Below are 692,499 nucleotides of genomic sequence, written 5' to 3'. Positions count from 1 at the left end.
CCCTGCCGTCGGGTGTGACGGCGACGCCGGGCACCAGCTCGGTGACGTTCTTTGGTGCTGCGTCGGTGGCGGCGTATCAGCAGTTGTTGCAGTCGGTGACGTTTACGTCGTCGAGCGCTGGGATCGCGACGGTGGCGTTCACGGTGACCGATGATCAGGGCCAGAGCAGTGTGCCGGCTTCGACGGCGGTCACGGTGTTGGGTGTGCCGGCCGCGATCGCGCCGCTGGTCGTGACAACCCCGACGGCTTCCGGGACCACGAACTCGGCGGTGACGGTGTCGCCGGTCGTCCTCATCACCGACGTGGATTCGACCCAGCTGGCCTCGGTCACGATCGCTGTCGATGGCGCAGGGGTATTGAGCTACGGGACCTTGCCGTCGGGTGTGACGGCGACGCCGGGCGCGAACTCTGTGACGTTCACCGGTGCTGCGTCGGTGGCGGCGTATCAGCAGCTGCTGCAGTCGATCACACTGACCTCGAGCAGCACCGGCATCAACACCGTCACGTTCACCGTGACGGATGATCAGGGCCAGGCCAGTGTCCCGGCGACGACCGCGGTCACGGTGTTGGGTGTGCCGGTCGCGATCGCGCCGTTGGTGGTGACGGCCCCGACCGCAGCGGGCACGACCGGTGGTGCAATCACCGTGAGCCCGGTAGTGGTGATCACCGATGTGGATTCTCTGCAGTTGGCTTATGCGGTCGTGAGTGTCACCGGCACCGGTGTCTTGGGGTATGGCACCCTGCCGTCGGGTGTGACGGCGACGCCGGGCACCAGCTCGGTGACGTTCTTTGGTGCTGCGTCGGTGGCGGCGTATCAGCAGTTGTTGCAGTCGGTGACGTTTACGTCGTCGAGCGCTGGGATCGCGACGGTGGCGTTCACGGTGACCGATGATCAGGGCCAGAGCAGTGTGCCGGCTTCGACGGCGGTCACGGTGTTGGGTGTGCCGGCCGCGATCGCGCCGCTGGTCGTGACAACCCCGACGGCTTCCGGGACCACGAACTCGGCGGTGACGGTGTCGCCGGTCGTCCTCATCACCGACGTGGATTCGACCCAGCTGGCCTCGGTCACGATCGCTGTCGATGGCGCAGGGGTATTGAGCTACGGGACCTTGCCGTCGGGTGTGACGGCGACGCCGGGCGCGAACTCTGTGACGTTCACCGGTGCTGCGTCGGTGGCGGCGTATCAGCAGCTGCTGCAGTCGATCACACTGACCTCGAGCAGCACCGGCATCAACACCGTCACGTTCACCGTGACGGATGATCAGGGCCAGGCCAGTGTCCCGGCGACGACCGCGGTCACGGTGTTGGGTGTGCCGGTCGCGATCGCGCCGTTGGTGGTGACGGCCCCGACCGCAGCGGGCACGACCGGTGGTGCAATCACCGTGAGCCCGGTAGTGGTGATCACCGATGTGGATTCTCTGCAGTTGGCTTATGCGGTCGTGAGTGTCACCGGCACCGGTGTCTTGGGGTATGGCACCCTGCCGTCGGGTGTGACGGCGACGCCGGGCACCAGCTCGGTGACGTTCTTTGGTGCTGCGTCGGTGGCGGCGTATCAGCAGTTGTTGCAGTCGGTGACGTTGACGTCGTCGAGCGCTGGGATCGCGACGGTCACGTTCACGGTGACCGATGATCAGGGCCAGAGCAGTGCGCCGGTGGTGACGGTGGTGACGGTGTTGGGTGTTCCGGTCGCGGTGGCGCCGTTGGTGGTGGCGGCCCCGACGGCGGCTGGGTCGACGGGATCGGCGGTGAGCGTCAGTCCGGCGGTGGTGATCACCGACGTGGATTCGGCGCAGTTGGCCTCTGCCACGGTGACTCTCGATGGCGCGGGGGTGTTGGGCTACGGCACCCTGCCGTCGGGTGTGACGGCGACGCCGGGCACCAGCTCGGTGACGTTCTTTGGTGCTGCGTCGGTGGCGGCGTATCAGCAGTTGTTGCAGTCGGTGACGTTGACGTCGTCGAGCGCTGGGATCGCGACGGTCACGTTCACGGTGACCGATGATCAGGGCCAGAGCAGTGCGCCGGTGGTGACGGTGGTGACGGTGTTGGGTGTTCCGGTCGCGGTGGCGCCGTTGGTGGTGGCGGCCCCGACGGCGGCTGGGTCGACGGGATCGGCGGTGAGCGTCAGTCCGGCGGTGGTGATCACCGACGTGGATTCGGCGCAGTTGGCCTCTGCCACGGTGACTCTCGATGGCGCGGGGGTGTTGGGCTACGGCACCCTGCCGTCCGGTGTGACGGCGACGCCGGGCACCAGCTCGGTGACGTTCTTTGGTGCTGCGTCGGTGGCGGCGTATCAGCAGTTGCTGCAGTCGGTCACTCTGACCTCGAGTGCTGCAGGCATCACGACCGTGACGTTCACGGTGACTGACGATCAGGGCGAGAGCAGTGTGCCGGCCACGACGGCGGTCACGGTGCTGGGTGTTCCGGTCGCGGTGGCGCCGTTGGTGGTGACGGCCCCGACCGCAGCGGGCTCAACCGGTGGTGCAATCACCGTGAGCCCGGTCGTCGTGATCACCGATGTGGACTCGACGCAGTTGGCCTCGGCCACGGTGACTCTCGATGGCGCGGGGGTGTTGGGCTACGGCACCCTGCCGTCCGGTGTGATCGCGACCGCGGGCGCTGGATCGGTGACGTTCGCCGGTGCTGCGTCGGTGGCGGCGTACGAGCAGTTGTTGCAGTCGGTGACGTTGACGTCGTCGAGCGCTGGGATCGCGACTGTGACGTTCACGGTGACCGATGATCAGGGCCAAACCAGTGTGCCGGCGACGACCGCGGTCACGGTCTTGGGTGTGCCGGTCGCGATCGCACCGCTGGTCGTGACAACCCCGACGGCTTCCGGGACCACGAACTCGGCGGTGACGGTGTCGCCGGTCGTCCTCATCACCGACGTGGATTCGACCCAGCTGGCCTCGGCCACGGTGTCTGTCGATGGCTCGGGGGTGTTGGGGTACGGCACCTTGCCGTCGGGTGTGACGGCGACGCCTGATGCGAATTCGGTGACGTTCACCGGCGCTGCGTCGGTGGCGGCGTATCAGCAGTTGCTGCAGTCGATCACACTGACCTCGAGCAGCACCGGCATCAACACCGTCACGTTCACCGTGACTGACGATCAGGGCCAGGCCAGTGTCCCGGCGACGACGGCGGTCACGGTCTTGGGTGTGCCGGTCGCGCTGGCGCCGCTGGTGGTGACGGCCCCGACCGCAACGGGCACGACAGGCACCCCGGTGACCGTGAGCCCGGTCGTCGTGATCACCGATGCGGATTCGACGCAGTTGGCCTCGGCCACGGTCGCTGTCGATGGCTCGGGGGTGTTGGGCTACGGCGCCCTGCCGTCGGGTGTGACGGCGACGCCGGGCACCAGCTCGGTGACGTTCTTTGGTGCTGCGTCGGTGGCGGCGTATCAGCAGTTGTTGCAGTCGGTGACGTTTACGTCGTCGAGCGCTGGGATCGCGACGGTGGCGTTCACGGTGACCGATGATCAGGGCCAGAGCAGTGTGCCGGCTTCGACGGCGGTCACGGTGTTGGGTGTGCCGGCCGCGATCGCGCCGCTGGTCGTGACAACCCCGACGGCTTCCGGGACCACGAACTCGGCGGTGACGGTGTCGCCGGTCGTCCTCATCACCGACGTGGATTCGACCCAGCTGGCCTCGGCCACGGTGTCTGTCGATGGCTCGGGGGTGTTGGGGTACGGCACCTTGCCGTCGGGTGTGACGGCGACGCCTGATGCGAATTCGGTGACGTTCACCGGCGCTGCGTCGGTGGCGGCGTATCAGCAGTTGCTGCAGTCGATCACACTGACCTCGAGCAGCACCGGCATCAACACCGTCACGTTCACCGTGACTGACGATCAGGGCCAGGCCAGTGTCCCGGCGACGACGGCGGTCACGGTCTTGGGTGTGCCGGTCGCGCTGGCGCCGCTGGTGGTGACGGCCCCGACCGCAACGGGCACGACAGGCACCCCGGTGACCGTGAGCCCGGTCGTCGTGATCACCGATGCGGATTCGACGCAGTTGGCCTCGGCCACGGTCGCTGTCGATGGCTCGGGGGTGTTGGGCTACGGCGCCCTGCCGTCGGGTGTGACGGCGACGCCGGGCACCAGCTCGGTGACGTTCTTTGGTGCTGCGTCGGTGGCGGCGTATCAGCAGTTGTTGCAGTCGGTGACGTTGACGTCGTCGAGCGCTGGGATCACGACGGTCACGTTCACGGTGACCGATTATCAGGGCCAGGCCAGTGTGCCGGCTTCGACGATAATGACGGTGTTGGGTGTGCCGGTCGCGATCGCACCGCTTGTCGTGGTCGCGCCGACGGCTTCCGGGTCGACAGGGTCGGCGGTGAGCGTCAGTCCGGCGGTGGTGATCACCGACGTGGATTCGACGCAACTAGCCTCGGCCACGGTGTCTGTCACCGGCACCGGTGTTCTGGGGTATGGCACCCTGCCGTCGGGTGTGACGGCCGCCCGAGGCGCCAACTATGTGACGTTCACTGGTGCTGCCTCGGTGGCGGCGTATCAGCAGTTGCTGCAGTCGATCACGCTGACCTCCAGCGCCACCGGCATCACGACCGTGACGTTCACGGTGACTGACGATCAGGGTCAGAGCGGTGTGCCGGCGGCGACGGCGGTCACGGTGTTGGGTGTGCCGGCCGCGATCGCGCCGCTGGTCGTGACAACCCCGACGGCTTCCGGGACCACGAACTCGGCGGTGACGGTGTCGCCGGTCGTCCTCATCACCGACGTGGATTCGACCCAGCTGGCCTCGGCCACGGTCGCTGTCGATGGCTCGGGGACGCTGGGGTATGGCACCCTGCCGTCGGGTGTGACGGCGACGCCGGGCACCAGCTCGGTGACGTTCTTTGGTGCTGCGTCGGTGGCGGCGTATCAGCAGTTGTTGCAGTCGGTGACGTTGACGTCGTCGAGCGCTGGGATCACGACGGTCACGTTCACGGTGACCGATTATCAGGGCCAGGCCAGTGTGCCGGCTTCGACGATAATGACGGTGTTGGGTGTGCCGGTCGCGATCGCACCGCTTGTCGTGGTCGCGCCGACGGCTTCCGGGTCGACAGGGTCGGCGGTGAGCGTCAGTCCGGCGGTGGTGATCACCGACGTGGATTCGACGCAACTAGCCTCGGCCACGGTGTCTGTCACCGGCACCGGTGTTCTGGGGTATGGCACCCTGCCGTCGGGTGTGACGGCCGCCCGAGGCGCCAACTATGTGACGTTCACTGGTGCTGCCTCGGTGGCGGCGTATCAGCAGTTGCTGCAGTCGATCACGCTGACCTCCAGCGCCACCGGCATCACGACCGTGACGTTCACGGTGACTGACGATCAGGGTCAGAGCGGTGTGCCGGCGGCGACGGCGGTCACGGTGTTGGGTGTGCCGGCCGCGATCGCGCCGCTGGTCGTGACAACCCCGACGGCTTCCGGGACCACGAACTCGGCGGTGACGGTGTCGCCGGTCGTCCTCATCACCGACGTGGATTCGACCCAGCTGGCCTCGGCCACGGTCGCTGTCGATGGCTCGGGGACGCTGGGGTATGGCACCCTGCCGTCGGGTGTGACGGCGACGTCGGGCACCAGCTCGGTGACGTTCTTTGGTGCTGCGTCGGTGGCGGCGTATCAGCAGTTGTTGCAGTCGGTGACGTTGACGTCGTCGAGCGCTGGGATCACGACGGTCACGTTCACGGTGACCGATTATCAGGGCCAGGCCAGTGTGCCGGCTTCGACGATAATGACGGTGTTGGGTGTGCCGGTCGCGATCGCACCGCTTGTCGTGGTCGCGCCGACGGCTTCCGGGTCGACAGGGTCGGCGGTGAGCGTCAGTCCGGCGGTGGTGATCACCGACGTGGATTCGACGCAACTAGCCTCGGCCACGGTGTCTGTCACCGGCACCGGTGTTCTGGGGTATGGCACCCTGCCGTCGGGTGTGACGGCCGCCCGAGGCGCCAACTATGTGACGTTCACTGGTGCTGCCTCGGTGGCGGCGTATCAGCAGTTGCTGCAGTCGATCACGCTGACCTCCAGCGCCACCGGCATCACGACCGTGACGTTCACGGTGACTGACGATCAGGGTCAGAGCGGTGTGCCGGCGGCGACGGCGGTCACGGTGTTGGGTGTGCCGGCCGCGATCGCGCCGCTGGTCGTGACAACCCCGACGGCTTCCGGGACCACGAACTCGGCGGTGACGGTGTCGCCGGTCGTCCTCATCACCGACGTGGATTCGACCCAGCTGGCCTCGGCCACGGTCGCTGTCGATGGCTCGGGGACGCTGGGGTATGGCACCCTGCCGTCGGGTGTGACGGCGACGTCGGGCACCAGCTCGGTGACGTTCTTTGGTGCTGCGTCGGTGGCGGCGTATCAGCAGTTGTTGCAGTCGGTGACGTTGACGTCGTCGAGCGCAGGGATCACGACGGTCACGTTCACGGTGACCGATTATCAGGGCCAGGCCAGTGTGCCGGCTTCGACGATAATGACGGTGTTGGGTGTGCCGGTCGCGATCGCACCGCTTGTCGTGGTCGCGCCGACGGCTTCCGGGTCGACAGGGTCGGCGGTGAGCGTCAGTCCGGCGGTGGTGATCACCGACGTGGATTCGACGCAACTAGCCTCGGCCACGGTGTCTGTCACCGGCACCGGTGTTCTGGGGTATGGCACCCTGCCGTCGGGTGTGACGGCCGCCCGAGGCGCCAACTATGTGACGTTCACTGGTGCTGCCTCGGTGGCGGCGTATCAGCAGTTGCTGCAGTCGATCACGCTGACCTCCAGCGCCACCGGCATCACGACCGTGACGTTCACGGTGACTGACGATCAGGGTCAGAGCGGTGTGCCGGCGGCGACGGCGGTCACGGTGTTGGGTGTGCCGGCCGCGATCGCGCCGCTGGTCGTGACAACCCCGACGGCTTCCGGGACCACGAACTCGGCGGTGACGGTGTCGCCGGTCGTCCTCATCACCGACGTGGATTCGACCCAGCTGGCCTCGGCCACGGTCGCTGTCGATGGCTCGGGGACGCTGGGGTATGGCACCCTGCCGTCGGGTGTGACGGCGACGTCGGGCACCAGCTCGGTGACGTTCTTTGGTGCTGCGTCGGTGGCGGCGTATCAGCAGTTGTTGCAGTCGGTGACGTTGACGTCGTCGAGCGCAGGGATCGCGACGGTGACGTTTGCAGTGACCGACGATCAGGGCGAGAGCAGTGTGCCGGCGCCGACCGTGGTGACGGTGTTGGGTGTTCCGGTCGCGGTGGCGCCGTTGGTGGTGACGGCGCCGACCGCAGCGGGCACGACAGGCACCCCGGTGACGGTGTCGCCGGTCGTCGTGATCACCGATGTCGATTCAACACACGTGGCCTCGGCCACGGTCGCTGTCGATGGCGCAGGGGTATTGAGCTACGGGACCTTGCCGTCGGGTGTAACGGCGACGCCGGGCACCAGCTCGGTGACGTTCACCGGGGCTGCCTCGGTGGCGGCGTACGAGCAGTTGTTGCAGTCGGTGACGTTGACGTCGTCGAGCGCGGGGATCACGACAGCCACTTTCACGGTGACCGATGATCAGGGCCAGAGCAGTGTGCCGGCCACGACGGCGGTCACGGTGTTGGGCGTGCCGGTCGCGATCGCGCCGTTGGTGGTGGTCGCGCCGACGGCGGCCGGGTCGACAGGGTCGGCGGTAAGCGTCAGCCCGACCGTGGTGATCACCGATGTGGATTCCCTGCAGTTGGCTTCTGCGGTCGTGAGTGTCACTGGCACCGGTGTTCTGGGGTATGGCACTCTGCCGTCGGGTGTGACGGCGACGCCGGGCGCGAACTCGGTGACGTTCACTGGTGCCGCGTCGGTGGCGGCGTACGAGCAGTTGTTGCAGTCGGTGACGTTGACGTCCAGCACCACCGGTATCACAACGGTGACCTTCACGGTGACCGACGACCAGGGCCAGGCCAGTGTGCCGGCCACGACTGCGGTGACGGTCGTCGCGCTCCCGGTCGCTGCCGCGCCGGTTCTGGTCACCTCGGTGGTGAATGTGTCGTATACGGCGGGTAATTCGGCGGTGTCGGTGGATCCGGGTGTGATCGTGTTGGACGCGGATTCGACGACGATGTCGGGTGCGGTGGTGTCGATCGTGGGTGGTGCGGCGGCGGGGGAGACGTTGAGTTTCTCGGCGCCGGCCGGTATCACCGGTGTCTACAGCGGTGGGGTGTTGACGTTGTCGGGGGCGGCGTCGCTGGCGTCGTATCAGCAGGCGTTGCGGTCGGTCACCTACGCGACGAGTTCGGCGGCGTTGGCGTCGGTCAAGACGATCTCGTTCGTCACCACCGACTCGACCGCAACGACTAGTGCCCCGGCACTGGTGTCGGTCACGGTGGCGTCGCTTCCGGTCACTGCCGCGCCGGTTCTGGTCACCTCGGTGGTGAATGTGTCGTACACGGCGGGTAATTCGGCGGTGTCGGTGGATCCGGGTGTGATCGTGTTGGACGCGGATTCGACGACGATGTCGGGTGCGGTGGTGTCGATCGTGGGTGGTGCGGCGGCGGGGGAAACGTTGAGTTTCTCGGCGCCCGCCGGTATCACCGGTGTCTACAGCGGTGGGGTGTTGACGTTGTCGGGGGCGGCGTCGCTGGCGTCGTATCAGCAGGCGTTGCGGTCGGTCACCTACGCGACGAGTTCGGCGGCGTTGGCGTCGGTCAAGACGATCTCGTTCGTCACCACCGACTCGACCGCAACGACTAGTGCCCCGGCACTGGTGTCGGTCACGGTGGCGTCGCTTCCGGTCACTGCCGCGCCGGTTCTGGTCACCTCGGTGGTGAATGTGTCGTACACGGCGGGTAATTCGGCGGTGTCGGTGGATCCGGGTGTGATCGTGTTGGACGCGGATTCGACGACGATGTCGGGTGCGGTGGTGTCGATCGTGGGTGGTGCGGCGGCGGGGGAGACGTTGAGTTTCTCGGCGCCGGCCGGTATCACCGGTGTCTACAGCGGTGGGGTGTTGACGTTGTCGGGGGCGGCGTCGCTGGCGTCGTATCAGCAGGCGTTGCGGTCGGTCACCTACGCGACGAGTTCGGCGGCGTTGGCGTCGGTCAAGACGATCTCGTTCGTCACCACCGACTCGACCGCAACGACTAGTGCCCCGGCACTGGTGTCGGTCACGGTGGCGTCGCTTCCGGTCACTGCCGCGCCGGTTCTGGTCACCTCGGTGGTGAATGTGTCGTACACGGCGGGTAATTCGGCGGTGTCGGTGGATCCGGGTGTGATCGTGTTGGACGCGGATTCGACGACGATGTCGGGTGCGGTGGTGTCGATCGTGGGTGGTGCGGCGGCGGGGGAGACGTTGAGTTTCTCGGCGCCGGCCGGTATCACCGGTGTGTACAGCGGTGGGGTGTTGACGTTGTCGGGGGCGGCGTCGCTGGCGTCGTATCAGCAGGCGTTGCGGTCGGTCACCTACGCGACGAGTTCGGCGGCGTTGGCGTCGGTCAAGACGATCTCGTTCGTCACCACCGACTCGACCGCAACGACTAGTGCCCCGGCACTGGTGTCGGTCACGGTGGCGTCGCTTCCGGTCACTGCCGCGCCGGTTCTGGTCACCTCGGTGGTGAATGTGTCGTACACGGCGGGTAATTCGGCGGTGTCGGTGGATCCGGGTGTGATCGTGTTGGACGCGGATTCGACGACGATGTCGGGTGCGGTGGTGTCGATCGTGGGTGGTGCGGCGGCGGGGGAGACGTTGAGTTTCTCGGCGCCGGCCGGTATCACCGGTGTGTACAGCGGTGGGGTGTTGACGTTGTCGGGGGCGGCGTCGCTGGCGTCGTATCAGCAGGCGTTGCGGTCGGTCACCTACGCGACGAGTTCGGTGGCGTTGGCGTCGGTCAAGACGATCTCGTTCGTCACCACCGACTCGACCGCAACGACTAGTGCCCCGGCACTGGTGTCGGTCACGGTGGCGTCGCTTCCGGTCACTGCCGCGCCGGTTCTGGTCACCTCGGTGGTGAATGTGTCGTACACGGCGGGTAATTCGGCGGTGTCGGTGGATCCGGGTGTGATCGTGTTGGACGCGGATTCGACGACGATGTCGGGTGCGGTGGTGTCGATCGTGGGTGGTGCGGCGGCGGGGGAAACGTTGAGTTTCTCGGCGCCCGCCGGTATCACCGGTGTGTACAGCGGTGGGGTGTTGACGTTGTCGGGGGCGGCGTCGCTGGCGTCGTATCAGCAGGCGTTGCGGTCGGTCACCTACGCGACGAGTTCGGTGGCGTTGGCGTCGGTCAAGACGATCTCGTTCGTCATCACCGACTCGACCGCAACGACGAGTGCCCCGGCGCTGGTGTCGGTGACGGTGCTGGCCGCGCCGACCAACGTCGCTCCGCTGGTGGTGACGTCGGTGACCAACGTGTCCTACACCGCCGGAAACACGGCAGTCACCGTCGATCCCGGAATCACCGTGCTGGACGTGGACTCGGCCAACCTGAGCGGCGCCAGCGTCACCATCGCGGGATCCTTCGCCTCCGGTGACACCCTGGGCTTCACCTCGCAGGCCGGGATCACCGGCAGCTACAACAGTGCCACCGGCACGTTGACGCTCTCGGGCACCGCAGCTCTGGCCACCTATCAGCAGGTGCTCCGGTCGGTGACCCTGTCGACGGGCTCCTCGGCGCCCGCCGCCATCAAGACGGTCTCGTTCACCGTCACCGACTCCCAGGGCGCGTCGAGTCTTGCCGGTACCGTGGCCGTCACCGTCTTGGCCGCACCGGTCGACATCGCACCCCTGGTGGTGACATCGGTGACCAACGTGTCCTACACCGCCGGAAACGCTGGTGTGACAGTCGATTCGGGCCTCACTCTGCTCGATCTCGACTCCTCGAACATGGGTGGCGCCACGGTCAAGATCACCGGCAACTTCGCCTCGGGTGACACGCTCAGTTTCACCTCGCAGGCCGGGATCACCGGAAGTTACAACAGTTCCACCGGCACGCTGACGCTCTCAGGCACCGCGGCTCTGGCCACCTACCAACAGGTGCTGCGCTCGGTGAAGCTGTCGACCAGTTCGTCGGCGCTGGCCGCCATCAAGACCGTCTCGTTCACGGTCTCCGACTCGCAGGGCAGCGCGAGTCTGCCGGGGACCGTCACGGTGACGGTGCTGGCCGCACCGATCAACGTGGCCCCGCTGGTGGCCACGCTCGTCGGTCCCGTCTACACCGCGGGCAACACCGCTGTCAGTGTGAATCCGTTGGTCACCGTCACCGATCTCGACTCCACCAACATGACCAGTGCGACCGTCGCGATCACCGGAAACTTCACCGCGGGTGACACTCTGGCGTTCACTGCCACCGCCGGCATCACGGGCGCCTACAACAGCAGCACCGGCATCCTGACGCTGTCGGGGACGGCGACCACCGCGCAGTACCAGCAGGTGCTGCAGTCGGTGACGTTCGCGACCAGCGGGACGGCCTCCGCGGCGATCAAGACGATCACCTACACCGTCACCGACGCGCAGGGCGCCACCAGTCCGTCGGCGACGACGACCGTCACCGTGCTGGCCAACACCGCGCCGGTGGTGACGGCGCCCTTGGGCGGCGCGGTGATCCTCAACCAGCAGCTGGTCAGCCCGACGGCAACGATCGTCGATGATTCGTCGTATCTCCAGCGGGCGGTCATCACGATCAGCAACCTCCAGAGCGGAGACAACCTGACCTACACCTCGTCCGGCGGCATCACCGGCACCTACAACAGCTCGACCGGCGTACTGACGCTGACGGGCCTGGCAACGGTGAGCGACTATCAGTCGGTCCTGCAGTCGCTGAAGTTCTCCAAGTCGGTGCTGAACCTCCTCAGCACCCGCACCATCACGATGACCGTGCGCGATCAGCAGGGCTTGGACAGCAACACCACGAGCGGCATCATGACGATCCTGCTGTGAGCGTCCGCGCGACGGCCGTATCCGTACCGGCGGCCCGGCGCTACTGCGGCGGGATCAGTGGTGGCGGGGGCGGCGACACCACGGGCACGTACGGCTTCGGCGCGTTGGGGTCGGGCGGCGGCGGCGGTGGCGGCACACCCCACTCGTATCCGGGCGGCATGGGCCCGTTGACGGGGTAGTAGCCGGGCGGCAGCGCCGGGGCGCCACCGCCACCCTCGGTCGGGGCCGCGGCGGTTTCCGAACCCGGCGCGTTGAGCGACGTGAAGCCCGGCGGCAGCGGCGGCGGCGGGCCGGCACCCGGGGGCGGGGCGCCCGCCGGCGGCAGATTCTGCATGGTGGCGGTGCCCATGAAGTTGTACGGATCCTGCGCCTGGTGCCACGCGTCCCGCAGGAAGCCCAGGGGACCGTCGCCCGAGCCGTACTGCGCGTTCGGGATCTCCGGCACCATGGGCGGGCCGACCGGCGGCGGCGGAGCAGGGGCGGCTACCGCGGGATCGACCGGGACTGCCACCGGCTGGCCCGGAGGCGGCGGCGCGCCGTCGGGTCCGGGAACCGGCGTCGGGACCGGCTGTGACATCGCCAAGGGAGCCGATACGAGGGCGCCGAACGTCAACGCCGCGGCGACGCCGGCGGCGCGCAGCGCGCTCCGAGCGCGTATGCGCTGGTCTCGCCTATGAGTGGTCATGGGTTCCTTTGCCGTGCTCTGAGCTCGTCCCGACTCGAGGAATGAGGCTAGCCGGTCTGCGACCTCGGCGCGCACTCTCAGCGGGATTGGGCACGGTGCGAGAGCACATTGACGACGTTGCCGACGGCGTCGGCGAAGAAGAATCGGCGTACCCCCCACTCCTCGTCGCAGAGCGGGTGCACGATGCGCAACCCGGCGGCCACTGCGCTGCGGTACGCGTCGTCGACGTCGTCGACCTCGATCGACACCGTCGGATTGACCGTTGCCGTCGCGTCGCGGCTCAGCAGACTGAGCTGGTGGCGGTGGCCGGGATCGGCCAGCGTGACGATCCAGCCGTGGTCCATCACGACGTCGAGCCCGAGCACCGCGTGGTACTGGGCGACGGCGGTGGGCAGGTCGGTCACCGAGACGACCGGCACCACGCGTCCGACGGTCATATGGCCGGTCCGAGCAGGTCGTCGGCGTCCTTGATGACGTATCCGTAGCCCTGCTCGGCGAGGAACCGTTGGCGGTGCGCGGCGTACTCGGCGTCGAGGCTGTCCCGCGACACGACGGAGTAGAACACTGCCCCGCCGCCGTCGGCCTTGGGCCGCAGCAACCGGCCCAGGCGCTGGGCCTCCTCCTGGCGCGACCCGAACGTCCCCGAGACCTGAACGGCGACACTGGCCTCGGGAAGGTCGATGGAGAAGTTCGCCACCTTCGATACGACCAGCGTCCGGATCTCACCCCGCCGGAACGCGTCGAACAGCGTCTCACGCTCAGCCGTCTTCGTCGACCCCTGGATCACCGGGGCGTCCAGTTCAGCGCCCAGCTCGTCCAACTGGTCGAGGTAGGCGCCGATCACCAGCGTCGGCTCGTCAGGGTGCCGGTTGAGGATCGACTTCACCACGGCGATCTTGGTGTGTGCGGTCGCGCAGAGCTTGTAGCGCTCCTCGGGTTCGGCGGTCGCGTACAGCATGCGCTCGTTGTCGGTCATCGTGACGCGAACCTCGATGCATTCGGCGGGCGCGATCCAGCCCTGCGCCTCGATGTCCTTCCACGGCGCGTCGTAACGCTTGGGTCCGATCAGCGAGAAAACGTCGCCCTCGCGCCCGTCCTCGCGGATCAACGTCGCGGTGAGGCCCAGCCGCCGACGCGACTGCAGATCGGCCGTCATCCGGAACACCGGCGCCGGAAGCAGATGCACCTCGTCGTAGACGATCAGCCCCCAGTCGCGGCTGTCGAACAGCTCGAGATGCTTGTACTCACCCTTGGTGCGCCGGGTGATCACCTGATAGGTCGCGATCGTGACCGGGCGGATCTCCTTCTTCTCTCCGGAGTACTCACCGATCTCCTCCTCGGTCAGCGACGTCCGCGCGATCAGTTCCCGCTTCCACTGTCGCCCCGCGACGGTGTTGGTGACCAGAATCAGCGTCGTGGCACCGGCTTTCGCCATCGCGGCGGCACCGACCAACGTCTTGCCCGCGCCGCACGGCAGCACCACGACGCCGGATCCGCCGTCCCAGAAGGAGTCGGCCGCCATCTGTTGGTAATCGCGGAGTTCCCAGCCGTTCTGTTCGAGGTCGATGGGGTGCGCCTCGCCGTCGACGTAGCCCGCCAGATCCTCGGCCGGCCATCCGATCTTCAGCAACATCTGCTTGACGCGGCCACGCTCGCTGTTGTGGACGATGACGGTGTCGTCGTCGATGCGAGCGCCCAACATCGGGGCGATCTTCTTGTTGCGCAGCACCTCCTCGAGCACGGCGCGGTCGAAGCTGACCAATGTCAGGCCGTGCGCCGGATGCTTCACCAACTGCAGACGGCCGTAGCGGGCCATGGTGTCGACGATGTCGACGAGCAGCGGCTGCGGGACGGCGTATCGCGAGAACGACACCAACGCGTCGACGACCTGCTCGGCGTCGTGACCGGCGGCGCGCGCGTTCCAGAGCGCCAGCGGGGTGATGCGGTAGGTGTGCACGTGCTCGGGCGCGCGCTCGAGCTCGGCGAAGGGGGCGATCGCGGCGCGGGCGGCGCCCGCCTGCTCGTGGTCGACCTCGAGCAGCACGGTCTTGTCCGACTGGACGATCAGTGGGCCGTCGGTCATGCCGGGCCTCGGTGGGAAGTCATCCTGCCCATTATCCGGATTGCTGTGACGACTGCCGGTGGCGTGGCTGACGGCAAACATCTGAGGGCGACGTCGGCGGGTCGGTCCCGGACCGGACCATGTGGCAAGCGGGGTTGCGTATCCGGTGTGATCGCGGTGTGTGCGACGGGGTACGGCGACACGAGGCGTCTCGATCAAAATTTGCTGACAGACGATACGCTCACTAAAAGCCCATCAAAGACGTTGCTTGATGTGGATCCTGAGAACGAGTTCTCAGAAACCGTAGTCAGCCACGTCAATTTGCCTTAAGGTCAGCTTCGCGGGGTGTCGGTCGGCCATGGTCTACACGTGCCCAGCTATCAGTCGCGGGGGCGAACAGACACGGGGGTCTGGGCGTATGACGGAGGCCGGGCGCATGAATGGGAAACCTGTCGGACATCGGATGTCGCGGTCGGGATCGCCGAACCGAGAGTTCTGGGCGGCGAAGGATCTTCTCGATGACGCGCGTCCCGCCGCATCGCGGCGTCACGCGCGCCCGACGAGTCCGAGCTACGCCGCGCACATCGGGCGGGTAGGTGCGCTGGCCGTCTCGCTGGGGATCGGGCTCGCCGTCGCTCACTCCGCGACGGGTGTCGCCGCCGCGGAGAGCGACACGGACACCACATCGGCCACCTCGCCGGCGAAGACCACGGACACGGGGCCGTCGACCGGGTCGGCGCGCGATGCGAAGGCCGACGACACCGGGTCGTCCGGCTCCAGCACGGACACGGATACGCGCAACGACTCCGACGACCACGCCGACGCTGACGAACCGTCCGGATCCGATGAGCCGTCCGACGATCCCTCCGGCGGCGAGTCCGCCGAGGACCCGTCCGACGAAGCGCCCTCGGGCGAGGCCGTGAAGAAGCGCTTCCCGCGCCTTCACACCCGGTCGGCCGTGGTCGAGGCCGAAACGCCCTCTGCCGACGAGGAAGCGGCCACCGGCGCCGACGAAACCGCCGCCACCGACGCCACGCCCATCGAGGTGGGGACCGTCGCCGATGCGCCTGCCGCGCCGCCCACCCCGTCGCGCTGGGCAGCCCGCAAGACCGTCACGATGTCGGTGGCCGAATCCGCTCCGGCGCCCACAGAACCCGTCGCCGAGAAGAGTGCCACCGTCAACGTGGTCGGCGCGGTGGTGTCGAATTTCATTGCGCCGCTGGTGGACCCGGCGGCGCCGGTGTCCTCGCCGGTGACCGACGCCGTGCTGGCCTACGTGCGACGGCTGATCAGCCATACGTTCTTCAACAAGACCCCGGTGGTGCACTCGGTGACCACCTCGCAGATCCTCACCGGCCAGGTACTGATCACCATCGACGCCGAGGATCCGAACGGCGACCCACTGACCTACGACATCGTCCAGCCAGACTCCGGCCTGGTGTTCCGCGACCCGATCACCGGCACCTTCGTCTACACCCCGACCGTGCCTGTGGTAGGTGACTCGGTGCCCGTCGAGTTCCAGGTGGTCATCAGGGACGACTCCGAAGACCTCGGCTTCCTGAGGGTGTTGCACTCGGTGGCACGGCTGTTCGGACTGGCTCAGCCCGACAACTACACCCAGACGGTGTCCTTCGTGGTCGACCCCATCGTGCAGCTCCCGCCGTCGGTGATCGCGGTCGGGAACCTGTTGCCGTACACCCTCGGTGGGGACCCGATCCCGCTGCTGTCGGTCGCCGAGATCCTCGACCCGGATTCGGATTCGCTGAAGAGCGCGGTCGTCAAGATCAACACCGGCCGCCAGGACGGCGACACTCTCACCTACGTCAAGCCGCAAGGCATCGACATCGACGGGGTGTGGAACGGTGTCGACACGTTGACGTTGACCGGGCTCGCCTCCAAAGCCGACTACGAGACGGCGTTGAAGGCCATCACGTTCAGCGCGACAGACCTGGGACTCGCCGTCCGCGGCGTGGGCATCACCCTCACCGACGAGCAAGATGTCAGCGGCATCCTCGCGACGCCGGCACTCGTCACCGTGGTGCCCGGCATCGTCGTGAAGCTGCCGCCGACCGTGCTCGCGGTCGGCGGGCTCACGCCGTTCACCCTGGGCGGCAATCCCGTCAAGCTGTTGTCGGTCGCCGAGATCACCGATCTGGACTCGGGCTCGATGAAGGGCGCGACGGTGAAGATCACCGCGGGCCTGAAGACCGGTGACACGTTGGACTACGTTGCACCGCAGGGCATCACCATCACCGGATCGTGGGATGGCACCGACACGCTGACGTTGTCCGGTGTGGCGTCGAAGGCCGACTACGAGGCGGCGCTGAAGGCGATCACGTTCAGCGCCACCGATCTCGGGCTGGCGAGCAGGATCGTGACGGTGTCCCTGACCGACACCGACGACGTCACCGGACCCGGCACGCCCGCCACCCTCCTGGTGCTGCCGCCGGTCGTCATCGAGCTTCCGTTGACAGTGACGGCACTGGGCGCGCCCGTGTACACGCTGGGCAAGCCGCCGGTCAAGGTCGTCTCCTCCGTGGACATCGCCAACGCCGACGATGATCAACTGACCGGAGCCGTCGTCACGATCGCCGCACTGGCGCGCCTGAGCGGCGACAAGCTGACCTACACCGGGCCGGCGGGAACCATCGACGTCGTGCAGACCAACGCCTACACCCTGACACTGTCGGGGACGGCCAGTGTCGCGGACTACGAGGCGGCACTGAAACAGATCGCCTTCAGCGCAACGCAACTCGGTCTCACCCGGACGGTGACGATCACGGTCACCGAAGCCGACGGCGACACCAATCCGATTCCAGGTGCCGTTCTGGTCAACACGTTGACGCCACTGCCGCCCTCGGTGACGGTGTTGTCGCTGCCGCCGACCTACACGATCGGCAAGACCGGGGTGAAGCTCGCGCCGACGGTGACGATCGGCGATCTCGACTCCGACGTGCTGAGCGGTGCCACCGTGAAGATCACGCTGGGCCGGCAGTCCGGCGATACCTTGAGTTTCGCAACACTGGACGGCATTCCGATCTCAGGAACGTGGAACGGCACCGACACGCTGACGCTCACGGGCACCGCGAGCAAGGCGGATTACGAGGCGGCACTGGAGTCGGTGACGTTCACCGCCACCACTCTGGGCCTGCTCGGCCGCACCGTCAGCATCGACGTCGTCGACGACTCGAACCTGGGCGCGCTTGTCCCGGGCACGGTGCTGGTGGCCGTCAAGAACCCGGACCGGCCGTTGATCGCGACCGTGGGCGCGACCGTCGTGAAGGTCAACAACACGGTCAAGCCAATCACGTTGGCCACCATCACCGACACCGACTCCTCGGTGCTGACCGGCGCGACAGTGACGATCACCGCCAATCGAAAGACCGGCGACACCCTGGCCTATACGCCGATCGCGGGTAACCCCATCACGGCGGTGTACACGGTGGGCACGGGCGAGTTGAAGCTGTCCGGAACGGCGACGATCGCGCAGTACAAGCAGGCGCTCGAGGCGGTCACCTTCAAAGCGACCCAGGTGGGCGGACTGCTCCCTGTCATCCGCACGATCACGGTGAACGTCACCGACGACTCGAGTCTCGACGCCGCGATCGCCGGGATCGTGCTGACGACGGTGTCCGCGATCTAACCCGCTCAGCCCGAGTCCGCCGACACCACCGAGGTCACCCGGTGGATCGCGAACTCGCGGACCCGGCCCGAAGCCGGGTCGTACGCGGTCAACTGGCCGCCGCGGACGTTGATCGGCGCAACCACCCGTTGACTGGCCACACCCGCCGGATCGACGTAGCCGATCACCACCGACTCCTGATGGTGGGCCGCCTGCTGCAACTCCGAGATCGCGACTGCCGGATCCAGACGCAACCCGGATGCCGGCGCCGCGGCGACCTTGCGGAGCACCGCGACGATCGCGGCGAGGGTCTGGTCCGTCGGGGTGGCGTTGGGCCGGTAGGCGCGCCGGCGTCCCGGGGCGGGAACGCGGGCGCCGCGGCTGCGCAGGTCCACGATCGCGCCGGTGGTGTCCTCGGCGGCCGGCACGAAACCCGCTCTGCGCAGGGCGGCCAGCACCTCGGAGATCGGGGCCTGCGACACCGCGACGGTCGGGGCCAGCAGGCGCAACTCGACCGCCTCGGTGGCCGGCGCCGCAGCCGCCGCCGCGAGCAGCGCCGCGTCCTCGCACCGCACGAACGAGGACGCCATGCCGACCCGGAGCTGCCCGTGCCGTCGCGCGACATCGTCGATCAGGTACGTCAATGCCTGCGGCACAGGCGTTCTGGAGTGGCGCGCGAACAGCGCATGCAGTTCGCCCGCCGTCTTCCCGGTGTCCAGGGCCCGCCGCACCGACGCCTCGTCGATCCGGTAGACCATCGCCGCGCCGGCCGACTCCACCGTGGCCACCGCGCCCAACTGCTCGGCCAGGGCGCGTTCGAGCGGTCCCGGAACGATGACCGTCAGGTCGGCCTGGAGCAGGAAGTGGTCGATCGGCTTGGGGAGGGCCTTGTCCATCGCGGCGACGACGGCGTCGTCACCGTCTCCGGCGAGCAGTCGCCGCATCGGGCCGGCGATTGCGCCGCGGCCGACCGCGCCGACCGCGTGGGCTTCGGTCAGCAGGTCGGCCACCGGATCGGGCTGCAGCCGCGCCGACCATCGGGGCCGCTGCCACACCAGCGCCCGCGAAGCGCTCCCGGCGTCGACCCCCGACCCCGGCGGCAGGTCCGCCAGCAGCGTGAGCAGCAGCCTGCGGTCCAGTGGCGCAGCCGTGGAGAACAACGAATCAGACAGCGCCGCATAGGGTTTCCCGTCGGGACCGCGAGCGCCGACCAGGCTGGGGCGGCCCGGCAGATCGAGCCACGCCGACGCCATCAGGTGCCACTTGACCGCGGTCGGTGATTCGATGAACCGGTCCGCGGCCACGGTGGGGGCCCAGGAGGAGCCGGCCGCGTCGGTCGGGTCCGGCTCGGGGATACCCGCCGCGATCAGCCCGGCCGAGAGCGCGATCTCGAGGATCAGGCCGAGTCGGCGCTCGTCGACACCGGTCGCCTTGGTGAGCCGCTTGACCTCCCGAACGCCGAGACCGCCGCTGCGCAACTCGGGAGCCGGTGCGGCGCTGAGCGTTTCGAGGATCAGCTCGACCTCGCGCAGAAGGTCGAGCGCGGCACCGGCCGCCACCGCGTCGATGTCGGCAGTGGTGGTGGTCGAGACCGTCGGGTCCGGTCGGACCAGACTCACCGGGCCCGGCGACTCGCCGCGCAGCACCTGCCCGACCAGCCGCGGAAGAATCACCGTGTCGGCGTCGAGGCGACGCAACAGTCCCGCGCTGAGCAGTCGTTGCACCGGCCGGTCCGGCGGCGCGTCGGGCAGGGCGTCGCGGGTCCGGCCGATCGGCGAACCCTCCAGCAGCCTGTCGAGCAGATCGCGCTCTGCAGCGTCGAGTGCGCCGATCGCCTCGACGACCTCGGCGCCGGACATCGCGTCGGGCTCCAGCGTCGCCTGTCCCGGGTACCAGGGCAGACAGTTGGCGGTTTCGGCCGCGACCCGCAGCGCGCCCGCGCCCTCGGTGTCGCCCCACACCAGAGCGCGCTCGGTGAGGTTGCCGACGGCCGCCCGCAGCACGGAGTCGTCGGCGCGTCCGCCGAGGGCTTTGTCAAGCGCGGCGAAGGTCACGGCGCCGCTGTCGGCGTGCAGGGTCAGCAGGGCGTCGAGCACGGTGAGGTGCAGGAAGTCGAGGTCGTCGGTGGCCGCTTTGATCGACTGCCGCGCCGCCGCGCGGGCGGCCAATGCCGCGATCGTGCCCGGTGGGGGCTGGGTGAGATCGGGCCGCAGACGCAGCAGCCGGACCAGTTCGTCGTCGCCGCGCTCGGCCAACCACACGCCCAGCGGCATGCCGGGGCTCTTCGCGCTCATCCTGACCAGCGTAAAGCAGCCTCCCACGCTCGCCAGCCGGCGATCGGCCTGCCACAATGTCTCCCGTGGCTGATGACAAGAAGAACCGTTACGTCGATCCGGGCTGGCCCACGAGTGACGCCGACGACCACGCCGTCAGTGAGCTGGCCGCCGACCGCACCGGGGCCCTCTCGCCGTTCGGCGACATCACGTTCCCGCTGCCGGCCGAAGAACTGCCGTTCATCCAGTCTTCGACCGTCATCAACAAGTAGCGATGGCGGACCGCCTCTCGCACCTCGACGAGACCGGCGCCGCCCACATGGTCGACGTCACCGCCAAGGACGCCACGAAGCGCGTCGCGGTGGCCGCGGGCACGGTGCGTACCCGCTCCGACGTCGTCGACCTCATCAGTACGAACGGCCTGCCCAAGGGTGATGCGCTGGCCACCGCCCGCGTCGCGGGGATCCTGGCTGCCAAGCGGACCAGCGACCTCGTCCCGCTGTGCCATCCGCTGGCCATCACCGGCGTCGACATCGACTTCACCATCGGCGGCGCCGAGGTCGGCATCACGGCGACCGTCCGGACGACCGACCGCACCGGAGTGGAGATGGAGGCGCTGACCGCCGTCAGCGTGGCCGCGCTGACCGTCTACGACATGATCAAAGCCGTCGACCGGGCGGCCACGATCGACGACATCCGCGTGCTGCACAAAGAGGGCGGCAAGACCGGCACGTGGTCGAGCGTCGGCTCGACCGGAGAGCCAGAGGCGCGGTGACCTCGGCCCGCACGGGCGTGGTCGTCATCGCGTCCACCCGGGCGTCGTCGGGCGTGTACGAGGATCGCTGCGGCCCCGTCATCGCCGACTGGCTCAACGCCCGTGCCATCGCCACGCCGGCACCCGTCGTGGTCGCCGACGGCGCGCCGGTCGCCGCCGCGCTGCGCGCCGCGCTCGCCGACGGCCCGGACGTCGTGATCACCTCCGGCGGCACCGGCATCTCGCCGACGGACTCGACGCCTCAGATCACTGCCGAACTCGTCGACTACGAGGTACCGGGACTGGCCGACGCGATCAGACGTTCCGGGTTGCCGCACGTGCCGACGTCGATCCTGTCTCGGGGCGTCTGCGGGGTCGCCGGCCGCACCCTGATCGTGAATCTCCCCGGTTCGCTAGGTGGGGTGCGCGACGGGCTCGGTGTTCTCGAGGACGTCCTCGGCCATGCGCTCGATCAACTCCGAGGTGAGGACCATCCGCAATGACCGCCGTCGTGCGTGCCGAACTCACCGATCGCCCGATCGACGTGGCCGAACACGAGGCGCTGGTGGCGCATCACGCCGCCGGGGCCGTGGTGTCGTTCGCCGGGGTGGTGCGTGATCACGACGGCGGCCGCTCCGTCTTGCGGCTGGAGTACTCGGCGCACCCGTCGGCGGGTCAGACACTCGCCGACGTCGTGGCCGCAGTCGCCGCCGACAGCGAGGGCGTACGCGCCATCGCGGTCAGCCACCGCGTCGGCAGCCTGCAGATCGGCGACGCAGCGCTGATCGCGGTGGTCGCCGCCGACCATCGCGGCGCGGCTTTTCAGACGTGCGCGCGTCTGGTGGACCGCGTCAAAGAACAGCTACCGGTGTGGAAACACCAGTTCTTCGCCGACGGCACCGACGAATGGGTCAACTCCGCCTAGCGGGCCTCAGGCCGGCGGCAGAACCGGGGCGGGCGCAGGCGCAGGCGCCGGCGCGGGCAACGGTGCACCGGGAGGAACCGGGGCGCCGGGAGCGGGCGGGGCGACCGGGTCCAGCGCCGCCGGACCGCTGGTCAGCGGACGCTGCGTGAGTGCGAGCAGCGCGTCCTTGCCCGAGATCTCCTGAGTCTGGATGGCGTGCCAGATGTCCTTCAGGTACGTCACGTTCGGGCTCTGGTCGGTCACCTGACTCGGATCGACCGTGGTCCCGGGCGGGAGATTCTCCGGGCTGACGAGGTGGGGCATCCCGTCCGGAAGCGGGAGATCGCCGGACACGGCCTGGTTGGCGATGTCGTAGGCCGGGCCGGGCACGGCAGCGGCCGCGGCGAGCGGAGCCAGCGGATCGGGCGCCGGGGCGGCGACGACGTTCGGCGCGGGTGCGGGCGCCGGAGCCGGGGGCAGCGGGACGGCGGGGTCCGCGGGCGCGGGCTGCTGCGGGAGGTCGCCGGGGTGCAGCGCCCACACCTGGGGCTGATCCACGGGCGCGGGACCCTGCGCGGCATCCCAGTCGGCGGCGGCCACGACGGGCTCGGCCGGCGGGGGCGCATCGACGGGCGGCGGGGCATCGGCCGGCGCGATGTTCGCGACGTCGACGACCGGGGGTGCGGCGTCGGGCAGCGGAGCCGGTGCAGGAAGCGGCGCATCCAGCGGCGCGGCGTCGACGGGCGCGGGGGCCGGCGGCAACGGATCGCCCGGCGGCGGAGGAAGCGGGGCGTCCATCGGCGCAGGAGCCGGAGGAAGGGCCTCCGGGGCCGGCGGCGCGGCAAGCGGATCCACGGGCGGCGGAGGAAGCGGCGCCTGAGCGGACATCGCATCGAACGGAGCGGGCGGCGGCGGCGCGAGCGGATCGGCCGGCGGGGGAGGAGGCAGCAGACCGTTGAGGCCGAGCGGATCGACCGGGGCCGGCGGAGCCTCGTTCACCACATTGCGGGGCGTTGCGGCGGAGAGCGGCCCGCCGCACGAGGGCCAGGCGCCCTTGCCCTGAGAAGCCAGCACGCGCTCGGCGACGGCGATCTGCTCTTCCTTGGTGGCCAGATGGGCGGCCGGCGCGAACTCTCCACCGCCGTGCCCGGACCAGGTGCTCTGCGAGAACTGCAGGCCACCCTGGTAGCCGTTGCCGGTGTTGATCGCCCAGTTGCCACCGGACTCGCAGCTGGCGACCCGGTCCCATTCGTTGTCGGTCGCCGCGCCGGCGGTACCGGCCAGCGCCAGGCTGCCGCCGCCGATGACAGCGCCGGTGACGGCGATCTTGGCGACGCTTACTGCTGAATTGGTGGGCTTGCGATGCCGTCCACTCATAAGTGCGCGAGGTCCTCTCGTATGCGCCCGCGAGGTCAGCTGTCGGGTTCGGGCTGGAGAGGTCGCCCGGCCGGCGGCGTCGAAACGACGTCGGCTTCACCCCAAGGAACCGAATCGGCTCCTGGTCCTTCTGTTTCGGTGGACCGGTGGGTCCCCCGCCTCCATCCAGGTTGGGTCTCGTTGTCCCCGCGGACCAACGGATGGAGTTCGGCGCAGTTGGCACGCGGCGGGCCGGTCAAAGTGGGGGCGATCGGCCTGGTTCAAGACCGTAACGGCTCGCCAAGGTCCCGTCACCTCGTGTCCACCGTCGTGTCGTTGGCCACGGCAAATACTAAAAAATCTCTAAAATCCCTGCAGGGAGCATTGTTCCTGCAGGTGCGGCGCGTCTCTACCTCGCCGTAGCCATCTCGTGACCATTCCGTGATGTGACGTAAATCACGGAATACTCCTGGCTCATTCGGTCATCTACCCCCCGGCGAACGGTGGTAACACGTCCACCGTCTGCCCGTCGCCGAGCGGAGTGCGCGTGTCGCGCACCGCGACTCCGTCCCGGAGATAAGAGCACCGCGCCAGCACCGCCGACAGCGCCGAGCCGCGCGACCGGAGGGTATCGACCAGGTCGGAGACCGTCGCGCCCGGGTGCAGCTCGACGGTCTCGTGCTCGACGCCCGCCGCGGCGCGCGCCGCGGCGAAATACCGCACAGTCACGCCCACCCCTCAGCCGCCGATCGCGCTCATCGGACGGTCCGGCTGCACGAAACCGGGATCGTTGATGCCGTGCCCGGCGGCCTTGGCCCACATCGCGGCCCGCCAGGCCGCCTCGAGCGCATCGTCATCGGCGCCGCTGCGCAGCAGAGCCCGCAGGTCTGTCTCGTCGCGGGCGAACAGGCAGTTGCGGACCTGGCCGTCGGCGGTGAGCCGGGACCGGTCACAGCTGGCGCAGAACGCGTGCGAGACCGACGCGATGATCCCGACATCGCCGAGTACGGCCGCGTCGGCGCCGGTGTCCGACCGCACCTGCCACAACTCGGCGGGAGCGGAGCCGCGCGGCCCCGGATGCGGGGTCAGCGTGAACTCCCGCCGCAGCGCGGCCAGGATGTCGTCCGCACTCAGGGTCCGCTCGCGCTGCCAGGAATGGCCTGCGTCCAGCGGCATCTGCTCGATGATGCGCAGCTGGTAGCCGTGTGCCAGACAGAACCGCAGCAGGGCGACCGCGTCGTCGAGCCCGGTGACCGGGTCCAGGACCGCGTTGACCTTCACCGGCGACAGCCCGGCGGCCCGGGCCGCGCGCAGGCCGGCCAGCACCGCGTCCAGGCGATCGCGGCGCGTGATCGCCGCGAACCGCTGCGGATCGACGGTGTCGAGCGAGACGTTGATGCGGTTCAGGCCGGCGCTCTTCAGCGCGCCCGCGCGCCCGGCGAGCCCGATCCCGTTGGTCGTCAGCGTGATCTCCGGACGCGGCCGCAGCGCCGCCGTCGCCGCGACGACGTCCTCGAGGTGGGGGACCACCAGCGGTTCGCCGCCGGTGAACCGCACACTGGTGATGCCGAGCCGGGTCACCGCGATGTCCAGCAGCCGGATCAGCTCGTCGACCCGCAGCTTCTGCTCGGCCGGCATCCAGTCGAGGCCCTCGGCGGGCATGCAGTAGGTGCAGCGCAGGTTGCACAGGTCGGTCAGCGACACCCGCAGATCGGTCGCGACGCGGCCGAAGGTGTCGACCAGGGGTCCGTCGGCGGGTGCGCCCGACACCGGCCCGCGCACCGACGGCACCCCGAGGGCGACAACGCTCACCGGGTCACGCCGAACACAGGTTGGGCGGCGTCGCGCCCGCCGGTGACGGGCACGATCTCCTTGCCGAGCGGCATCAGCGACACCGGAATCAGCTTCAGGTTGGCGAGCGCCAGGGGGATGCCCACGATCGTGATCGCCATCGCGACGGCGGTGATGATGTGCCCGATCGCCAGCCACACCCCGGCGACGATCAGCCAGATGATGTTGCCGACCAGGGCGCCCGGGCGCACCCCGGGCTTGTCGACGATCGTGCGGCCGAACGGCCACAGCGCGTAGAGCGCGATACGCAGCGCCGCGAAACCGAAGGGGATGGTGATGATGAGCACGAAGCAGATCAGCGCCGCGAGTACGTACCCCAGCGCCAGCCACAGGCCACCGAAGATCAACCAGATGACGTTCAGGATCAGGCGCATCTCTTCCTCCAGCGGTGATTGCAGCCTACCGACATAAGGGGGTGCTGGCTGCGGCGACGTCCGAGTAGGATCTCCCACGACGCGTCCCGACGCAGGCGGGGCGCTTCCTCTATGTGAAGAGTCTGTACCCACGATGGGCGGCAGACATATCGGCTCAGACAGACAAGCAGGTGAGACCAGTGCCGACCGGCCGGGTGAAGTGGTACGACGCGGAGAAGGGCTTCGGGTTCCTCTCGCAGGAAGACGGTGAGGACGTGTACGTGCGTTCCTCGGCGTTGCCCGCCGGTGTCGAGGGTCTCAAGGCGGGCCAGCGCGTCGAGTTCGGTGTCGCCGCCGGACGCCGCGGCCCGCAGGCCCTGAGCCTCAAGCTGATCGACCCGCCGCCGAGCCTGACCCGGACCCGCCGCGAGGCCACGGCCGCCGAGCACAAGCACACCCCCGACGAATTGCACGGCATGGTCGAGGACATGATCACGCTGCTCGAGGGCGCGGTGCAGCCCGAGTTGCGCAAGGGGCGCTACCCGGATCGCAAGGTGGCGCGCCGCGTGTCGGAGGTCGTCAAGGCCGTCGCGCGCGAACTCGACGCCTGACGGTCGGCCCGGCGGGGTATGACTGTGTCATGAGCTACGTCGCCGACCCGTCGTCCTCCGACGGCGATTTCCAGCGTGACACCGACTACATCACGACCCGCATCACCGCCGACGGCCGCGACGCTTACCCCGTCGAACCGGGTCGCTACCGCCTCGTCGTCGCACGCGCGTGTCCGTGGGCGAACCGCACGATCATCGTGCGCCGGCTCCTGGGGTTGGAAGACGTTCTCTCCATTGGGTTCTGCGGACCCACCCATGACGAGCGCAGCTGGACGTTCGACCTGGACCCCGGCGGCGTCGACCCGGTGCTCGGCATCCACTACCTGCGCGACGCCTACAACAAGCGCATCGCCGACTACCCGAAGGGCATCACCGTGCCCGCGATCGTCGACGTGCCGACCGGTGAGGTGGTGACCAACGACTTCGCGCAGATCACCCTCGACTTCTCCACCGAGTGGACCGCCCATCACCGCGACGGCGCGCCGCAGCTCTATCCCGAGCCGCTGCGGACGGAGATCGACGAAGTGGCCCAGCGCATCTACACCGAGGTCAACAACGGCGTGTACCGGTGCGGCTTCGCCGGTTCGCAGCGCGCCTACGAGAAGGCCTACGACCGGCTGTTCACCGCGCTCGACTGGCTCTCCGACCGGCTCGCCGATCAGCGATATCTGGTGGGGGACACCATCACCGAAGCCGACGTGCGGTTGTTCACCACGCTGGCGCGCTTCGACCCCGTCTATCACGGGCACTTCAAGACCAACCGCAGCAAGCTCTCCGAGATGCCCGTGCTGTGGGCCTATGCGCGCGACCTGTTCCAGACGCCGGGCTTCGGGGACACCACCGACTTCGTCCAGATCAAGCAGCACTACTACATCGTGCACAGCGACATCAACCCCACCGGTGTCGTGCCCAAGGGGCCGGACCTGTCGAACTGGTTCACTCCGCACGGCCGAGAAGCATTGGGCGGCAGGCCTTTCGGGGACGGCACCCCGCCGGGTCCGACCCGCGAGGGCGAACAGGTGCCCGCCGGCCACGGCGCCGACTGACCAGCTCGCGAACGTGCCTCCACGGTAGCTGGCACGCGTCGCCCGCTACCGTGAGTGCACGTTCGGCGGTGCCGGCTGATCAGCGCCAGACCGTGCGTACCGACCATTCGGCGTGCGGCACCGGAAACTCGTTGCCCTCCTGGTCACGCACCAGGGTGGGCAGCTGCACCGCGAATCCGGTGAGCCGCCCGCGCTGCGGGTCGACGGTGGGAATGGTCACCGCGAGACGGGAATCGGGGCGGAACTCCTCGACGACATCGCCGTCCTCGTAGGCGCGCAGCAGCACCCACGGCGCCTTCGCGATCGCGGGGGGCAGTGACAGTTGCACGGGGTGGCGGCCCGTCACCGGCACCTCACCCTGGTCCCCGGGCACCACGCAGTCAGTGGGGTTGAGCACCTGGCAGAACCGGTACGGGCCCACACGGGCGAGGTGTCCGGAGGAGTAGGCGGAGATCTCGGGCAGGTCCGGTGCGCGGTCGCGGGTGAGCCGCCACACCAGCACACCGGTGCCGATCGACGCGATCAGGGCGACTGCCGCGAGCGCAGCGACAATGCGTTTCACTCGCGGGTCACCGCCGGTTCGGCGCGGACACCCTCGGCGGCGGCGAGCACCGGGCGGTTGCCGCCCAGCCCCGGCACCAGCGACTCGCCGCGGTAGCTGAACACCGTCTGGGCCAGACCGAGGATGAGCAGCGCGGTGATGGTGGTGAAGCCGGCATACAACTCGGTGTAGATCAGCACACCCGTCGCACCGCCCACCACCCACGCGAGTTGCAGCAGCGATTCCGACCGCCCGAACGCCGACGCCCGCGACTCCTCGGGCAGATCGTCCTGCAGAGAGGCGTCCAGCGACGCCTTGGCGATCGCGCTCGCACCCGAGGTGACCAGGGTGGTCGCCGCAGCCACCAGCAGGTTGCCCGTGAGCGCGGTGGCCAGCGACATCGCCGTCACCGCGACGGCGCAGCGCACCACCAACTGGGCGGGATGGCCCAGCTTCAGCCGCGCCGCGGTGAAGTTCCCGGCGAAGTTGCCGATGGCCGCCGCCGCACCGATGAGCCCGAGGATGCGCAACTGCTCCCAGCCGCTCGCGTCGTGCGCCTTGGCGACGAACGCCGGATACAGGAACAGGAAACCGACCATCACCTTGACGGTGCAGTTGCCCCACAGCGCGGTGATGATGTTGCGGCCCAAGGGTTGTCGCGCCTTCGCGCTGGGCGCGGGCCCGCGACGCAGTCCGGCCGTCTGACCGTGGTAGCTCAGGGTCGCCGGCACCTCGCCCTCGGTGACCTCGACCCACTTCGGGATGCGCATCGCCAGTACGGCGCCCGCGATCGAGACCGCCACCACCACGTAGAGCGCGCCGGGCATCCGGAACAGCTGGAAACCCCACTCCGCCGCGGCCGCGACGCCGCCACCGATCATGGTGCCGCCGAGCAGGCCGAACATCGTCAACCGCGAGTTCACCCGGACGAGGTCGATCGTCGGGGGCAATACCCGCGGCGTCACCGCGCTGCGCAGCACCGAGAACGATTTCGACAGCACCATCATCCCCAGTGCGCAGGGATAGAGCACCCAGGACGGGAAGCTGCCGGTCGCGCTGTCGAAGTTGGCGATGAGGATGACCGCGAGCGCGGTGCGCATGGCGAACGACGCGGCCAGCGCCACCCGTCTGCCGTGCTGCAGGCGATCCAGTGCGGGCCCGATCAGCGGGGCGATCACCGCGAACGGGGCGATGGTGATCAGGAGGTAGAGAGCGACGCGGCTCTTGCTCTCCCCGGTCGCGGCGGCGAAGAACAACGTGTTGGCCAGGGCGACCGCCATCGCGGCGTCGACGGCGAAGTTCGCGACCACCGGCCACGTCAGCGCGGTCAGACCGGACTTGTCGGCGCCGTCGGCGGTGGCCGCCCGGTGCACCAGCCCGTACATCTTCGACCCCATCTCACGGCTGCGCTGCGCGGCTGCGCGTGTGACGGTCACCTTCTCGCCTTCGGTCGCCCCCGACCTGTCCGCGTCGAAGCGGTCATAGTCGCGGCGACGGGCGTGATCGTCGAGGGGGGGAAGCCACCGGTTGGCGCTCCCGTTGGCCGTCGACGACCGGCGCCGGCCGGGCGCGGCCACCGGATCACTCGGGTAGTTGGCCATCCCGGGATGCTCCCCGGCGGGTGGGCGCGGAGGGTAGTAGCGTCCGCCGGGCGGACCCTCGGGGTCCGGGTGGTCGCGCCGCGCTCCTGTCACGAGTCGATTCTCCCCCATGGCGGCGACACCGGGCGTGCAGGCAACCGGTGTGGCTAGCTCCGGTCCCTGTCGGGCAAGATGAACACCGATGGACAGCGTGACCGAACCCCCTCCGCACGAGGCCGAACCCGAGGCCGGGCTCGTGCCCGAGCCGACGGCGCCTGACGCCGAGGCGGCGGCGCCCGAGGCCGAGCCGACGTCCGAGCCCGAGGCGACGGATTCCGAGGCTGCGCCGACCGAGCCCGAGGTGGCCGAGCCCGAGGTGATCGAGCCCGAGCCGATGTCCGCCGAGGTGGAGGCGATCCTGCGCGGCGCGGTCGACGTCGCCCGCGCGGCGATCGCGGAGTTCAGCGGCGAGGAGACCGTCGGCGAGTACCTGGGCGCCGGATTCGAAGGCCCCGCATCGGCCACCCACCGGTTCCTCGCGCAGATGCCCGGCTACCGCGGATGGCAGTGGGCGGTCGTGGTGGCGGCATCGCCGGGCGCGACACACGCCACGATCAGCGAGGTGGTGCTGGTTCCCGGACCGACCGCGCTGCTGGCGCCCAAGTGGGTGCCCTGGGAGGAACGCGTCCGGGCCGGCGATCTGAGTCCCGGCGACCTGCTGGCGCCCCCGGCCGACGATCCGCGGCTGGTGCCCGGCTTCATGGCCACCGGCGATCCGCAGATCGACGAGGTGGCGGTCGAGGTCGGGTTGGGCCGGCGCCGGGTGCTGAGCCTGTGGGGCCGCAACGACGCCGCGCAACGCTGGCACGACGGTGACCACGGGCCGGGTTCGGCGATGGCGCGCGCGACGCGCCGGATGTGCCGCGACTGCGGCTTCTACCTGCCGCTCGGCGGAGCGCTGGGCGTGATGTTCGGTGTGTGCGCCAACGAATACGCCGCCGACGGACACGTCGTCGACGCCGAATACGGGTGCGGCGCGCACTCCGACACCCCGGCACCGCAGGGGGCCGGTTCGCCGCTCTACGACCCGTTCGACGACGGCGTGCTGGACCTGGTGGAACGCACCGACCAGGCTTAGTTCTCGGCGGCGGCCTTGATCCGGGCCAGCGATGCGTTCATGCCGTCGACGAGCTCCTGCTCGAAGCTCGGCACGCCGCCCATGAACTTGCCCACCAGGAACGTCGACATCGCCTTCGTGCCGTTCTCGGCGTTGCGGGTCTCGATCAGCCGGGTGCCGGCCTCGGTGGGCTCGAGTTCATAACTCCACACGGTGTTGTTCTCGTTGACCCGGAAGGCGAGCTTCTGCTCGGGCACCAGTTCGGTGATGCGGCAGGTCGTCGGCCAGAACAGCCGCCCGCGGCGGTTCATGTTGATGGTGCGCGCCCCCGGGCGCAGCCCGCCGAGAGCCTTCATGAACCGGCACTGCGGACTCCACTGCGGCATCCGGTCCAGGTCCGAGACCAGTTTCCACACCGTGGAAACCGGTGCGTTGATGTCGATCTGCGCTTGCAAAATCGGCGCCGCCATGACGTCGTCCCCTTCTCGTGGGTGTCGGGTCAGTCCAAGCCACTCTGTGCGCCGCGGGAGCCGCGACGCACGGCGTGACGTTGCCATAGAAAGATCGACGTGCCAAGGACGCCGACGCCCAGTCCCGCGATCGTCACCGGCCGCCACGACTCCAGCGCGCCGACGGTGAAGGCCAGCAGCGTGGCGATCAGCCAACCGCAGGTGATCACCACGATCACCGGCCACGGCGCGAGCAGCGCACGCGGCAGCGGGGGCGGTTCGGGCGGTGCGGTCATCGGACCCAACGTAGCCGATCGCCCACCAGGCGTCGGTAGTGTCGAGCGCCGTGGAAACCGGACCGGTCGACGTCGTCGACATCGACGATCCCGCCGATGCGCGCCTCGACGATTTCCGCGATCTCAACAGCGTCGACCGCAGGCCCGACCTGCCCACCGGCAAGGGACTGGTCATCGCCGAGGGGGTGCTGGTGGTGCAGCGCATGCTGGCCTCCCGGTTCCGACCGCGGGCGCTGCTGGGCACCGACCGGCGGCTCGGCGAACTGCGCGCGGATCTGGAGGGCCTCGGCGCGCCGTACTACCGCGTCAGCGCTGAGGTGATGGCCGACGTGGTCGGCTTCCACCTCAACCGCGGCGTGCTCGCGTCGGCGTCGCGGGCCGCCGAGCTGACGGTGCCGCAGGTGATCGAGAACGCCGCGACGATCGCGGTGCTCGAGGGCGTCAACGATCACGAGAACCTCGGCTCCATCTTCCGCAACGCCGCCGGGCTGGGGGTCGGGGCGGTGGTCTTCGGCAGCGGCTGCGCCGACCCGCTCTACCGGCGGGCCGTGCGGGTCTCGATGGGGCATGCGCTGCTGGTGCCCTTCGCCCGGGCCACGCAGTGGCCGCAGGAGTTGAACCTGCTGCGGAACAACGGCTTTCAGCTGGTCGCGATGACGCCCGACCCCGGCGCGCACACACTCGCCCAAGCGATCGGTGAGTCGGCAGGGCGCCGGGTCGCGATCCTGGTGGGCGCCGAGGGTCCCGGTCTGGCCGAGCACACGATGCGGGCGTGCGATGTCCGGGCCCGCATCCCGATGTCGCGCGGCACGGATTCGCTCAACGTCGCCACGGCTGCGGCTTTGGCGTTCTACGAGCGGGATAGGCTCGCGCCGTGAGTACGGGCGAGCCGACGCCGTGGGGCACCGGCCTGACGGTCGCGGCGTTCGTCGCCGCCGTGCTCGGCGCCGCCATCGTCGTGCTGAGCATCGGGTTGGCGCGGGTGCACCCGCTGCTGGCGATCGGGCTCAATCTCGTCGCCGTCGGTGGGCTGGCGCCCACGGTGTGGGGGTGGCGCCGGGTTCCGGTGTGGCGGTGGTTCGTGCTCGGTGCCGGCGTCGGCGTGGCCGGCGCGTGGGTCGGACTGTTAGCGCTGGCCGCCGCTGGAGCGCACGCCTAGCAGCACGTCCTCCCAGGCCGGCACCGTCGGCCGCTGCTTGCGCGGACGGGCCGGCTTGGCCGCAGGCACAGGCTGATCGACCTCCACCGCTTCGGCTTCGGCTTCGGGTTCGGGCGCCGGAGCGGGTTCCGGCTCTTCGAGAGCCAGCTGCGCCACCGGCGCGAGGGGCCGCAAGGGCCGCGCGTAATTCGGGTCGATCAGCTGGCAGGCCGCATCGTCGAACGCCGTCACGGTGCCGCCGTGCGCGCCCGGCGCATACCGGAAGTGCGCGACGTTGTCGGACAGTCCCGCCTTCCACGCCATCTGCACGGTCCAGCGGCCGTCCTCGTTGCGCCAGGCGTCCCAGTTCGTCGACTCCGGATCGAGTCCGCGCGCGATGAGCACGGCGGTCACCGTCTCCAGCAGCGTGAGCACCGACGGTCCGTCGGCCAGCACGGGATGCGCCGCGGTGGCCAGCTCGGCGGCGCGGGAGCGCTCCAGCAACACCGGATGGGCGAAGCGTTCGACCCGCGCGATGTCCGCGCCCGCGGCGGCGGCTACCTGCTCGACCGAGGCTCCTGCGCGGATCTTGGCTTGAATATCTTTGGGGCGCAGCATGTTCGGCACCTCGACATCGATCGTGGTCTGGTTCGAGGCGACCCGGTCGCCGCGCACCGCGGCCTTGAGTCGCTCGTCTGAGCGCAGGACGAACTTCTCCGCGGAGTCGTCGGATTCGCAGATGATCCGCTTGCCGTCGACGTCGAGTCCGACGACCTTCAGTTCCCGCATGGCGACCTCCTCCGGGCTGCGCTGAGCCCGATACGCGGTCACCCTACTGCGTTATCTGCCCGTTACCGCGGTGACACGCGGCAGTCGCTACAAGCGCTGCACGACCCAGTCGACGCAGGCCGTCAGCGCGCTGACGTCGTCGGGGTCGACGGCGGGGAACATCCCGACACGCAGCTGGTTGCGCCCGAGCTTGCGGTAGGGCTCGGTGTCGACGATGCCGTTCGCGCGCAGCGTCTTGGCGACGGCCGCGGCGTCGACCTGGTCGGTGAAGTCGACGGTGCCGACCACCGCGGACCGGAGCGCCGGATCGCTGACGAACGGGGTGGCGAAGTCCGAGGCGTCGGCCCACGAGTAGAGCCGCTCCGACGAGTCCGCGGTCCGCTTGGTGGCCCAGTCCAGCCCGCCGTTGCCCAGCAGCCAGTCGATCTGCTCGGCCAGCAGCACCAGCGTGCCGATCGCGGGCGTGTTGTAGGTCTGGTTCTTGACGCTGTTCTCGATCGCGATCGGCAGGGACAGGAAGTCGGGCACCCACCGGCCCGCCGCAGCGATGGCGTCGACCCGGGCGAGCGCGGCGGGGGACATCAGCGCGATCCACAGCCCGCCGTCGCCGGCGAAGTTCTTCTGCGGTGCGAAGTAATAGGTGTCGGCGGCGGTGATGTCGACCGGCAGGCCGCCGGCCGCGGACGTCGCGTCGATGACGACCAGCGCGCCGCCGGAGTCGGCGGGCCGCTGCACGGGAACGGCGACGCCCGTCGAGGTCTCGTTGTGCGCCCAGGCGATGACGTCGACCGACGGATCGGACACCGGCGCCGGTGCGCTGCCGGCGTCGGCTTTGATCACCACGGGATCGCCGACGAACGGGTTCTTGGCGACCGCCGAGGCGAACTTCGCGCTGAATTCGCCGTAGGTCAGGTGCAGCGAACGCTTGTCGACGAGGCCGAACGCGGCGGCGTCCCAGAACGCGGTCGACCCGCCGTTGCCGAGGATCACCTCGTACCCCTCGGGCAGGGAGAACAGTTCGCGCAAGCCGTCGCGGACCCGGCCGACGAGGTTCTTCACCGGGGCCTGTCGGTGCGAGGTGCCGAAGAGGTGGCCGGCCTCGGCGAGTGCCGTCAGTTGCTCGGGCCGGACCTTCGACGGGCCGCACCCGAAGCGGCCGTCGCGCGGCTTGAGGTTGTCAGGGATCGTCAGGTCCTGGGCCATGCCGCAAGCCTAGAACCGGGCCGCGGGATGGACCGAATCCGGTCACCGGAGCGCCGCTCGACGGTGATCTGGCTCACATGTGACGCGGGTAACGTGGTTGTCGCACACCGCGGAATTGACCCTGGTTAATTCCTGGGACCGCGGGTACTGTCACTGGACAGCGAGCATATGAATGTAAACCTCACTCGAGGCATGGAGGCTCACAATGGCTGTCAAGGAAGCGCGCACCAAGATCGTCCGGCGCTGGCGCAGGAACATGGACGTCTTCGACGACGCGGAGTACGTCAACACGCTGCAGACCCTGTCCGAGGGGTCGGTGCGGCGCAATTTCAATCCCTACACCGACATCGACTGGGATTCGCCCGAGTTCGCGGTGACCCCGAACGACGAGCGCTGGATCCTGCCGGCGACCGATCCGATCGGTAAGCACGAGTGGTACCGGTCGCAGTCGAAGGAACGGCAGATCCAGATCGGGATGTGGCGGCAGGCCAATGTCGCGAAGGTCGGTCTGCACTTCGAGTCGATCCTGATCCGCGGCCTGATGGAGTACGCGTTCTGGACGCCCAACGGATCCCCGGAGTACCGCTACTGCCTGCACGAGGCGGTCGAGGAGTGCAACCACACCCTGATGTTCCAGGAGATGGTGAACCGCATCGGCGCCGATGTGCCGGGCATGCCGAAGTTGCTGAAGTGGGTCCAGCCCGCCATCCCGTTGGTCGCCGGTCCGCTGCCGATCCCGTTCTGGTTCGGCATCCTCGCCGGCGAGGAGCCCATCGACCACACGCAGAAGAACGTGCTGCGCGAGGGCAAGGCGCTGCACCCGATCATGGAGCGCGTGATGGCGATCCACGTCGCGGAGGAGGCGAGGCACATCTCGTTCGCGCACGAGTACCTGCGTAAGCGCGTTCCGAATCTGCCGCGCCGCAAGCGTTTCTGGCTCTCGCTCTACGTTCCCGTCGTGATGCGGGTGCTGTGCTCGGCGATCATCGTTCCGCCGCGGGCGTTCTGGAAGGAATTCGACATCCCGCGCTCGGTGCGCAAGGAGATCTTCTTCAGGTCACCGGAATCCCGCCAGATGTTGCGCGACATGTTCGGCGACGTACGGATGCTGGCCCACGACACCGGTCTGATGAACCCGGTGGCCAAGCTGGTGTGGCGGATGTGCCGGATCGGCGGCCGCCCCAGCCGGTACCGCAGCGAGCCCCAGCGCGAGCACCTGGCCTCGGTCGCGTAGGCGCATGCCCCATGTGATCACCCAGTCGTGTTGCAGCGACGGGTCCTGTGTTTTCGCGTGTCCGGTCAACTGCATTCATCCCTCGCCGGATGAGCCGGGCTTCGCCACCGCCGAGATGCTCTACATCGACCCGGTCGCCTGCGTCGACTGCGGCGCGTGTGTGTCGGCCTGCCCCGTCGGGGCGATCGCCCCGGACACCCGGCTGACCGACGAGCAACTGCCGTTCCTCGAGATCAACGCCGGCTTCTACCCCGAGCGGGAGGGCAAGCTGCCGCCGACGTCGAAGCTGGCGCCGGTGCCGGACGCGCCCGTCGTGGCGGCCCGCGGCGGGGGACCGCTGCGGGTGGCGATCGTCGGCTCCGGGCCCGCGGCGATGTACGCCGCCGACGAACTGCTCACCCAGCGCGGCGTGCAGGTCAACGTCTTCGAGAAGTTGCCCACGCCCTACGGGCTCGCGCGGGCCGGTGTCGCGCCCGATCATCAGGCGACCAAGCGGGTGACGACGTTGTTCGACACGATCGCCGCCCGCCGGGACTTCCGGTTCTACCTCAACGTCGAGGTGGGATCGGACCTCACGCACGACGAGCTGCTCGAACACCACCACGCGGTGCTGTACGCGGTCGGCGCGCCCACCGACAAGCGCCTCGACATCGACGGCATGGATCTGCCGGGCACCGCGACGGCCACCGAGATCGTGGCCTGGTACAACGGCCACCCCGAGTTCGCGGACCTGTCGGTCGATCTGAGCGGCGAGCGGGTGGTCGTCGTCGGCAACGGCAACGTCGCCCTCGATGTCGCCCGCATCCTGACCACCGATCCGGATGCGTTGGCGCGCACCGACATCGCCGATCACGCTCTGGAGGCGCTGCGCGCCTCCCGTGTTCGGGAGGTGGTGATCGCCGCCCGGCGAGGGCCCGCCGCCTCGGCGTTCACCCTGCCCGAGCTGATCGGCCTGACCGCGCGCTGCGACGTCGTGCTCGACCCGGCTGACCACCAGCGGGTGCGCGAGGACCTCGCCGCCGCCACCGATGCACTGACCCGCAACAAACTGGAGATCCTCGCCAAGCTCGGTGACGCCACCGCGCCGATCACCCGGCCTCGGATCCGGCTGGCCTACCAGCTCACGCCGCGCCGGGTGCTCGGACCGACGCGGGTGACGGGCATCGAGTTCGAGGTGACCGGCTCCGATCAGGTGCAGCAGATCCCCGCGGGGTTGGTGCTGACGTCGATCGGCTACCGCGGCATGCCGATCCGCGGACTCCCGTTCGACGAGACCGCCGCCGTGGTGCCCAACGACCGCGGCCGGGTCACCGACGCGGGCACCCCGGTGCCCGGCAGCTACGTCGCCGGCTGGATCAAGCGCGGGCCGACGGGCTTCATCGGAACCAACAAGTCCTGTGCGGCGCAGACGGTGCACACGCTCGTCGACGACTACAACGCGGGGCTGCTCACCGATCCGGTGCACAAACCCTCAGCGCTGCCCCGGTTCGTGCGCGGCAGGCGACCCGCGGTGGTCGACGAGAAGGGCTGGAAGGCGATCGACCGCGCCGAGGTGGCGCGCGGTCAGGGCACCCGCCCGCGCGCCAAGTTCACCTCGGTGGACGAGATGGTGCGCGCCGCGGCCGAGGCGCCGGCCGAACCCGTGCACCGGCGGCTGCTGTCCGGCCTGGTGCGCTGAGACGACTACTCGGACCAGTCGGTCAGCACGTTGACGAACGGCGTGGGCTGCACCGACAACGCGCCCACATAGGGATGTTCGAGCGCGAAGATCAGGTACATCACGAACGCCAGCAGCGACGCGGTCAACCCCACCGCCAGCCCGTGCACCAGCAGGTCCCGGGTGCCGAACAGGTAGGTGAACACCATCAGCACGGCGCCGCCGCCGATGAGCAGCACCCACAGCTCCCCGGGCACCGAGGCGTCGCCGGTCGACACCCGCAGCTTGCGGTTGGCGCTCAGATCGTTGAGACGCACGATCGCGTGGTCGAAAAACGCGATCTCGTTGCGGGTCTCGGGCTGGACCTTCAGGTAGGCCTGCCAGACGTTGTTGAGCGCGTCGGACTGCTCGGCGATCGTCTCGCCGTGCCGCATCCGCGGGAACTCGTGGTCGATGACGTCGCGGGAGTAGGCGACGAGGTTCTGCTGCACCTCGGTGCGGTACGCGGCGGGCAGCGCGTTCGAGTCGCGCAGCAGGTCGGCGACGGCCGAGGCCTCCATACTGCTGGCGTCCTCGGCGTTGCCGAACTGCTCCCACACCACCACGACGACGAACGCGACGAGCACCGCGTACAGCACCCCGGCGACCTGAAACACCGCCGACGACACCGGATTCGCTGATTCCAGCCGGGTGTGGGACACCACCTTGCGGAACAGCACGAGCCCGCCGACGGAGATCCCGACGACGACAGCAATCCAGATCAGCCCCAGGACGACCGGGGGGAACTGCAGCAGCCAGAGCACAGCCCAGTATCACCGCGCGTGTCCGCCCCGCCCGGCAAACACACCGGCGGGCGGGCTAACTGCCGCTGCTCATCTGCGCGGCGATGTCGTTGACGTCGACGTCGCGCACCGATTCGGCGAGCGCCCAGTGGTGCCCGAACGGATCGCGCACCACGCCGTAGCGATCTCCCCAGAACTGGTCCTCGAGCGGGTTGACCACGACGGCGCCCGCGTCGAGCGCGCGCTGGAACCGGCCGTCGACGTCGGCCCCGTGCAGATGCAGCGTGACCGGCGTGCCGCCGAACGCATTCGGGGTGGACGATTTCCCGTCGTTGTATTCGGGGAAGTCGTCGTTGAGGAACACCATCGAGCCGTTGATCCGCATGCACGCGTGCATGAGCTTGCCGTCAGGACCGGGCAGGCGCACCATCTCCTCGGCGTCGAACGCCCGGGTGTAGAAGTCCAGTGCCGCGGCCGCGTCGTCGACGACGAGGTGCGGAACCAGCATCGGGGTGTTGTCGATGGCCATGGGGTCTCCTTCGCTGCGTGATGGCCGGGTGGCTGTCGATGCTGACCGGACCGCCACCGGAAACTCATCGGCGCCTCAGACCACCGAGAACCCCGCGGGCAGGCCGGCGCGTCCGGTCAGCGCCATCAGCACCGCCGGCCCGCTGCCCAGGTGCACCCCGATGCGCGCGGCCAGCGCCGCGGCCTCCGCCAGCACCTCACGGGGCGGTGTGCGGTCCGCCCCGATCGCCGCCGCGATGTCCAGGCCGTGCACTGCGATCTCGAAGGTCCGCGTCGGCAGGTAGGTGCTCAAGCGCAGACCCAGGCCGCCGATCACCTCGATGAGCGGATCGCCGGCCGTGTCGATGTCCGTCAGCACGCGCTCGACGAGCCCGTCGATCGTCGCGACGGGGTCGGGGCCGAGGTCCCGACCCGCCTGGCGGCCGCGTTCGACGATCGCGGCCGCGCCCATCCCGGCGGCGTAGTCGTTGATGCGGACGTAGTAGTCGGCGGGCTCGGTGACGTCCTCGTGCGGCGCGGGGGCCTGCAGATAGGTGCTCACCGTGATCAGCGACCGCGACGTGTGCCCGACCAGGTCACGGACCGACCACTCGCCGAGCCCCGGGCCGTTCCACCGGTCACCGGGCACATCGCGCACCAGGGATGCGAAATACCTTGCCGCCGAGGCGAAGACGGCCCGCGGGTCGGTCACTGCCGGTTCAGCTTGTCCCAGCCCTCGACCGCCTCGGGACTGCGCGGGGCGGGCCCGACGTAGATCGCCGACGGCCGCACCAGCTTGCCCAGCCGCTTCTGCTCGAGGATGTGCGCGCACCAGCCGGCCGTGCGGCCGCAGGTGAACATCGCGGGCATCATCGTCGGCGGCACCTGGGCGAAGTCGAGGATGACGGCGGCCCAGAACTCGACGTTGGTCTCGATCGCCCGGTCGGGCCGGCGCTCCCGCAGTTCGGCGAGGGCGGCCTGCTCGAGCGCCGCGGCGACCTCGAAGCGCGGCGCTTCGAGCCGTTTGGCCGTCGCTCGCAGCACCCGGGCCCGCGGATCCTCGGCCCGGTAGACCCGGTGCCCGAAGCCCATCAGCTTCTCGTTGCGGTCGAGGATGCCGCGGACCACCGCGCGCGCGTCCCCGGTCCGCTCGGCCTCCTCGATCATCGGGATCACCCGCGCCGGCGCACCGCCGTGCAGCGGACCGCTCATCGCGCCGATCGCGCCCGACAGCGCGGCGGCCACGTCGGCGCCCGTCGACGCGATCACCCGTGCGGTGAACGTCGAGGCGTTCATGCCGTGCTCGGCGGCGCTGACCCAGTACGCGTCGATGGCCTCGATGTGCCGCGGATCGGGGTCGCCCTGCCAGCGCGTCATGAAACGCGCTGTGACCGTGTCACATTCGTCGACCTTGCGCTGCGGGACGGCGGGCTGGTAGATGCCGCGGGCGGACTGGGCGACGTAGGACAGCGCCATCACCGACGCCCGGGCCAGCTGGTCGCGCGCGGTCTGGTCGTCGATGTCCAGCAGCGGCGAGTAGCCCCAGATCGGGGCGAGCATGGCCAGCCCGGCCTGGACGTCGACGCGGACGTCGCCGCTGTGGATCGGCAGCGGGAACGGCTCGGCGGGCGGCAGACCGTGCCCGAACCGGCCGTCGACCAGCAGGGCCCACACGTCCCCGAAGGTGACCCGGTCGGCGACCAGATCCTCGATGTCCACGCCGCGGTAGCGCAGCGCGCCGCCGTCCTTGTCCGGCTCGGCGATCTCGGTCTCGAACGCCACCACGCCCGCCAGTCCGGGGGCGAAATCCTTCGGCACCGCAGTCATGCGGTGATTGTCGCATCACGCCTCGTCGGCGCACCTGACAGTCGGGCTTCCGCGTAGCGTGATCGCGTGGGCACATCTGACGACCTCGCCCGGATGCGGGTGGAATACGGCTCGGTGGAGAAGGACGGCAGCTCCGATCTGGACGCGGACTGGCTCGACGTCGGATGGGTGGCGCTGCTGAACAGCTGGTTGGCCGAGGCCGGGCAGGCCGGGGTGGCCGAGCCCAACGCGATGGTGGTCGGCACCGTCGACGCCGCGGGAAGACCTGTCACCCGCACTGTGTTGTGCAAGAGCGTGACCGAATCGGGCATCACGTTCTACACCAACTACGAATCCGCCAAGGGCGAGCAGCTGGCCGCGCAGCCGTACGCGTCGGCGACGTTCCCGTGGTACGCCCTGGGCAGGCAGGTCCACCTGCGCGGCCCGGTGACCAAGGTTCCCGCCGCGGAGACCGCCGACTACTGGGCCAAACGGCCGCGCGGCTCGCAGCTGGGGGCGTGGGCGTCGGCGCAGAGCCGGCCCATCGCCTCGCGGGAGGCGCTGCGCGCCCAACTCGCCGAGGTCACCGAGCGGTTCGCCGGCAGCGAGACCGTCCCGGTACCGCCGCACTGGGGCGGCTACCTGATCGCACCCGACGAGGTCGAGTTCTGGCAGGGCCGGGAGAACCGGCTGCACAACAGGATTCGGGTTCGAGACGGGTCCGTCGAACGCCTTCAGCCGTAGTGGGCCGGCTCTTCGCCGACACCACACCCCTGCAGGCCCCCGACTTCCGCCGGCTGTGGCTGGCCGGGATCGTCACGGTCATCGGCGCGAACCTGACGATCTTCGCGGTGCCCGTGCAGCTGTACGCGCTCACCCATAGTTCGCTCTACGTCGGGTTGGCCGGACTCTTCGCGCTGGTGCCGCTGGTGGTGTTCGGGCTGTGGGGCGGCGCCTGGGCCGATGCGATGGATCGGCGTCTGCTGCTGGTCATCACCTCCTGCGGGCTGGCGCTGTCGTCGGTTCTGCTGTGGCTGCAGTCGGCGCTCGGCCTGAACAACGCGTGGGTGGTGCTCAGCCTGCTCTCGCTGCAGCAGGCCTTCTATGCGGTGAACTCGCCGACCCGCTCCGCGGCCATTCCGCGCATGCTGCCCGGGGGCCAGCTCCCCGCCGCGAACGCCCTGAACATGACGGTGATGCAGTTCGGCGCGATCGCCGGCCCGCTGCTTGCCGGCGTCATGCTGCACTGGGTCGACCTGTCCGCGCTGTATCTGATCGACGCGATCACCTGCCTCGCGGCGATCTGGGCGACGGTCCGGTTGACCCCGATGCCGCCCACGGTCACCGGTGACGACGCCCCCGGCTACGGCCTGGCCGCGGTGCTCGACGGGTTTCGCTACCTGGCGGGCAACCGGGTGGTGCTGATGTCCTTCGTCGTCGACCTGATCGCGATGATCTTCGGCATGCCGCGCGCGCTGTTCCCCCAGATGGCGCACGAGAGCTTCGGCGGCCCCGTCGAGGGCGGTACGACGATGGCGTTGCTCGCCGCCGCGATGTCGGCGGGCGCGGTGGCCGGCGGCATCTTCTCCGGATGGCTGCCCCGCGTGCAGCGGCAGGGGCTGGCGGTGGTGGTCGCCATCGTGGCGTGGGGTCTGGCGATGGTCGGCTTCGGCGTGGCCAGCGGCGCGGCGCACGGAGCGGCGGGCACCATGCTGTGGATCGCGTTGGCGTGCTTGGCCTTCGGGGGTGCGGCGGACATGGTGTCGGCGGCGTTCCGGTCGACGATCCTGCAGGAGGCGGCGTCCGACGAACTGCGCGGGCGGCTGCAGGGCGTGTTCACGGTGGTCGTCGCCGGCGGCCCCCGGCTGGCCGACGCGGCGCACGGCGCGGTGGCGGCCGCGGTCGGGACGACGGTCGCCGCGGCGGGAGGCGGCGTGCTCGTGGTCGTCGGTGTGGTGCTCGCCGTCCTCGCGGTGCCCGCATTCGTCCGTTACCGGGTTGCTCGGGTGCCCTGATCCGCGGTGCCGGCAACTGTCCGGCCGTGCCAGTTCCACCCTCGCCGCGCAGCCCGACGGACTACCATCCACCAGCGTGGATCATGGCAGGGCGGAGCCCGTCCTCGGGCTGCGGGAGCGCAAGAAACGCCGCACCCGCGCCACCCTGATGGACGCCGCGGTCGACCTGTGCGCACGCCAGGGCTACGACAGCACGACCGTCGAACAGATCGCGGCGATCGCCGACGTGTCGCCGCGCACCTTCAGCCGGTACTTCACCACCAAGGACGCCATCGTGCTGGCCTTGATCGACGAGATCCTGGAGACCGTGGCCAGGGAACTGGCGCGGCAGCCCCGCGAGATCTGCCACTTCGAAGCCATCCGTCGGGCCTATCTCGGGATGGCCGCGAACAGCAAGCGCCCGACGCCGGGGGGCCTGTCCTCGGATCGGTTGCTGCTGATCATGCGGATCCTGATCTCGTCGGGCACGCTGCAGCACGCCGCTGTCGAGTACCGCGCGCACCGCGTCGACGCCGCGCTGGCCGAGCGGATGGGCACCACCGTCGATGACCGGCGGGTGAAGATGATCTCCGCCGTGTGGAGCGCGCTGTTGATGACCGCGATGCTCGAACTCGCCGACAACCCCGCGACGACGGCTGGTTTCGACGTCGACGACGCGGTGGCGGCCTTCGAGGAGATCTACGCCGACTTCATGGTTGAGACGGCGGGGCTCGGGCAACCCGTCTGATGCCACTGTCAGCGACCCCCGCGGGCGTGCGCACGGGAATGGGACTACCTTCTGTAGTCAGACTCCACGATTCCCGATAGACCCGAGACCGAAGGGATCCCAGTGGCCGATAACGCCGAAGCCGGGAAAGAGCACGCCACCCTGTCCTACCCCGGTGGCGAGTTGGAACTCGACATCGTCAAAGCTTCTGAGGGCGCGGACGGCATCGCGCTGGGTTCGTTGCTGGCAAAGTCCGGCTACACGACGTTCGACGGCGGTTTCGTCAACACCGCGTCCACCAAGAGCGCCATCACCTACATCGACGGGGACGCCGGCATTCTGCGGTACCGCGGCTACCCGATCGAACAGCTCGCGGAGAACTCGAACTTCATCGAGGTCAGCTACCTGCTGATCTACGGCGAGCTGCCGACCGAGGAGCAGCTCGAGAAGTTCACCACCCAGATCCAGCGGCACACGTTGCTGCACGAGGACCTGAAGCGGTTCTTCGACGGCTTCCCGCGCAACGCGCACCCGATGCCGGTGCTGTCCAGCGCGGTGAACGCGCTGAGCGCCTACTACCAGGACTCCCTGGACCCGTTCGACCCGCAGCAGGTGGAGCTGTCGACCATCCGGCTGCTGGCAAAGCTGCCGACCATCGCGGCGTATGCCTACAAGAAGTCCGAGGGTCAGCCGTTCCTCTACCCGGACAACTCGCTGACGCTGGTCGAGAACTTCCTGCGGATGACGTTCGGTTTCCCGGCCGAGCCCTACGAGGTCGATCCCGAGATCGTGCGGGCGCTGGACATGCTGTTCATCCTGCACGCCGACCACGAGCAGAACTGCTCGACGTCGACGGTGCGGCTGGTGGGCAGCTCGCAGGCCAACCTGTTCACCTCGATCTCCGGCGGCATCAACGCGCTGTGGGGCCCGCTGCACGGCGGCGCCAACCAGGCTGTGCTCGAGATGCTGTCGAAGATCCGGGACGGCGACGACGACGTGGCGACCTTCGTCAAGAAGGTGAAGAACCGCGAGGACAACGTCAAGCTGATGGGCTTCGGGCACCGCGTCTACAAGAACTACGATCCGCGGGCCCGCATCGTCAAGGAGCAGGCCGACAAGATCCTCGGCAAGATCGGCGTGAAGGACGAGCTGCTCGACATCGCCAAGGAGCTCGAGGAGATCGCGCTGACCGACGACTTCTTCGTCGAGCGCAAGCTCTACCCCAACGTCGACTACTACACCGGCGTGATCTACCGGGCCATGGGCTTCCCGACGCGGATGTTCACGGTGCTGTTCGCGCTGGGCCGGCTGCCGGGGTGGATCGCCCACTGGCGCGAGATGCACGGTGAGCCGAACAAGATCGGCCGTCCGCGGCAGATCTACACCGGCTACACCGAGCGCGACTACGCCGACATCGGCTCCCGCTGACCCCGCCCGCCTTTGTCGCCCAAACCAACGTTCGGGCGGGAAAAGGCGAGTGATCTTCGCCATTGCGTCGAGTTCGACGCGCTGTGCGGCTTGCGATCATGACGGTTGTAGTTTCACAATAGTTGTGTGAATGAAACTGTCGGCACGCTGACGCCGAGACGCAAGACGATCGTGCTGGTGTCCTGCTGTCTGAGCCTGCTCATCGTGTCGATGGACGCCACGATCGTCAACGTCGCCATCCCCGCCATCCGCACCGATCTGTCGGCCTCGCCGGCGCAGATGCAGTGGGTCGTCGACATCTACACGCTGGTGCTGGCGTCGCTGCTGATGCTGGCCGGCGCGACGGGCGACCGCTTCGGCCGCCGCCGGGTGTTCCAGACCGGCCTGGCGCTGTTCGCGGTGGGATCGCTGGCGTGCAGCCTCGCCCCGACGATCGACACGCTCATCGGCGCCCGCCTGCTGCAGGGCATCGGCGGGTCGATGCTCAATCCCGTTGCGCTGTCGATCATCTCGCAGATCTTCGTCGGCCGTGAAGAGCGCGGGCGAGCCCTCGGCGTGTGGGGTGCGGTGGTCGGCATCTCGATGGCGCTGGGCCCGATCGTCGGCGGACTGCTCATCCAGACCGTGGGCTGGCGCTCGGTGTTCTGGATCAACCTGCCCATCTGCGCGGCCGCGCTGCTGCTGACCGCGATCTTCGTGCCCGAGACCAAGTCCGCGACGATGCGCAACGTTGACCCCATCGGTCAGCTGCTCGCGGTCGTCACGCTGTTCGGCGTCGTCTACGCGCTGATCGAGGGCCCGGTCCTCGGGTGGACGCACGCCCGCGTCGTCGGCGTCGCCGTCGTGGCGGCCGTCGCGCTCGCGGCGTTCCTGCGCTACGAGTCCCGCCGCCACGACCCCTTCCTCGATCTGCGCTTCTTCCGCAGCATTCCCTTCACCTCCGCGACCGTCTCCGCGGTGAGCGCGTTCGCCGCCTGGGGAGCCTTCCTGTTCATGATGTCGCTGTACCTGCAGGGCGAGCGGGGCTATTCGGCCATGCACACCGGCCTGATCTACCTGCCGATCGCGGTGGGCGCGCTGGTGTTCTCGCCGCTGTCGGGCCGGCTGGTGGGCCGCTTCGGGGCCCGTCCGTCGCTGGTGATCGCCGGCGTGCTGATCGCTGCGGCGTCGACGATGCTGACGTTCCCGACGGCCTCGACGCCGGTGTGGTCGCTGCTGGTGGTTTTCGCGGTGTTCGGCATCGGGTTCTCGATGGTCAACGCCCCCATCACGAATGCCGCGGTGGGCGGCATGCCGCTCGACCGGGCCGGGGCCGCGTCGGCGGTGACGTCGACGAGCCGTCAGGTGGGCGTCAGTATCGGTGTGGCACTCTGCGGTTCGGTCGCCGGGTCCGCGATGACGATGGCGGGCGCCGATTTCGCCGCGGCCGCCCGGCCGCTCTGGTTCGTGTGCATCGCCCTCGGGCTGATCATTCTCGCGCTGGGACTGTTCTCGACGTCGGCGCGGGCGATGCGCTCCGCCGAGCGGCTCGCACCGCTGATCGCGGGAACGCCGAACCGGGTGGACGCCCATGTCCGGTGACGACGGCCTCGCTGACACCGTGTGGCGCGCCCTGTCGTCGCTGGTGATGGATCACCGCGACGGGTGGAAGCGGGCGGTGGTCGAGCAGTCCGGGTTGCCGTTCAGCCGGATCCGAATCCTCAAGCGGCTCAGCCGCGCTCCGATGACCGTCAAGGAACTCGCCGCCGCGGCCACCATCGACGCCCCGGCAGCGACCGTCGCGGTCAACGACCTCGAGGACCGCGGGTTGGTGGTGCGCGAGGTGAACCCGCAGAACCGGCGCTGCAAAGTGGTGTCGCTGACCGACGCGGGCCGCGAGGTGGTGGGCAGAATCGACGCTGTGCGCGATCCGGCTCCCGACGTGCTCACCACGCTGGACGACGCCGACCTTCTGACGCTGCGCGCCCTGCTCGACAAGCTGGCCGGCGGCTAAGCCTCCAGAACCGCCATCGCGGCGTTGTGCCCGCCGATCCCCGACACGGCACCACCGCGACGAGAACCCGACCCGCACAGCAGGATTCGGTCATGCGCGGTGGCGACGCCCCACCGCTGCGCCGACGTTGCGAGGGGTTCGTCGTCCTCGGCGAACGGCCACGACAGTGACCCGTGGAAGATGTTGCCGTTCGTCATGCCCAGCGCGTCCTCGAGATCCGCCGTCGTCTTCGTCTCGATGCACAGCCGGCCCGCCGCGTCCTCCATGAGCACGTCCTGAACAGGTTCGGCCAGAACCGAATTCAGTGACGTCAGCACCGCGGAGGTGAGTGCGTCACGCGTCCGGTCGGGCGCACCCGACGCCGTCAGTCCATGCGGTGTGTGCAGTCCGAAGACGGTGAGCGTCTGCGCGCCCGCCTCACGCAACTCGTCGGACAGGATCGTCGGGTCGGCCAGCGAGTGGCAGTAGATCTCGCAGGGAAGAGGTTCGGGCACAGCACCTCCGGCGGCCTGCCGGTAGGCGGAGTCGAGTTGGGCGTAGCTCTCGTTGATGTGGAACGTCCCGCCGAAAGCCTGCTCCGGGGCCACGCTCTCATCCCGCAGTCGCGGCAGCCGGCGCAGCATCAGGTTCACCTTCACCTGGGCACCGGGCGCCACGTCGGGGACGGGTTCGCCCAGCAGCCGCGCCAGCACGGCCGGCGTGACATTCGCCAGAACCCGGTCGGCGACTACTCGATGCTCGGCGCCGCCGTGCCGGTAGTGCACCTCGCCGTCGGGAGTGATCGACTCCACCTCGGCGCCGGTGACGATGTCCGCCCCGAAGCCGGCCGCGGCCGCCGCCAGCGCGCCGGTCACCGCACCCATCCCGCCGATCGGCACGTCCCAGTCGCCGCTCCCGCCGCCGACGAGGTGGTAGAGGAAGCACACGTTCTGCCGCAGCGACGCGTCGTCGAGGGCCGCGAACGTGCCGATCAACGCGTCGGTGGCCATCACCCCGCGAACGAGGTCACTGCGCACCGCGGACGTGATCGCCTCGCCGATCGGACGGTCGACGATGGCCCGCCACGCCGCCTCCGCGTCGTGGCCGCCGGCGGCGATGACGTCGCGGCGCATCTCGGAGCGGGTACGCAGCGGTTCGGTCAGCGTCGGCCAGACGTGCGTCGTCATGGCACGGCAGCGCCGGTAGAACTCGTCGAACCGCGCCTCGTCGGTCGCGGCGCCGATCGCACCGAACGTCGACTCCGGCCCCACCAGCAGTCCGGTCCGGCCGCCGGTGGCCGGGTCGGGGGTGTAGGACGAATACCGCCGGCGCACCAGCCGGATCCGGGCGCCGAGATCGTCGACGATGCGCTGCGGCAGCAGGCTCACCAGGTAGGAGTACCGCGACAGCCGGGCGTCGACCCCCTCGAAGGCGTGCGTCGACACGGCCGCACCGCCGACATGATCGAGTCGTTCCAGCACCCGCACCCGACGGCCCGCTCTGGCCAGGTAGCCCGCGGCCACCAGACCGTTGTGTCCGCCGCCGACGATGACGGCGTCGACCCGGGTGTCGGTGCGAGCGCTCAGTTCAGGTAGCCCTCGACCTCGTCGGCGGGCCGCACCTGGGCGGCGCCGGGGTCGCCGCCGGTCTCGCGCAGCGCGCGGCGCTGGCGCAGCAGATCCCAGCACTGGTCGAGCTGAACCTCGACGGCGCGCAGCCGCTGATGCTCTTCGGACTCGTCGATCTCGTGATGCTGCAGCTTGTCGCGGAGTTCCTTCTCCTCCGCGACGAGCTGGTTCACCTGGGCGAGGATGTCTTCGTCGATGGCCACGCCTACAGTCTGCCCCCCGGCGGGATCTAATGATCGGGTGACTGTGCGTAGTGCCCTGGTGACCGGGGCGTCCGGAGGCATCGGCGTGGCGATCGCGGCGGCTCTGCGGGAGGAAGGCTTCGCGGTGACGATGGTGGGCCGCGACCCCGCCAAGCTCGAGGCCGCGGCGGCGACGGTCGCCGCGGCGAAGGGCCCCGCCGTGCGCACGCTCGCCGGGTCGGTGGCCGAGGAGGCGTTCCTCGACGAGGTCGTCGCGTTCCACGCCGCCGAACACGGGTCGTTGGACCTGCTGGTCAACAATGCCGGTATCGCCGGCAACCGGCAGGTCGGCGACATCACCGCCGACTTCCTCGACGCTCAGCTGGCGGTCAACATCCGCGCCGTCGTGCTACTGACCGCCAAGTGTCAGCCGCTGCTCGAAGAGGCTGTCCGCCAACGTGGTCGGGCGCAGATCGTCAACACGGCATCGAACGCCGGTAAGCGCGGCGAGGCCACGCTGTCGTCGTACTCGGCGACCAAGGCCGCCGTGGTGGGGTTCACCGAAGCGCTGCACGACGAGCTCTCGACGTCGGGCATCAAGGCCACCGCGATCTGTCCGGGCCTGGTGGACACCCCGATGGCCGACAGCTACCGGGACGCGATCGCAGCGTCGACGATGATCACCCCGCGCGATGTGGCGGAGGTGGTGCGGATGACGACTCGGCTGTCGGCGGCCTGCATCGTGCCCGAGGTGGTGCTGCTGCGCCCGACCGAGTGGTTGCAGCCCGAGGAGGTCCGGTCGGCGGTCTAGGGTGGCCGTCATGGCTACCAAACCCGAGATCGACTTCCCCGAAGGCCCGCCGCCCACCGAGCTGGTGATCGAAGACCTCGTCGTGGGCGACGGTCCGGAGGCGGTGCCGGGCGCCAACGTGGAGGTGCACTACCTCGGCGTCGAGTTCGACACCGGGGAGGAGTTCGACAGCTCCTGGAACCGCGGTGAGTCCATCGAGTTCCCGCTGCGCGGACTCATCCAGGGCTGGCAGGACGGCATCCCCGGCATGAAGGTCGGTGGCCGTCGCAAGCTCACCATCCCGCCGGAGCAGGCCTACGGTCCCGCCGGCGGCGGGCACCGGCTGTCGGGCAAGACGCTGATCTTCGTCATCGACCTTCTGGGCACCCGCTGACCCGCCGCCGAAACTGTATTCCGCGCGGCCAGAACGCCAGAAACGGCGCGTGGAATGCAGTTTCGGCGGAGAACTAGCGCGGGCCGGGCAGGCGAAGCAGCAGCCGCGCCCCGCCGAGGGGACTCGCCTCCAATGATGCGGTGCCGCCGTGCAATTCGGCCTGCTGCGCCACCAGGGCCAGCCCCAACCCCGAGCCCGAGTGCGACGCCGTGGAGCCGCGGGAGAACCGCTCGAACACGACCCGGCGCTCCTCCTCGGGCACCCCGACGCCGTCGTCGTCGATCGCGATCTCGACCCCGGCGCGCGAACTGACCGCCGAGAGCTGCACGCGGGTGGCGCCGCCGTGCTTGACCGCGTTGGCGATCGCGTTGTCGACCGCCAGGCGCAGGCCGGCGGGCAGCCCGACGATGATCACCGTCGGCGCCGGCACCAGGGACACCTCGAGGTCGGGGTAGACGCGCATCGCGTCATGGGCGGCCCGGTCGAGCAGCTCGGTGATGTCGACGGGCACGTGGTCGTCCTCGGTGGACAGTTCCCCCTGAGCGAGCCGCTCCAGCGCGCCGAGTGTCGCCTCGATGCGGGTCTGGGTGCGGATCACATCGCCGACGACCTCCTTGCGCTGCTCCTCGCCGAGGTCCAGCGTCGCGAGCACCTCGAGGTTGGTGCGCATCGCGGTGAGCGGGGTGCGCAGCTCGTGCGCCGACACCGACGCGAAGTCGCGCGCCGACGCCAGCGCCGCTTTGGTCCGGCCCTGCTCCTCCCAGACGCGCCCGACGAGGCCCTTGATCGCGTCGGCGATCTCGACGGCCTCGGTGGCGCCGCGGATGTCGATGTCGGGGGCCTCGTCGCCGGCGTCGATCTGGCGGGTCTGTTGGGCCAGCCTTTTGAACGGGCGCACCGCGAACGCCGCGAGCAGCCAGCCGCCGAACGTGGCCGCACCCACCGCCAGCGTGCAGATGATCAGCACCCGCCGGTGCAGGTTGTTGGTGTCGGTGATCGTCGCGTCGTAGGTGGCGCCGACTGCGACGGACATCGGCTCCGGGGTGGACAGCAGCACGGTGCGCACCCGGTAGCGCACCCCGTCGACGTAGGTGTCGGCGTAGCCGGGCTCCAGCTCGGGCAGCACGACCTTGCTGTTGGACGTCACCTGGCCGTCGCCGCGGCGCACGGTGATCACGGCGTCCTGGTCGTTGGGCGACGGCGGGATCTCGTCGAGGCCGCGCGGCAGGAACGGGATCGCGAATCCGGCCGCCTCGTCGAGACGGCGGTCGAGGCGTTCCTTGCGATCCTGGGTGATGCCGACCCACACGACGGTGCCGACGATGCCGACGACGATCGCCGCGGCGATGGCGGTGGCGAACGCGACCCGCGTGCGCAGCGACGGTGTGCGCCGGAAGATGCGGGACAGGGCGATCACGCTACTGCCGCCGGTTCTTCGCGCAAGCGCTCATCACTGCTGTCGCAGGACGAATCCGACGCCGCGGACCGTGTGCAGCAGGCGCGGCGCGCCATTGGCCTCCAGCTTGCGCCGCAGATAGCCGATGAAGACGTCGACGACGTTGGTGTCGGCGGCGAAGTCGTAGCCCCACACCAGCTCGAGCAGCTGCGCGCGGGACAGCACCGCGGTCTTGTGTTCGGCGAGCACCGCCAGCAGATCGAACTCGCGCTTGGTCAGGTCGACGTCGACGCCGTCGACGCGGGCGCGCCGGCCAGGGATGTCGACCTCGAGCGGGCCGACGGTGATGGTCTCCGACGAGAACGTCGCCGTCGATCCGCGCCGCCGCAGCAGCGCCTTCACCCGGGCCACCAGCTCGGCCAGCACGAACGGCTTGACCAGGTAGTCGTCCGCGCCGGCCTCCAGCCCCGCGACGCGGTCGTCGACCGACGACCGCGCCGACAGCACACAGACCGGAACGTCGTTGTCCATCGCGCGCAGCGCGGTCACCACGGACACGCCGTCGAGCACCGGCATGTTGATGTCGAGCACGATCGCATCGGGGCGCGTCTCGGTGGCGCTGCGCAGGGCCTCGGCGCCGTCGACGGCGGTGAACACGTCGAAACCGGACAGCCGCAGGCCGCGCTCGAGGGAGGCGAGCACGTCGGGATCGTCGTCGACCACGAGCACCCGGGGCGAGCCCACTGCACTGTCCATGCCCGCAATCTTGCCTGATGCGGGCCTCGAGCTGGGGGACCCTGGCCCGTTACCCGTCCAGCCCGTCGCGGGGCCGGGAGCTGCCGCCGAGGCGCCGTACCTCGGCCCGCAGCTCCTGGATCTCGGTCACCAGGACGTCGATGTGCTCGGTGGTCACGACGCGCGCCGCGGTGTCCTCGTCGGCCACGCGCTGCACGATCCACGAGGCGAGCGTCGCGGTGATCGAGCCCAGCAGGCTGATGCCGCCGATCATCAGCAGCACGGCGATCACCCGCCCGGTGGGGCTCACCGGCGTCAGGTCGCCGTAGCCGACCGTGGTGATCGTCGTCATCGCCCACCACAACGCCTCGCCGAAGTGGGTGATCTGGGCGCCGGGGTAGCCGCGCTCGTTCTGCAGGACGGCGAGCGACGCGACGTAGACCAGCAGCACCGCGCCGCCGACCGTGTACATCACCACGCGACCGCGGATGGCGTGCCCGACGGCGCGGTTGAGCACCGTGATCAACGTGACCAGGCGCAACAGCCGCAGGTGCCGCAGCACGGGCAGGGCGACGATCGCCAGATCGAACAGGTGACGGGAGAACCACCGCCACCGCTGCTCGGCGAGACAGAGCCGGACGGCGTAGTCGACGACGAACATCAACCATGACGCGATGCTGACGATTCGGACCGCGACGGCGGCCGCACCGGCGGGCGTGGCGAGGACCTCGACGCTGTAGGCGGCGAGGAACAGCACGGCCGCGAGCGCCAGCGGCCACTCGGCGCGCCGCTCCCAGGCCTGCAGTTTCGTCTCCACCGCCGGGCCGGGCGTGGTCATCACGGTCACCTCGGGCACGGGTCTGAACCCTATCCCGGCCGCCTGGGAAGTCTTCGACCTCACCCATTGTTGAGGTTCTACGGTGATGAGATGAGCTTGGAAACGGTTGCCCGGCAGTCGCTGTACCGGCAGACGCATGCCCGGGGCGGTGATCTGCGGTCGCTGGCGGACCGTCGGCTCTTGGCGCGGATCTGGCGATTCGCCGGCCGGCACCACCGCATGCTGTGGGTGTTCCTCCTGGTCAGCGTCCTGAGCGCGGTGCTGACGGTGGCGACGCCGCTGCTGGCCGGCCGCGTGGTCGACGAGATCACCGGTGGCGGCACCGTGGGCGTGGTCGCGCTGCTGGCGGCGGTGATCGCCGCGGTGGCGCTCGCCGAGGCGGCGATGTCTTTGCTGACGCGGTGGCTGTCGTCGACGATCGGCGAGGGCCTGATCCTGGATCTGCGCACGGCGGTGTTCGACCACGTGCAGCGGATGCCGGTGGCGTTCTTCACCAGGACCCGCACCGGCGCGCTGGTGAGCCGCCTGGGCAACGACGTGATGGGCGCCCAGCGGGCGTTCTCCGACACGCTCTCGGGGGTCGTCTCCAACATCGTCACGCTGACGCTGACGCTCGCGGTGATGATCAGCATCTCCTGGCAGGTGACGCTGGTGTCGCTGGTGTTGATGCCGCTGTTCCTCCTGCCGGCCCGGCGCATCGGCTCGGCGATGGCGACGCTGTCTCGCGAGGCCGCCGCCCACAACGCCACGATGAACACGCAGATGACCGAGCGGTTCTCCGCGCCCGGCGCCACGCTGGTCAAACTGTTCGGGGACACCGACGTCGAATCCCGCGAGTTCGCCGTGCGGGCGGGCCGGGTGCGCGACATCGGGGTGCGCACCGCGATGCTGCAGGCGACGTTCATGAACTCGCTGACGTTGATGTCGGCGCTTGCGCTCGCGCTGGTCTACGGGCTCGGCGGCGCCCTGGCCCTGGGCGGTCAGATGCAGGCCGGCGCGATCGTGTCGCTGGCGCTGCTGCTGACCCGGCTGTACGCGCCGCTGACCGCGCTCGCCAATGCCCGCGTCGAGATCGCCACGGCGCTCGTCAGTTTCGAGCGTGTCTTCGAGGTGCTCGACCTGGTTCCGCTGATCCGCGAACGGCCCGGCGCCGTCGCGATCCCCGACGGCCCGGTCACCGTGGAGTTCGACGACGTCCACTTCTCCTACCCGGCCGCCGACAAGGTCTCGCTGGCCTCGCTGGAGGAGGTCACCGAACTGGACGACCGCGGCGGCGACGAAGTGCTGCACGGCATCTCGTTCACCGCGCACCCCGGCCAGATGGTGGCCCTGGTGGGGTCGTCAGGCGCCGGGAAGTCGACGACGGCGTCGTTGCTGGCGCGGCTCTACGACGTCGATTCCGGCGCGATCCGGTTGGGCGGCGCCGACGTGCGCGACGCGACGTTCCCGTCGCTGAAGGACACCGTCGGCATGGTCACCCAGGACGGGCACCTGTTCCACGAATCGATCCGGGCCAACCTCGCGCTCGCAGCCCCGGAGGCGACCGACGCCGAGATCTGGGAGGCGCTGCGGCGCGCCCGGCTCGACGAGGTCGTCGCCGACATGCCCGACGGGCTCGACACCGTGGTCGGCGAGCGCGGATACCGGCTGTCCGGCGGGCAGCGTCAGCGGCTGACCATCGCGCGCCTGCTGCTGGCCGCGCCCCGCGTCGTCGTGCTCGACGAGGCCACGGCGTCGCTGGACTCGGAGTCGGAGGCCAAGGTGCAGCAGGCGCTGGCCGAAGCGCTGGCCGGCCGCACGTCGCTGGTGATCGCGCACCGGCTCTCGACCATCCGGGCCGCCGATCTGATCCTGGTCGTCGAGGACGGCCGCATCGTGGAGCGCGGCACGCACACCGAACTGCTGGGCCGCGGCGGCCGCTACGCCGAGCTGTACCGCACCCAGTTCGGGTCCGAGCGCCGCACCTGCGGCACGACCGGTCCGCACGCGCACCTGCCCTGCACCGCACATTCGGTAGACGAGTTAACCACTTGCCCGCAGTGGGAAGATGTTCTGAGTGGCTGAATTCGGAGACAACGCATTGCGCGCAGCGCCCGCGATCGCGCCGCCGCCCCGACGGGTGAGGCCGAGCTCGGACCTGTGGCGGATGCTGCCCTACCTGCTGCCGTACCGCGGCAGGTGGATCCTGATGTTCACCGTCGCCTTCGCCAGCCTCGCCGCCACTGTCGCGATCCCGCTGATGACCAAGGCCGTCATCGACGGGCCGGTGCGCCATCAGGACCAGCAGGGGCTGTGGACGCTGGGCGCGGCGGCGATGGGCGTCGGCATCGCCGAGGCCGTGCTGTGGTTCATCCGGCGATGGCTGGTGGCCCGCGCGACCATGGGTGTCGAGGCCGACATCCGCAAAGACCTCTACGCGCGGCTGCAGATTTTGCCGATGTCGTTTCACGGCCGCTGGCAGTCGGGCCAGTTGCTGTCGCGAATCATGAACGACCTCAGCACGATTCGACGTTTCATGTCGTTCGGCCTGACGTTCCTGATCCTCAACGTCCTGCAGATCACCGTCGTCACCGCGATCCTGCTGGCGATGTACTGGCCGCTGGGCGTGGTGGTGCTGGTGTCGATCATCCCGATCACGCTCACCGTGCTGCACTTCCAGCAGGAGTACACCCGGCTGTCGCGACAGGCGCAGGACCAGGCCGGCCACGTCGCCACCCACGTCGAGGAGGCCGCGCTCGGGCTGCGGGTGGTCAAGTCGTTCGGCCGCGAGGACTACGTCTACGACCGGTTCGACGAGCAGCTCACCGATCTCTACGACACCCAGGTGAAGCGGGTGACGGTGTCGGCGAAATTCTGGACGCTGCTGGAGATCATCCCGAACCTGACACTGATCCTCGTGCTCGGCTTCGGGGCGTACGCCGCCGGGCACGGCTACGTGACGATGGGGACGCTGGTCGCGTTCATCACGATGATGCTGTCGCTGGTCTGGCCGATCGCGTCGCTGGGCTTCCTGCTGTCGATGACCCAGGAGTCGTTCACCGCCGCCAACCGCATCGCCGAGATCTTCGACGCACCACGCGACATCACCGACGGTCCGCGCGAGCAGAGTCCGCGCGGTGGCCGCCTCGAACTCGTCGACGTCGGCTTCCGGTTCCCGGACTCCGAGGACTGGTCGCTGCGTCACGTCACCGTGACCGTCGAGCCGGGGGAGACGCTCGCGCTCGTGGGTGCGACGGGCTCGGGCAAGTCGGTGCTGGTGGGTCTGCTGTCCCGGTTGTACGACGTGACCGAGGGCGAGATCCGCATCGACGCGCAGGACATCCGCGAGCTCAGCCTCGACGCGCTGCGGCAGGCGGTCGCGACGGCGTTCGAGGATCCGACGCTGTTCTCGATGTCAGTGGCCGAGAACCTGCGCCTCGGCAAACCGGACGCCTCCGAGGAGGAGCTGCGTCAGGCCGTCGAGGTGGCCGCCGCGCAGTTCGTCTACGACCTGCCCTACGGCCTGGACACCCGCATCGGCGAGCAGGGCATGAGCCTGTCCGGCGGTCAGCGGCAACGTCTTTCGCTGGCCCGGGCGATCCTGGCCGGCCCGCGCATCCTGGTACTCGACGACACCCTGTCGGCGCTCGACGTCCACACCGAGGCGGTCGTCGAGGAAGCGCTGCGTCGTGTCCTGCACGCGGTCACCGGCGTGGTGGTGGCCCACCGCGCGTCGACCGTGCTGCTCGCCGACCGGGTCGCGCTGCTGCAGAACGGCACCATCACCCACGTCGGGACCCACGCCGAACTGCTGGCCGGGGTGCCCGAGTACCGCTATCTGCTGGCCGCCGACGACGAACTCGACGACGGCTGCGAGCGCGAGACCGATTGGGCGGGTGAGCCCTTGCCGCTGCCCGACGACGAGGATCGCCGCCCGACGCTGGAGCGCGAGATCCTGGAGCGACGGCCGTGAGCGTGGCACCGGACTGGCGCGGCCGGTTCGATGAACACGACGATCTGCCGATCGACGAATCGGTGCCGCGGCGCCGCGAGGCGCGGGCCCTGCTCGGCTCATTGCTGCGCCCGTACCGCTGGACGGTGCTGGCGCTGGCGATCGTCGTGGTGGTGGAAAACGTTGCGCGGCTGTCCGTTCCGCTGCTGGTGCAGAAGGGCATCGACAACGGGATCCCCCCGTTGCTCGACGGTGGTTCGGCGCGCACCCTGATGGTGATCGTCGGGGTGCTGTGCGGCGTGGTGCTCGTGCAGGCCAGCGCCCGAATGTTCTTCCTGCGCCGGTCGGGCCGCATCGGCCAGCGGGTGCTGCGCGAACTGCGCAGGCGGGTGTTCCGGCATTTCGGCCGTCTCGACATCGCTTTCCACGACCGCTACACCTCGGGCCGCGTGGTGAGCCGATCCACCAACGACGTCGAAGCGATCCAGGACATGCTGGAGACCGGTTTCGACTCTCTGATCACCGCGGTGCTCACGCTGTTCGGCACCTCGGTGCTGCTGATCACGCTCGACGCGAAACTCGGGCTGATGTGTCTGGCGGCGTTCCCCGTCCTGGTGGCGCTGGTGGCGTGGTTCCACCGCGAGTCGTCGCGGATCTACCGCGAGGTGCGCGAGATCTCCGCGCTGGTGATCGTCCAGTTCGTCGAGACCATGACGGGCATCAAGGCGGTGCAGGCCTACCGCCGCGAGCCGCGCAACCAGCAGATCTTCGAAGACATCGCCGACCGGTACCGGGTGATCAACGAGAAGACCTTCAAACTGCTGGCGATCTTCATGCCGGGGGTGAAGTTCGTCGGCAACATCACCACCGGCATGGTGCTGCTCTACGGCGGATACCGGGTGCTGCACGGGCAGATGACCATCGGCACGCTCGCCGCGTTCCTGTTGTACCTGCGGATGTTCTTCGAACCGATGCAGGAGATCTCCCAGTTCTTCAACACCTTCCAGTCGGCGTCGTCGGCGCTGGAGAAGTTGGCCGGGGTGCTCGCCGAGAAACCGGGGATCGCCGATCCGGCCGAGCCGGTCGAACTCGACTCGGTGCGTGGGGAGATCGCCTTCCGCGACGTCCGCTTCGAATACGTCCCCAACCGGCCGGTGCTGCCGGATCTCGACCTGGTGGTGCCTGCGGGTCAGACCGTCGCGCTGGTGGGAACCACCGGCGCGGGCAAGACCACGATCGCCAAACTGGTCACCCGGTTCTACGACCCGGGCGCGGGCAGCGTCTCCCTCGACGGGGTGGACCTGCGCGACCTCAGGCAGGCCGATCTGCGCCGTCACGTCGTGATGGTCACGCAGGAGAACTTCATGTTCGGCGGCACGGTCGCCGACAACATCCGCTTCGGGCGCCCCGGCGCCACCGACGAGGAGGTACAGGCGGCCGCCCGGGCCGTCGGCGCGGACGGGTTCATCGATGCGCTGCCCGAGGGCTATGACACCGATGTCGCCAAGCGCGGCGACCGGCTGTCGGCGGGGCAGCGGCAGCTGGTCGCGTTCGCCCGGGCGTTCCTGGCCGACCCCGCGGTGCTGATCCTCGACGAGGCCACGTCGTCGCTCGACATCCCGAGCGAGCGGATGGTGCAGCGGGCGCTGGAGACGGTGCTCGCCGAGCGGACCGCGATCGTGATCGCGCACCGGCTCTCGACGGTGCAGATCGCCGACCGGGTGCTGGTGCTCGAGCATGGCCGCATCGTCGAGGACGGCTCGCCGGAGGAGCTGACGGCGCGCGCCGACGGTCATTACGCCGCGCTGCACCGGTCGTGGGTGCAGTCCCTGGCCTGACATCAGGCTCGCCCGGCCATAGGGTTGTCCCGGGATGACTCTCAATCAGCTCAGGGCTTTCCTGGAGGCGGAGCGGCTCGGCTCGTTCACCGCGGCGGCCGACGAGCTCGCCATCGCGCAGGCCTCGGTGTCGGAGCTGGTGCGTCGGCTCGAGGACGAACTCGACACCCAGCTCTTCGTGCGGGGGAGCCGCCGGCTCACGCTCACCGCGGCCGGGCAGGAGCTGCTGCCCTACGCCCAGCAGGTGGTGCAGGCCGTCGACGGCGGTGTGCACGCCGTGCGTGCCCTCGGTTCCCTGGGCGGTGGCACCGCCACCTTCGGCATGCCGCGCAATGCGGACTACTACCTGCTGTCCAGCCTGGTCCAGACCTTCCACAAGCGATATCCCGCGGTACGGGTGCGCCTGGTCGGTCAGAACTCGGCGGAGACCGCGGCCGCGATCCAGGCCGGCGAGATCGAGGCGGGCATCCTGATCCTGCCGATCGACGACGAGGAGCTCACGGTGCGCCCGCTGCTGCGCGACGAGGTGTTCTACGTCAGCGCCGACGCCTCCCACACCGCCGCGCCGGTGACCATCGAGCAGTTCGCCGCCGCCGATCTCGTCCTCTACGACGCGCACTACGGCTGGAAGGACCCCACCCGTCGCCAACTGGCGGAGCGGGCCCAGTTGGCCGGGCTGCGCGTGGAGCCGTTGATCGAGATCGAACACGTCGAGTCGGCGCTGCGACTCGTGGCGGCCGGGATCGGGGACACGATCGCCAGCGGCGCGGTGATCGACAGCGACGCCTTCCCGCCGGGTCTGCACACCGTCCCGTTCGCCGAGCCGTTGTTCGACATCATCGCGCTGGCCCGGCACCGGGTCCGTCCGCTGTCCAATGCCACCCGCGAGTTCGCGCGCCTCGCCGAGGACACGATCCGCGACCTGCCTGTCGTCGAGTCGGGCGACCGCTCGTCGGTGCCGCTGATCGCCCCGCGGAGAAGCCACAGGAAAACCCTGTAGGAAGCGCAGGAAGTGTCCCTCTAGTCCTGTGCGCAAAATCGACCTAGCGTCATCGGTCATGCAGATCACCACCGAGGAAGCCCGCGCTCTGGGTCCGTTCACCTGGCTCAAGAAACCCGCGGTCGACGGCCCGCCGGCCCAGCGCGATCCGAAGGTCGTCGAGCGCGTCTCGCAGATGCTCGCCGACATCGAGCGCACCGGACTGGACGCGGTCTGCCGGTACTCCCGCGATCTCGACGGGTACACCGGGGCCCTCGAAGTGAGCGACGACGAGCTGCGCAAGTCGGGCGACGCCCTGCCGGCCGACGTCCGCGAGGCACTGGAACTCGGCTACGAGCGCACCAACCGGTTCGCATCGGCGCAACGGCAGCACCTCAGCGACTTCGAGATCGAGCTGGCACCCGGCGTGACCGGTGGCGTGCAGTACATCCCCATCGCGCGGGTGGGGGCGTACCTGCCCGCCGGCCGCTTCCCCCTGTTGGCGAGCGCTTTCATGACGGTGGGTGTGGCCAAGGCCGCCGGCGTGCCGACGGTGCTGGCGTGCACGCCGCCGTCCGGTGAACACGGAGTGCACCCCGCCGTCCTCTACGGCGCGTATCTGTCCCGCGTGGACCGCATGTTCGCCGTCGGCGGCGTTCAGGCCCTGGGCGCGATGGCGTTCGGGCTGCTGGGCGACGCGCCGGTCGACATGCTCGTGGGCGCGGGCAACGCGTTCGTGACCGAGGCCAAGCGGCAGCTGTTCGGCCGGGTGGGCATCGATCTGCTGGCCGGCCCCTCGGAGGTGGCGGTGCTCGCCGACGAGACCGCCGATCCCGAGTGGGTCGCTGCGGATCTCCTCGGCCAGGCCGAGCACGGGCCGAACTCGCCGGCGGCGTTGATCACCACGTCGGAGACGTTGGGGCGCAACGTGATCGATGCCATCGAGCGGCAGCTGCAGACGTTGACCACCCGGGAGATCGCCGGCGCCGCGTGGCGTGACTACGGCTCGGTCATCCTGGCCGTCGACCGCGCGCAGGCGGCGGCGATCAGCGACGTCCTGGGTCCCGAGCATCTCGAGGTGCAGACCTCCGACGACGACTTCTTCCACAAGGAGCTGCGCAACTACGGATCGCTGTTCCTCGGTCCCTGGAGCACGGTCGCCTACTCCGACAAGGGCATTGCGGGCACCAACCACGTGCTGCCGACCGGGAAGACATCGCGGTACAACGCCGGGCTGTCGGTATCGCGGTTCCTCAAGCCGCTGACCTACCAGCGCGCCGGCCGGGACGCCACCGCGCAGCTGGCACCGGCCGTGGAACGCATCTCCGCGTTCGAGGGCCTCGCCGCCCACGAAGCCACCGCCACCCTCCGGATCGAGGAAATTGGCCGCCACTCGGGCGTTTTCGACGGCACCCCCGCGGTCGAGCGCGGGCGGTGAGCTGACCGATGGGTGGGCGGATACGGGTGAGCGCGGTACCCGTCGACGTGACGGTCGGCGACGTCGAGCGCAATCTGGGCGCGATCCGCGATGCCCTCGGGCAGGGCGCGCGCAGCGGTCCGCACCTGATGGTGCTGCCCGAGTTGGCCACCAGCGGATACGTTTTCGCGGATCGGAGTGAGGCGTGGTCGTGCGCGCTGCGCGCCGAGGACGAGCTTCTGAAGTCGCTGGCGTCCGAACTGCCCTCCGAGACCGTGGTGGTACTCGGCTTCTGTGAACGCGACGGGGACGCGCTGTTCAACTCCGCGCTCGTCCTCGGCGCCGAAGGGGTCCTCGGCTGTTACCGCAAGTCGCATCTGTGGGGGACCGAGCACCGGATCTTCGACACGGGGCCGCACGCGGGCATGGTCGTCGACACCCCGATCTGCCGCCTCGGCGTGGCGATTTGTTACGACAACGAATTCCCGGAATTGCCAAGACGACTCGCGCTGAGCGGCGCGGAAATCCTGGCCCTGCCCGTCAACTGGCCGCTGGTCGACCGGCCGTCGGGTGAGCATGCGCCCGAGATCGTCCAGGCCATGGCGGCCGCGCGTTCGTCACGGCTGCCCACCGTCATCGCCGACCGGCACGGCAGTGAACGCGGGGTGGAGTGGACCGGCGGGACGTGCGTCATCTCGCCCGACGGGTGGGTGTGCGCCACGCCGGCCACCGCGAACACCGCGGCGTCCACCGAGCTCGACCTGACCCTCGACAAATCGATCGGGGAGTTCAACGACCTGTTCGCCGATCGCCGGCCCGAACTGTACGGGGACATCGCGGTACCCCGGATCCCTGTCCGCTCGACCTCCCGATCCGAAGCGAGGACCCATGTCCAGTGACTCGTCTGCCATCGAATCCAAATCCATCGACTGGGTGCCGCTCCAGGACCGTCGCGGAAAACCGTCGACCCTGTTCCCGCTCTGGTTCATGTCCAACGCGAACCTCACCACGCTGGCCACCGGCATGGTGGGCGCAGCGCTGGGGGCGTCATTCCTCACGTCGCTGGTGGCGATCATCCTGGGTGCGGCCGTCGGCACCGTCTTCACGGCGTTCCATTCCGCGCAGGGCCCACAGTTGGGGCTGCCGCAGATGATCCAGTCGCGTGCCCAATTCGGTTATCGCGGAGTGGTGGTGATCTGCGCGGTCGTCATCTTCAGCATCGTCGGCTTCAACGTGTTCAACCAGATCCTCGCGGCCGACGTGCTGACGCTGACGACCGGAGCGGACGTCCGCGATCTGTGGTTCGTGTGCATCACCGCACTCGCGTTGGCGCTGGCGATCTACGGCTACCACTGGATCCACCGCGTGCAGACCTGGCTGACGTGGTTGTTCCTCGCGACGTTCGGGGTCTTCACCGTCGTCGCGCTGATCGTCTCCGATCTGCCCGCCGGGCAGTTCGGCTTCGGCGGGTTCAGTTGGGCGGCGTTCCTGGTCCAGTTCGCCGCGGCCGCCGCATACGCCCTCGGCTGGGCGCCCTACGTGTCGGACTACTCCCGCTATCTGCCCCCGCAGACCAGCCCGCGAAAGGCCCTGTTCCACACCTACACCGGGGTGTTCGTCGGCGCCGCCTGGCTGATGGTGCTCGGCGCGTTCGTCGCCGCGCTGTTCGCCGACCTCTCCCCGCTGGAAGCCGTCCGACAGACCGCCGACGGCATCCTGCCCGGCTCGGGTCTGTGGCTTCTCGCCGCCGCGCTTCCCGGGCTGATCACCGTCATCACGGTGAACATCTACGCCGCGTCGATCGAGCTGATCACCGTGGTCGACTCGTTCCGCGCGGTGCAGCCCACCCGCCGGCTGCGCGTCATCTCCTGCACCGTGATCGCGCTGTGCGGCCTGCTCGGCGCCGTGCTGTCCAGTGGCGAGTTCCTCGCGAACTTCGGCAGCTTCCTGGTCGTGCTGCTCTACCTGCTGGTGCCGTGGACGTCGGTCAACCTGGTCGACTACTACTTCGTCCGCCGCGGCCGGTATGCCGTGCGCGAGATCTTCGTGCCGCGCGGCGGCGTGTACGGGACCTGGGGCTGGCGCGGACTGGCGGCCTACACCATCGGCATCGTCGCGATGATTCCCTTCGTCGTCACCGTCTGGTACACCGGACCGATCGCCGCGGCGATGAACGACGTCGACATCGCGCTGTTCGTCGGTCTGGCCGCCTCGGCGATCGCCTACATAGTGATGGCACGCTCCCTCGATCTGGCCGCCGAGCACGCCAAAGCCGAAGCGGACGCCCGCGAGCACGGCGTCGAGGCGGTGACGTTCGCGGGGCGTGTCGCGCCGATCGAAACCTAGGGGATGAGCCCGGCACGCCGCGCCTTGGAGACCGACTCGTGCCGGGTGTGCGCGCCCAGTTTCGCCGCGGCGCTGCGCAGGTAGCTCTTCACGGTCTCGGGTTTCAGCGAGAGTCGTTGGGCGGCCTCGCTGTTGGTACACCCCAAGGCGACCTGCGCCAACACGTCGAGTTCTCGAGGCGACAGCGGCGCGGCGCCGGGCGGTGCGGTGGCGAGCGCTCCGACAAGCCGGTCGGCCAGTTCGCGCAGCCGATTCTGCAGAGGCAGCGGAGAGGATGCGGCCAGGCCGCGCAGTTCGGCGTGCACCTCGCGGATACGTTCGGTGCCGGCGCCCGCCGCGCCGGCGAGTTGGGTTTCGCGCAGCCGCAGCCTGCGGTCCACCTCGTCGCGGATGCGCAGCTCCTCGGCCAGCGAATGCGCCGAAGAGACCAGCAGGTCGGCGGCTCTGCCGCCGAACGGCGACCCGGATCGGTGCGCGGCATAGAGCATCGCCCTGGTTTGCCCGTCGACCAACACCGGCACCGCGAGCACCGATCTGATGCCCTCCGAGAGCACCGGTGCGTCGTAGTCGTGCGTGATCGTCGCGGCATTGCGATAGTCGGCCACCGACATCGGACGGCCTGCCACCATGCTGGCCCCGCCCAGACCGGACTTCGATTGCACGGCAAGACCCCGCAGATTACTGGTCCTGGTGCCGACGAACTCGCTGAGCAGCAGCGTCTCGCGGTGCACCTCCCCGGCGAACAGCACCGGCGCCGCGCCCTCGGCCGCCATCCGGCGCAGCGCGCCGCGCAAGGCGTCGGTGTCGCGAGGGCGCAGCAGCGCCGACGGATCGGGCATCGGTCGTACCCTCTTTCGGGGGTGGCGGACGGGCGGGTGTGACCTGGATCCTATTGGTCATGACGACGAACACGGAGCGCTACCGCGAGGCGCGGGACCACCTGGTCGAGGTGATCGGCGACTACGACAAGGCCGTCGAGACGTTCGAGTGGCCGCGGCTGACCGGACGGTTCAACTGGGCGACCGACTGGTTCGACGTGGTCGCCGCGGACCGGCCCGACGACGTCGCGCTGTGGATCGTCGAGCAGGACGGCCGCGAGGTGAAGGCGACCTTCGGACAGATGGCGGCCCGGTCGGATCAGGTCGCGACCTGGTTGCGCGGCCTCGGCGTCGGGAAGGGCGACCGGGTCATCCTGATGCTCGGCAACCAGGTCGAGCTGTGGGAGTCGATGCTGGCCGTGGCCAAACTCGGTGCGGTGATCATGCCGACGACCGCGGCCCTGGGTCCCGACGACGTCGCCGACCGGCTGCGGCGCGGGCGCGCCGGGTTCGTCATCGCCAACGCGTCGGACGCGGCGAAGTTCACCGGTGTCGAGGAAACCTTCACCGGGGTCGCTGTGGGCGGAAAGGCGCCGGGCTGGCACAGCTACGCCGACGCGGGAGATGTCGCGCCGGCCGGGCCGTTCGATCCCGGCACGGCGCCCACGGACCCGCTACTGATCTACTTCACCTCCGGCACCACCAGCAAGCCCAAGCTCGTGGAGCACTCGCAGATCAGCTATCCGGTGGGCCACCTGTCGACGATGGCGTGGCTGGGAGTGCGACCGGGCGACGTGCACCTGGCGATCAGTTCACCGGGCTGGGCCAAGCACGCGTGGAGCTGCTTCTTCGCGCCGTGGATCGCCGAGGCGACGATCTTCGTCTACAACTACGCCCGCTTCGACGCGGCTGCCCTGCTCGAGCAACTGCACCGCGGTGAGGTCAGCACCTTCTGTGCACCACCGACCGTGTGGCGCATGCTGATTCAGGCCGACCTCGGCGAACGGCCACCGCATCTGCGGGAGGTCCTGGGCGCCGGCGAGCCGCTGAACCCGGACGTCATCGCACAGGTCGAGCGCGCCTGGGGGCTGACGATCCGCGACGGGTTCGGTCAGACCGAGACGACGCTGGCCGTCGGCAACACCCCGGGCCAGCCCGTGAAGTCCGGGTCGATGGGCCGGCCGATGCCCGGCGTCCCGGTCGTGCTCGTCGACCCGCTCACCGGCGAGCGGGCCGAGGAGGGCGAGATCTGCCTGGACCTGAACGCGACCCCGCTGAACCTGATGACGGGCTACCTCGACGACGAGAAGCGCAACGCGCTGGTGATGCGGGACGGCCTGTACCACACCGGGGACGTGGCCACCCGCGACGACGACGGCTACATCACCTACGTCGGGCGCACCGATGACGTGTTCAAGTCCTCCGACTACAAGGTGTCGCCGTTCGAGTTGGAGAGCGTGCTGATCGAACACCCGGCCGTCGTCGAAGCCGCGGTGGTGCCCGCCCCCGACGACACCCGGCTGGCCGTTCCGAAGGCCTACATCGCCCTCGCTGAGGGCTGGACCGCCGACGCCGAAACAGCAAGGCAGATCCTGCAGTACAGCCGCGACCATCTGGCGCCGTACCTGAAGGTCCGCCGTGTCGAATTCGCCGACCTGCCCAAGACGATCTCGGGCAAGATCCGCCGGGTCGATCTGCGCCGCCGCGAGCAGGACGCGCACAGCGCCGGCACGCCGATCGACACGGAGTTCCGCTACGAGGACCTGGTGAGGTGAGCACCGTGACCGAGTTGTCCTACGACGCCGGACCCACCGACGCGCCGATCCTGGAGGAGACGATCGGCGCGAACTTCGAACGTATCGCCGCCACGTTCGCCGACACCGACGCGCTGGTCGACGTCCCCACCGGACGGTCCTGGACCTACGCCGAACTCGACGCCGAGATCAATGTCGTGGCACGGGGTTTGATGGCCCGCGGTATCGCACCGGGGGACCGGGTCGGGATCTGGGCGCCCAACAGTGCGGAGTGGGTGATCGTTCAGTTCGCCACCGCGAAGATCGGCGCCATCCTGGTCAACGTCAATCCGGCGTACCGCACCCACGAGCTCGCCTATGTGCTCGAGCAGTCGGGGCTGCGCACGCTGTTCGGCGCGACGTCGTTTCGGTCCTCGGATTACGTCGCGATGGTCGCCGAGGTCCGTCCGCAGATGCCGACGCTGGAGGATGTGATCTTCTTCGGCACCGAGGACTGGGTCCGTCTGCGCGAGGACGCCGACCCGGTGGGTGCCGACGACCTGGCGCACAGGCTCGCCGGGCTGTCCCACCACGATCCGATCAACATCCAGTACACCTCGGGTACAACGGGTTTCCCCAAAGGTGCGACGTTGTCGCACCGCAACATCCTCAACAACGGCTACTTCGTCACCGAGCTGATCCGGCTCGGCGCCGGCGATCGGTTGTGCATCCCGGTGCCGTTCTACCACTGCTTCGGCATGGTGATGGGGAACCTGGGCTGCACGACGCACGGCGCCACCATCGTCATCCCCGCCGCCGGTTTCGATCCGGCGGCCACCCTGCGCGCGATCGCCTCCGAGCGGTGCACCGGCGTGTACGGGGTGCCGACCATGTTCATCGCGATGCAGCACCATGCCGACTTCGCCACGACGGATCTGTCGTCGCTGCGTACGGGCATCATGGCGGGCGCCGTGTGTCCGGTCGAGGTGATGAAGCGCTGCGTCGAGGACATGAACATGTCCGAGGTCGCCATCGCCTACGGGATGACCGAGACGTCACCGGTGTCGTGTCAGACTCTCATCGACGACGACCTCGACCGGCGCACGTCGTCCATCGGTCGGGCCCACCCGCACGTCGAGATCAAGATCGTCGACCCCGACACGGGGGAGACGGTGCCGCGCGGGGAGCCGGGCGAATTCTGCACCCGCGGTTACTCGCTGATGCTCGGCTACTGGCGCGACGACGAGAAGACCAGAGAGGCCATCGATCCCGACGGCTGGATGCACACCGGTGACCTGGCGATCATGCGGGAGGACGGCTACTGCAACGTCGTCGGCCGCATCAAGGACATGGTGATCCGCGGCGGTGAGAACATCTACCCGCGGGAGATCGAGGAGTTCCTGCACACCCATCCCGACGTCGAGGACGCCCAGGTGATCGGGGTGCCGGACGCGACGTACGGCGAGGAGATCTGCGCCTGGATCCGGATGAAGCCGGGCAGGGAGGCACTCGACGCGGCCGCGCTGCGCGAGTACGCCTCGAACAGGCTGGCGCACTACAAGATTCCCCGGTACGTGCACGTCGTCGACGAGTTCCCGATGACCGTGACCGGCAAAGTGCGCAAGGTCGACATGCGCAAGGACAGCATCGAACTGCTGGGCCTGGACCCGTCTTAACGGAACTCGGCGAAGAAGGCGCTGACGTCCTCGACAAAGAGCCCGGGCTGCTCGAAGGCGGCGAAGTGCCCGCCGCACGGCATGTCCGTCCACCGAGTGATGTTGTAATGCGGTTCGCACCAGGTGCGCCGGGGCGGCACGATCTCCTTCGGGAACGCCGCGATGCCCGTGGGCAGCGTCACCGGCGCACCGTCGCGAAAGCTGCCGAAGCTCTCCCAGTACAACCGCGCCGACGAGGCCGCCGAGTTCGTCAGCCAGTAGAGCATCACGTTGCCGAGCATTTCGTCGCGAGTGAGGACGTTCTCGGGGTGGCCGCCGCTGTCGGTCCAGGCCCAGAACTTCTCGACGATCCACGCCATCTGCCCCACGGGGGAGTCCGCCAGCCCGTAGCCGAGGGTCTGCGGTCGCGTGGCCTGCTGACCGGAATAGCCTGTGCCCCAACGCCGATGCTCATCGCGGCGCTGCAGTGCGACTGTTTCTTCGGGTGTGGGGTCTGCGAGGTTGCGGGGCGGACCCGCCGTCGGCATGTTCAGGTGGATGGCCACGCAGCCGCCTTGATGGCGGCCGATCTGCGTCGTCACCGCCCCACCCCAGTCGCCGCCCTGCGCGCCGTAGCGTTCGTAGCCCAGGCGGGTCATCAGCTCGTTCCACGCCAGGGCGATCCGCTCGACCCCCCAGCCGGTCGCGGACGGCTTCCCCGAGAAGCCGTACCCGGGCAGTGACGGGCAGACGACGTCGTACCCGGCGTCGGCGAGCGGTCTGATCACCTTGTGGAATTCGAGCACCGAGCCGGGCCAACCGTGGGTGATCAGCAGTGGGAACGCGTCGGTGCGGCCGCTGCGGACGTGAAGGAAGTGAATGGGCAACCCGTCGAACTCGGTCACGAACTGGTCGAATCCGTTGAGCTCGGCTTCGGTTGCGCGCCAGTCATAGTCCTTGGCCCAGTAGTCGGCCAGTTCGCGCGTGTAGGCCAGTGGGATGCCCTGGCTCCAGTCGTCGACGCATTCGGGCTCCGGCCACCGGGTGCGGCGCAGGCGATCGGCGAGATCGTCGAGGTCGGTATCGGGCACGGCGATGCGGAACGGCGTGATCTCGGCCATGGCTCATCCTGGCACTTGGCTAATCTTCGAGCTGTGTCCACCCCGACGTCGGCCCCGACGCTCGTCCTGATCGCCGCCACCACGCTGGCTGCCTGCATCGCGCTCGGCGGCGCCCTCTACGAGGTGCTCGTCGTCGACCCGTACTGGCCCCGCCGGCCGGGCATCATCCAGTCCCGCAACGGCGGCATCGCCCGGGTGCGGTTCTGGCTGCCCGCGCCGGTGATCTTCGAGGTTCTGCTAGTCGTCACGCTGATCGTGACCTGGGGCGACTCGGCGATCGGGGTGGCGCTGCTGGTGGCGCTGGTCAGCCACGCCGTGATGCGTCTGTGGGCGCTGTTCGACCTGATCCCGCAGGCGGCCGAATTCGAGAGAAAGGATCCGGCCGACGTCGACGAGGCGGCCGCGGTGCGATGGACGCGGCGCAACCTGCTGCGGGTGCCGCTGCTGCTGGTCACCTCGGGCGCGATGCTCGCCGCGTTGGCCCTGGCCTGACGGTTCAGTCGTCCTCGGGAAAGATCCGCGGCAACGCGTTGGCACTGCCGGAGAACGCCGGTGGCCGCTTCTCGCGGAACGCCGCGACGCCTTCCTTGCCGTCGCCGATGGAGGTGTAGAACATCGCCAGCGAGTCGCTGAGATGGGCCTCCAGCGGCGAGTCGGCGGCACCGTTGCGGTAGATGAGCCGCTTGGCCAGCGCCAGCGCCACCGGCGAACGCCCCGCCACGTAGCTGCGGGCCAGCTCGAGCGCCTCGGGCACCAGGGTGTCCGGACTGTGCACCGAGCGCAGCAGCCCGCCGCGCAGCGCGTCCTCGGCCGAGATGATGTCGGCCGAGTACACCCAGTCCAGGGCCTGCTGGATGCCGACGAGCCGGGGCAGGAACCACGACGAGCACGCCTCAGGCACGATCCCGAGCCGGCCGAACACGAAACCGATGCGGGCGGCCTCGGACGCCACCCGGATGTCCATGGCCAGCGTCATGGTGGCGCCGATCCCCACGGCGGCGCCGTTGATCGCCGCGATGACGGGCTTGGGCAAGGCGTGGATCGCGAGGGTGACCCGGCCGCCGGTGTCGCGGATTCCGCTGTGCAGGGGTTCGCTCGCGTAGTCGGCGTGCATCTGCTCCGGCGTCGGGGCCAGGCTCTCGTCCAATCCGAACACGTTGCCCGGCGCGGACAGATCCATCCCCGCGCAGAACGCCCGTCCGGCGCCGGTGACCACGACGGCGCGGATCGCGTCGTCGCGGGCGTCGACGGTGAAGAACTGCTCCAGTTCGCGGGCCATCGTCACGCTGAAGGCGTTGAGCTGCTCCGGCCGGGACAGGGTCAGCAGCGCCACGCCGTCGGCGTCCACGGTGCAGTGCAGGGTTTCGTAATCCACGTCGGCGAGGCTACCCACCGCACTGGCACCGGCCTGAGCGTCACGCCTCCAGTTCGCCGAGCACCTTGCTCTCGATCGCGGCGCGGGCGGCGGGCGGCATCACGATCAGCCCGGCCAATTCCTTCTGGGCCCGGCCGTAGGCGTTCTGCCGTTCCTGCGGAGTGGCGGCCTCGTCGCCCGCCAGCCGCAGCAGGTGCTGGGCGCGGGCCAGCCGGCCCTGGTCCTCGGCGGAGAAGTCGCTGCGGCGCCGGCGGATCGCCTCGGACTCGGCGGCGTCGAACGCGGCGACGTACTCACCGACCGCGTCGCGGTATTCGACCTGGGCGGCCCGGTCGCCGAGGATGTCGTCGAGCTGCGCGGGCCGCAGCAGGTCGGCGCGGCTCTTGGCTTTGTGGAACGCCAGCGTCAGCGGTTCCCGCATGTCGGTCATCACCGGGAAGTCCAGCAGCTTGGCGATGTCGACCTCATAGGAGAGCCAGCGCTGGTCGGTGGCGTCGTGCCGCTGCAGCACCTTGGCCATGTCCCGCCGGGTGCCGTCCGCGCGGGTCTGACCGGCCGCCTTCTCCCGCGCCAGCGCGACCTTGGTCTCCTGCTTGATCCGGTAGCGCTCCAGCCGCCGTTGAGCGCGCCGTTCGTTGGCGGCCGACACACCCCGCACCGCGCCGCCGATCACACCGCTGAGCGGAAAGATCAGCCACCAGAAGTTCCCGGCGAAATGCAGGAGCGACTCCACATGCCCAGAATGCCACCGCCGGGTGTGGTGGGATTGCCGAGTGTCGGACGCCCCAGCTCCCGAGCCCGCGATCGTCGCCCGCGGACTGACCATGCGCGGACCGTGGGGGCCGGTGTACGGCCCCGTCGACCTGGAGGTGGAGGCCGGCGGGGTGACCGTGCTGGTGTGCCCCGCGGGGTCGGGCCGCACCGCGCTGTCGATGACGCTGGCCGGCCGGATGCGGCCGAAGTCGGGCACGCTGTCGGTGTTCGGCCGCACCCGGGTGCAGGACATCTTCGCCGCCGCGGCGCTCGCCGGGATCGACGAACTCGACACCGTCTACGAGTCCGTCACCGTCTGCGACCTGATCACCGAGCAACTGCGCTGGGATGCCCGGTGGTACAGGCTGATTCGACGTGCCGACGAGTCCGACCTGGCGCGGGTGTGCGGGCCGGTGTTCGGTGAGCTGCCGCTGCCGCCGCTCTCGGAGTACGTCGAGGAGCTCACCGAACTGGACGGCCTGCTGCTGCGCATCGCGCTGGCCAACACCGCCCGCCCGCCGCTGCTGGTGGTCGGCAACCTCGAGCAGGTGACCAGTGACCACAACCGGGATCTGCTCGTCGGGCGGCTCGTCGACCTCGGCCGCGAGCAGACGGTCCTCACCGCCAGCGTCAACGGCGTCACCGGCCATCCGGTGCGTCAGATCCCGGTCGCCAACGTGTCCCGCGCCGAGCTCGCGGGCCAGCAGAAGGGTGGTGCCTAGTGGTGCTTGCCGGTATGTCGCTGGGCACCGACCTCAAGCGGTACTCGCGCGGTCTGATGCCCCGCATCGCTCTCGTCACGATCATCCTGATGCCGCTGCTGTACGGCGCGATGTATCTGTGGGCGTTCTGGAATCCGTTCGCCGAAGTCAACAAGGTGCCGGTGGCCCTGGTGAACGAGGACCGCGGCGCGCAGGCGCAGGGGCAGCCCGTGCGCGCCGGCGACGAGGTCGCCCGCGCGCTGATCGACTCCGGCCAGCTCGACCTGACCGAGGTGTCAGCCGCAGAGGCCACCGACGGGGTGGCCGGCGGCCGCTACTACTTCTCGATCACGCTGCCGGAGGACTTCTCCGAGCGGGTGAGCTCCCCGGCCGGTCCGGATCCGCAGCAGGCGCAGATCCGGTTCACGTTCAACGACGCCAACAACTACCTGGGCACCGTCATCGGGCAGAACGCGTCCCGCGAGATCCTCAACCAGGTGAACGCGACGATCGCCGAGCGCGGGATCGGCACCGTGGTGAACGGGCTGGGCGACGCCGGCCGCGGTCTCGACCAGGCCGCCGACGGCGCACAGCAGCTGGCGGGCGGGATCGTCACCGCCGACGACGGTGCTCGCAAGCTCGCCGGTGGCGCCGATACGCTCGAGTCCGGGTTGCGCAGCGCGCAGTCGGGATCGGCGCAACTGGCCGCGGGCACCCGGCGGCTCGCCGGTGCGGTCGACACCGCTACCGGGCCGCTGCTCGAATTCCTGGACCGGGTGGGCGGTCTCGGGTTGAACCCCGACGAGGTCGCCGGTGCCGCGCAGCACCTGTCCGGCGCGGTGCGCTCCACGACCGACCGGATCGCCGCGCTCAACGTCAACAGTGCCCAGGCCGCGGCGATCGTCGACCAGACCGTCGGATTCCTGCAGAACAACCCCGACCCCGCGGTCCGCGACGCAGGCAACGCCCTGGCGGGGGCGCAGCGGCTGCTCCGCGCCCAGGGCATCGACCCGGCGACCGACGACGGTCTGATCAGGCTGCGGGACAGCGCTTCTCGCCTGGAAACCGAGCTCGGCGACCCGAACAGCAAGCTGCGCACGTTCCTGACGCGGTCACTGAACGGCGGGTTGCGCGCCGATGTCGCGTCGCTGCGCGACGGGGTCGACCAACTGGATTCCGGTGCGCACCGCCTCGACGCCGGGCTGGTGCAGCTCGCCGCCGGCGGAGAGCAGCTGTCCTCGGGCGCGCATCAACTCGCCGACGGCACCGGCAAGCTCGCCGCAGGCGGCCAGGAGCTGGCCACCAAGCTGCGGGAGGGGGCCACCCAGATCCCGTCGTGGAACCCGCAGCAGCGCACCGCGGTGGCGCGCACGCTGGCCGCGCCGACGGGCCTCGATCTGCGCAACACCCATCCGGCGGCCACCTTCGGCACCGGCTTCGCCCCGTTCTTCATGCCGCTGGCGTTGTTCATCGGCGCGTTGATCGTGTGGATGTTGTTGACGCCGTTGCAGTCCCGGCCCATCGTCAACGGCCTTGGCGCGCTGCGCGTGGTGCTGGCCTCCTACTGGCCCGGACTGCTGATCGTGACCTGCCAGGTGGTGGTGATGTACGCCGTCGTCCACTTCGGGGTCGGGCTGCACGCCGAGTATCCGGTGGCGACGGTCGCGTTCCTGGTGCTCGTCGCCGGCGCCTTCCTGGCGCTGATCCAGGCGTTCAACGCGCTGTTCGGCGTCGCGGTGGGCAGGGTGGTGACGCTGGCGTTCCTGATGCTGCAACTCGTGTCGGCCGGAGGCATCTATCCGGTGGAGACCACCGCCAAGCCGTTCCAGATCCTGCATCCGTTCGACCCGATGACCTACGCCGTCAACGGGTTACGGCAGCTGACGGTCGGCGGTGTGGACGCACGCCTGTGGACCGCCATCGCGGTGCTCTCGGCGGTGCTGGCGGCGTCACTGGCGGCCAGTTCGTGGGCAGCGCGACGCAACCGGCAGTACACGATGGAACAGCTGCACCCGCCGATCGAGGTGTGATTTCGGTGCCGTTGGTCACGCGTACGTTGACCGATGACGCCCAAATCACGATTCAGAGAGGGGTGGTGTGAGGTGACCCGTGCGGACGACCGGCGGCTCAAGGACTTCGCCGGCACCGTGGTCTTCCTGCTGCTGCAGGGCTTCGTGTGGCGGGCCGCGATGTTCCTCACCCACGGCGGCGGGCCGGTGCTGCGCTACGGCGGGTTCGCGCTGCTGATGTTCACGGTCGCGGTGGCCGTGTGGCGGGTGGCGCGTGCGCGCCCGGCCGCGTGGATCGCCCTCGGCGCCGGCGTACTGCAACTGGTGATCGCGGCGCTCACTCTGCTCCTCTGACGCCGAAACTGTATTCCGCGTTGCGTTTTGGCCGATATCGCCGCGCGGAATACCGTTTCGGCGGGTGTCAGGGCAGGCCGATGCGGCGGTAGCGCTCGAACCGGGCGGTGAGCCGCTGTTCGGCGGGCACCGACCTCAGCGCGTGGAGCTCTGCGGCGATGGTCGCCGAGAGCCGCTCGATGAAGGCGCGCGGTTCGTCGGCCGCGTCGGGGTGCTCGGGCACCACGACGTCGACGATCCCGTTGGCCAGCAGATCCACCGATCGAACCCCTTGTGCGGCAGCGAGTTCGGCGGCGTGATCGACGTCGCGGTAGACGATCGCGCTGGCGCCCTCCGGCGGCAGCGGCGCCAGCCAGCCGTGCAGCGCGGCGAGCACGCGGTCGGCGGGCACCATCGCCAGGGCAGGGCCGCCGCTGCCCTGGCCGAGCAGCACCGACACCGTCGGGGTGTCCAGCGTGACGAGGTCGGCCAGGCAGCGGGCGATCTCACCGGCCAGCCCGTCCTCCTCGGCCTCGACCGACAGCGCCGGGCCCGCGGTGTCGATGACGAGCACCAGCGGCAACTGCAGGCCGGCCGCGAGTGCCATGCCGCGTCGCGCCTCGCGCAGGGCCGCAGGCCCGACCACACCGCCGACCACCCGCTGCTGGCCCAGCACGACAGCGGGCTGGCCGCCGAACCGGGCCAGCGCCAGCAGCGTCGTCGCCGCCTCGCCCTGCCCCGTCCCGGACAGCAGCACCCGCTCGGTGGAGCCGTGGCGCAGCAGTGCGCCGACCCCGGGCCGGTCCGGCCTGCGGGACACCTCGACCGACTCCCAGGCCGGGATGTCGGGCAGGGGTTCGGCCGGGGGAGCGGACGGGGCCTGCCCGGGTGCGTCGGCGACCACCGTGAGCGTGCGGTCCAGGGTGGCGCGCAGGACGTCGAGCGGCACGACCGCGTCGACGACACCGTGGCGCTGCAGGTTCTCCGCGGTCTGGACACCGGCCGGGAAGGGTTCGCCGTAGAGGTGTTCGTAGACGCGCGGGCCCAGGAAGCCGATCATCGCGCCCGGTTCGGCCGCGGTGACGTGCCCCAGCGAGCCCCACGAGGCGAACACCCCGCCCGTGGTCGGGTGGCGCAGGTACACCAGGTAGGGCAGGTGCGCCTGCTTGTGCACCTCGACCGCGGCGGTGATCTTCACCATCTGCAGGAACGCGACGGTGCCCTCCTGCATGCGGGTGCCGCCCGAGCTCGGGGAGGCCAGCAGCGGCAGGCGCTCGGCCGTGGCCCGTCGGACCGCCGCGACGATGCGCTCTGCGGCGGCCACGCCGATCGACCCGGCGAGGAAGTCGAACTCGCACGCCACCAGCGCGACCCTGCGGCCGAACACGCGGCCCTCCCCGGTCAGCACCGCTTCGTCCAGCCCGGTCGCGGCGGCGGCGTCGGCCAGTTCGCGACGGTAGGACTCCGAGGCCGCGACCCGCAGGGGTGGATCGTCCCAGCTGACGAACGAGCCCTCGTCGAGCAGGGCGTCGCGCAGCTCCAGGGCGCGGATCCGGCTCACAGGAAGAGGCTAATAGTCTGGGGGGATGATTGAAGCCACCCGAGACGGCAACGTGCTGACCCTGGAGATGCAGCGTCCCGAGCGGCGCAACGCGCTGAACGCCGAACTGGTCGACGGCCTGCGCGAGGCGATCGAGAAGGCGGCCGTCGACGACGTCCGCGCGATCGTGCTCACCGGCCAGGGGCACGTGTTCAGCTCCGGCGCCGACCTGTCCGGCGGTCAGGGTGTCGCCGACGAGCTGCCCGACAAGGCCAGGGCGCTCAACCTGGCGATCGACCGGGCTCCCTTTCCGGTCATCGGCGCCGTCAACGGTCCCGCGATCGGTGCCGGCGTCATCCTGTCGATGATCTGCGACCTGCGTGTGGCGGCGCCCGAGGCGTACTTCCAGTTCCCCGTCGCCAAGTACGGCATCGCGCTGGACAACTGGAGCATCCGCCGGCTGACGTCGCTGGTGGGTGCCGGACGGGCGCGCGGCATGCTGCTGGCCGCCGAGCGGCTCACCGCCGAGGCGGCCCTGCAGACCGGGATGGCCAACCGGATCGGCACGCTGGCCGACGCGCAGGCGTGGGCGCAGGAGATCGCGGGGTACGCGCCGCTGGCCCTGCAGCACGCCAAACGGGTGCTCAACGACGACGGCGCCTACGAGGATCCGTGGCCGGCACACCAGGAGCTGTTCGACCGGGCGTGGAAGAGCCAGGACATCATCGAGGCGCAGGTGGCGCGCATCGAGAAGCGCGCACCGAAGTTCCAGGGCGCCTGATGCTCGGCGCGGCGCTGCGGTTCGGGTTCGGCACGGCGTCCCTGCTGGCCGGGGGCTGGGTGCTGCGGGCACTGCAGGGCACCCCGGAGTCGCTGGGGGCCACCCCGGCCGAGATCGCACCGGTGGCGCGGCGCTCCCCGCAGTACCGCGACGGGAAGTTCGTCAATCTCGAGGCGCCGTCGGGCATGACGGCCGACCGCGAGGCGCAGCGGATGCTGCTGCGCGATCTGGCCAACGCCGGGAACGCGGGCAAGCCGCCGGCCCCGATCCCGCTCGCCGAACCGCCCGCGCCGCATCCGGCCGCCGGTCCCGCGGCGGCCAGCTGGTACGGCCACTCCAGCGCGATGATCGAGGTCGACGGCTACCGGGTGCTGGCCGACCCGGTGTGGAGCCGGCGCTGCTCGCCGTCGCGTGCCGTCGGTCCGGCGCGCATGCACGAGGTGCCGCTGCTGATCGAAGCGCTGCCCGCCGTCGACGCCGTGGTGATCAGCCACGACCACTACGACCACCTCGACATCGACACGATCGTCGCGCTGGCGCACAGTCAGCGGGCGCCGTTCCTGGTGCCGCTGGGTATCGGCGCGCACCTGCGCAAGTGGGGCATCCCGGAGAGCCGGATCGTCGAGCTGGACTGGAACGAATCGCACCGGATCGGTGACCTGACGCTGGTGTGCACCCCGGCCCGCCACTTCTCCGGCCGGCTGTTCACCCGCGACACCACGCTGTGGGCGTCGTGGGTGGCGATGGGGCCGTCGCACCGCGTGTTCTTCGGCGGCGACACCGGATACACCAAGAGCTTCGCCGAGATCGGTGCCGAGTTCGGCCCGTTCGACCTGACGCTGCTTCCGATCGGGGCCTACCATCCGGCGTTCTCCGACATCCACATGAATCCCGAGGACGCGGTCCGTGCGCACCTCGACCTGACCGACGCCGACGCCGGCCTGATGATGCCGATCCACTGGGCGACGTTCCGGCTGGCACCGCATCCGTGGGCCGAGCCGGCCGAACGCCTGGTCGCCGCCGCCGACGCCGAAGGGGTGCGGATCGCAGTGCCCATTCCGGGGGGACGGGTGGACGGCGAATCGACATTCGACCCGTGGTGGCGCCTGTAGACGGTGCCGACGGGTTACCGTTCGACCATGACACCCCGGGTGGCCGCGCTCGCGATGCTCACCGTGCTCCTCGCCGGGTGCGGCGCGGACGCAACGCCGCCTCCGTCGTCGCCATCGCCGACCGCCGAGCAGGCCGGGGACACCCCGCCTCCGCTGGTGCCCGCGATGCCGTTGCCCGCCAACGCGGTCGACGACGCGGTGGCGAAGCTCGACGGGCTGGCGGCCGACCTGATGCGCAAGTCGGGGATCCCGGGCATGGCGGTGGCCGTCGTGCACGCCGGAAAGACGGTGTACGCGAAGGGGTTCGGGGTCAAGAACGCGACGCTTCCCGACGATCCGGCCAATCGGGTGGATCCGGACACCGTCTTCCAGCTGGCGTCGGTGTCCAAATCGCTGGCGGCCACCGTGGTGGCCCACCAGGTCGGGGTGAAATCGGTGGACTGGAACACCCCGATCGTGGCGAAACTGCCGTGGTTCGCGCTGTCCGACCCTGCGGTCACCCCGATGGTGACGATCGGGGACATGATGTCGCACCGCTCCGGGCTGCCCGACCACGCCGGCGATCAGCTCGAGGATCTCGGCTACGACCGCAGGCAGGTCCTCGAGAAACTGCGCGAGTACCCGCTCGACCCCTTCCGGATCTCCTACGCCTACACCAACTTCGGCTTCACCGCGGGCGCGGAGGCGGCCGCGGTGGCGGCGGGCAGGCCGTGGGAGAACCTGGCCGCCGACGTGCTGTTCACCCCACTAGGCATGACGACGGCCAGTTACCGCTACGCCGATTTCGCGCAGCGGCCCGACCGCGCGGTGGGGCACATCCACCTCGACGGCTCCTACCAACCGCGCTACATCCGCAACGCGGACGCCGAGGGACCGGCCGGTGGGGCCAGCGCATCGGTCCAGGACATGACCCACTGGCTGGCCATGATGCTGGCCGACGGCAGCTATCAGGGCACGCAGGTGGTCGACCGCGCCGCACTGCTGCCGGCGGTGACCCCGCAGATCGTGTCGAGCCCCGCGACCGAACCGGCGATGCGTTCGGGCTTCTACGGATTCGGCTTCAACGTCGGCACCACGTCGGCCGCGCGGACCGAACTGAGCCACTCCGGGGCGTTCGAACTGGGCGCCGGCTCGAACGTGCTGATCCTGCCCTCGGCCGACGTGGCGATCGTGGCGCTCACCAACGCCACGCCGATCGGGGTCCCGGAGACGTTGACCGCCGAGTTCGCCGACCTCGTCCAGTTCGGCGAGATCCGGCAGGACTGGTACGGCCTGTACCGCAAGGCGTTCGAGACGATGGACGCCCCGGTCGGGTCGCTGGTCGGCAAGACCCCGCCGCCCGATCCGGCGCCGCCGGCGCCGCTGCAGACCTACACCGGCACGTACCGCAACGGCTTCTGGGGTGGGGCGACCGTCACCGAGGTGAACGGGGCGCTGCGGCTGCGGCTGGGCACCACTCTGGACGTGGAGCTGCGGCACTGGGACGGCAACGTGTTCACGTTCGCGTTCGTCACCGAGAACGCGCCACCGGGAACGGTGTCCACGGCGACGTTCGACGGCGACAAGCTGACGCTGGAGTACTACGACGAGGACGGCAAGGGAGTGTTCCTCCGATGACGGCTGTGGTCTCCGCGGGTCTCTCCGATGCCGAGGTCGCGCAGCGCGTCGCCGACGGCAAGAGCAACGACGTCCCGACCCGCGCGGCACGCAGCGTCTCGGAGATCGTCCGCGGCAACGTGTTCACCCGCATCAACGCGATCCTCGGCGTGCTCCTGGTCATCGTGCTGTCCACCGGTTCGCTGATCAACGGTGCGTTCGGCCTGCTGATCATCGCCAACAGCGCGATCGGCATCATCCAGGAGCTGCGCGCCAAACAGACGTTGGACAAGCTCGCGATCGTGGGCCAGGCGAAACCGTTGGTGCGCAGGCAATCCCGCACCGCGCCTCTGCTGCCCAGCGAGGTGGTGCTCGACGACGTCATCGAGCTGGGGCCGGGGGACCAGATCGTCGTCGACGGCGACATCCTCGAGGCGGCCAACCTGGAGGTCGACGAGTCACTGCTGACGGGGGAGGCCGATCCGATCGCGAAAGCCGTGGGCGAGCACGTGATGTCGGGCAGCTTCGTGGTCGCCGGCGGCGGTGCCTACCGGGCCACGAAGGTCGGCCGGGAGGCCTACGCCGCCAAGCTGGCCGAGGAAGCCAGCAAGTTCACGCTGGTGAAATCCGAACTGCGCAGCGGCATCAACAAGATCCTGCAGTTCATCACCTATCTGCTGGTGCCGGCCGGAGCGCTGATCATCTACACCCAGCTCTTCACCACCGACGCCGGCTGGCAGGAGTCGGTGCTGCGCATGGTCGGCGCGCTGGTGCCGATGGTGCCCGAGGGTCTGGTGCTGATGACCTCGATCGCGTTCGCGGTCGGCGTCGTGCGGCTGGGCCGGCGCCAGTGTCTGGTCAACGAACTGCCCGCCATCGAGGGGCTCGCGCGGGTCGATGTGGTGTGCGCCGACAAGACCGGCACCCTGACCGAGAACGGCATGCGCGTCAGCGAGGTCACCACCCTGGACACGTCGGGGGTGGCCGAGGTGCTGGCCCAGCTCGCCGCCGACGATCCTCGTCCCAACGCCAGCATGGCCGCCATCGGTGAGGCCTACCGGATGCCGCCGGGGTGGAGTTCGACGGCCACCGCGCCGTTCAAGTCGGCGACCAAGTGGAGCGGCACGTCCTACGGCGAGCACGGCAACTGGGTGATCGGCGCGCCGGACGTCCTCCTCGATCCGGCGTCACCGGCCGCCGAAGACGCCGAGCGCATCGGCGCCCAGGGCCTGCGGGTGCTGCTGCTGGGCTCCAGCGACCGCCCCGTCGACGATCCCGAGGCGCCCGGCACCGTCACGCCCGCCGCGCTCGTGGTGCTCGAACAGCGTGTCCGCCCCGACGCCCGCGACACCCTCGATTACTTCGCCTCCCAACATGTTTCGGTGAAGGTGATCTCCGGGGACAACGCGGTCTCGGTCGGTGCGGTCGCCGGGTCGCTCGGCCTCACCGGGGAGACGATGGACGCGCGCCGGTTGCCTGCGGAGCCCGAGCAGCTGGCCGAGACACTCGAGGAGTACACGACGTTCGGGCGGGTGCGGCCCGACCAGAAGCGGGCGATGGTGCATGCGCTGCAGTCCCGCGGCCACACCGTCGCGATGACCGGCGACGGCGTCAACGACGTGCTGGCCCTCAAGGACGCCGACATCGGCGTCGCCATGGGGTCGGGGAGTTCGGCATCGCGGGCGGTGGCGCAGATCGTGTTGCTGGACAACAGGTTCGCCACGCTGCCCTATGTGGTGGGCGAGGGCAGGCGGGTGATCGGCAACATCGAACGGGTCTCCAACCTGTTCCTGACCAAGACCGTGTACTCGGTGCTGCTCGCGGTGCTCGTCGGGCTGGCGGGGCTGTCGGCGAAGATCTTCGGCACCGATCCGCTGCTGTTTCCGTTCCAGCCGATCCACGTCACCATCGCCGCATGGTTCACGATCGGCATCCCCGCGTTCATCCTGTCGCTGGCGCCCAACGCCGAACGGGCCCATCCGGGTTTCGTGCGGCGCGTGATGACCTCGGCGCTGCCGTCGGGTGTGGCCGTAGGGATCGCGACGTTCACCTCCTATCTGCTGGCCTACCAGGGGCGGGCGGCGAGCCAGGTGGAGCAGACGCAGGCTTCGACCGCGGCGCTGATCACGCTGCTGGTCTCGGCGCTGTGGGTGCTGGCCGTGGTCGCCCGGCCGTACGAGTGGTGGCGGGTGGCGCTCGTCGCGGTGTCCGCGCTCGCGTACGTGGTGATCTTCTCCCTCCCCGTCGCGCGCGAGCTGTTCATGCTCGATCCGTCGAACGTCGTGACGACCTCCACCGCGGTGGGCATCGGGGTGCTCGGCGCGGTCGCCGTCGAGGTGATCTGGTGGGTCCAGGGCGCCGTTCTGGGCGAAACCCGCAGGCTGTGGCGCACGCCGGAGCGGTAAAGTCGGCCGCATGGGATTTCTGGACAAGGCGAAGGATCTTCTTTCCAAGAACGCCGACAAAGTGGACACCGTGATCGACAAGGCCGGTGACCTCGTGGACAAGAAGACGCAGGGCAAGTACGCGTCGACCGTCGACAAGGTGCAGGACGCCGCCCGCAAGGCCGTCGCCGACCAGACCGCGCCGCAGCAGCCGCAGCAACCGCCGCAATCGCACCAGACGCCCCCGCAGCAGCCCCCGGTGCCCCCGCAGCAGGAGCCCCCGACGGCTCCTCCGGTGTCGTAGGCCCGCCCGCGGTATGGCCAAGCTGTCTGTCTCGGTCGACGTGCCGCTGCCCCCCGAACGGGCGTGGGAGAACGCGTCGGACCTGTCCCGCTACAAGGAGTGGCTCTCCATTCACCGGGTGTGGCGCTCGCCGCTGCCCGACACCATCGACAAGGGCACCACGCTCGACTCGATCGTCGAGGTCAAGGGCATGCTCAACCGTGTGCGCTGGACCGTCGTGCACTACCGGCCGCCGGAGGCCATGACGCTCAACGGGGACGGCCGGGGAGGTGTCAAGGTCAAGCTGATCGGCAAGGTGAAGCCGGCCGAGCAGGGCTCGACGGTGCAGTTCGACGTCCACCTCGGCGGCCCCGCGCTGTTCGGGCCGATCGGCATGGTCGTCGCCGGCGCGCTGAAGAGCGACATCCAGGAGTCGCTGAACCGCTTCAAGGCGGTCTTCGCGCCGTCCTGATCCTGCGCGAGGCCTCACCAGTCCGCGCGAGCAGACGCGAACTCCTGTGAATCACCCCCAAAACGGGTGAGTTTGCGTCTGCTCGCGGCTAGGACCGCAGCGCGTCGGCGATCGGAGTGTCGCCCGAAATCAGGTCGAACGTGCGTCCCGCGGTCTGCGGCGCATCGAGCACACCCACGATCACCGCGGCGACGTCGGCGCGGGGCACTTCGCCGCGGTCGGTGCGCTCGGCGATGGTGACCCGCCCGGTCGGCGGGTCGTCGGTGAGCCGGCCCGGCCGCACGATGGTGGCGGAAAGCTCTGTACGAGAACGGATCTCGTCATCTGCGGCGCCCTTGGCGCGCAGGTAGGCGACAAAGACCTCGTCGGCCGCGTCGTCGGGGGTGTCGGCGTCGGCGCCCATGGCCGAGATCATCACGTAGCGACTCACGCCCGCGGCCTCGGCGGCATCGGCGAGCAGGATCGCCGCGTCCCGGTCCACGGTCTGCTTGCGCGCCGCCCCGCTGCCCGGGCCCGCACCCGCGGCGAAGACCACCGCGTCGGCTCCGCGCAGGTGGGTCGCCACCTCGTCGACGCCTGCGTGCTCCAGGTCGATCACGACGGGTTCGGCGCCCGCCGCGGTCAGATCGGCGGCGTGTTCGGGGTTGCGGATCAACCCGACGGCCGAGTCGCCCCGGGCGCTCAGCAACGCCTCGGTGAGCAGCGCGATCTTGCCGTGCCCTCCCGCGATGACGACGCGCACGCGAACCTCCTTCTCGTCGACAGACACCACCTGCGTGTCTACCACCGTCGGCGCGGGGTGAGTATGGAAGCCGTGTTGTCTCTCACCGGTCGACGTCGCCGCGACGTCTGCCGTTCCGTTTCGGTCCATGTTGTTGTGTCAATACTTGCGCCCGTGCGCCTGACCGCTGCTCGCCTCCTCACCCTGATCGCCACGGTGCTCGGCATCGTCGCCGCTCCGGCCGGCTTCACCGCCGCGGCGCCGGCCGCCGGGCAGGGACTGCTGTCCATCGGCGGCCTGCAGCGCACCTACCTCGTGCATGTGCCGCCCGGAGCGGCCAACGCTCTGGTGATCAACCTGCACGGGGCGGGGCTGACGGGCCGCGACCAGGCGGTGACGACGAACTACGACGCCATCGCCGACCGGTACGGATTCGTCGTCGCCTACCCCGACGGTGTCGACCTGAGCTGGGCCGACGGCCGCGGTGCGTCGGTGCCCGACCGGCAGGGCGTCGACGACGTCGGCTTCCTGTCCACACTCATCACCGAGCTGACCCGGCAGTACGCCATCAGCCCGGGCCGGGTGTTCGTGACGGGGATGTCGGCCGGTGGATTCATGGCCCAGCGGCTGGCCTGCGACCGGGCCGATCTGGTCGCCGCGGTGGTGCCCGTTGCGGGCACGCTCGGCGCGGCCGTCCCGTGCGCGCCGTCGCGGCCGGTGTCGGTGCTCGAGGTGCACGGAGACGCCGATCCGGTGGTGCCTTTCAACGGCGGCCCGATGGTCGGCCGCGGCGGGCCCAGCGTCATCGTCTCGGCCCCGGCGATGGCCGACCGGTGGCGGGCGATCAACGGGTGCCCACCGCCCGTCGTGACCCCCGGCCGAGCGGTGTCGACCGGCTGCGCGGACGGCACGGAGGTCGACTTCGTGACGATTCCCGGCGGCGGCCACGTCTGGCCAGGCGGCTGGCCGTTCGACGCCTCGCAGGCGAGCGCCGACTTCTTCGCCGCGCACGGGCGCTGACGTCAGGCCCTGGTGCGCTGCAGGGCGGGGAGCACGACGTCGTCGACGAGCGCGCGAACGGTCTCGTCGGTGGGCGGGCGTTCGGACATCAGACTGCGGAACACCAGATAGCCGGGCAGGACGTCCCAGATCTCGGGGTTGATCGCGGCGGTGCTGATCTCGCCGCGCTCGGCGGCCGCCGTCAGCACCTCTTCGATCATCGTGTGCCGGTGCCGGACGAACTTGTCCTGCATCGCGGCCCGCAGGCCCGCGCTGTGGGACATCTCGTTGAGGACCGCCCGCATCGTGCTCGCGTGCTCCCGGGAGTGCGCGGCCACCGCGGTGCCGATCGCGAGGAGATCCTCGCGCAGGCTTCCGGTGTTGGGGGCGACCGCCGATTCGCGGGTGCCCTCGATGAACGCCGCGAGCACGAGGTCGGCTTTCGAGGGCCACCTGCGGTACATCGTGGCCTTGCTCGCCTTGGCTTCGGTGGCGACGGCGTCGACGGTCAGCCGGTCATAACCGTGTGACTGCAGCAGCCGCAGCGTCACGGTCAGCAGTTCGGCTTCCCGCTCGGTCCAGCCATATTGGTCGGATCCCGAGTCGGGTGGCACGGCGCCGGACTTCGCCGAGTCGGGTACCACGCGCCCCACCATAAGCCTCTCCGCCGTCGCCGCGCCGGAACCGCCAGCGCTTGCAGCGGACAGTACCGTACCGTACCGTTTCGTTCCGGCCACTGGGGTGCGCAGCGGCCGTCGGGGCGATCGGAAGTGGGCTCGCGGATGAGCAGGGTGTCGGTCGGAAGAGTCGTGAGACAACGGTGGACGCTCATCGTGACCGTCGTCGTCGTCGCGATCGTCGGGTTCAGTGTCTACCGCCTGCACGGCATCTTCGGCTCGACCAACACCGTGTCACGACCCAGCGCCGACGCCCTGGAGAACACCGGCTACAACCCCAAGAAGGTCCGCTTCGACGTGTTCGGCTCACCCGGCACGGTCGCGACCATCAACTACCTCGACGCCGACGCCCAACCGCAGCGGGCCGACGACGTCACCCTGCCGTGGTCGACGACGTTGACCACCGACGACCCCACGCTGTTCGCCGACCTGCGCGCCCAGGGTGACGGCGCCGAGATCGGTTGCCGCATCACGGTCAACGGTGTCGTCAAGGACGAGAGGACCACCGACAACGTGAACGGATACATCGCGTGCCTGGACAAGTCGGCGTGAGCGAGCACCACGCCGTCGCCGAGCAGTCGAGGGTCGCGCGCCTGATCCGGGTGCTGTGCGTGCCGATCCTGCTGGTGTGGGTCGCCGTCGCGGCGCTGACCAACATCGCCGCCCCGCAGCTCGAGGTCGTCGGCGCCGAACGTTCGGTGTCGATGAACGCCCCGGATGCGCCGTCGATCATGGCGATGCGGCACATCGGCCAGGTCTTCGACGAGTTCGATTCCGACAGTGCGGCCATGATCGTGCTCGAGGGCGACAAGCCACTGGGCGCCGACGCCCACCAGTACTACGACACCCTGGTCAAGCGCCTGGCGCAGGACACCACCCACGTGCAGCACATCCAGGACTTCTGGGGCGACCCGCTCACCGCGGGCGGTTCGCAGAGCAAGGACGGCAAGGCCGCGCTGGTGCAGGTCTACCTCGCCGGCAACCAGGGCGAGGCCCTGGCCAACCAGTCCGTCGACGCGGTCCGCGAGATCGTCGCCGACGTGCCGGCGCCGCCGAGCGTCAAGGCCTACGTCACCGGTGCCGCGCCACTGATCACCGACAACTTCGAGGTCGGCAGCGCGGGCACGCACAAGGTCACCGCCATCACGTTCCTCGTCATCGCGATCATGCTGCTGATCGTCTACCGGTCGGTGGTGACGATGCTGATCGTGCTGGTGACGGTGGCCATCGAGCTGGCGGCCGCGCGCGGGGTGGTCGCGGTGCTGGCGAACTACGGGTTCATCGGCCTGTCCACCTACTCGACCAACCTGCTGACGCTGCTCGCGATCGCGGCCGGCACCGACTGGGCGATCTTCCTCGTGGGCCGCTACCACGAGGCACGCGGTGCCGGCGAGGATCGAAAACCGGCCTACTACACCATGTTCCGCGGCACCGTGCACGTCATCGTGGGCTCCGGGTTGACGATCGCCGGTGCGGTGGCCTGTCTGTACTTCACCCGGCTGCCCTATTTCCAGACACTCGGGGTGCCCGCGGCGATCGGCGTGCTGGTCACGCTGGCCGCCGCGTTGACGCTGGGGCCGGCGGTGCTCGTGATGGCCGGCCGGTTCGGGTTGATGGAACCCAAACGGGCGATGCGGACCCGCGGGTGGCGGCGCATCGGCACCGTGATCGTGCGCTGGCCGGGTCCGATCCTGGTGGTGACGTGCGCGATCGCGCTGATCGGGCTGTTGGCGCTGCCCGGATACAAGACGAGCTACGACGCACGGCCGTATCTGCCCGACACCGCCCCGGCGGTGGTCGGGTACGCCGCCGCCGAACGGCACTTCTCCGAGGCCCGGCTCAACCCCGAGCTGCTGATGATCGAGACCGATCACGACATGCGCAATCCGGCGGACATGCTGATCCTCGAGCGTGTCGCCAAGGCCGTGCTGCACACCCCGGGGGTGGCGCTCGTGCAGTCGATCACGCGCCCGCTCGGCACGCCGATCAGCCACAGCTCCATCCCGTTCCAGATCAGTGCGCAGAGCGCCAGCCAGATCATGAACCTGAGCTACCAGAAGGATCGCGCCGCCGATCTGATGAAGCAGGCGGCGGAGATCAGCAACACGATCGACATCCTCAAGCAGCAGCTCACCCTCCAGCAGGCCAGTGCGGCGGCGACCCACGAGCAGACCCAGGCCTTCCACGACACCGTCACGATCGTGACGGACCTGCGGGACAAACTCGCGAACTTCGACGACCAGTTCCGGCCGCTGCGCAACTACTTCTATTGGGAGCCGCACTGTTTCGACATCCCGATGTGCGCGGCGCTGCGGTCGGTGTTCGATTCGCTCGACGGCATCAGCGCGCTCAGCGATCAGTTCACCAGCATCACGGCGAGCCTCGACAAGCTGGACGCGCTGCAACCGCAACTGCTGGCGTTGCTGCCGCCGCAGATCGCGATCCAGGAGCGCAACCGCGACCTGACGCTGTCCAACTACGCGACCACCGGCGGCACCAACGCCCAGAGCGAGGAAGCGCTGCGCAATGCGACCGCGATGGGACAGGCGTTCGACACCGCCAAGAACGACGACTCGTTCTACCTGCCGCCCGAAGCGTTCGACAACCCGGACTTCAAGCGCGGTCTGAAGCTGTTCCTCTCGCCTGACGGCAAGGCCGCCCGGATGATCATCACCCACCAGGGCAATCCGGCCACGCCTGAGGGGATCTCGCACATCGACTCGATCCGCGACTCGGCGTTCGACGCGATCAAGGCCACGCCGCTGTCGGACGCGAAGATCTACGTCGCGGGGGTCGCCGCCACCTACAAGGACGTCCAGGACGGCGCGAAATACGACCTGCTGATCGTCGCGCTCGCGGCGCTCGCACTGATCCTGCTGATCATGATGTTCATCACCCGCAGTCTCGTCGCGGCCGCCGTGATCGTCGGCACCGTGGTGCTCTCGCTCGGTGCGTCCTTCGGGCTGTCGGTTCTGGTGTGGCAGTACATCTTCGGCATCCAGCTGTACTGGATCGTGCTGGCGCTGGCGGTGATCCTGCTGCTGGCGGTCGGCGCGGACTACAACCTGCTGCTGATCTCTCGGTTCAAGGAGGAGGTCGGGGCGGGCCTGAAAACCGGCAGCATCCGCGCGATGGCCGGCACCGGCGGCGTGGTCACCGCGGCCGGGCTCGTGTTCGCGGCCACGATGTCGTCGTTCGTCTTCAGCGACCTGGTGGTGCTCGGCCAGATCGGCACCACCATCGGTCTGGGTCTGCTGTTCGACACCCTGATCGTGCGGTCCTTCATGACGCCGTCGATCGCGGTGCTGCTCGGCCGCTGGTTCTGGTGGCCGCAGATCGTGCGGACCCGTCCGGCCAGCCAGATGCTGCGGCCGTACGGACCGCGGAGGGCGGTGCGCGACCTGCTCGGCGGCTGAGGCGGAGGGCGATCAGCGGGACGGCGCGAAACATGGCCGAAACATGATCGCCGCGTGCCCGAAACGCGGAGCCGACATTCTCGGTCGGGACCCGAAGGAGTGTCGACCGTGAACCAGCTCGATCCCGCCGCCACCGCATGGCTGCTGGCCAGCACCGCCCTGGTGCTCCTGATGACGCCGGGCCTGGCGATCTTCTACGGCGGCATGGTGCGCACCACCGGCGTGCTGAACATGATCATGATGAGCTTCATCGCGATCCCGCTGGTGACGGTGACGTGGCTGCTCCTCGGGTACAGCCTCGCGTTCTCCGGCACCGGCGCCGGCGGGGTGATCGGCGATCTGGCGCACGCCGGGCTGAGCGGAATCGCCCCCGACACGCTGCACGGACAGGTGCCGGAGCTGCTGTTCGTGACGTTCCAGCTCAGTTTCGCGATCATCACCGCGGCCCTGGTCAGTGGCGCCATCGCCGACCGGGCCAAGTTCGCGGCGTGGGTGGTGTTCGTCCCGGTCTGGGTGGTCGTGGTGTATGCCGTTGTGGCGCACTGGGTGTGGGCTCCCGGGGGATGGATGTTCCGGTGGGGTGTGCTGGACTACGCCGGTGGTCTCGTGGTCGAAATCGTCTCGGGTTCCTCGGCTTTGGCGCTTGCGCTGGTGCTCGGCCCGCGGATCGGCTTCAAGAAGGACGCCATGCGTCCGCACAATCTACCGTTCGTGCTGCTCGGTGTCGGGCTGCTGTGGTTCGGCTGGTTCGGGTTCAACGCCGGGTCGGCGCTGGCGGCCAACGGCACAGCCGCGGCGATCTTCCTCAACACCCTGGTGGCCGGCTGTCTGGGCATGCTGGGCTGGCTCACGGTCGAGCAGCTGCGTGACGGGAAGCCGACGACGTTCGGCGCGGCCTCCGGTGTGGTGGCCGGGCTGGTGGCGATCACCCCGGCGTGCGGCACCGTCAACACCCTGGGCGCGGTCGTGGTCGGGTTGGCCGCAGGCGTGGTGTGCGCCTTCGCCATCGGTCTGAAATTCCGGTTCGGCTACGACGATTCGCTCGACGTCGTGGGCGTGCACTTCGTGGGTGGGGTGGTCGGCGTGCTGCTCATCGGGCTGCTGGCCACCGATGTGATGACCGGCGGCGCGAACGGGCTGTTCTACGGCGGCGGCCTGGCGCAGCTCGGCAAGCAGGTGGTGGCCGTGCTCGTGGTCGCGGCGTACGCGTTCGCGGCGTCGTTCGTCCTCGCCACGCTGATCGACCGGCTGATCGGCTTCCGGATCAGCGCCGAGGACGAGGTGTCGGGCGTCGACTTCTCCCAGCACGCTGAAACCGCTTACGCCGAGGGCGTTCACGGGCACGGCGCGCCCCCGCGGTCCGGTCTGTTCGGTTCCTCCGGGGCCACCGCACCCCGGCCGTCGTCCTCGGAGGACGCCGCCGGCTGAACGCGCCGGGCCGCCGGTCGACGTTGCTGAGAGCAACACCAGACTTTCGACGGTGCGGTAAGTTACAGTGCCTAAGAAGTTGAACCAAAGGTCAGCCTCACGGCGCGTCCGGCAGTAGGGCCGGGTGCGGGTGGGCCGGATGTTGGGAGCGGTCCCGAAATGCTGACACCGACGGGGACGGTGCTGGATTGACCGACGTGGCAACGTCTGTGGACGTGGAGACAAGCCGTGCCATGCTGCGCCACATGCTCGTGGCCCGCGGCATCGACGACGAAGCCGTCCGGCTGCAGAATCAGGGCAGGGTGGATCTGTGGTTGTCCTGCCGTGGGCAGGAAGCCGCGCAGGTCGCCTCGGCGATGGCCATCGGCGACGCGGCGACGATCTTCCCCAGTTACCGAGACCACGCCGTCGCGGTCGTCCGCGGTATCGACGGTGTGGGGCTGGTCGCGCAGTGGGCCGGGCGCACCTTCTGCGGGTGGAATCCGCGTCGGCACCGGTTCTTCCCCTACACACTGGTGGTCGCGGCGCAGACGCTGCACGCCGTCGGGTACGCGATCGGGCGCCGGCTGCAGGACCGCGCCGAGACGGTCGTCGTCTATCTCGGTGACGGAGCCACCAGCGAGGGCGACGTCTCGGAGGCGATGAACCTGGCCGCGGTCGAGTCCGCGCCGGTGCTGTTCGTGGTGCAGAACAACGGGTGGGCGATCTCCAAGCCCAGTCACGAACAGATGCTGACCTCGATCGCCACTCGCGCGCGCGGCTTCGGCATCACCTCCTGGACGGTGCCCGACGACGATCCCGATGACACCTACCTGCAGTGTCTTACCGCGAGACGGCACGTGGAGAGCACCGGCACGCCGGCGTTGATCGAGATCCAGACCACCCGCACCGCCGGGCACAGCAGCTCTGATGCCCACACCGTCTACCGCGACCGCGACGAACTCGCGGCCGCCGCGTCGCGCGATCCGGTGCTGCGCTACCGGCAGCGGCTGCACGATGCCGGCCTGGTCGACGACCCCTGGCTGGACGACGTCGCGCACGACGTCGCGGCGCAGAGCAGGGCCATGGTGGAGGCCTTCGGGCGATGACCAGCGCACGGCCCCACTGCCTGGCCGAATCACTCAACGGCGCTCTGCGCGGGCTGATGGACGACGACGCGTCGGTGGTGCTGATCGGGCAGGACATCGGCCGTCTCGGTGGGGTGTTCCGCGTGACCCGGGGCCTACAGGAACGCTTCGGCGCGGGCCGCGTGCGCGACGCGGTGCTGGCCGAATCGTCGATCGTCGGTCAGGCGATCGGAATGTCCATCGCCGGCCTCAAACCGATCTGCGAGATCCAGTTCGACGGCTTCGTCTACCTCGCGATGAACCAGATCGTCACCCAGGCGGCCAGGATGCCCGACCGCTGGAACGGGGAGCTCGATCTGCATCTGGTGGTGCGGGTTCCGGTGGGTGGCGGCATCCGCGCGGTGGAGCATCACAGCGAGTCCAACGAGGCGCTGTTCGCCCACACCCCGGGCCTGCACGTCGCGTACCCGTCGGACCCCGAGGACGCGGCCGCCATGCTCGCGTACTCCTGCCGTCTCGGCTCGCCGGTGGTCTTCTTCGAACCCAAGCGGCTGTACTGGAACCGCCGACGCGCCCAGCGTCTCGAGGAACCGGTCTCGGCGCTCGGCGCGCGCGTCGTGCGCCGCGGATCCGACATCACCGTCGCCGGATACGGGGCGGTCCTCGAGGACGTGCTCGCCGCGGCCGACGCACTGGCCGGCACCGTCGACGTCGAGGTGATCGACCTGCGCTGGATCGCACCGATGGACGTCGACGCGGTGCTGACCTCCGTCGCCCGCACCACTCGGCTGCTGGTCGTGCACGAGGCGGTCGGATTCTGCGGTGTGGGAGCCGAATTGGCGGCCACCGTCTCCGAACGCGCCTGGCATCAGCTCAGCGCGCCGGTGCGGCGGCTGGCTCCGCCGCGCGCCACCTACCCGCCCGCCGACCGCGAGAACGACCATCTGATCGGCCGGCCGGAGATCACCCACGCGATCGAGGAGATGTGCCGGTGAGCGGCGCCGAGAACACCGTCGACATCCATGTCCCCGACTTCGGGCATGGCCTCACCGATGCCCTCGTGGTCGAATGGCTGGTGTCGGTCGGCGATGTGGTCGAGCGGGGGGACGTGGTCGCCGTGCTGGAGACCGACAAGAGCAGCGTCGAGCTGATGGCCGAGCGAGCGGGCACGGTGGTCGAGATCGTCGTCGGTGCACGGTCGATCACGACATCAGGTTCGGTGTTGTACAAACTCGACGAGCGACGGTGAAAGGTCGTAGACGATGGCATCCATCGATGAACGTATGAACACGATCGTGCTCAAGATCGTGCGACGGCGATCTCCCGAGGCCGGCGTCGAGGATCTCGGCACCGCGATATGGGATCTCGACCTGGACTCCCTCGACGTCGCCGAACTCACCGAACTCCTCGAGAGGGAATTCGGCGTCGAGGCGGACCTCGAGCGGCTCGACGAATGCGTCAGCCCCGCCGACATCAAGACGTACTTCCTGGGATTGATCGACGCGCCGTGAACGCCGGCATCGTCGACATCGTCACGGAGACAAGCGGAGAACACGTCCCCAACGCGTACTTCGATGCCATCGGACTCACCGACGAGTGGATCCGCCGCCGCACGGGGGTGGGTGCGCGCTGGTGGATGGACGAATCGGAACCGCTCGACGAGGTGGCCGCCCGGGTGTGCGCCCCGCTGGTCGCCCGCCACGGGGAGGGCAGGATCTCCGCGCTGCTGGTGGTGAGCAGCTCCGCCGGTGGCGCCGTGCCCGGTATCGCGCAGCGGGTGGCGACCAAGGCCGGCCTGCCCAACGACATCCTGGCTTTCGACATGTCGGCGGCCTGCAGCGGTTTCATCTACGGGCTGATCTCGGGGCTGTCGCTGTGCGACGCCGGCGACGGCGCCGGGGTGATCGTCTGCTGCGTCGAGGCGATGTCACGGATGCTCGACAAGACCGACCGCAACACCGGACCCCTGTTCGGGGACGGCGCCGCGGCGGTGCTCCTGCAACCGCGGCCGGAGTTCCGCAAGCACCGCTGGCACGCCGGGTCGGACGGCGCCGGCGCCGACCTGATGCGTGGACAGATCGGCAAGGGCATCGTGCTCGACGGCATCCGGGTCTACCACCGCGCCGTCCGGACCATGACCGAGACCGCGAAGATCCTGCGCGAGAACGACGTCGAACCCTCGATCGTGATCGGACACCAGGCCAACTCGCGGATCCTGCAGCGGGTGCGCGACGAGGCGGACATCGGCTCGGCCGTGTTCGTGGACTGTGTCGAGAACTTCGGCAACACCTCGGCGGCCTCGATTCCGTTGGCGCTGGGCGCGTCGCTGGCCGAGGGCACGATCCCGGCGGCCGGCAGGGCGTTGCTCGTCGCCTACGGCGCGGGGGAGGCGTGGGGCGGCGTGATGGTCGACTACGACCTCACCGGCACCCCGCATGGCTGACCGGCCCCAGGTCGTCCTGATCACCGGCGCGTCCCGTGGCGTCGGCGCGGAGGTCGCCCGCCTGCTCGCCCGCCCCGGGCGGCACCTCGTCGTGAACTACCGGGAGAAGGAGCGACGTGCCGCCGAGGTCGTCGACGGTGTGCGTGCCGCGGGTGCCGACGCGACGGCGGTGCGGGCGGATCTGTGCGACGAACCCGCCGTGGCCGCGATGTTCGACGACATCGACGAGCGGCTGGGCGGGCTGGATGTCTTGATACTCAACGCGTCCGGAGGGCTGGAGCGCCACGCCGAGCCCGGCTACGCGATGCGGCTCAACCGCGACGCACAGCTCGCGGTGGCCCGCCGCGCCGTCGCGTCGATGTCGGGGAAAGGGCTCGTCGTCTTCGTCACGAGCCACCCGGCGCACTTCTTCGGTCGGATGCCGGTTCCGATCGCCGGTTACGCGCCGGTCGCCGAGAGCAAGCACGCGGGCGAACACGCGCTGCGTGCCGAACTGGCAGCCGAAGATGTTGATCTGGTGGTGGTTTCGGGGGATCTGCTGGAGGGGAGCGTCATGCTGCGTCTGCTCGAGCGCGGTGACCGCGACGGGGTCGCGGCGCGGCGGGCGGACGGGCCGTTGCCGAGCGTGGAAGAGTTCGCCGCCGCGATCGTCGCGGCGGTCGACGCGCCACCGCCGGACGGCACCACCGTCTACGTCGGCGGATCCGGCTACGTCGACTGAGGCTTCGGCCGGGACGACCGTCGCCGGGTCGGCTTCTCCTCGCGGGGAGGTTCACCTGCGCCGCGGTTGGTGAACCGGCCCAGCGTCGACACACCCGGCATCGAGGACACCGTGCGGTAGACGTCGTTGCCGGTCGCGACCAACGCTTCGAGTTGGGGGAGCAGCGCATCCATCGTGCGCAGCATCGGGTCGGCGAGCGCGAGGTAGCGCTCGGCGCGATCGATCACGGCATTGAGTCGCTGGGTTGCGGTCGCGAGATTCTCGATCAGGTCCGGCATCTCGGCCGCGAGCTGGATGGAGGCAGGCGGAATGCGCAGGGCGGTCGATGCCACCGTCTGGGCGGCATCGGCCGCTGCCTGCGCAGCCGCTCTGATCTCTTTAGGGCTGGGAACCTTCTGTGTCATGGATCAACGATGCCGCACAACCTGGCGGCACCGGGGGCTTTGGCCGAACGTGTCGGCCGGTCAGAACCAGACTTTTCGACCACCGACCGGGCGGCCCACCGCACCGAGGATCCACAGCACGACTCCGACCACCACCAGGATTGCACCGATCGTGTAGAGGATCGACAGGCTGGTGAAGTAGCCGATCAACAGGAGGATGATGCCGAGCACAATCATGATCAGTTCCGATCTTCAGATGTAGGAGCGTTCGTCTTCGGTGCAGGAATTACCCATTCCGTCAAAACCAAACCGATCAATCCAGTCGCGCGCGTAACTCGCGTTTGAGCACCTTGCCGTAGCTGTTCTTGGGCAGCTCGTCGAGATACAGGTACCGCTTGGGCCGTTTGAACCTCGCGATGCGGTCGAGCAGGAGGGCGTCCAGCTCGGCGGGCGGCGCCTGCCCGACGATGAACGCCACCACGATCTCGCCCCACTCCGGATCGGGCGCTCCGACGACGCCCGCCTCGACCACGTCCGGATGCTCGAGCAGGACCTCCTCCACCTCGCGGGGATAGATGTTGCTGCCGCCGCTGATCACCACGTCCTTCGACCGGTCTCGCAGCGTCAGGTTGCCGGCGGCGTCGAAGGAACCCATGTCGCCGGTACGCAGCCAGCCGTCGCGCAGCGTGGCCTCGGTCGCCGCGGGGTTGTTCCAGTAGCCGGCCATCACCACGTCCCCGCGGCAGACGATCTCGCCCACCTCGCCGACGGCGGCGGGTCGCCCGCCGGCGTCGAGCACGGCGACGTCGACACCTGAGCGGGCGTATCCGACCGACCCCAGCACGGCGTCCGGGGCCCACCCGTGTTCGCCGAGGTGGTCGGCCCGGCGCAGTCCGGTGATCGTCATCGGTGCCTCGCCCTGCCCGTAAAGCTGGACGAAGACCGGCCCGAAGGCGGCCATCGCCTTCTTGAGGTCCTCGACGTACATCGGGCCGCCCCCGTAGACGATCGTGCGCAGGTGGGCGGGCCGGTCCCGGCCGGTCTGCACCAACCGGGCGACCATCGTGGGCGCCAGGAACGCGCTGCAGCCGGGGTGGGTGGCGCACAGGTCGAGGAACTCAGTCGGGTCGAATGCCCCCGATGCGGGCACCACCTGCCGGGCGCCGCGCGCGACGTACGGCGCGACGTACAGCCCCGAGCCGTGGGACATCGGTGCTCCGTGGACGAGGCTGCTGTGGTCATCGGGGGAGTCGAAGTCGGCCAGGTGCGCCACCGTCATGGCCATCAGATTGCGGTGGGAGAGCATCGCGCCCTTGGACCGTCCGGTGGTGCCGCTTGTGTAGAACAGCCATGCCAGGCAGGTCGGATCGGTGTTCCGGGGTGCGGCGGCCGGCGCCGCGGTGCAGCGCGATCGGTACTGCGGCCCGTCGAGGATCTCGATCGGGACACCGGTCACGGGTGCCAGCTGCGCGGCGATCGACGGCGAGGCGAAGACCAGGGCGGCGCCGGCGTCGACGAGGATCTGCTCGATCTCGCGGGGGTGCAGCTTGGCGTTGACCGGTACCAGGACCGCTTCGGCGGCCCAGGTCGCGAACATCACCTCGATGATCTCCGGTCGGTTCTCGCTGGCCACCGCGATGCGCGCACCCGGTCCGAGGCCGTGCAGCGTCGTCGCGATCCGCAGCGCACGCTCGCGCAGCTGCGCCCAGGTGTGCACCTGCTGTTCACCGAGATGGACCGCGCCGCGGTCACCGTGCCGCGCCGCGGTCTGATCCAGCAGCGAGAACAGGTTCACGGGGAGATCCACCGCGAGTTGAGCGCCACGTCGGACAGGTACTTCGTCGAGCTCCATCCGCCGTCGACCACGATCGTCTGCCCGTTGATGAAGCTGCCACCGTCGGAGCACAGGAACGCCACGGTGGCCGCGACGTCCTCCACGCGGCCGAGCCGCTGGTGCGGTGTCATCTCGGTGTTGATCTTGCGGAACCGCTCGTCGTCGAGCCGCGCGGCGACCATGGGGGTGAGCGTGACGCCGGGAGCCACGGCGTTGCAACGGATTCCGAGCGCGCCGTACTGGCAGGCGATATGGGTGGTCAGCGCCGTCAGCCCGCCCTTGGCGGCTGAGTAGGCCCCGCCGCGCAGTCCGCCCACCACGGCGAACGTCGAGGTGATGTTGATGATCGCCGAGCCCGGCCCCATGTGCGCGATCGCGTCGCGGGCGAGCCGGAACGGTGCGCGCAGCATGACGGCCAGGAAGCGGTCCAGCGTCTCGTCATCGGTCTCGTGCAGCGGTTTCGGGCTGCCGATGCCGGCGTTGTTGATCAGGAAGTCGATGCGGCCCCACCGCTGCAGCGCGGCCCCGACGATCCGCTGCGGCGCGTCGTCGTCGGTCAGGTCGACGGCCACGGTCGCGATGCGGTCCGAGCCCACGGTGTTCTCCAACTCGGCGAGCCGGTCCGGATCCCGTCCGGTGCCCAGCACCGCCATGCCCTGCTCGGCAAGCGTTGTCGCACAGGCGAAGCCGATGCCACTGCTGGCGCCGGTGACGATGGCCACCTGCATGTCACGCCTCCTCGGTCAGCGCAGCCCTGATGCGGTGCTTGAGCACCTTGCCCGCGTCGTTTCTGGGCAGCTGCTCGACGAGCACCACCTGTTCGGGCGCCTTGAATGTCGCCACGCCGCGACCGGTCAGGAACTCGCGCAGGGTGCCGACGTCGGGGTGGGCGTGGCCCTCCGGCACGATCACCGCGCAGGCGCGTTCACCGGTCCGGCCGTCGGGCACCCCCACGACCGCGATCTCGGCGACCTGCGGGTGGGTGATGAGGAGGTCTTCGATCTCCGTGGGCGAGATGTTCTCGCCGTTGCGGATGATGACGTCCTTGCGGCGTCCCGTCACCACCAGGTAGCCGTCCTGGGTCCAGCGGCCGAGGTCACCGGTGCGGAAATAGCCTGCGTCGTCGAAGGATTCGCGGTTGTCCTCGGCGTGCAGGTATCCGGTCAGCATCTGCGGGCCGCGGGCCCGGATCTCGCCGTCGACGAGCACGACGTCGGCGATGCCGGGACGGCCGTCGGTGTCGGCGGCGCGGTCGGCGTCGTCGAGGGACCCCACGGTCGTCACCGGCACCTCCGTCGACCCGTACACCCTGCTCACCGCAGCCTTGTCGAAGTATCCAGCGGCGCGGCGGATCAGTGACGGCGGTACGGACGCGCCGCCGCAGATGAACACCTTGAGGTCGGGCAGGCGGGTGCCCGCCCGCTCTGCTGCTGCGAGGATCCCGTCGAGGAACGGGGTGGCGCCCGCCATGTGGGTGCACCGGTGTTCGAGCATCAGGGCCACGGCGGCGTCGGCGTCCCAGCGGGGCATGAGTACCGCCTGGGTGCCCAGCAGCAGCGGGCACTCGAAGGCGTAGATCGATCCGCCGATGTGGGCGACCGGGGACGGCACCAGGAAGGTGTCCCCGGGCTCGATCCGCCAGTGGGTGCCGAGCTGGGTGATCAGCGCGTGAATCGAGTCATGGCTGTGCAGAACACCTTTCGGTCGACCGGTGGTGCCGGAGGTGTAGAGGATCATCCGGGTGGCGTGCGGATGCAGCGTCGGCAGGGTGCCGGCGGCGGATTCGTCGAGCAGCTCGGGCAACGCGGTGTGCGAGCCCGGGTCGCCGCGCACCACCACGACCTCCGGCGGCGAGGCCAGCTGCGCGCTGACCCTCTCGAGCATCGCGACGTAGTCGTGCCCCGCGAAGCGATCCGGGACGAACACCGCGCGGCTGTCGCAGTCGGACAGCAGATAGGACAGCTCGTGGTCGCGCAGTGACGGCAGGATCGGATTGGCCACCATGCCCGCCAGGGTGGCGCCGAGGTAGATCACGGCCGCCTCGGGCCAGTTCGGCACCATGAACGACACCACGCTGCCCGCGGGCATGCGGCCGACGAGCGCATGCGCCAGAGCGGTTGCCTGCTGCAGCAACTCGGCACAGCTGACGGTGCGTCCCTCGCCGCGGATCAGGATGCGGTCGGGCGTGCGGCGTGCCGCGTCGCGCAGACAGTCGGCCAGCGTCGGGCTCACGGGGTGTCCCGCACCCTGCGCATCGTCATCGAGTGCCGGAACCGGGCCGACGGGTGGGTGTTGACGGTCACCTGTGCGGTCTCGCCGTCGGAGGTGGTGTAGGTGCGCTGCATCTGCAGCGCGGCCGAGCCGGCGTCGACCGCGAGTGGTCCGGCCAGGTCGGCGGACAGCACGACCGCGCAGATCTGCTGGTGCACCTCCACCACGCTGACGCCGAACAGGTCCTCGATCAACGGGAAGATGGGGCCGCCGTGGTGCTGCAGCAACCGGCCCACCGCGGCGAAGCTGCGGTTGATGTAGTACTCGGTGCGGCAGAGGGGCGCGCTGTGCTCGTCGACGCGCCGATATCCGGTCACCACAAGCCATTCCGTGCCGCTCGCCAGCCCGGCCCGGGCGGCGATCTCGTCGTCGACGGTGAGCATGGCGTTGGTCTCGATCGCGAACCGGGCGCCCTGCGCGAAGGCCAGCAGATCGTCGATCGACATCACGTCCTGGGCGTAGGAGCTGGTGCCCGGCCGGGGCACCACGAGCGTGCCCGCCCGGGGCCGCGAGGACACCAGGTTGTCCTCGCGCAATCGTCGCAGCGCCTCCCGAACGGTGTAGCGGCTCACCGCGAACCGCTCGCAGAGTTCGTGTTCGGTGGGCAGGTGTGAGCCCACCGGGAACACCCCGTCGACGATCTCCTTGCGCAGAGTGCGCGCCACCTGCAGGTAGCGGTGGTCACCGGCGGTCGCGGTCATGCGTGCATCACCGCCAGCACGCTGCCGTCGCCGTCAGCCGAGACGTAGAGCGTGCCGTCCGGCGCCGCGGCGATCCCCGCGAACGGTCCCTGGGGCCCGGAGAACGGGGGCATGCCCCGCAGCGGTTTGGGCTGGACTCCCAGGGGTGGCCCGACGGGCAGGCCTGTCGCGATCGGTGTGCGCGCCGCGGTGCCGAGATCGACCTCGACGAGCTCTTTGGCGCCGGCGTCGACGACATAGATCCGGTTGTCCCGCACCGCGATGCCCTGCGGGCGGTGCAGGCCGTCGACGACGACCTCCGTGCCGCCGGAGGTGAGCCGCACGACGCGGCCCGCCCCGGACTCGGCGACCAGCGGTGCGCCGTCGGTGTCGAACGCGATGCCGACCGGATCACGCAGACCGGTCGCGATCGTCTCGACCGCGCCGCCGTGCAGACGATGCACCCGGCCGGTGCCCAGTTCGGCGACCACGACGCCGCCGTGGGCGTCGACGGCCACACCGTAGAGCTGATCGAATCCGGTTGCCAGATAATCGGTCTCACCCGCTCCGGGCCGGTATCGGGCGACCTGCCCACCAGAGGTGGTGACGACGAACTCGTCGGCGCCGACGGCGGTGACCCCGCGCAGGAAGCCGGGGTATCCGGGGGAGAACAGCATGCCGACCGTCTCCAGCGCCCCCGAGGGGCTCACGGCGTAGAAGTAGGTGCCGTCGGCGACGTGAAGGCGGCCGCCGGCGACGGTGAGGTCGAGCGGCCAGTTCAGCCCGCCCGGCAGCACGGTCGATGGTGTTCCGTCCGGGCCGATCTCGGTGATCTCGCCGGTGAAGTTCGACACCAACAGCCGCCCGTCGACGAAGGTGAGATTGTCGAGGCCCGGCGACAGCTGCGCCAGCACGGTCGTCGCGCCGGTACGCGGATCGATGCGCAGCACCTCACCGGTGGCCACCTGCGTGGACACCAGCAAGCCCTCGGCATCGAACTTCACCGCGTCCGGCACCCCGAGGCCGGCGGCGACGCGTTGCGGCTCACCGCCCTCCGGGTCCACCCGCCAGATCTCGTTGGCGGTCATCAGCGGGTAGTACAGCAGGCCGTCCGGGCCCACCTCCATCGCGTTGGGGGACGGCAGTTCGTCGAGCAGGACCCGGGGCAGGCCACCGTCGAGGGGGAGTTCCATCAGTCGGCCGCCGTCGCGGCATTCCCCGACGAACAACCGGCCCCGGTGCACGGTGATGCCGTTGGCGCACGGCAGATCGTCGCGCAGCACCCGGGTCCGCCCGCCGGGGTCACGGGCGCTGACCCGGCCGTCCATCACCTCGGTCGCGTACAGCGTCCCGTCATCGCCGAAGGCCACGTCGTCGGGCGCGACGATGTCACCGCCCAGGGCGCTGACGGTGTGCACCGCGCCCGTGGCGACGTCGAGTGCGCTGATCTGACTGCCCGTCACCTGGGCGATGTACACGCGTCCGTCGGGCCCGGTGCGCAGGCCGTTCGCGCCGTAGAGCCGACTGGGTGCGGTGACACGCCGGACCTGCCAGCCGGGCGCCGCAGCCGTCGGCTGCGCGGGGTACCGGGCGTTCATGCGTCCGCACGTTAGCAAGCCGAAGTAGTCCAGACAATAGCGCTCGAGACACCCTTGACGAGCCATATCCGCTGCGGAATAGTGTTCTCCGATATGCAGAGTCATGTTATTTGTCCGGACAAGAGGCGGCGATGAGCGGCGTTGCGCTGCAGCTGTCGGGCCGCGTGGTGGTGGTTTCCGGCGCGGGCGGCGGCGGCATCGGCACGACGGTGACGCGGATGGCGGCCCAGGCGGGCGCCACCGTGGTCGCGGTGAGCCGCTCGCGGACCAACCTCGACGAGCACGTCGTCCCGCTCGCGGACGCCGGGCTGGCGGTCCTGCCCGTCGTCGCCGACGCCTCGACCGACGACGGCATCGCGACGGTGCTCGACCATGCCCGCCGTGCGGACGGCACGCTCTACGGACTGGTCAACGTGGCCGGCGGTGCCGCCCCGGCCACGTGGATGCCGTCGCTGCGCGTCACCCGGGAGGACTGGCGCGCCCTGTTCACTGCGAACCTGGAGACGGCGTTCTTCATGAGCCAGGCCGTCAGCCGGGAACTGCGCAGCCAGGGAGCGGCCGGCTCGATCGTCTCGGTGTCCTCGATCAGCGGCATGAACACCGCGCCGTTCCACATCGCCTACGGCACCGCCAAGGCCGCGGTCGCGGCGATGACCCGCACGATGGCCGTCGAGCTCGCCGCCGACGGGATCCGGGTCAACGCCGTCGCACCCGGCGTCACCCGCACCGCGGCCTCGGCCACCTACGTCGACGACGATCCCGAACGGGATCGCACCGCGATCGCCATGGGGCGCCGGGGAACACCCGAGGAACAGGCCGGCGCGATCCTCTTCCTGCTGTCGGACCTGTCGAGCTACATCACCGGTCAGACCCTGCTCGTCGACGGCGGACTGAACCTGAAGTGGACCCACCTGGGCGCGGACAACACCTCGCTGTTCCTCAAAGACGAGTCCTTCCGAGACACCATCAGGAGCATGTGATGACCGACGTGGACGCCGCCGAGGAGCTGTCCGAACCGATGACCATCGGGGTCGAGGCCTACACCTCCGAGGAGTATGCCCGCGCCGAGCGGGATCGCCTGTGGCGCAAGGTGTGGCTGCAGGTGGGCCGCGTCGAGGAACTGCCCGAGGTGGGCAGCTACCTGACCTACGACATCCTCGACGACTCGATCATCGTCGTGCGCACGGGTCCCGGGGCGTCATGCTCGTCCTTCTCTGCCCACCACAACGTCTGCATGCACCGCGGCAGGCGGCTGATCGACACCCCCGAGGGCGCCAAGAATGCAGTCGGGCGGGCACGCAAGTCGTTCGTGTGCGGCTTCCACGGTTGGACCTACGGTCTCGACGGCGCCTGCACCCACATTCGCGAGCAGGACGACTGGCAGGGCAAGCTCACCGCGCGCAACACCCATCTCGCGCCCGTCCGCGTGGACACCTGGGGCGGTTGGCTGTTCGTCAGCATGGATCCCGACTGCGAACCGCTGGCCGACTACCTGTTCCCGGCCGCCAAGATCCTCGACCCGTTCGGCCTGGAGAACATGCGCTACAAGTGGCGCCGGTGGCTGGCCTTCGACTGCAACTGGAAGGTCGCGCTGGAAGCGTTCAACGAGACCTATCACGTGTTCACCACCCATCCGGAGTTCAACAGGTTCGGTGAGTTCAAGGGCTGGGCGAAAGCGCAGGGGCGGCACAGCAACATCGGCTACGACGCACCAAAGGGCATGGACGAGACCAAGTCCAAGATCCGCCTCGGCACCGGCGACCCGCGCATCTCGACCGCCGAGATGCAGATCTACACCATGGAGGAGACCAACGCGACCACCACGCAGACGCTGGTGAACGCCGCCAAACGACTGGTCGAGGAGCTGCCCGAGGGCACGCCCGCCGACAAGGTCCTGGAGCACTGGCTCACCTCCGCCCGCCGCGACGACGAGGCCCGCGGCGTCATCTGGCCGACGATCCCGGCCGACATCCTCGGCCAGAGCGGCACGGCGTGGCAGCTGTTTCCGAACTTCCAGATCGGCCAGGGTCTGACCAGCGCCCTGTGCTACAGCGCCCGGCCGGATCCGGGCTACAACCCGAACCGGTGCCTTTTCGAGGTCGCGGTGTTCGAGCTCTACCCGAAAGGGCAGGAACCCGAGACGGAATGGGTGTACACGCCCAAGGATTCACCGGACTGGCGGTCGGTATTGCCCCAGGACTTCTCGAACATGGCCGCGGTGCAGCAGGGCATGAAGTCCGCCGGCTTCCCCGGCACGCTGCCCAATCCCTACCGCGAGCGCAGCACCGTCAACCTGCACCACCAGCTGGCCAAGTACATGGGTACCGGAGCGCCCCGCACCCTGTGATTTCGGCGTGCTGAGTCGCGCTGGGCGCGACCAGCCGCGCCGAAATCACCCGAAAGGAGGAACATGTTGCCCTGCGGGCCCACCGACACCCCGGACGACATCGACATCGACGCGCTGCGGGAGAAGTACGCGCAGGAGCGGGCGAAGCGCCTGCGCCCGGAAGGCTCCGGTCAATATCTGGAACTCACCGACCACTTCGCCGACTTCTCCGAGGTCGATCCCTACACGCCGGTCTCGGAGCGGGACCCGATCGTCGAGACCGCCGACGTCGTGATCCTCGGCGGAGGATTCGCCGGACTCCTGGCCGGGGCGTACCTGAAGAAGGCCGGTGTCGAGGGCGTGCGCGTCATCGAGATGGCCGGCGACTTCGGGGGCGTGTGGTACTGGAACCGCTTCCCCGGAATCCAGTGTGACAACGACGCGTACTGCTACATCCCGATGCTCGAGGAACTCGGCTTCATGCCGTCGAAGAAGTTCGCCGACGGCGCAGAGATCTTCGGACACTGCCGCAACATCGGCAAGCACTTCGGCCTCTACGACGGTGCGCTGTTCTCCACACAGGTGCGGGAACTGCAGTGGGACGACCGATCCGAACGCTGGCTGATCACCACCGACCGCGGTGACGAGATCCGGGCGCGGTTCGTCGTCATGGCGCAAGGCTCGTACAACCGCCCGAAGCTGCCCGGTATCCCCGGCATCAAGGACTTCGCGGGCCATGTGTTCCACTCCGCCCGCTGGGACTACGACTACACCGGCGGGAGCGCCGACGGTGGCCTGCACAAGCTCGCGGACAAACGCGTGGCGCTGGTCGGCACCGGGGCGACCGGCGTGCAGCTGGTTCCCCATCTGGGTCGAGATGCCCAACAGCTGTATGTGTTCCAGCGAACCCCGTCCTCGGTGGACGAGCGGGCGAACACCCCGACGGACCCGGCGTGGGCCGCCTCCCTGCAGCCGGGCTGGCAGGAGGAACGCAAGCGCAACTTCCACAACTGGTCCCCGTTCGTCGGCGTGGTCTTCGGCGAGCCGGACCTGGTGTGCGACTTCTGGACCGAACTGGGCCGCAACATGTCCGCGCGCATCGCGGCCAGCGAGGACCCCGCCTCGCTCGGCATCGAACAGATCATGGCGATCCGCGAAGAGGAAGACTTCAAGATCATGGAGCGGCTGCGCCGGCGCATCGACACCCTGGTCTCCGATCCCGGTACCGCCGAGGCGCTCAAGCCCTACTACCGATTCATGTGCAAGCGGCCGTGTTCGAGCGACAGCTATCTGTCGGCGTTCAATCGACCGAACGTCACGCTGGTCGACGTCGCCGAAAGCCGAGGGGTGGAGCGGCTGACAGAGAATGGGATCGTCGCCAACGGCATCGAATACGAGGTCGACTGCGTCATCTTCGCGAGCGGTTTCGAGATCTCCACCGAGATCAGCCGCCGGTACGCGATCGACAGCATCGCGGGCCGCGACGGACTGTCGCTCTTCGACTACTGGCACGACTCCTACAAGACCCTGCACGGGATGACCAGCCGCGGGTTCCCCAACCTGTTCTTCACCGGATTCATCCAGGGTGGGGTGTCGGCCAACACCACCGCGATGTTCGAGCAGCAGGCGGAGCACATCGCCTACATCATCGCCGAAGCCCAGAACCGGGGTGCGACCACCGTCGAGCCGAGTCAGGACGGGCAGGACGCCTGGGTCAGGACCGTCCGGGAACTGGCGATCGACAACTCCGCTTTCGAACTCACCTGCACGCCCGGCTATTACAACAACGAGGGCCGTGGCAGCGCAGAAGGCAACGGATCCTTCCTCGGGGACTTCTACGCACCCGGGTTCTACGCGTTCGACGACCTGTTGGCCCAGTGGCGGGCCGCCGGCACCCTCGAAGGCCTCGAACTCCGTGGCTGAGATGAGGTTCGACGGGCGCGTCGCGGTCGTGACCGGAGCGGGCCGCGGGCTGGGCCGCTCCTATGCGCTGCTGCTGGCCGCGCGCGGAGCCGCGGTCGTGGTCAACGACTCCGGCGCCGGCCTGGACGGCGAGGGCGCTGACGCCGCGCCCGCGCACCGGGTGGCCCACGAGATCACCGAGGCGGGCGGGCGCGCCGTCGCGAGCACCGACTCGGTTGCCACCCCGGAGGGCGGCCTGGCCGTCATCGACGCCGCGGTCCAACGCTTCGGCCGCATCGACATCCTGGTGCACAACGCGGGCATCGTGCGACGGGCACCCCTGCGGGACATGAGCTCCGACGACTTCGACGCCGTACTCGACGTGCACCTGCGCGGGGCGTTCCACGTGCTGCGACCCGCGTTCGGGCCGATGTGCGACGCCGGCTACGGCCGGATCGTGCTGACGTCGTCGATCGGCGGCCTCTACGGCAACCACGACGTCGCCAACTACGCCGCCGCCAAGGCGGGGATGCTCGGGCTGGCCGACGTCGCGGCGATCGAGGGCGCCGCCCACGGCGTCACGGCCAACGTCATCGTCCCGGGCGCCGTCACCCGGATGGCCGAGGGCATCGACACCGCAGCCTACCCACCGATGGGCGCGGACCTGGTGGCCCCCGTCGTCGGCTATCTCGCCCACGAAGCCTGCACTCTCAGTGGGGAGATCCTGGTGGCTCTCGCGGGCCGGGTCGCGGTGGCCACGATCACCGAATCGCCCGGTGTGCACCGGTCCTCCTGGACCGTCGAGGACGTCGCCGAGCAGTTGCCGCAGATCCGGGACATGTCCGCGCCGGTCCGGTTCCCGGTGCTGCCCGACGGGCACGCCGATCATCTGCGCCACAGCTTCGCGATGGCCGGACACGGAGCCACCCGTGCCTGACACCGGACCGCTGGCCGGGCTGCGCGTCGTCGATCTCACGGCGATGGTGATGGGTCCCTACTGCACGCAGATCATGGCCGACATGGGCGCCGAGGTGATCAAAGTCGAACCGCCGCAGGGAGACAACACGCGCTACATCTCCGTCGGCCCGGCACCCGGGATGAGCGGGGTGTTCGTCAACGTCAACCGCGGCAAGCGCAGCGTGGTGCTGGACCTGAGGGGTGACGACGGCCGGGCCGCGCTGAGGGCGCTGATCGAGCGTGCCGACGTGTTCATCCACTCCATGCGCGCCAAGGCGATCGCCGCCCTCGGGTTCGGCTACGACGACGTCGCCGCGATCAACCCCGCGATCGTGTACACCAACTGCTACGGCTACGGCAGGCGTGGCCCGCACCGCGACCGGCCGGCCTACGACGACACCATCCAGGCCGAATGCGGGCTGCCCGCGGTCCAGCAGCAACTCACCGGGGAAGCCGACTACGTCGGGACCATCATCGCCGACAAGGTGGCCGGCCTGACCGCCCTGTACGCGACGACGATGGCGCTGTTCCACCGTGAACGCACCGGGCAGGGGCAGGAAGTCGAGGTCGCCATGTACGAGACCATGGCGTCCTTCATGCTCGTCGAGCACGCCAACGGCGCCATGTTCCACCCCCCGCTCGGGCCCGCCGTGTACCCGCGCACCGTCGCACCCAACCGCAGGCCCTACCGCACGAAGGACGGTTACGTCGCGGCGCTGATCTACAACGACAAGCACTGGAACGCGTTCATCGGTGCCGTCCGCCCGGCCTGGGCCTCGGAGCTCTACGCGACACTCGAGACGCGGGCCCACCACATCGACACGGTCTACGGGCTGGTCGCCGAGACCATGGCCGAGCGCACCACCGCGGAGTGGCTCGCGTTGTTCGGTGAGCTGGAAATCCCTGCCGCGCCGCTGAACTCACCCGATGCCCTGTTCGACGATCCACACTTGAACGCGGTCGGGCTGTTCGAGACCGTCGACACCCCGCACGGTCCGGTGACGTTCCCCGGCGTGCCGACGTGGTTCTCCCGCACACCGGGGCGGGTCCGCGGCCCGGCGCCCGAACTGGGCGCCGACACCGCCGACGTGCTCGCCGAACTCGGGCTGACCGCGGGCGGGCCGCGCTGATGGACTTCGACATGGGTCCGCGTGCCGCAGCGCTGCGCACCGAGTTACGCGAGCTGGTGGGCGAGCACATCCCCGAGGACTTCCTCGGCGCGTTCACCGACGACCCCGCCGATCTCGAGACGGCGCAACGGTTCTGCCGGACACTGGCCGACCGCCGCCTGCTCTGCTCGGCCTGGCCGCCCGAGTTCGGCGGCGGGGGAGCGTCGGTGTGGGAGCAGACCGTGGTGCGGGAGGAGATGTGGGCACACCACGAACCTCGCGGTGCGCAGTACATGGGCGTCAACTGGGTGGGCCCGATCATCATGCGCCACGGCACGCCCGAGCAGCAGCGCCGGCACCTCCCGCCGATCGCGGCGGGCGAGGTGATCTGGTGCCAGGGGTTCTCCGAACCCGAGGCCGGGTCGGATCTGGCGTCGCTGCGCACCTCTGCCCGGCGTGCCGAGGACGGATCAGACGGGTGGCTGGTGAACGGCCAGAAGATCTGGACGTCCTACGCCACGATGGCGCAGTGGTGCTTCCTGCTGGCCCGCACCTCGCGAGCCGAGAAGAAGCAGCAGGGCCTGACGATCTTCCTGGTGCCGATGGACGATCCGGCGATCACGGTACGACCCCTCGACACCATGCTCGGGCCCCACCACCTCAACGAGGTGTTCTTCGACGATCTGCGGGTCACCGACGCCGACGTGCTCGGCGCCGTCGACGCCGGCTGGTCGATCGTCGCCGACGTGATGGCGTTCGAACGGGTCGGCATCGCCCGCTACGCCCGCTGCGAACGGCTGCTCGCGGCCGCGCCCGGCGTGCTCGGGGAGCGGTGGGACACCCTGCCCGACGAACTGCGCGGCCGCTGGGTCCGCATGCTGACCCACTGCCGGCGCGCGCGACTGCTGGCGTACCGGGTGGTCGAGGCGCAGAGCAGCGGCCGCGTGACGCCCGCCGACGCGGCGGCCTACCGGATCGCGGTCACGACGCTGGACCAGGACAGCGCCGAGGTTCTGATGGATATCGCCGCCGAGGTGTGCCACGGCGACAGCGGGGCCCGCTGGTTCCTCGGCGAGGTCGAGGACCATTGGCGCTACGCCCAGGCGGCCACGGTGTCGTCGGGAAGCATCGAGATGCAACGGATCCTGTTGTCGCGCGCGATACTTGGCGGTGCCACGAAGTGATCCTCGATCTCAGCGACGACGCTGTGGAATTCGGTCGGCAGGCTCGGCACGCCTTCGAATCCGCGGGCGGCGACCAGCTGGTCGCGCGAGCGGAGGCCGCGCCGCAGACGCGCGAGGCGCTGGTGGGCCCGGTGCTGGCGGCCCTCGGCGCGTGGGAGCTGGATCCCCGCAGCGACGCAGACGATCTCGAGGCCGCAGCAGCGTTGTGCCGCAGCGCCGGCTACTGGGCGCTGCCCTATCCGCTCGCCGAGCGGCTCTCGGCGCCGGCCGATCTCGACGTGGACGGACTGATCGTCGTCGGGGGTGCGCGCCCCGCCGGGGCGGTGGCGGGCGTCGAATCGCGCTGGGCCGCCGTCAGTGTCGACGGCGCGCGGTACCGTGTCACCGGCCTGGGGCCCCCGCAGCCGGGCTTCGTCGCCGAACTGGAACTCTCACCGCTCGACGAGGCGGGCGGCCGCGACGTCGCGCCGGGTCTGGTGCTGCCGTGCTGGACGTTGCTCGGCATGCTCGATCGCGCTGTCGAGCTGACCGTCGCCCACGTGACACTGCGCACCCAGTTCGGCCAATCGCTGGCCTCGTTCCAGGGTGTTCAGTTCCAGCTCACCGACGCCGAGGTGGAGCGCACGGGGCTCGACATCCTCGCCAAACACGCGCTGTGGAGCATCGCGACCGATCAGCCCGGTGCCATCGAAGATGCACTGGCCCTGCGGATGGCGGGGCTGGAAGCCGCCGACGTCGTGTTCCGGGTCTGCCACCAACTGCACGGCGCAGTCGGCTTCTGCGACGAGACCACGCTGTCGTGGCTGTCGCGGTACAGCCAGCCGCTGCGCCGGCTGCCGTTCGGGTTGTCGGGCACCCGTGACCATCTGACCCGGGCGGCCGGCCACCACGGGCTGGCGGGGTTGTTCGCATGAGCGGCCTCGATGGTTTCCGCGACGAGGTGCGCGCCTGGTGCCGCGAACACATTCCCACGGACTGGCGCGAGTCCCAGACCGGCGTCGACGACGCCGAATTCGTCCGCTTCCAGAAGGACTGGTTCGCCACGCTGCACCGCGCGGGCTATGCGGTGCCACACTGGCCGGCGGAGTGGGGCGGCGGGATGAGCGTGGCTCGACAGGTCGTGCTGTACCAGGAGCTGGCCGCCCACGATGCGCCTCGGCTGGTGCTCGCCTTCGTCGGCATCCATCACGCCGCGGCCACGCTGCTGGCAGCCGGCACCGAGGAGCAACGCCGACGCCACCTGCCGGCCATCCTCGACGGCGAGATCTGGGTGCAGGGGTTCTCCGAACCGGAAGCCGGATCCGACCTCGCGGCACTGCGCACCACCGCACGCAAGTGCGGTGACGAGTTCCTCGTCAGCGGTCAAAAGCTTTGGGCCAGTGGCGGTCTGCACGCCGACTGGTGTCTGCTGCTGGCCCGCACCGACCCGGATGCCCCCAAGCGGCACGGCATCTCGTACTTCCTGCTGGACATGACCAGCCCGGGTGTGGAGGTGCGGCCGATCCGCAACGCGATCGGTGACTCCCACTTCTGCGAGATCTTCCTCGACGACGTGCGGATACCGGCGGTGAACCTGATCGGTGCCGAGAACGCCGGCTGGCAGGTCGCGCAGGCCACGCTGGGTGCCGAGCGCGGGATGACGATGCTCGAACTGGCCGAGCGACTCGGCAATGCGGGATTCCGATGGCTGGTCGAATCCGCCCCGGCCGACGATCCGGTGGTCGCCGACCGCCTCGCGGAGTTCGACACCGAGATCACCGGGCTGCGGGCGCTGTGCCGGCGCCTCGTCGAACACGGCCCGAGCGGGCCCGCCGACGCGTCGATCGTCAAGCTGTACTACAGCGAGCTGCTGCAGCGGCTGACCGGCTTCGGGGCCGAGATCGGCGGTCTCGTGGCCCACACCGTGGTGGCCAAACCGCTGTCGAGCGGATGGGAATCCCGTTCGTGGGTGCTCGATTTCGTCGGCTCGTGGGAGTGGACCATCCCCGGCGGCACCAGCGAGATCCAGCGCACCATCATCGCCGAACGCGGTCTCGGTCTGCCTAGAGAGCCGAGCGTGGCGTGACGACGTCCTTCGCCGAACACCACGACGAGCTGCGCGCCGTGGCCGGTCAGCTGCTGGCCGGGGATGCGGTGCCGGACTGGCCTGCGCTCGTCGACGCCGGCTGGACCGGTCTGGAAGTGCCCGAGCACCTCGGTGGCGCCGGTGCGACCTTCGCCGAGACCGCGATCGTCTGCGAACAGATCGGACGGGCCGCCGCCGCCACCGACTTCCTCGGCGGTGCCGTGCTCGCCGCCGGTGTGCTGACAGCCCTCCCGCCGACCGACATCCGGGACCATCTGCTCGGCACGGTCGCCACCGGGCCGGGCCGGTTCGCCGTCGCCATCGGCGACTTCCGCCTCGACGACGGCGCGGTGTCGGGCCGCGCCGAGTTCGTCCCCGACGCCGTTGGTGCCGAACGGATTCTGATCCCCGTCACCGGCGGCGTCGCGGTTGTGGGCTCGGCGGACGTCGCCGTCACCGCGCAGCCCGTCGTCGACGAGACCCGACGCCTGGCCACCGTCACGGCCGATGCCGCCCGCCCCCACGCCGTCCTGTCCGGATCCCCCGGCCCGCTCCAGGACCGGGCCGCGGTCGCGGTCGCGTGTGACAGCGTCGGCATCGCCCAGCAGATGCTCTCGCGCACCGTCGATTTCGTGAAGGTGCGCCACCAGTTCGGCCGGCCCGTCGGCTCGTTCCAGGCGGTCAAGCACGCGTGCGCCGACATGCTCGTCGGCATCGAGGTGTCGCGGCAACTCGTGGGCGACGCGGTGGCCGCGATCGCCGACGGCGCCGACGCCGGTGTCGCGGCCGCGATGGCGAAATCCCACGCGTGCTCGACCGCCGTCGACGCCGCGGGCACGGCCATGCAGCTGCACGGCGGCATCGGCTACACCTGGGAGGCCGGCATCCACACCTACCTCAAACGCGCTGCACTGAACCGATCTCTGTTCGGATCGACTGCAGCACAACGACGTCGCATCGCACAGAGATATTCGAAAGGGACATGACCATGGGCGTACCGGTGTACAAACGCATTCTCGACCTGTTCGAGGCCGAGGGTGTCAACACGCTGTTCGGCATTCCCGACCCCAACTTCGTGCACCTGTTCACCGAGGCCGACGCACGCGGCTGGTCGGTCGTCGCGCCGCACCACGAACTGTCCGCCGGCTTCATGGCCGAGGCGGCGTCGCGCATGACCGGCGCGCCGGGACTGTGCATCGGCACACTCGGACCCGGCGTCGCCAACATCGCCGGAGCGATGATGTGCGCACTCGTCGAGAACTCGCCCGTCATCTTCCTCGGCGGCCAGCGGGCCCGCATCACCGAGCGCCGGGTGCGCCGCGGCCGGATCCAATTCGTGCAGCAGGAGCGGCTTTTCGCGCCGGCGGTCAAGTTCAGCAGCTCGATCGAGTACGCCGATCAGACCGACGAGATCATCCGCGAAGCCATCCGCCGCTCGCTGTCCGGGACGCCCGGCCCGTGCTACGTCGAATACCCGTCGCACGTCATCCTCGAGGAGCTCGACGTGCCGGACCCGTTGCCGCCGCATCGGTATCGCCTCGTCAACCAGGGGGCGGGCGAACGCGAGGTGGCCCGGGCCGCCACCCTGATCCGCGAGGCCACCAGCCCGATCCTGCTGGTGGGCCACGGCGTACACACCTCACGCACCCAGCAGCAGGTCAAAGAGCTCGCCGACCTGATGAACTGCCCGGTCATCCAGACCTCCGGCGGCACCTCGTTCATCCCCGGACTCGAGGACCGCACGTTCCCCTACCTGTTCTCCCCGGCCGCCAACCAGGCCGTCGAGGAATCCGACCTGTGCGTCGCGCTGGGCACCGAACTCGGCGAACCCATGCACTACGGCCGGACCCAGCACTGGGCCGCCAACGACGCCCACCGCACCTGGGTGTACGTCGAACAGGACCCGGCCGCCATCGGGGTCAACCGCCAGTTCGACGTCCCCCTGGTCGGCGATCTGCGCGGAGTCGTGCCGCAACTCGTCGACGCGCTCAAGGACACGCCGCGCACCCCGTCGGCCACCCTCGAGACGTTGATCCGCGACGACGCCGAAGAGCTCGGCCAGCTCGCCGAGAGCGCGCCCACCGGACGGACGCCGGTGCACCCCGCGCGGTTCGTCGTCGAAGCGACGAAGGCGTTTCCCGACGACGGCATCATGGTCCGCGACGGCGGGGCGACCGTCATCTTCGGCTGGACCTACTCGCAGGCCAAACCGCGGGACGTGATCTGGAATCAGAACTTCGGTCACCTCGGCACCGGCCTGCCGTACGCCATCGGCGCCTCGGTGGCCGACGGAGGCAGACGCCCGGTCATGCTGCTGACGAGCGATTCGGCGTTCCTGTTCCATATCGCCGAACTGGAGACCGCCGCCCGGCTGAATCTCCCGCTGGTGTGCGTGGTGGGCGTCGACCACCAGTGGGGGCTCGAGGTCGGCGTGTACAAACGCACCTTCGCGCAGCCGTCACCGCAACCCGGTGTGCACTGGAGCAAGGACGTCCGGATGGACAAGGTCGCGGAGGGCTTCGGCTGCCACGGCGAGTACGTCGAGAAGGAGGACGACATCGGACCGGCGATCGCCCGCGCCTACGCCAGCGGCAAGGTCGGCGTCGTGCACGTGTGCATCGACCCGAAGGCGAACTCCGAGGAGATGCCCAAGTACGACCGATTTCGGACCTGGTACGCCGAAGGCACCCAGTAGACACGGCCCTTGAGGGAGAGTGGAAACCATGCGCGAATATCTCCAGTTCTACATCGACGGGCAGTGGGTGGATCCCATCCGGCCCAACAGCCTCGACGTCGACGATCCGACCACCGAGGAGGTCTCCGGGCGGATCGCCCTGGGGTCCTCGGCCGACGTCGACGTCGCGGTCCAGGCGGCGCGCCGCGCGTTCGCGACGTGGTCGCAGACCACCCGCGAGCAACGGCTCGACGTGCTGTCGGCCATCCTGACCGAGTACCAGAATCGCGCGGGTGACCTCGCCGACGCCGTCCACGAGGAGATGGGTGCGCCGACCTCCCTGGCGGCGGGGCCTCAGGTGAACCTGGGGCTCGGGCATCTGTCCACCGCGATCGACGCACTGAAGAACTTCGAGTTCGAAGAGCAGCACGGCAGCACGCTGGTGGTGAAGGAACCGATCGGTGTGTGCGGCCTGATCACGCCGTGGAACTGGCCCATCAACCAGATCGCGTGCAAGGTGTTCCCGGCGTTGGCCACCGGCTGCACGATGGTGCTCAAACCGTCGGAGGTCGCGCCCTACTCGGCGCAGATCTTCACCGAGATCCTCGACGCCGCAGGCGTTCCCGCCGGGGTCTACAACCTCGTCTACGGCGACGGCCCGGGTGTCGGCGCGGCGCTGTCCAGCCACCCTGACATCGACATGGTGTCGTTCACCGGTTCGACCCGGGCGGGTGTCGACGTCGCCAAGAACGCCGCGGCCACGGTCAAGCGGGTCACCCAGGAACTCGGCGGCAAGAGCCCGAACATCGTGCTCGACGACGACGACTTCGCCAAGAGTGTCGCCGCCGGCACATCGGTGATGATGACGAACAGCGGGCAGAGCTGCAACGCCCCGTCGCGCATGCTGGTGCCCAACTCGAGGATGGACGAGGCGATCGCGGTCGCCCGGGAGACCGCGTCGGCCGTCAAGGTCGGCGATCCGAACGACAAGAAGGCCATCGGGCCGGTCGCGTCGCGGGCACAGTTCGAGAAGATCCAGGGGCTGCTGCAGAAGGGCATCGACGAGGGGGCCACGCTCGTCGTCGGCGGACCCGGCCGCCCGGACGGGATCGAGACCGGCTACTACGTCAAGCCGACCGTGTTCGCCAACGTCACCAACGACATGACGATCGCGCGCGAGGAGATCTTCGGCCCCGTGCTGTGCATCCTCGGCTACGACGACCTCGATCAGGCTCTCGAGATCGCCAACGACACCGATTACGGTCTGGCAGGCTATGTTTCGGGCGCCGATCTCGACCAGGCACGGTCGGTGGCGCGGCGTATCCGCGCCGGCTCCGTCGCGATCAACCACGGGTTCGACATGAACGCTCCGTTCGGCGGCTACAAGCGCAGCGGCAACGGCCGCGAGTGGGGCCAGTTCGGCTTCGACGAATACCTCGAGATCAAGGCCGCGCTGGGGTACGCCCCCGCCTGAGAGCGCCGAATGCACGGTTTCTGACGGATTTCGGCGGAATTCCGTCAGAAACCGTACGCTCGGCGCTGTGTCCAGCGAAAAGTACACCTACGGAATCGATTTCGACCGCATCGAGGCCGTCGACATCCACACCCATGTGGAGATCGACAGCCACGGGCACCGGGCCTACGACGACGTGTTGGTCGAGGCCACCGCCCGGTACTTCAAGATGCCGTCGGGAATCGTCGCGGCCGTGGACGCCGTCGCGGACCTCTACCGACGGCACAACACCGCCGCGGTGGTGTTCACCATCGACGCCCGGCACGGTATGCGGCACGCACCCAACTCGATCGAAGATCTGGTCGCGGGCGCGGCACGCAACAACGACGTGCTGATCCCGTTCGGCAGCGTCGATCCGTGGCAGGGCCGCCACGCCGTGCACCGCGTGCACGAACTCGTCCGCGATTTCGGGGTCAAGGGCTTCAAGTTCCATCCGAGCATGCAGGCCTTCGAACCCAATGACCGGTCGTACTACCCGATCTACCACGCCATCGCCGAGGCGGGCGTGCCGGCGCTGTTCCACACCGGTCAGACGGGCATGGGCGCGGGTCTGCCCGGCGGGCACGGCATCAAGCTGCGCTACTCCGACCCGATGCTGCTCGACGACGTCGCCGCCGACTTCCCGGAGCTGACGATCGTGATGGCGCACCCCGCCGTACCGTGGGTGGACGCGCAGATCGCGATCGCCGGCCACAAATCGAACGTCTACATCGACCTGTCCGGGTGGAGCCCCAAGTACTTCCCGCCGCAACTGGTCCACGCGATGACCCGTCAACTGCGCACCAAGGTGTTGTTCGGGACGGACTACCCCTACATCCAGATCGATCGGTGGCGCCGCGACTTCGACACCCTCGACGTCGACCCGGCCGTGCTGCCGCTGATCTACAAGCAGAACGCGCTGCGCGTCCTCGGCGTCACCGCCTGAGCCGACGGGTCAGGACTTCTTCTCGAGCGCATCCGGCTTGTGCACCGCGTCGCCGCCGCTCTTGTCGCTGACGACCCGGTACTGCGGCTCGTCCTTCGACGCCCGCACCGTCCGGCCGGCGGCCTCGGTGTCGGAGGTGATCTTCTCTTCGACGGTGCCCTCGGCAGTGCTGCCGTGGCTCTGCCAGGTGACCTTGTCACCCTTCGTGAATTCCTTGCTCATGGCCGACGAATACCCGGCGGCCCGGCGATGACTCTGACCGAAATCTGACGCGTCAGGCCTTGACGAGGGTGAACTGGCCGAGTTCGCTGACGCCCCGGTTGAAGAAGTCACTGCAGCCCACCAGGTACTTCATGTACCGCTGGTACACCTCTTCCGACGTGGCGGCCACCGCCTCGTCGTGGTGGGCTTCGAGCGCCTCGGCCCACGTGTCGAGGGTGCGGACGTAGTCGTGGTTCAGGAACTGCGTCTGCTCGACCGTGAACCCCGCCTGCGCCGACAACTCGACGATGTTCTCCTCGCCGGGCACCGATCCGCCCGGGAAGATCTCCTTGGCGATGAACCGCATGAACTTCAGGTCGGTCATCGTGATCGGGATCCCCATCTCGGGCCACTTCTTCAACGGGTGGCCGAGGATCGCCTGCAGCAACATCCGTCCACCGTCGGGCAGCACGCTGCTGCACATCTTGAAGAACGGCTCGTAGCGCTCCTGCGGGAACGCCTCGATCGCCTCGATGCTGATGATGCGGTCGACCGGCTCGTCGAACTGCTCCCAGCCGCGCAACAGGATCCGGCGCGAGCGCTCGGTGTCCATGCCGTCGAGCAGTTCCTGAGCGAACTTGCGCTGGTTACGACTGAGGGTCAGCCCGACGACGTTGACGTCGTAGCGCTCGATCGCGCGCTTGAGCACCGACCCCCAGCCGCATCCGATGTCGAGCAGCGTCATCCCCGGCTCGAGGTTCAGCTTGCCCAGCGCCAGATCGATCTTGGCCATCTGCGCCTCTTCGAGCGACATGTCGTCGCGCTCGTAGTAGGCACAGCTGTACGTCCGCGACGGGTCCTGGAACAAACCGAAGAAGTCGTCGGAGAGGTCGTAGTGCGCCTGCACCTCCTCGAAGTGGGGCGTCATGTCCTTGCCCGTCCCGGGCGGACCCACCGCACTCTCAGCCATTCCCCGACCGACCTCCATCCCACTCCGTCACGAACGTGCCCAAATTACTACACCGACGTCAATGCCTGCTTCTCACACGTGAACTGCGCGACGTCGGTGTAGCCGTCGCGGAACAGGTTGGCGCAGCCCTGCAAATACTTGAGGAAGCGCTCGTAGATCTCCTCGGACGTGATCTCGATGGCCTCGTCCTTCTTGTTCTCGAGGTTCGACGCCCACGTGTCGAGGGTCTTGACGTAGTGCGGCTGCAGGTGCTGCTCGCGGGTGATCGTGTAGCCGGCCTTCACCGCGTGATCGCGCACCATCGACGCCAGCGGCAAACGGCCACCGGGATAGATGTAATCCATGATGAACTTGATGAAGCGCACATTCGACATGGTCAGGGGCAGTCCCTTGGCCTTGATCTCTTCATCCTCGGGAATGATGATCGTGTGCAGCATCATCACGCCGTCCTCGGGCATCCAGCTGTACGTCTTCTTGAAGTAGTCGTCGTACTTGTTGAAACCGAAGTGCTCGAACGCGCCGATTGACACGATCCGGTCGACCTGACCCTCGAACTCCTCCCACGGCTGCAGCCGGACCTCCATGGACCGCTTGCTGGTGGAGTTGGCGAACCAGTGGTTCTCGATGTGCTCCTTCTGATTCTCCGACAGCGTCAGGCCGATGACGTTCACGTCGTACTTCTCCACGGCCCGCATGATGGTCGCGCCCCAGCCGCAGCCGATGTCGAGCAGCGTCATGCCGGGCTTGAGCCCGAGCTTGCCCAGCGACAGGTCGATCTTCGCCATCTGGGCCTGCTCGAGGGTGTAATCGTCCTTCTCGAAGTAGGCGCAGCTGTAGACCTGGTTCGGGTCCTGCCACAGCTTGAAGAAATCGTTGGAGATGTCGTAGTGGAACTGCACCTCCTGCTTGTCGGATCCGCGCGTGTCCGATGCGGACTTCGACAGCCACTTCGACTGGGCCGTCCCCTTCGGCTGCTCGGTTTCCGTGTTCGACATTCGCCCCATCCTTCTGCGGTCATCTCCGACCTGCTGACGAGCAGGCCGGCCTTCGGGTATTCACCTGCGGCGCACGGCGCGGGTACGCTGCTGACCCGCCCGGCCACGAGAACTGGCTTCGCCGACCATACCTTTCCTCGCCGCGCGACGGCAGGCGGCGTGCGGAGGAATTCGATCGGCCATCGGAGCGAGTTCGGGCGAGGATGGTCGGTATGCCCGGCTCGATGATCTATCTCAAGGCCTGTATCAACGGGGCGCGCACGCCCGACGAGCACCCCGCGCTGCCCGTGACCCCTGATCAGCTGGCTGCGGATGCGGTCGCGGCGCACGCCGCCGGCGCCAGGGCGGTGCACCTGCATCCGAAGAACGCCGACGGCGTCGATTCACTGCTGGCGCCCGACGTCGGGGCCGCGGTGGCCGCGGTACGGGACGCGGTGCCGGGGTTACCGCTCGGGGTCACCACCGGCTACTGGGCGCTTCCCGATGCGACGCAGCGACTGCGCGCGATCGACGGCTGGTCCGTGCTGCCCGACTTCGCGTCGGTGAACTGGCACGAACCCGGCTCGCCGGAGCTGGCCGAGCTGCTGCTCAGCCGCGGCATCGGCGTGGAGGCCGGCATCTTCCATGCCGAGGCCGCCCAGTCGTGGGCCGCATCCGGGGTGGCGGCGCACTGCCTGCGCGTGATGGTCGAACTCGGCGCCGACGGTGACGTGACCACCGCCGACGAGGTGCTCGCGCTGGCGTCCGAGGCCGACTCGCCGGCGCCGGTCCTGCTGCACGGGCTCGACGACAGCTGCTGGCCGCTGCTCCGGCATGCGGGCGTTCGGGGGCTGCAGGCGCGGATCGGGATGGAGGACACGCTGACGCTGCCCGACGGTTCCCGCGCCGACGGTAATGCGGCCCTGGTGTCGGCCGCGGTCGAGCTGCTCAGTCGGTAGGCGCGCCGAGCGCGAAGTCGGCGAAGTCGAAGCCCGGGACGACGACGCAGCTCACGAGACAGGGTTGGTCGTCACGCGGACGGGCGCGCTGCCAGTGACCGGGTGGCACCACGTACTGCGGGGTCTCTCCGGCCATGATGTCGGCGCCCAGCAGATGAGTGGTCGCGGTGTCCTGCTCGGCGCCGACCTCGAGCAGCAGCGGGCCGCCCGAGTGGTACAGCCAGAGCTCGGCGCTGCGCACGGTGTGCCACGCCGACTGCTGACCGGGCATGAGCAGGAAGAGGATCGCCGTGCCGGCGTCGCGGCTGCCCGAGTAATCCGGCGGCAGAGCGGACTCCGGCACCGTCAGGTCGCTGCGCCACGTCTCGGTGTACCAGCCCCCCTCGGGGTGCGGGGAAAGCTCCAGCCGACGCGCCCATTCGGGGAGATCGCTCATCGGCCCACCCTAGTAGTCTTTGCCCATGTCTCGCGCCCGTCCCGGCTGGCTGGTGGCGCTGTGTGCGCTGGTCGTGGCCGTGAGCGCCTGGTTGCCCTGGCTCACGTCGTCGGCCGACGGGGGCGGCCGGGCCAACGCGATCGGCGGCGTGGCGGGCGTGATGCCGGTCCCGCCGCCGGGCTTCGGTGTGGGTCAGCTGGTCGTGCTGTTGGCGGCGTCGCTGGTGGTGGCCGGCGCGATGGCGGCCCGCGACATCTCCGCCCGGATGGCTTCGACTGTCGCGCTGGCGATTTCGGTGATCCTGGTGGTTCTCGCCTTCTGGTACTACCGGCTCTACGTGTATCCACCGGTGTCGGCGGGCTACGGCCTCTACGTCGCCGGCGGGGTCGCGGTGGCCGCGGCGCTGCTGTCGGTGTGGACGATGCTGGCGGCGTGGACGCGATCGGTGCCGACCACCGGCAGGGTCCGGTGAGCGGCTTCGTCGAACCAGTCACGCTGGCGGGGGAGCGCTGGGTGACGCTGGAACCCCTGCGCGACGATCATCTCGCGGAGATCGAAGCGCTCGCGGCCGACGGCGAACTCGGGCGCCTCTGGTACACCGGTGCGCCGAAAGCCGGTGCGGCCGCGGACTGGCTGCGGACGCGATTGGCGGTGCAGACGCCCGAGACCGGGCTGACGTTCGTGGTGCGCGGCCTCGACGGCGCGATGATCGGCTCGTCGAGCTTCATGAACGTCGACGGCCCCAACCGCAGGCTCGAGATCGGGAACACCTGGTACTCCGCCGCGGCTCGGCGCACCGGCGTCAACTCCGAGACCAAACTGCTGATGCTGGGCCATGCCTTCGACGAGTTAGGTTGTGTCGCAGTGGAATTCCGGACCCATTTCTTCAATGCGACCAGCCGTGCGGCGATCGAACGGTTGGGCGCGAAGTGCGATGGCATCCTGCGCAGCCATCAGCTGCTGGCCGACGGCTCGCGGCGCGACACGGTGGTGTACTCGATCCTCGACATCGAGTGGCCCGCCGTGCGGTCCAACCTGCGATTCCGGTTGGACCGCAACGGCTGAGCGACCGGACCGCTCAGAGTCGGTGACTCCGGTACACGTCAGGCCTGCGGCGTGGCGCTCCGTTCGGCGGGTAGCGGGGCAGTGCTCGGGGCGGGCGCCTGCCCGGGTCCCGGCGCCTGCGCGCTGGGGCCACCCTGGGCCGGCGGTGGCGGAGGCGCCTGCCCGCCGGGGCCGGCGGGTCCCTGCGGACCGCCCGGGGGTGGCGGGGGAGGACCCTGACGATCGGGCCCACCCGGACCGCCGGGGCCGCCATCCGGACCGCGGCCCGGACCACCGGGGCCACCATCCGGACCGCGGCCCGGACCGCCGGGGCCTTCGGGACCGCCGGGTCCACCGGGGCCGCCCGGGCCTTCCGGCCCGCCGGGTCCGTGGTGCCGTCCCGGCCCGTCGGGACCCCAGCCGGGGCCACCGCCGGGTCCACCGGGACCGCCCGGCCCGTCGGGACCCCAGCCCGGTCCACCCGGCAGGGGCGGCGCCGGCTGCGCGACGGACGCGGTGCCGACCGACAGCGACATCGTCGGGTGGGCGTCGAACAGCGTGCCGCCGAGGAACCCGATCACCAGACCGGCCGCGGCGGCACCGACGGCCGCACCGACCGGGTGTCGTCGAGCGGGCTCCCGCACGGCCGCCCAGCGTCCCTTCTTCTCGTCGGCCGCCACCGGAGTGGCTGCGGGTGCGGCGTACTGGGGTTCCGCATAGTACGGCTGCGATGCGGGGATGCGATCGGTCTCGTGGATGTCGTCGGTGTTGTTATCGTCCACCGGATCGTGTTGCGGGCGTTCGTCGTTGGCCATGAGAACTCTTTCGTCGTCGGAACGTGAACCGATCGCGACGCTAGAGCGCGGTCATGAAGCCAACCTGAAGAACGCCGCCCGCAGCGAAGTCTTCAGATTGGCTTCAGGCGGCCCCGGCCAGAATGGACCCATGGCCGCACCCGCTGACACCGACCGCGCCCCGGCGCGCGTGCTCGTGGTCGAGGATTCCGTCGCCATCCGGGAGATGGTCGTCGACGCCCTCGCGTCCGCCGGGTACGCCGCCGAAGGCCGTGTCGACGGCGAGGCCCTCGAGCAGGCGCTCGACGGCTACCGGCCCGACCTCGTCATCCTGGACATCATGCTGCCCGGCCGCGACGGATTCGTCCTCGCCGACGTCATCCGGCAGTGGGGGGACGTCGGGCTGATCATGCTGACCGCCCGCGACGGCCTCCCCGACCGGCTGCGCGGCCTCGACGGCGGCGCCGACGACTACGTCGTCAAACCTTTCGAGTTGCCCGAGCTGGTGTCCCGCGTGGGCGCGGTCCTGCGTCGCCGGGGCCGCCTGCCCGCCACCGTGCAGACCGGTGACCTCGTCGTCGACCGCGGCGCCGGCGTCGCGTCGCGCGCCGGCACCCGGCTGGAGCTGACGGCCACCGAATTCCGGCTTCTCGACTTCCTGCTCGACCAGCGGGGGCGCATCGTCAGCGCCCACCAGATCCTGAACGCGGTGTGGGGGTACGCCTCCTACGACGACAACCTGGTCCACGTCCACATCAGCAGCCTGCGGCGCAAGATGGAAGCGCACGGACCGCGGATCCTGCACACCGTCCGCGGCATCGGCTACCGACTGCAGGCCCCGGCCCGGTGACCCCGACCACCGCGACGCCGTCGCTGCAGCGCCGGGTGGTGATCGCCGTGCTGGCCTTCCTCGCCGTCCTGCTCGTGGTGCTCGGCGTCGTCATCGACCTGCTGATCGGCGCCCAGGCCCGACGGGATCTCAACGACCGTCTGCAGGCCGGTGTCAGCCGGGTCGACGCCCTGGCCCGGGCGGGCGCGCCGCCGTGGCAGTGGGCCGCCGAGGTCGACGGAGGCGGCATCCGCGCAGCAGTCGTGACCGCCGACGGCGAGCGCTACGGCGACCCGGCGATCAACCCCGACACCGTGATCGGCCAGGACGTGCCCCCGCCGCCTCCGCCCGGCCCGCCGGGCCGCGACCGGGGTCCCGGACGGCCCGACGGACCGCGCCCGCCGCCACCGCCGGACGCCACCGCGACGGCCGTCGACCACGTTCTGCCCGACGGCAGCCGGCTGATCCTGGTGGCCGACACCACCGCGACGTCGGCCCTGCTGCGGCAACTGCGCATCCTCATGGTGGTCGCCGGGATCGCCGTGCTCGCCATCACCGCGGTGGGCATCGCGCTGATCGCCCGCACCACCATGCTGCCGCTGACCCGGCTGACCGACGTCGCCGAATCGATCGCCGCGGGCGACCGCGGCCGCCGCATGCGCCCCGACCGACCGGGCACCGAACTCGGCCGCGCGGCAAAGGCATTCGACACCATGGTCGACGCACTGGAGTACTCCGAGAACCGGGCGCACAGCTCGGCGCAGGCCGCCGCGCACGCCGAGGCGTCGACGCGCCGATTCCTCGCCGACGCCGCCCACGAGCTACGCACGCCCATCGCCGGGATCCTCGCCGCCGCAGACCAGATCGTCTCCTCTGCCGTGCAGCGCGACGACCCGGAGTCGGACCGGCAGCGACACCGCGCCGAACTCGTGCTCAGCGAGGCCCGCCGGGCCGGGCGGCTGGTTGCCGACATGCTCGACCTCAGCCGCATCGACGCCGGCTCGCCGCTCGATCGGCAACCCTGCGACCTGGCGGCTCTCGCCGATGCCGAGCGGGAGCGCAGCGCCGTCCTGGCCCCGGGGCTCAAGATCCGGCGTAGCGGCGACGCCATGCTGCCGGTGCTCGCGGATCCTCTGCGCATCGCGCAGATCCTGGCCAATCTCGTCGACAACGCCCGCCGTCACACGCCCGCGGGCGGGACCGTCGCGATCGATGCGCGCGCGGTCGGCGGACGCGCCGTCCTCACCGTCACCGACACGGGCACCGGGGTGCCCGACGGTCAGCGCGACCGCATCTTCGAACGGCTCGTCCGCCTCGACGAAGCCCGTGACCGCGATCGTGGCGGCGCCGGACTCGGCCTGCCCATCGCCCGGGCGTTGGCGCGGGCGCACGGGGGAGATCTCGTCAACGTGCCGCACCGGCCCGGGGCGCGGTTCGTGCTCACGCTGCCGCTGTGGCATCCGGCGGACTGATGCCGGCGGCGGGTGCGGCCCAACGGTGCGAATCCGGTTCAAGCACAACGACCGTGGCGATTCCCCGACAGTGCCACCAACGAACGTCTGGGCGCCGGCGAAGTGCAGTAGGCCGCTACTGACGCTCCCTGCGACGGCGGGTGTCAGGGTCGTCACCACACAGAACCGTTGTGAAGCGCGCGTCGTTGCCTGTGTCCGGTGCCGAGGTTCGCCGAGCGGTCCTGAAGCACCGATTCGTGAAGGGGACGACCATGAACCACGGTAGATACATCGGTCGTGTCGGGGGACTCGCAGTCGCTCTCGGCATCGGCACCGCGCTGCTCACGACGCCATGGGCGGCGTCTGCCACACCGGCCGATTCGCCGGGTGCAGCCGCCTCCGCGGGCCCCTCGGGGGAAAGTACCGGTGCTCCACCATCCAAGAGAGGCGCCGTATCGGCTTCACCGACATCCAGGCGGTCGACGGCGGAGAACTCCACCGGGTCCACGTCGCGGTCGTCGATCGCTCGGACGTCGCGTGCGTCCGGTGGGGATGACTCCGTCGAGCGGCGGGTGAAGCACGTCAGACTGACGATGCCCGACCTCGCGGTGCCGCGGCTGGACTCCGTATCCGCGGATCCAACGGCACCCTCTGACACAAGGGATGGACGAGACGTTGCTGAAGCGGCGGGGACCGCAGCACAGTCCGGCGACGGCGCACCTGGCCCGGTGAGCCCGCGCGGCAGACAGGCTCGGAAGGCGTCGCCCAGCGACTCTCCTGCCCAGCCCGGCGATTCCCCCGTCACCTGGACCCTTTTCGCCCTCGCGCGCCGGGAATCGGCGGCAGAATCCGCCGATCAGTCACCGGTGATCCACTCGCCGTCCGCTCGGACCTCCACCTGGCAGGCCGGTGCCACCACGACGCTGATGCAGCCCACCGTCACATGGCCACCGGCCGATTTCATCGGCGAACCCTCGAAGGTGTCCACCACTCTGTCCGCGGCTTTCCAGCTGGTGGGAAACATCGGCAAGGCCCTGCATGTCGATCTCACGCTGCCGGTGACCCGGCTGCTGAGCAGAGCCCGCCCGCCGCACTGGACGACGGTGGGCCTCACCGTGCATCGCAGCAGATTCGAGGGAATGCCGGTGTGGACGTTGGAGGCGCCCAACCCTTCGGGCAAGGAGGTCGTCGGCGTCCACGGGGGTGGTGTCCTCCAGCCGCTGGTGTTCAACTGGCTGGACTACGCGTCGCTGGCGCGCGATACCGGCGCCACGGTGATCGTCCCGATCTACCCGTTGGTGCGACACGGCGGCACCGCGTCGACCATCGTGCCCACGATCGCCGACCTGGTCGGCGCCCAGATCGACCACATCGGGGCCGACCACGTCAGTGTCTACGGCGACTCAGCCGGCGGGGAGATATTGTTCTCCGCCGTCCAGGAATTGGTGCGCCGCGGTAGTCCTGTGCCGTTCCGCATGGTGCTCAGTTCCCCGGTGGTCGACGCCACCTTCACCGACCCCGCGATCCCCTTGGTCAACGACCCGGTGTTCACAGGTCCCGTCCTGTCGGACCTGAACAAGATCGCCCGGCGATACGCCGACGGACTCGACCTCGGTGATCCGCTGGTGAGCCCGCTGAACGGATCGCTGGCCGGACTGCCACCGACCACGGTCTACGCCGGAAGCAGGGACATCACCGCGCCCGGCATCATCGCTCTCAAGGACAAGGCGGCGGCAACGTCGGGTGCTGACTTCACCTTCGTCCTGCGCATGGGTGAGCCCCACGACTGGGCAATCTTCACGATCTTCCCCGAGACCAAGGCGGGTCGCCCCTACATGTACCAGCAGCTGGGCATCGCTCCCTAGCCGCGACAATGGCCCGCCGTCGGGATGCAACCGGCGAATACGGTTGCACCCCAACGGCGGAGCCGTCGGACTATTCGGCGTCGACCGTGGTCGGCGAGATGGACGCCTGGGAGCCGGCGTGGGTGATCTCCACCTTGCGGGGCTTCGCGCGCTCCGCCACGGGGATGGTCACCGTCAAGACGCCGTTCTCGTAGGTCGCCGAGATCGCGCCGGTGTCGATGCCGTCGCCGAGCGAGAGCTGCCGGCGGTAGCCGCCGAAGAAGCGCTCGTTGGCGAGCCACTGGGCCGATTCGTCGGACCGCGCGGTGCGGTGGGCCGAGATCGTCAGCGTGCCGTTGTCGACGTTGACGTCGACCGAACCGGGGTCGACGCCGGGCAGATCGGCGGTGAGCACATAGTGGTCGTCGATCTTGCAGAGGTCCATCGGCATGAAACGCGGAACGCGGTTTGATCCGGTCTGGCTGCTCAGCAAGCCCCGGGTCAGAGCGTCAAGGTCACTGAACGGATCAAAGCGAAGCACAGTAATCCACCTCCTACGTCACTCAGGGCCCGCCACCCTGGCGGGCGACTAAATCACTGTGCACCAGCGAGATTAGCACTCGTCATCGGAGAGTGCCAAGAACTTTCGGCCGGATTTTCTCCGGTTTCGACAGTGCCGGCGAGGGATGAGGGTCCAAAGGCCCTCCCCCCGCGCAGCGAACTGCGTTAGATAGGAGTGGTGCAGCGAGACGTCGTCGCGGAACCCGCGACCGGGGCCCGGCTCGAGGGGTCCGACGAGACGTCTCAGTTGCGCCGCTTCATCGACAGCCTGCCCGCGCTGGTCGGCTACTGGGACCGCGAGCGGCGCAATGTCATCGCCAACGCCGCTTACCTCGAGTACTTCGGCATGACCCCCGGTCAGATCCGTGGGCGGCACATCAGGGAGGTGCTGGGCGAGGCTGTGTACGCCCTGAACCTGCCCCACATCGACGGAGTGCTGGCCGGCCGGGAGCAACTCTTCGAGCGCACCCTGATCGATCAGAACGGCATGACCCGGCACACGCAGGCGTCCTACGTTCCCGACATCGTCGACGACGAGGTTCGGGGCTTCGTCGTCCAGGTCACCGACGTGACGGCCCGGGTGGAGGCGGAGCGGACGCGCGACGAGGCCGTGCGACTGTTCGAGATCAGCATGGCTCACGCGCCGGTCGGCACCGTGGTGGTCGACACGGCCGGCATTGTGCTGCAGGCCAATCCGGCCTTCTGCGCGCTGATGCGCTGCACCGAGCAGGATCTCGTCGGCGGCGATTTCCGCCGGTTCGTGCATCCCGACAACCTCGAGTCGGGGGAGGCGGAGTTCACCGCGCTGGTGAACGGGACGACGCCGCATCTGTCGTCGGAACGGCGGTACCTCAGGGCCGACGGCACAGCGGTGTGGCTGCAGCGGGACCTCGTGCTGGTGCCGGCGGCGCGCAACGGACAGGACGTGGCCGTTGCCCAGTTCCAGGACGTCACCGCGCGCAGGGCCGCCGAGGTCGAACTGGCCCGGCTCGCGGTGACCGATCAGCTGACCGGACTGCCGAACCGGCGTGCGCTGGTGGAGCGCCTCGAGCAGCACCACGCGGGGTCCCCGGACGAGCCCATCGGCGTGCTCTTCATCGACCTGGACGGCTTCAAACACGTCAACGACGTGCACGGTCACGCCGTCGGCGACGCCGTCCTGTCCGCCGCGGCACAGCGGCTCGCCGAGCTGGTCGAGCCGCCCAACAGCGCCTACCGCCTCGGCGGCGACGAGTTCGTGGTCGTGACCCCCGCGGCATCGGGGTCGGACGGGCAACCCACGCTTCTGAGGCGCATCACCACGGAATTGTCGGAGCCGTACCGAACCGCCACCACGCCGGTGCGGCTCGCCGCGTCCGTGGGCTACGCACAGGGCATCGTCGACGACGTCGAATCGCTCCTGCGGGCCGCCGACGCCGAGATGTACCGGCACAAGAGCCGCCGCCGGCGCTGACCGGTCACTCGCGCCCGCCGAGATCGACCTCGGCCGTCGCGACGACGCCGGCGGTCCGGCCGGGCGCGGCCTGATGGGCCCAGTAGAGGTTGGTGTGATCGATGACAGCCGGAACCGGGGGCGCGCCCCATGCGGTCTTGTCGCCGGCGGTGTGCGCGTCGGCCACGAGGTCGACGTCGTAGCCGCGCGTGAACGCGCCGTGTAGCGTACTGCGAACGCAGGCATCGGTTTCCGCGCCGGTCACCACGAGGCGACCGACCTGCCGGTCGGCCAGCGTCTGCTCCAGCGGGGTGTCCTCGAACGCGTCACCGTAGCTCTTGTCGATGATCGGCTCGCCGTCGGCGGGAGACAGCTCGGACACGATGTGCCAGCCGTCGCTGCCGTAGGGGAGCACGTCGTCGTGGTGGCGGACCCAGACCACCGGGGTGTCCGCGCGCCGCGCGCGCTCGACGAGATCGGCGATGTTGGCCACCACGGCGTCTCGCCGGTAGGCGCCGTCGACGACGACGTTCTGCACGTCGACGACCAGCAGGGCGGTGGCGGAACGGTTTTCGAGCGTGGTCATGCCGTCATTATCCGGGATCCGCGCAGCCGAACACAGCACTGATCGCACACCAGGGCGGGGTGGAACCGCCGCCCGCACCCGCGATGGGTCAGCAGCACCGCGGGTCCCTCGGGGTCGGGATACCAGCGTTGCGCCCACTCCAGCGCACACACCAGCACCGGGAAGAACGCGCGGCCCTTCTCGGTCAGCCGGTACCGGCCGCCGGTGCTGTGCAGGATCCCTTCGGCGGTGAACGTCGCGAGTCGGTGGGCGATGGTTCCGGGTGGGGCGCCCAGCTCGGTCTGCAGATCGGTGAACCGGTCGATTCCGACGAACGCGGCCACCAGCAGCGCGAAGCCCCACCGGTCGCCGATCACGCTCATCGTCTGCGGGAACAGCGCGCCCGCGCCGAGACGGCGCTCACCCGACCGGCGCCGGTGAGTCGTCGACGGCGTGGACCGGGCCCAGGAACCACTCGGACCCCATTGCGCCACAACGTCTTTCTCGGTCGACTGCGTGTCGCAGGCACGACAGGTCAGCGTCGGAGAGAAGTCGGCGCCGCACGAGGCGTGCCGCATCGCGGGCAACGGCGTCACGTGCTCGGTGACCCAGGTGCGCTCCCACTCCCAGATGGAGGTCAGCATCGGCCACAGCGACCGGCTCCTGGGCGTCACCGGGTACTCGGCACGAGACGGCCTGGTCTGGTACTCGCGGCGGGTCAGCAGATCCTCGTCGACCAGGGAACGCAGCCGCGCCGACAGCACGGAATGCGACACCGGGAGCGCGTCGGTGAAATCCCCGTACCGCGTGGCGCCGAGCAGCGCTTGCTGGACGATCAGCAGCGTCCACTCGTCACCGAGTGTTCCGAGCATCCGGGCGACGGCGTTCGGACCGCCCGTCACAGGCCGATCGCGGCGGCCGCGGAGTCGGCCTCGCGCCACCGGGGAAGGTCCGCCCCCGGTGCCCACGTCGAGTGAGTGCCGCTCGAAATTCGCTCCGGCAGTGCGAGGGTGCACACGGGGCCATCGCCGACGCGGGCCGCGTCGAACACCAGGCAGTAGGAGGCGTCGGCGTTCATGTCGGTGGTGAGCGTGACGAGGTAGCCGTCGTCCTCCGCGCGATCGCCGGCACCGCCGCCGGTCCGGGGCGCCATCGCGGTCTCGCTGCCGTACACGCCGTCGCCGAACGCGAAGCGCTCCTCGCGGCCGGTGTGCAGATCGTGTTTGAGCAGCCCGTCGAACAGGAACCAGGCCGGCTTGCCCGTCGCAGCGTAGGTGTAGCGATAGTTGCGCCCGGCGTGGTCGGGGTTGATCATGCCGAATTCGCTGATGCTGTCGGACAACTGCTCTTCGCGGACCTCACCGGTGACGAGGTTGAACCGCCAGCGGTGCAGCCGCGCCTGCATCCGGTCCAGCGCCAGGAACCGGAAGGCACGCTGCCACTTGTTCCCCATGCCGTTGTCGGCCGGCTCGGGATCGCCCTGGAAGAAGCCGTCGACCACGATCTCGTCGCCGTCCTCGTAGGCGTTGGGGAAGTGCAGCACGTAGGTCGGGTCGGCCTCGAACCACCTGATCTGCGAGACGTCGCCCCTGCGCGGGATGACCGCGAAACGCGACGGGGTGTCGCGGTGGAACCGCGGCAGATGCACGTTGTGCTCGAGCAGCGCGGGCTCCCAGAACAGCGGAAAGTCGTTGAGAATCACGTAGTTCTCGGTGAACGCCATGTCGTGGGGCAGTCGCGGGCCGGGCAGCTCGACGTCCACGGTGTGCACCACCTGCCCGGCATCGCTCACCACGCCGTAGCGCAGATACGGCGCCTGCTTGCTGTAGGAGAAGTAGAGCAGTTCCCCGGTGCGGGCGTCGACCTTCGGGTGCGCCGACACTCCCCAGTCCGACGGGAAGCCGCCGTTCCAGTCCTCCTTGCCCAGCGCGTCTCCGGTGCACGGGTCCATGCGGTAGAGATCGCCGCACTGGTAGTGACTGGTCAGCGCGACGCCGCGGTGCACGATCACATCGGTCGACGAGGCGTCTTTCATCAAAGTCCTTGCACCCCAGCCGTAGTCGCGGAGGGACAATTCGACCGGTTCGGCGATGCCGGGCCACAGCGGCCCGCCCGCCGCGTTCTCCTCGCGCAAGCCGTCGGTCTGGACGAATCTGTTGCGGTAGAACGCCTTTCCATCGCGGAAGCCGACGATGTGCAGCATGCCGTCACCATCGAACGGGTGGTAGTTCTTCAGCGCCGGGTGCAGCGGGTTCTCGGTGTTGCGCAGGTACACGCCGTCGAGATCGTCGGGGATGCTGCCCGCGACGACGGTCAGATCGTCGGCGTCCCACTCCGTGGTCTGCGGCCGCCAGGGTCCGGTCCGGTAGGGGTGGTCGTCGTCAGCCGGCAGTGTCGACAGGTAGGTGGCGACGATCTCCGGATGGGTGCGCAGGTTCATGCGTGACTCCCGACGACGAAGGTGACGGTGGTGGCGGTGCTGCCACCGAAGTTGAGCGTGCCGAACGTCTGTGCCCCGTCGACCTGATAGGCGCCGGCGGTTCCGCTGACCTGACGGGCGGCATCGAGCAGCATCCGCACCCCGGACGCGCCGACCGGATGGCCGCCCCCGATCAGGCCGCCGCTGGGATTGATCGGGCAGCGGCCGTCGGGATCGATGTCGCCGCTCTCGATGGCCTTCCACGATTCGCCCGGCGGCGTCAGCCCGATGTGGTCGATGGCGAGGTACTCGCTGGGGGTGAAGCAGTCGTGCACCTCGAACCCGTCGATGTCGTCGAGGCGCACCTGCGCGCGATCGAACGCGTCCTGCACGGCCGAGCGCACATGCGGCAGCACATAGGGCTGACCGGCGGAGCGGTCGAGTTTCTGCTGCAGGCCCAGGCCGACGGTGCGGTGCCCCCAGCCGTCGATGCGACCCAGTGGTCGCGCGGTCGGATGGTCGCGCAGCCAGTCGTCGGTGACCAGGACCAGGCCTGCGCCGCCGTCGGTGAGCTGGCTGCAGTCGAACCGGCGCAGTCTGCCCTCGATGGTGGGGTTGCTGACATCGTCGTCGGTCAGCGGTTCGGGCACGGCCCAGGTGCGGGTCTGCGCATTCGGGTTGGCGCGCGCGTTGGCGAGATTGCGGGCCGCGATGGCCCGCAGATGGGTCTCATCGAGGCCGTAGCGCCGGTCGTATTCGGCCGCGACCGTCTCGAACATGTGCGGCCACATGTACTTCGCGTCCGCACCTTCGTGGCCCGTCCACGCCGCGGTGCCCAGGATGGAGGTCGCTGCGTCACCGGGCACCGTCTTCTCCAGCTCCACCCCGATCACCAGGGCGGTGCGGTAGGCGCCCGAGCGCAGGTCGGCCATCGCGGCCAGCGTCGCGACGCTGCCCGACGCGCACGCCGCCTCGTGCCGGGTCGCAGGCACGTCCCACAGGCCGTCGTGGACGGTGGCCGGCATCGCGCCGAGGTGGCCCTGCCGGGCGAACAGCTCACCGAAGGCGTTGGCGACGTGCACGACGCCGATGTCGGCCGCGTCCAGCCGGGATGCGGCCAGCGTCGCGTCGACGACCTCCGCCGTCAGACCCGAGAAGTCCAGCCCCTCGCGGTCGAAGTTGCGCGCGAAGTCGCTCTGGTACCCGCCGAGGATCCACACACCGGGTGCGCTCATCTTCGGCACGCTACTACAACTAACGGAGTGACTGGTGCAAGTGCGGTCTCGTCGGCTGCAGGTCTGAACCGACGAGACCTAACAGGGGCCTTGGTCGACCGAGGCACCTGTCTGCGGGCCTGCATTGCCCGCAAGTCAGCAGGGCAAACCCCGCCCGGTGTACGGTTCCGTCGATGTGGGAATTACCAGGGTCATGACGGGGTCGACCAATCATGAGCTCGCGCAGCGGATGGCTGAGCTGGCTCGGGCGGTGGCAGCGCCCCGCAGTGTCGACGATGTCTTGAACGACGTCACCCGCGAGGTGATGGAACTCATCCCGAGCGCCGACGCGGCCGGGATCCTTTTCGTGGGCAAGGCAGGCCGGTTCGAGTCGGTTGCCGGCACCTCCGAACTGCCGCATGAGCTCGACCGGCTGCAGATGACGTTCAAGGAAGGGCCCTGCCTCGAGGCCGCCCTCGACGAGTTCATCGTGCGGTCCGACGACTTCGCCGCCGAGAATCGCTGGCCGCGGTATTCCGCCGCGGCCGCCGAGTTGGGGGTGCGCAGCGGCCTGTCGTTCAAGCTGTACACGACCGACCAGACCGCCGGCGCCCTCAACCTGTTCGCACAGGAACCGAACTCCTTCGGCGCCCCGGACGAGAACATCGGGGCGATCCTGGCCGCCCATGCCGCGGCGGCGATCATGGCGAGCCGGCAGAACGAGCAGCTGCAGTCGGCGCTGTCGACCCGCGACCGCATCGGGCAGGCCAAGGGCATCATCATGGAGCGCTACAACGTCGACGACGTGGCGGCATTCGACATGCTGCGCCGGCTGTCGCAGGACAGCAACACCAAGCTGACCGACATCGCGCAGCGGGTGATCGACACCCGCGGCACCTAAGTCATCGTCGAGACGGCGGTGCCGACGGCTCGGCACAGTGCGTCCACCAGGGGTCTGTGGTCGTCTCGTCGCCACGCGAAGACGAGTCGGCTGGGCGCCAGTCCGTTGACGGGCCGCACGACGATCCCGTCGCGTTCGATGAGCGGGACGTTGCCGGCCGAGACGAGGCAGACGCCGAGGCCGGCGCTCAGCGCCTCGACCGTCTCGTCGGTGCTCGAGACCTCGGCGCCGATGGTCACGCGTCGTCCAGCTCGAGACTCCACGGCCAACCAGTAGTCGCGCAACGCCCCGCTGCTCTCAGGGAGCGCGATGAAGGGCTCGTCGACGAGGTCGGCGAAGCGAATGTCGGTGGACCCCGCCAGCCGGTGATCGGCCGGGAGGGCGACCATGCGCGGTTCGGTGGCCACGATCAACCACCGGTACCGGCCGGGGTCGGGGAGCGGCAGCCAGACGAAGGCGGCGTCGGTGCGCTCGGCGCCCGGCGCGGTCAGTCCCCCGGTGGGGTCGTCCCACGGGACCTGGCGCATCCGGAGGGTGGCCTCAGGAGCGTCCTCGGCCAACCGGGCGCGCACGACCGGCAGCAGCCCGCGCCCGATGCCGGTCGAGAAGCCGACGACGAGCGTGGCGTTCTGGGTCGCGGTGGCGGCCGCGAGGTCGGCTTGCGCTGCATCCCAGCGCTGCAGGAGTTCCGTCGCGTGGGGTAGGAGCGACTCGCCGGCACGGGTCAGCTCCACGGACCGTCTGTCGCGGACGAAGAGCTTTGTACGAAGCTGACTTTCGAGTGTCCGGATCTGTTTGGACAGAGCCGGCTGACTGATGAACAACGCCTCGGCGGCGCGGGTGAAGTTCCGATGCTCGGCGACCGTGACGAAATATCGCAGATCACGGACATGGATGTCCATAACTCTTGGTTATCACAGCGGGTCTTGGACGACGACCCGCTGAAGCGCCGATCGTAGAAGTCACTGAGCCATCGATCATCGAGCAAGGGAGAACTCGCCATGGACGCAGGGTCTTCGAACCGGGTGTGGTTGATCACTGGGGCGACGAGCGGTTTCGGCCGAGCCCTGGCCGAAGCGGCTGTGCGTGCCGGCGACGTGGTGATTGCGGCCGGGCGCCGCGTCGAACGACTCGACGACCTGGTGAGCGCTCACCCCGATCAGGTGGAGGCGGTGCACCTCGACGTCACCGACAGTGCTTCCGGCGTCGCACTCATCGACGATGTCGTCGCCCGCTACGGGCGGATCGACGTGCTGGTGAACAACGCCGGCCGGACCCAGGTCGGCGCGCTTGAGGAAACGACCGACGAGGAATTGCGGTACCTCTTCGAACTCCACTTCTTCGGCCCCGCCGCGCTGACCCGCGCCGTGCTGCCCCACATGCGCCGTCGGGGAGGTGGCGCGGTCGTACAGATGTCGAGCGTCGGCGGCCAGGTCACCGCGCCGGGCTTCGGGGCCTACAGCGCAACTAAATTCGCGTTGGAGGGGCTCACTCAGACGTTGGCCCAGGAAGTGGATTTCGGTGTGCGCTTCCTCATCGTGGAACCGGGAGCTTTCCGTACCAGCCTGTTCGATCCAGGCGCGGCCTACCAATCACACGCGATGTCCGAATACGAGGCGACGGTCGGCCCGACCCGCCGGTACCTGTCGAGCGCCGGAACGCAACCCGGTGATCCCGCCAAGGCGGCCCAAGCGATCCTCACCGCGCTCGACGCCCCCACGCCGCCGCTGCGGCTGCCGCTCGGCGGCGACGCTGTCGACGGAATCCTCGAGCGTATCGATCTCCTTCGCGCTGAGGTTCTGGAGTGGGAAGCGCTCTCGAGAGACACCGCCCTCGACGAATGACGATTGTCCGCACAGCGTGCCCCGAGCAGCGAAGGCACGCTCAACTCCCTCATTGAGGGAGTGTCAAGAATCAGCCGAAGCAACTGTCAGCGATCACCCGAACGAGAAATGTCAGGCATCAGCCGACGCAATACACACCACACAGTGCCCCCGGCAGGATTCGAACCTGCGACACCGGCTTTAGGAGAGCCGTGCTCTATCCCCTGAGCTACGGGGGCGACGGTGGGAGCTTACCGGGCAATGGTGCCCCTCCTCACCCGGCTTTCTTGCGGCAAAAATGACAAAACATCGGTGAGGCGCCGGTAGCGTGCCGACGGTGGAGCTGACACTGCAACGCATCGGCGCCTGGTCGGGCAGCATCATGATCCTCCTCTACGGCGCCAGCTTCTCCGGCGTCGCGCAGCTCTTCCCGCCGCTGTCGCCCGCGGCGTCGGCCGACGAGATCGCCGCCTTCTTCGTCGACCACGAGCTCTGGATCCGCTTCGGCGTGTCCGGCGCACTGCTCAGCGCCGCTCTGGCACTGCCGTTCCTGGCGACGATCGTGCTGCGCATCCGGCGTGCCGAAGGCGGCTGGGGGATGCTGTCGATGACGCAGCTGATGGCCGCGACGGTGTTCGTGCCGGCGCTGATCTTCCCGCAGTTCTTCCTCGGCGTCGCCGCCTACCGTCCCGCCGAACGGTCGGCCGAACTCACCCAGGCCCTCAACGACGTGTTCTGGCTGTGGTTCATCGGGATCGTCGGCACGATCATCGTCCAGAACATCACCCTCGCGATCGCCGCGTTCACCGACACCGCCGAGCCGCCGACGTTCCCGCGGTGGTACGGCTACCTCAACCTCTGGGTGGCGACGCTGTCGCTGCCCGGCTGCGTCGTGGTCGTCTTCAACGACGGCCCGCTCGCGTGGAACGGGGTGTTCGCCTTCTACATCCCCGGACTGGTGCTCGTCGTGTGGCTCTTCGCCACCACGGCGGTGATGCTGAGGTCCATCACCGCCGAGCAGGCCGTCTCGGCGTGACCACGACCGCGCGGCGGGTGCCCGGCGAGAGCGGCACCTGGGTCTTCCTGTTCGGCGACATGGCCGTCTTCGGCGCCTTCTTCGTCACCTTCCTCGTCGAACGCGCCAGTGCGCCAGCGGTTTTCGACGCCGCGCGGACCACGCTGCACATCGGCGTGGGTGTGGTCAACACGCTCGTGCTGCTCACCAGTTCGCTGCTGGTGGTGCTCGCCTTGGGCGCGATGCGCGCCGGGCAGCGTGCCGTGGCGACCCGCGCCGTCGCCGCGGCCATCGTCTGCGGCATCGGGTTCATCGCGCTGAAGGTCTCGGAGTACGTCTCCCTCGCCGCGGCGGGACACGGCCCCGGCGCCAACCACTTCTACCTCTACTACTTCATCCTGACCGGTCTGCATCTCTTTCACGTCTGCCTCGGGCTCGGTGCGCTGACCTTCGTCCTGACGCAGACCCGCCGGGCCGAGCTGAGCACCACCCGGACCGCACTGGTCGAAGGCGCCGCCTGCTTCTGGCATCTGGTGGACCTGCTGTGGATCTTCCTGTTCGCCCTGCTGTATCTGGTGAGCTGACATGACCGTCCTCGGGCTGCTGAAGAACCGCGCCGGCCTCAGCTGGCTCATCCTGGTCGCCGCGACGCTGGTGTCCTGGGCGGTCGGCGCCGAACACGGCACCGGCTCGGCGGTGGGCGTCGTGGTGCTCGGCATCGCCGCGTTCAAGGTGCGTCTGGTCGGGCTCGACTTCATGGAGCTCAGGCACGCCCCGCTCGCGCTGCGCGCCGCGTTCGAGGGCTACTGCGTGGGGATGTGGGCCCTGCTCTCCGCGCTCTGCCTGTGGCTGTAGCGCGGGCTATCCGAGCGCCGCGATGACGTCCCCGAACGCCTCGGCGTGCCGGTCCTGGACGATCACGTAGTCGATGCCGTAGTGCTCCCGGTAGCCGCGGATCCGCTCGGCCATGTCCGCGGTCGATCCGGACAGCACGCCGGGGTGGCGCAGCAACTCCTCGTCGGACAGGCCCGGCAGGAAGTGGCGCGGGATCGTGAGGTCGGGCATGCCCGACCCGTCGAGCGGCACCGCCGTGATCGCGATGTTCAGCTCGAGGTCGTCGAAGCGGTCGCCGGCGGCGTCGCGCACGAACGCGATCCGGTCGGCCAGCGGGTCCTCCCCGGGGCTGGGTGCCCGGTCCCCGCCGGTGAGGCCGACGATGTCGGCCGCCTGAGCCGCGAGGCGCAGCACCCGGTCCCCGTTGCCGGCGATCATGATCGGCACGTCGGGCAGGTGTTCGGCCATGTACTCGCACGTCTGCCGCAGATGGTCGACGCGGGCGCCCGCGGTCGGGAACGGGATGCCGGCCGCCTCGAACTCCTCCTTCACGTATCCGGTGCCCAGGCCGAGGTCGAACCGTCCCCCCGACAGGTCGCGCAGCGCGGCGACGTCACGCGCCAGCAGCGCCGGCCGGTAGAACGCGGCGTTGAGCACGAAGGTGCCCACCCGCAGCGTCGAGGTCGCCATCGCGATCGCCGTCATCACCGGGAACGGGGCCGGTCCGCCGAGGTGATCGGGTACATGGAGTACGTCGTAGCCGAGATCCTCGGCCCGCCGGGCGGATTCAGTGATCTTGACCCGTGAGGTGCCCCGCATGATGCCGATACCGAATCGAAACTTCCTGGCCACGATCCGATCGTAGGGACAGGTTTGAAGCAGATACCGCGCGGGCACAAACGCTGCAGTCTTTTTCCGCGAAGATCCGGCCCGTCGTCGAACAATCCGACGGGCCGGATCAAAATTCAAGGCCGCACGCCGTGATGGCAGACATCCCCACGCTCGGCGTCGAGGAGGAGTTCCTCCTCGTCGATCCGGGATCCGGCGCGCCCGTGGCCCGCAACCGGGAGGTCGCCGACCACGCTGCCGAACAGGGGGTGGACCTGCAGCTGGAGCTGACCAGCTGCCAGGTGGAGACGGCGACGAAAGTGGTGCACACCACCGAGGGGCTGCGTGAGCAGCTGATTCACCTTCGGCGCACGGCCGCCGACGCCGCGCAGCGCGCCGGCGCGCGTCTGCTCGCGGTGGGGCTGCCCCCGACCTTGCCGCGGGAGTTCCCGCTCACCGACACGCTGCGCTACCGCGACATCGGCGAGCGCTTCGGCATGATCGCCCACGAGCAGGGCATCTGCGGATGCCACGTGCACGTCGCGGTGCCCGATCGGGAAGCCGCGGTCGCGGTGGCCAACCGGCTGCGGCCGTGGCTGCCGATGCTGCTGGCGCTCACCGCGAACTCGGCGATCTACCGCAACGCCGACACCGGCCATGCGAGCTGGCGCAGCGTGCTGTGGGCCCGGTGGCCCAGTGCCGGTCCGCCGCCGCACTTCGACTCCGCCGAGGAGTACGACGCCGCGGTGCGGATGCTGTGCCAGTCCGACGTCATCCGCGACGACGGCATGGTCTATTGGGACGTGCGGCCGTCGGAGGATTTCCCGACGGTCGAGGTGCGCGTCGCCGACGTGCCGGCGACGGTGGCCGAGACCGTGCTGTTCGCCGCGTTGGTGCGGGGGGCGGTGATGACGGCGCTCGCCGACGAGAAGCGGGGTGAACCGCTGCCGCCGCTGCCCCCGTGGGTGCTCAAGGCCGCCTACTGGAAGGCGGCCCGCGACGGGCTCGACGGTGCCGGTGTCGACCTGCAGGGCCAGATCGCCCGGCCGATGCGGGCGCTTCTCGAGCAGCTCATCGAGCGGCTCCGCCCCGCGCTCGAAGCGGCCGGCGACTACGCGTTCGTCAGCGACGGTCTCGCTGCCGTCGCCGAGCGCGGCAACGGTGCGATGCGGCAGCGACAGGCCTGGCGTCGACGCCACGACGTGGCCGACGTGGTCGCCGAGGCGGCCGCGGCGACGCTGGAGACCGGCTAGACCAGGGGCAGTTCGGCGAAGGCCGGGCCGGTCGGCTCCGTCGAACCGCCGGGCGGTTCGACGGTGAACGCCAGGCTGCGCGAGGACCCGAGGTCCGGCAGCACGGCCGTCGTCGACGGTGCCACCGCCTTGGCGTCCATGGTGCCCGCCGAGTGCGGGCCGTCCGCGGCGACCAGCCACATCTGGTAGACCGTCCCGGGCTTGGGCGGCGGCACGTTGTTCATGACCAGCACGCCGGAGTCCCGCTCGCGGGAGAACACCACGGTCGCGGTGCCCCCGCCGGGGATCTCACCGGACACCGTGCGCACGTCCGGGGCGGCGAACACCTGGTCGGCGGTCGATGTCGTGCTGTTCGGGCGCAGCGCGAGACCCACGCCGAGCGTGGCGAGGCCGACGGCCACCACGGCCGCGGCGGCCAACATGGATGTCGTCCACCGTCGGGGCTTCGGGGTGCGGGGGCGCAGGGCGCGCACCGGGTCGCCGGCGATCTGCGCGAGCACCTGGGCGCGCAACTCGGCGGGCGGCTCGACCGCGGTCGCCTCGGCGATCACCGCCATGGTCTCCCGCACGGCGCGGACTTCGGAGCTGAACGCCTCGGCGACGCCCGGCGGAGCGTCGCGGAGTCGGCGGTCGATGTCGTCGACCTCGGCGTCGCTGAGCGCATGCAGCGCGTAGGGCGTCGCAAGCGACAACAGATCTTCTGGGCTGGTCATGTCACCCCCAGGCATCGGCGAAGGCCGCGGATGGCGTCACGCATCCGCGACTTGATGGTGGCAAGGTTCGTCGCAAGACGCTCCGAAACCTGCACATAGGTCAGACCGTCGTAATACGCGAGCTGGATGCACTCGCGCTGGGTGTCGGTCAGGGAGCCCAGGCAGTTGGCGACCTGACGCCGTTCGTCGTCGAGGATCACCTCGTCGGCGACGTGATCGGCCGGCGGTTCGACATTGGCGGCGCCGTACCGGGATTCGCGGGTGCTCGCCGCCTGCTCGGACCGCACCCGGTCCACCGCGCGGCGGTGCGCCAACGTCATCAACCACGCCAGCGGCGAGCCGGCGGCCGGGTCGTAGGTGTGGGCGTTCCGCCACACCTGCAGGTAGACGTCCTGAGTCGTCTCTTCGCTGTACCCCGGATCCCGCAGCACGCGGGTGACCAGACCGAACACCCGGGAACGGGTCTGGTCATAGAACGCTGCGAAGGCGTCCACATCCTGGCGGGCCACCTGGCGCAGCAATGCGTCGAGTTCGGCGGTCACGAGCGGTAGCCTAGCGGCAACCGTCAGCGTGGCCTCGGAAGTGAGGTCGAGCGTACTGGTCATCCGGTGTCACCGGCTCTCATGAGTGATACACCTTCTCCCGCTCCTCGCTGGGATGGGGCACCACCGGGACGCGGCGCAACCGCAGCAGGGTGCCCTGCACCCGCATGCTCATCGCGTTGCTCAGCGGGGCCAACGGCGCGACCATCTGCATGGCGACGATCTGCGCGATTCCGGCCGACTTGCGGTGCCCGCGCAGCGTCGCGACGAACGCCGGATGGTGGTCACGGTGCAGGGAGATCCGCACGTCGAGGTTCTCGTCGGGCTGCGGCGCACTGACCAGGTAGTGGCCGTCGACGTCGTTGAACGGGGAGGCGTAGAGCTTCTTGGTCACCATCGCGGGCCGGTCGGCCGACGGCGGGAGCAGGTACGCATGGCGATCGCCGCAGGTGTTCTGCACCTCGGCGATGACGTAGCGCAGCACCCCGGCCGCGTCGTGGCACCAGTAGAGTGTCAGCGGATTGAACACGAACCCGAGTACGCGCGGTTGCATCAGCGCGGTGACGCGGCCGCCGCCCAGGTCGATGTCCTTGTCCGCGAGGAACGCGTCGACCCGGCCGCGCAAGGTGTCGTTCGGCGCCTCCCACAGGTGATCGGCGGGGTCGAAGGTCGCGAACGGCCTTAGCCAGCGCGGCAGCTGCGGCATCCGGTCGAGGTCGACGAACCAGCTGTAGCTGCGGTGCTCGAAGTAGTGGTGCACCGGCGCGCGACGCAGGTGGGTGATGCGGGTGCGGTAGAGCGCGGACGCCCCGCCTCGGCCGCGGGCGAGGGCCCCCGGCCGATCAGCTGCACACTGTTGATCCACATCCTGTATTCGGAGCGGTGGGGGACGTGGATTGTTCCGCGGCGCGCAGGGCGCGACGACTCAGCGAACGTGCCACGAGCGGGCCGCGGCGGCCAGCCCCTGCACCAGCGCCGACGTCGCAGGCGCGAGGCCGTCGTCACCGGGCAGTCCGCTGCGCGGGCTGATGCCCCGCACCCGCGACGACAGCTCGAGCTGGGCGCCGCCCCCACGCACCCGGTTGACCGGATTGTCCGGGTGCAGACCGCGCAGCTCACGGGGGATCGCGTCCAGCTCGGTGATGACCTGATAGCCCGGAACCGTGACGTGCGCGGCCAGGTGGCGGGCGAGTTCCCGGTGCCGCCCGCCGGCGAGCAGGTGGGTACTGCGACCCACCCGGCCGTAGCCGTGCAGCGACACCGCCACCTCGACGTGGGCCAGGAACTCGGCCAACCGCTCCGACTCGGCCGGGTCGTAGCGCGCCGACGCCAGATGGTGCGGATACCGGTCGGGGTGGGTGACGACGTAGAGCGACGCGCCCGCCGCGTCGGCGGCGCGGCGGGCGATGACGTCGGTCATCTGCTCCAGCCCGCCGCCGTGGATGGCCAGGAAGCCGAACCGCGACCGCAGCACGCAGTCCTCGGACACCCCGGGGGTCTGCAACAGCTCGGAAAGAGACTGCGGCGCCGCCGCATCCGGCTCACTGCGGCGCTGCGGCCAATGGGTGGGATCCCAGCGTTCCAGGAACTCGATCCACCGGGTCGGCAGGCGGTGGTGGCGGGCTCCCTCGAGGATCCGCTCGAGATAGCCGGGGCGCGGCGGGCCCGGCTCCACCCGGTGATCGATGTACACCCACGCCGTCTGCCTGCCGTGACGGGTGTGCACGGTCATCTCGTCGCGCCGGTACCGCACCGGCACCCCCTCGGCACTGTCGAGCTTGGCCAGGTCGTGGTCCGAGAGCCGCCAGACGACGCCATGCACGACCGCGCCGGGCGCCGGTTCCACGGTGGCCACCCCGCGCTCGTTGATCAGCCAGTCGTGGTCGGCCAACGTGGCCGGCTGCGGATCGGCGGCCCCGGGGCAGCGCTGCGCCATCTGACGGACGGACAGGTTGGATCCGTACGCGAAGTAGCTGTGCCGCCGAACCATTCAGCTGGTCAGGGTCAGGTAGATCAGCACCACGTTGAGCAGACTAATGAGGCCGGCGACGACCCAGCCCAGGACCGTGGTGGTTCGGGTGTTGACGTCGGTGCCCATCAGCGCGGGGTCACCGGTCAGCCGGATCAGGGGAATCAGCGCGAACGGGATGCCGAACGACAGCACGACCTGGGACAGCACCAGTGCTCGGCTGGGATCGACGCCGGCCGCGAGCACGGCCAGTGCCGGCAGCAGGGTGATCAGCCGCCGGGCGAGCAACGGCACCGAGCGGCGCAGAAGGCCCTGCATGATCATCGCGCCGGCGTACGCGCCGACCGACGAGGACGCGAGGCCGGACGCCAGCAGACCGATCGCGAACAGCAGGGCAACGGTCGGCCCGAGGGCGCTGCTCACCGCGTCGTGGGCGCCCTCGATGGAATCGGTGTTGTCCATCCCCTGCAGCGTGGTCGCCGCGACCAGCAGCATGGAGAGGTTCACGGCACCGGCGACGAGCATCGCGATTCCGACGTCCCATCGGGTGGCGCGCAGCAGCGCCGCCCGCATCGCGCCGGCCGGGGGATGACCGTGCCGGTCGCGGGTCAGCCCCGAGTGCAGATAGACCGCGTGCGGCATCACGGTGGCCCCGAGCATCGCGGCCGCCAGCAGGATGCTCTCCGGTCCGTCGAAGCGCGGTACGAGGCCTGCGGCAGCCTGTCCGAGGGGAGGCGGGGCCGCGATCAGGCTGGTGAAGAAGCCGATCGCGATGACCATCAGCAGGCCTGTGATGACCCGCTCGAAGACGTTCTGGCCGCGGCGGTCCCGGATCAGCAGCAGGATCAGCGACACCGCGCCGGTGATGACGCCGCCGATGAGCAGCGGCAGGTCGAACAGCAGGTACAGCGCGATGGCCCCGCCGACCACTTCGGCGAGATCGGTTGCCATGGCGACCAATTCGGCTTGCAGCCAGTAGGTCAGCCGGGTGCCCCTGCCCATCCGGGCTCCGACGGCCTCGGGCAGCGACCGGCCGGTGACGACACCGAGTTTGGCCGAGAGGTACTGCACGAGGCACGCCATCAGGTTGGCGACGACGATCACCCAGACGAGCAGGTAGCCGAACTGCGCGCCGGCGCTGACGTTGGCGGCGACGTTGCCGGGGTCGACATAGGCGATCGCGGCGACGAACGCGGGCCCGAGCAGCATCCAGAGCGGTCGTGCCCGGGCGTCGACGTCGGGAGCCACCTATCGTCCTTTTCCGTCCGAGTACTCGAAGAGAAAAGTTAGGTTAGCCGAAATCTCGCGGCCGCGGCAAGGCGCGGGCGCACCGGGTCGCGCCTCACGGCACGAAGCCGAAGCCTCCGAAGGGGTAGTAGCCGCCACCCTGCCAGCCGCCCCAGTTCCAGGGCGGCGGCGTCGCGGTGATCTGGGTGCTGCCGTTGGTCTCGCAGTACGTCAGCGTCTTCCCCACGTCACTGCACTTCGGCATCGCCCCTGCCACCGCTGAATTGCCGAGCGCCACAACGGCACCCGCCATCACGATCAGGGAACTGCGAAGGACTCGTCGCATCATGGTTCCGATCGGCTCCGAAAGCTGCGGCCGGTCAGAAGATGGCGGGGCCGTAACCCCAGGGGAAGCCGCCCTCCCACGGTTCGGCGTACACGCTGGGGGTGTCGTTGATCTGCGCGTTGCCCGGCGACTGGCAGTCGGTGTCCTCGCCGCCCTGGAAGCCGCCGCCGCCGCCGGTCTGCACACACGACGGCTGCGCGAGGGCAGCGGGTGCGGCGGCGATCGCGACGGAGGCACCGCCGGCAACAAGCAACGCAGCGAGGGTACTCAGGCGAGCCTTCATCTTCACAGTCCTTCCCAGCGTCTGGTCACCGCTTAGCGTACAGACCTTTGCCAGTTATGGGAGGTAAGTCGAGCGCGGTGACGATGCCCGGGGTGGCGTCGATGACGGCCGGAATCGCGTTCACCACACGGGCTGCCGTGGCCACCAGGCCGGCGTGGTTGTGGTCGCCGTTGGGGCTGCTCAGGCACAGATCCAGTGCGTAGGAGGGTTCGCCGGTGATCTCGATCCGGTAGTTGCCGCCGGGCTGCGCCGGCTGAGGCCAGTCCGGGCAGAGGTCGTCGCGAAGCCGGGTGACGTGTTCGAGGACGACGGCGACCTCACCGTCCTTCATCCCGCGGACCTCGAAACGGATTGCGGCAGTAGTTCCTTCGGCGATGTGGCCGGATGCGATGTCGAAGGCCTCCGGCGCTGGCACGCGCTCGTGGGTCTCGGTCACCTCGTCGAGTTCGATGCCGAGACCGGCGGCGAGCTGACGCACCACCGATCCCCACGCCAGGCTGAGCACGCCGGGCATCAGCAGCATCGGAGTCTCGTCGAGGCTGCCGCCGAACCCCATCACGTCGAACATCACCGTCGCGCTGTCATAAGTGTCGTAGTTGATGATCTCCATGCAGCGGATCTGCTCGACGCTCTGGCAGGTGCCGGCCAGGGCCATCGGCAGGAGGTCGTTGGCAAAGCCGGGATCGATGCCGTTGACGAACACGCTCGCGTTGCCGGCCTTCGCGGCCTCCTCGATCGGAGCCACCATCTCGTCGGGCAGCACTCCCCAGGGGTACTGCAGGAACACCGCGCTGCTGCCGACGACGTTGATCCCGGCGGCCAGGATCCGTCGGTAGTCCTCGAGCGCCTCGGTCAGCCGGTTGTCGGCCATCGCGGTGTAGACCGCGCACTCCGGTCCCGTGGCGAGCACGGCGTCCAGATCGGTGGTGGCCAGCACCCCGGTCGAATCCGGCAGTCCCGCAAGCTCGGCGGCGTCCTTGCCGGCCTTCGCCTCCGACGACACCCACACCGCGGTGAGCTCGAACCGGGGGTCGTTGATCAACTGGGTCAGTGCGTGCCTGCCGACGTTTCCGGTTCCGATGGCGGCGACTCGAATCGTCATGGATGTCCTCTACAGGTCGGGGATGGGCAGATCGAGATTGGGATAGGTGATGCCCCCGTCGACGTCGAGCGTCTTCCCGGTGAGGTAGGCGCCGGCGGGGGAGGCGAGATACACCGCGGCCGCGGCGATGTCGAGGGGATCGCCGAGCCGGCGCAGGGGCGTGGCCTGCTCCATCGGCGTCCGCAGGGAGTCGTTGCTGGCCACGATGTCGAGCGCGGAGGTCAGGATCGAGCCGGGGGCGATGGCGTTGACCCGGATGCGCGGTGCGAGGTCGAGTGCCGAGAGCCGGGTGTAGTGCGCCAGCGCGGCCTTGGCCGTGCCGTACGCGGCGAAACCGCGGCCGGCCAACCGCCCCATGGTGGAGGTGATGTTGATGATGCTGCCCCCGCCGGAGTGCTCGAGCATCAACGGCGCCGCGGCGATGGTGAGCGCGTGGGCGGTGGCGACGTTGAACGCGAACGCGTCGCGCATGTCCTTCGCCGACGTGTTCAGCAGGGCGTTGGGCATCGTGCCGCCGACGTTGTTGACGACGATGTCTAGTCTGTCGAACGCCTCCACCGCCTGGGCGGCGAGCGCGGCGGTGTCCTCGGACCGGGCGAGATCCGCGACGACGATGTGCGCCCGTCGTCCGGTGGCGCCGATCTGCTCGGCGACCTCCTCCAATTGGGTCTGTGTCCGGGCGGCGATCAGCACGTCAGCGCCTGCTTCGGCGAACGCGACCGCCATCGCGGCGCCGAGGCCCCGGCCCGCCCCCGTCACCACTGCCACCTGATCGTCGAGCCGGAAACTGTCCAGAATCACGGGCGTCACGCTAGCAAGCCCGCGGCGACGCCGTGGGTACTTTTTGGAACACGTTCTATTTTGTCGGTGCGGTCCGCGTGGGCCGGTCTCGCATCACCGTCGCCGGACCAGCGAGGAGATGCACGACTGCATCACGGCGAAGAGGAACGCCGTGCTGATGCCGAACAGCATGACGCCGTTGACCGCTTCCAGCGCGCTGATCATCCGCAACCGGGACGGCAACACCAGTCCTGGGATGTCGAGGGTGATCATGGTGCCCAGGGAGTACACCGACGCGTCGGCGAACGAGTCGAACGCACCGAGTAACCGGTACGCCGACGCCCAGAGCACCCCCTCCAGCCCGTGCACCACGGCCAAGACCACGGCGACGAATCCGATGGTGCCGATCACGATCGGAATCGCCCGCTGCGGGTCGAGCGTGTGCTTCTCGAGGCGGGCGCGGATCCTGTGTTCCATGCCGAACGCCATCATCACCACCGCGGTGCTGTGGACGGCGATGGTCAGCACGATGAGCGACAGGCCCACCACCCAGCTCGCCAGGTTCACCCGTTCTCGCCTGCCGGCTTATCTGCAGCGATCCAGGAAGTCGACCGCGGGTTGCTTGATGCTCGTCAGTTCGGCGCGAACCTGCGGGTTGGCGTCCAGATACGTCTGCACCTGCGGTTGCATCTCTTCGCGCGACTGGCCCTCGAGGGTCGCGAAGAAGTCGTTCACCGGCGGGTGGGTGAACAGATAGGCCGACGTGGCCGCGGCAACGCCCGCCCGCACCCCGGCCCAGTCCGCGGGCGTGCAGTTCGGCGGCTTGGGTGACGGTGGCTGAGCGGTGGCAGCAGCGGCGCCGCCGAAGAACATGGCACCGGCCAGTACGCCGGCGCCGACGGCGCCCGCCATGGTGCGTGGCCGAATTCGATTGGGGGACAACATCATGGGTTCTTCTCCTTCATGAGAGCGACGGTTCCGGCGGTTGGGGCGGAGGCGCGGCGTTGCGTCAGCGCCGTCCACCACGTCGGCCCCCGCCACCACCGGGTCGGGGTGCCGGTCCGGGACGGCCGACTCCCGGAGGTCCCGGCGCCCCGATTCCCGGAGGCCCGATCCCCGGAGGTCCGGGAACCGGGATGTCGAGGTCGAGGTTCACATCGACGAGGTCCGGGACGTAGACCGGCAACCATGGATCGACGTACACGGCCGGGGGCGGGGGGTACTCGCAGATCAGCGTGGTGAAGTTCCAGTACATGCCCGGTGGGCACGGCGGCGGTGGCGGTTGGGCGTGAGCGGCCGCCGGTGAGGTGAGTTCCATCAGCGGCAGGCATGCCAACACGACGGCTGACATGGCGCTGCGTCGTAGCCAGGGATTCATGGGGCATCTTCTCTCGATGGGCGATGCGTGAAGTTCTCGGCACTGCGCGCCCGGCGGGGCGTCCTCTCTCGTGTGCTGATCCGAACGGCGGCCCGGACGTGAGCGCCGGATCGGACGAGCAGCAGAACCGCTGACATCAGTGCAACTGATGCGACAGCGCATCGGATAGTGCCCATCGGGGCACGCCGGAGGGCCATTGGTCCTCCGACGCAGGCGGCCCGGACCAGCGCCGGCCGCCGTACCGCTATTTCTTGGCTGCGGCCTTCTTCGCCGGCGCCTTCTTGGCCGCGGTCTTCTTCGCCGCTGATTTCTTGGCGGGGGCCTTGGCCGCCGCCTTCTTCGCGGGCGCCTTCTTCGCCGGCTCCGTCGAGCCGCCCTGTTCCTTGCGCGCCTTGACGCTGGCCTCCAGCTTGGCCAGCAGATCCGAGACGTCCTCGGTGTCGTCGAGTTCGGTGGGCTGTTCCTCGGTGGTGAAGGCTTCGCCGCCCTCCAGCTTGGCCTGGATCAGCTCGTGCAGATGTTCCTGGTAGTCGTCGTGATAGCGGTCGGGGTTGAAATCATCGGTCATCGAGTCGACGACCTGGCTGGCCATCTTCAGTTCGGCGGGTTTGACCTCGACTTCCTTGTCGAGGACCGGGAAGTCGGGATCACGGATCTCGTCGGGCCACAGCAGCGTGTGGATCATCATCACGTCGCGCTTGCTGAAGTCCTTCACGCGCAGCGCGGCGAGCCGGGTCTTGTTGCGCAGCGCGAAGTTGACGATCGCGACGCGATCCGTCTCCATCAGCGTCTTGGCAAGCAGGACATACGATTTCGACGACTTGCCGTCGGGTTCGAGGAAGTAGCTGCGGTCGTACAACATCGGATCGAGGTCACTCGCGGGGACGAACTCGAGCACCTCGATCTCGCGGCTGCGCTCTTCGGGAAGGGTGGAGATGTCGTCGTCGGTGATGATCACCGTCTGGCCGTCGTCGGAGTCGTAGGCCCGTGCGATGTCGCGGTATTCGACCTCTTCGCCGTCCACCTCGCAGACGCGCTTGTAGCGGATGCGCCCGTTGTCCTTGGCGTGCACCTGGTGGAACTTGATGTCGTGATCCTGGGTGGCGCTGTAGACCTTCACCGGCACATTGACCAGGCCGAAGGCGATCGAACCCTTCCATATGGATCGCATCAGCTCAGTATGTCCGAAGACTCGGCCGCGTGGCGGAGGCTGGCGCGGTCGGGAAGGTCGGCGCCGGCACGGGTCACGGTGACCGCCGCGGTGAGCGTCGCGGTCCGGACCGCGGTGGTGAGCGCGTCGGTATCAATGGCGTGCAGCTGCGCGCGCCGCCCCGCGCCGAGCAGATCGAGCGACCACAACGCATCGATCAACCCGGTCATGAACGCGTCTCCGGCGCCCACGGTGTCCACCACCTGCACATTTCCTGCAGGTACCCGGACTTTCCCGGCGCGACACATCGCCACCGCGCCCTCGGCGCCCTCGGTCACCACCACCACCGACGGACCGGCCTCCAGCCAGGCCGCGGCGACCTCCTCCGGCGGCCGCTCGGGCTCCAGCCATCGCAGGTCCTCGTCGCTGACCTTGACGACATCGGCCCGCTCGAGCAACCGGTCGATGCGGGACCGTGCCGCATCCGCATCGTCGATCAGGGCGGGACGGATGTTCGGATCGAAGGTGATCGTCGCCGACGGACGGTACGTCTCGACCAGTGCCGCGGTGGCGAGGCAGCCGGGCTCGAGGACGGTCGCGATCGACCCGGTGTGCAGCACCGCCGGGGGTCCCGCCTCGGGCGTACCGCTGAGCCGCCAGTCGATGTCGAAGGTGTAGGTGGCCCGCCCGGCGGGGTCCAGCATCGCCCGCGCCGTCGGCGTCCGCTCGGCGGACAGGCTACCCGAAACCAACTGCACGCCAGAGGCTTCGACGTACTCACGGATCCGCTGTCCGCGGGAGTCGGCTGCGATGTGGGTGAGGAAGTCGACCGGCCTGCCCAGCCGCCCCAACCCGACCGCGACGTTGAGGGGGCTGCCGCCGACGTACTCACCGGTGACGTTCCCGTCGCGCTCGACGATGTCGATCAGCGCCTCGCCGATGACCAGTGCCCGCATCGTGTCGACGCTACCGGTCGGGGAACGGGTAATACCGTGATGTGGTGGATCGTGTGGGCCGGGTGAAGCTGACCAACCCGGACAAGGTGCTGTACCCGGCGACGGGGACCACCAAGGCGGAGATCTTCGACTACTACGTCGAGGTGGCCGACGCGATGCTGCCGCACATCGCCGGACGCGCGGTGACCCGCAAGCGCTGGCCCAACGGTGTGGCCGAGGGCTCCTTCTTCGAAAAACAACTGGCCTCCTCGGCACCGGAGTGGCTGGACCGCGGCACGATCGCGCACAAGTCGGGCACGACCACCTATCCGGTCATCGACACCGTCGAGGGGCTCGCGTGGATCGCGCAGCAGGCCGCGCTGGAAGTGCATGTGCCGCAATGGCGCTTCGTCGATCACAAGGTGGGCCCCGCGACGCGCATCGTGTTCGATCTCGACCCCGGCGAGGGGGTGTCGATGCGGCAACTCTGCGAGGTCGCCCACGAAGTTCGCGACCTCATCTCCGACATCGGCCTGCGCACGTACCCGCTGACCAGCGGCAGCAAGGGGCTGCATCTCTACGTCCCGCTCGACGACCCCATCAGTTCGCGCGGCGCGTCGGTGCTCGCCAAACGCGTGGCCGTGCAACTCGAGCAGACGATGCCCACGAAGGTCACCGCGACGATGACGAAGAGCCTGCGCGAGGGAAAGGTCTTCCTCGACTGGAGCCAGAACAACGCGAACAAGACGACCATCGCGCCGTATTCGCTTCGCGGACGGGATCATCCGACGGTCGCCGCACCGCGCACCTGGGACGAGATCGCCGATCCCGAGCTGCGCCACCTGACCTTCGACGAAGTGCTCGACCGGCTGGACCGCGACGGGGACCTGCTGGCCGACCTCGATCCGGCGCTGCCCGCACCCGATCGGCTCACCACCTACCGCGGGATGCGCGACACGGCGAAGACCCCCGAGCCCGTGCCCGCCGACGCGCCGCGGGTCGGCGCCAACGACGCGTTCGTCATCCAGGAACATCATGCGCGTCGGCTGCACTACGACTTCCGGCTGGAACGTGACGGTGTCCTCGTCAGCTGGGCGGTGCCGAAGAACCTGCCCGACACCCCGTCGGTGAACCACCTCGCCGTGCACACCGAGGACCATCCGATGGAGTACCTGACCTTCGTGGGCGAGATCCCCAAGGGTGAGTACGGCGGCGGCGAGGTCTACATCTGGGACACCGGCACCTACGAGACCGAGAAGTTCAACGACAACCCGCCCGACGGTCCCGCCCGCGGCGGCGAGGTCATCGTCACGCTGCACGGGGCGAAGATCGAGGGCCGCTACGCACTGATCCAGACCGACGGCAAGAACTGGTTGGCGCACCGGATGAAGGACCAGAAGCGCGCCGCGTTCTCCGAACTGCTTCCGATGCTGAGCACCGAGGGATCGGTCGAGCGACTTCCCGAGAAGCAATGGGCGTTCGAGGGCAAGTGGGACGGATACCGGGTTCTCGTCGAGGCGGACCACGGCACACTGGCCGTCCGGTCCCGCCGCGGCCGCGACGTCACCGCCGAGTACCCCCAATTCCAGGCGGTGGCCGCCGATCTGGCCGATCACCATGTCATCCTCGACGGGGAGGCGGTGGCTCTCGACGAATCCGGCGTCCCCAGCTTCCGCGAGATGCAGAACCGCAAGCGGTCCACCCGGGTCGAGTTCTGGGCCTTCGACATCGTCTTCCTTGACGGCCGATCGCTGATGCGGGCCAAGTACGCCGACCGCAGGCGGCTGCTCGAGGCGCTCGCCGACCAGGGCGGGCTCATCGTGCCCCCGCAGATCGACGGTGACGGCGCCGCCGCGCTGGCCTATGCGGCGGACAAGCGTTGGGAGGGGGTGGTCGCCAAGAAGCGGGACTCCACCTACCAGCCCGGACGTCGGTCCGCGGCGTGGGTCAAGGACAAACTGTGGAACACCCAGGAGGTGGTGATCGGAGGCTGGCGCGAGGGAAACGGCGGGCGCACGAGCGGTCTGGGTGCGCTGTTGCTCGGCATCCCCACCGAGGACGGCCTGCAGTTCGTCGGCCGGGTCGGCACCGGCTTCACCGAGAAGGAACTGGCCTCGCTCCGCACGATACTCGAGCCGCTGCGCACCGACGAATCACCCTTCGCCACAACACTTCCCAAACAGGACGCCAAGGGTGTCACCTTCGTCCGTCCGGAGCTGGTCGGCGAGGTCCGGTACAGCGAGCGCACGGGCGACGACCGGCTGCGCCAGGCGAGTTGGCGGGGTCTGCGGCCGGACAAGGAACCCGACGAGGTCGCATGGGAATCACCGCGGTAGATGCCCTATCGCAGGGAGCGCTCTCCCGAAGCGGGTTGTCACAGCGTGCTAGTGTGAGAGCTCCTCGCTAGTACAGCGTGCTAGTGCTGGCTTCCTGAAACGAATAGGCGCAGCAGAGTTGACTTCACCTTCTGATACGACGTCCCGGTTGTCCACGTGGCGGCCGTTCGGCCGGCTCGCATTGGTCGCCGGAATCCTCTTCTCGCAACTCAGCCGGTTCAGCGTGAGAACCAAGCTCAACGCCGCGCTCGCGTGCCTGCTGGCCTCGATTGTCGCGGCTGGGTGCAGTGGTGCCGTACAAGAGGTTCGCGACGTCGACCCCGTCGGATCCGTCGTCGACCCGACAATCCGCCGGCTCATGGCCGAGCACGCCATCCCCGGCATGGCCGTCGCCGTCATCGTCGATGGAAAGCCGCACTTCTTCGACTACGGTGTCGCATCTAAGAGCGAGGGTGCGCCCGTCGACGACGACACGCTCTTCGAAGTGGGGTCGTTGAGCAAGACCTTCACCGCCACGCTGGCCGGTTACGCCCAGGCGCGAGGGACACTTTCATTGTCCGACCCCGCCAGCACCCATTGGTCCGCTCTGCACGGCACGGCGTTCGACCGCATCAGCATGCTGCAGCTCGGAACCTACTCGGCCGGCGGATTGCCACTGCAGTTCCCGGCCGAGGCAGATACTCCCGAATCGATGCTCGGCTACTTCCGGCACTGGGACCCGTCCTATCCGCCCGGAAGTCGACGGCTGTACTCGAACCCCAGCCTGGGGCTGTTCGGCTACCTGGCGGCACGAAGCCTGGGCGGCAGTTTCGCCGATCTCCTGCAGAACACGCTGCTGCCCCAGCTGGGTCTCGACAACACCTACCTTCAGATTCCGAGCAACGAAATGGCTCATTACGCGCAGGGATACACGAAGACCGGCGCACCGACACGGGTGACACCCGGTGCCTTGGACGCCGAGACCTACGGCATCAAGACGACCACGCACGATCTCGTCCAATTCGTCACCGCCGCCATGCAGCCCGAGGGTCGAGATGACCCATGGCGCCGCGCGATCGAGACAACGCAAACCGGCTACTACCGGGTGAACGGCATGACACAAGGCCTGGGATGGGAGATCTACCCACAGCCCGTCACCGAAACCGCCTTGATCGCAGGTAATTCCGATGCCATGGCCTCCCAGCCACCGCCGATCGAGTGGCTGGACACACCGTCTCCCCCTGATCCGTCGGCACTGTTCAACAAGACCGGTTCCACCAATGGTTTCGGTTCCTACGTCGCCTACATCCCTCAGAAGCGCCTCGCGGTCATTCTGCTGGCCAACAAGAACTACTCGAACAGCGCACGTGTCGATGCCGCGTACCGGATTCTGGACAGCGTTGGCCACGTGGCGGAATGACCACGGCGCTCGGCGATGGAGATCGTCTCTTTCCGTGGTGGTTCACGTTCTGCGCTGCAGGATGCTGTCAGCGGCGATGCGGAGCGTATGGGCCTCGAGGGATAGCCGTTCACGGTCGCCGGGGAGGGCACGCTCGAAGGAAAGTCCATTGATCACGGTGTTGAGGAACCGCGCCTGCGCATCGAGATCGCCGGACGCGAGTGCTCCTTCGTCGCGCAAGGTGCTGAGCCACCGCGCGATGTAATCCAGGGTGAGGCGTTCGAGCGCGAGAAAGGCATGGGTCGCGTCCGCGGACGGTGGCGATGCGACGTACGCGTCGTGGAGTGCGCGCCAGTGCTCGCGTGCCCGCTCGCCCGTACCCACCTGTGACAGCAGCAGCTGCAAGCAGGCCACGAGACGGTCGCCCGGGTCCCTGGTGGTGTCGTGCATCGGGTCGTCGGGGATGTCGAGTTCGTAGAGTCCGGCGATGACGGTGTCGATCAGCGCCTGCTGCGTGGGGAAGAAGTGGCGGAGCGAGCCGGTGCTGACCCCGGCGCGCGCGGCGACGGCGCGCACACTCAGCCGGGAGGTCGGATCCTCTCCGAGCATCGTCGCCGCGGCGATCAGGATCTTTTCTCGCGTGCTGTGTTTCGTCGGCTCGCTCATCGGGTCGGCACCTCCCCTCCGTTCTTAGCACACTGTGCTACTTTGTGGACGGAACTAGTACAGTGTACTAGAGCTCAGTCGATCCGACGTCGGTGTGGCTCCGAGAAGCAGGTGAGAGTTCGGCTGCCGACCCGTGCGTGACGACACGACCATGGAGATATCGCATGCGGCTCGCGCCGACGGCAAGCGAGATGAGCGAAATCACCGAGCGCGCAGACGAATACGTCCTCGTTACGTGCTGACACCACGCCGATCATCGAAGGGGCAGACGATGAACACCAAGACCCAGTGCTGGATCCTGCGAGGTGATGATCCCGTACCCATGCCGCGGGTCCCGGTCGGCGTCGAGTATCACCGCGTGTACGCGGGAGCGCCTCGCGGCATCCTGCGTGGCATCGTGGCCATCGCGTTGCTGGTGATCGGGATGATCGGCTTCGCAGTGCTTCTGGACGCGATGTCGGTGATCGTCGACCGGGAGTTGTTCGGTCGCTCCGGTCCCTCGACACCTCTGAAGCAGGCCGCCGGCGCGCTGTCATTGGCCTTGTTGATCCCGTACTGCATGCTTCTTCAACGTGTGCTTTACGGCGTGCCGCCGAGGTCGTTGCACTCCGTTTCGGGGTGCTTCCGCTACGGAGTGTTCGGTCGAGCACTGCTGGCGTTCGGACCCCTGGTACTGATCGCGGTCGCCGTCGTCGTTGTGGGCGAGAGTGGCAGCGTTCCCTGGGCGACTGCGGATCTCGTGGCGTTCTTCGTCATCGGCATGGTGCTCATCCCGCTTGCTGCAGCCGGTGAAGAGTATGGACTCCGCGGCCTGATGTTTCGTGTCCTCGGCGGCTGGGCGCCGAGCGCGCGCTCCGGCGCGATCCTCGGCATCGTCGGGACGACGGTGCTGTTCTCGCTCGCCCACGGCACGCTCGATCCGTTTCTGCTGACGTCCTACCTTCTCCTGTTCTCGTCGACGGCGATCGTCACGTGGCGCACCGGCGGTCTCGAGGTCGCCGTCGTCCTCCACGGCGTCTACAACGTTGCGTTCCTCGTGCTCGGCACGACCCTGCACCTCGACATCGGTGCCCAGCTCGCGAATCGAGGTGACGCGGTCGGCTCGGCGGCGAACCTGGTGCCGAGCGCCGCGCTGGTCGTCATCACCGCGACGGTGTGGTGGATGACCCGCACGAGTGGACCTGCGCGCACGCCTGCGGCCCACCCGGCGGCGGGGCCCGAGCAGTGAGCCCGAGCTGGAACGAACGGCGGCTCGCCAGACGTGTGAAGCCAGGCGACGGGCGCCCGCTCAAGCCCTTCCGCTGGTGGCAGATGACGCGACGATCGGTGATGTCGATTCCACTCCCGGTTGACGGCCGACACGTCCTGCACACCATCGAGGTGAAGCACGGTGGCGACGCTCAAACTGGCGTCGTCACGGCGGGGCTCTACCTCGATGGGCAGCTCCGGGCACAGTCGAAGGTTCCCGCTCGATTCCCCGTCGCGCACGGCCACATCGAGGTCCGCACCAGCCAGGTCGGCCTGCGGCGCTGCCATTTCGTTGCCGACGACGGCACCGAGCGCCGACTCGATCCCGATCCGAAGTCCGCTGAGGGGCGGCGTATGCGTTTCGCACACGAGCATCCCCTCGCGAGTGGGTTCATCGGTGCGGTCTCGGTGCTGATGTTGCTCATCGGAGTAGGGCTCAACATGCTGCAGGCCGCAGGGCCGATTTCCGAGATTCCCCTCCTTGCAGAGAAATTCGGAACCTTCGAGTCGCCTCTGCATCTTCCGGTATGGCTCAACCTCGCGTTGGGATTCGGCGCGGTGGTCGGCGCCATGGAACGGGCAATGGGCATGCGCCACCACTGGCTACTCGACGGAGGTGCCGGCACCTGAAACTCGGACGGCCTGAGTGTCAGTTCGGTGCCGGTTGTCGAGAATGACTTTGCCCACGGTGCGCCCGGATTCCATGAGCTCGTGGGCGCGAGCGGCCTGCGCGATGGGCACGATGGTGTCGACCACGACCCGGACGGCGCCGCTGTCGAACAGCGGCAGCACATCTCGCGTCACCCCGGCGATGATCTCCGCCTTCTGATGAGCGGGCCGGGCTCGCAGCATCGTCGCCGTGACACTGGCCCGCTTGGACATCAGCAGCCCGAGGTCGAGCGGTGCCGGTGCGGTATCGCCGCCGATGATCGCCAGGTGCCCGTCGGGGGCGAGGCATTCGACGTTGCGGGCGAGATAATCCGCACCGACCACATCCAGGATCGCGTCGACTCCGCGGCCCCCGGTCGCGGCCAGCGTCGCCGCGACGAAGTCCTCGGAGCGATAGTCGATTGCGACGTCTGCTCCCATCTCGAGGCCGGCACGCGTTTTGGTCGGGCTTCCTGCGGTGGTGATGACGCGCGCCCCGATCGCCGAGGCCCATTGGATCGCGAAGGTGCCGATGCCGCCGCCCGCGCCGTGGATCAGCACCGTCCGGCCTGCGGTCAGCCGGGCGACCATGGCGAGGTTGGAGTAGACGGTGGCGGCGACCTCGGGGACGGCCGCCGCCTCGATGTCGCTGAGGCCGGCGGGGATTCGCATCACCTGGGTGGCGGGCACCGCGACTTCGTCGGCGTAGCCGCCGCCGTCGAGCAGCGCGCACACCCTGTCGCCCACCGACCAGGCCGTCACATCAGCACCGAGGTCGGTGATCGTGCCTGAGCACTCCAAGCCCAGGGGGCGCGGCGCCCGCGCCGGCACGGGATACCGACCCCGACGCTGCATGAGGTCGGCGTTGTTGACGCCGGCGGCGGCCACCCTGATCACCACCTCGCCGGGGCCAGGTCGTACCGGATCCACGGGCCGCCAGCGCAGGACATCGGGTGGACCGGGACGGTCGAACAACACTGCTGATGTCATCTCAGTTCCGTTCTCTCCCTGAGGGAGTCAGTCACGCGGTCACGGTCGAACGTGCCGCCGCCCAGCGGGCGATGCTCTGCGCGTACCGCGGCGTCTCGACTCGGCAGTGCTGTCCCGATGCTTCTTGGCGAGCCTTCGCGGCCTCGGTGAAGGTCTGTCCCTGCGCGCCGATGAACTGCAGGAAGCTCTCGGTGGGGTGCGACGTCACCGTGTTGGTGTAACGGCAGCGGTCGCCGTCGAGCCTCTCCATGCGCAGTTCCCAGATGACCTGCGTGGTGGTCCATCCCGAGGGAGTGAGGACGTCCGACAGCGACACCATCTTGCAGTAGTGCGGTTCTGCCACCTCGAATCGGTATTGCTGGATCACCAGGCCCGTGCCGATCATCTCGACGTTGATGGACATCGGTGTCCCGTCGTCGTCCACGGTGTAGCCGGCGGCCTTGTGATCGCCCGGTGCGCAACGTTGGTATTCGTGTGTCGGGAGGGTCTTCAGCCACGCGGCGATGTCGACGGCATCGAAGTCCACCGTGACATCGGCGGTGACGACCGCATGCGAAAGAACCAGATCGTCGCGAACATCGTTCTCCATCAATGACTCCTGCCGTAGAAGGTCGCTTGGTGCCGGCCGTCGCGGACTCTGCGATGAGGTGGCGTACCGACGTGTCCAGCTTGTCTGCGCGGGAGTGGGGCCCACAATGACGCTGTCACGACCCGTCAGGTAGTGCTAGCCCCCACCCCGCCGACTCGTCAGCTGCCGTAGAGGTGCAGCGCACGGGCTGCGGTGGTGGCGATGTCGCCGCTCAAGCCGACGATCGGCGGGCCGCCGGGTTGATGGATCACGTTCGACAGCACGATCACGTAGGTGTCCGACCCGGGGTCCAGCCACAGCGATGTCCCGGTGAAGCCGGTGTGGCCGAAGCTCCCCACCGGAAAGACGGTGCCGCGCGGGCGGGAATGGGCGGTGTCGATATCCCAGCCGAAGCCGCGCAGATCCTGTCCGGGTATCGCGGGATAGTGCACCGCCGCGGCGTCTTCGGCGTTCGCCGCATCGATCTGGCCCGCGGCGTGCCCGGGCTGCTGCGGGCTCGTCATCAGCTGTGCGGCTGACTGCGGCAAAGGGTACTCGCTCGGACGGCCGGCGAGCCGGTCGAGCAGGGCCTGTGCGTACAGTCCGATGTCGCCCACGGTGGAGAACACGCCGGCGCTACCGGTGGCGCCACCCATCCGCCGAGCCGTTGGGTCGTGAACGGTGCCGCGCAGCAGATACCCGTAATCGGGGTTGAGGCCCGGGGTGTCGCCGTCGTGGGCGGTGGGCGCGATGCGGGGCAGCAGATCGGTACTCCATGTCCCCGCCGGACACTCGCGTGCCGGGGACGCCTTCGGGTCGATGATCACGGCGGTGCCCCGCATCCGATGCGGGCCACAGGCTTTGGTGGCGGGGAGGTATCGGGTGTCGCGCATGCCCAGGGGGCCGAAGACGTTGTCTCGGGCGTACACGTCCACCGTCTGACCGGTGAGCTTCTCGACGATCGCGCCGAGGAGGATGAAGTTGATGTCGGAGTAGTGGAAGAGCTGTCCCGGTTCGAACACCACCCACGCACCCAGCGCACGGTGGATGCCGTCGGCCTTGTCGGCCCGGTCCAGTCCCCACGGCCCGTCGAGGCTCAGATCCCCGGCGATCCCGGACGTGTGGGTCAACAACATGCGCAGAGTCACGCGGGCCCGCCGGGGATCGGCGAGTGGATTGAAATCCGGCAGGTATGCCTGCACCGGGTCGTCGACGCGCAGGCGCCCCTGTTCGGACAGCTGCATGATCGCCGGCGCCGTCGCGAGGCTCTTCGTCAGCGATGCCAGGTCGAACATCGTGTCCTCGGTCATCGGCTCCGCAGGCGCCGGCGAGCCGTCCAGTCCCGGTTCGCCGTCGAGCTTGCGTTGACCGAAGGCCCTGCGGAACACGATCTTTCCCGCATGCCCGATCTGGACCACCGCCCCCGGCAGTCGGTGCGCGGCGATCGCATCGGTGACGAGGTCGGCGACGGGTGCGAGCTCGGGGACAGGTGTCACCGGCGGCGGCGGAACGGCCGACGGCGAGCTGCTCGGCGGTGTCGTTGTCGTGGACGTGCGGGTCGCCGATGGTGGCTGCGCTGCCGGCCCGCAGGACGGCGCGGCGGCGAGGGTGAGCAGCACCGCCGCCGCGACGCCGACCCGAGCGTGGCGCGACCGTGGCACCGTCACCCCGTCGACGGTAGCCGCTCGCATGTCAGCGATCGCGTCGCGGCGAGATCATCGCCGTCCGGACCGACATCCCGACGTCCCGGTGGCGCAGCGTCGTGATGCGGCGACCCGGCTGCACGGCCTGCTTCACCGCTGTCGTGCGCTCACCGAGAAACGCGGCGGTGGCGTCGATGTCGGTGACCACGTAGGTGATGCCCCACAGCGTCGCGGGACCCGAACCGGCGGTTCCCGGCGATCCGACCACCTCGATGACGACGTCGGAGAAGCGGAAGAAGATCTGGCGGATCGGCCGTCCGCCGATCTCGGCGTCGCGTTCCCGGCGCGGGTGCACGCCGAGGGCGACCAAGGCCCGGACCGTGCGGTCGAGGTCGGGCGACATCAGAACGACGTGGTCGATCGCGGTGACGCCGTTGGGATGCGCGGCCGGCGCAGGCGCGTCGGCCTGCGAACTGGCCGTGGGGATCCCGTCGACGTCGGCCGGCCGGCTGCCGGGCGGCAGGCCGCGCAGGGTCCATCCGACGATTCCCGAGCCGCGGCTGCGGCCGATCAGCCGGACGCGCACACCGCCGACGCGGCAGACGTGGTCGACGTCCGAATCGACGTCCGAATCGACACGGAATCCGGCCCGCGTCCACGCCTCGGCGGGGTCCGCGATGTGCAACGACTCGATTTCCAGGCTCACGGCGTCGCTCCAATCCACGGCTGTCGGTACCCGCGCCTAGCTTCGGGGGCATGAGAGACAGCGGTGCGGTGGCCGACGTCGTGGCGACGCCTGAACTGCTCGAGCAGATGCTGCGGCGGAAGCCGCCGTGCTGGCCGTGGGCCGCCTTCGCGTCGGTGCTGTTCCAGCACTGGGCGGCGCTCGAGGCGCGCAAGGTGAGCCAGGTGCTCGGCGGCCCGGCCGGCCCACCGACGGGCCGGCTCGACACCGGAGCCGAGGTCGCGGCTTTCGTCGCCCATCGTGTGCGCGCCGTCGACGAGATCGTCAGGGAGGCTGATGCGTTCCTGCGTTCCCCGACGTTCCTGGCGGTGTTCGGGGCGCCGGAGGACGACGGGACCGCCGACGGCCCGGGCATCGTGCGGGTCGGCCGGCGCGTGAGCGGCTACTACGAGCGGCTGCTCGAACTCGCCGAGGACTGCCGGCGCCAGGCGGTGACCGACCACGATGCGCCCTTGCTGGCCGACTGCATCCGGTTCGTCAATCAACCCCTGCAGGACTTCGGCGGTCTCATCAACGACGTCCTGGAACGATTGGAACACCAGCAGAAGCGGGTGGTGTCGGGCCGTCGTCCTCTGACGTACACCCCGCTTTCGCTGCAGGTCACCACCGACGACGTGCTGGTGTGGTCGATCCTGGACCGCCTGATCGACTGACATGGCGCGCTCAGGCGAGGGCGCCCAGCGCAGCCTGCATGCCCCGGGTGGCCAGCACGTCTGCCAACTCGTTGTCGCCGACGCCCGAGTGCCCTTTGACCCAGAACCACTCGACGCGGTGTCGCGCGCAGGCCAGCTGCAGCCGCTGCCACAGGTCGACGTTCTTGACCGGCTGCTTGGCCGCGGTCATCCAGCCGTTGCGTTCCCAGCCGACCACCCACTTGGTGATCCCGTTCCGGACGTAGGTGCTGTCGGTGTAGAGGTGCACCGACATCGGGCGGGTGAGCGCTTCGAGCGCCATGATGGGCGCCGTCAGTTCCATCCGGTTGTTGCTCGTCTGGCCGGGTTCACCCCCGCACATCTCGCGGACGTGCTCGCGGTGACGCAGCACTGCGCCCCAGCCGCCCGGGCCGGGGTTGGGTCGGCACCCACCGTCGGTGTGGATCACCACGGGCTCGGAGGTCATGCGCCGAGGATAGGCACCGGCGCCAACGGGTGGCTCGGCGACTCGCCGACCGATGCCGCGTCAGCGCCTCAACTCGGCGTCTCGGCGCGCGCACGGACCGCCGGGGCCACCCAGTCACTCAGGTAGGCGCGCAGCCCGTCACCCCGACGCGCCGGGCCGCCGGGATCGACGATGAACGACTGCAGCGTCCGGAGCATGAACTCGACGAGCCCGTCCAGCTTTTCGCCGTCGAAACCTGCTGCCGCCCAATCGATGTCGTATCTCTGCAGGATGGAGCGGCCGAAGCCGATCGCGACGTCGGAGGTCACGCCCGCGGTGAAGGCCGACGCCTTGCCCGGTTCGACCACCAGGCGCAGGTAGCGGTCGTGCGAGAGCTGTTCGAGCGTGTAGGCGATTCCCTCGACGACGGCCTGCGTCGGATCGCTGATGGCGCCGAGCTGCCCGGCGAGCCGATCGAGGAAGGCGTCGATCGACGACAGTGCCGTCGCTGCCAGCAGCGCTTCCTGGGTGGGGAAGTAGCGGTACACCGTCTGCCGGGTGATGCCCAGGGACTGCGCGACCGTCGAGATGGTCACGGGCTGGCCGTCGTCGATCGCCCGGCGGGCTGCGTCCAGGATGCGGCCGGCCGCCTCCTCGTCGTTGCGCGGGATGTCACCCGACCACCCGTGCCTGCGCATGCCCCGATCGTCGCATGACACCGTTCCGGATCTTGACAATACATTCTCTTGGAGTTGTATGGTCAGAAGTCATGAGCCTCCTGTCCGGATTGCCGGCCCCCTGCGACGACGACGTGCTGACCCGACGGGCGCTCGCGCACGCCCGCGCCCGCACCACGGATATGGCCGACCGTGAACTGCGCGTGCCGCTGCACTACTACCGCGACCCGAAGATCACCGACGTCGAGGAATCCCAGATCCTGCGCCGCGTCCCGCTGGCCATCGCGCCGTCGGCGCAACTGCCGCAGCCGAACGACTTCCTCGTCCGGTCCGTGCTGGGAACCTCACTGCTGGTCACCCGCGACCGCACCGGCGCCAGCCGTGTCCTGCTGAACTACTGCCGCCACCGGGGCGCCATGCCGGCCTGTGGAGCGGGCAACGCGTCGCGCTTCGTCTGCCCGTACCACGCGTGGACCTACAGGAACACCGGCGAGCTGTTCATGGTCCCGGGCCGGGCGGGCTTCGACTCGATGAACCAGAAGGACTACGGACTGGTCGAATTGCCGTCGCAGGAGAAGTACGGGTTCATCTGGGCGGTGCTGACCGCCGACGGGGCGATCGACGTCGACGCCCACCTCGGCACCGTCGGCGCCGAACTCGCCCGGTGGGACTACCCGTCCTACGGCTACCACGCCGACCGGGAATTCCAGTCCGATGTCTCGTGGAAGGGCGCGCTCGAGGCCTTCGCCGAGGGATACCATTTCCCGTTCGTGCACGGCGAGAGCCTGATCGGTCAGAACACGCTCGCCAACACCGCCGTCTACGACGAGTACGGTCGGCACCACCGCATCGGCTTCCCGTTCACGTGGATCGCGAACCTCGACACCGATGCGGCCGCACCGCGGGACCCGTTGACCAACATGGGGATCGTCTACTGGATCTACCCCAACCTGATCCTCGCCAACAGCCCTGTGGGCGTGGAGATCATCGACATCCTGCCCGCCGGTGAACCGACCCGCTGCACCGTCCGGCACAGCTGGATGGCCCGCGTCCCCGCCCACGACGACGACATGCGTGCTGTCTACGACGCCGTCTACGACGGCGTGCACGCCGCCGTGCGCGACGAGGACTTCGCGATGCTGCCGCAGTGCGGGCAGGGCGTGCGCCACGGCCAGCACGACCATATGATCATCGGCCGCAACGAGATCGCCGTTCAGCACATGATCAAGGTGTTCGCCGGCGAGTTGGGCGTCGCGCTCTCCTGAGCGCGTCAGTCCGTGTCGTCCTTCTTGTCCTTGTCGTGCTTCTCGTCGTTGTCCTTGTCGTCGTCGGACCGGTCGGAATCCTCGGAGTCCTTGTCGTCCGACGTGTCGTCCGAGTCCTCGGACTCACCGTCGGAGTCCTTGTCCGACGACGAAGCGACCAGTTCGAGCACCGCCCAGTGACTCGGCGAGAGCAGTACCGACCACTTGCCTTCCTCGCGGCCCAACTTGAGCACACCGTCGTCGAGCTCCCAGACGGTGTCGTCGTCGTGCGTGGATTCCTGCCCGTCGCTGTACGTGAGTTTGAATGCCATGGGCGCTGAATGCCCGAACGGCGTTCGTGTTAACCGCGCGATCTGCGCTGCAGCAATGCGGAGACCGTCAGGACCGCGATGCCGGCGACGGCGAGCACGGCTCCGGCTGCTGCAGGCGCCGTGTAGCCCAGGCCCGCGGCGATCACCAGACCGCCCACCCAGGCGCCGCTCGCATTGCCGATGTTGAGCGCCGAGTGGTTCAGCGCCGCGGCGAGTGTCTGCGCGCCGTGCCCGACGTCCATCAGCCGGGTCTGCAACGCCGGCCCGACCGCAGACCCCGAGGTGCCGATGGCGAAGAGGACGAGAAGTGCGGTCCACGGATTGTGCGCCGCCGCGACGAACAGCGTCAGCGCCACGGCGAGTGCCCCGAGCGACATGTACAGCGCCCGTATCACCGAACGGTCGGCCAGGCGACCGCCGACGAGGTTGCCGCAGAACATTCCGAGACCGAACACCATGAGCGCCAACGGGATCAGAGGCCGGGGCAGACCTGCGACGTCGGTCATGGTGGTCGCGATATAGGTGTAGACGGCGAACATCCCGCCGAAGCCGATCATGCCGACGAGAATCGCCAGCCACACCTGAGGGCGGCGCAGCGCGCTCAACTCGGCCAGCGGACTCGTCGACTGCATCGTCTGCAGGTGCTTGGGAAGCCAGCACCACAGCGCGGTCAGCGTGACCACCCCGATGCCGACGACGAGGCCGAAAGCCGCGCGCCAGCCCAGGGATTGGCCCAGCCACGAGGCCATTGGCACACCGAGGACCGTCGCGATGGTCAACCCGGACATCACATGCGCGACGGCCTTGGCCCGGTTCTGCGGCCCCATCAGATGGGCTGCCGCCAGCCCGGCCACGCCGAAGAACGCGCCGTGCGGCAGGCCCGCGGCGAAGCGGGCGAGGATCAGCGTGTCGTAGGAGGGTGCCACCATGCTGGCCAGGTTGCCGAGGGTGAACACCGCGATCAGTCCGAGCAGGAGCTTGCGCCGCGCCATGCGTGCCGTCAGCGCGGCGATGGCCGGAGCGCCCACCACCACACCCAGCGCGTAGGCCGAGATGATGTGGCCGGCTTTGGGTTCGGAGACCCCGAAGCTCGTCGCGATGTCGGGCAGCAGGCCCATGGAGACGAACTCGGTGGTGCCGATGCCGAAGCCGCCCAGGGCGAGCGCCACCACGGCCAGCCAGCGCACCACCGGATCGGGTGCGACCACGGCCACCGGGCCGACAGGACGTTCTTGCATGACGGTCACAGCGCGCGCTCCCTTCGAACGGTCGGCGTACTCAGCGTGACGGACACCGCGGCGAGGCGTCCGATGCGGTTCCAGTCGCGGCGCCGCACCGCATCGCGGGGCGCCAGCCAGTCGGCGATCACGCACCCGACATTGGGCGCCGCGAGGTATCCGGACAGATCGGCGGGGGTGAGACCGCCGGCGGCCGCGAAGCGCGCCCCGGGCGCGAAGGCGGCCAACGCCGCGAGGTGGCGCAGACCACCGAGCGCGGCGGCCGGATGCAGCACCATGTCGGAGTAGCCCTCGTCGAGGACCTCGATGGCGTCGAGCACCGTCGCGACACTCGGTAGGTGGGGCAGTTCGGCGGCGCGCATCGCGATCCGCAGCGCCGGGTCCGCCGCCGTCGCGACCAGGAATTCGGCGCCCGCGGCGCGGGCGAGCGCAGGCTCCCCGGCGGCGGTCAGGGCACCGGCTCCGACGACGATCTGCGGCGACTCCGAGCGGATGCGCTCGATCGCATCCCACACGGCCGGCGCATCGACAGCGATCTGCACCAGCGGCAGCCCTGCCTCGGCGATGGCGTCCGCGGCGCGCGCCGCAGCGAGCGGACTTCCTGCGCTGCGCATGCTGATCACGGGCATCACCGGGGCGACGTCCAACAACGATCTCGGCTCTCTCACCCCGATCACGATAGGTGCGTATTCGGTACTTCTCAACGCGACTTCTGCATTTTAAAAGCAAAAGTGGTTCGGGTTACGCTGCGCAGATGGCACTGTTGCGCACCGCCCCGGTGACCGCTGTGGGTGACCTGTATGCCCTCATCAGGGACAAGCGCGCCATCAGCCGCGCGGAGATCGGGGCGCTCACAGGAATGTCGCGCACCGCGGTGGCCGCGCGGGTGAGGGAACTCACGGCGCGCGGACTGGTCGTCGAGCAGGATCAGGCGCCGTCATCGGGCGGGCGGCCGGCCACGCTCGTGTCGTTCAACGCCGACGCCGGAATCGTCCTGACCGCTGCCATCGGTGGCAGTCGCGCGCGGCTGGCGGTGTGCGATCTGGCCGGCGACATCCGCGCGGCCGCCGACATCGACGAGGAGCCCGGCTTCGGTCCCGGTGACCTCATGCCGACGGTGGCGGCGCGGCTCGAGGCGCTGCTCGACGAGTCCGGTCACCGCGGCACGCGGATCTTCGGTATCGGGATCAGCCTGCCCGGCACGGTGGATGCGCAGCGCGGCTGCAGTCTCGATTCGCCGGTGCTGACCGGGTGGGACGGCGTGCCGCTCGCCCCGTACTTCGCCGCGCTCGGCGGGGCGCGCGTGGTGTTGGGAAACGACGCCAACGCGTTCGCCCTCGCCGAGTGGCGTGCCGGCGCCGGCCGCGGGCTGGACGACGTCCTGGTGATCAAGGCGTCCACGGGTCTGGGAGCCGGCATCGTGGCCGGTGGTGCCCTGCAGCGCGGGGCGCTCGGCGCTGCAGGGGAATTCGGACACGACAAGACGGCGGCCGCTGACGGGGTGCCGTGCCGGTGCGGCGACGTGGGGTGCCTGGAGGCGGTCGCCGGCGGCTGGGCCCTGGTGCGGGCGCTGAACGACGAGGGCAGGACGGTGCGCAGTCTGCGCGACGTCGTGGATCTGGCCCACAGCGGAGATGCGCTGGCTCGCAGGCTGATTCGTGAGAGCGGCCGGCACGTCGGCGAGGTTCTGGCCGGCGCGGTGAATCTGCTCAATCCCGCGGCGCTGGTGGTGGCCGGCGACGTCGCGGGCGCCTACGACATCTTCGTCGCCGGGCTGCGGGAGACGTTGTACGGCAACGCCACTGCGCTGGCCACCCGAAGCCTGCAGATCGTGCCCTCGCACCACGGCGACCGTGCCGGCGTCATCGGAACGGCCATGATGGTGCTCGACGACGTTCTCGCTCCCGGCGTCGTCGGCGCTCCGGTGTGACGGGGGTCAGCGCGGGGCGCGTCCCAGGAACGTGTGCACGATGTTGCGCTGCCAGCCCGGCACCGTCAGGCTGTGCACGTCGACGAAACCGTTGCGCTGCAGACGGTTCCGAAAAGCTCCGGCGCCGTCGAACTCGTTGACGCTGGTGCGCAGGTACCGGTAGAGGCTCGCGTCCCCGGAGCGCAGCCGCCCGGCCGGGATGATGATCGCCGCGCACACCGCGTTCCAGATGACGCCGGCGAGCCGGGAATCCCGCACCGAGTACTCGTGGGCCGCGAAGACGCCGCCGGGCCGCAACAGCGCCCGCAACTCCTGCAGCACCGGGTCGGGGTCGGTCAGGTTGCGCACCAGGTATGCGGCGAGGATGCCGTCCAAGGGGCCGCTGACCCCGGCGTCGGCGAGGCCCTCGGCGCGGCTGTGCACGAAGCGCACCGAGTCGGGCCACTGTTTCGCCCGGGCCTGTGCCAGCATCCCCGCCGATCCGTCGACGCCGATGATCTCGGCCTGCGGCGCCACCTGGAGCAGGGCCGCAGTCGACAGGCCGGTGCCGCAGCCGATGTCCAGCAGCCGCAGGCCGCGCCCCTGGTCGGGGATCTGCATGCGTTGCGCCGACAACAGGAGGTGCTCGTTGTAGCCGGGGTTGGCGCCGACGAGGCCGTCGTAGGCGCCGGCTCCCGCATCGAACGCATCCGGAACGTCGTACACGCCGCGTGTCATCGGCCGAACACTACCCAGTTTGCGGCGCGAACATGCAGAACAGGTATCGACGGCAACGTCAGACCTTCGCGATCACGTTCTCGGCGAACATCTCGAGGTTGCGCACCTTCGTGTCCAGCGGTTCGGTGTCCGGTCCGGTGATGTACGGGATCCGGAATCCGACGATGACGTCGGTGACGCCCTTGTCCTGCAGCCGCTTGATGCCGTCGGGGGTGTAGGCGTCGATCGAGATGACGTGGATCTGGAAATCCGGGTCGTCGGCGGTGCCCTGTTCCTCGCGGAACCGGGACAGCTTGGCCAGCAGGGCGTCGAGTTCTGCCGGGTCGCCGCCGCCGTGCATCCAGCCGTCGTTGCGTGCGGCGCGGCGCAGCGCGGCGTCGGCGTGCCCGCCGATGAGGATCGGGACCGGCCGGCTCGGCGCGGGCGTCATCTTCGTCTTGGGGATGTCGTAGAACTCGCCGTGGTATTCGAAGTACTCGCCGGTGGTCAGGCCCTTGATGATGTCGATGCACTCGTCCATCCGCTTGCCGCGCCGCGCGAACGGCACGTTCAGCAGCTCGTAGTCCTCCGGCCACGGGCTGGTGCCGACGCCGAGGCCCAACCGGTTGTCGAACAGCGCGGCCAGCGAGCCGGCCTGCTTGGCCACCAGGGCCGGCGGCCGGATCGGCAGCTTGAGCACGAAGTGGTTGAAGTGCAGCGTCGTCGTCACGGCGCACAGCGCGGCGGTCAGCACGAACGATTCGATGAAGGCCTTGCCGTCGAGGAACTCGCGGCTGCCGTCGGGCGTGTACGGATAGGTCGAGTCCGATTCGAACGGGTAGGCCACGCTGTCCGGAATGGTCATCGCGTGGTACCCCGCGGCCTCGGCGGCCTTGGCCAGAGGTACGTAGTACGTCGGATCGGTCATCGCCTCTGCAAAGGTGAACCGCACATCGCCTCCTGCTCGTCGCTGACCGAATACTAGAACGTGTTCCAGAACGGCGGGACGGCGATCGTCTTACAGGAGTGGAACGTCGATATCGGTCCCGGCGAGCGCGAACGGCGGCGACCCGGTGCCCGTCACGCTGTATCCCGCCTGCGGTGTGCGCTCGGTCAGGCGCGCGCGGGCCGTTCGACCGTCCACCGCGACGTCCACGTCGTGGGGGAGCTTCACGCCCTCTAGGTCGGCGAAAACCGTTCCGCGCCAGTGGTATCGACCGTCGATCGGCTCCATCCGGCCGGTCAGCCGCACTCGGGTCGCGTGATCGCACCCGTCGACGGTGACGGTGGCGGGCCCGTCGTAGACCTCGTCGTCGTCCCCGACGGCGGACTGCACCTCGAACGCCGACGGGATCTTCGCCCCCACGGCGCGCCAGTAGCGGCCGCTGCGGTGGTCTCGCGGCCGTCCCCGATCGGCGAACATGCGCTGGGTGGCCGCCCGGACCTCGATGCGTGATCCGTCGGTGCGGTCCAGGTGCTGCAGGCACTTGGCGATGTAGCTCTTCTGCGCCGCGGTGTCAGGGCCGGTGAGCAGGAAGTAGTTGGGGACACCGTGGACGGCCACCCCGAGGTAGGGCTCGAGCGCGCCGGCGGACGCCGGCGCCGAGGCGGGCAACGTGCCGTCGGTCGAGATCAGCACCCGTGCGGTGCGGCCGCCGGCGGTCCAGGTGTGGGTCTGCTCGTCGAAGTGGGCGTCCACCGCTGCGCTGACGTACATCACCGTCTCGATCACAGGAAGCCGCTGCGCTTCCACACCCGCCGGGCGATGGGCCCCATCAGGCCGACCTCGCCGAGGAACGCGGCGAGCGGAGCGAAGCCGAGCACCTGGACCTCGTGGCGGTGCGGACTGGTACGCGCGATGCGCCGGGCCTCACGCGCGTCGAGGCCCACACGCGCGTACTGCACGCGGTTGGTGAACAGGTGCCGGAAGAACAGCCCGCCGGCGCCGTGGATGTTGGCCACCCACAGTCGCGACAGCCGCCCCATGTGGGGGGCACGCTTGCGCAGTCCGTCACGGGCGAACTGGATGTGGCGGGCCTCCTCGGTCACGTGGATGCGCATCAGCCGTTGCACGAGCGGCTGCAGTTCGGGGTCGTCCATCATCTGCCGCTGCAGCGAGTCGAAGATCTCCTCGCCCACGAGCGCGGCCACCCACAGCAGGGAGCCCTGGAACGCGAACGGCAGTGCGTTGATGATGACCCGCTGATACCGCCTGGGCCGCACCGGCTTTGCGCCGATGCGATCGATCGCCTTGCCGAACATCACCATGTGTCGGGTTTCGTCACCGAGTTCGGTCAGCTCGTAGTGGGTGGCGCGGGCCGTGGGGTCCTGGTGCATCATCTTGCGCAGCAGCGCCTGGTTGAGGATGTTCTCGAACCAGATGCCCGCCGACAGTGTGTTGGCGAGTTCCTGTCGGGACAACTCGATCTGCTGCTCCCGAGTCATGCTGTCCCACAACGGTGTTCCGTACAGCGACACGGTCTTCGGTGGCAGGAAGAACTTGTCCGGATCCAGCGGTGCGTCCCAGTCGATGTCGACGACGGGTGCGAAGGACTTCTTGACCGACCCTTTGAGCAGGCGGTCGGCGAACGCGTCACGCGTCGGGGCAGCGGTCTGGGGTGTTGCTGGAGCGGACATCTCGAGCGTCCCTTCGTCGTGGTGCCCTCGACGGTAGGGAGCCGCGCAGCAACATGTCAATACCCTCGGTACCGCATACTTGCGGTACTGGTCGGATCGCCGGGCCGCGAGGCATGATGAAGCCTGTGACGCCGTTCCTTCTGCGCGCCGCGCTCACCGGGGTGGCGCTGTGGGTCGTGACGCTCGTCGTCCCCGGTATCGCCTTCGTCGGCGGCGACTCGACCGCGGCGCGGGTCGGGATCATCTTCGTCGTGGCGGTGATCTTCGGGCTGGTCAACGCCGTCATCAAGCCCATCGTGCAGATCATCTCGATCCCGCTCTACATCCTGACGCTGGGTCTGTTCCACATCGTGATCAACGCGTTCATGCTGTGGATCACGTCGTGGATCACCGAGCACACCACGCACTGGGGCCTGTTCATCGACGACTTCTGGTGGACGGCGATCTGGGCCGCGATCGTGCTGTCTGTCGTGAGTTGGCTGCTCTCGCTGATCGTCAGGGCAGACTGAGAGGTATGCCCGAACTGCCCGAGGTGGAAGCCCTGGCCGATCATCTGCGCCGGCACGCGGTCGGCCGAACCGTCGGTCGGATCGACGTGGCCGCGCTCTCGGTGCTCAAGACGTTCGACCCGCCGCCGTCCGCGCTGCACGGCCACGAGGTCACCGGGGCGAACCGGTGGGGCAAGTACCTGGGCATGCAGGCCGGCGAACTGCACCTGATCACCCATCTGTCGCGTGCGGGCTGGCTGCGGTGGTCGGACAAACTCGCCGCGGCCCCGCTCAAGCCGGGCAAGGGGCCCATCGCCCTGCGGGTGCACCTCGGCACGCCCGGCGAGGGGGCGGGGTTCGACCTCACCGAGGCCGGCACGCAGAAGCGGCTGGCGGTGTGGTTGGTGACCGATCCGATGGCCGTGCCGCAGATCGCGTCGCTGGGCCCGGACGCGCTGTCCCTGACCGCCGACGGGTTGGCGGACGCGCTGCGCGGCAACACCGGGCGCATCAAGACCGTCATCACCGACCAGAAGGTGATCGCGGGGATCGGCAATGCCTACAGCGACGAGATCCTGCACGTGGCCAAGTTGTCCCCGTTCGCGACAGCCAACAAGCTGACGGATGCGCAACTCGCCGCGTTGCACACCGCGATGATCGACGTGCTGAGCGATGCCGTCACGCGGTCGGTCGGGCAGCAGGCCGCCACGCTCAAGGGGGAGAAGCGCTCGGGGCTGCGGGTGCACGCCCGCACCGGCATGCCGTGCCCCGTGTGCGGTGACACCGTGCGCGAGGTGTCGTTCGCCGACAAGTCCTTCCAGTACTGCCCGACGTGTCAGACCGGCGGCAAGGTGCTCGCCGACCGCCGGCTGTCCAAACTGCTCAAGTAGCAGTCCTCGATTTCGGCGCACTTGTCTAACTCGGTTATCCTGCCCCGGTGACTCGGCAGAAGATCCTCATCACCGGCGCCAGTTCGGGACTCGGCGCGGGCATGGCCCGCCAGTTCGCCGCCCGGGGCCGCGACCTGGCGCTGTGCGCCCGCCGCGTCGACAACCTCGACGAGCTCAAGGCCGAACTGCTCGCGCGTCACCCCGGGATCACCGTCGCGGTGGCCGCGCTCGACGTCAACGACCACGAGCAGGTGCCCAAGGTGTTCGCCGAGCTCTCCGACGAGCTCGGGGGGCTGGACTGCGTGATCGTCAACGCCGGCATCGGCAAGGGCTACCCCCTCGGCGGCGGCAAGCTGTGGGCCAACAAGGCCACCATCGAGACGAATCTGGTTGCCGCACTGGTGCAGATCGAGACCGCGATGGAGATGTTCAAGGCGGCCGGCCGGGGCCATCTGGTCCTGGTGTCGTCGGTGCTCGGCAACGTCGGCGTGCCCGGACACAAGGCCGCCTACGCCGCGAGCAAGGCGGGCGTGACATCGCTGGGCGAATCGCTGCGTGCCGAATACCCGTCGGGCCCGATCAAGATCACCGTGCTGGAGCCCGGCTACATCGAATCCGAGATGACCGCGAAGTCGAACACCACGATGCTGATGGTCGACAACGAGACCGGCGTCAAAGCGATGGTGGACGCGATCGAGAAGGAGAAGGGCCGCGCCGTCGTGCCGGCGTGGCCGTGGTGGCCGCTGGTGGAGGTCATGAAGGTGTTGCCTCCCAGATTCACCAAGCGCTTCGCCTGAACGCTCCGGCCCACAGCGGCGGATGCTTTCATGGACCGATGCCCAACTTCGATCGACGCAGCATGATGGTGATGACCGGGATCGGCCTGCTCGGCGCGGCGCTCCCGAGCGCCCCGGCGCAGGCCGCACCCTGGCCCGGTCCACCGCCCGCCGCGCCGCCACCGGCCGGAAAGTACCTGTTCGAGGACCACTTCGACGGCCCGGCCGGCTCGGCTCCCGACCGCTCCAAGTGGGAGATCGCCACCGCGCGGGAGTCGATGCAGGACCCGACGTACTGGGAACTGCCCGGCAACGTCGGCCAGTACCGCGACGACCGGCGCAACGTCTACCTGGATGGCAAGTCGAATCTCGTCTTCCACGCGGCCAAGGACGGCGACACCTACTACAGCGGCAAGGTGTTCGGTACGTACCGCGGCGGCATCGGCCACAACTGGGAAGCCCGCATCAAGCTCAACTGCCTCACCCCGGGGTGCTGGCCGGCCTGGTACCTGGCCAACAACAGCCCGGTCAACGGCGGCGAAGTCGACATCATGGAGTGGTACGGCAACGGCTCGTGGGCACCGGGAACGGCCGTGCACGCCAAGCTCAACGGCGGCGAGCACGTCAGCCAGACCATCACCGTGGACAGTGCCTGGCACACCTGGCGGGTGCAGTGGGACGACGCCGGCATGCGGTTCTGGCGGGACTACACCGACGGTGCGGCGCCGTACTTCGACGTCCCGGCGCATGCGCTGCCGGACTGGCAGTTCAACGAGCCGGGGTACACGCTGTTCCCGATCCTGGACCTGGCCGTGGCCGGGTCCGGCGGCGGCGACCCGCGCGGCGGCACCTACCCCGCCGACATGCTGGTCGACTACGTCCGCGTCTGGTAGCGATTTCGGCGTGCCCGGTCGCGCTCACCGCGACCGGGCACGCCGAAATCACGCGGAACGGCCGCGCTCAGCGCGGTAGCGGCGCACCAGCGCGTCGGTCGACGAGTCCGACTGCTCGGCGGGGGAGCCGTCGTCGGTGAGCACCGGCAGCAGCGCCTTGGCCTGCGTCTTGCCCAACTCGACACCCCACTGGTCGAAGGAGTCGATGCCCCAGACGACGCCCTCGGTGAACACCTGGTGCTCGTAGAGCGCGATCAGCTGACCGACCACGGACGGCGTCAGCTTCGTCGCCAGGATCGACGTGCTCGGCCGGTTGCCCGGCATCACCTTGTGCGGCACCACGTCGGCCGGCGTTCCCTCCCCGGCGATCTCGTCGGCGGTCTTGCCGAACGCCAGCACCTGCGTCTGCGCGAAGAAGTTGCTCATCAGCAGGTCGTGCATGCTGCCGGTGCCGTCGGCGGTCGGCAGGTCGTCGGTCGGCTCGCTGAACCCGATGAAGTCCGCGGGGATCAGCCGGGTGCCCTGGTGTATCAGTTGATAGAAGGCGTGCTGGCCGTTGGTGCCGGGCTCGCCCCAGAAAATTTCGCCCGTACTCGTCGTCACGGCGGTGCCGTCCGCTTGCACCGACTTCCCGTTGGACTCCATCGTCAGCTGCTGCAGATAGGCGGCGAACCGCGATAGGTCGTTCGAATACGGAAGCACCGCACGGGTTTCCGCGCCGAAGAAGTTGTTGTACCAGAGGCCGATCAGGCCCAGCAGCACCGGCGCGTTGGCCTCCAGCGGGGCGGTGCGGAAGTGCTCGTCGACCAGGTGGAAGCCGGCGAGGAACTCGGCGAAGCGCTCCTTGCCGATCGCGGCCATGACCGCGAGCCCGATCGCCGAGTCCACCGAGTAGCGCCCGCCCACCCAGTCCCAGAAGCCGAACATGTTGGCGGTGTCGATGCCGAAGTCGTCGACCAGCTTCGCGTTGGTCGACACCGCCACGAAGTGCTTGCTCACCGCATCCTGGCCGAGCGCGTCGGTCAGCCAGCGCCGTGCCGCCGTCGCGTTCGTCAACGTCTCGAGCGTCGAGAACGTCTTCGAGGCGACGATGAAAAGTGTTGCGGCAGGGTCGAGTCCATCGAGCTTGGCGACGAGATCGGCGGGGTCGACGTTCGACACGAACCGCGCCGACACGCCGGCGTCGGCGTAGTGCCGCAGCGCCTGGTACACCATCACCGGCCCGAGGTCGGAGCCGCCGATGCCGATGTTCACCACCGTGGTGATCCGCTCGCCCGTCGCGCCGCGCCAGTCGCCGCTGCGCAGCCGGTCGGTGAAATCGCCCATCCGGTCCAGCACCTCGTGCACGTCGGCGACGACGTCCTGGCCGTCGACGCTCAACGCCGCGTCGCGCGGCAGCCGCAGCGCGGTGTGCAGCACCGCGCGGTCCTCCGAGGTGTTGATGTGCTCACCGGAGAACATGGCGTCGCGTCGCTCGGGCAGTCCCGCCGCGCGGGCCAGGTCCAGCAGCAGGGTCAGCGTCTCACGGGTGACGCGGTGCTTGCTGTAGTCGATGTACAGGTCGCCGACGGTCAGTGCGAGCTCCGTCCCGCGGGCGGGGTCGTGGGCGAAGAGGTCGCGAAGATCGGTGCCGCCGATCTCCTCGTGATGCCGGGACAGTGCCTGCCAGGCCGGTGTGGCCGTGATGTCGGAACCCATGAAAAGAACCCTAGTGCGGCCACTTGACCGAGGGTGTAAATGATGGAGTTATGGATACTGCCGCGTTGTTGAACTCCGTCCCCACCGGTCTGTGGATCGGTGGTGAGGAGCGCCAGGGTTCGTCGACCTTCGACGTGCTCGACCCGAGCGACGACCAGGTGATCACCTCGGTGGCCGATGCGACCCCCGACGACGCGCGGGCCGCGCTCGACGCCGCCTGCGCCGTGCAGGCCGAATGGGCCGGCACCGCGCCGCGCAAGCGCGGGGAGATCCTGCGCTCGGTGTTCGAGACGATCACCGACAGGGCCGACGACATCGCCGCGCTGATGACGCTGGAGATGGGCAAGGTGGTCGCCGAGAGCAAGGGCGAGGTCACCTACGGCGCCGAGTTCTTCCGCTGGTTCGCCGAAGAGGCGGTCCGCATCGACGGCCGCTACACCCCGAGCCCCGCGGGCACCGGCCGCATCCTGGTGACCAAGCAGGCGGTCGGCCCCTGTTACGCGATCACCCCGTGGAACTTCCCGCTGGCGATGGGCACCCGCAAGATGGGCCCGGCCTTCGCCGCCGGCTGCACGATGATCGTCAAGCCCGCCCAGGAAACGCCGCTGACGATGCTGCTCCTGGCCAAGCTCATGGACGAGGCCGGCCTGCCCAAGGGCGTGCTGTCGATCCTGCCGACCAGTAACCCCGGCGGCGTGACCGAGGCGCTGATCAACGACGGCCGACTGCGCAAGCTGACCTTCACCGGCTCCACCGGCGTGGGCAAGGCGCTGGTGAAGCAGTCGGCCGACAAGCTGCTGCGCACGTCGATGGAGCTCGGCGGCAACGCGCCGTTCATCGTGTTCGACGACGCCGACGTCGACGCGGCCGTCGAGGGCGCCGTGCTGGCCAAGATGCGCAACGGCGGTGAGGCCTGCACCGCGGCCAACCGGTTCCACGTCGCCAACGCCGTCCGCGAGGAGTTCACCGAGAAGCTGGTCAAGCGGATGAGCGAGTTCACCCTGGGCAAGGGTCTCGACCCGTCGTCCACGCTCGGACCGCTGATCAACGCCAAGCAGGTCGCCACCGTCGAGGACCTGGTCTCCGACGCGGTGTCGCGCGGCGCGACCGTCGCGGTCGGTGGCGTCGCCCCCGGCGGCCCGGGCAACTTCTATCCCGCCACGGTGCTGACGGACGTTCCTGCCGACGCGCGCATCCTCAAGGAGGAGGTGTTCGGTCCCGTCGCGCCGATCGCCGGGTTCGACACCGAGGACGAGGGCGTGGCCGCGGCCAACGACACCGAGTACGGGCTGGCCGCCTACGTGTACACGCAGTCGCTGGACCGGGCGCTGCGGGTCGCGGAGGGCATCGAGTCCGGCATGGTCGGCGTCAACCGCGGCGTGATCTCCGATGCGGCCGCGCCGTTCGGCGGGATCAAGGAGTCCGGCTTCGGTCGAGAGGGCGGTACCGAGGGCATCGACGAGTACCTCGACACGAAATACATTGCTCTGACGAAGTAGCGCGCGCCTTCCCGATCCGGCGTCGGGCAGTACATAAGCTTCCTTGCTCGACAGCAAGGAGGGCCGCGGGACGTGACTGCCGTGAGTGCGGCGCCGATCCGGGTGGGCCCACGCCGCTATGTCGGCCCGGGACAAGCCATTCCGGCGCTCGACGGGGTACGTGCGATCGCCGTCGCGCTGGTGCTCGCCGACCACGGCGGCGTGCCGGGGCTGCCCGGCGGCTTCCTCGGCGTGGACGTCTTCTTCGTGCTAAGCGGGTTCCTGATCACCTCGCTGCTGCTCGACGAGACCGCCCGCACCGGCCGGATCGGGCTCAAGGGGTTCTGGGTCCGGCGGGCGCGCCGGTTGCTGCCCGCCCTCCTCGTCATGGTCCTGGCCGTGGTGGCCCTGCGCGACCTGTTCGCCCCGGAGTCGACGGCGGGCCTGCGCGACGAGGCCGTCGCGACGTTCTTCTGGATGTCGAACTGGGCGTTCGTCGCCGCGCGCACCGACTACTTCTCTCAGGGTGCGCCGCCGTCGCCGCTGCAGCACACCTGGTCCCTCGGCGTCGAGGAGCAGTACTACCTGCTGTGGCCGCTGCTGTTGGCGGGGGTCCTCGCGGGCCTGGCCGCGGTGGCGTACCGACGCGGTGTGCCGGTGTCGACGCGGATGGTGCGCGCGGCGGTGTTCACGCTCGCGGCGCTCGGCGCACTCGGATCGGCGGCCGCGTCGATCCTGCTGTCCTCCGACGACTCGCTGAACCGGGTGTATTTCGGCACCGACACCCGCGTGCAGGCGCTGCTGGTGGGTGCGGCGGCCGCGGCGCTGCTGGTGCGGGACTGGCGCGGGATGACCGCCGGTCTGGTGACGTTGCGCTCCCGCTGGGCCCGCTGGCTGGCGTGGCTGTTGCCGGTGATCGGCCTGGTGGTGCTCGCCACGGCGGCGCACCTGGCAACGGGCACCGCCGAGGAGTTTCGCGGCGGGCTGTTGATCGTCGTCGCGCTGGCCGCGGTGCTGGTGATCGCGCCGGTCGCGCTCGACCAGACCGGGCCCGTCGCCCGCATGCTGTCGATGGGTCCGCTGGTGGGCCTCGGCGCGATCTCGTACGGCGTGTACCTGTGGCACTGGCCGATCTTCCTGGTGCTCAACGGCGAACGCACGGGCTCGGAGGGGTGGAAGCTGTTTGCGCTGCGGTGCGCGGCGACGGTCGCGGTCGCCGCGGTGTCGTGGTGGCTGATCGAGCAGCCCATCCGGGATTGGCGGCCGACGACGGTGCCGATGTTGCGGCTCGCGGCGGCGACGGCCGCGACGGCCGCGGTGGTGACGACGACCGTGCTGCCCGCCGGGGTGCCGTTCCCCAAGCCCGGCCCGGGGCCGCTGATCGACTCCGCGGCGCTGGTGGGCCCGGAGGTGCCGGTCGCGGTGACGCGTCCCGGGCGCCAGCGCGCCCCCGGCGACGTCCGCGTGGCGGTGTTCGGTGATTCGATCGCGTGGACGATGATGCGGTACCTGCCGGCGACGCCGGGGGTGGAGTTCGCCGACTTCACCACCATCGGCTGCGGCATCGCCCGCGGCGGGCCGTACACCTACGTCGGACAGGACCTGCCGCAGAAGCCGGAGTGCGACTCCTGGCCGGCGCGCTGGGCCCAGCGGATCGGCTACGAGAAGCCCGACGTGGTGCTGCTGATCGTCGGGCGCTGGGAGGTGGTCGACCGGATGAACGAGGGCCGGTGGACGCACATCGGGGAGCCGGGCTACGACGCGTATCTGCGCGGTGAGCTGACCCGTGCGCTGGACATCCTGGGCTCGACGGGGGCCCGCATCGTCGTCACGACGGAGCCCTACAACCGGCGGGCGGAGAAGGCCGACGGCAGCCTCTACCCCGAGGATCAGCCCAAGCGGGTCGACGCGTGGAATACGTTGCTGCGCAGCGTCGTCGAGCCGCGGCGCAACGTCTCGGTGCTCGACCTGAACCGCAAGCTCAGCCCCAACGGCTACTACCAGACCAAGGTCGACGGCCTGCGGGTGCGCAGCGACGGCGTGCACCCCACGCCCGAAGCGGTCGAATGGCTGACGCCGTGGCTGGTCGACGCGGTCAAGACCCGGTGATTTCGGTGTGCTCGGTCGCGCTCAGCGCGACCAGCCACGCCGAAATCGCGGGAACTCAGTGGCCGAGGCGGCCGCGGCCCAGGCGCAGCAGCAGCATCGCGAGGTTCTTGCCCTCGGAGCCGAGCACGCTGTAGCGCTCGATGACCTTCATCTCGCGGCTGTGCACCAGGCGGGTGCCGCCGGAGGCCATCCGTGCCTTGCCGATCATCTGCGAGACCTCGGTGCGCCGCTGGACGGCCTCGAGGATGGTCGCGTCGAGGCGGTCGATCTCCTGACGCAGCTCGTCGATGTCGGGTGTCTGCGCGGTGTCTGTCGTCATGTCGTCGTTCTCCGGATTCTCGTTGTGTGACGGGTCTGGTCTCATCCGGTATCGGGCCTCACACAAGAGACGAGCCCCGGATCCGGAAGCGGACCGCGGGGCTCTGGGAAGCAGCTAGACCACGGGCACCGCAGGCCGGTACCCGTAGAAAAATCGCCACTGCTGACAAAGCACTCAACGAGTGTGCCATCACCGGCCGTGCCAGCGCAAAGAGTGTCACCCCGCAGCGGTAGGTTTGGGACAGTATGTCGATCGCAACCGAAACCGACGAGCTCCTAGAAGGGCTCAACCCCCAGCAGCGTCAGGCCGTACTCCACGAGGGCACGCCGTTGCTCATCGTCGCCGGAGCGGGCTCCGGCAAGACCGCCGTCCTCACCCGCCGCATCGCCTACCTGCTCGCCGCGCGCGAGGTCGGCGTCGGTCAGGTTCTCGCGATCACGTTCACCAACAAGGCCGCCGCGGAGATGCGTGAGCGCGTGGCGCAGCTGGTCGGTCCGCGGGCCCGCAACATGTGGGTCTCGACATTCCACTCGACGTGCGTGCGGATCCTGCGCAACCAGGCCTCGCTGCTGCCGGGGTTGAACTCGAACTTCTCGATCTACGACGCCGACGACTCCCGCCGCCTGCTGCTGATGATCGGCAAGGACATGGGGCTCGACACCAAGAAGTTCTCCCCGCGGCTGCTGTCCAACGGGATCTCGAATCTGAAGAACGAGCTGATCGGCCCCGAGCAGGCCGCCGCCGAGGCGTCGGAGGCCGCCGAGGACCTGGCCCGCGTCATCGCCGAGGTGTACGGCGAATACCAGCGCCGGCTGCGTGCCGCGAACGCGCTGGACTTCGACGACCTGATCGGCGAGACGGTCGCCGTGCTGCAGGCCTTCCCGCAGATCGCGCAGTACTACCGGCGCCGGTTCCGGCACATCCTCGTCGACGAGTACCAGGACACCAACCACGCGCAGTACGTGCTGGTGCGCGAGCTCGTGGGGACCGAGACGGTCGACGGGCTGGCGCCCGCCGAGCTGTGCGTCGTCGGTGACGCCGATCAGTCGATCTACGCGTTCCGCGGCGCCACCATCCGCAACATCGAGGACTTCGAGCGCGACTACCCCAGCGCCACGACGATCCTGCTCGAGCAGAACTACCGCTCCACGCAGACCATCCTCAACGCGGCCAACGCCGTCATCGCCCGCAACGCCGGGCGGCGGGAGAAGCGGCTGTGGACCGACGCCGGCGAGGGGGAGCTCATCGTCGGCTACGTCGCCGACAACGAGCACGACGAGGCGCGGTTCGTCGCGCAGGAGATCGACGCGCTGGCCGATTCCGACGGCGAGTTCTCGTACAACGACGTCGCGGTCTTCTACCGCACCAACAACTCCTCGCGCGCCCTGGAAGAGGTGTTCATCCGGGCCGGGATTCCCTACAAGGTCGTCGGCGGCGTGCGCTTCTACGAGCGCCGGGAGATCCGCGACATCGTCGCCTATCTGCGGGTGCTCGACAATCCCGGTGACTCGGTGAGCATGCGCCGCATTCTCAACACCCCGCGCCGCGGCATCGGTGACCGCGCCGAGGCGTGCGTGGCGGTGTACGCCGAGAACACCGGCGCGAGCTTCAACGACGCGCTGGCGGCCGCGGCCGAGGGCAGGGTCCCGATGCTGAACACGCGCGCGGAGAAGGCGATCGCCGGGTTCGTGGCGATGCTCGACGAGTTGCGCGGCGGTCTCGACGGCGAACTGGGCGAGCTGGTCGAGTCGGTGCTGGACCGCACCGGCTACCGCGCCGAACTGGAATCCTCCACCGACCCGCAGGATTTGGCCCGCCTCGACAACCTCAACGAATTGGTCAGCGTCGCACACGAATTCAGCATCGACCTGGCCAACGCGCGGGCCCTGGCCGAGGAGGACGGCGCCGAGCCGCAGGACGAGGACGTGCCGGACACCGGGGTGTTGGCGTCGTTCCTGGAGCGGGTGTCACTGGTCGCCGACGCCGACGACATCCCCGAGCACGGCTCAGGGGTGGTGACGATGATGACGTTGCACACCGCCAAGGGCCTGGAGTTCCCCGTGGTGTTCGTGACCGGGTGGGAGGACGGCATGTTCCCCCACATGCGCGCCCTGGGCGATCCGGTCGAGCTGTCCGAGGAACGCCGGCTGGCCTACGTGGGCATCACCCGGGCCCGGCAGCGGCTCTACCTCAGCCGGGCGAAGGTGCGGTCCTCGTGGGGCCAGCCGATGCTCAACCCCGAATCCCGCTTCCTGCGCGAGATCCCGCAGGAGCTGATCCACTGGCGCCGCGTGGAGCAGCCCGCGTCGGCGTTCTCCGCGCCGGTCAGCGGCGCCGGCCGGTTCGGCACTCCGCGCCCGTCCCCGGGCCGCTCCGCGGCCGGGAAGCGGCCGCTGCTCGTGCTCGAACCCGGTGACCGGGTCACCCACGACAAGTACGGGCTCGGTCGCGTGGAAGAGGTGTCGGGCATGGGGGAGTCGGCGATGTCGCTGATCGACTTCGGCAGTGCCGGGCGCGTCAAGCTCATGCACAACCACGCGCCGGTCAGCAAGCTCTAACCCGATCGCGCCCAGCGGCCGGTGTCGGGCAGCAGCGCCAACACGATCGACGCCAGCGGCAGCACCGGCATGGCATAGACGAGTGCGGGCAGCGCGGCGCCGGCGATGAACAGGCCGGCGAAGATCAGCAGCGCCACCACCGCGCCGACGACGACCAGCAGCCGGCCCATCCGTCGCCGCAACAGCAGGGCGATCAGCCCGCCGATCGTGGCGGCGGCCGAGATCGCGGTGAGAAAGCCGATGGCCACGCAGAACAGCGGATCGGTAGCCGACCAGCCGGTGATGAGGTCCGTCGCGATCACCGCGGTCGCCCACCCCGACAGGATGCTGACGACAGCGGTCGCGATGGCCGTGCGGGGATGGCCGCGCGAGGACCGGGGCGGGCCGACGGCGACGGGCTGCGCGCGGGGCAGGTAGCCGGTCGCGGGCTCGTCGGCGGCCGGGAACTCACCGGTCGGGTGACGCCGGATGATGGACGTCTGCGGCTCCGCAGGCGACGGCAGCGGCTGTGAACCCGCGGTCAGCGGCTGCGACCCCGTGTTCAGAGGCGCGCGGCGCAGAATCCGGGTGTCGTCGGAATCGGGTGAATCAGTGGAGTCGCTGGCCACTCAGCCAACGTAGCTGCCGGGGGTGAGCCCCCGCTTGGCCAGCCACGGCACCGGGTCGATGAAGTCGGTGCCGTTCACGAGCACGGAGAAGTGCAGGTGCGGACCGGTGGAGTTGCCGCGGTTGCCGATCGTGGCGATCTGGTCGCCGGCCATCACGCGCTGGCCGACGCTGACCAGCCAGGTGTTGACGTGCCCGTACAGCGTGACCGTGCCGTCGGAGTGGCGCACCTTGACCCAGGCGCCGTAACCGGCGGTGGGACCGGCATCGGTGACCACGCCGTCCGCAGCGGCATAGATCGGCGTGCCGATCGAGTTGGCGATGTCGATGCCGGCGTGCAGCACGCCCCAGCGGTAACCGAAGCCCGAGGTCCACACGCCGCGGGTGGGCATCACGTACTGGGGGCGGGCCAGCCGCGCCTCGCGGTCGGCGCGCTCCTGGGCGAACGCTGCGGCCTTGGTGATCTCCTCGGCGTGCACCGCCGAATCCGCAGCGGGTGCGACGGTGACGACCTGCATGCCGTCGACCGAGCCGGTGATGACGCTCGCGCCACCGGTCGTCGTCGTATCGGCGGCGAGCACTGTCGCCGTGGGCTGCTTCTGCGCGGCGTTGGTCACGGTGTAGGCACCGGCGGCGGTGGCGCCCACGGCCATCGCGGCGACCATCAGGCGACCCTTGACGGGGACCTCGGTCTTGCGGTGCAGACCCTTGCGGCCCCGCATGTCGATGATGTCGGTCTTGGCCGTGCCGTCGCTGAGATCGGTGTGGCTGTCGCGGTATGCGCGGGTGGACGACGTGCGTGCCTCGGTGCGCGCCGCGCGGAACTCCGAGGGGACCAGGCGCAGCGGCTCCAGGTCGTCGGTGTCGAGCAGATCGTCGAGCTCAGGGGCGCGGATGACCTCGGTGTCCCTGTCGAAGGCGCCATAGGGGAGATCGTCCAGATCGCCCAGCTCGCCGAACTCGTCGAACGGGATGATGTCGGTGACTTCGGTCAGACCAGGTGCCGCGAGGGCCTCGGAGATACGAGGCGAACGATGCTGAGGCAACCTGAAATGTCCTTAATCCGTCGTGAGCCGTCGTGATCAGACCGTTATCTAGACCACAGGACGTTAACCAAAATCCAATCCAAGTGGCAACCCGAGACTTTAGTGCATACGAGAATGTGACCTGAATCACTATTCAGGCCTCGGTGAGATCCACCACATGACAGGTGGGCGGTGACAATCGTCAGCACTCGTGTCGATAAAGTTCCCCCGGAGCCCGTCGGGCACACATTTTTCCAGCCGCAGACAGACAGGGAAGTTCTGGGAGTCCATGGATCTCTTCGAGTACCAGGCGAAAGAACTGTTCGCCAAGCACAACGTTCCCACCACCCCCGGACGAGTGACCGACTCCGCGGAGGACGCCAAGGCCATCGCCGAGGAAATCGGCAAGCCGGTCATGGTGAAAGCCCAGGTCAAGGTCGGGGGCCGCGGTAAAGCCGGTGGCGTGAAGTACGCCGCCACGCCCGACGACGCCTTCACCCACGCCCAGAACATCCTCGGTCTCGACATCAAGGGACACGTCGTCAAGAAGTTGCTGGTGGCCGAAGCCAGCGACATCGCCGAGGAGTACTACATCTCCTTCCTGCTCGACCGCGCCAACCGCACCTACCTCGCGATGTGCTCGGTCGAGGGCGGCATGGAGATCGAAGAGGTCGCCGCCACCAAGCCCGAGCGGCTGGCCCGCATCGCCGTCGACGCCACCAAGGGTGTCGACGAGGCCTTCGCCCGTGAGATCGCCGAGAAGGGCCACCTGCCCGCCGAGGTGCTCGACGCCGCGGCCGTGACGATCGCCAAGCTGTGGGAGGTCTTCGTCGGCGAAGACGCCACGCTGGTCGAGGTGAACCCCCTGGTGCGCACGCCCGACGATCAGATCCTGGCGCTCGACGGCAAGGTCACCCTCGACGCCAACGCCGATTTCCGCCACCCCGAGCACGCGGAGTTCGAGGACAAGGACGCCACGGATCCGCTCGAGCTCAAGGCCAAGGAGAACGACCTCAACTACGTCAAGCTCGACGGTCAGGTCGGCATCATCGGCAACGGTGCGGGTCTGGTGATGTCCACCCTGGACGTGGTCGCCTACGCCGGTGAGAAGCACGGCGGCGTGAAGCCCGCGAACTTCCTCGACATCGGCGGCGGTGCGTCGGCCGAGGTGATGGCCAACGGACTCGACGTGATCCTGAACGACAGCCAGGTCAAGAGCGTGTTCGTCAACGTGTTCGGTGGCATCACCGCCTGCGACGCGGTGGCCAACGGCATCGTCAAGGCGCTGCAGATCCTGGGCGACGAGGCCAACAAGCCGCTCGTCGTGCGGCTCGACGGCAACAACGTCGACGAAGGCCGGCGCATCCTCGCCGAGGCCAACCATCCGCTGGTCATCCAGGCGGACACCATGGACTCCGGCGCCGACAAGGCCGCCGAGCTGGCGAACAAGTAAGGGACACAACAGATGTCGATCTTTTTGAACAAGGACAGCAAGGTCATCGTCCAGGGCATCACCGGCGGCGAGGGCACCAAGCACACCAAGCTGATGCTCAAGGCGGGCACCCAGATCGTGGGTGGCGTGAACGCGCGCAAGGCGGGCACGACCGTCAAGCACGAGGACAAAGACGGCAACGAGGTCGATTTGCCGGTGTTCGGCAGCGTCGCCGAAGCGATGAAGGAGACCGGCGCCGACGTATCGATCGCCTTTGTGCCGCCGGCCTTCTCGAAGGACGCGATCATCGAGGCGATCGATGCCGAGATCGCGCTGCTGGTGGTCATCACCGAGGGAATCCCGGTGCAGGACACCGCCTATGCGTGGGCCTACAACAAGGACAAGGGCGAGAAGACCCGCATCATCGGCCCCAACTGCCCGGGCATCATCACCCCCGGCGAGTCGCTGGTCGGCATCACGCCGAACAACATCACCGGCAAGGGCCCGATCGGTCTGGTGTCGAAGTCGGGCACGCTGACCTACCAGATGATGTACGAGCTGCGCGATCTCGGCTTCTCCACCGCGATCGGCATCGGTGGCGACCCCGTCATCGGCACCACGCACATCGACGCGATCGAGGCGTTCGAATCCGATCCCGAGACCAAGGTCATCGTGATGATCGGCGAGATCGGCGGCGACGCCGAGGAGCGTGCCGCCGACTACATCAAGGCCAACGTGTCCAAGCCGGTCGTCGGGTACGTCGCGGGCTTCACCGCCCCCGAGGGCAAGACGATGGGTCACGCCGGCGCGATCGTGTCCGGATCCTCGGGCACCGCCGCCGCCAAGAAGGAAGCGCTCGAGGCCGCTGGCGTCAAGGTCGGCAAGACGCCGTCGGAGACCGCCACGCTGGCCCGGGAGATCTTCGAGAACCTGTAGTTCTTCCGCCGAGCCTGCGGCCAGATCGTCCTTCCTACGGGATCGACGATCTGGCCGCAGTCTCGTCTGGGCCCGGCTGCGTCAGCCGTAGTCGCGCAGGGTCATGACCGCGCCGACACACGTGGCGACGGCGGCGGCGACGTAGATCAGCGCTGACAGCCACGTGGTGTGCACCGAGGCGGCGACCCAGCAGGACAGGAATGCGGCCGCGAGGAGGCAGGCGCCGTAGAACACCGTTCGTCGAGGATGCTCGCCACGCGCCATGGGCTCCGAGTACCCGCTGTGCGGCCACCCCGTGCGACGAACTGGAACTTGTTCTATTAGCCTGACGAATTAACAGTTGTCAGGAGGTTCGTCATGCCGGTTGACCCGCGCACTCCGATTCTGGTCGGTGTCGGCCAATTCACCGAACGCATCGACGACCCGGACTACCGCGGCATGTCGGCCGTCGAGCTCGCGACCGAGGCCGCCCGGGCCGCGCTGGACGACACCGGCGCCGACGCCGATGCGCTGGCCGCCGCGGTCGACACGGTGTTCGGGCTCCGGCAGTTCGAGATCTCCGGGCCGATGCCCGCGACGCTGGGCAAGTCCACCAACTACCCGCGGTCGGTGATGAAGCGCCTCGGCGGCGACCCCGCCCGTGTGGTGCTCGAACCGGTCGGCGGGCAGGGCCCTCAGAAGCTGGTGACCGAAGCCGGCAACGCCATCGTCGCCGGCGAGGCCGACATCGTGATCATCATGGGTTCCGAACCCGGCTCGACGGCCAAGTACTTCGCCGATCGAGACGACAAGCCGAACTTCACCGAGACCATCGAGGGCCAGCTCGAGGACCGCGGCCACCAGATCTTCAAGTACATCGACGAATACACCGTGCAGCACGGCCTCACCGGGGCTCCCGTGCAGTACGGCCTGCTCGACAACGCGCGCCGCGCGCGACTCGGCCTCGGCGTCGACGAGTACCGCCACGCCATGGCGGAGCTGTTCGCGCCGATGTCGAAAGTGGCTGCCAAGAACCCGTTCTCGTCGTCCCCGGTGGAACGGTCGGTGGAGGAGATCGAGACCGTCACCGACGAGAACCGGATGATCTGTGACCCCTACCCCCGGTATCTGGTAGCCCGCGACACCGTGAACCAGGGCGCGGCGCTCGTGCTGATGTCGGTCGAGGCGGCGCGCAGGCACGGTGTGCCGCAGGAGAAGTGGGTCTTCGTCCATGGGCACTCCGATCTCGCCGAGCAGGCGCTGCTGAGCCGGGTCGACCTCGGTGCGAGCCCTGCCGCCGTTAATGCGGCCCACGAGGCGTTGCGGGTGGCCGGCCTCGGTGTCGGCGACATCGCGACCTTCGACCTCTACAGCTGCTTCCCCTTCCCGGTGTTCGTGATCTGCGAGGCGCTCGGACTCTCCGGCGACGATCCTCGCGGGCTGACGCTGACCGGCGGTCTGCCGTACTTCGGCGGCCCCGGCAACAGCTACTCGGCGCACGGCATCGCCGAGACCGTCGTCCAGATGCGGGACAAGCCAGGGCGATTCGGCTTCGTCGGCGCCAACGGCGGCATCATGAGCAAGTACTCGGTGGGCGTCTACTCGACCGAGCCCGTGGCCTGGCGGTCCTCGCGCAGTACGGAGTTGACGGCGCAGGTGGCCGAGTTGCCGACGGTGCCGGTGACGAAGCAACCCGCCGGCACGGGGGTCATCGAGACGTACTCGGTGCGCTATGACTGGCCGGTGCGCACCGGCATCATCGTCGGACGACTCGACGACGGATCCCGGTTCATGGCGACCACCGAGGACCGCGACCTCGTCGCGCTGATGTCCGACGGCGATCCGCTGGGCGCCAAAATCGTTGTCACGGCGACGGACAGCGGCAACCGTGCGGTGTTGCGCTAGAACAGCGTGGTCGTCGTCGGGGTGAGGACGAAGCCGTGGCCACCGACCCGGCAGGCGATCAGGTCGTCGGCGCCCACCGCGCACACTGCATCGCCCTTGCTGGCTCGCACCTTCTGGAGTGGCGCGAGCACGGGCGGCGGGTCATGACTGTCCGCCGCCAGGTCTGGGTCACCCGTCATCGATTGGATCGTCGCGGGCGTAGAGACGCGGGCCGAGACCGACCAATCACCGGGGCCCCGCCCCGGGATGGAGCCCCTGCAGCCCACCTGCTCGTACTCGACGTCGGGATAGGCGTTGCTTCCGCAGATGAGCCCGCTCGGGGTGGAGAAGGAAAAGCCCTGTACCCGAGGAATGTTGATCAACTCATACCGACCTGAGGTGTTCTCGGCGTAGGTCGACAGGTCGGGAAAGCCGATGCCCGGAGGTGGGGCAGCGGTCACTGCCGACGTCGACGATGACGACGTGCTCACCGGTGTGGCTGCCCCCTCGTTGTGTGACGCACATCCAGCAATCGTGGCTGTCGCGGCGATCAGCAAGGCTGCCACCACTCGGCGCTGTTCGGTCAGCACGGTGAAATTCTGCGCACGGATCATCGCGATCGACATCAGGCCCCCAACCGGTGTTCTCGGCCAGCCTAAGACGCGCGCCGGAGGGCTCGGCGCACCGAATCAGACGAGCGCGCTCAGCTTGCCGGCGAGCCGCTCGACGTAGGCGGCGACGTCGTCGGGGCTGCGGTCGGGCAACCCGAAGAGCACCTCGGTGACCCCGAGCTCGCGCCAGCGCGCCAGCTTGTCGGGGTCGGGCTTGAAGTCCAGCGCGACGATCTGCGGCGCGCCGTCGCGCCCGGCCGCCGCCCAGGTGTCCTGCAGCAGCTTGACCGGGGCGTCGATGTCGAAGTCCCGGGGTGTGGTGATCCAGCCGTCGGCCGACTTCGCGATCCACTTGAAGTTCTTCTCGGTGCCGGCCGCACCGACGAGCACCGGAATGTGGGTCTGCACGGGCTTGGGCCACGCCCACGACGGACCGAACGAGACGAATTCACCGTCGTACTCGGCTTCTTCCTGCGTCCACAGCGCGCGCATGGCTTCCAGGTACTCGCGCAGCATCGTCCGTCGGCGGCCCGGCGGCACATTGTGGTCGGTGAGTTCATCGGTGTTCCAGCCGAATCCCACGCCCAGCGAGACGCGGCCGCCGGAGAGGTGGTCCAGCGTCGCGATCGACTTGGCCAGCGTGATCGGGTCGTGTTCGACGGGCAGCGCCACCGCGGTGGACAGCCGCACCCGCGACGTCACCGCCGCGGCGGTGCCGAGTGACACCCAGGGGTCCAGGGTGCGCATGTAGCGGTCGTCGGGCAGGGTCTCGTCCCCGGTGGTCGGGTGCGCGGCCTGCCGCTTGATCGGGATGTGGGTGTGCTCGGGCACGTAGAACGTGGAGAAGCCGTGCTGGTCAGCCAGCGTGGCCGCCGCGGCCGGAGTGATTCCGCGATCGGAGGTGAACAGCACCAACCCAAAGTCCATACCGAGAATTAGAACGTGTTCCAATCTGCGTCCGCAAGGGGGGTGGCCTGCGTACCCCGGCGCTGTCCCCGCTGGTGAGTCGCGTAGCGCGCTACTCACGACCCGGCGGGCTCGTGGCGGAACAGTTCGAGGCATGGACGGATCGACGACGAAGCGGATGCGAATCCGCGAGTGGGTGCGCCGGTACCTGCCGTGCGAGATCGCGGGAACCGTCGGCGAGTTCGGTGCCGCCGCGCTGGTCTACCTCGCCACGGATTCTCTGGGCGCCGCCGCGGTGGCCGCGTCCGTCGGTGCCTCCGGCGGCTACTACGCCGCGGCCTATCTGAGCGCGCTGCGCTGGAGTTACCGCGATCAGGCCTGTCGGCCGGCCCTCGCGCGCCTCGTGATGGCGGCCCTGCTCGCACTGCGCAGCGTCGCGATCGAGTTCGGGCCCGCCGAAGTGATCGACAGCATCGCCGTACGCCCGCTGGCCTTCTATCTCGGACCGGCGCTGTTCGGCAACGTCGCGGCCGGCTGGATCTTCGGCAAGGTCGTCTCCGACGTCGCGTTCTACACCTGTGCGGTGTTCAGCTACGAACGATTCAAAGCGATTCTCGCGCAAAATGTTCCAAGAATCGAGGAGGGCAATCGTGAATCCGCGACGACGATCCCGGCTGCGTGAAGACCTGCGCCCCAACGCGGCACGCTGGGAACAGCTGGCCAGAACACACGGCACGCCCCTGCTGGTTCTCGAACCGCACCTGGTGGCGCGGCGGCTACGGCAGTTGCAGACCGCGCTGACCGGGTTCGGGGTGCACTACGCAGTCAAGGCGCTGCCCCATCCGGTGGTGCTGTCGACGATCGCCATCTGCGGGGGCGGGTTCGACGTCGCCACGCGCGGGGAGGTGGACCTGCTGGGCCGTCTCGGGCTACCGATGCACCGCTGCATCCACACCAACCCGATCAAGAAGCCGGCCGACATCGACCACGCCTACGCCGCCGGGGTGCGCACCTTCGTGGTCGAGAACGCCGCCGAGGTGCAGAAGTTCCGGGGACGGCCCGCCGACATCGATGTGCTGGTCCGGTTGGCGTTCCGCAACCCGGCCGCGAAGTCCGATCTGTCGTCGAAGTTCGGCGTCGCGCCCGCGGAGGCGGAGCTGCTCGTCAAGCATGTGCTGGCGGCGGGTGTGCGGTTCGCCGGGTTCAGCTTTCACGTCGGCAGCCAGAGCAGTTCGGTCGAACCGTACCGCCGCGCCCTGCAGCACACGCTCGACCTCGCCGACCACGTCGAGGACACCCTGGGGGTGCCCGCGCGCGTCCTCGACATCGGCGGCGGCTTCCCGGTGAGCTATCGCGAGGACGAGCCACCCATCGGGGCGGTCGGTGCGATCGTCGACGACGTGCTGGGGCGGCGTCGGCACGACTTCGCGCTGCTGTGCGAGCCCGGCCGGTTCCTGGTGGCCGACTGCATGACCCTGCTGGCCAGCGTGGTGGGCACCGCGGAGCGCGACGGGCAGGTGTGGCACTACCTCGACGACGGGCTGTACGGCAGCTACTCGAACGTCATGACCGAGGACGTCCACCCGCCCATCCTCGCGCTCGAGGAGCTGCTGCGCGCCGAGGCGGCGTTCGACCCGGTGACCCTCGCCGGACCCACCTGCGACAGCGCCGACGTCATCGCGCGGGACTATCCGATGCCTGCCCTGGGCATCGGCGACCTCGTCGTGAGCCCGATGATGGGCGCCTACACCGCGGTCACAGCGTCCCGGTTCAACGGCATCGAGGCCACCCCGATCGTCATGGGCTGAGTTCCGGTCACCGCGATCCATACCGATGACCGGGGCGCGGCCGGCCGGTTCGATGACGGACCATGACGACCGAACGCATCGCCGACAACATCTCGTTCGCCTACTGGGTGCCCAACGTCAGCGGCGGCCTGGTGACCAGCGACATCGAGCAGCGCACCGACTGGAACTACGAGTACAACGCCAAGCTGGCGCAGACCGCGGAGAACAACGGTTTCGAGTACGCGCTGTCCCAGGTGCGCTACGAAGCCAGCTACGGCGCCGAATACCAGCACGAGTCCACCAGCTTCAGCCTCGCCCTGCTGCTGGCCACCCAGCGGTTGAAGGTCATCGCGGCCGTCCATCCGGGGCTCTGGCAGCCCGCGGTGCTGGCCAAGCTCGGCGCCACCGCCGATCAGCTCTCCGGCGGCCGGTTCGCCGTCAACGTGGTCTCCGGCTGGTTCAAGGACGAGTTCACCCACCTGGGTGAGCCGTGGCTCGAGCACGACGAGCGGTACCGCCGCAGTGCCGAGTTCCTGCAGGTGCTGCGCAAGATCTGGACCGAGGACGAGGTGGACTTCCGCGGCGACTTCTACCGCATCCACGACTTCACGCTCAAGCCGAAACCGGTCAACACCCCCGAGCGGCCCAACCCGGAGATCTTCCAGGGCGGGAACTCCACCGCCGCCCGGCGCAACGGCGGCCGGTACGCGGACTGGTACTTCTCCAACGGCAAGGACTTCGACGGTGTCACCGAACAGATCGTCGACGTCCGGGATCACGCCAGGGAGGTCGGCCGCGAGGTGAAGTTCGGCCTCAACGCCTTCATCATCGCCAGGGACACCGAGAAAGAGGCGAAAGAGGTCCTCCGCGAGATCATCGCGAAGGCGAACCGGCCCGCCGTCGAAGGTTTCGGCGCCGCCGTGCAGCAGGCCGGCAACGCGACCGCGGACAAGACCGGCATGTGGGCGGATTCGACCTTCGAAGATCTGGTGCAGTACAACGACGGATTCCGCACGAAACTGATCGGCACGCCCGAGCAGATCGCCGAACGCATCGCGGCCTATCGCAAACGTGGAGTCGATCTGATCCTGGGCGGATTCCTGCATTTTCAGGAGGAGATCGAGTACTTCGGCTCCCGGGTGTTGCCGCTGGTCCGTGACATCGAGGCCGCCGAACGGGACGCGATCGACCCGGCTGTGCTCGTGTCGGCGTAGCCGCCTGCGCGGCTGCGCGGGCGTGACAGGCGCACCCCGGTGTGCGCTAGCGTGGTTCAACGAATCGCTCAGGCGGTCCGTCGGGATCGCAGTCGCCTGCGTCGACGTCGTCGATGCGGTGCCCGCACAGCACAGGAGAGGTCATGTCGTACCCCCAAGGCGCACCCGGAGGCTCCGGATACCCGCCCGCCCAGCAGCCCACGACGCAGTTCTCCGCGCCGACACAGCAGTTCGCGAAGATCGGCGAGCCCGATCCGGCGGCCGGCGGACCGAGCAAGCTCCCCGGCTATCTGAGCGCCGCCGTCGCCGCGCTCGGACTGCTCGTCTACCTGTCGTATTTCGCGCCGCAGTTCACCGTGACCTCGTCGGACTTCCCGGGTCTCGGCGAGCTCAGCGGAAGCTCGGTCGGGTTGGGCTTCGCGGTCATCGCCGCCGTGGTGGCCGCCCTGTTCGCCGGTGTCGGCCTGCTGCCCCGGCAGCGCAACTACGTCGCCGTCGCCGCGGTGGCGTCCGTGCTCGGCTTCCTGCTCGTGATCTCCGAGGTCATCAACAAGCCCAGCGGCACGACCGTCGACTGGGGGCTGTACCTGCTGATCGCGTTCACGCTGCTGCAGGCCGCGGTCGCCGTGGTGGTGCTGCTGTTCGACTCCGGTGTGATCACCCCGCCGGTGTCGCGGCCCAAGTACGAGCAGCCCCAGTACGGCCAGTACCCCGGGTCGTACTACGGTCAGCACCCCGGTCAGCCGCAGCACGGCGGGCAGGGCGGCGGCCAGCAGCAGCGGCCGGGCTACCCGACGCCGTACGGCGGCTACCCGAGTGCCGGGCCCTCGACCGGCGGTTTCCCCGCCGCCTCGCCGTCTTCGGGTGGGCAGCCCGGCGCCCAGTCGGGTCCGCCGACCCCGCCCACCGGCTACCCGACCTACGGTCAGCCGCCGTCGAGCAACGCGCCGACGACACAGGTACCCACGCAACACCAGTCGTCGCCGACCACTTCGCCCGGCCAGTCGTCGTAATCTCAAGCCGCGCATGCGCGACCGTCGCGCGCCCGAGCGTCTTGGAGGAGCGGCCCACCTGTGAACAGTCCCCCGCGCGCGGGTGGTGCGCCAGGACCAGCCGGGACACGCCAGGCGCGTGAACTGCTCCGGGTGGCGTTCGGGCCGTCACTTGTCGCGCTCGTCGTCATCGCCGCGGTGGTGCTGTCCCAGCTGCTGATCGCCAACAGCGACATGACCGGCGCGTCCGGCGCCATCGCCAGCATGTGGCTGGGCGTGCACCAGGTGCCCGTGTCCATCGCGGGCAGCGCCCTGGGCGTGATGCCGCTGCTGCCGGTGATGGCGATGGTCTACGGCACGGCGCGGACCACCGCGGCGGCGGTGACCAGCACGTCCTGGTTCGTCACGCGGTGGGTGGTGGCCTCGGCGCTGGGCGGGCCGGTGCTGATCGCGGCGATCTGTCTGGCCTTCATCCACGACGCCGCGTCGGTGCTCACCGAGTTGCAGACCCCGGACGCGTCACGGGCGCTCGGCGGCGTGTTCGTCGTGCACGCGATCGGCGCCGCGCTGGGCGTCGGATCGCGGGTGGGCCGGCGTCTGCTGCGCTCGACACCGCTGCCGGCGTGGCTTCCCGACGCCTTCCGTGCCGCGTGGGCCGGTGTGCTGGCCCTGCTGGCGCTGTCGGCCGCGGTCGTGTCGGGCTCGCTCATCGTCCACTGGTCGACGATGCACGACCTCTACTCCATCACCGATTCGATGTTCGGCCAGCTCAGCCTGACCGTGCTGTCGGTGCTCTACCTGCCCAACGTCGTGGTGGGCGCCGCGGCGGTGGCCGTCGGCTCGAGCGCGCACATCGGGCTGGCGACGTTCAGCGCGTTCACGGTGCTGGGCGGTGACGTGCCGGCACTGCCGGTGCTCGCCGCGGTCCCGACGCCGCCGCTGGGCCCGGTGTGGGTGGCCCTGCTGATCGTGGCCGCCGTGGCCGGGGTCGCTCTGGGGCAGCAGTGCGCGCGCCGCCCGCTGCCGCCGCTGCAGGCCCTGGCAAAGGTCCTGGTCGCGGCCCTCGTCGGCGCCGCGGCGATGGCGCTGCTGGGCTATGCGGGCGGCGGAGAGCTCGGCAACTTCGGTGACGTCAGCGTCGACCAGACCACGTTCGGGCCGGCGGTGTTCGTCTGGTTCGCGGGGATCGGTGCGCTGACGGTGGCGATGTCGGGCGGCTTCCAGCCGCGGGTGCGCCGGCCCGCGCCGGTGATCGAGGAACCCGAACCCGAACCCGAGCCGGAGCCGGTGGCCGAGGAGGCCGACCCGGACACCGTCGAGATCGCGCCGGAGGCCGTCGTCGCCGTCGACGAACCGGCACCGCCGATCGCGGAGAGGACGGCGCCCGAACCGCTGCCGGCCGACCTCGACGCCGAGGACCCCGAGGACCACTTCATGGCCGACGACGACATGCGTGGCGGCCGCGACGGCACCACCCACTAGGCTTCCTGCCGTGCAGCCAGAGGTCCGGGTTCCCCCGAGCGCGCCGGCGCGGCTCGTGGTGCTCGCCTCGGGCACGGGCTCGCTGCTCGCCTCGCTGCTGAAGGCCGCGGTCGGCGACTACCCGGCCCGCGTGGTGGCCGTCGGCACCGACCGCGACTGTGCCGCGCTGCAGATCGCCGAGGCGGCGTCGGTGCCCACCTTCACCGTGCCGCTGCGCGCGTATCCGGACCGGGCCGCGTGGGACGCCGCGATCACCGAGGCCACCGCCGAGCACACCCCCGACCTGGTGGTGTCTGCGGGCTTCATGAAAATCCTTGGACCGGAGTTTCTTTCGCGCTTCCCGGGGCGGGTGGTCAACACCCATCCCGCGCTGCTGCCCGCGTTTCCCGGCGCACACGCCGTCGCCGACGCCCTGGCCTACGGCGTCCGCGTCACCGGGTGCACCGTGCACCTCGTGGACGCGGGAACCGACACCGGCCCGATCGTCGCGCAGCAGGCCGTGCCCGTGCTCGACGGCGACGACGAGGCGACGCTGCACGAACGGATCAAGGTGATCGAACGAGAACTTCTGGTGGATGTCCTGGCGGCGCTGGCCACCCGCGGCGTCACCTGGACGGGACGAAAGGCGACCATAGGATGACCGACGACGACGGCAGGCGGCGCATCCGTCGCGCCCTGATCAGCGTGTACGACAAGACCGGCCTGGTGCCGCTGGCGCAAGGCCTGCACGAGGCCGGGGTCAGCATCGTGTCCACCGGTTCGACGGCGAAAACCATTGCCGACGCGGGTGTTCCGGTCACGCCGGTGGAGGAGGTCACCGGCTTCCCGGAGGTGCTCGACGGTCGGGTCAAGACCCTGCACCCGCGGGTGCACGCCGGGCTGCTGGCCGACCAGCGCAAGCCCGAGCACGTCGCGGCGCTCTCCGATCTCGGGGTCGAACCCTTCGAACTCGTTGTGGTGAACCTGTATCCGTTCACCCAGACCGTCAACTCCGGCGCCGGGGTCGACGAGTGCGTAGAGCAGATCGACATCGGCGGTCCGTCGATGGTGCGGGCTGCGGCGAAGAACCATCCGAGCGTCGCGGTGGTCGTCGAACCGCTCGGCTACGACGGCGTGCTGGCCGCGGTGCGCGCGGGCGGTTTCACCCTCGCCGAGCGGAAGAAGCTGGCGGCGTTGGCTTTCCGGCACACCGCGGAGTACGACGTGGCGGTGGCGTCCTGGATGGAGTCGGTGCTGGCCCCCGGCGAAGACACCGCCCAGGCCGGCGACGTGGCTTTGCCGCCGTGGTTCGGCGCGACGTTCCGCCGAACGGCGGTGCTCCGGTACGGCGAGAACCCGCACCAGCAGGCGGCGCTCTACAGCGATGACGGCGGCTGGCCGGGGCTGGCGCAGGCCGAGCAGCTGCACGGCAAGGAGATGTCCTACAACAACTACACCGACGCGGATGCGGCCTGGCGCGCCGCGTTCGACCACGAGGACATCTGCGTGGCGATCATCAAACACGCCAACCCGTGTGGCATCGCGGTGTCGTCGGTGTCGGTGGCCGATGCACACCGCAAGGCCCACGAATGCGATCCGCTGTCGGCGTTCGGCGGCGTCATCGCCACCAACACCGAGGTCAGCGTCGAGATGGCCGAGACCGTGGCGGGCATCTTCACCGAGGTCATCGTCGCGCCCGCCTACGAGCCGGGCGCGGTCGAGGTGCTGCGGGGCAAGAAGAACATCCGCATCCTGGTGGCGTCCGAGCCGCAGCCCGGCGGCACCGAGTTCCGTCAGGTCAGCGGCGGCCTGCTGGTGCAGCAGCGCGACGCCGTGGACGCGCCGGGCGACGACCCGGCGAACTGGACGCTGGCCACCGGCACGCCCGCCGACCCCGCCGTGCTGGCCGACCTGGTGTTCGCGTGGCGCACCTGCCGGGCGGTCAAGTCCAACGCGATCGTCGTCGCCAAGGACGGCGCCACGGTCGGCGTCGGCATGGGTCAGGTCAACCGCGTCGACGCGGCACGGCTCGCGGTCGAGCGGGCCGGTGATCGCACCCAGGGCGCCGTGGCGGCCTCCGATGCGTTCTTCCCGTTCCCCGACGGACTCGAGACGTTGATGCGGGCCGGCGTGACGGCCGTGGTGCATCCCGGTGGTTCGGTGCGCGACGACGAGGTGACGGCGGCCGCGGCCGAGGCCGGGGTGACGCTGTACCTGACCGGGGCGCGTCACTTCGCGCACTAGGAGTGCGCCGTCGACGGCGGTGATAGTGCGCAAAATGCCAGCGTGGCGCTGTGTGTTGCGGACAGACACGCCCGCTCGCGGAGAACAGTCGTAGCGTGGAGTGGTGACATCACCTAACGACCTTCCCCGTACCGTCGGTGAGCTGCGTGCCTCCGGGCATCGCGAGCGCAGCGTCAAGGCCGAGATCCGGGAGAACCTGCTGGCGGCGCTGAGCTCAGGCGCAACGGCAGAACAGATCTGGCCGGGCATCCTGGGGTTCGAGGACACCGTCATCCCGCAGCTGGAACGGGCGTTGATCGCCGGCCACGACATCGTCCTGCTCGGCGAGCGCGGCCAGGGCAAGACCCGGTTGCTGCGCGCACTGAGCGGTCTGCTGGACGAATGGACCCCGGTGATCGCGGGCGCCGAACTCGGCGAGCACCCCTACAGCCCGATCACGCCGGAGTCGATCCGGCGGGCCGCCGACTCGGGCGAGGACCTGCCGATCAGCTGGCGTCACCGCAGCGAGCGCTACACCGAGAAGCTCGCCACGCCCGACACCAGCGTCGCCGACCTGGTCGGCGATATCGACCCGATCAAGGTGGCCGAGGGCCGCAGCCTCGGTGACCCCGAGACCATCGCCTACGGGTTGATCCCGCGGGCACACCGCGGCATCGTCGCGGTCAACGAGCTGCCCGACCTGGCCGAGCGCATCCAGGTCGCGATGCTCAACGTGATGGAGGAGCGCGACATCCAGGTCCGCGGCTACACACTGCGACTGCCGCTCGACGTGCTCGTCGTCGCCAGCGCCAACCCCGAGGACTACACCAACCGCGGGCGCATCATCACCCCGCTCAAGGACCGGTTCGGCGCCGAGATCCGCACGCACTACCCGCTCGAACTCGACGCCGAGGTCGGTGTCATCAGCCAGGAGGCACACCTGGCCGCCGAGGTCCCGCCCTACCTGCTGGCCATCCTGGCCCGGTTCGCGCGGGCACTGCGCGAATCCACCGCGATCGACCAGCGCTCCGGCGTCTCGGCCCGCTTCGCCATCGCCGCGGCAGAGACCGTCGCCGCGTCCGCGCGGCACCGCGCCGCGCTACTCGGCGAACAGGACCCGGTGGCGCGCGTCGTCGACCTCGGGACTGTGATCGACGTGCTGCGCGGCAAGCTGGAATTCGAGTCCGGCGAGGAGGGCCGCGAGCAGGCGGTGCTCGAGCATCTGCTGCGGCGCGCGACGGCCGAGACGGCCCAGCGTCTGCTCGGCGGCATCGACGTCGGCCCGATCGTCACCGCGGTGGAGAACGGCTCGCCGGTGACGACGGGGGAGCGGGTGTCCGCCCGCGAGGTGCTCGCCGCCCTTCCCGAGGTGTCCGCGGTGGCCGAGATCCAGCGCCGCCTCGAGGCGTCCTCGGAAGGTCAGCGCGCCGCCGCGATCGAATTGGCGCTCGAGGCACTGTATTTGGCCAAGCGGATCGACAAGGTGTCGGGAGAAGGCGAAACCGTCTATGGCTAAACACTTCTCGCGCTACTCGCGATACACCGGCGGACCGGATCCGCTGGCGCCGCCGGTCGATCTGCGCGAGGCGCTGGAGGCCATCGGCCAGGACGTGATGGAAGGCACCTCGCCGCGGCGGGCGCTGTCGGAGCTGTTGCGGCGCGGGTCGAAGAACATGCCCGGCGCCGACAAACTGGCCGCCGAGGCCAACCGGCGGCGACGGGAGTTGCTGCAGAACAACAACCTCGACGGCACGCTGGCCGACATCAAGAAGCTGCTCGACGAGGCCGTGCTCGCCGAACGCAAGGAGCTGGCCCGCGCGCTCGACGACGACGCCAGATTCGGCGAGCTGCAACTGGATTCGCTGTCACCCTCGCCCGCCAAGGCGGTGCAGGAGCTCGCCGAGTACGAGTGGCGCTCGCCCGAGGCACGTGAGAAGTACGACCAGATCAAGGATCTGCTCGGACGCGAGATGCTCGACCAGCGGTTCGCCGGCATGAAGGAGGCGCTGGAGAACGCCACCGACGAGGACCGTCAGCGCGTCAACGACATGCTCGACGACCTCAACGAGCTGCTGGACAAGCACGCCAACGGAGAAGACAGCCAGCAGGACTTCGAGAACTTCATGGCCAAGCACGGCGAGTTCTTTCCCGAGAACCCGCGCAACATCGACGAGCTGCTCGACTCGCTGGCCAAGCGGGCCGCGGCCGCGCAGCGCTTCCGCAACAGCCTCTCCGAGCAGCAGCGTGCCGAGCTGGACTCGCTGGCGCAGCAGGCGTTCGGTTCACCGTCGCTGATGAACGCGCTGAACCGCTTGGACGCCCACCTGCAGGCGGCCCGGCCGGGCGAGGACTGGGACGGTTCGCAACGGTTCTCCGGCGACGATCCGCTGGGCATGGGGCAGGGCGCGCAGGCGCTGGCCGACATCGCCGAGCTCGAACAGCTCGCCGAGCAGCTCTCCCAGAGCTATTCGGGCGCCACGATGGACGATGTCGACCTCGACATGCTCGCCCGTCAACTCGGCGACGAGGCCGCCGTGAACGCGCGCACCTTGGCCGAACTGGAACGCGCGCTGATGAATCAGGGCTTCCTCGACCGCGGTGCCGACGGGCAGTGGCGGCTGTCGCCCAAGGCCATGCGTCAGCTCGGTCAGACGGCGTTACGCGATGTGGCGCAGCAACTCTCGGGTCGGCACGGCGAACGCGACACGCGGCGGGCCGGCGCGGCGGGTGAGCTCACGGGTGCGACGCGGCCCTGGCAGTTCGGCGACACCGAGCCGTGGAACGTCACCCGCACACTGACCAATGCGGTGCTGCGCGAAGCCGGTACGGGTACCCGCACCGGCAGCATCAGCCTGACCGTCGACGACGTGGAGATCTCCGAGACCGAGACCCGCACCCAGGCCGCGGTCGCGTTGCTCGTCGACACGTCGTTCTCGATGGTGATGGAGAACCGCTGGTTGCCGATGAAGCGCACCGCGCTGGCCCTCAACCATCTGGTCAGCACCCGGTTCCGGTCCGACGCGTTGCAGATCGTCGCGTTCGGCCGCTATGCGCGCACCGTGACCGCCGCCGAACTGACCGGTCTGGAAGGCGTCTACGAGCAGGGCACCAATCTGCACCACGCGCTGGCGCTGGCGAGTCGGCACCTGCGGCGGCACCCCAACGCGCAGCCGGTGGTCCTCGTCGTCACCGACGGTGAGCCGACCGCGCACCTGGAGGACTTCGACCGCAACGGGAGTCCTGCGGTGTTTTTCGATTACCCGCCGCACCCGCGCACGATCGCGCACACCGTGAAGGGTTTCGACGAGGTGGCGCGGCTGGGTGCGCAGGTGACGATCTTCCGGCTCGGCAGCGATCCAGGGCTCGCGCGGTTCATCGACCAGGTGGCCCGGCGGGTGGGCGGCCGTGTCGTGGTACCCGATCTGGACGGTCTGGGTGCAGCGGTGGTCGGCGACTACCTGGGGTCCAAGCGGCGGCGATAGGTCAGGCGGTGGACTTGCGCTTCTTGCGCTTGACCGCGACGCTGCCCCACAGCGCGAACCCGGAGATCCGCACACACGGCGCGCCGGGTGACCCCTCGCCCTCGATGTTCTGGTCGAAGCTGCCCATCACCGCGATGCCGCGCAGGTCGACGTTGACCTCCGGCGGCACCAGGATGGTCTGCCCGCCCATGATCGTGTAGCACCGGATCTCGACGTCGTGCGCGGTGAAGTCGGCGTACCGCAGGTCGATCACCCCGCCGCCCCACAGCGCGAAGGTGGTCAGCCGGTTCGGGACGTTCCAGCGGCCGCGGCGCTCGTAGCCGCTCAGGATCGCCAGCAGGGTGCTCGACGGCGCGGGCCGGCAGGTGCCGCCGCGACCGCGGGTGACCGCGCCCGGAAGGTCGGCCGACAGGCGGTCCAGCTCGTCGTAGGTCTGTGCTGCGTACGCCCTGGCCAGCCGGTTCTCGAATTCGGTCAGGCCGATCTTCCCGTTCGCCGCGGCATCGGTGAGCAGCTGCGCCACCTGGATACGGTCGGTGTCCGCAGCCCGCATCGACCTGCTCCGCGACGCAGGGGTACTCATCGTGACCTTTTGCTGTTCGCGCATCCGCACATCGCCCACCAGGCTACGACGATCGTCGGCACATGCAAGCGCCTTGGCCAAACTGTGAGGTCTCAGCCGGCCCAGCGCGGGGGACGCTTCTCCAGGAACGCGAGCATGCCCTCGCGGGCCTCGTCGGAGACGAACAGCGCGGCCGAGCGCTCCGTCAGCTCGTCGGCCCGCCGGTCGAAGTCGGCCAGGATCGCCGCGGTGGTCAGCGCCTTCGATTCGGCCAAGCCCTGCGGGGAGCCCAGCGCGACAGCGGCGGCCAGGTCGGTCACCGCTGCGTCGACATCGTCGGCGGCGACGGTCACCAGCCCGATCTGTGCGGCGACGTCGGCGCCGAACTTCTCGCCGGTGAGGAAGTACCGGCCGGCGGCACGCGCCGTCAGCTTCGGCAGCAGCGTCAGCGAGATGATCGACGGCGCCACCCCGATCCGCGCCTCGGTGAGCGCGAACGTGCTCGCCGGGCCCGCCACCACGATGTCGCACGCCCCGACCAGGCCGAACCCGCCGGCCCGCACGTGCCCGTCGATCGCGCCGATCACCGGTATCGGCGACTCGAGAAGGCGGCGCAGCAGTCGCGTCATCTCCCGGGCGCGGTCGACAGCCAGCTCGGACGGGTCGCGGCCCGCGGCCTCGCTGAGGTCGGCGCCGGCGCAGAACGTGCCGCCGGTGTGCCCGAGCACCACGACCCGCACCTCGGGGTCGGCGGCGGCCCGGTCGAGTCCGGCGTGCAGTTCCTCGATCAGGGCGGTGGACAGTGCGTTGCGGTTGTGCGGCGAGTCCAGCAGCAGCCGCGCGACTGCACCGTCGCGCGCGTAGGTGATGAGAGGCATCAGTAGGACCGGGGGAGTCCGAGCGATGTCTGGGCGATGAAGTTGAGCACCATCTCGCGGCTGACCGGAGCGATGCGGGCCAGCCGCGACGCCACCAGCACCGACGCGATGCCGTACTCCTTGGTCAGCCCGTTGCCGCCGAGGCACTGCACGGCCTGGTCGACGGCGCGCACCGACGCCTCGCCCGCGGCGTACTTGGCCATGTTCGCCGCCTCGGCGGCACCCACGTCGTCGCCGGAGTCGTACAGGCCGGCGGCCTTCTGCATCATCAGCTTCGCCAGCTCGATCTCGATGTGGTTCTGCGCCAACGGATGCGACAGACCCTGGTGTGCGCCGATCGGCGTCTTCCACACCTGCCGGGTCTTGACGTAGTCGACCGCCTTGTCGATCGCGAAGCGGCCCATGCCGACCGCGCTCGCGGCGCCCATGATCCGCTCGGGATTGAGCCCCGCGAACAGCTGGGCGATCGCGGCGTCCTCGGATCCGACCAGCGCGTCCGCGGGCAGCCGGACCTCGTCGAGGAACACCTGGAACTGGAACTCGGGGCTGACGATCTCCATCGGGATCTTCGTGTACGTGAACCCCGGGGTGTCGGTCGGGACCACGAACAGCGCCGGCTTCAGGTTGCCGGTCTTGTGATCGGCCGTGCGGCCGACGACGAGCACCGCCTGGGCCTGGTCGACGCCGGAGATGTACACCTTCTGGCCGGACAGGATCCAGTCGCTGCCGTCGCGGCGCGCGGTGGTGGTGATGCGGTGGGAGTTGGAGCCGGCGTCGGGTTCGGTGATCGCGAACGCCATCGTGATCGTCCCGTCGGCGATACCGGGAAGCCAGCGCTTCTTCTGGTCCTCGGTGCCGTACTTGGCGATAATCGTGCCGTTGATCGCGGGGGACACCACCATCATCAGCAGCGCCGACCCCGCCGCGGCCATCTCCTCCATGACCAGGCTGAGCTCGTACATGCCGGCGCCCCCACCGCCGTACTCCTCGGGCAGGTTCACCCCGATGAAGCCGAGCCGGCCCGCCTCGGCCCACAGCTCGTCGGTGTGCTGCCCGGCGCGTGCCTTCTCCAGGTAGTAGTCCTGCCCGTAGTTGGCGGCCATCGCGGCGACCGCCTTGCGCAGGGCCTGCTGTTCCTCGGTCTCGATGAATCCGGTCATGGGGCCTCTCCTGAATCGACGCGCGCCAGCACGGCGCCTACCTCCACCTGGGTTCCGGCGGTGACGTTGAGTTCGGCCAGCACCCCGTCGGCGGGCGCGGCGATGGTGTGTTCCATCTTCATCGCCTCGAGCCAGACCAGGGGCTGCCCCGCGGTGACCGTGTCGCCGACGGTGGCGCCGACCCGCAGCACCGAGCCGGGCATCGGGGCCAGCAGTGAGCCGTGTGCGACGGCGTCGGCGGGGTCGGGGTATCTCGGCAGCGCGACGAGATGCACCGCGGCACCCGGTGAGTCGACGAACACGTCGTCTCCGTACTGGGCGACCCGAAACGGCCGATCGACCGCACCCACGGTCAGCACCACCTGCTCGGGCGTCGCCGACACCAGCGCGATGTCGTCGTGACCGGTGATCCGCACACCGTCGCGGGTGAAGCGGTAGATCGCCTCGTGGGTCTGGCCGTCGTCGTCGGCGTAGCTCTTGGCCTGCCCGGCCGACGCGAGATTGCGCCAGCCGCTGGGCACTCCGGCGAAAACTGTTGCGGTGGAGCGGTTGTGGGCCGCATCGGCGAGTGCGGCCGCGACGGCCGACAGGCTCACCGTCGCGGCGTCGGCGACGGGCGCGGCGAGCGCGTCCAGCCCGTGGGTGTCGAAGAACGCCGTGTCGGTGGCGCCGGTGAGGAACGCCGGGTGGCGCAGCACATTGACCAGCAGGTCGCGGTTGGTACGCACGCCGTGCAGTCGGGTGCGGGTCAGCGCGTCGGCCAGCAGCGCCGCCGCCTGGGCGCGGGTCGGTGCCCAGGAGATCACCTTGGCGATCATCGGGTCGTAGAACACCGAGATCACCGAGCCGTCGACGACCCCGGAATCCAGGCGCACCCCGGCCCGACCGTGCGAGCCGAACTGCGTGCTCGCCGTCGGGACGTCGAAGCGGTGCACGGTGCCCGCCTGCGGCTGCCAGTTCTTGGCGGGATCCTCGGCGTAGAGCCGCGCCTCGATCGACGCGCCGGTCGACGCCGGGGGCTCGGGATCCAGCGGGGCGCCGTCGGCGACCGTCACCTGCAGTTCCACCAGGTCCAGCCCCGAGGTGAGTTCGGTGACCGGGTGCTCCACCTGCAGACGCGTGTTCATCTCGAGGAAGAAGAACTCGCCGGCATCATCGGCCATGAACTCCACGGTGCCCGCCCCGGTGTAGCCGATCGCGGTGGCGGCCAGCCGCGCCGCTTCGAACAGCTTGTCCCGCATGCCGGGTGTGCGCTCCACCAGCGGTGAGGGAGCCTCTTCGATGATCTTCTGGTGGCGGCGCTGGATCGAGCACTCCCGCTCACCGACCGCCCAGACAGTCCCGTGCGCGTCGGCCATCACCTGTACCTCGACGTGATGGCCGGCGTCGAGGTAGCGCTCGCAGAACACCGTCGGGTCACCGAACGCCGACTGCGCCTCCCGCTGCGCGGCCTCGACCTGGGCGGGCAGGTCGGCGAGATCGCGCACGACGCGCATACCGCGGCCGCCACCGCCCGCCGACGCCTTGATCAGCACCGGCAGCATGTCGGCGGTCACCGTGTCGGGGTCGAGCTCGTCGAGCACCGGCACGCCGGCGGCGGCCATCATCTTCTTGGCCTCGATCTTCGAGCCCATGGCCGCGACCGCCGTGACCGGCGGGCCGATCCACGTCAGACCGGCGCCGATCACCGCGGCCGCGAAATCCGCGTTCTCCGAGAGGAATCCGTAGCCGGGATGGATGGCGTCGGCCCCGGCGGCCTGCGCGGCCGCGATCAGCTGGCCGGCATCGAGGTAGCCGCGGGTGCCGTCGAGCCGGACCCGGGCATCGGCCTCGGCGACGTGCGGCGCGGCGGCGTCGGGATCGGTGTACACCGCGACGGTGCCGATCCCGAGGCGGCGGCAGGTGGCGAAGACGCGCCGCGCGATCTCCCCGCGGTTGGCGACCAGAACTCGGGTGATCATCTCGCTCTCCTCGCGAATTCGGCGTGGTTATCTACGCTCAGCGACGGAAAGCACGCCGAAATCGCAACCATAGGGGCCCTCACATCCGGAAGACGCCGAAGTTCGACGTCCCCTCGATCGGTCCGTTCGCGATGGCGGACAGGCACATTCCGAGCACGGTGCGGGTATCGCGCGGATCGATGACACCGTCGTCGTAGAGCCGGCCGGACAGGAACATCGGCAGCGACTCGGCATCGATCTGCGCTTCGACCGCGGCCCGCAGCGCGGCATCCGCGGCCTCGTCCACCTGCTGCCCGCGCGCCTCGGCGGCGGCCCGGCTGACAATCGACAGCACACCCGCCAACTGGGTGCCGCCCATGACCGCCGACTTGGCACTCGGCCAGGCGAACAGGAACCGGGGATCGTAGGCGCGCCCACACATGCCGTAGTGCCCCGCGCCGTAGGACGCTCCGATGAGCAGGCTCAGGTGCGGAACGGTCGAGTTCGAGACGGCGTTGATCATCATCGAGCCGTGCTTGATCATGCCGCCCTCCTCGTAGTCCTTGCCCACCATGTAGCCGGTGGTGTTGTGCAGGAACAACAGTGGCGTGTCGGAGCGGTTGGCGAGCTGGATGAACTGGGTGGCCTTCTGCGACTCCTCGGAGAACAGCACACCCCGGGCGTTGGCCAGGATGCCGAGCGGATACCCGTGCAGCGTCGCCCATCCGGTCACCAGCGAGCCGCCGTAGAGCGGCTTGAACTCGTCGAACTCCGAGCCGTCGACGATGCGCGCGATCACGTCGCGCGGGTCGAACGGGATGCGCAGATCCGGCGGCACGATGCCGAGCAGTTCTTCGTCGTCGAACAGCGGCGCGGTGAACGGCTTCGGGGCCGGGCCCTGCTTGCGCCAGTTCAGCCGTGCGACGATGCGGCGGCCGATGCGCATCGCGTCGAGTTCGTCGACGGCGAAGTAATCCGCCAGACCCGATGTGCGGGCATGCATCTCGGCCCCGCCGAGGGACTCGTCGTCGGACTCCTCCCCGGTGGCCATCTTGACCAGCGGCGGCCCGGCGAGGAACACCTTCGAGCGTTCCTTGATCATCACGACGTGGTCGGACATCCCCGGGATGTAGGCCCCGCCGGCGGTGGAGTTGCCGAACACCAGCGCGATGGTCGGGATACCCGCGGCCGACAGCCGCGTGAGGTCGCGGAACATCTGTCCGCCCGGAATGAAGATCTCCTTCTGGGTGGGCAGGTCCGCGCCGCCGGACTCGACGAGGGAGATCACCGGCAGCCGATTCTGCAGCGCGATCTGGTTGGCGCGCAGGATCTTCCGCAGCGTCCACGGGTTGCTGGTGCCGCCCTTGACGGTGGGATCGTTGGCGACGATCAGGCATTCGACGCCGCTGACGGCGCCGATGCCCACGACGACGCTCGCACCCACCGTGAAATCGGTGCCCCACGCGGCGAGCGGGCTGAGCTCCAGGAACGGCGAGTCGGGATCGACCAGGGCCTCGATGCGTTCGCGGGCGGTCATCTTGCCGCGGGCATGGTGACGGCTGACGTACTTCTCCCCGCCGCCGGCCAGTGCCTTGGCGTGTTCGGCCTCGAGTTCGGCGAGTTTGGCCGACATCGCCTCGGCCGCCTCGCGATAGGCGGATGACCGGGTGTCGATCGTGGAGGAGAGGTTCATGCCTGGAAGCCCAGCGTCTTGGCGGCCAGCCCGGTCAGGATCTCGGTGGTGCCGCCGCCGATGCCCAGGATGCGCATGTCGCGGTACTGCCGCTCGATCTCGGACTCGGCCATGTACCCCATGCCGCCGAACAGCTGCACCGCCTGATTGGCCACCCATTCGCCGGCCTCGACCGCGGTGTTCTTGGCGAAGCACACCTCGGTGATCAGATTGGTCTCGCCCGCGAGCTGCCGTTCGACGACGCTGCGGGTGTAGACGCGGGCCACGTCGATGCGGCGCGCCATCTCGGCGAGCGTGTTCTGCACCGACTGGCGCGCGATCAGCGGCTTGCCGAAGGTCTCGCGGTTGCGGCACCAGTCGACGGTCAGGTCCAGGCAGCGTTGCGCGCTCGAATACGCCTGCGCGGCAAGGCCGACGCGCTCGGAGACGAACGCCGCCGCGATCTGCAGGAAACCGGTGTTCTCGGGGCCGACGAGGTTGGCCACCGGCACCCGGACGTCGGTGTAGGACAGTTCGGCGGTGTCCGACGACCGCCAGCCCATCTTGTCGAGCTTGCGGCTGACCTCGAAACCGGGGGTGCCCTTGTCCACGACGATCAGCGAGACACCGGCAGCACCTGGTCCGCCGGTACGCGCCGCGGTGACGACGTAATCCGCTCGCACCCCCGAGGTGATGTAGGTCTTGGCGCCGTTGAGCACATAGTCGTCCCCGTCTCGAAGAGCCCGGGTGGTGAGGTGTCCGACGTCGGAGCCGCCGCCGGGTTCGGTGATCGCCAGCGAGCCGATCTTCTCGCCGCGCAGAGTGGGACGCACGTACTGGTCGATCAGCCGCTCGTCACCCGAGGCGATCATGTGCGGCACTGCGATGCCGCAGGTGAACAGCGACGCGAACACGCCGCCGGGCGCGCCCGACTGGTGCATCTCCTCGCAGATGACCACCGCGTCGGCGCCGTCGCCGCCCTCACCGCCGGCCGCCTCGGGGAAGCCGGCGCCGAGCAGGCCCGCGCCGGCGGCTTTGCGGTGCAGGTCGCGGGGGAGTTCGCCGACCCGCTCCCACTCCTCGACGTGGGGCAGCACCTCGCGTTCGGCGAAGGCGCGCACCGTCTTTCGCAGATCCTCCCGCTCCGGGGTGGTCCAGATGTTCACGGCAGCAACTCCTCGGGGATGTCGATCGTTCGGCTGCGCAGCCATTCGCCCAGCCCTTTGGCCTGCGGATCGAAGCGCGCCTGATAGGCGACGCCCTGACCCAGGATGTCCTCGATGACGAAGTTCACCGCGCGCAGGTTGGGCAGCAGATGCCGGGTCACCGGCAGCTCGGCCGCCTCGGGCAGCAGCTCACGCAACCGCTCGACGGTCAGCGCGTGCGCCAGCCAGCGCCACTCGTCATAGGTGCGCACCCACACCCCGACATTCGCGCTGCCGCCCTTGTCCCCGCTGCGGGCCCCGGCGATGGTGCCGAGGGGGACGCGTCGGGTCGGGCCGAACGTGCCGGGCTCCGGCAGTGTGGCGTCGGGGACCGGCTCGAGCTCCAGGGTCTCGGCGGCCGGCGCGATGTCGACCCGGGTGCCGTCGGCGTGCACGGCGACGTGGGGCACCTGCGCGGCGGGCACGTAGCCCGCGGTGAAGACCCCGTACACCTGCCCGTCGCCGGGCGGCGCCGTGCTGGTGAAGCCGGGGTAGCTGGCGAGGGCCAGTTCGACTGCGGCCGAGGAGAACTGGCGGCCGACGGTGGCGGCCTCGGCGTCGCGGGCGACACAGCGCAGCAGCGCGCTGGCGGTCTGCTCGGTGTCGGCGTCGGGGTGGTCGGTGCGGGCCAGCGACCACTGCAGCTCCGCGGGTCGCACCGTCAGGCTGTCCTCGAGCTGGCGGCGCACCAGCGCGGCCTTCGCGTCGATGTCGAGCCCCGTCAGCACGAACGTCATCTCGTTGCGGAACCCGCCCAGGCTGTTGAGGCTGACTTTGAGGGTGGGCGGCGGCGGCTCGCCGGTGACGCCGGCGATGCGGACGCGGTCCGGGCCGTCCTCGGACAGCTCGATGCTGTCCACGCGCAACGTGGCGTCGGGGTTGGCGTAGCGGGCACCGCCGATCTCGTAGAGCAGTTGCGCGGTGACGGTGCCGATCGTGACCGCGCCGCCGGTGCCGGGGTGTTTGGTGATGACCGAGGAGCCGTCGGCGTGGATCTCGGCGATCGGGAAGCCCGGTCGGGTCATGTCGGCGATCTCGCCGAAGAAGGAGTAGTTGCCGCCGGTGGCCTGGGTGCCGCATTCGATGACGTGGCCGGCGGCGACGGCCCCCGCGATGCGGTCGTGGTCGGTGCGGCTCCATCCGAAGTGCGCTGCCGCGGGCCCGACGGTGACCGACGCGTCGGTCACCCGGCCGGTCACCACGACGTCGGCGCCCGCGTCGAGGCAGTCCACGATGCCCCACGCGCCGAGGTAGGCGTTGGCGGTGAGCGGCCGGCCCAGACCCAGCTCGTCGGCCCGCGCAAGAAGGTCGTCGCCCTCGACGTGCGCGACCGATACAGACAGACCGAGCCGGTCGGCCAGCGTGCGTACGTCCCGGGCGAGGCCCGCCGGGTTGAGGCCGCCGGCGTTCGCGACGATGCGCACCCCGCGCTCCTGGGCGATGCCGAGGCATTCCTCGAGTTGGCGCAGGAACGTCTTGGCGTAGCCCCGGTCGGGGTTCTTCATGCGGTCGCGGCCGAGGATGAGCATCGTCAGCTCGGCGAGATAGTCGCCGGTCAGGACGTCGAGCTCGCCGCCGGTGAGCATCTCGCGCATCGCCGACAACCGGTCGCCGTAGAAGCCGGAACAGTTGCCGATCCGTACGGGCACGCGATCCGACACCGTCGTCACGCACTCTCCCGTCGTCGAGACTGACCTGGTCGACCAACCAACCGGTAGGTTAGCGGGTACCGGCGGTAGCACGTCAACCCCTCGCCGCCCTCGAGTGTTTCGCGCCGCCCGGCGCTCCCGCCGGAGTTTGGAGCCCGTCCGGCCCACCGGCTATCCTGGTGACCAATTGCCAGGGTCCGGCAGGTCCGCCGCCCGCAGGCAGTGTCCCGGACACCCCGATAGATGGAGAGCTCGATCATGGCTGTGCCGAAGCGCAGGATGTCGCGCGCGAACACCCGTAGCCGGCGCGCGCAGTGGAAGGCCACCCGCACCGAACTCGTCGGCGTCAGCGTCGCAGGTCAGCAGCACAAGGTGCCGCGGCGTCTGCTCAAGGCGGCCCGGCTCGGCCTGATCGATCTCGACCGCCGCTAACCGCGACGCCGCGTAGCGAAAACGCTCAGGTTCAACGCGGCGCGCCTCTCAGCACTCTCTCAGACACGGGGTTGAGACTGTGGCGGTGCGGATACTTGTCGTCGATGACGATCGCGCGGTGCGCGAATCCCTGCGCCGCTCCCTGTCCTTCAATGGATACTCGGTCGAACTGGCGCAGGACGGCCGCGAGGCGCTCGACCGGATAGCCAGCGACCGCCCCGATGCGGTGGTCCTCGATGTGATGATGCCGCGCCTCGACGGGCTCGAGGTGTGCCGTCAGCTGCGCAGCACGGGCGATGACCTCCCGATCCTGGTGCTGACCGCCCGCGACTCGGTGTCCGAACGGGTCGCCGGGCTGGACGCCGGCGCCGACGATTACCTCCCCAAGCCGTTCGCGCTCGAGGAGTTGCTGGCGCGCATGCGCGCGTTGCTGCGCCGCACCAGCCCCGAGGACTCCAGCGAGTCGGCCGCGATGACCTTCGCCGACCTGTCCCTCGACCCCGTCACCCGTGAGGTCACCCGTGGCGACCGGTCGATCAGCCTGACCCGCACCGAGTTCGCGCTGCTGGAAATGCTGATCGCCAACCCTCGCCGGGTGCTGACCCGCAGCCGCATCCTCGAAGAGGTGTGGGGCTTCGACTTCCCGACCTCGGGCAACGCGCTCGAGGTCTACGTGGGCTACCTGCGGCGCAAGACCGAAGCCGAGGGGGAGCCGCGGCTCATCCACACCGTGCGCGGTGTGGGATACGTGCTGCGCGAGACCCCGCCCTGATGCAGCCGCATCCGGATGCCGGATGGCCGGGGCAGCCGCCTGGACCGCATTCGGTAGGGAGCACGGTGTCGCTGCGATGGCGGGTGATGCTGCTCGCGATGTCGATGGTGCTGATGGCCGTGGCGCTCATGGGGGTCGCCGTGTACGCGGTGATGTACCAGACCTTGTACGACGACATCGACCAGCAGTTGACGTCGCGCGCCGACATGCTCGAGGAGAGCGGATCACTGGCAGTCGACCCGGGCAAGATCGTCGAGGGAACCGCCTACTCCGATATCAAGGCAATGTTCGTCATTCCCGGCCGGGCGGTCTACGCCGCGAACCAGGACGGGCAGATTCCGACACTGGGTGACGATGAGAAAGCCGTCATCGCCGGTAAGGAGCCGAGTTCGCTGCGCACCGTCAGCCATAATCGGCTGCTCGCGCGGCACTTCTCCGACGGCACGACATTGTTGATGTGGAAGAGCCTGGCGCCGACCGGCCAGGCGCTCAAAAAGCTGGGCACCGTGCTCTTCTGGGTCGGTGGCATCGGGGTGGCGATCGCCGCGATCGCGGGCGGGATGGTGGCCAGCGCAGGGCTACGGCCCGTCGGCCGGCTCACCCAGGCGGCGGAACGCGTCGCGCGCACCGACGACCTGAGACCGATACCGGTGGTGGGGCACGACGAACTCGCCCGGCTCACCGAAGCTTTCAACATGATGCTGCGGGCCCTGGCCGAATCACGGGAGCGCCAAGCCAGATTGGTGACCGACGCCGGTCACGAGCTCCGCACCCCGCTGACGTCGCTGCGCACCAACGTGGAACTGCTGATGGCCTCGATGAAGCCCGGCGCCCCCCGCATCCCGGAAGAGGAGATGGCCGACCTGCAGGCCGACGTGGTGGGGCAGATCGAGGAGTTGTCCACTCTGGTGGGCGATCTCGTCGACCTGACCCGTGAGGACGCCGGCCGCGTGGTGCACGAGACGGTGGAGATGGCCGAGATCATCGACCGGTCGCTCGAGCGGGTTCGTCGGCGGCGCAACGACATCGAGTTCGACGTGTCGATCACGCCCTGGCAGGTGTACGGCGACGCCGGGGGGCTGGGCCGCGCGGTGCTCAACCTGCTCGACAACGCGGCCAAATGGAGTCCCGCGGGCGGTCGGGTCGGTGTGCGCCTCTCGCAGATCGACCCCGGACATGCCGCGCTCGTCGTCTCGGACATGGGGCCCGGAATCCCGCCGCACGAACGCGATCTCGTATTCGAGCGGTTCTACCGGTCCGATGCGGCGCGGGCGATGCCGGGCTCGGGCCTGGGTCTGGCGATCGTCGCTCAGGTCATCTCCAAGCACGGCGGCACGCTGACGGTGACCGACACCGTGTCGGGCGGCCAGCCGCCGGGCACCTCGATGCACGTGGTGCTGCCCGGACGCCCGTCGGTACCGAGCGGTGACGCGACACGCGGGGACCGTTCCTCGCGGTGACGCACGCCGCCAGCGACGATGGGGGGTACATGACCGGGCGGAACTCTGTGGGTGTACCGATCGATCTCTCAGGGCATTCTCAGCACGTCTGGGCACTGTAGGACCCGCACCGTTCGTTGTAGCAACAACAGACCTACTCGAGGAAGACACCGCAGCGACATGACCAACCACCCGAGGTACTCACCGGCTCCGCAGCCGGGTCACCAGCCCGGAATGCAGGGCCAGGTGCCGCACGGACAGGTCGGCCCGCAGCGCTCCGGATCCTATGAGCAGCAGGGCGGCTGGGACTGGCGGTACGCGACCGAGCAGCAACGACAGGCCTACCGGTCCCCGTACGACCCCTACCCGGGTGCCCCGATGCCGGGCCAGTATCCGCAGCCCGGGATGCCGCCTGTCGCTCCGCAGCCGCGGAAGCGCTCGCGCGCAACGGGATTGGCGATCGGTGCGGTGGCCATCGCAGTCGTCTCCGCCGGTGTCGGTGGCGGTGTCGCGACACTGGTGCACCCCGACCACACGCTGGGTGGCATCAGCGCATCAGGCGCGGCGCCGAGCGTGCCCGCGGCCAGCGTGCCGGCGGGCTCGGTCGAGCAGGTCGCCGCCAAGGTGGTGCCCAGCGTCGTCAAGCTCGAGGTCAACGAGGGCCGGCAGTCCGAGGAGGGATCCGGGGTCATCCTGTCCACCGACGGGCTGATCCTGACCAACAACCACGTGGTCGCCGCGGCGGCCGGGACGCCGGGCGGTCCGGCCGCTCCGGAGACGAAGGTGACGTTCTCCGACGGCAAGACCGTGCCGTTCGACATCGTGGGCACCGATCCCGGCAGTGACATCGCGGTGGTGCGCGCCAAGAACGTCTCGGGGCTGACGCCGATCGCGATCGGCTCGTCGGCGAATCTCCGTGTCGGGCAGGACGTCGTCGCCGTCGGCTCGCCGCTCGGCCTGGAGGGCACCGTCACGACGGGCATCATCAGCGCGCTCAACCGTCCTGTCGCCGCCGGCGGTGACGCGCAGAACCAGAACACGGTGCTCGACGCCATCCAGACCGACGCCGCGATCAATCCCGGCAACTCCGGCGGCGCGCTGGTCAACATGAACGGCGAACTGGTCGGCATCAACTCGGCGATCGCCACCATGGGCGCCGATGCCGGCGCCGCGCAGGGCGGCTCGATCGGTCTGGGCTTCGCGATCCCGGTCGACCAGGCCAAGCGGATCGCCGACGAGCTGATCCAGACCGGCAGTGCGTCGCGCGCGTCGCTCGGCGTGCAGGTCGGTAACAACGCCGGCGGCGACGGCGCCAAGATCGTCGAGGTCACCCCCGGCGGCGCCGCGTCCTCGGCGGGGCTGCCCGCCGGTGTCGTGGTGACCAAGCTCGACGACCGGGTCATCGACAGCGCGGACGCCCTCGTCGCCGCCGTCCGCTCCAAGGCCCCGGGAGACAAGGTGTCGCTGACCTTCCTGGATCAGGCCGGAAAGCCGCAAACGGTCGACGTCACGCTCGGCAAGGCGGCCCAGTGACGACGGCACCCGGCCGCTCCCGCCCGACTCTGCTGGTGGCTGCGCCGTTGTCCGTGCCGGGTTATACGGTTGTGCCCATGGAACAGCCGCACACGTTGGTCGGCCGGGCACTCGTCGTCGTCGTCGACGACCGCACCGCCCACGGGGACGAAGAGGATCACAGCGGACCGCTGGTCAGCGAGCTGCTGGGGGAGGCCGGCTTCGTCGTCGACGGCGTGATCGTGGTGTCCTCCGACGAGGTCGAGATCCGCAATGCGCTGAACACCGCGGTGATCGGCGGCGTCGACCTGGTGGTGTCGGTCGGCGGCACCGGGGTCACGCCGCGCGACGTCACCCCCGAGGCCACCCGTGATCTGCTCGACCGCGAACTGCTGGGGATCGCCGAGGCCGTGCGCGCGTCCGGGCTCGCGGCCGGCACGGCCGACGCCGGGCTGTCCCGCGGACTCGCCGGCGTCTCCGGTAGCACGCTGGTGGTGAACCTGGCGGGCTCGCGCGCCGCGGTCCGCGACGGCATGGCCACCCTCGGGCCGCTCGCCGCGCACATCATCGCGCAGCTATCCAGTTTGGAGATCTAAGCGCCGTGGACTGGCAGCGGCTAGTCCCCACGCGGGTCGGCAGGGCACTCCCGCCGGCCCGCGTTCGCGTGTGGTCAACGCTGCCGCGACCTGCACTGTTAACGGCAGGTGAACAGACCCCGGCTCACGAATGTGATCTTCGTCACACAGGATCGGCCCGATGACCGAACCGACCCGTCCAACGCGCGATGTAGTTAACAAGATCTTCGGGAATCCCCTGCCTGAGACCCCGATCGAGGAACGAGATCCGCAATCGCCGGACGACGACTCCGAGCGCGATCGGTGGCTGCGGGACAACGTTCCGCCGCATCACGGCTGACCAGTAGGTTCGTCACAGCCCCAATTCAGGAAACTGCTGTAACGGCGGCCACACCGGATGCGAAGAGCTTGATGCGGGGTCAAGATCAGCGACGGTTTTCAACGGCCCATCCCCGTCGTCGCGAGGAGGGGGTGCTGGATCGGCGGGGAATCGCCAGCAAACGTCGCATGCGTTGTGCCCTTCATGACACCACCGGGGCGTACGCGTTGCCGGTCGGATGCCTCCTCGTTATGTTCCTCGTGTCATCGAGATGAGTGATTCGTAAGAACGACATGTGGACTTTTTAATTCCACTCACATGAAGTTCTTGCGAGGTGTGTGGTGTAGCTGTTGGCCAGGCACGAACACCGGTACCCCGCCAGGGGGGCCGTTCTATGGAGCAAGGGAGAACATGAAGGCAATCAGTCGGGTGCTGATCGCGATGGTTGCGGCCATCGCGGCGTTGTTCGTGAGCACTGGCACCTCTCACGCAGGGCTGGACAATGAGCTGAGCCTGGTCGACGGCCAGGGTCGGACGCTGACGATCCAGCAGTGGGACACGTTCCTCAACGGTGTGTTCCCGCTCGACCGCAACCGCCTCACTCGCGAGTGGTTCCACTCGGGCAAGGCGGTGTACAACGTGGCCGGCGAGGGCGCCGACGACTTCGAGGGGACGCTGGAGCTCGGCTACCAGATCGGCTTCCCGTGGTCGCTGGGCGTGGGCATCAACTTCAGCTACACGACTCCGAACATCGCGTTCGACGCGCAGGACTTCGTGAGCCCCGGCGCGATCGACCTGTTCCCCGGTATCTCGACGCCGCCGCTGTTCCCCGGCGTGTCGATCTCGGCTGACCTGGGCAACGGCCCCGGCATCCAGGAGGTCGCCACCTTCACCGTGGACGTGACCGGTCCCAACGGCGCTGTCGCGGTGTCCAACGCGCACGGCACGGTGACCGGCGCTGCCGGTGGTGTGCTGCTGCGGCCCTACGCGCGGCTCATCTCGTCGGCTGGTGACAGCGTCACCACCTACGGCGAACCCTGGAACATGAACTGACCCCTTAAGGCATCGCTCCACGGGGCGCGGCGAAGTGCCGGTCGATGAGACCGGCACTTCGTCGTCCTCACTCCACTCTTCGAAGGATGAACATGAAGGCAATCAGTCGGGTACTGCTTGCGATGGTTGCGGCCATCGCGGCGTTGTTCGTGAGCACTGGCACCTCTCACGCGGGGCTGGACAATGAGCTGAGCCTGGTCGACGGCCAGGGTCGGACGCTGACGATCCAGCAGTGGGACACGTTCCTCAACGGTGTGTTCCCGCTCGACCGCAACCGCCTCACTCGCGAGTGGTTCCACTCGGGCAAGGCGGTGTACAACGTGGCCGGCGAGGGCGCCGACGACTTCGAGGGGACGCTGGAGCTCGGCTACCAGATCGGCTTCCCGTGGTCGCTGGGCGTGGGCATCAACTTCAGCTACACGACTCCGAACATCGCGTTCGACGNCCCTACACGACGCTCTTCCGATCTGGCGAGGGCGCCGACGACTTCGAGGGGACGCTGGAGCTCGGCTACCAGATCGGCTTCCCGTGGTCGCTGGGCGTGGGCATCAACTTCAGCTACACGACTCCGAACATCGCGTTCGACGCGCAGGACTTCGTGAGCCCCGGCGCGATCGACCTGTTCCCCGGTATCTCGACGCCGCCGCTGTTCCCCGGCGTGTCGATCTCGGCTGACCTGGGCAACGGCCCCGGCATCCAGGAGGTCGCCACCTTCACCGTGGACGTGACCGGTCCCAACGGCGCTGTCGCGGTGTCCAACGCGCACGGCACGGTGACCGGCGCTGCCGGTGGTGTGCTGCTGCGGCCCTACGCGCGGCTCATCTCGTCGGCTGGTGACAGCGTCACCACCTACGGCGAACCCTGGAACATGAACTGACCCCTTAAGGCATCGCTCCACGGGGCGCGGCGAAGTGCCGGTCGATGAGACCGGCACTTCGTCGTCCTCACTCCACTCTTCGAAGGATGAACATGAAGGCAATCAGTCGGGTACTGCTTGCGATGGTTGCGGCCATCGCGGCGTTGTTCGTGAGCACTGGCACCTCTCACGCGGGGCTGGACAATGAGCTGAGCCTGGTCGACGGCCAGGGTCGGACGCTGACGATCCAGCAGTGGGACACGTTCCTCAACGGTGTGTTCCCGCTCGACCGCAACCGGCTGACCCGCGAGTGGTTCCACTCGGGCAAGGCGGTGTACAACGTGGCCGGCGAGGGCGCCGACGATTTCGAGGGGACGCTGGAGCTCGGCTACCAGATCGGCTTCCCGTGGTCGCTGGGCGTGGGCATCAACTTCAGCTACACGACTCCGAACATCGCGTTCGACGCGCAGGACTTCGTGAGCCCCGGCGCGATCGACCTGTTCCCCGGTATCTCGACGCCGCCGCTGTTCCCCGGCGTGTCGATCTCGGCTGACCTGGGCAACGGCCCCGGCATCCAGGAGGTCGCCACCTTCACCGTGGACGTGACCGGTCCCAACGGCGCTGTCGCGGTGTCCAACGCGCACGGCACGGTGACCGGCGCTGCCGGTGGTGTGCTGCTGCGGCCCTACGCGCGGCTCATCTCGTCGGCTGGTGACAGCGTCACCACCTACGGCGAACCCTGGAACATGAACTGACCCCTTAAGGCATCGCTCCACGGGGCGCGGCGAAGTGCCGGTCGATGAGACCGGCACTTCGTCGTCCTCACTCCACTCTTCGAAGGATGAACATGAAGGCAATCAGTCGGGTACTGCTTGCGATGGTTGCGGCCATCGCGGCGTTGTTCGTGAGCACTGGCACCTCTCACGCGGGGCTGGACAATGAGCTGAGCCTGGTCGACGGCCAGGGTCGGACGCTGACGATCCAGCAGTGGGACACGTTCCTCAACGGTGTGTTCCCGCTCGACCGCAACCGGCTGACCCGCGAGTGGTTCCACTCGGGCAAGGCGGTGTACAACGTGGCCGGCGAGGGCGCCGACGATTTCGAGGGGACGCTGGAGCTCGGCTACCAGATCGGCTTCCCGTGGTCGCTGGGCGTGGGCATCAACTTCAGCTACACGACTCCGAACATCGCGTTCGACGCGCAGGACTTCGTGAGCCCCGGCGCGATCGACCTGTTCCCCGGTATCTCGACGCCGCCGCTGTTCCCCGGCGTGTCGATCTCGGCTGACCTGGGCAACGGCCCCGGCATCCAGGAGGTCGCCACCTTCACCGTGGACGTGACCGGTCCCAACGGCGCTGTCGCGGTGTCCAACGCGCACGGCACGGTGACCGGCGCTGCCGGTGGTGTGCTGCTGCGGCCCTACGCGCGGCTCATCTCGTCGGCTGGTGACAGCGTCACCACCTACGGCGAACCCTGGAACATGAACTGACCCCTTAAGGCATCGCTCCACGGGGCGCGGCGAAGTGCCGGTCGATGAGACCGGCACTTCGTCGTCCTCACTCCACTCTTCGAAGGATGAACATGAAGGCAATCAGTCGGGTACTGCTTGCGATGGTTGCGGCCATCGCGGCGTTGTTCGTGAGCACTGGCACCTCTCACGCGGGGCTGGACAATGAGCTGAGCCTGGTCGACGGCCAGGGTCGGACGCTGACGATCCAGCAGTGGGACACGTTCCTCAACGGTGTGTTCCCGCTCGACCGCAACCGGCTGACCCGCGAGTGGTTCCACTCGGGCAAGGCGGTGTACAACGTGGCCGGCGAGGGCGCCGACGATTTCGAGGGGACGCTGGAGCTCGGCTACCAGATCGGCTTCCCGTGGTCGCTGGGCGTGGGCATCAACTTCAGCTACACGACTCCGAACATCGCGTTCGACGCGCAGGACTTCGTGAGCCCCGGCGCGATCGACCTGTTCCCCGGTATCTCGACGCCGCCGCTGTTCCCCGGCGTGTCGATCTCGGCTGACCTGGGCAACGGCCCCGGCATCCAGGAGGTCGCCACCTTCACCGTGGACGTGACCGGTCCCAACGGCGCTGTCGCGGTGTCCAACGCGCACGGCACGGTGACCGGCGCTGCCGGTGGTGTGCTGCTGCGGCCCTACGCGCGGCTCATCTCGTCGGCTGGTGACAGCGTCACCACCTACGGCGAACCCTGGAACATGAACTGACCCCTTAAGGCATCGCTCCACGGGGCGCGGCGAAGTGCCGGTCGATGAGACCGGCACTTCGTCGTCCTCACTCCACTCTTCGAAGGATGAACATGAAGGCAATCAGTCGGGTACTGCTTGCGATGGTTGCGGCCATCGCGGCGTTGTTCGTGAGCACTGGCACCTCTCACGCGGGGCTGGACAATGAGCTGAGCCTGGTCGACGGCCAGGGTCGGACGCTGACGATCCAGCAGTGGGACACGTTCCTCAACGGTGTGTTCCCGCTCGACCGCAACCGGCTGACCCGCGAGTGGTTCCACTCGGGCAAGGCGGTGTACAACGTGGCCGGCGAGGGCGCCGACGATTTCGAGGGGACGCTGGAGCTCGGCTACCAGATCGGCTTCCCGTGGTCGCTGGGCGTGGGCATCAACTTCAGCTACACGACTCCGAACATCGCGTTCGACGGCCAGGACTTCGTGAGCCCTGGTGTGGTCGACCTGTTCCCCGGTATCTCGACGCCGCCGCTGTTCCCCGGCGTGTCGATCTCGGCTGACCTGGGCAACGGCCCCGGCATCCAGGAGGTCGCCACCTTCACCGTGGACGTGACCGGTCCCAACGGCGCTGTCGCGGTGTCCAACGCGCACGGCACGGTGACCGGCGCTGCCGGTGGTGTGCTGCTGCGGCCCTACGCGCGGCTCATCTCGTCGGCTGGTGACAGCGTCACCACCTACGGCGAACCCTGGAACATGAACTGACCCCTTAAGGCATCGCTCCACGGGGCGCGGCGAAGTGCCGGTCGATGAGACCGGCACTTCGTCGTCCTCACTCCACTCTTCGAAGGATGAACATGAAGGCAATCAGTCGGGTACTGCTTGCGATGGTTGCGGCCATCGCGGCGTTGTTCGTGAGCACTGGCACCTCTCACGCGGGGCTGGACAATGAGCTGAGCCTGGTCGACGGCCAGGGTCGGACGCTGACGATCCAGCAGTGGGACACGTTCCTCAACGGTGTGTTCCCGCTCGACCGCAACCGGCTGACCCGCGAGTGGTTCCACTCGGGCAAGGCGGTGTACAACGTGGCCGGCGAGGGCGCCGACGATTTCGAGGGGACGCTGGAGCTCGGCTACCAGATCGGCTTCCCGTGGTCGCTGGGCGTGGGCATCAACTTCAGCTACACGACTCCGAACATCGCGTTCGACGGCCAGGACTTCGTGAGCCCTGGTGTGGTCGACCTGTTCCCCGGTATCTCGACGCCGCCGCTGTTCCCCGGCGTGTCGATCTCGGCTGACCTGGGCAACGGCCCCGGCATCCAGGAGGTCGCCACCTTCACCGTGGACGTGACCGGTCCCAACGGCGCTGTCGCGGTGTCCAATGCGCACGGCACGGTGACCGGCGCTGCCGGTGGTGTGCTGCTGCGTCCGTTCGCGCGGCTCATCTCGTCGGCGGGTGACAGCGTCACCACCTACGGCGAACCGTGGAACATGAACTGACTTACACCCTTTCAGTACGAGAGCGGCCTCTGACACTGTCAGGGGCCGCTTCTCGTTGTGTCGCACCGTTTGCGCATCGGCTCATGGTGCGACCGCTCCCTGTGGCCAGCCTGGCAATCGGTTACCAAAATGCTTGTGAGCCCGGCGGGTACGAGGGATCCACCCTTATGTTTTCTTTCGTCAACGATGAACGAATCGTGAGAATGGCATGTGGGATTCCTCATTTCCGCTCGTGTCGCTCTTGCGAGGTGTGGTGACAGAACGCCAGGCATGGACAACTCGGATCCCCGACCCGGGGTTCCGTTCACATAAGCAAGGGGAGACATGAAAGCAATCAGTCGGGTGCTGCTAGCGATGGTTGCGGCCGTCGCGGCGTTGTTCGTGAGCACTGGCACCTCTCACGCAGGGCTGGACAATGAGCTGAGCCTGGTCGACGGCAAGGGCCGCACCCTGACGATCCAGCAGTGGGACACCTTCCTCAACGGCGTGTTCCCGCTGGACCGTAACCGGCTGACCCGCGAGTGGTTCCATTCCGGCAAGGCGGTGTACAACGTCGTCGGCGACGGCGCCAAGGACTTCGCCGGCACCTTGGAACTCGGGTACCAGATCGGTTTCCCGTGGTCGCTGGGCGTGGGCATCAACTTCAGCTACACCACCCCGAACATCGCACTCGACGCACAGGATTTCGTCAGCCCCGGCAACATCGACCTGTTCCCCGGTATCTCGACGCCGCCGCTGTTCCCCGGCGTGTCGATCTCGGCCGATCTGGGCAACGGTCCCGGAATCCAGGAAGTCGCGACGTTCTCGGTGGACGTCGAGGGTGATCACGGCGCGGTGGCGGTGTCCAATGCGCACGGCACGGTGACCGGCGCTGCCGGTGGTGTGCTGCTGCGTCCCTACGCGCGGCTGATCTCCAAAGACGGTGACAGCGTCACCACCTACGGCGAACCGTGGAACATGAACTGACGCTCTGCATCTGTCCACGACGCGGCCCCCGGCATCAGCCGGGGGCCGCTTTCGTCTGTGCCTCTCCATGGCGCCGATGATCCGCGGCCCGGCTGTGGCCCCGCTGCCAGTTGGTTACCAAAAGGCCTGCGATGCAAGCGGTGTGCCCGCATTCCCGCTTACGTTCGATTCCTCAGCGGGGAGAGATCGATCAACAGTCACTTTCGACGAGGCCAGGGAGAGCATGAAGACATTGATTCGGGTACTGGCCGTTTTCGGCGTCAGTGTGGCGGCACTGTTCGTGAGTGCGGGAACTTCGCATGCGGGGCTCGACAATCAGTTGAGCCTGGTCGACGGTCAGGGCCGGACGTTGACGATTCAGCAGTGGGACACTTTCCTCAACGGGGTGTACCCGTTGGACCGTAACCGGCTGACCAGGGAGTGGTTCCATTCCGGCAAGGCCGTCTACAGCGTCGTCGGTGACGGTGCCAAGGACTTCGCGGGCACTTTGGAACTCGGGTACCAGATCGGCTTCCCGTGGTCGCTGGGCGTGGGTATCAACTTCAGCTACACCACCCCCAACATCGCGCTCGACCAGCAGGACTTCATCAGCCCGGGGCGTGTCGATCTCTTTCCGGCCATCTCGACCCCGCCGCTGCTTCCCGGTGTTTCCTTCTCGGCCGACCTGGGTAATGGACCCGGCATCCAGGAGGTCGCGACGTTCTCGGTGGACGTGAAGGGAGACCATGGCGCGGTGGCGGTCTCCAATGCGCACGGCACCGTGACGGGCGCGGCGGGGGGCGTGTTGTTGCGCCCGTATGCGAGGCTGATCTCGTCGGCGGGTGACAGCGTCACCACCTACGGGGACCCCTGGAACATGAACTGACGCAACGGCTCGCCGCACAGGAAAACACAAGGTGAAGTGGATGATTTTCAACATCGCACTAGCTGCGCACGAGCGGTCGAACACTGGTAATCTTTCCGGAGAAAGCTTCATCCACATCAGAGAGAAGGGACGGCCGGTGGCCGATTACGGTACTTCCGTTTCCGCGCGGTTGGCGAAGCCGATCGCAATGGGGCTGAGCGGTCTTGCCGCCGCCGCCGCGCTCATGACGATCGGTGTGGGCACCGCCAGCGCCGATGACATGTCCGCTGATCCGTCGACCCCGGGCAACGGCCGCGAGGCCGACGGCGCCGTCCGCTCGCCCGACGTGTCCAACGGTTCGTCCGGCGTCTACGCACAGGGTGAGGTCCGCACCTCCGGCTTCGGCGAGGCGCTCGCCTCGCAGGGCGGCGAGGTTCGCACCTCGACCCGTGGTGTCCCCGGCACGAAGGCATGGGTGTTCTCCGGCGCCGCCGGCGACATCAGCGCCTGCGTCTACGACGGCCCGTGGTGCGCGAACTGGATGGCGATCCCGTTCGACATCAACAACCCCTGATCCACGTACAGCGAGAAGGCCCCCGGCGAGAGCCGGGGGCCTTCTTGTTTCGCCGGGCTGACCGTCACTCACGGTCGGCGCTGGTGTGCACCGCGGTATCCGGGCTGGGGCCGGTTCCCGGGCCGCTGACATGCTTGCCCGACGAATCGCCGTTGGTCTCGCGCAGCAGGTCGCGGATCTCGGTGAGAATGGCCAGCTCGGTGTCCTGCGCCTGCTCCACCTCTCCGCGTTCCCGCAGCTTCTTGTAGGGCAGCACGATCACGAAGTAGACGACCGCAGCGACGATGACGAAGTTGATGGCCGCCGAGAGCACCGCATTGAAGTCCACGAATTGGTCTCCGCCGAGCGGGATCTTGAGAATCCCGTACTCCTTGTCGGGGCTGGCGCCGATGCGGTCGATGAGGGGCTGGATGATGCTTTTGGTGAAGGCGGTCACGAGGGCCGTGAACGCGGTGCCGATGACCACCGCGACCGACAGGTCGATCACGTTGCCGCGGGCGAGGAAATCCTTGAAACCCTTCAGCATCGAAAGGTCCTCTCAGTCGAAGTGTCCTTGCTGTCAGGGAGCTACGTTAGCCGTTTCTGCCAGCCGCCGTTGAGATTCTGCCACCGGAATTATTGGCTTGACCTGCGGGTTTAACGGGTCAGAACGAACAGAACAGTGAACATCGGGACCGAAGAGCAGGGACAGCGACATGACGAACTACACCTTCACCGCCGCCGCGGCGGCCGCGCTGACCGCAGCCACACTCGGACTGGCCGCCCCGGCGCTGGCGGCGCCGACCGCCGTGAGCGCCGAGGACACCATCAGTCAGCTCGAGGCCGAGGGGAACCGCGTGGTGGTGACCCGGCAGTCGAGCGCTCCGCTCGACGAGGCGACCGTGGTCAACCTGACGACGGGCCCCGACATCTGGAAGAGGGTGTGGGACGCCAACTTCGACGATCAACACCTGACCCGCACCGGGAACATCATCTACCTCACGGTCAAGTGACGGCGCTCAGTGCATCGTCAGCGTGACGGCCTGCACCAGGGCGGCCCCGGCCACGGTCTTGGCGGCCGCGGCCGGCAAGGCCACCAGCACAACGCGATTGCCGCTCTGCGCGCCGATCCCGGTGGCTTTCGCCGACACCAACACCACGACGGCGTCGGTCGCGATGACCCGCGCCTGCGACTCGGCGTCGGCCGAGGCGGGCGCGGAGACGACATCCACGATGTCGCCCGGTCGGAGGAGATCGAGCAGCGCGGCATCGGCGAGCGGGAGCGCGACGATGCGCGCATCCGGGCCGGCGGCCGATTCCGCCAGCCGCGGGCCGAGTAAGCGGACGTCGGTCAGCGTCTCGCCCCTGCGGGCGGGGCCGGCCAGAGTGCTCCCGACGACCGCGTCGACGTTGCGCTGAGCCCCATCGGGAATCGTTGCCGCCGAGAGGGTTTCGAGTCGGACGTCGGCGGCGCTCAGCTCGGCGCCGGGCGAGAGATCCCGATCGGCGACCACCACCTCGACCCGATCGGCCCGCGGATCGTCACGCCACGCTGCTGCGGCCGCGAGGAGGACGAGCGCGCCGGCGAGGACGCGGCGGGCGGCCACCGTGCGCGACCAATCGGGCCGCAGTGCACGGGCCAGCCGGTGCAGCGACGTGGGGTTCAGCGAGGTGGCCATGCGGCCACGCTAGGACCGGAGCAGAGTCCCGGTCAGCAGCGTTCTTCGCCGCCTGTGGATAACGGCGTCAGCTGGAGGCGGCGGCGGCCGGCGTCGAGGAGGTGCTCGACGAACTGGACGAACTCGAGCTGTCCGACGAGGACGATGACGAGGACGACGAGGACGACGACGACTCGGTGCCGGTGCTGGACTTGCCGTTCGAACTCGAGGACGTGCTCGAGCTCTTGCCGGACTCGCGGCTGTCCGTGCGGTAGAAGCCGCTGCCCTTGAAGACCACGCCGACCTTGCCGAACACCTTGCGCAGGCGGCCGTTGCACTGCGGGCACTCGGTCAGCGAGTCATCGGTGAAGGCCTGCACGACGTCGAATTTGTTGTCGCACTCGGTGCACGCATACGAATAGGTGGGCACAGAAACCTCCGAGGTCGTCAAACTTCTTAGCACTCTACCGACTCAAGTGCTAGAACCGCCAGCGGGCTCCGGTCATTCCCTTCCCCGTTCGAGCTCGACCACCCCGCGGTCCGGCGTGACGGCGTGCGTCATCGGGACATCGTGCGGGTCCGCGGGCAGCCGGTCGACGAACTCCTCGTCGCGCACGACCGCGATGAGCGCGGCGGCGGGGCCCGCCAGCCGGAGCGTGCGGTCGTAGAAGCCAGCGCCGCGGCCCAGCCGGGCGCCGCGACGGTCCACCGCGAGGGCGGGCACCAGCACCGCGGCCGCGTCGGCCACCGCCTCGGGCGGCAGATGTGGAGGCGGCGGTTCCCGCAGTCCGAACGGCGCCGCCACCAGCGTGCCGGGCCGGTAGCGCCCCCACCGCAGCGGCCGCGGCCCCTCGACCGGGTCCTCGCGGGCGACCGGGAGCAGCACGATTGCGTCATGCACCATCAACTCGTCGAGCAGGTCGGCCGATCCAGGTTCGGTGCCGACGGGGACGTAGGCGCACACCGTCGCGCCGCGCGGGATCCACGCCACCAGATGGCGCGTCAGCGCCGCCGCCTCGGCGGCGCGGGACGCCGGCGTCGACGCCCTGCGTGCGGCCAGGATTCTGGCACGTACCTGTGATTTCGTCTGTTGCACGGCGTAGCCTTCCGCGTGCCGGGTAAGGAGAGAACAACCGACCCCGAGAGGTTAGTGTGTGAACGATGAATCGGCCTGAAGTTCCCATTCCGCACACCGCGGTGGTTCCCGCCGCGGGGCTGGGAACCCGTTTCCTGCCTGCCACCAAGACGGTGCCCAAGGAACTGCTGCCGGTCGTCGACACGCCCGGGATCGAACTGGTGGCCGCCGAGGCCGCCGAGGCCGGCGCCGAACGTTTGATCATCATCACCTCCGAGGGCAAGGACGGCGTCGTCGCCCACTTCGTCGAGGACCTGGTGCTCGAGGGCACCCTCGAGGCCCGCGGCAAGAAGACGATGTTGGAGAAGGTGCGTCGGGCGCCCGAGTTGATCAAGGTCGAATCGGTGGTGCAGGCCGAGCCGCTCGGCCTGGGGCACGCGATCAGCTGCGTGGAGTCCAGCCTCGCTCCCGACGAGGACGCGATCGCGGTGCTGCTGCCCGACGATCTGGTCCTGCCCACCGGCGTGCTGGAGATCATGTCGAAGGTGCGCGCCAAGCGCGGCGGTTCGGTGCTGTGCGCGATCGAGGTCGACAGCGAGGACATCAGCGCCTACGGCGTGTTCGACGTCGAGACCGTGCCCGACGCCGCCAACCCCAACGTGTTGCGCGTCAAGGGCATGGTGGAAAAGCCCAAGGCCGAGGACGCGCCGTCGCCGTATGCGGCGGCCGGACGGTATGTGCTCGACCGGGCCATCTTCGATGCGTTGCGGCGGACGCAGCGCGGTGCGGGCGGCGAGATCCAGCTGACCGACGCGATCGCGCTGTTGATCGAAGAGGGCCATCCCGTGCATGTGGTGGTCCACCGCGGATCTCGACACGATCTGGGAAATCCCGGAGGCTACCTGAAGGCTGCGGTTGACTTTGCCTTGGAGCGAGACGACTACGGGCCCGAATTACGCCGCTGGTTGGTCGAGCGGCTGGGGCTCGGTCCGGACAAGACCGAGCACTAGCGGCCACCGATCACGCGCGTCTTCTGCGGAGCGCGTAGGCGCTCAACAGAAGAAAGGCGTGCTGTGCGTTCGGTGGAGGAGCAGCAGGCTCGGGTCGCCGCGGCCGCGGTGGCTCCGCGGCCGGTGCGGGTGGCGATCGCCGAGGCCCAGGGTTTGATGTGCGCCGAGGAAGTGGTCACCGAGCGACCGCTTCCCGGCTTCGACCAGGCCGCGATCGACGGCTACGCGGTGCGCAGCGTCGACGTCCTGGGCATCAACGGTGGCGACGGCGAGGACGGCGAGGAACCCGAGAACCGGGACATCAGCCTGCCCGTGATGGGCCTGATCGAGGCCGGCTCGCGGACCCCGAGCCGGCTGCAGCCCCGGCAGGCGGCGCGCGTACAGACGGGCGCGCCGATGCCGACGCTGGCCGACGCGGTGCTGCCGCTGCGGTGGACCGACGGCGGGGAATCCCGGGTGCGCGTGCTGCGCGGCGTCCGGTCGGGTGCGTACGTGCGTCGCACGGGCGACGACGTACAGCCCGGCGACGTCGCCGTGCGGGCCGGCGCCATCATCGGGCCGGCGCAGGTCGGTCTGCTCGCGGCGGTGGGTCGCGAGCGGGTGCTGGTCCACCCGCGTCCGCGGCTGTCGGTGATGTGCGTGGGTGGCGAGCTGGTCGACATCTCCCGCACGCCGGGCAACGGGCAGGTCTACGACGTGAACTCCTACGCGCTGGCCGCCGCCGGGCGCGACGCGGGCGCCGAGGTCAACCGCGTCGGCATCGTGCCCACCGATCCGGCACAGCTGCGCGAGGTCGTCGAGGGTCAACTCAGCCGGGCGGAGGCGGTCGTCATCGCCGGCGCGGTCGGGGGAGCGGCCGCCGAGGGGGTGCGCGCGGTGCTGTCCCAGCTGGGCGACATGGAGGTGACCCGCATCGCCATGCACCCCGGCTCGGTGCAGGGCTTCGGTCAGCTCGGTCCCGACGGGGTCCCCGTGTTCCTGCTGCCGGCCAATCCGGTCAGCGCGCTGGTGGTGTTCGAGGTGATGGTGCGTCCGCTGCTGCGCCTGTCCCTCGGAAAGCGTCAGCCCATGCGGCGCATCGTGCAGGCGCGCGCGCTCTCGCCGATCACCTCGGTGGTGGGCCGCAAGGGCTATCTGCGGGGGCAGCTGATGCGCGATCAGGACACCGGCGAGTACCTGGTGCAGGCGCTCGGCGGGGCGCCCGGCGCGTCGTCGCACCTGCTGGCGACGCTCGCCGAGGCAAACTGCCTGGTCGTCGTTCCCGGTGACGCCGAACAGATCCGCACCGGCGAGGTCGTCGACGTCGCGTTCCTGGCGCAGCGCGGCTGAGCGCGAGCCGGCGCACCGTGATGAATCTTCTGGGTTCCCGTTCCCAGCACCCGGGCTGGCCGCAACCTGTCGGCCCCCTGCGGGTGGCGGCCGGCGTGGTCCGGTTACGTCCCGTCCGGCTGCGCGACGCCGCGCAGTGGAGCCGGATCCGGCTGGCCGACCGGAATCACCTCGAACCCTGGGAACCGTCGACGGATCTGGATTGGCAGTTGCGCCATGCAGTTTCGTCGTGGCCGTCGGTGTGCTCAGGGCTGCGCGCCGAGGCCCGCAAGGGCCGCATGCTGCCGTACGTCATCGAGGTCGACGGGCAGTTCGCCGGTCAGCTCACGATCGGCAACGTGACCCACGGCGCGCTGCGGTCGGCGTGGATCGGCTACTGGGTGGCCAGTGAGTTGATCGGTGGCGGTATCGCCACCGCGGCACTGGCGCTCGGCCTGGACCACTGCTTCGGTCCGGTGATGCTGCATCGTGTCGAAGCGACCGTGCGCCCGGAGAACGCACCCAGCCGCGCGGTGCTGGCAAAGGCCGGCTTCCGCGAGGAGGGGCTGTTGAAGCGCTACCTCGACGTCGACGGTGCGTGGCGCGATCACTTGCTGGTGGCCCTGACGATCGAGGAGATCAACGGGTCGGTGACCTCCGCGCTGGTGCGTGCGGGCCACGCGTCGTGGGCCTGATCGCCGCTTCGCGGCGGGCGCTGTTGCAGATGTGACACGTGTGACGTTTGGTGCTTGTACTCAGCGAATTACAGGTGTGTAATTGTCACGGCGCGCCGCTCACGGATGCGCTGGTCGAACAGACCTAGCCTGATGGGGAAAGGAGCAGGCGCCATGCCAAGCATCCCCCAATCTCTCCTCTGGATCTCCCTCGTCGTGCTCTGGCTGTTCGTGCTGGTGCCGATGCTGATCAGCAAGCGCGACGCGGTGCGTCGCACGAGCGACGTCGCATTGGCCACCCGCGTGCTCAACAGTGGCGCCGGGGCCCGCCTGCGCCGTCGCGGCGGCCCGGCTGCGGGCCACCGCAGCGATCCCGACTGGCAGCCCTCCGAGGCCGGCGACGATCTCGCCGACGAGGAGCCGGGTCGCTCGGTGGTGATGGTGGCCGCAGAGACCCGCGACGCGGACGAGCCCGACTACCTCGACGTGGACGTCGTCGAGGATTCCGGTGCCCTGCCCGCCGCCGGAGAGGCCGCTGACGAGCCGGTCGTGGTCGCCGAATCCGCCCAGCCCACACTCGATTTCGACACCGAGGACGACCTCGACGACGCCGAGGACCTCGCCTCGGCCGATGACGACGATGACGTCGACGAGTACGCCTACGACGACGACCCCACGGACGACGAGGAACCGGCGGACGCCGATCTGCGCGTCGCGGACTCCCTGACCGAGGCGCGCCGGCGGCGTCGCGAGTCGGCCACCGCCGCGGCGGTGACGGCGCGTAAGTACCGCTTCCGGGCGCGCACGCTCGCGGTGATGGCGGTGCTGATCCTCGCCAGCGGCGTGGCCGCGTTCACCTGGTCGACGACGATGTGGTGGACCTGCGGCGCCATCGCCGCCGTCACGCTGCTCTACCTGGCGTACCTGCGCCGGCAGACCCGCATCGAAGAGCAGGTCCGCCGCCGACGGGCACAGCGGCTCGCGCGCTCGCGCCTCGGCGTCGAGAACACCGGCGACCGCGAGTTCGACGTGGTCCCGGCCCGGCTGCGCCGGCCCGGCGCCGCGGTCCTCGAGATCGACGACGAGGACCCCGAGTTCGAGCACCTCGATCGCGTCCGGTTCGCGCGCCACTACGACCTGCCGCGAGCGGCGGGACAGTAGCCGCCAGGCGATTTCGGCGGCCGACCCGGGGCTGGTAGCCTGCTACCGGTATCAGGGGCTATGGCGCAGTTGGTAGCGCGACTCGTTCGCATCGAGTAGGTCAGGGGTTCGATTCCCCTTAGCTCCACTTCCGGAAAGCCTCGGCCATCGGCCGGGGCTTTTCTGTCGGTCGGCGGGTGGCGCATTCGGCGCGAGCCGGCGGCGGCGGGGCAGGAATTCCAGCGTCAGCAGCACCGTCAGCGCGGGCAGCAGCTGGCGCATCGACAGCACCGCGTAACGCTGCCCACCCAGGGTCCGGTACTTCCTGAGGTAGCGGTACAGCGACTCGAGCCGGATGAGGCCGTCGCCCAGATGGATCAGCCAGAAGAACAGGCTCTGCACCGGTCCGCGGTCCCGGTTGTCGAAGATCTCGGGGAAGGCGGCGAAGGCCAGCGAAACACGCCGCGCACCATGGCTTCTGGCCCAGTCGATCATGTCGACGCTGAGGCGTTCGTCGATGCCGTTGGGCGCGTCCGGTGCCCGCCAGGACACGTCGAGCGAGACGTCGTTGCCGCCGCCGGCCGTCGCATAGCGCGCGAACGCCTGCACCCGACCGTGTCGGTCGCGCCCGATGATGATCTGCACGCCGGGGTGGCGACCTTCCAGGGCGCCGTCGAGGATCATCGAGAACCCGCGTTCGCCGTGGGCTCTGCGGTGCGAGGTGTAGAGGACATCGGTCAACTCGGCACGCTGCACGTCGTCGAGGTCCTGTTCGCCCACCACCTCCGTGGTGATGCCGGCGTTGTGGGTGCGCTGCACCGCCTGGCGCAGATTCCGGCGCGCACGTCCGGCGAGGCTGAAGCTCGCCACGTCGATGACGACGTCGCGCCCGAACGGGACCGCCCGCATCGAGCGCCCGGCGGCCGCCCACAGCGGCAGCCGACGCTCGCTGCACCCGAGTACCGCGATCCGCCAGCCGCGCATCCGGCACATCGAGACGAAACCCGCTGTCACCGAACTGAACTCGCGCTCGTCGCCGATTGGATCCCCGCTGGCCACGGCGAAACCCATCCGGGTCCGGTAGGCGATGGCCGCGCGCCTGCTGTCGCTGAAGTGGTAGCTCTTGAGCGAGTGCATCGCGAACGGGGCCAGCGCATCACCGTGGGTCGCGTCGACCAGCCGCCAGACTTCGGGCAGGGCCTCGGGCTGCGGCCGCGAGCGGGTGGGCCACATCAGCAGCAGCCCGGACGCCGCGATGACGACGTTGCCCACGCCGGGAGAGAACAGCACGTGCAGCGCAGAGCCTGCGAGCACCGCCGCACCGGCGAGCGCGGCGTGGCGGCCGGTCACCGGGCGGCCGAGGAAGATGCCGCGCGCGATGAACAGCGTCGCCGCCAGCACGGTCACCGACCACGCCAGCCGGTCATCCTCCCACCCGAGATGATGCCGGTCGTGTGCGACCGCGACGGCCAGCCAGGTGACGGCCGCGAGCAGGGCGCCAGCTCCGATGCTGCGCCCCACCGGCGTGTCCACGGCGACCTCAGCCGACATCGGTGCCTCCTCCGTGCTCCCAGCGTCGCGTCTGCCCCTCGTCGACCGTAGGGCCGAACGTCCCACCCGCGCCGGATTCGGCCACCTGCCCTCCGGCGCACCGTGGGTACCCTGGACACCAATGGTCGTCTCCCATGTCCTCGCCCCGCTGTGGCGTGTACGCATCACCGTCGCCTATGCGTCGGCGCTGTTCGCCATCGCGTCGCTGCTGGTGGCGCTGGGTCCCGGAGCGCAGCACCGCGTCGTCGCGCTGTGGAGCACGAACCTGCACAATCTGGCCGAGGGGCGGCTGGGCACGCTGCTCGCCAGTGCCTTCGTCACCGGCGAGGGACAGACCTACCTGCTGCTGCCCGGGCTGGTGTGTCTGCTCGCCCTGGCCGAGCTGCTCTGGCGGAGCCGACGGCTTGTCCAGGTGTTCCTGCTCGGACACGTCGGGGCGACGCTGATCGTTGCTGCCGGCCTGGCCTTGGCGATCAAGGTCGGCTGGGTGCCGATCACGGTCAGTCACGCCGACGATGTGGGCCTGAGCTACGGGGCCGTCGCGGTGCTGGGAACCCTGACGGCGGCGATCCCGGGCCGGTGGCGCCCGGCATGGATCACGGGCTGGCTGACCGTCGCCTCGGTGGTCGTCGTGCTGGGCGGCGGATTCACCGCCGCCGGACATACCGTCGCGCTGCTGCTCGGCATCGGGCTGTCGTCGCGGGTGCGCCGGGGGTGGCCGGTCAGTGTGCACTGGACGGTGTTCCGCAGGGTGCTGCTGGTAGGAGGCGCCGCGTTCGGGTTGCTGCTGCTCGTCGGTGTGGCCCTGCCCAGCGCGCTCGTCGCCGTACCCGTCGGCGCCGCGACGGCGTCGCTGGCGGCCTGGGTCGCGCGATCCAAGACGCCTCACAGGTCCCAGCCGTAACCTTGTGGTCTGCGGACGCGATGCAGTCAGCAGGTTCTTTCGAGGATGAGGTGACGCGATGAGAGCACGACTGCTGCTCGTCCCGACTGTCGTGGCGCTGCTGATGGGCATGCTCTGCCCCACCGCGCAGGCCGACGTCGACGACGGTGCGGCGTCTGGCGCACGGGTCGCCGTGCTCGCCGGCGCGCTCGACAAACCCGAGCGGACCATGCAGCAACTGCACGGCTCGTTGTGCGCGCCCCCGAACGTCTGCGAGCCGCTGAACTACATGAACGTCGGGCTTCTCGGGCCGGCCATCGGTCAGGCGAGTCTGGACGACGGGGTGACGAGGCTGGATCAGTGGATCCGGAACACCCCGGGACCGAAGGTCGTGTTCGGGCACTCCCTGGGCGCCAATGTCATCTACCGGTGGCTGCGCCAGTTCTCGTTCGATCCGACGGCGCCGCCGCCGAGCGAGCTGCGGTTCGTCACCACCGGCGCTCCGGAGCGCCGCGGCACCGGCTTCGTCTACACCGACCCGGAGGGCAAGAACCGGTGGCGGGCCGCACAGGGATTCGGGATCCCGGCCGACACCCCGTACCGCGTGGTCGACATCTGCCGCAAATGGGACGGGTTCTGCTACTACATCCCCGGCGACGAGCGCTCCATCGACGGACAGGCGAGCAAGCGGCACACCGACTACTCGGACATCAACATCGACGACCCGGCCAACGAGGTCTCCGTCGAGGGCAACATCACCGAGGTCCTGGTCCCGACCCCCGGTCTCGGCTGATCCGGCTCAGAACGGGCTGCTGTTCTGCTGCCACTCGGCGGACTCGGGACGAGCGCCGAACCGGCGCACATAGTCCTCGTGCATCTGCGCCTGCTTCTTGCGCTTGATCACGTCGACCAGATTCGGGTCCAGGCCGTGCACGGCGAGCCGATGCCGCCGCCAGGGCTTGTTCAGGGCCAACGCCATCAGCACGGCCCAGAAGTAGATGGGTGCGGTCATCTCCAGGTGCATGTACAGGTTGACCGGGATGAGCCAGAACGGCGCCAGCACGAAGATCGGCGGAATCGAGTACCGGATCATGTGCCGGCGCACGGCGCCCTCACCCGCGAGGTCCTCGGCCACCCAGCGTTGCATCGAGGCGGGCAGGCGCCGCCCGTAGATGTAGGTGAGGTACTGCCAGAGATTCGGCTTGTCGGCGGACATGGAGGGCTCCTTGTGGGTGGGTTCAGGACTGGAGGGCGCCGGCCGCGAGCGCGGCGGTGTTGACGCGAGTCAGCGCCTCGCGCAGCTGGTGCAGTTCGTCGAGGTCGACGCCCAGGCGCGCGACGACCGCGGGCGGGATCTCGAGGGCCCGTTCGCGGAGTGCGACGCCCCGGTCGGTGAGCTCGACGTCGGTGGCGCGTTCGTCGGTGGCGCTGCGGGTGCGGGTGATCAGGCCGAGCGCCTCGAGGCGTTTGAGCATGGGGGAGAGTGTGGCCGATTCCATCTGCAGCGCGGTGGCTATCTGCTTCACCGACAGGGGTGCCCGGCCGTCGCCGGGCTGCTTGCGGTGATCCCACAGCGCCAGCATCACCAGATACTGGGGGTGGGTCAGGCCCAGCGGCTCGAGCAGCGGCCGGTAGATCGCCAGCACCGCGCGGTTGGTGGCCGCCAGCGCGAAACAGACCTGCTGTTCCAGGGCCAGGGGATCCAGATCGGCGGGAGCGGTCATGAACCTATAGTGCCCTAATAGTTAGTGCCCTAGCAATATGGCTGTGGTCACAGCGCGACCGAGATCTCCTTGCCGGGACTCGGCGCGCGCCCGTAGCCTCGAACCGTGTCCGGTGTGACCGCCGTCCGTGCCGATGATCTCGCCGCTCTCGACGTGTTCGCCGGTGTCCAGGTGGACGCCCTGGTACCGCTGGCCGAACAGCTGCGACCGTTGTCGGCGGCCGCCGGGCAGGTGCTCATGCAGCAGGGCGAGCTCGCGGTCAGTTTCCTGTTGATCGGGTCCGGTCATGCCGAGGTCAGCCATGTCGGCGCCGACGGTCACGACACCGTCGTCGATCTCACGCCGGGGCTCATCGTGGGCGAGATCGCGTTGCTGCGCGACGCCCCGCGCACCGCCACCGTGGTGGCCACCATCCCCCTGACCGGCTGGGTCGGTGGCCGGGAAGCGTTCGCCACCATGCTGGAGATCCCCGGCATGATGGACAAGCTGGTGCGCACCGCGCGCCAGCGGCTCGCCGCGTTCATCACCCCCATTCCGGTGATCATGCGCGACGGCAGCGTGCTCTATCTGCGTCCGGTCCTACCGGGCGACAGCGAACGCACCACCGAGGGTCCGGTCGAGTTCTCCAGCGAGACCCTCTACCGCCGGTTCCAATCCGTCCGGTCGCCGACGAAAGCGCTGATGGCCTATCTGTTCGAGGTCGACTACCTGGATCACTTCGTCTTCGTGCTCACCGACGGAGTGGACGGACCGGTGGTCGCGGACGCCCGGTTCGTGCGCGACGCGAACCATCCCGAGGAGGCCGAGATCGCGTTCATCGTGGGCGACGCCTATCAGGGGCGCGGCATCGGCACGTTCCTGATGCGGGCCATCTCGGTGGCGGCCCACGACGACGGTGTGCAGCGCTTCACCGCGCGCGTGCTGTCGGACAACCATCCGATGCGCTCGATCCTCGACCATTTCGGCGCGTCCTGGCACCGCGACGATCTGGGCGTCGTCACCACCGAGATCGACGTCCCGAAACCCGCTGAGCTGCCGTTTGATTCGGAGCTGGTGCGACAGATCCGCGATGTCGCGCGACAGGTGATCCGGGCTGTCGGATGACGGAGGCGCACCGCAGACCGCCGCTCAACAAGGACACCCGCGTGTGTATCTCGCTGGCCGGGCGGCCGAGCAACATCGGCACCCGGTTCCACAATCACCTCTACGAGGTGCTCGGTCTGGACTTCCTCTACAAGGCGTTCACCACCACCGACATCGTCGCCGCAATCGGCGGTGTGCGCGCGCTCGGCATCCGCGGCTGCTCGGTGTCGATGCCGTTCAAGGAGGACGTGCTGAGCCTCGTCGACGAGGTCGAGCCGTCCGCGCAGACGCTGCGGTCGGTGAACACGATCGTCAACGACGACGGCAGGCTGACCGCGTCGAACACGGATTACCTTGCCGTGCAACAGCTCATCGACGACAACGGGCTCTCGTCCGAACAGTCGGTGCTGATCCGGGGCAGTGGCGGCATGGCCAGCGCGGTCGGTGCAGCCTTCGCCGACCGTGGCTTCGCCGGCGGCACCATCGTCGCCCGTAACGCCCAGGCCGGTCGCGCGCTGGCGCAGCGGCTGGGATACGAGTACCTGCCCGATACCCGCGGTCCGTGCACGCGCATCGCAGACATCGTCGTCAACGTCACGCCGATCGGGATGGCCGGCGGCGCCGAGGAGCGCGACATCGCGTTCGACGACGCCGCAATTCGCCACGCGCACACCGTCTTCGACGTGGTGGCACTGCCCTCGGAGACGCCGCTGATCGCCGCCGCGCGTGCCGCCGGGGTGGACGTCATCACCGGCGCGCAGGTGATCGCGCTGCAGGCCGCCGAACAGTTCGAGCGCTACACCGGGGTGCGCCCCACCGCCGAGCAGATCGCCGAGGCGTCGGCGATCTCGCGGGCCTGACCGGTCACGGCGTGATCTTGGCCTGATCGTCGATCGTCGACGTAGCGTCCATCAACGGATACGCCTGATCCTCGGTGCCGTCGGCGTTGAGCTGCAACACATAGAGCGCGTCCTGACCGGGGATCACCACGGTCTTCTGGGCGACCATCCGCGTCACCCCGTCCTTGGGGTAGGTGCCGCCGATCACCGTCGCCTCGAACCCGCTGAGCTTGTTCGGCTGTCCGCCCCCGGGTCCCTCGAACCCCGGCAGATTGCGGACGTCACCCGGGGCCGCCTCGAGCACCTTGGCCGGGTCGACGTTGCCGGTCAGCTTGAACACCTTCGTGATCAACGTGGGCGGATTGGCCGCCATCGCCGGGTCGGCGGTGAACGCCATCGCCGAGTACGCGCCCTCGGGCGTGTTCGGACCCATGTCCTCCCACCCCTTCGGCGTCGGGAGCTCGATGGTCGGCGACCCGGGGTCGCCCGGGCGCACCGGGGTCTCGACGATGTTGTTCTCCCGGATGTAGTCGGCGAGCGTCGGCGCCGGGGCGGCCGCCTGGGCCGACGTCGTCGGTGCGGCGCTCGATGACGCCGCCGAGGCGGACGAGGTGGCGGAGGAGGAGGAGCTCGACTCCGTGGCGGCGCTGTCCGATCCGCAGCCGGACACTCCGACTCCGAACGCGACGGCTGCGATGGCGATGACGCCGGCCCGCAGAGGGATGGTCATGTCGTCTCCTGTCGGCGAATGGGCAGCGCGAGCATAACCGGCCGGGCGGGAGAACTCACCGAATTCCCGCGGGGCGGTTTGCCGAAAAGGTTCCGGACCTGGGCTTCGAATAGCAAGATCCCCAGTACCGACGTGAAGGTTGGGGGGTCGGGCCATGAACATCGTCGTTCGCTCGCTGTCCGCGCTCGTTCTGGTGACGGGTGCCGCGGTGCTGGCCGTGTGGTCGACACTGGCGTCCGCGGCGGTGACGCTGACCGCCGCGACGACCGCGCTCGTGATGGGCGGCACCTTTCACCCGCTGATGGAACCCCGGGACTCGCCCGACTTCGTCGCGGCCTACCTCGACAAGGCGGTCGACGGTCATCTCAACCCGGCGTTCCCGGCCGGCGGCCCGGTGACGAACGCGGTCGCCGTCTACGGCCCCGAGGACTTCTTCCCGCTCGGCCGGCTCACCTTCGACAGATCCGTCGCGGCGGGGCGGGCCAACCTGAGCCGGTGCCTCGCGGCGGCGCCGGATTGCGTGTTCAACCCCGACGTCGGGTCGGTGGCCCCGCGGCCCGATGATGCGGTCCTGGTGTTCGGATACTCGCAGAGCGCCGTGATCGCCTCGTTGGCCAAGCGGGACCTGATATCGGTGTACCAGCCGGGTGATCCGACCGTGTCCATGATGGTGGTCGCCAACCCGATGCGGCCCAACGGCGGCATTCTCGAGCGCTTCGCGGGCTGGTCCACCATCCCGATCCTGGGGGTGTCCTTCGACGGCGCCTCGCCCACCGACAGCGCCGATCTGGGCGACGGCCGGTACGCGTACCCCACTGTGGACATCGTCCGGCAGTACGACGCACTGGGCGGCGACTTCCCGCTGCGTCCGCTCAACCTACTCGCGACGCTGAACGCGCTGATGGGATATGGGCTGCAGCACGGTGAGGCGGTCGACGTGCCGTTCGGTGACGCCGCCTATCAGGGCCGCGAGGGTGACACCACCTACTACATGATCACCGCCGACATCGTGCCCCTGCTCGAACCGCTGGCACCGTTCGTGCCGGCGCCGATCCTGCGTGCCGTCGACGCGCCCCTGCGGGTGCTGATCGAGAACGCCTACGACCGCGACATCGGACCCGGCACTCCGACCCGCGCGCGCTGGTGGCCGGTGCACCACGTGGCCCGCCTCGCCCGCGACCTGCTGCGGTCGGTCCCGGTGGCCGTGGACAACCTCGTCGAGGGCTTCGGCGGACGCCGCATCCTCGGCACCGACGCGCCCGGCCCGTTCGGTGTCGGGGGTCCCGACCTGCCCGCCGCCGAGGGGCCGTCCGAGGCCGTGTCCGAGCCGTCGGACACCGAAACCGCGCCGCAGCGCAAAAACCGCACACACCAACGACTTTCGCGGCACGAGAATGCCGGCAGGCCCCACCGTGCCGAGGTGTCCGACGACGTGCCGGCAGCCTCGACGGAGCCCGACACCCGGCACGACGAGACGGCCGACGCCGCCGAACCGCGGAAGGCGGCCGACGCCGAGCGCAGCGACCCAACACCGGCGGCGGACACGGCCGACGCCGCCTGAGTGTTGGTCGGCCGAGCCGCCCACCACCGTGATATCAACAGCGCGTGAGGCTCCTCGCCCTCGGTGCGGTGGTCGTGTGGTGCACGGCCTGCGGCTCACCCGGCCCGCCGCCGTCCAGGACCACCCCGGCCGCGCCGACTGTGACCGCCGTCAACCCCGCCAGGGTCGACCGCAGCCGGTCAGCGTTGCCGGAGGGCTACGAGGTGAGCGCCTACACGGGGCGTCCCGCCCCCGTCGCGCTCTGGGGACTGCGCGATCCCGCTGACGCCGATCCACCGCAGTGCGCCGCGCTGGCCTCGCCGGCCGTCGACACCGCGACGGCCAGGGGATGGTCGGCGTCCGGGGCGGGCGGTATCGCCTATGCCGTGGTCGCCGCCGCTCCCGGCGGGCCGGGACCGCTGCCGGACGACTGCGCGCGGTGGACGGTGTCCTCGGGTCCGACGACGGCCACCGTGCGCGAGGTGCCCGCGCCGGACGTCGATGCGGCCCGGACCGTCGGTCTGCGGACCGACGCCACCACGGTGGTCGAGGGCGGTACCGAAACCCGTTCGCACGCCGACACCTTCATCGCCTACCTGGGTGACTACATCTGCGTCGTCGCGCTCGTCACCGATCCCGGCTCGCCGCACCCCGCTCTCGGGCCGGAGTTCGCCTCGCACCTGCTGACCGAAACGGTGTCGGCGCTGCGCGGGTGAGCGCCGGCGCGCGGGTACATTGGCGGCGATGTCGAACACGAAGCGGTGGGTGCTCCTGTTCTGCGCGGGACTGCTGGCATCCTGCAGCAGCCAGCCGTCGGACGACTTCTCGCACGCCGACATCACCCGCGTGAAGAACCTCTCGACGGAGTTCGCGGCGCCCTACGCGGTGAAGACCGCAGGTCCTGCCGCCATCGATCCGAGACTCCTCGGACCCCAAAAGCTCCCTCCGGGAGTGACTTTCGACCCCGCCGAGTGCGGCGAGACCGCTCAGCAGCAGAACGTGCCCGCCGACGTCAAGGGCAACATGGCGGCGCTGACCGCCGAGGGCGACGGGGTGCGCTACGTCGCGATCGCCCTCGAGACCTCCGAGCGGGTGCCCGTGTCCACGCCGAGCGACAAATGCACGAAGGTGACGTTCACCGGGGCCGGGGTCCGAGGCCTCGTCGAGGTCGTGGAGGCGCCGCAGATCGAGGGCGTGCACACGGTGGGCACCCACCGGGTCCTGCAGACGGTCACCGCCGAAGGTCCGCGCACCGGTGAGATCTACAACTACGTTGCCGACTTCGGGACTTTCATCGTGATCGTCACGGCCAATCCGCTCGTCCAGGCCGACAGGCCCGTCGCCCACATCGACACCGGGCGCGCCCGCGACCTCGTCGCCCGCGCCGTCGACCTCGTCAAGGGTTAGCGCACGTCGTAGGGGCGGAACTGAATGCTGATCCGCGGCCCGACGGCCCGGGTGGTCTTGGGGATCGCGTGCTCCCAGGTGCGCTGGCAGGAACCGCCCATCACCAGCAGGTCGCCATGGCCGTGCCGCAGCCGCAGCGACGGGCCGCCGCCGCGCGGGCGCAACGCGAAAACCCTTGTGGCGCCCAGCCCGACGATCGCCACCATGGTGTCCTCGGTCCGGCTGCGGCCGACGTTGTCGCCGTGCCAGGCGACACTGTCCGAACCGTCGCGGTACAGGCACAGGCCTGCGGTGACGAACGGCTCGCCCAGCTCGCCGGCGTAGGCGTCGTTGAGGCGGCGACGCAGCTGCTTGAGCCGCGGGTGCGGGGGCGGCTCGTCGACCAGGTGGTGGAAGCTGACCAGGCGCGGGACGTCGAGCACCCGGTCGTACATCTGCCGGCGCTCGGAGCGCCACGGGATGCTGTCGCGCAGTTCGGCGAACAGGGTGTCGTCGGCCACGCCGTCCTGGGACAACCAGCCCGACCGCACTTCCAGCCACGCGCCGTCACCCAGCTCCCGCCGGTCCGCCTGGTCGAACAGAGAGCTCTGCACCGCCTGCTCCATGGCGGGCAGTCTATCGCACAGACGTTCGATGACGTCAGAGGCGGGCGGCGCCGGGGCCGTGCTGGGCGAGCACGTCGTCCGGGTTGGCCAGCGCGCACGTCTTCAGGCTGAGGCACCCGCAGCCGATGCACCCGGTGAGGTTGTCGCGGAGTCGCTCGAGGTGCACGATGCGCTCGTCGAGGTCCTCGCGCCAGCCCGCCGACAGCCGCGCCCAGTCCTTGCTCGTCGGTATCCGATCGTCGGGCAGCGTCGCCAGCGCCTCGCGGATACGGGACAGCGGGATGCCCAGGCGCTGGGACATCCGGATGAATGCGACGCGGCGCAGGGTCTCACGCGCGTACCGGCGCTGGTTCCCGCTCGTGCGTCTGCTCGCGATGAGACCCTCGCGCTCGTAGAAGTGCAGCGCCGACACCGCCACGCCGCTGCGGACCGACATCTCGCCAGGAGTGAGCTCGTGCGCCCTGTCCATGACCTCAACCCTAGTTGAGGTGAGTTTTGGCGCTACGGTGCTAGATGTGACGGACGTGGCGCTGGGATGCAACTCGGAGGTCGGCACGCTGCGGACGGTGATCCTGCACCGTCCGGGGGCCGAGCTGAAGCGATTGACGCCCCGCAACAACGACACGCTGCTGTTCGACGGGCTGCCGTGGGTGAGCAGGGCGCAGGAGGAACACGACGCGTTCGCCGCGCTGCTGCGCTCCCGCGGAGTCGAGGTGCTGCTGCTCGGTGACCTGCTGACCGAGGCGCTCGCCCACAGCGGGGCCGCGCGCATGCACGGGATCTCGGCCGCGGTCGACGCGCGACGGCTGGGTGTGCCGCTGGCGCAGGAACTCTCGACGTACTTGCGAACCCTCGATGCGGGTGCACTCGCGCACGTGCTGATGGCCGGGATGACATTCGACGAGTTGCCCTTCGGCGAGCACGAGCTGTCGCTGGTGCGGCGCATGCACCACGGCGGCGACTTCGTCATCGACCCGCTGCCCAACCTGCTGTTCACCCGCGACTCGTCGTTCTGGATCGGGCCGCGGGTGGCCATCACGTCGCTGGCCATGCATGCGCGGGTGCGCGAGACGTCGCTGACCGACCTGATCTATGCGCACCATCCGCGGTTCCTCGGGGTGCGCCGCGCCTACGAGTCGCGGTCGGCGCCCGTCGAGGGCGGGGACGTGCTGCTGCTGGCGCCCGGCGTGGTCGCGGTCGGCGTGGGGGAGCGGACGACGCCGGCGGGTGCGGAGGCGCTGGCGCGCAGCCTCTTCGACGACGGCCTCGCGCACACCGTGCTGGCGGTGCCGATCGCGCAGGAGCGAGCGCAGATGCACCTGGACACCGTGTGCACGATGGTCGACACCGACGCGGTGGTGATGTATCCCAACATCGTCGACTCGCTGACCGCGTTCCCGATCCGCCGTTCCGCGGGCGGGGTCCGCATCGACCGGGCCGCCCCGTTCGTCGAGGCCGCGGCCGACGCGATGGGCATCGGCAAGCTGCGGGTCATCGACACCGGCCTCGACCCGGTGACCGCCGAGCGCGAGCAGTGGGACGACGGCAACAACACGCTGGCCGTCGCGCCGGGTGTGGTGGTGGCCTATGAGCGCAACACCGAAACCAATGCGCGCCTGGAGGATTCGGGCATCGAGGTGCTCGCGATCTCGGCCTCGGAACTGGGCACCGGCCGCGGCGGACCACGCTGCATGTCATGCCCCGCCGCCCGCGACCCGCTCTGACCGTTCTGCCGCGGAAGCGCATTCCGGGCTGCGATTTCCGCGTGGCAGCGACCAGGAATGCTATTCCGCGGGCAAGTCGGTCAGCGCCAGGACGGTAGCCAGATCTGCATGTTCCACGTGCTCTGGGAGATCGGCAGCCCGGTCAGGATCGGATACATCCACGCGAAGTTCGTGATCACCAGCGCCACATAGCAACTCACCACCAGCAGGCCGAGCGTTCGGCGCTCGGCGGTCTGTCTCGGGGCGTGCAGGATGTCGCCGAGGATCATCGCGATCATCATCACCAGGAACGGCGCCATCGTCGCGGCGTAGAAGAAGTACATCTGCCGGTCGATGTCGGCGAACCACGGCAGGAAGCCCGCGCTGTAGCCGACCAGCAGCACCGCATACCGCCAGTCGCGTTTGACGAAGGCCTTCCACAGCACCCAGCCCAGCACCGGGACCGCGATGAACCACATCGCCGGGGTGCCGACCAGCATCACCGCTTTGACGCAGGACTGCGCACCGCAGCCGGGCACATTCTGGTTGTCGATCGCGTACAGCACCGGCCGCAACGACATCGGCCACGTCCAGGGCTTGGACTCCCACGGGTGGTGGTTGCCGTCGGCATTGGTCAGGCCGGAGTGAAACCGGTACGCCGCATAGGTGTAGTGCCACAGCGATCGCAGCGCATCGGGGATCGGCAGCACGCTGTCCGGTCCGATCGAGCGGCCGACCTCGTAGCGGTTCACCCCGGTCTCCGAGGCGAACCACATCGCGTACGAGCCCAGGTACACCCCGAACGGAATCAGCACCATCGCGTACAGCGACGGCCCGACGTCGCGGCGCACCGCGCCCAGCCACGGCCGCGGCACCCGGTACTGCTTGCGCGCCGCGACGTCGAACGCGACGCTCATCGCCCCGAAGAAGAGCACGAAGTACAGGCCCGACCATTTGGTGGCGCAGGCCAGCCCGAGCAGGACACCGGCCCCGAATCGCCACCAGCGCACGCCCAGCCGCGGACCCCACGGTGTCTCGGCGATCCGGCCGTCCAGCAGCGCGACGTGCATGCGCTCCCGCACCTGGTCCCGGTCGACGATCAGGCAGCCGAAGGCCGCGACCACGAAGAACACCAGGAAGATGTCCAGCAGGGCGGTCCGCGCGATCACGAAGCTGACGCCGTCGGCGATCAGCAGCAGCCCGGCGATCCCGCCGACCAGCGTGGACCGGCTGATGCGGCGGGTGATCCGCACGACGAGCAGCACCAGCACGACGCCGCAGAGCGCGCCGGTGAAGCGCCAGCCCACACCGTTGTAGCCGAACAGCGCCTCGCCCAGCGCGATCATCTGTTTGCCGACCGGCGGGTGCACCACCAGGCCGTAGCCCGGGTTGTCCTCGACGCCGTGGTTGTGCAGCATCTGCCAGGCCTGCGGCGCGTAGTGCTTCTCGTCGAAGATCGGCGTGCCCGCGTCGGTGGGCGACCCCAGGTTGAGGAAACGGGTCACCGCGGCGAGCGCGGTGATGACGGCGGTCATCGCCCAGCCGCGCCACCGGTCGAGCGGGCCGAAGTCGGCGACCGGCACCAGGGGGCCCGGAGAGATGACGGGGACCGCGCGCTGGTCGACGACGAGCTCGTCGGGCGGGGCGGTCACGCCTGCGATCGTAGGCTGTGGGGCATGGCCGCTGGACGACTGCTCATCGGTGCCACGCCGCTGGGTCAGCCGTCGGACGCGTCGACCCGCCTGATCCGGGCGCTGGCCACCGCTGATGTGATCGCCGCCGAGGACACCCGCCGGGTGCGCACGCTGGCCAACGCGCTGGAGGTGCGCCCGGTCGGCAGGATCGTCAGCCTCTTCGACCAGAACGAGGCGTCACGGGTGCCGGCGCTGCTCGACGACATCCGCGGCGGCGCGACGGTGCTGCTGGTCAGCGATGCCGGCATGCCGCTGATCAGCGACCCCGGCTACCGGATGGTCGCGGCGTGTGTGGAGGCCGGCCTGCCGGTGCAGTGCCTGCCGGGCCCGTCGGCGGTGACGACGGCGCTCGCGGTCGCCGGGCTGCCGTCGGAGAGGTTCTGCTTCGAGGGCTTCGCGCCGCGCAAGCAGTCGGCGCGCACCTCGTGGTTGCAGACGCTGGCCGCCGAGCCCCGCACGTGTGTGTTCTTCGAATCGCCGCGCCGGCTCGGTGACTGCCTGCGGGACGCGGTGACGGTGCTGGGACCCGACCGTCGCGCGGTGGTGTGCCGGGAGCTGACCAAGACGCACGAGGAGATCGTGCGCGGGACGCTCGGGGAGCTGGCGGAGTGGGCCACCGGCCCGGTGCTGGGGGAGATCACCGTCGTGCTCGCGGGCGCGACGCCGGTCGCGGACCCGGACAGCCTGGTGGCGGAGGTGAACCGGCTGGTCGCCGAGGGGCTGCGGGTCAAGGATGCGTGCGCCCAGGTGGTCGCGGCGCATCCCGGGGCGCCGTCACGCCGGGAGCTCTACGACGCGGTGCTGCGGGCCCGGGACTGACGACGCGAGGATCGGGGCCGCCTTGTGCAGGCACTCCTCCCATTCGCGCACCGGGTCGGAGTCCGCGGTGATGCCGCCGCCGACGCCGAGGACCGCGCTGCCCGACGGGGTGAACTCGACGGTGCGGATCGCGACGTTGAGTTCGCAGCCGGCGACGGGCGACGCCAGACCGACGGTGCCGCAGTACACGCCGCGGCGTCGCGGCTCCCACTGCCGGAGCAGATCGCGCGCCCGCTGCTTGGGGGTGCCGGTCACCGACGCGGGCGGAAACGTCGCCTCCAGCAGCGCGCCGGTGGGGACGTCGGTGGGCACCCGCGCCGCCACCGTCGACACCAGGTGCCACACCCCGGGGGCCGGACGGACCGCGAGCAGTTCGGGCACCGTCACAGACCCCGTCTGCGCGATGCGGCCGAGGTCGTTGCGCACCAGATCCACGATCATGATGTTCTCGGCGACGTCCTTGACCGACGCGCGCAGCGCGGCCGGATCCGCGTGCCGGGGCAGGGTGCCCTTGATCGGGCTCGACGTGACGGCCTCTCCGTGCCGGCGCAGGAACAGCTCGGGGGACAGCGACGCCACCGCGCCCCAGTCGCCGGCGAGGAACGCCGCGCGGGCCGGAGCGGTCCGCGTCACCGCGTCGACGAAGAAGTCGACGGGGGCGCCGTCGAGCGTGCCAGTGAACTGGGTGCAGACGCACGCCTGGTAGACCTCGCCGGCGGCGATGGCCTCGAGGCAGTCGCGCACGCCGCGCTGGTGCGCCGACCGGTCGGCGTCACCCCACGCGATCGTGGCGCCGCGCGCGCTGACCGGCTCCCGCAGCGCCTCGGTGACCCAGCCGGAAAGCGTTGCTCCGGAGAGGCTTTCATGCCACCAGGTGCCGTCGGCGGCGCACCGCAGCACACAGTCCGACCAGCCGCCGGCCGCCTCGGGAAGCCGCGGTCCGCGGCCGTCGGCTCCCGGGTCGGGGTAGGACAGATAGCCGAACCACCCGCCGCCGACCGCGCCGTCCGCGTGCGCCCCGACGGGAACGGCGAACACCTCGCCGGGTGCGACCTCGGACAGCGTCACCGACGGGGCGATCACCGCCCGCGAACCGAACCACTCGCCGGTCAGTGCCGCCGGTGGGGCGAGGCCGCGCCGCGACGCCGCGGCGGCCAGTGCAGCGAGGACCGTCGGGGCGCTGCCCAGCTCGCCGAGTCGGTCGATGCGCACCGGGTCATTATCGGCCGATGCGTCGCGGCACGGTCACCGTGGCGAGTTTCTCCGGATTGCGCATCGCGTAGAAGTTCGCGATCCTGCCGTCGACCACCTCGATGAGCACCACGCCTTCGAGGTGCTCGCCGGTGTAGAGGACCAGCGCGGGCGCGCTGTTGTAGATCGCGGGCTCCACCCGGCCGCCGGCGCCGCCCAGCCGCACCAGGCCCATGACCAGCCGGGCCACCCGCTCCGCGCCCGCCACCGGGCGGCGGGCCGCACTGGCCTTGCCGTCGCTGTCGGCGGTCCACACCACGTCCGGGGCGAGCATCGCCATCAGGCCGTCGAGGTCGCCGGTCGCGGCGGCGGTGAAGAACCGGGTGGTGAGTTCGGTGGAGAACTGCGGGTCGACGGGCTCGAACCGCTTGCGCCGGGACTGCACGTGCTCGCGGGCGCGGTGGGCCATCTGCCGGACGGCCGCGGTGGACTTCCCGATCGTCGCGGCGATCTCGTCGTGGTCGAACCCGAACACCTCGCGCAGCACGAAGACCGCACGCTCGTCGGGGCTCAGCGTCTCCAGGACCACCAGCATCGCCATCGACACCGACTCGGCGAGCACCACGTCGGCCGACGGGTCGACATCGGTGAGCAGCGGTTCGGGCAGCCACGGCCCGACGTAGGTCTCCTTGCGCCGCGACTGCGCCCGCAGCGCATTGAGTGCCTGCCTGGTGACGAGCTGGGCGAGATAGGCCTTGGTGTCGGCGACGGTGGCCAGCTCGACGTGTGCCCACCGCAGATAGCTCTCCTGCAGCACATCATCGGATTCGGTTGCACTGCCGAGGATTTCGTAGGCGATCGTGAACAGCAGCGGCCGCAGCGCGGTGAACCGCTCGGCGTGTTCGTCGCTCATCGGACGCCGATCGCCTCATCGGCGGCCGGTGCGGTGCTGCGGTCGGGGCCCTTGCGCGTGCGGTAGGAGCCGGGCTCGGCGGCCTCGCCGGCCATCCATTTCACCGTCCACCGGCACACCTGCTCCTTGATCAGCGCGCCGGTACGGCCGCCGAGGTAGAGCGCGATCGGGGTGTCGTCGGCGCGCTGGACCTGCAGGGTGCCCGCGCGTCGGCCGACGCTGATGCACTGCGCGGTCATCGGCACCGACACCGTGGCAGGAGACTCGCCGGCGATGCGGGCGAGCACGGTCTCGGCCGCCAGCACGCCCATCGGCAGGCTGGCCTGGCAGCTCATCCGGTAGGCCCGCCGCGACGGCGCCGCGGAGTCGCCGGCGGCGACGATGCGGTCGTCGTCGACGCTGGTGTACGTCTCGTCGGTGACCACGCGACCCATCCCGTCGGTGGTCAGTCCGCTGGCGGCCGCCAGGCCGGGCACCCCGAAGCCGGCGGCCCACACCGTCACCGCGCTCGCGATGATCCGGCCGTCGGCCAGCGCGACGTGGTCGGGTCCGACCGCGGTGACCGTGGCGGCGTCGCCTTCGACGAGCACCACGCCGAGCTTGTGCAGGCGCTTGGTCACCGAGCGGCGGCCAGGCCGGCTCAGCGACGGCCCGACGACCGTGCTCACCAGTGTCACCGGGCGGCCGGCCTCGGCCAGTTCGGCTGCGGCTTCGATGCCGGTCAGGCCACCGCCGACGACGACGATCGGCGCCGGCAGCGCGAGGTCGGACAGCCGGGCCTTCAGGCGCGCCGCCGGTTCCCACTCGCTCAGCGAGAACCCGAACTCGGCGGCGCCCGGCACCGACGCCGGCACGGCCCCGGTGCTGCCCGCCGCGTAGACGAGGTAGTCGTAGTCCAGCGTCGCGCCCGAGGCCAGCACTATCCGGCGCGCGGCGGTGTCGATCCGCTCGACACTGTCGACGGCCAGCCGTACCCGATCGTTGAGCACCCGCTCGTAATCGACCGCCGCGTCGCCGGTTTCGGCGACCAGCTGGTGCAGCCGGATCCGCTCCACGAAATGTGGGCGGGGGTTCACCAGGGTTACCGCCAGATCGTCACGTGACGTCAGCCGGTTGGCGGCCATCACACCGGCGTAACCGCCGCCGATCACGAGAACGCGGAACTGTCGTGCGGTCATGAGGTCTCCTTTGTCCGAAGGCGTGTGACCTCAAGACACCGGCGACCGTCCGGGTGTGACACGACGTGATGCGTATCACACCGCGGTCTGGTAGCGCGGAAAAACCCCGGCCGGCGCGGGCAGCGCGACGCCCGGGACCAGCCGGACCGAAACCGCCGGGAAATCCCGCTGGTCGGCGGGCTGGCCCAGCAGGTCCAGCAGCCGGGCCATCGACTCCGGCATCACGGGTTGGCTCAGCAGCGCGGCGATGCGCACCACCTCGAGCGTCGTGTACAGCACGGTCGCGAACCGCTGCGGATCGGTCNCCAACTTCTCCTCGCTGACATCACCTTCGACGTCCTGGGTCTCGAACCCCAACGCCGAGAAGTAGCGGTTGGCCGCGCCCAACATCGACCAGATCGCCTCGAGCGCCAGGTGCATCGCCGTCGCCGCGTAATGCCCGCGCACCCGCTCGAGAAGCCCGTCGGCGAGCGCGAGCATCTCGAGGTCCTCCGGCGTGAAATCGCCGGGCTGCGGGACCACGCCGTCGAGGTTCTTGGCGACCATCGACAGCGAGCGCTGCGCCAGGTTGCCGAACTCGTTGGCCAGATCGGCGTTGATCCGGGCGATGATGCCGTCCTCGCTGTAGCTGCCGTCCTGGCCGAACGGGACCTCCCGCAGCAGGAAATAGCGCACCTGATCGACGCCGAACGTGTCGACGAGGTCGTTGGGGTCGACCACGTTGCCGACGGACTTGCTCATCTTCTCGCCGCGGTTGAACAGGAAGCCGTGCGCGAACACCTTCTTCGGCAGCGGGATGCCGGCCGACATCAGGAAGGCCGGCCAGTACACCGTGTGGAACCGGATGATGTCCTTGCCGATCATGTGCAGATCGGCGGGCCAGTAACGGCGGTACAGCTCGGAATCGGTGTCCGGGAAACCGACGCCGGTCAGGTAGTTGGTCAACGCGTCGACCCACACGTACATGACGTGGTCGGGGTGGCCGGGCACCGGGACACCCCAGTCGAACGTGGTCCGCGAGATCGACAGGTCACGCAGCCCGCCGGAGACGAAGCTGACCACCTCGTTGCGCCGCACCTCCGGCTCGATGAACTCCGGGTGCTCGGCGTAGAGCGCCAGCAGCCGGTCGGCGTAGGCGGACAGCCGGAAGAAGTACGTCTGCTCCTCGGTCCAGGTCACCGGGGTGCCGGTCTCGATGGAGACGCGAACCCCGTCCTCGCCCACGACGGTCTCGTTCTCGGCGAAGAACCGCTCGTCGCGCACCGAGTACCAGCCCGAGTAGTTGTCGAGGTACACGTCGCCCGCGTCGACCATCCGCCGCCAGATCTCCTCCGACGCCGTGAAGTGGTCCGCGTCGCTGGTCCGGATGAAGCGGTCGAACGACACGTTCAGCTTGCGCTGCAACCGCTCGAAGACGTCGGAGTTGCGCCGCGCCAGCTCGATGGTCGGCACCCCCTCGCGGGCGGCGGTCTCGGCCATCTTCAGCCCGTGCACGTCGGTGCCGGTCAGGAAGCGGACGTCGAAACCGTCCAGCCGCTTGAAGCGCGCGATCGCGTCGGTGGCGATGTATTCGTAGGCATGGCCGACGTGCGGGTCGCCGTTGGGATAGGCGATCGCCGTGGTGATGTAGTAGGGCTCGCTCATTTGTGCTTCACCCTAAGGTGTGGACGGTGAGCTCCTCCTCCCGACAGCGGCGCGAGCCGCCCCCCGTCCCCGAGCCGCTGACGCCCCTGATCGACGCTCACACCCATCTCGACGCATGCGGGGCCCGCACCGCCGACGATGTGGCGGCCGTTCTGGACCGCGCCAACTCGGCGGGCGTGCAGGCCGTGGTCACCATCGCCGACGACCTCGATGCCGCCCGGTGGGCCGCCGGCGCGGCCGAGTGGGATCCCCGCGTCTACGCCGCGGTGGCGCTGCACCCCACCCGGGCCGATGCACTCACCGACGATGCCCGCGCCGAGTTGGAGCGCCTGGCCGCGCACCCGCGGGTCGTCGCGATCGGGGAGACCGGCCTGGACCTGTACTGGCCGGGGCGGCTGGAGGGGTGCGCGGAGCCGGCGGTCCAGCGTGAGGCGTTCGCGTGGCACATCGACCTGGCCAAGCGCAGCGGGAAGCCGTTGATGATCCACAACCGCGACGCCGACGACGAGGTGCTGGACGTGCTGCGCGCCGAGGGCGCCCCGGAGACTGTGATCTTCCACTGTTTTTCCTCCGGCCCGGCCATGGCGCGCTCCTGCGTCGACGCGGGCTGGCTGCTCAGCCTGTCGGGCACGGTGAGCTTCAAGAACGCGCGTGAGCTGCGGGAAGCGGCCACGCTGATCCCCGTCGACCAGCTGCTGGTCGAGACCGACGCCCCGTTTCTGACCCCGCACCCCTTCCGCGGCGCGCCGAACGAGCCCTACTGCCTCCCTTACACTGTTCGAGCGTTGGCCGACGTGGTCGGCCGGGCGCCGGAAGAGATCGCCGAGCAGACCTCGGTGACGGCGGAGCGAGCGTACGGCCTGCAGAGTTGCCGCCCGTAGGCCTTTTCGTTACCGTCTTGTGATAATCCACGCGCGTACAGAAGCTGCGCGCGTCCTGAAGTTGGGGTCGACGACATCGTGAGTGCCATCACCAGACTTCATCAGACGCGTTCGCCGATCCTGCGGGTCCTCGTCGCGGCGACTTTGCTGGCGCTGATCTTCGCGGGCGGAACGGCCGTGCTGTCCCACAAAACGGTGACACTGACTGTGGACGGCGCGTCGATGACGGTGCCGACGATGAAGAGCCGCGTGATCGACGTCGTGAAGGAGAACGGCTTCGGCGTCACCGACCGCGACGACCTCTTCCCGGCCGCCGACACCCCCGTGCACCAGTCGGACACGATCGTGCTGCGCCGCAGCCGGCCGCTCGAGATCTCCACCGACGGTGGCGGGACCGAGCAGGTCTGGACGACCGCGTCGACCGTGCAGGAGGCGCTCGCCCAGCTTCGGATGACCGACAAAGCGCCGCTCGCGGCAAGCCGCGGCAGCCGTGTCCCGCTGGGTGGAATGGCGCTACCAGTGGTGAGTCCCAGGACCGTTCAGCTCGACGACGCGGGTGTGACGCGGACCGTCCGACTGGCCGCACCGAACGTCGCGGCCCTGCTCGACGCCGCAGGCGCCCCCCTTCAGCAAAGTGACACGGTGAACCCAGCACCCTCGGCTCCCATCGCGGATGGCATGCGGATCACCGTCACCCGGGTGCGGATCGACAAGGTCACCGAGCGGCTCCCGCTCGCGCCGAACAACCAGCGCATCTCCGACGTGTCGCTGAACATGAGCCGCCAGATCGTCGAAGACCCCGGAATGCCGGGCACCCAGGACGTCACTTTCGCGATCGCGCGGGTCAACGGCGTCGAGACAGGCAGGCTGCCAGTAGCCAATGTCGTTGTTGTTCCGGCCAGGGACGGGGTGTTGCGCATCGGTGCCAAGCCGGGCACCGAGGTGCCCCCGGTGTCCAACCCGGGCCAGTGGGACGCGCTGGCGCGTTGCGAAGCTGGAGGTAATTGGGGCATCAACACCGGTAACGGATTTTTCGGTGGCGTCCAATTTGATCAAAACACCTGGGAGCGCAACGGTGGTCTGAGGTATGCTCAGCGGGCAGATCTGGCAACCAGAGAAGAGCAGATCGCAATTGCTGAAGTGACCAGGGCACGCCAAGGGTGGGGAGCGTGGCCGGTCTGTAGCGGGAGGATCGGTGCGTCGTGACAATTCGACTGCTCGGGCGAACTGAGATTCGTCACCTGGCAAAGTCCATTGACTTCCGGCCGCGCAAGTCTTTCGGCCAGAACTTCGTGCACGACGCCAACACCGTGCGCCGCATCGTGTCCGCATCGGGGGTGAACCGGAACGATCACGTGCTCGAGGTCGGCCCTGGCCTCGGGTCGCTGACGCTGGCGCTGCTCGATCGCGGCTCCCGCGTGACGGCCGTCGAGATCGACCCGGTGCTGGCCGAACAGCTACCCACCACGGTCGCCGATCACTCGCACAGCGAGATCAACCGGCTGCACGTGCTCAACCGCGACATCCTCACCTTCCAGCGTGAGGACCTCACCGACGAGCCCACCGCCCTGGTCGCGAACCTGCCCTACAACGTTGCTGTTCCTGCGCTTCTGCACCTTCTCGCCGAGTTCCCGTCCATCCGCACCGTCATGGTGATGGTGCAGGCCGAGGTCGCCGAGCGGCTGGCCGCCGAGCCGGGTGGCAAGGACTACGGCGTGCCCAGCGTGAAGGTGCGGTTCTTCGGCAACGTGCGCCGATACGGCATGGTGTCCCCGACGGTGTTCTGGCCGATCCCGCGCGTCTACTCCGGGCTGGTGCGGATCGACCGCTACGAGACCTCACCGTGGCCGACCGACCCGGAATTCCGGCAGCAGGTCTTCGAGCTCATCGACGTCGCGTTCGCGCAGCGCCGCAAGACCGCACGCAATGCGTTCGCCGAGTGGGCGGGCTCGGGCAACGAGTCAGCAAGCCGGCTTCTCGCCGCGAGCATCGACCCGTCCCGCCGGGGCGAGACGCTGGGCGTCGCGGACTTCGTCCGGCTGCTGCAGCGCAACGCCGATTGGCACGTCGTGCCCAAGCCGGCGCCGGCGGTGACTGCCGAGCCCACCGCCGACGGGCTCGAGTCCCACATCACGTCTTCGTAGGACCCGGCTTCTTGCTGTCCTTCGTGCTGTCGGCACGCAGGTATTCGTCCATCAACGGCGTCTCCGCGACGATCGGGTAGTTGCCGGTGATGCCGACCCGCTCGCGGGCCATCTCCATCACCCTGGTGCGCACCGCGAACCAGCCGATCACCAGCGCCGGAACCAGCACCACCAGCGCGACCAGATTCCAGTAGTTCTCGTAACACATCAGCGCCGTCACCCCGACGAGGAACACCAGGGTGGCGTAGCTCGTGTACGGCGAGCCCCACAGCCGGAAGCTCGGACGGGCCAGGATCCCCTTCTTCGACCAGCGGTACAGCTGGATCTGGCAGATGACGATGGTGCCCCACGACGCGATGATGCCCAGGGCCGACAGGTCGAGTGCGATGTTGAACGCCTCGGCCGGCACCACCAGGTTCAGGAACACGCCGACCACGGTGAACACCGCCGTCAGCGCGATACCGGCGAACGGCACACCGCGCTTGGTCATCCGGGCGGTGAACTGCGGCGCGCTCCCGTTCAGCGCCATCGAGCGCAGGATCCGTCCCGTCGAGTACAGGCCCGCGTTCAGACTCGACATGGCGGCGGTCAGCACGACGAAGTTCATGATGTCGCCCGCCGCGGGCACGCCGATGCTCGAGAAGAACGTCACGAACGGGCTCTCGCCCTGCTTGTAGCTGGTGTAGGGCAGCATGAGCGCCAGCAGGATCAGTGAGCCCACATAGAACACCGCGATGCGGAACACCACGGAGTTGATCGCCTTGGGCATCACCTTGGCGGGGTTCTCGGTCTCACCGGCCGCGGTGCCGACCAATTCGACTGCGGCGTAGGCGAATATCACGCCCGAGGTGACGAGCACCAGCTGCAGCGCGCCGGTGGGGAGGATCCCGCCGTTGTCGGCGACCACCGACAGACCGGTCGGCTGACCGTCGACGGTGAACCGGCCCGCGAGGAACACGATGCCGACGACCAGGAAGGTCACCAGCGCGACGACCTTGATCAGCGCGGCCCAGAACTCCATCTCCCCGAACAGCTTGACCGAGATCATGTTCACCGTCAGCACGATGATCAACGCGATCAGCGCGATTGTCCACTGCGGGGCCGCCTTGAACGCACCCCAGTAGTGCATGTACAGCGCGATCGCGGTGACGTCGACGATCGAGGTGCAGGCCCAGTTGAAGAAGTACATCCAGCCGGCTACGAAAGCCGCCTTCTCGCCCAGGAATTCGCGTGCATAGGAGACGAACGATCCCGAGGACGGACGGTGCAGCACCAGCTCGCCGAGCGCGCGCAGAATGAAGAACACGAAGACGCCGCACACGGCGTAGACGATGAACAGTCCGGGGCCGGCGGTGTTCAAACGGCCGCCCGCGCCCATGAACAGGCCGGTGCCGATCGCGCCGCCGATGGCGATCATCTGCAGCTGGCGCGGCTTGAGGCCCTTGTGATAGCCCTCTTCCTCGTGGGCAAGGGCCGAGTTGTCGTACTGCACGGCAGATTCCATGGGCGGGACGCTAGCCCCGTCGTGTCACGGCGGAATTCGCCGACGTTAACGCTGGGTTACAGAGTGGCAGAACGCGATTGACGTTTCAGTCGCGCAGAATGCGGGTAATCAGCGCCATCAACTCGGTGCAGCTCTGATAGCGGTCGGCGGGTTGCTTCGCCAGCGCCTTGGCCATCACGGAGTCGAATGCGCTTGGCAGCCAGTCAATTCGACGGGACAGCCGGGGTGGAACGCTGTTCAACTGCGCGGCCGTCAGGCCCATGCGGGTGGCCGCGGTGAACGGGGGTGCTCCGGTGACCATCTCCACGAGGGTGCACGCCAGCGCGTACTCGTCGGTGGCGCCGCTGACCGGCCCGCCGGTCAGCAGTTCCGGCGGCGAGTAGGGCAGCGACGCGGTCACCTCGCCTGCGTGCGGCCGCGGCTTCTCGTTGCGGGTGTGCGCGGTGCCGAAGTCGACCAGCACCGCGCCGTCGGCGTAGAAGTCCGCGTGGCACAGGATGTTGGCGGGTTTGACGTCGCAGTGCACGACGTCGCGACCGTGGATGTCGTCGAGGGCGCCGGCGATCTGGGTCAGCGCCGCAAGGCGGTTGGGGATGGTGGCCAGCCTGGAGACCGGGCCGCCGGCGAGGTGTTCCATCGTCAGCCATCCCGGGCCGTGGTCGTAGACCTCGACGACGTGCGGCTGCGCCATGGCCCGGGCGACGGCGAACTCGCGATCCAGCCGGGCCTGCGCGTCGGCGGGTTGGGCTCGGTCGGCGAGCACCTTCAGCGCGACGGTGCGTTCGGGTGGCCGGGTGTCACGGGCCCGATAGACGGTCGACGAACCGCCGCGGCCGATGACGGCCTCCACGATGTAGCGGCCTTCGAAGCGGTCGCCCGGCGAAAGCACGCTTCCAGAGTAGGGTTCGCCCGCGTCACGTCGCGGCGTTAGGGTCGTGCGATGTCCGCGCGCGACGGAAATACGGCTACGGAGTGGGTTCCCACCGGTTCGGTGACGGTCCGCGTGCCCGGCAAGGTGAACCTCTACCTCGAGGTCGGCGACCGCCGCGCGGACGGCTACCACGAGCTTTCGACCGTGTTCCACGCCGTGTCGCTGCTCGACGAAGTGACGGTCAGCACCTCGGATGTGCTGACGCTCGAGGTGGCGGGTGAAGGCGCCGAGTCGCTGCCCACCGACGACCGCAATCTCGCCTGGCGGGCGGCCGAACTGATGGCTGAGCACGTCGGCCGCGCCCCGGACGTCGCGATCGCCATCGACAAGACCATTCCGGTGGCCGGCGGCATGGCGGGCGGCAGCGCCGACGCGGCCGCGGTGCTGGTGGCGATGAACGAGTTGTGGGAGCTCGGGGTGCCGCGGCGTGACCTGCACGCGTTGGCCGCGCAGCTGGGCTCCGACGTGCCGTTCGCGCTGCACGGTGGTACCGCGCTCGGCACCGGGCGCGGTGAGGAACTGGCAACGGTGTTGACCCGCAACACCTTTCACTGGGTTCTCGCGTTCTCCGACGGCGGTCTGTCGACCGCGACGGTGTTCTCCGAGATCGACCGGCTGCGCGAAGCGCAGGACCGCACGCTGCCGCCCCGGCTGGAGTCCGCGGAACCGGTGCTGGCCGCGCTGGCGTCGGGCGATCCGGCCGAACTCGCGCCGTTGCTGGGCAATGACCTGCAGCCCGCCGCGCTGACGCTCGACCCGTCGCTGCGCCGCACCCTGCGCGCGGGCGTCGAGGCCGGCGCGTTGGCGGGCGTCGTCTCCGGGTCGGGACCGACCTGTGCGTTCCTGTGCACGTCGGCCCGGTCGGCCGTCGACGTCGGCACCGAACTGGCCGGCGCCGGCGTGTGCCGGACCGTGCGGGTGGCAAGCGGGCCGGTGCACGGCGCGCGGGTCGTGCCGAGCCCGTCGGCCTCGGTGTAGGAGTCCGCGGGACCGGATCACCAGAACTGTGACAAACGCCTCAATACACGCGCACGTTTGGCAGTTACTTAAGAGTCTCCTAAGATGAGCGACGGTGAGAGCTAGCGGTCGAGCAGTGGACGCGAATTCCTCCGTCGCTACCGACGGTGGGCGTCCAAACGGATCCGGCCGCGCCGCGGCGACATCACCGATTCGAGACAAAACCGCTGCCCAAACGTGTGCGCGCCTCCATGCGAAGGTCGTTCAACAGGCGGAACATGGCAAACGCGCATGTGCACAGGGGCAGATGTCGGCGAGGAGGTCGTCGTGAGCAAGTTCACCGAGAAGATGTACCGCAATGCCCGCACCACCACCCGGGGCATGGTCACCGGCGAACCCCATGAGCCGGTTCGGCACACCTGGGGCGAGGTGCACGAGCGGGCTCGGCGCATCGCCGGTGGACTCGCCGCAGCGGGCGTCGGGCGCGGGGACGCGGTCGGCGTGCTCGCCGGCCTTCCCGTCGAGATCGCTCCCACGGCCCAGGGCCTGTGGATGCGCGGTGCCTCGCTGACGATGCTGCACCAGCCCACCCCTCGCACGGACCTGGTGATGTGGGCCGAGGACACGATGAACGTCATCGGCATGATCGAGGCCAAGGCCGTCATCGTCTCCGAGCCGTTCCTGGTGGCGATCCCCGTGCTGGAAGAGAAGGGCATCACGGTCCTGACCGTCGAGGACCTCCTGGCCGCTGAGCCGATCGATCCGATCGAGGTCGGCGAAGACGACCTGGCGCTGATGCAGCTGACGTCTGGTTCGACCGGGTCGCCCAAGGCCGTGCAGATCACGCACCGCAACATCCACTCCAACGCCGAGGCGATGTTCATCGGCGCGCAGTACGACGTCGAGACCGACGTGATGGTGAGCTGGCTGCCCTGCTTCCACGACATGGGCATGGTCGGCTTCCTGACCATCCCGATGTACTTCGGCGCCGAGCTGGTCAAGGTCACGCCGCTGGACTTCCTGCGTGACACGCTGCTGTGGGCCAAGCTCATCGACAAGTACAAGGGCACGATGACCGCCGCCCCGAACTTCGCCTATGCGCTGTTCGCCAAGCGGCTGCGCCGGCAGGCCAAGCCCGGTGAGTTCGATCTGTCGACGTTGCGGTTCGCGCTGTCGGGCGCCGAGCCCGTCGACCCCGCCGACGTCGAGGACCTGCTGGACGCGGGCAAGCCGTTCGGCCTGAACCCCGGGGCGATCCTGCCGGCCTACGGCATGGCCGAGACCACGCTGGCGGTGTCGTTCTCGCCGTGCAATGCGGGCCTGGTGGTGGACGAGGTCGACGCCGACCTGCTGGCCGCGCTGCGCCGCGCCGTGCCGGCCACCAAGGGCAACACCAAGCGGCTGGCCGATCTCGGCCCGCTGCTCACCGACCTCGAGGCCCGCGTCATCGACGACCACGGCAACGTGATGCCGCCGCGCGGCGTCGGGGTCATCGAACTGCGCGGCGAGTGCGTGACGCCGGGTTACATGACGATGGGTGGGTTCATCCCCGCGCAGGACGAGCACGGCTGGTACGACACCGGTGACCTCGGCTACCTGACCGAGGACGGCCACGTCGTGGTCTGCGGCCGCGTCAAGGACGTCATCATCATGGCCGGCCGCAACATCTACCCGACCGACATCGAGCGCGCGGCGGGCCGCGTCGAGGGCGTGCGGCCGGGGTGTGCGGTCGCGGTCCGCCTGGACGCCGGGCACTCGCGGGAGACCTTCGCCGTCGCCGTCGAGTCCAACGCCTGGCAGGACCCCGCCGAGGTGCGCCGCATCGAGCACCAGGTCGCCCACGAGGTGGTCGCCGAGGTCGAGATGCGGCCGCGCAATGTCGTGGTGCTCGGGCCGGGCAGCATCCCGAAGACGTCGTCGGGCAAGCTGCGCCGCTCGACCTCCGTCTCGCTCGTCACGTAGCCCCTCCATCCGCGAGCGAGCGTGTCTGCACGCGACACGCCGCGTCCAGACGGCATGTCACGCACGCTCGCGGCCGCTCATCGTCCGGGGCGGCAGGTACTCGCCGACGAGTTCACGGTTCCACCACCGTCGGTCCTCGCGGAGTTCGCGCCAGGACGTGAAGCGGTACTCGTACAGTCGGGCCCGCACGTAGCGCGGCGGCGCGTCGGGGAACGGGTTGTGGCCGAACAGTCGCAGCGTGGCGGGGTCGCCCCGCAGCAGCCGCTCCATCAGCGGTCCGAACCACTCCCGCGCGTAGGCCGGCGACAGCGCGGCGAACCACATCAGCCAGTCCAGCCGCAGGTGGTAGGGCGCCCACTGACGCGGCATCCGGTGCGGATCTCCCGGTTTGCCCCGGAAGCCGTACTCCCTCCACACCGCATCCGGCGTGGGCCGGGCCGCATCGGTGCCTTCGATCACCACCTCGTGGCGCACGCGCCCGACGGTGCCGAACGCCCCGTAGGTGTTCACCAACCGCAGCGCGTTGAACGACGCGTTCATCTTCTGCGTGCGGCCGATCATGTTGGCCACCGGCCAGTAACTCAGCACCACGGTCGACGCCGCGCCCGCGATCACCAGGGCGGCGAACCACCCCGGTGTCGCCGTCGGTGAGGGGGCCGCGGGTGCGGGCAGCACCGTGGCGAACGCGGCCCGGTCGATCGCGCTGAACGCGAGGAGGATCGTCAGCCAGTTCAGCCAGGCGAAGTTCCCGGACGCCACCAGCCACAGCTGCGTGACGATGACGACCGCCGCCGCGATCGACGCGACCGGTTGCGGGAAGAACAACCCGAACGGCACGACCAGCTGGGCGACGTGATTGCCGGCCACCTCGACGCGGTGCAGCGGCCGGGGCAGGTGATGGAAGAACCAGCTCAGCGGCCCCGGCATCGGCTGCGTCTCGTGGTGGTAGTCCAGGCAACTCAGGTCACGCCAGCACGGATCGCCGCGCAGTTTGATCAGCCCGGCGCCGAACTCGACGCGGAACAGCAGCCAGCGCAGCAGCCACAGGGTCAGCAGCGGCGGTGCGGTCTCGTCGTTGCCCAGCAGCATCATCAGGACGCCGGCCTCCAGCAGCAGCGACTCCCAGCCGAACCCGTACCAGCGCTGGCCCACGTTGACGATCGACAGGTAACCCACCCACAGCGTCAGCCACGCCAGCGTCGCCACCCACAGCGGGACCGCGTCGTCGGCTCCGGCGACGATCGCGCCCGCCAGTGCCGCGCCGGCCCAGCAGACCGCGGCGAAGAAGCGGTCGGAGTAGTGCAGGTGAAAGATGCTGGGCGCGATCCGGAACGGCACCCGCGCGACGAAACGCGGTATCGGCAGCATGCCGTCGCATCCGAGCAGCGCGCGGAACTGGCGGCCCGCACCGAGGAACGCGATCAGGCACACCGCCGCCACCCCGCGCTGCAGCACCTCCCGGGCCAGCCAGTATCCCGGTGCGGCGAACCAGTCCGCGTGCACGGTTCCAGTCAACGCCGTCGCCTGCCGCGGCAAAAGCATTGGCCGGATGTCGGTCGGCGCGGATACCGTCGAGGCCATGGACCCGGCCATCGAAGCGATCGACCTCGTCAAGCGGTTCGGTGACCACACCGCGGTCGACGGGGTCAGTTTCGCCGTCCCGCCGGGCAGCGTGCTCGGTCTGCTGGGACCCAACGGTGCGGGCAAGACGACCACGGTGCGGATGATGACGACGCTGACCGAACCCACCAGCGGCACCGCGCGGGTGGCGGGATACGACGTGCGCGCCGAGCCCGACCAGGTGCGCCGCCACATGGGGCTGACCGGTCAGGTCGCGACGGTCGACGAGTTGCTGACGGGCCGCGAGAACATTCGCATGATCGGCGGCCTCTACGGCATCCGGCGCCGAGCGCTGGAGAAGCTGGGAGATCAACTGCTGCAGCAGTTCTCGTTGACCGAGGCGGCCGACCGGGTGGTGAAGTCCTACTCGGGGGGCATGCGCCGCCGGCTGGATCTCGCGGTCAGTCTGCTCGCCTCTCCGCCCGTGCTGTTCCTGGACGAGCCGACCACCGGTCTCGATCCGCGCAGCCGCAGCGAGTTGTGGGAGGTGCTGCGCGGGCTGGTGGCCGAGGGGCACCACGCTGCTGCTGACCACGCAGTATCTCGAAGAGGCTGACCAATTGGCCGACAACATCGTGGTGATCGACCAGGGCCGCATCATCGCCGAGGGGTCCCCGTTGCAGCTCAAGCAGCAGGCCGGCCGGGCCAGCCTGGTGATCACCGTCGGCGACGCGGCCGATCTGCCGGCAGCGCAGGAGTTGCTGCGCCGCACCGGGGCCGAGGTGTTCGTCGACGCGGCGGCGCGCCGGCTGACCGCGTCCGCCGACGGGCTGGACGACATGATCGTTGTCGCCGGCTGGTTCCGCGACAGCGGCATCGGCGTCGACGACATCGGGTTGTCCCGGCCCAGCCTCGACGACGTGTTCCTGAGCTTGACCGGCCACCGTACCGACGAATCCGAGGAGGTCGGCGCATGACCGCGCTGGACACCGAACACCCCGCGGCCGTGCGCGTCGACCGGGTGCCGACGCGCCCGACGAATCTGGTGCAACAGTCGTGGATCATGGTGAAGCGCAACATGATCCACACCAAGCGGATGCCCGAGATGCTCAGCGACGTGACGGCGCAGCCCATCATGTTCGTGCTGCTGTTCGCGTTCGTGTTCGGCGCGTCGATCACCAACACCGGGGGAGCCTCCTACCGGGAGTTCCTGCTGCCGGGCATCCAGGCGCAGACCATCGTGTTCTCGGCGTTCGTGGTGGCCTCGGGCATCACCGCCGACGTGGAGAAGGGCATCATCGACCGGTTCCGCTCGCTGCCGATCTCCCGGTCGTCGGTGCTGATCGGGCGCAGCGTCGCGAGCCTGATCCATTCGTCGCTGGGCGTGGTGGTGATGGCGCTGACGGGGCTGGCGATCGGCTGGCGCATCCGCGGCAGCATCGCCGAGGCGGTGCTGGCGTTCGCCCTGATCCTGGTGTTCGGCTTCGGGATGATCTGGTTCGGCATCCTGGTCGGATCGCTGATGCGTACCGTCGAGGCGGTCAACGGCGTCATGTTCACCGTGCTGTTCCCGGTGACGTTCCTGGCCAACACCTTCGTGCCGACGGAGCCGATGCCGCACTGGCTTCGGGTGATCGCCGAGTGGAACCCGGTGTCGTCGCTGGCGCAGGCGATGCGCGAACTGTGGGGCAACGGCGGGCCGGCAGCCCCCGATGCGCAACTGCCCCTGCATCACCCGGTGCTGTCCACCATCCTGTGGTCGCTGGCGCTGACCGCCGTCTTCGCGCCGTTCGCGTTGGCCGCCTACCGTCGCCGCACGTCGGGGTAGTACCGCTCAGCTGAGTATTGTGTACCATACTCAGCATGGCGCAGAAGTTGCCCCCGCGGCTGGCCGACCATCCCACCGTCCGGAAGGTGCAGGCGCACCCGTCGCGCCCGCCCGGCGTGATCGACGCGGGCTGGTTGCGCGCGATCTGCCGGGAGGCCGGCGTCGACGACGTCGGGTTCGCCCGCGTCGCCGATCCGGCGCTGGCCTCCGAGGTCGAGCACGTGCAGGCGGCGCTGCCCGGCGCCGTCAGCTACCTCTCGCTCGTCGTCAAGATGAACCGCGACAACGTCCGCTCGACCGCACGCAGCGTCGCCAACCAGGAGTTCCACCGCAGCGGCGAGATCATGAACGAGGCCGCCCACCGCATCACGCGCATCCTCCAGGACGCGGGGTACCGCGTGGTCAACCCGTCGGCCACGTTCCCGATGGAGATGGACCGCTACCCGGGCCGCATCTGGGTGGTGGCGCACAAGCCGGTCGCCGTCGCCGCGGGCATGGGCGTGATGGGCATCCACCGCAACGTCATCCACCCGCGATTCGGCAACTTCATCCTGCTCGGCACGATCCTGGTGGCCGCTGACATCTCCACTTACGATGCGCCGCTGGACTATTCGCCCTGCCTGGAATGCAAGCTCTGCGTGGCGGCCTGCCCGGTCGGGGCGATCAAGAAGAACGGCGACTTCGACTTCGTCGCGTGCTCGGTGCACAACTACCGCGAGTTCATGGGCGGCTTCACCGACTGGGTGCAGACCGTTGCCGACAGCGAGGACGCCGAGGACTTCCGTTCCCGGGTCAGCGATTCGGAGAACGCGTCGATGTGGCAGAGCCTGTCGTTCAAGGCGAACTACAAGGCGGCGTACTGCCTGGCGGTGTGCCCGGCAGGGGAGGAAGTGATCGAGCCCTACCTCGACGACCGCAAGGGGTTCATGGATCTCGTCCTCAAACCCTTGCAGGACAAGGTCGAGACGCTGTATGTGCTCCCGGGTTCGGAGGCCGAGGCGCACGCCGTCAAGCGGTACCCGCACAAGCCGCTGAAGCGGGTCGACAGCGGCATCCGGGGTGTTCGCGGCCGGTGACGTATCGCGGCGAACGGTCGCGGGATCGCCGGCGCAGAGGTTAGATGAGGCTGGCTGCCGGCCAGACGCTGTGCCTGCGCCGAGGTGGCCGCTGGAGGAGGAACGAATGGTGTGGATCCGTGGCCTGTCGGCCGGACTGCTGTGCGCGGTCGCGCTGGCGCCACCCGCGTGGGCCGGCGGACCCGGGGGAGTGGTGGACACCGGTGTGGTGTCCCGGGCCGTCGGATCCGGAGTGCGGGACGGAACGCTGATCGGATTCACGGCCACCGGCCCCACCAACGAGATGGCCGCCTCCGCGGTGATCGCCGCGTGCCAGGCGGCCGGGGCGGAGCAGTGCAGCAGCGACGAGCAGACCAACGACGTGTTCTGCATCGTGTCGGTCGGGGCCGACGACGGCAGCGGCATCGTGTCGGGCGGCGCGGGCGCCACCCCGGAGGCGGCACGCGAGGACGCCTTCCGTCATGTCGGCCAGGCGAATCTGACACTCGATCCGGCTGCCCGCATCCTCGCGTCGTCCTGCCCGTGACTCACGCTCTCGGAAGTGGAGTGACCATGACCAGTCTCTCGAAGTACGCGTCGGCGGCACTGATCGCGAGTGCCGTTGCCGCCGGCCTCGTTTCGGCGCCGACGGCCGCCGCGCAGGCGACCTGCCAGGAGGCCGGCGGCCTGACCCGGTGCGAGACGAACGGCAGCGTCTCGATCAAGACGGTGCCGGGAACACGGGCGCCCAACGTGGCCGACCAGATCCCGCGCAACAACAACCGGTCGGGCATCGTCCTGACCTGGTAGCCGGTCAGGCCCAGGCGTGCACCACGTTCTGGGCCGGCTCGAGGCCCTGGCCGATCAGCAGTTCGACCGCGTCGGCGGCCTGCTCGCAGATGGTCGCGATCTCGGGGCGCTCCCGGGAGTTGAACGGTTCCAGCACGAACGACGCCCCCGACTGCCGTCCCGGCGGCTTGCCGATGCCGACCCGGACGCGGTGAAAGTCGTTGCTGCTCAACGCCGCTCCGACCGAACGCAGGCCGTTGTGGCCGGCCACCCCGCCGCCGTACTTGAGCCGGATCCGGCCGAACTCGATGTCGAGTTCGTCGTGGACGATGATCACGTCCCGCGGGGCCACCGAGTAGAACTTGGCCAACGGGCCCACCTGGCGCCCGGACTCGTTCATGTAGACGCGCGGTTTGGCCAGCACCACCGGGCGGCCTGCCAGCCGCCCGGTGGCCACCTCGGCCCCGGACTTCTTGTGCACCTTGAACGTCTCGCCGATGCGGTCGGCGAGGATGTCGACGACGAGGAAGCCCAGGTTGTGCCGGGTGAGCGCGTACTGCGGGCCGGGGTTGCCCAGGCCGACCACCAGCTGGGGTTCGGCCACGACGACGGCGTCCTACTCGGAGTCGCCGGCGGACTCGCCCTCGCCGCCCTCGGCCTCGGCTTCGGCCTCGGCGGCCTCGGCGGCCTGCTCCTCGATCGACTCGCCGCCACCCTCGGCCTCGAGCTCCTCCTCGGTCGGCGCGGTCACCACGTTGACCACGAGCAGCTCGGGGTCGGACACCAGCGTCACACCCGAGGGCAGCTCGACGCCGCCGGCCAGGATCTGGGTGCCTTCCTGAGCGTCCTCGACCGACACGGTGAGCTGCTCGGGGATCGACTGGACGTCGGCCTCGATCTCGATGGAGTTGGCTTCCTGGGTGACCAGGGTGCCGGGGGCGGCGTCACCCTCGACGGCGACGTTGACCTCGACGGTCACCTTCTCGCCGCGGCGCACGACGAGCAGGTCGGCGTGCTGGATGTTGCGACGGATGGGGTGGATCTCGAGCGACTTGGTCAGCGCGAGCTGCTCTTTGCCGGCGATGTCGAGCGTGAGCACGGCGTTGGTACCGGCGTTACGCAGCACCGCGGCGAAGTCGTGGCCGTCGAGCTCGAGGTGCTGGGGCTCGGTGCCGTGGCCGTAGAGGACCACGGGAACGCGGCCCTCGCGGCGGGCGCGGCGCGAGGCGCCCTTGCCGGTCGCGGTGCGGACCTGGGCGGTCAGATTGTTCGGGGCGTTCTTCGCCATGTTCGGTACTCCTGTGCCGGTGGTGTCGGACACGGCCAGGGTCACACGAACTGCAGATGCTCAGTTCCCGTCGATAACGGCGGCCCGTCAGCTGGCCACCCTCGCCGTGATGCGTCGACCAGGGTAGCCCAGCACCCGGCTACAGCGGAAATTCGACCTCGGTGAGCTGCTCGGACAGCGTCCACAATGCGGCGGCCTTCGCGCGGTTGCGGGCGGCGGGGGTGCGCCAGGCCGCGCCGGTGCGGCCGCGCATCGCGAACCGGGGGCCGACGAACGTGTCGCCGGGCAGGTCCTGCGCGGTGGCGTAGAGCGTCTGGCGGGCGCCGAAGTCGGCGTCGGTGGCGAAGAACTGGTTCCCGGCGTCGTAGACGCGGCTGCCGAACCGGCTGCCGGTCTGGCCCTGCAGGTTGGTGGCGGAATAGCCGGGATGGGCGGCCAGCGCCCGCACCGGTGAGCCGGCCGCGGTCAGCTTGCGCTGCAGTTCGCTGGTGAACAGCAGGTTGGCCAGCTTGGACTGCGCGTAGGCGGGCCACGCCAGGTAGGGCCGGGACTTCCAGTTGAGGTCCTTCAGGCTCAGGTGGCCGAAGACGTGCATGAACGACGACACCGTCACCACCCGGTCGGTGAGCCGGGGCAGCAGCAGGTTCGTCAGCGCGAAGTGGCCCAGGTGGTTCGTGCCGATCTGGCTCTCGAATCCGTCGGCGGTCAGCGCGTACGGCACCGCCATGATGCCCGCGTTGTTGATCAGCACGTCGACCCCGGACACGCCGTCGGCGAACGTCCGGATCGACGACAGGTCCTGCAGATCGAGTTTGCGCACCTCGACGTCACCGGTCATGCCGTCCGCGGCCGCCTGGCCCTTGTCGGTGTTGCGCACGGCGAGGATGGTCCGCGCGCCGACGCGTGCCAGCTCGCGGGCGGTGACCAGGCCCAGTCCGCTGTTGGCGCCGGTGACGATCACGGTGCGGCCGGTGAAGGAGGGAAGGTCCGCGGCGGTCCACTGGCTCATGGCCACCACCCTAGAGTCGCGCCGAACGTGCATTCCGGCAGGCCCTCACTCGAACTTGCTCTGACGGAATGCCATGTCGGCGGGGACGGGAGGGGACGTCAGCGGCTGCTGGGTTTCGGCACGGTGACCGAGAAGCCGCCGATGATGGCCTCGATGTCGCCGGCCTGCTCGGCGGCCTTGTCGGCGAAGCCGGTGACGGTGAACTGGATCAGGTAGCGCTGCGACTTCGGCGGCGCGCCGGTGGCGATGACGATCCGGTTGTAGCTGTGCATCCGCGCGCCGTTGAGGTCGTAGCTGCCCTCGATCATCGACGACGGGAAGCCGTCGAACGGGGCCGTCGAGGCGCCGAGTTGTGTGAAGTTCTGACTCATCTGGGCGTCGACGTTGGCGTGCGTGAGCGCCTCGGCGACGTTGAAGTCGCCCTTGAGCTCGAACACCATCAGCATCGCGGTCGGGTACGTGTCGCCCTTGGCGATCATCCGGGTGCCCGGCGCGAGGTTGGTGTTCTGGTAGGGCCGCCAGCCCGGCGGCGACGGCATCGTCACCGTGATGTCGGTCAGCCGGTCGGGCGCGACGGGCTGACCGGCGACGCCGGCCTGCTCCAGGTAGGCGGCGATCGGCACGGGCGCGGCGCCGGGCGCCGTGGAGGTCGGCGCGGCGCTGGGCGCACTGGTGGTCGACCACACCGCCTGGTAGTCGGGCGCTTCGGGCGCGCAGCCGACCACGCTCAGCATCACCGCGGCAGCCGCGGCCACCCGGCGAACCGTCACAGGATCTCGCGAACGTTGTCGATCGGGCGCGCCAGCCGGGTGCCCTTCGGCGTCACGACGAACGGGCGCTCGATCAGGATCGGGTGCTCGGCGAGAGCGTCGAGCAGTTCGTCGTCGGAGGCCGACGCCAGCCCGAGTTCGGCGTAGAGCGGTTCGCGGGTGCGCACCGCGGCACGCACACCGATGCCGGCCTCGGCGATCATCGTGGCGAGCTCGGAGCGCGACGGCGGATTCTTCAGGTAGAGCACGATCTCGGGGTCGATACCGTTGTCGCGCAACAGGTCCAGCGTCTTGCGCGACGTCGAGCAGCGGGGGTTGTGCAGGATGCGCGCGCTCATGCCGATCCGTCGAACAACCCTGTCACCGAACCGTTCTCGAACACCGCGCGAATGGTGTTGGCCAGCAGCGGCGCGATCGAGAGGACCGTCAGCTGCGGGAACATCTTGTCCTCGCCGATCGGCAGCGTGTTGGTGACGATGACCTCGCGCGCTCCGCTGTCGGCCAGCCGTTCCCGGGCCGGGTCGGAGAGCACGCCGTGCGTCGCGGCGATCACGACGTCGGCCGCGCCGTCCTCCTTGAGCAGACGGACCGCGCCGGCGATGGTGCCGCCGGTGTCGATCATGTCGTCGGTCAGGATGCAGGTCTTGCCGCGCACGTCACCGACCACGCGGTTGGACTTCACCTGGTTGGGAACCAGCGGGTCACGGGTCTTGTGGATGAATGCCAGCGGGACGCCGCCCAGGGAGTCCGCCCATTTCTCGGCGACGCGCACGCGGCCGGAGTCGGGGGAGACGACCACCATGTCGTGGTCGGCGTAGTTCTCGGCGATGTAGCCGGTCAGCAGCTTCTGTGCCCGCATGTGGTCGACGGGGCCGTCGAAGAAGCCCTGGATCTGGTCGGTGTGCAGGTCGACGGTGACGATCCGGTCGGCGCCCGCGGTCTTGTAGAGATCGGCGACCAGGCGGGCGGAGATGGGTTCGCGACCGCGGTGCTTCTTGTCCTGCCGCGCGTACGGATAGAACGGCAGGATCGCGGTGATGCGCTTGGCGCTGCCGCGCTTGAGCGCGTCGATCATGATCAGCTGTTCCATCAGCCACTGGTTCAGCGGCCAGGGATGGCTCTGCAGCACGAACGCGTCGCAGCCGCGCACCGATTCGTCGAAGCGGACGAAGATCTCGCCGTTGGCGAAGTCCCGCGCGGTCTGCGCGGTGACGGCGACGTCCAACTCCTTGGCGACCTGCTCGGCCAGTTCGGGGTGCGCCCGACCCGAGAAGAGCATCAGATTCTTGCGGTTGTCGGTCCAGTCGTGGCTCACAGCGCTGCCCTCGGCTTCTCGTCATCGATGGGGGGATCGATTCCCGGGCCATCGTACGTAGCGGTGACTCGCGCACGCTGGCGGGTTACCAGAATGCCAATAAAGGGCGACGAAACGCTACTCGCCGGTAGTTTCGGCGGCCGCCCGGGCTGCTGCCGCAGCCTGTGCCGCCGCGCTGCCGGGGCGTTTGCGTTCCACCCAGCCCTCGATGGTGCGCTGCGGTCCGGCGGAGACGGCCAGCGCGCCGGGCGGTACGTCGTCGCGCACGACGGTGCCCGCTCCGGTGTAGGCGCCGTCGCCGATCGTCACCGGGGCGACGAACATGGTGTCCGATCCGGTGCGGACATGGGAGCCGATCGTGGTGCGGCTCTTGGTCTCGCCGTTGTAGTTGACGAAGACGCTGGACGCCCCGATGTTGCTGTGGTCGCCGATGTCGGCGTCACCGACGTAGGTCAGGTGCGGCACCTTGGTGCCGGTGCCGACGGTGGCGTTCTTCACCTCGACGAACGCCCCCAGCTTGCCGGCCTCTCCGAGCACGGTGCCGGGACGCAGGTAGGTGAACGGGCCGACGGCGGCGTCGTCGCCGATCACGGCGAGCTGGCCGTGGGTGCGCACCACCGACGCGCGGTCGCCCACCTCGACGTCGGTCAGCGTGGTGTCGGGGCCGATCTCGCAGCCGGCGCCGATCTCGGTGGTGCCGAGCAGCTGGGTGCCGGGCCGCACGACGGTGTCGCGGCCGATGGTGACCTCGACGTCGATCCACGTGGTCGCCGGGTCGATGATCGTCACGCCGGCGCGCTGGTGCGCGGCGACGATGCGCCGGTTCAGCTCGGCGCCCAGCGCGGCGAGCTGCACGCGGTCGTTGACGCCGGCCACGAGTGCGGGGTCGTCGACGTGCCGGCCGAGCACCGGGTGGCCGTCGCTGCGCACGATCGCGAACACGTCGGTGATGTAGAGCTCCTGCTGGGCGTTGTGGGCGCGCAGCCGGCTCAGCGCCGAGCGCAGCACGCCGGCGTCGAACGCGTACACCCCGGCGTTGACCTCGGTGATCGCCTGCTGGGCCGGGCTGGCGTCGGCCTGCTCGACGATGCCGATCACCTCGCCGTCCTGGGTGCGCAGGATCCGGCCGTAGCCGGTGGGGTCGGCGGTCGTGGTGGTCAGCACCGTGGCCGCAGCGGCGCCCGTGGTGTGGGTGGCGATCAGCGCGGCGAGGGTGTCGGCGTCGAGCAGTGGAACGTCGCCGGAGGTCACGACCACCACGCCGGTGAAATCGTCGGGCAGCGCCGCGAGCCCGCATCCGACCGCGTGCCCGGTGCCGCGCTGCTCCTCTTGGACGGCGATCTCCACGCGTCGCCCCACGGCAGCGCCGATCTCCAGCGCCGCCGGGGCCACCCGCTCGCGGTCGCGGCCCACGACCACGACCAGATGCGTCGGCGCCACCGCGGCGACCGAGCGCACGGCGTGGGCGAGCATGCTGCGCCCGGCGAGGGTGTGCAGCACCTTCGGCGTGTCGGAATTCATGCGGGTGCCGGATCCCGCGGCCAGAATCAGGACGGCTGCGTTGCCTGCGTCGCCCATCGGTGTCGTCCTTCCCCTGCGCGAGCGTGCGTGTCTGTACCCGACACTCCGTCCGCGGGTGTCACTGTGCGCACGCTCGTCGCGAGTGAGTGCTCCGTCGCCAGGACTCGAACCTGAACTATCTGAACCAAAATCAGAGGTGCTGCCGATTACACCACGACGGACCGGTGACCTAATACGCGTGAGACTCTAGCTCAACGGGAGATCAGGAACCCGGGTGCGCGAACGTGCTCGACTCAGGCCGGTGGGTGCCGAACGGGACGGCCGTCAGGAGGGTCACACGCTGACTGCGTCCGGTCGGCAGCCGGTAGCTGCACTGCCGGCCGGGCGTCGCCCCGAGGAGCGCGCTGCCCAGCGGCGAGTAGACGGTGTAGACCTCCAGTTCGTCGTCGGTCGTGCCGCGGGTGCCGAGCAGGAACGTCTCGGTGTCCCCGGTGTCGTCGAACCGGACCGTGAGAACCATGCCGGGTTCGGCGACGCCGTCGTCGGGCGGGATGCGGGTGTGGCCTGCCCTGCTTAGCAGTTCGTGGATCTCACGGATGCGGTGTTTGCGGGCGAGCCACGCGTCGACGACCTGGTCGGTGCGGGCCTCGGCGTCCGCCGCGTGCGGCAGGGTGAGCAGGCCGGCCAGTTCGGCCTCCAGCGCAGTGCGGGTGTGCGGCGTCATCCAGACGCTGTCGTGGGTGGTGGGCATGGTGGTGTCCTTCCGGTGTGGTGATCGTCGTCAGGGGCGGGTCGGATCGGCGCCGCCCCTGACGACCGGGAACCCTCGTGCGAGGGGAGGTTCAGCTTCGTCGCAGCGGATCGAACGCCCGCGCCGCCTCGGGGTGCTTGCCCGTGACGATCTGCTCAGCGAGCAGACGGCCGGTGGCGGGGCCGTGCGCGAGGCCCCACATCCCGTGCCCGCCCGCGACGTACAGACCGCGGTCGACCTGCCCGATCAGCGGCATACCGTCGTCCGTCACCGGCCGGGAGCCGACCCATTCGTCACGGCGTTCCCGCCAGCGCACCCCGTCGAGCAGCGGGGCGGCGGACGCGACGATCGCCTCGATCCGGCGCCGGAACAGCGGCTCCTCAGGGCGTCGGAACTCCATGGTCCCGGCGACGCGCAGTCCCGTGCGGTACGGCGTGCACGCCACGCGCGCCTCAGGCAGATAGATCGGACCGGGCAGCGGTAGGTCCACCGGAACCGTGAAGGAGTAGCCACGGCCCGCGTGCAGCCCGACGCGGATCCGACGGCCCCACAGGGCGGCCAACCAGGCGCCGGTCGCGACGACTGCGGCATCGGCGTGCAGCGGTTCCCCGGCGCGCACCTCGACGCGCACCCCGCCGGGCACCGGAAGCACCCGTTCGACGTCCCCGGTGCGGATCGTGGCGCCGCGCTCGACGACGGCGCGGGCCAGCGCCTGGGTGAACCGGCCCGGGTCGACGAAGCGCTGGCCGGAGACTTTGACGACGGTGGCGATGTGCGTCGACGCCACCGGTACGTGGGCGCGCAGCGCTCCGCCGGTCAGCGTCGCGACGACCGGCTTGTGCGCCCCCTGAATGCGGTCGAGGTCACGCCGGAAGGCGACCGCACGGTCGGCGTCGCGGAACGCGACGGCGATGGAGGTGTCGGTCACCGGGGCGTCCACCCCGTTGGCCACCAGCACGTCGAAGGTCTCGAGTGCCTCATCGTTGAGCACCGCATTGGCCCGCGCCGCCCGCTGCCAGACGCTGGGCCGGCAGTTCGTGGCGAACCGCACCAGAAACCGCGCCAGGGCGGGGTCCGCGCGCAGCGGGATGTGCAGTGCGGCTGTGGGATCGGCCATCGCGCGCAGCCCCTCGCGCAGCACGGACGGCGAGTTCAGCGGCGCCGTCAGCGCCGGGGACACCCAGCCGGCATTTCCCCACGACGCTCCCGCCGCGACGCCGGTGCGGTCGACGACGGTCACGTCGACCCCGCGGTCCTGCAGGAACCACGCCGTCGACAGCCCGACGATGCCCGCGCCGACGACGACCACAGACCGGGGACCGCCATCCATCCCGGACCTGCCCGACATCGCATCCTCCTTCTCCGGTGACCGATGACTCCATGGTCGGGTCCCGAAGAGACGCAGTTGTTGTGCCAGCGGGACAAGCGAGCGGGCGCACAGTGTCGGATCTCGACAAAGAGGTCAGTCACGGACAGCGAGTTCGATCATCATGGCGAACCGCTTGTCGGCATCGTCGAGCTGCAGATCGGTGAGCTCGGACATGCGGCGAATGCGGTACCGCACGGTGTTCTCGTGGACCCCGAGTCGCAGCGCGGTGCGGACAGGGTCGCCGTGTTCCTGCAGCCACGCGCGCAGGGTGCCCACATAAGCCGTGCCGTGCGCGGCGTCATGCGCCCTCAACTCGGAGACGGCCCCGCGGTGCGGACGACGGCCTACGCCTGCCGCCGTCTTGAGGCGTTGCAGCACCACGTCGTTCCACGACTCGTCGTAGGCCGGCGGATCGGCCACACCGGTGCCCTCGTGCAGTGCCAGGCACTCGTCGGCTTCGCTGCGCGCCACCGCGAGATCGGTGGCGGTCGCCGGTGCGCTGATTCCGGCATGGACCGTCAGCTGGCGGGGCAGTGCCGTGAGCAGCGCGGTCACCCAGGCGCGGGCGATCGCTGCCTCGTCGGCCGCGAGCACGGTGTACACCGTGGTGTCGGCCAGGGCGCTGCGCGACGGGCGCGACCAGCCGAAGCCGGCGGTCGCGAGCTCGAACGTCTGCAGCAGCGCCGCGTGCCGTTCGCCGCCGTCCTGGGCGCGCAGCGCGACCACCCGCAACGCCGAGGGCGGCAGTCCCAGGCGGCTGGCCAGGGTCGCCGAGTCGGCCGGCGCCTCGAGCAGCCGGATCACCAGTTCCGACTCGACCTGACGTTCCAGGTCGGCACTGGCTCGGGAGCGCAGCAGATGCAGGGCGACGGTGTGCGCGCCGTCGGCAAGCGCCCTTCGCTCTTCGCCGGCGAGTGCGCGGGGCGTGGCGACCCACACCGAGCCCAGTGGATCCCGGCCCGCGCGTGCCGCGACGACCATCCGGCCGGTCAGCCCGGCGCCTGGATCGGCCGGCACGAACAGGGGCTCGTCGGACACCGACAGGTGGGCGAACACCCCGGCGGCCTCGAGGCGGGCGCGCACGTCCGGAGGGGCCTGGCGGGCGAGGATCGTCGCCGCGCGCGCCGGGTCGGCGTCCTGCTGGCCGCGCGAGAACGCCAGCACCCGTGACTGCCGGTCCTCGATGACGACGGCGCCGCCGACCGCCCCGGACAGGCTGTCGGCGAGAGCGAACAGGTCCGTCGGCCCTCGGCCCGAATCGGTCTCCCGCCCTTCCAGGACGAGGCCGTAGACGACCGCGGCGAACTCGCTCCACGACATCGCGGAGTCGATGACCACGACAGCGATGTCTCCGATGGCGGCGACGGCGCGGCCGGCCGCGCGGGTGAGCACGACGACCGCGCCTGCGGCGGTGGCCCAGTCCAGCGCCTCGGCCTGGCTCGACGCGCCCACGGCGAGCAGTACGTCGCCCGGCATCGTGCGTCCGTCGACGACCTCGGGCAGCACGACGCTGCGCAGCTCGGTCGACCGGTCCGCCGTGCCGGCCTGCCAGCGGGCGCCGTAGCCGCCGAGGACGTTGATCAGCCGATCCAGCGTGATCACGGAGCTTGACGGTACGCCGGGGCGCCGCGGTTTAGGCTGGGACGCGTGGCCGCAGCCGACAAGGAAGTCCGCGCCCCCCGCGCCCGGATGACCGGCAGCGAGCGCAGGCAGCAGCTGATCGAGATCGCCAAGTCGCTGTTCGCCGAGCGTGGTTTCGACGGCACCTCCATCGAGGAGATCGCGCTGCGGGCGAATGTCTCCAAGCCGGTGGTCTACGAGCATTTCGGCGGCAAGGAGGGCCTCTACGCCGTCGTCGTCGACCGCGAGATGTCCGCGCTGCTCGACGGCATCACCGCGTCGCTGACCAACAACCGCTCCCGGGTGCGCGTCGAGCGGGTGGCGCTGGCGCTGCTGACCTACGTCGAGGAGCACACCGACGGCTTCCGCATCCTGATCCGGGACTCGCCGGCCAGCATCACCTCGGGCACCTATTCGACGCTGCTCAACGACGCCGTGAGCCAGGTGTCCTCGATCCTGGCCGGGGACTTCTCCCGGCGCGGCCTGGACCCGGACCTCGCGCCGCTGTACGCCCAGGCGCTGGTCGGTTCGGTGTCGATGTCGGCGCAGTGGTGGCTCGACACCCGCGAGCCGAAGAAAGAAGTGGTGGCCGCGCATCTGGTGAACCTGATGTGGAACGGCCTGACCCATCTCGAGGCCGACCCGCACCTGCAGGACGAGTAGCGGGATCGGTCGCGCCGTCGGCGGGGCCTACGATGGGGGCATCATGACCGCATCGGGGACCCTTCATGTCCACACCCCGATCGCGGGCCTCGTCGAGCTTGCGCTGCGGGACCCCTCTTTGCAGGAAGTCACGCGCCGTGCCGCCGACCGGCCCGCCGATCTCGATCTCGTCGGCCCTGCCAGCGCCCGGCTCTTCGTGGCCGCCGCGCTCGCGCAGGCCGGCCCGCTGCTCGCCGTCACCGCGACGGGGCGCGAAGCCGACGACCTGACCGCCGAGCTGAAGGGCGTGTTCGGCGACGCGGTCGCGATGTTCCCGTCGTGGGAGACGCTGCCGCACGAACGGCTGTCGCCCGGCGTCGACACCGTCGGCGCGCGAATGATGCTGCTGCGCCGCCTCACCCATCCCGACGACGACCGTCTGGGCCCGCCGCTGCGGATCGTGGTGACCACCGCGCGGTCCCTGCTGCAGCCGATGGCCCCCGACCTGGCCGACATCGAACCGGTCACCCTGACCGTCGGCGCCGATGCGGACTTCGACGCCACCGTCGCGCGCCTGGTCGACCTGGCCTACACCCGCGTCGACATGGTCGGCAAACGCGGTGAGTTCGCCGTGCGCGGAGGCATCCTCGACGTGTTCCCGCCCACCGCCGAGCACCCCGTGCGCGTCGAGTTCTGGGGCGACGAGGTGTCCGAGATGCGGATGTTCTCCGTCGCCGACCAGCGGTCGATCCCGGAGATCGACGTCACCACCGTGATCGCGGTGCCGTGCCGCGAGGTGCTGCTCACCGCCGAGGTGCGCCAGCGTGCGCAGGCGCTGGCGACCGAGCATCCGGTGCTGGAGAACAGCGTGCCGGGCAGTGTGCCCGACATGCTGGCGAAGCTGAGTGAGGGCATCCCGGTCGACGGCATGGAGGCGCTGCTGCCGCTGCTGCGCCCGACCGACCTGGTGACGCTGCCGTCGCATCTGCCCGCCGGGACGCCGCTGCTGATCTGCGATCCGGAGAAGGTCCGCAGTCGCGCCGCCGATCTGATCAAGACGGGGCGCGAGTTCCTCGAGGCGTCCTGGTCGACGGCCGCCGTCGGCGGCGACGCTCCGATCGACCTCGAGGCGCTCGGCGCGTCGGGGTTCGTCGGTTTCGACGACGGACGCGATGCGGCGCGGGCCGGTGGACATCCGTGGTGGACGCTGAGCCAGCTCACCGCCGAAGCCGGCCTGGCCCTCGACATCAGGCCGGCGCCGTCGGCGCGCGGTCAGCAGCACAATCTCGACGAGATCTTCGCGATGCTGCGCGCCCACGTCGCCACCGGCGGCTACGGCGTCGTCGTCACCCCCGGCACCGGCACGTGCATGCGGGTGGTCGAGCAGCTCGGCGAAGCCGACACTCCCGCAACGGTTCTCGAACCCGGCGCGATGCCCCGCGAGGGCGTGGTGGGCGTGGTGAAGGGTCCGCTACACGACGGCGTGGTGATCCCCGGCGCCAACCTGGTGGTGATCACCGAGACCGATCTGACGGGCAACCGGGCCGCCGCCACCGAGGGCAAGCGACTCGCGGCCAAGCGGCGCAACGTCGTCGATCCGCTCGCGCTGACCGCCGGGGATCTCGTGGTGCACGACCAGCACGGCATCGGCCGGTTCGTCGAGATGACCGAACGGGTTGTCGGCGGCGCCCGTCGCGAGTACCTGGTGCTCGAGTACGCGTCGGCCAAGCGCGGTGGCGGCACCGACAAGCTGTACGTGCCGATGGACTCGCTGGACCAGCTGTCGCGCTACGTCGGCGGTGAGGCGCCGACGTTGAGCCGCCTCGGCGGCAGCGACTGGGCGAACACGAAAACCAAAGCGCGCCGGGCGGTTCGGGAGATCGCGGCGGAGCTGGTCACGCTGTACGCCAAGCGGCAGGCCTCTCCCGGGCACGCGTTCGCCCCGGACAGTCCCTGGCAGACCGAGATGGAGGACGCGTTCGGGTTCACCGAGACCGTCGACCAGCTCACCGCCATCACCGAGGTCAAGTCCGACATGGAGAAGCCCGTTCCGATGGACCGGGTGATCTGCGGCGACGTCGGCTACGGCAAGACCGAGATCGCGGTGCGCGCGGCGTTCAAGGCCGTGCAGGACGGCAAGCAGGTCGCGGTGCTGGTGCCGACGACGCTGCTCGCCGATCAGCATCTGCAGACGTTCAGCGCGCGCATGACCGGGTTCCCCGTCACCGTGAAAGGCTTGTCGCGCTTCACTTCTCCGTCGGAATCCAAGGCCGTGCTGGAGGGGATGAAGGACGGCTCGGTCGACATCGTGATCGGCACGCACCGGCTGCTGCAGACCGGGGTGACGTGGAAGGACCTGGGACTGGTCATCGTCGACGAGGAGCAGCGCTTCGGCGTCGAACACAAGGAGCACATCAAGTCGATGCGCACCCACGTCGACGTGCTCACGATGAGCGCCACCCCGATCCCGCGCACGCTGGAGATGAGCCTGGCGGGCATCCGGGAGATGTCGACGATCCTGACCCCGCCCGAGGAGCGGTACCCGGTGCTGACCTACGTCGGCCCGCACGACGACAAGCAGGTCGCGGCCGCGCTGCGCCGCGAGATGCTGCGCGACGGGCAGGCGTTCTACATCCACAACCGGGTGCGTTCCATCGACCAGGCCGCCGCGCGGGTGCGCCAGCTGGTGCCCGAGGCGCGCGTGGTGGTGGCGCACGGGCAGATGCCCGAGGAGCAGCTGGAGCGGACGGTCGAGGGTTTCTGGAACCGGGAGTTCGACATCCTGGTGTGCACCACGATCGTCGAGACCGGTCTGGACATCTCCAACGCCAACACGTTGATCGTGGAGCGCGCCGACACGTTCGGGCTGTCGCAGCTGCATCAGCTGCGCGGCCGCGTGGGGCGCTCACGTGAGCGCGGATACGCGTATTTCCTGTACCCGCCCGAGGTTCCGCTGACCGAGACAGCCTATGACCGGCTCGCGACGATCGCGCAGAACAACGAGTTGGGCGCGGGCATGGCCGTCGCGATGAAGGACCTCGAGATCCGCGGCGCGGGCAACGTGCTCGGCGCCGAGCAGTCCGGCCACGTCGCCGGGGTGGGTTTCGACCTGTACGTGCGGCTGGTGGGCGAGGCGGTCGAGGCCTACCGGGCGGCCGCCGACGGGAAAACCGTTGCCACGCCGGAGGAACCGAAGGATGTGCGGATCGACCTGCCGGTCGACGCGCATCTGCCGCCTGACTACATCGGCAGTGACCGGTTGCGGTTGGAGGCCTACCGGCGGCTGGCCGCCGCGCAGGACGACGCCGCGGTCGACGCGGTCATCGAGGAGCTCAACGACCGGTACGGTCCGCTGCCCGAGCCGGCGCAGCGCCTGATCGCGGTGGCGCGTCTGCGCCTGCTCGCCCGGGCGCACGGGGTGACCGAGGTCGGTGCGCCGTCGGCGTCGACGGTGCGGATCTCGCCGCTGACGCTGCCCGATTCGGCGCAGTTGCGGCTCAAGCGGCTCTACTCGGGTGCCACCTACCGCGCCACCACCTCGACCGTGCAGGTGCCGATTCCGCGGGCCGGCAGTGGGGTGGGGGCGCCGCGCATCCGCGATCTCGAGCTCGTCGCCTTCGTCGCGGGTCTGCTTCTCGCCATCGACGGGAATCCGCAGGCGCAAGTTGATATAACCAAGTTCGGAGGTGGCTCATGACGGTTGTCCTGGTGGACCCGCGCCGCCCCTCGCTGGTACCCGTCGAGGCGATCGAGCTGCTCTCCGGTGACGTGCAGTACACCGAGGAGATGCCGATCAAAGTGCCGTGGTCGCTGCCGTCGGCACGGCCCGCCTACGAGGGCGATCCCGCGCCCGTGCTGCTGTCTTCCGATCGCGACCACCCGTCGGTGGCCGCGCGGCTGGCCGCCGGCGAGCGGGTGATCGCCGCGCCGGAGCCCGCGCCCGGCGAGCATCTGGTCGACGCCGTGGCGATGATGGACAAGCTGCGCACCGCGGGCCCCTGGGAGAGTGAGCAGACCCACGACTCGCTGCGGCGGTATCTGCTCGAGGAGACCTACGAGCTGTTCGACGCAGTGCACGGCGGAGATCTGACCGAGTTGCGCGACGAGCTCGGCGACGTGCTGCTGCAGGTGCTGTTCCACGCCCGAATCGCCGAGGACGCGCCGGAGAACGCGTTCGGCATCGACGACGTCGCCGACGCGCTGGTCCGCAAGCTCGGCAATCGCGTGCCCGCGGTGCTCGCCGGCGAGTCGATCTCGCTGGAAGATCAACTGGCACAGTGGGAAGCGCGCAAGGCACTGGAGAAGTCCGCGCGCCAGTCGATCATGGACGACATCCCGACGGCGCAGCCCGCGCTGGCGCTTGCGCAGAAGGTGCTCGCCCGCGCCGAAGGCGCCGGCTTCCCGCCGGAGCTGGTGCCCGACGCGCTCACCTGGATCACCGTGACAGCCGATTTCGATGCCGAGAACGCCTTGCGCTCAGCGGTATTGGAGTTCATGGCCGATGTGCGTGCCGCCGAGCGGTCCGCGGCCGCGGCGCAGCGCGGCGATGACGTCGCCGAGGAGCTCGACGACAGCCCGCACGCGGTGATCTCCGCCGACGAATGGCGTGCCCACTGGCCGCACGAGATCGTCGACGACGAGCCCGAGGCGGAGGCGGAGCCCGAGGAGACTGAGCGCCAGGCCGAGGAGCCCCAGCGCGAGGGCTGACCGCGACGAGATCCACCTTGTCAGCGATCTGGTCGGGTGGATTCGAACTTTCTCTGCAGAACGTGGATTTCGTGCGTTCCGGATTCTCGGCAGTCTCAGGTATTCACGTTGTGCACCCGTGCGCTCGCACTTCGCCTGCACATCGTGCAGAGGTGTGACGGCTGATGTCGGCCCGACCGCGTTCACGCCCCTCGTCGATCTCGGTCACGCGCGCGCGGTGGCCACCAGCTGTTCGCTCGTCGCCCACAGGTCCAGCGCCGTGGCCGTGTCGTAGGACTCCTTCGACGACGGAATCGCCCGGCTACCTTCGAAATACGTTCCGGTCACGCCGTCGAACGACGGGTCGACGGTCAACGCGGCCAGTCGCGCGCCCGACGTCGCGATGCTGTTGACGTTCGGCAGGACGCGCAGCAGCGGGAACAGGTAGCGCCAGGCCAGCCGGCCCAGCGGGGTGTACTCCCGCGCCAGGCCGGACCCCGGCATCAGGCCGGGATCGAACGCGGTCACCGTCACACCGCGGGCACCCTGGTCGAGTCTGCGGTCGAGCTCGTAGGCGAACAGCATGTTGCACAGCTTCGACGTGGTGTATCTGCGGCGGCCGTCCTTGTCGTCGGGGTTCCCCGGTAGCGCGAGATCTGCCGCCGAGGTGAACTGCGGTGCCGGCATGCCGGTGAACTTGTCCGGGTCGTGTGTGCCGCTGCTGACCACCACGATTCGCCCCGGGGTGGCGAGATGGTCGAGAAGTGTTGTGACAAGGGCGAAGTGGCCGAGGTGATTGACGCCGAACGTCATCTCGATGCCGTCCGCGGTCACCTGGCTGGTGTCTACCACCTGCAGCCCGGCGTTGCAGACGATGGCGTGCAGCGGTGGCAGGTCGGCCCGGGTGAGGGCGTCGACGAACCCGCCGACCGAACGCAGCGACGCCAGGTCGCAGGGCAGCACGGTGCACCGGTCGGCGGCACCGAGGCGGTCGACGGCGTGCGCCCCACGCAGCGGATCGCGAACCGCGAGCACCACATGCCACGAGGAGTCGCAGTTCAGGATGGTTCGCGCACATTCGAAGCCGAGGCCGGTGTTGGCGCCGGTGATGATGACGGTGCGACGGGTCATTGCTCCTCCAACAGGATCGGGATCAGGGCTTCGACGGCCTGGAACAGCCGGCGGTACATCCGGTCGACGTCCGTCGAATCGGGCTCCAGGTGATCGGCGAAGAACACGCCGTCGGACACGGCGACGGCGAACGCGCCGAGTTCGGCCACGATGCGTTCAGCCCGATCGGGTGCGACGTCGGCGGGGAGCAGCGGCGCGATCGCTTCGCAGAACCCGGTGATCGCCTTGTCGCGGACGCGGCGCACGGCGGCCGCGACCGCGGGATCGTCGATGCGCTCCAGCGCGAGGATGTAGGTCAGCCGCAGGAACTCGGGGTGCTCCGCCAGAACCTTCGCGGCGGCGGAGCGCCGCTCCTCCAGGTCAGGACCGTCGGCGCCGTCCGGCGCGCGGCGGGGGATCTGCGCGAAGAAGCGCTCCGCGCCACGCTCCATGACAGCCGCCAGCACGCCGTCCTTGGAGCCGAAGTGCCAGTAGATGGAGCTCGCCGGGAGGCCACACTCTCTGCGGATGTCGCTGATCGACGTGCCGGCGTATCCCCGGGCGGCCATCAGCCGCTCGCTCACGTCGAGGATCTGCTCGCGGGACGCGGCGCCCTGCTGCCGGCGCTGAGTGGGTGACTCGGCCATGCTCCTCCTTGTCTGTAAGGAACGTTACAGACAAGGTACACAGCCGTGAGCGATACGGCGAGAGTCGTGCGCAGGAGAAGGCGTGCGAGAGGCGCCGAGATCGACGAAATGGCGGCGTGCTCTCGCGATTGTTCGCCCGTGTGCCGGTTTGGGCGAAAAGGGGACGCGAAAAAGGGGACGCGAGAACGGAGCGAGCTCAGTCGAACAGCGTCGAGCCCCAGAACGTCGACGTGTCGCCCTCGCGGATGCCCGGTGGGCAGGCGAACAGCGCGGAGCTCGTCGGCGTGATGTATTCGTTCAGCGCGTCCTTGCGCGACAACGCATTCTGCATCGGGATGAACTGCGTGAGCGGGTCGCGGACGAACGCGATGAAGAACAGCCCGGCGTCGAGGTGGCCGAAGCCGTCCGAGCCGTCGGTGAAGTTGTAGCCGCGGCGCAAAATCTCGATGCCGCCGAGGTTCTCCTTCGACGCCAGCCGTACGTGGGCGACCTCGTCGATCAGCGGCTTGTCCTTCTTGTCCTTGAGCGTGAAGTTCAGCTCGTCGAACTCGTCGGACTGGCCCATCGGCGCGCCGCTGCCCTTCTGCCGGCCGATGACGCGTTCCTGCTCGAGCAGCGTGGTGCGGTCCCACTGCTCGATCCGCATCCGGATCCGCCGCGCCACCAGATACGTGCCGCCGGTCAGCCAGGCCGGGCCGTCGCCGTCGCCGACCCAGACGAAACGGTTCAGCTTGTCGGTCTCGTCGGAGCGCAGGTTCGCCGTTCCGTCCTTGAAGCCGAACAGGTTTCGCGGCGTGGTCTGCTCACGGGTGGTCGACGACGTGCGGCCGAAGCCGAGCTGGGAGTAGCGCACCGCGACGGTGCCGAAGCCGATGCGGGCCAGGTTGCGGATCGCGTGGACGGCGACCTGCGGGTCGTTGGCGCAGGCCTGCACGACGATGTCGCCGCCGCTGCGGGCCGGTTCGATCTTCTCGTTCGGGAACTTCGGCAGGTCGACCAGCTGCGCGGATTTCTTGTCCGCGATGCCGAACCGGTCGACGCCGTCCTTGACGAAGAACGACGGGCCGAACCCGATCGTCAGCGTCAACTGCGACGGCGGCAGGCCGAGCGCCTCGCCGGTGTCCGTCGGTGGGGCATAAGGGTTCTGGCCGGTGGCCCCGTTCTTGAACGCCTCCTGGCCCTGCGTCATCCGCTCGGCCATCTCGGTCCAGTCGGCCAGCATCTTGATGACGTCGTCGCGGCTGTTGGTCGTCACGTCGAACGTCGCGAAGTGCATGCGGTCCTGCGCCTCGGTGACGATGCCGGCCTGGTGCTCACCACGGAACGGGACCGCGGTCTCCAGATGGACGGCGGGCGCGGCCGCGGTCGCGCGGCCGGCCAGCGCTCCGGCGCCGGCCGCGCCGACCACCGCGGCGCCGACTCCGGCCGCGCCGAACAGCTTTCGCCTACTCAGCCCCTGCCGTGCAGGCACGGGCTCATTGGGGTGCGATGACACCCTGCACCTGGCTCACCTCTTTGCTCAACGCGTCGATCGCGCGCGAGAGCTCCTGACGTTCGGGCTCGGTGACGCTGTCGTAGCCGACGAATCCGTCGCCCTGCCGGTACTTCTCGAGCAGCTTCTCGGCCTCGGCGAACCGCTGGTCGACGCGCTTGCCCAGATCGGCGTTGCGCTCGTCGAGGATCGGCCGCACCGACGCCACAGCGGTCTGGCTGCCCTGCAGGTTGGCGTTGAAGTCCCACAGGTCGGTGTGGCTGAAGATGTCCTCTTCGCCGCTGATCTTGCTGGTGGCGATTTCGTCCAGCAGACCCTGTGCGCCACCGGCGATCTGGGTGGAGTCGATCGTGTAGTCGGGCGCCTTCACGCCGGCGTCGAGTTCCTTGACGTCGGCCACCAGCTGGTCGGCGATCGCGTTGGTGTCGGGCTGCAGCCCGCTGACCCACAGGTCCTTCTCGAGCCGGTGGAACCCGGTCCACTTCTGGCCCGGCTCGAGGTCGGCCTCCCGCAGGTCGATGCGCGGGTCGAGGTCGTTGGGGAACGACTCGGCGACGGGCTCGATGCGCTCGTAGTAGGTCCGCGCCGTGGGGTACTGCGCCTTGGCGGCCTCGATGTCGCCGGCCTTGATCGCGGCGACGAACGACTCGACGGCCGGGATGAGGGCGTCGCTCTGGCTGTTGACGTAGCGCTTGTAGCTGTCGGCGGCTTCCTTGAACTTGCCCTCGGTGTCGATCTCGACGGCGTCGCCGGTGACGGTGAAGTCGCCGCGGATGCCGTCGCCGATCATGCCGGGCTTGCAGGCCGTCTGATAGGTGCCCGGTTGAGAGAGCTGGACGACGAGCTTGCGCTGCAGGCCGGGGGAGATGTTCTCCACCTCGCCCATCACGCGCTCACCCTCGCCGTAGACGTAGAACTCGGTCACCTTGTTGCCGTTGTTGGTGATCACGAACGTGTTCGTCCCGGTGGTCCCTGCGGAGCCGGACAGCTGGCACGAGGTGTCGGAGGCGTCGACGGTGATCTGGGCGGGCGCTTCGGAGCCCTCGGCGGCACCTGCGGACTCCTCCTTGGCCTGGCAACCGCTCAACGCCAGGGCGGCCAGGGCCGCGGTGAGCACGACGGGGTGAACCTTCACGTGGTGGACCTTTCGGGATCGGGTTGGGGAGCGGGTCGGGCCGGGCGGGCCGGCGCCGGGGTGGGACGCAGGAACAGGGCGAGCACGACGGCGAGGTAGGCCAGCCAGCTGACCAGCTGCAGCACCGTCGGGGTGGGGGTGACGTTGAAGACGCCCTGGATCACCTCGCCGTACCAGGAGGACCAGTTGAACCAGGTGGTGATGTCGAAGGCCTTGGTGGCCAGGCCGGGGAGCCAGCCGACCGTCTGCAGGGCACCGATGCCGTAGGCGAGGATGCCGGCGGCGACGACGATGAGGAAGACGCCGGTGTAGGTGAAGAACTTGGCGAGGTTGATGCTCAGCGCACCGCGATACATGCCGTAGGCGATGACCCCGGCGATCAGCACGCCGACGACGAGTCCGACCAGCGGCCAGTTCGTCGTCGCCTCGGCGTACCCGACCATGAACAGGGCGGTTCCACGCCTTCGCGGCCGACCGCGAAGAAGGCCAGCAGCGCGACGGCCAGCGGGCCGGTCTCGAGCGCCTGGGCCATGTCGTTGCGCAGTTCGCCCGACATCCCGGCGGCGGCTCTGCGCATCCAGAGCACCATCGTGGTGACGATGACCACGGCGATCAGGGACGCGACTCCCGCGATGGCCTCGGCGGCCAGGCCGGTGATGGTGTTCTCGCCGAACTGGATGACGAGGAACACGGTCAGCGTCAGCGCGATCGCGGCGCCGACGCCCAGCCACACCCATCTGAGCGCGTCGCGACGGTCCGACTTGACCAGGAAGGCGACCAGGATCGACACCACGATGGCTGCTTCCAGGCCTTCACGCAGGCCGATCAGGCCGCTGCCGAACAGCTGGGAGGTGATGTTGGGGGATGCCGCCAGGGTGGTCGAGGACATGCTGACCGGCAGGTCGGTGATCATGCTCATCGAATCGTCCTCGCTACGTCTGTGGCACCTAGCCTTGCCTAAGCAAAGCAAGGTGTGGCTCACCTTGCTTAGCGTTGCGCTAAGTGAATGTACACCGCCCCTCCGCGGCCCGGGATGAGTCTTAAGTCCTTTGGTGCGTGGCAGCATGGCTAGGAACCAGAGTGGGTTGAGGAGTCCGGTGACACGGGTGCGTTGGCTGCAGGCGGTGGCCGTGATCGGCGCGACAGCGCTGCTCCTGGCCGCCAGCTGTTCCTGGCAGCTCGGCAGCCCGATCCCCGACGGGGTACCGCCGCCGGCCGGTGATCCCGTCCCTCAGATCGACACCTATGCGAAGGGCCGGCCCGCCGATGCGCTGCACGAATGGGCCGCGCAGCGCGCCCCGGCGCTGGGCATTCCGGTGACGGCGCTGGAGGCCTACGCCTACGCCGCCCGCGTCGCGGAGGTGGAGAACCCCGACTGCCACCTGAAGTGGACGACGCTGGCGGGCATCGGCCAGGTGGAGAGCCACCACGGCACCTACCGCGGCGCGACGATCGCGCGCAACGGCGATGTGAGGCCGCCGATCCGCGGCGTGCTGCTCGACGGCACCGCCGGCAACCTGGAGATCCTCGACAACGACTCGGTCAGCCACGACCCGGCCGTGGAGAGTAAGGGTGACGAACCGTTCGCCCGGGCCATGGGGCCCATGCAGTTCATCCCCGAGACGTGGCGGCTCTACGGCGTCGACGCGAACAACGACGGGCAGATCAGTGCCGACAACATCGACGATGCGGCGCTGTCGGCGGCGGGCTATCTGTGCTGGAGCGGAAAGGACCTGGCGACTCCGCGCGGCTGGATGGACGCGCTGCGCGCCTACAACCACTCCGACCAGTACGCGCGCACGGTCCGCGACTGGGCGACCGCCTACGCCGGCGGACACCCGCTGTAGAGCACGCCACGCGAACGGCCACCCTCTAGGCTCAGTGCTGATCGTTCGTCCGAAGACCAAGGAGGCAGTCGTGCCCATCATCGAGCAGGTCGGAGCCCGCGAGATTCTCGACTCCCGGGGCAACCCGACGGTGGAGGTCGAGGTGGGTCTGCTGGACGGCACCGTCGCCCGCGCCGCCGTCCCCTCGGGCGCCTCCACGGGCGAGCACGAGGCCGTGGAGCTGCGTGACGGCGGGTCGCGCTACCTCGGCAAAGGTGTCCAGAAGGCCGTGGAGGCGGTGCTCGACGAGATCGCCCCGGCGGTGATCGGCCTGGGCGCCGACGAGCAGCGGCTCGTGGACCAGGCGCTGGTCGACCTCGACGGCACCCCCGACAAGTCGCGGCTGGGCGCCAACGCGATCCTCGGCGTCTCGCTGGCGGTGGCCAAGGCCGCGGCCGACAGCGCCGCGCTGCCGCTGTTCCGCTACGTCGGCGGCCCGAACGCGCACATCCTGCCGGTGCCGATGATGAACATCATCAACGGCGGTGCGCACGCCGACACCGGCGTCGACGTCCAGGAGTTCATGATCGCCCCGATCGGCGCGCCGAGCTTCAAGGAGGCGCTGCGCTGGGGCGCGGAGGTCTACCACGCGCTCAAGTCGGTGCTGAAGAAGCAGGGCCTGGCCACCGGGCTGGGCGATGAGGGCGGCTTCGCCCCGGACCTGCCCGGCACCAAGGCCGCGCTGGATCTGATCGGTACGGCCATCGAGGCGGCAGGCCTGAAGATCGGCAGCGACGTGGCGCTCGCGCTCGACGTCGCGGCCACCGAGTTCTACACCAAGGGCACCGGCTACGCGTTCGAGAAGGAGACCCGCTCCGCCGAGCAGATGGCGGCCTTCTACGAGCAGCTGATTGGCGCTTACCCGCTGGTGTCGATCGAGGACCCGCTGTCCGAGGACGACTGGGACGGCTGGGTCGCGCTGACCACCGCGATCGGGGACCGGGTGCAGCTCGTCGGCGACGACCTGTTCGTCACCAATCCCGAACGGCTCGAGGACGGCATCGAACGCGGCGCCGCCAACGCGCTGCTGGTGAAGGTGAATCAGATCGGCACGCTGACCGAGACGCTGGACGCGGTGTCGCTGGCCCACAACGCCGGTTACAAGACGATGATGAGCCACCGCAGCGGCGAGACCGAGGACACGACGATCGCCGATCTCGCGGTGGCGGTCGGCAGTGGTCAGATCAAGACCGGCGCGCCGGCCCGCAGCGAGCGCGTCGCCAAGTACAACCAGCTGCTGCGCATCGAGGACGAGCTCGGCGACGCCGCCCGCTACGCCGGCGACCTGGCGTTCCCGCGATTCGAAGGCGGAGCGAAATAGCCTGTGCCCGAAGCGAAACGGCCCGATCCCCGGCGGCGCACGTCCCGGCCCGCGAAGCCGGGTAAGCCCGGCGACGCCGGACGGGCCAAGCCGCGCGGCACATCGGTCCGGCGCGAGCGCCCTGCTGCCCAACTCCCCGCGCCGGAACGCGAGCCCGGGCAGGAGCTCGAGTTGCAGCCGGCGGGGACGTCGATCCGCGAGTCAATCGCCGCGTCGGTGGAGGCGGCCGCCGATCAGCGGTTCGGGTCGACAGCGCGGCGCGCAGCGATCCTGGCCGCGGTGGTGTGTGTGCTGACCCTGACGATCGCGGGTCCGGTGCGCACCTACTTCGGGCAGCGCACCGAGATGAAGCAGCTGCAGGCCTCGGAAGCCCAATTGCGGGACCAGATCGCCGATCTCGAGGCGCAGAAGGCCAAGCTGGCCGATCCGGTGTTCATCGCGGCGCAGGCGCGGGAACGGCTGGGCTTCGTGATGCCGGGGGAGATCCCTTATCAGGTGCAATTGCCGCCCGGGGCCACACAGCCCGGCGCGGCGCCGGAGGGCCAGACCGCGGTCACCAGCTCCGACCCCTGGTACACCGCCCTGTGGCACACCATCGCCGATGCGCCGCACGGACTTTCGCCCACCGCGCCGCCGCCCGTACCGCCGGCACCGCCCGGGCCGCCACCACCGCCGCCGCCCGGTGGTTGAGCCCGAGGATCTCGAGATCGTCGCGCGGCAGTTGGGCCGGGAGCCGCGCGGTGTGCTCGAGATCGCCTACCGCTGCCCCGCCGGCGATCCCGCGGTGGTCACGACGGCGCCGAGACTGCCTGACGGCACCCCGTTCCCGACGCTGTACTACCTCACGCATCCGGTGTTGACGGCCGCAGCCAGCCGGCTGGAGTCCTCGGGGCTGATGCGCGAGATGACCGAGCGACTGGAGCACGATCCCGAACTGGCGGCCGCCTACCGCCGGGCGCACGAGTCGTATCTGGCCGAGCGCGACGCGATCGAACCCCTGCACACCACGTTCTCCGGCGGCGGCATGCCCGACCGGGTCAAATGCCTGCACGTGGTGATTGCACACGCGTTGGCGAAGGGCCCCGGCGTGAACCCGTTCGGTGACGAGGCGTTGGCGATCTTGGCGACCGAGCCGGCGATGACCGGCATTCTCGATCCGGAGGTGTGGACGCATGGCTAGGGTGGCCGCCGTCGACTGCGGGACCAATTCGATCCGGCTGCTGATCGCCGACGTCACCGACGGTCGGCTGGTCGATGTGCACCGCGAGATGCGGATCGTGCGACTGGGTCAGGGGGTGGACGCGACCGGGGAGTTCGCCCCCGACGCGCTGGCCCGTACCCGCGCGGCGCTGAGCGCCTATGCGGCGTTGATGCGCGATCACGACGTGACCGCGGTGCGGATGGTCGCGACGTCGGCGGCCCGCGACGTCAGCAACCGCGAGGAGTTCTTCGCGATGACCTCGGAGGTGCTCGGCGCCGTGGTCCCCGGTTCGGTGGCCGAGGTGATCACCGGCGCGCAGGAGGCGGAGCTGTCGTTCCGCGGCGCGGTCGGTGAATTGGACCCGGCCACTGCGCCTTTCGTGGTCGTCGATCTCGGGGGCGGCTCGACCGAGGTGGTGCTCGGCTCGACCGAGGATCCGCGCGTCGTCGCATCGTCGTTTTCGGCGGACATCGGCTGCGTACGCCTGACCGAACGCTGCCTGCACTCCGATCCGCCCACCGACGACGAGATCGCGGCGGCGCGCGCGGTGGTGCGGGAGGCGCTCGGCGAAGCGCTGCGGGTGGTGCCCGTCGAGCAGGCCCACACGTGGGTGGGGGTGGCGGGCACGATGACCACGCTGGCCGCGTTGGCGCGCCGGATGACGACCTACGATTCCGACGCGATCCACCTGTCGTCGGTCGGCTTCGAGGACCTGCTGCCGGTGTGCGCCGACCTGCTGGCGATGACGCGCGCGCAGCGCGCGGTGCTGGGCCCGATGCACGAGGGCCGCGTCGACGTCATCGGCGGGGGCGCACTGATCGTGCAGGAGCTCGCCGAGATGCTGGGTGAGCGCGCCGGCATCCACACGCTGGTGGTCAGCGAGCACGACATCCTGGACGGGATCGCGCTGTCGATCGCGTAGGGCTCAGTGACTGGCCGCCCGCCGCATCCGCGGCCGGCGCTTGGTGGGGTCGTGCTGCCCGGCGAGGGTGATCGCGAGCAGCACCATCACGGCGCCGACGCCGGCGTGCAACCAGTTGTCGGCGCCGTTGAGCGGCAGGACGTGGGCGTCGCTGCCGCGTTCGACGAGCAGGCCGTAGAGCCACAGCGCGAGGTAGATCAGGCCGCCGACCAGGAGGTAGGCGCGTGCCGCGGCATAGGTGCGGGCGCCCGCGAACCCGGCGACGCCCACAACGATGTGGACGATGTTGAGCAGGGCCGACACCGCGAAGGTGCCGAACAGGAGCGCGCCGGGGCGTTGACCGGCCCAGCTGAGCTGGTCGACGCCGGAGGTCACTCCGGGGACGAAGCCCAGCACGCCGAGCACCGTCAGCGCGACGGCGACGATCAGCGCGGCGCCCTGAACTGCCATGTACTTAGGGCGGTCTGTCATGCCGTCTCCCTTCACGTCGTCGTTATTGACGTGCGTGCTGGAGAGGTACCCATCGTGGCGCCGGGATAACACCCGGGCGGCGGTCAGGGCCGCAGGATCGGGGCGAGCTTGTCGAGCACCGTCGGGTCCTCGATGGTGGAGGGCACGGGTTCGTCGCGGCCGGTGGCCAGCCCCCGCATGGTCTTGCGCAGGATCTTGCCCGACCGGGTCTTGGGCAGGGCGGGCACGACGTCGACGAGACGGAACGCGGCCACCGCACCGATCTCGTCGCGCACCAGCTGGATCAGCTCGTCGGCCAGTCCCACGGTGGACGCGCCGGACTTGACCACGACGAGCCCGCGCGGCGCCTGGCCCTTGATCTCGTCGGGCACCCCGATCACCGCGCATTCGGCGACGGCCGGGTGGGTGGCCAGCACCTCCTCGATCGCGCCGGTGGACAGCCGGTGCCCGGCGACGTTGATGACGTCGTCGATGCGGCCCATCACGAACAGATAGCCGTCCTCGTCGAAGTGGCCGCCGTCTCCGGTCAGGTAGTAGCCGGGGTGCTCGGTCAGGTAGGACGCCTCGTAGCGCGCCTCGGCGTTCCACAGCGTCGGCAGCGTGCCCGGAGGCAGCGGCAGCCGGATGCAGATGGCGCCCTCCTGCCCGGGCCCGCAGCCGTATCCGTCCTCGTGCAGGATGCGGACGTCGTAGCCGGGCATCGGGACCGTCGGTGACCCCGCCTTGATCGGAAGCGGCTCCACGCCAACGGGATTGGCGGCGATCGCCCAGCCGGTCTCGGTCTGCCACCAGTGGTCGATCACCGGGACGCCGAGCTTGTCCGACGCCCAGTGGTACGTGTCGGGGTCGAGGCGCTCGCCGGCCAGGAACAGGTACTTCAGCGCCGAGCGGTCGTAGTCGGCGAGGTACTTGCCCTCCGGGTCCTCCTTGCGGATGGCGCGGATCGCGGTCGGTGCGGTGAACAGTGCCTTGACGTTGTGCTCGGAGATCACCCGCCAGAACGCGCCGGGGTCCGGGGTGCCGACGGGCTTGCCCTCGTAGAGCACCGTCGTCGCGCCGAGAAGCAGTGGCGCATAGACGATGTAGGAGTGGCCGACCACCCAGCCCACGTCGGAGGCCGCCCAGAACACCTCGCCGGGGGCGATGTCGTAGATGTGGCGCATGCTCCACAGCAGCGCGACGGCGTGGCCGCCGTTGTCGCGCACGATGCCCTTGGGTTTGCCGGTGGTCCCGGAGGTGTAGAGCACGTAGAGCGGGTCGGTCGCGGCGACCGGAACCGGGTCGACCGGTTTCGCGGTGGCCATCACGTCCGTCCAGTCCAGGTCGCGGCCCTCGACCAATTCGCAGCGATGCCGATCCCGCTGCACCACAACGCAATGGCGCGGGGGATGGCTGGTCATGCCGATGGCCGCGTCGAGCATCGGCTTGTACTCGACGACGCGGGTGGGTTCGATGCCGCAGGACGCGGAGACGATCACGGTCGGCTGCACGTCGTCGATGCGCACCGCGAGTTCGTGCGGTGCGAAACCGCCGAAGACGACCGAGTGCACGGCTCCGAGTCGGGCGCAGGCCAGCATCGCGATGACGGCCTCGGGGATCATCGGCATGTAGATGACCACCCGGTCGCCCTTGTCGACGCCGAGATCGCGCAGGGCACCGGCGAAGCGCGCGGTCTCGTCGAGCAGTTCGCGGTAGGTGTAGGTGCGCTGGGTGTCGGTGACGGCGGAGTCGTAGATCAGGGCGGCCTGCTCACCCCGGCCCGCCTCGACGTGGCGGTCGAGCGCGTTGGCGCAGGTGTTGAGTTCGGCGTCGGGGTACCAGCGGTAGAACGGCGGGTGGCTGTCGTCGAGGATCCGCTGCGGCGCGCGAGACCAGGTCACGGCGGTGGCGGCGTCGGCCCAGAAGGCTTCGGGGTCGGTGATGCTGGCGTCGAACAGGTCGCGGTACCCGGGCATATCAGCACCGTAAACCCTCCCCGTTAGTCTCAGGGTCATGACGAACCAACCCCCGCCGATCGGAGGGGTCCGCCGGAGTCATGTGACTGCCCGAGGGGTGCGTTTTCATGTGACCGAGGCCGGGCCGGAGGATGGCAGACCGGTATTGGCGCTGCACGGCTGGCCGCAGCACCACTGGGCCTACCGCGACCTGTTGGCCGATCCGCCGCCCGGGCTGCGGATCATCGCCCCCGACCTTCCCGGGTACGGATGGTCAGGCCCGGCGCCGCACAAGTGGGCCAAGGAGGACGTGGTCAGCGATCTGGTGGCGCTGATGGACGCGCTGGGTCTGGAGCACGTGCTGCTGGTCGGCCACGACTGGGGCGGTTACATCGGCCATCTGCTGGCCCTGCGGGTACCCGAGCGGATCGACGGCTATCTGGTGCTCAACATCCCCCATCCGTGGGTGTCGGCCAAGGCGTTGGCCCCGCACCTGTGGCGGTTCCTGCTCTACCAGCCGTTCGTCGCGTCCATCGGGGTGCCGCTGCAGCGCCGCACCCCGTACCTCGAGCGCGTCATCTTCGGCATGGCCGCACCGGGGGTGGACCGCCAGACCGCGAAGGTGTACGCCGACGCGTTCCGCGATCCGATGGTCGCGCGCACCGCGCGCGATACCTATCGAACGTTCCTGCTGCGCGAGGCGCGGGAGAGTGCGCGCAACCCGGAGCGGCGCCGGTCCACGGTGCCGACCCGGGCACTGTTCGCCAGGAACGACACCGCCATCCACGCGTCGTTGGCGGCGGCCGAGACCGCCCGCGCCGACGACTACACGCTGGAGTTGGTCGACGGTGGGCACTTCATTCTCGACGAGCAGCCGGAGTTGGTGCGCGCCAAGCTGATCGCGCTCGCCAACGAGGTGCCTGCGCGGTAGTTTCCGTAAAAGGTGGGCACCGGGGCGTCAAGATGTCGCAAGGGGCGCCCACTGGTCACGCGTGTCGGCGTAGACCGAGAGCATGGCTGTTCTCGACCTTCCGCGTCCCGCCCATCGCCTCCCGTCGTCGATCCGGTGCATTCGGCGGATCCTGCCGACGGCCGCGTGCGGCATTCCTGCGCGGGCTCTCGGCGATCCGGCGGTGGCCGCCTGGGTACGCGCCCACGGCATCACGGTGATCGTGTGTGGCGACGACGAGGTGGAGCAGGTCGGGCGGCTCGGCATCCGGCCCGAGCATGTCGTCCTCCGATGCGGTCTGTCGACGGCGACGATCGGGAACGCGGTCGGCGCCGGAGTGGTCCGATTCATCGTCGCGGCCGATCGACACGTTGACGTCCTCACGGGCACCGGGCGCCCCGGAATCGGGGTGTACATCGACGAGCAGGGGCCGGGGGTGATCGGGGAACGCCGCATCGACGTCATCGGGCTGCACGCCGATGTCGATGACTCCGACGGCGCGCTGGAGTGGGGAGTCGCGGCAGAGCGGATGCTGTGCCGGATGTCGGTGTTGCGCACCTGCGGGCTCGCGCTGGGGCGGATCAGCCTGGCCGGCGGGGACGCCGGCGCGTGGGTGTACGGCACCGGAGCGACGAGTCGGGCGGCCACCGCCGTCGACGACGCATTGACGGAGGGTTGCGCGCGGTGGAGATTGCCGCGTCCAGCGGTGCTGCTGGGACCGCGGGTCGCATGAGTCAGCGGCCCACCAGCCCTGCGGCCCGGGCGCGGGCGACGCTGTTCTCCCATGCGCATTCGCCGACGGCCAGGACGACGAGCGCAGTGAGCAGCGCCAGCGTGGAGACCGTCCACGACAGCAGGGGAGACGCCGATCCCGGGGTGGCCAACAGCATCACCGCCAGGCTTGCGGGCAGCGCGAGGACGGCTGCGCACCCGAGCAGTCGGGTGTCGATCGTGCGAGACATGACTCAACGGTGCGACCCGCCGCTGAGAACATGCTCACTGTCGGCTGTGGAAAACGTATGTAATTCCCGGATCAGGCGGGGGGAGGTTCCTTGGTGAGCGCCTGGTAGCCGCGGGCGCCGGCCCGCTGGAGACTGGCCCGGACCAACCCGACGATCAGGCCCTGGAGTGCGCCCACCAGCAGCACCGATCTGGTCGAATAACTCAGGTCTTTGGGGTCCGGCGGTTCGGGATCGTTCTGGCCCACACGCTTCCAGATCTGACCGAAGATCTGGCCGGCCAACAGGCCACCGCCGACGCCGGTGGCGACCGACAGCGGGGTGTACAGCTTCTGTGACAGTTTGCTCATGACGGGCCTCCTGCCCGGAAAGATACCCGGGCCTGCCGTCGCCAAACGCGACGCATCGCGCGGTGGCGGGTGGGAGGATCGGCGCCGTGGGTACCGATCATCCCGCCGACGATCAGGGGTGGGACCAGCGCGAGCGCCAGGAGACGGAAACCGAACGGCTGGACCGTAATTGGGCCAGCCTGCTGCAGGAGCTGCGGGTCGTGCAGACCGGGGTGCAGCTGTTGACCGGTTTTCTGCTGACGCTGCCCTTCCAGCAGCGCTTCACCATGCTCGGCGACGCGATGCAGAAGGTCTACCTCGCCACGGTCAGCGCGGCGGTGCTCTCCACCGCGCTGTTGATCGCGCCGGTCGGCATGCACCGGGTGCTGTTCCGGCGGCACCGGCTGGGCACGCTGGTGTCGGCCGCGCACAGCTGCGCGTACACGGGTCTGCTGTTGCTCGGGGTGGCCGTCACCGGGATGACGGTCATCATCTTCGACGCCGTCGCCGGCCTGACCCCGGCGCTGGTCGCGGGCGGCTGCGCACTGCTGTTGTTCGCCGGGTTCTGGTTCGTGCTCCCGCTGGGCATGCGCGCCGCCGACCCGTAGCCGCGCGCCCCGAAAGCCGGCGGCGAAACCCTGCCCGGCTGAGCGTGTTCCGCGCCGGTGGTCAGCCCCGGTCGGGAAGAACGCCCTGTGGCCGTTCGGCGTTTGAACCGCTCGTCCGCGGGTATCGATGCCGGTCATGAAGGCTGTCACCTGGCACGGTCGGCGCGATGTGCGCGTCGACACCGTCGACGATCCGAAGCTCGAGGAGCCGACGGACGCGATCATCGAGGTCACGTCGACCAACATCTGCGGATCCGATCTGCACCTGTACGAAGTCCTGGGGGCGTTCATGCACCCGGGCGACATCCTCGGTCACGAGGCGATGGGCGTCGTTCGTGAGGTGGGTTCCGGCGTCAGCGATCTCGCCGTCGGAGACCGCATCGTGGTGCCGTTCCAGATCTCCTGCGGGCACTGCTTCATGTGTGACGAGCAGCTCTACACGCAGTGCGAGACCACCCAGGTACGCGAGCACGGCATGGGCGCGGCGCTGTTCGGATACTCCGAGCTCTACGGTCAGGTGCCGGGCGGGCAGGCGCAGTACCTGCGGATACCGCAGGCGCAGTTCACTCACATCAAAGTCCCTGAGGGACCGCCCGATTCGCGCTTCGTGTACCTCTCCGACGTGCTACCGACGGCCTGGCAGGGCGTCGCGTACGCCGGCATCCCCGACGGCGGTTCGGTCACCGTGCTCGGGCTGGGGCCGATCGGCGACATGGCCGCCCGCATCGCGCAGCACCTCGGTCACCGGGTGATCGCCGTCGACCGCGTGCCGGAGCGGCTGGCCCGGGCCACCGCGCGCGGCATCCAGACCATCGACATGCGCGAACTCACAGGGTCGGTCGGCGACGCGGTGCGCGATCTGACCGACGGGCGGGGCACCGACTCGGTGATCGACGCGGTCGGCATGGAGGCGCACGGCTCACCGATCGCGCAGGCGGCGCAGACCGCCACGGCGTTCCTGCCCGACTTCATCGCCAAGCCGTTCATGCAGAAGGCCGGGGTGGATCGCCTCGACGCGCTGTACTCCGCGATCGACTGCGTGCGCCGCGGCGGGACGATCTCGCTGAGCGGCGTCTACGGCGGCATGGCCGATCCGATGCCGATGCTGACGCTGTTCGACAAGCAGGTGCAGTTGCGGATGGGGCAGGCCAACGTCAAGAAGTGGGTCGACGACATCATGCCGTTGCTGACCGACTCCGACCCGCTGGGTGTCGAATCGTTCGCCACCCATGTGCTGCCCCTCGAGCAGGCCCCGCACGCCTACGAGATCTTCCAGAAGAAGCAGGACGGCGCGGTCAAGGTCATGCTGCAGCCCTGAGCTCGGCATGACGGCGCGAACGTGAGAAGGAATTCGGCGGGATGCGACTGGCGCGCAGCAGGCTGGACACACCGGGGATCGTGCGCAAGCGGCGGGGCAAGGGTTTCGCCTACTACGGGCCGGACGGGGAACTGCTGGCCGACCCGGACACCGCGCAGCGGATCAAAGAGCTGGTGATCCCGCCCGCGTGGAAGAACGTGTGGATCAGCCCGCGGCCCAACGGGCACATTCAGGCGGTGGGCACCGACGCCGCCGGCCGGCGGCAGTACCTGTATCACGCGAGGTGGCAGCAGGAGCGGGCCGAGGAGAAGTTCGACCGCGTGCTCGAGCTGTCCACGCGGCTGCCGGAGTGGCGTGCGCGGATCGCCGGTGACCTCGCCGGCCGCGGGCTGACCCGCGACCGGGTGCTCGCGCTGGCGCTGCAACTGCTCGATCGCGGCTACTTCCGCGCCGGCGGTGAGCAGTCCGCCGAAGAGCACGAACACTATGGGCTCGCGACCCTGCTCTGCGAGCACGTGACGTTGAAGGAGGACGCGGTCGAGTTCGACTATCCGGCCAAGAGCGGAGTGCAGCGGACCGTCGAGATCGACGATCCCGAGGTGGTGCGCGCAGTCCGCTCGCTGATGCGGCGCACCGAACGCACCGAGCGCCTTCTGGTGTGCCGCACCGGGCCCAGCGGGTGGGTCGACGTGAAGGCCGACGACCTCAATGCGCGGTTCAAAGAGATCGTCGGCGACGAGTTCACCGTCAAGGATCTGCGCACCTGGCACGGCACCGTCCTGGCGGCTGCGGCGTTCGGCGACGCGAAGCCGGCGACCTCCAAGACCGCGGCCAAGCGGGAGACCTCCGCGGTGATGAAGGAGGTGTGCTCGGAGCTGGGGAACACCCCGGCGGTGGCGCGGGCGTCCTACGTCGACCCCCGAGTGGTCACCGGGTACGAGCGCGGGCTGACGATCGCCTCGGCGACGCGGCGCGCGGAGAAGATCGGCGAGCCCGATCGCGCGCAGGAGATCGTGGAGAAGGCGACGCGTCAGTTGATCCACAGGGTAGCCCGCGGATAGCGGCGTGTTTGGCGGCCCGCCGGGGCGGAAAACCTACTGGGAGCTATCAGGTTTCTAGGAGGTAGTTCTATGCCGAACTCATCGATCAAGAACGAGAAGATGTACGAGGATCTTCGGCGCGAGGGGAACTCCAAGGAGAAAGCGGCGCGCATCTCCAACGCCGCGGCTGCGCGCGGCGCATCGTCGGTGGGACGCAAAGGCGGGCAGTCTGGCTCCTATGACGACTGGAGTGTCGGTGAGCTCAAGCAGCGCGCCAAGGAGCTGGGGCTCTCCGGGTACTCGCGGTTGACCAAAGACAAGCTCATCTCCGAGCTGCGCAACCACTGACGCAACGTCAGTCCTGCTGCGCGCGCGCTTCGGCGCCGGACTCCTCGGTGTCGATGTCGTCGTCAGACCCGGCCCGCCCCACGTAGGGACCGTCGGACTGATCGTCGTCGCCCTCGCTGGCCCGTGAGCCGGCCACCTTGGGGTCCGCGTCGACGTCGGATTCGGCCTTCTCGGAACGGGGGTTGCTCATCAGTGCCTCCTGTGACGGGTCGGGGACGGCATGCCCCAACGCCCCGGGTTCAAACGCGCGGCAACGATTACTGAGTTGTGAACACGACGGCCGAACCGTTATGCGGGTGATGGCCCGGGTATCGCTACATCACGGAACGAGGCGAAACCTCGCTTCAGGCGCCCGTACGCGCCCACCACCCAGATGACGAGTGACGCCCGAGTTCTCAGGAGGAGCGCACATGCCGGACACATCGCACGATCCCGTCGACCACGCCCGCACCACCCGGCAGCACGCCGGCGAGACGATGAAGGCAGGCGTGAACGCGCCAGGGCTGATCGGTGTCGGCCTCGGGGTGCTGGCCCTGGTGGTGGGGCTGTTCTCGTTCGCCAACGGATCCCGCACCACCGGGGTCGTCGCCGTCGTCCTTGCGCTGGCACTCGCCGGCGCCGGGTTCGCCTGGCTGGCGTCACGGCACCGCAAAGTGCAAGAGAAGCAAGTGGATTGGCACCGGGAAAACCCCGACGCGCCCTACGAGCCGCCGACGAGCTGAGGCCGCTCAGCGCCCAGAGGTGAAGCGCTGCAGGAAGCGTTGCGTCCGCTCCTGACGTGGCGAGTCGAGAACGTATGCTGCGGAGCCGGATTCGACGATCTGCCCGTCACTGAGGAAACACACCGTGTCGGCCACGTCGCGGGCGAAAGCCATCTCGTGAGTGGCCATCACGATCGTGGCTCCCGACCCCGCGAGCTCACCGACCAGGGTGAGCACCTCGCCGACGAGCTCGGGATCCAGCGCGCTGGTGATCTCGTCGAGCAGCAGCAGCTTCGGCTCGTAGGCGAGCGCGCGGGCTATGGCGACGCGCTGCTGCTGGCCGCCGGAGAGCTTGTCGGGATAGGAATCTGCGTGCGACGCCATGCCGACGCGCTCGAGCAGATCTCGGCTGCGCTGCTCGGCCTCGGTTCGGCTGCGGCCGTGCACCACTCGCGGCGCCAGAGCGACATTGCTCAGTGCGGTCATGTGTGGGAACAGATTGAACGACTGGAACACCATGCCGATGGCCTGGCGAGCCTGTTCGGCATCGACGCGCGGGTCGCTGATGTCGCGGCCACCCAGGATGATCTGTCCGTCGTCGATCTCCTCTAAGAGGTCGATGCAGCGCAACAGGGTCGACTTGCCCGAACCCGACGCGCCGATGAGCACCACCACCTCGTGTTCGGCGACGTCCAGATCCACGCCCGCCAGCACGGTGCGGTCGTGGTAGGCCTTGACCAGGCCGCGCACCTGCAACAGCGGCTCGACGCCGGTCACAGCGCGCCCTGCCTCGTCGCCGAGCGCCGCGCCGCCCAATCCGCCAGCCGGGCCGACGGCACCGCGAGGGCGACGAACAACAGACCGGCCACCACGTACGGCGTGAAGTTGTAGGTGGTGGCGGACTGGATTTGGGCGGCTCGCACGGCGTCGACAGCGCCGAGCACCGAGATCAGCCCGCAGTCCTTCTGCAGGGCGACGAAGTCGTTGAGCAGTGCGGGGGTCACCCGGCGGGTGGCCTGGGGGAGCACCACCAGCCGCATGGTCTGCCGATACGTCAGGCCCAACGAGCGTGCCGCCGCGAACTGCGACGGATGCACGGATTCGATGCCGGCCCGCAGCACCTCGGCCACGTAGGCCGAGTAGACCAGCACCAGCGCGAGACCACCCAGCAGCACGGGGCTGGTCGGCAGGCCGGTGAGGCGCAGACCGGGCAGTCCGAACCCGACGAGATAGAGGCAGATGAGCAGCGGCAGGCCGCGGAACAGGTCGACGTAGCCGGTGGCCAGCGCGCGCAGCGGGAACCAGACCGGCCCGCGCAGAGTCCGCAACGCGGCGAGCGCCAGCCCGACGAGCAGCACCAGGATCTGGCAGACGATCAGCACGCGGATGTTGAGCCACAGACCGGACAGCAACGCGGGCAGGCTGTCCCAGCCGACGCGCAGGTTGAAGAACGAGTTCTGGACGCGCGACCAGCCGGGCGCCGAGGTGACGGCCACCAGCACGACCGCGGCGAACACCACTGTCGACAGCAGCGCGATTCCCGTGGATCGGCGCGCCCGCGCCTGCCGGTAGGCGACGCGGTCGATGCCGACGGCCGTCACGACAGGACCGGTGCGTTCCCCGCCTGCGCGAGCCAAGTCGTCTGCAGTTTCTCGAGTTCGCCGCGGTCGCGGAGCTGGTCGACCGCCCGGGAGACGCATGCGGTCAGCGGGCTGCCCTTGTCGAGGACGATGCCGAACTGTTCCGGCTTGTCGGAGCCGGCCGGAAGCTGGCCGACGATGACGCCGTCGGTCAGTTCGGACTGGATCTGGAAGGCGGTGGGCAGGTCGACGACGAGGCCGTCGATCTGCCCGTTGCTGAGCGCGGCCTTGGCGTCGTCGTTGTTGTTGAACACGGCGACGCCCGGGTCGATCTTCTGCGCGGCGGTGTAGCTGGTGGAGCCCACCTGGGCGCCGAGCTTGAGTCCTTTGAGGCCGTCGACGGTGGTGACTTTGGCTGCCGGCGAGGACTTCAGGGCGACGACGGTCTGCGTGACGTCGTAGTAGGGGGAGGAGAAGTCGACGGCCTGCTTGCGTTCGTCGGTGATCGAGAACTCGTTGAGGTCGGCGTCGAACTGCTTCGGCCCGGGTGCGATGGCCGCGTTGAAGGGGACGCGGACCCAGGTGACGTTCTCGCGGGCGTAGCCGAGTTCGGCGGCCACCGCGTAGGCGACGGCCGACTCGAAACCCTTGCCGTTGGCGGGGTCGTCGTTGTCGAACCACGGCGCGTAGGCCGGCTGGTCGGTCGCCAGGGTGAGGGTCCCCGGCTTCAGTGTGGTGAGTTTGTCCTTGGTGCAGGCGTCGGCGCCGGCGGAGGTCGACGACGCGGTCGACGAGTTCTCGTCAGCGGGGGCGCAGGCGCCGAGCGCCATGGACGCGGTGGACACGGTGAGAAGCGCGCAGAGGACACCAGTGAGGCGATGCATGCGCGGCATCATTGCGCATCTGGCTCTCTACCGCCACGGATCGAGGCGACGTGATCGCTAGTCGCTCTGAGGGTCGCTAATGGCCGCACGGCCCCGGGGCAGGCGTTGTAACGTTCGGCACGTCCGCCGCGTCTGCCCCGAGGAGCACTGTGGCCGCCACCGACGCACCCGCTCACGACCGGCCGTGGCGCCGTCCCGAATCCCTGCGGTACGCGCTGGGTCGGTTGCGCAGCATCGTCCGGCCGCCGGTCGAGGTCTACAGTCCCGCGCCAGGGTCGGTGATCGTGCACCAGGACGTGCCGGTGACCACCCGCGACGGCACCGTGCTGCGCGTCAACGTGTACCTCCCGCCGGGCGGTGACCGGTGCCCCGTGGTGCTGTGCGCGCACCCCTACGGGAAGGACAACCATCCCCGGAAGCGGACGCGGCTCCCCGGCTATCGCATCCCTTTTCAGTACCGTGCGCTGAGACAACCGGCGCTCGTTCGCTTCTCGGCGCTGACCGGATGGGAGGCGCCCGATCCGGCCTGGTGGACCGCGCACGGATTCGCGGTGGTGAACTGCGACCTGCGCGGCGCCGGCACCTCCGACGGTGTGGGCTCGGTGCTGTCGGACCAAGAGGGCGACGACGTCTACGACCTGATCGAGTGGGCGGCGGAGCAGTCGTGGAGCACCGGCGCGGTCGGGATGCTCGGCGTGTCCTACCTGGCGATCTCGCAGTGGAAGGCGGCCGCGCTGCATCCGCCGCATCTGCGCGCGATCGTCCCGTGGGAAGGGTTCACCGACGCCTACCGCGACCTGATGCGGCCGGGCGGCATCAAAGAGATCGGGTTCGTCAAGCTGTGGACCCGCGAGCTGCGCAACATCCGCCTCACCTACGACGTGGGGGAGGAGAACACGAAACATCCTCTGCGGGATGACTTCTGGCGCTCGCTGGTGCCAGAACTCGGGAGCATCGAGGTGCCCGCGTTGATCTGCGGGAGCTTCTCCGACAACAACCTGCACACGCGCGGGTCGGTGCGCGCCTTCGAGAACATCTCTTCACCCGACCGGCATCTGTTCACGCACCGCGGCGGCAAGTGGGCCACGTTCTATTCGGAGGAACCGCTGCGCACCCAGTTGGCCTTCCTCGATCGCCACCTGCGCGGCGGGGAGGCCGCGCCGCCGCCCCGCGTGCGGCTGGAGGTCCGCGAAAGTCGGGACCAAGTGGTGGACGTGCGCAGCGAATCCAGCTGGCCGCTGCAGCGGACGACGTGGACGCCGCTGTACCTGACCGACGGCGGATTGCGCGGAGAGCCGGCGCCGGACGGCGGCTCGATGAGCTTCGACACCCGCTCGTCTGGACTCAGATTCGGATGGATGGTGCCGCGGGATGTGGAGCTGACGGGCCCAATGGCGTTGCGGCTGTTCGTGAGTGCGGATGCCGACGATGTGGACCTGTTCGTGGGCGTGGAGAAGTGGCGCGGCGACACCTACGTCCCGTTCGAGGGTTCGTACGGCTTCGGCCGGGACCGGGTGAGCACCGGGTGGCTGCGGGCGTCGATGCGGGCACTCGATGAGGAGCAGTCGCGGCCGTTCGCGCCGGTGCACACGTTCACCGACCCGCAGAAGTTACGGGCGGGAGAGGTGGTCGAGGTCGACATCGCGCTCGGGCCGTCGGCCACCCTGTTCCGGCGCGGAGAACAGCTTCGGCTGGTGATCGCCGGGCGGTGGCTGTGGCCGCGCAACCCGCTCACGGGACAGTTTCCCGGTGCCTATGAGCGGCGGTCGCGGGGGAGCGCCACGGTGCACTGGGGCCCGGAGCGGCAGGCGCGGTTGCTGGTCCCGGTCATCGACTGAGCTCGGCGCGCGCCGAGCGTGCGTCCTGGGCGGCTTTGCGGCCTGTCCGGCGCCGTGCGCGCACGTTCGGCGGCACGAGCGGATGTCTAGGATCAGGCGACGGCCCCCATAGCCCAATTGGCAGAGGCAGCGGACTTAAAATCCGCCAAGTGTCGGTTCGAGTCCGACTGGGGGCACCGCAGGCAGTGCCGCCGGGGCCGGCGGCTTGTCAGCCCTCGGGTTCCGCCCTCGTGAGGATCAGCGTCGCCTCGTTGTAGGGGAACAGGCGATAGAAGGGCCGATAGCGCGGCGAGACGAGCGGCTCGGCTGCCTCCTTGCTCACCATTTCAGGATCCGACAACCGGATGGCCTTGCCGCGCTTGTGCAGCACCGTGGGCCCGCCGGCCAAGACGTTCTTCAGCCAATCCGTCTCCAGCCCGTAGCCGATGAGGATCGCGAAGCCGTCTCGGGTCTCGAAGACCAGCAGGGGTGTCCGGTAGTGCCTGCCCGACCGGCGCCCGACATGCTCGAGCGTGCCCAACCCCGGGAGCCACGGGGTCATCGACCGGGCAACGGGATTGGTCACCCGTCTGTTGAATTCCGCGACTCGACGAGGCATGCGCATGTCATCCCCCCTCCGTCGGCTCGAGCTGTGCGGTCGCCGTCAGCGGTGCCGCGCGCGGCCGCGTCCCCGATCCCCCGAATCAGATCGTCAGGCGCTGTCCCGCAGATCCGTTCCGATGACGCGCAGGCGCGGCGGTCCATCATCCTTCGGGCGGCGCGACCCGATGCGAACGAATCCCGCTTCACGGACGACCCCCAGGGGCCCGGGTCCGGTGAACCGGGCGAGGCCGGATGCGTGAAGCGCGTAGCCCGCCTTCGCCTGCCGGAAGCCGACCAGGGTCCCGAGGCCGGTCAAGCTGGTCAGGCCGAGAAGTCCGAGGGCGGCGGCGGTGAACAGCGCCCACAGCGACACGTTGCGAATGAACGTGCCGACGCAGGGAGAGCCCAGAAGCCCCAGGCGAGAATGCGCCTGATCGGTGAGTGCTTTTGCGATCGCGGGCAGCGACGACGTTTCGGCCGCCAACGTCATCGACATCCTGTTCAGCATGGCCTGATCGATCGGCAGGTCGCCCATTTGCATTGCCTGAAGGGCGGCCAACGGCATCCCTTGCAGAGCGTCCAGCGTCGTTGTCAGCCACGGAAGCTGCGTCGCGAGAAACGCTGTCGTGGAGGTGTTTTGGAATACCGCGCCCACCAGCCGGGTGTCTCGGCCGTCGAAGCGATTCAGTACGGGTGCCCCGCTCGAGCCGTTCAGCTGTTGCTGGATCAGCCACTGAAACTGAAACCATGTCAGCAACGCGAACCACTGCAGTATGCCGGGCGGTGCGACTGTTACCGAGGCGAGCGGCACCGTCATGGGAACCGCTGTAACGACCACGGGCGCAACGACACTCGGCTCGAAAGCGGGCAGATCAGGCTGGCCGAGGGCGGCGGCGACAGTCTCCACGACGGAGGTGACGCTGGCGGCGGGCGTGGGATCGACGGCGGGCGCAGGATCACTCGCGGTGATAGTGCTGACCGGGTCTGTGGTGGTGGTCGCTGTGGAGTCGTCTGTCACCGTGGCTGCTGGCGTCGCGGGCGCCGATGAAGCCGACCCCGAGGACGAATCTGCCTCGGGTGTCGAAGAACTGGGGCCCGCGGTAGATCCGGTGTCCTGAACAGGGGGAGTCGGGTCGGTCGTCGGGTTGTCTTCGGCCGGGATGGTCGGGGTGTCCGGCGTGGTGGTCGGCGGATCTGGAGGGGCATCGACGGGGGTCGCCGTTGAGTTGTCTTGCGCGGGAGGGCTCGGGTCGCTTGACGGGCTGTCGGCGAGCGACGGATCGTACTGCGTCGGAGTCGACGACTCCGTCGTGCTGTCCGTTGCGGAAGGCGTATCGCCAGCCGGTGACTCAACATGGTCGAGTTGTTCCTCGGCACTGGTGAGCCGAGATGTCTGGGAACTCTCGGCGGCGTCGGCTTCCCGCGCCTCGGTCCCTGTTTGTGAGGTCTCCGCTGTCGTGGCCGATCGCTCGGGCGACGTGCTTTCGGTGCGGTCAGTGTTCTGGGAGCTGTCTTGGCTGCTTGAGTCGGTCGCGTTCGACGTGGCGGTTCCAGTGTCGGCATAGGCGACGGCTCCGCCGCCGCCCACGACGACGAGCATCGAGAACACGGCCCCGCCCGCGGCTACCACCCGCCAGTCCGGCAAGGTGGCTTGGCTGCGTTCCCGGCCCCGCGGCCTCATCGCTTCATCCAGATCCCGTGCGTGGCTCGAGGAGGGCCCGATCAAGCGACGGGATCGTCGGCGAGGTGCTCCCTGCGCCGCAATTCGTCGACGGTGTCCGCGACATCGCGCTGCGCCTGGGGTGACAGTCCGATCGTCCGTGCCGCCACCCGGCGGACACCTTCGTCGCGCAGGCCGGCCAGCAGGGTCAACTCTTGGTCGAGCTTCGCGTAGTAGGAGTCATCGGTGAAGAAGGCAGGTCTGATCCGGAAGAAGTTGGCCAACGCGGCCATGGTCGTGGGGGACGGATTGGTCCGGGTTCCCGATCGCAGCTGCGACAGGTACGGAGCCGACATCGTCAGGCCTTCAGCCTTCAGCGCCGCGACGACTTCGGCCGAGGTGTGCGGTCCGCGCCCTGGCGGATACACCGTCTCGAAGAGTCGGTTCAGTCGTGCTGCGAATGTATTCATATCTGCTCCCACCCGGTCGGCGGCGTCCGGCCCGCCGATTCAGGATAGGTACCAGATTCCCCGTCGCCAACCTCTTGGCGAAGTCGACAGCCGTAAATCGCACCGCCGGCGTAGTTCCCATCAACGAGGCACTTGCTTACGCAAACACATCCCGCTACCCGCCTCACGATAATGGCAGGTCAGCCACCTGTTCCGGCGTCACCGTGACTACTCCGCGACAGCGTCTCCGGGATTCACCAGGTGAAGAGGCTGCCGGTCACGAAAATTGCCGTGCGGCGCGTCAGAGCGCAATCGTGTGAGTCGACCGGGGCGCCGCATCATGAGTGTGCGGGCATGCGCGCAGGCTGGCGTTCGCGTCGTCGACCAGATGCTGCCGTCGCGCTTGCTCCACGTCGTGGACGTTTCGGGCGCGCGTAGCAGCATCTTGAGCCGCCCGGCCAACGTCTGCGGCCTCGCCGAGGAGTTCGTGAAACTCCGGCAGCCGGTCGCAGACCTCCTCGACGGTGGTGCGCGTCGCGATCAGTCGTGACGGGTCGTCGGGGGAGACTTCCAGCCCGATCGATCGGTGAGCGACCAGTTCATGGCTCTCGTGGCGTGTCAACGGTCGGCACAGCCGCAGTGTGACGTCGTAGCGGTGACCATCCTGTTGCGGCAGTTCGATTTCGACGATCGACAGGTGTGTTGCCGGACGCACCGTCGGGACCAGAGTGTCGGAATGCGCCGGCTTCATCGGGTCCCGGCTGTCGGTTGCTGCGTGCTGTCAGCGGTCGGGCTGCTCTGCGGGGACGGGGTGGCCGGATCGAGGGTGTCTGCGCGATCGAACTTTTCGTTGAGGTCGTTGCGTGAGCTGACGGCCTCGCGTTCATGGCCGGCGGCCTCCTGTTGCAGACCTTTGGCCTGCGCAGTTCTGATGTCGGCCTCGGCCTGGGCGGCGCGTGCTTTGGCTGCGGTCTCCTCGGCGCGGGCTTCCCGCTGGGCGACGTGACGACTCTCGTCCCTGGCCTCGCCGCGGATGGATTCGGCTTCGGTATGGCGGTGCTGGTTGCGCTTGTTGCGGGCCACCCAGGCGAGGGCGGCGATGAGCAACAGCGCTATGAGGACGACGACGACGATCAAGACAATCGTGTTGGTGGTCATGATGGGTTTCCTTCAGTTGGATAGTCGATGGAGGTCAGCGTGCAAGACAAAGCTGCGCAACGATTTTCGTGGCGCACACCACGTGAGGACCGCTCTGCAGCGGGGCTGTCAGCGCCTGAACACGTCTTTGAACTTCTCGCCTGACTGTTTGGCATTGCCTTTGGCTTGTTCCACGCGCCCCTCGGTGCGAAGGCGGGTGTTTCCGGTGGCGCGGCCGAAGATCTTCTTGACGGCGCCGCGTGTGGCTTCGGCCTGATGAGCGATCGTCTTACCGATGGTCATGTCGGCTCCTTCGATTATTCGGGGTCTGTGTGGTCATCCGCAGCCGATGGGCCGCGAGACGCCTAGCGCGTCTGGTCGACGGTTGCGGCACGGCTTCGACCACCCCACCGACGTCGTAAACCGTTGCCGCGCGGCGAGCTTCCGGAGATGTCCGGTTCGGCCGCGTGGGAGGTCGGCGCAGCGGCGGGCTGGTGGCCGTCGAGGAGGTTGGCTCTGTCGCGGTTGATGAATGCGTTCTCCCGCTGCGACCGGGCGAGTAGACGACGGGCGTCTCGCCCTCGCTCGGCAGTGCGGCGTGCACCCGCCAACAGGATTCCGAGGCCGACCGCCGCCACCGCCCCGACGACCATCCCGAACAGGAGCAGCGTTCCGGTCGAACCCGTGACGTGGTAGCCGAAGACGGAGAACGTTTCGGTCAACTGATGTGTCGGACCGGCATTGCTCAGGACCCCGACGGTGCCGACGATCGCTGCGGCCCCGAGAAGGATCAAACCGATGATGACGATCATGGGGTGCCTCGAAATCTGTAGAGGTCCAGTACACACCCGTCCCGATCGGGTGTCAACACCGTTGGCCAACGCCGTTGATCTATGGTGTTGACGGACCGTGAACTAGACAGGAGACCGGCACATGACCGCACCGACAGACGGCGTCATGAGCATGCCCGACGGCGAGGGTGCTTCCGCGGCTCCGGCCGACCGCCGGGACACCACGATTTCGCGGTCTCTGATCCTCCGAACCGCCTTGGTGATCCTCGACCGCGACGGAGAGAGCGGACTGTCCATGCGTCGCCTCAGCGAAGCGCTGGGGCGCGACCCGACGGTGCTGTACCGCCACGTTCCCAACAAGGGCGCCGTTCTCGACGGGGTCGCCGAGCTCATCCTGAGTCAACTCACCGTGGACAGCGCCGATCCCGACTGGGTCAACCAGTTACGCCTCGTTGCTCACGATTTCCGCCGGCTGGCGCTCGCCCATCCCAATGCGGTCCCGCTGCTGGTGACCCGGCCCCTCGCCACTCCCCTCGGGCAGCGGCCCGCAGGAACGCTCCGGCCGCTGGAAGGCGTTCTGGCCCTGCTCATCACCGCGGGTTTCACCGGAGTCGACGCCCTGCACATCTACCGCGTCCTCTTCGGTTACCTGCACGGCCACATCCTGGACGAGCTGCAGGAGATCGTCGAACGGCCCGAGGAAACCGATCATGTTCTGCGCCTGGGTCTGCACCGACTCCCGCTGGCCGAGTTCCGCCACCTGCGTGAGCTGGCACCGGTGCTCGCCTCGTACGAAGGTGCCGCTGAACTCGACCGCGGCCTCGACCTTCTCCTGGCGGGGCTGACCGCAACCCTCGATCGCCGGCACTGACCCGACCGATCTGGTCATCGAACGCCTGCGACCCACAGTCCGAACCCCGCTCCGCGACGAATACGGTGCGTGGGACAGCCCCGGATCCGACACCGCCTGCGCGCATCTCTTGCCGCATTCAACTTGGTGACGGCGCTGGCCGGGATCGTTGTCCTGCTCAGCCTCCACGTTCGGGTGGAACGGCGTGCCGGCCCGCCGGTGCTGCCCGACCTCTACTACCTCACCGAGAAGATGCCGGTCGACCAGCGCACGGTGCCCGCGTTACCCGGCGCGCGATGGGGCACCATCATCGGCGCACCGCAGGGTGGTCCTGCCCCCGTCACCCCGCCGGAGTGTGGCATCTTTCAATCCGAGGGGGAGGCCACACAGAAGGTGCTGGCTCTGCGCTCTGCCAACGGGGCCGCGATCGGTGTCGAGCTGGCTCTGACGCCGCGCCCCGTCGACGTGGCCGGTCTCGTCGAGAAATGCGCGACGTTCTCCATGACCACGCCGGCCCTGCGTTCCACGACCCGCCTGGACGCTGCCCAGTTCGGTCCGATCCCGCCTGAGGCGATCAGCGTGCAGATGCACACGAGAACCACGACGGCCACGCAATCCCTCGCGTGGGATATCGCCATGATCGTGGGCACTCATCGCGGAATACTGGTGACCGCGGAGTACACGCCCGGACCGCACGGTGACTTCGATCCGGCCCTCGCGGCGAAGCTGCCTGCTCTGTACCGAGCTCAGCTGGCGCGACTGGACAAGTTCTGAGTGCTCTGAATGACGTTGTGCATCAGGACCACTCGGCGAGAACCCGCATCTTGCCCGCTTTGACCCCCGCCTCCCGGCGCAACCTCTTCAACTCGGGGGCGAAGGCGTTGCGCTCGTTGTCCTGAAAGTTCAGAGGCAGCTGGAGCGCTTTGATCAACTTTGCTTCGAGGTGCCAGGGTTCCGGGTGGAGCACCCACGACACCGCAGCGTTCTCGGCCATCCACCGGGTCAGGATCGCTTCACCGCCGGCGAAGGTCTGGCGCTTACCGGAACCGACCCGGCGCAGCGCGAAACCCAGTTCGCCGCCGAGCAGCACCCCCAACGATTTGCGCAGCGTCGAACCGTCGGCTCCGGCATTGCCCGCACCGAAGTGGTAGCGAATGCGTTTACGGAGGTCCTGCGGGGTCTGCGGTTTACCGTCGGCCCGTGGCGGGCCAGGGCTCACGCCGACATAGAGCAGGGTCCAGCCGTCACGCTCTTCGCAGCCCGACGTGTCGAGGCCACCGGGGATCTCCCGGAACCACCATCCGTGCGCCCCCGCCTGCGCGGGAACGGGGTCGGATTCGGAGAACACCTCTTCGCGTGTGTAACGTTGTGCCGCAAAAAAATTCGCGACAACGTCCGCGTTGCGCCTCTCGGACATCCTGCCAGCCATGCTGCCCAGCCTAGACGCTGTGGTCGGCAGGCCCCAGAGTCGCGGCGTCTCACCGAGGCCTCTCCCGCAGACCGTCCGCGCGTGGACGGCATCAGACGCAGACTTCCATTCAACGGAAGCCGAACGTGGCCCCCGTCACACGATCCTGCTTGCGTACAGGCATGTCCCTCGAATCCACGTCCCGGACGCCACGACGCTCGAGATGGCCCGTCGTGCTCTGCTGGCTCGCGGTCGCCCTGGACGGTTACGACCTCGTCGTCCTCGGCGCCGTCATCCCCACGCTGGCCAAACAGTCCGCACTCGGCTTCACCAATGAATCGCTGACGCTCGCCTCGACGCTCGGATTGGCCGGCGTCGGCCTGGGCGCCGTCGCCGTCGGCCCTCTCACCGACCGGTTCGGCCGGCGCAGCACGCTGCTGACCTGCATCGCGCTGTTCTCGGTGTGCACCCTGCTCACGGCGGTCGCGCCGACGATCCTCTGGTTCATCGTGTTCCGCGTGGTCGCCGGGCTGGGCCTCGGCGCGTGCCTGCCGACCGCGCTGGCGTACATGAGCGAGCACGCCGCGCAGGGCCGTTCCGGCACGGCGATGACCCGGCTGATGACCGGCTATCACGTCGGCGCGGTGATCACCGCCATCCTCGGTCTGCTGCTCATCACGTCGATCGGCTGGGAGTCGATGTTCGTCGTCGGCGGCCTCGCCGGCCTGGCCGTGCTCCCGCTGATGTGGTGGAAGCTGCCGGAGTCGGAGACCTTCCTGGCCGCCCGCGCCAGCCAGTCCGCCGAGAAGGTCAACCGGCCGCGCGACGTGGTCCGCGGGCGCTACCTCGCCGTCAGCATCGGGCTGTGGACGGCCTCGTTCATGGGCCTGTTGCTGGTCTACGGTCTCAACACCTGGCTGCCCTCGATCATGGGCGCCGCCGGTTACTCCATCCAGGGCGGTATCGCGCTGCTGCTGACCCTCAATGTCGGTGCGGTCATCGGTCTGCTGATCGCGGGCCTGATCTCGGACCGCAAGGGCAACAAACCCACCGTCCTGCTCTGGTTCGGTGTCGCCGCGGTGGCGCTGGCGCTGCTGTCCATCAAGATCGGCAACACCGTGATCGTCTACGCCGCAGTGCTGTTGGCCGGCATCTTCGTGTTCAGCGCCCAGGTGCTGGTGTACGCGTTCGTCAGCGAGCTCTACCCGCCCGAAATCCGCGGCACCGCACTGGGATTGGCGGCCGGTGTGGGCCGCGTCGGCGCCATCGTCGGGCCGTTCCTCGGCGGGGCCCTGGTCAGCCTCGGCATCGCCTACCCGTGGGGGTTCTACGCGTTCGCGCTGGCCGCCCTGCTGGCCATCGCCGCGCTCGCCACCGTGCCCGCGAACCGCACCGCCGCAATGGCACCATCGTGAGATGGGGGACAGCCGCGCGCAACAACCCGCCGTCACGGTCGCCGGCCGGGCGTTGTCGCTGCTCGCCGCCTTCGACGAGGAACACCGCCGGCTGACGCTGACCGAACTGTCGGACCGCACCGGCCTCCCGCGTCCCACCGCGCACCGCCTGATCGCCGAACTGGTGTCCTGGGGTGCGCTGGCACGAGATGCCGCCGGCCACTACGTCGTCGGGCGCCGACTCTGGGACGTCGGCATGTTGGCGCCGGTGCAGCGAGGACTGCACGACATCGCCTCGCCGTACCTGCACGACCTCTACGCCGCGACGCACGCGACGGTGCACCTCGCCGTGCGCGACGACCTGACCGCGCTCTACGTCGACCGCTTGATGGGCCACGCCTCCGTGCCCGTCGTCAGCTCGATCGGCTCGCGACTCCCGTTGCACGCCACAGGAGTCGGCAAAGTGCTGCTCGCGCATGCGCCGCAGTCGGTGATCACCCGGGTGCTGGCCGACCTCCCGCCCGTCACGCCGTACACCGTCACCCAGCCCGGACGGATGAACCGTCAACTCGCCCGGGTCCGCGAGCACGGTTACGCGGTCACCCGTGAGGAGATGAGCCTGGGCGCCTGCTCGCTGGCCGTCCCGATCGTCGCCGACGGTGCGGTGGTGGCCGCGCTCGGCATCGTGGTGCCCAGCCTCGAGTCCCATCTGACGCGGTTGACCGCGGCGCTTCGGGTCGCCGCCGGGGGAATCGGTCGCTCGCTCGACCTCGAGCGGCGCATGACTTCCGGTCAGTGAAAGCCGAGAGTGGTCCGGGTCACGATGCGTTGCGATGCTCGAACCATGTCTTCCCCGTCGCCGACCGTGACCCGCACCCAGGTGGCCGTCGTCGGCGCCGGCCCCGCGGGCCTCATGCTGACGCACCTGCTGCATCTCGCCGGAATCGACTCCGTCGCCATCGACCTCCGCGCACGCCGGGAGATCGAAGAGACCCACCGCGCAGGCATTCTCGAAGAGGACAGCGTCCGGCTCCTGGTCGACAGCGGCGCCTCGACGCGGGTGCTGACCGACGGCGTCCGCCACGACGGCATCGAGTTGGGTTTCGGCGGCGCGCTGCACCGGATCGACTTCGCCGACGGATGCGGATCCTCGACGCGGCTCTACCCGCAGACCGAGATCTTCATCGATCTCGCCGACGTACGCGCCCGTGACGGCGGCGACGTCCGCTTCGGCGTCACCGAGGTGGCGGTGGCCGATTTGACCGGCCGTCCCACGATGTCGTTCACCGACGCCGACGGCACCCGGCACGAGGTACGCGCCGACATCCTGGTCGGCGCCGACGGATCCCGCAGTGTCTGTCGCCGCGCCGTGCCCGAAGATCAGCGGCGCCAGTTCTTCCGCGAATATCCGTTCGCCTGGTTCGGGATCCTCTGCGAAGCCCCGCCGAGCGCAGACGAACTCATCTACAACCACTCCGAGCAGGGCTTCGCGTTGATCAGTCAGCGAACGGCCCAGCTGCAGCGGATGTACTTCCAGTGCGCACCCGACGACGATCCCGACGCGTGGAGCGACGACCGGATCTGGACCGAACTGCAGAGTCGGCTGCAGGCCAACGGGCACACCCTCAAAGAGGGCCGCATCATCGACAAATCGGTGCTGCCGTTCCGCAGCTTCGTCCAGGAGCCGATGCGCTACGGCGCGATGGCGCTGGCCGGGGACGCCGCCCACACCGTCCCGCCGACGGGCGCCAAGGGGCTCAACCTCGCGTTGGCGGATGTGCGGGTGCTGGCCGAGGCGGTCCAGACCGCGCTCGGCTCCGGAGATCTCGACGCGTTGGACGCCTACTCCGAGCGGGCGCTGGCCCGCGTCTGGAAGGCTCAGTACTTCTCGTACTGGATGACGACCCTGCTGCACCGGCTGCCCGACGCCGAGCCGTTCGATGTGCGGCGCCAGATCGGGGAGCTGTCGGCGCTGGCGGAGTCCGCCGCGGGGTCCAGTTATCTGGCACAGGCCTACTGCGGGTGGCCTGCGCATTCTCGCGATCGCCGGTGACTCCGCTGGTCGCGCAGCAGATCCCACGCTTTCATCAGCTTTGCCTCGAGATGCCACGGCTCCGAGTTCAGCAGTTGACTGTTCTGTCGGCGCGCCAGGGTTGCGATCCGTTCGCGGCGCGCGATGATACCGGTGTGGTTGATGATGCCAATGTGACTTCCGGGGTCCCGACGTCGGAGACGCTCGACGAGTCTGTCGCCGCCGTCACCGCAGATCGGCCCGCAGAGCCGCCCGCGGAACCCGGGACCTCTGCCGCGGTCCGCCCACAGCGGACGTGGTCGATGCCGAAGTCCCCGGTGACCCGCGAGCAGGCCGACGCGGCCGGCCGCGCGGCGCTGCGCGCGGCCAGGAGGCTCGTCGGGTTCGTGCTCGGCTTCGCCCGGGCGCTGGCTCGCGCGGTCACGGGGGCCGGTCGGCTGATCGCAGCAGTGCCCCCCGCGGTGCAGCTCTTCGCCGGCGCCGGCGTGCTGATGCTGTCCGGCATCGTCGGCGCGATCGCACTCGGCAACACCCTCGGGCTGCTCTGCACCGTCGTCGTCATCCCGGTGTGCGCCGGCGTCCTCGGCGCTCTCACACACCGCTGGTACAACGGCCTCGCCGCGGAGGCGACACCGCGGGCCGACGCGCAACGCCCGGAGCCGGCCACCTCAGACCTGCAGCGGTCGGTCCACTACGTCGACCGGAAACTCGCGGTGGCTCTGACGTCTCTCGGCACCGAACGTCACCAGCAGGCGGTGATAGCACTCTTTCAAGCCAAGACGGCCGTCGAGCTCACACTGGGCACAGAGAACGACACCGCAAGCTGCAGCGACCTGTCGCTTCGCGCAGACGACTACGCCCTGCGGCCACGGATTCGAGCCGGGACCGAGCCGACACCAGCTCTGCGAGAAAGCGATTCGTTGGCGGCGTCGTGACCGGAGCAGCCATCACGGGCCAGGTCGCCCTCATCGAAGACGACCACACGTTGGTCATCAATCGCGGCAGCGAGGCCGGGGTGCGGCCGGGAATGATCTTCGTGGTGAGTTCCGCCACCGGCCCGACGGTGACAGATCCCGAAACCGGCAAAGAGTTGGGGAGATTGAGCCGGGAGAAGCTGCGGGTGCGAGTCTTCGATGCGCAACCACTGTTCGCCCGTGCGCACACGTTCGCCGCGACCGGTGACTTCTACGGTCTGCTCGGGATCGCGTTCATGGCGCCGTCCCGCGAGGACGCCGTGACCGTGGACGTGGGTGACACCGTCGAACTCCTGCGCGAATCGGCGGATGGACGGTCCGAACGGAACGGAACCGACCGGTAGGGCGCTGGTCCCGCCGGTGGCGGCGATGTGCTCACCTTTCGTGAGGAGTCACGAAAGGTGTTCCCGTGCAATGCTTCCAAGCCGCCACGTCGCGAAAGATCTCTGTAATACCGCCCTGCCGCCCGGCGTCGGTACTGTCGGGGTGAGAAGACGTTGACGACGAGGAGGGGCACATGATGGCGGGAACCGATGCGCGGACATCAGCGAGGCCGTTCCTCCTCACGGCCCGGGGCTTCGCGCTGGCGTCGGTTGCCGTGGTCGTCGTCCTCTTCCTCACCGCCGGCGCCCTGGTGCAGGACCACCGACTCGAGGACGTCCACGGCGGCGCCGCCATCGCACTGCACGTCGTCACCGGAGGCCTGATGACGGCCTTGGCGGGCTTCGCCTACGCCCGCGGCCGCGGGTGGTGGGCGGCCGTGGTCGCCGGGGTGATGTTCGTCTATTCGTTCGTCCAGGCGAGCCTCGGCGGCGGTGGCACGTTGAACCTGCACATCCCCGGGGCGCTGATCATCGTCGGGGCCACGGTGTGGCTCACCGCGTGGTTGTTCTCGCCGTCGGTCGTCGGCGGCCGTTGACCGGTCAGGCTGCCTCTTGCCGCGGCACGATCATCGTCGGCACCGGAGCGTGCCGCAGTATGCGGGCCGCAGCCGAACCGAGGAACACCTGAGCTGCGGGCCCGGCCGCGCCGGAGCCCAGCACCAGGATGTCACCCGCGGCCCACGGAACAGCGTCCACCGCGTCCCGCCACGTCGCCCCGGCACCGATCACGACCTCGGCGTCGAAGGTGTCGATGTCTGAACGCACCTTCTCCAGTTGAGCCGTGATCTCCTCCTGGGTCCGCTGCGCCCACTGTTTGACGACAAGGTCTTCGGCACCTGTTTCGATGGCGCCGCTGAACATCGTCACCGGTCGCACGGTGAACGACGCGATGCGCAGTCGCGCCGACCACCGCTGCGCCAACTCCGCACTCGCGGCGACCAGTCCGACCGCGTCGGCCTGCCCGCCGTACGCGGCCGTCAGTCGCTCGATCTTCCCGCGCTGCGCGGGATAGCTGCGCGGCGCGATGGCCACCGGAACCGCTGCGGTGTGCACCAGGCGATCGGTGACACTGCCGAGGGCGACCCTGCCGAGCAGGCCCGTCGACGACGAGCCGACCACCACGACGTCGGCGTTCCATTCGGCCGCGAGCTCGGTCAGGCCTTCGGGGACCGAGGCGGCCTGGTGCACGACGTGCCACACGTCCAGATCGTCGGGAAGCTGGTCGACCATGCGCTTGAGAGACTTCTGCGCCTGCGCGCCAACGTAATCGAGGTACTCGTTCTCGACCGGGTCCAGCTTCGGAGGCCATGGCCGCTCGACGATCGCCACCGCGATGATCCGGTCGCCTGTGCAGCGGGACAGCTGCGCCGCCAGATGCAGCGGCGCCGACGCCTGACCGCTGGCGTTGACGCCCGCGACGATCGTCATCGGGGAACCTGGTTGCCCACCGCTGACTTCGCGACGACGTGCGTGACCGGCACCTTGAATTGAGACCGGGCGCGGTCCACGACGTCGAAGCGCTGCCAGATCGACAGTTCCGGCGGCAGCGTCGCGATCACGATCTGGTCGGGATCGAACGTCTCGACGGCATGATCCAGCGCCCGCAGCGGGCGGTAGTCGCCCAATTCGCCCTGCGCGTCCAGGTTTTCGCTGCGCAGCGCCGACAGCGTGGCGTCGAGCCGGGCCTGCGCGGCCTCCTGGGTGGCCTCGGTGACGTCACGTGGTCCGTGCGTGGCCGCGGCTCCCGTGTCGACCGGGCTGGCAGGCACCACCACCAGGTACTGCGCGTCGCGGTCGGCGCCGATGCGGGACAGCTCCGCGAGCAACTCATGCGAGTCGAGGGTCTGATTCGCGAGCACGAGAACGCGGTGCGGTGCGGCGGTCGGGGTCTCGACGGGTTCGAGGGGACGCTTGTTCACGAACCACTTGTTCGCGGCGAACAGCAGGATCACCACCGCCCACGACAGCAGACTCAGCACCAGTTGCGACCGCAGCGCCTTGTCGATGAACATCTGGACGAGGATCGCGACGATGCCCAGCGCGGTGAGGATGGACAGCACAGGGAACAGCCACATCTTCACGCGCAGTTCGGAATCCGGGGTGCGGTAGCGCAGCACGATCTGCGAGATCGCGATGAGCAGGTAGACGAACAGGATGATCGCGCCGCTGGAGTTGAGCAGGAACGCGAAGATGGTGTCCGGCGACAGAGCCGCGGCGATCACGCATAGGAACCCGATCACCGACGACGCGAGTATCGCGTTCGCGGGGACCCCGCGACGGGTCACCTTGACCAGGGCGGGCGGGGCTTCGCGCCGTGCCGCGAGCACGAACAGCATCCGCGACGCGGTGTACATCCCGGAATTGAGACAGCTCAGCACCGCCGTCAACACCACCGCGTTCATCACGTGGTCGGCGTAGGGGATCCCCATCTTGGTGAAGGCGGCGACGAACGGCGACGCGGACACGGCGTCGTCGTTCCACGGAAGGATGGTGACCAGCAGGAACACCGCGCCGACGTAGAAGATCAGGATGCGCAGGATCACCGAGTTGGCGGCCTTGGCGACCGCACGCTCCGGGTCGGAGGACTCCGCCGCAGCGATCGTCGCTATCTCTGCGCCGACCATCGAGAAGATCACCGTCACGATGCCGACGGTGATGGCGCCCAATCCCAGTGGCGTGAACCCGCCGTGACTGGTCAGGTTCGAGAAGTCCGCCGACTTGCCCGGCCACAGTCCGAAGACGTACGCGCCGCCGAGGGCGATGAACGCGATGATCGCGGCCACTTTGATGCCGGCGAACCAGAACTCGAACTCGCCGTAGGACGAGACGGAGAACAGGTTGGTCGCCGTCATCAGGATCATGAACACCAACGCGGACAGCCAGAGGGGGACGTCGATCCAGTACTGGATGATCTTGGCCCCGGCGATGGCTTCGAAGCCGACCACGATGACCCAGAAGTACCAGTACAACCAGCCCACGGAGAAGCCCGCCCAGTGCCCCAGCGCACTGCGCGAATAATCCGCGAACGATCCGGTGGAGGGGTTGGCCACGGCCATCTCGGCCAGCATCCGCATCACCATGATGATCAGCACGCCGGCCATGCCGTAGGTGAGGAAGGCACCGGGACCGGTGCCGCCGATGACGACGCCGGACCCGACGAACAGGCCGGCTCCGATCACGCCGCCGATGGCGATCATCGTCAGTTGGCGCTGGTTGAGCGCCTTCTTCAAGGTGGGTGTCGCGCTCACAGGGACCTCCAACTCCGACGGAACCCAAACCCTCAACCTACGCCCATGTGATGCGAGTCACATAGCTTCAGCGATCGCGGATGTGACGGACCTCAGCCGTGCAATCCCGGAAGGGCGGCCTGCGCCGAGAGCGTGAACACCAGGCGGACGGCCTCGATCACCAGAACCAGCAGCAGCAACCTGAAGACCCACTTCGCGGCGTGTGGTCCAAGCGCGAGCCGAGCCCCGAGCAGTGCACCTGCGACGCTGCCCACGGCCAGCAACGAGGCGATGTGCCAATCGATTTCACCTCGGTCCCAGAAGACGAGCACCGACACCAGTGCGGCCGCGCCCAGAGCCACCACCTTGATGCCGTTGGCCTCGCGGATGGCGAAGTGGGCGACCAGGACCAGGACCGCCAGCGCGTAGGCCCCCGAGTCGACGGCGATCAGTCCCGCCCACGCCCCGACGAGGCCCATCAGCAGCATGATGAGGGGGCCCCGATTGGGTGGCTGCACGGTCCGATCGGCGGCCAGCCAACGCGCCGGATTGGCCAACAGCAGGACGAAGGCGAACGCGACGGCGATCGTGACGAGGGCGGTGGTGTTCGCATCGCCAATCATCGACGCGAGGAGGGCACCCAGGATGGCGCCGAGTACCGCGGGCACGGCGAACCGGATGCCGTCGCGCCACAGCAGGTGCCCGGCCCGATGGAAGCGCCACGCGGCGATGGCGCATCCGATGACGATCGGGACGCGGTTCGAGGCATTCGCCACGACCGGTTCCACGCCGACCGCGATGAGAATCGGAAGGGTGACCGCCGACCCACTGGAGGCGACGGTGTTGAGAAACGCGCCGACGAAACCGGCGAGGATGAGGAGGGCGGCGGAAGTCACGGTTCCCGCCGGGGCAGGGACATGCCAGTATTAACGCATAGGTCAATAGCGCCGGGCCGCGGCTTGGAGAAAATCTCAGCGGGCGGGTGGGGTGCGCTCTTTACCGGTCCGTCGCCTCAGGTAGACGAAAGACGTTGACTATCAGCGCTTTTTGTTGTCGAACAACGTCTCCGTCGTCGACTTCTTCGCATCCGCTTTGGCGTTCTTGGCGGCGCGTTTCTCCTTGATCGATTTGCCGGAACTCTTGGACATCCCTTGGCGGGGAGATTTATCGGACATGAGGAGCCCCTTGCTTTGCGGGGGCCTAGGCGGTCCCGATGACTCGACCGTACTCCTCGGCGGGCGCAACCGACCCGATCCGGTGCGAATGCGCGTACGCTCGGGAACATCGGGCGGCTCGGTCACTGAGCGAAACAGGCCCGACTGAAAAGGAATTCCCATGGCATCGCCACCGTCGATCCGTTCACCGTACGACCTTCGCGTCGACCTCGTCGCAGACACCATCACCGAGCATTCCAAGCTGAAGAGTGAGGCTGCGCACGACCTCGCGGTGCGAATCCTGCACACGCTCAACGCCATTCCCGAGAAGATGCGCTGACCGAATGACCGTCAAGGTCACGCTGCCCGACGACCAATTCGACACCTACATGCGCTTCGGCGATACCTACCTCGAGCACCCCGACGGCAGCCTCGAGGTGTTCCGCACAGGTGCCAGATCGCTGAGCTACGGCTCGACGGAATGGATCGGTGTGGAGGGCGATCAGCGGCGCTCGAAGGTGCGACTGTTCCGGCGCTGATCTTCCGGGACCGTCCCTGCGGCTGACCGGCCCAACTTGTCAGACCCCTCTGTGATGATGGTGGCATGTCCTCGCCGGCAACGTCTTTGGTCGCTTCGCGGCGTATCGATGAGCGGTTGGACGTGTTGTTCGACGAGCTGTGGCCGAGCTGACCGGTCAGCGCAACGCGATCGATGGCCGCATCGTGTCAATCATCGCCGAGATCGACCGCGACGGGCTGTGGGCCGCCACGGGTGCCCGCTCGGTGCACAACCTGGTGGCCTGGAAGACCGGGGTGTCCCCGACCCGGGCCAAAGTCCTCGCCGCGGTGGCCCACCGGATCGAGGAGTTCCCCCGCTGCGTCGCCGCCCTGCAGGACGGCCAGCTCTCCCTGGATCAGGTCGGCGCCATCGCCGAACGCGCCGCCACGGGCTCCGACGCCCACTACGCCGAGCTGGCCCGCACCGCCACGGTCAGCCAGCTGCGTACCGCCCTCAACCTGGCCCCCAAACCGAAACCCGACCCCGACCCCGAACCCGAGGCTGAGGTGGTCCCCGAGCCCGAACCGGTGTGCACCATCAGCCACACCTCCGACGAGCAGTACGGCTACTGGCAGATCCGGCTCCCGCACCTGGAATCAGCGGCGCTCGACGCGGCATTGCAGTCCCACAAAGACGCCCTGATCGCGCAGTGGAAAGCGCTCGACCCCACGGCCACCCGCCCCCCGATGCCCACCACCGGCGACGCGTTCCTGGCACTGATCAACGCCGGCTGGGACGCCGACGCCGCCGCCCGCCCGCACGGGCAACGCACCACCGTCGTCGTGCACGTCGACGTCCAAGACAAGATCGCCGCCCTGCATCTGGGGCCGCTGCTGTCCGACGCCGACCGGCAGTACCTGAGCTGTGACGCCACCTGCGAGGTGTGGTTCCACCGCGACGGGCAGATCCTCGGCGCGGGCCGGTCCACCCGGGTGATCAACCGGCGGCTGCGCCGCGCGCTGGAATACCGCGACCGCTGCTGCGCGGTGCCCGGCTGCGGCGCCACCGTGGGTCTGCACGCCCACCACCTGCGGCACTGGGAAGACGGCGGACCCACCGACCTGGACAACCTGGTCCTGCTCTGCCCCTATCACCACCGCGCCCATCACCGCGGCACCATCACCATCACCNCCGGCACTGGGAAGACGGCGGACCCACCGACCTGGACAACCTGGTCCTGCTCTGCCCCTATCACCACCGCGCCCATCACCGCGGCACCATCACCATCACCGGACCCGCCGGCCGGCTCGTCGTCACCGACCGCGCCGGCCGAGCCCTGACCAACCGATCCCTGGCCCGCCCACCCACCACCACACCACCGGACGTCGCCCCCTGCCGCGGACCCACCGGCGAACGCGCCCACTGGTGGTGTTACGAACCCTTCGACCCCCAACAACCACCCTCGACGAACTAGTTCGAGCCCCCGCGCGAACCGTTAGCCACTTTGCGAAAACTCCGCGGGCCGGCGCACGGGCGCCTCGCCGATGAGCTAGCGTCTGCCGCCGTGAGCAAACTGACGATGGCGACCATCGGCTTTGCCGGGCTGCTGGCCTGCGCACCCATCGCCCACGCGGGCACGCCGGTGGCGCCCGTCCCGCTGCAGCAGGGTTCTGACTGCGATCCGAACTATTCGGGGGCCTGCGTGCCGATCGCCAGCGACGTCGACTGTGCCAGTGGCTCCGGTAACGGGCCCGCCTACGTCCAGGGTCCGGTGACCGTCATCGGTAACGACATCTACGAGCTCGTTAGAGACGGCAACGGCACCGGTTGCGAGTCCTAGCCGCAGCGATCAGGGCGAGCGGGGCAGCTGCGCACCTTCAGCGCGGACGGAGCCGCGGCGCCGCGGGGTCTGCTCCGCGGCGAGCGGAGTAGCGATGTCTTCCAACGACTTTCCTTCGGCGTCCACGGCCAGGAACCAGGCGACCAACCCGCCGGCGATCATCACCGCCGCACCAAGCAGGTAGCCCAGGAACAACCGGAACGGCTCGGACCCGTCGCCGATCAGGGCGCCGTAGATCACCGGTCCCAGCGCGCCGAAGCACTGCGCGATCGCGAAGAACACCGCGATCGCCTTCGCCCGCACCTCGAGCGGGAAGATCTCGCTGACGGTCAGATACGCCGAGCTGGCCCCCGCGGATGCGAAGAAGAAGATGACACACCACGCGATGGTCTGCGTCAGCGCGTTGAGCGCTCCGGCGTTGAACAACACGGCGCTGAACGCCAACAGCAGCCCGGAGAGAATGTAGGTCCCGGCAATCATCTTCCGGCGGCCGATGGTGTCGAAGAAATGACCGATCGTCAGCGGCCCGGCGAGGTTGCCCACCGCGAAAGCGATCAGATACAGCGGCGTCGACTCCGACGGCACCCCGTAGAACTTGCCCAACACCAACGTGTACGTGAAGAAGATCGCGTTGTAGAGAAACGACTGGCTGATCATCAGCGAGGCACCCAGTATCGAGCGGCTCGGATACTGCCGGAACAGCACCCGGGTCAACGCCAGGTAACCGATCTTCTCCGTCGGCCGCAGCTCGATCGCCCTGCTCTCGTCGACGGGCGGTAACGAGGCGCCGGTGGATTTCACCTCGCGTTCGATGTAGGAGATCGACTCCTCGGCTGCCGCCTCCCGGCCGTTCATCACCTGCCAGCGTGGGCTCTCCGGCAGATGCCGACGCACTACGAGGATCACCAGGCCCAGCACCGGCCCGATCAGGAACGCCAGTCGCCACCCCACGCTGAGATCCATCGCCTTGAGGAACACGAACGTGCCCAGCGTGCCGAGTACCGCTCCCGCCCAATAGGTTCCGTTCACCGCGATGTCGACCCGGCCCCGGTAGCGCGCCGGGATCAGCTCGTCGATCGCCGAGTTGATGGCCGCGTACTCGCCGCCGATGCCCATGCCCGCGATGAACCGGGTGACGTACAGGAACGCCACCCAGCCCGCGCCGTTGCCGAGCGTCAACGCCGTCAGCGCACTGCCGAGAAGATAGACCCCCAGCGTCACCATGAACAGGTTGCGGCGACCCAGCTTGTCCGAGAGCCGTCCGAAGAACAGCGCCCCGACCACCTCGCCGGCCAGATACACCGTCGCGAGGAGCCCGACCGCGGCCGACGAAAGACCAAGTGTCTCGGGCTGACTCAGCGTGTCGGCGACCGCGCTGGCGATCGTGATCTCCAGACCGTCCAGAATCCAGGCCACCCCGAGGGCGATCACCATCCGCGTGTGGAACGACGACCACGGCAATCGGTCGATCCTGGCCGGAATGAGACTGCGGATCGCTCCGTCGGTACTGGTGGGTGATGCCATGACCGCCTCCTCGCCGCGCCCTGCTCGAAAGCGGGACTTCCCACCAGAATGCGGTCGGAAACCCCCGATTTCTGCGCGGGCGTCAGCAGGGGTGCTCACAGGCCCACCCGGACTTGACTACGGTGGCGGGATGGCATCACCACGCGTCGCCGTCGTCGGAGCGGGACTGTCCGGCGCCGCGTGCGCGCAGGCGCTGGCGCAGCGCGGCATCGCCGTCGAGATGTTCGAGCGGGGACGCGCGCCCGGCGGCCGGATGGCGTCACCCACCGTGCAGGGACGCCGCGTCGACGTGGGCGCCGCCTACTTCACGGTCAAGGACTCCGGGTTCTCGGCCGTCGCCGACGGCTGGGTCGAGCGCGGCCTGGCTCATCCCTGGACCGACACCTTCGACGTGCTCTCACCCGACGGGCGCGACGCCACCACGGGGCCGGTCCGCTTCGCCACCTCCGGTGGACTGCGGTCCCTGGTGCGCGACCTGGTGCCCGAGGGCATCCGGTTCCAGACGGAGATCGCCACGCTCGACGAGCTCGACCACGACGCGGTGGTGCTCGCGATGCCCGATCCGCAGGCGGCACGGCTGGCCCCCGACGCGTGCGCGTGGGTGGACTACGAACCGGTGATCGCCGTCGCCGCAGGCTGGGGTCAGCGCTCGTGGTCGCTGGCCGACGCCGCCTTCGTCAACGACGACCCCGACGTGTCGTTCATCGCCGACGACGGGTCCCGGCGCGGCGACGGCGCCGCTGTGCTCGTCGCCCACACCACCGCGTCGCGGGCCTGCCGGCATCTCGACCAGCCCGCCGACGCGGTGGCGCCCGTGCTGGCCGCGTTGCGCCGGTTGCTCGACATCACCGCCGAACCGTCATGGACGCACGTGCACCGCTGGACGTTCGCCAAACCTGCCGACACGCACGGCGACGCCGAGTTCGCCCTGATCACCGGTGACCGCCTGCTGGGGGTGTGCGGCGACGCCTGGTGCCCGTCGGGAGCGCCGCGCGTGGAGTCGGCGTGGATGTCGGGCCGGCGGCTCGGCGCCGCGGTCGCAGATGCGGTGGAAGGGAACACGCGATGAACGTCGTTGAGCTGTGGCGCTTTCCGGTCAAGTCGATGGGCGGAACCCGGGTCGACACGCTGCGGATCGACCGGCGGGGCGTGCACGCCGACCGGCTGTGGGCGGTGCGCGACGTGGAGAAGGGGGTGACGGCCTCGGCGCGACGGATCCCGGTCCTGCTGCAGTGCTCGGCCCGCTATGCCGCCGAGCCCACCGAGGACGCCGGTCCCGGCAATGTTCCGGCCGTCGTCATCACCATGCCGGACGGGCGCGAATTCGACGGCGTCGATCCGGAGGCCGATGCGGCGCTCAGCGAGTTGGTGGGCCGCGAGGTGCGTCTGGTGGCGCTGCCGGCGCCGAAAGACACCAGCGCGCATCGCATGTCGCTGCAGACCTCGCTGGACAACTTCGCCGCCGATCAGGTCCGCCGCGACTTCGGGCTGGGCGACACCGACGAGCTGCCGGACACGTCGGTCTTCTCCACGCGTCAAATGGTCACGCTGGCACGCTATTCCACCCCACCCGGCACGTTCGTCGACCTCAGCCCGGTCCATGTGCTCACCACGGCGAGCCTGCGCAGCCTGTCGGCCGACGGAAACCCCTACGACGTCCGGCGCTTCCGGCCCAACGTGCTCGTCGACATCGACGCCGACGGCTTCCCCGAATCGGCGTGGGTGGGCGGCGAGGTACGGCTCGGCGCCGTCGTGCTGTCGGTGACCAACCCGACCATCAGGTGTGTGGTGCCCACCCGCCCCCAACCGGGCGTCGAGCTCGACACCTCGCTGACGCGCCGGCTGGCCGAGCGCACCGACCGCTTCCTCGGCATCTACGCCGACGTCGCGACGCCGGGCACGGTGCGCGTCGGCGACGACGTGAGTGCTCGACAGGCAGAGCCGCCCGGGGTGGTGCAGCGCGCGACCGCGGCCGCCGGCAAGGCGGCCACCCGCGGTCTGCAGAAGGTGCTCGAGGCGACGGTGCTGCGCACCAGGAGCTGACGGGCGGTGTAACGGCGACCGCACCCCGACCGACCTCACCTGTGACCACTGTGTCGCAAGGTGCTGCCGAGACGGATGAACGGAGGCCAGACGGTGAGTCGACGAGATACCACCCTGTCGTCGTTCGCGCGGGGCCAGTGCCTGCGCCTGCCCCCGCCACAGGAGGACGCGTGGAGCTGGCAGCTGCGCGGCAGCTGCCGGGGATACCCGGCCGAGACGTTCTTCCCGGAGTGTTATTCGCGATCCGAGCAACGCAAGCGGGAGAACGCCGCGAAAGTCATCTGCCGTCAGTGCCCGGTGCTCGAGCAGTGTCGCGCCCATGCGCTGCGCACACCCGAGACCCACGGTGTGTGGGGGGCGATGACCGCCGGCGAGCGGGCGCGAGCGCTGCTGCGGCGACACGAGTACCTGCCGGCGGTCAGTCCTGCTGGAGTCGACCATCCGGCGTGACGTGGGCCGTGCCGTCCTCGTGCGCGCCGGGCAGATCCGGCATCTCGTGGCGGCCGCCGGCCGACCGGCGCCGGGACGACCACACCAGCGCGCCCACCGTGGACACGCCGGCGACGATCGCCGTCCGCCAGAGCAGTTCGCGCGGGGACGTCGTGCTGTCGGCCATGCGCCGAGAATGCCCACGACCGCGCGGATGTAATCCCTAACCGCTGCCGGTGTGCCGGAGATGGTCCGGCTGGCTCACCCATCCCGGCGGCACATCGACCGACAGCGCGAGGTGCACGAAGCGGCCGACCGCGGCCGCCGTGGCACGGATCGGGCACCACTGCAGGGTGTAGGGCAGGTACCGGGCCGGGGACAGAGGCCGCAGCACCACACCGGCGCCGGCGCCCGCCACGGCGGCGGTGGTGAGCACCCAGTCGATCTCGGTTTGGTCCGGCCACCGATAGGCCGACAGATCGGTGTCGGCGAATTCGACACTCGGGGGCCGGATTCCGGCGTCGTCGAGAACCTCCTGCAACGCCAGCGACCATGCGGGGAACAGGGCCTCGCTGTGCATCCCCAGTGTCTCGGTCGCCAGGTCCGCCAGATCCAGCGTCTCGCGGTCGGCGAGAGGATGACCCTCGCGCAGCGCGACCATCACCGGTTCGGCGCAGAACACCTCGCTGAGGATTCCGGGCGGGTCGGTCACCGGCCCGCACGTGATCGCGATGTCCAGCGCACCTTCGCCGATCGCGCGTTGCAGATCCGGCAGCCACATCCGGCGCACCGCCAGGTCGACCTCGGGGGCCGCCCGGTGCAGCGCGTCGGCCAGATGCGGCGCCAGCACCGGCGCGGCCGGCGGCGTGATGCCCAACCGGACGGTGCCCGCGTCGCCGTCGGCCAGGCGCCGGATCGCCGCCGCCGCGCCTTCCACGTCCTCGAGAATGGCCCTCGCGCGGCCGAACAGCTCGACGCCGGCCTGCGTCAGCGCCACCCGGCGGGTGGTGCGGGTCAGCAGGGGAGCGCCGACCTCGCGCTCCAACCGGCGGATCAGGTCGCTCAGCGTCGGCTGACCGATGCGCAACTTCTCCGCGGCGCGCCCGAAGTGCAGTTCCCCGGCCACCGCGACGAACGCCTCCAGCTGGCGCAATTCCACCCGCTGATCGTAGGCAGATGATGCCCATTGATCGACCGGCACGATCAGACCGATCGCCGATCGCCCCTTTTTCCGCGGCCCCGATCCCGCCAGGCTGAAAGCCACAGCACCGGCGCGGCCCGGTCCACGACACCTTCGAAGGGGAGCGCCATGTCCGACACCGTCACCCGCTACCACACCGCGACCATCGACGGGCTCGACGTGTTCTACCGCGAAGCCGGCGACCCCGCCCGGCCGACACTGCTCCTGCTCCACGGGTTTCCGTCCAGCTCGCACATGTTCCGTGAGCTGATCACCGCGCTGGCCGACGAGTACCACCTCGTCGCCCCCGACCACATCGGCTTCGGTCAGTCCGCCATGCCGTCGGTCAACCAGTTCACCTACAGCTTCGACCGGCTCACCGAGATCACCGAGAAGTTGATCGAGCACCTGGGCCTCGAGCGCTTCGCGATCTACATCCACGACTACGGCGCCCCGATCGGTCTGCGCATCGCCAGTGCGCGGCCCGAGCGGATCACCGCGATCATCAGCCAGAGCGGCAACGCGTACACCGAAGGCTTCACGCCGTTCTGGGACCGCCTCTTCGCCCACGCGCAGGACCGCGCCGCCAACGAGGACGAGGTGCGTGAGTACTTCACCCTGGAGACCACCCGGTGGCAGTACACCCACGGCGTTCCCGCCGACCGGCTCGACCGGATCGCCCCCGAGACGTGGCAACTCGACCAGGCCGGGCTCGACCGCAAGGGCAACGACGCCGTCCAGCTGCAGCTCTTCTGGGACTACCAGTTCAACCTCGACGGTTACCCGGCGTTCCAGGAGTACTTCCGCACCCACCAGCCGCCGCTTCTGGTCACCTGGGGCCGCAACGACGAGATCTTCGGCGCCGCAGGGGCCGAGGCCTTCAAGCGCGACCTCCCCGACGGCGAATACCACCTGCTCGACGCCGGGCACTTCGCGCTGGAAACCCACGGCGACGAGATCGCCGGCTACATCCGCGACTTCCTCGGCAGACAGGAATCGCTGTGAACTACGACGCCGCGGACACCGCCGTCGTGGTCATCGACCCCCAGGTCGACGTGCTCAGCCCGGCGGGCAAGAACTGGGAGGTGCTGGGCGCCAGCGTCACCGAGAACCGGACCGTCGAGCATCTCGTCGCGTTGCTCACCGCCGCGAAGGCGGGCGGCTACGGGGTGTTCGTCTCCCCGCACTACTTCTATCCGACCGACCACCGCTGGCTGTTCAACGGGCCGCTCGAATCCGACGAGCTCCGCACCGGTACGTTCGCGCGGCGCGGCGCACTCACCCTCGACGGCTTCGCGGGGTCGGGAGCGGACTGGCTCGAGGAACTCGAGCCGCTGATCGACGACGGGTCCACGGTGGTGGCCAGCCCGCACAAGGTGTGGGGTCCGCAGACCAACGACCTGGTGTTGCAGCTGCGCAAGCGGCGCATCGCGACGGTGGTGCTGTGCGGCATGCTCGCGAACATCTGCGTGGAGTCGCACCTGAGGGACCTGCTGGAGCAGGGCTTCGAGGTCGCCGTGGTCCGCGACGCGACGGCCGGACCAAGGCATCCGGTGTTCGGCGACGGCTACCAGGCCGCTCTGGTCAACTACGGATTCCTGGCACATGCCGTGCCGACGACGAGCGAGGTGGTCGCCGCGATGACCGCCGCACAGGAAGGCGCGAGCAGTGAGTGAATCCCGGCCACCGTTCCCCCCGTTCGACCTGACCTCTGCGCTGCAGAAGGTGCAGGCCGCCGAGGACGCCTGGAACACCTGCGATCCCCACCGGGTCAGCCTGGCGTACACGCCCGACAGTGCTTGGCGCAACCGCGACCAGTTCCTCACCGGCCGCGACGCGATCGTCGAGTTCCTCACCGCGAAGTGGCAGCGCGAACTCGACTACTCACTGCGGAAAAGCCTGTGGGGCTTCCGGAACAACCGCATCGGCGTGCGATTCCAGTACGAATGCCGCGATGCGTCGGGGCAGTGGTGGCGCAGCTACGGCAACGAGCTGTGGGAGTTCGACGACCACGGACTGATGCGCCGGCGCGAGGCCAGCATCAACGACATCCGGATCGAGGAATCGCAGCGACGCTACTTCGGGCCGCGCCCCGAATCCGAACACGGTCACGAAATCCCGCTCCAGTGATCGTCATTCGCGTCTCGGAGGCGCCATGAGCAAGCGCTACGGCGCCATCGCCTTCACCGACGACGTCCGCGCGGTGCAGGCCGAGCACGGCAGCGAGACCTTCTACGGTCGCAAGGCCGACGCGGGTGCGAGGTCACCGGGTCCGGATCCGCTGACCGAGGACGAGAAGGAGTTCCTGGCCGAACGGGACGGCTTCTACCTCGCCTCGATCGGCGAGACGGGCTGGCCCTACGTGCAGTTCCGCGGCGGAACAGCGGGATTCGTGCACGTGCTGGACGACCGCACGATCGGCTGGGCCGACTTCCGCGGGAACCTGCAGTACATCAGCACCGGGAACATGGCCGGTGACGACCGTGTCGCGCTGATCGCCGTCGACTACGCCCACCGGCGCCGGCTGAAGATCTTCGGCCACGCGCGCATCGTCACCGCCGACGAGGACGCCGACCTGCTGCACTCCCTGTCCGACGACAGCTACGACGCGGTGGTCGAACGTGCCGTCGTCGTCGCCGTGGAGGCCTACGACTGGAACTGCCCGCAGCACATCACCCCCCGCTTCACCGTCGCCGAACTCGACAGCGCGCTGGCGCCGACCCGCAGCCGGCTCGCCGCACTGGAAGCGGAGAACGCCGACCTGCGCAAGCGTCTCTCGCAACGGAACAGTTGACGCGACCGACCCCCATAACCGGATCAGGCGCGCGCCCGTGGGTCTAGCCTCAACCTGATCATCGTCGACAGGGAGGTCAGCATGCGAGCCGGTTGGACGGGGCGTACCGTCCCGGAAGCGGCGGGGTGGTGGACGCACATCGGCCGCCGCGTGGTCTATCTGGTCGGGGTTCTCCTCGTGGTGGGAATGGGTTCGGTGCTCTCGGCCGCCCCGGACGCCCACGCGCAGGGCCAGACGTACACCGTCGCGACCGACACCACGTTCGCGCCGTTCGAATTCCAGGACAAAGAGGGCAATTTCGTCGGTATCGACATGGACCTGATCCGGGCGATCGCCAAGGACCAGGGCTTCACCGTCGACATCAAGCCCCTCGGATTCGACGCGGCGCTGCAGGCCGTGCAGGCGAACCAGGTCGACGGTGTCATCGCGGGCATGTCGATCACCGACGAACGCAAGAAGGTCTTCGACTTCTCCGATCCCTACTTCGAGTCCGGCATCCAGATGGCGGTGCTGAAATCGAACAACGACATCAAGTCCTATGAGGACCTCAAGGGCAAGCGCGTCGCGGTCAAGAACGGCACGCAGGGCTCTGATTTCGCGAACTCGATCAAGGACAAATACGGCTTCGAGGTGGTGTCGTTCGCTGACTCGTCGTCGATGTTCGACGAGGTGCGGACCGGCAACTCCGACGCGGTCTTCGAGGACTACCCGGTGCTGCTCTACGGCATCGCGCAGGGCAACGGCTTCAAGACCGTGACACCGAAAGAAGACCCGACCGGCTACGGCTTCGCCGTCAACAAGGGCCAGAACCCCGAGCTGCTGACCAAGTTCAACGAGGGCCTGAAGAACCTCAAGGCCTCCGGCGAATACGACAAGATCATCAGCGCCTACCTCGGGGAAGAGGCCACCACCGACGACAACTCGTTCCTCGGGCTGATCAAGAGCACCTTCCCGCTGCTGCTCGAGGGCCTCAAGATGACCGTCATCCTGACGGTCGTCTCGATCTTCTTCGCGCTGATCCTCGGCGTCATCTTCGGGCTGTTCCGGGTGTCGCGGGCCATCTGGCTGCGCGCCATCGGCACCACATTCGTCGACATCTTCCGCGGCACCCCGCTTCTGGTGCAGGCGTTCTTCATCTACTTCGGCATCCCGTCGGCGCTCGGATTCCAGATGTCCGCGCTCACCGCCGGCATCATCACGCTGTCGCTGAACGCGGGCGCCTACATGACCGAGATCGTCCGCGGCGGCATCCTGTCGGTCGACAAGGGGCAGATGGAGGCGGCGCGCAGCCTGGGCATCGGCTACCTGCCCACGATGCGCAAAGTGATCCTGCCGCAGGCCATCCGCACGATGATCCCGTCCTACATCAACCAGTTCGTCATCACGCTCAAGGACACCTCGATCCTGTCGGTGATCGGCATCGCCGAACTGACTCAGACTGGCCGGATCATCATCGCCGGCAACTACCAGTCGTTCAACATGTGGCTGATCATCGGCATCATCTACTTCATCGTCATCATGGCGCTGACCAAACTCTCGGACCGACTCGAGAAGAGGCTCGTGAAATGAACCAGCTCGTCCCCGACGCCGCGACGGAATCGAAAGGCGCGGTGAAGATCCGCATCGAGGGGCTGAAGAAGTCCTTCGGTGATCTGGTGGTGCTCGACGGCATCACCACGACCGTCAAGGAGGGCGAGGTCGTCTGCGTGATCGGGCCTTCCGGCTCGGGCAAGTCGACGTTCCTGCGGTGCCTCAACAAACTCGAGGACATCACCGGCGGCACGGTGGTCATCGACGAATTCGATCTCACCGACAAGAAGATCGACCTCGACAAGGTGCGCCAGCGCATCGGCATGGTGTTCCAGCACTTCAACCTGTTCCCGCACATGACGGTGATCGACAACGTCACGCTGGCCCCGCTGCTGACCAAGAAGATGGACAAGGCCGCGGCCGAGAAGCGCGCCATGGAACTGCTGGGCCAGGTGGGTCTGGCCGAGAAGGCGCACGTCAAACCCGCGACGCTGTCCGGTGGGCAGAAGCAGCGGGTGGCCATCGCCCGGGCGCTGGCGATGAACCCGTCGATCATGCTGTTCGACGAGGCCACCAGCGCGCTCGACCCGGAGATGGTCGGCGACGTGCTGGAGGTGCTGCGCACGCTGGCCGCCGAAGGCATGACGATGGTGGTGGTCACCCACGAGATGGGCTTCGCGCGCGAGGTGGCGTCCCGGGTGATCTTCATGGCCGACGGCAACATCGTCGAGGACGACACGCCCGCCGAGGTGTTCGACCACCCCAAACACCCTCGGCTGCAGGACTTCCTGTCGAAAGTCTTATAGCCGCGCACTCCGCGGGAATTTCTCGCCGGAGTTGGTGTTGACTGGGTGCGTGACCGAGCAACCGCAGCTGAGCCCCACTGATTGGGTCCGCGAGCAGACCGAACGCATCCTGGCGCAGGGCACCACCGACGGCGTGCAGGTGTACGACCGTCCCGTCGTCCTGTTCACCACCACCGGGGCCAAGTCCGGCCAGAAGCGCTACGTGCCGTTGATGCGCGTGGAGGAGAACGGCAAGTACGCCATGGTCGCCTCCAAGGGTGGCGACCCTGCCCACCCGGCGTGGTACCACAACGTCAAGGCCCATCCGGCCGTGACGGTCCAAGACGGCGAGCAGGTCAGGGAGATGACCGCGCGCGAACTCTCCGGTGAGGAGCGGGAGCACTGGTGGGCGCTCGCGGTCGAGAACTACCCGCCGTACGCCGAGTACCAGACGAAGACCGATCGGCAGATCCCGGTCTTCATCGTGGAGTAGCTCGCCGCCTCCTGGCTAACTCCGGTCACCCGGCTTGAGGACCTAAGTCTCTTAGCTGCGACCGGCTTCCGCATCCACACTCACTTCCATTGGTCAAAAAGTGGCCGTGAGTGAGGACCCGGATGCGACTACGCGCGCGCTCGGCGGCAGCAGTGGTGCTGGCTGCAGCGATCACCGTTCTGTTCACCGTGGTGTCGGTCGTCGTGTCGGCGTCGGCCGGTGCCGGTACCGCGCTGATCATGGGCGGGAACGCGCATTCGCTGAGCGTCCCGCAGGACACGCCCGAATACATCAAGGGCTACGTCGACGGGGCGGCCGTCGAGTACCTCGCCCCGAGCGGTCTGTGCGGTCCGTCGTGCTCCCTCGTCGCGGTCTACACCCCTGAGCAGTTCAGATTCGTGACCGGCATCTTCGATATGACGTTCGATGAGTCGGTGGCGGTCGGTCAGGCCAACCTCGACGATTGCGTCGGAGGGACTGCCTGCACGGTCACCCTCGCTCCGTACACCGAGACCGGATCGCAGCCGGTGGCGGACGGCTCGTACGTGATCTTCGGGTACTCGGAAAGCTCCACCATCGCGAGCATCCAGAAGCTGCAGTTGATCGCGCATCCGGTCGCCCCGACGGTCGACTTCCTGCTGGTGGCCAATCCGAATCGGCCCAACGGGGGCATCCTCGAGCGGTTCGTCGGGGCGTACATCCCGATCCTCGGGGTGACGTTCAGCGGAGCCACCCCGACCTTCTCGCCTCAGCCCACGCCGCTGACCACGGTCGACGTGGCGCGGCAGTACGACGGCTGGGCTGACTTCCCCACCAATCCGCTGAACCTGCTGTCCGACGTCAACGCGTTCGCCGGAACGGTTCTGTTGCACGGCAAGTACTTCGGCGTCGGCACGCCCCAACTGCAGGGTCAGTACCAGGACAGCACCTACTACCTGATCCCGACGCCCGTGACGCCGCTGTTGATGCCGTTGACGTGGATACCGCTCGTCGGGAAACCGCTCGCGATCGCCCTGGATCCGGCGACGCGCGTACTGGTGGAGACGGGCTACGACCGCACCATCAACCCCGGACAGCCGACGCCGGCCAAACCCTTCTACGTCCCGAACCTGATTCGAACCGCCAGGAACTTCGCCGTGGCGATCCCGACCGGATGGGACGACGCGATCAGTTACGTCACCGGCGATCCCGGCTGCCGACCGTTCCACACCGCGATCCCGTCGAGTACTTACGGAGTCGGGGGACCGCCGACGTACACCGGAGCGGTCGACCCCTACGGCGACCCCACGCCGTATCTCGAGCCGTCCGTCCCGGCGAGCACGGCGGCTGCGCAGCCCACGGACGCCGCCCCGCCGGCCGAACTCGCGGGCGAAGGAGCAGGGGACGGGCCCGCCGGCGACACCGACGCATCGCCCCAGCCCGCGGACGCGACATCGGAAGACCGGCCGACCGAGGCGCCGTCTCGGGCCGACGCGGCCGAGCGCGACGCGGAGACGACGGGGAAGCACAGGTTGTGGGGTAGCCACCTGTCGGTGAACCGGGCCGCACGTCATTTGCCGAGAGCGGATGTCGCGGTACCTCGCCGAGATTTGCGCATACGTCAATTCATGTTCGGTCATCCGCCGATCTCGCCGCCTGCAAACAGGCCGAATGGGGTCATGCCAACGCGAAAGTGACGAATCTGTGAGCCGATCGGGCGATTTGCTACGGGTCCGGTCACATTCCGGTTACGGTGATTGCTGCTGTCAATCCGTGATCCTTGCTGGCTCCCCGGCGGGGACGCTTCCGAAAGGGGCGCCATGCCTTCCGTTCGTCCATTTGTCACGGCGGGTGTGGCGCTGGTGGGCGCCAGCGTCATCGCCGTCTCACCCGTCACCCCGACGCAGCCGCAGATCCGGACCGTCGGCATGGACGTCGCCCTCGTGGCCGCCACCACCAACGACTTCTGCCAGGGGGTCTCCGGCACGCTCTGCCAGACGGCGGGCGCCGAACAGCTCACCGCCGCACCGGCGGCGGCGGCCGCACCGAGCGGTGCGCCCAACCTGTTCAACATCCCGGCCAACCTGTTCATCGCGCTGGCCAACGTGCCCTACAACTTCTTCAACGCCCTCGGGCAGGGCGACGTCAACCTCGGGGATCTCCCCGACAGCGGCTTCAGCTTCACCAACTCCCGGGACGGGATCGACCTGAACCAGACCGGCGTGGTCGGCCTGACGGCGGACCTGGAGTACGGCGGAAGCTGGTGGGTGTATCACCCGTTCAACGTGCTCGGCACCGACTCGGCTGACATCGCCCGCTACCAGTCGCTGGTCAACGTGCTGCTGCCGTTCCCGGCACTCTCGGTCGGCCTGGGCAACATCCTCGCGACGGTGGCCGCCTCCCAGCTGCCGATGAACGTCGGCTGCACGGGCACCAACGTCGGCGGCTGCGACCACCCCGAGCAGATCCTGTCCACGATGTTCGACCTGCGGCACATCGTCGCGCTGTTCTCCCCGGGCGGTTACACGTTCCCCGCCGTCAAGAACCCGATCACCTGCAGCTCTGACGGGCTGTGCGACATCAAGGATCCCGACGGGGAGCCCGAGCCGTGGTCCGAACAGAACTACGCGCTCAACCTCTTCGATCCGTTCGAGAACTTCTACAACAGCCTGCTCGAGACACCGGACTTCAGCCAGATCAAACTGCCGACGCTTCAGATGATCGTCGGCACCATCACCGGCCTGCTGCGCGGGCTCAACACCGCGTTCAACCCGTTCGTCGTCGGCACCCAGTGCGGCCTGTGCTCGCTGTTCGTCAAGGTGCCGCCGGGCGAGACCCGCCCGGGCCCGATCAATCCGGGTGCGGAGATCCCCGGCAAGCCGGGCACGCAGACCGCGACGCTGGTCGCGGCCACGGACACCGCAGCGGCCGCTGCGCCGGCGGTCGAGCAGCGTGGTGGGGCATCGAGTGACGACGCGAAAGCCCCGGCGCGCGAGGAGGATTCGACGCCGGAGGAGACGGGCGGCGACACGACGTCGGCCGAGACGGTCTCCGATACCGAAGAGCCTCAGCAGGGCGACGTCGACGAGACCGACGACACCCAGGACACCACCGGGGCCGACGACGTGACGCCGGAGCCCGACGTCACCGAGGACACGGCTGCCGGGGACGACGCCTCCGACGCGTCGGACGCGGGCGACGCAGGTGATGACGCCTCGTCGGCCGCCGACGACGGCAAGGCCGACGACAACAAGGCCGACGACAAGAAGGACACCGGCAGCACCAGCGGCTCAGGGTCCGGCACCACCGGGGGCACGTCGTCGTCGGGGACGACCGGCAGCACGTCGGGCTCCGACGACTGAGCGGCTCCGATCAGGAAGCCGCGGCGTCGGCGGTGTCGGCCCCGGCGGACGGTCGGGTGCTCGAGGCGGCCGGGCGCTGCGGTTGCCGGCGGTCGGCCTGACGGGTGGTCCGGCGTTCGGCGGCCTCGGCCTGCCGGTCCTTAAACCGGCTGCGGCGCTGCTCCTGCCGGTCCGTCGCCGGCGCCTGGGCGGCGTCGGTCGTGTCCGTCGCGTCGGCTGTCGCGGCGGTGGTCTGATTGCGCTTGTAGGCCCGGTCGACGATCGGTCGCAGCTTGGCGTCGAGTGCGGCGATCCTGTCGGGGTCTGCGCCCTTCGACAGCATCGGCTGTAGCAGCGGCAGCACCGGGGTGGGGATCAGGATGCTCGTCGTCACCCCGCCCCGGGAGTTCGGCTCCGAGACCGTGATGTGGTCGGCGGGCACCTGCGAGATGTCGTAGTAGGCCATCGGCACGTGCAGCAGGAAGCCACCCATCACCGCGTTCATGACCGCGAGCCCGTTGAACGGATTGTCGGGAAAGTCGGCGATGCCGTCGTACTCGGCCTTGACCACCTTGAGGTTGTACTGCGTCTCGGGCAGCGGCTGGTATCTCACGCCGGTCCCGCGGTACCACCGGGCGCTGATGCCCCCGTACACCGCCGCGTCCAGCTCCGCCGGCGACGGCGGGTTCGGATCCTGGTCCAGCATCCGCAGCACGTTGTAGACCACCGGCGAGCCGGCCGAGACGCTGCCGATCGTCTTGGGGCCCGGGGTGGCGTACACGGCGGCGTAGAGGTTCTCGGTGCCGACGTCGACGGAGTACTTGAATCTGTTCACCTGACCCGGGAAGGCGACATTGACCCGCGTGTAGTCGGCGAAGTAGCCGCCCATCGCGGTGGCCATGTCCTCGTCGGTCAGCACGTGATATTTGCCGGCGCCGCCGACGAGCAGCGCGGTCGCGGCCTGCGCGGTCGCGGGGGAGACGGCCAGCAGGCACAGGCCCAGCAGGATGACGAGTCTTTTCATCGAAGGTCCCCTGTCCTCCGGACCGCTCCGTTGCGGTCATCTGATCAGTGTCGCTCCGACCGCCTCTTCGTGGGTGAGTTTGCGGGGTTCGATTCAGCGCTGCGCCGACGACGGCGCGACGGGGACGTCGAAGGAGGTGTCGGGGTAGACCTCCGGGGTGAGCGTGAAGTGCCACCACTCCTTGTCGTAGTTCTCGAACCCGTGCTGCTTCAGCCCGTTCGTCAGCAGCAGGCGATTCTCGAGCTGGCTGCCCTGCACCCGCGGATCCAGGGTGTGGGCCAGCGTGTCGAAGCAGTCGTATCCGGTGCCCATGTCGATGCCGGCGTCGGCGAAGCGCTGCCCCGCCGGGGCGGTGCAGTCGACCAGCGGCTCCCCGGCGACGTAGACCGGTTCGGGCGGGGCGGGAAGTGCGACCAGCGTCAGGTCGACCGTGCTGGCCCTGCTGTGGCCCGACTTCTCGGCGATGTAGCCGTCGGCGAACAACCGGCTCTTGTCCACCCGCGGGTAGAACTCCGCCTTCATCTGCTGATCGGCGAGGTCGCGCGCCCACGCGACGAAGTCGTCGACCGCACGTTGCGGGCGGTAGCAGTCGTACACCTTGAGCGAGTATCCGCGGCTGAGGAAGTCGCGCTGCGCGTCGCGCAGCGCCTCGGCCGCCGGGCGGGCCAGAAGGCACAGCGGTGCGTCGTAGCCGTCGACCCTGCGGCCGGTGAAGTTGTGCTCGGTGGCATACCGGATGCCGAGCAGGATCGACGGGTCGACGTCGCTGAGCGAGACGAGGTCGGGGCCCGCCACGGGGTCGGGTTGGGCCGATACCGGTGGGGCGCCTGTGCCCGCCGTGAGAACCGCGCACAGGGCGAGTGCGGCCGTCACTCGGCGGCCCATCAGCTGAAGTGAGTTCGGGGGCGCGGCAACGGTTCTCCGTCCACGGTGAGATCCACCTTCTCGTTGTAGAAGGCCACCAGGTTCGCGATCGGGGCCACCGCGGGCAGCGGCGTGTGATAGGTCCAGGCGATGTCGGTGTGCACCGTGCCGTCCACCTCGGCCGACCAGTAGCCCGAGGTGACGCCCTTGTACGGGCACAGCGTCTGCGTGTCCGACAGGTGCAGCACCTCGAACGAGATGTCCGTCCGGTCGATGTAATACCTTGTGGGCAAGCCTGTTTCGAACAGCAGCACGGGGCTGTGGGTGTCGGCGACCGTGACCCCGCCGATCGCGACCGTGACGTGCCGGTGTGAGCGCAGCGCATCGACCCGCGCGTACGGGTTGCGGGGGTGGCCGTAGATCGGCTCGTCCTCCTCGAACCAGTCCAGGGCGTCCCACGCGAAGCGCACCATGCCGGCGACCGGACCGTCACCGTCGTCGAACACCCGCGCAGCCGACGGGATAGTCCTCCCGGCGCCGGTGAGGGCGAACGTGTGCGACGGGCCGAGTTGCACGCGCTGCGGATGGTTCTCGTCGACAAGGACGTCGGCCGCGACATCGGAGAGCGGGATGTAGTACTGCGGGTAGTACGGCAGCTCCCACACGTACCGCGCCGCGATGGTGTCGAACACCGGTTGGCCGCCCAGGAATCCGCGCACCCGCCGCGGTACCGGTTCCACGCGCCCCCGCGCGGCGGCGGGTGGCGGATAGTTCGGCGGGGGTGCGGCGTCCATGCTCACCGTCGGTCTCCTTGTCGTGGTCCGATCTGCGAAACTGTATGCCCGGCTGTCCCAGCGGCGAAGGAGAACACATCCCGTGACCGCGCGCGGCTCGCTCGTCATCGCGGTGACGGCGATCCTGGCCGGAGTCGTCATCGGTGTCGTCGGCGGCGCGTTCCGCTGGTGCCTGCAGACCGCCGAGCGGCTGCGCCTGGACCTGGTCGGCTGGGCGCATCAGCTACCGGGTCCCGGCTGGCTGATCCCGGTGGCCGCCGCGGCGGCGGGAGCGGCCCTGGCGGCGCTGATCGTGCGCCGGCAGCCGCTGGCGGCAGGCAGCGGTATCCAGCATGTCGAGGCCGTCTACCACGGCCATGCGCGCCCACCGCTGATCGGACTCATGTTCGGCAAGTTCGTCGGCGGCGTGCTCGCGATCGGTTCCGGACTGGTGCTCGGCCGCGAGGGCCCGACCGTGCACATGGGGGCCGCCGTCGGCGCGCAGGCCGCCCGGGGTGCGCGCCTGGGCGACGCCGACATCCGGATGATGCAGACCGCGGTGGGCGGCGCCGGCCTCGCCGTCGCCTTCAACGCGCCGATCGCGGGGGTGCTGTTCGCCGTCGAAGAGGTGACCAAGGCGTTCCGGCTGCAGATGGTGCTGGCCACCACGCTGGCGTCGGCCACGGCGGTCGGCTGCTCCCGGCTGATCCTGGGCAACCACCCCGACTTCGCGGTGGCGAGCATGGCCGCCCCCGCGCTCGCCTGGCTGCCGCTGTTCCTGGTGTTCGGCGTGCTGACCGGCCTGCTCGGCGCCGTCTACAACCAGACGGTGCTGTGGTTCCTCGACCACGTCACCGCGGTCGCGCGCATCCCGGCCATCGTCAAGGCGACGGCGATCGGGGCGCTCGTCGGGCTGGCCAGCGTCGTGGTGCCGCTGTCGGTCGGCGACGGCCAGACGCTGACCCAGCTGCTCCTGGGTGGGCACACCCTGGTGCTCGCCCTCGTCGCGGGATACCTCGCGATCCGCTTCGTCGCCGGTCCGCTGTGCTACTCGGCCGCCCTGCCCGGCGGCCTGTTCGCGCCGCTGCTGGCCGTCGGTGCGCTGTGGGGTGTGCTGTTCGTCGGCGTCTTCGGCCTGGTGTGGCCGCACGACGTGACATCGCTGGCGATCCCGATGGCCATCGTCGGGATGGCGGCGTTTTTCTCGGCGACGGTCCGCGCGCCGGTGACGGGCATGGTCATCGTCATCGAGATGACCGCCACGACAGCGGTGACCGTGCCGATGCTGGGCGCCACCGCCGCCGCGGTGCTGGCCGCACAACTGGTCGGGTCACCGCCGATCTACGACAGCCTGCGCGAGCGCATGCTGCCCGAACGCCCGGCCGGCGGCGTTCCGGACGATCAGGACGGGCAGTAGGTCTGGGTGGCCGCGCCGACGAAGAACCCGCTCTGCTCGACCGTCCAGCCGGCTGGTTCGCTGATCTCGACGGCCACCTGCTCGGGCGCCTGCCCGGCGCCGACGTAGTCGCAGACCGCCGACGCGAGGTTGATCGCGTTCTCCTCGCTGGAGAACGGGATGCCCTCGTTCTGGATCACGTTGATGAAGACGTCGTCGTTCGGGTCCGCCACCGCGGGGGCCGCCAGTGCGGTGGCCAGACCGGCGGCGGCCAGCGCCGCTGACATGATTCCTGTGCCGCGCATGGCGCACCTCCTGGGAATTTGCTGACGGCGTGACATTACGCCGCGCGCTGTGACGGAGTCGTTATTTTCCGGAAATACCCGGACATTTCGTGCAGTCGGAAAACCAACGCGATCAATGCAATGGTGTCGTTCGTCGAAAGGCCCGGTTGATGCTGACCACAGCACCGGCCACCTCGGTGGACGAATGCCCGCAGCCGATTCTCTCCAATGGCGACGATCGGATGCCCAATTCCCTGCCGGTGCCTGCCAGGGGCGAATAGGCATTCCGTGCAATGGGATTCGCCAGTGCCTCCGGGGCCCCGGCCGGGCAGAGGACCTCGGTCGCCATCTGGAGGGAACAAGGTCCTCACTGTGCCGCGGCCCGTGTGCTCAGTGGCCGACCGGCCCTAGGTTGGTGAGCGGGAGCACACGATGAATGAATTCATGCGCAACACCGACGCGTTCACCTGGTCGATGGAAAGCGATCCACGGCTCAGGTCGACGGTGGTCACGGTCCTCCGCCTGGACCGGACGCCGGACTGGGACGACGTCCGCCAACGGTTCCTCCGGCTCAGCGGCGAATTGCCGATGTTCCGGCAGAGGGTGGTGGCGTCACCGCCGCCGGCGCCGCCGCGCTGGCAGGACTGCGAGGAATTCGACCTCGACTTCCACATGCGCCGCATCGGCGCCCCCGGAACGGGATCGTTCGACAGCGTCCTCGAACTGGCCCGGCTGGCGCAGATGGAGGACTTCGACCGCGCCCGACCGCTGTGGAAGATCACGCTGATCGAGGGACTCGCCGACGGCGGCGCGGCCGTGCTCTGCACGTTCCACCACGCGCTGACCGACGGGGTGGGTGGTGTGCAGATCGCGATGGCGCTGTTCGGGCTGACCGACCTGCCGCCGCAATCCGACGCCACCGACGAGGTCGCGCGCCAGCCGTTGTTCGGGGAGTACTGGGACACCGCGCGCTACAGCGCCGGGCTGGTCGGGGGAGCACTCGCCGGGGTGGCGACGCAGGTGCCGCGGCTGCTCGTCGACGGGATCCGGCACCCGGTGCAGGCCCTCGGCTCCGTCGCCGAGATGGCCACCTCGGTCTACCGCGTGGTGCGGCCGGTGAACCAGACGGGCTCGCCGCTGATGAAGCGGCGGACCCTCACCCGCCGCCTCGACGTGCTGGAGATCCCGATGCCGCCGCTGCGGGAGGCGGCCCATCGCAGCGGAGGCGCCCTCAACGACGCGTTCGTCGCCGGGGTGGCGGGCGGGCTGCGCATCTACCACGAGAAACACGATGTCGGCGTCGGCGACCTCCACCTGACGATGCCGATCAGCCTGCGGGCCGACGACGACGCCCCCGGCGGCAACCGGATCACGCTGATGCGGTTCGACGTCCCGGTCGGGGTCAGCGACCCCGCCCAGCGCATCCGGCAGATCCACGAGAGAACCGACCAGGTGCGTCACGAGAAGTCGCTGCCCCACACCCAGTTGATCGCCGGCTTCCTCAACCGGATGCCGCGCTGGTACATCGGTTCGATCCTGCGGCACGTCGACTTCCTGGCCAGCGACGTGCCGGGGATCCCGGTCCCCGTCACCCTGGGCGGGGCGAACGTGGTCATGCAGTACGCGTTCGGGCCGACGATTGGCTCCGCCGTCAACGTCACGCTGCTGACCTACGTCGACACCTGCTCGCTGGGCATCGACGTCGACACCGGGGCGATCCCCGACGTCGACCTGTTCACCGAGTGCCTGCGGGCCGGCTTCGACGAGGTCCTCGCGCTGGCCGCGGACTGACGCCGGATCAGTTCTCGTCGGGGATCTCGTTGCGGGTCTGCCAGCCGGCGGGTGCCTCGGGATCGTCGTCCTGATGGTCGAGCTTGTCCTGCAGCTCCCGCTGTTCGTCGCTGGCCTTCGTCGCGTCCTCAGGCGTGGGCGGCGGCGTGTTGTTCTGTTCCACGGCCACCTGTTTTCTCCGTTGGCCGCAGATCCAAACCCCGACAGAATGGCAGCGTGACGGAGACACCGCTGTTCTGCGGCATCGCACTCGCCGAGCGCATCGAACGTGCCGAGGCCGGATTGATCGCGTCGGCGACCGCAGCCGCCGGGACCCGCGGCGGCTGGGGCATCGCGATGCCCGTCGCCGGCGGCGTGGCCTGCTGCGCCGACACCGGATCACCGATGAACAAGGTGGTCGGGCTGGGGTTCGCCGGACCACCGGACGCGGCGGAGCTCGACGAGATCGAACGGGTCTTCACGGCCCGCGGTGTCGCGGTGGCCGTCGAGCTGTGCCAGCTGGCGGACCCGGCGGTCGCGGCGGATCTGACCGCACGCGGCTACCGACTGGTGGGTTTCGAGAACGTCCTGGGCCGGGCCCTGCCCGGCGACCTGTCGCCGCGCCCGGCGGCGGGCGTAGAGGTCCGCCGCGCCGAGGCGGGGGATCTCGGGGACTGGCTCGACGTGATCATCGACGGATTCGCCCACCCCGACGGAGCCGGAGTGCCCAGCCACGAGACCTTTCCGCGGGACGTCATCGAGCGGGCCGAGCTCGACATGGAGCAGGCCGGAGCGGTGCCGTACCTCGCGCTGTGCGACGGTGCGATCGCCGGCGGCGCCAGCATGCGGTGCGACCAGGGCATCGCCCAGCTCACCGGTGCCGCCACCGCACCCGCCCACCGCCGCCGCGGGGTGCAGGCCGCACTGCTCGAACGCCGGCTACGCGACGCCGCCGAGAGCGGGTGCGACCTCGCCGTCGTCACCACCGCTCCCGGCTCGGCATCGCAGAAGAATGTGCAGCGCAAGGGTTTTCATCTTCTGTACACCCGCGCGGTGCTGGTCGGGAACGTCACGTCGCACCGGAAGTGAGGTCACGCCGCCGCATCTGCGGCGAGTACTTCACGGGCGGCGCGCTCCCCCGAGCGGACAGCTCCGTCGACGAAGCCGTACATCACCGCCGACGTCTCGGTGCCCGCCCAGTGGATGCGGCCGCAGGCCGGCCGGAGCGCGTGCCCGAACTCGGTGAGCACACCCGGTGGCGCGTGGCTGATCATTCCGCCGCCGGAATACTGCTCCGCTGTCCAATCCTGCTGTGTGAACTCGATGGGGACAGATGCTTTCGGTCCGAAGCGGTGCGCGAGCGCGTCGATGATCGCCGCTCTGCGGTCGGCCGGGGCCATTCTGCTGAGCGTGCGTGCGGTGGGTCCCTCGGTCACGATGGCCAGCACACCGGGCCCTTCTTCGTGCATCCCGGCGTCGATGGTGACCGCGGCAGCAGTCCCGGGTGCCGCCGACTGCCCGGTGAGACCGTCGGCGCGCCAGAACGGTTCGTCGTAGAGGGCATGGCACTTGAGGACCGCGCCTGAGGGCATCCGCTGATGTAGCAGTGACCGGTCCACCGGAAGCGCGGGTTCGTAGACGATCTGCCCCGCGATGGCGACCGGGACCGCGACGATGACCCGTGAACCGCGAACTTCCCGACTGTCGCACCGCACGGTGACACCCGCGCTGTCCTGACTGATCGATCGCGCGGGGGCGCCAAGAGACAGCACGTCGGCCAGGCGGTCGGCCATCGGGCGGTAGATCGCGCCCATCCCGCCGACCGGACGTGCGTCCTCGGCAGCGCCCTCCACACCCAGCACGAAGTCCGGGCCGCCTGCGCTGGCCAATTGGAAGACCACGAACAACAGGGACAGCTCCGAGGCGGCTGACGTATAGGAACCAGCGAGCGCCATCTCCAGCAGGCGTCGCGCCTGCCGAACCGGTACGTGCCACTCGAGCCACTGCGCGAGCGTCGTCGCATCCCACCGAACTGCGCGGGCCGCGTCCCAGGGAGCCTCCACCGGGATCGACGCGCACATTCTCCGCAGTTCGAGGAACGCGGTGGCGAGGTTTCCCGACACCCACGGGCGCATGGACCATGGAATGGTGCCGCCGTAGCGGTGGGCCTTGCCGTCGACGAGCATCATCGCCTGCCCATCGACGTACTGCTTGTAGGACCTCACGCCCAGTTCGGCCATCAGCGCATGGATCCGGTCCTGGCCCGGACCGACCCAGGTGCCGCCGTGATCGATGTAGCTGCCGTCGGCGCGTGTTTCGGTGAAGGTGCGGCCACCTGGCCGGTCCCGCGCCTCGATGACGAGCACCGAATGCCCGGCCTGGGTGAGTCGCAACGCGGCGGTGAGGCCGGCGAATCCCGCGCCGACGACGATGTAGTCCGCGTCCTCCATGAACGTCTCCGACCTCAACGGGATGAGACATTCTGCCTACGCCTGACCAGTCGGTACGTCAATAGTTCCCGTCCCGTCACTGACGGATCAGGGTGTCCGAAATTTATCGGTAGTGCAGTCAAACTTATTGTCGGACAGGCACTTTCGAGATGCGCGAGTTGCGCGTCCGGCAGGGGCCAGGGTAGGCTGACCGAAGCGAAGGGGAGTAGCCCCCAATCGGATGGTCGACATACTGGCCCCGCGGTCTGCGCGTCGGCCCGGCCATCCGGACCGGATCGATATCCGGTGGGCGAGACCTTCGGCCGCACAGACCGTTTCGGTTGTCGGCCGGAGGCGTGTACCCACCTCCGAACGGCAGCCACCTGACTGAGGAGTCGCTGGTGATCGCCGCACTGCTGTTGAGCTTCGCCGTGATCTTCGTGGCCGAGCTGGGCGACAAGAGCCAGCTCATGGCGATGATGTTCGCGCTGCGCTACCGCTGGTGGGTGGTGCTGACCGCGATCCTGGCCGCGACCACCGCGGTGCACGTGCTCTCCGTCGCGATCGGGCATTACCTCGGGGCCGCGCTGCCCACCCATCTGCTGGGCCTGCTGGCCGGCGCGATGTTCGTGTTCTTCGGGCTGTGGACCCTGCGCGGGGACTCGCTCAGCGACGAGGAGGCCTCGCGCGCCCAGCGCGCCACCGCGCCCGCGTTCTTCGTCGTCACCTCGGCGTTCATGCTCGCCGAGCTCGGTGACAAGACCATGCTCGCCACCATCACGCTGGCCGCCGACAACAATTGGCTGGGCGTGTGGATCGGTTCGACGATCGGCATGGTCGCCGCCGACGCGCTCGCCATCCTGGTGGGTGCCGTGGCGGGCAAGCACCTCCCCGAGCGGTTCATCCAGATCGCGGCCGCCGCACTGTTCGTGCTCTTCGGCGCGTTCATGGTGATCGAGAACGTCTTCCCCGCGGCGCCGGTGCTGCTGGTCGCCGGTTGCGCTCTGGCGATCGTCGCCGTGCTGGGAGCGATCCCCCGCGCGCTGCCCGAGCGGCTGCGGCCCCCCGTGCTGCGGTCGGCCCGCCAGGAACCGGCCCACGTGTCGGAGCCGGTGTCGCCGGGGTCGACGGGCGTGCGGGACTGACTTCTCAGATCGGCGAGACCGAGCGGATCGCGATCTGCTCGGTCTCGCAGTGCCGGCACGTCAACGGGCGAACCTTCAGGCGCACGTTGGCGATTCGCAACGCTCGCTGACACATGGGGTAGGGGCAGCCGCACGACAGCGTGACCCACCACTGCGCCGGATGCGCCAGGGGTCCGCAGAAGCGTCGGCAGGTGCACAGGATGTCGGGCTCGAAATCCAGTTCCGCCAGCGACGGTTCCAGCATTGTGGTCACGGCCCCCAAGGCTAAAGTGAAGGTCGAGACTTGTGCGGGAGGCGCGCGCGGGCAGTTCGCGCGGGTACGTGCAGCGCTGCGGGCGAGGCCCCGGGAGGCCCCGCCCGTTCGCCCGCTCCTACAGGCGGATCCAGCGGCCCAGGAACCAGAAGCCCCAGCCGTCGCCGTTGCCGGCCGGCAGCGGCCGCACCTGCTGGCCGTTGTACTGGAACGGCTGATGATCCTGGCGGCCCTGATCGATACCGCGGTGCTGCCAGTCGCCGTTCTGCTGCGGAGCCGGCTGGCAGGCCGGGGCGCCGGGCCGGCCGCAGGGCGCACCCGGTTCGGCGCCGGCGATCCCGGAACCCGCGGAGAGCAGGCCCGCGAGTGCGATTCCTCCGGCGATCGCCGAGGCGCCCAGCGTACGGGTGAAGGTCATGTGTCGCTCCGTTCGTCATCTGTGTCGTGCATGGCATGGCGCCACACGAGCGACGACGTTAAGGACGCGGCTTGGGTGGGCGATGTGCACAACCTGGGTGCCCGCTTTGCATCCGGTCACGAATCGAATTCAGAACGGCTACAGCACGATTCATGTGCGACCGGTCACATGCGCGGCCGTGTCGCCCGGTAGCCGGACGGTCTCGATTAGCGAGAGCGCCAGCACCGCGCCGAGCACCACGAACGTCCAGGAGAAGGAGGTCAGGACCGTCAGCGTCAGGGCGGCCACGGCGATGCCCAGGCCCGCCGCGAGTTCGTGCACCGCGGCGTTGAGGGTGTTCGCATGCGTGAGCTCCTCGCCTTCGACGTCGGCGAAGGCCAGGCTGGCGTAGGCGGTGAAGCCGATCGACCGCAACGCCCCGCTGACGTAGAGGATCAGCACCATCACCGCGACCGGCACGCCCGGCCGCAGCACGGCCAGCATTCCGAACCAGCCCACCGAGACGATCCCGGTGACCAGCAGGACACGCTTGATCCCCCACCGGCGCATCAGCGGCGTGGTGGCCGGCTTGATGGTCAGATTGCCCAGGAACAGTGCGGTGACCATCAGACCCGCCGCGAACGGCGACCAGCCGAACTCGAGCTGGAACAGCAGCGGCAACAGGAACGGAACGGCGGTGACGACCAGCCGGTACACCGCGCCGCCGGTCACCGAGACCCGCAGCGTCCGTACCCGCAGCACCGCGGGACGGATGAGAGGCGACGGGCTGCGACGCAGATGCCGGACCGAGATCGCCAGGAGCACCGACCCTGCCAGCACACCGGTGGCCACCGCCGGCCACGACGTTCCGTCGGCCCGCACCTGTTCCACGGCGAGGAGCGTCGCGCCGATACCGGCTCCGAGCAGGAGCAACCCGCGCCAGTCGAAGGGCCGCATCGGCGGGACCGCGGGTTCACCGCGGATCAGCTTGAGCGCCAACAGGAATCCCACCAGTCCGATCGGGATGTTGACGAAGAAGATCCACCGCCAGGACCCCAGCGTGGCGATCGCGCCGCCGAGGGCGGGCGCCACCACGGGCGCGGCGAGCGCCGGCCATGTCAGCAGCGCGATCGCCCGCACGAGGTCGGTCTTGGCGCTGAAGCGCAGCACCGCCAGCCTGCCCACGGGGACCATCAGTGCGCCACCGATGCCCTGCGCCACGCGCATGCCGACCAGCATCGGCAGCGACGTGCTGAGCGCACACCCCACCGACGCGACGGTGAACACCGCGATCGCGGTGAGGAACACCGGACGGATGCCGAACCGGTCGGCCAGCCATCCGCTGCACGGGATCAGCACCGCGACCGTCACCAGGTAGGCCGAGATGGCGACGTTGACGTCGATGGCGGCCACCCCGAAAGACGTTGCGATGGCCGGGATCGCGGGCGCGATGATGCTGGCGTCCAGGATCTCCATGAAGAAGGCGCCCGCAACGAGCAGTGCCATCCCCCTGGGGAACGAGGGGGATGGCACCGACTCCGTCATGGGCTCCCAACCTAGCCACCGGCCGGCCGGGCCGACGGCCGGGTCAGCGTGTGCAGTTCAGCGTCACGGTCACCTTCGGCTTCGGGAAGGTGGTGAACACGTTGATGTCGTCGTCGTCGATCGGGATGATCTGCGCCGGGCGGGAGAAGCTGTTGACGTTCGTGACCTCGCACTCGTCCAGCGGGCCGCTTCCGATGCGGTTGACGCGCACGTCGGCACCGGAGGCCTTGAGCTGGTTGATGGTCGCCACGGCGTTGCCGCCGGTGTCGGCGCTCGGTGCGGCATGCGCCGGCACAGCGAACGCCACCAGCGCGCCGAAGGGCAGCAGGCCGGCGGCCACGAATGTCTTCATACGGAAACTCCTTGCGTCGAGGGCTCGTTGAGCGGTCACAACCGATGACACGGCGGCACGGGCCGTTCGGTTCAACGCGCGCGCAAAAGAAGTGAATTCCGCCCGGGCGGTGTGTCAGAGGGCGTCGGCGAAATGGGTGTCGACGATGCCGCGGGCGAGGGGATAGCCCTGCAGCGCCGCCGAGGCCTTCTCCGCGAGTTCGGCGACGACCGCGACGTCGAATCCGCGGGCGGTGACGACCTCGGCGATCCACCCCGCGGTCTCCGGCACCGGCCGGCTGTCACCGGTCAGCAGCACCGCCGACACGGCGTGCAGCAGCTGGTTGAGCGCGTCCATGGCGACCTCGGCGTCGGCGCGGTCGGGCAGTGCGCGTGCCGTCACCGACCAGCCGGCCGCGAGGCCGCCGACGATCTGGCGATGGTCGTGCTCGAGGTCGGCCTGCTCGGCCACGGCGTCCGCGGGCAGCGGCATCGCGGGCGGGACCACGGCGGGCAGATCGGCGACCGCGGCCAGTGCGCCCTGCGCATCGGCCGCCCACGCTGTCGCGCCCAGCGCCTTGGCCCGCACGTCGTCGACGCCGAACGCCGGACCGCCGACCAGGATCGGTACCCCGGCGGCGGTGCTCGCCTCGATGAACCGGCGGGTGGCGGACAGGGAGCCCAGCATCGAGCAGCTCACGGCCACGGCCTCGGGCCCGGAGTCCTGCAGGTACTGGTTGAGCCGTGCCGGGGAGGTCGCCGCACCCATCAGCACGCTGTCCCAGCCGTCGCTGCGCAGCGTGCAGTCGATGATCATGGCGGGCAGCGCGTGCCATTCACGTTCGGCGCAGGCGACCAGCACGCGTCCGCGGGTCGGGGCGGCGCGCCGCACGTGACGGCTCACCGCCTTGGTCGCGGCGACGGCCATCGCGGTGGCCGCGTGCTCTTCGGCGATGGTCCACTCGCCGCGCTGCCAGCGCTCCCCGTTGTCCCGCTGGACCGCGGCGATGACGTCGGTCAGCACCGTCACCGGATCCATCCCGTCGTCCAGCAGACGGGTCATCAGCGACTGGACGGCTTTGGTGTCCCGGGATGCCACAGCCCGCAGGTAGTCCTGCATGCGGTCACCGTCGGCTAGCTTCCGCATGTCACCGCCAGCAGCGCGATGTCGTCGTGCGGCCGGCCGTCGACGTATTCGACGACGTGCTGCTCCACCGCCTCGCAGACCACGTCGGGCGACGCGCCGGCGTAGGCGGGCAGCAGGGCGAGCAGCCGGTCGACCCCGAATTGACCCTGGGCGCCGTGCGCTTCGTCGACGCCGTCGGTGAACATCAGCATCGTGTCGCCGCGGTGCAGGCGCACCGAGATCGTGCGGTACTCGATGCCGGGGACCATCCCGCAGGCCGCGCCGAAGATCTCCAGCTGTTCGACGTGTCCGTCGGCGCGCAGCAGGATCGGGGCCGGATGCCCCGCCGTGGCCAGCTCCACGTCGGCGTGGGCGCCGTCGGCGGCGACGTCCACCCGCGCGCACAGAACGGTGACGAACAGGTCGGTGTCGGCTTCGTAGAGCACGCTGTTGAGCGCCCGCAGCAGCGCTGCCGGGTGGCGATCGAAATGCGCTGCGGTGCGGATGCTCTGGCGGGTGCGTCCGGTCGCGGCCGCGGCGACGACACCCTTGCCGCAGACGTCGCCGACGGTGATCAGCCAGTCCCGGCCCGACCCGAGCACGTCGTAGAAATCCCCGCCCAGGTCGATGTGCTCGGCGGCGGGGCGGTACCGGGCGGCGAGCCTGAGGTGGTCGACGTCCGGCAGCGACGGCGGCCGCAGTGCGCTGCTGAGCACCGTGGCGATCTGTCCGCGTTCCTCGTAGAGCCGGGCGGAGTCGAGCGCGATCGCGGCGCGGCCCGCGAGCCGGGTGGCGAACTCGAGATCGTCGGCGTCGAAGCCGCCGCTGCGGGCGAGCAGCAGCGCGCCGAGGGTGGCGCCGCGCGCGTTGAGGCCGACGGCCACCAGCTGCTCCAGGCCGAGCGCGAGCAGTTCCCCGCGCAGCAGCGGTTGCGGCAGGATGCCGGCCAGGGCCGGATCGCGGGTGTCGGTGGTGACGTCTGTGTTGCCGGTGCGCAGCAGCCGGTCCAGCCGGGTGCCGGCGATCGTCGCGAGCGGAACGGTCGCGGTGAACCCGACCGCTTCGCCGCCCTGCAGGCGCAGCACGCCCGTGCGCGCGTCGGGCAGCGCCAGCACCGCCCAGTCGGCGAGCTCGGGTTTGAGCAGCGTGAGCAATCGCATCGCTGCGCGTCGGGGGTTCAACGAGCCGGCAAGGCCGCTCTCGACCTCTTCCGCCAATTGCATGCGCGTACTGACTGCCCACCTCCGGTTCGCTCGCCGCCGCCAGACCACCCTCACGGTAGTCGCCGCAGACGTCGGTTTGCGCGGGTCGACGAGGTTGGCACGCGCACTCGCCCCGGCACTCCGATAGCCTGTACCGGTCGTCGCTCCCGACGCCGCATCTTCTCAGGTTCAGACTGCAGCCTTCCGACATACCCGACCCTCCGCGGGCCGGGACGAGACGAGGCTCTCCGACGTGCAGCAATTCACCGAACACCAGGTCGACGACGTTCTCGTCGTCGCCGCCTCCGGTGCCGTCGACATGCTGACCGCCCCCGCACTGCAGGACGCGATGACGGCGGCGGCGGACCGAGGGCCGGCCGGCCTGATCCTCGACATGACCGAGGTGGAGTTCCTCGGATCAGCGGGGATGCAGGTCCTGATGACCACGCGCAAGCAGCTCGGGGCCGGGACGCGGTTCGCCGTGGTGGCCGACGGGCCGGCGACCAGCCGGCCGCTGACCATCACGGGCATCTCCGACTACATCGAGATGTTTCCCTCGCTCGAGGTCGCGCTGAAGAACTTCGCGGATTGAATGTTTGGGATTCTGTCGCTTCGGGAACAGACGCAACGCTGAGCGGCCGGGCCGCTCCCCGGAACGGCCGGCGTCGTCCCGGGCAGAACACTGCAAAGGGAGCGCTCCCGTGGGTGACAACAATTCCGGTCCCGAAGAAGCCGTCAAGGGCGTCGTCGAAGGCGTCAAGGGCAAGGCCAAAGAGGTCGTCGGCATCGTGACCGGCCGTGACGACCTGCAGCGCGAGGGCGAGGCCCAGCAGGACAAGGCCGACGCCCAACGCGAGGCGGCGCAGAAGGAAGCCGAGGCCGAGAAGGCCCGCGCCGAAGCCAAGGCCAACGAGGCGCGGCAGAGAGCCGAGCAGTCGTAGTCTCGGCGCCGTGATTCCCGTGCCATGACCGTCACGTCCATCCGCAGCAGGTCAGCCGACAGTCGAAGCTTCTGCGTCGCTTCGACGTCGCTGACTGTTGCGTGCCGGACGCGCGGTCGGGGGCGGGACAAGGAGGCGACGGTCGCGGTCGCCGGTGAGGTGGACGCGGCGAACGCCAAACACTTCGCGCACGCGGTCCGCGAGGCCGCGGGCGCCTCCCGCGCGGTGGTCGTCGACCTGACCGACGTGCCCTTCATGGCGTTCGACGGCGCATCGGCGCTGTACGCCATCAGCGCCCATTTCTCCCGGGAGGACGTCGCCTGGTGCGTCGTCGGTAGCCCGGCGGTGGCCCGCGTTCTGCAGCTCTGCGACCCCGAGGGTCTGATTCCGCAGGCGGTGGTTCCGATGCTCAGGGGCGTCGAGCCGGCCTGACCCCCGCGTCGGGGAGCGGTTCCAGCGAATTCCGCACGCCGCAGAGGGTGTCCGCGCGGCCACTTTGCTGGTGTGTCGTGGTGTGATTTGGCGCTCACTTTTGCCGCCAAACATAAGAAACCGTGTTTCGGCCGATTTCGTCACATGTTCGCCGGGCAGTTGCGGATCGGTCGACACGCGCTGTTCACCGCCGGTTTCCGAATTGCCATCTGCAGATAACAACTGGATAACGAAGAGAATCCTAAGCATGTCCTGAGAGTCCGCGCCCGCCTGAGGCAGGTGGGGACCTTTGGCACCTCTGACCTTGATTTTCCGTCGTTAGACTCGGCTCAGACCGCGCCCGAGAGGGTTGCTGACAGACGAAATCGATCCCGGGGATGTTGTTCCCGGCGGAGGTGAGTTCTACAAATGGCTAACTTTGCGATGCCCACGGGGCGGATGCGTCAGGACAGCGCGAGTGTGTCCGCTGAGGTTGCTGTGACCGACGATGCCCTCGTGGACGCTGTGGCGGCCGACGTGGTGCTCGAGCGGGAGATCGCCCTGGGTCACGGTCCGGTCGGCGACCTCGCCGCGGGATCCGGCGCCGTCGCCGTGGCCGCCCCGGCCGACGACACCGTCACCCTTCTCGATCCGGCCACCCTCGCTGAACGCGCCGTCGTGGCCCTCGGGGGCGAGCCGACAGCCGTCGTGGTCTCCGATGACCGCGCCTACGTCAGCACCGCGTCGGCCAACCAGGACGCCGTCGCCGTGGTGGACCTCGAGGCAGGACGGGTGACCGCGACGTTCCCGGTGGCCTCCGGAGTCACCGCACTGGCCGTCAGCCCCGACGGCAAGCGCGTCTACGCGGGCCGCACCAGCGGTGACCACGTCGAGGTGACCGTCATCGACATCACGGCCGAGCGCGCCGGAACCATCGACATCGGACAGGGCCCGGCGGCCAACATCGATGCCCTGGCGATGGACCCTCGTGGCCGTCGGCTCTTCGTGGCCGTGACCGACGACCGCGGCAGCCAGCTGATCGTCGTCGACGCCGAGACCACCCGGGTGCAGCGCGTCGTGCCGGTCGGATCCCCGCTTCGTGACCTCGCGTGCGCGGGCGACACCCTGTACGCGCTGACCTCCGACCGTGCCGTCGGTGGTGCGGTGCACGTCATCGACCTGTCCGTCGCCACGGTGACCGACACGGTGGTCGTCGGCGGTGCCCCCACGCAGCTGACGCTGAGCCCCGACGAGACGCGCGCCTACGTCGTCGACTACGACCGCGTCATCGTGGTGTGCACGGTGAGCCTGGAGATCGTCGACGCCCTGACGGTCGCCGCGCGGCCGTCGTGTGTGGCGCCGTCGGCCGACGGCAGCCGGCTCTTCATCGCCGACTACTCCGGGCGCCTCAGCGTGTTCTCGGTCGAGTCGACGATCGGCATCCTGTACTCGCAGTTGCTCGCGACCGACCCGATCGCGCTGGCCGTCCCGCGGGCGCGCCAGCCCGTCACGGTCTAGGGCGCTCAGCGCCACTGGTAGCGGGTCTTCGGCCGCCCGGCCTTGCCGTAGTCGGTGTTTCGGCGCACCGTGCCCTCGTCGGCGAGGCGCTCCAGATAGCGCCACGCCGTCACCCGGGACACCCCGATCTGCTTGGCGACGTCATCGGCGGTGACCCCATTGTCGCCGGAATCCCTTACCGCCCTGGCGATTTCGTCGTTGGTGCCGGGCGCGACGCCCTTCGGGGCGCTGGTGCGGTCCGGCCCGATCCGCAATTCGGCCAGTGCCCGGTCGACCTCGGCCTGGCTGGCTGCGTCCGTGCCGGCGGGCAGCGCCTCGCGGTAGCGGGCGTACCGCTCGAGGCGGTCGCGGAAGGCGGCGAACGTGAACGGCTTGAGCAGATAGGCCAGCGCACCGTGGCCGACGGCCGCCCGGACCATCTCCAGGTCGCGCTCCGAGGTGATCGTGATGATGTCGGGAGCCGGCCGCAGGCCCGACAGCGCCGAGGCCAGTGCGATCCCGTTGGCGTCGGGGAGTCCGATGTCGAGCAGCACCAGGTCGATCGGGTCGTCCGACGCCGCCGCCTCCGAGGCCGCCCGCATCGCGTCACGCGCGGTGTGCGCCACCGCGGCGACCGAAAAGCCCTGCAGGCGGCCGAGATACGTCTGGTGCGCGTCGGCGATCAGCGCCTCGTCCTCGACGATGAGCACCCGGATCACGCGGAAGCCACCGTCACCGTCACCACCGAGCCGTACGACACGTCGGCGGTGAGCTGACCGCCGTGCCGCTTGACCACCTGGGCCACCAGCGCCAGCCCCAGACCGTGCTGCTCGGCGTCGCTGCCCGACTTCGTCGAGTATCCGCGCCGCATCGCATTCTCGAACGTCTTCGGGTCCATGCCTTCTCCGCTGTCGGCCACCCGGATGAGCAGTCGGGTGTCGCTCTGGTTCACCGTCACCTCCACCCACGGATCGGTCTTGTCGCAGGCGTCCATCGCGTTGTCGATCAGGTTGCCGAGCACGGTGACCATCTCCGAACCACTGAGCGCGTGCCCGTCGCCGGCAGGCAGGTGGGTCTCCTCGGTGACGGTCAGCTCGATACCGCGCTCGTCGGCCTGCGCCGTTTTGCCCAGAAGCAGTGCCACGAGCGCCGGTTCGCCGACCGCGGTGGACAGCCGATCGACGAGTTGCTGGGACAGTTCGAGTTCCGCCGTGGCGAACCGGACCGCCTCGTCGGCGCGCCCCATCTCCACCATCGTCACGATGGTGTGCAACTTGTTGGCTGCTTCGTGCGCCTGAGACCGCAGTGAGTCGGTGAGCACCTTCAGAGAGTTCAATTCGCCCAGCGCGCCCTGCAGTTCGGTGCGGTCGCGGATCGTCACCACCTCCGACGACCGCCCGGCCGACGGCACCGGGGAGCGGTTGACCACCAGCACCCGGTCGTCGGTGACGTGCACCTCGTCGCGGGCACCGGGGGCGAAGGACCGCAGGAACTCCGGCAGATCCGAGCGGTCGACGTCGCCGGCCGGGAGCGAGAGCAGCCGGCGCGCCTCGTCATTGACCAGGGCGACGCCGTCGCGGTCGAGCACGATCAGCCCCTCGGACACCGAATGCAGGATCGCGTCGTGGTGGTCGTACATCACCCGCAGCTCGTCGGGCCGCAACCCGCGGGTCTGCCGCAGCAGGCGGCGGCGGATGCCCCACACCCCGACCAGCGACACCGCGAGCGCGCCGACACCGACGGCCGCGATCACCGGCCACTGCGAACGCCACCGCTCGGCCAGGCTCTTCTGCAGGATGCCCGCGGCCACCAGGCCGACGATCCGTCCCGACGAATCGCGCACCGGTGCCACCGCACGGATCGACGGTCCCAGCGTGCCCGTGTACGTCTCGGTGAACGTTTCGCCGCGCAGCGCCGGCTCGATGGTGCCCAGGTAGGCGCCGCCGATCTGGGACGGGTCGGTGTGGGTGAACCGCGTCCGATCCGGCGCCATGATCGTGATGAACGCGATGTCGGTGTGCGTCCGCACGGTCTCGGTGACGGGCTGCAGGACCTCGGTGGCCCGGCCCGATTCGATCGCGGCCGCCGTGGACGGGGCGTCGGCCAGCGACGTGGCGATGCCGACCACCTGCTCCCTGGCCGCGGCGTCGCCGTCGCGGCGGGCGTCGATCAGGGCGAGTGTGCTGCCTGCCGCGACGATCAACGCGATCACCAGCACCTGCAGCGCGATCGCCTGACCGGCCAGCGACCGCGGCCACGCCGCCCGCATCCGCCCCATCGCGCCGCGTCTCCTCTGAACGAAATGCACTAAAACGTGACCTGGCTCACGCGCTCACCGACCATCCTTTCAGACCACTTCGCGACATCGACTCTGGAGGAAGCACATGAGCACCACGATGAACAGGCCGGCTCACGAGCCAGGGCCGGCCGACGCGCCCAAGCGGCGCGACCGCACCCACTGGCTCTACATCGCCGTCATCGTCGCGGTGCTCGCCGGTGTCGGGGTCGGCATCCTCGCACCGGAGGTGGGCAAGAGCGTCGGCGTACTCGGCACGATGTTCGTGGCGCTGATCAAGATGATGATCGCGCCGGTCATCTTCTGCACGATCGTGCTGGGCATCGGATCGGTGCGGAAGGCGGCCACCGTCGGCAAGGTCGGCGGGCTGGCGTTCGTGTACTTCCTCGTGATGTCGACGTTCGCGCTGGCGATCGGCCTGGTGGTCGGCAACCTGCTGCATCCGGGAACGGGACTCCACCTGTCCGAGAGCGCCGCGGGCAAAGGCGCGGAACTGGCCGACAAGGCGCACGAGGCCGGCGGCCTGATGGACTTCGTGCAGGGCATCATCCCGACGTCGCTGTTCTCCGCGCTGACCGAAGGCAGCGTGCTGCAGGCCCTGTTCGTCGCGCTGCTCGTCGGCTTCGCGATCCAGGGCCTCGGCCGCGCCGGTGAGCCGATCCTGCGCGGCGTCGAGCACCTGCAGAAGCTGGTGTTCAAGGTGCTGGTGATGATCCTGTGGCTGGCCCCGATCGGCGCCTTCGGCGCGATCGCCAACGTCGTCGGACAGACCGGCTGGGCCGCGGTCGGACAGCTGCTGACGCTGATGGTCGGGTTCTACATCACCTGCGCGATCTTCGTCTTCGGTGTGCTCGGTGCGCTGCTGCGGGTGGTGTCCGGGGTGTCGATCTTCAAGCTGGTGCGCTACCTGGCCCGCGAATACCTGCTGATCGTGTCGACCTCGTCGTCGGAGTCGGCGCTGCCCCGGCTGATCGCCAAGATGGAGCACCTCGGCGTCGACCGCTCGACCGTCGGCGTGGTCGTGCCCACCGGCTACTCGTTCAACCTGGACGGCACCGCGATCTACCTGACCATGGCCTCGCTGTTCATCGCCGGCGCACTGGGCGACCCGCTGTCGCTGTCCGAGCAGATCGGGCTGCTGGTGTTCATGATCGTCGCCTCGAAGGGCGCGGCCGGCGTGACCGGTGCGGGCCTGGCAACCCTCGCGGGCGGTCTGCAGGCCCACCGGCCGGACCTGCTCGACGGCGTGGGACTGATCGTCGGCATCGACCGGTTCATGTCCGAGGCGCGTGCGGTCACCAACTTCTCGGGCAATGCGGTGGCCACGCTGCTGGTCGGGTCGTGGACCCACACGGTGGACAAGGCCAAGGTGTCTGCGGTGCTGGCCGGCCAGGATCCGTTCGACGAGCTGACCATGCTCGACGACGACCACGGCTCGCGCGCTCAGGAGCCGCAGCACGAGAAAATCCCTGCCGCGGTGTAGTGCGCGCAGGAAAGTCCCGGCCGGATCCCCTCCGGCCGGGACTTTTCTTCGTGGGTGAGCGGTCGCGGGCTCAGTGCGAGCAGTCGAGCGAGACCGAGATCGACTGGTGCACCACCACATCGATGACGTCGACGTCGCGGCCGCGCCCGTTGCGATCGACCACGCGCACCGGCTGGGTCACCTGCTGCGGATTGCGCACACTCAGCACCGTGCAGTTCTCGAGCGGGGCGCTGCCGACCCGGTCGATGTTGACCGTGTAGCCCGCGCTGCGCAGTTGTTCGATCACGATCGACGGGTTCTGGTCCTCGGCGGCCGCCTGGCCCGCCGGGCTCAGGGCGACCCCGAGTGCCGCCGCCACCGCCATCCATGCCCATCGCATGGTCTACCTCCGTCAACCCCGCCCCTGCTGGTGATATCGCTTACAGGAGGTGACACGTTTCGCGAGCCGCGCGGGTTCAATCGGCCGGACCCCTAGCGCTCGGCGCGCTGGTAGGCCGTCACCACCGCCGCCCCGCCCAGTCCGATGTTGTGCTGCAGCGCGGCGGTGACGCCGTCGACCTGACGCTTGTCCGCGTCACCGCGCAACTGCCACGTCAACTCGCTGCATTGCGCCAGCCCCGTCGCACCCAGCGGATGGCCCTTGGAGATCAGCCCGCCCGACGGGTTGACCACCCAGCGTCCGCCGTAGGTGGTGTCCTCGTCGTCGATCAGCTTGGGCGCCTCGCCGGGCCCGCAGAGTCCGAGGGCCTCGTACAGCAGCAGCTCGTTGGCCGAGAAGCAGTCGTGCAGTTCGATCACCTGGAAGTCCTGCGGGCCCAGCCCCGACTGGTCGTAGACCTTCTGCGCCGCTTGCACATTCATGTCGTAACCGATGATGTTGGCCGCGCTGCCGTCGAACGTCGACGCGAAGTCGGTGGTCATCGCCTGCCCGACGATCTCGACCGCCCGGCCGGCCAGGTCGTGCCGCGCCACGTAGTCCTCACTGGCCAGCACCACGGCCGCCGATCCGTCCGACGTCGGCGAGCACTGCAGCTTGGTCAGCGGGTCGGAGATCATCTTCGCCGCCCGGATGTCGTCGAGGCTGTACTCGTCTTGGAACTGGGCGTACGGGTTGTTCACCGAATGCTTGTGGTTCTTGTGGCCGATCTTCGCGAAATGCTCGGCGGTGCTGCCGTACGTGCGCATGTGCTCGCGACCGGCCGCGCCGAACATCCACGGCGCCACGGGGAACTGCATGGCGTCGATCTCGTTGAGCGCCAGGATGTGTCGCTTCAGGGGCGATTCCCGGTCGTCGGCGCCGCCCCCGAGCGAGCCGGGCTGCATCTTCTCGAAGCCCAGCGCCAGCACGCAGTCGGCGAGCCCGCCGCGAATCGACTGCGCGGCCAGATACAGCGCGGTGGATCCGGTCGAGCAGTTGTTGTTGACGTTGACGATCGGGATCCCCGTCATCCCCAGCTCGTAGAGGGCGCGCTGGCCCGATGTCGAGTCCCCCGAGCAGTAGCCGACGTAGCCCTGCTCGATCTCGGTGTAGGCGACCCCGGCGTCCTCGAGCGCCTTGGTGCCGGACTCCCGCGCCATGTCGGGATAGTCCCAGCCCTCGCGGCGGCCCGGCTTCTCGAACTTCGTCATTCCCACGCCGACGACGAACACTCTGTTCATCTCTGCCATCCCTTCGTCAATCGCGCCCGACCCGCCGTGCGCTGGTGTACACCTGAAGGTAGAACACGTTCTAGTTTCGATCCAGCGAACGCGAGGAGGCGACATGGCGCTGCGCGTCGTGCAGTGGGCGACCGGCGGCGTCGGGGTCGCCGCGATCAAGGGCGTGCTCGAGCATCCCGAGCTCGAACTCGCCGGGTGCTGGGTGCATTCGGCGGCCAAAGCCGGCCGCGATGTCGGTGAGTTGATCGGCACCGGACCACTCGGCGTCACCGCCACCGACAGCATCGACGAGATCCTCGCCCTCGACGCCGACGCGGTGGTCTACTCGCCGCTGATCGCGAACCCGGAGGAGGTCATCGCGCTGCTGCGGTCCGGCAAGAACGTCGTCACGCCGGTCGGATGGCTGTATCCCAGTGAGCGCAGCGGCGCCCCGCTGCGCGAGGCGGCGCTGGCCGGCAACGCGACCCTGCACGGCACCGGCATCGCCCCGGGCGGCATCAGCGAGAAGTTCCCGCTGATGCTCTCGGCGATGTCGACGGGCGTGACCTTCGTTCGCGCGGAGGAGTTCTCCGATCTGCGCACCTACGAGGCGCCGGACGTGCTGCGTCACGTGATGGGGTTCGGTGAGACGCCCGACAAGGCCCTGACGGGCCCGATGCAGAAGATGCTCGACGCCGGGTTCATCCAGGCCGTCCGGATGTGCGTCGACCAGCTCGGGTTCCATGCCGATCCCAAGGTGCGGGCCACCCAGGAGATCGCGGTGGCCACGGCCACCATCGACTCCCCGATGGGGCCGATCGAGCCGGGGCAGGTCGCCGGACGGAAGTTCCACTGGGAGGCGCTGGTCGACGGTGAGCCGGTGGTGCGGGTGACGGTCAACTGGCTGATGGGGGAGGAGCACCTCGACCCCGCGTGGTCGTTCGGCCCGGCGGGGCAGCGCTACGAGATGGAGGTGCGCGGCAACCCCGATTTCACCGTGTCGGTGACGGGCTTCCAGTCCGAGGTCGGCGGCGAAGGACCGGAGTACGGCGTGGTCGGTACGGCCGCGCACTGCGTGAACTCGGTGCCGGCGGTGTGTGCGGCGCCGCCGGGGATCGCCACCTACCTGGATCTCCCGCTGATCAGCGGCAGGGCGGCGCCCGGTCTGTAGGTGACTACCATCGCGGTATGCCCGGAGCCGCGCGCTGATGTGCCGACTGTTCGGGTTGCACGCCGGCTCCCCGGTGCCGGCGACGTTCTGGTTGATCGATGCGCCCGACAGCCTGGCCGAGCAGAGCCGGCGCAACCCCGACGGCACCGGGCTCGGATACTTCGACGCGACCGGCCGGCCGGTGGTCGACAAGCAGCCCCTGGCCGCCTGGGAGGACGCGGAGTTCGCCCGGGAGGCCCGTGAGGTGACGGCGACGACCGTCCTCGCCCACGTGCGCTACGCCTCCACCGGTGGCCCCGACGCGGCCAACACCCACCCGTTCCTGCAGGACGGCCGGCTGTTCGCCCACAACGGTGTGGTCGAGGACCTCGATGTGCTCGACGCCCGCCTGGCCGAGCTGCAGGTCACCGATCTGGTTGCGGGACAAACCGATTCGGAACGCGTGTTCGCGCTCATCACCGCCTCGGTGCGCGTCCGCGGCGGCGACGTCGGCGCCGGCCTTATCGACGCTCTGAACTGGCTCGCCGCCCACGTGGGCGTCTACGCGCTGAACATCCTGCTGTGCACCGCGACCGACATGTGGGCCCTGCGCTATCCCGACACCCACGACCTGTTCGTCCTCGACCGTCGCAGGCCCGCACGGCATGCACCGTTCGAGTTGCGCAGCAGCAGGATTCGCAGCCGGGCCGCACGGCTCGACGATGCGCCGTCGGTGGTGTTCGCGACCGAACGGATGGATGACGACCCGGCCTGGCGCCCGTTGCGCGACGGCGAACTCGTCCACGTCGGGCCCGGCCTCGACATCACCTGCGCCACCGACGTGGTGGCGCCACCGGCGCACCGCCTGACGACGGCGGACTTGAACGCGGTCGCGGCAGCGAGCCAGAGCGCCGGCTGAGGGAAGGGATCACGATGACAGACGTGGAGGTGCCGACGCCGGCGGGGCCGATCCCCGCCGCGCTCGCGGTTCCGGTGGGACAGGGCCCGTGGCCGGGCGTGGTCGTCGTGCACGACGCCTTCGGCCTGACCGCCGACATCCGGCGTAACACAGCGAGATTCGCCGAGAACGGCTACCTCGCCCTGGCGCCCGACCTGTATTCGCGGGGGAGTTATGTCCGCTGTGTCAGGACGGTGCTGCGCGCGCTGGCGCAGCGGCGCGGTCAGGCGGTCGACGACCTGCAGGCCGCACGCGCACTGCTCGCCGACCGCGGGGACTGCACCGGCAAGGTCGGGATCGCCGGCTTCTGCATGGGCGGCGGATTCGCCCTCGTGATGGGCACCCAGGGCTTCGACGTGTCGGCGCCGTTCTACCCGTCGATCATGCGCGACTACGGGTTCCTCGACGCCGGCACCTGCCCGGTGGTCGCCAGCTACGGCAGGAAGGATGTGCTCAACATCGGTAACGCACCCCGGCTGGAGAACGTGTTGCAGCGCAACGGTGTTGCGCACGACGTCAAGGTCTACCCCGAGGTCGGGCACTCGTGGGCCAACGAGCTTCCCGGGCAGCCGTTTCTGCGCATCGTCGGGTTCGGTCACGACGCCGACACCACCGATGACGCATACCGCCGCATGTTCGCCTTCTTCGACACCCACCTCGCGACGTGACGGCCGACAAGCGCGCCCTCGTGCTCGCCGGCGGCGGCCTGGCGGGAATCGCCTGGGAGACGGGAATTCTGGCGGGTATCGCCGATGTCGAGCCGGCTGCGGCGTCTGCGCTGCTCGACTCCGACGTGGTGCTGGGCACCTCGGCGGGGTCGACGGTCGCCGCGCAACTGGGCAGCGGCCTGCCGCTGGAGGAGTTGTTCGCACGGCAGGTGTCCGACGAGGCGGGCGCGGCCGAGATCCATCCCGGGGTGTCGGTCGACACCATCACGGAGCTCTTCCTCGACGCGATGCTGACCCCCGGCGCCACCCGCGAGCAGAAGCTGCAGAAGATCGGCGCCGTGGCAGCGGCCACCGACACCGTCGCAGAACCGGTGCGCCGCGCGGTGATCGAGCACCGGCTGCCATCGCACGACTGGCCGGCACGCGACCTGCGCATCACCGGAATCGACATCGCCACCGGGGAACTCGTGGTGTTCGACCGCGCATCGGGAGTCGGGCTGGTCGACGCGGTGGCCGCCAGCTGCGCGGTGCCGGGGGCGTGGCCGCCGGTCACCCTCGGCGACCGGCGCTACATGGACGGCGGCGTGCGCAGCACCGTGAACATGTCCGCGGTCACCGACTGCGACACCGCGATCGCCCTCGTGCCGTCCGGCACAGACACCCCGTCGCCGTGGGGAAGTGCCACCGTCGAGGAGATCGCCGCGTTCGCCGGGTCCACGTTGGCGGTGTTCGCCGACACCGACGCGCTCGAGGCATTCGGCCCCAACCCGCTGGATCCGGCCTGCCGGGCACCGTCGGCGCACGCCGGCCGCGCACAGGGTCGCCGGGAGGCCCGGCGGGTCGCCGACTTCCTAGGCGTCTGAACCGGATTCGGACACCCTGGCCTCGAGGGTGTCGAGTGCGACGCTGGCGAGCTCCTGGCCGATGTCGATGACCTCGTTGGCCCGGTGGAAGTCCAGGCTCCGGCACACCGTGCGCGGCACCTCGACGAGCAGATCGGGCGGATAGGCCGCCAGCGTGTGGCGGGCCAGCGCCGCCTGGGCGATGTCGATGGTCCGGTTCATCACCTCGAACGCCCCCAGTTTGGGCACGAGGTGACCGGCCGGTTCGGTGACGGGCTCGTCGTCGCCCACCGCGAACCGACCCAACACGGCCCGCCCCGTCGGGGTGTCGAGCAGCGAGCGGGCGGCCTTGGTGTCCAGCAGAGACGACGAACTGCGCCACATCCGGTTGAGCCAGTCCCCGGTGGGCTGCCGCGACTCCTGCTGGCGGCGATGCGTTTCCGGGTCCTCGCCGGAGAGGCTGACCGCGATGGTGACGTCGGCCGTGACCGCCGCGATCGGCGCCATCGGCAGCGGATCGAGGATGCCCCCGTCGGCGAGCAGCCGCCCGTCGAGCACATGCGGGGTGATCACGCCGGGAATCGCGATCGACGCCCGGATGGCGTCGTCGACCGGGCCCCGCTGCATCCACACCGACTTGCCGGTGATCAGGTCGGTGGCCACCGACGTGTAGGGGATCGGCAGCGACTCGATGGTGACCTCACCGAGGATCTCCCGGACGGCGTCGAGGATCTTCTCCGCCCGCAGCACCCCGGCCGACGTGATCGACGGGTCGAGCAGGCGCAGCACCGCGCGCTGGGTCAGCGAGCCCGCCCAGGACGTGTACTGGTCGAGCTTGCCCGCCGCCTCCAGGCCACCCACCAGGGCGCCCATCGACGAGCCGGCGATGCCGACGATCTCGTGGCCGCGGTCGTGAAGTTCGTTGATCACGCCGATGTGGGCGTAACCGCGCGCACCCCCGCTGCCCAGAGCCAATGCGACCCGCATGCGCTCATTCTGGCGCGTGAGATTCGGCGCTGACGGGCAACCCTGTCACTCATGATCGGACAACTGCGTTCTGTCGTCGTCGACTGCCCCGACCCGCAGGGGTTGGCGGCCTTCTGGGCCGAGGTGCTGGGCGGCGCCGTCACCGAGGAGGAGCCGGACTGGGTCGTCGTCACCGACCCGTCGGGGCGCCGGCTGGCGTTCCAGCTCTCACCCGAGCACCGGCCGCCCCGGTTCCCCGACGCCCACGCCTCTCAGCAGATCCACCTCGACGTCGTCGTCGAGGACGTCGACGTCGCTGAGCGTGAGGTGCTCCGGCTGGGTGGCACGCGCGTCACCGACGCCGAGGGGGAGGACCATTTCCGCGTGTTCCGCGACCCCGCGGGTCACCCGTTCTGCCTGGTGTGGGGCATCGACGCCTGACGGTCATCCGCACAGCGCGTCGGCGGCGGCCTCCACCGCGACGATCACCGCGGACTGCTGCCCGGCCGACAGCTCCGACCACTTCTTGTCGAAGTCGCCGGGACCCACCGTCGGCGCGCTCTGCAGCATCTTCAGATACGGCTCGATCTGTGTTTTCGGGTCACCGCCGCGCTGGTCCATCCACGTCCGCGCGGCGGTGCAGGCCTGGAAGTAGTCGTCCTCGGTGGACTCGGCGGGCGCGCCCACCTTGGTGGTGACGCCGCCCGGGGAGACGGCGACCGCGTCGGGCGCCAGCGACGGCGACGGCGTCGGCGACGCCGCCGCCGACGACGAGGCCTCGGGCGTGGACGACGACGGGGCCGCGGGCTCGGGAGCCGAGGAACATCCGGCGCAGGACAGCACGCCCGCGACGGCGACAGCGGCGACCCGGACAACAGGACTGGGCATGCCGCCAATGTAGGCAACCGGCCGCGGGCGCCGAACTGCGGGTATTCAGATTCACCGTGAGGTTATCTGCCGGCCCTGGCGGGACGGCGAAACTCTGTGGAACACTGGCCCCGTGATGAACGAGACGTCGTTGGAGTGTTGTCCGGCCTGACGCCGACCCCTCCCACCCGTTCGTCCCTTCCTGGAGTATCCCCATGGTTCTCGCGCCTACCCGGCTGCGCCCTGCCGACCTGCTGCACGCCACCGACCGCTACGCCGCCGACGTACTGGGCGGGCGGTACGACCGGCTACTGCCGGCCGGCGGAACACCCACCACCGAGCGCTGGTTCACCCGGCTGCACGGCGACGACGAGCTCGACGTGTGGCTGATCAGCTGGGTGCCCGACCGCTCGACCGAACTGCACGACCACGGCGGCTCCCTCGGCGCGCTGACGGTGGTGTCGGGTGCGCTGCAGGAGACCCGATGGGACGGCGAGCAGCTGCGGCACCGCCGGCTCGCGGCGGGGGACCAGGCCGCGTTCCCACTCGGCTGGGTGCATGATGTGGTCTGGGCCCGCGACACGATCAGCGTCGCCGGACCCGCTCCCACCTTGAGCGTGCACGCCTACTCCCCGCCGCTGACCGCGATGTCCTACTACGAGGTCTCCGAACGCAACACGTTGCGCCGCAAGCGAACCGAATTGACCGACCAGCCGGAGGGAAAGTAGATGGGCAGCCGCATCGACGTGGTTCTGGAGAACGCACGCACGAAGATCAACCGGTTGTCCGCCGACGAGCTCCCGGCCGCGCTGCGCCGCGGCGCGATCCTCGTCGACATCCGACCCGCCGCGCAGCGCGCGATCGAGGGGGAGGTGCCCACCGCGCTGATCGTGGAGCGCAACGTGCTCGAGTGGCGCCTCGACCCCACCAGCGACGCCCGGCTGCCGGAGGCCGTCGACGACGACGTCGAGTGGGTGGTGCTCTGCTCGGAGGGCTACACCTCCAGCCTCGCGGCCGCGGCTCTGCAGGAGATCGGACTGCACCGCGCCACCGACGTCATCGGCGGCTACCACGCGCTCAAGGGCGTGCTGGTCTACTAGCTGTTCTCGTCGGACCGCAGGAGCGGCCGCAACCGCTCCGTCTTCTCCTGAGACCACCCCGGCGGCAACAGGATCGACGCCCACGCGTCGGCCACGTCGCGGACATACACGTGGCCGTGCCCGTCGGGTACGTTGACCGCGACGGCCATGTCGGCCGACACCTGCAGGAACGTCACAACAGGAATCCACTCCATGTCGGGGGAGACGTCGTAACCACGCGGTTCCCGCAGCCAATCCGGTTGAGCGAACAGCAGATCCGGGTTCCACCACGCGATCGGATCCGAGGCGTGCTGCAGGTACACCGCACGCGGCTGCTCCCACGGATCGTGCGGACGCTGCAGGTCTTTCGGCTCGGCCACGAAGCGGACGTTGGCGCCCTTGTCGTAGATCGGGAGCCACTCCGGAGACCCGGGGTCGCGGTTGTGGGTCAGGTCGGTCCAGATCGTGTTGTTGAACGTGGGCCCACTGAACAGCGCGCCGTCGGTGCGGGCGATCAGATTGTTCAACGCGAGGAACGGCGCCTCACCGCCGAACGAGCCGAGGCTCTCCCCGAACACCACCAGCTTGGGCCGCCGGGCTTCGGGCATCTCGCGGATCAGCTCGTCGACCGCCTCGAACAGGGCCTGCCCCGCCTGCCGGGCGTTCTCCTTGTCGACGAGGAAGGACAGCCAGCTGGGCAGGAAGGAGTACTGCATCGACACGATCGCGGTGTTGCCGTTGTACATGTACTCCAGCGCCGAGGCCTCCGCCTCGTTGATCCATCCCGTCCCGGTGGTGGTCGCGACCGCAACCACGGCCCGGTCGAGTCCGCCGGTGCGCTGGAGCTCCAACGCCGCCAACTGTGCGGTGGCCTTGATACCGTCCGCGGAATTCAGGCCGGCGTAGGCGCGGATCGGCTCGGTGGCCGGGCGGCCGTTGAACGCGCTGAGCTTCTCCACCGACGGACCGCCGGAGATGAAGATGCGGCCCTGATGGCCCAGCGACTCCCAACTCACCAGCGATTCGGGACCACCCGAGCGCAGCGCGGTGTCCGGCGGCGCGTTGTCGGGATCGGTCTCGTCGTTGACCGCCGCGAACGTCTTGTTGATGGTGCTCATCGCGAACCGCACCACCACGCCGTTGAGCAGCGCGACCGTCAACGCCAGCAACAGCGTCACCACGATGACCGCCGAAACCCGGGGCGGGGCAACACGATTGAGCTGACGGACGAGGTAGCGCACCAGTCTGCCGATCAACTGCCCGATTTCGACGAACACGAACAGCGTGACGACCGAGATCGCCGCGGCCAACGGGTAATCGCCCAGCGTCAACCGCGGGACGCCCATCAGATCGCGGACGTCGTCCTGCCATTCGTGGAACCAGACGATCGCCAGCACCAGCCCGATGACGCCGACGACCAGCAGCACCCACCAGGCCCAGCGCGGCGCCGGCGGGCTGGAGTCCTTCGACGCCATGTAGCGCCCCAGCCACACCGCGAACACGCCGATGCCGTACCCGATCGCGCCCGCGCCGCCGCTGACGAGGCCCTGGAACAGCGGGCCGCGGGGCAGCAGCGACGGCGTCATCGACAGCCACAGCAGGACCAGACCCACGGCGGTGCCGGTGAACGTGTAGCGCCGGACCCACCACGGCTTGCGGGGCGCCGGCGCCGGCGCCTCCACCTCGGTCGCGGGGACGGTATCGGTCACCAGGGCACTTTAGCGGTGCGTGAAGTTCGGCGAACGCTTCTCGGTGAAGGCGGCCATGCCCTCGGTCTGGTCGTCGGTGGCGAACGCCGAGTGGAACAGCCGGCGCTCGTAGAGCAAGCCCTCCGCCAGGGTGGATTCGAACGCGCGGTTGACCGCCTCCTTGGCCATCCGCGACGCGGACAGCGACATACCGGCGATCGTCTGCGCGACCGAACGGGCCTCCTCGAGCAGGGTGTCGGCCGGGACGACGCGGGACACCAGCCCGGCGCGCTCGGCCTCCTCGGCGCCCATGTTGCGGCCGGTCAGGATCAGGTCCATCGCCTTGGCTTTGCCGATCGCGCGCGTCAGCCGCTGGGAGCCGCCCATCCCCGGCAGCACACCGAGCTTGATCTCGGGCTGGCCGAACTTGGCGCTGTCGGCGGCGATCAGGATGTCGCACATCATCGCCAGCTCGCAGCCGCCGCCCAGTGCGTACCCGGCCACCGCCGCGATGGTCGGGGTGCGGGTGGCCGCGAATCTGCCCCAGGCCGCGAAGAAGTCGGAGGAGAAGACGTCGGCGAACGACAGGTTCGCCATCTCCTTGATGTCCGCCCCGGCCGCGAACGCCTTCTCGTTGCCGGTGACGATGATCGCGCCGACGCCCGGGTCGGCGTCGAGTTCGGCTGCGGCTGTGGTCACTTCGGTCATGACCTGGCTGTTGAGCGCGTTGAGCGCCTTGGGCCGGTTCAACGTGATCGTGGCGACCCGGCCGTCGCGGGCGACGAGGATGGTCTCGTAGTTCTCTGCGGTCATGGCTGCTCCTGGTCGAAGGTCAGATCGGGGTCGGCGGAGGCGAAGTACGCGTCGACGTCCGCGGCGATCACGGCGTCGAACGACGCCGGCGACCACTGCGGGTTGCGGTCCTTGTCGATGAGCTGCGCCCGGATGCCCTCCACCAGATCATGGGAACGCAACGCCGCGCAGGAGGTTCGGAACTCCTGGCGCAGCACGTCTTCCAGTGTGGTCAGCGACGCGGCCCGGCGCACGGCCTCCAGTGCGACCGACAGGGCCAGCGGAGAGCGGGACGTGATGAGGTCGGCGGCGTCGTCGGCCGGCCCCTCCCCGTGACGGCGCAGTGCGTCGACGATGTCGGCGACGGTCGCACCGGCATAGCACTCGTCGATCCAGTCGCGCTGGGCGAGCAGCGTGCTCGGCGGTGGCTGATGCGCGAACGCGGCGACCGCGTGGTCGACCCCGTCGGCTTCCACGGCACCGAGGAATGCCTCCAGGTCGTCGTGGGGGACGAAGTGATCGGCGAAGCCCATCGCGATGGCGTCCGCGCCGCTGAACGGGGCGCCCGTCAGCGCGGCATGCACGCCGAGCAGGCCGGGCGCCCGCGACAGGATGAAGTTGCCGCCGACGTCGGGGATGAACCCGATGCCGACTTCGGGCATCGCCATCTTGGTGGTCTCGGTGACCACGCGGACGCTGCCGTGGGCGCTGATCCCGACGCCGCCGCCCATCGTGATGCCGTTCATGACCGCGACGTACGGCTTCGGGTAGCGGCCGATGAAGGAGTTCAGCAGGTACTCGTCATGCCAGAAGCTACGAGCCTCGGCGCCGTCGGCCTTGGCCGAGTGGTAGATCGCGACGACGTCGCCGCCGGCGCACAGGCCCCGGTCTCCCGCCCCGGTCACGACGACGGCACGGACGTCGTCGTCGTCCTGCCACGCGGTGAGCGCCGCCGAGATCGCGGTGACCATCGGATGGGTCAGCGAGTTGATGGCCTTGGGCCGGTTGAGGGTGAGGTGGCCGACGCGGTTGCTCACACTTACTAGGACATCCTCGTTTTCCTCCACGGGAGCAATCTAGATCGTCACCCCGGATCGCGTGGGCCCGGGTAAGGTTTCCTGTGAAGAGCCTGGGAACTGTTCTGTGGAACCGGGAACCGTCCCGGCCCGCCGATCGTTCAACCAATGTTCGGCACAGGCCGACACACGACATCAGGAAAGGAACCGACGGTGCGCGAGAGCAGCAACCCGGTATTTCGCACGCTCCCCAAGGGGCAGCAGGGCGGATACGCGCAATTCGGTACCGGAGCCGCCGGCTACGGTGCGCAAGCGGTACACGCCGATCCCTACACTGCCTACCCCGATCAGCAGCAGCGCGGTGTCTCGCGTCCGCTGACGATCGATGACGTCGTCACCAAGACCGGCATCACGCTGGCCGTGCTGTCCGCGGTCGCCGTCGTCTCCTACTTCCTGGTCGCCCAGAACGTGGCGCTGGCGATGCCGTTCACGTTGGTGGGCGCCTTCGGCGGCCTCGCGGTCGTGCTGATCGCGACGTTCGGCCGCAAGCAGGACAACCCGGGTGTCGTACTGACCTACGCCGCGCTGGAGGGCCTGTTCCTCGGCGCGTTCTCGTTCGTCGTCGCGAACCTGATGGTGTCCGGGGTCAGCGCGGGTGCGCTGATCAGCCAGGCGGTGCTCGGCACCATCGGCGTCTTCGCGGGCATGCTCGTGGTCTACAAAACCGGCGCCATCCGCGTCACGCCGAAGTTCACCCGCTTCATGGTCGCGGCCATGATCGGCGTTCTGGTGCTGATGCTCGGCAATCTCGTGCTCGCGCTGTTCGGCGTCGGCGGCGGCGACGGCCTCGGCCTGCGCAGCGGCGGCCCGATCGCGATCATCTTCTCGCTGGTGTGCATCGGCATCGCGGCGTTCTCGTTCCTGCTCGATTTCGATGCCGCAGATCAGATGATCCGCGCCGGCGCGCCGGAGAAGGCGGCCTGGGGCATCGCGCTCGGCCTGACCGTGACCCTGGTCTGGCTCTACATCGAGATCCTGCGCCTGCTGAGCTACTTCAACAGCGACTAGTCTCGGCTCGAGACAGGGGCGCTCACTGCGGTGGGCGCCCCTTTTTCATGCGCTGGTGGGCTCGAGACTGCTCACAGATCGCGTTTCATCCCCAGATCGCAATCTGCCCGCAGTCTCGTCGGCTCTATCGGCGTTCCGGCGTGCGACGTTGGCTGGGTGACACCCCGCAATTGGCCCTTCGTCGGCAGTGAAGCGATCGCAGAAGGTCTCGTCAGAAAGCACGAGCTACGGTCGATCTATCAAGCGATCTACCCGGATGTCTATGCACCCGCCGAGGTATCGCTGACTCTCGAGCATCGCGCGAAGGCGGCGTGGCTCTGGTCCCATCGCGAAGGCGTCATCGCCGGGCTGACGGCGTCGGCTCTTCACGGCGCGCGATGGGTCGATCCCACACTCCCCGTCGAACTCGTCTGGTCGAACGCGCGTCAGCCGCCCGGCCTCCTCACCTCCGACGTCCGCCTGCGACCAGAGGAATACACGAACCTTGACGGCCTACGGGTCACCACCGTCGTCCGGACTGCATATGACCTCGCCCGGCGAGGCCGTCTCGACGACGCGGTCGCGCGACTCGACGCCCTGGGTAATGCGACGGGACTGCGTGCCGACGACGTAATGGCCTGCGCGCGGCGGCACCGCGGGGCTCGTGGACTGAGACAACTCGAGACCGTTCTGGACCTTTACGACCCTGGTGCGGCTTCACCGAAGGAGACATGGCTGCGCCTGCTGGTTGTGCGAGCGGGTCATCCGAAACCACAGACGCAGATCCCCGTCCAGAGTCTGGACAGCCGACGGAAGTACTACCTGGACATGGGGTGGCCTGAGGTCACGATCGCCGTCGAGTACGACGGTGAACACCACCGCACCGACGACGCGCAATACGCCAGGGACATCCGTCGTTCCGAGGACCTTCGAGAGCTCGGATGGCTCGTCATCCGTGTCATCAAGGCGGACCGACCGTCCGACATTCGAGCGCGGATCGAGCGCGCCTGGGCATCGAGACTGCGGGGAAATCGAGAAATCTCGTGATCTGGCGATCTCCCCGCAGTCTCGGCGCCAAAACTAGGAGAGGCGCTCCACGACCATCGCCATGCCCTGGCCGCCGCCCACGCACATCGTCTCGATGCCGAACGTCTTGTCGTGCGTGGCGAGGTTGTTCAGCAGCGTGGCGGTGATGCGGGCGCCCGTCATCCCGAACGGGTGCCCCAGCGCGATCGCCCCACCCGAGACGTTGAGCTTCTCGAGGTCCATCCCGAGTTCACGCGCCGAGCCGAGCACCTGCACGGCGAACGCCTCGTTGATCTCGTAGAGGTCGATGTCGCCGATCGACATCTTCGCGTTGGCCAGCGCCTTCTTGACCGCCTCGATCGGGCCCAGGCCCATGATCTCCGGCGACAGCCCCGACACCCCGGTCGACACGATGCGGGCCAGCGGCGTCAGCCCCAGGTCCTTGGCCTTCGTGTCGCTCATGATCACCACGGCGGCCGCGCCGTCGTTGAGCGGGCACGCGTTGCCCGCGGTGATCGTGCCGTTGGGCCGGAACACCGGCTTGAGCTGGCTGATCTTCTCGTAGGTGGTGCCGGCGCGCGGGCCGTCATCGGTGGTGACGACGGTGCCGTCGGGCAGCGTGACCGGCACGATCTCGCGCTCGAAGAAGCCGCTCTTGATGGCCTCCTCGGCACGGTTCTGCGACCGCACACCCCAGTGGTCCTGGTCCTCGCGGCTGATGCCGGTGAAGGCGGCGACGTTCTCGGCGGTCTGGCCCATCGCGATGTAGACGTCCGGCAGGTTGCCGTCCTCGCGCGGGTCGTGCCATTCGCTCGCACCCGCGGCGGCCTGCTCGGTGCGGGCCATGGCGTCGTTGTAGATCGGGTTCTTCGAATCCGGCCATCCGTCGGAGGTGCCCTTGAGGAAGCGCGACACGGTCTCGACGCCGGCGGAGATGAACGCGTCCCCCTCGCCGGCCTTGATCGCATGGAACGCCATCCGCGTGGTCTGCAGCGACGACGAGCAGTACCGGTTCACCGTCGTGCCGGGCAGGAAGTCGTAGCCCAGCTGCACCGCCACGGTGCGACCGATGTTGAAGCCGGCCTCACCGCCGGGCTGGCCGCAGCCCATGATCAGGTCGTCGATGTCGCGCGGGTCCAGGGCGGGCACCTTGTCCAGCACGGCCTTGACCATCTGGGCGGCCAGGTCGTCGGGCCGCATGGACACCAGCGATCCCTTGTTGGCCCGGCCGATCGGGGAGCGGGCGGTGGCGACGATGACGGCTTCGGGCATGACGACTCCTCGGTAGACAGCGAGTTCTCTGCTGTGAACCTAGCTCGCAGCCACCACGATCGGCGCGGGCACCCCGGTCGAGCGGCGCCACAACCGGCTGAGGTTGGAGACCCGCGACAGCAGCGACGCGCCCTCGGCCGAACGCGACTCCAGCGCCGGATCACCGGCTGCCGACTCGCCGAGGGCCTCGCGCAGCGCGGGCAGCAGCTGCTTGGCCGCGAGCGCGTAACCCGCCGCCGACGGGTGGAACATGTCGGAGGAGAACATCTCCTCCGGAGCCTGCTGAAAGTGCGGGGCGAGCAGGTCGGAGAACGGCACCGGGACGCCGCCGGCCGCGCGGACGGCGCCCGCCTGCACCCGCGCCAGCCGCAGTCCGCGGCTGCGGGCCACCCAGCGCAGCGGCTGCGGGATCGCCTTGATCACCCCGAAGTCCGGGCAGGTGCCGACGACGACGACCGCGCCGCTACCGCGCAACCGCCGCACGGCACGGCCCAGCCGGCGGGCCGACGGGCCGATGCCGTTGGGGGCGGTGATGTCGTTGGCGCCGATCATGATCACCGCAGCGTCCGGCGGGGGACCGGCGACGAACATCGCGTCGATCTGACCGGACAGGCCCTTGGACGTCGCGCCGACGATGGCCTTCGTGCTCAACCGGATGCGTTTCCCCGACTCCTCGGCCAGGCCCCGCGCCAGCAGCACGCCGGGCACCTCGTCGGCGGTGGCGCAGCCGTAGCCGGTGGCCGTGGAGTCGCCGAAGATCATCAGGTGCAGGTCGAACGGCACCCCGCGATGCCAGCGCTGCGGAGGGCCGTCGTCACCGGTGTAGACGCCGTCGGCGCGCGGCGGGATGTCCCACGACTTGGGGATGACGCGCCGGGCCTGATCGGCCTGCCCGGTCAGCAGGTTGCGGGCGCCGACATAGAACGAGCCCGTCGACGCCAGCGTTGCCACGGCCGCCAGGGCTACCGTCGACCGACGCGGCGTGCGGACGTGAGGAGCACGGTGGCTGATGCCCACGTCGTCAGTTTAGGTGCGATTTCGGCCGGTTCGCGCGTTGCACGGGCAATCCGCGGTCACGGTGCGGTATCAACTCCGGTATCAATGACGTTTAACCGATTGTGATAATGGTTACAGATGCCAAGCTAAGTAACGAGCTGGTCTGAGTATCTTGGCTTGTCCTGGGACTACAACGGCGTAGGAAGTGGTGGCGATGACGGCACCGAGTAAGATCCCGAGTTCTGCACACCTCGGTGTCAGACCAGGTCGAGGGCACAAACCGCGCCGCTTCCCGGTCAGTGACGGTGCGCCCGTCGAGGTGGTCGAGGACGGCCCGAGCATCGCCGGCCGGCTGATGGGCCTGGCGGCGATGGCGACGATCAAGCCGTTCCTCTCCGTGGGCAGCTACGCCCCCAAGTTGCCTTGGCCGTGGGGTCTGGTCGACTTCGCGGCGCGGGTCATCCGCCCGGTGCCCGGCACCGTGCGCGCGACCATCGGCCTGCCGCACTGCACCGCGCAGCTGGTCCGCGCCTCCGGTGTGCTGCCGGCCGACGGCAAGCGCAGCGTGATTCTCTACATGCACGGCGGCGCATTCCTGACGTGCGGGGTGAACACCCACGGCCGGCTGGTGACCGCGCTGTCCCGCTACGCCGATGCGCCGGTGCTCGTCGTGAACTACCGGATGATCCCCAAGCACTCCGTGGGCACCGCCCTCGACGACTGCTTCGACGCCTACCGGTGGCTGCGCGAGACCGGTTACGAGCCGGACCAGATCGTGCTCGCCGGTGATTCGGCCGGCGGCTACCTGGCGCTGTCCCTCGCCGAGCGCCTGCAGTTCGAAGGTGTCGAGGGCTACGGCGCCGAGACACCCGCGGCGATCGTCACGATGTCCCCGCTGTTCGAGATCGACAACGAGGCGCGGGCCGACCATCCGAACATCCGCAGCGATGCGATGTTCCCGCCCAAGGCTTTCCACGCGCTGGTCGAGCTGATCGAGCAGGCCGCGGCCAAGCGGGTGGTCGACGGCAAGCCCGAAGAGGTCTTCGAGCCGCTCGACCACATCGAGCCCGGGCTGCCGCGCACGCTCATCCACGTGTCCGGCTCGGAGGTTCTGCTCAGCGATGCGCGTAAAGCCGCCCGGCTGCTCGCCGCGTCGGGCGTCCCGGTGGAGGTCCGCATCTGGCCCGGTCAGATGCACGTCTTCCAGCTCGGTGCGCCCGCAGTGCCGGAGGCCAACCGTTCGATCAAGCAGATCGGCGAGTACATCCGAGAGGCCACCTGGTAGTCGTTCACCGGGCCTGAGACGATGGACGCATGCGGATCGCCCGGCACGTCAGTGAGCTCATCGGCAACACCCCTCTGGTGCAGCTGAACTCCGTCGTCCCCGAGGGGGCGGGCACGGTGGCCGCCAAAGTCGAATACCTCAACCCCGGCGGCAGCTCCAAGGACCGCATCGCGATCAAGATGATCGACGCCGCCGAGGCCAGCGGCGAGCTCAAGCCCGGCGGCACCATCGTCGAACCGACTTCGGGCAACACCGGTGTGGGGCTGGCGCTGGTGGCCCAGCAGCGCGGCTACCGGTGCATCTTCGTGTGCCCGGACAAGGTCAGCGAGGACAAGCAGAACGTGCTGCGCGCCTACGGCGCCGACGTCGTGGTGTGCCCCACCGCCGTCGCGCCCGATGACCCGGACAGCTATTACAGCGTGTCCAACCGGCTGGTCAATGAGATCGAGGGCGCCTGGAAGCCCGACCAGTACTCGAACCCGATGGGCCCGGAGAGCCATTACGAGTCGACCGGCCCGGAGATCTGGGCCGACACCGACGGCAAGATCACCCACTTCGTCGCGGGCGTCGGCACCGGCGGGACGATCACCGGCGCCGGCCGCTACCTCAAGGAGGTCTCCGGCGGCCGGGTCAAGGTCATCGGCGTCGACCCGGAAGGGTCCGTGTACTCCGGCGGCACCGGGCGCCCCTACCTCGTGGAGGGCGTCGGCGAGGACTTCTGGCCGTCGGCCTACGACCCGTCGGTGCCCGACGAGATCATCGCGGTCTCCGACGCCGACTCGTTCGACATGACGCGGCGGCTGGCCCGCGAAGAGGCGCTGCTGGTCGGCGGATCGTGCGGGATGGCCGCCCACGCGGCGATCCAGGTCGCCGAACGGGAGGGCCCCGACGCGCTCGTCGTCGTGCTGCTGCCCGACGGTGGACGCGGATACCTGTCGAAGATCTTCAACGACGGCTGGATGTCGTCGTACGGTTTCCTGCGCAGCCGGCTCGACGGGTCGGTCGCCGAGTCCACGGTCGGAGACGTGCTGCGCGGCAAGTCGGGCGCACTGCCCGACCTGGTGCACACGCATCCGTCGGAGACCGTGCGCGACGCGATCGGCATCCTGCGTGAGTACGGGGTGTCACAGATGCCGGTCGTCGGGGCCGAACCGCCGGTGATGGCGGGGGAGGTCGCCGGCAGCGTCTCCGAACGCGAGTTGCTCTCCGCCGTGTTCGAGGGACGTGCGAAGCTCGCCGACGCGGTCTCCCAGCACATGAGCCCCGCGCTCCCGCTGATCGGCGCCGGCGAGCTGGTCAGCACCGCGGCCAAGACGCTGCGGGAGTGCGACGCCGTGATGGTGGTCGAGGAGGGCAAGCCGGTCGGCGTGCTCACCCGCCACGATCTGCTGGGCTACCTGTCGGACACCAGCTCGCGCCGCTGATCGACGCCGTCTTTAACGGCTGGCAAACACTTCGACACGCGCTGCGCCCCACACGGAGCAGCCGATAAAACCCCTGCTCGCAGGCTTTTCTCAGGTATGGTGTTCTCGCTTGTCCCAGCTAAGCAACTGACTGGAAGGCACCATGACCGATCAACCACCCCCTGCGAACCACCCGCCGCCACCACCACCGGGCGGATATCCGCCGCCACCGCCGTCAGCCGGAGGCTTTCCGCCGCAGGGGATGATGGGTTACCCCGCGGCACCGGCGGGCCCCGCGGCGGGACTACCGAAGTCGGCGTACACGCCTTGGCTCAGCCGGGTGCTGGCCTGGCTGATCGACTTCATCCCGTTGCTGATCCTCGAGGGAATCGGGGTGGGCGTTCTGCTCGGCACGCAGGAGACCGCCTGCGTCACCGACAATTCCGAGTACGACCTCGGCGAGTTCTGCGCCAGCGGCGCCTCGACCACGGGTCAGATCGCGATCGCCGTCACCGCGATCCTCGCTCTGGCCTACTGGGTCTGGAACCTGGGCTACCGGCAGGGGACGACGGGGTCGAGCATCGGCAAGGGCGTCATGAAGTTCAAGATCGTGAGCGAAAAGACCGGGCAGCCCGTCGGTTTCGGTATGTCCTTCGTTCGCGAGATCATCTACTGGGTCATCGCGGGGCTCTGCGTCGGCATCATCTGGTTGATCGCCGTGCTGTTCCCGCTGTGGGACGAGAAGCGTCAGACGCTGGTCGACAAAGTCCTGAACCACGTTGCGTTGCCGATCTGATTGAGGAGGGAAATTCGATGACAGACACTCCAGGCGGTTACCCGCCACCGGGTGGATACCCCCCGCCGGGGGGATACCCGCCGCCGGGCGGCCAGCCGACCCCGCAGGGCGGCTACACCCCGCCGCCGCCTCCGGGCGGCTATCCGCCGCCCCCGCAAGGCAATTACCCGCCGGGCGGCTTCCCGCCGCCGCAGCAGGGCGGCTACCCGGCGTCGGCCCCCGCGCAGGTGCTGCCGAAAGAGAGCTACACACCGTGGATCTCGCGGGTGGCCGCATGGTTCATCGACAACATCCCGGTGTTCATCCTGGCCGGCATCGGGCAGGCCATCGCGATCCTGACCGGTGACAACAACTGCGAGAGCCTCAACGGCGGCTACTCCTGCACCTCGAGCTACTCCGTGGTGGGGTCGCTGGCCACCTTCCTGGCCTCGGCGCTCTCGCTGGCCTACGTCGTGTGGAACTACGGCTACCGCCAGGGCACCACGGGCTCGAGCATCGGCAAGTCGGTGATGAAGTTCAAGGTGGTCAGCGAGAAGACCTGGCAGCCCATCGGTTTCGGGTTGTCGATCGTGCGCCAGCTCGCCCACCTCGTCGACGCGATCATCTGCTACATCGGCTACCTGTTCCCGCTGTGGGACGCCAAGCGGCAGACGCTCGCCGACAAGATCATGACGACGGTCTGTGTGCCGCTGGCCCCGCAGGGTCAGCACTCGCAGCCGCCCACCCACCACTACTAGAGCGGGTCGGGGCCGGCGTCAGCGAAACGCGCTGACGCCGGTCAACGCCTGACCGATGACCAGTTGGTGCACCTCCGAGGTGCCCTCGTAGGTGAGCACCGACTCCAGGTTGTTGGCGTGCCGGATCACCGGGTATTCCAGCGTGATTCCGTTGGCGCCCAACAAGGTTCGGCACTGCCGCGCGATCTTGATGGCTTCCCGGACGTTGTTCAGCTTGCCGACGCTGACCTGTTCGGGCCGGATGCGGCCCTCGTCCTTGAGGCGGCCCAGGTGCAGCGCCAGCAGCTGCGCCTTGCCCAATTCCACGGCCATGTCGGCGATCTTGGCCTGCGTCAACTGATAGCCGGCCAGCGTCTTGTCGAAGACCTGCCGGCTGCCGACGTAGTCGAGGGCCGACTCGAGGCAGTCCCGGGCCGCCCCCACCGCGCCGAACACGATGCCGAAACGCGCCTCGGACAGGCAGCTCAACGGACCCGAGAGTCCCCGGGCGCCCGGCAGTCTCGCGTCCTCGGGCACCCGCACGTCGTCGAGGCTGAACTCGGAGGTGACCGACGCCCGCAGCGACATCTTGTGGGTCATCTCGCGGGCGCTGAAACCCGGGGTCGACGTCGGCACCGCGAAGCCGAGCACGCCGTCGTCGGCGCGAGCCCACACGATCGCGACGTCGGCCACCGAGGCGTTGGTGATCCACATCTTCGACCCGTTGAGGATCCAGTCCGACCCGTCGCGCCGCGCGGTGGTGCGCATCCCGCCCGGGTTGGAGCCGAAGTCGGGTTCGGTCAGCCCGAAGCAGCCGATCAGTTCACCGGCGGCCATCCCGGGCAGCCACTGCTCGCGCTGCTCCTCGCTGCCCCAGTGGTGGATGGCGAACATCGCCAGCGAACCCTGCACCGAGACGAGGCTGCGCAGCCCGCTGTCCACGGCCTCGAGCTCCTGACAGACCAGGCCGTAGGCCGTCGCGCTCGACCCGCTGCAGCCGTATCCGGTCAGGTGCATGCCGAGCAGACCCAGCTTGCCGATCTCGACGGCGAGGTCGCGCACCGGCACCTGTCCGGTCTCGAACCATTCGGCGATGTGCGGGCGCAGCCGTTGCTCACCGAACTGGCGCACCATCGTGCGCAGGTCGATGTCCTCGGCACTCAGCAGCGAGTCGAGGTCCAACAGGCTTTCGATCGAGGTGACGCCTTCGGTGGACATGGATAAGTTCTACACCGCTACCCTGGGCCACCATGAGCGAGCAGCGCAGCGCAGCCGACCATTTCCGCGCCCTCGGCCCCGCCACCAAGGCCATTCACGCCGGATACCGGCCCGACCCGGCGACCGGAGTGGTCAACCCCCCGATCTACGCCAGCTCCACGTTCGCCCAGGACGGCGTCGGTGGGCTGCGCGGCGGCTTCGAGTACGCGCGCACCGGCAATCCGACCCGCTCGGCGCTCGAGGCCGCGCTGGCCGCCATGGAGTCGGCGTCCTACGGGCGGGCGTTCAGCTCGGGCATGGCCGCCACGGACTGCGTGCTGCGGGCGGTGCTGCGGCCCGGTGATCACATCGTCATCCCCGACGACGCGTACGGCGGCACGTTCCGGTTGATCGACAAGGTGTTCTCGCTGTGGGGCATCAGTTACACCGCGGTCGCGCTGGGCGACCTGGACCTGGTGCGGGCGGCGATCACCGACCGCACGAAGCTGATCTGGGTGGAGACGCCCACCAATCCGCTGCTGTCGATCGCGGACATCTCCGCGATCGCGGCGCTCGCCGCGGAGAAGAAGGCCAAGGTGCTGGTCGACAACACCTTCGCCTCGCCGGCGCTGCAGCAGCCGCTGACGCTGGGCGCCGACATCGTGCTGCACTCGACCACCAAGTACATCGGCGGGCACTCCGACGTCGTGGGCGGCGCGCTGCTCACCAATGACGAGGCGCTCGACGAGGCGTTCGCCTTCCTGCAGAACGGCGCCGGCGCCGTGCCGGGTCCGTTCGACGCGTACCTGACCATCCGCGGCCTGAAGACCCTGCCGTTGCGGATGCAGCGGCACAGCGAGAACGCCGCGGCCGTCGCGGAGTTCCTCGACGGGCATCCCGCCGTCGCGACCGTGCTCTACCCGGGCCTGCCGGGCCACCCCCACCACGACGTCGCCGCCAAGCAGATGAGTGGCTTCGGCGGGATGGTCTCGGTCCGGTTGAAGGGCGGCCCGCAGGCCGCGCGCGATTTCTGCGCCCGCACCGAGATCTTCATCCTCGCCGAATCGCTCGGCGGGGTGGAGTCCCTGATCGAGTACCCCGGCGCGATGACGCACGCCTCGACCGCCGGATCCCAGCTGGAGGTGCCGGACGATCTGGTGCGTCTGTCGGTCGGGATCGAGGACGTCGCCGATCTGCTCGGCGACGTCGAGCAGGCCCTGTCCTAAGACAGCTGCGCGAGCGCCTGGCGGACCGCGGATGCGGTGACGGCCAGGTTCACCTCGGCCATGCCGGTGGGTGACTCGTCGACCCAGCTGCCGCTGGCGATCTCCCCGGCGCGGGCGTGCACCCAGCGCCAGCCCCGGTCATTGAGGCTGAGCAGCGCGCCGAGCCCGTCGGCGGCGTGCAGCACCGTGATGATCGCCGCTGCCGGTGCAGCGGGCGGCCTGCGGTCGAACAGCGCCGCCAGCACCGCGTCACGGGCCGGCCCGACCCGGCGTCGGTCGGTCAGCGGGTAGGCCTCGCGCCGACGAAAACCTCTGCCCGGCAGGCTGACTCGACGGATATGACCCATCCGCTCGAGGTGTTCGAGGAGGCGGCCCTCGGTATGTCGGGCCAGGGCCTTGATCGCGTCGGCCGGCCGGCGCGGAGTGGCACGCAGGTAGTCGAGCGCCGGTGCGATGACCGGATCGGACGGCCCCGCGGCGTCGAGCGCCACCAGGCGGCCCGGCGGGACGGGTTCACCGTCGACCGACGGGCGCACCCGGCAGGAGTACGCGATGTCGAGCAGGGTCGCGGCGGCCAGCACGTGGCCACGCCGCGGATTGTCCAGCCCGGGCTGTGCGGACCCGTTGTCCAGCAGAAGCAACAACAGGTCCTCGGCGATCTGCGCCACGGCGGTCAGCCGTGATACGGCTCCGCGGAGACCAGCGTCACCTTGACCGTATTGCCGTTGGGCACCGTGTAGGTGCGGGTCTCGCCGACCTTGGCGTCGATCAGCGCGCCGCCCAGCGGGGAGTTCGGCGAGTAGACCTCGAGCTTGCCGTCGCTGACGCCCTCCTGCCGGGTGGCGATCAGGAACGTCTCGGTGTCGCCCTCGTCGTCGTCGTAGTAGACCTTGACCACCGAGCCCGGCAGGGCGACGCCGGACTGCTTGGGGGCCTCGCCGACCTTGGCGTTGTTGAGCAGTTCCTGCAGCTGACGGATGCGGGCCTCCTGCTGGCCCTGCTCCTCGCGGGCGGCGTGGTAGCCGCCGTTCTCGCGGAGGTCGCCCTCTTCGCGCCGGTCGTTGATCTCGGCGGCGATGACGGGACGATTCGCGATCAACTGGTCCAGTTCGGCCTTCAACCGGTCGAAGGCCTCTTCGGTCAGCCAGGTGACCTGGGTATCGGTCATGTCGGCGCGCTCCTGTCGTCGTCGCTTTCAGCGCTGTGTGCGTGAAAAGTTCTCCGGTTCACGGCGCCGGGGCTGTCGCATGTGTATCGCCGCATCCGTCGCCGGTCGATCGGCTCTCAAATGCAGCAATACACGGCCCCAGCAGGAACCGTGTATCGGTCCATGATAGCACCGGGGGGATACCCGGTTTTCACGTTTTCGCAGTCCGCAGTTGGTTGCGGGACCGTTCAGGACGGTCCGACCAGGTACTCCGGCACGTCGCTGCCGCAGCCGTAGACGTCGCCGACGACCGCAGGCGCGCTCGTCTTGACGACCGTCTTGACCTGCACCGTCTTGGCCGGGGACGGGGCCACCAGCAGTTCCCGGCGGCCGACCTCGTCGCCGTCGTAGGACCGGGCCCGCACGATGCACACGACGGGCGCCGACGGGTCGTCGCGGGTGACGCTGACGGTCACCTCGACCGTGCCGGGGTCGACGACCCGGTAGCCGCCCAGTTCGCCCTTGACGTCCGCGGAGCCCAGGCGGGTGAATGCGACGGCGGCGATCGCCACGCCCAGGGCCACCACGAGGACCGTCGCGGCGATGACGATCAGGCGGCGCTTGCGTCGGCTGGGTCCCTGGGAGCCGTAGCGCTCTGGAGGTCGATCCAGGGGACGATCGATCATCTCGTTTTGCATGCCCGTCGTTCGGATAGGTGTACTAGGACTGGAACTATAGAACCCGTGGGTTCTGTTGAACCTGATCGTGAGTGTCCATGCAGGTGAGCAACTAAGAGGAACCAGGTTGAGCGAACTGCGGTTGATGGCCGTACACGCGCACCCCGACGACGAGTCCAGCAAGGGCGCCGCGACGATGGCGCGGTACGTCGACGAGGGCGTGCGGGTGCTGGTCGTGACGCTGACGGGCGGGGAGCGCGGCGACATCCTCAACCCCGCGATGGATCTGCCGGAGGTGCACGGCCGGATGGCCGAGATCCGTCGCGAGGAGATGGCCAAGGCGGCGGCGATCCTCGGCGTCGAGCACCACTGGCTGGGCTTCGTCGACTCCGGACTGCCCGAGGGTGACCCCCTGCCGCCGCTGCCGGAGGGCTGTTTCGCGCTCGAACCGCTCGAGGTGCCCACCGAGGCGTTGGTCCGGGTCATCCGGGACTTCAAGCCGCACGTGATGACCACCTACGACGAGAACGGCGGCTACCCGCACCCCGACCACATCCGCTGCCACCAGGTGTCGGTCGCGGCCTATGAGGCCGCCGCCGATCACCTGCTGTACCCGGATGCCGGCGAGCCGTGGAGCACCCACAAGCTGTACTACAACCACGGGTTCCTGCGGCAGCGCATGCAGGTGCTGCAGGACGAGTTCACCAAGCACGGCCAGGAAGGCCCGTTCGCGAAGTGGCTGGAGAACTGGGATCCCGAGGAGGATCTGCTCGCCAAACGCGTCACCACCCGCATCGAGTGCTCCAAGTACTTCACCCAGCGCGACGAGGCTCTGCTGGCGCACGCCACGCAGATCGACCCGAAGAGTTTCTTCTTCACCACGCCGATGGAGTGGCAGCAACGGCTGTGGCCGACCGAGGAGTACGAACTCGCCCGGTCCCGCGTCCCGGTGCGGCTGCCCGAGACCGATCTGTTCACCGGGATCGAGGGACGAGAATGAGCCGATGCTGACACTGCTCGCGACCCAGGTGCTGGCCCAGGACGGGCCCCAGCAGACCGGACCCGATTTCGGCAAGGCCAGCCCGTTCGGGCTCATCGTGATCGTGCTGCTGCTGATCGGCGTCTTCCTGCTGGTGTGGTCGATGAACCGGCACCTGCGGAAGCTGCCGAAGTCGTTCGACGAGCAGGACGCCGACCCCGATCTCGCCACCGACAACCCGGCCGACCCGGGGGCGGCCCGTGAGCCCGGCTCCGGGACGTAACACCCTCGGGTCGTCGACCAGCCCGTATCTGCGCCAGCACGCCGACAATCCGGTGCACTGGCAGCAGTGGACGCCCGGCGCGCTCGCCGAGGCCGCCGAGCGCGACGTCCCGATCCTGCTGTCCATCGGCTACGCCGCCTGCCACTGGTGCCACGTGATGGCCCACGAGTCGTTCGCCGACCCGGAGGTGGCCGCGCTGGCCAACGCGCATTTCGTTCCCGTCAAGGTCGACCGGGAGGAACGTCCCGACCTCGACGCCGTCTACATGAACGCGACGGTCGCGCTGACCGGGCAGGGCGGCTGGCCGATGACGTGTTTCCTTACCCCGGACGGCAGGCCCTTCTTCTGCGGCACCTACTACCCGAAAGCAACCTTCCTGCAACTGCTTTCGGCCGTCGAGGAGACGTGGCGGACCCGGCGCGCCGAGGTCGAGCAGACGTCGGACCACATCGCCGGGGAGCTGCGCGCGATGACCACCGGCCTGCCGGGCGGCGGGCCGGAGGTGACCGCCGGGCTGTGCGACGCGGCGGTCGAAGCGGTGCTGGCCGACGAGGACGCCGTGCACGGCGGCTTCGGGACCGCGCCCAAGTTCCCGCCGTCGGCGCTGCTGGAAGCGTTGGTGCGGCACCACGAACGGACCGGTGCGGCGGCCCCGCTGGCGACGGCGGCCCGCGCCTGCGAGGCGATGGCGCGCGGCGGTCTCTACGACCAGCTCGCCGGCGGCTTCGCCCGCTACAGCGTGGACGCCGCATGGGTGGTCCCGCATTTCGAGAAGATGCTGTACGACAACGCCCAGCTGCTGCGGGTCTACGCGCACTGGTCGCGGTTGTCACCGAATGCGTTGGCGCGCAGGGTCAGTCACGAAACGGCCCGGTTCCTGCTCGATGAGCTGCGCCGCGACGGCATGTTCGTCTCGTCACTGGATGCTGACGCGGCGGGCCAGGAGGGCCTGACGTACGTGTGGAGCCCGGCCCAGTTGCGCGAGTCACTCGGCGAGGCCGACGGGCGTTGGGCCGGGGAGCTTTTCGACGTGAGCGACGCCGGTACGTTCGAGGGCGACGCGTCGGTGCTGCAGCTGCGGGCGGACCCGGACGACGCCGCCCGGTACCAGAGGGTCCGCACGGTCCTGCGCGCCGCACGCTCGACGCGTCCACAACCGGGCCGCGACGACAAGATCGTCACCGCCTGGAACGGGCTCGCGATCACCGCGCTGTGCGAAGCCGGCGTCGCCCTCGGGGATACCGAATTGGTCGACGCGGCAACGGGTTGCGCGGAGGCGCTGCTGGCCCTGCACGTGCGGGACGGCCGGCTGCGGCGGGCCAGCCTCGGCGGAGTGGTGGGCGAGAGCGCTGCGATCCTCGACGACCACGCGGCGCTGGCCACCGGGTTGCTCACGCTTCATCAGCTGACCGGAGAGGACAGTTGGCTGGCCGCGGCGGGTGACCTGCTCGACGTCGCGCTCGACCATTTCGCCGACCCGGAACATCCCGGGCGCTGGTACGACGTCGCCGACGACGCCGAGCAGTTGCTGCTGCGGCCCGCCGATCCGCTCGACGGCGCCACGCCCTCGGGTGCGTCGTCGATCGCCGAAGCACTGCAGCTGGCCGCGCATCTGGCCCCCGCCGAGCGCGCGCAGCGCTACGCCGCCGCCGCCACGGCGACGCTGTCGGCCGCCGCGCCGCTGCTGGTGCGGGTGCCGCGCTCGGCCGGGCACTGGCTGGCGGTGGCCGAAGCGGCGGTGCGCGGGCCGATCCAGATCGCCGTCTCCTGTGACGACCCGGCGACCTCGGAGCTGCTGGCCGCCGCCCGCGCCCTGGCGCCCGGGGGAGCGATCGTCGTCGGCGGGGGTCAGGACTCGTCGGAACTGCTGCGCGATCGGCCACGGGTGCGCGACGCCGACGCCGCCTACGTGTGCCGCGGACGGGTGTGCGACCTGCCTGTTGTCACCGCCGCGGATCTCGCTGCCGCCCTGAGGCCGTCCGTGTAGCGTGCCGCTCATGAGCTTCGAGCCCGACGTCTTGCAAGGTTTCGTCCAGCGCTACCTCGACACGGTCGCCGGCGGCACCGCCGACGAGGTCGCCGCGCTCTACACCGAGGACGCCACGCTGGAGGATCCGGTCGGCGGCGGCGAGGTGCACATCGGGCGGCACGCCATCGCCGGCTTCTACAAGGGCATGGAAGGCGATCACGAGATCACCACCGAGCTGCTGACGTTCCGGGCGGGCGGGCACGAGGCCGCGTTCGTGTTCGCGATCACGGTGGGCGGCGCGATGCGCATCGAGCCCATCGAGGTGATGACGTTCGACGGCGACGGCAAGATCACGTCGATGAAGGCCTACTGGGGCCCGCAGAACATCACCCCGCTGTAGCGAATTCGGCGTGCTGAGGTGCGCTGAGCGCGACCAGCCACGCCGAAATCACTCAGAAGACGGCGAACCACATCGCGATGTAGTGGCAGATCGCCGCGACGGCCGTGCACGCGTGGAAGAACTCGTGGTGGCCGAACGTCGTCGGCCACGGGTTCGGCCACTTCAGCGCGTACAGCACCCCGCCGATGGAGTACAGAGCACCGCCGACGATCAGCAGCACCACCGCCGCCACGCCGGCGCCCTGCATGATCGGTCCGATGAACCACGCCGCGACCCACCCCAGCAGGATGTACAACGGCGTCCCGACCCACCGCGGCGCGGACGGCCAGAACATCTTGAGCAGCACCCCGGCCAGCGCGCCGCCCCAGACGATCCACAGCAGCACCTCGCCGCTGCGTTCCGGCAGGGCGAGCACCGCGAACGGTGTGTAGCTGCCGGCGATGAAGATGAAGATCATCGAGTGGTCGGCACGCTTCATCCACTTGCGCGCGGTGGGGGACGTCCAGTTCACCCGGTGGTAGACGGCGCTGACGGTGAACATCGCGACGATGGTCAGCGTGTAGATCAGCGTCGCGACGCCCGCCCGCGTCGACTGCAGCGACCACGACACCGCCACCAGCGTGGCGCCGCAGATCACCGCCACGGCCGCGGAGTACACGTGGATCCACCCCCGCAGCCGCGGCTTGCCCAGGAACTGGGTGACGCCGTCGGCGACGGCCTCGGGCAGGTCTTCGGCTCCCCGCGATTCGTCCTCCGTGTTCCGAGGATCGACAGACGTGGGCATGTCACCTCCGCTGACCGGCTTGGGGTTTCCGTGGGCCACAGTAGTCTGGATCCTCGTGGACCTCATTCCGCGGCGGCTCAAGGAACCGGCTTACCGGCTCTACGAGATGCGGCTGCGTCAGGGGCTCTCCCGGCAGAAATCCGAGCTTCCCCGGCATATCGCCGTGCTGTGCGACGGGAACCGCCGCTGGGCACGTGAACTCGGTCACGACGACGTCGCCTACGGCTACCGCGCCGGCGCCCACAAGATCGCCGAGATGCTGCGCTGGTGCGCCGACGCCGGCATCGAGATGGCGACGGTGTACCTGCTGTCGACCGAGAACCTGCAGCGCGACCCAGACGAGTTGGCGTCGCTGATCGAGATCATCACCGACGTCGTCGAGGAGATCTGCGCTCCGGCCAACCAGTGGAGCGTGCGCACGGTCGGCGACCTCGAGCTGATCGGCGAGGAGCCGGCCCGGCGGCTGCGCGAGGCCGTGCAGTCCACCGACGGCAACGGCGGGGCGTTCCACGTCAACGTCGCCGTCGGCTACGGCGGCCGCCAGGAGATCGTCGACGCGGTGCGCGCGCTGCTGTCCAAGGAGCTCGCCAACGGCGCCACCGGCGATCAGCTGATCGAAGCGGTGACCGCCGAGGCCATCTCGGAGAACCTGTACACCTCCGGCCAGCCCGATCCCGATCTGGTGATCCGCACCTCCGGCGAGCAGCGGCTCTCTGGCTTCCTGCTCTGGCAGAGCGCGTATTCGGAGATGTGGTTCACCGAGGCGTACTGGCCGGAGTTCCGGCGGGTCGACTTCCTGCGGGCCCTGCGCGACTACAGCGCCCGGCACCGGCGTTACGGGCTGTAGAGGACACCGGTCGTGATCGGCCTGTCCGCTCTGGTGTTCGCACTGAGCTGGTGGCTGGGGCTGTACCTGCTCGCCCGTGACCCGCGCAAGACCGTGCTGGTGCTCGCCGCCGTCGGGCTGACCAGCTTCGCCGTCGTGGTGGCGCTGGACGCCGTCCGCACCACCGGCGGCATCGACGCGCTCGGCCGTGTCGAGGTCTATCTGGTCGCAGTGCCCGGCATCGCCTGGTTCGCGGTGCTGCTCGAGTTGTCGCGGCCGCGGGACTCGTGGCGCAGCCGGGCCGGCGAGGCGGCGCTGGTCGGCGCCGCCGCGGTCGTCGCGTTCAGCGGCGCCGCGATGGCCGGCGGTGTGGAGGGTCCGCTGCGGCTGGGCCACTGGGTGCTGTTCGCCGCGGTCTCGGTGCCCGCGCTGGGCGCCATGGTGTACGCGATCGTGCGCCGCAACCAGCCCCGCCCGGTCGTCGGCTTCGTCGTCGTGGCCACGCTCTTCTTCGCGCTCGGCAACGCGATCCTGGTCATCCCGCTCGGCCTGGTCCCGAGCTGGCTGGCGTTGGCGTCCACCGGCTTCGACGTCGCGCTGCTCGGCGTCGCGGTCGCGATGGGGGACGCGTTCGACGAAGGTCAGGCGCTGCGCAACGACATGCTGCGCTCGTTCATCGGGACGACGGTGGTGGCGGCGCTGTTCGGCGGGCAGGTGCTGATCGGGCTGGCCGTCTCCGGACAGACCACCACGCTGGCGGTGCTGCTGTTCACCAGCCTGGCCGTGGCGATCGCGGTCAACGTGCTGGCCGACCCGCTGGCCGGGCTGCTCGACCGGCTCGCGTTCTCCCGCTCGCCGGATCTGCGGGCCGAACGCGCCGCGCTGCGCAGCACCGAGGCCGCCCTGCCGCTGCGCGCCGCGGGCCCGCTGGACGGGATGGACGAGGAGACGTTCGTACGGGTCACCCGCCGCGCCCTCGGGCACTACTCCGATCTGTCCAAGCTGGTCGCCAGTCCGCTGACGGCCCTGCCGATCATCGACGACCGGTTGGCTCGCCGCGGCGCCCCCGATCAGCCACTCGAACGGGCGAACGAACTGCGCGCGCTGCTCGCCGAGCGGATCGCCGCCCTCAAGCCCCGCGACGGCGCCGACTTCGGCACCACCGAACAGTGGCGCCACTACAACGCGCTGTACTTCCCGTACGTCGTGGGTGTGCGGGCCTACGCCCAGAACGCCACCGCCGCCGGCCTGGACCCGGTGGCGCGCCAGGCGTGGCAGTGGCTGGTCACCGAGGTGCCGCAGCGCTCCCTGCACAACTGGCAGAACGCCGCCGCGCGCGTCATCGCCACCGACCTCAAGAGCAGCCTGGTCGCCGCCCGCTGACCCCGCTGACCTGCGGTTGGCAGCAGTTGGCAGTAACCGGTGTCGATCTGGCAGCGGCATCTGCGAACCCTGAGTGACATGACCGCCGTCACCCACCGCCCCGCCGGGGTCACCCCGTCGCAGGACCAGTTGCTGCGCGTCGCGTTGCGCGCCGACGCGACGATGTGCGCCGGCCTCGGCCTGTTCGTCGCGATGGCCGCCGACCCGCTGGGCCGCCTGATCGGGCTCACCGCCACCGCCGCCTGGCTCGGAGGAGCCGCGCTCGTCGCCTACGGCGCGGCGCTCTACAGCGCGGCGCGGCTGGCCGGTATCCGCCGGGTCGGCGTCGCGGTGCTCGCCGGCAACGTCGCCTTCACCGCCGCCGTGGCCGTCGTGCTGGTGAGCGGCGCGCTGCCGCTGACCCACGCCGGCGTCGCCGCCGCGCTCGGATTCACCGCAGCCACCGTCGGGCTGTCGTGGCTGCAGTACCTCGGGGTGCGCCGGTTGGCGTGACCCCCGCATGAGCCGGTCCGGAGTCGCCGTCGGGAGAGGTCACGGCGTCGACTCCGGCACCGGTCGATCCGAATGTCCCCACCCAGAAAGGAACCGTCATGACCGCTGCACTCACGTCCCGCCTCAACACCTCCACCGACTCCCTGCTGCGCTTCGCGATGCGGGCCGACGCCGTGCTCAGCGGGTTGACCGGCATCGCGCTGCTGATCTTCGCGCCCCGGGTCGCCGAGATCTCGGGCACCACCGCGGCGTTCGAGTACGCAACCGGCGCCTTCTTCGTCGTGTTCGCGGCCGCGGTGCTGGTGCTCGCGTCGCGCCCGGCGATCCGCACGTCGGGTCTGGTGATCGCCGTCGGCAACCTGCTGTTCAGCGTCGCCTCCGTGGTGCTGGTGCTGGCCGACGTGTTCCCGCTGACCACGACCGGCGTGGTGCTGGTCCTCGGCACCGGGGTCTACACGCTGGTGATGGCCGAGCTGCAGTACCAGGGCGTGCGACGGATCTAGAGCTTGCGCAGCCGCAGCCGGTTGATGGAGTGGTCGGCGTCCTTGCGCAACACCAGCGTGGCCCGCGGCCGCGTCGGCAGGATGTTCTCGATCAGGTTCGGCCGGTTGATCGAATGCCAGATGTCGCGGGCGGCGAACACGGCCTGCTCGTCGGTCAGCGTGGAGTAGTGATGGAAGTGCGATGCCGGGTCGGCGAAGGCGCCGGCCCGCATCGACAGGAACCGGGAGATGTACCACTCCTCGATGTCCTCGATGCGGGCGTCGACGTACACCGAGAAGTCGAACAGGTCCGAGACCATCAGCGCCGGCCCGGTCTGCAGCACGTTGAGTCCCTCGAGGATCAGGATGTCCGGGTGCGTGATGATCTGCTTCTCGCTGGGCACGATGTCGTAGAGCAGATGTGAGTAGACCGGGGCGCACGCCGCGTCGGCACCCGACTTGACCGCGGTGACGAAGCGCATCAGCGCCCTGCGGTCGTAACTCTCCGGAAAACCCTTGCGGTGCATGAGGTTCCGGCGGGAGAGCTCGGCGTTGGGGTACAGGAAGCCGTCGGTGGTGACGAGGTCGACCCGGGGGTGGTGTTCCCAGCGCGCCAGCAGCGCCTGCAGCACACGCGCGGTCGTCGACTTGCCGACCGCGACACTGCCGGCCACCCCGATCACGAACGGCACCGGCCGGTCCGGGTTCTGCTGCGGCTCCCCGAGGAAGTCCGCGGTGGTGGAGAACAGCGCCTGCCGGGCGGCGACCTGCAGATGGATCAGCCGGGCCAGTGGCAGGTAGACCTCTTCGACCTCGAGGAGGTCGATCTTCTCGCCGAGGCCGCGCAGCCTGACCAGCTCGTCCTCGGTCAGCTTGAGCGGCGTCGACATCCGAAGTGCCTGCCACTGACTTCGGTCGAACTCCACGTAGGGGCTGGGTTCGCTCAGCCGCGCCATGGCCCCAGTCTTGCAGTTAGCGTGGTGGGTATGGACGCCGGTACTGGTTCTGCGCCCCTGATCCGCGACTACCTGATGCTCGGGCTGCGGTTCGACCGCATCGAAGAGGGCTACGTCGACTCCTTCACCGGCGACCCGGCACTGCGGCGTGCGGTCGCCGACGAGCCCGCGCCCGATCCGGCCGGGCTGGCCCGTGAGGCACGCCGGTTGCTGAGCGAGCTGCCCGCCGGACTCGACGGCGACCGCGCCGCGTTCGTGGGTGCACACCTGCGCGCGCTGGAGTGCGCGGCCCGAAAGTTCGCCGGCGAGGACGTCGGTTTCGTCGACGAGGTCGAGGCCTACTTCGACGTCCGGATCACCAAGGGCGACCCGGAGCGCTACCGGGAGGCCCACGCCAAGCTCGACGACGCGCTCGGCGGCACGGGACCGCTCGCCGAGCGGATCGGGGCGCACCGGGTGGCCGAGGAGATCCCGCCGGCGCGGCTCGAGGAGGCCATCGGTGCGTTCTCCTCCGCGCTGCGCGACCGCGTCCGCGCGACGTTCCCGCTGCCCGACCGCGAGACCATCACCTACGAGGTGGTGACCGACAAGCCGTGGTCGGGGTTCAACTACTACCTCGGCGACTACCGGTCCACGGTCGCCGTCAACGCCGATCTGAAACAGCAGATGTCCAATCTGCCGCGGCTGGTGGCCCACGAGTCCTATCCCGGGCACCACACCGAGCACTGCCGCAAAGAGGCAGGACTGGTCGAGGGCAAGGGGCAGGCGGAGCAGACGATCTTCCTGGTCAACACGCCGCAGTGCCTGATGGCCGAGGGGCTGGCCGACCTGGCGCTGTATGCCGCCGTCGGGCCGGGCTGGGGGAGCTGGGCCGCCGACATCTACGCCGATCTGGGGCTGCGGTTCGACGGCGCACGGGCGGAGACGATCTCGGAGGCGACGGCCGCGCTCGCCGACGTCCGCCAGGACGCCGCGCTGATGCTGCACGACGAGCACCGCGACGTCGACGACGTCGTCGACTTCCTCAAGCGGTGGCTGCTGGTCGGCGACGAACGCGCCCGGCAGATGCTGCGGTTCCTGTCCTCGCCGCTGTGGCGGGCGTACACCAGCACCTACGTCGAGGGTTACCGGCTGCTGCGCGGCTGGCTCGACGACCGCCCCGACGGCGTGACGCTGACCGATCGCTTCACCACACTGCTGGACGAACCGCTGATCCCGTCGTCGCTGCGGGCCGCCTGAAACGCCCGATGTGGTTTCTCGGGGGCGCCCGTCGCGGACTACTCTCGTGGGCATGACCGCCGAGTCCGTCACCACCTCTGGCCAGGGCGCCGAGTACGCCGACACCGCCAGCGAGGCCTACCGGGCCGCGCTGCGGGTGATCGAGAGCGTGGAACCCCGCATCGCCGAGGCCACCCGCAAAGAGCTTGACGATCAACGTCATTCGCTGAAGTTGATCGCCAGCGAGAATTACGCGTCGCCGGCCGTGCTGCTGACGATGGGCACCTGGTTCTCCGACAAGTACGCCGAGGGCACCATCGGGCACCGGTTCTATGCCGCCTGCCAGAACGTCGACACGGTCGAGGCGCTGGCCGCCGAGCACGCCCGCGAGCTGTTCGGCGCCCCGTACGCCTACGCGCAGCCGCACTCGGGCATCGACGCCAACCTGGTCGCCTACTGGGCGATCCTGGCCACCCGGGTGGAGACACCGGGCCTGGCCGAGTTCGGCGCCAAGCACATCAACGACCTGTCCGAGGCGGACTGGGAGACGTTGCGCGCCAAGCTGGGCAACCAGCGGCTGATGGGGATGTCGCTGGACACCGGCGGTCATCTGACGCACGGTTTCCGGCCCAACATCTCCGGCAAGATGTTCCACCAGCGCCAGTACGGGACGAATCCGGAGACCGGGTTCATCGACTACGACGCTGTCGCCGCCGCGGTGCGCGAGTTCAAGCCGCTGATCCTGGTGGCCGGCTATTCGGCGTATCCGCGCCGGGTCAACTTCGCCAAGATGCGCGAGATCGCCGACGAGGTGGGCGCCACCTTCATGGTCGACATGGCGCACTTCGCCGGCCTGGTGGCGGGCAAGGTGTTCACCGGTGACGAAGACCCGGTGCCGCACGCGCACGTCGTGACGACGACGACGCACAAGTCGCTGCGGGGCCCGCGCGGCGGGCTGGTGCTGGCCACCGAGGAGTACGCGCCCGCGGTCGACAAGGGTTGCCCGATGGTGCTCGGCGGACCGCTCTCGCACGTGATGGCCGCCAAGGCCGTCGCGCTGGCCGAGGCCCGCCGGCCCGAGTTCCGCACCTACGCCCAAGCCGTCGCCGACAACGCCCAGACGCTGGCCGACGGGTTCGTCAAGCGGGACGCATCTCTCGTCACCGGCGGCACGGACAACCACCTGGTGCTGCTCGATGTGACGTCGTTCGGGCTCACCGGCAGGCAGGCCGAGTCGGCACTGCTGGACTCCGGCATCGTCACCAACCGCAACGCGATCCCGGCCGACCCGAACGGCGCGTGGTACACCAGCGGCATCCGGTTCGGCACGCCGGCGCTGACCACCCGCGGGTTCGGCGCCGACGACTTCGACCGGGTCGCCGAGCTCGTCGTCGACGTGCTGTCCAACACCCAGCCCGCAGCCGGGCCCAACGGCCCGTCGAAGGCCAAGTACACGCTGGCCGACGGGACCGCGGAGCGGGTGAAATCCGCCGCCGCCGAACTGCTCGACGCCAACCCGTTGTACCCGGGTCTGACCCTCTAGCGACACGGCGCGGGAATTTTACGATCCCCACAGAATTGGGTTAATGTAACCGCATGGCACAGAAACCTGTCGCTGATGCGTTGACCCTCGAGCTCGAGCCCGTCGTCCTGGAGCAGCTACGGCGCCACCTCGACACCGAGGACGCCTGGTTCGCGCACGACTACGTGCCGTTCGACCAGGGCGAGAACTTCGCCTTCCTCGGTGGCCGGGACTGGGACGCCTCGGATGTGACGCTGCCCAAGAAGGTCACCGACGCCCTCGAGATCCTGCTGATCACCAAGGACAACCTCGCCGGGTACCACCGCGAGCTGGTCGAGCACTTCATCCTCGAGGACAAGTGGGGCCGGTGGCTGGGCCGCTGGACCGCCGAGGAGCACCTGCACGCGATCGCGCTGCGCAACTACCTGGTGGTCACCCGCGAGGTGGATCCGGTCGCGAACGAGGACGTCCGTGTCGCCCATGTCATGAAGGGCTACCGCGCCGACACCTACAGCCAGCTCGAGACGCTGGCCTTCATGGCGATGTGGGAGCGCAGCCATGCCGTGTTCTGCCGCAACCTGGCCGCCCAGATCGACGAGCCGGTGCTGCGCGGGCTGGTCGGTCGGATCGCGAGCGACGAGGAACGCCACGCCGAGTTCTTCACCAACGTGGTCGCCCACTGTGTGAGCTCCTCGCGGCAGGAGACCGTCGAGGCGATCGCCACCCGCGCCGCCGCGCTCGACCTCGTCGGCGCCGACATCGACGCCTACGCCGACAAGGTGGCCACCGTCGCGGAGGCCGGCATCTTCGACCGTGCCGCGCTGCGCTCCGCCGTCGCCGACTCGCTCGCGGCATGGGGACTCACCGACGAACCACGGTTCGCGGAGTTCACGAGCTCGTAACCGGCACGCCGTTTCGTCCCGGCGCGCCTGCGAGGCGCGGATGCTGCACCGGGAGTAGCGTCGTTTTCGATGGCTAGCGACATGCTCTGCTATCCGGGCGGTCCGAATTCGTTTCGACGAAAGGGCCGGCCCCGGTCCTTTCGGCCGCGCTCGTGTCCACCGAGATGTTCGCGTGGGGCACCGCGAACTCGCGCAGCCTCGAGGAGCGCTACGTGACCGATTCTCCCGTCCGCACCTACGTGCTCGACACCTCTGTGTTGTTGTCCGATCCCTGGGCCATCACGAGGTTCGCCGAGCACGAGGTCGTGGTTCCGCTGGTGGTGATCAGCGAACTCGAGGCCAAGCGGCACCATCATGAACTCGGCTGGTTCGCGCGCCAGGCACTACGGATGTTCGATGATCTACGCCTGGAGCACGGCCGCCTCGATCAACCCATTCCCGTTGGGACACAAGGCGGTACGCTCCACGTCGAGCTCAACCACAGCGATCCGACCGTGCTGCCCGCGGGCTTCCGCACCGACAGCAACGACGCCCGCATCCTGACCGTCGCCGCGAACCTGGCCGCCGAGGGCAAGCGGGTGACGCTGGTCAGCAAGGACATCCCGCTGCGCGTCAAGGCCGGGGCCGTCGGGCTGCTCGCCGACGAGTACCACGCCCAGGACGTGATCACGTCGGGCTGGACCGGGATGGCCGAGCTCGAGGTGGGCTCCGAGGACGTCGACGCCTTGTTCGCCGACGGCGAGATCGACCTGCAGGCCGCCCGGGATCTGCCCTGTCACACCGGAATCCGGTTGCTGGGCAGTAACTCTCACGCACTGGGCCGGGTCAATCCCGACAAGCGGGTGCAGCTGGTCCGCGGTGACAGGGAGGTGTTCGGCCTCCGGGGAAGGTCAGCCGAACAGCGTGTCGCCCTGGATCTGCTGCTCGACGAGTCCGTCGGCATCGTGTCGCTGGGCGGCAAGGCCGGCACCGGCAAGTCCGCGCTGGCGCTGTGCGCCGGCCTGGAGGCGGTGCTGGAGCGCCGCACCCAGCGCAAGGTCGTGGTGTTCCGGCCGCTGTACGCGGTCGGCGGCCAGGATCTGGGCTACCTGCCGGGCAGCGAGAGCGACAAGATGGGCCCGTGGGCGCAGGCCGTCTTCGACACCCTCGAGGGGCTGGCCTCCCCGGCGGTGCTCGAGGAGGTGCTCTCGCGCGGCATGCTCGAGGTGCTGCCGCTGACCCACATCCGCGGCCGCTCGCTGCACGACTCCTTCGTGATCGTCGACGAGGCACAGTCGCTGGAGCGCAACGTGCTGCTGACCGTGCTGTCCCGGCTGGGCAGCGGCTCGCGGGTGGTGCTCACCCACGACGTCGCCCAGCGGGACAACCTGCGCGTCGGCCGGCATGACGGCGTCGCCGCGGTGATCGAGAAGCTCAAGGGCCACCCGCTGTTCGCGCACATCACGCTGCTGCGCAGCGAGCGCTCACCGATCGCGGCGCTGGTCACCGAGATGCTGGAGGAGATCAGCCCCGGCGCCCTGCCGTGACGCGAATCGGGCGCGGGCACCGACGCTGAGCGTCGTTGCGCGCGCCCGATTCGCAGGGTGGGTGGGTAAGCTGCCCCCGTGCGTACCCGTCCCGACAGCCTGACCTGGCGTTACACCAGGACGGTGCTCGGCGTCGCCGCCGCCGTGGCGGTGCTGGTGGTCGGCGGCCTGACCGGGCACGTGCGGCCGGCCAACGCCGACGACGTGAACTGCGCACAGGTCAAGTGCGTGGCGCTGACGTTCGACGACGGGCCCAGCCCGTTCACCGACCGCCTGCTGTCGGTGCTGCGCGCCAACAACGCCGAGGCGACGTTCTTCCTGATCGGCAACAAGGTGGCCGCCAACCCGGCCGGGGCCCAGCGGATCGCCGACGCCGGCATGGAGATCGGCACCCACACGTGGGAACACCCGAACATGACGACGATCCCGCCGCAGGACATCGCCGCCCAGTTCAGCAAGGGCATCGACGCGATCCAGGCCGCCACCGGTCAGCGCCCCACGCTGTCGCGCACCGCCGGCGGGCTGGTCAACGACGCGGTGCTCGCCGAGGCCGGCCGGCAGGGGCTGGCCGACATCAACTGGGACGTGATCCCGTTCGACTGGGCCAACGACAGCAACACCGCCGCGACCCGCGCGCTGCTGATGAGCCAGATCAAGCCGAACTCGGTGGTGCTGCTGCACGACACCTACTCCTCGACGGTGGATCTGGTGTCCCAGTTCATCCCGGTGCTCAAGGCCAACGGCTATCACCTGGTGACCGTCAGCCGCATGCTCGGCCCGCGCGCGCCGGGCAGTCTCTACGGCAGTCGCGAGAACGGTCCGCCGGTCAACGAGCTCGTCGACATCCCGGCCGACCAGATCCCGCCGCTGCCGGACACGCCGTCTCCCGCGCCGATGCCGAATTTCCCGATCACCGACATCCCGGACCAGAACTCGGGCGGCCCCACCAACGGCGCGTAACCGCTACTGCCTGCGGCGTTCCTCCATCAGGTACCACCCGGCGGCGGCGGCCCCGGACACCGCGAGCACGCGGTCGGCGCCCCAGGCGCGCCTGCCTGTCGAAAGGTCGAGCAGAGACGCCAGTCCGAGCATGACGAAACCCGTCGTCAATGCGGGTTGGCTGGTCGCCGTGGTCACGAGCGCTGCAGAATCGCGGTCGGCAGGCAACATCGCCTCCTGGGAAAGCCTGGAACAGGGTGTGGCCCTTATCTTCTGCCCACCGCCGCGATTCGTCAGGCGATTCGACTGATTCGTCGCCGTCAGCGCCCGTCGTGCACCTTGGCCATCTTCAGCACGTCCAGCCGGCGGTCCAGCTCCTCCTCGGAGAGCTTGTCGCCGATCAGACCGCGGTCGATGACGGTCTGGCGGATCGTCTTGCGTTCCTTGAGTGCTTCCTTGGCGACCTTCGCGGCCTCCTCGTAGCCGATCGCCGAGTTCAGCGGCGTCACGATCGACGGCGACGACTCGGCCAGCTCGCGCAGGTGCGCGTCGTTAGCCACCAACCCGTCGATGCACTTGGCGGCGAACAGCTTCGACACGTTCGACAGCAGCGTGAACGACTCGAGGACGTTGCGCGCCATCATCGGGATGTAGACGTTGAGTTCGAAAGCGCCGGACAGGCCGCCGACGGTGACGGCCGCGTCGTTGCCGATCACCTGCGCGGCCACCTGCGTGACGGCCTCGGGGATGACGGGGTTGACCTTGCCCGGCATGATCGAGCTGCCCGGCTGCAGGTCGGGCAGCTGCAGCTCGCCCAGCCCGGTCAGCGGACCCGACCCCATCCAGCGGATGTCGTTGGCGATCTTGGTCAGCGACACCGCGATCGTCTTCAGCGCGCCCGACGCCTCGACCAGCCCGTCGCGGGCGGCCTGAGCCTCGAAACTGTCCACAGCCGTGCGCAACTCGGCGATCCCGGTCTGGTCGACCAGCACCTCGACGACCTTGGCGCCGAACCCGTCGGGGGCGTTGAGGCCGGTGCCCACCGCGGTACCGCCGATCGCGAGCTCACCGAGCCTTGGAAGTGACCCGCGCACCCTTTCTATGCCGGCCTGGATCTGGCGGGCGTACCCGCCGAACTCCTGCCCGAGCGTCACCGGCACGGCGTCCATCAGGTGGGTGCGGCCGGACTTGACGGTGGTGCGCCACTGGCGGGCCTTGGCCTCCAGCGATTCGTGCAGCACCTCCAGAGCCGGAATCAGATGGCGCACTGCGGCTTCGGTCGCCGCGATGTGCGTGGCGGTGGGGAACGTGTCGTTCGAGCTCTGCGACATGTTGACGTCGTCGTTCGGGTGCACCGTCACCCCGTTCGCCGCCGCGATCGATGCGATGACCTCGTTGGTGTTCATGTTCGAGCTGGTGCCGGAGCCGGTCTGGAACACGTCGATCGGGAACTGGTCGTCGTGCTGTCCGTCGGCGATCTCGGCGGCCGCGGCGATGATCGCGTCGGCCTTCTCCGGCGCCAGCAGGCCCAGGTCCTTGTTCACCTGGGCGCAGGCGCCCTTGAGCAGGCCGAGCGCGCGGATCTGGGTGCGCTCCAACGGCCGGAACGAGATCGGGAAGTTCTCCACCGCGCGCTGGGTCTGGGCCCGCCACAGCGCGTTCTTGGGCACCTTCACCTCGCCCATGGTGTCGTGCTCGATGCGGTACTCGGTGTTGTCGACGGCGTTGTCGGCCATGGGCTCCCTGTTCGTGTTGTTGATGGGGGTTGGGCTAGGGCAATGGATAGGCGGCGGACTTGTCGCCGGTGAAGTCGACCGCGGAGTACTCGTTGAGCTTCGAGAGCCGGTGGTAGGCCTCGATCATCCGGACCGTGCCCGACTTCGAGCGCATCACGATCGACTGCGTGGTGGCGCCGCCACCGGAGTAGCGGACACCGCGCAGTAGGTCGCCGTCGGTGACGCCGGTCGCGGAGAAGAAGACGTTCTCGCCGGAGACGAGGTCCTCGGTGTGCAGGACGCGGTCCAGGTCGTGTCCGGCGTCGACGGCTTTCTGCCGCTCGGCGTCGTCGGTGGGGGCGAGCACCGCCTGGATGGCGCCGCCCATGCAGCGGATGGCCGCGGCGGTGATGATGCCCTCGGGCGTGCCACCGATGCCGGCGAGCAGATCGGTGCCGGAGTTGGGCCGGCAGGCCGAGATGGCTCCGGCGACGTCGCCGTCGGAGATCAGTCGGATGCGGGCACCGGCGTCGCGCACCTCGGCGATCAGCTGGGCGTGCCGCGGCCGGTCGAGCACACACACGGTCAGGTCGGCGACGCTGGAACTCTTGGCCTTGGCGACCCGGCGGATGTTCTCGCCGATCGGCGCGGTGATGTCGATGACATCCACGGCGTCCGGGCCGACGGCGATCTTGTTCATGTAGAACACCGCCGACGGGTCGAACATCGCGCCACGCTCGGCGACCGCGAGCACCGAGATGGCGTTGGGCATGCCCTTGCTCATCAGCGTGGTGCCGTCGACGGGGTCGACCGCGAAGTCGCACTCCGGGCCGTCGCCGTTGCCGACCTCCTCGCCGTTGTAGAGCATCGGGGCGTTGTCCTTCTCGCCCTCGCCGATCACCACGACGCCGCGCATCGACACCGAGTTGACCAGCTCCCGCATGGCGTCCACGGCGGCTCCGTCGCCGCCCTCCTTGTCACCGCGTCCCACCCAGCGGCCGGCCGCCATGGCGCCCGCCTCGGTGACCCGCACCAGTTCCAGGGCCAGGTTGCGGTCCGGGGCTTCACGTCTCGATGGCGTCATGCGCCAGATTCTCCCACTAACCGCCCCCCGTTCGGGAAGAGGGATACTGGCAGACATGACGACGCCGCCCGACTCCGGTCACGCCGCGGAGCGCGAGAGCACCGACCCGGCCGAAGCGGGCTACGCCGTGCCCGTGGCGAGGCCGGCGAAGTCCCGCCTGCTGCAGGACGGCCGGGACATGTTCTGGTCGATCGGCCCGCTCGTGGTGGCCTGCGTGATCCTCGCCGGCGTGCTCGGGATGTGCTCGTTCGCGCCCACCGGCCCGGGCCCCGGCCCGGTGCCCGACTACGACGCCCCCGCGGCACTGCAGGCCGATGCCGATGCGCTCAAGATCCCGATCCGGGTGCCGCTGCTGCCGCGCGACTGGCGGGCGAACTCCGGCAGCCGCAAGGGCATCGACGGCGGGCGCACCGATCCGGTGACCGGGCAACCGGTGCGCGCGGTGGCGTCGGTGGTCGGCTACCTGGCCCCGAGCGGGATGTATCTGAGCCTGACGCAGAGCAACGCCGACGAGGACAAGCTCATCGCGTCGTTCGGGCCGGATCTGGTGCCCACCGGGACCGAGGACGTCGACGGCGTGCGCTGGATCGTCTACCAGGGTGGCGAGCGGGACGGCAAGGCGGCCGAGCCGGTGTGGACGGCGCAGGTGCGCGGCCCCACCGGACCCGCGCAACTCGCGCTGACCGGCGCCGCGGGTACGGACGAGTACCGTACGCTGGCGGCTGCGACGCAGTCCCAGTCGCCGCTCACCGTGACCTGACCGACGGAGCCGCCATGACCTCCCCTGACCCCAATGTCGCCGGCCGGGCGGCTCCGGAAGCAGACCTGTCCGGCTGGGTCGCCACGCCGTTCACCGCCTCCGGCTACACCCATGACGTGTACCGCAAGGGCGAGGGACCCGGGGTCGTGCTGATCCCCGAGATGCCCGGGCTGCATCCCGGTGTGCTGGCCCTGGGCAACCATCTGGTCGACAACGGCTTCACCGTCGCGGCGCCGTCGCTGTTCGGCACCCCGGGCGCGCCCGCGCTCGGTCCCGGTGCCGTCCCGGTGCTGCTGAAGGGTTGCGTGGCCAAGGAATTCGCGGCGTTCGCGACCAACGCCGACCGGCCGGTGGCGCACTTCCTGCGCGCGCTGGCCCGCGACCTCAACGAGAAGACGCCGGGCAAGGGCGTCGGGGTGATCGGGCAGTGCTTCACCGGTGGTTTCGCGCTCGCCGCCGCCGTGGACGACAGCGTGCTCGCGCCGGTGATGAGTCAGCCGTCGGTCCCGCTGCCGCTGACGCCGCGGCACAAGCGCGACCCGGGGGTCTCCGAGGCGGAGATGAAGGTGATCGAGCAGCGCGCTGCCACCGAGGGTCTGTGCGTGATGGGGTTGCGGTTCAGCGAGGACGCCATGTCGCCGGGGGAGCGGTTCACCACGTTGAAGAACCGGCTCGGCGACGCGTTCGAGGTCATCGAGATCAGCTCCAAGAAGGGCAACCCCGACGGCATCGGACGGATGGCGCACTCGGTGCTGACCGACCAGGTCCGCGAGGTCGACGGCCACCCCGCCTACGAGGCACGCAAGCGTGTCGTCGAGTTCCTCACGTCTCGTCTGACGTGACGGCCGGCGCCGGCTCACCGGGCTTACCGGGGAGCAGGCGGCGCCACCACGGGACCGTGCGTTCGGCCTCGTCGTCGGCGGGGTCGGCCCGGGTCCCGGTGATCGAGTCCAGCGGCGCACCCTGGTAGACGGCCAGGTAGACGCTGATCGTCGTGACGATGACGATCATCAGCACCGGGCCCAGCACGATGCCCCAGAAGCCGAACATCTTCAGTCCGGCGAACACCGCCAGCAGCATCAGCGCGGGATGCAGGTGCGCGCTCTTGGGCACCAGGATCGGGCGGAGAAGGTTGTCGATGCTGGTGACCACCACGATGTGGAACACCACGACGAAGACGCCGCCGGCCACGTTGCCGAAGACGGCCAGGCCGATGCCGAGCGGGATCGTGACGATGCCGCTGCCCAGCGGGATGAACGACAGCGCGGTCAGGAAGATCACGAACATGAAGAAGCCGTCGTGCAGGCCGGCGATGTAGATCGACACCGCGCCGGCGACGCCCTGGCACACCGCGATGATGAACTGCCCCTTGACCGTGGCGGAAACCATCGCGCCGATCTTGGCCAGGTAGATGTCGGACACCTGCGGCCCCAACGGATTCAGGTCGCGGAACAGGTCGACGACCTTGCCGCCGTTGGTGACCAGTGCGAGGAAGACGTAGAGGAACAGGATCAGCGCGGTCACCGTCGACGCGATGCCGCCCACCGAGTTCCGCGCGAAGTCCAGCGCCACCTGCCCGGCGCCCTGGCCGACCTTGGTGGCCGCCTGGCGCACCGAGTCCGGTGTCAGCGTGATGTCCAGGAACGGTACGCGGGCGAGCAGCGCGTTGGCCGAGTCGAGCAGCCGCTGCGCCAGCGCGGTGAAATCGGTCTGTTCCGCCCAGTGCCCGATGCTGGTGACCATCTGACTGATCTGCAGCACCGCCAGGAAGATCACCCCGGCCAGCGGAATCGCGACCGTCGCGACCGCGGCCAGCAGCGTCACCGTCGCCGACAGGCCGACGTTCATCGACGTCCGCAGCCGTTGGTAGAGCGGGGTGAACAGGTAGGCGAGCACCGCCGCCACCGCGATCAGCAGCAGATAGTGGCGCAGGAAGTAGGCGCCGAACCCCAGCGCGACCACCGTCACCACGGCCAGGGCGCGCTTCTGGGTCACGCTGAAGCTGCCGGTCACGGCATGCCCGTCACGGCGACTGGTCCACCAGGCGCATCACGTGGCCCAACACGTCGGGATAGCGCTTGAGGTGGGCGCCGCCGTTGATGTCGAGCACCTCACCGGTCAGCCAGGACGACCGCGGATCACACAGGTAGACAACGGCATTGGCGATGTCCTCGGGGGTGCCGGCCCGGCCGAGCGCGGTGTTGTCGATGTAGTCGTCGACGACACCGGGGATCGCGGCGGCCGGCGCGGTCAGCGGGCTGTGCACGAAGCCGGGGGCGACGGCGTTGACGCGGACACCGCGGGCACCCATCTCCAGGGCGGCCACCTGGGTCAGCATCGCCAGCCCCGCCTTGGCGGCGCAGTACGCACTCATGCCCGCCGCGGGCTGCCGGCCGTTGAGTGAACCGATCTGCACCAGCGCGCCGCCCGCGCGCAGGTGCCGGCCCGCGTGCTTGGCGACCAGGAACGCCCCGGTGAGGCAGACGTCGACGACGGACCGGAAATCCTCGGCGGCCATGTCGGTGATCAAGCCGACGGTGCTGAAACCCGCGCAGTTGACCGCGATGTCGATCGGCCCGTCGAACAGACGCTCCACCGAGGCTTCGTCGGTGACGTCGACGTACGCCGCGGTGTGCGGACCGCCCAGTTCGGTGGCGCGCCCCTGCGCCGCGTCGCTGTTGACGTCGGCCACCGTGACCCGGCAGCCGTCGGCCGCCAGTGCCTGCGCGGTGGCCCAGCCGATGCCCGACGCCCCACCGACGATCACGGCGATCCGGTCGCTGGCGTCGATCATCGAACACTCCTGACGGCCGGAAACGAGAACGTGTTACAAGGTCACACCTGGGCGGCCAAAACGCAATAGCGCCGCGGGTTTGCGGGCTGGCACACTCGTGCGGGTGACGGAGCTGAAGAGATCAGAGTCGGTGTCGGTGGCCGTGCCGCCGGACGAGCTCTACGCACTGGTGTCCGACGTGACCAGGACGGGGCAGTGGAGCCCGGTGTGCAAGGCCTGCTGGTGGGACGAGGGCGACGGACCCCGCGTGGGCGCGTGGTTCACCGGCCGCAACGAGCTGCCCGAGCGCACGTGGGAGACCCGCAGCCAGGTGGTCGCGGCCGATCCGGGCCGCGAATTCTCCTGGGAGGTCAACAAGGGCTGGGCCCGGTGGGGCTACACCCTCGAACCCGAGGGTGACGGCACCCGGCTGACCGAGCACTGGGAGTTCCTGCCCGCCGGGCTCGAGGGGTTCCGCGAGCGCTACGGGGACACGGCCGACGACGAGGTCGCCAAGCGCAGCGAGGCGGCCCGCACGGGCATCCCCGCCACGCTCGCGGCGATCAAGGAGTTGGCCGAAGGAGCCTGAGGGCTACCAGTGCGACGCGCGGCAGCCGGCGGCGAGGTTGTGACAGTGCTTGCCCTCCTTGCACCTGCTGCACGAGCACCGGCATTCGTGGTCGGATCGGCGCTGGGGTGTGTGCTGTTCCATGTTTCTCCTCGGTGGTCGAACCGTCATCGTTTGACGCAGCGGAACCCGATGTGGCTCATGCCGGTGTCGACCGGTTGCGGACGCCGGGCTGCGGGCCGGTAACGCATGCAGTAGCTGTCGGCGCACAGGAACGAGCCGCCCTTGATCACCCGGCGGGGCACCGCGAACTGCGGCTGATCGGGGTCGTATGTGTCTGCGGCGCAACAGGGTTGCGCGTCGCGAGTGGCGCCGTACCAGTCGCTCGTCCACTCCCAGACATTGCCGGCCATGTCGAAGAGCCCGTAGCCGTTGGGCGGGAACGATCCCACCGGGGTGCTCTGCCCGTAACCGGTGTCGGGCAGATACGGGAACTCGCCGTGCCAGTAGTTGGCCAGCCGACGTTCTCGACCCTCGGGCTCGTCGCCCCACGTGTACACCGCGTGGGCCAGTCCGCCCCGGGCGGCGACCTCCCACTCGGCCTCGGTCGGCAGGTCGTACCCGGCCCACCGGGCATAGGCCACCGCGTCGTCGAACGCGATGTGCACCACCGGATGGTCTTCACGGCCGCGCAGCGACGAGCGGGGTCCGCGCGGATGGTTCCAGTTCGCGCCCGGTGTCCAGCGCCACCACAGATTGAGGTGGCGCAGGTCGACCGGGCCGTCCGTGCGCCGGAACACCATCGACCCCGGCTGCACGTTCTCCGGCGGCGCCCCCGGGTAGTCGCGCGGATCCAGGGGGCGCTGCGCGACGGTCACGTGGCCGGTCGCGGCGACGAACTCCTCGAACTGTGCGTTGGTGACCGGGTGGGGCTGCATCCAGAACCCGTCGACGGTGACCTGGCGCGCGGGACCCTCTTCCCGATAGTGCTCGTCGGACCCCACCACGGCGGTCTGGGCCGGGATCCACACCAGGTCGTCAGTCACCGAAGACCGACGCCCAGTCGTTCTTCATGCTGACCACGGTCCATCCGTACGCTGACGCGTGGTCGAGCAGGCGCTCGGCTCCTGCCGTGTAGGAGAATTCGCGGCGGTCGTCGTCGTGCAACACGACCAGTCGCAGTGCACTGGCGTCGGGCCGGCCCGAATACATCAGCATCTCGTCGTCACCGTTGGAGTTGCCTGCCGACAGGATCGGTCGGCGGCCGATCCGGCTCCAGATGCGCACCGGTTTCTCCGGCCCGTCGTCGAACACATCGAGCGTGGGCTGGATCAGCAGATCGCCGTGGCCGCTGGGGTCTTCGGTGAACCTGAGCCCCTGCGCGCTGCCGACGACGCGTTCCGGCGGGATGCCGTAGATGGCCTCGGTGACCGGGCGCATGAAGTCGCGGGCACCGCCGGAGACGATGTAGCAGCTGAACTGATGCTCCTCGAGGTAGCGGAGAAGCTCCACCATCGGGGTGTAGACACAATCCCGGTACGGCCGGCCCAGTGTCGGGTGCGTCGCCTCGGCGAAGAAGGCGCTCACCAGCGCGGCGTGGTCCTCGACGGCCATCGACTCGCGCAGCGATATCACCGCAGCGGCAAGGACTTTCAATGCCGTGTCATCGCCCTGGTAGTGCCGTGTGATCGCGGCCCCGAACCAGCCCAGGTCGGCGCTGCTCGCCGCCAGGTACGGCTGCTCGCGGGCGAGGCCGGGATCGGCGGCGGCTTTGGCAGCGAGCCTGCGGATGATGAAGTCGAGTTGGATGTAGGCCGGCTTCTCACACCACAGCGTGCCGTCGTTGTCGAACACCGCGACGCGTTCGGCCGGTGCGACGTCCCGCTCGACGCGGTCCACGAAGTCGACGATCGCCGACTTCGTGATCCCGTCGTTCCAGGAGGCGAGTGGGGCCACGCTCACCCGCCGCGGCTGGCCAGGAATTTGTTGAGTTCCTCGACCGCGTTGTCGATCGTGAACGACGCCGGCTCCTGTCGGGGTGGGAACTCCTTGAACGTGTCCAGGAACTGGGTCGCGATGGCCGACCCGTAGAGCACGAGGAAGATGCGGTCGATCACCCAGTCCCAGTAGGTGTTCGACGTGATGTCGGCTCGCTCGTAGGGGTCGGTGCGCAGGTTGAACAACTTCGGTGCGCGCAGCGGAGTGAACGGTTCGAACCAGATCTGCAGCGTGCCCTCGCACCGCTGCTCCTGGAAGACGACCTTCCAGTTCTCGGCGCGGATGCCGAGCACGTCGCAATCGTCGGAGAAGTAGATCATGCCGCGCCGGGGGCTGCGGTCCACCTCCCCGGTCAGATAGGGCACCAGGTTGTAGCCGTCGATGTGCACCTTGTAGGTCATGTCGCCGATCGTGTGTCCGGCCTTGAGCTTGTCGATGATGTCGGGGTCGCCGGCGGCGGCCAGGAAGGTCGGCAGCCAATCATGATGTTGCACAATCTCGTTGGACACGCTGCGGGGCGCGATCCTGCCGGGCCAGCGGATAAGCTCCGGGATGCGGAAGGCGCCCTCCCAGTTGGTGGCCTTCTCGCTGCGGAACGGGGTGGTGGCGCCGTCGGGCCAGCTGTTGGCGTGCGGACCGTTGTCGGTCGAGTAGATGACGATGGTGTTCTCGGCGATGCCGAGCTCGTCGAGGGTGTCCAGCAGCGTGCCGACGTTGCGGTCGTGGTCGATCATCGTGTCGTGGTACGGCGACTGCCAGCGGCCGGCCTGCCCCAGGCTCTCCGGCTTGGTGTGCGTCCGGAAGTGCATGTGCGTCATGTTCATCCACACGAAGAACGGGGTGCCCGCATCGTGCTGCCGGCGGATGAAATCGACGCAGGCGCCGGTGGTTTCGTCGTCGATCGTCTCCATCCGCTTCTTGGTCAGCGGACCGGTGTCCTCGATGCGCTGTTTGCCGACCGGGCCGTAGCGTTCGTCGACCTCGCCGGAGTCCTCCTCGGTGGCCCAGGAGTGGATGACGCCGCGCGGCAGCAGCGCCTTGCGCAGCAGGGGCGCCTCGTCGGCGGTCGGGTAGTCGGGGTTCTCCGGTTCCTCCTCGGCGTTGAGGTGGTACAGATTGCCGAAGAACTCGTCGAATCCGTGGGCGGTCGGCAGATACTTGTTCAGGTCGCCGAGGTGGTTCTTGCCGAACTGGCCGGTGGCGTAACCCATCGGCTTGAGCAGTTCGGCGATCGTCGGGTCTTCCTTCTGCAAGCCGATGTCCACTCCGGGCATGCCGACCTTGCTCATACCGGTGCGGTACACGCTCTGCCCGGTGATGAACGACGACCGGCCCGCGGTGCAGCTCTGTTCCCCGTAGGAATCGGTGAACAGCATGCCCTCGTCGGCGATCCGGTCGATGTTGGGCGTGAAATACCCCATCATTCCCCGGCTGTAGCAACTCAGGTTCGAGATGCCGATGTCATCTCCCCAGATGACCAGGATGTTGGGCTTCGAGTCAGGCATGCGCAATCCCCTTCTTGAATTGTCTTAGCCGTCAACAGCGGGTCTGACCCTAGTCTTTGGCGAGAAACGCGTGCAGTTTTTCGACGGCCTGGTCGACGCTGAAGCTGGCGGGCGGATGCCGGGGCGGAAACTCCTTGAACGTCTCCAGGAACGCGGTCGCCATGGCCGTCATGTAGAAGATGAAGTAGTCGTGATGCAGGAGCCAGTCGTAGTAGGTGTTCGACGTGATGTTGGCGTACTCGTAGGGGTCTGTGCGGAGGTTGTAGAGCAGGGGCACCCGCAGCGTGGTGAAGGGCTCCGCCCAGATGCGCAGCGTGCCCTGGCAGCGCTGCTCCATGAACACGGCCTTCCAATTCTCGAACCGCATGGCGACGAGGTCGCCGTCGTCGGAGAAGTAGAAGAATCCGCGCCGGGGGCTGGTCTCGACCTCGCCGGTCAGGTAGGGCAACAGGTTGAAGCCGTCGATGTGCACCGTGTACTCGGTGTTGCCGTCGGCGCCGGCCCTGTGGCCCTTCTTGAGCTTGTCGATGATGTCGGGTTCACCCGCCGCGGCCAGGAATGTGGGCAACCAGTCGTGATGCTGGATGATTTCGTTGGAAATGCTGCCCGCCTTGATCTTTCCCGGCCAGCGGATCATCTCGGGTACGCGGAACGCGCCCTCCCAGTTGGTGTCCTTCTCGCTGCGGAACGGGGTGGTGCCGCCGTCGGGCCAGGTGTTGCGGTGCGGCCCGTTGTCGGTGGAGTAGACGACGATGGTGTCCTCGGCGATTCCGAGCTCGTCGAGGCAGTCCAGGAGCCGGCCGACGTGGCGGTCGTGGTCGATCATCGTGTCGTGGTAGGCCGACTGCCACAACCCGGCCTGGCCGCGGCTCTCCGGCTTGGTGTGGGTGTAGAGGTGCATGTGGGTGGTGTTCATCCACACGAAGAACGGTGTGTCAGCCTCGTGCTGGCGCGTGATGTAGTCGATGCAGGCGCTGACCGTCTCGTCGTCGACGGTTTCCATCCGCTTGGTGTTCAGCGGCCCGGTGTCCTCGATGACCTGCTTGCCCACCGGGCCGAACTTGGGATCATCGGGTTCGGTGGACACGTCGTCGGTGGCTCGGCATTTGAGGACACCCCGAGGCAGCGCGAAGTCGTGGAGCCGGGGGAACTGGTCGGCGTGTGGGTAGTCGAACTGTTCGGGTTCCTCTTCGGCGTTGAGGTGGTAGAGGTTGCCGAAGAACTCGTCGAAGCCGTGCACGGTCGGTAGGTGCTTGTTCTTGTCGCCGAAGTGGTTCTTGCCGAACTGGCCGGTGGCGTACCCCAGCGGCTTCAGCAGTTCGGCAATCGTCGGATCCTCGGCGGCCCAACCGATATCCGCACCGGGAACGCCTACTTTGCTCATTCCCGTCCGGTAGACGCTCTGCCCGCTGATGAAGGCGGCGCGACCGGCCGTACAGCTTTGCTCTCCGTAGGAATCGGTGAAGCGCATCCCTTCGTTGGCGATGCGGTCGATGTTCGGAGTGCGGTAGCCCATCAGGCCGTCGCTGTAACAACTCAAGTTGCTGATGCCGATGTCGTCGCCCCAGATGACCAGGATGTTGGGTTTTCCGTCCGGCATTGCGCACCCTCGTTCGTCGCCCTGCCTCGAGCCTAGGGCGACTCCGCGCGCCGGTCGGCCGTTTCGGGCGCCGCGGTTGACTTTCCTGTATGGAAAGAGGACTCTACTTTCCACATGGGAAAGTGAGGAGGCGATCATGGAGGACGTCACACCCAACGACGCGCGCGCCGCGCTCGACGCGGTCGAGCACGCCACGGTGCGGGTCGCGGCGGAAGTCGGCCTGCCGCAGTGGTACTGGTGGCTGCTGGCGGCGGGCTGGCTGGTGCTGGGCACCCTCGGCGACATCGGCCCGCAATGGCTCGCCGTCGCGGCCACGGTGGCGTTCGGTGTGGGGCACTCCACGATCGCGTCGCGCCGCCTCGATGGGCGCCGCCGGACCGGCCGGCTGCAGGTCAGCTCCGCCATCGCCGGCCGCCGCACGCCGGCCGTCGTGATCGGCATGCTGGTGGCGCTCGTCGTTCTCACGATCGCTGTCGGCTTCGCCCTCGACGCCGACGGCGCCCGTCATCCCGGGATCGGCGCGGCGGTGCTCGTCGCCGTCATCGTCGGCCTGGGGGGAGACGCCATGCTGCGGATGCTCCGCCGCCGGGTCGGGGCATGACGGCACCACGCTTCGACGAGCTGATCCATCCCAGCACGCGGCTGACGCTGGTGGCGACCCTGGCCGCCGCCGATTGGGCCGACTTCGGCTATCTCAAAGACGTTCTGTCCCTATCGGATTCGGCGCTGTCCAAGCAGCTGTCGGTGCTCGAGCAGGCCGGATACGTCCTCACCGAACGTCGCCTGGACGGCAGCCGCCGCAAGGTGCGCGCTCAACTGACCGCGGCCGGTCGCACCGCTTTCGACGGCCATGTCGCGGCATTGCGGGTCATCGTCTCCGGCGGCGCTCAGCCCTCGGGCGGGGCCGGCACCGCGGCGTGTACCAGCGGCTCGCCCGAGGCGGCCTTCATCCGGTCGAACAACTCGACGTAGTAGGGCAGGCACTGCTGCAGCGCCTGCTCGGTGGTGAACAGCGGCCGGTAGCCCAGATCCCGCTCGGCCTTCGCGATCGAGAAGTAGTTGTCCAGGTAAAGGCGTTCCACCGCAAGCGGTTCCAGCAGCGGCTTGGGCAGGCCGAAGCGGAAGTGCAGGAACTGCCACGCCTTCATCGCGAACCACACGAGCCGGCCCGGTACCCGCACCGTCGGCCACGGCTGGCCGCACGCCTCCACCACGGGGCGGGAGAACTCGAACATGTTGATGGGCTCGCCGTCGTTGACGAAGTAGGCCTGGCCGGGCGCCGACCCGCCGGGCACCAGGTGCTCGGCGGCGAGGATGAAGCCGTGAATCAGGTTGTGCACGTAGGAGTTGTCGAGCTTGACCTTCTCGCTGCCGACCAGAACCTTGACGTGGCCGGCGAGCACGCTCTCGAACACCTTGCGGAACATCGTCTGGTCGCCACGGCCCCAGATACCGCTGGGCCGGATCGAACAGGTCAGCATGCCGCCCACCCCGTTCTGCGACAGCACGAACTTCTCCGCGACGACCTTGGTCTCGGTGTAGAGGTCGTTGAACCGCTCGGTGTAGGGCAGGGTCTCGTCGCCGCCGGAAATCCGCTGACCGCCCATCACGACGCTGTTGGACGCGGTGTAGACGAACCGCTGGGCGCCCGCCGTCTGCGCGGCGCGCACCAGGTTCTCGGTGCCGGTGACGTTGACCGCGAAGCTGCGCTTGCGGTACTCCTCGGTGACCGAGGCGCCGCCCATCAGGTCAATGATCGCCGCGGTGTGGATGACGGTGTCGATCCCGGCGACGGCGTGCGCGACGACGTCGGGGTCGGTGATGTCGCCCTCGACGGTCTCCAGTCTGGGATGCGCCGGCAGCGGCGAGGGCGCCCGGTCGAACGACCGCACGTCGTGGCCCCGGTCGAGCAACGCGGTCACCAGGTTCGCGCCCACGAAGCCGGAGCCGCCGGTCACCAGGACCCGGCCGAGTTCGGTCGTCAACGATGCATCACCCATGCGGGCAGACTAACTGAAACGTGTTCCAGTTTTCCAGCCCCGGCGGCGGAGAACCCGCGAGCTCAGCCTTCGCCGTCGTCGCCGGCGGCCAGCGCATCCTCGACACGCTTACGGGCTCCAGCTAAATGTGCTTCGCAGCATTTTGCCAGTTCCTCGCCACGCTCCCACAATTTCAGCGACGCATCGAGGTCGAGGCCGCCGTGCTCGAGCTGCTGCACCACCTCGATCAGCTCGTCGCGGGCCTCTTCGTAGCCGAGCTCGCTAATAGGCTTCATTCTTCGTCTCCCGCCCCGCCCTCGCTGACGGCCGTGATCGCTCCGTCGGACACCCGCACGCGCAGCCGCGTCCCCGCCGGCGCGTCGGCGACGGCGTGCAGCACGTGCGGAGCACCGTTCGCCGGCACCGCCTGCACCACCGCGTACCCGCGCGCCAGCGTCGCCGCCGGCCCCAGAGTGGTCAACCGCGCCGCCAGGTGGCCCACCCGCTCGGTCTCGGCGGCCAGCAGCCGTGTGATGTCGCGGCGCGCGGCCCGGCGGGCCCGGTGGATCTCGTCGGCGCGGGCGTTGATCGCCTCCAGCGGCCGGGCCAGCACCGGCCGGCTGCGCAGCTGGGCCAGCGTGTGCTGCTCGCGGTTGACCCAGTTGCGCAGCGCCCGGGCGCTGCGCCGGCGTAGGTCGTTCACCAGCGCCTGCTCGGCGGCGGTGTCCGGCACGATCCGTTTGGCCGCGTCGGTGGGGGTGGCCGCACGCAGGTCGGCGACCAGGTCGCAGAGCGGGTTGTCGGGTTCGTGGCCGATCGCGCTGACCACCGGCGTGGTGCAGCGGACGATCTCCCGGCACAGCGTCTCGTCGGAGAACGGCAGCAGATCCTCGACGCTGCCACCGCCGCGCGCCAGCACGATCACGTCGACCTCGGGGTGGGCGTCCAGCGCGCGCAGCGCCTCGACGATCTGCGGGACCGCGTTGGGCCCCTGCACGACGGTGTTGCGCACCTCGAACCGCACCGCCGGCCAGCGGCCCGAGGCGACCGCCATGATGTCGTGTTCGGCGGCCGAGGCGCGGCCGGTGATCAGCCCGATGGTGCCCGGCAGGAACGGGATCGGCCGCTTGAGGCGGGGATCGAACAGGCCCTCGGCGTCGAGCAGCCGGCGCAGCCGCTCGATACGGGCCAGCAGTTCGCCGACGCCGACCGCCCGGATGTCGCTGACGCGCAGCGAGAAGGTGCCGCGACCGGTGTAGAAATTCGGCTTGCCGTAGACGATCACCTGCGTGCCGTCGGTCATCTTCACCGGGGCGTTGGTCACCAGGTCCCGCGGGCAGGTCAGCGACAGCGACATGTCAGCGGCCGGATCACGCAGCGTGATGTAGGCGGTGTTGGAATTCGGCCGCAGCGTCAGCTGCGCGATCTGCCCCTCGACCCACACGGGGCCGAGCTTGTCGATCCAGCCGGCGACGCGGATCGCGACGCCGCGGACGGGAAACGGATTCTCCGGCGACTGCCCCGGGGCGCTCACTTCGCCGACGCGCGGGTGATCCTGTTGGCCAGCAGCGTCTGGAACGGGGCACGCGCCTTCGTCGACTCCTCGTAGCTCAGCAGCGCCTCGAGGTCGGCGATACGAAGCGAGGTGAGCCTCGCGCGCAGCTGGGCCAGCGTCAGGTTCTCGTAGTCGATCTCAGTGACGATCTCCGGGGCGTCGGACGCCGCCGACGACGTGGCGGGCGCCGCCGTGGTGTTCGGGCTCTCCGGCTCCTCGCTGAACAGCGCGAAACGGCCCTCGGTCAGCCGCTCGCCGTCGCGCACCGGCAGCGGGACCACGTCGCCGTCGGTCTGCGGCCCGTCGGACAGATCCTCGTCGAACGTCGCCCACTCGGGTTGCTCGTCCTTGGGCGGGAAGATCGTCTCGAGGGTCTCGTCGCCCTTGATCACCAGGACCGCGACATCCTGCTGCACCTTCATGACGATCTGGGCGATCTGGCTCGCGATGGTCATCGGGTACATCAGGATCGTCTGCGGGAGCTTGCGGGTTTCCTCGATGGCGGTGACCGCAGCACCCACCAGCAGACGAACCCCGTACGGTGCAGTTGCCATGGCGACAGCCTACGGCTGGGCGGCGGGGGTGGCGGATCAGTACCCTGGGACGCATGCCGCCGACTGTCAACATGGGGATTCCGGGCGCCAGCCGATCCGCGCTGGGCACGGACCCCGGCCGGGACACCGGCAAGCGGGTGCTGCTGGCCGAACCCCGGGGATACTGCGCCGGCGTGGACCGCGCCGTGGAAACCGTCGAGCGTGCGCTGGCCAAGCACGGCGCGCCGGTGTACGTGCGCCACGAGATCGTGCACAACCGCTACGTCGTCGACACGCTGACCAAGGCCGGTGCGGTGTTCGTCGAGCAGACCGACGAGGTGCCCGAGGGCGCGATCGTGGTGTTCTCGGCGCACGGCGTCGCCCCCTGGGTTCACACCGAAGCCGCCGAGCGCAACCTGCAGACCATCGATGCGACCTGCCCGCTGGTCACCAAGGTGCACAACGAGGCCAAGAGATTCGCCCGCGACGACTACGACATCCTTCTCGTCGGCCACGAAGGCCACGAAGAGGTGGTCGGCACCGCCGGTGAGGCGCCCGACCACGTCCAGGTCGTCGACAACCCCGACGCCGTCGAGAACGTGACCGTCCGCGACCCGGACAAGGTGGTGTGGCTGTCGCAGACCACGCTGTCGGTCGACGAGACGATGGAGACCGTGCGCCGGCTGCGGGAGAAGTTCCCGACGCTGCAGGATCCGCCCAGCGACGACATCTGCTATGCGACCCAGAACCGCCAGGTGGCGGTCAAGGCGATGGCGCCGGAATGCCAGCTGGTGATCGTCGTCGGGTCCCGCAACTCGTCGAACTCGGTGCGGCTGGTCGAGGTGGCGCTGGGCGCCGGCGCGGACGCGGCGCACCTGGTCGACTACGCCGAGGACATCGATCCGGCGTGGCTGTCGGGGGTGACCACGGTCGGGGTGACCTCCGGCGCGTCGGTCCCCGAGATCCTGGTGCGCGGGGTGCTCGACCGGCTGGCCGGCTACGGCTACGACACGGTGCAGCCCGTCACCACCGCCAACGAGACACTCGTGTTCGCTCTGCCCCGGGAGATCCGTCCCGCGCGCACCTAGCGGGTACGTTCGGGCTCTGTGCGCCCTCTGCGAACAGTCACCGTCGTCCTGCTCGTCGCCACCCTCCTGCTCGCCGGCTGCAGCGATGCCGGTGACCGCCTGCGCACCACGGTGGCGGCGTTCGCGGACGCGCTCAGCCGCGGCGACGCGGCCGCTGCGGCGGCGCTGACCACCGACGAGGCGGCGGCCGGAAAAACCCTCGGGGCGCTGTTCGACAGCCTCGGCAAGGATGTCCACGTCGGCGTCGGCGCAGTCGACGACAACGACGGCGCCGGCACGTTCACGCTGGACACCACGTGGAAGTTCGGTCCGGACAAGCAGATCCGGTGGAGCTACACCGGCAACGGCCGGGCGACCGCCGACGGCGACGCCTGGAAGATCCAGTGGGACGCGGCGGCCGTCGCGCCGGGCCTGGACAAGGGGCCGCTGACGTTCAGCACGCTCGTCGCCCAACCCGCGGCGCGCGTGCTCGACCGGACCGGCGCCGAACTGCTCACCCAGCACGTCGTCACCCTCGTCGACGTCGCGCCCGGAGCCGACGCCAATGCCGTTGCCGCACTGCTCAATCCGATCGCGCCGACGATCACGCCCGCATCGCTGAGCGGGGACCTCGCCGCCGGCAAACCCGTCACCGCCGTCACGTTGCGCGACGACGACCTGGCCCCGATCGAGGCCCAGCTGACCGCGCTGCCGAACGTCACGCTGCGACCGCAGACCAGGCTGCTGGCCACCGACCGCACCCTGACTTCGCCGACGCTGTCCGGGCTGTCCGAGCTGTGGCAGCAGCGGATGGACGCGGCAGCCGGTTGGGCCGTGACGGCGCAGACCGCGGCCGGCGCGCAACGCGTCGGCGGCGCGGACGCGAAGCCGGTCGGCGACATCTCCAGCACGCTGGACATCGGCATGCAGCGCGCCGCCGAGGACGCGCTGGCGTCGCTGCCCACGCCCGCCGCACTGGTCGCGATCCAGCCGTCGACGGGCAACCTGCTGACCGTCGCGCAGAACGCCCCCGCCGACGCGCAGGGACCCATCGCGCTGACCGGTCTGTATCCGCCCGGATCGACCTTCAAGACCGTGACGGTGTCGGCCGCGCTGCAGGCCGGCCAGGTGACCCCCGACAGCGTCGTCGGCTGCCCCGGCACGGAGAACATCGAGGGCCGTCAGATCCCCAACGACAACGACTTCGACCTCGGCCAGGTGCCGCTGCACACCGCGTTCGCCCGGTCGTGCAACACCACGATGGGCCGGCTCGCGGTGAACCTGCCCCCCGACGGGTTGACCAAGGCCGCCGCCCAGCTGGGCCTGGGCATCGACTACACCGCGCCGGGCATGACGACCGTGACGGGTTCGGTGCCGGTCGCCGACACCTCCGCGCTGCGCGTGGAGGAAGGCATCGGTCAGGGCAAGGTCACCGCGTCGCCGTTCGGGATGGCGCTGGTGGCCGCGACGCTGGCCCACGGCTCGGTGCCGGCGCCGGCGATCGTCGCCGGTCAGCCCGGCAAGGCCGACCGCACGCCCGAACCGCTGCCCGCCGGTGTCGACGAGCAGGTGCAGGCCATGATGCGCGAGACCGTCACCGGCGGCACCGCCACCCAGTTGCAGGACATCCCGGACATGCTGGGCAAGACCGGCACGGCCGAGTACATCGACGATCAGCACGCCCACGGCTGGTTCGTCGGGATCCGGGGTGACCTCGCGCTGGCCGTGTTCGTCAGCGACGCAGGCAGTTCCACCCCCGCGGTCGATGCGGCGGGACGCTTCCTGCGGGCGTTGTAGTCTTCCGGTGCCCGCCGTCACGGGCTCGGGAGATGGTCATGACACGTCAGCCGCTGGACGCCAACACCCGCCTCGCTGCCGAACGGACCCGCCTCGCCTACGAGCGCACGCTGATGGCATGGATCCGGACGGCAACCGGGTTGATCGCCTTCGGGTTCACGATCTACCAGATCTTCCGATACCTCGCGGCGTCGGAGGGGTTGCGGGCGCCGCTCGTCAGCCCGCAGGTGGTCGGCGTGGTGATGATCGTCGTCGGCCTGGTGTCGCTCATCCTGGCGTGGGTGCAGCACCGCCGCGCGATGGCGACCCTGCGCGCGGATTTCGGTCCCATGCCCGGCTCGCTGGCCGGGATTCTGGCGGCGCTCATCGCCGGACTCGGAGTGGTCGCGCTCCTCGGTGTCACCGCGAGGCTGTGAGCATGGCCGGCCTACCGCACCCCGCCTGGGTGGGCGTCGTCAGCGCGATCGTGCTCGTGCGTCGCCCGCCGGCCCGTCAGATGTCGTATTCCCAGCGGTCCGCGTCGGCGTCGCGCGGCGCCCGCCTGCGGCTGCGGTACTCCGGCTCGTCGGTGTCGTCGCCACCGCGGTAGCGCACCCGCGAGATCGGGTGATACGCGCCGGGGGACAGGGGTGCGTGCGGTTCGAGCGGTTCGTAGCCGCCCCGGCCCTCGTAGCCGTCGTAGTCGTCGTAGCGGGGGCGGCGGGCGGGGCGGGGACGTTCGGACCGCTGCGGACGTTCCCGCTCGCGCCGCTCCGCCGGTGGGACGCGCGGTTCGCGAGGTTCGCGGGGTTCGCGCGACGACGACCTGGCGCGCCGACGTGACTCCGTCGGCGGTTCGTCGGCCGGGCGGGGCCGGCGCCGGCGGGGCCGGTCCAGGTCGACGACCGGTTCGATGATCTCGGTCTGCGGGGGCCGCGCGTGCCGGGACCGCGACGGCGCCGCGCGCTTGGTCGGACGCTCGCCGCGGGCCGAGGAGCCCTTGGTTTTGGCCGCGCCCGTGCGGCGTTCGGCGGTGCGGCGGCGTCGGGGGGCTTCGTCGACCGCCTGCGCGGCCTCGGCGGCCTCGTCGGCTTTGGTGGCTTTGGGGGCTGTACCGCCGGCCACCAGCGACGAGAGCTTGGCGGACATCCGGCCGCGGGCCTGCCGGCCGGTCGCGGTGGCGTCCTTGCCCGGCGAGGCGCCCAGGTAGCGGCGGGCGATGCCGATCACCAGCACGGCCGCCGAGGTGAAGAACATCAGCGGGAAGCGCTCTATCAGCGGATAGCCGCAGTTGATCAGGATGTCCTTGATGCCACGGATCTCGCTGCTGTGCATCAGGAAGTACGCACCGGGCACGATGACGAACAGCAGCAGCGGAGGCTGGATGACCGCGGTGAACAACCCGGCGCGCCGCACGGCGAGCACCGCGACGAGGCAGCCCATGACGTAGAACACAGAGAACACGGATGTCAGCGCGCCGCCGCCCGATCCGGCGTCGACGGCGAAGCCGATCGCGCAGCCGACGACCGCGATCAGAACCGCACCCCACCAGGGAACTCCCGGGATGTTGGGATGTGCGGAGCGGAGTTCGGCCGGTATCGCCGAGCGCGCACGCTGTCCTGACACACGTCGACCGTACCGGCTGGGGCAACCTCACGCCGCCAGCGGACGGGGGCGTGCCGACCGCATCTGGCAGACTGTGGACTCCGTGGGCCTGAATCTGGGAATCGTCGGACTGCCGAATGTGGGCAAGTCGACCTTGTTCAACGCGCTGACGCGCAACGACGTGCTGGCCGCCAACTACCCGTTCGCGACGATCGAACCGAACGAGGGCGTGGTGGCGCTCCCGGATCCGCGCCTCGACAAGCTGGCCGAGATGTTCGGCTCGGAGAAGACCGTGCCGGCGCCGGTGACGTTCGTCGACATCGCCGGCATCGTCAAGGGCGCGTCGGAGGGGGCCGGGCTGGGCAACAAGTTCCTGGCCAACATCCGCGAGAGCGATGCCATCTGTCAGGTGGTGCGTGTCTTCGCCGACGACGACGTGGTGCACGTCGACGGGCGGGTCGACCCGAAGTCCGATATCGAGATCATCGAGACCGAACTCATCCTGGCCGACATGCAGACCCTCGAGCGCGCGCTGCCGCGGCTGGAGAAGGAGGCCCGCACGCACAAGGACCGCAGGCCGGTCCACGAGGCGGCGGTCGCGGCGCAGGAGGTGCTCGACAGCGGAAAGACGTTGTTCTCGGCGGGTGTCGACGTGACGCTGCTGCGCGAGCTGAACCTGATGACGTCCAAGCCTTTCCTGTACGTGTTCAACGCCGACGAGTCGGTGCTCACCGATGCGGCGCGCGTCGCGGAGTTGCGCGAGTTGGTGGCGCCCGCCGACGCGGTGTTCCTCGACGCGAAGATCGAGGCCGAGTTGCAGGAGCTCGACGAGGAGTCGGCGGCCGAACTGCTGGAGTCGATCGGGCAGACCGAACGTGGCCTGGATGCGTTGGCGCGGGCCGGTTTTCACACGTTGAAGCTGCAGACGTATCTGACGGCCGGCCCGAAAGAGGCGCGGGCGTGGACGATTCACCAGGGCGACACCGCGCCGAAGGCGGCCGGGGTCATCCACTCCGATTTCGAGAAGGGCTTCATCAAGGCCGAGATCGTGTCCTTCGACGACCTCATGGAGGCCGGCTCGATGGCCGCCGCGAAGGCCGCCGGCAAGGTCCGCATGGAGGGTAAGGACTACGTGATGGCGGACGGCGACGTAGTGGAGTTCCGCTTCAACGTCTGACGTCGAAAGCCGAGGCTCAGCGCGGTATCGCCGACCACGACGACCACCGGAGGCGCGTATGGCGACAGCTCCCGAAATCACCGCGATCCTTGGCGGTAGCCGCTTCACACGCTTCGATGTCCTCGAACGAGAACGTGAACGGGCGGGACGCGCACTGTCGAAACTGGGCGCGCCAGTCTCCTCTGGAGACGTCGACCAACTCCGTGACGCCCTCCGCAAGCGCAAGGCGGAACTGGGCCATAGCGGTATCGAAGCGGCGCTCAGCCGTGACGTTCGCTGGTCGACCCGAGTGGCGCGATTGACCGCGACAGCGTCACGCGGCCGCCGAGCGTTGAGCACGATCGAGTTGGTCGCCTCGCAGGGATCGGCGAACGCCTTTGCGGAATGGTTCGATCGACGCACCAGCACGGATGACGAGGCGGCCATGCTTGCCGCTCATCCCGACCACTTCCTGTTCCGCACCGATGCTGACGGTCGTCAGGAGGTGTGGGAGACGAATGGGGGATCACCCTTGGCGGCAAGGTTCTTCATCGACTACGACGACACGTCGTCACTGCGGACTCCTGTGGATCGCGACTATCCCGTCCAGCTCGCGGGCGTGGCACGACTGCGAGACGGTGTGGCGATCGGCGGAGTGCGCCACCAGTTCCGCGACGAGGGGGAAGGGTTCCGCGCTCTGCTGACAGTGGAGTTCCCGGCTCTCACCCTGCCCACGATCCTCCGTGGGCACCGTTGGCACCTCGCCATCGAGTTCTCGAACTGGATTGAAGCCAGCGGTTGCGGATGAAGGGTGATCTGGTGGAGTTCCGCTTCAACGTGTAGGCGGAAGGGCCGGACCGGGCTCACGCCGACGGTGACGTGGTGGAGTTCCGGTTCCACCAGCGTCTGGGCAGGTTCGGATTTGCCGACGCGGCGAATGGGATCTCACTGGTAGCCTAATCCCATGGAAGCTGTCATCGATTCCGGCGGCCGAATCGTCTTGCCCAAGCAGCTGCGCGACGCACTGGGGCTGACCCCCGGATCAAAGGTGGACGTCTCGGCATACGGCGGTGGATTGCAGATCACCCCCGGCGGCAGAACTGCTCGGATCGAGCGAGATGCCAACGGACGTCTGGTAGCCCGCGCAGACACTGAAGTCAGCGACGAGATGATGTTCGCGCTGATCGACTCGGGACGACGTTGACAGCGGTGTCCGTGACGGCGGTCGACACCAGTGTCGCGGTGCCGTTGGTGATGGCGTCGCACCGACACCACGCGATCGTCGCTGCGTGGGCCGAGAGTCGAACACTGGGTCTTTGTGGGCACGCCCTGGCGGAGACGTACTCGGTCCTCACCCGGCTGCCCGGCGACGCTCGCGTAGCTGCTGCCGATGCGGTGACGTTGATCGATGGGAACTTCACCGTGTCGTTGCAGCTCGGTGCGCGTGCCTCGCGATCCGCACATCGCGAGTTCGCCCGGCGAGGTATCGCGGGAGGTGCGACATACGACGCCTTGGTCGCGTTAGCAGCGCGCGAGCACGGCGTTGTCTTGGCCACGAGAGACGCCCGCGCCAGGTCCACCTACGAGGCGTTGGGTGTTGTCACCGAGGTGCTCGCGGCTCGTTCATGACGTTGTTTGACGTTGCAACGTCGTGGAGTTCCGCGCAAGGCGACGCACCTGTGCAATGAGCCCGGTGGGTGGGAAACTGCGGTATGCCCTCCGGCGGCACGTCACCCCTTGTCCTCCTGCACGGGCTTGCCATGTCGGGCAACGCTTGGCGCGAAGTCGTGCCGCTCGTAAGTGCCCATCACGACACATTTGTGCCTACCGCTGCCGGACACCGCGGCGGCCCCTCGGTGACACGGCGCCCCGCGTCGATGACCGAGATCATCGATGCCGCTGAGCGGTACCTGGATGACTGTGGGCTCGATCGTCCCCATCTTGCTGGAAATTCGATGGGGGGCTTCGTGGCTATCGAGTTGGCCCGGCGTGGTCGTGCCGCGACCGTATGCGCCTTCTCTCCGGCCGGCTTCTGGACATCCGGCGACGGTTTCCAGCAGCTGGCCTTCGGCAGGCTGCAACGAGGCATCGCGCTGGGGCGTTTCACGCGCCCGCTCCTACCGTTGATCTACAGGTCCCCGACGTTGCGTCGGCTCATCCTGCGCGACATAGCCTGCCACGCGGATCGGATACCGGTGGCCCGCGCCCTGGAGTTCATCGACGACGGCATCGGGTGCGAGGTCCTCGGCGAGCTGTGCGCGGCGGTGTGGCGGATCGAAACACTCGATCCGGCACCGTGTCCCATCACGGTCGCTTGGGGTGAGAAGGAGACTCTGCTGCCGGCCGGGGTCCTCGAGAAGATCGAACCGATCCCGCAGGCGTCGCTGAAGGTACTGCCGGATGTCGGACACGTACCCATGGTGGACGATCCGGGACTGGTGGCTCGCACCATCCTGACCACAACTGGTGCACTCCCCGAGTAAGCGTCACAGGGGTTGCGTGAGCTGGTGTAATGATCGCCATGTCAATTGCCGAACGTGCGCTTGCCGCGGTGGCTCGCCAGCTCGGTCAACCCTCCGGGCTCGCGGGCCGGGCTGTCGGACGCCTCCTCAACCGTGGCAACCGGTCGGTTGTGGTCGCTGCGGTCGCCGCCACGGATTGCGGACCAGGCGCCGACGTCGCCGACATCGGATTCGGAGGAGGGGTCGGACTCGACACCCTGCTCGGTCGCGGTGTCGCGGTTGTTCACGGCGTCGAGATGTCGGAGACGATGCTCGCTGAGGCGAAACGCCGGTTCTCTGAGCCCATTGCTCGTGGCCGATTACGTCTTCATTCCGGTCGGATGGAGGATTTGCCTTTCGACGACTCCGCTCTGGACGCGATCATCTCGACCAACACGATCTATTTCGTACCGGACCTCGCCGCAGCTCTGAAGGAGCTGGCGAGAGTGCTGCGGCCGGGTGGGCGCCTGGTGCTCGGTGTTGGCGACCCGGGGCAGATGTCGAAGATGCCCTTCACCCGCCACGGATTCCGATTGCGTCCCATCGACGAACTGGTGCCGGCCATCCGCGAGGCAGGCTTTGATCGGATCGAGGACAAGCGCGTGGGCGACGGCCAGGGCGCAGCCCATCTTCTGGTAGGCGAGTTGCCGGGCTGACGTGGCAACCGTCGCACTGCTGGGTAATCTCCGAGCCGTCTACCGATCACGGAACTCGACAACCATGCGCTGACGGCCCTGAGGCCAGAGGCCAAGCTCATCGATCGTCGACTGAAGTCGCACAACAGGCAGTACTTTGAGGGCGGCCAACCGCAGACGTTCTTCCACGCTCTCGCGGTGGAGAGCGAGGGCGCGGTGAAGGACGTTCTGATCGGCGTCGTCGTCTTCGCCATCATTTTCGGCGGCGCTTTGGTAGGGATGTTCCTCGCCAAGGTTCTCCCGGATCCGCACCTGAGCGCCGAGTCGCGCGATGCCATTCGGACCATCATGGCCACGCTCGGGACGCTGTCGGCAGTGGTGCTCGGGCTCCTCACCGGCTCGTCCATCAGCTCACTCGCCGAGAAAGAGGGCGAATTACGTGCTGCCGGGGTGCAATTCATCATGCTCGATCGGACTCTGGCCGAGTACGGGCCGGAGACCGCGCCCATCCGAGCGCTGGCCAGAGATCTGTTGGCAGAACGAATAGGTCAGATCTGGCCGGAGGAGGGCGGCGCTGTGTCCCTGACGGCGCTCGGCAGCGGCGCCGGCATCAACTTGGTCCAGCGAGACCTCTTCGACCTGTCACCGCGGACGGAACAACAGCGGTGGCTGCGGTCCAACGCGCTGGAGGCCACCAACACGATCGCGCAGTCGCGGTGGACGACTATCGAACAAATCGGGAGCCGGTTCCCGTGGGCTTTCTTCGTCGTCGTGGTGTCGTGGCTGGCATTGATCTTCGCCAGTTTCGGGCTGTTCGCACCGCGCAACGCGAGCGTGATCGCGGCGTTGCTGGTCGCCGCGTTCGCACTCGCCGGCCCGATCTTCATGATGCTCGAGATGGACCAGCCTTATGGCGGGCTGGTCAAGATCCCCAGCACGTCACTGCGTGTCGCGCTGGACCAAATGGGTCGATCCTGATTCGTGTGACTGCGATGAGCCTCGGCTGTCGGCTCTAGACTCTCTGGGTGGGTTTCGCCGTTTCGCCTGAGGCATATGGCCGATTCATGGGCCGATACGCCGAGCCCCTTTCGAAGCTGTTCGTGGCGTTCGCGCGACTCGGCAAACACGACAAGGTGCTCGACGTCGGCTGCGGGCCGGGCGCCCTGACGGCACATCTGTTGTCGGTCGGAGCCGAAGTCTCGGCGATCGACCCTTCACCGCCGTTCATCGACGCGATCCGCACGCGCTTTCCCGACATTGACGCCCGTCTGGGTAGCGCAGAGGAACTCCCTTTTCCCACTGCATTTTTCGATGCAGCTCTCGCGCAATTGGTCGTCCATTTCATGACGGATCCGCTGGTGGCCGTCAGGCAGATGGCGCGCGTCACCCGGCGTGGCGGCGTCATTGCCGCGTGCGTCTGGGACGGCCCTACCGGCGCACTGGCGCCGTTCTGGGATGCGGTTCATCGGATCGACCCCGGCGGCGAGGATGAGGCGCTTCTTTCGGGCGCGCACCGAGGTCACCTGACTGAGCTTTTCGAAGCCGCTGGCCTACGCGATGTGGACGAAGTCGCCCTTGCGGTCGAGTTTGTGCACCCGACATTCGAGGAGTGGTGGGAGCCCTACACGTACGGGGTGGGTCCCGCCGGCGACTACGTCCAGCGACTCGATGGCGATCGTCGCGCAGCCCTCAAAGCCGTGGCCCGTGATCGCCTTGGTGGCGGACCGTTCACCGTCACCGCCAACGCGTGGGCCGCCCGTGGAACGGTATGAGCTCGGCGCGGCGGTATTCCGTCTCGACTGCAGCGGTTGCGGCGACCCTCACCTTCGCGCGTTGTCGGGGTCCACGGTGTCGAGCAGTTCCTGCAAGACCTCGCACGCCGCCTCGAATCGGTCGGCGCCGACGATGCCCGCCCACGCCGCCTCGATGTCGGCCACCCGGGCCCCGGCGTCGCGCATCAGGCGCTGTCCGCGCTCGGTGAGGATGATGAGCTTCGCCCGCCGATCGCGGGTGTCGGCGCTGCGGGCGAGATAGCCGAGACCGACGAGGTCGTTCACCAACTCCGATGTGGCCGCCAGGCTGAGCTGAGCACGGCCGGCGAGCTCCGTCAGCCGGATGTTCCCGGTGCCGATGTTGCCGAAGATCTGCAGGTGGACGTCTCGCACGTCGGCGTAACCGCGATCCGCGCGCGCGACCCCCAACTCCCGTCGGAACTCTCGGAGCAGCCTGACGAGCAGCTGGCCGATCGCCTGGCGGTCTGCCGGCGGATCCGTTGACATCCCCACAGTACGAGACGATACTTCGGAACACGAAGCTTCGGGTTCCGAAGTATATGGAGGTGGCCATGTCGACGATGGTGGCGACGCCGCTCGGCCGCCTGCATGTGACCGACGTCGGAGCCGGTCCTGCCGCGATGTTCTGGCACAGCTTGTTCGTCGACCAGGCCTCGTGGCGTCTGGTGATCGACGCGCTCGGCCCGGGCCGCCGCGTGCTCCTCGTCGATGCGCCGAATCATGGTCGCAGCGACGCCGTCGATCGAGACTTCACGATCGACGACTGTGCGGTCGCGGCCGCGGCGGTGCTCGATCAGCTGGGGATCACCGAACCGGTCGACTGGGTGGGCAACGCTCTGGGCGGCCACATCGGAATTACCTTTGCGGCCCGGCGACCCGATCGGGTGCGGACCCTGGTGACCATCGGGACGCCGGTCGAAGGATTCGGCGCAGTCGAGAAGTGGACGCGGATCGTCCCACTCGTCCAGCTCTACCGGGTCTTCGGGTCCGCGGCCGTCGACCGCCTCCTCACCATGGCACTGCTGGGTTCGGAAGCCATTGCCGCGCAACCCGATCAGGCTCGGACGACGATGGCGGCGTTCCGAAGCGCCAATCGTCACGCGATGCTTCGGGCAATGCGGTGTCTGATGGTCCGCCGGCGTTCGCTGCGCCATGAGGTCGAGCGCGTCACCTGTCCGACGCTGCTCCTCGTTGCTGAGGGCGGTCAGGAGGGATGGTCGCCGCGCGAGTCGGCTGCCGTCGCACGCCGTATGGACAACGCCGTGTCGGAGACGCTGCCGGGAGCCGGCAACATCGCCCCGCTTCTGCTTGCCCCGGAACTCGTCGCCGAACGGCTGCAACGGTTCTGGGCGTCTGCGTCATGATGCGCACAGCGGCACGCCGCGTGGGTCACCCTCCGCTCAACGCCTGCCGCAGTGAAGGATTCGCGGCGTCGAGCAGGATCGGGAGCGCGGCCGGTAGCGACCCGGTCTCGTTGACCATCATCACGACGACGTCGCCGGTCCGCACGTTGAAGGCGGCGAAGCTCTCCCAGCCGATGATCTGGCCGGTGTGGCCGACCCAATCGTCGCCCCAGTGGATCAGACCCAGCCCGTAGACGTCGCCGTCATGGACGGTCGTCGGGCCGCCGACGCGGGCCGCGCCCAGCTGCTCGCTCAGCAGCGTCGACCCGAAGCCGGTCCCGGCCCACGTCCCCAGATCGCGCACGGTGGAATACATTCCGCCCGCGGCACCGCCCCACGACGGCGACCAATCGGTGACGTCGGTGCCCGGCGCGACCGTCGCGCCCACGTCGTTCAGCGACGCGGCGCCGGGGTCGAAGACGTAGCCGTGCGTCGCCGGCGCGGGCACCGTCGCGTCCGCCGGGGTCGGCAGCGCGGTCTGGGTCAGACCGGCCTCGGCGGCGGTCTGGTCGATGGCGTCCTCGACCGACTGACCGGACACAGCGGCGATCATCTCGCCGAGGATGATCGTCGCCGTCGACGTGTAGCCGGGGGTACCCGGTCGCGCATTGGGCATCTTCTGCGAAAGCTCGACGATCTGCTCGGGCGTCCACACTCTGCGGGGATCGTCGATCACTGCCGAGAAAACCGCGCCCGTGTTGGCGTAATCGGCGATGCCCGAGGTCATGTCGATCAACTGGGTGACCGTGATCGGTGCGAGCGCAGGGTGGCGCCCGGCGAGGTCGGGGAGCACGTCCGCGATCGTCGAGGCCAGCGACAGTCGGCCCTGGTCGACCAGGCGAAGCGCCGCCGCCGTCGTGAAGGTCTTGGAGATGCTGCCGATGCGGCTGCGGTCGTCGACGGTCGCGGCCGTGTCGGGCAGCGCCGCCTTCCCGTAGGCGCCGAGGTGATAGCCCTTCCGGGCATCCCACACGCCGACCCAGACGCCGGGCAGGTTCGCACCCAGGGTGGCGATGATCTGCTCGCCCGCGGCATCGATTGCGGCGGCATCCGGGGCGGACATCGGCGTCGTCGTCGGCGGCGGACCTGTCCACCGTCCGGTCGCGGTCGCGCTCGGCGCCGTCGAGGCGGCGACGAGCACGGTGATGGCGGCAGCGCCCAGAGCCCTGCGGATCGCCGTCCTCGTCACCCGCGGGATGTTAGTGGCCTGTGACTGTGCCACGGAGGCTTCCGGCCGGACCGTGAGGCATCGAGCGGTGACGAGACTGACATTGCCCCGGTGACGTGCCCTGTGAGAACTTCGTAACAGAGCCTTAACACGAGGCTTCCGGACGAGGGGTGCCGTACCCGGTGCGCGACAAGACGGCCCGGGAGAAGCGTCATGTCATGGGTCGTGCTCGTCGTGTCGGGCGTCCTCGAAGCGGTGTGGGCGACGGCGATGGGCAAATCCGAGGGATTCAGCAGGCTGTGGCCCAGCCTGGTGTTCGCCATCGCGATGGTCAGCAGCATGGCCGGGTTGGCCTACGCGATGCGGGACCTGCCGATCGGCACCGCGTACGCGGTCTGGGTCGGCATCGGCGCCGTGCTCACGGTCGTGTACGCCATGGTCAGCGGCCAAGAACCGACGTCTCTTTCGAAGGCGGTCTTCGTGGTGATGATCATCGGCGGCGTCGTCGGGCTGAAAGTGGCCCACTGACGCGCTGCCCAGGTCAGCGCGGAGTGAGCCGCATGATCGGGATCTGCCGACCGGTCTCGGACGTCTTCTCGCGGTAGTCGTCGTACCCGGGGTACACCTTCTCGGCCAGCGCGAAGAGGCGGGCGTACTCCTCCGGGTCGGTGACCTCCGTGGCCGTGAACGGCTCGTCGCCGAACTCGCACTCCGGATGCACGGTGAGGTTGAAGTACCACGACGGGTGCCGGCGCTTGCCGTAGTTCGACGCGATCAGGATCACGTCGGATCCGTCGTGGAAGTACGTCAACTGGGTCTGGCGCCGCTGGCCCGACTTCGCGCCGGTCGACACCAGCGGCGCGTTGATGATCGGCCCCATGTTGACCCGGCCGCCCGTCAGCCGGAAAAGGTAGGGGTCGGTGCGGCGGGCGACGTGCCGTGCGAACAACTGCCCGACCGGTGACCGGCCGAAGCGCACACCGCGCTCGTACGAGCGCCCGCGTGTGCGATTCGGGTCGACATAGCGAAGCGGCATACCGGCAAGCTACCCGAGCCCGCTCAGCGGTAACCGCGCCGGCGAGCGCCCACCCGGCGGTGCGCCGAGCGGTGCAGCTGGCTGGCCGCCACCAACGCCATCAATGTGACCGCCTGGCGAGCCAGGGCCGGCCGCTGGATGCGCTGCTGCCAGGTCGGCGTGCGCCGCGTGGCGCGACGCCCCACGAGATAGCCCAGCAACCCGGACATCGCCATCAGTGAGATCACCACGACGGCTGCCATGAGGTCCGAGCCTGCACGACGGCGGTCGCGGTCAGGTCACGAACGAGCCACACCTGAACGGCCGATGGCCGCCTGGATTCTCCAGACGGCCATCGACGCTGACGACAAATCAGGCGGCGTACCCGATGAACAACCCGTTCCACCAGATGCCCCACGAGTTGCTGCCCGGGTTCCACACCAGTGGCTGCGGGTCGCGGATGCCCAGGTCGAGCCAGTTCCACGGCCGCCACACGGGAGGCAGGCCGAAGCGGACCGGGTCGCCCCACTGACCCGGCGGAACGCCGGTCAGGCCCAGGACGGGCGGGTTACCGTTCTTCACCTGTCCGGGCGGGCCGAACGGGTTGTGTCCCGGCGGGTCGCCGGGCAGCCAGATGTCGTCGTTGCCGTGCCCCGGCTTCGCCTGAGCGATACCGGCGCCGACGCCGACAATGGCCGATCCCAGTGCTGCGGCAGCTACCGCACCTGCTGCGAATCTCTTGAACTGAGTCATGAACCCTCCTCAGAGTCGCTGTTCAACGCGCCGGTCGCCATGAATGCGTGGCCCCGGCCGGAACGACCCCCCGTACCGGATCTCAGAGTAGCCACAGTCTGAAGCGACCAAACGCTCCCTAGGGTTTAGCGCTCAGCGCTCCGATGCTGTTACCGGTCTTGTTGGTGAACCACATCACAGCGGGGTCAGGGCCGGGCTTGATGTCGAACGGCCCGTCGACGTCCGGCGGTGCACCGAAGAACTCCCACGACCCCGACTCCGGGCGGTGTCCGACGATGCTGTTGGCCGCGGTGTCGACGAACCACACCCGACCGTCCTCCCCGGCACAGACACCGTCGGGCTCCCGCAGCCGGAGGTCGGTCGCATGCCGCAGGGTGGCCGCCGGGTCGCGCGCATCGAACGACAGCAGCCCGGCCGGCTCGCGGGTGGTGAGCCAGAGCAGGCCGTCGGGAGTCTGTGCCCACGCCCGCGGAAGCGCGGGCAGTGCGCCGAGGGTCGTCACCGTGTCCGTGGCCACGTCGAGCGTGCCGAGCGTCCCCGCGACCGAGTTCACCCACCACACCCTCCCCTCGGGTGTGACGAACAGCGCTGCGGGAGCGGCGATGTCGGGATCGGCGACGATGCGCAGCGATCCGGCGGGATCGGTCGTGCGGGGATCGAGCGAGCCGATGGCGTCGATGCCCCGCAGCGAGAACCACATTCGCCCGTCGGGGCCGGCCTTCAGTGCGACGGGGCGGCTGCCGTCGGGCAGTGCGTACATGCTGATCGTCGACGCCGGATCCGCCGCGCCCGGGTCGATCGCGCCGAGGGCGTCCGAACCGAGGCTGGTGAACCAGACCCGGCCGTCGGGCCCGGGGAAGATGTTGGCGGGGAATCGGATTGCACCCGGAGCCGCGGCGAAGAGTTGCACGGTCCCGTGGTGTATCCGGCCCACGCGATCGTCGCCGATGTTGGTGAACCAGACGTCGCCGTCGGCGGCGATGATGCCCGACGGCGCGTTCAGGCCGGGGTCGCGGAGGGCGGTGATCGACGGCACGGCGCAGCGCCAGGACGTCCGGCTCAGCCGGCCCGGTACTCCACGACCGGGTCGCGGCTCTGCAGGGTCTCCCCGGCGATCACGACGAGTTCTGTGGGGGACAGCCGGTAGGTGGTGCCGTCGTTGCGGGCCTCGAACCCGGCGGGGATCGGTCGCACGTCGTCGAGGCGCAGCGACGCGCCGTCCTGCAGTCGGACGCCGCGGTAGCTGTAGTCGCCTGCGGCCGTCTCGCACACGACGATCGCGGAGCGCTCGGTGCGGGCGATGGCGACGGCGCGTTGCGTGGTGTCACAGCGCGCCGGGGAGTCGACGAAGCCCTGGCTGTCCGTGGCCGGTGCGGCGGCCTGCGGCCGCGGCGGCGCGGGCGCAGGCAGGGGCTTGGGGGTCGTGGTGACCCACTGCGACACCGTGGGCGGTTGCGCGGGAACGGACTGCATCTGCGTCGGGGCCGACGAGCGGGCCTGGTACAAGAAGAACGCGATGACGAGGGTGCCCAGGGACGCGACGACGATGGACAATGCCGACAGCCGCGACTTCCGCGTCGGGCCGGTCGGCGGGTCGTGTGCAGGGGCGTTGGCGGTGACCGTCGGCATGCCTGCGCTCCCTCGTTGCACGTGTGCTCGCCACCAGCAAAGCACTGCCGGTGCGGGAAACCCGGTATCCGGATCGGCGTTTCGCGCAGCAGCCGGCTACGCAATCACCGCGATCTCGTCGCCGAGGCGGTGGCCCGCCGCCAGCGGCAACTCGTCGCCGCTCCAGAACTTGCCGGGATCGAACCAGTTCGCGTGCTTCTCGGTGCGCAGCAGACCCATCTGCTCGTAGGTGATCGCCACGGTCTCGGCGCAGTAGGCCGTCTCCAGCCCGGTCTTCGCCTGCTCGGCCTTGCGCCGTTCGGCTGCCCGGCGAACACGGTTGTGCAGCAATGGGATTCCCCGGGTGAAGTCGCTGACCGTCGGAACGCGGCCGCGCAGCCATCGGCCGGTCAGGCGGGCCGTGGACGGGAACGGGGTGCCGTCCATGCGGGCGATCACGCGCAGCATGCGGTCTTCCTGCTCGCGGCTGGCGTGGGGGATGAGCTGACGCAGCCAGCAATGCTGACCGTAGGTGTGCACCCAGCGCTCGACCGCCGCGCGCAGATCGTTGAGCTGGACGCCGCGGTGATGGGTGCCTGTCCACAGGTCGAGCAGCTTGTCGCCGAGTTCGGCGTGCCAGATCAGCGGCGGCAGATCGTCGATGGCGACCGTCATCCCGACGTGGTTGACCGGGCTGTTGGTCATCGACTGGATCGCTCGGTCGGGTCCGGAGTGGCCGCGGAACAGCCAGATGTCGCCCGTGCGCGTCTCTTCCAGGGCGCGCTCGAGGGACACCGTGCTTGGATTCATGCCCGCAGCTTAGGCAGACTGCAGGCATGCGCGGAATCTGGAAGTGGGTGGGGCTGGCCGGTGTCGCCGGTGTCGTCGCCGGCGGGGTGCTGGTGGCGCGCGATCAGCGGCGGCGCAACGCCTACACCGCCGACGACATCCGCGCCCGGCTGCACCAGCGCCTGGACGAAGCGGAGAACCGGCCGGACTAGTCCCGTTCCGCCGCCACGGAGTAGAGGGTGTGCGAGCCGGAGAAGCCCTTCAGGTCGGCGTCGCGGCCCTGGTCCACGGTGATGTCGTCGCACGGGTTGACCGCGTCGCGGACGGCGGAACTGATCAGGATCTCCCCGCCGTCGGCCTGGGCGGCGACCCGCGCGGCCATCGCGACGTTGCGGCCGAACACGTCGTCGCCGCGCAGCACCGATTTGCCGGTGTGGATACCGATGCGCACTCGGAAGTCGTTGCGCTGCTTGGCCATCGACTGCTGAATGTCGAGTGCGCACCGCACCGCCTGCTCGGGCCGGGCGAACGCCACCATGAAGCCGTCACCCTGGCTCTTCACCACATGACCGTGGTGGTGGTCGACGTGACGGCGGACCGCCTTGTCGTGCTTGCCGATCAGCCGCACCCACGCCCGGTCGCCGATGCGCTCGTTGAGCGCGGTGGACCCCTCGATGTCGGAGAACATGATCGCCAGCCTGCCGTTCGGCGAGAGCCGGGCCAGGTCCGGCCGCTCCACCTCCGCCCAGTCCGCGAGCTCCTCGATCGAGGAGCGCACCGCCGCGCCGAAGCCGTCGCGGCGCAGGATGTTCGCCGTCTGCCACACCGTCTTGACCGCCCGGGTTCCGCCGGAGACCAGCATCTGCCGGGTGTCGAGGCGGCTGCGCAGGTCGTCGGCCTCGGCCTCCGCGGCCCGGACCCGCCGCCACATCACACCCAGCGCTATCGCCTCACCCACGGCGATCGCCGCGAGCGCCACCGCCACGATCTGCATCCCGGTCACGGCTCCAGTATTGGATGCTGGGGGCGTGACGAACGCGAAGGCCCCCTATTACGAGAGCCGGTTCCTGCGCGCCAACGCCGCCGACGGGTCCCGCGCGATCTGGCTGCGGGAGACCCTGCTGCTGCCGACCTCCGGTGAAGCCAGCGCCGACGTCTGGGTGATGGTGTTCGACACGGCGGGCCACCGCGCGCACAAGCAGACCTATCCGGTCGCGGACGCCACCTTCGGCGACGACCCGTGGGACGTTCGGATCGGGCCGACCAGTTTGGACGACGCGTCAGCCACCGGCACGGTGCCCGGGCACGGGTACTGGGAGTTGACGATCACCCCCGGCGGTCAGGAGCCCGTGCGGGTGCTGTCCGCGCGGGCATACCGGGCGCGGATCCCGACGGCCAAAACCGTGGTGCGCCACCCGCAGGCCCGGTTCGATGGCCGCCTTCTGCTCGACGGCGCCGACGTCGACGTCGACGGCTGGACGGGCAGTGTGAATCACAACTGGGGGACGCGGCACACCCCGGCGTACGCGTACGGGCAGGTGTGCGCCTTCGACGATGCGCCCGACTCGACGTTGGAGATCGTCACCGCGCGGGCCGCCGTCGGGCCGGTGCTGCTGCCCGGGGTGACCCTGTTCGTGCTCCGCCACGCGGGCGAGGAGTTCGCCGTGCGCACCATCTCCGGCAGCCTGCAGACCCACGGCCGGTACAGCCCGTTCACGTGGACCTTCGGAGGGCGGGTCGGGGAGCAGATGATCGAGGGGGAGATCACCACGGTGCCCGCGGACGTCATCGGTCTGACCTACACCGACACCCACGGCGGCACCAAGTACTGCTACAACTCCGCGCTCGCGCGGTGTCGAATCCAGTTGGCGGGCAGGGGGATCACCCGAACCGAGCTGACCAGCAGGCAGGCGATGTTCGAGATCCTCACCGACGATCCGCTCGCCGACGTCCCGCTGCTGGCATGACGAGGTAGATGCCGACCGCCAGCAGCGCCGAGCCGACCGTGCTCAGGTCGACGCCGCTCGCGATGTCGGCCAGCGGACCGACGTAGAGCGTGGTGTTGACCGCGAGCACTCCGAACACCGCCCCCGCCGTCCACGCGGCGACCGCAGGCAGATTCCAGCCGTGGGTGAACCAGTAGCGTCCCCCACGCCGGCCGTGGGCGAAGGCCTGTAAATCGGTGGGGTCGTAGTCGGGTGTTCGCAGCGCGCCGACGGCCAGGATCGCCACCCACGGGGTGATGACGGCGTTGAGCGCCACCGTCGCCGCGGTCACCGACTCGACGGCGTCGAACACGAACACGCCCACGAACAGCAGGCCGATCGCCACCGCCGCGGTGATCGCGGTGGTGTGGGTGCGTTTCAGTTGGGGCGCAAGCCCTTCGAGATCCAGGCCGCTGGCGTAGACACACAGCACGCCCTGGCCGAGTCCGCCCAGCACGGAGATCACCACGATGGGCAGGACGTACCAGGCGGGCGCCGCGGTGACCAGGTCATGCAGATACGATTCGGTCGGATCGGCGAACGAGGCGGCGGTGAACGCGCCGAACAGGCTGGGCGCCACGACGCCGACGAACATGCCGACGCCCAGCGCCGCGCAGATCCGTCCGTTGCCGTAGCGCCGCGCGGAGATCCGGCGGGTGTAGTCCCCGATCGTCGGCCCGTAGGAGATGGGCGCCGCCGCGAACAGCACCGCCGACAGTGTCCAGGTGGGCCAGAAGCCGCCAAGCGCGTAGTCGCCGCCGACTGCCGAGGCGTCGAACCGCCCCGCGAAGGCCGCCACCCCGAGGATCATCAGGACGCCGACGACGGGCACCACGATCTTCTGCATCGCGACGATCGTGGCGTGCCCGTACAGCGCGACCGTCGCCATGAGCACCGCGAGGACCGCGTAGGACAGCCCCCGGGCGGGCGCGGTCTCCGGGGTGCCGAGGATCCGGTGCGCGGCGGCGACGATCGCGTCGCCACTCGTCCACACCGTGACCGCGGCGAACGCCAACGCGATCAACAGCGCGATGGCCGACCCGATGAACCGCCCGCGGATGCCGAAGAACGCGCCGGAGGACACCGTCATGTTGGTGCCGGTGCGCGGGCTGATGACGGCCGTCGGGACGACGGCGAGCGTGCCGAGCGCGGTGCCCACCACCATCGAGGCGACCGTCTGCCAGAACGACAGACCGAACACGATGGCGAACGCGCCGAACACCACGTTGGTCCACGTGAGGTTGGCGCCGAGGAACACCGCGCCCACGTTGCGGGGCCGCGAGTCGCGCGCCTCCTCGGGCAGGTATTCGACGCCGGCCGCCTCGACGGCCCCGACGCGGTCTTCTGTGTCGGCGACGACGGCGGGGACGGGCTGGACGGCGGTCATGGCGGCTCGCTTTGTTGAGGGGTACATCAATAGTATTGATGTAGTGTTCAACAAGCCCCGCCGTTCGTCAAGAGGAGGAAGTCCGGTGACCCCCCGCGACGCGAAACGAAAACTCCCCGCCGAGCGGCGGAGTGAACTGCTGGGCAGGGCCGTCGAAATCGCGCGCGCCGAGGGCCTCTCGGCGGTCACCCTGCGCCGCGTCGCCGCCGACCTGGGTGTCACGCCGGGGTTGGTCAGTCACTACTTCTCCGCGGCCGAGCATCTGACGGCAGCCGCGTTCCGCGCCGCCGCGCAGCATGACCTCGACGCGGCGGGCGCGCGTGTCGCCGCGCAGACCACGGCGACGGCGAAGATGCAGGCGCTGATCGACTACGTGCTGGACGACGACGGTGACGAGGGCAGCGCCCTGTGGCTGGAGACGTGGACCCTGACCCGGCGCAATCCCGTGCTCGCCGGCGAAGCCGACGAGCTCACCGGCCGGTGGGTGACGCTCCTCGCCGACATTGTCGGCGCCGGCGTCGCCGCCGGTGAGTTCACCGTCGCCGGCCCCGTCGACGCGGTCGCGCGCCGCCTGCTGACACTCATCGACGGGCTGGGTTCGCAGAAGGTCGTCCGCTCGGTGCCCGCCGCCGAGGCCAAGCAGATCGCGCGCACCTACCTGGGATCGGAACTGGCCGGGGTCACCAGCCCTCGGTGAGCACGCGGTCGAGGGCGTCGACGTAGAAGTCGGCCCCCTCGACGTCGATGCACAGCGGTGGTTTGGTCTTGAGGATGTTCTGGTGATCTCCGGTCGGTTGGATGATCACGCCGAGGTCGAGCATGCGCTCGCAGATCGCCGCCGTCTCGGCCGTCGCGGGCTCCAAGGTCGCGGCGTCGCGGATCATCTCGACACCCAGGTAGAGCCCCACACCGTGCACGGTGCCGATCAGCGGATGCCGGTCGCGCAGCCCCTCCAGGCGCGCCTTCAGATGCGCACCCACGCGACGGGCGTTGTCCTGCAGTCCCTCTTCGGCGAGCACGTCCAGCACCGTCATGCCGATCGCGCACGAGAGCGGGCTGCCGCCGGTGGAGGAGAAGAAGTAACCCTGGCTGGCGAAGCCCTCGGCCACCGCGCGGCTGGTGATCACCGCTCCCAGCGGATAGCCGTTGCCGACCGATTTGGCCACCGACACGATGTCGGGCACGGCGTCCTGCTGCTGGAAGCCCCAGAACCATTCGCCGAGGCGGCCGTAACCCACCTGGACCTCGTCGGAGATCGCCAGACCGCCGCCGGCGCGCACCGCGGCGTACACCTGCTGCAGGTAGCCGTCGGGCAGCGCCATCCCGCCGGCGTTGCCGTACACGCTCTCGCAGATGAACCCCGCCGGTGGCCGGCCCTCGGCGATCAGCGCCTCGATCTGGGCGACCGCCTCGCCGGCGTAGCGGGTCGCCTCGGCGCCGCGGTACTTGCCGCGGAAGCTGTTGGGCGACTCCACGGTGTGCACCCAATCCGGCCGGGTGGCAAGGGCATTCGGATTGTCGGCGGTCGATGTCGACACGGCGTCGGTACCGTAGGTCCACCCGTGGTAGGCCTCTCGGACCGCGACGACGTCGCGGCGCCCCGTCGCCGCGGTGGCCAACCGGATCGCCAGATCGCTGGCCTCCGAACCCGAGTTGACCAGGAACACCGTGTCCAACGGGTCGGGGAGCAGGCCGGCCAGCCGCTCGCTGAACTCGACGACCGCCTCGTAGTTGAACCGCGAGTTGGTGTTCAGCTTGCGCAACTGACGGGCCGCGGCCTCGGCGATCCGGGGATGCGCGTGGCCGAGCACGGTGACGTTGTTGACCATGTCGAGGTAGCTGCGCCCCGCGGTGGACATCAGGAAGTGGCGGCGGCCGCGTTCGATCTGCGGGGGTTGGCGGTAGTAGAACTCCTGCACCGGAGCGAAACTCGCGTCCCGCCGGGCGAGCAGATCACCGGTGTCGGCGCCGGCCTGCAGCGGCGCGAGGCCGAGCAGCGGCCTCGGGTCGCAGAGCTGGGCGAGCCATCCCGGCGCCAGATCCGTGCTCACGAACGGCGGCGCATCGGGTGATCCGAGCGGCCGCACGCTCATCTCGATCCGGCCCTCGGCGGACGCGAGGGGGTCCCCGGCGCGCACGCTGCCCGACGCCGCGGGCTGCGCTCCAGCCAGGTGCAGTTCGAACCCGTTGCCGCGCAGCGTGATCCGATCAGCCGACGTCTCGACCTCGCCGTCCCACGGCGCGACGAGGGTGGTGGCCCCGGCATCGGGGGCGATCCACACGCTGATCCCGGTGGCGACGACGTCGGGGCTGTCCTGGCTCAGCCGCGGTGCGCGGCTCAGTCGCGCCTCCCCGAAGCGGGTGACGGCCAGTGCCGCACCGCCGTGCAGCGCGGCGCGGGCCGCGGTGTCCTCGACATCGGACCTGAGGACCCCTGCGGTGTCGAACGCATCGTCGTAGACGTCTGAGGTCGTCGACAGATCCAGGGTGACGACCTGCTCGGGCGGCGCGGCGATCATCGGAACCGCCACCGGCAGCTGCGTCGTCGTCCGCGAAAAGCCCAGGTCGGCCTTGATCGTCGCGCTCATCACGTCCATCGGCACCGACGTCGCGACCTCGAAGATCCGGGACTCGGCGTCAGACTGCTCGGTCAGGTAGTCGTTGCCGGGGTCGAGCACCACCTGTTGCGCGCCGCTGACGATCAGCACCGCGGCGCGCAGCACGATCATCGGCCACAGCGCGCCGCACTCGGCCTCCGACAGCGGCCGCACCGCGTGGAAGGCGCGCACCGCGGGCAGGATCGATGCCACCGAGCCGCCGACGTGGCCGAGCACCGACGACGCGGTGATCGCGAGTTCGGACACCGCCCAGGTGTACGAAAGGTCGCCGAAATCGATGATGCCGTCCGGGCGGGGAACACCGTCGACCCACGACACCACGATGTTGGCATCGGTCAGATCGATGTGCGCCGCCTGGCGCGGCAGCGCGGGATCGAGCGGTGCGATGCGCGACCAGGCCGCATCCGCCGCGGATTCCAGCCGTGCGCGCAGGCCGGCGTCGTCGACGTAGCGGGCGAGCCTGTCGACCACCTCCTTGGCGAACCGCAGGTCCCACTGCAGGATTCGGTCCAGCCCCGGATGGCTGAAGTCTGTCAATGCCCGGCTCACCCGGCCCGACACGTCGCCCAGTCCCGCGACCACCGAGGGCGTCAGATGCCCGGCGTCGACGAGCGTACCGCCGGGCAGGTAGCGCAGCAGCCGCACGTAGGCGGTCCCTTCGACCAATCCTTCGACGGGAGTGCACAATTCGCCGGACCTGTTGGGCAGCGGAACCGACACCCGCAACGTCGGCTCGGCGTCGGCGATGTGGGCGGTGGCCGCATCCTGGGCGGCCAGCTCGGTCGCCGTGAACGCCGGGTTGGCGATCTTGAGCACGCCCACCACCTCGCCGTCGGTGCCGATGACGAAGTTCTTGTCCTGCTGGCTGCCCAGCGAGGTGGCCCGTGCGACGAGGCCGTATCGGGTGGCCACGAGTTCCTCGGCCTGGGCTTCGGTGACCTGGGGAGCGGGAAGTTCCTGCTGCTGCAGGAAATTGAAGCCCGCGGTGTCGTGCGCGCTCACGGCCGCAGCACGAACGAGACGACGGCGTCGGAGAACGCGTCGTTGTCGTCGCCGGCAGCGGTGTGCCCCGCCCCGGACAGTTCGACGAACTCGGCGCCCGGCACCTTTTCCAGGAAGTCGGCCACGGCCTTCTCACTCACCACGTCGGACAGTTTCCCCCGGATCAGCAGGATCGGGATCGTCAACTCGATGGCCGCCTGCTCGAGCAGTTCGACCCGGACGAACGGATCGTCGTCGGGCGCGGTCAGGAACGCCGGGTCCCAGTGCCAGTACCACCGGCCGTTGCGGTGCCGGAGGTTCTTCTTCAGACCCTCGGGGTTGCTCGGCCGTCTACGGTGCGGCAGGTACGCCGCCACCGCGTCGGCGGCTTCGTCCAGCGAGCCGAACCCGTGCACGTGGCTGAACATGAAGTCGCGGATGCGCGCGCTGCCGTCCTTCTCGTACCGCGGGACGACGTCGACGAGGACCAGTCGGGTCACGGTGTCGGGGCCGGCCTCGCGAGCGGCGAGGATGCCGGTCAGCCCGCCCATGCTGGCCCCGATCAGCACGGTCGGGCGGCCGATCTGCTCGAGCACCCGCCGGGTGTCGGCGCAGAGCGCCTCCACGGTGTACCGGGCGTCGGGGGAGCGGTCGCTGTCTCCGTGGCCGCGGCTGTCGAGGGCGACGACGTGCAGCCCGCGGGACGCGAGCACCTGCCCCGTCTTCTTCCAGGAGAACCGGTTCTGCCCGCCGCCGTGCAGCATCAGCACCGAGGGCTGCGACGAATCGAAGCCGTCGGTCGTGGTCGGGTGGTTCCATTCGTCGGCGGTCAGGCTGAGTCCGTCGGCGCCGCGGAACGTCGCGATCGTCGAATCGCTGCTGGTCATGCTCACAGGCGTCCTCTCACTGGCCCCGGATGTGAGGGTAGGCGAGCACACGAGTTGCGCCGATCTCGGGTCCTGATGGCCGATGATGTCCCTAATATTTTCGTTTGTGCAAATTGATGCCGGCCACGACGACGATCGTCGCCGCATCATCGAGGCCGCCTACCGGTGCCTGTCCGAGCCGCACCGGGGCCCGATCCGCATGTCAGTGATCCTGCGGACGGCGGGCGTGTCCAGCCGGGCGTTCTACCGCCACTTCCGGTCGAAGGACGACCTGTTCCTGGCTCTGCTCCGGCAGGGGGCCGACGACATCGCCGCCCGGGTGGACCGGGTCGCCGCCGAGGCGGTCGGCAGTCCGGCCGATCAGCTCGCCGCGTGGATCGGCGAGGTCTTCGATCTGATGGTCGATCCGCGGCAACGGATGCAGATGTCGGTGATCGACTCCGAGGAGGTCCGGACCGCCCAGGGCTACCGGGAGCTGCGCGAACAGTCGCACGCGGGCCGGGAACGCTCGCTGACCGAGATCCTGCGACGCGGGCGGGCCGACGGCTCGTTCCCGCTCGCCGACCCCGACCACGACGCGGTCGCGATCAGCGCGCTGGTGAGCCGGATCATGACCAGCGTGACCTCCGACGATCTGCAGGCGGTCAAGCAGGCCCAGAGCCGGCTGCTCGACTTCGCGCTGCGCGCGGTGGGAGCGGTTTCGCGTGGGTGAGCCTGCCGCGATGACTGCTCGCCGGATCGACGGTCTCCATGGGGACAGCACCCCGACCACCAGGAGGCCGCCATGCCCGCCATCACCCCGTCGCTCTGGTTCGACGACGACCTCGAGGACGCCCTCGCGTTCTACACCGCCGTGTTCCCCAACTCCTCGGTCGAACGGGTCGACCGGTACACCGACGCCGGGCCCGGCGCACCGGGCGACGTGCTGGCCGCCTACTTCACCCTCGACGGTCAACCATTCATCGGCATCAACGGGGGCCCGGCGTTCCGGTTCACCGAGGCGGTGTCGTTCACGGTGCACTGCCGCGATCAGGCTGACGTCGACCACTACTGGGAGCGACTCGTCGACGGGGGAGAGGAGTCGGCGTGCGGCTGGCTGAAGGACCGGTACGGGCTGAGTTGGCAGATCGTGCCGGACCGGCTCGTGGAGCTGACCGCCGACCCCGATCCCGCGCGGGCGGGTGCGGCGACGAAAGCGATGCTCGGCATGCGAAAGATCGTCATCGCCGAACTCGAGGAGGCGGTGGCAGCTGTGTGAAGTGGCTTGTCGCCATGCAGCGGCAATGGTTCGTGTTGCCGTACCACATTTTGGTGATATACGGTCTGCCGGCGTCCTTGCAGATGTACCGTCAGCCCACACACAACAGGGGGTTGGTCAGTCGGAGGGCCGTCGCGGTGAACTGCATTCGAGGAAGGACCGGTTGAATGGTCGCTTCCGATGCCCTCGCCAAGCCCGTACGCGCTTTCGGCGGCTTCTTCTCGATGGCCCTCGACACGTTCGTGGCACTGTTCCAGCCGCCGTTCGCGTGGCGTGAGTTCATCGCCCAGTCTTGGTTTGTCGCCCGCGTGTCGATCCTGCCGACGCTGCTGCTGACCATTCCCTACACCGTGCTGCTGACGTTCATCACGACGATCCTGCTGACCGAGATCGGCGCCGCGGACTTCTCCGGGACGGGAGCCGCGCTCGGCACGGTCCGCCAGATCGGGCCGATCGTCACCGTGCTGGTGGTCGCCGGCGCCGGGGCCACCGCGATGTGCGCCGACCTGGGCGCCCGCACCATCCGTGAGGAACTCGACGCACTGCGGGTGATGGGCATCAATCCCATTCAGGCTCTTGTGGTTCCCCGCGTGCTGGCCGCGATGGTCGTGTCGCTGGCGCTGTCGGCGACCGTGATCCTCGTCGGTCTGACGGGGGCCTATTTCTTCGTCGTCTACATCCAGCACGTCTCCCCGGGCGCGTTCGCGGCGGGCCTGACGCTGCTCATCGGCACCACCGACGTCATCATCGCGTTGGCGAAGGCCGCGTTGTTCGGCCTCTCCGCCGGTCTGATCGCCTGCTACAAAGGCATTTCCGTGCGCGGCGGCCCGGCCGGCGTCGGTAACGCCGTCAACGAGACCGTGGTGTTCACCTTCATGGCGCTGTTCGCGATCAACATCGTCGCGACGGCCGTAGCGATCAAGATCACGCTATGACGGTCTCGCGGCCCCATTCCCAGTTCCCGTGGCTCAAGGCCCGGTACCAGAGCGTGGCCGGACCATGGAACGACATCGGAACGCAGGCCAAGTTCTTCGGCCGCACGCTGCGCTCGGTGGGCTACGTCTTCACCCACTACAGCGTCGAGCTGATCCGGATCATCGCCCAGATGGGCCTCGGCGCAGGCGCGTTGATCGTCATCGGCGGCACCGTGGCGATCGTCGGATTCCTGACGGTCACCACCGGCGCCCTGGTGGCGGTGCAGGGATACAACGACTTCTCCACCATCGGTGTCGAAGCGCTGACCGGATTCGTCTCGGCCTACTTCAACGTGCGGCTCATCGCGCCCGCCACCACCGCCATCGCGCTGTCGGCGACCATCGGCGCCGGCGCCACCGCGCAACTCGGCGCCATGCGGATCAACGAGGAGATCGACGCCCTCGAGGTGATGGGTATCCGCAGCATCGCGTTCCTCGCCTCCAGCAGGGTGATCGCGGGCTTCCTCGTGGTGATCCCGCTGTACTGCGTCGGTGTGCTGATGGCCTTCTGGGCGGCGCGTTTCGGCACCACGGTGCTCTACGGCCAGTCGACCGGCGTGTACGACCACTACTTCAAGACGTTCCTCAACCCCACCGATCTGATGTGGTCGTTCGGGCAGTGCATCGTGCTGTCGGTGATCATCATGCTGGTGCACACGTACTACGGCTACACCGCGCGCGGCGGGCCGGCAGGCGTGGGCGAGGCCGTCGGGCGGGCCGTCCGATCCTCGCTGATCATCTCGGCGTCCGTGCTGGTGCTGCTCTCCCTGGCCGTCTACGGCCAGTCCGGCAACTTCAATCTGGCGGGCTGACATGGACACTCACGACGAAGGGCTGCACCCGGCGTGGTACACGCTGATCCTGCTGCTGCTGATCGCGGTTGCCCTGTGGCTGACGTTCGCGCTGTTCTTCGGCACCTTCAAATCGCATGAGACCGTCACGCTGACCTCCGACCGCGCCGGTCTGGTGATGGAGACCAACTCGAAGGTCAAGCTGCGCGGCGTCCAGGTCGGGCGGGTCTCCGCGATCGAGGGCGGCAGCGAGCCGGTGGCTCTCAAGCTCGAGATCGACAAGGACAAGATCGGCCACATCCCGGGCAACGTCGAAGCCCAGATCCGGGCGACCACCGTGTTCGGCGCCAAGTACGTCGACCTGATCTATCCGCCGGATCCGAAGGGGCAGTTGCAGGCCGGCCAGGTGATCCGGTCGCGCAACGTCACCGTCGAGGCGAACACGGTGTTCCAGAACGTGGTCGCCCTCATCGACCGCGTCGACGTCGCGAAGCTGAACAGCACGCTGTCCGCGCTCGCCGACGGGGTCCGGGGTCTGGGCCCGCAGATCGGAGAGGCCACCACCGCCGCGAATCAGGTTCTGCTGCAGCTCAATCCGCGCAGTGACACGATCGCCGAGGACTGGCGCACGCTGAAGCGCTTCAACGACACCTACAGCGCCGCGGCGGGGGACATCGTCACCACGCTCGACGCGCTGAGCACCACCAGCACGACGATCTCCGACCGGGCGACGCAGCTGGACACGCTGCTGATGTCGACGATCGGCCTGTCCAACAGCGGTATCAGCCTGTTGGCGCCGAATCAGGCCAACCTGATCAAGGGCATCAACGTCCTGCGGCCCACCACCGACCTGCTGTACAAGTACAGCCCGGAGTACACCTGCCTGCTGACCGGCGCCAAGACGCTGCTCGACACCGGTGGCTACGAGGGTCCGGGCGGCAACGGCCGCACCCTCGTGCTCGACGTCGGGCTGTCGCTAGGCGACGACCCGTACCACTACCCCGACAATCTGCCGGTCATCGGGGCCAAGGGTGGGCCCGGCGGTAAGCCCTCGTGCGGCTCGCTGCCCGATGTCGCCAAGAACTGGCCGGTGCGGAACCTGGTGACCAACACCGGGTGGGGCACCGGTATCGACTGGCGCCCCAATCCGGGCATCGGGTTCCCGGCCTGGGCCAATTACCTGCCGACCACCCGCGCCGTGCCCGAACCGCCCAGCATCCGCAACCTGTTCGGCGGACCCGCCCCGGGGCCCATTCCGTATCCGGGCGCCCCCGCCTACGGTGCGGACCTCTACGCCCCCGACGGCTCGCCGCTGTGGCCGGGGCTGCCCCCGGCCCCGCCTCCGGGCGCGCCGCGGGACCCGGGACGCACGCCGGGCTCCGAACCGTTCATCGTCGCCAACCCGGCGCAGATGCAGCCGACCCCGCTGCCACCGGTTCCGCTTCCGCGCGAGGCTGCGCCGTCCCCATGACCACCATCGACTCCGCACGGAAAGGCAACCTGCGATGCCAGGCCTGACGACCTCGATACGGCATGACGCGTGGCGTCTCGCCGTGTTCCTGGTCGTGTGCCTGCTCGGTGTCTTCGGCCTGTTCGCCGTCTTCGGGCAGATGCGCTTTGGGGAGAAGACGCACACCTACCGGGCCGAGTTCACCAACGTGAGTGGCCTGGAGAACGGCGACTTCGTCCGGATCGCCGGTGTCGAGGTGGGCAAGGTCGAAAAGGTTGCCATCCAACCGGATACGACGGCGCTCGTGGAGTTCAGTGCGGACGACACGGTGGTGCTGACCGAGGGCAGCAGGGCGGTGATCCGCTACGACGACCTGATTGGTGGGCGGTTCCTCGCGCTGGAGGAGGGCGCCGGCAGCACCGCGACGCTGAAGCCGGGCGGCACCATCCCGATGGCCCGCACCGCGCCGGCACTCGACCTCGACGCGTTGATCGGAGGCTTCCGGCCGCTGTTCCGGGCGCTGGATCCCGACCAGGTGAATGCGCTGTCGGGGCAACTGATCTCGGCGCTGCAGGGACAGGGCGGGACGATCAACTCGTTCCTGGCCCAGACCGCGGCGCTGACCAGCACGCTGGCCGACCGGGATCAGCTGATCGGGCAGGTCGTCACCAACCTCAACGTGGTGCTGGGGTCGCTGGGCGACCAGAGCGACCAGCTCGGCAAGGCGGTCGACGGGTTGTCCGGTCTGGTCGAGACCCTCAAGGACCGCAGGCAGGACATCAGCAGCGGGCTCGCCTACACCAACGCGGCGGCGTCGAGCATCGCGGACCTGCTGGCGCAGGCGCGGGAGCCCTTCACCAAGACGGTGAAGGAAACCGACCGCGCGTCAGCCATCGTGGTGGCCGACAAGGACTACTTCGACAACCTGCTGAACACACTGCCCGACGCGTACCAGGCGCTGGCGCGCCAGGGCATCTACGGCGACTTCTTCAGCTTCTACCTGTGCGACATCGTGCTCAAACTCAACGGCAAAGGCGGCCAACCCGTGTACGTCAAGGTGGCCGGCCAGTCGACGGGGAGGTGCGCGCCGCGGTGAGATCCTTCAGTGAACGCAATCAGCTGGTCATCGGCACGATCGGGCTGCTGGTGACCATCGGCATCGTGGTCGGCTCGCTGAACTACGACCGGCTGCCGTTCTTCCAGGGCCGCGAGTACTCGGCCCTGTTCGCCGACGCCGGCGGCCTCACCACCGGTCAGGACGTGCTCGTGTCGGGGTTCAAGGTGGGCACCGTCAAGTCCATCGACCTGGACAACTCGCGCGCCCGGATCACGTTCACCGTCGCCAAGGACATCCGGCTCGGTGACCGTACCGAGGCGGCGATCAAGACCAAGGGGCTGCTGGGCACCAAACTGCTCGAGATCACCTCGCGCGGCGAGGGTCAACTGAACACCCAGATTCCGTTGGACCGCACCACGTCTCCGTACCAGCTGCCCGACGCGCTGGGTGATCTGGCGTCGACGATCAGCGGCCTGAACACCAACCAGTTGTCGGACTCGCTGCGGGTGCTGTCGGCCACGTTCGCCGACACCCCGCCGCAGTTGCGCGTCGCGATCGACGGCGTGGCGCGGTTCTCGCAGACCCTCGACGAACGCGACGCCCAGCTGCGCGGCCTGCTCGGCAACGCGAACAAGGCGACGACCGTACTGGCCGAGCGGAGCAACCAGATCGTCGGCCTGGTCAACAACAGCAACGCGCTGCTGGCCGAACTGCAGAATCAGAGTGCGGCGCTGGATCAGATCTCCGGCAACATCTCGGCGCTCAGCGACCAGCTGCTCGGGTTCATCAACGACAACCGCGCGACGCTCAAGCCGGCGCTGGACAAGCTCAACGGCGTGCTGACGATGATCGACAACCGCAAGGAGCGCCTGCAGAAGTCGCTGCACCTGCTGCAGCAGTACTCGATGTCGCTGGGGGAGTCGGTGTCCTCGGGCCCGTTCTTCAAGACCTATGTGGCCAACCTGCTGCCCGGCCAGTTCGTGCAGCCGTTCGTCGACGCCGCGTTCTCCGACCTCGGCCTCGATCCGAACGTGCTGTTGCCGTCGGAGCGCACCGACCCGCAGGTCGGTCAGCCGGGCACCCCGGCGCTGCCGGTGCCGTTCCCGCGCACCGGGCAGGGCGGCGAGCCGCGGCTGACCATCCCGGATGCCATCACCGGCAATCCGGGCGACCAGGGCTGCGGTCCGCCCGGGTTGCCGTTGCCCGGACCCACCGGCTGCTATCCCTACCGCGAGCCGCCGCCGGCGCCGCCGCCGGGCGGCCCGCCGCCCGGACCGCCTGCCGAGGCGCCGCCGAACCTGCAGTCGGTTCCCGGACCCACCCCGCTGCCGCAGGTGGTGCCCGCGCCCGGTGAAGCCCCGCCCGTCGCACCGACGGAGGGAGGCCAGTGACGCGAGTCCCGCGCTACCTCCTCATCGCCGCGCTGGTGGTCATCCTGGCCGGCGGTGTGGTGGTGCTGCTGCGCAACACCGACCGGGTCAACCGCACCCACGTCACCGCGTACTTCGAGAACACCAACGGCATCTACGCCGGCGACTACGTCAGCATCGTCGGGGTGCCCGTCGGCAGGATCGAATCCATTGAGCCGCAACCGGAGTCGGTCAAGGTCACGTTCTGGTACGACAGCAAGTACAAGGTGCCGGCCGACGTCAAGGCCGCGATCCTGTCCCCGACGCTGGTGACCGCGCGCAACATTCAGCTCACCCCCGCCTACACCGATGGGCCGGTGCTGGGCAACGACGCGGTGATCCCGCGGGAACGCACCGCGGTCCCGGTCGAATGGGATCAGGTTCGCGAGCAACTGGCGAAGCTGGCCGACAGCCTGCAGCCCACCGAGCCGGGCGGCGTCAGCCCGCTGGGCTCGGCGATCAACACCACCGCGGACAACCTGCGGGGCCAGGGCGCCAACATCCGCGACGCCGTCATCAAGCTCTCCCAGGCGATTTCGGCCCTCGGCGATCACAGCACCGACCTGTTCTCCACGGTCAAGAACCTGGCGATCCTGGTGTCGGCGCTGCAGGACAGCACCGACGTGATGCGTCAGCTCAACCAGAACCTCGCCAGCGTGACGAACCTGCTCGCCGACGATCCCGACGAGGTCGCCAACGCCGTGCGCGATCTCGACAACGTGGTCGGCGAGGTCCAGACGTTCGTGGCCGACAACCGCGAAGCGCTGGGCACCACATCGGACAAGTTGGCCGGCGTGACCCAGGCGCTCAACGACAGCCTCGGCGACCTCAAGCAGTTCCTGCACGTCGGACCGAACACGTTGCAGAACTACGTGAACATCTGGCAGCCCGCCCAGGGCGCCGTCAGCAGCGTGCCGATGATCAACAACTTCTCCGATCCGATCTCGTTCCTGTGCGGCGCCATTCAGGCGGCCTCCCGCCTGGGCGCCGAGGAGTCGGCCAAGTTGTGCGTCCAGTACCTGGCGCCGATCATCAAGAACCGCCAGTACAACTTCCTGCCGGTGGCGCAGAACGTCTTCGTCGGTGCCAGCACCCGGCCCAACGAACTCACCTACAGCGAGGATTGGCTGCGGCCCGATTACGTTCCGCCGCAAGGTGCTTCGGCTCCGCCACCCCCGGCCTCGGGCCCGGGGCCCGGTCCCGGCCCGGCACCGGCGCAGGACGCGCCACTGCCGCCGTCGATGGGTCCCCTGCTGCCCGCCGAGGCGGTGCCCACGACGCCCAATCCGGCTGACGGCCTGCAGGGCCTGATGGTGCCCCCGGGAGGGACGCCATGAGGCGCGCGGTGCGCGGCGTGACCGTCGCGGTCGTGTCGGTCGGGCTGCTGTCCGGCTGCGCGGGTTGGCGAGGACTGAACACGATTCCGCTGCCCGGCGTCGAGGGCGGCGGGCCGGGGGCGTTCACCATCGAGGCGCAGATGCCGGACGTCAACGCGATCGAGCCGAACTCGCGCGTGCGGGTCGGGGACGTCAACGTCGGCCACGTCCGCAAGATCGAGCGTCAGGGCTGGCATGCGCTGGTGACGATGGAGCTCAACGGCAACGTCGTGCTGCCCGCGAACGCGACGGCCACCCTGGGGCAGACCAGCCTGCTGGGGTCACAGCACATCGAGCTCGCGCCGCCCACCGACGTGGCCCCCGCGGGCCGACTGCACGACGGCTCGCTGATCCCGCTGTCGTCGTCGGGGTCGTTCCCCACCACCGAGCAGGCGCTGTCGGCGGTGGCGATGCTGCTCAACGGCGGCGGCATCGGCGACATCCAGGACATCACCGAGGCGCTGAGCGTCGCGTTCGCCGGCCGCGAAGGCGACCTGCGCAGCCTCATCGAGCAGCTCGACCTCGCGATCGGCTACCTCGACGACCAGAAGCAGGACATCATCGCCGCGTCGGAGAGCCTGAACAACCTGGTCGGTCAGTTCGCCGACCAGAAGCCCGTCGTGGACAAGGCGCTCAGGACGATCCCCGATGCGCTCTCGGTGCTCAAGGACCAGCGCAAGAACCTGGCCGAGGCGCTGACCCAGCTGGGCAGGTTCAGCGCGCTGGCCGCCGACTCGGTCAACCAGACCAAGGAAGCCCTCGTCGCCGAACTCAAGGCCCTCGGCCCGACGGTGGAGCAACTGGCCAACGCCGGCCCCGCGCTCACCCGCGCGCTCAGCTTCCTGCCGACGTTCCCCTTCCCGAAGGAGACGCTGACCAACTGGATGCGCGGCGACTACGCCAACCTCACGCTGGTCCTCGACCTGACGCTGAGCCGCATCGATCAGGGCATCTTCACCGGGTCGCGGTGGGAATGCGACCTGACGTGGCTGGAACTGCAGTGGGGCCGGACCATCGGGCAGTTCCCCAGCCCGTGCAACGCGGGTGGCCCCGGCACGGCGGGCAACCCGCTGGTCGCTCCGTACCGATTCGACCAGGGGCGGTGACATGCGGATAACCCGTCGAATCGTCATCCAGATGTTGATCTTCGGCGTCATCGCGACGACCGCGCTGGGGATCATGGTGTTCGCCTACATGCGACTGCCCGCCTTCTTCGGCGTCGGGCAGTACCAGGTCACGATGAAGCTGGCCCAGAGCGGCGGCCTGTACCCGCGCGGCAACGTCACCTACCGCGGCGTCGAGGTCGGCGAAGTGAAAAGCGTTTCGCTGACCGACACCGGGGTGTCGGCGGTGCTGTCGCTGAACTCCGACGTCAAGATCCCCGCCGACGTCGACGCCGAGGTGCACAGCGTCTCCGCGGTGGGCGAGCAGTTCGTCCAGCTGCTGCCGCGCAGCGCCGATGGCCCGATGCTGCGCAACGGCGACGTGATCCCCGAGGACCGCACGACGGTGCCGACCGACATCAACACCGTGCTGGACGCCACGAACCGAGGGCTGGAGGCGATCCCGCAGGAGAACCTGCAGACGGTCGTCGACGAGGCGTACACCGCGGTCGGCGGGCTCGGCCCCGACCTGCGCCGCCTGGTCACCGGGAGCTCGAAGCTCGCCATCGACGCCCGCAAGAACCTCGACTCCCTGATCACCGTCGTGGACCAGTCGAAGCCGGTGCTGGACAGCCAGATCGACACCGCGGACTCGATCCAGGCGTGGGCGGCCAACCTGGCCAACGTCTCCGGTCAGCTGCAGCGGCAGGATCCGGCGCTGAGGGGCATCCTCGACAAGGGTCCGGGCGCCGCCGAGGAGGTGCGCGCGCTGTTCGACCGGCTGCAGCCCACCCTGCCGATCGTGCTGGCCAACCTGGTGAGCGTCGGTCAGGTGCTGGTCACCTATCAGCCGAGCCTCGAGCAGCTGCTGGTGCTGTTGCCGCAGGGCACCGCGGTCACGCAGGCCGTCGGTGTGCACAAGCGCAACACCAAGCAGGACTACATGGGCGATGCCCTGAACTTCAATCTCAACCTGGCGATCCCGTTGTTGCCGGCGCCCATCCCGCTGCCCCCGCAGGCGATCCCGCCGCCCTGCACCACCGGCTTCCTGCCGGCCCAGCAGCGGCGGGTGCCGACCTTCGAGGACTACCCCGACCGGCCGCCGGGCGACGTGTACTGCCGGGTGCCCCAGGACGCGCCGTTCAACGTGCGCGGTGCCCGCAACCTGCCCTGCGTGGAGAACCCCGGCAAGCGCGCGCCGACGTGGCAGGAATGTGAGAGCAACGAGAACTACGTGCCGCTCAACGACGGCTACAACTGGAAGGGCGATCCGAACGCGACGGCGTCCGGTCAGGCCGTTCCGGACATCCCGCCGAACATCTCACCGACACAGTCGTCTCCGCCGCCGGGACCCGCGCCGCCACCCATAGCTGCCGCCGAATACGATCCGGCGAGCGGCACGTACGTTGGACCGGACGGACGTGTCTACACACAGTCCAACCTGGCCAACGGTGCCGCAGAGGAGAAAACATGGCAGACGATGCTGCTGCCCCCGAAGGGGAACTGACGGAGACGACCCCGGAGCCGGACACCACCGTCGAGCCGACCGACACCGACGAGACCGCCCTCGAGGCGGACGACTCCGAGGACACCGACGCCGACGACGCGGAGGACGCGGACGACGCGGACGACGCTGAGGTGGCGGCGCCGCGGCGCGCGCCCTGGTCGCACGTCAAGATCGCGCTCGTCGCCGGCCTGGTCGGTGTGCTCGCGCTGGCGGGGTTGACCGGCTGGCTGGGTTACCGCACGTGGGAGTCGCAGCGCGCCGAGTCGGCCCGCGAGCTGTTCCTGCTGGTGGGCCGACAGGGTGCGCTGAACCTGACCACGATCGACTACGAGCATGCGGACGCCGACGTGCAGCGCATCCTCGACTCGGCGACGGGCACCTTCTACGACGACTTCCAGAAGCGGGCCCAGCCGTTCGCCGAGGTCGTCAAGCAGGCCAAGTCGAAGTCCGAGGGCACCATCGCCGAGGCCGGCCTGGAGACCTCGACCGACAACGAGGCGCAGGTGCTGGTCGCGGTGACGGTGAAGACGAGCAATGCCGGCGCCCCCGAGCAGCAACCGCGGGCCTGGCGGATGCGGATCTCGGTGGAGAAGCTCGGCGACGAGGCCAAGGTGTCGAACGTGGAGTTCGTGCCGTGAGCAAGGACAAGACAGAGGTCAGCGAGCCCACCGACATGAGCGCAGACGTGAGTACGGACGTCACCGACGAGACGACGAACGCCACCGAGGCCGACGCCATCGAGGAGACCGAGACCGCCGAGGAGACCGAGGCGGCGGAGGACTCCGAGGCGGTGGAGGACTCCGGGGAACCCGGGGATGCCCCGAAGCGACGCAGCGCCTGGACGCGCGTCGTCGCGTTCGCGGTGTTGCCGGCCATCGCCCTAGGCCTCGCCCTCGGCGCCGGCTACCTGAAGTGGCGGGACAACACCGTGCGCGACGGGGAGATCGCGGCCGTGTCGTCGGTACAGGCAGCCAAGGACAGCACCATCGCGCTGCTGTCGTACACGCCCGACAAGGTGGACCAGCAGCTCGGCGATGCCCGCAACCTGCTCACCGGCGAGTTCCGCGATTCGTACACCTCGCTGACCAACGACGTGGTGATCCCTGGCGCCAAGCAGAAGCAGATCTCCGCGGTCGCCACGGTGCCCGCGGCGGCGTCGGTGTCGGCCAGCCCGCAGAAGGCGGTCGTGCTGGTGTTCGTCAACCAGACGGTGACCGTCGGCGCGGACGCTCCGACCGACACCAACTCGAGCGTGCGCGTCACCCTCGAAAAGGTCGGCGATCGCTGGCTGATCTCCTCGTTCGACCCGGTGTAGCGCTACGTCGACCGGCCGGGATGGCTGCGGCCGAGCAGCGGCAGCAGCAGCCGGTGCGGGGCGTAGCGGTACAGCAGGGCCGCCGCCCGGTTGGGCGTGCCCGGCACGATGACCGAGCGCCCATCGGCGAGACCGTCGACCGCGACGCGGGCCACCGTGTCCGCCTGCTCCCACAGGAAGGGTGGCAGCATCTTCTCGGCCTCTTCGTCGGGAATGCCTGCCGCCGCGCCGAATCCGGTGCGGACCGGACCGGGGCAGACCACGGCCGCGGTCACCCCGGTGCCGCGCAACTCCTCGCGCATCGCCTCGGTGTAGGACAGCACGAATGCCTTGGCTGCGCCGTAGGACGCCTGGAACGGCACCGGCCCGAACGCCCCGACCGAGGCGACGTTGAGCACCGCGCCCCGCCCGCGCGCCACCATGCCCGGCACCAGCCGGGTGCTCAGGTCCACCACGGCCGCGACGTCGACCTCGATCAACCGCAGTTCGTCGGCCGGATCCACCTTCGCGACCGCGCCGAGGTTGGAGAGCCCGGCGTTGTTGACCAGGATGTCGACGGTCAGCCCCAGCGCGGCGACATGGTCGGGCAGCGCGGCCCGCTGGGCGGCGTCGGCGAGGTCGGCGGGCAACACATGCGCCTGGGTGCCCAGCGCGGCGGCGAGTTCGGTCAGCTTGTCGGCGCGCCGCGCGACCAGGATGACGGGGTAGCCGCGGCGGGCGAATTCACGGGCGATCTGCTCGCCGATGCCCGATGAGGCGCCGGTGACGAGCACCGCCCCGGTCTTCGACACCGACGGCAGCAGCGACATGCGGCACAGCCTAGCCTTGGCCGTATGACGGTGCGCCGGCTCGCCCCGGTCGACGCGCAGACGCTGTGGATGTCGGCGGTCGTCCCGAACGACCAGTTCCTGCTCTACGGGTTCGGCGGTACGGCCGCCGATCCCGTCGGAGCGCTCGACGAGCTCCGGCATCGGGCCGACACGTGCACCGACCTGACCGTGCGGGTGCGCGACACCGGCGGACGGCGCTACCCCGTGTGGGAGAGGTGCGCCGTCGACGCGCAGCAGTTCGTGACCTACCCGGACGACACGTGGGCCGGGTGCCTGGTCGCCGTCGCGGGGCTGGTCGCCGACCAGCTCGATCCGTGGACGCACCCCTGGCGGCTCCACGTCTTCCCCGTCGTCGACGACGTACCCGGAGCGGGTGCGGGATGTGTTGCGATCCTGCAGATCTCGCACGCGCTCGCCGACGGTGCCCGATCCTCGGCGCTGGCGGCGTGGCTGTTCGGCCGGCCCGGCGCGGTGCCGGCGGTGCCACCGCCGACTGGAGGCGGGTTCGTCCGCCGGTCCGTCGCCGCCGCGCGGGCGCACCGCCGGCTGGTGCGCGACACCGATGCGGGACTCGTTCCGCCGCAGTCGCTGTCCCGGCCGGCCCTGCGCAGCAACAGGCGTCCCGCCGGCGCGCTGTCGGTGCGCACGCTGATCCGGCGGCGCGACCAGTTGCCCGGGCCGACAGTGACCGTCGGCGTGCTGACCGCCGTCTCGTCGGCGCTCGCCGGGCATCTGCGCGAACTCGGCGACGACCCGACGCTGCTGGGTGCGGAGGTGCCGATGGCCGCACCCGGTGTGCGCCTGGCGAACAACCACTACGGCAACGTCGGCGTCGGATTGCACCCGCATCTGCCGGCTGACCGTCGAGCCCAGGCGATCGCCGCCGACCTGTACGGGCGCCGGCGACGCGCGTCGCATCCGGCGCTGGCGGCCGAGGCCGCGGCGTTCGCGGCGATCCCCGCGCCGGTGTTGCGTTGGGGCGTCGGCCATTTCGATCCGGACCGGCGTTCGGACACCGTCACCGGCAACACCGTCGTCTCCAGCGTCCACCGCGGCGCCGCCGATCTGTCGTTCGCAGGGGCGCCCGTCGTGCTCACCGCCGGCTTCCCCGCGCTCTCGCCGATGATGGGCCTCACGCACGGCGTGCACGGCATCGGCGACACCGTCGCGGTCAGCGTGCACGCGGCGGAGTCGGCGATCGGCGACGTCGACGCCTACCTCGACCGGCTAGACCACGCGCTGCGCTAGACGCTTTCGGCGGCCCTGGTCAGCGCTGACTGCAGAGACTGCATCGCTGCGCCGCGGTCGTCGCCCATGCCCACGAGAGTGTCGATCACCAGCGGGCCGAGGATCTGCGAGAGGCCGTGGCCCTCATGCCCGAAGAAGCCGGCCGTCTCCAGCATCACCGCCCCGTGGTTGAGGCTCCACAACCGACCGGCCACCGCGAGTTCGTCGTCGTCGCGGATCCGTCCGGCCGCCATCATCCGGTGGACCGCCCGGTGCAGCGCCCCGAACGACAGCGCCCACTCGGCGCGATTGCTCGCGCTGCCCGTGACGGTCAGGTCCGTCCGGAACCGCGCGATCGACGCCGGCGCCGTCGTGCCGAACATCAGCTGATAGCGCTGCGGGTTCTCCTGCGCGAAGCGGTAGTACGCCAGCCCCATGACGAGGAAGTCGGCGACCGGGTCGTCGGTCTGGGGCACCTCGGTGAGCGCCTGGGCGAATCGCTCGAACACGTCGACGGCGATCGCGTCGAGCAGGCCCGTCATCCCGCCGAAATGGGTGTAGACGGCCATGGTCGACGTGCCGGCCTCGGTGGCCACGTTGCGCGCGCTCAACGACCCGATGCCATCACGCTCGAGCAGGCGGACGCCCGCCGCGATCACCTCTGCCGACACCGCGCTCATGATTGCCATGCTGCCATAACGGTGTTATACAGAGAGCGCTATAACGCTGTTATCAGGGGAGTGTCATGGACAACCGCTATCTGAGCGGCGCCTTCGCGCCACTGGCGCAGGAGTACACGCTCACCGACCTCGAGGTCACCGGATCGCTGCCCGACTTCCTCGACGGGCGCTACCTGCGCAACGGGCCCAACCCGATCGGGGAGATCGATCCGAAGCTCTACCACTGGTTCGTCGGCGACGGCATGGTGCACGGCATCCGGATCCGCGACGGCAGGGCAGAGTGGTACCGCAACCGCTGGGTCCGCGGACCGGCGACCGCCCGCGCGCTCGGCGAGCCGGTGCCGACCGGTGACTTCCGGGTCTCGCAGATCGGCGCGAACACCAACGTCATCGGGCACGCGGGAAAGACCTTGGCGCTCATCGAGTCCGGCGTCGCCAACTACGAACTGACCGACGAACTCGACACCGTCGGGGTGTGCGACTTCGACGGCACCCTGTCCGGGGGCTACACCGCACACCCCAAGCGCGACCCCGACACCGGCGAACTGCACGCCGTCTCCTACAGCATGAATCGCGCCGACAGCGTGCAGTACTCGGTGATCGGCACCGACGGACGGGCGCGGCGCACCGTCGACATCCCGGTGACGGGCAGCCCGATGATGCACGACTTCTCGCTGACCGAACGCCACGTGATCCTCTATGACCTGCCGGTCACCTTCGACGTCCATCAGGCGGTGGAGATGACGGTGCCGCGCGCGCTACGGCTGCCGGCCCGGCTGATGCTGAGCGCCCTGATCGGCCGGGTTCGTATCCCCGATCCGATCGCCGCCCGGATGCCCACTCCTGCGTCGGCGGATCGTCGATTCCCGTACTCGTGGGACCCGGACTATCCCGCGCGCATCGGCGTCATGCCGCGTGAGGGCACCGGCGCCGACGTGCGGTGGTTCGACGTCGAACCCTGCTACGTCTTCCACCCGATGAACGCCTATGACTCGGGGGACACCGTGGTGCTCGACGTCATCCGGCATCCGAAGATGTTCGACACCGACCACCTGGGGCCCAACGAGGGCCCCCCGACCCTCGAGCGCTGGACCGTGGACCTCGTCGACGGCAAGGTGCGGGAGTCGCGCGTCGACGACCGTCCCCAGGAGTTCCCCCGCGTCGACGAACGGCTCGTCGGTAAGCGGCACCGTTACGGGTACGCGCCCTGCTTCGGCGACGGGAGCGGAGCCGAGACGCTGCTCAAACACGACCTGATCGGCGACAACTCGGTGGCCCGGTCGTTCGGCGACGGAAAAGCGGTCGGAGAGTTCGTCTTTCATCCGTCCTCGCCAGACGCCGACGAGGACGACGGCGTGCTGATGGGCTTCGTCTACGACCGGCAGGCCGACCGCAGCGAGCTCGCGGTCCTGGACGCGCAGACCCTGGAGGACATCGCGGCGATCAAGCTGCCGCACCGGGTGCCCGCCGGCTTCCACGGCAACTGGGTGCCCGCCTGACGGTCCCCGGCGGGCGCGCCGACGTGACAGATGTTCTAGATTTTGTTGCATGACTGCCTACGACGTCGGAGTGCTCATCCTGCGGGTCGTCCTCGGCCTGACGATGGCCGCGCACGGCTACAACAAGTTCTTCGGCAAGGGCGGGCTGGCCGGCACCGCCGGCTGGTTCGACAGCATGGGCATGAAGCCGGGCATGTTCCACGCCCGCATCGCGGCCACCACCNCCCGGCGCTTCGTGCGCAGGCACGCCGAGGCGCTGCGCGAGCTGCCGGTCTGGCTGGTGTGCAGCGGTCCGCTCGACGACTCCGCCGCGCAACACGACCTGCCGCCCACCGCCCAGGTCGCCGACATCGCGGCCATCGGCGCGGGCAGGATCAGCCTCGACCACCTGCTGTTCTCCGGCACCGGGCTCGACGACTTCCTGCACGGGTGGTGGGGCCTGCTGATCGCGCTGGTGCTGGGCCTGGCGGGCGGCATCGGCCAGCTGGTGATCTTCTACCGCCCCCCGGCCAAGACCGGCGCGTAGTCCGCCGACTGTGCGTCGGGGTACGCCGGGTGCGGCGTGTCGCGGAGGAAACCGCACAATCGCGCCGAGGGGAACTGGAACACGTTCTAGTCTTGTCAGCCATGGGGTTTCTGAAGCAGGACGCACCGGTCGTCGACTACGCCGAATGGAGCAAGGGAACTCGCGCGGAGCGGATCGTTCCGATGGCCCGGCACTGGGCCGAGGTGGGCTTCGGCACACCGGTGGTGATGCACCTGTTCTACGTCGTCAAGATCCTGCTGTACGTGCTGTTCGCGTGGCTCGTGGTGCTGACGACCCGGGGCATCGACGGGTTCACCGACGTGGCGGCCTGGTACCACGAACCGATCGTGTACCAGAAGGTCGTCTTCTACACGATGCTGTTCGAGATCGTGGGCCTGGGCTGCGGCTTCGGCCCGCTGAACAACCGGTTCTTCCCGCCGATGGGTTCTGTCCTGTACTGGTTGCGGCCCAAGACCATTCGGCTGCCCCCATGGCCGAACCGGGTCCCGTTGACCAAGGGCGATGCGCGCACCCCGGTCGACGTCGTGCTCTATGGCGCGCTGCTGGTGATGCTGGTCGTCGCTCTCTTCTCCGATGGCACCGGGCCCATTCCTGAGCTCGGCTCCGAGGTCGGGGTGCTGCCGGTCTGGCAGACCGCGACCATTCTCGGCCTGCTTGCGCTGGCCGGCCTGCGCGACAAGGTGCTGTTCCTGGCGGCCCGCGGTGAGGTGTACGGCGCCCTGGCCGTGTGCTTCCTGTTCACCGGCGCCGACATCGTCATCGCCGCCAAGCTGGTGTGCCTGATCATCTGGATGGGTGCGGCGACGTCCAAACTCAACAAGCACTTCCCGTTCGTCATCTCGACGATGATGAGCAACAACCCGGTCATCCGGCCGCGGGCCATCAAGCGCCGGTTCTTCGAGCACTTCCCCGACGATCTGCGCCCTGGCCGCGCGTCGCGATGGCTCGCGCACGTGTCCACTGCCATCGAGATGCTCGTGCCGCTGGTGCTGTTCTTCTCCCACGGCGGCTGGGTGACCGCGATCGCGGCGGTCGTGATGCTGTGCTTCCACTTCGGGATCCTGTCCGCGATCCCGATGGGGGTGCCGCTGGAGTGGAACGTCTTCATGATGTTCAGCGTGCTGGCGCTGTTCGTCGGCAACGCCGGTATCGGTCTCGGCGATCTGCACAGTCCGTGGCCGCTGGTGCTCTTCGCGGTGTCGGCCGGCACGGTCGCGATCGGAAACCTGTTCCCGCGCAAGGTCTCCTTCCTGCCGGGGATGCGGTACTACGCCGGCAACTGGGACACCTCGCTGTGGTGCATCAAGCCGTCGGCGGACGCGAAGATCGCTGCGGGCATCGTCGCGATCGCCAGCATGCCCGCCGCCCAGATGGAGAAGTTCTACGGCAGCCGGGAGACCGCCGAGATGTACCAGTACATGGGGTACGCGTTCCGGTCGTTCAACACCCACGGCCGCGCCATGTTCACGCTCGCGCACCGGCTGACGGCCGGCCACGACGAGGCCGACTACGTGCTCACCGACGGGGAACGCATCTGCAGCACCGCGATCGGCTGGAACTTCGGCGACGGCCACATGCACAACGAGCAGTTGATCGCCGCGCTGCAGAAGCGCTGCCGGTTCGAGCCGGGGGAGGTGCGGGTGCTGCTGCTCGACGCGCAGCCGATCCACAAGCAGCGCCAGGAGTATCGCCTCGTCGACGCGGCCACCGGGGAGTTCGAGCGCGGCTACATCATGGTGGCCGACATGGTCACCCGGCAGCCGTGGGACGACACCGTCCCGGTGCACGTGACGTGGCAGCGCAGTAGCCACCAAGACGCGGCCGACGCGCCGTAGCTCAGCCCATCACGTCGCGCACGGGCACGTTCTCCAGCCCGGTGAGCAACAGTTCGCGGGACACGTCGAGGTGCTTGCGCCAGTGCGCCTCGGCGCCCGCGGCGTCGCCGGCCCGCAGGAACGCCATCAGCTTGCGATAGGAACGCATCAGCTTCTCGTAGTCCGCCTTGGACACCGGGCGGCGCTCGTTGAACACGAAAGCCGTGTGCCGCACCGTGATCTCGTGCAGCATGCCGGCGACGATGCCCAGCGTCGCGTTGCCCGACAGCTGCACCACCCGCAGATGGAACGCCCCGGTGTTCTCGGCCAGCCGCTCGGACTGCCAGCCGTCGGCGACCAGTCCCTCGAGCAGTGCGTCGAGTTCCTCGAAGGCCTCGGCGGAGCCGGACTCGGCGAGCAGGCGCGCCGCCAGCGGCTCGATGCCGGCCTTCGCCGTGAGCAGATCGGCGATCGTGGCGCCGGACAACTCGAGCAGCAGCCCCGCGGGACGGGCGACCACCTCGGGGCCGGGGACCCGCACCCGGGCGCCGGTCCGCGATCCGCGGCGCACCTCGACGAGCCGCTCGGACTCCAGCACCCGCACCGCCTCGCGCAGCGTGGGCCGGCTGACGCCGAAGTGCGCCATCAACTCGGCCTCGTTGGGCAGGAAGTCACCATCGGTGAGCTGGCCCTCGACGACCATCCGGCGCAGCGTGCCCGCGACCAGCTCCGCGGTCTTCGGCGAGCGTACGGCGGTACCCGAACCGGTCGAGTCCGGGCCGATCATCGGCGCCAGCCGGGTACTCCGCGTCACGACAAACTCCTGAGAAGGCCACCGAACGTCACGGTGAGCTGTGCAACTCAGTAAACCATGTCGGCGCGCTGTGGTCTTTCGTGCCGGCATCGCGACATCGCATGGCAGGGTAACGGCCATGCCGGAGGAACTGACCGCCGAGGAGGCCGCGGCGCGGCTGCATCCCGCCGACACGCTCGGCATTCCTCTCGGCCCGGGACAGCCGCCGGCGTTCCTGCGCGCCCTCGGCGAGCGGACCGACTGGACCGCGCTGTGCGTCTACGGTGCGCTGCTGACCGTCGGGACCGAGCTGTTCAGCCGCCCCGGCGTGCGCTATCTGTCGGGCTTCTTCGGGCCGCTCGAGCGCGCATTGCGCGACGCCGATGCCGGCGTGGAGTTCATGCCCGCCGACTTCCGCCGCTTCGCGCCGCTGCTGGAACGCCAGTCGCCGCGCGTGATGACCACGGTCGCCACCCCGCCCGACGCCGACGGATGGTGCTCGCTGTCGCTGCACGCCGGCGGCACGGTCGCCGAATTGCGCCGTGCCGGTGCGGATCCCGACCGGGTGCTCGTCGTCGAGGTGTCCGACGCCTATCCGCGCACGGCCGGGCTGGGCGAGCGGTACCGGCACGCGCTGCACGTCGACGAGATCGACGTGCTGGTCGCCTCGACGGACGCACCGCTGGCGTTGCCGTCGCCGCCGCCGACCGACACCGACACCGCGATCGCCCGCAACGCCGTCGCGTACATCGACTCCGGCGCCACGCTGCAGACCGGCATCGGGTCGATCCCGAGTCAGATCGCCGCGCTGCTCGCCGACGGCGACCACGGCGACTTCGGCCTGCACAGCGAGATGTTCACCGACGGCTGCCTGCGGCTGCACCGCGCGGGCAAGGTGACCAATGCGCGCAAGGGCCAATTCGACGGGGTCAGCGTGACGACGTTCGCGCTGGGATCGGCCGACCTCTACGCCTGGCTGGACGACAACGACGATGTCGCCTTCCTGCCCGTCGACGTCGTCAACGCCCCGGAGGTCATCGCCGCCAACGCGAACATGGTGTCCATCAACGGGGCGCTCGCGGTCGACGTGTACGGCCAGGTGGTCGCCGACACCATCAGCGGCGACCAGTTCAGCGGCATCGGCGGCGCCGAGGACTTCGTGGCCGGTGTCGGCCTGGAGCTGTCGGACCGCTCGTTGATCTGCCTGCCGTCGACGTACGACGACGGCGGGGTGGCGCGGTCGCGCATCGTGCCGCGCTTCGACGCCGGGTCGGTGATCACCACACCGCGTCATCACGTCGACGTGATCGTCACCGAGTACGGCGCGGCCGAGCTCGAGGGGCTGACGGTGCGGGAGCGGGGGGAGGCGCTCGCGGCGATCGCCCATCCGCAGTTCCGCGACGCGCTGGCCGACGCGGCCGACCGGGCCGCGCGCGGCCGCTGACCGGTGCTCTGACGCGGTCATGACGTCTACCAACCAGTAGGTTGACCTAGTAAACCTTGTTCGTTTACGTTCGAGGCACCATCTCAATGAAGGAGTATCTCCATGCCTGAAGCCGTCATTGTCGAAGCCGTACGGTCACCGGTCGGCAAGCGCAACGGTGGGCTGTCGGGAGTGCACCCGGCCGAGCTGTCCGCGCAGGTGCTCAACGGCCTCGTGGAGCGCGCCGGTGTCGATCCCGCGCTGGTCGAGGACGTCATCTGGGGTTGTGTCATGCAGGCCGGCGAGCAGGCGCTGGACATCGCCCGCACCGCGCTGCTGACCGCCGGATGGCCGGAATCGGTGCCCGGGGTGACCGTGGACCGCCAGTGCGGGTCGAGCCAGCAGTCGGTGCACTTCGCCGCCGCCGGTGTGGTGGCCGGCCACTACGACGTCGTCGTCGCCGGTGGCGTCGAGTCGATGTCGCGGACCCCCATGGGCTCGTCGCTGGCTGGTGGAGGCAACCCGTACCCGGCCGGCTTCAAGGACCGCTACCAGAAGACCCCGAACCAGGGCATCGGCGCCGAGATGATCGCCGAGCAGTGGGGCCTCGACCGCACCGCGCTCGACCAGTTCTCTCTCGACTCCCACGAGAAAGCCGCTGCGGCACAGGATTCCGGTGCCTTCGACGACCAGATCGTCGCGATCAAGGATGCCGACGGTAATCCCGTACTCAAGGACGAGGGCATCCGCCGCGGCACCACGCTGGAGAAGATGGCCCAGCTCAAGCCCGCGTTCCGCGAGGACGGCGTGATCCACGCCGGCAACAGCTCGCAGATCTCCGACGGGTCGGCCGCGCTGCTGTTCATGTCGGCCGAGAAGGCCAAGGAGCTCGGGCTCAAGCCGCTGGCCAAGGTGCACACCGCCGTGCTGGCCGGCGCCGACCCGGTGATCATGCTGACCGCACCGATCCCCGCGACGCAGAAGGCGCTCAAGCGGTCCGGGCTGTCGATCGACCAGATCGGCGCGTTCGAGGTCAACGAGGCGTTCGCCCCCGTGCCGATGGCGTGGCTGAAGGACATCGGCGCCGACGAGAAGAAGCTCAACCCCAACGGCGGCGCGATCGCGCTGGGCCACCCGCTCGGCGGCTCCGGCGCCCGCATCATGACCACGCTGCTGTACCACATGCGCGACAACGGAATTCAGTACGGCCTGCAGACCATGTGCGAGGGCGGCGGCCAGGCCAACGCCACCATCCTGGAACTGCTGTGACGGCAGTCGAAGCCCCCGGTGCCCTCGTCGAGCGCCGGGGCCACGTCATGGTCGTGACCATCAACCGGCCCGAGGCGCGCAACGCGATCAACGCCGCCGTGTCGATCGGGCTGGGCGACGCCCTCGAAGAGGCGCAGAACGATCCCGACGTGTGGGTCGTGGTGGTCACCGGGTCAGGGGACAAATCCTTCTGCGCCGGAGCGGACCTCAAGGCGCTCTCGCGCGGGGAGAACATCGGCCACCCCGACCACCCCAAGTGGGGGTTCGCCGGCTACGTCCGCCACTTCATCGACAAGCCGACCATCTCGGCGGTCAACGGCACCGCACTGGGCGGCGGCACCGAACTGGCCCTGGCCAGTGACCTCGTCGTCGCCGGGGAGAGCGCGAAATTCGGTCTGCCCGAAGTGAAACGGGGCCTGATCGCCGGCGCCGGCGGGGTCTTCCGGATCGTCGAGCAGATTCCCCGCAAGGTCGCGATGCAGATGATGCTGACCGGCGAGCCGATCAGTGCCGCCGACGCGCAGCGCTGGGGTCTGGTCAACGAGGTCGTGGCCGACGGCACCGTGCTGGACGCCGCACTCGCGCTGGCCGAGCGCATCGCCGTCAACGCACCGCTGGCCGTGCAGGCCAGCAAGCGGGTCGCCCGCGGTGCCGACGACGGCGTCGTCACCGACGAGGAGCCCGACTGGAAGCGCACCATGCGCGAGGCCGTCGCGGTGTTCGGCAGCGAAGACGCCAAGGAAGGGCCGCTGGCATTCGCGCAGAAGCGCCAGCCGGTATGGAAGGCGCGGTAAGCCAAAGTGAGGGAGAAACCATGAAGCGCACCATCTACGACGCCGAGCACGAGGCCTTCCGCGACACCGTCCGCGGATACATCGAGAGCGAACTCGTGCCGAATGCCGAGAAGTGGGAGGCCGATCGCATCGTCGACCGGTCGGCCTACGTCGCGGCGGGCAAGCACGGCCTGATCGGGTTCAACATGCCCGAGGAGTACGGCGGCGGCGGTTCCGACGACTTCCGGTTCAACGCGATCATCGACGAAGAGATCGCCAAGGCCGGTGTGCCCGGACCCGGGCTGAGCCTGCACAACGACGTCGTCGCGCCCTACTTCAAGGACCTCACCACCGACGAGCAGAAGGAACGCTGGCTGCCCGGCATCACCACCGGCGAGACCATCATCGCGGTCGCGATGACCGAGCCGGGCGCGGGCAGCGACCTCGCGGGCATCCGCACCTCCGCCGTGCGCGACGGGGACGACTGGATTCTCAACGGGTCCAAGACCTTCATCTCGTCGGGCATCAACAGCGACCTCGTCGTCGTCGTCGCCCGCACCGATCCCGAGGCCGGGCACAAAGGCTTCACCCTGCTGGTCGTCGAGCGCGGCATGGAGGGCTTCAGCCGCGGCCGCAAGCTCGACAAGATGGGGATGCATGCGCAGGACACGGCCGAGCTGCACTTCGAGAACGTCCGCGTGCCGAACGCCAACGTGCTGGGCAAGGAGGGGCGCGGCTTCTACCACCTGATGCAGAACCTGCCCTCGGAGCGGCTGTCGATCGCGATCTCCGCGATCGCCGGCGCGCGCGAAACCTGGCGTCAGACATTGCAATACGCCAAGGACCGCAAGGCCTTCGGGCAGCCGATCGGCAGCTTCCAGCACAACCGGTTCCTGCTCGCCGAGATGGACACCGAGCTCGACGTCACCGAACAGTACGTGGACCGGTGCCTGCAGGCCATCGTCGACGGCGAGTTGACCGCGGTCGAAGCCGCCAAGGCGAAGTGGTGGGCGACCGAGGTCGCCAAGAAGGTCGTCGACCAGTGCGTGCAGCTGCACGGCGGCTACGGCTGGATGATGGAGTACCGCGTCTGCCGTGACTACGTCGACGGTCGCATCATGACGATTTTCGGTGGCACGACCGAGATCATGAAGGAGATCATCGGCCGCGACCTCGGCCTGTAAACGCGAATTCGGCGTGATCGGTCGCGCTCATCGCGACCGATCACGCCGAAATCGCAAAGGGGTCAGCCGATCGGAGCCTCGGCGGCCGGCGCGGCCGACGTCTCCGCGGGCAGCGGCGCGGGCTCGGTGGTGGCCGTGGCGCTCGCGGTGGCGGTGGAGCTGGTCGACGTCGGCGTCACCGGCGCCGGCGCCTCGGCCGGGTTCAGCACGTGATCGACGAGGTAGATCCGCGCGTTCTGCGCCTGGATGCCACCGCAGACCACCTTGGTGGTCTCGTTGATCTTGATGTCGCCGCCGGAGCCGGTCACCTCGATCTCGGTGCCCTCCTGGGTGGGCCGCTGACCCTTCACGTCGTCGGGGCCGAGCAGGCCGAGGAACACGTGGTAGTACAGCAGGCTGGTCAGCGCGGCCGGATCGGTGCGCAGCACCTCCTGCTGCTCGGGCGGCAGCTCGGCGAACGCCTCGTTGGTGGGGGCGAACACCACGAACGGCCCGTTGTCGAGCACCGGGGCGATGTTCACGGCCGGGTTCAGCTGGCCCGACACCGCGGCGTTGAACGAGCTGATGTCCGGGATGCTGGCCAGCACCTTGCTGACGGGCACGTTGGCCAGGCTCTTCCAGTTCGGCACGGCCTTCTTGAACGGATCGCACTGCGGACCCTGCGGGTCGGGGATCTCGGCCGTCACGGTGGTCGTCGTCGGCTCGGCGTAGGCGTTGACGGCCAGCGGAACCGACAGGGCGATCGCGGCGGCACTCGCTGCGATGCCGATGACGTGGCTGGTGCGGGTCTTCACGTTCTGCTCCTCATGCTCGTCAGGTCGCCTGGCATGCTATGCGCACGAATTGGTCACGACCAAGTCGAGAATGTGTCGCGAACCGGTGGACAACCGTTACAGAACCGGCTCTGAGCAGGGCTTTCGTCGCTCAGTGTTCGTCAGGCAACACCGCGGCCACGACACCGGCCAGATCGTCGGCGGTCTGGGTGAACGTCGCCGCTCCCGAACTGGCCTGCACCATCGCCCCGACGAGGCCGAACTCCAGCGTCTCGGCCACCTCCGGCCACGCGCCCGACCCCAGCACGGTGCGCACGCGGCGCTGCAGTTCGGCGTGGATGCGGCGCCGGATCGCCCGCACCGACGGCTCGGTGGAGATCAGGGCACTCGAGCAGGCCGCGGCGAAACCGGGTTCGTCGGCCAGCAGCATCACCAGCTGCCCGAACAGCGCCACCACCCGCGTGCGGGCCGGTAGCTCCACGTCCACCGAGAGCGGTGCGTCCCGCAGCACACCCAGGTACAGCTCGGCGACGATCGCGTCGGGGGAGCGGAAGTACGCGCACACGTCGCGGTGCGGCACGCCCGCGCGCTCGGCGACCCGCCGGGTGGTCAGGTCCGCGAACGGCCGCTCGCGCAGCATCTCGGCCGTCGCGTCCAGCACGCGGCGCACCACCTCGTGGTCGTCGCGGTCGTGCTCGCCGTAGGACCGCAGATAGACGACGTTCTCGGACGCGTCCGGGGTCACACCGACGAGCGTAGTGTCGTCGCGCTCGGGGTGCAGAGGCGTTCGGAGAGATCCCACAGCGTCAGCGCGCGGGCCTCGTCGACGGCGTACGGGGCGGCGTCGCGGACCGCGCAGTCGGACAGGTAGACGCCGCCGAGTTCGACCACCTCATCGCTGACCGCGGCCCACACCTGGGTCGCCGCGCCGTGGTCGGGAGTGGTGAACGCCAGCTTGCTGCGGCCGCGCTGCGCCAGGGCGGCGAAGTCGTCCTCGTCCATGTAGCGGGCCAGCGACGTCGCCACCACGCCGGGGTGCACCGCGTACGAGCGCACGCCGCTGTCGCGCAGCCGGCGGTCCAGCTCGACGGCGTGCAGCACGTTGGCCGTCTTCGACGCACCGTAGGCGGCGAACTTGTCGTAGTCGCGCCGTTCCCAGTTCGGGTCGTCGAGGTCGACGTCGCTGAGCCGGTGCCCCTCCGAGGACAGCACCACCACCCGCGCGCCGTCGGCAGCCACCAGCGCGGGGAACATCAGCCGGGTCAACTCGAAGTGACCCAGATGGTTTGTGCCGAACTGGATCTCGAAGCCCTCGGTGGTGCGCTGAGGCGGGGTGAACATCACGCCGGCGTTGTTCATCAGCACATGCACCGCGGGGGTCAGCTCGCTGATCTCGGCTGCGGCCGCGGCCACCGACTCCAGCGAGGTGAGGTCGAGGTGCACGCTGGAGAGCACCGCCGCGGGCACCTGCTCGCGGATCCACGCCTCGGTGTCGGCGAGGGCGGCGGTGTTGCGTGCCGCCAGGATGATCCGCGCCCCGGTGGTCGCGAGGGCGCGGGCCGATTCGCGGCCCAGCCCGGACGAGGCGCCGGTGATCACGATGGTCTTGCCGGTCAGGTCGATGCCCTCGACGATGTCGAGAGCCGTGGGGGTTGACGTCGCTGTCACGACGTGAGGATCGCACGCGTCGCCGCGGCGCGGACGGGCCGCCCTACGATGGCGCCATGCCGGAGCCCCTGATCCTTGCCCTCGCCGGACACGCGCCGCAGTTGGACGCCCAGAGTTGGGTCGCGCCGAACGCGACACTGATCGGCCGGGTGGTGCTGGCCGAGTCGGCCAGCGTCTGGTACGGCGCGATCCTGCGCGCCGAGGCCGAGACCATCACCGTCGGTGCCGGAAGCAACATCCAGGACGGGGTGACCGTCCACGTCGACCCCGGCTTTCCGGTCAGCGTGGGCGCCGGTGTCACGGTGGGCCACAACGCCGTACTGCACGGGTGCACGGTCGGAGACGACTGCCTCATCGGGATGGGCGCGGTGATCCTCAACGGCGCCACGATCGGCGCCGGGTCGCTGATCGCCGCCGGGGCGGTGGTGTCCCAGGGTGCGGTGATCCCGCCCGGGCACATGGTCGCCGGGGTGCCCGCCAAGGTGCGCCGGGAGCTCGGCGACGCCGAGAAGGAGGGCATCCGCACGAACGCGCTGCTCTACCAGGAGCTGGTCAAGCTGCACCGCGACGCGGGCAGTGACGGAGCCGTGACGTAGGCAACGCCGCCGACGGGTTCTGATCGAGGCGGTTGGGGTACAGCCGTACCGTGGTTAACGTGCGGACTTTGGTCACCGGCGCGACGGGATACATCGGCTCCCGCCTCGTCACGGCTCTGCTGGCGGACGGCCACGACGTCGTCGCCGCCAGCCGCAACCCCGGCCGGCTGGCCGATTTCGGGTGGCACGACCGGGTTTCGACCGTCGCGCTCGACGCGCACGACGAGGACTCGGCGCGTCAGGCGTTCGCCGATGCCGGCCCCGTCGACGTCGTCTACTACCTCGTGCACGGCATCGGGCAGCCCGACTTCCGGGAGGCCGACAACCGGGCCGCGGCGAACGTAGCTGCCGCAGCGAAGGCCGCCGGCGTGCGCCGCATCGTCTACCTCGGAGGCTTCGTCCCCGAGAGCCCCGACGGCGGGCCGCTGTCCGAACACCTGACCAGCCGCGCCGAAGTCGCCCACGCGCTGCAGATCGACGGCGGACCCGACGTCGTGTGGCTGGGGGCGGCGATCGTGCTGGGCGCCGGGTCGACGTCGTTCGAGATGTTGCGCTACGTCGCCGACCGGTTCCTGGTGCTGCCGATGCCGGAATGGTCGGCCAACCCGATCGACCCGATCTCGATCCGCGACGTGCTGTACTACCTCGTCGCCGCGGCGGACGAGACCGTGCCGGCCGGGTCCTACGACATCCGCGGGCCCGAGACCACCACCTACGGCGACCTGCTCCGCACCTACGCGCGGATCGCCGGGATCTGGCGCGCACCGGTGCCCGTCTACGGCATCGACACCAGCCTCGTCTCGATGGTCACCGGAGTGGTGCTGCCCGTTCCGGGCGGGCTGGCCTCGGACCTCGTCGAGTCGCTGGACTTCCCGATGATGGCCACCAACGACGGGCTGGACGGCGTCGTGCCCGAACCGCCGGGTGGGCGCACCTCCGTCGAGGACGCGATCCGCGCGGCGGTGACGAGTCCCCGGCGCCGGCCCGTCGACAAGCTGGCCGATCCCCATCACCTCGCCGACACCGACCCCGACTGGGCGGGCGGGGACGCGTTGCGCTTGCGCCAACTCGCCTGCACGGTCACCCCGCACGCCGTGCAACCGGTCCTCGGCCTCCTCGGTCTGGTACCGGGACCCGTTGCCGCCGCCGTCCGCACCGGACTGGATCATGTGATCGGACTGGTGCCGAAGGGAAGCCCTGCGTGAACAACTCGGAGCACACGCCGCTGTCGGGCGAGATCAAGCAGATCGCGCGCACCAAGGCGCCGGCGTTCAACGAGCCACCGTCGATGATCACCCGGCGCAAGTTCGTCGTCGGGGTGTTCCTGCTGATCGGCGCCGCGCTGCTCGGATACTCGTTGAGTCGCCCGCCCGGCGACAGTTCGTTCGTGTGGCTCACTCTCGCGCTGGCCGCGGTGTGGGCCATCGGTGCGTTCCTGTCGGGCCCGCTGCACTTCGGACACGTGAGCTTCCGCGGCCGCAACCAGCGGCCCGTCATCACCGGCACCGGGGTGGGGCTGGGCCTGGGCGCGGTGTTCGTGCTCGGCGCGCTGATCGCCCGTCAGATACCGCCGGTGCGCGACTACATCACCAGCGTGCTCGAGTACGTCAACACCGGCCCGCTGTGGCTGATCGTGTTCATCACCGTCATCAACGGGCTGGCCGAGGAGATGTTCTTCCGCGGCGCGCTCTACACCGCGTTGTGGAAGTACAGGCCGGTGCTGGTGTCGACCGTGCTGTACGTGATCGCGACGGCCGCCACCACCGGCAACCCCATGCTCGGCTTCGCGGCGATCGTCCTCGGCACCGTGTGCGCGCTGGAGCGCCGCGCCACCGGGGGAGTGCTCGCCCCCATGCTGACCCACTTCTTCTGGGGTCTCGTCATGGTGCTCGCACTGCCCCCGATGTTCGGCGTCTAACGCTCCTCATCTCAAGGGGTGCGCGACCTCGTCGCGCCGCATCCCGGCCGCCCACATCGCGACTGCGGCCAACACCAGCGGGACCAGACCCGCGGTGAGGAAGATCGTCTGCATCGACACGACTTTCGACAGCGGACCGACGATCGCGAACGACACCGGCATGAACGCCAGCGACACGAAGAAGTCCAGACTCGACACCCGGCCCAGCATGTCGGAGGGAACCCGCCGCTGCAGCAGCGTGCCCCAGATGACCATGCCTGCCCCGTCGGTCACGCCGATGACGAAGGTGGCCAACGCCATCACAGGGAACGACGATGTGACGCCGACGACCGCGAGCGGGACCGAGCCGACGCTCCACATCACCATCATGACGCTCAGGTACCGGCGCGGCAGCCGCCGCGACGAGACCGCCAGCGCGCCCAGCGCACTGCCGATGCCGAAGAACGCCAGGACGAATCCGTAGGTGCGCTCGCCGTCGGCGAACCGGTCGGCGACGACGAACGGCAGCAGCACCTCGATGGGGCCCAGCACCACCAGCACGAAGATGCTCGCGAACAGCAGGGTCCACAGCAGCCACGGCGTGCGCCACACGAAGTCGAACCCCTCCCGCAGGTCGCGCAGCAGCCGCTGGGACGGAACAGCCTCTGCGGCAACGGGTCTCGCTGCCGGACGGGTGGCCAGCAGCAGCACCAGGCCGACCGCGAAGAGCGCGGCCACCGTGACCGCGCCCACGGCCGGGAACGTCGCAGCGACCAGCAGTCCGGCGATCGCCGGCCCGGCGGCGCGCTGGAACACCGGCCGTACCACGCCTTCGACGCCGTTGGCGGCCAGCAACTGCTCAGCCGGCAGGATCTTCGGCAGCAACGCGCTGTAGGCCGGGAAGAAGAACGCCGCCGCGACGCCCAGCGCACCCGCCGCCACGGCCAGATGCCAGATCTGCAGAGCGCCAACGAATCCCAGGACGGCGACCGTCGACACCACCGCGGTGTTGACGGCCTCGACGACGATGATGATCGCCCGCTGCGGCAGCCGGTCGGCGGCCAGCCCGCCGACGAGGACGAAGGTGACCAGACCCACGCCCAGGCAGGTGGCGACCAGCGACAACGACGTGGGGTCGTCGTCGAGCGCGATGACCTGAAGCGTCATCACCACGGCCCACATGCCCTCGGCGAAGATCGACAGGGACACGGCGGCGATCAGCAGGCGGAACTCGCGGAACCGGAACGGCGCGAGCACACGCCAGCCGGGGGCTGCCACCGGCTGCTCGATGTCGTAGTGCGTGCTCACCCACCGATGGTGGCGGATGCGGGGGTCGCGCGTCGAACGATTTTCCGTCCGCCGCGCGGCGTCGACATCGACGAAATGGTGCGAACTACTCGCACGTCGTCGCCCGAACGTCGGTGTGGGCGAACGAGGGTCAGGTGTCGGTGAAGGTGGCCGGGCGGCGCTGCTGGAAGGCGCGGGTACCTTCGCGGAAGTCGTTGCCGTCCAACAGCATCAGCTGACCACGCTTCTCGCGCTCGAGCGCGTCCTCGAGTTCGGTCAGCGTCGCGGCGTTGATCGCGTCCTTGGTCTTGCGCAGGGCGACGGCCGGTCCACCGACCAGCGTGGCGATCACCGCGTCGACCTCGGCGTCGAAATCGTCGGCGGGGTACACCGCGCTCACCAGCCCCCACGCGAACGCCTCGGTGGCCGGGATGCGTTCGGCCAGCAGCGCCATCCGCATCGCGCGGATGCGGCCGACCGCGGCGGCGATCAACGCCGAGGCGCCACCATCGGGCATCAGCCCGATCTTCGTGAACGCGAGCATGAAAAAGGCCTTCTCCGAAGCCAAGACGACGTCGCAGGCCAACGCCAGCGACGCGCCCACGCCCGCCGCGGCGCCCTTCACCACCGCGACCGCCGGCTGGGGCAGCCGCACGATCGCCCGAATGCAGCGGTTGGCCGCGTCGAGCACCTCGGCCGGAGTGCCTGCGGCACCGGGGTTCGCGTGGTCGGACTCGCTGATGCCCGCTCCCGACGAGAAGCCGCGGCCCGCTCCGCCGATGCGCACCACGCGGACCCGGGGGTCGTCGGCCGCGCGTTCCAGCGTCTCGGCGAGGGTGCGCAGCATCGGCGCGGTCAGCGAGTTCAGGCTGTCCGGACGGTTCAGCGTCACCGCCAGCACACCGCCGTCGAACTGCACGCGGAGGTCGTCGATGCCGGTGTAGGACTCCGTCGTCGTCATAGTCTGGCACCCTAGGTCGGCCGAGAAGGTTATACAAGTAAGCTATGTCGCGGCCGACGGGCGATGACGACGAAGGGCGGTTGGAGATGGCTGGACCTCTGCAGGGATTGCGTGTCGTGGAGCTGGCCGGCATCGGCCCGGGTCCGCACGCCGCGATGATCCTGGGCGACCTCGGCGCCGACGTCGTGCGCGTCGAACGGCCCGGCAAGGGCGGCGGCGCCCCGAGCCGCGACTACCTGCTGCGCAACCGGCGCTCGGTGGCCGCGAACCTCAAGGACCCCGACGACCAGAAGATGGTGCTCGGCCTGATCGCCAAGGCCGACGTGCTCATCGAGGGCTTCCGGCCCGGCGTCACCGAGCGACTGGGGCTCGGCCCGGACGACTGCGCGAAGGTCAACGAGCGGCTGATCTACGCCCGGATGACCGGGTGGGGCCAGGACGGTCCGCGCGCCCAGCAGGCCGGGCACGACATCAACTACATCTCGCTCAACGGCACGCTGCACGCGATCGGCCGGGCCGGTGAGCGGCCGGTGCCTCCGCTGAACCTCGTCGGCGACTTCGGTGGCGGGTCGATGTTCCTGCTGGTCGGGGTGCTGTCCGCGCTGTGGGAGCGGGAACGCTCCGGCAAGGGCCAGGTCGTCGACGCCGCAATGGTCGACGGCAGCAGCGTGCTCTCGACGATGATGTGGGCCTTCCGCGGCATGGGGATGTGGAGCGACGAGCGCGGGGTGAACATGCTCGACACCGGCGCGCCGTACTACGACACCTACACCTGCGCCGACGGCCGCCACGTCGCGGTCGGCGCGATCGAGCCGCAGTTCTACGCCGAGATGCTCGCCGGCCTCGGTCTGGCCGACGCCGACCTGCCCGACCAGAACGACATGGCCCGGTGGCCGGAACTGCGGGCCCGGCTCACGGAGGCGTTCGCCGCGCACGACCGCGACCACTGGGCGAAGGTGTTCGCCGGCACCGACGCCTGCGTGACGCCGGTGCTGTCGTTCGCCGAGGTGGAGTCCGAACCGCACAACACCGAGCGCGACACCTTCTACAGCGAGAACGGCTATCTGTATCCGGCGCCCGCCCCGCGGTTCTCGCGCACGGCGCCGACCGCGCCGAAGGCGCCCGGAGTGCCGGGCGCCGACACCGAAGCTGTTCTGCAGGACTGGGTTTAGGAACAACGAAAGGAACCGATCTGTGGAGATCAAGGACGCCGTAGCCGTCGTCACCGGAGGTGCGTCGGGGCTCGGGCTCGCGACGACGAAGCGCCTGCTCGACCGGGGTGCCTCTGTCGTGGTGATCGACCTCAAGGGCGCCGAGGCCGTCGCCGAACTGGGCCCGCGCGCCAAGTTCGTCGAGGCCAACGTCACCGACCCCGAGCAGGTCACGGCCGCGCTGGACGCCGCCGAGGAGATGGGTCCGGTGCGCATCGACGTCAACTGCGCCGGCATCGGCAACGCGATCAAGACGCTGGGCAAGGAAGGCCCGTTCCCGCTCGACGGGTTCCGCAAGGTCGTCGAGGTGAATCTGATCGGCACGTTCAACGTCATCCGCCTGGCCGCAGAACGCATCGCGAAGACCGAGCCGATCAACGGCGAGCGCGGCGTCATCGTCAACACCGCCTCGGTCGCGGCGTTCGACGGTCAGATCGGGCAGGCCGCGTACTCGGCGTCCAAGGGCGGCGTGGTCGGTATGACGCTGCCGATCGCCCGTGACCTGTCGCGCGAGCTGATCCGCGTGGTCACGATCGCGCCGGGCCTGTTCAAGACCCCGCTGCTGGGCTCGCTGCCCGAGGAGGCGCAGGCCTCGCTGGGCAAGCAGGTGCCCCACCCGGCCCGCCTGGGTGATCCGGACGAGTACGGCGCGCTGGCGGTGCACATCGTGGAGAACCCGATGCTCAACGGGGAGACGATCCGGCTCGACGGGGCCATCCGGATGGCGCCGCGATGACATTGAGGACGAAGTTCACCGAGACGTTCGGTGTCGAGCATCCGATCGCCCAGGGCGGGATGCAGTGGGTGGGTCGCGCGGAACTCGTTGCGGCCGTGGCCAATGCGGGCGCGCTGGGGTTCCTCACCGCGCTCACCCAGCCGACGCCGGCCGATCTGGCCAACGAGATCGCCAAGACCCGCGATCTGACCGACAAGCCGTTCGGGGTGAACCTGACGATCCTGCCGGCGATCAACCCGCCCCCGTATGACGAGTACCGGCAGGTGATCGTCGACGCCGGCATCACGATCGTCGAGACGGCAGGGTCCAACCCGGCGCCGCATCTGCCGATGTTCCACGACCACGGGATCAAGGTGCTGCACAAGTGCACCTCGGTGCGGCACGCGGTCAAGGCGCAGAGCCTCGGCGTGGACGGCATCAGCATCGACGGGTTCGAGTGCGCCGGGCATCCGGGCGAGGACGACATCCCCGGGCTGGTGCTCATCCCGGCCGCAGCGGACAAGATCGAGATCCCGATGATCGCCTCGGGCGGCTTCGCCGACGCCCGCGGGCTCGTGGCTGCGCTGGCGCTGGGTGCCGACGGCATCAACATGGGGTCGCGGTTCATGTGCACCGTGGAGTCGTGCATCCACGACAACGTCAAGCAGGCGATCGTCGAGGGCGATGAGCGGGGCACGGAGCTGATCTTCCGGAGCCTGCACAACACTGCGCGCGTGGCGTCGAATGTGGTGTCTCGGGAAGTCGTGCAGATCCTCAAAGACGGCGGTCAGTTCGACGACGTCAAGGATCTGGTGGCCGGAGTGCGCGGCCGGCGGGGGTTCGATGATGGCGACGTGGACGCCGGCATCTGGACGGTGGGAACGGCGATGGGACTGATCAACGACGTGCCGACGGTCGGCGACCTNGCGTCGAATGTGGTGTCTCGGGAAGTCGTGCAGATCCTCAAAGACGGCGGTCAGTTCGACGACGTCAAGGATCTGGTGGCCGGAGTGCGCGGCCGGCGGGTGTTCGATGATGGCGACGTGGACGCCGGCATCTGGACGGTGGGAACGGCGATGGGACTGATCAACGACGTGCCGACGGTCGGCGACCTGGTGTCGCGCATCGTGACCGAGGCCGAAGACCTGATCAGAGGCCGACTGGCCACGATGGTGGCCGAGACGTCGGCCGTCTAGACAGCCTGACCGAAAGAGCGCGCGTCCGTGAGGGCGCGCGCTCTTTTGTCACACTGCGGTGGGCAGAGTCTGCTCGTCGTCGAGCTGTTCCGACGTCAGCCCCTCGACGAGGACATCGCCGTGGTAGAGGGCGTCGAAATCAACCTTGATGACATCAGCACTGGTGTCGTCGATCCACATGTACTGAACAGTAACCATCACCTCTAAGGAATCATTGAGTCTCGATTCGGAAAACTGTGGCAATTCTTACCGCTGGGTAGGGTCGGCGCCGGGCGGGGTGGTGAGGTGGATCGGATTCACGCCGTACAGCGCCACCCAGGTGACGACGGCGGCGACCACCGCCACCACCAGCAGTGCCACTTTCACCCGCGGTGACCAGCGCAGACGGTCGGTGAGGCGCGCGTCGATCGCATAGCGGCCGGGTCCGGTGAACAGCAGCGCCGCCGCGCCCAGCCCGAGCAGGAACGGCACGTTGAACGGTTCGGACCAGAACGCCGCCGCCGAGACGTTGACCGCCCAGGCGCACAACATGGAGCTCAGCACGGCGCAGGCGCCCAGCGGCGTGAGGACGCCGAGCAGCAGGGCGACGGCGCCGAGGGTCTCGGCGCCGGTCACCATCAGCGCGGCGAGGGTGGGGAGCCGCCATCCGGCCTCGGTCATGAACCCGACGGTCGTCGAGAAGTCGAAGGCCTTGATCAGGCCGGCCTGCAGCACCGCGGCGCCGATACCGAGGCGCAGGATCAGCAGGCCGACCGCCACGGTCCGGTCCACCGGTGTCGGGGCCGTCTCTGTGATCGAGGGGCGCGTGAGTTCGTGGGTCATGTCGGGTGGACTCCCGTCGTCGCCGAATGTCATCGCAGGCATTGACCCCTTTCTGTTATCGCTGTTAACTTAGCGGCGATACGTCAGGAGACCCCGATGCTGCAGCGAATCGCACTGTTGGCCATCGCGGCGCCGCGTCGCATCCTCGCCGTCGCACTTCTCGTCATGATCGCCTGCGGCGTCTTCGGGATCCCGGTGGCCGGTCAACTGTCCGCGGGCGGCTTCGCCGATCCCACCTCCGAGTCCGCCCGTGCCTCCCAGATTCTCGTCGACCGGTTCGGCCAGGGCGACATGGACCTGTTGATCAGCGTGCGCGCCGAGGGCGGGGTGGCCGCCGCCCGGACCGTCGCCACCGACATCGTGTCCCGTCTCTCGGAGTCGCCCCACGTCGGTGAGGTCACCTCCGCGTGGACGGCGCCGCCGTCGGCGGCGTCGGCGTTGATCAGTGAGGATGGCAAGACCGGTCTGATCGTCGCCGGCATCACCGGTGGCGAGAGCGCCGCGCAACGGTACGCCGAGGAGCTGACCGACGCGCTGGTCTACGACCGCGACGGCGTCACCGTGCGCGCGGGCGGTGTGGCCATGACCTACGTCCAGATCAACAGTCAGACCGAGCGGGATCTGCTGCTGATGGAATCCATCGCGGTTCCGCTCAGCTTCGTCGTGCTGGTCTGGGTCTTCGGCGGGTTGCTGGCCGCGGCGCTGCCGGTGGCCGTCGGCGGCTTCGCGATCCTCGGATCGATGGCGGTGTTGCGGGCGTTCACGCTGGTCACCGACGTGTCGATTTTCGCGCTGAATCTGTCCATCGCGATGGGCCTGGCGCTGGCGATCGACTACACGCTGCTGATCATCAGCCGCTACCGCGACGAGCTGGCCGCCGGCGCCGACCGGGACCGCGCGCTGGTGCGCACGATGACGACCGCCGGTCGCACAGTGCTGTTCTCGGCGATGACCGTGGCGCTGTCGATGATCGCCATGGTGGTCTTCCCGATGTACTTCCTGAAGTCGTTCGCCTACGCGGGGATCGCCGTCGTCGCCTTCGCCGCCGTGGCGGCCATCGTGGTGGCGCCCGCGGCGATCGTCCTCGCCGGGGATCGGCTCGACGCCTTCGACGTCCGCACGCTCGTGCGCCGGGTGCTGCGCAGACCCGAACCCGCGCCCGTCCCGGTCGACCGGATGTTCTGGTACCGGTCGACGAAATACGTTCAGCGGCGGGCGATCCCGATCGGTGTCGCCGTCGTCGCCCTGCTCGTGCTGCTGGGCGTGCCGTTCCTCGGAGCCACGTGGGGCTTCCCCGACGACCGCGTGCTGCCGCAGTCGGCATCGGCCCGCCAGGTCGGCGACGACATGCGCGAGAACTTCGCGGTCGATTCGTCGGCCAACGTCACCATCGTGCTGCCCGACGCCCGCGACGTCACCCCGGCAGAGCTCGACGGATACGCCGCCGAGCTGTCGAAGGTCGCCGACGTGTCCACCGTCTCGGCGCCGGGAGGCACCTTCGTCGACGGTGCGAAGGTCGGTCCGCCGTCGGCGGCGACCGGTGTCGCCGACGGCAGCGCCTTCCTCACCGTCGGCAGCACCGCGCCACTGTTCACCGACGCCTCCGAGATCCAGCTGAACAGGCTGCACGCCGTCGAACCGCCCGGCGGTCGGGAGGCGATGCTGACCGGCCTGGCGCAGATCAACCGCGACAGCTCCGACTCGATCACCTCTCGGCTGCCGACGGTGCTCGGCATCATCGCGGCCATCACGTTCGTGCTGCTGTTCCTGCTCACCGGCAGCGTGGTGTTACCGCTGAAAGCGTTGGTGCTCAACGTGTTGTCGTTGACCGCGGCGTTCGGCGCGCTGGTGTGGATCTTCCAGGACGGCCACCTCGGGGCGCTGGGCACCACACCCACCGGCACACTGGTCGCCAACATGCCGGTGCTGCTGTTCTGCATCGCGTTCGGACTGTCGATGGACTACGAGGTGTTCCTCGTCTCCCGGATCCGGGAGTACTGGCTGGCGTCGGACCGCAGCACGGCCGCCAACGACGAGAGCGTCGCACTCGGCCTGGCGCGCACCGGCCGGGTGGTGACCGCGGCGGCCCTGCTGATGTCGATCTCGTTCGCGGCGCTGATCGCCGCGCAGGTCGCGTTCATGCGGATGTTCGGGGTGGGCCTGACCCTGGCCATCCTCGCCGACGCGACTCTGGTCCGGATGCTGCTGGTGCCCGCCTTCATGCACGTGATGGGACGGTGGAACTGGTGGGCGCCGGCGCCGCTGGCCCGACTGCACGAGCGGATCGGCCTGCGTGAAGGCGGCGACGACGGGCCCGCGCCACCGGTTGCGCCCGTGGCGTCGGTGACCGAGGGGCAGCGGTGAGCACGGCGCCGCTGCGGCGGCGCCGTGCTCCGCGCGGCTCCGGCGACCAGTTGCGCGACGAGATCCTCGACGCCGCAACCGGGCTGCTGCTCGAGACCGGTGATGCGAAAGCGGTGTCGATCCGGGCGGTGGCCCAGCGCGTCGGCGTCACCCCGCCGTCGATCTACCTGCACTTCGCCGACAAGGACGCGCTGCTCGACGCGGTCTGTGTGCGGTACTTCGAGAAGCTCGACGACGAGATGCAGGCCGTCGCCGCGGCGGCCGGCACGTCGCCGATCGACGTGCTGCGCGCCCAAGGCCTGGCCTACGTCCGGTTCGCACTGAAAACCCCTGAGCTGTACCGCATTGCGACGATGGGGCAGGGCCAGCCCGGCAGCGACGTGGACATCACGTTGACGAGCTCGGCGTTCGTGCACATGCGCGCCGCGGTGCAGGCGTTGATCGACGAGGGCAGCTACCCGCCCGGTGACCCCACCACGATGGCGCTCGAACTGTGGACCGCGGCGCACGGCGTGGCGGCGCTGCTGATCTCGCGGCCCTACCTGCCGTGGGGTGACGTCGAGGAGTTCGCGGGCCGGGTGCTGCGCGCGGTCTGCTGCGGACAGATGGTGGCGGGCGCCATCGCCCCCGAGGATCCGCCACGCGAGACCGTGGCCTGGCTGAGAGAGGTCGTCCATGAGCACAACCTTCGATAACCCGTTCTTCGCGCGGGTGTGGACGGCGATGTCCGCGCGGGAGCCGCAGTCGCTGCGGCGGTTGCGCCGGGAGAATCTCGCCGGGCTGACCGGCCGCGTACTCGAGGTGGGTGCGGGCACCGGAACCAACTTCGCGTTCTATCCCGCCACCGTGACCGAGGTCGTCGCCGTCGAGCCCGAACGCAGGCTCGCCGCGCTCGCCGCGCGGGCGGCCGCCGACGCACCGGTACCCGTCACGCTGACCGCCGACACCGTGGAACAGTTCCGCGACGGCGAACCGTTCGACGCCGTGGTGTGCTCGCTGGTGCTGTGCTCGATCGACAACCCGGACAGTGTTGTGGCGCAGCTGTATTCGTCGCTGCGGCCGGGAGGGGAGCTGCGCTACCTCGAGCACGTGGCCGGCACCGGCGCGCGGGCCCGGCTGCAGCGCGTCGCCGACGCCACCCTGTGGCCGCGGCTGGCCGGCAACTGTCACACGCACCGCCACACCGAGCAGACGATCGCCGCGGCGGGATTTCAGGTGCAGGGACGCCGGGAGTGGACGCTGCCACGGTGGGCGCCCGTTCCCGTGGCGGAGTTCGCGATCGGCCGGGCCGTCAAACCCGCGGAGCCGACGGAGCGCTAGCCGATCAGGGCGGGCAGGCGCTGCAGCAGGCCGGGCAGCGCCGCGCCGGCCTTCTCCCGCAGGCTCACCGTCGCGGTGCTCGTCAGCGGCGTCGGCTCGGGGTTGACCTCGATCACCGGGGTGCCGCTGGCCACCGCCAGCTCCGGCAGTCCGGCGGCCGGATAGACCACCGAGCTGGTGCCCACCACCACGACGACGTCGGCGTTGATCACCGCGTCGACCGACTGCTGCCACGCGCGGTCGGGCAGCGCCTCACCGAACCACACGACGTTCGGCCGGATCAGCCCGCCGCAGGCGCACCGCGGCGGGTCGACGGACTCCACCGGCTCGGGCATGGCCGGCACCTCGCCCAGGTACGCGGCTCCGCAACGGTCGCAATGGAATTCGAAGAGGCTGCCGTGCACGTGGTACACCTGGTTGCTGCCGGCGCGCTCGTGCAGGTTGTCCACGTTCTGCGTCACGACGTGCACGTCGGCGTAGTCCTCCCACGCCGCGACGGCCCGGTGGGCGTTGTTCGGGGCGACCGCACCCATCATGTGGTGGCGCCACAGATACCACGCCCACACCCGATCGGGATGGGAACGCCAGCCGTCGGCGCTGGAGATCTCATAGGGGTCGACCTCGGCCCACAGCCCCGTCTCGACGTCACGGAACGTCGGCACCCCGCTCTCGGCCGAGATACCGGCGCCGCTGAATACCGTCACCTGCACCCCACCAAACTAGCGGCTGTGGGTGATACTGGGCACGTGGCCGAGTTGGGGGATTGGGTGCGCGTTGATCCACACGCTGCCAGGCCGCTGTTCGACCAGCTCAGAACGCAGATCATCGCCGGAATCCGGGACGGGCAGCTGACCCCCGGAACCCGACTGCCGACGGTCCGCGAACTGGCTGGTCAGATCAACCTGGCAGTGAACACCGTGGCGCGCGCGTACCGGGAACTGGAAGCAGCGGGGATTCTGGAGACGCGGGGCCGGTTCGGCACCTTCGTCGCACGTTCGGACCCGGCCGACTCCGCGATGGCGACCGCCGCGCACACATACGTGTCGACGGCCAAGGCGCTCGGGGTCGGCAAGGGTCAGGCGATGCGGTACGTCGAGGCCGCGTTCGGCTAGGCCGGACGGGTCAGCCGAACTCCAGCAGGATCGTCAGCGGCCGCAGCGGGTCCAGCAGCGGGATGCGCTGCCACGTCCACATCAGGGCGTTGAGCACCCGCCCGCGGGCCGGTTCGGTCGGCAGGTCGTGCACCGCCCGCACCCCGGGGACCGTGTTGACCAGGTCGGCCGCCTCGGCGACCGTCAGCGAGAACGGCATCGGCGGCACGCGGTAGCGCAGCGACGTGCGCATCCCGCGCCGGGCCAGCGCCGCGAACCCCGACGGTGCCAGGTCGAAGATCATCTGACCGCCGGGGAAGCGGGCGGCGCAGGCTTTCATCAACGCCATCGCCTCCTCGGGCTGCAGGTACATCAGCAGCCCCTCGGCGGTGATGAACACGCCGTGCTGCGGATCCACCCGGTCCATCCAGCTGAAGTCCAGCGCCGACTGCGCGCACAGCTCGATCCGGTCGGAGGCGGGCAGCAGTTTGCGGCGAAGGTCGATCATCGGTGGCAGGTCCACGCTGAGCCACCGGAAGTCGTGGCCGACATCGGACGCGTCGAGACGGTAGAAGCTCGTCTGCAGCCCCTCGGCGAGCGCGACCACCGTCGCCTTCGGGTGGTCGAGCAGGTAGCGCCGGGTGTGCTTGTCGAACAGCTTGGCCCGCAACGCCATATCCTGCCTGCGGGTGAAGCCGAACTTGGCGAAGTCGAAGTCGATCGAGTCCACCAGGTGGATCGCCATCGGGTCGTCGATGATCGCGTCGGGCCGACGAGCCTCGCTGGCGCGCACCACCAGCGTCATCAACGCGGTTTCCGACACCCCCGTCAGGTCGGCGGTGTGTTTCGGTGTCTGGTTCATCCGGTCCTCTCTGCCTAGCCGCGCAGGAGCTTGTCGATCGTGCGCAGATTGCGGGTGGTGGTCGACGACTTGTAGCGCTTCTTGCCCATCGTCTTGCCGATCGCGCTGTCGAGGGTGCTCGTGCGCGGGACCTGCCAGTAGAGCACCCCGGCGCCGACGGCGATCTTCTCCTCGGGCCCCGGCTCGTCACCCAGGCCGCCGAGTTCGGCAAGCACGTCGTCGTCGCTGACGAACGTGACGTAGGAATGGTGGCCGTCCACCTCCCGATCGAACGGATAGGCGGCGGAGATATCGGCCAGCGTGTCGAGGTCGTAGACGAGAACCCAAGCCTCGTAATCGAATTCGTCACGCAACGCCTTCTCGGCCTTGGTGCGGACGGTGTTGGCGCCGGCTCTGCTGGTGAGCAACACGTTGCCGCTGGCGAGCACGGTCTTGACGTCTGTGAACCCGGCGGTCTCGAGGGCCTGCGCGACGGCGGGCATCTTCAGGTTGACGCCACCCACGTTGACGCCGCGCAGGAACGCGGCATACCGCGTCACCGCGCACCCCTGGGAAGTGTTGATCGGCCCATCTGTTCGATCATCCCACTCCGGGCGACGGACGTAGGCTCAGGTGATGACCCGCGATGTGTTCGACGACAAGCTGCTGGCGCTGATCGCCGGGAACTCGCTGGGCGTGCTGGCCACCCTCAAACGCGACGGACGCCCGCAGCTGTCGAATGTGTCGTACCACTTCGATCCGCGTGCGCTGACCATCTCGGTGTCGATCACCGAGCCACGGGCCAAGACCCGCAACCTGCGCCGCGATCCGCGCGCCGCGATCCATGTCAGCTCCGACGACGGCTGGGCCTATGCGGTGGCCGAAGGCGACGCCGTGCTCACCCCGCCCGCCGCGAATCCGAGCGACGCCACCGTGGAGGGGCTCGTGGCGCTGTACCGCGACATCGCCGGCGAACACCCGGACTGGGACGACTACCGCCGCGCGATGGTCGACGACCGTCGGGTGCTGATGACGCTGCCGATCGCGCACCTGTACGGGATGCCGCCGGGCCGCCGCTGAGCGGGCTACGCTTGCCGCCATGGCAGCCAAGGAGTCGGCAGAGTCGTCCGGCGCTCCGGAGGACGAGAACAAGCGCAAGTTCCGCGAAGCGCTGGAGCGCAAGAAGGCGCAGGCGGGCGGCGGGGCGGCCCACCGCGACGGCGGCGCGAAACAACCGCGCGCCCACGGCCCGCTCGAGAACCGGCGCGAATTCCGCCGCAAGAGCGGCTAGAAGCGCTCAGACCCGGGCGGGCTGGCGCTCCCGGAGCAGGATCGCCACCAGGCAGACCGCGGCGAGCACGGCGACCGACACGGCGAACACGACGCCGGAGGTGCGCAGTCCCCATGCCTGCGCGGCCAGTCCCTCCCCGACCACCGGGACCGCGATCGCCACGTAGGCGACCACGAAGTAGGTGGAACTCACCTCCGCCCGCCGCTCGGCCGGCGTGCGGTCGGACACCGCTGCCAGGCCGCGGCTGAAGCTGATGCCCTGGCCGACACCCGAGATGACGGCCGCCGCGATCAACCCCGGCAGCGACGAGAAGTGCAGGGCAACAGCGAGAATCGCCATACCGGCGATCAGGATCGCGCAGCCCGCCGCGACGGCGCGGCCCGGATCCATGGTGCGTGCCGGGACCTGTGCCACCGCCGAGGTGAGGAAGACGGATCCCGCGATGACGCCGGCCACCGCATGGTTGCCGATGCCGACGACCTCGGCCACGAACGACGGTGCGACGGCGGCGAACAGGCCGGTGACGGCGAAGCCGGCGAACGCCGCCAGCGCGGCGACCACGAACACCGACCGGGCTTCGGGCGGCACCGCCAGCCGCTGCACGCCGAGCGTGCCCTCGCGCGGCGAGGTCTCCGGCGAGCACAGCACCGCGACGGCGGCCGCCGCACACAACACGAGGTGGACGATGAAGCTCAGATCCAGAGGCCGCGGCGCGTACTGCACCAGCACACCGGCCAGGACCGGGCCGGTCCCCAGCCCGCCGATGTTCACCACCGACGCCACGGCCGCGGCCCGCGACCGCCACGCCGGCGGCGCCGCCTCGATGACCGCCGCGGTGGCCGTGCCGGTGAACAATCCCGCCGACAACCCCGAGAGCACGCGGCCGATCAGCAGTTCGGGCACCGAGTCGGCCAGCACGAACACCACCGCGCTGGCCGCGGCGAACGCGATCCCGGCCAGCAGTACCGGCCGCCGGCCCACTACGTCGGACCACCGGCCGAAGCCCAGCAGGGCGGCCAGCACGCCGCCGGCGTAGGCGGCGAAGATCAGCGTCGTCGTCAGCACATGGAAGTGCAGGTCCTCGGCGAACAGCGCATACATCGGGGTGGGCAGCGTCGTGCCAACCATGATCGCGGCGAACGCGTAGGCCAGCAGGGCCATCGAATAACGGTGCACGGACAGTGTCAGCCAGGACATGCCCGGCAGTATTCCGCCGAAACTGCATTCCGGCAGGCCGCTACTCGCGTTTCGCCTGCCGGAATGCAGTTTCGGCGGGGGAGGGGGTCAGTGCGCGACGGCCTTCTCGGCGCCGATCCCGGTCAGCGAGCGCACCTCCATCTCGGCGGCGACCTCCGGGTCCTCGTTGTCGGGAGACGTCAGCGTCCCGACGATGCCCAGGATGAACGCCAGCGGGATCGACACGATGCCCGGGTTGGCCAGCGGGAACCACGCGAAGTCCGCGCCCGGGATCATCGAGGTCTTCGCGCCCGAGACCGCGGGGGAGAAGACGATCAGCACGATGGTCGAGATCAGCCCGCCGTACATGCTCCACAGCGCGCCGCGGGTGTTGAACCGCTTCCAGTACAGCGAGTAGATGATCGTCGGCAGGTTGGCCGCCGCGGCGACCGCGAACGCCAGCGCCACCAGGAACGCGACGTTCTGACCGTTGGCCAGGATGCCGAGCCCGATCGCGAACACGCCGAGCACGACCGCGGTGATCCGCGACACCCGCACCTGCTCGTCCTCGGTCACCTTGTGCGACTTCAGCACACTGGCGTAGATGTCGTGCGCGAAGGAGGCCGACGCGGTGATCGTCAGGCCGGCGACCACCGCGAGGATCGTCGCGAACGCCACCGCCGAGATCACGCCGAGCAGGATCACCCCGCCGAGTTCGAAGGCCAGCAGCGGCGCCGCCGAGTTGACTCCTCCTGCCGCGCTGAGGATCCGGTCCGGGCCGACCAGAGCGGCCGCACCGTAACCGAGCACCAGCGTGAACAGATAGAACGCGCCGATCAGAGCGATCGCCCAGACCACGCTGCGCCGTGCTTCTTTGGCCGTCGGCACGGTGTAGAAGCGCATCAGCACGTGCGGCAGACCCGCGGTGCCGAGCACCAGCGCCAGTGCCAGTGAGATGAAGTTGATCTGCGAGGTGAGCGAGCCGCCGTACTGCGCGCCGGGGGCGAGGACGTCGCGCTTGGCGACGCCTTCGGTGGTGGCGCCGCTGATCGCGGACTGCGCCGAGCCGAGGATCTCGGAGAAGTTCAGCCCGAACTTGGCGAGCACCATCACGGTCATCACGCCGGCGCCGAAGATCAGCAGGACGGCCTTGATGATCTGCACCCAGGTGGTGCCCTTCATGCCGCCGACCAGGACGTAGACGATCATCAGGACGCCGACCACCGCGATGACGACCGACTGGCCGCTGCGGCTCTTGATGTCGAGCAGCAGCGCGACCAGACCACCGGCGCCGGCCATCTGGGCGAGCAGGTAGAACAGCGACACCGTCAGCGTGCTGGTGGCGGCCGCCATCCGCACCGGCCGCTGCTTGAGCCGGAAGCTCAGCACGTCGGCCATCGTGAATTTGCCGGTGTTGCGCAGTAATTCGGCCACCAGCAGCAGTGCCACCAACCACGCGACGAGGAAGCCGATCGAGTACAGGAAACCGTCGTAGCCGTAGACCGCGATGGCCCCGGCGATGCCGAGGAAGCTGGCGGCCGACAGGTAGTCACCGGCGATCGCGATGCCGTTCTGCGGGCCGGAGAATCCGCGCCCGCCGGTGAAGAACTCGTCGGCGGTGGCGTTCTTCTTACTCGCCCGGATCACCACGATCATCGTGATGACGACGAACAGGCTGAAGATGCCGATGTTGGCGATCGGGTTGCCGATCGTCTCCGACTGGGCCAGCAGGGTGGTCATTTGATCTCACTCTCGAGTTCGGCGCGGATCGCACTGGCGCGCGGGTCGATCTCGCGGTTGGCGAACCGCACGTACAGGCCGGTGATCAAGAACGTCGTCAGGAACTGGCCCAGCCCGATGATCAGGCCCACGTTGATGTCTCCCCACACCCTGGTGGCCATGAAGTCGTGCGCGAAGGCGCCGAGGACGACATAGGTGGCGTACCAGATGAGGAAGAAGGCCGTCATCGGAAACACGAAGCGGCGCAGTCTGCTTCGCAGCTCCTGGAACTCCGGGCTGGCCTGCACCTGCAGGTAGCGCTCCCCGGAGATGAGCTCCGGGTTGGCTTCCTTACGGATCGGAAGGTCGGTGTCGGACACGGTGGTGTGCTCCTGACTGCTGTGAACCGGCTGTGACGAGGACGGTAGTTGAGATGCAGGTCACAAAAACAGGCTCAATCGGACGCAGACGACGAGGTCGGGCGCCTGTGCGGTGAGCGGTCGGTCGACGGCGACGAGCGGCTAGCCCTTGGGCACGCGTTCGATGACCATGCCCAGGTTCTCCGGGAGGTGCATCCGCGCGAACGTCTGCGCCACATCGGTGGGCACCGTCGCGCGGGTGAGGCGGCTGACCACGATCATGGTCGCGAACGCGAGCGGCACACTGACTGCCGCCGGGTACCCGATCAGCACGGCGGGCCACCCCCCGGCCAGCTCGTCGTCGACGCCGCCGGCCACCGCGACCGTCACCGCCACCCCCGACAGCAGCCCGCCGATGGCGAGCCCGCATGCGGCGCCGGCCGCGGTGAGACCGCGCCACCAGATGCCGAGCACCAGCAGCGGGCACAGCGTCGACGCCGCGACGGCGAACGCCAGCCCCACGCTGCGGGAGAGCTCCAGCCCTCCCGACGCCGCCAGTGCCAACGGGATCGGGATGACGCCGCCGATCACCGCGGCGACCCGGAAATCGCGCACCCGGCCCGCCAGCACGTCGGTGGCCAGCGCGCCGGCGAAGCTGACGAGCAGACCCGACGACGTCGCGAGGAACGCCGCGATCGCCCCCGCGGCCACCAGCGCGGCGAGCAGCTGCCCGGCCGGCCCGCCGATGGCCGAGCCCGGCGCCAGCAGCACGGCCGCGTCGGCGGCGCCGGTGATGAGCAACTGCGGTACGTACAGCCGCGAGAACACCCCGAGCAGTGTCGGGAACAGATAGAACAGCGACAGCAGCGCGATCACCGCCAGCGCCGTGCGCCGCGCTGCCCGGCCGTCGGGGTTGGTGTAGAACCGCACCAGCACATGGGGCAGACCCATCGTGCCCAGGAACGTCGCGACCATGATGGACACCACCTGATACAGCGGATGGTCCCCGCCCAGGCCACCGCCCGAGCCGATCCAGTCCGCGCCGGTGCTCGGCGCGCCGGCCACCACCGGCGTGGCTGCGCCGGACGCCAGCGTCAGCGTGCTTCCCGCGTTCAGCGTGTGGGCGCCCGGGGCGCCGATGGGGTCGCCGTCGACCGACCGCCCGTCCAGGGTGCCGGTGACCGTGATGCCCGCGGGTGCGGCGACCTGGACGACGACGTCCGTGTCGATCGCGACGGTGGTGGTCTGCGGCACGGTGGGCGGCAGCGGGCCGCCCAGTTCGCCGCCGCGATCGGAGAAGAACAGCCCCGCCAGCGCGAGCGCGGGGATGGCGACCGCGGTCAGCTTGAGCCAGTACTGGAAGGCCTGCACGAACGTGATCGAGCGCATGCCGCCGGCGACCACGTTGGTCAGCACGATCGCGCCGACGGCCAGCGGTCCGAGCCACACCGGCGTGCCGAGCAGGGTCTTGAGCGTCAGGCCGGCACCCTGGTACTGCGGTACCAGATAGAAGATGCAGATCACGACGACGACCAGCATCGCGATCTTGCGCAGCCGCGCGGAGCCGAGCCGGAACTCCGCGAAGTCGGGAACGGTGTAGGCGCCCGAGCGGCGCAGCGGCGCGGCGACGAACAGCAGCAGCCCGAGATAGCCCGCGGTGAAGCCGACCGGGTACCACAGGGCGTCGGCGCCGTACTTGGCGATCAGCCCGGCCACCCCGAGAAACGAAGCGGCCGAGAGATATTCGCCGGAGATGGCGGCGGCGTTCCACTGCGATCCGACGGTGCGGGACGCGACCAGGAAATCGGAGGTGGTGCGGGAGAAGCGCACCCCGTAGGCGCCGATCGCGATCGTGGCCAGGGCCGCGGCCAGCAGCGCGGCGGCGGTCAGCGGTGATCCGGTCACGGTTCGGAGTCGACCACGCCGACGAAGTCGCGCTCACCCTGCTCGGCGAGGCGCACGTACGCCCAGCCGATGCCGTACAGCAGCGGATACACCAGCCCGGCCAGCACCAGCCAGTTCAGCCGCAGGCCGAACACGGTGACCGCACCCAGTGCGGGGAACAGCGCGTTCAGCACGGGGATGGCCCCGACCAGACACACCACCACCGCGCCGAGGCGCAGCGCCAGGCCCAGCTGCGCCCGCACCAGCCCGCGCACCAGGGCGTCACCCACCTGCGTCTGTTCCTGCACCTCGACGCGGGTGCGCACCATGCGGGCGCCCCGGCGGTGCGCCAGCACCACCCGTTGGCGTTGCGGCCGTTCACTCATCGGCGCCTCCAGCGGGTCGCAGGCTGCGCATCGGCGTCCGCACCACGCGGTCGCGCAGCTCCCGGGCCTGACGCCGGCTGACTGGCAGCTCGATGCCCGGGGAGGCCCCGTTGGCCCGCAGCCGGACGAGCACCGCGCCGTCGACGGTGCGCAGCCCGGTCACGAAACGCAGCGCGACGAGATAGGAGCGATGCACGCGCTGGAAACCGTGGTCGCGCCAACGGTTTTCCAGCGTGCTGAGCGGGATCCGGACCAGGTGGGCGCCGGACGCGGAGTGCAGCCGGGCGTAGTCGCCTTCGGCCTCCACCCAGCCGATGCTCGCGCGGGGCACCAGGTGCGTGATCCCGCCGAGTTCGGCCGGGACGACGTCGGAGTCGGCGTCGTCCCGCTCGGGTGCCGGTTCCTCGGCGGGCTGGGCCGAGGTGACGCGGCGTACCGCCTCGTCGAGACGGTCCTCGCGGATCGGCTTGAGCAGGTAGTCCACGGCGCCGACGTCGAACGCGGCGACGGCCTTGTCGTCGTGGGCGGTGACGAACACGATGGCCGGCCGCTGCGCGTAGTGGGCGAGTACGCCGGCCAGTTCGATCCCCGACAGGCCCGGCATGTTGATGTCGAGGAAGACCGCGTCGATGCGGCGGTGGTTGAGTTCGCGCAGCGCCGAGGTGGCGTCGCCGGCGCGGAACACCTCGCCGATGCAGGGGTGCCGGCCGAGCAGGTACGCCAGCTCGTCGAGGGCGGGCTCCTCGTCGTCGACGGCCAGCACGGTGAGCGGCTTGGTCATTGGTTGCCCACTCCGAACGCCCCTCCGTCGGCCCGCACACCGGACCGGAACTTCGGCACCCGCATGACCACCTTGGTGCCCGCGCCGATCGCTGTCTCGACCACCAGACCGTAATCGTTGCCGAAGGCCGCCCGCAGGCGATGGTCGACATTGGTCAATCCGACGTGGGCCGAGGCGCTGTCGGCGCCGTCGGACAGCGCGTCGCCCGGACCGGAGCGCAGCGCGTCGGGATCCATCCCGACGCCGTCGTCCTCGACCGTGATCACGCAGTCGGAGCCCTCGTCGCGGGCGACGAGTTCTATCGAGCCGCTGCCGCGGCCGGCGAAGCCGTGCCGAACGGCGTTCTCCACCAACGGTTGTAGCGCCAGAAACGGAACCACGACGGTGAGCACCTCGGGAGCCACCTGCAGCGTCACCGTCAATGCGGTGCCGAACCGGGCACGCTCCAGCGTCAGGTAGCGGTCGATGTTGCGCAGTTCCTCGGCCAGGGTGGTGTACGGGCCGGCCGCGCGGAACGAGTAGCGGGTGAAGTCGGCGAACTCGAGGATGAGTTCCCGCGCGCGGTCGGGGTCGGTGCGCACGAACGAGGCGATGGTGTTCAGCGCGTTGTAGATGAAGTGCGGGCTGATCTGGGCGCGCAGCGCGAGCACCTCGGCCCGGTCCAGCCGCGCGCGCGACGCGTCGAGTTCGGCGAGCTCGACCTGGCTCGCCGCGTACCGGGCCACCTCGCCGACGGCGCCCAGCATGCCGGGACCGGGGGAGTACGTCGTCACCACGACCAGCACGCCCAGCCGGTCACCGGCGTCGGTCAGCAGCGGTTGGGCGACGACGGCCGTCGTCGCGGCGTGCGTCATGACCCGACGCTCACCCGACAGCGACTCCCGCGCGGCACCCTCGCAGGCGGCGATCACGTCGGCATCCCAGACGCTGTCGTCGTCGGGATCGCGGGCGAGCAGGTGCCCGTCGCCGTCGAACAGTGCGAGTCCGTCGGTTCCGGTCAGGCCGCGCAGAAACGGCGCCGCCGTGCCGGCCGAGGACGTCGTCAGACCCTGTCGCAGGGCCCGGGCGGCCAGCGACGCGGTGTGCAACGCGGCGTGCACGGCCCGCTCCGTCGGGGTGGCCACCACCCGTCGGGTGCGCACCGCCAGCACCACCGCGGCGACCGCGACGACGATCAGCGCGGCGGTCAGGGCGATCGCGAGCTGGCCCGACATCGATTCATGCTCCTCGCGTGCTGGTGGGCTCACCTTAGACCGGCGGCGTGAGGGTATCGCCGGTGATCCGGCGAATCACGTCGGACTCGGCCGGTCTACTTCTGCGTTGCGCGCCGCCGAATCTCCTTGACGGCAGCCCAATTCACTGTTGGACGCGTAAGCCCGCGCTTGTCGAGGTATTTCTGACCGGAGGTGTGGGTGCTCCTCAGGAACGACACCATCTGCAATCTCGACGGCGGCGTGAACATCTCGCTCACGAAGACCCAATCACCGTCGCGCGCAAGGAGGCGGCCCCTGATCTGTGTCGAGTCGAGGTGCCATAGCTTGTCGTCATGGAAGTGGCAGAGCAAGTTCGCCGGACTCTCCACCGGCTGCAACTCCGTCGGGAGCGTCACGTGCAGCTCTCCGCTGGTCGCGTCGTAGTCGCGGGTTCTGACCCTCACGCTCACCGGGTAGCCGTCGGCGTCGAAGGCCGTCAACACCGCCTCCGGAAACCTGGTCAGCCGCTTGGCTGCCTCAGCCCACACGGCGGATCTCGTTCGGATCGAGTTCCTCGGGCCGCTGGGTGAAGTCACGCGTCGGCCAGTACAGCGCACGACGGGGTGTCACGTAGATCAGGATGCGCATGTAGTACGACCACCACAGCCGGCGGCCCAGCCAGGTGCTCCACAACGCGCCGGCCGGCTGGCGTCGGAACAGTGTCTCGGCCAGCGCCGCCAGCTCCGGTTCGGTTGCGATGTCGCTGACGATGCGATCCTCCGCGGTGGCGTCGCCCTGGATCAGCACGGCTCCCGGCTCGGTGACGCCGCTGCCGCGCGGTTCCGAGAACAACATGCTGACTTTCGGGCTGCGTCGGATGTTGTAGGCCTTCTGGGGGAGTCCGATGCTGGTCCCGGTCAGCAGTCGGCCATCGTCGAGCAGCCGCGGACTCACGGGCCAGGTCTGCGGCGAACCGTCGCGCGCCACCGTGGTGAATTCGCACGTGAAGTAGTTCTCGATGATGCCGATGGCAGGCGATGCCACAGGAGGAGACTACGTCGTCCGTGGTCTCCGGTCACCGAGTTCGCCCCGAATAGACGCCGATCGGTTCGGCGTCGAGTCGGGTGAACAGAGGAGCCGGTGATGGCCTCCACCGAGGACAGACTCAACGCATTTCTGGGCAAGGCGATCGGGGATCTCGGGGCGTCGGTGAGCGAAGTTCTGATGTTGATCGGCGACGAGCTCGGCCTGTACACCGGCAGAGGAGCTGACCGGAGACAGTGAGTGAGTCGGGACATCTCACAGCTCTCCGGCACGCCGGTACAGTCGACGTCACCTTCACCCTCGACACCCTGAACCGGCGGCGTTGCCGAACTGTTCGTTCGACCGGCCTCAGCGTGAAGAGAGAATTGTTGTGAGTTCCTCGGTGCTGGGGACCTTTCCGGCGAGGACCAGTTGCCCGTCGACCACCAAGCCCGGCGTTTGCATGAGTCCGTATCCGGCGATCTGTGCATAGTCCGTCACCGCCTCGATGCCGGCGTCGATGCCAAGTGAGGCAAGAGCTTCCCGGGTGTTCTTCTCGAGGTTGCGGCAGTTGCGGCAGCCGGGGCCGAGAATCTTGATGATCATGAGGAAATCCGTTCGGTCGGTTGGTGATGCGACATGTGGCGTGGCCGCTGTCAACTGAAGAGGTTGAACAGGAATCCGATGAGCATGATGCCGATGGTGACGGTGCCGAAGAAGAGGCCCAGCAGTGCGGGTTTCAAGACGCGCCGCAGCATCACCGCCTGGGGCACGGACAGGGCGATGGTGCTCATGATGAAGGCCATGACGGTGCCGAGCGGGACGCCTTTCGCCCACAACGCCTCCGCGATCGGCACGACCCCGGCACCGTTGACATAGAGCGGGGCGCCGGCGACGGTGGCGACGACCACGCTGAGCGGATTGTCCGGTCCGGCAAAGCGAGTGAAGAAGTCGGCGGGCACCCACCCGTGGATGGCGGCGCCCACCGCCACACCCGCCAGCACCCATACCCACACCGAGCGCAGGATGTCCTTGGTTTCCGCCAGCGCAGCCCCGGCGCGTTCGGCCAGCGAGGGGACGCGACCCTCCATGCGCAGCGCCGCCACTTGCGTGGTGTACACGACGTCTTCCACCCAGCGGGACAGATCGAACCGCGAGAAGATCCAGCCGATGGCAAGCGACAGTGCGCTCCCCGCCGCGACATACGCGGCGGCGATGTGCCAACCGAACTGTTGCCCGATCAGGATCGCGGCGATCTCGCTGACCAGTGGGGAGGCGACGAGAAAGGTCAGCGTGATCGACAGCGGTATTCCGGCGGCCACGAATCCGATGAACAACGGGATGGAACTGCATGAGCAGAACGGGGTGACCACGCCCAACACCACCGCCAGTATCAGGCCGACGAACAGACCGCGGCCCTGTAGGTACATCCGGGCCCGATCCAAATCCAGGCTGGCGCGCAGCATTCCGACGACGAACATCAGCCCGGCCAGCAGCAGCAGGATCTTGACCGAGTCGTAGACGAAGAAGTGGGCGGCGCCGACGGCGCGGTTGCCGAGGTCAAGGCCCAGACGGTCGGCGAGAGCGTCCCACAGGTACTCGTTGAGGGCGTAGGCCGCCGTCCAACCGAGTGCGGCTGCCGCCAGCATGGCGACCGTTGACACACCCGGGCCACACACGCCGCCACCGCTTTCGTGGCCGGTCACCTGAGCCATCGCCGACCACCTCCACAGGCACTTCGTGCCGCCGCGGCGCCAAAGCCATGAACCCCTCGGGGTATTGCGACGTTACTCCGCCGGCTGGCAGATTCGCTCCGAATCCGGGGCCGTTCATCGACAACCCCGTCCGCTCCTGATCGAAAGCCCGGCGCAGGGCTGGCGTTGCCGGACTCAGCGACGGCCTTGGTGCTCGTCCCCGTCCTGCTGATGAGGCGAAGCCGTCGTCAGCGACCCGGCGTCACGGGGCGGGCTGTGATGGGTCTCGTACATGCGCAGCGCGACGATCAGGCCCGACGCGGCGGTCAGCGCGGCCACCGTCCAAACGGCGGCGCGGATGCCGAGGAGGTCGGCGACCAGGCCGGCCACGAGCGCGCCGACCGCGAAACCGCCGTCGCGCCACAACCGGTAGGTGCCGACCGCCCGGGCCCGCCAGGCCGGGTGGGCGACGTCGCCGATCGCGGCCAGCAGGGTGGGATAGACCAGGGCCGTGCCGACGCCGAGCAGCACCGCGGCCGCGGCCCAGATCGTGAAGCGGTCACCCCAGGGGACCATCGCCAACGCGAGCGCCTGCAGCCACATTCCGGCCGCGATCATCCATTTGCGCCCCCATCGATCCGACAGCGCCCCGGTGACGAGCTGTCCGACTCCCCAGACCGCGGGATACAGCGCTGCGAGCACCCCGATGCGCCCCACCGACAGTCCGGCGCCGGCGAACAGGATCGGGAAAAGTCCCCACGCCAGGCCGTCGTTGAGATTGTTCACCAGTCCGGCCTGGCTGGCCGACGACAGCGCCGGTTCTCGAAAGCTCGTCTGAACGAACACCTCCCGGTTGCTCAGCTGGTCGTGCAGGTGGTCGTGGCGACCGTCGGCGCGCGCGACGTGGGCGGCTGCCTCCAGTCGGGCATGCCCGAGGGTCTCCCGCACGAACACGCTCGACAACCCCAAGCCCAGTGACGCGAACGCGATGCCCAGGAAGAACGGCGCCGGACGCAGCCCATAGCGCTCGGCCAGGTAGCCGGTGGCCAGGGCGGTCAGCGCCACCGCGCCGTAGCCGGCGGCTTCGTTGAGGCCCATCGCGAGGCCACGGCGATCAGGCCCCACCAGGTCGATCTTCATCACCACCGTGGTGGACCACGTCAGCCCCTGACTGACTCCGAGCAGCACGTTTGCGGCGATCACCCACGCCCACGAAGGGGCCCACATCAACAGCAGCGGGACCGGAACCGCGACCAGCCATCCGAGGACCAGGACCGGCTTGCGCCCGAACCGGTCGGACAACGTGCCCGCGAAGTAGTTCGTGGCGGCCTTTGCCAGGCCGAACGCCAGGATGAAGGACAAACCGGCGGAGTAGGCCTGTAGGCCGAACTCGCGCTCGCCCAGCAGCGGCAGCACCGTGCGCTCCTGGCCCAACATCCCGCCGACAAGGGCGTTGACCATCACCAGCAGGGTGAACTGAGCCGCGTTCTGCCGCAACCCCAGCGCAACGGTGCGGTGAACTGCAGTTTCCTTGTCTGTCGTGCGCATGGATACCTCCTGAGCGGGCCGGTCGCCGAGTCGGCAATCTGCCCGCGGGTCAGCTTTTCGGCACCACAACCAGGATACCCCCATGGGTATATCTGGTACAGTCGAACGTCCTCGGGCGATTCGTCGGATCGCTTCTTTCTTGGCCACAGGAGTCGCCATGCCAACCGTGCAGGAAGTCGACATCGCCACCTTCGCGCGCGCCCGCGAATCCGGCGCGCCCGTCCTGGACGTGCGCGAGGACCACGAGTTTTCGCGGGCGCATGTACCCGGCGCACAATGGATACCGCTCGGCGAGCTGCCCGCGCGGGTGGCCGAAGTGCCCGCGGGCACGACCGTCTATGTCATCTGCGCGTCCGGGAACCGCAGTAAGCGAGGGGCGGAGATCCTCCAGGAGTCCGGCCGCAGCGCCGCATCGGTCGCCGGGGGCACCGCGGGGTGGATCCGCGCCGGGCACCCCGCCGAGTCCGGCTGAGCGCTGCGGGGTGCGGGCCCGTTGCGCGGCCGTCGGTGTCCGGAATACCCCTGGGGGTATCCTGCGTTGTTGACGGTGACGCCGGAAATCCCGGCGCTGACACGCACCACTCAACAGAATCGGAGGAACCTGCAATGAGCACAAGGAACGTGAGCTTCGATGATTTCGAGTCCACGATCGTCGACAACCCGATCGTCCTCGTGGACTTCTGGGCCTCATGGTGCGGACCGTGCCGGGCTTTCGCGCCGGTCTACGAACGCTCCTCGGCCGCGCATCCCGACGTCGTGCACGCCAAGGTCGACACCGAGAAGGAACTCGATCTCGCCACGGCTCTTCAGATCCGGTCCATCCCGACCGTGATGGCCTTCCGCGACGGAGTCCTGGTGTACAGCCAGCCCGGAGCGATGCCTCCCGCAGCGCTCGAGGACCTCATCACGCGTGTGAAGGGGCTCGACATGGACTCCGTGCGGGCCACGATCGCCGCGCGAAAAGCCGCCACAGCATAGACATTCGAACTGGAAAGGATCCGCCAATGTGTTACCCCGTCACCTGTCGCCGATGCGGCAAGACAACCTGGGACGGCTGCGGCCAACACGTCGCCGACGTCCGGCAATCCGTGCCTGCGTCGCAGTGGTGCACCTGCTCTGACCGAGCCGAAGCGCCGAAGCCGAAGCGCAATCCGCTGTTCGGCCGCTGACCGCTGGGCGCGTTGCCACCGCCCCGTGGGGGCCCGCTCGGAGTGCGAACCCTCGCGCGCCACGGTGGTGAATTCACCCCTGTGGTCTGCGGTCACCGAGTTCCCCCCGAACGGACGCCGATCGGTCTAGCGTTGAGTCGGGTGAACAGAGGAGCCGGCGATGACCTCCACCGAAGACAGACTCAACGCATTTCTCGGTAAGGCGATCGGGGATCTCGGGGCGTCGGTGAGTGCGGTTCTGATGTTGATCGGTGACGAGCTCGGCCTGTACACCGCGCTCGCGGGGCACCGTCTGTCGGCAGAGGAGCTGGCCCAGAACACGGGGACGAATCCTCGGTACATCCGGGAGTGGCTCGCGAATCAGGCTGCGGGCGGCTATGTCGAATACGACGAAGCCGAGGACATCTATTACCTGACTGCCGAGCAGGAACTCTGCCTCGCCGATCCGGCGGGTCCGGTCGATCTGGCGGGTGCCTACCAGATCGTCCAAGACCTGTTCTACGTACGTGACCGTGCGGTGGAGAATTTCCGCAGCGGCAACGGGATGGAATGGGGCGAGCATCATCGGTGCCTGTTCTACGGCACCGAGCGGTTCTTCAGGGCCGGCTACAACGCGAATCTGATCGCGTCGTGGTTACCCGCGCTGGACGGCGTCACCGACAAGCTGGCTGCGGGCGGCAAGGCGGCCGATGTCGGTTGTGGTCATGGCGCGAGCACAATCCTTATGGCGCAAGCATTTCCGAATTCGCAGTTCGTCGGCATCGACTATCACGGCGCGTCGATCGACACCGCGCGTGAACGCGCGGCACAGGCGGGAGTCGACAACGCGAGCTTCGAACTCGCCGATGCCACGTCCTACCGCAGCGCCGACTACGACCTCATCGCGTTCTTCGACTGCTTGCACGACATGGCGGACCCGTCCGGCGCGGCGCGGCATGCCAGGCAGGCGCTCAAACCCGACGGACACTGCCTGCTGGTCGAACCGTTCGCCGGAGACAGCGTCGCGGAGAACCTGAACCCGGTCGGCCGACTGTTCTACGGCGCGTCGTCGCTGATCTGCGTGCCGGTGTCGCTCGCACGGCAGGGACCGGCGCTGGGCGCCCAGGCGGGGGAACGGCGATTGCGGACGGTGATGGTCGACGACGGTGGATTCACCCGGTTCCGGAGGGCGACCCAGACACCGTTCAACCTGATCTTCGAGGCCCGGCCCTGAACATGCCGACCTCGGATCGCGTCGGATGAACCATCGCGCGCCACCGTGGTGCATGGGCACGCGACGTAGTTCTCGATGATGCCGATGGCGGGTTATGCGGGAACGCGCAGCTGATCCAGGTAGGTGACGACGGCACCTAGCGCGGCGTGCGTGCCGCTGTCGACTCGTTCGCTGCCCATCACCCGAATCATGGGCGAGTCGACGGTCTGCGCAAGGTCCGCCAACGAGACCCTCTGATCATCGTCCTGGCTCATGATTGCACCTCCGGCTTCCCAATTGTCCGGTGCGCGCTGCGATCTCGGGAGTCGGGTTGAACCGAACGGCCGCCGGTCGAGCGACTGCGACAGCCGGTGGTCCGTGCTGCTCGCTTTCTGCAAGACAGCGACGGAAGGCCTCCTGAAAGCCGGCGAGCAGTTCCCGCCGCCTCTCGATATCCCCCTTCAGCCGCATGACGTCATCATGGGTGAGTCGATCCGAGTGCTGCAGACCGACTCGGTCGTCGTCGATCAGTTTCTGGGTGATCTCGATGTCTCTACGAATGAAGGCGCACAGATCGGTGCACCACGGCTGGTCCATGGCGGTTCCTTCCTGCTGGCAGGCCGAGAACGCCATCATGACCGTCAGGAACCACATGATCATGCGTAGTCGACTACTGCCTTTTCGGGAGGGGGGATCGATGGGCTACCGCAGTCGAGGCGAGCAACGCCCACGTTGCACATCGACGCCCGGCAACGTCGTGGTTACCGATGCGCTGGTCGTCGTAGGCTCTGGACATGACTGCCAATCTCTGCCTCACGCAGGAGCACGGGGCTGACCAGCTGCTCTCGGACAATCCATTCGCGCTGCTGGTCGGCATGCTGCTCGATCAGCAGATCCCGATGGAGGTCGCGTTCGGCGGGCCGAAGAAGATCGCCGACCGCATCGGTGGTTTCGACGCCGCGACCATCGCCGACTACGACCCCGACGAGTTCGCCGCGCTGTGCTCGCAAACGCCTGCGATACACCGGTTTCCGGGGTCGATGGCCAAGCGGGTGCAGGCGCTGGCCCAGGTGATCGTCGACGAGTACGGCGGCGACGCGACCGCGCTGTGGTCCGACGGCGCGAACGGCGCCGACGTGTTGCGCCGCCTCAAGGCCCTGCCCGGCTTCGGCGAGCAGAAGGCCAAGATCTTCCTGGCGCTGCTGGGCAAGCAGTACGGCGTGACGCCCACGGGGTGGCGTGCGGCGGCCGGCGACTACGGCAAGGCGGGCACGCACATGTCGGTGGCCGACGTGAAAGACGCCGGGTCGCTGCAGAAGGTGCGCTCGTACAAGAAGGAGATGAAAGCGGCCGCGAAAGCGACGAAGGCTAAGGGCTGATCTCGCTGTCGCTGACGGCGTCCAGGGCCGCCAGGTCGGTGAGCACCCCGGCCACCACCCGACCCGTCGCGCTCGCCGTGTCGAGCCCGGTTCTCAAGCAGCGCAACGTGATTCCGCGTGTCGTCAGGTCGGCCACGGTCTGGGCGACCTCGGCCACCGAACGGCCCAGCTGTTCAAGGGCCACGACCACCACGACGTCACCGGACCGTGCATAGCTGAGCAACGCCAGCAGCCCCGCCCGCATCTTGGCCGCCGAACCGGCCGTCCTGTCGGTGAAGATCCGCCGCGGGTCCACGCCCGCGGTGGCGAGTTCGGCCAGGTGCTCCTCCAGGTCGCCGCAAGGCCGGCCGGCTGTCGCATAACCCAGCGTGACCGTCACCGTTCCAAGGTCTCACGGCACGGGCGCGCCCGGTGGAAAAGACGCGCCGTCGAACCGCTCCGACGTCACGAACTCCGCGACGGGCCTGCGGGTCAACCTGCGCACCTGATGCTGCGGCCTGCCCAGGGGCACCACCGCGGCGACGGCGTGGTCGGCGGGGATGCCGAGGAAGTGCTGGACCCGCGGCTCCTCGGCGACCGCCATCGTGGTGAGCACGCCGCCGAAGCCCTCGTTGCGGGCGGCCAGAAGCACGTTCCAGACGAAGGGGTACACCGATGCCCCGGCGATCAGCCCGATGCGGTCGAGGTCCTGGTCCATCGCGGCCACCACCCCCAGATCGACGCACACCACCAGCACCACTGCGGCGGTGAGCAGCGGCCCGGTCATGTCCGCGGGCACCTCGGTGGCGGCCAGCTGCTCGGCGGACACCTGCATGGGGTGCAGCGGATTCCACGGCGCCTCACCGTTGGCGGACTGGGCGAGGTAGCGGCGGGCGCCCGTCTCGCTGAGCGCCGCGAGCGCCGCGCGCGTGTCCGGGTCGCGCAGCACGATCACGCGCACGCCCTGACGGTTGCCGCCGGTCGGTGCGAACCGTGCGCGGTCGAGGATCCGGTGGAGCACGTCGTCGGGCAGCGGGTCGCCGGTGAAGCGCCGGACCGCACCCGTCGTCCGCATCACCTCATAGATGTCCATGTGTGCCATTGTGAAGTCATGAAGACTCACTTGAGCTGCCCGTGCGGCGAAGCGATTCAGGGCAAGGACGAGGACGACCTGGTCGAGAAGGCCCAGGCGCATCTGTCCGAGGTGCATCCCGGCCGCGAGTACGACCGCGACGCCATCCTGTTCATGGCCTACTGACCCGACCGCGGAAGCGCATTCCTGGCTGTGAAACGTCGGCGTTGACGACCAGGAATGCGCTTCCGCGGCGCGGGGGAAGAGCGGTCAGGGGACGACCGTGGAGCCGATCGTCGGCATGAACTGGCACTGCTTCTCGGTCGTGGTGACCTGACCGAAGACCGTCGACATGATGCTGCCCGAGCCGGTGTCGGCGATGGCCGTCAATGTCGTCGGGCCGTTGGGATTCATGTCCGGCCGCGGCTTGAGCGTCACGCTGCCCGACTTGCCGGTCGTCAGGTTCACCCAGGTGGCGTTCAGCGGCAGCTTCTGCTCCGCCGCGGGACCCGGTGTGCCGACCGCGGTGAACACGTACGCGGTCTGGCCGGGGCCGGGGCCGGGCAGCGGGATCGTGGCCGGGCCCGCCACCGAGATGGCGGTCGCGAGCACGTTGCCGCCGTCGGCGAGGCAGCCATTGCTGATCGACGGATACAAGAAGTCCTGCGTCACGGGCGCATTCGGGCCGAACCCGGGCGGCCCGGGTGTCGTCGCGGCGGCTGGCGTGGCCGCCGGGTCCGGTGTCGTCGCCGCGACGGGCGTGGCCGCCGGGTCCGGTGCTGGCGGTGCGGCAGGGTCGGCGGCCGGCGGAGCCACCGGGTCGGGTCCGGGTGCGGGCGGCGGACCGGGCAGCGCCTGCGGCGTCACGACGTGCGCCACCTCAGGGGCCGCGTCCGGGACCGGGCCGACGGCGTACTGCGGGTTCACGCCCGCGGGCAGGTGCGCCTCGGTGCCCGGCACCGCACCCGTCGCCGGCACATGCGCGACGGGCTGCACGAACTGGTTGACCGCCGTCGCGACGTCCCGCGAGGGCGCCGGGGCGGCGGCGTCCCCGGCGAACACCGCGGCCGCGGCCATCAGCATCGAGGCGGCATTGGCCGGATCGGCGGCGGCCTGCTGGATGACGGGCCCGATGCTCTGCACCGCGGGCAGGCCGGGGGCCTGCAGCCCGTCGATCGGCAGTGGCGCCGCCGGGTCGGCGTGAGCGACGCCGGTCACGCCGACCGCCAGCAACGCGGTCGATGAACTCACCGCCAGTGCGGTGGTGAGCATCGTCCTGATCGTTGACATGGTCCCCCAATGCAATTCGTGTCGGATGGTTGGCGAGTCGGGCGTCAGGGCAGGGCCGAGAGCGGGGTGAACAGCGGCTCCGTCGACGGCGCGCCCGCGGGGGCGGCTGCCGGTGCCGCGGCGGCCGGTGCGGCGGTGCCACCGGTGGGCAGCAGGCCGGCCAGCGGGGACCCGCCGGGCAGCAGCGACGCGAGGCTGCCGGGCGCGCCCAGCACGTCGGTCAGCCCGGACAGCGGCGACGCGGCGGGCGTGCTGGCAGGCGGGACCGTGGTGGTGTTGCCGGCCGGCACCGTGCCGGGGGTGGCCGTCACCGTCGGCATCGCCGCAGGCAGCGTGGTGGGCAGCGCGGCGACGGCGCCGGGCAGGGCATTCACGCTGGGGGGCAGCGTCAGCGACGCGGTGGCTCCGGGTGCGGGGGCCAGCGGTGCCGTGGCGGCGCCGGTCGCGGCGGTAGCGGCCGGGGCGGCGTTGCCCATCAGGTTGGCGAAGCCCTGCATCAGCTGGGTCGCGGCCGCCGGGTTGGCGGCGAGTTGCTGCAGGAACGGGAGGCCGGGCACGCCGGGGGCCGGCGCGGGCGCCGGAGCCGGGGCGGGCGCGGGCTGCGCAGCCGCGGTGGCACTCAGGGCGACAGCAGCCGAAACCGCTCCTGCCGCAGCGATCATCGTGGTGGCGAACAGTTTCCGGGTGCGGTGCATGAGGTCTCCCAATCGATGTAGTGGCATGCCTGAACCCGAAGCTAGCCTGTTACTAGAGTTACTCAAGTGACATGTGTGGCATTTATGCAACCGTTACGGAGGTGAAGGCGGATGGTGACCGATCGCTAGAGTTCTCGGCATCGACACCATCGACGCGACACCCGGCTCGCGGTGGGCGGCCCGGCTGTCCGCCGCCGCGCCCGTGCTGCTGGTCCTGAGCATCGGCGCCCGGCTGGCCTGGACCTACCTCCTGCCCAACGGCGCCAACTTCGTCGACCTGCACGTCTACGTCGGCGGCGCGGCCGCCCTCGACCACCCCGGCGCCCTCTACGACTACGTCTACGCCGACCAGACCCCCGACTTCCCGCTGCCGTTCACCTATCCGCCGTTCGCCGCGGTGGTGTTCTATCCGCTGCATCTGCTGCCGTTCGGGCTGGTCGCGTTCCTGTGGTCGGTCGGCATCGTCGCGGCGCTCTACGGCGTGGTGCGACTGAGCCAGCGGCTGCTGACCGAGTCGTCGGCGCCGGGCGGCCGGCGGACCGCGATGCTGTGGACGGCGGTCGGCATCTGGACCGAACCGCTGCGCAGCACCTTCGACTACGGCCAGGTGAACGTCGTTCTGGTGCTGGCCATCCTGTACGCGGTGTACAGCAACCGGTGGTGGGTGTCGGGGCTGCTGGTCGGCCTGGCCGCCGGGATCAAGCTGACGCCGGCCGTGTCGGGTCTGTACTTCGCCGGGGCCCGCCGGTGGGCGACGGTCGCGTTCTCCGCCGTGGTGTTCCTCGGAACGGTGCTGCTGTCGGTGGCGGTGGTGGGCGAGCAGGCGCGCTACTACTTCACCGACCTGCTCGGCGACGCCGGGCGCGTCGGCCCGGTCGGCACGTCGTTCAACCAGTCGTGGCGCGGCGGCATCTCCCGCATCCTCGGCCACGACGCCGGCTACGGTCCCGTCGTCGTCGCCGGCATCGTGGTGACGGCCGTGCTGGCGGTGCTCGCCTGGCGCGCGGTGGGCGGGGCCGCCGACCGGCTCGGTGCCGTGGTCATCGTGTCGCTGTTCGGGCTGCTGCTCTCGCCGATCTCGTGGACCCACCACTGGGTGTGGCTGATCCCGCTGATGATCTGGTTGCTGCACGGACCGCTGCGCGCCGAACCCGGCGCACGCGTGCTCGGCTGGGGCTGGTTGGCGCTGACGCTGATCGGGGTGCCGTGGCTGCTCAGCTTCGCCCAGCCGACCATCTGGGTGATCTCGCGGCCCTGGTATCTGGCGTGGGCCGGCCTGGTCTACATCGTCGCGACGGTGGCGACGCTCGGCTGGATCGCTAGCCGAGGAGGCCGTCGATCTCGCGCGCCATCGCCAGATCCTTGTCCGTGATACCGCCCTCGGAGTGCGTCACCAATGTGAACGTCACTGTGCGCCAACGGATGTCGATGTCAGGATGATGGTCGGCGGCCTCCGCGTGTTCGGCCACCCGGCGCACCGCCTCGATGCCGTCGAGGAACGCGGGGAACTTCACGCTGCGGCGCAGTGCGCCGTCGGCGCGCTCCCAGCCCTCGAGCTCGGACAGAGCGGCGTCGACTTGGTCGTCTGATAACACAGCCATGCCCTCGACGGTATACCGGCCCGGGATATCCTCGCTGCCCATGTCCACCCTCGTTGTCGTCGCCGGAGCGCTGATCGAGCGGGGCATGCTGCTGGTCGCGCAGCGGGCGCGGCCCCCCGAACTCGCCGGGCGCTGGGAACTGCCCGGCGGCAAGGTGGCGCCGGGGGAGAGCGACGCCGACGCGCTGGCACGGGAGCTCCACGAGGAACTGGGCATCGATGTCGCCGTGGGCGAGCGTCTTGGCGTCGACGTCGCCCTGAGCCCGACGGCGACGCTGCGGGCCTACCTGGTCACCCGCGCCGGCGGCGACCTGCATCCGCACGATCACCGCGCGTTGCGCTGGGTCGCCGGTGACGACCTCGACGGGCTGGCGTGGGTGCCGGCGGACCGCGCGTGGCTGCCCGAACTGTCGACGCTGCTGCGCACCTAGAGTTCGCCCCCGCGGTGCGCAGCGCACACTAGTGTCCCGATCCATGCGGGTGCTGAGGTTCATCTGGGGAGGTGTGCTGGCCTTCGACCGCGTCGGGTCGCGGATCCCGCAACTGATCCAGATGTGGCTGCTGGAGCTGTTCTTCGCGATGCCGCTGACGTTCTTCGTCGCCAAGCTCATCGACATTCACGGCGCGTTCGGCGTCCCCGGCACCGGGGAGGCGATACCCGCGGTGTTCTGGGGCGCGCTCGCGGTGTCCCTGGTGGCCGGATTCTTCTTCGTGCGCAACCTGATCCGCCCCCGGGTGGTCGCCGGTTCGTGGACGCCGCCGGTGCGCGCCGATGTCGGGGACTACACCGTCGCGGTCGGCAACCCGCAGTGGACCGCGCACTACGTCTACCTGACCAGCCACCCGTCCTATGCGCTGCTGCTGTTGCTGACGGCGCCGATCCCCGCGGTGATGGTGCTCGCCACCCAGAACCACGGCGACAGCACGTTCTACTTCCGGGTGGCCGGCTTCGTCGGTCTCATCGTGCTGGCGCTGATGGCGATCGCGCGGCTGCTGGCCTGGTACGTCTTCCGGTTCGGGCGCAGCGCACTCGACCGGCAGATCGCCGCCGCCGGGATGTCGCAGCAGCGGCTCTCGTGGGAGATCGCCTGGAAGCCGGTGCTGATGCTCACGGTGGTGATGTACGCGATCGTCGGGATCCCCTGGGATTCATGTTCGCTCAGCAGCACCGCACCATCGCCGCCCTGCCCGTCGTGCGGGTCGCCGACGCCGCGCACCCCGGCGAATACCGGCGGGTGGAGGGTGAGCTCGCGTCCGAACCGGTGTACTGGGCGCCCCGCGGTACCGGGCGTGGCGGCAACAACTTTGCGGGAGCCGTTGTGCTGGTTGATCTTTCGTCGGGCGGTCAGGCGCTGCTGCTGGCCGAGTCGATGTCGGTGCCCGACTTCGTCGGTGCGATGGCCGACGCGCACGGCAGTACCGTGCACACCCAGGGCAAGGTCATCGACGAGATCACCGAGGACCAGGTCGAGTACTACGGTTTCGACGTCGACGCCTTCCCCCCACCCCCGACTGACGGCCGGGTGATGGTGCTGCTGTCCTACCCCTGATCGCGGCTGACGCCACCGGTCGAGCGGTCGTGCGCGCGCAGCCCGATCGCGAAGGCGGTCTGGTCGTCGAAGCTCAGCGGGTCCCGTCCGGTGATCTCGTGGATCCGGCCCAGCCGGTGGCGCACGGTGTTGGTGTGCAGGAACAACTCGCGGGCGGTCTCCGACAGTGACCCGTTGGCGGCCAGGAACGCCCGCAGGGTGCGGACGTGCTGGGTGCCGCGGTCCCGGTCGAGCCGCTCGAGCGGCTCGATCAGCTGGGCGACGAACGGCGTCAGCTGCGCGCCGGGCAGCTGCTCGATCAGGCTGTCGAGCGTGCTGAGCTGGTCCGGACCGATGCTGCCGCCGTGCTGGTGGGCCAGACTCAGTGCGATCCGGGCCTGGGTGATCGCGGGGCCCAGCTCGGTGATCGGCACCTCGGCGGAGTGCCCGGAGGGCAGCGACAGCGTCTCGGCGGCGGGGTCCACCGGCCCGGTCTCGGTGAGCACGAGACACACATCGGGGGCGTCGCCGACCAGCGCACCGGGGAACGCGAGGGACAGCAGCGCGCCGGCGCCGCCGGGCCAGGCCGAGCACCGCACCGTCGCCGACGGCGCGGGCGGCCAGCCCACCAGCTGGTGCAGCGCGTCGGGAAGGAGCATCCGGCGTTCCACGAGGGACAGCAGCTGACCCACCCGCTCCCGCGTGAGTGCGGCCTCGATGTCGTGCTCGACCTGGGCGGCCTGCACGAAACGTCCGATCAACTCCAGCAGCGCAGGGTCGGGCCGGGCGCCGCGACCGATCCACACCAGCGTGCCCAGCTCGGGAATCGGCACCGTCGCCTCGGCGGTGTCGTCAGCGGTCGGCGGCCGTGTCTCGTGCTCGTCGAGAATGAAGTAGCAGTCCATCATCTCGCCGGCCCGGTCGAGCAACCGGCGTACCGACTCGCGTCGGCGCAACGCCGAGATCATCTCCGGCACAAGGGTATTGGTCGCACGCGCGACGGCGATCTCGGTGCCGAGCCGGTAGTCGGCGACGAACCGGCTCACCGTCTCGAACGGCACGCTCTGCGGCGCCACCAGCACCGGCAGGCCGTGCGCGCGGCAGCGGGACAGCAGCTCCGCGGGGACGTCGTCGTGACCGTCGCCGGTGCCGAAACACACGCCCGCGGCGCGGGAGCGGGCCAGGGCATCGGCGAACGTCCGGCAGTCCTGCGGGGTCTGCAGCAGCAGGCCGACAGTGCAGACCAGCTCGCCCCCGCGCAGATAGCGCGCCGGATCCCGCAGTTCGGTGGTGTGCACCCAGCTGATCGGCCGATCGAGGTCCTGCGCGGCGCCCGGCGGCTCGATCAGGCCCAACGGGGCACCGGCCAGCAGGTCGCGCACGGTCGGCGCGGCCGCGCCGACGTCCCGCGGGTCGGTCATGGGGCCGAGCGTAACGCCGTCGTCACATCGACGCCGCGCTCCATTGTGCGATCCTCCAATGCGCGACCCCCCGGCCGGTGCGATCGCAGCGATTTCGACACAGGCGCTGGTGATCATGCGGATGCGGATCGATAGTTGCACCCAACCTGCACCGGAATTGGGAGCACACATGTCGTCATCGGTAGACAGCGTCGACTCGCCGTACGCACTGCGGCGAGAGTTCTCGCTCTGGTCGGCGTTCGCGTTCGCGTTCGCCTTCATCTCCCCGATCGTCGCCCTCTACGGCATCTTCGGGCTGGCGCTGACCGCGGCCGGCCCGAGCTTCTGGTGGGGCTTCCTCCTCGTCTTCGGCGGCCAGCTACTGGTGGCGTTCGTGTTCGCCACCCTGGTGTCGCGCTGGCCGCTGGAGGGGTCGATCTACCAGTGGTCGCGTCGGTTGATGGGCACCGGATACGGCTGGTTCGCCGGCTGGTTCTACATGTGGACGCTGGTGATCGCGATGGCCACGGTCGCGCTGGGCGCGGCCGGGTTCATCGCCAACATCGCCGGTGTCGAGGCGCCCTCGGGCGGTCTGCGCGCGGGCATCGCGGTGGTGATCCTGTTGTGCGGCACCGGGATCAACCTGATCGGCCGGGGCGCGCTGAAGGTGTTCATGACGGCCAGCATCGTCGCCGAGGTGCTCGGCTCGATCGGGCTGGGCACCTGGCTGCTGCTGTTCCACCGCAACAACTCGCTGTCGGTGCTGTTCGACGGCGGCGGCGACGGGGCCGGCACGTGGTCCTACCTGTCGGGGCCCTTCCTGATCGCCGTGGCCTTCATCGGGTTCTCGTTCGTCGGATTCGAGAGTGCCGGCGCGATCGCCGAGGAGGTGCACGAGCCGCGCCGCGATCTACCCAAGGCCGTGCTGTTCTCGCTGACCTTCATCGCGATCGTGGTCGCGTACTCGAGCCTGGCGATCATCCTGGCCATCCCCGACATGGCCGCGGTCACGGCCGGATCGGTGGCCGACCCGGTCTACGACACCCTGACCGCGGCCCTGGGCGCCGGCATCGCCAAGCCGGTCGAGGTGCTGTTCGTGGTCGGCTTCCTCGCCAGCTTCCTGGCGCTGCAGACCGCGGCCTCCCGGGTCATCTGGGCGTACGCCCGCGACGGTGCGCTGCCCGCGTCCGGTGTGCTGGCGCGGCTGGGCGGAACCAGCCGGATGCCGGTGGCCGCCATCGGGGTGACGACGGTGGTGGGCGGTGCGCTGTTCGCGCTGTCGATCGTCGCCGGCGACATCTACTCCCTGATGGTCAACTTCACCACCGGCGGCTTCTATCTGGCGTTCCTGTTCCCGCTGATCGGGTTCCTCGTCGTCCAGCTCCGCCGCACCTGGACCGCGCCGTCCTTCTCCCTCGGCCGTCTCGCGCTGCCGGTCGGCGCTGTCGCGGTGGTGTGGGCGGTGCTGCAGATGCTCAACATCTCCTGGCCGCGCGCGGTATACGAGCAGCGGTACCTCGACTGGTCGGTGTGGATCGGGGTGGCGGTGCTGGCGCTGCTCGGTGCGGCGATCTTCGCGGCCGTCCGGTCCCGCATCGTCGCGGTCAGCGTCATCGAAGAGGCCGAAGCGGCGGACGAAGCCGCCGACGAGACGCGGCGGTACACGTGAGCGAGCGCCCGGCGGCGATCGTGACGGGTGCGGCCAGCGGCATCGGCGCCGCCGTCGTCGACGCGCTGCGTGGCCGCGGATTCGCCGTCGCCGGAATCGATCTCGTCGAGGCGGGCGGAGTCGACCACGCGGTGCGCGCCGACGTCTCCGAGCCCGCGCAGGTCGCGTCGGCGGTCGACGACGTGCGCGGACGGCTCGGACCGGTGCACGCGGCCGTCAGCGTCGCGGGCCACTACGAGATGGCGCCGGTCGACCAGATCAGCGTGACCGCGTGGCGACGCATGCTGCGGGTGCACCTGGGCGGCTTCGTCAACCTCGCGCGCGCCTGCCTGCCCGACCTGACGGCGCACCGCGGCGCGCTGGTGGCCATCGCGAGCGAGCTCGCCGTCGGCGGAGGCGATCACGACGCGCACTACGCCGCGGCCAAGGGCGCCCTGCTGGGCGCGGTGCGCAGCCTGGCCGCGGAGGTCGCCCCGGTGGGCGTGCGGGTGAACGCCGTCGCCCCCGGACCCACCGACACGCCCCTGCTGGCGGCCGACTCTCCCTGGCGCGCCAGCGAATACCTGGACACCCTGCCGCTGCGTCGGCTCGCCCTGCCGCATGAGGTGGCCCGCTGCGTCGAGTACCTGGTGTGCGACGCCGGCTTCAGCGTCGGGGACGTGGTCAACGTCAACTCCGGAGCGGTGATATGACGACGTCACTGACGGGCCGCGTCGCCCTGGTCACCGGCGCCGCGCAGGGGATGGGCGTCGCACACGCCCGGCGGTTGGCCGCCGCGGGCGCCACCGTCGCGGTCAACGACCTTCGCGAGAGCGCCGCCCTGACCGAATTGGCCGACAGCATCGGGGGATTCGCGGTTCCCGGCGACGTCTCCGATCCGGCCGAATGCGTGCGGATCGCCGACACCGTCGCCGACACCGCCGGCCGGCTGGACGTGCTGGTCGCCAACCACGCGTACATGACGATGGCGCCGCTGCTCGAGCACGACGACGCCGACTGGTGGACCGTGGTCGACACCAACCTCGGCGGCACCTTCTTCCTGGTGCAGGCGGTGCTGCCGCACATGCGGCGCCAGGGGGAGGGTCGCATCGTGGTGATCGCCAGCGAATGGGGAGTCACCGGCTGGCCCGAGGCGACGGCCTACGCCGCGTCCAAGGCGGGGTTGATCTCGCTGGTGAAGACGCTCGGCCGCGAACTGGCGCCGGAGCGCATCATCGTCAACGCCGTCGCGCCCGGCGTCACCGACACCCCGCAACTGGAGGTGGACGCCGCCGCGGCGGGCGTCGACCTGGCCACCGTGCACGCCCGGTATGCCGAATCGATTCCGTTGGGCCGCATCGGATCCGCCGCCGAGATCGCGGCCGCCGTGGAACTGCTCGCCGACTTCGAGGTGTCGGCCGTGGTGGGACAGGTGCTGTCCTGCAACGGCGGGTCCACCCGGTCGCGGGTGTGAAAGGAGAGCACGTCATGCAGCAGGGATCCCATGTGCGCACCGCGAGCGGCACGCTGGGGCAGGTCGATGCCCAGCAGGTGCCCCGTTACGCGGGACTGGGCACGTTCGCGCGGCTTCCGCAGCGTCACGAGGTCGAGCGCTACGACATCGCGGTGGTGGGCGTTCCGTTCGACAGCGGCGTGACCTACCGACCCGGGGCACGCTTCGGTCCGGCCGCGATCCGGCAGGCCTCGCGGCTGCTCAAGCCCTACCACCCGGCACTCGACGCCACACCGTTCACCGCGGCGCAGGTGGTCGACGCCGGCGACATCGCGGCCAACCCGTTCGACATCTCCGCCGCGGTCGACCAGATCCGCGACGGCGTGGCGGCGTTGCTGACCGAGGACGGCCACCGGGTGGTGCTCCTCGGTGGCGACCACACGATCGCGCTGCCGTCGCTACAGGCGCTGCACGCCGTGCATGGTCCGCTCGCGCTGGTGCACTTCGACGCGCACCTCGACACGTGGGACACGTATTTCGGGGCACCGTGCACGCACGGCACGCCGTTCCGGCGCGCCGCCGAGCAGGGGCTGCTGGTGAAGGACCGGTCGGCGCACGTCGGGATCCGGGGGTCGCTGTACGACCGCGCCGATCTGCTCGACGACGCCGAGCTCGGGTTCACCGTGGTGCACTGCCGCGACATCGACCGCATCGGCGTGGACGGCACGATCGAGCGGATCCTGGAGCGGGTGGGCGATCATCCGGTGTACGTGTCCATCGACATCGACGTCCTCGATCCCGCGTTCGCGCCCGGCACCGGCACCCCGGAGATCGGCGGGATGACCAGCCGCGAGCTGGTCGCCGTGCTGCGTGCGATGCGGGAGCTGCCGATCGTCGGCGCCGACGTCGTCGAGGTCTCGCCGGCCTACGATCATGCCGAGGTGACCGCCGTCGCGGCGGCGAACCTCGCCTACGAACTGATCACCCTGATGGCGGGCCGATGACCGAATTCGCCTGGCCGCGCGGCAAGGTCGCGGCGGCGGCGTTCACGTTCGACGTGGACGCCGAGTCGGCGGTGTTGTGGGACGCCTCGGGCGACTGGGAGTCGGTGGGCGCCCGGATGAGCGTGATGAGCCATCAGGCCTACGGCCCGCTCGTCGGCCTGCCTCGCATCCTGGGCCTGCTCGAGCGGCACCAGATCGCGTCGACGTTCTTCGTGCCCGGCCACACCGCCGACCGTTACCCCGAGGCGATCCGCGCCGTCGTGGCGGCCGGCCACGAGATCGCCCACCACGGCTATCTGCACGAGCAGCCCACCCGCCTGTCGCTGGAGGGTGAGATCGACGCGCTGGACCGGGGATTGGCGGCGCTGGCCGATGTCGCCGGGGTGCGGCCGGTGGGCTATCGGGCGCCGATGTGGGACCTGTCCTGGCGCACGCCCGCGCTGCTGGTGGAACGCGGCTTCCTCTACGACTCCAGCCTGATGGACGCCGACCATCCCTACGAGCTCGCCGTCGGTGACGACCACCTCGTCGAGATCCCGATCCAGTGGGCGCTCGACGACTGGGAGCAGTACTGCTTCCTGCCCGACGTCTCGGGCAGCGGGCTCATCGAATCACCGCGCAAGGCACGGGAACTGTGGCAGCTCGAGTTCGACGCCCTGCGCGGGGTCGGCGGCTGCTGGGTGCTGACCAACCATCCCTTCCTGACCGGAAGGCCCTCGCGCGCAGCCGAACTCGACGACCTCATCGGCTACGTGGCCGGTCACGACGACGTGTGGACCACCAGCCTCGGCGAGATCGCGACGCACGTGCGCTCGCTGGGGCTGGCGCCGCGCAGCATCAGCCCGCCCGACGTCCCGCGGTGAGGCCGCTCTAGAACCGCAGTCGGTCGTCGAGCACGTGCACCGGGGCGTCGCGGTGGCGCGCCGCATAGATCGGGTGCAGCAGGCTCGGATGCTCGCAGTGGGGGCAGGACACCCTCGGGTCTCGCCGGGAGTTGAACGCGAGGTGATGACAGGCCGAGCACCGCACCACGTACAGCGCGCCGATCCAGTTCAGCAGACCCAGATAGATCGCGAGCGCGGCCAGCGTGGCCAGCGCCGTGATGAGGGCAACGGTCAGTACCTCGTAAACCGTCATATCGGCCTACCTTCTCGATGTAACTGCCTGACGGATTCCTCCACGGTACGCCGCTGACCAGGCGCGGATCAGGCCTTTCGCGCTCTCTTGAAGACCTTCTCCAGGTCCTTGCCGCGGATGCCGTTGTGCTCGGCCCTGCTGACCTTGTGCAGCACCACGGGGCACCGCTTGCAGCGGGGTTTACTGCGGCAGCACTTCTTCTTCGGGGTGAGCTCGGTGAGCTTGCGGGCCACGTGACGGGTGTCTCTCGTTTTCGCGATCGGTGCACGGCACTGCGACAATCACGGGCGTGACTGCACGCCCCGATTTCCGCAACGTCGCCATTGTGGCCCACGTCGACCACGGCAAGACCACGCTGGTCGACGCGATGCTGCGCCAGTCCGGGGCGCTGACCCACCGCGGTGACGACGCGATCGAACGGCTCATGGACTCCGGTGACCTGGAAAAAGAAAAGGGCATCACCATCCTGGCCAAGAACACCGCGGTGCACCGGCACCACCCCGACGGCGGCATGACCGTGATCAACGTCATCGACACCCCGGGCCACGCCGACTTCGGCGGCGAGGTCGAGCGGGGCCTGTCGATGGTCGACGGCGTGCTGCTGCTGGTCGACGCCTCCGAGGGTCCGCTGCCGCAGACCCGGTTCGTGCTGCGCAAGGCGCTGGCCGCGCACCTGCCGGTGATCGTGGTGGTCAACAAGACCGACCGGCCCGACGCCCGCATCGCCGAGGTCGTCGAGGAGAGCCACGACCTGCTGCTCGACGTCGCCTCCGACCTCGACGAAGAGGCGCAGGCGGCGGCCGAGAAGGCGCTCGACCTGCCCACGCTGTACGCGTCGGGGCGCGCCGGCATCGCCAGCACCACCCAGCCCGCCAACGGCGAGAACCCCGACGGGGAGAACCTCGACCCGCTGTTCGATGTGCTGCTCGAGCACATCCCGCCGCCGCAGGGCGACCCCGAGGCGCCGCTGCAGGCGCTCGTCACCAACCTCGACGCGTCGGCGTTCCTGGGCCGGCTCGCGCTGATCCGCATCTACAAGGGCCGCATCCGCAAGGGCCAGCAGGTCGCGTGGATGCGCGAGGTCGACGGCCACCCCGTCATCACGACCGCGAAGATCACCGAGCTGCTGGTCACCGAGGGTGTGGAGCGCACCGCCACCCAGGAGGCCGTCGCCGGTGACATCGTCGCGGTCGCCGGGATCCCGGAGATCATGATCGGCGACACCCTGGCCGACCCTGACCACGCGCACGCGCTGCCCCGCATCACCGTCGACGAACCGGCGATCTCGGTGACCATCGGCACCAACACCTCCCCGATCGCGGGCAAGGTGTCCGGGCACAAGCTCACCGCACGCATGGTGAAGAGCCGGCTGGACGCCGAACTCGTCGGCAACGTGTCGATCAAGGTCGTCGACATCGGCCGCCCGGACGCCTGGGAGGTGCAGGGCCGCGGCGAGCTGGCGCTCGCGGTGCTCGTCGAGCAGATGCGCCGCGAAGGCTTCGAGCTGACCGTCGGCAAGCCGCAAGTGGTCACCCGCACCATCGACGGGAAGCTGCACGAGCCGTTCGAGGCGATGACGATCGACTGCCCGGAGGAGTTCGTCGGCGCCATCACCCAGCTGATGGCCGCCCGCAAGGGCCGCATGGAAGAGATGACCAACCACGCCGCCGGCTGGGTCCGGATGGACTTCATCGTGCCCAGCCGTGGCCTGATCGGGTTCCGCACCGACTTCCTGACGCTGACCCGCGGCACCGGCATCGCCAACGCGGTGTTCGACGGCTACCGGCCGTGGGCGGGGGAGATCCGCGCCCGCCACAGCGGCTCGTTGGTGTCCGACCGCAGCGGTCAGATCACCCCGTTCGCGATGATCCAGCTCGCCGACCGCGGGCAGTTCTTCGTCGAGCCCGGCCAGGAGACCTACGAGGGCCAGGTCGTCGGGATCAACCCGCGCGCCGAGGACCTCGACATCAACATCACCCGCGAGAAGAAGCTCACCAACATGCGGTCGTCCACGGCCGACGTGATGGAGACGCTGGCCCGTCCGCTGGAACTCGACCTCGAGAAGGCGATGGAGTTCTGCGCCGAGGACGAGTGCGTGGAGGTCACCCCGGAGATCGTGCGCGTGCGCAAGGTGGAGCTGACGGCGTCGCTGCGGGCGCGGGCCAAGGCGCGGGCCAAGCAGGCCAATTCGTAGCCGGCCGTCGGCACGCGGCGGCCGCCGATCCGGCGGTCGATACGCTGGCAGCGTGCCGACCGCCCGCCGTGTGCTGACCTGCGCGGTCGCGGTGATGGCGCTCCTGGCGGGCTGCACGGTGAGTCCACCGCCCGCGCCGCAGAGCACCGACACCACCGAATCCACCGCTCCGCCGCCGACGAAGGCGACGCAGATCATCATGGCGATCGACTCGATCGGTCCGGGCTTCAACGCCCACCTGCTCTCCGACCAGTCGCCGGTCAACGCCGCGATCAGCTCGCTGGTGCTGCCGAGCTCGTTCCGGCCGATCCCGGATTCCCGCACCCCGACCGGGTCGCGCTGGGAGCTGGACACCTCACTGCTGGAATCCGCCGAGGTCACCAGCCAGGACCCGTTCACCGTCACCTACAAGATCCGCCCCGAGGCGCAGTGGACGGACAACGCGCCCATCGGCGCCGACGACTTCTGGTACCTGTGGCGGCAGATGGTCAGCCAGCCCGGCGCCGTGGACCCGGCCGGCTACGACCTGATCACCGGGGTGCAGTCGGTGGAGGGCGGCAAGACCGCAGTGGTCACCTTCGCCCAGCCGTACCCGGCCTGGCGCGAGCTGTTCAACGACATCCTTCCGGCGCACATCGTCAAGGACGTGCCCGGTGGGTTCCCCGCCGGCCTGGCGCAGGCGTTGCCGGTGACCGGTGGTCAGTTCCGGGTGGAGAGCATCGACCCGCAGCGCGACGAGATCCTGCTGGCCCGCAACGACCGTTACTGGGGCAAGCCGGCCACCCCGGATCTCATCCTGTTCCGGCGCGGCGGCGCCCCGGCCGCGCTGGCCGACTCGATCCGCAACGGCGACACTCAGGTCGCCCAGGTGCACGGCGGTTCGGCGGTGTTCGCGCAGCTGTCCGCGATCCCCGACGTCCGCACGGCGCGCATCGTGACCCCGCGCGTCATGCAGCTGTCGCTGCGCGCCCAGCAGCCCGCGCTGACCGATGTCCAGGTGCGCAAGGCGGTTCTCGGTCTGCTCGACGTCGACCTGCTGGCCGCGGTCGGTGCCGGCGACGACAACACCGTGACGCTGGCGCAGGCGCAGGTGCGTTCCCCGTCCGACCCGGGCTACGTGCCGACGGCGCCGGCGGCGATGACGCGCGAGGAGGCGATGGCGCTACTGGGCGCCGCGGGTTACCGGGTGGACCCCGCGCCCACCTCCACCCCCGGCCAGCAGTCACCCGGATCGACCCCGCCGGAGAGCAACCGCGGTCAGCTGACCAAGGACGGTGAGCCGCTGACGCTGGTGCTCGGGGTGGCCAACAACGATCCGACCGCGGTCGCGGTGGCCAACACCGCCGCCGACCAACTGCGCAGTGTCGGCATCGCGGCGTCGGTGTCGGCCCTGGACCCGGTGGCGCTCTACGGCGACGCGCTGGTCAACAACCGCGTCGACGCGGTGGTCGGGTGGCACCAGGCCGGGGGCGATCTGGCGACCGCGCTGGCGTCGCGCTACGGCTGCCCCGCCCTGGAGGCGACCGCCATCCCCACCGCGACGGCGCTGCCGTCCACCGGTGACAGCCCCACCCCGTCGCCGTCCCCGACGCCGGCCCGGCCGTCGACCCCGGCGACGACGCCGACGTCCGCGCCGCCGGCGCCGGAATCCGGTCAGCTCGTCCAGGCGCCCAGCAACATCACCGGAATCTGCGACCGCGCGATCCAGCCGCGCATCGACGCGGCGCTGCAGGGCACCGCCGACATCGGCGAAGTGATCGACGAGGTCGAGCCGCGACTGTGGGACATGGCCACGGTGCTGCCGATCCTGCAGGACACCACGATCGTCGCCGCCGGACCGAGCGTGCAGGGCGTCAGCCTGACCGGGGCGGTGCCGGTCGGGATCGTCGGCGACGCCGGGCAGTGGGTCAAGCTGCCGCAGTAGCGGACCGTCGGCGCCGCCGCCGCAGCGCCGCCAGGCCGGCGGAGGTGAACGCCGCGAGCGCGAACACCGCCAGCAGCCAGACCGGCGGGCGCGCCAGCTCCCAGACGAACAGCGTCGCGAACAGCGGCGAGCGCTGGGTGATCGCCAGCACGCCCGCCGCGCACGTCAGCGACACCGCCGCCACCGGCAGCGCGGTTCCCGCCCCCGCGTTGAGCGCGAGCGCCACCAGCGAGCCCGCCGCCGCACCGGTCGCCAGCGCCGGGGTGAGCATCCCGCCCACCGCGCCCGCCCGCAGGAACAGCGCCGTCAGCACCGGCTTGAGCACCAGGATGGCGGCCGCCGCGGTGAGCGTGAGCCCGCTGTTGACGCTGACCTCGAGCACGCTGCGGCCGTTGCCCGGGAGCTCGGGCAGCCAGATCGAACACACGCCGGTGAGCAGTCCGGCCGCCGCGATCGCCGGAATCAGCGCGGCCGACCGCGGCGCGGTCGCCGGCCGCGCCGCGGTGGTCAGGCGGTCGAACGCCAGCCCGACCGCGACCGCGAGCGGCGCCAGCGCCAGCGCGAGGAACCCGAATAGGTAGGACAGGTCTGCGTCCGGCCACACCAGCGGGTGTTCGAGGTGGGTGACCGGCGCGGCCACGGCGACGGCCAGGCTCGAGGTGATCAGGGCCGTTCCCCAGGCCCGCGGATGCCATGTGCCGAGCAGGATCCGCGTCGCGAACAGCGCGCCGCCCAGCGGCACGCTGTACACCGCACCCAGTCCCGCGCCCGCCGCGCAGGCCAGCAGGATCTCGCGGTCGCGCGCGGTGAGCGCCCACCGCGACGTGCCGAGGTCACCCCAGGCCACGGCGAGCTGCCGCGGTGCGCCCTCGCGGCCGAGCGACGCCCCGGATCCGACGAGCAGCACCTGCAGTCCCGCGTCGACGGTCAGGCCGAGCCGGCGCACCGGCCGCTCGCCGGCCAGCACTGCGGACATCCCCTGGACCGGGCGCCGGCGTCGCAGCAGCCACCACCCGAAGCCCGCCAGCGCGCCGCCGACCATCGGGCCGAGCGCGCGGCGCAGGTCGCCGCTGTTCTCCACGCCGGTGAGCAGCGTGCCGAACGTGTACCGGTAGGTGAGGTGCTCGACGGCGTGCAGCAGCAGTGTCGTCGCTGCGCCTGCCACACCGGCGAGCAGACCGATGAGCACGACGGCGCACCCGTACTCGACAGCGCGGCGGCTCACCAGGGGAATCTAAGGCAAGCTGAGCGCATGGAGACGCCGCGGCTTCTTTTCGTGCACGCCCACCCCGACGACGAGACCCTGACCACCGGCGCGACCATCGCCCACTACTGCGCGCGCGGCGCGCAGGTGCAGGTGCTGACCTGCACGCTCGGCGAGGAGGGCGAGGTCATCGGCGAGCAGTGGGCGCAGCTGTCCGTGGACGGCGCCGATCAGCTCGGCGGCTACCGGATCGGGGAGCTGACCGCCGCGCTGGCCGCGCTCGGGGTGGACCGGCCCCGCTTCCTCGGCGGCGCCGGCCGGTGGCGGGATTCCGGCATGGAGGGAACCACGCCGCGGCATCGGCAGCGGTTCGTCGACGGGGACGTCGAGGAGCAGACCGCTGCGCTCGCCGCCGTCGTCGACGAGCTGCGCCCGCACGTCGTCGTCACCTACGACCCGCAGGGCGGGTACGGCCACCCCGACCACATCCACGCCCACCGGGTCACGATGGCCGGCGTCGCCGCGTCGCGGTGGCGGGTGCCGAAGGTGTACTGGACGGTGATGTCGCAGACCGCCCTGACCGCGGGACTGGCGGCGCTGACGAACGTGCCCGACGGGTGGATCACCGTCGACGCCGACGTCCTGCCGATCATCGGCTACGCCGACGACGCGATCGACGCGGCGCTCGACGTCGCCGCGCACGTGCCCGCGAAGCTGGCGGCGCTGCGGGCGCACGCGACGCAGGTGCAGGTGTCGCCGGACGGTACGGCGATGGCGCTGTCCAACGGCGTCGCGTTGCCGGTGCCGTTGGTGGAGCATTACACCCTGGTCGAGGGCGTTGCGGGGGAGCGCGACGACCGGGGCTGGGAAACCGATCTGCTGGCCGGGCTGAGCCTGGGGTGAGGGCGGGGCCGACGGGGTACAGTGCCCTCAACTGCACGGCGCGCGCGGAAGGCATGCACATGGATCCGGATCTCGATCCCAACCTGCAGCACTGGCAGGACCGCCTGGACAACTTCCAGTGGGTCGTCGGTTCCCTGGTGTCCGTGCTCGACAGCATTCCGACCTGACGGCGCCGACCGCGCCGGGGCCCGATCGGCTCCGGCTCCTCGTCCTGGGTGTGCTCGCGCTCGACGGTGTCCTCTCCGCGCTGATGGCCGTGTTCTTCCTGCCGCTGCGCATCGGCGGCGTCCCCGTTCCGATCAGTGCGGTGCTCAGCGGTGCGCTGAACGTCGGGCTGGTGTGGGTGGCGCTGCAGTGGACCACGTCGCCGCGGCTGGCGGCGCTGCCGTTGTGGACCTGGCTGGCGACGGTGCTGCTGTGCACCTTCGGCGGTCCCGGCGACGACATCGTGTTCGGCGGTTCCGGACTGATGGAGTACGCGTCGGTGCTGCTCATCGCCGTCGGTGCGCTGCCGGCGGGCTGGCTGCTGAGCCGGCGGCGGGTCGCGGCCCCCAGCACCGGGGCGGGCGCCCGGACGCGCGCTCGTTGACTACTGTGGCCGGTATGCCAGGCGCCTGGATTCGTCGAATGTGTGACGCGCGGAAGATCCGCGGCCATGCCGGGGTTATGAGGAAGTGGCTCTGAACCCCCAGCGCGGCACCGACCTGCCCAGCCCCAGCGTCCCCCCTGTCTCGAGCGCGCCGTCCGCGGCCGCGCTGCGGAGGGTGTTGCGCCGCGCGCGTGACGGCGTGGCGCTCAACGTCGACGAGGCCGCGATCGCCTTGACGGCGCGCGGCGACGACCTGGCCGACCTGTGCGCAAGCGCGGCGCGGGTACGCGACGCCGGCCTCGAGGCCGCCGGCCGGCGCGGCGCCACCGGCAAGCTGCCGGTCAGTTATTCGCGCAAGGTCTTCATCCCGGTGACGCACCTGTGCCGCGACACCTGCCACTACTGCACATTCGTCACGGTGCCGGGTCGGCTGCGGGCCGCGGGCAAGGGCGTGTTCATGGAGCCCGACGAGATCCTGGAGGTCGCCCGCCGCGGCGCCGAATTGGGCTGCAAGGAAGCGTTGTTCACGCTGGGAGACCGGCCGGAGGCGCGCTGGCCGGAGGCCAAGCAGTGGCTCGACGAGCGCGGCTACGACTCGACGCTGGACTACGTGCGGGCCATGGCGATCCGGGTGCTCGAGGAGACCGGGCTGCTGCCGCATCTGAACCCCGGGGTGATGAGCTGGTCGGAGCTGTCCCGGCTCAAGCCCGTCGCGCCGTCGATGGGCATGATGCTCGAGACGACGTCGCGCCGCCTGTTCGAGACCCGCGGGGAGGCGCACTACGGCAGCCCCGACAAGGACCCCGAGGTGCGGCTGCGCACGCTGGCCGACGCCGGCCGGCTGTCCATCCCGTTCACCACCGGGCTGCTCGTCGGCATCGGTGAGACGCTCGCCGAACGCGCCGACACGATCCACGCGATCCGGCGCTCGCACAAGGAATTCGGTCACGTACAGGAAGTGATCGTGCAGAACTTCCGCGCCAAGGACCACACCGCGATGGCCTCGGTGCCCGACGCCGGGATCGACGACTTCCTGGCCACCCTGGCCGTCACACGCTTGGTGATGGGGCCGAAGATGCGCATCCAGGCCCCGCCGAATCTGGTGTCGCGGCAGGAGTGCCTCGCGCTGATCGGCGCGGGCGTCGACGACTGGGGCGGGGTGTCACCGCTGACGCCCGACCACGTGAACCCGGAGCGGCCGTGGCCGGCGCTCGACGAGCTGGCCGCGGTGACCGCCGAGGCGGGATACGACCTGGTGCAGCGGCTCACCGCGCAGCCGCAGTACGTGCAGGCCGGCGCCGCGTGGATCGACCCGCGGGTGCAGGGGCACGTCAACGCGCTGGCCGACCCCGACACGGGCTACGCGCTCGACGTCAATCCGGTCGGGCGGCCGTGGCAGGAGCCCGACGAGGCCGCCGAGTCGCTGGGCCGCACCGACCTGCACACCGCGATCGACTCGCAAGGGCGGCTGACCGAGACGCGCAGCGATCTGGGCAGCGCGTTCGGGGACTGGGAGTCGATCCGGGAGAAGGTCAGCGAGCTGGCCGCCCGTGCCCCCGAACGCCTGGACACCGATGTGCTGGCCGCGCTGCGCTCGGCCGAGCGCGATCCCGCCGGCTGCACCGACGACGAGTACCTGGCCCTGGCCACCGCCGACGGTCCCGCGCTGGAAGCGGTTGCCGCGCTGGCTGATTCGTTGCGTCGGGACACCGTCGGCGACGATGTGACGTTCGTCGTCAACCGCAACATCAACTTCACCAACATCTGCTACACGGGCTGCCGGTTCTGCGCGTTCGCGCAGCGCAAAGGCGACGCCGACGCGTACTCGCTGTCCACCGACGAGGTCGCCGCCCGGGCGTGGGAGGCGCACGTCGCCGGTGCCACCGAGGTGTGCATGCAGGGTGGCATCGACCCGGAACTGCCCGTGACGGGCTATGCCGACCTGGTGCGCGCGGTCAAGAAGCGGGTGCCCTCGATGCACGTGCACGCGTTCTCTCCGATGGAGATCGCCAACGGGGCGACCAAGAGCGGCATGAGCATCCGCGAGTGGCTGACCGCGCTGCGGGAGGCCGGACTGGACACCATCCCGGGGACCGCGGCGGAGATCCTCGACGACGAGGTGCGCTGGGTGCTGACCAAGGGCAAGCTGCCGACCTCGCTGTGGATCGACGTGATCACCACCGCGCACGAGGTGGGGCTGCGATCGAGCTCGACGATGATGTACGGGCACGTCGACCAGCCCCGGCACTGGGTGGGGCATCTGCGGGTACTGCGCGGAATCCAGGACCGCACAGGCGGATTCACCGAATTCGTGCCGCTGCCGTTCGTGCACCAGTCCTCGCCGCTCTACCTGGCGGGCGGGGCGCGGCCGGGGCCGACGCATCGCGACAACCGCGCGGTGCACGCGCTGGCGCGGATCATGTTGCACGGCAGGATCTCCAACATCCAGACCAGCTGGGTGAAGCTCGGTGTCGAACGCACCCAGGTGATGCTCACCGGTGGCGCCAACGATCTGGGCGGCACGCTGATGGAGGAGACGATCTCGCGGATGGCGGGCTCGGAGAACGGCAGCGCCAAGACCGTCGCCGAACTGGTCGCGATCGCCGAGGGCATCGGCCGTCCGGCACGGCAGCGCTCGACGGACTACAGGCCGCTGGCCGCGTAACTTTTCCCGCGCCTGTCGTGGCGCCGATTCACAGCTGCGACTGGTATCACAGTCACTGTGAAGCTGCGGCGCGTGTTCACCGGCGACCGGCTCGATCTGCAGTCGCTCGACGCCGACGGTGCGTGGCACGCCACGCCGGACGATGCGGCGCTGGGCGGTCGGGTGTTCGACGCGGACTGGGAGCTCGCGTGCGCGCAGCGCCATCACCAGGCGTCGGGCAATGTCCTGCCTTTTGCGCCCGCGTCGTTCCGCGACTTCATGCTCTACGAGCGGCACGCGATCGACGCGGCCCGCGGTCTGGTGCGCCGGTTCCATCCGGGTCAGTCGCGCGCCACCGGTGTCGTCGAGAAGCTGACCCGCACACCGTTCCCGCTGTTCAGACCCAAGCCGCTGTTCTACCGGCAACCCATCTACTACATGTCCAATCATCTGAGCTTCGTGCCCAGCGGTACCCCGGTGGCGGTTCCGTCTTACTCGCGCGCACTGGATTTCGAGCTCGAGGTGGGGTTCGTGCTGCGCGCGCCGCTGCTCGACGCCGGACCCGCGGAGGCGCTCGACGCGATCGGGGCCTTCGTCGTGGTGAACGATTTCAGCGCCCGCGACGTACAACGAAGCGAGATGGCAACGGGACTGGGGCCGCAGAAGGCCAAACACTTCGCCTCGTCGATGTCGGTGCTGGCCGTGACCGCCGACGAGATCCTGCCGCACATCGACGAGCTGACGGGATCGGTCACCGTGAACGGCACGACGGTGGCCACGGTGTTCAGTCGCGGCATGCAGTGGACGTTGGGCGAGGTGCTCGCGCACGCATCCCGGGACGAAAGACTCTATCCCGGTGAATTGTTCGCCATGGGAACCTTGCCCGGTGGAAGCGGCATGGAGACGGGCCACTGGCTGCGCCCCGGCGATCGACTGACGTTGGCCATCGACCAGATCGGCGAGATCAGCCATTCCATCGTGAGTTCTGAGGAGACCCCATGACCACTCTTGCCGGCCTGCCCGCGCACGCTCTGCTCGTCCACGGCGTCGTCGTGCTGGCGCCGCTGACGGCGATCCTGGCCATCCTGTGCGCGGTCTGGCCCGCAGCGCGGCAGCGCTTCGTCTGGCTGGTGGTGGCGCTGGCGGCGATCAATCTGGCGCTGACACCGCTGACCACCTCGGCCGGTCAGTGGCTGTACAACCAGGAAAGTGAGCACCGGCCGATCCTGGAGAAGCACGAGGAGCTCGGCGAGACGATGATCTACTACTCCGTCGCCCTGCTCGTGGTCGCCCTCGCGATCGCGGTGTTGCACGTGCTGGCCCATCGCACGGACAAGACGCGGACCGTGGCCACCGTCGTCGTCGCCGTGGCGGCTGTCCTGGTGGGAGCGTCGGCGATCGTCGGTGTCGTCGGCATCGGACATTCGGGCGCCGAAGCCAAGTGGGGCGCCGAATAGGCCCTGTGGCGGACGTCACCGGCCCTGCGCCGTTCGGTTTGCCGCCTGCCCGCCGTCTCAAGGGCAGTAACGGAAATCGAAGGAGTGGCAATCATGGGAGATCTGTCCGACAAGGCTCAGGAATTCGCCGGTCGCGCAAAGGAAGCCGCCGGTGACGTCACCGGTGATGACACCCTGCGCGCCGAGGGCGCCGCGGACAAGACCGAGGCCGAGGTGAAGCAGAACGTCGACGACGTGAAGCAGGCCGTCACCGAAAAGGCCTCCGACATCGCCGATTCCGCGCAGGACAAGGCGGTCGAGGTGAAGCACGCGGTCACCGAAACGGCCTCCGACTCGAGGTTCGTCGCCGTACTGGCCGTGGTCGGCGCCGCCCTCGTCGCGGCGCTGCTGCTGCGGCGGCGGAGTCGGACTGCGTCCTCGGGGTCCTCACGGTCCTCGGGCAAGCGACACAAGGGCCGCGCGGTCGCGACGAAGGCCGTGACCGCCGGACTGAAGGAAGCCATCGTTCGGTGACCGACTCGGGCCGCATCACCGATGCGGCCCGAGTGCAGGGCCTCAGGCTTGCTTGAGGGCCTCGATCTCGAGGGTGATCGTCACCTTGTCGCCGACGACGGCCCCGCCGGTCTCCAGCGGCATGTCGATGTCGATCCCGAAGTCCTTGCGGTTGAGCACCACCGAGGCCTCGAAGCCGGCGACCTCGCCGTGGCCCATGCCGGGGTTGACGCCGTTGAACTCCAGTGTCAGCGAGATCGGCTTGGTGACGCCCTTGAGCGTGAAGTCACCGTCGAGGACGTAGTGGTCACCGTCGGCGCGCACCGCCGTCGAGGCGAAGGTCGCGACGGGATGGTTCTCGACGTCGAAGAAATCAGCGGCCCGCAGGTGCGCGTCGCGCTGCTCGTTGCGGGTGTTGACGGAGTCGACGGCGATCTCGGCGGTCACCGACGGGGTGCCGTCCTCGGCGACGGTGATGGCGCCGCTGAACGTGTCGAATTCGCCGCGGACCTTGCTGACCATCAGGTGGCGTACCGAGAAGCCGACCGATGAGTGGACGGGATCGATCGCCCAGGTGCCGGTGGGCAGGGCGGTGGCGACGGAAACGGGGCTGGTCATGGGTGTTCCTTCCGGGAGCGCGTCGGCCGATCCGACGATCACGCCCGGATAAACGGACCGCAGTCCGAATTCATTCCCGGCGACGTCGCCGCGTTGTGGACGGCGTCGATGTAAGACTTGTCAACATGGCGGCCACGTCGTACCACCACGGCAACCTCAGGCAGACGCTGCTCGACCACGGCGTCGCGCTGGCCCGTGCCGGCGGCCCCGACGCGGTGGTGCTGCGCGACGTCCAGCGCCTGGCCGGGGTCAGCAACTCGGCCGCCTACCGGCACTATGCCGACCGCCGTGCCCTGCTGGGCGCGGTACAGATCCACGCGATGGGACAACTGGGGGAGGCCATGCGCGAGGCGGTGGCGGCTGTGCCCAACCGAGGGCCGCGCGACCGCCGGGCACTGGCCCGACTCAGGGCGACAGGCCGCGCGTACGTCGACTTCGCGCTCGCCGAGCCCGGATTGTTCCGCACCGCGTTCGCCAAGGACGGACCCGACCGCGCCGACGAGGACGTCGACCCGTCGCGGCATCCGTTCCAGATCCTGACCGGCTGCATCGACGACCTCGTGGAGGTCGGGGTGCTGTCCGCGGACCGGCGCGCCGGTTTCGACGAGGCGGCGTGGGCCGCGGTGCACGGTCTGGCGGAGCTCTTCCTCGACGGGCCGCTGAGCCATGCCGGCGCCGAGGAGAAGCGGTTGATCAGCGAGCGGCTTCTCCAGGTCGTCGAGGACGGACTGCGGTCGGCGCCGCGCGCCTGACTTCTATGTTGACAGCGTTAACTCAGCCTGCCATGCTCACAGGTGTTAACACTGTCAACATCAAGGTGGCCGCCATGTCGCTGACCGCAGTCCCGCCCCGGCACCGCATGGCCGCGCCGTCGAAACCGATTGCCGCACTGGTCGTCACGCTGGTGGCCGCGCTGGCCATCAACGTGGAGACGACGATCGTCAACGTCGCTCTGCCGACCCTGAATTCGGAACTGGGCGCGTCGACCCGCGGGCTGCAGTGGATCGTCGACGCCTACAACCTGGCCTTCGCCGCGCTCGTGCTCGCGGGCGGCACCGTCGGCGACAAACTCGGTCGGCGACGCACGCTGATCGCCGGTCTGCTGCTGTTCGCCGCGGCGAGCGTCGGTGCGGCACTCTGCACGACGACCGACGCGCTGATCCTGATGCGGGTGGTGATGGGCGTGGCCTCGGCGCTGATCTATCCGACCACGCTGGCGATCATCACCGACACGTTCCGCGACCCGCGTCGGCGCGCCGCAGCCATCGGGGCGTGGGGGGCGGTGACGGGCCTCGGGGTCGCCATCGGCCCGATCCTCGGCGGAGCGCTGCTCGAAAGCTTCTGGTGGGGAAGCCTTTTCCTGGCGCTGGCGCCCATCGCGCTGCTCGCCGCGCTCGCTGCTCCGTGGGCGATCCGCGCGGCGGCGCCGGCCGACCGGACCCGGATGGACCTCGGCGGGGTGGCGGTGTCGGTGATCCTGCTCGGCGCGCTCGTCTACACGATCATCGAGGCACCCGCCCGCGGATGGGGCAGCGCCGCAACGCTCGGGGGCTTCGCCGTCGCGCTCTGCGCCGGGCTGGTGTTCGTCGGATGGGAACGCCGCCGGCCGGATCCACTGATCGACGTGTCGCTGTTCGCCAACCTGAGGTTCAGTGCCGCCAGCGGTGCGGTCACCGTGGCGTTCTTCGCGCTGTTCGGATTCATCTTCCTGATCACCCAGTTCATGCAGTTGCTCCAAGGGTTCAGCCCCCTGGGTACGGGCCTGCGCATCCTGCCCGTCGCGTGCTCGATCGCGATCGGCTCGGTGCTCGGCACCCAGCTCGCGGTCACCCGGGTCGGCACGAAAGTGGTTGTCGCAGTGGGCTTGTTGATGATGGCGGCGTCGTTCGCGTGGATCTCCACGATCGACCTCAGCGTCTCCTACCTCGAGATGGCGGCGCAGATGGTGCTACTCGGGGGCGGGCTGGGACTGACCTCCGCGCCGGCGACCGACTCGATCATGGGGGTGGTGCGGCCCGAGCAGGCCGGCGCGGGCTCGGCCGTCAACGACGCCACCCGCCAGGTCGGCGGAACCCTCGGGGTCGCGGTGATCGGCAGCATCTTCGCCACGCTCTACACCGGCGGCCTCGGCGACACCCCGGCCGTCGCTCTGCTGCCGCCGGCGCTGCGCAGTCTGGTCGGCGAAGGGCTGGCACAGGGTCTGGGCGTCGCGGCGCAGGCGCCCGAACCTGTCGCGACGGCCCTGCGCGCCGGTGTCACCGACGCGTTCCTGTCCGGTCTCGGGGCGGGCTGCCTGACCGCGGCCGCCGTGTGTCTGGCCGGTGCGGTGTTCGTCGCGGCGTTCCTGCCCGCCCACCCGCGGGCCGAGCTTTCGGCATGACGCACAGGCGTGTGGTGCTAGGCGTCCAGTAAATGAGACGTTTAGTATCTGTAACCACGCGCAACCCCTAACCCGGTTGCGCGTACGAGTTAGGGCACACTGACACGCGCGTCCAACAAACGGCAGGGATACTTGCCACAACGGTCGCGCCCATCAGTGCGCTTGCCGGGACAGCCCCACCGGACAGGTAGTTCGAGAGGACTTAGGAGAAGTTCGTGACGTACACGATTGCCGAGCCCTGCGTCGACGTCAAAGACAAGGCATGTATCGAGGAGTGCCCGGTCGACTGCATCTACGAGGGCGCACGCATGCTGTACATCCACCCGGACGAGTGCGTCGACTGCGGCGCCTGCGAGCCGGTGTGCCCTGTCGAGGCCATCTACTACGAAGACGATGTGCCGGACCAGTGGAGCAGCTACACCCAGATCAACGCGGATTTCTTCAGCGAACTCGGCTCGCCCGGCGGCGCGTCGAAGGTCGGCCAGACCGACAACGACCCGCAGGCGGTCAAGGACCTGCCCCCGCAGGGTGAAGACTGAGCACGATCCCACGGCCTAAGGCGCGCCGGCCACTGCGGTCGGCGGCGCTGCCGGTGTTCCCCTGGGACACCCTCGCCGACGTCACGGCGACCGCCCGCGCACACCCCGACGGCATCGTCGACCTGTCGGTCGGCACGCCGGTCGACCCGGTCGCGCCGGTGATCCGGGAGGCCCTGGCCGCCGCCAGTGCCGCGCCCGGCTATCCGACCACCGCGGGCACCGCCGCGCTGCGCGAGGCCGCGGTCGCCGCGCTGGCCCGCCGGTACGGCATCACCGGTCTCGCGCCTGACGCGGTGCTGCCGGTGATCGGCACCAAGGAACTGATCGCGTGGCTGCCCACGCTGCTCGGCCTCGGCGCCGCGGACACGGTCGTCGTCCCCGAGCTCGCCTATCCCACCTACGAGGTGGGTGCGCTGCTCGCCGGTGCCGCCGTCGTGCGCGCCGATTCGCTGACCCAGCTCGGGCCGTCGGTGCCCGCGCTGGTGTACCTGAACTCGCCGAGCAACCCGACCGGCAAAGTGCTCGGCGTCGAGCACCTGCGCAAGGTGGTCGGCTGGGCCCGGGAGCGCGGCGTGCTCGTCGCCTCCGACGAGTGCTACCTGGGGCTGGGCTGGGACACCGCGCCGCTGTCGGTGCTCCACCCCGACGTCTGCGACGGTGACCACACCGGTCTGCTGGCGCTGCACTCGCTGTCGAAGACGTCGTCGCTGGCCGGCTACCGGGCCGGGTTCGTCGCCGGGGACTCGGCGGTGGTCGCCGAGCTGCTCGCGGTGCGCAAACACGCCGGCATGATGGTGCCCACTCCGGTGCAGGCCGCGATGGTGGCCGCCCTCGACGACGACGGGCACGAACGTGAGCAGCGCGCCCGCTATGCGCGCCGCCGCGAGCAGCTGTTGCCTGCGCTGCGCGCGGCGGGTTTCACCGTGGACCACTCCGAGGCCGGGCTGTACCTGTGGGCCACCCGCGGCGAGCCCTGCCGCGACACCCTCGCCTGGCTCGCCGAGCGCGGCATCCTCGTCGCGCCGGGGGAGTTCTACGGCCCCCGCGGTGCGCAGCACGTCCGGGTCGCGTTGACCGCCACCGACGAGCGCATCGCCGCCGCGGCGGCCCGCCTGACCTCCTAGCGCGAACAGACGCAAACTCCGGCAGACAGCGCCGCGATCACGCGAGTTTGCGTCTGCTCGCGGTCAGATCAGGAGGGTTCGGTGGCGCGCAGCGCCAACGCGAGCACCAGCCGGTCGTCGGGGTCGTCGAGCGAGGTCGCCAGTAGCTTCTCCACCCGCCGGATGCGGTAGCGCACGGTGTTGGGATGCACGTGCAGGCGCTGGGCGATCGCCCCGATGTCACCGAAGCCGTCGAGGAAGGCGTGCAGCGTGGTCGCCAGCATCGGCTCCTGCTCGCGCAACGCCCGCACCCGCGGATCGACGAGCCGCGGCTGCGCCGCCACCTGCGAGACGATCTCGTCGAGCAGCACCGTCGTGCGTGCCTCGTCGACCGTCGTGACCTGACCGATCGCGCCGGGATGGCGCTGTGCGCTGTCGAACACCCGATCCACCTCGGCCCGCGCCGCCGCCGCGGCGGCCACCCCCGCCAGCGGGCAGGCCGTCACCGCCCGCACCTCGAGGTCGAGCTCGCGGCGCAGCGCGGCGACCAGGCCGCGGGCCCACGACGTCACCGACGCGGCGCCGGTGACCTTCGGCAGCACCACGAACACCCGGTCGCCGGCGCTGACCACCTGTGCGTCGGCGCGAAAAGCAGTCGCGCTCAACGCGATCACATCGGCGGGCACCGAACGGTCCAGGCCGCGGAACCCGACCACTGCCGCGCGCGCGTCGGCGGGGATACCCAGATCGCGGGCCAGTGCCGCCACGTCGTCGGCGTCCGTGCCGGCGAGGCCCAGCAGCTGCTGCACGCGCGCGGTGTGCTGCGACGGCGCCGCCGCCAGCCGCGCCATGATGCGCGCCGCCAGCACGGCCCCGCCCCGCAGGATCTCCTCGACGTCGTCGGCCAGCGGCGCCGACCCCTGCTGCAGCCAGATCGTCCCGGCGAACCCCGGCCGCTCCCGGTCCTCGGACGGAAGATGCACGCCGACCGCCAGCCGCGGCCGCAGCCCCAGTTCCGGCCGCTCGGCGACCCGCACCACCTCCGAGCCGGCGCGCAGCGCATCGAAGATGCCCCACTGGCCGATCCACTCCAGATGCTCGGGCGGACCGGAGCGGCCCAGGATCGTCAGCCGGCGCAGCTCGTCGGCCTCCCCGCTGGACGCCGAGTACGCGAGCATCCGGCTGTCGGCGTCCTCGATGCACACCATGCCGCGGGTGCGGTCGGCGATCGACTGGGCCAGCCCGAACAGGTCGGTGCCCGAATCATGCTGCGGGTCAGCGCGATCACCGTGGTGCTCGAAGGCGTGGTTGACGAGGCGGTACAGGTGTTCCCAGCGGGCCTGCGGTTCGACGGCGACCACCGCGGCGCCCAGTGCGGCCGCACGGCTCACCGCAGCGGCGGTGGGTTCCTTGACGAAGATCGCCGCGGGTCGGCCGGTATGCCGTTCCAGCCATCCGACCGCTTCCACGTCGGAGACCCCGAGCAGGAAGAACACGTCGGCCGGCCCCGGGCCGACGGCCAATCCCAGACGCACGTCGTCGGCGTCGACGAGCGCCACCGAGCTGACCGGCATGTCCAGCCCGCGCGGCGCCTCGACGAGCGTCACCATCGTGCGGTCCAGCGCCAGCAGGAGCTGACCCAGGCCGAGGCCCGTCGATGTCGCCGCCATGGCGCCTCCCTCTTGTGTGATCCAACCAACAATTCTGCCAGGCGTTGTCCGATCGGCCATCGGATACCGCGGCCGAAGTGGGCATGCTTGGGCACATGGATGCGATCACCGACGTACCGCTGCCCGCCAACGAGCCCGTCGGGGACTTCGCCCCCGGCTCCCCGGAACGCGCCAGGCTGCTCGACGCACTGACCCGGCTCGCCGCCGAGCCGATCGACCTGCCGCACGTCATCGGCGGGCGGCACCGCATGGGTGCCGGCGACCGGATCGACGTCGTGCAGCCGCACCGGCACGCCGCGCGGCTGGGCACACTGACCAACGCCGACCACGCCGACGCCACCGCCGCCGTCGAGGCCGCGCTCGCCGCCAAGGCCGACTGGGAGGCCACCCCGTTCGACGAGCGCGCCGCGGTGTTCCTGCGTGCGGCCGACCTGCTCGCCGGACCGTGGCGGGAGAAGATCGCCGCCGCCACGATGCTCGGCCAGTCCAAGTCCGCCTACCAGGCCGAGATCGACGCGCCGTGCGAGCTCGTCGACTTCTGGCGATTCAACGTCGCGTTCGCCCGGCAGATCCTGGCCGAGCAACCCGTCAGCGGACACGGGGTGTGGAACCGCACCGATCACCGCCCGCTCGAGGGCTTCGTCTACGCGATCACCCCGTTCAACTTCACCGCGATCGCCGGCAACCTGCCCACCGCCCCCGCTCTGATGGGTAACACCGTGGTGTGGAAGCCGTCGCCCACGCAGACGTTCGCGGCGTACCTGACCATGCAGCTGCTCGAGGCGGCCGGTCTGCCGCCGGGTGTCATCAACCTGGTCGCTGGTGACGGCAAGGCGGTGTCCGACGTCGCGCTGGCCGACCCGCGGCTGGCGGGCATCCACTTCACCGGGTCCACCGCGACGTTCCAGCACCTGTGGCGCGAGGTCGGCACCCACATCGACCGCTACGACACCTACCCGCGGCTGGTCGGGGAGACCGGCGGCAAGGACTTCGTCGTCGCCCACTCGTCAGCGCGGCCGGATGTGTTGCGCACCGCCCTGATTCGCGGTGCGTTCGACTACCAGGGGCAGAAGTGCTCGGCCGCATCGCGGGCGTATGTTCCGCGCTCGGTGTGGCAGCAGATGGGCGACGACTTCCTCGGCGCCACCGAGGCGCTGCGCTACGGCGACGTCACCGACCTGACGAACTTCGGCGGCGCGCTGATCGACGAGCGGGCGTTCGCCAAGAACGTGGCCGCGATCGAGCGGGCCAAGGGCGCGGCGGGTGTCACGGTGGCCGCCGGCGGCGAATACGACGACAGCGAAGGCTATTTCGTTCGCCCCACCGTGCTGCTGTCCGACGACCCGACCGACGAGGCGTTCTCCACCGAGTACTTCGGGCCGCTGCTGGCCGTGCACGTCTACCCCGACGAGGACTACGACCGCATCCTCGACGTCGTCGACGGCGGGGCGCGATACGCGCTGACCGGCGCGGTGATCGCCGACGACCGCGCCGCGGTGCTCACCGCGCAGCAGCGACTCCGGCACGCGGCGGGCAACTTCTACGTCAACGACAAGCCGACCGGCGCCGTCGTGGGCCAGCAGCCTTTCGGTGGCTCACGGGCCTCGGGCACCAACGACAAGGCCGGCTCGGCGTTGAACCTGACGCGGTGGACGTCGGCCCGCTCCATCAAGGAGACCTTCGTACCCCCCACCCACCACACCTATCCCCACATGGAGGGCTGAGCCATGGGCGTGTTCGGACAGTTCGCGCGACCGGTCATCCTGGCCGCCGCCAAGCAGGACGGGCTGCGCCGCGCCGCCGAACGGGTCCCGCTGACCCGGCGGGTGGTGCACCGCTTCGTTCCGGGCGAGGGGCTCGACGACGTGATGACGGCGATTGTGGCGCTGCGGGATTCGTCGCGGCTGGTGTCGATCGACTACCTCGGTGAGGACGTCACCGACGCCGACGCCGCCGACGCGACGGTGCAGGCCTACCTGGGCCTGCTCGACGCGCTCGCCGGCCGGTCGGAGGCGGCGGAGCCGCGGGTGCGTCCGCTCGAGGTGTCACTGAAGCTCTCCGCGCTGGGGCAGGCGTTGCCGCACGACGGCGAGAAGATCGCCCTGGAGAACGCGCGCACCATCTGCGAAGCCGCGCACCGCGCCGGGGTGTGGGTGACCGTGGACGCAGAGGACCACACCACGACGGATTCGACGCTGTCGATCGTGCGGGATCTGCGGGTCGACTTCGACTGGGTGGGCACCGTGCTGCAGGCCTATCTGAAGCGGACCAAGGCCGACTGCTCGGAGTTCGCGGCCTCGGGGGCCCGAATCCGGTTGTGCAAGGGCGCTTATGACGAGCCGGCGTCGGTGGCCTACCGCGACACCGACCAGATCACCGACTCCTACCTGGGGTGCCTGCGCATCCTGATGGCCGGCCGCGGCTACCCGATGGTGGCCTCGCACGATCCGGAGATCATCGCCGCGGTGGCGCCGATGGTCCGCGAGAATCAGCGCAGCACCGACGATTTCGAGTACCAGATGCTCTACGGAATCCGCGACGGCGAGCAGCGCCGGCTGGCCGACGAGGGCAACCACGTACGGGTCTACGTGCCGTTCGGCTCGCAGTGGTACGGCTACTTCGTGCGCAGGCTCGCCGAGCGTCCGGCCAACCTGACGTTCTTCCTGCGGGCGTTGACCGAGCGGCGCGCTCAGGCCGGGTAGGCGGCGACGGGCATCACCACGGTGCCCTTGCAGATGCCGTCGAGGATCTCGGTGCGCCAACTGCCGTACATCGAGCCGTCCAGCGTCGGCGCGTAGAACACCAGTGAGCGCGCCGGAACGTACTCGCGGGGCACGTCGTCGCCGCGGAAACACTCCCACTGCCAGTTGTAGTTGAACACCCACTGCTTGCCGTCCCACGTGTACCGGCTCGGCTGGGGGATCGTCGGATTGCTCGGCGCCGGACCGTCGTTCGCGGTCGCCACGCAGGTGCCCGCGCACGAGGTGCTGAAGGTGTACTGCGCGCGGAAATCCGGTTCGGGCTGGCGGGCCGCGATGCTGGTGCCCAGCTTGTTCGACGCGAAGGTGATCACCGTGTAGCGCCCACTCCAGTCCGGCGGCGCCGCCGTGGCGGTGGCGCCGGGGCAGACACAGGCCGCCGCGACGAGCGTCGCCGCCGCCAGTGCACTCCGTCGGGCAGACATGGTCCCTCGCAATGGTTCTCCAGTGACCTCTGCAACGTATCCGCCCGCGCCGCCGCGGTGCCCCACCGACACGACACCCACGGGCACGGTTGCGTCACGGGTTGGTCTCGTCGGCGCGCGTCAGTGTCCCGCGAGCAGCAGCAGCGTCCAGGCGGCCATCGACTGCGCGTCGGTGATCACGCCGTCGCGCATCATCTGTTCGATCTCGGCGCGCTCGAACCACGCGCTGCGCATGTCCTGCTCTTCGTGTTCGCGGTCGTGCGGCCCCTCGATGATCCCGGTGGCCAGGAACACCCGACCTCGTTGGCTGCTCATCCCGGGCGCGACGTCGAGCATGCCGAGTTCGACCAGCGATGCGGCGGTCAGCCCGGTCTCCTCGCGCAGTTCGCGGGCCGCCAGGGCGGCCGGCTCGAGATCGGCGCGGTCGGGCGCGGTGCCCTGCGGAAACTCCCAGCGCCGCAACCCCAGCGGATAGCGGAACTGCTCCACCAGATGGAAGCGGTCCCCGTCACGGGGGATCACCAGCGCGTACGTCGGCTTGTCGACCACCGCGTAGATGCCGCTGCTGCCGTCGGGCCTGCGGATGTCGTCCTCACGGATCGTCAACCAGTTGTTCTGGTACACCTGGCGGGAGGCGAGCGCCCGGATCGAATCCATCGCATCAGTATGACCGGCGGGTAGCCTCAGTTCTCGTGCTGCTGGCCTCCCTGAACCCCGCGGCCGTCGCCGCGGGCGCCGACATCGACGACGCCGTGCGCATCGACGGCGTGACGCTCAGTCGCAGCGATCTGGTGGGCGCGGCCACCTCGGTCGCCGAACGGGTGGGCGGCGCCGCCACGGTCGCCGTGCTGGCCCGCCCGACACCGGCCACGGTGCTGGCCGTCGTCGGCTGCCTGATCGCCGGGGTGCCCGTCGTCCCCGTGCCCGCCGACGTGGGCGCCGCCGAGCGCCGGCACATCCTCACCGACTCTGGCGCCCAGGCGTGGCTGGGCGAACGACCCGACGACACCGACGGCCTGCCGCACATTCCGGTGCGGCTGCACGCCCGGTCCTGGCACCGCTACGCCGAACCGCCACCGGACGCCACCGCACTGATCGTCTACACCTCCGGCACCACCGGCCTGCCCAAGGGCGTGCTGCTCAGCCGCCGGGCGATCGCCGCCGACCTCGACATGCTCGCCGCGGCCTGGCAGTGGACGGCCGAGGACACCCTCGTCCATGGGCTACCGCTGTACCACGTGCACGGCCTGGTGTTGGGCCTGCTCGGATCGCTGCGCATCGGCAACCGCTTCGTCTACACCGGCAAGCCCACACCGGAGAACTACGCCCAGGCAGTCTCCGAAGGCGGGTCACTGGTGTTCGGCGTGCCCACCGTCTGGTCGCGGATCGTCGCCGACGGCGACGCCGCCCGCGCGCTGGCGCCGGCCCGGCTGTTGGTCTCCGGCAGTGCGCCGCTGCCCGTGCCGGTGTTCGACGGGCTGGCCGCGCTCAGCGGGCACCAACCGGTGGAACGGTACGGCAGTACCGAAGCGCTGATCACGTTGAGCACCCTGGCCGCCGGGGAGCGCCGTCCCGGCTGGGTCGGGCTGCCGCTCGAGGGGGTCACCACCCGGCTGGTCGCCGAGGACGGCACCGCCGTGCCGCACGACGGCGAGAGCATCGGGGCGCTGCACCTGCAGAGCCCGACGTTGTTCGACGGCTATCTGAATCGCCCCGACGCCACCGCCGAGGTGCTGGACGCCGACGGCTGGTACCACACCGGCGATGTCGCGGTGATCGACGCGGGCGGGATGCACCGCATCGTGGGCCGCGCGTCGGTGGATCTGATCAAGAGTGGCGGCTTCCGGATCGGTGCGGGCGAGATCGAGACCGTGCTCCTCGGCCACGCCGGGGTGGCCGAGGCCGCGGTCATCGGGGCGCCCGACGCCGATCTCGGGCAACGGATCGTCGCGTTCGTGGTCGGCGATGCCGCCCCCGATGAGTTGATCGATCATGTCGCACAGCAGCTTTCGGTGCACAAGCGGCCGCGTGAGGTTCGCGTCGTGGACGCCCTGCCACGCAACGCGATGGGGAAGGTCTTGAAGAAGGAACTGCTGCAATGGGTCTGAGGTTCTCCGAGGTGTGCATCGACGCTCACGACACGCAGGCGCTGGCGGCCTGGTGGGCGCAGGTGCTGGGCTGGCCGGCCGAGGACACCGACGACGGCGACGTCGCGCTGCGGGCCCCGGCGGGCGCCGGCCCCGACTGGCTTTTCCTCGCCGTGCCGGACGAGAAGGTGGTGAAGAACCGGATCCACTTCGACTTCACCCCCGACGACCAGGACGCCGAGGTCGCCCGCATGCTCGAGCTCGGAGCGCGCCGGGTCGACATCGGCCAGGGTGACGAGAGCTGGGTGGTGCTCGCCGACCCCGAGGGCAATGAGTTCTGCATCCTGGTGGGCGACGAGTGAGCTGTGTGCGCGCGCTCGCGGCGATCGGCGCAGCGCTGGCGGTCACGCTGACCGCGTGCGGCCAGTCGCCTCAGGTGATGCTCGTGCAGACCAGCATCGTGCTGCCCCCGCCACCGCCCGAGCCGGCAACGCCGCCCGGTGACCAGCTCGCGATCGGTCCGGCCGCCGTCGACACCACCGGCGGCTGGCTGCCCGACGGCACCACACTCTCACCGTTCGATGTCACGAATCCGATTCTCTCGCAGATCGATCCGGCACTGTTGACCGCTGTGCAGAACGCCGCGCGGGCTGCCGAGGCTTCGGGTATCGAGCTGCGCGTCACCTCGGGCTGGCGCTCGAAAGGCTTCCAGCAGAGGCTGTTCGACGACGCGGTGGGGACCTACGGCAGCGTCGCGGCGGCCGCGCAGTTCGTCGCGACCCCCGAGGTGTCCAGGCACGTCACCGGTCAGGCCATCGACATCGGACCGCCCGAGGCGGATCAGTGGCTGATCGCCAACGGCAGGCAGTTCGGGCTGTGCCAGATCTACGCCAACGAGATCTGGCACTTCGAGCTCGCCGCCGACGCGCAGGGCAACTGTCCGCCGCTGCGGCCCAACGCCGCGGGCTGATCTACGGCTGAGCCGGAAAGGCATTGCGGGACAATGCGACGACGGCGGTACCCACGCCGATCAGCGCGATCGCGACCCAGGGCAGCATGCCCAGGCCGGCGGTCTCGAGTAGCGCGGCGCCGATCGCCGATCCACCGGCGATTCCCACGTTCGACGTGGCGTTGACCCAGGCACCCGCGCGTTCGGGGGACACCGCGTGGGTGCGTACTGCGCACGCCTGATACAGCGACGGCACCCCGCCGAACGCGCCGCACCAGATCGCCGTCGCGGCCAGCACGCCGGCCATCACCGGCCACGCGACACCCAGCGCGGCCACCGCGATCATCGTGGCGCAGAGGATGATCAGCGTGGTTCGACGCGGATTGCGATCCAGGCCGCGGCCGGCGTACCACAGTCCGACCAGCCCGCAGGCGCCGCAGCCGAGCAGGATCGGGCCGATGAACGCCGCATCCACGCCGCTGCCGATGAGCAGCAGGCTGATGAAGGTGTAGGCGGTGAAATGGCCGACGAACACGAGCATGTTGGACGCCGACACGGCCACCAGTCGGCCGCGACGGCCCGGCTCGCGCGCTCCGGTTTCGCTGGTGTTGGCCACGGCCGGCAGCACGGCACCGATCCACGCGAGGGTGCCGACGGCCGCGACGGCGAGCACCACGAACGGCGTGCGCCAACCGGTCGCCGCGCCGAGCGACGTCAGTAGCGGCACGCCCAGCACCAGGCCGGCCGAGACGCCGCATCCCGCGATCGCGAGCGCCCGGCCGACGAGGGCCCGCGACACCAGCCGTGGCGTGTACCCGATCAGCAGCGAGAAGAACAGGGCGTGGGTGAGACCGCCGACGGTCCGGCCCGCCGCGACGACCGCGAACGACGGCGCCAGGGCGACCGCGGCATTGCTCACCGCGTACCCCGCCACGGTGGCCATCAGCAGCGGCTTGCGGGCGAACCGCGAGGTGACCATCGTCAGCGGCACCGCGAACACGGCCACCATCACCGCGTACAGCCCGACGAGCAGGCCGGTCGTGGCATCCGACACCCCGAACGCCGCGCCGAGGTCGGGCAGCAGACCCACCGGGAGCATCTCCGTGGTCACCGCCAGGCACGAGGCCAGCGCCAGCGAGAGCAGGGCGGGCAGGGCGTCGCGGAGTCCGCGCGTCGCGGCCTGATCGATGGTCACACTCACGCGGTGTGAATATACTCAACGGCCGAGTTTAAACCAAAGGATTATGTGCGCCATGGCCTCTTCGCAGTCGGGACGGCTCCGCTGGCACAGTGCCGCCGAGCTTCTCGGGGTCGTGCGCGCCGAGCCGGGCGTCACCCGGGCCGCGGCGGCCGCGCACCTCGGGATGGGCAGCGGCGGGGCCAGTGAACTGATCTCCCGGATGCGCGCTGCCCGGCTGCTCGACGAGGCGCCCGCTCCGGCCCGGGGCCGGGGCCGGCCGACGACAGTGCTCGGCGCCCACGACCAGGGACCGCTCGTGCTGGCGGCGGAGTTGCGGGCCGCGGACTGGCGGCTGGCGCTCGCCGGCCTCGACGGCAGACCCGACGTGGTGGCCCGACACGACTATCCTGGCGACCTCGACGACGCGCTCGGCCGGCTGGCCGGCGCGATCGGCACCGTCTACCGCCGCCATGCCAACCGGCTCACGGCCGTCTCGGTGTCGGTGGCGGGAACGGTCAGCGATGCCCGGCTGGTGCAGTTCACCTCGCGCGGGCGCCGCGATGTCGACCTGTCGGTGCTGACCGCGAAGATTCCTCGCCGCGCCGACATTCCCGTCCTGGTCGGCAATGACGCCACGCTGGCCGGGCTCGCCGAGGCCCGCACCGGGGCCGCGCGCGCCGCGACGACCGCGCTCCACCTGATGGTCGCCAAAGGGGTCGGTGGGGTGCTGGTGGTGCACGGCGAGCCGGTGTCCGGGGCGCACGGCGCAGCGGGGGAGTACGGCCACATCCCGTTCGGTGATCCGGCGTTGATCTGCCCCTGCGGTGCCCGCGGCTGCTGGGACCTCACCGTGGACGGCCGCGCGATGGCGCGTCACCTCGGCGTCGACGAGCCCGCCGACCCTGTCGACTATCTGCGCGGGCTGCTCGGCCGTCGGGATGTCAAGACGCGCAGAGCTTTTCGGAAGGTCGCGGCCTCGCTCGGCCGGGGCGCCGGGGCGCTGGTGAACCTGCACGATCCGCAGGTGGTGACGCTCGGGGGTGCGGCGGCGCTGCTGCGGGCCTGTGCCGCCGAGGAATTCGAGGCCGCCTACCGCGATGCCCTGATGGCGTTCCGCAAGGAATCGCCGCCGCCGGTGCTCGACGCGCAGCACGGCGAGGACGGACCCTTGCACGGTGCGGTGATCCGGGCGCTCGACCATGTCACGACGCCCGACGCGCTGGCCGCATGGGCGGCGCGCCACCGTGCATGACGGGCTGTTCAGTTGGCGTGCAGGGCCTCGTTCAGCGTGATACCGGTGCCGTCGCGCTTGACCACCTCGACCGCCCCGGTCAGCGAATTGCGGCGGAACAGCAGGTTGTTGGCGCCGGAGAGTTCGCGGGCCTTCACGCTCTGCCCGTCGCCGGTGACCACCTTCGTGCCGGCGGTGACGTACAGGCCGGCCTCGATCACGCAGTCGTCGCCCAACGAGATCCCCAGGCCCGCGTTGGCGCCCAGCAGGCACCGCTTGCCGACGGAGATCACTTCCGTGCCGCCGCCGGACAGGGTGCCCATGATCGACGCGCCGCCCCCGACATCGGAGCCGTCGTCGACGACGACACCGGCCGAGATGCGCCCCTCGACCATCGAGCTGCCCAGCGTGCCCGCGTTGTAGTTCACGAAGCCCTCGTGCATCACCGTGGTGCCGGCGGCCAGGTGCGCGCCGAGCCGGACCCGGTCGGCGTCGGCGATGCGCACCCCCGAGGGCAGGACGTAGTCGACCATTCGGGGGAACTTGTCGACGCCGTAGACGGTGACCTGGCCGCGCCGGCGCAACCGCGCCCGCACGGTCTCGAAACCCTCGATCGCACAGGGCCCGTAGTTGGTCCACGCCACGTTCGTCAGCACGCCGAAGAAGCCGTCGGCGTTCAGCCCGTGCGGCGCCACCAGCCGGTGTGACAGCAGATGCAGCCGCAGGTACGCGTCATAGGCGTCGACGGCCTTGTCCTTCAGCGACGCGATCACCGTGCGCACCACGACCGTCTCGACGTCGCGGTCCTCGTCGCGGCCGGCGAGCTCCGCGAGCTCGGCGGGCACCTCGACGACCGACAGCCGCACCGTGCCGGGGGACTCCCCGTCGCCGCCCAGTTCGGGAGCCGGGAACCACGTGTCGAGAACCGATCCGTCGCCGGCGATCGTCGCCAGGCCGACACCTGATGCAGAAGTCACGGTGTCTCAGGCTACCGGTGCGCCTAGCATCGCTTCACGGTGTCCCGACCAGCTCAGGAGGCGAACCACGAGCACCGACGTGACGTTGCGCCAACTGCGCTACTTCGCCGTCCTCGGCCAGGAGCTCAACTACCGGCGCGCCGCCGAGAAGCTGTTCATCACCCAGCCCGCGCTGTCCACCGCGATCAAACAACTCGAGCACCACTTCGGTGTCGTGCTGTTCCGGCGCAACACCCGCGAGGTCGCGCTCACCGACCTCGGCGCCGCCTGGCTGCCGCAGGTGCAGCAGGCCCTGTCCGGGGTGGACGCGGTGGTCGACAACCTGGTCACGCTGTCGGGCACCCGGCTGGGGGTGCTGCGCGTCGGCTACCTCATCGGCACCGGCGCCGACCTGCTGTTCCGGCTGGTGCGACACTTCGAGGCGGCCTACCCCGACGTCACCGTGGAACCGATCGAGTTCGACTTCGCCGACCCGACGGCGGGCCTGGCCGACGGCACCACCGAGGTCGCGATCATCCGGCCGCCGGTCGACCTGCCCGAGCACCGCATGCTGATCCTGGACTCCGAGTCGTGGGTGGCCTGCCTGCCCCGGGATCACCGGCTCGCGGGGCGCCCCGAGGTCTCGATCGTCGAGCTGCTCGACGATCCGATCGTGTGCGCGCCGCTGACGGCGGGCACCTGGCGCGACTACTGGCTGGCGATGGACGTGCGCGGCAACCGGCCGCCGACCATCGCCGCGGTGGCGGCCACCTACGAGGCCGAGACCACCGCGATCGCCCGCGGGCTCGGCATCAGCTTCACCACCTCGTCGGTCGCCCGGTTCTACGACCGGCCCGGCATCGCGTACGTCCCGATCAGCGACCGGCCGCCCAGCCACACCGCGCTGGCCTGGAACCCCGGCAATCTGACCCCGCAGGCCGATGCCCTGGTCCGGCTCGTGCAGGAGCAGTGGAGCGGCGGCGAGCCGTCGCCTGAGCGGCAGTGATAAACGCAGGTTATGACTAGATCAAAACATCGAACTTCCGGTGTCGGCGAGATGGCGGTTGTCTGTCTGCAGGTGTTCATCCCCACGGCTTGACCTGGAGCGACCATGACCGACGCAGTGATCCGACCCACTCATTCAGAATCGACCGCCCCGGCGCCGAACGCCGAGGACGCGGTCCTGGCCGAACTGGGCTACACCCAGAAGCTGGACCGTTCGGTCGGCACGCTGGCCTCGTTCGCGATCGGATTCGCGACGATCAGCGCCACCACCGCAGTGTTCACCGGCTTCGGCGCCGGTTACTTCACCGCCGGCGCACCGTTCGTGTGGACGCTGCTGCTGGCCGGCGCGGTGTTCGCCCTGTGGACGTTCATCGCCGCCGATCTGACGGCCAAGCTTCCCCTCGCCGGCTACTCCTATCAGTGGATCAGCCGGATCAACGGCCCCAATCTGGCATGGTTCACCGGCGTCATCGCGCTGTTGGGCTGGGTCTGCGGCATGACAGGCGTCGGTTTCATCCTGTCCGGCTACCTGGGCGGGCTGTTCGGCTGGAGCATGAGCCAGAGCGCGCAGATCCTGCTCGCCATCGCGGTGGTGTTCGTCTGTGTGCTCATCAACATCTACGGCGTGCGGTTCGCGACGATGGTCAACAACATCGGCGTCAGCCTCGAACTGGTCATCACCGTCGGCGCCACCGCACTGATCGCGATCATCGCGTTCTCCTCACCGGAGAACCACCAGCCGATCTCGACCCTGTTCACCGGCGGGCAGTCCGGTGACAAGGACTCCTACATGCTGGCGTGGCTCGCCGCGGCGCTAGGACCGTTCTTCGGTCTGATCGGCGTCGAATCCGGGGCCGACGTCGCCGAGGAGACGAAGAACGCCCGCCGCGTGGTGCCGAAGACCATGTTCTACGCGCTCATCACCTCGATCGTCATCGAGTTCCTGATGTACGTGGTGTACGTGCTGGCCATCAAGGATGCCGCTGCGGTCGAGGCGAATTCGGCCGCCCCGATCGAGGAGATCATCACCCAGCAGGCCGGTCCCGTCGTCACCAAGATCGTGGTGGCCGTCGCGCTGACGAACATCCTGGCGTGCCTGCTGGCCAACATCCTGGTGGCCACCCGGCTGACGTACTCGATGGCCCGCGACAACATGCTGCCGTTCTCCCACGTATGGCGCCACGTCTCACCGAAGAGCAAGGCGCCGACGTACGCGGTACTCGGATTGGGCTGCCTGTCAACGGTTCTGCTGCTCTCGGCGCTGGTCAACGAGAAGGCGTTCAACTACATCATCGGTATCGCGTCGCTGCTGTTCTTCTTCGTCTACATCCTGCAGACCATCGGCCTGATCGTCGGCTACCGACGCGGCACCATCCCGCAGGGTGAGCCCGGCACCTTCGACCTCGGCCGGTTCCGGCTTCCGCTCTACGTGACGGCGCTCGTGGTGTTCCTCGCCGTCGCGGTGGCCCTGCTCTTCCTCCCGCAGTTCACCAGCAACAAGTGGGTGTTCCTCGGCATCGTCGCCGTCGCGGCGCTGTGGTGGGCCACCGGCCTGAAATCGCGCCTGGCGCGCGGTGACGCCGGCGCGACGTACGCCAAGAACAACAATCTCTGAGCGCCACCCCTGATAACCGAAAGGCATTGTCTCCCATGACCGCTGTTGATACAGGAATGTCCAACCTCGTCGCCGTCGAGCCCGGCGCCATCCGGGAGGACACCCCGCCCGGCTCGGTGATCCAGTACAGCGACTACGAATTGGACACCTCGAGCCCGTACGCCGGCGGTGTCGCCTGGATCGAGGGCGAGTTCATCCCCGCCGAGGACGCGCGGATCTCGATCTTCGACACCGGCTTCGGGCACTCCGATCTGACCTACACCGTCGCGCACGTGTGGCACGGCAACATCTTCCGGCTCGGCGATCACCTCGACCGGCTGCTCGACGGCGCCCGCAAGCTGCGCCTGGACGCCGGGATGAGCAAGGACGAACTCGCCGAGATCACCAAGAAGTGCGTGTCGATGTCCCAGCTGCGTGAGTCGTTCGTCAACCTGACCGTCACCCGCGGCTACGGCCGCCGCAAGGGCGAGAAGGACCTGTCCAAGCTCACCCACCAGGTGTACATCTACGCGATTCCCTACCTGTGGGCGTTCCCCCCGTACGAGCAGATCTTCGGCACCACCGCCGTCGTGCCGCGGCACGTCCGGCGCGCCGGGCGCAACACCGTCGACCCGACGATCAAGAACTACCAATGGGGCGACCTCACCGCGGCCAGCTTCGAGGCCAAGGACCGCGGCGCCCGCACCGCGATCCTGCTGGACTCCGACGGCTGCGTGGCCGAGGGTCCCGGGTTCAACGTGTGCATCGTCAAGGACGGCAAGCTGGCGTCGCCGTCGCGCAACGCACTGCCCGGGATCACCCGCAAGACCGTGTTCGAGATCGCCGACGCGATGGGCATCGAGGCGACCCTGCGCGACGTCACCAGCCACGAGCTCTACGAGGCCGACGAGATCATGGCCGTCACCACCGCCGGCGGCGTCACACCGATCAACACCCTCGACGGCGAGCCGATCGGCGCCGGTGCGCCCGGTCCGATGACCGTGGCCATCCGGGACCGGTTCTGGGCGCTGATGGACGAGCCGTCGCCGCTGATCGAGGCCATCGAGTACTGACCGCTCACCGCGACAGCACGAGCGCGACCGCCACTGCGAGACCGAAGGCCGCCGTCCCGTAACCGAGAACCAGGACCTCCAGCGACGGCGCCTCGACGGTGGTCGATCCGGTCCTGATGCGGCGCGACCGTCGATACGCGAGACCGAGCACCACCAGCGCCATGAGCCCGGCCACCGCCGCCAGCACGGTCCGCCCCGCAACGGGCGGGCCGTGGTGGCGGATCAGCATGAGTGCTCCGCCGACGAGCAGGCCCAGGGAACTGCGCTCCCACGACAGCAGGGTGCGCTCGGCCGGCAGCCCGGGCTTGGCGGTCTCCGGGGTGGGCACGTCAGCCCCCCGCCGGCGGCCAGACCAGCAGGACGACGAGGACGCCGAGCGTCATGACGAAGATGCCGGTCCCGAGAAGCATCGGGATGCGGGTTCGGGGCAACTCGGCGCCGCTGCGCATGGCCTCCTGAACGATGCGCCAGCGCCGGACGGCGACCACGGCGAGCACGCCGCCGGCCAAGGTCAGCGTCACGCTCAGGATGTGCCGCACCCCGGCGATCCCGAACGCCGGCACGAACTGCACGATCGCCACCCCGCCCGCGATCAGGGCCAGCGCAGTGCGGATCCACGCCAGGAACGTCCGCTCATTGGCGAGGGTGAACCGGTAGTCCGGCTCCTGCGGCGTCGGCGTCATTCGGCTGGGGCCTCCCTTGCCGGCGGACGCGTCCGGCGCTCTCACGCTAGCGAACCGGCTAACGTGGTGTCTCGTGCTCGACCTCCACGGTGATCCGATCGCGCTGACCGCGGCGCTGGTGGACATCCCCAGTGAATCCCGCCACGAGCAGCGCATCGCCGACGAGATCGAGACCGCGCTGCGCGAGCAGACCACCGGCTTCGAGATCGTCCGCAACGGCGACGCGGTGCTGGCCCGCACCGACTTCGGCCGTCCCTCGCGCGTCCTGCTCGCCGGCCACACCGACACCGTCCCCGCCGCCGACAACCTGCCCAGCCGCCGCGACGGCCGACTCCTCTACGGCTGCGGGACCTCGGACATGAAAGCCGGCGACGCGGTGTTCCTGCACCTGGTCGCCACCGTCGCCGAACCCGCGCACGACATCACGCTGGTGATGTACGACTGCGAGGAGATCGAGGCGTCGGCCAACGGCCTCGGCCGCATCGAGAAGGAGATGCCCGACTGGCTGACCGCCGATGTCGCCATCCTCGGGGAGCCGTCGGGCGGACTGATCGAGGCCGGCTGCCAGGGCACCCTGCGGGTGGTCATCAGCGCCACCGGGACCCGCGCGCACTCGGCTCGATCCTGGCTGGGCGACAACGCGATTCACAAACTCGGTGCCGTGCTGGCCCGGCTCGAGGCCTATCAGGCCAGAAGCGTCGACATCGACGGCTGTGTGTACCGCGAAGGCCTTTCGGCGGTGCGGATCGACGGTGGCGTCGCCGGCAACGTCATCCCCGACGCCGCCTCGGTGACGGTGAACTTCCGCTTCGCGCCCGACCGCAGCATCGAGCAGGCCTACGCGCATGTGCGCGAGGTCTTCGACGGCCTCGACGTGGCCGTCGAGCTGACCGATGCCGCGGCGGGCGCGCTGCCCGGCCTGAGCCGGCCCGCGGCGGCCGCGCTGGTCACCGCCGCCGGGGGAGAGGTCCGGGCGAAGTACGGCTGGACCGACGTGTCCCGGTTCGCGGCGCTGGGCATCCCCGCGGTCAACTACGGACCGGGTGACCCGAACACCGCGCACCGCGCCGACGAACACGTCGATGTCGATCAGATCACCGCGGTCACCGAGATGTTGCGGCGGTACTTAATCGGTTGACGGGTCCGGTTACCCTGGTCCCATGCTCTCGCGCTGACGACTCCGTCCCGCCGTCTTTTCCCCACGAGTACGTCTCGAGAGCTCCCCATGTCATCGATCGTCCTGTCCCATGTCTCGTTCTCCTGGCCCGACGACACCCCGGTGTTCACCGACCTGTCGTTCTCGGTCGGCCCCGGCCGCACCGGGCTCGTCGCGCCCAACGGCGCGGGCAAGAGCACGCTGCTCGCACTCGTCGCCGGTGAGCTGACCCCCGCCGCGGGCACGATCACCGTCGACGGCACCGTCGGCTACCTGCCCCAGACGCTGCCGCTGCTCGATGACCGCACGGTCGCCGAACTTCTCGGCGTGGCCGGCGTGATGGCCGCCCTCGACGCGCTCGCCCGCGGCGATGCCGGCGAGCAGGTGTTCGCCGCGATCGGTGACGACTGGGACGCCGAGGAGCGGGCCCGCGCCCAGCTCGACCGCCTCGGGCTCGGCCACATCGGCCTGGACAGGTCCCTGCGCACGCTGTCCGGCGGTGAGGTGGTCACCCTCGGGCTGGCGCGGGAGCTGTTGCGGCGCAGCGATGTCCTGCTCCTCGACGAGCCGACGAACAACCTGGACCGCGACGCCCGCGGCCGGCTCTACGAGGCGCTCGACGACTTCAGTGGCTGCCTGCTGCTGGTCAGCCACGACCGGGTGCTCCTCGACCGCGTGGACGGCATCGCGGAGCTGCGCGGTAACGAGATCACCCTCTACGGAGGGTCTTTCAGTGCATACCGGGATGCCGTCGAGAATGCCGATCAGGCCGCCCGCAGTGCGGTCCGGCAGGCCGAGCAGCAGGTGCAGCGCGAGAAGCGGCAGCGTCAGCAGGCGCGTGAGCGCGCCGACCGGCGCGCCGGAACGGCGCGGCGCTCACTGCCCGACGCGGGCCTGCCCAAGATCGTCGCGGGCGCGATGAAGCGACGCGCGCAGGAGACGGCCGGGCGCACCGACGACGTGCACGCCCGGCGGCTCGACGACGCCCGCGTCCGGCTCGACGAGGCCGAACGTGCCGTCCGCGACGACGACGCACTGGTCCTGGATCTGCCGGACACCACGGTCCCGGCAGGCCGGACGCTGGTGCAGCTGAACGATGTTCGACTCGGACGCGGCGGACGGCAGGTGCTCGCCGGGGTGAACCTGACCGTGCGCGGTCCCGAGCGGATCGCCCTGACCGGACCCAACGGCAGCGGGAAGACCACGCTGCTGCGGACACTGCTCGGGGAGGTCACCCCCGACGGAGGCACGGTCGAACGCTTCGGCGGCCGAATCGCCTATCTGTCGCAGCGGCTGGACCTGCTCGACGACGGGCGCACGGTCGCCGACAACCTCGCCGCGGCCGCCCCGACACTGTCGGTGACCCGGCGGCGACATCTGCTGGCGCAGTTCCTGTTCCGCGGCGACGCCGTCGAGCTCCCGGTCGGCGCGCTGTCGGGCGGAGAGCGGCTGCGCGCGACGCTGGTGTGCGTGCTGTTCGCCGAACCGGCGCCGCAGCTGCTGCTGCTCGACGAACCGACCAACAATCTGGACCTGGTCAGCGTCGCCCAGCTCGAAGCCGCCCTGACCGCCTACCGGGGCGCGTTCGTCGTGGTCAGCCATGACGACGCGTTCCTGGCCGGGATCGGCCTCGACCGCACCCTGCGCATCGCCGACGGCGTAGTGCGTTGAGCCTCAGCTGTTTTCGGCGGCGGCCAGGGCGGACCGACCGAACGCGCAGTCGACGGTGACGCACAGCCGGCGCAGCGTCTCCACGCCGCGCGGGTCACCCAACTGCACGGCGTCGGCGGCCGCCCGCAGCGCCACCGCGTGCTGCCCGCCGCGTTCGGCGGCCTTGACGGCGTCGCGCACCGCGGCCACCGCGCCGTGGCTGTCGCGGCGCGCCGATGTCGTCCACGCCCGGGCCAGGGCCAGCTCCGGGGCGAACAGCATCGACTTCAGCCCGTGCCGGGACTCGGCGCGCGCCAATGTCTTTCCCGCCTCGACGGTCTCCCCGAGCCGGCCCAGCGCCTGCGCCAGCAGCATCCACGCCAGCGGCCCCCAGGAGTATCCCGTCGGCGCCAGCGTCACGGCCGCCTCCCGCAGCAGCGGCACCGCCCGCGCCGTCTCGCCGGTGGCGATCAGCACGTCGGCGGTCAGGACCTCGCCGATCGCGCGGCCGGGCTGCCTGCGCTGCGCGAAATCGGTGAGCCGCTGCGCCAGTGCCAGCGCCCGGTCGGGCTCACCGGTGAGCAGCAGCGCCGTGGTCTGACCGAAGCCGCTGGTGAACCGCAGCAGCCCCGGCTGCCCGGCCGACATGGCCCGCTCGGCCAGCGCGTCGACCTCGGCCAGCCGGCCCATCCGGGCCGCGCACAACGCCGCCGCCGAACCCGCCCACCCGATCGCGGTCTCGTCGGCCGTCACCGAGTCCAGCACCTCGTGAGCGAGTTCGGTTGCCCGAACGAGGTTTCCGGCGTTCATCGCGAACGTGGCCGACAGCGCGTCGAGCGTCGTGCGGGCCGCCGCGGAGCCGACCTTGCTGCGGGTCGCCTGCAGGAACGCCGTCGCGCGCTCCGGTTCGGACAGCATCCAGAACTGGTTGGCCGCGGTGGGCAGCGCCCAGGCCATCAGCTCCTCTTCGCCGAGCGCGGCGGGATCGATCTCGGCGAGCACCGCGTCGGCGTCGCGGCCGCGGCCCTGCCACGCCAACGCGTACCCGACGGTCAGGCGGGCGTCCAGCCCGGGTTCCCGCGCGAGCGCGGCCCTGCCCAGCCGTTCGCTGAGCTCCAGATCACCCAGCCGCAACGCATCCCGCGCGGCCGCGCACACCTCGGCCACCGGCTGCGGCCGGTCGCTGTCGATCGCCAGTGTCGCCAACCGGAGCCGGGCGACGACGCCGCGCGGGCCCGCCGCCGCCAGACGCCCCACCACCGCCGAGCGCAGCCGGCGTAGATCAGGGCCGCCGAGCTCGCCGCGCACCGCGTCGCAGAACAGCGGATGCGCCGGACGCACCCCGTCCTCGTCGACGGCGATCGCCCCCGCCTGCGCGGCCTCGTCGACGGCGTGCGCGCTCGTCAGCACCGCCACGTCCTCGAGGCTGAGCGGCTCGTACACCGACAGCACCTCCAGCACCCGGCGGGAGGCGGCAGGCAGCGTGTCGACGAAGTCGGTGACGTGCGCCATCAGCCGCTCGTCGTCGTGGCCCGGCGGGTCCAGGTCGATGCGGGTCACCAGGCCGTCACGCCACAGCGCGGCGATCTCGGCGGGGGCCTCGTTGTCGGTGGCGGACAGCAGTATTCGCACCGTCGCGCTCACCGCCAGCTGATAGACCAGTGCCGCCGACAGCGAGTCGAGCAGGTGCGCGTCGTCGATCACCAGCAGCCGGCCGTCACCGAGACTCTCGCGGGCGACGCGCAACACCGCGGCGGTCTTCCCGGTCTCCGGCACCTCGAGGAGGTGCTCGAATGCGGCGAACGGAAGGGGCCGGCGCGCCGAGGTGGCACGCACCCAGTCGACCCGCGGGAAGCCCGACCCCAGGCGCTCGACGGCGCGGCGCGTCAGCCAGGTCTTGCCGACGCCGGCGGGTCCGATCAGCGCCGCGCCCGACCGGTGCTGCACCCCCGACTCGAGTTGTGCCAGCGCAGGTTCGTCCGGTGCAGTCACCCAGGGGACAGGCGCGGGCACAGGCACCGCCGGAGTCTATGGCTAAGTTTTAGCTCGTGTCCCAAGAACCTGACCGTCGATGGGCCGTCTGCGTCTATTGCGCATCGGGCCCCACCCATCCCGCCCTTCTCGACCTCGCGCGCCGGGTCGGCACCGGCATCGCCGACCGCGGCTGGGCGCTGGTGTCCGGCGGCGGCAACGTCTCGGCGATGGGAGAGGTGGCCGCCGCGGCCCGCTCCCACGGCGGCCACACCATCGGGGTCATCCCCAAGGCGCTCGTGCACCGCGAGGTCGCCGACACCGAGGCCGACGAACTCGTCGTCACCGACACCATGCGTGAGCGCAAACAGGTGATGGAGGACCGCGCCGACGCGTTCATCGCGCTGCCCGGCGGCATCGGCACACTCGAGGAATTCTTCGAAGCCTGGACAGCGGGCTATTTGGGTATGCACTCCAAGCCGATCGTGATGCTCGACACTCTCGGGCACTACGACGGACTGCTGGCCTGGCTACGCGGGCTGGTCGGAAGCGGGTACGTCGCCGAGGGCGCGCTGGCGCGTCTCATCGTCGTCGACGACGTCGACTCCGCTCTGGCCGCGTGCGCGCCCGGCTAGGGTGACCGACACAACGACCATGAGGAGCGGGGAATGAGTGGGAAGTCCGGCAAACGGAGCAGTGTCGGGGTACTCGACATCGCGGGCCAGGTACCGGGACTGCTGATGGACACGCCCACGATCCTGCAGGGGGTCGTCACCGGATTCCTCGCCCGCCCGACGGCGAAGACGTCCATCGGCAAGGTGTTCCAGGATCGGGCGGGCCGCTACGCGGACAAGGTCTTCATCAAGTTCGAGGACACCGAGCTGACCTACGGCGAGGCCAACGAGACCGTCAACCGCTACGCCGCGGTGCTGGCCGCGGGCGGCGTCGGGCACGGCGACGTCGTCGGCGTCATGCTGCGCAACTCGCCGGACTCGGTGCTGCTGATGCTCGCCGCGGTCAAGTGCGGCGCCATCGCCGGGATGCTCAACTACCACCAGCGCGGCGACGTGCTCTCCCACAGCCTCGGACTGCTCGAGGCGAAGGTGGTGATCGCCGAGGTCGACCTGGTCGAGCCGATCAACGAGAGCGGCGCCGACACCTCCGGCCTGGTCACCGTCGACGAGATGAAGCAGCTCGGCGCCACCGCACCGACCACCAATCCGGCCACCACCTCGGCGGTGCTCGCCAAGGACAAGGCGTTCTACATCTTCACCTCCGGCACCACCGGGATGCCGAAGGCCAGCGTGATGACGCACTACCGCTGGCTGCGCGCACTGGCCGGCTTCGGCGGCCTGGGCATGCGGCTGAACAGCAGCGACACGCTGTACTGCTGCCTGCCGCTCTACCACAACAACGCGCTGACGGTCGCACTGTCGTCGGTGCTGAACTCCGGGGCGACCCTCGCGCTGGGCAAGTCGTTCTCGGCCTCGAAGTTCTGGGACGACGTCATCCGCTACGAGGCCACCGCGTTCGTCTACATCGGTGAGATCTGCACCTACCTGCTGGGCAAGGAAGAGAAGCCGACCGACCGCCAGCACAAGGTGCGGGTCATCGCGGGCAACGGTCTGCGCCCGGCCATCTGGGACGACTTCACGGAGCGGTTCGGCATCAAGCGGGTTTGCGAGTTCTACGCGGCCTCCGAAGGCAACACCGCGTTCGTCAACGTCCTCAACATCGACAAGACCACCGGGATCTGCCCGACTCCGGTCGCGTTCGTCGAATACGACCAGGACACCGGCGAACCCAAGCGCGACGACAACGGCCGGCTGCGCAAGGTCAAGAACGGCCAGCCCGGTCTGCTGCTGTCCAAGGTGAGCAACTTCCAGCCCTTCGACGGCTACACCGACAAGGAGGCCACCGAGAAGAAGCTGGTGCGCGACGCGTTCAAGGAGGGCGACGTCTGGTTCAACACCGGCGACCTGATGCGCGCCCAGGGCTTCGGGCACGCCGCGTTCACCGACCGGCTCGGCGACACATTCCGGTGGAAGGGCGAGAACGTCGCCACCACCGAGGTCGAGGCGGCGATCTCGACCGATCCGCAGGTCGAGGAGGCCACGGTCTTCGGCGTCGAGGTGCCCGGCGCGGGCGGCCGCGCCGGGATGGCGGCGGTGCAGCTCAAGGAGGGCCAGGAGTTCGACGGCAAGTCACTGGCCAAGGCGGCGTTCGACAAGCTGCCCGGGTACGCGGTGCCGCTGTTCGTCCGGGTGGTCGAGGAGCTGGCGCACACCTCGACGTTCAAGTCGCAGAAGGGCGACCTGCGCAAGGAGGGCTACGGCAAGGCCTCCGGCGACGACGACGATTCCGAGGACGTCGAGATCGACGATCCGATCTACGTGCTGTCCGGCAAGGACGAGGGGTACGTGCCGTTCTACGACGAGTACCCCGAAGAGGTCGCGGCGGGCAAGAAGCCCAAGTAGAGAGTGATTTCGGCGTGCTTGTCGTCGCTCAGCGTCGATAAGCACGCCGAATTCGCGGGTCCGTAGCCTGGTAGGCGTGCAGTCGACGTTTCTCGGGCGGCCGGTGGCCGGTGATCGGGCGCTGATCATGGCGATCGTGAACCGCACGCCGGACTCGTTCTACGACCGTGGCGCCACGTTCACCGACGAGGCCGCCAAGCAGGCGGCCCACCGCGTGGTCGCCGACGGCGCCGACATCGTGGACGTCGGTGGGGTGAAGGCCGGCCCGGGGCAGACGGTCGGTGTGGGCGAGGAGATCGCCCGCGTCGTGCCGTTCATCGAATGGCTCCGCGGCACCTTCCCCGACCAGCTGATCAGCGTCGACACCTGGCGCGCCGAGGTCGCCAAGCAGGCGTGCGCGGCCGGTGCGGACCTGATCAACGACACCTGGGCGGGCGCCGATCCGGACCTGCCTGCCGTCGCCGCCGAGTTCGGCGCGGGCCTGGTGTGCTCGCACACCGGCGGCGCGGTGCCCCGGACCCGGCCGTTCCGGGTGAACTACGGGATCACCGAGCGCGGCGTGGTCGACGACGTGCTCGCGGAGGTCACCACGGCCGCCGAGCGCGCGGTGGCGCTCGGGGTGCGCCGGGACGGCATCGTCATCGATCCGACCCACGATTTCGGCAAGAACACTTACCACGGTCTTAGTTTGTTGCGCCACGTAAAAGAGCTTGTAAACACTGGATGGCCCGTCCTGATGGCGCTGAGCAACAAGGATTTCGTCGGGGAGACTCTGGGGGTGGGACTCACCGACCGCCTCGAGGGCACCCTGGCTGCGACCGCGCTCGCCGCCGCCGACGGTGCCGCGATGTTCCGGGTGCACGAGGTGGGCCCCACACGTCGGGTACTGGAGATGGTGGCGTCGATCCACGGCGTCCGTCCACCGCAACGCACGGTGAGAGGACTGGCATGACGGTGTTGTCTGATCGCGTCACGGACACGGTCGCCGATGGGATGGCCGAGCACCGCTGGCTGACCGACCACAGCTGGAGCAGGCCGTCCTGGACGGTCGCCGAGCTGGAAGCCGCCAAGAAGGGCCGCACGGTCTCGGTCGTGCTGCCCGCGCTCAACGAGGAGGAGACGGTCGCCGGGGTGGTGGAGACGATCACGCCGCTGCTCGGCGGGCTGGTCGACGAACTCATCGTGCTGGACTCCGGCTCCACCGACGACACCGAGATCCGCGCGGTCGCCGCCGGCGCACGAGTGGTGAGCCGCGAGGTCGCGTTGCCCGAGGTGGCCCCCCAACCCGGCAAGGGCGAGGTGCTGTGGCGCTCGCTCGCCGCGACCACCGGCGACCTGATCGCGTTCGTCGACTCCGATCTGCTGGACCCCGATCCGATGTTCGTGCCCAAGCTGCTCGGCCCGCTGCTGACCGCCGAGGGCGTGCACCTGGTCAAGGGGTTCTACCGGCGCCCGCTCAAGGTCAGCGGCCGCGAGGACGCCAACGGCGGCGGCCGCGTCACCGAGCTGGTGGCCCGCCCGCTGCTGGCCGCGCTGCGGCCCGAGCTGTCCTGCCTGTACCAGCCGCTGGGCGGCGAGTACGCCGGCACCCGGGAGCTGCTGACGGCGGTGCCGTTCGCGCCGGGCTACGGCGTGGAGATCGGTCTGCTGGTCGACACGTACGACCGGCTCGGACTCGACGCGATCGCGCAGGTCAACCTCGGGGTGCGCACCCACCGCAACCGCCCGCTGACCGAGCTGGCCGCGATGAGCCGTCAGGTCATCGGCACGCTGCTGCAGCGCTGCGGTGTCCCCGACTCCGGGGTGGGGCTCACCCAGTTCTTCGCCGACGGCGAGGACTACACGCCGCGGACGTCGGCGGTGTCGCTGGACGACCGTCCGCCGATGATCACACTGCGCCCGCGCTGAGGTTCGGTTTGTCGGGAGCATCCGGCAGTATCGACGTGTGACGCTCGTACTGCTCTACCTCGTGGTGCTCGTGCTGGTCGGGATCGTGCTGTTCGCGATCGGCAGTGTGCTGTTCGGCCGCGGCGAGGTGCTGCCCCCGCTGCCGAAGGCGACGACGGCCACCGTGCTGCCCGCGGCGGGTGTCACCGGCGCTGACGTCGACGCGCTGAAGTTCACCCAGACGCTGCGCGGCTACAAGGTCGCCGAGGTCGACTGGGTGCTGGAGCGGCTGGCCCGCGAGATCGACGATCTCCGCGGTGAGCTGGCGGCGATCCGGGCGTCCGAGACGGCGGGCGGCGAGGGGTGACCGAGGCGCCACCGGACGACCGGATCCGGTGCGGCTGGATCGACCGGTCACGTCTGTCGGCCGACGATTTCGTGCTCTACCGCGATTACCACGACACCGAGTGGGGACGCCCGCTGCGCGACTCGGCCGCGCTGTTCGAGCGGATCAGCCTCGAGGCGTTCCAGAGCGGGTTGTCCTGGCTGATCATCCTGCGCAAGCGGGACAACTTCCGGGCGGCGTTCGACGGCTTCGACGTCGGCCGCGTCGCCCGCTACACCGACCGCGACGTCGACCGGTTGATGGCCGACCCGGGCATCGTGCGCAACCGGTCGAAGATCGAGGCCACCATCTCCAACGCCCGCGCGGTGGCCGACCTCGCTGACGCCGGCGACGACCTGGCCGAGCTGTTGTGGTCGTTCGCCCCCGCCGACCGCGCCACCCGGCCGCGGCCGGGAGATCTGTCCGCGGTCGCCGCCGTCACCGCGGAGTCCACGGCGATGGCCAAGGAGCTGAAACGGCGGGGCTTCCGCTTCGTCGGCCCGACGACGGCGTACGCGCTGATGCAGGCCACGGGCATGGTCGACGACCATGTCGCCGACTGCTGGGTGCCCCGCTCGTGACCGCGGAGGCGGTCGCGCGCACCGCGGTCCTCGTCGCCGCCATCCGAGCCAAGGAGTCGCGGCGGGACCGTCCGCTGTTCGAGGACCCGTTCGCCGCGCGCCTGGCTGGTGACGCGGGCCGGGAGATGCTCGCGCGCATGGTCGCCGAGGCGGGGGAGCAGTCGACCGCCCAGATCGTGGTGCGGACCCGGTTCTGGGACGAGGCGCTGCTGCGTGCCGCGCAGACCGCACGGCAGGTGGTCATCCTGGCCGCCGGGCTCGACGCCCGTGCGTTCCGGCTCGCGTGGCCGCCGGGCACCACCGTCTTCGAGGTGGACCAGCCCGCCGTCATCGCCGCCAAAGACGGCGTGCTCGCCGACGAGCAGCCGCGCTGCGCCCGGGTGACCCTCGGCGCCGATCTGGCCGGCGACTGGAGTGCCGCGGTGACCGCCGCCGGCCTGGATCCCTCGCAGCCCACCGCGTGGCTGATCGAGGGTCTGCTGCAGTATCTCGACGGCGACGCCGTGCACCGGTTGTTCGACCGGGTGGACGCGCTGTCGGCGCCCGGCTCGGTGCTGCTCTACGACATCGTGAGCGCGACGCTGCTGACCGCACCGGCGATGGCGGGTCTGCTCGCCGCGATGGCCGCGCAGGGATCGCCGTGGCTGTTCGGCAGTGACGCGCCGGGGGAGCTGGCCGAATCGCTGGGCTGGCGGGCCACCGTGACCGACGTGGCCGAGCCCGGCGCGGCGTTCGGCCGATGGCCCGCTGCGGCCACCGGCGGCGGCTTCTTCGTCGAGGCCCACAAAGGTCCGGACGCGCAGCGATAGCGGGTCTTGACACACGAGCTGGCCCGGATAGGGAACAATGGACGTCTAGAGCAGTTCAGAGCCGATGCGGTCAGCATTCGACGTCATGGCTCGTACGACGAATCGGGCCCTGACGGGCACGCCCATTGTGGAGGAGGCACTCGATGGCGGCGATGAAGCCCCGGACCGGCGACGGTCCACTGGAAGCAACCAAGGAGGGGCGCGGCATCGTGATGCGGGTACCACTGGAAGGCGGGGGCCGACTTGTCGTCGAGCTGACCCCGGATGAGGCAGCCGCCCTCGGCGACGAACTCAAGGGCGTCACCAGCTAGCGCTGCACCGCTCTACGACGAGACCTTGCGGTAGATCTCCAGGGTCTGTTCGGCGATCTGTGCCCACGAGAACTCGTCGATGCAACGCTGCCGGCCCGCGGCGCCGAAGTCGCGGGCCCTGTCCGGGTCGGCCACCAGCGCGTTGACGCCCTCGGCGAGTTCGCGTTCGAAGGACGCGGTGTCGTCGGGGTCGTAGTGCACCAGCAGGCCGGTGCGGCCGTCGGCGACCACCTCCGGGATGCCGCCGACATCCGAGGCCACCACGGCCGTCCCGCACGCCATCGCCTCGAGGTTGACGATGCCCAGCGGTTCGTACACCGACGGGCACACGAATGTTGTTGCTGCGGTGAGGATTTCGCGGATCTTGGCGGTCGGCAGCATCTCGCGCACCCAGAACACGCCGGTGCGCGCGCGGGACAACTCCTGCACCGCCGAGGCCACCTCCTCGGCGATCTCGGGGGTGTCCGGGGCGCCCGCGCACAGCACGAGCTGGACCTCCGGGGCGAAGTGGTGGGCCGCCTTCACCAGGTGGGCGACCCCCTTCTGCCGGGTGATGCGGCCGACGAACGCGACGATCGGGCGAGCGGGGTCGACGCCGAGCTCGGCGAGCACCGACTGCCCCGGCTCGGGCTCGGCCGGATACCAGACGTCGGTGTCGATGCCGTTGCGTACGACGTGCACCCGGTCGGGGTCCAGACCCGGGTAGGTCCGGAGCACGTCGTCGCGCATCCCGGAGCTGACCGCGATCACCGCGTCCGCGGCCTCGACGGCCGTCTTCTCCACCCACGACGAGATGCGGTAGCCGCCGCCGAGCTGTTCGGCCTTCCACGGCCGCATCGGCTCCAGCGAGTGCGCGGTCAGCACGTGCGGCACGCCGTAGAGCAGAGCCGCCAGATGCCCGGCCATGCCGGTGTACCAGGTGTGCGAATGCACCACCGTGGCCTGCGAGCTGGTGTTGACCATGTTCAGATCGGCCGACAAGGTCGCCAGCGCGGCGTTGGCGCCCGCGAGCGCCGGATCGGGCGCGGCGACGGTCACTCCGGGCCGTGGCGCGCCCATACAGTGCACGTCGACCTCGCACAGATGCCTCAACTGCGCCACCAGTTCGGTGACATGAACGCCCGCACCGCCGTACACCTCGGGGGGATACTCCCGAGTCATCATCGCCACCCGCATGGTGTGACCGTACCCAGAATCCCGGGCGGCTCGCGTGGCATCACCAATTGTCTTGATGGACAGCCCGAGAACCCGCCAAAGACCGGCAATAGCTGGCCCCTGTCCCAACCGGCCGTTAGGTTGGGTTCATGAGGGAAGCGCCACACGTGCTGGGCATCGTCCTCGCCGGCGGGGAGGGTAAGCGGCTGTACCCGTTGACGGCGGACCGGGCCAAGCCCGCGGTTCCGTTCGGAGGCGCTTACCGGCTGATCGATTTCGTGCTCTCGAACCTCGTCAATGCCCGGTTTCTGCGGATCTGCGTTCTGACTCAATACAAGTCGCATTCGCTGGATCGCCACATCTCGCAGAACTGGCGGTTGTCGGGGCTTGCCGGGGAGTACATCACGCCGGTGCCGGCCCAGCAGCGGCTCGGGCCGCGGTGGTACACCGGATCGGCCGACGCGATCTACCAGTCGATGAACCTGATCTACGACGAGGACCCCGACTACATCGTGATCTTCGGTGCCGATCACGTGTACCGGATGGATCCGGAGCAGATGGTCCAGCAGCACATCGAGAGCGGCGCGGGTGCCACGGTCGCCGGAATCAGGGTTCCGCGCGCCGAGGCGAGTGCGTTCGGGTGCATCGATTCCGACGACTCGGGCCGCATCCGCGGGTTCATCGAGAAGCCGGCCGACCCGCCGGGGACACCCGATGACCCCGAGCAGACGTTCGTGTCGATGGGCAATTACATCTTCACCACCAAGGTGCTGATCGACGCGATCCGCGCCGACGCCGAGGACGACGACTCCGACCACGACATGGGCGGGGACATCATCCCGCGGCTGGTGTCCGACGGTATGGCCTCGGTGTACGACTTCAACAACAACGAGGTGCCCGGCGCCACCGAGCGTGACCACGGCTACTGGCGCGACGTCGGCACGCTCGACGCCTTCTACGACGCGCACATGGACCTGGTGTCCGTGCACCCGATCTTCAACCTCTACAACAAGCGGTGGCCCATCCGCGGCAGCTCGGAGAACCTGGCGCCCGCGAAGTTCGTCAACGGCGGATCGGCGCAGGAGTCCGTCGTCGGCGCCGGCAGCATCATTTCGGCTGCGTCGGTACGCAACTCGGTGCTCTCGTCGAACGTCGTCGTCGACGACGGCGCGATCGTCGAGGGCAGCGTGATCATGCCCGGCGCCCGGATCGGCCGCGGCGCGGTGGTGCGGCACGCCATCCTGGACAAGAACGTGGTCGTCGGGCCCGGCGAGATGGTCGGGGTGGATCTCGAGAAGGACCGCGAACGGTTCTCGGTCAGCGCCGGCGGCGTGGTGGCGGTCGGCAAGGGAGTCTGGGTCTGACGTCGCGCCCGACAGAGGAGCCGGGCCACCGTCACACCGCACCGTCGTTCTACGGCGCCCTGTCCCACATCGTGCGTGATTCGCTGAGATGCCGGCGGGCTCTCATCTGTCTCGAGGACGGATCCGTCCACGGCGGCGCCCCCGACGAGGGTGTCGCCCCCGAACTCTGGCCCGGGACGGTGACGGTGATCGCGGACGCCAAAGCCTCGGATCAACCACTGGCCGCGGCGTTCCCCGACGCCGAATTCGTCGCCGCCGTCCCGATTACCCGCGACCGCGCGGTCGCCGGCATGCTCTGCGTGACCGATGCGGCCCCACGACTGCACGACCCCGAATTGGTGGGTCTGCTGACCCGCTTCGGGCACTTGGCCTCGCTGCACCTGCAGCGCGGCGCCGACGCGGACCTTTTCCGCGTGGTGGCGGAGAACTCGGCGGACACCCTGATCCGGGGCAGTCTCGACGGCGTTCGTCGCTACGTGTCGCCCTCGATCCGGACCCTGCTCGGTTACGAGGCCCACGAACTGGTGGGCCTGCGCGCGCGAGACAACGTCCATCCCGACGACCTCGACGAGTTCGCCGCGCAGATGGCTGCACTGGGAGACGGCCGCATCGACACCTTCACCACCGAGCACCGCCAGCGCCACAAGGACGGCTACTGGGTTTGGCTGGAGGCGTTCGTGAGGGTCACCTGCGATGAGGCGACCGGTGAACGAGACGGTTACGTGGTGTCGGTGCGCGACACGTCGCGGCGTAAGGAGCTCGAAACGCAGTTGGTGCACAACGCGTTTCATGACATGCTGACCGGTCTGCCCAACCGTGCGCTGCTGTACGAGCGGCTTGCGCAGGAGATCGACCGGGGTGGCGAGTTCGCGGTCCTGTGTCTGGACCTCGACGGGTTCAAATCGGTCAACGACGAACTCGGCCACGCGGTCGGCGACTCCGTGCTGGTCTCGGTGGGGGAGCGGCTGCTGTCGTGCGTCGATCGGCCCGACATGGTGTCCCGCCGCGGCGGCGACGAGTTCGTGATCATCCACGTTCCCGACCGTGCGGTGTCCGCCTCGGCCGAGGCGCTGGCGCAACGCCTGATCGACGCGGTGGCATCGCCCCTGGCGATCGCGGGATGGTCGGGAACCATCGGCCTGAGCATCGGGATCGCGGTCGTGTCGGGGTCGTCGCGTGACGGGGAGGCCGTGCTGCGCGCCGCCGACGAAGCCATGTATTCGGTGAAGGCCGCCGGCCGCAACGGGTACCGCACCGCCGGGACCGGTGAGGTACCCCATGTGCGTCGCCGGCCTGTCGGCGATACGTAGGCCGGCCCGGTGACCGCGTCCGTCAGCGGGAACCGTGCCCCGCCGCGGGTCTGCGCCTCCGGCGCCGGATCAGCCGGAACGCGGCCCAGCCGAGCGCGACGATCGCGACCAGCACCAGCACCGGCAGCAGGATCGCGAGCACCACGAGCACCACGCTGACGATGTCCTCGACCGTACTGAGCACCGGCGCCGCCATGCCGGCCGTCGCGACGTTCGCGGCAGGCCGCACCGTCGATTTGGTCAGCGACACGACCAGCGCCACGACGACGCCGAGGGCGACGGGAATCCACTGTCCGGACTGGGCGAAGGCGCCGGGGTCGGTGACGGCGGCGGTCTGCGCTGCGGTCCCCGAGCCGAACACGATGCCGCCCGCAGTCGGCCGGACGAAGGTCTGGACCGCGTCGTTGATCGTGTCGAGCGCGGGCACCTTGTCGGCCACGACCTCGACCGCGAGCAGCACGGCCACGATCGCCATCACCCAGCCGTTCTCCAGCCAGGCCCACCCGGCGGGCAGCGAGACCAGGTCGGTGAACCGGGCGAGCAGCCCCAGCGCCAACAGCGGGATGTAGGCGTTGAGCCCCGCGGCGGTCGCCAGCCCGAACCCGGTCAGCAGCTCCATGGCATCAGTATGGGCGCCGCGTCACCACACGCCGGGAATCAGCCGATACCGCACCTGACGGGTGTACTCGGCGTACCCCGCCAGGTCGGCGCTCAGCGCCTTCTCCTCGTCGAGCAGGCGCGCAGCCAGCACCGGCACCGACGCCACCACGGCGGTCAGACCCCACAGCGAGCCCAGCGCCGGGGGAGTGCCGAACATCATGATCAGGGAGCCGGCGTACATGGGGTGTCGCACAACGCCGTACAGACCGGTGGAGACCAGCGGCTGGCCCTTCTCGACGGTGATGCTCGCGCCGGCGTAGTGGTTCTGGACCACCACCAGCTGAGCGCTGAGCAGTCCGACGGCCACCAGCACGTCGCCGGCGATCACCAGCCACAGCGGCACCGACGACCAGCCGAAGCGCCAGTCCAGCGCACTGATCACCATCACCGCGATGCCTGCCAGGAAGGTCGCGGTGATGATGACGCGCTGTACGGGCCGGGTTTCGGCCGTCGGTCCGGCCTTCATCCGGCGGGCCAGCGCGTCGGGGTGGCGGACCGCCAGATAGACGCTGGGCACGAACGTCGACACCGCGAACACCGCGACGAACACCCAGGCCTGCCAGTAGTAGAACGTGCCCGCGGGTAGGAACAGGACCAGCCCGAAGAACGCCAGCCCCAGCACGGTCGAGGTCGCGGTCTGCACGGCCAGTTTCACGGCGTCCTCCTCAGCGTAGGTCGCGGCGACGAAAGGCGATGGCGCCCAGCAGGATCAGAGCCGCGTCGAGGGCCAGCAGCCACAGCAGCGGGGCAGGGGTGAAAGCGCCGATGCCGACATGCGGGATGTGGGTGAAGGGTTCGAGGTCGAGCAGCCACTGCGGTGAGCCGGACAGCGAGCCGAGCATGAACACCGCGATGAACGCGACGAGCACGCCCCAGCCCACCGGTGTGAAGCGCGGCAGTGCACCGAACAGGGCCACCGTGACGGCGGCGAGCAACCACACCGCGGGCAGTTGGACGGCCGCCGTGCCGAGCACCCTCGGCAGCGTGCCGCCGATGTCGCCCGCGCTGGCCCCGTAGGTGAGCCCGGTGACGAGACCGGCGACCAGTAGCGCCACGGCGGGGCCGCCCAGCGCGAACACCAGATGGCTTGTCAACCAACGGGTTCGGCTGACCGCGCCGGCCAGCACCGTTTCGGCGTGCCCGCTGGACTCCTCCTGGTGCAGCCGCAGGGTCAGCGAGATCGCGAACGCCGCGGTGATCATGCCGAGCATGCTGAACGCGACCGCGATGAACGCCTGCTCCATCGCATCGGTGCCGCCCAGGCGTGCGACCACGTCGCGGGCGATCTGGCTGCTGCCGATCTCGTCGCCGATGCCGTGCACGATGCTGCCGATGATCGCGCCGTAGAGGCCCAGACCGACGGTCCAGACGATCAGCGACCCGCGGTCCAGCCGCCAGGCCAGACCCAGCACCCCGTGCAGGCGGCGCCCACCGCGCGGCGGCCCCAGGCGCTCGGCGAGCAGTCCCGCGCCGACATCGCGTCGGGACAACAGGACGTAGGCGAGCACGAGAAGGACCGCGGTGAGCGCCATATGCAGGCCGAGCACCCAGAACCGGTCGCCCGCATAGGGGCGCACCTGCAGCGACCAGCCCAAGGGTGACCACCACGTGAGCACCTGCGTCCCGGCGCCCGCGTCACCGACCGCCCGCAGCGTGAACGCCATCCCGAGCGCGGCGAACGCGACACCGCGCGAGAACCGCGCGCTCGAGGACACCTGTGCGCTGACCGCAGCCACCGCGGCGAACACCAGCCCCGAACAGGCCAGTGCGGCGCCGAACGCCAGCGACCCGGTCGCCGGGACGTCCTGGGTCAGCAGGCCCGCGGCGCCGATGACGCCCGTCAGCACCGAGGCGCCGCCGGCGAGCAGCAGCGCCGCCGTCAGGCCGGCGTACCGGCCGACCGCGGTCGAGTCGAGGAGTTCGCCGCGGCCGTTCTCCTCGTCGGCGCGCGTGTGGCGGATCACGGTGAGGATGACCGCGACGGCGATCAGCACGTGGAACATGCCGGCCTTCCAGATCCCCACCGCGCCGAGGCTGTCGTTGAAGACCTGACCATAGAGTGCGCGCTGCGCGGGGCTGGCCATGATCGACGCGGCGAACGTCGCGCGATCAGCCGCCGTCGGATAGACGGCCTGGATGCTGCCGACGTACACCGTCGACAGCGGCACCGACAGCAGCAGCACCCACAGCGGCAGCACCACACGATCGCGCCGGGCGTAGAGCCGAAGCAGGCCAAGGGTTCCCGTCAGAGCGGTGCCGTGCCGGGGCGCTTCGTGCGCCGGCCGGTGCGGGCGCTCGAGCAGCGTGGTCATGCGGTCACCTGCTCGGGTGTGTCCGAGGTGTCGTAGTGCCGCAGGAAGAGCTCCTCCAGCGTGGGCGGCTGGCTGATCAGGCTGCGCACCCCCGCGTCGCCGAGGACGCGGATCACCTCGGCCAGGCTGCCGCTGTCGACCTGCGCGCGCACGGTACGGCCTTCGACGCTGACGTCCTCGACACCGGGGATGCGGCCGAGATCGACGGCGTCACCGATCATCTCGGCCTTGATGGAGGTGCGGGACAGATGCCGCATCGAATCCAGCGTGCCGCTCTCCACGGTGCGGCCGGCCCGGATGATGGTGACCCGGTCGCAGAGGGCCTCGGTCTCGGCGAGGATGTGGCTGGACAGCAGGACGGTGACGCCGCGGTCGCGGGCCTCGCCGACGCACTGCTGGAAAACGTTCTCCATCAACGGGTCCAGGCCACTGCTCGGTTCGTCGAGCAGCAGGAGTCCGGCGTTCGACGAGAACGCCGAGACCAGGGACACCTTCTGCCGGTTGCCCTTGGAGTAGGTGCGCGCCTTCTTGGTGGGGTCGAGATCGAACCGCTCGATGAGTTCCGCGCGCCGGGTCTCGTCGATGCCGCCCCGCATGCGGGCGAGCAGGTCGATGGTCTCGCCTCCGGTGAGCGTGGGCCACAGCGTCACATCGCCCGGCACGTAGGCGAGTTGGCGGTGCAGCGTGACGGCGTCGGTCCACGGGTCGCCGCCGAGCAGACGGACGGTGCCCGCGTCGGCGCGCGCCAGCCCGAGCAGGATGCGGATCGTCGTCGACTTGCCGGCGCCGTTGGGTCCGAGGAAGCCGTGCACCTCGCCCTCGGCGACGGTCAGATCGAGGCCGTCGAGGGCGCGCACGGCGCCGAAGTTCTTGATCAGTCCGCGGATCTCGACGGCGGGGGAGGGGTGGTGATCAGTCACGGTGATCTCCTTGGGTGGGGGTGAACGGAATGCCCTTCTCGCGCTGGGCCAGAAAGGCGTCGTACATCGTCGAATCGGCCATCAGGCCGTGGGTGTAGAGCTCCAGGGCGGGCAGCACCATGTCCTCGGCGTAGTCGCGCAGCACCGCGCGCAGGTCCGTCGGGTTCTCGTGCAACTGCAGGTAGAGCAGGAATCCGCCGCCGTTGGCCATCGCGACGAAGCGGGCGCGCGCCTTGGGGTCGACGCTGGGCTTGATGGTGCCGGCCCGCACGCCCTCCTCGATGTACTGCTCGGCGTTGTCGATCATGCTGCGCCACAACATCTTCGCGAGCTCACCGCCGCTGCTCATGCTGCGCACCAGGTACGCCATCATCGGGGCGTAGTCCTCGATCTCGGCCATCTGCGCCAGCCAGGTCGTCGGATCGGAGCTGCGGATCGTCTCCGTCTTGCTCGTCCGTACGGTTTCGGCGACGTAGTCGTCGCAGGCGCGGTGCAGCTTCTCCTTGGACCCGAAGTGGTGGATGACCAGGCCGGGGCTCACCCCGGCGGCCGTCGCGATGGCCCGCACGCTCACCCCGAAGCCTTCGCGGCCGAACAGGTCGATCGCGGCGTCACGGATCCGTGCCGCCGCGGTGAGATCGTCCGCTGAACGCATGTTCAACATGCTAAACACGCGTTTAGTCTGCGGTCAAGGCTTCACCGCGGAAGCGCATTCCGGGTTGCAAAAAGAGCTGGTCAGCGACCAGGAATGCGCTTCCGGGGGAAAGGGTCAGTCGCGGGCGGCGGCGAGCAGACCGTCGCCCAGGGGGATCAGCACCGGGGTCAGCCGCTCGTCCTCGGCGATCAGCCGCGCGGCCTCCCGCACGGCAGCGACTTCGGCGTCGTTGGCCGTCGCGTCACCGGCCCGGCCGCCCAGCGCGGCCCGGTGCACGACGATGACACCGCCCGGCCGCAGCAGCCGTACACCCTCGACGACGAACTGCGGCTGGTCGGCCGGGTCGGCGTCGATGAACACCAGGTCGTAGGACTCGTCGGCGAGCCGGGTGAGCACCTCCTGCGCACGCCCGCCGATCAGCCGTGTCCGCCCCGGCCCGACGCCGGCTTCGGTGAACGCCTGCTTGGCGATGCGCTGGTGTTCGGGCTCGACGTCGATCGTGGTGAGCACGCCGTCTTCGCGCATCCCCGAGAGCAGCCACAGACCGCTGACGCCCGCACCGGTGCCCACCTCGACCACCGCCTTGGCGCTGGTCAGCTTCGCGAGGACGCACAGCAGGGCGCCGACGGCCGGGGTCACCGCGCCCGCGCCGATGTCGACGGCGCGTTCCCGCGCGGCGGCGACGATCGCGTCCTCGGAGATCGAGTGCTCGGCGTGCCTGACGATCGCCTCGGCCGGGCTGGGCCGGGATCCGGAATCGCCGGCGCCGCCTGCGGGCTCGTCGGTGGTCGCCATGCCCGCGAGCGTAGAGCGTCGGCGGCGACGCCGGGACGTCGACACGCCCGTCCCCGGAATTCGCCCGCCGCGGCCCTGTCCCGCACCGTTTCCGCAGGTCGAAAATGGGTAGCACTCTTTCTCAGGAAATGTTCAGTTTGCTCATATGCCTGGCACACCAGCACAGGAGAACGTGATCGCATGACAGACGGCGCGCACCGCGACCAGATCGGACTGCCCGACGGCGGGAAGAAAGCGTCGCTGCGCCGTGTTGTCGACATGGAGCGGTCTCTCGACGACCGCGGTCCGCACGACATGGAGGATCCGACGACCACCACTGTGACCGGCCCTACCGCCGCTCCCGTTTCGATGGCACACCTCGAGCAGTTCACCGATGCCGAATGGGTGGAGACGACCGACGAGCTCACCGGCACGGCGGTCTTCGACGCCACCGGTGACCACGCCGCGATGCCCAGCTGGGACGAACTGGTCCGCCAGCACGCCGACCGGGTGTACCGGCTGGCCTACCGTCTGTCGGGCAACCAGCACGACGCCGAGGACCTGACGCAGGAGACCTTCATCCGGGTGTTCCGCTCCGTGCAGAACTACCAGCCCGGCACGTTCGAAGGCTGGCTGCACCGCATCACCACCAACTTGTTCCTCGACATGGTCCGCCGCCGCGGCCGCATCCGGATGGAAGCGCTGCCCGAGGACTACGAGCGGGTGCCCGCCGACGAGCCCAATCCGGAGCAGATCTACCACGACTCCCGGCTGGGCCCCGACCTGCAGGCCGCGCTCGACTCCCTGCCCCCGGAGTTCCGCGCCGCCGTGGTGCTGTGCGACATCGAGGGGCTGTCCTACGAGGAGATCGGCGCGACGCTGGGCGTCAAGCTGGGAACCGTGCGCAGCCGCATCCACCGCGGCCGCCAGGCGCTGCGCGACTACCTGGCCCGGCACCCCGACACCGACGTGCGCGACGCGGCCAGATCGGCCTGACGTTCGTCGGCGGGTTCACAGCATGCCGCGCTACATTCGAGGAATACCCGTCGATACGACATGACCGGAGAGGAGTCAGGTGGTGTTCGATCCCGGACACGCGTTCCGTCGCGCTTTCTCCTGGCTCCCCACCCAGTTCGCCTCGCAGAGTGACGCCCCGGTCGGGCCGCGTCAGTTCGGTTCCACCGAGCATCTGTCCACCGAAGCCGTCGCCGCATTCGTCGACGGCGAGTTGCGGATGAGCGCGCACCTGCGCGCCGCGCACCACATGTCGATGTGTCCGCAGTGCGCCACCGAGGTCGACGCTCAGCGTCAGGCCCGCGAGGTGCTGCGTGACGCCTGCCCGGTGGCGATGCCGAGTTCACTTCTGGGCCTGTTGTCCCAGATCCCGCAGCACGCACCGATCGAGCACCCGGAACCGGCCGACGCCGCGCAGTGGGCCGACGGCGCGCCGCGCGCCCGTCGCAAGCGTCGGTAGGGTGAGGGCGCGTCGACCGGACATGCGCGTCGGGGAATCGCCGGCACCGTGATCGTGGTGCGCTGGGTACGGAAAGGGCACGAATGGTGCACGAAAGGCTGATGTACGGGTGACCAATCTGGACCAGACCGGTCGGGAACGTCTCGAACCGCGCCCCGTGTCGCGTCCGCCGGTTGATCCGGCGGCTCAGCGCGCCTTCGGCAGGCCCGACGGCGTGGACGGCTCGTTCGTCAACAAGGGTCAGGCGCGCGATCAGGGCGAGTACGCCCCCAAGGACCAACCGCCGGACCCGGTACTGGCCGAGGCCTTCGGCCGGCCGTACCAGGGCGGCGACTCGCTGCAGCGCCACCCCACCGACTCGGGAGCCCTCGACGCCGAGCGCGACGGCGCCGGCGACGACGCCGACGATCCGTGGCGCAACCCGGGCGCGCCCGTCGGGCTGGGCACCCCGGCGCTCACCCACAGCGCTCCCGCCGCGGTCAGCGCGCCGGCCGGCAAGTTGGGTGTGCGCGACGTGCTGTTCGGCGGGAAGGTCTCCTACGTCGCACTGGGCGTGCTGGCCATCGTCGCGCTGGTGATCGGCATCGCCGGCGGCCTGGTGGGCCGCAAGACCGCCGAGGTGGTCGAGGCGTTCACCACGTCGAAGGTGACGTTGGAGACCAGCGACAACGGCGAGCCGCCGCAGGGTCAGTTCGCGAAAGTGGCTGCCGCCGTTGCCGATTCGGTGGTGACGGTGGAGGCGACCAGCGACACCGAGGGGGCGCAGGGCTCCGGGGTCATCGTCGACGGCCGCGGCTACATCGTGACCAACAACCACGTGATCTCCGAGGCGGCCACCAACCCGAGCAAGTTCAAGATGTCGGTCGTCTTCAACGACGGCAAAGAGGTCCCCGCCAACCTGGTCGGCCGTGACCCGAAGACCGACCTGGCGGTGCTCAAGGTCGACAACGTCGACAACCTCGTCGTGGCCCGGCTCGGGGACTCCGAGAAGCTGCGTGTCGGTGAAGAGGTGATCGCCGCCGGTGCCCCGCTGGGCCTGCGCAGCACGGTCACCCACGGCATCATCAGCGCGCTGCACCGGCCCGTGCCGCTGTCCGGCGACGGGTCGGACACCGACACCGTCATCGACGGCGTGCAGACCGACGCGTCGATCAACCACGGCAACTCCGGCGGCCCGCTGATCAACATGAACTCCGAGGTCATCGGCATCAACACCGCAGGCAAGTCGCTGTCGGACAGCGCCAGCGGGCTCGGGTTCGCGATCCCGGTCAACGAGGTCAAGCAGGTCGTGGAGACGCTGATCCAGAGCGGCAAGATGGCGCACCCCACCCTGGGGCTGACCGCGCGCTCGGTGAGCAACGACGTGTCCAAGGGTGCGCAGATCGCCAACGTGACGGCGGGCGGTCCGGCCGAACGGGCCGGCATCCTGGAAAACGACGTCGTCGTCAAGATCGGTAACCGTGAGGTCGCCGACGCCGACGAGATGGTCGTCGCCGTCCGTCAGCTCAAGATCGGCGAACCCGCCCCGGTCGAGGTCGTCCGCGACGGCCGTCGCGTCACCTTGACGGTGACCCCCGGCGCCGACAACAGCACCTAGGCCATGTTCGCCAACGTCGGCTGGGGCGAGATGCTGGTCCTGGTGATCGCCGGGCTGGTGATCCTCGGGCCTGAACGGCTGCCCGGCGCGATCCGCTGGACGTCCGGTGCGGTGCGCCAGGCGCGCGACTACATCTCCGGTGCCACCAGCCAGCTGCGCCAGGATCTGGGCCCGGAGTTCGACGATCTGCGCGAACCGCTGTCGGAGCTGCAGAAGCTGCGGGGTATGACGCCGCGCGCGGCGCTGACCAAGCATCTGCTCGACGGGGACGACTCGATCTTCACCGGCCGCTTCGACACGCCGAGCACGCCGGAGAAGCCGCAGACGCCACCGGAGAAACCGCAGTCGGGGCCCGGTCCGGTCGACAACTCGGGGCCGACCCGATTCGACCCGGACGCGACCTAGCGACTAGCGGCCGGCGGGGTCCAGACCCAGCGACATGCCGGCCAGCCCGCGCTTGCGGCTGGACAGTGAGTCCGCGATCTTGCGCAGTTCGACACCTGCCGGCGAGTCAGGTGCGCTGAGCACCAGGGGCACCCCGGTGTCCCCGGCGGCCACCAGCGCCGGATCGAGCGGCACCTGGCCCAGCAGCGGGACGTCGGCGCCGACCGAGCGCGTCAGGCTCTCGGCGACCTGGCGGCCGCCGCCCTCGCCGAACAGCTGCATCGTCGACCCGTCCGGCATCAGCAGCCCGGACATGTTCTCGACGACGCCGGCGATGCGCTGACGGGTCTGCAGTGCGATCGCGCCCGCCCGCTCGGCCACCTCTGCCGCCGCGAGCTGGGGAGTGGTGACCACCAGGATCTCCGCGCCCGGGATCAGCTGCGACACCGAGATCGCGATGTCGCCGGTGCCCGGAGGCAGGTCCAGCAGCAGCACATCGAGGTCGCCCCAGTAGACGTCGGCGAGGAACTGCTGCAGCGCGCGGTGCAGCATCGGTCCGCGCCACACCACCGGGGTGTTGCCCTGGGTGAACATCGCGATCGAGATCACCCGCACGTCGTGGGCCACCGGCGGCAGGATCATCGAGTCGACCTGCGTGGGCCGGTCGGTGGTGCCCATCATGCGGGGCACGGAGTGGCCGTAGATGTCGGCGTCGAGCAGGCCGACCGACAGGCCGCGGGCGGCCATCGCGGCGGCGAGGTTCACCGTGACGCTGGATTTGCCGACGCCACCCTTGCCGGAGGCCACCGCGTACACCCGGGTCAGCGAGCCGGGCTGGGCGAACGGGATCACCGGCTCGCGGGAGTCGCCGCGCAGTTGCTTGCGCAGTTCGGCGCGCTGCTCGTCGTTCATCACGTCGAGGGTGACCCGCACGGCGCCGGTGCCGGGCACATCGCTGGCGGCCCGGGTGACGCGGTCGGAGATCTCCGTCTTCTTCGGGCAGGCCGACGTGGTCAGGTAGATCTCCACGTGCACGGATCCGTCGTCGTCGACGGTGACGTTCTTGACCATGCCGACATCGGTGATGGGGCGCCGCAGTTCGGGGTCGATCACCTTGGACAGCGACGCGCGCACAGCCGCGGTCAGGTCAGCAGTATTCGCAGGCATCACCTGCGAGTGTAGGCCGCAGGTGACCGTCCTCCGGCGGCGGCCGAGTGCTCAGGCGGCCGGGCCGGGTGCCGGACCCAGTGCCGGCGGAAGCGCCGGGCCGGGGGCCGCCGGAGCGGCTGGGGCGGCTGGCGGGGGCGGCGCCCACGGTGCGACCGGCGGGGCGGCGGGAGCCGGAATGACGGGTGCCGCGGCGGGAGCGGGGGTGTTGGTGATGCAGAACACCGCGCACTCGGGCTGCTGCTGGGCCGGCGGGGGCGTCATCCACGGCGGCACCCAGGCCGGCGGCGGGGGCGCTACGGGTTGCGGTGCGGCCTGCGGGGCCGGCGCGGGGCCGGGCAGCGGGCCGAGCGACTGTCCGGGCGCAAAACCGGGCACGTTGGTGCTGATCAGGCTGGCGACGTCGGTGCGCTGCCCGAGTTGGAGCAGGGCCAGCGGATCGTTGGCGGGCAGGCCGGCGGCGTTGAGCGGCAGGCCGGGCCCGAGCCCTTCGGGCCGGTCGAGGTGGCTGTCCCCGAGGGCGGGCACCTCACCGGTGATCGGGGGCAGGTCGACGGGCACCACCCCGGTGGCGTACGACGCGGCCCAGGCCAGCACGTTGCGGGCGTAGGCCATCGAGTTGTTGTAGCGCAGGATCGCGCTCAGGACATCGGTCTGGCTGCGCAGGTTCAGGCCGCCGCTGCACAGGTACCGGGCGGCGGCCAGCGACGCGTCGAAGACGTTCTGCACGTCGGCTTTGCCGTCGCCGTCCCCGTCGGCGGCGTACCGCGACCAGGTGCCGGGCAGGAACTGCATGGGTCCCAGCGCCCTGGCGTACACCACGCGGTCGGTGTTGCGGCTCTGCACGATGACCTCGTTACCGGGCAGGCTGCCGTCGAGGCTGGGGCCGTAGATCGGCCGCACCGCGGTGCCCCGCGCATCGGTGGCACCGCCGTTGGCGTGCATCGACTCGATGCGGCCGATGCCGGCCAGCAGGTTCCAGCTCACGCCGCAGCCGGGCGCGGCCGAGGCCATCTTGGTTTCGGCGTTCCGGTAGGCGGCCAGCGCCATCGACGGGATGCGCAGCGTGCCAGGCGAATTGACGACGACCGCGGGCGGGGGAGCGGACACCGTGGCTGCGGCGATGCGCATCGGGGTCGGGGTCTTGGCCACCGCCACCACCGACACGCCGGATTCGCCGGGCGACGATGCGACGGCCGCCAGCGGCATCACCGCCGCATCGCGGGTCGGGGCGTTGGTCGACGGTGCGGAGGCGCCGACGGCGCCGGCGAGCACCAGGGGGGTCAACACTGCGGCGACGCCGAACGCCGGCATCCGGACGATGCGTCCGGCGCGACTCCTCGCTGCTCCGAGGGCCGCTCCTGCCCCTATGTGCACTCAACCGTCCTAGCTGTGAGATCGCCTGTGAACCCCGTCACCATACCTATTCGGCTACGACCGTGTAACAGCATTGGCCACAGCTGTCTCATCCGGATTTCCGGGACCGCCGCTCACCGTCGGGTTTGCTCGATTCGCCGTCGCCCGCGGCATCGTCGGGACGGAGCTCGAAGATCATCTCGCGGATCTCCTCGAGCTCGCGGCGCAGGTAGTCACGGGTGGCCACCTCGCCGACCGCGAGCCGCAGCGCCGCGAGTTCGCGCGCCAGATACTCGGTGTCGGCCTTGGTCTGCTCGGCGCGGCGGCGGTCCTCTTCGAGCGACACCCGGTCCCGGTTCTCCTGGCGGTTCTGCGCCAGCAGGATCAGCGGTGCGGCGTAGGCCGCCTGGGTGGAGAACGCCAGGTTCAGCAGAATGAACGGGTAGGGGTCCCACTGCCAGGCGAACGCGCCGATGTTGAGGAACACCCACACGATCACGAAGATCGTCTGGATCGCCAGATAGCGCCCGGTCCCGAGGAAGCGCGCGATCCGCTCGCTGACCCGACCGACCGCCTCGACGTCCAGCCGCGGCGCGAACGAGCGGGTGCTCTTGGGCGTGTCGAGGCGCTGCCGAGCAGATACGTCGCTCATATCGGCCTCTCGGCGGTCGCGATCTCGTGCTCGGCTTCTCGTTCCCGCCAGTCGTCGGGCAGCAGGTGGTCGAGCACGTCGTCCACGGAGACCGCGCCGAGCAGGTGACTCTCCTCGTCGACGACCGGGCCGCACACCAGGTTGTAGGCGGCGAAGTATCGGCTCAACGCGCCCAGCGAATCCTCCGGCCGCAGGCTGGGCAGGTCCTTGTCGACCATGCCGCTGACCAACTCGGCGGGCGGCTCGCGCAGCAGCCGCTGCAGGTGCACGCAGCCCAGGTAGCGTCCCGTCGGGGTCGCGGTCGGCGGCCGGACCACGAACACCAGCGACGCCAGCGCCGGTGTCAGATCCGGATCACGCACGCGCGCAAGGGCTTCGGCGACCGTGGTGTCGGGCGCCAGGACCACCGGCTCCGACGTCATCAGACCGCCGGCGGTGTTGGGGGAGTGGCTCAGCAGGCGCCGGACATCCTCGGAGTCCTCCGGATCCATCCGGCGCAGCAGCTGCTCGGCGTCGGCCGGGGTCATCGTGCCCAGCAGGTCGGCGGCGTCGTCGGGATCCATCGCCTCGAGCACGTCGGCGGCACGCTCGGTCTTGAGCTGCCGCAGCAGCGCGACCTGCTCGTCCTCGGGCAGCTCCTGCAGCACGTCGGCGAGCCGTTCGTCGTCGAGCGCGTTGACCACCTCGTGGCGCCGCTTGGCGGGCAGTTCGCGGATCGCGTCGGCCACCTCGATGGGGCGCTGCCCCTCGAACTGCTCGAGCAGCTGAGCCACACCCTGATCCGGCATCGCCAACCCCGACGGCGTGAGGCCCTGGACGTGCTGCCAGTCGACGGTGTGGACATTGCTGCGCCGACCCAGCCGCCGCTGCGGGCGGACGGCGACCCTGGTGACCATCCAGTCGCGCGTGCGGGTCTGCTCGATGCCCAGATCCACCACGACGACGTCGATCCCGGCCAGTTCGGTCAGGTCGGGGTCGTCGACGCGCACCCGGGTCTCGAGCACCTGGCCCAGCACCAGCACCTCGCCGGGACGCTGGGAGAAGCGGCGCAGCGACACACTGCCGGTGGACAGCGTGACCGCCCCCGGCTCGATCGCCGTCACCCGCAGAATCGGCACGAAAATCCTTTTGCGCGTCAGCAATTCGATGACCAGGCCGAGAACTCGAGGTTGTTGCCGGACCAGGCTGATGCTGATCACCACGTCGCGCACGCGGCCGATCGATTCGCCGTCGGGACCCAGCACCACCATTCCCGCGAGCCGGGCCGCATAGACCCTGTTGACCGACGCCATGGTTGTCAGAGTAGAGAGTGGGGTTGTGGAAAACCGGTATCGACCCCGTCGAACGTGCCTGTCCGTGCCGGGCAGCAGCGCGAAGATGATCGAGAAGGCCAAGACACTGCCCGCCGACGAGGTGTTCCTCGACCTCGAGGACGCGGTGGCCGCCGACGCCAAAGCCCAAGCGCGCGAGCAGGTCGCGGACGCGCTGGCCGCACCGGGATGGGCGGGACAGCTGCTCGGTGTGCGCGTCAACGACTGGACCACGCCGTGGACCCACACCGATGTGATCGACGTGATCGGCCGGGCGGGGCCGTCGATCGACATCGTCGTGCTGCCGAAGGTGACCGACGTCTCACATGTGCATGCGCTCGATCTGCTGCTCGGTCAGGTCGAGGCCGCGCACGGTCTGCCGGTCGGACGCATCGGCATCGAAGCCCAGATCGAGGACGCCCGCGGGCTGACGAACATCGAGGAGATCGCCGCCGCCCCGCGCGTGCAGGCGCTGGTGCTCGGTCCCGCCGACCTGATGGCCAGCCTGAACATGCGCACGCTGGAGGTGGGGGAGCAACCCGAGGGGTACGACGTCGGCGACGCCTACCACCACGTGCTGATGCGGATCCTGATCGCGGCGCGCGCCAACGGGATCAACGCGATCGACGGACCGTATCTGAAGGTGCGCGACGTCGAGGCCTTCCGCCGGGTGGCCGGTCGGGCCGCGGCGCTGGGTTTCGACGGCAAGTGGGTGCTGCATCCCGACCAGATCGCGGCGGGCAACGAGATCTTCAGCCCCCGCCAGGAGGCCTACGACCACGCCGAGCTGATCCTCGAGGCCTACGAGTGGCACACCTCCCGGGCGGGCGGGGCCCGGGGTGCGGTGATGCTGGGCGACGAGATGATCGACGAGGCCAGCCGCAAGATGGCGCTCGTCATCGCCGGCAAGGGCCGAGCGGCCGGTATGCGCCGCCTGGGCGAGCGGTTCGTCCCCCCGAGCGGCTAGGGCGCCCACTGCCAGTTGCCGGCGTACAGCAGCGTCGTGAGGGCGACATAGAGGACACCGACGATGATCAGCAGCGTGCTGATCACGACGGCTGCCGCGGCGAGCCCGAAGCCCTTCTGACCCGTGCGCCGGGTCTCGCGCATCGCGATGATTCCCAGCACCAGGCCCACGATCGAGGGCAGCCCGCAGCAGATCAGACCGCCCAGCGCCGTCGCCAGCGCGGCGATGGCCTTGCCGTTGGTGCCCGGCGGCCGCGCCGGATACCCCGGATACGCCGGATACGACGGGTACGACGGGTACGACGGGTACGACGGATAGGCCGGGTACGGCACGGCGCCGTAGCCGGGCGGCGCTGCACCCGGATACACCGGTGGATAGACCGGCGGCGGCAGCCCGGCGTCGTCGTAGGGCTGCTCGGGGCCGCTCGTGGTCATCGGTGCCGCTTCGGAAAGGTCAGGAACTGAAGACGTAGATGTTCCACACCAGGCTGATCACCAGCGATACCGCGCCGACCGCGATACCGGCGACCGCCAGCCCGTGACCGGCCTGACGGGTCTGCTTGATCTGGTTGAGCGCGAGGATGCCGAGCACGATCCCGATGATCGAGCCGATACCGCAGCACACCCCGACGATCGAGGCGACCAGCGATGCGATCGCCATTGTGTTGGTGCCCGGGGGAGCTTGCGGTGCTCCGTAGCCGTAGTCGGCGTTCGGGTAGCCGCCCATCGGCGGCGGCGGGNACCCCGACGATCGAGGCGACCAGCGATGCGATCGCCATTGTGTTGGTGCCCGGGGGAGCTTGCGGTGCTCCGTAGCCGTAGTCGGCGTTCGGGTAGCCGCCCATCGGCGGCGGCGGGTACCCGCCCGGCGCGGTCCCGTAGGGCGGGGGCGGCGGGTAGGACGGACCCCCGTAGCCGGCGCCCGGGTAGGGCGACGGGCCGGTGTTCTGCTCCGGGTACGGCGGTGGGTAGCCGGACGGGGGCGGGGGATAGTCCGTCGGCGACGAGTACTGCGGCGGCGCCGGGTTGTACGCCGGCGGCGGCGTGTAGTCGGGGGGAGTGGCGGACTGCTCGATCGGCGGAGCTTCGTAGCCCGCGGACGACTGCTCGGACCCGCCGGCAGGGGAGTCGGAACGGTCGTTTCGGCCTGCGTCGTCGCCCGAACTTGTCATGCTGATCAACCTAGCGTACGTACAGGTGAGCCGAGAGGAACGCGCAGCGGGGCACCTTTGGCCCGTCCCGGGCGTTGACAGAGCAACGAGGTTCTTTGCGGATCGAAGGAGTGCACGACCATGACCAGCCCGTTCCAGCCAGGCCAGACACCGGGTGCTGCCGCGTCGGGCCGTGGCCGTCCGGTGGGTCTGCCCACCCCGCCCAAGGGGTGGCCCATCGGGTCCTACCCGACGTACGCCGAAGCCCAGCGCGCGGTGGATTACCTGTCCGACCAGCAGTTTCCGGTCGAACAGGTCACCATCGTCGGCGTCGACCTGATGCAGGTCGAACGGGTCACCGGCCGACTGACCTGGCCCAAGGTGCTCGGTGGCGGCGTGCTCACCGGCGCGTGGTTGGGCCTGTTCATCGGCCTGATCCTGGGCTTCTTCAGTCCCAGCCCCTGGGGGTCGCTGATCACCGGTCTGATCGCCGGTGTGTTCTTCGGCCTGATCACCTCCGCGGTGCCGTACGCAATGGCCCGCGGCACACGGGATTTCAGCTCCACGCTGCAACTGGTGGCCGGGCGCTACGACGTGCTGTGTGACCCGCAGAGCGCGGAACGGGGCCGGGATCTGTTGGCCCGTTTGAAGATCTGACGTGGCCGATGTCCTGGTGACGGTGCGGGCGACGCTGCTCGACCACTTCGCGACGGAGCCCGACGAGGCCAGCGTGACCTTCCTGGGTGCCGACCGGATGGTCATCCTGCGTTTTGGCGGCCCCGAAGACGGTGCAGCGCACTATGTTTCGCTCGGATGTTCGGCGCACCCGATGGGGGATCCGGCCGACCTGATGGCCGATCCGGTGCGGGGTCCCCGGGCGGAGGTGATGGTGTCCCTGCGCGGCCCGTCGCCGGTCGGGCTGGCCCGGTCCGTGGCGGTGGTCGCAGCTGCGCCCGCCGTCGAGGGCCTGGTGCTCGAACCCGACGCGCTGATCGACCTGGAGACCCCGCTGTGGCAGGGCGCGCCGTTCACCGCGTTCCTGTTGGGCCGCAGCGACATCGACGACGTCGCGCTGCCCGCGCCGTTGTCGCCGGTGAGCGTGCTGTCGGCGGTGCCGATCACCGCGACCGAGGCCGCCTGGGTCCGGCTCAAGGGCGCGCCGGCGATGCGGGAGGCTTGGGAACAGGACGGCGTCGACGTGACCGACCCGCGCCGACGGGCGGCCAGCCCGGCCTGACGGGGCGCTACAGCCAGTGGTTGTGCCGGAACGTGCGGTACAGCAGCAGGCACACGGTGACCATCACCAGCAGCACGGCGGGATACCCCCACGTCCAGTGCAGTTCGGGCATGTTGTCGAAGTTCATGCCGTAGATGCCCGCCATCGCGGTCGGCACCGCCGCGATCGCCACCCAGGCCGAGATCTTGCGCATGTCGACGTTCTGCTGCATGGCGACCTTGCCGAGCGCCGCCTGCACCAGGGAGCTGAGCAGTTCGTCGAAGCTGGCGATGCGGTCGGCCGCCTTGATGGTGTGGTCGAGCACGTCGCGCATGTAGCGGCGGATCTCGACGTCGACCAGGTCGTCGTGGTGGGTGCCGATCCGTTCCAGGTCGGTGGCCAGCGGGCTCACCGCACGACGCAGCTCGACGACCTCACGCTTGAGCAGATAGATGGTCTCGATGTCGGTCAGCGGCCGCGGCGAGAAGATGTCCTCCTCCATCGCGTCGATGTCGGTCTCGATCAGATCGGTGACGTCGAGGTAGGTGTCGACCACGCTGTCGGCGATCGCGTGCATCACCGAGTAGGGCCCCAACCTGAGCGAGGCGGGCGTGGCCTCCAGCCGCTTGCGCACCCCGGCGAGTCCGCCGTGTTCGCCGTGGCGCACGGTCACCACGAAGTCGGGGCCGACGAAGATCATGATCTCCCCGGTCTCGACGATCTCGCGCACGTTGGCGATCGACTCGTGGTCGACGTACTTCACCGTCTTGAGCACGAGGAACAGCATGGTGTCGTAGCGCTCGAGTTTGGGTCGCTGGTGGGCGTGCACGGCGTCCTCGACGGCGAGCTCGTGCAGACCGAACACGTCGGCCACGGCCTGCATCTGGTGCTCGTCGGGTTCGTGCAGGCCGATCCAGACGAACGCCGGCCGGCCCTCGGCCTCGATCTGGTGCACCTTGTCCAGCGCCGCGGCGTGGGTGTACTTGCCGGGCAGCCGGTTGCCGTCGCAATAGACGCCGCAGTCGACCATCGCGCGCGCGACCGGCACGTGGATGCGGCGGGCGTCCGGATCGTCGGGGCGGGGCCGGCCGCCCTGACGCATGAGCGACGGCGGCAACGCGCGAAACGACGGCATGCGCAGACCTCCCTCCGGGCACGCCGTGCCCTCCAGCTAGTCGGATCGTACGCGGGGAGCCTGACCGAAACCTCTCAGCGACGGCCAACCCGGTCCTGAGAGAACGGGTGGTCGGTTACCCTGACGCCCGTGGCGGACAGTGTGGTTTCCCCTTCGCGTGAGCCTTCGGCGGCGCGGACCCCTCAGGTGGTCGTCGAGGATCACGAGATCTTCGAAGCGCACGAGGGCGGCAAGCTCTCGGTCGGGATGAGCTCGCCGCTGGACACCCAGCGGGCGCTGTCGATCGCCTACACCCCCGGGGTGGCGAAGGTCAGCCGGGCGATCGCCACCGACAAGACACTGGCGGCCCGCTACACGTGGGCGCACCGGCTGGTCGCGGTGGTCAGCGACGGCAGCGCGGTGCTCGGACTCGGCGACATCGGCGCCGCGGCGTCGCTGCCGGTGATGGAAGGCAAGAGCGCGCTGTTCAAGGCCTTCGGCGGGCTGGACTCCATCCCGATCGTGCTCGACACCAACGATCCCGACGAGATCGTCGAGACGCTGATCCGGCTGCGTCCGACCTTCGGGGCGGTGAACCTCGAAGACATCTCGGCGCCACGCTGTTTCGAGATCGAAAAGCGGGTGATCGAGGCGCTCGACTGCCCGGTCATGCACGACGACCAGCACGGCACGGCGATCGTCGTGCTCGCGGCGCTGCACGGCGCGGCCACGGTGCTGCAGCGGGACATGCACACGCTCAAGATCGTGATCTCCGGCGCCGGTGCCGCCGGGATCGCCTGCGCGAACATCCTTCTGGCCAAGGGCATCGGCGACATCACGGTGCTCGACAGCAAGGGCATCCTGTCGTCGGCCCGCAGTGACCTCAACCCGTTCAAGGCCGAGCTGGCCACCCGGTCGAACCCACGCGGCCTGCACGGCGGGCTTGCCGAGGCGCTCGACGGCGCCGATGTGTTCATGGGGGTGTCGGCGGGGCTGGTGCCCGAGGAGCTGATCGCCACGATGGCCCCGGGCGGCATCGTGTTCGCGATGTCCAACCCCGACCCGGAGATCCACCCGGACGTGGCGCGCAAGTACGCTGCGGTGGTCGCGACCGGACGCAGCGACTTCCCGAACCAGATCAACAACGTGTTGGCGTTCCCGGGCGTGTTCCGCGGGGCGCTCGACGCCGGCGCCCGGCGCATCACCGAGAAGATGAAGGTCGCGGCGGCCGAGGCGATCTTCTCGGTCGTCGGCGACGATCTGGCCGTCGACCACATCGTGCCCAGCGCACTGGATCCGCGCGTGGGCCCGGCGGTGGCGGCGGCGGTGGCCGCCGCGTCCGAGGACTGAGTCGGCTGCGCAGGACATCGCGGCTGGCGGCCGCACTGGCCGTGGCGGTGCTCGTCGGCGCCTGCGGGGCGCGGCCGGGACCGCCCCCGGTCCCGGTGGCGGCGAGCGCTGAGCCGGAGTCGCAACTCGTCGCGCACCTCTACGCGTCCGCGCTGGGCTTCTACGGCAGTCCGGCACAGGTCCGCACCTCGGAGGATCCGTTGGCGGGGCTCGACTCGGCCGAGGCCGCCGTCGTGCCGGGATTCACCGGGCGGCTGCTCGAGCGGTTCGACCCGGACGCGCCTGCCCGCTCCGACGTCCAGGTGTACCGCTCGCTGCTCTCCGCGCTGCCCGAAGGCGTCGCCGCCGGCGACTACACGGTCTCGGCCGAGGACAAACCCGCCGTGGCGGTCACCGACGCCGCGGCCGGAGAGTGGGGCCGGGACGTGTCGGCGTTCGCGCGCCGCTGCCCGGACATCTCGGTCGGCGCGGTGACCGGCGCGCCGCGGCCGTCGTCGCTCGGCACGTGCACACTGCCCCGCGCCCGTGAGTTCGCCGATGCGACAGCGCTTTTCGCGTCGCTGCGGGCCGGGGAGGTGGACGTGGCGTGGACGTCGACGGCCGCCGCCGATGTGCCGTCGGACGTGGTGGTGCTCTCGGACAAGACGTCCCTGATCCGCGCCGAGAACCTGGTCCCGCTGTACCGGCGCAACGTGCTCAGCGAGTCACAGGTGCTCGCGCTCAACGAGATCGCGGGTGTGTTGGACACCGGGTCGCTGGCCGACATGCGGCGCAAGATCGCCGAGGGCGCCGACCCGGGCCTGGTCGCCGGGCAGTGGCTCGACGCCCATCCGCTCGGCACCAGCAACTAGCAGCGATCAGCCGAAGAAGGAGAACGGCACCCCGTCGGTCAGCGCGGTGACCGCCCGCGGGCAGAAGATCTGGATCGCCAGTCCGGTGAACATCGTCGCCGGCCCGAGGGGGCGGCCCAGTTCGTCGGCCACCTTCGCGGCGACGTTCGCGGCGTTCTGTCCCGGTTCGGCCAGCATCGGGCACACCTGTTCGCCGACGCGGGTGGCGGTGCCGGCATCGATGTCACCGAGGCGGTAGTGGTCGAGCGACGAGAGGAAGACATCGGTGGTGGAGTCGGCCCGGGCGGGGGCCGCCGACGCCATCGTCACGGTGGCCGCCGCCGCGATCGTCGCGGTGGCCGCCACCAACGTCGCCACGGCCGGGAACTTCAACGTCATGCCTTTATTGTCGTCGATGGGACGCGCGGCATTACGCGTTCAGGCCCGCCCCCTGCGGATACCGGTACCCGCGGTACCGCTATGGTGGGCCGAACTGGACACACGTCGAACAACAGGAGCGGATATGCAGGGCTTCGCCGGAAAGGTGGCCGTCGTGACCGGCGCCGGCTCGGGCATCGGTCAGGCGCTGGCGATCGAACTGGGCCGCTCGGGCGCCCACGTCGCCATCAGCGACGTCGACACCGAGGGCCTGGCCGCCACCNGTCAGGCGCTGGCGATCGAACTGGGCCGCTCGGGCGCCCACGTCGCCATCAGCGACGTCGACACCGAGGGCCTGGCCGCCACCGAGGAGCGGCTCAAGGCGATCGGGGCGCAGGTCAAGGCCGACCGCCTCAACGTCGTCGAGCGTGAGGAGTTCCACCTCTATGCCGACGGCGTCGCCGAGCACTTCGGCAAGGTCAACCAGATCTACAACAACGCCGGCATCGCGTTCACCGGCGACGTCGAGATCTCCCAGTTCAAGGACATGGAACGGGTGATGGATGTCGACTACTGGGGCGTCGTCAACGGGACGAAGGCGTTCCTGCCGCACCTGATCGCCTCCGGCGACGGTCACGTCGTCAACGTCTCCAGCGTGTTCGGGCTGTTCGCCGTGCCGGGGCAGGCCGCCTACAACTCCGCGAAGTTCGCGGTGCGCGGGTTCACCGAGGCGCTGCGCCAGGAGATGGCACTGGCCGGTCATCCGGTCAAGGTGAGCTGCGTACATCCCGGCGGCATCAAGACCGCGATCGCCCGCAACGCCACCGCCGCCGAGGGCCTCGACGCCGACGAGCTGGCCAAGACGTTCGACAAGAAACTCGCCAGCACCACCCCGGAGAAGGCGGCCCGGATCATCCTCGACGGCGTCCGCAAGAACAAGGCCAGGATCCTGGTCGGCAACGACGCGCGGATGTTCGAGTACGTCATCCGCTTCGTCGGCGCCGGCTACCAGGGCCTGTTCCCGCGGGTCGTCGCCCGGTTGACCCCCAAGCAGTGACCCGAGGGGTCAGGCGAACGCCTCGTCGATGATCTCCTGCTGCTCGACGGCGTGCACCTTCGACGACCCTGACGACGGCGCCGACATCGCCCGCCGGGAGATCCGCTTGATCCCGGCGAGGTGGTCGGGCAGCAGCTCGGGCAGCGTCAGCCCCATGGTCGGCCACGCACCCTGGTTGGCCGGCTCCTCCTGCACCCAGAACTTCTCCCTGGCGTTCGGGTAGCGGTCCAGCGTCTCGGCGAGCCGTCGCCGGGGCAGCGGCGCCAGCTGCTCGACGCGCAGGATCGCCACGTCCTCGCGCTTGTCCTTGGTCTTGCGCGCCGCCAGCTCGTAGTACAGCTTGCCGCTGGTCAGCAGGATGCGGGTGACCTTGGACCGGTCGCCGTCACCCTCGTCGTAGGTGGGTTCCTCGAGCACCGAGCGGAACTTCTGCTCGGTGAACTCCTTGAGGTCGCTGACCGCGGCCTTGTTGCGCAGCATCGACTTCGGCGTGAACACGATCAGCGGCCGGTGGATCCCGTCGAGGCCGTGACGGCGCAGCAGGTGGAAGTAGTTCGCGGGGGTCGAGGGCATCGCGATCGTCATCGACCCCTCGGCCCACAACAGCAGGAAACGCTCGATGCGGCCCGACGTGTGGTCGGGGCCCTGCCCCTCGTGACCGTGCGGCAGCAGCAGCACGACGTCGGAGAGCTGACCCCACTTGGCCTCACCGGAGCTGATGAACTCGTCGATGATCGACTGCGCCCCGTTGACGAAGTCGCCGAACTGCGCCTCCCACAGCACCAGCGCGTCGGGGTTGCCCACCGAGTAGCCGTACTCGAAACCGACCGCGGCGTACTCCGAGAGCGCCGAGTCGTACACCATGAACCGGCCGCCGGTCGGGTTGCCGTCGGAGTCGACGGTCAGCAGATCCAGCGGCGTGAACTCCTTGCCGGTCTTGCGGTCGATGATCACCGAGTGCCGCTGGGTGAACGTGCCGCGGCGGGTGTCCTGCCCGGTCAGCCGGATCGTCTTGCCCTCGGCCAAGAACGTCCCCAGCGCCAGCAGTTCGCCGAACGCCCAGTCGACCTTGCCCTCATAGGCCATCTCGCGGCGCTTCTCGAGCACCGGCTTGACGCGCGGGTGCACGTTGAACTCCTCGTCGAACGCCAGGTGGGCGTCGCCGATGCGTTGCAGCAGCGACTTGTCCACCGCGGTCGTCATGCCCGCGGGCACCATCTGGTCGGACTCGACGGAGTGGCTGGGTTCGATGGCGTGCTTCTCGAGTTCGCGGACCTCGTTGAAGACCCGCTCCAGCTGCCCCTGGTAATCGCGCAGGGCGTCTTCGGCTTCCTTCATCGAGATGTCGCCGCGGCCGATCAGCGCCTCGGTGTAGCTCTTGCGGACCCCGCGCTTGGTGTCGATGACGTCGTACATGTTGGGCTGCGTCATCGACGGGTCGTCGCCCTCGTTGTGCCCGCGCCGGCGGTAGCACAGCATGTCGATGACGACGTCCTTCTTGAACTTCTGCCGGAAGTCCATCGCGAGCTTGGCCACCCACACCGCGGCCTCGGGGTCGTCGCCGTTGACGTGGAAGATCGGCGCGCCGATCATCTTCGCGACGTCGGTGCAGTACTCCGAGGAGCGCGAGTCGAACGGCGAGGTGGTGAAGCCGATCTGGTTGTTGACGATGATGTGGATCGTGCCGCCGGTGCGGTAGCCGCGCAGCAGCGCCAGGTTGAGCGTCTCCGCGACCACGCCCTGCCCGGCGAACGCCGCGTCGCCGTGCAGCATCATCGGCACGACGGTGAAGTCGTTGGACCCGTTGGTCTCCTCGCCGGTGTCGAGCATGTCCTGCTTGGCGCGCACGATGCCTTCCAGCACCGGGTCGACGGCCTCGAGGTGGCTCGGGTTGGCGACCAGAGACACCGCGATGTCGTTGTCGCCGAACATCTGGATGTAGGTGCCGGTGGCGCCGAGGTGGTACTTGACGTCGCCGGAGCCGTGCGCCTGCGACGGGTTCAGGTTGCCCTCGAACTCGGTGAAGATCTGGCTGTAGGGCTTGCCGACGATGTTGGCCAGCACGTTGAGCCGGCCGCGGTGCGGCATGCCGATGACGACCTCGTGCAGCCCGTGCTCGGCGGCCTGGTCGATCGCCGCGTCCATCATCGGGATGACGGTCTCCGCGCCTTCCAGCGAGAACCGCTTCTGCCCAACGTATTTGGTCTGCAGGAAGGTCTCGAACGCCTCGGCGGCGTTCAGCTTGCTCAGGATGTACTTCTGCTCGGCGACCGTCGGCTTCTCGTGCTTGATCTCGATGCGGTCCTGCAGCCACTGCTGCTGCTCGGGCTCGAGGATGTGGGTGTACTCGACGCCGACGTGGCGGCAGTACGCGTCGCGCAGCAGGCCCAGGATGTCGCGCAGCTTCTTGTGCGTCTGGCCGGCGAACCCGTTGACCTTGAACTCGCGGTCGAGGTCCCACAGCGTCAGCCCGTGGGTGTTGACGTCCAGATCGGGGTGGCTGCGGAAGCGGGTGTTGTCCAGCCGCAGCGGATCGATGTCGGCCATCAGGTGGCCGCGGTTGCGGTAGGCCGCGATCAGCTCGATGACGCGGGCGTTCTTGTCCTCGATCGAGTCCGGGTTGTCGATGCGCCAGCGCACCGGCTCGTAGGGGATGCCGAGCTCACGGAAGATCTCGTCGTAGAACTCGTCGTCGAGCAGCAACTGGTGGACGGTGCGCAGGAAGTCGCCCGACTCCGCGCCCTGGATGATGCGGTGGTCGTAGGTCGACGTCAGCGTCATCAGCTTGCCGATGCCGACCTCGTTGATGCGCTCCTCGCTGGCGCCCTGGAACTCCGCCGGGTACTCCATCGCGCCGGCGCCGATGATCGCGCCCTGGCCCTGCATCAGCCGCGGCACCGAGTGCACGGTGCCGATGGTGCCCGGGTTGGTCAGCGAAATCGTCACGCCCGCAAAGTCTTCGGCGGTCAGCTTGCCGTCGCGGGCCCGGCGCACGATGTCCTCGTAGGCCGCGATGAACTGTCCGAACCGCATGGCCTCGCAGTTCTTGATCGACGCCACGACGAGCTGGCGGCCGTTCTTGCCCACCAGGTCGATCGCCAGACCCAGGTTCGTGTGGGCCGGCGTCACCGCGGTGGGCTTGCCGTCGATCTCGGCGAAGTGCCGGTTCATGTTCGGGAACTTCTTGACCGCCTGCACGATCGCGTAACCCAGCAGGTGGGTGAACGAGATCTTGCCGCCGCGCGTGCGCTTGAGGTGGTTGTTGATGACGATGCGGTTGTCGATCATCGCCTTGGCCGGGATGGCCCGCACGCTGGTGGCGGTCGGCACCTCCAGCGACGCGGACATGTTCTTGACGACGGCCGCCGCGGCGCCGCGCAGCACCTGGGTCTCGTCGCCGTCGCTCGCCGGCGCGGCCTTCTTCTCGGGAGCCTTCTCCGGGGCCTTGGCGGCCGGAGCCGGTTCCTTCTTCTCCGGAGCCTTCTGCTGCGTCTTCTCGGACACCTTCGGCTTCTCCGGAGTTTTCTCGGCGGGCTTCTCGGGCGCTTTGTCGGGCGCCTTGTCCTTCGGCGTGCCGTTACTGCTCGCGGCCTTCGGCGGCGGCGCCGGCGCGGGTTCGGGCGGACTCACCGGGGTCGACCGGCGCGGGGCGGAGGAGCCGTTGCCGCCGGCGGTGGCGTCGGTGGTGGGTTCGGGGGAGTAGTCGACGAGGAACTCGTGCCAACTCGGGTCCACCGACGAGGGATCCTCGCGGAACTTGCGGTACATCTCTTCGACCAACCACTCGTTCTGACCGAATGGTGAAGGTGAATTCACGGCTGCTGTTCGCCTCAATTCTTCGTTCCCGGCCAGTGCTCCGCTGCAGCCGGCCACCCCTTGTTGAACCCGGTGTGCGGTCACCCGCGTTTCCGCCGTATAAAGGCTAGCGCTTCTGCGATCGGCGGGACCAGGCAACGTCCTTATGGTCATTGCGGACACGTCGAGCGGCGCACGGGGTGCCGCTCAACGGTCTGCGGAGCGCGCTCAGGCGCGCGGTGCGGGCAGCAGATGCAGGGGCGCAGGCCACCGCGGCGGCGGGGCGCCGAACGCGTTGCGCGCGTTCGCGACGATCTTCTTGCCCATCATCCGGTTGCCGACGCCGCCGACGACCGCCCCGATGCCGACCGGCAGCATCTTGCCGAACATCATCACGCCGCGCTTGAGCGTGTAGCGCTTGACGAAGTATCGGAGCAACCGGTTGTTGAGCTGGGACACCGCGGGCAGCGGCAGCGACGCCGCGCCGTCGGACAGCCAGCCGCCGCTGGTGCGGCCGCGGCCGAGCAGGTCGGCCACCGCCCCCTTGCTGTCCTCGCCGACGAGCACCGCCAGCACGAGCGCGCGGCGCCGTTCCCGGTGGTCGGCGGGAATGCCGTACACCTCGGCGACGGCCAGCACGTAGACGGCCGTCGCCTCCAGGAACACGACGGTCTCGCCGGCCACCGCGGACATCGCCACCAGCGTGCCGATCCCGGGGAAGGCGGCCGCCGAGCCGACGGCCGCGCCGCTGGCCATCACCGCCGCCATGTAGTGCTTCTCGAGCTTGCCGACGATCTCGGCCGGCCCGGCTTCGGGGTTGGCGGCCCGCAACCGTGCGACATAGGACCGGACGGCGGGCCCCTGGACCCGCGCTCCACGCTCGATGATCTGGCTCAGCGCCTTGGCCGCGGCGCCGGGGTCCTCGTCGTTGACCGCGAGCTCCTGGCTCTTGGCCCGTGACCATGCACTCATCGGCGACCTCTCGTCGTGCGAACCTCCAGGCTAGTCCCTGGAAACACGCAGACAACGAACGGCGGTTCGCGCGGGGTGCCGCACCGTGACGGCGGTCACTGTTCGCCGTGAGGGGAAGGATTTATCGGGAAGCCGCGCTAACCAGTTGCATGGCAGTATCCCCAGACGTGGACGTGACGCCGCTGGACACCGCACCCGCGGCCCAGCCCGGCCGGATCCGGATGATCGTGGTGCTGGGCCTGCTCGTGGCACTGGGCCCGCTGACCATCGACATGTACCTGCCCGCGCTGCCGAAGATCGCCGACGACCTGTCGGTGTCGTCGTCGGTGGCGCAGTTGACGTTGACCGGCACGCTGGCCGGCCTGGCGCTCGGGCAGCTGATCATCGGTCCGCTGTCGGACTCGCTGGGCCGCCGTAGGCCGCTGATCGGCGGCATCGTGCTGCACATGCTGGCGTCGCTGCTGTGCCTGTTCGCCCCGAACATCGCGGTGCTGGGCATCGCCCGCGGGCTGCAGGGCGTCGGCGCCGCGGCCGGCATGGTGGTGGCGATCGCGGTGGTCGGCGATCTGTACAAGGACAACGTCGCGGCGACGGTGATGTCGCGGCTGATGCTGGTGCTCGGCGTCGCACCCGTGCTGGCTCCGTCGCTGGGCGCCGCGGTGCTGCTGCACGCCTCCTGGCACTGGGTGTTCGCCGCCCTGGTCGTCGCCGCGGGCGCGTTGCTGGTCATGGCCGTGCTGGCGCTGCCGGAGACCCTCCCGGTCGGGCATCGGCGGCCGCTGAAGGTGACCGGCATCGCCCGGACCTACGTCGAGCTGCTGCGCGACACCCGGTTCGTGATGCTGGTGCTGGTCGGCGCGCTGGGCATGTCCGGGCTGTTCGCCTACATCGCGGGCGCCTCGTTCGTGCTGCAGGGCCGCTACGGCCTCGGGCAGACGGCGTTCGCGCTGGTGTTCGGCGCGGGCGCGATCGCGCTGATCGGGTCCACCCAGTGCAACGTCGTGCTGCTGCGGCGCTTCTCGCCGCAGCAGATCATGGTGTGGGCGCTGGCCGCGGCAGCGCTGGCCGGTGTGGTGTTCGTCGCGGTGTCCGCGGCGCACATCGGCGGACTGTTCGGGTTCGTCCTGCCGGTGTGGGCCATCCTCGCCGCGATGGGGCTGGTCATCCCGAACGCCCCTGCGGTCGCGCTGACGCGCCACCCCGACGCCGCGGGCACCGCCGCGGCGCTGCTGGGCGCGTTCCAGTTCGGGATGGGCGCCGCCGTCGCGCCGGTCGTCGGCGTGCTCGGCAACGACGAACTGGCGATGGCGGCCGTGATGGCCACCGGCGTCATCGTCGCGCTGGGCGCACTCCTGCTGACCGGCGAGCACCGTGCCCCCGCCGCCGACCCGGACGCCGTCGCGGCGGGCGCCGACTTGTCGTGAATCTCGCCGGTCCGTAGCGTCGGCCGAAACCGTAGCCATTCGTCGATTGATGCCCAGTTGTCTTCCACCATGCTCGAATCCGTGACGCCGCGCGCGCCGGGGGTGAACCCCTGGCACGCGCTGTGGGCGCTTCTCGTCGGCTTCTTCATGATCCTGGTCGACGCGACCATCGTCGCGGTCGCGAACCCGGCGATCATGGCCAACCTGGGGGTCGGCTACGACGCGGTGATCTGGGTGACCAGCGCCTACCTGCTGGCGTATGCGGTGCCGCTGCTGATCGCCGGGCGCCTCGGCGACCGGTACGGGCCCAAGAACGTCTACCTGCTCGGGCTGACGGTGTTCACGCTGGCCTCGCTGTGGTGCGGGCTGGCCGACACGATCGGCGTGCTGGTCGCGGCCCGCGTGCTGCAGGGGGTGGGCGCGGCGCTGCTCACCCCGCAGACCCTCTCGGTGATCACCAGGACGTTCCCGGCGGAGCGGCGCGGTGTCGCGATGAGTGTGTGGGGGGCGACGGCCGGGGTGGCCACGCTGGTGGGGCCGCTGGCCGGCGGCGTGCTGGTCGACCACCTGGGGTGGCAGTGGATCTTCTTCGTCAACGTGCCGGTCGGCCTGATCGGGCTGGCGCTGGCCGTGCGCCTGGTTCCGTCGCTGCCCACCCAGAGCCATCACTTCGACCTGCCGGGTGTCGTGCTCTCCGGGGTCGGCATGTTCCTGATCGTGTTCGCGCTGCAGGAGGGTCAGTCGCACGACTGGGCGCCGTGGATCTGGGCCACAATGGCGATCGGTGTCGCGGTGATGGCGGCGTTCGTGGTGTGGCAGTCGGTCAACCGCGGGGAGCCGCTCATCCCGCTGGTGATCTTCGGGGATCGCGACTTCTCGATGTCCAACATCGGTGTCGCGACGATCGGGTTCGTCGCGACGTCGATGATCCTGCCGCTGATGTTCTACGCCCAGGCGGTGTGCGGGCTCACGCCGACGCGGGCGGCGCTGCTGACCGCGCCGATGGCGGTGGCGACCGGGGTGCTGGCCCCGGCGGTCGGCAAGATCGTCGACCGCGCACACCCGCGCCCGGTCATCGGCTTCGGGTTCTCGGTGATGGCGATCGGGCTCACGTGGCTGTCGGTGGAGATGACGCCGACGACCCCGATCTGGCGGTTGGTGCTTCCGCTGACCGCGATGGGTGTGGGGATGGCGTTCATCTGGTCGCCGTTGGCCGCCACGGCCACCCGCAACCTGCCGCCGCAGCTGGCCGGCGCCGGATCCGGGGTGTACAACACGACGCGGCAGGTCGGCTCGGTGCTGGGCAGCGCCGGTATGGCCGCGTTCATGGCGTCCCGGCTCTCGGCGGAGATGCCCGGCGCGGCCGACGCGGCTCCGCAGTCCGAGGGCTCCGTCGCGCAGCTGCCCGGCTTCCTGCACGCCCCGTTCGCGGCCGCGATGTCGCAGGCGATGCTGCTGCCCGCCTTCATCGCGTTGTTCGGTGTGGTGGCCGCGCTGTTCCTGATCGGCATGGTCGGCACCCGGTTCACCCCGGCCGCGCCGGAGGCCGAGCCGGACGATCGCGTCGACGATGACGGTGACTTCGCCGCCGATGACGACGAGTACGTCGAGTACGTCGTCGACTGGGGCGGCACCGATTCCGGGCCCGATTCCAGCGCCGAGGCCGACACCGACGTGCTGAGCCGGGCCACTCCCGAGCCGCCGGCCGGCGCGGACGCCGAGACGACGACCCACGAGTGGCGCACCATCCTCGATCAGCTGCTGGCCGAGTCGGCGCCCCGCAACGGGCACAACGGATCTCCCGTCGACGGCGACGCGAACTCCTACGGCAGGCACTCGCGCGGGCCGGAATCCGCCTAGCCGCGCTCCATCAGGGCTTCGAGCTGCGCGTTGGTCTTCGTCAGCGCCGACGTCAGCGCCCCGAACGCCCGGTCACGCACCCGCGGCTTGTCGGTGAAGTCGGGGAACAGGTCGCGCAGCACGTTGAGCCGGCACGCCTTCAGCCAGTCCATCAGCTCGGGGTCCTTGAGCCAGCGCACCTGAGCTTCGTTGTCGGAGAGCAGGATTCGCAGCCAGTCGACCGGCGCGTCGGGGTGGGGGATCGGCGCGCACAGGTCGTTGCGGGCGGCGTCGTCGGCGTAGCCGGCTTCGACGTGGGCGATGAACGCCGAGCTGAACACCTGCTGGCATCCGCGCACGCTCTGCAGCGTGATCCGGTCACCGTCGAACACCGGCACCGACGGGGGGCGCGGCAGCCCCTGGGTCGTGCAGTCCACGTACAGCGACGGCGCCGGCACTTCGAGTTCGCCGTCGCGCAGCACGATGCGGTCGTGCTCGGCGCGTTCCAGGTGGCCCTGCCGCACCACGTCCTGGATCAGACGCAGTTGCTCGAGTTCCCCGGCGGAGACGATGGCGCAGTGGTACATGGTCGGCGTCCTACTCGGATCCAGCCGGAAGACGGTGCCGTCGGCCTCGAGTCGCAGGAACAGGTCGTCGATCGACGTCGCCTCGGCGATCGCGGCCATCCGGGAGGCGATCGACTCCCGCATCGTCTTGACGAACCGTTCGCCGGGCTGGATGTGGGCGCGGTTGAGCAGCCACGAGTCGCGCGGCATGATCCACCGCAGTCGCTCGGGCCCGACGCCGGAGCGCATCAGCCAGAGGCAGCAGTCCATGCCGGTCTTGCCGCCGCCGACGATCGTGTAGTGCTCGCGGCCCGCCGCCCGGCGCGGCAGGTCGTTGGGGGTGACGACGTCCACGCCGTCGTCGACCGAGAACGGCGCCGAACGCATCGACTGCACGACCGTCAGCAGGTACGTCGCATCGACCACCCGGCGCCGCACCGCCACCGTGTGCTCGGCGCCGTCGAGGGTCCGAAACCTGTTGTCGCCCAGATAGTGCGACGACGGGAAGTACGACAGCCGGCCGGTGGGCAGCAGCTGGTGGCGCATCACCTGGTCGTAGTAGGCGCACACCTCGTGTCCGGTGGCCAGCTCGAAGAAGCCCGCGTTCGGCCCGGCCTCGTCGATCCAGTCTTCGTTGCCCAGCGCCCGCGAGTTCACGCCGTAGTACGCGGACGGCTGATGCAGCCGCACGAACGGATACACCCAGTTCCAGTGGCCCCCGGGCTGGTGGTTGTCGTCGACGAGCACGATCGTCGCGTCCGTCTCGGTGAGCATCGTGTCGACGAACGCCATGCCCATCGCGCCCGCGCCGATGACGAGATAGTCAGCCTCGATGCTGGTCATCGCCGACACGCTACGTCACGCCCCCGCGTCAGCCGAACAGCACCGCGGGGTTCAGGTAGCCGGTGGGGTCGAAGGCCGCCTTGACCGCCCGCATCGCCGCGATGTCGGCGTCGGTGCGCGACATCGACACGTACTCGCGCTTGCGGGTGCCCACCCCGTGTTCGGAGCTGACGTTGCCGTCGTGCCGATCGATCAACGCCATCATCGCGGTGTACAGCGCGTGCTCGCGCTCACCGCTCAGCGTGCACCGCACGATGTTCAGGTGCAGGTTGCCCTCCCCGACGTGCCCGAACAGTACCGGGATGGCGTCGGGGGCGTGCTCGGCGACGAGCTCGGCGGACTCGGCCGCGAACGCCGTGATCGACGAAAGGGGCAGCGACACATCGAATTTCAGCGGCGGACCGTAGACGCCGAGCACATCGGCGACCGCCTCGCGTACCTGCCAGAGCCGCTGCTGGGCGGCGCCGTCGATTCCCACGGCGGGCTCGCCGCACAGGTCGGCCTCCGACAGCGCCTCGGCGAGCCGGTCGGTCAGGTCGGTGTCCCCGGCCAGCTCGATCAGCAGCTTCCAGGCGCCCTCGACGGGGGCGGCCACGCCGGCGTGCTCGGCGGTCAGCGCGCTGGCCCGGGCGTCGATGAGCTCGAGCGCCGCGATGCCGTCCATGTCGCGGAACAGGCGGGCGGTCGCGATCAGTGCGTCGAGGTCGGCGTATCCGCAGATCGCGGTGACCCGCTGCCGCGGGGTGGGGTGCAGGCGCAGATCCAACCCGGTGATCACCCCGAGCGTGCCTTCGGCGCCGACGAACAGCGACGCCAGGTCGTAGCCGGTGTTGTCGCTGCGCACCTGGCTGTGGCGGTGCACCACCGATCCGTCGGGCAGCACCACGTCAAGCCCGAGCACCTGTTCGCCCATGTTGCCGTAGCAGACGGTGCGCAATCCGCCGGCGTTCGTCGACGCCATGCCGCCGACCGTGGCCGAGTCGCGCGCCGCCAGGTCCACCCCGAACACCAGTCCCGCCGCCGTCGCGGCCCGTTGCACCTCGGCCAGCGTCACCCCGGCGCCGACGTGCACCCGGCGCTCCACCGTGTCGACCTCATCGATCTCGCGCAGCCGTTCGGTGGACAGCAGCACGTCGTCGTGCTCGGGCACGGTGCCCGCCACCAGCGACGTCCGGCCGCCCTGCACGGTCACGCTCACCCCGGCGTCGCGGCACGCCGTCAGCACCGCCGCGACCTCCTCGGCCGATCCCGGCCGCACCAGCACCGCCGCGTGGCCCCGGTAGCGCCCGGTGTAGTCGACGCTACGGCCGCCGAGCACGTCGGGATCGGTGCTCACCTGCGAGGCGCCCACGATCGCGGCGAGCCGTTCGGTCAGCGCTTCGGTCATCGGCCCGGTGTATCACATGAGCTCAGCGCCAGGAACGCGCCCAGCTCGACCAGGCGGTCGGGCGTGCCGGGCAGGTAGTCCGTCAGCTGCGCCGACCGCACGATCACCGCCAGGTACTTCGCCCGGCTCACCGCGACGTTCAACCGATTCCTGTTGAGCAGGAACGCGATTCCGCGGGGCACGTCGTCGATCGACGACGCCGTCATCGACAGGAACACCACCGGCGCCTGCTGACCCTGGAACTTGTCGACCGTGCCGACCGCCACGTCGGTGAAGCCGGCCGCGTCGAGGTGGCTGCGCATCAGCACCACCTGCGCGTTGTAGGGGGTCACGACGAGCACGTCGCGATGCCCGAGCGGCCGGGTGCCGTCCTCGTCGGTCCACGGGGTGCCGAGCAGCTCCCGCAGCGTGGCGACGATGGCCGCGGCCTCCTCGGGGCTGTCGGTGGCGTTGCCCTGATGGTCGACGGCCAGGGTGCGGACTCCGGGCGCGACGCCGTCGAGGCGGCGGGCGGCGGTGACGTCCACACGGGAGTGCAGCCGGTTGTCGTAGGACAACCGGGACACCGCGCGGCACACGTCGGGGTGCATCCGGTAGGAGCGGTCCAGGAAGTAGCCCCGTTCGGACGGCAACGTGTGATGCCCGTCGACCAGCCACGCCAACGCCGACCCGTCGACCGGCTCGGGATGGGTGCCCTGGCTGACCTGCGGCAGTTGTTGCGGGTCGCCGAGCAGCAGCAGGTTGCGCGCCGCGCGCGCCACCGCGATCGTGTTGGCGAGACTGAACTGGCCCGCCTCCTCGACGACGAGCAGGTCCAGCGATGCGGACGGAACACGACGGTCGTTGGCGAAATCCCATGCGGTACCGCCGATCACGCAGCCCTCGTGGTCGGCGATGAACGCCGGATAGTCCTTCTCGTCGATGTCCCGCCACGGTGCGCCCGCGGACTTCTTCTTGCCCACCCGATCGGCGTCGACACCCGCCCGCAGGATGCCGGCGAACAGGTTCTCCACGACGGCGTGCGCCTGCGCGACCACCCCGACCCGCCAGCCGTGGTCGACGACCAGCGACGCGATGACCTGCGCGGCGGTGAACGTCTTGCCGGTGCCGGGCGGGCCGTGCACCGCGAGGTACGACGCGTCGAGATCGAGCAACGCGGCGGTGATGTCTTCGACGATGTTGCCGCTGGCGCCGGTGCCGGGCAGGGCGGCGCCGCTGAGAGTGCGCGGCGCACGCCGCAGCAGCAGATCGGTCATCGCGCCCGGACGGAGCCGGGGAAGCGCGTCGGCGACCTCCTGCGCGGCGGTGGCGATCGACTCGGCCAGCGGCTTGGTGCTGATCGGCGGTCCCGGGGTCAGCGCGAACGGCACCTGGGTGAAGGCGTCGCCGCCTTTGGGTTGCCGCTCGATGACGGTCACCTCGGTGGGCGCCTCGACGTTGTCGCAGTCGACGACCGTCACGGTGCCGTAGCCGCGGCGGTCCGGGTCGTCGGCCAGTCCCGCCGGGGCGGGCGGGTCGTAGAGCGCGTACATGTCGCGGTCCAGATCGCCGTTGGCGATCTCCCCGCGAAGGATCAGGCGGCGCTGCGGTTTCCGGGCCTTCGGCGGCTGGTGCCAGTCCTCGGCGATCTCGTGGCTGTCGACGAGGAACACGCCGCTGCTGTCGGACCACTCCTCCACCGGGTTGTTGACCCGGTCGAAGTGCCCCCACCAGAACGGTTTGTCCTCACGCTTGTGGAAGCCCTTCGCGGCGGCGATCAGCGCGACCGCCGTCTGCTCGGGCGTGCGCGGCTCCACACCGTCCCCGGCGAACTTGCGCAGCCGGCGCTCGACGGCGTCCACCTCGACCGCGTCGGGCTTGGCGCCGTCGACCGGCACCGGCCCGCGCGGCGGCACCCCGCACTCGATGGCGCGCGCCACCAGCCAATCCCGCAGCCGGCGGGTCGACCGGCAGTCGTAGCGGTTGTACTCCTCGATCTCCTTGAGCACCGTCGCGGCGTCGTCGGCGTGACCGGCGTCGCGCAGCTCGCAGTAGCGGGCGTACTCGGTGATCGACGCAGTGGCCGTGGTCACTTCGCCGTCGCGCAGCTCGTTGCCCATGTAGAGCGGCTCGAGCGACTTGATGCTGTAGTTCTCGGTACCGACGCGAATGCTCTTGCGCACCAACGGATACAGGTCGAGCAGCACGCCCTCGCGCAGCAGCTCGTCGACGTCGTGCTCCCCGACGCCGTAGCGGCCGGCCAACCGCAGCAGCGTGCTCTTCTCGTAGGCCGCGTAGTGGTAGATGTGCATGCCGGGGTAGCGCCGCCGCCGCTTGCGCACCAGGTCGAGGAACGCGACCAGCGCCGCGCGTTCCTCGGCGCGGGTGTGGGCCCACAGCGGGGAGAACTCGTCGGCGACGGTCAGAACACCCCAGAGGTATTCCAGGCCCCACTCGTGTCCGTCGGCGGTCCACAGCGGGTCGCCCTCGAAGTCGAAGAACAGGTCGCCCTTGTCGGCGTCGGGCAGCACCATCAGCGGTTGCGGATCGACCAGCCGATAGGGCGGTTTGCCGTCGGGCCGCTCGGCGATCTGCAGCCGGGCCTGCGCGGTCAGGGCACCGACGGTGCGGGCCGAGAGTTCGGCGACCGGGCCGTCGTGGGCGGCGAGGTCGCGCACGGTGGTGATGCCCGCGTCGAACAGCCGGGCCCGTTGGCTGACCCGCATGCCGGCGACCAGCAGCAGATCGTCGCGGGCGCGAACCTCCTGCTCACATTCGGCGCAGCGGAAGCAGGCGCGCACCGACTCGTCCTCCCAGGCCACCGACGCGTCGCCGGCCAGGTGGTCGTTGAGCAGGCGCTGCAACGCGGCGCGGCGGGGTCGGTACACCGGCAGCAGCTCGTCGACGGGGTAGCTGACGGTCGCGCCGTCGCCGAGCACGAGGTCCACCTCCGGCGCCACGGGCACCCCGGCCGCGGTGAGGGTGTCGACGTAGGCCGCCAGCTGCAGCAGTGCCTCGACCTTGACCGAGCGGGCGAGCTTGGTGTCCCGGAGGCGGTAGCGCGGCCCCTCCTCGGAGTCTTCGAGTAGCAGGAAGTCGGCGAAACCGACGAACCGGCCGTCGAACATCGCGGCCTGGAAGATCACCGGCGCCCTGCGCTCGATCGCGCGCAGCGTCTGGTCGGCGGCCGCGGTCAGGCCGGCGAGGGTGTAGTCGGGCCGGCCGATGACGGTGACCTCGCTGTCGCGGCGCAGCGCCTCGAGGTGCCGCTGCTCGTGCTCGTCGCCGAGTTGCGATGTGCGAGCCAGCAATTCGTCGTCTCCGGATACCGCGGGCCCGCGACCGAGCTTGACGTCGAACGCCCGCAGCAGCGCGTACTCACAGCGCGCGGCCGCGGCGAGGTCGGAGGCGCTGTAGACCACGCGGCCCTCGATGACGAACACGTCGCCACTGTAAGGCAGGGGTCCGACGCCCTCGTTCTCCGCGGAAGCGCATTCCTGGTCGCTGCCGGGCCTAAATCGCAGCCCGGAATGCGCTTCCGCGGCGGGGGCAGCGGCGGGTCAGCGCGGCGTGTTGCCGATCAGCTCGACCCCGCTGCCGTTCCAGCGGAACTTCACGATGCTGTCGAGGCCGGGCACGCCGTTGGAGTACTTCAGCGCCACGGTGTCGCCGGTGGTGCCGACGCTGTCGAGGCCGTTGAAGCCGTAGGTGTCGGGCACGCCGGTGGGGATGAACTTGCCGCGGTGGAACATCACCGCGCGGGTGTTGGGGTTCTGCGAGTTCGTGTTCGCCTTGACGATCACCGCCGACAGTTGCGCGCACTCGTTGTAGTTACCGGCCACCGGTTCGGGGCTCCACGCCTGGTTGCTGCGCGGATCGCGGGGTAGTTCGGAGACCGCCTTGGCGATCTCGGGCGCGGCCAGGTCGGTGGCGCACGGGTCCTCCGACGCCGTCGGCCCCGGCGGCGGACCCAGGGGCGCCGGCGCGGACGATGGGGCAGCCGCGGGCGGTGACGCCGCTGTGGGTCCGGGGGTTTTCGACGCCGTCGAGTCCCCGGAGCCGCACCCCGCGAGAACGAGAGCGGCGGCGCCGACGACCGCTGCCCATTTCACAAGTGGCGACCGTACCGTCCGCACCCTGGGGGTGGCCAACAGGCGCGCGGTGCCGTGAGACCTGTGAGGGGCACTAGACTGCCACCACGATGACCACCTCCGATACGGCCCCCGACAGCGTGGATCTGCCCGGTGAGACGACCTTTGCCGACCTGCAGATCCACCCCGCGGTGCTGCAGGCGGTCAACGATGTCGGCTACGAGTCGCCCTCACCCATCCAGGCGGCGACGATCCCGGCGATGCTGGCCGGCTCCGACGTCGTCGGCCTGGCGCAGACCGGCACCGGCAAGACCGCGGCGTTCGCCATCCCGATCCTCAGCAAGATCGACACCTCCAGCCGCACCACCCAGGCGCTGGTGCTGGCCCCGACCCGGGAACTGGCCCTGCAGGTCGCCGAGGCGTTCAGCCGGTACGGCGCGCACCTGAACGTCAACGTGCTGCCGGTGTACGGCGGCAGCTCCTACGGCCCCCAGCTGGCCGGACTCCGGCGCGGCGCCCACATCGTGGTCGGCACGCCCGGCCGGGTGATCGACCACCTGGAGAAGGGCACGCTGGACGTCAGCCACCTGGACTACATGGTGCTCGACGAGGCCGACGAGATGCTGCAGATGGGCTTCGCGGAGGACGTCGAGCGCATCCTGGCCGACACCCCCGAGTACAAGCAGGTCGCGCTGTTCTCGGCGACCATGCCGCCGGCGATCAAGAAGATCACCGCCAAGTACCTGCACGACCCGGTCGAGGTGACGGTCAAGTCGAAGACCCAGACCGCGGAGAACATCACGCAGCGGTACATCCAGGTGTCGTATCCGCGCAAGATGGACGCGCTGACACGGCTGCTCGAGGTCGAGCAGGGCGACGCGATGATCGTGTTCGTCCGCACCAAGCAGGCCACCGAGGAGGTGGCCGAGAAGCTCAAGGCCCGCGGGTTCGCCGCGGCGGCCATCAACGGCGACATCCCGCAGGCGGTCCGTGAGCGCACGATCAACGCGCTCAAGGACGGCTCGATCGACATCCTCGTCGCCACCGACGTGGCCGCGCGCGGTCTGGACGTGGAGCGGATCTCGCATGTGGTGAACTTCGACATCCCGCACGACCCGGAGTCCTACGTGCACCGGATCGGCCGCACCGGGCGGGCCGGCCGCTCCGGGACGGCGTTGCTGTTCGTGACGCCGCGCGAGCGCCATCTGCTCGGCGCGATCGAGCGGGTCACCCGCCAGAAGCTCGTCGAATCCGAACTTCCCTCTGTCGACGACGTGAACGAGCGGCGCGTGCAGAAGTTCACCGACTCGATCACCCAGGCGCTGGCGGCGCCCGGCATCGAACTGTTCCGCACGCTGGTCGAGGGCTACGAACGCGATCACGACGTGCCGATGGCCGACATCGCCGCCGCGCTGGCGCTGCAGAGCCGCGACGGCGAAGAGTTCCTGATGACCGAGCCGCCGCCGGAGAAGCGCCGCGAGAAGCGCGACCGGCCGGACCGGCCCGATCGCGACGATCGCGGTCCCCGCAAGTCCCGGGAGCGGCGCAGCGATCTGGCGACGTATCGCATCGCGGTCGGCAAGCGGCACAAAGCCATGCCGGGTGCGATCGTCGGCGCCATCGCCAACGAGGGTGGCCTGCACCGCAGCGACTTCGGCCACATCGCGATCAAGCTTGACTACTCGCTGGTGGAGCTGCCGGCCAACCTGTCCCGGGAGACGCTGAAGAAGCTGGAGAACACCCGCATCCAGGGCCAGCTGATCCACCTCGAACCCGATCGCGGGCCGAAGGCGCGCCGCAACTCTCCCTAGCGCCCGATGACGCTGTCCCGAGACGCCGACGCCCAGGGCGGCCTGGAGTCGGTGACCCCGACGGGCCGGGTCGACTCGCTGACCGGAATCCGTGCGGTCGCCGCGCTGCTGGTGGTGCTCACCCACGCCGCGTACACCACCGGCAAGTACGGGCTGGGCTACGTCGGGCTGATGTTCTCCCGGATGGAGATCGGGGTGCCGATCTTCTTCGTGCTCTCGGGATTCCTGCTGTTCGGTCCGTGGGTGAACGCCTGCGCCGCGGGCGCGCCGGCGCCGTCGGTGCGGCGCTACGCGTGGCACCGGGTGCGCCGCATCATGCCGGCCTATGCGGTCACTGTCGTCGCGGCCTATCTCATCTACCACTTCCGCACGGCCGGGCCGAACCCCGGACACACCTGGGAGGGGCTGGTGCGTAACCTGACCCTGACCCAGATCTACACCGACAACTATCTGTATTCGTTTCTGCACCAGGGTCTTACGCAGATGTGGAGCCTCGCGGTCGAGGCGGCGTTCTACGTGGCGCTGCCGGCGATGGCCTACCTGCTGATCGTCGTGCTGTGCCGGCGGCGCTGGCGGCCGGGCCGGCTGCTGGCCGGGCTGGGTGCCCTGGCCCTGATCTCTCCGGCCTGGCTGACGCTGGTCCACAAGACCGACTTCCTGCCCGACGGCGCCCGGCTGTGGCTGCCGGGATACCTGGCGTGGTTCATCGGCGGGATGGTGCTCGCGGTGCTGGCGCCGATGCGGGTGCGCGCCTACGCGCTGGTGTGTCTGCCGGTCGTGGTCGTCAGCTACTTCATCGTGTCGACGCCGATCGGGGGCGAGCCGACGACGTCGCCGGCGCTGCTGTGGGAGGCCCTGGCCAAGACGGTGTTCTACGCCGTCATCGCGACGCTCGTGGTCGCGCCGCTGGCGCTGGGACCCCAGCACGGCGTGTACGCCCGATTGATGGCCAGCAGGCCGATGGTGTTCCTCGGTGAGATCTCCTACGAGATCTTCCTGATCCATCTGGTGACGATGGAGCTGGTCATGGTCGAGGTCCTGCACTACCCGATCTACAACGGCTCGGTGTGGCTGCTGTTTCTCGGCACGCTCGTGGTCACCGTTCCGCTGGCATGGCTGCTGCACCGCGTCACCCGCGTGCGACCCACCGTCCGATCGAGTTAGGTTACCCTCGCCTAATGGCGACGGTAAGACAGTCCCGCGGTTTCGCGGGGGCGGTGCTCAAGCTGATGCGTGCGGGCGACTACGAACTGACGGTGACGGATCGCCACCAGATCGGGCCGCACTACCTGCGGCTGAGCTTCGCCGCGGGCGGCCTGCTGGCCGACCGGGCCGTGCACCCGACGATGTGGATCCGGCTGTGGTTCCCCGACGGCGAGCGGCTGCACCAGCGCGGCTACACCCTGGTCGATCCCGATCCGGCCGCCGACACCGTCGACGTCGAGTTCGCCCTGCACGACGGTGTCGCCGCACGCTGGGCGCAGCAGGCCGAGCCGGGGGACACCATCGAGGCGACCGTCCTCGGCAGCAACTTCGCACTGCCCACCCCGGCGCCGGCCGGGTACGTCGTCGTCGGCGACACCGCGTCGCTGCCGGCGATCAATTCCCTGCTCGACGCGATCGGGGACGCACCCGCCCACGTCTTCCTCGAAGCCGCCCATGCCGAGGACCGGCTGCTGCCGGTGCGGCACCCCGCGACCTGGGTCGACCGTGACGGGGACGCGCTCGTCGACGCGGTCGCCGCGGCGGCCTTCGACGCTCCCGACCACTTCGGCTGGGTCGCCTGCGACAACCGCGCGACCCGCGCGGTGGCCCGGGTGCTGCGCGACGACTACGGGATGGCGCGCAGATCGGTCAAAGCGCAGGCCTACTGGGTGGCCTGACCGGCTTCGCGGGCCGGCAGCACGATCGGCACGACGAACTCCTCGAGCATGCTGCGCTCGTCGGCCTCGTCGTGTCCTGGGAAGACGAGCAGCGACGTCATGACGCGGACCAGCCAGCGGGCCCGGTGCTCGATGGTGTGCGGTTCGTCGGGTCCCAGCGAGATGACGAAAGCTTCGGTGAGGGCCTTGATGACCTCCGACTGCTCGGCCATCTCGCCGCCGATGGGCCGTTGCGTGGTCGCGAACCACGACGCCAGCGCCGGGCTGCTGCGGACGTTGCGCAGCGAGGAGAGCATGCCCTCGATGAGCCGTTCGCGCGGGTCGACGATCGACGTGATCTGCTCGGTCATCTCGCGGTAGAGGCGGTAGCTCTCGCGGTGCACGTAGGCGGTGTAGAGCGCATCCCGGTTCTCGAAGTAGCGGTACAGCGTCGCGCGGGAACATCCTGCGGCCGAGGCGATCTCGTTCATGCCGACGGTGGCGGCCTCCTTGTGGACGAACAACTCGCCGGCCGCGTCGAGGATGCGGTCGGCCGCGACCTCGGTGCGGCGCGAGGCCAGCCAGTCCCCGGCCATCAGCTCGTCACCGTGAACGGCACCGACAGCGGGCGGCGCACGTAACTGCCGCCGGCCCAGACGATTCCGGCCTCGTCGACCTCGAAATCCGGGATGCGGGTGAGCAGTTCGTGCAGCGCCACTCGTGACTGCATCCGCGCGGCCGCCGAGCCGAGGCAGAAGTGCGCGCCGTGGCTGAACGTGAGGATGTTGCGGGGGTGCCGGGTGACGTCGAGTTCGTCTGCTTCCGGGCCGTATTCGCGTTCGTCGCGGTTGGCCGAGCCGTAGAGGAAGAGCACCTTGCGACCCTCGGGGATGGTGCGCTCGCCGATCGTGACGTCGCGGGTGGCCGTGCGCGCGAGGCCCTGTACCGGCGAGGTGAGCCGCAGGAACTCGTCGACGGCATCGGGGATCAGGCCCGGATCGGCGGTGAGCAGCCGGCGCTGATCGGGCCGCTGGTGCAGCAGTTGCATCGAGCCGCCGAGCATGCCGGTGGTGGTGTCGTTGCCGCCGGTGACCATGGTGAACGTGAACGCGAGGATCGACAGCACACCGGCGATATCGCCGTCGGCGCCGACGCCCGCGGCCACCAGGTGCGAGACGGTGTCGTCGGCCGGATCGGTGCGCCGCCGTTCGATCAGCGCGGTGAAGTAGGTCATCATCTCGCCGAGCGCGTCGCCGAGGCTGTCCAGGGCCCCGGCGACCCCGCCCTCGGTCGTGTTGGCGGCGACGATCGCCTCGGTCCAGCCGTCGAACTTCCCACGATCGGCTTCGGGCACGCCGAGGTAGTGCGCGACGACCATCGACGGCAGCGGCTTGAACAACTCGGCGACGATGTCCCCGCCGCCGTGGGCGCGCAACCTCTCGATGCGCTCGACGACGAACTCACGGACTTTGGGCTCGACCGCCTCGACCTGACGGGGTGTGAAACCCCGTGACACCAGCTTGCGGAACTCGGTGTGCACGGGCGGGTCCTGCATGACCATCGGCGGGTTGTCGGCCATCCCGATCATCTCGAGTTCCCCGTAGTTGACCGTCAGGCCCTGCGCCGACGAGAAGGTCTGGTGGTCCCGCGCGCCGGCCCAGATGTCGGCGTGCCGGGACAGCACGTAGTAATCGTGGTCAGGCCTGTCCTCGGGTACGACGTGATGCACCGGATCGTGGTCGCGCAGCGCGCGGTACATGTCCCAGGGCGCCGGCCAGGTGGCCGCGGAGGCCAGCTGGAAGCGCGCGGGCGAACCCTGAGACAGAATCGCGGTCATGTCTTATGGGTACGACAGGTACCGCATCTGTGTCAAGGGTCAGATGGCCGCACCCGGGTTCAGGATGCCGTCGGGATCGAGCGCCGCCTTGATCCGCCGGTTGAGCTCCATCACCTCGGGGCCGAGCTGGCCGGCGAGCCACGGTCGCTTGAGCCGGCCGACACCGTGCTCGCCGGTGATCGTGCCGCCCAGCCCGACGGCGAGGTCCATGATCTCCCCGAACGCCTGCTGGGCGCGCTTCTCCATGTCCGCGTCGGCGGGGTCGAACACGATCAACGGGTGGGTGTTGCCGTCGCCCGCGTGCGCGATCACCGAGATCAGCAGGTTGTGGTTGGCGGCGATCTTCTCGACGCCGGCCACCAGTTCGGCCAGCGCGGGCAGCGGCACACCGACGTCCTCGAGCAGCAGCGAGCCCCGCGCCTCCACCGCGGGGATCGCGAAGCGCCGCGCCGCGACGAAGGCCTCACCCTCCTCGGGATCCGAGGTCGAGAACACCTCCTTGGCGCCGTGCTCGGTGAACACCTCGGCCATGTACTCGGCGTCCCGCGCCCCCGCCGGGCCGCGGTCGTCGCTGGCGGCGACCATCATCGCCGCGGCGTCGCGGTCCAGACCCATCCGCAGTTTGTCCTCCACCGCGTTGATGGCCGCGGCGTCCATGAACTCCAGCATCGAGGGCCGGATCTTGCCGGTGATCGTCACCACGGCGTTCGCGGCGGCCTCGACGGAGTCGAACGTCGCGACCACCGTGCACGCGCCGTGCTGGGCGGGCAGCAGCTTCAACGTGACCTCGGTGACCACCCCGAGCGTGCCCTCACTGCCGACGAACAACTTCGTCAACGACAGTCCCGCAACGTCTTTCAAACGGGGGCCGCCCAGGCGCACCGCGGTGCCGTCGGCCAGTACCACCTGCATGCCCAGCACGTAATCGGTGGTGACGCCGTACTTGACGCAGCACAGCCCGCCCGCGTTGGTGGCGACGTTGCCGCCGATGCTGCAGATCTCGTAGGACGACGGGTCCGGCGGATACCAGAGCCCGTACTCGGCGACCGCCTTCTTCACCTCGGCGTTCAGCAGCCCGGGCTGCGCGACGGCGGTGCGGGTGACGGGGTCGACGGAGATGTCGCGCATCTTCTCGGTGGACAGCACGATTCCGCCGTTCAGTGCGGTGGCCCCGCCGGACAGTCCGGTGCCCATGCCGCGCGGGACGACGGCGACGCGGTGCGCGCTGGCCCACCGCAGCACCGCCTGGACCTCCTCGGTGCGGCGCGGACGGACGACGGCCATCGGGGTGCCGGCGCCGGGATCGGCCGCGCGATCGTGCCGGTAGGACTCGAGGATGTCGGGATCGGTGACGACGGTGCCGTCGGGAAGAGCGGAGATCAGTTCAGCGAGCACGTCGGAGACCACCTGTCGATGCTAGAAGAGTCACGGGACCATCCACGACAGCACGGAGGCCTGCAGTCCGGACAGGATGCACATCAGCGCCAGGAAGCCCAGGCTCCACAGCACCACGCGACGGAAGATGTCGCCCTCCTTGCCGTTCAGTCCGACCGCGGCGGCGGCGATCGCGAGGTTCTGCGGGGAGATCATCTTGCCGAGCACCCCGCCGGAGCTGTTCGACGCGGCCATCAGCAGCTCGGAGAGCCCCGCCTGGTGGGCCGCGGTCACCTGCAGCGCGCCGAACAGCGAGTTCGCCGACGTGTCGGAGCCCGTGACCGCGACGCCGAGCCACCCCAGGATGGGGGACAGCACGGCGAACGCACCGCCCGCACCCGCCATCCAAGTGCCGAGCGTGATCGTCTGACCCGACAGGTTCATCACGAAAGCCAGTGCGAGAACGGCCATCACGGTGACGATCGCCCAGCGGAGCTGATGCAGCGTGGCCCCGTAGGCCTTGACTGCGCGCGGCACCGAGAGTCGCAGCGCCACCATGGTGAGGACACCGGCGACGAGCATCTGTGTGCCGGGGGTGGTGAGCAGGTTGAGGGTGAACTTGGTCAGCGAGGACGGGTCGCCGTCGGCGTCGACGACGTTCAGGCCCGGCCAGGTGAACGCGAACGTCGCACCATCGAGCAGGTGCTTGACCGCGGGGATCTGACACACCACGAAGACCGCGATGATGATGCCGTAGGGCGCGTAGGCGCGGACCACATCGGCCCGCGCATCGGGCTCCTCGTGCGCGACGCGGCCGGCGCGTGCGGCGAACTCCGGTGTCGGTTCGTCGGCCGCGCCGCCGGCCACGACCGCGGGGTGCGTTTCCGGCGATCGCCGCGGCTGCCAGACCCGGACCAGCGCGACCACCGCGGCCGCCGACAGCAGAGACGCCACCACGTCGGCCAGCGGTACGGACAGGAAGTTCGACGTCGCGTACTGCGCGATCGCGAAGACCACGCCGCAGATCAGTGCCGCGGGCCAGGTGTCGCGCACACCGCGGCGGCCGTCGACGATCAGCACCAGGACCAGCGGTACGAACAGCGCGAGGATCGGGGTCTGCCTGCCGACCATCGCGCCGAGGGTGTCGGCGGGCAGCTCGGTGACCCGGCCCAGCGTGATGATCGGGGTGGCCATCGCCCCGAACGCCACCGGAGCCGTGTTGGCGACCAGCGCGAGCACCGCCGCCTTGATCGGCCGGAATCCGAGCGCCATCAACATCACCGACGTCACCGCCACCGGAGTGCCGAAGCCCGCGAGGGCCTCGAGCAGCGCGCCGAAGGAGAACGCGATGATGACCGCCTGGATGCGCTGATCGTCGCTGACGGAACTGAACGACCGCCGCAGGACGTCGAAATGTCCCGTCTCGACGGTCATCTGATACACCCAGATGGCGTTGATGACGATCCACAGGATCGGGAAGAAGCCGAACGCGGCGCCTTCCGTGCCGGCCAGCAGGGTCTGGCCGACCGGCATGCCGTACACGGCCACGGCGATCACGATGCTGACGGCCAGCGAGATCAGCGACGCCACCCAGGCCGTCATCTTCACCGCCCCGAGCAGGACGAACAACAGCAGCAGGGGCACGGCTGCCACCGCGGCGCTCAGTGCGAGCGATCCCCCGACCGGATCGAGAACTTGCTGGTACACGGCTGACCTCGATTTGTGGCGCTGATCACATTTCATCGAGGGCTACCCAGCAGGTCGGTGATCTAACCGACCACTGTCGGCGCTGCGGAAAGTTACGTACTGCATTACTGAGGGCGGGGCCGCGACGGAGCCCGAGGATTTACCTGACCGCGGACACGCCGCGGGCTCCGGCCGTACCTCCGATCCGCCTCCGAGGAGACGCGATGACCCTCATCGACGACGCCCCCCGCAACGGTCGTGCCGACGCGTCAATTCTCCTTTCCAACAAGGGAATTCCTCGTCCCGTGGCCTTGGCCACCGCGGAGTTCAAGGCGGCGATGCTGGCCGCGGACAAACTGATCATCTCCGGCCGGGCAACCGGTGAGCAGGTGCAGGCCCGCGTCAGCGCCGCCTGCGATGCCTTGTCGGAGCAGGTCCGCACGCACCTGCGGGCCGGTGACCCTGCCGTCGACGACATCGGCGCTTTCGTGCACGGCGAGACCTACCCGTACCTCAGCCTCAGCGCGCTGGTCGACCGCTCCTACACCAAGCCCCGCGGGTACGCCGGTGACTTCCTGACCTTGCAGATGGTGTACGACGACCAACCGCAGGGCGTACGCAGGCTCGGCCCGTACGTCGACCGGTGGTTTCTCGGTATCGCGGCCTCATGTGCGGTCAAGAACCGACGAGGGTTGTTGCGCGACATCATCGTCGACACCGCGCGGACCCGGCCGGGCGCGCCGACCGCGATCACGAGCCTGGCCTGTGGGCCGGCCCGGGAGATCTTCGATGTCCTCGGCGAACCGGAGCACCCGGACATCGTCGCCACCTGCCTGGACATCGACGATCAGGCGTTGACCTACGCCGGGGCCATCGCGCGCAGCCTCGATGTGACGGAACGGGTTTCGCTCGTCCAGGCCAATGTCGTCAAACTGGCCCTCGGGCACAACACACTCGGGTTGGCCGATCAGGATCTCGTGTATTCGATCGGCCTCATCGACTACCTGTCCGACGGTCTCGTCGTGCGGCTGCTCACCTGGATTCACGGGGTTCTGCGCCCGGGTGGAACCGCTGTCGTTGGCAACTTCGATGTCGACAATCCGGACAGGGCGTTCATGGACCATCTGCTGGATTGGCGCCTCATCCATCGGTCGCCCGCCGACCTCGAAGGCCTGTTCGCGCAGTCGGCGTTCGGGGATACGCCCGTCGAGGTGCAGCGCGAGGCCACGGGGATCAACCTGTTCGCGGCAGCGCAACGCGCGGCGTGACGCCACCGGTCCGCGCTCGCCGCTAGCTCGTCGCCGGCCGGTCGAGTTCGCGCAGCGCCGGCAGGAACACCGCAGCCACCCCGAGCGCAAGCATCGGCAGCGACAGCGCCAGGAACGTCGCATGCAGCCCGGCGGCGTCGGCGAGCGGCCCGGCCAGGATCAAACCCAGCGGCCCGGCCGCATATGCCAGCGATCCCATCACCCCGACCACGCGGCCGCGCAGGTGCTGCGGCGCCCGGGTCTGCATCACGTAGTTGTAGATCGGCGCGATCGGGCCGTAGACGAATCCGACGACCGCGCACAGCACCAGGATCACCGGCAGCGGCGGCAGGAACGCGATGACCGTCATCGCCACGCCCAGGGTCAGCACCGCGGTCAGCATCACCGTGCGCCGGCGGGTGTACTTCGACATCACCGCGTAGCCCAGCGCACCCACCAGGCCGCCGACGCTGAGCGCCATCAGCACCCAGCCCAGCTGGGCGGGTTCGTTGCGGTCGGTGAAGTACTTGGGAAACAGCACGCTCTCCATCGGCATGTAGAGCCCGGTCGCGGCCAGGTCAACGAACGCCAGGGTGCGCAGCACCTTGTTGCGCCACACGAAACGCAACCCCTCGACGATGCCCGCCCACACCCCGTCGCTCATCGCCGTCGGGTCGGGCCGGCCCGCGCCTTCGAGGCGCAGCACCGCGATCGCCGCGATCGACAACACGAACGCCGCGGCGGTCACCCACATCGTGTTGATCCCGCCCAGCGTCGCGATGAGCAGACCGCCGATCCCGGGCCCCACGATGTAGGCCAGGTTGAACACGGCCTCGTAGACGCTGTTGGCGTGATCGAGGGTCCAGCCGGCGCGGCCGGCCGCCTCGGGCAGCATCGTCTCCCGGGCCGTCATGCCGGCAGGATCGAAAAGTGCTCCGAGAGCGGCCAATCCGGCGAGCACCGCGACGTTGACGGCCTGCGCGCCGAACAGCAGGGCCAGCACCGGGACGGTGGCCACCGACAGCGCCGACAGCGCGTCGGAGATCATCGACACCCGGCGCCGGCCGAGGAAGTCGACCGCGGCGCCGGCGATCAGTGTCGCGGCGAGCAGTGGCAGCGTGCCGGCCATCGCGACGATCGACGCGTCCAGCGCGGATCCGGTGCGCTGCAGCACCAGCCACGGGAACGCGACGATCGAGATGCCGTTACCCGCGCCCGCCATCAGCGCGGCGAACAGGATCAGCAGCAGCGGGCCGCGCCGATTCATGGGCGCACGGTAGCAAGTCTCGGGGCGGCTACCACGTCGCCGCGACGTTCGCGGCGATCTGGTCGGCGATCTTGACCGCCGTGTCGGCGGGGTTCGCGCTGCAGGTGTTGACGTCGATGATGATGTTGTTGCGCTGCATCAGCGCCCGTCCGCAGCCCCACCCCGGGGCGGCGGCGTCGCGCTGCATCGCGACGGTGCTCAGCACGTGGTCGGCGTTGCGGATCTCGCCGACCGTCCACTGCGACTCGCTCTGGGTGTGGGTGTATTCGTGGCAGGCCGGCCACTGGTTGGCCGACGCGTCGAAGAACTCGGCGGCCTTCTCCAGGTAGGGGAACATCACGACGGCCTGCTTGGAGTAGTGCTTGAACGCGTCGCCGTCATTGAAACTCTGGTCGCGCTCGGCGCCGAAGCCGCTGTTGGCGTACACCTGGGCTTCGGCGGCGCCGTCGATCGCCAGGCACTCCGGCGGGGCCATGATCGCGCTGTTGTCCGACATCGCGGACTGCGCCTCGGTGACCGCCATCGGCGCGCCCATCGTGGCGGAGATCTGCTCGGGGCGCAGCAGCAGACCGGCGAGTTCACGCTCCATCAGCGGGCGCGGGATCATCGTCCTGGTCGGCGTCGGCGACTCGGCGTTGCTGATCGTGTCGCCGCACCCGGTCACCAGGACGCAGATTCCCACCACCGCGGCGCTCGCTCGTCGCATGAACTTCTCCCCACCTCACCCCGTGGCCAATGTCTCTCAGGCGATCCATGGTGCGGGACGTGCGGCGCCGCTCGGCTGAGGCGAAGCGTGTTTCGTGGTAACGATGAACCGTGCGATCTGGTAACGAACAGGTGGACCGGTGAGTTTGCCCCATCCGCGCACGGGTGCGCTGTTCGACTCCCCGGTGCGCCCGGGTTCCGGATGGCCGGGCGACCCCGCGAACACGCGCACCGTGGTCGCCGGGACGCCCGCCGACGTCGCCGCGCTGGCGCAGGCCGCCACCACCGTCACCCAGCTCGACGCCGAGGTGTCGGTGTGCCGGGCCTGCCCGCGGCTGGTCGCCTGGCGGGAGGAGGTGGCGACGGTGAAGCGCAAGTCGTTCGCCGACCAGCCGTACTGGGGCCGGCCGGCCCCGGGCTTCGGCGCCGAACAGCCGCGGATCCTGGTCGTCGGGCTCGCGCCTGCAGCCAACGGCGCCAACCGCACCGGGCGGGTGTTCACCGGCGACCGGTCGGGCGACTTCCTGTTCGGGTCGCTGCACCGCACGGCCCTGGCCAATCAACCGACAGCCACCGACAGCGCAGACGGGTTGGTGCTCAACGACATTCGGGTGGCCGCAGCCGTGCGCTGTGCACCGCCGGGTAACGCTCCGACCCCGGCTGAGCGCAGCACCTGCGCGCCGTGGCTGGACGCGGAGTGGCGGCTGATCGGCCCGCACGTGCGGGTGATCGTCGCGCTCGGTGGCATCGCGTGGCAGGCCGCGCTCGCGATGATCCGCCGGGCCGGCGGGGCGGTGGGCACGCCGGCGCCCAAGTTCGGTCACGGGGTGACGGCGCCCCTGTCCACGCCGCAGGGGGAGGTGGTGCTGCTGGGCTGCTATCACCCCAGCCAGCAGAACACGTTCACCGGCCGGCTGACCCCCGCGATGATGGACGACATCTTCGCCCAGGCCAGGGCGATGCCGGCGCGTTGATCACGCCGATCGGGAACGTCGCGACCCCTCGGCGCGTTGCACAATCAATGCGCCTTTCCGTCCTCGACCTCGTTCCCGTGCGCTCCGACCAGAACACCTCCGATGCGCTGGCCGCGACGACACGCCTGGCCCAGACCGCCGACCGGCTCGGCTACACCCGCTACTGGGTGGCCGAGCACCACAACATGCCCTCGGTGGCGGCGACCAGCCCGCCGGTGCTGCTGGCCCACCTCGCCGCGCACACCACGGCGCTGCGTCTCGGTTCCGGCGGGGTGATGCTGCCCAACCACGCACCCCTGGCGGTCGCCGAGCAGTTCGCGCTGCTCGAAGCGGCCCATCCGGGACGCATCGACCTGGGCATCGGCCGCGCCCCCGGCTCGGACCCGGTGACGTCGATGGCGCTGCGCGGTGCCGCCGGCCGGGACGACCGGGACATCGAGGCGTTCCCCGAGTACCTCGACGACGTCGTCGCGCTGATGAGCGCCCGGGGAGTGCGGGTGGCATTGCCGCGTGACCTGATGCGCGACAACTACATCCTCAAGGCCACGCCGGCCGCCGCGTCGGAGCCGACGCTGTGGCTGCTCGGGTCGTCGATGTACTCGGCGCACCTGGCTGCGGCCAAGGGTCTGCCGTACGTGTTCGCCCACCACTTCTCGGGTCAGGGCACCGCGGAGGCGCTGCAGACCTACCGCGACGAGTTCCGGCCCAGCGAGCTGACCCCCGAGCCTGTCACGTTCCTCACCGTCAACGCCGTCGTCGCCGAAACACACCACGAGGCAATGCGTCTGGTGCTGCCGAACCTGCAGATGATGGCGCGGCTGCGGACCGGGGTGCCGCTGGGCGCGGTGGACCTGGTGGAGGACGCCGAGACGCAGCACCTCGGCCCCCGGGCGCAGGCCGTCATCGACGCGGGTCTGCGCCAAGCTGTCGTGGGCAGCCCGTCCGAGGCCGCCGAGCAGGTACGTGCGCTGGCTGCCTCGTTCGACGTCGACGAGGTGATGATCCACCCGGTCGCCTCGGCGCACCGCGGCACCGATCCGGCGGCCGCGCCGGCCCGCGAGGCCACCCTTGAGCTGCTCGCCAAGGAGCTGTTCTAGCTCTTCGGTGTCAGCCGCACCAGCGGGATCTTGCGGCTGGTCCGGCTCTGGTAGCCGTTGTACCGGTTGCTGTTGTCCCGGTTGACCAACTCCCACAGCCGCGGATAGTCGGGATCGTCGGCCGGCACCGGCGTGGCTGTGACCGCCAATCGCCGTGGCCCGATGTTGATCTCGATGTCCGGTTTCGCCTTGAGGTTGTGGTACCAGCCCGGCGCCCTGGGGTCGCCGCCCTTGGAGGCGACGACGTAGTAGTGGCCGCCGTCTGGGAAGTACGACAGCGTATTGGTCCGCTGCTTGCCGGTCTTCGCGCCGACGGTGTGCAGCAGCAGGCTCGGCGGTACGCCGGGCAGTGGGATGCGGTGACCGATCCGGCCGTTGGTGCGTTTATACAGGCTGTCGTGCACCATCAGCAGCCGGGTGCCGATGTTCTGCTCGATCCACAGAGCGATGTTCATCTGGTCAATCCAACTCGGCGGTGTCGATCTGCGCCAGTGCCTCGCGCAGCAGCCGCCCGGTCTCCTCGCGGTCGTTGTCGCGGCGCACCAGCATGCCCTTGGCGAAGGACAGCTTGTCGCCGTCGCGGCGCGGTACGACGTGCAGGTGGATGTGGAACACCGTCTGGAAGGCCGCTCTGCCGTCGTTGATCGCGATGTTGTTGCCGTCGGCGTGCAGACCCGAGGCCCGTGCCGCCTTCGCGATGCGCTGGCCGAGCACGGTCATCGCGGCCACCGTCTCCGGCGGGGTGTCGGTCAGGTCGACGGTGTGGCGCTTTGGGATGACCAGCGTGTGGCCGCGGGTGAAGGGCCGGATGTCGAGGATCGCGAGGTAGTCGTCGTCCTCGTGGATCCTGATGGCGGGAGCGGCACCCTCGACGATGGCGCAGAAGACGCAGGACATCCCGCCACGCTAGTGGACGTTCTGCTCGGCCCATTCGCCCAGCCGACGGTCCCGCTCCTCGGCGGAGACGTCCTCGATGCGTGTCATCACCGTCCAGCGGACCCCGAACGGGTCTCTTAGGGAGGCGAATCTGTCGCCGGTGGCGAAGTCCTGCGGTTCCTCCCGCACCGTCGCACCTGCGCGGCGCGCCCGGTCCACGACGTCGTCGACATCGCTGCAGTACAGCGCGATCGAGAACGTCGCCACGTCGGCGGAGGGGTCGGGCGCGGTGATCTTGTAGGCCTCGGCCGGATCGCCGAGTTGCAGACGGCCGGAGCCGAAGTCGAGTTCGGCGTGGGCGACGGTGCCGTCGGGGCGGTCCATCTTCTCGACGACCGTGGCGCCGAACGCCGCGGTGTAGAAGTCGATGGCCGCAGTGGCGCCGTCGACGCAGAGGAACGGGGTCAGGCTGGTGTATCCGGAAGGGATGGGGTGTGCAGACATGCCCCCGAGTTTCGTAGCCTCGATGCCATGGGGGCTTGGAAAAAGGCGACAGTCGAGCCGCCGACGCGCGGTGTGGTCGGCCGGTCAGCGAGTTCGTCGCTGTACGACCTGCAGCGTTGGGCGCCCAGCAGCGACACCGCGCGGTTCGTCGAGCACTTCTGGTCGGTCACGTGGGACCTGCGCGGCCGGTCGCCGGTCGAGAACACGGTGATCACGTTTCCTTCGCTGCATCTGACCCACGAATGGGGTTCCGATCGCGTGCGACATGGCTTTTCGCTACCGGCCACGCTGGTGCACGGCGTCGTGGCGCACGTGTTCCGCACCACCCTCAGCGAACGGGGTGCCGTCGTCGGTGCGCGGTTCCGGCCCGGGGGATTCACCGCGAGGTTCGGCGGGGACGCCGCGGCGATGACGGGCCGGATCCGGGCTGTCGGGGACGATCTGTTCGGCGGCCCCGTCCACATCGCTGATGACGTGAACGATGCTGCAGGGCAATGGGATCGGCTGATCGGTGCGGCGCCTGAGCCGGACTCGACCTATCGGGCGGTGACCGGCCTGGTCGACCGGATGCGCGACGACACCGGCATCCATCGGGTCGAGCAAGTGATGGCGCTGTCGCCGTGGAGCGCACGCACGACGCAGCGTGTGTTCCGGCGCTACGTCGGGGTGCCGGCCAAGTGGGTGTTGTGCCGCTACCGGCTGCAGAACGCCGCGCTGGAGATCGAGAGCTGCGCCGACGTCGATTTCGCGGATCTGGCGGTCCGGCTGGGGTGGTACGACCAGGCCCACTTCATCAACGACTTCCGCGCGATGCTGGGGTGCACGCCGGGGGAGTACGCCGTCGCGCACGCTCGCCTCACGCCGTGATCGCGCGCCAGGCGGCGAGTTTCGTCTCGACGGTCCAGGTGTGGGCCGGGCTCGTCGAGGGGAGCCGCGTGTACTGCCGCGGCCCCGTCACCTCCACCAGCCGACGGTAGTTGCGTTCGGCCGCCGCCCCGTTGAAGTAGACGTGGCTGATTCCCGGGTGCGCGGCGTAGAAGTCCGCGAAGTCGTTGGCCACCATGCTGTCCGGTTCGACGGCGGCGTCGAGGCTGCCGATGCGGCGACAGGACTGCAGGACATCCCAGACGGCGACCCCGGCCCCGGTGAGCCGGCGGACGCGGTCGTCGTAGGGCGCCGCGGCGTCGAACCCGAAGAGCTCTGCGGTGATCCGCCAGAACCCGTTGCGCGGATGCGCGTAGTACTGGTCGGCCTGTAGCGACACGACTCCGGGCATGTTGCCCAGGATCAGGATCCGGGCGTCGGCCGTCGCGAGCGGCGGAAAGCTGCGCACCGTCGGTGAGGTCATGACTCCTGTGTAGCGCACGGTAGGTTGAGCCGGTGACCGACGACGTCGATCTCGAAGCGACCGGGCTGCTCGACGGGCTCGAGGGCAGCGCGCGGGCCGAGCGTGCCGAGCTGATCCCCTGGCTGCTCGAACGGGGCGTGACGATCGAGCAGATCAAGGCGAGCACCTCGCCGATGCTGCTGGCGTCGCGCCGTGTCATCGGCGACGACGGCGTGTACGTGTCGGCGCGGGAGGCGGCCGAGAAGCACGGCGTCGAGTTGGAGCTCTTCGAGCGGATCCAGCGCGCGATGGGGTTGCCGCGGGTCGAGGATCCCGACGCGGCCGTGCTGCTGCGCGCCGACGCCGAGGCGGCCAAGTTCACCCGCGACTTCCTGGCCGCCGGGATCGATGCCGACGAGCTGGTGCAGATCACCCGGCTGCTCGGCGACGGTCTCGCGCGTGCCGCGGAGGCGATGCGCTACGCGGCCTTGGCCGCCGTATTACACCCGTCAGCAACGGAATTGGAGATCGCCAAGGCGTCGGAGTCGCTGGTGGCAGGGCTGGCGCCGCTGCTCGGGCCGTTGATCCAGGATGTCCTGCTGCTGCAGCTCCGGCACGCCATCGAGACCGAGGCCGTCAACGCCACCGAACGCGCCGAGGGGCAGCACCTGCCGGGCGCGCGACTGGTCACGATCGCGTTCGCCGACCTCGTCGGATTCACCCGGCTCGGGGAGGCGTTGCCGCCCGAGGATCTCGAGCGGCTCGCGCAGCGGCTCGCGGACATGACGCGGGAGGTCGCCGTCGCGCCGGTGCGCTTCATCAAGACCATCGGCGACGAGGTGATGCTGGTCAGTCCGGAGCCGGCGCCGCTGCTGGAGGCGGTGCTGCGACTGGTCGACGCAACCGACGGCGACAGCGACTTTCCGCGGCTGCGCGTCGGCGTGGCCACCGGAATGGCGGTGAGCCGGGAGGGGGACTGGTTCGGCAGCCCGGTGAACCTCGCCGCCCGCGTGACCGGCGCTGCCCGCCCCGGATCGGTTCTGGTGTCCGAGTCCGCGCGTGAGGCGATCGGCGACGACGAGCGGTTCGTCTGGTCGTTCGCCGGCGCCCGGCACCTGAAGGGATTCAAGTCCGACATCAAGCTGTTCCGGGCGCGGGGCGCTGGGGCGGACGGAGAGTAAGCGCAGGGCTGAATTGGCGCCGCGAACCTCTCAAAAATCTTTGGCCACTTGCGTTTCTGCTGTCACAAATCGCGGCGGACATGTCGGTGGTTCGAACTAGTGTTCGATATGTGGGGGAAGTCGCGAGTGCGGTGGAGGCGATCCGTTCGCAGATCGCGATGCTGCACGACGCCTGCGACACCCTGTCCCACCGCGAGCTCGTGGAGCTGCTCGCAGAGGTGACGACCGTGCTGCGCAGCGTCCCGGCGTTGGAGCATCGGGTGTTGGCCCGGCTGACCGCCGAGACGGAGCCGCGGTGCCTGGGTGAGTCGTCGTGGAAGAAGGTGCTCACCACCGCGCTGCGCGTCTCTGATCGTGAGGCCAAACGCCGGCTGGAGCACGCCGCTTCGCTGGGCCCGCGCCGAGCGATCAGCGGGGAGCCGTTGGCGCCGGTGTGGGAGGCCACCGCCGCCGCCCAAGCCCGTGGCGCCCTCGATGCTGAGCATGTGGCGGTGATCGCGACCTTTCATGACAAGCTGCCCGGCTGGGTGGATGTGGGCACCCGGGCCGCCGCGGACCGCCAGTTGGCCTCGGTGGGTGCGGGCCTGAAGCCCGAGGACTTGAAGAAGGCGGCCGAGCGGTTGGCGGCGAAGATCGATCAGGACGGTCCCGAACCCACCGACGCCGAACGCGCCCGCCGCCGTGGTGTCACCCTGGGTGAGCAGCAGGCCGACGGGATGAGCAAGCTGTCGGGCTGGGTGACTCCGGAATGGCGGGCGGTCTATGAAGCCCTCGAGGCCAAACTCGCCGCCCCCGGCGCCTGCAACCCCGACGACGACACCCCCTGCATCGACGGCCAGCCTGACGAGCAGCAGCGCCGCGCTGACACCCGCAGTCCGGCGCAGCGTCGCCACGACGCCTGGCTCGCGGTCGGCCGGATGGCGCTGTGCTCCGGGGAGCTGGGCCAGCACAACGGATTACCCGTCACCGTCATNGGCGCAGCGTCGCCACGACGCCTGGCTCGCGGTCGGCCGGATGGCGCTGTGCTCCGGGGAGCTGGGCCAGCACAACGGATTACCCGTCACCGTCATTGTGTCCACGACCTTGCAGGAGTTGGAGAAGGGGGCGGGGGTGGCGGTCACCGGCGGCGGCTCCCTGTTGCCGATGGGTGATCTGATCCGGATGGCCTCGCATGCGTTCCACTATCTGGCGGTGTTCGATCACCACACCAGCCAAGCCCTCTACCTCGGCCGCACCAAACGGATCGCCTCGCCGGCGCAACGGATCGTGCTGCACGCCCGGGACCGCGGCTGCACGAGGCTCGGCTGCACCGTGCCCGGCTACTGGTGCCAGGTTCATCACCTCACCGACTGGAAGAACGGCGGACGCACCGACGTCGACACCACGACCCTGGCCTGCGGCCCGGAAAACCGGATGATCGAGACCACCAAGTGGACCACCCACCGAAACACCAAAGGCCGGACCGAATGGGTCCCCCCACCCGACCTCGACCGGGGTCAGCATCGCGTCAACGGCTACCACCACCCCGAACGTTACCTCCTGCCCGAAGACGACCAGGGACCGTGAGGTACGTTCCCCGACAATCCTTTCGGTGGGCGCGAGCGATGCGCAGCTCGCACGCGCCACACTGCGTTCCGGTCAGCGGGCCGGCGTGAAACCGCGCAGCCGCAGGCTGTTGCTCACCACGAAGACCGAACTGAACGCCATCGCGGCGCCGGCGATCATCGGGTTGAGCAACCCTGCGGCGGCCAACGGCAGCGCGGCGACGTTGTAGGCGAACGCCCAGAACAGGTTGCCCTTGATCGTCGCCAATGTCCTGCGCGACAACCGGATGGCATCAGGCACGGCGCGCAGGTCGTCGCGCACCAGCGTCAGGTCGCTCGCCTCGATCGCGACGTCGGTGCCGCTGCCCATCGCCAGACCGAGGTCGGCCTGCGCCAGCGCCGCCGCGTCGTTGACGCCGTCGCCCACCATCGCGACGACCTTGCCCTCACCCTGCAGGCGCACCACGGTGTCGACCTTCTCCTGCGGAAGCACTCCCGCAATGACCCGGCTGATCCCGACCTGCGCGGCCACCGCGCGGGCGACCGCCTCGTTGTCTCCGGTCACCATGATCGGCTCCAGTCCCAGCTCCTTCAGCAGCGAAACCGCTTCTGCCGACGAGGCTTTGACAGCATCGGCCACCGTCAGCACACCACGCGCCCGGCCGTCCCAGCCCACCACAACCGCGGTGCGGCCGTCCGACTCGGCCGACTGCGCGGCTGCCGTCAGCTCCGCAGGGATCTCGAACCCGCGCTCGTCGAGCAACCTGATCCGGCCCAGCACCACGGCCCGCCCGTCGACGGTGCCCTGCACGCCGAGGCCGCGCAGATTCTCGAACGCCGTCACCGCCGGCAGGTCCCCGAGCTTGTCCCGCGCCCCGGCGGTGATCGCCCGCGCGATCGGATGCTCCGACGCACTCTCCGCCGCACCGGCGATGCGCAGCACCTCGTCGGGCTGCTCGCCGTCAGCGGCGACGACATCGTCCAGCGTCATCGTGCCGGTGGTCACCGTCCCCGTCTTGTCGACGATGACGGTGTCCACCCGCCGGGTCGACTCCAGCACCTCCGGGCCTTTGATCAGGATCCCCAGCTGCGCACCGCGGCCGGTGCCGACCATCAGCGCGGTCGGCGTCGCCAGCCCCAGCGCGCACGGGCACGCGATGATCAGCACCGCGACCGCCGCGGTAAACGCGGCCGCCACCGGCGCGCCCGTGCCGAGCCAAAACCCTAGTGTCGCAACGGACAACGCGATCACGATCGGGACGAACACCCCGGAGATCCGATCGGCGAGGCGCTGTGCCTGAGCCTTGCCGTTCTGCGCGTCCTCGACCATCCGCGCCATCTGCGCCAACTGGGTGTCGGCGCCGACCCGGCGCGCGCACCACGAGGACCCCGTCGACGTTCACGGTCGCACCGACCACCTCGTCGCCAGGCGCCACCTCGGTGGGCACCGACTCCCCGGTCAGCATCGAGGCGTCCACGGCCGAGCACCCTTCGACCACCACGCCGTCGGCGGCGATCTTCTCGCCGGGCCGCACCACGAACTCGTCGCCGGAGTTCAGCTGGTCGATCGGAATGCGGTGCTCGGCACCGTTTCTGCGGACCGACACCTCCTTGGCGCCCATGTCGAGCAGCGCCCGTAGAGCCGCGCCCGACTGTCGCTTCGCCCGTGCCTCGAAGTAGCGGCCCGCCAGCAGGAAGGTCGTGACCCCGGCTGCGGCCTCCAGGTAGATGTTGCCGCTGCCGTCGGTGCGGGCGATCGTCAGCTCGAACGGGTGCGTCATCCCCGGCACGCCCGCGCTGCCCCAGAACAGCGCGTAGATCGACCAGCCGAAGGCGGCGAGCGTGCCCACCGAGATCAGCGTGTCCATCGTCGCGGCGCCGTGCCTCAGGTTCGTCCATGCGGCCGCGTGGAACGGGAACGCCCCCCAGACCACGACCGGCGCCGCGAGCGTCAGCGACAGCCACTGCCAGTAGGTGAACTGCAGCGCGGGCACCATCGCCATCGCGACCACCGGAACCGTCAACGCCAGGCAGATCAGCAGGCGGCGGCGCAGGGCCGCAGCGGGGTCGTCGACGGCCGCCTCAGCCGCGGGAGCCTGCTGCGGCAGCGATGCGTGATACCCGGCCGCCTCCACCGCGGCGACGAGCTCGTCGGGCGTCACGGCGCCGCCGTACTCGACGCGCGCCTTCTCGGTCGCGAAGTTCACCGTCGCCGTGACGCCGTCGAGCTTGTTGAGTTTCTTCTCGACCCGGGCCGCGCACGAGGCGCAGGTCATTCCGTCGATCGCCAACTCGACCGAGGTCATGGGTGGCCCCCGTCGTGCTGGTGCGACACCCCGGCCGGGGCGGCCGGCTCGGGGCCGACGGCATGCCCGAACCACAGTGATACGGCGAACACCGCCGCGAGCAGCGCGGTGAAGGCGGCGATTCTCGTCGTGGCCGACATCGCGGTCAGCTCGCCAGCTGGTAGCCGGCCTCTTCGATCGCGGACCGGAGATCGGCGGCGACGATCGGAGCGTCGCTGGCGATCGTGACCGTACCGTGGGAGAGGTCGATGTCGACGTCGTGGACGCCGGGGATGTGGCTGAGTTCGGCGCGCACCGAATTGGCGCACCCACCGCAGGTCATACCCTCGACGCTGATGGTGGTGGTGGTCATGGGAGGTCCTTTCCCGGGGCCGTGTGAAGCGCCCGCCCACACATGTGTACCATACCCCCCTAGGGTATGCAATCAGGTTTGAAGGGAGCGCGACAATGATGTCCACACGCAGACTGCAGGCCGCAGCGGCAGCAGGGGGAGCCGCCCTGGTTCTCCTGCTGACGGGATGTACCGACAGCAGCAGCACCGAGGATGCCGGTGCGTCGGCCTCGCACGATCACGGGTCGATGTCGCAGACTGCCGATCCGGCAGCGGCGCACAACGACGCTGACGTCTCCTTCGCCTCGGGCATGGTTCCCCACCATGAGCAGGCGATCGTGATGAGCGACATCATCCTCGCCAAGCAGGGCATCGATCCCCGCGTGGTCGAGCTCGCCAACCAGATCAAGGCCGCCCAGGGCCCGGAGATCGCGACGATGCAGAAGTGGCTCACCGAGTGGGGCGCCCCGGTGATGAACCACGAGGGCCACGACATGAGCGACATGGGCATGGGGATGATGAGCGACCAGCAGCTCGAGCAGCTGCGGCAGGCCCAGGGTGTCGACGCCACGCGACAGTTCCTCACCGGCATGATCGCCCACCACGAGGGCGCTGTGCGGATGGCGCAGACCGAGCTCGACACGGGCAAGGCCGAGGACGCCAAGAAGCTGGCCCGCGACATCATCGACGCCCAGCAGCGCGAGATCGCCACGATGAAGCAGATTCTCGGATCCCTCTAGATGCGGGTGCTCGTGCAGCGGGTGACGTCCGCGCGCGTGACGGTGGCCGGCGAGGTGGTCGGCGAGATCACCCCGGCCACCCAGGGGCTGCTCGCGCTGGTCGGCGTCACCCATGACGACGAACCGGCCAAGGCGCAGCGTCTGGCCGAAAAGCTCTGGCAGTTGAGGATTCTCGACGGCGAAAAGTCGGCCAGCGACATCGGTGCGCCGATCCTGGTCGTCAGCCAGTTCACCCTCTACGGCAACACCACCAAGGGTCGGCGGCCGACGTGGAACGCCGCCGCGCCCGGGGCCGTCGCCGAGCCGTTGGTCGACGCGTTCGCCGACGCGCTGCGCGCGCTGGGGGCGCACGTGCAGACCGGCGCGTTCGGCGCCGACATGGCCGTCGCACTCGTCAACGACGGTCCGGTGACGGTGCAGCTGGAGCTGTGAGCTACTGCGTCGTGGTGATCTGCACGCCTTCGGACGGCTGGACGATCACGAATCCGTTGCCGTAGAACGACACCTGGACGGCCTCGCCCGATCCGCGGCCGATCAGCGCCCCGGCCTTGAAGCTCGTCTTCAGCTGCGTTTGCAGGTTGGCCGACCACGCCACGACCGCATTGGTGTCGGCGAAGGTGGGGGCCTCGGCGGCGTTGAGCACCACGGGCGGCCCGTCGGTGGTGAGCGCCACCCAGCCGGTCCCGCGCAGCGTGGTGTTGAACAGTCCGCCGGTGGCGATGCTGCCGCCCTTCACGCGTTCGATGTTCCAGTCCAGGCTCGACGAGAACGCCAGCACGTTCTTGCCGCTGATCGACAGGCCGGAGTTGGTCAGGTTGAGCAGGTGGACGTCGTAGGCGCGCTCGGCGAGAAAGACGTCGCCCTGCCCGGCGCACCGCATCAGCGGCAGTCCCTCGCCGGTCAGCGCCTTTTTGATGAACTTCGAGGCCCCGCCGCCCTCGAACGCGAACTCGACGTTGCCCTGGTAGGCGACCATCGAGCCCTGCCGGGCCATGAACGGTTCGCCCAGTCGGACGCGGAGCAGCTTGGCGTTCTGGTTCGCGATCGCCTTGGCTTCCTTCTCGCTGAACCTGCCGTCGACGAGATCGCCGGTGATTCCGGCGAATCCGTCACCGCCGCCAGGGCCCTGCTGGACCTGTGCCTGGACCTGCGCCTGGCCGGGCGCAGGACCGGACTGCGGGCCCGGTGCCTGGCCCAGCGGAGCATGCATCACCTGTCCGCCCTTGGACACCTGATCCGTCCACCGCTGCCCGTCGAACCAGCGGTAGTCGTAGCGCCCCTCCGGGTCGGGCTGCCAACTGCCTTGTCCGGGTGCTGTCACCGTCGCCACCTCCCGTGTTCTGGTGTCCTCACCCTATGCCGAGTCGCGCCGGCATCCTGGGATGATGGCAAAGGAAATCGACCGCCGGTGCGCGCAGTGGTGATCAAACGGGGTTGACGCACCCTAGCGATCGAGGGTGGAGTCCGGGGTGGTGCCGTAGGTGCGGGCGTAGAGAGACCGGAAGCGGCCGAGATGCCAGAACCCCCACCGGTGAGCGATATCGGCCACCGAACCCGTCCCCGGATCTGTGCGGACGAGCTCGTGATGCGCGTTGTGCAGCCGCATCTGCCGGAGATACTGCACAGGCGTGACCTCACGGTGCCGGCGGAACAATTCACCCAGCGTGCCCGGCGACACACGTGCCGCGCCGGCGATTTCGGCGGGCGAAATGTCCTCGCCGACGTGGTCTTCGATGAAGGCGGTGGCACGCCGAAGCGCATCGTGGTTGTCGTCGTCGCGGGCCGTACACGGCGCACCGTTGAGGGTATTGGGGAAGGTCGCAAGCACGCCGGCCGCCACATAGCGCGTCACGGCGCCGGCGACCAAGGGTTCGCGCGCCGCGCGAGGATTGCTCAGGACACTGTGGCGGATGTGGTCGATCACGTCGACGAGATGGTCGTTGGCCGCCGGACTCAACGGCCGCGAACTGGTGAGCGCCGCGACGTGAGCGGTCGGGGCGTCGAGGTCGCCGGCGGCCTCGGCGAGACAGCGGCGGGGCAACGTCAGCACGTGGTAACGCGGCTGCTCGGTCCTGCCGATCAAGGGGCGCCCCTCGACGGCACCGAAGGCGACGACTGTGCCCGTTCCGTACTGGTGACTGTCCTTGCGGCAGGACATGTCTTCGAGCACCCCGGACCGCACCCGACACAGCAGCACGCTTTCCGGTGGCTCCATCACGAAGTCCATGCCGAATGCGAACTCCGCGTCGTCGACCGCCAGCGGGCCGACGTAGCTGCGCCACATCCGGCTGCGGGCATTGTCATGCGGCTGGGATGTGCTGAGACGAATGTTCCCGAACAGGGCGCTCAGCGAGTGTTCGACCTCCTGGAGATCCGTCGTGTTGATGACGAAGTCGCCGGCGGTGGCGTCGGTGTGAGGTTGGTTGTGCATGTTGACCCCGTGCCCCCGTTGTCACTGCAGATGCCGGCAATCAGACCGCCGCGGGCTGTGTCTGGTTGCTGGCTAGGGGCCAACTCTACACTTCTGCTGTGCCTTGATCCCCGATCTGGCGCGAAAATCCTTAGCTGAAATGCGTCGCAACCGTCGGGAGGCTGCCGCGGCGGCCCAGCGAGAGTTTCCCCTTTTCGCCGTCGGTGAACGACCGCATTCCCGCGACTGCAACGGTGTAAGCATGTAATCATGAGACACCAACCCCACAGCCGTAGGTCGGGCCGCTCCGGCGGCTGGCAGCAAGCCGACCAACCCGATGCCCGTGACGCCGCCGAGTGGTTCGCCGGCCGCCTGCCCACCGAATGGTTCGCCGGTGACCCCGAGGTCGTCGTCGACCGCGAGGAGATCACCGTCGTCGGCCGCCTCCCCGAACCCGACGGCGAGCCCGACAGCGAGGCCCGCGCGTCCGGTCGCGCCGCACGATTCCGCGAACAGACCCGCGGTGAGCGCATGCGCATCGCCGACGAGGCCGAGGCGCGCTACGGCCGCAAGGTGGCCTGGGGCGTGACGGTCGGCGACGAGCGAATCCTGTTCACCCACATCGCGGTACCGGTGATGACCCGGCTCCGTCAGCCCGAACGCCAGGTGCTCGACACCCTCGTCGACGCCGGCGTGGCCCGGTCACGCTCGGATGCGCTGGCGTGGTCGGTGCGCCTGGTCGGTGAACACGCCGACGAATGGCTCGGCAAGCTGCGTGACGCAATGCGTGAGGTGGACGACCTGCGCTCGTCGGGTCCTCAGGTCTGATCCACCTTCTCGACGGCCACGAACGTCGAGTTCAGCGCCGGGGTCTGCGACAGCGGATCCACCGGCTCGGCATCGACCAGCAGATTGCGGTTGACGCCGAAGGACTCGGCGGGCGTGCCGCCGCGCGGATCGTAAACCCTTGAGCCCCAGCCGTGGTCGATGATCACCACGCCGGGCCGCGGCTCGTCGTCGACTGACGCGGTGAGCTCGATCCGACCGACGCGCGACGTGACGCGGACCCGGTCGCCGTCGGTGATGCCGAGGCGACGCGCGTCCTCGGGGTGGATCACCACGTCGGTGCCCTTGCCCGAGGGATGCAGGCCCGGCAACTCGTTGAGCCAGGAGTTCATCGAGTGCCTGCGGCGTCGGTTGGCCAGCGAGAACGGGAACTCCGACGGGGGATCGGCCGGCGGTCGGGCGAGCAGGTCGCGGGCGCGGGCCACGAACTCGGCAGGCGCAAGGCGAACCTTGTGGTCCGGGGTGCGCAGCGCGCCGCGGAAGTGCCCGAACTCCCGCGGGCCCAGTACCCAACCGTGCGGGTGGGCGCGCACGTCGCGCCATCGGAGCCTGCGGCCGTTGACCTTTCGACTCGCGGCCAGCACCAGCCGGTCGATCCATTGCGGACCGAACTCCAGCCCGCGGACGCCCGAGAGGCGGGCGGCCCTCCGGGTGGCGCGGATGACCGTGTTGAGACCCGGCACGCGAAACAGCGGACGGCGCATGGCGATCGCGAGGTCGACGAAGATGCGCCACTCCTGACGCGCACCCGGCGGGGGCTCGACGGCCTTCGCGCCGTACTGCACGTACGGCTCGTCGTGCATGTTGCTCGTGAACGCCAGCAGGTCATCGCGTTCCAGCCAGTGCACCGCCGGCAGCAGCCAGTGCGCGTGCCGGTGGCTCTCCCGCTGCACGAAATCGATCGCCACCAGCAGATCCAGGTCGGCCAGCGCCCTGTCGAGCGCAGCCCCGTCCGGGCCCGACACCACCGGATTGCCGCAATTGATCAGCAGCGCCCGGATCCGACCCCTTCCCGGCGTGGTGATCTCGGCGGGGAGTTCCGACAGCGCGTGCCCGCCGGCCACCATCGGCCGCCCCGACAGCCGGTTGCGGTGCGCGCTGGCGCCTATCCTGCTCGACATCCGGATCGTGTCGACGTAGCCGGGTTCGTAGCGCCGACCACCGGGACGGTCCATGCGTCCGGTGATCACGTTGAGCGCATGCCCCAGCCACTCCCCGACGGTGCCGGTCAGGTGCATCGACACGCCGGTACGGGTGACCACCATCGCGGCCCGCGCGGTAGCGAAATCGCGTGCCACCGTCTCGATCTGAGCCCGCGGCAGCCCACACCGCAGCGCCAGGTCGTCGAGATCCGCCTCGGCGGCCAGCGCGCGCAATTCCTCGACTCCGGTGGCCAGGTCGGCGCAGTCCTGCCGATGCTCCAGACCACCGTCGAAGATCACCTTCATCATCCCGAGCAGCAGCGCCCAGTCCTGCGCCGGCCGGACCGGGAGATGGAGATCGGCCTTGGCGGCCGACTCGGTGCGTAGCGGGTCGACCACGACGATCGTGGCGCCCTGGGCCTGCCGGTCGAGTGCCCGCCGCCAGCCGCCGGGCACCGTCTCGAGCCAGTTCCAGGCGCTCACAGCGGGATTGGTGCCGACGAGCAGGAAGTAGTCGCAGTTGTCGATGTCGGAGACCGGGGCCATCAGCATGGAGCCGTACATGGCCTCGGCGACCACGTGCATCGCGTTCTGGTCGATGGACCCGACGAAGTACCGGCTCTGTGTGCCGATCGCGTCGAGCCAGCCGTTCATGAAGATGATGTTCGACGACGAGAAGCCGGCCGGGTTGCCGTAGTACACCCCGACGGCGTCGGGGCAGTCCGCGTCGATCGCCGCGGTCATCCGGGCTGCGATGTCGGCGATGGCCTCCTCCCAGGTCGCCTCGACATAGTCGTCGCCGACCCGCCGCATCGGGGCGACGATGCGGCGCGGATGCTCGACCAGCGCTGCCGCGGTGCGGCCCTTCGCGCAGAAGTCGCGCCACGTGTGCGGGTTCTGCTTGTCGGGCGAGATCTTCAGCACGCGGTTGCCGTCGACGGTGACCTCGACCCCGCAGGACGCCAGGCAGTACCGACAGAACGTGTGCACGGTCCGGGTCATACCGTCATGCTGCCGGAAGCACATCGCTTAATCCGGCGATCGGCACTCAGGCCTGGATCATCGTCCAGTATTCCCCGCGGCGGGCCATCAGTTCGGCGTGCGTTCCGCGTTCGACGATCCGGCCGGACTCCATCACCAGGATCGTGTCGGCGTCGCGGATCGTCGAAAGCCGGTGCGCGATGACGAAACTGGTGCGGTCGCGGCGCAGCGAGGCCATCGCGTGCTGGATCAGCACCTCGGTGCGGGTGTCCACGGAACTGGTGGCCTCGTCGAGGATCAGCAGCTGCGGCCGGGCCAGTACGGCGCGCGCGATCGTGATGAGCTGACGCTCGCCCGCGCTGATGTTGGTGCCGCCGTCGGCGATGCGGGTGTCGTAACCGTCGGGCAGCGTGTGGACGAAGCGGTCGACGTACGCCGCGGTGGCCGCCTCGATGACCTCGTCGCGGTCGGCGTCGGGACGCCCGTAGGCGATGTTGTCGTAGACCGTGCCGGCGAACAGCCAGGTGTCCTGCAGCACCATGCCGATGCGGGACCGCAGCGAGGCGCGGCTGACCGAGGTGATGTCGACACCGTCGAGCAGGATCGCGCCGGCGTCGACGTCGTAGAACCGCATCAGCAGGTTCACCAGCGTGGTCTTGCCCGCGCCGGTCGGCCCGACGATGGCGACCGTGGTGCCGGGCTCGGCGATCAGCGAGAGATCCTCGATCACCGGCGCACCCGGACGGTACGCGAACGACACGTCGCGGAACTCGACGCGGCCGCCGGCCGGCCCGCCGGCGGGAAGCTCGCGCAGCGACGCCGGCGGCTCCTCCTCGGCGTCGAGCAGATCGAAAACCCGCTCGGCGCTGGCGATCCCGGACTGCAGCGTGTTGTACATGCCGGCGATCTGGGTGAGCGGCTGGTTGAACTGGCGGACGTACTGGATGAACGCCTGGATCCCGCCGAGCGTGATCTGCCCGGTGGCCACCTGCAGGCCGCCGACCACCGCCACCGCCACGTAGCTCAGGTTGCCGACGAAGTTGGTCGCGGGGGAGACCAGGCCCGACAGGAACTGCGCGCCGAAGCTCGCGTGGTACACGTCGTCGTTGAGTTCGCGGAACTGTTCCTCGGCCAGCGCGCGGTGACCGTAGGTGGTGACCACGGTGAAACCGCTGTAGGTCTCCTCGATGTGCGCGTTGAGCTTTCCGGTGTTGGTCCACTGCGCCACGAACAACCGGCGCGACCGCCGAGCGATCGACCGCGTGATCCACAGCGACAACGGAACCGTCACCACGGTGAGCACGGTCAGCAGCGGGGAGATCGTCAGCATCATCACCAGCACGGCGACCACGGTGAGCACCGAGGTCAGCAGCTGGGTGATGCTCATCGACAGCGACTGCTGCAGGTTGTCGACGTCGTTGGTGACCCGGCTGAGCACCTCGCCGCGCTGCCGTGAGTCGAAGTAGCGCAACGGCAACCGGTGCACCTTGTCCTCGACGTCGGAGCGCAGCGCCACCATCGTCTTCTGAACTACGACGTTGAGCAGCCGTGCCTGGAGCCAGACCATCAGCGCGGCAACGAGATACAGCCCCAGGGCCAAGGCGAGCGTGCGGGCCACCGCACCGAAGTCGACGCCCTGTCCCGGTACCACGTTCATGCCCGACAGCAGGTCGGCGAACGTGGTGTCGCCACGCGCCCTGGCCGCCTCGACGGCCTGCTCCTTGGTCAGTCCCGCGGGTAGCTGCCGGCCGATGACCCCGTTGAACAGCAGGTCGGTGGCATGCCCGAGGATCCGCGGGCCGATGACACCGATCGCGATGCCGCCGATTCCCAAGAGCATCACCGTCATCGCCAGTCCGCGGTGCGGCGTCAGCCGCCTCAGCAGCCGCAGCGCCGAGGCCGTGAAATCGCGTGAGCGGGCCTGTGGGGGTTCAGCCATCCGCATGGAACGGGCCAGCGGTCCGCTCATGCCGTCCCCACCGACTGGGAATCGGCGAACTGCCGGTAGGGCTCGCAGGAACCGATCAACTCGTCGTGGGTGCCGGCGCCGACCACCCGCCCGTCGTCGACGACGACGATGTGATCGGCCTCGGCGACCGTCGAGATGCGTTGCGCCACCATGATCACCGTCGCTCCCGCGGACACCTCCCGCAGGCGGGACCGGACCGTCCGGTCGGTGTGCACGTCCAGCGCGGAGAACGCGTCGTCGAACAGATAGAGGCTGGGTCTGCGGATCACCGCCCGTGCGATCGCCAGGCGCTGCCGCTGCCCGCCGGAGAAGTTCATGCCGCCCTGCGCGACAGGTTGGTCGAGACCATCGGGATGGGCGGCCACGAAGTCGTCGGCCGCGGCCACCCGCAACGCCGCCCACATCTCGTCGTCCGTCGCATCGGACTTCCCGAAGCGCAGGTTGTCGGCGATCGTGCCGGAGAAGAGGTAGCCACGCTGGGGGACCAGGCCGATCGCCGCCCAGAGTGTCTCGATGTCCAGGTCGCGCACGTCGACCCCGTCGACGCGCACCGCGCCGTCGGTGACGTCGTAGAGCCGGCAGATCAGCGACACCAGTGTCGACTTCCCCGACCCCGTGGACCCGACGATGGCGGTGGTCCTGCCCGGGCGCGCGGTCAGCGAAACATCCTGCAGCACCGGCCGATCGGCCCCCGCATAGCTGAACGTCGCGCTGTCGAACCGGACCTCGCCGGTGATCGTCTCCGGTGTCAGCGCGGCGGCCGGAGTGGTGATCGCCGACCGGGTGGACAGCACCTCGGTGATGCGTTCGGCGCACACCGAGGCCCGCGGGATGATCACCAGGATGAACGTCGCCATCAGGACCGAGAAGAGGATCTGCATGAAGTAGGACAGGAACGCGATCAGCGAACCGACCTGCATCTGGCCGGCGTCGATGCGCAGGCCGCCGAACCAGATCAGCGCGACACTCGAGACGTTGATCACCAGCGTCGTCACCGGCAGCATCAACGCCTGCCACCGTCCGGCCTCGATCGCGGCGTCGGCCAGCGCATGGTTGGCCTCGGCGAAACGGTTGCGCTCGTAGCCTTCCCGCGCGAATGCCCGCACCACCCGCAACCCGGTGAGCTGTTCGCGCATCACCCGGTTGATGCCGTCGATCAGCCGCTGCAGCCGACGGAAGATCGGCAGGAGGTGCGAGACGATCCAGTAGTTCGCCAGCGCCAGCACCGGGACACTGACGAGCAGCAGCCACGACAGCCCCGCGTCCTGGTGCACCGCCATCGCGATGCCGCCCACACACATGATCGGGGCCGTGATCAGCATGGTGGCGGTCAACTGCACCAGTAGCTGGATCTGCTGCACGTCGTTGGTGGTGCGGGTGAGCAGCGACGGAGCGCCGAAGCGCGCGGTCTCCTCGGCCGAGAAACCGGTGACGTGGTGGAAGATCAGCGACCGCAGGTCGCGTCCGACGCCCATGCTGGCCCGCGAGCCGAAGTAGACCGCTCCCACCGCGCACACCACCTGCAGCGCGGACACCCCGAGCATCACCGCGCCGAGTTCGACGATCCGGCGCAGGTCGCCCTGGGCGACACCGTCGTCGATGATCGCGGCGTTGACGGTGGGCAGATACAGCGTGGCGAGCGTGCTGATCACCTGCAATGCCGCCACGATCGCCAGCAGCGGGCGGTACGGACGGGTATGCCGTCGGAGCAGGCCGAAGAGCATCCCGCTACTGTCGCACACCCGCCGACGCCGGTGCCCGTCCGGCGGGCGCACCTGAGAATCGGCTGAACTTGCAGGTCAATCGGCCTGTCGGTGGTTGACCCCGGAGCCTGCCGCTACAGTGCATGGCGTGACCGGAAGCCAGCGTGGACACCGACGGCCGATGAGGGCCGTCGTTGCTGCCGCGGCCATGATCCCCGTGCTCGCGGCGTGCTCGAACGATCAGCCGTCGTCGCCGACCGTTCCGTCGACCGACGCGCCGCCGCAGGCGGCCAAGCACGGACCGTTCTTCCCGCAGTGCGCCGGCATCAGCGACGAGGAGATCGCCAAGCAGACCCAGGTGCAGGGACTGACCAACACGGCGCAGAACTCGGTGGGGTGCCAGTGGCTGGCCGGTGGGTCCATCGTCGGCCCGCACTTCTCGTTCACCTGGTTCCGCGGCAGCCCGATCGGCCGCGAACGCAAGACCGAGGAACTGTCGAGGACCAGCGTCGAGGACATCAACATCGAGGGCCACGACGGCTTCATCGCCTCCAACGACGATCCGACCCTCGGCACCAACCTGTGCGAGATCGGCATCGGCTTCGACGACGACTTCATCGAGTGGTCGATCAGCTACGCCCAGAAGCCGTTCCCGGATCCATGCGACGTGGCCAAGGAACTCACCCGCCAATCGATTGTGAACTCCAAATGAGCATGCGCCGGGGAAAGGCCGCGGCGGCCTCTGCAATGGTCACCGCGCTGGCGGGCCTGGTCGTGTTGACCGGATGCACGCAGACCGTCGAGGGCACCGCCGCCAAGTCCGGTTCCGGGGACGTGCCCCGCAACAACGACTCGCAGCGCCAGTACCCGAACCTCCTGAAGGAGTGCGAGGTCCTCACCGAGGACATCCTGGCCCAGACGGTCGGGGCGGATCCGCTCGACATCCAGAGCACGTTCGTCGGCGCGGTGTGCCGGTGGCAGGCCGCCAACCCGGCGGGTCTGGTCGACATCACCCGGTTCTGGTTCGAGCAGGGCGACATCGAGAACGAGCGCAAGACCGCCCAGCAGCTCAACTACCAGATCGAGAACCGGTCGATCGCGGGCATCCAGTCGTTCGTGATGCGGCCCAACGACCCCAACGGCGCCTGCGGCGTGGCCAGTGACGCCGCCGGAGTGGTGGGCTGGTGGGTCAACCCGCAGGCTCCCGGCATCGACGCCTGCGGCATGGCCATCAAGCTGATGGAGCTCACGCTCGCCACCCGCGCCTAGCGGGGCACGTGGAAGTCGACGAGTTCGGCCCCGCCGAGCCCGAGCCGCCCCCACGGCGCGGCGGTGCGCAGCACCGCGATCGCCGACGTCGGGTACTTCGCCGAGATCTTCTCCGCGACAGCGCTGTTGCCACTGTCCTCCTCGGCCAGTCCGAGCGCCAGTGACGACATCACCGGCTCGTGCCCGATCACCAGCAGCGCGGCCACGCCGTCGTCGACCGCGTTGATCTCCTCGATGACGATGCCGGGCGTCGCCTCGTAGAGGCGTCCCGAGAACCGTGCGGGCGCGGCAATTCCGGTGCGCTCCAGGGTCTGCCGGGTCCGGGTGGCCGTCGAACACAACACCGCGTCGATTTCTCCGAGGCGTTCCCGGATCCAGTCGCCGGCCAGCTCGGCCTCCCGGACGCCGCGCGGGGCGAGGGGACGCTCGTGATCGCCCACCCCGTCGGGGTAGTCCGATTTGGCGTGGCGCAGCAGCACCAGGGTGCGTGTCGGATCGCTCATCGCAGATAACGGTAGTCCATCCGGTGCGCGTCCCGGGACTTGTCGGCGGCCCGCCCTAGACTTCCCGCAGCGACCACGCCGACGACGGAAAGGACGGTCATCCGATGCGATTTCTGCACACCGCCGACTGGCAGCTCGGCATGACGCGGCACTTTCTCAGCGGTGAGGCCCAGCCCCGGTATTCGGCGGCCCGGCGCGGCGCGGTCACCGCACTGGGCCCTCTCGCCGCCGAGACCGGCGCCGAGTTCGTGGTGGTCGCCGGGGACGTCTTCGAGCACAACCAGCTCGCCCCGCGGGAGGTCAGCCAGTCGCTCGAGGCGATGCGCGGTATCGGGGTGCCGGTGTACCTGCTGCCCGGCAACCACGATCCGCTCGACGCCGCGTCGGTCTACACCAGTGCGCTGTTCACCGCCGAGCGCCCGGACAACGTGATCGTCCTCGACCGGCCGGGCGTCCACCAGGTGCGCCCGGGGCTGGAGCTGATCGCGGCGCCGTGGTCGTCGAAGTTCCCGACCACCGATCTGGTCGCCCAGGTGCTCGACGGTCTGCCCGGCGACGGGGTGACGCGCATCGTGGTCGGGCACGGCGCGGTCGACATCCTGGTGCCGGACAAGGACCGGGCGTCGCTCATCGGGCTGGCCGCGCTGGAGGCGGCGCTGGATCGCGGCGCGGTGCACTATGTCGCGTTGGGCGACAAGCATTCTGTGTTCGAGGTGGGTTCCTCGGGGCGGGTGTGGTATTCCGGTGCGCCGGAGGTGACGAACTTCGACGACGTCGAACCGGATCCGGGCAACGTGCTGGTCGTCGACATCGACGAGTCCGACACCGGCAGGCCCGTGCGGGTCGATCCGCGCCGGGTCGGCACGTGGCGGTTCGTGTCGATGCGCCACAGCGTGGACACCCGCCGCGACGTGGCCGACCTCGACATCAATCTCGACCTGATGCCGGACAAGGAACGCACGGTGATCCGGCTCGGGCTGACCGGGTCGTTGACCGTCACCGACAAGGCGGCCCTGGACGTCTGCCTGGACCGCTATGCCCGGGTGTTCGCCGCACTGGTGCCGTGGGACAGGCAGACCGACATCGCGGTGATGCCCGCCGACGGGGAGTTCGACGGCCTGGGCATCGGAGGGTTCGCCGCCGCCGCGGTCGACGAACTGGTCGCCACCGCGCGCACCTCGGGAGAGGGCGCCGAGGACGCACGCGCGGCGCTGGCCCTTCTGTTGCGCCTGACCGAGGGGGGAGCAGCGTGAAGCTGCACCGGTTGACGCTGACCAACTACCGCGGAATCACCCACCGTGACATCAGCTTTCCCGACAGCGGGGTCATCGTCGTCAGCGGCGCGAACGAGATCGGCAAGTCGTCGATGCTCGAGGCGCTGGATCTGCTGCTGGAATCGAAGGACCGGTCCACCAAGAAGGACGTCAAGCAGGTCAAGCCCACTCACGCCGATGTCGGCGCCGAGGTGACGGCCGAGATCTCCACGGGTCCTTATCGTTTCGTCTACAGGAAACGCTTCCACAAGAAGCCCGAGACGGAACTGACCGTGCTCGCGCCGCGGCGTGAACAGCTCACCGGCGACGACGCGCACGACCGGGTGCGCGCGATTCTCGCCGAGACCGTCGACCTCGACCTGTGGCAGGCGCAGCGGGTCATCCAGTCGGCGTCGACGTCGGCGACCGATCTGTCCGGCTGCAACGCGCTGTCGCGGGCGCTGGACGTGGTCGCCGGCCAGGTCGACGAGACGCCCGTCGCCGGGGCCGGCCCGGTCGACGCGCTGCTGGTGGACCGGATCGACGAGGAGTACCGCCGCTACTTCACCGCGACCGGGCGGCCCACCGGCGAATGGCTGGCCGCCACCACCCGGTTGCGCAGCGCCGACGAGGAGGTCGCCCGGTGCGCCGCGGCGATCGCCGAGGTCGACGACGCCGTCCGCCGGCATGCGACGCTCACCGGCGACCTGGCCGCGTTGGCCACCGAAAAGACCGCTGCCGCGGCTGAACTCACGGCAGCGCGCACCGCGGCCGAGGCGATCGCCGTACTGACCGGTGAGCTCGCCCAGGCCAGGGTGCGCGCGGGGGCGGCGGACTCCACGTATGCCGCATCGCTGGCGGCCCTCACCGAGCGGCGGCGGACGCGCGCCGAGATCGACGAGCGCACCGCGGCCGTCACCCGCCTGCAGCAGGAGGCGGAGACCGCCGCCGACGACGCCGACACCGCGCGCGAGATGCGGGTGGCCGCCGACGAGACGGCGCAGCAGGCCCGGACGCTGCTCGAGGCCTGCAAGCAGCGCGTCGACGCGGCGCACGCCGCGGTGGCCCTGCTGGCCGACCGCGAGGACGCCGATCGCCTCGCCGCGCGGATCGCCACCATCGAGCGTCATCAGCGCGAACTCGACTCCACCACAAGGGATCTCGCGAAGATCACGCTCACCGCCGAGCTGATGTCGACCATCGAGAAGGCGGCCGCCGCCGTCGACCGCGCCGCCTCGGCCGTCGACCTGACCTCGGCCCGCATCGAGATGATCGCGGCCGCCGACGTGGACGTCGCGGTGGACGGCGAGGCGGTGACCCTGCAGCCCGGCCAGAGCTGGTCGGCGACGGTGACGGGCGCGACGGAACTCGACCTTCCGGGCGGCCTGACGGTGCGCGTGGTGGCCGGCGCCACCGCCACCAGCACCCAGGCGGCACTGGACCGCGCGACCGAGACGCTGGGCGCCGTACTGCGCGAAGCCGGGGTGCCCGACCTCGACGCGGCCCGGGCGCTCGACGCCCGCCGGCAGGAACTGCAGGCGGCGGGCAAGCAGGTGCGGGCGATCCTGGGCGCACTGTCCGCCGAGGATTCACTCGAGGCGCTGCGGGCCCGGCTGGCCGACGTGCGGAGCCGGCTCCCGGCCGAGGACGGCCTGTTCGACGCGACCACCGCCGCGGTGCAGGACCCCGCCGCGCAGCGGCGGGAGCTCCTCGAGGCCACCGCGGCCCACCAGCAGGCTCTCCTCGACTGCCAGACCCACACCAAGGTCGCCGAAGCCGCCGCCACGCTGGTGGCCGAACGCGAACTGCGGGCCGCGCGCATCAGCGAGAAGCTCGCCGTCGTGGCCGAGGAACTCGCCGCCGCGGGGCGCCGGCTGGCCGAGGTCCGCGCCACGGCCAGCGATGACCAGCTGGCCGTCACGGCTCAGGCCGACGCCGACGCGGCGGCCGCTGCCGCGGCAGAGGTTGCCCGGCTCACCGAGGAGCTGGCCGGCCACGCCCCGCAGGAGGTCGCCACGCGCCTCGACGAGGCGCAACGCGCGGCCACGAGCGCCGCCGCCCGCCACGACGAGGCGGCCGAAGCCCTGCGCGAGGTCGCCGCGCAGCTGAAGGTGTTCGGCACCGAGGGCCGCAAGGGCAGGCTCGATGCCGCCGAGACCGAACGCGAACGGGCCCGCGCCGACTACGGGCGGGTGCAGCGCCGGGCCCGCGCCGCCCAGCTGCTGCGGACCGTGATGGGCCGGCACCGCGACGCCATGAGGTCGCGCTACGTCGATCCGTTCCGCACCGAGGTGGAACGGTTGGGCCGCATCGTGTTCGGCGAGACCTTCGAGGTCGACGTGGACAGTGCGCTGCGCATCGGCCAGCGCACCCTGTCCGGGCGCACGGTGCCCTACGAATCGCTGTCCGGTGGCGCCAAGGAACAGCTGGGCATCGTGGCCCGGCTGGCCGGGGCGGCGCTGGTCGCCAAGGAGGACAGCGTGCCGGTGGTGATCGACGACGCGCTCGGCTTCACCGACGCCGAGCGGCTGACCCGGATGGCCGAGGTGTTCGATGCGGTGGCCGGCGACGGGCAGGTGATCATCCTGACCTGCAGCCCGCAGCGCTACGCGGGGGTGCAGAGCGCGCGCCACATCGAACTGGCCTCGTAGCGGCGCGGCTAGACTTCGCGGTCGTGGATGCCGACTACGTGGTGGTGGGGACGGGTTCGGCCGGCGCGGTGGTGGCCAACCGGCTCAGTGCCGATCCCTCCGTCCGGGTGGTGGTCCTCGAGGCCGGCAAGCGGGACCGCGACCCCTTCGTGCACATCCCGGCCGGCTTCTCGAAGCTGATGCGCGGTCCGCTGGACTGGGACTACCTGACCGAACCGCAGCAGGGCCTGGCCGGCAGGCGGGTGTACTGGCCGCGGGGCAAGATGCTCGGCGGGTCGTCGTCGATGAACGCGATGATGTGGGTGCCCGGCTTCGCCGCCGACTACGACGCCTGGGGCGAGCAGGCGGGCCCGTCATGGGACTACGCCCACCTCGAACCCTATCTGCGCCAGGTGGAGTCCGGTCCGCTCGTCATCTCCGAGCAGCGCAGCCCGCGCGCCTCGACCGCCGCGTGGCTGACCGCCGTGCGGGAGTGCGGCCACCGCGTCGAGGAGCCGACGTCAGCTCAGCCGCAAGGCTTTTGCCAGACCAGGGTCACGCAGCGGCGCGGCGCGCGGTGGAGCAGTGCCGACGCCTACCTGAAACCGAAGACGGTCCGCAAGCGCAAGAACCTGACCGTGCTCACCGAAGCGACCGCGAGGCGGGTGGTGTTCGCGGGGGACCGCGCGATCGGGGTCGAGTTCGACCACAAGGGCGGCCGCACCGTGGTCACCGCCCGGCGCGAGGTCGTGCTCTGCGCCGGGGCGATCAACACCCCGCAGTTGCTGATGCTCTCCGGCGTCGGCGACCACGACCAGCTCGCCCGCCACGGCATCACCACGGTCGCCCATCGACCGGCGGTCGGTGCAAACCTGCTCGACCACCTCGTCGTCCCGCTGGGCTTCGACGTGCCCTACGACACGCTGTTCGCCGCGGAGAAGCCGCTGGAGCTGCTCAACTATCTGCTGCGCCGCCGCGGCATGCTCACCTCCAACGTGGGGGAGGCGTACGGCTTCGTCAAGAGCAGGCCCGAGCTGGAGTTGCCCGATCTGGAGCTGATCTTCGCTCCCGCACCGTTTTTCGACGAGGCCATCGGCGATCCCTACCTCAACCACGCCGTCGTGATGGGCCCGATTCTGCTCACCCCGGCCAGCAGCGGTGTGATCGCGCTGCGCTCGGCGGACCCGTACGACAAGCCGCTGATCGATCCCCGCTATCTGACCGACCCGGCCGGCGCCGACCGCGAGGCGTTGATGGCAGGTCTGCGGATGTGCGCCGACATCGCGAGGTCGCCGGCGCTGCGCGGCACCATCGGCCGGATCGCCCGCCCGCTGGACGCGACCGAGCTCGACGACGACACGTTGGCGCGTGCGCTGGAGACGGTGTCGCACACCCTGTATCACCCCGTGGGCACCTGCCGGATGGGCACCGACGACGCCAGCGTCGTCGACCCGGAGCTGCGGGTGCGCGGCGTGCGCGCCCTGCGGATCGCCGACGCATCGGTGATGCCGACGCTCATCCGCGGCCACACCCACGCGCCGACGACGGTCGTCGGTGAAAAGGCCGCCGACCTGATCCGCTCAGCTCACTGACTGCAACCGCTGCGGCGCGTCGAACGTCACCGGTCCCAGGCCGAGATGGTCGCGCAGCGTGTTCCCGGTGTACTCGGTGCGGAACAGCCCGCGCCGCTGCAGCTCCGGGACCACCGCGTCGACGAAATCGTTGAAGGTGCCCGGTGTCTGGGCCGCCGACACCATGAACCCGTCGGCCTCACCGGCCCGGAACGACTCCTCGATCTGGTCGGCGACCTGGCTGGCGGTCCCCACGAACTGCGGCAGCAGCACCCCCTGGGCGTACCAGTTCCCGATGTCGCGCAGCGTCAGGTTGTCCCGGTTGGCGACCCGTCGGGCGGTGTCGAACAGCCCCTGGGTGCCGCTGACGGTGACGTCCTCGACCGGGGCGTCGAGGTCGTAGACCGAGAAGTCGTGGTCGGTGTGCACCGACAGCGTGATCAGCCCGGAGATCGGGTCGGCCAGTTCGTTGTGGAACGCCTGCTTCTCCCGGGCGATCGACTCGGTCTCCCCGATGAAGGGGATGAACGCCGGGAAGATCAGCACCCGGTCGGGGTCGCGGCCGAGGTCTGAGGCGCGGGACTTGATGTCGTCGTAGTAGGCGCGCCGGCCCTCGGGCGTCGGGTCGATCTCGAAGATCGCCTCGGCCCACCGCGCGGCGAAGTCCCGGCCCGTCGCGGACGACCCGGCCTGGATCAGCACCGGACGGCCCTGCGGCGAGTGCGGCACGTTCAGCGGTCCGCGGGTGCGGAAGTACTCGCCGTCGTGGTCCACGCGCCGGATGCGCGCCGGGTCGGCGAACACGCCGGACTCCTTGTCCAGCACCAGCGCGTCGGGATCCCAGCTGGACCACAGTTCCAGTGCGGTGCGGACGAATTCGTCGGCCCGCTGGTAGCGGTACTCGTGGGCCAGGTGGTCGTCGTGCCCGAAGTTCTGCGCCTCACTCTGCGTCAGCGAGGTCACGATGTTCCACGCCACCCTGCCCGCGGTGATGTGGTCGAGGCTGGCGAAGATCCGCGCCAATTCGTACGGGTGGAAGTAGGTCGCCGACTTGGTGATCGCGACCCCGAGCTTGGAGGTGACCGCCCCGATGCTGGCCGCCACGATCGAGGGATCCAGGGTCGCGGTGGCCTGCGTTCCGCGCCGCAGCGGTTCGGCGATGTCGTCGCCGTAGCGCACCGGCGCGGCCAGCAGGTCGGCGAAGAACACGAAGTCGAACTTGCCGCGTTCCAGGATGCGTCCGATCCGGTGGTAGTAGTCGGGTGTGGTGAACCGGGTGTCGCTGGCGGGATGACGCCAGGCGGCGTGGGAGTGGGTGACCTGCGAGGCGATCTGGAATCCGCCCAGGTGCAGTTGTCGGCTCATGATGAGGGTCCTTTTCTGCGATTTCGGCGTGCTTGGTCGCGCTCACCGCAACCCAGCACGCCGAAATCGCGGTTCAGAAGTAGGCGTTGGCGGGCAGGGCGGTGCCGTGCAGGAGGTTCTGGCCGATCGCGCGCGCCTTCAGTCCCACCGGGTTGTGCAGCGTGATGGTGCGGATGTTGCGCCAGTGCCGGTCGAGGTTGCGTGTCCTGCTCGACGCGCTCGCCCCGCCCAGCTCGAGCAGCCGCGTCGCCGCCTCGGGCGCCACCGCGTCGAGGTGGACCTTGACCTTGGCGACCTTGAGCTGCGCCTCGGTCGCCAGGTCGGCGTCGGGCACGCCGGTGGCGGTCTGCGAGTCGGTGGCGGCACCGATGGCGGCGGCCGCGTCGAGCACGGCCGCGCGGGCGATGAACGCGGTGCTCGCGATCTCGCCGAGCTGGCGCTGCAGCAGCGGATCCTCTGTGGGCCGTTCGGCGACGGCGTGGCTGAAACTGCGCTCCCGGGAGCGCAGCAGTGCCACACCGTCGTCGACCACCGACTCGAGGATCCCGGCCACCACGGCGTGGATGAACAGCTGCAGCGACGCGTACTGCACCGTCGGCTCCGGTTCGGCGTCGTACGGCGAGTCGCTCAGCAGCTCGTCGGGGGCCACCGCCACGTCGCTGAACACCGTGGTGCCGGTACCCGTGCGGCGCTGCCCGAAGCCGTCCCAGTCGTCGATCAGCCGCACCCCGGTCCGGTCGGCGGGCACCACGACGGTGGCCACCGAGTCGTGGTCGGTGGTGGCGGCGACGGTCAGGTAGTCGGAGAACAGGGTGCCGGTGCTGTAGAACTTCTCCCCGTCGAGGCGGTAGCCGCCGTCGGCGGGCAGCAACCGGGTGTTGAACACCAGGCTGCCGACCGCGTTGGCGCCCTTCTCGCTGAACGCGTTGCCGAACGTCTTGCCCTCGGCGACCTTGGCCAGCCACGCCTGCGAGGTGGGCTCGTCGGCGGTGCGCAACCTCTCCTCGACGAACCAGAAGTGGGTCCGGAAGATGTGCGCCACAATCGGATCCGCGCGCGCGACGTCGATGATCGTGGAGAACAGTTGCGGCACAGTCAATCCCGGACCGCCGAAGCGTTCGGGTAGGCGCAGGGCGCCGAAGCCGGCCCGCTTCAGCGCGATCACCTGGTCAAAGGGGTTCTCGTCGTTGCGATCTCGATCGCTGGCACCGGCGCCGATCTCGGCGAGCAGCGCCGCGAATTCGGCGGAATCGGGGAGCAGTGCGTGTGCGTGGTCCACGGAGGTCATGGGATCAATGTGTACCGGCGGGCCGCGGCGCAGCGCACGTCTTTGGATCAGCCCGAACCGAACCGGTACCGGTGTGACCGACCTGCGGGAACGGGGCACAATGGGGCGCGATGACGATGAACGCCAAGCGTCGCCGGGCGCACGCCAAGCTCGCCGCGCTGCCGGGGGTCCGGCCGGTGCGCCGGCCGTTCGGGACCGGTGCCGCGACCGGCGGTGACGACGAGTTCGACGTCTACTACGTGCGGGCCGGCCGCAAGTCCGCCCACCCGCTGCTGGTCATCCCGGGTGGGCCCGGTGCCGCCTCGGTCGCGCTGTACCGGGGGTTCCGGCGGCGCGCCGCGGTCGCGGGCCTCGACGTGATCATGGTCGAGCACCGCGGCGTCGGGCTGTCCCGGCACGACGACCGGGGCGCCGACCTGCCGCCGGAGGCGCTGACCGTGCGGGCCGTCGTGGACGACCTCGCCGCCGTGCTCGACGACGCCCAGGTCGACAAGGCCGTCGTCTACGGCGCGTCCTACGGCACCTACCTGGCCGCCGGGTTGGGGGTCTCCCATCCGTCGCGGGTGCGCGCCATGGTCTTGGACTCGCCGCTGCTGTCGTGCGCCGACATCGCCGAGGTGCGGGCCCAGACCCGCCGGGTGCTGTGGGACGGCGTGGGAGACGGCAGCGGGCCCGGAACCGCGGACCTGGCCGCCAAGGTGCGCCGGCTGGTCGGTGACGGGGTGGTGACGTCCAAGGACGTCCAGCTGATCGGCGACATGTACGGCGTCGCGGGCCCGGAGGTGCTGTGCCGGCAGCTGAACCTGCTGCTGGCCGGTCACGACTGGTTATGGGCGGCGGTCGGGTTCGGAGCGCGCAACCTCCTCGAACGCAAGACCCCGTACCAGCACGAGCCGGACCTGGTCGAACGCATCGCCTACCGGGAGCTGAACTACGGCGCCGAACCCGACGGCAAGCCCCTGGACCCGGCCATCGCCCTGCGCGAGATGGCCGGCGGCGACGTCGAATTCGAGGCCGAACCCTACGACCTCGCGTCGGCGATGCCGGGCTTCAGCTGGCCCACCGCGGTGCTCTCGGGCGGGCGCGACCTCACCACTCCGCCGGCTGTCGCGCGCCAGGTCGCCGGCTTGATTCCCGACTCGGTGCTCGTCGATCTGCCGACGGCCGGGCACAGCATGCTCGACACCCGCGAACACGCGGCCCTGCAGGTGTGCCGGGCCGTGGTCGGCGGGAAGATCCACGAACTCCCCTCGCGCGGGGCCGAACTCGACCGGCTGCCGGCCAATCTCAGCGTGCGGCTACTGGTGGCCGCGATCCGGCTGGCCGCCATGGCGGAGGGCAGGGTGCCCGATGCGGTACCGCGGGTGGTGCGCCAGGTCAGTCCTTCATGAACCCGACGGCCGTGTAGTTGATGTCGCCGATGCCGGCCGGGCCGTAGTTGGCCAGCGTGCTCTTCACCGCGACGTTGCCCGGCGCCTGGAACAGCGGCAGGCTGAACACCTCCTGCCAGAGCATCGTGTCGAGCTCGTTGGCCAGCGTGCGGGCCTTGGCCGCGTCCAGCTCGGAGAGGGTCTGTTCGATTTTGGCGTCGATCTCGGGGGTGCCGATCTTGCCGTAGTTGCTCTCGCCCCGCGACGCGTAGATCTGGCTCAGGCCGGACAACGGAAAAGCATCGCCGCCCCAGGCGAATTGGACGACATCGAAGTTGCCGGGCGTGACGAAGTCGGGGAACAGCTTGCCGCCGGCGGCAGGGACCAGCTGGAGGTCGACACCGATCTGCGCCAGGTTGTTCTGCGCGATCGTCGCGATCTGACGCGTGCTCTGGCCGTCGTAGAACACGTTGCGCACGGTGAGCCGGCTGCCGTCTTTTTCCCGGAACTGGCCGTTGAGTCGCCAGCCCAGTGCATCGAGTTCCCGCTTGGCCCCTTCGGGATCGAAGCCGATGGCGTTGTCCTGGTAGCCCTCCTGGCCCGCCACGTAGATGTGGTTGTTCAACGGCACCGGCTTGTCGACGAGGCCGTTCTGGGCGACGTTGACGACGGCCTGCCGGTCGATGCCCTTGGCGATCGCCATCCGCAGCGCCGGGTCCGCGAGGATCGAACCGGGCGCGCCGTTGAACGTCAGGTGGTACCAGCTCGCCGAGGGCGCCCGCCGGATCGCGATGCCGGGCGTGCGGCGGGCGATGGTCAGCTCGTCGAGGGACGCGACGCCGGTGGCGTCGAGCGCGTTGTTCTGCAGCGCGGGGATGCGGGCCGCGTCGTCGAGCACGCTGTAGGTGACCGAGTCCAGCAGCGGGGGCGTTCCCCACCACTTCGGATTGCGCGTCAACGTGATCCGCTGCGCCGCCCGGTCGACGGTGCCGACCATGAACGGCCCCGCCGAGGGCGGGGGAGTGTCGCGGAACCCGGTGTTGAACGCCTCGGGTGTCCCGGTCAGTTCCTTGGGGAACAGCATGCCGTTGCCGGCGAACATGCCTTTCCAGTCCGCGTAGTGCTTGGCGAACGTGACGATCGCCTGCCGATCGTCGACACCCTTGGTCACCGAGGCGACGCGCTCACTCCCGTTGGGCGCGGCGAACAGGAAGCTCTTGTCCTTGCCACTGGTCGCATTGATCTGGGCGGCGATGTCCTCCCAGGTGACGGGCCTGCCGTTGCTCCACACCGCCTTCGGGTTGATGGTGTAGGTGACGACCTGCGGATCGGTGCTCGTCAGCTCGACATTGGTGAAGAAGTCGCTGTTGACGGTCATCTGCCCGTCGGGCTTGATGAAGAAGGCGCGCGGCAGCGTCCAGCGGTACATCGAGCCGATCTCGCCGAGGTTGCCGTCGATGTGCAGGTTGTTGAAGTTCGCCGGGAAACCGGTCAGGGCAAGCCGGAGATTTCCGCCCTGCTGGAGCGTCGTGGGGTCCTGCGGGTTGATGTCGGCGGTCGCGCCGAGTTCGGCATTGCCACCCGCGGACGGGACCGGCTGCGACGAGCCGGAACAGCCCGTCAGGACCAGGGCCGCGGTCAGCCCGACGGCGAGCAGTCGCAGAAGCAGGGTCATGCGGACAGACTCTAACCGGGATCGGGCTGCGGCCGGGGGACTGCCGCGAGCAACCGCCGCGTGTACTCGTCGCGCGGGTCGCCGAACACCGACTCGCTGCTGCCCTGTTCGACGATGCGGCCCCGGTGCATCACCGCGACGTCGTGGGCCAGGTGCTTGACCACCGACAGGTCGTGGGAGACGAACAGGTAGGCCAGGCCGAACCGGTCCTGCAGGTCGAGCAGCAGATTGATGATGCCCGCCTGGATCGACACGTCCAGCGCCGACACCGGCTCGTCGAGCGCCAGGATCTTCGGCTGCAGCGCCAGCGCGCGGGCGATGCCGATGCGCTGCTTCTGCCCGCCGGAGAACTCCGCCGGGTAGCGGCCGGCGTCCTCGCGGCGCAGTCCCACGAGCGTCAGCAATTCGGCGACCCGCTCGTCGATGGCTGCTTTGTCGGATCCCTTGGCCTGCAAGGGTTCTGCCAGGACATCGAAGACCGGCAGGCGCGGGTCCAGCGATGCGACCGGATCCTGGAACACCACCTGCAGGTCGCCGCGCAGGGCCCGGCGGCCGGCACGGTCGAGCGTCGCGACGTCGGCGCCGAGCACCTCGATGCTGCCGTGCTGCGGCGCGGCCAGTCCCAGGATCTGGTGCAGCGTGGTCGATTTGCCCGATCCGGACTCGCCGACGATGCCCAGCGTCCGGCCCTGCCGCAGCGTCAGGTCGACACCGTCGACCGCACGGACCTCGCCGACCTTGCGACGCAACACCACACCCTTGGTCAGCGGGAAGGTCTTCACCAGGTCGCGCACCGCGAGCACCACGGGCCGCTCGCCGCTGTCCGCGGCGGCCGGTGCCGGTGCGGTCGACACGCTGAAGATGTCGGCCGCGCTGCGACCGGAGACGTCCGCGTGCCGGATGCACGCGACCCGGTGGTCGGGCCCGACGGTTTCCAGCGCCGGCTCGGCGGTACTGCATTCTTCGACGGCCAACGGGCAGCGCGGTGTGAACGGACAGCCTGCGGGCAGCGCCGCCAGCGACGGGGGAGCGCCCGGGATCGGCACCAGCCGCGCGCCCTGCGGCGCGTCGAGGCGCGGGACCGAGCCGAGAAGGCCTGCGGTGTAGGGCATTCGGCGCTCGGTGTAGAGGTCGGCGACGGGTGCCGTCTCGACGGCCCGGCCCGCGTACATCACGAGTGCCCGGTCGGCGAATTCCGCGACGACGCCGAGGTCGTGGGTGATGATCAGCACCCCCGCGCCGGTGACATCGCGGGCGGTACGCAGCACGTCGAGGATCTGGGCCTGCACGGTGACGTCCAGCGCGGTGGTCGGCTCGTCGCAGATCAGCAGGTCGGGATCGTTGGCGATCGCGATGGCGATCACCACCCGTTGGCGTTCCCCGCCGGAGAGCTCGTGCGGGAACGCCCGGGCCCGCTGCGCGGGCTGGGAGATGCCGACCAGCTCCAGCAGTTCGACCGCACGGGCACGGGCGGCGCTACGACTCACGTCGCGGCGATGGATACGGATCGCCTCGGCGATCTGGTCACCCACCGTGTAGACCGGGGTCAGCGACGACATCGGATCCTGGAAGACGGTGCCGATCTTCGCGCCGCGCACCCGCGACATCTCGGCGTCGGACCCGGTGAGCAGTTCCTGACCGTGCAGCCGCACCGACCCGGACACCTCGGCGTATTCGGGCAGCAGCCCGACGACGGCCATCGCGCCCGCCGACTTGCCCGCGCCGGATTCGCCGACCAGGGCGACCACCTCGCCGGAGTCGACGTCGTAGTCCAGGCCGCGCACCGCGGCCACCCGTTCGGTGTCGGTGGGGAACGTGACGGTCAGCCCGCGCACCTCGAGCAGGCTCATCGGCGTGCCCCCCGCCGCCGGGCCGGCCGCACCCCCGGGTCGAGCGCGTCGCGCAGCGCGTCCCCGATCAGGTTGGCGCACAGCACGATCAGCACCAGCACGCCGGCGGGGAACAGGAACACCCACGGGAACGTCGTCACCGAACCCGTGCCTGCCGCGATCAGCGTGCCCAGTGACACGTCGGGCGGTTGCACCCCGAAACCGAGGAAGCTGAGCCCGGTTTCGGCGAGGATCGCGACCCCGACGTTCAGCGTGGTGTCGATGATCAGGATGGACGCCACGTTCGGCACGATGTGGCGGGCGATGATCCGCCGGTTGCTCACCCCCATATAGCGTGCGGCGGCGACGAATTCGCGGTCGCGCAGGCTCATCGTCAACCCGCGGACCATGCGCGAGCTGATCATCCAGCTGAACGCGGCCAGCAGCACGATGAGCCAGACCACGGTGCCGCTGCCCCGGGTGCTCGGGGTGACGATCGCGATCAGGATGAAGCCCGGCACGACGAGCAGCAGGTCGACGAACCACATCAGCACGGTGTCGCGCCAGCCGCCGAAGTAACCGGCGACGGCGCCCACCGTCGCGGCGACCAGCGTGGAGATGACCGCCACGCAGACGCCGATGATCAGCGATTTCTGCATCCCGCGCAGGGTCTGGGCGAGCAGGTCCTGACCCAGCGCGTTGGTGCCGAACCAGTGCTGGGGCGACGGCGGCTGCTGCAGTGCGTAGTAGTCGAGGTCGGTGTAGGAGTAGGGCAGCAGCGGGGGCAGCGCCCAGCAGCCGACGAACAGGACGATCAGCACCACCATCGACACCATCGCCGGCCGGTTCGCGCGGAAGCGACGCCACACCAGCGTGCGTCGGGTGACGAACTGCGGTGCGGTCACGAGACACGCACCCGCGGATCGAGGGCGGCGTAGATGACGTCCGACAGCAGTCCGCCGAGCAGGATCGTGGTGCCGGAGAACACCGTGAACGCGACGACGATGTTGGTGTCCTGGGCCGAGATGCCCTGCACGAACCACTCGCCCATGCCGTGCCAGCCGAAGATCTTCTCGACGAACACCGCGCCGGTGACCAGACCGCTGATGCCGTAGGCGAACAGCGTGGCCATCGGGATCAGCGCGGTGCGCAGCCCGTGCTTGAACAGCGCCTGACGACGGGTCAGCCCCTTGGCCCGCGCGGTCCGGATGAAGTCCTGCCCGAGCACGTCGAGCATCGCGTTGCGCTGATAGCGGCTGAAGCCGGCGATCGAGGCCAGGGCCAGCGTGGCGGTCGGCAGCACCAGGTGCTGGAGCCGGTCGACGAACTGGTTCCATCCGCCGCCGACCGCGTCCGACGACGTCTCGCCGGTGTACTCGAACAGCTGCACGCCGAGCACCGAGTTGACCTTCAGCGCGCCGAGGATGAGCAGGTTGGCGACCACGAACGTGGGGGCGCTGATCACCAGCAGCGAGAGCACCGTGATCACGCGGTCGGACAGTCGGTACTGCCGGACCGCGCCCCAGGCACCGACCACGACGCCGATGATCGTGCCCAGCACCGAGCCGATCACGACGAGCCGCAGGCTCACCCCGACGCGCCGCCACAGCTCGTCATTGATCGGTTGGCCGGTGACCGTGGTGCCGAAGTCGCCGCGCACCGCGCCGGACACCCACTGCGCGTACCGCAGCGGGATCGGCTGATCCAGACCGAGTTCGGCCGCCTTGGCGTCGATCACCGCCTGGGGCGGGCGCGGGTTGCGCTCCAGCAGGCTGTCGAGCGGGTGGAAGGTCAGCGAGGTCAGGCTGAACGCCAGGAACGACGCGAGCCCCAGCAGCACCAGATAGTTCAGCAGCCGACGCGCGAGGAAGCGGGTCATCCGGCGGGTCCGCCTCGGCGCAGCATGGGCACAGGTTAGGAGATGTGACCGCCGGTCAGCGCGTCGACGCCCGTCACCGCGGCGCGGCGGCCCCCGGCGGACCCATGCCGGGAGCCTCCCGCGGGTCCAGGATCTCGGTGATCCGGACGGCGCCGGCCTCGCCGTCGCGGACCGCGCGGATCGTCACCTGATCGTCGACGGCCGGGGCGCGCAGCCCGGCGTCGATCGTGTACTGCTGGCTGAAGCCGTCGGCGCTGCGCACCGTCACCGACGTCGGCGCCACCGCCGTCACCGTGCCGGTCTGGATCAGCAGCGTCGTGAACCCGCCGTCGGTGGCCGGCACCACGAACTGGCCGTGCAGCGCCGGACCCCGGGTCTCACCGGGCCCGCCCTGACCGTCCGGCGGTCCACCCGGCGGGGGAAACCCGGGCGGGCCGAACGCATGGCTGCCCATCGGGCCCGCCCCGTGCGCCGACTGCCCGGTCGCCGCGTAGATCGCGGCGCCACCGAGGCCGGCGATCACCGCCGCGATACCCACCGCCACTACGGTCTCCCGTGCTCCCCACCGGCGCGGTTCGGGCTGCGGGGCGCCCCAGGCGGCGTCGTCGAACGTCACGTGATCAGCACTCATCCCACCACGATGACGGTCCAAGATGTGTGCGGGCTGTGCGCCGGGGGTTCACAGCGCGCGCATAGGAACGACACAGTCGGCACCTAGCGCGCGCGCCCATAATGGGGCGGTGGCCAACCCTCTGGACACCGGGACGACCGGTACCGACGCCGCCCGGGTGGCGATGCGCCGCGCCGACGGCAGCCCGGTGCACGTCCTCGTCGTCGATGACGAACCGGTGCTGGCCGAACTCGTGTCGATGGCGCTGCGCTATGAGGGCTGGGACATCTCGACAGCCGGTGACGGCGCCACGGCGATCGCGCTGGCGAAGGACAATCCACCCGACGTCGTCGTGCTCGACGTGATGCTGCCCGACATGAGCGGTCTTGACGTGCTGCACCAGCTGCGCCGTCAGATTCCCGGCCTGCCCCTGCTGCTGCTCACCGCCAAGGACTCGGTCGAGGATCGCATCGCCGGGCTGACCGCCGGTGGCGACGACTACGTCACGAAGCCGTTCAGTATCGAAGAGGTGGTGCTGCGGCTGCGGGCGCTGCTGCGCCGCACCGGGGTGAGCACCGAGACGGGCGGGGCCACCATCGTCGTCGGCGACCTGGTGCTCGACGAGGACAGCCACGAGGTGACCCGAGCGGGTGAGGTCATCACGCTGACCGCGACCGAGTTCGAGCTGCTGCGGTTCATGATGCGCAATGCCAAACGGGTGCTGAGCAAGGCCCAGATCCTCGACCGGGTGTGGAGCTACGACTTCGGCGGGCGGTCCAACATAGTCGAGCTGTACGTGTCCTACCTGCGCAAGAAGATCGACAGCGGCCGCGAGCCGATGATCCACACGCTGCGTGGCGCCGGGTATGTCCTCAAGCCCGCGCGCTGAGCGGTCGCGCCTGCGCGTGATCGCCTCGCCGCGCAGCTGGTCGTTGCGCGCCCGGCTGCTCGTCACCCAGGTCGTCCTGCTGGCCGTGGTCTGCGCCGGCATCGGCCTGGCGACCGAGTTCGCGCTGCAACGCTTCCTGATGAACCAGCTCGACGAGCAGGTGGTCGAGGCGGGCAGGCGCTCGTCGGTGATCTACCAGTTCGGCCCGCCCCCGCCGCCGCCGGACATCGGGACCTCCGACGGGACGATGGACCCGCCCCTGCCCCGGCCGTCGCGGCGCCTGATGATCCGCGACAACGAAGGTCCCGGCCCGGAGTTCCTCAACGCGCCCGGGCAGGCCATCCTGACCGTCGGCGCCGTCGTCGCAGGCGGGCGGGTGCTCGACGCCGGGATGATCACCACCGACGGCGCCCGCGCCGCGATCCCCGCCGCCGCGGCCGCGCAGCTCGCCGAACTGCCGGCCGACGAACGCCCCGTCACCGTCGACCTCGACGGCCTGGGCCGCTACCGGGTGGTCAGCTTCCCCGCGCACCACCCCGGCCAGTCCGTCGTCGCCGGGCTGCCGACCAGCGACGTCGACGACACCATGCTGTGGGTCGCGGCGATCTTCTGCATCGTCGCCGCAGTCGCGCTGGTCGGCGCCGGCACCGCCGGCGTGGTGATCATCCGTCGTCAGCTCGCCCCGCTGGCCCGCGTCTCGGCCGCAGCGCAGCAGGTCGCCGACCTCGAACTCGACCGCGGTGAGGTGCGGTTGCCCACCCCGATCGTCAAGGTCGATCCCGCCGCGGCGAACACCGAGGTCGGGCAGCTGGGCTCCGCGCTGAACCGGATGCTCGACCGGATCGCCGGGGCGCTGTCGGCGCGCCACGCGAGTGAGACCCGGGTGCGCCAGTTCGTCGCCGACGCCAGCCACGAGCTGCGCACACCTTTGGCCGCGATCCGCGGCTACACCGAACTGGCGCAGCGCAAGCACGACGAACTGCCCGACGACGTCGCCCATGCGATGAGCCGTGTCGAGTCGGAGACCGAGCGGATGACGCGCCTGGTGGAGGACATGCTGCTGCTGGCCCGGCTGGACACCGGCCGCCCGCTCGAGCGGGAGCCCGTCGACCTCAGCCGCCTGATCGTCGACACCGTCAGCGACGCGCACATCGCCGGCCCCGACCACACGTGGGAACTGGATCTGCCCGACGAGCCGGTCGCGGTGCCCGGCGACGAGGCGCGGCTGCACCAGGTGCTGGCCAACCTGCTGGCCAACGCCCGCACCCACACCCCGCCCGGCACGACGGTGACGACGTCGCTGACCGTCGACGACCGCGGTGCCGCCGTGCTGACGGTGCTCGACGACGGCCCGGGGATTCCGGTGTGGCTGCAGCCGGAGGTGTTCGAGCGGTTCGCGCGCGGGGACTCGTCGCGGTCCCGGCGGGGCGGCAGCACCGGTCTGGGTCTGGCCATCGTGGCCGCGGTGGTGCGGGCGCACGGGGGCACGATCGTCGTGCACAGCGTGCCCGGCCGGACGGAATTCGTGGTCACGCTTCCCGGTGATTCACAGCCAAGGCACAGCGGAGGCCCATCAGAGGCCTAGCGGGGCCGCCGATGATCGACCTGTGACCTTGCTGATGTCGGCCGAGCAGACGCGAACTCGGCCGATCCGGGCCGCAGGAGCACGAGGTCGCGTCTGCTCGCCCGCCCTGGTCGCGCTGCTGATCGGCACCGCCGTGCTGTACCTGTGGGACCTCGGCGCCTCGAAGTGGGCCAACGCGTTCTACGCCGCCGCGGTGCAGGCCGGTTCCACCGATGCCACCGCGATGCTGTTCGGCTCCAGCGATGCGGCCAACGCGATCACCGTCGACAAGACCCCCGCGGCGCTGTGGGTGATGGACCTCTCGGCGCGGCTGTTCGGCTTCAACCCCTGGAGCATGCTGGTGCCCCAGGCGCTGATGGGCGTGGCGGCGGTGGCGCTGATCTACGCCGGCGTGTGCCGGCTGCTCGGGCCCGGGGCCGGCCTGCTGGCCGGCGCGATCCTCGCGCTGACGCCCGTGGCGGCGCTGATGTTCCGCTTCAACAACCCCGACGCACTGCTGGTGCTGATGCTCGTTGTCTCCGCCTACTGCACGCAGCGCGCCTGCGAGAAGGACGCCAGCCGGTGGTGGCTGGTCGCGGCGGGCGCGGCCGTCGGGTTCGGCTTCCTGGCGAAGATGCTGCAGGCGCTCCTCGTGCTGCCGGCGCTCGCCGCGGCCTACCTGCTCGCCGGGCACCGGCCGCTGCGCACACGCCTCCTCGACACCGTCGTCGCGGCGCTCACGGTCGTCGTGTCGGCCGGGTGGTACGTCGCGCTCGTCGAGCTCTGGCCGGCCGCGGCCCGGCCCTACATCGGCGGCTCGCAGCACAACAGCATCGTCGAACTGGCCCTGGGCTACAACGGTGTCGGCCGGCTCACCGGCAATGAACCCGGCGGGCTGGGCAACCTCAATCACGACGTCGGGTGGGGCCGGCTGCTCGGCTACGGGATGGGCGCCGACATCGGGTGGCTGCTGCCCGCCGCGGCGATCTGCATCGCCGCCGGGGTCGTACTCACCCGGCGCGCTCCCCGCACCGACCCCACCCGCGCGGCGCTCGTGCTGTGGGGCGGGTGGCTGGCCGTCACCGCCGTGGTGTTCAGCTTCATGAACGGCATCGTGCACCCCTATTACACCGTGGCGCTCGCGCCCGCGATCGCCGCCGGCATCGGCATCGGCGCAACGTTGTTGTGGCGCAACCGAACCGACATCCGCGCGGCGACGGCGCTGGCAGGCACGGTCGTGGTCACGGTGGTGCTCGCCGCGCAACTGCTGTCCCGCACCGCGGACTGGATGCCGTGGCTGCGGGCGGCCGTCGCGGTCGGCGGTGTGGGAGCCGCGGCACTGATCCTCGTCGCGGGTCGGCTGGGTCCGGTCGCCGCGCGCGTCGTCGCGGGCGTGGCCGTCGTGTCGTGTCTGGCCGCGCCCGCCGCGTACGCGGTGGCCACCGCAGCGACCCCGCACAGCGGCGCGCTCCCGTCGGTGGGCCCCGCGCGCGGCGGCGGTTTCAGCGGCGGTGGGCTGTTGAGCTCACCGACGCCGCGGCCCGACCTGATCAGGGTGCTCTCCGCCGACGCCGGCCGCTTCACCTGGGCCGCCGCGGTGGTCGGGTCCAACAACGCCGCCGGCTACCAACTGGCCACCGGCGCACCGGTGATGGCGGTGGGCGGGTTCAACGGCACCGATCCCTCGCCGACGCTCGACCAGTTCGTCCGTGCCGTGTCGGAGGGCCGGATCCACTACTTCATCCAGGGCCGGGTGATGACGATGGGTCGCTCCGACGCCAGCGAGGCGAAGGAGTCGGTCGCGATCCGGAACTGGGTCGACGCGCACTTCCCGGCCCAGACCGTCGACGGCACGGTCATCTACGACCTGACCGCCGACATCTCACAGCCGGCGCATAGCGCGGGCCAACGATGAGCACACCTGCGCGGCCGACCATGGACGTCATGACAGACATCGAGCTCGTGGCCGAGACACGTTGCGGCCGAATTCCGTTCGAACGCCGACCGCATGCCGCGCGGACCGCGCGCGCCACCGGGGCGCCCGTGCTGGACGTCGTCGTTCCCGTCTACAACGAACAGGTGGCGCTGTCCGCCTCGGTGCGCCGGCTGCACCGCTACCTGCGCGACGCGGTGCCGTTCCCGGCGCGGATCACGATCGCCGACAACGCCAGCACCGACGACACCCCGCGTATCGCCGCGGCGCTGGCCGCGGAGCTGACCGACGTGCGGGTCGTGCGCCTCGAGCAGAAGGGCCGCGGCCGCGCGTTGCACCACGTGTGGTCGACCTCCGACGCGGCCGTGCTCGTCTACACCGACGTCGACCTCTCGACCGACCTCGCCGCGCTGGGACCGCTGGTGGCCCCGCTGATCTCAGGGCACTCCGACCTGGCGATCGGCACCCGGCTGGCACGCGGCGCGCAGGTGACCCGCGGCCCGAAGCGGGAGATCATCTCCCGCTGCTACAACTTCATCCTGAAATCCACGCTGTCGGCCGGCTTCTCGGATGCGCAGTGCGGATTCAAGGCCATCCGCGCCGACGTGGCGGCACGCCTGCTGCCGCACGTGGAGGACACCGGCTGGTTCTTCGACACCGAGCTGCTGGTGCTCGCCGAGCGCAGCGGTCTGCGCATCCACGAGGTGCCCGTCGACTGGGTCGACGACCCCGACAGCCGCGTCGACATCGTGGCGACGGCCGCAGCCGACCTGCGGGGCATCGGCCGGCTGCTGCGGGGCTTCGCTACCGGCGCCATCCCGGTGAACACCATTGCGGCGCAACTGGGTTCGTCTCGTGAATCGGCACCGCCCAGCTCACTGTTGCGGCAGGTGGTGCGGTTCGGTGCGGTCGGCGTCGCCTCCACCGCGGCCTACGTGCTGCTGTTCGTCCTGCTGCAGGGCGCCGTCGGCGCGCAGCTGGCGAACCTGTTCGCGCTGCTGCTCACCGCCGTCGGGAACACCGCGGCCAACCGTCGCTTCACCTTCGGAGTCGCCGGGCGTGCCCGGCTGGCCCGGCATCATCTCGAGGGGCTGCTGGTCTTCGGCATCGCCCTGACCATCACCAGCGGAGCCCTGAGCCTGCTGCACGCCACCGCTGCGGCACCCCACCGCATGGTCGAGCTCGCCGTGCTCGTCGCGGCCAATCTGCTCGCCACCGTGGTCCGCTTCGTCCTGCTGCGTGGCTGGGTCTTCCACCCGCGCCGCACCGTCACAGAAGGAATCGCCCGATGACTCTCACCGCTGACACCCCGGTGAGCACCACGTCCGCCCCTCCGCCCGAGCGGTCGAACCGCTGGACACGTGCCGGCCTGGTGGCGCTGCTGGCCGGCACCGCGGTGCTCTACCTGTGGGGCCTGGGCTCCTCGGGCTGGGCCAACGACTTCTACGCCGCCGCCGCGCAGGCCGGCACCCAGAGCTGGAAGGCATGGTTGTTCGGCTCGCTGGACGCGGGCAACGCGATCACCGTCGACAAGCCGCCCGCCGCCATCTGGGTGATGGCTCTGTCCGGCAGGCTTTTCGGCTTCAGCCCGTTCACGATGCTGCTGCCCCAGGCCCTGATGGGCGTGGCGTCCGTCGGCGTCCTCTACGCCGCGGTGCGTCGGGTCAGCGGTCCCGGTGCGGGCCTGCTCGCGGGCTTGGCGCTGGCGGTCACGCCGGTGGCGGCCTCGATGTTCCGGTACAACAACCCCGATGCGCTGTTGGTGCTGCTGCTCGTGGTGGCCGCGTACCTGATGGTGCGGGCGATCGAGACCGGCGGCACGCGCTGGGTGGTGGGCGCCGGTGTGGTGCTCGGCTTCGCGTTCCTGACCAAGATGCTGCAGGCGTTTCTCGTGGTGCCCGGTCTGGCGCTGGCGTTCCTGGTCGCCGCGCCGGTCGCGTTCTGGCCCCGGGTCGGCAAGCTGGCTGCGGGGGCGGCCGCGATGATCGCGACCGCGGGCCCGTTCCTGGCGCTGGTGAGCCTGTGGCCCGCCGACTCGCGGCCCTACATCGGCGGCTCAACGGACAACAGTCTGTTGCAACTCGCGCTGGGCTACAACGGGATTCAGCGCGTGATGGGCCGCGAAGGGGGGATGCCCGGCGGAGGCGATCGCCCCGGTGGGGGAGCGGCCCTGTTCTTCGGCGGTGAGCCCGGCATCGGCCGCATGTTCGGGGCGTCGTTCGGCGCCGAGGCGTCGTGGCTGCTGCCCGCCGCGCTGATCGGACTTCTCGTCGGCCTGTGGTTCACCCGCCGCACCGCCCGGACGGCGGCCGTCCGCGCGAGCCTGCTGCTGTGGGGCGGATGGTTGCTGGTCACCGCCGTCGTCTTCAGCTTCATGGACGGGACGATCCACCCGTACTACACGCTGGCGCTGGCGCCCGCGGTGGCGGCGCTGGTCGGCATCTGCGTGACCGAACTGTGGCGCGGCAGGCGGTTCTGGGCGTCGCGCGCGGTGCTGGCCGCGATGTCGGCGGTCACCGGGGTGTGGTCGTTCATCCTGCTCGACCGGGCTCCCGACTGGCAGCCGTGGCTGCGGTGGGTGGTGCTGGTCGGTTCGATCATCGTGGCCGCGATCATCGCCGCCGGTGTGCACCGGCTCGGCCGGCTCACCGTCGCGGTGGCCGCCGCGGCCATCCTGCTCGGCGGTGCCGGGTCGGCGGCGTACGCGATCGAAACCGCGGCGCACGCCCCCAGCGGGCCGGGCGCCATGGCGGGCCCGGCGGCTGCCCACGCCGACTTCGGCTTCGGCGGCCCGGGCGGCCAGGGCGGCCTCGGCGGCCCCGGTGGCCCCGGCGGCTTCGGGAAGGCGGTCTCCGAGAACACCGCACTGCAGAACCTCGTGAAGGCGACCGACAATCGCTGGGCCGCGGCCAGTGTGGGCTCCATGACCGCGGGCAGCCTGGAGTTGCAGACGGGCACCTCGGTGATGGCGATCGGCGGCTTCACCGGCAGCGACAACTCGCCTACGTTGGCGCAGTTCCAGGCCTATGTGGCCGACGGGCAGGTGCGCTACTTCATCGCCGGCGGACACCGCGGCCCGGGCGGCGACTCCGGCGCGGCGGCGGAGATCACCGCGTGGGTCGAGAAGACCTTCACCCCGATGGACGTCGGCGGCACCACGGTCTACGACCTCGCGCGCTGACCGAGCGTGAAGGTGTCGTCACGCTGGGCGTCCAGCGTGAAGGCACCTTCACACTCGCCGCGAGACCTTGCGCGCTGACTGATTCTTACCCGTGACATGGCGCGGCCGTCCCCCTACGGTCGCGCCATGTCGGTGACAGACGAGTACCTGAAGAACAACGAGGAGTACGCGAAAGCGTTCTCCGGCCCGCTGCCGCTGCCGCCCAGCAAGCACGTCGCGGTGGTCGCCTGCATGGACGCGCGGCTCGACGTGTACCGCGTCCTCGGGCTCTCCGACGGCGAGGCGCACGTCATCCGCAACGCCGGCGGCGTCGTCACCGACGACGAGATCCGCTCGCTGGCGATCAGCCAGCGTCTGCTCGGCACCCGGGAGATCATCCTGATCCACCACACCGACTGCGGCATGCTGACCTTCACCGACGACGAGTTCAAACGCGCCATCCAGGAGGAGACCGGCATCAAGCCGGAGTGGGCCGCCGAATCGTTCGGTGATCTCGCCGAGGACGTCCGGCAGTCGCTGCGCCGCATCGAGGCCAGCCCGTTCGTCACCAAGCACGAGTCGCTGCGCGGTTTCGTGTTCGACGTCGCGACCGGCAAGTTGGACGAAGTCACGCTGTAGCCGACGCGACTGTGGGCCTCGGGGACGCCTGGGGCCGGTCTCGCGTGCGCAGCACTCACACTCGCGCTCACCGTTGACACATCCGCCGGTCGGCGGCTACATTCCCCGTTGATGATCGTAAATCTGGTCAAATCAACCAACTTTGCAGGGAAATGATGACCGCGACCGAACAGATCGCCCCCACCGCGGGGCGCTACGAGCTGAGCCACCTGCGCGCGCTGGAGGCCGAGGCGATCCACATCATCCGGGAGGTGGCCGCCGAATTCGAGCGTCCGGTGCTGCTGTTCTCGGGCGGCAAGGACTCCATCGTCATGCTGCACCTGGCGATCAAGGCGTTCCGGCCCGGCCGGCTGCCGTTCCCGGTGATGCACGTCGACACCGGCCACAACTTCGACGAGGTGCTGCAGGCGCGCGACGAGCTGGTCGCCGAGTCGGGCGTGCGCCTGGTGGTGGCGAAGGTGCAGGACGACATCGACGCCGGCCGGGTGGTCGAGACGATCCCGTCGCGCAACCCGATGCAGACGTTCACGCTGTTGCGCGCCATCCGGGAGAACAAGTTCGACGCCGCGTTCGGCGGCGCGCGCCGCGACGAGGAGAAGGCCCGCGCCAAGGAGCGGGTGTTCAGCTTCCGCGACGAGTTCGGCCAGTGGGACCCGAAGAACCAGCGGCCCGAGCTGTGGAGCCTCTACAACGGCAGGCACCGCAAGGGCGAGCACATCCGCGCGTTCCCGCTGTCCAACTGGACCGAGTTCGACATCTGGTCCTACATCGGCGCCGAGAAGATCAAGCTCCCGTCGATCTACTACGCGCATCAGCGCAAGGTGTTCGAGCGCGACGGGATGCTGCTGGCGGTGCACAAGTTCCTGCAGCCCCGCAAGGACGAGCAGGTGGTCGAGAAGACCGTGCGGTTCCGCACCGTCGGTGACGTCACCTGCACCGGCTGCGTCGAGTCGGCTGCGGCGACGGTCAGCGAGGTCATCGCCGAGACGGCGGTGTCCCGGCTGACCGAGCGGGGCGCGACCCGTGCCGATGACCGGATCTCCGAAGCCGGGATGGAAGACCGCAAGCGCGAGGGGTATTTCTGATGGCCGGGGCGAGCGCAGCGACGGGATTTGTTGAAGCTTGCGCGAAGAACAAAGGATTCTGATGGCGACCACACTGCTGCGCATCGCGACCGCCGGTTCGGTCGACGACGGCAAGTCCACGCTGATCGGCCGGCTGCTCTACGACAGCAAGGCCGTCATGGAGGACCAGCTGGCTTCGGTCGAGCGCACCTCACGCGAACGCGGTCACGACTACACCGACCTGGCCCTGGTCACCGACGGGCTGCGGGCCGAGCGGGAACAGGGCATCACGATCGACGTGGCCTACCGCTACTTCGCCACGGCCAAGCGGAAATTCATCATCGCCGATACGCCGGGCCACATCCAGTACACCCGGAACATGGTCACCGGGACGTCGACCGCGCAGCTGGCGATCGTGCTCGTCGACGCCCGCCACGGTCTGCTAGAGCAGTCGCGACGGCACGCGTTCCTGGCGTCGTTGCTCGGGATCCGCCACATCGTGCTGGCCGTCAACAAGATGGACCTGGTCGACTGGAATCAGGAACGGTTCGAGAAGATCCGCGACGACTTCCACGAATTCGCGGCGCGCCTGGACGTCCAGGACGTCACCACGATCCCGCTGTCGGCGCTCAACGGCGACAACGTAGTCACCAAGTCCGACGTCACCCCGTGGTACGACGGCCCGGCGCTGCTCAGTCATCTCGAAGACGTCTACATCGCGGGGGACCGCAACCTCGTCGACGTCCGGTTCCCGGTCCAGTACGTGATCCGGCCGCAGACCCGCGAGCACGCCGATCACCGCAGCTATGCCGGCACCGTGGCGAGCGGCGTGATGCGGCCCGGCGACGAGGTCGTCGTGCTGCCGACGGGCAAGACGTCGCGGATCACCGCGATCGAGGGCCCCGGTGGCCCTGTGCAGGAAGCGTTCCCGCCGATGGCGGTTTCGGTCAGCCTGGCCGACGACATCGACATCTCGCGCGGTGACCTGATCGCCCGCCCCAACAACCAGCCGCGCGTCACCCAGGATTTCGACGCGACGGTGTGCTGGATGGCCGACGAGGCGTCGCTGGAGCCCGGCCGGGACTATCTGATCAAGCACACGACCAGGACCACGCGCGTGCGGGTCACCGCGCTGGACTACCGGCTCGACGTCAACACCCTGCACCGCGACAAGACCGCGACGGCGCTGAAACTCAACGAGCTGGGTCGGGTGTCGTTGCGCAGCCAGGTGCCGTTGCTTCTCGACGAGTACAGCCGCAATGCCGCGACCGGATCGTTCATCCTCATCGACCCGAACACCAACGGCACCGTCGCGGCGGGGATGATCCTGCCGTACCTGAGCGCGCGGACAGCGAGCCCGAACACCGTGCGGCACCAGTCGCTGTGCACCGCCGAGGACCGGCTGTCCAAGGGCCGCACCGTGTGGTTCACCGGCCTGTCGGGCTCCGGTAAGTCCTCGGTCGCGATGCTGGTCGAGCAGAAGCTCCTCGAAAAAGGCGTTCCCGCTTATGTTCTCGACGGGGACAATCTGCGCCACGGCCTCAACGCCGACCTCGGCTTCTCGATGGCCGACCGCGCCGAGAATCAGCGCCGGCTCGCCCACGTCGCGGCCATCCTCGCCGACTCCGGCCAGGTGGTGCTCGTCCCGGCGATCAGCCCGCTCGAGGAGCACCGCGCGCTGGCGCGTGAGGTGACCTGCGCGGCGGGGCTGGACTTCTTCGAGGTGTTCATGGACACTCCGCTCGAGGACTGCGAGCGCCGCGACCCGAAAGGGCTGTACGCCAAGGCCCGCGCCGGGGAGATCACCCATTTCACCGGCATCGACAGCCCCTACCAGCGACCGAAGGACCCGGATTTGCACCTGACGCCCGAGCATTCCCTCGACGCACTGGCCGACCGGGTCATCGAGCTGCTGGAAACCACTCCGTGACCGCGACCGATCACGAGGTGGCCGCGCGGCTGGCCACCGAGGCGGGCACGCTGCTGCTCGACGTGCGCGCCGAGTTCGCCGATGCGAGCTCCGACGAGCGGAAGGCGGCGGGGGACAAGCGGTCTCACGACTTCCTGATGGAGGCGCTGGCCGCCGAGCGGCCCGATGACGCGGTGCTCTCCGAAGAGGGTGTGGACGATCCGGTGCGGCTGTCGGCCACCCGCGTGTGGATCGTCGACCCGTTGGACGGCACCCGGGAGTTCTCCGAACTGGGCCGCACCGACTGGGCCGTGCACGTGGCGCTGTGGGAGTCCGGTGAGCTCGTGGCCGGCGCGGTGGCGCTGCCGGCCCAAGGCATCACGCTGGCCACCCCGACGGTGCCCGCGCCGCCCGCCCAACCCGGGGCGCCGCGCGTCGTCGTGTCGCGGACCCGGCCGCCGGCCGTCGCGCTGGAGGTCAAGGACGCCCTCGACGGCACGCTCGTCGAAATGGGCTCGGCCGGTGCGAAAGTCGCGTCGGTGGTGCAGGGCCTCTCGGATGTGTACGTGCACGCGGGCGGTCAGTACGAGTGGGACTCCGCGGCGCCCGTCGCGGTCGCCCGGGCGGCCGGGCTGCACACGTCCCGCATCGACGGCTCGCCGCTGATCTACAACCAGCGCGACTCCAAGCTGCCGGACCTGATCGTGTGCCGGCCCGAGCTGGCCGATGCGGTGCTGGCGGTCACGGCCCGGCGGTAGGCTGCGGACGTGGCTGAACCCCGTTCGATGCGCGCCCTGTCCGGCCTGCCGCTGACCCCGGTCGGCCTCGACGAGTCGGTGCTGGTGATGATCGACTGCCAGAACACCTACACCCACGGGGTGATGGAGCTCGACGGCGTGGACGCCGCGCTCGACGAGGCCGCCGAACTGCTCGACCGCGCCCGCACGGCGGGTATCCCGATCATCCACATCCAGCACGACGACGGCCCCGGCTCGCTGTACGACATCCACGGGGAGACCGGTGCGATCGTCGACCGGGTCGCCCCGCGCGACGACGAGCCGATCGTGGTGAAGAACTATCCGAACGCGTTCGTGCAGACCGAACTGTCCGACCGGCTGGAGTCGCTTGGCGTGCAGAACCTCGTGCTCGCCGGGTTCATGACGCACATGTGCGTGAACTCGACCGCGCGCGGCGCGTTCAATCTCGGGTACGCGCCGACCGTCGTCGCCGCGGCGACCGCGACGCGCGCGCTGCCCGGTCTGGACCAGGAGACGGTGCCCGCCTCGGCGATCCAGGCGGCCAGCCTCGCGGGGATCGCCGACCTGTTCGCCGTGGTCGTGCCGAAAGCGGCGGACATTCCCGGATAGCCTGGGCCTATGCGGATGTCGGCGAAGGCGGAGTATGCAATCCGCGCGATGGTTCAGCTCGCCACCGCTGACGACGGCGTCGTGGTCAAGACCGAGGATCTGGCCAAGGCGCAGGGCATTCCGGCGCAGTTCCTGGTGGACATCCTCTCCGATCTGCGCACCGACCGGCTGGTGCGCAGCCACCGCGGCCGCGACGGCGGGTACGAGCTCTCTCGGCAGGCCACCGAGATCAGCATCGCCGATGTGCTCCGCTGTATCGACGGCCCGCTGGCCAGCGTCCGGGACATCGGGCTCGGCGACCTGCCGTACAGCGGCCCCACCGCCGCGCTGACCGATGTGTGGCGGGCGCTGCGGGCGAGCATGCGGTCGGTGCTCGAGAAGACCAGCCTCGCCGACGTCGCCGCCGGGCACCTGCCCGACCACGTCCGGGTGCTGGCCGACGACTACCGCGCGCAGGAGGAGCAGCGCGGACGCTCCGTCACCTAGCAACTCAGAAGGGAAGGGTTATGGCCTTCGATTTCCGTGACCTCGCCGCGCCGGTGTCGGTGGCTCCGATGGCGGGCGGCCCCTCGACACCGGAACTCGCTGCGGCGGGCACCAACGCCGGTGGGCTGGGTTTCGTCCCGGGGGGCTACCTCAGCGCGGACACGTTCGCCGAGCGCCTGACCGCCGCGACACGACTCGCCTCGGGTCCCATCGCTGCCAACCTGTTCGTGCCGCAGCCCAGCGCCGGCACCGTGGACGCGATCGACGCCTACGCCGCGGAGCTGGCGCCCGACGCGCAGCGATACGGCGCCGCGCCCGGTGAGCCCCGCTTCGACGACGATGCCTGGGCCGGCAAGCTCGAGGTCCTGCTCGACGTGCGGCCGGCGGTGGCGTCGTTCACGTTCGGCCTGCCCGACGCCGACGAACTCACGCGACTGCGCGGCGCCGGCATCACGGTCGCCGGCACGGTGACCACGCTGGACGAGGCCCGCGTGGCGGCCGATCGCGGCGTCGACGTGCTCGTCGCGCAGGGGCCCGCGGCGGGCGGGCACCGTGGCACGTTCGACGCGACGGCGCGGCCGTCGGAGGAACCCCTCGACGATCTGCTGGCCGGGATCGCAGCTGCCGTGGACCTGCCGGTGGTGGCGGCCGGCGGGTTGATGACCGCCGCCGACATCGCGCGGGTGCGCCGGGCCGGCGCCGTCGCCGCGCAACTGGGCACCGCGTTCCTGCTCGCCTACGAGGCCGGCAGCAGCCCGGTGCACCGGGCGGCGCTGACGAATCCGGAGTTCACCGAAACCGTTGTCACCAAAGCGTTCTCCGGTCGCTACGCGCGCGGGCTGCGCAACCGGTTCGTCGACGAGCACGAGGCGGGCGCCCCGTTCGGCTACCCCCAGGTGCACTATCTGACGAGCCCGCTGCGCGCGGCCGCGGTCCGCGCGGGCGACCCGCACGGGGTGAACATCTGGGCCGGGACCGGGTTCCGGCTCGCCGAACCCGGTCCCGTGGCGGCGATCATCGCGAAGCTCACCGGCGGCTAGCGCGTCGATTCGACGGTGACGTCGCCGGTTTCGGAGCGGACGGTCACCACGGAGGCGGCAGCGCGGGGATCGCGGGTCTGCGGTACGCGCACCACGGTGGAACCCCACGGTTGGCCCGTCGACGCATCGACGACGTACGGTCCGGGCTGTGGCAGGGCGACCGTCACATCGCCGTTGTCGGTCCGGGCGTCCAGCGTCTTGGGCGCGCCGGCGAAGTCGACGTCGATGTCACCGGTCTGGGTGGTGGCCTTGAACGTCTCGGACACCGACACCGCGTCGCGGGTGTCGACGTCGCCGTGGGAGTTGCTGATGTCGATGTCGCGGGCCGAGCCGCTCAGCACCACAGCACCGTCGCGGGTGCGGGCCACCAGCTGGTCGATGTCTGCCTGCAGCATCACCACACCGGTGTCCTGCTGCGTCGTCACGGTCGTGCGCCGCGCCAACTCGGCGGGCAGGACGAGCGTGATCTGCGACGCGCGACCCCAGTCCAGGATCGGGGACTGCTCGGCGTCGATCGTCACGCGCGCCGAGACGCCGTCGGCGTCCACCGCCAACGGATCGGACCCGGCGCGGGCCGAGTTCACCATCGTCATGTCGACGCGCGGCTCGCGCGCGTCCCGGTCACTGGTGATGCGGACGATGACCGGAACCGAGCCGGTGTCGACGGCAATCGAGCGCAGCGTCGCCGGCAGAGCCACGCTGTCGGTCACGACGCGGAACGTGCTGACCCCCCAGGCGAAGACGCCCAGGGACACCACGGTCCCGACGACGAGCACCGCGGCGGCGACGACCAGCACGGCGCGCAGCGCGGTGCGTCCGCCCGGGGACAGCGGCGGGGGAGGGGAGGGAGGGGCGATGGTGGTGGTCACGGGCGAAGTCCTTTCCACGCGATCAGGATTCGAGGTATCTGAGCACCGCGAGGACACGGCGGTTGCCACTGTCGTCGGGTGCCAGGCCGAGCTTGGTGAAGATGGAGGCGATGTGCTTCTCGGCCGATCCGACCGACATGTGCAGGGCTGCGGCGATGGCCGAGTTCGTCTTGCCCTCGGCCATCAGCTGCAGCACCTCGTGCTCGCGCGTGGTCAGCGCGTCCAGCGCATTGCGGCGGTGCGAGCGGACCAGGATCTGCGACACCACCTCCGGGTCGAGCACGGTGCCACCGGCCCCCACGACGGCGACGGCGTCGAGGAACGCCGGGACGTCGGCCACCCGGTCTTTGAGCAGGTAGCCGAAACCCCTGGTGTCCGAGGCGATCAGGTCCGCGGCATAGCGCTCCTCGACATAGTGCGAGAGCACCAGCACCGGTGACTCCGGGTTCTGGCTGCGCAGCAGCGCCGCGGCGCGGATGCCCTCGTCGGTGAACGTCGGCGGCATCCGCACGTCGAGGATCGCCAGGTCCGGTCGCGTCTCGTTCACCAGCCGCAGCAGGTTGGTCGCGTCGGGCACACCGGCGACCACCTCGTGTCCGGCGTCGGTGAGGATCCGCTCGATGCCCGCCCGCAGCAGCGCCGAGTCCTCGGCGATCACGATGCGCATGGCAGCACCGCGGTGATGACGGTCGGGCCGGTGACGGGGCTGGACACCCCGAAGGTGCCGCGTGCCGCACGCACGCGTTCGTCGAGGCCACGCAGCCCGGTGGCGTCGGCGCCCGCATCGTCGGCGACGATCCGCGCGCCCCCGCGACCGTCGTCGAACACGGTGACGTGCAACAGGTTTGCCGCCTCGTCGAGCCGGACGGTGACCGCGGCCTGCGTCGCGCCGGCGTGCCGGGTGACGTTGGTCAGCGCCTCGGCGACGACGAAGTACGCGCACGCCTCCACTTCCTCGGGCAGCCGCCGGGGCAGGTGCACGCTGAGCGTCGTCGGCACCCCGGAGTTGGTGGCGCGCTGCACCACCGCCGACAGCGCGGCGTCGAGGCCGCGGTCGGACAGGATCGTCGGCGCGATGCCGCGGACCACGTTGCGCAGTTCCACCAGGGCGGTCTTGGCGTCGTCGTGCGCCTCGGCGATCAGCGCCTTGGCCGCGGGCAGATCGGTGTCGAGTTTGGTCTGGGCCAGGCCGATCGTCATGGCCAGCGACACCAGCCGCGGCTGCACGCCGTCGTGCAGGTCGCGCTCGATGCGATGGCGTTCGGTCTGGGCGGAGGTGACCGCACCCTGCCGGGCGTCGGCCAGCGCGCTGACCTGGTACTGCAGAGCGGCCGTCGGCGAGGGTGACAGCAGCCAGCGGTCGATCGTCGCGTCCAGCGCCGGGGCGAAGATCAGCAGGACCACCGCGACGGCCAGCGCCACCACGGCCAGCAGCCAGGCCACCGGGGTCGGCAGGAAGGACAGCCCGGCGTCGGCGTCGCTGTTGCCGATCGCGATGGCTGCTGCGGGAGCCAGGAACGCGAACGCCAGCAGCGCCAGCGCCAGAGCGGTGACCAGGATGTCGTAGGTCATCCGAAGATAATGGTGCGCCACCGTTTTCCAGAACCGGGCGCTGCTGACGTCCAGCAGCAGTTGGTGTGCCCATCGTTGGAAGCCGGTGTGCGGGGACAACCGCCGCGGCGGAATCCCGATGCCCATGCCGAAAACCGCTTCGCTGCGCACCCGTTCGACACGGTCGACACCGCGGATCAGGTAGACGAACACGACGGCGGCCAGCACGAAGCCGATGACGCTCGGGATCGACGAGACGCCGATGACGAGCAGGCCCAACGGGATCCAGAACCAGACACTTCCCAACGCGGCCCCGATGACCATCGAGGCGGTCGGTACGAGACCCAGGCCCCGCACCCGCGGTGGCGCCGGCGCGGGCGCCGCCACGTCGGCGGACCCGGCGCCGATGATCTCCTCGGTGTCTGCTGTTGCGGTCATGTCACCAACCTAGGGACCCGGGTGCGCCCGCGACACAGCGTTTTCCCCAGACTCCTCTGGGGGCTAACCCCCGGCTCGCCATACTGTCGTGGTGACCGACAGGGCCGGCTCGCAGCCGGCGATCCTCAGTTACCTAGGGCCGAACTGGTTCGCCTCGGTGATGGGCACCGGCATCGTCGCGACCGCCGGCGCCACCCTGCCGGTGCAAGTACCCGGCCTGCGGGGTTTCGCCCTCGCGGTGTGGGTGGCGTCCGCGCTGTGGCTGGTCGTGCTGCTGATCGCGATGGTCGGCCACTGGGTGCGCACGCCGGCGGTGGCGCGCAGCCACGTCCGCAATCCGCAGATGGCGCACTTCTACGGGGCGGCGCCGATGGCGCTGCTCACCGTGGCCTCCGGGGCGCTGCTGGTCGGCAGGGATCTCGTCGGTGAGCGCGCGGCGGTGGACGTGGCGTGGGCGCTGTGGACGGCGGGCACCGTCGGCGGGCTGATCACCGCGATGAGCATCCCGTACCTCATGTTCACCCAGTACCGGGTGGAACCCGATGCCGCGTTCGGCGGCTGGCTCATGCCCGTGGTGCCGCCGATGGTGTCGGCGGCCACGGGTGCGCTGCTCATCCCGCACATGGCCCCGGGCGCGGGCCGGGCCACCATGTTCTATGGCTGTTTCGCGATGTTCGGGCTGTCCCTGGTCGCGTCGCTGATCATCATCACGATGGTGTGGAGCCGGCTGGCGCACTTCGGCACCTCCGGCACCGCCCGCGTGCCGACCCTGTGGATCGTTCTCGGTCCGCTCGGCCAATCCATCACGGTCGCAGGACTTCTCGGCACGGACGCGGCGCTGGCCGTGGACCCGCGCCTGGCCGACGGTATGAGCGTGTTCGCGGTGCTCTACGGCGTGCCGGTGTGGGGCTTCGCCGTGCTGTGGATCGGGCTGGCCACGGCGCTGACCGTGCGCACGATGCGGCGCGGGATGCCGTTCGCGCTGACGTGGTGGAGCCTGACGTTCCCGGTGGGCACGTTCGTCACCGGGACGACGCAGCTGGCCGCGCACACCGGCCTGCCCGCGTTCCGGGTGGCGGCGGCGATCGCCTACCTGGGCCTGCTCAGCACCTGGCTGCTGGTCGCGGTCCGCACGCTGCGCGGCGGACTGGGCGGCGGGCTGTTCGCACCGCCGGCGCCGGGCCCCATCCGGGCGGCCAAGGACTGATCAGCCGCAGTCACTGGTATGACCACTTGACCTCCTGGCCTCTTTGGGTCAGGGTGTGGGTATGGCTCTTCGACCCGTGCACCGACGCTCGGTACCCGAGGACGTGTTCGACCAGGTGATGTCCGACGTGCTCAGCGGGGAGATGCAGCCCGGTGAGACGCTGCCCAGCGAGCGGCGCCTGGCCGAGGTGCTGGGGGTGTCCCGGCCGGCGATCCGGGAGGCGCTCAAGAGGTTGGCGGCCGCGGGGCTGGTCGAGGTCCGACAGGGCGGCTCGACGACGGTCCGGGACTTCCGGCGCACCGCCGGGCTGGATCTCCTGCCGCAACTGCTGATGCGCGGCGGCGAGCTCGACCTCGCCGTCGTCCGCAGCATTCTCGAGACCCGGCTGCACAACGGCCCCAAGGTGGCCGAACTGGCCGCCCGGCGCCACGGCCCCGACACGCGCGAAGCCCTCGAGGCCGCGGTGCGCGCTCTGTCGGAGGAGACCGATCCCGTTGCTGCGCAACGGTATGCACTCGACTTCTGGGATCTCATCGTCGACGGCGCCGATTCGATCGCCTTCCGGCTGATGTTCAACACGCTGCGGGCCACCTACGAGCCCGCACTGCCCGCCCTGGCCGCGGTGATGACCGGAGAGGTCGGCCAGGTCGACGCCTACCGGGCCCTCGCCGAGGCGGTCCTGTCCGGCGACGCGACAGCTGCCCGCGACAACGCCCACCGCCTGCTGGAGCCTGCGACCACCGCCCTTCTGGATGCGCTGAACGAACTGGAGGAGAGCCGATGACCACCCCCGCCCGATCGCTGCCCACCCCTTCCGGACGCCGACACGTCACGCTCGGGGACGCCGCACGCGAGTTCGGGCGCTACCCGACGCCGTGGATGATCGGCGCGACACTGGTGATCGCCGCGGGGATGCGCATCACGCTGGGCGACTGGACGTGGGCCGACGCCGCCGTCCCCGTCGTGATGCTCGCCGCCTTCCCGTTCGTCGAATGGGTGGTGCACGTGTGCATCCTGCACTGGCGTCCGCGGCAGATCGGCGCCGTGCGCGTCGACCCTCTGCTGGCGCGCAAACATCGCGAGCACCATGGCAATCCGCGTGACATCGCACTGATCTTCATCCCGTGGCAGGCGCTGCTCTGGGTACTTCCCGTCGCCGTCGCCGTCGCGCTGCTCGCGTTCCCCCGCGCACCACTGGGCGTGACGTTCCTGACCGTCCTGGCGGTGCTGGGCCTGGGCTACGAGTGGTGCCACTACCTGGTGCACAGCGACTACAAGCCCAAATCAGCTGTCTATCGGGCGATTTGGCGCAACCATCGCCAGCACCACTTCAAGAACGAGCACTACTGGTTCACCGTCACCAGCGCGGGCACCGCCGATCGCGTGTTGGGCACCTATCCGGATCCGGGGACGGTGGCCACGTCGCCCACGGCGAAGAATCTGCACGGGCAGCCGTCCTGACGCCGTCCACCGGCGTGTCAGAATCGCCACGTGCGAATCGGGATGACGATGCCGGTGATGGAACCCGACCTGGACCGCGCGTTGCTGCGCGACTGGGCGAGGCTGATCGACGACGGTCCGTTCTCGTCGCTGTGCTGGGGTGAGCGGATCGCGTTCGACAATCCCGAGAGCCTGACCCTGCTGGGTGCCCTGGCCGCGTGGACGGACCGGGTGCGGCTGGTCACCACCGTGGTGATCCCCCAGCTGCACGACCCGGTGATGCTCGCCAAGGCGATGGCCACCGGCGACATGCTCAGCGGCGGCCGGCTGACCGTCGGCATCGGCGTCGGCGGCCGGCACGAGGACTACCGCGCCGTGGGCGCCGATCCGGCGACCCAGACCATGCGCCAGATGGCCGACCGGGTCGCGGTGATGCGACGGGTGTGGGCGGGGGAGAAGGTCACCGAGTCGACGCTGCCGGTGGGGCCGCCGCCCGTGCAGCACGGTGGCCCCGAATTGCTGGTCGGCACAACGGGTCCCAAGACCCTGCGCAGCGCGGCGGGCTGGGCCGACGGACTGGCGGGTATCACCCTGGACCTCGACGCTGACGCGCAGAACGCGCTGTTCGACGTGGCTCGTGACGCATGGCGAGCGGCGGGCAGGGCCACGCCGCACCTGGCGACCTCCTTCTGGTTCGCCGTCGGCGAGGGCAGCGCGCCACGCGAGCAGGTGCACCGTCACCTGCTGCGCTACATGAACTGGATCCCGTCGGACATCGTCGACGCGATGGCGCCGACGACGGGATGGGCCGGCACCCAGGACGACCTGCGTGCCGTGCTCACTCGGTTCGCCGACATCGGCACCGACGAGATCCACCTGATCCCGACCAGCAGCGATCTCGACCAGGTGCGCCGGGTTGCCGAGGTGGTCGCCGACCTCAGGTGATCGCGGTCGCCGCGCTGCTGCCCTGCCCCTTGCGCAGCGTGTCGAGCAGCTCGCGGTAGGGGCCCACCAGATAGGCGATATCGCCGGCCTGCAGCTGAGAATCGCGGCGCGGATGCAGTTCCCGGGCGCCGTCGCGGCCGACGATCGCGATGACGCGGGTCTGCGTCGACAACTCGGCCATGCGGATCCCGTCCAGCTCGCTTCTGGCTCCGACCCGCACCCCGCCCACCATGAAGGAGGCCTGGCCCACCGAGAAGGTGCCGAACACGGTCAGCCCCAGCGCCGCCCCGATGAACCACGGAGCCGCCAATTCGACCGTGGAGAGCACGTTCTCGAACCGGAACCGGTGGGCCACCGCCGCGCCCAGCGCCCGGTCGAACACGCGCAGAACCACCGGCACGTCGACGGGCCGGTCCTTGGAACGTTCGCGGGACACGATCGCCGTCTCGATGTTGACCATGTCGTCGTCGGTCAGCACGGCCACCGCGACGGCGTCGTCGATACGCGCCGCCTCCAGTGTCGACGGCAGCGTCGCGTCGCCGAAGATCACCGGAATCCCGAGATCGGCGGCCGCGGAAAGGTAGCGGTTCTCGTCGTTGAGTTCGATGACGGCGATGTCGTGGCCGGCGGCCTTGAGGTCCGCGGCGACCCGCACGCCGAAGGAGCCCAGCCCGACCACGATCATGTGGTCCTGCATTTCGCGCACCTTGCGCCGGCCCGCCGAGTACGCCAGCCGCCGCGAGAGCAACACGTCGGCGATGAAGGCCACCAGCACCGCGGTGGTGGTGATGCCCGCGAACATCAGCACGATGCTGAACAAACGCAGCCAGGTGGGCTGGCCGCTGAAGCTGAAGTCGCCGTAGCCGACGGTCGCGATCGTCTCGGACGAGAAGTAGAGGGCGTCGACGAAACTCATGCCCGGCATGTCGTAGGTGAGCCACAGCAGAAGGGTGGATCCGAGGAGCAGGCCCAGCGACGCTGAGAGCGCCCGGTAGAAGTTCGGGTTCACGTCCTCGTGGAAGGCCCGCGCAGCGTGGCCGATTCGGGTCAGCGGCGAGCGGTGCGACCCCGATGCCCGCACTCCGGCCGCCGGGCCGTCGGCGGCCAGTTCGTCCTCGGTGCCGATCACGGCGACCCAGTCACCCTCGTCGACACGCAGATCGCGACCGGGACAGGCTGCCACCTCACCGGGGGTCGGCGAGTGCTGGCCGCGCACGACGGCCACCGGCGCCAGATCGCCGTAGATGTCGCGCAGCGTGCCCGAGCGCGGGGTGGCCGCCCCGGAGACGACGAACCGGAGGTCGCCGGCGGCGATGGAGTGCGTGGTGCGCTGCAGACACGCCTCGACGACCGACGGTGCGGCCAGATCGGCGACGTCGAGGACGGCGCCCGGCCCGTTGCCGGCCGCCATCGCCTCGCGCAGCACACCGTTGGCCAGTCGGGTCACCACCCGCACGGTCGGACTGAGACGACGCGCCAGCAGCGCGATCTCGAGGTTCGCGGCGTCGTCGGGTCCGGCGCAGACCACCGCTGCCGCCGCGGTGATGCCGGCCGCCGCCAGCTGATCGGCACGGTCGACCACCGTGACCGTGGCGCCGGCGCTGCGCAACTCCTCGGCGATGCGCACCGCCAGCGCGTCGGCACCGCTGACGATGGTGTGGCCGACCATTGCAGCAGGTTACGCAATGTCGACGTGAAGGGCAGGCCGAAACCCGACCTCAGATCGTCACGACCTCGTATCCGTCGAGCTGACCCACCAGCGTGTGCAGGTGGTCCTGCGACGAGCCGAGCATCTGCTCGATCGCCGTCAGCCGGGCGGCGTAGTGCCCCACCGGGTACTCCGCGGTGACGCCGATGCCGCCGTGCAGCTGGATGGCCTCCTGGCTGATGTGCCGGCCGGAGCGCCCGATCTGCAGCTTGGCCCGCGCGGCGATGGTCGGGTCCAGATCGCCGTCGGCGATCGACATCGCCGCGTAGAGCGCCATGCTGCGCGCCAGTTCGAGGGAGACGTACATGTCGGCCGCGCGCTGGGTCAGCGTCTGGAACTTGTTGAGCGTGACGCCGAACTGCTTGCGCTGGGTCAGGTACTCCGTGGTCAGCCGCAGCGCCTCCTCCATCGCGCCGAGGGCCTCCGAGCACAGGCCCGAGGTGAACCGCACGAGCGCCCGCTCGATCGCGGCCGACGCGTCCACCGCCTCGCCGAGCGGCTCCGCGGCCGTCTCGTCGAGGTCGATCTCGGCGCCCCGCTGACCGTCGAAGGTGCGGTAGGCCCGGCGCTGCACCGCGCCGGCGTCGACGAGGAACAGCCCGGTGCCGCCGTCGGGAAGCGCCGCAGTGACCACCAGGGTGTCGGCACAGTCACCGGCCAGCACAGGATTCTTGCGACCGCTGACCGTCCACGAATCACCCTGACGCGCAGCGGTTGTCGAGACAGTGGCGGTCGGCCGCCGCATCCCCGGCTCGGTGTGGGCGAAGGCCAGCAGCCGCTCGCCGGCGGCGACCTCGTCGAGGAGGGCGCGTTGCTCGGCGGTGCCCACCTCGGCGATCACCGCGCCGGGTCCGAGCGCCGCGTGCAGCAGCGGCTCCGGGGCCAGCCTGCGGCCGGCCTCGGTGAGGACGGCGTGGATCTCGATCTGGCCGCCGGCGTCCTCGTCGAATCCGAGGCCGAGCACTCCGACCTCGGCCAGCTGACTCCACACCTCACGGTTCCAGCCGAGCTCGGTGTCGAGCGCCTTGAGTCGGCTCTCGGGATCGTAGGCGCGCGTGAGCATTTCGCGGGTGGTGTCGCGCAGCAGCGTCTGTTCTTCGCTGAGTTGGAAGTCCATGATGTCCGCCTTGTCTCTACAGTCCGAGGATGGTCGACGAGATGATCGTGCGCTGCACCTCGTTGCTGCCGCCGTAGATCGAGGTCTTGCGGTAGTTGAGGTAGCGCGGCGCGCTGTGCTGCGCCCAGTCCGGTGACGCGATCTCGGCGCCGTTCGGGAACGGCAGGATGTCGGGGCCCGCCACCTCCATCATCAGCTCGGTGGCGAGCTGCTGCAGCTGGCTGCCACGCAGTTTCAGCACCGACGACGCCGGGTTGGGCTTGCCGCCCTTCGACCCCGAAGCAACCCGCATCTGCGTCAGTTCCAGTGCCAGAACGTCGTTTTCGGCCTCGGCCAGCCGGGCGGCGAACAACGGGTCCTCGAGCAGGCCGTTGGCCTTGGCCCGCTCCTTGACCTCGGCGAGCTTGACCTTCGTCCGGCCGACCTGGGCGATGCCGGTGCGCTCGTTGCCCAGCAGGAACTTCGCGTAGGACCAGCCCTGGTTCTCCTCGCCGACCAGGTTCTCGGCGGGCACCCGGACGTCTTCGAAGAACACCTCGTTCACCTCGACGCTGCCGTCGACCAGTTTGATCGGCCGCATGGTGATGCCGGGGGTGTCGAGGTCGATGAGCAGGAAGGAGATACCGGCCTGCTTCTTCGGGGCGTTGGGGTCGGTGCGGACCAGACAGAAGATCCAGTCCGCGTACTGGCCCAGCGTCGTCCACGTCTTCTGCCCGTTGACCACGTAGCTGTCGCCGTCGCGCAGCGCCGTGGTGCGCAGCGACGCCAGGTCGGAGCCGGCCTCGGGCTCGGAGAAGCCCTGGCACCACCAGATGTCGAGCGCGGCGGTCGGCGGCAGGAAGCGCTCCTTGACGGCCTGGGAACCGAACTCGGCGATCACCGGCCCGACCATCTTGGCGTTGAAGTTCAGCGGCTCGGGGACGCAGGCCAGCTGCATCTCGTCGAGCCAGATCTGATGCTGGGTCGGCGTCCAGTCCTTGCCGCCCCACTCGACCGGCCAGCTGGGCACCGCCAGGCCGTGGTCGTTGAGGATCTTGTGCGTCGTGACGATGTCGTCCTTGCTGATCTCCGTGCCCGCGCGGCTGCGTGCTCGGATCTCGGCCGGGATCTCCGTCGCGTAGAAGGTGCGAAGCTCGTCGCGAAAGGCGGCTTCCTCGGGTGTCAGTGCCAGCTGCATGGCGGCCTCCTGCTCCATCGATGGACCTGCATGCAGACTAACCACTTGGTTGGTCGGTGCCCTCGCGGGTGCGGACATTGCCATCGCTCGATGCGTGTTATTGCCCCGAGCGTCAGTTTGCGGCGTAGCCTCACCAGGTGTTCGACCAGGGAACTCGTCAAGGAGGGGATTTGACCATGCGCACACTCGCCACGACCGTGGGTGCGACGGCCATGATCGTCGGCTCGCTGCTCGGGACGCCCACGGCCGGCGCGGCACAGGTCGCCGCCCCGGCGCCGGCTCCGATTCCGGCGCCCGCGCCGCAGCGCCCGGTGGTGCAGATGTTCGACTGCGCGGGAACCACCGGCTGGATGGGCTGCGGCCCGGGCTGGTTCTGGCGCGACGGGTGGCGCGGCTACGCGTGCTACCCCTGCTGATCCGACCGTCCACCGACCAGCAGGAGAGACACATGAAGACGATGTCCACATTTGCCCTCGGGGGAGTCGCCGCAGTGGCGGCGACGGTCACCTTTGGTTTCGGATCAGCCTCTGCCGCACCGGATTACGGGACTCTGCCGGTGAATCCGAACGTCATCACCGATTCGACGGCGTACGTTCCCACGCCGCCGGTCTCCGACCCCGACGGCCAGCAGGGCGTCCGGCAGGAGTTCAACCATCGTGACGGCAGCCGCGGGATCACCACGACGATCCTCGTGCTGCCCTCCGCGCAGGCGGCGACCGACGCGATGAACGCCTGGCGCGACGGGCTCGGCTCCGTCGTCACCAACCCGACGAGCGGACCGGTTCCGGTGGGCACCGGGGGGACCTGGGTGACGGGGGTGTCGCCGAACGGCACCCAGTCGGTGGGGGTCCTGATGTTCACCCGCGGCAACGCGGCGGTCGACGTGCAGTTCGACGGTCCGCTCAACGACCCCGTCCCGCCGGATCTCGCCACCCAGTACGGCGATGACCAGGTCGCCGCGATCGATCGGCAACTCGGGACATAGCTCGGCCCCGGCGGGCGATGAACCGATCGGGGCCGTGAATCGTGCCCCCTACATCAGCGTCGATGTAGGGGGCCACGATGAAGCCACGCAGCGCCACGAACGCCGGTGTCGCCACCACGGGGATCTGCGCCCTGGCGGTCGCCACCGTGATCGCCGGTCCGCCGGTGTCGGAGCGGCCCGATCCGCTGCCGCTCACCCGCGAGGTCATGTTGACGGCCGCAGCGGTACCGCCCGGTGGTCTGCTGGCGAGCCTGCTCATCAACCAGGTCCGGTACTGCGCGATCATCTGCCCGCTCGTCGTCGACACGGCCGTCACCGCCGGCGTGACGACGCTGGCCGTACCCGTGAGGTTTCTGACCGCCCTGCAGTCCGGCGATCTGCTGCAGGCCCTCGGCGCGGCCGCGGCCTCGGTCACGGGGCCCACCAATGAGGCTGCGCAGGCTGCGATCCTCGCCGATGGTTCGCGCGTCGCACCCCGAGCGTTCAACGCGCTCGAGGTGGGTGTGGTGGGTCTGCTCGACGTGCTGCCCGCGACGGCCGAAGGGATTCCCGGTGTCGCGCGGGCTCTCCAGGCCGCGCGCGAGGATACCTTCACCGCATTGAACGCGCCGATCGTCGCGAACCCGGCGCCGACCGCACGGCCCGACGGGGTCCTGCAGGTCGTGGTGGTCGAGTCGCTCAATGTCGTTGGTGCCGTGATCTTCCCAGCGTTCAACGAGATCTTGTCCGCGGTGTTCGACGCTCCCGACGCGTTCGCCCGGGAGCTCGCCGACTCGGGAAACCTCGGTCGCGCGGTAGGCGCGGGGGTGCACAACGCCGCGGGCCATGTTCACGCCGCCGTGTCCGTGGTGGGCCAGACGGTGCGCACGGGACTGCAGCACGTCGCCACCGCGATCGGGGACGCGCGCGCGGAACGAGGCGTCGCGGTTCAGCGGCGCGACCACCGTGGCGCGGATCGGGCGGGCACGCACCACGCGCGGAGCGTTCGGGCGCCCCGGACGGAAAAGGTGGCGGCGTCGCCCGGCAAACGACTGGCTGAACGTGCAGACAGGGGCCGGGGCCCGCGTCCAGCGCGCCGACACTGATCCGACGATGCCCTGAACGCTCGTTGCCCAGTGGTTGCGACCACAATATTTTCTCGGTGCAAAGCTAATTGGTCGATCTTGAAACTACATCTTTCAAGCTGCGGATTAACGGGTCGAGGCGTGGAACCAGCAATAGCTAGCAAATCAAACCAAACTGAGAAATTCTCAGAAACGTGTTTGACATCGCTGTCAAAAGTCCATCCAGGCTCACGAACAGATGGCCCCGCGTCACCAGGGCGGGGTCGCGGCCGAGCGCAGGAGAAGGAACCATGGCTAATCACGGACTGACCCCTGAGGAGCTGCAGGCGGAGGTCGGTATCGCGCTACCGGCTAAAGAGGTCGTGTCGATCATCGACGTCAACGCCGACATCAACGTCGGCATCGACGCGGCGTCACCGATCGACCTGTCCGCGGCCGCGAATCTCAATGTCGCCGCGCCCATTCAGGCCGGCGCCGGCGCCAACGTGCTGACCTACGGCTCGGGTGCCGACGCCACGGTCACGCACTCCGCCGACGGCGGCGTGGTGATCATGCAGTCGATGGACGACGTGACCGCCGACGCCACGTCGTTGCAGGACAGCGGCATCGACCAGGCCGGCGACACATCGACGGGAACGGTGACCAGCCCCGGCACCGGCACCGACACCGGCACCGACACGAGCACCGACACCGGGGCGACCGTCGACACCGGCACCGGAACCTTTGCCGACGGCGCGCTTCTCAACGTCGACGTCAACGTCGACCTGAACGCCGACCTCGCGGCGCCGATCGCCGGCGCGGTCGCGGCCAACGCGAACGTGGCGGCCCCGATCAATGCCGGCGTCGCGGCCAACATCGGCTCCATCGATTCGACGGCAGACGCGGTGTCGATCCAGGACGCCACCATCACGCAGAGCATGAACGACGTCCACGCGACCGCGGATTCCGATCAGACCTCGAGCATCTCGCAGGGCGGCACCAGCAGCACGGCTGACGGCGCCACCAGCAGCGCCGGCACGACCTCGAGCGGCACCTCCGGCACCAGCGGCGGCTCCAGCTCTGCTGCCTGACGGCACACGCTGACGCGGTTCGACGATCGAGGAGTGTCCAGGTGACCGTGACGAGCGAGGGGTCGGCGCCTCCGCAGGAGGTGCTGCGGCGGGCGGACGGCGTCGAACTGATCGGGGAGATGGCGGGATCGGGCTACAAAGTCCCGCCCTCCCTGGTCCGCCGCGCCGACGGCCAGACGATCCAGCTCACGCCGCTGCTCTACGCGATACTGCGTGAGATCGACGGCGCACGAACCGCAGACGGGGTCGCGGCCGCGGTGTCCGAGGCCACCGAGCGCACGGTCACCGACGACAACATCCGCCACCTCGTCGACAAGCAGTTGCGCCCACTGGGCCTGCTGGTCCTGCCCGATGGGCGCCAGCCGGCGACCAAGAAGCGGAACCCGTTGCTGGGTTTGCGTTTTCGCTACGCGGTGACCGAACCCGACCGCACCCGGCGACTCACCGACCCGTTCCGGTTCCTGTTCCGGCCGTGGATGGTCGTCCCTCTGCTCGCGGTGTTCGCGGTCGTGTGCTGGTGGGTGTTCTTCCGCAAGGGTCTGGCGCACGCCGCCTACGACGCCTTCGAGCGCCCCGGACTGCTGATCCTCGTCTTCGTCGTGACGATCATGTCCGCGGGCTTCCACGAATTCGGTCATGCGGCCGCGGCACGGTACGGGGGCGCCACGCCGGGTGCCATGGGATTCGGGGTCTACCTCGTCTGGCCGGCGTTCTACACCGACGTGACCGACACCTACCGCCTCGGTCGACGGGCCCGGGTGCGCACCGACCTCGGTGGGCTGTACTTCAACGCGATCGTCGCGGTGGCGATCGCGGGCCTGTGGTGGTGGCTGCGATACGACGCGCTGCTGCTCGTCGTCGCGACGCAGATCCTGCAGATGCTGCGCCAGCTCGCGCCGATGGTGCGGTTCGACGGCTACCACGTGCTGGCCGACCTGACCGGTGTCCCCGACCTCTACTCGCGGATCAAGCCGACGCTGCTCGGGTTGCTGCCGTGTCGGTGGGGTGACCCGCACGCGCGCATGCTCAAGCCGTGGGCCCGCATCCTGGTCACGGTCTGGGTGCTGGTCGTGGTGCCGATGCTGCTGTCGGCGATCGCCGGTGCGATCCTCGCGCTGCCCCGCCTGCTCGGCTCCGCGTGGTCGGCCCTGGGCACCCAGCGCGACGTGCTCACCAGTTCGTGGGCCGACGGCGACTTCATCCAGGTCATCGCCCGGGTGCTGGCCATCGTGGCGATCGTCATTCCCGTGGCCGGCGTGCTCTACATGCTGGTCCGGTTCTGCCGGCAGACCGCACTGGGTGCGTGGAAGACGACGGCCGGCAAGCCGGTGATGCGGGTGCTCGTCGTGCTGGCCGGTGCGGTGGTCGCCAGCGGGGTCGCCTACGCGTGGTGGCCGGGGGAGTCGAACTACCGGCCCATCCAGCCGTGGGAGCGGGGCACCGTCGGTGACATCGCCTACGCGCTCGGCATGGAGCGTCTCGGTACGCCACCCCTGCGGTCGGAGCCCACCCGGCCCGTCGCCGCGACGCGGACGATCGCGCCCGGACAGCGCGGTGTGATGCAGGTGATGTGGGATACCCGCACGGCGCTGCCGACGGCGGGGCAGCCGCGGTTGATGGTCGTCATGATTCCCCGGATCTTGCGCGGCGGTGGCGGACCCGCCGGCGTCACGACGGTGGCTGACAAGGGCTGGGTGTTCCCGGTCGACAAGCCGCTGACCCCCGGCCCCGGCGACAACCAGGCACTGGCCGTGAACACCCGGAACAACACCGTGGTCTACGAGGCCGCCTTCGCCCTGGTGTGGCAGACCGACGAGAATTACGCCGAGAACATCAACGACGCGGAAGCCTATGCGTCATGCCGCAATTGCGGTGCGGTCGCCGTGGCCTACCAGGTGGTGTTCGTCATCGACGGCGACGACACCAACGACAACGTGGCCACGCCGCAGAACCTCGCGGGCGCGCTGAGCTACGACTGCATCAACTGCCTGACCTACGCGCTGGCCCAGCAGCTGTTCATCACCCTCGACGAGCCGCTCTCGCCCGCGGCCATGGCGAAGATCGACCAGGTGTGGGCGCGGGTCGGTGCCTTCCAGAAACAGATCGAGGCGGGCCAGGTGAAGCTCGACGACATCCAACCGCAGCTGCAGGCGTACACCGACGAGATCAAGGCCATCGTCGAAGAGGATCAACCCGGCACGTTCTCGACGTCCACGGTCGTGGCCACGACGTCCGCGCCCGCCGCCCCGACGTCCAGCGCGGTGCCGAGTGTGTCGGCGACCGCGGTGGCGACGCCGACCAGTGGAGTTCCGGAGCCCAGCGCCGGCGCCGAAGCGTCACCGAGTGAGACGGCCGCCCCGTCGACCTCCGCGGCGCCGACGACGACGGCGGACTCGACGTCGACCGTCGTGGTGTCCGACCCCACCGCAACGGCCGACCCGACCGCGACGGCCGGGTCGACGGGAACGGCGTCGTCGGCGGACACCACGTCCGGGGGCACGGCCTCGGACGGAGGCACGGCGAGCTCGCCGTGACGCGGCCGACGCGCGAGACTGCCGTCAGATCGCGATCCGGCGCGAATCCGCGATCTCTCGGCAGTCTCGGCGACAGTGCGTGGTGGGGTCGCGCCGAGGCCGGTGTCCCGGCTGACGGATCGAATTGACGTTCATGTAGCGCTCACCGCGTGTTCACGCCGTCATGAGCCACAACGATTAGCGTCGGCCGATGCAGGCAGAAGCACGGGCCGACGGCGCCCACCAGACCTTCCAGAATGCTCTCCTCCTCGCCCTCACTGAAGGCCGGAAGCCAAGTCGTACAGCGCAATTCAGTGAACGAACGTGGCGAGTCGTCGATGCAGTCGCGCTCGCGCATCCGGACGCGACGGCCACACTGATCAGTGATGCGTATGACTCGTTCGAACTGGATTGTGACGAGGTCGTCCGAAACATGGCCACCAGGTGAACGGAGTGCGACGATGCTCGAATGGTCGATTCAAGCGAATGGACGGCTATCCAGCACGTGGTCGAGCGGCTGACGCAGCGGTACCCCGCGCTGGAGCCGGACACTGTCATGACGGTGGTGCACCGGTCCCATGCTCGTTTCGATGGACGCCCGGTGCGTGATTTCGTTCCACTGTTCGTCGAGCGGCGTTCCCGCGAGGAGCTCGCGAAGATCGGCGCCCTTGCGAAGATCAGCGCCTAGGAAGGTTCGGCTACGTCGTCCGGTTGCAGCGCGAAGCGCCGATCGAGCCGGTCGATCATCTCGTCGAGTCGGATGAGGTCGTCCTCGGCTCGGTGCATTTCGGCGATCGCCCTGCTGGTGCTGTCACCGTTGCGGATGAGCTCGCGCCGGTTGCCGATACGGTCGATGACCTGACGCCGTTCCGCCACGAGTTCCCGGCGCAGGCTCCACGCTTGCTGCAGGTCCGCTCTCCGGGCGGCGTCTCGGCCGTCGATCTCCATCATGGACACGGTAATGACCCACGCGCGGGATGTTCACACGCTCGAATTTTCGTTGGGTGCCCCCGGCAGGATTCGAACCTGCAGACGCGGTATCAGCAAACATTCGTTGTGACCAGCAATTACGTTGCTAGACAACAGCTTACGGACCTTCGCGCTTCACTCACTTCGCGCATCCTGCTCAGGTAGGATGGACCCGCATAGGTAACGGATGGGTAGGAATCCGCAAACTACCTGTTCAAAGCATCGGGCCGCAGGGGAGGATGGCAATGTGCATGTCTGATTATTCGTTTGCTAATCAATCGGGGGCTTGGGGCTAGTGCAGACAGATCGCCGGATTTCGTGGAACAGAACGTTGGCGCGTGAGTATTTCGCCGCTGCCTTAAAAGATGCCGTTGAACTGGGCCAATGGCCCGATCCACGGTATCTGTTGAACGCTGACGTTGGCGATGCCGTAGGAGCAGTTGCCGATTCTTTCCCGCAGATCGATCAGTCCCTTGTTGCGGCGGCTGAACGCACCTTCGCGACCTATCTAGAGCGTCATGCGGCCATCTACGGGGAAGATTGATGAGCGGGAAATCTGGGCACCGGGCGTGGGGCCACATCAAAAAGCAGCGGACCAAGACGGCGAGCTATCAGGCATCGTTCATCGGTCCCGATCAACGGCGGCACTACGCCCCGCACACCTTCTCGGCGCGGATGAACGCCGAAGCGTGGTTGGTCAGGGAAAAGGATCTGATCGAATCTGCCACCCGAACGGGGGAACGGTGGAAACCGCCCTCAGAGCGCGTCCAAGAGAGAAAAGCTGAAGTTCTGCTGTTCGGTACCTACGGCAAGAAGGTCATCGATCAGCGCAAGCTCAGCCCTAGAACGCGGATCGAGTATGAGGCCAAATGGTCCGCGCTCATCGAACCGACCTTCGGCAAGGTGCCGGTAGCCGATATGACCCCTACAGCGGTGCGCGGTTGGTTCTCGGGTCTTGACCAAACCAAGGAACGGCGCAACAGCCACGCCTATGGGGTCTTGAACATGATCTGCAATACCGCCGTCAAAGACGGCTTGCTTGAGCGCAACCCCTGCATGATCACCGGCGCAATGAACACGAAGGCCAAAGAGAACGTCAAGATCCCTACGACGGCAGAACTGCACGCTATTGCCGACAAGCTGGGAGCCAGCGAAAACCAAGGGCGGTTCAAAGCGCTGGTTGTGTTGGCCGGCTGGTGTGGTCTGCGCTACGGCGAGGTTTCCGAACTTCGGCGCAAAGACATCACGCCTGATTGTTCGGTTGTAACGATCACTCGCGCTGTAGGCCATCGCGGCGGCGAGTGCATCCTTGGTCCGACAAAGACAGGGGAGACCCGTAGCGTCACGATTCCTCCCCATATCAGACAAGACGTCAAAGACCATCTGGCGTCATACGTCGGCAAGGATTCCGATGCGCTGCTGTTCACTCCCTCGCGTGGCGGGTGCCATCTCAATGACCGCGTTTTCAATAAGGACGTATTTCAGAAAGCCGCCAAGGCGGTGGGGCGTGAAGATCTGTCCGCACATGACCTGCGACGGTTCGCGGGGTCGAAGAATGCTCAGGTGGCGACGTTGACGGAGAACATGGCTCGCCTCGGTCATAAGGCAGTAAAGGCATCGTTGCTCTATCAGCACTCTCAATCGGGCCGCGACGCCGAGATTGCAGCCGATTTGTCGACACAGGCGTTAAGAGAGCTAGGCGTCTGAGCGCCGACGGTAGCATCGGCATTGTGGCAGACGCTGACATCTTGAAGGACTTGCGGGAACGGGTTCTCGATGAATCCGAATCGTTGGACGGCCTATTGCGCAAGTCTCTCGCGCTGGGCACTGTCACGGGATCGGACGAACTGCGGGCATGGGCGAACAACGAACTAAAAGGTTACGCGGATACAGCGGCGATTCCTGAGTATCGGCAACTTCCCGCACCGTTGTTTGTGGACAGCACTAGTGGGCCGATGTCCACGACGGGTGAGCAGATCAGTCGCGGGCAAGTTCTAAGCGATCTACAGCGGTATGTGCCTGAAAGTCTGTATCTAAGGCACCCCATTAAAGAACTGATGCATATGGCATCGCTCGAAAAGTCAACGCGGATGGCCCCCGACACCTTCTCGTCCGTTGCTGCCTTGTGGACTCAACAACTACAGCAAGAAAACATGTTCCAGAAGATCGATGCGCTGTACTACAAGGTTCTGCCATCAACCTTCGGTGGCGTAGTCGATACCGTCCGAACAACGCTAGTAGAGATGGTCTTCGACATGACCAAAGATGTCCCGCTAGATAAGCTGCCTAGTCAGGCCAGAGTGGATCAGGTGGTACAGGTGCACGTTGGCTCAACTAAGTACGAAGTGAACATCAGCGGGTCCAATTCCGGCAACATCGGACAGGGTTCGAACTTTTCTCAGGTCCAAAACAGCTCGTTACCAACAGAACTAGTGGATCTTCTTGAACGCCTTCGCGCAGGCTTGACGGAGATTGAGAACTCTGACGAGAGAGCCGAAGCCGAGCAGGCAATAGAGGATTTTGAAGAGTCCGTGTCAGAGGACAATCCGAAGCAAGAGAAGATCAGACGTCGCTGGGCAATACTTGAGCGCGTAGGTACGGCACTCGGAAGCGCAGTGCTCACAGAAGCGGTTAGACAGGGCGCCCCTGTTGTTGCGGACCACCTTCAACTGTTGATCTAAAGCCGTCCCAAAGAACGGATAGATCTGGAGGTATGCGGATGCCGAGCCGCTGGAAAGATTCCGATTTACTCAGTGCCGCAGTCTTTATCTGGGGAGTCGCAATACTGCTAAGCGTGCTGCTCGGTTCCGCCGTCATGCTTTCGATGACGTCGCCGGATTCCGACCTTGTTGACGTTGTGGTGGCGCTTGCAACCGTTGGCTCAGCCTTGGCCAACATCGCTTTAACCGTCGCTGCGTTGCTTGCCCTGCGAAGTATTGGAGAGTCGCGCCGCGATCGGAACGCGGCGGCAATGACCGACCTCTCCCAACGCTGGGATAACGAACACTTCCGGGGTGTACGTGACAAGATTCAAGAGTTTTCTGGTCTGGGCGCGGATGCTGGAATACGGCTCAAGGACAGAATGATTGAGCTTCGAAGCAACGGCGGGGCGGATTACCGGAGGCTTCTGACTGAACCCGGCTTTCTCGAGGACCTCGCAATATCGATCAACTATGGTGGGATCTACTTCGACATCGTCAAAGACTCACTCGGATACATAGTTTGGGATCGGTGGTGCCTGTGGCAGCAGACGGTTGTGGATCTCCGAACGCAGAAAAATGAGCCCACAATCTTCGAGCATTTTGAGGGACTGGCATACCGCATGAAGGCTGAAATGCCGAACCTCCCAGATCTAGATAAGTGGGATGGGCCCAAGAGTTAAGCCCTTCCCGGCGGGATAGGTAACGGATAGGTACGCCGGCAATCGATATAGCCAAGTGTAGAGCTCAACACTCTAACCCCCGCAGGTTTAGCACTTGCGGACCTGTTCAAAATCTTGCTGATCTGCCTGGTGGCAGCGCCTTGGGCCGTCTTGAGGGCATCGCGTAGGGATTCTGACGGGAGCTCTGTTCATTGGCGAGCCTGATCGCGTCCTCTCCGGTCACTACGCCGACCCCGAAGGGTGATGGCCTACCCCGCCTAGGTTCGCGGTCGTGCGGGGCTGCTGGGGGCCAGGAATCCCCATCGCGCCAGCTCGGGTCAGACTCAGATCGGACAGGATCAGCACCGTCCACCGGGGCGGGTGGTGGTTCGTTGTAGCCGAAGGAATCAATCTACGAATTCCTTTGCTCTGTAATAGATTCCGACGCTTCAAACCCTCGTGCTCTGCGACTCTCTGCATAGCTACCCGACAAAACATCGTCAAAGATTTGCTCGTGCGGCTTGATTGGCCCAACTTCAACTTGAGCGGCAGTCTTCACCCCAGCACGATCTAGCGCACTGTTGGTTGCGCCCAATTGGACCGCTTCACTGCCAGCATGTTTGGCTAGGCGAATCAGATTGTCTGCCATATCAACTGAGCCGTTCTGCAAGCGTGCTAGTGCAGCGGCTCTAACGTGGGGAGCCGCACCGCCATGGGTATAACAGACCTTAGCCCCCGATATCGCTAAACGTTGGCAGCGTTGACCTTTCGTGTTCTTGGCGTGGCATCTCTTCGCCTGTGTTTGGGGAGAGACTTTCATCCACCACTCTTCGCTCCACTTGGCCGGTTGGCCGATGACCATAGGATCAGATGATCTAGGTCCCTCATCGGTCTTGCCCTCAACAACAGCCGGAAGATTAGGTGTCTCTTGATCTTTGAGCTTCTTCTCTAGTGCCCGTAACTTTCGCTTTCGTTCCTGCACTGCGACCATTTCCCGCTGGTAATCCTCAGTGCTCAGATCATCACTGGCATACAGATCCTTGAGTGCTTTGACCCTCTTGCCCAACACAGCCCGCTGCCGCGCAATATCTTTCGCATTCATCTATACCTCTCTCTTAATACAACTCAAACTGCTAACTTTCAATACAGAGAACATCGAATCAAACTGGCATCTAATCGCGTCTATGCAGGTCAGAGGGTCTGCATGAGCCCACCAGGGCGGTTGCCACAGTCCGTTCCGGGTTTATAGATACCCAACACCACACAATAAGAAGGCACCTGTACCCATCTATCTATATCCCCGGAACGGTCCGAAACCGCCCATCGATATCCCCGGAACAAACTCTGACCTGCGGTTTTCAATCTTCTATGCCAGAACATCGGGGCCGAAACTTTCGCTCAAACTGAACCGCCAAACCTGTCTTGAGTTGCCGCTTTGCAGTGGCTCTTCGGACTCGTCCTGTTCGACCATTCCCAGAGCGACCAGAGATTGAATCACGCGGTCAATCGTCGCGGCGGGTTTTTGTAACCGTTTGCGAACATCGTTCGTACGTGACCGGGGGTGCTGAGCTAGGTCCTCAAGAACCAACAGCCGTAGAGGCGGTATACAGTCCCGAGCGCTGCGGATCACCAAAGACATTGCAGCGCTTCGATTCAAGCCAATGACACATGAGCCGCGAAAAAGCTGCGTCAGTTGCTTGCTGAGCCGCGCTGGCCCTTCGGGGGCGTGCGAATCGATGACATCACCCTTGTAGTTGGTCTCTACAGCGGTGCGCGCGTATGAGGCAAAGTTGGCTGCGGCTAAGATCCGTTGCTGATCAACGGCATTGAGCTTAGGGACGACTCTCGGATTGACGTTCTCAATCACCTTCGCAACGAGACCGGAGAGCTTGGCGCGCATGGTGTACTCATCGCCGGTGTTTTCGATAGCTTGGGCACCGTGAGCCAACCGTGCTTCAAGATCTGTGGAGTCGATACGTAGCAGGATGAATCGATCACCCATTTCCGCGACGACGGCATGGTGCTTGTCCCACGCGGTAGTAACAGCCCCAACGACAATGACACGGCCCTTCCAGTGCAACCGCGAACCGCCGTCAGTTCCCTTACCTCTGTGCCATTCGCCGTCATAGATCTCGCGCAGCGCAGCAAGGATCGGCGCTCTGGTACTCGGATTCATGCTCAAGATTGATGTGACGTCTTTAAAGACGATGATTCCCGACTCGCCAACTTCGCGAAGGATTCCGCCGGTGGCGTTCGGGTCCTTGTCATCCTTGCCCGTAGCCGACAACAGAGCGGCTTCGGTGGTCAGCGTGGATACCGGCACCACCCGTTCACAGTTCTCCAGCCTGGTCACTGTCTCAGATTTGGCCGTAGAAGCACCGGAGACAAGTAGAAGCCACAGCGGATCACCTGAGAGCTTTTCGACCGCCGCAGCCGCCAACGTGGCATCAATCGCTGCGAGATCGTAGTGCTGTCCAAACCACCGTCGAAACTCTGCATGCAGTTCATTGAGCAGGTTCCGCTGCGCTTCTACGTCCTTGCGCACCTGTCGGGGATCTGTCATTTTCGGGCCTGTCGGGGTCTTGATGGCCTGGACGGCCTGCACAGCGGAGTTGGGAGAGCGGGTATCTGTGCCGAAGGTGCGAGCCATGATTTCGCGCCGTTTGGTCGGGTCATCCCGGTTGGCCGCTTCGACAGCGAAACCCAACATGCGGTCGAAATCTTCGGGGCTGTGGTTGGAATCCCCAGAGATAACGGTTAGCCACTTTTTGCGCAAGATGCCCACCGCCTCGGCGGCGCTGTAGGCCTGAGTGTGTGCTTCTTTGAGGGTTAGGCACAGAACATCGGTCATAGCGTCATGCCGGTTCTTAGACCGTTTGTCGCTGATACCGGTTTCGGTATAGGAACTCACCAGCCGGTCAAACCGCTTAATTGCTAGTCGCAGGCAATAGGCCAGGTTATCGCCCTCATTGCCAGGGTAAGCAGCGAGGAATGCCCCTACGTCACTGTCTCCGGCTTTCGGCGCTGGGACGAGAAACTGTGACGGTTCAATATTCAGCGCTGGAACCGCGCCAGCATGAGAGCAGCGATACAAACCGCCGTTGGCGTGCGGTGTGGGTTCAACCACGATGATCGTGTTGCCGGATCGAATTTCGCCGGCCTTTGTGCCATCAGGTAGTCGCAGAGCGCCAGCGGTGTAGGTATCGCGAGAGGCGAAGATATAGTGACCGCGCTGAGAATCTGTGCCCGCTCTGCTGCGATGTATCAATCCGGTCTGCAATGGGGCCAGGTCTTGCGGCAGTTCGTCTAGATCGACATCAAAGACAACAATGCCTGATCGCCCGGTATGGATGCCGATTCCTGCGGTTGGATGCTTGCGCCACCAATCCGCGACCGTAGCGACATCGCAAGAGGATTTCGCAGGCCATCCGATACCAAGCACAGATCCGGCGTTCTTTGTACCTGCTTTGATCGGTACGAGATAGAACCCTGCTTCGGCATAGGCGCCAACCGCCTCGGCGACCGCCATCCGCGATACGTCAGGCCAAATCAGTTGCCGTGCAGTGGTATCGGGACGTACAGTAGTCATCGATCGATCCGTTCTGAGGTCATGATCCCTGCCTCCCTTCGCATTTCGGTCACCTCTGAAATCCCACAGCGTTCAAGCCCCCGAAGATCTAGCCGCCTTCGGGGGTTTGTTCGTCTTTCTAGGAGAACGGATCGTTCCAGTCATCGCCGAAGATGGGTCGGATCGATTCACCGTCGAACGGATCTAGATACGGCAAGAGCTTCGGCCCGTCATCATTCCAGGGCATCGGGCCTGTGCCTACATAACCTTGTGCAGTCCAGCCGTCGACTTTCATACGATCCCGGCACTCTTCGCAGATGTAGACGATAGGAATGCTCTCGCCCCGTTTAATTGCGAAGGGCTGCAGATCGATCCACGAAGACCGATCTTCATAGAAGTCACAATCTGGCTGATTGCGAGCGCCACACACCGTGCCGCTATGAAGTTGGGCTGCGGCTACTTTGCGCCATAAACTTGCATCATCGAGCGGGGCATGGATATAGACCTCGGTTTCGCCTTCGGTATAGCCCAAGACGTAAGCATGAAAGTACCCCGCCTGCGGATATGCCTCGTCATAGTAAGGGCACCAACGGGTATCGGTCTCAACTCTGACGTTGCACTCTCCCGGGCGTCTGATCTTGCTCATAACATCGCCACCTAGGGCCTGCGCCAACGGATTTGCGTCAGCGACACTGAGCCGTCCGAAAGAGAACCGTGCTCGATCAGCGGTCAAAACGTTGATCTCAGAAAAATTCTCAATAATCGGTATATCGAACTCTGGCCGTTTATTCAACTCACGCGTGACATCATTAATGCGTTGATTAAGTTCACCCATCAAACTCATTGGTTGTATCTCCTATTCAAAGCTTCTCGATGAATGAATCGATCTGATCTGCCGTCCAATAGCGTTCACGCTTGACCTTCTTGGCAGGCTTGGGCATTTTGCGGGTTGTGTAGAGGTGGTAATCGATTGTGTCGGAATCGATATCGATACCCGTGGCTGCGATTCGCGAGAGCACTTCATCCATTTTGAAGAATCGTTGTGGCGGTATAGTTTCCGCGACATCTATCGTCATGAGTCCATTCCTTAGCAATAGAAATGCCCATGCAACAATCGCGGCTGCATGGGAACTGGCTCGACGGCCTTTGAGTGCGCCAATGTGGCGACGCACTTAGCCTACTCCGAAAGTCACTAGGGCACAATGCTATTGAAGCGCAGATGACCTTGACGCCACCGGCTCTGATGGCTGATACTAAGCCCTAGGAGCATGGTGCCAGCCCTGTAAGACTGCCTCCAAGGTCAGTGCCGCCGCAGAGCGGAGAGAACCGCCGTCGCGCAGACGAATTTGTGGGTTTCCTAGCCTTTCCCGCTGATTCGTCTGCGCATCACGGTTTCCTTTGAAACTTTGCGAGAGAGGCGAAAATGACTGTTCGAGAGCGTAGTTGGCCGATTCTTCCCGTTGGTGCAGACGGCGGCATTCAGCTTGAATCCGATGCGTTGCCGAGAGTTACCCACACTGTCGACGGCGTTGACCTCAATGTGATTTGGGCCGAAGTTGAGGCAGTCGTCAAGAAGTGGAACGCCAACCGTTCGGCACTATCGGCGCTGCTGGCCTTCTTTCACACCAATTCGGCTGACGCGATCCCCCAGAGCAGCGATTTGGACAAGTTCGAAAAGGCCACCGAGTTGGGTGTGCCAGAGGCTCTGAGGCCACCGAGCAACTACCTGCTCTTGGGCTACACCTTCGATGACTACGACAAGGCGAGCCGTTTCTCGTGGCGAGCGCTTCGGGACATGACGGCCGATCAGGTGCGTGCAACGCTCAATTACGCCCTTGAGGCAGATAACCGGCTTGTGAATGGCACTGTGCTGCAACGGCTTTTTGATCCTGCGCAAGAGGAAAACGAGAACGGTACCCCTGTGTACGGTATGTGGACGGGCAACGACGGCATCAAACCGCCGAGTTATCTGGGCAAGACGTTCGCGGCCAACCACAATCATTACCTCACGTCTGGCGCTACACAGGTTGACTCAGCAGATGTTGAACTTTTGATCAAATCCGTTGTGGAGCATGGTTTTGGTCTTGACCCCGGTAGTCAGATTCTCTTGCTGGTCAATCCTGCACAACTGGAATATATTTCAAGCTTCCGTGCTGGGGTCGAGAATGCGAGCGGTGTGGTTGCCAATCACGATTTTGTGCCAAGTCTCGGTGCGCCGGCATTCTTCACACCGAACCCGATTGTGGGCGACCGCGCACCCAAAGACATTGAGGGACTGCGGATCGCGGGCAGCTACGGTCTGGCGTGGATCGTCGCACTCGATGACATTCCCGAGAACTACATGGCCACAGTGGCAACCTATGGCAACAACAGCCCCGGCAACGCTATTGGCGTCCGAGAGCACGTGAACCCCAACTACAAGGGTTTTCGGGTCATCCCTGGTCCGGTGCCGGGATACCCGATCAGTGAATCCTTCTACACTCGCGCCTTCGGGGTAGGAACGAGGCGTAGAGGTCAAGCCGCCGTGATGCAGATCAAAGCATCGGGCAGCTATGAGGCACCGGAGATCTATCGCTCATGAGAAGCGGACCGAAAATTTTCCGCCCTAACCATGAGCCGCCTCTCGATCCGTACTGGCTAAGGCGTTCAGAAGACCAGGACGCAACAGAGTTGTGCTGGGGTGACGGCCTGGTGCCAGAAGGGCTAGAAGATGCATGGCCCAACCAAGGCGGTACGTATCGGGGCAAGTCTCCTGCAATGGGTCAACAGGTCAACGTCGGTCGCGGCCTTTAAATGTAGCCACACTGCAACGCTAGTCGGGATAGGTCTTGAAGTACCCTGCGACGTCGGGGTAGGTCTCTGGGCAGTTCCACATGGTCGCCGAAACGACCGTATCGGGTGGCAGACCGTAAGCCTTTACATAGCTGATCGCCTGTCCGATGCTGACGGAGTCAACGCCGCTTGCGAAAAAGTTGCAAACCTTGTCACCGTTCTTGTAGGCCCAGACCGCATCGGTCTGCGGACTGGCGTGCGCAGTCGCGCCAGAGGCTAGAAGCGCTGCAGTCGTTGCGATGGCAAGTTTTGTCTTCATTGAACGATTCCCCCTCAAATCGGGATCTTAGATTGCTTTCAAAGGTGCGCGTGTCGGCTTGCCGCGTGTGGCGAGCACTTGCATAGATGCCCCGTGCTCGGGCTGTAGCTCCCGCAGGCTTACGGAAACGCCCGCCAGGTCCAGCCAGACCCGTACTTGTGGCAAATAGCAGGGCTGCGAGTATTCAAATCCTTCTTTGAAGAACGAATACCCGCAAGTTATATGTATCGGCCCCTATAATGCCGACATGGACAAAATTGTCATAGGATGCTTCATGACAGAGCTAGAAAATCTCGGCAACTCGATGGAAATAGCTTCGCAACAATACAATGAAGCTATACGCCTGATAGATGAGCCCGGAGAGGCGAACCACGTCGAGATCATTTCTCGTATTCTTTTCGCCGGTCAGTCCATACTCACCGTTGCAGCACTGGTCTCGAAAGTGCTAATTCCGCCTCCGAAACGACCGAATGGTTGCAAGTGCGAGTTGACGCCGGAGCAAGAGCAGAGCTACCAGCTGATCAAACACCGCTGTAAAACTCTCAGAAAAGCCCTGGGTATAAAGGGTGAACTTCCGCCGGAAATCAACAGCCGAAGTGTTCGTAACCAATTCGAGCACTTTGACACTCGATTAGATGATCATTACGCGAAATATTCGCACGGTGAGTATAAGCAGCGGGTAGTCGCGACTGCGGATGCTTTTCCCATTGAACTCGCTATGCGCCATGTTGACTATAAAGCTCATACGATTTCGGTCTTCGGCGAGACTGTCTCCTTACAGGCCGTGAGAAATGCTGTATGTGATATCGGTGGTAGGGCTCAGCGCTGGGTGAGAGAGAACATCGACTAGATAGAGTCACTTGGAAGACACCCGGTCTAAGTAGGCATCGATCTCTGCCGCGTCTACCTTTACCAGTCGGCCCACCTTGTAGGCTTTGAATGTTCCGGCTGCAATAAAAGACCTAACGGTGTTGGGGGAGACGTTGAGCAGCGCAGCCGCCTTGGTGGTTGAGATCAGCTGACGCTTAGGCATCGTCGCATTCCTCAGCGAAAATTTGCCGGATTTCGTGTTCGCTTTTGCCGGCTTCGCGCCAGACTTCTTTAGCATAATACTCAAGACGAGTGTAGTGATCAGGCGTAGCCGTACCGCATATGTCGATATTCATCAATAGCTTAAAACGGCCTTGGATAATTTGTGCCTGTCGGTCGTTTTCGGGTCCTTTGAGCCGGTTTCCGTCAGTGTCTATAATTGATCCAGCTAGCGTATGCTTTAATAGGTCTATTTCCGACAAATCCTCTGAGAATGGTGGAAGTTCATTGGCGATGATGCAAACTTCATTGAGCTGCTCTGGATTCAGGCCATTAGCAAATCTGTAAGGCATAGGTATTTCTTTTCAGGTAGCACAAATGGACAGGGGAACAACACCAGTCCTTTGGCACCTAGCGCTACGGACGTACGCTCTGCCCTGAATTTCTAAGGTGAAAATAGCTGGTGACGCCATTTTCTAGCTAGCGGATAAAGCACCGCATTGCGAATTCAAGTGCACGTTCGATAATAGCGTATTGCGCGAAATTGCACCAGCTTCGCGAACCACCAAGGCGGGGTGGGTTGCCCGCGACAGCAAACGAATCCGGCACCTGCAAACCTGATCGGGATAGGTAGCGGATAGGTAGGGTCTTCGATCTGGCCTCTGTCGCAAACCTTGGAAGGCACCATATTGGCTGGTCAGGATGGTTTTGGCGACTTGCTAGTTATGGTGCCCCCGGCAGGATTCGAACCTGCGGCCTTCTGCTCCGGAGGCAGACGCTCTATCCCCTGAGCTACGGGGGCGCGTGACGAGACTGCGCCGTTCGGGCGTGGCTAGCGTAGCGCATCCACGAGGGGAAACGGATTCGGGTCGGGAAGGCCCCAGACCATAGGATGGTCCCTCGTGACCCCCGCCGATCTGGCCGAGCTGCTCCGCAGCACCGCTGCCGCGGTGCTCGACGCGCACGGCCTGGACTCCTCCGCGCTGCCGGCCACCGTGACCGTGGAGCGCCCGCGCAATCCCGAGCACGGCGACTACGCCACCAACCTGGCGCTGCAGCTCGGCAAGAAGGTCGGCGCCAACCCCCGCGAGCTGGCCGGCTGGCTGGCCGCCGCGCTGGCCGAGCAAGCCGGCATCGCGGCGGCCGACGTCGCCGGGCCCGGGTTCGTCAACCTGCGCATCGAGGCCTCGGCGCAGAACGTCCTGGTTGGCGACGTCATCGCTGCAGGTACGGGCTACGGAACGTCCGGCGAGTTGAGTGGGCGCAGGGTCAACCTGGAGTTCGTCTCCGCCAACCCGACCGGTCCCATCCACATCGGCGGCACCCGCTGGGCGGCCGTCGGCGACGCGCTGGGCCGGCTGCTCAGCACCCAGGGCGCCGAGGTGGTACGGGAGTACTACTTCAACGACCACGGCGCGCAGATCGACCGGTTCACCAACTCGCTGATCGCCGCGGCGAAGGGCGAACCGACACCCGAGGACGGCTACGCCGGCTCCTACATCGGCGACATCGCCGCGCAGGTGCTCGCCAAGGAACCCGACGCTCTCAGCCTGCCCGACGAGCAGATGCGGGAGACCTTCCGCGCGATCGGCGTGAACCTGATGTTCGACCACATCAAGGCCTCGCTGCACGAGTTCGGCACCGACTTCGACGTCTACACCCACGAAGACTCGATGCACACCTCCGGTCGCGTCGACCAGGCGATCGCGAAGCTGCGGGAGAACGGTTCCATCTACGAAGCCGACGGAGCGGTGTGGCTGCGCACCACCGACTACGGCGACGACAAGGACCGGGTGGTCATCAAGAGCGACGGCCAGCCCGCCTATATCGCCGGTGACCTCGCCTACTTCCTGGACAAGCGCCAGCGCGGCTTCGATCTGTGCATCTACATGCTCGGCGCCGACCACCACGGCTACATCGCCCGTCTCAAGGCCGCCGCGGCCGCGCTCGGCGACGACCCCGACACCGTCGAGGTGCTCATCGGCCAGATGGTCAACCTCGTACGCGACGGCCAGCCCGTCCGGATGAGCAAGCGGGCCGGCACCGTGATCACCCTCGACGACCTGGTCGAGGCGATCGGCGTCGACGCCGCGCGCTACGCGCTGATCCGCAGTTCGGTCGACACCCCGATCGACATCGACCTCGCACTGTGGTCGTCGGCATCGGCCGAAAACCCGGTCTACTACGTGCAATACGCGCACGCCCGGCTGTGCGCGCTGGCCCGCAACGCCGCCGAGTTGGGCATCGCGCCCGACACCGCGCACCTCGACCTGCTCACGCACGACAAAGAAGGCACGCTGATCCGCAACATCGGCGAGTTCCCGCGCGTGCTCGCCACCGCCGCGGCGCTGCGTGAACCGCACCGGGTGTCGCGCTACCTCGAGGATCTCGCCGGGGACTATCACCGCTTCTACGACTCCTGCCGCGTCCTGCCTCAGGGCGACGAGGAGCCAGGTGAGCTGCACGCCGCGCGGTTGGCCCTGTGTGCGGCCACCCGCCAGGTCATCGCCAACGGACTGGGCATCCTCGGCGTCAGCGCCCCGGAGCGGATGTGATCGCCCATCCCGCCGGCCCCCGCCACGCCGAAGAGGTCCACCACGCCGGCGCCCCGGATCGCCCGCAGACCGCAGACGAGGTCGCCGCGCTCGCCCCGAATGTGTGGCCCCGCAACGCCGTTCGCCGTGACGACGGTGTCGTGACGATCGCCGGTGTGCCCGTGTCCGACATCGCCGCCGAGTACGGCACCCCGGTGTTCGTCATCGACGAAGACGACTTCCGCGCCCGCTGCCGCCAGATCTCGGCGGCGTTCGGCGGCGGCGATCACGTGCGCTACGCCGCGAAGGCGTTCCTGTGCACCGAGGTGGCGCGGTGGATCGCCGAGGAGGGCCTGTCGCTGGACGTGGCCAGCGGCGGCGAGCTGGCGGTCGCGCTGCACGCGGGCTTTCCCGCGGAGCGAATCGCCCTGCACGGCAACAACAAATCGATCGACGAGCTCACCGCCGCGGTCAAGGCGGGCATCGAGCACGTGGTGGTCGACTCGATGACCGAGATCGAGCGGCTGGACACGATCGCCGGTGATGCCGGTGTCGTGCAGGACGTCCTGATCCGTGTCACGGTGGGCGTCGAGGCGCACACCCACGAGTTCATCTCCACCGCGCACGAGGACCAGAAGTTCGGGTTGTCACTGGCCAGTGGTGCGGCAATGGCGGCCGTGCGCAAGGTGTTCGAGGCCGACCACCTGCGTCTGGTCGGGCTGCACAGCCACATCGGTTCCCAGATCTTCGACGTCGCCGGCTTCGAACTGGCCGCGCACCGCGTGATCGGGCTGCTGCGCGACGTCGTCGCCGAGTTCGGTGTCGACAAGACCGCCCAGATGTCGATCGTCGACCTCGGTGGTGGGCTGGGCATCTCGTATCTGCCCTCCGACGATCCGCCGCCGATGGAGGACCTCGCGGCCAAGATCGGGTCGATCGTCGAGCAGGAGTCGGCCGCCGTCGGCCTGCCCGCCCCGAAGCTCGTGGTGGAACCGGGACGCGCCATCGCCGGCCCGGGCACCATCACCCTGTACGAGGTCGGCACCGTAAAGGACGTGGCCGTCGCCGCGGACCGGCAGCGGCGCTACGTCAGCGTCGACGGCGGGATGAGCGACAACATCAGGACCTCGCTGTACGGGGCCGAGTACGACGTCCGGCTGCTCTCCCGCGCCGGAGATGCCGCCCCGGCGCTGTGCCGGGTCGTCGGTAAACACTGCGAGAGCGGCGACATCGTGGTGCGCGACGCGTGGCTGCCCGACGACGTCCGCCCGGGCGACCTGCTCGGCGTCGCCGCCACGGGCGCATACTGCTATTCGATGTCGAGCCGGTACAACCTGATCGGCCGGCCGGCCGTGGTGGCCGTGCGCGACGGGCGAACACGCCTGATCCTGCGCCGGGAGACGGTCGACGATCTGTTGAGTCTGGAAGTGAGGTGACGCGGTGAGCGACGACAAGGGCCGCGAAATCGGGGTGGCCGTGCTCGGTCTGGGCAACGTGGGCAGCGAGGTGGTGCGCATCATCGAGCAGAGCGCGGCCGACCTGACCGCGCGGATCGGGGCGCCGCTGGCGCTGCGCGGCATCGGGGTCCGCCGGGTCGCCGACGACCGCGGCGTGCCGGTGGAGCTTCTCACCGACGACATCGACGAGCTGGTGTCCCGCGACGACGTCGACATCGTCGTCGAACTGATGGGACCCGTCGAACCCGCGCGCAAGGCCATCCTGGCCGCGCTCGAGCGGGGCAAGTCGGTGGTCACCGCGAACAAGGCGCTGATGGCGGTGTCGGCCGGAGAGCTGGCGCAGGCCGCCGAGAACGCTCACGTGGATCTCTACTTCGAGGCCGCCGTCGCCGGCGCCATCCCGGTCATCCGGCCGCTGACCCAGTCGCTGGCCGGTGACACGGTGCTGCGGGTCGCCGGCATCGTCAACGGCACCACCAACTACATCCTCTCCGAGATGGACAGCACCGGTGCCGATTACGGCAGCGCCCTCGCCGACGCCAGCGCGCTGGGCTACGCCGAGGCCGATCCGACCGCCGACGTCGAGGGTTACGACGCCGCCGCCAAGGCGGCCATCCTCGCCTCGATCGCGTTCCACACCCGGGTCACCGCCGACGACGTCTACCGCGAGGGCATCACGAAGGTGACGTCGGCCGACTTCGCGTCGGCGCGCGCGCTGGGCTGCACCATCAAACTGTTGGCGATCTGCGAGCGGCTCACCAACGACGAAGGTCAGCAACGGGTTTCGGCCCGGGTGTACCCGGCCCTGGTGCCGTTGGACCATCCGCTGGCGTCGGTCAACGGTGCCTTCAACGCCGTCGTGGTGGAAGCCGAGGCGGCCGGCCGGCTGATGTTCTACGGCCAGGGCGCCGGGGGAGCACCCACCGCGTCGGCCGTGCTGGGCGACCTGGTGATGGCCGCCCGCAACCGCGTTCAGGGCGGCCGTGGCCCCCGCGAGTCCAAATACGCGAAGCTGCCCGTGGCGCCCATCGGGTTCATCCCGACCCGCTACTACGTCAACATGAACGTCACCGACCGCCCCGGCGTGCTGTCGGCCGTCGCGGCCGAGTTCTCCAAGCGCGAGGTGAGCATCGCCGAGGTGCGCCAGGAGGGCATGGTCGACGAGGGCGGCCAGCGCTGCGGCGCACGCATCGTCGTGGTGACCCACCAGGCCACCGACGCCGCACTGTCGGAAACCGTTGCGGCACTGGCCGATCTGGAGGTCGTGTCGAGCATCAACAGCGTCCTGCGGATGGAAGGGACCACCGAGTGAGCACCACCCGTGCCGTGCACCAGCCCTGGCCGGGCCTGATCGAGGCGTACCGCGAGCGGCTGCCCATCGATGACGCCTGGACCCCGATCACCCTGCGCGAGGGCGGCACCCCGCTGCTGCCGGCGCCGCGCCTGAGCGAATACACCGGGTGCACCGTGCATCTGAAGGTCGAGGGCCTCAACCCCACCGGGTCGTTCAAGGACCGCGGGATGACGATGGCGGTCACCGAAGCGGTGGCGCGCGGGCAGCAGGCGGTGCTGTGCGCGTCGACGGGCAACACGTCGGCCTCGGCCGCGGCCTACGCCGCACGTGCGGGCATCACCTGTGCGGTGCTGGTGCCGCAGGGCAAGATCGCGTTGGGCAAGCTCGCCCAGGCGGTCATGCACGGCGCCAAGATCATCCAAATCGACGGGAACTTCGACGACTGCCTGGAACTGGCGCGCAAGCTGACCGCCGACTTCCCGACGGTGTCCCTGGTCAACTCCGTCAACCCGTTCCGGATCGAGGGGCAGAAGACCGCCGCGTTCGAGATCGTCGACGCGCTCGGTGACGCGCCGGATGTCCACGCGCTGCCGGTCGGCAACGCGGGCAACATCACCGCGTACTGGAAGGGGTACACCGAGTACCACCGCGACGGCCTGGCCGGCCGGCTGCCGCGCATGCTCGGCACCCAGGCCGCCGGCGCCGCGCCTCTCGTCCTCGGGGAGCCGGTCAGCGACCCGGAGACCATCGCCACCGCGATCCGCATCGGCTCGCCCGCGTCGTGGACCCAGGCCGTCGAAGCCCAGCAGCAGTCCGACGGGCGCTTCCTGGCCGCCACCGACGAGGAGATCCTTGCCGCCTACCACCTGGTCGCCCGCGCCGAGGGCGTGTTCGTCGAGCCCGCGTCGGCAGCCAGCATCGCGGGTCTGCTGAAGTCGATCGAAGACGGTTGGGTCGCCAAGGGTTCCACGGTGGTGTGCACCGTGACCGGCAACGGCCTGAAAGATCCCGACACCGCGCTCAAGGGCATGCCCGCCGTCATCCCGGTTCCCGTCGATCCGGTCGCCGTGGTGGCGAAGCTCGGTCTGGTGTAAGAACGCCCGTGACCCGCACCCTGCCTCCCGGACTGACGGCCACCGCGGTGGTCGCAGCGTCCAGCGCCAACCTCGGCCCCGGCTTCGACAGCATGGGTCTGGCGGTCAGCCTGTACGACGAAATCGTGGTCGAGACAACGGAATCCGGCCTCGTTGTCGAGGTCCGCGGCGAGGGTGAGGGGCAGGTGCCGCTGGACCGCACCCACCTCGTCGTTCGTGCCATCGAGCGGGGCCTGCGCGAGACCTCGGTGTCCGCCGCCGGGCTGATCGTGCGCTGCAGCAACGCCATTCCGCACTCCCGCGGGCTCGGATCGTCGGCTGCTGCGGTGGTCGGCGGTCTCGCGGCTGCCAATGGTCTTGCCGCACAGGCAGGTTCGGTTCCGATGAGCACCGAAGCGCTGGTGCAGGTCTCATCGGAATTCGAAGGGCATCCCGACAACGCCTCGGCCGCGGTGCTGGGCGGGGCCGTGGTCTCGTGGACCGAGAACATCGCGGGCGCGGCTCGCTACGCGGCCGCTCCGATCCGGCTGCATCCCGACATCACGTTGTTCACCGCGATCCCCGCGGTGCGGTCCTCCACGGCCGAAACGCGGATCCTGCTGCCGGACCAGGTCAGCCACGTCGACGCGCGCTTCAACGTGAGCCGCGCGGCCCTGCTCGTCGTCGCCCTGACCGAGCGGCCTGACCTGCTGATGGCCGCGACCGAGGACCTGCTGCACCAGCCGCAGCGCGCTCCGGCGATGCAGGCGTCGGCGGAATACCTCGCGGTGCTGCGGCGTTGTGGGGTGGCAGCGGTGCTGTCAGGTGCCGGGCCTGCAGTGCTGGCACTGAGCACTCGAACCGAACTGCCGGGGGAAGCTCTGGAGTTCGGTCGACAGCTCGGGTTCTCGGTCGCGAGGACACCCGTCGGACGCGGTGTGAAGTGGTCGTCCGGGGTGGCCGTCCGGCCCTGAGCATGGCTTACCCGGTCAGTCACACACGCAACAGGCGAATCACGGTGTTTCTTGCTTCCGGCCCAGATGCGGGTTATTCTCGCTCTCGTCCAGCAATCGCAGCGTCTCTACCTGCGCCGACTGCGGAGACCTCAGGACAACCCCTTCTCTCAGGTGCTCAATTTGTGGACTGACGGTTGCGCCGTATCCCGGCGAACCCCGGCGATCACCGTTGCAGTGGCAATGGCGTGACCTCAGCGTTCAGCGGATCGACTGGACGCACAGAACCCCCGCGTGACGAAGTTCAGCGAGGGAAGAAAGGAAATCCGTGACTGATACGGACCTCATCACGGCTGGCGACAGCGCCGACAGCGATGCGCTGCCCACGGCCGTGGCCACAGACACCCCGTCCGCGCCCGCCGCGGCCCCAGCGCGCCGCGGCGCGCTGACCAGCCTCGTACTGCCTGAACTGCGTGCGATGGCCAAGGAGATCGGCGTCGAAGGCGCCTCCGGGATGCGCAAGAGTGAACTCATCGCGGCCATCCGTGAACGGCGCGGCGAGAAGAACGGCGGCGCTCCGGCCGCCGAGTCCGCCCCGAGCCAGCAGGCGCCGGTAGCCGACGCTGCGGCCGAGCAGGCGCCGGCGGCCCCGCCGCGTCGCGAGCGGCGCTCCGCCTCCCGTGAACAGGGCGGTCCTGCCGCTGCCGACCAGCCCAAGGGTGCTGCCGACCAGCCCAAGGGTCAGGACGATGCGCGCCCGGAGGCGGCCGAGAAGGCTGCCGACACCGCTGAGCGCAAGACCGACCAGGGTCGCAGCCAGAACCGGCAGGACAACCAGGGCCGCCAAGACCAGTCCGAGAAGACCGACCGCGGCCAGAACGACGGCGGCGGCCGCAATCAGAACGACGGCGGCGGCCGGAATCAGAACGAGGGCGGCGGCCGTCAGAACGACCGCGGCCAGAACGAGGGCGGCGGCCGTCAGAACGACCGCGGCCAGAACGACGGCGGTGGCCGTCAGAACGACCGCAATCAGAACGACGCCCAGCGCGGCGGCGGCGACAACGACGACGACGACAGCCGGCAGGGCCGTCGCGGCCGTCGGTTCCGCGATCGCCGGCGCCGTGAGCGCGGCGGTGAAGGCGGCGGCGGAAACGACCGCGACACCGAACTGCGCGAGGACGACGTCGTCCAGCCGGTCGCCGGCATCCTCGACGTGCTCGACAACTACGCGTTCGTCCGTACCTCGGGGTATCTGGCCGGGCCGAACGACGTGTACGTGTCGATGAACATGGTGCGCAAGAACGGTCTGCGCCGCGGTGACGCGGTGACCGGTGCGGTGCGCGTCCCCAAGGACGGGGACGGCGGGGGACAGAACGCCCGGCAGAAGTTCAACCCGCTGGTCCGCCTCGACTCGGTCAACGGCAAGCCGGTCGAGGAGGCTCGCAACCGGCCGGAGTTCACCAAGCTCACCCCGCTGTACCCGAATCAGCGGCTGCGCCTGGAGACCAGCGGCGACAAGCTGACCACCCGCGTGATCGACCTGATCATGCCGATCGGCAAGGGGCAGCGCGCACTGATCGTGTCGCCGCCCAAGGCCGGCAAGACCACGATCATGCAGGACATCGCCAACGCGATCACCCGCAACAACCCCGAGTGCCACCTGATGGTCGTGCTCGTCGACGAGCGGCCCGAAGAGGTCACCGACATGCAGCGCTCGGTCAAGGGCGAGGTCATCGCCTCGACCTTCGACCGGCCGCCGTCAGACCACACCCAGGCCGCCGAACTCGCGATCGAGCGGGCCAAGCGTCTGGTCGAACAGGGCAAGGACGTCGTCGTGCTGCTCGACTCGATCACCCGACTGGGCCGCGCCTACAACAACGCCTCACCGGCGTCGGGCCGCATCCTGTCCGGCGGTGTCGACTCGACCGCGCTGTACCCGCCGAAGCGATTCCTCGGTGCGGCACGCAACATCGAAGAGGGCGGCTCGCTGACGATCATCGCCACGGCCATGGTCGAGACGGGGTCCACGGGCGACACGGTCATCTTCGAGGAGTTCAAGGGTACGGGTAACGCCGAGCTCAAGCTCGACCGCAAGATCGCCGAGCGCCGGGTGTTCCCCGCGGTGGACGTCAACCCGTCCGGCACCCGCAAGGACGAGCTGCTGCTGTCCACCGACGAGTTCGCGGTCGTGCACAAGCTGCGCCGTGTGCTGTCCGGGTTGGACCCGCATCAGGCCATCGATCTGCTGATGAGCCAGCTGCGCAAGACCAAGAACAACTACGAGTTCCTGGTCCAGGTGTCGAAGAACACCCCCGGCGGCAACGACCACGACTGACGTCAGCGGTAGGGGTCGCTGATCTCGCGCAGCGAGATCAGCGCCTCTCGCAGTGTCTCGAAGGACTCCCGGCCGAGATGGTCGCGCCACTGGCGTTCCACGCGCGCGACCTCCTGGGCGGCCGTCCGGCAGAGGTCGGCGCCCCTGTCGCTCAACGTCACCAGCCGCGCCCTCGCGTCGCTCGGATCGGGTCGACGGACGACGTAGCCCGCCCGTTCGAGCTGGTCGACCAGCGCGCCGGCGGTCTGTTTGGTCACCCGCGTCTGCTCGGCGAGGTCGGTGAGCCGGGATCCGCCGGGGTTCAGCCGCTGGAGCAGCCGGGACTGCGCGACGGTCACATCGGTGACGCCCGCGCGGGCCAGCGCTGCCATCACCCTGCTCTCGGCATCGCGATGCGCGATGAACATCAACGTCGCCGTCCCGGGCTGTTGGGTCATAGCCGTTGACTTTAGTATGGGGACCTGACTAATTTAGTCAGTAAGCCTGACTATTGGAGGGTGTATGGACGAACAGACCGTCTGGCGGCACATCGCTACCCAGCGCCGCGAACTGGCCGACGTGATCGAGGGGCTGGACGCCGACCCGCGCGTGTGGGACACCCCGTCGCTGTGCGACGGCTGGACCGTGCGCGACGTGGCGGCCCACCTCACCCACGGAACGCTCCCGATGCCCCGGATGCTGTTCGAGGCCGCGCGCAGCGGCTTCCGCTTCAACGCCGTCGTCGATCGCATGGCCCGCGCCGACCGCAGCACCCCTGCTCAGATCGCGTCCACGTTGCGTGCGATCGCCGATTCGCGGCGCCATCCACCCGGCACGTCGGCGGTCGAACCGCTGATCGACCTGCTCGTGCACGGACAGGATCTCTGCGTCCCGTTGGGGATCGACCGGCCGATGCCCGCCGACGCCGCGGTCACCGCCGCACAGCGGGTGTGGGACATGGGCTTCCCGTTCCGGGCCCGCCGCCGCTACGCGGGCCGGCGCCTGGTGGCCACCGATGCCGACTTCGCGGTCGGGGAGGGGCGGGAGGTGGCCGCGCCCATCCGCGATCTGCTCCTGCTGCTCACCGGCAGGCAGGCTGCTGTCGCCGGCGCCGGATAGGTCATTTGGCCGGTTCGGCTCGCAGGCCGGCGACGATGTAGCGGCGCGCGTGCCGCAGGACCGACGCGTGGTCGTCGAGGTCGCACTGCTCACCCGGTACGGTCGCGAGGCTCATCATGATGCGGGCGATCCATTCGGCCGCCTCGGCGCAGTCGGTGTCCGGATGGATCTCCCCGCTGTCGACGGCCGCCTGCACGTAGGGCACCCAGAACGCGGCGATCTCCGGGATGAGGCCGCGCACGCCCAGGCCCACGCACGCGGTGAACGCCTCCGGCTCCTCCTGGCGAAGCTTGAGCACCAGCGCCCCGGGGGTCTCGGACTCCCGGCGCGCCAGGGCCACGCCGACCGCGATCCGCTGATCGAGCCCGGTCACCGCGTCCAGTCGGGTGCGCGACTCGGTCCAGAACGCCTCGTTGAGACGGACGATGGCCGCTCCGAGCAGCTCGGCCTTGTCCGGGAAGTGCCGGTAGAGCCAGCCGCGGCTGACGCCCGCCACCTCGGCGACCTCGGAGACCGTCGTCGCGCGGATTCCCTTCGCGGTCAGACACTTCTCGGCCGCGTCGATCAGCCGGTCCCGAACCGACCGCGCTCCGGGTCCGCCGGCCGGCGCGGCCGCGGAATCCGTCACTGATTCTGTCCCGGTGTCCACGCTCACCGCCTTATCTTCGCAAATGACCGGCCCATCGTCGGTGATGTACGCTGCGCGCGGTTGGTCCAGAAGACACATCGCGAGATCTGTTCACGAGGGGGACGAGTGGCCGAGACGGTGCAACAGCTGCTCCGGGAACTCCGAAGTGGCGACGGTGTGGCGGTCACCTATGACGGGCAGCGCTGGACGTGGCGCGAGCACCTGGCCGAAGCGGAGGCCCAGGCCGCGGCGTTGATCGCGATCGCCGATCCCGACCGCCCGTTGCACGTCGGCGTCCTACTCGGCAACACCCCCGACATGCTCACGGCGATGGCCGCCGCCGGTCTGGGCGGGTACGTGGTGTGCGGCATCAACGACACCCGCCGCGGCGAGGCGCTCCTGCGGGATGTCCGCCGGGCCGACTGCCAGATCCTGCTCACCGACGACGCCCACCTCGGTCTGCTGGACGGTCTGGACCTCACCGGGCTGCGGCTCCTCGTGGTCGGCAGCGGGGAGTGGAAGGAACTGCTGACCCAGGCCGGCGCGCTGACGCCGCACCGCGAGGTCGGCGCCACCGACACTTTCATGCTGATCTTCACGTCCGGCACCAGCGGCGATCCGAAGGCCGTCAAGATGATGCACGCGATGGTGCTGCTGGCCGGCGCGGCGCTGGCCGGCCGCTACGAGCTCACCGCCGACGACGTCTGCTACCTGTCCATGCCGCTGTTCCACAGCAACGCGGTGCTCGCCGGCTGGTCGGTGGCGCTGAACTCCGGTGCGGCGATGGCGCCCGCGCGCTTCAGTGCCTCCCGCTTCCTCGACGACGTCCGCCGGTACGGCGTCACCTACATGAACTACGTCGGCAAGCCGCTGGCCTACATCCTGGCCAGCCCCGAGCGGCCCGACGACCGCGACAACCCGCTGCGGGTCGCCTTCGGTAACGAAGCCGGTGACCGGGACATCGCCGAGTTCGCGCGCCGCTTCGGATGCGAGGTCTGGGACGGCTTCGGATCCACCGAGAACGCGGTCACCGTGACCCGCGACGACGGCTGCCCGCCCGGCTCCATCGGCAAGGGCTTCCCGGGCGTGGCCATCTACGACCCGGAAACACTCGCCGAATGCGCCGTCGCCGAGTTCGACGAACACGGGGCGCTGATCAACGGCGACGCCGCCATCGGGGAACTGGTCAACACCCAGGGCGCCGGTATGTTCGCCGGCTACTACAACGATCAGGACGCCACCGACGAGCGGATGCGGCACGGCATGTTCTGGTCCGGCGACCTGGCCTACCGGGACGCCGGCGGCTGGATCTACCTGGCCGGCCGGACCGCCGACTGGATGCGGGTGGACGGCGAGAACATGACCGCGGCGCCGATCGAACGGATCCTGATCCGCCAGCCCGCGATCAACCAGGTCGCCGTCTACCCGGTGCCCGACGAGCACGTCGGCGATCAGGTGATGGCCGCACTCGTGCTGGGCGGCGGTGCCACGCTGACGCCCGACGAGTTCGGTGCATTCCTGGCCGCACAACCGGATCTGTCGCCAAAGGCCTGGCCGCGCCATGTCTGGGTCGCCGACGCGCTGCCCAGCACCGCCACCAACAAGGTGCTCAAGCGCGAACTGGTCGCCCTGGGCGCCGAACCGGCGGGCAGGCGGCTCTGGCGCCGCGACGGCCGCACCTACTCCGAGGTCGGCGCGCAGGAATAGGGGCCGCCGGGTGCGTGTTTAGGCTGTTGGCGGTTGACCTGGCATAATGGGCCGCCGACACCTCGGTTCCGGTTCACGCCGCAGCATCCCGACTTGGGTTGGCGACCCGGGGCCCACGATCGAAGAGGAAACCATGAAATCGGGCATTCACCCTGACTATGTCGAGACCACGGTGCTGTGCGGCTGTGGTGCGAGCTTCACCACCCGCAGCACGAAGAAGAGCGGCAACATCACCGTCGAGGTCTGCTCGCAGTGCCACCCGTTCTACACCGGCAAGCAGAAGATCCTCGACAGCGGCGGCCGCGTCGCGCGCTTCGAGAAGCGCTACGGCAAGCGGACCAAGTCTGCCGGGGCTTCCGACGCCAACTAGCTGACCGATCGGCGCCCGCTCTGCTGCTGACTGCGCAGGCCGGGCGCCGTTTCGTGGGTAGGGTACGACCGCGCGAGGCCAAGGAGGCGAGATGAGCGACACCGCATCGGCGATCGATGCCATCCTCGCCGAGCACGCCGAGCTTGAACTGCGGCTGTCCGAACCCGAACTGCACGCCGATCCCGCCGCCGCCCGCAAGGTCGGTCGGCGATTCGCGCAGATCTCGCCGATCGTGGCGACCTACCGCAAGCTCGAGACCGCGCGCGGTGATCTGGAGGCCGCCCGCGAACTCGCCGCCGACGACTCGTCGTTCGCCGCGGAGGTCGATGAACTGACCGCGACGGTCGAGCGGCTCGAGACCTCCCTGACCGACCTGCTCGCGCCGCGCGACCCGCATGACGCCGACGACATCGTGCTCGAGGTGAAGTCCGGTGAAGGCGGCGAGGAGTCCGCGTTGTTCGCGGCCGACCTCGCGCGCATGTACACCCGCTACGCCGAACGACACGGCTGGACCGTGACCGTGCTCGACGAGACCGCATCCGACCTCGGCGGCTACAAGGACGCGACGCTGTCCATCCGCAGTAGGGGCGATGCCGCCGACGGGGTGTGGTCGCGCCTGAAGTTCGAAGGCGGCGTCCACCGCGTCCAGCGGGTGCCGGTCACCGAGTCGCAGGGGCGCGTCCACACCTCCGCGGCGGGCGTGCTGGTGTATCCCGAGCCCGAGGAAGTCGAGCAGGTGCAGATCGACGAGTCCGATCTGCGCATCGACGTCTACCGGTCCTCGGGCAAGGGCGGTCAGGGCGTCAACACCACCGACTCGGCGGTGCGCATCACGCATCTGCCCACCGGCATCGTCGTCACCTGCCAGAACGAGCGGTCGCAGTTGCAGAACAAGGCGCGCGCGATGCAGGTGCTCGCGGCCCGGCTGCAGTCACTGGCCGAGGAGCAGGCCCAGGCCGACGCGTCGGCGGACCGCGCGAGCCAAATCCGCACCGTCGACCGCAGCGAGCGCATCCGGACCTACAACTTCCCGGAGAACCGGATCGCCGACCACCGGATCAACTTCAAGGCCCACAACCTCGACCAGGTCCTCGACGGGGACCTGGATCCCTTGTTCGACGCGCTGGCCGCGGCCGACCGGCAGGCCCGGCTGCAGAGCGCGTCGTGAGCGTCGCCGACAGGCCCGTGACGATGCGTCAGCTGATCGACGCCGCCACGGACGAGTTGGCCGCCGCAGGAATCGGGTCACCGCGCGTCGACGCCGAACTGCTCGCCGCCCATGCCGCCGGGACCGACCGAGGCCGGCTCAGCTTCACCGCCCCCGACGACGATTTCGCCGAACGCTTCGGCCGACTCGTCGCCCGGCGCGCCGAGCGCATCCCGCTGCAGCACCTCACCGGTACCGCGGCGTTCGGTCCGGTCGACCTGCACGTCGGCCCCGGGGTGTTCGTCCCGCGGCCGGAGACCGAGGCGCTGCTGGAATGGGCGTTGGCCCAACCCCTTCCGCCCGAGGCGGTGATCGTCGACCTGTGCACCGGCTCGGGTGCGCTGGCCGTCGCACTGGCTGCCGCGCGCCCGACCGCGCGGGTGATCGGCGTCGACGACTCCGCCGAGGCCCTGACCTACGCCCGCCGCAACACCGCCGGCACGGCCGTGGAACTGCTCTGCGCCGACGCCGTCGCATCCGACCTTCTCGCCGACCTCGACGGCGCCGTCGATCTGCTGGTGGCCAACCCGCCCTACATCCCCGCCGATGCGCAGCTGGAACCCGAAGTGGCGCTCCATGATCCGGCACACGCGTTGTACGGCGGCGCGGACGGGATGGCGGTGATCGACCGGATCGTCGACGTCGCCGCGCGGCTGCTGCGCCCCGGCGGCCTGTGCGCCGTCGAGCACGACGACACCACGTCGCAGCGCACCGTGGAGGCGTTCGTCGGCACCGGACACTTCGGCGGCGTGACGGCGCGACGCGACCTCACCGGGCGGCCACGCTTCGTGACCGCCGTGCGGAGCGAGTGAGAGGCTGGCAGACGTGAGCGAACAGTTCGACTGCGCCGTCCCCGGCGAGCGCGAAACGGGCATCGCGTCGGCGATCAGCGCACTCAAGGGCGGCCGCCTCGTCGTGATGCCCACCGACACCGTCTACGGCATCGGCGCCGACGCGTTCGACAGCGCGGCCGTCGCCGCGCTGCTGGCGGCCAAGGGCCGCGGGCGCGACATGCCGGTGCCCGTGCTGGTGGGCTCCTGGGACACCATCGGCGGCCTGGTGTACTCGGTGCCGCAGAGCGCCCAGGAGTTGATCCGCGCGTTCTGGCCCGGCGCGCTCAGCCTCGTCGTACGGCAGGCCCCGTCGCTGCAGTGGGACCTCGGCGACGCCAACGGCACCGTCATGCTGCGGATGCCGCTGCATCCCGTGGCGATCGAACTGCTGCGCGAGGTCGGCCCGATGGCCGTCTCCAGCGCCAACATCTCGGGTCGGCCGCCGGCGGTCACCGTCGCGCAGGCCCGCGAGCAGCTGGGCGACCTGGTCGAGGTGTACCTCGACGGCGGTCCGGCCGAACAGCAGGCCGCGTCGACGATCGTCGACCTGACCGGCACGCATCCCCGGGTGCTGCGGCAGGGTCCGGTGTCCGCGGAAGCCATCGCCGCCGTGCTGGGCGTGGAGGCCGCGAGCCTGACCGCCACGACGGACTGACCGTGTCGTCGACGCTGCTGGCACTCACCGACCGCGGGGCGGGCGTACCGCTGCGGGAGCTGGCGCTCGTCGGCCTGACCGCGACGATCATCACCTACCTCGCCACCGGCTGGGTGCGGGTGCTGGCGACCCGCTGGGGTGCGGTGGCCTACCCGCGGGAACGCGACGTCCACCTGCAACCGACCCCGCGCATGGGCGGACTCGCGATGTACGTGGGCGTGGTGTTCGCGGTGCTGCTGGCCTCCCAGCTGCCGGCACTGACGCGCGGCTTCGTCTACTCCTCGGGCCTTCCGGCGGTCGTCGTCGCGGGCGGCCTGATCATGGTCGTCGGGCTCATCGACGACCGGTGGGGGCTAGACGCGCTGACCAAGTTCGCCGGCCAGATCACCGCGGCCAGCGTGATGGTCACGATGGGCGTCGCATGGAGCGTGCTCTACATCCCGATCGGCGGCGTCGGCACCATCGTGCTGGACCAGGTCGCGTCGATCCTGCTGACGCTGGCGCTGACCGTCGCGATCGTGAACGCGATGAACTTCGTCGACGGACTCGACGGGCTGGCGGCCGGCCTGGGGCTGATCACCGCGTCGGCCATCTGCATCTTCTCGATCGGGTTGCTGCGCGATCACGGCGGCGACGTGCTGTACTACCCGCCCGCGGTGATCTCCGTGGTGCTCGCGGGCGCGTGCCTGGGCTTCCTGCCGCACAACTTCCACAAGGCCCGCATCTTCATGGGCGACTCCGGCTCCATGCTGATCGGCCTGATGTTGGCCGCTGCGTCGACCA

At 69.3% G+C, this 692,499-nt stretch carries 692 protein-coding genes, 5 tRNA genes, 15 pseudogenes and 2 riboswitches; of the genes and pseudogenes, 398 read left to right on the top strand and 314 right to left on the bottom strand.

Annotated features, from left to right (window positions below; all coding sequences use genetic code 11):
• Nucleotides 1–14 precede the first annotated feature (14 nt).
• On the top strand, nucleotides 15–11,882 hold the full coding sequence (locus tag MCHLDSM_RS38690) for a beta strand repeat-containing protein (protein WP_234714285.1): 11,868 nt from the start codon (nucleotides 15–17) through the stop codon (nucleotides 11,880–11,882).
• Nucleotides 11,883–11,922: 40 nt separating this feature from the next.
• Here the strand turns inward: MCHLDSM_RS38690 and MCHLDSM_RS33200 are convergent, their stop codons facing one another.
• From MCHLDSM_RS33200 to MCHLDSM_RS33190, 3 genes are all read right to left on the bottom strand, one after another.
• The gene (locus MCHLDSM_RS33200) at nucleotides 11,923–12,567 is read right to left on the bottom strand and encodes a hypothetical protein (protein ID WP_048473922.1); all 645 of its coding nucleotides are present in this window, start codon (nucleotides 12,565–12,567) and stop codon (nucleotides 11,923–11,925) included.
• Nucleotides 12,568–12,644: 77 nt separating this feature from the next.
• On the bottom strand, nucleotides 12,645–13,004 hold the full coding sequence (locus MCHLDSM_RS33195; protein WP_048473921.1) for a VOC family protein: 360 nt from the start codon (nucleotides 13,002–13,004) through the stop codon (nucleotides 12,645–12,647).
• The gene (locus MCHLDSM_RS33190) at nucleotides 13,001–14,650 is read right to left on the bottom strand and encodes a DNA repair helicase XPB (RefSeq protein ID WP_048473920.1); all 1,650 of its coding nucleotides are present in this window, start codon (nucleotides 14,648–14,650) and stop codon (nucleotides 13,001–13,003) included. The genes MCHLDSM_RS33195 and MCHLDSM_RS33190 overlap by 4 nt, the downstream gene beginning before the upstream one ends.
• 415 nt (nucleotides 14,651–15,065) lie before the next feature.
• Between MCHLDSM_RS33190 and MCHLDSM_RS33185 the strand changes: the two genes are divergently transcribed.
• Entirely contained in the window at nucleotides 15,066–18,272 is a 3,207-nt protein-coding gene (locus MCHLDSM_RS33185; RefSeq protein ID WP_234714267.1) for an MSCRAMM family adhesin SdrC, read from the top strand.
• A 5-nt stretch (nucleotides 18,273–18,277) separates the two neighbouring features.
• On the opposite strand, the gene MCHLDSM_RS33180 is transcribed toward MCHLDSM_RS33185, so the two are convergent.
• Nucleotides 18,278–20,545 carry a helicase-associated domain-containing protein gene (locus MCHLDSM_RS33180; RefSeq protein ID WP_048473919.1) on the bottom strand — a complete coding sequence of 756 codons (2,268 nt, stop codon included), beginning with the start codon at nucleotides 20,543–20,545 and terminating at the stop codon, nucleotides 18,278–18,280.
• A 56-nt stretch (nucleotides 20,546–20,601) separates the two neighbouring features.
• Here MCHLDSM_RS33180 and MCHLDSM_RS33175 point away from each other — a divergent pair, with 56 nt between their 5' ends.
• The 4 genes from MCHLDSM_RS33175 to MCHLDSM_RS33160 are packed head-to-tail and all read left to right on the top strand — an operon-like array spanning nucleotide 20,602 to nucleotide 22,203.
• The gene (locus MCHLDSM_RS33175) at nucleotides 20,602–20,796 is read left to right on the top strand and encodes a hypothetical protein (protein ID WP_048420995.1); all 195 of its coding nucleotides are present in this window, start codon (nucleotides 20,602–20,604) and stop codon (nucleotides 20,794–20,796) included.
• A 2-nt stretch (nucleotides 20,797–20,798) separates the two neighbouring features.
• Nucleotides 20,799–21,299: a cyclic pyranopterin monophosphate synthase MoaC gene (moaC, locus tag MCHLDSM_RS33170; protein ID WP_048473918.1), complete on the top strand. Its 501-nt coding sequence runs from the start codon at nucleotides 20,799–20,801 to the stop codon at nucleotides 21,297–21,299.
• Nucleotides 21,296–21,781 (top strand): MogA/MoaB family molybdenum cofactor biosynthesis protein, encoded by a 486-nt coding sequence (locus tag MCHLDSM_RS33165; RefSeq protein ID WP_048473917.1) that lies wholly within the window; start codon nucleotides 21,296–21,298, stop codon nucleotides 21,779–21,781. The genes moaC and MCHLDSM_RS33165 overlap by 4 nt, the downstream gene beginning before the upstream one ends.
• On the top strand, nucleotides 21,778–22,203 hold the full coding sequence (locus MCHLDSM_RS33160) for a molybdenum cofactor biosynthesis protein MoaE (protein ID WP_048473916.1): 426 nt from the start codon (nucleotides 21,778–21,780) through the stop codon (nucleotides 22,201–22,203). The genes MCHLDSM_RS33165 and MCHLDSM_RS33160 overlap by 4 nt, the downstream gene beginning before the upstream one ends.
• A gap of 6 nt (nucleotides 22,204–22,209) precedes the next feature.
• Here the strand turns inward: MCHLDSM_RS33160 and MCHLDSM_RS33155 are convergent, their stop codons facing one another.
• The 4 genes from MCHLDSM_RS33155 to MCHLDSM_RS33140 all read right to left on the bottom strand — a co-directional run bounded on the left by MCHLDSM_RS33155 (nucleotide 22,210) and on the right by MCHLDSM_RS33140 (nucleotide 25,763).
• Nucleotides 22,210–23,559, bottom strand: coding sequence for a transglycosylase family protein (locus tag MCHLDSM_RS33155; RefSeq protein WP_048473915.1), 1,350 nt, complete (start codon nucleotides 23,557–23,559; stop codon nucleotides 22,210–22,212).
• 9 nt (nucleotides 23,560–23,568) lie between these two features.
• Nucleotides 23,569–23,746, bottom strand: a riboswitch (cyclic di-AMP (ydaO/yuaA leader).
• 278 nt (nucleotides 23,747–24,024) lie between these two features.
• Nucleotides 24,025–24,273: a MoaD/ThiS family protein gene (locus MCHLDSM_RS33150; protein WP_048473914.1), complete on the bottom strand. Its 249-nt coding sequence runs from the start codon at nucleotides 24,271–24,273 to the stop codon at nucleotides 24,025–24,027.
• A 3-nt stretch (nucleotides 24,274–24,276) separates the two neighbouring features.
• Complete coding sequence (gene moaA / locus MCHLDSM_RS33145) at nucleotides 24,277–25,350, bottom strand: GTP 3',8-cyclase MoaA (RefSeq protein WP_048473913.1); 1,074 nt, start codon at nucleotides 25,348–25,350, stop codon at nucleotides 24,277–24,279.
• Nucleotides 25,347–25,763 (bottom strand): YccF domain-containing protein, encoded by a 417-nt coding sequence (locus MCHLDSM_RS33140; protein ID WP_048473912.1) that lies wholly within the window; start codon nucleotides 25,761–25,763, stop codon nucleotides 25,347–25,349. The genes moaA and MCHLDSM_RS33140 overlap by 4 nt, the downstream gene beginning before the upstream one ends.
• 179 nt (nucleotides 25,764–25,942) lie before the next feature.
• Here MCHLDSM_RS33140 and MCHLDSM_RS33135 point away from each other — a divergent pair, with 179 nt between their 5' ends.
• Both MCHLDSM_RS33135 and MCHLDSM_RS33130 read left to right on the top strand, forming a co-directional pair.
• On the top strand, nucleotides 25,943–26,353 hold the full coding sequence (locus MCHLDSM_RS33135; RefSeq protein WP_048419732.1) for a cold-shock protein: 411 nt from the start codon (nucleotides 25,943–25,945) through the stop codon (nucleotides 26,351–26,353).
• A gap of 29 nt (nucleotides 26,354–26,382) precedes the next feature.
• A complete protein-coding gene (locus tag MCHLDSM_RS33130; RefSeq protein ID WP_048473911.1) occupies nucleotides 26,383–27,399 on the top strand; it encodes a glutathione S-transferase family protein in 1,017 nt (338 codons plus the stop codon).
• Between the two features lie 79 nt (nucleotides 27,400–27,478).
• On the opposite strand, the gene MCHLDSM_RS33125 is transcribed toward MCHLDSM_RS33130, so the two are convergent.
• Nucleotides 27,479–27,961, bottom strand: a complete 483-nt coding sequence (locus tag MCHLDSM_RS33125) for a DUF2771 domain-containing protein (RefSeq protein ID WP_048473910.1) — start codon at nucleotides 27,959–27,961, stop codon at nucleotides 27,479–27,481.
• Complete coding sequence (locus tag MCHLDSM_RS33120; RefSeq protein WP_407661918.1) at nucleotides 27,958–29,634, bottom strand: MFS transporter; 1,677 nt, start codon at nucleotides 29,632–29,634, stop codon at nucleotides 27,958–27,960. Before MCHLDSM_RS33120 ends, MCHLDSM_RS33125 begins: the two co-directional genes overlap by 4 nt.
• A gap of 280 nt (nucleotides 29,635–29,914) precedes the next feature.
• On the opposite strand from MCHLDSM_RS33120, the gene MCHLDSM_RS33115 reads away from it, so the two are divergent.
• A complete protein-coding gene (locus MCHLDSM_RS33115; protein WP_048474190.1) occupies nucleotides 29,915–30,658 on the top strand; it encodes a DUF3027 domain-containing protein in 744 nt (247 codons plus the stop codon).
• Here MCHLDSM_RS33115 and MCHLDSM_RS33110 read toward each other — a convergent pair.
• Together MCHLDSM_RS33110 and MCHLDSM_RS33105 are read right to left on the bottom strand one after the other, a co-directional pair.
• Nucleotides 30,655–31,107, bottom strand: a complete 453-nt coding sequence (locus MCHLDSM_RS33110; RefSeq protein ID WP_048473909.1) for an SRPBCC family protein — start codon at nucleotides 31,105–31,107, stop codon at nucleotides 30,655–30,657. The two genes, MCHLDSM_RS33115 and MCHLDSM_RS33110, sit on opposite strands and share 4 nt — an antisense overlap.
• 29 nt (nucleotides 31,108–31,136) lie before the next feature.
• The gene (locus tag MCHLDSM_RS33105; protein ID WP_048473908.1) at nucleotides 31,137–31,382 is read right to left on the bottom strand and encodes a DUF2530 domain-containing protein; all 246 of its coding nucleotides are present in this window, start codon (nucleotides 31,380–31,382) and stop codon (nucleotides 31,137–31,139) included.
• A 50-nt stretch (nucleotides 31,383–31,432) separates the two neighbouring features.
• Here MCHLDSM_RS33105 and MCHLDSM_RS33100 point away from each other — a divergent pair, with 50 nt between their 5' ends.
• Nucleotides 31,433–32,260: a TrmH family RNA methyltransferase gene (locus tag MCHLDSM_RS33100; protein WP_063840669.1), complete on the top strand. Its 828-nt coding sequence runs from the start codon at nucleotides 31,433–31,435 to the stop codon at nucleotides 32,258–32,260.
• A complete protein-coding gene (locus MCHLDSM_RS33095; RefSeq protein ID WP_048473906.1) occupies nucleotides 32,257–32,541 on the top strand; it encodes a DUF2537 domain-containing protein in 285 nt (94 codons plus the stop codon). Before MCHLDSM_RS33100 ends, MCHLDSM_RS33095 begins: the two co-directional genes overlap by 4 nt.
• On the opposite strand, the gene sepH is transcribed toward MCHLDSM_RS33095, so the two are convergent.
• The gene (sepH, locus tag MCHLDSM_RS33090) at nucleotides 32,509–33,309 is read right to left on the bottom strand and encodes a septation protein SepH (protein ID WP_048474189.1); all 801 of its coding nucleotides are present in this window, start codon (nucleotides 33,307–33,309) and stop codon (nucleotides 32,509–32,511) included. The two genes, MCHLDSM_RS33095 and sepH, sit on opposite strands and share 33 nt — an antisense overlap.
• 87 nt (nucleotides 33,310–33,396) lie before the next feature.
• Complete coding sequence (serC, locus tag MCHLDSM_RS33085) at nucleotides 33,397–34,512, bottom strand: phosphoserine transaminase (RefSeq protein ID WP_048473905.1); 1,116 nt, start codon at nucleotides 34,510–34,512, stop codon at nucleotides 33,397–33,399.
• A 205-nt stretch (nucleotides 34,513–34,717) separates the two neighbouring features.
• Here serC and MCHLDSM_RS33080 point away from each other — a divergent pair, with 205 nt between their 5' ends.
• The gene (locus MCHLDSM_RS33080) at nucleotides 34,718–35,746 is read left to right on the top strand and encodes an AurF N-oxygenase family protein (protein ID WP_048473904.1); all 1,029 of its coding nucleotides are present in this window, start codon (nucleotides 34,718–34,720) and stop codon (nucleotides 35,744–35,746) included.
• Between the two features lie 4 nt (nucleotides 35,747–35,750).
• On the top strand, nucleotides 35,751–37,424 hold the full coding sequence (locus tag MCHLDSM_RS33075) for an FAD-dependent oxidoreductase (RefSeq protein ID WP_048473903.1): 1,674 nt from the start codon (nucleotides 35,751–35,753) through the stop codon (nucleotides 37,422–37,424).
• Between the two features lie 5 nt (nucleotides 37,425–37,429).
• Here MCHLDSM_RS33075 and MCHLDSM_RS33070 read toward each other — a convergent pair whose 3' ends face one another.
• From MCHLDSM_RS33070 to MCHLDSM_RS33055, 4 genes are all read right to left on the bottom strand, one after another.
• Entirely contained in the window at nucleotides 37,430–38,206 is a 777-nt protein-coding gene (locus MCHLDSM_RS33070; RefSeq protein ID WP_048473902.1) for a bestrophin-like domain, read from the bottom strand.
• Nucleotides 38,207–38,261: 55 nt separating this feature from the next.
• Complete coding sequence (locus MCHLDSM_RS33065) at nucleotides 38,262–38,714, bottom strand: VOC family protein (protein ID WP_048473901.1); 453 nt, start codon at nucleotides 38,712–38,714, stop codon at nucleotides 38,262–38,264.
• Nucleotides 38,715–38,789: 75 nt separating this feature from the next.
• Nucleotides 38,790–39,404: a maleylpyruvate isomerase family mycothiol-dependent enzyme gene (locus MCHLDSM_RS33060; protein WP_048473900.1), complete on the bottom strand. Its 615-nt coding sequence runs from the start codon at nucleotides 39,402–39,404 to the stop codon at nucleotides 38,790–38,792.
• A complete protein-coding gene (locus MCHLDSM_RS33055; protein WP_048473899.1) occupies nucleotides 39,401–40,519 on the bottom strand; it encodes a citrate synthase 2 in 1,119 nt (372 codons plus the stop codon). Before MCHLDSM_RS33055 ends, MCHLDSM_RS33060 begins: the two co-directional genes overlap by 4 nt.
• Before the next feature lie 93 nt (nucleotides 40,520–40,612).
• Here MCHLDSM_RS33055 and pdxH point away from each other — a divergent pair, with 93 nt between their 5' ends.
• The 6 genes from pdxH to MCHLDSM_RS33025 all read left to right on the top strand — a co-directional run bounded on the left by pdxH (nucleotide 40,613) and on the right by MCHLDSM_RS33025 (nucleotide 46,640).
• Entirely contained in the window at nucleotides 40,613–41,242 is a 630-nt protein-coding gene (gene pdxH, locus MCHLDSM_RS33050; protein ID WP_048473898.1) for a pyridoxamine 5'-phosphate oxidase, read from the top strand.
• On the top strand, nucleotides 41,242–42,513 hold the full coding sequence (locus MCHLDSM_RS33045) for an MFS transporter (protein WP_048473897.1): 1,272 nt from the start codon (nucleotides 41,242–41,244) through the stop codon (nucleotides 42,511–42,513). The genes pdxH and MCHLDSM_RS33045 overlap by 1 nt, the downstream gene beginning before the upstream one ends.
• A 76-nt stretch (nucleotides 42,514–42,589) precedes the next feature.
• Nucleotides 42,590–43,240: a TetR family transcriptional regulator gene (locus MCHLDSM_RS33040; protein WP_048473896.1), complete on the top strand. Its 651-nt coding sequence runs from the start codon at nucleotides 42,590–42,592 to the stop codon at nucleotides 43,238–43,240.
• A gap of 102 nt (nucleotides 43,241–43,342) precedes the next feature.
• A complete protein-coding gene (locus tag MCHLDSM_RS33035; RefSeq protein ID WP_082162274.1) occupies nucleotides 43,343–44,647 on the top strand; it encodes a citrate synthase in 1,305 nt (434 codons plus the stop codon).
• A gap of 126 nt (nucleotides 44,648–44,773) precedes the next feature.
• Entirely contained in the window at nucleotides 44,774–46,228 is a 1,455-nt protein-coding gene (locus MCHLDSM_RS33030; protein WP_109789000.1) for an MFS transporter, read from the top strand.
• Nucleotides 46,218–46,640 (top strand): MarR family winged helix-turn-helix transcriptional regulator, encoded by a 423-nt coding sequence (locus MCHLDSM_RS33025; protein ID WP_048473895.1) that lies wholly within the window; start codon nucleotides 46,218–46,220, stop codon nucleotides 46,638–46,640. The genes MCHLDSM_RS33030 and MCHLDSM_RS33025 overlap by 11 nt, the downstream gene beginning before the upstream one ends.
• Here the strand turns inward: MCHLDSM_RS33025 and MCHLDSM_RS33020 are convergent.
• Complete coding sequence (locus tag MCHLDSM_RS33020) at nucleotides 46,637–48,205, bottom strand: phytoene desaturase family protein (RefSeq protein ID WP_082169200.1); 1,569 nt, start codon at nucleotides 48,203–48,205, stop codon at nucleotides 46,637–46,639. The two genes, MCHLDSM_RS33025 and MCHLDSM_RS33020, sit on opposite strands and share 4 nt — an antisense overlap.
• Nucleotides 48,202–48,450: a DUF2630 family protein gene (locus MCHLDSM_RS33015; RefSeq protein ID WP_048473894.1), complete on the bottom strand. Its 249-nt coding sequence runs from the start codon at nucleotides 48,448–48,450 to the stop codon at nucleotides 48,202–48,204. The genes MCHLDSM_RS33020 and MCHLDSM_RS33015 overlap by 4 nt, the downstream gene beginning before the upstream one ends.
• 37 nt (nucleotides 48,451–48,487) lie before the next feature.
• On the opposite strand from MCHLDSM_RS33015, the gene MCHLDSM_RS33010 reads away from it, so the two are divergent.
• Nucleotides 48,488–49,240 carry an SDR family oxidoreductase gene (locus MCHLDSM_RS33010; RefSeq protein WP_234714266.1) on the top strand — a complete coding sequence of 251 codons (753 nt, stop codon included), beginning with the start codon at nucleotides 48,488–48,490 and terminating at the stop codon, nucleotides 49,238–49,240.
• A 10-nt stretch (nucleotides 49,241–49,250) separates the two neighbouring features.
• Nucleotides 49,251–49,613 carry an FKBP-type peptidyl-prolyl cis-trans isomerase gene (locus MCHLDSM_RS33005; protein WP_048419756.1) on the top strand — a complete coding sequence of 121 codons (363 nt, stop codon included), beginning with the start codon at nucleotides 49,251–49,253 and terminating at the stop codon, nucleotides 49,611–49,613.
• Nucleotides 49,614–49,686: 73 nt separating this feature from the next.
• Here the strand turns inward: MCHLDSM_RS33005 and MCHLDSM_RS33000 are convergent, their stop codons facing one another.
• Genes MCHLDSM_RS33000 through MCHLDSM_RS32990 form a run of 3 tightly spaced genes read right to left on the bottom strand, consistent with a single transcriptional unit; the run spans nucleotide 49,687 to nucleotide 52,582 of the window.
• Nucleotides 49,687–51,030 (bottom strand): sensor histidine kinase, encoded by a 1,344-nt coding sequence (locus MCHLDSM_RS33000; protein WP_048473892.1) that lies wholly within the window; start codon nucleotides 51,028–51,030, stop codon nucleotides 49,687–49,689.
• A 33-nt stretch (nucleotides 51,031–51,063) separates the two neighbouring features.
• Complete coding sequence (gene prrA, locus MCHLDSM_RS32995; RefSeq protein WP_197044655.1) at nucleotides 51,064–51,774, bottom strand: two-component system response regulator PrrA; 711 nt, start codon at nucleotides 51,772–51,774, stop codon at nucleotides 51,064–51,066.
• 40 nt (nucleotides 51,775–51,814) lie between these two features.
• Nucleotides 51,815–52,582 (bottom strand): potassium channel family protein, encoded by a 768-nt coding sequence (locus MCHLDSM_RS32990; protein WP_048474186.1) that lies wholly within the window; start codon nucleotides 52,580–52,582, stop codon nucleotides 51,815–51,817.
• Nucleotides 52,583–52,672: 90 nt separating this feature from the next.
• Between MCHLDSM_RS32990 and MCHLDSM_RS32985 the strand changes: the two genes are divergently transcribed.
• The 7 genes from MCHLDSM_RS32985 to MCHLDSM_RS32955 are packed head-to-tail and all read left to right on the top strand — an operon-like array spanning nucleotide 52,673 to nucleotide 63,093.
• On the top strand, nucleotides 52,673–54,646 hold the full coding sequence (locus MCHLDSM_RS32985) for an ABC transporter ATP-binding protein (RefSeq protein ID WP_048473891.1): 1,974 nt from the start codon (nucleotides 52,673–52,675) through the stop codon (nucleotides 54,644–54,646).
• Nucleotides 54,639–56,534, top strand: coding sequence for an ABC transporter ATP-binding protein (locus MCHLDSM_RS32980; RefSeq protein WP_048473890.1), 1,896 nt, complete (start codon nucleotides 54,639–54,641; stop codon nucleotides 56,532–56,534). The genes MCHLDSM_RS32985 and MCHLDSM_RS32980 overlap by 8 nt, the downstream gene beginning before the upstream one ends.
• Complete coding sequence (locus tag MCHLDSM_RS32975; RefSeq protein ID WP_063840663.1) at nucleotides 56,531–58,351, top strand: ABC transporter ATP-binding protein; 1,821 nt, start codon at nucleotides 56,531–56,533, stop codon at nucleotides 58,349–58,351. Before MCHLDSM_RS32980 ends, MCHLDSM_RS32975 begins: the two co-directional genes overlap by 4 nt.
• 34 nt (nucleotides 58,352–58,385) lie before the next feature.
• Nucleotides 58,386–59,351 (top strand): LysR family transcriptional regulator, encoded by a 966-nt coding sequence (locus MCHLDSM_RS32970; RefSeq protein ID WP_048473888.1) that lies wholly within the window; start codon nucleotides 58,386–58,388, stop codon nucleotides 59,349–59,351.
• 58 nt (nucleotides 59,352–59,409) lie between these two features.
• Nucleotides 59,410–60,768, top strand: a complete 1,359-nt coding sequence (gene hisD / locus MCHLDSM_RS32965) for a histidinol dehydrogenase (protein WP_048473887.1) — start codon at nucleotides 59,410–59,412, stop codon at nucleotides 60,766–60,768.
• 26 nt (nucleotides 60,769–60,794) lie between these two features.
• Complete coding sequence (locus tag MCHLDSM_RS32960) at nucleotides 60,795–61,646, top strand: nitrilase-related carbon-nitrogen hydrolase (protein WP_234714265.1); 852 nt, start codon at nucleotides 60,795–60,797, stop codon at nucleotides 61,644–61,646.
• Nucleotides 61,636–63,093 carry a purine-cytosine permease family protein gene (locus MCHLDSM_RS32955; protein WP_048473885.1) on the top strand — a complete coding sequence of 486 codons (1,458 nt, stop codon included), beginning with the start codon at nucleotides 61,636–61,638 and terminating at the stop codon, nucleotides 63,091–63,093. The genes MCHLDSM_RS32960 and MCHLDSM_RS32955 overlap by 11 nt, the downstream gene beginning before the upstream one ends.
• Here the strand turns inward: MCHLDSM_RS32955 and MCHLDSM_RS32950 are convergent.
• Entirely contained in the window at nucleotides 63,090–63,932 is an 843-nt protein-coding gene (locus MCHLDSM_RS32950) for a LuxR C-terminal-related transcriptional regulator (protein ID WP_048473884.1), read from the bottom strand. The genes MCHLDSM_RS32955 and MCHLDSM_RS32950 overlap by 4 nt on opposite strands.
• 59 nt (nucleotides 63,933–63,991) lie before the next feature.
• On the opposite strand from MCHLDSM_RS32950, the gene MCHLDSM_RS32945 reads away from it, so the two are divergent.
• Both MCHLDSM_RS32945 and MCHLDSM_RS32940 read left to right on the top strand, forming a co-directional pair.
• On the top strand, nucleotides 63,992–65,686 hold the full coding sequence (locus tag MCHLDSM_RS32945) for an AMP-binding protein (RefSeq protein WP_048473883.1): 1,695 nt from the start codon (nucleotides 63,992–63,994) through the stop codon (nucleotides 65,684–65,686).
• Nucleotides 65,683–67,320 (top strand): AMP-binding protein, encoded by a 1,638-nt coding sequence (locus MCHLDSM_RS32940; RefSeq protein ID WP_201780413.1) that lies wholly within the window; start codon nucleotides 65,683–65,685, stop codon nucleotides 67,318–67,320. The genes MCHLDSM_RS32945 and MCHLDSM_RS32940 overlap by 4 nt, the downstream gene beginning before the upstream one ends.
• Here the strand turns inward: MCHLDSM_RS32940 and MCHLDSM_RS32935 are convergent.
• Entirely contained in the window at nucleotides 67,317–68,420 is a 1,104-nt protein-coding gene (locus MCHLDSM_RS32935; RefSeq protein WP_048473882.1) for an epoxide hydrolase family protein, read from the bottom strand. The two genes, MCHLDSM_RS32940 and MCHLDSM_RS32935, sit on opposite strands and share 4 nt — an antisense overlap.
• Nucleotides 68,421–68,453: 33 nt before the next feature.
• On the opposite strand from MCHLDSM_RS32935, the gene MCHLDSM_RS32930 reads away from it, so the two are divergent.
• Nucleotides 68,454–68,912, top strand: a complete 459-nt coding sequence (locus MCHLDSM_RS32930) for a hypothetical protein (RefSeq protein WP_048473881.1) — start codon at nucleotides 68,454–68,456, stop codon at nucleotides 68,910–68,912.
• 4 nt (nucleotides 68,913–68,916) lie between these two features.
• On the opposite strand, the gene MCHLDSM_RS32925 is transcribed toward MCHLDSM_RS32930, so the two are convergent.
• Nucleotides 68,917–69,795, bottom strand: a complete 879-nt coding sequence (locus MCHLDSM_RS32925; RefSeq protein ID WP_048473880.1) for a crotonase/enoyl-CoA hydratase family protein — start codon at nucleotides 69,793–69,795, stop codon at nucleotides 68,917–68,919.
• A 40-nt stretch (nucleotides 69,796–69,835) separates the two neighbouring features.
• A complete protein-coding gene (locus tag MCHLDSM_RS32920) occupies nucleotides 69,836–70,528 on the bottom strand; it encodes a hypothetical protein (protein WP_048473879.1) in 693 nt (230 codons plus the stop codon).
• A gap of 91 nt (nucleotides 70,529–70,619) precedes the next feature.
• On the opposite strand from MCHLDSM_RS32920, the gene MCHLDSM_RS32915 reads away from it, so the two are divergent.
• The 3 genes from MCHLDSM_RS32915 (at nucleotide 70,620) to MCHLDSM_RS32905 (ending at nucleotide 73,612) form a co-directional block, all read left to right on the top strand.
• On the top strand, nucleotides 70,620–71,270 hold the full coding sequence (locus MCHLDSM_RS32915; RefSeq protein WP_109789014.1) for an ATP-binding cassette domain-containing protein: 651 nt from the start codon (nucleotides 70,620–70,622) through the stop codon (nucleotides 71,268–71,270).
• A gap of 14 nt (nucleotides 71,271–71,284) precedes the next feature.
• Nucleotides 71,285–73,279 carry a YhgE/Pip domain-containing protein gene (locus MCHLDSM_RS32910; RefSeq protein ID WP_174545850.1) on the top strand — a complete coding sequence of 665 codons (1,995 nt, stop codon included), beginning with the start codon at nucleotides 71,285–71,287 and terminating at the stop codon, nucleotides 73,277–73,279.
• Between the two features lie 72 nt (nucleotides 73,280–73,351).
• A complete protein-coding gene (locus tag MCHLDSM_RS32905) occupies nucleotides 73,352–73,612 on the top strand; it encodes a hypothetical protein (protein ID WP_048473876.1) in 261 nt (86 codons plus the stop codon).
• Between the two features lie 67 nt (nucleotides 73,613–73,679).
• Here MCHLDSM_RS32905 and MCHLDSM_RS32900 read toward each other — a convergent pair whose 3' ends face one another.
• Complete coding sequence (locus tag MCHLDSM_RS32900) at nucleotides 73,680–75,152, bottom strand: acetyl-coenzyme A carboxylase carboxyl transferase subunits beta/alpha (RefSeq protein ID WP_048473875.1); 1,473 nt, start codon at nucleotides 75,150–75,152, stop codon at nucleotides 73,680–73,682.
• Between the two features lie 25 nt (nucleotides 75,153–75,177).
• Here MCHLDSM_RS32900 and MCHLDSM_RS32895 point away from each other — a divergent pair, with 25 nt between their 5' ends.
• The 6 genes from MCHLDSM_RS32895 to MCHLDSM_RS32870 are packed head-to-tail and all read left to right on the top strand — an operon-like array spanning nucleotide 75,178 to nucleotide 81,759.
• Nucleotides 75,178–75,912, top strand: coding sequence for an enoyl-CoA hydratase (locus tag MCHLDSM_RS32895; RefSeq protein WP_048473874.1), 735 nt, complete (start codon nucleotides 75,178–75,180; stop codon nucleotides 75,910–75,912).
• A complete protein-coding gene (locus MCHLDSM_RS32890; RefSeq protein ID WP_048473873.1) occupies nucleotides 75,912–77,024 on the top strand; it encodes an MBL fold metallo-hydrolase in 1,113 nt (370 codons plus the stop codon). Before MCHLDSM_RS32895 ends, MCHLDSM_RS32890 begins: the two co-directional genes overlap by 1 nt.
• A gap of 27 nt (nucleotides 77,025–77,051) precedes the next feature.
• On the top strand, nucleotides 77,052–78,641 hold the full coding sequence (locus tag MCHLDSM_RS32885) for a serine hydrolase (protein WP_048474184.1): 1,590 nt from the start codon (nucleotides 77,052–77,054) through the stop codon (nucleotides 78,639–78,641).
• Nucleotides 78,638–81,025, top strand: coding sequence for an HAD-IC family P-type ATPase (locus tag MCHLDSM_RS32880; protein WP_048473872.1), 2,388 nt, complete (start codon nucleotides 78,638–78,640; stop codon nucleotides 81,023–81,025). The genes MCHLDSM_RS32885 and MCHLDSM_RS32880 overlap by 4 nt, the downstream gene beginning before the upstream one ends.
• A gap of 10 nt (nucleotides 81,026–81,035) precedes the next feature.
• Nucleotides 81,036–81,308, top strand: a complete 273-nt coding sequence (locus tag MCHLDSM_RS32875; protein WP_048473871.1) for an antitoxin — start codon at nucleotides 81,036–81,038, stop codon at nucleotides 81,306–81,308.
• 13 nt (nucleotides 81,309–81,321) lie between these two features.
• Nucleotides 81,322–81,759, top strand: a complete 438-nt coding sequence (locus MCHLDSM_RS32870) for a type II toxin-antitoxin system Rv0910 family toxin (RefSeq protein ID WP_048473870.1) — start codon at nucleotides 81,322–81,324, stop codon at nucleotides 81,757–81,759.
• An 88-nt stretch (nucleotides 81,760–81,847) separates the two neighbouring features.
• Here the strand turns inward: MCHLDSM_RS32870 and MCHLDSM_RS32865 are convergent, their stop codons facing one another.
• Complete coding sequence (locus MCHLDSM_RS32865) at nucleotides 81,848–82,501, bottom strand: NAD(P)H-binding protein (protein WP_048474183.1); 654 nt, start codon at nucleotides 82,499–82,501, stop codon at nucleotides 81,848–81,850.
• A 153-nt stretch (nucleotides 82,502–82,654) separates the two neighbouring features.
• On the opposite strand from MCHLDSM_RS32865, the gene MCHLDSM_RS32860 reads away from it, so the two are divergent.
• Nucleotides 82,655–83,500: a CE1 family esterase gene (locus MCHLDSM_RS32860; protein ID WP_048473869.1), complete on the top strand. Its 846-nt coding sequence runs from the start codon at nucleotides 82,655–82,657 to the stop codon at nucleotides 83,498–83,500.
• Between the two features lie 2 nt (nucleotides 83,501–83,502).
• Here the strand turns inward: MCHLDSM_RS32860 and MCHLDSM_RS32855 are convergent, their stop codons facing one another.
• Nucleotides 83,503–84,135 carry a TetR/AcrR family transcriptional regulator gene (locus MCHLDSM_RS32855; RefSeq protein ID WP_048473868.1) on the bottom strand — a complete coding sequence of 211 codons (633 nt, stop codon included), beginning with the start codon at nucleotides 84,133–84,135 and terminating at the stop codon, nucleotides 83,503–83,505.
• A gap of 126 nt (nucleotides 84,136–84,261) precedes the next feature.
• Here MCHLDSM_RS32855 and MCHLDSM_RS32850 point away from each other — a divergent pair, with 126 nt between their 5' ends.
• The 9 genes from MCHLDSM_RS32850 to MCHLDSM_RS32810 all read left to right on the top strand — a co-directional run bounded on the left by MCHLDSM_RS32850 (nucleotide 84,262) and on the right by MCHLDSM_RS32810 (nucleotide 93,231).
• Entirely contained in the window at nucleotides 84,262–84,708 is a 447-nt protein-coding gene (locus MCHLDSM_RS32850) for an MmpS family transport accessory protein (protein ID WP_048473867.1), read from the top strand.
• Complete coding sequence (locus MCHLDSM_RS32845) at nucleotides 84,705–87,572, top strand: MMPL/RND family transporter (protein ID WP_048473866.1); 2,868 nt, start codon at nucleotides 84,705–84,707, stop codon at nucleotides 87,570–87,572. Before MCHLDSM_RS32850 ends, MCHLDSM_RS32845 begins: the two co-directional genes overlap by 4 nt.
• 108 nt (nucleotides 87,573–87,680) lie before the next feature.
• On the top strand, nucleotides 87,681–89,000 hold the full coding sequence (locus tag MCHLDSM_RS32840) for an ammonium transporter (protein ID WP_048474182.1): 1,320 nt from the start codon (nucleotides 87,681–87,683) through the stop codon (nucleotides 88,998–89,000).
• 215 nt (nucleotides 89,001–89,215) lie between these two features.
• Nucleotides 89,216–90,088, top strand: a complete 873-nt coding sequence (locus MCHLDSM_RS32835) for a thiamine pyrophosphate-dependent dehydrogenase E1 component subunit alpha (protein WP_201780412.1) — start codon at nucleotides 89,216–89,218, stop codon at nucleotides 90,086–90,088.
• Nucleotides 90,085–91,062 carry an alpha-ketoacid dehydrogenase subunit beta gene (locus MCHLDSM_RS32830; protein WP_048473865.1) on the top strand — a complete coding sequence of 326 codons (978 nt, stop codon included), beginning with the start codon at nucleotides 90,085–90,087 and terminating at the stop codon, nucleotides 91,060–91,062. The genes MCHLDSM_RS32835 and MCHLDSM_RS32830 overlap by 4 nt, the downstream gene beginning before the upstream one ends.
• Complete coding sequence (locus MCHLDSM_RS32825) at nucleotides 91,059–91,316, top strand: biotin/lipoyl-containing protein (RefSeq protein ID WP_048419747.1); 258 nt, start codon at nucleotides 91,059–91,061, stop codon at nucleotides 91,314–91,316. The genes MCHLDSM_RS32830 and MCHLDSM_RS32825 overlap by 4 nt, the downstream gene beginning before the upstream one ends.
• Nucleotides 91,317–91,329: 13 nt before the next feature.
• On the top strand, nucleotides 91,330–91,578 hold the full coding sequence (locus MCHLDSM_RS32820) for an acyl carrier protein (protein WP_048473864.1): 249 nt from the start codon (nucleotides 91,330–91,332) through the stop codon (nucleotides 91,576–91,578).
• Entirely contained in the window at nucleotides 91,575–92,510 is a 936-nt protein-coding gene (locus MCHLDSM_RS32815; protein ID WP_048473863.1) for a 3-oxoacyl-[acyl-carrier-protein] synthase III C-terminal domain-containing protein, read from the top strand. Before MCHLDSM_RS32820 ends, MCHLDSM_RS32815 begins: the two co-directional genes overlap by 4 nt.
• Nucleotides 92,503–93,231 carry an SDR family oxidoreductase gene (locus tag MCHLDSM_RS32810; protein ID WP_048473862.1) on the top strand — a complete coding sequence of 243 codons (729 nt, stop codon included), beginning with the start codon at nucleotides 92,503–92,505 and terminating at the stop codon, nucleotides 93,229–93,231. The genes MCHLDSM_RS32815 and MCHLDSM_RS32810 overlap by 8 nt, the downstream gene beginning before the upstream one ends.
• Here MCHLDSM_RS32810 and MCHLDSM_RS32805 read toward each other — a convergent pair.
• The 7 genes from MCHLDSM_RS32805 to MCHLDSM_RS32780 form a co-directional block, all read right to left on the bottom strand.
• Nucleotides 93,219–93,635, bottom strand: coding sequence for a hypothetical protein (locus MCHLDSM_RS32805; protein ID WP_048473861.1), 417 nt, complete (start codon nucleotides 93,633–93,635; stop codon nucleotides 93,219–93,221). The genes MCHLDSM_RS32810 and MCHLDSM_RS32805 overlap by 13 nt on opposite strands.
• A gap of 60 nt (nucleotides 93,636–93,695) precedes the next feature.
• Nucleotides 93,696–93,851 (bottom strand): hypothetical protein, encoded by a 156-nt coding sequence (locus tag MCHLDSM_RS37500; protein WP_006241027.1) that lies wholly within the window; start codon nucleotides 93,849–93,851, stop codon nucleotides 93,696–93,698.
• A gap of 76 nt (nucleotides 93,852–93,927) precedes the next feature.
• Nucleotides 93,928–95,409, bottom strand: coding sequence for an AMP-binding protein (locus tag MCHLDSM_RS32800; RefSeq protein WP_048474180.1), 1,482 nt, complete (start codon nucleotides 95,407–95,409; stop codon nucleotides 93,928–93,930).
• Nucleotides 95,406–96,176: an SDR family NAD(P)-dependent oxidoreductase gene (locus tag MCHLDSM_RS32795; protein ID WP_048473860.1), complete on the bottom strand. Its 771-nt coding sequence runs from the start codon at nucleotides 96,174–96,176 to the stop codon at nucleotides 95,406–95,408. Before MCHLDSM_RS32795 ends, MCHLDSM_RS32800 begins: the two co-directional genes overlap by 4 nt.
• 1 nt (nucleotide 96,177) lies before the next feature.
• Nucleotides 96,178–97,680, bottom strand: coding sequence for an AMP-binding protein (locus MCHLDSM_RS32790; RefSeq protein ID WP_048473859.1), 1,503 nt, complete (start codon nucleotides 97,678–97,680; stop codon nucleotides 96,178–96,180).
• Nucleotides 97,677–98,420 (bottom strand): GntR family transcriptional regulator, encoded by a 744-nt coding sequence (locus MCHLDSM_RS32785; RefSeq protein WP_048473858.1) that lies wholly within the window; start codon nucleotides 98,418–98,420, stop codon nucleotides 97,677–97,679. The genes MCHLDSM_RS32790 and MCHLDSM_RS32785 overlap by 4 nt, the downstream gene beginning before the upstream one ends.
• Complete coding sequence (locus MCHLDSM_RS32780; protein ID WP_048473857.1) at nucleotides 98,417–99,997, bottom strand: SMP-30/gluconolactonase/LRE family protein; 1,581 nt, start codon at nucleotides 99,995–99,997, stop codon at nucleotides 98,417–98,419. The genes MCHLDSM_RS32785 and MCHLDSM_RS32780 overlap by 4 nt, the downstream gene beginning before the upstream one ends.
• A gap of 131 nt (nucleotides 99,998–100,128) precedes the next feature.
• On the opposite strand from MCHLDSM_RS32780, the gene MCHLDSM_RS32775 reads away from it, so the two are divergent.
• From MCHLDSM_RS32775 to MCHLDSM_RS32720, 12 genes are all read left to right on the top strand, one after another.
• A complete protein-coding gene (locus tag MCHLDSM_RS32775) occupies nucleotides 100,129–100,977 on the top strand; it encodes an SDR family NAD(P)-dependent oxidoreductase (protein ID WP_048473856.1) in 849 nt (282 codons plus the stop codon).
• A complete protein-coding gene (locus MCHLDSM_RS32770) occupies nucleotides 100,977–102,344 on the top strand; it encodes an aromatic ring-hydroxylating oxygenase subunit alpha (RefSeq protein WP_048473855.1) in 1,368 nt (455 codons plus the stop codon). Before MCHLDSM_RS32775 ends, MCHLDSM_RS32770 begins: the two co-directional genes overlap by 1 nt.
• A gap of 63 nt (nucleotides 102,345–102,407) precedes the next feature.
• Nucleotides 102,408–104,246 carry a flavin-containing monooxygenase gene (locus MCHLDSM_RS32765; protein ID WP_048473854.1) on the top strand — a complete coding sequence of 613 codons (1,839 nt, stop codon included), beginning with the start codon at nucleotides 102,408–102,410 and terminating at the stop codon, nucleotides 104,244–104,246.
• The gene (locus MCHLDSM_RS32760; protein ID WP_048473853.1) at nucleotides 104,239–105,162 is read left to right on the top strand and encodes an SDR family NAD(P)-dependent oxidoreductase; all 924 of its coding nucleotides are present in this window, start codon (nucleotides 104,239–104,241) and stop codon (nucleotides 105,160–105,162) included. Before MCHLDSM_RS32765 ends, MCHLDSM_RS32760 begins: the two co-directional genes overlap by 8 nt.
• A 10-nt stretch (nucleotides 105,163–105,172) precedes the next feature.
• Nucleotides 105,173–106,312 (top strand): CaiB/BaiF CoA transferase family protein, encoded by a 1,140-nt coding sequence (locus MCHLDSM_RS32755; protein WP_048474179.1) that lies wholly within the window; start codon nucleotides 105,173–105,175, stop codon nucleotides 106,310–106,312.
• Nucleotides 106,312–107,475, top strand: coding sequence for an acyl-CoA dehydrogenase family protein (locus tag MCHLDSM_RS32750; protein ID WP_048473852.1), 1,164 nt, complete (start codon nucleotides 106,312–106,314; stop codon nucleotides 107,473–107,475). The genes MCHLDSM_RS32755 and MCHLDSM_RS32750 overlap by 1 nt, the downstream gene beginning before the upstream one ends.
• Nucleotides 107,472–108,389, top strand: a complete 918-nt coding sequence (locus MCHLDSM_RS32745; protein WP_048473851.1) for an acyl-CoA dehydrogenase family protein — start codon at nucleotides 107,472–107,474, stop codon at nucleotides 108,387–108,389. The genes MCHLDSM_RS32750 and MCHLDSM_RS32745 overlap by 4 nt, the downstream gene beginning before the upstream one ends.
• Complete coding sequence (locus MCHLDSM_RS32740; protein WP_048473850.1) at nucleotides 108,386–109,540, top strand: acyl-CoA dehydrogenase family protein; 1,155 nt, start codon at nucleotides 108,386–108,388, stop codon at nucleotides 109,538–109,540. The genes MCHLDSM_RS32745 and MCHLDSM_RS32740 overlap by 4 nt, the downstream gene beginning before the upstream one ends.
• A complete protein-coding gene (locus MCHLDSM_RS32735; RefSeq protein WP_048473849.1) occupies nucleotides 109,537–110,526 on the top strand; it encodes an acyl-CoA dehydrogenase family protein in 990 nt (329 codons plus the stop codon). The genes MCHLDSM_RS32740 and MCHLDSM_RS32735 overlap by 4 nt, the downstream gene beginning before the upstream one ends.
• A gap of 2 nt (nucleotides 110,527–110,528) precedes the next feature.
• Nucleotides 110,529–112,235: a thiamine pyrophosphate-binding protein gene (locus tag MCHLDSM_RS32730; RefSeq protein WP_048474178.1), complete on the top strand. Its 1,707-nt coding sequence runs from the start codon at nucleotides 110,529–110,531 to the stop codon at nucleotides 112,233–112,235.
• A 28-nt stretch (nucleotides 112,236–112,263) separates the two neighbouring features.
• Nucleotides 112,264–113,688 (top strand): aldehyde dehydrogenase family protein, encoded by a 1,425-nt coding sequence (locus MCHLDSM_RS32725; RefSeq protein WP_048474177.1) that lies wholly within the window; start codon nucleotides 112,264–112,266, stop codon nucleotides 113,686–113,688.
• Between the two features lie 67 nt (nucleotides 113,689–113,755).
• The gene (locus MCHLDSM_RS32720) at nucleotides 113,756–114,652 is read left to right on the top strand and encodes an amidohydrolase family protein (RefSeq protein WP_048473848.1); all 897 of its coding nucleotides are present in this window, start codon (nucleotides 113,756–113,758) and stop codon (nucleotides 114,650–114,652) included.
• A gap of 9 nt (nucleotides 114,653–114,661) precedes the next feature.
• Here the strand turns inward: MCHLDSM_RS32720 and MCHLDSM_RS32715 are convergent, their stop codons facing one another.
• From MCHLDSM_RS32715 to MCHLDSM_RS32705, 3 genes are read right to left on the bottom strand one after another with little or no spacing between them, the layout of a single operon-like run.
• Nucleotides 114,662–114,874 (bottom strand): hypervirulence associated TUDOR domain-containing protein, encoded by a 213-nt coding sequence (locus MCHLDSM_RS32715; protein WP_048473847.1) that lies wholly within the window; start codon nucleotides 114,872–114,874, stop codon nucleotides 114,662–114,664.
• 52 nt (nucleotides 114,875–114,926) lie between these two features.
• Nucleotides 114,927–115,823 carry a cyclopropane mycolic acid synthase family methyltransferase gene (locus MCHLDSM_RS32710; protein ID WP_048473846.1) on the bottom strand — a complete coding sequence of 299 codons (897 nt, stop codon included), beginning with the start codon at nucleotides 115,821–115,823 and terminating at the stop codon, nucleotides 114,927–114,929.
• A 47-nt stretch (nucleotides 115,824–115,870) separates the two neighbouring features.
• On the bottom strand, nucleotides 115,871–116,818 hold the full coding sequence (locus MCHLDSM_RS32705; RefSeq protein WP_048473845.1) for a cyclopropane mycolic acid synthase family methyltransferase: 948 nt from the start codon (nucleotides 116,816–116,818) through the stop codon (nucleotides 115,871–115,873).
• A gap of 212 nt (nucleotides 116,819–117,030) precedes the next feature.
• On the opposite strand from MCHLDSM_RS32705, the gene MCHLDSM_RS32700 reads away from it, so the two are divergent.
• Nucleotides 117,031–117,756 (top strand): 3-keto-5-aminohexanoate cleavage protein, encoded by a 726-nt coding sequence (locus tag MCHLDSM_RS32700; protein ID WP_048474176.1) that lies wholly within the window; start codon nucleotides 117,031–117,033, stop codon nucleotides 117,754–117,756.
• On the opposite strand, the gene MCHLDSM_RS32695 is transcribed toward MCHLDSM_RS32700, so the two are convergent.
• Nucleotides 117,746–118,192, bottom strand: coding sequence for a cupin domain-containing protein (locus tag MCHLDSM_RS32695; RefSeq protein WP_048473844.1), 447 nt, complete (start codon nucleotides 118,190–118,192; stop codon nucleotides 117,746–117,748). The two genes, MCHLDSM_RS32700 and MCHLDSM_RS32695, sit on opposite strands and share 11 nt — an antisense overlap.
• A 25-nt stretch (nucleotides 118,193–118,217) precedes the next feature.
• Between MCHLDSM_RS32695 and MCHLDSM_RS32690 the strand changes: the two genes are divergently transcribed.
• Together MCHLDSM_RS32690 and MCHLDSM_RS32685 are read left to right on the top strand one after the other, a co-directional pair.
• Nucleotides 118,218–118,664, top strand: coding sequence for a hypothetical protein (locus MCHLDSM_RS32690; protein ID WP_048419665.1), 447 nt, complete (start codon nucleotides 118,218–118,220; stop codon nucleotides 118,662–118,664).
• Nucleotides 118,661–119,257 (top strand): GNAT family N-acetyltransferase, encoded by a 597-nt coding sequence (locus tag MCHLDSM_RS32685; protein ID WP_048474175.1) that lies wholly within the window; start codon nucleotides 118,661–118,663, stop codon nucleotides 119,255–119,257. The genes MCHLDSM_RS32690 and MCHLDSM_RS32685 overlap by 4 nt, the downstream gene beginning before the upstream one ends.
• Before the next feature lie 38 nt (nucleotides 119,258–119,295).
• Here MCHLDSM_RS32685 and MCHLDSM_RS38845 read toward each other — a convergent pair whose 3' ends face one another.
• Nucleotides 119,296–120,051 carry a hypothetical protein gene (locus tag MCHLDSM_RS38845; RefSeq protein ID WP_053083150.1) on the bottom strand — a complete coding sequence of 252 codons (756 nt, stop codon included), beginning with the start codon at nucleotides 120,049–120,051 and terminating at the stop codon, nucleotides 119,296–119,298.
• A gap of 130 nt (nucleotides 120,052–120,181) precedes the next feature.
• On the opposite strand from MCHLDSM_RS38845, the gene MCHLDSM_RS32675 reads away from it, so the two are divergent.
• The 3 genes from MCHLDSM_RS32675 to MCHLDSM_RS38290 all read left to right on the top strand — a co-directional run bounded on the left by MCHLDSM_RS32675 (nucleotide 120,182) and on the right by MCHLDSM_RS38290 (nucleotide 124,175).
• Entirely contained in the window at nucleotides 120,182–120,880 is a 699-nt protein-coding gene (locus MCHLDSM_RS32675) for a response regulator transcription factor (protein ID WP_048473843.1), read from the top strand.
• Nucleotides 120,877–122,331, top strand: coding sequence for a HAMP domain-containing sensor histidine kinase (locus MCHLDSM_RS32670; protein WP_048473842.1), 1,455 nt, complete (start codon nucleotides 120,877–120,879; stop codon nucleotides 122,329–122,331). Before MCHLDSM_RS32675 ends, MCHLDSM_RS32670 begins: the two co-directional genes overlap by 4 nt.
• A gap of 845 nt (nucleotides 122,332–123,176) precedes the next feature.
• Entirely contained in the window at nucleotides 123,177–124,175 is a 999-nt protein-coding gene (locus MCHLDSM_RS38290) for an alpha/beta hydrolase fold domain-containing protein (RefSeq protein ID WP_053083149.1), read from the top strand.
• A gap of 70 nt (nucleotides 124,176–124,245) precedes the next feature.
• Here the strand turns inward: MCHLDSM_RS38290 and MCHLDSM_RS32655 are convergent, their stop codons facing one another.
• Entirely contained in the window at nucleotides 124,246–124,695 is a 450-nt protein-coding gene (locus MCHLDSM_RS32655; RefSeq protein WP_048419662.1) for an Hsp20/alpha crystallin family protein, read from the bottom strand.
• A 198-nt stretch (nucleotides 124,696–124,893) separates the two neighbouring features.
• On the opposite strand from MCHLDSM_RS32655, the gene MCHLDSM_RS32650 reads away from it, so the two are divergent.
• The gene (locus MCHLDSM_RS32650; RefSeq protein ID WP_131722716.1) at nucleotides 124,894–126,168 is read left to right on the top strand and encodes a sensor domain-containing diguanylate cyclase; all 1,275 of its coding nucleotides are present in this window, start codon (nucleotides 124,894–124,896) and stop codon (nucleotides 126,166–126,168) included.
• Nucleotides 126,169–126,172: 4 nt separating this feature from the next.
• Here MCHLDSM_RS32650 and MCHLDSM_RS32645 read toward each other — a convergent pair whose 3' ends face one another.
• From MCHLDSM_RS32645 to MCHLDSM_RS32630, 4 genes are read right to left on the bottom strand one after another with little or no spacing between them, the layout of a single operon-like run.
• Nucleotides 126,173–126,733, bottom strand: coding sequence for an isochorismatase family protein (locus MCHLDSM_RS32645; RefSeq protein ID WP_048473839.1), 561 nt, complete (start codon nucleotides 126,731–126,733; stop codon nucleotides 126,173–126,175).
• On the bottom strand, nucleotides 126,730–127,584 hold the full coding sequence (locus MCHLDSM_RS32640) for a winged helix-turn-helix transcriptional regulator (RefSeq protein ID WP_048474172.1): 855 nt from the start codon (nucleotides 127,582–127,584) through the stop codon (nucleotides 126,730–126,732). Before MCHLDSM_RS32640 ends, MCHLDSM_RS32645 begins: the two co-directional genes overlap by 4 nt.
• Nucleotides 127,585–127,610: 26 nt before the next feature.
• Complete coding sequence (locus tag MCHLDSM_RS32635; protein ID WP_048473838.1) at nucleotides 127,611–129,152, bottom strand: carotenoid oxygenase family protein; 1,542 nt, start codon at nucleotides 129,150–129,152, stop codon at nucleotides 127,611–127,613.
• Nucleotides 129,149–130,366: an acetyl-CoA acetyltransferase gene (locus tag MCHLDSM_RS32630; RefSeq protein WP_048473837.1), complete on the bottom strand. Its 1,218-nt coding sequence runs from the start codon at nucleotides 130,364–130,366 to the stop codon at nucleotides 129,149–129,151. The genes MCHLDSM_RS32635 and MCHLDSM_RS32630 overlap by 4 nt, the downstream gene beginning before the upstream one ends.
• A 193-nt stretch (nucleotides 130,367–130,559) precedes the next feature.
• Here MCHLDSM_RS32630 and MCHLDSM_RS32625 point away from each other — a divergent pair, with 193 nt between their 5' ends.
• A complete protein-coding gene (locus MCHLDSM_RS32625; RefSeq protein ID WP_048473836.1) occupies nucleotides 130,560–131,246 on the top strand; it encodes a GAF and ANTAR domain-containing protein in 687 nt (228 codons plus the stop codon).
• On the opposite strand, the gene MCHLDSM_RS32620 is transcribed toward MCHLDSM_RS32625, so the two are convergent.
• A complete protein-coding gene (locus MCHLDSM_RS32620) occupies nucleotides 131,243–132,148 on the bottom strand; it encodes a LysR family transcriptional regulator (protein ID WP_048473835.1) in 906 nt (301 codons plus the stop codon). The genes MCHLDSM_RS32625 and MCHLDSM_RS32620 overlap by 4 nt on opposite strands.
• Before the next feature lie 99 nt (nucleotides 132,149–132,247).
• Here MCHLDSM_RS32620 and MCHLDSM_RS32615 point away from each other — a divergent pair, with 99 nt between their 5' ends.
• Nucleotides 132,248–133,090: an SDR family NAD(P)-dependent oxidoreductase gene (locus tag MCHLDSM_RS32615; protein ID WP_048473834.1), complete on the top strand. Its 843-nt coding sequence runs from the start codon at nucleotides 132,248–132,250 to the stop codon at nucleotides 133,088–133,090.
• Between the two features lie 145 nt (nucleotides 133,091–133,235).
• On the opposite strand, the gene MCHLDSM_RS32610 is transcribed toward MCHLDSM_RS32615, so the two are convergent.
• Nucleotides 133,236–133,308 (bottom strand) — tRNA-Arg (locus MCHLDSM_RS32610).
• A gap of 143 nt (nucleotides 133,309–133,451) precedes the next feature.
• Between MCHLDSM_RS32610 and MCHLDSM_RS32605 the strand changes: the two genes are divergently transcribed.
• The 3 genes from MCHLDSM_RS32605 to MCHLDSM_RS32595 are packed head-to-tail and all read left to right on the top strand — an operon-like array spanning nucleotide 133,452 to nucleotide 134,939.
• The gene (locus MCHLDSM_RS32605) at nucleotides 133,452–134,105 is read left to right on the top strand and encodes a hypothetical protein (protein ID WP_048474171.1); all 654 of its coding nucleotides are present in this window, start codon (nucleotides 133,452–133,454) and stop codon (nucleotides 134,103–134,105) included.
• The gene (locus MCHLDSM_RS32600; protein WP_048473833.1) at nucleotides 134,102–134,668 is read left to right on the top strand and encodes a cytochrome c oxidase subunit 3; all 567 of its coding nucleotides are present in this window, start codon (nucleotides 134,102–134,104) and stop codon (nucleotides 134,666–134,668) included. Before MCHLDSM_RS32605 ends, MCHLDSM_RS32600 begins: the two co-directional genes overlap by 4 nt.
• Before the next feature lies 1 nt (nucleotide 134,669).
• A complete protein-coding gene (locus MCHLDSM_RS32595; RefSeq protein WP_048473832.1) occupies nucleotides 134,670–134,939 on the top strand; it encodes a cytochrome C oxidase subunit IV family protein in 270 nt (89 codons plus the stop codon).
• 6 nt (nucleotides 134,940–134,945) lie between these two features.
• Here MCHLDSM_RS32595 and MCHLDSM_RS32590 read toward each other — a convergent pair whose 3' ends face one another.
• Nucleotides 134,946–135,770, bottom strand: a complete 825-nt coding sequence (locus MCHLDSM_RS32590; RefSeq protein WP_048473831.1) for an LLM class F420-dependent oxidoreductase — start codon at nucleotides 135,768–135,770, stop codon at nucleotides 134,946–134,948.
• 131 nt (nucleotides 135,771–135,901) lie between these two features.
• Here MCHLDSM_RS32590 and MCHLDSM_RS32585 point away from each other — a divergent pair, with 131 nt between their 5' ends.
• On the top strand, nucleotides 135,902–136,999 hold the full coding sequence (locus tag MCHLDSM_RS32585; RefSeq protein ID WP_048473830.1) for a glutamate--cysteine ligase 2: 1,098 nt from the start codon (nucleotides 135,902–135,904) through the stop codon (nucleotides 136,997–136,999).
• Here the strand turns inward: MCHLDSM_RS32585 and MCHLDSM_RS32580 are convergent.
• The 14 genes from MCHLDSM_RS32580 to MCHLDSM_RS32520 form a co-directional block, all read right to left on the bottom strand.
• Entirely contained in the window at nucleotides 136,996–137,712 is a 717-nt protein-coding gene (locus MCHLDSM_RS32580; protein WP_048473829.1) for an anti-sigma factor, read from the bottom strand. The two genes, MCHLDSM_RS32585 and MCHLDSM_RS32580, sit on opposite strands and share 4 nt — an antisense overlap.
• Entirely contained in the window at nucleotides 137,709–138,317 is a 609-nt protein-coding gene (locus MCHLDSM_RS32575) for a sigma-70 family RNA polymerase sigma factor (RefSeq protein ID WP_048473828.1), read from the bottom strand. The genes MCHLDSM_RS32580 and MCHLDSM_RS32575 overlap by 4 nt, the downstream gene beginning before the upstream one ends.
• Before the next feature lie 16 nt (nucleotides 138,318–138,333).
• Nucleotides 138,334–139,119, bottom strand: coding sequence for a DUF1365 domain-containing protein (locus MCHLDSM_RS32570; protein ID WP_048473827.1), 786 nt, complete (start codon nucleotides 139,117–139,119; stop codon nucleotides 138,334–138,336).
• A 60-nt stretch (nucleotides 139,120–139,179) separates the two neighbouring features.
• A complete protein-coding gene (locus tag MCHLDSM_RS32565; RefSeq protein ID WP_048473826.1) occupies nucleotides 139,180–140,244 on the bottom strand; it encodes a poly-gamma-glutamate hydrolase family protein in 1,065 nt (354 codons plus the stop codon).
• Complete coding sequence (locus MCHLDSM_RS32560) at nucleotides 140,245–141,471, bottom strand: Nramp family divalent metal transporter (RefSeq protein WP_048473825.1); 1,227 nt, start codon at nucleotides 141,469–141,471, stop codon at nucleotides 140,245–140,247.
• 94 nt (nucleotides 141,472–141,565) lie between these two features.
• On the bottom strand, nucleotides 141,566–141,763 hold the full coding sequence (locus MCHLDSM_RS32555) for a hypothetical protein (RefSeq protein WP_234714264.1): 198 nt from the start codon (nucleotides 141,761–141,763) through the stop codon (nucleotides 141,566–141,568).
• A 67-nt stretch (nucleotides 141,764–141,830) separates the two neighbouring features.
• Nucleotides 141,831–142,079 (bottom strand): hypothetical protein, encoded by a 249-nt coding sequence (locus tag MCHLDSM_RS32550; protein ID WP_048474169.1) that lies wholly within the window; start codon nucleotides 142,077–142,079, stop codon nucleotides 141,831–141,833.
• 25 nt (nucleotides 142,080–142,104) lie between these two features.
• The gene (locus tag MCHLDSM_RS32545) at nucleotides 142,105–143,181 is read right to left on the bottom strand and encodes an NAD(P)H-dependent amine dehydrogenase family protein (protein ID WP_048473824.1); all 1,077 of its coding nucleotides are present in this window, start codon (nucleotides 143,179–143,181) and stop codon (nucleotides 142,105–142,107) included.
• Between the two features lie 9 nt (nucleotides 143,182–143,190).
• Entirely contained in the window at nucleotides 143,191–143,982 is a 792-nt protein-coding gene (locus tag MCHLDSM_RS32540) for an SDR family oxidoreductase (protein WP_048473823.1), read from the bottom strand.
• Between the two features lie 93 nt (nucleotides 143,983–144,075).
• Entirely contained in the window at nucleotides 144,076–144,528 is a 453-nt protein-coding gene (locus MCHLDSM_RS32535) for a hypothetical protein (protein ID WP_048473822.1), read from the bottom strand.
• A gap of 18 nt (nucleotides 144,529–144,546) precedes the next feature.
• Nucleotides 144,547–144,909: a heme-binding protein gene (locus MCHLDSM_RS32530; RefSeq protein WP_048473821.1), complete on the bottom strand. Its 363-nt coding sequence runs from the start codon at nucleotides 144,907–144,909 to the stop codon at nucleotides 144,547–144,549.
• A gap of 61 nt (nucleotides 144,910–144,970) precedes the next feature.
• Nucleotides 144,971–145,312, bottom strand: a complete 342-nt coding sequence (locus MCHLDSM_RS36755; protein WP_234714263.1) for a hypothetical protein — start codon at nucleotides 145,310–145,312, stop codon at nucleotides 144,971–144,973.
• Between the two features lie 271 nt (nucleotides 145,313–145,583).
• The gene (gene ku, locus MCHLDSM_RS32525; protein ID WP_048473820.1) at nucleotides 145,584–146,510 is read right to left on the bottom strand and encodes a non-homologous end joining protein Ku; all 927 of its coding nucleotides are present in this window, start codon (nucleotides 146,508–146,510) and stop codon (nucleotides 145,584–145,586) included.
• Nucleotides 146,510–147,445, bottom strand: a complete 936-nt coding sequence (locus tag MCHLDSM_RS32520; RefSeq protein WP_048473819.1) for a carbohydrate kinase family protein — start codon at nucleotides 147,443–147,445, stop codon at nucleotides 146,510–146,512. Before MCHLDSM_RS32520 ends, ku begins: the two co-directional genes overlap by 1 nt.
• Before the next feature lie 41 nt (nucleotides 147,446–147,486).
• Between MCHLDSM_RS32520 and MCHLDSM_RS32515 the strand changes: the two genes are divergently transcribed.
• Both MCHLDSM_RS32515 and ampC read left to right on the top strand, forming a co-directional pair.
• Complete coding sequence (locus MCHLDSM_RS32515; protein WP_048473818.1) at nucleotides 147,487–149,760, top strand: ATP-dependent DNA ligase; 2,274 nt, start codon at nucleotides 147,487–147,489, stop codon at nucleotides 149,758–149,760.
• Between the two features lie 223 nt (nucleotides 149,761–149,983).
• Nucleotides 149,984–151,159, top strand: a complete 1,176-nt coding sequence (gene ampC, locus MCHLDSM_RS32510; RefSeq protein WP_063840667.1) for a class C beta-lactamase — start codon at nucleotides 149,984–149,986, stop codon at nucleotides 151,157–151,159.
• Between the two features lie 42 nt (nucleotides 151,160–151,201).
• Here ampC and MCHLDSM_RS32505 read toward each other — a convergent pair whose 3' ends face one another.
• Nucleotides 151,202–151,804 carry a TetR/AcrR family transcriptional regulator gene (locus MCHLDSM_RS32505; RefSeq protein WP_048473817.1) on the bottom strand — a complete coding sequence of 201 codons (603 nt, stop codon included), beginning with the start codon at nucleotides 151,802–151,804 and terminating at the stop codon, nucleotides 151,202–151,204.
• 271 nt (nucleotides 151,805–152,075) lie between these two features.
• Between MCHLDSM_RS32505 and MCHLDSM_RS32500 the strand changes: the two genes are divergently transcribed.
• Both MCHLDSM_RS32500 and MCHLDSM_RS32495 read left to right on the top strand, forming a co-directional pair.
• A complete protein-coding gene (locus MCHLDSM_RS32500) occupies nucleotides 152,076–153,032 on the top strand; it encodes a CPBP family intramembrane glutamic endopeptidase (protein ID WP_048473816.1) in 957 nt (318 codons plus the stop codon).
• On the top strand, nucleotides 153,029–153,682 hold the full coding sequence (locus MCHLDSM_RS32495; RefSeq protein ID WP_048473815.1) for a hypothetical protein: 654 nt from the start codon (nucleotides 153,029–153,031) through the stop codon (nucleotides 153,680–153,682). Before MCHLDSM_RS32500 ends, MCHLDSM_RS32495 begins: the two co-directional genes overlap by 4 nt.
• Here the strand turns inward: MCHLDSM_RS32495 and MCHLDSM_RS32490 are convergent.
• From MCHLDSM_RS32490 to MCHLDSM_RS32475, 4 genes are all read right to left on the bottom strand, one after another.
• The gene (locus MCHLDSM_RS32490) at nucleotides 153,656–154,690 is read right to left on the bottom strand and encodes an NAD(P)H-quinone oxidoreductase (RefSeq protein ID WP_048473814.1); all 1,035 of its coding nucleotides are present in this window, start codon (nucleotides 154,688–154,690) and stop codon (nucleotides 153,656–153,658) included. The two genes, MCHLDSM_RS32495 and MCHLDSM_RS32490, sit on opposite strands and share 27 nt — an antisense overlap.
• Before the next feature lie 31 nt (nucleotides 154,691–154,721).
• Nucleotides 154,722–155,279, bottom strand: coding sequence for a hypothetical protein (locus MCHLDSM_RS32485; protein ID WP_048473813.1), 558 nt, complete (start codon nucleotides 155,277–155,279; stop codon nucleotides 154,722–154,724).
• 158 nt (nucleotides 155,280–155,437) lie between these two features.
• Nucleotides 155,438–156,925, bottom strand: a complete 1,488-nt coding sequence (locus MCHLDSM_RS32480; protein WP_048474167.1) for a serine hydrolase domain-containing protein — start codon at nucleotides 156,923–156,925, stop codon at nucleotides 155,438–155,440.
• 25 nt (nucleotides 156,926–156,950) lie between these two features.
• Nucleotides 156,951–157,607, bottom strand: coding sequence for a VOC family protein (locus MCHLDSM_RS32475; RefSeq protein ID WP_048474166.1), 657 nt, complete (start codon nucleotides 157,605–157,607; stop codon nucleotides 156,951–156,953).
• 50 nt (nucleotides 157,608–157,657) lie between these two features.
• Between MCHLDSM_RS32475 and MCHLDSM_RS32470 the strand changes: the two genes are divergently transcribed.
• Nucleotides 157,658–158,299: a hypothetical protein gene (locus MCHLDSM_RS32470; protein ID WP_048473812.1), complete on the top strand. Its 642-nt coding sequence runs from the start codon at nucleotides 157,658–157,660 to the stop codon at nucleotides 158,297–158,299.
• Between the two features lie 10 nt (nucleotides 158,300–158,309).
• On the opposite strand, the gene rnhA is transcribed toward MCHLDSM_RS32470, so the two are convergent.
• Both rnhA and MCHLDSM_RS32460 read right to left on the bottom strand, forming a co-directional pair.
• Nucleotides 158,310–158,765 carry a ribonuclease HI gene (gene rnhA / locus MCHLDSM_RS32465; protein WP_048419968.1) on the bottom strand — a complete coding sequence of 152 codons (456 nt, stop codon included), beginning with the start codon at nucleotides 158,763–158,765 and terminating at the stop codon, nucleotides 158,310–158,312.
• 68 nt (nucleotides 158,766–158,833) lie between these two features.
• On the bottom strand, nucleotides 158,834–159,442 hold the full coding sequence (locus MCHLDSM_RS32460) for a TetR/AcrR family transcriptional regulator (RefSeq protein ID WP_048473811.1): 609 nt from the start codon (nucleotides 159,440–159,442) through the stop codon (nucleotides 158,834–158,836).
• Between the two features lie 71 nt (nucleotides 159,443–159,513).
• Between MCHLDSM_RS32460 and MCHLDSM_RS32455 the strand changes: the two genes are divergently transcribed.
• Entirely contained in the window at nucleotides 159,514–160,686 is a 1,173-nt protein-coding gene (locus MCHLDSM_RS32455) for an aromatic ring-hydroxylating oxygenase subunit alpha (protein ID WP_048473810.1), read from the top strand.
• Between the two features lie 5 nt (nucleotides 160,687–160,691).
• Here the strand turns inward: MCHLDSM_RS32455 and MCHLDSM_RS32450 are convergent, their stop codons facing one another.
• Genes MCHLDSM_RS32450 through MCHLDSM_RS32440 form a run of 3 tightly spaced genes read right to left on the bottom strand, consistent with a single transcriptional unit; the run spans nucleotide 160,692 to nucleotide 162,903 of the window.
• On the bottom strand, nucleotides 160,692–160,997 hold the full coding sequence (locus MCHLDSM_RS32450; protein ID WP_048473809.1) for a hypothetical protein: 306 nt from the start codon (nucleotides 160,995–160,997) through the stop codon (nucleotides 160,692–160,694).
• Nucleotides 160,998–161,026: 29 nt separating this feature from the next.
• A complete protein-coding gene (locus MCHLDSM_RS32445) occupies nucleotides 161,027–162,235 on the bottom strand; it encodes an MFS transporter (RefSeq protein ID WP_048474165.1) in 1,209 nt (402 codons plus the stop codon).
• A gap of 5 nt (nucleotides 162,236–162,240) precedes the next feature.
• Nucleotides 162,241–162,903 carry a ketohydroxyglutarate aldolase gene (locus MCHLDSM_RS32440; RefSeq protein ID WP_053083164.1) on the bottom strand — a complete coding sequence of 221 codons (663 nt, stop codon included), beginning with the start codon at nucleotides 162,901–162,903 and terminating at the stop codon, nucleotides 162,241–162,243.
• 86 nt (nucleotides 162,904–162,989) lie between these two features.
• Between MCHLDSM_RS32440 and MCHLDSM_RS32435 the strand changes: the two genes are divergently transcribed.
• Nucleotides 162,990–164,165 (top strand): ROK family transcriptional regulator, encoded by a 1,176-nt coding sequence (locus tag MCHLDSM_RS32435; protein ID WP_048473807.1) that lies wholly within the window; start codon nucleotides 162,990–162,992, stop codon nucleotides 164,163–164,165.
• A 6-nt stretch (nucleotides 164,166–164,171) separates the two neighbouring features.
• On the opposite strand, the gene MCHLDSM_RS32430 is transcribed toward MCHLDSM_RS32435, so the two are convergent.
• From MCHLDSM_RS32430 to MCHLDSM_RS32415, 4 genes are all read right to left on the bottom strand, one after another.
• On the bottom strand, nucleotides 164,172–164,882 hold the full coding sequence (locus tag MCHLDSM_RS32430) for a class I SAM-dependent methyltransferase (protein ID WP_048473806.1): 711 nt from the start codon (nucleotides 164,880–164,882) through the stop codon (nucleotides 164,172–164,174).
• A 58-nt stretch (nucleotides 164,883–164,940) separates the two neighbouring features.
• Entirely contained in the window at nucleotides 164,941–165,813 is an 873-nt protein-coding gene (locus tag MCHLDSM_RS32425) for an LLM class flavin-dependent oxidoreductase (RefSeq protein WP_048473805.1), read from the bottom strand.
• 66 nt (nucleotides 165,814–165,879) lie between these two features.
• A complete protein-coding gene (locus tag MCHLDSM_RS32420; RefSeq protein WP_060937642.1) occupies nucleotides 165,880–166,593 on the bottom strand; it encodes a DUF4873 domain-containing protein in 714 nt (237 codons plus the stop codon).
• Nucleotides 166,590–167,498, bottom strand: coding sequence for an AurF N-oxygenase family protein (locus MCHLDSM_RS32415; RefSeq protein ID WP_048473804.1), 909 nt, complete (start codon nucleotides 167,496–167,498; stop codon nucleotides 166,590–166,592). Before MCHLDSM_RS32415 ends, MCHLDSM_RS32420 begins: the two co-directional genes overlap by 4 nt.
• 125 nt (nucleotides 167,499–167,623) lie before the next feature.
• Here MCHLDSM_RS32415 and MCHLDSM_RS32410 point away from each other — a divergent pair, with 125 nt between their 5' ends.
• From MCHLDSM_RS32410 to MCHLDSM_RS32395, 4 genes are read left to right on the top strand one after another with little or no spacing between them, the layout of a single operon-like run.
• Nucleotides 167,624–168,007 (top strand): phage holin family protein, encoded by a 384-nt coding sequence (locus MCHLDSM_RS32410; protein WP_048473803.1) that lies wholly within the window; start codon nucleotides 167,624–167,626, stop codon nucleotides 168,005–168,007.
• Between the two features lie 5 nt (nucleotides 168,008–168,012).
• Complete coding sequence (locus MCHLDSM_RS32405; RefSeq protein WP_048473802.1) at nucleotides 168,013–168,876, top strand: Fpg/Nei family DNA glycosylase; 864 nt, start codon at nucleotides 168,013–168,015, stop codon at nucleotides 168,874–168,876.
• A 47-nt stretch (nucleotides 168,877–168,923) separates the two neighbouring features.
• Complete coding sequence (locus MCHLDSM_RS32400; RefSeq protein WP_048473801.1) at nucleotides 168,924–169,673, top strand: SDR family oxidoreductase; 750 nt, start codon at nucleotides 168,924–168,926, stop codon at nucleotides 169,671–169,673.
• Nucleotides 169,674–169,711: 38 nt separating this feature from the next.
• Nucleotides 169,712–170,545 (top strand): glycoside hydrolase family 16 protein, encoded by an 834-nt coding sequence (locus MCHLDSM_RS32395; RefSeq protein WP_048473800.1) that lies wholly within the window; start codon nucleotides 169,712–169,714, stop codon nucleotides 170,543–170,545.
• Nucleotides 170,546–170,593: 48 nt separating this feature from the next.
• On the opposite strand, the gene pgi is transcribed toward MCHLDSM_RS32395, so the two are convergent.
• Complete coding sequence (gene pgi / locus MCHLDSM_RS32390) at nucleotides 170,594–172,243, bottom strand: glucose-6-phosphate isomerase (RefSeq protein ID WP_048473799.1); 1,650 nt, start codon at nucleotides 172,241–172,243, stop codon at nucleotides 170,594–170,596.
• A 50-nt stretch (nucleotides 172,244–172,293) separates the two neighbouring features.
• Between pgi and MCHLDSM_RS32385 the strand changes: the two genes are divergently transcribed.
• Together MCHLDSM_RS32385 and MCHLDSM_RS32380 are read left to right on the top strand one after the other, a co-directional pair.
• Entirely contained in the window at nucleotides 172,294–173,742 is a 1,449-nt protein-coding gene (locus tag MCHLDSM_RS32385) for an NAD-dependent succinate-semialdehyde dehydrogenase (protein WP_048419953.1), read from the top strand.
• Between the two features lie 72 nt (nucleotides 173,743–173,814).
• Complete coding sequence (locus MCHLDSM_RS32380) at nucleotides 173,815–175,830, top strand: acyltransferase family protein (protein ID WP_109788996.1); 2,016 nt, start codon at nucleotides 173,815–173,817, stop codon at nucleotides 175,828–175,830.
• 55 nt (nucleotides 175,831–175,885) lie between these two features.
• Here MCHLDSM_RS32380 and MCHLDSM_RS32375 read toward each other — a convergent pair whose 3' ends face one another.
• On the bottom strand, nucleotides 175,886–176,194 hold the full coding sequence (locus MCHLDSM_RS32375) for a chorismate mutase (protein WP_168440036.1): 309 nt from the start codon (nucleotides 176,192–176,194) through the stop codon (nucleotides 175,886–175,888).
• A gap of 200 nt (nucleotides 176,195–176,394) precedes the next feature.
• On the opposite strand from MCHLDSM_RS32375, the gene pcrA reads away from it, so the two are divergent.
• Nucleotides 176,395–178,707, top strand: coding sequence for a DNA helicase PcrA (pcrA, locus tag MCHLDSM_RS32370; RefSeq protein ID WP_048473796.1), 2,313 nt, complete (start codon nucleotides 176,395–176,397; stop codon nucleotides 178,705–178,707).
• On the opposite strand, the gene MCHLDSM_RS32365 is transcribed toward pcrA, so the two are convergent.
• Nucleotides 178,704–179,315: a hypothetical protein gene (locus MCHLDSM_RS32365; RefSeq protein ID WP_048473795.1), complete on the bottom strand. Its 612-nt coding sequence runs from the start codon at nucleotides 179,313–179,315 to the stop codon at nucleotides 178,704–178,706. The genes pcrA and MCHLDSM_RS32365 overlap by 4 nt on opposite strands.
• Nucleotides 179,316–180,359: a M23 family metallopeptidase gene (locus tag MCHLDSM_RS32360; RefSeq protein WP_048473794.1), complete on the bottom strand. Its 1,044-nt coding sequence runs from the start codon at nucleotides 180,357–180,359 to the stop codon at nucleotides 179,316–179,318. It abuts the gene before it with no gap.
• A 268-nt stretch (nucleotides 180,360–180,627) separates the two neighbouring features.
• Between MCHLDSM_RS32360 and sucC the strand changes: the two genes are divergently transcribed.
• Nucleotides 180,628–181,791, top strand: coding sequence for an ADP-forming succinate--CoA ligase subunit beta (sucC, locus tag MCHLDSM_RS32355; protein ID WP_048473793.1), 1,164 nt, complete (start codon nucleotides 180,628–180,630; stop codon nucleotides 181,789–181,791).
• 12 nt (nucleotides 181,792–181,803) lie between these two features.
• The gene (sucD, locus tag MCHLDSM_RS32350) at nucleotides 181,804–182,706 is read left to right on the top strand and encodes a succinate--CoA ligase subunit alpha (protein WP_048473792.1); all 903 of its coding nucleotides are present in this window, start codon (nucleotides 181,804–181,806) and stop codon (nucleotides 182,704–182,706) included.
• Nucleotides 182,707–182,787: 81 nt separating this feature from the next.
• Here the strand turns inward: sucD and MCHLDSM_RS32345 are convergent, their stop codons facing one another.
• Complete coding sequence (locus MCHLDSM_RS32345) at nucleotides 182,788–182,970, bottom strand: hypothetical protein (protein WP_048473791.1); 183 nt, start codon at nucleotides 182,968–182,970, stop codon at nucleotides 182,788–182,790.
• A 93-nt stretch (nucleotides 182,971–183,063) separates the two neighbouring features.
• Here MCHLDSM_RS32345 and MCHLDSM_RS32340 point away from each other — a divergent pair, with 93 nt between their 5' ends.
• Complete coding sequence (locus tag MCHLDSM_RS32340) at nucleotides 183,064–184,590, top strand: acetyl-CoA acetyltransferase (protein WP_048473790.1); 1,527 nt, start codon at nucleotides 183,064–183,066, stop codon at nucleotides 184,588–184,590.
• Here the strand turns inward: MCHLDSM_RS32340 and MCHLDSM_RS32335 are convergent.
• Nucleotides 184,587–185,195 (bottom strand): hypothetical protein, encoded by a 609-nt coding sequence (locus tag MCHLDSM_RS32335; protein ID WP_053083147.1) that lies wholly within the window; start codon nucleotides 185,193–185,195, stop codon nucleotides 184,587–184,589. The two genes, MCHLDSM_RS32340 and MCHLDSM_RS32335, sit on opposite strands and share 4 nt — an antisense overlap.
• A gap of 63 nt (nucleotides 185,196–185,258) precedes the next feature.
• A complete protein-coding gene (locus MCHLDSM_RS32330) occupies nucleotides 185,259–186,107 on the bottom strand; it encodes an LLM class F420-dependent oxidoreductase (protein ID WP_048473789.1) in 849 nt (282 codons plus the stop codon).
• A gap of 133 nt (nucleotides 186,108–186,240) precedes the next feature.
• Between MCHLDSM_RS32330 and MCHLDSM_RS32325 the strand changes: the two genes are divergently transcribed.
• The 9 genes from MCHLDSM_RS32325 to MCHLDSM_RS32285 all read left to right on the top strand — a co-directional run bounded on the left by MCHLDSM_RS32325 (nucleotide 186,241) and on the right by MCHLDSM_RS32285 (nucleotide 197,245).
• On the top strand, nucleotides 186,241–186,768 hold the full coding sequence (locus MCHLDSM_RS32325) for a hypothetical protein (protein WP_048473788.1): 528 nt from the start codon (nucleotides 186,241–186,243) through the stop codon (nucleotides 186,766–186,768).
• Nucleotides 186,737–187,894, top strand: a complete 1,158-nt coding sequence (locus MCHLDSM_RS32320; protein ID WP_053083146.1) for a type III PLP-dependent enzyme — start codon at nucleotides 186,737–186,739, stop codon at nucleotides 187,892–187,894. The genes MCHLDSM_RS32325 and MCHLDSM_RS32320 overlap by 32 nt, the downstream gene beginning before the upstream one ends.
• 62 nt (nucleotides 187,895–187,956) lie before the next feature.
• Nucleotides 187,957–189,087, top strand: a complete 1,131-nt coding sequence (sfnG, locus tag MCHLDSM_RS32315; RefSeq protein ID WP_048473786.1) for a dimethylsulfone monooxygenase SfnG — start codon at nucleotides 187,957–187,959, stop codon at nucleotides 189,085–189,087.
• A 143-nt stretch (nucleotides 189,088–189,230) separates the two neighbouring features.
• Entirely contained in the window at nucleotides 189,231–190,100 is an 870-nt protein-coding gene (locus MCHLDSM_RS32310) for a DUF5336 domain-containing protein (RefSeq protein ID WP_048473785.1), read from the top strand.
• Nucleotides 190,101–190,160: 60 nt separating this feature from the next.
• A complete protein-coding gene (locus MCHLDSM_RS32305; protein WP_048473784.1) occupies nucleotides 190,161–191,561 on the top strand; it encodes a cell division protein PerM in 1,401 nt (466 codons plus the stop codon).
• Nucleotides 191,562–191,571: 10 nt separating this feature from the next.
• Nucleotides 191,572–192,201, top strand: coding sequence for a phosphoribosylglycinamide formyltransferase (gene purN, locus MCHLDSM_RS32300; RefSeq protein WP_048473783.1), 630 nt, complete (start codon nucleotides 191,572–191,574; stop codon nucleotides 192,199–192,201).
• Nucleotides 192,198–193,784 carry a bifunctional phosphoribosylaminoimidazolecarboxamide formyltransferase/IMP cyclohydrolase gene (gene purH / locus MCHLDSM_RS32295; RefSeq protein WP_048473782.1) on the top strand — a complete coding sequence of 529 codons (1,587 nt, stop codon included), beginning with the start codon at nucleotides 192,198–192,200 and terminating at the stop codon, nucleotides 193,782–193,784. The genes purN and purH overlap by 4 nt, the downstream gene beginning before the upstream one ends.
• Before the next feature lie 103 nt (nucleotides 193,785–193,887).
• Nucleotides 193,888–195,279 carry a sigma 54-interacting transcriptional regulator gene (locus tag MCHLDSM_RS32290; RefSeq protein WP_048474162.1) on the top strand — a complete coding sequence of 464 codons (1,392 nt, stop codon included), beginning with the start codon at nucleotides 193,888–193,890 and terminating at the stop codon, nucleotides 195,277–195,279.
• Nucleotides 195,272–197,245 (top strand): VWA domain-containing protein, encoded by a 1,974-nt coding sequence (locus tag MCHLDSM_RS32285; protein ID WP_048473781.1) that lies wholly within the window; start codon nucleotides 195,272–195,274, stop codon nucleotides 197,243–197,245. The genes MCHLDSM_RS32290 and MCHLDSM_RS32285 overlap by 8 nt, the downstream gene beginning before the upstream one ends.
• 1 nt (nucleotide 197,246) lies before the next feature.
• Here MCHLDSM_RS32285 and MCHLDSM_RS32280 read toward each other — a convergent pair whose 3' ends face one another.
• From MCHLDSM_RS32280 to MCHLDSM_RS32250, 7 genes are all read right to left on the bottom strand, one after another.
• On the bottom strand, nucleotides 197,247–197,828 hold the full coding sequence (locus MCHLDSM_RS32280; RefSeq protein WP_048474161.1) for a DUF1707 SHOCT-like domain-containing protein: 582 nt from the start codon (nucleotides 197,826–197,828) through the stop codon (nucleotides 197,247–197,249).
• A gap of 92 nt (nucleotides 197,829–197,920) precedes the next feature.
• The gene (locus tag MCHLDSM_RS32275; RefSeq protein ID WP_048473780.1) at nucleotides 197,921–198,685 is read right to left on the bottom strand and encodes an enoyl-CoA hydratase family protein; all 765 of its coding nucleotides are present in this window, start codon (nucleotides 198,683–198,685) and stop codon (nucleotides 197,921–197,923) included.
• A complete protein-coding gene (locus tag MCHLDSM_RS32270; protein ID WP_048473779.1) occupies nucleotides 198,685–199,845 on the bottom strand; it encodes an acyl-CoA dehydrogenase family protein in 1,161 nt (386 codons plus the stop codon). The genes MCHLDSM_RS32275 and MCHLDSM_RS32270 overlap by 1 nt, the downstream gene beginning before the upstream one ends.
• Nucleotides 199,842–201,806, bottom strand: a complete 1,965-nt coding sequence (locus MCHLDSM_RS32265) for an acetyl/propionyl/methylcrotonyl-CoA carboxylase subunit alpha (protein WP_048473778.1) — start codon at nucleotides 201,804–201,806, stop codon at nucleotides 199,842–199,844. The genes MCHLDSM_RS32270 and MCHLDSM_RS32265 overlap by 4 nt, the downstream gene beginning before the upstream one ends.
• A gap of 79 nt (nucleotides 201,807–201,885) precedes the next feature.
• Entirely contained in the window at nucleotides 201,886–203,478 is a 1,593-nt protein-coding gene (locus MCHLDSM_RS32260) for an acyl-CoA carboxylase subunit beta (RefSeq protein WP_048473777.1), read from the bottom strand.
• Entirely contained in the window at nucleotides 203,475–204,623 is a 1,149-nt protein-coding gene (locus tag MCHLDSM_RS32255; RefSeq protein WP_048473776.1) for an acyl-CoA dehydrogenase family protein, read from the bottom strand. The genes MCHLDSM_RS32260 and MCHLDSM_RS32255 overlap by 4 nt, the downstream gene beginning before the upstream one ends.
• Nucleotides 204,620–206,332, bottom strand: a complete 1,713-nt coding sequence (locus tag MCHLDSM_RS32250; RefSeq protein ID WP_063840662.1) for an acyclic terpene utilization AtuA family protein — start codon at nucleotides 206,330–206,332, stop codon at nucleotides 204,620–204,622. Before MCHLDSM_RS32250 ends, MCHLDSM_RS32255 begins: the two co-directional genes overlap by 4 nt.
• Before the next feature lie 237 nt (nucleotides 206,333–206,569).
• Here MCHLDSM_RS32250 and rpmF point away from each other — a divergent pair, with 237 nt between their 5' ends.
• From rpmF to MCHLDSM_RS32175, 17 genes and pseudogenes are all read left to right on the top strand, one after another.
• The gene (rpmF, locus tag MCHLDSM_RS32245; protein ID WP_048474159.1) at nucleotides 206,570–206,743 is read left to right on the top strand and encodes a 50S ribosomal protein L32; all 174 of its coding nucleotides are present in this window, start codon (nucleotides 206,570–206,572) and stop codon (nucleotides 206,741–206,743) included.
• A gap of 85 nt (nucleotides 206,744–206,828) precedes the next feature.
• Nucleotides 206,829–207,515, top strand: coding sequence for a response regulator transcription factor (locus MCHLDSM_RS32240; protein WP_048420021.1), 687 nt, complete (start codon nucleotides 206,829–206,831; stop codon nucleotides 207,513–207,515).
• Nucleotides 207,515–208,975 carry a HAMP domain-containing sensor histidine kinase gene (locus tag MCHLDSM_RS32235; RefSeq protein WP_048473775.1) on the top strand — a complete coding sequence of 487 codons (1,461 nt, stop codon included), beginning with the start codon at nucleotides 207,515–207,517 and terminating at the stop codon, nucleotides 208,973–208,975. The genes MCHLDSM_RS32240 and MCHLDSM_RS32235 overlap by 1 nt, the downstream gene beginning before the upstream one ends.
• A gap of 159 nt (nucleotides 208,976–209,134) precedes the next feature.
• Complete coding sequence (locus MCHLDSM_RS32230) at nucleotides 209,135–210,487, top strand: S1C family serine protease (protein ID WP_048473774.1); 1,353 nt, start codon at nucleotides 209,135–209,137, stop codon at nucleotides 210,485–210,487.
• Nucleotides 210,488–210,516: 29 nt separating this feature from the next.
• The gene (locus MCHLDSM_RS32225; protein WP_178044639.1) at nucleotides 210,517–211,062 is read left to right on the top strand and encodes a MogA/MoaB family molybdenum cofactor biosynthesis protein; all 546 of its coding nucleotides are present in this window, start codon (nucleotides 210,517–210,519) and stop codon (nucleotides 211,060–211,062) included.
• 160 nt (nucleotides 211,063–211,222) lie between these two features.
• Entirely contained in the window at nucleotides 211,223–211,381 is a 159-nt protein-coding gene (locus tag MCHLDSM_RS38685) for a hypothetical protein (RefSeq protein ID WP_168440038.1), read from the top strand.
• A gap of 390 nt (nucleotides 211,382–211,771) precedes the next feature.
• Nucleotides 211,772–212,413, top strand: a complete 642-nt coding sequence (locus MCHLDSM_RS32220; RefSeq protein WP_048419928.1) for a porin MspA — start codon at nucleotides 211,772–211,774, stop codon at nucleotides 212,411–212,413.
• A 92-nt stretch (nucleotides 212,414–212,505) separates the two neighbouring features.
• Nucleotides 212,506–212,857: pseudogene (locus MCHLDSM_RS35225) on the top strand (MspA family porin); the annotation flags it as partial.
• Nucleotide 212,858: 1 nt separating this feature from the next.
• A partial coding sequence (locus MCHLDSM_RS35220; protein ID WP_234714262.1) for an MspA family porin occupies nucleotides 212,859–213,290 on the top strand: 432 nt, incomplete at its 5' end.
• 92 nt (nucleotides 213,291–213,382) lie between these two features.
• Nucleotides 213,383–214,024 (top strand): porin MspA, encoded by a 642-nt coding sequence (locus tag MCHLDSM_RS32210; protein WP_048474158.1) that lies wholly within the window; start codon nucleotides 213,383–213,385, stop codon nucleotides 214,022–214,024.
• A 92-nt stretch (nucleotides 214,025–214,116) separates the two neighbouring features.
• A complete protein-coding gene (locus MCHLDSM_RS32205; protein ID WP_048474158.1) occupies nucleotides 214,117–214,758 on the top strand; it encodes a porin MspA in 642 nt (213 codons plus the stop codon).
• Between the two features lie 92 nt (nucleotides 214,759–214,850).
• A complete protein-coding gene (locus MCHLDSM_RS32200) occupies nucleotides 214,851–215,492 on the top strand; it encodes a porin MspA (RefSeq protein WP_048474158.1) in 642 nt (213 codons plus the stop codon).
• Between the two features lie 92 nt (nucleotides 215,493–215,584).
• Complete coding sequence (locus MCHLDSM_RS32195; RefSeq protein WP_048474157.1) at nucleotides 215,585–216,226, top strand: porin MspA; 642 nt, start codon at nucleotides 215,585–215,587, stop codon at nucleotides 216,224–216,226.
• A 92-nt stretch (nucleotides 216,227–216,318) separates the two neighbouring features.
• Nucleotides 216,319–216,960 (top strand): porin MspA, encoded by a 642-nt coding sequence (locus tag MCHLDSM_RS32190; RefSeq protein ID WP_048474156.1) that lies wholly within the window; start codon nucleotides 216,319–216,321, stop codon nucleotides 216,958–216,960.
• 324 nt (nucleotides 216,961–217,284) lie between these two features.
• Nucleotides 217,285–217,926, top strand: a complete 642-nt coding sequence (locus MCHLDSM_RS32185) for a porin MspA (RefSeq protein ID WP_048419927.1) — start codon at nucleotides 217,285–217,287, stop codon at nucleotides 217,924–217,926.
• Between the two features lie 223 nt (nucleotides 217,927–218,149).
• A complete protein-coding gene (locus tag MCHLDSM_RS32180; protein ID WP_048473773.1) occupies nucleotides 218,150–218,791 on the top strand; it encodes a porin MspA in 642 nt (213 codons plus the stop codon).
• A gap of 40 nt (nucleotides 218,792–218,831) precedes the next feature.
• On the top strand, nucleotides 218,832–219,344 hold the full coding sequence (locus MCHLDSM_RS32175) for a hypothetical protein (RefSeq protein WP_234714261.1): 513 nt from the start codon (nucleotides 218,832–218,834) through the stop codon (nucleotides 219,342–219,344).
• A gap of 64 nt (nucleotides 219,345–219,408) precedes the next feature.
• On the opposite strand, the gene mscL is transcribed toward MCHLDSM_RS32175, so the two are convergent.
• A complete protein-coding gene (gene mscL, locus MCHLDSM_RS32170; RefSeq protein WP_048473772.1) occupies nucleotides 219,409–219,870 on the bottom strand; it encodes a large-conductance mechanosensitive channel protein MscL in 462 nt (153 codons plus the stop codon).
• A gap of 169 nt (nucleotides 219,871–220,039) precedes the next feature.
• Between mscL and MCHLDSM_RS32165 the strand changes: the two genes are divergently transcribed.
• Nucleotides 220,040–220,336: a hypothetical protein gene (locus tag MCHLDSM_RS32165; protein WP_048473771.1), complete on the top strand. Its 297-nt coding sequence runs from the start codon at nucleotides 220,040–220,042 to the stop codon at nucleotides 220,334–220,336.
• 6 nt (nucleotides 220,337–220,342) lie between these two features.
• Here MCHLDSM_RS32165 and MCHLDSM_RS32160 read toward each other — a convergent pair whose 3' ends face one another.
• The 3 genes from MCHLDSM_RS32160 to MCHLDSM_RS32150 form a co-directional block, all read right to left on the bottom strand.
• On the bottom strand, nucleotides 220,343–221,002 hold the full coding sequence (locus MCHLDSM_RS32160) for an SAF domain-containing protein (protein WP_048473770.1): 660 nt from the start codon (nucleotides 221,000–221,002) through the stop codon (nucleotides 220,343–220,345).
• Nucleotides 221,003–221,069: 67 nt separating this feature from the next.
• Nucleotides 221,070–221,411 carry an FmdB family zinc ribbon protein gene (locus MCHLDSM_RS32155; RefSeq protein WP_048473769.1) on the bottom strand — a complete coding sequence of 114 codons (342 nt, stop codon included), beginning with the start codon at nucleotides 221,409–221,411 and terminating at the stop codon, nucleotides 221,070–221,072.
• A gap of 72 nt (nucleotides 221,412–221,483) precedes the next feature.
• Nucleotides 221,484–222,077, bottom strand: coding sequence for a 5-formyltetrahydrofolate cyclo-ligase (locus MCHLDSM_RS32150; RefSeq protein WP_048473768.1), 594 nt, complete (start codon nucleotides 222,075–222,077; stop codon nucleotides 221,484–221,486).
• 65 nt (nucleotides 222,078–222,142) lie between these two features.
• Between MCHLDSM_RS32150 and MCHLDSM_RS32145 the strand changes: the two genes are divergently transcribed.
• The 5 genes from MCHLDSM_RS32145 to MCHLDSM_RS32125 all read left to right on the top strand — a co-directional run bounded on the left by MCHLDSM_RS32145 (nucleotide 222,143) and on the right by MCHLDSM_RS32125 (nucleotide 226,336).
• Nucleotides 222,143–223,066 (top strand): UTP--glucose-1-phosphate uridylyltransferase, encoded by a 924-nt coding sequence (locus tag MCHLDSM_RS32145; protein WP_048473767.1) that lies wholly within the window; start codon nucleotides 222,143–222,145, stop codon nucleotides 223,064–223,066.
• A 63-nt stretch (nucleotides 223,067–223,129) separates the two neighbouring features.
• The gene (glp, locus tag MCHLDSM_RS32140; protein ID WP_048419918.1) at nucleotides 223,130–224,395 is read left to right on the top strand and encodes a molybdotransferase-like divisome protein Glp; all 1,266 of its coding nucleotides are present in this window, start codon (nucleotides 223,130–223,132) and stop codon (nucleotides 224,393–224,395) included.
• 20 nt (nucleotides 224,396–224,415) lie between these two features.
• Nucleotides 224,416–225,069 (top strand): GNAT family N-acetyltransferase, encoded by a 654-nt coding sequence (locus MCHLDSM_RS32135; RefSeq protein ID WP_048420019.1) that lies wholly within the window; start codon nucleotides 224,416–224,418, stop codon nucleotides 225,067–225,069.
• Between the two features lie 153 nt (nucleotides 225,070–225,222).
• Nucleotides 225,223–226,209 carry a divisome protein SepX/GlpR gene (gene sepX, locus MCHLDSM_RS32130; RefSeq protein WP_048473766.1) on the top strand — a complete coding sequence of 329 codons (987 nt, stop codon included), beginning with the start codon at nucleotides 225,223–225,225 and terminating at the stop codon, nucleotides 226,207–226,209.
• Between the two features lie 54 nt (nucleotides 226,210–226,263).
• A tRNA-Ala gene (locus tag MCHLDSM_RS32125) sits at nucleotides 226,264–226,336 on the top strand.
• 65 nt (nucleotides 226,337–226,401) lie between these two features.
• Here MCHLDSM_RS32125 and MCHLDSM_RS40265 read toward each other — a convergent pair.
• Nucleotides 226,402–227,739: pseudogene (locus tag MCHLDSM_RS40265) on the bottom strand (bifunctional lysylphosphatidylglycerol flippase/synthetase MprF); the annotation flags it as partial.
• A gap of 121 nt (nucleotides 227,740–227,860) precedes the next feature.
• Between MCHLDSM_RS40265 and MCHLDSM_RS32115 the strand changes: the two are divergent.
• Together MCHLDSM_RS32115 and MCHLDSM_RS32110 are read left to right on the top strand one after the other, a co-directional pair.
• A complete protein-coding gene (locus tag MCHLDSM_RS32115; protein ID WP_048474154.1) occupies nucleotides 227,861–228,643 on the top strand; it encodes a rhomboid-like protein in 783 nt (260 codons plus the stop codon).
• A 58-nt stretch (nucleotides 228,644–228,701) separates the two neighbouring features.
• Complete coding sequence (locus MCHLDSM_RS32110; protein WP_048473765.1) at nucleotides 228,702–229,415, top strand: PE-PPE domain-containing protein; 714 nt, start codon at nucleotides 228,702–228,704, stop codon at nucleotides 229,413–229,415.
• Between the two features lie 6 nt (nucleotides 229,416–229,421).
• Here MCHLDSM_RS32110 and MCHLDSM_RS32105 read toward each other — a convergent pair whose 3' ends face one another.
• Both MCHLDSM_RS32105 and MCHLDSM_RS32100 read right to left on the bottom strand, forming a co-directional pair.
• Complete coding sequence (locus MCHLDSM_RS32105) at nucleotides 229,422–229,838, bottom strand: DUF5313 domain-containing protein (RefSeq protein WP_048473764.1); 417 nt, start codon at nucleotides 229,836–229,838, stop codon at nucleotides 229,422–229,424.
• A gap of 22 nt (nucleotides 229,839–229,860) precedes the next feature.
• Nucleotides 229,861–230,346: a MarR family winged helix-turn-helix transcriptional regulator gene (locus MCHLDSM_RS32100; RefSeq protein WP_048473763.1), complete on the bottom strand. Its 486-nt coding sequence runs from the start codon at nucleotides 230,344–230,346 to the stop codon at nucleotides 229,861–229,863.
• A gap of 105 nt (nucleotides 230,347–230,451) precedes the next feature.
• Between MCHLDSM_RS32100 and MCHLDSM_RS32095 the strand changes: the two genes are divergently transcribed.
• Together MCHLDSM_RS32095 and MCHLDSM_RS32090 are read left to right on the top strand one after the other, a co-directional pair.
• Complete coding sequence (locus MCHLDSM_RS32095; RefSeq protein WP_048473762.1) at nucleotides 230,452–231,450, top strand: acetyltransferase Pat; 999 nt, start codon at nucleotides 230,452–230,454, stop codon at nucleotides 231,448–231,450.
• Nucleotides 231,447–232,289: a shikimate 5-dehydrogenase gene (locus MCHLDSM_RS32090; RefSeq protein WP_048473761.1), complete on the top strand. Its 843-nt coding sequence runs from the start codon at nucleotides 231,447–231,449 to the stop codon at nucleotides 232,287–232,289. Before MCHLDSM_RS32095 ends, MCHLDSM_RS32090 begins: the two co-directional genes overlap by 4 nt.
• 4 nt (nucleotides 232,290–232,293) lie before the next feature.
• On the opposite strand, the gene lpqN is transcribed toward MCHLDSM_RS32090, so the two are convergent.
• On the bottom strand, nucleotides 232,294–232,998 hold the full coding sequence (gene lpqN, locus MCHLDSM_RS32085; RefSeq protein WP_048473760.1) for an envelope biogenesis lipoprotein LpqN: 705 nt from the start codon (nucleotides 232,996–232,998) through the stop codon (nucleotides 232,294–232,296).
• 154 nt (nucleotides 232,999–233,152) lie between these two features.
• Here lpqN and MCHLDSM_RS32080 point away from each other — a divergent pair, with 154 nt between their 5' ends.
• From MCHLDSM_RS32080 to MCHLDSM_RS32070, 3 genes are read left to right on the top strand one after another with little or no spacing between them, the layout of a single operon-like run.
• Nucleotides 233,153–234,559: a PE-PPE domain-containing protein gene (locus MCHLDSM_RS32080; RefSeq protein ID WP_053083145.1), complete on the top strand. Its 1,407-nt coding sequence runs from the start codon at nucleotides 233,153–233,155 to the stop codon at nucleotides 234,557–234,559.
• Nucleotides 234,560–234,603: 44 nt separating this feature from the next.
• The gene (locus MCHLDSM_RS32075; RefSeq protein WP_060937674.1) at nucleotides 234,604–235,254 is read left to right on the top strand and encodes a DUF5642 family protein; all 651 of its coding nucleotides are present in this window, start codon (nucleotides 234,604–234,606) and stop codon (nucleotides 235,252–235,254) included.
• A gap of 28 nt (nucleotides 235,255–235,282) precedes the next feature.
• Nucleotides 235,283–235,945, top strand: coding sequence for a DUF5642 family protein (locus MCHLDSM_RS32070; RefSeq protein WP_048473759.1), 663 nt, complete (start codon nucleotides 235,283–235,285; stop codon nucleotides 235,943–235,945).
• Here the strand turns inward: MCHLDSM_RS32070 and MCHLDSM_RS32065 are convergent.
• Together MCHLDSM_RS32065 and soxR are read right to left on the bottom strand one after the other, a co-directional pair.
• The gene (locus MCHLDSM_RS32065; protein ID WP_048419909.1) at nucleotides 235,942–236,550 is read right to left on the bottom strand and encodes an alpha-ketoglutarate-dependent dioxygenase AlkB; all 609 of its coding nucleotides are present in this window, start codon (nucleotides 236,548–236,550) and stop codon (nucleotides 235,942–235,944) included. The genes MCHLDSM_RS32070 and MCHLDSM_RS32065 overlap by 4 nt on opposite strands.
• 34 nt (nucleotides 236,551–236,584) lie before the next feature.
• The gene (gene soxR, locus MCHLDSM_RS32060) at nucleotides 236,585–237,019 is read right to left on the bottom strand and encodes a redox-sensitive transcriptional activator SoxR (protein WP_048473758.1); all 435 of its coding nucleotides are present in this window, start codon (nucleotides 237,017–237,019) and stop codon (nucleotides 236,585–236,587) included.
• A gap of 46 nt (nucleotides 237,020–237,065) precedes the next feature.
• On the opposite strand from soxR, the gene arcA reads away from it, so the two are divergent.
• Nucleotides 237,066–238,274, top strand: a complete 1,209-nt coding sequence (gene arcA / locus MCHLDSM_RS32055; protein ID WP_048473757.1) for an arginine deiminase — start codon at nucleotides 237,066–237,068, stop codon at nucleotides 238,272–238,274.
• An 80-nt stretch (nucleotides 238,275–238,354) separates the two neighbouring features.
• On the opposite strand, the gene MCHLDSM_RS32050 is transcribed toward arcA, so the two are convergent.
• Nucleotides 238,355–239,905 carry a dolichyl-phosphate-mannose--protein mannosyltransferase gene (locus MCHLDSM_RS32050; protein WP_048473756.1) on the bottom strand — a complete coding sequence of 517 codons (1,551 nt, stop codon included), beginning with the start codon at nucleotides 239,903–239,905 and terminating at the stop codon, nucleotides 238,355–238,357.
• 24 nt (nucleotides 239,906–239,929) lie between these two features.
• On the opposite strand from MCHLDSM_RS32050, the gene rsmI reads away from it, so the two are divergent.
• Nucleotides 239,930–240,766, top strand: a complete 837-nt coding sequence (gene rsmI, locus MCHLDSM_RS32045; RefSeq protein WP_048473755.1) for a 16S rRNA (cytidine(1402)-2'-O)-methyltransferase — start codon at nucleotides 239,930–239,932, stop codon at nucleotides 240,764–240,766.
• On the opposite strand, the gene MCHLDSM_RS32040 is transcribed toward rsmI, so the two are convergent.
• The 5 genes and pseudogenes from MCHLDSM_RS32040 to metG all read right to left on the bottom strand — a co-directional run.
• The gene (locus MCHLDSM_RS32040) at nucleotides 240,722–241,978 is read right to left on the bottom strand and encodes an aminodeoxychorismate synthase component I (RefSeq protein WP_048473754.1); all 1,257 of its coding nucleotides are present in this window, start codon (nucleotides 241,976–241,978) and stop codon (nucleotides 240,722–240,724) included. The genes rsmI and MCHLDSM_RS32040 overlap by 45 nt on opposite strands.
• A 7-nt stretch (nucleotides 241,979–241,985) precedes the next feature.
• Entirely contained in the window at nucleotides 241,986–242,870 is an 885-nt protein-coding gene (locus tag MCHLDSM_RS32035) for an RNA polymerase sigma-70 factor (RefSeq protein WP_048473753.1), read from the bottom strand.
• Nucleotides 242,867–244,048 (bottom strand): NAD(P)/FAD-dependent oxidoreductase, encoded by a 1,182-nt coding sequence (locus MCHLDSM_RS32030; RefSeq protein WP_048473752.1) that lies wholly within the window; start codon nucleotides 244,046–244,048, stop codon nucleotides 242,867–242,869. Before MCHLDSM_RS32030 ends, MCHLDSM_RS32035 begins: the two co-directional genes overlap by 4 nt.
• A gap of 75 nt (nucleotides 244,049–244,123) precedes the next feature.
• Nucleotides 244,124–244,352: pseudogene (locus MCHLDSM_RS39970) on the bottom strand (methionine--tRNA ligase); the annotation flags it as partial.
• 1 nt (nucleotide 244,353) lies between these two features.
• On the bottom strand, nucleotides 244,354–245,692 hold a 1,339-nt coding region (gene metG / locus MCHLDSM_RS32025; RefSeq protein ID WP_234714260.1), incomplete at its 3' end, for a methionine--tRNA ligase.
• 17 nt (nucleotides 245,693–245,709) lie between these two features.
• On the opposite strand from metG, the gene MCHLDSM_RS32020 reads away from it, so the two are divergent.
• From MCHLDSM_RS32020 to rsmA, 3 genes are all read left to right on the top strand, one after another.
• A complete protein-coding gene (locus tag MCHLDSM_RS32020; RefSeq protein ID WP_048473750.1) occupies nucleotides 245,710–246,573 on the top strand; it encodes a TatD family hydrolase in 864 nt (287 codons plus the stop codon).
• A gap of 78 nt (nucleotides 246,574–246,651) precedes the next feature.
• Nucleotides 246,652–247,779, top strand: a complete 1,128-nt coding sequence (locus MCHLDSM_RS32015) for a resuscitation-promoting factor (protein ID WP_048473749.1) — start codon at nucleotides 246,652–246,654, stop codon at nucleotides 247,777–247,779.
• On the top strand, nucleotides 247,776–248,717 hold the full coding sequence (gene rsmA / locus MCHLDSM_RS32010; RefSeq protein WP_048473748.1) for a 16S rRNA (adenine(1518)-N(6)/adenine(1519)-N(6))-dimethyltransferase RsmA: 942 nt from the start codon (nucleotides 247,776–247,778) through the stop codon (nucleotides 248,715–248,717). Before MCHLDSM_RS32015 ends, rsmA begins: the two co-directional genes overlap by 4 nt.
• On the opposite strand, the gene MCHLDSM_RS32005 is transcribed toward rsmA, so the two are convergent.
• On the bottom strand, nucleotides 248,704–250,221 hold the full coding sequence (locus MCHLDSM_RS32005; RefSeq protein ID WP_048473747.1) for an amino acid permease: 1,518 nt from the start codon (nucleotides 250,219–250,221) through the stop codon (nucleotides 248,704–248,706). The genes rsmA and MCHLDSM_RS32005 overlap by 14 nt on opposite strands.
• A gap of 85 nt (nucleotides 250,222–250,306) precedes the next feature.
• The gene (locus MCHLDSM_RS32000; RefSeq protein WP_048473746.1) at nucleotides 250,307–251,110 is read right to left on the bottom strand and encodes a serine/threonine-protein kinase; all 804 of its coding nucleotides are present in this window, start codon (nucleotides 251,108–251,110) and stop codon (nucleotides 250,307–250,309) included.
• Nucleotides 251,111–251,161: 51 nt separating this feature from the next.
• On the opposite strand from MCHLDSM_RS32000, the gene MCHLDSM_RS31995 reads away from it, so the two are divergent.
• Both MCHLDSM_RS31995 and MCHLDSM_RS31990 read left to right on the top strand, forming a co-directional pair.
• On the top strand, nucleotides 251,162–252,130 hold the full coding sequence (locus MCHLDSM_RS31995) for a 4-(cytidine 5'-diphospho)-2-C-methyl-D-erythritol kinase (RefSeq protein ID WP_048473745.1): 969 nt from the start codon (nucleotides 251,162–251,164) through the stop codon (nucleotides 252,128–252,130).
• Nucleotides 252,131–252,436: 306 nt separating this feature from the next.
• Entirely contained in the window at nucleotides 252,437–254,071 is a 1,635-nt protein-coding gene (locus MCHLDSM_RS31990) for a fatty acyl-AMP ligase (protein WP_048420015.1), read from the top strand.
• Between the two features lie 57 nt (nucleotides 254,072–254,128).
• Here the strand turns inward: MCHLDSM_RS31990 and MCHLDSM_RS31985 are convergent, their stop codons facing one another.
• The gene (locus MCHLDSM_RS31985) at nucleotides 254,129–255,613 is read right to left on the bottom strand and encodes a lipase maturation factor family protein (protein WP_048474151.1); all 1,485 of its coding nucleotides are present in this window, start codon (nucleotides 255,611–255,613) and stop codon (nucleotides 254,129–254,131) included.
• Nucleotides 255,614–255,620: 7 nt separating this feature from the next.
• Here MCHLDSM_RS31985 and MCHLDSM_RS31980 point away from each other — a divergent pair.
• From MCHLDSM_RS31980 to MCHLDSM_RS31960, 5 genes and pseudogenes are all read left to right on the top strand, one after another.
• Nucleotides 255,621–256,608, top strand: a pseudogene (locus MCHLDSM_RS31980) (ATP-binding cassette domain-containing protein).
• Nucleotides 256,605–257,459, top strand: a complete 855-nt coding sequence (locus tag MCHLDSM_RS31975; RefSeq protein WP_048419893.1) for an ABC transporter permease — start codon at nucleotides 256,605–256,607, stop codon at nucleotides 257,457–257,459. The pseudogene MCHLDSM_RS31980 and the gene MCHLDSM_RS31975 overlap by 4 nt, the downstream one beginning before the upstream one ends.
• 35 nt (nucleotides 257,460–257,494) lie before the next feature.
• On the top strand, nucleotides 257,495–258,535 hold the full coding sequence (locus MCHLDSM_RS31970; RefSeq protein ID WP_048473744.1) for an epoxyqueuosine reductase: 1,041 nt from the start codon (nucleotides 257,495–257,497) through the stop codon (nucleotides 258,533–258,535).
• Between the two features lie 106 nt (nucleotides 258,536–258,641).
• A complete protein-coding gene (locus MCHLDSM_RS31965; protein ID WP_048473743.1) occupies nucleotides 258,642–259,061 on the top strand; it encodes a hypothetical protein in 420 nt (139 codons plus the stop codon).
• Between the two features lie 26 nt (nucleotides 259,062–259,087).
• Nucleotides 259,088–259,324, top strand: a complete 237-nt coding sequence (locus MCHLDSM_RS31960; RefSeq protein WP_048474150.1) for a hypothetical protein — start codon at nucleotides 259,088–259,090, stop codon at nucleotides 259,322–259,324.
• A 4-nt stretch (nucleotides 259,325–259,328) separates the two neighbouring features.
• Here the strand turns inward: MCHLDSM_RS31960 and pth are convergent, their stop codons facing one another.
• The 11 genes from pth to MCHLDSM_RS31905 all read right to left on the bottom strand — a co-directional run bounded on the left by pth (nucleotide 259,329) and on the right by MCHLDSM_RS31905 (nucleotide 268,928).
• Complete coding sequence (gene pth, locus MCHLDSM_RS31955) at nucleotides 259,329–259,907, bottom strand: aminoacyl-tRNA hydrolase (protein ID WP_048473742.1); 579 nt, start codon at nucleotides 259,905–259,907, stop codon at nucleotides 259,329–259,331.
• Between the two features lie 12 nt (nucleotides 259,908–259,919).
• Nucleotides 259,920–260,591: a 50S ribosomal protein L25/general stress protein Ctc gene (locus tag MCHLDSM_RS31950; RefSeq protein ID WP_048474149.1), complete on the bottom strand. Its 672-nt coding sequence runs from the start codon at nucleotides 260,589–260,591 to the stop codon at nucleotides 259,920–259,922.
• A 139-nt stretch (nucleotides 260,592–260,730) separates the two neighbouring features.
• Nucleotides 260,731–261,600, bottom strand: a complete 870-nt coding sequence (locus MCHLDSM_RS31945; RefSeq protein ID WP_048473741.1) for an oxidoreductase — start codon at nucleotides 261,598–261,600, stop codon at nucleotides 260,731–260,733.
• Between the two features lie 98 nt (nucleotides 261,601–261,698).
• Complete coding sequence (locus MCHLDSM_RS31940; protein ID WP_048473740.1) at nucleotides 261,699–262,370, bottom strand: LpqN/LpqT family lipoprotein; 672 nt, start codon at nucleotides 262,368–262,370, stop codon at nucleotides 261,699–261,701.
• Nucleotides 262,367–262,708 (bottom strand): arsenate reductase (glutaredoxin), encoded by a 342-nt coding sequence (gene arsC / locus MCHLDSM_RS31935; RefSeq protein WP_048473739.1) that lies wholly within the window; start codon nucleotides 262,706–262,708, stop codon nucleotides 262,367–262,369. Before arsC ends, MCHLDSM_RS31940 begins: the two co-directional genes overlap by 4 nt.
• A complete protein-coding gene (locus tag MCHLDSM_RS31930) occupies nucleotides 262,705–263,685 on the bottom strand; it encodes a ribose-phosphate diphosphokinase (RefSeq protein WP_048473738.1) in 981 nt (326 codons plus the stop codon). The genes arsC and MCHLDSM_RS31930 overlap by 4 nt, the downstream gene beginning before the upstream one ends.
• Before the next feature lie 117 nt (nucleotides 263,686–263,802).
• A complete protein-coding gene (glmU, locus tag MCHLDSM_RS31925; RefSeq protein ID WP_048473737.1) occupies nucleotides 263,803–265,263 on the bottom strand; it encodes a bifunctional UDP-N-acetylglucosamine diphosphorylase/glucosamine-1-phosphate N-acetyltransferase GlmU in 1,461 nt (486 codons plus the stop codon).
• Between the two features lie 92 nt (nucleotides 265,264–265,355).
• A tRNA-Gln gene (locus MCHLDSM_RS31920) sits at nucleotides 265,356–265,427 on the bottom strand.
• Nucleotides 265,428–265,468: 41 nt separating this feature from the next.
• On the bottom strand, nucleotides 265,469–265,957 hold the full coding sequence (locus MCHLDSM_RS31915; protein WP_048473736.1) for a GreA/GreB family elongation factor: 489 nt from the start codon (nucleotides 265,955–265,957) through the stop codon (nucleotides 265,469–265,471).
• A gap of 91 nt (nucleotides 265,958–266,048) precedes the next feature.
• Nucleotides 266,049–267,305 (bottom strand): NAD(P)/FAD-dependent oxidoreductase, encoded by a 1,257-nt coding sequence (locus tag MCHLDSM_RS31910; protein WP_048473735.1) that lies wholly within the window; start codon nucleotides 267,303–267,305, stop codon nucleotides 266,049–266,051.
• Nucleotides 267,306–267,419: 114 nt separating this feature from the next.
• Nucleotides 267,420–268,928 carry a PucR family transcriptional regulator gene (locus MCHLDSM_RS31905; RefSeq protein WP_048473734.1) on the bottom strand — a complete coding sequence of 503 codons (1,509 nt, stop codon included), beginning with the start codon at nucleotides 268,926–268,928 and terminating at the stop codon, nucleotides 267,420–267,422.
• A gap of 87 nt (nucleotides 268,929–269,015) precedes the next feature.
• Here MCHLDSM_RS31905 and MCHLDSM_RS31900 point away from each other — a divergent pair, with 87 nt between their 5' ends.
• The 3 genes from MCHLDSM_RS31900 to MCHLDSM_RS31890 are packed head-to-tail and all read left to right on the top strand — an operon-like array spanning nucleotide 269,016 to nucleotide 274,295.
• Entirely contained in the window at nucleotides 269,016–269,609 is a 594-nt protein-coding gene (locus MCHLDSM_RS31900) for a TetR/AcrR family transcriptional regulator (RefSeq protein WP_043412005.1), read from the top strand.
• 43 nt (nucleotides 269,610–269,652) lie between these two features.
• Nucleotides 269,653–273,285 (top strand): transcription-repair coupling factor, encoded by a 3,633-nt coding sequence (gene mfd, locus MCHLDSM_RS31895; RefSeq protein ID WP_048473733.1) that lies wholly within the window; start codon nucleotides 269,653–269,655, stop codon nucleotides 273,283–273,285.
• Nucleotides 273,282–274,295 (top strand): nucleoside triphosphate pyrophosphohydrolase, encoded by a 1,014-nt coding sequence (locus tag MCHLDSM_RS31890; RefSeq protein ID WP_048473732.1) that lies wholly within the window; start codon nucleotides 273,282–273,284, stop codon nucleotides 274,293–274,295. Before mfd ends, MCHLDSM_RS31890 begins: the two co-directional genes overlap by 4 nt.
• Before the next feature lie 204 nt (nucleotides 274,296–274,499).
• Here MCHLDSM_RS31890 and MCHLDSM_RS31885 read toward each other — a convergent pair whose 3' ends face one another.
• From MCHLDSM_RS31885 to efeU, 5 genes and pseudogenes are all read right to left on the bottom strand, one after another.
• The gene (locus MCHLDSM_RS31885; protein ID WP_048473731.1) at nucleotides 274,500–275,405 is read right to left on the bottom strand and encodes an SDR family NAD(P)-dependent oxidoreductase; all 906 of its coding nucleotides are present in this window, start codon (nucleotides 275,403–275,405) and stop codon (nucleotides 274,500–274,502) included.
• The gene (locus MCHLDSM_RS31880) at nucleotides 275,402–276,031 is read right to left on the bottom strand and encodes a TetR/AcrR family transcriptional regulator (RefSeq protein WP_048473730.1); all 630 of its coding nucleotides are present in this window, start codon (nucleotides 276,029–276,031) and stop codon (nucleotides 275,402–275,404) included. Before MCHLDSM_RS31880 ends, MCHLDSM_RS31885 begins: the two co-directional genes overlap by 4 nt.
• Before the next feature lie 196 nt (nucleotides 276,032–276,227).
• Nucleotides 276,228–277,526 (bottom strand): iron uptake transporter deferrochelatase/peroxidase subunit, encoded by a 1,299-nt coding sequence (gene efeB / locus MCHLDSM_RS31875; RefSeq protein ID WP_048473729.1) that lies wholly within the window; start codon nucleotides 277,524–277,526, stop codon nucleotides 276,228–276,230.
• The gene (gene efeO / locus MCHLDSM_RS31870) at nucleotides 277,507–278,658 is read right to left on the bottom strand and encodes an iron uptake system protein EfeO (protein WP_048473728.1); all 1,152 of its coding nucleotides are present in this window, start codon (nucleotides 278,656–278,658) and stop codon (nucleotides 277,507–277,509) included. The genes efeB and efeO overlap by 20 nt, the downstream gene beginning before the upstream one ends.
• Nucleotides 278,655–279,577 (bottom strand): annotated as a pseudogene (gene efeU, locus MCHLDSM_RS31865) (iron uptake transporter permease EfeU). Before efeU ends, efeO begins: the two are co-directional and overlap by 4 nt.
• Before the next feature lie 178 nt (nucleotides 279,578–279,755).
• Here efeU and MCHLDSM_RS31860 point away from each other — a divergent pair.
• The 5 genes from MCHLDSM_RS31860 to MCHLDSM_RS31840 all read left to right on the top strand — a co-directional run bounded on the left by MCHLDSM_RS31860 (nucleotide 279,756) and on the right by MCHLDSM_RS31840 (nucleotide 283,988).
• Complete coding sequence (locus MCHLDSM_RS31860) at nucleotides 279,756–280,505, top strand: lytic transglycosylase domain-containing protein (RefSeq protein WP_048473727.1); 750 nt, start codon at nucleotides 279,756–279,758, stop codon at nucleotides 280,503–280,505.
• Between the two features lie 70 nt (nucleotides 280,506–280,575).
• Nucleotides 280,576–281,865, top strand: coding sequence for a phosphopyruvate hydratase (gene eno, locus MCHLDSM_RS31855; RefSeq protein WP_048474148.1), 1,290 nt, complete (start codon nucleotides 280,576–280,578; stop codon nucleotides 281,863–281,865).
• Nucleotides 281,866–281,868: 3 nt separating this feature from the next.
• Nucleotides 281,869–282,555 carry an FtsB family cell division protein gene (locus tag MCHLDSM_RS31850; protein WP_048473726.1) on the top strand — a complete coding sequence of 229 codons (687 nt, stop codon included), beginning with the start codon at nucleotides 281,869–281,871 and terminating at the stop codon, nucleotides 282,553–282,555.
• Nucleotides 282,548–283,045, top strand: a complete 498-nt coding sequence (locus tag MCHLDSM_RS31845) for a DUF501 domain-containing protein (RefSeq protein ID WP_048473725.1) — start codon at nucleotides 282,548–282,550, stop codon at nucleotides 283,043–283,045. Before MCHLDSM_RS31850 ends, MCHLDSM_RS31845 begins: the two co-directional genes overlap by 8 nt.
• On the top strand, nucleotides 283,038–283,988 hold the full coding sequence (locus MCHLDSM_RS31840; RefSeq protein WP_048473724.1) for a Ppx/GppA phosphatase family protein: 951 nt from the start codon (nucleotides 283,038–283,040) through the stop codon (nucleotides 283,986–283,988). The genes MCHLDSM_RS31845 and MCHLDSM_RS31840 overlap by 8 nt, the downstream gene beginning before the upstream one ends.
• A gap of 3 nt (nucleotides 283,989–283,991) precedes the next feature.
• Here the strand turns inward: MCHLDSM_RS31840 and MCHLDSM_RS31835 are convergent, their stop codons facing one another.
• Both MCHLDSM_RS31835 and MCHLDSM_RS31830 read right to left on the bottom strand, forming a co-directional pair.
• A complete protein-coding gene (locus MCHLDSM_RS31835; protein WP_048473723.1) occupies nucleotides 283,992–284,459 on the bottom strand; it encodes a DUF4383 domain-containing protein in 468 nt (155 codons plus the stop codon).
• An 83-nt stretch (nucleotides 284,460–284,542) separates the two neighbouring features.
• Nucleotides 284,543–286,414, bottom strand: a complete 1,872-nt coding sequence (locus MCHLDSM_RS31830) for a propionyl-CoA synthetase (RefSeq protein WP_048473722.1) — start codon at nucleotides 286,412–286,414, stop codon at nucleotides 284,543–284,545.
• A gap of 37 nt (nucleotides 286,415–286,451) precedes the next feature.
• On the opposite strand from MCHLDSM_RS31830, the gene MCHLDSM_RS31825 reads away from it, so the two are divergent.
• Entirely contained in the window at nucleotides 286,452–287,324 is an 873-nt protein-coding gene (locus tag MCHLDSM_RS31825) for an alpha/beta fold hydrolase (protein WP_048473721.1), read from the top strand.
• 82 nt (nucleotides 287,325–287,406) lie between these two features.
• A complete protein-coding gene (locus MCHLDSM_RS31820; protein WP_048473720.1) occupies nucleotides 287,407–288,075 on the top strand; it encodes a hypothetical protein in 669 nt (222 codons plus the stop codon).
• Between the two features lies 1 nt (nucleotide 288,076).
• Here the strand turns inward: MCHLDSM_RS31820 and MCHLDSM_RS31815 are convergent, their stop codons facing one another.
• Both MCHLDSM_RS31815 and MCHLDSM_RS31810 read right to left on the bottom strand, forming a co-directional pair.
• On the bottom strand, nucleotides 288,077–288,304 hold the full coding sequence (locus MCHLDSM_RS31815) for a hypothetical protein (protein WP_048473719.1): 228 nt from the start codon (nucleotides 288,302–288,304) through the stop codon (nucleotides 288,077–288,079).
• Nucleotides 288,305–288,375: 71 nt separating this feature from the next.
• Nucleotides 288,376–288,651 carry a DUF4235 domain-containing protein gene (locus MCHLDSM_RS31810; RefSeq protein ID WP_048419867.1) on the bottom strand — a complete coding sequence of 92 codons (276 nt, stop codon included), beginning with the start codon at nucleotides 288,649–288,651 and terminating at the stop codon, nucleotides 288,376–288,378.
• A gap of 86 nt (nucleotides 288,652–288,737) precedes the next feature.
• On the opposite strand from MCHLDSM_RS31810, the gene MCHLDSM_RS31805 reads away from it, so the two are divergent.
• The 4 genes from MCHLDSM_RS31805 (at nucleotide 288,738) to MCHLDSM_RS31790 (ending at nucleotide 291,944) form a co-directional block, all read left to right on the top strand.
• Nucleotides 288,738–289,238: a DUF6328 family protein gene (locus tag MCHLDSM_RS31805; protein WP_048473718.1), complete on the top strand. Its 501-nt coding sequence runs from the start codon at nucleotides 288,738–288,740 to the stop codon at nucleotides 289,236–289,238.
• A 136-nt stretch (nucleotides 289,239–289,374) separates the two neighbouring features.
• Nucleotides 289,375–290,556, top strand: a complete 1,182-nt coding sequence (locus MCHLDSM_RS31800; RefSeq protein ID WP_048473717.1) for a zinc-dependent alcohol dehydrogenase — start codon at nucleotides 289,375–289,377, stop codon at nucleotides 290,554–290,556.
• Between the two features lie 41 nt (nucleotides 290,557–290,597).
• Nucleotides 290,598–291,617 (top strand): DNA topoisomerase IB, encoded by a 1,020-nt coding sequence (locus tag MCHLDSM_RS31795; protein WP_048473716.1) that lies wholly within the window; start codon nucleotides 290,598–290,600, stop codon nucleotides 291,615–291,617.
• A gap of 69 nt (nucleotides 291,618–291,686) precedes the next feature.
• Entirely contained in the window at nucleotides 291,687–291,944 is a 258-nt protein-coding gene (locus MCHLDSM_RS31790; RefSeq protein ID WP_048473715.1) for a DUF7218 family protein, read from the top strand.
• A gap of 7 nt (nucleotides 291,945–291,951) precedes the next feature.
• Here the strand turns inward: MCHLDSM_RS31790 and MCHLDSM_RS31785 are convergent, their stop codons facing one another.
• Entirely contained in the window at nucleotides 291,952–292,134 is a 183-nt protein-coding gene (locus tag MCHLDSM_RS31785) for a hypothetical protein (RefSeq protein ID WP_048473714.1), read from the bottom strand.
• Between the two features lie 220 nt (nucleotides 292,135–292,354).
• On the opposite strand from MCHLDSM_RS31785, the gene MCHLDSM_RS31780 reads away from it, so the two are divergent.
• Nucleotides 292,355–292,666, top strand: a complete 312-nt coding sequence (locus MCHLDSM_RS31780; RefSeq protein WP_048473713.1) for a hypothetical protein — start codon at nucleotides 292,355–292,357, stop codon at nucleotides 292,664–292,666.
• A 6-nt stretch (nucleotides 292,667–292,672) separates the two neighbouring features.
• Here MCHLDSM_RS31780 and MCHLDSM_RS31775 read toward each other — a convergent pair whose 3' ends face one another.
• The 3 genes from MCHLDSM_RS31775 to MCHLDSM_RS31765 are packed head-to-tail and all read right to left on the bottom strand — an operon-like array spanning nucleotide 292,673 to nucleotide 295,109.
• Entirely contained in the window at nucleotides 292,673–293,422 is a 750-nt protein-coding gene (locus MCHLDSM_RS31775; RefSeq protein ID WP_048474147.1) for an amino acid ABC transporter ATP-binding protein, read from the bottom strand.
• The gene (locus MCHLDSM_RS31770) at nucleotides 293,419–294,246 is read right to left on the bottom strand and encodes an amino acid ABC transporter permease (protein ID WP_197044604.1); all 828 of its coding nucleotides are present in this window, start codon (nucleotides 294,244–294,246) and stop codon (nucleotides 293,419–293,421) included. Before MCHLDSM_RS31770 ends, MCHLDSM_RS31775 begins: the two co-directional genes overlap by 4 nt.
• The gene (locus tag MCHLDSM_RS31765) at nucleotides 294,243–295,109 is read right to left on the bottom strand and encodes an ABC transporter substrate-binding protein (protein ID WP_048474146.1); all 867 of its coding nucleotides are present in this window, start codon (nucleotides 295,107–295,109) and stop codon (nucleotides 294,243–294,245) included. The genes MCHLDSM_RS31770 and MCHLDSM_RS31765 overlap by 4 nt, the downstream gene beginning before the upstream one ends.
• 149 nt (nucleotides 295,110–295,258) lie before the next feature.
• On the opposite strand from MCHLDSM_RS31765, the gene MCHLDSM_RS31760 reads away from it, so the two are divergent.
• Nucleotides 295,259–296,947, top strand: coding sequence for a CocE/NonD family hydrolase (locus tag MCHLDSM_RS31760; RefSeq protein ID WP_048473712.1), 1,689 nt, complete (start codon nucleotides 295,259–295,261; stop codon nucleotides 296,945–296,947).
• A gap of 102 nt (nucleotides 296,948–297,049) precedes the next feature.
• Nucleotides 297,050–297,123 (top strand) — tRNA-Leu (locus MCHLDSM_RS31755).
• Between the two features lie 32 nt (nucleotides 297,124–297,155).
• On the opposite strand, the gene MCHLDSM_RS31750 is transcribed toward MCHLDSM_RS31755, so the two are convergent.
• The 7 genes from MCHLDSM_RS31750 to MCHLDSM_RS31725 form a co-directional block, all read right to left on the bottom strand.
• Nucleotides 297,156–297,551, bottom strand: coding sequence for a nitroreductase family deazaflavin-dependent oxidoreductase (locus MCHLDSM_RS31750; protein ID WP_048473711.1), 396 nt, complete (start codon nucleotides 297,549–297,551; stop codon nucleotides 297,156–297,158).
• An 87-nt stretch (nucleotides 297,552–297,638) separates the two neighbouring features.
• The gene (locus MCHLDSM_RS37930; protein ID WP_131722715.1) at nucleotides 297,639–299,138 is read right to left on the bottom strand and encodes a hypothetical protein; all 1,500 of its coding nucleotides are present in this window, start codon (nucleotides 299,136–299,138) and stop codon (nucleotides 297,639–297,641) included.
• A gap of 113 nt (nucleotides 299,139–299,251) precedes the next feature.
• Nucleotides 299,252–299,659, bottom strand: a complete 408-nt coding sequence (locus tag MCHLDSM_RS31740; RefSeq protein ID WP_048473709.1) for a helix-turn-helix domain-containing protein — start codon at nucleotides 299,657–299,659, stop codon at nucleotides 299,252–299,254.
• A 280-nt stretch (nucleotides 299,660–299,939) separates the two neighbouring features.
• Nucleotides 299,940–300,389, bottom strand: coding sequence for a hypothetical protein (locus MCHLDSM_RS31735; protein ID WP_048473708.1), 450 nt, complete (start codon nucleotides 300,387–300,389; stop codon nucleotides 299,940–299,942).
• The gene (locus MCHLDSM_RS31730; RefSeq protein WP_048473707.1) at nucleotides 300,386–300,796 is read right to left on the bottom strand and encodes a hypothetical protein; all 411 of its coding nucleotides are present in this window, start codon (nucleotides 300,794–300,796) and stop codon (nucleotides 300,386–300,388) included. The genes MCHLDSM_RS31735 and MCHLDSM_RS31730 overlap by 4 nt, the downstream gene beginning before the upstream one ends.
• 108 nt (nucleotides 300,797–300,904) lie before the next feature.
• A complete protein-coding gene (locus tag MCHLDSM_RS36745; RefSeq protein WP_082169164.1) occupies nucleotides 300,905–301,078 on the bottom strand; it encodes a CsbD family protein in 174 nt (57 codons plus the stop codon).
• 62 nt (nucleotides 301,079–301,140) lie between these two features.
• On the bottom strand, nucleotides 301,141–301,587 hold the full coding sequence (locus MCHLDSM_RS31725; protein WP_048473706.1) for a hypothetical protein: 447 nt from the start codon (nucleotides 301,585–301,587) through the stop codon (nucleotides 301,141–301,143).
• A gap of 145 nt (nucleotides 301,588–301,732) precedes the next feature.
• Between MCHLDSM_RS31725 and MCHLDSM_RS31720 the strand changes: the two genes are divergently transcribed.
• The gene (locus MCHLDSM_RS31720; RefSeq protein ID WP_048474145.1) at nucleotides 301,733–302,437 is read left to right on the top strand and encodes a TetR/AcrR family transcriptional regulator; all 705 of its coding nucleotides are present in this window, start codon (nucleotides 301,733–301,735) and stop codon (nucleotides 302,435–302,437) included.
• A gap of 126 nt (nucleotides 302,438–302,563) precedes the next feature.
• Entirely contained in the window at nucleotides 302,564–303,190 is a 627-nt protein-coding gene (locus MCHLDSM_RS31715) for a hypothetical protein (protein WP_060937671.1), read from the top strand.
• 22 nt (nucleotides 303,191–303,212) lie between these two features.
• Here the strand turns inward: MCHLDSM_RS31715 and MCHLDSM_RS31710 are convergent, their stop codons facing one another.
• The gene (locus MCHLDSM_RS31710; RefSeq protein WP_234714259.1) at nucleotides 303,213–303,764 is read right to left on the bottom strand and encodes a GIY-YIG nuclease family protein; all 552 of its coding nucleotides are present in this window, start codon (nucleotides 303,762–303,764) and stop codon (nucleotides 303,213–303,215) included.
• Between the two features lie 242 nt (nucleotides 303,765–304,006).
• Here MCHLDSM_RS31710 and MCHLDSM_RS31705 point away from each other — a divergent pair, with 242 nt between their 5' ends.
• From MCHLDSM_RS31705 to MCHLDSM_RS31680, 6 genes are all read left to right on the top strand, one after another.
• The gene (locus tag MCHLDSM_RS31705; protein ID WP_048473703.1) at nucleotides 304,007–305,239 is read left to right on the top strand and encodes an MFS transporter; all 1,233 of its coding nucleotides are present in this window, start codon (nucleotides 304,007–304,009) and stop codon (nucleotides 305,237–305,239) included.
• Nucleotide 305,240: 1 nt separating this feature from the next.
• The gene (locus tag MCHLDSM_RS31700; protein WP_048473702.1) at nucleotides 305,241–306,017 is read left to right on the top strand and encodes an IclR family transcriptional regulator; all 777 of its coding nucleotides are present in this window, start codon (nucleotides 305,241–305,243) and stop codon (nucleotides 306,015–306,017) included.
• 45 nt (nucleotides 306,018–306,062) lie between these two features.
• Nucleotides 306,063–307,271: a 4-hydroxybenzoate 3-monooxygenase gene (locus tag MCHLDSM_RS31695; protein ID WP_048473701.1), complete on the top strand. Its 1,209-nt coding sequence runs from the start codon at nucleotides 306,063–306,065 to the stop codon at nucleotides 307,269–307,271.
• Nucleotides 307,272–307,423: 152 nt separating this feature from the next.
• Nucleotides 307,424–308,185, top strand: a complete 762-nt coding sequence (locus MCHLDSM_RS31690) for a hypothetical protein (protein WP_234714258.1) — start codon at nucleotides 307,424–307,426, stop codon at nucleotides 308,183–308,185.
• Complete coding sequence (locus MCHLDSM_RS31685) at nucleotides 308,182–308,568, top strand: hypothetical protein (RefSeq protein ID WP_109788991.1); 387 nt, start codon at nucleotides 308,182–308,184, stop codon at nucleotides 308,566–308,568. The genes MCHLDSM_RS31690 and MCHLDSM_RS31685 overlap by 4 nt, the downstream gene beginning before the upstream one ends.
• A gap of 173 nt (nucleotides 308,569–308,741) precedes the next feature.
• The gene (locus tag MCHLDSM_RS31680; RefSeq protein ID WP_234714257.1) at nucleotides 308,742–309,143 is read left to right on the top strand and encodes a hypothetical protein; all 402 of its coding nucleotides are present in this window, start codon (nucleotides 308,742–308,744) and stop codon (nucleotides 309,141–309,143) included.
• Between the two features lie 4 nt (nucleotides 309,144–309,147).
• On the opposite strand, the gene MCHLDSM_RS31675 is transcribed toward MCHLDSM_RS31680, so the two are convergent.
• The 4 genes from MCHLDSM_RS31675 to MCHLDSM_RS38680 form a co-directional block, all read right to left on the bottom strand.
• The gene (locus MCHLDSM_RS31675) at nucleotides 309,148–310,035 is read right to left on the bottom strand and encodes a universal stress protein (RefSeq protein WP_048473699.1); all 888 of its coding nucleotides are present in this window, start codon (nucleotides 310,033–310,035) and stop codon (nucleotides 309,148–309,150) included.
• Nucleotides 310,032–311,855, bottom strand: coding sequence for an amino acid permease (locus MCHLDSM_RS31670; protein ID WP_048473698.1), 1,824 nt, complete (start codon nucleotides 311,853–311,855; stop codon nucleotides 310,032–310,034). The genes MCHLDSM_RS31675 and MCHLDSM_RS31670 overlap by 4 nt, the downstream gene beginning before the upstream one ends.
• Nucleotides 311,856–311,947: 92 nt before the next feature.
• Nucleotides 311,948–312,730 (bottom strand): sulfite exporter TauE/SafE family protein, encoded by a 783-nt coding sequence (locus MCHLDSM_RS31665; RefSeq protein WP_048473697.1) that lies wholly within the window; start codon nucleotides 312,728–312,730, stop codon nucleotides 311,948–311,950.
• 141 nt (nucleotides 312,731–312,871) lie between these two features.
• A complete protein-coding gene (locus tag MCHLDSM_RS38680; RefSeq protein WP_168440061.1) occupies nucleotides 312,872–313,009 on the bottom strand; it encodes a hypothetical protein in 138 nt (45 codons plus the stop codon).
• 160 nt (nucleotides 313,010–313,169) lie between these two features.
• Between MCHLDSM_RS38680 and MCHLDSM_RS38675 the strand changes: the two genes are divergently transcribed.
• The 5 genes and pseudogenes from MCHLDSM_RS38675 (at nucleotide 313,170) to MCHLDSM_RS31650 (ending at nucleotide 315,327) form a co-directional block, all read left to right on the top strand.
• Complete coding sequence (locus MCHLDSM_RS38675; RefSeq protein WP_168440059.1) at nucleotides 313,170–313,328, top strand: DUF6307 family protein; 159 nt, start codon at nucleotides 313,170–313,172, stop codon at nucleotides 313,326–313,328.
• Between the two features lie 4 nt (nucleotides 313,329–313,332).
• Nucleotides 313,333–313,527, top strand: coding sequence for a hypothetical protein (locus tag MCHLDSM_RS31660; protein ID WP_048473696.1), 195 nt, complete (start codon nucleotides 313,333–313,335; stop codon nucleotides 313,525–313,527).
• A 65-nt stretch (nucleotides 313,528–313,592) separates the two neighbouring features.
• Nucleotides 313,593–314,677 (top strand): annotated as a pseudogene (locus MCHLDSM_RS31655) (HNH endonuclease signature motif containing protein); the annotation flags it as partial.
• Nucleotide 314,678: 1 nt separating this feature from the next.
• On the top strand, nucleotides 314,679–314,961 hold a 283-nt coding region (locus tag MCHLDSM_RS39965; protein WP_234714256.1), incomplete at its 5' end, for an HNH endonuclease signature motif containing protein.
• A gap of 105 nt (nucleotides 314,962–315,066) precedes the next feature.
• Nucleotides 315,067–315,327: a hypothetical protein gene (locus MCHLDSM_RS31650; RefSeq protein WP_053083163.1), complete on the top strand. Its 261-nt coding sequence runs from the start codon at nucleotides 315,067–315,069 to the stop codon at nucleotides 315,325–315,327.
• Nucleotides 315,328–315,336: 9 nt separating this feature from the next.
• Here MCHLDSM_RS31650 and MCHLDSM_RS31645 read toward each other — a convergent pair whose 3' ends face one another.
• Nucleotides 315,337–316,851 (bottom strand): MFS transporter, encoded by a 1,515-nt coding sequence (locus MCHLDSM_RS31645; protein WP_048473694.1) that lies wholly within the window; start codon nucleotides 316,849–316,851, stop codon nucleotides 315,337–315,339.
• A gap of 130 nt (nucleotides 316,852–316,981) precedes the next feature.
• Here MCHLDSM_RS31645 and MCHLDSM_RS31640 point away from each other — a divergent pair, with 130 nt between their 5' ends.
• From MCHLDSM_RS31640 to MCHLDSM_RS36740, 3 genes are all read left to right on the top strand, one after another.
• On the top strand, nucleotides 316,982–317,920 hold the full coding sequence (locus MCHLDSM_RS31640; protein WP_048473693.1) for an NAD(P)/FAD-dependent oxidoreductase: 939 nt from the start codon (nucleotides 316,982–316,984) through the stop codon (nucleotides 317,918–317,920).
• The gene (locus tag MCHLDSM_RS31635; protein WP_048473692.1) at nucleotides 317,917–318,894 is read left to right on the top strand and encodes an MOSC domain-containing protein; all 978 of its coding nucleotides are present in this window, start codon (nucleotides 317,917–317,919) and stop codon (nucleotides 318,892–318,894) included. The genes MCHLDSM_RS31640 and MCHLDSM_RS31635 overlap by 4 nt, the downstream gene beginning before the upstream one ends.
• Before the next feature lie 93 nt (nucleotides 318,895–318,987).
• Nucleotides 318,988–319,344, top strand: coding sequence for a WhiB family transcriptional regulator (locus MCHLDSM_RS36740; RefSeq protein ID WP_234714254.1), 357 nt, complete (start codon nucleotides 318,988–318,990; stop codon nucleotides 319,342–319,344).
• Here the strand turns inward: MCHLDSM_RS36740 and MCHLDSM_RS31630 are convergent.
• Nucleotides 319,313–319,510 (bottom strand): hypothetical protein, encoded by a 198-nt coding sequence (locus MCHLDSM_RS31630; RefSeq protein WP_048473691.1) that lies wholly within the window; start codon nucleotides 319,508–319,510, stop codon nucleotides 319,313–319,315. The two genes, MCHLDSM_RS36740 and MCHLDSM_RS31630, sit on opposite strands and share 32 nt — an antisense overlap.
• Before the next feature lie 36 nt (nucleotides 319,511–319,546).
• Nucleotides 319,547–320,482: a LysR family transcriptional regulator gene (locus tag MCHLDSM_RS35215; protein WP_168439965.1), complete on the bottom strand. Its 936-nt coding sequence runs from the start codon at nucleotides 320,480–320,482 to the stop codon at nucleotides 319,547–319,549.
• Nucleotides 320,483–320,632: 150 nt separating this feature from the next.
• On the opposite strand from MCHLDSM_RS35215, the gene MCHLDSM_RS31620 reads away from it, so the two are divergent.
• The 9 genes from MCHLDSM_RS31620 to MCHLDSM_RS31580 all read left to right on the top strand — a co-directional run bounded on the left by MCHLDSM_RS31620 (nucleotide 320,633) and on the right by MCHLDSM_RS31580 (nucleotide 329,446).
• The gene (locus MCHLDSM_RS31620; protein WP_048473690.1) at nucleotides 320,633–321,508 is read left to right on the top strand and encodes an alpha/beta fold hydrolase; all 876 of its coding nucleotides are present in this window, start codon (nucleotides 320,633–320,635) and stop codon (nucleotides 321,506–321,508) included.
• Nucleotides 321,505–322,179, top strand: a complete 675-nt coding sequence (locus MCHLDSM_RS31615) for a cysteine hydrolase family protein (RefSeq protein ID WP_048473689.1) — start codon at nucleotides 321,505–321,507, stop codon at nucleotides 322,177–322,179. Before MCHLDSM_RS31620 ends, MCHLDSM_RS31615 begins: the two co-directional genes overlap by 4 nt.
• Entirely contained in the window at nucleotides 322,172–322,633 is a 462-nt protein-coding gene (locus MCHLDSM_RS31610) for a nuclear transport factor 2 family protein (RefSeq protein WP_048473688.1), read from the top strand. The genes MCHLDSM_RS31615 and MCHLDSM_RS31610 overlap by 8 nt, the downstream gene beginning before the upstream one ends.
• Nucleotides 322,634–322,658: 25 nt before the next feature.
• Nucleotides 322,659–323,297, top strand: coding sequence for a pyridoxamine 5'-phosphate oxidase family protein (locus MCHLDSM_RS31605; RefSeq protein ID WP_048473687.1), 639 nt, complete (start codon nucleotides 322,659–322,661; stop codon nucleotides 323,295–323,297).
• A gap of 186 nt (nucleotides 323,298–323,483) precedes the next feature.
• Complete coding sequence (locus tag MCHLDSM_RS31600) at nucleotides 323,484–324,866, top strand: amino acid ABC transporter substrate-binding protein/permease (protein ID WP_234714280.1); 1,383 nt, start codon at nucleotides 323,484–323,486, stop codon at nucleotides 324,864–324,866.
• A complete protein-coding gene (locus MCHLDSM_RS31595; protein WP_048473686.1) occupies nucleotides 324,863–325,633 on the top strand; it encodes an amino acid ABC transporter ATP-binding protein in 771 nt (256 codons plus the stop codon). Before MCHLDSM_RS31600 ends, MCHLDSM_RS31595 begins: the two co-directional genes overlap by 4 nt.
• 49 nt (nucleotides 325,634–325,682) lie before the next feature.
• Nucleotides 325,683–326,105, top strand: a complete 423-nt coding sequence (locus tag MCHLDSM_RS31590; protein ID WP_082169160.1) for a nitroreductase family deazaflavin-dependent oxidoreductase — start codon at nucleotides 325,683–325,685, stop codon at nucleotides 326,103–326,105.
• A gap of 110 nt (nucleotides 326,106–326,215) precedes the next feature.
• Nucleotides 326,216–327,781, top strand: a complete 1,566-nt coding sequence (locus tag MCHLDSM_RS31585; protein ID WP_234714253.1) for a PE-PPE domain-containing protein — start codon at nucleotides 326,216–326,218, stop codon at nucleotides 327,779–327,781.
• A gap of 123 nt (nucleotides 327,782–327,904) precedes the next feature.
• Nucleotides 327,905–329,446 carry an ICP22 family protein gene (locus MCHLDSM_RS31580; protein ID WP_048473684.1) on the top strand — a complete coding sequence of 514 codons (1,542 nt, stop codon included), beginning with the start codon at nucleotides 327,905–327,907 and terminating at the stop codon, nucleotides 329,444–329,446.
• A gap of 10 nt (nucleotides 329,447–329,456) precedes the next feature.
• Here MCHLDSM_RS31580 and MCHLDSM_RS35210 read toward each other — a convergent pair whose 3' ends face one another.
• The 3 genes from MCHLDSM_RS35210 to MCHLDSM_RS31565 form a co-directional block, all read right to left on the bottom strand.
• Complete coding sequence (locus tag MCHLDSM_RS35210) at nucleotides 329,457–330,449, bottom strand: PE-PPE domain-containing protein (RefSeq protein WP_053083141.1); 993 nt, start codon at nucleotides 330,447–330,449, stop codon at nucleotides 329,457–329,459.
• A 93-nt stretch (nucleotides 330,450–330,542) separates the two neighbouring features.
• Nucleotides 330,543–331,334: a M15 family metallopeptidase gene (locus MCHLDSM_RS31570; RefSeq protein ID WP_048473683.1), complete on the bottom strand. Its 792-nt coding sequence runs from the start codon at nucleotides 331,332–331,334 to the stop codon at nucleotides 330,543–330,545.
• Nucleotides 331,334–332,107, bottom strand: coding sequence for a DUF427 domain-containing protein (locus MCHLDSM_RS31565; RefSeq protein WP_048473682.1), 774 nt, complete (start codon nucleotides 332,105–332,107; stop codon nucleotides 331,334–331,336). The genes MCHLDSM_RS31570 and MCHLDSM_RS31565 overlap by 1 nt, the downstream gene beginning before the upstream one ends.
• A gap of 82 nt (nucleotides 332,108–332,189) precedes the next feature.
• Here MCHLDSM_RS31565 and MCHLDSM_RS31560 point away from each other — a divergent pair, with 82 nt between their 5' ends.
• The gene (locus tag MCHLDSM_RS31560; RefSeq protein WP_234714252.1) at nucleotides 332,190–333,503 is read left to right on the top strand and encodes a H(+)/Cl(-) exchange transporter ClcA; all 1,314 of its coding nucleotides are present in this window, start codon (nucleotides 332,190–332,192) and stop codon (nucleotides 333,501–333,503) included.
• Here MCHLDSM_RS31560 and MCHLDSM_RS31555 read toward each other — a convergent pair.
• A complete protein-coding gene (locus tag MCHLDSM_RS31555) occupies nucleotides 333,488–333,787 on the bottom strand; it encodes a DUF732 domain-containing protein (protein WP_048419827.1) in 300 nt (99 codons plus the stop codon). The genes MCHLDSM_RS31560 and MCHLDSM_RS31555 overlap by 16 nt on opposite strands.
• Before the next feature lie 411 nt (nucleotides 333,788–334,198).
• Here MCHLDSM_RS31555 and MCHLDSM_RS31550 point away from each other — a divergent pair, with 411 nt between their 5' ends.
• Entirely contained in the window at nucleotides 334,199–335,557 is a 1,359-nt protein-coding gene (locus MCHLDSM_RS31550) for a wax ester/triacylglycerol synthase domain-containing protein (protein WP_048473681.1), read from the top strand.
• Nucleotides 335,558–335,564: 7 nt separating this feature from the next.
• On the opposite strand, the gene MCHLDSM_RS38670 is transcribed toward MCHLDSM_RS31550, so the two are convergent.
• Complete coding sequence (locus tag MCHLDSM_RS38670; protein ID WP_168439967.1) at nucleotides 335,565–335,726, bottom strand: hypothetical protein; 162 nt, start codon at nucleotides 335,724–335,726, stop codon at nucleotides 335,565–335,567.
• A 47-nt stretch (nucleotides 335,727–335,773) separates the two neighbouring features.
• Between MCHLDSM_RS38670 and MCHLDSM_RS31545 the strand changes: the two genes are divergently transcribed.
• A complete protein-coding gene (locus tag MCHLDSM_RS31545) occupies nucleotides 335,774–336,625 on the top strand; it encodes a GNAT family N-acetyltransferase (protein ID WP_048473680.1) in 852 nt (283 codons plus the stop codon).
• Between the two features lie 2 nt (nucleotides 336,626–336,627).
• On the opposite strand, the gene MCHLDSM_RS31540 is transcribed toward MCHLDSM_RS31545, so the two are convergent.
• Nucleotides 336,628–337,986: a flavin monoamine oxidase family protein gene (locus MCHLDSM_RS31540; protein WP_048473679.1), complete on the bottom strand. Its 1,359-nt coding sequence runs from the start codon at nucleotides 337,984–337,986 to the stop codon at nucleotides 336,628–336,630.
• A 380-nt stretch (nucleotides 337,987–338,366) separates the two neighbouring features.
• On the opposite strand from MCHLDSM_RS31540, the gene MCHLDSM_RS31535 reads away from it, so the two are divergent.
• Nucleotides 338,367–339,110 carry a TMEM165/GDT1 family protein gene (locus MCHLDSM_RS31535; RefSeq protein ID WP_048474137.1) on the top strand — a complete coding sequence of 248 codons (744 nt, stop codon included), beginning with the start codon at nucleotides 338,367–338,369 and terminating at the stop codon, nucleotides 339,108–339,110.
• Nucleotides 339,111–339,114: 4 nt separating this feature from the next.
• Here MCHLDSM_RS31535 and MCHLDSM_RS31530 read toward each other — a convergent pair whose 3' ends face one another.
• The 6 genes from MCHLDSM_RS31530 to MCHLDSM_RS31505 form a co-directional block, all read right to left on the bottom strand.
• Nucleotides 339,115–339,354: a hypothetical protein gene (locus MCHLDSM_RS31530; RefSeq protein ID WP_048419823.1), complete on the bottom strand. Its 240-nt coding sequence runs from the start codon at nucleotides 339,352–339,354 to the stop codon at nucleotides 339,115–339,117.
• Nucleotides 339,355–339,481: 127 nt separating this feature from the next.
• Nucleotides 339,482–339,781, bottom strand: coding sequence for a hypothetical protein (locus MCHLDSM_RS31525; RefSeq protein ID WP_048473678.1), 300 nt, complete (start codon nucleotides 339,779–339,781; stop codon nucleotides 339,482–339,484).
• A gap of 150 nt (nucleotides 339,782–339,931) precedes the next feature.
• Nucleotides 339,932–341,266: an MFS transporter gene (locus tag MCHLDSM_RS31520; protein WP_048473677.1), complete on the bottom strand. Its 1,335-nt coding sequence runs from the start codon at nucleotides 341,264–341,266 to the stop codon at nucleotides 339,932–339,934.
• 82 nt (nucleotides 341,267–341,348) lie between these two features.
• Entirely contained in the window at nucleotides 341,349–341,657 is a 309-nt protein-coding gene (locus tag MCHLDSM_RS31515) for a hypothetical protein (protein ID WP_048473676.1), read from the bottom strand.
• A gap of 114 nt (nucleotides 341,658–341,771) precedes the next feature.
• A complete protein-coding gene (locus MCHLDSM_RS31510; RefSeq protein WP_048474136.1) occupies nucleotides 341,772–342,755 on the bottom strand; it encodes a cobalamin B12-binding domain-containing protein in 984 nt (327 codons plus the stop codon).
• Nucleotides 342,756–342,769: 14 nt separating this feature from the next.
• Entirely contained in the window at nucleotides 342,770–343,984 is a 1,215-nt protein-coding gene (locus MCHLDSM_RS31505) for a PP2C family protein-serine/threonine phosphatase (RefSeq protein ID WP_048473675.1), read from the bottom strand.
• A gap of 232 nt (nucleotides 343,985–344,216) precedes the next feature.
• Here MCHLDSM_RS31505 and MCHLDSM_RS31500 point away from each other — a divergent pair, with 232 nt between their 5' ends.
• From MCHLDSM_RS31500 to MCHLDSM_RS31485, 4 genes are all read left to right on the top strand, one after another.
• Nucleotides 344,217–344,555, top strand: a complete 339-nt coding sequence (locus tag MCHLDSM_RS31500) for an STAS domain-containing protein (RefSeq protein WP_048473674.1) — start codon at nucleotides 344,217–344,219, stop codon at nucleotides 344,553–344,555.
• A 109-nt stretch (nucleotides 344,556–344,664) separates the two neighbouring features.
• Nucleotides 344,665–344,904 carry a microaggregate-binding protein 1 gene (mbp1, locus tag MCHLDSM_RS31495; RefSeq protein ID WP_048473673.1) on the top strand — a complete coding sequence of 80 codons (240 nt, stop codon included), beginning with the start codon at nucleotides 344,665–344,667 and terminating at the stop codon, nucleotides 344,902–344,904.
• A gap of 24 nt (nucleotides 344,905–344,928) precedes the next feature.
• Nucleotides 344,929–345,336, top strand: a complete 408-nt coding sequence (locus tag MCHLDSM_RS31490) for an STAS domain-containing protein (RefSeq protein WP_048473672.1) — start codon at nucleotides 344,929–344,931, stop codon at nucleotides 345,334–345,336.
• A 477-nt stretch (nucleotides 345,337–345,813) separates the two neighbouring features.
• The gene (locus tag MCHLDSM_RS31485; protein WP_234714251.1) at nucleotides 345,814–346,833 is read left to right on the top strand and encodes an MmpL3/TtfA transport complex stabilizer; all 1,020 of its coding nucleotides are present in this window, start codon (nucleotides 345,814–345,816) and stop codon (nucleotides 346,831–346,833) included.
• 5 nt (nucleotides 346,834–346,838) lie between these two features.
• On the opposite strand, the gene MCHLDSM_RS31480 is transcribed toward MCHLDSM_RS31485, so the two are convergent.
• Both MCHLDSM_RS31480 and MCHLDSM_RS31475 read right to left on the bottom strand, forming a co-directional pair.
• On the bottom strand, nucleotides 346,839–347,531 hold the full coding sequence (locus MCHLDSM_RS31480) for a response regulator (protein WP_048473670.1): 693 nt from the start codon (nucleotides 347,529–347,531) through the stop codon (nucleotides 346,839–346,841).
• Nucleotides 347,528–349,090 carry a sensor histidine kinase gene (locus MCHLDSM_RS31475; protein ID WP_082169156.1) on the bottom strand — a complete coding sequence of 521 codons (1,563 nt, stop codon included), beginning with the start codon at nucleotides 349,088–349,090 and terminating at the stop codon, nucleotides 347,528–347,530. The genes MCHLDSM_RS31480 and MCHLDSM_RS31475 overlap by 4 nt, the downstream gene beginning before the upstream one ends.
• A 106-nt stretch (nucleotides 349,091–349,196) precedes the next feature.
• Here MCHLDSM_RS31475 and MCHLDSM_RS31470 point away from each other — a divergent pair, with 106 nt between their 5' ends.
• Entirely contained in the window at nucleotides 349,197–350,591 is a 1,395-nt protein-coding gene (locus MCHLDSM_RS31470; RefSeq protein ID WP_048473668.1) for a cation:dicarboxylate symporter family transporter, read from the top strand.
• 70 nt (nucleotides 350,592–350,661) lie between these two features.
• Here MCHLDSM_RS31470 and MCHLDSM_RS31465 read toward each other — a convergent pair whose 3' ends face one another.
• Together MCHLDSM_RS31465 and MCHLDSM_RS31460 are read right to left on the bottom strand one after the other, a co-directional pair.
• Nucleotides 350,662–350,970 carry a hypothetical protein gene (locus tag MCHLDSM_RS31465; protein ID WP_048473667.1) on the bottom strand — a complete coding sequence of 103 codons (309 nt, stop codon included), beginning with the start codon at nucleotides 350,968–350,970 and terminating at the stop codon, nucleotides 350,662–350,664.
• Nucleotides 350,971–351,062: 92 nt separating this feature from the next.
• Nucleotides 351,063–352,250 carry a lipid-transfer protein gene (locus MCHLDSM_RS31460; RefSeq protein ID WP_048474135.1) on the bottom strand — a complete coding sequence of 396 codons (1,188 nt, stop codon included), beginning with the start codon at nucleotides 352,248–352,250 and terminating at the stop codon, nucleotides 351,063–351,065.
• 103 nt (nucleotides 352,251–352,353) lie between these two features.
• On the opposite strand from MCHLDSM_RS31460, the gene MCHLDSM_RS31455 reads away from it, so the two are divergent.
• The 4 genes from MCHLDSM_RS31455 to MCHLDSM_RS31440 are packed head-to-tail and all read left to right on the top strand — an operon-like array spanning nucleotide 352,354 to nucleotide 355,868.
• Nucleotides 352,354–353,400 carry an NAD(P)H-dependent amine dehydrogenase family protein gene (locus tag MCHLDSM_RS31455; protein WP_048473666.1) on the top strand — a complete coding sequence of 349 codons (1,047 nt, stop codon included), beginning with the start codon at nucleotides 352,354–352,356 and terminating at the stop codon, nucleotides 353,398–353,400.
• Nucleotides 353,401–353,437: 37 nt separating this feature from the next.
• Complete coding sequence (locus MCHLDSM_RS31450) at nucleotides 353,438–354,298, top strand: class II glutamine amidotransferase (protein WP_048473665.1); 861 nt, start codon at nucleotides 353,438–353,440, stop codon at nucleotides 354,296–354,298.
• 14 nt (nucleotides 354,299–354,312) lie between these two features.
• The gene (locus tag MCHLDSM_RS31445) at nucleotides 354,313–355,005 is read left to right on the top strand and encodes a dienelactone hydrolase family protein (RefSeq protein ID WP_048473664.1); all 693 of its coding nucleotides are present in this window, start codon (nucleotides 354,313–354,315) and stop codon (nucleotides 355,003–355,005) included.
• Nucleotides 355,002–355,868: a patatin-like phospholipase family protein gene (locus tag MCHLDSM_RS31440; protein WP_048473663.1), complete on the top strand. Its 867-nt coding sequence runs from the start codon at nucleotides 355,002–355,004 to the stop codon at nucleotides 355,866–355,868. Before MCHLDSM_RS31445 ends, MCHLDSM_RS31440 begins: the two co-directional genes overlap by 4 nt.
• Here MCHLDSM_RS31440 and MCHLDSM_RS31435 read toward each other — a convergent pair.
• Complete coding sequence (locus MCHLDSM_RS31435; protein ID WP_048473662.1) at nucleotides 355,857–356,834, bottom strand: patatin-like phospholipase family protein; 978 nt, start codon at nucleotides 356,832–356,834, stop codon at nucleotides 355,857–355,859. The genes MCHLDSM_RS31440 and MCHLDSM_RS31435 overlap by 12 nt on opposite strands.
• 51 nt (nucleotides 356,835–356,885) lie before the next feature.
• Here MCHLDSM_RS31435 and MCHLDSM_RS31430 point away from each other — a divergent pair, with 51 nt between their 5' ends.
• The gene (locus MCHLDSM_RS31430; protein ID WP_048473661.1) at nucleotides 356,886–357,254 is read left to right on the top strand and encodes a VOC family protein; all 369 of its coding nucleotides are present in this window, start codon (nucleotides 356,886–356,888) and stop codon (nucleotides 357,252–357,254) included.
• A 3-nt stretch (nucleotides 357,255–357,257) separates the two neighbouring features.
• Here the strand turns inward: MCHLDSM_RS31430 and lpqV are convergent, their stop codons facing one another.
• A complete protein-coding gene (gene lpqV, locus MCHLDSM_RS31425; RefSeq protein WP_048473660.1) occupies nucleotides 357,258–357,701 on the bottom strand; it encodes a lipoprotein LpqV in 444 nt (147 codons plus the stop codon).
• 194 nt (nucleotides 357,702–357,895) lie between these two features.
• Here lpqV and MCHLDSM_RS31420 point away from each other — a divergent pair, with 194 nt between their 5' ends.
• Nucleotides 357,896–358,408 (top strand): cysteine dioxygenase, encoded by a 513-nt coding sequence (locus MCHLDSM_RS31420; RefSeq protein ID WP_048473659.1) that lies wholly within the window; start codon nucleotides 357,896–357,898, stop codon nucleotides 358,406–358,408.
• Nucleotides 358,409–358,780, top strand: a complete 372-nt coding sequence (locus MCHLDSM_RS31415; protein ID WP_048419803.1) for a rhodanese-like domain-containing protein — start codon at nucleotides 358,409–358,411, stop codon at nucleotides 358,778–358,780.
• Here the strand turns inward: MCHLDSM_RS31415 and MCHLDSM_RS31410 are convergent.
• From MCHLDSM_RS31410 to MCHLDSM_RS31400, 3 genes are read right to left on the bottom strand one after another with little or no spacing between them, the layout of a single operon-like run.
• Nucleotides 358,777–360,468, bottom strand: coding sequence for an alpha/beta hydrolase (locus MCHLDSM_RS31410; protein WP_048473658.1), 1,692 nt, complete (start codon nucleotides 360,466–360,468; stop codon nucleotides 358,777–358,779). The two genes, MCHLDSM_RS31415 and MCHLDSM_RS31410, sit on opposite strands and share 4 nt — an antisense overlap.
• Nucleotides 360,469–360,477: 9 nt before the next feature.
• Nucleotides 360,478–361,260, bottom strand: coding sequence for an enoyl-CoA hydratase (locus MCHLDSM_RS31405; RefSeq protein ID WP_048419801.1), 783 nt, complete (start codon nucleotides 361,258–361,260; stop codon nucleotides 360,478–360,480).
• Complete coding sequence (locus MCHLDSM_RS31400; RefSeq protein ID WP_048473657.1) at nucleotides 361,257–362,306, bottom strand: enoyl-CoA hydratase/isomerase family protein; 1,050 nt, start codon at nucleotides 362,304–362,306, stop codon at nucleotides 361,257–361,259. Before MCHLDSM_RS31400 ends, MCHLDSM_RS31405 begins: the two co-directional genes overlap by 4 nt.
• Before the next feature lie 162 nt (nucleotides 362,307–362,468).
• Here MCHLDSM_RS31400 and MCHLDSM_RS31395 point away from each other — a divergent pair, with 162 nt between their 5' ends.
• Complete coding sequence (locus MCHLDSM_RS31395; protein ID WP_048473656.1) at nucleotides 362,469–363,323, top strand: Bax inhibitor-1/YccA family protein; 855 nt, start codon at nucleotides 362,469–362,471, stop codon at nucleotides 363,321–363,323.
• Between the two features lie 156 nt (nucleotides 363,324–363,479).
• The gene (locus MCHLDSM_RS31390; protein ID WP_048473655.1) at nucleotides 363,480–364,349 is read left to right on the top strand and encodes a hypothetical protein; all 870 of its coding nucleotides are present in this window, start codon (nucleotides 363,480–363,482) and stop codon (nucleotides 364,347–364,349) included.
• A 33-nt stretch (nucleotides 364,350–364,382) separates the two neighbouring features.
• On the opposite strand, the gene MCHLDSM_RS31385 is transcribed toward MCHLDSM_RS31390, so the two are convergent.
• Nucleotides 364,383–365,600, bottom strand: coding sequence for an acetyl-CoA C-acetyltransferase (locus MCHLDSM_RS31385; protein ID WP_048473654.1), 1,218 nt, complete (start codon nucleotides 365,598–365,600; stop codon nucleotides 364,383–364,385).
• 39 nt (nucleotides 365,601–365,639) lie between these two features.
• Entirely contained in the window at nucleotides 365,640–366,617 is a 978-nt protein-coding gene (locus tag MCHLDSM_RS31380; protein ID WP_082169155.1) for an SGNH/GDSL hydrolase family protein, read from the bottom strand.
• Nucleotides 366,618–366,810: 193 nt separating this feature from the next.
• Between MCHLDSM_RS31380 and MCHLDSM_RS31375 the strand changes: the two genes are divergently transcribed.
• From MCHLDSM_RS31375 to MCHLDSM_RS31360, 4 genes are all read left to right on the top strand, one after another.
• Complete coding sequence (locus MCHLDSM_RS31375; protein ID WP_048474133.1) at nucleotides 366,811–367,881, top strand: alpha/beta hydrolase; 1,071 nt, start codon at nucleotides 366,811–366,813, stop codon at nucleotides 367,879–367,881.
• A 29-nt stretch (nucleotides 367,882–367,910) separates the two neighbouring features.
• Nucleotides 367,911–369,305, top strand: coding sequence for a cystathionine beta-synthase (locus MCHLDSM_RS31370; protein ID WP_048473653.1), 1,395 nt, complete (start codon nucleotides 367,911–367,913; stop codon nucleotides 369,303–369,305).
• A gap of 142 nt (nucleotides 369,306–369,447) precedes the next feature.
• Nucleotides 369,448–370,080, top strand: coding sequence for an Rv1078 family RDD domain-containing protein (locus MCHLDSM_RS31365; RefSeq protein WP_053083140.1), 633 nt, complete (start codon nucleotides 369,448–369,450; stop codon nucleotides 370,078–370,080).
• A 17-nt stretch (nucleotides 370,081–370,097) separates the two neighbouring features.
• The gene (locus tag MCHLDSM_RS31360; RefSeq protein ID WP_048473651.1) at nucleotides 370,098–370,817 is read left to right on the top strand and encodes an Rv1078 family RDD domain-containing protein; all 720 of its coding nucleotides are present in this window, start codon (nucleotides 370,098–370,100) and stop codon (nucleotides 370,815–370,817) included.
• A gap of 18 nt (nucleotides 370,818–370,835) precedes the next feature.
• Here MCHLDSM_RS31360 and MCHLDSM_RS31355 read toward each other — a convergent pair whose 3' ends face one another.
• Complete coding sequence (locus MCHLDSM_RS31355) at nucleotides 370,836–372,014, bottom strand: acyl-CoA dehydrogenase family protein (protein WP_048419793.1); 1,179 nt, start codon at nucleotides 372,012–372,014, stop codon at nucleotides 370,836–370,838.
• A gap of 32 nt (nucleotides 372,015–372,046) precedes the next feature.
• Between MCHLDSM_RS31355 and MCHLDSM_RS31350 the strand changes: the two genes are divergently transcribed.
• Complete coding sequence (locus tag MCHLDSM_RS31350; RefSeq protein ID WP_048473650.1) at nucleotides 372,047–373,219, top strand: cystathionine gamma-synthase; 1,173 nt, start codon at nucleotides 372,047–372,049, stop codon at nucleotides 373,217–373,219.
• Here the strand turns inward: MCHLDSM_RS31350 and MCHLDSM_RS31345 are convergent.
• The 3 genes from MCHLDSM_RS31345 to MCHLDSM_RS31335 form a co-directional block, all read right to left on the bottom strand.
• Nucleotides 373,216–373,887 (bottom strand): GOLPH3/VPS74 family protein, encoded by a 672-nt coding sequence (locus MCHLDSM_RS31345; protein WP_048473649.1) that lies wholly within the window; start codon nucleotides 373,885–373,887, stop codon nucleotides 373,216–373,218. The two genes, MCHLDSM_RS31350 and MCHLDSM_RS31345, sit on opposite strands and share 4 nt — an antisense overlap.
• Nucleotides 373,888–373,892: 5 nt before the next feature.
• Nucleotides 373,893–374,387, bottom strand: coding sequence for a transcription elongation factor GreA (gene greA / locus MCHLDSM_RS31340; RefSeq protein WP_043411784.1), 495 nt, complete (start codon nucleotides 374,385–374,387; stop codon nucleotides 373,893–373,895).
• 227 nt (nucleotides 374,388–374,614) lie between these two features.
• Complete coding sequence (locus MCHLDSM_RS31335) at nucleotides 374,615–375,052, bottom strand: DUF4307 domain-containing protein (RefSeq protein ID WP_174545745.1); 438 nt, start codon at nucleotides 375,050–375,052, stop codon at nucleotides 374,615–374,617.
• A gap of 118 nt (nucleotides 375,053–375,170) precedes the next feature.
• Here MCHLDSM_RS31335 and mca point away from each other — a divergent pair, with 118 nt between their 5' ends.
• The 4 genes from mca to MCHLDSM_RS31315 are packed head-to-tail and all read left to right on the top strand — an operon-like array spanning nucleotide 375,171 to nucleotide 378,674.
• Complete coding sequence (gene mca, locus MCHLDSM_RS31330) at nucleotides 375,171–376,043, top strand: mycothiol conjugate amidase Mca (protein ID WP_048473647.1); 873 nt, start codon at nucleotides 375,171–375,173, stop codon at nucleotides 376,041–376,043.
• A gap of 4 nt (nucleotides 376,044–376,047) precedes the next feature.
• Nucleotides 376,048–376,305 carry a hypothetical protein gene (locus tag MCHLDSM_RS31325; protein ID WP_048473646.1) on the top strand — a complete coding sequence of 86 codons (258 nt, stop codon included), beginning with the start codon at nucleotides 376,048–376,050 and terminating at the stop codon, nucleotides 376,303–376,305.
• Nucleotides 376,283–378,292, top strand: a complete 2,010-nt coding sequence (locus MCHLDSM_RS31320; protein WP_048473645.1) for a thioredoxin domain-containing protein — start codon at nucleotides 376,283–376,285, stop codon at nucleotides 378,290–378,292. Before MCHLDSM_RS31325 ends, MCHLDSM_RS31320 begins: the two co-directional genes overlap by 23 nt.
• A 10-nt stretch (nucleotides 378,293–378,302) precedes the next feature.
• Nucleotides 378,303–378,674 (top strand): nuclear transport factor 2 family protein, encoded by a 372-nt coding sequence (locus tag MCHLDSM_RS31315; protein ID WP_048474132.1) that lies wholly within the window; start codon nucleotides 378,303–378,305, stop codon nucleotides 378,672–378,674.
• 52 nt (nucleotides 378,675–378,726) lie between these two features.
• Here MCHLDSM_RS31315 and trhA read toward each other — a convergent pair whose 3' ends face one another.
• Nucleotides 378,727–379,458, bottom strand: a complete 732-nt coding sequence (gene trhA / locus MCHLDSM_RS31310) for a PAQR family membrane homeostasis protein TrhA (protein WP_048473644.1) — start codon at nucleotides 379,456–379,458, stop codon at nucleotides 378,727–378,729.
• Nucleotides 379,459–379,513: 55 nt separating this feature from the next.
• On the opposite strand from trhA, the gene MCHLDSM_RS31305 reads away from it, so the two are divergent.
• The 4 genes from MCHLDSM_RS31305 (at nucleotide 379,514) to MCHLDSM_RS31290 (ending at nucleotide 382,662) form a co-directional block, all read left to right on the top strand.
• Entirely contained in the window at nucleotides 379,514–380,305 is a 792-nt protein-coding gene (locus MCHLDSM_RS31305) for a (2Z,6E)-farnesyl diphosphate synthase (RefSeq protein ID WP_048474131.1), read from the top strand.
• A 12-nt stretch (nucleotides 380,306–380,317) separates the two neighbouring features.
• Complete coding sequence (locus tag MCHLDSM_RS31300) at nucleotides 380,318–381,667, top strand: hypothetical protein (RefSeq protein WP_048473643.1); 1,350 nt, start codon at nucleotides 380,318–380,320, stop codon at nucleotides 381,665–381,667.
• Between the two features lie 78 nt (nucleotides 381,668–381,745).
• The gene (locus MCHLDSM_RS31295) at nucleotides 381,746–382,159 is read left to right on the top strand and encodes a hypothetical protein (protein WP_048474130.1); all 414 of its coding nucleotides are present in this window, start codon (nucleotides 381,746–381,748) and stop codon (nucleotides 382,157–382,159) included.
• Nucleotides 382,160–382,257: 98 nt separating this feature from the next.
• Entirely contained in the window at nucleotides 382,258–382,662 is a 405-nt protein-coding gene (locus tag MCHLDSM_RS31290; RefSeq protein ID WP_048473642.1) for a hypothetical protein, read from the top strand.
• On the opposite strand, the gene coaA is transcribed toward MCHLDSM_RS31290, so the two are convergent.
• Entirely contained in the window at nucleotides 382,659–383,597 is a 939-nt protein-coding gene (gene coaA, locus MCHLDSM_RS31285; RefSeq protein WP_048473641.1) for a type I pantothenate kinase, read from the bottom strand. The genes MCHLDSM_RS31290 and coaA overlap by 4 nt on opposite strands.
• A gap of 30 nt (nucleotides 383,598–383,627) precedes the next feature.
• Between coaA and MCHLDSM_RS31280 the strand changes: the two genes are divergently transcribed.
• The 5 genes from MCHLDSM_RS31280 (at nucleotide 383,628) to MCHLDSM_RS31260 (ending at nucleotide 389,725) form a co-directional block, all read left to right on the top strand.
• Nucleotides 383,628–384,836 carry a hypothetical protein gene (locus tag MCHLDSM_RS31280; RefSeq protein WP_048473640.1) on the top strand — a complete coding sequence of 403 codons (1,209 nt, stop codon included), beginning with the start codon at nucleotides 383,628–383,630 and terminating at the stop codon, nucleotides 384,834–384,836.
• A gap of 52 nt (nucleotides 384,837–384,888) precedes the next feature.
• Entirely contained in the window at nucleotides 384,889–386,358 is a 1,470-nt protein-coding gene (locus MCHLDSM_RS31275; protein WP_048473639.1) for a glycine hydroxymethyltransferase, read from the top strand.
• Nucleotides 386,359–386,411: 53 nt separating this feature from the next.
• Nucleotides 386,412–387,239 (top strand): acyl-ACP desaturase, encoded by an 828-nt coding sequence (locus tag MCHLDSM_RS31270; RefSeq protein ID WP_048473638.1) that lies wholly within the window; start codon nucleotides 386,412–386,414, stop codon nucleotides 387,237–387,239.
• Nucleotides 387,240–387,451: 212 nt separating this feature from the next.
• Entirely contained in the window at nucleotides 387,452–388,765 is a 1,314-nt protein-coding gene (locus MCHLDSM_RS31265) for an RNA 5'-3' helicase PhoH2 (protein ID WP_048419990.1), read from the top strand.
• A 78-nt stretch (nucleotides 388,766–388,843) separates the two neighbouring features.
• Nucleotides 388,844–389,725: a polysaccharide deacetylase family protein gene (locus tag MCHLDSM_RS31260; protein WP_048473637.1), complete on the top strand. Its 882-nt coding sequence runs from the start codon at nucleotides 388,844–388,846 to the stop codon at nucleotides 389,723–389,725.
• A 3-nt stretch (nucleotides 389,726–389,728) separates the two neighbouring features.
• On the opposite strand, the gene MCHLDSM_RS31255 is transcribed toward MCHLDSM_RS31260, so the two are convergent.
• From MCHLDSM_RS31255 to glpX, 3 genes are all read right to left on the bottom strand, one after another.
• On the bottom strand, nucleotides 389,729–389,902 hold the full coding sequence (locus MCHLDSM_RS31255) for a hypothetical protein (protein ID WP_318280451.1): 174 nt from the start codon (nucleotides 389,900–389,902) through the stop codon (nucleotides 389,729–389,731).
• 122 nt (nucleotides 389,903–390,024) lie between these two features.
• Nucleotides 390,025–391,440, bottom strand: coding sequence for a class II fumarate hydratase (locus MCHLDSM_RS31250; RefSeq protein ID WP_048473636.1), 1,416 nt, complete (start codon nucleotides 391,438–391,440; stop codon nucleotides 390,025–390,027).
• 34 nt (nucleotides 391,441–391,474) lie between these two features.
• Nucleotides 391,475–392,503: a class II fructose-bisphosphatase gene (gene glpX / locus MCHLDSM_RS31245; RefSeq protein WP_048473635.1), complete on the bottom strand. Its 1,029-nt coding sequence runs from the start codon at nucleotides 392,501–392,503 to the stop codon at nucleotides 391,475–391,477.
• A gap of 55 nt (nucleotides 392,504–392,558) precedes the next feature.
• Between glpX and MCHLDSM_RS31240 the strand changes: the two genes are divergently transcribed.
• Both MCHLDSM_RS31240 and MCHLDSM_RS31235 read left to right on the top strand, forming a co-directional pair.
• Entirely contained in the window at nucleotides 392,559–393,263 is a 705-nt protein-coding gene (locus tag MCHLDSM_RS31240) for a DUF4245 domain-containing protein (RefSeq protein WP_048473634.1), read from the top strand.
• A 14-nt stretch (nucleotides 393,264–393,277) separates the two neighbouring features.
• Entirely contained in the window at nucleotides 393,278–394,105 is an 828-nt protein-coding gene (locus tag MCHLDSM_RS31235; RefSeq protein WP_048473633.1) for a dienelactone hydrolase family protein, read from the top strand.
• On the opposite strand, the gene MCHLDSM_RS31230 is transcribed toward MCHLDSM_RS31235, so the two are convergent.
• Nucleotides 394,086–395,276 carry an AI-2E family transporter gene (locus MCHLDSM_RS31230; RefSeq protein ID WP_048473632.1) on the bottom strand — a complete coding sequence of 397 codons (1,191 nt, stop codon included), beginning with the start codon at nucleotides 395,274–395,276 and terminating at the stop codon, nucleotides 394,086–394,088. The genes MCHLDSM_RS31235 and MCHLDSM_RS31230 overlap by 20 nt on opposite strands.
• 10 nt (nucleotides 395,277–395,286) lie before the next feature.
• Nucleotides 395,287–396,057 carry an SDR family NAD(P)-dependent oxidoreductase gene (locus MCHLDSM_RS31225; RefSeq protein WP_048473631.1) on the bottom strand — a complete coding sequence of 257 codons (771 nt, stop codon included), beginning with the start codon at nucleotides 396,055–396,057 and terminating at the stop codon, nucleotides 395,287–395,289.
• 103 nt (nucleotides 396,058–396,160) lie between these two features.
• Here MCHLDSM_RS31225 and MCHLDSM_RS31220 point away from each other — a divergent pair, with 103 nt between their 5' ends.
• On the top strand, nucleotides 396,161–396,625 hold the full coding sequence (locus MCHLDSM_RS31220; RefSeq protein ID WP_048474129.1) for an SRPBCC family protein: 465 nt from the start codon (nucleotides 396,161–396,163) through the stop codon (nucleotides 396,623–396,625).
• Between the two features lie 146 nt (nucleotides 396,626–396,771).
• Here the strand turns inward: MCHLDSM_RS31220 and MCHLDSM_RS31215 are convergent, their stop codons facing one another.
• From MCHLDSM_RS31215 to MCHLDSM_RS31200, 4 genes are read right to left on the bottom strand one after another with little or no spacing between them, the layout of a single operon-like run.
• Nucleotides 396,772–397,650 (bottom strand): formylglycine-generating enzyme family protein, encoded by an 879-nt coding sequence (locus tag MCHLDSM_RS31215; RefSeq protein WP_048473630.1) that lies wholly within the window; start codon nucleotides 397,648–397,650, stop codon nucleotides 396,772–396,774.
• Nucleotides 397,643–398,560: an HAD family hydrolase gene (locus MCHLDSM_RS31210; protein ID WP_048474128.1), complete on the bottom strand. Its 918-nt coding sequence runs from the start codon at nucleotides 398,558–398,560 to the stop codon at nucleotides 397,643–397,645. Before MCHLDSM_RS31210 ends, MCHLDSM_RS31215 begins: the two co-directional genes overlap by 8 nt.
• Before the next feature lie 2 nt (nucleotides 398,561–398,562).
• Nucleotides 398,563–400,107: an arylsulfatase gene (locus MCHLDSM_RS31205; protein ID WP_048473629.1), complete on the bottom strand. Its 1,545-nt coding sequence runs from the start codon at nucleotides 400,105–400,107 to the stop codon at nucleotides 398,563–398,565.
• Nucleotides 400,108–400,156: 49 nt separating this feature from the next.
• Entirely contained in the window at nucleotides 400,157–401,707 is a 1,551-nt protein-coding gene (locus MCHLDSM_RS31200; protein ID WP_048473628.1) for an arylsulfatase, read from the bottom strand.
• A gap of 136 nt (nucleotides 401,708–401,843) precedes the next feature.
• Between MCHLDSM_RS31200 and MCHLDSM_RS31195 the strand changes: the two genes are divergently transcribed.
• Complete coding sequence (locus tag MCHLDSM_RS31195) at nucleotides 401,844–402,308, top strand: hypothetical protein (protein ID WP_048473627.1); 465 nt, start codon at nucleotides 401,844–401,846, stop codon at nucleotides 402,306–402,308.
• Nucleotides 402,305–402,679: a transcriptional regulator gene (locus MCHLDSM_RS31190; RefSeq protein WP_048473626.1), complete on the top strand. Its 375-nt coding sequence runs from the start codon at nucleotides 402,305–402,307 to the stop codon at nucleotides 402,677–402,679. The genes MCHLDSM_RS31195 and MCHLDSM_RS31190 overlap by 4 nt, the downstream gene beginning before the upstream one ends.
• On the opposite strand, the gene MCHLDSM_RS31185 is transcribed toward MCHLDSM_RS31190, so the two are convergent.
• From MCHLDSM_RS31185 to MCHLDSM_RS31170, 4 genes are all read right to left on the bottom strand, one after another.
• Nucleotides 402,595–403,707 carry a 3-beta-hydroxysteroid dehydrogenase gene (locus tag MCHLDSM_RS31185; RefSeq protein ID WP_048473625.1) on the bottom strand — a complete coding sequence of 371 codons (1,113 nt, stop codon included), beginning with the start codon at nucleotides 403,705–403,707 and terminating at the stop codon, nucleotides 402,595–402,597. The two genes, MCHLDSM_RS31190 and MCHLDSM_RS31185, sit on opposite strands and share 85 nt — an antisense overlap.
• Nucleotides 403,708–403,769: 62 nt before the next feature.
• Nucleotides 403,770–403,982: an exodeoxyribonuclease VII small subunit gene (locus MCHLDSM_RS31180; RefSeq protein WP_048473624.1), complete on the bottom strand. Its 213-nt coding sequence runs from the start codon at nucleotides 403,980–403,982 to the stop codon at nucleotides 403,770–403,772.
• Complete coding sequence (xseA, locus tag MCHLDSM_RS31175; RefSeq protein ID WP_048473623.1) at nucleotides 403,979–405,220, bottom strand: exodeoxyribonuclease VII large subunit; 1,242 nt, start codon at nucleotides 405,218–405,220, stop codon at nucleotides 403,979–403,981. Before xseA ends, MCHLDSM_RS31180 begins: the two co-directional genes overlap by 4 nt.
• Nucleotides 405,217–405,795 carry a lipid droplet-associated protein gene (locus MCHLDSM_RS31170; protein ID WP_048473622.1) on the bottom strand — a complete coding sequence of 193 codons (579 nt, stop codon included), beginning with the start codon at nucleotides 405,793–405,795 and terminating at the stop codon, nucleotides 405,217–405,219. Before MCHLDSM_RS31170 ends, xseA begins: the two co-directional genes overlap by 4 nt.
• Nucleotides 405,796–405,848: 53 nt before the next feature.
• On the opposite strand from MCHLDSM_RS31170, the gene MCHLDSM_RS31165 reads away from it, so the two are divergent.
• The 3 genes from MCHLDSM_RS31165 to MCHLDSM_RS31155 are packed head-to-tail and all read left to right on the top strand — an operon-like array spanning nucleotide 405,849 to nucleotide 409,054.
• Entirely contained in the window at nucleotides 405,849–406,862 is a 1,014-nt protein-coding gene (locus MCHLDSM_RS31165) for a 4-hydroxy-3-methylbut-2-enyl diphosphate reductase (protein WP_048473621.1), read from the top strand.
• Between the two features lie 18 nt (nucleotides 406,863–406,880).
• Nucleotides 406,881–408,638 carry a penicillin-binding transpeptidase domain-containing protein gene (locus tag MCHLDSM_RS31160; RefSeq protein ID WP_082169154.1) on the top strand — a complete coding sequence of 586 codons (1,758 nt, stop codon included), beginning with the start codon at nucleotides 406,881–406,883 and terminating at the stop codon, nucleotides 408,636–408,638.
• A gap of 38 nt (nucleotides 408,639–408,676) precedes the next feature.
• Nucleotides 408,677–409,054 carry a YidH family protein gene (locus MCHLDSM_RS31155; RefSeq protein ID WP_048474126.1) on the top strand — a complete coding sequence of 126 codons (378 nt, stop codon included), beginning with the start codon at nucleotides 408,677–408,679 and terminating at the stop codon, nucleotides 409,052–409,054.
• Between the two features lie 76 nt (nucleotides 409,055–409,130).
• Here the strand turns inward: MCHLDSM_RS31155 and MCHLDSM_RS31150 are convergent, their stop codons facing one another.
• On the bottom strand, nucleotides 409,131–410,243 hold the full coding sequence (locus MCHLDSM_RS31150) for a DUF6542 domain-containing protein (RefSeq protein WP_048473620.1): 1,113 nt from the start codon (nucleotides 410,241–410,243) through the stop codon (nucleotides 409,131–409,133).
• Between the two features lie 82 nt (nucleotides 410,244–410,325).
• Between MCHLDSM_RS31150 and ychF the strand changes: the two genes are divergently transcribed.
• The 8 genes from ychF to MCHLDSM_RS31110 all read left to right on the top strand — a co-directional run bounded on the left by ychF (nucleotide 410,326) and on the right by MCHLDSM_RS31110 (nucleotide 416,286).
• On the top strand, nucleotides 410,326–411,399 hold the full coding sequence (gene ychF / locus MCHLDSM_RS31145) for a redox-regulated ATPase YchF (RefSeq protein WP_048474125.1): 1,074 nt from the start codon (nucleotides 410,326–410,328) through the stop codon (nucleotides 411,397–411,399).
• 58 nt (nucleotides 411,400–411,457) lie between these two features.
• Nucleotides 411,458–412,186: a hypothetical protein gene (locus MCHLDSM_RS31140; RefSeq protein WP_048473619.1), complete on the top strand. Its 729-nt coding sequence runs from the start codon at nucleotides 411,458–411,460 to the stop codon at nucleotides 412,184–412,186.
• A 156-nt stretch (nucleotides 412,187–412,342) separates the two neighbouring features.
• Nucleotides 412,343–412,582: an AbrB/MazE/SpoVT family DNA-binding domain-containing protein gene (locus tag MCHLDSM_RS31135; RefSeq protein WP_048473618.1), complete on the top strand. Its 240-nt coding sequence runs from the start codon at nucleotides 412,343–412,345 to the stop codon at nucleotides 412,580–412,582.
• A complete protein-coding gene (locus tag MCHLDSM_RS31130) occupies nucleotides 412,579–413,007 on the top strand; it encodes a PIN domain-containing protein (protein ID WP_082169153.1) in 429 nt (142 codons plus the stop codon). Before MCHLDSM_RS31135 ends, MCHLDSM_RS31130 begins: the two co-directional genes overlap by 4 nt.
• An 83-nt stretch (nucleotides 413,008–413,090) precedes the next feature.
• Nucleotides 413,091–413,861 (top strand): alpha/beta fold hydrolase, encoded by a 771-nt coding sequence (locus MCHLDSM_RS31125; protein WP_082169152.1) that lies wholly within the window; start codon nucleotides 413,091–413,093, stop codon nucleotides 413,859–413,861.
• A gap of 29 nt (nucleotides 413,862–413,890) precedes the next feature.
• Nucleotides 413,891–414,535 carry a class I SAM-dependent methyltransferase gene (locus tag MCHLDSM_RS31120; protein ID WP_082169151.1) on the top strand — a complete coding sequence of 215 codons (645 nt, stop codon included), beginning with the start codon at nucleotides 413,891–413,893 and terminating at the stop codon, nucleotides 414,533–414,535.
• Nucleotides 414,536–414,712: 177 nt separating this feature from the next.
• Nucleotides 414,713–415,492: a bestrophin-like domain gene (locus tag MCHLDSM_RS31115; RefSeq protein WP_234714250.1), complete on the top strand. Its 780-nt coding sequence runs from the start codon at nucleotides 414,713–414,715 to the stop codon at nucleotides 415,490–415,492.
• Between the two features lie 47 nt (nucleotides 415,493–415,539).
• Nucleotides 415,540–416,286, top strand: coding sequence for a class I SAM-dependent methyltransferase (locus MCHLDSM_RS31110; protein ID WP_048473617.1), 747 nt, complete (start codon nucleotides 415,540–415,542; stop codon nucleotides 416,284–416,286).
• A gap of 48 nt (nucleotides 416,287–416,334) precedes the next feature.
• On the opposite strand, the gene MCHLDSM_RS31105 is transcribed toward MCHLDSM_RS31110, so the two are convergent.
• Nucleotides 416,335–416,793 carry a MarR family winged helix-turn-helix transcriptional regulator gene (locus MCHLDSM_RS31105; protein ID WP_174545759.1) on the bottom strand — a complete coding sequence of 153 codons (459 nt, stop codon included), beginning with the start codon at nucleotides 416,791–416,793 and terminating at the stop codon, nucleotides 416,335–416,337.
• 65 nt (nucleotides 416,794–416,858) lie between these two features.
• On the opposite strand from MCHLDSM_RS31105, the gene MCHLDSM_RS31100 reads away from it, so the two are divergent.
• Nucleotides 416,859–417,671, top strand: coding sequence for an alpha/beta fold hydrolase (locus MCHLDSM_RS31100; protein WP_053083162.1), 813 nt, complete (start codon nucleotides 416,859–416,861; stop codon nucleotides 417,669–417,671).
• Nucleotides 417,672–417,696: 25 nt separating this feature from the next.
• On the opposite strand, the gene MCHLDSM_RS31095 is transcribed toward MCHLDSM_RS31100, so the two are convergent.
• Nucleotides 417,697–418,899, bottom strand: coding sequence for a serine hydrolase domain-containing protein (locus MCHLDSM_RS31095; RefSeq protein WP_060937573.1), 1,203 nt, complete (start codon nucleotides 418,897–418,899; stop codon nucleotides 417,697–417,699).
• 116 nt (nucleotides 418,900–419,015) lie between these two features.
• Nucleotides 419,016–419,082, top strand: a riboswitch (guanidine-III (ykkC-III) riboswitch).
• A gap of 9 nt (nucleotides 419,083–419,091) precedes the next feature.
• Here MCHLDSM_RS31095 and MCHLDSM_RS31090 point away from each other — a divergent pair.
• Nucleotides 419,092–419,406 carry a DMT family transporter gene (locus tag MCHLDSM_RS31090; RefSeq protein ID WP_048473614.1) on the top strand — a complete coding sequence of 105 codons (315 nt, stop codon included), beginning with the start codon at nucleotides 419,092–419,094 and terminating at the stop codon, nucleotides 419,404–419,406.
• 13 nt (nucleotides 419,407–419,419) lie between these two features.
• Here the strand turns inward: MCHLDSM_RS31090 and MCHLDSM_RS31085 are convergent, their stop codons facing one another.
• From MCHLDSM_RS31085 to MCHLDSM_RS31060, 6 genes are all read right to left on the bottom strand, one after another.
• Nucleotides 419,420–419,914, bottom strand: coding sequence for a nitroreductase/quinone reductase family protein (locus MCHLDSM_RS31085; RefSeq protein ID WP_048473613.1), 495 nt, complete (start codon nucleotides 419,912–419,914; stop codon nucleotides 419,420–419,422).
• A 23-nt stretch (nucleotides 419,915–419,937) separates the two neighbouring features.
• A complete protein-coding gene (locus MCHLDSM_RS31080; protein ID WP_048473612.1) occupies nucleotides 419,938–420,156 on the bottom strand; it encodes a hypothetical protein in 219 nt (72 codons plus the stop codon).
• 109 nt (nucleotides 420,157–420,265) lie between these two features.
• A complete protein-coding gene (locus MCHLDSM_RS31075) occupies nucleotides 420,266–420,646 on the bottom strand; it encodes a hypothetical protein (protein ID WP_048473611.1) in 381 nt (126 codons plus the stop codon).
• 118 nt (nucleotides 420,647–420,764) lie between these two features.
• On the bottom strand, nucleotides 420,765–421,682 hold the full coding sequence (locus MCHLDSM_RS31070; protein WP_048473610.1) for a Vgb family protein: 918 nt from the start codon (nucleotides 421,680–421,682) through the stop codon (nucleotides 420,765–420,767).
• Nucleotides 421,683–421,705: 23 nt separating this feature from the next.
• Nucleotides 421,706–422,275 carry a hypothetical protein gene (locus MCHLDSM_RS31065; RefSeq protein WP_048473609.1) on the bottom strand — a complete coding sequence of 190 codons (570 nt, stop codon included), beginning with the start codon at nucleotides 422,273–422,275 and terminating at the stop codon, nucleotides 421,706–421,708.
• 96 nt (nucleotides 422,276–422,371) lie between these two features.
• On the bottom strand, nucleotides 422,372–423,049 hold the full coding sequence (locus MCHLDSM_RS31060; RefSeq protein WP_109788988.1) for a guanylate cyclase: 678 nt from the start codon (nucleotides 423,047–423,049) through the stop codon (nucleotides 422,372–422,374).
• Nucleotides 423,050–423,090: 41 nt separating this feature from the next.
• Between MCHLDSM_RS31060 and MCHLDSM_RS38665 the strand changes: the two genes are divergently transcribed.
• Nucleotides 423,091–423,255 carry a hypothetical protein gene (locus MCHLDSM_RS38665; RefSeq protein WP_165762011.1) on the top strand — a complete coding sequence of 55 codons (165 nt, stop codon included), beginning with the start codon at nucleotides 423,091–423,093 and terminating at the stop codon, nucleotides 423,253–423,255.
• On the opposite strand, the gene MCHLDSM_RS31055 is transcribed toward MCHLDSM_RS38665, so the two are convergent.
• The gene (locus MCHLDSM_RS31055; RefSeq protein ID WP_048474119.1) at nucleotides 423,252–424,037 is read right to left on the bottom strand and encodes an adenylate/guanylate cyclase domain-containing protein; all 786 of its coding nucleotides are present in this window, start codon (nucleotides 424,035–424,037) and stop codon (nucleotides 423,252–423,254) included. The genes MCHLDSM_RS38665 and MCHLDSM_RS31055 overlap by 4 nt on opposite strands.
• A gap of 34 nt (nucleotides 424,038–424,071) precedes the next feature.
• Here MCHLDSM_RS31055 and MCHLDSM_RS31050 point away from each other — a divergent pair, with 34 nt between their 5' ends.
• On the top strand, nucleotides 424,072–425,010 hold the full coding sequence (locus tag MCHLDSM_RS31050) for a hypothetical protein (protein ID WP_048473607.1): 939 nt from the start codon (nucleotides 424,072–424,074) through the stop codon (nucleotides 425,008–425,010).
• Here MCHLDSM_RS31050 and MCHLDSM_RS31045 read toward each other — a convergent pair.
• Complete coding sequence (locus MCHLDSM_RS31045; protein ID WP_048473606.1) at nucleotides 424,970–426,415, bottom strand: purine-cytosine permease family protein; 1,446 nt, start codon at nucleotides 426,413–426,415, stop codon at nucleotides 424,970–424,972. The two genes, MCHLDSM_RS31050 and MCHLDSM_RS31045, sit on opposite strands and share 41 nt — an antisense overlap.
• 85 nt (nucleotides 426,416–426,500) lie before the next feature.
• Between MCHLDSM_RS31045 and MCHLDSM_RS31040 the strand changes: the two genes are divergently transcribed.
• Nucleotides 426,501–427,112 carry a TetR/AcrR family transcriptional regulator gene (locus MCHLDSM_RS31040; protein WP_053083138.1) on the top strand — a complete coding sequence of 204 codons (612 nt, stop codon included), beginning with the start codon at nucleotides 426,501–426,503 and terminating at the stop codon, nucleotides 427,110–427,112.
• Here the strand turns inward: MCHLDSM_RS31040 and MCHLDSM_RS31035 are convergent.
• Both MCHLDSM_RS31035 and MCHLDSM_RS31030 read right to left on the bottom strand, forming a co-directional pair.
• Nucleotides 427,096–430,035 (bottom strand): aminotransferase, encoded by a 2,940-nt coding sequence (locus tag MCHLDSM_RS31035; RefSeq protein ID WP_048473605.1) that lies wholly within the window; start codon nucleotides 430,033–430,035, stop codon nucleotides 427,096–427,098. The two genes, MCHLDSM_RS31040 and MCHLDSM_RS31035, sit on opposite strands and share 17 nt — an antisense overlap.
• Complete coding sequence (locus MCHLDSM_RS31030; protein WP_048416868.1) at nucleotides 430,032–430,901, bottom strand: alpha/beta fold hydrolase; 870 nt, start codon at nucleotides 430,899–430,901, stop codon at nucleotides 430,032–430,034. Before MCHLDSM_RS31030 ends, MCHLDSM_RS31035 begins: the two co-directional genes overlap by 4 nt.
• Before the next feature lie 106 nt (nucleotides 430,902–431,007).
• Here MCHLDSM_RS31030 and MCHLDSM_RS31025 point away from each other — a divergent pair, with 106 nt between their 5' ends.
• From MCHLDSM_RS31025 to MCHLDSM_RS30970, 12 genes are all read left to right on the top strand, one after another.
• The gene (locus MCHLDSM_RS31025) at nucleotides 431,008–431,613 is read left to right on the top strand and encodes a TetR/AcrR family transcriptional regulator (RefSeq protein ID WP_234714249.1); all 606 of its coding nucleotides are present in this window, start codon (nucleotides 431,008–431,010) and stop codon (nucleotides 431,611–431,613) included.
• A gap of 72 nt (nucleotides 431,614–431,685) precedes the next feature.
• The gene (locus MCHLDSM_RS31020; RefSeq protein WP_048473604.1) at nucleotides 431,686–432,159 is read left to right on the top strand and encodes a VOC family protein; all 474 of its coding nucleotides are present in this window, start codon (nucleotides 431,686–431,688) and stop codon (nucleotides 432,157–432,159) included.
• Nucleotides 432,160–432,326: 167 nt separating this feature from the next.
• Nucleotides 432,327–433,094: an MlaE family ABC transporter permease gene (locus MCHLDSM_RS31015; protein ID WP_048416870.1), complete on the top strand. Its 768-nt coding sequence runs from the start codon at nucleotides 432,327–432,329 to the stop codon at nucleotides 433,092–433,094.
• Nucleotides 433,091–433,945, top strand: coding sequence for an ABC transporter permease (locus tag MCHLDSM_RS31010; protein WP_048416871.1), 855 nt, complete (start codon nucleotides 433,091–433,093; stop codon nucleotides 433,943–433,945). Before MCHLDSM_RS31015 ends, MCHLDSM_RS31010 begins: the two co-directional genes overlap by 4 nt.
• Nucleotide 433,946: 1 nt before the next feature.
• Nucleotides 433,947–435,395, top strand: coding sequence for an MCE family protein (locus MCHLDSM_RS31005; protein WP_048473603.1), 1,449 nt, complete (start codon nucleotides 433,947–433,949; stop codon nucleotides 435,393–435,395).
• Nucleotides 435,396–435,429: 34 nt separating this feature from the next.
• Nucleotides 435,430–436,470 (top strand): virulence factor Mce family protein, encoded by a 1,041-nt coding sequence (locus MCHLDSM_RS31000; RefSeq protein ID WP_082169149.1) that lies wholly within the window; start codon nucleotides 435,430–435,432, stop codon nucleotides 436,468–436,470.
• Nucleotides 436,467–437,822, top strand: a complete 1,356-nt coding sequence (locus tag MCHLDSM_RS30995; protein ID WP_048474115.1) for an MCE family protein — start codon at nucleotides 436,467–436,469, stop codon at nucleotides 437,820–437,822. Before MCHLDSM_RS31000 ends, MCHLDSM_RS30995 begins: the two co-directional genes overlap by 4 nt.
• Nucleotides 437,819–439,177 (top strand): virulence factor Mce family protein, encoded by a 1,359-nt coding sequence (locus tag MCHLDSM_RS30990; protein WP_048473602.1) that lies wholly within the window; start codon nucleotides 437,819–437,821, stop codon nucleotides 439,175–439,177. Before MCHLDSM_RS30995 ends, MCHLDSM_RS30990 begins: the two co-directional genes overlap by 4 nt.
• Nucleotides 439,174–440,322, top strand: a complete 1,149-nt coding sequence (locus tag MCHLDSM_RS30985) for a virulence factor Mce family protein (RefSeq protein ID WP_048473601.1) — start codon at nucleotides 439,174–439,176, stop codon at nucleotides 440,320–440,322. The genes MCHLDSM_RS30990 and MCHLDSM_RS30985 overlap by 4 nt, the downstream gene beginning before the upstream one ends.
• A 1-nt stretch (nucleotide 440,323) precedes the next feature.
• Complete coding sequence (locus MCHLDSM_RS30980; RefSeq protein ID WP_048473600.1) at nucleotides 440,324–441,826, top strand: MCE family protein; 1,503 nt, start codon at nucleotides 440,324–440,326, stop codon at nucleotides 441,824–441,826.
• A complete protein-coding gene (locus MCHLDSM_RS30975; RefSeq protein WP_048473599.1) occupies nucleotides 441,790–442,464 on the top strand; it encodes an Rv1363c family protein in 675 nt (224 codons plus the stop codon). The genes MCHLDSM_RS30980 and MCHLDSM_RS30975 overlap by 37 nt, the downstream gene beginning before the upstream one ends.
• 35 nt (nucleotides 442,465–442,499) lie before the next feature.
• On the top strand, nucleotides 442,500–443,141 hold the full coding sequence (locus MCHLDSM_RS30970) for an Rv1363c family protein (protein ID WP_082169195.1): 642 nt from the start codon (nucleotides 442,500–442,502) through the stop codon (nucleotides 443,139–443,141).
• Between the two features lie 2 nt (nucleotides 443,142–443,143).
• Here MCHLDSM_RS30970 and MCHLDSM_RS30965 read toward each other — a convergent pair whose 3' ends face one another.
• A complete protein-coding gene (locus MCHLDSM_RS30965; RefSeq protein ID WP_048473597.1) occupies nucleotides 443,144–443,950 on the bottom strand; it encodes an SDR family NAD(P)-dependent oxidoreductase in 807 nt (268 codons plus the stop codon).
• Between the two features lie 24 nt (nucleotides 443,951–443,974).
• Between MCHLDSM_RS30965 and MCHLDSM_RS30960 the strand changes: the two genes are divergently transcribed.
• Nucleotides 443,975–445,219, top strand: coding sequence for a WS/DGAT domain-containing protein (locus MCHLDSM_RS30960; RefSeq protein ID WP_048473596.1), 1,245 nt, complete (start codon nucleotides 443,975–443,977; stop codon nucleotides 445,217–445,219).
• On the opposite strand, the gene MCHLDSM_RS30955 is transcribed toward MCHLDSM_RS30960, so the two are convergent.
• A complete protein-coding gene (locus tag MCHLDSM_RS30955) occupies nucleotides 445,216–445,878 on the bottom strand; it encodes a TetR/AcrR family transcriptional regulator (protein ID WP_048473595.1) in 663 nt (220 codons plus the stop codon). The two genes, MCHLDSM_RS30960 and MCHLDSM_RS30955, sit on opposite strands and share 4 nt — an antisense overlap.
• A gap of 65 nt (nucleotides 445,879–445,943) precedes the next feature.
• On the opposite strand from MCHLDSM_RS30955, the gene MCHLDSM_RS30950 reads away from it, so the two are divergent.
• The 4 genes and pseudogenes from MCHLDSM_RS30950 to MCHLDSM_RS30940 all read left to right on the top strand — a co-directional run bounded on the left by MCHLDSM_RS30950 (nucleotide 445,944) and on the right by MCHLDSM_RS30940 (nucleotide 449,759).
• Nucleotides 445,944–447,377: a carotenoid oxygenase family protein gene (locus MCHLDSM_RS30950; RefSeq protein WP_048473594.1), complete on the top strand. Its 1,434-nt coding sequence runs from the start codon at nucleotides 445,944–445,946 to the stop codon at nucleotides 447,375–447,377.
• Nucleotides 447,378–447,426: 49 nt separating this feature from the next.
• Nucleotides 447,427–447,600, top strand: a pseudogene (locus MCHLDSM_RS39960) (DoxX family protein); the annotation flags it as partial.
• A gap of 126 nt (nucleotides 447,601–447,726) precedes the next feature.
• Nucleotides 447,727–447,903: pseudogene (locus MCHLDSM_RS40595) on the top strand (DoxX family protein); the annotation flags it as partial.
• 101 nt (nucleotides 447,904–448,004) lie between these two features.
• Nucleotides 448,005–449,759: a DUF3556 domain-containing protein gene (locus MCHLDSM_RS30940; protein ID WP_048473592.1), complete on the top strand. Its 1,755-nt coding sequence runs from the start codon at nucleotides 448,005–448,007 to the stop codon at nucleotides 449,757–449,759.
• Nucleotide 449,760: 1 nt separating this feature from the next.
• On the opposite strand, the gene MCHLDSM_RS30935 is transcribed toward MCHLDSM_RS30940, so the two are convergent.
• Nucleotides 449,761–450,552, bottom strand: coding sequence for a FadR/GntR family transcriptional regulator (locus tag MCHLDSM_RS30935; RefSeq protein WP_048416883.1), 792 nt, complete (start codon nucleotides 450,550–450,552; stop codon nucleotides 449,761–449,763).
• A 118-nt stretch (nucleotides 450,553–450,670) separates the two neighbouring features.
• Here MCHLDSM_RS30935 and MCHLDSM_RS30930 point away from each other — a divergent pair, with 118 nt between their 5' ends.
• From MCHLDSM_RS30930 to MCHLDSM_RS30915, 4 genes are all read left to right on the top strand, one after another.
• Nucleotides 450,671–451,975 carry an acetyl-CoA hydrolase/transferase family protein gene (locus MCHLDSM_RS30930; RefSeq protein WP_048473591.1) on the top strand — a complete coding sequence of 435 codons (1,305 nt, stop codon included), beginning with the start codon at nucleotides 450,671–450,673 and terminating at the stop codon, nucleotides 451,973–451,975.
• 102 nt (nucleotides 451,976–452,077) lie between these two features.
• Nucleotides 452,078–453,223 (top strand): thiolase family protein, encoded by a 1,146-nt coding sequence (locus MCHLDSM_RS30925; RefSeq protein WP_048473590.1) that lies wholly within the window; start codon nucleotides 452,078–452,080, stop codon nucleotides 453,221–453,223.
• A gap of 47 nt (nucleotides 453,224–453,270) precedes the next feature.
• The gene (locus MCHLDSM_RS30920) at nucleotides 453,271–454,017 is read left to right on the top strand and encodes a crotonase/enoyl-CoA hydratase family protein (RefSeq protein WP_048474114.1); all 747 of its coding nucleotides are present in this window, start codon (nucleotides 453,271–453,273) and stop codon (nucleotides 454,015–454,017) included.
• Between the two features lie 20 nt (nucleotides 454,018–454,037).
• Nucleotides 454,038–455,180, top strand: a complete 1,143-nt coding sequence (locus tag MCHLDSM_RS30915) for an acyl-CoA dehydrogenase family protein (protein ID WP_048473589.1) — start codon at nucleotides 454,038–454,040, stop codon at nucleotides 455,178–455,180.
• Between the two features lie 62 nt (nucleotides 455,181–455,242).
• On the opposite strand, the gene MCHLDSM_RS30910 is transcribed toward MCHLDSM_RS30915, so the two are convergent.
• The 3 genes from MCHLDSM_RS30910 to MCHLDSM_RS30900 all read right to left on the bottom strand — a co-directional run bounded on the left by MCHLDSM_RS30910 (nucleotide 455,243) and on the right by MCHLDSM_RS30900 (nucleotide 457,621).
• Complete coding sequence (locus tag MCHLDSM_RS30910; protein WP_048473588.1) at nucleotides 455,243–455,974, bottom strand: fasciclin domain-containing protein; 732 nt, start codon at nucleotides 455,972–455,974, stop codon at nucleotides 455,243–455,245.
• A 130-nt stretch (nucleotides 455,975–456,104) separates the two neighbouring features.
• A complete protein-coding gene (locus MCHLDSM_RS30905) occupies nucleotides 456,105–456,698 on the bottom strand; it encodes a TetR/AcrR family transcriptional regulator (protein WP_053083137.1) in 594 nt (197 codons plus the stop codon).
• A complete protein-coding gene (locus MCHLDSM_RS30900) occupies nucleotides 456,695–457,621 on the bottom strand; it encodes an SDR family NAD(P)-dependent oxidoreductase (RefSeq protein ID WP_048473587.1) in 927 nt (308 codons plus the stop codon). The genes MCHLDSM_RS30905 and MCHLDSM_RS30900 overlap by 4 nt, the downstream gene beginning before the upstream one ends.
• Nucleotides 457,622–457,677: 56 nt before the next feature.
• Between MCHLDSM_RS30900 and MCHLDSM_RS30895 the strand changes: the two genes are divergently transcribed.
• The 3 genes from MCHLDSM_RS30895 to MCHLDSM_RS30885 are packed head-to-tail and all read left to right on the top strand — an operon-like array spanning nucleotide 457,678 to nucleotide 460,135.
• Entirely contained in the window at nucleotides 457,678–458,217 is a 540-nt protein-coding gene (locus tag MCHLDSM_RS30895) for a gamma carbonic anhydrase family protein (protein WP_048473586.1), read from the top strand.
• A 50-nt stretch (nucleotides 458,218–458,267) separates the two neighbouring features.
• The gene (locus tag MCHLDSM_RS30890) at nucleotides 458,268–459,422 is read left to right on the top strand and encodes an NAD(P)H-binding protein (RefSeq protein ID WP_048473585.1); all 1,155 of its coding nucleotides are present in this window, start codon (nucleotides 458,268–458,270) and stop codon (nucleotides 459,420–459,422) included.
• A 20-nt stretch (nucleotides 459,423–459,442) separates the two neighbouring features.
• Nucleotides 459,443–460,135, top strand: coding sequence for a CPBP family intramembrane glutamic endopeptidase (locus tag MCHLDSM_RS30885; protein ID WP_231508105.1), 693 nt, complete (start codon nucleotides 459,443–459,445; stop codon nucleotides 460,133–460,135).
• Between the two features lie 6 nt (nucleotides 460,136–460,141).
• Here MCHLDSM_RS30885 and tet(V) read toward each other — a convergent pair whose 3' ends face one another.
• Both tet(V) and MCHLDSM_RS30875 read right to left on the bottom strand, forming a co-directional pair.
• Complete coding sequence (gene tet(V), locus MCHLDSM_RS30880) at nucleotides 460,142–461,404, bottom strand: tetracycline efflux MFS transporter Tet(V) (protein WP_234714278.1); 1,263 nt, start codon at nucleotides 461,402–461,404, stop codon at nucleotides 460,142–460,144.
• Nucleotides 461,405–461,552: 148 nt separating this feature from the next.
• Complete coding sequence (locus MCHLDSM_RS30875) at nucleotides 461,553–462,362, bottom strand: enoyl-CoA hydratase (protein ID WP_048473582.1); 810 nt, start codon at nucleotides 462,360–462,362, stop codon at nucleotides 461,553–461,555.
• 86 nt (nucleotides 462,363–462,448) lie between these two features.
• On the opposite strand from MCHLDSM_RS30875, the gene MCHLDSM_RS30870 reads away from it, so the two are divergent.
• The 4 genes and pseudogenes from MCHLDSM_RS30870 to MCHLDSM_RS39950 all read left to right on the top strand — a co-directional run.
• Nucleotides 462,449–463,534, top strand: a complete 1,086-nt coding sequence (locus MCHLDSM_RS30870) for a CaiB/BaiF CoA transferase family protein (protein WP_048474112.1) — start codon at nucleotides 462,449–462,451, stop codon at nucleotides 463,532–463,534.
• A 22-nt stretch (nucleotides 463,535–463,556) separates the two neighbouring features.
• Nucleotides 463,557–464,309, top strand: a complete 753-nt coding sequence (locus MCHLDSM_RS30865; RefSeq protein WP_048473581.1) for a 3-hydroxyacyl-CoA dehydrogenase — start codon at nucleotides 463,557–463,559, stop codon at nucleotides 464,307–464,309.
• Nucleotides 464,306–465,213 (top strand): annotated as a pseudogene (locus tag MCHLDSM_RS30860) (NAD(P)H-dependent flavin oxidoreductase); the annotation flags it as partial. The gene MCHLDSM_RS30865 and the pseudogene MCHLDSM_RS30860, both read left to right, overlap by 4 nt.
• A gap of 1 nt (nucleotide 465,214) precedes the next feature.
• A pseudogene (locus tag MCHLDSM_RS39950) lies at nucleotides 465,215–465,484 on the top strand (nitronate monooxygenase); the annotation flags it as partial.
• Between the two features lie 48 nt (nucleotides 465,485–465,532).
• Here MCHLDSM_RS39950 and MCHLDSM_RS40170 read toward each other — a convergent pair.
• Nucleotides 465,533–465,664, bottom strand: coding sequence for a hypothetical protein (locus tag MCHLDSM_RS40170; RefSeq protein ID WP_109777580.1), 132 nt, complete (start codon nucleotides 465,662–465,664; stop codon nucleotides 465,533–465,535).
• Between the two features lie 66 nt (nucleotides 465,665–465,730).
• Entirely contained in the window at nucleotides 465,731–466,339 is a 609-nt protein-coding gene (locus tag MCHLDSM_RS30855; protein ID WP_407661883.1) for a DoxX family protein, read from the bottom strand.
• Between the two features lie 63 nt (nucleotides 466,340–466,402).
• Between MCHLDSM_RS30855 and MCHLDSM_RS30850 the strand changes: the two genes are divergently transcribed.
• From MCHLDSM_RS30850 to MCHLDSM_RS30840, 3 genes are read left to right on the top strand one after another with little or no spacing between them, the layout of a single operon-like run.
• Entirely contained in the window at nucleotides 466,403–468,670 is a 2,268-nt protein-coding gene (locus MCHLDSM_RS30850; RefSeq protein ID WP_048473580.1) for an MMPL family transporter, read from the top strand.
• Nucleotides 468,667–469,365 (top strand): TetR/AcrR family transcriptional regulator, encoded by a 699-nt coding sequence (locus MCHLDSM_RS30845; RefSeq protein WP_048473579.1) that lies wholly within the window; start codon nucleotides 468,667–468,669, stop codon nucleotides 469,363–469,365. Before MCHLDSM_RS30850 ends, MCHLDSM_RS30845 begins: the two co-directional genes overlap by 4 nt.
• On the top strand, nucleotides 469,346–469,990 hold the full coding sequence (locus tag MCHLDSM_RS30840; protein WP_048473578.1) for a class I SAM-dependent methyltransferase: 645 nt from the start codon (nucleotides 469,346–469,348) through the stop codon (nucleotides 469,988–469,990). Before MCHLDSM_RS30845 ends, MCHLDSM_RS30840 begins: the two co-directional genes overlap by 20 nt.
• Here the strand turns inward: MCHLDSM_RS30840 and MCHLDSM_RS30835 are convergent.
• Nucleotides 469,987–470,700: an NAD-dependent deacylase gene (locus MCHLDSM_RS30835; protein ID WP_048473577.1), complete on the bottom strand. Its 714-nt coding sequence runs from the start codon at nucleotides 470,698–470,700 to the stop codon at nucleotides 469,987–469,989. The two genes, MCHLDSM_RS30840 and MCHLDSM_RS30835, sit on opposite strands and share 4 nt — an antisense overlap.
• Before the next feature lie 36 nt (nucleotides 470,701–470,736).
• Here MCHLDSM_RS30835 and MCHLDSM_RS30830 point away from each other — a divergent pair, with 36 nt between their 5' ends.
• Nucleotides 470,737–471,102, top strand: a complete 366-nt coding sequence (locus tag MCHLDSM_RS30830; RefSeq protein WP_048416902.1) for an Rv1152 family transcriptional regulator — start codon at nucleotides 470,737–470,739, stop codon at nucleotides 471,100–471,102.
• A gap of 10 nt (nucleotides 471,103–471,112) precedes the next feature.
• Here the strand turns inward: MCHLDSM_RS30830 and MCHLDSM_RS30825 are convergent, their stop codons facing one another.
• Together MCHLDSM_RS30825 and MCHLDSM_RS30820 are read right to left on the bottom strand one after the other, a co-directional pair.
• Nucleotides 471,113–471,943, bottom strand: a complete 831-nt coding sequence (locus MCHLDSM_RS30825; protein ID WP_048416903.1) for a class I SAM-dependent methyltransferase — start codon at nucleotides 471,941–471,943, stop codon at nucleotides 471,113–471,115.
• A gap of 14 nt (nucleotides 471,944–471,957) precedes the next feature.
• Complete coding sequence (locus MCHLDSM_RS30820) at nucleotides 471,958–472,482, bottom strand: DUF1697 domain-containing protein (protein ID WP_048473576.1); 525 nt, start codon at nucleotides 472,480–472,482, stop codon at nucleotides 471,958–471,960.
• Nucleotides 472,483–472,558: 76 nt separating this feature from the next.
• On the opposite strand from MCHLDSM_RS30820, the gene MCHLDSM_RS30815 reads away from it, so the two are divergent.
• Nucleotides 472,559–473,002: a PPOX class F420-dependent oxidoreductase gene (locus MCHLDSM_RS30815; protein ID WP_048474109.1), complete on the top strand. Its 444-nt coding sequence runs from the start codon at nucleotides 472,559–472,561 to the stop codon at nucleotides 473,000–473,002.
• Between the two features lie 19 nt (nucleotides 473,003–473,021).
• On the top strand, nucleotides 473,022–473,213 hold the full coding sequence (locus MCHLDSM_RS30810) for a DUF5302 domain-containing protein (protein WP_048416906.1): 192 nt from the start codon (nucleotides 473,022–473,024) through the stop codon (nucleotides 473,211–473,213).
• Nucleotides 473,214–473,219: 6 nt separating this feature from the next.
• Here the strand turns inward: MCHLDSM_RS30810 and MCHLDSM_RS30805 are convergent, their stop codons facing one another.
• The 9 genes from MCHLDSM_RS30805 to MCHLDSM_RS30765 form a co-directional block, all read right to left on the bottom strand.
• Nucleotides 473,220–474,410, bottom strand: a complete 1,191-nt coding sequence (locus MCHLDSM_RS30805; protein WP_048473575.1) for an MFS transporter — start codon at nucleotides 474,408–474,410, stop codon at nucleotides 473,220–473,222.
• An 87-nt stretch (nucleotides 474,411–474,497) separates the two neighbouring features.
• Nucleotides 474,498–476,129 (bottom strand): monocarboxylic acid transporter, encoded by a 1,632-nt coding sequence (locus tag MCHLDSM_RS30800; protein WP_048473574.1) that lies wholly within the window; start codon nucleotides 476,127–476,129, stop codon nucleotides 474,498–474,500.
• Nucleotides 476,126–476,488 (bottom strand): DUF485 domain-containing protein, encoded by a 363-nt coding sequence (locus MCHLDSM_RS30795; protein ID WP_048416909.1) that lies wholly within the window; start codon nucleotides 476,486–476,488, stop codon nucleotides 476,126–476,128. The genes MCHLDSM_RS30800 and MCHLDSM_RS30795 overlap by 4 nt, the downstream gene beginning before the upstream one ends.
• Before the next feature lie 141 nt (nucleotides 476,489–476,629).
• Complete coding sequence (locus tag MCHLDSM_RS30790; RefSeq protein ID WP_048473573.1) at nucleotides 476,630–478,372, bottom strand: sodium/solute symporter; 1,743 nt, start codon at nucleotides 478,370–478,372, stop codon at nucleotides 476,630–476,632.
• On the bottom strand, nucleotides 478,369–478,737 hold the full coding sequence (locus tag MCHLDSM_RS30785) for a membrane protein (RefSeq protein ID WP_048416911.1): 369 nt from the start codon (nucleotides 478,735–478,737) through the stop codon (nucleotides 478,369–478,371). Before MCHLDSM_RS30785 ends, MCHLDSM_RS30790 begins: the two co-directional genes overlap by 4 nt.
• Nucleotides 478,730–479,518 carry a LytR/AlgR family response regulator transcription factor gene (locus MCHLDSM_RS30780; RefSeq protein WP_048473572.1) on the bottom strand — a complete coding sequence of 263 codons (789 nt, stop codon included), beginning with the start codon at nucleotides 479,516–479,518 and terminating at the stop codon, nucleotides 478,730–478,732. Before MCHLDSM_RS30780 ends, MCHLDSM_RS30785 begins: the two co-directional genes overlap by 8 nt.
• On the bottom strand, nucleotides 479,515–480,732 hold the full coding sequence (locus MCHLDSM_RS30775) for a sensor histidine kinase (RefSeq protein WP_048473571.1): 1,218 nt from the start codon (nucleotides 480,730–480,732) through the stop codon (nucleotides 479,515–479,517). Before MCHLDSM_RS30775 ends, MCHLDSM_RS30780 begins: the two co-directional genes overlap by 4 nt.
• Before the next feature lie 95 nt (nucleotides 480,733–480,827).
• Entirely contained in the window at nucleotides 480,828–481,259 is a 432-nt protein-coding gene (locus MCHLDSM_RS30770; RefSeq protein ID WP_048473570.1) for a hypothetical protein, read from the bottom strand.
• Nucleotides 481,249–481,755, bottom strand: coding sequence for a pyridoxamine 5'-phosphate oxidase family protein (locus tag MCHLDSM_RS30765; RefSeq protein ID WP_048473569.1), 507 nt, complete (start codon nucleotides 481,753–481,755; stop codon nucleotides 481,249–481,251). Before MCHLDSM_RS30765 ends, MCHLDSM_RS30770 begins: the two co-directional genes overlap by 11 nt.
• Nucleotides 481,756–481,854: 99 nt before the next feature.
• Here MCHLDSM_RS30765 and MCHLDSM_RS38285 point away from each other — a divergent pair, with 99 nt between their 5' ends.
• Entirely contained in the window at nucleotides 481,855–481,995 is a 141-nt protein-coding gene (locus MCHLDSM_RS38285) for a hypothetical protein (protein WP_156455017.1), read from the top strand.
• Between the two features lie 108 nt (nucleotides 481,996–482,103).
• Here the strand turns inward: MCHLDSM_RS38285 and MCHLDSM_RS30760 are convergent, their stop codons facing one another.
• From MCHLDSM_RS30760 to MCHLDSM_RS30750, 3 genes are all read right to left on the bottom strand, one after another.
• The gene (locus MCHLDSM_RS30760) at nucleotides 482,104–482,340 is read right to left on the bottom strand and encodes a thioredoxin family protein (protein ID WP_048473568.1); all 237 of its coding nucleotides are present in this window, start codon (nucleotides 482,338–482,340) and stop codon (nucleotides 482,104–482,106) included.
• A gap of 50 nt (nucleotides 482,341–482,390) precedes the next feature.
• Nucleotides 482,391–483,449 carry a permease gene (locus tag MCHLDSM_RS30755; protein WP_053083136.1) on the bottom strand — a complete coding sequence of 353 codons (1,059 nt, stop codon included), beginning with the start codon at nucleotides 483,447–483,449 and terminating at the stop codon, nucleotides 482,391–482,393.
• A 174-nt stretch (nucleotides 483,450–483,623) separates the two neighbouring features.
• On the bottom strand, nucleotides 483,624–484,976 hold the full coding sequence (locus tag MCHLDSM_RS30750; RefSeq protein ID WP_048473567.1) for an MFS transporter: 1,353 nt from the start codon (nucleotides 484,974–484,976) through the stop codon (nucleotides 483,624–483,626).
• Nucleotides 484,977–485,133: 157 nt separating this feature from the next.
• On the opposite strand from MCHLDSM_RS30750, the gene MCHLDSM_RS30745 reads away from it, so the two are divergent.
• From MCHLDSM_RS30745 to MCHLDSM_RS30735, 3 genes are all read left to right on the top strand, one after another.
• Nucleotides 485,134–485,448: a rhodanese-like domain-containing protein gene (locus MCHLDSM_RS30745; RefSeq protein WP_174545750.1), complete on the top strand. Its 315-nt coding sequence runs from the start codon at nucleotides 485,134–485,136 to the stop codon at nucleotides 485,446–485,448.
• A 134-nt stretch (nucleotides 485,449–485,582) separates the two neighbouring features.
• A complete protein-coding gene (gene trxA, locus MCHLDSM_RS30740) occupies nucleotides 485,583–485,954 on the top strand; it encodes a thioredoxin (protein ID WP_048473566.1) in 372 nt (123 codons plus the stop codon).
• Nucleotides 485,955–486,305: 351 nt separating this feature from the next.
• Nucleotides 486,306–487,358, top strand: coding sequence for a class I SAM-dependent methyltransferase (locus MCHLDSM_RS30735; RefSeq protein ID WP_048473565.1), 1,053 nt, complete (start codon nucleotides 486,306–486,308; stop codon nucleotides 487,356–487,358).
• Nucleotides 487,359–487,450: 92 nt separating this feature from the next.
• Here MCHLDSM_RS30735 and MCHLDSM_RS38280 read toward each other — a convergent pair whose 3' ends face one another.
• A complete protein-coding gene (locus tag MCHLDSM_RS38280; RefSeq protein ID WP_156455018.1) occupies nucleotides 487,451–487,612 on the bottom strand; it encodes a hypothetical protein in 162 nt (53 codons plus the stop codon).
• A gap of 103 nt (nucleotides 487,613–487,715) precedes the next feature.
• Between MCHLDSM_RS38280 and MCHLDSM_RS37925 the strand changes: the two genes are divergently transcribed.
• Both MCHLDSM_RS37925 and MCHLDSM_RS30725 read left to right on the top strand, forming a co-directional pair.
• The gene (locus MCHLDSM_RS37925; RefSeq protein WP_131722713.1) at nucleotides 487,716–488,003 is read left to right on the top strand and encodes a hypothetical protein; all 288 of its coding nucleotides are present in this window, start codon (nucleotides 487,716–487,718) and stop codon (nucleotides 488,001–488,003) included.
• Nucleotides 488,004–488,131: 128 nt separating this feature from the next.
• Nucleotides 488,132–488,716, top strand: a complete 585-nt coding sequence (locus MCHLDSM_RS30725) for an HhH-GPD-type base excision DNA repair protein (RefSeq protein ID WP_048473563.1) — start codon at nucleotides 488,132–488,134, stop codon at nucleotides 488,714–488,716.
• On the opposite strand, the gene MCHLDSM_RS30720 is transcribed toward MCHLDSM_RS30725, so the two are convergent.
• A complete protein-coding gene (locus tag MCHLDSM_RS30720; RefSeq protein ID WP_048473562.1) occupies nucleotides 488,706–489,095 on the bottom strand; it encodes a recombinase family protein in 390 nt (129 codons plus the stop codon). The two genes, MCHLDSM_RS30725 and MCHLDSM_RS30720, sit on opposite strands and share 11 nt — an antisense overlap.
• A 12-nt stretch (nucleotides 489,096–489,107) precedes the next feature.
• The gene (locus tag MCHLDSM_RS30715) at nucleotides 489,108–489,788 is read right to left on the bottom strand and encodes a nitroreductase family protein (RefSeq protein WP_048473561.1); all 681 of its coding nucleotides are present in this window, start codon (nucleotides 489,786–489,788) and stop codon (nucleotides 489,108–489,110) included.
• A gap of 18 nt (nucleotides 489,789–489,806) precedes the next feature.
• Between MCHLDSM_RS30715 and MCHLDSM_RS35445 the strand changes: the two genes are divergently transcribed.
• A complete protein-coding gene (locus MCHLDSM_RS35445) occupies nucleotides 489,807–489,953 on the top strand; it encodes a DUF1059 domain-containing protein (RefSeq protein WP_063840660.1) in 147 nt (48 codons plus the stop codon).
• Between the two features lie 84 nt (nucleotides 489,954–490,037).
• Here MCHLDSM_RS35445 and MCHLDSM_RS30710 read toward each other — a convergent pair whose 3' ends face one another.
• On the bottom strand, nucleotides 490,038–491,057 hold the full coding sequence (locus MCHLDSM_RS30710; protein ID WP_048473560.1) for an Rv1157c family protein: 1,020 nt from the start codon (nucleotides 491,055–491,057) through the stop codon (nucleotides 490,038–490,040).
• 44 nt (nucleotides 491,058–491,101) lie between these two features.
• Nucleotides 491,102–491,752 (bottom strand): hypothetical protein, encoded by a 651-nt coding sequence (locus MCHLDSM_RS30705; protein WP_048473559.1) that lies wholly within the window; start codon nucleotides 491,750–491,752, stop codon nucleotides 491,102–491,104.
• Between the two features lie 121 nt (nucleotides 491,753–491,873).
• Between MCHLDSM_RS30705 and MCHLDSM_RS30700 the strand changes: the two genes are divergently transcribed.
• On the top strand, nucleotides 491,874–493,124 hold the full coding sequence (locus MCHLDSM_RS30700; RefSeq protein WP_082169147.1) for a mannosyltransferase: 1,251 nt from the start codon (nucleotides 491,874–491,876) through the stop codon (nucleotides 493,122–493,124).
• On the opposite strand, the gene MCHLDSM_RS30695 is transcribed toward MCHLDSM_RS30700, so the two are convergent.
• A complete protein-coding gene (locus MCHLDSM_RS30695) occupies nucleotides 493,072–493,353 on the bottom strand; it encodes a 4a-hydroxytetrahydrobiopterin dehydratase (protein WP_048474106.1) in 282 nt (93 codons plus the stop codon). The genes MCHLDSM_RS30700 and MCHLDSM_RS30695 overlap by 53 nt on opposite strands.
• A 40-nt stretch (nucleotides 493,354–493,393) precedes the next feature.
• Here MCHLDSM_RS30695 and MCHLDSM_RS30690 point away from each other — a divergent pair, with 40 nt between their 5' ends.
• Together MCHLDSM_RS30690 and MCHLDSM_RS30685 are read left to right on the top strand one after the other, a co-directional pair.
• Nucleotides 493,394–493,783: a (deoxy)nucleoside triphosphate pyrophosphohydrolase gene (locus MCHLDSM_RS30690; protein WP_048473557.1), complete on the top strand. Its 390-nt coding sequence runs from the start codon at nucleotides 493,394–493,396 to the stop codon at nucleotides 493,781–493,783.
• A gap of 43 nt (nucleotides 493,784–493,826) precedes the next feature.
• Nucleotides 493,827–494,879, top strand: a complete 1,053-nt coding sequence (locus MCHLDSM_RS30685; protein ID WP_234714247.1) for a hypothetical protein — start codon at nucleotides 493,827–493,829, stop codon at nucleotides 494,877–494,879.
• Nucleotides 494,880–494,892: 13 nt separating this feature from the next.
• Here MCHLDSM_RS30685 and MCHLDSM_RS30680 read toward each other — a convergent pair whose 3' ends face one another.
• Nucleotides 494,893–496,302, bottom strand: a complete 1,410-nt coding sequence (locus MCHLDSM_RS30680; protein ID WP_048473556.1) for a PucR family transcriptional regulator — start codon at nucleotides 496,300–496,302, stop codon at nucleotides 494,893–494,895.
• Between the two features lie 169 nt (nucleotides 496,303–496,471).
• Here MCHLDSM_RS30680 and MCHLDSM_RS30675 point away from each other — a divergent pair, with 169 nt between their 5' ends.
• The 5 genes from MCHLDSM_RS30675 to MCHLDSM_RS30655 are packed head-to-tail and all read left to right on the top strand — an operon-like array spanning nucleotide 496,472 to nucleotide 501,249.
• Nucleotides 496,472–497,950: an amino acid permease gene (locus tag MCHLDSM_RS30675; RefSeq protein WP_048474105.1), complete on the top strand. Its 1,479-nt coding sequence runs from the start codon at nucleotides 496,472–496,474 to the stop codon at nucleotides 497,948–497,950.
• Nucleotides 497,947–498,642 carry an SDR family NAD(P)-dependent oxidoreductase gene (locus MCHLDSM_RS30670; RefSeq protein ID WP_048473555.1) on the top strand — a complete coding sequence of 232 codons (696 nt, stop codon included), beginning with the start codon at nucleotides 497,947–497,949 and terminating at the stop codon, nucleotides 498,640–498,642. Before MCHLDSM_RS30675 ends, MCHLDSM_RS30670 begins: the two co-directional genes overlap by 4 nt.
• Nucleotides 498,639–499,403: an SDR family NAD(P)-dependent oxidoreductase gene (locus tag MCHLDSM_RS30665; protein WP_048473554.1), complete on the top strand. Its 765-nt coding sequence runs from the start codon at nucleotides 498,639–498,641 to the stop codon at nucleotides 499,401–499,403. The genes MCHLDSM_RS30670 and MCHLDSM_RS30665 overlap by 4 nt, the downstream gene beginning before the upstream one ends.
• A 14-nt stretch (nucleotides 499,404–499,417) precedes the next feature.
• Nucleotides 499,418–500,386 (top strand): agmatinase, encoded by a 969-nt coding sequence (gene speB, locus MCHLDSM_RS30660; protein ID WP_048474104.1) that lies wholly within the window; start codon nucleotides 499,418–499,420, stop codon nucleotides 500,384–500,386.
• On the top strand, nucleotides 500,383–501,249 hold the full coding sequence (locus MCHLDSM_RS30655; protein ID WP_048473553.1) for a polysaccharide deacetylase family protein: 867 nt from the start codon (nucleotides 500,383–500,385) through the stop codon (nucleotides 501,247–501,249). The genes speB and MCHLDSM_RS30655 overlap by 4 nt, the downstream gene beginning before the upstream one ends.
• A 7-nt stretch (nucleotides 501,250–501,256) precedes the next feature.
• On the opposite strand, the gene MCHLDSM_RS30650 is transcribed toward MCHLDSM_RS30655, so the two are convergent.
• Both MCHLDSM_RS30650 and MCHLDSM_RS37480 read right to left on the bottom strand, forming a co-directional pair.
• Nucleotides 501,257–501,523, bottom strand: a complete 267-nt coding sequence (locus MCHLDSM_RS30650) for a hypothetical protein (protein WP_048473552.1) — start codon at nucleotides 501,521–501,523, stop codon at nucleotides 501,257–501,259.
• Nucleotides 501,524–501,591: 68 nt separating this feature from the next.
• Complete coding sequence (locus tag MCHLDSM_RS37480; RefSeq protein ID WP_109788987.1) at nucleotides 501,592–501,756, bottom strand: hypothetical protein; 165 nt, start codon at nucleotides 501,754–501,756, stop codon at nucleotides 501,592–501,594.
• A 56-nt stretch (nucleotides 501,757–501,812) separates the two neighbouring features.
• Here MCHLDSM_RS37480 and typA point away from each other — a divergent pair, with 56 nt between their 5' ends.
• Together typA and MCHLDSM_RS30640 are read left to right on the top strand one after the other, a co-directional pair.
• Nucleotides 501,813–503,717, top strand: a complete 1,905-nt coding sequence (gene typA, locus MCHLDSM_RS30645) for a translational GTPase TypA (RefSeq protein WP_060937576.1) — start codon at nucleotides 501,813–501,815, stop codon at nucleotides 503,715–503,717.
• Between the two features lie 94 nt (nucleotides 503,718–503,811).
• A complete protein-coding gene (locus tag MCHLDSM_RS30640) occupies nucleotides 503,812–505,641 on the top strand; it encodes an ABC transporter family substrate-binding protein (RefSeq protein ID WP_048474103.1) in 1,830 nt (609 codons plus the stop codon).
• On the opposite strand, the gene MCHLDSM_RS30635 is transcribed toward MCHLDSM_RS30640, so the two are convergent.
• On the bottom strand, nucleotides 505,625–506,866 hold the full coding sequence (locus tag MCHLDSM_RS30635) for a chloride channel protein (protein ID WP_048473550.1): 1,242 nt from the start codon (nucleotides 506,864–506,866) through the stop codon (nucleotides 505,625–505,627). The genes MCHLDSM_RS30640 and MCHLDSM_RS30635 overlap by 17 nt on opposite strands.
• A gap of 27 nt (nucleotides 506,867–506,893) precedes the next feature.
• Between MCHLDSM_RS30635 and mshB the strand changes: the two genes are divergently transcribed.
• The 6 genes from mshB (at nucleotide 506,894) to MCHLDSM_RS35205 (ending at nucleotide 512,951) form a co-directional block, all read left to right on the top strand.
• Nucleotides 506,894–507,748, top strand: a complete 855-nt coding sequence (mshB, locus tag MCHLDSM_RS30630) for an N-acetyl-1-D-myo-inositol-2-amino-2-deoxy-alpha-D-glucopyranoside deacetylase (protein WP_048473549.1) — start codon at nucleotides 506,894–506,896, stop codon at nucleotides 507,746–507,748.
• Nucleotides 507,749–507,866: 118 nt separating this feature from the next.
• Entirely contained in the window at nucleotides 507,867–508,337 is a 471-nt protein-coding gene (locus MCHLDSM_RS30625; protein WP_082169146.1) for a hypothetical protein, read from the top strand.
• Between the two features lie 85 nt (nucleotides 508,338–508,422).
• Entirely contained in the window at nucleotides 508,423–511,002 is a 2,580-nt protein-coding gene (locus MCHLDSM_RS30620) for a bifunctional FO biosynthesis protein CofGH (RefSeq protein WP_048473548.1), read from the top strand.
• A gap of 57 nt (nucleotides 511,003–511,059) precedes the next feature.
• A complete protein-coding gene (locus MCHLDSM_RS30615) occupies nucleotides 511,060–511,983 on the top strand; it encodes a fumarylacetoacetate hydrolase family protein (protein ID WP_048473547.1) in 924 nt (307 codons plus the stop codon).
• Nucleotides 511,980–512,438: a DUF2231 domain-containing protein gene (locus tag MCHLDSM_RS30610; RefSeq protein ID WP_048473546.1), complete on the top strand. Its 459-nt coding sequence runs from the start codon at nucleotides 511,980–511,982 to the stop codon at nucleotides 512,436–512,438. Before MCHLDSM_RS30615 ends, MCHLDSM_RS30610 begins: the two co-directional genes overlap by 4 nt.
• A 93-nt stretch (nucleotides 512,439–512,531) precedes the next feature.
• Nucleotides 512,532–512,951 carry a CsbD family protein gene (locus MCHLDSM_RS35205; protein WP_053083135.1) on the top strand — a complete coding sequence of 140 codons (420 nt, stop codon included), beginning with the start codon at nucleotides 512,532–512,534 and terminating at the stop codon, nucleotides 512,949–512,951.
• Nucleotides 512,952–512,993: 42 nt separating this feature from the next.
• Here the strand turns inward: MCHLDSM_RS35205 and MCHLDSM_RS30600 are convergent, their stop codons facing one another.
• Entirely contained in the window at nucleotides 512,994–513,548 is a 555-nt protein-coding gene (locus MCHLDSM_RS30600) for a YceI family protein (RefSeq protein WP_048474100.1), read from the bottom strand.
• Between the two features lie 125 nt (nucleotides 513,549–513,673).
• On the opposite strand from MCHLDSM_RS30600, the gene MCHLDSM_RS30595 reads away from it, so the two are divergent.
• The 4 genes from MCHLDSM_RS30595 (at nucleotide 513,674) to dapC (ending at nucleotide 517,591) form a co-directional block, all read left to right on the top strand.
• Nucleotides 513,674–514,300 (top strand): TetR/AcrR family transcriptional regulator, encoded by a 627-nt coding sequence (locus tag MCHLDSM_RS30595; protein WP_048473545.1) that lies wholly within the window; start codon nucleotides 513,674–513,676, stop codon nucleotides 514,298–514,300.
• 74 nt (nucleotides 514,301–514,374) lie between these two features.
• On the top strand, nucleotides 514,375–515,928 hold the full coding sequence (locus tag MCHLDSM_RS30590) for an MFS transporter (RefSeq protein ID WP_234714246.1): 1,554 nt from the start codon (nucleotides 514,375–514,377) through the stop codon (nucleotides 515,926–515,928).
• A 215-nt stretch (nucleotides 515,929–516,143) separates the two neighbouring features.
• Nucleotides 516,144–516,467, top strand: a complete 324-nt coding sequence (fdxA, locus tag MCHLDSM_RS30585; RefSeq protein ID WP_043411558.1) for a ferredoxin — start codon at nucleotides 516,144–516,146, stop codon at nucleotides 516,465–516,467.
• 53 nt (nucleotides 516,468–516,520) lie between these two features.
• Nucleotides 516,521–517,591, top strand: coding sequence for a succinyldiaminopimelate transaminase (dapC, locus tag MCHLDSM_RS30580; RefSeq protein WP_048473544.1), 1,071 nt, complete (start codon nucleotides 516,521–516,523; stop codon nucleotides 517,589–517,591).
• A gap of 68 nt (nucleotides 517,592–517,659) precedes the next feature.
• On the opposite strand, the gene MCHLDSM_RS30575 is transcribed toward dapC, so the two are convergent.
• The gene (locus tag MCHLDSM_RS30575; RefSeq protein WP_048473543.1) at nucleotides 517,660–519,240 is read right to left on the bottom strand and encodes a PucR family transcriptional regulator; all 1,581 of its coding nucleotides are present in this window, start codon (nucleotides 519,238–519,240) and stop codon (nucleotides 517,660–517,662) included.
• Nucleotides 519,241–519,335: 95 nt separating this feature from the next.
• Between MCHLDSM_RS30575 and pruA the strand changes: the two genes are divergently transcribed.
• Entirely contained in the window at nucleotides 519,336–520,964 is a 1,629-nt protein-coding gene (pruA, locus tag MCHLDSM_RS30570; RefSeq protein ID WP_048473542.1) for an L-glutamate gamma-semialdehyde dehydrogenase, read from the top strand.
• 3 nt (nucleotides 520,965–520,967) lie between these two features.
• Nucleotides 520,968–521,942 (top strand): proline dehydrogenase family protein, encoded by a 975-nt coding sequence (locus MCHLDSM_RS30565; RefSeq protein WP_048473541.1) that lies wholly within the window; start codon nucleotides 520,968–520,970, stop codon nucleotides 521,940–521,942.
• Here the strand turns inward: MCHLDSM_RS30565 and MCHLDSM_RS30560 are convergent.
• Together MCHLDSM_RS30560 and MCHLDSM_RS30555 are read right to left on the bottom strand one after the other, a co-directional pair.
• A complete protein-coding gene (locus MCHLDSM_RS30560; protein WP_048473540.1) occupies nucleotides 521,930–522,424 on the bottom strand; it encodes an Rv2253 family sensor-like surface protein in 495 nt (164 codons plus the stop codon). The two genes, MCHLDSM_RS30565 and MCHLDSM_RS30560, sit on opposite strands and share 13 nt — an antisense overlap.
• 120 nt (nucleotides 522,425–522,544) lie before the next feature.
• Nucleotides 522,545–523,081, bottom strand: coding sequence for an NUDIX domain-containing protein (locus tag MCHLDSM_RS30555; RefSeq protein ID WP_048473539.1), 537 nt, complete (start codon nucleotides 523,079–523,081; stop codon nucleotides 522,545–522,547).
• Between the two features lie 35 nt (nucleotides 523,082–523,116).
• Between MCHLDSM_RS30555 and MCHLDSM_RS30550 the strand changes: the two genes are divergently transcribed.
• Genes MCHLDSM_RS30550 through MCHLDSM_RS30540 form a run of 3 tightly spaced genes read left to right on the top strand, consistent with a single transcriptional unit; the run spans nucleotide 523,117 to nucleotide 525,481 of the window.
• Nucleotides 523,117–524,532 carry an acyl-CoA synthetase gene (locus tag MCHLDSM_RS30550; protein WP_048473538.1) on the top strand — a complete coding sequence of 472 codons (1,416 nt, stop codon included), beginning with the start codon at nucleotides 523,117–523,119 and terminating at the stop codon, nucleotides 524,530–524,532.
• Nucleotides 524,523–524,873: a VOC family protein gene (locus tag MCHLDSM_RS30545; protein ID WP_048473537.1), complete on the top strand. Its 351-nt coding sequence runs from the start codon at nucleotides 524,523–524,525 to the stop codon at nucleotides 524,871–524,873. The genes MCHLDSM_RS30550 and MCHLDSM_RS30545 overlap by 10 nt, the downstream gene beginning before the upstream one ends.
• Complete coding sequence (locus MCHLDSM_RS30540) at nucleotides 524,870–525,481, top strand: M15 family metallopeptidase (RefSeq protein ID WP_048473536.1); 612 nt, start codon at nucleotides 524,870–524,872, stop codon at nucleotides 525,479–525,481. The genes MCHLDSM_RS30545 and MCHLDSM_RS30540 overlap by 4 nt, the downstream gene beginning before the upstream one ends.
• Nucleotide 525,482: 1 nt before the next feature.
• Here MCHLDSM_RS30540 and MCHLDSM_RS30535 read toward each other — a convergent pair whose 3' ends face one another.
• Nucleotides 525,483–526,655 (bottom strand): MFS transporter, encoded by a 1,173-nt coding sequence (locus tag MCHLDSM_RS30535; protein ID WP_048474098.1) that lies wholly within the window; start codon nucleotides 526,653–526,655, stop codon nucleotides 525,483–525,485.
• A 58-nt stretch (nucleotides 526,656–526,713) separates the two neighbouring features.
• Between MCHLDSM_RS30535 and MCHLDSM_RS30530 the strand changes: the two genes are divergently transcribed.
• Complete coding sequence (locus MCHLDSM_RS30530; protein WP_048473535.1) at nucleotides 526,714–527,892, top strand: ROK family transcriptional regulator; 1,179 nt, start codon at nucleotides 526,714–526,716, stop codon at nucleotides 527,890–527,892.
• Between the two features lie 8 nt (nucleotides 527,893–527,900).
• Here MCHLDSM_RS30530 and dapD read toward each other — a convergent pair whose 3' ends face one another.
• A complete protein-coding gene (gene dapD, locus MCHLDSM_RS30525) occupies nucleotides 527,901–528,848 on the bottom strand; it encodes a 2,3,4,5-tetrahydropyridine-2,6-dicarboxylate N-succinyltransferase (RefSeq protein ID WP_048473534.1) in 948 nt (315 codons plus the stop codon).
• A gap of 79 nt (nucleotides 528,849–528,927) precedes the next feature.
• Between dapD and MCHLDSM_RS30520 the strand changes: the two genes are divergently transcribed.
• The 3 genes from MCHLDSM_RS30520 to MCHLDSM_RS30510 all read left to right on the top strand — a co-directional run bounded on the left by MCHLDSM_RS30520 (nucleotide 528,928) and on the right by MCHLDSM_RS30510 (nucleotide 532,499).
• Nucleotides 528,928–529,833 (top strand): LysR family transcriptional regulator, encoded by a 906-nt coding sequence (locus tag MCHLDSM_RS30520; protein ID WP_048473533.1) that lies wholly within the window; start codon nucleotides 528,928–528,930, stop codon nucleotides 529,831–529,833.
• 105 nt (nucleotides 529,834–529,938) lie between these two features.
• Nucleotides 529,939–531,447 carry an APC family permease gene (locus MCHLDSM_RS30515; protein WP_048473532.1) on the top strand — a complete coding sequence of 503 codons (1,509 nt, stop codon included), beginning with the start codon at nucleotides 529,939–529,941 and terminating at the stop codon, nucleotides 531,445–531,447.
• A gap of 35 nt (nucleotides 531,448–531,482) precedes the next feature.
• Nucleotides 531,483–532,499: an aminotransferase class IV gene (locus MCHLDSM_RS30510; protein ID WP_053083134.1), complete on the top strand. Its 1,017-nt coding sequence runs from the start codon at nucleotides 531,483–531,485 to the stop codon at nucleotides 532,497–532,499.
• 4 nt (nucleotides 532,500–532,503) lie between these two features.
• Here the strand turns inward: MCHLDSM_RS30510 and MCHLDSM_RS30505 are convergent, their stop codons facing one another.
• Nucleotides 532,504–532,827, bottom strand: coding sequence for a DUF202 domain-containing protein (locus MCHLDSM_RS30505; RefSeq protein WP_048473531.1), 324 nt, complete (start codon nucleotides 532,825–532,827; stop codon nucleotides 532,504–532,506).
• 1 nt (nucleotide 532,828) lies between these two features.
• The gene (locus tag MCHLDSM_RS30500; protein WP_048473530.1) at nucleotides 532,829–533,182 is read right to left on the bottom strand and encodes a YidH family protein; all 354 of its coding nucleotides are present in this window, start codon (nucleotides 533,180–533,182) and stop codon (nucleotides 532,829–532,831) included.
• A 73-nt stretch (nucleotides 533,183–533,255) separates the two neighbouring features.
• Between MCHLDSM_RS30500 and dapE the strand changes: the two genes are divergently transcribed.
• The gene (dapE, locus tag MCHLDSM_RS30495; protein WP_048473529.1) at nucleotides 533,256–534,320 is read left to right on the top strand and encodes a succinyl-diaminopimelate desuccinylase; all 1,065 of its coding nucleotides are present in this window, start codon (nucleotides 533,256–533,258) and stop codon (nucleotides 534,318–534,320) included.
• 87 nt (nucleotides 534,321–534,407) lie between these two features.
• On the top strand, nucleotides 534,408–536,009 hold the full coding sequence (locus MCHLDSM_RS30490; RefSeq protein ID WP_048473528.1) for an ABC-F family ATP-binding cassette domain-containing protein: 1,602 nt from the start codon (nucleotides 534,408–534,410) through the stop codon (nucleotides 536,007–536,009).
• Between the two features lie 3 nt (nucleotides 536,010–536,012).
• On the opposite strand, the gene MCHLDSM_RS30485 is transcribed toward MCHLDSM_RS30490, so the two are convergent.
• Nucleotides 536,013–538,007 carry an AAA family ATPase gene (locus MCHLDSM_RS30485; RefSeq protein ID WP_234714245.1) on the bottom strand — a complete coding sequence of 665 codons (1,995 nt, stop codon included), beginning with the start codon at nucleotides 538,005–538,007 and terminating at the stop codon, nucleotides 536,013–536,015.
• A gap of 29 nt (nucleotides 538,008–538,036) precedes the next feature.
• Between MCHLDSM_RS30485 and MCHLDSM_RS30480 the strand changes: the two genes are divergently transcribed.
• The 8 genes from MCHLDSM_RS30480 to MCHLDSM_RS36735 all read left to right on the top strand — a co-directional run bounded on the left by MCHLDSM_RS30480 (nucleotide 538,037) and on the right by MCHLDSM_RS36735 (nucleotide 544,409).
• Nucleotides 538,037–538,594 carry a cytokinin riboside 5'-monophosphate phosphoribohydrolase gene (locus MCHLDSM_RS30480; protein WP_048473526.1) on the top strand — a complete coding sequence of 186 codons (558 nt, stop codon included), beginning with the start codon at nucleotides 538,037–538,039 and terminating at the stop codon, nucleotides 538,592–538,594.
• 33 nt (nucleotides 538,595–538,627) lie between these two features.
• The gene (fadD6, locus tag MCHLDSM_RS30475; protein ID WP_048473525.1) at nucleotides 538,628–540,436 is read left to right on the top strand and encodes a long-chain-acyl-CoA synthetase FadD6; all 1,809 of its coding nucleotides are present in this window, start codon (nucleotides 538,628–538,630) and stop codon (nucleotides 540,434–540,436) included.
• A gap of 76 nt (nucleotides 540,437–540,512) precedes the next feature.
• Nucleotides 540,513–541,388: a dihydropteroate synthase gene (gene folP / locus MCHLDSM_RS30470; protein WP_048473524.1), complete on the top strand. Its 876-nt coding sequence runs from the start codon at nucleotides 540,513–540,515 to the stop codon at nucleotides 541,386–541,388.
• On the top strand, nucleotides 541,385–542,344 hold the full coding sequence (locus tag MCHLDSM_RS30465; protein WP_048418408.1) for a glucosyl-3-phosphoglycerate synthase: 960 nt from the start codon (nucleotides 541,385–541,387) through the stop codon (nucleotides 542,342–542,344). The genes folP and MCHLDSM_RS30465 overlap by 4 nt, the downstream gene beginning before the upstream one ends.
• Before the next feature lie 37 nt (nucleotides 542,345–542,381).
• Entirely contained in the window at nucleotides 542,382–542,690 is a 309-nt protein-coding gene (locus tag MCHLDSM_RS30460; RefSeq protein ID WP_048473523.1) for a DivIVA domain-containing protein, read from the top strand.
• Entirely contained in the window at nucleotides 542,687–543,289 is a 603-nt protein-coding gene (locus MCHLDSM_RS30455; protein WP_048473522.1) for a DNA-3-methyladenine glycosylase I, read from the top strand. Before MCHLDSM_RS30460 ends, MCHLDSM_RS30455 begins: the two co-directional genes overlap by 4 nt.
• A complete protein-coding gene (locus MCHLDSM_RS30450) occupies nucleotides 543,286–544,098 on the top strand; it encodes an SAM-dependent methyltransferase (RefSeq protein WP_109788986.1) in 813 nt (270 codons plus the stop codon). Before MCHLDSM_RS30455 ends, MCHLDSM_RS30450 begins: the two co-directional genes overlap by 4 nt.
• A 143-nt stretch (nucleotides 544,099–544,241) precedes the next feature.
• Nucleotides 544,242–544,409: a DUF3117 domain-containing protein gene (locus tag MCHLDSM_RS36735; RefSeq protein ID WP_003406247.1), complete on the top strand. Its 168-nt coding sequence runs from the start codon at nucleotides 544,242–544,244 to the stop codon at nucleotides 544,407–544,409.
• Nucleotides 544,410–544,421: 12 nt separating this feature from the next.
• On the opposite strand, the gene glgA is transcribed toward MCHLDSM_RS36735, so the two are convergent.
• Nucleotides 544,422–545,585, bottom strand: coding sequence for a glycogen synthase (glgA, locus tag MCHLDSM_RS30445; RefSeq protein ID WP_109788985.1), 1,164 nt, complete (start codon nucleotides 545,583–545,585; stop codon nucleotides 544,422–544,424).
• Between the two features lie 128 nt (nucleotides 545,586–545,713).
• On the opposite strand from glgA, the gene glgC reads away from it, so the two are divergent.
• Together glgC and MCHLDSM_RS30435 are read left to right on the top strand one after the other, a co-directional pair.
• Nucleotides 545,714–546,928: a glucose-1-phosphate adenylyltransferase gene (gene glgC / locus MCHLDSM_RS30440; RefSeq protein ID WP_048473521.1), complete on the top strand. Its 1,215-nt coding sequence runs from the start codon at nucleotides 545,714–545,716 to the stop codon at nucleotides 546,926–546,928.
• Between the two features lie 71 nt (nucleotides 546,929–546,999).
• Entirely contained in the window at nucleotides 547,000–548,238 is a 1,239-nt protein-coding gene (locus tag MCHLDSM_RS30435; RefSeq protein WP_053083132.1) for a sensor domain-containing diguanylate cyclase, read from the top strand.
• Between the two features lie 22 nt (nucleotides 548,239–548,260).
• Here MCHLDSM_RS30435 and MCHLDSM_RS30430 read toward each other — a convergent pair whose 3' ends face one another.
• From MCHLDSM_RS30430 to MCHLDSM_RS30405, 6 genes are all read right to left on the bottom strand, one after another.
• Nucleotides 548,261–548,857, bottom strand: coding sequence for a DUF4126 domain-containing protein (locus tag MCHLDSM_RS30430; protein WP_048473520.1), 597 nt, complete (start codon nucleotides 548,855–548,857; stop codon nucleotides 548,261–548,263).
• Between the two features lie 21 nt (nucleotides 548,858–548,878).
• A complete protein-coding gene (locus MCHLDSM_RS30425) occupies nucleotides 548,879–549,553 on the bottom strand; it encodes a methyltransferase family protein (protein ID WP_048473519.1) in 675 nt (224 codons plus the stop codon).
• 10 nt (nucleotides 549,554–549,563) lie between these two features.
• Nucleotides 549,564–551,210 carry an ABC transporter permease gene (locus MCHLDSM_RS30420; RefSeq protein WP_109788984.1) on the bottom strand — a complete coding sequence of 549 codons (1,647 nt, stop codon included), beginning with the start codon at nucleotides 551,208–551,210 and terminating at the stop codon, nucleotides 549,564–549,566.
• Nucleotides 551,207–552,130, bottom strand: coding sequence for an ABC transporter ATP-binding protein (locus MCHLDSM_RS30415; protein WP_048473518.1), 924 nt, complete (start codon nucleotides 552,128–552,130; stop codon nucleotides 551,207–551,209). Before MCHLDSM_RS30415 ends, MCHLDSM_RS30420 begins: the two co-directional genes overlap by 4 nt.
• Entirely contained in the window at nucleotides 552,123–552,785 is a 663-nt protein-coding gene (locus MCHLDSM_RS30410) for a TetR/AcrR family transcriptional regulator (RefSeq protein WP_048474092.1), read from the bottom strand. The genes MCHLDSM_RS30415 and MCHLDSM_RS30410 overlap by 8 nt, the downstream gene beginning before the upstream one ends.
• A 114-nt stretch (nucleotides 552,786–552,899) precedes the next feature.
• On the bottom strand, nucleotides 552,900–553,580 hold the full coding sequence (locus MCHLDSM_RS30405) for an O-methyltransferase (protein ID WP_048473517.1): 681 nt from the start codon (nucleotides 553,578–553,580) through the stop codon (nucleotides 552,900–552,902).
• A gap of 258 nt (nucleotides 553,581–553,838) precedes the next feature.
• Between MCHLDSM_RS30405 and sigE the strand changes: the two genes are divergently transcribed.
• The 4 genes from sigE to tatB all read left to right on the top strand — a co-directional run bounded on the left by sigE (nucleotide 553,839) and on the right by tatB (nucleotide 557,035).
• The gene (sigE, locus tag MCHLDSM_RS30400) at nucleotides 553,839–554,555 is read left to right on the top strand and encodes an RNA polymerase sigma factor SigE (RefSeq protein WP_234714275.1); all 717 of its coding nucleotides are present in this window, start codon (nucleotides 553,839–553,841) and stop codon (nucleotides 554,553–554,555) included.
• 82 nt (nucleotides 554,556–554,637) lie between these two features.
• Complete coding sequence (gene rseA / locus MCHLDSM_RS30395; protein WP_048474091.1) at nucleotides 554,638–555,033, top strand: anti-sigma E factor RseA; 396 nt, start codon at nucleotides 554,638–554,640, stop codon at nucleotides 555,031–555,033.
• Nucleotides 555,034–555,142: 109 nt separating this feature from the next.
• Nucleotides 555,143–556,630 carry a serine protease HtrA gene (gene htrA, locus MCHLDSM_RS30390; protein ID WP_048473515.1) on the top strand — a complete coding sequence of 496 codons (1,488 nt, stop codon included), beginning with the start codon at nucleotides 555,143–555,145 and terminating at the stop codon, nucleotides 556,628–556,630.
• Nucleotides 556,631–556,633: 3 nt separating this feature from the next.
• A complete protein-coding gene (tatB, locus tag MCHLDSM_RS30385; protein ID WP_048418398.1) occupies nucleotides 556,634–557,035 on the top strand; it encodes a Sec-independent protein translocase protein TatB in 402 nt (133 codons plus the stop codon).
• Nucleotides 557,036–557,038: 3 nt separating this feature from the next.
• Here tatB and MCHLDSM_RS30380 read toward each other — a convergent pair whose 3' ends face one another.
• The 4 genes from MCHLDSM_RS30380 to MCHLDSM_RS30365 all read right to left on the bottom strand — a co-directional run bounded on the left by MCHLDSM_RS30380 (nucleotide 557,039) and on the right by MCHLDSM_RS30365 (nucleotide 561,481).
• Nucleotides 557,039–558,181, bottom strand: coding sequence for an Mrp/NBP35 family ATP-binding protein (locus tag MCHLDSM_RS30380; protein WP_048473514.1), 1,143 nt, complete (start codon nucleotides 558,179–558,181; stop codon nucleotides 557,039–557,041).
• A gap of 51 nt (nucleotides 558,182–558,232) precedes the next feature.
• A complete protein-coding gene (locus MCHLDSM_RS30375) occupies nucleotides 558,233–559,495 on the bottom strand; it encodes a lytic transglycosylase domain-containing protein (RefSeq protein ID WP_048473513.1) in 1,263 nt (420 codons plus the stop codon).
• 151 nt (nucleotides 559,496–559,646) lie between these two features.
• Nucleotides 559,647–560,189 (bottom strand): DUF1003 domain-containing protein, encoded by a 543-nt coding sequence (locus MCHLDSM_RS30370; protein WP_048473512.1) that lies wholly within the window; start codon nucleotides 560,187–560,189, stop codon nucleotides 559,647–559,649.
• Entirely contained in the window at nucleotides 560,186–561,481 is a 1,296-nt protein-coding gene (locus MCHLDSM_RS30365; protein WP_048473511.1) for a magnesium transporter MgtE N-terminal domain-containing protein, read from the bottom strand. The genes MCHLDSM_RS30370 and MCHLDSM_RS30365 overlap by 4 nt, the downstream gene beginning before the upstream one ends.
• 25 nt (nucleotides 561,482–561,506) lie before the next feature.
• Here MCHLDSM_RS30365 and MCHLDSM_RS30360 point away from each other — a divergent pair, with 25 nt between their 5' ends.
• On the top strand, nucleotides 561,507–562,466 hold the full coding sequence (locus MCHLDSM_RS30360; RefSeq protein ID WP_048473510.1) for an HpcH/HpaI aldolase/citrate lyase family protein: 960 nt from the start codon (nucleotides 561,507–561,509) through the stop codon (nucleotides 562,464–562,466).
• Here MCHLDSM_RS30360 and MCHLDSM_RS30355 read toward each other — a convergent pair.
• From MCHLDSM_RS30355 to MCHLDSM_RS40590, 3 genes and pseudogenes are all read right to left on the bottom strand, one after another.
• Nucleotides 562,463–562,900 carry a DUF4190 domain-containing protein gene (locus MCHLDSM_RS30355; protein WP_048473509.1) on the bottom strand — a complete coding sequence of 146 codons (438 nt, stop codon included), beginning with the start codon at nucleotides 562,898–562,900 and terminating at the stop codon, nucleotides 562,463–562,465. The genes MCHLDSM_RS30360 and MCHLDSM_RS30355 overlap by 4 nt on opposite strands.
• 19 nt (nucleotides 562,901–562,919) lie before the next feature.
• A pseudogene (locus MCHLDSM_RS30350) lies at nucleotides 562,920–563,205 on the bottom strand (DUF4190 domain-containing protein); the annotation flags it as partial.
• Between the two features lies 1 nt (nucleotide 563,206).
• A pseudogene (locus MCHLDSM_RS40590) lies at nucleotides 563,207–563,637 on the bottom strand (DUF4190 domain-containing protein); the annotation flags it as partial.
• Between the two features lie 120 nt (nucleotides 563,638–563,757).
• On the opposite strand from MCHLDSM_RS40590, the gene MCHLDSM_RS30340 reads away from it, so the two are divergent.
• On the top strand, nucleotides 563,758–564,273 hold the full coding sequence (locus MCHLDSM_RS30340; protein ID WP_048418390.1) for a YflT domain-containing protein: 516 nt from the start codon (nucleotides 563,758–563,760) through the stop codon (nucleotides 564,271–564,273).
• A 1-nt stretch (nucleotide 564,274) separates the two neighbouring features.
• On the top strand, nucleotides 564,275–564,853 hold the full coding sequence (locus tag MCHLDSM_RS30335) for a suppressor of fused domain protein (RefSeq protein WP_048473508.1): 579 nt from the start codon (nucleotides 564,275–564,277) through the stop codon (nucleotides 564,851–564,853).
• Between the two features lie 7 nt (nucleotides 564,854–564,860).
• On the opposite strand, the gene corA is transcribed toward MCHLDSM_RS30335, so the two are convergent.
• Nucleotides 564,861–565,967, bottom strand: coding sequence for a magnesium/cobalt transporter CorA (corA, locus tag MCHLDSM_RS30330; RefSeq protein ID WP_048473507.1), 1,107 nt, complete (start codon nucleotides 565,965–565,967; stop codon nucleotides 564,861–564,863).
• A gap of 186 nt (nucleotides 565,968–566,153) precedes the next feature.
• Between corA and MCHLDSM_RS30325 the strand changes: the two genes are divergently transcribed.
• Both MCHLDSM_RS30325 and MCHLDSM_RS30320 read left to right on the top strand, forming a co-directional pair.
• Nucleotides 566,154–567,296, top strand: a complete 1,143-nt coding sequence (locus MCHLDSM_RS30325; RefSeq protein ID WP_048473506.1) for an NAD(P)-dependent malic enzyme — start codon at nucleotides 566,154–566,156, stop codon at nucleotides 567,294–567,296.
• 5 nt (nucleotides 567,297–567,301) lie between these two features.
• Nucleotides 567,302–568,147 (top strand): glycine betaine ABC transporter substrate-binding protein, encoded by an 846-nt coding sequence (locus tag MCHLDSM_RS30320; RefSeq protein WP_174545763.1) that lies wholly within the window; start codon nucleotides 567,302–567,304, stop codon nucleotides 568,145–568,147.
• A 6-nt stretch (nucleotides 568,148–568,153) separates the two neighbouring features.
• Here the strand turns inward: MCHLDSM_RS30320 and MCHLDSM_RS30315 are convergent, their stop codons facing one another.
• Entirely contained in the window at nucleotides 568,154–568,525 is a 372-nt protein-coding gene (locus tag MCHLDSM_RS30315) for a DUF732 domain-containing protein (RefSeq protein WP_048473504.1), read from the bottom strand.
• Nucleotides 568,526–568,649: 124 nt separating this feature from the next.
• Between MCHLDSM_RS30315 and MCHLDSM_RS40585 the strand changes: the two are divergent.
• Together MCHLDSM_RS40585 and MCHLDSM_RS30310 are read left to right on the top strand one after the other, a co-directional pair.
• Nucleotides 568,650–568,787, top strand: a pseudogene (locus MCHLDSM_RS40585) (SDR family NAD(P)-dependent oxidoreductase); the annotation flags it as partial.
• A gap of 1 nt (nucleotide 568,788) precedes the next feature.
• The coding region (locus MCHLDSM_RS30310; RefSeq protein ID WP_234714243.1) for an SDR family NAD(P)-dependent oxidoreductase at nucleotides 568,789–569,561 on the top strand (773 nt) is incomplete at its 5' end.
• Nucleotides 569,562–569,570: 9 nt separating this feature from the next.
• Here MCHLDSM_RS30310 and MCHLDSM_RS30305 read toward each other — a convergent pair.
• On the bottom strand, nucleotides 569,571–573,329 hold the full coding sequence (locus tag MCHLDSM_RS30305) for a multifunctional oxoglutarate decarboxylase/oxoglutarate dehydrogenase thiamine pyrophosphate-binding subunit/dihydrolipoyllysine-residue succinyltransferase subunit (protein WP_234714274.1): 3,759 nt from the start codon (nucleotides 573,327–573,329) through the stop codon (nucleotides 569,571–569,573).
• Nucleotides 573,330–573,584: 255 nt separating this feature from the next.
• Nucleotides 573,585–574,328 carry a hypothetical protein gene (locus tag MCHLDSM_RS30300; RefSeq protein ID WP_048473501.1) on the bottom strand — a complete coding sequence of 248 codons (744 nt, stop codon included), beginning with the start codon at nucleotides 574,326–574,328 and terminating at the stop codon, nucleotides 573,585–573,587.
• A 149-nt stretch (nucleotides 574,329–574,477) separates the two neighbouring features.
• Here MCHLDSM_RS30300 and MCHLDSM_RS30295 point away from each other — a divergent pair, with 149 nt between their 5' ends.
• Both MCHLDSM_RS30295 and MCHLDSM_RS30290 read left to right on the top strand, forming a co-directional pair.
• Nucleotides 574,478–575,752: a multidrug effflux MFS transporter gene (locus MCHLDSM_RS30295; protein ID WP_048473500.1), complete on the top strand. Its 1,275-nt coding sequence runs from the start codon at nucleotides 574,478–574,480 to the stop codon at nucleotides 575,750–575,752.
• A 69-nt stretch (nucleotides 575,753–575,821) separates the two neighbouring features.
• A complete protein-coding gene (locus MCHLDSM_RS30290) occupies nucleotides 575,822–577,612 on the top strand; it encodes an MFS transporter (protein ID WP_048473499.1) in 1,791 nt (596 codons plus the stop codon).
• On the opposite strand, the gene MCHLDSM_RS30285 is transcribed toward MCHLDSM_RS30290, so the two are convergent.
• The 4 genes from MCHLDSM_RS30285 to MCHLDSM_RS30270 form a co-directional block, all read right to left on the bottom strand.
• Entirely contained in the window at nucleotides 577,609–579,000 is a 1,392-nt protein-coding gene (locus tag MCHLDSM_RS30285; RefSeq protein ID WP_048473498.1) for an NAD(P)/FAD-dependent oxidoreductase, read from the bottom strand. The genes MCHLDSM_RS30290 and MCHLDSM_RS30285 overlap by 4 nt on opposite strands.
• Before the next feature lie 28 nt (nucleotides 579,001–579,028).
• Nucleotides 579,029–580,387: an FAD-binding oxidoreductase gene (locus MCHLDSM_RS30280; protein ID WP_048473497.1), complete on the bottom strand. Its 1,359-nt coding sequence runs from the start codon at nucleotides 580,385–580,387 to the stop codon at nucleotides 579,029–579,031.
• Nucleotides 580,384–583,809, bottom strand: a complete 3,426-nt coding sequence (locus MCHLDSM_RS30275; RefSeq protein WP_048473496.1) for a TM0106 family RecB-like putative nuclease — start codon at nucleotides 583,807–583,809, stop codon at nucleotides 580,384–580,386. Before MCHLDSM_RS30275 ends, MCHLDSM_RS30280 begins: the two co-directional genes overlap by 4 nt.
• Before the next feature lie 117 nt (nucleotides 583,810–583,926).
• Nucleotides 583,927–584,478 carry an LppP/LprE family lipoprotein gene (locus MCHLDSM_RS30270; RefSeq protein ID WP_048473495.1) on the bottom strand — a complete coding sequence of 184 codons (552 nt, stop codon included), beginning with the start codon at nucleotides 584,476–584,478 and terminating at the stop codon, nucleotides 583,927–583,929.
• 89 nt (nucleotides 584,479–584,567) lie between these two features.
• On the opposite strand from MCHLDSM_RS30270, the gene MCHLDSM_RS30265 reads away from it, so the two are divergent.
• From MCHLDSM_RS30265 to MCHLDSM_RS30255, 3 genes are read left to right on the top strand one after another with little or no spacing between them, the layout of a single operon-like run.
• Nucleotides 584,568–586,268 (top strand): DEAD/DEAH box helicase, encoded by a 1,701-nt coding sequence (locus tag MCHLDSM_RS30265; protein ID WP_048473494.1) that lies wholly within the window; start codon nucleotides 584,568–584,570, stop codon nucleotides 586,266–586,268.
• 6 nt (nucleotides 586,269–586,274) lie between these two features.
• Nucleotides 586,275–587,432: an acyltransferase family protein gene (locus MCHLDSM_RS30260; RefSeq protein WP_048473493.1), complete on the top strand. Its 1,158-nt coding sequence runs from the start codon at nucleotides 586,275–586,277 to the stop codon at nucleotides 587,430–587,432.
• A gap of 14 nt (nucleotides 587,433–587,446) precedes the next feature.
• Nucleotides 587,447–588,151 carry a siderophore-interacting protein gene (locus MCHLDSM_RS30255; protein WP_048473492.1) on the top strand — a complete coding sequence of 235 codons (705 nt, stop codon included), beginning with the start codon at nucleotides 587,447–587,449 and terminating at the stop codon, nucleotides 588,149–588,151.
• Here MCHLDSM_RS30255 and MCHLDSM_RS30250 read toward each other — a convergent pair.
• Genes MCHLDSM_RS30250 through MCHLDSM_RS30235 form a run of 4 tightly spaced genes read right to left on the bottom strand, consistent with a single transcriptional unit; the run spans nucleotide 588,136 to nucleotide 593,048 of the window.
• Complete coding sequence (locus MCHLDSM_RS30250; protein ID WP_048473491.1) at nucleotides 588,136–588,726, bottom strand: TetR/AcrR family transcriptional regulator; 591 nt, start codon at nucleotides 588,724–588,726, stop codon at nucleotides 588,136–588,138. The genes MCHLDSM_RS30255 and MCHLDSM_RS30250 overlap by 16 nt on opposite strands.
• Nucleotides 588,726–589,967, bottom strand: a complete 1,242-nt coding sequence (locus tag MCHLDSM_RS30245; RefSeq protein WP_048473490.1) for a cytochrome P450 — start codon at nucleotides 589,965–589,967, stop codon at nucleotides 588,726–588,728. The genes MCHLDSM_RS30250 and MCHLDSM_RS30245 overlap by 1 nt, the downstream gene beginning before the upstream one ends.
• 39 nt (nucleotides 589,968–590,006) lie before the next feature.
• Nucleotides 590,007–591,374, bottom strand: a complete 1,368-nt coding sequence (locus tag MCHLDSM_RS30240) for an FAD-binding oxidoreductase (protein ID WP_048473489.1) — start codon at nucleotides 591,372–591,374, stop codon at nucleotides 590,007–590,009.
• A gap of 18 nt (nucleotides 591,375–591,392) precedes the next feature.
• On the bottom strand, nucleotides 591,393–593,048 hold the full coding sequence (locus MCHLDSM_RS30235; protein WP_048473488.1) for an L-lactate permease: 1,656 nt from the start codon (nucleotides 593,046–593,048) through the stop codon (nucleotides 591,393–591,395).
• A gap of 203 nt (nucleotides 593,049–593,251) precedes the next feature.
• On the opposite strand from MCHLDSM_RS30235, the gene MCHLDSM_RS30230 reads away from it, so the two are divergent.
• Nucleotides 593,252–594,295 carry a class I SAM-dependent methyltransferase gene (locus MCHLDSM_RS30230; protein ID WP_053083130.1) on the top strand — a complete coding sequence of 348 codons (1,044 nt, stop codon included), beginning with the start codon at nucleotides 593,252–593,254 and terminating at the stop codon, nucleotides 594,293–594,295.
• Between the two features lie 22 nt (nucleotides 594,296–594,317).
• Here the strand turns inward: MCHLDSM_RS30230 and tap are convergent, their stop codons facing one another.
• Complete coding sequence (gene tap / locus MCHLDSM_RS30225) at nucleotides 594,318–595,541, bottom strand: multidrug efflux MFS transporter Tap (RefSeq protein ID WP_048473487.1); 1,224 nt, start codon at nucleotides 595,539–595,541, stop codon at nucleotides 594,318–594,320.
• A 28-nt stretch (nucleotides 595,542–595,569) separates the two neighbouring features.
• Nucleotides 595,570–596,247, bottom strand: a complete 678-nt coding sequence (locus MCHLDSM_RS30220; RefSeq protein WP_048473486.1) for a sensor domain-containing protein — start codon at nucleotides 596,245–596,247, stop codon at nucleotides 595,570–595,572.
• A gap of 139 nt (nucleotides 596,248–596,386) precedes the next feature.
• On the opposite strand from MCHLDSM_RS30220, the gene MCHLDSM_RS30215 reads away from it, so the two are divergent.
• Both MCHLDSM_RS30215 and MCHLDSM_RS30210 read left to right on the top strand, forming a co-directional pair.
• Nucleotides 596,387–597,220, top strand: coding sequence for a uracil-DNA glycosylase (locus tag MCHLDSM_RS30215; protein WP_048473485.1), 834 nt, complete (start codon nucleotides 596,387–596,389; stop codon nucleotides 597,218–597,220).
• Between the two features lie 47 nt (nucleotides 597,221–597,267).
• The gene (locus MCHLDSM_RS30210; protein ID WP_048473484.1) at nucleotides 597,268–598,317 is read left to right on the top strand and encodes an LLM class flavin-dependent oxidoreductase; all 1,050 of its coding nucleotides are present in this window, start codon (nucleotides 597,268–597,270) and stop codon (nucleotides 598,315–598,317) included.
• Here the strand turns inward: MCHLDSM_RS30210 and MCHLDSM_RS30205 are convergent.
• Genes MCHLDSM_RS30205 through MCHLDSM_RS30195 form a run of 3 tightly spaced genes read right to left on the bottom strand, consistent with a single transcriptional unit; the run spans nucleotide 598,314 to nucleotide 599,697 of the window.
• Complete coding sequence (locus tag MCHLDSM_RS30205; RefSeq protein WP_048473483.1) at nucleotides 598,314–598,772, bottom strand: nitroreductase family deazaflavin-dependent oxidoreductase; 459 nt, start codon at nucleotides 598,770–598,772, stop codon at nucleotides 598,314–598,316. The genes MCHLDSM_RS30210 and MCHLDSM_RS30205 overlap by 4 nt on opposite strands.
• A 4-nt stretch (nucleotides 598,773–598,776) precedes the next feature.
• Entirely contained in the window at nucleotides 598,777–599,214 is a 438-nt protein-coding gene (locus MCHLDSM_RS30200; RefSeq protein ID WP_048473482.1) for an HIT family protein, read from the bottom strand.
• 9 nt (nucleotides 599,215–599,223) lie between these two features.
• Entirely contained in the window at nucleotides 599,224–599,697 is a 474-nt protein-coding gene (locus MCHLDSM_RS30195) for a VOC family protein (protein ID WP_048473481.1), read from the bottom strand.
• A 27-nt stretch (nucleotides 599,698–599,724) separates the two neighbouring features.
• Here MCHLDSM_RS30195 and MCHLDSM_RS30190 point away from each other — a divergent pair, with 27 nt between their 5' ends.
• Nucleotides 599,725–600,564 (top strand): helix-turn-helix domain-containing protein, encoded by an 840-nt coding sequence (locus MCHLDSM_RS30190; protein WP_048473480.1) that lies wholly within the window; start codon nucleotides 599,725–599,727, stop codon nucleotides 600,562–600,564.
• Here MCHLDSM_RS30190 and MCHLDSM_RS30185 read toward each other — a convergent pair.
• Entirely contained in the window at nucleotides 600,554–601,045 is a 492-nt protein-coding gene (locus MCHLDSM_RS30185; protein ID WP_048474087.1) for a DNA-deoxyinosine glycosylase, read from the bottom strand. The two genes, MCHLDSM_RS30190 and MCHLDSM_RS30185, sit on opposite strands and share 11 nt — an antisense overlap.
• Nucleotides 601,046–601,077: 32 nt before the next feature.
• Here MCHLDSM_RS30185 and MCHLDSM_RS30180 point away from each other — a divergent pair, with 32 nt between their 5' ends.
• The 3 genes and pseudogenes from MCHLDSM_RS30180 to MCHLDSM_RS39940 all read left to right on the top strand — a co-directional run.
• A complete protein-coding gene (locus tag MCHLDSM_RS30180) occupies nucleotides 601,078–602,205 on the top strand; it encodes an adenylate/guanylate cyclase domain-containing protein (RefSeq protein WP_048473479.1) in 1,128 nt (375 codons plus the stop codon).
• An 80-nt stretch (nucleotides 602,206–602,285) separates the two neighbouring features.
• Nucleotides 602,286–603,178, top strand: a pseudogene (locus tag MCHLDSM_RS39945) (DUF222 domain-containing protein); the annotation flags it as partial.
• Nucleotide 603,179: 1 nt separating this feature from the next.
• Nucleotides 603,180–603,771 (top strand): HNH endonuclease signature motif containing protein (locus MCHLDSM_RS39940; protein WP_234714242.1); only part of this gene is annotated, 592 nt, incomplete at its 5' end.
• Between the two features lie 72 nt (nucleotides 603,772–603,843).
• Here MCHLDSM_RS39940 and MCHLDSM_RS30170 read toward each other — a convergent pair.
• The 3 genes and pseudogenes from MCHLDSM_RS30170 to MCHLDSM_RS30165 all read right to left on the bottom strand — a co-directional run bounded on the left by MCHLDSM_RS30170 (nucleotide 603,844) and on the right by MCHLDSM_RS30165 (nucleotide 606,407).
• Nucleotides 603,844–606,055 (bottom strand): annotated as a pseudogene (locus MCHLDSM_RS30170) (heavy metal translocating P-type ATPase).
• On the bottom strand, nucleotides 606,052–606,195 hold the full coding sequence (locus tag MCHLDSM_RS38660) for a hypothetical protein (protein ID WP_168439969.1): 144 nt from the start codon (nucleotides 606,193–606,195) through the stop codon (nucleotides 606,052–606,054). The pseudogene MCHLDSM_RS30170 and the gene MCHLDSM_RS38660 overlap by 4 nt, the downstream one beginning before the upstream one ends.
• Before the next feature lie 5 nt (nucleotides 606,196–606,200).
• Nucleotides 606,201–606,407 carry a heavy-metal-associated domain-containing protein gene (locus MCHLDSM_RS30165; protein ID WP_048473478.1) on the bottom strand — a complete coding sequence of 69 codons (207 nt, stop codon included), beginning with the start codon at nucleotides 606,405–606,407 and terminating at the stop codon, nucleotides 606,201–606,203.
• 95 nt (nucleotides 606,408–606,502) lie between these two features.
• On the opposite strand from MCHLDSM_RS30165, the gene MCHLDSM_RS30160 reads away from it, so the two are divergent.
• Both MCHLDSM_RS30160 and dtd read left to right on the top strand, forming a co-directional pair.
• Entirely contained in the window at nucleotides 606,503–607,126 is a 624-nt protein-coding gene (locus MCHLDSM_RS30160) for a DUF305 domain-containing protein (RefSeq protein WP_048473477.1), read from the top strand.
• The gene (gene dtd, locus MCHLDSM_RS30155) at nucleotides 607,127–607,558 is read left to right on the top strand and encodes a D-aminoacyl-tRNA deacylase (protein WP_048473476.1); all 432 of its coding nucleotides are present in this window, start codon (nucleotides 607,127–607,129) and stop codon (nucleotides 607,556–607,558) included.
• A 1-nt stretch (nucleotide 607,559) separates the two neighbouring features.
• Here dtd and MCHLDSM_RS30150 read toward each other — a convergent pair whose 3' ends face one another.
• Both MCHLDSM_RS30150 and MCHLDSM_RS30145 read right to left on the bottom strand, forming a co-directional pair.
• Nucleotides 607,560–608,447, bottom strand: coding sequence for an AIM24 family protein (locus MCHLDSM_RS30150; protein ID WP_048474086.1), 888 nt, complete (start codon nucleotides 608,445–608,447; stop codon nucleotides 607,560–607,562).
• A gap of 123 nt (nucleotides 608,448–608,570) precedes the next feature.
• Nucleotides 608,571–609,557: a helix-turn-helix transcriptional regulator gene (locus MCHLDSM_RS30145; RefSeq protein WP_048473475.1), complete on the bottom strand. Its 987-nt coding sequence runs from the start codon at nucleotides 609,555–609,557 to the stop codon at nucleotides 608,571–608,573.
• Nucleotides 609,558–609,806: 249 nt separating this feature from the next.
• Here MCHLDSM_RS30145 and MCHLDSM_RS30140 point away from each other — a divergent pair, with 249 nt between their 5' ends.
• Nucleotides 609,807–610,364, top strand: a complete 558-nt coding sequence (locus MCHLDSM_RS30140) for an ATP-binding transcription factor AbmR (RefSeq protein WP_048473474.1) — start codon at nucleotides 609,807–609,809, stop codon at nucleotides 610,362–610,364.
• Here the strand turns inward: MCHLDSM_RS30140 and MCHLDSM_RS30135 are convergent.
• From MCHLDSM_RS30135 to MCHLDSM_RS30125, 3 genes are read right to left on the bottom strand one after another with little or no spacing between them, the layout of a single operon-like run.
• Nucleotides 610,355–612,526: a molybdopterin-containing oxidoreductase family protein gene (locus tag MCHLDSM_RS30135; protein WP_048473473.1), complete on the bottom strand. Its 2,172-nt coding sequence runs from the start codon at nucleotides 612,524–612,526 to the stop codon at nucleotides 610,355–610,357. The two genes, MCHLDSM_RS30140 and MCHLDSM_RS30135, sit on opposite strands and share 10 nt — an antisense overlap.
• A gap of 46 nt (nucleotides 612,527–612,572) precedes the next feature.
• On the bottom strand, nucleotides 612,573–614,474 hold the full coding sequence (locus MCHLDSM_RS30130) for an ABC transporter ATP-binding protein (RefSeq protein WP_048473472.1): 1,902 nt from the start codon (nucleotides 614,472–614,474) through the stop codon (nucleotides 612,573–612,575).
• Complete coding sequence (locus tag MCHLDSM_RS30125) at nucleotides 614,471–616,198, bottom strand: ABC transporter ATP-binding protein (RefSeq protein ID WP_048473471.1); 1,728 nt, start codon at nucleotides 616,196–616,198, stop codon at nucleotides 614,471–614,473. Before MCHLDSM_RS30125 ends, MCHLDSM_RS30130 begins: the two co-directional genes overlap by 4 nt.
• 118 nt (nucleotides 616,199–616,316) lie before the next feature.
• Here MCHLDSM_RS30125 and MCHLDSM_RS30120 point away from each other — a divergent pair, with 118 nt between their 5' ends.
• Nucleotides 616,317–616,889 carry a DUF3558 domain-containing protein gene (locus MCHLDSM_RS30120; RefSeq protein WP_048473470.1) on the top strand — a complete coding sequence of 191 codons (573 nt, stop codon included), beginning with the start codon at nucleotides 616,317–616,319 and terminating at the stop codon, nucleotides 616,887–616,889.
• Nucleotides 616,886–617,446, top strand: a complete 561-nt coding sequence (locus tag MCHLDSM_RS30115; protein WP_109788982.1) for a DUF3558 domain-containing protein — start codon at nucleotides 616,886–616,888, stop codon at nucleotides 617,444–617,446. The genes MCHLDSM_RS30120 and MCHLDSM_RS30115 overlap by 4 nt, the downstream gene beginning before the upstream one ends.
• On the opposite strand, the gene MCHLDSM_RS30110 is transcribed toward MCHLDSM_RS30115, so the two are convergent.
• Nucleotides 617,443–617,949 carry a SixA phosphatase family protein gene (locus MCHLDSM_RS30110; protein ID WP_048473468.1) on the bottom strand — a complete coding sequence of 169 codons (507 nt, stop codon included), beginning with the start codon at nucleotides 617,947–617,949 and terminating at the stop codon, nucleotides 617,443–617,445. The genes MCHLDSM_RS30115 and MCHLDSM_RS30110 overlap by 4 nt on opposite strands.
• A gap of 104 nt (nucleotides 617,950–618,053) precedes the next feature.
• On the opposite strand from MCHLDSM_RS30110, the gene MCHLDSM_RS30105 reads away from it, so the two are divergent.
• The 3 genes from MCHLDSM_RS30105 to MCHLDSM_RS30095 are packed head-to-tail and all read left to right on the top strand — an operon-like array spanning nucleotide 618,054 to nucleotide 623,424.
• A complete protein-coding gene (locus tag MCHLDSM_RS30105) occupies nucleotides 618,054–619,202 on the top strand; it encodes a metallophosphoesterase family protein (RefSeq protein ID WP_048473467.1) in 1,149 nt (382 codons plus the stop codon).
• A complete protein-coding gene (locus MCHLDSM_RS30100) occupies nucleotides 619,199–621,853 on the top strand; it encodes an AAA family ATPase (protein WP_048473466.1) in 2,655 nt (884 codons plus the stop codon). Before MCHLDSM_RS30105 ends, MCHLDSM_RS30100 begins: the two co-directional genes overlap by 4 nt.
• Before the next feature lie 23 nt (nucleotides 621,854–621,876).
• The gene (locus MCHLDSM_RS30095; protein ID WP_048473465.1) at nucleotides 621,877–623,424 is read left to right on the top strand and encodes a GMC family oxidoreductase; all 1,548 of its coding nucleotides are present in this window, start codon (nucleotides 621,877–621,879) and stop codon (nucleotides 623,422–623,424) included.
• Here MCHLDSM_RS30095 and MCHLDSM_RS30090 read toward each other — a convergent pair.
• Both MCHLDSM_RS30090 and MCHLDSM_RS30085 read right to left on the bottom strand, forming a co-directional pair.
• On the bottom strand, nucleotides 623,413–624,768 hold the full coding sequence (locus tag MCHLDSM_RS30090) for an LLM class flavin-dependent oxidoreductase (RefSeq protein WP_048473464.1): 1,356 nt from the start codon (nucleotides 624,766–624,768) through the stop codon (nucleotides 623,413–623,415). The genes MCHLDSM_RS30095 and MCHLDSM_RS30090 overlap by 12 nt on opposite strands.
• Before the next feature lie 73 nt (nucleotides 624,769–624,841).
• On the bottom strand, nucleotides 624,842–626,056 hold the full coding sequence (locus MCHLDSM_RS30085; RefSeq protein ID WP_048473463.1) for an acyl-CoA dehydrogenase family protein: 1,215 nt from the start codon (nucleotides 626,054–626,056) through the stop codon (nucleotides 624,842–624,844).
• A 110-nt stretch (nucleotides 626,057–626,166) separates the two neighbouring features.
• Here MCHLDSM_RS30085 and MCHLDSM_RS30080 point away from each other — a divergent pair, with 110 nt between their 5' ends.
• Nucleotides 626,167–627,447, top strand: coding sequence for an alpha/beta fold hydrolase (locus MCHLDSM_RS30080; protein ID WP_048473462.1), 1,281 nt, complete (start codon nucleotides 626,167–626,169; stop codon nucleotides 627,445–627,447).
• Here MCHLDSM_RS30080 and MCHLDSM_RS30075 read toward each other — a convergent pair.
• From MCHLDSM_RS30075 to MCHLDSM_RS30055, 5 genes are all read right to left on the bottom strand, one after another.
• Nucleotides 627,434–629,101: an oligopeptide ABC transporter substrate-binding protein OppA gene (locus MCHLDSM_RS30075; protein ID WP_048473461.1), complete on the bottom strand. Its 1,668-nt coding sequence runs from the start codon at nucleotides 629,099–629,101 to the stop codon at nucleotides 627,434–627,436. The genes MCHLDSM_RS30080 and MCHLDSM_RS30075 overlap by 14 nt on opposite strands.
• An 11-nt stretch (nucleotides 629,102–629,112) precedes the next feature.
• Nucleotides 629,113–630,951, bottom strand: coding sequence for an oligopeptide ABC transporter ATP-binding protein OppD (locus MCHLDSM_RS30070; RefSeq protein ID WP_048473460.1), 1,839 nt, complete (start codon nucleotides 630,949–630,951; stop codon nucleotides 629,113–629,115).
• Nucleotides 630,948–631,835: an oligopeptide ABC transporter permease OppC gene (locus MCHLDSM_RS30065; RefSeq protein WP_048473459.1), complete on the bottom strand. Its 888-nt coding sequence runs from the start codon at nucleotides 631,833–631,835 to the stop codon at nucleotides 630,948–630,950. Before MCHLDSM_RS30065 ends, MCHLDSM_RS30070 begins: the two co-directional genes overlap by 4 nt.
• Nucleotides 631,832–632,809: an oligopeptide ABC transporter permease OppB gene (locus MCHLDSM_RS30060; RefSeq protein ID WP_048473458.1), complete on the bottom strand. Its 978-nt coding sequence runs from the start codon at nucleotides 632,807–632,809 to the stop codon at nucleotides 631,832–631,834. Before MCHLDSM_RS30060 ends, MCHLDSM_RS30065 begins: the two co-directional genes overlap by 4 nt.
• A 73-nt stretch (nucleotides 632,810–632,882) precedes the next feature.
• The gene (locus MCHLDSM_RS30055; protein WP_234714241.1) at nucleotides 632,883–633,440 is read right to left on the bottom strand and encodes a hypothetical protein; all 558 of its coding nucleotides are present in this window, start codon (nucleotides 633,438–633,440) and stop codon (nucleotides 632,883–632,885) included.
• 163 nt (nucleotides 633,441–633,603) lie between these two features.
• On the opposite strand from MCHLDSM_RS30055, the gene MCHLDSM_RS30050 reads away from it, so the two are divergent.
• The 12 genes from MCHLDSM_RS30050 (at nucleotide 633,604) to MCHLDSM_RS29995 (ending at nucleotide 647,470) form a co-directional block, all read left to right on the top strand.
• Nucleotides 633,604–634,308 (top strand): response regulator transcription factor, encoded by a 705-nt coding sequence (locus MCHLDSM_RS30050; RefSeq protein ID WP_048474085.1) that lies wholly within the window; start codon nucleotides 633,604–633,606, stop codon nucleotides 634,306–634,308.
• On the top strand, nucleotides 634,286–635,893 hold the full coding sequence (locus MCHLDSM_RS30045) for a sensor histidine kinase (protein ID WP_048474084.1): 1,608 nt from the start codon (nucleotides 634,286–634,288) through the stop codon (nucleotides 635,891–635,893). The genes MCHLDSM_RS30050 and MCHLDSM_RS30045 overlap by 23 nt, the downstream gene beginning before the upstream one ends.
• A 34-nt stretch (nucleotides 635,894–635,927) precedes the next feature.
• The gene (locus MCHLDSM_RS30040; protein ID WP_048474083.1) at nucleotides 635,928–637,787 is read left to right on the top strand and encodes a glycosyltransferase family 39 protein; all 1,860 of its coding nucleotides are present in this window, start codon (nucleotides 635,928–635,930) and stop codon (nucleotides 637,785–637,787) included.
• Nucleotides 637,788–637,807: 20 nt separating this feature from the next.
• Entirely contained in the window at nucleotides 637,808–639,097 is a 1,290-nt protein-coding gene (locus tag MCHLDSM_RS30035) for a bifunctional glycosyltransferase family 2/GtrA family protein (RefSeq protein ID WP_048473456.1), read from the top strand.
• A complete protein-coding gene (locus tag MCHLDSM_RS30030; RefSeq protein WP_048473455.1) occupies nucleotides 639,094–640,986 on the top strand; it encodes an ArnT family glycosyltransferase in 1,893 nt (630 codons plus the stop codon). Before MCHLDSM_RS30035 ends, MCHLDSM_RS30030 begins: the two co-directional genes overlap by 4 nt.
• Before the next feature lie 126 nt (nucleotides 640,987–641,112).
• Nucleotides 641,113–641,604: a beta-class carbonic anhydrase gene (locus MCHLDSM_RS30025; protein WP_048474082.1), complete on the top strand. Its 492-nt coding sequence runs from the start codon at nucleotides 641,113–641,115 to the stop codon at nucleotides 641,602–641,604.
• A gap of 152 nt (nucleotides 641,605–641,756) precedes the next feature.
• Entirely contained in the window at nucleotides 641,757–642,689 is a 933-nt protein-coding gene (gene cysD, locus MCHLDSM_RS30020) for a sulfate adenylyltransferase subunit CysD (protein ID WP_407661879.1), read from the top strand.
• Between the two features lie 61 nt (nucleotides 642,690–642,750).
• A complete protein-coding gene (gene cysN / locus MCHLDSM_RS30015) occupies nucleotides 642,751–644,598 on the top strand; it encodes a sulfate adenylyltransferase subunit CysN (protein WP_048473454.1) in 1,848 nt (615 codons plus the stop codon).
• Nucleotides 644,595–645,335, top strand: a complete 741-nt coding sequence (locus MCHLDSM_RS30010) for a 3'(2'),5'-bisphosphate nucleotidase CysQ (RefSeq protein ID WP_048418325.1) — start codon at nucleotides 644,595–644,597, stop codon at nucleotides 645,333–645,335. Before cysN ends, MCHLDSM_RS30010 begins: the two co-directional genes overlap by 4 nt.
• A 27-nt stretch (nucleotides 645,336–645,362) precedes the next feature.
• Nucleotides 645,363–645,944 carry a cysteine hydrolase family protein gene (locus tag MCHLDSM_RS30005; RefSeq protein ID WP_407661884.1) on the top strand — a complete coding sequence of 194 codons (582 nt, stop codon included), beginning with the start codon at nucleotides 645,363–645,365 and terminating at the stop codon, nucleotides 645,942–645,944.
• 9 nt (nucleotides 645,945–645,953) lie between these two features.
• On the top strand, nucleotides 645,954–646,430 hold the full coding sequence (locus MCHLDSM_RS30000) for an Rrf2 family transcriptional regulator (RefSeq protein WP_048473452.1): 477 nt from the start codon (nucleotides 645,954–645,956) through the stop codon (nucleotides 646,428–646,430).
• A gap of 20 nt (nucleotides 646,431–646,450) precedes the next feature.
• Nucleotides 646,451–647,470, top strand: a complete 1,020-nt coding sequence (locus MCHLDSM_RS29995) for a nitronate monooxygenase (protein ID WP_048473451.1) — start codon at nucleotides 646,451–646,453, stop codon at nucleotides 647,468–647,470.
• On the opposite strand, the gene MCHLDSM_RS29990 is transcribed toward MCHLDSM_RS29995, so the two are convergent.
• The 3 genes from MCHLDSM_RS29990 to MCHLDSM_RS29980 are packed head-to-tail and all read right to left on the bottom strand — an operon-like array spanning nucleotide 647,467 to nucleotide 650,328.
• Nucleotides 647,467–648,339, bottom strand: a complete 873-nt coding sequence (locus MCHLDSM_RS29990; RefSeq protein ID WP_168439972.1) for a DUF4097 family beta strand repeat-containing protein — start codon at nucleotides 648,337–648,339, stop codon at nucleotides 647,467–647,469. The genes MCHLDSM_RS29995 and MCHLDSM_RS29990 overlap by 4 nt on opposite strands.
• Nucleotides 648,340–648,361: 22 nt before the next feature.
• On the bottom strand, nucleotides 648,362–649,006 hold the full coding sequence (locus tag MCHLDSM_RS29985; RefSeq protein ID WP_048418320.1) for a response regulator transcription factor: 645 nt from the start codon (nucleotides 649,004–649,006) through the stop codon (nucleotides 648,362–648,364).
• Nucleotides 648,994–650,328 carry a sensor histidine kinase gene (locus tag MCHLDSM_RS29980; protein ID WP_048473449.1) on the bottom strand — a complete coding sequence of 445 codons (1,335 nt, stop codon included), beginning with the start codon at nucleotides 650,326–650,328 and terminating at the stop codon, nucleotides 648,994–648,996. Before MCHLDSM_RS29980 ends, MCHLDSM_RS29985 begins: the two co-directional genes overlap by 13 nt.
• 88 nt (nucleotides 650,329–650,416) lie before the next feature.
• Here MCHLDSM_RS29980 and MCHLDSM_RS29975 point away from each other — a divergent pair, with 88 nt between their 5' ends.
• The 4 genes from MCHLDSM_RS29975 to MCHLDSM_RS29960 all read left to right on the top strand — a co-directional run bounded on the left by MCHLDSM_RS29975 (nucleotide 650,417) and on the right by MCHLDSM_RS29960 (nucleotide 653,920).
• Complete coding sequence (locus MCHLDSM_RS29975; RefSeq protein ID WP_048473448.1) at nucleotides 650,417–651,535, top strand: TDT family transporter; 1,119 nt, start codon at nucleotides 650,417–650,419, stop codon at nucleotides 651,533–651,535.
• A gap of 61 nt (nucleotides 651,536–651,596) precedes the next feature.
• Nucleotides 651,597–652,319 (top strand): FadR/GntR family transcriptional regulator, encoded by a 723-nt coding sequence (locus tag MCHLDSM_RS29970; RefSeq protein ID WP_048473447.1) that lies wholly within the window; start codon nucleotides 651,597–651,599, stop codon nucleotides 652,317–652,319.
• On the top strand, nucleotides 652,316–652,996 hold the full coding sequence (locus MCHLDSM_RS29965; RefSeq protein ID WP_048473446.1) for a sterol desaturase family protein: 681 nt from the start codon (nucleotides 652,316–652,318) through the stop codon (nucleotides 652,994–652,996). The genes MCHLDSM_RS29970 and MCHLDSM_RS29965 overlap by 4 nt, the downstream gene beginning before the upstream one ends.
• Before the next feature lie 48 nt (nucleotides 652,997–653,044).
• Nucleotides 653,045–653,920, top strand: coding sequence for an LLM class flavin-dependent oxidoreductase (locus tag MCHLDSM_RS29960; protein ID WP_082169142.1), 876 nt, complete (start codon nucleotides 653,045–653,047; stop codon nucleotides 653,918–653,920).
• Here MCHLDSM_RS29960 and MCHLDSM_RS29955 read toward each other — a convergent pair.
• From MCHLDSM_RS29955 to MCHLDSM_RS29945, 3 genes are read right to left on the bottom strand one after another with little or no spacing between them, the layout of a single operon-like run.
• Nucleotides 653,913–655,589, bottom strand: a complete 1,677-nt coding sequence (locus MCHLDSM_RS29955; protein WP_048473445.1) for an NAD-binding protein — start codon at nucleotides 655,587–655,589, stop codon at nucleotides 653,913–653,915. The two genes, MCHLDSM_RS29960 and MCHLDSM_RS29955, sit on opposite strands and share 8 nt — an antisense overlap.
• 49 nt (nucleotides 655,590–655,638) lie before the next feature.
• Nucleotides 655,639–656,745, bottom strand: a complete 1,107-nt coding sequence (locus MCHLDSM_RS29950) for an acyl-CoA dehydrogenase family protein (RefSeq protein ID WP_048473444.1) — start codon at nucleotides 656,743–656,745, stop codon at nucleotides 655,639–655,641.
• 16 nt (nucleotides 656,746–656,761) lie between these two features.
• Nucleotides 656,762–657,922 carry an acyl-CoA dehydrogenase family protein gene (locus MCHLDSM_RS29945; RefSeq protein WP_048474079.1) on the bottom strand — a complete coding sequence of 387 codons (1,161 nt, stop codon included), beginning with the start codon at nucleotides 657,920–657,922 and terminating at the stop codon, nucleotides 656,762–656,764.
• A 176-nt stretch (nucleotides 657,923–658,098) separates the two neighbouring features.
• On the opposite strand from MCHLDSM_RS29945, the gene MCHLDSM_RS29940 reads away from it, so the two are divergent.
• The 7 genes from MCHLDSM_RS29940 to MCHLDSM_RS29910 all read left to right on the top strand — a co-directional run bounded on the left by MCHLDSM_RS29940 (nucleotide 658,099) and on the right by MCHLDSM_RS29910 (nucleotide 664,242).
• Nucleotides 658,099–658,338, top strand: coding sequence for a hypothetical protein (locus MCHLDSM_RS29940; protein WP_048418312.1), 240 nt, complete (start codon nucleotides 658,099–658,101; stop codon nucleotides 658,336–658,338).
• Nucleotides 658,339–658,370: 32 nt separating this feature from the next.
• The gene (locus tag MCHLDSM_RS29935) at nucleotides 658,371–658,907 is read left to right on the top strand and encodes a hypothetical protein (RefSeq protein WP_048473443.1); all 537 of its coding nucleotides are present in this window, start codon (nucleotides 658,371–658,373) and stop codon (nucleotides 658,905–658,907) included.
• A gap of 77 nt (nucleotides 658,908–658,984) precedes the next feature.
• The gene (locus MCHLDSM_RS35200; RefSeq protein WP_053083129.1) at nucleotides 658,985–659,992 is read left to right on the top strand and encodes a hypothetical protein; all 1,008 of its coding nucleotides are present in this window, start codon (nucleotides 658,985–658,987) and stop codon (nucleotides 659,990–659,992) included.
• Nucleotides 659,993–660,261: 269 nt separating this feature from the next.
• Nucleotides 660,262–661,041 (top strand): hypothetical protein, encoded by a 780-nt coding sequence (locus MCHLDSM_RS29925; RefSeq protein ID WP_048473442.1) that lies wholly within the window; start codon nucleotides 660,262–660,264, stop codon nucleotides 661,039–661,041.
• Between the two features lie 41 nt (nucleotides 661,042–661,082).
• Entirely contained in the window at nucleotides 661,083–663,575 is a 2,493-nt protein-coding gene (locus MCHLDSM_RS29920; protein ID WP_109788981.1) for a hypothetical protein, read from the top strand.
• A 190-nt stretch (nucleotides 663,576–663,765) separates the two neighbouring features.
• On the top strand, nucleotides 663,766–664,002 hold the full coding sequence (locus tag MCHLDSM_RS37920) for a hypothetical protein (RefSeq protein ID WP_131722712.1): 237 nt from the start codon (nucleotides 663,766–663,768) through the stop codon (nucleotides 664,000–664,002).
• A gap of 21 nt (nucleotides 664,003–664,023) precedes the next feature.
• Nucleotides 664,024–664,242 carry a three-helix bundle dimerization domain-containing protein gene (locus tag MCHLDSM_RS29910; RefSeq protein WP_048473440.1) on the top strand — a complete coding sequence of 73 codons (219 nt, stop codon included), beginning with the start codon at nucleotides 664,024–664,026 and terminating at the stop codon, nucleotides 664,240–664,242.
• Here MCHLDSM_RS29910 and MCHLDSM_RS29905 read toward each other — a convergent pair.
• Nucleotides 664,239–664,502 carry a hypothetical protein gene (locus MCHLDSM_RS29905; RefSeq protein WP_048473439.1) on the bottom strand — a complete coding sequence of 88 codons (264 nt, stop codon included), beginning with the start codon at nucleotides 664,500–664,502 and terminating at the stop codon, nucleotides 664,239–664,241. The two genes, MCHLDSM_RS29910 and MCHLDSM_RS29905, sit on opposite strands and share 4 nt — an antisense overlap.
• 316 nt (nucleotides 664,503–664,818) lie before the next feature.
• On the opposite strand from MCHLDSM_RS29905, the gene MCHLDSM_RS37915 reads away from it, so the two are divergent.
• From MCHLDSM_RS37915 to MCHLDSM_RS29890, 4 genes are read left to right on the top strand one after another with little or no spacing between them, the layout of a single operon-like run.
• A complete protein-coding gene (locus MCHLDSM_RS37915) occupies nucleotides 664,819–665,067 on the top strand; it encodes a hypothetical protein (RefSeq protein WP_131722711.1) in 249 nt (82 codons plus the stop codon).
• Nucleotides 665,067–666,230: a tyrosine-type recombinase/integrase gene (locus tag MCHLDSM_RS29900; protein WP_048473438.1), complete on the top strand. Its 1,164-nt coding sequence runs from the start codon at nucleotides 665,067–665,069 to the stop codon at nucleotides 666,228–666,230. The genes MCHLDSM_RS37915 and MCHLDSM_RS29900 overlap by 1 nt, the downstream gene beginning before the upstream one ends.
• Before the next feature lie 23 nt (nucleotides 666,231–666,253).
• A complete protein-coding gene (locus MCHLDSM_RS29895; protein ID WP_048473437.1) occupies nucleotides 666,254–667,204 on the top strand; it encodes an AbiTii domain-containing protein in 951 nt (316 codons plus the stop codon).
• Nucleotides 667,205–667,242: 38 nt separating this feature from the next.
• Entirely contained in the window at nucleotides 667,243–667,905 is a 663-nt protein-coding gene (locus MCHLDSM_RS29890) for a DUF4760 domain-containing protein (RefSeq protein ID WP_131722710.1), read from the top strand.
• Nucleotides 667,906–668,296: 391 nt separating this feature from the next.
• Here MCHLDSM_RS29890 and MCHLDSM_RS37910 read toward each other — a convergent pair whose 3' ends face one another.
• The 4 genes from MCHLDSM_RS37910 to MCHLDSM_RS37900 form a co-directional block, all read right to left on the bottom strand.
• Nucleotides 668,297–668,986 carry a putative phage terminase small subunit gene (locus MCHLDSM_RS37910; RefSeq protein ID WP_131722709.1) on the bottom strand — a complete coding sequence of 230 codons (690 nt, stop codon included), beginning with the start codon at nucleotides 668,984–668,986 and terminating at the stop codon, nucleotides 668,297–668,299.
• 264 nt (nucleotides 668,987–669,250) lie between these two features.
• Nucleotides 669,251–671,413, bottom strand: a complete 2,163-nt coding sequence (locus MCHLDSM_RS29885; protein ID WP_109788980.1) for a bifunctional DNA primase/polymerase — start codon at nucleotides 671,411–671,413, stop codon at nucleotides 669,251–669,253.
• 178 nt (nucleotides 671,414–671,591) lie between these two features.
• Nucleotides 671,592–672,287: a hypothetical protein gene (locus tag MCHLDSM_RS37905; RefSeq protein ID WP_131722708.1), complete on the bottom strand. Its 696-nt coding sequence runs from the start codon at nucleotides 672,285–672,287 to the stop codon at nucleotides 671,592–671,594.
• A 25-nt stretch (nucleotides 672,288–672,312) separates the two neighbouring features.
• A complete protein-coding gene (locus MCHLDSM_RS37900) occupies nucleotides 672,313–672,528 on the bottom strand; it encodes a hypothetical protein (RefSeq protein ID WP_131722707.1) in 216 nt (71 codons plus the stop codon).
• 347 nt (nucleotides 672,529–672,875) lie between these two features.
• On the opposite strand from MCHLDSM_RS37900, the gene MCHLDSM_RS29880 reads away from it, so the two are divergent.
• Nucleotides 672,876–674,033, top strand: a complete 1,158-nt coding sequence (locus tag MCHLDSM_RS29880; RefSeq protein ID WP_048473435.1) for a hypothetical protein — start codon at nucleotides 672,876–672,878, stop codon at nucleotides 674,031–674,033.
• 231 nt (nucleotides 674,034–674,264) lie between these two features.
• On the opposite strand, the gene MCHLDSM_RS29875 is transcribed toward MCHLDSM_RS29880, so the two are convergent.
• Entirely contained in the window at nucleotides 674,265–674,543 is a 279-nt protein-coding gene (locus tag MCHLDSM_RS29875; RefSeq protein WP_048473434.1) for a hypothetical protein, read from the bottom strand.
• A 247-nt stretch (nucleotides 674,544–674,790) separates the two neighbouring features.
• On the opposite strand from MCHLDSM_RS29875, the gene MCHLDSM_RS37895 reads away from it, so the two are divergent.
• Nucleotides 674,791–675,393: a hypothetical protein gene (locus MCHLDSM_RS37895; protein WP_131722706.1), complete on the top strand. Its 603-nt coding sequence runs from the start codon at nucleotides 674,791–674,793 to the stop codon at nucleotides 675,391–675,393.
• Between the two features lie 6 nt (nucleotides 675,394–675,399).
• Here MCHLDSM_RS37895 and MCHLDSM_RS40580 read toward each other — a convergent pair whose 3' ends face one another.
• The 3 genes from MCHLDSM_RS40580 to MCHLDSM_RS29870 form a co-directional block, all read right to left on the bottom strand.
• Entirely contained in the window at nucleotides 675,400–675,576 is a 177-nt protein-coding gene (locus MCHLDSM_RS40580; RefSeq protein WP_158023745.1) for a helix-turn-helix domain-containing protein, read from the bottom strand.
• Complete coding sequence (locus MCHLDSM_RS38270; protein ID WP_158023744.1) at nucleotides 675,569–675,925, bottom strand: hypothetical protein; 357 nt, start codon at nucleotides 675,923–675,925, stop codon at nucleotides 675,569–675,571. Before MCHLDSM_RS38270 ends, MCHLDSM_RS40580 begins: the two co-directional genes overlap by 8 nt.
• A gap of 373 nt (nucleotides 675,926–676,298) precedes the next feature.
• Nucleotides 676,299–676,374, bottom strand: a tRNA-Arg gene (locus tag MCHLDSM_RS29870).
• A gap of 100 nt (nucleotides 676,375–676,474) precedes the next feature.
• Here MCHLDSM_RS29870 and argS point away from each other — a divergent pair.
• The 6 genes from argS to rho all read left to right on the top strand — a co-directional run bounded on the left by argS (nucleotide 676,475) and on the right by rho (nucleotide 685,218).
• Nucleotides 676,475–678,127 carry an arginine--tRNA ligase gene (argS, locus tag MCHLDSM_RS29865; RefSeq protein WP_048473433.1) on the top strand — a complete coding sequence of 551 codons (1,653 nt, stop codon included), beginning with the start codon at nucleotides 676,475–676,477 and terminating at the stop codon, nucleotides 678,125–678,127.
• Entirely contained in the window at nucleotides 678,124–679,542 is a 1,419-nt protein-coding gene (lysA, locus tag MCHLDSM_RS29860) for a diaminopimelate decarboxylase (protein ID WP_048473432.1), read from the top strand. The genes argS and lysA overlap by 4 nt, the downstream gene beginning before the upstream one ends.
• A 4-nt stretch (nucleotides 679,543–679,546) precedes the next feature.
• The gene (locus MCHLDSM_RS29855; protein ID WP_048473431.1) at nucleotides 679,547–680,875 is read left to right on the top strand and encodes a homoserine dehydrogenase; all 1,329 of its coding nucleotides are present in this window, start codon (nucleotides 679,547–679,549) and stop codon (nucleotides 680,873–680,875) included.
• Complete coding sequence (gene thrC, locus MCHLDSM_RS29850) at nucleotides 680,872–681,951, top strand: threonine synthase (protein ID WP_048473430.1); 1,080 nt, start codon at nucleotides 680,872–680,874, stop codon at nucleotides 681,949–681,951. Before MCHLDSM_RS29855 ends, thrC begins: the two co-directional genes overlap by 4 nt.
• 8 nt (nucleotides 681,952–681,959) lie before the next feature.
• Complete coding sequence (gene thrB / locus MCHLDSM_RS29845) at nucleotides 681,960–682,904, top strand: homoserine kinase (protein WP_048473429.1); 945 nt, start codon at nucleotides 681,960–681,962, stop codon at nucleotides 682,902–682,904.
• Nucleotides 682,905–683,211: 307 nt separating this feature from the next.
• Nucleotides 683,212–685,218, top strand: a complete 2,007-nt coding sequence (rho, locus tag MCHLDSM_RS29840; protein WP_048473428.1) for a transcription termination factor Rho — start codon at nucleotides 683,212–683,214, stop codon at nucleotides 685,216–685,218.
• Nucleotides 685,219–685,220: 2 nt separating this feature from the next.
• On the opposite strand, the gene MCHLDSM_RS29835 is transcribed toward rho, so the two are convergent.
• On the bottom strand, nucleotides 685,221–685,655 hold the full coding sequence (locus MCHLDSM_RS29835; RefSeq protein WP_048473427.1) for a MarR family winged helix-turn-helix transcriptional regulator: 435 nt from the start codon (nucleotides 685,653–685,655) through the stop codon (nucleotides 685,221–685,223).
• A gap of 64 nt (nucleotides 685,656–685,719) precedes the next feature.
• Between MCHLDSM_RS29835 and MCHLDSM_RS29830 the strand changes: the two genes are divergently transcribed.
• Complete coding sequence (locus tag MCHLDSM_RS29830; RefSeq protein WP_048473426.1) at nucleotides 685,720–686,316, top strand: maleylpyruvate isomerase family mycothiol-dependent enzyme; 597 nt, start codon at nucleotides 685,720–685,722, stop codon at nucleotides 686,314–686,316.
• Nucleotide 686,317: 1 nt separating this feature from the next.
• Here the strand turns inward: MCHLDSM_RS29830 and MCHLDSM_RS29825 are convergent, their stop codons facing one another.
• Nucleotides 686,318–686,965, bottom strand: a complete 648-nt coding sequence (locus MCHLDSM_RS29825; protein ID WP_407661881.1) for a TetR/AcrR family transcriptional regulator — start codon at nucleotides 686,963–686,965, stop codon at nucleotides 686,318–686,320.
• 105 nt (nucleotides 686,966–687,070) lie between these two features.
• Between MCHLDSM_RS29825 and fadD1 the strand changes: the two genes are divergently transcribed.
• The 6 genes from fadD1 to MCHLDSM_RS29795 all read left to right on the top strand — a co-directional run.
• Nucleotides 687,071–688,651, top strand: coding sequence for a fatty-acid--CoA ligase FadD1 (gene fadD1, locus MCHLDSM_RS29820; protein WP_048473425.1), 1,581 nt, complete (start codon nucleotides 687,071–687,073; stop codon nucleotides 688,649–688,651).
• Between the two features lie 133 nt (nucleotides 688,652–688,784).
• A complete protein-coding gene (rpmE, locus tag MCHLDSM_RS29815) occupies nucleotides 688,785–689,021 on the top strand; it encodes a 50S ribosomal protein L31 (RefSeq protein WP_048418300.1) in 237 nt (78 codons plus the stop codon).
• 91 nt (nucleotides 689,022–689,112) lie between these two features.
• Nucleotides 689,113–690,189, top strand: coding sequence for a peptide chain release factor 1 (gene prfA / locus MCHLDSM_RS29810; RefSeq protein ID WP_048473424.1), 1,077 nt, complete (start codon nucleotides 689,113–689,115; stop codon nucleotides 690,187–690,189).
• A 23-nt stretch (nucleotides 690,190–690,212) separates the two neighbouring features.
• A complete protein-coding gene (gene prmC, locus MCHLDSM_RS29805) occupies nucleotides 690,213–691,040 on the top strand; it encodes a peptide chain release factor N(5)-glutamine methyltransferase (RefSeq protein ID WP_109789003.1) in 828 nt (275 codons plus the stop codon).
• Between the two features lie 13 nt (nucleotides 691,041–691,053).
• On the top strand, nucleotides 691,054–691,716 hold the full coding sequence (locus MCHLDSM_RS29800) for an L-threonylcarbamoyladenylate synthase (RefSeq protein WP_048473422.1): 663 nt from the start codon (nucleotides 691,054–691,056) through the stop codon (nucleotides 691,714–691,716).
• Nucleotides 691,717–691,718: 2 nt separating this feature from the next.
• The coding region (locus MCHLDSM_RS29795) for a glycosyltransferase family 4 protein (RefSeq protein ID WP_412178267.1) at nucleotides 691,719–692,499 on the top strand (781 nt) is incomplete at its 3' end.

The organism is Mycolicibacterium chlorophenolicum, assembly GCF_001044235.1.
Lineage (GTDB): Bacteria > Actinomycetota > Actinomycetes > Mycobacteriales > Mycobacteriaceae > Mycobacterium > Mycobacterium chlorophenolicum.
Note: the sequence above shows the minus strand (reverse complement) of the source record. Positions and strands in the feature narration are given on the sequence as shown.

Coding starts and splice junctions, on each gene's coding strand:
- MCHLDSM_RS32690 (WP_048419665.1), top strand. CDS start 118,218: ATGTCTCGCGCCCGTCCCGGCTGGCTGGTGGCGCTGTGTGCGCTGGTC.
- tap (WP_048473487.1), bottom strand. CDS start 595,541: ATGAATCGGCGCGGCCCGCTGCTGCTGATCCTGTTCGCCGCGCTGATG.
- MCHLDSM_RS30590 (WP_234714246.1), top strand. CDS start 514,375: ATGTCGCTGACCGCAGTCCCGCCCCGGCACCGCATGGCCGCGCCGTCG.
- MCHLDSM_RS32970 (WP_048473888.1), top strand. CDS start 58,386: ATGACTCTCAATCAGCTCAGGGCTTTCCTGGAGGCGGAGCGGCTCGGC.
- MCHLDSM_RS31420 (WP_048473659.1), top strand. CDS start 357,896: ATGGTTCTCGCGCCTACCCGGCTGCGCCCTGCCGACCTGCTGCACGCC.
- MCHLDSM_RS29830 (WP_048473426.1), top strand. CDS start 685,720: ATGGACGAACAGACCGTCTGGCGGCACATCGCTACCCAGCGCCGCGAA.
- MCHLDSM_RS38680 (WP_168440061.1), bottom strand. CDS start 313,009: ATGTCCGATAAATCTCCCCGCCAAGGGATGTCCAAGAGTTCCGGCAAA.
- MCHLDSM_RS32275 (WP_048473780.1), bottom strand. CDS start 198,685: ATGCCTCTCATCACCTACGCGCGCGACGGTGCAGTCGCGCGGCTGCTG.
- MCHLDSM_RS30930 (WP_048473591.1), top strand. CDS start 450,671: ATGCCGGAGGAACTGACCGCCGAGGAGGCCGCGGCGCGGCTGCATCCC.
- MCHLDSM_RS38685 (WP_168440038.1), top strand. CDS start 211,223: ATGACCGAACCGACCCGTCCAACGCGCGATGTAGTTAACAAGATCTTC.
- MCHLDSM_RS38665 (WP_165762011.1), top strand. CDS start 423,091: ATGCGCGGAATCTGGAAGTGGGTGGGGCTGGCCGGTGTCGCCGGTGTC.
- MCHLDSM_RS30130 (WP_048473472.1), bottom strand. CDS start 614,474: ATGAGCGGACCGCTGGCCCGTTCCATGCGGATGGCTGAACCCCCACAG.
- MCHLDSM_RS33075 (WP_048473903.1), top strand. CDS start 35,751: ATGCCCCATGTGATCACCCAGTCGTGTTGCAGCGACGGGTCCTGTGTT.
- MCHLDSM_RS30190 (WP_048473480.1), top strand. CDS start 599,725: ATGGGGGCTTGGAAAAAGGCGACAGTCGAGCCGCCGACGCGCGGTGTG.
- MCHLDSM_RS33160 (WP_048473916.1), top strand. CDS start 21,778: ATGACCGCCGTCGTGCGTGCCGAACTCACCGATCGCCCGATCGACGTG.
- MCHLDSM_RS30970 (WP_082169195.1), top strand. CDS start 442,500: ATGAGCGCAGACGTGAGTACGGACGTCACCGACGAGACGACGAACGCC.
- MCHLDSM_RS32100 (WP_048473763.1), bottom strand. CDS start 230,346: ATGACCGCTCCCGCCGATCTGGATCCCCTGGCCCTGGAACAGCAGGTC.
- MCHLDSM_RS32555 (WP_234714264.1), bottom strand. CDS start 141,763: ATGGCGGGTGCCGTTGTGGCGCTCGGCAATTCAGCGGTGGCAGGGGCG.
- MCHLDSM_RS33065 (WP_048473901.1), bottom strand. CDS start 38,714: ATGGCCATCGACAACACCCCGATGCTGGTTCCGCACCTCGTCGTCGAC.
- MCHLDSM_RS31645 (WP_048473694.1), bottom strand. CDS start 316,851: ATGGCATCACCCACCAGTACCGACGGAGCGATCCGCAGTCTCATTCCG.
- MCHLDSM_RS32005 (WP_048473747.1), bottom strand. CDS start 250,221: ATGGAATCTGCCGTGCAGTACGACAACTCGGCCCTTGCCCACGAGGAA.
- MCHLDSM_RS32435 (WP_048473807.1), top strand. CDS start 162,990: ATGGCACTGTTGCGCACCGCCCCGGTGACCGCTGTGGGTGACCTGTAT.
- MCHLDSM_RS31735 (WP_048473708.1), bottom strand. CDS start 300,389: ATGAAGCCGGCGCATTCCGACACTCTGGTCCCGACGGTGCGTCCGGCA.
- MCHLDSM_RS35210 (WP_053083141.1), bottom strand. CDS start 330,449: ATGAAAAGACTCGTCATCCTGCTGGGCCTGTGCCTGCTGGCCGTCTCC.
- MCHLDSM_RS32470 (WP_048473812.1), top strand. CDS start 157,658: ATGAGAGACAGCGGTGCGGTGGCCGACGTCGTGGCGACGCCTGAACTG.
- MCHLDSM_RS30205 (WP_048473483.1), bottom strand. CDS start 598,772: ATGAACATCGCTCTGTGGATCGAGCAGAACATCGGCACCCGGCTGCTG.
- MCHLDSM_RS30135 (WP_048473473.1), bottom strand. CDS start 612,526: ATGACCCGGACCGTGCACACGTTCTGTCGGTACTGCCTGGCGTCCTGC.
- MCHLDSM_RS30875 (WP_048473582.1), bottom strand. CDS start 462,362: ATGACGACGACGGAGTCCTACACCGGCATCGACGACCTCCGCGTGCAG.
- MCHLDSM_RS31430 (WP_048473661.1), top strand. CDS start 356,886: ATGATCGGACAACTGCGTTCTGTCGTCGTCGACTGCCCCGACCCGCAG.
- dtd (WP_048473476.1), top strand. CDS start 607,127: ATGCGGGTGCTCGTGCAGCGGGTGACGTCCGCGCGCGTGACGGTGGCC.
- MCHLDSM_RS32565 (WP_048473826.1), bottom strand. CDS start 140,244: ATGGTTCGGCGGCACAGCTACTTCGCGTACGGATCCAACCTGTCCGTC.
- hisD (WP_048473887.1), top strand. CDS start 59,410: ATGCAGATCACCACCGAGGAAGCCCGCGCTCTGGGTCCGTTCACCTGG.
- MCHLDSM_RS31630 (WP_048473691.1), bottom strand. CDS start 319,510: ATGGCCGACAGCACGACGTCCCCGCGCGAACTGCTCTGGCGGACGGCG.
- MCHLDSM_RS36735 (WP_003406247.1), top strand. CDS start 544,242: ATGGCGGCGATGAAGCCCCGGACCGGCGACGGTCCACTGGAAGCAACC.
- MCHLDSM_RS30650 (WP_048473552.1), bottom strand. CDS start 501,523: ATGACGGTTTACGAGGTACTGACCGTTGCCCTCATCACGGCGCTGGCC.
- tatB (WP_048418398.1), top strand. CDS start 556,634: ATGTTCGCCAACGTCGGCTGGGGCGAGATGCTGGTCCTGGTGATCGCC.
- MCHLDSM_RS30200 (WP_048473482.1), bottom strand. CDS start 599,214: ATGTCCTGCGTCTTCTGCGCCATCGTCGAGGGTGCCGCTCCCGCCATC.
- MCHLDSM_RS32310 (WP_048473785.1), top strand. CDS start 189,231: ATGTCGTACCCCCAAGGCGCACCCGGAGGCTCCGGATACCCGCCCGCC.
- MCHLDSM_RS32230 (WP_048473774.1), top strand. CDS start 209,135: ATGACCAACCACCCGAGGTACTCACCGGCTCCGCAGCCGGGTCACCAG.
- rpmE (WP_048418300.1), top strand. CDS start 688,785: ATGAAATCGGGCATTCACCCTGACTATGTCGAGACCACGGTGCTGTGC.
- MCHLDSM_RS32575 (WP_048473828.1), bottom strand. CDS start 138,317: ATGACCAGTACGCTCGACCTCACTTCCGAGGCCACGCTGACGGTTGCC.
- MCHLDSM_RS31570 (WP_048473683.1), bottom strand. CDS start 331,334: ATGGGCCGCCGAGTGACGGCCGCACTCGCCCTGTGCGCGGTTCTCACG.
- MCHLDSM_RS30690 (WP_048473557.1), top strand. CDS start 493,394: ATGTCCACCCTCGTTGTCGTCGCCGGAGCGCTGATCGAGCGGGGCATG.
- MCHLDSM_RS31835 (WP_048473723.1), bottom strand. CDS start 284,459: ATGACAGACCGCCCTAAGTACATGGCAGTTCAGGGCGCCGCGCTGATC.
- MCHLDSM_RS32620 (WP_048473835.1), bottom strand. CDS start 132,148: ATGGACATCCATGTCCGTGATCTGCGATATTTCGTCACGGTCGCCGAG.
- MCHLDSM_RS30490 (WP_048473528.1), top strand. CDS start 534,408: ATGTCATCGATCGTCCTGTCCCATGTCTCGTTCTCCTGGCCCGACGAC.
- MCHLDSM_RS31605 (WP_048473687.1), top strand. CDS start 322,659: ATGAGCAAGCGCTACGGCGCCATCGCCTTCACCGACGACGTCCGCGCG.
- MCHLDSM_RS29835 (WP_048473427.1), bottom strand. CDS start 685,655: ATGACCCAACAGCCCGGGACGGCGACGTTGATGTTCATCGCGCATCGC.
- MCHLDSM_RS30370 (WP_048473512.1), bottom strand. CDS start 560,189: ATGAGCGACGTATCTGCTCGGCAGCGCCTCGACACGCCCAAGAGCACC.
- MCHLDSM_RS29890 (WP_131722710.1), top strand. CDS start 667,243: ATGCCGAGCCGCTGGAAAGATTCCGATTTACTCAGTGCCGCAGTCTTT.
- MCHLDSM_RS31540 (WP_048473679.1), bottom strand. CDS start 337,986: ATGGAGGACGCGGACTACATCGTCGTCGGCGCGGGATTCGCCGGCCTC.
- MCHLDSM_RS31970 (WP_048473744.1), top strand. CDS start 257,495: ATGGCGCAGAAGTTGCCCCCGCGGCTGGCCGACCATCCCACCGTCCGG.
- glpX (WP_048473635.1), bottom strand. CDS start 392,503: ATGACGCCATCGAGACGTGAAGCCCCGGACCGCAACCTGGCCCTGGAA.
- MCHLDSM_RS29980 (WP_048473449.1), bottom strand. CDS start 650,328: ATGACCGCAACAGCAGACACCGAGGAGATCATCGGCGCCGGGTCCGCC.
- MCHLDSM_RS31000 (WP_082169149.1), top strand. CDS start 435,430: ATGCCAGGCCTGACGACCTCGATACGGCATGACGCGTGGCGTCTCGCC.
- MCHLDSM_RS31015 (WP_048416870.1), top strand. CDS start 432,327: ATGGTCGCTTCCGATGCCCTCGCCAAGCCCGTACGCGCTTTCGGCGGC.
- MCHLDSM_RS30805 (WP_048473575.1), bottom strand. CDS start 474,410: ATGTCCTGGCTGACACTGTCCGTGCACCGTTATTCGATGGCCCTGCTG.
- mscL (WP_048473772.1), bottom strand. CDS start 219,870: ATGCTGAAGGGTTTCAAGGATTTCCTCGCCCGCGGCAACGTGATCGAC.
- prmC (WP_109789003.1), top strand. CDS start 690,213: ATGCGTCAGCTGATCGACGCCGCCACGGACGAGTTGGCCGCCGCAGGA.
- MCHLDSM_RS30185 (WP_048474087.1), bottom strand. CDS start 601,045: ATGACCTCACCGACGGTGCGCAGCTTTCCGCCGCTCGCGACGGCCGAC.
- MCHLDSM_RS32750 (WP_048473852.1), top strand. CDS start 106,312: ATGGACTTCGACATGGGTCCGCGTGCCGCAGCGCTGCGCACCGAGTTA.
- MCHLDSM_RS31055 (WP_048474119.1), bottom strand. CDS start 424,037: ATGCAGATCGTGGCGGTGGCGCTCGCGGCGATCGCCGTGGGTGAGGCG.
- MCHLDSM_RS29905 (WP_048473439.1), bottom strand. CDS start 664,502: ATGGAGATCGACGGCCGAGACGCCGCCCGGAGAGCGGACCTGCAGCAA.
- MCHLDSM_RS32785 (WP_048473858.1), bottom strand. CDS start 98,420: ATGACCGCGACCGCCGGTGACCACCGCTACCTGCAGGTGGCGCGCACT.
- MCHLDSM_RS30500 (WP_048473530.1), bottom strand. CDS start 533,182: ATGACGCCGACGCCGCAGGAGCCGGACTACCGGTTCACCCTCGCCAAT.
- MCHLDSM_RS32935 (WP_048473882.1), bottom strand. CDS start 68,420: ATGGCCGAGATCACGCCGTTCCGCATCGCCGTGCCCGATACCGACCTC.
- MCHLDSM_RS30985 (WP_048473601.1), top strand. CDS start 439,174: ATGAGGCGCGCGGTGCGCGGCGTGACCGTCGCGGTCGTGTCGGTCGGG.
- MCHLDSM_RS30565 (WP_048473541.1), top strand. CDS start 520,968: ATGGGCGTGTTCGGACAGTTCGCGCGACCGGTCATCCTGGCCGCCGCC.
- MCHLDSM_RS32450 (WP_048473809.1), bottom strand. CDS start 160,997: ATGGCATTCAAACTCACGTACAGCGACGGGCAGGAATCCACGCACGAC.
- MCHLDSM_RS30040 (WP_048474083.1), top strand. CDS start 635,928: ATGTCGGCCGAGCAGACGCGAACTCGGCCGATCCGGGCCGCAGGAGCA.
- MCHLDSM_RS31965 (WP_048473743.1), top strand. CDS start 258,642: ATGGTGTGGATCCGTGGCCTGTCGGCCGGACTGCTGTGCGCGGTCGCG.
- MCHLDSM_RS32895 (WP_048473874.1), top strand. CDS start 75,178: ATGATTGAAGCCACCCGAGACGGCAACGTGCTGACCCTGGAGATGCAG.
- MCHLDSM_RS32065 (WP_048419909.1), bottom strand. CDS start 236,550: ATGGAGCAGGCGGTGCAGAGCTCTCTGTTCGACCAGGCGGACCGGCGG.
- MCHLDSM_RS32385 (WP_048419953.1), top strand. CDS start 172,294: ATGGATACTGCCGCGTTGTTGAACTCCGTCCCCACCGGTCTGTGGATC.
- lpqN (WP_048473760.1), bottom strand. CDS start 232,998: ATGACCATCCCTCTGCGGGCCGGCGTCATCGCCATCGCAGCCGTCGCG.
- MCHLDSM_RS30405 (WP_048473517.1), bottom strand. CDS start 553,580: ATGGCGACCACCGACGAGCCCGCAGGCGGCGCCGGCGATTCCGGATCC.
- MCHLDSM_RS31475 (WP_082169156.1), bottom strand. CDS start 349,090: ATGGGGCGGATGCGGGCGGCGTGGCCGCGGTCGCTGGCCGGTCAGGCG.
- cysN (WP_048473454.1), top strand. CDS start 642,751: ATGGCGACCACACTGCTGCGCATCGCGACCGCCGGTTCGGTCGACGAC.
- MCHLDSM_RS33185 (WP_234714267.1), top strand. CDS start 15,066: ATGAATGGGAAACCTGTCGGACATCGGATGTCGCGGTCGGGATCGCCG.
- MCHLDSM_RS32740 (WP_048473850.1), top strand. CDS start 108,386: ATGAGCGGCCTCGATGGTTTCCGCGACGAGGTGCGCGCCTGGTGCCGC.
- MCHLDSM_RS30950 (WP_048473594.1), top strand. CDS start 445,944: ATGGACAACCGCTATCTGAGCGGCGCCTTCGCGCCACTGGCGCAGGAG.
- MCHLDSM_RS31555 (WP_048419827.1), bottom strand. CDS start 333,787: ATGCGCGGCACAGGAATCATGTCAGCGGCGCTGGCCGCCGCCGGTCTG.
- MCHLDSM_RS38660 (WP_168439969.1), bottom strand. CDS start 606,195: ATGTCGGCCACGACGAGAATCGCCGCCTTCACCGCGCTGCTCGCGGCG.
- MCHLDSM_RS29965 (WP_048473446.1), top strand. CDS start 652,316: ATGACCACCCCCGCCCGATCGCTGCCCACCCCTTCCGGACGCCGACAC.
- MCHLDSM_RS30955 (WP_048473595.1), bottom strand. CDS start 445,878: ATGAGCGCGGTGTCGGCAGAGGTGATCGCGGCGGGCGTCCGCCTGCTC.
- MCHLDSM_RS32185 (WP_048419927.1), top strand. CDS start 217,285: ATGAAAGCAATCAGTCGGGTGCTGCTAGCGATGGTTGCGGCCGTCGCG.
- MCHLDSM_RS37900 (WP_131722707.1), bottom strand. CDS start 672,528: ATGACGATAGATGTCGCGGAAACTATACCGCCACAACGATTCTTCAAA.
- MCHLDSM_RS30055 (WP_234714241.1), bottom strand. CDS start 633,440: ATGAGTGCTGATCACGTGACGTTCGACGACGCCGCCTGGGGCGCCCCG.
- MCHLDSM_RS30750 (WP_048473567.1), bottom strand. CDS start 484,976: ATGCGCACGACAGACAAGGAAACTGCAGTTCACCGCACCGTTGCGCTG.
- MCHLDSM_RS30355 (WP_048473509.1), bottom strand. CDS start 562,900: ATGACCACGAGCGGCCCCGAGCAGCCCTACGACGACGCCGGGCTGCCG.
- MCHLDSM_RS31470 (WP_048473668.1), top strand. CDS start 349,197: ATGAGCACCACGATGAACAGGCCGGCTCACGAGCCAGGGCCGGCCGAC.
- MCHLDSM_RS32270 (WP_048473779.1), bottom strand. CDS start 199,845: ATGACCGGATTCATCGAGACCGAGGAACAGCAGGCCCTGCGCAAGGCG.
- MCHLDSM_RS32910 (WP_174545850.1), top strand. CDS start 71,285: ATGTCGCTGGGCACCGACCTCAAGCGGTACTCGCGCGGTCTGATGCCC.
- MCHLDSM_RS32805 (WP_048473861.1), bottom strand. CDS start 93,635: ATGACACAGAAGGTTCCCAGCCCTAAAGAGATCAGAGCGGCTGCGCAG.
- MCHLDSM_RS31765 (WP_048474146.1), bottom strand. CDS start 295,109: ATGCATCGCCTCACTGGTGTCCTCTGCGCGCTTCTCACCGTGTCCACC.
- MCHLDSM_RS30800 (WP_048473574.1), bottom strand. CDS start 476,129: ATGACCACCCTGCTGGCCCAGTCGGAGACGATCGGCAACCCGATCGCC.
- arsC (WP_048473739.1), bottom strand. CDS start 262,708: ATGAGCGCGCGCATCCTGCACAACCCCCGCTGCTCGACGTCGCGCAAG.
- MCHLDSM_RS29970 (WP_048473447.1), top strand. CDS start 651,597: ATGGCTCTTCGACCCGTGCACCGACGCTCGGTACCCGAGGACGTGTTC.
- MCHLDSM_RS30160 (WP_048473477.1), top strand. CDS start 606,503: ATGATGTCCACACGCAGACTGCAGGCCGCAGCGGCAGCAGGGGGAGCC.
- trxA (WP_048473566.1), top strand. CDS start 485,583: ATGAGCACAAGGAACGTGAGCTTCGATGATTTCGAGTCCACGATCGTC.
- MCHLDSM_RS30515 (WP_048473532.1), top strand. CDS start 529,939: ATGACCGACGCAGTGATCCGACCCACTCATTCAGAATCGACCGCCCCG.
- MCHLDSM_RS32675 (WP_048473843.1), top strand. CDS start 120,182: ATGGCCGCACCCGCTGACACCGACCGCGCCCCGGCGCGCGTGCTCGTG.
- MCHLDSM_RS30785 (WP_048416911.1), bottom strand. CDS start 478,737: ATGAGTGAACGGCCGCAACGCCAACGGGTGGTGCTGGCGCACCGCCGG.
- MCHLDSM_RS31515 (WP_048473676.1), bottom strand. CDS start 341,657: ATGAAGACATTCGTGGCCGCCGGCCTGCTGCCCTTCGGCGCGCTGGTG.
- MCHLDSM_RS30705 (WP_048473559.1), bottom strand. CDS start 491,752: ATGCACCGCACCCGGAAACTGTTCGCCACCACGATGATCGCTGCGGCA.
- rpmF (WP_048474159.1), top strand. CDS start 206,570: ATGGCTGTGCCGAAGCGCAGGATGTCGCGCGCGAACACCCGTAGCCGG.
- MCHLDSM_RS35200 (WP_053083129.1), top strand. CDS start 658,985: ATGAAGCCACGCAGCGCCACGAACGCCGGTGTCGCCACCACGGGGATC.
- MCHLDSM_RS32485 (WP_048473813.1), bottom strand. CDS start 155,279: ATGGAGAACGATGTTCGCGACGATCTGGTTCTTTCGCATGCGGTCGTC.
- MCHLDSM_RS31365 (WP_053083140.1), top strand. CDS start 369,448: ATGACCGATCAACCACCCCCTGCGAACCACCCGCCGCCACCACCACCG.
- MCHLDSM_RS30665 (WP_048473554.1), top strand. CDS start 498,639: ATGACGACGTCACTGACGGGCCGCGTCGCCCTGGTCACCGGCGCCGCG.
- MCHLDSM_RS31270 (WP_048473638.1), top strand. CDS start 386,412: ATGGCACAGAAACCTGTCGCTGATGCGTTGACCCTCGAGCTCGAGCCC.
- glmU (WP_048473737.1), bottom strand. CDS start 265,263: ATGGGCGACGCAGGCAACGCAGCCGTCCTGATTCTGGCCGCGGGATCC.
- MCHLDSM_RS31960 (WP_048474150.1), top strand. CDS start 259,088: ATGACCAGTCTCTCGAAGTACGCGTCGGCGGCACTGATCGCGAGTGCC.
- mfd (WP_048473733.1), top strand. CDS start 269,653: ATGACCGCATCGGGGACCCTTCATGTCCACACCCCGATCGCGGGCCTC.
- MCHLDSM_RS32090 (WP_048473761.1), top strand. CDS start 231,447: ATGACGGAGGCGCACCGCAGACCGCCGCTCAACAAGGACACCCGCGTG.
- MCHLDSM_RS32330 (WP_048473789.1), bottom strand. CDS start 186,107: ATGGACTTTGGGTTGGTGCTGTTCACCTCCGATCGCGGAATCACTCCG.
- MCHLDSM_RS38270 (WP_158023744.1), bottom strand. CDS start 675,925: ATGCCTTACAGATTTGCTAATGGCCTGAATCCAGAGCAGCTCAATGAA.
- MCHLDSM_RS33105 (WP_048473908.1), bottom strand. CDS start 31,382: ATGACCGCACCGCCCGAACCGCCCCCGCTGCCGCGTGCGCTGCTCGCG.
- MCHLDSM_RS32235 (WP_048473775.1), top strand. CDS start 207,515: ATGCAGCCGCATCCGGATGCCGGATGGCCGGGGCAGCCGCCTGGACCG.
- MCHLDSM_RS30115 (WP_109788982.1), top strand. CDS start 616,886: ATGAGCATGCGCCGGGGAAAGGCCGCGGCGGCCTCTGCAATGGTCACC.
- MCHLDSM_RS30850 (WP_048473580.1), top strand. CDS start 466,403: ATGCTGCAGCGAATCGCACTGTTGGCCATCGCGGCGCCGCGTCGCATC.
- MCHLDSM_RS30195 (WP_048473481.1), bottom strand. CDS start 599,697: ATGTCTGCACACCCCATCCCTTCCGGATACACCAGCCTGACCCCGTTC.
- MCHLDSM_RS31915 (WP_048473736.1), bottom strand. CDS start 265,957: ATGCCCACCACCCACGACAGCGTCTGGATGACGCCGCACACCCGCACT.
- MCHLDSM_RS30610 (WP_048473546.1), top strand. CDS start 511,980: ATGACCACTCTTGCCGGCCTGCCCGCGCACGCTCTGCTCGTCCACGGC.
- MCHLDSM_RS31810 (WP_048419867.1), bottom strand. CDS start 288,651: ATGAGCAAACTGTCACAGAAGCTGTACACCCCGCTGTCGGTCGCCACC.
- MCHLDSM_RS30285 (WP_048473498.1), bottom strand. CDS start 579,000: ATGACCAGCATCGAGGCTGACTATCTCGTCATCGGCGCGGGCGCGATG.
- MCHLDSM_RS30005 (WP_407661884.1), top strand. CDS start 645,363: ATGCGCGCCCTGTCCGGCCTGCCGCTGACCCCGGTCGGCCTCGACGAG.
- MCHLDSM_RS31550 (WP_048473681.1), top strand. CDS start 334,199: ATGAATGAATTCATGCGCAACACCGACGCGTTCACCTGGTCGATGGAA.
- MCHLDSM_RS32705 (WP_048473845.1), bottom strand. CDS start 116,818: ATGTCGAACACGGAAACCGAGCAGCCGAAGGGGACGGCCCAGTCGAAG.
- MCHLDSM_RS33140 (WP_048473912.1), bottom strand. CDS start 25,763: ATGCGCCTGATCCTGAACGTCATCTGGTTGATCTTCGGTGGCCTGTGG.
- MCHLDSM_RS32110 (WP_048473765.1), top strand. CDS start 228,702: ATGAGAGCACGACTGCTGCTCGTCCCGACTGTCGTGGCGCTGCTGATG.
- MCHLDSM_RS37500 (WP_006241027.1), bottom strand. CDS start 93,851: ATGATTGTGCTCGGCATCATCCTCCTGTTGATCGGCTACTTCACCAGC.
- MCHLDSM_RS32765 (WP_048473854.1), top strand. CDS start 102,408: ATGTTGCCCTGCGGGCCCACCGACACCCCGGACGACATCGACATCGAC.
- trhA (WP_048473644.1), bottom strand. CDS start 379,458: ATGCCCACGTCTGTCGATCCTCGGAACACGGAGGACGAATCGCGGGGA.
- MCHLDSM_RS32730 (WP_048474178.1), top strand. CDS start 110,529: ATGGGCGTACCGGTGTACAAACGCATTCTCGACCTGTTCGAGGCCGAG.
- MCHLDSM_RS30735 (WP_048473565.1), top strand. CDS start 486,306: ATGACCTCCACCGAAGACAGACTCAACGCATTTCTCGGTAAGGCGATC.
- MCHLDSM_RS32725 (WP_048474177.1), top strand. CDS start 112,264: ATGCGCGAATATCTCCAGTTCTACATCGACGGGCAGTGGGTGGATCCC.
- MCHLDSM_RS30655 (WP_048473553.1), top strand. CDS start 500,383: ATGACCGAATTCGCCTGGCCGCGCGGCAAGGTCGCGGCGGCGGCGTTC.
- MCHLDSM_RS29900 (WP_048473438.1), top strand. CDS start 665,067: ATGAGCGGGAAATCTGGGCACCGGGCGTGGGGCCACATCAAAAAGCAG.
- MCHLDSM_RS37920 (WP_131722712.1), top strand. CDS start 663,766: ATGCAGGCAGAAGCACGGGCCGACGGCGCCCACCAGACCTTCCAGAAT.
- MCHLDSM_RS30755 (WP_053083136.1), bottom strand. CDS start 483,449: ATGGCTCAGGTGACCGGCCACGAAAGCGGTGGCGGCGTGTGTGGCCCG.
- MCHLDSM_RS32880 (WP_048473872.1), top strand. CDS start 78,638: ATGACGGCTGTGGTCTCCGCGGGTCTCTCCGATGCCGAGGTCGCGCAG.
- MCHLDSM_RS32265 (WP_048473778.1), bottom strand. CDS start 201,806: ATGATCACCCGAGTTCTGGTCGCCAACCGCGGGGAGATCGCGCGGCGC.
- MCHLDSM_RS32625 (WP_048473836.1), top strand. CDS start 130,560: ATGACGGGGTCGACCAATCATGAGCTCGCGCAGCGGATGGCTGAGCTG.
- greA (WP_043411784.1), bottom strand. CDS start 374,387: ATGACCGATACCCAGGTCACCTGGCTGACCGAAGAGGCCTTCGACCGG.
- MCHLDSM_RS30810 (WP_048416906.1), top strand. CDS start 473,022: ATGGCAGCCAAGGAGTCGGCAGAGTCGTCCGGCGCTCCGGAGGACGAG.
- MCHLDSM_RS30410 (WP_048474092.1), bottom strand. CDS start 552,785: ATGCGTTCAGCGGACGATCTCACCGCGGCGGCACGGATCCGTGACGCC.
- MCHLDSM_RS31635 (WP_048473692.1), top strand. CDS start 317,917: ATGAACGTCGTTGAGCTGTGGCGCTTTCCGGTCAAGTCGATGGGCGGA.
- MCHLDSM_RS32285 (WP_048473781.1), top strand. CDS start 195,272: ATGGCTAAACACTTCTCGCGCTACTCGCGATACACCGGCGGACCGGAT.
- MCHLDSM_RS32630 (WP_048473837.1), bottom strand. CDS start 130,366: ATGAGCGCACCCGGTGTGTGGATCCTCGGCGGGTACCAGAGCGACTTC.
- MCHLDSM_RS31465 (WP_048473667.1), bottom strand. CDS start 350,970: ATGCGATGGGCATGGATGGCGGTGGCGGCGGCACTCGGGGTCGCCCTG.
- MCHLDSM_RS32280 (WP_048474161.1), bottom strand. CDS start 197,828: ATGAGTACCCCTGCGTCGCGGAGCAGGTCGATGCGGGCTGCGGACACC.
- MCHLDSM_RS31290 (WP_048473642.1), top strand. CDS start 382,258: ATGACCGCTGCACTCACGTCCCGCCTCAACACCTCCACCGACTCCCTG.
- MCHLDSM_RS32635 (WP_048473838.1), bottom strand. CDS start 129,152: ATGAACCTGCGCACCCATCCGGAGATCGTCGCCACCTACCTGTCGACA.
- MCHLDSM_RS32870 (WP_048473870.1), top strand. CDS start 81,322: ATGGCCAAGCTGTCTGTCTCGGTCGACGTGCCGCTGCCCCCCGAACGG.
- MCHLDSM_RS31720 (WP_048474145.1), top strand. CDS start 301,733: ATGAGCATGCCCGACGGCGAGGGTGCTTCCGCGGCTCCGGCCGACCGC.
- sucD (WP_048473792.1), top strand. CDS start 181,804: ATGTCGATCTTTTTGAACAAGGACAGCAAGGTCATCGTCCAGGGCATC.
- MCHLDSM_RS32780 (WP_048473857.1), bottom strand. CDS start 99,997: ATGAACGCCCGGTACCCCGCGCAGCCGACGGCTGCGGCGCCCGGCTGG.
- MCHLDSM_RS31700 (WP_048473702.1), top strand. CDS start 305,241: ATGGGGGACAGCCGCGCGCAACAACCCGCCGTCACGGTCGCCGGCCGG.
- MCHLDSM_RS29875 (WP_048473434.1), bottom strand. CDS start 674,543: ATGAAGACAAAACTTGCCATCGCAACGACTGCAGCGCTTCTAGCCTCT.
- lpqV (WP_048473660.1), bottom strand. CDS start 357,701: ATGCCCAGTCCTGTTGTCCGGGTCGCCGCTGTCGCCGTCGCGGGCGTG.
- MCHLDSM_RS31820 (WP_048473720.1), top strand. CDS start 287,407: ATGGCTGTTCTCGACCTTCCGCGTCCCGCCCATCGCCTCCCGTCGTCG.
- pruA (WP_048473542.1), top strand. CDS start 519,336: ATGGATGCGATCACCGACGTACCGCTGCCCGCCAACGAGCCCGTCGGG.
- MCHLDSM_RS32220 (WP_048419928.1), top strand. CDS start 211,772: ATGAAGGCAATCAGTCGGGTGCTGATCGCGATGGTTGCGGCCATCGCG.
- MCHLDSM_RS31085 (WP_048473613.1), bottom strand. CDS start 419,914: ATGCCGCTTCGCTATGTCGACCCGAATCGCACACGCGGGCGCTCGTAC.
- MCHLDSM_RS31370 (WP_048473653.1), top strand. CDS start 367,911: ATGCGGATCGCCCGGCACGTCAGTGAGCTCATCGGCAACACCCCTCTG.
- MCHLDSM_RS31105 (WP_174545759.1), bottom strand. CDS start 416,793: ATGTCAACGGATCCGCCGGCAGACCGCCAGGCGATCGGCCAGCTGCTC.
- MCHLDSM_RS31675 (WP_048473699.1), bottom strand. CDS start 310,035: ATGACGATCGTCGCGGGCGTCAACGCCAGCGGTCAGGCGTCGGCGCCG.
- MCHLDSM_RS30530 (WP_048473535.1), top strand. CDS start 526,714: ATGGCCTCTTCGCAGTCGGGACGGCTCCGCTGGCACAGTGCCGCCGAG.
- MCHLDSM_RS31880 (WP_048473730.1), bottom strand. CDS start 276,031: ATGGCCGAGTCACCCACTCAGCGCCGGCAGCAGGGCGCCGCGTCCCGC.
- MCHLDSM_RS32990 (WP_048474186.1), bottom strand. CDS start 52,582: ATGACCACGCCCGGCCCGGCGGTGGAGACGAAACTGCAGGCCTGGGAG.
- MCHLDSM_RS30920 (WP_048474114.1), top strand. CDS start 453,271: ATGGTCGTGACCATCAACCGGCCCGAGGCGCGCAACGCGATCAACGCC.
- MCHLDSM_RS31505 (WP_048473675.1), bottom strand. CDS start 343,984: ATGCAATTGGCGGAAGAGGTCGAGAGCGGCCTTGCCGGCTCGTTGAAC.
- MCHLDSM_RS30430 (WP_048473520.1), bottom strand. CDS start 548,857: ATGGAGCTGCTGACCGGGTTCGGGCTGGCGACCGCCGCGGGGCTCAAC.
- MCHLDSM_RS32105 (WP_048473764.1), bottom strand. CDS start 229,838: ATGTCCGCCGACAAGCCGAATCTCTGGCAGTACCTCACCTACATCTAC.
- MCHLDSM_RS38675 (WP_168440059.1), top strand. CDS start 313,170: ATGGCATCGCCACCGTCGATCCGTTCACCGTACGACCTTCGCGTCGAC.
- MCHLDSM_RS35445 (WP_063840660.1), top strand. CDS start 489,807: ATGAAGACTCACTTGAGCTGCCCGTGCGGCGAAGCGATTCAGGGCAAG.
- MCHLDSM_RS32810 (WP_048473862.1), top strand. CDS start 92,503: ATGGCTGACCGGCCCCAGGTCGTCCTGATCACCGGCGCGTCCCGTGGC.
- MCHLDSM_RS30230 (WP_053083130.1), top strand. CDS start 593,252: ATGACCCTCATCGACGACGCCCCCCGCAACGGTCGTGCCGACGCGTCA.
- MCHLDSM_RS31900 (WP_043412005.1), top strand. CDS start 269,016: ATGACCGGCAGCGAGCGCAGGCAGCAGCTGATCGAGATCGCCAAGTCG.
- MCHLDSM_RS31530 (WP_048419823.1), bottom strand. CDS start 339,354: ATGCTGGAACCGTCGCTGGCGGAACTGGATTTCGAGCCCGACATCCTG.
- MCHLDSM_RS30595 (WP_048473545.1), top strand. CDS start 513,674: ATGGCGGCCACGTCGTACCACCACGGCAACCTCAGGCAGACGCTGCTC.
- MCHLDSM_RS30895 (WP_048473586.1), top strand. CDS start 457,678: ATGCCGGAGCCCCTGATCCTTGCCCTCGCCGGACACGCGCCGCAGTTG.
- MCHLDSM_RS30000 (WP_048473452.1), top strand. CDS start 645,954: ATGCGGATGTCGGCGAAGGCGGAGTATGCAATCCGCGCGATGGTTCAG.
- MCHLDSM_RS31580 (WP_048473684.1), top strand. CDS start 327,905: ATGCCTTCCGTTCGTCCATTTGTCACGGCGGGTGTGGCGCTGGTGGGC.
- MCHLDSM_RS30260 (WP_048473493.1), top strand. CDS start 586,275: ATGACGCTGTCCCGAGACGCCGACGCCCAGGGCGGCCTGGAGTCGGTG.
- MCHLDSM_RS30105 (WP_048473467.1), top strand. CDS start 618,054: ATGCGATTTCTGCACACCGCCGACTGGCAGCTCGGCATGACGCGGCAC.
- MCHLDSM_RS31435 (WP_048473662.1), bottom strand. CDS start 356,834: ATGCGGGTCGCATTGGCTCTGGGCAGCGGGGGTGCGCGCGGTTACGCC.
- sfnG (WP_048473786.1), top strand. CDS start 187,957: ATGACGACCGAACGCATCGCCGACAACATCTCGTTCGCCTACTGGGTG.
- MCHLDSM_RS32715 (WP_048473847.1), bottom strand. CDS start 114,874: ATGAGCAAGGAATTCACGAAGGGTGACAAGGTCACCTGGCAGAGCCAC.
- MCHLDSM_RS30380 (WP_048473514.1), bottom strand. CDS start 558,181: ATGCCTGCGAATACTGCTGACCTGACCGCGGCTGTGCGCGCGTCGCTG.
- MCHLDSM_RS31660 (WP_048473696.1), top strand. CDS start 313,333: ATGACCGTCAAGGTCACGCTGCCCGACGACCAATTCGACACCTACATG.
- MCHLDSM_RS31750 (WP_048473711.1), bottom strand. CDS start 297,551: ATGCGCATGCCTCGTCGAGTCGCGGAATTCAACAGACGGGTGACCAAT.
- MCHLDSM_RS31415 (WP_048419803.1), top strand. CDS start 358,409: ATGGGCAGCCGCATCGACGTGGTTCTGGAGAACGCACGCACGAAGATC.
- MCHLDSM_RS32210 (WP_048474158.1), top strand. CDS start 213,383: ATGAAGGCAATCAGTCGGGTACTGCTTGCGATGGTTGCGGCCATCGCG.
- MCHLDSM_RS32890 (WP_048473873.1), top strand. CDS start 75,912: ATGCTCGGCGCGGCGCTGCGGTTCGGGTTCGGCACGGCGTCCCTGCTG.
- MCHLDSM_RS31275 (WP_048473639.1), top strand. CDS start 384,889: ATGACCGCCGAGTCCGTCACCACCTCTGGCCAGGGCGCCGAGTACGCC.
- MCHLDSM_RS31725 (WP_048473706.1), bottom strand. CDS start 301,587: ATGATCGTCATCATCGGTTTGATCCTTCTCGGGGCCGCAGCGATCGTC.
- cysD (WP_407661879.1), top strand. CDS start 641,757: ATGATGACCGCGACCGAACAGATCGCCCCCACCGCGGGGCGCTACGAG.
- MCHLDSM_RS33025 (WP_048473895.1), top strand. CDS start 46,218: ATGTCCGGTGACGACGGCCTCGCTGACACCGTGTGGCGCGCCCTGTCG.
- MCHLDSM_RS30050 (WP_048474085.1), top strand. CDS start 633,604: ATGCGCCGCGCCGACGGCAGCCCGGTGCACGTCCTCGTCGTCGATGAC.
- MCHLDSM_RS32175 (WP_234714261.1), top strand. CDS start 218,832: ATGATTTTCAACATCGCACTAGCTGCGCACGAGCGGTCGAACACTGGT.
- MCHLDSM_RS32340 (WP_048473790.1), top strand. CDS start 183,064: ATGCCGGTTGACCCGCGCACTCCGATTCTGGTCGGTGTCGGCCAATTC.
- MCHLDSM_RS30255 (WP_048473492.1), top strand. CDS start 587,447: ATGGCGACGGTAAGACAGTCCCGCGGTTTCGCGGGGGCGGTGCTCAAG.
- MCHLDSM_RS31090 (WP_048473614.1), top strand. CDS start 419,092: ATGTCATGGGTCGTGCTCGTCGTGTCGGGCGTCCTCGAAGCGGTGTGG.
- MCHLDSM_RS33110 (WP_048473909.1), bottom strand. CDS start 31,107: ATGGCGGCGCCGATTTTGCAAGCGCAGATCGACATCAACGCACCGGTT.
- MCHLDSM_RS32445 (WP_048474165.1), bottom strand. CDS start 162,235: ATGCAAGAACGTCCTGTCGGCCCGGTGGCCGTGGTCGCACCCGATCCG.
- MCHLDSM_RS31510 (WP_048474136.1), bottom strand. CDS start 342,755: ATGCAGGACTACCTGCGGGCTGTGGCATCCCGGGACACCAAAGCCGTC.
- MCHLDSM_RS31205 (WP_048473629.1), bottom strand. CDS start 400,107: ATGCCTGACTCGAAGCCCAACATCCTGGTCATCTGGGGAGATGACATC.
- MCHLDSM_RS33195 (WP_048473921.1), bottom strand. CDS start 13,004: ATGACCGTCGGACGCGTGGTGCCGGTCGTCTCGGTGACCGACCTGCCC.
- MCHLDSM_RS33115 (WP_048474190.1), top strand. CDS start 29,915: ATGTCCGCCGAGGTGGAGGCGATCCTGCGCGGCGCGGTCGACGTCGCC.
- MCHLDSM_RS32345 (WP_048473791.1), bottom strand. CDS start 182,970: ATGGCGCGTGGCGAGCATCCTCGACGAACGGTGTTCTACGGCGCCTGC.
- MCHLDSM_RS32405 (WP_048473802.1), top strand. CDS start 168,013: ATGCCCGAACTGCCCGAGGTGGAAGCCCTGGCCGATCATCTGCGCCGG.
- MCHLDSM_RS31350 (WP_048473650.1), top strand. CDS start 372,047: ATGAGCGAGCAGCGCAGCGCAGCCGACCATTTCCGCGCCCTCGGCCCC.
- MCHLDSM_RS32950 (WP_048473884.1), bottom strand. CDS start 63,932: ATGCCCGATCCGTCGGCGCTGCTGCGCCCTCGCGACACCGACGCCTTG.
- MCHLDSM_RS31140 (WP_048473619.1), top strand. CDS start 411,458: ATGGCGACAGCTCCCGAAATCACCGCGATCCTTGGCGGTAGCCGCTTC.
- MCHLDSM_RS31240 (WP_048473634.1), top strand. CDS start 392,559: ATGACGACGCCGCCCGACTCCGGTCACGCCGCGGAGCGCGAGAGCACC.
- MCHLDSM_RS29985 (WP_048418320.1), bottom strand. CDS start 649,006: ATGCGCATCGTGATCGCCGAGGACTCGGCGCTGCTGCGGGCGGGCATC.
- MCHLDSM_RS29955 (WP_048473445.1), bottom strand. CDS start 655,589: ATGGTCGGCCACACCATCGTCAGCGGTGCCGACGCGCTGGCGGTGCGC.
- MCHLDSM_RS32605 (WP_048474171.1), top strand. CDS start 133,452: ATGATCCTCCTCTACGGCGCCAGCTTCTCCGGCGTCGCGCAGCTCTTC.
- MCHLDSM_RS29925 (WP_048473442.1), top strand. CDS start 660,262: ATGGCTAATCACGGACTGACCCCTGAGGAGCTGCAGGCGGAGGTCGGT.
- MCHLDSM_RS32335 (WP_053083147.1), bottom strand. CDS start 185,195: ATGTCGATCGCGATGATCCGTGCGCAGAATTTCACCGTGCTGACCGAA.
- MCHLDSM_RS32325 (WP_048473788.1), top strand. CDS start 186,241: ATGGACGGATCGACGACGAAGCGGATGCGAATCCGCGAGTGGGTGCGC.
- MCHLDSM_RS30420 (WP_109788984.1), bottom strand. CDS start 551,210: ATGACCACGCTGCTCGAGCGCCCGCACCGGCCGGCGCACGAAGCGCCC.
- MCHLDSM_RS32855 (WP_048473868.1), bottom strand. CDS start 84,135: ATGGTGGGGCGCGTGGTACCCGACTCGGCGAAGTCCGGCGCCGTGCCA.
- MCHLDSM_RS31795 (WP_048473716.1), top strand. CDS start 290,598: ATGCGACTGGCGCGCAGCAGGCTGGACACACCGGGGATCGTGCGCAAG.
- MCHLDSM_RS30775 (WP_048473571.1), bottom strand. CDS start 480,732: ATGTCGGGCCAGCTCGCGATCGCCCTGACCGCCGCGCTGATCGTCGTC.
- MCHLDSM_RS30915 (WP_048473589.1), top strand. CDS start 454,038: ATGAAGCGCACCATCTACGACGCCGAGCACGAGGCCTTCCGCGACACC.
- MCHLDSM_RS31640 (WP_048473693.1), top strand. CDS start 316,982: ATGGCATCACCACGCGTCGCCGTCGTCGGAGCGGGACTGTCCGGCGCC.
- MCHLDSM_RS31730 (WP_048473707.1), bottom strand. CDS start 300,796: ATGACCACCAACACGATTGTCTTGATCGTCGTCGTCGTCCTCATAGCG.
- MCHLDSM_RS32160 (WP_048473770.1), bottom strand. CDS start 221,002: ATGGCCACCTCGCTGAACCCCACGTCGCTGCACCGGCTGGCCCGTGCA.
- MCHLDSM_RS30640 (WP_048474103.1), top strand. CDS start 503,812: ATGGCGCTCCTGGCGGGCTGCACGGTGAGTCCACCGCCCGCGCCGCAG.
- MCHLDSM_RS32820 (WP_048473864.1), top strand. CDS start 91,330: ATGGCATCCATCGATGAACGTATGAACACGATCGTGCTCAAGATCGTG.
- MCHLDSM_RS31325 (WP_048473646.1), top strand. CDS start 376,048: ATGCTGACACTGCTCGCGACCCAGGTGCTGGCCCAGGACGGGCCCCAG.
- MCHLDSM_RS31235 (WP_048473633.1), top strand. CDS start 393,278: ATGACCTCCCCTGACCCCAATGTCGCCGGCCGGGCGGCTCCGGAAGCA.
- MCHLDSM_RS31125 (WP_082169152.1), top strand. CDS start 413,091: ATGCCCTCCGGCGGCACGTCACCCCTTGTCCTCCTGCACGGGCTTGCC.
- pgi (WP_048473799.1), bottom strand. CDS start 172,243: ATGGGTTCCGACATCACGGCCACACCGGCCTGGCAGGCACTGTCCCGG.
- MCHLDSM_RS31295 (WP_048474130.1), top strand. CDS start 381,746: ATGACCGCCGTCACCCACCGCCCCGCCGGGGTCACCCCGTCGCAGGAC.
- MCHLDSM_RS31705 (WP_048473703.1), top strand. CDS start 304,007: ATGTCCCTCGAATCCACGTCCCGGACGCCACGACGCTCGAGATGGCCC.
- sigE (WP_234714275.1), top strand. CDS start 553,839: ATGGAGCGGTCTCTCGACGACCGCGGTCCGCACGACATGGAGGATCCG.
- MCHLDSM_RS30780 (WP_048473572.1), bottom strand. CDS start 479,518: ATGACCAAGCCGCTCACCGTGCTGGCCGTCGACGACGAGGAGCCCGCC.
- MCHLDSM_RS31490 (WP_048473672.1), top strand. CDS start 344,929: ATGACCGTCACGTCCATCCGCAGCAGGTCAGCCGACAGTCGAAGCTTC.
- MCHLDSM_RS31695 (WP_048473701.1), top strand. CDS start 306,063: ATGTCTTCCCCGTCGCCGACCGTGACCCGCACCCAGGTGGCCGTCGTC.
- ku (WP_048473820.1), bottom strand. CDS start 146,510: ATGCGATCCATATGGAAGGGTTCGATCGCCTTCGGCCTGGTCAATGTG.
- MCHLDSM_RS33080 (WP_048473904.1), top strand. CDS start 34,718: ATGGCTGTCAAGGAAGCGCGCACCAAGATCGTCCGGCGCTGGCGCAGG.
- MCHLDSM_RS29885 (WP_109788980.1), bottom strand. CDS start 671,413: ATGGCGGTCGCCGAGGCGGTTGGCGCCTATGCCGAAGCAGGGTTCTAT.
- MCHLDSM_RS30290 (WP_048473499.1), top strand. CDS start 575,822: ATGCTCGAATCCGTGACGCCGCGCGCGCCGGGGGTGAACCCCTGGCAC.
- glgC (WP_048473521.1), top strand. CDS start 545,714: ATGAGGGAAGCGCCACACGTGCTGGGCATCGTCCTCGCCGGCGGGGAG.
- MCHLDSM_RS31565 (WP_048473682.1), bottom strand. CDS start 332,107: ATGGACGCCGCACCCCCGCCGAACTATCCGCCACCCGCCGCCGCGCGG.
- MCHLDSM_RS29950 (WP_048473444.1), bottom strand. CDS start 656,745: ATGGACTTCCAACTCAGCGAAGAACAGACGCTGCTGCGCGACACCACC.
- MCHLDSM_RS31155 (WP_048474126.1), top strand. CDS start 408,677: ATGACACGTCAGCCGCTGGACGCCAACACCCGCCTCGCTGCCGAACGG.
- MCHLDSM_RS29935 (WP_048473443.1), top strand. CDS start 658,371: ATGAAGACGATGTCCACATTTGCCCTCGGGGGAGTCGCCGCAGTGGCG.
- MCHLDSM_RS31170 (WP_048473622.1), bottom strand. CDS start 405,795: ATGGCAACTGCACCGTACGGGGTTCGTCTGCTGGTGGGTGCTGCGGTC.
- MCHLDSM_RS31100 (WP_053083162.1), top strand. CDS start 416,859: ATGTCGACGATGGTGGCGACGCCGCTCGGCCGCCTGCATGTGACCGAC.
- rnhA (WP_048419968.1), bottom strand. CDS start 158,765: ATGACCTCCGAGCCCGTGGTGATCCACACCGACGGTGGGTGCCGACCC.
- prfA (WP_048473424.1), top strand. CDS start 689,113: ATGAGCGACACCGCATCGGCGATCGATGCCATCCTCGCCGAGCACGCC.
- MCHLDSM_RS31740 (WP_048473709.1), bottom strand. CDS start 299,659: ATGAATACATTCGCAGCACGACTGAACCGACTCTTCGAGACGGTGTAT.
- MCHLDSM_RS30555 (WP_048473539.1), bottom strand. CDS start 523,081: ATGGATTCGATCCGGGCGCTCGCCTCCCGCCAGGTGTACCAGAACAAC.
- MCHLDSM_RS30825 (WP_048416903.1), bottom strand. CDS start 471,943: ATGAACCAGACACCGAAACACACCGCCGACCTGACGGGGGTGTCGGAA.
- MCHLDSM_RS30140 (WP_048473474.1), top strand. CDS start 609,807: ATGAGACACCAACCCCACAGCCGTAGGTCGGGCCGCTCCGGCGGCTGG.
- MCHLDSM_RS31445 (WP_048473664.1), top strand. CDS start 354,313: ATGACAGACGTGGAGGTGCCGACGCCGGCGGGGCCGATCCCCGCCGCG.
- soxR (WP_048473758.1), bottom strand. CDS start 237,019: ATGGACAGGGCGCACGAGCTCACTCCTGGCGAGATGTCGGTCCGCAGC.
- mshB (WP_048473549.1), top strand. CDS start 506,894: ATGGAGACGCCGCGGCTTCTTTTCGTGCACGCCCACCCCGACGACGAG.
- MCHLDSM_RS31250 (WP_048473636.1), bottom strand. CDS start 391,440: ATGGCCGACAACGCCGTCGACAACACCGAGTACCGCATCGAGCACGAC.
- MCHLDSM_RS31790 (WP_048473715.1), top strand. CDS start 291,687: ATGCCGAACTCATCGATCAAGAACGAGAAGATGTACGAGGATCTTCGG.
- MCHLDSM_RS33155 (WP_048473915.1), bottom strand. CDS start 23,559: ATGAGTGGACGGCATCGCAAGCCCACCAATTCAGCAGTAAGCGTCGCC.
- MCHLDSM_RS30855 (WP_407661883.1), bottom strand. CDS start 466,339: ATGACATTCGGCGACGACGGGAGTCCACCCGACATGACCCACGAACTC.
- MCHLDSM_RS30960 (WP_048473596.1), top strand. CDS start 443,975: ATGACGGTGCGCCGGCTCGCCCCGGTCGACGCGCAGACGCTGTGGATG.
- MCHLDSM_RS31360 (WP_048473651.1), top strand. CDS start 370,098: ATGACAGACACTCCAGGCGGTTACCCGCCACCGGGTGGATACCCCCCG.
- MCHLDSM_RS31010 (WP_048416871.1), top strand. CDS start 433,091: ATGACGGTCTCGCGGCCCCATTCCCAGTTCCCGTGGCTCAAGGCCCGG.
- MCHLDSM_RS31190 (WP_048473626.1), top strand. CDS start 402,305: ATGACGGCACCACGCTTCGACGAGCTGATCCATCCCAGCACGCGGCTG.
- MCHLDSM_RS30210 (WP_048473484.1), top strand. CDS start 597,268: ATGCGCCTTTCCGTCCTCGACCTCGTTCCCGTGCGCTCCGACCAGAAC.
- pcrA (WP_048473796.1), top strand. CDS start 176,395: ATGTCGATCGCAACCGAAACCGACGAGCTCCTAGAAGGGCTCAACCCC.
- MCHLDSM_RS31005 (WP_048473603.1), top strand. CDS start 433,947: ATGGACACTCACGACGAAGGGCTGCACCCGGCGTGGTACACGCTGATC.
- MCHLDSM_RS38845 (WP_053083150.1), bottom strand. CDS start 120,051: ATGGCCAACGACGAACGCCCGCAACACGATCCGGTGGACGATAACAAC.
- MCHLDSM_RS32035 (WP_048473753.1), bottom strand. CDS start 242,870: ATGAGCGACGAACACGCCGAGCGGTTCACCGCGCTGCGGCCGCTGCTG.
- MCHLDSM_RS32205 (WP_048474158.1), top strand. CDS start 214,117: ATGAAGGCAATCAGTCGGGTACTGCTTGCGATGGTTGCGGCCATCGCG.
- MCHLDSM_RS31315 (WP_048474132.1), top strand. CDS start 378,303: ATGAGCTTCGAGCCCGACGTCTTGCAAGGTTTCGTCCAGCGCTACCTC.
- MCHLDSM_RS36745 (WP_082169164.1), bottom strand. CDS start 301,078: ATGACCATCGGTAAGACGATCGCTCATCAGGCCGAAGCCACACGCGGC.
- MCHLDSM_RS32775 (WP_048473856.1), top strand. CDS start 100,129: ATGAGCGGCGTTGCGCTGCAGCTGTCGGGCCGCGTGGTGGTGGTTTCC.
- MCHLDSM_RS32520 (WP_048473819.1), bottom strand. CDS start 147,445: ATGCGGGCACTGGTCATCGGCGAGGCGCTGATCGACATCGTCGAGCGC.
- MCHLDSM_RS31910 (WP_048473735.1), bottom strand. CDS start 267,305: ATGTCGGGCAGGTCCGGGATGGATGGCGGTCCCCGGTCTGTGGTCGTC.
- MCHLDSM_RS40580 (WP_158023745.1), bottom strand. CDS start 675,576: ATGCCTAAGCGTCAGCTGATCTCAACCACCAAGGCGGCTGCGCTGCTC.
- MCHLDSM_RS32180 (WP_048473773.1), top strand. CDS start 218,150: ATGAAGACATTGATTCGGGTACTGGCCGTTTTCGGCGTCAGTGTGGCG.
- MCHLDSM_RS29910 (WP_048473440.1), top strand. CDS start 664,024: ATGGTCGATTCAAGCGAATGGACGGCTATCCAGCACGTGGTCGAGCGG.
- MCHLDSM_RS33005 (WP_048419756.1), top strand. CDS start 49,251: ATGGCTACCAAACCCGAGATCGACTTCCCCGAAGGCCCGCCGCCCACC.
- MCHLDSM_RS32640 (WP_048474172.1), bottom strand. CDS start 127,584: ATGCTCGGAACACTCGGTGACGAGTGGACGCTGCTGATCGTCCAGCAA.
- MCHLDSM_RS31335 (WP_174545745.1), bottom strand. CDS start 375,052: ATGATCGATCGTCCCCTGGATCGACCTCCAGAGCGCTACGGCTCCCAG.
- MCHLDSM_RS30280 (WP_048473497.1), bottom strand. CDS start 580,387: ATGACCGAAGCGCTGACCGAACGGCTCGCCGCGATCGTGGGCGCCTCG.
- MCHLDSM_RS31620 (WP_048473690.1), top strand. CDS start 320,633: ATGTCCGACACCGTCACCCGCTACCACACCGCGACCATCGACGGGCTC.
- MCHLDSM_RS40170 (WP_109777580.1), bottom strand. CDS start 465,664: ATGTGGATCGACGACACCAGTGCTGATGTCATCAAGGTTGATTTCGAC.
- MCHLDSM_RS32030 (WP_048473752.1), bottom strand. CDS start 244,048: ATGACCGCACGACAGTTCCGCGTTCTCGTGATCGGCGGCGGTTACGCC.
- MCHLDSM_RS32985 (WP_048473891.1), top strand. CDS start 52,673: ATGAGCTTGGAAACGGTTGCCCGGCAGTCGCTGTACCGGCAGACGCAT.
- MCHLDSM_RS29945 (WP_048474079.1), bottom strand. CDS start 657,922: ATGCAGCTGGCACTGACACCCGAGGAAGCCGCCTTTCGCGACGAGCTT.
- MCHLDSM_RS30725 (WP_048473563.1), top strand. CDS start 488,132: ATGACTGCCAATCTCTGCCTCACGCAGGAGCACGGGGCTGACCAGCTG.
- MCHLDSM_RS31785 (WP_048473714.1), bottom strand. CDS start 292,134: ATGAGCAACCCCCGTTCCGAGAAGGCCGAATCCGACGTCGACGCGGAC.
- MCHLDSM_RS31815 (WP_048473719.1), bottom strand. CDS start 288,304: ATGTCTCGCACGATCGACACCCGACTGCTCGGGTGCGCAGCCGTCCTC.
- MCHLDSM_RS32695 (WP_048473844.1), bottom strand. CDS start 118,192: ATGAGCGATCTCCCCGAATGGGCGCGTCGGCTGGAGCTTTCCCCGCAC.
- MCHLDSM_RS31525 (WP_048473678.1), bottom strand. CDS start 339,781: ATGACCTTCACCCGTACGCTGGGCGCCTCGGCGATCGCCGGAGGAATC.
- MCHLDSM_RS32135 (WP_048420019.1), top strand. CDS start 224,416: ATGAATCTTCTGGGTTCCCGTTCCCAGCACCCGGGCTGGCCGCAACCT.
- coaA (WP_048473641.1), bottom strand. CDS start 383,597: ATGGCGCGGCTGAGCGAACCCAGCCCCTACGTGGAGTTCGACCGAAGT.
- MCHLDSM_RS32195 (WP_048474157.1), top strand. CDS start 215,585: ATGAAGGCAATCAGTCGGGTACTGCTTGCGATGGTTGCGGCCATCGCG.
- MCHLDSM_RS31450 (WP_048473665.1), top strand. CDS start 353,438: ATGTGCCGACTGTTCGGGTTGCACGCCGGCTCCCCGGTGCCGGCGACG.
- MCHLDSM_RS36755 (WP_234714263.1), bottom strand. CDS start 145,312: ATGTCAGCCGTCGTGTTGGCATGCCTGCCGCTGATGGAACTCACCTCA.
- MCHLDSM_RS35205 (WP_053083135.1), top strand. CDS start 512,532: ATGGGAGATCTGTCCGACAAGGCTCAGGAATTCGCCGGTCGCGCAAAG.
- MCHLDSM_RS32200 (WP_048474158.1), top strand. CDS start 214,851: ATGAAGGCAATCAGTCGGGTACTGCTTGCGATGGTTGCGGCCATCGCG.
- MCHLDSM_RS31225 (WP_048473631.1), bottom strand. CDS start 396,057: ATGATCGACGCCAGCGACCGGATCGCCGTGATCGTCGGTGGGGCGTCG.
- purH (WP_048473782.1), top strand. CDS start 192,198: ATGACCGACGACGACGGCAGGCGGCGCATCCGTCGCGCCCTGATCAGC.
- MCHLDSM_RS33055 (WP_048473899.1), bottom strand. CDS start 40,519: ATGACTGCGGTGCCGAAGGATTTCGCCCCCGGACTGGCGGGCGTGGTG.
- MCHLDSM_RS30975 (WP_048473599.1), top strand. CDS start 441,790: ATGGCAGACGATGCTGCTGCCCCCGAAGGGGAACTGACGGAGACGACC.
- MCHLDSM_RS33175 (WP_048420995.1), top strand. CDS start 20,602: ATGTCTCCCGTGGCTGATGACAAGAAGAACCGTTACGTCGATCCGGGC.
- MCHLDSM_RS31600 (WP_234714280.1), top strand. CDS start 323,484: ATGGGTTCGGTGCTCTCGGCCGCCCCGGACGCCCACGCGCAGGGCCAG.
- MCHLDSM_RS31950 (WP_048474149.1), bottom strand. CDS start 260,591: ATGGCGAAGAACGCCCCGAACAATCTGACCGCCCAGGTCCGCACCGCG.
- MCHLDSM_RS30710 (WP_048473560.1), bottom strand. CDS start 491,057: ATGTCAACGATCAGGACGATGCTCACCACCGCACTGGCGGTGAGTTCA.
- MCHLDSM_RS32375 (WP_168440036.1), bottom strand. CDS start 176,194: ATGAGACCAGACCCGTCACACAACGAGAATCCGGAGAACGACGACATG.
- MCHLDSM_RS30300 (WP_048473501.1), bottom strand. CDS start 574,328: ATGAGTGCATGGTCACGGGCCAAGAGCCAGGAGCTCGCGGTCAACGAC.
- MCHLDSM_RS32585 (WP_048473830.1), top strand. CDS start 135,902: ATGGCAGACATCCCCACGCTCGGCGTCGAGGAGGAGTTCCTCCTCGTC.
- MCHLDSM_RS37895 (WP_131722706.1), top strand. CDS start 674,791: ATGGACAAAATTGTCATAGGATGCTTCATGACAGAGCTAGAAAATCTC.
- MCHLDSM_RS30695 (WP_048474106.1), bottom strand. CDS start 493,353: ATGGCTGTGTTATCAGACGACCAAGTCGACGCCGCTCTGTCCGAGCTC.
- MCHLDSM_RS31355 (WP_048419793.1), bottom strand. CDS start 372,014: ATGTCCACCGAAGGCGTCACCTCGATCGAAAGCCTGTTGGACCTCGAC.
- MCHLDSM_RS30545 (WP_048473537.1), top strand. CDS start 524,523: ATGGGTCTGAGGTTCTCCGAGGTGTGCATCGACGCTCACGACACGCAG.
- MCHLDSM_RS31135 (WP_048473618.1), top strand. CDS start 412,343: ATGGAAGCTGTCATCGATTCCGGCGGCCGAATCGTCTTGCCCAAGCAG.
- MCHLDSM_RS30600 (WP_048474100.1), bottom strand. CDS start 513,548: ATGACCAGCCCCGTTTCCGTCGCCACCGCCCTGCCCACCGGCACCTGG.
- MCHLDSM_RS31030 (WP_048416868.1), bottom strand. CDS start 430,901: ATGACCAGCAGCGATTCGACGATCGCGACGTTCCGCGGCGCCGACGGA.
- MCHLDSM_RS30815 (WP_048474109.1), top strand. CDS start 472,559: ATGACCCGCGATGTGTTCGACGACAAGCTGCTGGCGCTGATCGCCGGG.
- pdxH (WP_048473898.1), top strand. CDS start 40,613: ATGCGGGTGGAATACGGCTCGGTGGAGAAGGACGGCAGCTCCGATCTG.
- MCHLDSM_RS33200 (WP_048473922.1), bottom strand. CDS start 12,567: ATGACCACTCATAGGCGAGACCAGCGCATACGCGCTCGGAGCGCGCTG.
- MCHLDSM_RS31080 (WP_048473612.1), bottom strand. CDS start 420,156: ATGGCAGCCGTCGTGGTGATCTCACTGATGGCGATGTCCGGGTTGCTG.
- MCHLDSM_RS32165 (WP_048473771.1), top strand. CDS start 220,040: ATGACGAACTACACCTTCACCGCCGCCGCGGCGGCCGCGCTGACCGCA.
- MCHLDSM_RS32830 (WP_048473865.1), top strand. CDS start 90,085: ATGACCAGCGCACGGCCCCACTGCCTGGCCGAATCACTCAACGGCGCT.
- MCHLDSM_RS38280 (WP_156455018.1), bottom strand. CDS start 487,612: ATGAGCCAGGACGATGATCAGAGGGTCTCGTTGGCGGACCTTGCGCAG.
- MCHLDSM_RS31985 (WP_048474151.1), bottom strand. CDS start 255,613: ATGCTTTTGCCGCGGCAGGCGACGGCGTTGACTGGAACCGTGCACGCG.
- MCHLDSM_RS32915 (WP_109789014.1), top strand. CDS start 70,620: ATGCGCGGACCGTGGGGGCCGGTGTACGGCCCCGTCGACCTGGAGGTG.
- sepH (WP_048474189.1), bottom strand. CDS start 33,309: ATGCGGGAACTGAAGGTCGTCGGACTCGACGTCGACGGCAAGCGGATC.
- MCHLDSM_RS32580 (WP_048473829.1), bottom strand. CDS start 137,712: ATGACCAGCCCAGAAGATCTGTTGTCGCTTGCGACGCCCTACGCGCTG.
- MCHLDSM_RS31680 (WP_234714257.1), top strand. CDS start 308,742: ATGATGGCGGGAACCGATGCGCGGACATCAGCGAGGCCGTTCCTCCTC.
- MCHLDSM_RS30715 (WP_048473561.1), bottom strand. CDS start 489,788: ATGGACATCTATGAGGTGATGCGGACGACGGGTGCGGTCCGGCGCTTC.
- MCHLDSM_RS30870 (WP_048474112.1), top strand. CDS start 462,449: ATGGCTGGACCTCTGCAGGGATTGCGTGTCGTGGAGCTGGCCGGCATC.
- MCHLDSM_RS31195 (WP_048473627.1), top strand. CDS start 401,844: ATGGAGGACGTCACACCCAACGACGCGCGCGCCGCGCTCGACGCGGTC.
- MCHLDSM_RS30965 (WP_048473597.1), bottom strand. CDS start 443,950: ATGTCGCTGCTGCCGTCGGTGTCGAAGACCGGGGCGGTGCTCGTCACC.
- MCHLDSM_RS30980 (WP_048473600.1), top strand. CDS start 440,324: ATGCGGATAACCCGTCGAATCGTCATCCAGATGTTGATCTTCGGCGTC.
- MCHLDSM_RS32710 (WP_048473846.1), bottom strand. CDS start 115,823: ATGGCTGAGAGTGCGGTGGGTCCGCCCGGGACGGGCAAGGACATGACG.
- MCHLDSM_RS30080 (WP_048473462.1), top strand. CDS start 626,167: ATGACGATGAACGCCAAGCGTCGCCGGGCGCACGCCAAGCTCGCCGCG.
- MCHLDSM_RS31120 (WP_082169151.1), top strand. CDS start 413,891: ATGATCGCCATGTCAATTGCCGAACGTGCGCTTGCCGCGGTGGCTCGC.
- speB (WP_048474104.1), top strand. CDS start 499,418: ATGCAGCAGGGATCCCATGTGCGCACCGCGAGCGGCACGCTGGGGCAG.
- MCHLDSM_RS32080 (WP_053083145.1), top strand. CDS start 233,153: ATGAACATCGTCGTTCGCTCGCTGTCCGCGCTCGTTCTGGTGACGGGT.
- MCHLDSM_RS29960 (WP_082169142.1), top strand. CDS start 653,045: ATGCCGGTGATGGAACCCGACCTGGACCGCGCGTTGCTGCGCGACTGG.
- MCHLDSM_RS31185 (WP_048473625.1), bottom strand. CDS start 403,707: ATGGGTGATGCATCGTTGACGACCGAACTCGGCCGGGTCCTGGTGACC.
- MCHLDSM_RS32645 (WP_048473839.1), bottom strand. CDS start 126,733: ATGACCACGCTCGAAAACCGTTCCGCCACCGCCCTGCTGGTCGTCGAC.
- MCHLDSM_RS30125 (WP_048473471.1), bottom strand. CDS start 616,198: ATGCTCTTCGGCCTGCTCCGACGGCATACCCGTCCGTACCGCCCGCTG.
- MCHLDSM_RS30745 (WP_174545750.1), top strand. CDS start 485,134: ATGCCAACCGTGCAGGAAGTCGACATCGCCACCTTCGCGCGCGCCCGC.
- MCHLDSM_RS31830 (WP_048473722.1), bottom strand. CDS start 286,414: ATGCCCGGGTACCGCGACCTGTTCGACGCCAGCATCACCGACCCCGAA.
- rsmI (WP_048473755.1), top strand. CDS start 239,930: ATGGCCGCTGGACGACTGCTCATCGGTGCCACGCCGCTGGGTCAGCCG.
- MCHLDSM_RS31280 (WP_048473640.1), top strand. CDS start 383,628: ATGGACGCCGGTACTGGTTCTGCGCCCCTGATCCGCGACTACCTGATG.
- MCHLDSM_RS31455 (WP_048473666.1), top strand. CDS start 352,354: ATGGCGCTGCGCGTCGTGCAGTGGGCGACCGGCGGCGTCGGGGTCGCC.
- MCHLDSM_RS30165 (WP_048473478.1), bottom strand. CDS start 606,407: ATGACCACCACCACCATCAGCGTCGAGGGTATGACCTGCGGTGGGTGC.
- MCHLDSM_RS30680 (WP_048473556.1), bottom strand. CDS start 496,302: ATGACCGACCCGCGGGACGTCGGCGCGGCCGCGCCGACCGTGCGCGAC.
- MCHLDSM_RS32145 (WP_048473767.1), top strand. CDS start 222,143: ATGAATCGGCCTGAAGTTCCCATTCCGCACACCGCGGTGGTTCCCGCC.
- MCHLDSM_RS31825 (WP_048473721.1), top strand. CDS start 286,452: ATGACGAACCAACCCCCGCCGATCGGAGGGGTCCGCCGGAGTCATGTG.
- MCHLDSM_RS30070 (WP_048473460.1), bottom strand. CDS start 630,951: ATGAGCCTGCTCGAGGTGCGCGGGCTGACCGTCACGTTCCCCACCGAC.
- MCHLDSM_RS32795 (WP_048473860.1), bottom strand. CDS start 96,176: ATGCAGGTGGCCATCGTCACCGGCGCCAGCAGTGGCATCGGCTTCGCC.
- MCHLDSM_RS30375 (WP_048473513.1), bottom strand. CDS start 559,495: ATGCCGGCGTTCGGCGTCGCCGCAGTGTTGACCCCCCTGGTGCTCGCC.
- MCHLDSM_RS30035 (WP_048473456.1), top strand. CDS start 637,808: ATGGACGTCATGACAGACATCGAGCTCGTGGCCGAGACACGTTGCGGC.
- MCHLDSM_RS31075 (WP_048473611.1), bottom strand. CDS start 420,646: ATGACTCAGTTCAAGAGATTCGCAGCAGGTGCGGTAGCTGCCGCAGCA.
- MCHLDSM_RS32545 (WP_048473824.1), bottom strand. CDS start 143,181: ATGACGATTCGAGTCGCCGCCATCGGAACCGGAAACGTCGGCAGGCAC.
- MCHLDSM_RS30365 (WP_048473511.1), bottom strand. CDS start 561,481: ATGGCGTCGGTCAACAGGGTCTATGCGGCCCGGCTCGCGGGAATGGTG.
- MCHLDSM_RS30925 (WP_048473590.1), top strand. CDS start 452,078: ATGCCTGAAGCCGTCATTGTCGAAGCCGTACGGTCACCGGTCGGCAAG.
- corA (WP_048473507.1), bottom strand. CDS start 565,967: ATGCCGTCGTTTCGCGCGTTGCCGCCGTCGCTCATGCGTCAGGGCGGC.
- MCHLDSM_RS30030 (WP_048473455.1), top strand. CDS start 639,094: ATGACTCTCACCGCTGACACCCCGGTGAGCACCACGTCCGCCCCTCCG.
- MCHLDSM_RS32460 (WP_048473811.1), bottom strand. CDS start 159,442: ATGCGCAGGCACGGGTGGTCGGGTGACATCCCGCGCAACGACGAGGAG.
- MCHLDSM_RS31595 (WP_048473686.1), top strand. CDS start 324,863: ATGAACCAGCTCGTCCCCGACGCCGCGACGGAATCGAAAGGCGCGGTG.
- MCHLDSM_RS32850 (WP_048473867.1), top strand. CDS start 84,262: ATGAGCAGGGTGTCGGTCGGAAGAGTCGTGAGACAACGGTGGACGCTC.
- MCHLDSM_RS32875 (WP_048473871.1), top strand. CDS start 81,036: ATGGGATTTCTGGACAAGGCGAAGGATCTTCTTTCCAAGAACGCCGAC.
- MCHLDSM_RS31385 (WP_048473654.1), bottom strand. CDS start 365,600: ATGCCCGAAGCCGTCATCGTCGCCACCGCCCGCTCCCCGATCGGCCGG.
- MCHLDSM_RS31945 (WP_048473741.1), bottom strand. CDS start 261,600: ATGAGCCAGTGGACCGCCGCGGACCTTCCCTCCTTCACCGGCCGCACC.
- MCHLDSM_RS31995 (WP_048473745.1), top strand. CDS start 251,162: ATGTCCGCGCGCGACGGAAATACGGCTACGGAGTGGGTTCCCACCGGT.
- MCHLDSM_RS30760 (WP_048473568.1), bottom strand. CDS start 482,340: ATGATCATCAAGATTCTCGGCCCCGGCTGCCGCAACTGCCGCAACCTC.
- MCHLDSM_RS30220 (WP_048473486.1), bottom strand. CDS start 596,247: ATGCGACGAGCGAGCGCCGCGGTGGTGGGAATCTGCGTCCTGGTGACC.
- MCHLDSM_RS30560 (WP_048473540.1), bottom strand. CDS start 522,424: ATGTCTGCCCGACGGAGTGCACTGGCGGCGGCGACGCTCGTCGCGGCG.
- MCHLDSM_RS32530 (WP_048473821.1), bottom strand. CDS start 144,909: ATGATGTTGTCCCCCAATCGAATTCGGCCACGCACCATGGCGGGCGCC.
- MCHLDSM_RS31180 (WP_048473624.1), bottom strand. CDS start 403,982: ATGAAGCCTATTAGCGAGCTCGGCTACGAAGAGGCCCGCGACGAGCTG.
- MCHLDSM_RS31975 (WP_048419893.1), top strand. CDS start 256,605: ATGACCGCGCTGGACACCGAACACCCCGCGGCCGTGCGCGTCGACCGG.
- moaC (WP_048473918.1), top strand. CDS start 20,799: ATGGCGGACCGCCTCTCGCACCTCGACGAGACCGGCGCCGCCCACATG.
- MCHLDSM_RS30675 (WP_048474105.1), top strand. CDS start 496,472: ATGTCGTCATCGGTAGACAGCGTCGACTCGCCGTACGCACTGCGGCGA.
- MCHLDSM_RS32550 (WP_048474169.1), bottom strand. CDS start 142,079: ATGAAGGCTCGCCTGAGTACCCTCGCTGCGTTGCTTGTTGCCGGCGGT.
- MCHLDSM_RS29940 (WP_048418312.1), top strand. CDS start 658,099: ATGCGCACACTCGCCACGACCGTGGGTGCGACGGCCATGATCGTCGGC.
- MCHLDSM_RS30685 (WP_234714247.1), top strand. CDS start 493,827: ATGCGGGTGCTGAGGTTCATCTGGGGAGGTGTGCTGGCCTTCGACCGC.
- MCHLDSM_RS32415 (WP_048473804.1), bottom strand. CDS start 167,498: ATGTCCGCTCCAGCAACACCCCAGACCGCTGCCCCGACGCGTGACGCG.
- MCHLDSM_RS31840 (WP_048473724.1), top strand. CDS start 283,038: ATGGCTAGGGTGGCCGCCGTCGACTGCGGGACCAATTCGATCCGGCTG.
- MCHLDSM_RS32500 (WP_048473816.1), top strand. CDS start 152,076: ATGAACACCAAGACCCAGTGCTGGATCCTGCGAGGTGATGATCCCGTA.
- MCHLDSM_RS32885 (WP_048474184.1), top strand. CDS start 77,052: ATGACACCCCGGGTGGCCGCGCTCGCGATGCTCACCGTGCTCCTCGCC.
- MCHLDSM_RS30940 (WP_048473592.1), top strand. CDS start 448,005: ATGGGGTTTCTGAAGCAGGACGCACCGGTCGTCGACTACGCCGAATGG.
- MCHLDSM_RS32260 (WP_048473777.1), bottom strand. CDS start 203,478: ATGAACCTCTCCTCCACGATCGACACCCGGTCATCCGCCTATCGCGAG.
- MCHLDSM_RS32395 (WP_048473800.1), top strand. CDS start 169,712: ATGCCCAACTTCGATCGACGCAGCATGATGGTGATGACCGGGATCGGC.
- MCHLDSM_RS31405 (WP_048419801.1), bottom strand. CDS start 361,260: ATGACCGCAGAGAACTACGAGACCATCCTCGTCGCCCGCGACGGCCGG.
- MCHLDSM_RS29880 (WP_048473435.1), top strand. CDS start 672,876: ATGACTGTTCGAGAGCGTAGTTGGCCGATTCTTCCCGTTGGTGCAGAC.
- MCHLDSM_RS32430 (WP_048473806.1), bottom strand. CDS start 164,882: ATGACACGCGGCGTGTACGACGTTCCGGATGCGTTCGATGCGGGAGCC.
- MCHLDSM_RS32770 (WP_048473855.1), top strand. CDS start 100,977: ATGACCGACGTGGACGCCGCCGAGGAGCTGTCCGAACCGATGACCATC.
- MCHLDSM_RS30510 (WP_053083134.1), top strand. CDS start 531,483: ATGACCGCTGTTGATACAGGAATGTCCAACCTCGTCGCCGTCGAGCCC.
- sepX (WP_048473766.1), top strand. CDS start 225,223: ATGCCAAGCATCCCCCAATCTCTCCTCTGGATCTCCCTCGTCGTGCTC.
- MCHLDSM_RS29995 (WP_048473451.1), top strand. CDS start 646,451: ATGGCCTTCGATTTCCGTGACCTCGCCGCGCCGGTGTCGGTGGCTCCG.
- MCHLDSM_RS30305 (WP_234714274.1), bottom strand. CDS start 573,329: ATGTACCGCAAGTTCCGCGAGGATCCCTCGTCGGTGGACCCGAGTTGG.
- MCHLDSM_RS30245 (WP_048473490.1), bottom strand. CDS start 589,967: ATGACCGCGATTCTGTCTCAGGGTTCGCCCGCGCGCTTCCAGCTGGCC.
- MCHLDSM_RS30295 (WP_048473500.1), top strand. CDS start 574,478: ATGGCAGTATCCCCAGACGTGGACGTGACGCCGCTGGACACCGCACCC.
- MCHLDSM_RS32595 (WP_048473832.1), top strand. CDS start 134,670: ATGACCGTCCTCGGGCTGCTGAAGAACCGCGCCGGCCTCAGCTGGCTC.
- MCHLDSM_RS33190 (WP_048473920.1), bottom strand. CDS start 14,650: ATGACCGACGGCCCACTGATCGTCCAGTCGGACAAGACCGTGCTGCTC.
- MCHLDSM_RS31065 (WP_048473609.1), bottom strand. CDS start 422,275: ATGCCGACGGTCACCGCCAACGCCCCTGCACACGACCCGCCGACCGGC.
- MCHLDSM_RS31460 (WP_048474135.1), bottom strand. CDS start 352,250: ATGAACAGAGTGTTCGTCGTCGGCGTGGGAATGACGAAGTTCGAGAAG.
- MCHLDSM_RS30840 (WP_048473578.1), top strand. CDS start 469,346: ATGAGCACAACCTTCGATAACCCGTTCTTCGCGCGGGTGTGGACGGCG.
- MCHLDSM_RS32190 (WP_048474156.1), top strand. CDS start 216,319: ATGAAGGCAATCAGTCGGGTACTGCTTGCGATGGTTGCGGCCATCGCG.
- MCHLDSM_RS31200 (WP_048473628.1), bottom strand. CDS start 401,707: ATGCCGGACGGAAAACCCAACATCCTGGTCATCTGGGGCGACGACATC.
- MCHLDSM_RS31375 (WP_048474133.1), top strand. CDS start 366,811: ATGACGGCACCGAGTAAGATCCCGAGTTCTGCACACCTCGGTGTCAGA.
- fadD6 (WP_048473525.1), top strand. CDS start 538,628: ATGAGTGGGAAGTCCGGCAAACGGAGCAGTGTCGGGGTACTCGACATC.
- MCHLDSM_RS33130 (WP_048473911.1), top strand. CDS start 26,383: ATGAGCTACGTCGCCGACCCGTCGTCCTCCGACGGCGATTTCCAGCGT.
- MCHLDSM_RS31800 (WP_048473717.1), top strand. CDS start 289,375: ATGAAGGCTGTCACCTGGCACGGTCGGCGCGATGTGCGCGTCGACACC.
- MCHLDSM_RS30060 (WP_048473458.1), bottom strand. CDS start 632,809: ATGACCCGCTTCCTCGCGCGTCGGCTGCTGAACTATCTGGTGCTGCTG.
- MCHLDSM_RS32955 (WP_048473885.1), top strand. CDS start 61,636: ATGTCCAGTGACTCGTCTGCCATCGAATCCAAATCCATCGACTGGGTG.
- MCHLDSM_RS32615 (WP_048473834.1), top strand. CDS start 132,248: ATGGACGCAGGGTCTTCGAACCGGGTGTGGTTGATCACTGGGGCGACG.
- MCHLDSM_RS32945 (WP_048473883.1), top strand. CDS start 63,992: ATGACGACGAACACGGAGCGCTACCGCGAGGCGCGGGACCACCTGGTC.
- MCHLDSM_RS38285 (WP_156455017.1), top strand. CDS start 481,855: ATGGCCTCCACCGAGGACAGACTCAACGCATTTCTGGGCAAGGCGATC.
- MCHLDSM_RS31885 (WP_048473731.1), bottom strand. CDS start 275,405: ATGACCCGTCGCACCGTCATCATCACCGGCGCCAACACCGGCCTCGGC.
- MCHLDSM_RS30265 (WP_048473494.1), top strand. CDS start 584,568: ATGACCACCTCCGATACGGCCCCCGACAGCGTGGATCTGCCCGGTGAG.
- glgA (WP_109788985.1), bottom strand. CDS start 545,585: ATGCGGGTGGCGATGATGACTCGGGAGTATCCCCCCGAGGTGTACGGC.
- MCHLDSM_RS31890 (WP_048473732.1), top strand. CDS start 273,282: ATGACGGTTGTCCTGGTGGACCCGCGCCGCCCCTCGCTGGTACCCGTC.
- MCHLDSM_RS37905 (WP_131722708.1), bottom strand. CDS start 672,287: ATGGGTGAACTTAATCAACGCATTAATGATGTCACGCGTGAGTTGAAT.
- MCHLDSM_RS32115 (WP_048474154.1), top strand. CDS start 227,861: ATGGTCGTCTCCCATGTCCTCGCCCCGCTGTGGCGTGTACGCATCACC.
- MCHLDSM_RS31780 (WP_048473713.1), top strand. CDS start 292,355: ATGCCGGACACATCGCACGATCCCGTCGACCACGCCCGCACCACCCGG.
- MCHLDSM_RS30145 (WP_048473475.1), bottom strand. CDS start 609,557: ATGCACAACCAACCTCACACCGACGCCACCGCCGGCGACTTCGTCATC.
- MCHLDSM_RS32070 (WP_048473759.1), top strand. CDS start 235,283: ATGTCGAACACGAAGCGGTGGGTGCTCCTGTTCTGCGCGGGACTGCTG.
- MCHLDSM_RS30025 (WP_048474082.1), top strand. CDS start 641,113: ATGTCGGTGACAGACGAGTACCTGAAGAACAACGAGGAGTACGCGAAA.
- MCHLDSM_RS30090 (WP_048473464.1), bottom strand. CDS start 624,768: ATGAGCCGACAACTGCACCTGGGCGGATTCCAGATCGCCTCGCAGGTC.
- MCHLDSM_RS31650 (WP_053083163.1), top strand. CDS start 315,067: ATGGCGACCATCGGCTTTGCCGGGCTGCTGGCCTGCGCACCCATCGCC.
- MCHLDSM_RS30575 (WP_048473543.1), bottom strand. CDS start 519,240: ATGGCGGCGACATCGACGGGCCTCGGCCTGGGTCAGCTCCTGCTGGCG.
- MCHLDSM_RS30315 (WP_048473504.1), bottom strand. CDS start 568,525: ATGACGTTGAAGTTCCCGGCCGTGGCGACGTTGGTGGCGGCCACCGCG.
- MCHLDSM_RS37910 (WP_131722709.1), bottom strand. CDS start 668,986: ATGAATGCGAAAGATATTGCGCGGCAGCGGGCTGTGTTGGGCAAGAGG.
- MCHLDSM_RS31020 (WP_048473604.1), top strand. CDS start 431,686: ATGCCCGCCATCACCCCGTCGCTCTGGTTCGACGACGACCTCGAGGAC.
- MCHLDSM_RS30465 (WP_048418408.1), top strand. CDS start 541,385: ATGACGGTGTTGTCTGATCGCGTCACGGACACGGTCGCCGATGGGATG.
- sucC (WP_048473793.1), top strand. CDS start 180,628: ATGGATCTCTTCGAGTACCAGGCGAAAGAACTGTTCGCCAAGCACAAC.
- MCHLDSM_RS32505 (WP_048473817.1), bottom strand. CDS start 151,804: ATGAGCGAGCCGACGAAACACAGCACGCGAGAAAAGATCCTGATCGCC.
- MCHLDSM_RS30045 (WP_048474084.1), top strand. CDS start 634,286: ATGTCCTCAAGCCCGCGCGCTGAGCGGTCGCGCCTGCGCGTGATCGCC.
- MCHLDSM_RS32490 (WP_048473814.1), bottom strand. CDS start 154,690: ATGACATCAGCAGTGTTGTTCGACCGTCCCGGTCCACCCGATGTCCTG.
- serC (WP_048473905.1), bottom strand. CDS start 34,512: ATGGCCCAGGACCTGACGATCCCTGACAACCTCAAGCCGCGCGACGGC.
- MCHLDSM_RS30250 (WP_048473491.1), bottom strand. CDS start 588,726: ATGGCCGGGGACTGGCTGGCCTCGCGCCGCACCGAGGTCGCGGCCGAC.
- MCHLDSM_RS30075 (WP_048473461.1), bottom strand. CDS start 629,101: ATGACCCTGCTTCTGCGACTGCTCGCCGTCGGGCTGACCGCGGCCCTG.
- MCHLDSM_RS30340 (WP_048418390.1), top strand. CDS start 563,758: ATGACCAGCCCGTTCCAGCCAGGCCAGACACCGGGTGCTGCCGCGTCG.
- MCHLDSM_RS31520 (WP_048473677.1), bottom strand. CDS start 341,266: ATGGCACTGCTCGTTGCGGGCGCCTTCTTCATGGAGATCCTGGACGCC.
- MCHLDSM_RS33180 (WP_048473919.1), bottom strand. CDS start 20,545: ATGAGCGCGAAGAGCCCCGGCATGCCGCTGGGCGTGTGGTTGGCCGAG.
- MCHLDSM_RS32455 (WP_048473810.1), top strand. CDS start 159,514: ATGAGCCTCCTGTCCGGATTGCCGGCCCCCTGCGACGACGACGTGCTG.
- MCHLDSM_RS31165 (WP_048473621.1), top strand. CDS start 405,849: ATGCCGCCGACTGTCAACATGGGGATTCCGGGCGCCAGCCGATCCGCG.
- MCHLDSM_RS32700 (WP_048474176.1), top strand. CDS start 117,031: ATGCCCGGCTCGATGATCTATCTCAAGGCCTGTATCAACGGGGCGCGC.
- MCHLDSM_RS31045 (WP_048473606.1), bottom strand. CDS start 426,415: ATGACCGCCGTCCAGCCCGTCCCCGCCGTCGTCGCCGACACAGAAGAC.
- MCHLDSM_RS30110 (WP_048473468.1), bottom strand. CDS start 617,949: ATGAGCGATCCGACACGCACCCTGGTGCTGCTGCGCCACGCCAAATCG.
- MCHLDSM_RS30085 (WP_048473463.1), bottom strand. CDS start 626,056: ATGACCTCCGTGGACCACGCACACGCACTGCTCCCCGATTCCGCCGAA.